The organism is Mesorhizobium sp. L-8-3, from assembly GCF_016756615.1.
Taxonomy (GTDB): Bacteria; Pseudomonadota; Alphaproteobacteria; order Rhizobiales; family Rhizobiaceae.
Map to the genome: position 1 here is coordinate 3,182,578 of NZ_AP023262.1, position 922,746 is coordinate 4,105,323.

Sequence of the window (922,746 nt, forward strand, 5' to 3'; positions counted from 1 at the left end):
TGCTGCACGGCGTGCAGCACGTCTTCCATCCGCCGGTGCGGCTCGATGCCTGGCCGTCGGCCGACCGGCGCACGCGGCTGGTCTTCATCGTGCGCGACATACCGCGCGAGGTGATCGAGCGGACGCTGGCAAAATTCGCTGCCATCGACGCCGGCCGGATCGGGAGCCCGGCGTCCGCGCTCGAACAGGCTTGAACGACAATGAAGGGGAGAATGACGATGAACTATCAGAATCTGCTTCTTGCCGCGGCCCTGGGCGGCCTCGGACTTGCCTTCCAATCGGGCGCGGCGCTGGCGGCCGGACCGAGTTGCGCGGACGGGACGATCAAGGTCGGCGCCGTGTCGACCGTCACCGGCCCCGCCGACTTCAGCGAGGTCCCAAAGGCGACGCAGGCCGCCTTCGACGCGGTCAACGCCGCCGGCGGCGTCAATGGCTGCAAGATCGACTACACCATCGCCGACGACAAGGCCGATCCGGCGGTCGCGGCCCAGGCCGCGCGCGACCTGATCGACAACAAGGAGGTGGTGGCGCTGGTCGGCTCGGCAAGCCTGCTCGACTGCGCCGTCAACGCCCAGACCTACAGCCGCAAGGACGTGCTCTCCGTGCAGGGCCTCGGCGTCGACGCCGCCTGTTTCTCTACGCCAAATGTGGCGCCGGTGAATGTCGGGCCCTATACGCTCTCCACCGCGGTGTCCTATTTCGCCACCAACATCCTCAAGAGCCAGAAGCTCTGCGCCTTCTTCATCATCATCGGCGGCACCCACGAGGCCTACAAGAAGGGCATCGAGAACTGGGAGAAGATCACCGGCCAGAAGATCCATCTCCTCGACCTGACCCTGCCGTTCCAGGGTGACCTGACGCCCTATGTGATCAAGGCCCGCGACGAGGGCTGCGACGCCGTGCTGACCAACCAGGTCGAGCCGCAGGTCGTGCAGCTCATCAAGACGGTCGATGCGCAGAAGATAGAGGGCATCAACTGGCTGTTCCTGGCGCCGGGCTATACCGAGCAGGTGGCCAAGGCGCTCGCCGACAGCAAGCAGCCCATCTATGTCGGCACCGAATGGGAACCCTTCACCGAGAAAGGCTCGGCAGCCAATGCGCAATGGATCGCCGACATGGAGAAGGCCGGCCGGCCGCTGACCGCCTTCTCCCAGGGCGGTTATCTCGCCGCGCAGGTGTTCCTCGACGTGCTGAAGGGCATCGATGGCGAGGTGACCCGCGAAAGCGTGAACAAGGCCCTGCTCGAAATGAAGCCGATCAGCAATCCGCTCGCCGGCAGTCCTTACGTTTTCGGCGAGGCGAAAGCCCATTCTCCGATGCAGGCGACCAAGGTGATGAAGCTCGACGGCGGCACCTGGAAGGTGGAGACGCCGGACTGGGTGGCGCTGCCGGCAGTGCAGTAAGACGGGGGGTGTCCACGAAGACGTGCATGCAGCGTGGAAGTACCCCTCATCCGACCGCGCTTCGCGCGGCCACCTTCTCCCACAAGGGGAGAAGGCCGGAGCCTGGTTGCAACGGCTCTGCAAATCACCAAGGTCGACGCTTGGCTGAAGCGTTGCTGCAGCGCATTCCCTTCTCCCCTTGTGGGAGAAGGTGGCCGCGCGAAGCGCGGTCGGATGAGGGGTACTTCCACAAGCGGTGCGGGCGACCACCCTCTCCAAAGCAATCAGCGACAGGAGCATCAATGAACCTCTTGACTTCAGCGGTGGCGGGACTGACGGCGGGGGGCGCCTATGCGCTGCTCGGCGTCTGCGCCATCTTCACCTACCGGCTGGTCGCCGTCGTCAACTTCACCGGCGCGGCGATCGGCGCTTCGGGTGCCTTCGTGCTCGTCGTGCTCACCGAAGCGGGCTTTCCGCTGTGGCCGGCGGTGCTCGCCGGTCTTGTCGTCGGCACGCTGGTCGGCATGGCCGTCGGCTTCATCATGACCACCTGGTTCGCCGAGGCCAACGCCTCCACCAAGGCGGCGGTGACGGTGGCGCTGCTGGTCGGCATGATCGCGATCGGGCTGCGCCTCATCGGCGGACAGCATCCGCGGCCCTTTCCGGAGCTCTTTCCGGGTTCGGCCTTCCGGCTCGCCGGCGTCGAGGTCACGATCGCTTCGGTGCTGACCATCGGGCTCGCCGTGGCCTTCACGCTGCTCGCCGACCGCTTCCTCAACCACACCCGCACGGGGCTGCATCTGCGCGCGCTGTCGGAGCGGCCGATGGCGGCCGAACTGATCGGCGTGCGGGTGAAATTCCTGTCGATCCTGGTCTGGGCGGTGACCGGCACGTTCACCACCTTCGCGCTGATGATCATCGCGCCGCAGCGCTCGCCGAATTTCCTGGCGCTCAGCCTGCTGGTCGTGCCGGCGCTCGCCGCCGCCCTGATCGGCCTCTTCCGCAGCTTCTGGCTGGCGCTGGCGGGCGGCATCCTGATCGGCGTGATCGAAGGCATGACCAGCACCTTCGAAGGGCTCAGCCAATATCGCAGTGCAGTGCCTTTCCTGGTCATCCTGGCCGTTCTCCTGTGGTCGCAGCGGGAGGCCCGTTGGGATGAAGCGCGCTAGCATCCGCAGTTCCTTGATCGTCATCGCCGCGGCGATCGTTGCGGCGCTGGTGGTGGTCGGGCTCCTGTCCTCCTATTGGGTCTTTCTTCTCACGTCGGTGCTGATCACGGCGGTGGCGCTGCAGAGCCTCGGCCTCGTCGCCGGCCGAACGGGCATGATCGCGCTCTGCCAGATGTCCTTCGCCGGCGTCGGCGCCTGGACGGTCGGCTATCTCAATGTCGCCGAGGCGCCGGGCGGCCTGCCGATGTGGATCCTGGCCGGCGGACTGGCGGCGGTGCCGCTCGGCGTCGCCATCGGCCTGCCGGCGCTCAGGCTGCGCGGCATCAACCTTGCCATCGTCACGCTCTCCTTCGCCACGGCCTTCGACACATTCCTCGCCACGGTGACCTTTCCCGGCCAGACGGCGTTCCTGTCGGTTCCCCGGCCGGAATGGTTCGACAGCGACGAGGGCTATTTCGTCTTCGCGCTTTTCTTCCATGTCGCGATCGCCGTCGCGCTCGAGTTCCTCACCCGTTCGCGGCTCGGCGCCTCATGGCTCGCCGTGCGCCATTCGGAGCGTGCGGCCGCCGCGCATGGGGTGAGCATCGCCGCGGCCAAGCTTTCCGCCTTCGCCATCAGTGCCTTCATCGCCGGGATTTCCGGCGGGCTGCTGGCCGGCTATCTCGGCACGCTCGTCTCGGACAATTTCAGCATGATGCAGTCGCTGGTGCTGTTCGCCGTGGCCGTCATGGCCGGCGCGCATTTCGCCGAAGGCGCCGTCATCGGCGGCGTTCTGGTGACGATGTTCCCCGAACTCCTGCGCCGGCTCGACCTTCCCCAGGACCTGGGCAATGTGCTCTTCGCCATCGGCGCTACCCAGGCGCTGTCCACCGGCGAGACCATGAGCGAGACCTTCCGGCGCCTGTTCCGCAGGCTCTTCCCCGCAAGGCCGGTCAGGCCGGCGCGCGGACCGGCATCGGATCTGCCGGTATCCGTGGCGCGGCCGGCCGGCCCGGCGCTGGTGATCGAAGGCCTCACCGTGCGTTATGGCAGCGTGGTCGCGCTCGACGCGGTCGACCTGACGGTGCCAGCCGGCACGGTCGCCGGACTGATCGGCCCGAACGGCGCCGGCAAATCGACCTTCATCGATGCGGTGACCGGTTTTCTTGCCTCCTATGACGGCAGCGTGCGCCTCGAGGGCAGGGCGCTCGAGGGCGTGCCGGCCCATCAGCGCGCCCGCGCCGGCGTGCGGCGGAGCTGGCAGACCAACCGCATCGCGCCGGAACTCACCGTCGGCGGCTATCTGAACCTTGCCGCGAAGGGTCTTTCCGATGCCGAGATGAAAGCGGTGCTCGACTGGCTCGACTGCCCGCATCCCGATGTCGCGGTCGCGTCGGTCGATGCCGGCACGCGGCGCCTGCTCGATGTCGCAGGCGTCGTCGCCTCGCGCCCGGCCGTGGCGCTGCTCGACGAGCCGGCCGCCGGGCAGTCGCATGAGGAGACGCTGCGTCTCGGAAAACGCATCGCCGAGATCCCCCGCCTGTTCGGCACGGCCGTGCTCCTGGTCGAGCATGACATGGACCTCGTCCGCTCGGCCTGCTCGGAAGTGACCGTGCTCGACTTCGGCCGGGTCATCGCCTCCGGTCCGCCGGCCAAGGTGCTGGAGCAGGGCACTGTGAAAAAGGCCTATCTCGGCATCGAGGAGGAGGTTGCCGCATGAGCGAGCTCGTCGTCTCCTCGCTTTCGGTGAGCCGCGCGGACCTGCCCGTCGTCGCCGAGGTCGATCTCGTCGCCGAGAGCGGCGGCATCAGCGTGCTGCTCGGCGCCAACGGGGCCGGCAAGACCACGCTGCTCGAAGGCCTGTCGGGCATCATCCCGGCCAATGGCGGGACGATCACGCTCGACGGCCAGGAAATCCAGAAGACGCGGCCCGGCGTGCGCTCGCGCGCCGGGCTCGCTCATGTCGAACAGGGACGCACCGTCTTCCGCCAACTGACCACCGAGGAAAACCTGGCCGTCGGCCTGCGCGCCGACGCCAGGCTCGACGAAGCCTATGCGCTGTTCCCGGAGCTGGTGCAGCGGCGGGCGGTACGAGCCGGGCTGCTCTCCGGCGGCGAGCAGCAGATGCTGGTGATCGCGCGCGCCTTGCTCACGCGGCCGAAGGTGCTTCTGATCGACGAGATGTCGGCGGGCCTGGCGCCCGTCATCGTCAGCAGGCTGATGGCGGCGGTGCGCAAGCTCGCCGACGACGGGCTGGCGGTGCTGCTGGTCGAGCAGTTCGCCGCACTCGCGCTCGCGGTCGGCGACCGCGCCTATGTCATGCGGCGCGGCCGCATGGTCTATTCCGGCGCCTGCGCCGCGTTGCGCAAGGCACCCGACGAACTGCACCGGCTTTATCTGGGTGCGGCCGAGGGGTGACGGGTGCGGCGCTTTTCTGTGCGATGTGTTGCAGCTGCTGGTTGATACGGCTGCGGAACAGGCGGCACGCGTGATCATGCCGTCGTCCTGTAAAGTACTGGAAGTTTACAGGATGGGGCCTGTTGGGGGCATGGCTGTGAAATACAACTTTCAATAGTATTTTTGCCAAGGCGTCGAGGTTGCGCGGCCGACCCCTCATCCGACCGCGCGGAGCCTGTCCTCAGGCTTGCCGGAGGCAAGACCCGTGGGCGCGGCCACCACCCGGGGTGGAGCCACGGGTCTCCACCCGTCCTTCGGACCCCACAAGGGGAGAAGGGAACGCCAGCAGCAAGGTCTCGGCCAACCGTCGACGTTCCTAATTTGCAGAGCCGGCCACGCTTGGCTCCAGCCTTCTCCCCTTGTGGGAGAAGGTGGCCTCGCCCGCGAGGGCGAGGTCGGATGAGGGGTTCTTCAGGCAGGACGCAGACAAATCGCGCGCCAATTGTTTCGATTGGCGATCATGCATCGTGACCGCAGCCGCAGTTCTGCGACGGTGAAACTGGGCGTCAGAAAAACCTCCGATGCAGCTCAAGTCAATGGAAATCGGGGTGGGTCTGCAAGAAGTGATCGCGCCGGTTGCGGAGCATTTGCTCTGGCTCTTTTGTCCTGACCCGAGACCGCCGAGCGCTCTTGCGGGAATTGCTCGGGCGGTGGCTTTCAATCGGCCAATGCGAGATCTTCCGGCATGGCGATCTCCTCGCCGAATTCCTCGACGAAGGCCCTCATCAGCGCGGTCCGCTGCCGGCCGATCTCCTGGCCCGTGGGCGTGACGAGGCCGGCGGAAAGCAGGAAGAGCTTGGTCTCGAAATGGTCGAGCGCGAAGCGCCGGTCGTCAAGAGGCCGGCGTTCGGCCATGGGATCGTCGGGATCGTAGAGCTGCGTGCCGAGCCGGCCGGCGATGTAGAAGACCCGTGCGATGCCGAGTGCGCCCAACGCGTCGAGCCGGTCCGCGTCGCGCAGTATCGCGGCCTCCGTGCTGCGCGGCGCGATGCCGGCGGAGAAGCTGTGCGCCTCGATCGCATGGGCGACCGCCTCGATGCGCGCCGGCTGCCAGCCGATGCCGTCGAGCAGGCGACGCGCCACGTCGGCCGAGAGGCGCGAGGCCATGGCGCGCTGCGGGGAGTTCTTCTCGACGGCAACGCAGTCGTGGAACAGCGTCGCGACAACGAGCACTTCCATGTCGGCTGCCGGCTCGCCCCGGGCGATGCGGCGGACGAGCTGCCAGACGCGCATCAGGTGCGACCGGTCGTGCGAGCCGTCGCCCTCCGCGATGCTTCCGTCCCAGCGGCCGAGCAGCGTTGCGGCGAGGCTCTCGTAGGGTGCGAACAGGCGCGCGAGGTCTTCCGTTTGCGAACGGCCCGTCATGCCTGCTTTTGCTCCTGCCTGCCCGTTTTCCACCACGAAGCTCCTGTCCGTTGTAACCACCCGCCTGGGCGGTCGGTATGTTCAATGACGCGCGGATCCCTGCTCCAGACGTCCCGCGTGACGTGCAACGCATATAGCCGCGTTTCCGGCTGTCGAAATGCCCGACATGCGGGTTGTCGGCAAGCGCGTCGTGCATGCGAGCGGCTCCGGCCAGGCAGCGTCGGCGAGGATCGGTCTCTAAGTCATAATGTCTGTCATGAGAAGGTTTTACGAGTTAAGCGAAAAATTTTCCTGATTGATTCTTGTGTAGAAAATGCTATGGTTTAGAACTTGTCGCCGATGATGTGGGATACCGGCGAGCTTTACTGATAATTCCTAGTAACCAGAAGCGCCGGACCACGATTGGTGGGTGCGTTTTTCGCTCGTGGCTCGTGCGGGACTTTGACGATCCGGTCAATTGAGGAGCCTGAAATGGAGCGGTTGGTCCAGGAGTATAGAGCAGGATCGGAGCCGGTGAGCTCGATCTCGGTTTCAAGCAACGGTCAGCGATTCGCGTCTGCAACGCGGAGGGCGGCCGACGGGATAAGGTTCTGGAACGTGCAGTCCGGCGGGCTTTTGCATACGTTTCCCACGGTCGACGACCAGGACGAAGTCCGAGGCGTAGCGCTGTCTCCCGAGGGGTTCTTCCTTGCTGCGGCGACCCACCGCCACAGCGTCGTCCTGTGGGATATCGAGGCGCAGCAACGGATCGGTGCGGTCGAAACGCAGGCTCCTTCCGGCGGCATCGGCGTCGCCTTTCCCCGCGACGGAACCTTCATCCTTTGCGCTCACGGCCGGCTCTATTCGCGCTTCGACACGGCGCTCGTGCCGAAGGGGAATCACGACAATCTGCAGAGCGGCCAGCTTTTCTCTCCATCGCTGGCGCCGGGCGGGCGCTTCGTGGCGTCGGTCCACGAGCCCGGCCGACCGAACATCATCGTCTACGACCTTCTCAACGACAGGCCTTCGCTGAAGACGGACCCGAACGGGTCCTTCAACGCCGTTGCGATGGGCCCCGATGGCGGCGTGCTTCTGGCAGGAGACATACACGGCAAGCTGGAGACCCTGAACGCCGGGACCGGCGAGTCGATCCGCAGGTTCGATACACCGGGGCATTCGCGCAACGTGACGAGCGTCGCCTTCTCGCCCGACGGCAGCCGGGCGCTGTCGGGAAGCGAGGACTTCTCAGCGAAGCTGTGGGAGGTGAACACCGGCAAGGAGATCCAGACACTCAATCATGGCGCCGGATTCGTCACCTGCGTCGCCTTTCTGCCCAACGGGAAATTCGCGCTCACCGGCGGCAATGACGGCAAGGTAAAACTCTGGGAACTCGTGCCCTAGAGCATGTCTCCCGAAAGGAAGAGGACATGCGTTAAATCAAGAGCCTTCAGCGTGTCGCGTCAATCCTTTTCACGCGACACGCTGTAGTCTTGCCGATGCCGGCGGCGTGCTGTGCGCGCAACATCTCGACTGGGCGGCCTGTGTGGCGCCGTCGCGCGTCTCGCCGCTATGTCGCGTGAAGTGACGATCGAGGACGACGTCCACCGGAGAGGATTGGATTGCTTACGGCTCGAGCTGGTTGCTCACTTCGACCAGATTGCCGTCCGGATCATTGAAGTAGACCGACAGGATCTTCCCCGTCGCCCCGGCCCGCTCGCCGGGTCCGTCGACAATCTCCACGCCGTGGCGCTCAAGGTGCAGGACGACCGCGTCCAGTGATGTATCGGTCAGAAGGCAGAAATTTCCGCTGCCGGGGACGGTGCGGCGGGCGATGCCCGGCGACAGGACCGCATCCTGAAGGCTGATCTTGTTCGTGCCGAAATGCAGCGACCACTTCCCCGGTCGTTCTTCCCGCGCTTCCATATTGAGCACACGCTCGTAAAAATGGCGGGTGGCGGCAACGTCGTTGACGCAGAGCACGATGTGATCGAGCGCTCGCATTTTCATGGTTCCACCTCCGAGCGGCGGACGCAGCGATGGGATCGGCGCTGCCGCATTATCGGTTTGTCGTGGTTCCCGAACCGGCCCAACAGCGTGCGATGCCTACATACCAGCGCTTTCAGGTCGCGGTCGCCCGCATAGGCCAGCTTGCACTGGCCAAGGCAGAGAAAAAACGAAAGACGCGACCCCGCCCGATGTCGCCTATCGCAAGATGTGGGCATCGGTGGCGAAGCGGTCCGTCCTGAAGTCGGACAGGCAGGCTTTTCGTGCAGCGTCTTCCGGCCGAACCTTTCAGTTCGCCATGTTGTGGAACCAGGCCTTCAGGACTTGCTCGAGGGCTTCTTCGTCCCTTGTTCCGGTGTTCCAGAGCGCGACCAGCTTTTCCGCCATTTGTTCAAGCTGCTCGTCGCTCGCCTCCTGATCACAGACCCGCGCGAGTATCCGCTCGAGAATCTCGAAATCGGACGGTCGGATAATGCCGGACATCGTACTCATCCTTCGAATTGTCGCAGGCGGGCAATTGTGGGCGGGTGGCGACTGCGCTGTCTATTAACTTTGATGTACAACCGGCGCGTCGGTTCGTCGGCGATTCTCGGCAACTGGTTGATCGCGAGCAATCGAAAGGTTGCCGGCCAACGGCAGCCCGATGCCATGCCGGCCCTGCCGCCCCGATATCCGGGCCAGTTACGCGAGCGTGGCGGGCTGCCAACTGGATCCTGCACAACAGGGAAGTTGGTGACTTAACGGCAAAGACAGTCGAGGATCAGTGTCCTACGATTTACTGGCGCTCTCAAGTAAATCGGCGCATACTCCTCCTGAAGATGAATATGCGCCGCAGGAGAGCGAGTTTCGCCGACCAGAGCGTCAGCCGTTTGGCCGTCCAGTCTCGGATCCTGCCCACATTGCATCCTTGCGGCTCCGCCGCCTCGCCCTTGCGCCATCGCCTCGCGGAGATTGCGGTGGCGGAGTTCGGCGACCGGCCGATCTTGCCGCTTCGCTCGGAAGCGCCCACCTCGCGCCGGTGCGCGGCGCCCGAAGGGCCGGTCGAGGGACCAGGCATGAAGCTGACACACCCTTTCGGTCTGGCGCTCTCGGGCGGGGGTTTCAGAGCCGCCGCCTTCCACCTTGGCGTCCTGAGGCGGCTGCGAGAAGTCGGTCTCCTGGCTCAGGTGGACATGATGTCGACCGTCTCCGGCGGATCGATCACCGGCGCGTACTGGGTCTACTGGCAGGCATTGAAGGGAGATACCCTGGCCGATGCCGGGGAATGGCAGAAGTTCGAGGACTCGCTCGTAGAGTTCATGCGTTCCGGTGTCCGCGAGCGAATCTTCCGCAAAGGCTTCGTCCTGCCCGCACTGCTTCTCGGAGCGGCGGTCTGCGCCTATGCCTGGGCATTCGCCCCGATAGGTCCCGGCACAGCGTTCCTGCTCGCGTCGGCAGCGCTCGGCTGTGCCTATGTCGTCTGGCACCGCCTGGCGCCGATGCTGCTGGAAAGGGAATATGAGCGCCTCTTCGGCTATGAGGTGTTGCGCTCGCTCGCTCCTCATCGAGAACAGCAGGGTTCTCCCTTCGCCAGCGGCCTTCTGGGGGCCATCGACGACATCGTCTTCGGAAATCCGCGACGGAAGTTTCCGGACCTTTACATCAACGCCACCCTGCTCAACACCGGCGCCCACGTCTTCTTCTCCCGGAACCAGGGGCTCGAACTCGAACTCTGCGCTCACGATGCAAGCGCGGGAATGTTCAAAGCGGAAGGCCTCAGAGGACGGGCGGCAGAGGGCCCGGCCGGGGGACTGCAGTCCAGGGTGGCCGCGATCAACGAGGCCATCGACGGCCTCGACCCGTTCATGCCTGGGCTGACCCGTCGGCAGATATCCTTGCCGATGCCGGACGATACGCCATTCAGCAAGGCAGTCGCCTCCTCCTCGGCGATCCCGTTCGTATTCTCGCCGATCCCCTATGGCGACCCGATCAAGAATGTGGAGCCTTCTTTGCGCAATCGAATATGGCGGTCGATCGATTCCGTGCGGCCTTGCTGGTCGGTCGATGGCGGTGTGTTCGACAATCAAGGCACGCATCTGCTGCTCGAGAAGGCTTGCAGCAGCGTCATCGTCAGCGACGGATGCGGCGCGCTGGCGTCGATTCCGAAGCCGTCGACGTGGCAGATGTTCCCGCCGGGAAAAGGCGTCGTATCGCGATCCTTCGACATCACTTACGAGCGGTCGCGCGACCTTGGCTATATGAGGCTGGCCAACAAATACGAGCTCTTTTGCATGCTGACGGATTTCTCGAAGCTGATCGGCATGCCTGAACTCGCTCCGGCGGTGGTGGACGCCGTATGGCAATCGAAGCAGGATCTCGCCGGAATCTGCGTCGATCCGGAGAGGATGTTCACGCATCCCAGGGAGTTCGCCGAGGAACTCGCCTCATTCATGCGAAAACGGATCGACCCTGAGCACAACGGACCCTATGACGAGGAATTCCTGAAGAAATTCAAGAGCTGGACGCCGGGCGTCGACGACGGGGAACCACGCGGTGGCGCGCAAGCCATCGCATATCTTCGCCACCAGCTGCTGAAGAAGCTGGAGAAATATGCGCCCTACGTGACCGGCTACGCCTATGTCGAACTGACGCCGGATGCCGACTTCGGCTGGCGCAACGACCTGCCTCGCCTTCCCGAACCGTTGATACCGTTCGTCGCATCGATCCGGACCGATCTCGACCGCTTCACGTCCGAGGAGATTTCGGCCCTGATGTTCCATGGCTACACGACGATCGACCATTGCCTGTGGGCATACAGGAACGACTGGCTTGCGCAGCCCCAGCCTCCCTCCAGTTTCACCTGGAGCGGGAAGGGGATTTTCCGCAACTGGAACGCTCCGACCCAGGCCGAAACGATCGCGGCCGCCCGCCACCTCTCCGTCTCGTCGAGCCGGCTCGGCCCCTGGCGGGCGCTGCATCGATTGCTGAAGCGGTCTTTGTAGTTACCCGCCGTCGCGCGTCTCGTTGAAGTAGAACGTGTTTCGATCGACGTTCCCGTGAGGGGAGAGACCGGCACGCACCCGAGACCGTCATGGTGCGCGGCGGCGGCGCAGCGCACTCGCGCAGGTTCGGGCGAGGGGCACCAAGCGCAAATTCGGAACTTTTGAGGCCGCGATGGGTTCGAACCGGACAGGAGGTGCTCGTGATGGCTCGCTGCGACCAGTGCGGAAACAACTACGACAAGTCCTTCCAGGTGATCTCGGCCGGAGAGACGTACACATTCGACAGCTTCGAATGTGCCATCCAGAAGCTTGCCCCGACATGCCCGCATTGCGGGGTCCGTGTCGTCGGACACGGGGTCGAGCAGGACGATATCATCTACTGCTGCGCCCATTGCGCAGAACAGGAAGGCGCGACGGCCCTTCGCGACAGGGCGTGAAGCATGTCTTCCGAAAGCGTGCGGCGGTCCCGGGAAGAAGACGTGCGACGGATCAGGAACTGCAGCGCGCCGCGTGAAGTTTTCTTCGCGCGACACGCCGCAACGCCGGGCCGAGCATCTGACGCCCTGCCGTTCCGCTTGCGGGCCGGTGACCTGAGGAAGATGCGCGCCGCGGAGAGAAGGGCGGTCCTGCGCGTGCCCGCCTGCCTGCTTGCCGTGCTTTGTCTTGGGGCGCCTGCCCATGGTCAGGCGGATAGCCAGGCCTCGCCCTCACCAGAGGAACGGTGTCGCGCCGCTCTCAATGGCCAAAACCCCGAAGCCGATGTGAACCGCGGCGCCGGCAAGCAGTCGCTGTCGGAGTTCCTGGACCACTGCCGCGGCGTTCTCAAGCCGCCGCGGACCGGCGACAGCGAGATCGCCAAGCCGCCGCCCGATCTGGGCGAAACCCCGGTGATCCGTCCCGACGAGTTGCCGAAGCAGCAGCAACCGGAGTGAGACGCCGCACCAGACATGCCATCCGAAATTGATCCGGCGTCATGGATTTTCGGCTTGCGGATGATGGGCTGACCTTGGCCTTCCGATAATCCGGAACCCGGGGACGAGCATGATCAGGCTGGGCAGGAAATGTCGGCACCTCGTTCACGACGCGGGCTGCGGCTGTTGAGCGGGACTCGCGATGATCTTCCAGCCAGGAAGCCCCGCCGGGTCTCACATGGACGAAAGTCTCTCTCCAGCAGGCGCGTCCTTCGCGCTACCCATCGGCCGGAAAGACGGAGCGCGATTCTCCTCTGGTCCACAACGGGCGAGCCGTCGTCGACGGGCTGGCTCCTTCCGTCGGGGACGGATAGAGTCGGAGCCGAGAAGCATGGGAGGTTCTGAATGACTGATGCCGGCACGAGCGGCCAGGCTGGCCGGGCGCCCGTCGACGGGCTGGCGCATGTCGCGGGAGAACGGTCGGAACCGCTGCTTTCGCTCACCATACCGCAACTGCTTGAGCGCGCGGTCGCGGCCTATGGGCCGCGCGACGCCGCCGTCTTTCCCGAGCAGCGCAGGCGCCTCTCCTGGGATCAGCTCGCCGCCGAAGTGGATGCGTTCGCGGGCGGCCTCCTGAGCCTTGGTCTCGGCAAGGGCGACCGGGTCGGCATCTGGTCGCCCAACCGCTGGGAATGGCTGGTCACCCAATATGCGACGGCGCGCATCGGCGTCGTGCTGGTCAACATCAATCCGGCCTACCGGGTCTTCGAGCTCGACTATGCGCTGAACAAGGTCGGCTGCGCGGCGCTGGTGGCGGCCTCGCGCTTCAAGACGTCGGACTATGTCGGCATGCTGCGCTCGCTCGCGCCGGAACTCGACCACTGCGCCCCCGGCGCGCTCGAGGCGCGCAAGCTGCCGACGCTTCGCTCGGTCATCCTCATGGGGGAGGAGGCGAGCCCGGGCATACTCAGTTTCGGCGAGGTCATGGAACGTGGCGCCGCCGTGCCGCGCGCCGCGCTCGATGCCGCCACCGCGACGCTCGCCCCTGACGAGGCGGTCAATGTCCAGTTCACCAGCGGCACCACCGGGGCGCCCAAGGGGGCGACGCTCAGCCATTCCAACATCGTCAACAACGGCAATTTCGTCACCTCGGCGATGAACTTCACTGCCGACGACCGGCTGTGCATTCCGGTGCCCTTCTATCACTGCTTCGGCATGGTGATGGGCTCGCTCGGCTGCGTCTCGAAGGGTGCCACCATGGTGTTCCCGGGCGAGGGGTTCGACCCGGTTGCCACGCTGCGCGCGGTGGAGAGCGAGAAATGCACCGGCCTCTACGGCGTGCCGACCATGTTCGTGGCGATGCTCGACCACCCCGAATTCGCCCGCTTCGACCTCTCGTCGCTGCGCACCGGCATCATGGCCGGCGCGCCATGCCCGATCGAGGTGATGAAGCGCGTCGTCGGCAAGATGCACATGAGCCAGGTGACCATCGCCTACGGCATGACGGAGACCAGCCCGGTGTCGTTCCAGAGCGCGGTCGACGATCCGCTGGAGCGGCGGGTGTCGACGGTCGGCCGGGTTCATCCGCATGTCGAGGTCAAGATCATCGGCGACGACGGCCGTACGCTCGGCGTCGGCGAGCGCGGCGAACTCTGCACCCGCGGCTATTCGGTGATGAAGGGTTATTGGGGCGACCCCGAGCGCACCGCCGAGGCGATCGACGCCGAGGGCTGGATGCACACCGGCGACCTGGCGACCATCGACGCCGAGGGCTACTGCAACATCGTCGGTCGGGTGAAGGATCTGGTCATCCGGGGCGGCGAGAACGTCTATCCGCGCGAGGTGGAGGAGTTCCTCTACCGCCATCCGAAAGTGCGCGAGGTGCAGGTGTTCGGCGTGCCCGACGCCAAATATGGCGAGGAGATCTGCGCCTGGATCGTGCTGCAGGCAGGACAGGAGGCGACGGAGGACGAGATCCGCGCTTTTTGCCGCGACCAGATCGCCCACTACAAGGTGCCGCGCTACATCCGCTTCAAGGCGGAACTTCCGATGACGGTGACGGGCAAGCCGCAGAAATTCCTGATGCGCGACGCCATGATCGATGAACTCGACCTGGTGGTGGCGAAGACGGCGTGAAGTGGTGAAGTAGTGAATGGTGAATGGTGAATGGTAGATTTGGGGGATGAGAAGGTAGTTATTGCCAGTTGCGGATGTTGCGAATCAAAGAATATTCTTCACCATTCACCATTCACCATTCACCATTCACCATTCACCATTCACCATTCACCATTCACCATTCACCATTCACCATTCACCATTCACCATTCACCATTCACCATTCACCATTCTGGAGTGCACCCCTCAAGTGAGACATGGAAATCAAGTGACAGGGGTGCATTGGTTGATCGGTTATGGGGTTTGGGGTTGGTTCAAGCCGGCTTCGAATTCAACTGGTGGCTGATATCCGATGGCCGAATGTAGCCGTTCGCGATTGTATGTGGTTTCCAGGAAGATGGCTATGTCGCGGCGGGCGTGGTCGAGTGTGGTGTAGCTTTTGCCGTTGACCTCCTCGGCCTTGAGTGTCTTCATGAAGCTCTCGGCCTTGGCATTGTCGTACGGGTTGGCGACGCCGCTCATGCTGATGCGGATGCCCTGGCTGTCGAGGCGGTTGGCATAATCGCTGCAGGCATACTGGACGCCCCGGTCGGAGTGATGGATGAGGCTCCCGGCCTGCGGTTTGCGTGCGGCGATGGCCATGTCGAGGGCATGCAGCGCCAGGCGGGCTTCGAGGTGATCGTCGAGAGCCCAGCCGATCACCCTGCGCGAGAAGGCATCGAGGATGACGGCGAGATAGACGAAGGCCTCGACCAGGCGGACATAAGTGATGTCGGCGACCCAGATCTGATCGATGCCGGAGGGCACGAGCCCGCGCACCAGATTGGGCAGGATGCGGTAGCCATGCCGGCTGTCGGTGGTGCGCGGCACGTAGGGCCTGGTGCGCATGCACAGGAGATTGTCCTCGCGCATGAGCCGCAACACACGTTTGGCATTCACCGGCACGCCGTCGCGGTGCAATTGGGCTGCGATGCGCCGATAGCCGTAGTGGCGGTGTTTGAGGCTGAGTTTCTGGATCATGTCGCGCAGTTCCGCGTCGGCGCGAGCCGGTGCCTGCTCTTGCCGATACCGGTAGAAGCCTGCCCGTGAGACACCGGCGAGGGCACACAGCCGCCGGACATCGAGGCTGCCTTGCATCTGTGCGGTCATTTCCTCGATGGCCGCGTAGATGTGGGGGCGGTGGCGGCCTGCGCCGCCGTCCCGCTCACCAGATGCAAGGCTCTGCGAAAAAAATCGAGCTCCATCTGCTGGCGCCCGAGGGAGTGTCGAAAATTTTGTGCGTGAGGCCATGATGATGGAAAGGAGAGAATCATCACATGGCTATCGAGAAAGAACTGCTGGATCAGCTGCTTGCCGGTCGTGATCCGAGGGATTTGTTTGCCAAGGACGGTCTGCTCGACGACCTGAAGAAGGCGCTTTCGGAGCGCATTCTGAACGCCGAGCTCGACGAGCACCTGGCGGACGAAGGTGCCGACGGCAACGCCAATCGCCGCAACGGGCATTCGAAGAAGACGGTGGCTGACGGGGACGTCACAGATGACGCTGGCGATCCCGCGCGACCGGGCCGGCACCTTTGATCCGAAGCTGGTCGCCAAGTACCAGCGGCGGTTTCCCGACTTCGACGACAAGATCATCTCGATGTATGCGCGCGGCATGACGGTGCGCGAGATCCGCGGCCATCTGGAGGAGCTCTACGGCATCGAGGTCTCGCCGGACCTGATCTCGGCGGTCACCGACGCGGTGCTGGAGGAGGTCGCCGAATGGCAGAACCGGCCGCTGGACGCGGTCTATCCCGTCGTCTTCTTCGATGCCATTCGGGTCAAGATCCGCGACGAGGGCTTCGTGCGCAACAAGGCGGTCTACATCGCGCTCGGCATCCTGCCCGACGGCACCAAGGAGGTCATGGGCATCTGGATCGAACAGACCGAGGGCGCCAAGTTCTGGCTGCGCGTCATGAACGAGTTGAAGAACCGCGGCGTCGGCGACGTCCTGATCGCCGTCGTCGACGGGCTGAAGGGCTTTCCCGAGGCGATCAACGCCGTCTTTCCCCAGACCGTGGTGCAGACCTGCATTGTGCACCTGATCCGCCATTCCCTGGAGTTCGTGTCGTGGAAGGACCGCAAGGCGGTCGTGCCGGCGCTCAGGGCGATCTACCGGGCCATGGACGCCGAGGCCGGCCTGCAGGCCCTGGAGGCGTTCGAGGCCGGTCACTGGGGCCAGCGCTACCCGGCGATCGCCCAGAGCTGGCGGCGCAATTGGCAACAGGTCATTCCGTTCTTTGCTTTCCCTGAGGGCGTGCGCCGCATCATCTACACCACAAACGCCATCGAGGCGCTCAACTCCAAGCTGCGGCGCGCCGTCCGAACCCGGGGCCATTTCCCCAATGACGACGCCGCCATGAAGCTGCTATATCTGGTTCTGAACCACGCGGCCGAGGAATGGAAACGACCGCCGCGCGAGTGGTTCGAGGCCAAGACCCAATTCGCCATTGTCTTCGGCGAACGGTTCGTCGGTCGGTGACGAAAACGGGCCTCGCGCACAGAATTCCTGACAGTCCCGCGCCCGATCTTGCGCTCGAGCTCGGCGATCCGGGCGTGGGCTTGCGCCAGATCGCCGGGCAGTTCCGGCGGCGGCTTCACCGCCATGGCATCGCGAACCTTGAGCCGGCCGGGCTTGCGTCCGGGCCTGCGGTTCTCCAGCCCGGCAGCGCCGTGCGCCCGATAGGCAGCCCGCCAGTCATACAGCAGCTTGCGCACGATCTGCAGCTCACGCGCAACGGCGGCGAGCGACTCACCCGCGTCCAGCCGGCGCAGGGCTGCTTCCTTGAAGGCAACGGAAAAGACTCGCTTCGGTTGTTGTGGCATGGCACCTCCTCAGAGGCCCTGTCACTTGATTAGCGTGTCTCAATCAAGGGGTGCACTCCAATTCACCATTCACCATTCACCATTCACCATTCACCCCACCGGCGCATCCGCGCGCAGGAGGCCCTCGGCCTTGAGATCGTCCCATAACACTGGCGGGATCGCGGCGTCGTAGATGGTGCGGTTGCCCCTGGCCTCGGCGATGCCCTGGCCGCCCGGGATGACGGAGACGACGGTGGCGTGGAGCAGCGGGAAATGCAGCGCGGCCTCGATGAGGCGGACGCCGTGGCGCCGGCAGACGGCCTCGATGCGCGCGGCCTTGTCCAGGATCTCCTGCGGCGCCTCGGAATAGTTGTAATGGGCGCCGAGTTTCGGGCCGGTCGCCAGAATGCCGGAATTGTAGGGGCCGCCGAGCACGATGCCGATACCGCGCCGCTCGCAGAGCGGCAGGAAGGAGGCGAGCGATTCCTGCTCCAGAAGCGTGTAGCGCCCGGCCAGCAGGAAGAGGTCGAAGTCGCCGCGCTCGGCCAGCCACTGGCAAGGCTGCCATTCGTTGATGCCGGCGCCGAAGGCCTTGATCACGCCCTGGTCGCGCAGCGACAGCAGCGCGTAATAGCCCGACGCCATGAATGCATCGAGCCTGGCCTGCAGCGCCTCCTGCGAGCCGTGGTTGAAGATGTCGAGATCATGCGCATAGAGGATGTCGATACGGTCGACGCCGAGGCGCTCGAGCGAGGCCTCGAAGGACCGCATGACGCCGTCATAGCTGTAGTCGTAGACCTCGCGGCGCGACGGCGTGTCGAAGAATTTGCAGAGGCCGGTGCGCTCGTCCGGCGGACAGACCTTCAACAGCCGCCCGACCTTGCTCGACAGAACATAGTCGTCGCGGCGCCTGCCGCGCAGGAACCGGTTGAGGCGCGTCTCGGAGAGGCCGAGCCCGTAGAGCGGCGCGGTGTCGAAATAGCGGCAGCCGGTCTCCCAGGCAGTTTCGAGGATCCGGGCTGCGTCCTCCTCGGAGATAGCCCGGTAGAGATTGCCGAGGGGGGCGCCGCCGAAGCCGAGTTCGGTGAAGTCGATGCCCCCATTGCCGATACGATCGAAATGCCGTGTCCTCATGGGTCCCTCCCGCTCCGCGCCAGCCTCCGACAATGGACTCGACGGCACGCCGTTGCTAGCATTCGCGTCGCGGCGGAGGAATATTCCGAGGGGAGGCGATGTCGGAAAAATTCGTGCATGCGTCGGGCGGTCGCCAAGCGACTGTCGTCCGGAAGGATTCTGGCGTCCCGAAGGATTTTGGCGTCCCGAAGGAGTCTGGCCCCCCGATTGATTTCGGCGCCCCGGCGGCCGCTGCTTCGATCGCATCTGGAAGGAAATGATGAAGGACCGCCTGCGCAAGCTGCTGTGCGAGCTGATGATGATTCCGGGCCTCAGCGGCCATGAGGGCAGGGTACGGCGCTATCTGAAGGAGCGGCTGGAAGAGCTCGGCCTTGCCACCCGCACCGACATGCTGGGCAATCTGATCGCCACGATCGACGGCGACCCGGCCCTGCCCTCGGTCATGCTCTTCACCCATATGGATCAGCTCGGCTTCGTCGTGCGCAAGATCGAGCCCGACGGCTTCATCCGGCTGGAACGGCTGGGCGGCGTGCCGGAGCGCGCGCTCGCCTCGCAGGCGGTGCTTTTATGCGTTGGCGAGGGCAGGGACAGGCCCGGCATCATCGCCAGCAAGAGCCACCATGCCACAACGCCGGAGGAGAAATACAAGGTCGTCCCCTATATGGACCTCTATGTCGATGCCGGCTTCGGCAGCGCTGCGGAGGCGAGGGCCGCCGGTATCGACATCGGCACGCCCGTCGTCTACCGGCCGACCGTGATCGAACTCGGCGGCGACCGCATCGCCGGAACCGCGGCAGACGACCGGGCGGGCTGCGCCGTGCTGGTGGAGGCCACCCACGCGATCGCCGAAGCCAAGGCGGGGCCGAGGGTGCATATCGTCTTTTCCGTGCAGGAGGAGTTCAACCTGCGCGGCGCGTTGACCGCCGCCCAGGTGCTCATGCCCGAGATCGCGATCCAGCTCGACCTTATCCTCGCCACCGACACGCCCGACATGGGCTATCGCGGCGAGGTGCGGCTGGGCGGCGGCCCGGCGATGAGCCTCTATTCCTTCCATGGCCGCGGCACGCTCAACGGAACCATCCCGCATCCGGCTCTCGTGACGCTGTTCGAAGGCGCCGCCGGCGGGCTCGGCCTGCCGCTCCAGCGTTCGGCCCATACGGGCGCACTCACCGATTCGGCCTATGTGCAACTCGTCGGCGGCGGGGTCGCCTCGATCGATCTCGGCTTCCCGATGCGCTACACCCATTCCTCGCTGGAGCTGTGCGATCTCGCCGATCTCGAGGGGCTGACCAGGCTGCTCGCGGCCGGCATCGGCGCCATCGACGCTACCTTCAGCCTCGACAGGGACGACCACATCGGATGAGGCACTATCTCGGCGTCGATATCGGAACCTTCGAGACGAAGGGCGTGCTCGTCGACGAGGCTGGCAACATCGTGGCCAGCTCCGCCCACAGCCACAAGATGCTGGTGCCGCAGCCCGGCTGGGCCGAGCACCGGCCACGGGAAGACTGGTGGGGCGATTTCGTCTTCGTGACGCGCAAGCTCCTGGCCGCGAGCCGGGTCGACCCGCGATCGATCCGCGCGATCGGCTGCAGCGCGATCGGACCCTGCATGCTGCCGGTCGACGCCGCCGGCGAGCCGCTGTCCAACGCCGTGCTCTACGGTGTCGACACGCGGGCGGCGAAGGAGATCGCGGCGCTCGACGCGCGCATCGGCGCGGAGCGGATCCTCGACCGCTGCGGCAATGCGCTGACCTCGCAGTCGGTGGGGCCGAAGATCCTCTGGCTGAAGAACAACCGGCCGGAGATCCACGCCCGGGCGGCGAAGTTCCTCAACTCGACAAGCTACATCAATTTCCGGCTGACCGGCCGGTACGTCATCGACCACTATTCGGCGGCCAGTTCCAGCCCGCTCTACGATGTCGGCACACGCGACTGGACCTTCGACCTCGCCGACGACATCGCCCGGCCAGACCAGCTTCCGGACCTGTTGTGGACCACCGACATCGCGGGCACGGTGACGGCAGCCGCCGCGGAGGAGACGGGGCTGGCGGCGGGCACGCCGGTCATCACCGGAACGATCGACGCGGCCGCCGAGGCGCTGAGCGTCGGCGTCGCCGAGCCGGGCGACATGATGGTGATGTACGGATCGACCGTCTTCACCATCATGCTCAGCGAGGAACGTATCCGCGAACCGCGTCTCTGGTACGCGCCCTGGCTGTTCGAGGGCGAGCACGCCTCGATGGCCGGGCTATCGACCAGCGGCACGCTGACCCACTGGTTTCGCGACCAGTTCGCCAGGGAATTGCAGCCGAACATGGTCTTCCTGACCTTGGCGGAGGAAGCGCTCGCCTCGCCGCCGGGTGCCAAAGGCCTTGTCGTGCTTCCCTATTTCTCCGGCGAGCGCACGCCGATCCACGATCCCCGGGCCAAGGGCATGGTGTTCGGGCTCGACCTCACCCATACGCGCAGCGACGTCTACCGGGCGCTGCTCGAAGGCATTGCCTGCGGCACCACCCATATCGTCGACACCTATCGGGAGATCGGGGCGCCGCCCGGCAGGATCTACGCCGTCGGCGGCGGCACCAAGAACATTGCCTGGGTGCAGGCGACCTCCGACATTTCCGGCCTCGCCCAGATCCTGCGCCGGCGCACGATCGGCGCCTCCTATGGCGACGCCTTCCTGGCGGCCGTGGCGGTGGGTGACGCCAGGCGCGGCGACATCGAGACCTGGAACCCGGTGGAGGGCAAGCTGTCGCCCAACAAGCGGACGGCCGCAATCTATGAGCGCCAGTATCGCATCTTCCGCCGGCTCTATGAGCGGACGAAGGATTTGATGGCCGAACTGTCGGACAACGCGTCGGGCTGAAGGCTCGCGACCTGCAGATGGTCCTGCCGCTCGAATCGTGATTTTGGTTGCCCCTACGGTCGCTCCGGCCTTTCGGCGTCGAGTCGCCCCTGCCATGAAAGTAGGGCGGAAAGCCTTTTGATTTCAGTCGGATAAGGTTGAGCCAGATACCCCTCTGTCCTGCCGGACATCTCCCCCACAAGGGGGGAGACTGGCTGTCATCGATGACGGCACTCGTCCTGCAACGTCGACGATTGGCGAAATCCAAGCGGCCGGCCGGTCTCCCCCCTTGTGGGGGAGATGTCCGGCAGGACAGAGAGGGGTGCGAAGACACGCGGCACTTTCATCCAGGAAGGCGCCCGACGCCGGCCGGTGGGTCTCATCCGGCTGCCGCCACCTTCCCCCCGTAAAACGGGGAGAAGACCGCCTGCCGCGATGGCGACGCTCGATCTGCAGCGCTGACGATTGACGAAGCCGGTGGCGACATCGGTCTTCTCCCCGCGATGCGCTAGGGCATATACACATCTCTTCTGCAAGGGACACGGCCTGCTGCAACGCCTCGTCGACCACCGCGCTCCCTGGAGCACCCCTCATCCGACCCAGCCAGTATTTCGGCTCGACTGTCGAACCCGTCATCACTGCCGGATCCGAAATACTGTCTGGGCCACCTTCTCCCACAAGGGGAGAAGGCAGGATTGCAGAGGCGTTGCCGCCAACCTTCAACGTCGGCGATTTGCGGAACCGTCGAAGCCAAGCTCTCCCTTCTCCCCTTGTGGGAGAAGGTGGCCCAGACTGTATTTCGGCCCCTACGTTCGTGCTGGGCTCAAGGGTGACGCCGAAATACAGGCTGGGTCGGATGAGGGGTGCTCCGGGGAGCGCGGCGGTCGACCAAAACGGACAAAGGACGAGACCAGGCAACGGTTGGGCTCGGGAGATGTGTATATGCCCTAGCCGCGATGCGGGGAGAAGGTGCCGGTCCACCCTCCGCAGCTGCAGCGCAGCTGCTGCGGAGGACGGGCAGGCGGATGAGGGGCATTTCGCGCCGTCGCCGCATCGCTTATCCAATTGAGACAAAACGGATTTCGGCGCTACTTTCATGGCAGGGCGCGACCGAGCTCACAGACGCTCACCTATTTCACCGCGCCCGCCGCCATGCCGGCGATGATGTAGCGTTCGAGCACGATGCCGACCACGACCAGCGGGGCGATCGCGGCGGTCGAGAGTGCGGCCATCGCCCACCAGTTGATGCCCTGGCTGCCGGTCTGGCTGGCGACCATGACGGGAAGCGTCTTGGCGTCGGTCGAGGTGAGCAGCGCGGCGAAGAAATACTCGTTCCAGCACAGGATGAGCGCCAGGATGAAGGAGGCGACCATGCCGGGGAGCGCGATCGGCACGACGATGCGCAGGAAGGCGCCCCAGACGGACAGGCCGTCGACGAGGGCCGCCTCCTCGAGCTCGACGGGGATCGCCTTGAACTGGTCGCGCATGATCCAGATCACGATCGGCAGCACCATCAGCGTGTAGAGCAGGATGAGCCCGATGCGGGTGTCGAGCAGCGCGATCTCCTTGTAGAGAACGAGGAAGGGCAAAGCGAGCACCACCGGCGGCAGGATCATCTGCGACAGGAAGAAGAAGGAGATGTCCTTGTTCGTCATCCACAGGAAACGGTAGGAGAAGCGGCTGAGGCCATAGGCGGCGAGCGAGCCGATCACCAGAGCCAGCGACGAGGCCGCGACCGACGCCACGACGCTGTTCCAGAAGCGTTTCAGGAACTCGTCGCGCACCGTCGACGTGCCGGTGATCGTATCGGGCGAGAGGCCGAGCGACTGCCAGCCCTTCCATTGCGGCTGGAAGTCGACGAAGGGGATCAGGTGTCCCTGCATGACGTCGGGCGCGATCTTGAAGGACGTGGTGACCGTCCAGAAGATCGGGAACAGGCAGATCAAGGCCCAGACGATCAGGATGCCGTAGACGGCGATGCGGGAAGCGGCGTGGCGCAGCCGGGCGGCCGGCTTCACGCCGGTGTCCACGGCGGCGGCGGAGACGTCGATCGCGGCCATCTCAGCTCTCCTCCTGCCCGTAGCCGCGCAACCAGCGGCCCGCCATGTTGAGCATCAGGGTCAGCGCCACCACGATCAGCACCAGATAGACCATAGCCAGCAGCGTGCCGTAGCCGACATTGGAGCGATCGCGATATTCGCGATAGATGAAGCTCGTCACCGAATCCGTCGCCCCGCCCGGCCCGCCCGAGGTGACGTTGATGATGATGTCGGCGATCTTCAGCTTGAAGATGATGCGGATCATGATCGCGGTGATCGATACCGGCAAAGTGAGCGGGAAGACGACCTTCCAGAAGGTCTGCCAGCCATTGGCGCCGTCGACCCTGGCGGCCTCCATGACCTCGCGCGGCAAGGCCTGCAGCCCTGCGAGCAGCATGATCATCATCAGGGGAATGAAGGTCCAGGCATCCATCGCCATGATCGACAGCTTGGCGAGCCAGGGATCACTGAAGAAGGCCGGCGTCTCCCAGCCCAGCCAGCGGGCGAGATTGGCGACGGGGCCGAAGCGGATTTCCATCATCGACTTGCCGACCATCCAGCTTACCGCCACGGGCGACAACATGAGGGGCAGGAGGAAGACGACGCGGAAGAATTTCCGGCCGCGGATCTGCGCATTGAGCAGCAGGGCCAGGCCGAAGGCGATGGCATATTCGACCAGCACCGAGAGCGTGTACCAGACCATGTTGCGGAGCGCGTTCCAGTAGAACGGATCGGCAAGCATCTGCCTGAAATTGTCGAGCCCGTTGAATTTGCGGCCCTCGAAGGATGAGAGGTTCCAGTCGGTGAAGGCGATGTTGAGCCCGAACACAAGCGGGAAGACGACCATGGCCGCGATGAACAGCACGGCCGGCAGCACGAAGAGCGCCTTGGCGCCGTCGGAGCCGCGCCGCAGCACGAGCGAGGCGCCGAAAGCCACGGCCCAGAAGACATAGGCATAGACCGCAGGGCGCCAGTTCGCGAAGCCCGCCGTGATCAACCCCGCCGAATGGAGGATCTGGATCGCGAAGGTCGCGACCAGCACCAGCCAGCCAGCAGCGAGAACAAGGGCTCCAAGGCGGCGCCGGCTTTCCGGGACCGGCTCGGCCGCGACGACATGAGGGGGATCGGCGACGACTGCCGACGCATTCTGCATTGTGACACCAAAACCGGGTGGCGGCACCGAAAGGATCGGTGCCGCCGCTCTAACCATGCGTCCAAGCACCGGATATCCCGAAACGTCCCGCTTTCGGGCCCGATGCTCCAGTTTCAACGCGGCCCCGCTCGTTGCGGGACCGGTATTCGCCGATTCTCCGCCCGCTGCCTTTTCCCCTTCGGGGAAGAAGGCGAGGGGCGGTGGCTCCTACAGGCCCAGCGAAGCCTTGTAGAGCTTGATCTGGTTCTCCCGGCCGATCTGGTCGGTGAGCTTCTCCCAGGCCGCGGCGATGGCGTCCGCGCCTTCCTGCGCCGACTTGTACTGGCCGGCATAGGTCTTGGCGAGTTCGTCCTCGGCGACCGAATAATACTGGAAGATGCCGGGAATGCGCGGCTCGATCGCGGCGTTCGGATGGTTGTAGGAATCGAGGTTAGAGCCGAGATAATCCTCGATATAGGCGCGGTCGTAGCCCGCCGCTTCCCATTCGTCATAGTTGAAGTGGGAGTTGCGATAGGGCTGGAAACCGGAGGGATAGGCCGACGTCCACAGCGACAGGTCCTTGCCGCCGAGATGGGCGGCTGCCGACCAGGCCGCCTTCTTCTTCTTTTCGTCGCCGTCCACGCGGGCCATCACATAGATGCCCCAGCCGATATAGGCCATGTTGGGCGCATAGTTCGGGCCGGAGGCGAGCTTTTCCCAGGCGCCCTTGCCGTCGTTCCACACGTCGTCGGAGCCGGGCAGGATCGAGAAGGCGGAGACTTCGCCGACCACCGAGGTGTCGGAGGTGCGGGCCATGGAGCCGACGTCGCCCCACCAGCTGAGCGAGGAGCCGGTGCCGGCCAGGAACTGCTGGAAGGCGGTGGTGCCGGGATCGGCATTGATCTGGTCGGCGGGCTGGGCGGCAATGACGTCGAGCACGTCCTGGATGGCGCGCACGAAGGCCTCGTTGTTGACGCGCGGCTTCATCGTGTCGGGATCGAACAGCCAGGCCTTGTCGTCCGGATGCTTGGCATAGGCGGTCGCCCGGCTTTCGAGGAAATAGAAGCCGAAGCCGCCCCAGCCCTTGAGCGGGTCGAGATAGCCATAGGCCTCGCCGCCGGTAAGCGGGTCCTTCTTGCCCTTCAGGAACTTGGTGACCGCCTGGACCTGCTGCCAGGTGACGGGCGCGACCCATTCGCCCTGGTTGCCCTCGGCCTTCCAGGCCGCGGCGAGATCGGCATTGTCGAAATAGTCCTTGCGGTAGCTGAAGGTGTGGCAGTCGCCGTCGATCGAGATGCGGTAGGTCTTGCCGTCCCAGGTGCCGACCGGCGCTTTCAGGTAGCCGACATAGTCGTCCATGTCGATCAGCTTCTTGACCCAGTCGGGCATCTCCGAGGCGAGGCCCTTGCCGCAGACGTCGCCCTCGAAGGGGGCGCCCATCTCGATGATGTCGAAGTCCACCGTGCCGGTGGCGATCGATTGCTGCAGGCGGGCATTGTAGTCGGCCTGGGCGAGGTCGATCCAGTTGATCCTGGCGCCCGTATAGGCCTCCCAGGGCTTCAGGAAGCCGCGGAACAGGAAATTGTGCAGGTTCTGGTTGTTGAGACCCATGAAGGTGAGCTCGACTCCGGCGAACTCGCCCTGCTGCACGGTCGACCTGGTGCCCTCCAGACACATCTCGCCGACTTTCTGCCAGTCGGCGTCGGTCGGGGAGCCCATGCCCACGCCGGGGATCTTCAGGATCTCCGAGCGCAGATTGCCCTGTGCCCGCGCCTGCGGCGCAAGCATGCCGAGACCGGCCGAAGCGCCGAGCGCCATGGCCGACACCCCGGCGGCCGCCTTGAGAACATTCCTGCGGCTGGCCTGCATGGCCATAAGCCGCTCGTAAACTTCAACTTTCATCGCTGTTTCCTCCCTGACCGGATGCCAACCCGCAGATGCCGCGGCGGCATGTTCCGCGGCACCTCGCCCGGGCCACACGTGACGGTCCCCGCCCTTGCGGCCGGGAGGTCGCACGCCGCCTTCTCCTCCGGCCCGGCAACGCGATGCCAATATGAGGGGCAAGCCTTTTTCGAGTCAACGCAGGACGGACGAAAGCAATTGCGTAGCATTCGAAACGAAGACGCGGCCCGCCGGCCGGGCGGCACGAAAAGCGGCGCGGCCGTCACGAGCCATGTTGACATGGCGGCCCGGCTCGTCTGTTCTTCGTGGCGCGCCGCTCCGGGGGAGCGTTGCGGCGGGAGGAGCTATGGCAAGGGTTTCTGTGCGCCAGGTGCGCAAGGCTTACGGCGACGTTGAGGTCATCCACGGCGTCGATCTCGACATTGCGGATGGAGAATTCGTGGTTCTGGTCGGCCCGTCCGGCTGCGGCAAGTCGACCTTGCTGCGCATGATCGCCGGGCTGGAGAGCATCACATCGGGCACGATCTCGATCGGCGACCGGGTGGTGAACAATCTCGCGCCGTCGGAGCGCGACATCGCCATGGTGTTCCAGAACTACGCGCTCTATCCGCACATGAAGGTGAAGGACAACATGGCCTTCGCGCTCCGGCTGCGCAAGACCGACCCGGCCGAGGTCACGCGGCGCGTGCGGCAGGCAGCGGAGATACTCGGGCTCGTGCCGTTTCTCGACCGCTATCCGCGGCAGTTGTCGGGCGGCCAGCGGCAGCGCGTGGCCATGGGCCGGGCGATCGTGCGCGATCCGGAGGTCTTCCTGTTCGACGAGCCGCTGTCCAATCTCGACGCCAAGCTTCGCGTCCAGATGCGCACCGAAATCAAGGAACTGCACCAGCGGCTGAAGACGACGACGGTCTATGTGACCCACGATCAGGTCGAGGCCATGACCATGGCCGACAAGATCGTCGTGCTGCAGGACGGCAATGTCGAGCAGATGGGGGCGCCGCTCGAACTGTTCGACCGTCCTGTCAACACTTTCGTGGCGGGATTCCTCGGCTCACCGGCCATGAACATGCTGAAGGGCACCGTGGCCGGCGGCGCGGCGCAGACGATCGACGTGAACGGCGCCCGGCTCGCCGTCGCCGGCAGGCACCAGGCCGGCGAGGGGCAGCCGGTGATCTTCGGGATCAGGCCGGAACATCTCGATCTCGCCGACGACGGCTTCCCGGCGCGCATTTCCGTGGTCGAGCCGACCGGTTCAGAGACGATGGTGTTCCTGCGCTTCGGCGAGAGCGACATGGTGGCGCTGTTCCGCGAACGGCACGACTTCAAGCCGGGCGACACGATAAGACTGCGGCCGCGGCCGAACCAGGTCCATCTGTTCGACGCCGGAACCGCGCAGAGAATCTGAAGGCGGCCCGTCCGAGGCGCGCCGGGGAGAAGAGAATGCTGAAGGGAATAAACCCGTTGCTCAATGCCGACGTGCTCTACGCCTTGCGGGCGATGGGGCATGGCGACGACCTGATCATCTGCGACACCAACTTCCCGGCCGATTCCATCGCGCGCCAGACGCGGCTCGGCCGGCTGCTGCGCATCGACAACTGCACTGCGGCCGAGGCCGCCGCCGCGGTGCTGTCGCTCTATCCGCTCGACAGCTTCGTCGACGACGCGGCCGGCCGTATGGAGATCGTCGGCAATGCCTCCGAGGTCCCTCCCGTGCAGCAGGAAGTGCAGGCCGTGATCGACGAGGCGGAGGGGCGATCCTGGCCGATGGTCGGTATCGAGCGCTACGCCTTCTACGAGCGCGCCAAGCAGGCCTATTGCGTGATCCAGAGCGGGGAGCGGCGCTTCTACGGCTGCTTCGCCTTCCGCAAGGGCGTCATCCCCCCGGACGCGGGCTGAGACCATGGCAAAGCCGATCGTCATCCTCGGCGTGTTCGTCGCCGATACGGCCTATCGCGCGCCGCGTCAGCCGCGCATGGGGGAGACCCTGCTCGGCACCTCCTTCAAGCTCGGGCCGGGCGGGAAGGGCTCCAACCAGGCGGTCGCTGCCGGCCGGCTAGGGGCCGACGTCTCCATGATCACGCGGCTCGGCCGCGACCCGTTCGCCGACATGGCGCTGGCGACCTGGAGGGAGGCCGGCGTCAAGCCCGCCGTGATCGAGACGCCTGAGAGCTATACGGGGGCGGCCTATATCTTCGTCGAGGAGACGACGGGCGACAACGCCATCATCGTCTCCCCGGGCGCGGCGATGCTGATCTCGCCGGCCGACATCGACGCCAACGAGGCGCTGATCCGCTCGGCCGGGGTGTTCGTGACGCAGCTCGAGCAGCCGATCGAAGCCGCGATGCGGGCGCTGGCGCTTGCCCGTTCGGCAGGCGTGACCACGATCCTCAATCCGGCCCCGGCGGCGGCGCTGCCGGAGGCGATCTTCCCGCTCTGCGACTACGTCACCCCGAACGAGACCGAGGCCGAGGCGCTGACCGGCATCGCCATCGCGACCGTCGAGGATGCGCGCCGGGCTGCCGACAAGCTGCTCGACAAGGGCGTCGGAGCGGTGATCGTGACGCTCGGCGAGAAGGGCGCGCTCTTCCACAGCCGCAGTGCTTCGCAACACGTGGCCGCCTTCGCCGTCGGGCCGGTGGTCGAAACGACCGGTGCCGGCGACGCCTTCAACGGCGGCTTCGCCGTAGGCCTGTCCAGGGGACTGCCGGAGGTGGAAGCGGTGCGGTTCGCCTGCGCAGTGGCGAGCATCTCCGTCACCAGGCCGGGCACTGCGCCGTCGATGCCGAGCCTCGACGAGGTGGAAAGGGTGCTGGCGGGCGGGACGCTGTAGCATGGCCTGCAGCGTGCCGCCCCTGTGATTGCGGCAGAGCGGAAAGCCTTTTGATTTCAGTCGGATAGGGTTTCGGCGACGCCGCGAAAAGCCCCTCATCCGGCTGCCGCCACCTTCTCCCCGCATCGCGAGGAGAAGATCGCCTGCCGCGATGATGGTGCTCGATCTGCAACGCCGGCGATTGGCGAAAGGGGCGGCGACATCGGTCTTCTCCCCGCGTTGCGCTAGGGCATATACACATCTCTTCTGCAGGGGACACGGCCTGCTGCAACGCCTCGTCGACCACCGCGCTCCCTGGAGCACCCCTCATCCGACCCAGCCAGTATTTCGGCTCGACTGTCGAACCCGTCATCACTGCCGGAGCCGAAATACTGTCTGGGCCACCTTCTCCCACAAGGGGAGAAGGCAGGATTGCAGAGGCGTTGCCGCCAACCTTCAACATCGGCGATTTGCGGAACGGTCGAAGCCAAGCTCTCCCTTCTCCCCTTGTGGGAGAAGGTGGCCCAGACTGTATTTCGGCCCCTACGTTCGTGCTGGGCTCAAGGGTGACGCCGAAATACAGGCTGGGTCGGATGAGGGGTGCTCCAGGGAGCGCGGCGGTCGACCAAAACGGACAAAGGACGAGACCAGGTAACGGTGGGGCTCGAGAGATGTGCATATGCCCTAGCCGCGTTGCGGGGAGAAGGTGCCAGCAGGCGGATGAGGGACTTTTCGCGGCGTTGGCGAATCCCTTATCCAACTGAATCAAAAGGGCTTTCGGCGCTACTTTGTGGCGGGGGCCCAGCCCGACGTCGCCAGAAGAGCGCCGAAATCCGTTGCCGTGATCAAATCCACGCTTTCATCCAGGATGGCGCCCGACGGCGGGCGCTCCGACCGGTGCCGGCGCGGTCTTGTACAAAGCGAACACCTCGACGGGCCTGGACTTGCCCTTCACCGCGATCGGATCGAGCGCTGTCGCCTGGGCCGCGAGCTTGGGCGGCAGGTCCTCCAGCACGTCGCGCGTGATGAGGGTCTGGCCCCGTGCGGCATTGGCGCAGAGCCGCGCGGCGAGATTGACGCGGTCGCCGAGCACGGTGAAGTCCTTTCGTTGCCGGCTGCCCATGGCGCCGGCGACGACCTCGCCGACATGGACGCCGATGCCGATCGCGAGATCGGCGCCGGTCCGGCTCGCCGCCCTTTCCATGCCGTCCATGATGGCGATGGCGCATTCGGCCGCGTGTTTGGTCATATGCGAGCCGTAGAAGACCGCCATGATCTGGTCGCCGACGAATTTGTCGATGTCGCCGTGATGCGCGGCCACCAGGTCCGCCAACTGCTGGAAATAGTCGTTGAGCACCGTGACCACCTCGACCGGATCGCGGTTCTCCGCATAGGCGGTGTAGCCGCGTATGTCCGCAAAGAGCACGGCGACGCGCCGGCGTTCGCCGCCCAGCGACACGGTGTGACGGTCGCTGCCCTGGATGGCTTTCATGGTCTCGCGCGAGACGAATTTCTGCAGCTCGAACCGTTCGTTCAACTGCACGATCATGTCGTTGAAGCGCTTGGCGAGATCGCCGATCTCGTCGCGCGTCCGGACGCCGCCGACGCGCGCTTCGAGGTCTCCCCCGGCGACACGCAGCGCCGTCTGGGTGATCCTGAGGATGGGCCGCGAGATGCCCAGCGCGAACAGTGCCGCGCCGAGCAGCGCCGCGGCGAGGCCGATGCCGAGCCATTTCAGGAGGTCGCGGACCATGTCGGTGATCGGACGATAGGCGTCGGCCTCGGACTTCTCCACGAGGATGCCCCAGGGAAAGGCCCGGGGCAGGGCGATCGCGGCCAGCGATGTCGAGCCGTCGGCGAGGACGAATGGCTCGACCGTTATGGTTGCGATCCCCGCATCGAGCAATTGAAGCGCCTTGGCTATGACGCTCTCGTGGTCGTAGGGGCCGGGCTGCGTGGAGAAGACGATGCGGCGCTGCGCGTCGATCACGCGGATCGTGCCCGTCCTGGCGAAGGGATCATTGGCGATCAGGTCACCCAGGCGGGCGAGATTGATGCGGGCGAAAAGCGTCGCCTTTCGCCCGCCGATGCCTTCCTCGATCGGCAGGCTGGCCGTTGCCAGCCAATCGTCGGTTTCCTCGACACGGGTAATGGCGACGATGCTGCGCGCCGAGGCCTTCAACGGATCCAGCGTCGCAGGATCCACCCTGAGCACCTCCATCGGCGTGGGAAACGCGGACTGGAGCTTCTCGAAATAGGCTTCCTGCGCCACGACGATCGGGCGAGGAAGGTTCTCGACATCCACCTGCAGCGCGACCACGTCGGGCAGGTCGGCGATGCCCTGCCTGAGGATGGCGATCTTCTCCGCCGAGCCGAGCTTGTCGCCGCCGATGGCGTTGCGGATCAGGTCGAGCGGCGTCAGCAGGGAATATTCGAAGAAGGTGTTGAACTCGCGGGTCAGCCGACCGGCAGTCGCTGCAAGCTGTTCATTGGCCGCACTCTTCAGTTCGTCGCGAGCGACGCGGATGAGCGATTGGCCGGCGACCAGCAGTGGCAGCATGGCGATGACGGCCGCGAACAGCATCATCTTGCTGCGCAGGTTCAGGCGGAAGCGCGGCATAGGCTCAGTCCGCCAGCCGGACGGACTGTTCCCGCAGGCGAACGTCGATGCGCACGCCGGCGGTGGCGGCGCTGCAGGCGAGCCCATGCGGATCGGTCGTGGTCAGCTTCGCCGTAACCATGCCGGGTTCCGCGAACTCGAGGCGGACCTTCTCCCCGTCGAGTTCCACGCCGTTGGACAGAACCCAGTGATGGCTGAGCGCATCGCCGTCGGCGTCGCGCGAACGGCTTGCGTCGAGCACGTAGCTGTCCCTGGCGCCGCCGATCTGCACCTCGGCATCAGGCCCGGCATCGGCGACCGGCGGGGCATCGACGAAAAGATCGAGCATGGCGACACCGGTCGCGCAGGCCGCGCCTGAGTCGTCCGTCACCGTCAGGCGGACCGGATAGGTTCCGGGTTGAGAGAAGCTGTGCGAGACCTTGGCGCCGGCGGCGGTGGATCCGTCGCCGAAATCCCAGGCCAGGCCGGTCAGGGTTCCGTCGGGGTCGAAGGAACCCGATCCGTCGAAGCTGACCACGGTGCCCGGACAGGCCTTGCGTTCGGCATCGATGATGGCGACCGGCGGCTGGTTGACCCTGATCGTGCGCGCGATCGGCGTGCTGAGCACATTTCCGGCGCGGTTCATCGGACCGCTGACCCCGACCGTGAAGGTACCGGGTCGGGCATAGGCGTGGCCGATGCTCTCTCCGCTGCCTGTGGCGCCGTCGCCGAAATTCCAGGCGAGCGGGCCTGTTTCGCCGCCGGCCGACAGAGCGGAGAGGCCGAACCGGACCTCCTGGCCGACGCAGGCCACCGATGCGGCACTAATCTCCACCTTGGGCTTGTCGGTGACCTCTATCTCCACGGACTTCTCGTCGGTGCCGTTGGGCAGGCCGGTTCCGTCGCTGACGACGAGCATGACCCGGTAGCGGCCGGCCGTGCGCCAGATGTGGCGGACCTCGATGCCGGCGGCGCTTCCTCCGTCGCCGAAATCCCAGCGATAGTCGGCGATGCCGCCGTCCGGATCGCTCGATCGGGCTCCCGACAGAAGCAGCGACTGGCCGACCTCCACCGAACGGCCGGGGCCGGGATCGGCGTTCGGCGCGGCGTTCACCGTTATGACGTGAACGGCCTGCGCGCTGGCGCAGCCGCCGGCCTCGGCCGGCGCCACGGCCCGCAGCAGGGCGCGATAGGTTCCGGGTTGCGCATAGGCGTGGCGGGCTATCGCGCCAGTCCCCGTGGAGCCGTCGCCGAAGTCCCATTCGTAACGGAGAGCGATCCGGCTTCCGATGGAGGAGCCGGTGCCGTCGAAAGTCACCTCCTGGTTCGTCGCGGCGGCCTTCGGCGCCGAGATGGCGGGTTTGGGCGCGTCGATCACATCGATGATCAGGTCATCGGTCGACACCGGCGAGCACAGTCCCAGATTGTCGCCCTCGATCTGCAGCGTCACACGATAGGTCCCGGGGTCGCTGTACATATGCTCCGGCTGATCTCCGCCGCCGGCCTGGCCGTCGCCGAAATCCCAGCTGTAGCGGTTCACCACGCCGTCGATGTCGGTGGACCTGGTTCCGTCGAAGCGGACAATGGTGTTGGCGCAGACCTTCATGTCGTCGCCCGCGCGCGCCACCGGCGCGGGCAGGATCGACACCAGCGCTTCGTCGGCGCCGCTGTCGTTGGCGAGCCCGGACTCGTCGGTCACCTTGAGCCGCACGCGGTAGCTGCCGGGTGCGGCGAAGACCTTGGTGGGATTGACGATGTCAGCCGTCTCGCCATCGGCGAAGTCCCAGCCATAACGCAACAGGCCGTTGTCCGGATCGGTCGAAGCGCTTCCGTCGAAGACGACGACATCGCCGATGCAGGCCTGCTTGTCGTCGCCGGCCTGCGCCACGGGCGGACGGTTGATCCGCACGGTGATCGCGTCGATATCGCGCGAGTTGGCAAGACCCCTGCCGTCGTCGACAGTCAGCCTAACGGGATAGATGCCGCCTGTCTCATAGGTATGCTCGACGACGGCACCCGCGCCCGAACCTCCGTCGCCGAAATCCCAGCGATAGGCGAGGCCGTCATTGTCGGCGTCGGTCGAGGCGCTGCCGTCGAGCACGACCCGAAGCGTCTCGCTGAATATGTCATGCCCGGCCTCGGCTGCCGGCGCGTGGTTGACGGCGACGGTGACGTCGTCCTGGGCCGTGCGGTTCGAGGCGCTGCTGTCGTCGGTCACCGTGAGCGTGACGGTGTGGATGCCCGGCTGCTCGAACCGCATTTCGGGCCGGGCCCCTTGCAGGACCTTGTCGGTGCCCCTGACATCCCAGCGCCAGTCACTGATCGCGCCATCCGCGTCGCGGGATCCGCTGCCTGAGAGCATGAATTTCTGGCCCGGCGCGACGCTCAGGTCGGGGCCGGCATCCGCGACCGGCGGCTGGTTCACCGTCACGACGATCTGCGAGAAATCCGTCGCCTCCGGATGGCCGCTGTCGTCGGCGACCGTCAGTTCGACCGTGTAGCGGCCCGGCTTGGCGAAGGCATGCGTGACGACGTCGCCCTCGGCCGTCGCGCCGTCGCGGAAGTCCCAGTGATAGCGCGCGATGCGGCCGTCGGGATCGGTCGACCTGCGGCCGTCGAGGGTGACGCTTTCGCCTGGCGTGACGACACGGTCGAAGCCGGCATCGGCCACCGGCATGGCGTTGATGCGGATGGCGACGGTATCCTGCGCCGCGTTTCTTATGGTGCCGGAATCGTCGGAGACCGTGAGGCGCGCTTCATAGGCGCCCGGGCTGCTGTAGGTGTGGGCGATGCGGGCGCCCGTTCCGGTTTCGCCGTCGCCGAAATCCCATTCGAAGCGGGCAATCGACCCGTCCTCGTCGGACGAAGCGGAGGCATCGAACTCGACGACCGAGGCGGTGACATATTGATCTTCTCCCGCACGCGCGACAGGCGGCTCATTGACCTTGATCCTGCGTTCGGCCGTCGCCTGGCTGTTGGCCAGACCGGAATCGTCCGTTACCGTGAGACGCGCGGTGTAGGCTCCCGACCTCGCATAGCTGTGGACGACCTCGCGCCCCTCGGCCGTGGAGCCGTCGCCGAAATCCCAGGCATGGGTCAGGATGTTGCCGTCAGGATCACGCGACGCGGCGCCCGAGAACGCCACCGGCTCGTCGATCGCGGCCGGCCGGTCCGCTTCGACCGCCGCGACCGGCGCCGTGTTCGGGCGGTCGGCGACGGTCACGACCAGCGTGTCGCTCGCCGTGGCATTGTCCTGGCCGGAATTATCCGTGACCGTCAGCTTCACCTCGTAGCGGCCCGGTGCGAAATAGGCGATCGACCGCCGCTCTCCATCAGCGGTCTTGCCGGTGCCGAAATCCCAGTGATAGGCGATCAGGCTGCCGTCGCTGTCGGCGGATGCGCCGCCGTCGAAATCGATGCGCTGCCCGACGATCGCCGAGACGTCGGCGCCAGCGGCTGCTACGGGCTTGATGTTGTGCCGTTCCTCGACGAATGCGACGAAGCGTTTCGTCGTGATCCCGTTCTCGAGGCCGGAATCGTCGACCAGCGTCAGCTTGCCGAAATATGTCCCGGGAGCCGCATAGCTGTGCTCGATCAGCGGCTCGCCGGTCTGCGTGCCGTCTCCGAAATCCCAATTGTAGCTGGTGATCCGCCCATCGGGATCGACAGCGGCCGTGGCGTCGAAGACACGCGGCACGCCGGCCTCCATCGCGATCTCCGCGGGGATGTCGCTGTCGGGGGCCTTGTTGTAACGATCGGTGACATTGACGGTGAAGGTGGCCTCGTTGGTGGCGCCGCGCCGGCCGGAATCGTCGCCGACCAGGACATGCACCTTGTAGCGGCCGGGCGCGCGATAGGCGTGGCGCGCGCGGAAGCCGGAGGCGCGTGCGCCATCACCGAAATCCCAGTGGACGGAGACGATGCTGCCGTCGCTGTCGACCGTGCCGGTCGCATCGAAATCGACGATCTCGTCGACAAAGGCGGACCGGTCGCCTCCGACGCGGACTTCGGGCGGGCTGTTGTCCTTGTTGGTGACGGCAATGTCGAAGGAGGTGCTGGCCTCGGCATTGGGTTTGCCGGAATCGTCGGCGACCGCGAGGGTGACACGGTAGGTTCCCGCAGCACGGTAGACATGCGTGGCACCGATGCCGGCCGCGCTCGCGCCGTCGCCGAAATCCCAGCGGTAGGAGAGGATGGACCCGTCCGGATCGCGCGAGGCGGAACCGTCGAACACGAGCACATCGCCGACGACGGCCTTGCGGTCTCCGCCGGCATCGGCGAGCGGCGTTTCGTTGCCGGCCTCGACGGCGACGACCTTGCGGGCAATCACGCTTGTTCCATTGGCGAGACCGGAATCGTCGGTCAGCGTCAGGATCACGTCGTAGGTTCCGGGCATTGCGAAGGAATGGCGGACAGTCGCCCTGTCGCTTCGCGTGCCGTCGCCGAACGACCATTGAAACCGGGTTATCCTGCCGTCCGGGTCGATGGCGCGCGCGGCATCGAACAGTCCCGGCGCGCCGACGACCAGCTTGTCGGGCGTGGCGACGGCGTCGCCGACCGGTGCGGCGTTCACGATGATGGTGGCATGGTCGGTCGCGACACTGTTTTCGGCGCCCTTGCCGTCGTCGGCGGTGAGCGTGACTGCGAAGGTTCCTGGCCGCTCGAAACGGTGCGATGCCTTTGCTCCTTCCGCCGTCGTTCCGTCGCCGAAGTCCCAGAGATAGCGGATGCTGTCGCCATCGGGGTCCGTCGGCTGACCGGCGTCGAGGTCCAGCGTGTCGTCGAGAGCCAGGCTCCTGCTTCCGCCTGCATTGGCGACGGGCGGAGCGTTGACGGTGACGGTGCGTGTGACCGTGGCGCTGTTGCAGGGATTGTCGGTGCCGTCGGTGACGGTGAGGGTGACCGTATAGGCGCCATGGCCGGCATAGCGGTGGTTCGGCCGGCCGAAGTCGGGATCGCCCGGGGCCTGCACGAGCTCGGTGCCGTCGCCCATCGTCCAGTGGTAACGGACGATTGCCGTGCCCTCGGGCAGGGTCGGGGCCTTCGAGCCGGTGCCGTCGAGCACCAGGGCGGCCCCCTCGGCGACCAGGTCAGGCGCTTCGAAGCTCGCCGTCGGCGGCGGCTTGACCAGGAAAGTGAAATCGCGCGCGCTGCCGTCGCCGATTACGCCGGAGGCGTCGAAACTCTCGAGGCGGCCGGCATGCATGCCGGTCTCGGCGAAGTCCTGCTCGATCGTTGCGCCGCTGATCTCGTCACTCGCATCGAACCGCCAGCGATGGGTGAGCGGGCCACCGTCGGGATCGCGCGAGGCCGAGGCGTCGAAGCGCATCCGGCCGCAGGCGAGCTGGGTGACGGCGAGTTCCGTCACCGGGCGCCGGTTGGGCGCGATGGCACGGATCGGCAGGTCGATCGCCAAAGGCTGCTCGACCGCATCCGCGCCCGACTTGCGCGCGCCGACGAAGACGGTGATGTCGTTGGGGGTCTCGCTGCCGCCGGTGGCCGTCACCGATGCTCTCTGGCCGGTGTCGTCCCCGTCGAGGGCGACGTCGTCGTGCCGCCACTGGCTCTTGGCGGAAGCGGCGAGCGGGTGGGACCGGAAGCGGCCGGCGAAAGCAACCGAACCGGCGGCGGCATCGAAGTTCTCGATGGCGAGGCTTTCGGCGTCGGCGGGCACGTCGAAGCCGAGCTCGGCCTGGCGGTTGCCGCGCGGCATCTGGAAGGTCGGCAGGAAGGACGAGAGCTTCAGTCCCTCCGGCGGCTGGTTGGCATCTTCCGTCCGGCTCACCGCGACGTCGAAGACATTGCCGTCATTGCCGGTCAGGCCCTCGACAAGGAGCAGGAACTCGCGCGCCCCGGCGGCGGTTCGGCTTCCCTTCGCGGCATCGACCGAGAACAGCGTCGTCCAGCGCCCGTCGAGGGCCGGATCGGCGCCGAACTCGGCGGTGGCGAGCGGCTTGCCGTCGATGCTCTCCTGCACCACCCCGGCCGCGTCGCGCGACAGATGCGCCGTCGCGCCGTCGCCGAACAGGCTGAAGCGGGTGGTGGTGTCGAAGCCGGCCTTGGGCTCGTCATAGGTGCCGGCGGCATCGGGGTCGTAGACCCGCACATGGACCGTGCCGGCAGCCTCAGGCAGCGCGATACGGACGACCTGGCGAAAATCATGATCGCCCTCGTTCACCCGCGCCATCGGACCGAACGTCACAAGGCCGACATCGGAAGGGGAAGGAGCAACGACCTCCGCGAACGCGCCTATGCCAGGCAGGGTGGCGCGGATCGCATCCAGATTGGCGCCGATAAAGGCCGGCACGACGACAGAGGCCATGCCGGGCCCGGCCAGCCCAAGAAGGCGACCGGTCCTGACCCAGAGATTTCGACGGTGACGCCTCATTGTGCATCCCCGCCGTCATCGGTCACTGTGACTTTCATCATGCGTTCGGCGCTCATCGGCGTCACGCCGTCATCGGTGACCCTCAACCTTACGTCATATGTCCCTGCGGCATGGAAGGTGTGACGTGGGCTGGCGTCGTTCGACACCCCGCCATCCCCGAAATCCCAGCGGTACTGGAGGATGTTGCCATCGGGATCGGCGGAAGCCTGGCCGTCGAAAAGCACGACCTCGCCTGTCCTCACTGCTGTCGGTCCGCTCAGGGCCGCGACCGGGGCGGCGTTGGCGGAGGGGAGCACGGTGACCACGAACTCGTCGCCGGCGACGAGAGCGACATCCGGCCCGTCATCGCCGATGGTCAGCTTCACGGGATAGGTGCCGGGAAACTGATAGATATGCCGGTTTCGGATGCCGGATGAGCTATTACCGTCGCCGAGGTCCCATCGATAGGAGAGGATCGAGCCGTCAGGGTCGCTGGATGCCGAGCCGTCGAGGGTGACTTCTTCCCCGACCTTCACGGTCACGTCCTTGCCGGCATTTGCGACGGGCGCCAGATTGACCTTGTCGGCGACATGGACCTTGAAGTCGAAGCCGACGGCCGCCGGCTCGGGCAGTCCGTTGTCGCGAAGCGTCAACCGGGCGTCATATACGCCTGGCTTCCCGTACTGGTGGCTGACCTTGGGTCCGGAGCCTTTCGAACCGTCGCCGAAATCCCATTCGAAGGCGATGACGGAACCGTCGCGGTCGTCGGCGGTCGATGCGTCGAGGGCAAGAGGCCTGAACGTCGTGGCCGTGAACTCTCGCGGAAAGTCGGCCACCGGCGGCCGGTTCTGCGCGGGAAGCACCGTCACGACGGTCGAGGCCACCGACCTGGTGTTGCCGCCCTGGCCATTGTCCGTGACGGCGAGACTGACCGGATAGGTCCCCGGCTGCCAGAAACTATGTTCGACGACCATGGAGTCCGAGCCGGAGCCGTCGCCGAAATCCCAGGCATAGAACTGGATCTCGCCGTCCGGATCGACCGACCGGCTGGCATCGAAGCGGACCGCCTCGCCGACATAGGCCGTGCGATCCGGTCCCGCATCGGCTGTCGGCTGCCGGTTGACCGGGTCGGGCACCGTGACGGTCACCGTATCGAATCCCTTTCCGGTCTCGAAGGGCGAGTCGTCGAGGACGGACAGCCTGACCTGATAGTCGCCGGCCCGATGAAAGGCATGGCGGACCGCCGGGCCCGCCGCCCGGCCGCCGTCGCCGAAGTCCCAGAGATAGGAGACGATCGTTCCGTCAGGGTCGGAGGAGGCGGCCGCATCGAAAGTGGCGATCTCACCTGTGACCATGCGCCTGTTGCCGCCTGCGTTGGCGACGGGCGGAGCGTTGACGGTGACGGTGCGGGTGGTCGTGGCGCTGTTGCAGGGATTGTCGGTGCCGTCGGTGACGGTCAGGGTGACCTTATAGGCGCCGTGGCCGGCATAGCGGTGGTTCGGCCGGCCGAAGTCCGGATCGCCCGGGCTCTGCACGAGCTCGGTGCCGTCGCCCATCGTCCAGCGGTAACGGACGATCGCAATGCCCTCGGGCAGGGCGGGGGCCTTCGAGCCGGTGCCGTCGAGCACCAGGGCGGCACCTTCGGCGACCAGGCCAGGCGCCTCGAAGCTCGCCGTCGGCGGCGGCTTGACCAGGAAAGTGAAATCGCGCGCGCTGCCGTCGCCGATGACGCCGGAGGCGTCGAAGCTCTCGAGGCGGCCGGCATGCATGCCGGTCTCGGCGAAGTCCTGCTCGATCGCTGCGCCGGTGATCTCGTCACCCGCATCGAACCGCCAGCGATGGGTGAGCGTGCCGCCGTCGGGATCGCGCGAGGCCGAGGCATCGAAGCGCATCCGGCCGCAGGCGAACTGGGTCATGGCGAGCGCCGTCGCCGGGCGCCGGTTGGGCGCGATGGCACGGATCGGCAGGTCGATCGCCAAAGGCTGCTCGACCGCATCCGCGCCCGATTTGCGCGCGCCGACGAAGACGGTGATGTCGTTGGGGGTCTCGCTGCCGCCGGTGGCCGTCACCGATGCTCTCCGGCCGGTGTCGTCCCTGTCGAGGGCGATGTCGTCGTGCCCCCACTGGCTCTTAGCGGAAGCGGTGAGCGGATCGGACCGGAAGCGGCCGGCGAAAGCAACCGAACCGGCGGCGGCATCGAAGTTCTCGATGGTGAGGCCTTCGGCGTCGGCGGGCACGTCGAAGCCGAGCTCGGCCTGGCGGTTGCCGCGCGGCACCTGGAAGGTCGGCAGGAAGGACGAGAGCTTCAGCCCCTCCGGCGGCTGGTTGGCATCTTCCGTCCGGCTCACCGTGACGTCGAAGACATTGCCGTCATTGCCGGTCAGGCCCTCGACAAGGAGCAGGAACTCGCGCGCCCCGGCGGCGGTTCGGCTTCCCTTCGCGGCATCGACCGAGAACAGCGTCGTCCAGCGCCCGTCGAGGGCCGGGTCGGCGCCGAACTCGGCGGTGGCGAGCGGCGTGCCGTCGATGCTCTCCTGCACCACGCCGGCCGCGTCGCGCGACAGCCGCGCCGTCGCGCCGTCGCCGAACAGGCTGAAGCGGGTGGTGGTGTCGAAGCCGGCCTTGGGCTCGTCATAGGTGCCGGCGGCATCGGGGTCGTAGACCCGCACATGGACCGTGCCGGCAGCCTCAGGCAGCGCGATACGGACGACCTGGCGAAAATCATGATCGCCCTCGTTCACCCGCGCCATCGGACCGAACGTCACAAGGCCGACGTCGGAGGGGGCTTCTTCGCCGGCGGCGACGCCGCAGTGGAGCATGGCGGCTGCGACAAGGGCCGGGCCGACACCGGTGCGCGATGCGTAGCGTCTCTTCATCGGCTGAGCGTCACCTCGTTGATGTTTCCGGCGACGTCGGCGAGTTCGACCACCACGTCGGGAGCCGAACCGTCCGCCCGGCGCGGGACCTCGATCATGCCCCTGTAGGATTTGTCGGCCTTGCTGTAGCGGAGGATGCCCGACCGCTCGGCGTCGCCCAGGCGCACCCTGAACCGCGAGGTCAAGGCGAGGCCGGTATCATCCCGCGCCGCGACGCGGATCGACAGCATCTCGGTGTCTCCGAGGTCTTTTGCCGTGATTTCACTGGCCGTCATCTCGGGTTTCACCGTGTCGAAGACGACCGTGTATTTTTCGATGCTGACGAGGCCGACGGCGTTGGTACCGACGATCTCGATGAGGTTGGCGCCCTGTTCGAGATCGATGTGGAAGCGCACCGCGTCGTCGCTGGCCTTGGGTGCCATGCCATTGACCCTGAGGATGGTTCCGGGATCAGCCGCGATGGCGAGGTCGAGCCGCGGGGTCGACGTGATCGCCGGCGGCGGTTCGGACAAACGAAAACGCGGCGGCCGGTCGGAGACCAGGGTCTCGATCGTTTCCCGATAGGCATAGCCGGAAACCGTCGTGACGACGACCGCGAGCGTTTCCTCCGTCGCCTCGAGCGGTACGTTCAGCGTGAAGCGGCCTGATGCGTCGGCATAGGCTTCCGAGCGCAAGGCGCCGTTACCGCCGAGGACGGATACTTTTGCCTGCTCCGTCACGGTTCCGGAAAGCCCGAACTCACGGGTTGCGGTCAGGAAGCGGCCCGTCGCGTCGCGCGGAAGGTGAGCATCGTAGACGATGTCGCGCCGCCGGTCCGCCACATAGGTGAAGGCCAGCCGGCGCGTCGTTTCGTTGCCGGCGGCATCACGGGCGACGACGGTGAGGTCGTTCGATCCGTCCTTGCCTGATATGGTCATGAAGAAGCGGCCGCTGCCGTCGACATCGGCGACTTCGCCATCGACGAAGACGGCGGCGCCGGCTTCCGTCTCGCCCGAAACCGTCACCGCCGCCTCGCGCAGGATGGCATCCGGCTGAGGCGTGCGGATCTGCAGATAGGGCGGCGCGCTGTCGTCGATGAGCTCGAATCTGCGTGCGACGCTCATCTGTCCGGGCAGGCCGAGGGCGTCGAGGGCGGCAACGCGCCAATAGTAGATGCCCGGCGCGAGGCCGACGTCGTCGGTCCGGTTCTGCGGTACGTTCCACAGGCTCTCGGCCATCCGGTCGAACAGCGGATCAAAGGCGATCTCGACCCAGTAGCCGTGGCCGTCGCCGACAGCCTGCCAGCCGAGCCGGACATGGGTGCCGAAGACGATCGCGTTGTCGGCGGGCTCGGACAAAGCGAGGCGGCCGATGACAGCCACCTTCTCCTTCGGCGCTTCGCCGGCACGCACGACCGCGCCCTCGTTGCGTCCGAGCACCAGCGTGTCGTCGCCCGAGACGATGGCGACGGGCTTGGCGTCATAGTTGGAGAATTTTGCGCTGTCCCGGTCCTGGCTGACCCAGAAGCTGCCGGAGTCGATCTTCGCGTCGACATTGGCAAGGTTCACTTCGAGGCGACTGCGGTCGCTTTCCGGTGCGAGCAGAGCATAGAAGTCACCTTCCACAAGGCTGATCTGCGCTTCCTTGCGACGCTTCAGCGGATCGTCGCGCATGCGCTGGATCACGGCCTGCGAATTGGGATTGAGCCGGAACCGGCTGGCGTCGCGGAACACGACCTGTGCCGTCGAGGCCGACAGCGTCCTGAGCTTCTCCTGTTCGTTGAGCACGGCGTCGAGCTCGCGCTCGGTCCAGCCGTTCTCGCTGACCTTCTGGCCCTCGACCCAGCCCTGCCGATCGCTGAGGCGGGCCTCCGCCTCGATGTCGCGTCTTTCCTCGCTTCTCGCACGCGCCGCATCGGCGCGGCCGATCGATCGGGAGGACAAGGAGATGCTCTGCTGGTAGGCGCCGTTGCGATGCTGGACCACGGCCTGGTCGCGGAAGTCGATGGCGTTCCTGATCAGGATCGGGGCGAAGAGCTGGGCGCCGGCCTCGTTGGCCCTCTGGATCTCGGCCAGCGAGGTGTCGAGCGCCGTCGTGGAAAGTCGCACCTCGCTCCCGGGCAGCAGCAGCTCACGCCCTTCCGTGACGTCGGTGATGCTTTCGATGCCGTTCAGCCGCAGGATGACGGGCCAGAGGTCGGGATCCTTGAGGTATTTCTCGGAGATGCCGCGCAGGGTTGCGCCAGGCGCCATCCTGACCTTGACGACGTCGTCGGCCATGTCGCTGACGACGGGGGCTGCCGGCGTCTGCGACGACGCGATCCCGGCAGTGCCCGCAACGGCCACAACCAGCAGGAAAGAAAGCAGAATCCTCCCGGTGCCGCTTCGCATAGGCTCGGCGAACGCGAAACTATCCGTACCCAGGATCGACAAGATGAACAGCCCCTTGGCTGCCAGCCCCAAATGCTATGTCTGGTATGTCTTGTCTATGCTTTGGCGATACATAAGCACACAAGGCCCCTAGTCGCTTGTTTCGATCAGATTGAAGGGTAGAGATGCTTCAGTTTGATGCGCGCGTTGGCGGTCGTGAAGTGCCAGCTTGCCTTGGCGTGATGAGTATTGCGGTCGGTCTCCCAGGCAGCGACTTCCTCGATGAGGATGTCTTTGTCGGGGATGCGGCGGTCGAGGCATTGGCAGGATAAGACGCCGAGTTCGGATTCGGCCAGATTGAGCCAACTGCCGTGCTTGGGCGTATAATGCCACTCGAAGCGTTCGACGAGGCGCCTGGCTTCGGCAGCCGGAAAGGCCTCGTAGAGGGACGCCTTGCTGTGGATGTTGAGATTATCCTGGACGAGCGTGATGGTTGCGGCGTTGGCGAAGTGGCAATCGGCGAGCTCCTTCAGCACATGGGCATAGTCGATTGCGGTATGCCGGTCGGTGACCTTGACATGGCGCCAGCCCTCGAGCGGGGCAAACAACATGAACAGATTGGCGGTGCCGTTGCGCTCATACTCGTAATCGAAACGGGCCGGGCGCCCCGCCTTCATCGGGATCGGCACTCTTGTTTCGGCGATCAGTTGCTTTGACGTCTCGTCCAAACAGATAAGCGGGCGGTCGGGATCATGCGGCCGCGTGTAGACCGCCAGCACATCCTCCATCGCCGCGACGAAGGCGCTGCTGGCTTTCGGTGGGATGACCCAGCACTCCCGGCGATGGGGCTTCAGTGCGTTTTTTTTAGCGTCCGCCAGATCGTTGAATCGCTGGCGCGCTCGACGATGCCGAGTTCCACCACCTTGTCCTCCAGAAGCCTGAGCGTCCAGCGCGCATAGCCCTTGGGCGGTTCCGAGCAGGCCAGCGCAATCAATTTGGCTTCCTTCTCGCCGTCGAAAATGGGCGGCACCGCCGGCGTTTCCCGCGGCTTGCGGCGCAACACCGCGTCGAACCCCTCTTCCACCAGTTGCTTGCGCACCCGGTAGACCATCGATGGGCTGGTCTCCAAGACCGCGATGATGCGGCTATCGCTCCACCCCGGGCCCCCTTCCGAGACATCGGCCTTCAACAGGATGCGCGCCTTCAAAACCTGTCGCGCCGGGGTCTTACCCTTCCGGACCAGCCCTTCCAGCTGCTCGCGTTCTGCGCCACTCAACCGCACCACATATCGCTTTACCGCAATCTCCTTGGCAGTCATGAGAGCCTCCATCGCGAATCATCGCGATCAAAGCGAACCAGCAAAACCTTTCAATTTGGTTGAAACGACCGACTAGCCGCAATTCAGCCCGTTGCGGTATGGTGAACGGGACCGGCGATCGGTCCGGCAGAGACTTTTCCGTCGCCTCGGCCCGGTATGAAATGTCGCGGCGTCGTCATGTGCCGCGGAGGCCGACCTCCTCGGCCCTGGATTGGCTGCGGCGGCGGTTCAGTGACCGCCGCCGCCACCGCCGGCCGAGGCGGGAGGTTTGCGCATCAGCACGGCGAAGATGGCGAGCGAGGCGAACAGCACCGTCAGCAGATAGAAGACATCGATGAAGGACATCACCGCCGCCTGGTGGTTGACCATGGCGTCGAGCCGAGCCAATGCCACGGCCTCGCCGTCGAGCCCGCGGGCGTTGAAGTTGCGCGCCATGTCGGCGAGCATCTCTTCGGCCTGCGGGTTGCCCCAGCGCACATGCTCGGCCAGCCGCGAGAAATGGAAGTCGCTGCGGTGGATGAGCACGGTGTTGATGACGGCCAACCCGACCGCGCCGCCGACATTGCGCGTGAGATTGAATAGGCCGGAGGCGTTCTTCAGCCGGTCGGGCGGCAAGGTACCCAGCGCCAGATTGTTGATCGGCACCATGCATAGCATCAGCGACATGCCGCGCAGGATCTGCGGGACCAGCAACTCGTGGAAATCCCAGTCCGCGGTGAGATAGGTCATGCGCCAGGTGCCGGCGGCGAAGCCGAGGAAGCCCACCATCATGATGGCGCGCAGGTCGAGGCGGGTCGACAGGAAGCCGGCCAGTGGCGCGGTCAGGAACATGGCGAGGCCGCTGACGAACAGCGCCTCGCCGATCATCAGGGAATCGTAGCCGCGAATGCGGCCGAGGAAGATCGGATAAAGATAGGTCAGCCCGTAGAGGCCGATGCCCAGCACGAAGGAGAACAACGAGCCCAGCGCGAAGTTGACGTCCTTGAAGGCGCGCAGGTCGACGATCGGTTCCTCCCGGGTGAAGACGCGGGCAAAGAAGACGATGGCGCCGACGACGAGGACGATGCTGAAGATGAAGACGCTCTCGTCCTGCAGCCAGTCGTTGCGCGGCCCTTCCTCCAGCACAAATTCGAGCGAGCCGAGGAAGGCGGCCATGCCGGCGAGCCCCCACCAGTCGAACTTCGCCAGCAGGCCGCGCTCGGGCTTGTCGAAGTCGATCAGCGTCCAGGCGGCGATGGTGACGAAGACACCGGGGACCACGTTGACGAGGAACAGCCAGTGCCAGGACATGGCATGGCTGATATAGCCGCCGACCGTCGGGCCGATGGTGGGGGCGAGCGTTGCTACCAGACCGATCATCGGCGAGACGACGGCGCGGCGCGACGGCGGGAAGATGGTGAAGGCGGCGGCGAAGACGCTGGGGATCATGCCGCCGCCGATGAAGCCCTGCAACGCGCGATAGACGATCATCTGCTCGAGGCTGGTGGCGGTGGCGCAGAGCGCGCTCGCCAGAGTGAAGCCGGCAGCCGACACAGCGAACAGGACACGGGTGGAGAGGAGCCGCGACAGGAAACCCGACAGCGGGATCATGACCACTTCGGCGATCAGATAGGAGGTCTGCACCCAGGAGATCTCGTCGGCGCTGGCGCCGAGGCCGGCCTGGATCTCGGCCAGCGATGCCGAGACGATCTGGATGTCGAGGATGGCCATGAACATGCCGAACACCATCGCCAGGAAGGCGACGATGCGGCGCGTGCTCGGCATGGCGTCGCGCTGCGGCGCGGCTGCCGGCAGGCTTACCGTGGCGGTTGTGCTGGCCATGACAGCATTCCTCGTGCCTTAGTGCAGGCTCGCCGTGGTCGAAGGCGGGGCCGTGCGGCTGTCGACATCGACAATGACCGACAGGCCGGCGCGCAGCTTGCCGGAATTCAGTGCCGCCTCGGAAACGTCGATACGGACCGGGAGGCGCTGCACGATCTTGGTGAAGTTGCCGGTGGCGTTGTTGGGCGGCAGCAGGGAGAAGACCGCACCCGAGGCTGGCGACAGGGAGGAGACGGTGCCTTCGAAGGCGGCATCGTCGATGGCATCGACCCGGAAGTGGACCTTCTCCCCCGGCACAAGCTGCGCGAGCTGCGTCTCCTTGAAGTTGGCGACGATGTAGAGCTTGTTCAGCGGCACGATGGCGGCGAGCTTCTGGCCGGGCGAGACGAGATCGCCCTGCTCGACCGAACGGTTGCCGACGACGCCGTCATAGGGCGCCCGAAGCACGGTGAAGGAGAGATCGCGCGCGGCCTTGTCGCGCGCGAGCCTCAGATTGGGGAGGACCGACTCCGCCTCCTGATACTGCGCCTCGAGCACGCCGATATTGGCCTTGGCGCTTTCGACCTGGGCGTCGGCGCCGGCGAGCGCGGCATTGGCCTGGTCGAGCGCGGTCCTGGCGTCGTCGAGCTGGGCCTGGGTCGATACATTGGTCTTGACAAGCTGCGCAGTGCGGTCGGCCGTGCGGGCGGCGTTGGTCGCCGCGGCCGCAGCTGCCGTCTTCTGGGCCTCCGCCTGGCCGAGGGCGGCGCGCCCGGCCCGGATCTGGGCGGTGATACGCTCCAGCGTCTTGTTCTGGACGTCGATCTGCGCTTCCGCCTGAGCCAGCGCGATGCGGTAGTCGCCGTCGTCGATGGTCACCAGCGGATCGCCTGTTTTGACGTGCTGGTTCTCCTCGGCGTCGAGGCGCGCGACATAGCCGGTGATCTTCGGCGCGACGAAGGCCATGTCGGCCTGCACATAGGCGTCGTCGGTCGAGATCATGAAACGGCCCTCGGTCCAGTATTCATGGCCGTACCAGCCGGCGGCGGCGAGAACGGCGATGCCGAGGATCGGCAGCAGGAGCGACTTGGCCGAGCGGCGCTTGCGTGCAGGCGCTTCCGGGGCGCGGGCAGGAACCGGCACGGGATGGGGGCGTTCCTGCTCGGCCTTCAGCGTCGTCACGGAGTGGATCGTCGGCAAGGGTTCGGACGCGGCGCGAGCGGACATGACATCTGTTCCCTGAAGGACGCTGATTCCTTGAAAGATGCTGGCCCGACGGCCGCGATGCGGCAGAAGCCAGTTGAACCGAACCGTTCGGTTCGAACTTGACGTAGCGCAAGAAAGCGGGCATATCAAGGCCAATCGAACCGAGCGGTTCGAAAAAAGTTCGAGGAAACGATGAGCACCGACACGATGGCGGTTCCACCCGCGGAGGGCGAGGTGCCGGCAGAAAACCGTCGCGGACGCAGGGCGGCGGGCCAGGATCCGGACAAACGCCGACAGATACTGGAAGGCGCACGGCGCGTCTTCATCAATCTCGGCTTCGACGCGGCGTCCATGAACGACATCACGCGTGAGGCGGGCGTGTCGAAAGGCACGATCTATGTCTATTTCGCCAACAAGGAAGAACTGTTCGAGGCCCTCATCGACGAGGAGCGGCAGTCGATTTTCGGCAATCTCTACGAAGCGCTGGAGAGCGGGGACGGCGACGTGCGGGAGACCCTCGTCCGCTACGGCATCGCGCTGGCGCGCAAGATCACCTCGCCCATGGTGCTGAGGGCGCAGCGCACCGTGATCAGCATCTGCGAGCGCATGCCGGAACTCGGCGTGCGCTTCTACGAGCGCGGCCCCAAGAAGGGTCATGAACGCCTGGTCGCCTATCTCACGCGGGCGGTGGAGGCGGGCAAGCTCGACATTCCCGACATCGACCTTGCCGCCTATCAGTTTGTCGACCTGTGCATGGCGCGCATATTCCGCCAATGCCTGTTCGGCTACCGGACCAAGACGCCGACCGAGGCCGAGATCACGCGGATCGTGACTGCCGGCGTCGATGTGTTCCTGAAGGCTTATGCGGCGGACAAGCGCGGATAGCGTGCGGCGACCTATGATGGGTGGGCGAAGGGACCCCTCATGGAAGCGTCGCGGCTGCCGTCATGTCACGGCATGGATCCTCGGGTCAGCCTCCGGCTTCGCTTCGCTCGCCTCCGCGCCCGAGGATGACGAAGTGGAGGCGGCGCTGCTACGCGCCGATGGGCGATGAACTGGATGATCGGCTGCAGCCTCCCGCGCAATAGGCATCCTCGGGCCTGAGCACGGGGCGCTACGGCGTGCGAGGATCCGTTGCCGTGAAATGACGGCCGGGACCCGACGGTGCAGGAAACGCGCACGGCTTGGCAGAGACGTCGCAGGCAAAGACGCCGTCGCCTATACAGCCGAACCGTCGCAGCCGCCGGGGTCGATTTCCACGCATTGGACCTTGTCGTGGTCGGAGACCGGCACTCTTCGCCCCTTGCGCTCGATCACGAGGCCGTTCTTCGGATCCTCCGAAATGCGCCAGCCATTCGCAAATCCGGCGGACAGGCTGGTAGCGTTGCCGCAGCCGAAGTCGAGGGTGGTCACTTCGCAGACACCCTTGAAGCAGATCTTCGCCCGCGGCGCCGGACGGCTCAGCGAACCGTCGACATAGTTGGCGCAGCCGGCGTGTGCCGGCGCGGCGCCGACACTCGTCAGCAATACGGCAAACAGGAATCGCATCTCAGATCATCCCCCTGGTGCGAAGATGGATCGTCGGCGGACGACGCGCAAGGACATCCGAAAAGGTCGGCTCGGGTGGCATGGGCCACGGGCGCGTGCTTCATGGACGCCGAATGCGAATGGCGCTACGATCGACCGCCTCCCGTTCAGGTCGGACTCTCCCGTTCAGGTCGGACTGGGGCGAGGCGGGAGGATGGACGATTATGGACAGGAAGAACGACCGCCTGACGATCCATCCTGCGGCGAAATGACGGGAGACGACGAATGGCCGACGAACCGAAGGAGCTCGCCGGCATGGTTCCGGCCGAGATCGTCAAGGTCTTCCGAGTCAGGAAAGGCAAGAAGTTCCGGCTCGCCGACATCGACCCGGCCGATACGCTGGGGCTCGACATAGAGAAGGACGACGCCAAGCAATTGCTCGCCCAGGGCGTCAAGCGGCTTCGCGACCTGCAAGAGAGGCTCTATGCGGAGGGCCGTTGGTCGGTGCTGATCGTCCTGCAGGCGATCGACGCGGCCGGCAAGGACAGTGCCATCGAGCATGTCATGTCGGGCATCAACCCGCAGGGTTGCGACGTGACCTCGTTCAAGGCGCCGAGCGCGACCGAACTGCGCCACGATTTCCTGTGGCGTGCGGCGATCAAGCTGCCTGAACGTGGGCGCATCGGCATCTTCAACCGATCCTACTATGAGGAAGTGCTGGTGGTTCGGGTGCATCCGGAAATCCTCGCCGGGCAGAACCTGCCGCCGGAACTGGTCACCGACCAGGTCTGGGAGGAGCGTTTCGCGAGCATCGCCGCCTTCGAGGAACATCTGGCGCGCAACGGCACGGTCATCCTCAAATTCTTCCTGCATGTATCGAAGGAGGAGCAGAAGCGGCGTTTCCTCGAACGGATCGACGAGCCGGACAAGCGCTGGAAGTTCTCCGCCGGGGACATCGTCGAGCGCGGCCATTGGGATGCCTATATGGCGGCCTATGAGGACATGATCCGCCACACCGCAACAAAGACGGCGCCCTGGCATGTGGTGCCGGCCGACAACAAGTGGTTCACGCGGCTGGTGATCGCAGCCACCATCGTGGATCGGCTGGAACGGCTCGATCCCAAGTTTCCGCCAGTCGACGACGAGGCGCTCAAGGAGATGGAAAAGACGCGCAAGGCGTTGATGGCGGAGAAGTCCTGAGACGGCCAGCCCTGGATTTCGATCGTTTGCGCCGCGCCCATCTGCCTGCCGGTGTCCAGCGGATGGGGGGTGACAGAATGAACCGGATACATGGGTTACAGTTCTCCCCCCGTTCGTGTGCGTCGCAGCGCCGGCTGGTCCGGGTTGCAAGGCGCTGCGACGGCGCAGTTTTCGATGTCGCATGTCGATGACGCCGATCGGGTGCCGGTGGAAGCGCATGGCCCATTCGCCGTCGCCGGTTTCCTCGGCAGCGACCGCGCGAAAGGGAGGCGTCGGATGGCTGGAGCAACGTCACGTGCTGCACGGGTGATCCGGGCGAACCCCGAGGCGCTTTATGAAGCCTTTGTCGACCCCGAAGCGCTGGCGGCCTGGCTGCCGCCTGCGGAGATGACGGGCAGGATCCATCAATTCGATGCGCGGATCGGCGGCGGCTATCGGATGTCGCTGTTCTATCCGACCGACGAGCATGACCGTCGCGGCAAGACAAGGGACAGGGAGGACATGGTCGAGGTGCGTTTCGTGTAGCTCTCGCCGCCGCGCCGTATCGTCGAGGCCGTCCGCTTCGTCAGCGACGATCCGGGCTTCGCCGGCGTCATGACGATGACCGCGACCTTTCAGCCGGTGAGGGGCGGGACAGAAGTTATGCTGTTGTTCGAGAACCGTCCACCGGGCCTGCGGCCCGAAGACAACGATGCCGGCGCGCGGCTCAGCCTCGAGCAGCTTGCACGCCGGTTCGAGGCGGGAACGGAACCGGCGACCGGTCAACGGTGACAAGGCGAGGGCGGCCGCTCCGCCCTCCGGATCAGAGCCGGTAGTCCGCAGGACCCGAGCGGAAGCCAGCGCGGGTCCCATGTTCCCGCGCTGGAGGTCAGCGCCGGTGAAAACCACCGCCGCCGAAGCCGCCTCCGCCGCGGAAACCCCCGCCACCATGGAAGCCTCCACCACCGAAACCGCCGCCACCGAAGTCGCCGCCACCCCGGAACTCCGGAGCGCGGACCATCGGCGGCCGGTTGGCGCTGCGGAACTCCATGGCGCGCTGGTTACCGACCTGGCGGCCTGCGCGGTCGAGCCCGAGATGATCGGGAGCTGCCTGCCGGGCTCGCCCCGAGGCCTGTTGTGCAGCCTGACCGCCACCGTTCCGGTTGATCCTGTCGGCGGCGTCGGGGTGCCTGGCTGCGAAATTCTCGCCGGACTGCTTCAGGTCGGCCGTCGACGGCTTCTGCACCGGCGACCAGCCGCCGTCGCCGTGTTTCTCCCATTGGCCGTTCTGATTGCGGTAGACATTGCCGTCGCGGCCGGCATAGACGTCGCCACCCCGGCCGCGCGCGACGAAACCCTGGTTGCCGGCCGAAGTGTTCCAGTGCGCTCCGGCGCCGCCGGCCGCCGTCGTGCCGCCGCCGGCACGCGCCCATTCCGAGCCGTGCTTGACGCCTGCCGAGCCCCAGGAGCCATAGACGCTCTGGCCGCCGCGTGCGAAGGCGGCGTTACCGGTGCGCGGATTGTAGGCGCTGATAAAGCCGCGTTCGCCGGCCGGACCGGCGACTGCGCCGCCCCGGATGTAAGTGCCCGTGCGCGGATTGTAGGCCGCGCCGCCCGCAATGCCGCGATAGGGGCCGTAGGCATAGCCGTAACGGCCGAAGGTGCCGCGTGCCGGATTGTAGAAGGCGCCCACACCGTAGGTCACCGGGCGGGGATAATAAGGCCAGTAGCCGCCCGCCCAGCCATAGTCCCAGTAGTCGTGATAGACCCACCCGGTGCCATACACCAAGGCGTCCCAGGCGAGATAGGCGCCGAGATAGCCGGCAGTGTAGCCGAACCAGACGGCATCGTCGCCGGTGTCGTAGATGCGGACATAGGTGGCGTTGTAGACCGGCGAGGACGGCGGGATCTTGTAGATCTCGTCCGGAACGGAGGTCGCGACGGCGAATGGCCCGGTCGGACTGTCGCCGACGAACCAGACGCCGTCCTTCAGCACGTAATATTTGCTGCCGACCTGGATCACCTCCTCATTGGTGTTGACCGCGTACTGCAGCGACGTGCCCGCGATCGGCTCGAATTTGGGATCGCCGCTATAGGCGACATCGACCTTCACGGAGCCGTCGGTGGAGACGCGCGCCATTTCGGGGATGCTCGCCTTCAGCCTGGCCTCGGCGCTCTCGGACGTTCCCGGGACGGAGGACCGCACCGTGTAATAGGATGCATCCTGCGGAATGTTCTGGAAATCCTGCGGCAGGTCAGGGGTGGCGAAGACCCAGGGACCGTCGAGCGAGGCGGAGGAGAACCAGCGGCCGGAGAGCAGGATGTACCATTTGGCGTCCGCTTTGCGGAAGAACACGTCGCTATGGCTGTTCGACGCCCATTCCAGCCCGGTGCCCGGCACCGGCTGCAGTGCCGGCTCGCCGTCGAAGGTGATGAGTTCCGACGGCTTGTCCGCGTAGATGACCTTTGGCGTCTTGCCTTCCTCAGGCGCCGCGGGCGGCATGGCAGCCCTGGCGTCCTTCCAGTTGTCGTCGTCGGGCAGTCTGGACAGCAGTTCCGGCAAGGTCGTGGCTGCCTGCCAGTCGCCGGCCAGGCTCTTCGACGTCAGCCACGCCTTGTCGTCGCGCAGATAGTAGCTGCCGTCGGCATCGACCTTGAACAGGTCCCAGTTGGTGTTGACGACGAAGGACAGGCCCTCGACACCTTTCACCGGAGCGACGACCTCCTTGCCGTCGGTCTGCAGCAGGATCGCCGGTACCTTGCTGACGAAGATGGGCGGCGGGTCGGATTTCAGGTCCGAGACATCGTCCAGACGCTTGTAATCGGCCAGGCTGGCGGCCAGCCGGTTCTCGGACACGGTGATGGCCCCGGTCGGCAAGACCTTGCCGACCTCGAGCGCGAGATCGCCGAGCTGGCCGCGGTCGAGTGCGGAGAAGTTGAGTTCGGTCGTCTTGATGTCACTGATCACGACGTCGCCGGATTCCTTGTCCGCGACGGTGCGCCCGGTCAGCCCGATGACGCCGAAGACCGGCCTGGCGTCCTTGTCCTGCTTGTATTCGGCAGCAACCAGGGCGTTTACCTCGGCGAAGTTCGGCCAATCAGTGACCTGCGGCTGATAGAGCACGATCTCTGCGCCCTTGTCGGTGGCGTAGGTTCGAGGCCAACCCGGGTTCGTGGTGTCGGCCTGCTGCGCGACCAGATACCTGCCGGCGACGAAGCCCTGGTTTCCCTCCCAGGAGACGACGCACCAGGCGCCTCCGCTGTCGCAGTCGCCGAGTTCGACCTGCGTCTCGTCGGGAATGGTGCCGAGGCTTCTGTAGTTCGTGCCGGGGCCTTCACGGAGGTTCACATTCGCGGTCGTGACGGCGGGGTCCGCCAGAGCGGAGCTTGCCGCGAGTGCGGCTGATATCGTCAAGATAACCAGTCTGGTCATGTCTGCGGCCTCTTCCGTGTCCTGGGCGGCTACACAATGCGGTCAGCCGACGCGGACAAACTAGCCCATCAGAAATGACAGGCAAGCGTCTGCTTCTCTGCTTCGGAGCACGGACCGGAAAACCTGGTCTGTCTGATATGCTGTTGTTTGGATATGGTAAATCGGACACGTGCAAACGTGACAGTCATTCCTTCCAAAGTGAGAGCGGTCTTCTTACGGGCCATCGTGCCGACGTCGATGACGAGACAGCCGCCAGACCGGAGGGACGCGGCCGAACCGTTCAGTGCCGCCGTTGGAGCTTCATCAGCCAGTCGCGGGCAAGGGCCGCATCGTCGGCGCCGAATTCGTGGCCGGCCGGTACGACGCGGTCCTCCACCTCGGCGCCGTGCCGGCGCAGCAGTTCCACCAGAGTGGATGCGAAAGGCGCGTAGGTGACGTCGGCAGTGCCCGATATGGCCAGGATGCGCGCCGCCGACAGGTCGGTGCCGGGCACGTGGTCCAACACCGGCATCGCGCGCAGGAGCACGGCACGGGTGATCACGTCAGGGTTGAGCAGCATCACGCTGGTCACGAGATTGGCGCCGTTCGAATAGCCGAGGAAGACGGCTCGGGAGAGGTCGAACCGCAAGGCTCCCGCCGCACTCCTGGCGAAACCGGCGAAGGCGGCCGCCTCGGCGCGGATGCTCTCCTGGACGAATCGCGTCGGCGTGACGCGCGCGAACCAGCGCGGACCGCCGTCCTGCACGACGCGGCCGCGAACGGCGAGCAGCAGGGCGTCCGGCGCGATCTCCCTGGCCAGGGGTACCAGGCTCGTTTCGTCGGCACCGGAACCATGCAGCAGCACGAGCGTCAGTCCGGCCGGGCCTGCCGGTCGATGGATGCGGCAATGAAAGGAAAGCGCGCTGCCCGGGTCTTCGCCGCCTGCAGCAGGAGAGATACCGCTCATCGCCCAGCCCCGAGATCCGGCATTGCTTCCGTTCCTTCGCCGGCTTCAAAACGCAATGTTTTCAACGCCCTCCAAAATTGATCGGACGGGGCGCATTTCAAGCCCCTTTTCGCCACCGAGATGCGTTTTCCATGCGCAACCGAAGCGGCGCGTGTCGCGCCGTGCTGCCGACCGATGAGGCTCAAAGACTGATGACTGAAAAAAACCGAACGGAACGCGACACGCGGATCGATGTCCTTCGAGCCCTCGCCCTCCTGACCATCTTCGTCAATCACGTGCCGGGGACCGTCTTCGAACATGTGACCTACCGGAATTTCGGTTTTTCGGATGCGGCCGAGGCCTTTGTGCTGATCTCGGGCATCTCGATCGTGCTGGCCTATGGCGGGAAGTTCAAGCCCGGCAGCCGGCTCGTCACGACACTGCGCATGTGGCGCCGTGCCGGCGTACTCTACGCCTCGCACATCCTCACCACGATGACGGCATTGGCCATCTTCGCCGTCGCGGCGGTGCATGCCGGTCGCCCCGAGCTGCTGGTCGAGATCAATATCGGTCCGGTGATAAGCGACACCGCGCGGGCGCTGGTCGGCATCGTCACGCTCGGTCACCAGATCGGCTACAACAACATCCTGTCGCTCTACGCGGCCCTGATCGTGATGTCCCCCGTCTTCCTGCTCGCGGCGCGCGCAAGCCCCGCGCTTGCGCTCGGCCTGTCGGGCGGGCTGTGGCTGGTGGCGGGGATATGGCAAATCGCGCCTCCGAACTATCCGGAGGCTGGATTCTGGTTCCTCAACCCGCTTTCCTGGCAGTTCCTCTTCATGATCGGGATCGTGGGCCGGATGCATGTGGCGCAAGGCGGCCGTATCTCCGCCGACCGCAGGCTGGTCTGGCTGGCTGCCGCCTATGTGGTGATTTCGTTGGCCTGGGTGCACAGCCCGCTGTGGGGGCGCGACGCCTGGCTCGGGCTGCCGGCGGTCCTGACGGGATTCGACAAGACGTTCCTGTCGTTGCCGCGGCTCCTGCACATTCTGGCGGTCGCCTATCTCCTGGCGACAGCGGCTCCGAACCTGTTGCGCACCCGGATCGACCATCCGCTCGCGATCCTCGGCAAGCGGTCGCTGCCGGTGTTCATTGCCGGCACCATGGTCGCGATGGTTGCGCAGGTCGTGAAGCAACTCGCTCCGGCAAGTCTGGCCCTCGACACGCTGCTGATCGCGTCGGGGATCGGCATCCAGTTCGCTTTGGCCTATTATCTCGAATGGCTTGCGGGACTGGGCAAGCGGACCGCACACGGCGAGACGCGGCGCGAAGCGGCCATGCCTGCCCTGCGTGCCGCGCCGTCCCTGTTGAACGGTCATTCACCTCGGACGTCCTCCGTGACGCGCACCCAGTTGCCGGAACGCATCCTGTCGATGTCGCTCGCGGAATAGCCGCAGGCCATCGGCGATGTTCCTGATTGGGCCGTTCGGTCCGCAGGACTTGTCCCACTCTCCCGGGCTCGGGCCTTGCCCCCGGGTGATGTCGCTGGCGGTGCCCTGTCGAGCGACGGCCGGACCGCCGGGTTCGCTGCATGCGGCTCGACGAGATCGGTTCGCTCAGGCAAGTTGGGTGCGCCGGGCGGGAATCACAGCGGCTACAACGCGTCGCATGAAGAAGGATTCACGTGACGTGCTGCAGGTTTTGGGCTTGACCAATGTCTTTGACCCGAAACCGCTGCACGCTTTCGGGAGACATGCCTTGGAGCAGGAGTAGACATGGCCGACGCAGATCGCAGCCGCCTCGACGAGATCGCCCGGGATCAACCGCCTTTCTCGCAATTGCTTGGGCTCCGCATCGTCAGTGCGACGCCCGACGAGGTGATCGCCGAGTTCGAGGCGACACCTGGGCTCGGAAACCGCAACGGCGTGTTGCATGGCGGGGCGCTGATGGGTGTCGCCGACAATATCGGCGGAACGGGAGCCTTCCTCAATCTCGCGCCCGGCGAGGGCACGACGACGGTCGAGAGCAAGACCAACTTCTTCCGCGCGGTGCCGATCGGCGACACGGCCCGCGCCACCTCCATCTGCCTCCACAAAGGGCGCAAGACCCTGGTCTGGCAGACCAGCATCACCCGCGGCGACGGAACGCTCGCCGCGATCGTGACGCAGACGCAGCTTGTCCTGCGCCCGTCGGAGGATTGAGACTGCCTGCGGCCACTGCCTGCAATCTGCGCTGTTGCCTTGTCTTTCGTGGATTTGCCCGAACGGGCATGGCCTTAGGGGTTCGGGGCTTCGTCGCCTCTGGCGCCTATCGCCTCTGGCCGGAGGTCAGGTGCTCGTCGGGGAGAATGCGGCGCGGACGCCAGGTCGCGTCGGCCCAGACGACCGCTGCCGTGAAGAACCCGAACACCGCCAGCACGGCGACGATAACCCACAAGGAATCGCTCGGCATGGTTGCCTCCTTTGATCGTGGGTTCGATCATGGAGGCGGTGCCCCAGGCCCGCTTTGATCCATATCAAGCAGCCGGAGGGCCTGCCTGCTATGCGGCCATCCACTCCTCTGCGGCGCGTTGCACGCTTTCATTCAGCGCTTCCGGCGCCAGTATGCCGCGCACGCGCGCGAACTCCTCGAAGGCGAGGCGTGCCGACGACGCGTCTATCTCTCCGCAGGCCGCGGCCCGGCAGGCGTCGAGCGCCATGGCATGGGACACGCTGCGGGGGCCATGCCATTCGATCAGCACCTGGAAGGCTTCCGATACCGTCTCGATGTCGCGCGGAAAGCCGACGCCGACGAAGATCGAAACCGGCTGAGCGAAATGGTGTGCGTTCATCTTGATCTCCAGTTGTGAAAGCCAGGAGTCGGCAAGGAATCCTGAAACCGTAGGCGGGCGCCCGATAACGCGCGACTTGGCTGTCCGTTGCATCGGCCTCATTCGAAGGGAGTGCAGGATGAAGGAGGCCATGCGCCGCAGGCACTATCGCATCGGCCCGAAGATCATGCGCGATTCCCGGCGAGGCATGATGCGTAAGTTCAAGGTTTGCGGCGCGATCGCGTTCTCCAGAGGGCTGCCGGAGCGGGTCGGTACGATGCCATCCGGCAGACAGGAGCGAATGTGATTCTGAGGGGAAGATGTCATTGCGGCGCAACGAGATTTGAAACCAGTGCGGTGCTGACGCGCTGCACCTGCAGTCGGCATCTCAACTTTGTTCTGCAGCAGCGCGATTGTCTCGGCCTGCGCAAGCATCAACGCGTCCTTCGCGCCCCTATCCAAAGCGATTTCGAGAAAGCCATGCACGCGGCCAATGACAATGCACCGCCCAAGAACCGGTCCAGTGCAAGTGATCATCGTTCCGGCGAAGGTGACGATCAATAGCAGCGAGGATTTCGGTCTTTTCCGTTGAAGGATCGATGTGCAAATGCTATCTAGATTTCGTATCTATAAAGGTGGTTGTCATGGCCTTGAGCATCAAGACGGAGGAAGCGGATCGGCTGGCGCGGGAATTGTCCCGCTTGACCGGCGAGACCATGACGGACGCCATTACCCAGGCGATGCGTGAGCGGCTGGAGCGGCTGCGCGCCGAGCGGGAGGCTCAGGGCGACTACGTCGCACGCATGAAGGCTTTCGTCCGCGAGCGCGCCGGCCGCTATGATCGTCGCCCGGTCACCAAGCAGGAATGGGATGAAGCTGTCGGCGACACGCCCGAAGAGCTTGGCGTCTCCCGATGATGATCGTCGACTCGTCCGCGATCATTGCGATCCTGTTCGAGGAGACGGAAGCGCCGGACTGCATGGCCGCTCTCCGGACGGATGCTTCGCGTCTCATATCGGCGGTGAACTATGTCGAGGCCGGCACTGTCATGGCGGGCAGGATCAAGGATGGAGATCGGCACGAGGCAATTGCCGATCTCGACGCGTTTCTGTCCGACTTCCAGATATCGATAGGGCCCATAGACGAGAACCTTGCCCGGGCCGCCATGAGGGCGCGTCTGGACTACGGCAAGGGATTCGGCACGCGAGGCGGGCTGAACTTCGGCGATTGCTTCGCCTATGCCCTCGCAAAACGACATTCGGCTCCTCTTCTCTACGTTGGCAACGATTTCGCGCTGACCGATGTTCAATCCGCCCTGTCGCTGTAGATGCAGAGAGTTCGAGCGGAGGTGAAGAACGGCGAGGCAGCAAAGGACAAAGAGAAGAGGATTGAGCTTATGACCCGTGTCGCCCTCTACGCCCGCTATTCCTCCGACAACCAGCGTGAGGCCTCGATCGAGGACCAGTTGCGCCAGTGCCGGGAGCGCGCGGCGCGCGAGGGCTGGACGGTGGTGGAGACCTATTCAGACCGCGCTATTTCTGGTGCGTCGCTCATCCGATCCGGCATCTAGTCGCTGCTGGCCGACGCGCAGGCAGGCCGCTTCGACATGGTGCTGTCGGAGGCTCTGGACCGCATCAGCCGCGATCAGGAAAACGTGGCGGGTGTGTTCAAGCGGCTGCGCTTTGCGGGTGTGACGATCGTCACTGCTGTCGTCGATCGAGCGCTGCCCTCGACAAAGGGGCGGAGGAATGCGGTCCGATCTCCTACCGCTTCGCCTTGGACAGTTCCTTTTCGAAGGCCGCCCTGGCGTCGTCCACGATGCGCTTCAGCAGCGCCCGGTCGACGAAGGCCCTGGGGTCACCGGCGTCGCGCCGCGCGGCGCGCTGCAGAACGCCGCCGAGGCCGGGGTGGGAGGGTAGGACAACGTCGGCCTCCATCGCACCGACGGTCCCGAAGCTGCGGCGATAGTCGGCGGCGATCGTCGGATAGGTCATGTTGCCGGCAAGCACATTGCCGGCGACGCTCAGGCTGCAGGGGAAGACGACCCGCAGGGTCTCGCCGTTCTCGATCACGGGAACGGACCAGGTGGTGCAGCCCTTGGTGTGGCCCGGCGTCAGCGTGGCGGTGAGTTCGAGGCTGCCGACGGTGACGACCTCGCCGTCCTTCAGCGCATGGTCGACGGTCACCGGCGGGAAGGTGAGAAAGGAATAGGCACTGTCGCCGTCGTGCTTGCCGTTTTCGAGCGCCCAGCGGTCGCCTTCGCTGGCATAGAGCGCCGCACCGCTGTGTCGCTTCAGTTCGGCCAGGGCTCCGGCATGGTCGATATGGGCATGGCTGAGGAGCAGGATGTCGACGTCGCCGAGCGGCATGCCGAGGGCTTCCACATTGGCTTCGACCAGCGCGGCATTTTCCGGCATGGTGCCGTCGATCAGGACGGCTTCGCCGCCCGACCGGATGAGATAGGCGGCGAGGCCCTTGGTGCCGACATAATAGATGTCGCCGACGATGCGGAACGGCCTGGTCGGTTCTGTCCATTCCGCCGGGAATTCTTCGGCGGCCGCGAGGCTGGCCAGCCGGATCCCGACAAGAAGCGTGAGGGAGATGGCACCGGCGAAGAGCATAGATTTTTTCATTGTCGTCCCAGGGTTGCGGAGGCATGGAGCTGGCGGGTTGCTTGAGCAGGCTGTTGAATAGAGGTGCTTTTCCCGGTTCGCAAACGACCAGAATTGTAGGGAGCCATAAAATAAATTGTGGCTCTGTTCGCGGCTGCTCGGTCCTCACAGGAAAAATCTGCTGCGGAACATGGTCCGTCGCTGGTCGCAATCTACGGTTTTATCTGCGATAAGGATCCGCCCGGTCGGCTGCCGGGCTCCACGCCTGTCGGGCAAACGAGGAAAGGCCATGACCATCAGCAGCTTGCGGATCATGCTCATCGCGGCGGCCGTCGGTGCCGTCACGTTTCAGTCGGCGGCGGCCGACGACACCAACAAGTCGATCGACGACCTGCTCGGCGACCATACTGTCTACCAGGCTGCGATCTCCGCCCTGCAGAAAGGCGTGACGGCGCACGACGCGGCCGCCGTCGCCGCACTCGTGCGCTATCCGATCAGTGTCGAGGTGAAGGGCAAGAAGATGGCCATCAAGTCCCCCAAGGACTTCATTGCCCACTACGACGCGATCATGACGCCCGAGATCAGCAAGGCGGTGACCGACCAGAAATATGCGGACCTGATGGTCAACAGCCAGGGCATCATGTTCGGCAACGGGCAGGTCTGGATCAACGGCATCTGCAAGGACGATGCCTGCAACAGGTTCGAAGCCAAGGTCATCACGATCCAGTCGGCCGGGCCGGAGTAGGAACGGGCGAGGGCGACCTCAGCCCTGCCTGGGCGGGCCGATCTGCTCGATCATCCATTCGAACATCAGATTGGTCAGGGGATCGGCCTTCATGCGCAGCGGCACGACGAAATAATAGGCGTTCTCCGTTTCGAGCGGCCGGTCCATGGCGACCGCGAGGCTCTTGTCCCTCAACTCCTTTTCAACCAGATAGCGGGGCAGGAGGGCGAGGCCCATGCCCGCCACGGTCGCTTCGATCAGCATGGTGAACTGGTCGAAGCGATGGCCCTGATAGGCCGAAGCGGTATCGACGCCTGATGCCTCGAACCAACTCGCCCAGGCCTTGGGGCGGGTGGACAGATGAAGCAGCGGCCCGGCCGCCAGGCTTGCCGGCTCGTGAAGCGCGCCTCCGGCCAGGAAATCGGGGCTCGCAACGGGCACGATCACTTCCTGGCAGACATAACGGCAGTCGGCATTCGCCCAGATCGGCTGTCCGTAATGGATGGCGGCGTCGAAACCCTGCTCTTCGAGGTCGAAGGGGGCGGAGCGCGAGGCCAGGCTGAGCGTCACGCCGGGGTGGCGCGCGAGAAAACCCGGCAGCCGCGGAACCAGCCAGCGGCTGCCGAAGGTCGGCAAAGTGGCGAGGCTGAGCTGTGAGGTCTGCGAGGTCGCCATGGCGCGCAGCATGGCCGCCTCGCTCTGCGCCAGCAGCCGGCGCGCATCGGGCAGGAATTTTTCGCCCGCCCGCGACAGCACCACACGTTGGCGCACCCGCTCGAACAGCAGCAGGCCGAGCTGTGCCTCCAATTCGCGGATCTGGCGGCTGACGGCGCTCTGGGTGAGATGCAATTCCTTGCCGGCCTGGGTGATGCTGCCATGGCGGGCAGCGCTTTCGAAGGCCTGCAGCTTGCCCAGGTCAGGGATGAGGGTTCGCGCGGTGGTCATTCCAATCTCGCATCAACTTAGCTGCGATTAGCGAAATTCATCCAGGCGTCAACCCGTTATGACGCCACCACGTCATGAAGTCATGCCCGATCTTGTCAAATCAGGAGTTGCGATGCCAGCGAACCGGTGCGTTTCACGCGACGAGATACGGGCGGCGTTTTCCGCCGCCATGTCGGCGATGTATCGCGCGGAGGTGCCTGCCTACGGCACGCTGATCTCGCTGGTCACGAAGGTCAACGCCGAAGCGCTGTCGCGGGACCAGGCCCTGCGCGCCAGCCTCGAGGCGACCGAGACGATCGAGCGGATTTCCGAGGAGCGCCACGGCGCGATCCGCCTGGGAACCGCGCAGGAGCTTGCCATGATGCGGCGGGTATTCGCGGTGATGGGCATGCTTCCGGTCGGCTACTACGATCTCAGCGAGGCCGGCGTGCCCGTCCATTCCACCGCCTTCCGGCCGATCGACGAGGCGGCGCTGAAGATCAACCCGTTCCGGGTGTTCACCTCGCTGCTGCGGCTCGATCTGATCGACGATGCCGAATTGCGGGAAGAGGCGCGGCGCATCCTGGCGGCGCGCCGCATCTTCTCCGACGCGGCGGTATCGCTGGTGGAGAAGGCGGAGCGCGACGGGGGCCTGTCGCGCGAGGATGCCGGCCTGTTCGTCTCGGAAGTGCTCGACACATTCCGCTGGCACGACCAGGCGCTGGTCGACCGCGCGCTTTATGAGCGGCTGCACGCCGCGCACCGCCTGATCGCCGATGTCGTCTCGTTCCGTGGGCCGCATATCAATCATCTGACGCCGCGCACCCTCGATATCGATGCCGTGCAGGAGCGGATGCCCGGCGAAGGCATTGTGCCGAAGGCCATAGTCGAAGGGCCGCCGACCCGCGCCTGTCCGGTGCTCTTGCGGCAGACTTCGTTCAAGGCGATCGAGGAGCGCGTGTCGTTCCGCGATGCGGCCGGTGATCCGCAGGCCGGCTCGCATACCGCGCGCTTCGGCGAGATCGAGCAGCGCGGCATCGCGCTGACGCCCAAGGGGCGTGCCCTCTACGACCGGCTGCTGAGGCAAGCGCGGGCGACGGTCCGCCCTGCGGCCGACGGATCGAACGCCGATGCCTATCGCGCCACGCTGGCGGCGAGCTTCGAGGCCTTTCCCGACGATTGGAACGAGATCCGCAAGGCCGGCCTCGGCTATTTCCTCTATACGGTCGAAGCCTCCGCTTTCGCTGCCGCCAAGGCGACCGGCATGGACATGGAAGACCTGATCGAGGCCGGTGTCGTGCGCTTCGATCCGATCGTTTATGAGGACTTCCTGCCGGTCAGCGCGGCCGGCATCTTCCAGTCCAATCTCGGCGACCATGCGGCGCAGGACTTCGTCGCGAGCCCGAACCAGCGGCTGTTCGAGCAGGCGCTGGGCGCACCGGTGGCGAACGAGTTCCAGCTTTATGCCGACATGGAAAAGGCGTCAGCCGAGCGCTGCCTCGCAGCATTGAGGGAAGGAGCGGCAGCGGCCTGACCGGCTGCCCACGCAAATCCCATGTGTCACGGGGCCGTGCAGGCCGACAGGAAAAGGAACCGACATGAGCATCAAGGACGAAACGGCCATATTGCTGGTCAAGCTGGGCGTGGATGAAAAGAGCCTTACGGGCGGGACGATGGCGTCCTTCAGCCCGGTGACGGGCGAGCAGGTGGCGTCGCTGCCGGCGACGACACCGGCGGAGGCCGCCGCCATGATCGACAAGGCGGACGCCGCTTTCCGGGCCTGGCGCCTGGTGCCGGCGCCCCGGCGCGGCGAACTGGTGCGCCTGTTCGGCGAGGAGCTGCGCGCGGCGAAGGCCGATCTTGGCCGCCTGGTTTCGATCGAGGCCGGCAAGATCCCGTCGGAAGGCCTCGGCGAGGTCCAGGAGATGATCGACATCTGCGACTTCGCCGTCGGCCTGTCGCGCCAGCTCTATGGCCTGACCATCGCCACCGAGCGCCCCGGCCACCGCATGATGGAGACCTGGCATCCGCTCGGCGTGGTCGGCGTCATCTCGGCCTTCAACTTCCCGGTCGCGGTGTGGTCGTGGAATGCGGCGCTCGCCCTGGTCTGCGGCAATGCGGTGGTGTGGAAGCCGTCGGAGAAGACGCCGCTCACGGCGCTTGCCTGCCAGGCGATCTTCGCCAGGGCGGCGGCGCGGTTCGGCGGCGTGCCGGAGGGGCTGAGCCAGGTGCTGATCGGCGACCGGGCGATCGGCGAGGTGCTGGTCGACCATGCCAGGGTGCCGCTGGTGTCGGCCACCGGCTCGACCCGCATGGGCCGCGAGGTCGGGCCGCGGCTGGCCAGGCGCTTCGCCCGCGCCATCCTGGAGCTGGGCGGCAACAATGCCGGCATCGTGTGCCCGTCGGCCGATCTCGACATGGCGCTGAGGGCGATCGCCTTCGGCGCGATGGGCACGGCCGGCCAGCGCTGCACGACGCTGCGGCGGCTGTTCGTGCATGACAGCGTCTATGAGGCGCTGCTGCCGCGGCTGCGGCGGGCCTATGAGAGCGTTTCGGTCGGCAGCCCGCTGGAGACCAACGCGCTGGTCGGGCCGCTGATCGACAAGGCGGCCTATGAGGCCATGCAGAAGGCGCTGACGGCGGCGCAGGCCGAGGGCGGCCGCATCACCGGCGGGGCGCGGGTGGAGACCGGCCATCAGGCGGCCTATTACGTGAAGCCGGCGCTGGTCGAGATGCCGCGCCAGGTGGCGCCGGTGACCGAGGAGACCTTCGCACCGATCCTCTATGTGATGCGCTACGGCGACTTCGACGCCGCACTTTCCGAGCACAATGCCGTGGGGGCGGGGCTGTCGTCGTCGATCTTCACGCTCGACCTGCAGGAGGCGGAGCGTTTCCTGGCCGCCGACGGCTCGGACTGCGGCATCGCCAATGTCAACATCGGCACATCAGGGGCCGAGATCGGCGGGGCGTTCGGCGGCGAGAAGGAGACCGGCGGCGGCCGCGAATCGGGCTCCGACGCCTGGAAGGCCTATATGCGAAGGGCCACCAACACGGTGAACTACTCCAAGGCGCTGCCGCTGGCGCAGGGGGTGTCGTTCGACATCGGGTGAGCGAATAGCGAGTAGCCAATAGCGAATAGGGATAAAAGGGTTAGCGCTGTCAGCGCCAGACCCTTGTTCCCCTATTCGCTACTCGCTATTCGCTATTCGCTCCCTTCCATCCCACGGCAGCGCACATGCTCGGCATTCCCCTCTTCGACCTCGTTTGGCTGGCCGTGGCGCTGTTGGCGGCCGGCGCGATGACGGGGCTGCTTGCCGGCGTCTTCGGTGTCGGGGGCGGGGCACTCGCCGTTCCCGTGCTCTACGAGCTGTTCAACTATGTCGGCGTGCCGGAAGAGGTGAGGATGCCGCTCTGCGTCGGTACTTCACTCGCGATCATCGTACCGACCTCGATCCGTTCCTTCCTTGCCCATCGGGCCAAGGGCGCGGTCGACGTGTCGATCCTCAAGGTCTGGGCGGCGCCGGTCGTGATCGGCGTCCTCGCGGGCAGCGTGGTCGCGCGCTACGCGCCGGCGGATCTGTTCAAGGCGGTGTTCGTGGCGGTCGCCGGTGTCTCGGCGCTGCGGCTGCTGTTCGGCAGGGACAGTTGGCGATTGGGCACGGAACTGCCCAGGCGCGGCATCATGATCGTCTATGGCTGGCTGATCGGGCTGCTTTCGGCCCTGATGGGCATCGGCGGCGGGCAACTCTCCAGCCTGTTCATGACCTTCTACGGCCGCCCCATCCACCAGGCGGTAGCGACCTCCTCGGGGCTGGGCATCCTGATCTCCATCCCCGGAGCCATCGGATATGTCTATGCGGGCTGGCCGCGGGCGGCCGAGTATCCCGACGTCGCTGCCCTGCAATTCCCGCTGGCGGCGGGATATGTCTCGCTGCTCGGCCTCATCGCCTTCATTCCGACCAGCACCTTGACGGCCCCGATCGGCGCGGGTCTCGCCCACAGGCTCTCCCGGCGCCAGCTCGAAATCGCCTTCGGCCTGTTCCTGATCTTCATCTGCATCAGGTTCCTGACTGACCTCGTCGACTGACGGGCCGCGCAAGTCGCGAGCGCGACCCGGGCGACCGGCGTAGGGCGAGACGACCGGCGTCGCTCGGCCGCTCGGGCGTCAGTATCCGCTCGGGCAGTTCGCGACGTAACGGCGTCCGTACTGGTCACGATAATAGCAGCGGCCGGGGTCGGCGGCGCGGCCGATGAGGGCGCCGGCGACGGTACCCACGGCAGCTCCGATCAGCGCACCTTCGGTGCGGCTGCCCGGAGCGGCCACCGCCGACCCGATCGCCGCACCACCGACGCCGCCGACGACGGCACCCTGTTGGGTCGAGGTGCATCCGGCAAGCGCGACCAGCGCCGCAATCACCATGGCAGATTTCTTCATATCGATCTCCTGTCCGGCCCCCTTGGCCACATACCAACCTACAAAGCGGGGATTCGATCCATGGGTACGTAATATCGGTTACGAAATGACCTCGGCCAAACGCGCCAGGACGCCGACGTCAGGTGCTCGATGCAATCGCCCTCAGGAGGTCGATCGTCTCATATTCGCGGTAGGAGGTCTCGTCATTGGTCGTGCCATAGCCAGGGCTCGCCGAGAGCTTGACGACGACCGTCCGCCTGCGCGGGCTGACATAGACGAACTGGTTGTAGACGCCGATCGCGGCGTAGTCGCCCTCGTCGCCGCCCATGACCCACCATTGATAGCCGTAGCCGAACAGCGAGTCGGACAGGTCGCTGGCGCCGGGCATGAGGTGCGCTGCGTCCGGCGTGATCGAGCCCTCTATCCAGCCTTCCGAAACGATCTGCCGCCCGTGCCACCGACCCCTGTTGCGGTAGAGTTCACCGATTTTCGCATAGTCGCGGGCCGTGGCGTTCAGCCCGGCATAGGCCATCTCCATGCCCTCGGAATCGACCAGCCAGTAGCCCGCCGCCTCCATGCCCAGAGGATGCCAGATCTTCTCCTCGACATAGTCGGCCAGAGAGCGCCCGGTCGCGGCGACCAGCAACATCCCCAGAACCTGCGTGTCGGTGCTGTTGTAGAGGTTGCAGGTGCCGGGCTCGCGCTGGCGTTCGAGCGTAGCGGCGAAAGCGTTGAACGATCCGCCATGAGCCGCGATATGGGCGAAGCGGTTGATGTCGGAAGAGGGGTCGCTGTAATCCTCGTTCCAGCGTGCCCCTGATGACATCTGCAAAATGTCCTTGATGCGCACGCCGTCATAGGCCGAACCGGCGAGAGTGGGCAGGTAGTCGGTGACCGGCTGCTCGATCGACGCCACGAAACCCTCGTCTACGGCGACGCCGAGGGCCAGCGAGACGAAGCTCTTGGCGACCGACATGGAAACCCATCTGACGTCGCGGCCGCCCCAGGGAGCATAGTGCTCGTGGACCACGGCCCCGTCACGGAGGACCAGCAGCGCCATCGTCTCGGTTTCGGCGAGAAAGGCTTCGACACTCCTGAGCGTTCCCTCATGGACAAAGGTGGATGGGAGCGTGATGGACGCCGCTTCGGGGAAATGGAAGGGCGCGGGCGACGCGCTCATGACGGCCACAGGGAAGAGGGTGTCCAACCGCTGGAAGTTGTCACGCTGGCTGGCGCCGGTGAACAGGCTGAAGATATAGTCGGCGCGGTTCATGTCGATGGCCTTCGTTGCTCGGCGGACATGCGCAATCGGCCAAGCCGCGCAAACAGTCAAGACGCCGACCGGTGGTCCGGGCCGCCGGACGGGGAGACCAAGACGCCGCCTAAGACGGGGTCAGCGCGTTGTCGAAGGCGAAGCGCGGGTCGGTGCCAACCCGGTCATAGACCCGCCACCGAAGCGAATTCGCCCCGACATGGAAAACGGCCGTGGCGAGCGTGTTCTCGTGGTCGGGATCGTCCGGCTGCTCGCGAAGGATCGGCAGGACAGGGTCGCCCTTGTCCCATAGCGCGGAAAGAGGATCGAAGCGCATTTCACTACGAGAACCGGCCATGATGGCGTCGCCGCGCTGTTGCCTGGATCGGGACGAGCCGGTGACGACCTGCGGCTCTTCCGAGCGACCGGGATGGACAAGATGGTTCGCATGGAGCCGCGGCTCATCGACGGTGATCGCCGTGCAGCCCGAATGGGTGAATTCGATGCTGAGAAGGTGGGGGTCGCCGCGCTGCGCCAGCGTCATATGGAAGGCACCGGCACGCTTTGACGTTTCGAGCAGTTTCACCGCTTCGTCCAGCGTCGCGCAATCCAGCAGGGCACGCCCGAGCAGCATGCGCGGCAGGCCGGTGCCGGTGTCGCGCGAGCGTATGTTGTTGACCGTCTGGACGAGGCCGGCTTCGGTCACGGCGAAAGTGTGTCCCGGGATCGATGCCGGATAGACGAAAGCCGTGAACGCCTTGCCGTCGCGGGGCCGCACATTAGCGAGCGCGCAATGGCCGCGAAGCCCGGGATCGCCGTCTTCATTGTGCGCGATCACGGGCTCGTCCCCCGGGAGTTGCACGGTCGTGCAGCCGTCTGATGCCATCGCCCAGACGTCGCCGCGGCAGTTCCACAGGAACACCTCGTCGAGCGGCAGGCCGAGGCCATGCGCCAATCCCTGCAGTTCCTGCCAGTGGGCGGGGAAGCGCTCTTCGACCATCCGGCGCATGACAGCGACGCGCCGATCGTCGCGGAAGGCCATGACGGAAGCCCAGGCGTGCCTGGCCACGAGGTGGCGATGGGCGATTTCGGCGCCGAAACGGCCGAGTTGGAAGCCGACGTCGTAAGGCGTTCCGCTCGCCTCCAGGAAGTGGAGCCGGCCGCTATCGTCAGTGGACATGCTGAAGGAATTCCCGCAGGCGTGGATTTTCGGGATCGGCCAGAAGCGCGGCCGGATTGCCGTCCACCGAGATCTTGCCGCCTTCCATGAAGATGAGCCGCGTGCCGACCTGGCGGGCGAAGGCCATCTCATGGGTGACGACGATCATCGTCATGCCCTCTTCGGCGAGCGACTGCATCACACGCAGCACCTCATGGCGTAGCTCCGGATCGAGTGCGGAGGTCGGTTCGTCGAACAGCATCAGCTTCGGCTTGACGGCGAGCGCGCGGGCGATCGCCACACGCTGCTGCTGCCCGCCCGAAAGCTCGGAAGGGTAGTGATGGCCGCGATCGGCGAGGCCGACCTTGGCGAGCAGCGCCTGTGCCTGCTCGAGCGCTTCCGACCGGCTTGCGCCGCGCACGCGACGCGGGCCGAAGGCGACATTCTGCAAGGCGGTCATCTGCGGAAACAGGTTGAACTGCTGGAACACCATGCCGGCTTCCTGGCGGATCAGCCGGACCTTGGAGCGTCCGGACCTGACGCTGATGTCGTCGACGATGAGGTCGCCGCCATTGATCTCCTCGAGCGCGTTGATGCAGCGCAGGAGAGTGGACTTGCCCGAACCCGAGGGGCCGATCAGCACGACGACCTCGCCGGGATCGATCGCCAGGTCGACCTCGTTCAGAACCACGACCTTGCCGAAGGTCTTGGTGACCTTTCGAAACTCGACGATGCTCATAGGATCCGCATCCTCTTTTCCGTCATGCGCAGGATGAGGGTCAGCGAGCCGGTCATCAGCAGATAGAGGATGGCGACGGCCGTCCAGATCTCGACGGCGCGGAAATTGGCGGCCATGATCTCCTGCCCCTGCCGGGTGAGCTCGCCCACGCCGATGACGATGAACAGCGACGTGTCCTTGAGGCTGACGATGAACTGGTTGCCGAGCGCCGGGATCATGCGGCGGAAGGCCACCGGGCCGACGATGTAGACGAGCACCTTCCACATCGGCAGGCCGAGCGCGAGGCCCGCTTCCTTGAGGCCCTTCTGGACCGACAGGAACGAGCCGCGCACGATCTCGGCGATATAGGCGCCGGCATTGACGACGATGGCGGTGATGGCGGCCGTCATCGGATTGACGCGGATGTCGGCCAGCACCGGCAGCGCGAAATAGATGAACATGACCTGGACGACGATCGGCGTGCCGCGGATCAGTTCGACATAGGTGAAGGCGATCGCGTTGAGCAAGGTATTGCCGTAGGCGCGCATCAGGCCGGCGACGAAGCCGACAACGAGGCCTCCGGCCAGGCCGGCCAGCGTGATGAGCACGGTGAGGCGCGCGCCGCCGATGAGGGCGGGCATCGCTTCGGCGATGACGGACCAGTCGAATTCCATGGCAGGACCCGTTCAAGGAGTGAGGCGCGCCGGCGAGCCGGCGCGCATAGGGAGGGTACTCAGCTCTTCGGTTCGGTCCCGAACCACTTCTTGTAGATCGCGTCGTAGCGGCCGTCCTTCTTCATGTTGCCCAGCGCGGCATTGACCTTGGCGACCAGGTCGCTGCCCTTGGGAAAGCCGATGCCGTATTGATGCGCCATCATCTGCTCGCCCACGGCCTTGACCTTGCCGCCGCCGGCCGTCGCGACGTAGTAGAGCACGTTCGGCGTGTCGTGCATGGCGGCGTCGACGCGACCGGTCTGCAGCTCCAGATAGGCATTGTCGACATTCGGGAACTGGCGCAGTTCGGTTTCCTTGAAATTCTCCTTGGCATAGTCGGTGGCCGAGGTGCCGGTCTTGACCGCCAGCACCTTGCCCTTCAGGTCGTCGGCACCGGCGATCGCGCTGTCGGCGGGCACCATCAGCAGGAAGCCGCTGTCGTAATAGCCGTCGGAGAAGTCGATGACCTTCTTGCGCTCGTCCTTGATGGTGATGCCGGCAAGCGCGACGTCGACCTGCTTGGTCTGCAGGGCCGGGATGATGCCGTTGAAGTCCATCGGCTGCAGCGTGTAGGTGACGCCGATTTCCTTGGCGATCGCGTCCCACATGTCGATGTCGAAGCCGACATATTTGTCGCCTTCCTTGAACTCGAACGGCACAAAGGCGGTGTCGGTCGCCACCACGAGATCCTCGGCGCGCGAGGGCTGCGTGAAGGCGAGGGCGCTCGCGAAGACTGCGAAGAGAAGAGTGTGGAGTTTCATTGTCTGTTCCCCTTTTCTGGTGACTTGATGATGGACGGCCGTTCAGGAGGCCGGGATTGACGCGAGCGCGGCGTCGATCGCATCGCCGAGGCGTTCGACGATGCGGGCGATGTCGTTGCGCTCCACGATGAAGGGCGGCGCAAGAAGCACGTGGTCGCCGAGGCGCCCGTCGATGGTGCCGCCCATCGGATAGACCATCAGGCCCCGCGCCATGGCTTCCTTCTTGATGCGGGCATGCAGCTTGAGGCCGGGATCGAACGGCCGCTTGCTCATGCGATCGGCGACGATCTCGACACCGCGAAAGAGGCCGCGCCCGCGGATGTCGCCGACATGGTGATGATTGCCGAGCCGCTCGTTCAACTGCTGTTCGAGCTCGCCGCCCATGGCGACGACATTGGCGAGCAGCTTGTCGCGCCGGATCACCTGCTGCACCGCGAGCCCGGCCGCGGCGGCCATCGGATGGCCCATATAGGTGTGGCCGTGCTGGAAGAAACCGGAGCCGTCGGCAAAGGCCTGGAAGATCTGCCGGGACAGCAGCACCGCGCCGAGCGGCTGATAGCCGCCGCCTAGGCCCTTGGCGATGGTCATCAGGTCGGGTGCGACGCCGTCCTGCTCGCAGGCATGCAGCGTGCCGGTGCGGCCCATGCCGCACATCACCTCGTCCAGGATGAGCAGGATGCCGTAGCGGTCGCAGATGGCGCGGATCTGCCTGAAATAGTCGGCGACGGGAGGGACGGCGCCCGCCGTCGCACCGACGACCGTTTCCGCCACGAAGGCGATGACCTGATCGGCGCCGAGCTCGAGGATCTTCTGCTCGAGCTGCGCGGCCGCACGGCTCGCATAGGCCTCGTCGCTCTCGCCGGTCTCTTGCAGGCGGTAGGCGTAGCAGGGGTCGATGTGGTGCGTCTCGATGAGCAACGGCTTGAACTGCGCCCGCCGCCACTCGTTGCCGCCGGCCGCCAGCGCCCCCAGCGTGTTGCCGTGATAACTCTGGCGGCGGGCGATGATGTGCCGGCGCTGCGGTTCGCCCTTCTCGACGAAATATTGCCGCGCCATCTTCAGCGCCGCCTCGACCGCCTCGGAGCCGCCGGAGACGAGGTAGACATGACTCAGTCCTGCCGGCGCGTCCTCGACCAGAAGTTCGGCCAGTTGCTCGGCCGCTTCGGAAGTGAAGAAGCCCGTATGCGCATAGGCCAGCCTGTCCAGCTGCTCATGCAGGGCTGCGAGCACCGCGGGGTGGCCGTGCCCCAGGCATGAAACGGCCGCTCCCCCTGATGCGTCGATATAGGCCTTGCCGTCGGTATCGTAGAGTTCGATGCCCTTGCCGCCGACGGCGACCGGCGGGACAGCGTGAATGGCGCGGTGGAGGAGGCGGGTCATGGACGCTTCGTTCTTGCCTGGAAGTGGGTGTTCAATGCGGCCGATTGCCTGTCCATGCGGGCAAGCGCTTTGCCCGCGGCGTCTGCCTCATGGCCGGCGACGAGGGCGCCGAGGATTTCGGCCACGACGAAGGCCGGCGACATGGTGTGCAGGAAGGAGGGGCTCTCGGTCGGCACGACCACCGACACGGTCGCGAGTTGGGCAAGCGGGGCGACGAGACTGTCGGTGATCGCGACGACGGATACGCCGCAGGACCTGGCGTATTCGGTGATCTCCAGCGTCTGCCGCGTATAGGGAAGAACGCTGACCGCTACCATCACGTCTTCAGACGTCGCGCTGCCCAGGGCGTCCACGCCGATACCGCCCACGGCGTCGAGCATGGCCGATTGCTTGCCGGCCAGCGACAGGATGTAGTGCAGGTGCCAGGCGGTCGGATGGCTGGAGCGCAGGCCGAGGCAGTAGACCCTGCGCGCGCCGGCGATGCGGCGGGCAGCCTCCACGAGATTGTCGAGCCCGGCGGGCTGGGAAAGGGCTGCGATCTGCGTTCCGATGCCGCTCACCATGTCGGCGGCGAGCGCATGGTCGCCCTTGAGCTTCTGGCTCTTCGCCTGTGCCCCGACGCGGCCGGCGAAGCCCGTGCCCTCGTGGCGCATGGCATCGGCATGAAGCTGGCGGATGTCCTCATAGCCGGCGAAACCCAGATGCTTGGCGAGGCGCGTCATCGTGGCCGGCTGGACGTCGGCCTGGCGCGCCTGCTCCCGCATCGACAGCAGCGCCACCTCGCGCGGATGGTCGAGCACATAGCGCGCTGCGGCCTGCAACTGCCCCGACATGTCGTCGAAGTCGCGAATAATCGTTTCGGTGAGCGGGCCGGACTTCATTCCATCCCAATACAACGGCATCGGAAGGATTGCAACATATGTTTCAATATTGCATCATATGATTGGATTGGATCATGAGATGGAGCGCGCCGTGGCGGACCAGGACGAACAGCGACGAGTGGCGATCGCGGTGGCGCCGAATGGCGGGCGTTGGACCAAGGCGGACCATCCGGCGATCCCGCTCAGCCCGGCCGAACTGGCGCGGACGGCGACCGAGTGCCTGGAGGCCGGCGCCGGCATGATCCATGTGCATGTGCGCCGACCCGATGGCCGGCATCTGCTCGATGCCGACGCCTATCGCGAGGCCATCGCCGCCATCCGCGCGGCGACGGGCGCGCGCATGGTGATCCAGATCACGACCGAAGCGCTCGGCATCTATGCGCCGGCCGAGCAGGTCGCGGTGCTGAAAGAGGTCAGGCCGGAGGCGGCTTCGCTGGCACTGCGGGAGATCGTGCCTGATGACGCCGCCGAACCGGCGTTTGCCGACACGCTCTCCTGGATGAAGCGGGAGCATGTGCTGCCGCAGATCATCCTCTACGACCCCTCGGAAGCCGTCCGGCTCGCCGGCATGATCCGGCGCGGCTTGGTGCCGTGGCAGGACATTCCGGTTCTCTATGTACTCGGCCGATACACTGTTTCGCAGACCTCGCAGCCGGCCGACCTGCTGCCGTTCCTCGCTCCCGACATGCCCCGCTTCGCCAATTGGAGCGTATGCGCGTTCGGGCGGCACGAGGCGGCCTGCGTAACCGCCGCCGCGCTGCTCGGAGGGCATGTGCGGGTCGGCTTTGAAAACAACCTGCTCTTGCCCGACGGTCGTCTCGCTCCTTCCAATGCCGCGCTCGTCGAGGCCGTCACGACCGCGACGCGCGCGTTGGGCCTCGGGCTGTGCGACGCCACGGCGATCCGCGAGCTAGCGCGGGCATGAATGCACCCTCGAACTGAGGTGCTTCCGACGCTGCCCTTGGCTTTCCAGTATTCGATATGTATACGTTTCATATACGAATAATATATGGAGATCCTCATGGGCATCGTGAACATAGACGATGATTTGCACGATCAACTGCGCAGAGCGAGCAAGGTATCGTGTCGTTCGATCAATGCGCAGGCTGCCTTCTGGATCAAGGTCGGCATGCTGTGCGAGACCAATCCGACGCTCAGCTTCACCGAGATCATGGCGCGCGAGCTTGGTTCCGCAGGCGTTTCGGCTCAATCGCTTGCCTTGAGCGAAGCATGACGAAGCAGCCCCAGGAACTGGCGTTGCTGGCCGAATCCGGCCGGTTGCTGGCGTCCGTATTCGGGCTGCTGGACCGAACCCCGCTCGTTGGCATGTCAACACTTCAGATCAATGAAATGGTCGAGCGTTTCATCGTTCACGATCTCCAGGCGCGTCCCGCCAGCAAGGGCCAATATGGCTATGGTTTTGTGTTGAATTCTTCGGTGAACGATGTGGTCTGCCACGGCGTTCCATCGCAATCGAACGTGCTTCGGGACGGCGACATCGTCAATTTCGACATCACGCTCGAGAAGAACGGCTATATCGCAGATTCCAGCAAGACCTATCTCGTCGGCGAGGTAAATCCGGCCGCCAAGAGGCTGGTCCAGACCGCCTACGAAGCCATGTGGATGGGCATCCGGGCGGTTCGCCCGGGCGCGCGTCTCGGAGACATCGGCTGGGCGATCGAACGACATGCCAAGCGAAACGGCTATTCCGTGGTGCGTGAATATTGCGGTCACGGCATCGGCCGGGTGATGCATGAGGAACCGCAGGTCCTGCACTTCGGAAAGCCGGGATCCGGCCTCGCCCTCCGCGAGGGCATGGTGTTCACGATCGAACCGATGCTCAATCGGGGCCGGCGGAGTGTGAAAACCGAGGCCGACGGTTGGACTGTCGTGACGAGAGACGGGTCGCTTTCCGCACAGTTCGAGCACACCGTTGCCGTGACGGCTTCCGGCGTGTCGGTGCTGACGCTGCGTCCCGGAGAAAGAGGCTCCGGACCAACCAACCAGGTCAGCCCCGGGGCATGAGCAAGTCAGCCCGGCATGAACAAAGTCAGCCAGGCATGAGCAAGTCAGCCCGGCATGAGCAAGGTCAGCCAGGCATGAGCAAGGTCAGCCGGGCATGACCTGCGCTACGCCGGTCTGTTCGTGAACCGCGTCGGTTCTTTGCGGCTGCCGCCGTCCAATTGAAAACGATAACGATTTCCATGGGATCGCAACGGCTGTTCCTGCTGGGACAGACCGCCTTCGCGCGCGCAACCATTGTCCGCCCGCGCCTGGAAGGAGGCGGCGTGAGACAATTGTTCTTCCCATCCCGGAGCCGACCGGAACCGCCATCCTCCACGGCAGCCTGAGGTTGATGACGTCTTGTCTGCAATTCATGCTAAATTTCATCGACAAAAATTGTCTACAATCTGGTTGACAAAGGTCGTGCTTTGGCCGATCGTATTCGAAGACCAGCCGTTGCCGACGATCAGGAAAGCCGATGGCGATGACCGACAGGTCGAGCAGGTCCTGATCCGCGCCGACAACAAGCCACTGGCTGACGCGCCTCGGCGAGTGACCCGGCGGCGGCCGCGGCCGCCCAACAGCAAGATCCCCGCCAAGGGGACTTAGGAACCTCTATCGGGAGAACATTCGAATGCTCAAAAAGCTGACCCTTGCCGCCGTCGTGGCGGCAAGCCTGACCACCGTTGCCAACGCCGAAACGCTCAAATGGGGAGCATCGCGCGACATCTACTCGGTCGATCCATATTCCTACGGCGACAGTTACACCCTGGCTTTCCTGAACCATGTCTACGAAGGGCTCGTCCGCTACGACGCCAAGCTGGAGATCGAACCCGCGCTGGCGACGTCGTGGGAGATGGTTTCGGACACGGTGTGGCGGTTCCATCTGCGCAAGGGCGTGAAATTCCACAACGGCGCGGATTTCACCGCCGACGACGTGCTGGCCTCGCTCACACGGGTGAGCGATCCCGTGTCGCCGCTGCGCGGCAATCTGCCGGCCTACAAATCCGCCAAGAAGATCGACGACTTCACCATCGACATCGAACTGGTCGGTCCCTATCCGCTGCTTCTGAACGACCTCACCAACATCCATGTGTTCGATGCCACCTGGCTCGCGGACAACAACTCGCTCAAGCCGACCGACGTCGGTGCCCAGATCGAGGGTTATGCGACCTACAACGCCAACGGCACGGGACCGTTCGTGCTGGAAAGCCGCGTGCCGGACAGCAAGACGGTGCTGAACAGGAACACGAACTGGTGGGACAAGCCGCAAGGCAATGTCGACCGCATCGAGTTCACGCCCATCACCTCGGCAGCGACGCGTGTCGCGGCCCTTCTGTCCGGCGAGATCGACTTCACCGAGAACGCGCCCGCCCAGGATCTTCCGCGGCTCGCCGCGCAGCCCGGACTGAAGATCATGGAGCGCACCGACCTGCGCACCGTGATGCTCGGCTTCAACCGCAAGCCCGAGCTGGCGAACGGCGCCGACAACAAGTTCAACGACCTGCGCGTGCGCCAGGCCTTCGCGCATGCGCTCGACCCGAAGCTCATCCAGAAGCGCATCATGCGCGGCAAGTCCAGGACGGCCGGCGCCATCATCGCCCCCGATATCCCGGGCTATGTCGAGGCGCTCGATGCCGTGGTCCCTTATGATCCGGACCTGTCGAAGAAGCTGCTTGCGGAAGCCGGCGCCAGCGACCTGCCTTTCACCCTGGTGTGCACGACCGACGCCTATGTGAATGAAGAGGAGCTATGCCAGGGGCTCGTCAACATGCTGAGCCGTGCCGGTTTCAAGCCCCAGCTCGACATCGCACCCACGGCCGTCCAGGCACCCAAGCGTACGGGCGGCCTCGCCGACGTCTATCTGATCGGCTGGGCGAACGAGCCGATGCTCGACAGCTATTCCATCCTGCTGCAGATGATCAGGACGAAGACCGACAAGGCCGGCGTCTTCAACTGGGGCGGCTGGAGCTATCCCGAGATCGATGATCTCGTCATCAAGGCCTCGACCGAACTCGATCGCGCCAAGCGCCTGGCCATGCAGACCAAAGCGCTGGAAATGGCGAAGCGGGAGATCGTGATGCTGCCGTTGCACCAGCAGCCCATGGCCTGGGTGATGAGCGACAAGATCGACGGCATCGCCCAACTCGCCGACAACAAGCCGCGGCACTGGCTCACGCATTTCAAGCAGTAGTCCTCAGGCGGGAGCCGCAACGCCGGGCGCTGCGGCTCCCGCCCAACTCGCGAGGATCCAGATGCTGGTCTTCATCATCAGCCGCATCACCAATGCGATCATGGTCATGCTGGCGGTCGCGATGCTGGCTTTCCTGATCTTCCGCCTCACCGGCGATCCGGTCGAGCTCATGGCCAACGAGCAGATGACGCAGGCCGATCGCGACGAACTGCGGGAGAGGCTCGGCCTCAATGACGGCATCGTCACGCAGTTCGCCCGTTTCGTGGTGAATGCCGCGCAAGGCGATTTCGGCATCTCCTACCGGAACGGGCAGGACGTGCTGACGCTGATCGCCGACCGCTTTCCGGCGACGCTGGAACTCGTGCTGATGGCGACGCTGATCTCGCTCGTCGTGGGTATTCCGCTCGGCGTGCTCACCGCCATCAGACGCGGCAAATGGTATTCCGAGGCCTTGCAGTTCGTCTCGATCGTCGGCGTCTCGCTGCCGAGCTTCGTCGTCGGCATACTGCTCATCCTCGTGTTCTCGGTGATCGCCGGCTGGCTGCCAGCCTTCGGTCGCGGCGACGTCGTCACGATCGGCTGGTGGTCGACCGGCCTTCTCACGCCATCCGGACGCGCCGCGCTGATCCTGCCGGCGATCGCCCTGTCCCTCTACCAGATCACGCTGATCATGCGTCTGGTGCGCGCCGAGATGCTGGAAGTGCTGCGTTCGGACTATGTGAAATTCGCGCGCGCCCGCGGCATTCCGCGCTGGCGTATCCATTTCCGTCACGCACTCAGGAACTGCCTGATGCCCGTCGTCACCATGACGGCCATGAATATCGGCTCGCTGATCGCCTTTGCGCTGATCACCGAGACCGTCTTCCAATGGCCCGGGATGGGAATGCTCTTCATCCAGGCGGTGACCTTCATCGACATACCTGTGATGGCGGCTTATCTCTGCATCATTTCCTTCATCTTCGTCACGCTCAACACGCTGGTCGACATCACCTATGCGGTGATCGATCCGCGTCTGCGCAGTGCGCACTGACGGGGAGGATCGGATCGATGACGACAGACATCTCCAAATCCGAGGCAGCCGCGCGGCCGGCCATCATCCGGCGGGTTCGCGACAGCGACATCTGGTGGTCGTTCACGAACAGCAAGACGGCGATGGCCGCCGCGCTGATCCTCGCCATCCTGGTGCTGACGGCGCTGTTCGCCCCGCTGATCGCCGTGCAGAACCCCTATGACCCCGCCCAGCTCGACATGTGGAAGGCCGAGCTGCCGCCGATCTGGCAGGAGGACGGCGAATGGCCTTACCTGCTCGGCACCGACACCCAGGGACGGGACATGCTGTCGGCCATCCTCTACGGCACGCGCATCTCGATCGTGATCGGCGTGGCTTCGGTGGCGCTGTCCCTGTTGATCGGCATGAGCGCCGGTCTGGTCTCGGGCTTCTTCGGCGGCATCGTCGACAACGTCCTCATGCGCGTCGGCGACATCACCTTGTCCATACCGACGATCCTGATAGCCATCCTGGTTTCCACGGTCGTGCGCCAGATGCTTCCGGCCGATCTGCGCGAGGTGGGGGCGTCGGCCGTGCTCGTGCTTGCCATCGCCCTGTCGGCCTGGGTGCAATATGCGCGCACCGTGCGCGCGCAATGCATCGTCGAGCGCGGCAAGGAATATGTCCAGGCCGCGCGGCTGCTCAAGGTTCCCGCCCGCCGCATCATGGCGCGCCATATCCTGCCGAACACGCTGACGCCGGTGCTCGTGGCAGCCACACTGAATTTCGGCATGGCGATCCTGACCGAGGCGACCTTGTCGTTCCTCGGCATCGGCATGCCGCCCGGCCAGCCGTCGCTCGGCACGCTGATCCGCATCGGAAATCAGTTCCTGTTCTCCGGCTCCTGGTGGATCGTGGTGTTTCCGGTGATGCAGCTCTGCCTGCTCGTCGTGGCGGTCAACCTCCTGGGTGACTGGCTGCGCGACGTGCTCAATCCGAAACTGAGGTAGCGACCGATGAACGACCTGTTGCTTCGCAATGTCCGGCCCTTCGCCGGAGCCGAATGCGACCTGCTCATCCGCGACGGCATGATCGCCGCGATCGGGCGCTACGAACCGGAGCCCGGCATGCCGGTGGAGGACGGAGGCGGCGCGATCGCGATCCCGGGGCTGATCGATGCGCATACCCATCTCGACAAGACGACCTGGGGCATGCCCTGGCATGTGAACAACCGGCGTGCCGTGCTGCGCGAACGGATCGACTTCGAACGCGAGCAGCGCAGCGCCATCGGCATCGACCCGCACCGGCAGTCGATGCGCCATGCGATCGGCCTGGCCGCGCACGGGGCCACCCATATCCGCAGCCATGTCGACATCGACACCACGCACGGGCTTGCCATCGTCGACGGCGTCATGGAAACGCGCGAGAAGCTCAGGGGCGTCATCGACATCGAGATCGTCGCCTTTCCGCAATCGGGCGTCATGGTGATGCCCGGCACCGTGGAACTGCTCGACGCGGCGCTCAGCCAGGGATGCGAGGTGCTCGGCGGCATTGACCCCTGCGGCATCGACCGCGATCCCAAGGGCCAGCTCGATGTGCTTTTCGGCCTGGCGGCGAAACACCAGTGCCCCATCGACATCCATCTGCACGAGGCGGGCGAGCTCGGCGCCTTCACCATGGAACTGATCTTCGAACGGGTCCGGGCCAACGGCATGCAGGGCAAGGTCGCGATCAGCCATGCCTTCGCGCTCGGGATGAACGACTATCTGCGTGTCGGCCAGCTGATCGCGCAACTCGCCGAGCTCGACATCGCCATCGTCACCACCGGCGCGCCGTCGGCGACGGTTCCATCGATCATGCGGCTGAAGGAGGCCGGCGTGCGGGTGGGGGCCGGCTGCGACGGCATTCGCGACACCTGGGGACCCTGGGGCCAGCCCGACATGCTCGACCGGGCAAAGGTCATCGGCATGAAGAACGGGCTGAGGCAGGATCGCGAACTCGAGCATGTGCTGGCGATCGTCTCGCAGGGCGGCGCCGACGTCATGCGCCTCGACGGCTACGGTCTCGCCGTGGGCTGCCGTGCCGACCTCACCCTCCTGACCGGCGAGACGCTCGCGCATGCCGTGGTCGACGTCGCGCCGCGACCGCTGGTGGTCAAGGGCGGGCGTGTCACGGCGCGCGAAGGCCGGCCCATGGTGGACATGCCATGAGCGAGGACATGCTCGAAACGCTGGCGCTCGGAAAGCGGCCGGATGGCCGCACGCTGCTGACGGCGGCCTGGGTGCTCGGGCACGGGGAGGGTGGGCACCGCCTGCTGAGGAACGGCGAGGTCGTGATCGAAGGCGGCGCGGTGCTGTTCGTCGGACATCGCTTTCCGGGCGAAGTCGCAAGGCGCATCGATTTCGGCAATGCGCTGATCAGCCCGGGCTTCATCGATCTCGACGCCTTGTCCGATCTCGACACGACGATCCTCGGCATCGACCACCATCCGGGCTGGGCCAAGGGGCGGGTGTGGCCGCGCTCCTATGTCGAGGCCGGCCCCTATGAGATGTATTCGCCGGACGAGCTCGTCTTCCAGAAGCGCTTCGCCTTCGGCCAGCTTCTGCTCAACGGCATCACGACGGCGGCGCCGATCGCCTCGCTCTTCTATCGCGAATGGGGCGAGACCGTCGCCGAGTTCGATGCAGCGGCTTCAGCCGCCGGCGATCTTGGCCTCAGGGTCTATCTCAGCCCCGCCTACCGCTCCGGCGGCATGGTGCTCGATGGTCCCGGGCAGATGTCGCCCGTCTTCGACGAGGAGCGCGGCTTCGCCGGCCTGAAGGATGCGATCGACTTCATCGGCCGCCAGACCGGCCGCTTCGGCGATCTCGTGCGCGGGCTGCTTGTTCCGGACCGTGTCGAGACCTGCACCGCCGAGCTGCTGCGCCGCACGGACGCAGCCGCGCGGGACCTCGGCTGCAGGATCCGCCTGCATATGGCGCAGGGCTCGATGGAGGTCGACACCGTCGCCAGGCTGCACGGCTCGACCGCTCCGGCCTGGCTCGCCCGCTCGGGGCTGCTCAGCGACCGTCTGATCGCGCCTCATGCCACCAACGCCACCGAGGAGGATCTCGACCTCTATGCGGAGCATGGGGTGTCGATCGTGCATTGCCCGCTGGTCTCGGCGCGTGGCGGCAGCACGCTGAACTCGTTTTCGAAGTGCCGGCAGCGCGGCGTGAACATCGCCATGGGAACCGACACGGCGCCCGCCGACATGCTGATGAACCTGCTGATCGGGCTGATCACCTGCCGCATCGACGACCGCGCATCTGACCGGGTGCGTTGCGCCGATCTGTTCGATGCCGCCACGCTCGGAGGGGCGCGCGCGCTGGGCCGCGACGATCTCGGGCGCCTGGCGCCCGGGGCGCGCGCCGACATCGCCGTGTTCGGTCTCGACGACGCGGTCATGACCCCGTCGATCGACCCGATCACGACCCTGGTCACCGGCGGGTCCGGCAAGGTGACGCAGGCCGTGTTCGTCGACGGGCGGCTTTCCATGCGGCACGGCGAGGTCGCCGGCATCGACATGAAGGTGGCGCGTCGCCGTGCGCAGGCGCAGTTCGATCGCCTGGTCGCCAAATATCCCGAGCGCAGCTGGGGCCATCCGCCGGTGTCGGAGATCTTTCCTCCCAGCTACCCAATCGAGGGTGATCCCCATGGCTGACGCCAGCGAAAAACCCGTACTTGATGTCCGCAACCTCAAGGTCGAGTTTCCCGGCCGCCGCGGCGTCGCCACGGCATTGTCCAATGTCAGCCTGTCGATCCGTGCGGGCGAGATACTCGGCGTGGTGGGCGAGTCGGGCGCCGGCAAGTCGATGACCGGGCTGGCGATCCAGGGGCTGCTCGAACACCCGGGCCGCATTGCCGAGGGCGAGATATGGCTTGCTGGCCGTCGCATCGACAATCTCGACGATCGCGCGATGCAGAAGATACGCGGACGCGAGATCGGCGCGATCTTCCAGGACCCGCTGACCTCGCTGAACCCGCTGTTCACGGTGGGGGCGCAATTGACCGAGACGATCCGCCAGCATCTCGGCTCCGGCAAGGCAGAGGCCAGGCAGCGCGCCGTCGCCCTGCTCAAGGATGTCGGCATCCCGTCGCCGGAAGAGCGCGTCGACCAGTATCCCCACCAGTTCTCAGGCGGCATGCGCCAGCGCGTCGTCATCGCGCTGGCTCTCGCGACCTCGCCGAAGCTCGTCATCGCCGACGAGCCGACCACGGCGCTCGACGTTTCGATCCAGGCGCAGATCACGGCACTGCTGCGCCGGCTGTGCAAGGAGAAGCGCACGGCGGTGATGCTGGTGACGCATGACATGGGCGTGATCGCCGAGACGGCCGACAAGGTGGCGGTCATGTATGCCGGGCGGCTGGTGGAGATCGGCCCGGTCGACCAGGTGCTGCGCGCTCCGACGCACCCCTATACGCGCGGCCTGATGGCCTCCATCCCCGCGCTCGGCGCGCGGGTCGAGCGTCTCAACCAGATCGACGGGTCGATGCCGCGACTGGACGCGATCCCGCCGGGTTGCGCCTTCAATCCGCGCTGCGGGTCGGCGGGGTCCCGGTGCTTCCGCGAGCGGCCGGAACTCATGCCGGTCGGGACGGGCGCCAGCGCCTGCTGGCTGAACATGGGAGGAACCGCATGACTGCCGCATCGGCATCGGCGCCGGCTCTGCGCGTCGAGAACCTGGTCAAGACATTCGACGTCTCCGCTCCCTGGCTGAACCGCCTGGTGGAGCGCAAGCCCCGACAGTATCTGAGGGCCGTCAACGACATAAGTTTCACCGTTCCGATGGGCGGGTGTCTCAGCCTCGTCGGGGAAAGCGGCTGCGGCAAGTCGACGGTCGCGCGCCTCGTCACCGGTCTCTACAGAGCGAACAGCGGCGAGATGCGTTTCGCGCCGGGGCAGGACGGAGAGCCGCTGTCTGCGCAGATGATCTTCCAGGATCCCTATGCCTCGCTCAATCCGCGCTGGCGGGTCAAGAACATCATCGCCGAGCCGCTGCGCGAGATGAAGCTGCGCAGATCCGCCGCGGAGATCAAGGAGCGGGTCGACGAACTGCTGCGGACCGTGGGCCTGTCCGTCTCGGACGGCGACAAGTTCCCGCACGAATTCTCCGGCGGCCAGAGGCAGCGCATCTCCATCGCGAGGGCGCTGGCGGGCGAGCCGAAGTTCCTTGTCTGCGACGAGCCGACGTCGGCGCTCGACGTCTCGGTGCAGGCCCAGGTGCTCAACCTGATGCGCCGGCTGCAGGACGAATTCGGCCTGACGTTCCTGTTCATCAGCCACGACATGAGCGTGGTGCGCCACATGTCCGACCGCATCGCGGTCATGTATCTCGGCCGTATCGTCGAGGAGGGCGAGACCGAGGAACTCTTCGCACGGCCGCGCCATCCATACACACAGTTGCTGCTGCAGACGATCCCGAACATCCAGAAGCCGCATCGCGACCGCACGGTTGCCGCCGGCGAGGTGCCGAGTCCGCTCAAGCCGCCTTCGGGCTGTCCGTTCCACCCGAGATGTCCCGTCGCGACCGCCCGCTGCTCGGCGGAGCTGCCCGAGATGCGCACGCTCGGCAGCGGCACGCGTGTCGCCTGCCACTTGGTCGAGGAGGCGTGACGATGCGGCGAGCCGCCTATGCCAGGGCCGCCCTCAGATCGTGCGACATGTCGCGAACCTCGCGCAGGTCGAGTTCGGATTCGACATGGTCCAGATGATGCTCCATCAGCCGCGAAGCCCTTTCGACATCGCCGGCCGCGATCGCTTCGACGATCTCGTCATGCTCGTCGGGTCCGCAGTTGAAGCGCGCCGTGTTGCGATAGATCGCCGTGATCAGCGAGGTGCGCGAGATCAGGTCACGCATCATGCCGAACAGGAAATCCGAGCCGGAAAGTTCCGCCAGAAGCAGGTGGAAACCGCCGGAGAGCTTGATGATGTCGGTCGTGACATCGTTCGCGTTGGCGACCCGTTCGCTGGCGACATGGCTGCGCAGCCTGGCGACATCGGCCCTGGAGAGCATCTGGCCGATCCTCTCCACCACGCAGCGTTCCACGGAGCGGCGTACGAAGAAGACGTCCCGCGCCTCGTCGACCGAGGGCTTGCAGACGAACGCGCCGCGATTGGGGATGATGGTCACCAGCCCCTCGCGCTCCAGCGCGGCGAGCGCCTGGCGGATGCGGGCGCGGCTGACGTCGAAAATCTCGGACATCTGGCCTTCCTTCAACTGAACGCCGGGCCGCAGCCTGCGCTCGGCGATGGAGAGCCATACTTTTTCGACGATCTGCTGCGTCGAGATGCCTGCTTGTTCGGCCATGCCTCTGTCCCTGCGCCATGACGGACAATCGCCACCAGCCGACAAAAGTCAACCACGGGCAGCTCGACGCCAGCCCATTTTGTGGACAATAGAAGCCAGTTTTGTAGGCAATAGATGGGAACTCAGACGAGGCATGCAATGGAGTTCGATTTCACCGTGCTGGAGCCGGAGAGCCGCTATCGGCTGCTGACCAATTTCGTCGGCCCGCGGCCGATCGCGCTGGTCACGACCCGGTCCGCCAACGGACGCGGCAATGCCGCGCCGATGAGCTTCTTCAACGTGTTCTCGCATGAGCCGCCGATCGTCGTGCTGGGCATCCAGCCGCGGCTCTCTGGCGAGGACAAGGACACCGTCATCAACATCCGCCGCAGCGGCGAGTTCGTCGTGAACATGGTCGACATGGCGCTGTCCCAGCAGATGCTTATCTGCGGCCTCGCCTTCGAAAGCGATGTGGACGAACTTGAAATGGCCAGGTTGCCGACCGCCCGGTGCAGCCAGATCGACGCGGACTATGTCGCCTCATCGCCCTGCTCCTTCGAGTGCCGGGTGGAGCGGCTGATCGAATATCCGCGCCGCGTTCTGGTGCTCGGCGAGGTCGTGCACATGCATGTGCGCCGCGAGTGCCTCGACGAGGCAGGGCGCTACGTCAATCCGGACACCTACCAGCCGATCGCTCGCCTTCACGCCGACAACTACATCACCTCCGACCGCCAGTTCGTGCTCAAGGCGCCCGCGATCGCGGATGTCATCGAGGCGTCGGAACGCATGGAATGAGGACCTTTCGTCGTGCATATTCGTCTCATCAATCCCAATTCGACGGCCTCGATGACCGCTCAGGCGCTTGAAAGCGCCCTGCGCGTCGCTCAGCCGGGCACGCTGGTGACGGCGGTCAATCCGGCTGGGACGCCGGTCAGCATCGAGGGCAGCGCCGACGAGGCGATGGCCGTCTCCGGCATGCTTGCGGAAATCCGCAAAGGGGAAGGCGAGGGCGTCGACGCCTATGTCATCGCCTGCTTCGACGACCCCGGGCTGCATGCGGCCCGGGAGGTGGCCAAGGGGCCCGTCATCGGTATCTGCCAGGCGGCGGTGCAGGTGGCGATGACCATCAGCCGCCGTTTCTGTGTCGTCACCACCCTGCCGCGCTCCGTCCCGATCATCGAGGATATCGTGCAGGCCTATGGCGCGGGGCATCATTGCCGCGCCGTGCGCGCCATCGATCTGCCGGTGCTGGGGCTGGAGGAGGATCCGGAGACGGCGGAACGCCTCCTGATCGATACGATCGAGCTTTCGAAGACCGCCGACAGGGCCGAGGCCATCATCCTGGGATGCGCGGGAATGTCGAGCCTGTGCGAGCGGCTGGCCACCTCGACTGGCGTGCCCGTCATCGACGGCGTCACAGCCGCGCTGAAGATCGCCGAAGCCCTCGTCGGTGCGGGTTACGCGACGTCGAAGGTCAATGCCTACGACTATCCCCGGAGGAAGGGACTGGGCGGCCGGGCGACAAGCATCGGAAGCCGGGCGGGCATGGCCTTGCCGGAGAACGCCTGATGGGGCGCATCAAGACCGTGGCCTTCGCGCGAAGCCCTGGATCCGGGGCGGAATGAGGGCCGTCGCCGCCTCCCGCACACAGATGCCCAGCCCTGAATTTGCGGGCCGAAACATATCGACCCGGCAGATCGAGGAGAAGATCTGGCTGGCGATCGCCGAACGGCGATTATGTCCCGGCGTGCAGCTCAAGGAGGGGCAGCTCTCCGGCATATTCAATGTGAGCCGGGCCAGGATTCGGCAGGTGCTGTCGGCGCTTCAGCGCGACGGCCTCGTGAGGATCATCCCCAATCGCGGTGCGTTCGTGGCCCGGCCCTCCACGCAGGAGGCGCAAGACGTGTTCGGCGTGCGCCGGATGGTGGAACAAAGGGTGGTCGAGCGCGTGGTGGAGCGCGCCTCAGGGGCCGATATCGAGCGCCTGCGCCGCCATGTCGGGATGGAACGCGAAGCGATCGACCATGCCGCAACCACTGAGATCATCAGGCAATCCGGCGGTTTCCACCTGCTTCTGGCCGAGATCACGCAGTCGGCCTTCCTGACGGGAGCGATGCGCGACCTCGTCACGCGCAGCTCGCTGATCACTGCCATCTATCGCAAGACGGATTGCCGAAACTGCGGTCCGGACGGGCACGAAAGCCTGGTCGAGGCGATCACCCGACGCGACCGGGAGAAGGCCATGGCCCTGATGATCCATCATCTGGAGCATCTCGAGGCGGAACTCGACCTGGCCGTCACGCCACCGGCGTCGGACGATCTTCGCCGGGCGCTGGCATGAGTGCTTCGCCGCGACGGAATAGATCACAATGATTGTGGACTGTCCGCATGGATTGAACCGGTCCTTCGACGGGGTCGGCCTGCCACGCGTCGGTTCGCGTTTCGAAGGCCATGCCGCGGCCTTCATGCCGGTCGCGCAAAAAATGCGCGTCCATCGAGTGATTCCATGTCACGCGAAACCGCCGGGGAACGTCTTATGTTCTGACCCACAACACAGGAGCAGGACATGGGCCCGAGATTGAACCCGTACGACGAAGCGCCAGACGCCATGAAGGCCATGCTGTCGCTGGATGGGTTTGTGCGCAAAAGAGGGATCGACGAGCAGCTCTACTGGCTGGTGAAGATCCGTGCCTCGCAGATCAACGGATGCGCCTACTGCATCCATATGCATACAAGAGAAGGCCGGGCGGCCGGGATCAGCGAGGACCGCATGCATCTGCTCCCGGCATGGCGGGAATCTCCGCTCTACAGCGCGAAGGAACGGGCTGCCCTTGCCTGGACGGAGTCGCTGACGCTGCTGCCCGAGACCGGCGCGCCGGATGACGTCTTCGAAGCGCTGCGGGCCGAGTTCGGGCCGAAGGAGATCGTCGACCTGACGCTGCTGATCGGCACGATCAACGTCTGGAACAGGATCGCCGTCGGGTTCCGAAGCCTCCATCCGGTATCGACGGATACGAGCAACCGGTAGTACCGATCGCAGCATCGCACCCGGAGCAACCCGGGTGCGATATTGAGAACGGAGAGCATAGCCAGGCTTCGTCCGCGGGTTCTCCGCGGCTATGCCAGGATTTTGGAGTGGGTGGAGATGAACGGGCTGCCTCTGGCGGAGTTCGAGAAATATCGAAGCGCCATGTTCGGGATCGCCTACCGGATGCTGGGATCGGTCTCCGACGCCGAGGATATCCTCCAGGACGCCTATCTGCGCTGGCATGACGCCGATCGGAGAGAGGTCGAGAGCCCGCGCGCCTTTCTGTCCAGTATCGTGACGCGTCTGTGCCTCGACAGGTTGAGGAAGGTGCGTCGCCAGCGCGAAGACTATGTCGGGCAATGGCTGCCGGAGCCGCTTCTGGAGCGGTCGGACACAAGCGTGCAGCCTCCGGAGCACATAGATCGCGACGTGTCGACGGCGTTGATGCTCGCTTTGGAGCGGCTCTCTCCGCTCGAACGCGCTGCCTTCATTCTTCACGACGTCTTCGACATGAGTTTCGAAGAGCTTTCGGCGAGCATCGGAAGACCCGAGGCGACATGCCGCCAGCTTGCCAAGCGGGCGCGCGCGCATATCGCCGATGCCCGACCCCGGTTTACCTACGCCCAGGCCGAGGGCGAGCGTATCGCCCATGCGTTTTTCCGCGCCGCCCGGGACGGTGATCGCGCCGGGCTCCAAACCATCCTCGCGGAAGATGTTCGCCTTCACTCGGATGGTGGAGGCAAGAAGCTGGCCGCGCTCAATGTCCTGGCCGGGGCGTCGCGCGTGTCCGCCTTCTTCATCGGCATTGCATCCAAGAGCGTGCTGACCCGGCCCATCTGGACCAAGGCCGCGACGATCAACGACCATCCCGGACAGATCTCCGTCGAAAGCGACGGAACGCTGCAGACGCTTTCGGTGGAAGTTGAGGGCGATCGCGTCACGGCGATCTACTTCACCCGAAATCCCGACAAACTCTCGCATCTCCTTTCGGAGTTGCCGCCGGAGGTCGCGGAAAGGGTCACCCCGGCAAGAGAAAAGGACATCGGGTGAAGCGCCCAGTCCGGAGCCGGCGGTGCTGGTCCTCGATGCCGGGAAATCGGTCATCACGGCGTTCGACCAGATCGAATCCGACGCCTTGCGCCCACGAGCGACGTCGGCCTGGGGACCGACAAGTCCCTGCACGGCGGGAGCATCTGGCGTAAGGGTCAAGGCGCGCGTAAGCTCTGGCGAAAGCCGGGTGGGTCGATGTGCGGACGGGTGCATATCAAGACGAGTCTGGACGAGATGCTGCGGGCGTTCGCCTTCGCTCGCGGCGACCCCGAAGTCGACCGCGCCGCCAACCAGTTTCCGAGATACAATGGAGCGCCGGGGCTCGACTATCCGCTCATCGTCCGCGACGTCGTGCGCGATGCAGCGGAACCGGTGTTCGGCCCGTCATTCATGATGGCCCGATGGGGCCTCATCCCGCATTTCGCGAAGGCTAGGAACGAAGGTTTCAAGCATATCAATGCGCGGTCGGAGAGCGTCGCCACGAACGGCATCTTCAGGAACGCATACCGGTCCCGCCGTGCGCTGATGCCGGTGACAGGCTATTTCGAGTGGCACGACAAGTTCGGGACGGGGAAGAGCAAGGACAAGCAGCCCTATGCGATCGCGATGGCAGACGATTCCCCTTTCTGCCTGGCTGCGATCTGGCAGGCATGGCGCGATCCGGAAACGCATGAGCCGGTCCGCAGCTTCTGCATCCTGACCTGCCCGCCAAACGAGATGATGGCGAAGATCCACGACCGCATGCCGGTGATCCTGGCGCGCGCGGATTATGAGCGGTGGCTGGGCGGCGAGATCGATCCTGCCGATATGCTGAAACCGTTCCCCAGCGGACTGATGAAAATGTGGCCGATCGACAGGAAGGTCGGCAACAGCAAGAACGATACGCCTGATGTGCTCGACGAGATCGATCCCGACTCGCAGGATCTGTTCTGAGCGACAGCGACGAACTCCGCCGGCACCGCCGATGACGCGAAGAATGCGCAGCAAGGGCAGACCGGCACCCCTGCCACTCGCTTCCAGTGAGAGACGGGTCGGCTATGTTTTTTCATTCTAAATCAGTAACCTACTTGCATATACCTTGTCAGCCTTCTTGAGTTTGAGAAGTGGGTGGCAGGGATACCGAAGAATTCTCAGACTAAGCGCATCTGCGATTTGCTGCGTTCGAAGCCAGTTCACCCGCTGCCCGATATGTTTGCCAACTGAGAACGGATCACGAAGCTTCAAGGCGCACTTGCCTCAAGGGGATGGTTCACTCGCGTGAACGATCCGCAGCTCTCGGATCTTTGGTTTATCCGCCTGGATCGCGCCCAACGCTAAATCCGAGGCTATCACTGAAGGCCCGCCGCCCTGAGGACCTCCGGATCGGGCGTGCGGTGGGCGTGCGGCTTGCAATAATCGGGGTAAATCGCCTTGTATCCGGCCAGGGTCGCGATCGGCGCCAGGATTGCAAAGAGCACGCGCTGGACCGGCGGCGGCGGATGGGTGAAGACGACGACATCGGCAAACTCCCGGGCGATGAGCGATCCCTGCAGCGGGTTGGGTCGACCCTTGCGGTCCACCTTGCCATCGTTGGCCAGGCCGAAGAGCATCCCGATCAGCATCTCGAAGCGATTGGGGTCGATGTTTTCCGCGCCCGGCGCCTTGTCCACCTCCACAAGCACATGCGCCTCGTCCACGGTGCTGGCATTCCACCAGTCATGGGGCACGCCCGGTTCCACAGTGGCCGATTGTCCGGGCTCCAGGACGAGTGCGCGGCCGCCGATGCGTGCGTTGAGCTGGCCTCGGAGCACCGTGAAGCGCTCGACCATGTGCGGATGAAAATGCTCGCCGACGACCGCCGCACCGGGCCTGGCCGTCAAGTGAGCAATGCCGGGTCCGTCGCCGCGATCCTCGCTGCCGCGCAGGACGACCGCATATTCTCCCGTCACCCTGTTTTCGTAGACATCGCCGCAGCGAGACATGGCGTTCCGTCCTCGGTGCCTCATAATACATGGTGAGCCGTCGTCGGCGAAGACGCAGCATGGATCCCGACAACCCGAAGTCGTCTCGGCCGGCACGGCGATCTTTCACGCAGCGCCTCCGCCACATGTTGCAAAGTCATCGCCGCCACAGGCAAGATGGTCCCGAATTGAGCGGAGGCATGCGTATGAGCCTCGATGAACAGACGGTCAGAAGGATTTTCACCGGTCTCGAACATGGCGACGGAGATGCTTTCTTCGACCATGTCGCCGATGACGTCGACTGGACGGTGATGGGCACTCACCCGCTTGCAGGGCACTACAAATCGAAGGCCGCCTTCAAGGCCGGTACGTTCAGCAAGCTGGCCAAGGTGCTGCCCGACGGCGCCGAACTGCGCGTGACCCATGCCTTCGTCTCCGGCGACGTGGCCGTAGTCGAACTGGTGTCGGGCGCTACCGCTCGAAACGGCATGCGCTTCGACAACCATTATTGCTGGGTTGTTCGTTTCGACGGCGGGACGATCGTCGAGGTCCGGGCCTATCTCGACTCGGCCCTCGTCGCTGAACTCTTCCGGGAGAATCCGATTTGAAGGGCCGACCGGCAACGGGACCTACCGGATCAGAAAGTCCAGACATCGACCGGCGCCCTGCGGCCGCGTAGCGAAACCGATGGCGCGAGCTTGAACCCCGCCAGCAGAGGTTGACCGTCCTGGGGACCGCCGTGGCGGGCGTTCTCGACAATGTCGCTGCTCGCCACGATGCGGCAGTCGAGGTCCCGGCTCGCTGATTCCAGCCGGCTCGCTACGTTGACGGTGTCGCCAAGCACGGCGAATTCCAGCCGCCGCGAGGGGCCCACATCTCCAAGGATCACGGGTCCGTAGTGCAATCCGATCGAGACCCGGATCTCGGGGTCGCCGCGGGCTGCGCCGTCGCGGTTGAAGCCGTCCATGCGATGGATGATCTCTCTGGCTGCCTTCAGGGCATTGGCCGCGTCCGTCGGGCTGGGCTCCGGCGTGCCGAAGGTCGCCATGACGCCGTCGCCGAGATATTTGTCGAGCGTGCCGCCATATTCGAAGATCACACCCTCGACCAATGAAAGGTAGCGCCGCAACAGATCCATCACCTGGTGGGGCGTGCTGCGTTCGGACAGCTCCGTGAAGCCTACGATGTCGATGAAAAGCACGGCGACGTCCTGCGTGCGGACGGCGCCCACGTCATGATCGTCCGAGGCAAGGACATCGACCATGTTGGGGGAAAAATAGCGGGACAGATTGGCGCGTTCGGCGGCGATATAGGCTTGCTTCATCAGCAGCTCATTCGACCTCCAGCCCCTCAAGGCCAGTATGCCGGCCACAAGCATGAAGACCACCAGTTCCTGGATGCGCTGCGAGATCTGCGGGTTGTTCGGGTCAAGCGCCTCGACCATGTCGGGATAGGCCGAAAAGGCGCTGACGGCTGCTTCGTGAAGTGAGGGGTTCTCCCGCCCGAAGACAGCTACGCCGACGACCGCAGCCAGCCACAACGCGGCTACCCAGGTTCCCATCGAAAAGATCGTGCGCCACGAATAGGCGAGCGTGCTGATGGCGAGGATCAGAAAGAAATAGATGAACACGTTGAAACGGTAGCTGAAGGCGGTCGGGACCCCTTCTTCTATGAACGGGCTCGGCACCACACCGATGAAGGTGAGCATCGCAAGCTCAAGGAAAATGAGCGCCAGCTCGGCACCGGAGCGACCGACTTTCGCGACCCTGAGCTGCGCCCACCCGATGGCGATGAAACCGAGCACGAAGGCTTCGTAATACAGCACCTCGATCGTCGGATTGAGAAATGGCAGCAGCAGCGCGACCACCATGAGAGCGACGGTGCGCGCCACGGTGGCGATGCGCTGGCCTTCGCGCTTGTCTTCTTCAAGCGCCTGCAACACGAAGCGGTTGGTATGCTCGCGCTGCTCGCGCTGCTCGCGCATGCGCCCTATCCATCCGAACAGGGTTGGACGCGGCATATCGTCTGCAGTTTCAGTCGCCATCGCACATGCTCCAGAGCCAGGCCCTCACAGGTTCAGGATCAGGATATCACGGCAGGCCGGATTGCCGACTGGTTGATGATCCCATATGCGCGGCCCAAGCTGAGCGCCGGCAGATGCACAATCGTCAACGGCGGCTTTATCTGCATGCCGGCCAGGAGGCGGTTGGGATGGTCTTACCCTTCCCCGGTCGCCTAATGGTCCCGCATATGCTCTAAGGGCAGCAGAACAGACAGTGGGAAAGGGTGACTTGGCAGGAACGACGGCGATCAACGTCAGCGCCATCCACAGCGGGCCACCGGAACCCTCGCGCTCCTGGAAGTGGCTCAGTATCGAGACGACACGGCCCATCGAGAGGGGCGCTGCGGAACGCAAATTCATGCATGCTGCCCTTCCGGACGGCCCCCGCCCAATTCCGCGCTTGGCCGCCGCGGCCCGGGCGCATGCCGGAATCGTGTCGGACTGCCGGCGAGAGGTTTGGGGAACAATGCGCGACGGTCAACTCCTTCGGCACTCGCATTTCGAGTGCAGGGTGGGATGAGAGCTTCGTCGCGGCTCAGATCCGGCAGGAAAGTGCTTCGCCGCTCGCGCGTGGTGTGGGGGTCGCCCCGCGTCTGGCTGCCCAGGCTGGTATTCTGGAGCGGTGCAGTCGCGATCGGCCTTGTCAGCGTTCTCTTCGCGGTGCTGGCCGACGGGGCGCAGCATCTCTTCGGGGAACTTTTCATCTCGCAGGACGGATGGCGCCATTACCTTCCGCTCGCCGTTACTCCCGCCGGTTTCGCATTGTGCGCATGGCTGGCCGCGACGGTGTTTCCGGGATCGCAAGGCAGCGGTATCCCTCAGGCGATCGCCGCGCGACATTTGCGCAACGATGAGGATCGAAGGCCTATTCTCTCGTTGCGACTCGCCCTGGGCAAGATCCTGCTGACGGTGACGGGCCTGTTCTGCGGTGCTTCGATAGGACGCGAAGGGCCAACCGTGCAGGTGGGGGCATCGGTCATGCTCACGGCTGCACGCTGGGGAGGAATGTCGCAGGAGCGTGGCCTCATCCTTGCCGGTTCGGCCGCCGGGATAGCCGCCGCCTTCAATACTCCCCTGGCGGGAATCGTATTTGCCATCGAGGAGATGGGCCGTACCTATCAGGCGCGGACGAACGGGCTGGTGCTCACGGCGGTAATCCTGGCCGGCCTTGCTTCACTCGGGCTGCTCGGCAACTACACCTACTTCGGGATGACGCGCGACACCGTTTCTATCGGCACTGACGGGGCGCTCGTGCTGGCATGCGGCATCGTCGGCGGCTTGCTGGGATCCGCCTTTTCGTCGATCGCGCTCAGGGCTACCCGCCGGATCCGGCGTTGGAACGCCCTGGCGCCGCTCCAGCGTACCGTCGTCATCGCCGCCGTCTGCGGTTCGGCGGTCGCGGCGATCGGCCTGGTTTCAGGCGGGCTGACTTTCGGCACGGGCTACGAGCAGGCGCGAAGCGCCGTCGAAGGCACGCAATTGCCCTGGTATTTCTTCCTGGCGAAGTTCGGCGCCAGCCTGTTGTCGATGATCTCCGGGATTCCGGGCGGCATCTTCGCGCCTTCTCTTGCAGTAGGCGCCGGCCTGGGATCGGCGATCGGCTCGCTGCTCGGTTCCAACATCGGGCTCGCCGCCTTGCTGGGCATGGCCGGCTACTTCGCGGGGGTTGTGCAGGCTCCCATGACCGCCTTCGTCATCATCCTGGAAATGTCGGGCAACCACGACAACGTGATCCCCCTGATGTGCGCTTCGATGCTCGGCTACGGCACGGCACGGTTGATTTCACACGAACCACTATACCATGCGCTGTCGCGGCTGTTCATCGCGGACGCCATCCGCCGGCGACGCCTCTCGTCCAGGGATGCCGAGCCATCCGCCGGGCAAGGATGACCCACGAACAGCCGTGCGCAGCGCATTGCGGCACGGATGACGTTCCGACCGCGATCTCCGAAACGCGAAGTGGTCGCGTCAAGGCCTTGCGGTATGCCTCTTTGGGGATTTCCCCTCCGCTCTCATCATGTTGCTATACCGGTGGGCCGCCACTCCTCCGCTCGCTGGTCGGGATGCCATTCAGCCGCAAGGTTCGGAGCCTCGCGGTCTTTTTCATCCGCGCTCGGGTTTCGGCCTCCACGATCGTGAGCGCTGCGGCCTTTGTGGCCCGCCACCTATCGTCGTACCCGGCCAGAGTTCTTGCCGATCGTGGCAAGCGGGGTGTGTCTCCTGCATCCTGCGCATCCAACGGTTCGTCGTCTGAGATAGAAAAATCTACGGGCATTCTCGCATCTCCAGCTGTTCGACGAGCAATCGGAAAAGCGCCCGCGCCCCACCGGAGGGAAAGATGAGGCGCGGGAACGCGCCGACCGCGTTCGACGGGGTATCCTGCGTATGGACGACACGCGGCCGGTGCGTTCCTAACGTTGTTTCCCCAAGCTTGTTCCGCCGATTGGTCTCGACGCAGCCGCCCGAACGTATGCGGGCTATTCGGCGCCTGCGCCGGCGAGAAGGCGTGTCAGCGCTGCTGCCGGCATCGGCTTCGCGAGCGGAAAGGATTGCCCGGCCCAGAGAGGGCTGAAGTCGTCGAGGCCCGCGGCTTCCGCAGCGCCACGAACAGGCGCGAGCGGGCCACCGGCTGTCGGAAAAGCCGGCGCGATATCCGACAGCGGCCCGACTTCCACCATCAGGCGATTGACGATGCTTCGCGCCGGCCGGCCGGTGAACAGGTTGGTCAAAGCAGTGGGCCTGTCCGGCGTGCCCAGTGCTTTGCTATGCACCGCCGAGATGCCGGCCTCCGGTGTGAAGAGATAGGCCGTGCCGACCTGGACGGCGGCGGCGCCCAGCGCGAAGGCCGCCGCCACGCCGCGCCGGTCGGCGATGCCGCCGGCCGCGATCACCGGGACGGTGACGGCGTCGACGATCTGCGGGACCAGCGCGAAGGTCCCGACCTGCTCGGACATCCGATCGGTCAGGAAGCTTCCGCGATGTCCACCGGCCTCGGCGCCCATGGCGATGACGGCGTCGACACCGTGCCCGGCAAGCCAGCGCGCCTCGGCAACGGTGGTCGCGGCGGCGATGACCCTGGCTCCAGTGCGCTTCACCCGATCGAGCAGGTCGACCTGCGGCAGTCCGAAATGGAAGCTTACGACCTCCGGCCGGTAGGCTTCCACGACCGAGCAGGCCGCGGCGTCGAACGGCGTTCGCCCGCCCCCCGACTTCGGCATGTCCGGATCGAGGCCGGCCTCGGCATAATAACCGGCCAGGCGCGCGAGCCAGGCGGACTGGCGCGCCGGATCGTCCACCGGATTGGCATGGCAGAAGAAGTTGAGATTGATCGGGCGGCGCGTGCCGGCCCGAACCCGGTCCAGCGCTGCGCGCAGCGCCTTCTCGTCATACATCGCGGTCGGCAGCGAGCCCAACCCACCGGCCTCGCTGACGGCGATGACCATCTCAGGCGTCGTGGCGCCGGCCATCGGCGCCTGGATCACCGGAAGCTCGATGCCGAAAAGGTCGAGCAATGTCGATCGGGTCGACGTGGTCATGGCGTCTCCTTTCGTGGGTGTGGTTTCGATCGCGGCCCGGCGTTGTTTCGCTGGACGCGGGCTGATTGCGGCACGGGCGGTCAAGCGCCCAGCCCCCAAATTCTAAAATTCGACCTCCTCGATGACGAAGAACGTGGAACCGAGCCGCCTGTTTAGCACGTCGGGCAGAACCGACCTAGCCGGCGGTGAGCAATGCCTTCCAGGCGCGCTCATGTGTCTGCAGGGCTGGCGGCAAGGGCCCCGAGATGGGCGCGCAAAATCGTCACTTCCCCGTCTGGCACCGCAGGCCGCGTCACGGCGAGCCAATCGGTGGAAGAATGGAATGGATAATTTAGCCAAATAGCGTTCTCGCCGAGAAGCTTGCGATACAAGAGCAATTGCCAAACTGATTTTAGTGTATAAAGTAGAGTTGGGGTTTTATTCAGGTGACACGGGGATAGGTCCAGTCAGTTCGACAAGGAAACCTCGCCAATGTCTGCAATGTTCGAATTTACAGGTGGCGGCATCGGGGTCATGCCGGATCCGGACGACAATCCGAACGGTCACGTCGTACCCCATCATGAATCCGGGATCCGAATAAGCTTTCAGGTCGTGAATGTAGGAGACGCGGGAGGCAATGCGGACGTCGGAGTGGAAGTCGACGACGCGTTCCTGACGAGCTGGCAGTCCTCTTTCCTTGATCCGGGAAATTCCGAAACGGGATTCGTTTCCCTGGGAAGGCTGACGGAAGGCGAACACACAGTTCTCACTTTCGTGAATCCGGGGTCCGGTCAGGCCGATCACGAATCCAACACCTTTATCGTCGGCTGAGATACCCCGCCATCCAGGAGATGGTCCTTCGGTGGGCAGACCCTGGGGCTCGGCCTGAGCAAGGAAAGGGTGAGAATGAGCCAGCCTGGAGACTTCGTGCTCACCGTTGACCACGACGGTTCCGTGGAGGCGATTGCTTTCAACCCGGACGGCACCCGGTTTGCCAGCGGTGGCAGCGACTCGGTGTTGCGGGTGCGCGCAATCGGCAGCGGAGCACCGCTGGACGTCCCCAGCGCGGGGTTCGTGTCCAGTATAGCGTTCAGCCCGGATTCGGCGACGTTCGCTATAGCGGACTTCGAGCACGTCCACGTCTGCTCCAGTTCGACGGGAGCGGTGATCTGGAGGGGACCGGTCGAGCCGGGCACCTCTGTGAATTTCGTATGCTTCACCCCGGACGGCAGCACACTGGTCGCCGCCACCGATACCATAGTCGCACAATTCGACAGTGCGACCGGGGCGTCTTTGCACCGCATTTTGGTCGAGCGGCCGCTGATCGCCGACATTGACGTGAGCAGCGATGGTACCCGCATAGCGCTGGCGATCGACGAACGTCACGGCGGCGACCACCGGATCGCCGGGTCTGCGCGCGTGCTCGAACTGTCCACCGGTGACGAGATCGGGCGCCTCGACCCTGATAATGCCGTGTTGGCCGTCGCGTTCAGTCGGGACGGGGCCATGGTGCTGTGCTGTGCCGCCGATGACACGGTCCGCATGTTCGAGGCAGAAGGCGGGGTGCAACTTTGGCCGACCGAGGACGAGGTCGACGAGGAGGTCACGGCCCCGAGCTGCATAGCGTTCGATCCCAAGGGTCGGTGGACCGTGGTCGGCGGAGCGGACGGGTTCGCCCGGATCCTGGAAGCGCAATCCGGGGTGGAGCGGGGGCGGGCGCCCAAATTGGCCCCCGGACTTCCTGACCCGGGTTTCGGTGCCGTCACGCATGTGGCGTTCGGCCTGAACGGCAAGGTGGCGGCGAGCGCCTCCATCGACAATGTGGTGCGCCTCTTCAACCTGGACGGCAAGGAGCACTATGCCGTCAGCACCGACGAGGTTCTCGCAATGGCGTTCAGCCCGGACGGCCGCTGGCTGGGATTGGGTTGTCGAGGCCGCGCGCTCGTGATCGACAACGGCGAGTTCGGCGTCGTGAGGTGAGGCATGGATCCCCACGAGCTGCTGCAATTGGTCAGTGACCGGCTGCGCACACTGGCAAGAAGGGCGCTGGACGAGGCCGTGCAGCAACTGCCGCAGCTCGATGACGATCCGTCGGCGGCAGACACCATATTGGCGGGTCGGCTGCTGTCCGTGCATGACCGGCTGCCCGCAGGCAACTCCCTGGTGGAACTTCTCCGCGAGATGGCCGGCGACCTCGACGCCGGCTCACCCGTGCGGCTTCACGGCTGGCGGCGGGCGCCTGGAGCGCCGCTCGGACTTGCGCTGGTCCTGACCGACCCAGCCGACCCGGCGGCTGGGCGTGCCGTGCTCGGCATGACGCCGGGTGATCCGACGTTCGACGTGGTGGTCACTCCGGGGGCCAGCCTGTCTATGCCGCCGAGGACTACCGGACCATGGACCGCACAGATCGCGATTGCCGCTCCCCAAGGCTGGGATGCCGCCTTCGGTCCCGGCCTGGACCCGATCGTTCCGAGCGGCACCGCGTCCGTCCGTGTCGAACGCGCCGGCAGGCTGTCCGCCGGGATGAACGAGGGGCCTGGGATGAGCGTCAACGGCATCGCCCTGACCGTCACCGCGACCCCTGGCCAGCCGCCGCACGTCGATGTGGAGTTGCGCGAGCTCACCGTCGCCGTCCTGCCCAAGGCCCTGGCCACGCTGCTCGGCGCCGGCGGCGCGAGCCCCATGGCGGGCGCTCCCGTCAGCATCACGATCCGCGCGGACCGGGCCGCGGGGGTGCGGTTCACCGGCACGGGCACGCTTGGCATCCCGCTGCCCCTGCGGCTGAACGTGCCTGGAATCCGCACCCGGGGCGCGGCGCTGGAGTTGACCTCCGAGGACGGCGAGCCGCGGTTTGCCTTCTCCCTATCGGCCGCCGCCGACCTGCCCGGGCTGCCGCTGCATGTGTCGTTGGATGGAGCCGGCATCAAACTCCCGGTGGTCCTCTCGTCCGAGAAGCCGCTGGGCATCGACCCGAAGGGGCTGGGGGAGGTGTTTCCGGAGGGCGTCGGCACAGAGCTCAGGCTGCCGCCCGTGTCCGGCGGCGGCGTGGTTCGCCGGACGGAGGACGAAGGTTACGCCGGACTGATCTCCCTCGATCTGGGCGTGATGCGAATGCAGGCCATCGCCCTGTTCCGGCCGCCTGTCGCGGGCGATCCGACCAGTTTCCTGGTATTGCTCTCCGCGACGTTCCCGGCCCCCGGTCTCCAACTGGGGCTGGGGTTCGCGCTGGACGCAGTGGGAGGGCTCATCGGCGTCGATCGCAGCGTCGAAGTCGGCGAGCTGCAGAGGCTGATCAGCGACGGCAATGCCGACCGGGTACTGTTTCCCGACAATGCCGTCGAACGCGCCCGCGAGATCATAGGGTCGCTGGGGGCCGCCTTCCCGGTCACCCGCGGCCGAATGCTCGTCGGGCCGATGGTGCGTATCACCTGGGGGGCGCGCATCGTATCGCTTTCCGGTGCGCTGATCCTGGAGCTGCCCGCCCCTGTGCGCGCGGTGCTGGTCGGGCGCCTGCTCGTCTGCTTGCCGGATCCCGTGGTACCGCTGATCCGGCTGCAAGCCAGCGTATTCGGCCGGATCGACCCGAGCGTCCCTGTGGTCGAGTTGCTCGTGTCGCTGTCCGGGTCGTGGATCGTCGGGCTTGCGGTGCGCGGCGAGATGTACCTGCTGGTGCGCGGCGGTCGCGAACCCGTGTTCGTCCTGTCGGCCGGCGGTTTCCATCCCCGTTATACGCGGCCTGCCGGTGTGCCGGCACTGCGCAGCCTGCAGGTCGATCTGGCCCCGAGCATCGTGTTCGGCCTGCGTATGGAGGCGTATCTCGCGGTCACCTCGAATGCCGTCATGTTTGGCGGCCAGGTTCAATTGGACGCGACCATCGCCGACTGCGGCGTGCAGGGTTGGCTCGGACTGGACGCTTTGTTCGTGTTCGATCCGGTGTTCGCGTTCTCGGTGCGCGTGCGCGCGGGGGTGGCGGTCCGCGCGTTCGGCCGACGGCTTGCCAGCGTCGGTCTGGACTTCACCCTCGAGGGCCCGGCCCCTTGGCACGTTTTCGGCACGGGCAGCATCTCGGTGTTGTTCTGGGATGTCGAACTGGACTTCGACATCCGCTGGGGCTCGCCGCCTGCGGTAAGCCAAAGGGGTGGGCGTGATCCGGGCGAGCCGCTCCTGAAGGTCATGCGCGAGGCGCGGGCCTGGGTGGCTGAGCGGCCGCAGATGGAGCGCACCGGACTCACCTTCACCGCGGTGGCCATCAAAAAGCTCGGCAATGGCGAGATCGTGCACCCTGATGCCACCCTGCGCGTCAGCCAGGCAGTGGTACCTCTGGGCGTCCCGATCTCACGGTTCGAACGTCGCCAGGTACCGGTGCAGATCTGGACGATCGTGAATGTCACCCTCGGCACAGCGCAATCTCCGGAAGCCTTCACCTCGCTGGCCGAACGGTTTGTGCCGGGCGAGTATTTCGACCTTACCGAGGACCAGCAGCTCACCGGGCCGGCCTTCGTCGACCACGCCGGCGGGGTGCGGGTAGGCACGGACGGCGTTCTCGTCGGCGACGGGCACCGGGTCGACGACGGTTACGAGACCGCCTACGAGCCACCCCTCGCGACCCGGGAATTCTCCGGCTGGGCGGGGCGCTTCCATGGCGAGGCCGTGTACGCGGTCAGCGCGGCGGAGCGGCTGGAGCGCTGGCGCAGCCCGGAGGCCGCCGTGCGGGTGCGACCGTCGACGTTGGGCGTGGCGGCCACGAACGACCTGAGGCCGATGCTCGAAAACGTGTCCCTGGTCAATGCCACCGCCAATGCCTGGTTGGCGCTGCGCGAACGGCTGGACCCGAATGTGACGGTACAAGTCGTGGAGAGCTGGGAACTGGCCACATGACGACACGATGGTTCTTCTCCTCGGCGCAGGTGGGGGCGTCGGCTAAAGCGAGGGGGCGTTCGCTGGACACGTCGGTGACGTTCATGCGGGAAATGGACGGCCGGCGCGAGCCGGTGACCGCCGTTGGGCCAAGGCTGTCGCTGGTCGGCCCGGGAGATGTGATAGGCTTCGACCGGGCGATGGTCCTGCGCGAGGAGCCGCCACCAGGCGCGGCCCCTGCGGCGGAGAACATCCTGGCCAGCATCGAGTTCGCGCATGCCGACCTGCCGTGGCTGCTATCCCCCGGACCGGCCCAGACCCCGTCCCCGCAGCCATGGATCGTGCTGGTCGTGCTCGCCGAAGACGAGGCCGAGCCGCCGCGCGAAGGCAACCCGTTGCCGGTTCTAACCGCGCCGGTCGCCGCGCTTCCCCCGCTGGCCGATCGGTGGGCATGGGCGCATGTGGAGGCACGACTGGACGACAGGGTCACGCGGATCGACGACGCAAGGAGCCTTGTTGCGCTGGGTGCGCGCCAACACTCGGCCGAGGTCATCGCGCGGCTGCTATGCCCGCGCAAGCTGAAGCCGGACCGGGGATGGATCGCCGCCGTCGTCCCCGCCACCGAGGCCGGTCGGGCGGCTGGCCTCAACACCGCTCCGGTTGGATCGCCCACTGCGGATGCCTGGAGAGCCGGCGGTGGCGGTGCAGTCGAGCTCCCCGTCTACCACTGGTGGCGTTTCCGCACGGGGAAGGAGGGCACCTTCGAGGAACTGGCGCGACGACTGGATTTTCGGCCTGCAGCGGAAGCCGGGCTCGGCACCCGAACCGTCGACGTCAGCCGACCGGGGCTGGTCGAGCAGGAAAGCCGGCCAGCCACAGTGACCCTTGACGGCGCCTTGCGGGTGCCGGGGGCAACGGCGGCCGAGGTGTGGTCGGACACGGCTGCGCAGGAGAGCTTCAAAGCCTCGGCCAGGATACGCCTCGACGACCCGGCCAGGCGCCGCGCCGAGATCGGGGATCCGGAAGCGGACCCGGACACCATTGCGGTCGCCCCGCCGCTCTATGGCAGCGACCACACCGGTCAGCAGACAGTGCCTCTCGACCGGGAGCGACCGGAGGAACCGGAAAGCTGGATGACCACGCTGAACCTCGAGGTGCGGCGGCGCGTGGCCGCCGCGCTCGGCGCCCGCTACGTCCAGTTGGAACAGGAATTCCTGATGGCCCGGGCCTGGGAGCAGGTCGGCGAGATCCGGCAGGCGAACCGGCTGCTTGCCGTTGCGGAATTGGCCGCCGCGACGGCGGAGCAGGCCCAACGCAAGCACCTCGATCCGCTGAATGCGGCCGACCTGGTCGTCGCCATGGCTCCGGCGAGCACACGCATGCGGTTGTCCGCGGGGCGGCTCGACACCTCCGCCACGCTCGCGACCTTGCTGGCTGCTTCCCCGGTGCCGACGGGAGCTGCGAGTTCCTCCTTTGCCCGGCTGACACGCCGGGGTGGGGCGTTGGCGCGCCGCGCCGCGCGCGGCCCGAACGGCACCGGGAATGTCAGCGCCGTTCCGGTGATCACGCAGGGGCTGCTCGAAATGGGGGTGGTGAGCGAGGAAGCGCCCGATGCCGGCCTGCCGGGCGAGGTGCGTGCCCTGATCACGCCGTTCCCTCTGCAGTGGCGGCGCATGGTCGACCGCATCCCCATAGAAGCCATGGCAGGCCGCTCTGAAACGGAAGCCCGCCCGCTGCGACCGATCATGGCTCACCCTACGTTCAGCGTCCCGATCGCCACGGAACTGTTGGCCCGCTGGCCCGAATGGGCAGTCCCTGGCATAGGAGCGCTGCCGATGGACACCGTGACCTTGCTGGAGACCAATCCAGAATTTGTCGCCGCCCTGCTGGTCGGGCTCAATCACGAATTCAACCGGGAGCTGCTATGGCGCGAGTTCCCTACCGACCAGCGCGGCACGTCGTTCGCCCGGTTCTGGCCCAGCGCCGGGGCGGATGTCGACGAGATCGCCCGCTGGCCTTTGGATGCTCCATTGGGCGACCAGCTCCGCGCCGGTGGAGAGAGCAGTCTTGCGTTGCTGGTTCGCGGTGAGTTGCTGCGCAGGTTTCCCGGTACCGCACTGCTCGCGGTCCGGGGCGAGGGCGGCAAACTGCCGGCCACCTTCGGAGGGGCGACCACCGCGATTGCGCTGGACGAATCGACGGTGCTGTACCTCCTCGACGGCGTCGACAGGCAGCAGGCCCTCGACGAGGACTGGTTCTTCGTGTTCCGCGAACCGATGCGAGGGACCCAGTTCGGCTTCGATTCAGGTGAGCCGGCCCCGACGTTGGAGACCTGGGCCGACCTCACCTGGGAAGACGTCGGTGTCGACGCCTCCGGATTCATACGGGTCGCCAGGCGGCCGACGAGAACGCCAAGCAGGCCGTCGCCGGACGACCCGCCCGCATGGGGGCGGGACGCCGCCGATATGGCCAGGATTGCCTTCCAGCAACCGTTCCAGATGGCCTTCCGGGCCGCGGCCATGCTCGGCGACTGACCGCTCGCCGAAGACAGGAGCACGAATGAACGAGACGTTCGCCGCACGTGCGCAGTTGGACCGGGCACGCACAGAGGCAGATGCCGACCAGGCGCGAGCGGACGAGCAGTTGGCAGTGGTGCGGCGGCTCCAGGACGCCATGCAGGCCGGTGACCCCGGCGCCACGCAGGAACTGCTCACCGCCGCAGCCACAACCCATGCGGGACTCCAACAGTCGGCCGATCAAAGCAATGGCCTTGCTCGCATCTCCGAAGACGAGTTGGCCCAGGCCATGAATGCGGGCCCCGCACTGTTCGCCGACCGCAACACGGATCCGATCGCGCTTTTGCCGGTGCGGGTGGAGACCATTTGGTGGGAACCGAACAAGCTGCGGGTCCGGGTGTATCCGGACGATATCCTGATGTCTGATTTCAACCCGGATCTCACGCCCGACGAAGCCGCCGCCGGCGGCGCGTACTGGCGGGACCCGGGCCCGGAAGCCTGGCAGGAGCTGCTCAAGCGGCTGCGACCTTCGCGCGCCGCATGGGCGGTCCGCGCCTGCCGCCCCGATGGCCCGCCTCCGACCGTGCGCTCGGACGACCAGCGGGAACGCCGCCTCCGCACCCTCGCGATGCCGAAAAAATGGCGGTTCATAGGCTTGCTCGGCAGTGAGGTCGTCGTGGACAAGCTGGGTAGATCGGTGCCGGACCCGCTGCCCGTCGGCTTGCTGCGCTCCGATGAGGAGGGCTGGGAGACCGACTGGTTCTCGGCGCTCAGCGCCGGCATGGCCGTCGAGCTGACCCTCAACGAAAATGACCGCCTGGACGAGTTGCTGGTGGTGGGGGTGCGCGACAGCTCGGCTGCGGACGGCGCCGTAGAGTTCCGCGACCTGCTCCTCGGCCATATGTTCGGCGCTGGACTCGCCCTGCTTCCGGCTGGCACTGCGACCAACAACACCCCCCGCGCGCGCTCGGGTTGGTCGTCGGCCCCTGCGTATCCCGGACCAGAACCCGATCCGCCGGCTGGCGAGCGGCCGGTGGCGGACGCGCTGGCTGCTGCTCTCGGACTGCCCGACGCCAGTTTCCTGCGCGGTTGCTCCGGCGCCGACGACATGGAAGAGTCGGCCGTGGAAGCGTTGTCGCTGCTCACCTGGCCGACTCTGGGGAAGGGGGTCGCCGAGGCGGCGGTCTCGCATCTGGACTTGGGGACCAGGCAGATCAGGTCCACTGATCCGGCCCGGCCGTGGCGTGCGGTTCGGGACCACCTTGCCGAGCATGTGCGTGCGCGCGGGCCACTGCCGACGGTGCGGGTCGGCCGTCAGCCCTACGGAATATTGCCGACCACGGCGCTGAGCGATTGGCGGGCCGAACGGAGCCAGGACGTGGACGCGCTCCTGGCGCCGTGGCTGCTGCGGCTGCGGGAGCGCTGGCGCGCGGTGCTGCGCAACGATGGCACCATCCCGAGGGTGCGGCCCGGGGAGCCGGTCGACCAGGTGGTCGTCGACGTGTTGCAACGGTTGCCCGTGGCGACCGGATTGGCCATGCGCCGGCTGGACGGGCCGGGGCTCGCCGTGCCCAAAACGCCGCGCGACCAGGTGCCGGCCAATCTGGGCCTGCCGGGCTTGTCGCCGGACGGGAAGCTGCGGTGGACCACCCGCTCCGACGGGTGGACGGATCTCGGCTGGGGGCTCGACGACGAGACCGGCGCCCCCGCGTTCGTCTCCCGGATCACTCCCGATCCGGTCAGCTTCCCCACCCGGGCGCTGAACACAGCCGACTATCTGCAAGCCGTGCGCATGTTCCTGGCCGGAGAGCTGGACGCGGCCGACTACGACCGGTCCTGGCCGGTGGAACTGTCCTCGGGCCGGGACACCCCACCCCGGCCGAGCACATTCTTCGACCTGCCTGGTGTCGGCGACGAGCCGCCGGACAATGGCGAGGAGCCGCCCGAAACACCCGAAGACGGCGAGGTGCTTCCGGAACCGCCGCCGGACGCGAGCGGTCTGCTCGATGCGCTGCTGTTTCTGCCCAACTGGGCGTTCATGGACGGCGACGACGGCGAGGACGACCCGCTTCGCCAGGCACTGGCCGTCACCGGTGAGGTGGACCAGTTGGTGGCCGACGTCCTGGAAGGTCTGTCCGAACGGGACCGCGCCGAACGCATTGCGGCTGCCGCCCGCTCCGCGCGTGCCCTGCCCAGGCTGGAGCAGGCGTTGCGGACCCTTGCTGCCACCCCGGTGACCCGGCTGCCCGAATTGCTGCTGGAGGTCATCGACGCATATTCGCACCGGCTGGACGCCTGGGTCACCTCCCTGGCCTCGTGGCGACTGGCCCAGTTGCGTGGATCCGGTGTCGATGGAGTCCGCTTCGGCTGCTACGGCTGGGTGGAGAACCTGGCGCCGCCGCTGCCCAGGGAAACGGTCGAGGTCGAAGTCGAGGACGGGGCGGACACGGCCACCGTCTCCCAGAAGGACGGCTATATCCATGCACCATCGCTGCAGCATGCGGCGACCGCGGCCGTGCTGCGCTCGGGCTTCATCGGCAACCCCGGCAACGAGGCCTATGCCGTCAACCTGCATTCGCGGCGTACCCGGATCGCCCGCTGGCTGCTGGGCGCGGTACGTCGGGGGCAGAATCTGGGTTCGTTGCTGGGCTACCGGTTCGAGCGGTCCCTCCACGATGCCGGACTCGACCACCTCGTCGAACGGTTCCGTCGCCAGTTCCCCCTGCCTATCGTGCCGGAGCCGGAGGGGGCCGGCGCCGACGCGGACCTGTGGGCGCGCAGCGCGGAAAGCATCGCCGCGCGCAATGTCGTCGACGGGATGGCTCTCGTGCGGGCCGGCGCAGGCGTGCTCGACCAGTCGAGCGCCATAGACGGAGCGCCGCTGGTGCCGGCCGCCGACCGGCCGGGAACTGCCGAGTTGCTGCGCGATCTCGCAGACTCCCTCGATGCCGTGGGCGACCTCGTGCTGGCCGAGAGCGTCCACCAGCTCGTCGGCGGCAATCCGATTCGCGCAGGGCTGGCAGCCGACACTTTGGGCCGCGGCGAGGACGTGCCTGATACGTTCCAGGTGGTGCGTACGCCGCACCGGGCCCGTGCGCTGACACACCGGGTGGCAGTTCTCCTGCCCGCAGAGCCATTCGGGCCGACCGGATGGCCGACCGCCGACCCCGTCGCCGCGCTCCATCCGGAGGTGGAGGCGTGGGTTGGACACCTGCTCGGCCCGGCCGCGGGCTGGATCCTGAGCGGCGTCCGGCGCGACCCAGGGGATCCGGAACCTGGCCAGCCCTTCGAGATCACCGCTGACCGGCTTGGGCTTGGTGCGCTGAGCGCGATGCTGGACGCGGCGGGCGCCGATCACGCCCGGTTGCACGGCGCAGTCCGGCAAGCTTTCGGTGCCGCGCCGGGCGCGGCGGTGACGCTTGACGGTCCCGGCTGGAGCGGCCTGAGGGGCCGCGCGGTCCGGATACGGTCGCTGCTGGCCATGGCCCAACCCCTACTGGCGGAACATTTGCCTGGGCGCACGAGAAAGCCCGCGGACGTGGCGAACCTGCAGGCGCGGCTGGCCGGTTTCGCGGCCGCCCCGCTGGTCGCCAACCATCCCGACGCGGCGAAACTGCTTGCGCTGGCCACGAATCCGCCTGGGCCCGAGGGAGCGGAAGGCTGGTTGTCGAGCGCCCGGGCGGCGCTGGCCGAGGTGCTCGGCGCGGATATCCCGCTGCTACCCCAAATTGCCGGGCCGTCGCCGGGAGCTCGGGACATGCCGGGAGCGATGATCGAGGACTGGTTGCGGCAAAACGCAAAGGTGCGGCCGGTGACCCGCACGCTGTACGAGACTTTGCTCGTCGCCGGGACCCGGGCTGGACGGGTGGAGCGGCTGCGAGCGGCGCAGGACCCGTCGGGCGAGGCCGATCCCTGGATCGGTGGCCCCTTCCGCGCCGGACCACGCCCGCAGGCCACGGCACATCTTGTATGGCACGCGCCCGTCGAAACGGCAGGCGCGGCCTTCACCGGCCTGCTGTTCGACGAGTGGACGGAGTTGCTGCCGGGACTTGATCTGCCCGGTCCTCCCGGGCCGCTTACACGCAACCTCATCCCGGAGACCGAACTGACGGGCGTGGCGTTCCACTACGACCGACCGGACGCGAAGGCGCCGCACACCGTGCTCATCGCCGTGCCGCCCGACCTCGACCGCGGCTGGACCTCGGACGGCCTGGTCCAGGTGCTTCGCGAAACCCTCGAATTGGCCAAGTTGCGCGCCATCGACCTCGCGGACCTGCCTCTTCTGGGCGACCTTGTTCCCGCCATCCGGATCTCTCCCAACGGTGCGACCGGGCAGGCCCTTTCCAGAATAGAGACCCGCCGGCCCAACACCGACCCGGAAGGACCGTTCAGGCTGGAGCCCGGACACCGCACGGACGATGTGGAAGCCGGTCTGGCCGCCCGGGTGCACGACCCTTTGTGGCTGCTCACGCGCCAGTGGCAGTTCGGGGAGTTCACGGCCCAGGACTGCGGTTCGCCGGCGGTGATCCGCATGGCCGGCGAGAGCGCGCCGATCGACGCCTGGCGCCCCGCCGGGGCGCCGGACTGGGTGCGCTACGACATTCGTCGCGGTCCCCTGGATGCCCAGATCGAGGATGAGCCCGTGATTGTCGACGAGCGCCTGCGCGCCGAGGGTGGTGCTCAACTGCTCCGGATGCTCGACGACCAAGGGCTGCTCGCCGTCGCCACTGCCGCGCTCGTGCCCCACCGTCTCCCGGCGGAACAGGCTGACGCCAGTCTCATTGGCCTGCTTGACGGACGACTGCCGGATGCAAAATCCGTGGCGGCGGCCATCGACGCCGGTACCTTTCCGACCGGACCTGATCCCAGGCTCGACGAGGTGATCCGCGCCTGGCGGGAGTGGTGGGAAAAGCAACTGGGTGAGAATGGCCCGGACTGTTTCGACGAGCATCGCTTCGAGCATGCGGCCGAGGTTTCGACTGGTGGTACGGTGCTGCTCGCGCAGGAGTACCTTGGCGACGGGCTGGACTGGTACAGTGTGGACGTCCACCCGGACCCCGACATCGAGGCGGCGCCCCCAGGGCCGCTCGGCACATTCGTCCATGAAAGCCTGCCGTCGCTGGTGCGCTATGGAGGACTTCCGGCGGACCGGTTCTGGGAGATGGAGGATGCCAGGGTCGATCTCGGCGCGACGGAACTGTCCACGCTCGATACCGGTCGATTGCTGCTGATCTCATTCGCCACCGTGTACGGCAACGACTGGTTCCTGGCGCCGCTGGAGGTACCGGCAGGATCACTGACAGTGCTCAGGCAGGTGCTGGTGCGAGATGTATTCGGTCGCCTGCACAGGGTCGAACGGGCCGGCCGGGAGGATCCGTCCTGGTCTCTGTTCACGCTTCACAGTCAGGATCCGGATCACCGCGCCGCGTCAGGGCTGCTGATGCTGCCGACCGAACGCGGCCAGACGGGTGCGCCGCTCGAAAACGTTGTGCTGGGCCGCGACGAACTGGCGAACCTGGCATGGGCGGTGCAGCATCGCTACACCGATGGACGAGGTGACATGGTGGAGCGCCGGGACCGGTGGGCAAGCAGGGTTCCCGAGGCCGTTCCCATCGGCGAACTACCCCAGTACCGGGTGCAGACGGTGGTCCCGGACTACTGGTTCCCCCTGGTGCCGGAGGCCGTCCGGCCGGGGGCCATCCGATTCCGCCTCGCCACGCTGACCGGTCCCGGCCTGGACTCGCGTCCGGAAGGCCGGTTGATCAGGCCCAGGCAATGGGTCCATGAAGAGGAGGTGCCTCGTGACGGGGTGAGCCTGACGCGGCGCCCCGTGTTGGCCCGCTGGTTCGACGGATCGTCTCACATCTGGGTTCGCAGGGAGAAGGCGCCCGGCGCCGGGGAGGTATCCAGCGGTCTCGCCTTCGACACGGTTCGCCCGACCGAACCATGGCCGGGTGAATGACGCCGTCCACCGCGCCGGAGAAGCCGCCATGCCGCTTCATCCGATCCGATCGATCATCCAGTGGCGAAAAGGAGAAAACCGATGCGACTCCAGGCTCTTACCTTCGACGGCTACGGCTCGGGTCAGACCGATTTCGCTGCCCTTGTCAGCAACACGCCGCAGCCGGACATGAACATGCTGCTCACCGTGGTCGACATCATCGCGGGGCAGGTCACCCAACCTGTCGCCAATCAGTTCATATCAATCATTGTGGTTGGGCATTCAGATCGGCAGGACAACCCGAATTTCAGTTGCGACCAGCGGCGCGAAAGCGAGATCACCGCGGCAAGGGATCGAGCGGATTCAGCCTGGAGCTGGATCAAGTCGACCGTAAGCAGCCGGGCGGCTGAAGCGGGCTTCGATGCCGGCGAATGGTGGGAGACCTCACCCCAGGTGACCTGGGGAATGGTCTTTGCGGCGACTGGCATGCTGCGGCATGATCCACCGAGCGATGCGGAACGCCGGCTCAATCGCCGCGTGGTAATCTTGGTCAGCCTGTTCAATCCACAGTAGAACCACGGCAGCTGTCGCGTCCGCCACCCGTCCAACATGCAACTCAGGCAAACAGGAAGGAAGCCAGTGTTTCGTCGACGATACGGGACATGGGCACAATGGAGGCGTCGTTCACGAAACGCAGATTCTGGAAAACCACCACGAAAAAGCGTTCCGTGGAGTTTTCGCGAATTATGGCTCCCTCGGAAGCTACCTGCGTGCCGTTGTTCAGTGGTCCCAGGCCGATCTTCGAATGCAGCGTCACGAACTGGACGTCGACGGTCCTGTTGAGCAACAGGTGAAGACGTGGCGGCAGAAGCGCCTGAAAGAGCAGGTTGAGCATTGCCTCGTCGCTTACGCCATCCACCAGGCTACGGTCGAACAGGAGTGCATACAGCCTCGCCATCTCTCGCACGGAAGTTGCCTGAGCCACCGGGGTATCGTTGAGACAGGCAATTCGTTGCGGAGGAAAGCCGTTGCCGAAGTCTCCGCAAAGCCAGATGCCGTTCTGGGCGGAAGGGTCGAAAAAACCTGCTTCCGTCACCGCCTTGGTGAGATAGCCGAAGCCGAGACCATGGATACATTGGCCGGCCGACACGTTGTTGCCTTCGACGATCGCATTGGACAGATTGGTAAAGAAGCCCAAGGAAAAATTGACTGTGCCGGTTGCCGGGTCGAACTCGAACACCTGTTCATAGCGCGGCACAAGGAAGCTGTCGGCCAACGCGGCCAACTGCGGCACCCGCTGGTCGCGGATCACCGGGTCGAAGTTGCTGCGCAGAGCCTGGAAAACGTCGGCCGCCGAAGGCTGCAGGTCGGCAAGCAGTTCGTTGGCCGCCTTGCGAAGTTCGAAGGCGGCATACATGGCCGCTACCTTCAAGAGGCTTGCGGAATAATGCATCTCGGTTTCGCGTTGCCCTGCAAACCCGCGGGAGCCGGATGGGTTCATGTCGACGATGATGATGGGCGCCGTTCCCGGCGGATTGCCGGAAGCGGCCATCGCATTGTCGAAAGCGTTCTGTAACGCCGGGTCGCGCAGCAGCGGATCGGTCTTGGGATCAGGAAACGGTCTCATGACAAACGCCTATGGTCTGAGATGCATTCGCTTGGAAGCAAGGCTCGTTGCTTCGCCAACTGGCATCGGCTCGACCTACTGCAAACCCGTGGCGCGAGACGCACGCACGCACCACACGCCGGCTTTCTTCGTCTCATCCTGTGGTCGGACGAGAGTTGTCGGCGCGCTGAAGGTGACCGTGGCGTACAGGTTTCCGTCACCAGGCCATCGTGTGGTCGTCCAGAAGTCTGTCTCGCTCCGGCTCATCGGCGGGAGTTTATACTGCCCGAACTCGCCCTCGTGATGCTTCCACGATTCCCCCTCGAGGCTCGTAAGCTCAGCCATGGATGGAAGCTGCCAGCCCATCGAGCCGTACGGGCCGCCTTGGCCAAGGGTCGCACAGCGTTCCATGGCGTCGCCGATGGTCACGGGCTCTTCAAAGACCTTGGTGCTGAACACGAGGCACGTCTGCTTGTCCAGAAAGGCCTCTCCCCCGTGCTCGGCAAGCAGAAAAAATCGCTGGGCATCAAGAGGATCGCGTGTGCGCTTGTGAACGACGCCGCATGCCTCCTCCTGCGCGCTCAGCGGCGAGATGGAAAGCGCCAGACCCAATGCCACTCCCAGCTTGAAGCCTATATATGTCCTGATTGCACGCATGACCTTCTCCTGAAAACGCGAGTGCATCTACAAAGATCGAGCGAACAGTTTTCGATGGCAGATTGGTTTTGCCTGGTAGAAGTGACAGTTGTTGAGTAACTGTCGCAAAAATTCTCAGCCATTTCCGAGAAGCATAGTAATCCAATCGGCCGCACTGGTCTATGAGGCCGGCTTGGTTAAAGGATGCGCATTGTCGGATTTCAACGCAGGTGATTGCAAGCAAGCCTCCGACGGCTGCGCCCGCAAGAGGACCGCAAATGTTCGGCATCTGCCACAGGCGCCGACCTTCCAGGTCGCCGGCCATGGCATCGTCGGCAACCTCTTCGCCATCCTGCCCAGGCTCCAAGAGGCGCTTTGATGCCTTGCCGGTGACCAGAGAGTGGCGGCTGGCGCTGGAATGGAAACCACCCGCTCGGCCCGATACGGACGTCTGGCGCCGGGGGAGTGACGGGAGGCCGAATTGCTGTCATGAGGGGGCGCGCTGGTGAGGGCGCGAAGGAGGGATTCGTCTGATGAAGATAGGTGCGCTGAAGGAAACATCTCCGGGAGAGACGCGGGTTGCGGTGACCCCGTCCTCGGCGGCGCATCTGACGAAACTCGGCCATCAGGTCTTCGTCGAGTCCGGTGCGGGTGCGGCCTCCGGTTTTGCCGATGCCGACTATGAGAAGGCGGGCGTTGCCGTCGTCAAATCCGCTGGGGATCTCGCCGAGGCGGTGGACGTCGTGGTCAAGGTACGCCAGCCGGCCGAGGCCGAACTCGACCGCATGAGGACGGGGCAGACCCTGGTCTCCTTCTTCTACCCCGGCCAGAACGAAGGCTTGCTGAAGCGCGCCAACAGCAAGGGCATCACCGCCGTCGCCATGGACATGGTGCCGCGCATCAGCAGAGCCCAGAAGATGGACGCTCTGTCGTCGATGGCCAACATCGCCGGCTATCGGGCGGTGATCGAGGCGGCCAACAATTTCGGCCGTTTCTTCACCGGCCAGGTCACGGCGGCCGGCAAGGTGGCGCCGGCCAAGGTGCTGGTCATCGGGGCGGGTGTCGCCGGCCTTGCCGCCATCGGCGCGGCGCGCGGCCTCGGCGCCATCGTGCGCGCCTTCGACGTAAGGCCCGAAGTGGCCGAACAGATCGAATCGATGGGCGGCGAATTCCTGTTCCTCGACTTCTCCGACCAGCAGGATGGCGCTTCCACGGGCGGCTATGCCGCGCCGTCGTCTCCCGAATTCCGCGCCAAGCAGCTCGAGCTGTTCCGTTCCCAGGCACCGGAGGTCGACGTGGTCATCACCACGGCCCTGATCCCCGGCCGCGATGCGCCGAAACTGTGGACCGCCGACATGGTGGCCGCGATGAAGACCGGCTCCGTGGTCGTCGACCTTGCGGCCGAGCGCGGCGGCAATTGCGACCTGACCGTTCCGGACCAGAAGATCGTCACCGAGAACGGCGTCACCATCGTCGGCTACACCGATTTCCCGAGCCGCATGGGCGCGCAGGCCTCCGAACTCTATGCCAACAACATCCGGCATTTCATCGCCGATCTCACGCCCGGCAAGGACGGCGTCATCAACCACAATATGGAGGATGACGTGATCCGCGGCGCGACCATTGCGCATGACGGCGCCGTCACCTTTCCGCCGCCGCCGCCGAAGATCAAGGCCATAGCGGTGCAGAAACCGAAGGAGAAGCCGAAGGAACCGACAGCCGAGGAGCGCCGGGCCAAGGAACTCGTCGCTTTCCGGGCGCAAACCCGCTCGCAGTTCACGCTGCTCGGCATCGGCGCCGTGCTGATGCTGATCGTCGGCCTCTACGCGCCTCCAAGCTTCCTCAGCCATTTCATCGTTTTCGTGCTCGCCTGCTTCGTCGGCTTCCAGGTGATCTGGAACGTCAGCCATTCGCTCCATACGCCCTTGATGGCCGTCACCAACGCGATCTCAGGTATCATCATCCTGGGCGCGCTGCTGCAGATCGGGCTCGGCTCGTGGTGGGTCGTCACTCTTTCCGCCATCTCGGTGCTGATCGCGACGATCAACATCGTCGGCGGCTTCCTCGTCACCCGGCGAATGCTCGCCATGTTCCAGAAGTCGTAGGGGATCGACATGGAATACGGAATAACGACGGCGATCTATGTTGTCGCTGCCATTCTCTTCATCCTGTCGCTCGGCGGCCTGTCGGGACAGGAAAGCGCCAAACGCGCCGTCTGGTACGGCATCGTCGGCATGGCGCTCGCCATGCTTGCCACCTTGTTCGGCGCCGGTTCGGGAAACTGGTACCTGACGGCCGTCATGATCGCCTTCGGCGCGCTTGCCGGCTGGTACGTCGCCAACCGCGTCCAGATGACGGAGATGCCGCAACTGGTCGCGGCGCTGCATTCCTTTGTCGGCCTCGCCGCGGTCTTCATCGGGATCAACGCCGAAATCGCGCTGATGGACGTAATCGCGGTGCGCGCCTCCGGCGCGGCCGAGACCTTCACAGGTTTCTCCGCGGTCCTGGCGCACAAGACGACTGCCGAGATCGCCGTGCTGAAGGTCGAGGTGTTCCTCGGCATCTTCATCGGCGCAGTCACGTTCACGGGCTCGATCGTCGCCTTCGGCAAGCTGGCCGGCAAGATCGACGGCAAGGCGAAGAAGTATCCCGGCGGCCACGCCCTCAATGCCGGTGCCGCGCTGATCTGCCTTGCGCTGGGCGTCGCCTACTGCATCGGCGCCGGCATCTGGACGCTGATCCTGATCGCGCTGTTCGCCGGCTTCATCGGCTGGCACCTGATCATGGGCATCGGCGGGGCCGACATGCCGGTGGTGGTATCGATGCTCAACAGCTATTCCGGCTGGGCGGCCGCCGCTATCGGCTTCACATTGGGCAACGACCTCCTGATCGTCACCGGGGCGCTGGTCGGCTCGTCCGGCGCCATCCTCAGCTACATCATGTGCAAGGCGATGAACCGCAGCTTCGTCTCGGTCATCCTGGGCGGCTTCGGGGGCCCGCAGCAGTCGACGATGCAGATCGACGGCGAGCAGGTCGCCATCGATGCCGATGGCGTGGCCGCGGCCCTCAACGACGCCGACAGCGTCATCATCGTGCCGGGCTACGGCATGGCGGTGTCGCAGGCCCAGCAGTCCGTCAGCGAGCTGACCCGCAAGCTGCGCACCGCGGGCAAGGAGGTGCGCTTCGCCATCCATCCGGTCGCCGGCCGCCTTCCCGGCCACATGAATGTGCTGCTCGCCGAAGCCAAGGTGCCCTACGACATCGTGCTGGAGATGGACGAGATCAACGAGGACTTCCCCGGCACGGATGTCGTCATCGTCATCGGCTCCAACGATATCGTGAATCCGGCCGCGCAGGAGGATCCCGCGAGCCCGATCGCCGGCATGCCGGTGCTGGAAGTCTGGAAAGCCAAGAACGTCTTCGTCTCCAAGCGCGGCCAGGGCACGGGCTATTCCGGCATCGAGAACCCGCTGTTCTTCAAGGAGAACACGCGCATGTTCTATGGCGACGCCAAGAAGTCGATCGATCAGCTGCTCCCTATGCTCGGCTGATCCACCGATTTGGGCGCAGCGAAGAGGTCGCGAAGTCGGTGACTTCGCTGCCTCTTGGCGTGCTCGGGTTTGGCCAACTCCACGGAGAGTTTGTCCAGTGATGCCCCTGCTGGAAAAGCGGACGGTCCACGCTTCGCAACGCGTAGTCACTGACGCTGAATCATACGGATCTCCGATGCGATCAGTCCTTGAATTCGCCAGAGGTTGCGATCACGGATGCCGTGCTCTTCCAGCTTGCTGATCGTATTGAAGGCGTACTGCGCTGCCGACCCCCAGTGCCCCGCTGCACGCGAGAGCACACTCGCGACTTCGGCAGAGGCCGCTTTCCGGCGTAGGCGATGCCATCGCGCAATGCCACGAAGGCAAGGACCTTCAGGCGTCCCTCTTTCGTGGAAACCTCTATCCATCTAGGAACGTTAGTCGGTGGGTTCGCGTCGATCTCGCGTTGAAGCAATCGGACGATCTGACCATGCTTATCACCGGGGGGAAGACGGAACGCGATCCCGATGCAGGTGCCTCCGCGATCGAGCGCCAACATAAGAGCGGGTAGTTCCCGCGTGCCGCGCCATCTTGTCAATTTGAGGCAGAAGGAACGGTGCCAACCGGCCGCGACGGCACGTCGTTGCTCAACAACTTGGAACTCCGGGTTCCAGATCAGCGATCCATATGCAAAGACCCACAGATGCTCTGGATCGTGCTGCGCCAAAACGGCTTCGGCCATTTGCGCAAAATCCGCATTGGTGTGTTCGGTGGTTCCTGGTTCAGGGCCTGGGTCCGGCTCCATCCGCTCGACCAGAGCGACGAGTTCGGCAGTCAGTTCCATATCTTCCCCCCAAGGAAGTCGAACGATCCATCGGGATGAAGCCGGGCACGGCTGTCAAGGTCGGTATCGGATCTCCTCCAGCGTAGTTACCTGCTGAAATCATTCAACGTCACACCCAGTCTGCGATCTACGCAAACCGCCCCAGTTTCTTATGAAGCTCATCCTGGCCGCTGCCGGAGCGAGAATTGGAGGGGGAGTTTAGGAGGGCGTGCGCTGCTGCGGTTAAGAGCAGCGGCCTCGGTCCTCTACATAATTTTCGTTGTCTTCCCGGCAATGGGCCGCGACTATCAGGCTGCCGTTCTATCAGCCGGCTTCAGCGGCATCAGCCTCGGTGCGACGCCGACGGCTATTGCCAACATGACGGCCGTCACCAAGCTCCATGGACCGGCACCGACAGCTTTCATCATCCTGCCGCTGGTTTCGGCCTTTTCATCGACGTCGCCAACGCTGTCGTCATCGGCTTCATGGTCCGTTAGACGGCGGCCGGGCCGCCGCCGGCGCCGAGGCTATAGGCGAGTTGGGCTCGCGTGAGGCCGAGGAGGCGCGCTGCGGCGGACAGGTTTCCGCGCGCTCGATCGACCGCAGCCTGGCAGGCGCCTTCTCCCTCCGTTCGAAGAATGCCTGTTCGAAGCCCTGCGCTGGCAGCCAGCGCAGATTTGGGCCGCTGGCCTGTAGGTGGTATCCTTAGAGCCTCGCTTGGGAGCCACGGTATCCTCAAGCCACGAACAGGAATGACCCGGGAGGCAGCCTATGTCGCAGGACAAAACAGCAGACGTGTCCGAGGCCGAGATCGCGGTCCACTGGCAGGAAGAGGACTATGTCAAACCCACGGAGAAATTCGTCGCTCAGGCCAATTTGACCGACCAGGCAGACCGTGCGCCAGTTGGTGGCGGGTGATGCACGGTTCAATGCGCTTTGTGACGAGTACTGCAAGGTTGTCGACCTCCTTGAAGCCTACGAGGTGCAGGTCGAGCAGCTCAGGGAGCGCAAGGCTTTGCTGGAAGATGAACTATTGACGTGCATTGAAGGATATCAGCCGCAATAGTGCCAAGCGAGCGAAGCGCTGAGCAGCGCGGTAGAGTGCGACTCGGCACTGAAGGCTGCCCCGAGCTCGCGTCAAGTGCATGACTTGCAAGGAAGCACATAGCTGCGTGTGGGGTCATCATCGGCGCAGATCACAACATGGGTCTGGCGATTCTTTGCCGGCCGGGACTGGATCGCCGAAGTCACCTCTGCGTTCGGCCCCCGATAAGGTCTTCGAAAAGCACTCCGACTCCAGTACTCGACAGCGGCGCGTCATTCAGGCGGACAGACGCACCGGCCGGCGATGGGCGCCCCAGTCGCCCGGCCGCGGCTCGAACACGCCCGGGCAAGGCGTACCGCAACGGCGGCAGTGGCCCTCGGCGTCGAGAGTCCAGGCCAGCAGTCGATACCAATCGCGACCGATCAGGCATGCGCCGCACTGATTGCACCAGGTGCTGCCGCCGACGGCATCATGCACATTGCCGGTGTAGACGTAACGCAAGCCGTTTCGGATGCCGATCTGCCGGGCCCGCGTCAGCGTTGCGGGCGCAGTGGGCGGCTTGTCCATCATCTTCCAGTCGGGATGGAAGGCCGTGAAGTGCAGCGGCACATCGGGGCCGAGCTCTTCCATGATCCATTGTGTGAGCGCCTCGATCTCCCCCTCGGAATCATTCTCGCCCGGAATGAGCAGCGTCGTGATTTCGAACCAGACGGAGGTCTCGCGCTTGAGATAGATAAGCGTATCGAGCACCGGCTGGAGATGGCCGCTGCTGATGCGCTGGTAGAAGCGCTCGGTGAACGCCTTGAGATCGACATTCGCAGCATCCATATGGCGGTAGAATTCGGCGCGCGGTTTCGGGCAGACATAGCCGGCCGTGACTGCGACGCTTTTGATCTCCCGTTCCCGGCAGGCATCGGCCACGTCGATGGCGTATTCGTGGAAAATGACGGGGTCGTTGTAGGTGAAGGCAACGCTGCGGCACCTTAGATCCGCTGCTGCCTGGGCGATCTCCACCGGCGAAGCAGCGTCGGCCAGCGTGTCGATTTCGCGGGACTTGCTGATGTCCCAGTTCTGACAGAAGCGGCAGGCGAGATTGCAGCCGGCCGTGCCGAAGGAGAGGACGGCAGTGCCCGGCAGGAAATGGTTCAGCGGCTTCTTCTCAACCGGATCGACGCAGAAGCCACTCGAGCGGCCGTAGGTCGTCAGCATCATCCGGTCGTGCTGGCGGGCGCGGACGAAGCAGAGCCCTCGCTGCCCCTCGTGCAGCTTGCAAAACCGTGGGCAGAGATCGCACTGAATGCGCCCGTCAGCCAGCGCGTGCCAGTGGCGGCCCGGCACAATCGACGCGTCCCGCGGCTGCAATGGCGGACGGGCAGCGGTCGTGACCTTGGCGATTGGCGGCATGGCCGCATGATAGACCCGTCATGGCATCGTTCAATGGTGATGGAAGCGCCGGCGAACAGGGGCCTCCAGGACCGGAGCAGCCTAAAAGTGACTGCCGTGAAGGCTGGCCCAACGAAAAACCGGACCGCCTTGGGTCCGTCAGCTACCTGCCAGCACGATCAACTCGCCCACCATCGAGGGCTAATGCGTCCCGCACCGAAGCTCAAACACGCCCGCCTTGTCGGCGGTGAAGGCCACAGTGGTGAGTTGGCCGCGCTTGACGGTGAAGCTGATATCGTAGCCGTCGATCGCGCTCGGATGCTCCGCCCCATTGACACTAAGGATCTCAAGCGTGACCTCATCGCCCTGGTTCACGATGATCTGGTTGGGATCCCAGCGGTAGGTCGACACCTCCCAGCGGCCTTCGGCGTTGGGCGCTTCGAGCTCGTAGCCCTTGCCTTCCGGCAAAGTGGCAGTCGGGAACGGCTCCTTGTCGGTTGTCGTCCCGCCCTTGGCCTCGACCGCGACCATGGTGATGGTGCGTTTCATGCCGGCCGCCTGCGCGAGATTGGTCGCCACCATCATGTTCAGCGCTCCAACCAATGGAAGCAGCATCGCTACCGCGCTAACCTTGAACATTTGGTACCTTCCTTGAGACACGCGCCGTGTAGGGATTCCCCAGTGACCACGTCTGCGAAGAACAATGTCCCCGCTGGGTGCAACGAATCTGGCCCGCTCCTTATTCCCCCGCGATGAAGCCGACCCCGGGGTCCCGGCTGCCGACCGGGCGACACCGAGCCAAGTAATTTTCTGGGCCCGTGGGCGCTTCAGTCGAGGTCATCTCTTGAATCGGGGCGGAGCCGCCACAGCTTTGAAATGTGATGAAAAAGCCGAGGAACGGACGCCCGGGTTTCGATCGGCCGAAGCCGCCGAAGGGTCAGGAGAGGCTGAAGTCGACCGGCAACAAGCGTCTGGCCGAGCAGAACCGCAAGCTCCTCGCCAAGCACTATGCGAGCAAATATCAAACGCGGTAAAATATTGACTGTCACCGGCCCGGGGAAGGGATTGGTCTGGGGACCTGAACAGGGCGCGCAACTGGACGGAGGCTCTGTGAGCTGTGAGCGGATTGGCTCAGCTTGGCATCTGGAATGATCCCGCCCTCCACGATGCGCTGTCCTGGTATCTGGCCGTGGCGGAGAACCGGCGTCCGGCCAAGTTCCGCATCGCCGCGACCGTCGCCGCTGAAATGGACCCTCCGACCTGCGGCGAAGACGCGCTGTGGACCGAACTCGAGCGTCTGACCTCGATCTTCCTCGAGCGCTGGCAGACGATCCGGGAAGGTGCACCGCTGCCGCCCGAGGCGGACGGGCCGAGCTTGCTTGAGCTTTGCGGGGAACTGGCCCACCGCATGCTAACGCACTGCAACTTCTGTCCCTGGAACTGCCGCGTCGATCGCCTGGCGGGCACCAAGTTCGGCGCCTGCAAGCTTGCCGCGGGCTCCCGCGTCAGTTCGCATTTCCATCACACCGGTGAAGAGCTCTTCTATCGCGGCACGGACGGCTCCGGCACGATCTTTTTCACTTCCTGCAATATGCGCTGCGTCTTTTGCCAGAACGGCGACATCTCGACCGACAAAGACAATGGCGAGGAAACCGACCCGCGCACGCTCGCAACCATGGCGTGGACGCTGCGCCGCGAGGGCTGCCACAATATCAATTGGGTCGGCGGCGAGGTGATCATCCACCTGCATTCAATCGTCGACGCCATCGCGCTTCTGGGCCGCGACTTCCAGCCGACGAGTGCCGAAATCCGGCGGGCGCGGCGGACCAAGGCGGACGGTTTCTTCTGGTTCGACGAAGTCTCCGAGGCCGCCACGTATGATGGCAAGTTCAACACGCCGATACTGTGGAACAGCAATTTCTTCATCGCGGCCGAGGCCATGAAGATCCTGCGCGTGCTCACCGACGTGTGGCTGCCGGACTTCAAGTTCGGACCCGGCCGGTGCGCGATAGCGCTTGCCAGGACGCCCCGGTACTGGGAAACGGTCACCCGCAACATCTCGCTCATCGCCGGGTGGGGTGAGAATTTCACCATTCGCCACCTGGTGATGCCCAATCACGTGGAGTGCTGCACATATCCCGTTCTGGAATGGATCGCCGACCACATCCCGGCCGCGCCGGTGAACGTCATGGCGCAGTTCCATCCTGACAACTTCTGCGATCCAGCAAGCACCAAATATCGCGGCAAGTATGCCGAGATCGCCCGCCGACCGACCAGGGCCGAGCTCGAAAATTCCTGGCGCCACGCCGGTGAACTGGGCCTCAATTTCGAGACCGCGTCGTTCGAACGCCGGGGCGCCTTCGCCGGGCCGGCCCTGATGGAGCTCTGACGTCCGTCGGAATCAAACCACGCCTCAGTCGCGCGCGACCGCCGAGAGCGAGGCGTGCAATGCGTCGACGAATTTGCAGGACCTTCGGCACGCTACTTGCAGACGCTTACGCCAACAGTCCGATAAGCTTAAACTTGGTCTTTCAGGCAACTCCTCAGAAGCAGTCGGCGCGGGGGCCTCTCAAGGGAGGAAACCATGACGCGTGTCGATCGCAACATATCGCGTGTGTGGCACAGGTCAGCGCTCGGCGCGGCCGTGCTCGGCATTGGTGTGCTGCTGGCGGGAACGGACGCCGGAGCCGGCTCTGTGGACAAGACCCCATTCGGAAAAACGCAGGACGGCAAAGCCGTCGATCTCTACACGCTTACCAACGACAAGGGTGCGTCCGTCAAGTTCATCGCCTATGGCGGCATCATCACGGCAATCAACGTGCCCGACCGCTGGAGCAAGCTCGACAACATCGTGCTCGGCTTCAAGGAACTCGCCGACTACGAATCGAAGAACCCCTATTTCGGCGCCTTGATCGGGCGCTACGGCAATCGCATCGGCGGCGCGAAGTTCACGCTCGACGGCACTCAGTACCAGCTCGCCGCCAATAACGGGCCGAACAGCCTGCATGGCGGCAGCAAAGGTTTCGACAAGGCCGTTTGGGCGGTCGAGCCGCTGACCAACGTGGGCGGGGCCGCAGCGCGGCTCAGCTACACGAGCAAGGATGGCGAGGAAGGCTATCCCGGCACGCTCATGGTCCAGGTCGTCTATACCCTCACCAACGACAACGAACTGCGCATCGACTACGAGGCGACGACGGACAAACCGACCGTAGTCAATCTCACGAGTCACTCCTACTTCAATCTCGCCGGCGACGGCAGGGGCGGGACCGGCGATCACATCCTCACGATCAATGCCGATAACTACACGCCGGTCGATGCGACCTTGATCCCGACCGGGGAACTCGCCTCCGTGACCGGCACGCCGTTCGACTTCCGCCAAGGGATGCCGATCGGCACACGCATCCGCTCGAACGACCCACAGATGGTCTATGGCCGTGGATACGATCACAACTACGTGCTGAACCGGTCGGGTAGTGGGCTTTCGCTCGCCGCGCGTGTCTACGAGCCGCGCTCGGGCCGGATCATGGAGATCTCGACCACCGAGCCCGGCGTCCAGTTCTACGGCGGCAACTTCCTCGATTCGACGCTCGTCGGCCCGACCGGTCAGCAATACCGCCAGACCGATGGCTTCTGCCTCGAGACGCAGCACTTCCCGGATTCGCCGAACAAGTCGTCCTTTCCGACGACGGTGCTGAAACCGGGCGAAACGCTGAAGTCGACTACGATACATAAGTTCTCCACCGATGCGTCTTAGCTGGAGGTGCGTCCCTTCCTGGTTGCTGAACTGGTCGGTCACCCATCAGAGATCATGGATGACGAGCGTTTCGATCGAGGCGACGCTGGAACTCTGGGATCGTCGTTGTGGGAGGCAAAGCAGCGGTTCCAGAGCCCTGGCTGCTTTGTCCTGGCGCTCTGTCCTGCACCGCCCTGCGAGCGAACGCCTGCTGCCTGTGAGTCGGCACCGAAGGTCGACCAGTCACGATGTGAGCGTAAGGCTTTGATTTGCAGACAAAATGGAAACGTACAAAACATTGATCCGCAGGCCGGACGTTGCCCCGGCGGCTATCCGCTCTGGCCAGCCGGCGCGCGTCGCCGGGCGGTCGTTGGCGTGGCTTCAGAGCGGCTTCACCAGGAGCTGGGACGCTCCTCTGCGGACCAGTGATGCATATCGCAATCGCATACTCAGCGACAACCCGTCGCCGTTCGCCGTGGTCCGCATTCGGACTGCAGCCCGAATGTTTGCTCGTGTCGCAACTGAGCCTTCTGTCCCAACTTCCTGCTGGTAGCAGGACAGGTCAGTCGTGCAGCGTTGAAGTTATTGAGGAATAGTGTCCGAGAGCGTTACCATGCACTCATGATTTACAAGTTATTTCAATAACTTAGTTGATACTTGTAGAGGGCAGGGGACTGGAATCCAACATTCTCTCGCAGAACTTCGCACCGTTACGCAACCTTTGGAAACCGGCTTTGATTGCCGAGCTCGGATGTCGTCGCGTGCAGATTTGCGCAGGTTGGGAGTTATCCGCTCTCTTGGTGCGATTTCGATCTTGTTAAAGGCGAACTCGGACCCATCCAGGACATCGCCGGAGACCGGATGAACATCGTCTTCATCGCCGCATGCGACCGCCGCGTCTCGATGCAGATCGCCGCCAGACCTGCGGTGTGCAAGCCGCCGGGAAGCCAGGCCGTCAACGGGCAGGCTTCCATACCGATCCGCTCCAACGGCAGAACGGCGCGCTAATCCGGCGATCGTCCTAATGCAGGTCCCCCCCCCCGCGCGCGCAAGCGCGCGAGGTTATTCGTCAGGAAGGGGCACGCACGCAAAGTGCGTATCCTTACCTGGGATTAGGCGGCCTTGAGATCCTTCAACGCCTTCTCGAAGGCGTCCTTGACGGGCTTGGAAACGTCCGTCGCCGCCTTGGTCGTGAGCGCTTGGAATTCCTTGGCCTGCTCGACACCCATTTCGAAGCGCTTGCGCAGGAAGGTGGTCTGCAACTCAACAACCTCGGACAGTGACTTCGCGATGACCAGAGCTTCGAGATGCGAGAAGTCGGCTTCGGCATTGGCGCGCAGAGCGGCGATCGTTTTCAGCGACAGCTCGTTGCCGACCGACTTGGCGGCTTCGAAGGTCGACTTGAGCGCCTTCTGGGTGTCTTCAGAGCCCGCCTTGAATTTGGCAAGAGCTTCGTTCGACTGCTCGACGCCCTTTTCGGCAACAGCACGGAACTGATCGGTCGCCATAGACGGGTCGAAGGTCGGTAAGGCGGTGCTTTCAATGGTTTCGGGGTTTTTTTCGGCGGACTTTGACATAGTTTCCATCCTCTCCAATGGACACCCCCAGGTCGCCTCGTTCATCTATGAGACCGACGTAACGCACTTGCAATATTTTTTGTGCACTGCACCCTTTTTGATTTTTTGACCTGCCACTCCAGTGCAGCCGTGGCCTGCACGCTGGCGTCCGGCTGGGAGAAGGGCCAGGTCGAGAACCAGGTTGGGTTGGTGCGCGAGCGCTTCTTCACGCCGCAGCTGCGCTGTATGAACAGCTGAACGCTTGGCTCCTCGACAAATGCGTCGCCTACGCCAGGGCGCATCGCCATTTTGATTGTCGCGCTATAGCGAACCCCTTACTCACATAGAAGCGACCGCGGAGAGAAGTAAGGAGACTTTATCAGCGGGGTCGTTGTTCGGCACGATTTCACCGGCATGCCGTGCTAGATGCACGCGGACCTTCGGGAGTTAACATGCTGCTGAGGCTGCACCAGGTCGACAAGTCCTACCCCACGGTCGAGGGGCCGTTGCAGGTGCTGCACGGGATCGATCTTTCGCTGGAAGCGGGCAAGAGCCTTGCGCTTACCGGCGAGTCTGGCAGTGGCAAGAGCACGCTCCTGCATCTCGTTGCAGGGCTCGACAGCCCTGATGCGGGAGAAATCCACCTTGGCGGTAAGAATATCGTGGGGCTGAGCGATACGGCCCTTGCCGCATTGCGGCGGAGGACAGTCGGACTTGTGTTCCAGCAGTTCAACCTGATCCCCTCGCTTGATGTGGCGGCCAACCTTGCCTTTCAGGCTCGACTTGCCGGCCAATTTGATCCGGCGTGGCTGAAGGTCCTTGCTGAACGGCTGGGCCTGGCCGAGGTCCTGACGCGCTACCCTGAACAACTGTCGGCCGGGCAACAACAGCGGGTGGCGATCGGGCGGACCTTGGCCGCCCGGCCGCGGCTGGTTCTGGCCGATGAGCCCACGGGCAATCTCGACGAGGCAACAGGGGACTCCGTGCTCGACCTGATGCTGTCGCTGGTGGCTGAAACGGGTGCCGCGCTGTTGATGGTTACCCATTCCAACCGTCTGGCAACGCGGCTGGACGCCTGCGCTCACCTGCACGCGGGACGGCTGGCGTGATGGTGGGGACCGGGATGTCAGCGCTCTTGTCGCATTGGCGCAGGCGGCCTGTGCAACTGGCGATGCTGCTCTTGGGCCTGTCGCTGGCAACGGCGCTGTGGTCGGCGGTTCAGGCGATCAATGGTGAGGCGAGGGCGAGTTATGACCGCGCGGCGGCGATCCTCGGGCAGGACCGGCTCGCGCAACTGATGCGTGAGGATGGTGCCCGCATGGATCAGCAGGTGTTTGTCACACTGCGGCGCGCAGGCTGGCTGGTTTCGCCGGTGATCGATGGGGACATGCGGTTTGGCGGCGTGCGGTTGCGTATCTTTGGAATCGACCCGCTGACTTTGCCACCGCAGGCGCAGCAGGTGGATATGGCGGCGGGCGGCGGGCTGTTGCCGTTCATCACGGCGCCCGGTGCGCTCTATGCAGCTCCGGAAACCGCGGCCCAACTGGCTGGGCAAGCGACGCCGCCTGTGCGCGTCGCCGAGGAGTTGCCTCCCGGTACAGTCATCACCGATATCGGGCAGGCGCAAGCCCTGCTTGGGGCAAAGGACGAGATCTCTCGTCTTCTGCTCTGGCCGGACCAGCCGATGGGTCGTGCCCCTCTCAAGTTGGTAGCCCCTGGCCTGACCCTGCGCGAGCCGAGTGAGACCGGGGATCTTGCCCGGCTGACCGACAGTTTTCATCTGAACCTGACGGCTTTCGGTTTTCTTGCCTTTGCCGTGGGGCTCTTCATCGTGCATTCCGCCATCGGTCTGGCTTTTGAACAGCGCCGCTCGGTTTTTCGCACGTTGCGCGCGCTGGGCTTGCCAGTCCGCGTACTGACCCTTTTGCTGATCACCGAGTTGCTGATCTTCGCCCTCGTCGCTGGGCTGATGGGGGTGGCGCTTGGCTATCTGGTCGCCTCGGCCCTTTTGCCCGATGTAGCCGCCACCCTGCGCGGACTTTACGGGGCCGACGTGCCGGGAACGCTGGCGATCCGGCCCGCAGTGTGGGCGGCGGGGCTGGCCATCGCCGTGATCGGCACGCTGGCGGCGGCCGCACAAGGCCTCTGGCGGGTATGGCACTTGCCGCTGCTTGCGCCCGCCCAGCCCCGTGCCTGGGCCCGCGCCTCGGAGCGGGCGCTGCTCTGGCAGGGTGTGGCGGCGATGGTACTTCTGTTGACGGCGGGCGGGATCGCGCTTTTTTGTTCCGGCCTCGTGGCGGGTTTTGCGCTTCTGGGGGCGATGCTATTGGGGGCTGCGCTGGCGCTGCCGCTCGTGCTCACGGGACTTCTTCACCTTGGCGGCCGTCTTGCGCGCGGACCGCTGGCCGAATGGTTTTGGGCCGATATCCGCCAGCAGCTTCCCGGCCTGTCATTGGCGCTAATGGCGCTGCTGCTTGCGCTGGCGGCCAATGTGGGCGTGGGCACCATGGTGTCGAGTTTCCGGCTGACCTTCATGGGCTGGCTCGATCAGCGTCTCGCCTCTGAGCTTTACGTGGCTGCCCGCACCGAAGCAGAGGCCACGGCGATACACGATTGGCTGGCCCCGCGGAGTGACGCGGTCCTGCCGATCTCGAGCATTGAGGGCCGCGTCGCAGGCCAGCCCGCGGAAATATACGGCGTGGCCGATCATGCCACCTATCGCGACAACTGGCCGCTGCTGTCTGCCGTTCCACAGGTCTGGGACCGGATCGCCACAGGCGAGGGCGCACTGATCAACGAACAACTGTCGCGGCGCAAAGGGTTGGGTCTGAGGGACCAGATCACGCTGCCCGGTGGCTGGCGGGCCAGCATTGTTGGCGTCTATTCCGACTATGGCAACCCGATGGGCCAGGTGATCATCGGGATCGACACACTGGCCCAGCACTACCCTGATGTTTCCCGCCTGCGCTATGCCATTCGGGTTGCCCCCGGCAAGGCCGAAGCACTGGCCGCGGCTTTGCGGATTGAGTTCGGACTGCCTAGGCAGAACGTGATTGATCAGGCCGGGATCAAGGCCTTTTCGCTCAAGGTGTTCGAACGCACATTCAACGTGACAGCCGCGCTGAGCGTGCTGACGCTGGGAGTCGCGGGGCTGGCGATGTTTGCGGGCCTCATGACCCTGTCGGGGATGCGCCGTCCGCAACTGGCACCGGTCTGGGCGATGGGTCTGACCCACCGCCAGCTCGCATGGCTGGAGCTTTGGCGCGGCTTGCTGTTGGCAGCCTTGACCATGCTGGCCGCTCTGCCTGTAGGTATCGGGCTGGCCTTTGTTCTGCTGGCTGAGGTGAATGTCGAGGCTTTTGGCTGGCGTCTGCCGATGCACCTTTTTCCTGGTGACTGGGTGAGGCTGGGGGCGCTCGCGCTGCTGGCGGCCGGACTCGCGGCGGCCGTGCCTGCATGGCGACTGGCGCGTATATCCCCAGCGGATTTGCTGAAGGTGTTTGCAAATGAGCGTTAGGGCATTGCTGATCTGCCTGTGCTTGGCCGCACCTGCTTCCGGACAGGGGTTTGCCGGGCTTGGCACAGAGGCTGAAGGGTTTTCAGTGCCCCAGCCGGGGACAGCATTGAACTTCCCTGCGGACCACGGCGCGCACCCCGGTTATCGGATCGAGTGGTGGTATCTGACTGCAAACCTGCAAGCCGCGGATGGAACGGACTATGGCCTGCAATGGACCCTGTTCCGATCCGCCTTGGCTCCGGAGGAAAGGGCCGGCTGGTCCAGTCCGCAGCTTTGGATGGGCCATGCCGGGGTGACGACGCGAACGCAGCAATTCGCGGCCGAACGGCTGGCCCGGGGCGGCATCGGCCAGGCGGGGGTTACGGCTGCACCTTTTGCGGCCTGGATCGACAACTGGCAGATGGCAGGTCGGGCCGCGCCAGAAGCCGATGCGCTGTCGGCGCTCGATCTGCGCGCGGCGGGGCAGGCGTTCTCCTACGAACTGGCGCTGGACGCCAAAGGCCAGCTGGTGCCGCACGGGGTGCAGGGCTATTCGGTGAAATCCGGCAAGGGGCAGGCGAGCTTTTACTACTCGCAACCGTTCTACCACGTGACCGGCACGCTAACGCTTCCAGAGGGCGCGATTGCCGTGACCGGGAAGGCGTGGCTGGATCACGAATGGTCCTCGCAACCGCTGGCCGAGGAGCAGACCGGGTGGGACTGGTTCTCGCTCCATTTCGACAGCGGCGAAAAGATGATGGGCTTTCGGCTGCGCGATGAAGGCGCGGGATTTACGTCGGCCACATGGATCAGCGCCGACGGCACGCCGGAGCCGCAGGCCCCCGGCGCACTCAAGGTGACGCCGCTCGAAACGGCGGCAGTCGCGGGCCGGAGCGTGCCGATTCGCTGGCGGGTGGAATTGTCGGAAAAAGGGGTGGCTGTGACCACGCGGGCGTTAAACCCGCAAGCCTGGATGAACACACGCTTTCCCTATTGGGAAGGCCCGATCCGATTTGAGGGCAGCCATGCCGGGCGCGGCTATCTCGAGATGACTGGCTATGAGTGACTGGTGGAGCACGCCGCTCGATCGCGAGACTGCGACGGTTGAGATATTGGTTGTGCTCGGAAATCAGTCGCCGCGGGACTGTCAGGAATTCTGTGCGCGAGGCCCGTTTTCGTCACCGACCGACGAACCGTTCGCCGAAGACAATGGCGAATTGGGTCTTGGCCTCGAACCACTCGCGCGGCGGTCGTTTCCATTCCTCGGCCGCGTGGTTCAGAACCAGATATAGCAGCTTCATGGCGGCGTCGTCATTGGGGAAATGGCCCCGGGTTCGGACGGCGCGCCGCAGCTTGGAGTTGAGCGCCTCGATGGCGTTTGTGGTGTAGATGATGCGGCGCACGCCCTCAGGGAAAGCAAAGAACGGAATGACCTGTTGCCAATTGCGCCGCCAGCTCTGGGCGATCGCCGGGTAGCGCTGGCCCCAGTGACCGGCCTCGAACGCCTCCAGGGCCTGCAGGCCGGCCTCGGCGTCCATGGCCCGGTAGATCGCCCTGAGCGCCGGCACGACCGCCTTGCGGTCCTTCCACGACACGAACTCCAGGGAATGGCGGATCAGGTGCACAATGCAGGTCTGCACCACGGTCTGGGGAAAGACGGCGTTGATCGCCTCGGGAAAGCCCTTCAGCCCGTCGACGACGGCGATCAGGACGTCGCCGACGCCGCGGTTCTTCAACTCGTTCATGACGCGCAGCCAGAACTTGGCGCCCTCGGTCTGTTCGATCCAGATGCCCATGACCTCCTTGGTGCCGTCGGGCAGGATGCCGAGCGCGATGTAGACCGCCTTGTTGCGCACGAAGCCCTCGTCGCGGATCTTGACCCGAATGGCATCGAAGAAGACGACGGGATAGACCGCGTCCAGCGGCCGGTTCTGCCATTCGGCGACCTCCTCCAGCACCGCGTCGGTGACCGCCGAGATCAGGTCCGGCGAGACCTCGATGCCGTAGAGCTCCTCCAGATGGCCGCGGATCTCGCGCACCGTCATGCCGCGCGCATACATCGAGATGATCTTGTCGTCGAAGTCGGGAAACCGCCGCTGGTACTTGGCGACCAGCTTCGGATCAAAGGTGCCGGCCCGGTCGCGCGGGATCGCCAGCGTCATCTGTGACGTCCCCGTCAGCACCGTCTTCTTCGAATGCCCGTTGCGGCGATTGGCGTTGCCGTCGGCACCTTCGTCCGCCAGGTGCTCGTCGAGCTCGGCGTTCAGAATGCGCTCCGAAAGCGCCTTCTTCAGGTCGTCGAGCAGACCGTCCTTGGCAAACAAATCCCTCGGATCACGACCGGCAAGCAGCTGATCCAGCAGTTCTTTCTCGATAGCCATGTGATGATTCTCTCCTTTCCATCATCATGGCCTCACGCACAAAATTTTCGACACTCCCGTCGCCGCTCCTTCTCGGCCAGCGCCGCGTACAAGTGAAGCATAACGGATCAGCATCTGCCCCGAGTTCGGCCACGATGAAGGGAACGCGCTGAACCATCAGCCCGGCAATGAAAGCTACGTCGCGTGAGAGCCGATCGAGCTTGGCCACAATGGACAGGACATTTTCACATCAGCGCAAAGACTGTATGTCGCCGAGTTCCGCGATCACGGTCGCGGCCGTCACAAGGGCCATTCCGCGAAGCGCTTGCAGGGCGTGGACCACCGGCGCCAACACCCAGTCCACGAGCATGGTCTCGATCTGTGCCGTCAGCCGATCACGACGGGCCGTTGCGGCTTCGATCGTTGACATACAGTCTTCCAGGACGATGTGGTGGGCGGGCTACTCGAATCGCAGCCCAGCCACCCAGCGGCGGTGCATCTGCGTCCAGGCGGCACGATTGTAGTGGAATCCGTGACGCAACAGAAATCCGGAGAGCTGCTGGCGGGCCTGCCGCAAGCTACGAACCGCGGCCAGGCGTGCGCGAACCAGATCGCGCATTGCCTCATGGGTAAGGTCGGGAATCCATACGGGCGTCAGTTCGCCGGCCCGATGCAGCTTCGCCAGATTGATGGCGTCCCGACGGTCCGTCTTGATCCGATCTCCCGGCTTGCGAGGGATCAGCGACCGCGCGACCACCTCACAATCGTGCCCCGCCGCGGTCAGTTGCCGCTGAATGCCGTAGCCGCACGGTCCGGCCTCGTAGCAGAACCGCAGCACCGCTCCCGGCTGGGAGAGCCTGCTCAAAAGGCGCGTCAATGCCGCAGGCGTATTCGATATCTGCCCGTGTTCGCGAACCTCTCCGCGCCTGCCTCCAACTGCCAGAGCGACCGAAATCGTCTCCTTGTGAACATCCAAACCGACGTAGGTGATATGCTCGTCCATGGCCCGTCTCCTATGCATGAGGCTCGGCGCCGGGATATCCAGCGCAACCCTCGATAACCTGCATACTGTGAGACGGGTCGCCCTACCTCAGGCGAACATGTGGTCTAGCTTCACGCCGATAGCCTCTGGAACGAGTCGGATGGTGTTCCAACTGCCCTGACGGCACGGCTGGCGTCGCGGCGGAGAAGCATTCGGAAATTAACCAGCCTTGTCAACTGCCGGATATCGTCGGCACGGACGCCGTCGCTCGCCATGACTTTCAAAATAACCGGGTCGATTAAGAGCTCTTCGAGCGTTGCTTCACGCGGATTAGCCATCTTCTCCTCCGAAAAACGCGAACTCAGGCAGCAGTAAGGGACGCGAGACCGAGACCGTGCTTAATGCTGCGGCGACAGTGCGATGCCTAGAACCTCCTCCGATTTCACCTTTATCAAAGCGCCGCTGTGGGCCGCCGTTTCACTTGCTCGACCCACAGTGCCCAATCTTTAAAGACGCGCCAGATACGCCCGAGCGTCAGCCTAGCGGCCACCCTAACCTCTCCCTGCTCTGGGTGCGTTTGATCTCGCCGCTCCTGTAGCATGCCGATGGTCGCTGCTGCTTGGCGCATCCTCTTGGATATCTCTTTGGCATCAAACAAATCGATTGCGCTGGCCATAGCCGCAAGGTCGAAAGCAATGTCGCATCCATCCAGATCAATGGTTCGGACATCGGGAGAACTGAACTGCTTGCGGCAGTCGTCGATGCAAGCGGCCGCACGTTGCAACAGCTTTGCCCGCTGAAAATCGGTCAGCCTCCCGAGCTCATTCGCAGCGCCGAGCAGATCGGAGACAACCATGTCAGAGGCACTCTTTTGTCGGTCCCCTGCCGGCCTTGTAACCATGGAGGCGTAACGCCGGCCACGGTGCCAGTCCTGCGCATGTGAGGAGCCGTCAATCCGATACGGTCTTGACCGCCAAGCCCGCAATATCCGCAGATACCGATCAAGCGCCACGGTCAGAGCACCTTCCTCGGTCATCCCCTCCTGAAACTTGCCGATCAGGAACTTGGCTGCACCGCACCTAAGCGCGATGTTGTCTGATGATTGTCGGAGGTCGGGATGAGCGAGAACACGTTCGATCATCGCCATGTCGCTGGGCACAAGATAATGCCGGTGACTATCGCAAGACATGCGACAACCTCCCCAATTTGTGGGCTGAACTCCCCCCAGCATCGGCAGTGCGTCACTTCGACCGCCGAGAACTTAAACATGCGTGATTGAGCGCACCGAGTCCATACTAAAGTATGATTTCGTGCCGAATTAGCGCGGACAGCCTCTGCGTTTGACGGGGCCGAGCTCTTGGCGTCACCAGCGGCGACCGGATGCGCAAACCAATTGGGAAGGCGTGGGGAGACAGGCTGTTAACGTCGCCGCTGACGTCGTTGAAATTTGCGATGGGGTTCTCGCGAACTGGGAGGATGCCCGACGAACCGCGTGGACAGCGCAGAGAAGAGGCCGAAGCCGCAGCCTCGTCTGCGTTACGACAAGCCGGACCGATGGCGCAGAAGCTCAACAATCTCGGAATAGGCGAGCAGGAGACGGTGACGCAACTGGGCGGGCTGCGTCGATACCACCGCTCTGCCGCCCGGGAGGCAGCCTTGACGTCGGCGCCGTTGGCGCGGGATTGATGATGTGATCTCCTGATAGGGAGCGGAGCGACCGAAGGCGAATGCCGCTCACGGTCTCAACAGATGTGGGCCGCTATGCGCATGGCCGCTTCGGGTCCGGTAACTTTCGCGATCCTGACCGCAGCGGAAACTCACAAGAGCGTGAACGCAAACGGCGGGAATTTCTACTCCAATGCCGCCGTTAGCGTCCTGGACCCCATCTTTCCTTAGACTCATCAACCTGGAGGAACTTCATGAGAAAGCTCGTACTCGCCATCTCAGCCCTCGCGCTCGCCGGAACAGCTGCATTGGCCGACCCGATCGCGGATCGCCGGGCGGTCATGAAAGAGAATGGAAAGCACGTCGGCGTACTTGTGAAGATGGTCGAAGGCGAGGCGCCATTCGACGCCGCGGCAGTCTTGGCTGCTTTGACAGCGCTCAACGACAATGTCCAGAAGATCGACGTCGCCGCGTCGTTCCCCGCCGGCAGCGACAAGGGCGATACATTTGCCTCCCCGAAAATCTGGGAAGACATGGCCGGGTTCCAGGCGATGGTGGACAAGTTCAAGGTCGTTACCGCTGCGGCAGTCGCGGCCCCGGCCCCGGATCTCGAGGCGCTGAAGCAGCAGCTTGGCACGATCGGGCATACTTGCGCCGAATGCCACGAGACCTTCCGCCTTAAGAAAGAGTAGCCTCTGGCCAAAGGGCTGAGTAGGAAACTGTCCGTTGCCGCCGTGGTGCCGGGGCAGTCGGCTTGTTGTGATCAGCGGGATCGACCTCGCGGCTAGGGGATCGATAGGCTGGCGTCATGCTTTTGGCGACGTTACCCCAATGTCCAGCTTGTCCTTCGTCGGTGAAAGTCCATTCGAGATTGCAGGTGCGCCGGTCGCGGAAGATGCGGCCATGACGCATGACTGCAATTCGCGCAACCACGTCAGTCCTTGATACGGGCCTTCCGCAGTGTTGGGATCGCAGGCGACGTTCAAGGTCTGTCAGGAAAACCATCCGGAGCATTGCGCGCGTGCCAACGCTGTCGCCATCAGCTTCTTGATCCGTCAGACGGCGGCCGGGCCGCCGCCGGCGCCGAGGCGATAGGCGAGTTGGGCTCGCGTGAGGCCGAGGAGGCGCGCCGCGGCGGACAGGTTTCCGCGCGCCCGGTCGACCGCCGCCTTGTAGGCCGACCGCTCCAGCTCCGACAGGGAGAAATCTCCCTCGGCCAGCAGTTGGTCGACCAGCGGTCGCAGCCTGGATTGCGGATCGTCGCCAGCCGCCATGGCAGTGAACGGAAAGCGGAGCAACTGCGCCTCGATTTCGGCGCGTGAAACGGCTTGGCCGTCGCGGTGCGCGGCGAGCACGGCGCTGAGCACCGTCCGCATTTGCCGAAGGTTCCCCGGCCAAGTCGCCCGCTCGATTGCTTTGCCCGCCGGACCGTCGAGGCGCGGCGGCTCGATGCCCATCCTGGCTGCCAGCACCGGAAGCAATGTCCGAGCAATGGCAAGGCGCTGGCCTTCGCGCTCGCCGAGCGTGGGCATGCGCACGGCGAGCGCCGACAGCGCGTACCACAGTTCGGAGGACAAGGGCGGCGGCCCCAATGGGCCGGAGGACGGATCATAGCCGACAAGCGCCACAATGCGCGGCCCGCCGACCACCATCCCATCCTCGATAGCGCGGGCGAGATGGGGCTGGACGTCTGACGGGATCTGCTCCGCGGCATCGATCAATACCGTTTCGCTGCCGGGCCCCCGGCGTCCTCCCTTGCCGCGCCGCGCAATCTCGGCGCAGAGGTCGAGGTCGACCCGATTGCCGAACACATGACGCGGCTCGGTTCCGGATCCGCCGGAGGCGCGGTGAAGATAGCGCGCCGCGCGGCTCCGGCCGGTGCCGGGCGAGCCGGTGATCATGACGGGAAGCGCCATCGGCGCCAGCCTGTCGAGTTCGGCCCGCACCGGCGCGAGGACCAGTCGGTCGAGTTCGGAAAGGGCGCTCTCGGCGGTGCGGGCGGCGACCCTCCGCAGCGGCTCGGAGAGGCTGCCTTCTTGTGGCGCCATGATGCGTTCGCGAAAGAGGATCACTTCCGGGTCGCCCGGCCCCCAGACGTCGGCCGGCTTGCCGACGACCTTGCAGTGGCGGTGCCCCTGGGCGGCGCACTCCACCTCCTTGTAGATGATGAGAGTGTCGAAGAATTCGCTGGCATAGCCGCAGGCATAGCCGAGTTGGGTCCAGCAGGCCGGCTCCGTCGTCCGGTGCCGACGCCGGAATTCGGCAGCCTCGACGCTGTCATGCCAGAGGAACTCCGCCGAGAAGCGCTTCTTCCGGAAGTCGAAGTCGTTGTAGACGGTCTCGACCCTGACCACGCCGCTGAACGTGTGCAGGCGCGTGCCCGCCGTGAAGGCATCCCCGATGTCGACATTCGGCCAGTTCGTCCGCACGAAGCGCGCGTCGGCCTGCCCTGAAAGGAAGCCCAGCCGCATCAGGAACACGCGCGCCTCCTGCGGGCCCAGCAGACGGGTCAACTCGCGGCGGAGTTCCACGCCGACGGCGGCGCGTTGCATGACGATGCGGTCGCCGTTGAGGCGTATCGTGCCGTCGACGGGATTGAAGACCAGGCTGGAGAGCAGCTCGCGAACCGTCGGCTTGCCGCGATCGAGCAGCTTCGACGGCTCAAGCGGTGCCTTCATGCCGTGTCCCTCTCCGACTTCCATCCGCGACGATCGGAACAGTTCAGGCTTTTCATCAAATCGTCAAGCCGCTGTCAGCATTTCATGAAGAAGGCTTGTACGCTGTGCGCACAGTAACTTCATGATCTGGCGATATCATACTGAATTATAAAGACGATTTGGCAGATATGACAAGTCCTGCAGCTTCCATCGCGTTGCTGATTTGACAGAGATGTCGGACTTGATCCCCTAATCCGCACATGGTGCCGCCGGGAGGAAGCGACGCTCATTCGACGACGGGCTTGCCGGTCCGACGGTGTGAGCGCTGCGGCTGCCGCAACATGGGAGGAAGCATGCCGACGTTGCATGAGATGTTCGATGTACGAGGCAAGTCGGTCATCGTGACCGGTGGCGCGAGCGGCATCGGACGTGCCTACGCCGAGGTGATGGCGGATAACGGCGCGCGCGTCTGCATCTTCGACATAGACGCAAAAGGTCTCGAAGCGGTCGTCACCGGGATGGTGGCCCGCGGCGGCGATGTCTGGGGCCAAGCCCTGGACGTGGCCGACCGCGGCCGGATGGCGGCGGCATTCGACACGGTGGCGGACCGGCATGGACGCATCGACGTGGTCTTTGCCAATGCCGGCATCGACGCCGGGCCCGGGTTCCTGTCGACCGAGGGGCAGCGGCTTCCGGAGGGCGCCATCGACGCGCTCGACGACCACCACTGGGATCAGGTGATCGAGGTCAACCTCACCTCCGTCTACACGACCGTCAAGCATGCGGCGCGCCACATGAAGTACAGCGGTGGCGGCCGCATCATCGTCACCTCGTCGATCGCCGCACAGATCAACGAGGCGATCGTCGGCACGCCCTACATGCCGGCCAAGGCAGGCGTGGACCACTTCGTCCGCCAGATGGCGATGGAGCTCGGCGCCTACGGCATCCTGATAAACTGCATCTCGCCCGGGCCCTTCATGACCAACATCGCGGGCGGGCGTCTGAAGATCCCAGCCGACCGTCGGGCCTTCGAGGGGCAATCCCTGATCGGCCGGATCGGCGACACCGAGGATATCAAGGGCCTCGCGCTTTACCTCGCATCGCCCTGCTCATCCTACATGACCGGCAGCCAGATCGTGATCGATGGGGGGTCGATGCTCCGATTCAGATAGCGGCATCGAGGCGCCAGGGAGGTTCGGCGCCCCGGGGACGAGAAGACAATAATCAAGGGAGGAAATCATGTTGAAACTGAAGGATCATTCCGCACGGCCGTCGCGCCGGACGGTTCTGAAGGGATTGGGTGCGGGTCTTGCCGCCTCGACGCTCGGCAGGCCGATGGTGGCGCGCGCCCAGACCGCGGGCACGATCAAGGTGGGTTTCGTCACCCCGTCCACCGGCCCGCTCGCACTGTTTGGCGAAACCGACGGCTGGGCAGTCGGCAAGATCAAAGAGTTGCTGAAGGACGGGCTCGAAACCTCGACGGGGCGCTACGATGTCGAGATCCTGGTTCGTGACGGCCAGTCCGATCCCAACAAGGCGGCGCAAGTGTCAGGGGACCTCATCCTGAACGAAGAGGTGCACCTGCTTCTGCCGGCATCGACGACCGACACGGTGAGCCCGGCGGCGGACCAGGCGGAACTCTACGAATGCCCGTGCATCTCCACCGGGGCGCCGTGGCAGGCGATCATCTTCCCGCGCGGCGGCAAGGACAAGCCGTTCAAGTGGACCTACCACTTCTTCTGGGGTCTGGACGAGGCGCTGAACACCTTCGTCGGCCTGTGGGACACCATCGAGACGAACCGCAAGGTGGGTATGCTGTTCCCGCAGAACGCCGATGGCGAGACCTGGGGCAACAATGACTACGGCCTGCCGGCGCCCACGCAGAAGGCCGGCTTCGAGATCGTGGTGCCCGGTTTCTTCCAGCCGCGCACCAACGACTACACGGCCCAGATCAACGCTTTCAAGGAGGCGGGCTGCGACATCGTGGGCGGCATTACCTATCCGGCCGACTTCAAGACCTTCGTCAACCAGTGCGCCCAGCAAGGCTACAAGCCGAAGGCCATGACGGTCGCGGCCGCGCTGCTCTTCCCGTCCGGCATCCAGGCGCTGGGGCCGCTCGGCGACGGCATGTCGTCGGAAGTCTGGTGGACGCCGGCCTTCCCGTTCAAGTCGACCCTGACCGGCCAGGCCAGCCGAGATATTGCCGATCTGTGGGAAAGCGAGACCAAGAAGCAGTGGACGCAGCCGCTGGGCTACAGCCACGCCATCTGGGAAGTGGCGCTCGACGTGCTGAAGCGGTCAGCCAACCCGCTCGACCGCGCAGCCAATCTCGAGGCGATCGTGGCCACCAATCTCGACACGCTGATCGGCAACGTCAATTTCGCCAAAGGTCCGCACGCCAACGTCTCCACGACGCCAATCTTCGGAGGGCAGTGGGTGACGGGAGAGAATTGGCCCTACGATCTGAAGATCGTGGACAACAGCGTCAACAAGCTCTTCGAGCCCGAACAGAAGATGAAACTCATGCCCTGGTCGGCATAAGGCCGGGGAAGGAGGATGGTCGGCAGCGCATTGCTCGAAGCGCGGGAGCTGAGCAAGTCGTTCGGAGCGGTGCGCGTGCTCCACGACGTCAGCTTCGAGGTCCGCGCAGGCGAAGTTCTGGGCATACTCGGTCCGAACGGGGCGGGGAAGACGACGCTGTTCAATCTGATCAGCGGCGATCACAGGGTCGACCGGGGCGAGCTCGTCTTTGCCGGTCATCCGCTTGGCCGTCAGCCGCCCTACCGTCGCTGCCAGATGGGAATCGGCCGCACCTACCAGATCCCGCGTCCCTATGTCGGGCTGACGACATTCGAGAACCTGCTCGTCGCCGCCTCTTTTGGCGGCGAGCGGTCCGAAACCGCGAGCTACGCGTCGTGTTCGCAAATCCTGCGCGACTGCGAACTGCGCGACAAGGCCAACCGCTCGGCAGGCTCGCTGACGCTGCTCGACCGCAAGCGGCTGGAGCTGGCGCGCGCGCTGGCCTCCAATCCCAAGCTCCTGCTTCTGGACGAGATCGCCGGCGGCCTGACCGACGAGGAGGGCAAGGCGCTGGTCGGCCTGATCCGGCGCATCCGCGACCGCGGTGTGACCATCGTCTGGATCGAGCACGTCCTGCATGCCGTGCTTGCCGTTGCCGACCGGATGATGGTGCTGAACTTCGGCGAGAAGATCGCCGAGGGCAAGCCGCAGGACGTCGTCAACAGTGCCGAGGTCAGGCGCGTGTACATGGGTATCGAGGCATGAGTGCGGCATTGCTCTCCACGCATGGCCTTGTCGCCCGCTACGGGGACTTCCAGGCGCTCCATGGAGTGGATTTCGAGATCGCCGCGGGCGAGGTCGTGGCGCTGATCGGAGCCAACGGCGCCGGCAAGTCGACGCTGCTCAGGTCGATCATCGGGCTGCTGCGGGTCGCGCCCGAGATGGTGCGCCTCGACGGGCGCCACGTCGGCGGGGCACAGCCGCATCGAATGGTGGCGGATGGTGTCGCCATCGTGCCCGAAGGCCGCCGCCTGTTCACCGGCATGTCGGTGGAGGACAATCTGCGGGTGGCCATCGACCATGCCGCCTCCAGCCTGCGCGAGGGAGGCTGGACACTGGAGCGGGTGTTCGGCCTGTTCCCGATCCTGGGGGAGAAGCGGTCCACGCTGGTGCAGTCGCTGTCGGGCGGACAACAGCAGATGGTGGCGATCGGCCGGGCGCTGCTCAACCAGCCCCGCCTGCTCCTGTGCGACGAGATCAGCCTCGGGCTCGCGCCCAAGGTCGTGCGCGAGATCTACCAGTCCATCCCGTCGATCTCGCGGAACGGAACCGCCATCGTGCTGGTCGAGCAGGATGTCGGGCTCGCCCAGTCCGCCTCGGACAGGCTCTACTGCATGCTCGAGGGCCGTATCACCCTGACGGGCCGCTCCAAGGAGATCCGCCGGGAGGCGATCGGCGAAGCCTATTTCGGAGCGTCCCATGCAGTGGCTTGACGGGCTCGTGCAGGGCATATTGCTCGGCGGTCTCTACGCCCAGTACGCACTCGGCATGGCGCTGATGTTCGGGGTGATGCGGATCGTCAACATCACCCATGGCGACCTGATGATCCTGCTGGCCCTGATCGGGATCAGCCTTGCGGTAACGTTCTCGCTCGGGCCATGGACGGTGCTGGTGATACTCGTGGCGCTTGGCGCTGTCCTTGGCCTGCTCCTGCAGCGTGTCGTCCTGAACCGGGTGGTCGGCTCCGATCCCTTGCCATCGCTGATCGCCACGTTCGGCCTGTCGGTGGCGCTGCAGAACGCCATGCTGCAGGTCTGGTCGGCCGATACCCGCTCGCTTGGAGGAGCGAGCGACATCGCGCAGGCCTCCGTCCAGATCGGCCCGCTGTTCGTCGGCGTGCTGCCGGTCATCGTCCTCGTCACGGCGACGGTCTTGACGGGCGGTCTCGATGCCGCTCTGCGATACAGCAAATTCGGCCGCTCGCTGCGCGCGGCCGCTGCCGACGTCGATGCTGCGGCCATGACCGGCGTGAACCCAAAGAGGGTCTATGCCGGAGCGACAGCGGTGGCGGTCGCGATCCTCGGCTTCGCCGCGGTGTTCCAGTCGATGCGGGCGACCGTCGCTCCCGCCGACGGGCCGTTCCAGCTGATCTATGCCTTCGAAGCCGTGATCATCGGCGGCATGGGCTCGATCTGGGGGGCTTTCATCGGGGCGATGGTGCTCGGCGTCAGCCAGTCCGTCGGATTCCGCATCGATCCGGGCTTCGGCATTCTCGCCGGGCATCTCGTTTTCCTGATTGTTCTCGCCTTGCGACCGCAAGGCCTGCTGGGGAAGGAATGAGACCGTGAAAGAGGCGCTCGTGGTGAAAGAGGCGCTTGTGGCCGCCCCTGTCGACGCGGCGGAGATGCCGTCGGTCGGCGTCCAGCGGCAGACGACTTCGGGCATGATCGCGATGCTGATCGGCGTCGGCGTCCTGATCACCATCGTATCGATGCCCTGGTGGGCGAGCCAGGGCCTGATCCGGAGCGTGGTCGAGCTCTGCTGCTACATCGCGGTGGCGCAGATGTGGAACCTGCTCGCCGGCTATGCCGGGCTGGTCTCCGTCGGGCAGCAGGCCTTCGTCGGCGTCGCCGCTTACTTGATGTTCGTGCTCGCCCAGCTCTTAGGGATCAATCCATTCGCGGCGGTGCTTCTGTGCCTGATCGCCCCGGTGGTGTTGGCGATCCCCACCTATGGCCTGCTGCACCGGCTCGACGGACCCTACTTCGCGATCGGCACATGGGTGATCGCCGAGGTGATGCGGCTCGCCACCTCCGTCTTCACCTACGTCAATGCCGGCGCCGGGATGAGCCTGCGCGTGATGACCAGCTACTCCGCCGACGAGCGTGCGATCGGCGTGTCCTTGCTGACGGCGCTGATGCTGCTCGTCACCTTCGGCGGCAGCTATCTGCTGCTGCGCTCGCGCTACGGCCTGGCGCTGACCGCCATCCGCGACAATCCCGTCGCGGCGGCAAGCCAGGGCGTCAATGTCGGGCGACTGCGCTTTCTCATCTGGATCGGCGCGGCTGCCGGCACCGGGCTTGCCGGCGCCATCTACTTCATGGCGCAACTGCGCATAACGCCGCCCTCGGCCTACGACCCGAACTGGGCGAACATTTCGATCTTCATCGTGATGGTCGGCGGACTGGGATCCCTGGAAGGGGTGCTGATCGGCGCGCTCATCTATTTCTTCGCCGACAGATGGTTCGGCGAATACGGGGCCACCTATCTCGTCGTGCTCGGCCTTCTCACCTTGTTCATGGCGCTGTTCGCGCGGGGCGGGGTCTGGGGCCTGATCTGCAGGCTGGTCGACGCCCCGTGGTTCCCGACGCGACGCACGCTCATGGAGGATCGGCGATGAAGGCAGCTGTCTTCGAAGGCGCAGGCCGGCCGCTGCGCATAGGCGACCTCGGCATCCCCGAACCGGCCGAGGACGAGGTGCTGATCCGGATCGCGGCATGCGGCATCTGCGGATCGGACCTGCACATGACCGAAGATCCCACGACCTTCGGGGTCGGCGAAGGTTTCGTGCTCGGTCACGAGTTCGCCGGCGAGGTCGTGCGCTGCGGCAACGAGGTCAATGGCCTGCAGCCCGGCGACCGCGTGGCTGTCGCACCTATGCGCGGCTGCGGCCGATGTGACAGTTGCCGCCGCGGCGAGCCAGCCTGGTGCCCCGACATGCGGCTGATCGGCGGTGGTTACGCCGAATTCGCAACCGTTGCCGCGCGCCAGTGTCGCGCGCTTCCAGACGACCTGCCGCTGGTGGAAGGTGCGCTGGCCGAGCCGGTCGCAGTCGGCCTCCACGCGGTCATGCGCTCGGGGCTCGAGCCGGGGGATACCGTGCTCGTCCTCGGCGCCGGGCCGATCGGGCTGCTCGTCGCGTTCTGGGCGCGGCGGCTTGGCGCCCGGCACGTCGTCGTCGCCGACATCAACCGTCACCAGGAGGGGAGGGCGTTGGCGATAGGCGCCACGGGATTCGCCCTTTCCGGCCCCGGTCTCGCGGCCGAATTCCAGGATCAGACGGGGGTGCTGCCCGATATCGTCTTCGAATGCGTGGGCAAGCGGGGGCTGATCGACTTCGCGTGCCGGCTCGTGCGGGTGCATGGGACCGTCGTCGGGGTGGGCCTGTGCGTCGGCGGCGACGAATGGGATCCCTTCGCGGCGCTTTCGAAAGAAATCCGGGTCGTCTTCGCCGCCTTCTTCGGGATGTCCGAATTCGAGATGGCTCTCGAAGCGCTCGGCCCCGGAAAGTTCCGGCCGCAGGCGCTCATCACCGGACGGATCGGCTTCGGAGAGGTTCCGGAGACCTTCGAGGCGCTCAGGCGCCGCACGACCCAATGCAAGGTTCTGATCGCGGCCGACGCCGGCTGATCGGCTGATATGGGAGGACATGATGGATTTCGAAACGCTGGTCTTCGACATCGATGGCGTGCGCACGGCGGTGAAAGCGATCGGCAGTGGGCCGGCCGTGCTGGCGCTGCATGGCGCAGCCACCCTCGAAGGGCATGAGTGGGCGCGCGGCCTGGCCGACCGCTTCCGCGTCTATCTGCCGTTCCATCCGGGGTTCGGCGAGAGCGCCGCGGCGCCGCACATCGCGGGCATGCAGGACATGATCGTCCACAATCTGCGCCTGGTCGCAGCACTCGGCCTCGACCGCCCGCATCTGGTCGGCCACTCGATGGGTGGCTGGATGGCCGCCGAAATGGCAGCCGTTACGGGCGAGCGCTTCGGGCGGCTGGTGCTCAACGCGCCGGCGGGGCTGAACCATCCGGACCATCCCGCCACGGACCTCGCCGCCGTTGGCCCCGAGGCGCTCCCCGGATACCTCGCCCACAATGTGGATGTGGCGCTGCGCTACTTTCCCGGCGGATCGCACTGCCCGCCGCTCGAGGAATTCGTCGCCGCCCGCGACAAGGAGGGCAAGGCCCTCGAGCGGATCCTGACGGTCCACGGCATGGGTCATCCCAATCTCGGCCGCTGGCTGAGCCGGATCCCCAACGAGACGCTGGTCGTCTGGGGCGACAGGGACCGCCTGCTGCCGGCGTCGCAGACGCCGATCTGGGTGGAAAAGATTCCGAACGCCCGTGCGCTGGTCATTCCCGGCGTCGGGCATTTTGCCATGCAGGAAGATCCCCGGACGGTGACCGCGATCGGCGACTTCCTGGTGGGCTAGTCGCCGGCAATCGATCGTTACCGACCGGAGGCGGCGGGCGCCGCGCGGCCAGATACCCAAGGAACAGATATCCCAAGGAGGAGAATGCCATGAACATGACGATGCGACCGGGACAGGGCTACTGGGGAACGAAGACCGATTTCGCGTCCCTGCTGGAACATGTGCGCAAGATCGGTCCGATCCTCGAAGAGAATGCGGAGGAGAACGACAGGCTCGGCCGGCTGAACGAGGCCACCTTCGCCGCGTTGAAGCCGCTGCGCATGTCGCACATCTTCGCCGAAGAGAAGATCGGCGGGGCACAGCTCTCTCCGACACAAGGGCTGGAGCTGATCGAAGCCATCACCTATCACAGCGGCGGCGCCGGCTGGGTGTCGATGGTGCACGCCTGCATCGGTGCGATGTCGGCGGCGTTCCTGCCCGACAGCGCGATCGCCGACCTCTATGCGCCGGGCACGGAGAACCGCTTCTCCGGACAGGGCACGCCCACCGGCATGCTGAAGAAGGTCGACGGCGGTTACCTGCTCAACGGCAAATGGTCCTATGCGAGCGGCATCCATCACGCCACGTTCACCCACTCCGCGGCCCTTCTCGACGACGGCACCGGACAGCCGGCCAAGGATGAGAACGGCGATGTGATCGTGCTGTGCGCCCACGCCCCGGTCGAAAAGCACGAGCTCCTGGGCAACTGGGATGTGCTGGGCCTCCACGCGACGGGCAGCATCGACTATGGCGCAAAAGATGTGTTCATCCCCGACGACATGGTGTTCCCTATCCTGACGGCGCAGCCGGAGCGCCTGAAGGAGTTCTTCAGTCTCGGCGTCGTCGGTCTCGCGGCCATCGGTCACTCCGGCTGGGCGATCGGCGCATCGCGCCGCATCCTGGATGAGATCGCCAAATTCGCGCGCGGCAAGACCGGGCGTTCCGGCCTGCTCGGCGAAAGCGACAAGTTCTGGTTCGACTTCGGCCGCGCCGAGGTGCGGGTGCGCGCGGCCCGCGCCTTCCTGTTCGAGGTCTGGCGCGATGTCGAGGCCTCGATCGAAAGCGGCAACCGCGCTTCGACACGGCAGATCAGCCTCATTCACCTGGCCAAGTCCGAGGTGCACGAAGCCGGCGTCGACGCCTGTCATTTCGTCTATCGCGCGGCCGGCGGCGCTTCGCTGAGAAGAGGCATCATGCAGCGGATCTATCGGGAGATGCTGACGGCAGCCAACCACTTCACGATCAATCCCAATATCGTAAGCGCAGCCGGCCGCGACATCGGCGGCCTATGGAGCGACCGCACTTGGCAGTTCTACGATCTTATCGAGAAGAAGTGACAATGCGCCCGAACCGGCAGGAACGGGCCGCCTCGGCGGCCCGGGAAAGCGATGCAATGGATTCCGCCGCGGCGACAGCCAAGGCATTCCTCGCCGCTTTCCGCCACCACCCGGCGGGCGCTGCGATCATCACCGGCGATCCGGGCGACGGCCCGGTCGCGCTCACCATCAGTTCGCTGATCTCCGTCGGCGTCGAGCCACCGACGGTCGCGTTCTCGCTGTCCGAAGCGTCGTCCAGCGCGAAGGCCCTGGCGCGGTGCGAGACGGTCGTCGTGCATTTTGTCCGGCGAGGGAACATGCAGCTTGCCAGGCTCTGCGCCACGAGCGGCACCGACCGCTTCGGTCCCGAGGTGTCGTGGACGCGCCTCGCGACGGGGGAGCCCTGCTATCCGCAGATGGATTTGCGGTTCCGCGCCGCGCTTCGCGGGCGGCTCGCCGCGCCGGGCGCATTGGTCGTCACCGCCGAATTTCTGTCGGTTTCCGCCGGCGACCGCGAGCCGGAAGAGGACGAGACGCTGGTCTACGCCAATCGTGCCTGGCATGGGCTGCGTCCGCTCGCCGATGTGGTCAGGGCGCCGCTCATGCTGTGGCCATCCGATTCGGCAACGTTCTGACGGATCATCGTGTTCAGCCGAGGCACGACTTGATCGTCGAGGGTCTTACGGCCGCAATCGCCCCGGCAATCTCTGTTCGGCAAAGCCGCTTGTGCCGTATCGAAGACGCCGCGCCCGGTGCCAAGCGCCCAGGAGTTCAGTCTTGCCTTCCAGAAGCCAACGCCAATCTGCCCGGAAGCTCCGCCGCGCACCCGAGGCTCCCCTGAAGGACGTTTTTGCGCTGCCGGACCGCTTCAGAAGCGACAATTGCCTGCCTTTTCCGGCGGCCGGCGTCACTCCTTGTCGCGCTCAGGGCGTTGTTCAAGCGCCGGTCCGGGCGGAAAGCGCAGCCCTGGCACCCTGTTGTGCACCCGCTCGGACGCCTCCGACAGCGTCGCCCCCATCCAACACCACCCCGCATCTATCAAACATCGCCTGCGCCATGGGAACCGACCACACCGTCACTCAGACCGGACGGATGTTCTGGTTGTGGTGGAAGATGTTGTCAGGGTCGTAGGTGGCCTTCACGTCCGCCAGCCGGTCGTAGACGGAGTCGCCATACGCCTCGCGGACCCGGTCCGGGTCTTCGTCGCCGCCGAGGAAGTTGACGTAGACGCCTTCCCGGAAGCGTCCGAGGGCTGCGAAGAATCCCCTCGTCCAGGCAATGTCCCGGTAGCCGAAGTCCTCGCCTGGCCGCCACACTGCGTCGAGGGTGATTGCGTGCGACGCCTGGCGGTTCCCGAACGCCGTCTTGCCCTCGGCCACCCGGCTCACCGCTCCCTTCAGATGGAACATCGCCACGTACGACCGCGGCGACGAACAGGAGAATGCATGCCCGGCGATCTCGTCGATGAGGTCGTCGCGGAGTTCGGGGAGGTGGGTGGACTTCCAGTAGTAGTTCCAACCGTGCACGACAGTCGAGTCGATCGCGCTTTGGAATTCCGCGTAAGGCGTGGGCCCGACCAGGTCGAGGAGGGGAGTGCGGGACGCACGGAGCGGGCGGAGCGCCTGCTCGCCATCCTCGATCGGTCCGGCGTAGCAGCTGCCCACCATCACCACAGGGCGCCAGTGCAGATTCTCGGGGATGACCGGCAGCGGCGGCGCGGCGCCGAACCTCACGACCGTGCCGAGTTCGTCGGGAGCGTCGCGGATGAAGTCGCGATAGAAGCGCAGGATCTCCCCGGCGTCGGTCGCGTCCCAGAGGATAGGCCCCGCCAGAACGGTGGGACCGACGGAGTGGAGGCGGAACTCGAAAGAGGTGACCACGCCGAAGTTGCCGCCGCCGCCTCGCAACGCCCAGAACAGATCGGGGTGCTCGTCCTCGGACGCTCGCAGCAGATCGCCGTCGGCCGTTACGACCTCGACGGCGAGCAGGTTGTCGACTGTAAGGCCGTGCTTGCGCATCAGCCAGCCGACGCCACCGCCGAGGGTGAGACCGGCGACACCGGTGTGGCTCACGATTCCGCCGGTGGTGGCCAGACCGTGCGCCTGCGTCTCGCGGTCGACGTCGCTCCAAAGCGCACCACCCTGCACCCAGGCGCTACGGTCGGCGGGGTCGACCCGCACGCCCCGCATCGGTGAGAGGTCAATGACGATCCCGTCGTCGCAAATGGCGGTGCCCGCCACGTTGTGGCCTCCGCCCCGTATGGCGATCTCCAGATCGTTGTCGCGGGCAAAACGCACCGCCGCGACCACGTCGGCAGCCCCGATGCATCGGGCGATCAGGCGCGGGCGCCGGTCGATGGCACCGTTCCAGACTGCACGGGCGCTGTCGTAATCGGCGTGGCCGGCACTGATCAGCCGGCCTCGGAACCCGTCGATCTCCACGACGGTCGGCCCCTTGGTCCCGTGGCCGACTTCCACGATTATCGGAGTCATCACCGTGTCCTCCTTTTTCGACGGCCACATCGGACCACGGAGGCCCGCCGCCGTATAGTCAAGAATCTGGACTTCAAAGCCGACGGCGAGTGTGGGACACTGGCGTCATGAGGACGTACGGCCAGTACTGCCCCATCGCCCGCGGCGCCGAGATTTTCGCCGAGCGCTGGACACCGCTGATCATCCGAAACCTGTATCTCGGCTGCGGAAGCTTCAGTGAGATCCTGGAGGGCGCGCCCGGACTGTCCCGTACGCTGCTCTCCCAGCGACTTAAGCAGCTCGAATGGATCGGCGTCGTCGAGTCGGCGCCCAAGCCCGACGGGCGCGGGCACCACTACGAACTCACGTCGGCGGGCCACGACCTCTTCACGGTCTGCCAGTCGCTCGGCGAGTGGGGTGCTCGTTGGCTGGAGATCGCCCCCCAGCACCTCGACCCCTTTGTGGCCCTGTGGTCGATGTGCAACGCGCTCCGCCGGGACCGGCTCCCGGAGCGACGCGTCGTCATCCGCTTCGACTTCACCGGCCGCCCGCGCCGTGAGCGCTATTGGCTACTCATCGAGCTTGGAGACACCGAGATCTGCAAGACATATCCTGGCTTCGACGAGGACCTCTACATCACGGCGGAAGCCGAAGCCTTCGTCAAATGGCACGCCGGCCAGCTTAGTTGGGCCCAGGCCATCCGCGAGGACCGTATCCAGCTCCACGGCGACCTGTCGCTGGCAAGAGCCTTCCCGACCTGGAACGCCCGCAGCATGTTCGCCCACATCACGCCTGTCTCCCGCATCGCCACGAACCCCGCTGGCTGACATCCCGGATGCCGCCTTCATTGCGGCACCGCACCGCTGCCGAACCAAACCACTCGCCTGAAATTCACAATAGTTCGGCGAACGTCCCAAGACCTCCAGTACTTTGTCATTGGCTCGATGATCGAAGATGACAGAATCGGGTCGATCCGTCATCTCCAGCGGCTCGGCTCAAACGATGTCGTGCGCCGCGAGCCTGCCGAGGCGCGGCGCCAGGATCACCCCGGGGTGGGCGACCAGCACGTAGAGCCCCTCGACCTCAGGAAGAAACTTCCGGAGGGGCAAGCCGTCGCCGGTCATGGGGCGAAACGCGCCGGTGACGGAAAGCAGGCGCGGTTCCGGACACGGCGCAAACAGGCTGGCGATCTTCGCGGCCGTTCGCTTCGCAAGCGGGAGAAGTCCCGCCTCTCCCTCTTCAGGATAATCGGCGGCCGAGACCAGGCCGCCCGAGAGGCCCGGGCGAAGCTCCAGTTCTCCATCGTAGAGGAGATGGCGCGCCAGCCCCGCATCGGACGCGAAGCGCATCAGCACCGCCGGAGCTTCGCTGATCGGCAGCGTGATCCCAAGTGACGCCACGAGCGGAAGGGCTGCGCCTGCATTGGCTAGGACCACCGTATCGGCGGCAACAATCTCGCCCTCGGCATGGACGCCGGCGACGCGCCCTCCGCGCATCTCGACGGCTTCGACTGCGACCGAGCATCGAAGCAGCGCTCCGGCGGCCCGGGCTCCCGCGAGAAGCTGGCGGGTCAAGTCGGCCGGCTCCACTGCAAAATCGTCAGGCGCCCAGGCGGCGAGCGCCGGGGGCGCGGCCAGGCGAGGCTCGAGTTCGGCGATCTGCGCGCGGTCCAGCAATTCCATGCGCACGCCCGCGGCTTGCTGCTCCGCAACCAGTTCTGCCGTTTCCTCGTCGATGTCGCGCCAAACGACAGCGCCCCGGGCCGCGATCGGCAAGGGACCCAGTTCGTCTGCCAGCCGCGCAAATTCGCGCACAGCCTCCATTTCCAGGGAGAAACAGGCGGGATCACTGGATGGCAACCCACTGCTCGTGCCGACCCAACCATAAGACCAGCGCGTGACACCCGCGGCAGCCTCCGGTCGCTTTTCCAGCACCGTCACCTCGGCGCCCGCTCGCGCCAGGTGCCAGGCCGCAGAGGCACCCAGAATGCCACCACCCACTATGACGACACGCGGTCCGGTTTTCATGTATCCCCCAACCAATGAGTCTGGCGTGTGGAGTGGAAGGCAGCCTCCATCACCATAGCCGGCGGGCCGCCAACTCTCCAGGAGGTCGCAACGGCCGCAGACCCCGCCCGGTCCCGTTCCGGCGGCCGACGAGAATGAGTTGGTGGCGACATGTCCGGAACGTCAAGGGTTCCGACTTCGTTTCAAACGGGACACAGGCGCTACGCTGCAGGCAGTACAGATCGGCGATGCCCAGCCAGGCGCCGGAAAAGTGGACGGAGGAAAACGATGACCATGACACGCAAGGATGTCGTCTCGGTTCTTGGCCCTGTGGACGAGGCAACGATTACAGAGATTATCTCGACGGGGGCTTCGGTGGAGGAACTGAGAGAGGCATGGGCCTGGGCATTCGGCGACGAGGCATTGATGAGCGAGGGGCGGCCGCTGCCGGGAACCCGGGTGGCCTCCTTGATCGACCTCATAGAACCGGAGGAAGAAACAGCGGACCGATCATGATCGGGCCGCCTCGGACCACTGGATCGCGCCCCCCAATCGCCGCCCGCAAGGTCGAGCGGTGAGGGGGCAGCCCCGATGTACGCTTGAGGCCGCGCCGCCCTGCGAAACAAAGCGGTGAAGATGACGAACTGGCCGCCGATGGCATGCAGGCGTCGGGTTCCGGCCTGGCCCGCAGAGCCGACCGCGCGGGCCTTCTGGTGCCATTTCGCGACCATGTCGAGCCGGCGCTGTTGACGGTCGTTTGCGGCGGCATCTCCGCCTACTGCCCGGCACGGCTGTCCGGCAGAATCCCGGCAGGGCCTGTGCACAAAGACTGCAGCATCCCGGAGAGACACGGGCCGGTCGAAAAGAGCTGCGCGGCCATTTCCGGATCCGGCGGATAGAGGCCATCGGCGATCCGGCGGTGTTGCCCGCGTGCCATGCCGACATGGCGATCGGCATTCGGGGGCGATCGGCATTCGGGGGCGATCGGCATTCGGGCGGCCTTGCAATCCTGGATTTCTCGACCGCGCGTTCCCCATATGGGGGATGCCGGGCCCCGGCACACTTCCTACACAGGCCGCAGTCAAGCGATCCTGGCGGGGAAGAAATCAAGATGGCGAACAATATTCAAGGCACTCCCGGTGACGACGTCTTGGTCGGCACTTCGGCAGATGACGTGATCCTTGGCCTCCAAGGCGAGGATGTCATCTCCGGCGGTGAGGGCAACGACACGCTCGACGGAGGCTCCGGCACCGATGACGACGACAATGATCTGTACGACATTCTCGACTACATGCAGGACGGCGGCTCGCAGGGGGTTGTCGTCGATCTGGCCGCCGGAACCGCGACCGACAGCTATGGCGACACCGATACGATCACCGAATTCGAAGGCGTGGTCGACACGAACCTCGCCGACACGATCATCGGATCCGACAACGACGAGAGTTACTTCGTAAATGGCGGCGCCGACGTCATTGATGGTGCCGGAGGGTTCGACGAACTGAACTATCACCTTGCCGATCAATATGGCGGCAACGCCGTCGGCATCGTCGTGACCTTCAACAACGACATGTCCGGAATTGGCGGCGGTACGGTTGTCGACCCGTTTGGCGATACCGACACCTTCGCAAATATCGAGGCAATTCGCGGCACGCGATACGCAGACACCATGACAGGCGGGCTGGGAGACCAGAGGTTCCGCGGGTTGGACGGCGCCGATGTAATCGACGGCGGCAGCGACTACGATACGGTGGACTATCGGCGCGACGCGAATTACGGCGGCCTCAACGGTATCGACGCCGATCTGGAGGACGTCGACGGCGAGGGCTTCGGCCGTATCCTGGACGGGTTCGGAGCGGAGGACCGCGTCAGGAACGTCGAGCAGATCCGCGGCTCGGAATTCGGCGACGCGATTCGCGGCGATGCCGGGGCGAATGATTTTCGCGGCGAGGGCGGAAACGATCTCCTCGATGGTCGGGATGGTGACGATCTTCTCCGAGGCGGCGCAGGCGACGACATTCTTGCAGGCGGTGGCGGGTTCGACTTCATCGCCGGCGGTGAAGGCATGGATGTGCTGGTGCTGCAGGGCAGCAGCACCGACTATTCGATCACGTCCAATGGTGACGGGACCTACACGGTCACGGACCATGGCGGCAATGGCGACGATCAGGATGTCGTCTCGGAGATCGAACTCGTCGAATTCAGCAACGGTTCGATCGCGTTCGGCCTGCTTGCGGGCATTGAAGGCCTGCACGGCACCGAAGCCGACGACAACCCGCTGACCGGAACGGCCAATGCCGATGCCCTGTTCGGCCATGCCGGCAATGACGCGATCTACGGCATGGAGGACGAGGATGTCATCGCCGGCGGCGCGGGCGACGATATCATAGACGGAGGCTCGGGCACCAGCGATGACGAGAATGGCGTCTACGATGCCGTCGACTATATGCAGGATGCTGCCGAAGGGGGCACTCAGGGCGTCGTGGTCAATCTCGCGACCGGGGTGGCGACCGATCCCTTCGGCGACACCGATACGCTGATCGAGATCGAGCGGGTCTTTGGCACGAACTTCGCAGATTCGATCACAGGTTCCGACCAGGACGAGCTCTTCGACCCCCATGGCGGTGCTGACACCATCGATGGCGGCGACGGCTGGGACGAGGTGACCTACCATCACTCGCAATGGCATGGCGGGACCGGCGGCATCACGGTGACCTTCGACGACGGCACTGCCAATACCACCGACGGGTCGATCGTGGACCCGTATGGCGACGTCGACCACTTCACCAATATCGAAGCGGTGCGCGGCACGAACCAGGTCGATGTGATGACCGGCGGGCTTGGCACGCAGAGGTTCCGTGCCCTGGCCGGCGCCGACGTGCTCGACGGCGGCGCCGACGTCGACATGCTCGATTACAGGCGTGATATCAACACGGGCGGGGAAGAGGGAATCGACGCGGATCTCGAGGACATCGACGCCGAAGGCTATGCCCGCATCAAGGACGGTTTCGGCGACTATGACCGTGTGAGGAACATCGAGCAGATCAGGGGCACCGGGTTCGACGATGCGATCCGGGGTGACGGCATAGACAATCTCCTGCAGGGCGAAGGGGGAGCCGATTTCCTCAGCGGCCGTCATGGCGACGACGTGCTCCACGGCGGCCTCGGCGACGATGTGCTGGTGGGGGGATCAGGTGCGGATGTGCTGGATGGCGGCGCAGGTGCTGACATTGCGGATTATGCCGGCTCGAATTCCGCCGTGACCGTCAACCTGACGACCGGATCCGGGGTTGGCGGGGATGCGGCTGGAGACACGCTCATTGCCATCGAACAGGTCGTCGGCTCCGCCTTTGATGACACGCTGGCGGGCGATGGTGCCGCAAATGTGCTCGATGGATCCGGCGGCAACGATTTGCTGAACGGCGGGGCTGGCATCGACCAGATGTCCGGCGGCCTCGGCGACGACCGCTTTTATGTCGACAGCGCGAGCGACAGGGTGTTCGAGGCATCCGGACAGGGCAACGACGCCGTCTACGCCTGGGTGAACTATACCCTGGCCGCCGGCCAGCATGTGGAGACGCTCGCGACGGCCTCTCTTGCCGGCACCGGCACGATCAATCTCGCCGGCAACGAGCGTTCGCAGCGTGTCATCGGCAACAACGGCAACAACAGCCTCTACGGCAATGCCGGCAACGACCAGCTCTACGGCTATGGCGGCAACGATTTGCTGAACGGCGGGGCTGGCATCGACCAGATGTCCGGCGGCCTCGGCGACGACCGCTTTTATGTCGACAGCGCGAGCGACAGGGTGTTCGAGGCATCCGGACAGGGCAACGACGCCGTCTACGCCTGGGTGAACTATACCCTGGCCGCCGGCCAGCATGTGGAGACGCTCGCGACGGCCTCTCTTGCCGGCACCGGCACGATCAATCTCGCCGGCAACGAGCGTTCGCAGCGTGTCATCGGCAACAACGGCAACAACAGCCTCTACGGCAATGCCGGCAACGACCAGCTCTACGGCTATGGCGGCAACGATTTGCTGAACGGCGGGGCTGGCATCGACCAGATGTCCGGCGGCCTCGGCGACGACCGCTTTTATGTCGACAGCGCGAGCGACAGGGTGTTCGAGGCATCCGGACAGGGCAACGACGCCGTCTACGCCTGGGTGAACTATACCCTGGCCGCCGGCCAGCATGTGGAGACGCTCGCGACGGCCTCTCTTGCCGGCACCGGCACGATCAATCTCGCCGGCAACGAGCGTTCGCAGCGTGTCATCGGCAACAACGGCAACAACAGCCTCTACGGCAATGCCGGCAACGACCAGCTCTACGGCTATGGCGGCAACGATTTGCTGAACGGCGGGGCTGGCGTCGACCAGATGTCCGGCGGCCTCGGCGACGACCGCTTTTATGTCGACAGCGCGAGCGACAGGGTGTTCGAGGCATCCGGACAGGGCAACGACGCCGTCTACGCCTGGGTGAGCTATACCCTGGCCGCCGGCCAGCATGTGGAGACGCTCGCGACGACCTCTCTTGCCGGCACCGGCACGATCGATCTCGCCGGCAACGAGCGTTCGCAGCGTGTCATCGGCAACAACGGCAACAACAGCCTCTACGGCAATGCCGGCAACGATCAGCTCTACGGCTATGGCGGCAACGACACCCTGGTCGGCGGCACGGGCAACGACACGCTGACCGGTGGGGCGGGCAACGACTATTTCGTCTTCAACACCGCGCTCACCGCTGCGCCCAATGTCGACCGGATCACCGACTTCAACATTGCCGCCGACACGATCCGTCTGGACAATGCGGTGATGCCGGGGCTGGGCTCCGGAACCGGCACGCTTGCTGCAGGCAAGTTCTGGAAAAGCACCAGCGGGCTCGCGCATGACGCGGATGACCGCATCATCTATGAGACCGACACCGGCAGGTTGTTCTACGACAGCAACGGGAGTGCTGCGGGAGGCTCCGTCCACTTCGCCACGCTCGCGCCGAACCTTGGCCTAACGCATGCGGATTTCCAGGTGATTTGAACTTCCAAGTGATTTGAACTTCCAGGTGATCTGAACCCCCAGGTGACCTGAACCGGACAAGGCCGGCTACCGCAGCCGCAGGAACAAGAACCTTTCTGCCAATCGGAACAGATCCTTCTGGCTGCGGCAGTTCGTCTTGGCCAGGACGGACTTCATCTGTTGGCGCACGGTATCCATTCTGACCCCGCGCCGATTGCATTGCCGGCGCAAAGTCTGCCAGCGTCTGCGCGTGATCGGACCGGGCCGCCGGCACACCGTTCACGACCAGAGAGGCGTCGCCTGTCGTCTTGATCTGGAGCTTCATATGCAGCTCCAGCAACCGTCAAAGAGCCTCTCTTGTGGTCAGTGGTTCACGCTGCTGCAGCGGTCCTTGTCACGATTTGTGAGGTTCTCCCCAAGCTCCCGAAAGTGTGGTCTCGTTCCCTACCAAACCGTGCAGCACTCGCAGGAAGGCGAGCGACCGCTGCGAAAGGGGGCGTTTCGGGCTGCTGACGAGGTTTAGAGGAAACAGCACTTCTTCCTGAAGTTCCAGCACGCGCGTTCCCTCTGGCGGCGCGCCAAGCACTGTGAAAGCGTCGAGCAGCGTCGCGCCTAGACCTTCCCTGACCAGCGCACAAGCCGTTACCATCAGCCGCGCCCGGGAGCGATAGCGCGGCCTGAGCGACTTCTCCCCGAAGAGCCGGTCGATCATCTTTTGCTGGAAAGAGCGCTGATCGAAGCCGACCAGGTCATGGGCGGCAAGTTCCTTGAGAGTTATCGTGCCTCGGCTGGCGAGAGGATGGCTCGCAGGAACGAGACAGATCAAAGGCGCTTCCGCCAATTTCCGGCATTCCACACGCGGATCATCCATATCGTAGATCGTCAGCGCGAAGTCACAGGTGCCCAGCTCGAGATGCGGCACGATTTCGTCGATGTGGAGCACGTCGAGGTCGAATTCGGCGCTGGCGTCGGTTTCCCTGATGCGTGCCAAGACTTTTGGCACCAGCGACAGACCGAGACCGGGCGAGGCTCCGATCCGGATCGAGGGATCCTCCGTCTCCGAGGTGCGTAGTCTTTCCTCGATGCGCTTCAGGAGCAAGTGAACCTGTTCCAGATCGCCAAGAAGGCTCCCGGCCTCCGGTGTCGGTATGAAGCCCGTCGAAGTGCGATTGAACAGATCGAATCCGATCTGCGACTCGGTATGCTTCAACATGCGGCTCACCGCCGCCGCCGAAACGTTCAGCATCGAAGCTGCGCCCGATATGCTTCGAGCGAGCAGCACGGCCCTGACTACCTCAATTTGGCGCAGACTGATCATAGTTTAACATTAGGCTAATCCCATCTGCGTAAATGTTAATTGACTTCGCGCCGGCTGGCCAGTCTGTTCGGGACGTGGAGGAGAATTCGTTGAGCATCAGCTTGCACAGTCCGTTCGCGGCGATGACCGAGCGCGCGCATGGCGATCGCGCTTCTGGCTACGATGTGGCGGTCGTGGGCGGCGGCATGGCGGGATGCGTTGCCGCGATCGCAGCAGCACGAGCCGGGTCGAAGGTGCTGATCATCGAGCAGAACGCGTTCTTCGGCGGCGCCGCGACAGCGGGCGTTGTTGGCCAGTTCGTTGGATGGTCCACTCGTTCCGGCCGAAAGGTCATTGCTGGTCTTGCTGAAGAGATCGTCGACAGACTGCAATCGATTGGTGGCTGCGGTCGGATCGAGGATTTCACCATGTCGACCGGACACAGCATGAACCGGGTCCAGTTCGATCCCGAACTGCTTAAGATCACCTTGGACGAAATCGTCACCGAAGCCGGCGTCGATGTCCTGTTCAAAAGCGTTTTGACAGGATGCGAAACTGCGGACGGGGCTGTGCAGAGCATCGTTGTCTGGTCGGCAGGCAAGATCCTCAGTATCCGCGCCACGGCGTTTGTCGATGCATCAGGCGATATGGCACTGCTCAAGTCCTCCGGCGCCGCGTTCCTTGAACTCGGCGAAGGCGAAGCTTTGCAGCCCGCGACGATGATGTTCGCCATGGCGCCGATCGATTTTGAGAAGCTGGATGCCGTATCCGAAAAAGAACGAAAGTTGATCGTGAAGCGGGGTCTCGACGGCGGCGCGCTGCCGCGCGCCGCGCTGCATTACAGTCGCGCGCCCGGCACCAACGAGGCTTGGTTCAATATCTCGCGCGTGAATGTCGAGCCCGACGATCCGTTCTCACTCAGCAACGGTGAGATTGAAGGGCGCAGCCAGGTGATGCGGATCGCATCGTTCCTCAAAGCAAATCTGCCTGGCTGCGCAAATGCGCGATTGAGCTCCATGGCCCCTCAACTCGGCATCCGCGACACGAGGCGCGTCGAAGGAGACTACGTCATTACGGCCGATGACCTGCGTCAGGCGCGTGACTTTCCCGATGTGGTCGCCTGCGGTGCCTATCCGATCGACATCCATCACGCCGGCAGTCCGGACCTTACCTTCGAGGAGTTCGGTCCAGATCATCACTACCGGATTCCGTTTCGCGCCTTGCTGCCGGCAAATCTTGCAAATGTGGCGGCCGCTGGTCGCGGAATCTCGGCCGATCACGACGCTTTTGCCGCTCTGCGCGTGATGCCGACGGCAATGGCCGTGGGGGAAGCCGCTGGTACCGCCGCGGCGATGGCAAGCACCCGCACGCAGGGCGTCATTAGGGCCATCGATGTCGGCGAGCTGCAGGAAACGCTGCACAGGCAAGGCGCATATTTGGGAACGTGAAAATGGCGCTGACGGCCCTGTTTCTCACCTTTGCAATCTTCATGCTGGCCGGCGCACCGGTTGCGATCGCCATGGGGATTGCTTCGATGGTCTACATTATGCTTTCAGACATCATGCCGACCGTCTTCATATTCTCGATGGTCGACAGCCTTGGCGGCATCTCGCTGCTTGCCATCCCGTTCTTCGTGCTCGCTGGCGAAATCATGAATGTGGGCGGCGTGACTTCCCGGATCTTCGGCTTCGCCAACCTATTGGTCGGTCACATTCGCGGCGGTCTCGCGCACGTGAACATCGTTTCCAGCCTGTTCTTCGCCGGCATCTCGGGGTCGGCTGTCGCCGATACAGCCGGCCTCGGCCGCATCGAGATCAAGGCAATGGTGAATGCCGGCTACAGCCGTCCCTTCAGTGCCGCGGTGACGGCAGCCTCGAGCTGCATCGGTCCCATCATCCCTCCGTCGATCCTGATGGTCCTCTACGGCACCATGACCGACGTCTCTATCCCGGCGCTTTTCCTGGGCGGTATCATTCCAGGCATGATGCTTGGCCTCTTCATGATGGTCTATGTCTATATCGTCGCGAAGAAGGAGGGCGTCCCGCCTGCACAGCGCGCCTCCGTCCGGCAGATTGCCGTGAGCTTCCTGAAGAACTTCCCACCTCTGGCGACTCCCATCGTTATTCTCGCAGGGCTCGTCCTCGGCATCGTGACGCCGACCGAAGCCGGTGTGGTCGCCGTCGTCTACGCGATTTTCGTCGCCACGCTCTACGGCGAGATGAGGTGGTCGACCTTCGGCGCCATGCTTGAAGAGAGCTTGATCACGACGACCCAGATCATGTTCATCCTGTCGATGTCTGCCCTGTTCGGCTGGCTGGTGACGACCGAGCGCATTCCGCAAGCGCTTGCCGCTTACTTTCAGGCAAGCGGCTATGGGCAGATAGCCTTCCTGGCCTCGGTCAACATTGTGCTGCTTGTTTTAGGCACGATCATGAGCCTGACGTCGATCCTGGTGATCTTTACTCCGACGCTGATCGGCATGGCGCATCTGATGGGCGTCGACCCGGTGCATCTCGGCGTCGTCGTGGTCCTCAACCTGACCGTTGGGCTTATTACGCCGCCACTCGGGTGGTGCCTCTACATCGTGACGGAAATCGCCGAGATCCGCTTTATCGACGCGGCAAGGGCGATTGTGCCGTTCCTCATCCCGATCCTGGCGGTCCTGCTGCTGATCACATTCATACCCTCTCTCGTCTTGTGGCCCGCCGAGGTCCTGTTGGGACACAATTAAACTGGAGGAAACCATGCAAAACCATAACAGACTGGCACTCGCCATCACTGCGGTCATTGCAGTCACGGGCCCTGTTGTACTGCCGGCCTCGGCAGCGACCTTGAGGCTGGCATGCCCGTCGGCACCCGATAATCCGACCTGCCTGGCCGCAAGCCGCTTTGCCGAGGAAGCGAAAAGGAAATCGGATGGCTCGCTGGACATCCAGGTTTTTCCGTCGGGTCAACTCGGCAAGGGCAAGGAAGCGATCCAGCAGATGCAGGCCGGCATCATTGACCTGGTCGTCGAGGACATCAGCAACTACGCCAACTTCGCGCCAGACTACAACGTGGTCTCCTGGGGTTTCGCGTTCCGTGACGAAGACCATTTCCTGGCTTTCCTGGACTCGCCGCTGCACGAGGAGATGGCGGGCAAACTCCGCGATCAGGGCATCGAGCTGGTAGCCGCCAACTGGCGCAAGCTTCCCCGCGTCGTGGTGTCGACCAAACCGGTCAAAGCGCCGGAAGATCTTGCCGGCCTCAAGTTCCGCGTGCCGCCGATCCCGTCCTACATCGAGACCTGGAAAACGCTAGGCGCCAATCCCACGCAAGTGCCGTGGAGCGACTCCTTCCAGGCCCTCAAGACTGGTGTGGTCGACGCGATGGAGGCACCGCTGGATTCGGTGGTGAGCCAGAAATTCCACCTGGCGGCGCCGCACGTCACGCTCACCAATCATGTCTTCGCTTCGATCGCCCTGACAATCAACAAGACGCGACATCAATCGCTTTCCGATGCCGAGCGGAAGGCCATCGACGAAGCGGCTGCCATCGCAGCCGACTATTCGGCCGAGTTGGCCGCTGAAGCGCGCAACAGTGTGCGCGAACAGATCAAGGCTGACGGCGGCGAAATCATTGAGGTGGAAACGGCCCCGTTTGCGGCAAAGCTCGAGAAGGCCGCACATCAGCAGGAGGCGGACGGCCTTTGGAGCCAAGGACTCTACGATAGGATCGAGGCGATGAAATAGGCCGCCCATGCTACGTGCACTCGATTCCATTCTCGACAGGGTGAGCCGAACCTACTTCCGGCTCTCCCAGCTGCTGCTCGTCGTCCTCGTTGTCGGAATCTTTTCGGAAGTCGTGTTACGCTATTTCTTCGGGAAGGCCATTCTCGGCTCCGGCGAGATCGCCAATCTGTCCCTGGTCTGGCTTGTCTTTCTGATGGCGGTCGTACTCCACCGCCGGCGCCGGCACATCGTCATCACCGCCGCGATCGACCTCATGAATGACCGACTCAGGCGCCTGGCTGCGATGCTGGTGAGCATCGGAACCGTCGCGCTCGCCGTCTACATCATCGTCCAGTTCGCCAACGCTGTCCCGTTCCTGCGCCTGAATACGCCCGTGTTCCACATCCCGGATATGCTGTTCAAGAGCGCTCCGGTCTTCGCCCTGGTCCCGATCATGCTGCAGTCGATTCTGGACCTCTTCCAGCCAGCGCAGGCCGCCGTCGCTGGGGAACCCGAAATCTGATGTCGCCTTGTGAACGCGCGAATCCGGGGCCTTTCGTCCGCGCTGGCGGCCACCCTCGATTGACGTGGGTGCCTTGCCCCGGCACGCGAAGGGCCCTATCGATATGAGCGCGCCAAATCTTGGCTGTCCGGCGTCACTTCTTCTGCTCGTCGTCGGGATGCCCTAGTTCGCAGAACCAGCCACCCAGATACCTGACGGAAGGCCGCTTCGGGTCAGGCGCCGGCGTCTTGGCCTCGACGGCGGCGCGAAATGGCTCCGCGCTGTCCTGCGGGATGAACCCGAGATGGTTCGCGCCGCTGTTGTCAACCGTCTTCACCTTGTTGTCGGAAATCCCGAACGAGATCGTATGGCCCACGCGTGGCGCGGTCAGCGATGCCTCGACCAGGCGCACGCAATCGGCAAAGGACAGATACGACCACAGCATTCGCCGATCGGCTGGTTCCGGGAAGGAAGAGAAGATGCGCAGGCACACCGTCTCGATGCCGAACTTGTCCCAGTAGAGGCGGCTGAGGCTCTCGACGAAGTTCTTCGAGACGCCGTAGAGGCTGTCGGGACGCACCGGCGCATCGACGCCGATATGCGCCTCGACCTCGTGATAGCCGACGGCGTGCACGGACGAGGCGTAGATCACCCGCTTGACGCCGTGTTTCCGCGCGCCTTCATAGATGTGATAGGAGCCGCGGATACTGGAATCCAGAATCGTCTGCCACGGGCTCTCGAGGGGCGCGCCGCCGAAGTGCACGATGGCGTCGCAGTCCTTGGCGGCGGCGACGGTGGCCTCCATGTCGGCCAGGTCGAAAACCGCCTCCTCCTCGTGCGGGGCGAGGTCATTGAAGGGCTCGCGTCCCGCAACGCGGATCCTGGAGGCCAGCGGCACCAGCCCTTTGCGCAGTTCCGAGCCGAGACGGCCCGCCGCGCCGGTGACCAGGATGCGTTCATAGTGAGGCATGGTCTACTCCACTTCCGCCACGGCGGCCTTGATTCGTGTGATCGCTTCGGACAGCACCTCCTCGCTGGTGGCGGTGGAAATGCGGAAATAGGGGGACAATCCGTAGGCGACACCCGGCACGGAGGCCACACGCCCCTCGTTCAGGAGGTAGGCGGCGACGGCCGCATCGTCCTCGAGCACGGCACCCCTGGGCGTCTTGCGGCCGACCAGGCCGGCACAGCCGATATAGGCGTAGAAGGCGCCCTCCGGCGGCAAAAGCGTCAGGCCGTTGATCTGGCGGATGCCGTCGACGACGAGGTTCCGGCGGGCTTCGAAAGCCTTGCGGAAGCGTCCTACCTCGTCCTGCGGGCCGTTCAGGGCTGCGATCGTGGCGGCTTGCGCGATCGAGCACACGGACGTGACGGACTGGCTCTGGATGGTCGACATCGCCTTGACCAGGGGCGCCGGGCCGGCGGCATAGCCGACGCGCCAGCCCGTCATCGCGTACGACTTCGAGACGCCGTTGACGATCAGCGTGCGGTCCTTGATCTCGGGGCAAGCCTTGCCGAAAGAGACGAATTCCCGGCCGTCGAAAAGGATGTGCTCGTAGATTTCGTCGGAAAGGACAAGAACCTGCGGATGCTTCGCCAGCACGGCGCCCAGCGCCTTCAGGTCGGCCTCGGAATAGACCGCGCCAGAGGGATTGCCCGGCATGTTCAGGAACAGCCATTTGGTGCGTGAGGTGATTGCCTGCTCAAGCACGTCCGGGGTCAGCCTGAATCCGGACGTTTCCGGACATTCCACGATCACAGGCGTTCCGCCCAGCAGCTTTACCATCTCCGGGTAGGACACGAAATAGGGAGCTGCCAGGATCGCCTCGTCGCCGTTCTCCAGCGTCGCCATCAGCGCGTTGAAGATGATCTGCTTGGCGCCGTTCGCCACAACGATGTCGTCGGCGACGTAATCCAGCCCGTTCTCGCGCCGGAACTTGTCCGCCACGGCCCGGCGCACGGCCGGGGTGCCGGGGGCGGCCGTGTAGAGGGTGTCGCCGGCCCGCGCGGCCGCGAAGGCGGCTTCGATGATGTGGCGAGGCGTCGGGAAATCGGGCTCGCCAAGGCCGAGGTCGATCACGTCGATGCCCTTGGCGCGGAGCGCCTTCGCGGCCTGCGAGGCCGCCATCGATGCCGATGGCTTGACCACCGACAGGCGCGACGAAATGTAACTCATCGGTTATCCTCCGTGACGTATCCCTTGAATCGATCCTCGGCGCGCGCCTCCGCGCTGCGCCTGGCGGGATCGCCATAGCCGCCGCCACCCGGCAGTTCCAGTACCAGGCGGCGCCCTGCCGGCACATGCTGCCAGCCCTTGGGGCGCAACTTCGTGCCGTCATCCAGCTTGACTGCGCCGGCAACGCCGTCCTTGCCGCCGTTGCGTCCCTTCGGCGGGTGATTGATGCGGTCGAACATCGCCGAGAAGTCGAACTCGTGGCCTTCCATCGGCGCGATTTCGATGACCTGCCCGAGCCCGCCGCGGAACTCGCCATCGCCGGCGGAACCGGGGCGCAGTTCCTTGCGCCAGACGACGATCGGACCGGTGTGCTCCGTGGCCTCGATCGGCATGGTGTGCACACCGGACGGGAAGGCGGTCGCCGACAGGCCGTCGAGGCCGGGCCGCGCGCCCATGCCGCCGGAGTTGAACATCAGCACTTCCGCCCGGTGCCCTTCGGCACCTGCGACCGGCCGCGCCGAGATGTGGATGTTCCACAAGGCTCCGGCGCCTTCGGCCAGGATCCTGCCGGGCAGGGCCTTGGCCATCGCGCCGAGCACGAGGTCCGGAACCATATGGCCGAAGATGTGCCTGAGCGCCACGGGTGCTGGCCGCACCGCATTGAGGATGTTGACGGGCGAGGAGACGGTGAAGAAGGCGAGCGAGGCCGCGTTGTTGGGGATGTCAGGCGCCACCACGCATTTCAAGGCGTAGCAGGCATAGGCCTTGCTGTAGATGATGGGGCAGTTGATGCCCCAGCGGCTCATCGGATCGGTGCCGGCGAAGTCGACCTCGACATGGTCGTCGCGGACCGAGACCGTCGCAGCCAGCTTGACCGGTTCGTCGTAGCCGTCGGTGGTGAACTCGTTCGACCAGCTTCCCTTGGGCAGTGCCCCGATACGCTCGAGCATGGCGTCGCGGGTACGCGAGAAGATGAACTCGCCGAGATGGTCGAGCGAGGCGAGACCAATCTCCTTCATCATGCCGACCAGCCGGCGATGGCCCACCTCGTTGCAGGCGGCCAGCGAATAAAAGTCGCCGACGACCTGGTTCGGTTCGCGAACGTTGGCGCGCAGGATCCGGACGAGGTCCATATTGACCTTGCCCTTCTCCGCGAACTTCATGATCGGGATCTGGATACCTTCCTCGTAGACCGACTTCGCGTCGGCGCCGAAGCCGCGCCCGCCCACATCGACCACATGTGCGGTGCAGGCGAAGAAAGCCACCAGTTCCCCGTCGAGGAAGGAGGGCGACACCATGGTGATGTCGTGCAGGTGGCCCGTGCCCTTCCAGGGATCGTTGGTGACGTAGGTGTCGCCCTCGAACATCTCCTCGCGCGGGATTTCGTTCATGAAGTGAAGGACGGCTTCGGCCATGGTGTTCACGTGGCCGGGCGTGCCGGTGACGGCCTGCGCCAGCATCTGGCCGCGCGGGTCGAACACGCCGGCGGACAGATCGCCCGACTCGCGCACCGATGTGGAGAAGGCCGTACGCAGCAGGGTCAGCGCCTGCTCCTCGACGACCGAGATCAGCCGGTTCCACATGACCTGCATGCGGATTTCGCCAATGCTGTTAATGCCTGGGTCGCTCATGCCTGGCTGCCTTTGCGGATGAGAAGAATGGAGCCGTCGCTCTGGATGATGGCGTCGAAGGACGTGGTTGCGACGGTGGACGTCTCTCGTTCGACGATGACCGCCGGGCCGACGATGCGGTCGCCGGCCGCCAACGTATCGCGCTCGACGATCCCGTAGGTTTGCGTGGAGCCAATCGCGGGGTCGAACACGGCGCGGCTGACGGCCGGATGGACGGTGCGACCCTCGGTCGTCAGTTGATGTCTTTCGACGGCAGGACGCTCGTCGGTCGCCTTGACCGACCAGGTGACGATCTCGATCTCCAGCCCGTCGAGCCCGTCGATGGCGCGGCCGAAGAAGCGCTGGTAGTTCGTCCGGAACAGTTTCTCGAGCTTGCAGACCGCATCCTCGCCGAACGGTTCGTCGGGAAGCGGCACCGGGATTTCCCAACCCTGACCGGCATAGCGCATGAAGGCGGTGATCTCGCAGACGATCTTGCCGCTGGTCCCGGCCCGCACGAAGCTTTCCGCCGAAGCCTTGAGGTCGGCGAGGAGAGCGTTGACCTCGCCGCCGCGGAACTGCGAGAGGCGAGTGAGCCGGGAGGCAAGCGCCTCGTAGCCGAAAGGCGCTTTCAGGAAGCCGATCGCGGAGCCGACGCCAGCACCCCGCGGCACAATGCACCGGTCGATGCCGAGCTTCTCGCAAAGCCGTGCCGTGTGGAGCGGTGCTGCGCCACCGAAGGAGATCATGATGTTGTCCGAGATGTTCTTGCCGTTCTCCACGGCATGGACGCGCGCGGCATTGGCCATGTTCTCGTCGACGACCTCGCAGATGCCGAAGGCGGTGGACACGGCGCCGAGCGACAGCCGTTCGCCGACGTCGCGCATGATTGCCCGTTCGGAGGCGCCGGCGTCGAGCCTGATCGCTCCGCCGGCGAAATTGTCCGGGTCGAGCTTTCCCAGCACCAGATCGGCATCGGTGATCGCCGGATGCCTGCCGCCGCGACCGTAGCAGGCCGGCCCCGGTTCCGAGCCGGCGCTCTCCGGTCCGGTCTGGATGCGGCCCATCGCATCGACCCAGGCGATCGAGCCGCCGCCGGCACCGATCTCGATCATCTCGATGACCGGAATGGAGATCGGCATGCCCGATCCCTTGCAGAAGCGATAGGTGCGGGCCACCTCGAAGGTCCGGGCCGTGCGCGGCGCGAAATCCTCGATCAGGCAGATCTTGGCCGTCGTGCCGCCCATGTCGTAGGAGACGACCTTGTCCAGACCGAAGCGCCGGGCGATGTCGGCAGCGAAGATGGCTCCGCCCGCCGGGCCGGATTCGACGAGCCGCACGGGAAATTCGGAAGCCGTCTCCACCGAGATCAGGCCGCCGCCGGAATGGATCATGAAGACCGGGCATTCGGCGCCCATCTCCTTCAGCCGTATCTGCAGGCGGGCCAGGTAGTCGGCCATCTGCGGCCGCACATAGGCGTTGGCGCAAACGGTGTTGAACCGCTCGAACTCGCGCATCTGGGGCGAGACTTCTGCGCTGATCGAGATCGGGACACTCAGCTTTGCGGCGAGAATCTCCCTCGCGCGGCGTTCGTGCGCGGGATTGGCATAGGCGTGGATGAAGCCGATCGCGACGGCTCCGAAGCCGCCTGCCGCGATTTCGTCGGCGACATTCTCCAAGGCAGCTTCGTCCAGCGGCTGCAGTTCCTGGCCCTCGGCGCCGATGCGGCCCTTCACCGTGAAGCGATGTTCGCGCGGTATCAGCGGCGTCGGAAGCTTGAGGTTCAGGTCATACTGCTCGAAGCGGTTTTCCGTCCGCATCTCGATGACGTCGCGAAAGCCTTCGGTCGTGATCAGGGCCGTCCTGGCCCCGCGGCGCTCGATCAGCGCGTTCGTCGCCAGCGTCGTGCCGTGAATGATGATCCCGATGTCGGCGGGCACAATCCCGGCGTTGCGCGCGACGATCTCGATGCCGTCGAGGATCGCCTGCTCGGGCGCCGAATAGTTCGTCAGGACCTTGGTCGAGAATATCTTTCCCCGCAGGTCCAGCGCGATGTCCGTGAAGGTTCCGCCGATGTCAGCGCCGAGGCGGATGTCGTCGTTCCTGGAAGTCATGACTTGGCTTTCTGGGATGCGAGCGCAGTTTCGCGCATCTGGGAGAGAGTCTGGCGCGGCGTCAGAGCCTCCGGCGAGATCATGAGTTCGAGGATCGCACCGGTCGGACTGGCAAGCGCGCTTCCGAAGGCGGCTGCGAAATCGGCCGTGGACGCGACGCGTTCCGCATGAAAGCCGTATGACTTCGCCAGGCTCACGAAGTCGGGGTTCTCGAGCATGGTTCCCGACACGCGCGCTGGATAGTTGCGCTCCTGGTGCGCGCGGATCGTGCCATAGATGCCGTTGTTCAGGATGAGCACGACGGGCCGCGCGCCGGCTTGCATCGCAGTGCCCAGTTCCTGGCAGTTCATCTGGAAATCGCCGTCGCCGGCAAAGCAGACGACGGTGCGCTCCGGGAACGCCACCTTGGCAGCGATCGCGGCAGGCAGGCCATATCCCATGGCCCCCGACTGGGGCGCGAGCAGCCGCGCATTCGGGCCGAACCTGAAGAACTTGTTCGGCCAGACGGTAAAATTGCCGGCGCCGTTTGTCAGGATGACGTCGTCGGGCAGGTTGTCGCGCAGCCATGCGCTGACCGCGACCATGTCCACCGGCCCTGGCTGGACCGGCGCATCGAAAGTGGCCTCATAGGCCTGCCGCGCCTTCGCCCGCCAGGACGCCCAGGGGCCCTTGACCGGCGACAGCGTCGCGGCGAACGCGTTTGGGCCGGCATGGATGCCGAGCGACGGCACATAGACCTTGCCGATCTCGCGGTCGGAGCCGTGCACATGGATCAGTTTCTGGTGCGGCACGGGCACGGACAGCAGCGTGTAGCCGTCGGTGGTCATCTCGCCGAAGCGGATGTTGACCGCCAGGATCACGTCAGCGTCGCGGATCAGTTCCTTGACGTGGGGCGCCATGCCGACGCCGGCCTCGCCGACGAAGACCGGCGAGCCGTTGTCGAACTGGTCCTGATATCTGAAGGCGGCGACCACGGGGATGTCGGACTGTTCGGCGAACGCCTCGAGTGCCGCGCGGCCGCCGGCGGTCCAGTTGGCGCCGCCCATCAAGACAACCGGCCTCTCCGCTTCGACCAGGATCTTCCGGGCGGCCTCGATCGCATCGGCAGCCGGCGCCGGCTCGAAGATCGAGGCTGGACCGCCCAGCGGAGCGGCGCCGGCCACGGTGGTCAACATGTCCTCGGGGAGCGCGACGACGACGGGGCCGGGCCTGCCCGTCAGGGCGGTGGTCCATGCGCGCGCCAGGATCTCGGGAATGCGCTCGACGTCGTCGATCTCCACCGCCCACTTGGCCAGCGCCCCGAAGACGGCGCGGTAGTCGACTTCCTGGAAGGCTTCGCGGCCCTTCATGTCGGTACCGACCTGGCCGACGAACAGGATCATCGGTGCGCTGTCCTGCATGGCCGTGTGCACGCCGATGCCGGCATTGGTCGCCCCGGGGCCGCGCGTGACGAAACAGATGCCCGGCGAGCCGGTCAGCTTGCCATAGGCCGAGGCCATGAACGCCGCGCCGCCTTCGTTGCGGCACAGCACGAAGTCCAGCGTGCCGCGGGTGTCGTGCAACGCGTCCAGCACGGCGAGGTAGCTTTCGCCGGGCACGCCGAAACTCTTCGTCGCTCCCAATGCGATCAGGCATTCGACAAGCAGGCGTCCGCCGTTTCGCATCATCGATACTTCCTCAAGAACATGCCGGTACAGGGCACGCATGTTGCGTTTCTCCAGGTCCAAGCCTGCACGCGGACCGGTCGGGACGAAATCAAGAAATACCGTCTATTCGAAAGATGTTCTTTGCGGACGGCTGTCCACGAGTACGCCGGGATTCATTACCGCCGATGGGTCCAGCGCCGCCTTCAGACGCGCCATGAGATCCCGTTCGACACGGCTTCTATGTCGGTCGGCCAACGCAATCTTGGCGCGGCCGAGGCCATGCTCGGCGGCAAAGCTTCCGCCCATCTCGGTCGCAAGCGCCGCCAGGGCCTGGCCGATTTCGCCGGCCTTTCCGCCGAAGCCGGCAACCCCCTCGGGAGGGGTGAGGTTGTAGTGAATATTGCCGTCGCCGAGGTGGCCAAACGGGTTGATGCGCACGCCCGGCAGCATGCCGGCGCAGATGGCTCCTGCGGCGGCTATGAACTGAGCGAGCTTGCCTGGCGGCACCGAGATGTCGTGCTTGAGCTGCTCGCCCTCCAGCCGCTGTCCCTCGGGCTGCTCTTCGCGCAGCCGCCAGAAGTGAGCGCGGTGCGCATCCGACATGGCGAGTGCGCCGTCGGTGACAAGACCCTGCTCCATGCCTTGTTCGAGCGAGAACCCAAGGATCTCGTCCAGCGGAACACGCGGCGAACCGCAAGTCAGCTCCACGAGCATATAGACCGCCCCGCGCTTCTCGAGCGGTAAGGCGAGGTCCGGCAGGTGTTTGAGGGCAAGCCCGACGCCGAGGTCGCAGAAGAACTCCAGCCCGGACAGAAACTCGCCGGCCTCGCGGCGCAGGAACGTGCCGAAGGCTACCGCCGCCGCAAAGTCCGGCGCGACCATGAGCGCCGTCGCTCGCTGCCTGGGCGCGGGATGGAGCTTGAGGATTGCGCGCGTCACGACCCCCAGCGTGCCTTCGGCGCCGCAGAACAGCCTGCGCAACTGATATCCGGCATTGTCCTTCTGAACGGCCCGCAGGCCGTTCCAGACGGTCCCGTCGGGCAGGACCACTTCGAGGCCGAGCACGAGATCATGCATCATTCCATAGCGAAGGGCATGGCTGCCGCCTGCGTTCGTTCCGATGAGGCCGCCGATGCGTGCGCTACCCTCGGCGCCGAGATGCATCGGAAAGATGAGACCATGGGGCTCCAGCGCCTCGTGAAGCGTGGCCAGCACCACGCCGGCTTCGACCGGGATAGAGCCGGTGTCGGGGTCGGGCTGTCCGATCGCAGTCATCCGCGACAGAGACAGGATGACGGCATTCGGCAGCCCGGCAACGGCGGCGCCGCAAAGGCCGGTATTGCCGCCCTGCGGGACAACCGCAACGCCCGCCTTGCCGCATGCCTTGACGACCTCGACGACCTCGGCGGTGCCGGTGGGTCTCGCCACGCCAAGAGGCTCGACACCAAACCGATCCAGCCAATCGCGCGCATATGGTCGGGTGTCGAGACCCGAAAGCCAGCCTTTCGTCCCGAGAATTCCGGACAACGTGACGGTGAGGTCGGACATGGAAACCAGGTCTGTCGTGCGCGAACCCGCGGCGTTCTTTTCTTGCTGCATTGGACCTGCCGATCAGTCACCCAGAACCTGCGACAGGAACTGCTTGGTCCGCTCGCTGCGGGCGGCGGTGAAGAACTGTTCCGGAGGCGCTTGTTCGACGATTTCACCCTGGTCCATGAAGATCACGCGATCGGCGACACGTCGGGCGAACCCCATCTCATGGGTCACGCAGATCATCGTCATGCCTTCGGACGCCAGAGTGACCATGACATCGAGCACCTCGGAGATCATTTCCGGGTCGAGCGCGGAAGTCGGTTCGTCGAACAGCATGATCTGCGGCTGCATGCACAAGGAGCGCGCAATGGCGACGCGCTGTTGCTGGCCGCCGGAAAGCTGGCCGGGGTATTTCGCCGCCTGTTCGGGAATGCGGACCTTCTCAAGATAGCGCAGCGCGATCGCCTCGGCTTCCGCACGGGGCAGCTTGCGCACCAGCATCGGCGCGAGCAGGCAGTTCTCCAGCACCGTCATGTGCGGAAACAGGTTGAAGTGCTGGAACACCATTCCGACTTCCCGCCGGATCTCGTCGATATTGGCGACGTCGTCATTCAGTTCCGTACCGAGCACGACGATCCTGCCGGCATTGTGCTGCTCAAGTCGATTGATGCACCGGATCATCGTGGACTTGCCGGAGCCCGATGGTCCGCAAACGACGATTTTCTCTCCGCGTGCCACCGTGAGATTGACATCGCGCAACGCATGGAAGGTACCGTAGTACTTGTTCATGCTCTCGATCTGGACGGCTGCGGCGGCGGAACCCGAGTGGATCATGACTTGCTCCTATCGTTCGCCCACCGACATACGGCGCTCGAGGAACGCGCCGTAGCGCGAGAGGCTGAATACGAAGGTGAAGTAGATCAGGGCTATGAAGACATAGACTTCGACATAGGCGAAGCGCCATTCGCCGGTGCCGAAGGCGGCATTGCCCGATGCCAGGATTTCGAAGAATCCGACGATGATCACCAGCGACGTTTCCTTGAATGCGATCACGAACTGGTTGATCGTCGCAGGCAGTGCATTGCGCATCGCCTGCGGCAGCAGGATGCGGCCGATGCGCTGCCAGTAATTGAGGCCGAGCGCCATCGCAGCCTCTTCCTGACCTTTCGGCACCCCCTGCATGCCGCCTCGCACGATCTCCGCCTGATAGGCGGCGAAGAACAGTGCCGAGCCGACGATCACGCGATACAGCTTGTCGCCCTGGAGCCACTGCGGCAGCATGAAGGGCACGACGATCGCGAAAGTGAACAGGATGGAGATCAGGGGGAGGGAGCGGACGGAGTCGATGATCAGGCCCGTGGTTCTCGAGATCCAGGGGAGTTGTGAGCGTCTCAGCAGAGCGAGGCATATCGCCAGCGGGAAGCCGATGAGGCATGTCATCACGAAGATGAAAAGCGTGAGCGCAAGCCCGCCCCACATCTCCTCTCCGACATAGGACAGGCCGAGGACGCCGCCTTTCATCAGCACGTAGAAGAGGGCCGTCCCCGCTCCCCAGATCATGGCGATCCGACGGCCGGTCCAGAAGGCTGGAATGCAGCTCAGCACCGTCATCGCCACGACCGCCACGCAGGCAAGCCCGGAGCGCAACTGTTCCTCATAGGGATAAAGACCGAAAAAGATGATGCGCCATCTCGCGGCGATCACCGACCAGCAGGCCCCGGACGCCGCCTGGCAGGCTTCGGCGCCGCCTGCGCTGAAGACCGCCGAGAAGACTGCCCAATCGAGGAGTTTCCACCCGACGAGGGCAAGTACCGCAAGACAAACGAGCGAGATCAGACCCTGAACGGGTGTCGCAAAGAAACGTCTTTGCAGGCCTTCAAGCATGCCAGGCGCCGTCGGGGCGAGAACGATCGGAGCGAGAACGGTCATCCCTTCATCCCCTCAGTTGATTGCCCTTCAGGGCGATTGCCTTGTTGATCCGGTTGAAGATGGCGGCGAGGCTGAGGTTGATCGTCAGGAAGCCGGCCATCAGGATGAAGATCGCTTCCAGCGTCTGGCCTGAATGATTAATCGTCAGGGCCGTGATCATGAAGAAGTCGGTGAAGCCGACGACGATGCCCATCGTGGTCGCCTTGATCAGCCAGACGTACTGGTTGGCCAGGATGGGCAGCATGGCGCGCAGCGCGAGCGGCAGCCGCACCAGCGAGAAAATCCTCCAGGGAGACAGGCCGAGCGACTGGGCTGCTTCGATCTGGCCGCGTCCGACCGCCTTGAAGCCGCCGCGCACGATCTCTCCGATATAGGCGCCGCCATAGATGGCCATTCCCACCACGAGAGCCATGAACTCCGGCGGAACGCGGAGCCCGCCCCGCAGGTTGAGCCCCTGCAGACGGGGCATGTCCAGCAACGGCGTGTCGGGAAGCCGGCCGACCCACAGAGCCGCGAAAGCGCAAACAAGAACGATCGCGATGCCGCCGAGCTGGATTGGCAACCGCTTCTCGCGCGAGCCATCGAGACGTTCCGTTCTGCCGAGCCAGATTGGAAGCGCGATGGCGGCGATGACGGCAAGCGCCATTGCAAGCAGGGCAGGCGCGCTGACATTTGGAAAGGGCGCGTACAGCCCCCGGTTCGAAATGAGGAATCCCCAGGCTTCGAGGGCGCCGCGCGGCGGCGGCAGCCGGGTGAAGACCGCGTACCAGAAAATCACCTGGAGAATGAGCGGAATGTTACGGAAGAAATCGACGTAGCTGCGGCCGAGAAGTTGCGCCAGCTCGTTCGATGACGTTCTCGCCAGTCCGACGAGGGCTCCGATCAGCGTTGCCAGAACGAGACCGAAGCTCCCGAGAAACAGCGTATTGATGACCCCGTTGACGAAGAACCACCAATACGGGTCCGCTGCCGTGATCGGCAGCAGAGAGAAGTTGACGTCCCAGCCGGTCGATTTGAAGAGGAAATCGAAGCCTGAAACGATGCCCTGATCGATGAGGTTCTGCCGTGCGACGAGGCCGCCGCCGATCACGATGAAGGCGAGAACGCCGACAAAGACGATCTGAAGCAGCGCATTGCGCACTTTCTGGTTGCGAAGCAGGCGTTCCATCGACCGACCTTCGACATTTCGTGGATTGGGGGCCTCGCCCGGCCGATGCCGGGCGAGGCGTTTGCCGGATCAGTCGAACACGAGCGGGTAAAGAACGCCGCCGTTGCTCCACAGATCGGTCAGTTCGCGGTCCATCTTGTAGGGGGAACCCGCGCCCAGGTTGCGGTCGAAGACCTCCCCGTAGTTGCCGACGTTCTTGATCACGTTGTAGGCCCAGTCATCAGACAGGCCGAGGCTCTTGCCGACGCCCGGCGTCACGCCGAGAAACTTGCTGATCTGAGGCGACGCGGGCTTGGCCTTCATCTCGTCGATGTTGTTGGAGTTGATGCCCGACTGCTCAGCAAAGAGCAGCGCCGACAGCGTCCAGTTCGCGATGTCGACCCAGTTGTCGTCACCTTGGCGCATGATGAACACTTCCGGCTCGACGTCGAGCACGTCGGGCAGGATCACGTGATCGTCGACCTGTCCCTTGGCCGCACGCGCGATCGCGACGACCGGGCCCCACTGAGCGTAAAGGTCGCAGCGTTTCGAAAAGTAGGCCTGCTCGAGCTCTTCCGTCTTTTCGATGACGACGGGCTCCAGCTTGACGCCGATCCTGGCTGCATAGCCGGCGACCTGCTGCTCGATCGTCGTGCCGGCCGGGATGCAGACGGAGCCGCCGTCCGCGTCCTTGAGCGAGGCGACGTTCAGTTCCTTGTGCGCCATCACCTTGGTCGTACCAAGGTAGTACGACATGGAAAACTGAAGGCCGAGTTCGGTGTCGCGGCTGAGCGTTCCGCCCGAGGCCTTGATGACGATGTCGACGTTGCCGGACTGCAGTTCAGGCCAGCGCTGCGCCCAGCTGATGGGGATGATCTTCAGTTTCGACGGATCGCCAAGAACGGCGGTCGCAACTGCGCGGCACAGATCGATGTCGATGCCCTTCCAGTTCCCCTTGTCGTCCACCTCGGCGAAACCGAGATACGAGCCGTCATGTCCGGTGCAGTTGAGCACGCCGCGCGCTTTGACGGCCTCCAACGTCTTGCCACCCGCAGCCTGGGCGGGCGCCGTAATATTGGCGAGGCCAAGGGCCAGAACAGCAACCCCCCATTTCATCGCTTTCATGTTGTTTCTCCACTGTTGAGGTTGTTTGGTTCTTCTTGTTGTTGGGGCCTTCCGGGCCCGGTTCGCAAAGCCGTCCTCAGTCGGAAAGAGATGTCGGCTTAGGCAGGGGAGCGGCCTCGAGGTCGCTCGCCCAATCCTGTTGGGTCAGCCACCGATGCAGAGCCGCGACCGCCTTGACGCGCAGATAGCCCTTGGGCACCACGAGATAGAATCCCGGGATCTCGTCCGGCTTCATGCCGATGAGGGCGTCGCGGCCGATCGGCGCAACCAGCGCGCCCGAGCGCAGATCCTCCTCGGCGTCGATCACGGAGACGAGGCCGACACCGATCCCTTGCAGCGTCGCGCGCCGCATCGTGGCGGCATCGTCAAAGCCGATGCTGCGGTCGCTGTCCGTCTTCTCCACGCAGAGGTGCCGGAGTATGTCGGGCCACAGCCGCTGCGACTTGACCGTGTCCAGCAGCGTGAACCGCGTCAGATCCTGGGCCGACTTGATCTTCTCGCCGATCGAAGGCGTGCAGCAGACGATCTTGGGATCCGGCACGAGCCGGGTCGCCTCATAGTCGCCCCATTTGCCATACCCCCACTGCACACTCATATCGATGTCGTCGCGGCCGAAGTCGGGGAGATCGACCATGGTGGTCAGGCGAAGGTCGGCCCCCGGCAGGATTTCCCGGAACAAAGAGAGGCGCGGCAACAGATAGTGCGTTGCGAAATACGGACTCGCATTCAGATTCAGGCGGTCCCGGTAGACGGATTTGGTGACCCTGCGGACGCCCTCGGCAAACTCGCCGAAGCCAGCCCTGACATAGTGCGACAGCAGGATCGCCGACTCCGTCGGTTCGATCGACCTGCCCTTGCGCTCGAACAGCGTCACCTGAAGCGTGTCTTCGAGAAGCTTGATCTGTTGTCCGACCGCTTGAGGGGTAACAAGCAGCTCGTCGGCGGCCTGGCGGAAACTCTTGTGCTGTGCGACGGCGTGAAAGACCCGCAGGGCATTCAACGGCGGAAGGCGCAGCTTGCCGGTCATCGTCAGTTCCGCTCCTTCCTGTTTCGAACTCCGTGAATTCCTGGACTGCTGCCGACGGCTCGCTGACCGGGCCGCCGACCATTCGCATCAGGCGTAGATGTACCCGCCCGAAACGATGACCTGTTCGCCTGTCATGTACGTGTTCTTCGGGCCGCCGGTCATAAGCACCCACTCGGCGATCTCGGTCGGCTGCGCGCCGCGGCCGAGCGGGCTTGCCTTCGCCAGTTCATCGAGAAAGCCGAGAGCCTTCGCGCGCTCTGTCGCCATGCCGGCGGGAGCGACGGAGTTGACCAGGATGCCGTCCTTGGCGACGTGCTGCGCAAAGGACCTTGTGAGGCTGACGACCGCAGCTTTCGTCGCCGCGTAGTGAGGGTTCTGCGGATGCGCCTTGAAGGCGTCGACCGAGGTGAGGTTCACGATGCGCCCGCGCACGTGGTCCTTTGGGTCCTGCTGCTGCATGTGCCGGACTGCGGCAACCATCATGTGATAGGTGCCCTTTATGTTGATGCCGTTGGAGGCGTCCCACTCGGCGTCGGTGATCTCGAGGATGGGACGGCGCGGATAGATCGCGGCGCAATTGATCAGCGTGTCGACGCGGCCGAGCTTCGAAACAATCGCGTCGAAGGTGGCATGGCATTCCGGACCGACCTGGATATCGCATCTGGCCGATGCCGTCGGAAGACCCTTCTTTCGCGCCGGTTCCAGCGCCGTCTCCGCCGCGTCGGAATTTATGTCGATGATGCCGATCTTGGCCGCGCCGGCGTCGACGGCCATTCGCGCGAGCAGCGCGCCAAGTCCGGAACCACCCCCAACGATGAGCACGGAAAGATCTTTCATATCTTGCTCCCTATTTGCTTCCGCTCGGCGGAACCGGGCGGGTCGGCATGATGTCGAAACGGGTGACGTCGGCCCAGGCGGGAAGGCCAAGCAGCGTCACGACCATCCTGGCGACATCTTCCGGCTGCACGGCGACGTTGTCGGCGTACATCGCCGCCCGCGCCTTGGCGTCGAGGATGTCCTTGTAAAGCTGCGTTTCCACCCGGCCGGGGACAATCTCGGTCACGCGGATGCCATATTGGGAAAGGTCGGCGCGCAGCGCCGCGGCAAAACCGGCGATGCCCGCCTTGGTGGCGGAATAGACAGCCACATTCGGGAAGGCGGCATGAGCCGCCGAAGAGCCGGTGAAGATGATGTGCCCGGACTGACGCTCCCGCATCTGCGGGACAACGAGGCGCGTCAGCAGGATCGCCGCGCTGAGATTGACCTCGAGTGCCGTATCGATGTCGGCAATCTTCATGTCGGCGAAATTGCCGAGCGGAGGCATCGTGCCGGCATTGTTGACCAGCACATCGATCTGCAGATCCGCGAGGATGGACTCCAGACCTTCTCGGTCGGTGATGTCGATTGCGATCGGCACTATGCCCGGGCGCTCGGCCTGGAGTTCCTTGAGAGCCGCCTCGGTTCGACCTGCAGCAAAGACGTCATAGCCGGCGTCGCTCAGTGCCGCCGCGATGGCCCGCCCGATGCCGCTGGTTGCGCCTGTGATGAAGGCTGTCGTCACGTCGGATCTTCCAATTTGCTTTGGATAGAGTGTGTGGCTTCGGTTGCCTTATGGAAACCAAGAAAAAGCCGGAAAAAGGAAAGATCAGCTTTCCTTTTGGTGCCCGACTCGAAGGCGGCAGTGCAGGCTTCGAGTGGCTGTCGGCAGCAAAAAGAACCCGGAAAGCGCAAGGAACCTACCACTTGACATCCAAGCGCGGGCGCGAACGCGCGCGCTTCGCGACAAAACGCTGCTTTCGCATGCCCCGCCAGGATGCTCGCCGGCGCCTGCCGGAATCGTTCTGGTGCTACCGCTTCGCCGTGACCCTCGGTTTCAGCTCCGCAAAAAGCGCCTCTGCGGCCGCCTTCTGTTCTGCGTCTGTCGTTTCGACGCCGGATGCTTGCGCCAGACCGCGCACGCGCTCCAGACTGTTGTGGAGGTGCTTGCGCATGGCGCGGCGTGCGCCGCTGCTGTCCCGCTTTTCGATGGCGTCGACGATCGCCTTGTGTTCGTTGTGGATGCGCGCGTAGTAGGTGTCCTTGCGCCCGGGGGCGACCACGTAGCCGAGTTGATAGCGCGGGACGATCATCGGCTTGAGATAGCTCAGGAAGCCGTGAATGAACTCGTTGCGAGCCGCCTTGGCGATGGCCAGATGGAAATCGTAGTCGTAGTGGATCTGCACGGCGAACGGATCCGCGTGTTGCGCATCGACCTGTTCCATAAGCGCGCGGATGGCTTCGGCTTCGGCTTCGGTCCTTCGCTCGGCGCAAAGCCCGGCGGCCTCGACCTCGACGCTCAACCTCAGTTCGAGAAGAGCGATGGTTTCAGGCAGGGTCTTCAATGCCTCGTCCGGTATCGAGAAGTTGCGCGGGGTCGGCATCTCGCTGACGAACATGCCCCGCCCCTGGTGCGGCACCACCATCCCATCGGATCGCAGGCGAGCCACCGCCTCACGAATGACGGTGCGACTTACGTCGTATTCGGCGCAGAGCTCGGCTTCCGTCGGCAGTTGCGCGCCAGGCGCGAGTTGGCGGGAACGTATCTTGGCCGACAAGCTCTCGGCCACGACGGTGGACAGGGGCAATCGCTTCGTCATCGTTCTCCTTCCGAACCTGCCGGAGCCGGGACACCTTGCTGCGGGTCCTTCAGATCGCAGCCGTCACGATCAGTTCCACCAGCATCCCGGGCCTGGCCATGCGTCCTTCTCCGGAGGAGCGCGCGGGCGCGTGTTCCATCGGCATCCAGGCATCCCAGACCTTGTTGACTTCGTCGAAATCGCGGACGTCGTCCAGCCACATCTGCGCGTGCAGGATGCGGGTCTTGTCCGTGCCTGCCCTGGCGAGAAGGGTGTCGATCTTGTCCAGCACCTCGCGCATCTGGTCGGCTGCGGATTGACCGGGCTTCGCGACCTGACCCGTCAGATAGACCGTGCCGTTGTGGATGACGCCATGGTGGATGCGGGTGTCGAAATCGAAACGTCTGATATCGGGCATCGTGCTTCTTTCGGATCAGGCGACGGGAGCAGGGCGGATCGGGTTGCCCTGCAGGTAATGCGCATAGGGCGCCTGCACGAGCCAGCCTGCATCGACCGGCAGCGTGACGCCGGTGATCGAACCGGCGCGTTCCGAGCACAGGAACAGCGCGGCTTCCGCGACGTCTCGCGGTTCGACGAAGCAACGCAGCGCCGTGGTAGCCTTGATGGCCTCCGGATTGCGCTCGCCCCTGGCGATCTTGTCCTTCAAGCCGTCGGAAAGCGTGTAGCCGGGCGCGACCGCGTTGACCCGCACGCCATGCGGTCCGAGCTCGGCGGCAAGGATCTGGGTCAATGCCATGACCGCATGCTTGCCGGGCGTATATGCCGGAAGCGACAGGGGCGCGAAGGAGGCCAGCGAGCCGACATTGAGGATGGCGCCACGCCCTGCGGCCGACATCATCCTGCCGAACACCTGGCAGCCGACGAGCGTTCCGCGATAGTTCACGCGCCACATCTTCTCGTCCTCCTCCAGGTCCTGATCGAGGACGCGCTTGCCGCTCTGCAGGAGGCCTGCGCAGTTGATGATGACGTGCGGCACGCCGAATTCATCCTCGACCGCCTTTCCGAGCGCCTCGACAGAGGCTGGGTCGCCGACGTCCGTCCGGAAGAACCGGGCCGCCGGTGCACCGGCGGTTTCGCAGGCAGCGGCCACGGCTTTGCCGCGTGTCGCATCGCGCCCCGCGACGGCTACGCGATAACCGTCCTCGGCAAAGCGCATCGCAATCGCCTGTCCGATTCCCGAAGTCCCGCCGACGACGACTGCCGTGCGCGTTTCAACCATTGTTACGGCTCCTGCGCTCTATGTCGAAGAATTCGGACATGGCCTCGACCTGAAAATCCATCATCGGCCGCCCCGGCTGGATTCGGCACCCGATCTCCTTTGCCTTGCGAAGCAGAGCCGTCTCGGCCGGCTCCATGATGATGTCCACGACGGTCATCTCCGGCGTCAGCTTGCTGACGTCCATCGGCAACGGATCGTTCGCCTTCAGTCCCGATGGTGTCGCGTTCACCGCCATGTCCATCCCCGAAGGGTCGGCGTCGCCGACCTGAATCCGACAGTCCGGAAACTTCTCGGCGACCAGGGCGGCCAGGTTCTCGGCTCTGCCGCGGTCGACGTCCGCAAGGCGAATCTCCACGGCGCCTTCCTCCGCAAGGCAGTAGGCGAGCGAAGCGCCTGCGCCGCCGCCGCCAACCTGCAGTATGCGCCGACCGGAGACCTGGTGCCCGCCTGCCTTCAGGCCGTCGATGAAGCCGACACCGTCGAAATTGTCGGCGTACCAGGTCCCGTCTGCCTGGCGGCGCACCGAGTTGGCGCTCTGTACGCGCGCGGCCCTGTCATGAGCGGCGGCGCATTTGTGGTAGACCGCGGTCTTGTACGGCACCGATATGATAACGCCGCGGATGTTCTCGGCCGCGGTGATGCCGGCCCAGAAGGCCTCGAAATCCTCCGGGCGACAGCTCAAGGGAACCATCAGGCTGTCCAGTCCCTTCTGCTCGAAGATTTCGTTGAAGATGCCGGGGCTTTTTGCGTGGCCGACCGGATGGGCGAGCATTACGAAGACATCGGCTTTGCCGGTTCCGCGCATGTTTATCATGTCCTTCTGTTCGACAGTTCGTGGCTACTCAGGATTTCCAGCGCCCGTACCAGCGAGGAATGGTCGGCATCCGCTCCGCCCTCCTGCGCCGAGCAGGCGTTCATCAATTCTTGCGTCGTTGCCGTGTTGGGCAGTGAGACGCCGAGCGCGCGAGCGCTTTCGAGGGCGAGACCCAGGTCCTTCTAGTGCAGGCGGACACGGAAACCCGGCGCAAAGGTGCGCGCGACCATGCGCTCGCCATGGACTTCCAGCACGCGCGAGGAGGCGAAGCCGCCCATGAGCGCCGTGCGAACCTTTGCGGGATCGCAGCCGGCTTTGCTCGCGAAGACGAGGGCTTCGGCGACCGCCTCGATGTTGAGCGCGACGATGATCTGGTTGGCGATCTTGCAGGTCTGCCCGGCGCCGTTCTTTTCGCCTATGAGCGTGATGTTCTTCCCGAGCCTCTCGAAGATCGGCAGCGCCCGTTCGAATTCCTCGTTCGGTCCGCCGACCATGATGGTCAGGCTTGCTGCCTTGGCCCCTACCTCGCCGCCCGAAACCGGGGCATCGAGGTAGCCCGCGCCCGCCTCGCGCAGCCTCGCGGCAAAAGCTGCCGTCGCAATCGGGCTGATCGAGCTCATATCGATGACCAGCGATCCTGCCGAGATACCCTCCGCCACGCCACGGTTGCCGAACAAGACGCGCTCGACATCAGGCGTATCCGGCAACATGGTGATGATCACTTCGGAAAGACGCGCCACGTCGGCGGGCGACTGGACCACTTTCGCCTCGAGGCCCTCTGGGAGCGGCGAGCGATTGAGTACGGTCGCCATCTCATGCCCGGCAGCGGCCAGATGCCGCGCCATAGGCGCGCCCATCACGCCCAGCCCGATGAAGCCGATCTTCATTTCAACTCCCTTTGCGGCGCAACCCTGTGACGCCTGTTGCAGTCACGATTGGTCGTATGATATAGGACATCATACAAATTTCAATCCTTGTTTCTGCTGGAGACGACGAATGCAAGAGCGCCCCAACTCCCTCAAGGCGGCGGTGGCGGCCGGCCGGCCGCATATCGGCCTGTGGTGTTCGCTGGCGTCCACCCTGACCACCGAGATCGTCGCCGGTTCGGGCGCGGGCTGGCTGCTGATCGACGGCGAGCACAGCCCCAACGACCTGCGCAGCATCATGGTCCAGCTCCAGGTTCTCGGCGGCTTTTCCTGCGAAGGCGTCGTGCGCCTGCCCTCGGACGATCCGAACCTGATCAAGCAGGCGATGGATATCGGCGCCCGCAGCCTGATGATCCCCAATGTGCGCACGGCCGAGCAGGCCCGCGCGATCGTGGCGGCGATGACCTATGCGCCAGGCGGCTTCCGCGGTTTTTCCGTCGGGCATCGCGCCAACGCCTTCGGCCGCATTGCCGGCTATCACGCCAATGCCCGCAACGAACGGCTGCTGGCCGTGCAGATCGAGTGCGAGACGGGCGTGGCCAACGCGGCGGAGATCGCCGCGGTCGACGGCGTCGACGTCCTGTTCGTCGGTCCCGGCGATCTGTCGACCAACATGGGAGCGATGGGTAATCCGGGCGCTCCGCATGTCCAGCAGGCGATCGCGAAGGTGCGCGAGGCTGCCGCAGCCGCCGGCAAGGCCAGCGGCATCCTGGCGCCTGTCAAGGCCGATGCCGACCGCTACCTGGCCGGCGGATTCACCATGGTCGCCGTTGGCTCGGATCTGGGGCTGCTCGCGCGCGGCTCCGACGCCTTGATCGCCTCCTTCAACCACTGACCGGGGAGCAGCTGCCATGGCCATTCCTCCCTACAAGGCGCCTGCCCATGCATCCTATGACGTCGTCATCGTTGGCGGCGCGGTGATCGGATCCTCGACCGCCTACTGGCTCAGCCAGGAGCTGGGCACGCGCATGTCGATCCTCGTGGTCGAGCGCGACAGCAGCTATGAATTCTCGTCGACGGCGCTGTCCACCAGCGCCATCCGGCAGCAATATTCCAATCCGATCAACGTGAAGATCAGCCAGTTCGGCATCGAGATGATCAGGAGCTTTCCGGAGCGGATGGCGCCGTTCTTCGAGAACGAACCCGCGCCCGATCTCGGTTTCAGGGAACATGGCTACCTCTACTGCTGCTCGCCCGAAGGCGTGGAAGCGGCCAGGGCCCGCGTCGAGCTGCAGCGCAGCCTGGGCGCCCACACGGTGTTCCTCGAACCCGGTCCATTGAAGGATCGTTTCCCATGGCTCAACGTCGAGGACCTCGGCGGCGGTTCCTGGGGTGCGCGCGAAGAGGGCTGGTTTGATTCGATGGGTATGCTCAACGGCTTCCGCCGCGCCGCCCGCGCTTGCGGGGTCGAATATGTCGACAACGCAGTCACCGGGCTTCAGGTATCCGGCGGACGGGTCGTCGCCGCGCGGCTTGCGACCGGCGAGACCGTCGCCTGCGGGACGCTGATCGACGCGGCCGGTCCCCGCGCCCAACAGGTTGCCGCAATGGCGGGGCTTTCGATACCGGTCGCGCCGTACAAGCGCTACAGCTTCGTCTTTTCGAGCGCCACGCCGATCCCGGGCAGGATGCCGAACGTGATCGATCTGTCGGGCACTTTCGTGCGGCCGGAGGGAGAGCTGTTTCTCACAGGAAACACGCCCCTCGACGACGGCCCGGCCGACTACGACGATTTCGAGATGCATCACGAGGAATTCGACGAGCGCATCTGGCCGGCGCTCTGGCATCGCATCCCCGCATTCGATGCCCTCAAGGTCCAGACGAGTTGGACCGGCCACTATGAGTACAACATGCTGGACCACAACGGCATCGTGGGCTTCCACCCGGCCGTGACGAACTTCATGTTCGCCAACGGCTTTTCGGGGCACGGGCTGCAGCAGTCGCCCGCGGTCGGACGCGCCGTGTCGGAGTTGATCATCCACGGCGCCTTCCGGACGCTCGATCTGTCGCCCTTCAGCTACGAGCGGATACTTCGCAACGAGCCCTTCCTGGAGGAGGCCGTCATCTAGCTCCTCCCGCAACTGCGGGGAGCCACAGCCGTTTGCCCTGAGCGGGCGCGCGCTCGCCTCGGCGGAGAATGAAGGATTCCAAGGTCGTCGTCGCCATCAACAAGGACGAGGAAGCGCCGAACTTCCAGGTCGCCGACTGCGGTCTCGTCGGCGACCTCTTCACCATACTGCCGGAACTGAAAGGTCTCCTTGACGCCGGTATCGCGGCATGCGCGACCGGAGCTTCCCAACTGGGATCGCCGTTCACGTCCGGAGATCGGCGGCTGTGAAAACCATCCGATGAAAGAAATGATTCCCTGCCCGATGCAAAACGGCTCGTCGAACTCGGCGCTGTGGCTGCACACGCCAGGCCCGTCCAGCAATGCCGGCGTGACCAACTTCACCCGCCAAACCTCCGGCAATCCCGGCGCGGTTCACTCTTCGTTTGTCCGCCCTGGCTGAGCCTGAGAACGCTCATGGCCCATCAAACTTAGCGCGCTACATCGTTCTTCAGCAGAGGAGAGCGAAAATGGGTTCAGATCTGAACAGGCACACACACGAATTCGTGGTCACGGATGTCCAGTTAGCCGACAACGAAACCGACAGAGGCGTAATGCTCATGCTCACGGATGCCCGCGGCGGCCGGGTACGGCTGCATCTAAATGGTGACATGGCCGAGTTGCTGCGCGAGAGGGTCGCATTTGCGCTGGACAGGATCACGGGACCGTAGCGCAGGCTATGGCCGCGCCCTGCGAATTGTCGCCTGCCGAGAAAGAACCGGGCTCGCGGAAGGCGTCGAGTGAGGATGGGCGGCGTGCTCCCGGCCAGGGCCTTCTTCCAGCGAGAGCGGGTTTTCGGCCGAATCGCTGCCGCGACGACCTCGCGTCCGTCGCCAATGGGCTTGCGGTAAAGTCCTGCCGCCACCCGAGCGGAATGGCAGATGGTTATGTCATTCTCCGAACGACCCAGAGCGACCGGCCTGTATGAGCGATTCCGGACACAAGTCGAAGGCGAGGATCGTCCTTGAGCCGCTCAGCTTCAGCCACATCAAGAAGCAGGATCTGCTGATCGGTCTCGTTCGCATTCGGTGTAATCCACCAGCGCCGATCCTCGCAGCAAAGCCCGGCTTGCGGGTGCTCCTGGAGGTACTCGATTGCATATTCGGCGTTCACTTTGCTCGGTGCCGCATCGACGGACATTTGCTCTTCCTCCTCCGTCTGCGATAGCCCAGGGACTGTACTTGATTATGGCGCCTGTTCCAGCAAGAACCAGTTTGCCCGCCGCTATTCCGCCATTCTGCGTTTCCCGGGTTTGAAGCGTCGCGGGAATTCCAGACGGGGTTCCGATCAGAATCGGCCGAAGCAGTGATAGCCCGAGACAGTTTCGCTAGGCGGGACCGCTTCCGGCTCCCCACACGTCGCGGGAACGCCTGAGATGCCGCTCTATGATGGCAGCGGCACTCTCCGTGTCGCTCGCCGCGATCCGGTCCAGCAGTTCGAAATGTTCGGTCGCCGACTGGACAATATGCGATCTGGCGCCCGAATTCGCGAGGCCGAGAAGGCGGACCCGGTCTCGCAGCGACGCCACCAACTCGGTAAGGGGCTTGTTGCCCAGCAGTTCGATCAGGGAAATGTGGAACCGCCGATCCGCGTTGAGGTAGGCGATGAGATCCCCCTCCCGTGCGAACTGCCGGGCAGCGTTCGCGAGGTCGTAGAGTCCTTTCATCTGATTGGCGGTCGGTGAGCTTTTCGCGATTTCGCGGATGCTCGGCACTTCCAGAAGGAGCCGAATCTTGAACACGTCGTCGTGTTCCTTGGCAGTCATGATCACGACCTGGAAGCCGCGGTTGCGCACCGGCCGCAGCAGCCCTTCCTGAACCAGGTCCAGCAGCGCCTCGCGAACGGGCGTAGCCGAGACGTTGAGGTCGCTCGCGATCTTCGGAGCTGAATAGAGGGCGTCAGGCGCCATCTTTCCGCTAACGATCATGCCCCTGATAACTTCGCGTGCCTGCTCGCGGAAGCTCTGGTGCGACATCAGTTGAGGCAATTCGTCTTGGGTATCGGTCAATCTCAAAGCGTCCTCAATGGTCCGCGAGTGGTCCTCGTGCTCCGAAGCCGCCTCTATCTTGCCGGCAATCGATTGTCAGCGCAACTGTTGACGCGTCATATGTGATGTGTAATATATTACTCAACCGGTGCATTCATGGGAGGATACGAACTTGGCAATCGACAAGATTTTGATGATCGTTTCGGATACGGTGAGGGGGGACATGCTGGGTTACAACGGCGGTCACGTCCACACCCCGAATCTTGACCGTCTTGCCGCACGATCGATGGTGTTCGATCGCTACTATGCCTCGAGTTTTCCGACTGTGCCGGCGAGATACGACTACCTCACCGGCAAGGCTGCCTATGCGGGAAATGGCTGGGGTCCTCTGCCGAAGTCCGACATCTCGATCGTGTCGCAAATGACTTCCGCGGGCTACACGACCCTTGGAGTGGTCGACACGCCTTTCTATCAGGTCAATGGCTACAACTATGATCGCGGGTTCAACTATTTCTACGACATGAAGTCGCAACTGCTGGGGACACCGCAGTACAACGCCTATTCGGCACCGGGCGAGGACAAGGGACAGTCAAAAGGAAAGATGCCGCAATGGCCTATCACCGGAAAGGTGAGGCCCGACCACAGGTCAGGCGAAAGGGACTGCCCGGCGCCGCTGACGATGATCCAGGCAGCAAAGTCGCTCGAAGAAATCTACCAGGACAAGTTCTTCGCGCTGGTCGACACTTGGGATCCGCACGAGCCATGGGATCCGCCCGCGTATTATATCAAGCGTTACCTGCCAGACTACAGCGGCGAGCGTGTCCATCCGCCCTACGGCAACATCAGCAAGCACGGACTGACCGATCGCGACGTGCAAGTCGCGCGTGCCTGCTACGCGGGTGAGCTGGAACTCGTCGACCGCTGGATCGGCCACCTCCTCGAACAATTGGTCTATCTCGGGATCGAGAATTCGACCGCCGTCATCTTTGTGTCCGACCACGGCTTCCTGCTGGGCGAGCACGAACAGATGGGCAAGCTGGTTCGGCGCGCTCCAGGCGAGGCGACATGGATGCGCTCTCCACTCTACGAAGAGATCGCCAAGGTGCCGCTCATCATCCATGTACCGGGCGCAAAGCCGGGCCGCACGAGCGAACTTGCCTGCGCGCTGGATATCGCGCCGACCCTGCTCGACATGGTCGGCCTGAAGCCGGGCGAGGGCGTCAACGGTCGGTCGCTGTTGCCGGCGGCGATGGGAGAGCCTTTCGTGGGCCGCGATCACATCCTGACCGCGCTGCCCTTCGCGAATCCGGGGGAGGGCGTCCTTGCAGTCGACGACCTGATGAGGACCGTCGTGGACTGGCAGCCGGTCACAATCACCACGCCGGAGTGGTCGCTTCTGTTTGCAACGCCGCGGGAACCGGTCGAACTCTATGATCTGCGCACCGACCCGAAACAACAGAACAACGTAGCCGCCGACAATCCACAGGTCGTCCAGCGGATGTTGGAGCTCTATGCCCAAAGCATGAGAACCGAGGGGGTGGAAGCCAAATACTGCAAACCGCGGCTCCCGGACCACTTCTGAACGGGGTCCAGAGAAAGGCAGCGGAACGCCCTGACCGGGGACTGTCAAGGTTTGACGCGCCGGCTTGGGAGGGCCGGATTCCAAGGGAGGAACAGATGTCTATCTACAGACTGAGTATGTATGCCATTTCCGCTGTCTTCGCAGCCATGGCCGCAACGGCGGCGTTTGCCGACTGGCCGGAAAGACCGATCGAACTCGTCATCGCATTCCCGCCCGGGAGTCACGCCGATGTTTCCGGGCGGCTGTTCCAGACGGCGATGAGCAAGGCGCTCGACGGGGCAACCATCGTGCCGCTCAACGTCCCGGGAGCAGGCGGCACCATCGGCACCGCGCAGGCTGCGGCGGCAGCACCCGACGGCTACACTGTGGCCTACAGCCCGGTGGCGACGGTGACGATCCAGCCACATCTGCGGCCATTGCCCTACGGCAAGGACAGCTTCATACCCATCTGCAAGATTTCAGACACGGCTACGGCCATTCTCGTCGCACCCGACAGCAAGTATAACTCGCTGGATGATCTGATGAAGGATGCAAAGGCCGGCGGCATGGTCGCCACCGGGCAGGCGGTCGGTTCACTTCCCCATATCGTCCAGGCGGCCGCGGCGAAGGCCTATGGCGTCGGGTTCGTCTATCTCCCCACCGATGGCGGCGCTGCTTCCGCCAAAGCGATTCTCGGCGGCGAAGCGGTCGTACAGGGCGATATCTACACCGCCGCGAACATCTATGGGACCAAGGCTCTCGCAGTCGCCAGTGCGGAGAGGCTGGCGGCTCTGCCCGACGTTCCCACGCTACGGGAACTCGGCCACGACATTCAGCTGAGCGTCTGGTTCGGTGCTTTCGTTCCGGCGGGGACACCCGATGCCATCGTCGAGAAGCTGTCGACGGCCTGCGCGGCGGCGCTGAGGGATGCGGATTTCGTCAAAGGCATGGAGACGCTCAACTACCAGATCAGCTATCTCGGCCGCGAAGACTTCGCGAAGTTCTTCAGCGACCAATACAAGCGCAACGCGTCGCTGCTGGCCGAGATCGGCCTGGTCAAGTGATCGCATTGCCCGGCTCGGAGATCGTACCGATGAACAGGTGGATCAACAGCGACGTGATACTTGGCTTGGCCTTCGGCCTCATCGGCTGCGTACTTCTGGTTTCCTGCTTTCAGCAGGCCGAGGGCTCCTTCGCGCTTGCGGGGGACATTCCGCCTTTTCTGGTGCCCCAGGTCTTCCTGACGATTTGGATCGTGCTTTCACTGGCGATCCTCGTCGCGGGTCTTCGCGGTCCATTTGTGCCGACGGCGGGCCGGGACTGGGCGACTATCGTGGCCATCGCGGTTCTTCTGACTGCCGCGACCTTGCTGCTGCAACCGTTGGGCTTCATGCTCGTCGCCCCGGTCGCGGTTTTCCTGACCTGCTGGTTGCTCGGGTTCCGGCGCCATCTGCTGAACGCCTTGGGGGCGGTGCTGGGAAGCGGAGCGCTCCATCTCGTTCTGACACGCGTCGCCGCGCTGCCGCTCCCGCGGGTTCCCGACTTTTGGTGAGACAGCCCGATGGACCTTGAAACGTTCCTTGGAGCGCTGTCGCATCTCGGCGACCCTCTGACCCTGATCGTCATGGTGATCGCGACATTCGTTGGGATCGTTGTCGGCGCGCTTCCGGGCCTGGGCACGGTGACCGCGCTTGCGATGGTTCTCCCCTTCACCTTTGCGCTCAGCGCCCCGCAGGCCATCGGAATGTTGCTCGCGATCTATGTGTCGTCGATCTTCGGAGGCGCAATTCCGGCGGTGTTGATCAATGTCCCGGGCACGCCGCAGTCAGCCGCCACCACCTTCGACGGCTATCCCATGGCACAGAAAGGGCATGCGGATGAGGCGCTCGGCTGGGTGACCATGGCCTCGACCATCGGAGGCCTGTTCTCCGGGCTGGTTCTGATCTTCGCGGCGCCCCAGCTTGCATCCCTTGCCATCCGCTTCGGCTCGATCGAGACGCTGGCGCTGATCATTTTCTCTCTGACGACCATCGCATGGGTCTCGAGCGGAAGCACGCTCAAGGGGCTTCTGGCGGGAGTAGTCGGACTGGTTCTGTCCACCGTCGGCATCGACAGCATGAGCGGAGTGGAGCGATTCACTTTTGGAAACTTCGCCCTCTCTGCCGGCCTCCACGCCGTACCGATCCTGATCGGATTGTTCGCGCTTTCCGAGGTCTTCATGTCCGCAGGCAAGAAAATGGTCGTTGCGGATGCCATTGACCACGCCGGCTTCAAGATTGCTCCCTTCACTGCGTGGTGGCGGCTGAAAAGGACGCTCCTGCGCAGTTCGCTGATCGGCACATTTCTGGGAGTTCTTCCCGGAATCGGAGCCACTGCCGCCAGTCTTTTGTCCTATTCCAGGGCGCGCGCCGCATCGCCCGTCCGAGACAGGTTCGGCACAGGCGAACCGGAAGGGCTGGTATCGTCGGAGGTTGCAAACAATGCGGTGACGGGCGGCGCGCTGGTCCCGACCCTGGCGCTGGGAATCCCGGGCGATGCGGCGACCGCTGTGATGATGGGGGCTTTGATCATCCATGGTGTGACCCCCGGCGTACAGCTTTTCGCACACAATCCCGATCTCATAGCCTTCATCTTCGTTGCCCTGCTCGCTGCCAATGTCATGATGTTCCTCGCAGGCGCTCTGACCACACGATTGTTCACGCGAATTCTCCGTATCCCGCACGCATTGATCATGGGTTTCGTCGTCGCGCTCGCTTTGGCGGGATCATTTGTTGTCCGCGCCAGCATCCTGGACGTCTGGATTGCCGTTGTCGCAGGCATGGTCGGGTTCCTGTTGCGCCTGGCCAACGTTCCGCTGGCTCCGATCGTCATCGGCTTCATCCTTGGACCCTCGTTGGAGACGAGCCTTCGGCAGGGACTGATCCTGACCCAGATGAATCCAGTCCGGTTCTTTGAACGTCCCATCGCTTCGCTGATCTTCGCCGTCACCTTCCTCGTCGTGTCCTGGCCCCTGATGAGGACCGTCGCACGCCGGCGAGAGATGCGCCGCGAACCGTGAGCCGGACCTGACGCACGGACGGCGGCGATCGACCGTTGGAAATTTTGAAAGATGACGGGAGTACGAAAACCGTGAGCATGGGAGAACGCCGACGCAGAGTGCTGGTTCTGGCGGGGGACGGCATCGGCCCGGAAGTCATGGGACAGGCCGTACGGATTATCGATTGGCTCAATGCGCGCCTCGACGCCGGTATCGAGACCGTGCCGGCCCTGCTCGGAGGATGCGCCTATGACAGACACGCGGTGCCGGTGACCGAAGAGACGGTCGACCTGGCGCGCTCCTGCGACGCGCTTCTGGTCGGGGCAGTCGGTGGCCCGAAATACGAAAGCGCGCCGTTCCGGCTTCGGCCCGAGCAGGGCCTGCTGCGGCTCCGCAAGGAATTCGATCTCTACGCGAATCTGCGGCCGATCACCTGCTTCGACGCGCTTGCGACACGGTCCACCCTCAAGCCTGAAGTGGTGGAAGGGCTTGATCTGGTCATCGTGCGCGAGCTTACGAGCGGCCTCTATTTCGGCGAACCGCGCGGCGTGTTCCCGAGCGAGACGGGGCGCAAGATCGGCATCAACACCCAACGCTATACGAGCGAAGAGATAGAACGGGTCGCCCGCTTCGCCTTCGAACTCGCGCGCAGTCGAGACAAGCGCCTTTGCTCGATGGACAAAGCGAACGTGATGGAAGCCGGAATGCTCTGGCGGGAAGAACTCCAGGACCTTCATGACGCTGAGTTCGCCGACGTCGACCTGACTCATATGTACGCCGACAACGGTGCCATGCAATTGGTCCGCAACCCTCGGCAATTCGATGTCATCGTTACCGACAACCTGTTCGGCGACATCCTTAGCGACGAGGCAGCGATGCTCACGGGTTCGCTTGGAATGCTGCCCTCCGCCTCGATCGGCGACAAGTCTTCTTCGGGTCGCTGGTTCGGATTGTATGAACCGGTGCATGGATCGGCGCCGGATATCGTGGGCAAGAACCTCGCAAATCCGATTGCGTGCATCCTCAGCGTTGCAATGGCGCTTCGCTATTCCCTTGATATGGCGAAGGGAGCGGAGCTGATCGAAGCCGCGATCAAGTCCACGCTCGCGCAAGGTGTCCGGACCGCCGATCTGCTACCGGCCAATTTCGGGATCCCCGTTACCACCGAAGGAATGGGCGACGCCATCCTCGCGGCGGCGGAAGACCAACTGGCGTTTTTGTGATCGCGCGGTCGCCATCGCCGCCCGGCAGAACGGAACGGCTGATGCGGCCTGCTCAGCGTCCGGCCGCCTGAAACCCCAACCCAAGGAACCTGCGTATGACGTTTCACCCCTTGCTGCCGGAACCCGGACATTGCTTCATATCGAACCGATGGGTGCCCCCCGCGTCCGGGAACCAGATCGGCCTCTACAACCCTTCCGATGGAACTGAGATCTGCGCAATCGCCGCCGGCGGCGCGGAGGACATCGAACGGGCCGTCGACGCCGCCGAAGCGGCACGTGCCGGCACTTGGGGAAAGCTCGCCAGTTTCGAGCGTGGCCGCATTCTCGCAAAAATCGGAGAGCTGGTGCTCGAACAGGCTGACGAACTGGCGAAGCTTGAAGCGCTCGACGTGGGCAAACCTCTCAAGCAGGCACGCGCGGATGCGGTGGCTCTCGCACGCTACATGGAATTCTATGCAGGCTCGGCCGACAAGGTGCACGGCACGACGATCCCCTATCTTGACGGATATACTGTCTATGCCTTGCGCGAACCGCACGGTGTCACCGGCCACATTATCCCCTGGAACTATCCGATGCAGATCATCGGACGTTCCGTGGGCGCAGCGCTTGCCATGGGGAATGCCGCCGTCCTGAAACCGGCGGAGGAGGCCTGCCTCACCGCGCTCGCCTTTGCGGAGATCGCCCGCCGGGCCGGGCTGCCAGATGGAGCGCTCAACGTGGTTCCCGGACTGGGCGCCGAGGCGGGCGCCGCTCTCTCGCGGCATCCCAGGATACACCATATTTCGTTCACCGGTTCGGTCGGCGTTGGAAAACTGATCCAGCAGGCGGCCGCGACCAACGTCGTGCCGGTCACGCTGGAACTTGGAGGCAAGTCGCCCCAGTTGGTCTTTGACGACGCGGACCTGGATGCCGCTCTTCCGTTCCTTGTGAACTCGGGCATTCAGAATGCGGGGCAGACCTGCTCCGCAGCCTCGCGCATCCTGGTGCATCGAAGCCGGTACGACGAACTGGTTGCCGCCATGAGCATTCGCTACGACGCGATGAAAGCAGGGCCGGCGATGGCCGATCTGGACCTGGGCCCACTTGTCTCGTCGCGGCAAAAGACCATCGTCGAGGACTTTCTGGCCATGGGGTCGGACCTCGACGTGGCCGCGCGCGGCACCGTTGTGGCCGGTGCGCCTGCCGGCGGCTCCTATGTCGCGCCGACGTTGTTCGCGGGCGTGCGGCCTGATCACGTCCTGGCACAGAGGGAAATCTTCGGGCCGGTTCAAGTGGTCATACCGTTCTCGGACGAGGAGGAGGCCGTCGCAATCGCGAACGGGACGGAGTTCGGCCTGGTCGCCTCCGTTTGGTCGCGTGACGGCGCTCGCCAGATGCGGCTGGCGCGGAAGCTGCGAGCGGGTCAGGTCTTCCTCAACAATTACGGGGCCGGCGGCGGCGTCGAACTTCCGTTCGGCGGCGTTCGGCTCTCCGGCCACGGACGCGAAAAGGGCTTCGAGGCACTTTTCGGCTTCTCGACCTTGAAAACCGTAGCAGCATATCACGGATAGGACATCACATGAGACTCGACGGAAAATCAGCCATCGTGACCGGCGGAGCATCCGGATTCGGGGCCGGGATAGTTCGCAAGTTTGCGAGCGAAGGCGCCAAGGTACTGATCGCCGATCTGAACATCGAACTGGCGAATGCCCTGGCCGTCGAACTCGGCGAGAGCGTGCAGGCGACGAGGACCAACGTGACGGCCCGCGGCGACGTCAAGGCGATGGCGGACGCCGCACTTGCCGCATTCGGACAGATCGACATCCTGGTCAACAATGCCGGTACGACGCATCTCCCCGCGCCAATGGACGAGATCAGCGAGGAAGATTTCGACAGGGTTCTCGCGGTCAACTGCAAGTCCGTCTTCCTGACCGCGCAAGAGATCGTCCCGCACATGAAGCGGCGTCGGGCGGGCGCAATCCTGAACGTTGCCTCCACCGCGGCGGTCAGCCCGCGGCCCAGGCTGAGCTGGTACAACGCCTCCAAGGGATGGATGACCAACGCGACCCGCGGTATGGCGATCGAGCTTGCCCCGGAAGGGGTGCGGGTCAATGCGATCAATCCGGTGGCCGGAGAGACACCGCTTCTGAAGATGTTCATGGGCGAGGATACTCCGGAAGTGCGTGCGAAGTTCCTGTCGACCATTCCGCTGGGCCGGTTCTCGACACCCGCGGACATGGGCAATGCGGCCTGTTACCTGTGCTCGGACGAGGCCAGCATGGTCACCGGGGTCTGCTTGGAGGTCGACGGCGGCCGCTGTATCTGAGGGGGCACGTGGCAGCCTTCGCCTGCATCCGCCCGCAGCCGCGGACGCGCCGCGTGTTGCCAGGAGCCGCTCCGGCCCTGGGCCATCCCGGAAGGAGCGCCAGCCAATGACCATTATGGACTCGTTTTCGCTGAAGAACAGAACCGCGCTGGTGACCGGCTCCGGCGCGGGGCTGGGACTGGAAATCGCACGTGCCCTTGCCCAGGCCGGAGCGCGCGTCTGGCTGAACGGACGATCGCCGTCGCGTCTGGCGCACCTGATCGACCAACTCGGCTCCGAAGGCCTGGACGTTTCGACAAGCGCGTTCGACATCGCCGACGACGCCGAGCGCCGCAGCGCCGTCAAGGCCTTCGGGTCGGACACGCCGGACATCCTCGTGAACAATGTGGGCCTGCGCGATCGCAGATCGCTGTCGGAGATGAGCGACGATGATGTCCGACGTCTGATCGAGGTCGACTTGACGGCTTCGGCGCTGCTGACGAGGGATCTTGCAGAGAGCATGAAATCGCGAGGCTTTGGCCGCATCATCACAGTTACATCGATCGCCGGCGCGGTCGCCCGCCCGGGAAACACGGTCTACTCCGCGGCAAAGCAAGGGCTCACCGGTTTGATGCGCGCCCTCGCCGTCGAGTACGGACCCTTCGGCATCACCAGCAATGCGATCGCACCGGGGTTCTTCGCGACGGAGACCAACAGGGCGATGAGCGAAGACCCGGACGTGAACGAGTATCTCAAGCGCCGCGTGCCGCTGGGCCGCTGGGGCCAGCCGCACGAAATAGCCGGCGCTGCGGTTTTTCTTGCCAGCCAAGCTTCATCGTTCGTCAATGGTCATGTCCTGACCGTCGACGGCGGCATGACCATACAGATGTAGGCGAAGCCGACCTCGGGCGGGGCGGTCGGCGAAGTCAAAGCAAGCGCCGGATCTTCTCGATCAGCGCAGCGACCGGGGCCGGGAGCTGCATTCCTCTCAGCGTGACCAGAAATGCTTCGCGCCTGAGTTCCATCCACGGTTGATCGAGCGCGCATATGCCCGGCATGTCCTGGTCGGACAGCGAACTTCTCGTCATCAGCGCCATGTGATCGGTGCGGCGCAGAATTGCCAGGGTAGCAAACAGCGAACTGGTAAGGACGCTGGCTGAGGGCGGTGGCAGGCCGGCATTCCGGAACCGGCGGTGCAGTTCCCGACTCAACTTGGTGCTGGTGCGGGGAAAGACCCAGCGATAGGCGGCAAGATCGCTAAGCGCCTTTGGCGTGGCTTTTTGCAGCGGATGATCTTCCCGCGTGACGATCACGAGGTCGTCGACCAGCAAGCGCTTCCAGTTCAGGGCCGCGTCGAAGCCGGCCTCATCGGCCTCCGGCTGAATCCAGCCGAGCAGGGCAAAGTCGATCTCTCGGATCTTGACCCACTCAAACAATTCCTGGGTCGTGCCTTCGCGGATCGTGTAACGGATGCGCGGCTGCGAAACCTCCAACGCGCCGATCGCATCGGCAGTGATGCTCAAAAAGGCCGGACCGACACCCAGCGCCACGTGCCCGGTGACGCCCGCCCGCATGTCGGACACCAGGGCGATGGTTTCGTCCAGCCGCTCGACGACGTCCTCGGAGCGCCGGCGCAGCACATTCCCGGCCTCCGTCAGCGCTATGCCGCGCCCTTTTCGCACGTAGAGCTGGACATCGAGATCGTTCTGCAGCCGCGCCATCAGCCTAGACAGTGCGGGCTGCGTGAGGCCGAGGGTCTCGGCTGCGTGTGACAGGTTCAGATGCTCCGCAACGACCAGAAAGACCCGAAGTTGGCTGAGGTTCACACCATTACACCCGAGTTATGAATCTTGCCCAAGACTGGCATTGTTCCGATTTGGAGCATCTCTTCATAATGCCCCTGCGTATCGTAGATCCAGCCCGATTTTTGCAACGCCTCTAGCTGAGCGTCAAAACAAAATAGCGCAGAATCGTTATGGCTTGGAAAGCCGAGGCGCGACCGGCGGCGGGAGGTGCCGTCACCCGGCGGGCGTTTGGAACCGCCGGAAGAGCAAGAAGACTTGCCATCAACAGGGGAAAAAAATGGCGATCAGCAGAAGATCCTTCCTTTGGACCGGAACCTCGGCGCTCGGACTGGCTGCGGTTGGACTGACAGGTTCGGCGCTGGCGCAGGATGCGCCTCGTCGGGGTGGTGTCCTCGTGGTTGGCCTGACGACGAATCCGCCCAGCTTCGATCCGCACAAATCGGCCGCCTTCGCCACAACCGCCGTGACGGAGCATATCTTCGGCTGCCTGCTTCGCTGGGATCGGACGGGGACCAAGGTCGAGCCCGATCTGGCGCAAAGCTATGAGATCGTCGACGATCTGACCTACAAGTTCATCCTGCGCGAAGGCGTCAAGTTCCACAATGGCGAGACGCTGCGCAGCTCGGACGTGAAATTTACTTTCGACCGCATTGCCAATCCGGATACCGCCTCGCCATGGCGTTCGCTCTATTCACCGATCAGTGCGATCGAGACGCCGGATGACCGGACCGTCATTTTTCGAATGTCCAAACCCTTCGCGCCGTTCCTGAACCTTCTGGCGACGGTCAAATACTCGGCGATCGTGTCGGAAGTTGACATCAAGCCCACCAATGAGGTGGTCGCCGGCAGCGCCGGGACCGGACCGTTCAAGTTCGTGAGCTTCCAGGCCAATTCCAATCTCGTTCTGACCCGCAACGACGACTACTACGAAGAGGGCCTGCCCTATCTCGACGGGCTGGAGCTCCGGATCATCCCCGACGAGGGAAGCCGTATTGCCGCGCTGCGCAGCAATACCTGCCAATTGACGTCGGTCACCACCCCCGAGGTGGTGCAACAGATTGCCGGCCAGCCCGGCTTCGAGACCCCGGAGAGCCCGGCGAACATGCGCGTCGTACTGTTGCAGATCGACCAGCGCACCCCACCTTTCGACGATGTCCGGGTGCGGCGTGCGTTCAGCCTGGCCATGAACCGGCAGCAGATCGCGGATGTGGTGTGGCGGGGCCGGGCCGCGCCGACGGCCGCCATCCCGCCCGCACAGGCGCCATACGGCTTTCCGAGTGAGGAGGTTCCTGGTCTGCCCTACCAGACCGAGGATCTGGAGCAGGCCAAGGCCCTCCTGGCCGAGGCTGGCTATCCTGACGGTTTCGAGACAAAACTTGCAGTGTCGCCCGCGACATTCAGCGATGTGGCAGTCGCGCAGGTCGTGCAGCAACAGGTTGCCCGGGCTGGAATCCGTTTCGATATCGAGCAGATGGAATGGGGCAGCCTGGTCAAGACCTTACAGGGCACCCTGGCGCCGCTGGTCGTGGTGGGATTGATTCCGGCAGCCGATCCGGAAACCAACATGAATATCCGCCTCGCTTCCACTTCCTCGATCAATCCCGGCAAGACACCGGATCCCGAACTTGACGCGCTTTTCCTCAAGGGCAGCCAGACCGTCGACCCGGCTGCGCGCGTCGGCATCTACCGCGACATCCAGACGCGCATCGCCGATCAGGCCTATGCGATTTTCCCGGCTGCCTGCCCGATCAATTTCGAGCTGTGGCGTTCGGAGCTGAAGGGCTACTCGACGATGCCGACCGCGGCCCTCGTGATGCTGCGGCAATCCTGGCTGGCAAGCTGATCGGGCGATCGCGGACATGGGATCGTCGGTCCTGCTACGACGGCTGATGCTGGTTGTGCCGGTTCTGTTCGGCATGTCGGTGGTGAGTTTTCTGCTGATCCACCTCGTTCCCGGCGATGTCGTGACGGTCATCGCCGGCGCTGAGATCGCATCGGATTCGGAGGAAGCCCAAAACATCCGGCGCAGTCTGAACCTCGACAGGCCGCTTGTGACGCAATACCTGTTGTGGATCCTCGGCGTCGCGCAGGGCGATCTCGGACTTTCGCTGATCAGCAAGGTTCCGGTCTCGAAGGAAATCCTGTCGCATCTGCCGGTCACCCTGGTGCTCACGGTGATGGCGCTGGGCATTTCGGTCCTGATCGGCATACCGGCGGGGGTTCTCGCCGCCAGCAGGCGCGGCCGGATCTCCGACTTTCTCCTGCGCATAGCTTCGTTGGCCGGGATGGCGGTGCCGACCTTCTTCGCGAGCGTGACGGCCGTGCTGTTCTTTTCGCTCTTCGCGCCGGCCGTGCGGCTTTTCAACACCATCGACTTCGGCAGGGACGCGGTCGGTGCGGTCGCGACGCTGTTCCTGCCAGCCTGCGTGCTGGCGCTGTCCTCGGCCTCGACCATCATGCGCTACACGCGCGGCGCCATGCTGGAGGTCATGCGGGAGCAGTACATCCAGACCGCGCGCGCCAAGGGAGCAGGGCCGATGCGCATCCTGCTGCGCCACGGTCTGCGAACGGCGCTTCTGCCGGTAGTCACGGCTTCGGGTCTGATCGCAGCGCAGTTGATCTCCGGAGTTGTCGTCGTCGAGCAGGTCTTTGGCCTGCCCGGAATGGGGCAGCTCATGCTGAGCGCGATCAGCACCCGGGATTACACGCTGGTGCAAGGAACTGTCCTCGCCGTCGGCGCAATGGTGGTCCTGATCAACCTGGTCGTGGATCTGACCTACCATTTTCTGGATCCGAGGATCTGATCGATGTCTGAGCAATCCCGGATGGCGCGACGGCCGGAATTGTCCGCTGGTGCCATGATCGGTGCCTTTCGCCGACAGAACGCGCTCGTCAGGATCGGCAGCCTCATGCTCGTCGCCGTGCTGGTGTCAGCGCTTGCCGGGCCGCTCGTCTTGCCCTTCGGGCCGACCGACATGGTCGCGATGTCGTTGCAGCCGCCGAGCGCCGCGAACCTTCTCGGGACCGACCTGCTCGGGCGGGATGTGCTGGCCCGGACGCTGGACGCCACCCGGACCTCGCTGACCGTAGCCTTCTGTGCAATGGCCCTGTCGCTGGTCGCAGGGGCGGCGTGGGGCATGGTGGCCGGGTACAACGTTGGCTCGGTCGACACGGCGTTGATGCGGGTTCTCGACGTTCTTCAGGCGTTTCCGCCGCTCCTGCTGGCCGTGGCGCTGGTCGCCATGCTGGGAACCAGCACGTCAAATCTGATATTGACGATGTCGATCCTGTTCGTGCCGCAATTCGCGCGCGTCGCCCGTTCGGCCACGCTGCTGTTGCGCCGGCGGCAGTTCGTGCTGGCGGCGGAAGTTCTTGGCGTGTCTTCTACGCGCAACCTGCTGACCCATGTACTGCCCAACATCTCGACGCCGCTGATCATCGAGTCGACTTCGGTCATCACCGCGGCGCTGCTGACCGAATCGGCGCTGTCGTTTCTGGGCATGGGCATCCAGCCGCCAACACCGACCTGGGGCGGGATGATCGCTGAATCGACTTCCGTCATGACCCGGGCGCCATGGCTGGTCCTGGCGCCAGGGTCCGCGATCGTTCTGGTCGTGCTGGCATTCCTTCTGCTGGGCGATGGGCTCCGCGACAAATTCGATCCGAAGACGGGTAGCTGAAAATGACAGATGCCGAAGATATCCATTGGCTGCCCGCCTGGCGCCTGCGCGAGCTGGTGGTCAGCCGGAAGACGAGCGCCGAAGAGATCACCGCGCGATTGCTCGAGCGGATCAGCCGTCTCGACAGGCGTATCAACGCCTTCCTGACACTGGCCGGCGACGTCGCGATCGCCGAGGCGCGGGCGGTGGATCGGGCGATCGCCGAGGGGAGGACACCCGGCCCCCTGGCAGGCGTGCCGGTAACGATCAAGGATCAGTTCTTTACCAAGGGGCTTCGCACGACCGGCGGCTCCAAGGTGTTCGAAGACCACATTCCCGAAGAAGACAGCGTCTATGTCGCGCGCATCCGGGCAGCCGGCGGAGTGATCCTCGGCAAGACCAACACGCCGGAATTCGGCATGTACTGGCGCACCGTCGGGCTGATTTCCGGCGAATGCCGTAATCCCTGGGAACATCGGCGCACCGCAGGCGGGTCAAGCGGCGGCGCAGCGGCGGCGCTGGCGATGGGTTTCGGCCCGCTCGCGCTCGGCAGCGACGCCGGTGGCTCGATACGGCTTCCCTCGGCGCAGTGCGGCATCTTCGGCATGCTGCCGAGCTTCGGCCGCGTGCCCCGGCATGGCGGGTTCGGGTCGACGATGTTCTTCTCTTCGATCGGCCCGATGGCGCGCGACGTAAGAGACGCGGCGACGCTGCTTCAGGTTCTGGCCGGCCCGATGCCCCAGGATCCTTTCTGCCGCACCGATGCGCCGCCCGACTATCTGGCCGCGCTCGATGCGGGCATAAAAGGCGTCCGGGTCGCCTGGTGGGACAATACAGTTGCCGAAGGGTTCTCGGCTCCGGAGGTCCTGAGCGTGGTGCGCGCGTCGGCGGAAATGATCGGAACCTTCGGCGCGCGACTGGCCCCCGAACCGCTGCGGCTCGACACCGACGGAGTGGACGAGGCCTGGCGCATACTGGACTTCGTCGACCGGCGCGCCAATCTTGGCGAGGAACTGGAGCGCGACCCGTTGAGGTTCGCGCAGCTTACGCCCTATGCGCAGACCCGTTTCGAATGGGCCGCGGGCGTATCCGGGACCGAATACTCGCGCGCGATCCTGCGCCGCGCCAGGTTCATCCGCAGTCTGGAAGCGGCGTTCGGCGACTATGACCTGCTTCTGGCCCCGACTATCGGCATCACCGCCCCGGTGATCGAGACGGACAACATGACCCAGCGCATCCCGGCACTGGTGTCCTACACATTGCCTATCAATTTCGCGGGCTACTGCGCCGCCAGCGTGCCCTGCGGTTTCGTCGGCGGGCTTCCGGTCGGCCTGCAGATCATCGGGCGTCCCAACGAGGAGGCGCTCGTCCTGAGGGCGGCGCGCCAGTTCGAGCTCGCCTTTCCCTGGCGGGACATGCACCCGCCCGAACATCTGGAAGCCGCGTGATGGTCGCGGCGCCGGAACTCCTGCGGGTCGAGAATCTGCGCACCTATTTCCACTCGTCCGGCTCGGCGACGCGTGCCGTGGACGGCGTCAGCCTGTCCATCGGCGCCGGCCGGATATTGGGCGTGGTTGGCGAATCCGGATCCGGCAAGAGCGTGACCGGAGCTTCGATCATGGGACTGATCCAGCATCCCGGGCGGATCGAACCCGGAAGCCGCATCCTGTTCCGCGGGCGCGACCTGGCCACCGAGGACGAGCGCAGCTTGCGCGAACTGCGGGGCAACGAGATCGCGATGATCTTTCAGGAACCGATGACCTCGCTGAACCCGGTGTTGACCGCCGGTGCCCAGATCGCCGAGAATATCCGCCTGCACCGGAGGGTTGGTCGGCGCGAGGTCCGCGACCGCGCGATCGAACTGATGCGGCTCGTCGGCATTCCCTCGCCGGAACGGCGCGTCGACGACTATCCGCACCAGCTTTCCGGCGGCATGCGTCAACGGATCATGATCGCCATGGCGCTGGCCTGCGATCCCGCACTGCTGATCGCGGACGAGCCGACCACCGCGCTCGACGTGACGATCCAGGCGCAGATTCTCGATCTGATCCTGAGGCTGCGTGAGGAACTGGGGATGGCGGTCATGTTCATTACCCACGACTTCGGCGTCGTCGCGGAGATCTGCGACGACGTCGTGGTCATGTATGGCGGTCAGGTGGTCGAGGAAGGACCGGTCGCCGCCGTCATGACCGAACCGCGGCATCCCTATACGCGAGGCCTGATGGACTGCATTCCGCGGCTGGGAATGCGCCGAGACGAGCGGTTGAACTCGATCCCTGGCATCGTGCCGAGTCCGAAGGCCTGGCCGAGGGGCTGCCGCTTCGCAAACCGCTGCCAGCACGCCCTCGATCGCTGCGTGACCGAGGCGCCGCCGCATTTCGTCGTCGGTGCGCAGCGGGCAGCCTGTTGGCTGGCCGAAGCACGGCAGGCTGCCGCCCCAGCGCGGATTGGAGGCGCGGATGCTTGAGCCGTTGTTGACGCTGCGCGGCGTGACCAAGCATTTTCTGATCGGCCGCGGCAAGGTCGTCCAGGCTGTGGATGGCTTGGACCTCGACGTCCACGAGGGAGAGACGCTCGGCCTCGTCGGCGAATCCGGTTGCGGCAAGTCGACCGCGGCGCAGTTGATCGTCGGGTTGCACCGGGCCGACCGGGGCAGGGTGATCTTTGCCGGCGAGGACGTCGCCGGATTGAGCGGCCGCGAGCGCAAATCCGTGCGCAGGCAGATGCAGTATATTTTCCAGGACCCCAACGACTCCCTCGATCCGCGTATGCGCGTGCGCAACATCATCGGAGAGGGTCTTGTGGCGCGGGGCGGCATGGGGCGGGCGGAGCGCGACGCGCTGATCCGCGAAACGCTCGAGAAGGTGGGGCTGCGGCCCGATGCGATGGAGCGGTTTCCACATGAATTCTCCGGCGGGCAGCGGCAACGCATCGGCATTGCGCGTGCGCTGGTGCTGCGGCCGCGGCTCGTGGTCGCGGACGAGCCGATCTCGGCGCTGGACGTCTCAGTGCAGTCCCAGATACTCAACCTCATGGGCGATCTGCAGCGCGAACTCGGTCTGACTTATGTCTTCGTTGCCCACAACCTGGCCGCCGTCGGCTATGTCAGCGACCGCATCGCCGTCATGTATCTGGGTCGGATCGTTGAGATCGGCGAGACCGCCAGCGTCCTGCATGCGCCCCGCCATCCCTATACGCAGGCGCTGCTGTCGGCGATTCCCGACCCGGATGTCAGAGCAGCGAAGAAGGCGCGCATCGTCTTGCAGGGCGACGTCCCGAGTCCGATCGATCCGCCCTCCGGTTGCCGGTTCCGCACCCGCTGTCCGATGGCGCAGCAGGTCTGCTCCGAACGCGTGCCGGAACTCCGACCAGTCGCGGCAGAGGACCGCCGGGCGCACCGGACGGCCTGCCATTTCGTCGCTTCCGCGTCATGAGGCATCGTGCGACGGGAGCAGCAAACGGTGACGGGAAAGACTGAACGAGTGAACCCCCTCTGGACCCTGACAGCCACAGAAATCGCTGCGCTGGTGCGTGGAAGACAGGTGTCCGCGCGGGAGGTGGCTTCGGCGGCGCTGGCCAGGCTGGACGCCGTGAACCCCGCCATCAATGCGGTCGTCGCCTGCCGCCCCGGCGAAGTTCTGGCTGCCGCCGACGCGACGGATGCCCGCATCGCGGCGGGCGGCGATCCCGGGCCCCTGGCAGGGGTGCCGGTGACGATCAAGGTCAACATCGATCAGAAGGGCCACGCGACCACGAACGGACTTCGCGCCAACAGGGATCTGGTCGCCGATGGCAACAGCCCGGTGGTGGACAATCTCCGCGTCGCGGGCGCGACCATCCTGGGGCGCACGAACACGCCCGCCTTCTCGATGCGCTGGTTTACCGACAACCAGTTGCACGGCAGGACGCTCAACCCTCGCGACGCGTCGGTCACGCCTGGCGGGTCCTCCGGCGGCGCCGCAGCGGCCGTGGCGGCGGGGATCGGGCCGATCGCGCATGGCAACGATATCGGCGGCTCGCTGCGCTATCCCGCCTATGCCTGCGGCGTGCACGGCCTGCGGCCGACGCCGGGCCGCATCGCGGCCTTCAACGGCACGGCACCGACGGAACCTTCCATCGGCGCGCAGTTGATGTCGGTTCAAGGTCCGATAGCCCGGTGCATGAGCGACCTGCGCCTTGCGCTCGCCGCCATGAGTGCGCCCGACGCGCGCGATCCCTGGTGGGTGCCGGCGCCGCTCGGCGGCCCGGACTTTCCCCGAAGGGCGGCACTCTGTGTCCGGCCGGACGGCCTCGAGACTGAGCCCGAGGTCGAAGCGGCGCTGCGAGCGGCTTCGGCACGATTGGTCGACGACGGCTGGCAGGTGGACGAAGTCGACGCTTTGCCGCCGCTGCGCGAAATGGTCTCCCTCCAGCTCATCCTCATGTTTGGCGGCGACGACATCCGCGCGGTGCGGTCCGCGGTCTATCGTGAGGGCGATCCGGGCGCCATCAATACGATCGAGCGCGTGGTCTCGAAGCTGAAGGATGGTCCCTCGCTCGCCGACGTTTCATCGGCGTTCCGCCTGCGCGCGGCGGCCTTGCGGAAATGGCTGCAGTTCCTCGAAACCTGGCCCGCGGTGCTGATGCCGGTGTCGTCCCGCCCGCCGCTTCCCCAGGACTTCGACCTGCAAGGCCTGCACAACGGCAACCTCACTTCCGAAGCGCAGTTGACGCAGGTCTCCCTGCCGGTTCTGGGCTTACCGGCCCTTGCCGTTGCGGTGCGCGATCCCGAAAAGATACCCAGCGGCGTTCAGGTCGTCGCTAGCCGCTTTCGCGAAGACATACTGCTTGCGGCAGGGCACAGCATCACCGGTCAGGACACTCCCATACTGCCCGTCACGCCATTTGACGCGTGAATTGAAGGGGATGAATCCCTCCGCCTGGCGACGACGCGGACGGTGGAACGGGTCTGCTTGCGGAGTTACCGGAAGGAGTATCGAGTTGGCACCGGGGTGTCAGGGTACGACCCCTCGCGGCAGAACCGCATTCCCAACAAAAACCTCGAATGGAATTGGAATCGGAGGATGCGCCCTTCGTGCGCACCGACAGTGCCGGATGATCCTACGTTTTTCGCAGGATAACCGTCAAATGCCACAGCTCGAACGCGAACTCCGAGAGGCGGGTCTCGTACAAATCGTGCAGTCGCCTGTAGAACTCGTCGGCCAGTCGATCTTCGCTTTGGGGACCCCTGGCGGAGGGAGCAAGCAATTGGGTACGCAACGTCGAGTCGGCGAAGGCACGAATGTATCCCGTGTAGGCGTTCGCATATTTCTCGGGATCAGAGATCAGTCCGGCGAAGAAGTCTGTCGGATTGTGCGGTGCCGGGGTGACCTCGATCGTCACGATTTCAAAGGAGAGGAGCAAATCGTCGTCGCCCTCGATCGGCGAGCGCGCTTCCTCTGCCGTCGAAAACCAGAGCGAAAAGACAAAGCCGTCAAGGACGTCCGCATCGATCAGACCATCACGTGCCATGCTCTCGGCGACAACCTGAAGCGCCCGATAAATGCCCCGACCGGATGCCGCCGCGCCGTTGCGTTCGGCGCCGTCGGGGATCGAGCCGAGAGTGGAGACGAACAGGAATCCGCCCGGCTTCAGTTCCCTTGCCCTCAGGCGAAGGAAATTCATCCAGTCGCGCCGGGCAAGCTCAGCCATTTCCTGTCTTGCGTCACCCTGAAGGTCGGCAAACCAGACCGTGCCCGGAGACTGCAGCCTGACGGCACGGCTGAGCCAGTGGCTTGCTGCAAAGCAGGTTGCCAGATCGACAGAACTGTCGTCGGCCATTCGCTCGTAAAACGATCCGATCGACGCCTCGGTTCGCACGTTGTCGATGCCGGCGTGGTAGCCCGTCGGACCATAGACAAGCCCAAACAATGCGTTCCAGTCATTTCCAGGCTGATCCGCGTGGCAGACCACCAGCGGAGCGTCGTGAAAGCGGGCACGAAACACCTCCAATGCAGGCCGCACCGCGATGATCGCGCTCGTTCCGGGCCCGCACCCATAGTCCATCACCCGCATTTCGCGGCCGCCACGACCAACCTGCCGTGCCAACTCGCGAATTCGGGCATCGTGGCTCGAGATGATGCTCTGCTGAGCGGAGGAATGCCTGTCGTAATCTACCATGCGCTCAGTCGATTTGCGCGTTTCCAACGAGTGCTTGGGCATTGGCAGTCCTTGTGCGGTTGCTGACGCGATGCGGTCGCAGAAAAGCCGCCATGGCAAGGATGGGCGCCCGTCTGACACTTGGTGGCCTTGCAGACCCTTCGAATGATGCAGGCGTCAGCTCATGCTATGACCCAGCCAGCGAGCCTCCTCCCGAAAAACCGAGTTCCACCTCTCGGCGCCGAAATTCAGATGAGCGACGGATATTCCGGCTTGTAGACATGGGCGCGGATGAACGCGACCATGTCGTCCGGACGGCCGACACGGGCAAGGCCTGAATCGAATACGAGCTTTGCCACCCGCGCCGCGGTCTGTATCTCGGTCTCCAGGATGTTCGACTGCAGCGGGTAAAGCAGCCCCTGGTTCAGAAGTTCCGCAGGCACCTGGTCGGCGACCGCGCGCGCGGCCTCGATGAACATCTCGTCTGAGACTCGGCTGGCCTGGGTGGCGAAGATCGCCATCCCGACCGCGGGGAAAATGTAGAAGTTGTTGGCCTGTCCCGGCAGGAAGGTGGTTCCGGCGAGGTGGACCGGCGGAAACTGCACGCCCGCGGCGTAGATCGCTTTGCCTCCTGACCAGGCATAGGCCTGCTCGGCGGTACATTCGGCATGTTCGGTGGGGTTTGAAAGAGCCAGTATCACCGGCCGCTCGTTGATCGTCGATAGCGTCTCTACCACCGCCTGGGTAAAGGCACCGCCGACGGTGCTGACGCCGATGATCGTTGTCGGCTTGATACTCCGGATAGCCTCAAGGAAATCGGCCGTCGGGGCATGCGGATGCGCATATGGCCGCTGGAAGTCCACGAGGTCGGTGCGGGTCGATTCGAGCAATCCCTTGACGTCGAACATGTGCACGCGCGACTGCGCGTCCTGAAGCGACATCCCTTCCTGCGCCAATGCCGAGCAGAGCAAGTTGGCAAGGCCAATTCCGGCGGACCCTGCGCCAAGGAACAGGTACTTCTCGTCGCCAAGCTTGCTGCCCTTGAGCTTCGCAGCGTTGATCATACCCGCCAGCGTTATGCCGGCCGTTCCCTGCACATCGTCATTGTAGACACAAAATTTGTCGCGATAGCGCTGCAGCAGATGCACCGCATCGACGCCGGTCCAGTCCTCGAAATGGATACAGCATTTGGGGAACACATCCTGCACGGCCTGGACGAATTCGTCCACGAAGGAATAGAGGTCTTCGGTCGCGGGGCGCGCTTTGCGCAGGCCGAGATAGAGTGGATCGGAAAGGTATTGCTGGTTGTTCGTACCGGCGTCGAGATACATCGGCAGGAGGTACTGGGGCGGCACGCCAGCCGCGGCTGTGTAGAGTTGCAGCTTGCCGATCGGAATACCCATGCCATTGGCGCCGAGGTCGCCCAAACCGAGGATGCGGCCTCCGTCCGTGACGCAGATGAACCGAACGTCCTTCTGCGGCCAGTTCCGCAGAACGTCTTTGACCTTGCCGCGCCGCTCGATCGAGAGATACATGCCACGCGCTTGGCGATATATGTGGCCGAATTTCAGGCAGGCCTCGCCGATGGTCGGGTCGTAGATGATCGGCAGGAACCGGGCCGGGTCAGACATGATGGTCCGGTAGAATAGCGTTTCGTCGTGGTCGAGCAGATTGACGAGGTGGATGTAGCGCTCCAGGTCGGTGTTCTTGTGGCCGAGTTGCATCAACACGCGCTTGAGCTGGATGTCTTCGGTTTCGGTGACGTCAGGTACCAGCCCGACAAGGCCCAGCGCCTGCCGCTCGGCTTCGGTGAAGGCCGTGGACTTGTTGAGCGACGCGTTCTGAAGCAGTTCCATACCGCGCATGCCGGTTGCCATTGGGACGGTCTCCTTCTTGGGTCGGAATCTGACCGATGGGCGAAACCCACGTCAGGCGGACGCAACGTAGGGCTTCACCATCTTGGCCGGGTCGACGATCCGGTCGAAATCCGCCTCACTGACCAGGCCGAGTTCCAGGGCGGCCGCTTTCAACGTGAGGTCATTGTCCATCGCATGGTGCGCTACCTGAGATGCCTTGTCGTAGCCGATCACCGGCGCCAGCGCGGTCACGAGCATCAACGAGCGCTCGACGAACTCGGCGATCCGCTTTCGGTTCGGCTCGGTGCCCTCAACCAAGAACTTGCGGAAGTTGGTGCAGCTGTCCGTCAGAAGCGTGATCGAATTGGTAATGTTGAAGATGATAAGCGGCTTGTAGACATTCATCTCCAGATAGCCGCTGGCGCCGCCAAAGCCGACTGCCACGTCATTGGCCATCACCTGCACCGCCACCATGGTAAGCGCCTCGGCCTGGGTTGGATTGACCTTGCCCGGCATGATTGACGAACCCGGCTCGTTCTCCGGTATGACGAGTTCGGAGAAGCCAGCCCGCGGGCCGCAGGACATCAGACGGATGTCGTTGCCGATCTTGTACAGCGAGCCCGCCAGTGTGCGCAGCGTTCCCGAGAACTGCACAAGCGCGTCGTGAGCACCCTGTACGGCAAATTTGTTGGGCGCGCTCACGAACGGCAACCCGGTCAGAGCGGCAATCTCTGCCGCTGCGGCCTCGGCGAAACCGGGCGCCGAGTTGATGCCGGTGCCCACTGCGGTTCCGCCGAGCGCCAAGCGGTAGACCCCCTGCAAAGCACTCTCCAGCCGCTCCAGACCGTCTGCAAGCATGCCGGCATAACCCGACCATTCCTGTCCCAGGGTCAGCGGTGTCGCGTCCTGCATGTGTGTCCGGCCGATCTTGATGACGTCCTGCCAGCCTTCGGCTTTCGCCGAGATGGCGTCGTGCAAGGCCTTTAACGCCGGGAGCAGCCGCTCTTTGGCGTTCACTGCGGTCGCGACATACATCGCCGACGGAAAGGAATCGTTGGACGACTGCGCCATGTTGACATGATCGTTGGGGTGCACAGGCGTCTTGCTGCCGAGCGGCGTGCCCGCGATCTGGCAGCAGCGGTTGGAGATGACCTCGTTCACATTCATATTGAACTGCGTGCCGCTGCCCGTCATCCAGACGTGCAGCGGGAACATGTCTGCATGCTGGCCGGCAAGAATCTCGTCGCAAACCTGTACGATAAGCCCATGCTCGCGCGCGCCCAGCCGCCCGCCGGCGTGATTGGCATTGGCCGCACCTTTCTTCAGCGTGGCGTAGGCGGCGATCATCTCCCGTGGAATGAGGTCCCTGCCGATGCTGAAATGCTCCAGCGAGCGCTGGGTCTGGGCACCCCAGAGCTTGTCGGCAGGAACGTCGACTTCGCCCAGGCTGTCTCTCTCACTCCTGATGCCGGTCATCGCGCATCCCCACTATCACGTGGTGCGCGGCCTCTGCCGCGGTACGGTCAAGCTTGGCGCGCAAGTCCCGACCGGCCGCGAGGTTGACACATTTCTCGCCGTCAGCCAAACAAAAGTGGCGGCGGGCGCCGAGGTAATGCAGATGAAGCAGCTGCTCACGCAGCATTGAGCCATCGCCACGAAGGAAGTTATGTAGACAAAATGTCACCGCGGCCAGATATCGACCAGATAGCGCTTTTCTGACTTCATTGCCGCGAGCCATTTGCCAGCCGCATCGGCGTTGATTCCGCGCTTTGCGCCGCAAATCTCGATGAATGCCCGCTCGACGGCCGGGGCCATCGTTCCGGCGTCCCCGCATACATAGACGTTCGCCCCCTGATCGATCAGGTCCCAGAGTCGGTCGCTGCATTGGGCGAGGCGGTCCTGCACGTAGCATTTCATACCGTCGTCGGGCCGGGAGTAGGCCATTTGGAGCTCGACAACCCCGGCGCGCGCCATTGCCTCGAACTCGCCGGCGTAGATATGGTCCTGGTCGCGGTTCCGGCAGCCGTGGAACAGCACCGCCGGGCCGACGCTCTCACCGATGGACTTCTTTGCCGCCCGGGTCTCGAGGAAGCCACGGAACGGGGCAATGCCGGTGCCGGCACCGATCATGATCATCGGCCGCATGGCATCGTCCGGCGGGAAGAAGGGAATGCTCGGTGGGCGGATAAAGCATTCAACCTCGGTTCCGTTGGCGAGCCCCGCAAGGTAGCCGGAAGCGACGCCACAATAGGTGCCGTGCCCCGAGCGCGCGGCCCCCTTGACCACGCCCACGGTGATGCTTGCCGCCGAAGGCGAGACCAGTGGAGACGAAGATATCGAGAAGTAGCGCGGCCTGAGCAACGGGACGAGCTCGATGAAGAGGTTGAAGGGGAGCCGGCATGACGGGAAATCCTCAAGGAGGTCGATCATGGACCGATTCCTCGCCAATACTTCCTCGCGATACCTGGCGAGGCTTTCGGGGTCTTCCCCGCTCAGCGCAGCAAGTTCCGCCTTCTCGGACGGCGACTCGGCGTAGTTGACCAGCACCTCGATGTCCGACCGTCGGGCGGGATCCTGGATCGCCAAGTAACCGGACAACAGTAACCTTATCGGTACCGGCCGGTCGACCGGTAGAAAGGCCTTGCCGCCGCCGTTCATTCGGATACGGATTTGCGAATCCTCGGGAAAAGCAAAGCGCTTCAGCACGCGCTCGACCTGTTCGGCGGAGTTGCGCGGCAACACGCCCAGATGATCCCCTTCCCGATAGGTCAGTCCCTCGGGCAGGCTGAACACCACGTGCCGTGTCGAGCGATCGGATGGCTTGGGGCCGTCTTTCGTCTGGAGTTCGCGGTTCTCGATGACGGCCAGGGGACGGGCTCCGAACTCGCTTACCAACGTATCCGGCTCTGCTGTCGCCGTGAGCAGCTCCACTTCGTACCGATGACCTTTGACGAGTTCGGCGGTATCGACGGTCGCAACATGGAGGGCTGCGGCGAGAGAATCGAATAGTCCGCCGTACCAGTCCCTGAACTGGGTATCGATGTCGTCGCTCTGGTCGCCTTCGCCGCGCGGGTAGATGCGCTCGGCGCCCAGTTGCTCAAGCTTTGCGTCGATCAGCCGCGGAATCCGCTGGAACGTGTCCGCCCAATCCTTGTCGCCGCAGCCGAAAACGGTGTACCGCACACCGGAAAGGGCGCCCGGCGCAATCGAGCCCCCTTCGAGCCACGCGACGAACTTTGCCGCGTTGTCGGTCGGTGTGCCGTTGTAGGAGGCCGTGACGATCACGACGGCACCATCACCCGGCAGGCTTTCCGCTCGGGCATCAAGTTCCTCGACCCTGGAGGAATATCCGCGCGCCGTCGAGTCCTCGGCGATTCGATGAGCGATCGTTTCGCAAGTGCCGGTGTTGGATCCGAATAGCACCAGAAGGGGCGCGCGAGCGCGCATTTTCGCGGGAGCTGCCGCCTCTGTTTCGGTCTCTGGCGGTGCCGCGGCCGCCGCCCGCACCGGCACGGCGGGCCGAGCGTCGCGAGGTCGTACCTTGATGCGGAAGCCGACCGGCTTGATGGTCAGGGTCTGCCGAAGGCGCAGTTCATAGCCCATGTGGTCGACGAGTTCGAAGCGCTGAAGGATCATGGCGAGCGCGAGCACCGCCTCTTGCAGGGCAAAGTAGCGACCGATGCAGGCGCGAAAGCCAGTGCCAAAAGGCTTGTAGGCATTGGCCGGCCGGTTTGCGACCGCTTCCGGGTCAAAGCGGGAGGGGTCGAACGACTCCGGGTCCGGTCCCCAGATCGCCTTGTCCCGATGGAGCATTGGGATCAGGACCAACAGCGAGTCTTCCGGCGACACCTCGTACTTGCCCCCGATCGTGGTCTTCTCGAACGCATGGCGAGTGAAGGCAGGCGCCGTCGGCCAGATGCGCAGGGTCTCGCTGAGGATTTGGCCGACATAGCGCATCTGCCGCGCCTGATCCTGGCTCGGGGGCGATGAAAGATCGCCTCCCATCACCTCGTCCACCTCCGCATACGCTTTCGCCAGGACCTCGGGATTGTGAAGGAGGTAGTAGAGAGCAAAGGTGAGTAGGCCGCTTGTCGTCTCGTGGCCGGCGATCAGAAACGTCAGGATCTGGTAACGGATGTTGACGAGGTTGAGGGTCTCGCCAGACTGACGATCAACGCCGACCAGCATCGCATGGAGGAGGTCGGCATACCTGTCCCGATTTGGATCGGCCTGACGTTCGGCGATGAGCCGGTCAACGAGTCCGTTCATCGTCGACACGTTCTCCTGGAGCCTGCGCATAGCGCGGAAGTGAAGCTTGCGCTGGATCGGCAGTCTGCTGATATTGGCCGTTGCAAAGGCCAGCGCCTCGAGCATTGCCTGGACGAACGGCGGTGGCTCCTCGCCATAGAAGGAATTGAAGCGGTAGCTGAACGCACATAATCCGATCGTGTCGAGTGTCAGCCTCGTCATGTCGGCGGCGACGTCCACGTCCTCGGCGGGGTTGAGGCGGGACCATTTGTCGACCAACTGCATGGCGATGTCGCCCATCTCGGGCAGATAGCTGCGGACCGCCATCGCTCCGAACGAGGGCGTAAGGATGTTGTGGGCCTTCTTCCAGTTGGGTTCATGCGTCCACGCCGTGAACAGGCCGTCGCCGGCTATGGTACGCGCCTGCAGTAGGCCCGGTCCGAGAAATTTGTCGAACCGCTCGTTGTCGCAGACCTCGTCAACCAGTTCGAAGCCCGACAGGATGATGACCGAGCGTCCGCCGAGTTCGAGGCGAAAGATCGGACCGTAGACTTTCGCGAGCTCAATCATGTTGAGCAGCGGCGCGTCGCCTCTGATGTCCAGCAGATTGCCGATCACCGGGTGGCCTGGCGGTTTGGGAATCGCTTCAAATGGCGTGTGGTCGGTCATCCGAGCCTCCACATATGGACCAGTTCAGCTCAAGCAAACTATCTTGGTCAGATCGGCCATTCAATGTAAGTATAAGTCTTTAGGCGAGAAGTTGCCTTCCATGAACATGTGGTTGTGGATCTCGATCGGCCCGTGTCAGGAACTTTGCCGGGCAGATACCGCGCTTCTCGTTCCATTGCTCATCAGGAGCAGGCCGGTTCGAGTCATCACGGTGTCTCCCTTCCATTGTCACAACTAGCCTTTGCCCACCGGGAGGCTTGTCTTTCGCCCGCTCCCCGCATGCAACATGGGTGTCCTCAGCTTTGAGCCGATGCGGCTTCGAGCCCTTTCTCCGCCAGGCGCTTGAGGGTGACGCGATCGATTTTACCTGTCGCATTCAGCGGCATCCTGTCGAGGACGATGACTTCCTCGGGCGCTTTGTAGCCGACCCGGGCGCGAGTGAATTGGATCAGGGCCTGCATCGTGAGCGGCGCAGCACCCGGCTCCAGCGTGACATAGGCCCGCACGTTCTCGCCGTGCATGGCGCTCTGCACGCCGACCACGCCGGCGCTGGCCACGGCGTCGTGTTCGAGCAGCGCGGCTTCCACCTCCTGCGGGCAGATGTTCGAGCCGTCATGGACGATGATCTGCTTCTTGCGGCCGTGGAACCAAAGATAGCCGTCCTCGTCTGCGCTCATCACGTCACCAGTGTCCAGCCAGCCGTCGACAATCGTTTCCGCCGTCGCTTTCGGATCGTTCCAGTAGCCCACCATGTTGCCGGGAAATTTGATCCAGAGACGCCCGTCAACGCCGGTGGCAACCTCACGCCCGTCGTCATCCCGGAGCGAGGCCTGATAGCCCGGGCCAAGAAGTCCGACGGACCCGATCTTCGCCGCAGCCGGCGGGTTGACGGTCGGAATGCCGATCTCGGTCATACCGTAGTCCTCGTCGATCGCGATGCCGGCGAGCGCGGTGAACTCCTTCTCGAGAGCCTCGGAAACCTTGTCGCCGCCCGAATAGCACGCCTTGACCGAGGAAAAATCCGCGCGGCCAGCGCCATGATCGCGGGTCAGCGCATAAAGCGCTGACGGCAGCATCCACAGCTTGGTCGGCCGTTCCTCGCGCAACAGTGGCAGGATCTCGTCGCCGTCGAAGGTACGCGGCATGACGACCTTGCCACCGGTAGCGAACGTCATCATCGACAAATGATGGCCGCCGACGTGGGATGCCGACCCGCCGGGCATCATGATGTCGTCGGGAGCCATTTCCCAGCTCTTGGCTGCACTGGCAACGATCCAGCCCAACGTCGCGAAGCTGTGGCCCACACCCTTCGGCTTGCCGGTGCTGCCTGAGGTAAAGAAGATGATCGCGGGGTCCTCCATCTTCGGCGGAGCGAATCCGCGGGTTGGCTCGCCTTCCGTCAGCGACTTGAAGCTTGGGTCACCCCGTCCGCCATTCTCGCCATAGCTGATCTGGCCGAGCGGAAGTTTGCCCGCAAGTTTGCTTCCAGCCAGATCCTCCCGGCGTTCGTCATGGGCAAGCAGGATTTTCGCCCCGCTCACCGCAAGTGCATGGTCGATTTCCGGCGCCATGTAACGGTAGTTCAGCGGCACCGCGACAAGCCCGCATTTCATGCATGCGAAGTAATGAACCATCAACTCCGTGCGGTTCGGCATCAGAGACGCGATCCGGTCGCCCGGCGAGAGACCGAGATCGAGATAGTTGCCGGCGAGACGCGTCGAGGCGGATTCGAGCATTCGCCACGTCCAACGCCGCCGGCGTGATACGAGCGCCTCCGAATCCGGTTTCGTGGCGAGACCTTGCTTTAGTATCTCGGCGAGATCGAGGGGCGCATCCAGCGGCGGTCCGGCAATCGGCATAGCGACATCCTGATAGCCTGATCAGGAGCGTAGCCCAACCCGAAGCCTTGGTGAAGCAGCAGTTCAAGAATCGCGTTGTCGCAGGTTACCAGCCGTGCTCATTGCGGGGTTAAATCTGTGCGATCTTTGCAACATGCGACGCAGTTATAGGGCGTGGGCGTATTTCTCGACGTTGCTCTCGATGTATTGCCTGCGCTCTTCGTGTTACTTTTGTATCTGCGTCAATGATCAGAAGGGCCCCCCCCCGATACCTTCTCGCTCATTCGATCGCGAAAGATACCTGAGTTCGGTTGCGTACGCGCGTTGACCTTTGCAGGTGCTGTCGTTCTGGGTGGCGGCACCTTCTTGATTGCGGGTGCAACGACAGGCACCGCTGAGCCCGACAATTGTGTTGCGTCGGGCACCTCTTTTTCGTGCTCCGGCAATCAGAGCGAAGGCTTTACCCTTGCGGATGACGCCCAGAATTCCGGTTTGAATACTGGCGCTACCGGTATCACCGTTCAGAACCTGAGCGGCCCAAGCAGCTTCGACACGAAGTTCAACTGGACCACGGCCGCCGACAAGGCTGGCGACCGGGTTCTCAGGTTCGATTCTGGTGAAACGACTGTTTCTTACTCCGACACCGGCTCGCCAGCAGCATCGATCCTGTTCGGGAGCGCCGCCACCAACGACAGCGAAGGTGCGCGGAACCTGGAATTCTTCGTGACAGGCACATTGGCGAACTCAACCGAACAGAGCGAGTTCGGCAACGCGGTGATCTCAGTCCTCGCCCCGGGTGCGGGCGGGCAGTCGCATAGCGGCACCGACTGCTGTGGCAATGGATCGTCAGGCGGCGGCGGTGGCGGCGTCAATGTCCAGTTCAACGAGGTGTCGCCATCGGTGACAGAGATCACCGGCGCGCAGCAGGGCCTCTATTTGTTGAGCCAAGGGGCGAGTGGCGGGAACGCCGAAAACTCGGATTTTGATGATGGCGGCAATGGCGGGGACGGCGGTGGCGCCAGCGCGTTGGTCATAGGAAACATTGGAACAGTGACCATCAGGTGGATGAGGACGAGCCAGATGCGATCCCCTTCTTCACCTTCCGGCCGGATGCGTGGTGCGCCGGACGATGAGCGACGACGAGATTGCCGCGTTCCGCCGCGGCGCTACATTGAAGACGGGCTTCACGGTGGCGGGAAGCGGCGAGCCCTTCAGCCTGTCGAGCTCGCTTGATGGCTTCTCCGCAGCCAACAAGCGGCTCGGTCAGCTCTCGTCGGGGCCTGACAGCAAACAGCCACCGAAGTAGCGCTCACAGCTTCCGAGACGGATGCCACGTGCGGATCGGTGTCGGCAGCAAGCCGGCTCTTGCGGTCGGCGCGTATTCCCGCCACACGCTGACGTGGTCTTACACGTGGTGCCATACACCTCGCCTGAGCATCTGCGACGCGCCTAGACCGACATCGCAGCGCGCCCCCCAAGTCATGAGATTGTTGTTTGAGGCCTAAACATCCGCTGAAAACACAGTCAACCGTGACAAAACTGCAACGGTCCAGATCGCATCTCGATCGCTCGAACTACTCGCCATGCAGAATAGCTTCGTAATCTCCGGAGCGCGGTCCATACTGTGGCGACACGTCACATTATCTAGAGCCTTGGAGCGTCACGACAATCCCAGGGGGTTGCGATGTCTTGCGAGCGATCAGCTGCACCGATAGGTCATGTCAATCACGTCGCGACGGGACCCCGCCTCTGGGCCGAGCATCGTCGCATCGGGCTTTTTTCCCTTCTGCTGCTGCCCGCAAGCCTTGGGGGCCATGGTGCGGCGCAGGCCGCGTGCGTTTCGAACGGCAACAACGCCTACACCTGCACCGGCAGCCTCACGCAGGTGCGCGCCAACGCATCCGACTCGTTCCCGCCGGACACCGCGCAGCAGATCACGGTCGAGGATCTGACGGCGAACATCGTCAACAGCATCTTCTACGTCGCACAGAACAAGAACGACCAGCCGGTGAGCCTCACCCTGACCACGGGTAACTTCCAGGTCTCGGGAACTGCCGCGACGTCGGTGGTCCTCGTCGAGACGACAGGCTTTGCCGGCGCCGATCGCGCAACGAACACGAGCGGGACGATCACCGGCGGCACGTCGGCTGCGGGCGGCCCGGCCACGCTCACACTGTCGGGCAAGGTGGTCGGCTCCCAGGCCGAGGCCGGGCCGGCGATCTCGATGCTGTCGGCATCCGGCCGTGGCGGCAACGGCGCGGCGATGACGAGCGCTTTTCTCCCGTCGAAAGGTGGTGATGGCGGCGTGGCTGACGCCGCGGGAACGGTGACGCTGTCGCTTGCCGGCACGTCGACCGTGACGAGCCCGGGCGGCGCCGGAATTACGATGGCGAGCGTCGGCGGCAATGGCGGAAATGGCGGGGAGTCACTTTACGCAGACGGAGGGAGCGGCGCGGGCGGTGCTGCGGCCGGAGCAGTCCGGATCGACAGCGATGGCTTTCTCACAGTCACCACCTCGGGTGCAAGCGACGCGTCGGCGATCGTCGTGTTCAGCCAGGGGGGCCAAGGCGGAAACGGCGGCACGGGCGAGAGCTTCGGCGACGGCGGCAATGGCGGTGACGGCGGTATAGGTAGCTCCGTCTCAATCAACGCTGCGATCAGCGCTACCACCGTGGGATCCGATTCGGACGCGATTGTCGCGACGTCGATCGGCGGCACTGGCGGGAATGGCGGAGACGGCGGCTGGTTCGCGGGCGGTGCGCCGGGCGGCAACTCCGGTCTCGCCGGCGAAGTCGCGGTCACCATCACCAAGGGATCGATCATGACGTCCGGCGATGATTCCGGCGGCATCGTCGCGCAGTCGATCGGCGGGCGTGCCGGAGCTGCCGGAACGATCGTGTTCAGCGCGGTGGAGTTCGCGGCGAGCGGCGGCAGCGCCGGCGCAGGCGGGGCCGTGACGGTGAACAACGCGACCGTCGGCGGGGTGTCGATCACCACGATAGGTAACCAGTCGAGCGGGATCGTTGCACAGTCGATCGGCGGTGGCGGCGGCAACGGCGGCGACGGGATCGGCGCGTTCTATGCGGGAGGCAACGAAGGCAGCTATGGCGGCAACGGTGGCACCGTCATCGTCAACAACGGGGCAGGAGGCACCATCACGACGAGCGGCAACGATGCGTCCGGCATCGTCGCGCAGTCGATCGGAGGAACCGGCGGATCGGGCGGAACGTCGGGCTCGATCGTGGCGTTTGGCGGCAACGCCGGCAGCGGCGGCAGCGGCAACACCGTGACGGTGGCGAACGCGGCCACGATCCAGACCGGCATCGGCCCCTCGGGCGACGCGCCCAGCGACGCGGTGTGCCAGGAAGGCTGTTCTTTCGGCATCCTGGCCCAATCCATCGGCGGCGGCGGCGGCAATGGCGGATCGGCGAGCGGCTGGTACAGCGTTGGCGGCGCGGCGGCCGGCGGCGGCTCGGGAAACACCGTCACAGTGACCAACACCGGCGACATCACCACCAATCTCGTCGAGTCCGGCGCGATCCTGGCGCAGTCCATCGGCGGCGGCGGCGGTCGGGCGCGAGCCGCGACATCGGGCGGCGTGATCGTCGCCAGCGCGGTCGGCGGGTCAGGTGGCAAAGGTGGCAATGGCGGGGCGGTCAACATCAACAGAGCGGACATCGGGCCGTCCGACATCACGACGATCGGCGACAGTTCGCAGGCCATCCTCGCGCAATCTGTCGGTGGCGGTGGCGGCCAGGCTAACTATGCGGCCGTCGGCACGCTCGGCAGCGAAGAAGTTCCCGCGTTCTCGTTTGCAGTCGGCGGCTCGGGCGGCGCAGGCGGGGCCGGCGGGCCGGTCACGGTCTTCACGAACGGGTCGATCACGACAGAGGGCGACGATTCCGGGGCCGTCGTCGCGCAGTCGATCGGCGGCGGGGGCGGCGGCGCTGCGTACGCGTTGGCGGGCTCGGTCTTGGGCCTCGGCAACTTTACATCGGCTACGGGTGGCAGCGGTGGCTCTGGCGGATCCGCCAACAATTCGGAGATCACCAACGCCGCGGCGATCCGTACGTTTGGCGATCGTTCGGCTGGCCTTACGGCGCAATCCATCGGCGGTGGCGGGGGTGTGACCGGGCTCGACCTCTCCTCGCTCGACCTAAACAGCGGCGAGGTCACACTTGGCCTGAACGTTGGCTCCATCGGCTCCGGGGGCGGCGGGCTCTTGGCCTATGTCGAGACGGAGGCCGACGTACAGACGAGCGGCGACTACGCGACCGGTGTCATCGCCCAGTCGATCGGCGGCGGAGGGGGCGTGATCACGGTCAGCGCGCCGGCGAATAACACGACCGCAAGCATCGCCGTCGGCGGTCAGGCACGCGCCACCGGCGATGGCGGAAAGACCACCGCGAATATTGATAACGCCGCCACCGTGACCACGGACGGGCTGAACTCGATCGGCGTGATCGCACAGTCCATCGGCGCTGGAGGCGGCTTCGCCATTGGGGGGGCGGGCGTCCCAGGTACCGTCTCGGTCGGCGGCGGCGGCAACTCAAGCGGAAACGGCGAGACCGTCACGGTCAACGCCTATGGCACGGTCTCGACGGTCGGCGACGGCGGCTCGCACGGCATCCTCGCTCAATCCATCGGCGGTGGAGGCGGCTATGCGGGCACGTTCAGCGCATCCGGTGCCAGATTCGGGTCCGGGCTCGACATGTCGCAGGACAACAACACGTTCGGCGACGGCGGTGCCGTGACCGTCACCATCATCGGCTCAGTCACGACGGAGGGCGAGAGCGGTTTCGGTGTGCTCGCCCAGTCGGTCGGCGGCGGGGGCGGTGCCGCGGGCTATGCGGGCTCGACGGCGAGCGGCGCGCTCATCGGAAGCTCCGGCGGTGACGGAACTGCTGGTGTTGTAACCGTGACGGTCGACGAAGGCGCAGACGGCGTCTCAACGTCGGGCGCGGCGGCCCATGGCATCGTCGCGCAGAGCGCGGGTGGGTCGGGCACCAGCACGACGACCAACACGATGGTGAGCGTGACGGCGAACGCCGACGTCACCACCGAGGGCGCGGGCGCCTACGGCATCTTCGCGCAGAGCGTCGGCGACGGGCGCGGGGTGGTCGCGGTGACGGTCGGCGAGGGAGCCACGGTGCAGGGCGGGTCCACCACTGGCTCGACGGTCGGCGTCGGCGTCGTCATCGCCGACGGGGTGGCGAACACGATCGACAACGAGGGGACGATCACGAACGTCGCGGGGGCCGGAGGGATCGCCATCTCGTATTCGGGCGACGGCTCGCTCGGCATCACCAACAACGGCACCATCGTCGGGCAGGTGATCGACGCGACGGTGACGGCGGCGGCTCCAGGCACCGCGTCTGTGCAGTTCGGCGGCGACAGCACGATCACGCTGTTCAGCGGACCCGATGGCGAGGTGGTCACCGACGGCGTCCTCGACGTACGGCGCTTTGTGAACCGCGGCTTGCTAACCGTCGCCGGCGATAGGTCGGTGGGCGGGACGCAGATCACCGGCGACTACCGCCAGACCGGGACGGGCGTTCTGGCGCTCGACATCGACACGAGCGACGGCCGCGTCGACCGGATCGACGCGACCGGCGCCGTCAACCTCGGCGGAACGATCGAGGTCTCGCTCACGGACGTCAGCACGCCGCTGATCGGACCCCGGTCCTGGACCATCGTCACGGCCGGGGACGGGCTGACACGTGCGGAAGATTTGCTGCTCACCCGGTCTGTGGTCGCGCAATACAGCCTCGATCAGCCGTCGGCCGGCGTGCTCAACCTTGCCTACGACATCGACTTTGCCAATGCGACTGTGAAAGAGGCTCTCAACGACAACCAGGATCGCCTCGTTGACTATATCCAGGCCTCCTACGGCGAAGCGGTGCTCGACACCACGCTGGCCGAAGCCCTGTTGGACCTGGAGGATACCGCCTCCTACGCCGCGGTTGTCAATGCGATGAGCGCCGAGCTCGCACTCGATAACCAGCTCAGCGCAGTCGCTTCTGCGCAATCCTTCGGCGACAGCCTCCTGAGTTGCTCCAGCACCACCACGCAGCGCGACAAAGCCGTTCGATTCTTCGACGATGGCCAGTGTCTCTACGCTCGACTGGACGGTCACCGCTTCGATCGCGACACGACGTCGGACAGTCTCGGATTCTCGGGCTCGAGCTGGTCGCTATCAGCTGGCGGTCAGCTTGCGATTGACGAGGTCTGGAACGTCGGCGGCGCGCTTGCCTATGAGCGGACAGACATCGATTCCTCGGCCGCCGCGGCCTCCAGCAATGGCGATCTTGTGTTCGGTGGCGTTTCGCTCAAGCGGCGGTTCGGGGCATTCGAACTCTCCGCCGCCCAGAGCTTCGGCTACGGCAGCTACGACATCACGCGCAATCCCTTCCCCGGCGTAGAGGTTACCGGCGATCAGGACCAGTGGTCGGCATCGGGCCGGCTGCGGGGGGCGTACATGTTCGCCCGTGACGATTTCTACATGATGCCACGGGTGGACGTCGGATATGATCACTTCTTCTCATCTAGCTTCGTGGAGAAGGGAAACAGCGGGGTTCGCCTGGACGTGGACACCGACTCCGAGACCTACTGGAGCGTGCAGCCAGCGGTGGAGGTCGGCGCCGAGTATGCGGTCGGCGAGGGCATGCGCGTTCGCCCGAGCCTGCTGGTAGGATTGACCCAATATCTGGGCGATCCAGGCGCCAGCCTCACGGCGCGTTTCGTCGACACGCCCGAGGGCGTGCCCGGCTTCCGCGCCACCACGGACCTCGATACGACTTTCTTCGACATTGCCGGAAAGCTGGAGCTTCTCACGGCGCGCAACGCAAGTTTCCACGCCGGTGCCTTTGCACGACTGTCGGACAACACCCAGGTCTATGGCGGTATGCTCAAACTGGAGGTCGCCTTCTGACTTGGTCGGCCCAAGGCCGAGCCTGTTGGCAAACGGTATGCTATTGGCCGGGCGTGTGGTCGACGGCGGCTCGGCTCGTGACAAAGGGTAGAGCCCACCGGGACCAGGGCGCCTGGAGCACGGAAGGCGGGCACGTCGTTGGCGTACCGTGAGCTGCGAGCCCGAGTCAGTCGCTGGCCGTCGTCCCTGCGACCCACCCTGTTGCGCTGCGAGCGCGAATGCGCGGCGGTCTGTCACGCGCGAGCGCTCACGCAGTCCTTCTCGTGTCCTTCTCGACCCGCCCTGGTATGACGACGTCGTGCGGCCGATGCTCGCCGCCGCACATGCCTGCTGCCCCGAAGGCGTAGTGCTGATCAGTCTATGATTGGGGCCGAGGATCGCGACCATGCCCCAGGAACGGGCGTCTTCTCCGTGCCGTCAACCAGCGCGCCAGAGCCAGGCGCTCCGTCTTCTGGCTCAGACTGGGTATTGCCATCGAGCGCATCCGGCCCGACAATCCTCAACAGAACGGCCACCACGAGCGAATGCACCGCACTTTGAAAGCAGAGACGACCCCGCCAGCCCGCGCCAACATTCCGCGGCAACAGGCCACGTTCGACCTCTTCGTCACGGAATTCAACACCAAGCGGCCGCACGAGGCGCTCAACACAAAGGCGCCAGCCGACCTGTACGCACCGTCTTCAAGAGCCTATGCCGGCCTGCCGGATTTGCACTACCCTTTCCACGACCTAGACATTGCCGTCACCAACTGCGTCCTCATTTGCATGCACCGCAAGGGGGCACGCCGCAGCCGTCGTTTGCGCATGGTGTGGAGCATTTCGATGCCAGATGAGGCTCGATGGTGCGCCCGTGCGCATGCTTGAAGCTGCGACCAGTTCCGCCGGTTGCCTGTTGCTTACCCCGCTCCAAACGGCGTATCACCAACCGCGCAGGCTCGAATCGCTGCTCGATGAAGGTTCCGGGCAGTCATAGGCTGCGGACACACTCGGGCCTTTCTGCAACCCAGCATCCCGTAGAGATCATGCTTCAGTTTCCCTTCCAATCTCCGCCGGCGGCAGGACAAGTTACCTCGGTTGTTCCGGGGGTTCTCTGGGCGCGAATTCCCTTGCCATACCGCCTTGATCACGTGAACATCTATCTGGTGCAGGATGGCGAAAGCTGGACGCTGATCGACACCGGCATCAACACGGGTGTGGCGAAAGCGGCTTGGCTGACGCTTCTCGAGGGGCCCCTGTCGCACATCTCCGTCTCGCGCGTCATCGTCACCCATCATCATCCGGACCATATCGGACTTGCTGGATGGCTTTGCGAAAAGTTCGGCGCCGAACTGCTGACCAGCCAGACCGCCTACATGACCAGCAGGGTTATCTCCCTTGCACCGCACGAGACCGGGCTTCGCCACTATTTCGATTTCTATGTCAGCCATGGCATGAGTGAGGAGGGCGCCGGACTGGTCGCCATTCACGGTAGCGAGTATCTGATGCTCGTCGCAGAGCTGCCTCCAACCTTTCTCAGGCTTGTCCTGGCCGACAAGATCATGATCGGACGTCGTGAATTCAGGGTAGTCACCGCGGATGGACATGCCCCCGAGCAGATCCTTCTTTACTGCGAACAGGACAAGTTGCTGTTTGCAGCGGATCAGATCATCGAGAAGATCTCGCCGAACGTCAGCGTCTTCGCCGGCGAGCCCAACGGTGATCCACTCGGACATTTTCTTAGAACGCTACGCTTCATGCGCCAGGAACTGCCGGACGATGTCCTGGTTCTATCGGGGCACGGCCGTCCCTTTTATGGGCTACATGAACGTTGCCTCGAACTCGAGGCGCATCACGAAGGACGCTGTCAGCTGATCCGCGAGGCATGTACCAAATCGCCGCATTCGGTGGCGGATCTGGTACCCATCCTCTTCACTCGCACGCTCGACGCTCACCAGATGAGTTTCGCCTTCACGGAAACGCTCGCTCATGTGAACCGGCTCGTGCGAAGGTCGGAACTCGCCGCAATCAAGACCGGAGAGAAGGTCCGCTATGTCACAGCTGGGACCCGATAGCCCCGGTATGCAGGTGATGACGAAAACGATGTGTACGTCATAACCCACCAGAATCCTCCGCCTTTCTTCGAAATCGCGGAAAGCTCCAACTCTTTGCTTCTACGCAATTGACGAAGTCCACTTGCGCGCGACGACGTCGGTCTGGCCGGTTCTTATCGAAGCAGATTTGGCCCGTGATCAAGCCATCTGGTTGGGTTCGGTCCAGGCGTCGCCATTGGTTTCGCCCATTTCATCATTGCCAAGGAAGGCGATGTGGTTGGGCGTCTCCCGCGATGCTCGCCGTTGGCGTCGAAGCGGCCATAGGCGGGCTCCGGAGGAGCGGCCGAGCAACGTAGCTGCGCTATTGGCGTCTGTACCGTGCAAGCTGTCATGCCCGATGTGCAGGCACGGTGCAGGCATGGGCCTAGCCCGCTCGAACCGCTGTCGTGCATACTTTCCAACGGCGTTTGCAATAAATGGCCTTTTCATGTGCTATTAACCGTGCTCTATCTGGTCCCGGCCCGTAACGGGCGCGCTGGTGCAGGAAGGCGGTGATGCCTCCGCACCGGGTGAGCCCAAAGGCGAGGGAGGGAGATGGATAAGGCGCTGGAACGATTCACGCTGGGCGATCGGCCCACACCCGCGTTCATTCAGGAGATGCGGACACGCTATCCGACGGAGCCGGAGGTCGATCAACTATTCGTCCGCAAAATGCGGCGTCGAGCAGGTCCCGAATATGCGCGCTTGTCGATGGACGAGTTACAGGCTTGCATCGAGCGCATGCTCGAGGCGCTCGGCATCACATCCTACACGCTCGGCAATCTGCGCTGGTTCACGGGCGGCGTTTCCAAGATTCAGCTTGGCTTCGATCTCGAATGGGCCGACCCTGATATCGGCCGGCGATCCGAACGCATGGTGGTGCGCATGGATCCGAACGAGGGATCCAACACCACGAGCCGGCTGCGCGAATACGAACTTCTCAAGGCCTTCGACGGTAGCGTGCCGGTCCCTCGGCCTTTCTGGCTGGATCGCGAAGGGGACTGGTTCCCCGAACCGGCGCTCGTCTACGAGTTCGCGGAGGGGGTCACCAAGCCGACCGCCACGAGCAGCGGGCAAGTCAGCGGGATGGGCACGGTCTTCGGCCCCGAACTGCGTGCCAAACTGGCCCCGCAGTTCATGGAGCAATTGGCGCGAATTCACACGTTCGACCTCGACGCGCACCGCTTCGAAAGCATGACGGCTCCTTCGGTGGGCACGACCCAAAGTGCGGAATGGCAACTCAATCGGGCATTACGCATATGGGAGGAAGATCGCTGCGAGGACCTTCCCCTGATGGACGTGGCCGCTGCATGGCTCAAGACGAACATGCCGAAGCTCGACGTCGTCAGTGTCGTCCATGGGGACTATCGCAGCGGCAACTTCCTCTTCAATGAACAGACGGGCCGTATCAGCGCCTGGCTCGATTGGGAACGTGGGCACTTGGGCGACCGGCATCGCGATCTCGCCTGGACGACGCACCCCAGCTTCGGCCACTATGGTGAGGACGGCAGGACCTACTACATCTGCGGCCTCGTTCCACACGACGAGTTCTACGACCGTTACACCGAGGCCTCGGGTCTGAGCGTCGACCCGGCGCGGCTGGAATATTACCGCATCCTAAACTGCTTCCAGATCATCGCCTCTGTGACGGCAACGGCGACGCGTGTGGCGCGCCTCGGCAAATCGCACCAGGACGTGATGTTGACGCGCGTGAAGGGCATGGAGTCCATCACGGGACTCGAACTTGTCCGGCTGCTTAAGGAAAAGCTCTGATGGATCAGACGGATGTCGGGCTGAAATCGGTCGTCAAGGCATTGACCGACACGATCGCGGGCGCAATCGATCCCGCCGATCATCTCGCCAGGGAGCAGTTGCGGCTCGCCGCTAGCTATGTCGATTTTGTGCGCCAGCGGTTGGACTTCATCCATGCGCGCGAGCGCTATGACCTCAAGCACTATGTCTCGCTTGCAAGGCAACTGCTGTCCATCGGCCTGCCTCCGGACATGGTCACGATCGCGGAACTGCGCCTCCATCTCGATGCGGCGGAGGCGCTCCTTGGAGATCCGGATGCGCGTACGGATAGGACGCGGGCGACCGCGATGGAACTCGCCCATGCCGTGTCGCGGATCGTACAGGAGGCGCATCAAACTTCAGGGCAGCATTCAGCGGCTGTCGACCGCGCGGTGCTGTCAGCCAGCGAGGAGAAGCTGGAAATGGAGCGAATCTGGTACCAGCCCGTAGGGTTCGACCCCGCGCCACCTGTCGGGGTGCGGCTGGAAGATCGTCTGAAATAGCCTATCATCATGCCATTGCGCGAATCAGAGTCCAGATATCGGTGAAATAGCGCTCCACCGTCACCGGTTCCTCGAATGCGGGATCCAACAGCATGGTACGGATGCGGGGGTTGGAGATGACCAGCGAAATGGCACAGGCGGCCACGGTGGAGGCCTTGTAGCCCCGGAACATGCCGTAAAGCTGCATCTCCGCGATCTTTTCCTCGATGGTCGCGGAAATTTCATAGTAGAAGACGCGTATCGCTTCCGCGAGATGCGGCAATCGCACCGTCTCTCCGAGATAGGCGCGCAGGAGCGCGGCGTTCTTCTTGTTGGAACCACGCTCCCAAAGCTTGCGGATCAATGCTTCCAGATCCTCCCAGCAACGCTCTTGCCGCACCTGGAGGGCACGAAGCTGAGGCGAATACGTTTCCATGTCGCGTATTGCCACCGCCACGAGCAGGTCGTCCTTGGTCTTGAAACGGGCGACGATGCTCCGTCGCGTTACTCCGCAACCCTGGGCGAGATCATGTATCGTAGTGCCCTGAAAGCCGCGTTCCACGAAGGACCGTTCGGCGGCGTCGAGTATCAGTTCGGTCAACTCGGCCGACTTCTGCTGGGTTGGACGCCCGGATTTCCTGTTCGTCATCGTCCCGTTCCGAAAATTGCCTGTGTCGTTCTGAGCGGCTTAGGCCGAAACCTATGCGCAATCGGTCGGATTTTCACCACCGCTCCTGCCGTGGAAACCTCAAACCGTCAGATTGGAAAGCGACCATACGATACGCATGTGTATTTATTGTTGACAAAGCTTCGTATAAATGGCTCTTTTATGTGCCATTAAGTCGATTTGGGAGGATCGTCAATTGAAAGCCCTTCGCCGTCTCGTCATATCCGCACTGCTCAGCCTGGGAGCAGCCGGAGCGTCCCAGGCGCAGGAAATCACCCTGCGCTTCCATTCGTTCATCCACGCCACCTCGTACCAGCAGATCAAATTCTTCGAGCCCTGGTGCGAGAAGATCAAGGAGCAGTCGGCCGGTCGCATGGTCTGCCAGATCTATCCGTCGATGCAACTCGGAGGATCGCCTGCCGAGCTCTTCAACCAGGCGAGGGACGGCATCGTCGACATCGTCTACGGGAACCCGGGCTATAGTCCCGGCTCCTACCTTGCCGCCGAGGTTTTCGAACTGCCCTTCATGCTGAACGACGTGCATAACGCATCACGGGCGATGTGGGATGTCCTGGGAGATAATCCCGGGCCGGAATTCGAAGGCCTGCGTCTCATCGCGATCGCGCCGTCGGATTTTCCGATCATCCAGACCACCAGCAAGCCGATCCGGACCGTGGACGACCTTCAGGGCGTGAAGCTGCGCTCGGCCGGCCGCTACGGTGCGAAGGTCCTTGAAGCGCTGGGCGCGCTGCCCATCCAGATGCCGGCCGGAGAGATCGTCGATTCGCTCAATCGTGGAGTCATCGACGGCGCCTACCTTCCTTGGAGCGCGGTTGGCCTGCTCAAGCTGAACGAAACAATGAAGCACTTCACCGATTTCGGCGACAAGCAACAGCGCATGTATACCTCGGTGCAGATCGTGGCGATGAGCCAGGCGACCTATGACCGGCTGTCGGATGACCTGAAGAAGGTGATCGACGACAATCGTGGAGTGGAACCGTCGGTGCAGTTCGGCGACGCCTTCGAGAGCACCGCCGTGGCGGACAAGAAGGCCTTCGCGGAGGAGGGCGCCGACATCCACGTTCTCTCGGATTCCGAATATGAGCGCTGGCGCAAGGCGGCGGAACCGATCACCGATGAGTGGGTGGCGGACGCGAACAAGAAGGGCCTCGATGGCGGCAAGCTGCTCGAGCAAGCGCGCCAGGCGATCGCGAAATACGCGAATTGAACGGCTTTCGCGCCGGCAATCCCGGCCTACCGACTTGCGAGAGGCGCAAATGACTTCCCCAGAACATCGAGCCGGCGATGCGACCGCCACGGGCCTCGGCATGCCGGACTTTGGCGACCGGGTGGGCCGCGGTTTGGCCTGGGCGGCGATGATCCTGGCCATCGTCGGGGTCCTCATCATCGCGGCCCTTGCCTGCATGCTGTGTGTCACCATCGTCGCAAGGAAGCTGTTCGGCTGGCAGGTGACGGGCGATCATGAACTCGTGCAGATCCTCGCCGCGGTCTCCATGTCCATGCTTTTCCCGTGGTGCCACATCACCGGCGGCAACGTGATCGTCGACCTGCTGACTTCAGGCTTGCCTCACCGGCTCAATGTGAGCCTCGACAGGATCGGGTCGATGTTGCTCGGCGCGGTGGCGCTGCTCCTGGCCTGGAGGACAGGCCTGCTCGCGGAGCAAACCTACCTTCGCGGCTCCTTCACGCCCTTGCTGGCCGTGCCGGTATGGCTGCCGCAGGCGCTGATGGTTCCCGGCCTCCTGCTCACGGCGGTGGTCGGCTCCTACCTCGCGCTCAAGCCGAGGGCAATCGAAGAACGCGACAACATTTCGGGTCACGCGCCATGACCGGCGTCGAACTTGGACTTCTCATCATCGCCGGGACCTTCGTCCTCATCCTTCTGCGAGTGCCGATCGCGGTGGCAATGTTCATCGGTGGCGCCAGCGGCTTTGCTTATGCCGTGGGTACCGCGCCGCTTCTGAACTGGATGAAATCCGTCGCCTACAGCCGTCTGGCCAGCTTCGATCTCATCGTGGTGCCGCTGTTCCTGCTGATGGGCCAGTTCGCCACCTATGGCGGGTTGTCCAATTTGCTGTTCCGCTTCGTGAATGCGTTCCTCGGCCACTTCCGCGGCGGCCTGGCGCTAGCGACCGTGGGGGCATGCGCCGGGTTCGGCGCCATTTGCGGCAGTTCCATCGCCACCGCCGCGACCATGGCACAGGTGGCATATCCACAAATGAGCAAGTTCGGCTATTCCGGCCGGCTCTCTACAGGCTCGATTGCCGCAGGCGGCACTCTCGGCATCCTCATCCCGCCATCCGTGCCGCTCGTGGTGTTCGCGATCCTCACCGGCGAGTCGATCGGCAAGCTGTTCGTCGCGGCCATTGGCCCGGCTGCAATCGCCTTTCTGGGCTATCTGCTCGCAGTCCGATATCACGTCCTGCGGGACCCGAAAGCCGGTCCCGCCGGTCCCTGCGCGAACTGGCGGGAAAGGCTGCGCGCCACGATCGCGGTGATCCCCGTCGTCCTGATCTTCGCGGCGGTGGTGGTCAGCATCTATGGTGGCTGGTCCAGCCCGACGGAAGCCTCTGCGGTGGGTGCCGTCGCGACCTTTCTGCTTGCGCTGGCGCATGGACTGAACCGCAAGGGCTTTCTCCTCAGTCTTCTCGGCACCGCTCAATCGACCGCGATGATCTTTCTCATCCTCATCGGCGCCGACATGCTGAATTCGGCCCTGGCCTTCACCAATATGACCAACGGCATAACCCAGTGGATCACGCAGAGCGGTTTCGCTCCCCTGCTGGTCGTGGCGGTGATCATGCTGATCTACATCGCGCTCGGCTGCGTCATGGAGTCCATGTCCATGATCGTGCTGACGGTTCCGATCTTCTATCCGATGATCATGCAGTTCGACCTGTGGGGCATGGCGCCCCAGGACAAATCGATCTGGTTCGGCGTGATGGCGCTGATGGTGGTCGAGATCGGCCTCATCACACCGCCGGTCGGGCTGAACGCCTTCGTCGTCAACAGGATCGCGCGGAACGTGCCGCTCGCGGACACTTTCCGTGGGCTGGTGCCGTTTCTCACATCCGATCTGGCCCGCGTCGCGATCCTGTTCTTCTTCCCGCAAGTGGCGCTCTTCCTCGTCCACGCCCTGTAAGCCCGGCCCCGACGGCGGGACCGAACTTGTCCAAGAAAGGTGATGAAATGATCAGTGCTAAGGATTCTGCCTACCACCCAAACGACCCCACGGAATGGCGGTGGACGGAAACCACGCCGCTGATCTTCTCCGTTCCGGAGGCCCGCGTTCTGGGCAATCTCTATGTCGCTTCCCGGCCGAACCTGGGTGTTGCGTTATCGTCGATCGCGATAGGGCAGGGGATCTGCCGCCAGGCATATGAGATCGATTTTTCGGATGCGCAGATGCATCTTCCGGCGCCGAAGGTTTTCACGGGCTACGAACTGGAGAACGGGCTGCGTGTCGACGTCACCGATGCGCCGCACGAATACCGCTTCCGCTATGCCTACAAGGGTGGTGACGAGTGCTCTCTCGACCTGACCTTCCGAGGGATACACCGTCCGTTCGACTGCGAGGACCCCGCTGAGAACCCGCTTCTCGAAAAGCCGGAAGGCCACGCCTACGACTCCCGCCTGGGCGACCAGTGGGGCAATCGTTCCGCCGGCGCGACCCATCCTTCCGGACATTTCAACACGCTTGGGCGCACGACCGGCGAGCTCATCCTTCGCGGCAAGCGTTACGACGTGGACTGCTACGACTGCATGGACCACAGCTGGAGCCGCCGTACCGAGGTGAGCCGCCGCGCGGTGGCCTATCTCAGCGCCTGCTTCGGTCCGGACTACGGGTTGCATATGGCCGTGCCGCTGGACCTCGTCGACGGCGAAACGGTCTATGAGCAGTTGCGCTTCGGCTTCGTCGTGGACAACGGCGAGACGTTCGGTCTAATCAGCGCTGAAATCGGCGGCAGCACCACCGACATGCTGCCCATGGCCTGCTGGGTCAGCGCGACTGACGTGCGCGGCAAGGTGCACCGCTTCTCAGGTGCGGCGATCGCCGGTCATCCATACGACAACTTCAACCCTTCGCACATCGCTTTCCAGTGCCTCATGCGCTGGCAGACCGAGGATGGCCGCGTGGGCCATAGCGAGCTCGCGAACATATTCGGCCGCGAGTTCCTGCATGCGCGGTTGTCCCGGTCCGCCCGCCTTGCGGCCTGATCGTGTGGAGTGACGTCGGCGCATGGTACGACGGCCGAGCGGCCCCGGTGGGTCGTATCGGCGACCGATCTCGCATGGTTCCTTGGGGAGGCGAAGATCATCCGGTCGAGCCGACCGGCCTGCCGGACAGTCATCAGTTCGGGTGCAGCACCGCGCCGCCGCAGACGGAGATCACCTGGCCGGTGACGTAGCCGGAAAGATCGGTCGTCAGGAACTCCAGTACATTGGCGAGGTCTTCCGTGCGGCCGAAGCGCTTCAGCGCGATCGCCTCGATCTGCTGCGGCGTTCCCACGCCCATCGCCGGGTCGAGGCGCTTCAATCGCTCGGTCTCCACGATCCCCGGCGCGATCGCGTTGACCCGGATGCCGTGGGGGCCGAGTTCGGCGGCGAGGGTACGCGTGAGATAGGCCACCCCCGCCTTGGCAGCGCCGTAGACCGCGAGGTTGCCACCCTCGAGCAGCGAGATGCCGGTCTGCGAGGAGATGTTGACGATGACGCCGCCGCGCTGCGCCTTCATCGTCGGCGCGACCGCGGCACAGCAGAGCTGGGTCGATTTCAGATTGACGCCGATCAGATAGTCGAACGCCTCTGATGTCGTCTCGGTCGCCAGCGTGCCGCTTCCGCGCGCCACCGCCACGCCAGCATTGTTCACGAGGATGTCGATCCGCCCGAAAACCTCCAGCGTGCGGTCGACAAGGCCGCGAACCGCCGAGGGGTCGCGCATGTCGCCTTCGAAATCGAGCGCCTTCACTCCGAACGCCTCTGCTTCGGCCATGACGCTTTCGGCGGTCAGCTTTTCGCCGATCCGCGCGGCGGCCCCCAGGTTGAGGTCGGAGATCACGACGTTGGCGCCGAGCTTCGCCAGCCTCAGCGCATAGGCCCGCCCCAGCCCGCGCGCGGCACCGGTGACGATGGCGACCTTTCCGGAGAGCGCGCCCATCAGTTCGGCGTCAGGACCGCGCCGCCATCGGCGCAGATCACCTGTCCCGTGACATATTGCGAAAGGTCGGTGACGAGGAACTCCAGCACGCCGGCGCAGTCGTCCACTGTGCCGAGCCGCCGCAACGGCAGGCCCTGCGCCTGGGTGTCGGTGCCGATGCCACGCGCCGCAGCCTGGGCGGCCACCCGCGCCGTCATGATGATGCCGGGCGCGATGGCGTTGACCCTTATCCCGTGAGGGCCGAGCTCCGATGCGAGATTTCGGGTCAATATCGCCACGGCCGCCTTGGCCGCGCCGTAGACCGCCAGCAGGCCGCCCGGCAGGATGGAGACGCCGGTCTGGGACGTCACGTTCACGATGACGCCCGCCCCTTGCTCCTTCATGATCGGCGCCGCTGCCTGGCAGCACAGCAGAGCAGAGCGCAGATTGGCGTCCATCAGCAGGTCGTAGTCCGCCTGGCTCGTCTGCGTGGCCAGCGGGCCGCTGTCACGCGCGATTGCGCCGCCGGCATTGTTGACAAGGATGTCCACGCGCCCGAACGCGCGCATCGTCTCGGCGAAGACGCGCTCGACATCCTGCGGCTTCGAAAGATCTGCCTGGACGCCGATCGAGCGCCGGCCCATCGCTTCGATTTCCGCCGGCACGCCATCGGCCGACAGGCGTTCATTCCAGTCGCGCGCGCCATCGAGGTTCAGGTCGGCGACGGTCACGTCGGCTCCCAGTTCCGCCAGCCGGAGCGCATAGGCGTGTCCGAGGCCGCGTGCAGCGCCGGTGACGACCGCGACCTTGCCTTCGAGGGGATGGATCATGGGTAAGCTCATCGATGAAAAATGACGGAATCCGCGAGCGACACGCGGCCGACGCGAGCCGCGTTGGCCGGCGCCAAGACGTCCTCGTAGCCGAAGGAGATGCCGTAGAGGATCCTGTTGGATGCATCGAGACCGAGATGGTCGCGGATGATCGACGGGTAGAGGCTGAGCGCGCCTTGCGCGCAACTCGCTATGCCACGCGATGTGAAGGCCAGCATCAGCGTTTGCGCGTAGATGCCGAGATCGACGGCCTCGCGCTCCTCGAATTCGCCGAACATGAAGACGAACACGGCATGCGGCGCGCCGAAGAATTCGAGATTGCGACGATAGGCCCAGTCGCGGCGCGGCCGGTCGTGTCGTTCGATCCCCATGGCACCGTAGAGCTGCACGGCGGCATCGACCTGCCGTTCGCGGTAAGCGCCCGCAAATTTGCGATCGGCGGTGAAGTCGGGGTCCGGCGCCACGCCGGCGTTGGCGGCCTCCACCATCTTCCGGCCGAGTGCGCTCAGGCTGTCGCCCGAGACGACGTGGGAGATCCAGGGCTGGATGTTGCAATTCGACGGAGCCGTCTGCGCGAGCTCGAACACCTCGCGGATCGTCGCGGCTGGAACCTCCCGCGTCAGGAAGCCCCGGACCGAACGGCGTCCGGCTATGGCTTGGTCCAGCGTCATGGTCGATCCCTCCGCCATCAGAGCCCGCCGCGCTCCGCGATTCTCATGCCCCGCCCGGCGTAGGCATGCGCCAGGAACCGTCCGACGCGCGCCGAATCCGGCAGGGTGCTGTTGCCCAGTTCGCCGCGCACGGCAACGCCGGCGCTCCCGACCGCGCCGCGGAACATGGCAAAGACGCGATGGAAATCGGTCAGCCGCTCCGTGCTGCCCGCATGCGCGTAATAGCGCTCGAGATAATCTTCCTCGGAAGGGATCCCCAGTGCGATCGCATCCTCGCCCATGATCCCGCCATTCTCGTCGGGAGCCATGTTCCAGGCCTGGGTGTTGAAGGCCACATCCACCAGCGGATGGCCGAGCGTCGACAACTCCCAGTCGAGGACCCCGACAACCCTCGGCTCGGTCGGATGGAACATCATGTTGCCGATCCGGAAGTCACCGTGGCACAGCGCGATGAGTTCGCTCGCAGGAACGCGCTTCTGCAGCCAGGCGATCATCCGGTCGAGGTCGGGATTGTCGTCGTCGCTCTTGCGGTATTGCGACCAGAGCTGCGACCAGCGGCTGATCTGGCGTTCGAAATAGTTGCCCGGCCGGCCGTAGTCCGCAAGGCCCAAGGCGGAGAAATCCAGCCGATGGATCTTCGCCATGGTTTCGCACATCGAGGCATAGGCCCGCGACCGATCCGGCGCCGACAGGCCGGGCATGGCGTAGGCGGTGTAGACACGGCCCTCCAGCCACTCCATCAGGTAGAACGGCGTGCCGAGCAGGTCCGGGTCCGCGTGGTAGTGGTAAGCCTCGGGCACCGCGACGTCGGACGCGGCCAGGGCCTTTAACACCCGGAACTCGCGATCGATCGCATGGGCCGACTTCGCGAGTTGCATCCTCGGCTGCTTGCGCAACACGGCGCGCCACCCGTCGGCGTCGACGAAATAGGTCGGGTTCGACATGCCGCCTTCGGTCGCGCGGATCTCGAGCGAGGCGATGCTCCGGCCGAGATGATCCGCCAGGAACTCTCTGAGGGCCTCGGGATCGAAGTCGGGTCCGAGATCGGCGGCCGGACGAGCGTTCACTGGTCCTGCCTGCCGAATCCGAACAGCGAATGGGCGATGCGGCGCTTCTGCACTTCCTCGGAGCCTTCAGTGATCTTGTAGCGTCGGTGGTGGCGGTAGATGTGCTCGAAAGGCATGTGGCGCGAATAGCCGAGCCCGCCATGCACCTGGATGGCGAAGTCGGCCGCGCGACAGACCAGATCATTGGCCTTGTAGTTGCAGATCGAAACCTCGTGCGAAATCCCGGCCGGGTCCTGACGGTCCATCTTCCAGGCCGTGCGGAATATGTAGTTCCGTACGATCTCGCACTCGGCATAGAGTTCGGTGAGCGGGAACTGGATCGCCTGTCGAGTGGACAGCGGTTCGCCGAACAGCACACGCTGCCTGGCGTATTTGACCGCCTGCGTGATGCAGTAGCGCGCCGCGCCGGCACTTGCCGCGGCCTGGCGGATGCGGTTTTCGTGGATGAACATCATTGCGATCTTCAGCCCTTCGCCCTCCTTGTGGAGAATGGCGGAGTGGGGCACCCGGACATCCTTCAGCTCGACCTCCGAATGGTCGGTCGGCATGTTGAAGGTCCAGTGGTTCATCACAATCCGATGGCCAGGCGTGTTGGTGGGCACGATGAAGGCCGTGATGCCCTTGGACTCGCCATCGGCGCCGCTGGTGCGCGCGAAGACGAGGTTGGCCTCGGCGCGTCCGACCTGGGAATTCCAGCGCTTGCGGCCGTTGATCACCCAGTGATCGCCGTCGCGGACCGCGCGTGTCTCCAGCCAGGTGGCGTCGGAGCCATGGTTGGGTTCGGTCAGCGCGAAGCTGAGGTGCCGCTTGCCTGTGATGATGCCCTCGACATAGACCTTCTGTTCCTCGCTGCCGTAGCGTGCGATCGCCGGCACGATCGGGAAGTTGCCGACGACAGAGGATTCGTCCTGCAGATCGTTGTGAAGCCCGAGGCCCTTGGCCGCCAGATGCTCGCGGATCGCCGCGTTCATGAGGTTGCCGGCGGCCTGGCCACCGCAGCTTTCAGGCAGGCAGAGCCTCAGATGGCCCGCTCTGTCGGCGCGTCGTTCCATCTCCGAGATCAGCGCGCGCCATTCATCCGAGGGGCGCCCATCCTCCTCCCAGTTCGTCCGCGCCCATTCGCGCCGATGGTCGAAGAACTTCATGTTCTCCGCCTCCAAAGGCTTGATCTCGGCTTCGATGAAGGCGTCAAGCTCCGCAAGCTTGGCGACGATATTCTGCGGCAGGTCGAAATCCATGGATCGAACCCCTGAAAGGTCGGTGATGTGGCGTGGGCCGTCAGGCGTCTGAGTGCCTGGCGGCCTTCTCGCGCAGGACGAACTTCTGGATCTTCCCGGATGCCGTGCGCGGCATGGCGTCGACGATCTCGACGGCTTCCGGCCAATACTGCTTGGCTGCGCCGCTCTGGCCCATCCACTCGCGCAATTCGTCCATGGAGAACCCGCTGCTGTCCTTGAGGACAAGGAATGCACAGCCCCGCTCTCCCATGCGGCTGTCGGGGTAGCCGACCACGGCGGCATCCGCGACACGCGGATGGCGATAGAGGATCGCCTCGATCTCCACGACCGGCACATTCTCGCCGCCACGGATGATGATGTCCTTGGTGCGGCCATCGATCCGAATGTAGCCTTCCTCGTCCATATAGGCGAGGTCGCCCGTGTCGAACCAGCCTTCCGGGCCGCGACCGTCGAGACCCGGCTTCTTGTAGTAGCCGATGAACTGCTGTGCTCCGCGGAAATAGAGCCGGCCGGTCTTGCCCGCCGGCATCGGGTTGAGCTTCTCGTCGGCGATGAGCACCTCGACGCCGTCCACCGGGCGGCCGTCGCTCGACACAGACTTGACCGCCGCGCGATCCGGCTCCGTGAGCGATCCGCCAAGGCTCTCGGTCATGCCCCAGCACGAGGAGACGTCGAGACCCATCTGCCTTTTTGCGTTCTCGATGAACACGGGAGGGATCGGCGCGCCGGCACACAGGAAGGTCGTGAGCCGGGGCTTGTCGGCACCCTCTTCGATGAGACGGCAGATGTCGGCCAGGAACGGCGTTGCCGCGGCCATGTGGGTCACGCCTTCGCGTGCCATTATCGCGACGCCTGCCTTTGGCTCCCAGACATCCGGGAAAACGACTGTGCTGCCGTAATAGAGCGCCTGGACCATCACGGCCGCATAGCCGGTCATGTGGCCGAACGGCGTCGAGCCGAAATGCACGTCGTCCGCATCGAGGGCGAGGCGCGTTCCGAGCGCCTTCGCGCAGGCGATCAGCGTGTTGAAAGAGTGCATCACGCCCTTCGGCTCGCCCGTGGTACCGGAGGTGTACATCAGCACCGCCATCGCGTCGGTCGCCGACGGCGTGCCTTCTGCGGCAGAGACCGGCGAAGCGCCGGAGTTCATGACGAGCTTGTCGAAGGAACGCTTGTCGTCACCGTCGACGACGATGATGTATTGCAGCTTCGGCAGGTCCGGCTTCAACCCGTCGAGCATGACCTCGAAATCGTGGCCGCGGAAGACCTTGGGAATGATGATCGCCTTCGTGTCGGCAAATCCGAGCATGAAGCGCAATTCTCGTTCCCTGAAGATGTGCATCAGCGGGTTGCCCACGGCGCCGATGCGCGCCAGGGCATAGGCCGTCACCACGAACTCCCACCAGTTGGGCAGCATCATCGCCACGACATCGCCCTTGCCGATCCCCATCGCCCTGAAGGCGCCGGCGGCTTTGGCGACGGCGTCGCCGAGTTCCCGATAGGTCAGCGTCTTGAAGGGACGATCGAAGCCTTTGTCCACGCGATAGCTGACGATGGCCTTCTTGTCAGGCGCTGCCGCGATCGCGCGCTCCAGAAGGTCATCGAGCGTCTTGTCCTGCCACCAGCCTTGCTCGCGCATCTTCCTGGCATGGGCTGCGAGGTCGAATTGTTCGGCCACGGCCTTCTCCTCCCTGGGCTCGCCTCCGATCCGTTTCCACTTCGGATCGCGAGGTATAGTAATCTAGATTACGATACTAAACCACATTAGATTGATCTGCGTCAAGCGTCGGCGACATTGCGCGCTATGCCGATGCGGCGTGATCGCTCGATATGCGGACGTTGAGCTTGCCGATCTTCCCGGGGCCGCCAGCGCCGATGAGCGCGCCGGGCAGGCCTTCGAACCCGGCGATCTCCGTGGAAGGAGCGACCAGCCGTCCGTCCTGGAGGAGCCGTGCGAGCTGGGCCTCGGCCTCGAGCCGGCGGCAATAGTGATCGAACACCAACAGGAATCGCGGCTTCAGCCCCTCCTGGCGGCAATGTGCGCGCAGCTCGTCCGACATGAAGGAATCGTGCCTTTCCGCCGGAGCGCCCGGACGCGCATCACCATAGGCGGAGAGGTTGCCGAAGTGATACCAGCGCCCGCCGCGGCCCATCAGCGGCAGGACCGCGCGGCTGACATCGCCGCCGACCGCATCGGAATAGAGCTGGACCCTTGACGGGCATGCCGCATGAAGTGCCGCGGCCATATCAGGCGCGCGGTAGTCCACCGCTGCGTCGAGGCCCAGTTCGTCAAGCAGCCAACGGCACTTCTCCGGACCGCCGCCGATGCCGATCACCCGGCAGCCCTTGAGCTTCAGCAATTGGGCGATGAGGGAGCCGCAGGCGCCCGTGGCGCCGGCCACGACCGCCGTCTCACCCGCTTGCGGTCGCAAGACCTCCTCCACGCCGAACCACGCAGTCATGCCGGTGATGCCGAGAACGCCGATGAGATCCGATTCCTTATACCCTTCGCTGCATCGATGCCAATATTCGTGGCGATCGTAGGAGTTGATGACGGCATAGTCCTGCCAGCCGAAATCGCCATGCCAGAGATCGCCCGGCCGGAACCGCGGGTCCGTGCTCTCGACCACCTCGCCGATACCGAAGCCGGCCATGACGTCATCAGGGGCAAGCTGCGGGCGATAGGCCTGCATGGCGAAGTAGAGCCGGTTTGCCGGATCGATCGACACGAGCCGCACGCGAACCAGTGCCTGACCCTGACGGAGCTGGGGAGCAGGCTCATCGCGACGCTCGAAATTCGATGCTGAAAGCTGCCCTTCGAGCATGCGCGCGTAGATCCAGCGACGGTTCAGGGTCGCCATGAGGACGTTCCTTTCTGCTCACAAAACTGGATGAGATTGCCGTCCTGATCGTAGAACAGGAAGGACTTGCCGTTGATGGCCCATGGCCAGACATAGTTGGTCTGCGTCTCGTAGCCGGCCGCGCGGATCCTTTCGAACCAGCCGTCGATATCCTCCACCTGGAAGCCGAGTTCGTGGATGCCGGTATGACGGTATCGGAGGTTCTGCGGCGGCGTTCTCTCGATTTTCGGCACGAGCGGACACTGAAGCTCGATCATGGCCCCGTCGGACGAGGTGAGCAGCGCCATCTCGGAACGGGCGCCCTCGACGCCGAAGATGTCATCCAGCGTTTCCGCCGGCATGCGTGTGCCGGACTGGCCCCTGCGGCCGTCGGGAATGAACCCGCGATGGGTTAGGGTGAAGCCGAGGACGTCGATCCACAGGCGAAGCGCCTCGTCGATATCCGAGACGAAGACGCCCATATGGTGGAAGCGCATCATCAGTAGACGAACTTTCCGGCGGGGTGGGTGGCCGAGATACCGCCGTCGACCGGGATCAACTGGCCGTCGACATAGGCCGCGTCGTCCGAGGCCAGGAACGCGACCACCGCAGCCATGTCGTCGACATGGCCCGGCCGCTGCATGGGCGTCAGCATGCCGAGGCGGTCCTCCTTTCCCGACTTGCGCGCCCAATCGAACATCGGCTTCGTCAGGCCGGTCTCGGTGAGGCCGGGCAGGATCGCATTGACGCGCACTTTCCTGCCCGCGAAGGCGCATGCCGCCGTCATGGTGAGATGGTTCACGCCGGCTTTGGCCGCCCCGTAGGCCTCGGTGCCGCCGCGCGCGCGCAGCGAGCCGGTGGACGAGTTGAGGATGATCGACCCGCCGCCATGCTCGGCCATGTATCTACCTGCAAGCTTGCAGGCGATGAAGGCGGTGACGACATTGTCGCGGAACATGCCTTCCCATTGCTCGGCCGTCTGCTCCAGGAAGGGCTTTACCGAGTCGGTGTTGCCGGCATTGGCAAAGAAGATCTCGAGCCCGCCGAGTTCTGCCGCGCACCGGTCGATCGCGGCCGCGATGCCGGCCTCGTCGCCTGCGTCGGCGACATGATGGATGCACGTCCCGCCCGCCTCGGTCACGAGCGCAACCGTTTCCTTCAGAGGGGCCTCCCGCCGGCCGACCACCATGACGCGGGCGCCCTCCTGCGCGAGCCGCGCGGCGCCGGCGCGGCCGATGCCGCTGCCGCCACCGGTGATGATCGCGCGGCGTCCATCGAGACGACCCATGCGCTCCTCCCTTTGCGTTTCATGTGTCGCGCGCATTGTAAAGTACGCAAGATGAAAGTAAACTAGCTATCTGTTTTTGAGGAGGAGAAATGCGGTGACTGGAAAGCTCGACCACATCGGCATCTTCGTCGAGAGCCTCGACAAGGCGCTTCCATTCTACGAGGCGCTCATCGGGCAGGGGGCTCCCATCATCAAGGAGGTACCCGAACTCGGGCTCCGGCTCGCGTTCTTCCACAAACAAGGCGGCCTGCCCATCGAACTCGTCGAGGCGACCGGCAAGAGCGAGATGAAGAACGGGGACGTCGTGGTCGCGCTCGAGGTCGAGGACCTGGAAGCCGAGATCGCGCGGCTGAAGGCGGCAGGCATCAAGGCCCATCACCAGAAGCCTACGGAGAACCTGCCGCTGCATCGGGGCTGGATCACCAAGGGCGACGGCCACGGCACGATCGTCGAACTGTGCCCGAAAGGCGAGGTGGCGCGCTTCGTGTTCGACGAGGGCCGATAGAGCTTTTCCGCCTTTCTTCGAATCCTTCGAATCGGAGAAATGCTAACTCTTTGTTTTTCACGCAATTCCGGACGCAAAACCGCTGCGCGCATTGCTGGAATTGCTCTAGCGCCTGTGGCTTCCCGGTTTCCGCGCGGTTCACGAAAAGCTGCAAGATCAACCCCGCGGGCGGGGTTGATCCGTCTGGGACGCAACCGAACGGGTCTGTCTACTCTGCCGGCTGCAAGGCGGGTGTTTCCACCGGCGTTTGCCCGCCGCCCCCGAGCGCGTCGTTCAGCTTCGCCAGGTCGAGTTCGTTTTCCCACCGGGCGACGACGATCGTCGCGACGGCATTGCCGATGAAGTTCGTGAGCGCCCGGCATTCCGACATGAAGCGGTCGATGCCGAGGATGAGAGCCATGCCGGCGACAGGCACGGAGGGAACCACCGAGAGCGTCGCGGCCAGCGTGATGAAGCCGGCGCCGGTGATGCCGGCGGCTCCCTTGGAGCTCAGCATCGCGACGAGCAGGAGCAGCAGCTGGTCGCCCAGAGACAGCGGAATGTCGACCGCCTGCGCGATGAAGAGCGCGGCGAGGGTCATATAGATGTTGGTGCCGTCGAGATTGAACGAATAGCCCGTCGGAATGACGAGGCCGACGACCGAGCGCTTGCAGCCGGCCCGTTCCATCTTTTGCATCAGCGCCGGCAGTGCCGCCTCGGACGACGAGGTGCCGAGCACGAGGAGCAACTCCTCTTTGATGTAGCGGATGAGCGCCAGGATCGAGAAGCCGTTGTATCTGGCGACCGCGCCCAGAACCACGAAGACGAACAGGAATGCGGTGATGTAGAAGGTGGCGATCAGGAAGGCGAGGTTGGCCACCGAGCCGATGCCATATTTGCCGATGGTGAAGGCCATGGCGCCGAATGCGCCGATGGGCGCGGCCTTCATCAGTATGGCGACCAGCCGGAAGATCGGGGTCGTCAGCGCCTGCAGGAAATCGACGACCGGTTTTGCCTGCTCGCCGACCATGCCGAGCGCGATGCCGAAAAGGACCGAAAGGAACAGGACCTGCAAGATGTCGCCTTCGGCGAACGCGCCGACCATGGTCTGCGGGATGATATTCATCAGGAAGCCGGTGATGGTCGATTCATGCGCCTTGGTCGCATAGGTCGCGACGGCGTCGGCATCGAGCGAGGCGGGATCGATATGCATGCCCGCGCCCGGCTGGATGACGTTGGCGACCACCAGGCCGACGGCGAGCGCGAGCGTGGAGAAGGTCAGGAAATAGAGCATGGCCTTGCCGGCCACGCGCCCGACCTTCTTGAGATCGGACATTCCGGCGATGCCGGTCGCGACCGTCAGGAAGATCACCGGGGCGATGATCATCTTGACGAGCTTGATGAACGCGTCGCCGAGCGGTTTGAGGCCGGCGCCGAAATCGGGATAATAATGGCCGACGAGCATGCCGGCGACGATGGCCACGATCACCTGGACATAGAGGTGACGATAGAACGGCAGGGGGGCACGCGTTTGCGTGACGGCAGGCGAGATGTGCACGGCTTCCTCCTTTCGCACCCCGACCGGAAACCGGCTCTTCCCGGGGTGGCTTGCTGCAATCGAAAAGGACGTGAGCAAGCCGCGTGCCAACCAGCGCTCATTTCGATAAGCCATTGGATAATTTGATATATCTCGCTGGTTGCATGAAGCGCGGCGATACAGCTGTGCGAATTTCCGCACATCGTGGATGGCGTTGCGTGCGGTTTCATGCTCAAAATCGCCGATGATCAGCGCCACGACGACCGGCATCTCGACCGACCTCTCCCGCGCGGCGCGGCGCCAGTGGCTCGTGTTCGCCATCGCCCTGCTGCTCATGTCGATCGCAGCGCTTTATGGAGCCGGGATATACGGCCGGTCGGCAGCGCTCTCGACGCTGCGAGAGCAGGGCCGGACCGAGGCGAACCTGAAAGTTGCCCTGCTGCGGGCCGTCCTGGAGCGCCCGCGCGCCCTGCCATTCCTTCTTGCCCGCGACCCGGATGTGGAGAACGCCCTGACCGGTGCCGACCCTGCCGGACGTGCGTTGCTCGACCGCAAGCTCGAAGAGCTGGTGGCCGGCACGAGCGCAGCGGTGATCTACGTCATCGACAGCAAGGGGATGGCGATCGCGGCCAGCAACTGGCGGGAGCCGACGAGCTTCGTCGGCAGCAACTATTTGTTCCGCGCCTATTTTTCCGATGCGATGAAGGCGGGAACCGCCGAGCAGTTTGCCATGGGCTCGGTCAGCAAACGGCCCGGCCTCTACATCTCTCACAGGATCGGCCCGGCTACGTCACCCCTCGGCGTGGTCGTCGCCAAGATGGAGTTCGACCGGCTGGAACAGGACTGGCAGGAGACGCAGCGCCCGTCCTATGTCGTCGATGCCGATCACGTGGTGCTAATCACCAGCATCCCTTCCTGGCGTTTCATGACCACCGAGCCGCTGCCGTCGGAAAGCCTCACCGCCATCCGGGAAAGCCTCCAGTTCGGCGAAGCCCCGCTGGCGCAGTTGCCCTTCGAGCGGGCCGGCGCAACCGACCTCATCCGCGCGATACTGCCGGGCGGCGGGGCAGAATCCTATCTGCGTGTCGCCGCGCCCGTCGCCTCGACGCCCTGGCAGTTTGAATATCTCGTGCCGGTCGCCGGCGCGATCGCCGCCGGCATGCGCGAAGCAAGGCTGGCGGCTCTGCTCGCGATCGGAGCGATCACGCTCGCCGCCGCGATCTGGCTGCGCCGCCGCCAGACGGCGCTCGCCGACGCCGCCCGCGATCAGGCCGCCCGCGAAGAGCTCGAACGCCGTGTGGACGCGCGGACACGAGACTTGAGCCTCGCCCGCGACCGCCTGCAGGCCGAAATCGTCGATCATCGCGAAACCGAAACCAGGCTCCAGGCCGTGCAGCAGGATCTCGTGCAAGCCAACCGCCTGGCGATCCTCGGCCAGATCGCGGCCGGCGTCGCGCATGAAATCAACCAGCCGCTCGCCACCATCCGCGCCTATGCCGACAATTCGAAGGTCTTTCTGGCGCGCAGCAGGCCGGAGCCCGTGCTCGAGAATCTCGGCCTCATCGCGGATCTGACCGAACGGATCGCCAAGATCACGGAGGATCTCAAGGCGCTCGCCCGCAAGGGCCGCTCCGGCGAGGAGGCGGTCGAACTGCGGGAAATCGTCGACGGCGCGGTCATGCTGCTGCGCAGCCGCTTCACCGGCCGGCTCGACCGCCTGGCCATCGCTCCCATGCCCGGGGGCCTTGACGTCATGGGCAATCGGCTGCGGCTCGAACAGGTCTTCATCAACCTCTTCCAGAATGCGCTGGAGGCCGTCGAGGACAAGGCCGACGGCCGGGTCGACGTCTCGGTCGCGGTCGTGGATGCGGAGGTCGTCGCCACGGTGGCCGACAACGGCCCAGGCATTTCCCCCGCCATCCTGGCCTCGCTCTTCGAACCCTTCAACACCTCCAAGGAAAAGGGCCTTGGGCTCGGCCTCGTCATCGCCAAGGACATCGTCGCCGACTATGGCGGGCGGCTGGAGGTCGAAACGGATATGCGCGGCGCCCGCTTCAGGGTCCATCTGCGAAAGGCCCAAGCATGACCTCGCCCGTCCTTCTGATTGACGACGACAGGCAACTCCTGCGTGCCACGGCACAGACGCTGGAACTGGCCGGCTTCGACGTTACCGCGCTCGGTTCGGCCGCCGAGGGGCTCAGCCTCGTCGATATGAACTTCGCCGGCGTCGTGGTCTCCGATATCCGTATGCCGGGCATTGACGGGCTCCAGCTTTTCGAGCGCATCCGCGACGTCGATGCGGAGATTCCGGTGGTCCTCGTGACCGGTCACGGAGACATCCCCACCGCCGTCAAGGCGATCCAGGACGGCGTCTACGACTTCATCGCCAAACCCTTTCCCGCCGAGCGGCTGATCCAGTGCGTGCGACGCGCCGCCGAAAAGCGCGGCCTGGTGATGGAAAACCGCCGCCTGAAGGAAGCGGCGCGGCAGGCGGAGGAAGACTTTCCGCTGATCGGCCAGACGCCTGTCATGGACCGTCTGCGCCAGATGCTGCGCCAGATCGCCGATACCGATGTCGACGTGCTGGTGACCGGCGAGACGGGCAGCGGCAAGGAGGTCGTGGCGCGACTTCTGCACGGGTGGAGCCGCCGCTCCAAGGGCAATTTCGTCGCGCTCAACTGTGGCGCGCTGCCGGAACAGGTAATCGAAAGCGAACTCTTCGGTCACGAGCCGGGCGCCTTCACGGGCGCCCAGAAGAAGCGCATCGGCCGCATCGAGCATTCGAGCGGTGGCACGCTGTTCCTCGATGAACTGGAAAGCATGCCGCCTTCCACGCAGATCCAGATGTTGCGCGTGCTCGAAATGCGGGAAGTGACGCCGCTCGGCACGAACGAGGTGCGGCCGGTCGACATCCGCATCGTCGCGGCGGCCAAGGTCGATCTCGCCGATCCCGGACAGCGAAAGACGTTCCGGGAGGATCTCTACTATCGCCTGAACGTCGTCTCGCTTTCCATACCGCCTCTGCGCGAGCGTCGGGAGGATGTTCCGCTTCTCTTCAGCTATTTCGCCGAGCGCGCCGCGCGGCGCTTCCAACGCGAAGCGCCCGCGCTTTCGGACGAAATTCTGCGGCACCTCGGCGAGCACGATTGGCCCGGCAACGTGCGCGAGCTCTACCATTTCGCCGAGCGTGCCGTCCTGGGCCTGGTGCCGAAAGCCGCCGCGCCGGCGGCGGGCACGCACGGTACGAGCGATTCCGGCACGCTTCCCGAACGTCTGGAGCGGCTGGAGGCGGAGATCATCCGCGACACGCTTTCGGCCCATGGCGGGGATGTCCAGGAAACGATCGCCGCCCTGGGTATTCCGCGCAAGACCTTCTACGATAAGCTCCAGCGTCATGGGATCGTCCGGCGGGACTTTTCGGGCAAAGGCGAGGCGTGACGCGCTGGCGCCAGTTCCGCGGCTTGCGGTACGTCGATCCAGCGCATGTCCCTTTTCCCGAAACCGCTGCATGTTTTTGAGGAGAGATGCTTCAGATCTTCTTCGTGCGGCCTTCCCAGAACGGAGCGCGAAGGACGTTTTTCTGCACCTTGCCCGCCGGACCGACCGGCAGCGGTTCGTCGCGGAAGGTGATCCCTTTGGGGCATTTGTAGCCGCCGATATGTTTGCGGCAATGGGCGATCAGCTCGACATCGGTCGCGGTCTGGCCGGGCTTGAGGACGACGATGCCGTGCACCGCTTCGCCCCATTCCTCCGACGGCACGCCAACCACCGACGCCTGCATGACGGACGGGTGGCTGTAGAGCGCTCGCTCCACCTCGATGGAAAAGACGTTCTCTCCGCCGGTCACGATCATGTCCTTCACGCGGTCGGCTACATATAGGTAACCATCCTTGTCCATGTAACCGGCGTCTCCCGAGAACATCCAGCCGTCGCGTAGCGCGGCGGCCGTTTGTTCGGGCTTGCCCAGATACTCCCGCATCAAATAGTCGGATCGCATCGCGATCTCGCCGAGTTCGCCGCGCGGCAGATCGTGGCCATCCGGGTCGACGATGCGAATTTCGACACCGGGCGCCGGTTGGCCGCAGGCGGCGATGCGATGAGCCCTCGGCCCGTCGAAGACGTGGTCGCGCCAGCGAAGCATGGTCGCGAAACCGCCGGTCTCGGTCATCCCGTAGATCTGGTAGAAGCGCCAGCCAGGCAGCTTGCGCGCAGCCTCAGCCATCAATTCACGCGGCATCGGCGAGCCGCCATAGACGAGCGTGCGCAGGCTCGAAAGGTCGTAGCGGTCGAAGTCCGGGTGGTTGAGCATCATCGTGATCATGGTCGGCACCATGACGGCATTCGTGACACCGTGTTCGCTAATGGCCTGCATCATCGCGACCGGCTCGAACTTGGGCAGGACGACGTGCGTGCCGGCGCACAGCGTGATGTAGAGGGCGGCGTTCGCGGCGGAGAAATGGAAGAAGCCGCCGACATAGGCGAAGCTGAGATCCTCGATATCAGGCAGCATGGCGAGATAGGCGACGGTCGCCTGGGTGAGAGCCTGGTGCGTGAACGCGACCCCCTTCGGGTCGCCGGTGGTGCCGCCGGTGTAGAACACGGCGTAGAGGTCCTCTCCCGTGCGCCCGGCGTCTTCCGCGGGCTCGCTGGCCGCGATGAGGTCTTCGTAGGACAGCATGTCCTCGGGCGTACCACCCTCGCCCATATAGATCAGCGCCTCGAGCGGAAGTTCCCTTGCGAGTTCACGCGCCTGCCCGACGAAGTCCGTCCCGACGAAGAGAACCTTCGCGCCGCAGTCCTTCAGGGCATAGGCATTTTCGGCTTTCGACCAGCGGACGTTCATCGGCGCGAAGCAGCCGCCGGCATGAGGAATGGCGTAGAAGAGTTCGACATACCGGTCGGAATTCATGGACAGGACGGCCACGAAATCGCCCGCCGCCAGGCCGAGCTTCTTCAGTGCGGCTGCCAGCCTGGCGGTACGTTCAGCGAACTCCGTCCAGCTTCGGCGACGTTCGCCATAGACCGTTGCGGTTCCTTGGGGATTGAGCGTCGTCGCCTGGCGTACGAACTGGGTGATCTGCATCTGTCCTCCTCCATCGCCGAACCAGCCGGCCGCATGTCGGCTTTGGCCTCACACGTCGCTTTCGGGCGTCGTGGCGGCGCATTGCCTCCCGATAAGCGGCCGCGCGGCTTGCGCGTCGTTTCAATTACAGTTAGCATGATTACAGTATTATAGCGAACAAATTGAGGTCAACCGTGCACGGACCGCTCACCGGGGTCAGAGTCGTCGAACTGGCGGGACAGGGGCCGGCGCCTTTCGCATGTGCCATCCTGGCGGATTTCGGCGCGGACGTCGTGCTGATCGACCGGTCGCCGGCATCTGGGTGGGAACCCGACATTCCGCGAAAGTACGACTTCTATATGCGCAACAAGCGCTCCGTCGCGCTCGACCTGAAGTCTTCGGAAGGCATGGCGATGGCGAAGGCGATGATCTCCAGGGCGGATGTTCTCGTCGAGGGCTATCGGCCCGGTGTCGTCGAGCGGTTGGGGCTCGGGCCCGAGCCATGTCTGGAAATCAACCCGCGTCTGGTCTTCGCGCGTATGACCGGCTGGGGTCAGGACGGCCCTTACGCTCAGGAAGCGGGCCATGACATCAACTATCTGGCCCTGACCGGCGCGCTCCATTCCATCGGCGCTGCCGAGCTGCCGCCTCCACCGCCCCTGAATCTGGTGGCGGATCTCGGCGGCGGGGGAATGTTCCTTGTCGCAGGCATCCTCATGGCGCTGCTCCATGCACGGGAGACCGGCCAGGGCCAGGTGGTGGACTGCGCCATGCTGGACGGCGTTTCCCAACTCATGTCCGCCTTCCACGCCTTTCGCCAGCGGGGCAGCTGGTCGGGCCGCCGGCAAGACAACATCGTTGATGGAGGCGCGCACTATTTCGGCACCTATGCGACCAAGGACGGCAGGTTCGTTTCCGTCGGTGCCATGGAGCCACAGTTCTATGCGAATCTTCTCGAGGCTCTCGAGATCGATCCCGCGCAATTGCCCGACCGTGACGACCGCTCAAACTGGCCTTTCCTGCGGCAGCGGTTCGCACAAGTCTTCGCGATGCGCACCCGCGCCGAATGGCAAGAGCGCATGAAGGGCAGGGACGCCTGCTTCGCGCCGGTGCTGTCGATCGACGAGGCCTGGAGCCACCCACAGATGCAGGCGCGGGGCACCTTCGCCGAATTCGGCGGGCTCAACTATCCGGCGCCGGCGCCGCGCCTCTCTACAACGCCCGGCAGCCTGCGCAATGCCGCGCCCGAGCCCGGCGCCGACACGAGCGCCGTGCTCGCCGACTGGGGAATCGAACTGACGAGGAAAGCATGATCTTCAACGACGACCAGACTGCGCTCAGGGAGGCCGCGGACCGGTTTGCCAGGGAGGTCCTGCTTCCCGGCTACCAGAAGCGCGAGAACCAGCCGTTCGACCGCGACCTCGCTCGCGAGATGGGTTCGCTCGGCTTCATCGGAACCGATCTGCCGGAGGAACTGGGAGGGCTGGGTCAGACCTCCATCACCACCGGCCTCGTGGCGGAGGCGCTTGCCTATGGTGATTTCAACATGTCGGCGCTGCCTGTCAATGTCTCGCTCAACGCCGCCGTCCTGCTGCAGTACGCGCCAAAGGCGATCGCGCGGGAGTGGGTGCCGAAGATGATTGCCGGCGAGAAGCTGATGGCGATCTGCCTCACCGAGCCGCGCGGCGGATCCGACGCGGCGCGCATCGAACTGAGGGCGCGCAGGCGCGGCGGCGACTATGTGCTCACGGGCGAGAAGACGTCGATCACCTTTGCCGATTGCGCCGACATCTTCCTGGTGTTCGCTCGCACGGGCCGTCCGGAAGACGGTGCGAAAGGCGTGTCGGCCTTCTTCATCCCCGAGGGCACGCCCGGCATTGCCCGGCTCAAGTTCAACGACATCGGCCACCGGGTCGTCGGTCGGGGATCCCTGTTCTTCGAGGACGTCGTGCTCCCGGAAGAATACAGGCTCGGGCCGGAAGGGACCGGCTTCACGCAGGTCATGCACGGCTTCGACTATTCGCGCGCGCTCATCGCGCTCGAATGCGCAGGCGCCGCGAAAGCCTCGCTCGATGAGGCATGGGCTTACGTGAAGGACCGTCAGGCCTTCGGCCGGCCGATCGGGCAGTTCCAGGGGGTGAGCTTTCCGCTTGCCGAGGGCGAGTCCGTCATCGAGGCGATCCGACAGCTGGCCTATCATACGCTGCAACTGCGCGAGGCTGGAATGCCGCACACGTCGGAGGCGGCGATGTGCAAATGGATGGGTCCCAAGCACGCGATGGAGGTGATCCACAACTGCCTGCTCGCCACCGGCCACTACGGCTATTCCTTCGACCTTCCGCACCAGCAGCGCATGCGCGACGTCATGGGCCTGCAGATCGGCGACGGCACCGCCGGAGTGATGAAACAGATCATCGCGCGGCAAAAAATCGGGCGCGCCGCCGTCCCCTACTGAAGACGGGTTGTTCAGCGCTGAACAAACAATAAGCTAGCGCATTTTTTGTTGGCGTATTTAAAAAAGATACGCTACTGTATGATGAGCTTCCAGACGGTGTTGGCACTTGAATCGTGTCTGGCCGCGCCTTTGGCGGGCCGGGTCGGGCGAAGCTGAAGAAATATCCTTAGTGAGGGAGGAAGCACTATGGCGTTCAGAAAACTCAAGGCAGCAATCCTGTCGGGCGTGGCAGTCACCGCGACGGCCCTGCCGGCCGTTGCCGACGTGAACATTCTTTATCTGTCCGACATGTCGGGCCCGACATCCGTGCTGACCGGCGAGTCCAGCCAGCGCGCGATCGAGATGGCGATCGACGATTTCGGCGGCGAGGTGAACGGCGAGAAGATCGTGCTGAACGTGGCCGATCATCTGTCGAAGCCCGATGTCGGGCTCGGCATCGCCCGCGAGTGGGTCGACAAAGACAAGGTGGACCTGCTGTTCAGCGTCGACCAGTCGGCGGTTGCGCTTGCCGTATCCGACCTCGTGCGCGACAAGAACATAGCCTATGTCCACGGCGCGTCCAGCACCGCGCTCACCAACGAGAAGTGCGGACCCAACCAGGTCCAGATGCTGATGGACAGCTACGGGCTGTCACGCGCCATCACGATTCCTCTTATCGAGGCCGGCCGCAAGAAGTGGTACTACATCACGGTCGACTATGCGTTCGGCCAGGATGTCCAGGCCAAGGGCGAGGATGCGATCAAGGAAGCGGGTGGCGAGTTCCTCGGCGCCTCCAAGCACTCGCCGCAGACGACCGACTTCTCCGCATTCCTGCTCGAGGCAAAGTCGAAAGGCGCCGAGACGATCGGGCTGGCGACGTTCGGCGCCTGGCAGGTGGCCATCGCCAAGCAGGTGCAGGAGTTCGGGCTGGACATTCCGCTGGCGCCATACTTTCTCGGCGACACCGACATCAAGGCGGCCGGGCTCGACAGCTTTCAGAATGTTGAGAGCGCGATCCAGTTCTACTGGGACCAGAACGACAAGACGCGCGAATTCTCCAAGCGCTACCAGGAGCGCTACAGCCGTCCGCCGACCTTCACCAACGCGATGCACTACGAGTTCATCACCCATTACCTGAAGGCGATGAAGGAACTCGGCAAGAAGGACGCCACCGAGGTCGTCAAGAAGATGCGCGAGATGCCGATCCAGATGATCAATGGCGACACCGCCACGATCCGCGAGGACGGCCGCACCATGCGCCCGATGTATTCCTACATCACCAAGACCCCGCAGGAGAGCACCGGCGACTGGGACTTCATGAAGATCACGGGCAAGATCGACGCCGACAAGATTGCTCCGCCCCTGTCGGACAGCAAGTGCCCGCTGGTCAAGGGTTAAAACCGGGCTTCCGGGGGAGGCGGTCCTTCCCCGGAATACCTTGCCGTCCTTGCGAGCCGGGACGGCGCGGGTTGCGAAAACCGAGGAGGAACGGTTGACGGACGCGGTACTCAGGGTTCGAGGCATCACGAAGAGTTTCGGCGCCTTCAGGGCGGTGGACGGTGTTGACCTCGACATAGCCGAGGGCGAAATTCACGCCCTCATCGGCCCGAATGGCGCGGGCAAGACGACCTGCTTCAATCTATTGACCGGAAGCCTGCCGCTCACGTCGGGCGAGATCAGCCTGCGCGGCTCTCGCATATCAGGTCTTCCGATGGACGAGATCGCCCGTCGCGGCATAGTCCGTTCCTATCAGATCTCGTCCATCTTCCCGGACTTCACCGCACTGGCCAATGTGCGGTTCGCGCTCCAGCAGAAGCGCGGGACCAATTTCGACTTCTGGCGTTCGGAGCGCAGCCTTGTGCAACTCCATGGCCCAGCGCTGGACCTGCTCGACCAACTCGGGCTCGCGGACTGGGCGCAGATGCGCGCGGGCGATCTTCCCTACGGTCGCAAGCGCGCGCTGGAGATCGCCACGACGCTGGCGCTCGACCCGCAGATCCTGCTGCTCGACGAGCCGACATCAGGCATGGGCCGTGAGGATATCGGCCGTGTCGTGGAACTGATCCGCAAGGTGGCGAAGGGACGGACCGTGATCATGGTCGAGCACAATCTCTCGGTTGTCGAGGGGCTCTGCAATCATGTCACCGTGCTGGCACGTGGCCGCGTGATAGCCTCCGGCATCTACAGCGACGTGTCTCGCGACGAAAAGGTCGTCGAGGCCTATCTCGGAGCCGGTCATGCTTGAGATCCGCGGCCTCAATGCGTGGTATGGCGAAAGCCACGTGCTGCACGGCGTCGACATGGACGTTCCGGCGGGCAAGGTCGTTTCGCTGCTGGGCCGCAACGGCGCCGGCAAGACGACCACGATGCGCACGATCATGGGCATGATGGGCAGGACGGAGGGCGCCATCAACTACGGCGGCGTCAATCTCCTGGCGTTGCGGCCGGACCAGATCGCGCGAAAGGGAATCGCCATCTGCCCGGAAGACCGCGGCATCTTCCCGTCGCTCACCGTGTCGGAAAACCTGTTCCTTCCGCCAATCGTCGCCAAGGGCGGAATGGATATCGATCGCATCTATGCTCTCTTCCCCAACATCAAGGAAAGAGCATCCAGCCGCGGCACGCAACTCTCCGGCGGGGAGCAGCAGATGCTGGCGATCGCGCGCATTCTGCGAACCGGCGCGCGCCTATTGCTGCTCGACGAGCCGACCGAGGGACTGGCTCCGGTGATCGTCCAGCAGATCGCGCGCACGATCCGCGAAATCAAGGCACTTGGCTACACCATCATCCTCGTCGAGCAGAATGCGCACTTCGTCGAGGGTCTCGCCGACATCCATTACCTCATCGAGAACGGCGTGATCGTAGACCGTCTCGAAGGCGCCGAGTTCGCGGCCAACATCAGCCGCGTCGACAAGCTTCTAGCGGTCTAAGCAGGGTTCGGAAAAGTGTCCCACGGTTTTCCGTCAAAACCTGCGGCAAGAGAAGAGGCTAAGCAGGTGAAGCGTGGGCGAAGCCACGCAAACCTGCTTAGAGGAAGACGAGGTCTGACATGGACATAAACCTGATCCTCACCCAGATGACGCTGGGCCTGGTGAACGGGGTCTTCTACGCGATCCTGTCGCTCGGCCTTGCGATCATCTTCGGCCTGCTGGGCGTCATCAACTTCGCGCATGGCGTGTTCTTCATGCTCGGCGCATTCATCGCCTACGCGCTCGGCCAGTGGCTCGGCATCGGCTACTGGGGTGCGATCGTCATCGCGCCGCTGGCGGTAGGCATGCTCGGACTATTGGTCGAGGTGGTTCTCATCCGCCATCTCTACCGTCTCAACCATCTCTACGGGCTACTGCTCACCCTCGGCCTGGCGCTGTTCGCGGAAGGCTTCATCCGGATCACGTTCGGGCCGCAGGGGCTGCCGTATTCCGTGCCGCCGAGCCTGCGCGGCGCAGTCAGCCTTGGCTACATGCTGCTGCCGACCTATCGCGCCTGGGTGGTGGTCGCGGGCATCGTCCTGTGCCTTGCGACATGGTTCCTCATCGAGCGCACGCCGCTCGGGGCGAAGCTGCGGGCGGCGACGGACAATCCGACCCTCGTCCAGGCCTTCGGCATCAACGTGCCGGTGATGCTGACGCTGACCTACTCGGCCGGCGTCGCGCTGGCGGCGGTCGGCGGCGTGATGGCCGCGCCGATCCTCTCGGTCGATCCGTCCATGGGAACGAGCATCGTCATTGTCGTCTTCGCGGTCGTCGTCATCGGCGGCATGGGCTCCATCTTCGGATCGATCGTCACGGGCCTCGCCCTCGGCCTCCTCGAAGGTCTCACCAAGGCTGTGCTCCCGCAGGCCTCCTCGACCGTGATCTTCGTCGCAATGGTGATCATCCTCGTGCTGCGTCCGCGCGGCCTCTTCGGGAAAACAGCATGAGCATCGTACACTCCACCCCGATCAGCGGCGCCGCCGGCGAGAGCGGCGCGCAGTCCGGACAACTTCTAGGCTTTACCCGCTCCCGCGCGATCTTCTTCCTGCTGTTCGCGGCGTTCGTGGCGATCTCGCCGCTGTTCCTCTATCCGATCTTCCTGATGAAGGTGTACTGCTTCATCATCTTCGCCTGCGCCTACAACCTGCTCCTGGGCTACACCGGCCTCATGAGCTTCGGTCATGCCGCCTTCTTCGGCATGGGCGCCTATCTTTGCGGCTACGCGGCGACCCAATGGGGCCTGCCCTTCGAGTTGTCGGTGCTGACGGGGACCATCTTTGCCGCGTTCCTGGGCCTCTTCTTCGGTTGGGTGGCGATCCGGCGCACAGGCCTCTATTTCGCTATGATCACGCTGGCACTCGCGCAGATGGTCTATTTCGTCGCCATGCAGGCGCCGTTCACGGGCGGCGAGAACGGCATCCAGTCCGTTCCGCGAGGTACACTGCTCGGGCTCGTCGACCTGTCGTCCAACATGTCGCTCTACTGGCTGATGGCGGTGATCGTGCTCGCCATGCTCGCCTTCTACAACAGGATCGTCCATTCGCCGTTCGGGCAGGTGCTGCGCGCCATTCGCAACAATCCGGAGCGCGCGAAATCGCTCGGCTACGATATCGATCGATTCAAGCTTGCATCGTTCACGATTTCGGCGGCGATGGCGGGTTTTGCAGCCTCGCTGAAGACGGTCATCTTCGGCATCGCCACGCTCACCGACGTCTCGACGGTGGTCTCGACCGAGGTTGTGCTGATCAATCTGGTCGGCGGCATCGGCACGATCTTCGGTCCGGTCGTCGGCAGCTACATCATCCTGTCGCTGGAGCATTTCCTTGCCCCGTACGGACCCTGGGTGCTGCTGATCCAGGGCATCGTGTTCATGCTCTTCGTGCTCCTGTTCCGCCAGGGCTTGGTGGGGGAACTGCAGAAGAAATTGCGAACCCATCTGTAGTCGGCGCGAGGGTGTCGTGGATCGACAGCCGACCCGAAGTTTGCGCCTGTCGTCATGGGTATTGAAATTCGTTTAATTTCAATAAGATAGAGGATTCTTCCGGGGCGCACGGCGCGGCGAGACCAAAGCTGTCAGCCGACTGATTGCAGGCGGATTGCAGAGCCAAGGGTATTTCGTGACGGTCGAGAAGCCAAGCCTCTATGCGACAACCCCTTCAGCACAACTGCTGGCCATGATCACCTGCCCTCGAACCGGGGCTTGCGGCGTTCCGCGAAGGCGCTCAGCCCTTCGCGGGCGTCGTGCGTGGAAGCGAGATGAGCCAGCGCCTGGGCTTCATGTTCGAGTTGGGCTTCGAGAGGTTCCGTGCGAGCCGACAGGAAGGTGCGCTTGATGGCGCCATAGGCCAGCGTCGGCCCGGCGGCGAGCTGCTTCGCCATCGCCTCGGCGGTTTCGGATAGATCGGCGGCGGGCACGACGATATCGACGAGCCCGGCCGCCATAGCCTCACTCGCCTCCAGCACTTCCGACAAAAGCAGGAAGCGCTTGGCCCGGGCAAATCCCATGCGGTTCGTCAGTGATACGGTGGAGCCGGAATCCGCGCAGAAGCCGATCATCGAGAAGGCCGCGTTGAGCTTCACGCCTTGCGCAGCGATCAGGATGTCGGACATGGCGGCGAGCGACACGGCACCGCCGGCAACGTCGCCATGCAGCGCGCAGACGACAGGGGCGTTCATGCGCTGGAAGCGGACGATCGCCATATGCACGTCGGCCGTCCACGACTTCACAATTCGGGGCAGTTGCGAAAGGTCCTTGGTGAAGGCGCGGATATCGCCGCCGACTGAGAAGAACCGACCCTCGGCGGTCAGCAAGACTGCTCGGACGTCGTCGCGGCACGAAAGCTCCACCGAAAGGTCGCACATGTCGCGGCAGAAGCCGCCGTCGAATGGATTGCCGCGTTCCGCCTGGATGAGGTTCACCCGGGCAAGGCCGTCCTCGATGCGGCAGACGAGGCTCTCCATCGACAATTCGTTCATTCCAGATCTCCTTCTGCGGTTTCAGTCGATAAGTTCATTAACATACTATATTGTAGCGAATTAATTACAAGCGTGGCTATGATGGAAAGGGAAGGCGATGTGGCGCGATCTCACGAAGACGACGATCCACCCCAGGGTTTCTTCATGCTCGGCGAACGGCCCGAAGTCGAAGCCTTTGCGGCCCCGTTCTACGAGCGACTGCTGGCGGAGGGCCGGCGGCAGATCGGTTTCCGGGTCACGCCACGCAAGCTGAACAAGATGGGTGTCTGCCATGGCGGCGTGCTGGCGTTGTTCGCCGACATCCAGGGCGGTCCGTTGAGGCGAGCTCTGAACCTCGCCGTCGGTTCCCCCACCATCGATCTGAGCATGGATTTCGTGGCATCCGCCCCGCGCGGCTCGTGGGTGCAATCGCAGCCGCAACTGGTTCGGCAGACAGGAGGGCCATTGTTCTTCGAATCGAAACTCCACGCCGACGGCGAACTCTGCGCGCGGGTGAGCGGCATCTATCGGCTGAAGCCGAACGGCCACGGTTCGTCGCGACGTATCAGCTCTTCGGCTTGACGAAGCCGCGCTCAGCGGCGCGGCGGGCAAGCCCTCCGGTTCCGAGCATGAAGGTCTGGGTGCGATTTTCCAGCTCGATGGCTGCCTGCAGGCTACCGATTTCCAGGTTCGCCCACATGCCGCGCTTGGTCATCCAGGTTCCCATGCGGCCGTTTTCCGCGATGGATCGCGCCAGCGTTCCTGCCTGGTCCAGAAGTTCGTCCGGATCGACCCGGCGGGCAATCAGACCGATGCGCTCGGCTTCGTCCGCCTCGACCATCCGGCCTGTCAGCATCATCTCGAAGGCACGTGTCGTGCCGATGGCGCGAGGAAGCAGCCAACTCACCCCGACATCGCAGCTCGACATGCCCACCCGGATGAAGGCCGAACTGAAGCGCGCCGCGGCCGATCCGATCCGCGTGTCGCAGGCGAGAGCGAGGCCGAGACCCGCGCCGGTCGCCGCCCCGTTTACCGCGGCGATCGTCGGTTGCGGGATGGCACGGAGCCGTGTGACGAGAGCGCCGAAGCGCTCCTGCCGGCGGGCCCAGAAACCCTCGTCCTCCTCGTCACCGCCGGAGGCGAGCGAGAGGTCGAAACCGGAGCAGAACCCGCGGCCCGACCCGGTGATCACGACGACCCGCGCCGAGGATCGCGCGATGCCGTCGAGCGTCGCGAAGAACGCGTCGATCATGTCGTCGCAGAGCGCGTTCAGCTTCTCCGGACGGTTGAGGGACAGGGTGACTATCCCTCCTTGTTCCGCAACGCTGACCGTGCTCATCGGCCCTGACGTTCTTTTTCCTGCGACTTTTTGAGCGCTTCGCGCGCGGCGGCCCAGTCCTGCGCTCCCATCGTGGAGAGTTCCGCGAAAGTCGAAGGCGCCGTCAGGCGATGACCGCCGTCGATCGGGATCGTGGCGCCGTTCACGTAGGAGCACTCGTCGAGCATCAGGAAGATCAGGATGTTGCGCAACTCGTCCATGTCGCCGTAGCGCCGCAGGGGAACCTTGTCGGGCTGGGTCGCTCCGACCGAGGAGCCGGGGATCGGGTTGAGCTTCTCCCAAGCGTTTTCCGTCGGGAAGGGGCCGGGAGCGACGGCATTCAGCCGGATGCCCTTGGGGCCCCACTCCACCGCCAGCGACATGGTCATCGCGTGGATCGCGGTCTTCGCCATTGCGCAAGGCACGACATAGGCCGATCCGGACCAGACCCAGGTGACGAGGTTCGAGATGACCGTGCCGCCGATGCCATCGGCGATCCAACGCTTGCCGCAGGAATGGGTGGCGTAGAAGCTGCCGTCCATTACGGTCGCGCGCACTGCGTCATAGGCCCGGTGGGAGATCGACTCGGTGGGCGCGATGAAATTCGCCCCGGCATTGTTGACGAGCCCCGTAAGAGGACCGCCTGTCCATAGATCGGCGACCATCGCGTCCACGGCTTCGGCGTCGCGGATGTTGACGATCCGGTATTCCGCCGTGCCGCCGCTGCGCCGCTCGATCTCCTTGCAAGCGTCTTCCAGAACCTGTTCGCGACGGCCGCAGATCGCCACATGCGCGCCATGAGCGGCGAAGCCTACCGACATCTCCTTGCCGAGGCCGGTGCCTCCGCCGGTGACGAGAATGCGCTTGCCTTTCAGCACATCGCTGCGGAACGGGCTCATATTTCCTCCCTCGGGTTACGAACGGACCTTAGCGCAGACTTGATTGCATGTCTAACGTATAGTACGCAAGTTTACGAGATTGAGGTTCTGCAACAGAGGAGGAGGGCGCATGACCGGCCTGCCAGAGATGACCAATTTCGGGACCAGCCGCACCGAAGACGGCATCCTCCATCTCGTCTTCGACATGCCCGATCGTTCGATGAACGTCTTCTCGAACAAGGCCATCCATGAGATCGAAGCTTTCGCGGACTGGCTCCGGCGCTCCGACATCCGCGGCGTGGTCGTCTCGTCCGGCAAGAGCAATGCCTTCTGTGCCGGCGCGGACCTGAGCGAGCTGTCGCAGGCCTACGACATGATCATGGCTTCGCCCAAAGACCAGCGCGACGCCAGGACCGTCGCGCACTTCTCGCCGATCGGGCGCGCCTTCCGCAAGCTGGAGACGGCCGGCAAGCCTGTCGCGGTCGCCGTGCACGGCCTCGCATTGGGTGGGGGCTGCGAGCTGATGCTCGCCTGCCACCATCGAGTGCTCACCGACACGAAGGAGACACAGATCGGATTGCCGGAATCGCTGGTCGGCCTTCTGCCCGGCGGTGGCGGCACCCAGCGGCTGCCCCGGTTCACTGGTGTCGAGAAGTCCCTTGGCGTGCTGCTCGACGGCGCACGCTTTGGCGCGCGGGAGGCCGTCGCGATGGGGGCGGCGAACGCCGCGGTTCCGCCCGGTCAGGAAATCGCAGCCGCCGAGGCCTGGGTGCGTTCGAACCCCGAGCCACGGCAGCCGTGGGACAGGGCGAACTGGAAGGGCTTCGGCGCGGATGAGGTGGTGGCGGTGACCCGCCCGGTCCGAGAGAAGCTGCTGCGGGAGACCGGAGGTCACTACCCTGCCGAACTCGCCATCCTCGATTGCCTCGATCGCGGACTGGCAGGGACCATGGATGAAGGCATAGCCGCCGAGGTCGATGTCTTCAAGGATCTCGTGCAGCGCATCGAACCCCGGAACATGATTGCGGTCATGTTCCTCGGTCGGGTTGAATACGACAAGCGCCGTCGCAAGGAAGCCCTTCCGGAAGGGCTGGATGCGCTCGCCGCCGAGGTGAAATCGGCGATGGAGAACAAGGCGACGGCTTTGGGCATCCTCGGCGCGGATGCGTTGAAATTCGCCGGCGTCGGTGGCGCCGCGCCGGGGGATGTCGCTGCCGCCAGCACCATTGCCGCGAGGCAGCCGCAATGGTTCGAGCAGCCGCAAGGCGACCTTGAGCGGGGCGCGCTGGCGATCCTGGCCGCGGGCGCAAAGGCGGCCGCGAGCCGCGCGGATCAGTTCTCTGCGGAAGACAGGAACATGATCGACTTCCATTGTCAGCAGGCCGCCGGCTTTCCGCGCTATCTCGGCGGGCCCTTCACCTTCCTCGCCCGCTTTGGCGAGGCGCGCTGCGACGAGCTCGCGGCAGCCTGATGCCAACGGTCGATGAAATCGCTTGTTGGAGCGCGCGACCGCGCGCCGCGCCCGTCAGAGCGGCGCGTGTCCACTTGGACGCGCAAGGACGCTCTGCCACTAATAGGTGCCGCATCGTGCTTTCCGAAAATCGCGTACGATTTTCGGGCCGATGCGGTAGCGCGAAAGCCAAGTGGCCCGGATGGGCCGCGCCGGCGTTTGAGGTAAGGTGGATGCGTCAGCATCCATGCCTGCTTCAGGGGAGCAGGTCACGAAGTTTCCTGCGCAGCAGCTTGCCCGTCTGACTGACGGGGAGCGCGTCCACCAGGTAAATCTCGCGTGGCTGCTTGATGCGGCCGAGCCTCTCGCGGATGTGCTGCCGGAGCCGCGGCATCACATCCGCTTCGCCGGCGCACGGGACCACGAAGGCGACCGGGCGTTCCTCGAATTCGGGATCGGGAACGCCGATCACACCGCATTCGGCAACGAACTCCGCCTCCTCGATGGCTGCCTCGATTTCCTGCGGATAGACGTTCACGCCACCTGAAATGATCATGTCGTCGAGACGGTCCGAGAGATAGAGATAGCCTCCGTCGTCGACATGGCCGACGTCGCCGAAGCTCTGCCAGCCCTGCCGTGATGTGCGTGTCGCCGTCTTGGCAGGCGCGCGGTGGTATTCGAAGCGCGGCAATCCCGAGAAGAAGACGCGTCCGGTCTCCTCCGGTCCCAGCTCTTCGTCATTCTCGCCGAGAATGTGCACGATGCCCTTCCGCGGCCTGCCGACCGATCCCGGCCGTCGCAGCCACTCGTCGCTGTCGATGAGCGTCAATCCCACGCCTTCCGTCCCGGAATAGTATTCCTGCAGGATCGGGCCCCACCAGTCGATCATCGCCTGCTTCAGGGCCGGGCTGCACGGTGCCGCACCGTGGATGGCGCGCCGGTGGCTTCGTCCCTGAAAGGCCGCGCGCGTCTCTGCCGGCAGATCGAGTAGCCGCCTGAACATCGTCGGCACCCATTGCGACAGGGTCAGCCCGTGCAGATCGATCAGTTCGAGGGCCCGCCGGGCCTCGAATTTTCGCATCAGCACCGTCGTGCCTCCAGCGGCCGTCACGGCCAGCACGAAACGGAGCGCGGCGGCATGATAGAGCGGGGCGGTCGAAAGATATCTCGTCGTGGAGTCCAGCCCGAAGATTTCGACCAGGTCTCGTGCGAAAGGCGGTAGCAGGCCGGCCTGGCCGAGGCCGGGCATGGGGCGCATGATGCCCTTCGGTGCTCCGGTTGTTCCCGACGAATACATCATCAGGCTGCCGGGGCTTTCGTCCGGACGCGGCACGGCGGGGTGGTGACGGAGCTCCGGCTCCCAATCCCGGATGGTCGCGATCCCTTCGCCGAGCGAGCGGAATGTCACGGTCGGACAGAGCGACGGCAGTTCCCCGGCCAAATGCGCGAAATCCGCATGCGTGACCACGAGGACGGCTTCGCAATCGTCGATGATGTAGCGCGTCTCGGAGGCCGTCAGCGTGGTGGGCAAGGGGGTAAGGTAGACCCCGGAGCGATAGGCTCCCCAGCCGAGCGCGACCATGTCGGGCGAATTGCCGACCATCGCCGCCATGTGATCGCCGCGCACGAGGCCGGCGGCGGCGATCGCCCGCGCAAAGACGTTCGCCCGCTGCTCGAGATGCGAGAAGCACAGCGTCCTGCCGCCATCGGCGATCAAGGCAGGCCGGTCGGGCTCCCTATCCGCCCATTCCCGGAGCCCGACCCGCATCAGGAACCTCCGAGGACGACGGAAAGCGCCTCGAGACCGCCGGGGTCGTGCGGGCCGGCGACGAAGATCCCGCTTGCAGTGAATACGGGCGTCATCTCGACCGTGCCAGTCACCTTGCAGAAGATCAGGTTCCTGCCGCGCTTGGTCAATTGCACGCGCGATTCCACCCAATCGCCCTGTCGGACGGGTCGCAGATATTCCATCGACAGTGACGCCGTCGGTATGGACGTTACCCGCAGCTCCGCCGCAAGGCGCAGCGAATAGGCCGAGAAGTCGGCGAAGCTTGCCAGCATTCCGCCATGGCAGGTGCCATGATTGTTCATGTGCCTGGGCGAGCAGCGGAATCCCAGCACCAGCGCTCCGTTCTCCATCCGGCCGTAGAATTGGCCCATCATCATATGGAACCCGGTCCGGGGCAGGACCGGCAGGAAGCCTTCCGGCGGATTGTCGGGGAGGTCGCGCCCGACGAGTTCAGCGATCGGGCCGGCACGGTCTTCGATCATCTCAGAGATTCCTCGAGATGAGTTCCTTCATGATCTCCGATGTTCCGCCGTAGATGCGCTGAACGCGCGCGTCGGCATACAGGCGACAGATCTCGTATTCGCGCATGAACCCGTAGCCGCCGTGCATCTGGACGCCGGCATCGACGACGCGGCCTTGCATTTCGGAACACCAGAGCTTCGCCATCGACGCCTCGTAGGTGCTGAGTTCGCCCTTGAGATGCTTGGCGATGCATTGATCGACGAAGGCCCAGCCGACCGACAATTCGGTCTTGAGCTCGGCCAGTCGGTAGCGTGTGTTCTGGAAGTCGGCGACCGACTGACCGAAGACCTTGCGCTCGCGCACATAGTCGCGGGTGATGTCGTATGCCTTCTGCGCGGCGGCGACCGAGGTCACGGCGATGATCAGCCTTTCCTGCGGCAATTCGCTCATCAGCATGCCCATCGCACGCCCTTCGCCGCCCAGCGTGTTGGCGACCGGGACGCGTACGCCATCGAAGAAAAGCTCGGACGTGTCGGCGCTGATCTGACCGAGCTTGTCGAGGTTGCGTCCCCGCCGGAAGCCCTCCCGCGTGGCCTCGACCACGATCAGCGTCATGTTCCCCGAGCCGCGGCCGTCACCCGTGCGGGTCACAACGATGACGATGTCGGCGTGCTGTCCGTTGGAGATGAACGTCTTGGCGCCGTTGATCACCCAATGATCGCCGTCGCGTATGGCGCGGGTGCGGACCCCCTGCAGATCGGAGCCGGTTCCAGGTTCGGTCATCGCAATGGCGCAGACCAGGGAACCGTCCACCATTCCGGGCAGCCAGCGCGCCTTCTGCGCGTCGTCCGCCTGATGGAGCAGATAGCCGAGGCAGACATCGGAGTGAACCGATACGTCGGCGGCAGGGCCCATGAAGCCGGAGTAGGCGAGTTCCTCCGCCACCACGGTGTGCATGCGGAAGTCCGAGCCGATGCCGCCGAATTCCTCGGGCACGGTCGGGCAGAGAAACCCGCTCGTGCCCAGCCGACCCCAAAGCGATCGATCCACGATGCCGTCCGCCTCCCACTTCTGGAAGTTGGGGGCGATCTCTTCGGCGACAAAGCGGCGAAGGCTGCCGCGAAGGCTCTCGTGATCCTCGTCGTAGATGCTTCGGGCCGGTAGCATGAACTCTCCTCGGGCGGTGGCGAACGCCAACGCTATCTAATTCGGAAGAGTATCATAAGCTAGAGTATCGTTTTTACAAGGCCGACATTCGGGACCGCCGCCCTGTGCCCTCCAGTTCGTCCTCGTCATCGAGGTCGATCTCGCCGCCTGGACGTTCTACCGCCATGGACAGGAGATTCGTCTTCATGGCGAAGAGGGTTCGGGAGGTCAGTTCGAGATCTTCGCGAGGGATGCCCTTGAGAATACGGGCGTTGAAACTGTCGTTGATCGGACCGATCTGGTCGATCAGCTGCCGCGCCTTGTCGGTGAGAAAGACCCGCTTCACACGACGGTCCTTCTCGTCCGCACGACGCTCGACGAAGCCTGCCGCCTGCAGCCTGTCGATCAGGGAGCCCAAAGCCACTTTTCCGACGTCCAGTTCATTGGCGAGCTGTGTCTGAGGCAGGCCGTCATTTCGCGAGACGAAGGCCAGAACCCACCACTGGGAGCGAGTAATGTCCAACGGTGCCAGTTCACGATCGTATGTGACGCGCCGCAGTCGGGACACGTCGTGGATGAGGTAGCCAAGTCTGAGGTCCCAGGAGCGGGTATCGTTCATTGACGTCTCCAGCAGCAGCGAACGGTCGATTGATACGGAATCGACCTTGTTAGCTATCATATCATCTAGTGATTGAATGTGTGCAGGCATATTTTATGGCTATGGATATGTCGATGCCGCGCCGCGCCCTTCTTCGGCACGATGCTTTACAAAGACGATACGTTGCCATATCGTACGGTATATTATTTTTTATGGCAGATAGGAGGATTCCTTGCGCAAGTCGAGAAAGGTCATCGTTAGCTGTGCAGTGACGGGCTCGATCCACACGCCGACCATGTCGCCCCACTTACCGGTCACCGCGGACCAGATCGCCAGCGAAGCGATCGCCGCCGCGGAGGCCGGCGCCGCGATCCTCCACCTTCATGCCCGCAACCCGAAGGACGGCTCGCCGAGCCAGGAACCGGAGCATTTCAAGCTGTTCCTTCCACGCATCAAGCAGAACTGCGATGCGGTCGTGAACATCACGACGGGCGGTGGGCTCGGGATGACGCTGGACCAGCGCCTCGCTGCGGCCATGTGGGCCAAGCCGGAGGTCGCGTCCATGAACATGGGCAGCCTGAACTTCAACATTTCCGGTGCCGCCGCAAAGATCAAGGACTTCAGGGAGGAATGGGAGCGACCCTATCTGGAGCGCACCAAGGACTTCATTCTCTCCAACACCTTCGCACAGATCGAACGCGGCATCACCGAGCTTTCCGCCAACGGCACCCGCTTCGAGTTCGAGTGCTACGATATCGGCCACCTGTACAACCTGGCGCATTTCGCCGACCGGGGGATGGTCAAGGCGCCGTTCTTCATCCAGGGCGTTTTCGGCATTCTCGGCGGAATCGCGCCCGAGATCGAACATCTGATGCATATGCGGGAAACCGCCGACCGGCTGTTCGGCGAGGACTACTTCTTCTCTTGCCTTGGGGCAGGACGCCACCAGATGCCGCTCGCGACAGTGAACGCCATCAAGGGGGGACATGTGCGCGTCGGGCTTGAGGATTCCATCTATATCGGCAAGGGTGAGCTGGCGAAATCCAATGCGGACCAGGTCGCCAAGATCATTCGCATCCTGAAGGAATTGTCGCTCGAGCCCGCGACGCCGCAGGAAGCACGCGAGATGCTCGGCCTCAAGGGCGCCGACAATGTGGGATTCTAGGCAGGCTTCGGAAGAGTCTCCTACGGTTTGCGACAAGAACCTGATTAGCCGGCTCTGAACCAGGCCCGCGCGCCCGTCATTTTGCGCGTTGCGCGAGTCTCGTGAAAGAGGGAGTAAATGCCTGATCCGACGATGATCGCCGTGCCGATCAAGGTCCACATATCAGGCAGATGGGCGAATATCAGAAAGCCCCAGAGCGTGCTCCAGACTATCAGCGTGTACTGAAGCGGCGAGAGCACCACGGCCTCGCCGAGATCCAGTGCGCGCATGATGGACAGTTCGCCGCTGCCGGCGATGACGGAGATGCCGATCATCATCAGAAGCTGCGACAGGTCCGCCGGGTTCGTCCAGATGAAGGGAAGAGGCAGGCTGAGCAGGATGGCGGCGGTCAAGGCCGTGTAGGCCACCGTTGTGACCAGGGGATCCGCGCCGCTGACGCGCCTCGAGATTATCTGCCGGATCCCGAAAGCGGCACCGGACAAGATCACGAGAAAGATGGCCGGGTGGAAGGCATTGAAGCCAGGACGTATGATGATCATCGTACCGGCGAAGCCGAGTATCACGGCGATCCAGCGCTTCAGTCCGATGGTTTCGCCGAGGAGCAGCCCGGCAAGAACGGTAACGATGAACGGAGCGACGAAGCTCACTGCGGTCGCGTCCGCCAGGGGCACATAGGCGATTGCGAAAAGGAACGTCGTGGCGGCCACGACGACCGTCAGCCCTCGACAGAATTGGAGGAAGGGATAGCGGCTGCGCAGGATGTACGGGCCTTTCCAGGCAAGCAGGACGATCACGCCGCTCAACAAGCCCAGTTGTCTGAGCCAGGCGATCTGCAAGGGGCTCACAGACTGAGACAGCGACTTCGACAACATGTCGGACGTGCTGTAGAAGAAAAACCCCGCAAGCATGAACATGATCGCGCGAGCCGTCTCCTTCGATGTCGGCTTGCGTCTGTGCGGTGCCGCCGACGTCTCTTCACTTCCAGTCAATGTGTGGCCTCTCGGAAAAAAAGAGGCAGCGCCGTTTCGGCGCTGCCGAGGCGCCTGGGAGGAGGCGGTTATGCTCTGTTGTGTGCCTCGTCGGCCATCTGGCGTGCGATGATGAGCTTCATGATCTCGATGGAGCCGCCGGCGATCTTGGTGATGCGGGCGTCGGCATAGGCGCGGGCGATGGGCATTTCCCACATGTAACCCCAGCCGCCGAACAGCTGCAGGCACTCGTCCGCGGCCTTGCAATGGAGTTCGGTGGTCATCATCTTGGCCATGGCCGCGTCGACCGGGTCGAGCCGGCCCTGCATGAACAGCTCGATGCATTTGTCGGTGAAGACACGCATGGCGGTCGCCTGGGCCTTCAACTCGGCCAGCTTGAACTGAGTGTTCTGCTGGTCGAAGAGTGGCTTGCCGAAGGCATGACGGTTCATTGTGTAGTCGACCGTCCACTCGATGATGGTCTCGGCCACGGTTGCGGAGCGGATCGCCTGGGCCAGCCGCTCCTGCGCGAGCTTGGTCATCATCAGGGCGAAGCCCTTACCTTCCTCGCCCAGCATGTTCTCGGGCGGCAGGCGCATATTGTCGAAGAAGAGCTCGGACGTGTCCTGGGCGAGCATGCCGAGCTTGTCGAGGTTCTTGCCGCGCCGGAAGCCCGGGCGGTTGCCCTCGACCAGGAACAGCGTCACGCCCTTGGCGCCGGCCTCGCTGTCGGTCTTCGTCGCCAGCACCAGCACGTCGCAGAGCTGGCCGTTGGAGATGAAGACCTTCTGGCCGTTGATCAGGAATTCGTTGCCGTCGCGTACGGCCTTGGTCCGGATGGCCTTGAGGTCGGAACCGGCATGCGGCTCGGTCATGCCGAGCGAGCCGATCCACTCGCCCGACACCATCTTGGGCAGGAATTTCCTCTTCTGCTCTTCGGTGCCGAAGGACAGGATATAGGTGGCCACGAGATCGGTGTGGATGAGGAAGCCTGGGCCCGAGGCGCCGGCCCGCCAGAGCTCCTCGAAGACGACGACGTCGAAGAGGTAATCGAGGCCGAGGCCACCGTATTCCTCGGGCACGGTGCAGCAGAGCATGCCCTGCGCGCCGGCCTTTCTCCACAGCTCGCGCGGAACGATGCCGTCCTTCTCCCACTGCGCGTGATAGGGAACGATCTCCTTGTCGACGAACTTGCGGACGCTGTGGCGGAACATCTCGTGTTCCTCGCGGAAGAGGGTGCGTTCGATCATCGAGGGTGCTTTCGTTTGTATGCTACCGTACTTTTAGCAGCCTCCAATGCCGTAAGCAACCGTACAGTTTGCGTGCTGACGTATTATTGGCAGTGTTCTCGAAGGGCCGCTCGATGGTCGGGAGCCGCAACGGATAGCAGCGCGTCCCGGCGGGCCGTATGTGACCGGCAGCGCAGGTCGGCGATGCCGTGTTCGGTCACGACGATGTCGATGTCGAACCGGCCGAGCGAGACCGGTCCGGTCGCCAGCTGGAGAGGGACGATGCGGGACACCGCACCTTTCGACGCCGTCGCCGGCAGGACGACGATCCGGAGGCCGTTCATCCCCCGTGCGCCGGCGGCGAAGTCGGAAGCGCCGCCTGGGCCGGACAGATATCCGGATGGCGTGGCTTCGGCATGAGCCTGGCCGTCAAGGTCGACCTCGATCGCGGAGTTGATCGTCACGAGACGGTCGATACGCGCGAGACTTGCCACGTCATGCGTGAACGAGGGAGGGCGGAAGCTGAACTCTGGTCCCGAAATTGCATCATAGAGCTGGCGCGTGCCGATGGCCACGCCGGCAGTGATCGGGCTGTCCTTGCGCAACGCCCCGGCGCGCAACAGATGCAGCGTGGAATCCCCGATCAGGCCCGAATGGATCGCGAGGTCGCGCTTGGCCGTCAATCCGCGCAGCACGGCCTCGGGCACGCGTCCGAGACCGGCCTGGATCGTCGTGCCGTCGGGAACGAGCGTCGCGACATGGGCAGCGATCCGCGCGGAAACGTCGTCGACGCCCGGATCGGATTCCGGAAGCGCCTGTTCCGCCTCGATCAATGCAGCGAAACGCTCGACGGGAATGCCTGAAGTGCCGCGGGTCGTCGGCATCAGAGGATTGATATGACCGATGAGATGCGGGATGTGCTGCCATAGGTCCGCGATGAAATCCGTTACGGGGCCGAAGCTGCATCGGCCGGTCGCGTCGGGCGGCGCACACATGACGAGGGCAGCCTGCGGCGGATGTGCCGCCAGCCACTGGCGGATGCCCCGGTAGGACAGCGGCAGGAACTCGACGCGATCGCAGTCAGCGAACTCCGGCAGCATGAAGAATGTCGCAACCCGCGCCCCGGTGTCGAGCAGGTAGGAGGGGCGGTTCAGTCCCGCGACGAAGATGCTGGTGAAGGTGAGATCGGGACGGGAGAGGCCGGCAAGCCCCTCCCGGAAGATGCCGGATTCCGCCGAGCAGGCCGAAATCCAGCAGAGCGCGCCGTCCGGCAGGAAGCGCCCCAGCTCCGACGGCGAGATCTTCGGCGGCATCAGTCGACGTACTTGTGGAAGTCGGGCTTGCGCTTCTCGTTGAAGGCGTTGACGCCTTCCTTCGATTCATCCGTCGCGTAGTAGAGTTTTACGGCATGAAGCGCGAGATTACTGGTGCCGCGGATAGCATCACTGTCCGCATTGAACGAGCGCTTCAGGAAGGCCAGCGCGGTCGGCGAACGCTCAGCCAGCGTATCCGTCCACTTGGTCACGGCGTCGTCGAGCTCCGCGAGCGGCACGACCTTGTTGATCAGGCCCATCTCCAGCGCCTGCTGCGCGGTGTATGTCTCGTTCAGGAACCAGATTTCGCGCGCCTTCTTTTCGCCGACCACGCGGGCGAGGAGGGCCGTGCCCCAGCCCGCGTCGAACGAACCGACCTTCGGACCGACCTGGCCCATCTTCGCCGTGTCGGCCGCGATCGCCAGGTCGCAGAGCGTGACGAGCACATGACCGCCGCCGATGGCGAAGCCGTTGATGCGTGCGATCACGGGTTTCGGCACGTCCCGGATCAGGCCCTGGAGCTCGTCGATCGGCAGCCCGACGACGCCGCGGCCGTCATAATTGCCTTCATGAGCGGACTGGTCGCCGCCGGTGCAGAATGCCTTGTCGCCAGCGCCCGTGAGCACGATGGACGACACGCCCTTGTCATTGGCCGCAAGGTGAAGAGCCTTGATCAGATCCTCCAGCGTCTGGCCGCGGAAGGCATTGTAGACTTTCGGCCGGTTGATCGTAAGCCAGGCCGCGCGGCCCTTCACTTCATAGATGATGTCGGAGAATTCGTGTGCCATATGATAATCCTGTTCTGGCGGGCGCGCCGCCCCAAGCTGGTCTGTGGCAAGTGGAAGCGGGTCGTCCGCCAGCCCGCTGCCCTGCGGTGTGAGGTGCAGTGCGCGTCACACCATATTCATGCCGCCTGAGACCGAAATGGCCTGGCCGGTGATGTAGCTGGCGTCCGAGGTGCCAAGGAAAGCGACGATGCCGGCATAGTCTTCGGGTTCGCCCATACGCTTGAGCGGAATGCCGCGCACCATTGCATCCTTCCACTTCTCGGCCTGTTCACCGGTGCCCAGGACCGACTGCATCATGGGCGTGTTGGTCGGACCGGGGCAGACGCAATTGAGCAGCACATTGTTGCGGGCGAGCTCGCGCGCCACCGACTTGGTAAACGCGATTATGCCGCCCTTGCAGGCCGAATAGACCGCCTCGGTCGAAGTGCCGACACGGGCGGCGTCCGAGGCGATATTGACCACGCGGCCGCCGCCGCGCTCGACCATGCCGGGCAGCACCGCCTTGTGCATGTAGAGCGGGCCGCTCAGATTGATCGATATGATCTTGTCCCAGAGCGGCTTGTCGGTTTGCAGGAAGGGCGCCGGCTTGTCCCAGCCGGCATTGTTGACGAGCAGCCAGACCGGACCGAGTTCGGTCTCTACCTGCGCCACGGCCTTGTTGACCGCTTCCTGATCGGAAATGTCGACGCCGTAGATCCTGACTTCGCCATCCTTGGCGCGCGCCTCTTCAGCCGTAGCCTCGGCGGCTGCAGGATTGAGGTCGAAGACCGCCACTTTGCAGCCCTCGGCAGCCAGGCGCAGAGTGATGGCTTTGCCGATCCCCTGGCCTCCGCCGGTAACAATCGCGATTTTTTCCTCCAGATCGGACATGTGAACTCCCTTAGCCATGCGGAATCGAACGCGGCGCGCTCGATGGATGTCTGATGAGCGAATAATATGCTTGCGTACCATACGCTGGCAAGCTATTTCTGCAAGACGTTGGTGGAGACAGTCATGGCGCAGGCCAGCCTCAAATCGGTATCGGGATATCTTCCGCTTCTGCGTTTCGACCGCAAGGTGGCCCGTGGCGAGCTTCGCTGGTCGGGGCTCGGTGGTTCCGGACGCGGGCGCCGCTCCGTCGCCGGCTGGGACGAGGACGCCCTCACGATGGCGGTCGAGGCCGCGCGCGGCCTTGGAGCTGCCGATCCACTCGAGGGCGTGGTCTTTGCGTCGACCTCTTCCCCGTTCAGTGATCGTTCGATGGCCGGGCTTGTGGTCGAGGGGCTTCGACTTGATCCGAGCGTGTCGGCACAGGATGTCGCGAACTCGCGGCGTGCAGCCGTGACGGCACTTTTGAAAGCCCTGCGCGGCAGTTCGACCGAACTCGTCGTTGCCGGAGAAAAGCGCACCGTGAGGCCCGGCACCAGCCAGCACCTGAACTGGGGTGACGGGGCCGGCGCGGCGCTTGTGGGACCGGGCGACGGCCTGGCCGAGTTGCTCGGTGCAGCGACCATCAATGCCGATCTCCTCGACATATTCACGGATGCCGAGCATGGGCTTCCCTATGCGGCGGAAGACCGGTTCGTGCGCGATGAGGCCGTCAGGGAAATCTACGTTCCGGCGGTGAGGGCGGCGCTCGCCGATGCGGGAGTAGCGCCGGCCGACGTCGCTCTGGCGGTCATGCCGGAGAGCGTCGACGGCACCTACAAGGCGGTGGCGAAGTCCTGCGGATTGAACGCAGCGAATGTCTGTTCGGAGATCGCGGCGCAGGCCGGTGATCTCGGCGCGGCGATGCCGCTCTTCGGTCTTGCGCTGGCTCTCGACAGGGCCGAACCGGGCTCGAAGCTGCTGGTAGCTGGCTTCGGCAATGGCGCGGACGTGCTGGTTCTCGAGGCAACGGGCACCGCCAATGGGCAAGCCGCCAGGGCCTTGAGCCGGGGCGTGGTGCTCGCCTCCTATTCGCGGTTCCTGAGCTTGACCGGCATGTTGCCCCTGGACTGGGGTCCCCGTGCGGAGGTCAACCAGAAGGTCGCGGCGTCGACATTGCTTCGACATGGAAGGGACATGCACGGCTTCGTTGGCGGACGGGACCGGAAAGGCAACGTCCAGTTCCCCAAGACTCCGATCCCGGTCCGTCCCGACGCGCAGGGTCCTGAAGAGTATGAGGACGTTCCGCTGGCGGACGTGCCGGCAAGGATCGTGTCCATCACAGCCGATCGGCTCAATTTCACGCCCGACCCGCCGTTCTATTTCGGCCTTGTTCAGTTCGACAACGGCGCGCGTGTCGCGATGGAGCACTGCGATATCGAAGGCCGCAGCCCCGAAGTCGGTGACCGCGTGCGGATGCGGTTTCGCGTCAAGGCGATCGACCGGCAGAGACATTTCCGCACCTATTTCTGGAAGGCAGCGCCGGCCGAGCGCCCCGAACTCCCGCCTGAACCCCAGAAGGAGGGCTGAAAAGATGGCGAGCGGCATCAAGGACAAGGTCGTCATCCTCGGCATGGGTTGCACCGAGTTCGGCGAGCGCTGGGATATGTCGTCCGATATGCTCATGGTCGAAGCCTTCGCCGAAGCCCTGGCGGATGCCGGCATCGAGAAGGGGCAGATCGAGGCGGCCTGGCTCGGTTCGGCGCTCGACGACTTCAACGTCGGCAATTCCGCACTTCCGCTCGCCACCGCGCTGCGCCTCCAGAATATCCCGGTAACGCGCGTCGAGAACATGTGCGCGACCGGGACGGAGGCACTGCGCGGCGCGGTCTATGCGGTGGCCTCGGGCGCGGTCGACATCGCCATGGCGCTCGGCGTGGAAAAGCTGAAGGACACCGGCTTCGGTGGTCTGCCGATCCGCACCAAGGGCTCCGTCAATGACCTCTGGATGCCCTACGGCTCGGCGCCGGGCACGTTCGCCCAACTCGCCGGCGCCTACCGTGCCAAGCACGGCATTTCGGCGCAGGATCTGAAGCGTGGCATGGCGCATGTCAGCTGGAAGAGCCACCAGAACGGCGCGAACTCACCCAAGGCACATCTGCGCAAGTCGGTCGACATGGAGACCATCATCAACGCGCCGCTGATCGCCGACCCTCTCGGGCTGTTCGACTGTTGCGGTGTGTCGGACGGGGCGGCCTGCGCCATCGTCACGACGCCGGATGTAGCAAAAAGCTTGGGCAAGGCGCGCGACGACCTCGTCGCGGTCAAGGCGTTGCAGATCTGTGCCTCCAACGGGTGGGAAAGCCAGTACGGCGATTGGGACGGCGCGTCGGTGCGCAACACGCAGGTGGCGGCCGGCCGCGCCTACAAGGAAGCCGGCATCAGGGAGCCCAGGGCCGACATCAGCATGGCCGAGGTGCATGACTGCTTCTCGATCACCGAGCTTGTCACCATGGAAGACCTTGGGCTCTCGGCGGAAGGCCGCGCGACATACGATGTCCTCGATGGCCGCTACGACCGTGACGGAGCGCTGCCTGTTCAGATCGACGGCGGCCTGAAATGCTTCGGTCATCCGGTCGGCGCATCGGGCCTGCGCATGGCCTATGAGGTGCATACGCAACTGCTCGGCCGCGCGGGGCAGCGCCAGCTACGAAGGGTCGACTTCGGACTCACCCACAATCTCGGGGGCCAGCCATCAAATTCGGTGTCATCCGTGTCGATCTTCGGCCGCTTGTGAGGAGGAACTGACATGGCCGGACGCTGGTTTGAGCAGTTCGTCGATGGTGAGACGATCGTCCACGATACTCGGCGCACAGTGACGGAGACGGACAACGTTATCTTCACAACGCTCTCGATGAACCCGGCGGCGATCCATCTCGATCACCACTATTCGTCGCAAACCGAATTCGGCAAGCCGCTGATGAACTCGGTCTTCACGCTGGGCCTGGTCGTCGGGTTGACTATCGCCGACACGACGCTCGGCACCACCGTTGGCAATCTCGGTTTCGAGGAAGTGAAATACCCGAAGCCGGTTTTCGCGGGAGACACGATCCGCGCCGAGACCACGGTTGTGGCCAAGCGCGAGTCAAAGTCGCGTCCGACCCAGGGCATCGTCACCTTCATCCACCGCGGCATCAACCAGCGCAATGAGGTGGTCTGCGAATGCCGCCGCCTGGCGCTGATGATGAAAGCGCCGGCATGAGACTGACCTCGCTCCTCTTCGTGCCGGCCGACTCGGAGAAGAAGTTCGAGAAAGCCAAGGGCGTCAGCGCCGACGGGCTGATCCTCGACCTGGAGGACTCGGTAGCCCCGCCGAACAAGGCAGCGGCCCGGCAGACCCTGTCGAGTTGGATCGACGCGGCGAACGGCAAGCGCGACTGGACCTTCTGGGTACGAGTCAACCCGCTCGACACCGGAATAACCGCCGACGATCTGAAAGCCGTGGTGCGCCCTGGTCTAGACGGCATCGTGTTGCCGAAGTCGAACGGCGGACAGGATGTCGAAACCGTTGCGGCCATGATCAATCCGCTCGAGGCTACGGCTGGCATGCCGAACGGACACGTCAAGATCATCGTCGTCGCGACCGAGACGGCCGCGGCAATGTTCAACCTCGGCTCCTATGCGCCAGCGCATCCCCGACTGGTGGCGCTGACCTGGGGCGCGGAAGATCTTGGCGCCGTCATTGGCGCCACCGCCAACAAGGAAGCCGACGGCAGCTGGACCCAGCCCTATCAACTCGCGCGGTCGCTCTGTCTGTTCGCCGCAGCGAATGCGGGCGTACAGGCGCTCGACACGCTCTACGCCGACTTCCGCGACCCCGACGGACTGGAAGCGTCATGCCAGGTGTCGCGGCGCGATGGCTTCACCGGTCGCCTTGCAATCCATCCCGAACAGGTGGCCGGCATCCGGCGCGCATTTGCGCCAAGCGAAGCCGACCTGGCCCTGGCGCGGCGGATTGTGACAGCATTCGACGAAAATCCGGGCCTCGGCACGATCGGTCTGGACGGCAAGATGTATGACATACCCCACCTGAAGCAGGCCCGGCGCACGCTGGCCTCGGTGGGCTAAAGAGGGAGGATTCCGTGGCTGGCAGCGCAGAAGAACGCGAAGACACGCTCAACTCCATTCGTGACGGCGTTCGCGGTGTCGTTCGAAAATTCGATGCCGAATACTGGCTGGAGCGCGATGAGGACGGAAAGTTTCCGGACGAGTTCCATCGTGCCATGGCGGACGCCGGCTGGCTCGGCATCACCATGCCCGAGGAATATGGCGGCTCGGGGCTAGGTGTGACGGAAGCCGCGGTTATGATGCATGAGGTCGCCAACAATGGCGGCGGCATGGCGGCGGCCTCATCCGTACACATCAATCTGTTCGGTCCGCACCCGATCGTTGTATTCGGCAATCACGAGCAGAAGTCGGAATGGATTCCGCGGTTGGTCGCGGGTCAGGACAAGGTCGCGTTCGGCGTCACCGAGCCCGATGCCGGCCTGGACACGACTCGCATCAAGACCTTCGCTGAAAAAGTGCCGGGCGGCTACAGGGTTCGCGGCCAGAAGGTCTGGACTTCGACCGCGCAGGTCGCGTCGAAGATCATGCTGCTCACTCGCACCACGCGCTACGAAGATTGCAGGCGCCCGACCGACGGCATCACGATTTTCTACACCGATCTCGACCGCAAACATATCGAGGTGCAGCGAATCCCGAAGATGGGCCGCAAGGCGGTCGATTCCAATGCGATCTTCATCGAGGACCTTTTCATCCCCGACGAGCACCGCATTGGCGAGGAGGGCAAGGGCTTCTCCTACATCCTCCACTCGCTGAACCCGGAGCGGATCCTCGTAGGCACGGAAGCGGTGGCCATCGGCCGGGATGCACTCTCCCGTGCGGCGAAGTATGCCAAGGAGCGCGTCGTGTTCGGCCGCCCGATCGGTCAGAACCAGGGCATCCAGCATCCGCTCGCCGAACGCTGGATGTATCTCGAATCCGCCTGGCTGATGCTGATGAGGGCCGCCGAGCTCTATGATTCTCACAAGCCCTGCGGCGCGGAGGCGAACGCGGGCAAGTTCCTCGGCGCGCGCGCCGGCTTCGACGCCTGCATGCAAGCCGTGCTCACCCATGGCGGATTCGGTTACGCCAAGGAATACCATGTCGAGCGCCTGCTGCGCGAAGTGACAGTGACGCGCATCGCGCCGGTGACCGAGCAGCTCATCCAGAGTTTCATCGCCGAGAAGGTCCTCGATCTTCCGAAGAGCTACTGACGGCTCCCGTTCGAGGGAGTCTTGAGTGATCAATCCAGGAGTACGCGTTCATGGGCCTGATGGATGGAAAAGTCGTGATCGTTACCGGCTCGGCGCGCGGCGTCGGCAGGGCCGTCGCGGTGGAGATGGCGCGCGCGGGTGCCGCCGTCGTAGTCAACGACCTCGGCGTGTCGCTGACGGGGCAAAGTGAGGGCGATACGCAGCCGGCGCTGGAGGTCGTTCACGAGATCGAGGCGCTCGGCGGGCGCGCCATCGCGAATTTCGGATCGGTCGCATCGTGGGACGATGCGCATGCGATGGTGCAGGCCGCGCTCGACAATTTCGGCCGCATCGATGCCGTGGTCAACAATGCCGGCAACCTGCGCGACGTGCTCTTCCACAAGATGACGGAGGAGGACTTCGACGCAGTCGTCGCCGTGCATCTGAAGGGCAGCTTTAATGTTTCGCGCGCCGCCGCACCGCACTTCAAGACGCAGGCGAGTGGCGCCTATGTCCACATGGCGTCGACCTCGGGCCTGATCGGCAATTTCGGGCAGGCGAACTATTCGGCCGCCAAGCTCGGTATCGTTGCACTCTCTAAGTCGATCGCGCTGGACATGCAGCGCTTCAACGTACGTTCCAACGCGGTGGCCCCCTTTGCCTGGACGCGCATGGTTTCGTCGATCCCGACCGACACGCCGGAACAGCAGAAGCGTGTCGAGGGCCTGAAGAAGCTGATTCCGGAGAAGGTCGCCGCACTGTGCGTCGCGCTTTGCGCAGACGGGGCGAGCGGGGTGACCGGTCAGGTCTTCGGCTCGCGCAACAACGAGATCTATCTGTTCTCCCAGCCGCGTCCGGTCCGCACCGCGCATACCAGCGACGGCTGGACACCGGAAGCCATCGTCGAGCGCGTCTTTCCGCAGTTCGAGAACGACTTCTATCTGCTTCACCGCTCCGGCGACGTGTTCACCTGGGACCCCGTCTGATGGCCTTCGATCCGGAACGTCTGCGCAACTGGGATTTCGGCGAGCAGCGGCAAAGCTACGATGCGCGCGACGCGATCCTCTACGCCCTGGGCGTCGGCCTGCCCATCGCGCCTGGCGAGAGCCAGGATCTCGACTTCCTGCTCGAGGATCGGCTGCGCGTGCTGCCCGCCTTCGCTGTGACGCTCGCGACGCCGGGCATGTGGCCGAAGACCCCGGCGCTCGAGGTCGACTGGGTCAAGGTCCTGCATATGGCGCATGCGGCCCAGTTCCACAAGGCGCTGCCGGCCAAGGCGGATGTCGTAGGCCGTGCGGCGATCACCGGGCTCTATGATCGCGGCGCCGAAAAGGGAGCCGTGTGCATCCTGCGGCGCCAGATCACGGACGCGGCCGACGGCACCCTCTACTGTACGATCGACCAGACGGTGGCGTTGCGCGGCAATGGCGGATTTGGCGGCGAGCCGCTCCCCAAGGCGACGCGGCCGGAAATGCCAGCACGCGCGCCGGACCATGTTGAAGCCGTCGCGACCTCGCAGAGGGCCGCGCTGGTCTACAGGCTCTCTGGCGACTACAACCCGCTCCATGGCGACTATGACGTCGCGCGCAAGGCCGGCTATGACCGGCCGATCCTGCACGGCCTGGCATCCTATGGCACGGTCTGCGCCGTCGTGCTCCGTGCGTTCTGCGGGGGAAACCCCGCGCTCATGAGATCACTCAGCCTGCGCTTCGCAGGCGTGGTGATGCCTGGCGACCGGCTGGACTTCTCCTGCTGGAAGGAAGGCAGCCAGATCCTGTTCGAGGCCAAGGTTGGCGAGCGCACCGTGCTCGACCAGGGCGTGGCCGAGATCGTCTGAAACAGGCTTATGGGGCGCGCATGAAGACATGGTTCGTCACCGGTGCGACACGCGGCCTTGGACTGGAGACGGCGCGGGCGGCACTGGCGGCTGGCGACCAGGTCGTGGCGACGGGCCGTGATCTGCCCAGGCTGCGCGAAGCGCTTGTCGGTCACGACGACCGCCTGCTGTCGCTCGCCCTCGACGTGACCGATCAGGCTGATGTCGAGAGAGCGGTAGAATCTGCTGCCGCCCGTTTCGGCCGCATCGACGTGCTGGTCAACAATGCCGGTTATGGCCAGCTCGGTGCGTTCGAAGAAACATCGGCCGAAGCCATCGAACGTCAGTTCGAGACGAATGTCTTCGGCGTCTTCCGGGTCACGCGCGCGGTGCTTCCGCCCATGCGCCGGCAGCGATCGGGTCACATCATCACCATCTCGTCCATGGTGGGTCTCGTCGGTGTCGACGGTGGTTCCGTCTATTGCGCGTCGAAATTCGCGGTGGCCGGATGGTCGGAAGCGCTCAGCCTCGAACTTGCGCGGTTCGGCATCCGCGCGACCTCGGTCCATCCGGGCTATTTCCGTACCGACTTCCTCGATCGAAGCTCGATGCGCCTCGCCGACCTGTCGATCGACGACTACCGGGAAACGACGGAACGGTCGACCAGGCGGCGCGACTCGGTCAATCGGCGGCAGGCAGGCGATCCGGCCGCCTTCGGGCGCGCCATGGTCAAACTCGCCAATGCCGAGGAGCCGCCAGTTCGTCTCGCTGCAGGGAGCGACGCAGTTCAGGTCATGGCCGACAAGGGCACTTCGCTTCTGGAAAGCGCGAAAGCCTGGCGTGATCTGTCGACCTCTACCGACTTCGCGGAAGGAGCCTGATCGTCGCTCAGGCGACCAGTCGAAAGCGAAGGCGGTCGATCTCGTCCGCGCTCAATCCGAGCCGAGCCTGGACATAGGATTCAGTATCGTCGAAATCCCGCTCGATCGTCGCGAACATGGCGGCGAGATAGTCCGGATCGGCGGCGATGACCGGCTCGATCAGACGGTCGGCATGCGTCACATATCCGAGTGCGCTGTTGTGATTGCTGAAACGTTCGCGCAAGAGGTCGCGCACCGCGTTCGTCTTGAGATAGTCCTCCATGATGTCTGTACGAGAAACGCCGAGCAGATCGAGCAGCAGCGCCACACCCACGCCGGTGCGGTCCTTGCCGGCCGCACAATGGAGCGCGACGGGCTGTGGGCACTCGAGCACGGTGCGGAAATAGTGCGCATAGATCGCCGCAAACCTGTCCGGCAGGTCCACATAGATCGCCTTCATGACGGAAGCACAGGCCTCGGGGGTCGACTCTGCGTCTGCCAGAACGGCACGCAGGTCGCCGTGGCGGACATCGTGCGGTGTGGTCGCCACGCTGAAATCGGAAAGCGAAAGCAGCGGAGAGGGACGGCGTTTCTTCTCGGTGTCGCTGCGCAGGTCGAAGACCGTGGTGACGGCGAGGCTGCGCATGCCCGCAATTCCGCTCGCGCCGATGCCATGAAACTCCCCGCTGCGATAGAGCGACGCGGTCTTGAGCCTGCCGCCGCGGGCCGGATATGCGGCGACCGCGCGAAAGTTCAATGTGCCGTCGAGAGCCAGCTGATCCATATTGCCTCCTGCCGCGTCGGGGGTATCGCAGTGGAGCGCCGCGATCAATACACGGCTCGGCCGCCCGAAAGGTCGAATGTCACGCCGGTGTTGAAGCTGCAGGCGTCCGAGGAGAGCCACGCGACGAGCTCGGCCGCCTCCTCGGGCCGTCCCATGCGCTCCATGGGGATCTTCGCCAGCGAAGCGGCCATGGCGTCCGGCGCGCGTTCGACCGTATCGGCGACCAATGGCGTGTCGAAGACGGTCGGGCAGATCGCATTGACCAGAACCCCTGTCTTGGCCAGTTCCTTGCCTAGCGACTTGGTGAGTCCGATCACGCCAGCCTTCGCGGCGACATAGCAGGCCATGAACGGATTGCCGTCCTTCCCGGCCTGGCTCGTCGTGTTGATGATGCGGCCCCAGCCCTGCGCGACCATGCCTGGCACGAAGGCGCGGCAGGTGTGGAAGACGCTGTCGAGGTTGATGGCGGTCGCCAACCGCCAGTCCTCATATGTCAGCTCCGCGAGGGGCGCGACGCGGGTGGAATGGCCGGCGCAGTTGAACAGGATATCGAGACCGCCCCAGCGGGCCAGGAGCGCCTTTGCTGCCGCGTCGACGGCGTCGCCCTTCGAAACGTCGACCGACGCGATATGGACTTCGCCCAGGGGTTCGAGCTCATCGCGGGCGCGCTGGAGCTTGGCCATGTCGCGACCCCACAGTTCCACCGACGCGCCCGAGTGGAGAAAAAGCTGCGCCGAGGCGTAGCCGATGCCGGAGCCCCCGCCGGTCACCAGGGCGCGTTTGCCCTTCAGATCGTAGATGTTCATGCGAAATCCCTCCCGAGCATATGGCGCGCGACGATGAGCTTCATGATCTGCGGCGTGCCGTCGGCGATGATCTGGCCGAGCACGTCGCGGTAACGCTGTTCGACGGAAAAGTCCTGCGTGTAGCCGTAGTGGCCATGCAGCACGAGGCAGTCGCGGATGACGTCGGCGCAGAGGGTGGGGCCCTCGGCCTTGCACATCGCGGCTTCGGCGGTATGCGGCAGACCCTGGTCGCGGAGCCACAGCGTGCGGTAGCAGAGCCAGCGCAGCATCTCGAGCCTGGACCGTGCTTCCGCGAGCGGGAACGACACCCCCTGGTTCCTGGAGATAGGCTGGCCGAAAGCCCGCCGATCCTTCACATAAGCGACCGTTTCCTCCAGAGTCTGCTCGGCCGCGCCGAGACACATCAGCCCGATCAGCGCGCGTGTATAGTCGAATGTCTGCATCACCTGGGTGAAGCCGGCATTCTCCGGCCCGATCATGTTGGCGGCGGGGATCCTGACATTGTCCAGGAAAAGCGAGCCGCGCACGATGCCCCTCGCGCCCATGTCCTCGTAAGGTGTCCTTGAAAGGCCGGGTGTGTCGAGAGGCAGGAGGAAGGCCGAGACGCCGGCGGCCTTCTTCTCCGGCGCGGTTTTGGCGAAGAGTATGCCGGCCGAGGCCGCCATCAGGAGTGTGACAGCCGACTTCTCGCCATTGACGACGTAGTCGTCGCCGTCGCGCTCGGCCCTCGTTCGGATGGATGCCGCATCGGACCCGCAATGCGGTTCGGTGAGCAGCACGCTGATCACCTTTTCGCCCGACGCCATCGGCCGCAGCCAGGTCTGGCAGAGTTCCGGCTTGGCGAAGCGGCTCAATATGTCGCCGGCAAAGCAGGAATTGAGGATGCCGTAGCAGACATTGAAGTCTCCCCTCGCGATCTGCTCTATGGCCAGTCCTGCCTCGAGATAGGAGAGGCCGGTGCCGCCGAGGTCTTCCGGCACGCGAAGCCCGAACACGCCCATGTCGCCGAGGCGCGGCCAGAGCGCGGCCGGAAACTCACGCGCGCGGTCCCACCGGGTGTAGTGCGGAGCAAGTTCCACACGGGCAAAATCGGCGAGCGAGTGCCGCAGCAGCGCCTGTTCCTCCGTCAGTGCGAAATCCATCCTCGCCTCCCCCTCGACATAATGTGCGCAAGCGTATTGAATGCTAACGAATTGAGTTTTGAATGACAACGGGCTTGCCGAGGTGAGTTTGACTCATGTAGCGTATGGTGTGGACGCGTACCATCGAGGGAGGTCATGATGGCGTTGGCTAGATCCAGTTCCAGTCGGACGGGTACGCTCGAAACGTCCTACTGGCCGGCAACCGACGATCAGCCGTTGCGCCACGTCACTCTCGGCGACGCGTTGAGAGACGCGGCAGAAAAAGTGCCGGAAAGGCTGGCTTTGGTCGAGGGAAACCGGGATGTGGGCCGTAGCTGGACATATGAACAGCTGCTCGACGTCTCGCTGCGTACTGCGCGCGCATTGCTGGCTCGCTTCCGTCCCGGCGAGCGCGTGGGCTTCTGGGCGCCCAACGTCCCGGATTGGATACCTACGCTCTATGGCTGCGCCTTCGCGGGCATCACGCTGGTAACGGTGAACCCGGCTTACAAGCGCCGGGAGATGGAGTATGTGCTGTCGAAGTCCCGCGCGGCGGGGGTGGTCCATGCCGGCGCATACCGTGGCTTCGACATGGCTGCGGCGATCGCCGAGGCCGCGCCGAACCTGCCAGGCCTGCGTGAGGTCATCCCTGTGTCGGATGTCGAGGCCTTCCTCGACGAGGGCTCCCCGTCGGCCAGTCTGCCGCCGGTTTCGCCTGATGATCCGTCCGTCATCATGTTCACTTCAGGCACGACGGGCGCGCAGAAGGGCGTGATCTTCAACCATGTCGGCGTGGCCAACATGACCAACTTCACTCAGCGGCGCGGTGGCCTCAAGGAAGGCGGAGTGTTCGTCAACCCGATGCCGATGTTCCATATCGGATCGCTCGGCCATGCCGGCATCGGCTCCGTGATGCTGAACGCGACGCATGTCCTGATGCCGGAATGGGATGCGGAGAACTACATGGCGCAGGTGGAGCGCCATGGCGGGACCTTCTCCCTGCTCGTTTCCACCATGATCGAGCAGCTTCTCGTGCATCCCGCGCGCTCGAGCTACGACCTTTCGACGCTGCGCAACCTGACCTCCGGCGCATCGGTCGTGGAAGCTCGACTCATCCGCTCGACCAGGGAGCAGCTGGGAGCGACGATATCGAACATCTACGGCCAGACCGAAATGCAGGGCAGCGTCACGGGAACCTGTCCCGACGACTGTGAGGAGGACCTCGCCGCTACGATCGGCCGGCCCCTGCCGCATATGGAGGTGCGCATCGCCGATCCCGCGAGCGGCGCAACGGTCCCGCTCGGCGAGCAGGGCGAAATCCAGACGCGCGGCTACCAGAACATGATCGGCTATTTCGATATGCCGGACGAGACGGCGCGCGCCATCCTTCCGGACGGCTGGCTGCGTTCTGGGGATCTGGGATCGATGGACGAGCGCGGCTTTCTGAAGATCACGGGCCGTATCAAGGACATGATCATCCGCGGAGGGGAGAACATCTATCCGCGCGAGATCGAGCTTGTCCTTCTGGAGGAGAAGCGGCTTGCGGATGTCGCGGTGGTCGGCGTGCCGGATCCGCAGTGGGGAGAGCAGGTCGGCGCCGTGCTCCAGCCGAAGGACGCGTCGGACATTCCCGATATCGGCGAACTCTTTGCCCGGTGCCGGAGCGAACTCGCACACTACAAGGCGCCGAGGCTGTGGTTCGTGATGGAGAACCTGCCGCGGACTGAAACGGGCAAGCTCCAGAAATTCAAACTGGTCGATGCGATATGTGCAGGGGCACTCTTGCCTTATGCGCGGACCTGATTGGGGATCATCAGTAAGCTAAACTCACCATCGATTTTATTGAGCGCCAAATTGTTAGTTGAAAATTGAGGAAAATAGCCATTTTCAGGCCAGTCGTCATGTGGTAATTGTAGCTTAGTAAGCTAGCGGACGAAACGTGGAGAAGCGTCGTGAAGCAAGCCATCGACCGAATGAGGCAAGTGGTCGAAGCTCCGATGGAGTACGCTGCGGAGTGGAAAGCCAAAGTCGGCCGTCAGGTCGTCGGGCTGCTCCCGATGCATTTCCCTGGAGAACTGGCGCATGCGGCCGGCTGTCTTCCCGTCGTGCTGCAGGATGACGCGGAGCCGATCACCGTCGGCCAGTCGAACGTCTTCAATTTCTACTGCGGCTTCAATCGCTCGATCATCGACCAGACGATGCGCGGGCGCTTCGACGGCCTCGATGCCATCATGTTCGGCGACCACTGCGTCCAACTGCTCGGCACCGCCGACGTGATCCGGGCGGAAAAGCCGGATCTGCCGATCCTCTTCAACCAGTTGTGCACGACCTTGGACGCGAACTGGGCGTATCGCGAGACCCTCGGCACCTTTGCTCAGCTGTGGAAGGAACTGGAGACGCTGACGGGCCGGGAAGTGACGGCCGATGCCGTGCGATCGTCGATCAGGCTCTTCAATCGCAATCGCACGCAGATGCGCTCGCTCTACCGGATGCGGCGCGACGGCGAGATCGCGATCTCCGGGCGCGACATGCAGGCGGTGGTGAAGTCGTCGATGACGATGGACCGTGAGGAGCATGTCGACCTCATGGATCAGCTTCTGGCGGGTGCTCCGCGTGTTGGAGCGGGGAGTGCCGATGTTCCGGTCTATCTTTCCGGACACATGTGCCACGCGCCCAAGCCTGAGATCATGGATATGATCGAAGAGAGCGGAGCGCGCGTCGTCAATGACGATCTCTTCGTCGGCTGGCGCTTCATCCATGCCGACATGGACGAAACCGTCCCGCCGCTGGACGGGATGGCGCGCTGGTACATCGAGAAGAACCGGCGTCTGCCCTGTCCGACCCGCGTCATCAAGGGCATGGACTGGGAGGACTACCTTCTCGGCGACGTCGAACGCTCCGGCGCGCAGGGACTTGTCATCCTCATGGTCAAGTTCTGCGAGCCGCACATGTATTTCTACCCCGAGATCAAGGAAGCCTTCGAGGCGCGCGGGATCCCGCATCTGCTCATCGAGACGGAGCACGAAGAGATGCCGCTGGAAGCCCTGAAGACAAGGGTCGAGACCTTCGTTGAAATCGCCAAGCGTCGCGCCGCAAGCAAGGCCGCCTAACTCTTTGTTTTTACGCAATTCCGGACGCAAAACCGCTGCGCACTTTTGCTGGAACTGCTTTAGGAGGACCATCATGGAAAACGTCGTTACGATACCGAATTCCAAACCTGCCTTCGGCAATGGAGAAAAGGCCAACAAGCTGAAGAGCACGCGTTTCGGCAGCAAGCTGGTCAACGACTATTGGAGCGGTGTGTTCGCCGCCAGGGAGGAGGGCAAGAAGGTCGTCTGGTACAACGGCACCTATATCCCCCCGTTCTTCCACGCTCATGATCTGGTCTGGGTCCACGGCGAGGCATGGTCGGCGATGCTGGCTGCCAGGCATCAGGAGATCGGTGCCCAGGCACGCGGTGAGCAGCGCGGCTACGATCGGGAACTGTGCTCCTATGCACGCACCCATATCGGCCAGATGCTGATCGAGTTGGACAAGGCCAAGTCGGGCGAGGGGGGCGCGAGCCTCGACGATCCGCGCATCCAGGCGATGCTGAAGCTTCCGCCGCCCGACATGATCGTGAACGCCTATCCCTATTGCTCCTCCGGCCAGCAATGGGACGACATCACATACCGCGTGTTCGGCAAGAAGGTGCCTATGTTCACCATCCAGATCCCTCTTCTGTGGGGCGGGCGGCAGGACGCCGGTTACCTTCGGGGCGAGGAGTGGGAGCAGCGTTCGCGCTACGTCGCCGACCAGTTGATCGAACTCACCAGGTTCCTGGAGGCCAATACCGGCCGCAAGTTCAATTTCGACCGGCTCTCCGAGACGATGAGCTATATCAGGAAGGCGGCGGAGTTGCGCCTTGAAGGCATGGCGCTGTGCACCGCGCACCCGGCGCCGGCGAGCTTCTTCGATTGGATCGTCTCGATCGCGCCGATGAGCTTCCTGCCCGGCGACCAGAACATCGTCGACTACTTCCAGGGCGTAAAGGACGAGATCGTCGAGCGCCTCGCTGCCGGCGAGGGGGCTGTGAGGAACGAACGCTACCGTCTGTTCTTCGACGGCATGATGAACTGGAACAAGGTGGGTTGGCTGGCCGACAAGTTCGCCCAGGTCAACGCCTGCGTGGTGGCCGGGCGCTACACCCACATGTCGTTCTGGCAAGAGCCGCAGCTCATCGACCTCGGTGACCCCGTGCTCGGAATGGCGCAGAACTACCTCGTCTGCCCGAACAACCATGGCGCGCCGATCATGATCGGCGAGATAGAGAAGCTCTGCGACAAATATGAACTCGACGGCGTGGTCTGCCATGCCTCGCGCACCTGCCGCGGGATGACCAATGCCCAGTTCCTGATCGCGAATTCGGCGAAGAAATACGGCCGCCAGGCCATGTTCTTCGAAGGCGATGTCGCCGACGAGAGCTTCTACAAGGACGAACTCCTCAACGTCCGCCTCGAAGCGATGGTCGAGGCGATGGAGGCGAAGCGCAGGGCGGCCTGAGAACTCATGAATTCCAGGTTCCGACACTTAATATGCTTGCGTACCATAATGATGATTACTAGAATTGGGCGAGTTCCAATGGGAGGTATCGCCTGATGTCCGTCGCTCCACGACGGGTGCCGTTCGCCATGAACGAAGCCCGTGTCCTGATCGCCGGTGGAACCGCCGGCGTCGGCCTCGCCACAGCCAAGCGCTTTGCGGCGCTCGGCGCGCCGCACGTGACCATCAATGGAAGAAATGCCGAGCGCGGCGAGACCGCGAGGATGGCCGTGCAGGAACTCTATCCTGCCTGCAAGGTGCACTTCGTCGCGGCCGACAGTTGCGTGACCGAGCAGGCGGTCGAAGTCGGGCGCAGGGCCGAGGAACTGATGGGTGGCGTGGACGTGCTCGTCAATTCGACCGTCAGCGCCTATCCCTATCCGACCCTCTTCCACAAGATCGATATCAACGACATCCAGGGCATGGTGCTCTCGCAGGTGATGCCCCATTTCCTGCTTGCCCGCGCGGTGATGGACGGCATGCGCGCGCGGGAGAACGGCGCTATCATCAACATCGCTTCCGACGCCGGAAAGGTCACGACGCCGGGCGAAACGATCATAGGCGGACTGATGGCGGCGATCATGATGTTCAGCCGGGCCCTCGCCATGGAGGCCAAGCGTTCCAACATCAGGATCAATTGCGTGACCCCGTCCATCATCGAGGGAACGCTCACCCACGACACGGTCATGGGAGCCGAGTTCTCCGCCAAGCTCTTCTCCAAGGCGATCGGGATGGCTCAGCTCGGCGTGGTCAATGCCGAGGACATGGCCGAATTGATCACCTTCCTCGCCAGCCCGGCGGCGGCGAAACTCACCGGCCAGGCGATCAGCCTGAACGGCGGCATCTCGGCGGCGTGAGGAGACGGACCATGGGGTACGATTCTGTTTTCGCTTCAGGGCTGTTCGCAGGCAAGACCATCATCGTCACCGGCGGCGGCTCGGGCATCGGCCGGTGCACGGCGCATGAGCTCGCCTATCTCGGCGCCAATGTCGTGATCGTCGGGCGCAATCCCGAAAAGCTCGAGACCGTCACCCGCGAGATCGCCGAGGACGGCGGCAAGGTCACAGCCATGACCTGCGATATCCGCGACGAGGCCCAGGTGATCTCGGTCATCGACGGCACGCTGGAGAAGTTCGGGGCGATCCACGGGCTGGTGAACAATGCGGGCGGTCAGTACCGCACCGAGTTGAAGACGATCTCGACCAAGGGCTTCGAGGCGGTCGTTCGCAACAATCTCACTGGCGGCTTCATCTTCATGCGCGAGATCTATCTGCGATGGATGGAAGCGCATGGGGGCTCCATCGTCAACATCATCGCCGACATCTGGAACGGCTGGCCGGAGATGGGCCATTCGGGTGCCTCGCGCGGCGGCATGCTGACGCTGAGTGAGACCGCCGCCTGCGAATGGGCTCATTCCGGCGTGCGGGTGAACACAGTGGCGCCGGGCGGGATCGCTTCGAGCGGCTTCGACACCTATCCACCTGAGATCGGCCCGCGGCTCCGCGAATATGCGGCGAAGGTCCCGCTGCCGCGCTACGGAACCGAGTCCGAGATCTCGGCGGCGATCGTCTATCTGCTCTCGCCCGCCGCCGCCTATATCACCGGTACCTGTATCCGCGTCGACGGCGGCGCACCCAACCTGCGTCAGACATGGACGCAGAAGTACGAACCCACGAACATCCCCGAATACAACGGCTTTCACCGCGCCGTGCAGCCGGAGGTGCTGAAACAGCGGTAGCGGCCGTTCGGGAACACGCACGGGCCAGGGCCGGAGGAGCCCAAGCCATCTGAAGGAGGAACAGATGAACGCGCATCCCAAATTCACCGAGAGCTACTTCCCGAAATACGAAACGGGACCTCTCATCGAAAGCACGCTCGGCGATCTCATGCTGAGGAACGCCGAGGTGGTTCCGGATCGCCTCGCCCTCATCGAGGGCGCGGCCGATCCATCCCAGCGTCGCCGTTGGAGCTATCGTCAACTCGTCGACGAGGTATTGGCCTGCGCGAGAGGGCTCCTGAAGCATTTCAAGCCGGGCGACCGTGTCGGCCTGCTTGCTCCCGAAACACCCGAATGGGTGATCTTCCAGCACGGCATGAGCTTTGCCGGCCTCATCATCGTGCCGATCAATCCGGCATACACGGCGCGTGAGGTCGCCTTCATCCTGGGCAATGCGAAAGCCGCCGGCGTGGTCTACGCCGACGAGTCGCGAGGCAAGAATCTCGCCGCGGTCGTGCAGGAAATGCAGGCACAGCTCGACCATCTGCACACCGCCGTCAATGTCGCGGATCTGGCGGCGTTGCAGGCCGCAGGGGATCCAGCCACGCCGCTGCCCGAGCAGGACCCCGGTCAGGTCATGCAGATCCAGTATACGTCAGGCACGACCGGGTTCCCCAAGGGGGCCTGCCTCCATCACCGAGGCGTCATCAATGCCGCGCATTTCATCGTGGAGCGGGCGGCCTTTCCGATCGGCGGCGTCTGGCTGAACTCCATGCCGATGTTCCATATCGGCGGCGCGGTGGTCTCCGAGATCGGCGTGTTCTCGCGTCAGGGCACCTTCGTCCTGATGCGAAGCTTCGACCCGGGGCTCTTCCTGGAACTGATCGAGGCGGAGAAGGTCAACTGCTCCCTGATCGTGCCGACGATGATCCTGGCGCTCCTCAATCATCCGGACGCGAAGACGCGGGATCTCACTTCGTTCAACTCGATCCTGTCCGGCGCGGCGGCGGTTCCCGAAGCGCTGGTGAAGCGGGCAAAGGCGGAGTTGAACGTCGAGTTCGCCATCATGTACGGCCAGACGGAATCGAACGGGCCTTTCCTGGAAACCTTCACGACCGACAGCGACGAACTGCAGTCGCAGACGATCGGGCGGCCCATCCCGCATGTCGAGGTCAAGGTCGTCGATGTGGTGACGATGCAGACCGCGCCCGTGAATACGGTCGGCGAGTACTGGGTCCGCGGCTTCAACACGATGACGGGGTACTACGGACAGCCGGAAGCCAGCCGGGCGGCGCTGACGGAAGACGGCTGGCTGCGGACGGGCGACCTCGGGACAATGGACGAGAATGGCTATTTCCGCATCACCGGGCGGTTGAAGGAGATGATCATCCGCGGCGGAATGAACCTCTACCCGTCCGAGATCGAGAGCATCCTCTTCGAACATGCCGACGTGGCACAGGTGGCGGTGATCGGCGTGGCGGACGACACCTGGGGCGAAACCGTCGCCGCGGTGATCCTGCCCAAGAATCCCGAGGCTCCGCCAAGTCCCGACGTGCTCTGGTCCTACTGCCGGAAGAACCTTTCCCCACAGAAGACCCCGGAGCACTGGATATTCGTCAACGAATATCCGATGACGGCCACGGGCAAGATCCAGAAGAACGTCCTGCGCGACTGGTGCGCCGAGGGCAAGCTCCAGCCCGTCACCTGGCGACGCCCGGACAGGGATTCGAAAGTCGCCTGATCCTGGGACCGTCAAGCCCGTCGGCGCCGTCGCGGCGCGACGGGCCGACTCGACGACGCGAGCGTGAATGGCGCTCGCCCACAGAATCTCGAGCTGAACTGCGCAATGGGAAAGATGACACGCCAACTACGGCGTGCTTTAGGCCGGTCGCTTGCGCACCAGTGTCGCGACGTCGCCCGAGACGACCGTCCGGCCATCCTGGTTCAGCAACTCGACCCTGTCGATGACGATGCCTGCGTCGGGTCGGCTGCGGCTCTGCCGCTTCTCGATCGTCGTCCAGCGCGCCTGGACGGTTTCGCCGATCCTGACCGGACCGTGGAAGGAAATGTTGTTCCAGCCGAGCAGGGCGATCCCCGTACCCACGAGATGACCGGCGCGGGTCACGAGGCCATGCGCCAGCGAAAGGTTCAGCATGCCATGGGCGATGCGACCGCCGAATTCGGTGGTGCGTGCATAGGCCTCGTTGGTGTGCAGCTCGCACAGATCGCCGGTCATTCCTCCGAACAGGAGCACGTCCGCATCGGTAATCGTCCTCGACGGCGTGTAATGGACGACGCCGGCTTCCTGCGTTTCGAACCAGTCGTCGGAATGCGGGGTGTAGGGTTGGACCACCGCCATCACGCCGCCGCCATTCGTCCGAGATAGCTTTGATGCAAGGCGGGATTGTCGCGCAATTCGTTGCCCGGGCCTTCGGCGCGGACGCGGCCGACGGCCATCACATACCCATAATCGGCGAGCTGGAGCGCCTCGTCGGCATGCTGCTCGACCAGGAGAATCGTCAGGCCGTCGCTCCGCAGCTTCGCCAGGATATAGAAGATCTGGTCGACGATCATCGGCGCCAGGCCGAGCGAGGGCTCGTCGAGCATCAGCAGCTTCGGTTCGGCCATGAGGGCACGCGAGATGGCGACCATCTGCTGCTCGCCGCCGGACATCGTGCCGGCTCGCTGGCCGATGCGCTGCTTCATGATCGGAAACAGATCCAGCACATAGTCCAATCGTTCCTGATACCTGCGGCCCGATTCCGCCCTGCCGGCCAGGCGATGAAAACCGAGTCGAAGGTTCTCCTCGACCGTGAGCGGCGCGAAGAGCTGGCGCCCTTCGGGAACCTGTACGATGCCGAGATCCACGACATCGGCGGGCCTCCGGCTGGTGATGTCGTGCCCTTCAAACCGGATCTTGCCGGAATAGGTCGTGACGAGCCGGGATATCGTGTTGACGATCGTCGATTTGCCGGCGCCGTTGGCGCCGACCACGGAAACGATCCTGCCTTGCGGGATTTCGATCGAGACCCCATCGAGAGCGATGGATTTGCTGTAGCCAGCGACGATCTCTTCAAGCCGCAGCATCGGCTGCCCTCCGTCCAAAATAGGCCGCGATCACGTCCCGGTTCTTGCTCACTTCTCCGGGCGTGCCGTCCGCGATCTTGGTTCCCTGGTCCATGACGACGATGGTGTCACAGGCCTTCATGATGAAGTCGATGTCGTGTTCGACCAGAAGCATTGTGAGCCCCCTTTTTCGCAGCAGGGCCAGCATGTCACCCAGATTGCGTGTCTCGGCGTCGTTGAGGCCGGCCGCCGGCTCGTCCAGCATCAGCAGGGCAGGGTCGGCGGCCAACGCCCGCGCGATGTCGACTAGGCGCAACTGGCCGAGGGTGAGTTGATCGATGCGGTGACCAGCACGGTCGGCCAGACCCACAAAAGCCAGGAGTTCCATCGCCCGCTTGCGGCTGTGTCGCTCCTGCACATGGAGCGACGGCAGCCGGATCAACGAGCGCAGAATGCCGTCGGGGAACTTCGGGTGCAGTCCGAGCTGCACGTTTTCCAGAACCGAGAGCCCGCGAAACAACCGGACGATCTGGAACGTGCGCGCCATTCCCATCGGAGAACGCGTATGGGCGGGGTACCCGGTCACGCACTCGCCGCGGAACCATATGTCGCCCGAGGTGGGAGGGCGCACACCGGTGATCAGGTCGAACGTCGTCGACTTGCCGGCGCCGTTTGGCCCGATCAGGCCCTTCACCTCGCCGGCGGCTATGCCGAAGGAGACGTCGTTGACGGCGAAAAGGCCGCCAAAGCGCCGCGTCAGGCGGTCCACCCGGAGGATCGTTTCGCTTTGAGTCATGACGCGCCTCCGTTCACTTCCTGCGGGCGCTTCTGAAGGACCACATCGGGTTTGCGGGCCCGGAACCAGTCGCGGCGCTCGAGGATGCCGGAAAGCCCGTGGGGCAGGAAAAGCAGGAACAGAAGAATGAACAGGCCATAGACCACCGTTTCCAGCTCGCCGAACCGGGTGAGGACCTGGGGGAGGATCACGACGATGATCGACCCGAGGATGGGCCCGAAACGTGTTCCCAACCCGCCGACCACGACGATGGTCAGCATGGACACCAGCACGTGGAATTCGGAGAGGCTGGGGTCCACCCGCAGCGACGTTATGCCGAAACAGACGCCGGAAATGGCGGCCGTCACTCCTGATAGCACCAGGATGGCGAGCTTGTAGCGCGTCACGCGGACGCCCAAGGCCTGTGCCGCGGTCTCGTCGTCGCGAATGGCCTGCATGGCGCGGCCGAGATGCGAACGGACCAGGAAGTCGTGCAGGAAAAGGACCGCTGCCGCCATGCCAAGCACGACGAAATAGATGCCGGTGCGGCCGATCTGCTCACCGTCCCATTGCAGTGGCGGGACGGCTACCCCGCTCTGGCCTCCGGTGAATTCTATCCACCGATTGGCGACGCCGTTCTGGATGAGCATGAAAGCCAGCGTCGCCATCGCGAGATAGTGCGTGCGCAAGCGAAGCAGCGGCAGTCCGATGAGCAACGAAAGAATCGCGACAAAAACCAGCGACCCGAAAAAGGACGGCACCGGCGACCAGCCCAGCTTCACCTGCAGCATGGCGAAGGCATAGGCGCCGATGGCATAGAAGGCGGGCTGGCCGAGCGAGATCTGGCCGGAGAAGCCGTAGAGCAGGTTGAAGCCCATGCACAGGATCGCATAGATCCAGACCAGCATTGCCAGGCGCAGGTGAAAGCCGCTCGTGAGCACGAAGGGCAAGGCGATGCCCAGCGCCAGGATGCACAGGACCGGAATGATAGTGGGCGCCCTCGGCGCCTCCGGAATGCTTCTTCCGATCATGTCAGCGACGCTCCGCTTCATAGTCGCCGAGCAGTCCGTAGGGACGGACGATCAGCATGAGAAGGATCAGGACGAAGATCGCCGGTTCGGCGTAGAGCGAAGTGCCGTAGCCGGCCATCAGGGCCTCCATCATGCCGATGGCGATGCCGCCGGCGGCTGCCGCGAAAGGAGAGCCCAGTCCACCGAGAATCGCCGCCATGAAGCCTTTCACGGTCAGGAGCAGACCCATGCCGACATGCCCGCCGAGCAGAGGACCGACCAGCATGCCGGCGATGCCGGAGATGGAGGCGGAGAAGATGAAGGAGAACTGGACGATACGCTCGGAACGGATGCCCATAAGGAGGGCGACACGCGGATCGACGCCCGTCGCGCGGACCGACAGTCCGAAGCGCGTGCGGTATAGGATGAACCAGGTCAGCAGGAGAAAGACGAGGAAGACGAGGATCAGCGAGATCTGCTGCAGGTTGGTGATGAGGAAGCCGAGCCGCACCGGGTCGAGCGACAGGATCGGGGGCACGTAGCGCTGGTCGGGGCCCCAGAGGAGAAAGGCCAGGCCGTATACGACGATGGCGCCGGCGAGGGTCCCGATCATGATCGTCAAGGGGGCTGCTTTGCGACGCACCAGGGGACGATAGATGCCGTAGTCGAGGCCCAGCGCTGCAATCACCACGACGGCGAGCATCGCCGCCGCGGCGATCGGCCATGGCAGCGAGAAGCTCACCATGAAGAGCACGGCGCTCATCGCGCCCAGCATCACGAATTCGCCCTGGGCAAAGTTGATGACGCGCGAAGAGCCGTAGATGACCGACAGCGACAGGCCGATCAGTCCGTAGACGCTGCCATTGGTGAGCCCTGCGAGCAGCAGGTATGTGAGTTTCATGAGCATGGCTGAAGGTCCGCTTTCGAGGCAGGCTCGGCGGGGCTTGGGCGAGAGCCCCGCGCAGTCTTGAACCGGCTACTTCTTTAGCGCGGCGGCCGTGTCCACGGCCTCGATCGCCTGACCGTTCTCAGCCACCTTCACGAAGACGAAGAAACCGTCGTCCGTCGGCCCGTGGTGGCTCTTGGAGAACTGGTAGCCGCCCTTCGACGTGCCTTGCAGGCCGGTGAAATCGCCGTGTCGGGTCGTGGCGTCGCGGATCGCGTCACGTGCTGCCTGGATGTCGCCGGACTTGACGGCTTCCTGCACCTTCTCGTCCTTGAGCACGGCTACGGCCAGGGTACCGGCGTCGTAGCCTTGCGCCGGCGAAGGGGACACGGCGAGCGGACCGTATTTCGCGGAGTAATCCTTGAAGAATTCCGCCACTTCCGGCCGGGTCGTATCGACGGAGGAAGGGACCAGGACGTCGTTGCCTGTCTCCGCGGCGAGCTCGCGGAACGCCTTCATGATGCCTACCCGAGGCATGATGACAGGCTGCTCCAGGCCCATCTGGCGGATCGTACGGACGACCCGTGCGCCGTCGGCGGGATAGGGATAGACGAGAATGGCCTCGGGATCAGTCTGCATGATGTTGATGACCTGAGGCGATACGTCGGTCGCCGCGACGTCGTAAGTCTGCTGCGTGGTGATCGCTATGCCCTTCTTGCCGAGTTCGGCGGTGGCCGACGCGGCGCCGGAGATGCCGAACGGCACGGAGTTGTTGATGATCGCCACCTTCTTTACGCCGTTGGCGGCCAGTGCTTCCGCCACCGCGATCGAGTCCTGCGTCACCTTTGGACCGAAGCGGTACTGATAGTTGGCGTTGTCCGTCACCTCAGGAGCCGCTGCCGCCAGGATGTAGAGCGGGACCTTGTTCTGGTTCGCGACGGTGACGAGCGAGTTGGCGACGGCGGACGGGCTGCCGCCTATGACCAGCAGACCGGCGTCGTCCTCGGCGCAGCGCGTGCCGAAATTCGCCGCGAGTTGCGGATCGGTCTTGGTGTCATAGGTGATCAGCTCGATCTTCTGCCCCTCGATGCCGCCCGCCTCGTTCAGTGGATCCAGTACCATTTTGAGGCCGTTCAGGCTTTCGATACCGGTATCCGCGGCGGACCCGGAGCGATCATCGATATGGCAGATGACCAGCTTGAGCGGGTCGGCGAATGTCGCGCCGACGCCAAGGGCGAGCGTGGCGGCGACCGCGGCGGTGGAACGGAAAAGATAATGGCTGATGCGTTGCATTGGCTTCCTCCCAGGCGCGTTTTCTCGCGGAACGCGTGACGCGAACGACGACCAAAGTGCCCGGCATCCTCCATGCCGATCGGTGCGCCGAATAATTTGATATGCTATCGTACGATGTGCCTTCGCACAAGTTTTTTCGATCGTCATTTGGTTGCGTGGTGATGAAAGGTCATCAGAAGGGTGACCCTTGGAGAGAGTTTGCAATCTGCAGTGCAAGAGGATTGTCGCCGGACTTTTCGAACCATGGCATGCAACGAGGTAAGCGATACTCACTTCTGTGCCGATACGCCAGGCGGCATAAAGCCCACCTGCACCTTGCCCAGTTCAGGCGGGCCGGCGCCGTGCGAAACGAGTCAGCGCGGCCCGGGTGGACATCGTTGAGGAGGACGTGGCTGCCGTGAGCGTGCTGACGGGGCCGCGTCTTGCTGCAGGGGAGGCCATAACGGCGAAGGGCGCCCACCGGCCGGGCTTGCTTTCGCTCGCCAGAGGAAATGGCCGGTGGACGCGAGGTCGGTGTCAGCGTCGCCTTCTAGGCTGAAAGCAGCGCGGCCACGGACCGGTTCAATGGGCGCGGGCCGCGTCTGCCGTGGCGCCCGGCTTGACGGGATGTTTCTCGCGAGGGTCGATGGCGAATTCGGGCACGCCCCGGCAACCCGGAACGCAGGCCTTGTCGCCCGCCATCTTATCCTCGTGTGCCATGTCTTCCTGTTCGGAGATCAGGAGGTGCCTGTTTTCGACCTTGTAGTCGTCGAGCCCGATGAGGGCCGCGCCCAGGGCGCCGGCAATCTGCGGATTGTCCGGGAGGATCAGGGGGAGCTGCATCTCGGCCTCGATGTAGTGCACGGCCGCCGGGTTCTTCGCCACGCCGCCCGTCATCACCACCGGTCCCTTCTTTCCGACGCGGCCGACGAGGCCGAGCGTGCGGGTCGCGATCGCCTTGTGGACGGCGCCGAGAACGTCGGATTTGGGATGGCCTTCGGCGAGCAGGGAGATCACTTCGGTCTCGGCGAAGGTGGCGCACATGGAGGAGATCTTGAGCTTCTCCTTGGCCTGAAGGGCGACACCGCCCATCTCTTCCAGCTCGATCTCCATGGCGCGAGCCAGCACTTCGAGGAACTTGCCCGTGCCGGCCGCGCAGCGATCGTTCATGGCGAACTGGGCCACCAGGCCGTTTGAGTCCACGGAGATGACCTTGCTGTCCTGCCCGCCGATGTCGATGACCAGCCGCGCATCCGGCACCATGGCGACCGCGCCGCGGGCATGGCAGGTGATCTCGGTATAGTTCTTGTCCGCCTCGTCGAGCATGCGCCGGCCGTAGCCGGTCGATACCGTACGTCCCATGTCGGCCTGCGTCAGCCCGACGCGCTCGAGCGCGTCCTTCATCGATTGCTTGACGCCGTTGCCCGAGACCGCGCCCATATGGGCGACTGCGTGGGCGACGATGTTGCCCTTCAGGTCGAGGATGACCGTCTTGGCCGTGGTGGAGCCGAAGTCGACGCCCATCACATGCTGTTTCATTCGTCCGCTCCTCTTGCTGTCCGTTCGCCGCTCACGCTGCGACCATGCGGCGGGACTCGATCGCCTCCAGCATCGCTTCGACGCGGCTGTTCAATAGTTCGTCCTTGTAGAAGCTCTCGTCGGTCACATCGCCCTCGAACATCGAGCTCGGGATGCCGAGCTGCCTGTGGGCCGCGTCCGCGATCATGAACTGCGGGTTGGTGAAGGCGCGGCAGGTGCGCGAGGCGTGGATGACCATGCCGTCGACCTTGAACTTCCGGCAGAGCCCCATGATCAGGTCGATAAGAATGGGCGCGGCGTGGTTGTTGGGGCAGATCAGGTAGTTCTGCGCCATGCCCCGCACCGGCTTGCCCGGATCGATGAGGCCGGGCTCCTGCCAGAAGGCCATATGAGTATAGCGCCCCGCCACGACCGCGGCGTCCCAGCGGGCGAACTTGTTGGCGAGCCAGCCGACCTTGTTCCAGTTCATGATGCCGTCGAAGAACAGGCGGTACTTCTCGTCCGGCACCGCGCCCTCGCCGTCGCGCACGCGCTGCTTGACCTCTTCGAGGACCGTCTCGAAATAATGCTTCACGCCCGGCACGGGCAGGTTGTTGATCGGGGCGATGGAGACGACCCAGTCGAAGAAGCTCGCAGGTGCGGGCTGCGCCGTGCACAGGTCCATCGCTTCAAGGCGCAGTTCGGATGCGCGCTTGATGTCGGCCATCAGTTCGTGGAGCCTGTCCCAAGGATAAGGCTTTCCGGTGCGCTCCTCGATGAACTTCACCATGTCGTGGAGCTGGCGCTCGACATAGTCCGACGTCTCTTCCCATTCCTGGCCGCGCAGATAGCCCGCGTCCGGCTTGGAGCCCCAGATCCACGGCAGTGAGACGTTGAAGATCGGGATCTTCTTGCCGAAGACGCGGCTGGTCATCTCGTCCCATTGCTGGCCCGTCGAGCAATAGGCATAGGCCGAGATGATCATGTCGGGTGCCGGCAGCTTCCAGGTGAGATCGTCCTCGTCGGGCGTGGCGCCGGCATTGTCGCCGCGCAGGCGCTGGTTCGACACCGCGCACCCCAGATGCGTGCGGGCATAGGAACAGAGCTCGCGCATGTAGCCGCGCTCCTCCGCGACGCGCTGTGCCGTTCCTTCCTGGTGACGGGCGGCCAGCATGGCGGAGTAGGCCTCGCCATGAACCCAGCAGATGTCGGCCGCCTCGAGGAAGGGGTTGATGGCCGAGCCTTCGTACCAGCAGACCAGCTTGCCCTCTTCCTTGGCACGCCAGACCATCTCCCAATAATCGTTGACGAGCTTGCCGGCGATCCGAGTCGACTGCAGCTTGTTGGCCTTCTTCTCTTCGAAAGGTCTGACAGCGATGTTCATCTGGCGGGCTCCTCAGGCGGCTTGACGGTGCTTGACGACTTCGACGAAAGTTTCGACCCGGGTCTTCAGGCTCTCCAGCGCCATGCTTTCATGCTCCGTCTCGATGAGCAGATGCGGCATGCCGGCCTTCTCGAAGGCCTCCTTGACCTCGGGGTAGTAATACATGTGCGGTTCGCAGAACTTGGCCATCAGGACGATCATGCCCTGGGCCCGCTCGTCGCGCATGGCGTTGATGAGATAGGCGTCCCAGTCGACATTGTTCTGGACGCGGGTCGGGCAGGGTACGCCGGTGTTGCGGTCCATGTACCACCGCGCCAGACCCTTGATCGGGTCGCCTTCTTCGGGAACGTCCGTCGAGATGTAGCGGAAGCCGTGATAGAGATCGTCGCCGACGACCGTCACGCCGCATTCCTCGATCATCTCCAGCACTTCCGGCTTCGGCGCCTGGCAGAAATGACCCGACAGATGGAGGCGGACATTGCGGGTGGCGACGGCCGGCGCGGTTTCGTATTGGTGCAGAAGCTCCTCCAGCAGGGCCGTGTGCTCGCCCTTGTCCATGATCATCGAGGACTTGACCACATGCTGCATCTCGACCGATCCCATCGGCGCCGCGCCTGACTTGCGCATTTCGTAGAGCCGCCGGATCAGGCTGCGGTTCCTATTGAAGAGGCGGATCGAGCCGTGGAGCGCTTCGGTGGTGACGGGCCTGCCGACAAAGTCCTCCAACTCGGCCTTGAGCTTCGCGAAGCTCTCTTCCGAGCGGCCCTGCGTCCAGGGATCGCACATCGACGAGATGAGCTGGAAGAAGATGACCCGCGTGTTGGTGAGCTGCATGCGGATCGCATCGGCTGCGCCGAGCAGTTGCACGCAGTGATCGCCGAACATGATGGCGTCGAGCACGTCGAAATCACCGCGCACGGCCTGGTCCACCATGGAGCGGGTGTAGCCGCAATAGAACGGGAACAGCAGACCGTGGCCGACGGTGATCTGGTCCTCGCTCTCCTGCAGGATCATCGGCAGCGTGTCGGCGGCATGGGCGAGTTCCCCGGGAAAGTTCATGGGAAAAGACCCGATCACTTTCCGTCCGGTTCTCTCCTTCCATGCTCTCGCGTAGCCGAGCGGGTCCCGGGCGGCTTCCGCAAAGCGGTCGATGATCGTTCGTCTGTCCAAGGCTGGCTCCGGAATTTGTCGTCTGGCTCGCTCTAGTACGAAGTGAGTTTAAATCACTTAATGTAGGAGTCAAGAGAGATAGTACGCTAGATATACAATTGACATATGGCGGCATCAATGGCCAGATGCGTGGCTAAGTCCAAATTCGCCGCCGCGTGTGGAAGACAGGAATCCAGGTGGTTAGTCAAACTCAACAGGAGAATTCCATGGGCCCCTTGAAGGGTGTGCGGGTGGTCGAGATGTCGAACATCGGACCGGGGCCGTTCTGCGGCATGCTGTTCGCCGATCTCGGGGCGGAGGTCGTCAGCGTGCAGCGTCTCGCCGCCGACGATCTCGGCTTCGACATCGCGCGGCGCTACGATCTCCTCAACCGTTCCAAGCAGGCGGTGGCGGTGGACCTGAAAGCGCCCGAAGGCGTGGCGGCGGTCATGGACATGATCGCCACGGCCGACGTCCTCGTCGAGGGCTTCCGGCCCGGCGTGATGGAGCGTCTGGGATTGGGGCCGGAGACCTGCCTGGCGACCAATCCGAAGCTCGTCTACGGCCGCATGACGGGCTGGGGGCAAGAGGGGCCACTCGCGCAGACGGCCGGTCACGACATCAACTACATCGCAATGGCGGGCGCGCTCGCGGCGATCGGGCCGAAGGGCCAGAAGCCGGCGGTTCCGCTCAATCTGGTGGGCGATTTCGCCGGCGGCTCGCTCTATCTCGCCATGGGGCTTCTGGCGGCTCTCATCGAAGCGCGCCAGTCGGGCAAGGGGCAGGTGGTCGACGCCGCCATGATCGACGGCGCGGCGAACCTGATGACGATGCATCTCGGCTACCGGCAGGCGAGTTTCTGGAACCTCGAACGTGGCACCAATTCGGTCGACGGCGGATCGCCGTGGTATACGACCTACGAAACGAAGGATAACCGCTGGATGGCAGTCGGCGCGGTGGAGAAGCGCTTCTATCGCGAGTTCATCCGGAGGCTGGGGCTGGAAGACGCCTCACTGCCCGGGCAGTACGATCAGTCGCGCTGGGATGAATTGCACAACATCATCGCGGCGGAATTCGCCAAGAGGACGCGTTCGGAATGGGAAGCTGTGTTTGAGGGGTCGGATGCTTGCGTCTCTCCTGTCCTCGACATGGACGAGGCGCCCAAGCACCCGGCCGCCAATGCCCGCGCGACATTCGTCGATCGCGAAGGCGTGACGGAGCCGGCGCCTGCGCCGAGATTCAGTCGCACGCCCGCCTCGATCAGAAACGCGCCGCCGGATGCGCGCGCGACCACGCCATCGGTTCTCTCGGCCTGGGGAATCTCAGGGAAGCGAATCGAGCAGCTCGCCGCTGCGGGCGTGATTCCACCGCTGCCGGGCTGATCAGCGTTTTGCGCCGACCTGCTTCTTTAGCGAAGCTGTGACCTTCTCGAGCATGGCGACCGCTTCGGAAAGGTGTTCGCCTTCGGGCTGCGGGGCCATGATGCCGCCGAGGATGACGTCGGTGATCCAGTCCGCCGAGTCGTCGACCGAGAAATCGCCCTCGCGTCGCAGGTAGGCCCAGGTCTGGTGCTCGATCGCGCCGAAGACCATGTCTCGCATGAGCCGGAGAGGGATGTCCGTCCGCACGAGCCCCTTGGCACGGCCGTCCTCGACGACGCTCATCACCCGTGCGACGACCTCCCGGTTCTGTAGGTAGATGCGCATGGTCCTGTAGGCGGGATCCGCCCGCAGCTCCATCAGCACAAAGCGCGACAAGGCAGGCTCGCGGCGAATGAAGGACAGCGCCCACCAGATCGCGTGGTAGAGCCGATCCCGAAGTGGGCCGCTGGTCCGCGCGGGATAGTCCTCGGTCAGGAACTCCTCGAACCAGTCCTCCGTCAGCTTGATGAGCAGGTCGCGTTTGGTCGGGAAATATTTGTAGATGGTCGCCTCGGAGGTGCCGCAGCGTTCCGCCACTTCCGACGTGAGGAATTGTTCGAAGCCCCGATCGCGCAGCACCGAGCGCGCGGTCTGAAGTATGACGGCGACGCGCTGGTCTCGCGGCAAACGCCGCGCGGCGGCGCGGAGGGCGGGCTTGGGCTGCATCGGTGACTCCGGTCGGCTTCGGCTGGAGAATCCATGCACCACGCGGCCGCGCCTGTCCATCACGCCGCGGGGCTGGCCTCCCGTACGTCCTTCATGCGTTGGGGAACAAATCCCCCAGGGTGCTGCCGCTCGGTGCCTTATGACCGCTGATGCGGTAAATGCTGCTTGAACGGAAGACAAGCCTGTCGCCTGCTGTCGCCACCGTCTGCTGGAAAAGCGTCATCTTCGTTGCCCGAAGCAGGGTGGAACTGCTCTCCAGCCAATCGCCCAATATGGCGGGGGAGATATAGTCGATGGACATGTTGATCGTCGGCATCAGCACATACCGCAAAGAGGGTTCCTGCTGCTGACTGACATAGACCTGCATGTCGGCAAACGAGGCGAGGACGCCGCCGTGGCAGGTGTCGTGCGGGTTGATATGACGACGGCCGATGCGCATGCCGAGCCGCAGTTTCCCATCCACCAACTTCCCGTAGATCGGACCAAAGTAGACATTGAATCCCGTCCCGGTCGGCAAGGGTTCGAAGCCCGGCGGGGGATCGTCGGAGATTTCATTCGCCAAGAGTTCGCCGATATACCGTTCGTTCATGACCGTTCCTTCCCGCAATGTGGTCGGCATGAAATCGTGATGGCCGCGATCTGTCCAGAAATTAATTCGCTAGATCACTGTACGCATACGAATATATCTTGACCTTTGCCGACCTGGAAGGCAGATAGGTTGCCACCCGTGCACAGGAGGCTCCGGCATGATCGAGTGGATCAAAAGCGCCCCCGAACTCACAGATCCGGGCTACAGGCCAAGTGATGATCTCCGCCACCGGCCCGACGAGGGCGGCAAGGCGCGTGACTCGCTCTTCTGGCAGGTCATCATGCCGGATCATGAGCTGGGATTTCAGTGCTATCTCTATCTCACCGGCACAGGCAAGGCCGGCTTCAACCTCATCCTGTGGGGCAAGGACAGGAGACCGTATGTCCTGGAACTGGTGCAGGGCGACGTGCCCGAAACGATGGATTTCGATGATTTCCAACTTGCCGGCCTTCGCGTCCGACAGCCGGCCGACCAGAAGACCGCGCACATCTCTTTCGAAAGCGAGAAGGTGAGGCTGGACTACGGTTTCGAAGGCTTCCATGCCCCATTCAGCTATCGTTCCAATCCGGACGGTTTGCCGTCGTGGTTCGCCGACAACCGCCTGGAGCAGTCCGGCTGGGTGAAGGGTTTCATCGAGTGGGACGGCAGGCGCATCGAACTCGACCGCATCGGTCACCGTGATCATTCCTGGGGCGTGCGTCACTGGCAGGTGCCCCAGCACTGGAAATGGCTCGTCGCCTACACGCCCGACGCGTCCCGGATCGTCAATGCCTGGATCTGGATGGCCAAGGGCGAGTGGGGCGTGGGCGGCTATATCGTGCGCGACGGCGAACTGCTGCCGATCGCTTCCGTCAATCAGAAAGCCGTATTCGATGACGACATGACCCAGCGCAGCATCGACGTCACGATGACAGACATAAGGGGTGGCATCTGCGAAATGCAGATGGAGCGTTTCGGGCTGGTGAAACTGCCGACCGGCGGTCGTTACGCGACGATGATCATGGAGGCCGCCTGCCGTGCGACGATCGACGGAAGGCCGGCGGCGGGTCAGTTCGAATGCCAGTGGCCGCAATACTATCTCGACGCGATGATCGAGTTGAACAAGCAGGCGCCATGAGCTGGAATTGGGATCAGGCGACGCTTGCCGCTCTCGAAGCCTTCCTTGCAGCCAGTGATCTGCTGGACGGGCCGCCGCAGCCGCGTCGCATCGGGGACGGCCATTCCAATCTCACCTATCTCATTCGGGTGCGCGGCGGCAACGCGGTGCTGCGCCGGCCCCCGCCTCCACCCGTGCCGAAGGGCGCCAACGACGTGTTGCGCGAGGCGCGTGTGCTGAAGGCGCTCCAGGGGCAGGACGTTCCGGCGCCGCGCGTGCTTGCTGTCGCGCAGGTCGGCGACGTGCTCGATGTGCCGTTCTATGTCATGGAGCATGTGCCGGGCCATGTCATAACCGACCGGCTGCCGGCGGCGTTCGATGGCGAGCGCGACGGAAGTGCCATCGCCTTCGGCCTTATCGAAGGGCTGGCGCGCCTGCATGCGGTCGACTGGCGCGCCTGCGGGTTGGAGGATTTCGGCCGACCGGCCGACTTCAACGCGCGCCATCTGAACCGGCTGGAAGGGCTGATGAACATGCGTGAGGGCTCCGCTCCCGCATGGCTGGCTGATATGGCCGCGCATCTCAAGTCGTCCGTGCCTCCGGAAGCGGGCGACGCCATCGTGCACAACGACTTCCGACTCGGCAATGTGATCTGGTCGCCATCCGGCCCGCCGCGGCTCCTAGCGATCCTCGACTGGGAACTCGCCACGATCGGCGACCCCTTGCTCGATCTCGGCTATACCGTCTGCTGCTATCCGGTGCGCGGCGAACAGATGAACCCGACACAGGAGTTGTCCGCAGCGATGCTCGCCACGAGCTTCCCGCCGCGGGAGGAGATCGTGGAACGTTATTGCACGATCACCGGCCGCGACGTCACAAGGCTCGGCTGGTACGCCGCGATGGCGGCATGGAAACTCGCAGTGCTGTACGATTATCAGCACCGGTTGGGGCGCGACGTATATTATGCCGATGCCACGCAAGGGCCCCGCTTCATCGCCTCGGCGGAGAAGTTTGCGCGCTATTTCTGAAGGGGAATGGAGGAGATCGTGGACGAAGCGCCCTTGCTCATCGAACTGGCCGACGGCGTCGCCACGCTTGCGCTCGATCGGCCGGCCGCCCTGAACGCGCTCAATCGTGCCTTGCGCGCGACGCTGGTGGACAGCCTGCTGGAAATGGATGCGCGCCCCGACATCCGCGCCATCGTCTTGACTGGACGCGGACGGGCGTTCTGTGCGGGGCTCGACGTGAAGGAACTCGGCCAGTCGGGAAACAATGTGACCGACAATATCGGGGACCGAGACATCGGCGCGACTGTCACCGCGTTGAAGACACCGATTATTGCCGCGGTCAACGGGCTTGCCGTGACCGGGGGATTCGAGATCGCCTTGTCGTGCGACATCGTGTTGGCCGCCCGCTCCGCCTGGTTCCAGGACACGCATGCGAAGATCGGCCTCTTGCCCGGCTGGGGCCTTTCGCAGCGCTTGCCGCGCGTCATCGGCCCCTACAGGGCCAAGGAGATCTCGCTCAGCGCGCGCAAGGTAACGGCGGATGAGGCGGCGCAACTCGGCTTCGTATCGCGTGTGGTGTCCGATGACGAACTGCCGGGCGAGGCGCGCGCCGTGGCCATGGCGATTGCCCAGTGGCCGGCGGAGCATGTCGCGCGCATCAAGTCCCTCATCGACCGGGGATATGCGATGCCCTTCGGCGAGGCCTTGCGGTTCGAGGCGGAGGAAGCGCGTAAGCGGAACGCCAAGGTGACGCTGCCGGCTCGGGCGTGATGTCCTCGCACCTTCGTGTCGGCGGTGCGCCGGAGTGAAAACGGGAGATATGGTCATGAAAGTTCTGGTGCCCGTGAAGCGGGTGGTCGACTACAACGTGAAGATCCGGGTGAAGTCGGACGGCTCGGGCGTCGAGCTGGCCAATGTGAAGATGTCGATGAACCCGTTCGACGAGATCGCGGTCGAGGAGGCGATCCGGCTGAAGGAGGCCGGCAAGGTCGAGGAGATCGTGGTGGTGTCGATCGGCCCGGCGCAGGCGCAGGAGACGCTCAGGACGGCGCTGGCGATGGGCGCCGACCGGGCGATCCTGGTCAAGGTCGACGAGGCGGTCGAGCCGCTGGGCGTGGCCAAGGTGCTGAAGGGCGTGGTCGAGGCCGAGACGCCTGAACTGGTGATCCTCGGCAAGCAGGCGATCGACGACGACGCCAACCAGACCGGCCAGATGCTGGCGGCCCTTCTGGGCTGGGCGCAGGGCACCTTCGCCTCCAAGGTCGAGATAGCGGGCGATCATGCAACGGTGACGCGCGAGGTCGACGGCGGCCTGCAGACGGTCGACCTGAAGCTGCCGGCGATCGTGACGACGGACCTCAGGCTGAACCAGCCGCGTTATGCCTCTTTGCCCAACATCATGAAGGCCAAGAAGAAGCCGCTCGACGAGAAGAGCCCGGCCGATTTCGGCGCCGACGTGAAGCCCAGGCTGAAGGTGTTGAAGACCGAGGAGCCGGGTGGCCGCAAGGCGGGCGTCAAGGTCAAGACGGTGGCCGAGCTGGTCGACAAGCTCAAGAACGAAGCCGGCGTGCTCTGAGGGCTCGGTGCGTCCTTCGAGGCTCGCCCTGCGAAGGACGCACCTTTCCTGCAACGGGCTGCGGGCTCGCACCTCAGGATGAGGACCGTGAGCGCCGAGGGCCAGCCGGGAATGCCGGCAAGGCACCGAGGGTCCTCATCCTGAGGAGCAAGGGCGCCGAGGGCCAGCCGGGAATGCCGGCAAGGCACCGAGGGTCCTCATCCTGAGGAGCAAGGGCGCCGAGGGCCAGCCGGGAATGCCGGCAAGGCACCGAGGGTCCTCATCCTGAGGAGCAAGGGCGCCGAGGGCCAGCCGGGAATGCCGGCAAGGCACCGAGGGTCCTCATCCTGAGGAGCAAAGGCGCCGAGGGCCAGCCGAGAATGCCGGCAAGGCACCGAGGGTCCTCATCCTGAGGAGCAAGGGCGCCGAGGGCCAGCCGGGAATGCCGGCAAGGCACCGAGGGTCCTCATTGTGAGGAGCGAGGGCGCCGAGGGTTAGCCGGGAATGCCGGCAAGGCACCGAGGGTCCTCATCCTGAGGAGCGAGCCCGGCAGGAGCTGGACGATTGGACAATTCCCTTGGCGGGCGAGCCTCGAAGGACGCACCCAAGGCAGCAGGCGCTAAGGCGCGCCAGAGAAGGAAACGGAAATGGCTATTCTTCTGATTGCCGAACACGACAACGCCACCCTGTCGGACCAGACCGCCAAGGCGCTGACGGCCGCGACCAGGATCGGCGCGGACGTGCATGTGCTGGTGGCCGGCAAGGGCGCCAAGGCAGCCGCCGATGCCGCCGCCAGGCTGACGGGCGTGTCGAAGGTGCTTCTGGCCGAGGCGGCCGAGCTCGAGCAGCGGCTGGCCGAGCCGCTGGCCGCGCTGGTGGTTTCGCTGGCCGGCGCCTACGACACGATCATGGCGCCGGCGACCTCGTCGGGCAAGAACGTCGCCCCGCGCATCGCCGCGCTGCTCGACGTCGCCCAGGTGTCGGAGATCATCGAGGTTGTTTCATCCGACACCTTCAAGCGTCCGATCTATGCCGGCAACGCCATCCAGACGGTGCAGACGACGGAGCCCAAGCGGGTGATCACCGTGCGCACGGCCTCGTTCCAGGCCGCGCCCGACGGCGGCTCGGCCGCGGTCGAGACGGCCAATGCGGCGACCGATCCCGGCCTGTCGAGCTTCGTCGAGAACAGGCTGTCGGAGAGCGATCGTCCGGAGCTGACCTCGGCCCGGATCATCATCTCGGGCGGCCGCGCGCTGGGCTCGTCGGAGAAGTTCCAGGAGGTCATCCTGCCGGTCGCCGACAAGCTGGGCGCCGCGGTCGGCGCTTCCCGCGCCGCGGTCGACGCCGGCTATGCGCCGAACGATTGGCAGGTCGGCCAGACCGGCAAGGTGGTGGCGCCGGAACTCTACATCGCGGTCGGCATTTCCGGCGCGATCCAGCATCTGGCCGGCATGAAGGACAGCAAGGTCATCGTCGCCATCAACAAGGACGAGGAAGCGCCGATCTTCCAGGTGGCCGACTACGGCATCGTCGGCGACCTCTTCACCATCCTGCCCGAGCTCCAAAAGGCGCTTTGACCGTCAGCAATCGCCAGGAGAACAGTCCTGCAACGCTCCGCGTGAAGAAGGTTCTGCGGAGACATGTGCTGAGCCAAGTGGCGGGGAACCTGCGTCGGCACGCCCCTGGCGGCGAGCCCGGCTGGCGAACTGTGGCAGGCTCAGGTTCGCCACTACCGAGCGGATCGTCGCCAGACCGAGCGGCGGGTGTTGCAAGGTGGCAGTCTCCGGGCTAGCTCAGTTCCAACGATGGGGAGCGCTGCGAGCCGCAGCGTTTCCCGATGAGCCCTCGTCGTACCTACCCAGATACCAGTTTGCCGAACGCCACCGCGCGTCGGTGAATCTCAGGCGCGTCGTAGTCCAGGGTCGCGACATGGAAACTCTTGTCGAGCGTCGCGTATTCGACGGTGCCGCCCAGCCTTGCCCTCAGCAGTTCGACCGAACCCGGCGGGATGACGTGGTCCTGCTGGCTATGCAAGATGAGGGCCGGTGACTTGATGCGCGAAAGTCCGGCTTCGTTTGCTTTCACGCCATCGAGGAGCGACAGAAGGCATTGCGCGGGTGTCTTGTCGTAACCGAGTTCCTTCGAGCTGGGGTCAGCTATATCGCCTGCGATCGCAGGCAGAAACCGCTCGCCCGCGGCTAGCGTCGCTTTCGCGCCCTCGGCGAAGGGGCCGAAGTCGTCTGCCTTGACCGCCGGATTGATGAGGACGATGCCCTTGATCTCCGGGTGCTGCTGGGCGAGCCAGAGAGTCAGCGATCCGCCCATCGATAGTCCGGCGACGACCACAGAGTCGGCTCGCGCCGCCAGGTCACGATAGGCCGCGTCGGCGGCGGCGGTCCATGCACCCCACCCGGTCCTGTTCATATCCTCAGGCGTCGTGCCGTGGCCCGGCAACCGGGGGACCTCCACCGTGAACCCGGCATCCGCGAAGGCCTTACCCAGCGGCCGCATAGACTGCGGGCAACCTGTAAATCCGTGGATCACCAACGCACCGTGCCGGCCACCCTTCGCAGAGTACGGCTCCGCACCCGCCATGATCCCAGGTTCAATTCCCATGTCGGTTCCTCCGTTCCAAGATCACGCGGCACCGAAGCATCGCAACGGCAATCCGTATAGTAGCGTATCGTATGCAAGCAAGAAAGAAAGAAGGATCGACCACTCACGCACGCGAAACTCACTGGGAGATTTCGCGCTTCCTCAAGCGCGAGCGTACGACGCAATAGCGAGATCCTCTTCCCGGAACGCCGCAAGTGGCGGACCTTTCGGCGTCTGCCCGGATTGAAACCTGGCCCGGTAGCCTCGCGGCGGCTTGGAAATCTGAAGACGGGCACATAGCTTGGCGATTGCGACATCCGAAAACGCCAAGTTCCTTGGCCACCTCCTGCGTCGGCTTCCCCCAAACCAGCGCGAACAGTTCCTCGCGCGAGAGCTCTTTTGACGATCGTGTCCCACCAAGTGGTGTAGCTCGTCGTAGGCGAAGCCGCTCGCTCGCGCGCCCCTCAATAGCGCTGTAGCGAGCGAGCGGCTTCGCGGGCGATCATCGATGTTTCCCGGTAGGGTCGGGTTGCTGAGTCCAACCGGATTCGAAGGAACGATCGATGACCGACGACATGATGAACTTCCGCACGCTGGTGGAGAAGAGCTGCGCTGGGGCACGCAAAGCACGATCAGTGCGGCGACAGGAGCAGCCTCCGAGATCGTGCGGGTGACCGACGATGTCCACTATCGTGAGACGGGCACGGACCAGGCCGTCGAAAACGTTCCTGCGGTTGACCGCGAACCACGTTTAAGAGCCTCTATCTCCGCTGCGATCGGGCAAAAATGAACCCCATGACGACTGTTGCGGACGTGCAGCGCGCTGATCCCGCGCAGTTGGAACCACCGCTACGATGCGTACTGTGTCGCGATCTTCATCTGGAGGTCTTCATCTGCAGTGCGGAAGTCGACCTTGCCTACTCCGTCGCACGTTTGACAGGTGGTTGTTCTGTCTTTGGTCGGCCGTATCTTCCCGGCGCCTTTGCAAACCGGGCAGACGGCTAACAAGGGGCTGACCTCCATTTCATCTCCTCTCTCAGAATCCCTCCTGGTCACCGGCATCTTTCATCGAACCTGGAGTTGTTGCAACCGCTGATAGTCGCGGTCGCGTTCTGGCTCGGCATCTTCGCAACTCAAAGGAACAACCACATGACAACGACGCTGGATGTCCAGCGCGCGCTGCTTGCGCGCGGCTATGATCTCGGGCCGAGCGGGGCGGACGGAATTCCTGGCCCGCCGCACGACCGCCGCGGTGCGGCAGTTCCAGGCGGATCGGGGCCATGCGGTCAAATGGCCCGGCACTGTCGGGCCGGATCACGCTTTCGGCGCTCGGGGTTTTCGGGCGATGCTGCGCCGGAACTGGGCGTGCCGGCCGGCGAGGTCGTCCCGCCGTGGATCGCGATTGCGCGCGCCAAGATCGGCCAGCACGAAAAGATCTACAACAAGAAGCTGCGCGACTGGCTCAAGAGCGACGGACACGCGCTCGGCGATCCGGCGAAGCTGCCGTGGTGTGGCGATTTTTGTTGAGACGTGCCTGGCGCTGGCGCTGCCCGGCAATCCCTACTGGGCGCGCTCAACTGGCGCCAGTTCGGGCAGGGCGTATGTCCATTCGGGCCTCGGCATTGCCGCTATGCTCCCAACAGTACCAGACAACCGTTCGTCCGACAGTCCGCATTACGCCCGGGCTCGGGCTCGGGCTCGGGAAATTGGCGATCACGCGATGGCCGATGAAGCGCTTGAAATCGGTCGTGGTGTGTCACTATCAGCAGTAACCGCGCAAGCAGGTTCCGAACGCTCGACACCTGCCCAGCGTCCGCCTCGTCCAGTTCTGACGCCGCGGTTGTTCAAAGCAGCTGCAATCCCTCTGAGGCTGGCTACGCCATAGCGCTGGATTGTCTGCACGATCGGCAGGACGGATTCAGCAAAGCGCTCTGCTTCGCGAATAGAGACCTCGCGCCCCTTCGCGGCGGCTAGGATGTGTTGCGCGGGGTTGCCGAGCCTCGTCCCACCCTGCTTGTGCGATGCGAGGGCGGCCCTGGTCCGCTCGGAGATGAACCGCCTTTCTCGGCCAGTGCTGCGTTCTCAGCGGTGGTCACCGTGGCGAGAGTGTGCCAATGGCTGAGCCGGAGCAGGGTCATTCGCCCCAAATGACGAAAGCGATCAGGAAGGCGATGGTGCCGTACCAGACGATCGTGCCGAGCGCCTTCGTCAGCGTCCGCCTGGCCTCGCGGGCTCGATTCGGGTTGACTGGGTCGTAGATGACCGCAACCTCGGCGCCGACCGTCGCGGTCGTACTGTTCACTGCAAGGCCCGAATGGAACCGCTGCCGCTTGCCGGCCCGATCGGTGAACTCAATTACGGGCGTATCAGGACCGTCGCCCGAAGTGTCGAGCCTCACGACCTTGCGCGTTGTGTAGGCGCGTCGCCGCATTAGGACGAGGTCGCCATAGGTCTCCGGAACGACCAGTGCGCCAAGGAAAACGACGCAGATCAGGCACCAGATCTGGATGTCGCTCGGAGCGTAACCGGATTGGTCGGCAAGGGCGCGGAACGGCCAGAGCGCCTCATGCGCCCAGTCACCGACACGCATCCAGAATGCTTCCCACTGCTCCCGCATCGCCCAGCCCGTATCCGCGGATCGGCGGAACGATAGCCGGCAATGGCGACAAAACGGTAAAAGCGGATCGAAATGACCTTTAGCCCGAAGTTTGCGAGTTAGGCGCGGTGCCGGTCTTCCTGAGGACCGGCTCGCCGTGAAAGCGCCTGGCCGATGGACGCGAGACGCCATAGGCGATTTCCATCATCAGCCGCGGGTTTTTCCTGGGCACCGAGCCCATGTGGAATCCGAACGGGTCTTCCACGAAACCGGTTCCTGCCTTACCAGTCATCGTGACCCGGTTCTCTGCGCCATAAATGCGGAGCACCTCGTCGACCGGGTGCCCGACCAGAAGCGTGTACTGGTGCTTCAGGGCGCGCTTGCGGTGGCTTCCAAACACATAGACATGGGCGCCGTCCTCCTCTCCGACATCCGAAATGTAGAAGAAGAACTTCAGCATGCGCCAATCATCGAGGTCGAAGTGGAGATTCAGGGACGTGAGATGGAGATCGGCCACGGTGACGTTCTTGGTCGGGAATGTCCACCAGATCCTGGTTGTCGCGAGAGTCGCCTGACCGCCGAGATATCGCTGGGCGATTCCGAGCAGCAGCGGGTCTTGCTGAACAGCTCGAACAGCCGCGCACCCCATCGATCTTCCAAAGAAATGGCCGCTGAGAATGGAGCGGCCGAACTGCTTCTCGGCGACCTGGTGTTCCGGGGCCAGGAACTCCAGCTGCCGGTCGAAATTGGCGAAACAGGGCGTAGATCTGGCGAAGCCGGCAATCTCCTCATGAACGGCAGGAGGCAAGTTCAAGCCCCGGCAAAACCCGTCGGTGCGCAAGGCGGCCGCCGCATCCGATGCGGTTACGGCATCGCCGAAGAGCGACGACCCGGCACCCGAACCGGCCGGGACGCGCCTCGCCGTCATCCAATGCGCCCTTCGAAAGGGCATCGTGCGCGCGAGCAGGAACATCGGCAGCCACGCCGGGTTCTCGCGAATATCGGATACATAGGTCGGAATTCTCGCCGCGATCCGCCGAAGAACTCTAACTGTCCGCTGGGATCGATTGGCAGCGGGCATCAACTGCTCGGACATGCATTCTTCCTTGCTTGTGTCGGGTTGTTACCTGTGCCCTGCCGCCCACAGCAGAAACCAAAGGTACCGATTTTTTTGCAATGCACAATAGGCCCGCCGATCCTGCTTGCCGGGGGCTTGGGCGCCCTTCCGGGGGCTCTGTAACGCCGGACGCTCGAGTTCCTCGAACTCGTCCTGTCGCCGCTCTGCGGGCTGCTCGGGGCGATGTGCCTGACGAAGCCAGTCGTGCTCTTGGTCCGGTACTATGGATGGCCCCCGGTCGCTTCGGACGATTCCGCCGCTTTCGCCGCGGCGTTCGTCGTCGGGACGTGCTCCATGTGGCTGTCCGACTGGATCTTCGAGTTCATCGTCCGGAAGCAGCGACCGCCCCCGGCATAATCGTCCGGAGTTTCCGGACACTCTCGACCGATGGCTGCCCCGCTGGCGCCAGCCGGCGGGCTTTCTGAGTTCTGAAACGTAGAACGGAAGCTATCTCGGCACCAGGCACGGGCTGGCACCTAATTCCTGGCCAGATGGCGTCGCGCACGATAGTCTTGGATCCGCAAAATCAGGACCGCGACAATGCTCGATCTAGGTGAAGTTCTCGATCCGTTTCGAAAAAAGGTAATCGACATCAAGGACGCGCTTGCGGGCGCCCGCTATCTCTATGACGGTATCGACCTGATCTTGGAGAGCGTCGATGACCCCAAGGTTCGTGGAGCTTCGCAAGAGGTGTTCTCGTCTGCCAGCGAAAAGATGAACGCGATCGACGGTATGCTTGACGAATTCTATCGTCAATTGTCTTCGACGGATCGGGTGTTGGAGACGTACAAGGCCAACCTGAAACCCTGATGAGTGCTTTTCTAAAGTTGGGGCGTCCCGCCCTTAGACGTTCTTCGCCCGTATGTGGCGGGCATCAGCGGCCCGTCGCCGCCGATCCGCGCAACTTTCTCCAGCCTATCGGCTCAGTTTCTGCTCACTTGCTCCCGATTTTGCCCTCGATTTCCTGATTTTGGACGCAGCCTTCCCCTCAGGCCGTGCCGGCCTTGACGAGAACGAGCGCCCGTTTGGCATTTATCGCGCAGGCGACAAGCTGCAGATGGCAGTGGTTGCGCGCCAGGCCGAGATAGCGAACCCGGGCCATGCCGTACCAGTTCTTCATCGTCGCGTTGGTCCGCTCGATGCCGGCCCGCACGCTGGCGGCGACCTTGTTCATCCACTTCTGCCAATTCGGCTGCTGCTTGCCCCGCTTGGCCTTGTAGGCAATCCGGTCCTTGATGCCTCGATCCGCCAGTTCGTCGCGCAGCGCCTGACTGTCATAGGCCTTGTCGGCGTAATAGGCCTCTTCGTCACCTTGAATGAGCACAGCGCCCATCTGGCTGTCATGCAGATCGGCCGAGCTCATCTCCGCCTGGCGTATCAGCCCGCTCTCCGCGTCGCCGGCGAGATGGGCCTTGTAGCCGAAATAGGTCTTGCCGTGCTTGTGCGTGAAGCCTGCATCCGGATCGCGCGCCGACACCTGGCCCTTCTCGTAGTCGGGCCTGGCCACCGCCGCCGAGATGATGGTGGCGTCAACCAGCGTGCCGCGCCTTACCAGAAGACCGCGCCCTTCCAACTGCCGGTTCAATTCGGCAAGCAGCTTATCTTGAAGCGCCAGTTCGACCAGCCTCTGGCGGAAGCGCCAGATCGACATGTGGTCCGGTGTCTTTTGATCGAGCGGAAACCCACAGAAGCGGCGGAACGACAGCCGGTCGGCCACCGCTTCTTCCGCCGCCGGATCGGACAGGCCGTACCATTGCTGCAAGAGCGCAATCTTGAACATTGCTATCGGCGGGTAGCCGGGCGCCCCCAGAGCATCGTTATGGATTTCCCGGAACAGCACCTCGAAAGCCGACCAATCGATCAACTTCTGCACTTCTTCCAGAAACTTGTTACCCCTGCTCACGTCACGCACCAATGCATCGGCGAGTGAAGGTTGCGCCAAGTTACGACGAGACATAGCCGAATCAATCCTAACTTTTCTCTATTGAATCATAGAGTTGGGACTTTTGAAAAGCGCTCCTGATGTTGGCAGGCGCCTGAAACGAAAACCCCGGCCGGAGCCGGGGTTCTCCCTTTGGCAAAGGGGGGTGCTACGCGCTGGGGCGGGTGCGCCCCCGGAAGCTGCGCCCGATTTGCCTAAACAGATCCAACTGTTTTTTCGCAAACTTGTCGGCGTCGTCGCAGGCTCTTGATTTGACATAGGTGCGAAACAGGCGGCCCAATCACCTATTGTCGGCACATCGACAAGGGTGCCGACAGCTGGAAGAGCCTACAGATGCTTTCGCCCCAACAGGAGGGTTGAAAGTGATGAGCGCTCCAAACCTCAATGCCCACCACAGACCAGATGAAATGCAACTGATCGAGGTGGTCGGTGGATGGATCGTGCGCGTGGTCGAGAACGGCTTGGCGGATCGCCGCTCATCTCACAAGCTGCTCGACCGCTTGCGCGAGGACCCTGGCGCCGGCAAGGGCGTCGGTGGGCTCTATCCGTTCTGAAGGGTGATGACTCACTCCTTTCCAGCAGGGAATGAAAAGCATTCCTGTCGGACAGATCGCCTGGAGATGGCGGGCGTCGTGGCCGGCGCCCGATGCAATTCTCATCGCGGGAACATCTGCGCTGGATGCCGACTGAGCCAGCAGGTCCTGCATCTTCCCGGAAAAGGCCAGCGGCGCATCGTGGAGCAACTGCGTGACCCTGACATCGCACGCGCCGGCATGGTCTTTTGCGAGGGGTTCGACCAGGTCGCCGAGGCGAGCAAGAATGTCCGGGTCCGGGTGACGCAGGTCGATGGAAAACTCCACCCTGGCAGGCACGACGGAGGGTGCGTTGGGCGAAACGGTGAAGTGACCGACGGTAAAGCGGACGATGTCTTCCTTGTCCCAGATGGCTTTCTGCAACGCGTCGACAATCGCGATCGCGGCAACGAGAGCGTCCTTGCGCGCCGACCTTGGCGACGTTCCCGCATGATTCTCCTCGCCTTCTATCGCCACCCGGAAGGTTCGCTTGCCCTGGATGCCGGTCACAATTCCGACCGGAATGCCGAGACTTTCAAGGATCGGGCCCTGCTCGATATGCGCTTCGAGATAGCCTAGCGCCGGACGCTCCAACGGCCGTCGCGGCACATCCTTGTCACTGGCGAGAACACGCCCGACGGCGTCGCCGGCCGTGATTCCGTTCGCATCCTTGAGTCCATGGATCGCCTCCACGCTTCGCAGACCCGCGTAGCCGGCCGAACCCATCATGCCCGGTGCGAAACGGGAGCCTTCCTCATTCGTCCAGGCGACGACCTCGATGGCGCGTTTCGCGACGATGCCGGAGGATCTGATGGCTTCGGCGACCTCGAGCGCGGCGAGAACCCCGTAGACCCCGTCGAAGCGCCCGCCGGTCGGCTGGCTGTCGATGTGCGAACCGATCAGGAGTGGCGGCAGGTCAGGGTCCTCTGCCTCAAGGCGCAGAAAGAGGTTGGCCAGACTGTCGGTGTAGGGAACGAGTCCGATATTCCGGCCCCATGCGACAAGCTGCGCCCTCGCTTCTATTTCCGTGTCGGAGAGGGCCGGGCGGTCGACGCCGCCCTCCGTCGTCTCGCCGAATCGGGCAAGCTGCATGAGGCGCCGCCACAGCCGCTCACCGTCGATGAAGTCCGATACCGCAGCCACGACAGATCAACTCGTGCGCATGATCTGTGCGGGGTTGGCGCGCGGGTCGCGCGGCAGCCACCGTTTCTGTTCCACCTGCGCCAGGAATTCTGCGACGAACTGGTTGAAAAGCGCGGGCTCTTCCAGATTGAGCGTATGACCGCTCTTGGGCAGGATCGCGAGACCGCAGGCCTGGATGGTTTTCTTCATGAAGATGCCCGGCTGAAGGCAGTGGTCGTCCTCGTCGCCCACAAGAACCAGCGTTGGCGCAACCATGGCTTTCAGCTCCTCCTCCAGATCGTAGATCGAGGGGCGGCGGGCCTGCACCCCGCGCATGGTGTTGGCCGAGCCCACGGCGTCGTGCTCGCCAAGCTGCTTTCGGAATTCCTGCCAGCCGCGAGGGTCCTTCAGGAGATAGGCGATCCGCGATGCAGCCATGCCATAGACATGGGAAAACGCTTCCGAACCCTGCTCCTCGAACTGCCGAGCAACTTCCATGGAAACGTCGCGGAAATACTCCTCGAACTCCTTCTCCGCTCCGTAGCCCGCACCCGCTACCACGAGCGAAAGCACGCGTTCCGGATAGGCGAGGCCGAAGTGAAGCGTCGCGAAACCGCCCATCGACAGGCCAACCACATGCGCCCTGGCTATTTCGAGAGCGTCGAGGACATCGCGAATGTCGTCGACGGCGCGCTTCTGGGAATATTTCCCGACGTCGGCGGGCACCTCGGAAGGGCTGTACCCGCGCGCGTTGAAGGTGATGCAGCGGTGCCGGCGGCTGAAGTGGCGCACCTGCGGCTCCCAGCTGCGCTGGTCTCCGCCGAACTCGTGCACGAAAATGATCGGCGCGCCTTCGCCGGCCTCTTCCACATGCAGATTCACTCCATCGGTGGTGGTGATGAATGCCATGGCGGGCCTCAGATGATCGAGCGACGGGAGGCGATGCCGCCATCCACGGTAACGATGGTGCCGGTCGTGTAGCCGGAGCGGTCGGAGGCCAGGAACACGATCGTGTCGACCACCTCGTCGACATGAGCGGGACGGCCGAGCGGATAGGTTGCGGCAAGCTCCATGTAGCGGCTTTCATCGCCATACATGCTCCTGGCCCGCTTCTTCAGCATGTTGTAGATGCGTCCCGTGTCCACAGGTCCTGGATTAACGCCGATCACGCGGATGTTGTCGTCGAGGCTGGCGCCGCCGAGAGCTTTGGTGAAGGCCATGAGGGAGGCGTTTCCCGTTACGCCGGCGATGTAGCGCGGGTCGAAAACCTCGCCGCCATTGCCGATATTGTTGATGATCACGCCGCCGCCCCGGGCCTTGAGCCGCGCATAGACGAGCCGGCACAGGTTGATGTAGCCGAAAACCTTCAGCTCCCAGCCCGCGCGCCAGGCATCCTCATCCACGTCATACATGGTGCCGCTCGGGATGACGCCGGCATTGTTGACGAGGATGTCGATGTCGCCCGCTGCATCCACCAGGCGTTCGCATGCGCCTTTCTCGGTGATATCCATGGGGTGCACATGGACTGCGACATCGTGCTTGCGGGTGATCTCGCGAGCGAGTTGCTCGAGACGATCGGCGCTGCGCGCCGTCAGGTGCAGGTTCACGCCCTCTGCGGCCAGAGTGTAGGCAAGCCCCTCGCCAATGCCCTGCGAAGCGCCAGTGACGAGTGCCGTCTTGCCGGCCATACGAAGATCCATGGAAAATTCCTCCTTCTTGTTCTTTCAGGTAAAGGTGCTCAAAACAGCTTGACGTCTTCGTTCATTCCGCGGGCTTCTTCCACGGCCTTCGGCAGCAGAGCGCAGAATTCTTCCACCCACCCGGTCGGAACCGAAACGCTGACCTTGATGAACTGGTCGCCAAAAGCCTGGGTGTGATAGCGGCCATGCCGGATCATGATGTTGTGGCGGTCCATCACCGCGCAGATCGCTTCCGGCCGTACGCCGGCTTCCTTGCATTCGATGACCAGGAAATTGCCGCTGGAGGGGTAGACCGGAACCGAGAGGCCGGGTATCGCCTCGGCCGCCTGACGGACCATCTCCTGGTTCTTGCGCAGTTCCGCGAGGACCTCGGGAAACCACTCCTTCTTCACCTTCAGGCCGGCAATTGCGCCGCGCTGTGCGATGATGCTTGAACCAAGATTGTTGGGGGGCCCATCGGCCAGCATCTCGATCGTGTCGGGGGAGGCGACAAGCGCCCCCACGCGCAGGCCTGCAAATCCCAGCCACTTTGAGAAGCTCCAGACCGTGATCGTGCGTTCGGCATAGAACTGCGCGGCCAGCGTGTGGCTGTGCGCGAAATCGCGATAGGTGCAGTCCTGGATCAGCCAGCAGCCGGCCTTGCGCGCGATGTCCGCGATGACGCGGATTTCCTCTTCGGTCGCCGCGCAGCCGAGCGGGTTGTTCGGGTCGACGAGGTAGATGACTTTCGTTCGCTCCGTGATGGCGGCGGCAAGCCTTTCGGGAGCCAGCCGATAGTTGAATTCGGGACCGTAAATCGGAACCTGCACGACCGAAGCGCCGGCGGCCTTGGCGAACTTCATCGGCCACGCCCAGGTCGGATCGGTAGTAAGGAACTCGTCTCCCGGACCGCAAAGCATACGGCAGACATGATACAGACCCTGCACGGCGCCGTCGGTGACGAGCGTCGACATCCCGTTAAGACCAATGTCCTCAAGGATGAGATTGCGCAGTTCTTCAAGACCGAGAGGCGGCGCGTAAGCGTGGAACTCTTCGCCTCGCAGCGCGTCGATCATCGCCTGGATTACCGATTTGTGCGCGGGATGATGATTGGTGTTCTGGCCCATCCATCGAAGGTCGCCGTTGTTGACCAGCCGGTCGAAGTGGCTGTTTCTAAGCTCGAAATCACGCATGCCTGCCGGTCTCCTCGCGCCCTCTGTGCGTTCGTTCTTCTGTGCCTCCGCGCCATTTGGTATCCCAAATTCGCGATTTGGCATGCCAAAAGATTTCATTGGTGCGATTTTTTTTCAAGAGTTTATTGCTTGGTACGCCAAAATCGATAATCATGATGCCGCAAAATCAAAAAGGGGACCGGTGTCTCTCCCGGACATCGGCAAAACATCAAGTTCGGCAAAGCCGGCTTTTCAAATGGAGAACGACATGCGAATTCCATCTATCCTCGGTGCGCTCGGCCTTGGCCTCGCACTCGGCGCAGCGGCCTTCTCGGCTCCGGCAGCAGCACAAGATTTCCCCTCCGGGCCGATCACGCTGGTGGTCAACTGGCCGGCCGGTGGCGGCATGGATCGAGCCGGTCGCCTGGTCGCCGAATATGCCAAGAAGCACGTGAATGTTCCGATCGCTGTCATCAATGTGGATGGCGCGGGCGGCGCGACCGGGGTGCGTCATGTGGCCGACGCCAAGCCGGACGGCTATACGATCGGCATATTGGGGGCGAGCATCATCTCCAGCCAGTATGTGAACCAGAACGCGAACGCCATCGACGACATCGATTACCTGGCATTCTTCGGTCCAGATCCCGCAGCGCTCGAGGTGCGCTCCGATCTCGGCGTGAACTCGGTGGATGAGTTCATTGCCAAGCTCAAGGAAGCGTCCGGCAGCGTCAAGAATGGCAATGACGCCCCTGGCGGCGTTTCGCACATCGCCGCCGCCCTTCTCGAAGCCGAGACGGGCGTGAAGCTCTCCAAGGTTCCCTATCAGGGTTACGCGCCGACCGTGGCCGCGATCCTGTCGGGTGAGGTCAATTCCGCCACGCTTCCGGTGCACCAACTGATCGACCAGCACAAATCCGGCGAGGTGAAGATCCTTGGCGTGATGAGCACCGAACGCCATTTCATGGCGCCGGATGTGCCTACCTTCCAGGAGCTCGGCGTCGACCTCGTCGCCGGCGACTGGCGTGCGCTTTACGTTCCGAAGGGCATTCCCGAGGAACACAAGGCGGCATTGGAAAAGATGCTGGCCGACACGACCAACGATCCGGAATTTCAGGACGCCGCCAAGAAGATGGGATTTGTCATCACGCCTATGGACGCGGCGGAGACGACCGAGTTCGTGAAGAAATCCGACGCCGAACTCTATCCGATCCTGGTAGAAGCCGGTCTTGTGAAGGTCCGCGAGAAATAGGCTATGCCAGGCGCTGGCCCCACAGGGAGACAGTCATGATCGACTCGACGGAAAACGCAGGCTCGCGCAAGACGCGCCTGCATCTGGGGGGCGGGATCTTCTTCGGCCTGTGGGCCGGCTTCGGGTGGTATGGTCATCTCGGGAACGCCCAGCTTGGAGAGGATTTCGGCCTCGATCCGGGGCCGGGGCTTCTCCCGTCGATCGTTCTTTCCATGCTGACCCTGGGGGCGCTCGTTCTGGCCGGTATGGGCCTCGTTGAGCGCGTCAAATCGGGAGGACCACTTCCCATCGATTGGGGAGCGATCCTGCGTGGCTCGGTCGCACCGGCGCTTTTGTGCCTTTCGCTTGCGGCCTACCTGCCGCTCGTCTGGGCGATCGGCTTCGTTCCGGCCACAATGCTCTATTCCGGACTTCTGATGGCTGCGCTCAGCCGCAACCAGCTCCGAGCCGCGCCCGGATCGGCACTTTTGTCGATCGTTGTCGGCGTTCTCGTATGCACCTCGCTAACATATGCGCTCTTCATCTATTGGATTGGCGTGCCGCTACGCTGAGACAGCAGCGCCAAAACCGGAAATGGAAGGGGGCTCGTGGCCGTGTTCTTTGAATTCGCAAGCCAATTCGCTAATATCTTCTCCGATCCCCACATGCTGTTTCTCGGCGCCGCGGGCACCGCGCTGGGCATCGTGTTCGGCTGCCTGCCAGGTATCTCTTCAACCATGGCGCTGGCGATCCTGCTGCCCATCTCCTTTTCGCTCACCCCGTTGGGGGCGATCATCTTCTTGATCGCCGTGTTTTCGGCAAGCGTGTTCGGCGGTTCCATTTCCGCGATCCTGATCAACATTCCAGGCACGCCTGGAGCGATTGTCACGCAACTTGACGGATATCCCATGGCGCGCTCGGGCAGGGCGGGCGAGGCACTCTTCTATGCGCTTGGCGCTTCCACCCTCGGCGGCGTGATCGGCCTCGTCGCCCTGATCCTGATTGCTCCGATCGTCGCGGGAGCCGCGATGCAGTTTCGCAGCCCGGAATTCGCCATGGCCACGGTCTTTGGCCTGACCTTGCTTGCCTATTCCACTCCCGGCGCCACTTTCCTGGGCATCCTCAGCGGCTGCATCGGGCTGATCTGCGGAATGGTCGGTTTCGACAGCCTCACGGATATCCCGCGCTTCGATTTCGGCACCAGCTGGCTGCAAAACGGCATCAACCTCGTGCCGGTGACCATCGGTCTCTTCGGCATCGCCGAGATCATGCGAAACCTGAATGTCGCCTCGCAAAGCGGAGCAACGGTGGCGCGTCGTATTGGCCGTGTCGTGCCGCCATGGAAGGAAATGCGCCGTCTCTGGAAGGCGGTTCTGCGCGGCTCGGGCATCGGAATCGCCGTTGGCGCCATACCGGCTGCAGGGTCTGCCATCGCGGTCGCGGTTTCCTATGCGCAGGAACAGCGCCTTTCCCCGCGAGGCAAGGATTTTGGGAAAGGCATTCCCGACGGGATCGTAGCGCCGGAGGCATCCAACAACGCCGCCGTCGGTGGTGCGCTCGTTCCGATGATGACCCTTGGCATTCCCGGCGACACCATGACGGCGGTGCTGATGGGCGCGCTTTTGATCCATGGTCTGAGGCCAGGGCCGCAGCTTTTTGTAGAACACGCGGACTTCGTCGCTTCCGTCTATGTGGGGCTGTTCCTGGCCATACTCCTGACAGCGGCGATGGGCTTGCTGCTCATGCAGCAGTTCGTCCGGCTGATGCAGGCGCCGCGCCACATTCTCGTGGCGGCGATCATTCTTCTGTGTGTGATCGGCTCCTTCACCATCCGCAACAACGTGGCGGATGTGGGCGTGATGATCGCCTTCTCAGTAATCGGTTTCGTCATGTACAAGCTGGAGATCCCGGTGGCTCCGCTGGCATTCGGCCTGATCCTTGGACCCATTCTGGAGGAAAACCTGCGCCGCTCTCTGATTGTGAGCGACGGCAGCTGGATGGTATTCGTGGGGCGCCCCATCGCTTTGGCTATGCTCTTGCTCTCGCTAGCGGCGGTGCTGTATCCAGTTTTCGTGGCGTTGCGCCCGAAACGGGTAAGCGCCGACGCAGGAGAGTAGCGATTTGTTGCTCTTGCTGTATCCGACAGGGTGGAGTGAACGGTGACCGATATGACTTCCCAGGCGAGCGAAATTGCTCGCCGCCTCGAAGATCAGATCGTTCGCGGAGAGCGCTCACCAGGCGCCCGTCTGGATGAACGTTCCCTTGCCGAGCATTTCGGCGTGTCGCGTACGCCGGTGCGCGAGGCGCTGCAATGGTTGGCGGCCCATGGCCTTGTCAGCCAGCGTGGCCGGCAGGGCGCACGTGTGGCCCAGCTCTCGGTTCCCGATCTGCTAGACGCGTTCTTCGTGATTGCCGAAATGGAGAGTATGGCTGCCCGTCAGGCGGCCCGGCGCATACGTCCCAACCAGCGCGAGCAACTCGTCGAATGCCATGAACGGTGCTCGGCGCTCGTTGAGGCCAATGATGCGGAAGGCTTCTATATCGAGAATCTCCGTTTTCACGCGCTGGTTCTGGAAGCTTCTCACAACCGGATTCTCAAAGAACAGATGGGAACCGTACGTGCGCTTACGGCTCCCTACCGCCGCTACGTCACGCATCAGCCCGGCCGCATGAAGGCTTCGATCACCGAGCATGGCAACATTATCGAGGCGATCCTTGCCAGTGACGGAGAGACCGCAGCCCAGATGATGCGCGATCATGTCAATCTGCTCGGCGATGGCCTGAGCGATCTCCTGCATCTGATGGCCTCTGAAAAGGAAGCCATGATGGGCTGACATGCGGGATTATTCCCTCCCCATCTGCGCGGCGGCAACAAGCCTCCCGCCCAATGGCCCGCCGCAACGGCCCGCGTCTGACTTGCACCAGGCGCGGGCTTTTCTGCGTCAATACCAAGATCTGGCGATAGAGGCGCCCGAGCAAAAAACTTGCGCTATCGCGCGAGCGATGCACGCCAAGCGCGAACGGCTGCCGGAACCAGGAACCCGGCAGGCTCAGTTCGCCGCGACAAAACGATGCGCCGTCCCATTCTTTTCGGCGAAGCCAACGCCTGGATAAGGCCAGTGGAATCCAAGCATCTTCAGCTTGTCTGCTGCAGCACGATCGGCCAGCGCTTTGCGATTCTTCACTGCCTGATCGTGATCGGCGTCAAACCCGAACTTCCATTCGGGGTGCTCGAACGAAACGATCGGATTGACCATCGCATCGACGGGCATGATCAGACCCTCGCCTCCGGCTAGCTCCAGAGAGATATGGCCGGGCGTATGGCCGGGCGTATCGAGGACGGTGAGCCCGGGAGCCACTTCCTGTCCTCCCTTGACCATCGTCACCTTGTCCTTCACCGCTGCGAGGTCGCGCTGCGCGCCCTTGACGAAATCGCCCATCTCTGCTGGCATTTTTGCAAGTAGCCCCGGATCGGTCCAGAAATTCCACTCCGTCTCCCCGACATAATAGGCCGCGTTCGGAAAGAGCAGCGTCCCATCCACTTTTGATGTCCCCCAGATATGGTCCGGATGGGCATGGCTAAAGACGACCTTTGTCACCGATGCAGGATCGATCCCAGCTGCCGAAAGGTTCTCGGCAAGCTTCCCGGCGGTCGGCTGAAACTTGTTGCCGGAGCCGTTGTCCACGACAATCACGTCGTTCGCAATTTTTATTACTGGGACGTTCGCGTGCGGCTTGGCGGTATCTGCCGGCCAGCCCATGTGCTTGGCAATTTCGGCAAGCTGTTCGGGTGAGGCATCGACAGCCATGACGTTGAGTGGCAATGCCAACTCTCCATCGCTGACCACGGTAATCTCCGCGTCTCCCTGCTTGAAAACGAAAGGCGCGGCCGACTGTGCCAGAGCTTTCCAAGACATCAGAGGCACCGCTGCCAGCGCGGTACTGCCTGCCAGGAAGCGGCGTCGGTTCAGCAGGTGGAGCAATTCTTCAGTAGCGATTGCCATGGTAACCTCCTCGAGCCCCTGCCCTCACACTAACGCACCGTAGTGGAAGCTATTCCCGAAAAGAGGTTCGAGAAAATCAAATCTGGCCTACCTGACAGATCGATCGTTGCTATGCCGGTCGCCCAGGGAGCTATGTCCGCACGCTGCAGCGGATGGTCATGCTCTTGACGATCAACCTGCTACAACAACGAACCTTGCGCCGCGGCGGCCGGGTATTTGATCTGTGTGGCCGGCTTGTCGATGATCACGAGCTGATCGTCGGGGAGAGGCCGCTGCAGGGCCTTGGCCTCGGACCACGGCGCGCGTAACCAGGTGTCGATCTCTTGCGTGGTGAAGATCACCAAGCAGGATCTCGGCTTTTGTTGCGCTGCAAAAGATCTCTACAGGTTCGATTGTCTCTAATTCGACCGTGACCGTCATTTGTGCTTTGCTGTTTTCTGGGAAGGATGGGTATTGCGGTGGGGAAACCAGTCTACACTGGTTAGGAAGTCTGCATGGCGAAGAGGCTATCGAGCGGTCTATCGCCGGCTCGACAGGCAAGCACGGGGCTACGCAAGCAGAGAAGGACTGTGCGGCGCGCTTAAACTGTGGCCGCAATGACACACACGACGAGAGATTCCCTCCGCAGGCGGTTTGTTGGGGATCATTCCCTGCGGAGTTCTGTCAGCGCAAGAGGTTTCCGGATAGCTTAATTGATGCAGCGGGCCTGACAGGGCTTAGGCGCCCGGCACTTGAGAATAGTGGCGGGCGTATCCTTTGCGACGCCCAAGCGAGGGTTTGTTCCTTCAGGCCTGCGCTGGAGCAAGGAATGGACTTTTCTGCCTTCGGCTGGGGACGAGTGGTGCTGCTGAGCTTTCTCGGAACGCTCTGCTGCATCGCCGTGGCGTTTGCAATCGACAGCTATTCCTTTGAGACAGGCACATGGAGATGGGGCGAAAAGCCCCTCAACAACCTGATCATCCCCCTTATTCTTGCCCCTCCTTTCTTTTTCTACCTCCTCAGTAAGCAACGTGAGCTTGCCATTGCGCATCGCGAGCTGATGATCGTCGCCTCCACCGATTCCCTCACCTCTTGCCTGAACCGGCGGGCCTTCACCGCCATGGTGGACCGCTACCTTGACCGTATCGCCGACCAGAAGGCTGACCACCACGGCGCGCTTCTGATTATCGACGTCGATCACTTCAAAAACATCAATGACGTGTTCGGTCACGATTGCGGTGATGAAGCGCTCAAGGCCATCGCACGCACGATCAAGGGCACATTGCGCGACCCCGACTTCGTCGGCCGAATTGGCGGAGAAGAGTTCAGCGTCTTTTTGCCCGGCGTCAGTCCCGAGCGCGTAGGCAGGATCGCAGAGCGTATCAGGGTCGAGGTTTCAGCCACTGAACTGAACCTCAACGGAAAATCCTGCAAGCTCTCCGTGAGCGTCGGCGGCGTCACTTTTGATCGGAATGCTTCCTTCAGCGAACTCTATCGCCACGCCGATCAGTTGCTCTACGCGGCGAAACGCGGCGGCCGCAATCGCGTGGAAATCCAGCACGCGTCTGCAGGCTCTGATAAGCAAATTCAGATTCATTGATCTGAACGTCTCCTTGCGAGCTGGTATTGTCTGCCCCGGGCAACCGAAAGGGCAGAGAATACTTGACCGAGCACCGATAGCAGGTCAGCAGGCGCGCTGAGCAGCCTGCCAGGATGGTTGCGCGGATTACCGAACCCATGTTGTGAATTCATTCCTGCTCTATTCTATCGTCGCGTTGTTTTCGCCAGGGGGCGACATGACGGTGGTAACAATCCGATGATCTTTTCCATCGAGGAAATCAGTGAATCAAAGAGCAGGATAAGCCCTGACAAGCGGCCGGTTGAATACGTGGCAGGCCCGCTTCTTGACGGATATGCACCAACGACTCGAAACATACGGGCCACACGTTCGTCTAAGCGACAAACAGTCAACAGGTCCGGAGAATTTCGGGCCACAAGAGAACGAAAATTGGGGGTATCCGGCGGATGGGAGGTAAACAGGTCTGTGGCGAAAACCCCACGTTTCCCGGGCTTTTAAACCGTTGTAAGCGGCGCGGGAGAACGGTTAGCGAAAATGGATGGTAGAGGGCAGGGACCTGGAATCCAACATTCTCCATTTTTCCGACTTGAACGGAGTGGCTAATAGACCTTTGCCTCTGGCCGCTCGAGGCTCCGCGTTTGATTTCGCCGCGTTCGCGGCTCGCCGGGATCTGTGCGGGAGGCGCCGAGCAATTGTCGTGCCCTACCTCGACGTTCTTGCGCCACAGTGAGTCTACTGCAAGTTCGCCTGATCGACTGGCATCGGCGGACGATCGCCGCAGATTGGCGGTAGCTTGTCGAGGCCATAGCGTCTTTGGACGTCGGAGAGACCGGTGTCGTTGCCGAGCCATGCGCACGCGACCTGAAACGCGTCGCCTGTCGGGAGGGCGGTGTCCCACACCCGCGCGGTACTGTCAGACGATGCGGTGAGGACGCGCGTGCCGTCCGGCGAGAAGACGGCGATGTTGACGGGACCCATGTGTCCACTCAACGCCGCGAGCTGGGCGCCGGTGGCGGTATCCCAGATGCGCGCGGTGTGGTCGTAGGATGAGGTTGCGATGCGTGTCCCGTCTGGCGAGAAGACGGCCGATTTAATTATGTCTGTGTGTCCGATCAGCATCGTGAGCTGGTCGCCGGTGCCGACGTCCCAGACCACGGCCGTGGAGTTAGCGAACGCGGGCATAACGATCCACGTTTCGTTGGGGGAAAAGGCGGCTGAGGTGACGTTGTACTCAAACCCCTCCAGCAGCACGAGCTGGGCGCCGGTGGTGGCATCCCAGACGCGTGCGGTCTCGTCGTTGGAAGCAGTGATGATGCGCGTTCCTGCAGGCGAAAAGGCAGCGGACGAGACGCTGCTCTCATGGCCCTTGAGCAGCGCGACCTGGTCACCAGTAACAGCTTCCCAGACCCGCGCGGTTTTGTCGTCGGAGGCTGTGACGATGCGGCTGCCGTCCAGGGAGAAGGCTGCAGACGCAACCGTATCCTCATGGCCCTTGAGCAGCGCCACTTGGTCACCAGTGATAGCATCCCAGACTCGCGCGGTCCTGTCATTGGATGCGGTGACGACGCGCGTGCCGTCCGGGGAGAAGGCAGCAGACGAGACCCTGTCCTCATGGCCCTTGAGCAGCGCCACCTGGTCACCAGTGACAGCATCCCAGACCCGCGCGGTTTTGTCATCGGAGGCTGTGACGATGCGCCTGCCGTCCGGGGAGAAGGCAGCAGACGAGATCCAGTCGTCGTGACCTTTCAACGCCGCGAGCTGGACGCCAGTGGCGGTCTCCAACACCCACGCGCCGTTATCTGTTGACGCAGTAGTGACGATGCGTGCGCCGTCCGGCGAAAAGGCAGCGGACCAGCCCCCGCTATCGTGCACGGTCAGCTGGGTGCCGGTGGCAGCATCCCAAACTCTTGCCGTTTCGTCGCCGGACACGGTGATGATGCGCTTGCCGTCCGGCGAGAACGCGGCCGAACGTACGATATTCTGATGCCCCTTCATTAGCGCGAGCTGGGTGCCGGTGGCACTATCCCAGACGCGTCCGGTGTTGTCCCACGACGCGGTGATGATGCGCTTGCCGTCCGGCGAGAACGCTGCCGAACGGAGGGCTTTTTTATGCCCCTTCATTAACGCGAGCTGGGCGCCGGTGGCAGCATTCCAGACCCGTGCGGTGTCGTCCCACGATCCGGTGACGACGCGCGTGCCGTTCGGGGAGAAGGCAGCGGACGAGACGCTGCTCTCATGGCCCTTGAGCAGCGCAACCTGGTCACCAGTAACAGCATCCCAGACCCGCGCGGTTTTGTCATCGGCTGCGGTGACGATGCGCCTCCCGTCGGGGGAGAAGGCTGCGGACCAGACCGTATCCGCATGACCCTTGAGCAGAGCCAGTTGTTCACCAGTGACAGCATCCCAGACCCGCGCGGTTTTGTCATCGGCTGCGGTGACGATGCGGCTGCCGTCCGAGGAGAACGCTGCCGAACGGACGTAACCCTCATGCCCTTTCATCACCGCGAGCTGTGCACCGGTTGCGGCATCCCAGACCCGAGGGGTTTTGTCATCGGCTGCGGTGACGACGCGCCTCCCGTCCGGGGAGAAAGCAGCGGACAAGACCCTGTCCTCATGGCCCTTGAGCAGCGCCACTTGGTCACCAGTGATAGCATCCCAGACTCGCGCGGTCCTGTCATTGGATGCGGTGACGACGCGCGTGCCGTCCGGGGAGAAGGCAGCAGACGAGACCCTGTCCTCATGGCCCTTGAGCAGCATTAACTGCTCGCCGGTAGCGGCATCCCAGACCCGCGCCGTATGATCAGATGAGGCGGTGAGGATGCGACTGCCGTCTGCTGAGAACATACCGGATCCAACTGACCCCTTGTGGCCACGGAGAAGCAAACTTTGGCCGAAATCCTGAAACGCCAGATCTAGGCTATTGATCGTGCGCAGGAGAGCTGGCCGCCCCTCGTCACCGCGGCGCGGCCACGCGGCAAGGGCCAACTTAATCGCCGCCACAGGCGATCCTTCCGATTCGGCAACATGCGACAGGGCGGCGAGGCTGATCGTTTCGTTCAGCTTCGCTTTCGTGGCCTTTGCTTCTGCTTCTGCTTTCTGTCGGTCGGCCTCCCCCCGCTGGCGGTTCGCTTCCTCTGCTGCGGCCACGGCATCCACTCGAGCGTCCTCCGCCAGATTAGCCTGCCAGTATCCATAGACCGCCCCCAAGACGGCAAGGAAAGCCGCAATGCTCACTGCGACCAGCTCCCGTCGTGTGACGCGTGCCCGATGACGAGCCTCATCGGCCTGTTTCCGCTGCGCATCAGCACGCCAACTCGCCTCTATCGCTAGTTTTTTCTGTATCTCTGCCACTCTCTGCTGCTCGGCTGCACGCTGGCTCTCTGCCTCGGCCCGCCGCTTTTGCTCCTCGGCCAGCGCCTTCAGCGCGTCGACCTTTTTCCGCTGCTCTTCTGCTGCGACGCGCCGCGCCTCTTCGTCAGCCTTGATGCTGGCCTCGATGAAGGCACGATCTGAGGTCGGGATGTCCTCCCCGTCTATTTCAAGAAAACTCCTTGCTCGTTCCAAAGGCCTGCCGGTCAGGAGGGCGGAGCTTACCTTGCCTTGGTGCTCCCAATCCTTCCGATCGTTCTCGTTAAGCGTTATCCAGGCATAGAAGGCACGGCGGGACACAATCCAGTCTCGTAGCTTCCGCCAACCTGTGAAGAGGGCTTCGTGCGCGACTTCGGCCGTGGCCCTGCCGTCGCGTTCTCCGGTGACCACGATTCGCTGCTCAGGGCCCGCAAGTTCGGCGACGAACGCACGCTCAGGTTCTGTCAGTTCATCAAGAAGAGCCGTGCGGCGGGTAGCTTCGCCCTGCAGGGGAACGTAGGCCAACCGGACGCAGAAGAGCCGCCTCAGCAGGGCCTCCTCAGATGCACGCGCCTTCACAAAACCGTCAGCGCGCTCGCCCAATTTCAAGGCCACATCGACGCCCTTCTTTAGTGGCCTTGACCACACAAGGATTGGTTTGCCGCGCGCTTGCATCTCCTTCCAAAGGATACCGAGGGTGTCGGACAGTAGCGGCAGGCCGCCGGGTTGCGCGCGCGTCGCCTCGATAAGCGCCTCGTCAAGGCCAGGCTCGAAAGCAACATCGAGCGCCTTGGCCGGCCGCCGGACCACCTCGGAGAGCCCCTCCGGCGAAAGCGGCGCAATGTCGATCTGCTGCTTTATGGCATGCAAGGGGGCGTCCGCCTGCAACCGGCCGAGAAAGTCCGAGCGAGCGCTCATAATGGCGACGAGCCGGGGATGGCGGGCAGCGTCTGCCAGGATCTCCGAGAAACGGCGCGCCTCCTTTTGCGCTTGGGTCTCTTTGGCTGTGTTATCGTGGCCAGGCTCCCGGCCACCTCTTGTATAGAGTTCCTCGCCCTGATCGATATACAGAAGGTAGCGTGGTGGCCGGTCACCCCTCTTTTGTAAAAGAAAGGCATCGAGGGCTTCGACCAGACCATCGAGGCTGTCGCCTTTGAGGAGCAGCTCTCGCCAGCTGTTGGTCTCTTCTCTGAACTTCGCCTCTTTCGGGTCAAGCCACTGGCTAAGAAAGGCTCCGGCAAGGCTGCGCAACGGCTCCGGCCCTGGCGCTAAGCTCAGGCGCGGCCAGGTGCGGCTTTGAGACAACTGCGCAGGCCAAGGCCTGCCGCCGCGCAAGCTCTGCCGGTCGAGAGCAGCAAAGATGCCACCAAAAATGAGCGAGCTCTTACCAACTCCTGAGGCGCCGAAGGCAAGGAACAGCTTAGATGGGTTTTCCGCCAACGTCGCAATAAAGCGCGCGATGTCATCATCGCGGCCGAACAGGAAGTTGGCATCCTGCTCGCGCACCACCTGAAGGCCCCGGTAGGGATTGAGGATTTGCCAAAGTGGCGGCTCACGACGAACAGGACCAGCGGGCTCAAGTGCGCTGATGTCGATCTCAATTCCGATGGCCTTCGCGATGTCAGCGATTTTCCGGTTCTTGGGGCGCGCTTCATAGGCTTTCGATACGAGCTCACTGAGCCAGCCTTCGGCCTGCGCACCCTCGATCAGCTTGAATGCCGCGATTGGAAACGGGTCATCTCCTCCCGCATAGAAATTGAGGTGTTTGTCGAGTTCCTCGCGCAGGAATAAATCCAACGCGTCGCTTCCGACAAAAGCGGATTGCAATCCAGTCCGAAAAACCTTGATCTGTGACCCGTGGAGATCCAATGTCAGCTAGCTCCAATGAACTAACAAGGGACATGTACCCCGCCAGTCGCAATAGCGCTAGTTTGCTAAGCGAACATGAGATACACTAGTTTGGCTCTCCGGCCGCCGTGCATACAGCTCCCGCTAACCTCGCTGTCGCACGGCGGCGTTCCCATCCTGCCATCGCGACCGCGGGAGGCGACCTTCCCACCGGGAGCCAACAGAGCATTCAAGCATGTGCGCATGCGCCGAAACTCGATACCCGATAGGCGTCAGCGTCGTGTCTGGTACGAGGGCGCGAGGACCTGCTGTGGATGGCCGAGCTGGCGCAGCCAAACCGGATCTAACACCTGCACGGACGGTCACTTCAATGCGCGTTGACAGGCCGGAGCAAGGAAAGTCCTCGACATGACCGACCTCACAGGCGAGCAAATCGAAACGCTCCGCCGAGGCCTGCAGAAGGGTTATCCTCAGCCGGCGCGTTTCGCTATGTTCTTGAGGGAGCAGCTCGACAAGCGGCTTACCGACTACGCCGGGAACGTGCCTCTTCCGGATGCCATCTTCAGTGTCATCGAGGGAGCCGAGGCCGAGGGCTGGGTCAAACCGCTTGTCCTCGCTGCATATCGCACCCGCAGGAATCATCCGGAAATTGAGCAGATTGCGATGGAGCTCGGCACAGCGCTTTTTGGCAGCGAGGTGACAAATGAACGGCCGCTCCCACAGGATGGTAAAAGGCGGCCTCCTGCAATTCAGGAATTGCAAGACCTTATCAATCCGAAAAGGCCGTTCATCGACTCGGCGCAGCTTTGGAAGCTTGCGGTGGAGTATCCCGCACGAATTTGCAAAGTGGAAGGTGTGGCAAAGAATGGAACAGGCTTCCTGGTGGGTCCAGACCTTGTGCTAACCAATCATCATGTAGTGAGCCAGGCGATCCAAGGAGAGGTACGGGCAGAGGATGTAGTCTGCCGTTTTGACTACGCTGCAAGGAGGGATGGATCTCCGATCAACAAAGGATTGGAATGCCGCCTCAAAAGGGAGGCGTGGCTCGTTGCAAGTAGTCCTCCCGGTGATCGCGAGGATGAGATAAGCGCTCCAGATCCGGCGCCCGATGAACTAGACTTCTGTCTTTTGCGTCTTGAGTCTCGTATCGGGTCGGAAAGGCTTGGCGGATCTAGCGACGAGAGCGTTCCACTTCGTGGCTGGTTCAGCATGAATGAGCGGCAGCCCCTAGGTCAGAATGGACAGCAATTGTTTGTTTGGCAGCACCCGCAAGGGGCCGTCTTGAAGCTCGCAATTGGAGATCAGGTCGGCATCAACCATGGCGGCAACAGGTTCAGCTACAATGTGAATACCCTGAAAGGCTCGTCCGGAGCGCCGGTTTTCAACGCCGCCATGGAGCTTATCGGCCTGCATCAAAGTGGCCAAAAGGATGCTACTGAGCTTGAAGAGGCGGGCAAGTCCAATGAGGGCGTCCCGATCTCCAATATTGTTCGCCTAATCCGCCAAGGCGGCTTTGACTATCGTGGGAGTGTCGGTAGTCCCGAATAGCTCGTAGGCAGCGAGCCCACGAAGGAGGACGTTTGATACCGCGACTGGCATTCCATATAAGCTGGCCAGTCGCCGGGAGCTCGGCAATTGGGCTTAAGTCATTGGATCCCAGGCTCTAAGAATGCCTGCAGAACGTCCCGGGCCGCAAAGGCAGAATGTGCGAAGTTGCTTTCAGCTGTGACACCCGAGAAATGGATGCCGAATGCGCGGCCGCCATCGAGCCAGGCAATCATGGGCGATCCTGAGCTGCCACGAAGCGTCGTGAGGTCGTGGCCGAAGACCCACTTCTTGAGTTCGTTACTCACCGTACTGATCGGACGATGCACCTTGCCTGGTGCAAGACGCTTCAACCCGTAGCGACCCCCAAACAACTGATTGTGCACCCAGCCGAAATCAACCCCGCTATGGAGCCCGAACGTAGCACCAGGTGGGCCAGGGAAGCCTATCGCGCAAAGCGAGATAAGCGAGCCATCCGCCTTCTCAGAGCTCATGTCGAGCGTTAACGCCGGAGGCAGATCAGGTGACGTTGGAACTGCTTCGAGTTTTAGCAGCGAAACGTCTAGTCCCTCGGCAGGCGTGGGACGCGCCTGAACCACTTTAAAGAGTTTTGACTCAGGACGATCGGCTTCGCCGCCAAATTCTGCAAAAACGCCTTCATAAATGCGGTAGTCCGGGCCAACCCGCTCCCACTTGGTGGAAGACCGCGCAAGGACAGCTCCGAGCACATGTTGGTTTGTCAGAACAAGAGCCTCATCCCGATCTACGAGAAAGCCGGTCCCGAAATAGACCTCTGACGAACCACCTGCCGGCTGAACCCGACACACGGCTGAGGCGGCGGTGACGATTTGCTCCTGCAAAGGCCCGATCACGTCATGCCAATCGCCGATCATGGGGTGATCGAGGGGCACCTGGCCGTCGCGCAACAGGAGCGTGGGTCTTGATCCGTCAGCGCAAACCACAGCCTCTAACGAGGCCAACTCTGCCTCAGAGACTGAGCCGAGATCTCCGCGGCGCACCTTCTCGATTCCGCCTTTGACAAAGCGCGACACTGCTTCGGCGGCGTCCTTCGTGGATTGAGGATCAGCCATATCCAACGCTGGCAAGCGATCAGGAAGACGTTTCAGCCGTTCGATAAGTTGATCGGCATCGTAGTTTCTTGCCGCGGCCTCAAAACTGCTGGTGGCTTCGAGCGCTTCGCGTCCGCCCCGGGTTGCCCGGACGATTTGCGAGAAAAGCCGTCTAGTCCTTTCCTCAACGGATGCGTTGGACATTTCTCGAGCTCCCTAGTAACCATGGCCCGGATAAAACGGCAGGGCAGGGACAGTGTGATAGCGAAAGCGGCATGCGAGCAGCAGCCGGAGAACGGAGCAAACTAGCGTTATTACGACTGGCGGGGTCATTTCTCGTGTTAGTTCATTGGAGCTAGCTGATGTTGGATCTTGACGGATCGCAGATCAAGGTTTTTCGAACTGGATTGCAATCCGCTTTTGTCCAAAGCGACGCGTTGAGTTTGTTCTTGCGCGAGGAACTCGACAGGCATCTCAATTTCTATGCGGGAGGAAATGATCCGCTTCCAGACGCCGTATTCAAGCTGATAGAGGGAGCGCAGGCTGAAGGTTGGATCATTGAGCTTGCCTCGAAGGCCTATGAAGCGCGTCCCAAGAACCGCTATCTCGCTGAAATCGCAAACGCCCTTGGAATTGAGATCGACGCCAGCAAACTGGAACCTGCTAGTCCCGTTCGCTCCGAGCCACCGCTTTGGCAAAGCCTCAATCCCTACCGGGGCCTTCAGGTGGTGCGCGAGCAGGATGCCAACTTCCTGTTCGGCCGCGACGATGACATCGCGCGCTTCATTGCGACCTTGGCGGAAAACCCATCTAAGCTCTTCCTTGCCTTGGGCGCCTCAGGAGTCGGTAAGAGCTCGCTGGTTTTTGCTGGCATCTTCGCTGCTCTCGACCGGCAGAGCTTGCGCGGCGGCAAGCCTTGGCCTGCACAGTTGTCTCAAAGCCGCACCTGGCCGCGCCTGATCTTAACGCCAGGGCCGGAGCCTTTGCGCAGCCTTGCCGGAGCCTTTCTTCGTCAATGGCATGACCCGAAAGAGGCGAAGTTCAGAGAAGAGACCAACAGCTGGCGAGAGCTGCTCCTCAAAGGCGACAGCCTCGACGGTCTGGTCGAAGCCCTCGATGCCTTTCTTTCAAAAGAAAAGGGCGACCAACCATCACGCTATCTTCTCTATATCGACCAGGGCGAGGAGCTTTATACAAGAGGCGGCCGGGAGCCTGGCCAGGATAACACCACCAAAGAGACGCAAGCGCAAAAGGAGGCACGCCGCTTCTCGGAGCTCGTGGCAATCGCTGCCCGCCATCCTCGTATTGTCGTCATAATGAGCGCCCGCTCGGACTTTCTCGGCCGGCTGCAGGCGGATGCCCCGTTGCATGCCGCAAAGCAGCAGATCGACATTGCTCCGCTTTCACCTGAGGGGCTCTCCGAGGTGGTCCGGCGGCCGGCCAAAGCGCTCGATGTTGCTTTCGAGCCTGGCCTTGACGAGGCACTTATCGAGGCGACGCGCGCGCAACCTGGCGGGCTGCCGCTACTGTCCGACACCCTCGATATCCTGTGGAAGGAGATGCAGGCACGCGGCAAACCCACCCTTCAGTGGTCAAGACCGCTCAAGGAGGGCGTCGATGTGACCCTGAAATTGGGCGAGCGGGCCGACGGATTTGTAAAAGCGCGTGCATCTGAGGAGCCCCTGCTAAGGCGACTCTTTTGCGTCCGTTTGGCCTACGTCCCCCTGCAGGGCGAAGCTACACGCCGCACAGCTCTTCTTGAGGAATTGACCGAACCTGAGCGTTCGTTCGTCGCTGAACTCGCGGGCTCCGAGCTGCGAACCGTGGTCACCGGAGAACGCGATGGCAAGGCCACGGCCGAAGTCGCCCACGAAGCCCTCTTCACAGGTTGGCAGAAGCTGCGAGACTGGATTGTGTCCCGCCGTGCCTTTTATGCTTGGATAGCGCTTAACGAGAACGATCGGAAGGATTGGGAGGACCAAGGCAAGGCAAGCACTGCGCTCCTGACCGGCAGGCCATTGGAGCGAGCAAAGAGCTTTCTTGAAACAGACGGAGAGGATGTCCCGACTGCAGATCGCGCCTTTATCGAGGCCAGTATCAAGGCCGACGAAGAGATGCACTTGCGTGCAAAAGAACAGGAAAACCGGCTTCGTGAAGCGGAGTTAGAACGAAAAGCCTATCGAGAGTTAAGCACGGAGATCGTCAGTCTCCGGGCGCTCTATAGTGAGAGTGGCATCGAGACAGAGAGCACTGGTGCTCAAGACAGTCCCGTGGAGATCATTCAGAATAATATTGCCCCTCCCAAAAGCAGGCGCAGGTCACTGGCAACGAACTGGGGATTGCGCGCGCTTCGGACGAGTGAAACGCCGTTTGACGGGCAAGGAACTGTTGTCGCAGTGCTCGACACCGGAATAGAAGCCACTCATCCGGCTTTTCGAGGAATGAAGCTCATCCAAAAAGATTTTACCGGCTCTGGCAACGGCGACAATCAGGGCCATGGAACCTTTGTAGCTAGTTTGATCGCTGGACGCGACATTAGAAATGAACGTTATGGAGTAGCGCGTGGCGTTAGGGAAATGCTAGTCGCCAAGGTCCTTGATGACCGAGGAGCAGGAAAGCAAGAGGACTTGGTAAGGGCACTCCAGTGGGTATCGTCATATGATAACGGTCGGGTAGATATTATTTGTGTTTCGATAGGATTTGACTATCCAAGCTATGCTCGCAGACTAATAGATTCGGGACATGATCCGACAGTCGCAACCTCTATTGCTCTTAGAAGTACTATTCAACTATTGCGCGTTTACGAGCGACTCAGCGTCTCGATCTCGACAATTGGGAAAGGCGCGCTCATCGTTGCGCCGTCAGGAAACGAAAGTACAGAGAGGTGGCGTGCGGCGATGACATCGCCGGTATCGGTGGCAAGGGGAGTTATGTCGGTCGGAGCGATAGCGCCGACGGATGTTGGCAATCAAGTGGCAGTGTTTTCAAACTCGCACCCTACCTTGTGCGCACCTGGCGTTGATTGCACTGCAGCCCAGTTAGGTGGGGGCCTGCAAAAAATATCCGGAACTAGCCCAGCCTGTGCCTACGTTGCTGGTGTCGCAGCGCTCTGGTGGCAAGCTTTGAGGGATCGCAATCCGAAGACGGTTGTTACGAGCAGTTCGGTGTCGAAGGCGATATTGGAATCAGCCAAAACGGAAGGTTTCGCCCCAGACACGCGCGAGATCGACCGCGGCGCAGGATTGATACAAGCGCCGATCTGATGGGCTAACTGATATTTCCAGGGCCGTCGGGACCAACCCCACAGCGAAACGCGGTTTGCATAAAAAAAATCGGCCGAAACAGCGGTCTCAGGCCGTTGCACGTTAAACCCCCGGCACGTTCATTCCGTCCCCCGTCGCATAGGGTCCACGCCGCCTTGGCGTAGGGGTGCGTCAGCGTGACGGTGCCGTCTTCCCACCGCCTGGTTACCTCCCATCGGGTGATGACCCTGTCGCCTGATCTGAGCTTGCCATTGGCGGAATCGAATTCCGGCCGCAGGCGGCGTCGAGTCCGACGTATAGGCGCGGGCGACCGTGAGCCGGGTGCGTCTGCGTTGCCGCCGAGGCTTAGAGGAACAGTAGTTTCACAGCGATGATGATGGTCACACCTAAAGTCGCTGCTGACAGCCACAGTAATTTCGTCAGGAGTGTCTCCACGCGCAGAGTAGCGTCGAGCGTCTGGGCCGAGTTCAGTTTCGCTTCGAGGGCGTCCGATCGACCGCGAACAAGCAAGCCCTTCTTCCGTTCTTCGTTGAAGGGCGGGTTCGCGAAGGCGCCTCGCTCGCTTTCGAATACGCCCAATTCCTCGGCAACGGTGTTGTGCGCAATATAGTGGTTCCGCGCAGCCTGCCCATCTGACGGACTCCAGTCCTTTAGGTTGTTGGCAAGAGCCTTCGTCTGCCGCTCACGCTGCTGGAGCAGTTCTGCAAGCTCGTGTTCAGCTTCGCTTGTCGACATGCCGTCCTCCCAACCGATCTGCCATCTTCCTTACCCTGCTCTGGCGCAGGGCGTGCATCAAACCTATCTTGGCCGGTCGAGGCGACAGCGGATCGTCCGACATCTACAGCAGCGAGCCCTGCGCCGTAGCTGCGGGATATTTGATCTGCGTCGCCGGCTTGTCGACGATCACAAGTTGATCGTCAGGGAGGGGACGCTGCAGGGCCTTGGCCTCGCTCCACGGCGCGCGCAACCAGGTGTCGATCTCCTCTTGCGTGGTGAGGATCACCGGCATTGCCTTTTCGTGGATCGGTTTCACAACGCCATTCGGGTTGGTGGTGAAGAAGCCGAAGAGCTCGAAATCCTGCTCTCCGTCCCGAACCTTGCGAACGCCGCGCCATTTGGTCCATAGCCCGGCGAAGAAGAACAGTGGCCGATCCGGATTGAGCGCGAACCAATAGTTCCGCTGGACGCCGGTTTCGGGGTCCTTGTCGCCGGGTGTGGGCGACGGCTCCGCGAAACTCGTCACCGGCACAATGCAGCGATTGGCAACTTCGAGATATGGCCGCCAGTGCGCATACTGCGGATTGCGGATGTTGGTGGTGCCGTAATCGGCTTTGCCTCTGACCCTATCGTGTGGCGTCGGCATGCCCCACTGCAGCGGCACGATCTCGCGCTGGCCATCCTCGCCGACGCGGACGACGGGCGCCAGGAAGTTGGGATAGACGTCGCGGCTCGGTTCGTTGAAGCCGGTGAGGTCCCGCATTGCCTTGGTCCATTCGAGGATCGCCCGCTGCGTCGTCGTCAGATTGTACAGATTGCACACGGGCGATCCCTCCTCTTGGTCAATGTGTAGTCAGCGTCCCAGCCCGCTCCAGCTCATCGACAGCGCCCAACGCTCGCTTGCGGGCGATTTCGATCGACATCCCCGACACGCGCCCGGCACATCGCAGATCGGTATAGGCCATAGCCACTGCATCGACCAAGTCCCGCGCTCTCAACCTGTCCTCAACGTTTCCGGCGAGCCTGGCGGCGAGGACAAAGACGCGGGTATCGAGTTGACCGGGGGTGCCGTCGACAGCGTTGATGCGTGCGCGGATCATCGACAACGCGGTGTCGCGATCGGCCAACTGGGTCTCAGGGTCGGTGACTAGCGCCAGATCGGCGTGACTGGGCTTCGTTCGATCGTCCGGCCACGCTGAGCACGCGGCATCGCGCGCTGCGTGGTCGGCGCGATCCCATACCTTCGCAGCGGCGAGTTCAGACTTCGTGATTTCGAACTCATCGTTAAATCCGCTCAGGTCCCATGCCTCGCGCTTGGAGAGCCCGATCGCCGCGGCGAGCGGCTGGATGCCGGCCCGTTCAAACTCGGCCATTGCTGCTTGGACGCCCCGCTGGATTTCGGCAGGTGTGGCTCTGGGTATCGTGATGGTGACAGCCTGTTGCATGACATTCTCCTCGGAAAACCCGTGCGGCTATCATGTGAACAAAAAGAGAACAAAGAGTCAATCCGGGGCTTGTCAGGAGGGTAGGGAGGCGAATATCTCCGATGGAGCGGCGCGATATCTGAAACTGGCGGAGGCTCAGCGTGCCGGAACCCTATTGGCCGAAGAAAGGGGAATTCCCCCTGTCGAGATTGAACGAGCATATGCAGCTCGTGCGGGTCAGGTGCGCATACTGCAAGCGCGTCAACCACTACCGCCCGGATGATCTGATCCAGATATTCGGCGATGTCGACGTCGATTCGCTGATTCTGCGGATGAAGTGCGAGGGTGGCACGGATCACGGCATTCTCGAGGTGAAAGCGTTCATACCGACGGGCAGCGAGGCGGTCGGGCTTCGCATCCGGCGGTTGGCAGCGATCAAGATCAAGCGTGTCCCAGTCTGGCGGGATGACTAAAGCCCCGGCTGCCGCCGCTGCTTGCGGTATTCCCAAGGCTCCAAGCGATCGACGAGACCCAACGCCACAACCGGGTGACAGATACCCTTCGTCTCTGCCAGTATCTTTGTCAGGAACGGAAGGGACCGAAATGCCACTCAAGGAACAAGCGGTAGTCGACGCGGTCGAGGTGTGGTTGAAGGTCAACGGCTATTCGGACGTCAAGGCAATCCCCGCGGGGCGACGGGGATTCGACATAACTGCGCTCAGATCCTCGTCAGGTGAGCGCTGGCTTATTGAAGCAAAAGGCGGATCTCACAACGGCGTAGACTCCACCAACACGGCCTGGGTCAGGACTGGAGCCGCATTCCTGATGACCGCCGGATGGAGGTTCCAGGACGGTATCCCGGGTGACAGGTTTGCCATCGCGATCCCGTCATCGAGGTGGTTTGACATCCACGTCGGTCGAATATGGGCGGCCCTTCGAAGCCTCGGAATCTCGGTGTTTCAAGTGCGCGATGATGGGACTGTGGTCTTCACGGAAAACCGGCCGTAGCCCGGGGCCGTCGGGACCAACTTCACAGCAAACGCGGACAATGCTGGCATGGCGCTCTGCTCGAGATCGCCGCCCGGTTGATGCCATGCAATCAGTTGCAGGAGGTCCGGGACTACGGCAGATCGTAGGTGGTGACAAGCGGCACTGAACCGTACGGAGCACGGAGCCGCGCGCGAGCCAGTGACTGCCGTCGCACCGCCATCGGATGCTGCGCAAACAGCTGCTGCAGTGTTCGAGACAAGCGAAACTGGCCGCAATCGGAGCACGTCACTTCGCCGTAGTCACCGTTGCGTACGGCCGACTGCTGTGCAGGCTGCTTGCAGACCGGACAGGGCGCTTTCTTTCGAGCCATTCCAATAACCTCTCCTCCTGTGGAATGAGGCAGGAGAACAGAATTGGCGTCAACCGACAAGCAGGGCGCCGATAGATGCCCCTCGGCGAAAGGCACTGTAGCCGGGACTAGCTTGGTCAGGCCGCCGGCTTCTTCTTGCATCCCACGAACGCAGCCGTGAAAGCGGGCCCGGCGCAGAGGATGAAGGCCGCGATCGTCACCGGGTTCGGACCGCCGGCAAGGAAGAAGAGGGCGCAGATGCCGCCCACGCTGAGGACAATGCTGAGCAGGCACTTGAGATCGTAGCTTTCGGGATCGTCGCTCGCGAGGAAGACCATCGTCTCAGCCGGGGTCAGCGGATGGAACTTCTCGTCGGGCAGATCGAGCAGGTTCGGCTCGGTCGCGACCAGCCAGCGCCGGCGCACGTCGTAGTCGAGGGTCAGCACATCCAGGCCCGGCACCCTCGGCTCGTGGAACTCGACGGAGAGCCGAAGCATATCGCCCGAGCCGGTCCCCTCAATCGTGTAGTCGAACCGTTCTCCGCCGACATCGCCGATGAAGCGACGCTTGGCTCCCTGATCCGGGCAGTCGTCCATGGCGACCGAATAGAGCCGCGCCGAGTCGAGCGGAACTCCGTTCGACGAACCGACGAAGCGATGGATCATCAGATCCGACTCCGCGATGCCCGCCATCTCCTTCCTCGACCTGGAGAACGTCGGGAAAAATTTGGCTATCGCGCTCAGTTCTTCGCTCAGGGGCATCGTGATCGTCCTAAACTCACCGCCACCCGTGGCGGCATTGCATGCGCACAGCATCATCGCCTCCCAATCTGTCTACGCCCGGGGGGACGTCGTCACCGAGAAATCGGGTTCCGAGAATCGGGGCACGACCGAAATCTCGCCCGGGTTATCGCTATAGCTTGGCACTTGAAGCCTCCTCGTCTCTGATGCATTGACCCGAGATACGGCGCCCGAGCCGAGGAGGTTTCACAAGACGAAACCGCCGGACACATCGTGTGAACCCCGAAGAACCTATCCCTGCCGACCCACCCGCGCTCATCACGGCCCGTTGAAGGTCAAGGACGAACGAGTGATCAACCTTCTGTCCTCGCTGCGGTTTGCCGCGTCGGGAATCGCATTCCTGTTGTTGCTGCTGCTTTTCAAGTAATGGCTTGTGAACCGGGGGGCACGTAACGAGAGAGTTAGTTCCCGGCTATAAAAGCTCGTCAGAGCTGATCGCCGATCCTAGATATCAGGTTCCGAACGTTCGATACCTGCCATCGCCCGCCCCGCGCAGTTCGGACGCCACGGTTGTTCAGCGCTGTCGCAATGCCCCTGAGACTTGTCACGCCAGAGTGTTGGATGGCGTGCACGATCGGAAGCACGGTCTCGGCGAAACGCTGTGCTTCCCGGATCGAAACCTCTCGGCCCTTTGCGGCGGCGTCGGCAGTGTTGCGCGGATTTCCGAGCCGGGTCCCGCTTTGCTTGCGGGAGGCGAGGGCGGCTCTGGTCCGTTCCGATATCAGCCGCCGCTCCTTCTCGGCCAAAGCGGCGTATAGGTGCAGCATGAACGGATCCGCATCGGAACCAAGCTCGGCCACGATAAAGGCAACGCGCTGGACCATCAGGCCGGATATGAACGCTACGTCGCGAGAGAGCCGGTCGAGCTTGGCGACAACGACGGGGCATTTCGCTTGGCGGGCCGTCGCCAGCGCTGCTGCAAGCTGTGGTCGCCGGTCGAGTGCATCGGCGCCCTTGCCGGTTTCCACTTCAGTGAACTCGTGGGCGATCGTTAAGCCTTCGGCCTCGGCGAAGCGTGCGATAGCCGTCCGTTGCGCTTCCAGGCCGAGACCTGATCGACCCTGTCGCTGAGTGGAAACGCGATAGTAGGCGACTGCCGAATTCATGGCGCTGATCCTGGGGGTGTTCAAACTGCAAACCACCGTTTGCAGTTTGCTCACTCCGCCCGAATAGCCAAGTTGTTTCATTAGTTTAGGCGGAAATCCTTGTTGCACCGCAACGTGGGGTCAGCCAGTGACTTGGTACCCGCACCGAGAAAGCCAAGCTGGAATTCTACCCGGCTCTACACTGTTTTCCGGAAGAGTAAGGAGCGCCAGAGGCAGTCATGCGCTTTCGGCTTGTCGCAGCCGCTTCGACCTGAACTGCGAGATTCAGAATGCAGGCTCAGTCGCGACCATCCGTCGAGCCTACGAAGACCGAACGCCTTGGACCAGACCGGCTAGTGTTCGTCGGCCACAAATATGTTAGCATTTTCTTATAGACAGGGGCCAGCGTGGCATTCGCTAGGTCAACCGGCGGATGTGCTCCCTGCACCAAGGTCCGGTCGAAGGCCGCGCTGTCCCGAGGATTCAGGAGATCCACATGCCACAGCCTAATCAGGAGAAGCTGGACGCGTTTCTGGGAAAGATGGTGGGTGATCTGGGAGCGATCGCGACAGGCGCCGGGGTGGTGCTGGGGGATAGGCTAGGCCTGTACACAGCTATGCGCGAGGGCGGCAAGATGACCGCCGCCGAGCTTGCGGCGCGAACCGGCACTCAGGAACGCCTAGTCCGAGAATGGCTCTCTGGGCAGGCTGCGGCCGGTTACATAGAATACGAGGAAATGACCGACCGCTTCTATCTTAGCCCAGAGCAGGAATTGGTATTCGCGGATGAAGATAGCCCAGCCTTTATGGCGGGCGCATTCGAGGTTCTATCCGCCTTGTGGCTCGATGAGGAGAAGGTAAGTCAGGCGTTTCGCTCCGGCAAAGGCGTCGCTTGGCATGAACACAGCGCCTGCCTATTTCGCGGCACGGAGCGGTTCTTCCGTCCGGGTTACAATGCCAACTTGATCGAATCCTGGTTACCTTCCCTTGACGGTGTGATCGAAAAGCTCGAACTGGGCGCTGAAGTAGCGGATGTCGGATGCGGCCACGGCGCGTCAACCATACTCATGGCGCGCGCATTTCCGCGTTCCCGCTTCGTTGGCTTCGACTATCACGGTCCTTCGATCGAGCGCGCGCGTAAGGCGGCCGAAGAAGCCGGGGTTTCTGGCAACACGCGGTTCGAGGTCGCGTCGGCCAAGGCCTATCCAGGAACCTACGATCTTGTGGCCTTCTTCGACTGTCTTCACGACATGGGAGACCCGGAGGGGGCAGCAGCGCACGTCCACGTATCGCTGAAGCCAGATGGCACGTGGATGATCGTCGAGCCCTTCGCGCATGATCATCTGTCGGCCAACCTCAATCCCGTGGGAAGAGTCTATTATGCCGCTTCTACCTTCGTCTGCACGCCCGCGTCTCTTTCTCAGGAAGTCGGCCTCGGGCTTGGCGCGCAAGCCGGAGAGGCGAAATTGCGCCAGGTGGTGACAAGCGGTGGCTTTACCCGTTTCCGTCGCGCCGCCGAGACGCCGTTCAATATCGTTCTAGAAGCGCGTCCCTGAGCGCCATTCGCACAATGCCCAAGCGCGCCTGATCACCAAAGGTCTAGTCGAGGAGGTCCAGGCCGAGCTCGGCGACCCGGTCTGGCGCACTGCCGAGGACGATCAGCGCTGACACTGACGCTGATGCCGCGGGTCTTCGAGGCTCTCTGCATCGGGCCGGAGGAAGGCCGGAGCGAGCCGTCTATCGCCGGCTGGTCACGCAAGCAGAGAAGGACTGTGCGGCGGCCATCAAACTGTGACCGCAATGACACACGACCACGACAGATTTCCTCTGCAGGCGGTTTTGTTGGGGATCATGCCGAGCAGAGTTCTGTCAGCGCGAGAGGTTCCCGGATAGCGTAGTTGACGCAGCGGGCTTGGTGCGCAAGGGGCCTTCAAGCGCCCGGCACTTGAAGAGGTGGCGGGCGCTTCCTTTGTGAACGCCCCAGGCGAGGGTTTGCTTCTCTAGGCGTGGGCTGGCGACCAAAGTCCGTTGCGTATTTTTGAGCGGCTGTGTGCAAGATTGCCGGCATTCGAAAGCAAGAAATGGACTTTTCTGCCTTCGGCTGGGGACGAGTGGTGCTGCTGAGCTTTCTCGGAACGCTCTGTTGCATCGCCGTGGCATTTGCAATCGACAGCTATTCCTTTGAGACAGGCACATGGAGATGGGGTGAAAAGCCGCTCAACAATCTGATCATCCCCCTCATTCTTGCCCCTCCCTTCTTTTTCTATCTCCTCAGTAAGCAACGCGAGCTTGCCATTGCGCATCGCGAGCTGATGATCGTCGCCTCTACCGATTCCCTCACCTCATGCCTGAACCGGCGGGCCTTCACCGCCATGGTGGACCGCTACCTTGACCGCATCGCCGACCAGAAGGCTGACCACCACGGCGCGCTTCTGATTATCGACGTCGATCACTTCAAAGACATCAATGATGTGTTCGGTCATGAGTGCGGTGATGAAGCGCTCAAGGTCATCGCACACACGATCAAGGGCACATTGCGCGACCTCGACCTCGTCGGCCGCATTGGCGGAGAAGAGTTCAGCGTCTTTTTGCCCGGTGTCAGTCCCGAGCGCGTAGGCAGGGTCGCAGAGCGTATCAGGGTCGAGGTTTCGGCCACTGAACTGAACCTCAACGGAAAATCCTGCAAGCTCTCCGTGAGCGTCGGCGGCGTCACTTTTGATCGGAATGCTTCCTTCAGCGAACTCTATCGCCACGCCGATCAGTTGCTCTACGCGGCGAAACGTGGCGGCCGCAATCGCGTGGAAATCCAGCACGCGTCCGCAGGCCCTGATAAGCAAATTCAGATCCATTGATCTGAACGCCTCCTTGCGAGCTGGTCGCGTTTGCCCGGGCAACCGAAAGGGCAGAGAATACTTGACCAAGCTCGGATAGCAGGTCAGCAGGCGCCCTGAGGAGCCTGCCAAGATGGTCGCGCGGACTATCGAGCATAGGTTGTGAATTCGTTCGTGCTCTATGCTATCGTCTCGTTGTTTTCGCCAGGGGGCGACATGGGCGGTGGCAACAATCCGATGGTCCTTTCCATCGAGGAAATCAGTGAATTAAGGAGCAGGATACGTTCCGCCTTGGCAAGCGGCCGGTTGAATGCGTGGCAGGCCCGCTTCTTGACGGACATGCAGCAACGACTCGAAACATACGGGCCGCAAGTTCGTCTGAGCGTTAAGCAACTCAGCAAACTTCGCGAGATCGTTGGCACCGGAACATCACCCGGCCGGGTGGTGCAGCCTGTTCGTCCTTCAAGAAGCCGCCGGCGGCGAAGGGGCGGCGTTCTCGCGCGTGAAGGTCGCTGGTTTGCCCGGCGACTCATGCGTGACGTCTCGCTGCTCGCCGCAATTCTTGTGGCTGTGTCTATTGCCTCATACTTGCGGGAGACACCATGGCAGACAGTGAGCAGCTTTTTCTCGGCGGCGGCGCCCTCCTATTCCACTGTATCAATCACCCGGGACCAGTTCAGTGTGACCGACGGAGACACGATCCGAATGGCAGGAGACCGCAAAGGTACGCGCCTCGTCGGCTTCAACACCCCGGAAAGCATCGAGCCGCGATGCGAAGAGGAACGGACATTGGGCTTGCGCGCAAAGGCGCGGCTCAAGGAGCTCGTTGCGAACGGCAGCCTGGAACTCCGGCGCATGCCGTGTTCCTGTGATCCGGGCACGGAGGGAACCGAGGCTTGTAACTATGGGCGCAGCTGCGCGATCTTGCGGATCGACGGTCGCGATGTCGGCCAGATCCTCATTTCCGAGGGATTGGCCGTTTCATTTCGGTGCGGCACGACCAGCTGTCCACCAACGCCGCGACCATGGTGCAGCTAACGGAGCGCGAAGCTCAAAGCCCGATGCGACAAAGCAATCAAATGATCCACCTGGCCGTTGATGTTCCTGCCGATCGGAGCATGAGTAGGGTCACGGAAGAAAGAGGATCACGCTCCATGAACAGCCATCTGTTCGCGACCACGCCCAGGATGCAGATCGTCTGGGACGTGCTCGAAGCCGCCAAGGACAACGCCGACGAGATGGTGATCGCCGCCTGCCGCCGGCTGATCGTCGCCGACCGGCTGGGCTGGAAGAAGCATGCCAAGCGCGGCGACATCGAACTCGTGATGAGCATAGCAGGCTAGCCGCATAAACAACCTCGCCCCGCATCGACCCCGCCGCAGCCGGGGCTTCAGGCGCTAGCAGCGGCGGGATGGTCCCGCCGCCATTCTAGCGGGAGCACCCCGATGAAACTCTCTGATACGCAGCTTGTCATCCTCAATGCCGCCTGCCGGCGCGCCGACCGCCGTGTCCTGCCTCTGCCCACCAAGCTGAAGGGCGGCGCTGCCGAAAAGGTGATCACCAGCCTCGTTACGAAGGGCCTGGTGGCAGAGATTCAGGCCGAACTCAGCGACCCGGTCTGGCGCGTTGCCGAGGACGATCAGCGCCTGACGCTGGTGCCGACGCTGCGCGCCTTCGAAGCGCTCGGCATCGAGCCCGACGCGGCCACGAGCGCACCTCAGCCGGCTACTGCAAGGCCGGGCAAGGCCAAGGCCAACCGACCTAAGAGGGCCTCCGTCGCCCGCCCGGAGCCGCAGGCGCCGAAGACCCGGAGCGGCACAAAGCAAGCGGTCCTGATCGACATGCTGCGGGCTCCAAACGGCGCCACCGTCGAGGAGGTTATGAGCGCCACCGGATGGTTGTCTCACACGGTGCGGGGCGCCATTGCCGGTGCGCTGAAGAAGAAGCTTGGCCTCAACGTGACGTCGGAAAAGGTCGAGGATCGCGGACGCATCTACAGGATAATAGACTGAATTGGGGCCAACGTTGAGCGCCGGCCGATTTCCTGGCCGGCGCATTTTTGTCAAGCCGACAAGTCCTCGACTCTCGGCGATTGAAGGTTGCAACAATTTTGGTTAGCTTCAGCGAGCGGGAGCGATGTTTCTAGTCGCTCGGAAGCCGGTCTAGGCAACTGTATGGATGTCGCATCTTGTTGCGACATCTACCGCTCACATACTGCGGAGTGGCGTTCCATTGGACGCTGTCTCGTGCGAGGGATCTCCCTTCCAATTGAGGGGCGCCGTGTTTCGGTCGCTGCACATCCGCTTCACGTTGGTGAAGAAAGGATATGCAATGTCGAACAGAATCCGAATGATCCGTATTTCTCGCGCGGCCGCCCAGGACTGGAAGTGTTTCTACTGTGAACGCCTGATGTGGTCGGACGGACGAATCCCTAACAAGGAGCCTCAGCTGCAATGTACGGCGGAGCACCTTATCCCCAAGTCGGAAGGGGGCGGTGATGATCAGAACAACATCGTAGCAGCCTGTCTGTACTGCAACAGGATCCGGCACCGCGGTTCGAAGTTAAAGTCGCCGGAGGTGTTCCGCGTGTTCGTGAAGCAGCGGCTCAGAGTTGGCCGTTGGTATCGGGCTCAACATTGAGCGCCACCGAATGACTATCCCACACGCCGCAATCGCGGGTGCGCTGAAGAAGAATCTCGGTTTTGAGGTGACCTCGGAAAAGGTCGAGGACTGCGGACGCGTCTACAGGTTATGCTGAGCTCAGCATAACCGGTAATATGCGGAGCGTATGGTTAGGTGCTTCGTATTTTGTCGCCTAACGGCGCTCGCCAAAGCGGAATTGCAGAGGAAGGCAGGAGTTCGTAACCTCCAGTGACGGAATACCGTCAACAATGCCCATCGCCGAGGAGGAAATGGCATCCATCGCGGAACGTCGGCTCGCCGCGATCTTGGCGGCTGATGTCGTCGGCTACTCGCGTTTGATAGAAGCTGATGAGGCCGGAACGCTCGGCGACCTAAAAGTCATTCGGCAGAAGATCCTGGAGCCGCTCCTCGCCGAGAACCGCGGACGCATCGTGAAGCTGATGGGCGACGGGGTCATCGCGGAGTTCGGCTCGATTGTGACCGCAGTCGCCTGCGCAGCGGCGATCCAGTCGCAGCTAGCCACGACACAGGCCGACACCCCGCCTGATCGCCGTATCGTGCTCCGCATCGGCGTACATCTCGGCGACGTTGTGGTGGAAGGCGAGGACCTCCTGGGCGACGGCGTGAACATCGCCGCTCGCCTCGAGCAATTGTGCCCTCCCGGCGCCGTCTTGATCTCGGGCGCTGCCCACGAGCAGCTGTCGGGCAAGCTCGATCTTCCATTCACCGATGCGGGCGAACAGCGCCTGAAAAATATCGTGCGGCCGGTCCGTGCTTTCCAGCTGGCACCCGAAGGCGCCAACGACCAGCTGCCGCCGCAGCCGGTCCAGGCAGATAAACCCGCAGTCGCCGTCCTGCCCTTCCAGAACCTCAGCGACGACCCGGATCAGGTCTATTTCAGCGACGGTATAACGGAAGACATCATCACCGAGCTTTCCCGCTTCCGTGAACTCCTGGTCATTGCCCGGAACTCCTCGTTTGCCTTCCGCGGGAAGAGTATTGACGTGCGCGAGATCGGACGCGCCCTCGGGGCAAGTCACGTGATTGAAGGCAACGTTCGTCGTGCCGGAGACCGGGTGCGCATCAACGCTCAACTCGTGGACGCGTCGACCGGCACCCACATTTGGGCAGAACGCTATGACCGCGCACTGGCGGATGTCTTTGCCGTCCAGGAAGAGATCGCGCAGAGCATCGTTGCCAGGGTCGCGCAGCGCGTCATCGACGAGCGTGAGATGGCAGCCCGCAGGCGTCCGCCGCAGGATCTAAGAGCATACGACGTTTTCTTGAGAGCCCTTCGTTTGGGTGGGACCTCGTTCACCCCCGAAGTGGGCGTGCAGCTCGAAGCGCTCTATCAGCAGGTCCTCGCCATCGATCCCACCTTCGCGCGCGCCTATTCCGGGCTCGCGTTCATCCATGTCGACCGATCCTGGCGCGTTATCGCCGGGGTTAGGTCCCAGCCGGACGAAGAGATGCTTCTGGCCCTGGATTTTGGGGAGAAGGCGCTTGCGCTCGACCCGAACGATCCGCGTGTTCAATCCACGTGTGGCCTGATGTATGCATATGGGCGGCGTGATTTTGACCGGGCGGAGCGGCACTTCGATCTCGCGCGGTCGATGAACCCCAACGATGCCGTCGTCCAGATCCTGTATGCCTCGCTGCAGCGCATGAGAGGCAAGCCTGAACGGGGTTTGGCAGCTGTCGAGATCGCCCGTCGGCTCAATCCGCGCTATCCGCCTTGGTACAACTCATCTCGCGCTCACCTGCTGTTTCAACGGGGCGACTACGACGATGCAGCTGCTCTGCTCGAGACCCGAATGTGGGACGATCCCGCCCGGTACCTGCGAGACCTGGGTTGGCGCGTGGCAGCGAACGCACACGCCGGCCATTTGGATCAGGCGGCGCGACGGGGTGAGGAACTGGTGCGTGAGATCGGCTCGCATTGGCAGGGCGATCCGCGAGCAAGCGCGTCGGCCTATGTCGACTGGGTCGTCTGGTTCTCTGTTCTTGAGCAAGCGTCTGACGAGGAGCACCTCCGAGCGGGGTTGCGCCTGGCGGGCTTGCCGGCCTGACGCCACGTATACAATCGTCCGCTTGCGGCTCTACTATGGCCATTCGCCGGTCGAGACGCGAGCGTCGCCTCAGGGTCAATTCTTCGCTTTCAGATAGGGCTCGCCACTGGCACCGTTCCTCTGAACGAGGACTTAGTTTCGCCGAAAGCGGCCCCAGGCTGTCAAACGTCAGGTTCTCGCTGTAGGCGTATCGGGCGCAGCTTTCGAAGAAAGAAGAAAGCAATGAAATGATCCACTCTGCCGTTGATGTTGTTCGCGGTCCGAGCATGAGTGGTGTCACCAACCAGTGAGGACTAGGTTCGCATGAACAGCCACCTGCTCGCCACCACGCCCAGGATGCAGATCGTCTGGGACGTGCTCGAAGCCGCCAAGGATAACAGCGACGAGATGGTGATTGCCGCATGCCGCCGGCTGATTGTCGCCGACCGGCTGGGCTGGAAGAAGCATGCCGAGCGCCGCGATGTCGAATTGGTGATGAGCTTGGCAGGCTAGCCGCTTAAACAACCTCGCTCCCGCATCGACCCCGCCGCCGTCGGGCCTTCAGGCACTAGGAGCGACGGGATGGTCCCGCCGCATTTCTAGCGGGAGCATCCCGATGAAACTCTCCGATACGCAACTCGTCATCCTCAACACCGTCTGCCGGCGCGCCGATCGCCGTGTGCTGCCCTTGCCTGCCAACCTGAAGGGCGGTGCCGCCGAGAAGGTGATCGTGAGCCTCATCACCAAGGGGCTGGTCGAAGAGGTCCAGGCCGAGCTCGGCGACCCGGTCTGGCGCGTTGCCGAGGACGATCAGCGCCTGACGCTGGTGCCGACGCTGCGCGCCTTCGAAGCGCTGGGCATCGAGCCGGAAGAGGAGCCCGACGAGGCCACGGGCGCCCCTCAGCCGGCAACTGCAAGGCCGGGCAAAGCCAAGGCCAACCGACCGAAGAAGGCCTCCGCCGCCCGCCCGGAGCCGCAGGCGCCGAAGACCCGGAGCGGCACAAAGCAAGCGGTCCTGATCGACATGCTGCGTGCTCCGGAAGGTGCCACGATCGAGGAGGTCATGAGCGCCACCGGATGGCTGTCGCACACGGTGCGCGGTGCCATTGCCGGGGCGTTGACGAAGAAGTTCGGCCTGACGGTGACGTCGGAGAAGGTCGATGGCCGCGGACGCGTGTACAGGATCCAAGACTGATTTTCGCAGCATTATCGCTTTGCGCTGGCCGGGTGGACCCTGGCCGGCGCATTCTTCTCAGCCGATAGTCCTGCGCGTTCCGGCTGCGCGTGAAGTCATTACATTTCTGTTTTGACAGTCATCTTCCGGATTCGACGGCAACCTTGATTTGTGCTTTGCTGTTCTGGGGAAGGTTGGGCATTGCGGTGGGGAAAGCAGCTTACTCCGGTAGGAAGTCTGCACGGCGAAGAGGCTATCAAGGCCACTATCGCCGGCGACGGAGGGTGCCCGTTTGGCTGCAGTTGGCAGGGCTTATTGCCGGGGCCGGGGCGCTCCATCTGGTGACCGGCATCGACGCTCCCGACTGGCTTCGACAAACGTTTGATGCTGCGGTCACTGCGCCGCAACATTCGACGCCGCTCGAGGAGCCTGCGGTCGCTTTCGGTCGCCAGGTTACTGCGCCCGCAGAAAAGACCACCTCCCCGGGAGTAGAGCGCGGGTTGCTGCAAACGACCGCGAGCGTACGCCTTCGCGAGCCCCCTTCAACAGATGCTCCCATCCGGTGCAACATGGCGTCATGGACGAGTGGATCGCGCCGAGGACGATCAGCGCCTCACGCCGGTACTGACGCTGCGAGCGTTCGAGGTTCTCCACATCAAGCCGGGGAGGGGCCGGGGGCCGGCCACAGACGCCCCACAGGCGGCCCCGGCGAAGCCAACGAAGGCCAAGGCCAGCCGAGGGAAGAAGGCCTGCGTTGCCCGCCGCAAACCCAACGCGACGAAGACCCGGGTCGGGACGAAGCAGGCGAGCCTGATCGAGATGCTGCGTGCTCCGAGCAGCTATCGAGCCGTCTATCGCCAGCTGTCACGTAAGCAGAGAAGGACTGCGCGGCGGCCATAAACTGTGACCGCAATGACACACGACCACGACAGATTTCCTCTGCAGGCGGTTTTGTTGGGGATCATTCCGAGCGGAGTTCTGTCAGCGCGAGAGGTTCCCGGATAGCGTAGTTGACGCAGCGGGCCTGATGCGCAAGGGGCCTTCAAGCGCCCGGCACTTGAACAGGTGGCGGGCGCTTCCTTTGTGAATGCCCCAGGCGAGGGTTTGCTCTTTGGGGCTGGCGACCAACGCCCGTTGCGCATTTTTAAGCGGCTGCGTGCAAGATTGCCGGCATTTGAAAGCAAGAAATGGACTTTTCTGCCTTCGGCTGGGGACGAGTGGTGCTGCTGAGCTTTCTCGGAACGCTCTGTTGCATCGCCGTGGCATTTGCAATCGACAGCTATTCCTTTGAGACAGGCATATGGAGATGGGGTGAAAAGCCGCTCAACAATCTGATCATCCCCCTCATTCTTGCCCCTCCCTTCTTTTTCTATCTCCTCAGTAAGCAGCGTGAGCTTGCCATTGCGCATCGCGAGCTGATGGTCGTCGCCTCTACCGATTCCCTCACCTCATGCCTGAACCGGCGGGCCTTCACCGCCATGGTGGACCGCTACCTTGACCGCATCGCCGACCAGAAGGCTGGACACCACGGCGCGCTTCTGATTATCGACGTCGATCACTTCAAAGACATCAATGATGTGTTCGGTCATGAGTGCGGCGATGAAGCGCTCAAGGTCATCGCACACACGATCAAGGGCACACTGCGCGACCTCGACCTCGTCGGCCGCATTGGCGGAGAAGAGTTCAGCGTCTTTTTGCCCGGTGTCAGTCCCGAGCGCGTAGGCAGGGTCGCAGAGCGTATCAGGGTCGAGGTTTCGGCCACTGAACTGAACCTCAACGGAAAATCCTGCAAGCTCTCCGTGAGCGTCGGCGGCGTCACTTTTGATCGGAATGCTTCCTTCAGCGAACTCTATCGCCACGCCGATCAGTTGCTCTACGCGGCGAAACGTGGCGGCCGCAATCGCGTGGAAATCCAGCACGCGTCCGCAGGCCCTGATAAGCAAATTCAGATCCATTGATCTGAACGCCTCCTTGCGAGCTGGTCGCGTTTGCCCGGGCAACCGAAAGGGCAGAGAATACTTGACCAAGCTCGGATAGCAGGTCAGCAGGCGCCCTGAGGAGCCTGCCAAGATGGTCGCGCGGACTATCGAGCATAGGTTGTGAATTCGTTCGTGCTCTATGCTATCGTCTCGTTGTTTTCGCCAGGGGGCGACATGGGCGGTGGCAACAATCCGATGGTCCTTTCCATCGAGGAAATCAGTGAATTAAGGAGCAGGATACGTTCCGCCTTGGCAAGCGGCCGGTTGAATGCGTGGCAGGCCCGCTTCTTGACGGACATGCAGCAACGACTCGAAACATACGGGCCGCAAGTTCGTCTGAGCGTTAAGCAACTCAGCAAACTTCGCGAGATCGTTGGCACCGGAACATCACCCGGCCGGGTGGTGCAGCCTTCCCATCCTTCAAGAAGCCGTCGGCGGCGAGGGGGCGGCGGCCTACTCGCGCGTGAAGGTCGCTGGTTTGGCTGTCACACAGTGCGAGGCGCGATTGCCGGCGCGCTGAAGAAGAAGCTTGGCCTCAAGGTGACGTCGGACAAGGTCGAGGGCCGCGGACACGTCTACAGGATCGAAGCTTGAGATTGCACCCCTTCTCCACGTCGGTCGATTGATCTCCCGCTTTCGTTCTGGACCCACCTACGCAACGCATGGCGGCTGCGCGCATTACTTTTCGGACGGGCCGTGGTCCATGCGGTCGCGGCCTGCGCCAATCGGGAGGCAACCGAGATGTCTAAGTTCAAAGATGCCCTTGAGCGCGGAAAGCAAGCGCGCCGTGAGCAGAAGCAGGAAGCCAGTGAGGCAGTAGCTGACGGAGATGCCGCCCCAGCGGACTTTAACGTGCTGGCCCGGACGTGGCTGAACAATGTTGTTGTCGCATCTCTTGAGTCAGCCAAAGCTGACGTAGCGGGCGAGGTAACAATCGACATCGACACCGCCCCGCTCCGCATCCAGGGCGCCGTCCCATCTGTTCAATTTCAAATCTATTGGGCAGGAAGTTCGCGACCGCCGAGGACCTTCACGGTTGCCGTGCAGGTCGATGGAGGGGTGTCGGTTTCTGCACCAGGGATGGTGGCTAAAGACGCGGGAGGCATAGCAAACTCGTCGAACGAGCACTTTACCAATCTTGTGGCCGATCTGATCGAAGACGCTGCTAAGAACAGTTAGCGACGAGAGTTCGGCGTCGCTATAGCGGGGAGTGCCCGTGGTCAGCGAAGGTGCGCAAGGGATCGCGGGAACGGCAGCCCCGGTCGAATGTGGACTGTCGGGATGCGAGCCGTGTTCCTCCATCCATCGGGCCAGCTCTTTCGTCAAAAGGATAACAGCCGTCATCGGCATGCGGCCATCACCATGGTTCGCCAGCGCTAGCGCGCTATATCGTTCTTCAGCAGAGGAGAGCGACGAATGGGTTCCGAGCAGAACAGGGAGACACACGAATTCGTGGTCACGGATGTTCAGTTGGCCGACGAGACCAACGAGGGCGTGGCGTTGATGCTCACGGATGCCCGCAGCGCAGCGCGAAAAACCTCCAGCGCCACAGCCCAATCCGTATCCGTTATCTTCGTGGACATTGCCGACCTCCAGAATCAGTCGGCATTCCATGAATCAGACCGGATTCCTCAAATTTATACCTGAGTCAATTCGCCCACATCGCCTAGTTGCAGCAAACGGAGTCGACCCGTGCTGCAAAGAGTAGTAGGTTAGTGGCAAGCTCCGGGGACCGTAGGATGCAGGTTCGATTCCTGCCTACCCGCTTGGAGGGGATGCAATGCGCATATTCTCTCAATTCGCTTTCTTACCGCTACTGCTCACGCTCGCATTCCCAGCTAGCGCTCAGAACCCCACGCCCGCCGAGACGATCCAAAGCATCGCCCAGATGCAGAAGCTGATCAGCCAGACATACAAACTGGAAAGCGCCGGCGAAGGAATCGTGAATCTGGAGACTATCGCGCTGCTCGCAGCCTACGGCGGCTGGACGCGATACGAGGGAGAAGCCGCCACAGGTGGAATACGGCCGAACGAGAACCAAAACATCGTCAAGTTCATCGGGCGAATAAAGCCAGACATGGCCAACGCATTGACGGCGGCGCAGCGAAACAAAGGCGCGACCGAAGACGAATTGAAACGATTCTTAGATATCCACGCTAGCATTGAGAAATTATCCGCAGTGGCAATGGAAGTGCATGATCTACTCGTAGCAGGCAAGAAGGACGAAGCCAACGTCGTCTACCGTGACAAGTCGATCCCTCTGATACAGTCGGTAAACGCAGACGCATATACATTGATCACAGGCTTGGAGAAGAAAATCGACAAGACAGCCCTCCAAGCCCGCCTCGCAAAGTAGATGACCGACGGGGAACGACAAGAGTTACTGGACACAGTTCTGGTCCAATCAACCGACTTATTGCGAGTCAGTCCTTTCTGATTGCCGGCGTTCTGCACCGACGACGAGAGCGCGGCGAGGTGGATTCCTTGGCGGAACCCTCAAATTTATACCTGAGTCAATTCGTCCACATCGTCTAAATGGTGACATGGCCGAGTTGCTGCGCGAGAGGGTCGCATTTGCGCTCGACAGGAACACCGGACCAAAGGCTGGAGATCTGGCCGCACCCTGCGGAATGAGAGTTTCGACCTCGTGGGTCAGTTGGCGACAGCCGATACGAAGCGTCGCCTCAAACAACCGACAGATGCTCCTGGGTAGCGCGGAGTTTCACGAAAAGAACTCGTCGTCTTCCTGGCCGGTGAACTCCCATGGCTTCGGACCCATGCTGCGCGTGGTCTCGACCCGACTGCGTGATACCGGCGAGAGCCCGAGCTCGCTCATGAACTTGTGCATCAGTTCGACGTTCTTGTTCGAGATCGCCAGCCAGGGAGATTGCTGAACATAACCGGCGGGCGTCCGAAGCAGGGGAGGAGTTTCCTTCAGCTTCTTTTCGGCCTCCACCCAGCGGCCGTAAGCCTGGCAATAGGCAGCGAGCGCCGCGCGGTCGAGTTCGCTGATCACACCGAGGTCATGGAGGTAGCGGGCCAGCCGTTTCCATTCGGTCTTGGCCGCCGGCATCAGATGCGCGGGGCAGGTGGGGATGGCGGTGACTGGCTTCGGCTCGCGCGTGTTGAGAGGCCGCTTGCTCGGATTGCCGGTCACCAATTTTAATGCCGTTGGGATTGGCTTGCGTCCGCGCATCGCTCGTTCCTTTCCATCCGCCGCCGCACTGCCGGAGTTTGTCGACTACTTCGCGTCTTGTTTTCGGACAGCGGTCCTCCCGGAGCCCGGTATTCCGCCATTCCAGGCTTGCCGGGCAGTCCGACACCCCCCTGCCAATTTCGCGGTTGTGCAAAGAAACCGACGGCACCGGTCCGCATATGAAAAGCTGTAGGGATCAGACCGCCCCCCCCCCGGGACCCATTGCTTTGTTCATGGCCCGTCATAAGTGACGTTGGTTGCTTGGCTCTGTTCGTTCCTTGGAACACCGCTGACGATCGTGACCGTCACTGGACTGTCGGGATGCTGGGCGTGCTCGTGAACCGAAGTCTCTTTCCAGCGGGCGCGGGTCTTCAGCCAGAAGATTGCAGCAGTCACCGCCTCGCGTCCGTCACCCAGGGCCTTGCGATAGAGGCTTTCCGCCACCCGCGCATTGGCCTTGATCTGCCCTGCGCTAAGCTCGTGGGCGCAGCAAGACTTGAGAACCTCCAGATCGACGTCCAGCACGTGAGCGATGTCGGCTGGAGATAGCCCATAGCCCGCCATGGCCTCGACCTGGGCAGGTTGTGGCATGCGGCCGGCAGGACCATCGCAGTCGGTCGTCATTCCTTATGGCCCTCTATCATCTGCGGGTATCTGGAGGAAGGCAGGGCGGCAGCAGGTGCGGCGTTGGCCTGGTCCTCCGGCCTGACAATGATACGCTTGATCGTGGTGACCTGCTCGATCGGCTGACCGGGAATACCGCCATGTTCGTTGACCAGAACCTCCTTCCAGCGGGCTCGCGCCTTCAGCCAGAAGATCGCCGCGGTGACCGACTCCCGGCCATCGCCGGTGGCCTTGCGGTAAAGGTTCTCGGCCACCTTGGCGTTCGCCTTGGTGTGGCCGTGGTCGAGTTCGTGGCGGTAGTGCTTGCGAAGCGTCTTGGCATCGATGCCAACCATTGCAGCGATCTCTGTTTCGGGAACGCCGTATCCGGCGAGCGCCTCGACCTGGCGGCGCTGGACGGGATCGGGGGTATGTGCGCGCCTACCCATGTCAGTCGGCCTGTACGGTGCCGTGAGGCCGCACGTAGGCCAGGCTTTCCGAAAGACTCGCGTGCTGGAGGCCGATTTCGGGTGGCGCGGGCATTTCTGCTGCCTGAGTGCCGTTTTGAGCGCGAGCCGCTGAATCGGCCTCCAGGAGGCGAGTTTTTGTGTAGGGATGCCTTCCGGCGCGGAACGGCCAGAGCGGACAGGCAACTGCTTCACACAGCCTGACCTCGATCGTCTGGCCAGCCGAGCAGTCGAGGCACTTGCGCCGGATCGCCTGCATCGGGCTCATCGGCTTGTGGCCGGCGACCTTCGCAGCCGAGGCAGTGGGCGGCCAGATGGCGGCAAGCTCGGTCCGGTTCATTCTGCCACCCCAAGGCGAGTTGCTGTGACCTCTGCGAACGATTGGCCAGTGCCGTCCAGCACTGCGGACTCGCCGGTGAACTCCTGCCAGCGCTTCACCGCGACATCGACATAGGCCGGGTTCAGTTCGATGGCGTGGCAGGACCGTCCCGTCATCTCGGCAGCGATGATCGTCGTGCCGGATCCGCTGAACGGCTCGTAGACGGCCTGGCCGGGCGAGGAGTTGTTCTCGATCGGCCGCTTCATGCATTCGACCGGCTTTTGCGTGCCGTGGCCGGTGGCCGACTTCGTGTGCGGAATGGCCCAGACGGTGGTCTGTTTGCGGTCGCCCGACCAGTGGCCTTTCCTGCCCTTTCTGACACAATATAGAGCCGGCTCATGCTGCCAATGATAGTCCCCGCGGCCGATCACGAGCCGGGTCTTGTCCCAGATGATTTGAGAGCGGACGGCAAAGCCGCAGGCTTCGAGACCGGCGGCGACGGTGGTGGCGTGGAGGGCGCCGTGCCAGACGTATGCCACATCGCCAGGAAATAGTACCCACGCTTCCCGCCAGTCGGCGCGGTCGTCGTTCAGCACCTTCCCCTTCGCGAGGTCGCCGGTGTTGCTGAACCGCTCCCGCCAGCTCGGATCGTAGTTGACGCCATATCGAGGATCCGACACGCATAGATGCGGCTTCACACCGTTCAGGACCCGAGCAACGTCATCAGCGCTGGTGCTGTCGCCGCAGATGAGCCGGTGCTGTCCGAGCAGCCAGAGGTCGCCCAGGACACTGACCGGTTGTTCCGGGACCTCGGGAACATCGTCCGGATCGGTGAGTCCCGGATTGCCGAGGCTCTTCAGAGCGGCGATCTCGTCGTCGCCGAAGCCGGTGAGGGCAAGGTCGAAGCCGAGCGCCTCCAGTTCACCCAGTTCGAGGCCGAGCAGCTCCGTGTCCCAGCCGGCGTTCAGCGCCATCTTGTTGTCGGCAATGACGTAGGCGCGCTTCTGCGCCTCGGACAGCCCGGCAAGCTCGATCACCGGCACTTCGCCCATCCCGAGCTTGTGGGCCGCCAGCAGTCTGCCATGGCCGGCTATGATCCCGTTCTCGCCGTCCACCAAAATTGGGTTCGTCCACCCGAACTCGCGGATCGATGCCGCGATCTGTGCAACCTGGGCATCTGAGTGGGTGCGGGCGTTTCTGGCGTATGGGATCAGAGACGTGGCAGGACGATATTCCACCGCGAGAGGAAGAGAACCCAGCGGGACGTCATTGCGCGCGCCGACAGGTGCAGCAGCGTTCGGTGCCTGGAATGAAACCTCGCCATCAGCATCGAAGTCCTGCCGCATTTTTCCCGCCAAAGACAATTCCATGCGGGAACAATATCATTTGGCGCAAGCAATTGAAATCTATGCATATTTTCGCTGTTTTTCGCCGCTGTTCGCAGGACTTCGCGTCATGCCGCAAATGATCTGTGGCGATGCACGGCGCTCATGCGAACAGCACCACAGCCAGGATGAATCCTACCGCGAGAATGAACACCATCATCGGCATCACCGTTCGGCCCCGCTGCCAAGGAAGCGCCGGGTGGACGTCATTCCAGTCCCCGGAGGGCCGGCCCAAGGCGATATCAAGATAGGCCGCCTGTCAAGGGCGGCCATATCTTTAGATATGGGTATGCGAGGCCAGCAGTTGGAAGGCGGTTGGAACATTGATTTCATTGGGTTTTCATTCAGTTGGAAGCAGTTGGAATCCGGTATGGGAAGGCGGTTGGAAGGGCGGTTGGAAGGCAGTTGGAAGAGGCGGTTGGAAGGCCGGCGAAATCCCTTCGCCTCATGGTTCAACCGAGTCATGATCGACGAGTTCGAGCCGTCGACGAATCCGGGACAGCGGACCTTCCTCGACGATGCGAACGCGGTCCTGATCGAGTAACCTGTTCATGGCGACTTCGAACGCACGGCTCTGGATGCCCTCGCTTTTCGGGTGCCTGGCAAAGATGGCCGGCGCGTAGGTTGGGCTCTTCAGTGGTGAGGCGGGCTTGTTCTTCTCGACGTGCCATCTCAGCAGTTCAAGGAATACCCGTTCGGCCTTTTGCGTCCCGGACAGCGTGTCCAGGAATCCCGCATCGTCGGCGTCAGTCCGGACAAAGCGGCCAGCCTCCCAACGCAGTGGTATCGTGCCACCGGTCGGCCCATAGTTCGCCTTCATGGTGGACAGCGTCCTGCGGTTCGCGTCCGATTCGCCTCCGTCCTGCTCACGATCCCGAACAAGATACAGTCGGGACCGGACCGAGTTGTTCCAGGCGGTGCTGCCGCTGGTCCCGGAGCCGCTCGTCAAGCCGGATAGCGAGGGGTGCGACAGCAGCAGCACCGTGCAGTCGAACTCGATGGCCAGCCCGCGAAGGGCGCCGATAAATTGCCGGGCCAAAGGACGGGAATTCTCGTTGCCGGAAAAAATGTCGGCGAGGTTGTCGAGCACCAGGAGCCGCGGCTTTGATCGCGCCATTCGAAGGCGGAGGCGCCCGAAAAGCGGTGTCAGTTTGATCTCGCCCGCGGTGCCGGATTCGGACGCCAGGACGGCTTCCTGGCCGGCGAGATCGCAAAGCTCCAGGTTGGTTAGCTGGGCAAGGTCCATATGCTCGGCCGAGCAGATTTCTTTCAGGCGAATGTGCGTTTCGTCGAGATCGTCCTCTGCCGAGACATAGAGCACGCCGCCTCGCTTGACCGCCGTGCCGAGCCAGTAGGTGCCTGCCGCGACGGCCACGGCCAATTGCATGGCAAGCAGGCTTTTGCCGCTGCCGCCGTCGCCGGAGAGCATCGTGACATTTCGTTCGGGCAAGAGGCCGGCGTCGTCCAGGAAGGAGCGCTGCGGGGTGGGCAGGACGGCCAGGTCAGCCGCACAGACCGTGGGAAGCGGCAGCACCGGTTTCCCATCCGTCGGTACGGTGTCGCCGGGTCCGTAGTGCTCAAGGATCGCATTTCGGTCTTCCAGCCTATCTTCGGGGGAGCGATGTTCGGTCACCGATCGCTCCTACCTGTCGGCCCAATCGCGACCGGGTTCGGGAGGAGACGCAATGGTCACCTCACGACGCGTATCGGTCCAACGGGCGGCACACCGCCGAGCCGCGTTCAACCCGGCGCCGTTGACATCGTGGTCGGCGAAAATGGTGAGGGCCTCGACCCCACCGAGCACCGGGAACTCGGCGATGCCGCCGGACGACAATGCGGCCCAGACCGGAGCGAAACCCATGGCAAGGCAGGCCAGCGCCGTTTCGATGCCCTCGGCGATATGCAGGCCAGTCGTCACATCCTCGTCCGGCGAGAGCTTAACGCAGGCACCCGAGGCCGGCCCGAGCATCTTTTTCGGTTTGCCGAGGCCCGGTATATCGGCCTTGCCGTTGCCGCCGGGCGCCAGGGCGGTTCGATGGACGCCGCGGAACGCGCCGCTCTGGACGTCGACCATCGCTGCGACAAGGGCAGGCAATCGCACCACCGAGCCGTCGGCGAGACGGAAGGGACAATTCGGGTGAAAGCGCAGGCTTTGCTCATCGAACGGAATGCGCCGAAGATCGAGTCCGCGACTGCGCAGGTATCGTTCCGCGGGGGACCTGCCGATCGGCAACGTCTGGTGCCACAACCGCAGCGCGATCGGGGTGTGGCCTTGAACCGACCTGTCGTCGACGGGTTCGAGCCGGGTCGACCGGGGTATGGCGTGCGTCGAGCCATAGCGGTCGCGTTGGTCCAGCCCGAGCATCTCGCGGACATGATCTCGGCACAGGCGCCAATCATCTCCGGCAAAACTGCTGACGACGAAACCGTCGCGAGCGTTGGGATCAAGCAGCACCGCCATCGAGCGGTCCGCGCGAGAATGGCCAGGACCGGGAGCCAGAACTCTCGCCGGGCCGACGACGTCGCCACCCAGCGCCTTCGCCACCGAGCGCGCGTTCATGGCTCGCCCCGGGTGATTTCGGCGAGACGGTCGAAATAGTCCTTGGCCGATTGCTCTTCGACCCGAGCCACCATGAGAGCATCCGGCGGCAGCAGGTTCTCGATCTCGGTCCTCAGAAGCTCGCGCAGGATGCCGGCCGGCATGGCCTCGGCCTCGACCGTGCCGACAATGTGCAACGACCGACGATCGGTTTCCTTGCGCGGTTTGGTCGGTAGGTCGAGCTCTTCGATCTGTTGTTCCGTAATGGCGATCCGCCGGAACGTGAGGTCGATCGTGGGTGACAGGTGCTGCCGGAGTTCCCGCTCCAGTGCCACGTCGATCAGCACGCCCGCGGGATCGTAGTCGCCGATGTAGAAGATCACCGCCGGCTTTCCGTCACTCCAATGATTGATTGCCTCGGCGGACTCGTAGGCGAGCGTGATGCTGGAGAAGCCGCCGGCCGGATAGAGGCTCACCGCCAACTCGCGGCAATCGGCCTCGACCACACCGGCGATGGACCGGGACTCTGTCCAGACCTCGCAATAGTAGTCGGAGAGCTGCCAGAGGTCCGCGCGATACAGCCCCTTCATCGCCCGGAGGAAATGCGCCTCGTCGACATAGGTCGGCGTATGGTGTCCTCGCCGGGTGGCATCGGTTACCCAGCCGAAAGGAAGCTTTCCGGCCCGCCGCAGCTTCTCCATGCGGTCCTGGACGTGCCGGTAGCCCCGGTCCGACTTTTCAACTGGCTCTTCCAGCTGTGGATCGGTCATGCGGTAGAAGACGTGGCGAACGCTCTGGGGATGGTCTTCCTCGAGGACGGCCAGGATCTGCTCGTCGAGCACTTCGATCCTGGCTTTTGAGGGACGATCGCGCTTTAACGTGCTGGCACGATAAAGCGCGATCATGCTGGGCTCCCATTGGCGAAGGCAAGCTCCGCGACAGACATCGCGAGTGGGACGGACAGCACGTAGCGGGAGTGCAGCAGACGAACCTGAAGGTCAGTCGCCGTAACGTTTCCGGTCCGGCGCGGCTTCACCATCTGGTCCGGCGCCGGCGCGCCAAGTTGGGACGAGCGCTTGATGGCCAGGTAGGAAAACTGGCAGGGCGCCAGCCGGCGCTGCACAAGATGGACCAGACCCTGCTCGGCCGCGGCAAGTGCGCGAGTGGCAACGACGGTCAGCTCCAGGCGTTCAGCGCGATGGAGTTCCGAGGTGTCCGCATGGCGGTCGAGAATGAGAAAGCCACGATGATACTCGATTGCCTCATGGGGCAGGGCCTTCTGCAGCCATGTACAGAAATCGTCCTCAGGGACTGGCGGCCATGGGGCGGAAGGCCTCGGCAAAGATGCGCCGCGGTTCATTAGCGGCGCTCCTTGCCGGTCTGATGAAGGCCGATGGCCTCGAACGCCTCGATGTCCTCAAGGCGATAGAGCACCCTTCCGCCGACTTTCAAAAACTGCGGCCCTTGGCTGAGCCACCGCCATCTTTCAAGCGTCCGCGGGCTGAGGCGCCATCGGCGAGACAGCTCCACTTGGTTCAAATGCTTGACGGTCATCCGGGATCTCCAATCGAAGATTGTCGCTTTTTCTCTCCAGCCCGATCGGGTTTGAGGGAATGCGCTTATTCTCCAATGGGATAGCCGCCGGTTGTATGCTCAGGCGCCGGTTATGTTGTGACGCCAATCAATCCGCAGTGCCGGTTTTTCAGGGCTTCGGGGAGCCGATTGTGACATGGTCCGGTCTGCCCTGTGACACAGGCAGTTAGGCGGGAAGCAAATCCGCTCTCGCGACCTCTCGAATCGAGGGGGACAACCGATACCCTTCGCTGCGCCGGTTCTCGATGAAATCGTCGTCGCCGAGCACAACGCCTTGTTCAATGGCCAACCTCTCGGACACCAGCCTTCGTATACGAGATACCTGTTGGCGCAGGAGACCTTCGTCAATGTCCAGCATCTCAGCTAGTCGCCACGGTTCGATGAACGGCACGTCAACCAGGCTCGCTTTCGCGGTTCGGTGATTGGGCAGCAGGGCATTGATCAGGTTGAAGTTGGCGCCTTCGACAAAGAACTGGCCTCCAAACCAGACTCTGCTGGATTCCGGATCGACGGCGATCTGGCAGACCGGGCGGCTGAGTTTGTCCATGAAACCGGCGAGCTGCGTGTCATAGTCGGAGGTCGGAGCAGCAATGATCTGCTGGCGACCGAGACACAAGGACAGCAGCGACCCGGCCGGCAATTCGTTGCGGGCCAGCCGTTCGGCGTTCGATGCCAAGCCATCCCGGATGACGCGTACGACATCGTCGGCATGCCGCCGATAGAGATCATGAATCCTGTTGCTTGCCTGCTCCGGCGACAGGTCCGGAAAAAACCGCAGCGCCGACGTGATCTCCGGGTTGTCTGAAATGAAACTGCTCTTTGTCGATGACGCGAATACCTGAAAAAACTTCACGTAAGCCACCGCCATCCTGACGTCGGCATCGAGACTGCGATCACCCGTCAAGAGGTCAACCGCATATTGATCCGCGGGGTCGAGATGGCCGGCGTCCGCCGCCAATATGGCGAAGCGGCGATCGATGCATTGCGAGCAGACGCCGCAATGGCGTTTTGCCGTCGTCCAGGTGCGAGGCCTCGTGCAGCTGTTGGTCCCGGCGATCAGAGGGCCAAAACCGCAGCTGACGATCTTCTGGACAACTTCGGTCTTTGTGAGCCACTGGAGCGGTGTCCTGATCTCGATCTGCCGATCCGTCAACGACGAGAAGATGGCCTCGAAGCCACGAATGACCTTCGGGTGAGTGGTCCTGGTCGCGCGTGCGCCGAGCACGTCCCCAGCGATCGGGAGATTGAGGCTGACCACGCCATTCTCATAAAATGTGAACTCGTCCTTCTCGAACATCCTGGCCAGTACAAATCCCAAGCAGGCAAAGAGGAACGACCGCGTCCGTTGGGTATTTTCGATCGCTTTAACCCCAGCGTTCGTGACGTTCACCGGAACGTAGACGATTTGGCTGGTCAGCCCGAGTGCCCTGAGCCCGCTTATCAATTCCTTCTGGTTCGCAAAAACCTTGGAGGCGGAGTGGTGTCCGACCAACACCATTCGCTTGCCGAGGACCGCCAGGTCCTCGACGGCGCCGGCAAATGAATCGAGACCGCCTGAGAACAGCGCCACCTCGTCTGAGGAGTGTGAGTCGTCAAAGAGGTTCGGGAAGTAGGTATGCTTCTCAGCAAGAGGCCGGGACGCTTTGACGAAATCGAATTCGTAGGTGTCATCCGAAAGAAAGCCCAAGGTCTCCTGGAGCGCGTCGGCAACCGGATGGCTCGACCAGAGATCGGGGTCCCGCACGGGTATCGTGAACCGCATCAGGCGCCGCCAGCCGCTGCCGACATCGGTCAGTTTTTCGGAGCCCCGGGACGCTTGTTGATCGGCGCAATAGACGTAGGCTGCAACTTCCAGGAGGTCGAGCAGGAGGTCCGCGATATTGCTGACCATCGACCTGCTGATGTCTTCGATCCGCAGGTTTACGTTCTTGTCCTCGCCCTGAACGGCGAGCTGGATTTGGCGATCCGCTTCCGAACTCGCGAACGAGTTCGATCCCCCACACGGGAAGTCGTACCTACGCATGGTTCCCGCTCCGGATGGCAAGCTCCTTCCTCACCTTTTCGAAGGCCACATACGCGAAGCCGACGGCGTCCTTGCGCGAAAGGTCCTTGCCGAGATGGAAGGCGTTCTTTCCAAGCCAGTCCTTGGCAAATGCGCGCATGATGAACGTCGTCTCGACGCAATGACGCCTGACGACACCTTCCAACGTGATGAGATCGTTGACGGAGCGGATGTCCCTGCCCGGCCCGATGTGACGCGGCAGTTCGCGGTCAAGGTAATAGTGAAGATGACGCTCTACCAGATTCGAGAAAAAGCGCTGCGCGAGTTCCCCGAAGCGCTCGGGAGACGCAAACGTGGCAATGGTCGTTCGCTCATCTTCTCGGCTGGGCTCCCACAATGAGGGCACCCGCTCGAAGGCGAGACTGTGGAGGGCGGCGATCCCGGCACTTCTTGCCATCGCGCTCAGATCCGTCGTGTTGGGACTGCGGCGTTGAACAGCCTCGACGGCTGCATCGAATCCGGCCACGAGATCGGTAATCGACGGGCTGGCGGGTACTGCAATGCCGATGGTCGCCAAGGCCGCGGCGAAGTCGCCGGATTTAGCGGCCTGAGGGATCTTTACCAGCAGCCAAAGCGCCTCGACGAATGCCGGATCCTTGATTGCTTGTTTCAGGGATTTGTCGGACGCACGGGCTACCGCATCTGCCAGATCCGCTATGTCTACTTCGCCTGCTGTCAGAAAATCGACTACTTCTCGCCACTGTCTTGTGGCGGGTGGCCTGCCAAGTCTGATATGCCCCATTCTTCTGCCCGATAAGTTCGTGGACAGCAGTAAACCCGAATACAGGGTGCAATAGAATGCTCTGAGTTTCCGCGCTGCTCGCAGGGTTAAGCAGCACCCAAGACTGTAGGAAAAATGCGACGCTTCTCGGATGCGGAAGGCAGGCTTCGAGGTACTTCGCGCGCTTTCGCTTCGCTCATTTTGTTTGCGACGGCATACGCTAAATATCTGAGATTTATGTCATTTATCGGTTGACCGTGGTTGTCTCAGTTCGAAGAACGGAGACGATTCGTGCATGAATCCACTTGCTCCTGACCGCATGAGGGCCGCCGAACGGCTCGACGAAGTCGCCGCCATCCTGACGGCCGGCCTCATGCGACTTCGCGCCAAACAGTCAAGCAGACTATCTGCGGTGCGGGAGAATAGTTCGGTGGACTTCACCGGCTACCAGAGCGGTCATGCCGTCGAATTCGCAACGACGGAGAATGCTTGAAATGACCGACGCAGTGCTCGCCCGCCTGGCCGAGATCAAGACCATGGACATCAAGGCGCTGAAAGGCATGTGGCGGGACCTCTATGCCTCCGAGCCGCCGCCCTACAATCGAAAATTCCTGGAGAGCCGGTTGGCATACCGCGTGCAGGAACTCGCCTATGGCGGGCTGAAGCCCGAGACGCTGAGGCGGCTTGCCGAGCTGGCGAAGGAGCTGGAGCCGCGCGGATCGCGCCGCCGAGTCAAGAGCATGCCGGTCGCCGGCACGCGGCTGCTGCGGGAATGGCAGGGCGCCGAACACACGGTCACGGTGTTGGTCGACGGCTTCGAATATGAGGGGAGGCCGTACAAGTCGCTGTCGGCCATCGCCCGGGCGATCACCGGCACACGCTGGAACGGCTGGCTGTTCTTTGGCCTGCGCACGCAGGGGAGGGGCCGGTGAACAAGGCCGCCTCGAAACCGATTGTCCGAAAGCTCCGTTGCGCCGTCTACACGCGCAAATCCTCCGAAGAGGGCCTCGACATGGAGTTTAACTCCCTCGACGCCCAGCGCGAGGCCTGCGAGGCTTACGTGGCCAGCCAGCGATCGGAAGGCTGGGTGCTGGTGCCGGACCGCTATGATGACGGTGGGATCTCGGGCGGCACGCTGGATCGACCGGCTCTACGGCGATTGATGCGCGACGTCGAAACCGGCCTGATCGATGTCGTGGTCGTCTACAAGATCGACCGGCTTTCCCGCTCGCTGGCCGACTTCTCGAAGCTGGTCGAAGTGTTCGAGGCCAACCAGGTCACCTTCGTCTCGGTGACCCAGAGCTTCAACACCACGACCTCGATGGGCCGGCTGACCCTCAACATCCTGCTCTCCTTCGCGCAGTTCGAGCGCGAGGTGATCGGCGAGCGCATCAGGGACAAGTTCCTGGCCTCCCGGAAGAAAGGCATGTGGATGGGTGGCACAGTGCCCTTGGGCTACCGGGTCGAGAACCGCAAGCTGGTCATCGAGGCGAACGAGGCCGCGACCGTTCGCATGATCTTCGATCGGTTCCTCACTGTCGGGTCGGCCACGATGCTGGCGAGGCAGCTCAATGCCGAGGGCGTCACCGGCCGCTCGGGCAAGCCGATAGACAAGGGCATGCTCTACAAGCTGCTCAACAATCGGGTCTATATCGGCGAGGCAGTCCACAAGGGCATCAGCTACCCTGGCGAGCATGAGCCGATCATTTCGCGCGAGCTCTGGGACAAGGTCCATTCGATCCTTGTGGAGAGCCCAAGGAAAAGGGCAGGGCAGAGCCGCAGGCAGACGCCGGCCCTGCTGAAGGGCCTGATCTTCGCGCCGAACGGAATGGCAATGACACCTACGCACACCCGGAACCACGGCCGGCTCTATCGCTACTACGTCACCACCAGCGTACTGAAGCTTGGCCCAGACACCTGCCCAATTAAACGCGTCCCAGCCGCCGAAATAGAAGCCGCGGTCATCGACCAGCTTCGGGTCCTGCTTCGCTCTCCCGAGATGATCGTAAAGACATGGATGGCCGCGCGAGAGGAGGACCGCGAGACTACTGAGAGCGACGTGCGGGAGGCGCTGGTTCAGCTCGATCCACTTTGGGACGAACTCTTCCCGGCCGAGCAGGCGCGCATCGTCCAGTTGCTGGTCGAGCGTGTCGACGTCGATATCGATGGGGTCTCGATCCGGCTTCGCACCAATGGCATCGGCAGCGTGATTTCTGAGCTGCGACAGAGGTCAGAACTGTCGAGGGCAGCTTGATGCCGAGCACCGAAAGCAACTCCTCCGAGTCGCTCGCTGTCCGAGTTCCACTTGCGATCAAAAAGCGAGGCGGAAGGAAGATCGTGGTCTCGCCTGACGGTCAGCAGACCTGGGCGCCTACACGCCCGCGCGTCGACAACACGCTTCTGCGGGCCGTCGTCCAGGCATTCCACTGGAAGGACCTGCTGGAGAAAGGGCAGTTCGCGACCGTCTCTGAGCTGGCGGAGGCAGAGAAGCTGAACACCTCTTACGTCTCGCACGTGCTGCGGCTGACGCTTCTCGCGCCAGACCTGGTGGAAGCTGTTCTCGACGGGCGGCAGCCCCCAACGATGCAGTTGCAGCCACTGGTCCGACAGATCGAATGTGATTGGCTTCGACAGCGTCGAGCCTGGATTTGAGCCTAGGTCTGCATCGGTGACCTCCACCGCATCCGCTGCGAATGACTGCAATGCGCCGCAATGTCGGCAATGGAGACGACGTTGCCTTCACCTATGGAAGCGGACATTCGTGCTAAGCGGACTGGGAACTCACCGAGGAAACAGCGTTGAGCGCCGCTATTCCAGTCCCTGGCCTGTCTGCCGGATAATGGTTTCCAAGCGCGCAAAACGTTGATCCTGGACCGCTTGTGGCCAAGCCGTTCGAATTGAGATCAGGCACTTCCGCAATTCGCTGGCGACCCATATTTGCTCGCCAGAAACAACGAGATCAAGAAATGTGAGCGCCTCTTGCGGAAACGTCTCGCAGTGCCCCGCTTCGAAAAGCAGGCTTACTGTGTAATCGGAATACTGCGCCGGCAAGAGCCAGCCGCGCAGCGTCGCCAATGCGTCGGGAAACGCGCCTCCCGAGGCTACGACAAGCTGGGCGAGCTTCTCTGCGACCTGCGGTGTCCTGATGTCGTGGGACTTGGGCCAGATGCCCCCAATATATGGTTTGGCCCTGTTCTGCCAATATTCTAGGCGACGCTCGGCAGCGCCCTGCAACCCATCGATAAGGATCTGCGCCGCCCGAATCAAACCTTCTTCAGGCAGTACAGCGGTGGCCGCCCTGAGTTGTGCCTTGGTAAGGATATCTCCTTCGTCGAGAGCGACTACCGTAAGAAGTGCTGCATATTGCTCCGCAGTCTGTCCAAGATCGTTGTAATGGTGGGCTGTTTCCAGAAACTGGTCCTTCAGGGCCTCAAGTAACGGCCGGAAAAGCCGCGGTGACCACAGGTATCCTGTCCATGCAAGAATGGCGGTTTGCGTAGAGCTCTGCCAGTCGAATTGAGGCAGAAGGAAACGCGCCGTCCACGTCCGATCCACGCGAAACAGCGTAATCGTATTTGTACTTAGCAAGATACGCCCATGCCGAAAGCCGGCGACGGATAGGTCGCAGATGCGAGTGAAGACATCCGCGAACTCATCGCGCAGTCCTTGATTGTCCTCAAGGCCGCCCGAATACCAGAAGTCGAGCACGGCTTCGGTTGCCATGCCAACTGGATGATTGATGGCGACTGTGATGGCGTCACTATCGTCCTCGGCCACCTCCTCGAGGCGTGTGTCCAAGATGCGCCGAACCAGTATGAAGAACTGATCGCGCTGCTCTCCAACGAGCTTTGCAACCGCTTTCAGCCACCAGGCTATCGCGTGGTCCAATTCCTGGATCACAGCGTCGGGAGCGTCCGCGAGAGGCATCGCCACCACGCGCCACGAGCGCGAGACGAGTTCGGCTTCTGACCATGCCTGGAGTGCCTGCCTCCACCGAGCGGTCAGCCATTCACCGCGCCTTGCGAGGTGTAGCAGCGCCGCCCCCGTCCTCCTGAAGTCCTTGCGACAGCGTTCCCGCCAGTCATCGTCTCGATCGAAGTCGTCCGCGTTGCGGTTCTCTTGCAACCACGCGACTATCTCTTTTACAGTCGAGGGCGTCGCCGAGTACGTCCGCCAAGGTCCGTCGCTCCCCCTCCAGACGGGAAACTCGTCCCGCTCGTCGGCAGGCGTCCATTTCGGATAGGTTTGCGCCAAAGATTGCAGGAGAATGGTAGCTTCCGGGACAAGCCTCCCGCCTGCCCCCCGAATCGCCGTAAGACGTATCCATATCTTGCGGTCCATGACGCGGCGCAAAGTCTCCGGTTCACGGTCTTCGGCAAACATGCGCGCCGGCGGGCCGAGCATGATGGCGCTCTGCAATCTCTCGGATTCCACCGGTGATAGGCCGGATGCCAGCGCTACGAGCAGGCGTATAGCCTCCCTATGTGTCTCAATTGACCAGAGCCACCAAGCATCGTTCAAGAGCAGCTGGTCGATTGCCTCCGCGGCCGGGAAGAGATCGCTTCTTTCGGCCATCGCAAAAAATGCCAGGCGCTTGAACGCCGGATAGGGAAGTTCAAGCCAACGGTGAACTTCTCTAACTGCGTTCAGCGGCAAGGATTGCGCGGCTGCCAGCCAGGAGTCGCGTGAGAGCTCGATGAGCGTTGTCCAATCGCGGTATCTTGGATTCTGAGGATGTTCGCCGATAGATGGCTGCTGCCAGTAAGAGCGATCCGATACATCATCTGCAGCATGCAATTCTCGCATGATGTCCATTGCGTCGAGAAGGAGTTCCGTCGCACTGCTGAGTAGCGCGGGAAGTGCTGCCTGCCATTCGACATTCTTGCTAACCTGCCGCAGAGCGGAGTGAACATGGTCTGCCGCAAGGACGAGTTCCCACTCGACCAATTGATCAGGGCGCCGGCTCGCCAAAGCCGCGCCTGCGTCCTCATCCTCCTTCTCGGTCATTCGGTATGGCGGCCGTATCCGAATACGCGGCGAGAGGATTTCGCGAAGCTGCATCCGCAGTAAAGTGGTCAGGCCGGAGTGTTTGAGGCGCTTGGCCCAAGAATAGAGATCGAGATGATAAGATTGGCCGGAAACGCGACCCGAGAGAACCATTCGCCACAAAGCTTCCATCCCGGGTGACGGAGGTCTCTCCTCAAGTTCCTTCTCGAGGAAGAACCGGAAATGATCGTCCACTCCGCTGCCTTGGCTCACGACCCAAAGCAGAAGTTCCGGATTGTCGAGATGGCGTACCACCCAGCGCGCGATATGGGGCATGACCTTGTCCCACTGCGGGAATGCGCGATCAGTACGATGGACAAGCCGCATCCACGAAGAACTTGTGTAGGGTGCTGGACGTGCAATCAGGCTGTAGGTGAGCTTCTTGTCTTCCGCATCGTCGGGTCGAATGCCGAAGCGGACAAGGTCGCGGCACCCGAAGCGATCTTCGGCAAGGGCCGGAAGCCACTCGATCGATGGGAGCGGATCATAGTCCGCAAGCACCTTCGCTGGCAGGCCGCTTTCGTCGCACAAGGCCCAAAGCATCCGTCCAACGAAATTGTCCTGGCGAGTACTGCCCATAGGCCTGAGCCCGGCATAGCGCGAAACGATGGCCTCCTTTCCGCGGACTCCATCACGATACGTCTCGGCCCACGCATGAAGGGTCTGGTGCAACAGCGCATGATGATTGTGGTTCCTGTAGAGAATGGGCGTGACGTTTTTGGCTGCCCACTCTGCCTCCGCCTCCGACTCCTTGCCGCGGGCGTGATTGCCGAAAGCGAAGACTGAGATAGGTGCCTCGCCGAGCAACCGGTCAGCGGCGAGCGCGTCCATCATGTAGCGCATCACCGGATCATTGATGCTGTATCCGACGAAGCAGACGGTGTGGTTTCGAAAGAGCTCGCTGACAAAACGTGCGGCCCAACGCTCTGTCAGATAGGCAAGGCCAAAATCGCCGCTCGATATTACCAAGCGGTCGAGGTCCGTCTGGTTCGGGGAGTTCGGTAAGCGTCCATGCAGATAAACAACGCCGTCCCATTTCTTTTTCGGCACGGGCAGAAGCGGCGCTGCGAAATCGCCCAGCGTGACGCCGAGTCGGCTCATGGCTACGGCGAACAGCGAGTCGAAGTTGGTGGTGATGAGGCGCGATTGACCAACTCGATTCTTTGCTAACGTGAGAAGCGCTTCGTGAGTCTTGGTCGCGCCGGGCAAAGTCAGGTCGGGCGTGAGAACCTGCGCCAGGGCTCGACGAACAGCGGAACGACCATCGACAATCCTGTTTTCGAGAAGGCCAATGGTCGTATCATACTGGCTCCCTTCCAAGGCGGTGCGCTCGATGGCATTGGGAATTTCGCCCAGTTCGTCGTAGATTTTCTCGACGAGGCCGCGAAATCCCGGGAGTCCGGCCGGATAGGAAATGCCGGCACCACAGAAAAATACGACGCGCCCGTCTTCATGAGCCTGCAGCAAAGGCTCAGGAACATCCGGCCCGTTCTTGATGAATTGCATGTTTGCAAACCCCTCGCACAGCGAAGTCTCAGGCAGCAGTTCGCGAAGAGCAAGCACATTGAGCCGATTGTCCCCCTGGAATTATCACATCAGATCGAGCCAGGTGGGAGGTGTGATCAGACGCGGCCTTGTTGAAGAAGCCCGTGCTCTGCCTCAGCCAAATCACGCTCAATGCAGGCGCAACGACCGGTTCTTGACCTCTACCTCAGCCACGCGAGCCGTCCGCGCAGCGGGTTCGTCGGCCCCTTACAGATTGCTCTGACGACTGCGGCTTTCGGTGCGGCTTTGACCTTGAGGAGCGCGAGAGTCTGGTGCCTGGAAGATGGTTTGTTCGAATTTCAGAACTCTTCGCTCAGGCCCAGCAATCGCAAACTCCATGCAGCGCCAGGCTAACATAACCTATTGAAATCGTTGGATGCCGGAACCTGTGTGCTAAATCGCGTAGCACACAGGTTTGGAGAATATTCGCTCTCTTGAGGCCGCATTGGCGAGCTTGGCGCTGGATTCAGAAAACAGGTTTCTGCTGAAAACCGCGCAAACACTGGGCTTTTCAGGAGACTAAGAGTTCGCCGGAGAATTGTTTGGCAAATTGGAGTGGTAGCGGAGGAGGGATTCGAACCCCCGACACAAGGATTATGATTCCTCTGCTCTAACCTACTGAGCTACTCCGCCCCGGTTGGCCTTTCCCGATCGTCGGCGAAGCGCATCGGCCGGGTTGGTCGCCAAGGACGCGCGGATATAAGGTTGGCAGGCCGATACTGTCAAGCGCGGAACTTAACGCTCGCCGCGGCAATTGCCCGGCAAAGCCCTTTGCCGACGCAAGGCCGCAATTGTCGCGGCTTGGCGATGGTTCCCGGGGTTGAGTTCGCGCGCCCCCGCCGTTATGTCTCCGCCACGAATTTTCGAGATCTGGCTTCATGAAAGCGCGCATCGCTGTCCTTGGTTGCGGATACTGGGGCAGCAACCACATCCGCACCTTGAAGTCGCTGGGCGCCCTCTACGCGGTTTCGGACGCCAATGGCGCGCGCGCGGAAGGCTTCGCCAGCGAGCAGGAATGCCTGGCCATCGCGCCCGACGAACTGATCCGTCGCGACGATGTCGACGCCATCGTGCTCGCGCTGCCGCCGCAGTTCCATGCCGAATTCGCGATCGCCGCGGTCGAGCACGGCAAGGACGTGCTGGTGGAGAAGCCGATCGCCCTCACCGTCGCCGATGCCGAACGCTCCGTCGCCGCCGCCAGGACAAACCATCGCGTGTTCATGGTCGGCCACGTGCTGCGCTTCCATCCGGCCTTCGAGAAGCTCAAGGAACTCATCGACCAAGGCGAACTCGGCGAGGTGCGCTACGTTCATTCCCACCGGCTCGGGCTCGGCAAGTTCCACACCGAGAACGACGCGCTGTGGGACCTTGCGCCGCATGACCTGTCGATGATCCTGGCCATCACCGGAACCGCGCCTGTCGAGATCAGGGGCGAGGGGGCGGCACTCCTCGACCATCTCAGCGATTTCGCCCATCTGCATATGCGCTTTCCCAACGGGATGCGCGGCCACCTCTTCGCGTCGCGGCTCAATCCCTATCGCGAGCGCCGCCTGACTGTCGTCGGCACCAAGGCGATGGCGGTGTTCGACGACGTCGAACCCTGGGAGCGCAAGCTCGCCGTCTATCGGCACGAGGTCTGGCAGGATAGCGGACAATGGGCCTTCACCCAGAACGAGCCGTCCTATGTGCCGGTCGAGCAGGGCATGCCGCTGACCCGCGAACTTCAGCATTTCATGGAATGCATCGAGACGCGCGCCGAGCCACGCACCGATGGCGAGGAAGCGATCCGTGTGCTGCAGATCCTGACCGCCGGGACGATAGTTCATGATTGAGAAATTGAGCGAATAGCGAATAGTGAGTAGCGAATAGGGAACGACCGACGAGGCGTATCCGCCTCGACAGCTCCTCTTCTTTCCCTATTCGCTACTCACTATTCGCTATTCGCTCATTCCGCCGGCACCTGTGCGGGCATCGCCGCCAGCCGTGTCAGCATGGCTTCGGCCTCGGCGCCGCGCTCCGACCGCTCGATGAAGCCGCCGCCGAAGACGCGAGCGTCGTTGCCGTCATCGGAATAGAGCACGCAGGCCTGGCCTGGCGCTATACCGGATTCGCCCTGGGCGAGTTCGACCCAGATCTTGCCGGCATGGTGATGGAGCACGGCCGGCCGTGGCGGCCGGGTCGAGCGCACCTTGGCATAAAGCTCGAGCCCTTCCTCGGACAAGTCGGACAGGGCGGCGTCGCCCAGCCAGTTGACGCCGCGCAGGTAGATCTTGTGGGTCTCCAGCGCCTCGCGCGGGCCGACGATGACACGCGCCCTCTCGGCATCGAGATGGACGACGTAGAGCGGCTCGCCCGACGCGATGCCGATGCCGCGGCGCTGGCCGATCGTATAGCGAAGGATGCCGTCATGCCGGCCGAGCACGCGGCCGTCGATATGGACGATCTCGCCGGGCGAGGCGGCTTCCGGCTTCAGCTTGGCGATGATGTCGGTATATCTGCCCTGCGGCACGAAGCATATGTCCTGGCTGTCGGCCTTGGCCGCGACGGTCAGGCCCATCTCCTCGGCGATCCGGCGCACGTCGGGCTTCGACATGCCGCCGAGCGGAAAGCGCAGATAGTCGATCTGCTCCTGGGTCGTGGCGAACAGGAAGTAGCTCTGGTCGCGGTCGCTGTCGACCGGCCGGTAGAGCGCGCGATGCGCGCCGTTGGAGCGCGAGCGGATGTAGTGGCCCGTCGCCAGCGCGTCGGCGCCGAGGTCGCGCGCGGTCTCCAAGAGATCGGCGAACTTGACGGTCTGGTTGCAGGAGACGCAGGGAATGGGAGTCTCGCCGGAGACATAGCTCTCGGCGAACGGGTCGATCACCGCCTTGCGGAAACGCTCCTCATAGTCGAGCACGTAATGGGGAATGCCGAGCGTTTCGGCGACGCGCCTGGCATCGGCGATGTCCTGGCCGGCGCAGCACGAGCCGGTGCGGTGGGTGGCCGCGCCGTGATCATAAAGCTGCAGCGTCACACCGACGACCGAATAGCCCTCGCGCTTGAGGATGCCGGCCACCACGGAGGAATCGACGCCGCCTGACATGGCCACGACGACGCGGGTGTCTTCGGGACGTGCCGGCAGATCCAGGCTGTTCATGGGTCGGTTTCCGATGCTCGATAACGGCGCTTCATGCCAATGATGCCAATATAGGTCAAGCAAAGTGCCAACACCACCGCGGCCGGGCTCCTTCAATGAGCCCGCATGTTGGCACATCCAGGCCCGGTGGATGCTCACGCATCCAACTTACCTCAGTCGCCGGCGCGGCCCATTCGGGCCGCTTGTCGTTCGCGCTACCGCATCGGCCCGAAAATCGTGCTCGATTTTCGGAAAGCACGATGCGGCACTCGACAAGTGGCAGATCGTCCTTTGCGCGTCCTGGTGGACGCCCGGCGCTCTGGCGGGCGCGGGCGGCGCAGTCGCGCGCTCCAAACGTCGGTGTTATCGACCTTTGGCATTCGTCACCGCCGTTGCCGGGCCTGCAGCCCGTCCTTGCCGGGCGCCCGGTCATGGCAAACAAGGTCATGGCAAACAAAAGGTAAACCCGGCCACCAGAGCGTGTATGAGTTGTTTAGGTCTTTTTTAAAGCTGTCCGGCTAATCTCGGTTCGATTAGGTCTTTGAGTAGCGTAGAGAGTACGATGACCGATCTGGTTAGACCGCGTGTCAAATATGTGATCGGGCCCGACGGCAGCCCGCTCACAATTGCCGACTTGCCGCCCTCCAACACCAGGCGCTGGGTGATCCGGCGCAAGGCGGAAGTCGTTGCCGCGGTGCGCGGCGGTCTGCTCAGCCTCGACGAGGCCTGTCAGCGCTACAAGCTGACCACCGAGGAATTCCTCTCCTGGCAGGCGTCGATCGACGAATACGGTCTGGCCGGCCTGCGTACCACCAGGATCCAGCAATACCGCCACTGACGTTTCTTGCCACGCATCAAACGAAACGAGGGCGCAGCACTTGCGCCCTCGTTTCGTTTCGCCCGTATGTTGCATCAACCAGACGGGCCCGTTCAGGATGGGAAGCCGCTCCTCGCGCTGCTGTCCCGGAGCACAACCGGCAGGTACTCCCCGGGGATCCTTCCGTGATGCAACCGCGTCTCGAATGCGAGCCGCCCGGTCACGCCAGTATCGGGATGGATCTCCCGGAAAGCGCCGCATCGAAGCAGCTTGATGATTTTGCGCATGTCTTTATCCGCGAAACCGCGGCTCACTTTCGGGAGACATGCTTTAGTCTTCAGCCTTCGCCAGGGCCGAGGCCGCAGCCGTGAGAATCACCGACGCGGCGAAGAACCAGAGCCCTGGCTGGGTGGATGCCGTCGCCAGGCCGCTCGTCTTGGCGGCGAAGATCACCAGGGCGACCAGAACGACGTCCAGCATCGACCAGCGCGCCAGCGCCCTGAACCAGCCCGGCACCAGACGATGTCCCGCGGCCCCGTCATAGGCGGCGACATGCAGGAGGCCCAGCTTCAGGGCCGGAAATGCGACGGAGAACAGGCCGACGATCGCCGCCAGCAGCACGTCGCCGCCTGCCCACAGCCCGTAGACCATCGCGGCGAGCGACGGCTCGTCGGTGAAGAGGAAGAGCCGCTCCACGCGAATCAGCGGCAAGACGACGCCGAGCGTGAAACTGACGGTCGCGGCGAAGATCAGGAGAGGCAGAAGACGGCGCATCGCCCATCTTGGCGAAGGCCATGATTGCGGGGAAGCCCCATTCGACCGCGATGGCCGCCGGGGGACGCAAGCGCCCCGCGGGAAAGCGCCCCCCGGGAAGGAAGCGCCGGGAGGAGGGCCCCGGGATCAGCCGATCATGGCGCTGCGGCCTTCGCCTTCGGCGTCTCGCATGCGCGCGTCGCGCGATTCCAGCATCTCGGCCTTGGAAAGCTCGGCTTCGGCCTCGGCGAGCAGCGTCTCGGCCGTCTTCCTCTGTTCCATAAGGTCGTGCTGGGAGTTCTTGAGATTGTCGCGGCGCAGGCGGGCCGCCTTCGCGAAGGTCGGATAGGCAAAATGATTGATATCGGTGATGCCGGCTTTCTTCTCCTCGGCGCCGATCTGCATCTCCAGTTCGTTCGCCATCCGGTCGAATTCGGCGATCATCATGTCCAGTTGCGCCAGCTGTCGGCGTTTCTCGTTGGCCTGAAACTGCTTCAGCCTGACGAGGTTCTCACGTGGCTTCATCACTCGCTACTCCCGAATACGCATTACATGGAGCTGGCCCAACCCGCCCCGTCCCGGAAAGGTCCGCTCCGCCGCCCATCCCCCGGCCTCAAAGGAAACAATTCCCTAAAGATTTCGGCCGTCGGTAACCATTCGTTTACGGGCATTGTTAATCATACGCGTCAGGACTTAAGGCACGGTAAAAATTCCAGCTTCACGGAGCACGCAAACTTCGACCCGAACTAGCGAGTCCGTGGAGTCGCTTAGAAGAGTTTGTTAATGTGTCGCGTGAGTGGAATTTCTGTGCGATAAATGTTTAGATTCAAGAGGGTGTGCCGAAAAGCTGAAAAGATCCGATATCGCTTGCCAAGCGGAATCAGATTTTGTTAACCATTCGGTGGCAGCCTCCGATTCAGGCAATCACTGCTCCGGCGCCGGAATGCCCGCATCCGGTGCGGCAGCAGGAAAGGGGATAAAATGCGCGTTCTGCTGATTGAAGACGACAGTGCAACCGCACAGAGCATCGAGCTGATGCTGAAGTCGGAAAGCTTCAACGTCTATACGACGGACCTGGGCGAAGAGGGCGTCGACCTCGGGAAGCTCTATGACTACGACATCATCCTGCTCGACCTGAATCTCCCCGACATGTCGGGCTACGAAGTCTTGCGGACCCTTCGCCTCTCGAAGGTCAAGACCCCGATCCTGATCCTGTCGGGCATGGCGGGCATCGAGGACAAGGTGCGCGGCCTCGGCTTCGGCGCCGACGACTACATGACCAAGCCATTCCACAAGGACGAACTGGTCGCGCGCATCCACGCCATCGTTCGCCGCTCCAAGGGGCATGCCCAGTCGGTCATCGCCACCGGCGACCTGATCGTGAATCTCGATGCCAAGACGGTCGAGGTCGGCGGACAGCGCGTGCACCTCACCGGCAAGGAATATCAGATGCTGGAGCTGCTGTCGCTGCGCAAGGGCACCACGCTCACCAAGGAAATGTTCCTCAACCACCTCTATGGCGGCATGGACGAGCCGGAGCTGAAGATCATCGACGTCTTCATCTGCAAGCTCAGGAAGAAGCTGGACGCTTCGTCGGGCGGCCAGAACTATATCGAGACGGTGTGGGGCCGCGGCTATGTGCTGCGCGAGCCGGAAGACATCCGCGCCAGCGCCTGACGACCAATCCATTGCCGCAGACGACGAGACCGGGCTTCAAGCGGGGTCTTGCGTCTGCAAACTCGGCTTCCGGAGAAGACGGCACGAGCGCCGACAAGCGGATCAACGCTCGCGTTGTCTCCTCTGGTCAGGCAGCCAGATCGAACTGGCGGAAGCGCTCCAGCAATTGCGGCCGGTTGAACGGCTTCAGCAGATAGCCCTGCGCACCGGCGCGCTTGGCACGCATGATGGCACCGATGTCGACCTCGACAAGGCTGACCGCGATCTGCGGCCTGACATGGCCGGGCAGGGCGCGGACGCGGCGGATGAAGTCTTCCGCGCTCATGTCGGGCAGGGCGCCGTCCACCACGATGATGTCGGGCATGTCGGCCGCGCACATGTCGAGCGCGTCCTGGCCGTTGTCCGCTTCGATCACCAGCATGTCGGGCCCGTTCAGGATGCGCTTGGCGACCTTCCTGATCACGCTCGAATCGTCGACGAACATGCAGCGTTTCATGACCGGCCCCCTGACCTGACCAATCCATTCCCGGATCTCGCCGCGAACCTTAGGGGAGCGATCTAAAAAACCGGGAAACGCGTTGGCTAAACTTGTAGCGACAGGGATTTTGGCGCCGCGCGCGGGCCGTCCACAGCGCGTCGCGTGTTCACGCTAGAGGCTGCAAGTCCCTGACCTGGCGCATGACTTTTTCCAAAGACCGCTGCAAACTTGCTCGAGGTCTCATTGACCTCATCCGATGCAGCCGGGGAGCCGTCCACACCAGCACCGTCCGGAGACATGCTTCAGGCCGCGGACAGCACGATCTCCTCGGGTGTCGCCCGGATCGAGATGGTCATGCCGGCATCGCGGGCAAGCAGCAGCGTGTAATAGGGCTGAACGGCATGGGCATCGATAGGCTCGTCCGGCTTGTGGCCGGAATGCAGCTCCAGGAATTTCGGTGGAACACGGACCATCGGGCCGGCGGCGGACAGCGTGAACTTCGGCTCGGTCTCGACGTCGTCGAGCGTCACGGTGATCTTGCCGCCGCGCGGAATGGCCCCGATGGCGATCAGCACCAGGTTGAGCAGCAGCTTGACCTTGTTCTTCGGCAGCAGCGCGCGCTGGCCGTTCCAGACGAGTTCCGGCTTCTCGTTGCGGATGAAGGCGGCGGTCACGGCTTCGGCGTCGCCGGTGTCGATCAGCATGCCGGCCGAGCCGGCCGCGCCGAAAGCGATACGGGCGAATTGCAGGCGGGCAGAGGCATTGCGGGCGCTGGTGCGGATGAGGTTCATCGCATCCTCGTCGGCGCCGCCCTCGTCGAGCAGCTCGAGGCCGTTGTTGATGGCGCCGACCGGAGAGATGATGTCATGGCACACCCGGCTGCACAGAAGCGCGGCGAGATCGGCTGCCGAAAGCGTGAAAAGGTCGGCCATTCAGGGGTCTCCGGATCGTCTTTGCCTGCCCTGGAGGAACGTCTCACGGCAGGTGCGAATCACGCTCGTTCTGGTCGGGATTCGTTTACACAGTGGCTGTTCCGTCAGCAAGAAAACCCATCCCGAGCCTCGCAAGAGGCCACAAACGCGGGGGCGGCGCGTGCTGACGACCATCGATCCGCCATCTTCATGTGAAAGCTTAATGGTTGAAAAAGGATTACGGCATAGCTTGCCCGTAAGAGGCACCGAACCGCCAGCAAGAGCGGAAGGGGCCGGGCGTCGGCAGATGTGCTCCCGTACGGAGACAGGAAGCATGTTTTGCAGACTAGAAGACCGGAGCCTTGTCCGGCTGATCGCAGCGTCGTTGTTTTCCCTCGCCTTCATGGTGATGTCGGCCGGCGCGTCGCGCGCCCAGGAATACACGGCGCAGGAAATCGTCGATTCGGGTCACCGCTTTTTCGGCGCCACCTCCGGCGGGCTCGGCACGGTGATCGAGAAAATCTTCGCCTCCTACGGCCTGCCTAACGGCTACGTGCTCGGCGAGGAAGGATCGGGCGCCTTCGTCGGCGGCCTCACCTACGGCGAAGGAACGCTCTACACCAAGAATGCGGGCGACCATAAGGTATTCTGGCAGGGGCCCTCTCTCGGCTGGGATTTCGGCGGCACGGGCTCGCGCACGATGATCCTCGTCTACAACCTCGATGATGTCTCCAGCCTGTACAACCGCTACCCGGGCGTGGCGGGCTCGGCCTATGTGGTCGCGGGCCTGGGGTTCGAGGTCATGCGCAACGGCAATGTGCTGCTCGTGCCGGTGCGCACAGGCGTGGGCGCGCGGCTCGGCGTCAATGTCGGCTATCTGAAGCTGACGGAGCGCCCGACCTGGAACCCGTTCTGAGCCCGAGAGCCGGGCGGCGCGCGGGCAAGCCTGCGCACCGAAACGATCCGGACCGAGCGGGAGACATCCCAAGTCGGTACTGGATTCGCGTCACGGCGATATGGCACATAGGAATGCCTGCCGCTGCAACGGATAGTCGCGTGTGATCCAGTCGATACTCTTCTTCGTTCTCGGCTTCCTGTGCGCGGGATTCATTGCGCTGATGATCGCGCCGGCGTTCTGGCGGCGGGCCGAGATGCTGACGAAACGCCGCATCGAGGCAACTGTCCCGCTCTCCGCCGCGGAGATACAGGCGGACAGGGACCGCCTGCGGGCCGAGTTCGCGATGTCGACGCGCCGGCTCGAGATGAACCTCAAGTCGCTCGGCGACAAGGCCACTGCGCAGATGATCGAGATCGAGCGCGGCCGCGCAGAGATGCGGCGGCTCGATGCCGGCACCGCCGATACGCAGAAGGCGATGGCGCAGAGCGAGGCCAGGAACGCCGAGCTCGGCGCAGAGCTGGAACGTCGCGAGGACAGGATCCGGGAGTTGGCGGACCGCCTGGCCGAGGCCGAGCGACTGCTCGAGCAGCGCGCGCTCGAGTTCGAGAAGCTCGGCCGCATGTATGACGAGGCGATGCTCGTCTCCAGCAACCGTCAGATCGAGCTGGTCGCGCGCGAGAGCGACGTCGACAGGCTGAACCTCGATATGTCGGCCATGCGCAAGCAGACCAAAGACCACGAGCGGCGCATGCTGGAGGCTGCGGCCGAAGGCAGGAAGGCACGTGAGGCGCTGAAGGTCGAGACGAAGAAAGTCGGCGACCTCGAGAAGAAGGTGGAGCGATTGATGACGAGCCTTGCCGATCATGAGGAGCGACTCGACCGTCGCGAAAGAGAACTGGCGCGGCGGCGCAAGGGCGATGCGGCGGAGGATGGTGTCAATCCTTCAGGCGAAGCGCGGCAGTCGGCCCTCTCCAGCGTCGGCGGCGAGGATGCCCGGACGATGGTCGAGAAGCTCAAGGAGGACCGCGACCGTCTCGAAGCGCGGCTGATGGCGCTGACCCGCAGCAACCGCAGGCTCCGGACCGATCTCGCCGCGCAGGGGCGGGGCGAAGAGCCGGAAGAGGAGCTTCGCGAAAACGCGCAACTGCGTGAGGACATCCACGAACTCGCCGCCGAGATGGTCAATATGACGGCTGCCCAGGAAGGGCCGGACTCGCCGATCCGTGTCGCGTTGGCCGCCCGGCAAGACGAGCCGAGGCCGGATCAGCACGACAAGATCACCAGCCTCGCCGAGCGGGTTGCGGCGCTGCAGAAGGCCGTTTCACCGAACTGACGGAAGGCACTGGGTGTCGACACATCCGGTGGGCGTGGATGGATGTCGTTGGATCCACGCGACCCGCCTGTGCCAATTCCCGGACAGCTACTGTCCTTCCCACAGTTCGTGCAGCGCGATCGCCGAAGCGGCAGCCACGTTGAGGCTGTCGAAACCAGGCGCCATGGCGATCCGGGCGGTCCGCATCCTGGCCATCAAGGCTTCGGGCAGGCCTTCCCCTTCGGTGCCGAGGACCAGCGCGATACGTTCGGGCCGGGCGAGGGTGCGGATGTCGTCTCTGCCGCGCGGCGACAGGGCGACCGGCACGAAGGCGTGGCGTGCCAGAAGCGCAAGTATGCTTTCGGCATCCGGCCCGGCCGCGAAGGGGACTTTCAGCGCCGCGCCGACCGACACCCTGATTGCCTTGCGGTAGAGTGGGTCGCAGCTCGTGGCGTCGAGGAGCACGGCATCCGCGCCGAAGGCGGCGGCGTTGCGGAAGATCGCGCCGACATTGTCATGGTTGGCGATGCCGACGAGCATCACGACGAGCGCCCGGGTCGGCAGACCGGCGAGCAAGTTGTCGGCGGACTGCGTGTCCCGGCGCCGGCCGATCCCCAGGATGCCGCGGTGGATATGGAAGCCTGCGATCGCGTCCATCACCGCCCTGGAGGCGACATAAACAGGCAGATCAGCCGGCGCCGAGCTCAAGACGCGGCGCAGTCCCTCCAGCCGGTTCTCGAGCACCAAAACGGATTCGACCGTAAAACGCTGCGCACGGAAAAGCACGTCGAGGACGACTTTGCCCTCGGCGACGAAGCGGCCTTCGCGACCCACGAGATCACGTTCGCGGATGTTCCTGTAGGGTGCGACACGCGGATCGTCCGGATCGTCGATCCGGACGGCATCGGAGCCAGCTATTCCAACCTGTCTTTCGTTGCTTCCGGTCATGCCCTTCGCTTGCCGTGGTTGCGGCGTGAAGGCAAGCCGGTTCAGGTTCCGCTCTTGCGCAACAGCGGCCGTTCAACGGGCTTGCCTGTCCCGAAGATCTCGTCGAGCGTGGCGAGCAAGCTGCGGACGGCCTCCGAACGGCAGGAATAATAGATCATCTGGCGGTCGCGCCGTGTCTGCACCAGATCCAGCTTGCGCAGCTTGGCGAGATGCTGGGAAAGCGCCGATTGGCTGAGTTCCACTTTCTCCGCGATCGCACCGACCGACATTTCGCCCTCGACGAGGTAACTGACGATAGTCAGGCGCTTGTCGTTGCCGAGGAGGTCGAGGAGCGCCGCAGCGGCCTCGATATTATCGACAAGCTTCTTCGAAACCATGTTACCCCCGCTCACTCCAGCGCCGCCGGCCGCTATTGGGGGCGATAGCGCCAGTCGGTAGGCTCCGATTCGTTCGTGACGGTGAATCAGGCTACATTTCTAACTAGTATAACTTTCCAGGACCTTAAAGGCAGATTCAACCATCGCGTGTCGGGCCAATAGCAAATTCAAAGCGATAGGGCGTCCATTGCACGTCCAGATGGTTCCACGCAGCTCGATCCATTTGTTGCAGCGTCGGATTTGTCCGGAAACCGGAACCCGCTCTCGGGTCCGGGAGGCACGCTGTAGGTTCTAGATTTGGCGCATTTCTTTGTCCCGAAACCGGTTCCCACTTTCGACAGCCATGCTTCAGCGCTGCTCCTGTTCGCGTCCGCTGCGGGCGAGTTCGACGAGCACTTTGCGCAGGTCCGCCGCCGAGGCGAGCGGCTCGGGAAAAAAGACGCGCTGGGTTTCGTCGCCGCTGGCGATATCGATGCCCTCGGCGTCGAGGCCGGTGATGATCCAGCCGTCGCCGGAGGCCTTGGCGAATTGCCTGGCATAAACCGCGATCGCATCGAGATGGTCGGCATTCATATGGTCGACGGCGCCCTGTTCCCGCTCCGCCAGCTCTTCGGTCGCGGCGCCTTCGACGACAAGATCGGAACGGTCCAGCAGATAGGCCTTGCCGAAGCCGCCATTGAGGCTGGCCTTCCGCGGTTCGAGCCTGAAATAGGAAAAATCAGGGAAGCCGGCGTAAAGCTTCGCCTTGGGCTGGCGGTTGAGATAGCGCCGCTCGACACGCGCCTGGTCCGGCGTTCCGCGTTCCAGGCGCACGGCCGTGCAGGAAAGGGTGATGCGCGGATGCGCCAGCGGATCGCCCTTGCCCGGTTCGCCGACGAGAAGCGAGCATCGGGAATCAGCGGCCAGTGCCGCGGTGTGGGCGGAGAGCGCCGAGACGAGGATGATCGGCGTGCCGTCCAGGTCGGTGGCGACCGCCACGCGGCTCGCGAGCGGAGCGCCGTCGGCCGGATCGAGCACGGCGAGCGCGCCGTAGCGGGCGCGGCGGATCAGCGTCCTGGCGAGACGGATCGCTTCAGCGTCGGTTTCCCGGATCACATCCTTCTTCGCTTCCGCCATGCCCGACCCCAAATTACCTGATTGGTGCGGTCAGCTTATTCCCGACGACACCCGACATGACAAGAGCCTCGGTGTCGGACTTGTCGATGCCGAAGCGCGCGAGCAACTCCGCCGGATCGGCCCGCCCGCCGCCGGGCTCCGAGAGCTGGGCAGGCGTGCGCGAGAAACGCGGGGCAGGCGCAGGCCGGACGAGCGTTCCGGCCTGCCGATGGGTGCCGCGCGCACGGTTGTGGGGATGGTTCGGGGCCTCTTCGAGCGACAGCACCGGCGCCACGCAGGCATCGGTTCCTTCGAAAAGAGTGGCCCACTCGTCACGAGTGCGCTCGCCGATGCGGGCAGCGATCGCTGCTCGCATGTCGTCCCACAGCCGCCTGTCATATTGCGCGGCGGCGAACCGCTCCTCGAGCGGCAGGAGCCGTGCGAACTCGGCGAAGAATTGCGGCTCGAGGCAGGCCACGGCGACGTGCCTTCCATCCTCGGTCTGATAGGTGTCGTAGAACGGGGCGCCCGTATCGAGCAGGTTGACGCCGCGCCTGTCCTTCCAGAAGCCCGCGGCGAGGAAGGCGAAGAACGGTGCGGCGAGCATCGAGGCGCCTTCGACCATGGCCGCGTCGACCACCTGGCCCTTGCCCGACTTCTGACGCTCGAACAAAGCCGCGAGTACCCCGAGCAGCAGGAACATGGTGCCGCCGCCATAGTCCGCCGCAAGATTGAGCGGCGGCACCGGCTTGCCGTCGCGCGGGCCGATGGCATGCAGCACGCCCGAATAGGCGAGATAGGTCAGGTCGTGGCCGGCGCGGGCGGCGAGCGGCCCGTCCTGGCCGAAGCCGGTCATGCGGCCATAGATGAGACCGGGATTGCGAGCGAATGTGATGTCCGGCCCGAGCCCGAGGCGTTCCATCACGCCTGGACGATAGCCCTCGACCAGGATGTCGGCTTTTCCGATGAGCCTGAGCAGCAGTTCGATCGCCTCGGGCCGCTTGAGATCGATCTCGAGCACGCCGCGTCCGTGCCGGTCGAGATCGAATTCGGGCGGGGTGGGGAGGAAAGGGATGCCGGCATTCAGCCGCTCGACGCGGATGACTTCGGCGCCGAGTTCCGACAAGATCAGCCCGGCCAGCGGCACCGGGCCGATGCCGGCCATCTCGATGACGGTCAGCCCGGCGAGCGGGCCCGTCTTTCCTCCTTCCGTCATGGCGTCGAGCCTTACTTCGGGGCCATGCGGATCGCGCCGTCGAGGCGGATCGTTTCGCCGTTGAGCATCTGGTTCTCGACGATGTGGCAGGCAAGCGCGGCATATTCGCTGGGCTCGCCGAGGCGTGGCGGGAAGGGAACCTGGTGGCCGAGAGAATCCTGGGCCTCCTTCGGCAGGCCGTCCATCATCGGCGTGCGGAAGATGCCCGGCGCGATGGTGCAGACGCGGATGCCCGAGCGGGCGAGGTCGCGCGCGACGGGCAGCGTCATGCCGACCACGCCCCCCTTCGAGGAGGAATAGGCGACCTGGCCGATCTGGCCGTCGAAGGCCGCCACGGAAGCCGTGTTGACGATGACGCCGCGCTCGCCGCCATCGAGGGGGTCGAGGTTCTGGGCGCGGGCGGCAAACAGCCGGATCATGTTGAAGGTGCCGAGCAGATTGACCTCGAGCACCTTGCGATAGAGGTCGAGCGGGTGCGGCCCGTCCTTGCCTACCGTCTTCATGGCGATGGCGATGCCGGCGCAGTTGACCAGGATACGCGCCGGTCCGAGCCTTTCGGCGGCTTCGGCGAAGGCAGCCTCGCCGCCCTCGGCGCTGGACACGTCGCACTTGACCGCGATGCCGCCGATCTCGCCGGCGACTTTTTCGGCCCGGTCCATGCCGACGTCGAACAGTGCGAGCCTGGCGCCCTTGGCCGCGAGCGCCCGCGCGGTGGCCTCGCCGAGGCCGGAGCCGCCGCCGGTCACGATCGCCACGATGCCGGATGGGTTCATGGTGTAGTCCTCCAAATGTTATGAACTAGAACAAATTCGCACTATCGTAGGCGCGCGGCGAGGGCGGTGCAAGCACCGGAAAACAGCGCTGCCCTACTCTTCGGGCTCGGTTGTGAACAGCAGAGGGAAGCCGGCGGCGCGGCCGGCGTCCGTGGCGCGCGTCGCCTTGGTCTCGGCGATGTCCTTGGCGTAGACGGCAACCACGCAGACGCCACGCCGGTGCGCGGTGATCATCACCTTGTAAGCCTGGTCCGCGGTCATGCGGAATTCGGCCTTGAGCACCCGCACCACGAATTCTCGCGGCGTGAAGTCGTCGTTGACGAGGATGACCTTGTGCAGCTTCGGCCGTTCGGTCTTCAGTCGAGGTCTGGTGCGCGGTTTGACGAAGGTGTCGGGCATCCTACCCTCCGACGGTGGTTGAGCGAGCGCGCTCGGCCGCTCGCATTCCCTGTCGCGTCGGCCCCGGCGCGGTCCGCCGCCCGGAAGCCTATGCCTCGGTCGATCTTGGAACCCGGTCGGAGGCATGTCGAGGGGATTTCAACGCAATGTGATCCGCTGCGCCGGTCCGGCACGGGTGTGGACGATGGCCGGGCTCGCATGACGGCGATGGAGGCTGCCGCCCAACAACGTCATCTGCTCGGAGATGTGCATCCTTCGCTATCAGTTCGGTCCGAACGAGCGGCATCCTGGCTTCATCAACTCGGCTGCGCTCATCGAATATTGGCAACTATACACTTGACAACGGACGTGATCGATAAGGGGCGGTTGTCCCATGCCCTTTACTGACAACTTGTGAGCGGCGTATCATTTCTTTTTTTGGGAGAGGGGCCATGCCGGAAATCGACTTGAAGGTCGAGCATCTCGTGCTCGACAATGACAACCCGCGTATTACTCATGCGGCGGGACAGCAAGAAGCTTTTCAGAAAGTCGTGAGGGACCAGAAGATGAAACTGGTCCGCTTGGCAGAGAGCATCGTTGAGCATGGTCTCAGCCCCATCGAAAGGTTGATGGTCCTCGAGGTGAGCGCGAAGCCAAAGCGCTATATCGCATTGGAGGGCAACCGTCGCGTAGCTGCGCTCAAGCTGTTGGTGAACCCGGCTGCAATGACCGGCCTTGAGATGCCGGAAGGTGTGCAGCGCTCCATGGAGCGTTTGGCGGGCATTTTTCACAAGAGCAAGGTCGAGCCGATCGCGGGTTACGAAGTTGGTTCCCGCGAAGAGGGAAGATACTGGATTGAACTGCGCCACAATGGGGAGGATGACGGTCGGGGCATTGTCGGATGGAAGCCGATCGTCGCGGCTCGCTTCCGGAAGAGGGAGCCGGCAATCCAGGCCTTGGACTTGGCAATCGAACACGGCGGATTCAGCGAGGGTGAAGCCGAGGCAATCCGTTCCAAATTCTCGTTGACGACACTGCGGCGCCTTGTGGAATCCGAGGAAATCAGGGCGATGCTCGGATTGACGGTTAAGGACGGCCAACTGAGCACAACGCTTCCTGCGAATGAAATCATTAAGCCGCTCAAGAAGATGGTGCGCGACATCGCTGACAAGAAAGTCAACTCGCGCAGCTTCAACAAAACGGAACAGATGGTTAACTATGTGCGGGGTTTCGCAAAGGCAGACAGCCCCGACCTCACAAAGAAAATTGCTGAGCGGGCCCTCGAAGGAATTCAAAAATCGGAATTCACGAAGACCAGCGCAAAACCGGCAAGGCGGAAGCCGGACCCGAGCGACCGGCGAGAGGTTGTGCCAAAAGGCTGTCCGATCCATGTCGCTGACAATCGGATAGCCGAAATCTACAAGGAACTGCGAACTCTGAAACTCGACGACGCTCAGAACGCAATTGCCGTTCTGCTCCGCGTTTTTCTCGAATTGTCAGTTGACCACTTTCTGGAAAGCAACGGCGGGTCCGTCAGCTTCAAGGCACCAAACGGCCAAACCAAGTTCAAAAGCCTCGACAAAAAGCTGGCCGAGGTGGTGGCTGATCTGGTATCAAAGGGCGTACCGCAAGCGCATTTCGCAACAATCATTCGCAGCCTGAACGTTCCTACCAGCCCAATGAACATTGACCTGTTCCACCGCTATATCCACGACCGTTTCGCGACGCCTTCAACTCCTGAGTTGAAGGCCGCGTGGGAGCACGCTCAGCCGCTTTTTGAGAAGATTTGGCCGTGACCGCGGGAGAGGCGGAGCCGCGGCGCCTGATGCACTTTACGCCGCTTCGCTATCCCGGAGGGAAAGGGAAACTCGCCGCATACGTCAAAGAGCTAATTCGAGCGAATAACCTGTTCGACGGGGAATATGTGGAACCGTATGCCGGCGGCGCGGCTATCGCGCTCGAACTCCTATTTCAGGAATACGTCAGCAGGATTCACATTAACGACCTCAGCCAGCCCGTCTATTCGTTCTGGAAAGCCGTTTTGAACGATAGCGAAGAACTTTGCCGGATGATCAAAGACACGCGGTTGTCCGTGGCCTCATGGGATCGGCAGAAGAAGATTTTCGCCAACCCTCGCAATCATAGTTACGTGCAGCTTGGCTTTGCGACCTTCTTCCTTAACCGAACCAACCGCTCCGGCATTTTGAATGCAGGCGTGATCGGCGGGAGGGATCAAACCGGTCCATGGAAGCTTGATGCCCGTTATAACGCGGACGAGCTGATATTTCGCATCGAGTCAATTGCGAAGATGCGTAGCCGGATAAAGCTCACGCAAAGCGATGCTCTGGCATTGCTGAGGTTCGGCCTGCGCAAGTGGCCGGAAAATACGCTGATTTATCTTGATCCGCCTTACTATGATCAAGGCCGCAATCTGTACTACGACTACTACAAGCCTGACGACCACGCTGACTTGGCGAGCTTCATTGCTGCGAACATGAACGAGCGTCACTGGATCGTTTCCTACGACAACGTGGATCCAATCAAGGCGCTATACGCAAAATTCCGTAGCGTGGTTTACAATGTGGGATATTCCGCCCGTGAGACGCGCGTTGGCAAGGAAGTGATGTTTTTCTCGCCGCGCGTCAACGTTCCTGATCTGGTCGGGCCGATTCAGCAGGTCGAAAAGACAACGGAAGCAGCATGATGCAGCCCACTCCTACAATCATAATTCTAAAGACGACAGCGGAACACATGAGGGGCGTGATTGACCATCAAAAACACGCTTCGGACCGGCTCATTAAGAGGGCCAACCCTGGCGATCTTCTCCTCATTGCCCAGTTGCAGCCTAAAGGTTCGGCGCTGATCCGATATGCAATGTGGCTGAAAAGCCAGTATCCCGATAGCGTGCAAGAATCAGACGCTATTTGGGGGAAGCACTGGAATTTTATCATTGAGGGTGAAGGTGGCCGCGAGTTGACCACTCCATTTGCGCCGGGGGAGGTCAAACCAAACGGCCCGTATCGCCAAGGTGGGCCTTTCGTCTATGTGGTGGCCGAGGACGCTGAAGACTTCAGGCGGGATGGCCGTCTGGCCCCTCTTCTCTAAAGGTGTGTGGGCACAACAGATCGCGAGCCCGTGCAATGGCAACGAAGAAACCTAAACTGGACCACGCGACGGTGAAGGTCCTGCAACAAGTGTTGGCGCTACCGCCGAAACGCCATGACGAAATGAAAGTCGGACGACCAGCGAAGGCGAAGCGCAGCCCTAAAGGCCGCGCGTCTTGCTCCAAGCCGCAAGGCGCTTAACAAACTGATTTCTTTTCGTAATTTTCGTCAGCCGGTCGGTACATGAGAGGCTTACCCTCAATGCCCTTGGCAATCAGCGTCGCACGCTCCCCGTCCTTCATTTGGCGGGTGTTGAACTTGAAATCCCATTCGGCCAGATAGCGCGAAAGATGCGCTTCGCTGATCGAGTGGAGAGTGCCTAACACAGCGCGCTTCATAAGGCTGAACCGGCGTTGGTCCGTGTAGACGTGAGCAATCCGCCAAGCCTTACATACTCATCGGCCGAGTGATTGACGGTGGTATGACCCGCAAATTCCTTTCCGATAGGGGCGTAGGAAAGCAGTTCGTCCGTCACCAAATGAGACTTGGCGTCGGCGACTTTGTTGATGGTCTCGCGAAGAGTGTCAGCCTTAGCATTGGCGGCGTGAAACGAGTAGCTGTTGTCGTCGCGATCAACGAGAGCGACCACGGCGTGTTTCGTAGGATCTTTCTTCGCATACGCGCGGTTCTTCTCCTTGCCGCCGATATACTTTTCGTCGCTTTCGACTACTTGTTCGCGCTGCCGATGGGGCCGCGCTGGTCGGGCGTCATAGCTTCGCGGATGCGATGGCACAGAAACCATGCGGTCTTATAGGTGACGCCGAGCATGCGGCTAAGCTGCAATGCGCTCATGCCCTTCATCGACACGCCCATGAGGTGCATCGCGAACAGCCACTTCGACAGGGGAATTTTGCTGCGCTCCATGACAGTTCCGACCGTCACGGTAAACTGGCCGTTGCAAGCCGCACAATAGTAGAGGCCGGGGCGATGAGCCGTGCCCTGGCCTTTTGCTATCTTCTCCTGATCCAGGTTGCCACAGTGAGGGCAAAAGGCCCCCTCAGGCCAGCGCACCGCTTCTAAGGCTTCGCGGGCGGCGTCCTCGCAATAAAAGGCTCGGTTCTGGATGGGCGCTTGGGCCATGGCTAACTTCCTATGGCCACACTATCGGGGATATGCCCTCCGTTCTCAAGTATATAGTTGCCGAATGTTTCGAGGGGCCGGGGCGCGGCCACTGGAAGGAGGTCGCTTATCTGCGATAGGGCGTTTGCGCACCCATGGGGTGCATGGGCTCTACCGCCGCAACACCGCCGACAGCACATCCCTGATGCCGATGGCGCCGACGAAGCGCGACTGTTCGTCGAACAGAGCGACCGGCGCGGTCTGCGATCGGTGCATTGCCAGCATGACGATCTTCAGGGAGGTGCCGGGCTTCGCCCAGAACACATGGGGCGCATCCTCGGAGAGCTGCTCGATCTCGTCGCAGGAGCCCCAGATCACCGGCCTGCCGTTGCGCTCGGCCGCCTCGACCAGCCCGTCGGCGTCGAGGCGGAAGCGCGTCGTCTTGCGCCGGTCCAGCCAGACCCAGCCTTCGCCGGCAGTCTCCAGGTCGCGGCGGTCGCGCATCACGTTCCAGGCGGTCAGCACGGAGAGCGGATTGACGTTGGCGATGAAGTCGCGGACGTAATCGTTGGCCGGGCGCAGCACGATGTCCTCCGGCGCGCCGGTCTGAACGATCCTGCCGCCCTCCATGATGGTGATATGGCTGCCGATCTTGAGGGCTTCCTCCAGGTCGTGGGAGACGAAAATGATGGTCTTCCTGAGCGACGCCTGAAGCTGCAGAAGCTCGTCCTGCAGCTTCGTCCGGATCAGAGGGTCGAGAGCCGAGAAGGGCTCGTCCATCAGGAGGATCGGTGCTTCGGTGGCGAAGGCGCGGGCAAGACCGACGCGCTGCTGCATGCCGCCCGAGAGCTCATGAGCGTATTTGCGCGCCCACTGGTCGAGGCCGACCAGCTTGAGCTGCCGGTGAACACGCTCCTTGCGTTCGGCCTCGGGAACGCCGGCGAGTTCCAGCCCGAAGCCGACATTCTCCTCGACCGTGCGCCACGGCAGGAGGGCGAACTGCTGAAACACCATGGCGACCTGATGCTGGCGAAGCCGCCGCAGCGTGGCCTCGTCGCAGGACACGACGTCGACCATGGCGTCGCCGTCCCTGACCAGGACCTGGCCGCGGCTGACGACGTTGAGCCTGTTGACGGCGCGCAGCAGCGTCGACTTGCCTGAACCCGACAGTCCCATCAGGACGGAGATCTCGCCTTCCCGTATCGTCAGGCTTGCGCCGGCGCAGCCCAGCACATTGCCTGTCCTCTCGAGGATCTCCGCGCGTGTCGCGCCCTTGTCGACCATGGCCAGCGCATCGGCGGCATCCGGGCCGAAAACGATGTCGACATTCTTGAAATCGACGGCGACGTTCATTTCTTGCCTCCCACGCCGATGCGGGTCATCCGGTCGAGCACGATGGCGAGCACCACGATGGCAAGACCCGCCTCGAGACCGAGATCGATCCTGCGCGAACCCAGCGCCCGGTTGATTTCGGTGCCGAGGCCGCCGGCGCCGATGAGCGCGGCGAAGACCACCATCGACAGCGACAGCATGATACACTGGGTGAGGCCGGCCATGATGGTGGGAAGTGCGGCCGGCAGTTCGACCTTCCAAAGCAACTGGCGCCTGGTGGCGCCGAAGGATTCACCGGCCTCGATGATCGTCTTGGGCACAGAGGTTATGCCGAGATGGGTCAGCCGCACCGCTGACGGGATGACGAAGATGATGGTGACGATGAGGCCGGGTGCGTTTCCGAGGCCGAACAAGGTGAGGACCGGGATCAGGTAGACAAAGGTCGGCAGGGTCTGCATCAGATCGAGCACCGGGAGCATGACCCGGTAGACCCTGGGCTTGTGCGCGGCCCAGATGCCGAGCGGCACGCCGATCAGCATCGAGGCGGCCGACGCGGCGACCACCAGAACCAGCGTCTCGACGGTCTGCTTCCAGAGCCCCTGATTGACGATGAAGAGTAGACCGATCGCGACGCCGGCGGCGAGCGCCCTCGATCGCTGAAGATACCAGGCCAGGAGAGTGATCAGCGCCACGATCAGGACGGGCGGCAGCAGGAGGAGAGTATCGACGAGCCCGTCCAGAATGAAGTTGAGGCTCCCGGAGAAGCCCCGGAACAGGGCGTTGAAGTTGTCTGTCAGGAAGGTGAAGAACGCCTTGCCCCAGGCCCCGATTGGAATCTTGTAGGCCACCAGCAGTTTCGAAATCGGATCCATGTTCCCCTCGCATATGCGCCGTGCCGGCGGGCGGTCTTCTCCGGAATGTCAAAAAACAAGGGGCAGCCTGTTCGACCCGGCCGCCCCTTGGTCGTCACGCTATGCGCGAGCCTGCCGGGATCAGCCCTCCAGCGCGGCCTTCACAGCAGCCGCCGCATCGCCGCCGTCGAAGGTGGTCACACCCTCGAGCCAGGGGGCGGCGGCATCCGGATGGGCCTTGAGCCAGTCGCTGGCGACCGTGTTGGCATCGCCGCCCTTGAGGATGGCGTCCATCATGGTGTTCTCCATGGACAGGTCGAACTTCAGGTTGGCGATGAACTTGCCGACATTCGGGCATTCGGTGAGATAGCCCTTGCGCACATTGGTGTGGACGGTAGCGGCGCCGAAGCCGGAATCGCCCATGCCGTCAAGATAGGTGATCTTCATCTCGCCCATCACCGGATGGGGGGTCCAGCCGAGGAAGGCGATCCACTCATTGTCCTTCATCGATTGCTCGGCCTGGGTCAGCATGCCGGCCTCGGAAGATTCCACCAGCTCGAAGCCGGTAAGGTTGTTCTCCGGCTTGGAGATCATGTCGAGGATGATGCGGTTGCCGTCATTGCCTGCTTCGATGCCGTAGATCTTGCCGTCGAACTTGTCCTTGAACTTGCCGAGGTCCGTGAGCGTCTTGACGCCGCCCTCGGCGACATAGTTGGGGACGACGAGCCCGTAGCCCGCGCCGTCGAGATTCTTGGCGACGGTCTCGACCGAACCCTCCGCGGCATAGTCCTTGATGTCGTTGGTCATCGACGGCATCCAGTTGCCGAGGAAGACGTCGAGATCGTTGTTCTTCAGCGAGGCGTAGGTGACGGGAACCGAGAGCTGGATGACCTCCGGCTCGTAGCCGAGCGCGGTCAGGAGCACCGAGGCCACGCCCGTCGTAGCCTGGATGTCGGTCCAGCCCACGTCGGAGAGCCGCACCGTCCTGCAGCTTTCCGGATCTCCGGCGAAAGCTGGTCCCGCCGCAAGGAGCGCCGTCAGGCCGAGCCCCGCGGCGATGGTTTTCATGTGCGACATCGATAATCTCCCATTGTTCATCGGCGACCGGCGTCTAGTATTTCCTTGCGCCTTGTCCAACGAGCCAAACACCATTTTGTCATTGTTTCAAGCCGCATAGCGCGCCGCGTGCTTTGCAGGATGCGACAAGAATGCCGCTTTTTGACCTTGGGTCAGCCAGATTTGGTGTGGAAGCCGCCGCGGCGCCTCTCCCGGCGGTCACGGCAATCCGCTTAAAGGGGGGATGGCCAAGCTCTATTTCCACTACGCCACCATGGACGCCGGCAAGACGACCATGCTCCTCCAGGCTTCCTACAACTACCGGGAGCGGGGCATGACGACCATGCTGTTCGTGGCCGGCCATTACCGGAAGGACGACACGGTGGGCTACATCTCCTCGCGAATCGGCCTGGAGGCCGAGGCCGAGATGTTTCGCGACGGCGACGACCTGTTTTCCCGGATCGCCGAGCGCCAGAAGCATGAGACCGTGCACTGCGTCTTCGTCGACGAAGCGCAGTTTTTGGAGGAAGAGCAGGTGTGGCAGCTCGCCCGGGTCGCCGACCGGCTCGGGATCCCCGTGATGTGTTATGGGCTCAGGACCGATTTCCAAGGCAAGCTGTTCTCCGGCTCACACGCCTTGCTGGCGCTCGCCGACGAACTGCGCGAGGTGCGTACGATCTGCCGCTGCGGCCGCAAGGCGACGATGGTGGTCCGGCTGGGCGCGGACGGCAAGGTCGCCAAGCAGGGCGCCCAGGTGTCGATCGGCAAGGAGGCCTATGTTTCGCTCTGCCGCCGACACTGGGAGGAGGAGATGGGCCGGGTCGCCCCGGAGGACTTCATCGGCTTCGCCCGCCAATAGCCCCCAGGCGCGTCGCGATCGTGCTTTGCAAGAAGTTCGGGCCGATGTTTCATGACTTCGGAAGCACGCTCAATATGGCCGGCGACTTCGCGCCCGGCTGGCCGGAGCGAAACACCGAATAGCCGTTGCGGCCGCGTTTCTTGGTCTCATAGAGCGCGGTATCGGCATTTTCGATGACGCTTGCGACGCCGGACTTCTCCGCGCCGGACCATTCGGCGACGCCGATGCTGGCGGTCAAGGGAACCGGCTGTCCCTTCCAGTGGAAGCCTTCGGCCCTGAAGGTGCGGACGAGGTCGTTGGCAAGCGCGCCGGCGCCGCCCGCGCCGGTTTCCGGCAGGAGCACACCGAACTCGTCGCCGCCGAGCCGCGCCAGGGTGGCCACTTCGGGGAGGTTCTTCGCGGCCAGATCGACAAAATGCTTCAGGCTGGCGTCGCCCGCGGCATGGCCGTAGCTGTCATTGATGGACTTGAAGTTGTCGAGGTCGAGCAGGAGGATCGAAAAGGGCCGGCCGGTGCGGCGCGCGCGCTTCTCCTCGATGGCCGCGTTCTCCATGAAGCGGCGGCGGTTCGGCACGCCCGTCAGCTCGTCGACGACCGCGAGCAGAGCGAGATCGCTGCGCAGCCGGTCGATGGCCAGCAGCACGAAGCCGAAGTTCCAGACGACGCCGCTGAATATGATGGTGAGCAGGCAGATGGCGGCAACGCTGTAGTATCCCTCGTCGGAAAGGGATCCGGCGATGCGCATCAGGTTCATCACTGCCTCCGCGCCCTGGCCGACGATCCCGGCGAGCATGGCCAGTGCGGCCACCATCGTGCCGAGGCTCTGCTTCTCGCGGAAGGCGAGGTGGAACATGGCAAATGATACAAGCGTGATCTGGGCGGTCGCATAGACGACATTGCGCGCCTCGGAGCTGTCGCGGACGAGGGCGAGCACCACGACGCTCGCCAACGCCACCGCGGCACTGGTGAGCAGACCGCCGTCCTTGCCGTAGAAGCGTCTCACCCCGACCCAGACGAGGCCGAAGCTGAAGATGACGAGTGCGTTGCCCGAAGCGGCGAGTGCAAAGTTGAAGCCGTCGCCCTGGAGGGCCAGCAAGCCGCCGCCGAGCGTGCTGAGAACGCACGAGACGAGCCAGTGCCGGGCGGCCGGAAAGTTCCGATAGTCATAGACGATGGCGCCCCAGATCACGGTCAGTGTCAGGGAGTTGAGCAGGATGACCAGATAAAGGGTCGGGAAATCGAGTTTCATGGCACCTTGCGCAGCACGATCCTCCCACACTGTCGCTAGCCCATGAGCCTCAAGAAAACATGAAAGGAATCGTTAAGGGTGGAGGCTTTGCCCGACCGCCGACGGCTGCTTTCCATGCCCATCGGACAGTTCCGCGTCCGCCGATGACGTCGTTGTTTCGTCTTTAATTCGCTTTATCCCCCACATATATTCGCGAACCGATGTGGCGGTGAAACCGGAGGGCACCATGGCGACTTTGCAGAAATTTGATGCCGAGATCGAAAAGACCAAGAAAGTCGTCCAGGACATGCGCTCCAAGATCGAGCAGTCCGGCACCCTTCTCGACCAGTTCGCCAAGACGGACAAGACGATCGGCTCGGCCGATTTCGACATCGAGAACGCCCGTATCGAGGACGTCATCAAGCAGCAGAAGGTGATGGAAGCCAACATCGCCGACCTGATCATCGGGCTGGAAGACGCCACCAACGTCTTTGGCGCCGAGTTCGAGAGCATGAAGAGCTTCACCGGCTGGGAGACCTTTGTCGGCATGTTCTCGGACCAGAGCAAGCAGCGCATGCGCACGGAGCGCGTGCGCAACATGTCGCTGGCCGGCAATCTGCAGGAGTTGCTGTCGAAGTCCGACACCATCGTCGGCATCCTGAAGGCGCAGAAGCAGATCCTCGACGACCGCTACAAGACCTCCGAAGCGAGCCTCGCGCAGGTCATCGAGCGCCGCAAGGCAACGATCGAGAACCTTACCGGCACACAAAAGCGCATCGAGGAGCTGAACCCGATGCTGCTCGATATCGAGAACAAGATAGCCGCGTCGACCAGCCAGACCGAGCGGACCCAGATGGAGGCCGACCGGTCCAAGCTCGCCACGGAATACAATGAACGCCAGGCGAAAGAGCAGGAACTGCTCGCCGAAAGCCAGACGCTCGAACGCTATACGTCGATGTTCCAGACCTTCGTCGATTCGCTGAACAATCAGATCGCGGCGCAGAATACGCTGATCAACAAGCTCACCATCGACACCGAGCAGCGCATCGTTCTCTACAAGGCGCTCGAGGACAGCCTTAAGACCGCCGCCCAGCAGGATGTCGCGCACAAGATCAATACGCTGGGCAGCAAGGTCGACACCACCGCCGAGGAGACGATGGCGGGTATCGGTGCGGCCGCCCAGAAGCATATCGGCGACCTGCTCGAGATGCACGAGAAGAACATGGTCGCAAGCGGGGATATCCAGCGCCGCAAGAAGCTGGCCGACGAGGCCTTTGCCCGGCGCTTCGACGAAGTGCTGCGCAAGCACAACGCTTCGGACTATGTGCAGAGCTGAGACGAAATTTCAGGAATGATTGCGGTACGGTAGGTGTGATGTACCTCTCATCCGACCTTGGGCACGTCGTCCTACCCGCCGACTGCACCGGTACGAGGTCCGGCCGATGAGCGCGGAAACGGATGCGGCGACGCGCTATTTCGATGCCATTGCGGCGGCGCTGAGCGGCCTCGATATCTTCATGCGCGACGATCGCTCGCCGCTCTACCAGCATGGCATCGTCGCCCGGATCGTCGCCGAATACATAGGACGGCTGGAGAGCTCGTTCTCCTGCTGGCGCAACCGTCTCGGTTTCATGGAAAGCTTCAGGATCTCGCGCGCCGAGAGCGGCTTTCCCGTCTTTCAGAACGTGCTCGAGCTGGAGAACGACCGGCGGACGGCGGCAGAGCGCCTGGCCGGGATCCCGCGTCCCGACGAGATCCGGGCCGAGATGGCCGACTTCATCCTGCGCCACAAGGCGTTCCCGTCGGCCCTCCAGAAGTCCATGGCCGAGCGGCTCTATCTGGAGGCGGTCAAGGAGGGCGAGGCCTTCGGCCCATTCACGCTCGCCCAGACCGCGAAGGTTTCGGTCAATCCCAAGAACCAGCGGCCCTTCTATCTGGTGCATTGGGCGACGTTCGACGGCACAGCCAATCTGCCGCTGATCTATATGGCGACGGTGGAGGATTCCTCCGAGGAGATGGTGGCGCAACTGGTAGATCGTGAAGGCAAGTTCAACAAGACGGTCAGGATCCTGCTGCCGGTCGACGGCTTGCTCAATCCTGATCTCGCCCACCGTTTCGACGACTTCACCGAGAAGAACTCGGCCTACACGCTTTCGCCCGCCACCATAGCGGTCAATCTCGACAAGGATTTCGAGACGCTGCATCCCAAGCAGTTGCGCCGGGTCGTGCTGGGCCCGTTCTATACGGCCGGCATCACGGAGCATAATTCCACCGTGGCGGACGTGCTGTCCAAGGTGCGCAAGGCTGAGAACGCCTGGCTGCTGACCTGGACCATCCAGGAGGTCTATTCCAAGGCCGAGAAGCCGGGGCGCAGAGGGCTGTTCTCCCGCGAGCAGTCGAGCCAGGAATTCTACATCAACACCGACGACCTCGAGGCGGCGCGACAGGGCGTCTCGTCCTACGAGAAGCATGCGCTGGTGCCGCATGAGGCCTATCAGGCGCTCTATGCCGCCGGCGAGGCCGAGAAGGTCTTTGCCGGATACAAGGTGCATATCCTGTCGAAGGGACAGGTGATCTCGGATGTGTGAGGCGATTGGGGAGAACGCATGGACACCGGCCTGACGACCATTCCCGAAGCCGACATCGAAAAGCATCGCGCCACGGCCCAGAGCCTCATCACGCGCATGGTCGTGCTGGAGGATGCTTCCGGCCAGTCCGCGACGCCGCTCGCCGGCACGGGGCGCCGCTTCGTCTCGACCGTGTCGACAGGGTCGGTGCGCAAGACGCGCGAGGTCGAGCTGACGAAGACGGTCGCAGCGATCCGGCCCGACGACCAGCTCCTGTCGATCCCGCAGCACACATTGCTCTATCGGGTCCGCCGGGGCATCCAGATCGCGCTCGCCGTGGCGGAGGTGTTCGTCCGTTCCAGCGACCTCGAAAGCCTGCAGGCGCGGAACGCGCGGGCGCCGCTGGAGGGCGAGGAGGCGACGCATTTCAAGAAGTTGCTTTCGGCCTCCGGCTATGTCGCGGCCTTCAGCCTTGCGGCCTACCTCCTGCAGTTGATCGACAGCGACGGCGAACCGCCAAACGACATCGCCGAGCCGGATTTCCTGTTCGACACGCCCCAGGATGCGGTGAAATCGATGGTCGCAGGGCTCGACCGGGTGCTGGCGGGCGCCAGGGACGACGCCGACCTGCTGATGCGCACGCGCACTCTGGCCCGTATCGCCATCGACGGGCTGCTGACGCGCAAGGGCCGGTTCGACGGGCTGGGCGCGTTCGAGGACACGCATATCCGCATCGATGCCGACGATTTCACGCTCGACGGCTTCGACGTCGCGCCGGGCAGGAAATCGAAGCCCCTGACGATGACCTTCAAGAAACCGCAAGAGGTCGTCGGCAACCACATCGCCAAATACCAGTCGATCAAGCTTGCAAAGATGCTGATGGCCTACGACTTCGACCGTCAGATGAATCCGTTCGTAGAGCTTGGCGGCTTCCTGTTCACCTTCATCGGCGACGGCGCGCCGGGTACGGGCAAGACGACGCTCATCCAGATGATCGCAGGGCTGGTCAACGACTATTGCCAGGTCGCCTCCTATCCCTTCTTCTACGAGAATTTCGGCGTCGAGCAGATATCGTCCTATCAGGGCAAGTCGGGGCAGAACTGCCGGCAGTTCATCGACAATGTGCTCAATCCGCGCGCGATCGGCTTCGGCACGGTCGACGACGTCGATCAGGTGGCGGCCAAGCGTTCCGACGATCGCGCATCCGCCGGCCAGCATGAAATCACCGGCGTGCTGATGTCGGCCTTCTCGGGTGCCATGACCGTGATCCGCGGCAACTGCTCCTTCGGCATGTTCTCCAACTACCCGGAGAATGTCGACGACGCGTTACGCCAGCGGGCCGGCGCGCGCTGGCTGGTCGACGGACCGCAGACAGAGGACGACTACATCGACATCTTCGTGCTGCTCGCCGGCAAGAACCACAAGATTCCGCTGGGCGAGCACGACCTCTATGCAGCCCAGCAGATCCAGAGAGCGGTGGCCGAGGCCTATGAAGGTCACGCCAGGCCGCAGGAGGATGGGCTCATGAAGGTCCATGACCGCTTCATGAAAGAGAAGGGCGAGCCGAGGACGCTGGCCGATGTCGGCGCCTATCTCCACATGATCAAGCAGGCCGAGCCGCGCTTCACCGGCCGCGCCATCAAGAACGTCACCGATGCGATCAAGATGCGGGCCATGGACATCGAGCTTCCCGACGACTGGTTCGAGAGGCCCGAAACATTCATGCACAAGCCCTATGACGAGAAGAAAGCCATGGTCGAGGAACTGCGCGGGCCCTTCTCGATGGACATGGTGATGCAGGAGATCAACCGGTACGCCGATTCGGAGTTCCGCTATTCCGACCGGTCCGACGACGCGGCAGTGTCGAAGCTGGTCCGCGACGCGAGGCTTCGGGAGCGCGCGGTCAAGGAGATCGAGGAACTCAAGGCGAAGGGGCTGTGGAATGCGTGATGATAGCTCCCTTCTCCCCGTAAACGGGGAGAAGGACAGGCGTCCCGCGAGCGAGGCAGGGTTCAACTGATGGACCTCCTGCGCGACAACGAGCTGATCTACGGGCGGCTGCTGCGCATCGAGGAGCCGCATCTGATCGAGCGCTACAACAAGGCGCTCAAGGCCTTCGGGCTGAAGCCGACCAGGCTGGAGGCCTTCGACATCGACCGCACCGGGTTCTCCCCACAGGTGGCCGAGGAACTTGGCGACTTCAACTACCTCGACCCCGGCGAGATCAACCGGCGCTTCATCATCCTCACACCGGCGCAGATCGATCTGCCTGTCGTGCACACGGCTTTTTCCAATACCTCGCAGCTCGTCTATGAATTCTTCTCCCGCAACAGCCGGACGATTGACGCGCTGACGATCAAGGATGTCATCTACGGCGAGATCGAGGATTCCGTTCAGCGGGTGGAGATTGTCGAGGATCTTCTGTCGATCAACCAGGTGGAGTTCAAAGTGCTGTCGGCCGAGGATGTGGTCGGCAAGGCCGCCGAACTCGGCGCGCTGGTCGACCGGCTGAAGCAGGAGCCCGATGCGTGGCGGGACGACGCCATGTTGGAACGCATGGTCGAGCTGGCGAAGATATGTGGCGACATCCGCGAGAACGCGCTGGTGCCGGACCAGGTGATCTTCCGCCACAACGCCTTCTGGACCAGTCATTTCGGTGGGCTCTACGTGTTCATCGACCCGGATATCACGACTGTCATCGGCGACCCCTCGGCGCCCGGCTTCCGCCGTTCGCGGCCGTGGCAGGTGAGCTATCTGTCGATCCGCGATGCGGACCGGGTGTTCCGCTTCCTCGCCTCGACCGGCCGGATCGAGCTGCCGCGCGCCTCGTGGATCGAGACCTCGGGCTATCTTGAGCATCGGGCCGAGATGGTGATCCGCGACCTGATCCATCGCAGCGAGCCCAATCGCGACATCGGCAAGGCCGACAAGGTATGGTTGCAGGCCTGGATCCATAGCCATGCCGACCTGATCAACCGCGACGGCAATTTCCCATTCCTCAATCTCGCCAAGCGCGAGATCGCCCAGCTCGGACATATGAGGGTCGAGGAGGTGTTGCCTCAGCATCGTTTCCTCGTGGTGCGCGCCAAGCCCGACCATGCCGATGCCTGGCTGACCAACCGCCTGATCTCCGATTTCGTGCCTTCGGATTTCGTTTCGCGTTACGTCTTCAACAAGCAGGGCTTCTACACGGACTATGAGACCGCCAACGACGTCTGGCGCGCGGACGCCGTCGATATCCTCAAGTCAACCTATCTCAAGGACAAGGAGGCGTTCCGCAGGCGCCTCTACGGCCTGGCCGACAAGGATTGAACGCGGCTTCCACGCCACGAGGAAATATTGCATGAACTTCGGGCGCCGCTGTGGTGCCGAGTCTTGAGGGGAGCTGCCGTGCTGGACCCGATCGTGAATTTCGTCACCCGGATCTTCCACTGGATCGGCCGTGGCATCGGCTTCGTGATCGGCATCATCCTTTGGCCTTTCATGTGGCTGGGCCGCTGGTACATGCAGCGAGGCTGGATCCTCAGGGGCATCGTTGGCCTGATCGTTCTGTGGATCATCGGCCTCTACGGCTATTTCTTCTACGTCACGCAGTTCTGGAACGATTTCGATCCGGACTATCCGACCAGGACTTCGCAGGACGCCGTCGCGCCCCAGGCAGCCAATGTGCTGGCCGGCGATCCGATCTCGGCCGCGGCCGGCGGCCAGGGCACTGCTTCGAACGATACCGGTGGCGCCACGGCGCAGGCCGCGCCGCAGAGCTGCAAGCGCTCCGAGATCGCAGCCGTCTCGGCTTTCCTGGTCGACTTCAACGTCAACCAGAACGCCTGGATCTCGTCCATGCTGGTTTCGAAGCTCGGCTTTTTCGGAGTTCCCTGGCGCAACACTCCTTTCTTCGACAACAAGGCGGCGTTCCAGTTGGGGATCAACCAGGTCATGCGGCGCACGACGACAGAGCTCGTCGATACACTCGGCCGCACACGCGGCACGTCGCGGATCGATCAGAACCTTCAGGATGCGCGCACCGCGCTGGCCTGGGACGAGACCGCCTGGTATATCGGCCTGCGCGGTCCGACTCGTCCGACGCCCAGCGTCTATCGCGAAGCCATCGGACGACTGAACGCCTTCAACGTCAGCCTCGAAAAATGCCAGGCGACATTCGACGCTCGCGCCGACAATCTGCTGCAGTTCCTCGACCGCATCGCCGGCGACATGGGCTCTACCACCGACATTCTGCGTGGACAGATAGACGCATCCGATGCCGGCTGGTTCGACCCCCGCGCCGATGACCGCTTCTGGTTCGCTTATGGCCAACTCTATGCCTATTACGGCATTCTCCAGGCCACCCGGTTTGATTTTTCCGGGATCATTCGCGAGCGCAATCTGACCGCGCTGTGGGATACGATGCAGACGCAGATGCGCGATGCGCTCAACATGCAGCCCTGGATCATCTCCAACGGCAACGAATCGAGCTTCATCTTTCCCTCGCATCTGGCCACGATGGGATTCAACCTTCTCAGGGCGCGTTCGCAGATCGTCGAGATCCGCTCGGTGCTCGACAGGTAAAGGCGGCTGGGACCGTAGCCGAACCGCGTCCGGCTTCAGCCTGAAGGCGGCGCCGCTCCACGCGCAACTGTCCGTTGGTGCCGGCGAGGAATATGACGGCCGCTGTCGCTTTTCGCGCATCGGGCGGCTGTTTTGAGACGGCGGGGCGGAGGCCTCTCGCGCTTCTATGCGCGCCGGAACCCAGGCGGACGATCCGCCGCTTCACGCCACAACCGAATTTCGGGGGAGCCGCATGGCCGACGTAAAATCCGACATCGAGATCGCGCGCGCCGCAAAGAAGAAGCCGATCATGGAGGTCGGCGCAAAGCTCGGTATCCCGTCCGAGCATCTTCTGCCTTACGGCCACGACAAGGCGAAGGTGTCGGCCGAATTCATCCGCTCGGTGCAGGAAAACAGATCGGGCAAGCTGATCCTGGTGACGGCGATCAACCCGACGCCGGCCGGCGAGGGCAAGACGACGACAACCGTCGGCCTCGGCGACGGGCTGAACCGTATCGGCAAGAAGGCGGTCGTCTGCATCCGCGAGGCCTCGCTCGGCCCGAACTTCGGCGTCAAGGGCGGTGCCGCTGGCGGCGGCTATGCCCAGGTCGTGCCGATGGAGGATATGAACCTCCATTTCACCGGCGACTTCCATGCCATCACAACGGCGCACAATCTTCTGTCGGCGCTCATCGATAACCACATCTATTGGGGCAACGAGCTCGGCATCGACACGCGCCGCGTCACCTGGCGCCGGGTGATGGACATGAACGACCGGGCGCTGCGCGAGATCATCAGTTCGCTGGGCGGCGTCGCCAACGGCTATCCGCGCGAGGCCGGTTTCGACATCACCGTGGCGTCCGAGGTGATGGCGATCCTGTGCCTGTCGACCGACCTCAAGGACCTGCAGAGGCGGCTGGGCGACATCATCGTGGCCTACCGGCGCGACAAATCGCCCGTCTATGCCCGCGACCTCAAGGCGGACGGCGCGATGGCGGTGCTGCTGAAGGACGCCATGCAGCCCAATCTGGTCCAGACGCTGGAGAACAATCCGGCCTTCGTGCATGGCGGCCCCTTTGCCAACATCGCCCATGGCTGCAATTCGGTGGTCGCCACCACGACGGCGCTGAAGCTCGCCGATTATGTGGTGACGGAGGCCGGTTTCGGCGCCGATCTGGGCGCCGAGAAATTCTTCGACATCAAGTGCCGCAAGGCCGGCCTGAAGCCGGCGGCCGCGGTGATCGTGGCCACCGTCAGGGCCATGAAGATGCATGGCGGCGTGAAGAAGGAGGAACTCGGCAAGGAGAATGTCGAGGCGGTCCGGAAGGGCTGCGCCAATCTCGGCCGTCATATCGAGAATGTGAAGCAGTTCGGAGTGCCGGCGGTGGTGGCGATCAACCACTTCATCTCCGACACCGACGCCGAGCTCCAGGCCATCAAGGATTTCGTCGCGGCTTCCGGCGAGGAGGCGATCCTGTGCCAGCACTGGGCCAGGGGATCCGAAGGCATCGAGGCGCTGTCGCGCAAGGTCGTCGCTCTGGCAGAAGGCGGAGCCTCGCAGTTCGCCCCGCTCTACCCGGACGACATGAAACTGTTCGACAAGATCGATACCATCGTCAAGCGCATCTATCGCGGATCGGAAGCGATCGCCGACAAGAGCGTGCGCGATCAGCTTCATGCCTGGGAGCAGCAGGGCTACGGCAAGCTGCCGGTCTGCATGGCCAAGACGCAGTATTCCTTCTCGACCGATCCCAACCTGCGCGGCGCGCCGACAGGCCACGTCGTGCCGGTGCGCGAAGTCCGGCTGTCTGCGGGTGCCGGGTTCATCGTGGCGATCTGCGGTGAGATCATGACCATGCCCGGCTTGCCCAAGGCGCCGTCGTCGGAGAAGATCTTCCTCAACGAGCAGGGCTTCATCGAAGGGCTGTTCTGACCCTTCGATTTCGAAAGCCTGCGAAGCGCTGCGTGTCTTGCGATGCGCCGCGCTTTGTCGTTGGGCATGATGTCTCCGATGGGTGCAGCAGGATAAGGTGCCCGTCAGCGTTCTCAGATGTGCAGCAGATTCCCTTCGCAGTATGGCCGCAACCTCGGTTCATGGAGCTTCCGGCCTACGGCGCCCGGCTGCAAAGAACTGTCATGACAATGTCTGGCGCGATGTGGTAGGCTGAAGCCAAGAGGGAATAGTTATGGCTCCACGCACGACCCGCACCGAAAAACTCGATATCCGCCTGACCCCCGAGGCGAAACGTGTGCTGGCCGCCGCCGCGCAGGCCGAGCGCCGTTCACTGACTGACTTCGTGCTCAAAAGCGCTCTCGGCCGTGCCGAGGAGGCGCTGGCCGACCGCCGTGTGTTCTTGCTCAACCCCGAACAGTGGGAAACTTTCATCGCAGCCCTCGATGCGCCGCCGCGCGACATGCCGCACCTGCGCAATCTGCTGAACGAGCCGAGCATCTTCTCCGGCGACAGCCCTTCGTGACGGAGTTCCGCATTGAAAAACTCCATCGTCGCCATGCCGTCGATGCGTTTGATTGCGGCGAGGAACTGCTGAACCGGTTCCTTGTCCGTTTCGCGCTGCCCAATCAGCAGGCCAACGCTTCGCAAACCTATGTGGGGTTGGCCGATGACGCCGTTATAGGCTTTCATACCCTGGTCGTTGGCGAGGTCGGCTACGGTGACGCGCCGGATCGTCTGACCATGGGCCTTGCGCGCCATCCGGTGCCCGTGATGCTTTTGGCCCGCCTTGGCGTCAGCGTCGGTTGGCAGGGCAGGGGTATCGGCGCGGGTCTGCTGCGCGACGCCGTTCTACGCACGTTGCAAGCCGCGGACATCGTCGGCATCAGGGCTATCGCGGTTCATGCCAAGAACGAACAGGCGCGCTCCTTCTATCAGCGGTTCGATTTCGTGGAATCGCCCACTGATCCGTTGCATCTGTTCGCGCTCATCAAGGATTTGAAAGGCTTGTAGTGCCGGCATCGTTCCTGCGCGATGTTCGGCGGCCATCCCCATGGCGGAGTGGGGTGGCAGGGCGCGGTCATGACGAGCGCCCATGCCGATTCCCCCTCGCGGCGTCCGAACCGCACGGTCGCGCATGGTCAGGCCGCGGCCGGTCCCGGATCGTCGGGGCAGGGGCCATCCCCTGGATCCGCCGTCACCATGGCGCTCGGTAGCGCATCCGCGTCATAGACCAGCCGCAGCTTGCGTCCTGCCCGCCGCGAGCTGTCGAGCGCCCGTCCCGCCCCTTCCGGCTGGAACAGCACCTTTTCGACATGGAGCGTTTCCGTTCCGCCGCCGGCCGTGGGGATCGTGATCGACCCGCCAATGCCGAGGCCGAGCAAGGCGAGCCCGCGCGGATGGGTGATCGGCAGGGTGAAGCCGACCAGCCCGCGCAGTTCGTCATGGCTGACGATCCTGGTCTCCGGTTCCCGCGCGCCGATGCGGTACCTCACGCGGCTGTTGAGCGTGACGACGTCGGCGGGAATGTCGTCGCGGAACACGACAACGGCATTGTCGAGCTTCCTGCGGATCAGCGGCACCAGCGCCGCGTCCGAGCGCAAGCGCCGGTCGAGCATGACTTCAAGGATGGTGAAATCCTTCGTGGTGAGAAGGCAGCGTTCCAACATGTCGATCTCCAGCGGCAGCCCATCGCAGCGGCTGCCGGTCGCAAGATTGTCCTGATCAGGTTGCCCCCTGCGGCGCCGAGTGTTTCGGCGTGGTCCGCAGGGGCGACTATCCCGTGATCAGGCTTCCCGCATGGAGAAGGAGACGGTTCACGGCAGTGCCGCCTCGGTCGGCTGGCGAACCTCGATAACAATGAGCTCGTGCTTGCGGCCGTCTCGCGCCGTCCAGCTGATGGACTGGCCCGTGGAGAGGCCGATCAGGGCTATGCCGACCGGCGTCACGACCGAGATCTTGCCCTGGTCGATGTCGGCGTCGCCTGGATAGACGAGAGTGACGGTGCGCGGCGTGTCGGCGTCGGGCTGGTAGGTCACCTGCGAGCCGATGCGCACCACGGCGTTGCCCACGCTGCCGTCGGCGACGACCCGTGCCCTGTCGAGCTCGGTGAACATGATCTCGGAGAGTTCGGCATTGCGTTCTGCCAGCGCGGTCGCCAGCGCCAGAAGGCGCTCGTGCTCGGTTCGCGAAATGGTGATTGCCGGCTTGCGCCGGGATTTGGCAGTCATGTGTGAATAGTCCTGTGCTTGCCCCGGGCCGTCGATCGGCGCCATGGGCGTTTGATTCTGCTGTGATGGAGGCGCGCTGCGAACGATCTTGGGCGTCAGCCCGGAAAACGTTCAGGTCGTAAGATGGTTTCGCCCGCGGTTCGGGCGCGCGGCGCCGAACCGGGGGTTACAGTCCCGCGATGGGGCAGACCCGGAAAAGAGCGTGGTTCTTGTGGAACGTCGTCATGCCCTGAAGGTGGTTCACACGAGGCTACATGTCAAGCACGCCGTGTTCGCCCTCATCTACAAGGCGCCGTTTCCGCTTTCCGTTTCGCGGTGCGTCAGCGAGGCGATAAAACGGCGGGTGCGCTCCCGCTCCGGCGTCGAGAAGATCCTGGTGGCGGGGGCTTTTTCAACCACGGTGCCGGCGTCGAGAAAGACGACTTCCTGGGCGATGCGCGAGGCGAGCCTCAAGTCGTGGGTGGCCATCACCATTGTGGTGCCCTCCTGCGCCAGCCGGGCGAGAACGTCCACGACTTCTCCCGAGAGCTCCGGATCGAGCGCCGAGGTCGGCTCGTCGCAGAGCAGGACGCGTGGGGAGGGCGCCAGCGCCCGGGCAATGGCGACGCGCTGTTGCTGGCCGCCGGAAAGGGTTGCCGGCCAGGCGTCGGCCTTGTGCGCCAGTCCGACCTTGTCGAGCAGTTCCATGGCCCGCTGGCGCGCCCGCTCCTGCGGCCAGCGCAGCACTGTGACGAGGCTTTCCATGACGTTGCCGAGGGCGGTACGGTGCGGGAAGAGCTGGAAGCTCTGGAACACCATGCCGGTCTGGCGGCGAAGCCGCTGGATGGACGCCCAGCCGACCCGTTGCCCCGGGTGGAAATCGAGGGCGTCGTCGCCGATCCGCACCTGGCCAGTGGTCGGAATCTCAAGCAGGTTGATGCAGCGCAGCAAGGTGCTCTTGCCGCCGCCGGAGGGGCCGATCAGCGCGGTCACGCTGCCTTCGGCCATCTCCAGCGTGATGTCGTTGAGGACGACATGATCGCCGAAGCGCTTCTCGAGGCGGGTGAGGCCGATCATGCGCGCGCCTCCATGAAGCCGCCATAGCGCCCGAGCCGTTCTTCGAGCCGCGACTGCAGAGCAGACAGCACCGAGCTCAAGGCGAGGTAGATCAGTGCCGCCTCGACATAGAGGATCAGCGGCTCATAGGTGGTGGCGACGATGCGCTGGGCGGCCTGGAACAGCTCCGGCACGGTGATGGCAGCGGCAAGCGAGGTGTCCTTGACCAGCGAGATGAAGGTGTTGGAGAGGGGCGGCACCGCCACGCGCGCCGCCTGCGGCAGGATTGTCCGCCACATCGTCTGGCTCCAGGACATGCCGATCGAATAGGAGGCTTCCCATTGCCCCCTGACGACGGATGAGATCGCCGCCCGGATGATCTCGGACGAATAGGCTCCGATGTTCAGGGTGAAGCCGATCAACGCCGCCGGGAAGGCGTCGAGCACGATGCCGGCGCTGGGAAGGCCGTAGAAGATCAGGAAGAGCTGGACGAGCAGCGGAGTGCCGCGGATGATCCACACATAAAAGCGCATGGCGGCCGCAAGCGGCGCGGGGCCGAAGAGGCGGATGAGCGCCACCGCCAGCCCGACGGTCAGCCCGAACGCGAAGGAAAGCAGGGTCAGCGGCACGGTGAAACGCAACCCTGCCCACAACAGCGGGCCGAGCGAATCCAGCATCAGTTGCAGCCAGTGCGGCACGGACACCCCCTCCGGTCGGTCGAATTCGTCTGGTTGGCGACGCTAAGCCGGTGGCCGGCTCACCGCAACGCCGCGTCGCTTGTCGGAACAGCAGTTTGCACCGCTTCATTCCTGCCGGAACCCCGGCAGGAATGAAAACGGCGCGCAACTTCGGTTTGAGAATGCGGAGGTTTCTTACTTCGAGACGTCCTGGCCGAAATATTTGTCGGCGATCTTCTGGTAGGTGCCGTCGTCCTTGATGGCCTTGAGCGCTTCGTTGATCGCGGCCAGCAACTCGGGCTCGCCCTTACGGATGATGATGCCGGAATAGTCGGCATTCTCCTGCTGGGCGGCGATCTTCACATCGGCGTCAGGCTTCTGCTTCTTGAAGTCGTAAAAGGACAGGCTGTCGTTGATCGTGGCGTCGGCGCGGCCGTTGAGCACAAGCTGTATCGACTGGTCGAAGCCATCGGTGCCGACGAGCTCGGCGCCCGAGGCCTCGGCGATCTTGCCGAAGTTGCTGGACAGCGACTGGGCCGACTTCTTGCCCTTCAGATCGGCGAAATCCTTGATCGCGTCATTGTCGCCGCGCACGATCAGCACGGCCTTCGATGCGATATAGGGTTCGGAGAAGTCGTACTTCTGCTTGCGCGCCTCGGTGATGCCGACCTGGTTGATGACCGTGTCGTAGCGGTTGGCGTCGAGGCCGGCGATCAGGCCGTCCCATTTGCCCTCCAGGAATTCGGCCTTGACCCCCAGCCGCTTGGCGACCTCGCGGCCGATCTCGACGTCGAAGCCGACCAGTGCCCCGCTCTGGTCGTGGTAGGTGAAGGGCGCATAGGTACCTTCGGTGCCGATCCGCAGCACGCCGGCCGACTTGATCTCGTCGAGGTTTGAGCCGGCGTGGCCGGGCAGGATGGCGAGCGCCTGGATGGCGGCGGCGGCCAGCAGCGATTTGAACCAGTTCATCGTATCTTTTCCGTCTTTCGCAGAATCTCTTCGCGGGATTCGGGCCGAGCGGCCCGACTGCCCGGAATCTAGTCCCGCGCCCGATGTGAACAAGGCGGGCCGCGACCGCAATGCTGTCCGGATGAAAAACTTTATCTCGTGAAATCCAGAAGCCCGGAAGAAAATTCCAATCTCTGGGCATCTTGGCCTCTTCCGTGGAAAGAGAGGCCGCCGTTGCACTTGGCCCCAAGCTCAGGAAAGGAATTTCAGCGGACGGAACTCGGTCATGTCGGTGAACTCGCAGAAGGCGGGAGCGCCGAGCTCCACCATGTCGATCTCCTGGGCAAGGCTGTCCTTGAGCGCGGCGAGCGCCGGCAGATAGGCCGCTTCGGCGCCGGCCGGCAGCCAGGCCTTGGGATAGGCCATGGTGATGTGGAAGGTGTAGCTGTCGTGGTCAGGATGGCGATAGCCGAATGGCCCGACCAGATCGTCGCGGAGCGCGCGCACCGTCACTTCGTCGCGCTCGGTTGCGCCCTCCAGGACGAGGCCGAGCGGGGTGACCGAGACGACCTTCATGTGGAACGGGTCCCCTCGCCGAAAGCTCGACAGGCGGTCGAGGAACAGGGATGTCGTCTGCTCCACGGCTGCGTCCAGCGCGACGCCCTCGGGCCAGTAGTCCGGCTTGCGCCGGCCCTCGATGATGCCCTGGAAGACGGTCATGTGGTGGCTGGAGACGGGCGTATAGGCGAAACGGTCGCCATAGGGCAGGTCCATCAGGCCCTGGCGGACGCGGGCCAGCGCCGCTTCGGTGCGCGAGCCCGGAACCACGTGGCTCACGACCGTGTTGCCCGGCGTCGGCAGGAACGTGCCGGTCGCGTCGAAGCGGATGCCGAGATAGCGCGGCGGCGCGTCCTTGCCGATCTCGGTGAAGTTCTCGGCGAAGGCGTCGTTCGTCTCGTAAGCCATGATTCCATCCGGTTGGCGATTGCGCCCGGCTGGGTAGCTGCGGGGCATGAAGGGCCTGTGACAAGCGTGAGTTGCCCTTGCACTGCCGCCCGCGATGAAGGACGATCCTTTCCGGTGGCCCGCGCATCGCGGTGCCCGAGGGGACGGACATGTCGCTTTATCTGATTGCACTTCTCATAGGTATTGTCGCCGGTCTCCGGGCCATGACCGCACCCGCCGCGGTGAGTTGGGGCGCCTATCTCGGATGGCTGCCGGTGGCCGGCACCTGGGCCGCGTTCATGGGCCATTGGATCGCGGTGGCCATACTTTCGGTCGCGGCCATCGCCGAACTGATCACCGACCAATTGCCGTCGACGCCGAGCCGCAAGGTGCCGCAACAATTCGGTGCCCGTATCGCCGCCGGCGCGCTGAGCGGTGCCGTGATCGGGGCCGCTGCGGGCTTGACGATCGGCGCGCTCATCGCCGGCATCGTTGGTGCAGTGATCGGCACCTATGGCGGCGCGGAGGTCAGGCGCCGGCTCGCCGCCGCCTTCGGCAAGGACCTGCCGGCCGCGCTCATCGAGGACGTGGTGGCGATCGCCGCGGCGCTCCTCATCGTCAGGGCAGTGATATGAAAGCCGCAGCTTATGACGCCATCATCATCGGTGCCGGTCAGGCTGGCCCTTCGCTCGCTGGCCGGCTGAACGATGCCGGCATGCGCGTCGCGCTGATCGAGCGCAAGCTGGTCGGGGGCACCTGCGTCAACACGGGCTGCATGCCGACCAAGGCGATGGTGGCGAGCGCTTATGCCGCTCATCTCGCTCGACGCGCCTCGGATTACGGGGTCGTGCTGGCGGGCGGCGTCGGCATCGACATGAAGGCCGTCAAGGCACGCAAGGACAAGGTGTCGAACGACGCGCGCACGGGTCTCGAAGGCTGGATCGCGGGCATGACGAACTGTACCCTTTACCGGGGTCATGCCCGGTTCGAGAGCGGCCGCGAGGTCCGCGTCGGCGACGAATTGCTGTCGGCCGACAAGATCTTCCTCAATGTCGGCGGACGTGCGTCGGTACCGGACCTGCCGGGTGTGGGCGGGATCGACTATCTCACCAACTCATCGATGATGGATCTGGACGTCCTGCCGCGCCATCTGGTCGTGGTCGGCGGCAGCTATGTCGCGCTGGAGTTCGCGCAGATGTTCCGCCGTTTCGGCAGCGCCGTGACAGTGATCGAGAAAGGAGCGCGGCTGGTTACCCGGGAGGATGAAGATGTCTCCGAGGCAATCAAGGGCATATTGGTGAAGGAGGGGATCGCCGTCCATGTCGGTGCTGATGGGATAGGCTTCGAAAGAAGGGACGACGGGACGGCCGTCTCGTTCCGGCAGGGCGTGGCGCCGGTTGTGGGGTCGCATGTGTTGCTGGCACTCGGCCGGCAGCCCAACACGGACGACCTCGGCCTCGACAAGGCGGGCGTGAAGACCGACGGCAGGGGATTTGTCCTGGTCGACGACCAGTTGCGGACCAATGTGCCGGGCATCTGGGCAATGGGCGACTGCAACGGCAAGGGCGCCTTCACCCACACCTCCTACAATGATTTCGAGATCGTGTCCGCCAACCTGCTCGACGGCGATGCGCGCAAGGTGAGCGACCGCATCACGGCCTATGCGCTTTATGTCGACCCGCCGCTTGGCCGGGCCGGGATGACGGTGGCCGAGGCACGCAAATCAGGCCGGCGGGTGCTGGTCGGGGAGAGGCCCATGACCCGCGTCGGACGGGCCGTGGAGAAGGGCGAGACGCAGGGCTTCATGCGGATCGTCGTCGATGCGGACAGCCAGGAGATCCTCGGCTGTACCGTGCTCGGACCGGGGGGCGACGAAGCGGTGCATTGCGTGCTCGACCTGATGTACGCCAAGGCGCCCTATGAGACCTTGCGGCGGGCGGTCCATATCCATCCGAATGTCGCGGAGCTGCTGCCGACCATCGCCGGGGAACTGAAGCCGCTCCAATAGGCGAGCCTGGCGGCAAAACGGCAGGCTCATGCCGTTGCCCGGGCGCGCAGTGCCATCAGGCGGCACTATGGGAATTTGGTCGGAGCCTGAAGACCGGCCTGCGACCTGCCTGCGCAGGAACGGAGGCTGCGGCCAGGCGGGGCATCCAAGGGCAACCCGCCGGTCATGCCAGGCGAGTTCCGGTATTGTCGCCCCTCGGGGCTGGTGCTGCGAATCCAGTTGCGTGGCCGCTCATTCGTCGCTATGCATTCCAGCCATGATCGCGCTTTCGAACATCAACAAGTGGTGGCGGGCCAGCTGACAGCGGCCCCTCGAACGCGCGTGCGCGAAAGTTGCAGATGGCCGCAGGAGAAGTCCGGGCGGCCTTTTTGTTTTGCACGATGCCTCCGGACCGCCCGCGGCGAGACAGGGAGACGGGAATGACGGTCGAAATCCTGGAAGACGGCGCCGAACGTTTCGTGACGTCGGGAGGCATAGAGATCACGAGGCAGCGTCACGAGGTCCCTTACCACGGCGCGATCGAGGCTTATCTCGACGGGCTGAACAGCCGGCGCGGGGCGGTCTTCTCCTCCAACTATGAGTTTCCGGGCCGCTATACGCGTTGGGACACGGCCATCATCGATCCGCCGCTCGCCATATCCGCCAAAGGCCGGTCGATGCGGCTCGAGGCGCTCAACGCGCGCGGCGAGGCCCTGCTGGCGCCGATCGTCGCTGCGCTGAAGCCGCTCGCCGAGGTGACCATCGAGGAGAGTTCGGCGCGCCTGCTGCGGCTCGAGCTCGCCGAGCCGGGGCGGGTCTTCACCGAGGAGGAGCGCAGCCGCGTGCCCTCGGTCTTCACCGTGCTGCGAGCTGTCACCGGGCTTTTCCACACAGAGAACGACAACAATCTCGGCCTCTACGGCGCCTTCGGCTACGATCTCGCATTCCAGTTCGATCCGGTCGAGCGCGTGCTCGAGCGCAAGGAAAGCCAGCGCGACCTGGTCCTGTTCCTCCCCGACGAGATCCTGGTCGTCGACCACTACTCAGCCAAGGCCTGGACCGACCGGTACGACTATGCCGGGCAGGGCTTCTCGACCGAGGGCCTGCCGCGCGAACGCAGCGAGGAGCCGTTCCGGGCGTCGGACCGCATCCCGCCGCGCGGCGACCATGAGCCCGGCGAATATGCGAAGCTGGTCGAGCGGGCGAAGGAGAGTTTCCGCCGCGGCGACCTGTTCGAAGTGGTGCCGGGGCAGATGTTCTACGAGCGCTGCGAGACGCCGCCCTCGGAGATCTCGCGCCGCCTGAAGGCGATCAACCCGTCGCCCTATTCCTTCTTCATCAATCTCGGCGAAGGCGAATATCTTATCGGCGCGTCGCCTGAGATGTTCGTGCGGGTCAATGGGCGCCGTGTCGAGACCTGTCCGATCTCCGGCACGATCAAGCGCGGCGACGATGCGATCTCGGATTCGGAGCAGATCCTCAAGCTCCTGAACTCCAAGAAGGACGAGTCCGAGCTGACGATGTGCTCGGATGTCGACCGCAACGACAAGTCGAGGGTCTGCGAGCCGGGCACGGTGCGCGTCATCGGCCGACGCCAGATCGAGATGTATTCGCGCCTCATCCACACGGTCGACCACATAGAGGGCCGGCTGCGCGAAGGCATGGACGCGTTCGACGCTTTCCTGTCGCATGCCTGGGCCGTCACCGTGACCGGGGCGCCCAAACTGTGGGCCATGCGCTTCATAGAGCAGAACGAGAAGAGCCCCCGCGCCTGGTATGGAGGGGCCATCGGCATGGTCCATTTCAACGGCGACCTCAACACCGGATTGACGCTCAGGACCATACGCATCAAGGACGGCATCGCGGAGGTCCGCGCCGGCGCGACGCTGCTCTTTGATTCCGATCCGCAGGAAGAAGAGGCAGAGACCGAATTGAAGGCATCAGCCATGCTTTCCGCCATCCGCGATGCCCGCGCCGGCAATTCTGCCGGCGCCGAACGCTCGACGGCCCGCGTCGGCGAAGGGGTCAACATCCTGCTCGTCGATCACGAGGATTCCTTCGTGCACACGTTGGCGAACTATTTCCGGCAGACGGGCGCGACGGTGTCGACCGTGCGCACGCCGGTTGCCGAGGAACTGTTCGACAGGCTGCGGCCCGACCTCGTGGTGCTTTCGCCTGGGCCGGGCACGCCCAAGGATTTCGATTGCGCCGCCACGATCAAGAAGGCGCGCGACCGCGAGCTGCCGATCTTTGGCGTCTGCCTCGGCCTGCAGGCGCTGGCAGAGGCCTATGGCGGCGAGCTCAGGCAGCTCCATATCCCCATGCACGGCAAGCCGTCGCGGATCCGCGTGTCCAAGCCGGGCGTGATCTTCTCGGGCCTGCCGAAGGAGGTGACGGTCGGGCGCTATCACTCGATCTTCGCCGATCCCGTGCGGCTGCCTGACGAATTTCTGGTGACGGCGGAGACGGAAGACGGCGTCATCATGGCCTTCGAGCATCGCAAGGATCCGGTCGCGGCGGTGCAGTTCCATCCCGAATCGATCATGACGCTCGGCCAGAATGCCGGCATGCGGATGATCGAAAACGTGGTCGCGCACCTGCCCCGAAAGGCCAGGGAGAAGGCGGCCTAACCGACGGGCCTCAGATCTTCACCAGCATCGCCGTGAGATACATGAAGCCGACGCCGGCCGTGAGGCCGGCCAGCACGGCGGGCGAGACCAGGATGCCCGCCGTGTCGCTGCCGCGGCGCAGCAGCGCCGTCACTTCGACGATGACCTGGAGGATCGCGCCGGTACCGATGGCCAGCGCAAGGGCGGACCATTGCGGCGCAAAGGCAAGGCTGCCCATCCACACGCCGAGGACCGCCGGACCGCCGGCGATCATAGTCAGGGCAGCGAAGGCCGTAAGGGGTGGGCGCTTCTTCAGGAGCGGTACGGCGATGCCTATGCCCTCGGTGATGTTGTGCAGGGTGAAGCCAAGTACCAGGAACGTCCCGAGGCCGGCCATGCCCGCGGCGAAGGCAGCGCCGATCGCCAGCCCTTCGCCGAAATTGTGGAGCCCGATACCGATGGCGATGTAGGTGGCGAGCGCCATCCCCGTGGGCGCGCCGTGCCTGCGGCCGATCGCCATGAGCAGGAGGAAACTGCCGGTCGCGGCGAGCACGACCATGGTCGGGCCCTGGAAGATCGCCGCTGCCTCGCCGGCAAGCTCCAGCGCATCCTCAAAGGCATCGACGAACAGAAAGGCGAGCAGACCGACGGTCAATGCGAGAAGAAAATTCATCCCGTCGCGACCGACCCCGCGCAAAGCCGGATAGAACATCAGGCCGATCGCGACCGGCAGGATGCCGACGAAGGCGCCGAGCAGTGCTTGCGAGACAAGGCTTGTGCCGTCAGCGGTCGGCGTGGCCACCGCTACAGGAATCTCGTGTTCGAAGGTCGTCCCGGTGTTCGTCACGACCTTGACGACATGGGCGTCGCCCTGCACCCAGGGGAACGGCAATTTGACCCAGGCGGTAGTGCCGCGCGCGATCGGTCCCGGCGGTTCCTGTTCGAACTGCCAATAGGCGTCGTCGACCTGGACCTGGGCGATGGTCATCGGCTCCGAGCCGCCGGCGCGGACCAGAAGGCGAAGGCCGCCGGCGTCGAGCACGACGCGCTCGAAGGTCAGTTTCTCGACGGGCGGCAAACCGTCGCGCGAGATTGCCAGCGGATTGGCCGTCACCAGCCAGACGATCGCTGAAGCAAGCACGGCGAGCGGCAGAACCGCCCATAAGAGCGCCCCGCGGGCGGGCCGCACTGCACCCGACTGGTCGCCGGCCTGCGAAGCCCCGCTCATGCCATGTCCTCCGTCACGTCGAACATGCCGACCCAGCCGAGCTCGGTGAACTCCGACTGGTGCGGGTGGAACATATAGAGGCCCGGTTCGTGATCGCGGTAGGTGAATTCGAGGATGCCGCGCTGCGCCTGGCATTGCGTTATCAGGTCGACCGTCCTCAGCGTCGGCGTCAATGTCGTGCCCTGATCGAAATAGTCGAAGAAGTTTCCGTGGAGATGAAAGGAGTTTATCGGGTCGAACTCGACGACGTTGACGAGATAGATGCGGACCGGCCTGCTTCGCGCAATCCTGATCGGCGCTTTCATGAAGCAGTGCGCGATGGTGTTTGCCGCATAGAATTCGTTCTCGCCGTCGAAATTCGTGTCGAAGGCATTCATCACCATCACCAGCTCCTGCCACTCGCGGTTCTCCGGGCTGCCCAGCAGGCGCGAGCGGGCGATATCGGCGTGTTCGGGGTGAAGGGCCGGATCGGGGTCGACCACAAAGGCGCCGTACATGCCCTTGTGCAGGTGCCGCTTCAGCGGCAGCGCGTGGCAGTGATAGAGATGACAGCCGAAGGGGCGAGCATCGAATTCGTATACGAACTCTTCCCCGGGGCCGATCAGCCCGGCACCGGGGACGCCGTCCATGCGCGCGGCGTGGATGCCATGGAAATGCATGGAATGCGGGTGCGAGCCGTAGTTCCTGAAGGTGAAGCGCAGCCGGTCACCTTCGGTCGCGCGGAAGGCGGGACCCGGAACGCGGCCGTTATAGGTCCAGGCGGGAAACATCACGCCGGGCGCGATCTCGATCTCCTTGTCCTCCGCCGTGATCTCCCAGCTTCGCAGCCTGCGGCCATCGGGCAGTGTCGAGACCGTGCCGGTATCCCAGTCGGTGAGCATATCAGTCGGATCAAAGCCGTTGCCCGCACTGTCGACCTCCCCGACGGTGACCATGGCGCCATGGGCGCCGGAATGGGCGTTCGGGGCGGGAGTGCCTGCGTCGGTCGCGTGCTGCGAATGGTCGGCCTGGCCGCTTGCGGCCCCCAATGTCGCGCCGCCCGCCGCGACAACCCCGCCGGCCAGGACGGCGCGACGGCTCAACTGACCCTGCAACCATGCCGTCGTATCGGTCATAGCTTCCTTCCCGGGCTTCTACTGCAAATGCAAACGATTTGCATCATCGTTCAGAAGCCCGGCTTTTTCAAGCGGAATATCGCGGTCGGCCACGGGCCGAAGGGGAGGCGGCCGAAAATGACGCTCCCGGTCTGGTCGCCTGCCGGGCTCGGACATTTCTGCACGGGCGAGAGATGCGCTACGAAGTAATTTCCGATGTCAGGCCACGGGAGAGACAGATGCCGGAAGGAATGCTTGCGATCCCCGATCTCGCGGGAAAGGCCGTTCTCGTCACGGGAGCCTCGACCGGGATCGGCGCGGCCCTTGTGCGCGCCTATGCCCGTCAGGGCTGCCGCGTTGGCCTGCACTACAATGCGAGCAAGGCCCCGGCCGAGGAACTGGCCGGGGCGATCCGCAGTGACGGCGGCGAGGTGTTTCTCACCCAAGGCGACTTTTCGGTCTCGGCTGACGTCGAGCGCGTGGTCGAGGAGTGCGCGGTGCATTTCGGCCGGCTCGACGGGCTCGTCAACAATGCCGGCGGCATGCTGGGTCGCGTGGCGTACGCGGACATGACCGATACCCAGTATGATGCGGTGATGAACCTCAATGCTCGGTCGGTGATCACCGCCTGCCGTGTCGCCTTGCCGTGGCTGAAGCGGAACGGCGGCTTCATCATCAATACGTCCTCGATCGCGGCCCGCAACGGCGCGGGAGGAGGGGCAGGGCTCTACGGCTCGGCCAAGGCCTTCGTCTCGAACGTCACCCGCGGGCTTGCCAAGGAGTTGGTCGGCCATGGCATCCGCGTCAATGCGGTCGCGCCCGGCGTGATCGCCACGCCGTTCCACGAACGCTATTCCTCCGACGAGCAGATGAGGGCGATGGTCGCCACGATCCCGCAGGGCAGGGCCGGCTCCGCCGAAGATTGCGTCGGCGCCTATCTGTTCCTCTCCTCCGCCGCATTGAGCGGCTACATCACGGGACAGATCATCGAGGTGAATGGCGGCCAGTTGATGCCGTAGGCGTGGCCCACGCCTTGACGATGCTGGCGGGGTTCAAAATGCGGCGTGGAGCGACTAAACCGGGAAGGCTCCGCAGGAACGCCCGATGCATTCTCCCACCCAGCCGCCAGTCCCCGAACCGCTCGCACGGCTGCGGCCTTCGTTGCAGTGGGCGTTGCTGATCGCCTTGTCCGTACTGTTCGCCGGCCTGCTCGAAGGGGCGCGCCTGCCGGCAGCCTTGCTGGTCGGTCCCATGATGGCGGCCATCGTCTGCGGTACCAACGGGGCTCGGATGCGCGTGCCGCAGCCCGCCTTCGGCGCCGCCCAGGCGATCGTGGGCTGCCTCGTCGCCGCTTCGATCGAGCCGGAGATCCTGTCGGCCTTCCTCGACGACTGGCCCCTCTTCCTCCTTGCGGTGATCGCGACCGTCTGCGCGTCGAGCTTCCTCGGCTACCTGATCAGCCGCTGGAAGGTCCTGCCGGGCACGACCGCCGTCTGGGGATCGGCGCCGGGTGCCGCCACCGCCATGGTGCTTATGGCGGATGCTTTCGGCGCCGACGCGCGCCTCGTCGCCTTCATGCAGTATCTGAGGGTGATCTTCGTCTCGGTGGCGGCCGCCCTGATCGCGCGCATGTTCGTCGACACGTCAGATGTCGACGCGCCGGCTCTTATCTGGTTTCCTGATATCGACGGTCCGGCATTCGCCGCGACGATCCTGGTGGCAGTGGCGGGCGGCAGTCTCGGCTATCTGCTCAGGCTTCCTTCTCCTTATTTCCTGGGTACCATGATGCTTGGTGCGACGGTGCACCTCGGGGCCGGCATCACAATGCAACTGCCGGAATGGCTGCTGGCGATCAGCTACGCGCTGGTCGGCTGGTCGATCGGGCTCAATTTCAATCGCGCCATATTGCGCCACGCGACCCGTGCCCTGCCGCAGATCGTACTGTCGATCCTGGCGCTTATGGTCTTTTGCGGCGGGTTGGCGTGGCTGCTCGTGCTGCTGCTCGATATCGACCCGCTGACCGCCTATCTGGCGACCAGCCCGGGCGGTATGGATTCGGTCGCCATCATCGCGGCGGCGTCCGACACCGTGAACATTTCCTTCATCATGGCGCTGCAGATGGCGCGCTTCCTGTTCGTGCTGATCTTCGGGCCGCCCATATCGAGGCTGGTGGCGCGGCGGATCGGCGGGTGAAGTCGATCGCCTACTGCCTGGCGCTTTTGAAATAGTCGCGCGGCGCCTTGCCGAGCATCCTTCGGAACATGGTCGTGAAGGCGGGCACGCTGTCATAGCCGAGGTCGATCGCCACGCTGGTCACGGGCTCGCCCTCGGCGAGTCGGGGCAGTGCGGCAAATAGGCAGGCCTGCTGCCGCCAGGTCGAGAGGCTCAAACCGGTCTCGCGCAGGAACAGGCGGGTGAAGCTGCGCCGGCTCACGCCGATGGAAGCAGCCCACCCGTCGATCGTGGCATGCGGCGAGGGGTGCTCGATGAAGCGGCGGCAGAGCGCGGCGAGCCGCGGTTCGGCAGGGAAGGGGAGACCGAGGGGGCGCTGCGGCAGATTGGGGATCTCATGGAGCAGCAGGCCCATGACCAGGGCGGCACGGCCTGACTGGCGCGCCTCCTGCGGCAATGCCATAGCCTCGAGGATCAGGCTCGCGGCGAGGTCGGTCAGGCCGACGACACGCAGCCGGTCCGGCAGACCGGCGATGGCGCCGGGGATCACATAGACCGAGTGCATGTCCACCGCCCCCAGCATCTCCACCGAATGGTCGATGCCTGACGGGATCCACATCGCGTGGTCGGGCGGCACCATCCAGCGGCCCTCCGCGGTGGTGATCTTCACCACGCCGGTGCGCGCATGCAGAAGCTGGGCACGGCTGTGGCGGTGCTCCGGCACGCGATATCCATCAGGATACTCGCCAGGGAGAGCCACGACGGCGCCCTCGACCTTCTCCAGCCAGGCGAGCCGTTGGGCATGGAGCAGACCCAGTTCCGGATCCGATACGTTCCTGAAATCGGTCTTTTGCATGGGAGTTTGGCCCACTCGCGAAGCTGTTGGACCAAACCACGAAGGCAGGTCGACATCAAGCGGCGTATAGGAGGCGCCGGCCCAATCGTGGCCGAGCTTCCCGGAGACCGCCTTGACCGACACCACCGCCGCATCGATCCGCGTCCACAAGGACAACACGGTCTACGCCATCATCCTGGCGGTAAGCTTCTGCCATTTCCTCAACGATCTGATGCAGTCGCTGCTGGCCGCGCTCTATCCCATGCTCAAGGACGGCTACGGGCTGGACTTCTGGCAGATCGGCGTTCTCACGCTAACCTTCCAGGGCACGGCATCGCTGCTGCAGCCCGTCATCGGCATCTATACCGACAAGCGGCCGATGCCCTATTCGCTGCCGGTCGGCATGGGGTCGACGCTGGTCGGGCTGGTGCTGCTCGCCTTCGCCGGCAATTATCTGCTGCTGCTCGCGGGTGCGGGGCTCGTCGGCCTGGGCTCGGCCGTGTTCCACCCGGAATCCTCGCGTGTCGCCAGATTGGCGTCGGGCGGCCGCTATGGTCTGGCGCAGTCGCTGTTCCAGGTGGGCGGCAATGTGGGCACGGCGATCGGACCGTTGCTCGCAGCCTTCATCGTGGTGCCGCGCGGCCAGGCGAGCGTGTCCTGGTTCTCGCTGGTGGCGCTGCTGGGCATGGTCGTCCTGTGGCAGGTGAGCGGCTGGTACGCCCGCTATCGTGTCGCCTCGGCCTCGCGGCCGGCGGTCAGCAAGGCCTTGCCCTTCGCGAAGCCGAAGGTCGTCGTCGCGCTGGCCGTTCTCGCGCTGCTGACTTTTTCAAAGAATGTCTACATGGCGAGCCTGTCCAGCTATTATACCTTCTATGTCATCGAGAAATTCGGCGTTACGGTCCAGCAGTCGCAGATCTTGCTGTTCATCCTGCTGGGTGCGGCCGCCGTCGGTACCATCCTCGGCGGGCCGATCGGTGATCGCTTCGGCGCCAAGACCGTGATCTGGTTCTCGATCCTGGGCGTGCTGCCCTTCACCCTGGCGCTGCCTTACGTCGACCTGTTCTGGACGGGCATGTTGTCGGCGATCATCGGTCTGATCCTGGCCTCCGCCTTCCCTGCGATCGTCGTCTTCGCCCAAGAACTGGTGCCGGGCCGGGTGGGCATGGTGGCGGGCATCTTCTTCGGCTTCGCCTTCGGCATGGGCGGGCTGGGCGCGGCCCTGCTCGGCATCGTGGCCGACGTCAGGGGCATCGAGTTCGTCTACAAGATCTGCTCGTTCCTGCCGCTGATCGGCCTGCTCACGATCTTCCTGCCGAACATGAAGGATGCCCACGCGTATCGCTGAAGTCACCTGGTCCCGGAACGCCAGGCTTTCCGATGCGTTGACCAAAGCCCGCGCCACCCGCGGGCTCTGGGAGAGACAAGATGGTTATCGGACAAGGCGACAAGGGCCGCGAATCGGCTCGCGGCCTGAAGAAGAGTGTGGCTGCCGAGGAACGCAAGATCGAGACGGCCAAGGGTAGCCCGCTTGCAAAAGGGCCAAAGCGCGTCGAGGAGCGTGCGCGCAGTGCCGACCCCAAAGATGGCAGACCGAAGCAGAAGGGCTGACAGCCGAATTCCGGGGGCCGGGCGGAGGATGCCCGGCGCGCAACGCATGGCTTTGAGTGCCGCAGCCATCTTGTTGGAACGTCCGGCGGGATCGATCGGGGTGCTACGCCTTCCGGCAAAAACCTTGTGACTTGGGTCAGCCGTTCAGATAATTGTCAGTATCACTCGCGCCCCAGATCTTTGATCGGCGCATCGTGCTTTTCTGAAAATCGATTTCGACTTTCAGGTCGGTGCATGGGATGGTCGGGCGGATTGGCATCGGGAGAGGCTCGCAATGCTCTGGAGAGGTCGCCGTCAGAGTGACAATATCGAAGATGCCCGCGGCCGGGGCGGCGGCAGGCCGGGCGGGTTCGGCCGGGGTCGCGGCGGTCCGGGCCAGTTCCGGATTCCGGTCGGTGGGCGAGCTGGCGGCGGCGGGCTGTCGGCGATCATCGTCTTCGCCGTGGTGATTTTCGTTTTGTATCAATGCGGCATCGACCCTCGTCAGATTCTGACTGAAGATGGCGGCGTTCCCGGCGGCGGAGGCCAGATCGCGCAGGACAGCGGCCAGCCGGCTTCCGACGAGATGACGCAGTTCGTTTCGACGGTGCTGGCCGAGACCGAGGACGTCTGGAATGGTATCTTCAAGGCCGAAGGCGCGACGTATGAGGAGCCCAAGCTGGTGCTTTTCTCCGGCTCGATCGCGTCGGCGTGCGGCTACGCGTCGGCGGCATCGGGTCCGTTCTATTGCCCCGGCGATCGCAAGGTCTATCTCGACACCTCTTTCTTCGACCAACTCTCCCGTCAGTTCGGCGCATCGGGCGATTTCGCGGAGGCCTATGTGATCGCGCATGAGGTCGGCCATCATGTCCAGAACCTCATCGGCGTCCTGCCGAAGTTCAACCAGATGCGGCAGCGCATGAGCGAGGTCGAGGCCAACCAGATGTCGATGCGGGTCGAACTCCAGGCCGACTGCTTCGCCGGCGTCTGGGGACACTATACTGCGCAGAAGGGCCTTCTCGAACAGGGTGATATCGAAGAGGCGCTGAACGCCGCGAAGCAGATCGGGGACGACACGCTGCAGAAGAGAATGCAGGGCTACGTCGTGCCGGAGAGCTTCAACCACGGTACGTCGCAGCAGCGTCAGACCTGGTTCGCTCGCGGCCTGAAGAGCGGCAAGCTCTCGGATTGCGACACGTTCAACAACGACATCTGACCGTCAGCGCATAGCTCAAGAAAAGCATAAGGGCCGGCCTCCTCCTCGGAAGCTGGCCCTTCTTCTTTGAGAATGGGTGCCTTGTTCAGCGCTCCGCGAGAGCGGGCTCGCCTTTGCGTTCGCGGATGAGATTCATGAAGCGGCGGAAGAGATAGTGCGAATCCTGCGGGCCGGGCGAGGCCTCCGGATGGTGCTGGACCGAAAAGACGGGCCGCCCCTTCAGTGCGATGCCGCAATTCGATCCGTCGAACAGCGACACGTGGGTTTCCTCCACGTTCTCGGGCAGCGATTTGGAATCGACCGCGAAACCATGGTTCATCGACACGATCTCGACCTTGCCGGTCGTGTGGTCCTTGACCGGATGGTTGGCGCCGTGATGGCCCTGATGCATCTTCTCGGTCTTGCCGCCCACAGCCAGCGCCAGCATCTGGTGGCCGAGACAGATGCCGAAGACGGGGATGTCGGTCTTGAGAAGGTCCTGGATCACCGGCACGGCATATTCGCCGGTGGCGGCCGGATCGCCGGGGCCGTTCGACAGGAAGACGCCATCGGGCTTCATCGCGAGGATCTCGTCGGCGCCGGTGTTGGCCGGGACGATCGTGACCTTGGCGCCGAGGCCGGCGAGCAGGCGCAGGATGTTGCGCTTCACCCCGTAGTCCACCGCGACGACATGCGTCGACGGCTCCTGCTGGGTGCCGTAACCTTCATCCCAGACCCAGGGACTCTCGGTCCAGACCGACGATTGGCCTGATGTGACCTCCCTGGCGAGATCGAGGCCGACCAGGCCGGACCACGCTTTCGCCTGCTCCTTCAGGCCCTCGATATCGAACTTGCCGTCCGGCGCATGGGCGATGACGGCGTTCGGAGCGCCCTTTTCGCGGATCAGCGCGGTGAGGGCGCGCGTATCGATGCCGCTGATCGCGACGATGCCGCGGCGCTTCAGCCATTGGTCGAGGTCACCGGCGGCGCGGTAGTTCGAGGGGCTGGTCACGTCGGCCTTGAATATCGCGCCGACCGCGCCCGCACGAGCCGCCGGGCTCAGATCCTCTATATCCTCGTCATTCGTCCCGATATTGCCGATATGCGGGAATGTGAAGGTGACGATCTGCCCGGCATAGGATGGGTCGGTGAGGATCTCCTGGTATCCGGTGAGGGCTGTGTTGAAACAGACCTCGGCGACCGCGCTGCCGGTTGCGCCCAGGCCTCGCCCTTCGACGACCGTTCCATCGGCAAGCACCAGAAGCGCGGTCGGCACCTCAGGAGCCCAGGGGGCGGTCATCGCGGCCATCGTCATACTCCGTCATAAAGGCTGCGGCTTGAAAATGGGCCGGTTCGGGGCCATATCGCGCAGCGAAACGCACGGGGCTCGGCGATTCCCGCAAACCCCCGTGCACAACTCGATCAGTCCATGCAAGGCGCGGACAATAGGCGAACGGGCGTATCCGGTCAATGACCGGGCAGGCCGGCGCGACGAATTATTTTTCCTATTGAAAACAGGAATTTATGCGTCGTTCCAAGGTTTGCGTCATGCCCGTCCGAACGTTATTGTCTGCACCTGCCAAAGGAGAAATGCCATGCGCGAGACCATCGACGCGGCGCTCAAAGACGCATTGAAGACGCAGGACAAGCGGCGGATATCGACGCTACGCCTGATCCGGGCGGCCATCCAGGACCGCGACATCCTCCATCGCGGCGCCGGGAAGGACCCCGTCACGGACGAAGAGATCATGCAGATCCTGTCCAAGATGGTGAAGCAGAGGGAGGAGTCTGCCAAGGCCTTCGAGGACGGTGGCAGGGCCGAACTCGCGGCCGAGGAGCGGGGCGAGATCGCGATCATCCGCGACTTCATGCCCAAGCAACTCGGGGATGCCGAGGTGAAGCAGGCGTGCCAGCAGGTCATCGCCGAAGTCGGCGCGGAAGGTCTGCGCGACATGGGCCGCTGCATGAACGCGCTCAAGGAGAAATATGCCGGGCAGATGGATTTCTCCAGGGCCAGCGGCGTCGTGAAAGGCCTGCTCCAGTAAACGTCCTCGGGCGATCGTAGCTATGCCCATATTCCTCATTCGGGAGGGGCATAGCAAACCGCCTGACAAGTCCGACTCGCGGCGCCAAGCCGGCGTCCTTGCTTGTCTGGCATCAGCGGGACCCCGGGCCTTGCCGGGCAGGCAGCAGCAGTTTGACATTGGAGGGAGCGTCCATCGGCGAGACTGCCGCTTGTGAGCGGCCAGCACAAAGAAACCCTGTCTCTGGAACATGGCTGTAAGATAGGCCGGTTGAAATCGGCGCTAGCGTCGATGCGGTTGAGGCGGACCGGCATGCGGCGAGGATGGTGACATCGTGACGCGACAGGAACATATCGAACCCAGCAAGCCGTCTGCGTTTCGCGACCGAATGAGGATCCTCTACTTTGGGCACAGCCCCGGGGCGCGTGCTTTCCAGGCGGCGGTGGTGCTCGTCGATCTGGCAATCATTGCGTTCTTCATAGCGACGCCTGTCCTGCAGAAACTCTCAGCCTTCCTCTGGATCGACTATTCCGTCGCTGCGCTGCTGGCTTTGGACATTTCGGCCAGGATCTTCGCCTCAAGCGACATTCCCAGGCGCCTGCGACAGCCCACCGTATGGGTCGATATATTCATCCTCACGACACTTCTCTTGCCGACGACGTTCGCAAACTTGGGCTTTCTGCGCATTCTCAGGCTCTGGTCGCTGTCGCGCAGCGGCTTCTTGTGGCAGCCGCTGGAATCATGGGGGATCGCCAATTGGCGCGCGCCGATTCATGCGATGGTCAATCTGCTGACGTTCCTGTTCATCGCCACAGGCTTTGTCTACACATTCTTTTTCCGCACCGGCGCCGGGGTAGCGGAGTATGTCGACGCGCTCTACTTCACGGTGGCGACCGTCACAACCACAGGCTTCGGCGACATCGTTCTACCTGGCATTGCCGGAAAGCTCACGGCAATCGTAACGATGATCGTCGGGATTTCCCTGTTTGTCAGGCTGGCGCAGTCAATATTCCGACCGGAGAAGGTGTTCTTTCCCTGTCCCCAATGCGCACTGCAGCGCCATGACCCGGACGCGGTCTATTGCAAGGCCTGCGGCCATCCGATGAAGATCCCGGATCCGGGCGACTGACGCCGGCGCACAGGAACCCACTGGCCACGCCAGTGGGCGGCGCGATCAGTCCCCCGAGTCTGCGTGCGATTGGCGCAACTTCATCCTCCCGCGATACGACAGGAGGTCCGGAATGTCGCGACAGAAACAGTCGCGCGGCGACCTGGCTTACGGTCTTCGTCCCGGTAACCAGCACGCGTGTCAGGGATCTCGGTAGATCAACGGCCGGATTGTCTTAGCTCTCCAAGTATCGCTTGTGCCTTGTCGAGCCTGACATGTCCTTCGACCCTGAGACGCGACACTATAGTGTCGATTTCGGAACCTTCAGCCCCGGCTGCGACGGCGATATTGCGGGCGTGAAGCGACATGTGGCCCTTCTGTATTCCTTCGGCGGCCAGGGCGCGAAGCGCTCCAGTGTTCTGAGCAAGCCCGACGGCAACGATGATCTCGGCAAGCTCCTGGGCGCCCTTGACGCCAAGGAGCCTGACGGCGGCCTGGGCAACCGGATGCGTCTTGGTGGCACCCCCGACGAGTCCTACCGCCATTGGCAGTTCCAACGTGCCGACGAGATTGCCGGCGTGATCCTTCTCGTAGTGCGAGAGGGAGGTGTAGCGACCGCCCGCAGCAGCGTGCGAATGTGCGCCTGCTTCCACGGCGCGGGTATCGTTGCCGGTCGCGAGAACGACTGCGGTTATGCCGTTCATGATCCCCTTGTTGTGGGTCGCGGCGCGGTAGGGGTCGGCGGCGGCAAATGCATAGGCATCGATGATGCCGTCGACGACGTCCGGACCGCCAAGGGCCTGGCAGTCGTAAGTCGCCCGGACCCGGGCGAGCCGCAAATCTGCCTTGTTGGAGAGGATGCGCAATCGGACACGAGCGCTGGCGATCTCGGACACGAGTGGAGCCAGCGCCTCCGCCATGGTGTTCACCGCGTTTGCCCCCATGGCGTCGCGAACATCGACGATCAGGTGCAAAACCACATAGGTCTTGCCGGCGGCTTCGACGATGCGCACCTCGATGTCCTTCGCACCGCCCCCGAGCTTCACCAACAGCGGATCCTGCTCGTTGGCGAGATCGATCAGATCCTGCCGCCGCTCGTAGAGCCTGAGACGGGCGGCGTGGGGATCCTTCGCGCCGACCACCTGAATCTGCGAAATCATGATCGGCTGATCGCTTGACGTGCGGAACCCTCCATGGATCCGAGCGACTGACGCCATATTGCTTGCCGCCGCAACGACGGATGGTTCTTCCGTTGCCATAGGGATCAGGTAATCGCGCCCGTTGACGGTGAAATTGGCCGCGACGCCGAGTGGTACCGACAAGGTCCCGACGACGTTCTCGATCATACGGTCGGCGATATCAAGCATTTTCCCGTCCGCTGTAACGAGGCTCGCGAGTTCGCCTTCGGGCAAGCCGGTGCGCTCGACGATTGCCTTGAAGCGCTCCGGCGGCGAGAGCTTGTAGAACCCCGGAATGCGGCTGTTGACGGACATGAAACGAGTCTCCCACGGTGCATTTCATGAAGACCTAAGTGGGTCTGCGCTCCGAGAACAATGTGCAGGGCTCACATTTGGGCCATGCTTCCTTGTGACTTCGTCACAGGCAACGCGCGAAACTAGGTAGCCGCTCCAAGGTATGAAGGCGCAGGGCAATATGGACTTCCAACGTTCTGGAAGGATCGGCCCAGTCCGGGTTGATCTGGGAGATCGTGTCGAGGCGCTGACGCATCGTGTTGACGTGAATACCCAACATCTCGGCGGCTTTCTGCACGCTTCGCCCGGCATCCAGATAGGCAAGCAGCGTGACGGCGAGCTGGCTCTTGCGCTTTTCGTCATGTTCTACGAGGGAACCGATCGAGGAGCGCAGGAACAGGTCGATCGCGTCGTCGCCCTTGTTCTGAAACAGGAGCGCATAGATCGACAAGCTCTTTTCGAACGCGACCCGTCCCTGTTGTTTGAGGCCGTGCAGGAGGGCCAGGCTTCGGCGCAGAGCCTCGTACTCGGCCGGGAACTTGTCGATTGCGGCGATCGGGCTCGATATCACGATGCTGAGCTTCTGCCCGAAGGCCTCCTCCAGCCGCTCGGACATCCGCTTGGCCAACTGCTCGGGATTGGAAGCGTTGGTGATGACGGCAAGGTCGCCATTGAATTCCGCGGATATCGAATCGCGGCCGGCCAGGGCCGAGCGCAATGCAGACGAAGCCTGTGCGGCCGTGACCTTGTTGAGTTCGACGAGGATCGTGGTGACAGGCCAGGTCAGGGAGATGCCCGGAGGCAGCCGTCGGGCAGCCTCGGGCGCGAACGGATCGGCGATGCCGCGAAGCAGCGCGGAGACGATCTCCGCGACGTCGCGCGAAGCCGTCTGCGCGATTCTCTCCAGCGAGAGGAGCACGATGCCGGTGACGATGGCGCTGCGTTCGAGCGTGCGCGTTTCTGATGCCGACAGGGGACGACTGCGCGTGAAGACGAGCGCGCCAAGGCGGGCCGAGCCGCCCATCGCAGCCGCGACCACGGTCATGCCGTCGTCGGCTGGCCCGGCCAACTGCACCGAGCGGCCGAGCCGGTCGCTTTCGCGCACCGCCCTCGCGACCTGCTCGTCGGCGAGGTGATCCGGAATGGTCCCTGCGAGCAGTTCCCGGGTCTCGTCGATCACGCCTGCCTTGCCTTTCAGCAGGTTGGAGACACGTTTTGCGATGTCTTCCAGCGTGCCGCCGCGCGCGATCAGTTCGGTCAGCTGCTCATGTGCGATCGCGGCTTCCTCGATATCGTCGGCCTTGGCCTTCAGCGCGGCGTTGGCTTCCTTCGCCATGCGCAACGCCCTTTGCGCCTCCTCCAGGAGGCGCGCATTCTCGATCGCCAGCGCCGCGAAGGTACCGAGCGAGGAGAGGACGGCCATCTCTTGCGGCGTATAGGAGCGGACGTAGCGATCGCCGACGAAGAGTACGCCGATGACCTGCGCCTCGAGCTCGAGCGGAATGCCGAGGATCGAGACGATTCCCTCGCCGCTGGTGGCCCGGTCGATGCTGACGTCGTGGTCGAAGTTGCGGTCCGCCGAATAGTTGCTCGAATAGAAGGGGCGCCGCGTCCTGGCGACGCTGCCGCACACCCCGATGTTCCGGGGCACGCGGATCCTCGCGAAATCCTGGGAGACGACGCCCTCGGTGGCCCGCACATAGAAATCGCCGCGCTCTTCGTCGGCCGCCGACAGATAGGCGATGTCGCTGCCGACGAGCTGCTTGGCGCGCTGGACGATCGCCTGGAGGACCTGATCCGTGTCGCGCAGGGCAGAAAGGTCCCGCGCGGTCTCGTAGAGCGCGGAAAGCTCGACTTCGCGCTTGTGCTTGTGGTCGGCGTTGTCGCGCAGTCGCATCGCGGTGGCAAAAGCCACTTTCATCGTTTCCGGCAGGTCGCCGGCCGCACGTGCTTCGGCCGCGAGCTGCTCGAAGCTCGACAACGGCGCGTTATCGTCGAGAAGCTGCAGCAGGCGCTGGTAACAATATGCCGGTTCGAAGCTCTCCTGCGAGGGCGGGCCGACCGGCACCGCAGCGACGAGGCTGGACATTCGCTCCTCCACTCGTGGCCCGTCATTCTTCGATGATGCGCGAGCTCCGTTGCGGAGCTATAGCACCCTCCGGTCCAATAGGAATGTCCATAGTCAACATAAACTGCGTCAATCTATGTGCGAGAAGCATATTAAGCTTGAGCATGCGCGCGACCTAATGTGCACTCGAACCAATCGGAGTCGAGACATGCCTGACATCGTTCGCATCGTGGAGGTCGGACCGCGCGACGGCCTGCAGAACGAGAGCGTTGCCGTGTCTGCGGTCGTGAAGGTCGATTTCATCAAGCGCCTGGCCGCGGCCGGGATCAAGACGATCGAGGCGGGCAGCTTCGTCTCGGCGAAGCGCATTCCGCAAATGGCCGACACCGCGCAGGTTCTCGCCGCCCTGCCGCGCGACGGGGCCATCCGCTATCCCGTCCTGGTTCCCAATCTGCAGGGCATGGAAGCCGCCCTGGGCGCGGGGGTCGACGAGATCGCCATCTTCGCTTCCGCGTCGGAAACGTTTTCCCGGAAGAACATCAACTGTTCGATCGCGGAGAGCATCGAGCGCTTTCGCCCCGTGCTGGAGGTCGCCAGGGCGAACGCTGTCGCGGTCCGCGGCTATGTGTCCTGCGTCCTCGGCTGCCCCTATGAAGGCAATGTCGAAACGGGAGCGGTCGTCTCGGTCTCGAAGAGGCTTGCGGAACTCGGCTGCTACGAAATCTCGCTGGGCGACACCATCGGCATCGGCACGCCGCGGCAGGCGCGCGATGTCGTCCGCGCAGTGTCGCGGGAGATCGGCGTCAATACCTTGGCCGTCCATTTCCATGACACGCGCGGCCAGGCGCTGGCCAACATCCTTGCCTGCATCGAGGAAGGTGTGTGCGTGGTGGATAGCGCCGCTGCTGGGCTGGGCGGCTGCCCCTACGCGCCCGGCGCATCCGGGAACGTCTCGACCGAGGACCTCGTCTTCATGCTCGACGGCATTGGCGTGAGGACCGGCGTGGACCTGGAACTCGCGATCGAAGCGGGCCTCTTCATCGCCGCCGAACTCGGCCGGCCCACCGGCTCGAAAGTATCGCAGGCCGTGGTAGCGAGCCGCGGTTTCAAGCCGGCTATGTGACGAATCCACGCGAATGCGATCAGTCGGTGTGGCAAGGCGACATTGCTGGCGCCACCGCCATCGCAAACAATCCAGCCCCAGGGAGGAAGAAATGTCGGAAGAATTTGCAGCCGCCGGAGCCGGGGTCACCGGATCCGGTCCCCTGAAGGGCGTCACCGTGCTCGACATAACGCGGGTCGTGGCTGGCCCATTCTGCTCCATGCTGCTGGCCGACCTTGGTGCAACCGTCATCAAGGTCGAGCATCCCGACGATCCCGACTACGCGCGCACCTTTCCGCCATTCGTGTCGGCCGACGACAGGGAGTTCAGCGCGTTCTTCGCGCAGTACAACCGGAACAAGCTCGGCATCACCCTCAACATGAAGTCGGCGGAAGGCAAGGCGCTGCTGCGCAAGCTCGTGCGCAGGGCCGACGTGCTGGTCGAGAATTTCAGGCCGGGGACCATGGACCGCCTGGGTCTCGGCTACGAGGTGCTCAAGAAAGAGAACCCGCGCCTGATCTACACGGCGATCAGCGGCTTCGGCCGCACGGGTCCGAACGCCTCACGTCCGGCCTTCGACAACACCGGCCAGGCGGCGGGCGGCCTGTGGTCGATGAACGGTTATGCCGACCGTCCTCCGGTGCGCGTCGGCACCATCATCGGCGACCTCGCTGCCTCGCTCTACGCCGCGATCGGCACGCTGGCGGCCCTGCGCGAGGCCGAGCGTGGCGGCGAAGGCCAGGTCGTCGACGTTTCGCAGCAGGATTCCGTGCTGACGCTGACCGAGAATGCGGTCGTGCGCTACACGACCGAGGGCGACGTGGCCTCGCCGCTCGGCAACGACCATCCATTCGTACGCCCCTACGGGCAGTTCCCCTGCAAGGACGGCTACGTCTTCTTCGGGGGCTATACCGACAAGTTCTGGCGGATCACCTGCGAACTCTTCGGCGCTCCCGAATTCGCCGACGATCCCGAAATCGACACGATGGAGAAGCGTTTCGACCGGGAGGTCGCCGAGCGGCGGGTCAAGCCGCTGCTGGAAGGCTGGTTCAGCAAGTACAGCAAGGCCGAGTTGGAGGAACTGGCGGGCGACCGCATCCCGCTCAGCGCGATCAAGACGATCGCCGAGGTGGTGGAGGATCCTCACATCACGGCGCGCGACATGATCGTGAAGGTCCCTGTCGCCGGCAAGCTTGTGCGCATGTTCGGCCTGCCGATCAAGCTTTCGGGAACTCCCGGCAATGCCTGCGCCAAGGCGCCCGGCCCCGGGGAGCACAACACTTTCGTCTATTCGCGCCTGGTCGGGCTGACGCCTGAAGAGGTGGGCAAGCTCGCCGAGGACGGAGTGATCTGACATGGCGATCGAACTGCACCGCTCGGGGCACGTCGCGACGATCCGCATCGCGCGGCCGGCAAAGCTCAACTCCCTCTCCCTCGCCATGTATGAGGATCTCGGCAGGGCATTCGCCGAGGCGCGCGACGATGAAGGCATTCGCGCCGTCGTGCTGGCGGGCGCCGGGGAGCGAGCGTTCTGCGTCGGCGCGGACCTGACGGAGTCCATTCCCGCGCTGGCCAGCGACCGCTTCGATATCAGTGCCTGGGATCCCGCCCATCTGAAGGGGATGAAGTTCTACAAGCCGATCGTCTGCGCCGTCCGCGGCCTGTGCATCGGGGGCGGCTTCGAGATCATGCTGGCGACCGATATCCGCATCGCCTCGACCGAGGCTGAATTCCAACTGCCTGAGCCCTCGCACGGATTCGTGCCCGCGGGCGGCACGCTGGTCAGGCTGGTTCGCCAGATCGGCTACGCCCACGCCATGGAGATCCTGCTTTCTGGCCGTCGCTTCAGCGCTGCCGAGATGGCCGCCAAGGGGGTGGTCAACCAGGTGGTGGACCCGGACAAGGTCGAGCCGCTCGCCCAGGAGACGGCCGCGCAGATCGCGACGCTCAGCCCTACGGCGATCCAGACCATCAAGGAAGCCGTGCTGACGCTCCAGGACCTGCCTCTGGAGCAAGCCTTCGCCGAGGAGGCAAGGCTCGGCCAGCGCACATTCACCAGCGAGGACGCGCGCCGGGGACTGAGAGCCTTCGCGGAACGCGCCGCCGGATCGAGCGGGAAACAGGGATGAGAGCGCCACAGTCCACCGTTGTCGGCCCGCCGTCGTCGGCGGGCGCTGTCCACCGGCCGGGCCTGACCCAGGAGACGATCGTCGCGCTGGCGGCGCTGACCCTGTTCGTCGTCTTCTCGCTGACGCTCGACAATTTCCTCTCCCCGGGAAACATCGTGACTTTGGTCCGCAACGTGGCGGTGCTCGGCATGCTCAGCCTGGGCATGGCGATCGTCGTCATCGGCCGCGGCGTGGACCTGTCGCTGATCGCGGTAATGGCCGTCTCGCTGACGCTTTCGATCGTGCTTGCCAACAAGGGATACCCGTTCGTCACGGCGCTCGGCGTCGGTCTGCTCTTCGTCCTCGCCGTCGCGCTGACCATGGGCTTCCTGATCGCCTATGTCGAAATCCCGGCGATCTTCGCGACGCTTGCAGTCTCGGCGATCGTCTACGGCCTCGGCCGCGGCGTGATCGCCGATCTCGATGTCAACAACGTCCCCGACGGCCTCGACTGGTTCATCTTCCTTGGCCGCGGAAGTGCCCTCGGCGTGCCGCTGCCGATCTGGCTTTTCGCCGCCGCCGCGCTGGTCGTCCACCTCTGCCTGCGCAAGACGGGCCTCGGCCGCTTCATCTATGCGGTCGGCGACAACATCGCGACGGCGCGCATCTCGGGCATTCCCGTGCGACCGATGATCATCGTGCAGTATGTGCTGTCCGGCCTCATGGCCTTCCTCGCTGGCGCCGTGACCGCGGCATCGGTCGCGAGCATGAACATGCGCGTCGTCAACTCCACGATGATCTACGACGTGCTGCTCGTCGTCATCCTGGGCGGAATCGGCCTGTCGGGAGGGCGCGGCGGGGTCCGCAACGTGCTGGTGGGGACGGCGCTGATCGGATTGCTGCTCAACGGCATGACCATCATGGACATCTCCTACACCGTCCAGAACCTGATCAAGAGCACCGTCCTGCTTGGCGCTCTTGTCATCGATGCCCTGCTCAACCCGCGCGACGAACAGACGTCCCAACAGGGCGACATCTGACCCGCGCCGTCGTCATCAATGGGAGGAACCGAAATGACCATACTGAAGACCGTGCTTGCGACCGCATTCGCCGGACTGGTCGCCGCTTCGCCGGCGTTCGCACAGGAGGGCCTCGTGGACGAGGTCCGGCAGCCCACGCTCGACGCGTTGAAGGGCAGGACGGTCGTCTTTGTGCCGATGTCGATGAGCTTCGACCTGCCGGAAGGTTGGGCCGCCGTCATGCGCAAGGAGGCTGATCGCCTCGGCTACAAGCTCGACATCCGCGATGCAAACTGGAGCACCGACACCGGCACGCGTGCGATCACGCAGGCGATCACCGAAAAGCCTGATATCCTCGTGGTGCAGAACTTCGACGTGGCTTCTTACGCCCGCACGCTCAGGCGTGCCGAGGAAGCCGGCATCAAGGTCGTCCAGGTCAACATGAAGTCAAGCTATCAGACCGATGCCTTCGTTGGCGCCGACTGGTACGGAATCGGCCAGTACGCTGCAAACCGCATGATCGAGAAATGCGGCAAGAGCGCCGGCAAGAGCGGCAAGATCGCTCTGATCCAGGGGCCGGCGACGGCCGCCGCCAGCGTCTACCAGCTCAATGCCATTTCGGAGACGCTGAAGGACGGCGACCAGATCGAGATCGTGTCGAGCCAGACCGGCGATTGGGACCAGTCCAAGGCTCGCGGCATCGCGCAGACGGTGATCCAGCAGAACCCGGATCTTTGCGGCATCATCGGCTTCTGGGACGTGATGGACGCAGGGACCGGCGCGGCGATTGCCGAGTCCGGCAAGGACATCTATCTCATCACATCAGGCGGCGGCAACAAGACCGCCTGCCAGGGCGTGGAGAACGGCACCTTCGACGAGGTCATCTCCTACGACGTGCCGGGACAGGGGCGCGACCTCAACAACACGATCAAGATCCTGCTGCAGTCGTCGGCCGAACCCGGCGAGGCGAAGTTCGCACTCTATACGCCCAACAAGATCATCTCGAAGGAGACGCTGGCCAACGACAGCTGCTGGGATCTCGACCTGCTGAAGAAATAGCCGAAGCCACCCCCCAAGGTCCGCCGTCCCCCGCGGCGGCCGCCCGGCATTCACAGGCAGGATGAGCGATGGAAGCGATCGAGCGTCTCTATTTCCGGTATTTTCCGGAGAAGCTCCTCGGCGAGGTTCTCACCAAGCGTTGGAGCGACAACATCGTTCCCGTCCTCGCCACTATGGTGGTGATCGGCGCCTTCCTCTGGCAGGACCTGGGCTTCTTCACCATGTCCAGCCTGACCGAGACGTCCCGCCAACTGGCCGAGTTCGCCCTGATCGTCGTGGCGATGGGCATCGTGCTCCTGGCCGGCGGGCTCGACCTGTCGCTCGGCAGCGTCTTTGCGCTTGCCAACATCACCGTGCTTATCTGCATGAACCTGATCGGCTGGCCGGTATGGGCGAGCGTCGTGGCGACGCTCGGCGTCGGCGCGCTCTGCGGGGCGGTGAACGGCTTCCTCATCGGCTACCTGCGCATCCGCGCCTTCCTGACGACGCTGGTGACCCTGATCATCATCCGCTCGATCGTCGACATCATCCTGCTTCGCTACGCGGTGCAGATATCGGCGGGCTTCCCGGATTCCGAACTTTGGTATTTCATCGGCGAAGGCACCGTTCTCGGCGTGCCATTCTCCTTCGCCGTGGCCCTGGCGATCGTCGCCGCGTGGCATTTGGTCCTGACGCGGGCGCGCGCCGGCTGGCATATATCGGCAGTTGGCGGCAGCAGGCGGTCGGCCTTCAATGCCGGCCTCAAGGTCAAGCGCACCGTCTTCCTGACCTATGTCTGGTCGAGCACGCTGGCCGCGATTGCCGGCATCTTCTTCGCCGCGCGCCTGGGCAGCGCCGGCTCCGATACCGGCGTCGGCCTTGAAATCGCGGCGCTGACTGCTGCCGTGCTCGGCGGCAACAGCCTTGGAGGCGGCAGGGGATCGGTCGCCAAGTCGCTGCTCGGCGCGGTCGTCGTCCTTATCCTGACCGACGGCATGGTTCGCATCGGAATCAGCGGCGGCGTCAGTTCCACCATCCTCGGCCTTGTGCTTTTGCTCGTGGTGGCGATCGACGTGCGCTGGCTGAAGAACCGTCACAAGATCCTGAACAAGGTCTATGTCTCCCCCGCCTATTTCCGCCTGCCGCCACCGCCGGCGACCGATGCGGGAAGCGGCAGCCCTTACGCCCTCAACGACCGCCTCAAGGGCGTCAGCCTCATCGGCAAGGGCGAGGTCGAAGGCCCGGAGGACGTCATCTTCGATCGCCGCGATAATCTCTATTGCCCGAACCGCCACGGCGACATCGTGCGCTTCCTGGCACCCGACTATGGGAAATGGGAGATTTTTGCCCATATCGGCGGTCATCCGCTGGGCATGGCATTCGATGCAAACGACAATCTCAACGTCTGCGTCGGCGGCATGGGCCTCTATCAAGTGACGCCGGAGCGGGAGGTCCGCAAGCTGACCGATGAGACCAACCGCACCTTGTTTTCGATCATCGACGATTCGCGCCTGAAGCTCGCCGACGATCTCGACATCGCGCCTGATGGACGCATCTTCTTTTCGGAAGCGACAATCCGCTACGACATGCACGACTGGGCCTATGACGCGCTCGAAAGCCGCGGCAACGGCCGTCTGATCTGCTACGATCCGCGCGATCGTTCGACTCGCACCGTCCTGCGCAATCTGCAGTTTCCCAACGGCGTCTGCATGGCCGGGGACGGCCAGTCTCTGCTCTTCGCCGAGACTTGGGGCTGCCGGATCAACCGCTACTGGTTCGACGGCCCGCGCAAGGGCACCTGCGAAGTTCTGATCGCCGATCTGCCGGGCTATCCCGACAACATCAATCGCGCGTCGGACGGCAACTTCTGGGTCGCGCTGGTGGGCATGCGCTCGCCCACGCTCGATCTCGCTCTGCGCATGCCGAGCCTGCGCAAGCGCATGGCCAAGCGCGTCGCCCGGGACGAATGGCTTTTCCCGAACATCAACACGGGCTGCGTGGTGAAGTTCACCGGCGGGGGCGACGTACTCGAATCCCTTTGGGACCTCGGCGGGGAGAACCACCCAATGGTCACCTCGATGCGCGAACACAAGGGCTATCTCTATTTAGGCGGCTTGTACAACGACCGCATCGGACGATTGAGGCTTCCCAATGCGGATCCGACCTGGACTTCGCAGAGCTTCTATTGGGGAGAAGGGAAATGAGCCTCACGGCCGGGATCAGGAAGACATTTGACCGCTTCATTGGCGGCCGTGGCGAGTTCTCCATCACCGTGCCTGTCATGGATGGCGCGTTGAAGCCGAATGACTATCTCGAAAGAGCGGCCGCCCTGGCGGTGGTCGAGCAGGCGGACAACGCGGTCGTCGTCGGCGAGAAGCTGCTGATCTCGTCCGGATCCCGTGTTCTGGAACTCCGCGGCGATGGCGACCGCCGCGTTCATAGCGAGCATGACGCGCCGATCAGCTGTCTCGGGGTGTCTCACGTCGGCGCACTGGCCATCGGCCTCGACGGCGTCGGCGTGAAGATCGCGGGCGGCCGGTACGACGGCACGCAGGTGGACCGTGTCGCAGGCATGCCGCTGATATGCCCGACCGCGGCGATATTCCTCGCGGAAGACCTGTTGCTGGTAAGCAATGGCTCGGCGACGTTTCCCGCCGCTCAATGGAGCCATGACCTGATTCATCATGGACGCTCCGGCTCCGTGGTTCGCATCGATCTTTCCGCCGGCAAGGCGGTCGAACTGGCGGGAGGCCTGAGTTTCCCCGCCGGACTTTCCGTGCGCCATGACACCAGCGATATTCTCGTGACAGAGGCCTGGCGGCACCGGCTACTGATTGTCGAGACAGATGCTCCATCCGCCCCCCGCGAAGTGCTGGCCGGGCTGCCTGCGTATCCCGGCCGCATCTGCCGGTCGGCGGCGGGAGGATATTGGCTCTCTTTCCTTGCCGCGCGCTCGCAATTGCAGGAGTTCGTACTCCGGGAGGACAGGTTCCGCCGGCGGATGATCGCGGAGATCGATCCTGCATTCTGGATCGCCCCCACGCTTTCGAGCGGTCACAGCTTCAAGGAGCCGCTGCAAGCCGGCGGCGTCATTCGGCTCGGAATCCACAAGCCGTGGGCGCCGACCCGATCCTACGGTCTGGTCGTCAGGCTCGACGCCGACCTTCAGCCGGTCTGGAGTGCGCATAGTCGGGCTGACGGAACACGCCACGGCATCACCTCTCTGGCCGAGGTCGATGGAGAGCTGGTCGTGACATCGAAAGGCAAGGGCGAGGTCGTCCTGATCGACCACGTCGCGCTTGCCGAGCCCCTGGACCTTATGGTGCCGACGGAGCACGCCGCATGACGCCGATCGTCGAATTGCGTAGCGCAACGAAGGAATTTCGGGGCATCCCGGCCTTCTCACAGGTCGACTTCGTCCTTGAACAGGGGGAAATCCACGCCCTTCTCGGCGAGAATGGCGCAGGAAAATCCACGCTCACCAAGGTCATTGCCGGCGTCTATGCCCTGACCGCAGGGACGCTTCTCGTCAACGGCAGGGAGGAGAAGCTGGCGACGCCCGCCGAAGCCTTGGGAAAGGGCATTGCGATGGTCTACCAGGAGAACAGCCTGGTGCCGTCGATGACGGTCGCCCAGAACATCTATCTCGGCAACGAGAAGCCGCTGAACCGCCTTCGCGGCATCTACATCTCAGCCCAGCAATTCCTGCAATCGCTCAATTTCCATGTCGACCCGGCTGCGGTGGTCGGCTCGCTCGGCGCGGCGCAAAAGCAGATGGTCGAGATCGCACGCGCGGTGCACCATCGGGCGCGGGTCATCATCTTCGACGAACCGACCGCAACGTTGACGCCCGAGGAAAAGAGCTACTTCTTCAAGCTGATCCGCAAGCTGAAAGCGGAGGGAGTGTCGATCATTTTCATCTCGCACGCGCTCGAGGAGGCGCTCCAGATCGCTGACCGGATCACGATCCTTCGCGACGGACGGCTGGTGGCCTCGGACAAGGCTGCCGCCTTCGATCGCCAGAAGATCGTCCAGGCTATGGTCGGACGAAACCTCACCGACGAAATCTATGGCAGCACCGCACGGTCCAGGCCGCCGCGGGCGCGCGGGCGCAAGGTGCTTTCCGTCGAGAACCTCTCGATGGGAAGCATCGTGCGCAACACCTCCTTCTCCATTTATGACGGACAGGTCACCGGCATATTCGGGCTGGTCGGCTCGGGACGGACCGAGACGATGAAAGTAGTGGCAGGAGTGCTCAAGCGCGACTTCTTCCACGGAGGCGAGATCAAGCTCGCCAACAAGCCGGTGCGCTACCGCGTTCCGGCTCCGGCGGTTCGCGACGGCATCGTCTACGTGACCGAGGAGCGCAAGGCCGAGGGCTTCTTCGAAACGATGAGTATTGCCGAGAACATCTATGTCGGGAAGATCGCCGGCGAGGCTTATGGCGGCTTTCAGATCGTGTCCCTGAACGATGCGTGGCGGTTGGCGGACGAGTGGCGCAAGCAGCTCAACATCCGCGCCATCGACCCGAATGCCAAGGTGATCGAACTGTCCGGCGGCAACCAGCAGAAGGTGGTGATCGCCAAGGCGCTGGTGCAGATGCCGCGGCTGGTGATCTTCGATGAGCCGACGCGCGGCGTCGACGTCGGTGCCATCGCGGAGATCCACGCCTTCATAAACCAGCTTGCCGACGACGGCATCGCGGTCGTCGTGATTTCCTCGTACCTGCCGGAAGTGCTGTCCTTGTCGGACAGGATCCTCGTCGCCCGGCAAGGCAAGATCGTGGAGGAGATGGACCGCCGAACGGCCAGCGAGGAAACGATCATGTATGCCGCAGTCCACTAGGGTCTGTCGTCGGTGGTGCGCTGGTTGTGACGCTGGAGCCATCTGGCCGGTACCGAGCCTCCGGTGACCTCGGTGTGATGTTCGTCTTATGTGACTTGCTGTTTCGTCGGGATCTGATCGGCAAGCTCCTTGCGCCCGGCCGGGCCGTTGAGGAGTTCGCCACTGGCGATCGATCGCGCCCGTTCGTCGTTGCGAGATGATTTGTCGACGACAGACACTTTGGGTCCCGGCGGGTGTGATTCCGAGACATTGAACGCCACGTCACGCCTTCCCTAAGGTGTTGGAAATACCGCATCGGAGAGACGCGTTCGTGCTGGTCTGGTGGTGCCGGATAATCAAAGAGGGAGGACGTCAATGAACATTTCTGGACGGACAGCGAGTATCTGCTTTTCAACCCTGACTGCGGCAGCCTTGCTACCCGCAATCGCACTGGCTCAGGAGGCCAGGATCAGCGACGATGTCGTGCGCATAGGGCTCATCGAGGATATGTCCGGTGTCTATGCGGATATCACGGGAAAAGGCGCGGTCACCGCAGCTCAGATGGCTGTCGAAGAGTTCGGCGGGAAAGTCCTCGGCAAGTCCGTCGAGGTGTGGTCCGCCGACCACCAGAACAAGCCCGACATTGCAGCCGCCGTCGCACGCAAGTGGTTCGACGAGGACAAGCTGGATGCCATTCTCGACGTGGCCTCTTCGTCCCCGGCGCTGGCGGTGCTCGAAGTCGCCAAGCAGAAAGACAAGATCGTCACGCTGAGTTCGCCTGGATCGATGCGCATAACCAACGATGCGTGCGGTCCCTATGTCGTTCATTGGGCCTACGACACCTACGCCATCGCTCACGGCACCGGCCAGGCGCTGGTCGCCGAAGGATTTGACAGTTGGTACTTCGTCACGGCCGACTACGCCTTCGGCCATAGCCTGGAGAAGGACACCGGCGATGTCGTGACGGTGCAGGGCGGCAAGGTGCTGGGCAACACCCGGCTTCCCGTCGGCACGACCGATTTTGCATCCGCCTTGCTCAACGCCCAGTCTTCGGGCGCCAAGGTGGTGGCCCTTGCGAATGCCGGTTCCGACACGATCAACTCGATCAAGCAGGCAGCACAGTTCGGCCTCACGCAAGCCGGGCAGAAGCTCGCCACTTTGGCCGGTTTCATCAATGACGTTCATGGTCTCGGCCTTGCCGAAGCACAGGGGCTCACCATTACCGAGGCGTCCTACTGGGACATGAACGACGAAACTCGCGAATGGTCGAAGCGGTTTCTCGACAAGGTGGGGGCCATGCCGAACATGCTTCAGACCGGCACCTACTCCTCGGTGCTGCACTATCTCAAGGCGGTCGAGGCTGCCGGCACCGATGAAACCGGGGCCGTGATGGCCAAGATGCGGGAGTTGCCCATCGAGGACGTCTTCTACAAGGGCATCATCCGGGAAGACGGCAGGATGGTGCACGACATGTACCTGTTCGAAGTCAAGAAGCCCGAAGAGTCGAACGCGCCCTGGGACTACTACAAACTGGTCTCGAAAATCGATGCCGCGGACGCGTTCCAGCCACTTGAAAAGTCCACCTGCTCATTGGTCACGAAGAAATAGGCGGTCGGGGACCGCAGCGCACCGGGGGGCGGCAGGCGCCCGCATCCCGGCAGCGTTTGATTGAAGAAGGAGAGAGATGAAATGAATCGGCGGGAATTCAACCTGATGCTGGCGGCCGCTTTGGGCTCGTCCACTTTCGCGGGGCAGGCCTTCGGCCAGGAGACGGGCGGGTCGCTGACGGCGATCATCCAGCCCGAGCCGCCGATCCTGAACCTGGGGCTGAACCAGCAGACCCCGACGGGCGTCGTGGGCGGCAAGCTCTACGAGGGGCTGCTTTCCTATGCCAAGGATCTCACGCCGCAGCCGTTGCTCGCAGATTCCTGGGACATTTCCGAGGACGGCCTGACCTACACGTTCAAGCTGGTTCAGAACGCGAAATGGCACGACGGCCAGCCGTTCACGTCAGCGGACGTCATCTTCTCCTGCAAGTCGCTCCTGCCGGAAACGCATCCCCGCGCACGGGCCGTTTTCGACCGTTGCGAGAGCATCGAGGCGCCTGACGAGTTCACGGTCGTCTTCAAGCTGAAGAAGCCTTTCCCGGCCTTCATCATGGCCTTCGAGACGGCCTCGGCACCGATGGTGCCGCGCCATCTGCTGGAAGGGAAGGACTATCGCAAGGAGGGCGCGGAACAGCCGCCTATCGGCACCGGGCCGTTCCGTCTCAAGGAATGGGTACGGGGTTCGCACATCCACCTCACTGCGGTCGACGATTACTACCGGCCGGACCAGCCGAAGCTGAAGGAGATCTACTATCGCATCATCCCGGATGCGGCCTCGCGCGCTGTTTCGCTCGAGCAGGGCGAGACGCAGCTCGCGCAGTGGCAGGATATCGAGCCCTTCGACGTCGAGCGCTTGTCCGCTCTGTCGCATCTCGAGATGACGACCGACGGCTACGAATACTTCTCGCCCATGGTGTGGATCGAGCTGAACTGCCGCCGTCCGCCGATGGACGACAAGCGCTTCCGCCAGGCGCTGATGCATCTGATCGACCGCGAATTCGTGCGCGACCGCATCCTGTTCGGCCTTGCCAATGCGGCCACCGGGCCGATCTCGTCTTCGATGCGCTACTACAATTCCGACGTGAAGACCTATGAGCATTCCGTCGAGAAGGCGGTCGCGCTGCTCGATGAGATGGGTCTGAAGCCCGGCGCCGGGGGCGTGCGCGCCACGCTGAAGTTCACGATGGTGCCGGCGGGCGAGGTCTGGACGCGGATCGCGGAATATGTCCGCCAGGCCTTCGGCGCGGCGGGGATCAATGTCGAGCTGCAGAGCAACGATCTCGCCGGATGGGTCGCCAGCGTGAGCAACGGCGATTTCGACATCAGCGGCAACCAGCTCTACCAGAACGGCGATCCGGCGCTCGGCGTGGCGCGCACCTACGTCTCCTCCAACATCCGAAAGGGCGTCATGTTCTCCAACACTGCGGGCTATTCCAACCCGAAGGTGGACGAACTCTTCGAAGCGGCGGCCGTGGAACTCGACGAGGAAAAACGGCAGGCCTACTACACGGAAGTCCAGCAGCTCCTCGTCGAGGAAATGCCGGTCCTCTGGCTGTGCGAGCAGAAGTATCCGACGATCTACGACAACCGGCTCAAGGATCTCGTGACCTCGTCGACGGGGGTCAACGCCAACTTCGGCACGACCCACTTCGCATCATGATCGCCCTGGAGACGCGCCGGCGCCCGGACGGGTGCCGGCGCATCGCCTCGCAGCGGGCTCGGGCCCGCACTTCATCTATCCGGCGCGGCCAGCGCCGCGGCAAGGGAGGCCTAAAGCCGACATGACCTCGTATTTCGACAATGCGGAAATTGCCGTTCTGCAGGCGTGGCGACATAAATTGCATCAGTGTCCGGAAATCTCGGGCGAAGAGATCGAGACCGCCCGCGAGGTGGTCTCCTTCCTGGCCGACACCAAGCCCGACAAGGTCGTCACGCAGCTCGGCGGTCACGGTGTCGCCCTGGTCTACGAGGGTGTCGAGGCGGGGCCGACAGTCCTGCTGCGCTGCGAGCTGGACGCGCTCCAGATCCACGAGATCTCGAACCTTCCCTATCGCTCGCGCAACGATGGGAAGGCGCATATGTGCGGCCATGACGGGCATATGACGATGATGGCCGCCGTCGCCCGGCATCTTGCCCGGCACAGGCCCGCGCGGGGGAGGGCGGTCCTGCTCTTCCAGCCGGCTGAAGAGACGGCCCACGGCGCCGAGGCCGTCCTCGCCGATCCGAAATTCACCGAACTCACGCCGGACCACTCCTTCGCGATCCATAACATGCCCGGCCTGCCGCTCGCCCATGTTGCGGTCGCCGCAGGCCAGATCACCTGCGCATCGATGGGTCTGCGCATCGAACTCGTCGGCAAGACCGCCCATGCCTCCATGCCCGAATCCGGCATTTCGCCGGCTGGAGCCGTTGCCCGCATCATCACCACCTTGAAGACCTTCGAGGCGGGCGATGCCGTCGCGCCCGGCTTCCGCCGGGTGACGCTGACGAGCGTCCAGATGGGAAAGCCTGTCTTCGGCATTACCCCGGGCTCGGCCGAAATCCGCATGACCCTTCGCAGGCCCGAGAGCGACGGGATGCCGGCGCTGGTCGAGGAAGTGCTGGAGATGGTGCGCGCGGTCGCCGCCGAAGAGCATCTCACCCTCACGCACTCGACGCATAACTTCTTCCGGGCCTGCGTGAACGATCCCGAGGCGGCCGCGGTCTTCGAGAGTGCCGCAGCCCGCATGAACCTCTCCCGTGCGACGGACTATGTGCCGATCCGGGGCGCGGAGGATTTCGGCCTTTTCGGATCCTGTTCGAAGTCGGCGCTCCTCTTCATCGGTGCCGGCCTGGATCGGCCGATGGTCCACAACCCCGACTACGATTTTCCGGACGAACTGATCCCGGTCGGGGCCGGGCTGTTCCTCGGCGTCCTCGACCAGCTGCTGGGATTTTCGCAACCGAATGCGCGCTAGTTTGGAACCGTCGAAACAAGCCTGATGTCGATCATTTCCCGTTTGTTGGCAAAGATCATCGGGATCGTCTTCACGATCCTCGTCATCGCCACGATCAACTTCGTTCTCATCCATTCGACGCCGGGTGACCCGGCGCTCGTCATCGCCGGCCAGTCGGGTGCCGCGGATGCGCAGTTCATCGCCGATATCCGCGCCCAGTATGGCCTGGACCAGCCATTCCTGGTGCAACTCGGGACTTATGTCGGCAAGGTCCTGCAGTTCGATCTCGGCTATTCCTATCGCCAGCGCGCCGATGTGAGCCAGCTCATCCTCGAGCGGCTCGGACCGACGCTTCTGCTGACGCTTTCCGCCTTCTTCTTCTCCCTGATCGGCGGCGTGCTGTTCGGCGCTTTTGCAGGCCAGCGGCAGGGCAAGTGGTCGGACCTCGCCATCTCGCTTCTGTCGCTCCTGCTCTATGCGACGCCGGTGTTCTGGCTCGGTCTGATGCTGGTGCTGGTCTTCTCGATCCAGCTCGAATGGCTGCCGGCCTTCGGCTATACGAGCATCCGCTCCTCGAGCTTCGGCCCGCTGGAATATGCGCTCGACGTCGCGCGCCACCTGATCCTCCCGGTGGTCACGCTGGCCGCCATCTATATGGCCGTCTACACGCGCCTCATGCGGTCTTCGCTGATCGAGGTCTCGCACGAGGACCATGTGCGCACTGCGCGCGCCAAGGGTCTGAGCGAGCCGCAGATCCTGTCGCGCCACATGCTGCGCAACGCGGCCGTGCCGGTGGTGACCTTTGCCGGCATGCAGGCAGGGGCGCTGATCGGCGGCGCCGTGGTCGTCGAAACGGTCTTCTCCTGGCCGGGCCTGGGGCGGCTCACCTACGATGCCGTCACGGCGCGGGACTATCCCGTTCTTCTGGGCCTCTTCCTCATCATGTCGGTCCTGGTCATCGCAACCAATCTTTTGAGCGACCTTCTGCATCGGCTCATCGATCCGCGCATCAAAGGCCGATAGGAGGCTTGCAATGCAAGATTTCATGCGCACGTTTCTGCGCCGCCCGGCCGGATTGGTCGGGATACTGCTCCTGACCCTGGTCTGCCTTCTCGCGGTTCTGGCGCCGCTGCTCTATCCGGCCTCGCCCTGGGAGATGAGCGGCGCTCCATTCAGCCGGCCCGGCGAGAACGGCATGCTTCTGGGCAGCGACACGCTCGGGCGCGACATCGCGGCGGGAATCGCGCACGGCGCCCGCGTTTCGATCCTGATCGGCCTTGCCTCCACGCTGACCGCGCTCGGCATCGGCGTGTTTCTCGGCTGCATCGCCGGCTATGCGGGCGGCGTGCTCGACAGCGCGATCGTGCGCTTCACCGAGATCTTCCAGACCATCCCGAGCTTCGTGCTCGCGATCCTCTTCGTCGCCATACTGACGCCATCGATCGGCACGATCATCCTGGCGATCGGACTGGTGAGCTGGCCGCCTTTGTCGCGCCTGACGCGCGCCCAGGTCAAGACCGTGTCCCAGCGCGAATTCGTCCAGGCGGCGCGCTGCCAGGGGCAGTCCACCATTTCGATCGTCCTGCGCCACGTCCTGCCCAACGCGGTTTCGCCCATCATCGTGGCGGGCTCGCTCACGGTGGCCGCGGCGATCCTGATCGAGGCGGCACTCTCCTTCATGGGGCTCGGCGATCCCAACTTCATGAGCTGGGGCTACATGGTCGGCGCCGGGCGCACGGTGATCCGCCAGGCGTGGTGGATGAGCGTCTTTCCGGGCATCGCGATCCTGCTCACCGTGGTTGCGATCAACCTGGTCGGCGAGGCCCTGAACGATACGCTCAACCCGAGGATATCCCGAGCATGACCGCGCCTTTGCTTGCCATCGAGAACCTCGTTCTCGGCCTGCCACAGGGCGCCGACCGCAGCCATGCCGTCGACGGGATCAGCCTGACGGTCGATCGCAACGAGATCGTCTGCCTCGTGGGCGAAAGCGGCTCGGGCAAGTCGATGACGGCTCACGCGGTCCTCGGCCTCCTTCCCTCCAAGGTCAAGGCGCTCCAGGGCGAGATCCGGTTCGGCGGCCGTGATCTGCTTTCTCTCCCGCCGCGCGATATGCGCGCCCTGCGCGGCAGCCGGATCGCGATGATCTTCCAGGAGCCGCTGACCGCGTTGAACCCGCTGGCAAAAGTCGGGCGACAGGTCGGCGAGGCGATCCGCATCCATGGCCGGGCGGCCGAGGGCGACGTGGACGCCCGCGTCGTCGAACTGTTCGGCCAGGTCGGCCTGCCCGACCCGGCGTCGATCGTCTCGGCCTATCCGTTCCAGCTTTCGGGCGGACAGCGCCAGCGCGTGATGATCGCCATGGCGCTCGCCAACGATCCGGAACTCCTGATCGCGGACGAGCCGACGACGGCCCTCGACGTCACCACGCAGCGCCAGATCCTCGACCTGATCCTCAGCCTCCAGGAGAAGCGTGACATGGGGGTGCTCTTCATCACCCATGACATCGGCGTCGTCGCCGACATAGCCGACCGCGTCGTCGTGCTGCGTCACGGCAAGGTCGTGGAACAGGGCGCGGCTGCCACGGTGCTCGAGACACCGCAGACCGACTACACCCGCGACCTGCTCGACGCTGTGCCCGGCCGGGGCGCCATCCGCCTGGCCCAGGACCAGCGTACGCCACTCCTGGAAATCAAGGCGTTGCAGAAGGTCTTTACCACACGCCAGAATCTCTTCGCCAAGCCGCGCCGCGTCGTTGCGGCTGATGGCGTCGACCTCGTCCTGAAGCGCGGCGACACGCTGGCGGTGGTGGGCGAGAGCGGGTCGGGCAAGTCGACACTCGCACGGATGGTCCTGCGCCTGATTGAACCCGACGGCGGCGCGATCAGCTTCGATGGCGCGCCGGTTCGCGCGATGAAAGGCGAAGCGCTGCGCCAGTTCCGGCGCAGGGTGCAGATCGTCTTCCAGGATCCCTACGCCTCGCTCGATCCGCGATTGAAGATCGGGGAGAGCATTGTCCGCGGGCCGATGGCGTTCGGTGCATCACGCGCGGAGGCAATGTCGACCGCAACACGCTGGCTTGAAAAGGTAGGCCTTGGCGCCCACGCGCTGAACCGCTTCCCGCACGAATTCTCCGGCGGCCAGAGGCAGCGGATCTGCATTGCCCGCGCACTCGCGCTCGACCCCGTCTGCCTCATCGCCGACGAGGCGGTTTCCGCGCTCGACGTCTCCGTCCAGGCGCAGGTGCTGAAGCTTTTGTCGGACCTGAAATCCGAGATGGGGCTCAGCATGCTCTTCATCACCCACGACCTGCGGGTGGCGCGCGAGATCGCCGACCGCATCGTGGTGATGCAGAACGGCCGCATCGTCGAGCAGGCCCCGGCTGCCGAACTCTTCGACACGCCTCGTGCGGACTATACGCGACGACTGCTGGACGCGGTTCCGGGCCGCGACTTCTTCGAACGCCGCGCGCTCGCCGGCGCCGCCGTCTAGGACGCGAGCATGGACGACCGCACACGCTCCTTCATCGGCAAATCCACGCTGCTCTTCATTGCTTCACGCAATGCAGAGGGCGCGATGGACGTCTCCCCGCGCGGCGGCCAGCCCTCGGTGCTCCGATTGCGCGCGGATGGCAGCCTGCTGCTCCCAGACTATGTCGGCAACCGCCGGCTGGACACGATCGGCAATGTGCTGAGCAATCCCGATGTCGCGCTGGTCCTTCTCAACCGGCGTTCCGAGGAGTATCTGCGGATTGCCGCGCACGCGACCGTGTCGCGGAGCGAGGAAGACATCGGCGCCTTTCCCGCCGACGAGAACCGTCCTCTGAGCGTCATGGTCCTGACGCCGACCCGGATGGAATTCGTGCGAAGCGAAGCCTTCACCAGGAGCGGCTTCTGGATCGATCCGGCCGACAGAAGGCCTCCGCTGGACGTGCTCGATATCTACGCCAGGGACGGCCGATGGCAGGCTGAGGGCGGGCGCAAGCCGGTTCTTTATGACGCCGCCTCCGAAAGCCGTCTTGCCAAGGCGGGCCTGCGAGACTTCTACGGCACGCCGAGCCCGCTGGTGCAGAACAAGGTCTACAACACGCCCGGCCCGGGCTTCATGGGTTTCATCGATGAGGCCCGGTTCATCGTCTTCGCGCATGCAAGCGATACGGGCGAGATTCTCGTCGACCTGGTGGGCGGATCGCCGCTTCGGCTCGATCCCGGCACCAACTCGCAGTCCCTCCTGCTCGACCTCCAGCACGAGGGTTCGGCCACGTCCGCCACGCCCCATTCGGCCGAATTCGCCATTCTGGCGGCCGAGCCTGGCCGGTCCGACAACATCCGCCTTAACGGCGCCTATCGCGAGGTCGCATCGAAGCCGGACGGACAACGCCGACTGAGCGTCCAGCCCGAGGAGATCTACTTCCATTGCTCGGCGGCCTTTGCGCGGTCGCGAATATGGACGGACTCCAGACCCGTGGCCTGGAGCGGTCGACGCGCCTTCACCTGCGTGGCTCGCCGGCGGGAAAGCCCGGATGTGATGTCCTTCGTGCTGAAGCCCCGCGATGGGGCACCCGTCGGAGATGCGGCACCTGGACAGTATGTAACGGTATCGCTGCCGCATGACGATCAGCCGATGCCGCGGCGTCGCTGCTATTCGATCTCTGCCGTTCCGGACGAACAGTCGCTGCGCATTTCGGTGCGACGCGTCGGTGACCAGGGGATTTCCGCCCTGCTTCATGACAAGGTCGCGATTGGAGACGAAGTCCTTCTCGGCCCTCCGGCCGGAAGGTTCGTCTTTGACAGCGCGCCGTTTCGTCCCGTGGCGCTCATCAGCGCGGGTGTGGGGATCACGCCGCTTCTGCCGATGGCCGAGTACCTAGCTCGCGAGGCCGCCGGGCGCGACGTCTGGTTCATTCACGCAGCGCGCAATGCCAGACACCACCTGTTCGAAGAGGAGGCGCTCCGCATAGCAGACGCCAATCCGGGTATCAGGCTGTTGACGGCCTATTCCCGGCCAGAGGTCGGCGACAGTTGCCACCATGAGGGCCGCCTGGACGCCGAAGCCCTGGCCGCGCATGTCCCGATCGGCAGTGCCGACTTCTACATCTGCGGCCCCGACGGGTTCATGGCGTCCCTGAGCCAAGGACTGATCGGCCTGGGAGCGGCGCCGGACAGCATCCGGATGGAGGCGTTCGAGCAGAAAGGCGGGGGTCCTGGTTTCGGTTTGTCGGGGGCGCTTGCCAACCGCGGACCCCGCACTGTGACTTTCGCCCGCTCGGGCAAGCAAGCGACCTGGAAGCCGGAGAGCGGATCATTGCTGGATCTCGCAATCGCGAACGGCATCGACGTCCAGTATTCCTGCCGCAGCGGGGAATGCCAGTCTTGTACGCAGCGCATCGTCAGTGGAGGCGCGAGCTATCCCGCCGGCGAGGAGCCGTTTCTGGCCCGCGGCCAGGTCCTGCTATGCCGGGCAATTCCCGGCAGCGATATCGTTCTTGATTGCTGACCGGACCAATGGGCGGAAGACCTGCCCGATATCGGCGGCTGCATCGTCGGTCCTCTGCCGGCCCCGCCGCGATGTCGTCCGCCTTTTTGAATTCCATTTGACTGAATAGTTGGCCGGTGCGAAGCTCTCCTCTCTTGGAGGGCGTTGACATGACGCTGCGGGGGACCAACCAGGAGTTCGCGCGACCGTTCAACCGGCGCATCGTGCTCGAATCCATCCGCCTCCATGCGCCGATCAAGCGGGCCGACATCGCGCGGCAAGTCGGACTTACCGTGCAGACCGTGTCGACCATCGTGCGCGAACTCGAAGAGCAGGGCTACATCCTGTCGCTGCGCGACGAGCCGAACGGCCGCGGCCTCCCGCCGGCTCGACTCCGCATCAATCCGGAAGGCGGTTATGCCGTCGGCATCCATCTGACACCGTTGGGCCTGGACGCGGCACTGGTCAATCTCAGCGGGGAGGTGATCGAAAGCAGGCATCGCGACGCGCCGAACGCGACGCCGGATCATGCTTTCGAACTCATCGGCAGGCTGGTGGCGGAGTTGACGGGCCTGCGACCGGGCGGCCGCATCCTCGGCGTAGGCATGGCCTTGCCCGGTCCCTTCGGCGTCGAATCCATGAGTTTCGTCGGACCGACCACAATGGCCGGCTGGCAGGATGTCGCGCTGCGCGAGCGGCTTGCCGACGAGACCGGGCTGCCGGCCTTTATCGAGACCGACATGGCGGCTTCCGCCTTGGGCGAGCAGCTCTATGGTCTGGGTACCCGCTTCTCGGACTACTACTACCTCTATTTCGGGGTGGGGCTGGGAGGCGCCATGGTCCATGACGGAACTGTGCTGCGGGGCGCCTGGGGCAATGCCGGAGAGATCGGCCACATCCCCGCCGTGCCTGACGGCGAACCTTGCCCGTGCGGCAATCGCGGCTGCCTGGAACGCTATCTGTCGCTGGAGGCGCTCGGTCGCCGGCAAGGCGGCGAGGCCGAGTGGCTGCCGCAGGTTCGGCCGATCTTCCGCAATGCCGTCGCCACCATCGAAAATCTGTTCGATCCGCAGGTCGTGGTGCTGGGCGGCCTGGCGCCGCTCGACCTCCTGGAAAAGCTGGCGGCCACGGTGCAGGATCTGCCCAACACGGTTTCGGCGCGGAAGGACCGCACGACCCCGCGCATCGTCGTGGCATCCAGTGGGCCGAACTCGGTGCTGCGCGGCGCCGCCGCCCTTGCCGTGACGGGCGTGCTGTCGCCGCGTTTCGGCCAGATGTTCGAGACGGTCGCCGAGCCCAGGCATGCCGCGCCGCGCGAAAAGGGAGCGGCGGCATGAGCGAACCCTTGCTGACCCTGGAGAATATCACCAAGAACTACGGTGCGATCGAGGCCCTCAAGGGCATCAGCTTCAGCATAGCCAAAGGCGAGGTGGTGGCGCTGCTCGGCGACAATGGCGCGGGCAAGTCGACGCTGGTCAAGATCATCGCAGGCGGGCTGGAGCCGACGTCGGGGCGCATGCTGTTCGAGGGCAGGGAGTTTTTGGCGCGCACTCCGGCTGAGGCCAAGGCGGCGGGCATTGAGACCGTCTATCAGGACCTGTCGCTCTGCACCAATGTCGATGTGGTCGCCAATTTCTTCATGGGCCGGGAGATCACCCGCAACGTGCTCGGCGTCCCCATGCTCGACGAGCGCGCGATGGAAGCCGTTGTCGCGGCGGCGCTGGCCAATGCCGGCACGCGCATCCCGTCGCTGCGCACCAAAGTGGAGCATCTCTCGGGCGGCCAGCGGCAGGCGATCGAGCTCAACCGCTTTGTGCATTGGGGCGGCAAGCTCGTGCTGCTCGACGAGCCCTTCGCGGCGCTGGGCGTCGAACAGACGCGGCGCGGCCTCGAAATGATCCGCCAGGTCGCCAGCCAGGGCATCGGCGTCATCATCATCACCCACATCATGCAGCAGGCCTTCCAGGTCGCGGACCGGATCGTGGTGATCCGGCAAGGCATCGTGGCGGGCGATGTCGCGCGCAGCAATACCAGTCCCGACGCGGTGATCGACATGATCACCGGGGAAACGCCTGCCGGTGCCGGACCGGGAGGCTGAGGGGCGAAAGGAGCATCCGGCAAAAACAGGGAGGAACGATATGAAGCGACTGTTTCTGGCCGCGTTCGGCATCGTGGCACTCGGCCTTGCGATGCTCGCGCCGGCCTTCGCCCAGACCAAGGGCACCGTCTACTATCTGGTGCCGACGCTGCTCGACGAATTCCAGACCGGCTCGGTGAGCGCCCTGGAGATGTTCCTGAAGCAGGTCGGCTACGAGATGAAGACGCTCAATGCCGACAACAAGACCGACGCCCAGCAGACCCAGATGAACGACGTCATCACCCTCAAGCCGGCGGCGATCATCCTGGCAGCGGTCGATTTCAATGCGCTCAAGCCGTCCATCGAGGCAGCCCGCGCGGCCGGCATTCCGGTCGTCGAGTTCGACCGCCAGATCACCTCCACGCCCTCCGACTTCACTTCGGTCGCGGGCACGATCGAGATCGGCCATGTCGCGGCCGAGGAGACGCAGAAGCTGCTGACGGCCAGGAACGGCGCCGTGAAGGGCAAGATCCTGCAGGTTCTGGGCGATCCCGGCGATCCCTACACGCTCGACATCCAGAAGGGTTTCGAGGAGAAGATGAAGGCCCATCCCGATGTCGCCATCATCTCCGTGCCGGCGATGCAATGGGAAGCCAGCAATGCCGGCACGATCGTCGCGGACCAGCTCGTCGCCAACCCGGATATCGACATGATCTTCAGCCACGCGGCCCATCTCTCGGTCGCCGCCGTCGCTGCGCTGGAATCTGCCGGCAAGAAGCCGGGCGATATCCTGATGATGAGCTCGAACGGCGCCCCCGTCGGCCTCGACCTGATCCGCAAGGGCTGGCTCAACGTCGAAGTCGAGCAACCGCTCTACGCCCAGGCCGCGGCGGTCGCCATGTTCATGGACAAGGTGGTCAACAAGCAGGAGATCAAGCCCGGCGAATATGACGTGCTCGGGCTGAAGAGCGTGGTGACCGAGGAGGCCTGGGGGCCGAACATCAAGATCCCGGGCGCCGCGATCTCCAAGGAGAACGTCGACAATCCCGCATTCTGGGGCAATCTGAAGCCGCCGACCGACATGGTGAAGCCGGTCGAGTAGCCCGGGTCTCGCATGCTCTGGGGCCTGCGGTGCTCCGGAGCACCTTTCTCCTTCGGGATCAGCCGATGACGTCACGCAACCGCCGTATCCTGGAATTCGTGCTCGACAACCTCGTCTGGTTCATGCTGCTGTTCGTGCTGGCGGCCTTCTCCGCCTTCGTTCCGAACTTTTTCCAGATCGGCATCTTCACCAACATCATCGAGGCGTCGAGCGTGCTCGGCGTCATGTCGATCGGGCTTGCCCTGGTCATCGTCACCGGCAATATGGACCTGTCGGTGGAGTCCGTCGCGGCGCTGGCGGCCATGACGGTGGGCATATTGTTCTGCTCGGCCGGCATCGGCATGGGCGTCCGGCTCCATCCGGAATGGCTGACGGCCCCGGTCTCGCTGCTGATCGCGGTTGTCGTGGGCGGCCTCGTCGGCTCGCTCAACGGATATCTCATCGTCGGCATGAGGATGAACGCCTTCATCATCACGCTGGCGTCTTACATCTGGGTGCGCGGCCTCGTGCTCGCCGTGTCGGGCGGCCGATCGGCGCAGGATCTCGTGCCGGCGATCCGCTGGTTCGGCATCCAGAGGCTTGCGGGCCTGCCGCTCACCGCATGGATCGCCATCCTGTGCTTCGTCGTCTCCTCGCTGGTCATGGCCAAGACACCGTTCGGCCGCCATCTCATCATGATCGGCGGCAACGAGACGGCGACGTTCCGGGCCGGTATCCGCGTCAAGCGCAACCTGATCCTGGCCTTCATCCTGGCCGGCGGGATCGCCGGTCTCGCCGGCTGGCTGCTGGCGATCCGTACTTCGGGGGCCACCGCCAATCTCGGCGTCGGCCTGCTGTTCAACGCTTTCGCGGCGGTCGTGATCGGCGGCGTCAGCCTGAAGGGTGGGGTCGGTGCCTTGCCCGGCGTCTATGCGGGCGTGCTGCTGCTCTCGTCCATCAACACGGCGATCAACCTGATGGGGCTTCCGGCCAATTTCACCCAGGTCATCCACGGCTTGCTCGTGCTGGCCGCCGTTTTGCTCGACACGCTCAAGCAGGGCATAAGACAGAGGCTGGCGTAATGGACCGTCTTCGCGGCAAGGTCGCATTGATCATCGGCGCCGCGCGCGGCATCGGCAAGGGAATTGCGCAGCGCTTCGCCGAGGAGGGGGCGCTGCTGGTGCTTGGCGACGTCGAGGCCGAAGCGGGGCAGGGGACGGCTGACGAGCTGGGGGCTACCTTTCGCCGCACCGACATCTCGGCGATGACCGACGCCGAGGCTGCCGTGGCCCTGGCGATCGAGCGTCACGGCCGCCTCGACGTCATTGTCCAGAATGCCGGCATCTATCCCTGGCAGCTGATCGAAAACACCAGCCCGGACGACTGGGACCGCGTCATGGCGGTCAATCTGCGCGGCAGCTTCAATGCCGCGCGCGCCGCGCTCGGGCCCATGAAGGCGCAACGTTCCGGCCGCATGCTCTTCACCTCGTCGATCACCGGCCCGCATGTCTCCAGTCCCGGCCATGGCCACTACTCGGCGACCAAGGCGGGGATAAACGGATTCATCCGCTCCGCCGCGCTCGAATTCGCGGGCTACGGCATCACGGTCAATGGCGTCGAGCCCGGCAACATCCTGACCGAGGCGATCGAGCTCCGTCGGGGACCGGCCTTCATGAAGAGCATGGAAGACGCCATCCCGCTCGGCCGTCTCGGCACGCCTCGCGACGTCGCCAATGCCTTCCTCTTCCTTGCCTCCGACGATGCGAGCTACGTCACCGGCACGACCATCGTCGTCGACGGCGGCCAGCTTTTGCCCGAGGGCAAGGATTTCCGGCTGCTTCCGCCATGACGCTCGACCTGGTCGACGGTTTTTTCCTGCGGCGGGCTACCCTCGAAGACCATCCGGCGCTTGCCAGGATCTGTCTGGAGACCGGCGATGCAGGCAAGGACGCCTCCGCGATCGAGGACGATCCCGAACTTCTGGGGCTGATCTATGCCGTGCCCTACCAGGTCCTCGAGCCCGACCTCGCCTTCGTGATCGACGGTCCGGGCGGCGTCTCGGGCTATCTCTTCGGGGCGGCCGACACCGCGGCCTTCAACACGCGCCTTGCCAATGAATGGTATCCCGAACTGCGACGACGAACGGCCGACCCCGGGCCCGATGCAGCAAGCTGGCGTGGCAGCGACCGGGCGCGGCGCCTCGTCCATCATCCCGACCTCACCGTGCCCGGGTCGCTCGCAGCCTACCCCTCACACGGTCATATCGATCTTCTGCCGCCGGCGCGGGGCAAGGGGATCGGTCGCCGGGCCATGGCCTTTCTCGAGGGCCGCCTCGCGGCGGCCGGCTCGCCCGGACTGCATCTTCAGGTGAACCCCCGCAACGGCGACGCGATCCGCTTCTATGGTGCGATCGGCTACGGCGTTCTGCGCAGCCCGGACCTGCCGGCCGGCCATGTCTATGTCGCCAAGCGGCTCCGCACCACTGACGAGGACAGCCCCTTCCATCTACCCCCAAAGAGGTAGCCAGCTCCCTAAAATCTTAAGGGTTTCATTAACCGCCGCAGGGTGGGCGCGCTGGTAATATGTGCCCCAAGCGGGCGGCCAATAGCTTGAACCGAGGCACGCCAGAATGCCGAGAGATATCGAGAAGATTTCCGGGGAGATCGCGCGTAGCGCAACATTCGACAGCTATTCGCTGTGGCGCATACTGAAGGATGTGAACAACCAGATCCTCGCACTCAACCGGACACATGCGCCGGTTCCGATCGAGCTGGCGCGACTGCGGGTCATCATCGCCCGTGCGCAGGAACTGAGACAGGCGCGAGGCTGGTCGCGCAACGCCCGCGCGCGCGACACCGATACAGCAAGCGGTGCGATGGGCGGCGGGTTCGATGCGTTCGATTTCGTCGATCACTACCGGGCGCTGGGCGGCCTGCGCATGGCAGTGGATATGGGCGACCGGGCAGTCGACATAAGGCAGTGGAATCTGGACACGCCCGAGGCAGCTGATTTCTGGGCTCGGGGGTGGGCCGGATTCGATCCCGGAAGGCGCGCCGCCGTCGCCCGGGCACTGCTTATCCGCGGGCGCTATTGAGCAGTGCGGATCATGGCGCCAGGTTTGATCAACGTCCGGAAGATCGAAAGCCCCCTGATCTCTTGACGCGTAACCGGGATACGCCTAGCTGATGGATATTCCGAGGTGGTCATCCATGGCGGCGCGCGATCGTGTGAGAAAGTACAGAGAGACCGGAGGAGGTTCCGACCTTCAGCGCGTAGAGGTGCTCGTTCCGTCCTCGAAGCGTGCGGAAATCGTGGCACAGGCCGCGCGAATGCGCGCCGAACATCGTGAACGCAAGGAGCGCCTCGAGCAGATGTGCGCCAAGGCGATCGCGCTTTATGGTGTGCGGCTGCTGGACAATATCGATCTCGACCGGGTGGCGGGCATAGAGCGGCGGGGGCCCGTTATCGCCAGCGCACTCATGGAGCGTGGGGATGCCAGGGCTTTCGCCATGGGGCGCCGCATACTCGACGCCCTGGAGGAGTAGCGATGGCACTGACGGCAATCCAGAAGGACGTGATGAGATGCATCGCATCGAATCGGTCCGAATCGAGCTACGTAGCCGGCGGCGTGGTGCTCAACCGGGACTGGCCGCGCCAATCCGACGACATCGACATCTTTCATGATACGGACGAAGAGATCGGCTTCGTTGCGGATGCAGACATCGCACTTCTGCAGCAGGCGGGCTTCCGCGTATCGGTCGACGTTCAGATCTACGGCTGTGTGGAAGCAAGAGTGTCGCGCGATCGTGAAGCCACACTGATCCAATGGATGAGCGAGACCCGTACGCGGTTCTTCCCGCTTGTCCGCGACGACGAGTGGGGCGCGCGGCTCCACCAAGCGGATCTCGCCGTGAACAAAATCGTAGCGGCGTCGACCAGAACCAAGGCACGGGATTTTGTCGACATCGTCGCCATTGCCGAGATGATGTGCCCGATCGGTCCGCTGGTATTGGCCGCTGCAGGCAAGCCGCCTCATTTCTCTCCGCAGAGGCTCATCGACGAAATGCGTCGCAGGGGACTGTCGATCTCCGATGAACACTACGTTGCGGTGAAGGGCATCCCGGCAGACTGGAATGCATCGTTCTTGCGCGGCCGTCTGGCGACGGCGCTGGATCAGGCGGAAGGCTACGTCGTGGAGGCACCGGTCGATCTGGTCGGTCTTCTCGCAGTGAATTCCGCCGGTGTTCCGATCGAAGTCGGCGCAATGGATGACGGCAGAGCAAGTTTCAGGAAGGCAACTGCCGAGCCGGAAGTCGTGCCGATGTTTCCAGAAGCATCCTATCCTTGGCAAGCGAGTTGATCCCGCCAGGCCAGGTGCCCGGCTCGACCAGATGGATATTCAGTCCGCCTTGAGGCGTGATCCGCTGAGCAGGCCGTGCTCCTCCAGCACGGGATAGGCCATCGAGGCGAGCAGCGAGTTGATCTCCTTCAGGTCACGGATCGTGTCGAGATGGATCGTGCTCGTCTCGATGCTCCTGGCCGTGCCCTCGCTCAGTCGCGCGAAATGGCTCTGGCTCGCCGCCTTTTCGCGGTCGCGCATGCGGTCCTTCTCCTCCACCAGAAGGCGCGCCGTCTCCATGTCGCGGGAGACCAGGAGGTTGAAGGCGAGGCGGGCATTGGTAAGCACCGAGGCATGGAAGGCCGTGAGTTCGCTCCAGCCCTCGTCGGTGAACTCCAGCCTGCGGTCACGCTTTTTCTTCACATGCACGAGCATGTTGCGCACGATGATGTCGCCGACCTGTTCGAGCTTGACGCAGGCGCCGAGCAGTTCCTGGCAGCGCAGCGCTTCGTCCTCGGAAAGCGAGCGGGCCGTCACCCTGGCGAGATAGAGCTTGATCTGGGCGTGTTTCCTGTCGACGCGGTCGTCCAGAGCGGCGAGGGCCTTGATCGTCTCCTGATCGGCCTTCTCGTATAGTTCCATGATATGCGTGAGCATGATCTCGATGGTCTCGCAGACGCGGATCACCTCGCGGGTCGCGTTGGCGAGCGCCTGGCTCGGGACCTCGAGCGCGGCCTCGTCCAGCGCGCTGATCTCGGTCGCCCCGAGGTCCGGCGCAGGCGCGGCCGGTGCGCCGAGGGCGACGATGCGTTCGGAAGCGCGATAGACCAGGCCGGCAAGCGGCATGCCGATCAGCAAGATAAGGCAATTGAAGAGGATATGGGCGTGTACGATCTGATCGGGTACGTCGGGGCCGAGCCATGTGGCCGGCGGGCGGAAAGCAAGGAACAGGACGAGCGCCGCGAGCGAGCCGGCGCCGCGCATCAGGAGATTTCCGACCGGAACGACACGCACTGCCGGCGGCGCGGTGCGTGTGAGCAGGGGGGCGATGACGGAACTGCCGAGATTGACGCCCAGCACCAGCACGATGCCGAGTTCCGGCGGGATGAAGCCGCGCGCGGCGAGCGTCATGAACAGCAGCACCGCGGCGATGCTCGAATGGAAGAGCCAGGTCATGACCGCCGCGAGGATGTAGGCGGTGACCGGATCTCCCGCCAGATAGTCGATCACGACGGGAAGGAGCCGGCTTTCGCGCAGCGGCTCGGACGCGTCACCGATCATCTCCAGCGACAGGATGAGCAGGCCGACGCCGACGAGGATGCGGCCTGCCTGGCGCCAGGCGCGCCGCCCGGTGGCCATGAACATGGCCGTGCCGGCCGCGAGGCAGACCGGCACCAGAAGGCTCAGGTCGAAGGAGAGCAGCTTGACCACCAGCGAAGAGCCGATCTCGGCGCCGCGCACCGCGAGCTGGCCGGACATGCCGCTGACGATGCCCGACCCCGCGAAGGAGCCGACGAGCAGCGTTACGGCCGTCGAGCTCTGCAGGGCGATGGAGAGTGCGGCACCCGTGGCAACTGCCATCAGCGGATTGCTCATTGTGGCGCGCAGCCTGCGGCGCAGCGTACCGCCATAAGCGCGTTCGACCCCGGTGCGCACCATGCGCGTCGCCCACAGAAGCAGGGCGACGGCACCGGCAAGATGCAGCAGGACGACCGATCCACTCATGGGAAGCAATCTCGGATCGAAAAAGCCATCGGAAAGCCGCGAATGCCCTCCTTGTCACGAATCTCGGTTAGTCTTCAGCCTGGTTTATATTAGCCGAATAATGAAAATCTGCGATCTTCGGCGGTTGCCCGGCGACGGCGGATGTCGGAAATGGATGCAGGATGCCTTGCGATCATGGGCTGCCGGCAGCGGGGACATGGGATTGAAATGACGGCTCATATCCACATCACCGGAGCATCCGGATCGGGAGTCACGACGCTCGGAGCGGCTCTCGCTGCGCGGCTCGGCGCGCCGCAGTTCGACGTCGACGACTTCTACTGGATGCCGACCGTACCGCCCTTCACCGACAAGCGGCCGGTCGCCGAACGCCTCGCGCTGCTCGGCGACCGGCTCCTGGGCGACAAATGGGTGCTCTCCGGCTCCCTAGTCGGCTGGGGCGATCCGCTGATGCCGCGCTTCGACCTTATCGTCTTCCTCTACACCCCGGCCGATGTGAGGATGTCGCGGCTCCGGGCCCGGGAAGCCGACCGCTACGGCGCAGCGATCGAGCCCGGCGGCGTCATGCACGAGAATTCGCGCGCTTTCCTCGAATGGGCGGATCGCTATGACGAACCACATTTCGAAGGCCGAAGCCTCGCCATGCACAATCGCTGGCTGGCCGCGCAATCCGCCCCGGTGCTGCGTCTGGACGGCGTGTCAACGACTGCCGAACAGGTCGCGGGCGTGATCGAGCGGCTCGGCACATGAGGCCAGCCTGTGAATATGCCGGGCTGTGAATACTGGGCTGTGAATACTGGGCAAGCTCCGAGTTAGGAGTCGTCTGCGGTCCGAGCTACGCCTATATCAGGTTGAAACGAGCCTGACATCATGCGCTTTCCTCCTTCTTTCCTCGACGAGATTCGCGACCGCGTGCCGATTTCCTCGGTGGTCGGACAGCGTGTCGCCTGGGACCGGAAGAAGACCAATGCGCCGCGTGGCGACTATTGGGCGTGCTGTCCCTTTCACGGCGAGAAGACGCCGAGCTTCCACTGCGAGGATCGCAAGGGCCGCTACCATTGTTTCGGCTGCGGGGTTTCGGGTGACCATTTCCGCTTCCTGACCGAACTCGACGGCCTGAGCTTTCCCGAGGCAGTCGAGCGGATCGCCGAAATGGCCGGCGTCCCGATGCCCGAACGCGATCCGGACGCGGAGCGGCGGGACAAGGAGCGCGCCTCGCTTCACGATGTGATGGAGCTCGCGACCTCCTTCTTCCAGGATCAACTCCAGTCGGCGGCCGGCGCCAAGGCCCGCGCCTATCTGCGCGATCGCGGGCTGACGCCGGCGACCCAGCAGGGGTTCCGCCTGGGCTATGCGCTCGACAGCCGCAATGCGCTGAAGGAGTTCCTGGCGGGAAAGGGGGTCGAAAAGGCGCAGATGGAGGCCTGCGGCCTTACCTATTTCGGCCCGGACGTGCCGGTCTCCTATGATCGCTTCCGCGACCGGATCATGTTCCCCATTCCGGATTCACGCGGCCGGATCATCGCCTTCGGCGGCCGGGCGATGTCGCCTGAGGTCTCCGCCAAATATCTGAACTCGCCCGAGACGGAACTCTTCCACAAGGGCAATGTGCTCTACAATTTCGCGCGGGCCAGGAAGGCCATGCAGAAAGACGGCACGGTGATCGCCGTCGAAGGCTATATGGACGTCATCGCGCTGGCGCAGGCGGGCTTCGAGAACGTCGTGGCCCCGCTCGGCACCGCGCTTACCGAGAACCAGCTCGATCTCCTCTGGCGCATGGCAAGCGAACCGGTGCTGTGCTTCGACGGCGACAAAGCGGGGCTGAAGGCGGCATGGCGGGCGGCCGACCTTGCCTTGCCGGCGATCGAGCCCGGCCGCAGCGTCCGTTTCGCACTTCTGCCGGAAGGCCAGGATCCCGACGATCTCGTCAGGAATGGCGGCCCCGAGCCTTTCCGCGCGGTGCTGGCCGAGGCACGGCCTTTGGCCGATCTGCTCTGGCAGCGCGAGACCGCAGGCGGCGTATTCGAGACGCCCGAACGTCGGGCCGAGCTCGAAAAGACGTTGCGCGAACTGACCTCCAGGATCCGCGACGAAAGCGTGCGCTTCCACTACAGCCAGGAAATGCGCGATCGGGTTCACTCTTTCTTCGGCAGCTCGCGGGGCGGCCGTCCCGGCCGGTTCGGGGAGAAGGACCGGGGACAGGGCGGACGGCGTGGCCAATGGGACCGCGGCACATCGTCCGGCCGGCTCACCGTGTCCGACAGTCTGGCGCGGTCGGCGCTCGTCAAGAAGGCGGGCGAGGTGCTGCCGCTGCGCGAGACCGTGCTCGTCGTGTCGATCGTCAACCACCCCGGACTGATCGACCTTTCATTTGAAGCGGTCGAGACGCTCGACCTCGCCCATCCGGATCTGCGACGGCTGCATTCGGCCGTCATCGACGCGGTTGCGCACGACGTCGCCCACGACCGAACGGCGATGATCGAGGCGCTCGAACGGGCGGGCCTCGCCGACTGCTGGCAGCGATCGGTCGAACTGGTGCGCAAGACGCGCCAATGGCCGGCGCTTGAGGACGCCGCGATCGAGGACGCGCGCGAGGCCTTCTTCCAGGCGCTGCACTTGCACCGCAGCGCACGCTCCCTACATAGGGAGCTGAAGGCGGCCGAGGTGGCGCTGGCGACAGACCCCACGGACGAAAACTACCGTCACCTTGTCGAGATCCAGGCACAGTTTCGCGATGTGCAGGCAACCGAGGCGCTCATCGAGGGCTTCGGCATCTCGTCGGGGCGTGGTGGCCGTACCTGACTCAATTGATTCGCTTTTTTGGGGCGAATCATGCCAGAGGCGCTTGACCTTCTGCCAGAATGACGGAATCAGGACGATTCGAAAAGTTAACGCGGGTGGCCCCGCACCGAAGATCAACGGGACGGACGCTTTACGATCTGGACGGATCGCATATCCGCCCCAGATAGCAGGGTTAATCGGGATTTAACGCAAGGTCGGCTAAGCGCTTCGAAGGCGCGACGCACCACCAGACGCATCTGATTTGCCCGGGCCGAGAACACCCATACCGTTCTCGCAGCTCCCGGCCGCTTGGAGACGATAAAGCATGGCGACAAAAGAAAAGGAAGAGGTTGAAACCGAACGCGAGGGCGCTACCGACGGCCCTCTGCTCGACCTCTCCGACGATGCTGTCAAGAAGATGATCAAGGCCGCCAAGAAGCGCGGCTATGTGACCATGGACGAGTTGAACTCGGTGCTGCCCTCGGAGGAAGTGACCTCCGAGCAGATCGAGGACACGATGGCCATGCTCTCCGACATGGGCATCAACGTCGTCGAGGACGACGAGGCCGGCGAAGAGGCGGAAGCCTCGGAGGGCGATTCCGACGAGGAGGCCAACGAACTGGCCGAGCAGACCGGAACCGCGGTCGCCACCGTTACCAAGAAGGAGCCGACGGATCGCACCGACGACCCCGTGCGCATGTATCTGCGCGAGATGGGCTCGGTGGAGCTCCTGTCGCGCGAGGGCGAGATCGCCATCGCCAAGCGCATCGAGGCCGGGCGCGAGACGATGATCGCGGGCCTTTGCGAAAGCCCGCTGACCTTCCAGGCGATCATCATCTGGCGCGACGAACTCAACGAGGCGAAGATCCTGCTGCGCGAGATCATCGATCTCGAAGCGACCTATGCCGGCCCCGAGGCCAAGCAGGCGCCCGTGGTCGAGCGCACCGAAGAGGCCGAGAAGCCGAAGGCCGAGGAACGCCCCGGCCGCCGGTCGCGCGAGGACGACGACATCACCAATGTCGGCGGCGAGAACCGGGTCGAGGACGAGGAGGAAGACGAGGACGAGGCCAGCCTGTCTCTGGCGGCCATGGAGGCGGAACTCCGCCCACAGGTCATGGCGACCCTCGACCTCATCGCCGACACCTACAAGAAGCTGCGCAAGCTGCAGGACCAGCAGGTCGAGAACCGCCTCGCGGCTGCCGGCACGCTGTCGCCCAGCCAGGACCGGCGCCTGAAGGAGCTCAAGGACGAGCTCATCACCGCGGTCAAGTCGCTGTCGCTCAACCAGGCGCGCATCGAGGCCCTCGTCGAGCAGCTCTACGATATCAACAAGCGTCTGGTTCAGAACGAGGGCAGGCTGCTGCGCCTGGCCGAGAGCTACGGCGTACGCCGCGATGAGTTCCTGAGGGAGTACCAGGGCTCCGAGCTCGACCCGAACTGGACGAAGAGCATCGCGAATCTGTCTTCGCGCGGATGGAAGGAATTCACCCGCAACGAGAAGGACATGATCCGCGATCTGCGCTCCGAGATCCAGAATCTGGCGACGGAGACTGCGATCTCGATCGCCGAGTTCCGCAAGATCGTGAACCAGGTGCAGAAGGGCGAACGCGAGGCTGCGATCGCAAAGAAGGAAATGGTGGAGGCCAATCTGCGCCTCGTCATCTCAATCGCCAAGAAATACACCAATCGCGGCCTGCAGTTCCTCGACCTGATCCAGGAAGGCAATATCGGCCTGATGAAGGCGGTCGACAAATTCGAGTACCGTCGCGGCTACAAATTCTCGACCTACGCCACCTGGTGGATCCGGCAGGCGATCACCCGTTCGATCGCCGACCAGGCGCGCACCATCCGCATCCCGGTGCACATGATCGAGACGATCAACAAGATCGTCCGCACCTCGCGGCAGATGCTGCATGAGATCGGCCGCGAGCCGACCCCGGAAGAGCTCGCTGAAAAGCTGGCCATGCCGCTCGAGAAGGTGCGCAAGGTTCTCAAGATCGCGAAGGAGCCGATCTCGCTCGAGACCCCGGTCGGCGACGAGGAGGATTCGCATCTGGGCGACTTCATCGAGGACAAGATGGCGATCCTGCCGATCGACGCGGCGATCCAGGCGAATCTGCGCGAGACGACCACGCGCGTGCTCGCCTCGCTCACGCCGCGCGAGGAACGTGTGCTGCGCATGCGTTTCGGCATCGGCATGAACACCGACCATACGCTCGAAGAGGTCGGCCAGCAGTTCTCGGTCACCCGTGAGCGTATCCGCCAGATCGAGGCGAAGGCACTGCGCAAGCTCAAGCATCCGAGCCGGTCGCGCAAGCTGCGCAGCTTCCTCGACAGCTGACGTCTGCTGCCGGTGCGAGCGTTCCCGGTCGCACCGAAGAAATTCCTGCAAAATGAAATGCGGGGCCAAGATGCCGCTTGGCCCCGCATTTGCGTCTCGCGGGACGTGGTGCGAAACGCCGTCGTTCTGTCACGTCCCGCTTTCGGTCTGAAAATCGGGGCCACTCTTCCGATCGCACGAGGCGTCGAAGGTGGTCGAACGCCTCAGGCGGCGCTGCTTGCCGGCCACTCGGCGAAGATGGCCTTCACCTTGTTCGCAACGGCGCGTCCGAGATCGGCGTTGTTCCGTGGCGTGAAATGGATCCCATCGACACCGTCGGTGGTGATGAAGTCACCCGCATTCAGGAAGCTCGCGCCAGAGAAAGAGGCGAGCGCCTGATAATGCTTCGCGAGTTCCTTTGTCTTTTCATGCCCGCCTTCGAACATGCCATGGAACCAGAGATGCGGCATCGGCGTAAGCGGCGGCGGCGCGATCACCAAGGCCCGCGGCGCGGGGTAGGGCGTTCCCACCCCACCGCCGCTGGTAGCAATCTGACCGAGCAGCTTCGACATGCCGTTGGCGATCTCATAGGGCGTGCGGCGGAAGAAAGACTTGGTGTCGTTCGTTCCGAGCATGACAATCACGAGATCGAGCGGCAGGTGGCTGGCGAGGGCCGAGGGCAGGTAGGCGCTCCCGTTGAGCCTGGAGTCGACGGGATCGTCGAGGCTGGTGGTGCGGGCACTGAGCCCCTCCTCGATGATCTCGAAGCCGCTGCCGAGTTCCGCCGCCATCACGCCGGTCCAGCGCTGCTCGAACGGATAACGCAAGGTCGGCGCTCCCTCGGCGATTGGAATCCAGCCCCAGGTCAGGGAATCGCCGAAGCACATGATGCGTTTCTTGTCCGTCATGATTGTCCTCCTCGAAGTTGGGAATTGGGCCTGTTCGTCAGGCGCTCTGCCGACGCAGCCCGTAGAAGATCGCGGCGAGCAGGATGATGAGCCCTTGCGCGACGAGCTTGCCGGGCTCCTGGACGCCGAAGGTGGTCATCACGACGAAGAGCAGTGCGAAGGAGAGGACGCCGAAGAACGGCCCCCAGACTCCACCGTCCCCGCGTCCGAAGATCACACCGCCGAGGATCGTCGCGGCGACGGCGTTGACCGCGAGATCCGTGCCGAAGCGCACGCTGCCCACCGCTATCGACGCCGTTTGGACAAGGCCCGCGAGCGCCGCCATCAGGCCGGACAAAGCGTGGGCCAGGATCACCGTGCGCTCGACCGGCACCCCGGAGAAATGGGCCGCGGTGGGGTTCTCACCGATCGACGCGACGAAGCGACCGAAGACAAAGCGCGACAACAGGAACGCCGTCAGCGCCGAAAGCACGGCCCAGAAGACGATGGGAGTCGGTATCGCAAGCAGCCTGGTGTTGTAGATGTCGTTGAAGATCCTGGGCACGTTGCCGGGCGGCTTGCCGTTAGCGAGATACTGGACCATGCCGATCAGGATCATGTTGACGGCGAGCGTCACGATCACGGCCGAGGCCCGGCGCTTGCCGACCATCAGGCCGTTGAACAGGCCGAAGGCGAGCCCGGTCGCCAGAGAGATCACGACCAGCCACAGCGCGCCTGCACTCCCGAACATCCCCGACGATATGTAGTAGTTCACCAGCAGGATGATGCCGCCGGCCGAAAGATCGATCGAGCGGACATTCATGACCAGAAGCTGGCCGAGAACCACAATGCCCAGTGGAGCGACCTGGCGGACGAATACGCCCATCACATTGAGGTTGAACAGTTGCGGCCGAGCCGCCCACAGCACCAGCACCAAAAGCGCGAAGACGAAATAGGCGGGCGGAACCCGGGTCAGCCGCTGCACAAGACCGGTGGTTGTCGCACTCATCCTCAGAGCCCCATGAATTTGCGCGGCTGCAGCGCCACGACCAGCAGCAGGATGGTGCCCTTCACGGCGGTCTGGACGAAGGCCGAGACGTTTTCGACATTCATGCCGTTGGCGAGCAGCGCCATCAGAAAGGCGCCGATCACGGTGCCGTGCAGGCTGCCGACACCGCCGGCGAGTTGGGTGCCGCCGAGTGCCACCGCCGTGACGGAATCGAGCGCGAAAGGCATGCCGATGTTGGGATCGCCCGAGGCGATACGGCCGGCCAGGAACAGGCCGGCGAGAGCCCCGAATGTGGAACACGCCACATAGGCGAGAAGAATGCTGCGTTTGTCGGCGATGCCGAAGGAGCGCGCCACGTCCTCCGCTCCGCCGATCGCGAAGAGGTGGAGCCCGTAGCGCGACCCGTGGATCAGCTTCCAGCCGACGAGGATGATGACCAGGGACCAGATGACAGGCATATAGACGCCCAGGAATTCCCCCGTCACGAGATGGATGACGAGGGGAGGGATCGTACCGCCCGCCACCGGGCGGACCAACATCGTCACACCCTGGACGATCATCATCATGGACAGCGTCGCGATAATCGGATGGACATTGAGCCGCGCCACGGCAAAGCCGTTGACGAAGCCGATCAGCCCGGTGGCCAGGAACACCGCCGGCAGCAGCACATAGGCGGGCGCGTCGAGCGCCAGGATTGCGGTTGTCAGGCTGATCACCGCGCCGACGGAGAGGTCGAGCCCGCGCACCAGCACCACGATCATCTGTCCGAGACTGACGATCATCAGCGGCGTCGCCTGGGCAACGAGGTTGAGCAGGTTCTGGGCGTTGAGGAACTCGTCCGTGCGGACAGCGAGCCATGCGCTTCCGAGGCAACCGATGAGCAACGGTATGAACCACAGGCCTTGCCGAGAATTCCGGCCGGTCAGCAATGCGCGCAGGTTCGTCGTCATCTCGGTCCGCCCGGGTCGGATATCTTGGTGTGTCGAAGTCATGCGATCAGCGCCGCGTCGAGGATGTTGTGTTCAGTGGCCTCGCCGGCAGGCATGTCGCCGACGATCGTCCTTCCATGGACGACGAGGATCCTGTCGCACAGGCCGATGAGTTCGATCGTTTCGCGCGACAGAATCAGGATCGCGCCGCCGTCATCGGCGAAGTTGCGAAGCAGCCTGTAGATCTCTGCTTTGGCGCCGATGTCGACGCCGCGCGTCGGCTCCTCGATGAGCAGGATGTCGGCACCGGATGCGAGATATCTGCCGAGCAGCACCTTCTGCTGGTTGCCGCCCGATAGCGAGCCGGCGGGCGCGCCGGGGCCGGCTGCCTTGACGCCCAGGCGCGAGAGCGTGCCCGCGACGATCTTCTGATAACGCCGGGCGAGCGACAGGTCCGGCTGGGCCGTATGCAGGCCGATCGATATGTTGTGGGCCAGCGGCAGGCCGAGGAAGAGGCCTTCATCCTTGCGGTCCTCGGGCACGAACCCCATGCCCATCGCCTGCATCTGCCTCACCCCGCCGGATGGCGACATCGGCAGGTCGATACGGTCGCCCTTGACCGTGAGGGTTCCCCCATGAGGCTGGTGCCGGCCGATCAGGGAGCGGAGGATCTCACGCTGCCCTTGCCCTTCGAGACCTGCGAGCGCGACGATCTCGCCCCTGCTGAGGGTCAGAGCGATCGGAGCGGCATCCGGGGCGAGGCGGAGATCCTCGAGCGTGAGGATGGGCTGGCCGCCCGGCGCCCCGCGTCTGGGGAACAGATCCTTGATCTCCCGGCCGACCATCAGGGCGACCAGCGATTGCGGCGTCACCTCGCGGATCGGCCGGGTCGCGACCTTGCGGCCATCCTTCAGGACAGTGACCGTGTCGCAGATGTCGAAGATCTCGTCCATGCGGTGCGAGATGTAGACGATCGCCTTGCCCTGCTCCTTGAGCCGGCGGATGTGGCGGTTGAGGGTTTCGACGTCGGCGGAGTTCAACGCCGCGGTCGGCTCGTCGAGGATGACGACGGCCGTATTTGCGAAGATGCCGCGCGCGATCTCGACGAACTGGCGTTCGGCGATCGTCAACTCCGAGACGAGCGTCGCTGGATCGAGTTCAAGTCCAAGCTCTTTCAGCGTGCTTCCGGCGCGCCTTTCCATGAGCCTGCCGTCGACGGTACCGAAGGCCGTCGTCGGCTCCCTGCCGAGGAACATGTTCTCGGCGATGGTCAGGTTCGGGAGGAGCGACAGTTCCTGGAACACTGTGGAGATGCCGGCATCCAGAGCTTCGCGCGGTCCTGTGATCCTCAGTTCACGCCCATTGAGGTGCACCGTGCCCCGGTCCGGCTGGACCACGCCGGCCAGGATCTTCATCAAGGTCGACTTGCCGGCGCCGTTCTCTCCCATCAGCGCGTGCACCGAGCCGGGGAACAGCTCGAGGGACACGTCGTCGAGAGCGACGCTGCTGCCGAAGGCTTTCGACACCCCGGACATTTGGATCAGACTGACCAATGGGCCACCGCTTCTGGTTTGGAACGCCTGGTTCATCGGAACACATCGCGACCGCGTCGCCGGCCGGAACAATTCGCCCCGGCCGGCTGCGCCCGGCTATTCGTTGCCGTAGTATTTCTGCAGGTCTTCCTCGCCGAGGCTGGTCGGGAACCAGACATTGGCGGAGAGGTCGGGCCGATAGAACTTCTTGGCCTTCTCCACATCCCAGCCCGCCGGCTCGTATACGTAACGCTTGTTCAGCGACTTGCCGTCGAGCAGGGCGACGGCGGCACGGACGCCGGCCGCTCCCTGTTCTGGGCCGTATTCGGGCGAGACAGACGGGAAGCCGTCGGCGATCCACATGCCGAAATAGCCGTTGTTGCCTTCGCCCGATATCGGCGGGATCTTGGTGCCGAACTGCTTGAAGACGTCGACGCAGGCGCGTGTCATGTCGGCGCCGGAAGACCAGATGCCGTCGACCTCGGGATTGTTCAGGTAGAAGGTTTCGCAGACCTTCTTGCCGTTGTCATACTGCCAGGCGCCGACGTCCTCGGCGATGATCTTGACCTCGGTGCCCTCGAGCGCCCGCAGCAGGCCCTTGTAGCGGTTGATGTCCTCGGGATGGGCGGGAAGCCCGCGCAGCACCCAGATATTGCCCTTGCCGCCGAGCTCCTTGACGAGCCAGTCGCCCATGACCTTGCCGAAATGCTCGCCGCCGCCCTGGATGTCCACCGTGTATTTGTCGGTCTCGGTCAGGCCGGTATGGACGATCACGGGGATGCCCGCCGCGACCGCCTTCTCGATCCCGGCGTCGGCCGAGGTCGGCGTCAGCGGCGTGACGATGATCGCATCGACCTTCTGGGCGATAAGATCCTCGATGTCGGCGACCTGCTTCGCCTGGCTGACATTGGCGTCGAGCAGGATGAACTTGCTGATGCGGTTGTCGAGCTTGGCGGCGGCCTCCGCCTCATGCGCCATCTGCACCGTCCAGGTGTTGGCGTTGACGCCGAAATGGCTCATGCCGATCGTCCAGGGGCCGTCCTTCTTGAAGGCGCCGGCCTCGACGACGCGGTCGTCGCCCGGTCGGGGCAGCACGCCGTCCATCAGATTGACGTCCTGGGCGAGGGCGGGGCCGGCGAATAGGGCCGTCGCCAGGATCGTTCCGACACCAAGCTTCCTCAGCATATCGAGCATTCGAGATTTCCTCCTACCGGTTTGCCCTTGTTCCCATCGGCATCGATGTCGGGCCGATCGCCTGCCGTGCCGGTCGCGTCCGGCGAGTGGGGGACGCGAGACGGCCTTCCGCACACGCTCTTTCCGAGCGGCATGCGGCCACCAGTTCGTTGTTGCCACGCAAATGTCCGGGCCGTTCCGTCGATGACGGCGACCTAGGCAGGCGCTTGGCAATGACGCTGTAGATTCCTCTCCGACCGACCTCGGTGCAGCAGCGATCATGGTCGCGCTGTCGGACGGCCTGGACCCTCCATATCCTCCAGCGTTCAAAAAACATGGCTTGACCGGCCTGTCAATAGTTAGTCATGTTGAATGACTATTTATTGCCTTGCCCTCGTGGATGGGGCTGACAACAAGGTTCAGGCCGCGTCGCGAGCCTGTGTTCCGTCACGCTGAACGCCATCCGAGACTGGAAGACTCATGCGATCGGTTCTCTGCTTCGGGGATTCGAACACTCACGGCCAAGTGCCCGGGAAAGGGCCGTTGGACCGTTACGGCCCGGATGTGCGCTGGCCCGGCGTCCTGCGTTCCGAACTGGGGGCGGGCTGGCATGTGATCGAGGAGGGGCTGAGCGGCCGGACGACCGTTCGCGACGACCCGATCGAAGGCGCCCACAAGAACGGGCGGACCTATCTTCGGCCCTGCTTGCAGAGCCATGCGAGCCTCGATCTCGTCATCCTCATGCTCGGCACCAATGATCTCAAGGTCAGATTCAACCAGCCTCCCTCGGAGGTGGCGATGGGGATCGGCTGCCTGGTGCACGACATCAAGGAACTCACGCCGGGCCCCGGCGGCACCGTGCCCGAGATCATGATCGTCTCGCCGCCGCCCATGCTCGACGATCTCAAGGAGTGGGAATCCGTCTTCTCGGGCGGGCAGGTGAAATCGCGCCGGCTGGCGCTGGAGTTCGAGATCATCGCCGACTCGCTGGAGGTGCATTTCTTCGACGCGGGCTCGGTCGTGACCTGCAGCCCGGCCGACGGCTTCCATCTGGACGCCGACGCGCATCGGGCGCTCGGTATGGCACTCGCTCAGGAAGTCGAGGCGATCGGCTGGACCCATGAGAAGGGCTGAAATGGACGGGCTCCCGATGCCGGCACCGGCCGAGCCGGTTCCCCCACTTGCGAGGTGCGCCCTTGCCTGACATGAGGTTCGCCCCGCCGAATCCCTTACGCATCGCCGACCGTGCGAGCGGCCTCAACGCGCTCAGCGTGCGCAGCTACAATGAGCGTCTGGTGCTGTCGCTGCTCCTGCAGAACGAAGGCACGTCGAGGATGGAGATCGGCGAGAAGACCGGTCTTTCAGCCCAGACGGTTTCCGTGATCGTGCGCTCGCTCGAACAGGAGGGGCTCGTCGCGAAAGGCGAGGCGCAGCGCGGCCGCGTCGGACCGCCGACGATCCCGCTCTCGCTCAATCCCGAGGGCGCCTATGCCGTGGGGATCAGCTTCAGCTATCGCAAGGTCGATGTGGTCCTGATCGATTTCGTGGGCAAGGTGCGCTTCCACAGGCATCTGCCGCTCGAGATGATCGGCAATGACGACCAGGCGCATCTGCTCGACCTTGTCGGCCGGGCGGTCGCGGATCTTCCCGCGTCGCTGCATGGCCGCATCGCCGGGATCGGCCTGGCCATTCCCGAAGGCATCGAAAGCTGGGCAGGCCTGCGGAACGGAACGTTGCTCGATCCCGCCGCCTTGCAGGCGCGTATCGAGAAGCAGGCAGGATTGCCGGTCTTCGTCCAGAACGACATCACCGCGGCAGCCGGCGGCGAAAGCATGTTCGGCGTCGCCAAGCCTCTCAGCGACTATCTGTTCTTCTATCTCGGCGCGCGCCTCCACAGTCGGCTGATCCTCAACCACCAGATCTATCACGGCAATTCGAAGGTCAGCTTCGACGTCGGCATATTGAGCCTGGAGGAGATGCTCGCCGCGCGCCGGCAGCCGACCGACGCCTTATGGGAACGCAATTCGCAATGGCCCGACTACGGCGAGACCTTCGAAAGCTGGCGCCGGAACTGCCGGGAAAAGCTCGTCCAGTCGATCGAGGCCCTTTCGCAATTCGTCGACGTCGGAACGGTCGTGTTGTCGTCCTATGCGCCGGTGGCGGTTTGCCAGGGCATATGCGACGATCTCGGCCGGGCCCTGCCTGATATCCATGCGCTGGCGGGCGGCATCGAGATATCGCCGAAGGCGGTCGGCGCGGCCAGTCTGCCCTTCAGTTCGAGATTCATGGTGAAATAGGCGCCGCGTCCGTCATTTGCCGGCGACTTCGACGAGCGCGGCGATGAGTTCGTCGGTCGCTTTCGGCCGCGGCCGGAACCGGTACCAGTGCACATAGGCCGGGATGTCGACGCTGTCCTCCACGGGCACTGCGACGAGACCCATCCGCTCGCAATCGATCGCCGAGAACTTATCGATGACCGAGACCCCTATGTTCTCCGAGACGAACGAGATCGCGGCTTCGACGAAGTGTACGAAAATGTCGGTCTTGCGGCCGACGCCTGCCCGCGCATAGGTGGCATCGATGTAGCGGCCGTGCGTCGTTTCCGGCGCAAAGGAAATCAATGTCTCGTCCCGGAGCATCCTTGGCGAGACGGATGCGTGATGCGCCAGCGGATGGTTGCCCGGCATCAGGCAGACGAGCCCGCCCGTCGCAATGACCGTCGTCTCCAGCGTCGGATCGTTGGCTTCCGCGATCGTCGTGACGCAAGAACCCTGGCCGAAGAGCAGATAGTCCTTGATGTCCTTCTGGGCCAGAAAATCGCAATAATAGGTACGGGCGCCGTGGCGCTCCTTCAGGCGTTTCAAGGCCTTGGGAACAAGGCGCATGCCGATGCTCGGCGTGGTGCCGAAACGAAAGACCGAAGCGTCGCCGGAGGCGATGGCGTGGATCGCCTCCGACAAACGGTCGAACTGGCCGTAGACGCGTTCGACTTCCACGAGGATGAGCTTGGCTTCCTCGGTCGGCACGAGGCGGCCGCCGATGCGCTCGAAGAGCCTTGTCCCGATCTCATCTTCGAAGCGCCTGATCGTCATGCTGAGGCTGGGTTGGGAAACCCCGAGTTGCTGCGAAGCCGACGTCAATGAGCCGGTTCCCATCACCGCTCTGAACACTTCGATCTGCCTCTCCTTGAGTTTTGGCTTCGCCATCAATTCCGCTCTGCAATATCGCAATCTCTATAACTTCGGATTATGACCTTCCTCGCATATTCTATTGGCTTGCGGGAGAGCTGATCGTCATTTTCGCACCGGCATGAAGGCGGCCGCGCGGCCGTAAAGGAAATGCGGAAATGATCAGTGGCAGCACACGCATCGTCGTCATCATTGGTTCACCGGTGGCTCAGGTGAAATCGCCGGAGAATTTCAACGCCGCTTTCGCCCATTCGGATGACGACGTGGCGATGATCGCCATGGACATCGCGCCGCAGGCGGTCGCGGACTTCCTGTCGCTCGCCAGACGCTGGAAAAACCTTGAAGGCTTTGTGGTGACAATTCCGCACAAGCAGTCGGTGGCGGCGGGCCTCGACAGGATCAGCGAGCGGGCGGCCCTGCTCGGCGCGGCCAATGTTGTCCGGCGGGAACGGGACGGTACGCTGAAAGGCGATATGGTCGACGGGATCGGGTTTCTCGCCGCCGCCCGGGCAAGCGGCTTCGATCCCACGGGCAAACGCACACTGGTCGTGGGCGCCGGCGGGGCTGGCGGCGCAATCGCGCATGCGCTTTGCGAAGCCGGTGCGGCGATCGTCAGGATCCACGACATCGATGCGGCGAGGGCATGGCGCCTTGCCGTTCTGCTGCGAGACCGCTTCCCCGCGACCGATGTGAATACCGGTATCGAGGCTGGCGGGTTCGACCTTGTGGTCAACGCCACGCCGCTCGGCATGAAGCCGGCCGACCCGCTGCCGCTCGGCGACGAGGTTTTGGCACAGTTGCACGGCTCGGCGCTGGTGGCCGATGTGGTTACGTCGCCGGAGGTCACCCCGTTCCTTGAAGCGGCCCGTGCAAGAGGACTGGCGATCCAGACGGGCACGCAGATGGCAACGGCTCAAATGACGCTGCTCGCCGCCGCCATGGGCGTGATGGAGCCAGGCAGGATGCGCGACAGGGCATGACAAGGACCATGCAGACATATGACGTGGTGGTGGTCGGTGCCGGGGCCGGGGGGCTTGCCGCGGCGGTCGGAGCGGCCCGGACCGGTGCCAGGACGCTGCTCGTGGAGCGCTACGGCTTCATGGGCGGCGCGGCGACCAACGCCCAGGTTTTCGCCTATTGCGGTTTCCTTGCGCGTGGGGAAACGGCCAGGCAGGTGGTACGCGGCGTTGGCCAGGACCTGCTCCTGGAACTCAGGGCGCTGGGCATCGACATCGCGCCGGTCATCTCGAAGAGCGGCTACTGGATCATCATGCTCGATCCCGAGGCCACCAAGCTCGCCTTCGACCGGTTGGCGCGCAAGAACGCCGTCGATGTGCGACTCCATAGCCGCGTCGTCGGGGCGCGGGTCGAAGACGGCCGCATCCGTTCCGTGGCCCTCGTCGATCATTCCGGTACGACCACGGTCGAAGCGGCTGCGTTCGTCGATGCCAGCGGCGAGGCGACGCTTGCGGCGCTTTCCGGCGCGCCGTTGAGCCAGCCGGGCGGACCGCAGGCGCATCTCCAGGCTGCATCCTTCCCGATAAGGATCGGCGGCGTTCCGGAGGGTGTCACGCTCGATCGCGCGGTCATGGCGGAACTTATCCGCGAGCACAACAAGACCGCGGCGATGCCGATCCTCCGCGACGATGGCGGCGTCGTCTCGCGGCTGCCGCTCAGCCGCGACATGTGGTGGATGGCGATAGATCTTGAGACTGACGGGATCACCGGCGACAGCCTGACGGAGGTTGAGTTCAAGGCGCGCGAACTGGCCTGGCGGAACCTCGAGGTGCTGCGCCGTCACCCCGGATTCGAACAGGCCTATCTCGTATCCACCGGTCCGCAGATCGGTATCCGCGAGACGCGCAGGCCGGCCTCGCGCGCCGACGTGACCGAACAGGACGCCCTCCAGGGCCGGCGGCATGCCGATGGCATAGGCCGTGCCGCCTGGCCTATGGAAGTGCATGAGGCGCCGGGGCGAGCCCGGTTCGTCGACATCGGAGGCGAAGGCTTCTTCGATGTGCGGGCAGGCGCTGTCGAAGCGGCTGGTATTTCCAACCTGCGGCTTGCCGGGCGCGTCATCGGCAGCGACCCGAAAGCGTATGGCTCGATCCGGGTCATGGGCACGGCCTTCGCCACGGGCCATGCCGCCGGCGTTTCCGCAGCGCTGGCAACGGAGGATGCGGCGACCGATATCGGCCTGTTGCGCAAGACGCTGGAAGGGCAGGGCGCCGTCATCTGATGGCGCGGGGAGGAAGAGACGTGGAGAGGGACGACGACATACCGGCATCGGTCGACCTGATCGTGCTCGGCAGCGGCGCCGCTGGCCTCGCTGCGGCCGTCACAGCGGCGCATCATGGCCTTTCGGTGCTGGTGGTTGAAAAGGAGGACAGCTTCGGCGGCGCCTCCGCGATCTCGGGCGGCACTGTCTGGATACCTGGCAACCGGCAGGCATCCGAGGCGAAGCTTGACGCCTCGCTGGAGGCTGCTTCGACCTATCTGACCCATATGATCGGCAGCGCCATCGACCGGCCGCTGGTCGAAACCTTCCTTGCGAGAGGCGGGGAAGCGCTCGCTTTCCTGGAAGAGAAGTCTGAGCTCAGATTCAAGGTCCGGCCGTTTTCTCCCGACTACCACATGGAGGTTGCCGGGGCCTCGGATGGCGGGCGCGCGCTCGAAGTGCTCGAATATGACGGGAGCCGGCTCGGCAGGCACTTCGGCGAGCTCCGCAAGCCGCCGAAAGGAATGCTGCTCTTCGGCGGCATGATGGTGAACCGGGGCGACGTCCAGCATTTCCTCAACGCGCGCCGATCATGGACGTCGCTTTGCCATTGCCTGAAGCTGTTGGCCCGCTACGCGAAGGACAGGATCCGCCACAATCGCGGGACGCGCCTCGTCGTGGGCAATGCGCTGATCGCCCGCCTGGCGCGATCCGCCTTCGACCTGGGCATCGACCTGCGGCTCGGCGTCAAGACCAAAGCCCTGATCGAGGATGGCAACAGGGTTTGCGGCATCGTCGTCGAAGCGGAAAGCGGAGAACGGCGGGTTCGTGCGCGGGCAGGCGTGGTCTTTGCGACGGGCGGCTTCGGCGCGTCGGCAGAAGCCGGCCGGTGGCGCTCCGGAACCGACGTATTGCACCGGTCGATGTCTCCGGCCGGCAATATCGGCGACGGTATCGAACTGGCCGGGTCGGTCGGAGCTGCAATGGGCGAGGAACTCGCCTCCAATTTCTATTGGGCACCCGTTTCGGTGCTGACGCGCCCTGGCGGTCAGCAGGAGAAGTTCCCGCATCTGGTGACCGATCGCGCCAAGCCAGGCCTGATCGCGATCAACCGGCTCGGTCGCCGGTTCGTCAACGAGGCCGATTCATACCATCGCTTCGTGCTCGCCATGCTGGCCGCTCCCGAGGTGAATTCGCCTTGTCACCTGATCTGCGATTCCGCCGCGCTCGCGGCCTATGGCCTGGGGCTCGCGCGCCCGGCACCGGCCACCAATGCCGCCCTCGTGAGGCAGGGATACCTCATCAAGGCGGGCAGCATCGGCGAGCTGGCTTCGAAGATCGGTGCCGAAGAGGGCGCCTTGCGTGGCACGATCGAACGCTACAACGCCAATGCCATTGATGGCGCGGATCCAGATTTCGGCAAGGGAACCAGCTCCTACAACCGCTCGATGGGCGATCCCGACCATCGGCCCAATCCCTGCCTGGCGCCGCTGGCGAAGCCGCCCTTCTACGCCGTCAGGCTGGTCACCGGAGATCTCGGGTCAGCGCGAGGCATCCGCACGGATGCGCAGGCGCGCGTGCTCGATGCGGGCGGAAGTCCGATACCGGGCCTATATGCCGCAGGCAACGACATGAATTCCATCATTAACGGAACCTATCCAGGGCCGGGCATCACCTTGGGGCCGGCGCTCACCTTCGGTTACATTGCGGCGCTCCATGCCGTTGACCGCATGAAACGACTGCAACAGGAAGAGCCTCGATGATCTACGAAATGAGAACCTACGCGCTGAAGCCGACCAGATTGGCGGATTGGCTTGCGCTCTACAAAAGCCACGCGCTCGCTGTCCAGCAGGAGCACCTCGGCAATCTCGTCGGGTTCTTCACCACGGAATTCGGGACAACCAGCCAGGTCGTGCACATATGGGCATATGAGAGCCTGGACGACCGCGCGGCGCGGCGTGCCCGCATGGTGGCCGACCCGCGCTGGGCCGAGTTCAGCGTCCGGAACAAGGAGCTCGATGCCTTGCTCGAGCTGAAGTCATCGATCCTGAAGCCGACCGATTTTTCGCCGTTGGCCTGAAGTGCCGCCCCAGGGACGGACCTCGATGAACGCCACGGCAAGACTGTTCCCCGGTTTCAGACAAGAAACCATTCAAACGTCGCAGGCGCGGCTTTCGGCGGTCGCCGGCGGTTCCGGCAGACCGGTCCTTCTGCTGCATGGCTATCCCGAGACGAAGGCGGCCTGGCACCGCCTCGCCGGCCCGCTCGCGCGAGACCATACGGTCGTGGCGGTAGATCTCCCCGGCTACGGCGATAGCCGGGTCGTCGGCGATCCCGCCAATGCCGGCAGCAAGCGCTGGATGGGCGCTCAGTTGCACGAACTCATGGTCGGGCTGGGGCATGAGCACTACGCCGTCGTCGGCCATGACCGCGGCGCGCGCGTCGCCTATCGCATGACGCTCGATCGTCCGGAGGCGGTGACCTCGCTCACCTCGCTCGCAGTGGTGCCGACGCTCGACATGTGGTCGGGAGCGACCAAGAATTTCGGCATGGGTGCCTTTCACTGGTTCATGCTCGCGCAACCTTTCGATCTGCCGGAGCGTCTCCTGTCGGCCGATCCGACCTATTTCCTCGACCTGACGCTGTCCAGGATGGCCGAAGGCCTCGAGCATCTCGACCCGTTGGCACTGGCGGAATATCGGCGCTGCTTCCTCGATCCGGACGTCCGGCATGCCATGTGCGAGGACTATCGCGCCGCGGCCGGCATCGACGAGCGTCACGACATCGAAGACCGGGAACAGGGGCGCAGAATCCGCTGCCCGGTGCTGGTGCTCTGGCATGAGGGCAGGACGTTCGGACCGGGACGCGTGCCACTCGACATCTGGAGGGATTGGGCGGTCGACGTCTCCGGGCGCGGGCTTGCGGGAGGCCACCTTCTTCCCGAGCGTGCGGCCGACGAAGTTCTCGCCGAACTCGACGTGTTCCTCGGGCGCGACTGATCATGGCGACGACGCGCGCGCAGACGGCGGGACAAGGTGGCGGACCTGCGCTCAGCCTGCGTCAGATCGAGGTCTTCCACGCCGTCGTGCTCGCGCGCTCCATCACCAGCGCCTCCAAGGTGCTCAATGTTCGAGATTTCGGTCCTGCGGAATCGCAAACGGCCGCGTTCCGGCAATGTCAGGAAACTGATCGAGACCCTGCGCAGCAGGCTCGCCGAGGCCGAAAGCGGTTGCGATCTCCATGCTTTGAAGGCATGACCGGCCGATGAACCGGTTGTTCGTCCGCACTGCAGATGGCAACAAGATCTGAAGCAGCCCTCCAAGAGGCAAAACCTGGGAAGGAAACCCTGAGAAATGCAGAAGCTTTCATTGAACCGCCGGCAGGCGCTCATCGGTCTCGGCGCGGCCGGCACCATGTTCGGTTTCGGGTTGCCGGCTCACGCCGCCTCCAAGGTCAATCTCGGCGTCATGCGCCTGGCGAGCCATGCTCCGAGCTTCATCGCCTATGAGCGCGGCTACTACAAGGACGAGGGGCTGGACGTCGAATTGAAGTTCTTCGAGGCGGCGCAGCCGATGGCGGTGGCGATCGCCTCCGGCGATGCCGACTATGGCGTCACCGCAATGAGCGGCGGTCTGATCAGTCTCGCCGAAAAGGGCGCCGTCAAGGTGATCGGCGGCGCGCTCACCGAGGAGAAGGGGCTCGTCGGCGCGATCATCCTCGCCTCCAACAAAGCCTACGAAGCCGGGCTCACCAGTCCGAAGGAACTCGCGGGCAAGACCTTCGGCATCACCACCGCCGGTTCGTCCTTTCATTTCATGGCGCACAAGATCGCGGAGGCTAACAACATTCCGCTTTCGGACATCACGCTCAAGCCGATGCAGAAGGTGGGCGCCATCGTCGGCGCGTTGTCGTCGGGCCAGATCGACGCCTGGGCGATCCAGGCGAGCGTCGCCAGGAAGATGATCGGCGAAGGTTCAGCCAAGCAGATCGGCCTCGTCTCCGACTATGCGCCCGACTACCAGGTCACCACCGTCTTCACCTCGACGAACAACGCCGCCAATGAGCGTGAAAAGACGGAAGCTTTCATCCGCGCTTACTCCAAGGCAGTCGACGACTACAATCTGGCCTTCGTCGACAAGAAGGCTGACGCGGCCGAGGTCGATGACATCGCCCGGATCTGCCACAAATACGTCCAGTCCGACCTGCCGTTCGAGAAGGCCCGGGCCAACCTTGTCGATGGGTCGATGCGCATCAACAAGGGATTGGCCCTTTCGCTGAAGTCGGTGACCGAACAGCTCGAATGGTTCAAGTCGGAAGGCATGGTCAAGGACAACATCACGTCCGAAATGCTCTTCGACACGTCTTACGTGAAGACGATCTGAGCCGTCCCGACCGACAGGTCTCGATTTGACGGAGGTCCGCCATCGGACCTCCGCGGGAGGATCCCATGGATCTGCTGATCGACAAAGTCAGCCACGCCTATGGAGCGGTCGAAGTATTGCGCGACGTCTCGCTTGAGATTCCGCAAGGCCAGATCGTCTGCCTCGTGGGACCGTCCGGCTGCGGCAAGTCGACCTTGCTGCGCTTCCTGGGCGGTCTGGAAGTCCCGACCACCGGGGCCGTCCTCCAGGTCGGCGAGCCCGACAAGGATTCGCTCAACCCGCTCACCTATGTGTTCCAGCATTTCGCGCTGCTCCCCTGGCGCACCGTGGAAGGCAACATCCGGCTCGTCCTCGAAGACCATCGCCTCGGCCACGCCGAGATGGACCGTATCGTGACGGACGTGCTGGCGCGGACCCGCCTTTCCGACTTTCGCACGGCATTGCCCAAACAGCTCTCGGGCGGCATGAAACAGCGCGTTGCCATCGCTCGCGCCTTGTCGGTGCGTCCTGCCGTGATGCTGATGGACGAGCCTCTCTCTGCACTCGACAGCCAGACGCGCGAACTCCTGATGGACGATCTTGCTGCATTGTGGACCCGCCAACCCTTCACGGCCGTCTATGTCACGCACAACCTCGCCGAAGCGGTGCGTCTTGGCCATCGTATCGTCGTCCTGTCTCGGCGCCCGGGGCGAATCCGCGACATCGTCGATATCGACCTTCCACTGGATCGGCGGGCGCTCGGCGATCCCAAGCTCGAAGCCAAGCAGAAGCAGCTTTGGGAACTGATGCGCGAGGAAGCGGCCGCGGCCGACCAGGAACTGATCGATGTCTGATGCCGTGGTTCGTCCTGTAGAGTTCCGTGGGCGCGGCTTTGCCCCGCAACATGTCCGCGGTATCGGCCTTGCCGTCTTCATCGTCCTGATCGGCCTGGCCGAGATCGGGACCCGTTCCGGCTTCATATCCAGCCTGACGCTGCCGCGCCCTTCCGCGGTGCTGGAAACCCTGGTTCAGCTCTACCAGACCGGCCTTCTGTGGAAGCATCTGCTGCCCTCGCTGCAACGCCTTTTCGTTGGTGCCCTCATTGGCGTCGCCGCCGGCGTGTCGCTCGGCGTGATGATCGGCCTCTTCAGTCTTGCCCGCGCCGGCCTCGTGCCGCTCGTCGCCGCCTTGTTCCCGATCCCGAAGATCGCCCTGCTGCCGCTTTTCGTCATCTGGTTCGGCATCGACGAGGCGTCCAAATATGCGCTGATCGCCTTCGGCACGTTTACCCCCACCGTGGTGGCAACCTATGGTGCGGTCGACAATGTCGACAGAAGCCTGATCCGGATGGGGCAGAGCTTCGGGCTCTCCTGGTGGTCGATCGTGCGCAAGATCGTGCTGCCCGGCGCCTTTCCCGCGATCCTCTCGGGCCTGCGTGTGTCGATCTCGATCGCCATCATCCTTCTGGTGGCTGCCGAGATGCTCGGCGCCGAATTCGGAGTGGGCTCCTACATCCTCGAAGCGGGAGCCCTCTACGATCTCGAACGGCTGTTCGCGGGCGTGGCGATCCTCTCAATGATGGGACTTGTCATGAATTGGCTCATCGGCCTGGTCGAACACCGTTTCCTCGGCTGGCGCGGCTGACGCCGGCCCTGCGAAAAAGCGTGATGCTGCTGCCTCGCGTACGCGCGATCCGGTCAGAACTCCCGATGAACCCCTACCGGTGAAACTTCCGGTTCCTTGCCGCGCCGCCGTCATGGGTTCATGATCCCGGCGTGGGTGATGTTGCCCGCATTCAGATCTGGCGCCCGCATGCGGCGCTCCCGCGTCACGGCGCCGGAGGGAGGTGTGACGTGACGACGTACATCATGCTTGTCAACTGGACCGAGCAGGGCGTGAAGAATGTGCGCGAATCGCCGAAGCGGCTCGATGCGGCAAAGAAGCAGCTTTCGGAAATGGGCGGTTCGTTCAAGGAGTTCTATCTGACGATGGGCGATTGCGACATGGTGGCCGTCCTCGAGGCACCGGACGATGCCGTCATGGCGCGTTTCGTCCTGGCGCTTACTACGGCCGGAAACGTGCGTACCCGAACGTTGAAGGCGTTTCCGGAGGCCGCCTATCGCGAGATCATCAACTCGCTTGGCTGAGCGATCGCGGAAGGCGGCAGGCCACCTGCCGCCTTCTCCCTGGAACTACGCCTTCGAATTCGTCGACACGATGCCGGATCGAAACGGCTCGCGGTACCGTCGCCAGCCGACGGAGCGCAATTTCAACCCGACAAGGACGGCCGCTCGTCATGCGTCAGGCAATCGTCACCATCCAGACTTCCGGTCCCGGGCTCTATGAGTTCACGGACAAGGCGACCAGGTTTGTCGATGAAGCCGGCATGAGCGCGGGGCTGCTGACCCTCTTGGTGCGCCACACCTCATGCTCGCTGTTGATCCAGGAGAATGCGGATCCCGATGTGCGGAGCGACCTCGACCAGTTCTTCCGGCGGCTGGTGCCTCCAGCAGACGACCCTTCCATGGACTATCTCGTCCATCGGTTCGAGGGGCCTGACGACATGCCGGCCCATATCAAGGCGGCGTTGACCGCGGTTTCTCTTTCCATTCCGGTCATGGATGGAGGCCTGGCACTGGGAACCTGGCAAGGCATCTACCTGTTCGAACACCGCAGCGCGCCGCACCGGCGGGAAGTGGTGCTGCATCTCGCATGATCGACCATCGACGCCCGGCGCTTGCCGCGTGTCGATTCCGGCAACCTTGTTTCGTCGTGACATCGAAAGCTGTGGAATGCCACGCGGGCACCGCGGCCAACGAGCCATGTGGAGGAAACGGCAGTGCCGAGAAAAATCGTCGTCACGCAATACATGTCGCTGGACGGGGTGATCCAGGATCCGGTCGGTATGGAGGCATCGGGCCTCGGCGACTGGACCGGCCCCTTCGAGCGGGGCCCGGAAGGCGACCGCTTCAAGCACGACGAACTGTTCGGAAGCGAAGCGCTGCTTCTCGGTCGTACGACCAATGACAGTTTTGCCGCCGTCTGGCCGGCGGTCAAGGACGAGACCGGCTTTGCCGATCGCATCAATACCATGCCGAAATTCGTCGTTTCGAACTCACTCCACAAGGCCGAATGGGCCAATACCACGGTGCTGTCGGGCGACGTCGTCGCGAAGGTAAAGGAACTCAAGGAGATGCCGGGAGGCGATGTTCTCATTTATGGGAGCGCGGCGCTCGTTCATGCGCTGGCGCGGCAGGGTCTCGTCGACGCCTACAGCCTCATGATCTACCCGACGGTTCTCGGGCGCGGAAAGCGGCTGTTTCCCGACGGCGTCCAGTCGATGCTCGCGCTCGAGGATTGCAGGCGGCTCGGCTCGGGAATTGTGCTCCTGCGGTATCCGCAGGGAGAGGTGCCCTGACCCCAGGGCGAGTTTCGATCGCCACGCGTCGCAGCTCCGTCGAGCCAGATCTATCGTAAGATATATCTTGAAATCGGTCTGACATTGGTCCATTTAAGATATATCGTAAGAAACAACGTGAGGTTCATATGCACAGACATTCCCATGGTGGCAATCGCGCCTTCTGGTTCATGGCGGGGCGCGGCGGCCGCGGCTTCGGGCCGTTCGGTCACGGGTTCCGAGGCGGCGGCCGCGGCGGTCGCGGCGACATGTTCCGCACCGGACGCATGCTCGGCGACGGCGATCTCAGGCTGATCACGCTTGCTCTGCTCGACGAGGCGCCGCGCCACGGCTACGACATCATCAAGGCCCTGGAGGAACGATCCAGCGGTGCCTACAGCCCGAGCCCGGGCGTCGTCTATCCGACCCTGACCTTCCTTGAGGAGGCCGGTTTCGCGACCTCTGCCTCGGAAGGCAACAAGAAGGTCTTTTCGATCACCGATGAAGGACGCGACCATCTGGCGGAAAGCCGGGCGACGGTCGACCGTGTCCTCGACGAGATCGAACGTTTCGGCCGCAAGATGGCGCGCGCCCGCGAGTGGTTCGACTGGCAGGACGACGGGCATCGGCCCGATCCGCGCGAGCGCGAGATGCCGGAAGGCCTGCGACGCCTGCGCCATGTCCGGCGCCGGCTGCGGGCCGCGCTGGCGGAAGCGCTGGACGCAGGTCCTGAAAAGCGAACCGAGGCGCTCGAGATTCTTGAGCAGGCCGCCGACGCGCTCGAGGCTCTGTTTCGTCGCTGACGGTCCGGGCCGCCCGGGTGTCGTGAATCCGAAGCTCGCCTGAGATCAGACGACACCAGGCGGGGCAAACTCCGGCAGTCTTGCGGGAGCGCCGAAGGACCGTTACGAAGGCATCTTTCCCGGCCATGACGGCCGGGAAGCGTCACGGCTGGAGGTCGCCATGTCCTTCCTGAAACGCCTGTTTGGCCTGGGTTCGTCCGAAGACGAGCCCACTCCCTCCGCCGATGCTCCGGCCAAGGAGGTCGAGCACAAAGGGTTCCTCATCAAGGCGACGCCTTTCAAGGAGGGCGGCCAGTTCCAAACCTGCGGCGTGATCTCCAAGGAGGTCGGCGGTGTGCTCAAGGAGCACCGCTTCATCCGAGCCGACCGTTTCGCCGCGCTGGACGACGCGGTCGATGTCTCGATCCGCAAGGGGCAGCAGATGATCGACGAGCAGGGCGAGCGCCTGTTCGGCCAGTAGGCCGTTATCGCAGTGTCGCGGCGGGCAGGGGTATGAACAATCCGTGCCATGAGGCCGCGTCGATCGCCGACGACCAGGTCGCGGCAAGGAAGAGCACCGCCACCTTGCCGGCCGCTTCCCCCGGTGGATCGATGACGTCGGAAATCCATAGGCCGGCGTGGCAGGTTTCAGCCTGCATCGGCAAGGCGTAGGACGTCGCAGCGCGGCCGACATCCTTCACCTCCGGATAGGCCTGGGTCGCGATGACGTCGAATTCTATCGCCTTTTCCCGCATCGGCGGTGGCGTGTTGGCGCAGTCTGCGGGCTCGGCGTCGGGCTTCGCTTCAAGGGTGAAAGAAAGCTGCTGGTCGGGAATTGCGCTCGGCAATGTCGATTGCAATACGAAGACCAGCGGGGTGTCCTTCTTGTCGAGCGGCGAGCGCTGGGTCAAAGGCACACCCGCCAGTCTTCGGCCCGGAGTGCCGATCTCCAGCGCGGCCAGTCTCGATGCCGCCTGCTGCCGCACGAGGCGCCGCAGCCTGTCGATGTCGGGCAGGCCGTCGGGGGCGGCCAAATCGTCCGGTTCGACATCGAATCCGCCCACCTCGGCAGGATATTGTCCGTCGCGCTCTTCCGGCAGAACGCCGAACGGGAAACCTTCCGCCTGCCGATTGGTCTCGCGGTCCACGACGAAGATCACCGAACCGAGGGCATCGCTGGCGATGTCATAGCCATATTGCTCCCATGCGAAATATCGCCCGTCGGGCGAGAAGCCGAGAACTTCCATATCGGGAGCATCCGACTGCTCGCGCGGATGGGCGGGCAGGGCAAGCAGCAACAGGCCGGCGACGGCCGCCATCGATCTCCACATCGAGTCTTCTCCCAGCGGATCAGCGATCATGGCGGAGGCAATGGCAATTCGGCAAGGCCCGGCCAGAGCCGGATTTGGTGACTTCACAAGCGCAGCTGTTTATTCTATCACTAGAATATGAGCGATACGTTGACCAATGCCGAGTTCGCGATCCTGAGCCTTCTCGCCGAGGCGCCGCGCCATGGTTACGAGATCGAGCGCACCATTGAAGAACGTGGCATGCGCGACTGGACCGAGATCGGATTCTCCTCGATCTACTTCCTGCTGAAGAAACTCGAAAAGCGTGGCCTCGCCGAACGCACGGGCGGCAAGACAGCCAGCCCGCGCGAGCCGAAGACGTTCCGTCTGACGCAGGCCGGTCATGCCCTCCATGGCGAACGGACCAGGCGGGCGATCGCCGAGCCGGAGCGCCTCTATCCGGCGCTGCTTCTCGGCCTCGCCAATTGGCCCGTGCTTGGCTCCGAGGGCGGCGGGGCCGCGCTCGCCGCCCGCGCCGCAGCCCTCGACGATGCGGCGTCCCTCGTCGAGGAACGCTGCGCGGCGCAGGCCCCGCTGCCCGCCTTCGTCGAGGCGATATTCGACTACAGCCTGACGATGATCGCGGCGGAGCGGGCCTGGCTCGACCGCGCACGAAACACCCTGGAGGGGACGATGGAAAAGATCGATTTCCGCAAGCACCTCAAGACGCTCTATAACCCGCCGGCCGACCGCTTCGAGATCGTCGACGTGCCGCCGCTCACCTATTTCATGATCGACGGCAGCGGCGATCCGAACACCGCCCCGGCCTATGCGGAGGCCGTCGAGACGCTTTATGCGGCCTCCTACACGCTGAAGTTCATGAGCAAGGCCGTGCAGTCGCGCGACTATGTCGTGCCGCCGCTCGAGGGCCTGTGGTGGGCCGAGGACATGACCAGCTTCGTCACGCGGCAGAAGGAGAAGTGGTCATGGACCATGATGATCATGATCCCGGATTTCCTCGATCGTGCGACGGTGGAACGGGCCATGGAAGCGGCCGCGAAGAAGAAGGCGCTGCCTGCGCTCGGACGCTTGCGGGTCGAGCAACTGGAGGGAGGCAAGTCTGTCCAGATCATGCATGTCGGCCCCTACGACGCCGAAGGGCCGGTGCTCAAGCGGCTGCATGAAGAGTTCCTGCCCGCCAACGGATTGGCCGAGCGCGGCCGTCACCATGAGATCTATCTCGGCGACCCGCGCAAGACGGCACCCGACAAGCTCAAGACGGTGCTGCGCCAGCCGGTTCGGGAGCGTTGAGCCTCAGGGCTGCTCCGCGACGGTTTTCAGCTTGGCCAGGCCCTTGTCATAGTCGGCCCCGATCCAGCGATCGAACATCAGCCCGAACCAGCGTTGGGCGATGCCGTCGAGATTGCCCCGGAAGCCCCAGGTCACGCTGGTTCCGGTCGTCGAGGGGGCGAGATCCCACCAGGCCTGCGCCTTGCCCATCTGGCCGAAGTCGAGCTCGGAAGCGACATGCCGGGGCGGCTCGTATTCGGTGATCGTCTGGCTGCCGCTGCCGACATTCCTGTTGTCCGATGTCCAGCTCATCTTCTGGCCAATGCCGCTCGCCGGGCCCTCGTAGCTGTATTTCGTGTTCGGATCGAGTTCGTGCCAGGGCGAGAATTCCGGCAAACGCCTGAGGTCGGAGACGATCGCGAAGACCTTTTCAGGCGGAGCGGCGATCTCGATCGACCGCGTGACCACCGCCTGCGACGGCAGCAGGAAGGCGCCGCCGGCGATGATGATCGCGATGGTGACGATCAGATAGAACAGCAGCTTGAATGCGGTTCTCATCGATGCATCCTCCGGCAAGCGTTTCATGCACTCTGCTGCAATCTTGGTGCGAAAGCTCCGGTGGTCAACAACTTTGCCCCGGAAACATAAGGGGCGTGCAGCGGCGCCGTCACTCCAGCGCGAGCACTCCGTCGATCAGGGCGGCGAGGCCGGCCTTGTAACCTGCCGGTTCCGCGCCGGCGTCGATGGCGAGCGCGGCGCGGTCGAAGGCCGACGAAAGAAGACGGGTCAGAGCGTCGATCGGCAGCTGCTTCGACAGGTCGCCCGAGCGGACGGCGAAGACGAGACCCGCCTTGAGCGAGCGCGTGGCATGGCGGTCGTCGATCGCATCCATCTCCGTGCGGCCAAGCACGGCCGGTCCGTCGAGCAGCAGCAGGCGCGTGCGGCCGGGTTGCGCCATTGCGGCAAGGAAGGCCTCGCCGCCCTTCACCAAGGCATCGCGCGAGCCGAGCGTCTCCGGCGAGGCGTCCTCGATCTCCTTTTCGACGGCTTCTGCCTCGCGCTCCACGACGGCCTGGAACAGCGCCTTCTTGTCGGGAAAATGGTGATAGAGGGCGCCGCGCGTCAGACCCGCTTCCGCAACGATGTCGGGAGTCGCCGTCTCGGCATAGCCCTTTTCGATGAACAGGCGGCGCGCCGCTGCGATCAGTTCTGCGCGGGTCGTCTCGGTGCGCTCGCGATTGCTTCGTCTCGTCGTTTTCGTTTGCATACATGCAGCCTGTATGTTAGATAGAGAAACATACAGACTGTATGTTGATCGACGGAGGAAGGGAAGCCATGAAGACGACGAGCTACTATCCCGTGCTGATGACAGGCGACGTTGCGGGCACGGCGGCATTCTACAAGGAGCATTTCAGTTTCGAGGCCCTGTTCGATAGCGACTGGTATGTGCATCTGCGCTCGACGGAGGACAAGAAGGTCAATCTCGGCATCGTGCAGGGCGATCATGAGACCATTCCGGAAGCCGGTCGTGGCCGGGCCTCGGGCCTGCTGATCAATTTCGAGGTGCGCGATCCCGACGCCGTCTATGAGCGGGCCAAGGCGGCCGGCCTGCGCATCCTGCTTTCGCTGCGCGACGAGCCTTTCGGCCAGCGCCACTTCATCACGGCCGACCCCAACGGCGTGCTGATCGACGTGATCAAGCCTATCCCGCCCAGCGCCGAGTTCGCCGCGCAATACCTCACCGAGGATGTCGGCTGAGGTTTCCTGACGAGAAAGGACAGGTGCGGCTCCATGAGTGCCGTGCCCGCATCCTCGCTGCAGAGCATCGACCTGTTGCGGCGCGCCCCCTTGAGGCGCTTGCTCCGGACCCCGATTGCCTCTGCATTTCGAGGTGCCGAAGCTCGAACCGGTCGTTGCGACCACGTCGCGCAAGCCGAGCGGCGCGAAGATCCGCGAGGCTGGACCCTTGCCTCATTGGGCGTGCTCCTGTAAGAAGCCGCCCATGAAGACGCGCCCGACCAATTCGGCTTCCCGTTCGTCCGCCTTCGCGGGCGAGACCCTGCGCGCCCTTTCCGCTACGCTTCTTCTTCTCGGCCTTATCGGCGATCGCCGGGCTCGTTGACGAGGAGCACCCGGCGATCGATGCCGGTCTGTGCTCCTTGCATCCACGACACAAAGCACGAATCCTGATAGAGGCGACGCTCCAGCCGAAGGCCGAGTGTCAGGCGAGCCGCCCGGAGACGAGACGATGAACGAACGAAGCGAAATCCGCGCCGCGGGCCGCATGACGCAGGCGGCAATCAAGTACCAGCCCTATCCCAAGGTCGGTCTCACCGACCGCACTTGGCCCGACAAGGTCATCGGGAAGGCGCCGATCTGGTGCTCCGTCGATCTGCGCGACGGCAACCAGGCATTGATCGATCCGATGGGGCACGAGCGCAAGGCGCGCATGTTCGCCCTGTTGCTCGACATGGGCTTCAAGGAGATCGAGGTCGGCTTCCCTTCGGCTTCCCAGACCGACTTCGACTTCGCCCGCTGGTGCATCGAACAGGGCAACGTGCCCGACGACGTCGACCTGCAGGTGCTGGTGCAATGTCGTCCCGAACTGATCACCCGCACCTTCGAGGCGCTCGAGGGCGCCAAGACCCCCATCGTGCATTTCTACAATTCGACCAGCGAGTTGCAGCGCCGGGTCGTGTTCGAGAAGGACGTGGCCGGTATCAAGGCGATCGCCACCGACGCGGCCAAGATGATCACCGACATGGCGGCCAGGGCCGGCGGCGGCTACCGCTTCCAATATTCGCCGGAGAGCTTCACCGGCACCGAGCTCGAAGTGGCGCTGGAGATCTGCAACGCGGTCACCGAGATCGTGAAGCCCACCCCGGACAACAAGCTCATCGTCAACCTGCCGTCGACTGTCGAGATGTCGACGCCCAACATCTATGCCGACCGCATCGAATGGATGATCCGCCATCTCGACAATCGCGAGAACCTGATCATCTCGCTGCATCCGCACAACGACCGCGGCACGGGCATCGCGACGACCGAACTGGGCCTGATGGCCGGCGCCGACCGCGTCGAGGGCACCCTGTTCGGCAATGGCGAGCGTACCGGCAATGTCGACATCGTGACACTGGCGCTCAACATGTACACGCAGGGCGTGGACCCCGATCTCGACTGTTCCGACATCAACCGGATGAAGGACGTCTACGAATATTCGAACCAGTTGCGGATTCCGGAGCGCCACCCCTATGTCGGCGAACTGGTCTATACGGCCTTTTCCGGTTCGCACCAGGACGCCATCAACAAGGGCATGAAGGCTCTGAAGAAGGCCAACACGTCGGTATGGGAAGTGCCCTATCTGCCGATCGACCCGCAGGATGTCGGCCGCAGCTACGAGGCGATCATCCGTATCAACTCGCAGTCGGGGAAGGGCGGCATCGCCTATGTGCTGCAGGCCGACTACGGTCTCAACCTGCCGCGCAACCTGCAGGTCGAGTTCAGCCAGGACATCCAGCAGATCACCGACGCTGAGGGCAAGGAAGTGCCGGCCAAGCGCATCCATGAACGATTCGTCGAGCAATATGTCGAGCAGCCCGACGCGCGGCTGAAGTTCGTAGACCACCAGACCTTCCCGGATACGGAGCGCAGGGGACTGCGGATCATCGAGGCGAAGATCATCGACAATGGCGTCGAGACGGTCGTGACCGGATCGGGAACGGGACCGGTCGACGGTTTCGTCGACGCGCTGTCGCGCCACATCGGGATTCCCCTGTCGGTGTTCGACTATTCCGAACACTCGATCCAGCGCGGTTCGAATGCGGCGGCGATCTGCTATATGGAGGTAGAGCATCCCGGCGGGCGGCTGTTCGGTGCGGGTATCAACACCAACATCGTCGCGGCCTCGCTCGAGGCCGTTGTTTCGGCCGCCAACCGCGTCCTTCGCTAGGGCAATTCCAGCAAGAGTGCGCAGCGGTTTAGCGCCCGGAATTGCGTAGCGGCAAAGAGTTGGAGCATTTCGGCGATTCGAAGAAAAGCGGAAATGCTCCAGTGCGCCGCGCGTCCTTTCAGACGTGCGAAGGAAGCCCTGCCAATGATAGCTTGCGCATCGTGCTTTCCGAAAATCGATCCTGATATTCGGGCCGACGCGCCGCCTTTCCCCCAGCTTCCTACACGTTTTCCGGGCCGCCCGCTGATTTAGCGGGCGGTCTTGGTTGTATCCCATCTGGTAGTCAAGCTATGATCGTCTCCTATTTCCGCGCGGATATCGAGGTTCCGACGCTTGCGATATGATACGCCTGCCGCCCCCGCAGTGCGCGAGACGCTGGAGCGAGTGCTTCGCAGCGAGACCTTCGGACGTTCCGAACGCGCCAGAGACCTTCTGCGTTACCTGATCGATCGCGAGCAGGCCGGCGAGGCCGAACGCCTCAAGGGTTTCACCATCGCCGTCGACGTGTTCGGCAAGGATGCGGAGTTCGATCCGTCGACCGATGCGGTCGTGCGCGTGCAGGCCGGCCGCCTGCGCGACCTCCTCGAACAGTACTACGCGTCGGAGGGTGCGGGCGATCCGTTGCGTGTGATCATCCCGCGCGGCAGCTATGTCCCGGCCTATCGCTACATAGCTGCTCAGGCGGGGCCGCTGTCGAACGAGACCGGGCCGGCGGATGCGTCGCCCGCCCCGGGTCCGGTGGCCGCCGAGCCGGAGGCGGCGTCGGCTGTGCCGCCGCTCGAACCCGTCCACGATCAGCCGACATTCCCGGTTCCGGCGCTTTCGCCGCAACTGGCCAAACAGGTCCGTTTGTTCTGGATGGCGATGGGCGCCGTCATTGCCATGCTTGGCTTCGTGGTTGTGCGCATGGCACTGCCGTTGCATGTTCCCGTGGAAACTGGGTCTGCTACGCCCGAAAGCCCTTTGTCGACGGCCAGCATAACGGCCGCCTATCCGCCGGAGACCCTGCCATCCGCGCATATTTCGGCAAACACCTCGGACCCGGAGGCGATCAAGCTGGCCCTGACGCTCCGATCGGCGTTGTCAGGCTTCGATACGATCGACTTGATCGCGCGGGACCATGGCGCCGCCGGCGGCAGGGCGGATGAATCCATGGATTTCATCTTCAGCCTGGTCTCGCTGCCGTCAGGCGGATCGGTCGTCGTGGAGCTTCAGCATGCAGCCAGCGGCACCGTCCTGATGTCCCGCCAGTTCTCGCCCTCCACCAGCGGTCGCGAGGAGCTCGACGATCAGATTGCCGACATGATGAGCGCGGCCGTGCCCGTGTCGGGCGTCATCTACGGCTTCATCGAGCAGAAGAGACTGCAGTCCGGCCTCACCGAGTGCCTTTTGCTCAACGACGACTACTATCTCGACCAGACGCCGGCTCGCCACCGCGGCGCGTTCGATTGCTTCAAACGGCTGCTCGACGAGGGCGTCAAATCGCCCCTGATCTATTCTGAGATGGCGGCGCTCGAACTGGAAACGATCACTGACGGATACGGCTATCCGCCCGAGGCAACGCTCGAAAGGGGCATGGACCTCGCCTATCGCGGCGTGCTCGCTGGCCCGACCAGCCCCTATGCGCACCGCGCCTATGGTTACCTCAACGGCCGCAGCGGCAATGCGGCCGAATCGATCCGTTGGATGCGCAAGGCCTATGAACTCAACACCTACGATCTGAGCATGGCTGCGGCCTATGGCTACGCGCTGATCTTCTCCGGCGACTACGCGACCGGTGGCCCGATCATGAAGCGGGCGGTGGAAGCGTCGAGCTCGCATCCGAGCTGGTGGGACTATGCGCTGTTCCTCGGCGAGTTCATGCTGGGCGATATGGAACGGGCAGCGCGTGCCACCGAGGTGCTCCTGTCGACCAGGAAATCGCACTATCTGGCCGCACGTATCATCGTCGCGCAGCAATCGGGCCAGGTGGCGCAGGTCGCAGCGATGCGCCAGGAACTCGCCGAGAACTATCCCGATTTCGCGAAGAACCCGCGTGCGGCGTTCGAGAAGGCGAACTATCCGGCGAATATGACGGAAAAGCTGATCGAGGCGCTACGCTCGGCGGGTCTGGACAGCGCGAACTGAACCGGCCAGAGATAGTCCATGGCGCATGCCCCTTTCCGAAGTCGCCACACTTTCGGGACAATGACATGCGTGGTTTGGCGGGGGAGATGCACATGGATCAGCTTTTCGCGCGGGAAGCTGGCACGGGCGCCGAGACGGTCGTTCTGCTTCACGGCTTCGCCGGCACGCATCGGGTATGGGCCGAGGTGCAGGACAGGCTGGCGGCCCAGGCGCGTGTGATCGCCTACGACCTGCCCGGACACGCCGCATCGCTCGGCTGGCCTGGCGCCGGGCCCGTCAAGGCCGCGGTGCGCGCCGTGCTGGAAGACCTGTCGCGGCGGGGCATAGAGCGTGCTCATCTGGCGGGACATTCCATGGGCGGCGCGATCTCTACCCTGGTTGCCCTGGCGGAGCCGGCGCGGGTCGCATCGCTCTGCCTCTTCGCGCCCGGCGGCTTCGGTCCGGAGATCAACCGGCGCCTGCTGTTCCATCTCGCCTCTGCGCGCAGCGAGGCCGAGCTGCGGGACGCCCTCGACGCCATGTGCGGCTTCGAGGGCAGCACGTCCGAGGCCTCGGTGCATGCCGCCGCAGCGATGCGGGCTATCCCCGGGCAGATCGAGAAGCTGATCGAGATCGCCGGCATCATCGCCGGGCGCGGAAGGCAAGGGGCGATACCGCGCGACGCGCTTGCCGGCCTGACCATGCCTGTGGCGGTCGCCTGGGGCGCGCTCGATCCCGTACTGCCGTTCCACCAGACCAATGACCTGCCGCCGCTTTTTGCCCTGCACCGGCTTCCCGGCGCCGGGCATATGCTGATCGAGGAGGCTCCCGATCTCGTCACCGAGCTGATCCGTCGTCAGCTTCGCTGAACGTCGAGATCCGGCCGCGGCGGATCGCCCTCACGTCGGCGCTGCGGGCTGTCGCATCGGAAAGCACGATGCGCAGCTTCGAAGTGGCAGAGGGCGAATGGACGCGCAGGGCTCCAGCGGAGCTTTCCGTCCGGTGCGAGAAACACTATGTTAACCCTTCACCAGATCAGCCGCGAGGTTGGGGCGAATGAGTGAAGCAGGCGAAAAGGCGACAGTCGCCGACAAAGGGCGGAGGCTCTCCGACGCCATCCGCGAGGTGAAGAACGCAGCCGCCGATCGCGAAGACGTCGTCGTCGAAATGCGGGAGGCTCAGCGCACGCGGCTCGAACTGCTCGCCGCGGAACTGCATCCGGTCTTCGCCGACGTGCCGGCCGACGTCGAGACCTTCGATTTCGTGATCTCCTCGGGCTTGCAGCCGCGGCTGTGGATCGACGCGGTCAGCCATGTCGCCATGGGGCGTGACCGCCGCACCTATCGCTTCGTGAGGGATACGCGGCTCGGCCGGGTCGTGCTCGCCGAATCGACCGACATGAAGCCCGTCGCGGACAAGGTCACGCATTATATCGCGGAGCGTCTGGTCGAACGCCAGCGCATGATGGAAGGCGGCGTCGAGCCGGTACTCGTCGCGGCTTCCGACGAAACCGGCGTCGCGCCGGAAGCTGCGCCCGGGAGCTCGAAACGCGTGGGCTTCGGCTCGGGTCTCCTCGCAGTGCTCGCGGGCATCCTGGCCGGTCTGGTCGTTGCCGCCCTTCTGTTCAGGGACAGGCTCGCGGCGTTCTGGCCAGACTTTTGAGCGAAGCTCAGTTTTCGGTGAGACCGACCGATTCGGTCGCCTCATGCGGGGCGGGATAGAGATCGACCGCCGACAGTTCCGAGGGGGGCAGGGCCATCCCGGTCAAGCCGCGCCGGACAAGCCTGACCGACCATCTCTCCGGTTTGCCCGATATTTCGAGAATATTGAACTGCGCGGCCGGATGGATGCCGCCTGGAGCCTGGCCCGCCGCGGCCACGCCGATGACCGGTACCTCACGCTCGCCCGGCCCGACGATCGCTCCGGTTGAGGGCAGGTGGGAATGGCCGTGCAGCACCAGTTCGGCACCGTGTCGGCGGATGACGTTCTGGAACCGGCGGATGCCGAAAAGGCGCTTGTACTGGGAGACCGCGCCCCTGAGCGGGGGGTGATGGATCATGACGACGCGGAACAGGCCGCGTCCGGCCGCATGGTCGAGCAGCTTGGCCAGCCTGTGCGCCTGACCCTCGCCGAAGAATCCGTTGGCCATGAACGGTGCCGTCGCGCGCGCCGAACTGACGCCGATCAATGCCACGTCGCCACGCACCCGCATATAGGGAAAAGCCCGCCGATCGGCCGGAATGGCCTCGCCGTCGCCGGTCATCCAGGGTCCCCAGGCTCGGCAAACCTTGTCAAGCGCACCAGGCACATAGGCGTCGTGGTTGCCGGGAACCACGGAGACGTGCTCCGGATCTCCGAGTGTGGTCAGCCACTGCCGCGCCATGTCGATCTCGATGTCGAGCGCCAGGTTGACGAGGTCGCCGGTGACGGCGATGTGGTCGGGCTCGGCCGCCTTCATGTCGGCCACGATCGAATCGATCACGCTGTCGTGGAGGAAGCGGCGGCGGTTGCGGTGCCAGTTGACATAGCCCAGCGCTCTCTTGGAGACCAGCTGGTGATATTCTACATCGGGTAGCGGCCCCAGATGGACGTCGGAAAGATGCGCAAGCCTGAACATCGCTCCTCTTTAGAGCAGGACCGGTCGGAGTTGAACCGGCTGCCTGGCGCATGAGCGGGGACGACGACGAGGCGCGCTTCCGCCAGACCGGCTGGCCCGGCCTGAGGGCAAGGCTTTTCCATCTCTATTTTGTGTTGAGGCGGCCGATGACTCTCGGGACGCGCGGACTCGTCCACGACGCCGCCTCCAATTCGGTCTTCCTGATCCGTCACACCTATGTGCCCGGCTGGCAATTGCCGGGCGGCGGCGTCGAGGTCGGCGAGACGGCGGAGGAGGCGCTGGTACGTGAGCTTTCGGAGGAGGGAAATATAGAACTGCTGGGACCGCCGCTGATCCGTTCGCTCCATTTCAATGCCCGCTCCAGCCGGCGTGATCACGTCGCCTTCTATCTGGTCTCGGCCTTCCGGCAGACAAGCCCACGTTTGCCCGATGCCGAGATCGCCGAGGCCCGCTTCTTTCCCCTCGACGCCCTCCCTGATACCACCACCCCTGCGACGCTGCGCCGGATCCGGGAAGTGTTCGAAGGCGCAGAGGTGTCGAAGTACTGGTGAGCCGGCTGCGACTAAGCAGATTCCGGAAAAGTGTGCCACGGTTTTCCGACAAGAATCTGCGACAAAACAAAGGCCTAAGCAAACCATTCGTTGGCTTGCCAAGGAATGTCTGCTTAGGCAGCCTTTCTGAACCGGGCTCGATCATGCGGCGCCGAATAGTCGATTGCGGGGCCCTTGGGGATGATCCGGGTCGGATTGATCGTTTCGTGGCTGCCGTAATAGTGCTTCTTGATCTGCTCGATGTCTACCGTCCCGGCGACGCCCGGCACCTGGTAGAGGTCGCGCAGATAATTCGACAGGTTCGGATAGTCGGCGATGCGGCGCAGATTGCATTTGAAGTGGCCGACATAGACCGGGTCGAAGCGCGCCAGGGTGGTGAACAGGCGCCAGTCGGCCTCGGTGATCCGTTCGCCGGTCAGGTAGCGCCGGCGCGACAAGCGCTCCTCCAGCATGTCGAGCGCGGCGAACAACTCGTCATGGGCTTCTTCGTAAGCTTCCTGGGTGGTCGCGAAGCCTGCCCGGTAGACGCCGTTGTTGACGGCTGGATAGATCATCTCGTTCAGGGCATCGATTTCGCCGCGCAGGGCTTCGGGATAAAAATCGACTGCGGCGTCGCCCCAGGCGTCGAACGCCGAGTTCAGCATGCGGATGATCTCGGCCGATTCGTTGGAGACGATCGTCCCCAGTTTCTTGTCCCACAGCACGGGCACGGTGACCCGCCCCGAATAATGCGGGTCGGCCCTGGTATAGATGTCGCGCAGGAACGGCAGGCTGTAGAGATGGTCTCCTGTTCCGCCGTCCTCGGCAAGGAAGGTCCAGCCATCCTTGCCGAGGAAGTGATGGACGACTGAGACGGAGATGATCTCCTCCAGCTTCTTCAATCTACGCAGGATCAGCGTGCGATGGGCCCAGGGGCAGGCGAGCGAGACATAGAGATGATATCGACCGGGCTCCGCCGTGAAGCCGCCTCTGCCGCTCGGTCCCGGTGTGCCGTCACGGGTCACCCAGTTGCGGAACTGCGATTGCGAGCGCTCGAATTTCCCGCCGGTCTCCTTCGTCGAGTACCAGACGTCATGCCATTTCCCGTCGACCAGCAGTCCCATCGTCTCGTCCTTCTCCGTCTTCCCGCCTGATTTAGGGAGCGCGTCGCGACAGGCCAATGCCTGTCTGTGGACGGAGCGTCAAATGCCCGGATGCATTTTGTTTCGCGTAACCCCATGGACGTTGTCAAAAAATGATGCTAGCGGGGCTCACCATGTCACCTCTCTTCATGATCCGGATCGAACGACGACGAATTGGCGCCAGCGCTTAAGCCGCTGACCATATAGCCGCGCCTTGCGGCAATCCAATTCGTGATCGACCGGACGAGAAGACCATGACTGCCGACGACGTGACGTATCTGCCGGAAGCCCCGGCTCATGACCTCGAAATCGAAGCCATCAACGAGGAAGCCTTCGGGCCCGGACGTTTTGTGCGCGCGGCCCACAAGATCCGCGAACGCGGCCCGCATGAGCGCGCACTCTCTTTCGTCGCCGTGCATGACGGGGCCGTGATCGCCTCGGTGCGTATGACGCGCGTGGCGGCCGGAGAGGGCAGGGCGCTGATGCTGGGACCGCTCGCGGTGAAACCGGCCTACAAGAACATCGGCATCGGCCGCCGTCTGGTGAAGATTGCGCTGGAGGCGGCCGAAGCGTGGGGCGCTCCCGCCGTCATGCTCGTCGGCGACGAGCCTTATTACGGTCCGCTCGGCTTCAAGCGCATACCCCGGGGGCAGATTTCCATGCCGCGGCCGGTGGATCTGGGCAGGCTGCTCGCGGTCGAGATCCAGCCCGGCGCGGTCGCCGCGCTGACCGGCATGGTCGACCACGAAGACCAGATGAAAGTAGTGGCGTAGAGCCCCGATCCTGCTCAAAGGACGCTTGGGGCGGGTACAGCGCTTTACCGCCCCTCGCGATACCACATGGCGCCGAGTGCGAGCAGCAGGAGGCCGAGACCGAAGAAGCCGGCGAAGAGGGGTACCCGGCTGACCGACTTCAGGATGCTGTCATCGGTTGTCCGGAACCCGATCCAGTCGCGGCCGGCCGCTTCTCCACCCCTGACGGGCACGATGTTGGGCAGGCTGGTGCCTGAACCGGTATTGAGCCGCCGCACGCCGGCGCCGACGGCTTCGGCGAAGGGACGCAGCACGTCTTCGGTGGACACCATGTCGGCGAATTCAGGGGCATTCACCGGTCCGACATGCGCCAGTGTCGAGAGATCGCCATTGCCGATCTGGTAGAGGCCGATCTCGTCGGTCTCGGCGCTGCCGGTGAAGAGGCCTGGCGTCGAGGCGGCCAGCGGCACATCCAGCGTCTTGCCCGACGGCGTTATCACCCGCGCCTGGCCCGGATCGTCGCTCATGCTCTGCCGGCTGATGTCGAGCGTCATGCCGCGACCGTTGGCGGTCAGCCGCTCTTCCTCCAGCTCCGGCTCCTTCATCAGCCAATGGGCGATCCGCCTGTAGAGCTGAACATGGGGACCGCCGCCTTCGAAACCCCGTGCCCACAGCCAGCCCTGATCGGACAGGAACATGCCGACGCGGCCTTCGCCCCTGCGGTTCAGGATGAGCAGCGGCCTGTCGTCCGGACCTTTCATGACGGTCTCGCCCTGCGGCTGATCGATGCCGATCAAGCGGAACCATCGGCTCCAAAGCGGCGGCTCGCTCGCCGAACCTTCGAGGCCCCGGGTCACGGGATGACGTTTTCCAAGGTCGGTCAGCCGGGGATAAAAACCCTGTTCGACGACGTCGCCAGTCGGCAACCCCGGAAGGGCCGCGATCAGAGGCGTGCGGGCGATCGACTGCTCGCCGGCATATTCGGGACCGGCGGCGATCAAGAGGGCGCCGCCCTTTTCGACATATTCGGCGATGTAGTCGTAATAGAGGATCGGCAGCACGTCGCGGTGCTGGTAGCGGTCGAAGATGATCAGGTCGAAGTCGTTGATCTTCTCGACGAACAGTTCGCGGGTCGGGAAGGCGATCAGAGACAGCTCGTTGATCGGCGTGCCGTCCTGTTTCTCCGGCGGCCGCAGGATGGTGAAATGGACGAGATCGACCGACGCGTCCGATTTGAGCAGGTTGCGCCAGGTTCGTTCGCCGGCATGCGGCTCGCCGGAGACCAGCAGCACGCGCAGATTCTCGCGTATGCCGTCGACCAGGGCGATCGCCCGGTTGTTGACGTCGGTCAGTTCGCCCGGTGCGCCGTCGATCGACAATTCCACGATGTTGCGGCCGGCTCCCGGAACGGTGATGGTGAGCGGCATTTCGCGGCCTACCGCCGCGTGCTCGACCGACACCGGCTCGCCATTGATCGAGACGCGCACTTCAGCCGTGCCGGGCTCGCCCCTGCTGTCGATCACGCGATAGGTCAGTTCGAGCGGCTTGCCGACGATGCCGAAGCGCGGCGCCTTCTCCAGGCGGATCCGCCGGTCCCATTCTCCCTCTTGCCCGGTGACCAGCGCATGGATCGGCGCGTTCACGCCCGTGCCCGGCTCCGGCACGTCGTGCACCTGGCCGTCGGTGATCATCACCGCGCCGCCTATACGTGAGGGCGGCACGTCACGGAGCGCGCTCTCCAGCGTGGCGAAGAGCCGAGTCTCGGTGCGCTCCTCGGCCGCGGCGGCCTTGCCGGCCTCGACCACGCGCACCTCGAACTGCTTGAAACGGGCGAGCCGCTCCTGCAGCCCGGCCACGGCGGCGTCCGCCTGCGCGTTGCGCTGGCCGATGTCCTGGCTCTGGCTGCGGTCGACGACCAGCGCCACCACGCTTTTGAGCGGTTCGCGCTCCTCGTCGAGCAGCACGGGATTGACGAGCGCCGCGGCGAGCGCGGCCAGCGCGGCAAGTCGGAGCAGCGCGCCACGCTGCCGATACCAAAGGCCGACCAGTCCGAGCAGCGCGATGGGCGCCAGAACGGCGAGGAGCCATGGCAGCGGCAGCAGCGGCTCGGCGGCGAGAGACCAGTTCATGCTACTGCCCCAACCTTTCGAGAAGCACGGGAACGTGCACCTGATCGGATTTGTAGTTGCCCGTCAGCATGTACATCATGATGTTGACCCCTGCCCGTAGCGCATAGATGCGCTGCATGGGGTCGGCCGGCACCGTCGGCAGCAGCGGATCGCCGTTCTCGTCGATGGCCCAGGCGCCCGCGAAATCATTGGCAGTGATCATTATCGGCGACACGCCGTCGCCGGTTCGCACCGGCCGGTTCTCGGTGTTGCTGGCGTTGAACGAAGCCTCCACCCAAAGCGGGCTGCCGTTGAAGCGGCCTGGGAACTCGGGCAGGATGAAGAACGACTTCGTCAGCACGTGATCCTGCGGGACAGGCTCGAGCGGCGGGACGTTGAGATTGCCCAATATGTCGCGCAGCCGCTGCGTCGCGGGGCTCGCCGATCCGTCGAGGCCCGAGGCGAACTGGTCGCGGGTGTCGAACAGCACGGTGCCGCCCTGCTGCATGTAGGCGTCTATGCGCGCGATCGTCGCTTCCGAGGGCATGGCGGCGTCTGGGTCGATCGGCCAATAGAGGAGCGGATAGAAGGCGAGCTCATCCCGGGAGATGTCGACGCCCGCCGGGTCGCCCGGCTCCAGCGCCGTCTTCTCGATCAGGAAGCGGGTGAGACCGGCAAGGCCGGCGCGGCTTGTCGAGTCGACCGAGGGATCCCCGGTGAGCACATAGGCGAGCCGCGTAACCGACACAGCGTCGATGGACGCGATGTCGTTCGGCTTGCTGTCGTCGGCGTGGGCATGGTCGACGCCGCCGAGCGCCAGACAGGCCGCAAGCAGCGTTGCCGCGGCCGAGGCGCCCGTCCGGGCGGCCCGTTTCGGACGGCGGGTGAGGATGCCTCCCATCCAGAGCACGGCAAGCGTATCGAGGACCATCAGGAGAAGTGCCGCCGCCATCAGCGGACCCTTCATGTCCCGCGATTCGTCGAAGGCATAACGCAGCTCCGTCACCGGCGCGGGGACCTGGGGACGAACGATCGGCACGAAGGCGGCGCCCGGGCCGAGCAGATTGTGCGCGACGACGCCCTCTTCGCTGCCATAGAGGCCGGGGGGGTTCTCGATCGTCACCCTGGCTGGAGCCGGACCGGCAAGCAGCGGCTTGGCGTCCGATGTCGGCGGCACCAGCCTGCCGTCCGCGGCTATCATCCTGAAGGGTGGCAGAGACACGGCAGCTTCCCCGCTCGCCGCCGTGACGGACCCCTGGTTGCGCGAAAGCTGCACCACGCGGCGCAGCATGTCGACGAAGCTGCCCGATATCGGCAGGTTCGACCAGGTCGCTTCCGGGGTCACGTGAAAGAGCACGATGGTGCCTTTCTCGCGACGGTCGCCGGTAACCAGCGGCGTGCCGTCGGCGAGACTGGCCCAGGTGCGCTCGACAATGTCGGGAGTGGGCTCCGCCAGGATCTGGCGGCTCACCGTTACCTCGCTCGGCGCAGAGAGGTCGGCAAAAGGGCCGGTCGGCGGAAATTCGGCGACAGGCTGGGGCGTGGTCCAGGACAAGGCGCCTCCGAGCGAGCGTTCGCCGAGGCGCAGTCGCACCGGCAGCAGTTCCTCGTCATTCTCCGCCGCGGCGAGCCGCGATCCGGCGAAGCGGACCAGCGTGCCGCCGCCCTTCACCCAGTCGACCAGTTGTACGCGCGCGGCTGCGGGGATCGTGCCGACATCGGCCATCACGATCATGGCCGGCTTCTGCTCCAGCAATTGCGGGATCGCATCGGCGAGGTCCGCGCTCGTGGGCTCGATCAGGTCGGCGAAAGGCTGCAGCGCGCGACGGATGTAATAGAGCGGCGACAGAAGCGGCTGTGCCTGGTCCGCTTCGGCCTGCGACAAAAGTCCGACGCGCCGTCGCTTGGAGCTGTCGTCGAGCACGCGCACGGCGCCTGCCTGTGGCTCGCCGTCTATGGCGACGGCCGCGAAATCGTTGCGCAGTTCGAACGGAACGGTCATCCGGCCGGTGGCTGTCGTCTCGCCCGGACGGAAGATGATTGCCGCGTCCGCGATGCGCCGTCCCTTGTCGTCGAAGGCGCCCGATGTCACCTGCCGTGGTCCCGCGTCGCCGGACGCGCGGATGGCGGTCAGCGTGAAGCCGTCGACCTCGTTGGCGGCGGCGGTGAGGCCGACCATTCCGAGCCTGTCCGGCGCGCCCCAGAGCAGGCTCGCCGGGTCGTGGCCGAGAAGCCCCTGGAATGCCTGCTCGTCGCCAGGCGCCGACAGGCCGTCGGAAAGTACCGCGACGCTGGCACCCGGCAGTTCCCGCAGGACGGCCGCGACGCGCGCATAGACGGCCGGGCGGTCCACGGGAACGGGCCGAGGCGCTGCCGCGCGGAGACGATCGCGCGCGGCTTGCGCGTCGAAGGGACCGATATCGGCATTGGGACGTTCGGCGGTGAAGGCCAGAATCACCGGGTCGCCATTGCCGCCGGCATCGGCGATCAGGCGGTCGGCGGTTGCGACCCGCTTGTCCCAGTCGGGGGCGGCCGCCCAGCCATTGTCGATGACGAGAGCCAGCGCGGGGCCGCTCGCGGGGAGCTTTTCGCGCGGGTTGAAGACCGGGTCGGCAAGCGCCAGCACGACAAGCGCGGCCATCAGGAGGCGCAGAAGCGTCAGCCACCATGGGCTCTGGTGGGGTGTCTCCTCCTTTTTGAGCACGCGTGCCAGGATCTTTAGCGGCGGAAAGATCTCCGCCTGCGGCCTGGGCGGCGTCAGCCGCAGCAGCCACCAGATCACCGGCAGCGCGAGCAGGCCCCAAAGGACCATCGGCGCGCCGAAGGAGAGCGGCAGCCAGCTCATGCGCGAACTCCGGTGGCGTAACCTCCGTCGGCGGTCATCGCCATATGGAGCCGCACCAGTGCGTCGGAGGCCAGCCGGTCGGTGTGGTTGACGGTGTAGCTCCAGCCGAGCCGCCTGCACCAGCCGGCGAGCTCCTCCCGGCGCGCGGCATAAAGCAGGCGGTACTCCTCGCCGAATCTTTCGGCGCGGCCGGCGGTCAGTTTCTCACCGGTCTCAGGGTCGGTGAATTCGGTGCGGCCGGCATAGGGGAAGGTTTCTTCCGCCGGATCGGCGATCTCGACCAGATGGGCGCGCACGCCATGGCGCGCCAGCACGTCGAGCCAGACCATGGTCTCCTCGACAGGGTCGAGGAAATCGCTGGCGATCACGATGTCGCTGAAGCGGCGGATCGTGCCGAGATCGGGACGGGCGGGAAGCACTGCCGTCTGGGAGAGAAGTGCCGCCAGCCGCTCGGCGCCGTTGCGGGCGGTGAAGGGATCGCTGAGGCCCGGCCATGCGATGCGCTCGCCGCTGCGCGACAGCAGCTCGGCCATGGCGAGGATCAGCACCAGGGCGCGCGATTCCTTGGAAACCCCGGCGCCCGCCGATTTGTAGAGCATCGAAGGCGACGGGTCGGCCCACAGCCAGACCGTATGGGCCGCCTCCCATTCACGGTCGCGCACATAGGTATGGTCGTCCCGGGCCGAGCGGCGCCAGTCGATGCGGGCGATCGCCTCGCCTTCGACATAGGGACGGAACTGCCAGAAATTCTCGCCGATGCCGCGCTTGCGACGACCGTGCCATCCGGCGATGACGGTGTTGACGATGCGGCGCGCCTCGACAAGGAGATCGGGCACCAGCGATGCACGCGTACGACCACGGGCAAGCGCGTCCCGCGTCGCGACGGGGGCGGTTGCTTCGCCGACCCGCGCCATGCTCAGCCTTGCGCCTTGACCAGCCGGGCGATCACGTCGCGCACATTCATGCCCTCGGCTCGTGCCGCGAAGGTCAGGGCCATGCGGTGCTGAAGCACCGGCTCGGCGAGTGCGCGCACGTCGTCAACCGATGGCGCCAGACGCCCCTCATAGAGCGCTCGGGCGCGGGCGCAGAGCGTCAGCGCCTGACTGGCGCGCGGCCCGGGACCCCAGGCGACATGCTTGTCCGTGTCGGCATTGCCTTGTCCCGGACGCGCCGAGCGCACCAGGGCCAGGATCGCCTCGACCACGCTTTCCGGCACAGGCATGCGCCGGATCAGGAGCTGGACCGCCTTGAGCCTGGCCGGGTCGAGTACGTTCTGCGGAGTGGCGTCCTCGACGCCCGTGGTCTCCAGCAGGATGCGGCGCTCCGCCTCGATGTCGGGATAGAGGATGTCGATCTGCATCAGGAAACGATCGAGTTGCGCCTCGGGCAGCGGATAGGTGCCTTCCTGTTCCAGCGGGTTCTGCGTGGCGAGCACATGGAAGGGAGAGGGCAGGTCGTGGCGGGCGCCGGCTACCGTCACATGGTATTCCTGCATCGATTGCAGCAGCGCCGACTGGGTGCGCGGGCTTGCGCGGTTGATCTCGTCGGCCATCAGCAGCTGCGCGAAGATGGGGCCGGGGATGAAGCGGAAGGAGCGCCTGCCGTTCTCGTCCTGCTCGAGCACCTCGGAGCCGAGAATGTCCGACGGCATCAGGTCCGGCGTGAACTGGATGCGGCGGGAATCGAGCCCGAGCACCACGCCGAGCGTCTCGACCAGTTTTGTCTTGGCCAGGCCGGGCACACCCATCAGCAACGCATGTCCGCCGGCGAGCAACGCGACAAGCGCGCGCTCGATCACGCTTTCCTGCCCGAAGATCACACGGCCGACACCGTCGCGAACCTTGGAGATGTCGGCCAAAGCACGCTCGGCCTCGGCGATCATGTCCTGTTCGGCGATCGCTGTTTCCTTGATCAAGACGCTCATGCGGGTCGGTCCCTCTGCTCCACCAGAACACCGGCCCCAGATGGCGGAACGGTCCGTCGACTCGCACCTTGGCGGCGTCTAGCGGATGAACTTAAATCTCTCATCAAGGCTGACAAGCGCAACAACAGTGACTATTTCGTGACCATGACAGCAGAACCGAACGTTTGTAACGAGAGCTTGACCGGCGCAGGCGACACCAAGGGCCTCGAGGCACTGATTTCGCGTGCGGCGCGCGCCGGCAAGGGACTGCCTCCCGTCGAACGCTGGAATCCCGACTTCTGCGGCGATCTCGACATGGAAATCCGGGCAGACGGAACCTGGTTCTATCTCGGTACGCCGATCGGTCGCATGCCGCTGGTCCAGCTCTTCTCGACCGTGCTGAGGAAGGATGCCGACGGCAGGACCTATCTTGTCACCCCTGTCGAGAGGGTCGGCATCCGGGTGGTCGATGCGCCCTTCGTCGCCGTCGAGATGAACGTCTCGGGTGCCGGCGACGATCAGGTCATCACCTTCCGGACCAATGTCGGCGACGTGGTCGAGGCAGGTCCCGACCATCCGCTGCGCTTCGTGGACGAGGACGCGACCGGCGGGCTGAAGCCTTATGTGCTGGTACGCGGCCGGCTCGAGGCGCTGGTCGCCCGGCCGGTCATGTACGAACTCGTCGGCCATGGGGAGGAGATCGCCGTGGACGGCCGGCTGATGTTCGCGGTGCGCTCCAGGGGCAGGATCTATCCGATCATGCCGGCGGAGAAGCTGCGAGAGCTGAGCGCCTGATCATGGACGCAATCGCCAGGCCCTTTTCGACCCAGGATTTCCGCATGCGTGCCGCGCAGGAGCGAGGCCCGCATGCCGGCGCCGACTACGGCGACCATCGCTGGAACCCCGGCTCGGCGCCGCTGTTCGTGCGCGACACGCTGCGTGATGCCGCGGTCCTCATTCCGGTCGTCGACCACGGCGACCGGGCCACCGTGTTGCTGACCAAGCGAGCCGAGAAGCTCAGGAGCCATTCCGGCCAGATCGCCTTTCCAGGCGGGCGCATCGACGCGACCGATCCCTCGCCCGAAGACGCGGCGCTGCGTGAGACCGAGGAGGAGATCGGCCTCGACAGGCATTTCATCGACATCATCGGCAGGATGCCGGACTATGTTTCGGGCAGCGGCTATCGCATCGCTCCGGTGCTTTCCGTGGTCCGCCCGGGCTTCCGGCTCCACATCAACGCGGACGAGGTGGACGACGCCTTCGAAGTTCCCCTGTCCTTCCTGATGGACCCGGCCAATCACACGCGCGACAGCCGCATCTGGCAGAACAAGGAACGCTTCTTCTACACCATGCCCTATGACGGGCGGAACATATGGGGCGTGACGGCCGGGATCATCCGCACGCTCTATGAAAGGCTCTACGCATGAGCGCCGCAGTCTCGATCGCGGACAGGGCCGACTGGCTGGCCGATGGGCACCTGCAACGGCTTCTCGGCGTGCTCTGCCAAGGTGGCGAGGAGGCACGGGTCGCGGGCGGCGCGGTGCGCAACACTTTGCTCGGCGAGGCCGTAAGCGACATCGATATCGCAACCACGACGACACCCGGCGAGACGACCCGGCGCGCCGAGGCCGCGGGCTTCAAGGCCGTGCCCACCGGGGCGGAGCACGGCACGATCACCGTCGTCGCGGGCGGGCGGCCCTTCGAGGTAACGACGTTGCGGGCCGATATCGAAACCGACGGGCGCCGCGCCAAGGTGACCTTCGGGCGCGATTGGAAGAAGGATGCCGAGCGGCGCGACTTCACCATCAATGCGCTGTTCGCCGATGCCGAGGGCAGGGTGATCGACCTCGTCGGGGGCGTCGCCGACATAGAAAGCCGCACGCTTCGCTTCATCGGCGACGCCGAAACCCGCATTCGCGAGGACTATCTGCGCATCCTGCGCTTCTTTCGCTTCTTCGCCTGGTACGGGATCGGGCGGCCCGACGCCGGCGGGCTGAAAGCCTGCGCACGGCTGAAGGACGGCCTCGACCAGCTTTCGGCCGAGCGCGTCTGGATGGAGATGAAGAAGCTGCTCGGCGCACCGGATCCGTCGCGCGCGCTGTTGTGGATGCGCCAGTCCGGCGTGCTCGGCAAGGTGCTGCCGGAAGGGGAGAAATGGGGCATCGACGCCATTCATGGCCTGGTCAAGACGGGCGCCGATCTCGGCTGGGCGCCCGATGCCCTGCTGCGGCTGGAGGCGCTGCTGCCGCCGGATGCCGGCCGTGCGGCCGGTCTTGCGGCGCGGCTGAAACTATCCAGGGCGGAAACCGAGCGGCTCGTCGCCTGGGCGTCGGCGCCCGGGGTGGAGCCGTCGTCGAGCGAGAGCGTGCTCGCCAGGATGCTCTATCGCGGCGACAAGCAAGGTTTCCTCGACAGGCTGCGCCTGGATTTCGCTGCCGCGCGCTGGCGAGCCCTGCAGGACGACAAGGCGCTGGTCGAGGCGGGCGGCTACTCTCGCCTGCTCGGCTTCGCGGGCAAATGGGAGAAGCCGAAATTCCCGCTGAAGGGCAGCGATCTGCTGGCGCTCGGCGTGCAATCGGGACCGGCTCTTGGCACCATGCTCCTCGAACTGGAACGGGAGTGGATCGAAGCGGGCTTCACGTCCGACCGCGCGGCGCTGCTCGCCCGCGCAGCCGAGCTTCTGTGATCAGCCGTTTCGCTGTTGCGCTTGAACCCGGGCACCGGCAAGGCGGATTCCACGCGACAACACGAGCGACGACACCATCGGTGCGGCCGCTCCGGCGACCACCGCGCCGGATACGTCGGTGTATTCAGGCCGCGTCGCGGACCTTTTCTATGCGCGAGCGAATAGCCTCGATCATCGTCTCCCGGATCACGGTCTCGCCATGGGTCTCGCGAAGGTGCTCGACGACACGGCGCATGATCTCGGCCTCTTCCTCATGACGGGTGTGCCAGTCGCAGCCGGGCACCAGCGAGCCGCATTGAAATTCCTTCATGGCGTGTCTCCTCTTCTCACTCGATCGAACCGGTACTCGATGTGCCGCAAGCGATCCTCCCCGCAGCACATGCCGATGCTACGGGATCATTATAACACCTGTTTCGGATTTTGGTTGCTTCTGCCGGTTCGGTTTCCCTGGCCGGCGCGAGGCGCGGAGCGATATTCTTCACTCCTCCGACAGAATCAGGATTTCGCAGGCCGCTTCTTCGGCTTCGCCTTCTTGTCCCAAGGCTTCTCCCGGCGGCCTTCGGACGGCATGCCGGATTTCGCACGATAGGCTCCCTTGCGGTGCGGTTTCCTGCCAGGCATTCCGCCTGCCTCGTCAGGGCCACCGCCCTCGGCCCGCTGGATGACGACGCCCTTCTCGCCGGTGCCATGCTGCTTGACCGCCTTGGCGAAATCGTCGGCCTTGTCGGCGATGATCTCGAAACGCGATTCCGTATCGAGGATACGGATCGAGCCGATCTCGCGCTTGGTCACGCGTCCGGCCTTGCAGATCAGTGGGAGGAGCCAGCGCGGCTCCGCGCGGTGCTTGCGCCCGACCGAGACGGAGAACCATACGCCGTCGGTGAAGCGCTTGTCGGGCCGCTCGCCCCTGGAAGGATCGAAGGTGGGCGGCGGGCCTTCGGACAGTTCTTCCGCCGCGGGGCGCGATGCGAGTTGCTGGCGCAGCCAGGCGGAGGCGATCCGCTCCGGGCCGTAGGCGGCCAGAAGCTCCCGAACCATATCCGCCTCTTCCTCGCCCGGCGCGGCATCGAGGGCCGGATCGGCGAGGATGCGTTCACGGATCCGCGCGTCGATCTCGGCCGCCGTCGGCGCCCGCTCGGTCGTTGCCTCGAGCTTCGCGAGTTTCAGCAGGCGGGCGGCGCTGCCGCGCCGATGGAACGGGACGATCAGCACGCAGATGCCCTTCCGGCCCGCACGGCCGGTGCGTCCGCTCCGGTGTAGAAGGGTCTCGGGGCTCGTCGGCAGGTCGGCATGGACGACGAGGTCGAGATTGGGCAGGTCGATGCCGCGCGCGGCGACGTCGGTCGCAACGCAGATGCGCGCCCGGCCGTCCCGCATCGCCTGCAGGGCATTGCTGCGTTCGGCCTGACTCAATTCGCCCGACAGCGAAACGACCGAGAAGCCGCGATTGGCGAGGCGGCTGGACAGATGCCGGACCGCTTCGCGGGTCGAGCAGAAAACGATCGTATTCTGCGCGTCGAAGAACAGCAGCGTGTTGACGACGGCGTTCTCTCGCTCGGTGGGCGCGACAGGCATCGTGCGGTACTCGATGTCGTCGTGCTGGCCGCCGTCGCTGGAGACCGTGACGCGCAGCGCATCGCGCTGGAATTGCTTTGCAAGTGCGGCGATCGGCTTGGGAACGGTGGCCGAGAACAGCAGCGTGCGGCGCTCGGCCGGGGCCGCGGCCAGGATGAATTCGAGGTCCTCCCGGAAGCCCAGATCCAGCATCTCGTCGGCCTCGTCGAGGACCACGGCGCGAATTTCCGATATGTCGAGCGAGCCGCGCGTGATGTGGTCGCGCAGGCGGCCGGGCGTGCCGACGACGATATGGGCGCCTTGCTCGAGCGCGCGCCTTTCCTGGCGCATGTCCATGCCGCCGACGCAGGAACCGAGGCGGGCGCCGGTGTCGCTGTAGAGCCATTCGAGCTCGCGGCGGACCTGGATCGCCAACTCGCGCGTCGGCGCGATGATCAGCGCGAGGGGCGCGCCGGCGTCCTCGAAACGCCCGGCGCCGCCGAGCAGGGTCGGCGCGATCGCCATGCCGAAGGCAACGGTCTTGCCTGATCCCGTCTGGGCCGAGACGAGCAGGTCCGCGCCCTCGGTTTCGGGTGCGAGCACCGCCGCCTGGACCGAAGTCAGCGTGGTGAAGCCACGCGCTTCCAATGCTCCGGCCAGTGCCGGGACCGTTCCGGTGAAACTCGTCACGTGTTCTTTTCCCAATGAATTGCGTGCACCGCATGCCGGACCACGACCATGTCGCGTGTCCGGCATCCGGCGCCGTTGGCGATGAGCGCCAGGGCAGCTTACCGGCGGCGAGAGCCCGCCGCCAGCCATCCTGAGGCTCGCTTTACTCTCGGCTTACGGCCAGCGCACTTCCGGCGGCAGGCTCGACAGGATCGAATTGACATTGCCGCCGGTCTTCAGCCCGAAGATCGTGCCGCGATCATAGAGCAGGTTGAACTCGACATAGCGGCCGCGCCGCACCAGTTGCTCCTCGCGCTCGGCGTCGGTCCAGTTCTGGTTGAAGTTCTTGCGCACGAGGTGCTGATAAACCACGAGAAATGAGCGGCCGACATCCTGCGCGAAGCGAAGGTCGGCGTCCCAGCCGCCCTTGTCCTGCGGCGAATGCTGCCAGTCGAAGAAGATGCCGCCGATACCGCGCGGCTCGTTGCGATGCGGCAGGAAGAAATATTCGTCGCACCATGCCTTGAACTTCTCGTAGTCGGCGACGGCCGGGTTCTTCTGGCATGCGAACTGCATCGACCGGTGGAAGTCGATCGTATCCTGGTCCGTCTGGACGCGCCGCCGGTCGAGAACGGGCGTCAGGTCGGCCCCGCCGCCGAACCACCAGCGCGAGGTCGCCACCATGCGCGTGTTCATGTGTACGGCGGGCACATTGGGGTTCCATGGATGCGCGATGAGCGAGATGCCGCTCGCCCAGAAGCGCGGATCCTCCTCTGCGCCCGGCATCTGCTTGCGGAACTCCGGGGAGAACTCGCCATGGACGGTGGAGGTGTGGACGCCGACCTTCTCGAAGACACGGCCGTGCATCATCGACATGATGCCGCCGCCGCCCTTGCCTTCCTCGCGCTGCCAGGGGGTTCTTTCGAAACGCCCCGGCGACCATGAGGCGAGGGGGCCCGCCACCTCGTCTTCCAGCGTCTCGAATGTGGAACAGATGCGATCGCGCAACTCTTCGAACCAGGCCCTGGCCCGTATCTTCTTGTCTTCGATGTCGGCCGGCAGCCCTGCCGGAATTTCGGGCCGTTCCATATCTTTCCTTGCAGATGCTGGCGTCGGCACGCGTCGGAACGCGGCGGCGCGCCAAAAGACTCGTCTTTTCCGGCCGCGATCCCTATCCTCTTGAAGGATCGGGTCAAGGAGTTCTTTGTTGGGCGCCCCCAGGAGACCATCGCTAGACGGGCTGAAGAAGCGTCTTGACCGCTCCCGCGCGGAAAAGACGCGGCTGCCGCGTGACGGTTTCCTGCGCGAGACCTTCGTGTTGCCGCGTTCGGCCGCGCGGGACAAGGCGCGCGAATGGTTCGACCGCTGGCCGAAACAGGCCTACTGGACCGAGATCGAAAGCTGGTCCGAGCGACCGGGCGACGTCATCGAGTTCACGATGCGGAGGCTGCCGGCAGCGGATTGAGGCGGCGACAGCCACCCTTACCGAACCAGCCGCCGCGCTCCCGGCCCCTCGGCCGCCAGCCGGTCGTGAGGATTGCGAAGCGGGCAGCGGTCGATCGACATGCAGCCGCAGCCGATGCAGTCGGTCAGCCCGTCGCGCAACCCCTGAAGCCGGGCGATGCGGCGATCGAGATCGTCGCGCCATTGCCTGGAAAGCCGACCCCAATCGCCGCGTGTCGGCGTCCGGCCCTCCGGCAGCGATGCGAAGGCGGCGGCAATATCGGCGAGCGGGATGCCGACCTCCTGTGCGACCTTGATGATGGCTACGCGGCGCAGTACGTCGCGCGCGTAGCGCCGCTGATTGCCTGCCGTGCGGTTGCTCGCGATCAGCCCCCTCGTCTCATAGAAATGGAGCGCCGAAACGGTGACGCCGCTGCGCGCTGCGACCTCGCCAACCGTCAATTCCCGTGCCATGGCAGATTCCGCTTGACCTCAACTTAACATGAGGTTTTAGCAAGGCTTCCTTCGAAGGCAAGCGAAGGAGTTCTTCATGCGTGGTTGGGCAGGACTTGCGGGGCGCACGCGGCTCGGGAACGGCATTGTGCTGCGCTTCCATCTCTTCACCAGTTGGCAACGCCGGCCGGGAACAGCGTCAGCCGATTCGGCGCATCGCCTCGCCCGCGGCCATGGCAGCCGCGACGGCGAGATTGAGGCTGCGGCCTCCGCCGCGCATCGGAATGAGCAGTCGCGCATCGGCGCTGTCATGGACATGGTCTGGCACGCCGGCGGATTCGCGGCCGAACAGCAGGATGTCGCCGTCGGCAAACTCGAATTCGGTGTAGGGCAAGTCGGCTTTCGTCGAGAAAAGCACCAGCCGGCGGCCTTCCGCGCGCCGCCACTGCTCGAAGCGCGCAAAGTCGAGATGCCTGACAAGCGTCGCCATTTCGAGATAGTCCATTCCGGCGCGTTTGAGGGCGCGGTCGGAAAGGGCGAAGCCGGCAGGCTCGATGATGTCGACTGCGATGCCGAGGCAGGCGCCCATCCTCAGGATCGTGCCGGTGTTGCCGGCGATGTCGGGCTGATAGAGAGCGATGCGAAAACCGCCGGTCACGGGCGCGATGTCCTTATGGGTTGCGGAATGGCAACAGGGTCGCCGCCAGGTTGGGAAAACCGCGCCGAGGGCATGGCCATTTCAGGCGAAATCGTCTAGGGCCTGTGATCAGTTGAGGAGAATGACGGCCGCGGCGAGGTGTATGGCGCCGAGGAAGTTGGTTGCGCGCTTGTCGTAGCGGGTCGCGATGGCACGGTACTGTTTGAGCTTTGCGAAGAAGTTCTCGATGAGATGCCTGGCCTTGTAGAGCTCTGTGTCGTAGCGGCGTGGTTGTTTTCGGTTTGATCGCGGCGGAATGACGATATCGACACCGGCGCTTTGAAGCAGATCGAGCACACGCTCTTTGGCATCGAATGCCTTGTCGGCGATGAAGGCGGTGATCTTGTCGAACAGGTCAGGCAAAAGCGCATCGGCTCCGCACAGATCATGCTTCTGGCCAGGCGTCAGATGAAAGCCGGTCGGATTGCCCAAGGCGTCACAACGGGCGTGGATTTTGGTGCTCAGCCCACCCTTGCTGCGCCCTATGGCTTCGCGTTCCCGGTCCCCCCTTTTGCGCCGGCGCTGTGTTGATGGGCGCGCACGATGGTCGAATCGATCATGGCGTATTCATTGTCGGCGTCTTCGGCGAGAAGTTCGAAAACCTTCTGCCAGACCCCGCTTTTGCTCCAGCGTGTATGGCGCGTATGAATGACCCGGAAGTGGCCGAACCGCTCCGGCAAGTCACGCCACGGGATTCCGGCCCGATAGCGATACAAGACCGCCTCCACGAACAGCCGGTTATCCTTGGCGGTGCCGCCGACATGACCTTCACGGCCAGGCAAGAAATCTCTGATGCGCTCCCATTGATCATCACGCAAGGCATAACGACGTGCCATCCGGTCGGCGCCCCCTGATTCGCCGACACCTCAAGAATCACATCTCCGGTGATTTGGGAATCTGGAGGCTTCTGTGAGGTCCGCGGGCGCGGCATCGATGCCGCCGATCTGTGTCGGGCGGACCTCATTGATCGCAACTGATCACAGGCCTTACACAGCCGCCAGTGTCAACTCGAACCGATGGAGGCAGCGATGGAAATCTTCCGGATGCGTAGTGCAGTGGCTGCCCTTTTCAACGGGCGCCTTGCCTGACGGCGGTTTCGGTTCGACACACTTCCTGACAGTCAGCATCACACCGATTCCCGCCGGAAGTTCTTTTCCGTTCTCGAAGGAATCACGCGATGCATGCCAATCTCCCGAAGGGCCCGGTCGCCCCGTCTGAACCCGTTTCTTCCGCTGAAGTCCAGGCCGTCGCGCCGCGCGAATCCACCGGGGCTTCCAAGCCCGCCGCCGGCCTGTCAGCAGCGTTCAGGGCCGCCCTTGGCGCGAAGCCTCAGGCACCACATCTGAGGCTTGCGAACCCTCATGCGTTCGACCCTTTGGCGCAGGCGAAAGCGGGGACTGGCGGCAAGGCGCAGAGACCGGCGCCGGTAAGAAGTCCTATGATCGGTCTCCGCTCGGGACATAAATGACGTTTCGAAAGTTGGAAGAGCGAGAAAATGTTTCGCTGGTTTGAGAAGAGGCTGGACCCGTTCCCGTCCGAGGAACCGGTCGAGCCGCCCAGGACGCTGGTGGCCTTCTGCCTGCACTATACCAGGGGCGCGTGGCCGTTCATCGCCATATCGGCGACGCTGACGGCGGTGGTGGCCTTTGCCGAGGTCTGGATGTTCGGCTTCCTCGGCTCCATCGTCGACTGGCTGTCGGTACAGAACCGCGAGACCTTTTTGCAGACCGAAGGCTGGAAGCTGGCCGGCATGGCCTTTGTCGTGCTCGTGCTGCTGCCCACCACGGTGTTCGTCAATTCGATGGTCAACCAGCAGACGCTCATGGGCAACTATCCCATGCGCATCCGCTGGCAGGTGCACCGCTACCTGCTCAGGCAGTCGATGAGCTTCTATCAGGACGAGTTCGCGGGGCGCATCGCCACCAAGCTGATGCAGACCGCGCTCGCCGTGCGCGAATGCGTCATCAAGCTGATCGACGTCCTGAACTATGTGGTGGTCTATTTCCTCGGCATGCTGCTCATCGTCGGCTCGTCAGACTGGCGGCTGGCGATGCCTCTCGCCGTCTGGCTGGCGGGTTATGTGCTGCTCATGCGCCACTTCATCCCGAAGCTGGGCAAGGTCTCCGAAGAACAGGCCGACGCCAGGTCCGTGATGACGGGCCGGGTGGTCGACAGCTACACCAACATCCAGACCGTGAAGCTGTTCTCCCATGCGCGCCGCGAGGCCTCCTATGCCAGGGAGGGCATGGGCATCTTCATGGATACGGTCTACCGTACCATGCGGCTGGTCACCGGGCTCTACGGCACGCTCTATCTGCTGAACTCGCTGCTCCTGACCTCGGTCGCGGGCCTGTCGATCTGGCTATGGCTCAATGAGGCCGTCACGATCGGCGCGGTCGCGGTGGTCATCGGCCTGGTGCTCCGGCTCTGGGGCATGTCGCAATGGATCATGTGGGAGATATCGGGACTGTTCGAGAATATCGGCACGGTTCAGGACGGGATCGGCTCGATCTCGCTGCCGCGCCTCGTCGAGGACAAGCCCGGCGCCCGCGAGATCAAAGTGAAGAAGGGGCAGATCGAGTTCGACCGCATCCGCTTCCACTACGGCAAGGGCAAGGGCGTCATCGAGGAACTGTCGCTGACCGTGCGGCCGGGCGAGAAGGTCGGCCTGGTCGGCCGCTCGGGCGCCGGCAAGTCGACGCTCGTCAACCTGTTGCTGCGCTTCTACGACCTCGAAGGCGGGCGCATCCTGATCGACGGCCAGGAGATCGCCGGCGTCACCCAGGATTCGTTGCGCGCCGAGATCGGCATGGTCACGCAGGACACCTCGCTGCTCCACCGCTCGGTGCGTGACAACATCCTCTACGGACGCCCCGACGCCACGGAGACGATGATGGTCGAGGCGGCGCGGCGGGCCGAGGCGATCGGCTTCATCGGCGGGCTCGTCGATGCGAAGGGCCGCAAGGGCTTCGAGGCCCATGTCGGCGAGCGCGGCGTGAAGCTGTCCGGCGGCCAGCGCCAGCGCATCGCGATCGCCCGCGTGATGCTGAAGGATGCACCGATCCTCATCCTCGACGAGGCGACGTCGGCGCTCGACTCCGAGGTCGAGGCCGCAATCCAGGAGAACCTCTATCGGCTCATGGAGGGCAAGACGGTGATCGCGATCGCGCATCGGCTGTCGACCATCGCGGCGATGGACCGTCTGGTGGTCATGGACAATGGCCGGATCGTCGAGGAGGGGACGCATGATGCGCTCGTCGCCAAAGGCGGGCTCTATGCACAGCTCTGGCAGCGCCAGTCCGGCGGCTTCCTCATCCAGGATGAGCCGCATGCCGGGGCCGCCGCCATGCGCGGCGGCGACGTCGCCGCGGCCATGGAGGGACAGGCAGCGGAATGAACGGGCTTTCGCCGCGACCGTCCCTATATTTGTCGTCGGGCCGGATGCGGCCGGCCCGACTACCGCATCGGTGAGACGGCAAGGCGAATGACCGAACCCAATTTTCCGGACAGCCTTTGGCGGCGCTTCGAAGGGGCGATCGATCCCTTTCAGGACACCGATCGCGACGTGCTGCCCGCCACGGCCTGGCGATTCATCCTCTATTTCGCCAATCAGGCGAGGGGACCCTTCGTCCTGCTGCTGATCGTCGGCGGCCTGGCCGGCGCGGTCGATGCCGCCATGTACTGGTCGGTCGGATGGCTGATCGATCTTATGGATTCCTCCAGCCCGGAGCGCCTCTTCGCAGATCACTGGCCCCAACTCCTGGGCCTGCTCCTGCTCGTCCTGGTCGTGCGCACCCTTGTCCTGGTCGCCTCCGCGCTGGTCGAACAGCAGGTGATCGTGCCGGGCTTCTATTCGATGGTGCGCTGGCAGTCGTTCCGCCGCGTCATCGAGCAGCCTTACGCCTTCTACCAGAACGACTTTGCCGGCCGCATCGCCACCAAGATCATGCAGGGCGGCGAGGCCGTCGGCGATTTCATCGTCAACGTGCTGCAGACCATGTGGTCGTTCCTGACCTTCGTGGTCCTGGCCATCACCATCCTCGTCTCGCTCGATCCGCTGATGGGGCTGGTCGTCGGCCTGTGGTTCCTCGGCTATGTGGCGATCGTGCGGTTCCTGTTGCCGACCATGCGGCGCGCCGGGCGCGAGACGGCCGACCAGCGCTCCGTCTTCAACGGGCGCTTGGTGGACGCCTTCACCAACATCGTTGCCGTGAAGCTGTTCGACAGCGGGAGGCGTGAGCACGCCTACATCCGCGATGCGATGGAGAGCTTCATCGCCGCCGTCTTCCGGCTCACCCGCGCCGTCACCACGGTGCGCTCCGCCGTGGCGGCGCTCAACGGCACCATGGTGAGTTCGATCGGCGCCATCGCTGTCTGGAGCTGGACGCAGGGCAACATCTCGACCGGGGCGATCGCGGCCGCGCTCGCATTGGTCTTCCGGCTCAACCAGATGTCCGGCTGGATGATGTTCAACGTCAACGGCCTGATCCGCAACTACGGCACGATCCAGGACGCGACGGGCACGATATCCGTCCGCCCCGCCATTCGCGACGCGGCGGACGCCGTCGCGCTCCCGAGAGCCAAGGGCGACATCCGCTTCGAGAACGTCTCGTTCAACTACGAAAAGGGCGGCGGGATCATCGAGAACCTCAACCTCCATGTCAGGCCGGGCGAGCGCGTCGCATTGGTCGGCCCTTCCGGCGCCGGCAAGACCACCATCGTCAATCTCGCGCTGCGCCTGTTCGACGTCGAGAAGGGCCGCATCCTGATCGACGGGCATGATGTGCGTTCCGTCACCCAGGCGTCGCTGCGCGCCCAGTTCGGCGTTGTCAGCCAGGATGCGATGCTGATGCACCGTTCGATCCGCGACAATATCGGCTACGGCAAGGCCGGCGCCCGGGAAGGCGACATCGTCGAAGCTGCCCGGCGTGCCGCCGCGCACGACTTCATCGTCGACGTTCAGGATCCCAAGGGCCGCAAGGGCTATGACGCCCAGGTCGGCGAACGCGGCGTGAAGCTCTCGGGCGGCCAGCGCCAGCGCATCGCGATCGCACGCATGATGCTGAAGGACGCGCCGATCCTCATTCTCGACGAAGCGACATCCGCCCTGGATTCGGAGGTGGAGGCAGCCATCCAGGACAATCTCTACCGGCTGATGGAAGGCAAGACCGTGATCGCGATCGCTCATCGGCTGTCGACCATCGCTGCGCTCGACCGGGTGGTCGTGATCGACGAAGGCCGCATCGTCGAGGAGGGCATCCACGAGGAACTGCTGGCCAAGGGCGGGCTCTATGCCCAGCTCTGGAAGCGTCAGTCCGGCGGCTTCCTGGCCGAGAGCCTGGCCGCGGAGTAGGGGCGATGTCGCTGCGACCGCCAGGCGCCCATTCGGGTTCGGCAGGCCTCCAGAGCGGGCTCGACGTCCTCCATCACGAAATCGCCGGCGAGATGGCCTCGGCGCTCGGGCGGGCCGGCCGGCGTGTCGAGGAGACGCTCGCGAGGCTGCGCGTCCTCGCGGCCGACGACCAGGCTCGTCCGGGGCTGCTGCGCGATGCCGCCGAAGCGGTGCACGCCTATTTCATCCAGCGCGAGCTCTGCGGCCTTCGGCGCCACGACGCCGTGATTCGCGAATACGACATACCCAGGGCAGTGCTGGCGAGGCTCGGGGCGAAATAGGGCTCGGGCGGGCCGTCCTGGCCGTCGCAGCGACGGGCCGCGCAGTGGTCGCCGGCCGCCTCCCGCTCCCCCGGGACGGGCCGATTCCGGGCTTGATCCACAGGGCCGCGACAATCTGCCCTGAGGCCTACTGCCGTCTGGACAAGCGCATTCTTCACGCATAAACCAGCCGCAAATGCCGGAGGTCTGTCGCTAGCCCGTCGCCATGCGATTTCGGGTGCGCGCCAGGAAGAGCGGGGATCGGTTCAGCCGCCGGCGCAGATAAGGGAAAAGGATCAGAGTCCCGTGAGCGCACACGATACGACGGAGCCAAACCGCCGCGATTTTCTCTATATTGCGACCGGCATGGCCGGTGCGGTCGGCGCTGGCGCCGTCGCATGGCCGTTCATCGACCAGATGCGCCCCGACGCTTCGACGCTCGCGCTCGCCTCTGTCGAGGTGGACGTCTCCGCGCTTCAGCCGGGCATGTCGCTGACCGCCAAATGGCGCGGCAGGCCGGTGTTCATCCGCAACCGCACGCCGGAAGAGATCGAGGCGGCCAAGGCCGTGCCGATGGCCGAGCTGAAGGATCCGGTGGCACGCAACGCCAACATCCCGGCGGGCGCCGAGGCGACCGACATCGATCGGTCGGCAGGCGAGGGCAGGGAGAACTGGATCGTCATGGTCGGCGTCTGCACGCATCTCGGTTGCGTGCCTCTCGGCCAGTCCGGCGATTTCGGCGGCTGGTTCTGCCCGTGCCACGGCTCCCACTACGACACGGCGGGGCGTATCCGCAAAGGCCCTGCGCCCGAGAACTTGGCCGTGCCCGTTTTCCAATTCATTTCCGACACCAAGATCCGGATCGGCTAAGGGGGAATTTCCATGGCTGGTGGACACTCGACCTACAAGCCGACAAGCGGCATCGGCCGCTGGGTCGACGAACGCATGCCGCTGCCGCGGCTGATGTATGATTCCTTCGTCGCCTACCCGGTGCCGCGTAACCTGAATTACGCCTATACCTTCGGCGGCATCCTTTCGATCATGCTGGTGGCGCAGATCCTCACCGGTGTCGTGCTGGCCATGCACTATGCCGCAAACACGGGCCTCGCCTTCCAGTCGGTCGAGAAGATCATGCGCGACGTGAATTCGGGCTGGCTTCTGCGCTACCTGCATTCCAACGGCGCGTCCTTCTTCTTCATTGCCGTCTACATCCACATCTTCCGCGGGCTCTATTACGGTTCCTACAAGGCGCCGCGCGAGCTGCTGTGGATCCTGGGCTGCATCATCTACCTGCTGATGATGGCGACCGGCTTCATGGGCTATGTGCTTCCCTGGGGCCAGATGAGCTTCTGGGGTGCAACCGTCATCACCGGGTTCTTCACCGCGATCCCGCTGGTCGGCGACTGGATCCAGCAACTGCTGCTTGGCGGCTTCGCGGTCGATAATCCGACGCTCAACCGCTTCTTTGCGCTGCACTATCTGCTGCCCTTCATGATCGCCGGCGTCGTCGTCCTGCACGTCTGGGCGCTGCACGTCACCGGTCAGACCAACCCGACCGGCATCGAGGTCAAGGCAAAGACCGACACGGTTCCGTTCACGCCGCATGCCACCGCCAAGGACGCCTTTGCGATGGTCGTGTTCCTCGCCGTGTTCGCCTACTTCGTCTTCTATATGCCGAACTATCTCGGCCACCCCGACAACTACATCGTTGCCGACCCGCTGAAGACGCCGGCCCATATCGTCCCCGAATGGTACTACCTGCCGTTCTACGCGATCCTGCGCGCCATCACCTTCAACATCGGCCCGATCGATTCCAAGCTGGGCGGCGTGCTGGCCATGTTCGGCTCCATCGCGGTGCTGTTCGTCGTGCCCTGGCTCGACACATCGAAGGTCCGCTCTGCGGTCTACCGCCCCTGGTACAAGCTGTTCTTCTGGCTGTTCGCCGCCAACGCCATCTTCCTCGGCTGGCTCGGCTCGCGTCCGGCGGAAGGCGCCTATGTGATCATGGCCCAGGCTTCGACCCTCTACTATTTCGCCTTCTTCCTGGTGATCATGCCGGTCCTCGGCCTGATCGAAACCCCGCGCAGGCTGCCCAACTCGATCACCGAAGCGGTGCTTGCCAAGAAGGGGAACGGCGCAACGGCGCTTCCGAGCGGCGTGGCCGCCTCGCCGGAAACCAAAGGCTGATCTGCCGAGAATCTTTGAGAGGATAGTTTTCATGAAGAAGATTCTCAGCGGATTGGCGGTGCTGGGCGTTGTGCTTGCGGGCGCTGCTGGTGTCTGGGCGGCCGAAGAGGAGGCCGGCCACAGCGCGGCCGAGCCGACGCACTTCCCGATCCACAAGCCGGTGGAGCAGAGCTGGTCCTTCGCGGGTCCGTTCGGCACCTATGACAGGGGCCAGTTGCAGCGCGGGCTGAAGATTTACAAGGAAGTCTGCTCCGCCTGTCATTCGATGGATCTCGTCGCCTTCCGCACGCTGGAGGGGCTCGGCTACTCGCCCGCCCAGGTTAGCGCCTTCGCGGCCGAGTACACCGTGCAGGACGGGCCGAATGCCGACGGCGAGATGTTCGAACGCCCGGCTATCCCGTCGGATCACTTCCCGTCGCCATTCCCGAATCCGGTCGCTGCGGCGGTCGCCAACAACGGCGCCGCCCCGCCCGACTTCTCCCTGATCGCCAAGGCGCGCGGTGTCGAACGCGGCTTCCCGACCTTCGTCTTCGACATCTTCACGCAGTATGCCGAAAACGGTCCCGACTATATCCATGCGCTGCTGACCGGCTATGACGAGCAGCCGCCGGCCGGCATGGAAATTGCCGAGGGCACGCACTACAACCCGTATTTCATCGCCGGCAAGTCGCTGGCCATGGCCAAGCCGCTCTCGGACGGCCAGGTGACCTACGAGGACGGTACGCCCGAGACGGTCGACCAGTATGCGCGCGACGTCTCGGCCTTCCTGATGTGGGCCGCCGAGCCGCATCTCGAGGAGCGCAAGAAGACCGGCTTCCGCGTCATCATCTTCCTTGCCCTGTTCGGCGTGCTGGTTTACCTGACCAAGCGCAAGGTGTGGGCTACCACACCGCATTGAGTTGGATCGCAGCGACTTTCCAAAGGGCGCCGGCGGCGCCCTTTTCATTCGACTGCGAAACCGGCATGTATGTGCGGCAACGGGACCGTCCTGACATGAAATCTTCCCTCGAAGACACGCTGCTCACGTCGATCCGCACGATCCCGGACTATCCGAAGCCGGGAATCCTGTTCCGCGACATAACCACGCTGCTCGGCGATGCGCGTGCTTTCCGCCGTGCAGTGGACGAACTCGTTCATCCATGGGCGGGCTCCAAGATCGACAAGATCGCAGGCATCGAGGCGCGCGGCTTCATCCTCGGAGGCGCGATCGCGCACCAGCTTTCGGCCGGCTTCATCCCGATCCGCAAGAAGGGCAAGCTGCCGCACGAGACCGTGCGCGTCGCCTACAGCCTGGAATACGGGCTGGACGAGATGGAGATGCACAAGGATGCAGTGAAGCCGGGCGAACGGGTGATCCTGGTCGACGACCTGATCGCGACCGGCGGCACGGCCGAAGGGGCGGCGAAGCTGCTGCGGCATATGGGTGCGGAGATCGTCAGCGCCTGTTTCGTCATCGACCTGCCCGATCTCGGCGGCCGTGCCAGGCTCGAGGCGCTCGGCGTTCCCGTCCGCACCCTTGTCGCGTTCGAAGGGCATTGATCACTTCATGACCGTCTCGGCGCGCCTCCGCAGGAAGGCGCGCATGGCTGCGTCGTCGCAAAGGCCGATCGCACGTTGATAGGCCTCGCCGGCCATCGTGGTGTGGCCAAGCCGGGCGTGAAGATGCGCAGCCAGCGCCCAATAGGGCTGGTAGCTCCTGGTCGCCTGGATATCGATCTGTTCGAGCAAGGCGAGGCCAGCCGGAGCGCCACGCGCCTCGGCGATGGCCGCGGCGCGGCCGACCTGCGCGCCGAGGGTCGGCGCGAGCAGCACCAGTCCCTCATAGAGCAGCGCCACGGCTTCCCAGTCGGTGCTGCCGGTAACGGCACGCCGGGCATGCGCCGACTGGATCGCCGCTTCGAGCTGGAAGCGACCGATGCGCCCGGCCTCGGCAGCGTAAGCGAGTTCGTGCTCGGCTTCCTCGCAGAGCGCAGGGGACCACAGACTGCAATCCTGTTCGGAGAGCGGCACGAAGGCTCCGTCGGTCCCGCGCCGCGCGGCGCGCCGGGCCTCGCAATGGAGCATCAGCGCGAGCAGGCCGCGTGCTTCCGGCTCGTCCGGCAACAGGCTGACGACCAGCCGTCCGAGATGCAGCGCCTCCTCGGGCAGGCCGCTGCGGCGCGGATCGTCGCCCGCGACGTCGTCCCAGCCGCTGCCATAGGCCGCGTAGATCGCCTCCAGCACGGCGTCGAGGCGCGGCGCGAGCTCGTCCGGGGCCGGAACCTCGAAGGGGATGCCCGCGCCGCGGATCCGGTTCTTGGCCCGGCTCAGACGGCGCGCCATCGCCGCCGGGCTCACGCAGAAGGCGGAGGCGATCCGCGTGGCGTCGAGCCGCAGGATCGTCTGCAGCATCAGGGGCGTGCGCAATGCCGCATCGATCTCGGGATGCGCCGAGATGAAGAGCAGCTTCAGCCGCTCGTCGCCCAGACCATCCGGCCCGGCGCTGCGTTCGCTCGCTTCTTCCGCCGCGGCGATCAATGCCGGCACTGACTGCCGGTGGACTTGACGGCGGCGCGCAGCGTCGATCAGCCGTCGCCGTGCCGCCACCAGCAGCCAGGCCTCGGGTTTGTCGGGCACGCCGGAGCGCGGCCAGGTCGACAGGGCCGCGCCGAAGGCGTCGGACAGAGCGTCCTCGGCCGCGGCGATGTCGCGCGAACGTGCGGCGAGGAAGGCGAGCAGGCGGCCATAGGATTCACGTGCCGCCCGCTCGACCCTTGCCAGGGCTTCATCGACCACGAGGCGGCCCTTAGCCGGCCGCTATCTCCGCCATCCGATCGTGGTCCGTCTGCGGGAGATTGGGGCGGACTTCGACGCCGCCCTCCGGTCCGGCCGGATAGCGCGCGGCCCATTTCAGCGCCGTGTCGATGTCGGGCACGTCGATGATGAAGAAGCCGCCGAGCTGTTCCTTGGTGTCGGCGAACGGGCCGTCCTGGACACGGTGGGCGCCTTCCCTGGGGCGCAGGCTGGTCGCGGTGGCAGGTGGCTGCAGGCCGGCGCCGGCGACAACGATCCCGGCGTCCTGCAGCGCCTTCATATAAGGCACGAAGCTCGCCCAGAATGCCTCGCGTTTCTTGGGGTCCGCCCGCGCGGCAAATTCGTCGGCACTCTGATAGAAGAGAAGCGTGTAATGCATCGTCCTGTCCTTTCGGTAACGAGCGCGTCGTCGTCGCTCGGCCCAATGACGGGGATGCGGGCCGCAATCGGACACCGGCCTCGATTTTTTTGCTTCGCCGCCTGCCGATATCAGGCAGGCGCATCGTATCTCGTAAGGTCAGCCCGTCTTCACAAGTATCGCGCTCGTGAACTCGATCACCTTGTCGCCGCGCGTATCGAAAGCTTCGCACAAAATGGTGAGCATGCGCCAGCCGGGGCGTGAAGCGATCGGCCGGTGGTCGATACCGGTGCGGGTGAAGGTGATCGTCTCGCCGGCAAAGACCGGCTTCAGCCATTTCAGCTCGCGGAAGCCGGGCGATGGGCCGAATTCCGGCCGCGGCCCCGGACCGGTCCAGGCGACCGGCACGGTATCCTGGCGCAGCTTCAGATTATACTTCATCCAGGTTGCGGCCGTGTGCCAGCCCGACGCGCAGAGCGCACCGAACACGCTTCTCCTGGCGGCTTCCTCGTCGACGTGGAAGGGTTGCGGATCATATTTGCGGGCGAAGGCCTTGATCTCCTCGGCCTGGAATGTGTGGGAGCCGAGCGTCGTGGTGACGCCGATGCCGAAGAACTCGTCGAGCGCGCTCATCGGACCGTCTCCCGTGCCAGGAACATTCCGGTGTTCTGCAATTCCATGACCACATCGCCGCGCTGGTTGATGAGCGCGCTCTGCACGGTCACAAAGCCGAGGCCGGGTTTCGACTTCGAGCCTCGCTTGGCAATGACCGTGCTGCGGCCGGTCAGCGTGTCTCCGGCCAGGACCGGCTTCTTCCAGCGCACATAATCCAGTCCCGGCGAGCCTTGCGACGTCGAGTCGAGCAGGAAGCCGTCGCACATCATGCGCATGAACATGCAGCATGTGTGCCACCCGGAGGCGGCAAGCCCACCGAGGATGCTGGCCTTGCCCGCTTCTTCATCGAGATGCATCGGCTGCGCATCGAACTCTCTGGCGAATTCGATGATCTCCTCCGCTGTGACCGTCTTCGCGCCGAGCTCTATCGTGCCGCCCTCCTCGAAGTCCTCCAAGGCCCATTTCTTCGCGGTCATGTCAGATCCTGTTCAAACTTGTACGAATACCATGTACAGCCCGCGCCGCCGATGCAAGGCCGCTTTGTCGGCCGAGAGCGAGCATGCTACAGCCAGCCGCGCCGGCGGAAATACCAGAAGGGCAGCACGGCCGAGACCACCATCAGGCCGAGGGCCAGCGGATAGCCGATGTTCCATTTCAGCTCGGGCATGGCGTCAAAGTTCATGCCGTAGATCGAGGCGACCAGGGTCGGCGGCAGGAAGACGACGGCGGCCACGGACACGATCTTGATGATGGCGTTCTGCTCGATATTGATCATCCCGAGCGTGGCATCGAGCAGAAAGGTGATCTTCTGCGACAGGAAGGAGGAGTGGTCGGCGAGCGAGGCGACGTCGCGCGACAACGTCTTGACGCGGGCGCGGACATCCTTGCTGCTCTTGCTCTGGCCGGTGGCGTGGGCCATGAAGCTCGACAGGCGTTGCAGCGTGGTCAGGCTGTCGCGCATGTTGGAGGTGAGCGATTCCTTGCGCCCGAGTTGTTTCAGCAGGAGCTGGAAGCTGCGATCGCGCTTCGAGGCCTTGGTCTCGGTCGGATTGAAGATATCCTTCGACAACGCTTCGACGTCGCGCGAGGCGCGCTCGAGCACGTCGGCCAGCCGATCCACGATCGCCTCCAGGAGCCCGATCAGGATGGTCTCGGCATTGGTGCAGCCGATCGAGGCCTTTTCGGCCCGCACCGGGAAGGTCTGGAAGGCACGGGGCTCATGATAGCGGATGGTCACCAGCCGGTTGCCTGCCAGCACGAAGGTGACGGGCGAGATGATGGGCTCGTCGCCTTCGGTGGAGGCGGGCAGGGTCGCGGTCATGAAGTAAACGCCGTCCTCGACGTAGAGACGGCTGGATATCTCGATCTCCTCCATCTCTTCGCGGGTCGGGATCTCGACGCCGATCCAGGCTTCGATGTCAGCTTCTTCTTCCTTGGTGGGGCTCACGAGATCGACCCAGACCACGGGGCTGCCGCCCGAGGAAAGGCCGTCGACCAGCCGCAGGCGATCCTGATCTATGACGAATGCCTTGATCATTGAGCGGTCTCCCTTGCCTTCGACAAGAGGCGCGTCATAGGCGACGCCTGTTTCAGGATTGTGTCCGGCAAAGAAGTTCCGGCGGCCTGGAAGCTGCCGCTTAGACCCGGCCGCCGGAGGCGTCAAGCCTGCGGTTTCGGGCCCCCTTTGCGTCAGCAAATGTCAGGGATCTTTCACAAATGCGTGCGGTGGTCGCGCGGACACTTGTGTTTGGAAGGGCTCCACCCCATTTGCGCGTGGCGACGATCGATGGGGGGCGAATCGTAGCCGATTAAATGCCTTTGCCGGAGAATACGCATGTTTGAGCAAAATGTTGGACTGAGCGACCGGGCTATGCGGGCAGCCGCGGGCGCTGTTCTGTTGGCCATGATCTTCCTCGCACCCGAAGCGCCGTTGCGCTGGTTCGGGTTGATCGGTGTCGTCCCGCTGTTGACGGGCCTGTTCGGGGTGTGCCCGTTCTACAGGCTGTTCCACAAGACAACGCTGAACAAGCAGTCTTAGTCGCCTGCAGTCCGCAGGCCCTGCCAAGAAGCCGGCGCCGAGCCGGCTTTTTTTGTGCGCTGCTGCCATTCGGCGAACGTAGCAGCCTCACGATTGTGCCCTCTCACTTGGATGAAGAGGTGGTCATTCCTGATCCGGAGCCAGGCGACCTTCCGAAGTCGTCAAGCCCGGCGGGGCGGGGGATCAACCGACCATTGCCCGAGGCTCGCCGAATTCGGCGACGACACGGGGCCGGCCCAGGCGATCGAGGAAGCTGCGACGGCGAACGGCCAGCGATCGGAGACGCTGGTCAGGCCGCAGACATCGTGCCGGCCGCCAGCCTGCGGCCATGGTGCTCCAGCTTGGCCAGCAGTATCTCGACGCGCTGTTGAGACGATACGGCCTCCGCGGAGGCGGCGCGGAGTTCTCGAAGCAGGTCCGTCACCTCGTCGGACGACCGCTCCACCGGGCCGGAGCCTACCCCCGTCAGCAACCAGGAGGGACTGACGCCGAGAAGCCCCGCCATCATGGCAAGGCGGTTTGACCGCGGGTCTGCCCGGTCGCATTCCCACGCCTTCCAGCTTGCGGTCTGGACGCCGAGGCGCCTTGCGGCCTGGGCCATGGTCAGCCGCGCTGCCTCACGGGCGAGCGAGATGCGTCCGCCGAGGGTGTCATCCTGGGCGAAATCGGCGTCGTCTTTGCGGGCCATCATGGTCGGTTCTCCTTGCAACTAAAAATTGATCGTTCGGATTGGTGCGCTTGACATTGCGCATGGCACGCGCCGCCGGCAGGTACGCCGCATGTGATGGCCGATCGGTGGGAGGCCATCATGCCGGCCTTGCCTTGAAGCATTCAGCGGGACGGCAACGGCCCGAATGCGAGGGGCCGGATCGAACCTGCCGGAAAGATTGGCGCAAACTGATCTTGCCATCTGGCTTATCGTATCCCGTCTAAATTTCTACATGTCTGACATAGGCTCATGAATACATAATACTCTTTGACGAAAATGCCTCGTGACGGGATTGGTATTGTAAGCCTCAGGTCGCCCTGCCGGCATCTTAATCAGCCATATCTGGCAGGGCAACCCGTGAGACTTGATTTCCGGCCTCGCCCGCACTCGACAACCTCGCCTTCCGCTCATGGCCGGTGCCGGTTCAGATTGAAAACGCGTCGGAAACATCGACGGCTTGCCGTCTGCACCGGGCCGGCGAAACCACACCTGCGCCCGTTCCGAAGCCGGTCCGGCAGGGGTTGCTCGGACCCTTCGAGGCCGGGCGGCGGCACTCCAGAGTTGCAGGCGGGTGGACATCCGTTCATGCGTCGACTATACGCACACCCTCTTGCCGAATCGTCGTTTCGGCAATCCACGCGCAGCCCGACGCTGTATTCGCCTCCTCGCGGCCGCCCATCCGGCGGCCAGGATCCTGCAGGCGGCCAAATCTCGAGAAGGAGACGTGTCCTACCGACCGGTGGACTTTGGAATGCTATTGGATACACAAAATCACCATACCGACCTCTCAAGGGTCAAACTCAGCATACGGCACGTCTTCAAGATCTTCGGCCCGCATCCCGGCGTCGCGCTGGACATGGCAAGGGCGGGCAAAGCAAAGCCGGAAATCCATCGAACCACCGGCTGCGTGGTCGGCGTCGACGACGCCAGCTTCGATATCATGGACGGCGAGATCTTCGTGATCATGGGGCTGTCGGGATCGGGCAAATCGACGCTGCTGCGCCTCCTCAATCGACTGATCGAGCCTACCGCCGGCGTGATCGAGGTAGACGGGCGCGACATCACCAGGATGTCGAAGCGCGAACTGATCGAATTGCGCCGGCGCGACATGAGCATGGTCTTTCAGTCCTTCGCTCTTCTGCCGAACCGCAATGTGCTCAACAATGCCGCCTTCGGGCTCGAGGTGGCGGGCGTGGGCGAAGCGGAGCGCATGGCAAAGGCGCTCGCTGCTCTCGAAGCGGTCGGCCTGCGCTCCTATGCGCAAAGCAGACCCGAGCAACTGTCGGGCGGAATGAAGCAGCGCGTCGGGCTCGCCAGGGCGCTGGCGAGCGAGCCGACGATCCTGCTCATGGACGAAGCCTTTTCCGCGCTCGACCCGCTGATCCGAACCGAAATGCAGGACGAACTGATGCGTCTGCAGGCCGAGCACAGCCGCACGATCATCTTTGTCAGTCATGATCTCGACGAGGCAATGCGCATCGGCGACCGCATCTGCATCATGCAGGACGGCAAGGTGGTGCAGGTCGGCACGCCTGACGAGATCGTGACCAACCCGGCCAACGACTACATACGCTCGTTCTTCCGCAATGTGGACGTCTCCCAGGTGTTCAAGGCGGGCGACATCGCCCACAAGACCCAGCTGACGATCGTGGACAGGCAGAGCGTCTCGATTGCAACCGCCCTCGAGCAATTGCGGCAATCCGATCGCGAAGTCGCCGTCGTCGTCGGCCGCGACCGCAAATATCGCGGCATGGTCAGCCAGGAGACGCTCGTCAGGAACGGCCAGCCCAAAGCAGCCGAGCCCTGTCGGGACGCCTTTCTTCCGGACGTGGTCCCCATTCCCGCCGGCGAACCCCTGTCGAACGTGCTGGGCCGCGTCGCAGAAAGCCGATGGCCTCTTCCGGTCATCGACGACGACAATCGATATCTCGGCTCCATCAGCAAGTCGTCGCTCCTGGAAACGCTCGACCGCGCGAGTTGAGCCGGCACCGAACGGAAGAAATCATGGATTTCGATCTCAGCATCGGCCACGGAGCCGATATCGCCGTCGACTATATCCTCGACAATTACATGCCGGCGCTCGATGCGATCGCGACGGCGATCGGCTTCGTTACGGGCGGCATACAGAATCTCTTGGTTTCGGTTCCTCCCGTTGCGGGCATAGCCGTTCTGACTCTGCTCGCCCTCTGGCGCGTCGGCTGGAAGTTCGCGCTGTTCACGCTCCTTTCGTTCTGGCTCATCCGCCATATGGGACTGTGGACCGCGACGATGGAGACGCTGTCACTGGTGCTTGCGGCGACGGCGATTGCGGTGGTGATCGGCATTCCGACCGGGATAGCGATGGCGCGCAGCGCGCCGGTTGCCTCCGCAGTGCGGCCCGTGCTTGACCTGATGCAGACCATGCCGGCTTTCGTCTATCTCATCCCGGCTGCGATGTTCTTCGGATTGGGGGCGGTGCCCGGCACGATCGCGACGGTGATCTTCGCCATGCCGCCGGTGGTCAGACTGACCAATCTGGGCATCCGCCAGGTCCACTCCGAGTTCGTCGAGGCGGGCCTGGCGTTCGGCTGCACCTCGCGACAGCTGCTCTTCAAGGTGCAACTGCCCAACGCCATGCCCTCGATCATGGCCGGCATCAACCAGACCATCATGCTGTCGCTGTCGATGGTCGTCATCGCGTCGATGATCGGTGCAGGCGGGCTCGGCAACACCGTCCTCACCGGCATCCAGCGCCTCGATGTCGGGACCGGCTTCGAGGGCGGGCTGGCGGTCGTCGTGCTCGCCGTGGTCCTCGACCGGATCACCCAGAGCCTCGGCAAGGGCAGGGCGCGTTTCCCAGGCTTCCTTGCGCTGCGCAAGGCAGGCGGACATTCGGGCACGGCTTCGCTCGAACGTTCCGATGCGGCAAGCGGCGGGGCACCCTCCGCTTGAACTCCCTATCCACAAGAAGGAGACAATATGTTCAGAAGACTGACACGGCTGGGATTGGCCGCGGCGATCGCCGCCGGTTTCGCGACGGCGGCATTTGCCCAGGACAACGCCAAGACGACCAAGCTGGGATGGGCCGCCTGGTCCGACGCGGAGTTCGTCACCAAGCTCGCCGCCAAGCTGATCGAGGACAACCTCGGCGCCAAGGTGGAACTGGTGCAGACCGACGTCGCTCCGCTCTATCAGGGTATCAGCCGTGGCGATCTCGACGCGATGATGATGGCCTGGCTGCCGCAGACCCATGCCGACTACTTCAAGCGCGTGGAGGACAAGGTCGAGACGCTGGGTTCGGTCTATGAGGGAGCGAAGCTCGGTTGGGTCGTGCCGGCCTACATTCCGCAGGACGCCGTCAACTCTATCGAGGATCTGAAGAAGGACGACGTCAAGGAAAAGCTCGGCGCGACGGTTCAGGGCATCGATCCCGGCGCCGGCCTTACCCGCCTCTCGGAAGCGGCCATCAAGGATTACGGCCTCGACTACAAGCTTCAGATCTCCAGCGAAGCCGGGATGCTGACGACGGTCGACCGGGACATGCGTTCGGAAAAATGGTTCGTCGCAACTGCCTGGAGCCCGCACTGGATGTTCGGGAAGTACAAGCTTCGCTACATCGAGGACCCGAAAGGCGCGCTGGGCGCGGCAGAGCATGTGGACGTTCTCGCGCGCAAGGGCTTCAAGGAAGACAATCCTGAAGCTGCCGCCTTTCTCTCGCGCATGAAACTGCCTCTCGACGAGCTCGAAGCCGCGATGTTCGACGCGCAGGAGACCTCCTATGAAAAGGCCGTCGACAAGTACATCGCAGATCACCCCGACCGGGTGAAGGCCTGGCTGGCGGGCTCGGAGTAAGACGCCAGTCATCTTCGATCGGCAGTGGGCCAAGGCAGAAGCCATGCGGCCGGCAACGAATTCTCGTCGGCCCTGGGTCGGCTCCCGATCGCAAGGATCAAGGGGTAGCTGTGCAGAGCCCTAACGCAAAAGGTGGGCTTGCGTTCGCGGCCAGATGCTCCATACTCCCCTCATTCGCTCCCCGCCGACTGCGGATGTACCAGCGGCGGGAAGTAGAAAGGCCGGGACTAGTCCCGGCCTTTTCACGTAGCGGGAGCCATAGGCGCTCATGGCTTCGATTGGCGGCCAGGCGGTCACCCTGAATTTAGGGAGATCCCTTTCCGAGTAGCTGCTCGCGGTCGTTTCGCGTCATCCTGCCTGTATGGGCTGCCGCCTGTTTCTCGGTAGGCCGAAATCAGGTGTTGAACTTGAACAACATCACGTCGCCGTCCTGGACGACATATTCCTTGCCTTCGTCGCGGGCCTTGCCGGCCTCCTTGGCGGCCACTTCGCCGCCGAGCGTCACGAAATCGTTGTAGGCGATCGTCTGGGCGCGGATGAAGCCGCGCTCGAAATCGGTGTGGATCACGCCCGCCGCCTGCGGCGCCTTGGTGCCCCTGGAGATGGTCCAGGCGCGGGTCTCCTTCGGGCCGGCGGTGAAATAGGTGATGAGGTCGAGCAGTTCGTATCCTGCCCGGATCAGCCGGTCGAGGCCGGGCTCCTCGAGGCCAAGCGCGGCCAGGAACTCGTGCTCCTCGTCATCTGGAAGCTGCGCGACCTCGGCTTCGATCGCGGCCGAAATCACGACGGTACGGGCGCCCTGCGCCGCCGCCATCGCCTCGACGGCTTTGGCGCGCGCGTTGCCGCTGGCCGCTTCCGCCTCGGCGACGTTGCAGACATAGAGCACGGGTTTGGAAGTCAGCAGGTTGAGGCCCTGCAGGATCTTCAGATCCTCCGCGGCGATATCAGCCAGCATGAGACGCACCGGCTTGCCGGCCTGCAGCAGTTCCAGCGCCTTTTCCATGACCGGCAGGATGGTCGTCGCTTCCTTGTCCTTGCCTGTCGCGCGCTTCCTGATCTGCACGATGCGTCGTTCCAGGCTTTCCAGATCCGACAGCATCAGCTCGGTTTCGACGGTCTCGGCATCCGCGACCGGATCTATGCGGCCTTCGACATGGGTGATGTCGTCATCCTCGAAGCAGCGCAGCACGTGCACGATCGCGTCGACCTCGCGGATGTTGGCGAGGAACTGGTTGCCCAGCCCTTCGCCCTTCGAGGCGCCGCGCACAAGGCCGGCGATGTCGACGAAGGAGATGCGGGTGGGGATGATCTCCTTCGACTTGGCCGCGCCGGCTATCTTGTCGAGGCGCGGGTCGGGAACCGCCACCTCGCCGGTGTTCGGCTCGATCGTGCAGAAGGGATAGTTGGCCGCCTGTGCCGCAGCCGTCCTGGTCAGCGCATTGAAGAGCGTCGACTTGCCGACATTGGGCAGGCCGACGATGCCGCATTTGAAACCCATTTTGTCCAGTCCTATGGGGAGGTCGAAATCTTGCACGGGCTATGGGCGATAGCCACGATCGCCGTCAACCCCTGTTGGCGCGCCGCGCGCCCGCAGAATGACGGAAGTCCTTCAATCCTTGCCCAGAAGCTTCTTCAGCATCGCGGCCATCGGGCCCGTTTCAGGCACTTTGGCGGTGGGCTGCTGCGGCCGCGCCTGCCGGATATGGCTCTGCGCCTTGGGAGCAGGCTTGGCCGGGCCGTTGCTGCCCGCACCCTGGACGGCAAGGCTCGCCTTGTTCATGAAGCCGTTGTCGTCACCCTCGGCCAGCAGCACTGCGTTGTCGGCCAATGCGTCGAGCAGAGGCTCCAGCCATTGCCTGTCGGACTTGGCGAAATCCCCCAGCACATGGCCATGCACCATCTCCTTGACGCCGGGATGACCGATGCCGATGCGCACCCGGCGATAGTCCTTGCCGACGTGGGCGTCGATCGAGCGGATGCCGTTGTGGCCCCCGGCACCGCCGCCCGTCTTGATCCTGATCTTGCCGGCGACGAGGTCGAGCTCGTCGTAGAGCACGGTGAGGGCTGCTGGCTCCAGCTTGTAGAAGCGCATCGCCTCGCCGACCGACTGGCCGGAAAGATTCATGAAGGTCTGGGGTTTCAGCAGGATGACCTTCTCGCCGCCGAGCTTGCCTTCGGCGACCTCGCCCTGGAACTTCTTCGACCAGGCAGAGAAACCATGGCGGCGGGCGATAGCGTCCGCCGCCATGAAACCGACATTGTGCCGGTTGTTGACGTATTTCGCGCCGGGATTGCCGAGACCAGCAAAGAGAAGCACGGTACCGGCCCTCCGGGGCGAAGCTATTCCTGGGCGCCTTCGGCTTCCGGAGCCTCTTCCGCCGCCTCGGCTTCCGGCTTCATCGCAGCCGAGCCGGCAATGGTGGCGATGGTGAAGTCGCGATCCGTGATCACCGGCTTCACGCCGGCCGGCAGCTTGACCGCCGAGATGTGGATCGAATCGCCGATATCAGCGCCGGTGAGATCGATGGTGATGAATTCCGGGATCGCATTGGCCGGGCAATGGAACTCGACTTCGTGGCGCACGACGTTCAGCACGCCGCCGCGCTTGAGGCCGGGCGACTTGTCCTCGTTGACGAAGTGGACGGGCACCTCGACATTGACTGCCGTGTTCTTGCCGACGCGCAGGAAGTCGACATGCATCGGGAAGTCGCGGACCGGATCCAGCTGATAGTCCTTCGGCAGGACCTGAATCTTCTTGCCGTCGACGTCGATCGTCGTGACGGTGGTCATGAAGCCGCCGCCGTGGATCTTGTAGAAGATGTCCTTGTAGCTGAGGGCGATCGCCAGGGGAGGCTGCTTGTCGCCATAGATGACTGCAGGCACTTTACCGTTGCGGCGAACTTCCCGAGCGGACCCCTTACCGACCCGTTCGCGCGCTTCGGCCTTGAGCTCGTAGGTTTCGCTCATGGCATTTCCTTTCGCGTTGTCTGGAGCGTTTGCGGCAGGCGAGAGCCTCGACCGTAAACGTCGAAAGCCGCCGGATGAGGCGGCTTTCCGCCGCGTTGCCTCCAAGGGTGTCTACGCGGGTGGCGGCTCTATAGCGGAAGAGGGTGGGGAGCGCAAGTTCGGCGCTACCAGCGCTTTCCGCGGCTTCAGCCAAAAAAGATCCCGCCGCGAGACCTTGCGGCGGGGGAGTGAGGAGGCTTGGCGAAGACTTCCAGGTCTCCGCGATCCGTCAAAGCAGCCAGGGCTCGCGCTGCCGTTCCCATTCCGACCAGAAAACGCGGCCCGGCCCGAGGACTTGTTCCGGACTTAGGCCCATGTCCTTGAGCAAGCGGTCGTCCCGCTCCCGGTTCCGCTTGCGTCTGCCCCAGTCGATAGCCCGCATCATTGCCGTGATTCCCTGATGTTCATGCGCTGTATCGCGCCGCCTTTGACATTTTTCAAACGAATTGGAATGATGTCTGCCATCAGAATTCTTCATGTCGGTCGGTGCGCTCATGACCCAGTTCGACAGCGATCTGCTCAGAACATTCGTGGCCATCGCCGACGCCGGCAATTTCACGCGCGCGGCCGACCATCTCGGGCGCACGCAATCGGCGATCTCCATGCAGATGAAGCGGCTGGAGGCGACTGTCGGCGACCCGCTTTTCGACCGCGGGTCGCGGGGCGTGTCGCTGACCCGCAAGGGCGATCATCTGCTGACCTATGCGCGCCGCGTCGTGGCGTTGCTGGACGAGACCGCGGCATCCCTCAACGCGCCGCCGCTCGACGGTCCGGTCCGCATCGGCATCCCGGAGGAATACGGAAACTCCATCCTGGCGCGTGCGCTCGGCGCTTTTGCCAAGCGCCATCCCCAGGTGGAGATCACGGTGCGCTACGCGCCCTCGTCGGTTCAGATGGCCGCGGTCGCGGACGGCGAACTCGATCTGGCCGTGGTCTTCGAGTGGCAGGACTTCTCGGACGGGGAGGTGTTGATGACTGATCCCACTGTCTGGGTCACCTCGGAGTTGCATCAGCTTCATGAGGAAAGGCCTTTGCCGGTGGCGCTCTACAACAACTCCGGCTGGTGCCGCGACTTTGCCGTCAAGTCGCTGAAGGAGCGCGGCATTGCCTATCGCGTCGCCTACAAGAGTGAGACAAATGGCGGATTGAAGCTCGCCGTCACCGCGGGTTTCGCCGTCGCTCCGATCTCACGCAGCAACATCCCGCCCGGCTGCCGCGAACTGACGGCAGCGGACGGTTTCGGCGCCATCGATTCCTCCAATGTCGTGCTCCACCGGAACCGGGCTTCCAGAAGCGCGGCCGTCGACGGTATGGCCGACGCGATCCGCGAAGCGTTCACGACGCGCCCCCTTTGAGCCCGTCAAGGCGCCCGGCGCTCGTGTGCGGCTTCGAGATGGCGAAGCTCGAGGGCGAGAGCAAAATCCGGCCCCAAGGTTCCAGTTGATGGGATGTCCCCTTTGCAGTAAGGTCATCGCATCGGGGGCATAGGTGGACTCCCCGTCAGGCTGTGGCCCAAGTTCCGCCTTCGCTATTGTGCGGAGGCTGCCATGCCGCAGAGGATTTCACCCCAACAACTCATTGACTTGATCGGGACCGAAGCTTGCCCCGTTGTCGTGGACGTGCGTCGTTCCGACGCTTTCCAGGCGGCGCCGAAGCGCATCGCCGGAGCTGTCTGGCGAGACCACATGGCGTCGCATGACTGGTTCCGGCAGATGCCGCAGGACAGGTCGCTCGTCGTCTACTGTACTCACGGCCACAATGTCAGCGCTCTTGCCGCCGCCCGGCTCGACCAGGCAGGCGCCGCGGTAGCCGTGCTCGACGGCGGCATCGAAGCCTTTGCGGCGGCGGGCGGCCCGATGGTGCGAAGGAGCGCCACTGGTGTGGACGTGTCTCGGCCGACGGGCAGCGTGTGGGTTACCCGTGAGAGACCCAAGATCGATCGTATCGCCTGTCCGTGGCTGATCCGACGCTTCGTCGATCCGTTCGCCACCTTTCTTTTCGTGGCCCCCGAGTGGGTTCGTGACGTGGCGGACGAACTGGGCGCCATTCCGTTCGACGTGGAGGGGGTCGACTACTCGCATCGCGGCGAGACATGCAGTTTCGACACGCTCCTCACCGAGTTCGGTCTCGACGATTCCTCGCTTCTGCATCTCGCGCGCATCGTGCGCGGGGCGGATACGGCGCGTCTCGACCTCGAGCCGCAGGCGGCCGGTCTGCTTGCCCTGTCGCTCGGTCTATCCGCGATCGAGCAGAACGACCACGCCCAACTGGAAAAGGGCATGCTGCTCTACGACGCGCTTTACGGCTGGTGTCGATATGCCGTCGAGGAGCGCCACAACTGGCCGGTGGGAGCGCAAGCGGCATGAACGCTCCCGTTCTTTCGCAGCCCCAGGTCCCGTTCGGCGAGGTGGTGCGGGTCTTCGCCCGGATCGGCGTCTTGTCTTTCGGTGGGCCCGCCGGTCAGATCGCGCTCATGCACCGCGTCCTCGTCGACGAGAAACGGTGGCTCGACGAAGCGCGCTTCCTGCATGCGCTCAACTATTGCATGCTGCTGCCGGGCCCCGAGGCCATGCAACTCGCCACCTATTCGGGCTGGCTGCTGCACGGCGTGCGCGGCGGCCTGGCCGCGGGGCTGCTCTTCGTGCTGCCGGGCGCCCTGGTCATCACCGCGATGTCGGCCGGGTATCTCCTGGTCGGACATGTCTCGATCGTGCAGGGTTTCCTGTTCGGGCTGAAGGCCGCGGTGCTGGCCGTCGTGCTGGAGGCCCTGATCCGGGTTTCGAAGCGGGCTTTGCGGAACAGGTCGATGCTGGCGCTCGCCTTCACCGCCTTCGTCGCTATCGCCTTCCTGAAGCTGCCGTTTCCGTTGATCATCTTCGCGGCCGCCTTGTGCGGTGCCCTCCTGCCATCGGCCACCGGGGCGCAGGTGAGCGATGACGCGGAGGAGAGCCGCCGGTTGATCGCCGAAGCGCCCGAATGGACCCGGCCGGGCACGCGCCGCCTGATAGCGACCTCGGCCGTCTGGCTGGGGCTCTGGCTGATACCGCTTGCCGCGCTCTGGATCCTGCAGGGACCAGGAGGTGTGTTTGCCGCCGAAGCGCTGTTCTTCACCAAGATGGCCACGGTCACATTCGGAGGCGCCTATGCCGTCCTCGCTTACGTGGCGCAGCAGGCGGTCGACGTCTATCACTGGCTCCAGCCCGACGAGATGCTTACCGGGCTCGGTCTCGCGGAGACCACCCCTGGCCCGCTTATCCTCGTGCTGGTCTTCGTCGGCTTCCTTGGCGGGGCGCGTCTTTCCGGTTTCGAGCCGCTTGTCGGCGGGCTGGCCGGCGCGGCGGTGACCTTGTGGTTCACTTTCGTGCCCTGTTTCCTCTGGATCTTCGTCGGCGCGCCCTATGTCGAGACGGTCCGCAACGTCCGCTGGCTTGCCGGCGCGCTCGCCGCCGTCACCGCCGCGGTGGTCGGCGTCATCGCCAACCTGGCGCTGTGGTTCGCGCTGCACGTCCTGTTCGGCAGCGTCGGCACGATCTCGGCCGGGCCATTCAGTTTTCCCATGCCCGATCCGGCGGCGTTCGACGCGGCAAGCGCCGGCATCGCGCTCGCTGCCGGCATCGCACTGATCCGCTTCCACGCCAACATGATCAGCGTTCTGGCGGCGGCGGCCGCCGGCGGAATGATCTGGATGCTGGCCGCCGGCTGAGAGCCAGGATTGTTGCAGGCCTTGTGGATATCGATGTCGGCATCTCCGGGCGATTTCCAAGGGGCCTGCGACCGTGCGGCCCACGCCCATCGGCGGGAAAGCCAAGGGGCCCCGGATGGCGCAGCGAGGCGCGATAGTCAGATCGGCAAACTCGGCGCCCCGTCGGCAGGCAACGCCGATCAATCCTTGATGACCACCGTTGACACCAGCGCCACCACGGTGAATTTTTGACGCCTGCTTTCAACGTGATGAACTGCGTCCGCCGGCTCCGGCCGTGCCAGAACGAGGCGAGCCACCTCGTTAGGCGGTCTTCTCCGGTGCTTCGCGAGATGTCGCCAGGCAGACGAGGCGCCGCCGCAACATTACCCCGTCACGCCGTCTTCGACGACCTGCCGAAATAACAGGCCCGTCCTGTTATTTCCCAGTTTTTTACAGGACCGCCAGCTGTCCGGGCTCGGTTATCACCGGCCGCAAAACAGGAGCCGGGCATGTACGCGTCATACCGACGGCACTCTGGGGATGCACATATCTTTGCAGAACGAGGCGTCGCGGCGCGCGGATTCTCCCCCTCCGCGCTCCAACGATCGATCTTGTCGGCTGTCGGTATCAGTCGAAGAGGCTCGACACCGATTCTTCGGTCGCCGTGCGCGATATGGCTTCGCCGATGAGGTCGGCGATCGAGATGACGCGGATGTTGTGGGCGTCCACCACCGCCTGGGTCGGCTGGATGGAATCGGTGATGACCAGTTCCTGAAGCTTCGAGCCGGTGATGCGCGCGGCCGCGCCGCCGGAAAGCACGCCGTGGGTGATGTAGGCGGTTACGCTGCGGGCACCCTTCTCCAGAAGAGCGTCCGCTGCGTTGCACAGCGTGCCGCCGGAGTCGACGATGTCGTCCAGAAGCAGGCAGTCCTTGCCCTTGACGTCGCCGATGACGTTCATGACCTCGGACTCGCCCGGCCGCTCGCGGCGCTTGTCGACGATTGCGAGCTGTGCGTCGACGCGCTTGGCGAGCGCGCGCGCACGTACCACGCCGCCGACGTCGGGCGAGACCACCATCACGTTGGACAGTTGCCGGTACTTGGCCTTCACGTCGCGCGCCATGACCGGAACGGAGAACAGATTGTCGGTCGGTATGTCGAAGAAGCCCTGGATCTGGCCGGCATGCAGGTCCAGCGTCAGCACGCGATTGGCGCCGGCACGGGTGATCATGTTGGCGACGAGCTTGGCGGAGATCGGCGTGCGGCCCGATGCGCGACGGTCCTGCCGCGCATAGCCGAAATAGGGGATCACCGCCGTGATGCGCCGCGCCGAAGAGCGCATGAAGGCGTCGATCATGATCAGGAGTTCCATCAGGTGGTCATTGGTCGGGAAGGATGTCGACTGCAGGATGAAGACATCCTCTCCGCGCACATTCTCCTGGATCTCGACGAAGATCTCCTGATCGGCGAAGCGGCGTACACTCGCCTTCCCCAACGGAATATTGAGATACCGGGCAACCGCTTCGGCCAGAACCCGGTTGGAATTGCCCGCGAAGAGTTTCATGAAGTTTCCCTGGCGATGGGGGCGCCCTTAGATGTGGGGGCTTTTAGCTTTCTTCGCCGCCATTGCAAGCGGAGAGACGATGAATCGTCGTCAAAATCCAAAGATTCGCCTAGCCGGTGCGGCCTCCAAGCCACAGCGCGAGCTGGTCCACGGTGACGTCGGCGATCGTCTGCATGGTCGTATCAGGCACGGCGGCCCAGCCTTCGCCACTGCCGGCCACCTTCTGCTGGCCCTGGATGCGGTGCAGGCGATTGCCCGAAGTGTCGAGCACGTCCCAGACATAGATGACGGTCGTCTCCTTGCCCTCGGTGATGGCCGACAGGTAGCCCTTGAGCACATAGGAGGCGCCCGGCTCATCGGAACGCGCGAGCCCGATTCCGCGCTCCTTTGCCCTGGTCGCCAGCCGCTCGGTGAGGGGTGTGACCGCTTCGACCGTCGAGCCGACGATCGGTGCGAACTGGATCCTGGCCGAGCTGTCGATTGCGGCGACCGTTTCACCGCCCGGCGCGACAGGTGACGGAGCGGTGGAGGCGGCGGTCGGCGGATTGCCGACCATCGCCGACGGTTCGAGCACATCCGAGGTCGTGCAGGCCGCGAGCATGAGTGCTGAAAGCACGGTCACGGAAGTGGCGAGCACCCGGCTCATTCCCCGCATAACTCCACTATCTGCCGCACCTTTTTCGGTCATTATGGTTTCACTGCACGATCAAGTCGAGATCATGGCGCGACAGCGGCTTGGGCGCCGATTCGGTGGTGAGATAGGTACGGCCGAGCGTCATGGCCGTCTCGGTCTCCGAATCCATGATGATCATATGGGCGAACAAGGTCATATCAGGGGCGATCGGCTCGGGATTGCCCTGATAGAACATGGGCATATCCATCCAGGACGGCGAGAAGCGCGCGCCGACGGAATAGCCGCAGGCGTTGAGGCGATGCCTGGTCAGCTCATGCGCCTCCATGACCCTGGCATGCGCGTCGAAGACGTCGCCGAACGTCTTGCCCGGCACCATGGTCTTCTCGACCATGACCAGCGCGTCCCTGGCCGCGTCGAACAGCTCCTGATGGCGCTTGGAGGCCTTGCCCGTCAGTACCGTGCGCATCATCGGCGCGTGGTAGCGGTGAAAGACCCCCGACCATTCGAGCGTGAGCTGATCGTTCTTGCTGAGCTTGCGCCGTCCGGATTTGTAGCGGACCAGAAGGGCGTCGGGGCCGGATCCGACGATGAACTCGTTGGCCGGATAGTCGCCGCCGCCGGCCAGCACGGCGCCCTGCATCGCGGCCAGTATGGCGCCTTCGTCGCCGCCCTGGACGATCAGCGGCAGTGCCGCGTCGAGCGCCTCGTCCGAAAGTGCTGCGGCCCGTTCGGCCTTGCGGATCTCGGCCGGACTCTTGAACAGCCGGAGCCGGCCGACGATACCGGACGCATCGGCGATCTGGCCGAAGGTCTGCAACTGCTCGTCGACGCGCCGGCCGTTATAGGCGGTCAATCCATGCGTATCGTATTCGACCCCGATGCGCGCGCCGAGCAGGCCGAGATCATTCAGCAGGTTGCGCAGGTCGATCGCCGGGTTGACGTTGTCGCGGTCGGTCCAGACGAGGATGTTGTCGAGGATCGAGGTATGTCGCGCCTGGCGCAGATCGGCCGATCGGGTCAGAAGCGTCATCGAGCCGTCGAGCTTGACGACCAGGCATTGGAAGAAGCAGTAGCCGAAAGTGTCGTAGCCGGTCAGCCAGTACATGCTCTCCTGGGCGAATAGCAGGATCGCGTCGAGCTTCTTGGCCGCCATCTCGATCAGCAGCCGATCGCGTCGCGCGTCATACTCGCTTCGTTCGAAATGCAACGCCATCGTCAGGCCTCCAGAACTATCGCTGAAATCAGCCGCCCGTAGTCGGCTTCCTTGCGGTGTGTGGCCCGCCGGTAGGAATAGAAGAGGTCCTCTTCGGCATAGGTGCAGCGGCCGAGCATTGCCGCTAGCACGCCCGCGCGCGCGAGGCGATCGACGCTATAGGTGTTGAGGTCGAACAGTGCGTGATCGTCGCGTCCGGACGGCCTGAAATATCGCCGGTTTGCTGCATCGGCCTCGACGAAGCGGGCGACGAATTCCGGCCCGACCTCGTAGTTTTCTTGGCTGATCGACGGGCCAAGCACGGCGACGATCCGGTCGCGCCTGGCGCCGAGCTGCTCCATCGCGGAAATCGTGTTCTCGAGCACGCCGGTCAAGGCGCCTTTCCAGCCGGCATGGGCCGCGCCGACGACGCGGGCGTCGGCGTCGGCGAAAAGCACCGGCCCGCAATCGGCGGCCGAGGCGCAGACCGCCAGCCCCGGCCGGTTGGTCACGAGCGCGTCTGCCTTGGGTCGGTCGCCGGTAAACTTCCCGTGCACGACGATCACATCAGGGGAATGGACCTGATGGACGCTGAGCAGGCAGTCGGGCGCCACACCCATCCAGGTCGCCACGCGCCGGCGATTCTCGACTACCTTGCCCGGATCGTCATCCGATCCGGTTCCGGTGTTGAGGCCGCGATAGATGCCCTCGGAAACCCCGCCTGTGCGCGTGAAATAGCCGTGGCGGATGCCGCGGGCGGCCGCCTGATCGAGCAAGGGTGATCGGACCGGGTCCGGTTTCGAAACATCCAGCATATGCCGCCTTGTTCACATCGGGAGCGATTTCGTCAAGCCATCCCTCTCGCGCCCTCGTCTTCGCGGGCGGACAGTGGGCCAGGCGCGGGGACGGTGTCAATCCGGCGATGAAAAAGGCGGAAGCGGCAATTCCTGTCGCGCGACTGCCATCACCTTGAACAGCGAGCCCATCTGGTCCGGTCCGGCGAGCCGCTCGACCTCGCCGGAAATCCGCTCGCGTCCCGCTTCGTCGGCATCGGCGCCGAGACGGCCGGCGCGTTCGAGCAGTCCCATGCGAAGCAGGAAGCCTCCCTGGGTTGCGAGCCCCGCGACGAGGCCGGCCGCGCGCACCGCATCGGCGAGGGCGGCGAAGTCGACATGGGCGGTCAGATCGGCCTTGCCCGGTTCGGCGAGCGGATCCGTGAAGGCATGTCGCCGGAGAGCCTGAAAGGAATCGCCCGTGGCCGGCTCCAGATACCCGTAGTCGAAGAAGAGACCGGCACCACCGTCGCCGGCGATGCGTTCGGCGATCTTTTGCATCAGTGCCGACCGTGACGGAGCGACTTCCACGATCGTCCCCGGCGCCGCTTCGGCCGCTGCTGCCGGAAGCAGCGACGCGTCGAGCGAGCCAGCCCCTGCCAGGAACGCAAGATTTCCGTTGCCGTCGGCGCCGACGCAGCGTTCGCGCCACCCGCTTTCGGTGCGCACATACTGGCGGATCGGCACGGCGTCGAAGAGCTCGTTGCCGACGATGAAGAGCGGCAGGCTGGGCAGGGCATCGATGTCATCGTGCCAGTCGAACGGCCCCGAAGAAGTCGCGAGCGTCTCGGCCTGGATGCGGGCGAGGCGCGGGCTGACCTCGATCAGCTCGAACCGGGCGGCCTCGTGCAGTTGCGGCGCGATCCGGCGCAGCGTCCGCTCCATATCCTTCATGAGGGTTCCGCGACCCGGGCCGATCTCGACGATCATGGCGGGCGAGGGGCGGTCCACTGCCTGCCATGCCGATACGATCCAGGCGCCGACCAGTTCGCCGAACATCTGGCTCACTTCCGGCGCGGTCGTGAAGTCGCCGCCGCGGCCGAACGGCTCGCGGCTCATATAGTACCCCTCTTTCCGGTCGTAGAGGCAGAGCGTCATGTAGTCGGCGACCGAAAGCGGTCCCTGTGCCTCGATGAGGTCGAGAATGCGCCGCCTGAGCGATCGTTGCGTCATGCCGGTCGGGTCTGGGAAGCGGCACGTTTTGCCCGTGCGATCGCCCACAGCCCGATCAGCACCATGGGCACTGACAGAACCATGCCCATGGTCAGCCATCCGCCGAGCAGGTAGCCGATCTGGGCATCGGGCTCGCGGAAGAACTCGACGAAAATGCGCGACAGGCCGTAGCCGGTGACGAAGGCGCCGGCGACGAAGCCGGGCTGCTTCAGCTTGAGCAGGCCGTGAGTGAGAATGCGCAGCACCACGAACAGCGCCAGGCCTTCGAGCCCCGCTTCGTAAAGTTGGCTGGGGTGGCGGGCGAACGGCCCGCCATTGGGAAACTCGACGGCCCAGGGCACATCCGTGATCCTGCCCCAGAGCTCGGAATTGATGAAGTTGGTGATCCGGACCAGCCCCAGGCCGACAGGAACGCCCGCGGCGATCACGTCGAACATGGTCCAGACGCTGATCCCGCGCGAGCGGGCGAACAGGATCATGGCCAGCGTGCAGCCGGTGAAGCCGCCATGGAAAGACATGCCGCCCTGCCATACCGCGAAGATGTCGAGCGGATTTGCGAGGTAGCGGGCGAAGTCGTAGAACAGCACATAGCCAATACGGCCGCCGAGCACGACGCCGATCGCGGCCCAGACGACGAAGTCGTCGAGATCCGTCGGCTTCATCGGGAGCGTGCCGTTCGCCCACAATCTCGGATTGGTCACCAGACGCTTGCCGTACCACCATGCGAACAGGATGCCGACAATATAGGCGACACCGTACCAGTGGACGGCGAAGGGGCCGATCTGGACGATGACGGGATCGATGTTCGGGAAGGGCAGGGCCGCAAGCGGCGGGCTCAGATATTCGCTCATGACGTCTCCCGGTCGGAGTCGGCGCGGACCATGCGGCAGGGTTCCGGCAGGGTCAAGGCGGCGGGGTGGCGCAAGGGCGGCCAGCGGGCCCCGCGGCGTTCAATCTTCCGGGAACAGAATGCGTTCGTAGTCCATCGCGCCATGGAGGACATGGAGAATCTCGACGTTCTCGCCGCTCGCGCGATAGAAGATCAGATAGTTGCCGTGCACACGACGCCTATGACCGGCGCAAGGTTCCCTGGGAAATGACTGGAGATCATAGGCAAACGGGAAATTACCGTGCTGCTCGGGAGCACCGAAGCGAAAGCCTTGAGGTGCTATCCCAAGGTCTAGCGGACGCTGAGCGACAGTACCGCGCCTATTCCCGGATGAGCACCACTGGGTTGGCCCGCAAGGCTCAAAAGCGCGTCAGGGCGGCTGCGAGGAGGCCCCCGAATTTTCCCTGCACGCCGGTCTTGAGGCAGGATCCGCACCCGGTCCGTTATAGCCGTGCCTTTCATCCCGCCCGCCGCGCGCCTTGCCTTGTGGATGGGCTGGGCACGGGCGGCCTGTTTCAAGAAGCGCGGTGGTCACTGTGGCCACTGCTGCGAAGGCGGCGTCTGCGGCACAGGTATCTGGTAGATTAGATGTATACGCTCTCGGCGTACCATCGAGGGGGTGATTTTCGCCCGAATGGTACGCTCTCGGCGTGCCGTGAACTTTTCTCCGGCTGCAACTTCATGAAGTCTTTGGTCACCGGCATGCCGCTTCGGATGGGCAGATCGATCGGCAGTTCGGTGAGTATCCACGTCAAGGCGCGCAGCTTGCTGTGTTTTTCACCACGACCAGCCGCAGCATCAGCGAGTCGTGCACGAACCCGCGTTGCAATCGCATGTCGTCGTGTTGGTCCCGTCGGCGCAGGTGGCCATCGTCCCCGTGCTCATGCAGTTGGCAGAAGCCCCCGAGGCGCTGCACTGCAGCACTTTTTGCCCAGAGGTGCATTGCGCCGAACAAGTGACTGCCAGTGCGACGGCGCCCCCCTTAATGGGCGTCATCTCAATGATCGGGATCTGGATCTGCAATGGCAGCATACGCACGATTTGGCCGTATTGCGTTGGATCATATTGTGGCGCAATCGGAGTAGTCTTCTCTTCCGCCGACGCGGGCACACCAAACCAGAAGACAATCATCAAGGCGCCAATGACTCTGAAGAGACCAATGTAGAACTGCTCTTTCATAGCATCCTCCCGATGCTTTGATCGCTAGTATTCAATACTAGCACAAATCAACCTTTCCGCCTAGCGAGGGTGTGGCGCTAGCACCCACGGCCAACGGATCAGATGCTGCCTGGCCTTGCGCCGCTACCGTCATTGACGGGCACGTTTCGAATGCCGGGGCAGAGGCAGCTAGAAGAACATACTTTACCGCCAACCGCGTCGAATCGCGCCTACGAGCCTTGACAGGCGGTACGTTTGTTCGCGGACGGATACCGTGAAGGCGCCTCGGATCGAGGGCTGGCCATTGTGCGAGGCGCGGAAAGCCAAGCGGCATTTCGGCCAGGCCCAGGCATTTGTCGCGAAGTTCCTGAACGAAGCTCATGGCCCGATCGGCATTCGGCAGAGCAATGTGATCTCCGATCTCCTATAATTCGACCTCGGCGGCCCGGGCGAGGAAAACCCTCATCTCACGCCCTGTTTCGTGCCATGGCGCGATACTTGGCCTCCAGACGGTCGAACACCTCCTCTGCCGGCGTCACGCGTCCGGCCTCGGCATCCGCGAGACCGCGCTCGAGCGCCGCATTCAGCGCGGCGAGCCGGGTCTCCCGTTCCTGGATGAGGCGTACCCCTTCCCGCAGCACCTCGCTCTTGGAGTTGTAGCGGCCGCTGCTGACCATCTTCGAGACGAATGCCTCGATCTGTTCTCCGAGATCGGCGCTGATCAGCATGACAGGCTCCTTATGGTTTGATCCTTAATAACTATTATTGGCGGTGGACTTCGGTAAGCCATCCATGCGCGTCTTTTCGTCCGCCAAGCCGGTGGAGAGTTACCCAGGGCCGTGCTCACGCCTTGCATTCGTCGCCCTTGCCCATTACCTCCAATCCAGCACGTGAGGTATCAGCCATGTCGAACGGACCGAACCGCATTCTCGATGAATTCGCCAAGCTGGTGACGGATGCGGCCGGCGCCGCACAAGGCGTGCGCCGGGAGATGGAAACCGCGTTTCGGTCCCAGGCCGAACGGTTTCTGAATTCGATGGAACTCGTCCAGCGCGAGGAGTTCGAGGCTGCCCGCGACATGGCCGCCAAGGCCCGTGCCGAAAACCAGAAGCTTGCCGCGCGCATCGAAGCGCTGGAGGCGCAGATCGCGGCGCTCGCCGGCGGCGCTGCCCCGAAACCGGCTTCGACGACCGCTTCCCGGCCGCGCGCCAAAAAATAATTCGGACTTTTCCACATCGCCTGCTGAATCGAAAAACGCTTTGCGCTGAATCGCTTAAGGCGTCCGCCTGAATCCGCCTTGCGGGGCTATCCACACCCCCAAGGGCCTCTCGCGCAAAAAGGGGCTGGCGCCGCGACTCTCCATCAATAGACTGAATTTGTTGCATGATTCGAAACAGGTCATGCGCCGGACGGCGGGAGGTCCGGCTGGGGAATAGTAGCGTACCGTCCCTTCTTCCGCTCGTGTGCTCGATAGTTGTCGTGTGCCCTCCAGCGGAGCGTGCGGTGGCGCTCCCAGAAACGACAGGATATTTGAATGGAACTCGTTGAACTCGACGTCGTACGCGAAGCACATCCCGTCGACGTGATCGAGCAGGTCGCCAACACCAATGACTGGTCGTTCGAGCGCACAGGAGACGACGAGATCTCGATCTCGGTTGCCGGAAGCTGGACCGACTACCATGTCTCCTTCTCCTGGATGGAGGATTTCGAGGCGCTTCATCTCGCCTGCGCCTTCGACATCAAGGTGCCTGAGGCCCGCACGCTCGAAATCCTGCGGCTTCTGTCGCTGATCAACGAACAGATGCTGTTCGGCCATTTCGACCTCTGGGAGCAGGAAGGCGCGATCATGTTCCGCCAGTCGCTGCTGCTTGCCGGCGGGGTCGAGCCGACCAGCCAGCAGGTCGAGGTTCTGCTTTCCAGCGCGCTGGAAGCCTGCGAATGCTATTTCCAGGCATTCCAGTTCGTCGTCTGGTCTGGCGTGTCGGCCCGCGATGCCTTGGCCGGCGTGCTGTTTGAAACCTACGGCAACGCCTGAGGAACTGCGGATGGGTTCGGGCGGCGGGCCGAGAAGGCCCGAGATCACCTTCGCCGATTTTGATCGCGTCGACATTCGTGCCGGCACGATCGTGGAGGCCGAGCCTTTTCCCGAAGCCCGCAAGCCTGCGTTCAAGCTGAAGATCGACTTCGGACCCGAGATCGGCATCAAGAAATCGTCGGCGCAGATAACCAAATACTACGCGCCAGAGACGCTGGTCGGGCGGCAGGTCTTCGCCGTCGTCAACTTTCCGCCGCGCCAGATCGGCAAATTCATGTCCGAGGTGCTCACCCTCGGCTTTCCCGACAGCGACGGCGACGTGGTGCTGGGCGCTATAGAGCGCAAGGTGCCTGACGGCGGCAGGCTGTTCTGAACGGCGCGCGTTGGGGGCGCGCTTGTTCAGATGATGGAGCCTTTCGTCATGCGGCCACGCGGACACGTCCGTTCAATGCTTCCCTGACAGTGTCGAGAAACATCTCGGCGCAGGCCGTCCAACTGTAGCGTTGCGCCTTGGCGCGGGCTTCGGCGCGATCGATATGCAGCGCGGCGAGCGCTGCTTGGCGCAGATCCTCCGATACCGCCCCGCCCTTGCCGTCGCCGACGATGTCGATCGGCCCGGTGACCGGATAGGCGGCGACCGGCGTGCCGCTGGCGAGCGCTTCGATGATAACATTGCCGAATGTGTCGGTGCGGCTCGGGAAGACGAAGACGTCGGCCGAAGCATAAATGTCGGCCATTTCGTCGATGGGCTTGCGGCCGAGAAAGTGCGCCTGCGGATATCTTGCCTGCAACTTGGCAAGCTCGGGGCCTTCGCCGACCAGCACCTTGCTGCCCGGCAGGTCGAGATCGAGAAAGGCCGGCAGGTTCTTCTCGACGGCGATGCGCCCGACGCAGAGGAAGATCGGCCCGGGGAAGTCAAGCGCCTTGCGCCGGTCGGGCCGGAACAAAGTGGTGTCGACCCCGCGCGTCCAAGGCCGCAGCTTGGTGAAGCCGCGCCGGGCCAGATCGTCGGCGAGCGACTGCGTGGCCACCAGAGTGCCTTGCCCGGAGTTGTGGAAGTCGCGCAGCCAGCGATAGGCCCAGTCCTCGGGAACAGGAAGGCGCGCGCTCAGATATTCAGGGAAACGCGTGTGGTAGCTGGTGGTGAAGGGACGGCCCTCGGCGAGGCAATAGCGTCGTGCCATGATGCCGAGCGGCCCTTCCGTCACGATGTGGACATGGTCGGCCTGCTCAGCCCTGATCAGCCTGGCGACGTGGCCGGGCGTCGTCAGCGCGAGCCGGATGTCGGGATAGGTCGGCAGGGGCAAGGTGCGGAAGCCCTGTGGCGTCAGGAAACGGGTCTCGACCCCGAAACCTGTCAGGACCTCGGACAGCCGTTCCAGCGTATGGACGACGCCGTTGATCTGCGGCCGCCAGGCATCGGTTACCATCAGGATGCGCAAGGGGCGTCTTCCCTATTTCCCGGCGCCTTCCCCTGGAATCGCCGGCCGTCCGTCGTTTCGCGCGCCTTTGAGCAGAGTTTCATGACGCTGCGATGAAACGGGCGGGGGGCTTGCAATCCTCCGTTTGATATAGCGCCGGCTCAATCGAGGTCCAGTTTCGACAGCGCCTCGAAGAGCGCTTCCCGCGCCTGGAAGCCGGGTCGCTTGTCCGCCTTGCCGTTGCCGATCTCCAACCGCGCGAAGGCAACGCGCCGGCCATCTTTTTTGGCCCAGCCGACGAACCAGCCCACCGGTCGGACTTTGCCGTCCACGTCGTTCTTTTCGCGTAACCGGCCGCTACCGGTCTTGCCGTGTACGATCCAGCCGCCGCCTATCGCGAAACGCGGCATGATCGTCTCCGTCATGTCATAGGCCTTGGCCGATAGAGCCAATTGCCGGTCGAGCATGGCGCGTATGAAGCGGACCTGTTCGACGGGGCTGATCTTCAGGGACGACATAAGCCACGAGTGAGTGAGGCCGTTGTTCTTGCCGGGATCACCCGATACGTCCATGTTGCCATAGTTGAATTTGGCCACATAGTCGGCGAAACGTTCGTCGCCGATCTGCTGCGTGATCTGCTGCGAATACCAGACGATCGAGTCTTCGAGCCAGATCGTCGGGTTCACAGTTTTTTGCTGGCGCTTGTTCGCGTTGAATTCGGGCCGATAGTCCCAGCTCGGCGTCTTCGGATCCTTCAGGACGCCGGAATCGAAACCCATCAAAGCGAGCGGGACCTTGAACGTCGATGCCGGCGCAAAGCCCTGGTCGCATGTTCCCTTGCGCGACAATGCCTCGCCGCTCGAGGCATCGATGATGAGCGTGCATTCGAGCAGCAGGCCAGCGGCAGGCGCGGCGCCCATGCCGAGCGCCAGCAGCAGGCCGGCTGCGAGCAGGCCCGAACCGGGCATGAACCGTTCGTTGTCGCGCATTTTATTCTCCGTGATTTCCGCTGTCCCCTGACTACGTGGCATGGCTGATACGGACAAACGATGATATTTGCGGTCAGGCATGAAACGAATTTGGCCTTCTCTTGGGGAAACCATGGTCCGTCCGCATCTCCCGCTCACCGCCTTGCGTGCTTTCGAGGCCTCAGCCCGGCATCTGAGCTTCACGCGCGCTGCCATCGAGCTTTGCGTCACCCAGGCTGCGGTCAGCCATCAGGTGAAGTCGCTCGAGCAGCGTCTCGGCGTCACGCTGTTCCGGCGTCTCCCGCGTGGACTGCTGATCACCGACGAAGGGCTGGCCCTGCTGCCGACGCTGCGCGATTCCTTCGACCGTATCGCGAACATGATGGAGAAGTTCCATGGCGGCCATGTGAGGGAAGTGCTCGAAGTCGGCGCGGTGGGCACCTTCGCGGTCGGCTGGCTGCTGCCGCGGCTGCGCGATTTCCGCGAGCGGCACCCCTTCGTGGATGTCAGGCTTTCCACCAACAACAACCGGGTCGATCTCGCCGCCGAAGGGCTGGACTACGCTGTCCGCTTCGGCAACGGTGCCTGGCATGACACCGAGGCCGAGGCGCTGTTCGCGGCGCCGCTGTCGGCCCTGTGCGTTCCCGAAATCGCCGAGACGCTGCGCGACCCCGCCGATCTCGTCCGCCACACGCTGCTGCGTTCCTACCGGGCGGACGAATGGCCGTCCTGGTTCGAGGAGGCCGGCGTGGCGGCCCCGACCATCAGGGGACCGGTGTTCGATTCCTCGCTGACCATGGTCGAGGCGGCGCTGCAGGGGGAGGGTGTGGCGCTCGCACCGCCGATGATGTTCTCGCGCCAACTCGCCGACGGCACGCTACAGCGGCCTTTCGATACGTCGATATCGATGGGCCGGTACTGGCTGACGCGGCTCAAATCGCGCAATCCCACACCAGCTATGGGCGCGTTCCGCGCATGGTTGCTCGGCGCGGCGACCGCGTCGACAGGAGCAGCTAGGCTGGAACCTTGATCACCGCCCGCAAGCCGCCCATCGGGCTGTCGTCGAGCGTGATGTCGCCGCCATGACTGCGGGCAATGTCGCGAGCAATCGCCAGGCCGAGCCCCGTGCCTCCGGCGTCCTGGCGCGCAGCGTCGAGGCGAAGGAACGGCTTGAAGACGTCCTCGCGGCGATCGAACGGAATGCCGGGGCCGTCGTCGTCGACGGTCACCGTCAGTGCCCCGCGCGTGTGCAGCGCATTCACCCTGACATTGCGGGCGTAGCGGAAAGCGTTGCCGATCACGTTGCCGAGCAGGCGCGAAAACGCATTGGGCCGCACCTGCACCTCGGGTCTGCCCGCAATCGATGTGGCGAGACCGCGTTTCCGGAGGCGCGCCTCCTCGGAAAGCTTGTCGAAATAGGTCTGGAGATCGAAGCGGCCGGTGTCCTCGGCGGCCTCGCCGCGCGCAAAGGCGAGATAGCCTTCCAGCATCGACTGCATGTCGTCGATGTCCTGGTTGAGCGCCGTGGTGTCGAGCTTCTTGCCGGCGAGTGCGAGCTGCAGCTTGAAGCGGGTGAGGATGGTTCGAAGGTCGTGGCTGACCCCGGTGAGCATGGCCGTGCGTTGCTCGATCTGGCGTTCGATGCGCTCGCGCATCTGCAGGAAGGCAATGCCGGCCCTGCGCACTTCCTCGGCGCCGCGCGGCTTGAAGTCGCTTGGTGTCGGGCGTCCCTTGCCGAAGCTCTCGGCGGCTTCCGTGAGCTGCAGGATCGGCTTGATCTGGTTGCGCAGGAAAGGGATGGCGATGGTCAGCAGGACGAGCGACGTGCCTACCATCCACAGAAGGAAGATATGTGTGTTCGAGGCATAGGCCTGGCTGCGCCGCGCGAAGACCCGCAGCACCTTGTCGTCGAGCTGTATGCGGATCTCGACGATGTTGGAGTTACCGACCGTGTCGAGCCAGAACGGCCGGTTTATCTGCTTGGTGATCTCCTCGCTCAGGATCTGGTCAAGAATGGAGAAGAACGGCTTCGGTCCGGGCGCGGGCAGGGGAGACGGCGGCAAGAGGTCGATCTTGAGCGACAGCCGGTCCTGGGCGATGCGGATGACGCTGGCGTAGTTGTCTCCGGGCGGATAGGTCTCGATCATGTCGATGATCGCGGCGATGTCGCGGGTCACCGCCTGCGACAGGCGCTGCGTCACCGTCTGCCAGTGACGCTCCATGAACATGAAGGCGATGACCGACTGCAACAGGATCATCGGCGCGATGACGATGATCAGCGAGCGCGCATAAAGCCGCTTGGGCATGTAGCGCGACACCAGCCGCCAGAACCGGCGCCAGTTGTTCGGCAGGAAACCGGACCTTCTGCTCCAGGACGAACCGCCCGATGTGGCGACCGGGCGCTGGGCCGCAGTCACGCGTTCCGCCTGCGCCGGGCCCTTGTCCGCCGGGGTCATCTGCGAAGTCGCCATTCGTCCTTTCCGATCGCCGATCGCTTCCCGGAGCGGTCGCGAAGGCCTGCGTCATTCGACGCTCAACCTATACCCTATGCCGCGCACAGTCTGCAGCCAGACAGGATTGGAGGGGTCGCGTTCGATCTTGCGGCGAAGCCGGTTGATCTGGACGTCGATGGTGCGTTCGCCGACCTCCGATTCGCCGGCCACCAATTCGTGGCGCGGGATGGTCTCGCCGGCCCTGCCGGCGAAGATCGCCAGGATCTCCTGTTCGCGGTCCGTCAGCCTCAAAGCTTCGCCGCCGCGCTTCAATTCGCGTTTGGCGATCTGGAACGTGTAGGGGCCAAACACGATCTGCTCTACCTTCGGAACGACCTGTGGCCCGCCGCGGCGCAGGATGTTGCTGATCCTCAGGATCAGTTCGCGCGGATCGAACGGCTTGGGCAGATAGTCGTCGGCACCTGCTTCGAGCCCGGTGATGCGGCTTTCGGTTTCGGACAGCGCAGTCAGCATCAGGATCGGCACGTCGCGCTCGCCGCGCAGCGACCTCGTCAGGTCGACGCCGCTTTCGCCAGGCATCATCACATCGAGCACGACAAGGTCGAAATCCAGTCCGGCAAGCCGCCGCCGCGCCTCGACGGCGGTCCCCGCGACCGTTACCCTGAAGCCGTTCTCGGTCAGATACTGCTTCAGCAGATTGCGGATACGCGTGTCGTCGTCGACCACCAGAAGATGCGGGGCGTCGTCGTCCGGCACGGAAGATGGGTCGGTCATCTGGATCGCCTCCATAGTCTTTCCCCTCTCTTGAACTATCCTACTTGACGGGCCGATTGTCGATCTGCGCCCTGAGTTCCGGGTTCACCATGGCCTTCAGGAACCGTTCGACGGCTTCCCGGTCGGCCGCGTTTGCGCCCTCCAGTGCCTGATGGATGCGGCGTGACTGTGGCCGCGCGAGCGCGAGCGCCAAAGTGCGACCTTTGGCCGTCGGATAGAGCTCGCGCTGGCGCCGGTCGCGGGGGCCCTGCACCTGTATGACGTGGCCGGTATCGATGAGCTGCTTCAGCACCCTGGCGAGGCTCTGCTTGGTGATCTGCAGCACCTCGAGCAGTTCAGCCACCGTCAGTCCCGGACGCCTGTTGACGAAATGCAGCACCCGATGGTGGGCGCGGCCGAAGCCGTAGTCGGTCAGGATCACGTCCGGGTCGGACGTGAAGTCGCGATAGGCGAAGAAGAACAGCTCGATGACAGTGAAGTCGATGCCGTCTTCCAGCGTCAGCGCCGTCCTGATCGGCTTGGCGTTTGCGGCGATACGTTCGGCCATGTGTTTCCCGCACCCGGAATGATTCCGTGATCCTGCCGGAATTATGTCAGTGATGTTGACATAATTTGGGTTGGATGGTAATTTTATTCAAGCTTTTCGGCGGATTTTGAACGAAAAGGCAAGGAAAATCGGTTCCTTCAGGAATTTCCGTGAATTTGCCTTTCCCCGGCGTTCCGCCTACGCTCACCCGCAGACATTCACAGCAATGCCGCGGACAGAAAACCACTCGACGTCCGGGCACAGGCCCGCGGGAGGCAAGTCATGGCATCCGTTTCTTTCGACCAACTCGACGGCTTCATCTGGATGAACGGACAGTTCGTCAAATGGGCCGACGCCAAGATCCACGTGCTGACGCACGGGCTGCACTACGCCAGCGCCGTCTTCGAGGGCGAGCGCGCCTATGGCGGCGAGATCTTCAAACTGACCGAGCACAGCGAGCGCCTGCACGAGTCGGGGCGCATCCTGGGCTTCACCATCCCCTACAGCGTGGCCGAGATCGACGAGGCCTGCCGCGAACTGCTTAAGAAGCAAGGCTTCAAGGACGCCTATGTGCGCCCGATCGCCTGGCGCGGCAGCGAGCAGATGGGCGTTTCGGCCCAGAACAACAAGATCAACTGCGCGATCGCGATCTGGCAGTGGCCGAGCTATTTCGACCCTGCGCAGAAGCTGAAGGGCATCCGCCTCGACATCGCCGAATACCGCCGTCCCGATCCGCGTACGGCGCCGTCGCGCGCGAAGGCCGCCGGCCTCTACATGATCTGTACCCTTTCCAAGCACGCCGCCGAGGCGAAAGGGTACGCCGACGCCATGATGTTCGACTGGCGCGGCCGAGTGGCCGAGGCGACGGGCGCCAATATCTTCTTTGTCAAGGACGGCAAGCTCCACACGCCGGATCCGGAGTGCTTCCTCGACGGCATCACCCGCAGGACCGTGATCGATCTGGCGCGTCGTCGCGGCTTCGCGGTCGTCGAGCGGGCGATCCAGCCGGAGGAACTCGAAGGCTTCGAGCAATGCTTCCTCACCGGCACGGCGGCCGAGGTGACCCCCGTTTCCGAGATCGGACCGTACCGGTTCGAGGTGGGCGAAATCACCAAGACGCTGATGAACGACTATACCGCCGAAGTGCAGCCCAAGCACGCGATCGCAGCCGAGTAGCGGTCTCGGGCGGCTCGCCGCCAGGGGCGGGCCGCATCCTGGCCGTCGGAGCAGTCAACGGCTTCAGGTGACGTTGTGGAAGCCTCGCATCAAGGCGAGGCGGTCGCGGTCGGTTTTACTTCGGCGATCTCATATTTGACTTTCGTCTAATTCGGCGTCTCACTGTGCATGCCGGGCTCACCGAGTCCCGGTTTGCTCTGGAGGGAAGTCACATGGACAGTAGTGCCCTTATTGCTATCATCGTGCAGATCATCACGGGTATCATCGGTGGCCAGGCTGTAGGCGCGGCAATCCAGCAGGCGGCAATGAGTCAGCTGCCGAAAATCATCAGCGGTGCGGTCGGCGGCGTCGCCGGCGGCACGATCCTCGGAAGCCTGCTCGGCGGCGCGACGACCGGCGATCCGGCTGCCGGCGGCGCGGCCGGCGGGGCGCTCGGCGGCCTTCTCACGAACGCCATCGGCGGGGCCGGCGGCGGCGCAATCCTGACGGCGATCGTCGGCGCCGTGATGAAGTCAATGAACAAGGCCTGACAGCCATTCCCGGGTGGCGGGCGGCCTCCCGGTCGCCCGTTTCCCCATCAGGCTCGACGTTGCTTCCGCCCCGCTGGCTGCGTCGTGAAACTCGTCGAGACGACGGTAGCCAGCGTCCATACTTTCTTCCAGCATGCAGAGCGCCGTCGCGCGTTTTCCCTCAACGCTCACAGGTCGGTGCTCGAGCCAGCCCTGTTCAGCCATGACGGGGGGCGGAAGTGCAGGGCGCGTTGAAGATCTGTTTCAGATGATCTCACGGTTGGACGGCGTCGTGACGGGCAAATGGCCGTTTGTTCATTCCACGCCTCTACCGCCCTTGCTTGCCGCATCGCCCTGCAGCACGTCGAGCAGGGTGTCGAGCCGATGGAAATTGCCCTCCCAGATGGCGCGGTAGTTCTCGAGCCAGCCGTTCGCTTCTGCGAGCGGGGCCGTCTCAAGGCGGCATGGCCGGCGTTGCGCGTCCCGTCCGCGCGAGACCAACCCCGCACTCTCCAGGACCTTCAGGTGTTTCGAGATCGCGGGCTGACTCATGGCGAAAGGCTCGGCAAGTTCCATCACGGTCGCTTCGCCGAGGACCAGCCGTGCCAGGATCGCGCGCCTTGTGGGATCGGCGAGCGCAGCGAATGTCGCGTTGAGTCGGTCAGTCGGCATCATGTAGACAACTCGAGTATTCCATAACTGAAAGGTTATATGTTATTTGCCGTTCGTCAATCGATCTTTGATCGGAGTACCGGCCCTCGACCTCGCCGGACGGGTAGACGGATGGGGCTGCCCCCACTATGTGTGCCCTGGCGCACGATCCGAGGACTTGGAATTCGACCTCGGAAAAGCACGATGCGCCGAGCATGAAGCGATGGGCGCCCTTTGCGTGTCCGAAGCAACGCGCGGCACGGTGAGCCGCGACCGAGAAGATGAGGCAGCGCGATGGGCCAGCTCAACGCCGGGATCATTCCGGTGACCCCTTTCCAGCAGAATTGCACGATCCTGTTCGATACGGACGACAGGTCCGGCGTGGTCGTCGATCCCGGTGGCGACGTCGCCGAGATCGTGAAGGCGATCGAAGACAACAAGCTCTCGATCGCCGCGATCTGGATCACCCACGGCCATATCGATCACGCAGGCGGCGCCATGGAGCTCAAGGACAAGCTCGGGGTGGAGATACTCGGCCCGCATGAGGCCGATCGTCCGCTGCTCGCCAATCTCGAAAACCAGGCGCTGCGCTTCGGCATCACCGACACTGTGCGCAATTGCGTGCCCGACCGCTTCCTCGCCGAGGGCGAGACGGTCGGCTTCGGCGAGCACAACTTTGAAGTGCTGCATTGCCCCGGTCATGCGCCGGGCCATGTCGTCTATTTCAACCGTGCTGCAAAGTTCGCCCATGTCGGCGACGTGCTGTTCCGCGGTTCGATCGGTCGGACCGACCTGCCCGGCGGGGATCATGCCGCGCTGATCCGGTCGATCAAGGAGAAGCTGCTGCCGCTCGGCGACGATATCGGCTTCCTGTGCGGCCATGGGCCGGGCGGCCGCTTCGGCGAAGAGCGGTTGAGCAATCCGTTCCTTACATAGAGCGCTTCCAAACGGCGGACGCACCGACGGTGCTGCCCTAGCCCGAACTTTGCCTAGCCGTCGTCGCAGCGCCGGATTTATTCCGAAACCGGTACCCGCCTTCGGGTTCGATGCCATGCGGCCCCGAATATTGGCTGCCGCCAGGGTCGGCGAGCGCCGCCATGCGGCGCTCAACCTTCATTCAGACCGCCTATCGGGCTTCGCAGAAATGCCGCCTGCCGTCATAGCCGACGAAGGTGCCGGTGCTCGGATTGAAGGAACGATAGCGATCCTCGCAATAGCGGAACCAGCCGGGGCTCCACGGCTCGAGCCCACCATAGGCATATCGCCCCGTCCCATAGCCGGCGCCCTCCGGCGCATATTCATATTCGGCGCCTGGCCGCGGCGGGAAATAGTCGTCGTCCACATAAGGATCGTTATAAATCCGCTCCCGGTAGACCGGTCCCCTTGGGCCCGAATCCGCCAGAGCACCCGCGACGATAGCACCGGCCGCCAGGCCGAGTACGCCTGCTGCAAGCAGATCGCCGTCGGAGTTGCGACGAACGACATGGCCTTCGCGGTAATAACGCTCGCCGCTATGGGCGGCAGGCAGGGCGGTCAGCGTGGTCGCGGCGATGGCCGCCGAGAGGATCGAAGTTTTCAGGAAGCGGTTCACATCTGTCTCCTTCACGCCGCGGATCCCGGGGAAGGTCGGCGGTCGATTGCCCGTCTAGGCCCCCTTGCATGAACGGAGGCTGAACGGCGTGGCGGACGGCTGTGTGCCTGCCGAAAGTGGCATTTTGAGAAAGGATGAAGTTATCGGACGCAAGCACTCGGGTGCTCCGTGCCGGCGGTCGATGAGATCGACCGCCGAAGCGACTGCCAACCACGCCTGTCGGACCGAAAGCCCATTGGCACCAGAGCGCCGGGCGTCCGCTCGGATGCGCAAAGGTCGCTCTGGCGCTTTCAACCTGCGCATCGTGCCTTCTGAAAATCGAGTACGATTTCCGACGCAGTAGATCCCCCGATGTTCGATGGTTGTCGGCCGCAGGGCTACCTTGGACCAGGAACACCAAAGCGGCGTCGATCAGGCGCCCGCTTTCCTGGAGACGGCACATCCACGAGACGGCACATCCACAGATGCTCCGTGCCGGCATCGATAGGAAAAAGCTCCGCAGACAGCATTGCTGCGACACCGCGCCTGCCATGCCTGTTTCCGGGGCCGGAGCCCCGCCGTCGATGGTCGTGGACCGGCTCAGCCGATCCTGAGATTGACCGCCTTCGGACCCTTGCCGCGCTTGTCCGGCTCGGTATCGAAAGTCACTTTCTGCCCGTCTTCGAGGCCGGGAAGGCCGGAGGCCTGCACCGCCGAGATATGTACGAATACGTCCTTCGCTCCGTCGTCCGGCGTGATGAAGCCGAAGCCTTTGGCATGGTTGAAGAACTTGACAGTGCCGGTCTGCGGCATGGGAAACTCCCTTTGGTCCCATCATCGACATGTCTGGCGGGAAATATCCCCGCGCAGGCTCGGCCGTTCACTGGAGGAGCAGAAACAGTTTCTCGCGCCGGGACCTTCCCAAGATCCTCTTGTTCCGCGATCACCTGGGCTTCCGGCGTTGCCAGAACCCAGTGCAGTCTATTCCGGTCTCCGGGCCGGCAAATGCCCGAACAAGAATTTTGTCCTTCATTTTTCCGGCGTGAGCAAGTGAAACTTTCAGTTTGGCTCATTGACGCCACGACAGCTCCATCGGGCATCGACAATTCGCCGGCTTATGTATGGTGAGCATTCCCTAAGTTGGCTGATACTATCTGTAATGCACCTCAAAAGCAAAAGGCACGGCGGATCGCCGTGCCTTTCGAAGAATGGCAGTCTTGCAGACGAATCAGGCGGCGCGCAGATTGACCGCCTTGGGGCCCTTGCCCATGCGGTCCGGCTCGACGTCGAAGGTGACCTTCTGGCCGTCGATCAGGGTGCGCAGGCCGGAGGCTTCGATCGCCGAGATGTGCACGAATACATCCTTCGCGCCGCCATCAGGCGTGATGAAGCCATAACCCTTGGTTGCGTTGAAGAACTTCACGGTGCCGGTCTGAGCCATTGGGGGGAGAACTCCTTCACCCATTGTTGCTTGGTCCTTCCCGATATTGGAAGACGGGAGAACCGGTGGATCTTGGCGGTCAGGCGTTTTGCGCATGATTTAACCCCCCGCCAAAGAGGGGCCGTCAGATATTCACAGTATCGGGGAAAGGGTCGTCCAAAGCGTCCAGTCTCCGGGTCAGCAAATGCCCGAGGGACACTTCTATTGCACGGATGCGTGATAGTTGCAAGACTGTCCGTGAATTCAGTCACTTGCCGCCGCGCGTAAATCTTGCTGTCGTGCGAATATTGTCCGCCAGCGGTCGGCCGCACGGCGCCCTAGACTTCGGCGCGCCATGTCGATCGGTGCGAGCACCTCGCGGCCACCCCGCGGTGACCGGAGGAAGGGGACCATGCCGCATGACACGATCCCGGCACGCCGGGAGCCGGCCTCCGCCTTGTCCAGGCTGATGCCGACCGACAGCAGCGCGCTGATCCGCAACGGCCAACGGCACCACCACCATGCCGTGCCGAGGAAATCGCCGAGGGAATATGCGACCAGCGTTTCGCCGATCCGTTCCGCCGGCTGGACCACATGCGCATGGCCGCCGACGACGAGACTGGCGCCGCTTGCCGCCAACCGCCGCGCCGTCTCTCGCGTCGCGGCTTCCGGGAAATGCCGGAACTCGCGGTCCCAATGGGGTACGGCGCAGACGAAGTCGGCCTCGGCCTCGCGCAACGCGGCCCAGCCGCCGTGGTTGAAATCCGCCGCGGTCGTCACCCGGCCCGAAAAGGCATCGGCCGTCTCGTTGCGCCATTGGGTGAAGGCGGCAAGGCCGATCCGCGCCGGACCGGCCCGCACGGTCCGCACGAAGCCATCCCGTGCGGCTCCGATCGTGCGGACGCAAAGCCGGTCGAGCGTCTCCAGCGTCTGCTCGAAGCCGGGGACGCCCTGGTCGAGCGCGTGGTTGTTGGCGAGCGACAGCACCAGCCTGTGCGGGTCGATGGCCGCGGCGGCCAGCGTCTGTTCGAGAAAGCTCCGGGTCATGGCGTGGCGCGTGCCGACTGCGGTGCCAAGCCGGGCGAGGGGGCGAGCCACGATCGGGCTTTCGCAATTGCCGATCACGAGATCGGCTGCGGAGATGGTCTTGCGCAGGCTTTCGTCGATTTCGGGCGACTTGCCGCTCGCCACGGCCGAGATGTCACCGACGAAGACGAGACGCACGTCCGGCGGTGGTGTCCGCGACGATCCCCCCATCGCCGGCAAAAACCCGTTGCGGTCGCCGCCGAGAGACGGAACCAGAAAACGGGGCAGCCAGGAGAGACGATAGGAGAGAGGAAAGTTGCTCGACACCGCGCTCTTCTAATCGTTTGCGGAAGGGCGCGCCAGAAGCTTCGCAGCGTCGCTCCGGCTTTCGCAGCGCGCCCCGAGGAGCGTTCGGCGTGGGTGGTGGGTCCTCGCCTCATGGACCGCGATGCCGTCAGTCGCATCTTGTCGGCCCGGCGGGCTGTCAGGCCCAGGCTCGGATGCTGCAATGCTGCACGCTCGTTCGCAGGGATGCCTTGCGCCGATCAATTTGCGCATCGTGTCTTCCAAGGCGCTGCCGCCTCCTCCTGACAGCGCATTGTCAGCATCGCCGCGACGCGGGGCGGCCCGATGGTGATTGGACTTTCCATTTTGCGGGACTCCACCCATATTCCTGACATGGCCAAATCTCCCGACAGAAAGTCGCCTCCGGCGAATGAGGACCGCTTCGGCGGCCGCAAGCGGCGCAGCCCGCTGACCGACTTCCTCGATGCCTCCGAGCCGCTGGAGGAGGGAGGATTCTCCGAGGCGCCGCAGTCCGACTTTTCCGGTGCGCCCCTGTCCGGATCGGTGTCCGAATGGGCCGAACAGATCGCGCGCGAGGCCGAGGCCGCGCGGCCTGCCAAGAGCGCCAAGCCGGCCAAGAAGGTTCCCGAGCGGTCGGCGGCGCCGACCAAGACGGCCCGCGGCACGTCGATGGGCGGTGCAGCGAGCGCCAAGGAACGCGCGGCTGCCGGCCTCAACCCGGTCGCCGGTCTCGACATTTCGCTCGAAGACGCCGAACATCTCTCCAATTCCGGCGTCACCGCCACTGTCGCAGCGCTCTCCAGGCTGATCGAAAGCGGCAATCCGCTCCACAAGAACGGCAAGATCTGGACGCCGCACCGGCCCGAGCGGCCGGAGAAGTCCGAAGGCGGCATCCGCATCGAGATGAAGTCGGAATTCGCCCCGGCGGGCGACCAGCCCACGGCCATTGCCGACCTCGTCGAAGGCGTCGGCCGGGCCGACCGTACCCAGGTGCTGCTCGGCGTCACCGGCTCCGGCAAGACCTTCACCATGGCCAAGGTGATCGAGGAGACGCAGCGTCCCGCACTGATCCTGGCGCCCAACAAGACGCTCGCCGCCCAGCTCTATGGCGAGTTCAAGCAGTTCTTTCCCGACAATGCGGTCGAGTATTTCGTCTCCTACTACGACTATTACCAGCCGGAGGCCTACGTTCCGCGCACCGACACCTATATCGAGAAGGAATCCTCCATCAACGAGCAGATCGACCGCATGCGCCATTCGGCGACGCGCTCGCTGCTCGAGCGCGACGACGTGATCATCGTCGCCTCGGTGTCCTGCATCTACGGTATCGGCTCGGTCGAGACCTACACCGCCATGACCTTCCAGATGCAGGTCGGCGACCGGCTCGACCAGCGCCAGCTCCTGGCCGATCTCGTCGCCCAGCAGTACAAGCGCCAGGAGGTCAATTTCGTGCGCGGCTCGTTCCGCGTGCGCGGCGACACGATCGAGATCTTTCCGGCTCACCTGGAAGACCGCGCCTGGCGCATCAGCATGTTCGGCGACGAGATCGAGGCGATCACGGAATTCGATCCGCTGACCGGCCAGAAGACGGGCGCTCTGAAGAGCGTGAAGATCTATGCGAATTCGCACTATGTGACGCCGCGGCCTACGCTCAACCAGGCGATCAAGTCGATCCGCGAGGAACTGAAGTTCCGCCTCGACGAACTGACGAGGGCCGGACGGCTGCTCGAGGCGCAGCGGCTGGAGCAGCGTACCCGCTTTGACCTGGAGATGCTGGAGGCGACCGGATCCTGCGCCGGCATCGAGAACTATTCGCGCTATCTCACCGGCCGCCAGCCCGGCGAGCCGCCTCCGACCTTGTTCGAGTACATCCCGGACAACGCGCTGATCTTCATCGACGAGAGCCACGTCACCGTGCCGCAGATCGGCGGCATGTATCGCGGCGACTTCCGGCGCAAGGCGACGCTTGCCGAATACGGCTTCAGGCTGCCGTCCTGCATGGACAACCGGCCGCTGCGCTTCGAGGAATGGGATGCGATGCGTCCGCTGACCGTCGCCGTATCGGCGACGCCGGGCGGCTGGGAAATGGATGAGGCCGGCGGCGTCTTCGCCGAGCAGGTCATCCGCCCGACCGGCCTCATCGATCCGCCGGTGGAGGTGCGCCCGGCCAAGAGCCAGGTCGACGACGTGCTCGGCGAGATCCGGGACACGGCGCGCGCCGGCTATCGCTCGCTGGTGACTGTGCTCACCAAGCGCATGGCCGAGGACCTGACGGAATATCTGCACGAGCAGGGCGTGCGCGTGCGCTACATGCATTCCGACGTCGAGACGCTGGAGCGTATCGAGATCATACGCGATCTGCGCCTTGGCGCCTTCGACGTGCTGGTCGGCATCAACCTGCTGCGCGAGGGCCTCGACATCCCCGAATGCGGTCTCGTCGCCATCCTCGACGCGGACAAGGAAGGCTTCCTGCGCTCCGAAACCTCGCTGATCCAGACGATCGGCCGCGCGGCGCGCAACGTCGACGGACGCGTCGTGCTCTATGCCGATCAGGTCACGGGCTCGATGGAGCGCGCGATGGCCGAGACACAGCGCCGCCGCGAGAAGCAGATGGTCTGGAACGAGGAGAACGGCATCACGCCGGAAAGCGTGAAGTCGCGTATCGCCGACATTCTCGATTCGGTCTACGAGAAGGACCACGTCCGCGCCGACATCTCCGGCTTCGCCGAGAACCAGGGCGCACTCATGGGCAACAACCTCAGGGCGCATCTGGAATATCTCGACAAGCGCATGCGCGACGCCGCGGCCAATCTCGATTTCGAGGAGGCGGCCCGCGTGCGCGACGAGATCAAGCGCCTGCGGGAAGCCGAGCTCGCCGTCTCCGACGATCCGCTGGCGCGCGAGGCGGAGAGCATCAGCCCGGTTTCCGGCCGCGAGAAGGGCAGGCACAACAAGGGGATCGCCCGTCACCGCACGGTCGACGATGGGGAAGGCGGGCGCAAGTCGCTCTTCGCCAAGCCGTCGCTGGACGATATGGGGCCGGGAACCGACATGGCGAAGCCGGCGGGCAAGGGCGGCCTGTTCCGCAAGCCGGATCTCGACGAGATGGGCGGCGACGCGGCCGTTCCAGCCAATGCCGTCCCGCGCTCGCTGTTCAAGAAGCAGTCGCACCAGGAAGCGCATGGCTCGGATTTCGGCATTCCCGGCGAGGGCTCCCTGTTCCGCAAGAACACGCTCGACGAGATGACCGTGCGGCGCACGGAAAAGCCCGCCGAAGGCGCCAGGCCGAAGGCCGCGGACGATGCGCGTCCGGTCCGGCGCGAGCGTGCCGGCATCGGCTCCTACGAGGATCCGGCCGACGAACGCCAGCGCCAGCGCCGGTCGCGCAAATCGGGACGGCCGGGGCATTAATCCAACCTTGCGGCACGTTGCTGCAAGACCGACAAGCCGTCGCCCCTAAGGTCTCAAAGTCGGCTGCGACTGATTGCTGCCGCGGCGGTGAGTGGAAGTTCAGCGCAACCGATTGTAGCGGTAGCGATTGACGATCTCCTGGTTGAAGAAGCGGCCGGGCGAGGGAGCCTCGCGGAAGGCGTCGACGACGATCCACGGTACCTCGAAATAGAGATAAGCGGTGCCGTTGACCAACCGCACTTCGAGTTCGTCGTCATCGGGCGCGTAGCGGATCGGGCGGACGACGCTCGAGCCTGGAAAGTCGGTCTGCTCGACGGTTCTCATCGTCTTTTCTCCGATAAGGCGTCGCCTCGTCCTGGTGCCGATGTGACGGCCTTCGGAACGCCATGATCCTCTCCGAACGCAATGCCGTCAAATCGAAAGCAAGTTTCCTGAACGCAACCCTGCGTTTCCATTCATCGCCCGTTCAGCCGTTCTGCCGCATGTTCCGCGCCATCAGGGACGACCCCGGGGACGAGAGTTCCGCCGGTATCGGCAGGACCCGGAAGCCGCCGGAAACAAAGGAGAATATTCATGCCCGTCATTCGCGGCACCAACTATTCCGAGACGCTCTACGGAACGGCGTATAACGATACGATCTACGGCTATGGCGGCGACGACCTCATCTATGGCTATGGCGGCAACGACCTGATCTATGGCGGGGCCGGCAATGACGACATCCTCGGCGGCAACGGCGTCAACAATCTCTATGGAGGCACGGGCGCCGACTGGTTCATCATGAGCGCGCGTACCACTGGGCTCAGCGACGATTTCATTGCCGACTTCCAGTTCGGCTATGACAAGATCGACGTCTCGGCCTGGGGCATCAGCGACTTCAGCCAGCTCAGGGCTTTCCTGAAGACCGACAAGTATGGTGACGCCTATTTCAACGCCTTCTACAACGGCTACGACCACTATCTGACTGTCGCCGACGTTACCGCCGGCCAGTTGATCTCCAGCGACTTCGTCTATTCGAGTTCAGGCGCCCGCAGCCAGTCCGGTACCTACTATTCCGACATGATGTTCGGCTCCCGCTACAACGATACGCTGTACGGTGCCGGCGGCAACGACATATTGCATGGCGGCCTCGGCAACGACCGAATGAACGGCGGCACCGGCAATGACGATCTCTATGGCGGCGCCGGCTACGACGTGCTGACCGGCGGCGCCGGAGCGGACGCCTTCGTTTTCCAGTCGGTCACCGACAGCGCGCCGAACGCCTATCGCGACCGCATCACCGACTTCGACTACAGGTACGATTTCATCGATCTTTCGCTGATCGACGCGCGGGCGAATGTTGCCGGCAACCAGGCCTTCCAGTGGATCGGCACCGGCAACTTCACCAATTCCGGCCAGCTCAAATATGGCTGGTACGGCAACGACACGATCATCTCTGCGAATACGGACACGGACTCCACTCCGGAATTCCAGATCGTCCTGTCGGGCAGGCATACGCTGCTCGCCGGCGACTTCGTCCTGTAGAAGCGTTTCCGAACTCCTGCCCGGCCGGCCGCTCCGCGGCCGGCCGCATCCGTTTCAGCAGGGGCCTTGGGCGACTACGCGGTAGCCGGCCGAGTCCGCCTCGCATTGATTGCCGAAGGTCCTGACGTTGCTGCCGCGCCGCGCGCAGACCGGGACATATTCGGCGGTGCAGACCCGGTTGCCGCCGTTGCCCCCACCGATGGCGCCGCCGCCTGGAGCGCGGCATTCGCCGCTCGCGATCACGCGGTAGCCGGCTGCAGCCGCCTCGCATTCATTGGCGAAAGTCCTGATACGGTCGCCGCGCCGTGCGCAGACGGGAGCGTATTCGCGTGTGCAGATGCCGGGACGCGGTCCGCCATTGGCGCGGCACTCGCCGCCGCTGACGATACGATATCCGGCCCGTCCGGCCAGGCAGGCATTGGCGAAGGTCTGGCGGTCGCCGCGGCGCTCGCCGCAGACAGGGGCATATTCCCTGGTGCAGAAGCCGGGTTGCGGACCGGGTCTCGGCGGCGGCATCGGTTCCTGGACGGCCACGGTGCACGACAACAACGCGCATGCCGCGAACAGGAGCGCGCCCAGACGCGCGGCCACGGAAGCCGAAACTCTCATGGATGTCTTCCCTCTCCTCCCGTTTTCGAGTCCCGCTCCTCGAATCGGTCGATGGATCATAGCGACAAAGCGCTGGCGCGGGCGGATGGCGTCAACCTACGCTTGTCGCGCACGTTTACAATTCTTGTCCGCCGCAACTTTCGGCGTGCGTTTTCGTGATCGCCGGCCATCCGAAATTCGGCGCCGGCATGGCCGTGCTGCGGGACGCCGAGCCGACACATGCCCACGTTCGACGAAGCTGGCCTTGCTTCCGCCTCGATCCGCTCCCGTAGAGGAGAATATGTCGAAAATAAGTAATTGTTTTTATTATAAAAGTTCATCGTATGTGATTTGTGGCAGGCGCTGGCGCGGCCTATCTCCGTCGTGTCCTCACGGATCAGCAGGACCGTGCGGACGGCAAACAGAACGGGAGTATTCGAGATGAAGAAAATCCTTGCAACGACCGTCGCTTCGCTCGCCTTCATCGGCATGGCCTATGCGGCGACCGTCGAAGGCGTGGTGCAGTCGGTGGATCCGGCCACGCGCACCGTCACGCTCCAGGACGGCAAGAGCTTCGTCGCGCCGGAAGGGACCTCGCTCGATTCCCTCGCCGCCGGCGCCAAGGTCAGATTGACCGTCGACGACACGACGGGCGCCGTCACCGCGATCGACAAGGCCTCCTGATTCCGAAAGTAATGAAGAGACCGGCTCGGATGGGCCGGTCTCTTCGACCTGAGCAAACCGTTCGGGCCGCGGATACGGTCAGAAGACCGTTGGTATCCTGGCGACCACCCAGCCGGTCGTATCGCGTGCCAGCTCGAGGGTGCCGCCCGCCGCACGGCCAAGCCCGTCCTTCACAACGCGATAACCGTCGGAGGCGCGCGCCAGGATGCCGTCGTGCGACGTCACGGTGGCCGGTTCCGCCGCATCTGCCGCTGCCGGTGCGCCGGCTGCCTGCGTCTCGGCTTGTTCGGGGCGATCGAGCTTCGAGCATATCGCCATGACGGTCGGGTAGTCGAAGGCACCACGTACCGCACGGCTCTTCAGCGCAGTTTCGCATTCCTCCATCGTCGTCCATTCCGGCTGATGATCGTGAATGAGTTCGCAGAGCTTGGCGTCGCAGTCGCAGCCGATGATGGCCATCGCGACAACAGCGGATTTCATCATGACATGCCCCTCGTTTTCTTCGCCCGTTTTGTCGGCCCGGATCGGGGCGGGATTGGGCCGGAATGATGGAGGAGCGGTGGCGGGGTGACGGACTTGTTGCGGCAGCATCGAACGGCAGTTTGAGCGAGCCGCCTGAGGCGCCGAATCAACGCCTTGCGACGCTGATTCAGCCGATTGCCGAAAAGAATCCGGATGTCGCGATAAAGCTTTGGGATTCCTTGAGAATTCCAAAGCGTGCGTGTATCGCGACGCCTCAGGGAAACAGCGGATCGGGTGCCATTTCCAGATGCAGCGGCTTGCCGCTCCAGGGATGCGCCTCGCACACCGCTTCGTCGAGCTCTACGCCCAAGCCCGGTTCCTTCGAGGGAATGACGTTGCCGTCCTGCCACTCGATCTTCTTCTTGAGCAGTTTCTCGTGGAATCCGTCCCATTGCTTGAGCGATTCCAGGATCAGGAAGTTCGGCAGCGTGACGGCGAGCTGGATGTTCGCGGCGCCGACGATCGGCCCGCAATAGCAGTGCGGCGCCACCTGGATGTGGTAGGCCTCGGCCATGGCGGCGATCTTCTTGGTCTCGAGGATGCCGCCGGAACGTCCGAGGTCGGGCTGGAGGATCGTTGCGGCCCGGTTCTCGATGACGCGCGCGAACTCCCATTTGCCGGTGAGGCGCTCGCCCGTCGCGATGGGGATCGAGGTGCCGCGCGCCACGTCCGCCATTACCTCCGGCATATCAGGCGGCACCGGCTCCTCGAACCAGAGCGGGTCGTAGGGCTCGATGGCGCGGGCCATGCGGAGCGCGCCCGATGCGGTGAACTGGCCATGCGTGCCGAACAGTATGTCTGCCTTGGTGCCGACGGCCTCGCGGATCGCCTTGACCATGCGCGCCGACAGGTCGATGTCGATCAGCCGGGGCTGATGGCCGTCGAAGGCGGTGTAAGGGCCGGCTGGATCGAGCTTCACGGCGTTGAAGCCCTGCTCGACATAAAGTGCGGCACATTCGGCGGCGAGGTCGGGGTCGTTGTAGACGTTCTTGTCCGGGTTCTCGACCTCGTTGGTGAAGACGCTGCCCGCGTGGGGATAAAGATAGGTGTAGGAGCGCAGCGTCTCGTGGACCTGACCTCCGAGCAGCTTGTAGACGGGCTTGCCGGCTTCCTTGCCGACAATGTCCCAGCAAGCCATTTCCAGCGCCGAGACGCAGCCCATCATGGAGACGTCGGGGCGTTGCGTGAAGCCCGACGAATAGGCCCGCCGGAAGAAGGTCTCGATGTCATGCGGGTCGCGGCCGACAAGGTAGCGGGCGGCGCAGTCCTCGATCATCCTGGCCGTCACATCGGGGCCGAAGGTAGCATTGTAGGCCTCGCCATAACCGACCACGCCGCCATCGGTCGTGAGCTTGACGAAGATGAAATAGCGTCCCCCGATGCCCGGCGGCGGATTGCCGACGACGAAGGTCTTGATGTCTGTGATCTTCATGGATGGTTCCTCCGCGAAACGTATCGGGACCAAGCAGGTTTGCGTGGCTTCAGCCACGCTTCACCTGCTTGGCTACTTCTCTTGCCGCAGGATTTTTTTTCGGAAAACTGTGGCACACTTTTCCGAATCCTGCTCAGGCGTGATCGGCGAGGATGAGGTCTGCCCCCTTCCAGCCGGTCATGATCGAAGCGGCATTGGTGTTGCCGGTGATGTTGCCGGGAAAGACAGACGCATCGACGATGCGCAGGCCGGTGAGCCCATGCGCCTCGAGCTTCGGATCGACGACGGCGAGCGACGGGTCGGGCCCCATGCGGCAGGTCGAGACGGGGTGGTAGACCGTGCCGCTGCGCTTGCGGAAATCCAGGATCAGCTCGTCATCCGTCTTGCATGCCGGTCCCGGCAGGACCTCCTCGGCGATGACTTCGGACATGGCTTTGGTAGCCGCCATGCGGCGCAGGAACTTCACGGCATCGAGCATTTCGGCGACGTCGTCCTCAGTCGAGAAGGCGTTGGCGACGATCTTCGGATAGGCGCGGGGATCGCTGGAGCGGATCATGATCGAGCCGCTGCTGGTCGGCCGGCAATTGGACAGGCCGATCGAGAAGCCCGGCCAGGGGTCCGGCGACAGGATCGGCCGTTCGCCGCTTTTCGGGATGACGGTCGAGAAGGCCTGGAAATAGAGCTGCATGTTGGCGCGCTTGCGCGAGGGATCGGTGCGGAAAAAGCCGCCACCCTGGTTCATGCTCATCGAGAGCGGGCCCCCGCGCAGAAGGATATAGCGAACGCCCACCAAGAGCTTACCCCACCAGGGACGCAGGATCTGGTTGAGCGTCGGCATCGTTGCCTTGTAGGTGTAGTTGATGCCGACATGGTCCTGCAAATTGGCGCCGACATGCTCATTGGCATGGACGATCTCGATGCCGAGATCGCGCAGCAGAGCCGCCGGCCCGACGCCGGAAAGCTGCAGAAGCTGCGGCGAGTTGATCGAGCCGGCGCACAAGACTACCTCCCGGCCGGCGCGGACGGTGTGCGTGCGGCCGTCCTTGAGGTATTCGATGCCGGCCGCGCGTTTGCCCTCGAAGAGGATCCGGGTCGCCAGCGCGTTGGTCTCGACACGCACATTCGGGCGTTTCATGGCCGGACGCAGGAAGGCCCGCGCCGCCGACATGCGGCGGCCGTCCTTCGTGGTGATCTGGTAGACGCCGACGCCGTCCTGCGTGGCTCCGTTGAAATCCGGATTGAAGGGCAGTCCCAGTTCCTCGCCGGCCTTGAGGAAACGAAGGCAGAGCGGATGGACGCGATCGCTGTTGTCGGTGACATGGACCGGACCGCCGCGCCCGCGCCAGGCATCTTCGCCGGCCGCGTTGTCCTCGATCGCCTTGAAGATCGGCAGCAGGTCGTCAAAGCCCCAGCCGGGATTGCCGCCATCGCGCCAGCCGTCGAAATCCTCGCGCTGGCCCCGGACCCAGACCATTGCATTGATCGAACTCGAGCCGCCGAGAAGCTTGCCGCGCGGCCAGTGGTCGGCATTGCCGGCGAGGCCGGGGTCCGGCTCGGCCTTGTAGTTCCAGTTGACGGCGGGGTCGAAGAAGGTCTTCCCGTAGCCGAGCGGCATCTGGACGAAGAAACGGCGGTCCGAGCCGCCCGCTTCCAGGACGAGGACCGAGAAACGTCCGCTTGCGGAAAGACGTTCGGCGACGACCGAGCCGGCGGAGCCGGAGCCGACGATGATGAAATCGTAAGTCTGCATGGACAGGACACTGCTCGGCCGGATGAATCGGGCGAGCCTAGTCTTGCCCGTGCCGTCCCGGCGTCCGGGCTTACGGCATGGCTTGTGAAAAAAGCGACTGCCGGTCGTGGAGCAGACGGCCTGCAACGGGTTATGTCCATGCAACCGCGAGATCGATGCGCCGTTGACGGGCCACGGCGCCCGTCCTACGGACAGGTAACGACGTCGAGAGGGGCGAAGATGGAAGCAGAGCTGGACAAACCGGTGGGGGAATTGACGCTGCGCACGCTCGCCATGCCGGCCGACGCGAATGCGGCCGGAGACATCTTCGGCGGCTGGGTGATGGCGCAGATGGACCTCGCCTGCGGCATCCGCGCCGCCGAGCGGGCGAAAGGCAGGGTGGTCACGGCCGCGGTCAAGGAGATGTCCTTCGCCAAGCCGATGAAGATCGGCGACACGCTTTGCATCTACACGCATATTGAACGGGTCGGCCGGACGTCGATGGTGCTCAAGGTCGAAGCCTGGGCCCAGCGTTACCTGTCCGACCTGATGGAGAAGGTCACCGACGCCGACTTCATCATGGTTCGACTCGACGCCAGCGGCAAGCCGACGCCCGTACCCGAAGCCTGATCCACGAAAGCCTGTCCCCTATGCCGCGTGCGAAGGCTGCGGCGTGTGGACTTCATCGAAACGCCGGCGGGCTTCGTTGACGCGCGCGGTATTCTGCCGCGCCCATTCGCCGAGAGCGTTCACCGGAACGAGCAACTCTCGGCCGAGATCGGTGAGTTCATAGTCGACACGCGGCGGAATGGTCGGAAAGACGGTTCGGGTGACGAAACCGTCGCGCTCCAGTCCGCGCAAGGTCGTCGTCAGCATCTTCTGCGAAATCCCGCCGACCGCCTGTCTCAGTTCGTTGAAACGCATCGGGCCGTCACCCAGCTTGCCGACGACCAGGACAGTCCATTTGTCGCCGACACGCTGAAGAATCTCGCTGACCGCGCGGCAGTCCTCGGAGCGGTGCGGGTGCCTTGGTATCAAAAAGGTGCCTCCTTGCGGGTTCCTATCGTAGTCACCTAGATAGCGTCGGTATCCATTCTATACCAGGGTTCGAAAGGAGAGAACAATGTCCAAACCCAGAATCGCCGTGATCCTCGGATCGACGCGCGAGGCCCGTTTCGCCGATACGCCGGCCGCGTGGATTGCCGAACTTGCGGGCAAGCGCACCGATATCGAGGTTGAGCTGGTCGACTTGCGCGACTATCCGCTGCCGTTCTTCGACGAGGTCGCGTCCTCGCTCTATGTGCCGTCCACCAATGAAGTCGCCCAAAAGTGGCAGGAGAAGGTCGCCGAATTCGACGGTTTCATATTCGTCACCGGCGAATATAGCCGCGGCCCGACGGCGGCGCTGAAGAATGCACTCGACTACGCCTATACCGAGTGGAACAAGAAGGCGGTGGGCTTCGTCGGGTATGGCGGTGTCGGCGGCGCCCGCGCGATCGAGCAGCTTCGCCTCAACGTCATCGAATTGCAGATGGTCCCGGTGCGGACGGCCGTCCACATCGTGTGGGCCGACTATGCCGCGATCAAGGGCGGCCAGAACATCACCGAATTCGGCCATCTCAGTGCCGCTGCCGGCGATATGCTGGACCAGGTTTCCTGGTTCGCCCACGCTTTGAAAGCCGCACGCGATGCGGACGCCGCGACGGCCGATGCCAAGGCCGCCTGAGCAGCCGGGAAGTCCAGGGGTGGCGTCAGGCCACCCTGCAGCGTGTCGGGCGAGCAAGGATTCACGCGACACGCTGGAGGTGCTTGATCTAGCGCATGCCTCATTCCCGAAACCGTAGCGGACTTTCGAGAGACACGGTTTGGAGCATCGGGGTCAGCCGCGGGCTTCGCGGCGCGAGCCGGGGAGGCGCGATGCGAGCACCTTGTCGATGCGTCGCCCGTCGAGATCCACCACCTCGAAGCGCCAGCCCTGTGCATCCACCGACTCACCCGTCGCCGGCAGATGATGCATGTGCGACAGCACATAGCCGGCGACGGTCTCGTAGTCCCGGTTGTGAGGCAGGTCGATGCCGAGCTGGTCGGCCATCTCGTCGGCCTGCATATAGCCGGCGAGCAGCCAGGAGCCGTCTTCGCGCTGCACCATGACGGTGTCGTCCTCGTCGAGATCGGCCCGGAATACGCCGGTGATTGCTTCCAGAATGTCGGCCGGTGTGACGATACCCTCGAAATGTCCGTATTCGTCGTGGACCAAGGCTACCGGGACATCGGATTCCTTCAGCGTGGCAAGGACGTCGAGCGCGTCGGCCTGATCATGGACGATCGGCGCGGACCGCACATATTTGCGCGGCTCGAACGGCTGGCCCGACAGCGCGGCGGCCAGGAGCTCGCGCGACTGGACGACACCGATCATGGCGTCCACCGACCCCTCGCCCACCGGGAGGCGCGAATGCTGGGTTTCGATCAGGAGCTTGCGGGTCGTCGCCTCGTCGGCCTCGACATTGAGCCAGTCGACCTCGGTGCGCGGCGTCATGACAGCGCGCACCGCACGATCGCCGAGCCGCATGACGCCCGCGATCATGCGGCGCTCGTCCGATTCGATCGTGCCGTGATGCTCGGCTTCCGCCACCAGCATCTTGATTTCCTCGTCCGTGACCTTGTCGGCGCTTTCCTTGCGCTGGCCGATCAGCCACAGCACGGCGCGGCCGGAAATGTCGAGCAGCCAGACGATCGGCGCGGCCACTCTCGCAAGCAGGGTCATGGCCGGCGCCACGCGCACGGCGATGGCTTCGGGATTGCGCAGGGCGAGCTGCTTGGGGACGAGTTCGCCGATGATCAGCGAGCCGTAGGTTATCACAGCCACCACGATGCCGACGCCCAGCGCGCTGGCTGCAGCGACGCCCATGCCGTTCTGGATGAGCAGGGCAGACAGGCGTTCGCCGAGCGTGGCGCCGGAGAAGGCGCCGGAGAGGACGCCGACCAGCGTGATGCCGATCTGCACGGTCGAGAGGAACCGTCCCGGATTTTCGCCCAGCGCGAGCGCGCGTGCGGCGCCACCGACGTCCCGCTCGATCATGGCCTTCAGCCGGGCTGGCCTCGAGGAGACGATGGCGAGCTCGGACATCGCCAGCAGGCCGTTCAGGAAGATGAGAACGATGACGGTCCCGATTTCGAAATAAATCATGGCAGACCCAATAGCATTGCGTCCGCCGCCTGATGAAGAGCAAAAAGACTGATCCAGGCGACCATCGTGCCGCAGGGGAAAGCTACTCTCTCAACACGGCGAGCTTGGCGATGCCGTCGGCGAAACAGGGGTCGCCGCCGCCATTGCGCCTGTTTTGCCTCGGTCTCCGGCCCTCAAGCACCAGCGGATGCGATGGCCAAAGCATCAGCGGCAGGCGACGCGGCCGTTGCGACGGGCCTTGATGTCGAAATGGAAGTGGTTGCGGTGGTCCCAGTCATAGCCCGGGCCGAGCACCGTGTTGAAATATTCGCACCCGTCCGCCCGCACCGAATTGAGGAAGCCCCGCTGGCGGAAAGCGAACCAGCCGGGTTTGCGCACATCGATGTCGCGGCCGTTGTTGAGCTCGATGCGCATGATATCGAGCGCGTTGCCCTTCGAATGCTCGGAGGCCACGCCCGTGCCCCTGATCCTGCGGCAGGAGTAGCTCGACCCCTGGTGGATGGTCTTCACGCCCGAGAAGTAGCGGGTGCGCGCCGTGGGGGCCAACTCCCTCCGCGTCCAGGCGGCGAAGGTGGCGGCCATCTCGCAGCGCAGGGTGGCGGCGGGCTTCATCTGGATCCTGCCGATCGCCGAGACCTTCACAGGGTGCTCGATCCGGCACGCCCCACCATCATTGATCGGCGCAAGATCCACATATTGCACGCCCAGCCGCTCCAGTTCCTTGCGGCATGAAACCTCGTCGGCCGGCATGATTTCTGGCTTGGCCGGCGACATTTCCGGCAGCGCCTCGATCGGATTGTCGACGCGGGGGTAGGCGGCGACCATCGGTTCGGTCGGGGCTTCGGGCAGGGCCGGTACCGCCGGCGCGACCGCCGCCATCTCGGTGGGTGCCGGTTCGGCGGGCAGGGTCGCCGTGGCCAGCCCGTCGGATGGGACTGCCGGCGCCGGCGCGTCAGGGAGTGCGGCGGGAGCCAGGTCGTGCGCCGCGCCGGCCGCAAAGGACGCGGTGGTGGTGCCGACATCGACTTCCGGGCGCAGCGAAAGCACATTGTCGGTGCTGCAGGCCGACATCATGGCCGCCGCCAGCAGGGCTGTTCCAAACACCGCGTGTCGCCCCCGGAGGCCGGAGCGACGAAAGTAGATGACGTCGGCGAGGCTGTCGCCGAAGAAGGATGACATCGATCCGTCCCTTTCGCCCGGGACGATAGCGGCGAAGGGTAAAGGAAAGCTCAGCGGCGATGTTTACGGCTATGGCCGAAATCCGGCGATGGTCCAGTTGCTGTCGCTCCGGTCAGATCACCTGGAAATCCGCGTAGGTCAGCGCGAGGTTGGGCGCCAGAGTGGCGAAGTGTGTGGCCCCGCCCGCGGCGGAGCCGTTGGCGTCGTAGAAGAGCTTACCGGTGTCGGTCTCGTAGATGATCCGGTCGTCCGCGTCATGGGCCAGGCCGGTCGTGCTTTTCCAGAACTTGCCGGCTGCGAGCGTTCCTACTATCGCCCCGAGCCCCGGCATTGCCGCGTTCTCGAGTCGAATCGTATCGGCCGCAACATTGAAATCCGTGACGCGATCGACATTGGCGGCCGCATTGAGGGTGGTTCGGAAGTCGAAATAGTCGCTGCCAAGCCCGCCGGTGAGCGTGTCATTACCCCCCATACCGTTGATCACGTTCTTTCCGGCATTGCCGGTGATGGTCTGGGCGATTTCGTTGCCAGTAAGGTTTAGCGCGGTAGCGCCTGCTGCGGAGGTGGTCGCAAGGGCTTCCACATGCTGCCCGGTCGTGAGCGCGTAGCTCACCGAGGTGTAGACAGCGTCCGTGCCCTGGTTCGCGGCCTCGAACACCCTGTCTCCAGCGTTGTCGACAGAAAAGCGGTCATTGCCGAGGCCGCCATACATCCGGTCCGCGCCGCTGCCGCCATTCAGGACGTCGTTGCCCGCATAGCCGTAAAGGAGGTTGTTGGCCGTGCTGCCGGCAATCACGTTGGACAGCGCGTTGCCGAGTCCGGAAATCGCGGAGGAACCGACCAGCGTCAACCTTTCGATCGTCCCATAGCTTGCCAGGTTGCGGCTGATGGTGGAGGTGATGGTGTCGATGCCGGATGTATCGCTGACGACGTCGCTTCCATTCTCCAGGACAAAGGTGTCGTTGCCCGCGGCGCCGATGAGCGTGTCGGCACCGAGGCCGCCGATGAGAACGTCGTTACCATCGTCACCGTAGAGCCTGTCATTTCCTGCGAGGCCGTAGACATAGTCGTTGCCCGTTCCGCCACGCAGGGTATCGTTGCCTAGGCCGCCATAGATCACTTCATGGATCGTATCGTCGTTGAGGATGGTGACGGTGCCGACACTACCCAAGGTCCCGTTCTTGATGACGCTGTTGGGCGTGACGCGCAGCGAGAAGGTTTCTGTGCCTTCGAGCACCCGATCGCCATTCACCGCGACCTGGATTGCAGCGACGGTCTGACCAGCGAGGAAGGTGATGGTTCCGCTCTTGCCGACGTAGTCTGAACCGGCCTTGGCCGTTCCGTCCAAGGTGGTATAGGCGAGCGTCAGGTTGGCCGTGTGGGGCTGCGACAGATGCACCTCGAAGACGGCGTATTTCTGGCCGCTCTGGCCCTCCGCCATGGTCGAACTCGATACGAACATTGCGAGGTTCGAGCCGGTGCCGTCATTATCGAGGATGGTGCCGAGCGTGCGCAGGGTCGGCTCGCCGCCGGCGAGCACGGCATTCGTCGGATTGGACAGTTCGAGCCACATCGATTCGTCGACTTCGTCGACGGTGTCATGATAGGTTTGAATCTCCACATAGCCGACCGTTTCGCCGGCTGCGATCTTCAGGGTCCCACTGCGAGCGTAATAGTCAGAACCGGTTGCCAGGCCGGTTCCCGCAACGGTCTTGTAGGCGACGGAGATCTCGCGGGTCGAAGCGGCTGATAGGGTCACCTTGTACCGCATGACGCCGTTTTCGGTGATTTCGGCCGGCTCGACCGAAAGAACCGGTACGGAACCGGTGCCGGTGTCGTTGTCGAGAATCGTGCCGACGCCGGAAGACCCGAGCGTGCCGTTCTTGATGTTGGAGTCTGGTGTGACGACGAGGGAGAAGCACTCACTTCGTTCGTCGAGCGTGTCGCCATTGACCAGGACTTCGACGGTTGCGACCGTTTGGCCGGCGAGGAAGGTTACGGTGCCGGTCTTGGCGACATAGTCGCTTCCGGCCAGCGCCGATCCATCGGCGGTCCTGTAGGCCAGCGTCATGTTGGCACTGTGCGGCCTGGTCAGATGGACCTCGAAGACCGCCGTCTTCTGGCCGCTGTTGCCTTCAACGAGCGTCGGGCTCGACACGAAAAGTCCGAGATTCGAACCGGTGCCGTCGTCGTCAAGCACGGTTCCGAGCGCGCGCAGGCTCGGCTCCCCGCCGGCGAGGACGGCATTCGCCGGGTTGAACAGGTCGAGCCAGATCGATTCGTCGACTTCGTCGGCCGTGTCGTGATAGGTCTGGATTTCGATGTAGCCGACGGTCTCGCCGGCCGCGATCGTGAGGGTGGCGGAACGGGCATAATAGTCCGAGCCGGTCGCGTTGGCGGTTCCTGTCACCGTCTTGTATTCGACAGTGACTTCATCGACGGAAGGTGACGACAATGTCACCTTGTAACGCAGGGCGCCATTTTCGGTGATTTCGCCGGGTTCGATCGACAGGACCGGCAAAGCGCCGGTGCCGGTATCGTTGTCCAGAATCGTCCCGGTACCGGTGGAGCCCAGGGTTCCGTTCTTGATATTGGTGTCTGGTGTCACGACGAGGGAGAAGAACTCGCTTCGTTCGTCGAGCGTGTCGCCATTGACCAGGACTTCGACCGTCTTGACCGTTTCGCCGGCGAGGAAGGTGACGGAGCCGGCCTTGGCGATGTAGTCGCTTCCAGCCTTGGCGGAACCGTCGGCAGTCCGGTAGGCGAAGGTGAGATCACCCGCATTCGGCCGCGAAAGATGCACTTCGAACACCGCGACCTTCTGGCCGTTATTGCCTTCGACGAGGGTGGGGCTCGATACGAAAAGCGAAAGATTCGACCCGGACCCGTCGTCGTCAAGCATGGTGCCAAGAGCCCGCACCGTCGGTTCGCCGCCGGCGAAGGTCGCGTTGGTGGGGTTGAACAGATCGAGCCAGATCGATTCATCGACTTCATCGGCGGTGTCATGGTATGTCTGGATTTCGATATAGCCGACGTTCTCTCCAGCCGCGATGACGAGCGTCCCCGACCGCGCATAGTAGTCGGAGCCGGTTGGGCTGGCGGTGCCGGGAATGGTTTTGTAGTCGATCCTGATCTCGTCGACCGATGATTCCGACAACGCGACAGCGAAACGAAGCCTTCCGTTTTCCGGACTATCCGCGCGTTCGACGGTGATCGTTGGAACGGCCATATCCAACTCCCAAGCTTTCAGTTGCCAAATTTTTCGGCAAGTGATCAGGCGGATGCCGTTCCAATCAATTCAGGAAAACGGCTTATCCTATTCTTGATAAATATTTCGGGCGGTGGTTCTAAATCTCTTTCATTCTTACCGGCAATACGTCGCGCCGCTTCGGCGATGTGCAAGGTCGAGATGGAAGTGCTGTGCATGGTCGGCGTCTGTGCCGGGGCCGAGCACCGTCTTGAAGGGGCCGCAGGCTGTCATGCGCACCCGTGCCAGGAAATCCGCGTCCTTGGGAGCGCTGGTCGCCGTGACCGCGATCGACCGGCCGTCGGCGAGAGAGAAGCTGCCGATGTCGAGCGCGTTGCCGAATGCGTGCTCGGAAAGCTTGGTGGTGCCGTTGCGTGGCCGGCAGACATAGGCGGAACTGTTGCCGATCGCGACGAGTTCGGACCCGAGGATAGATTTCGCGGCCGGCGCGATCACTTCGGCAGTGAGCTTCGCGGCCGCTTCGGCCGTTGCACAGTTCAGGACGGCTGCCGGGCTGAGCTCGACGCCCGGGCCGAGGGAGCGCACGGTCAGGGGATGCGGAACGGAGCAGCCAGTTGGATCGGAGACGGGGGCGTGTTCCGTGAACTCGACGCCCCGTGCGCGCAGCCGGGAACGGCAGGCCAATTCCTCGGTCGCGACCGGTGGAGTTTTGCTGCGAGGTGTGTCGCCCGTCTCCCGCGCTGAAGACGTGCCGGGATCGGGACGGGGTTCCGGCGAAGGCGCCTTGGACGCTTCGGAGGCCGTCTCCTCCCTCGGTCCCGTGTCAGGCCTTGGTTCCGGTCGCGGCGGCCTGGTGATCTCGGCAGGCTGGCGTGGCGAGGCCGTCGGCCGGGGGGCGGTCGGTGGAAGCGTTGGCGTCACAGCGCCGGCCTCGATGGAGAAGGCGAGAAGGGCCGTGACGGCACTCAGGCCCTTCGTTCGGAATGTTGCCATATCGGCAACATGGCGTCCTGCCGAACCACATCAACGACCGGCGCCATCACTTTGAATTACGCGAAATTACCGGCTCCGGTTGGAGAGTCGGACCGTCAGGCGCCGATCGCCTCCAGACCTTCCTCCAGATAGTCGGCGAGCATCGGCATCCCCAGCAGATAGGAGGAGGTACGTTTGTTGCCGCGCTGTCGGGCCTCGGCCACGGCCTCGACCCATTCCGCCGCGTCGAAATCTCCGCGCCCGACCCAGGCGAGCGCCACCAATTCGGCCGCCTCGTCGATGTTGAGATCGTCGATCAGCTCCCGCAACTCCTCTTCGGTGAGGTTCTCCTCCTCCTCTTCGGCGAGCCCATCGTGGTTGTGGCTTTCGCGCGCGTCGCCGTCGAGCTCGACCTCATGCTCGCTGCCGTCGGTGTAGTCGTCGTTCAGGGCGGCGCTGATGGCTTTGGCCTTCAGGATGAACAGCCGTACGGTATCAGGGCCGATGGCGAGCTCCCATTCCCTTTCGGATTGCCGATGCACAGGCCAACTCCTTGTCCGCGCTCGGCAACATAGCGCATTTCGGGCGCCGGAGCAGCATGTTCGCTTGGACACCGATTGACAGGAGGCCGGCATAGACTCAAATGCGCCGTCTCTCCCTTGGAACAACCTCCCATGTCGTCCCTGCTTTCGCCGAAGATCCTGCCGATTGTTCTGCTTGTTGCCTCGAACGTCTTCATGACATTCGCCTGGTACGGCCATCTGAAGTTCAAGATGGCGCCGCTCTACGCGGCCGTCATATTGAGCTGGGCCATAGCGTTTTTCGAATACTGGCTCGCCGTACCCGCCAATCGCATCGGGCACCAAGTCTATTCGGCTGCGGAACTGAAGACGATGCAGGAGGTCATCACGCTGGCCGTCTTCGTCCTCTTTTCAATTTTCTATCTGAGGGAGGCGATCACCTGGAACCATGTACTGGGTTTCGTCCTCATTGCCGGCGGCGCTGCGCTGATCTTTCGAGGATAGGCCGCCGCTGGTCATGGCCGGCCGATCGTCTTCAAATGTGATCCGGTCGTGTCGGCGGGCGGGAATAATCGATTTCAGGCAAGCGTTGGGGTCTCCATGCACCTCTCTTTCCAGGAGGGATCCATGCACGGAAAACTCGCCAAGCGCCTCGCCTCGGCGCTGCTCGTACTGCCTTTGCTCGGGGTCCCGGTCCATGCTGCGGGCGGCGGGGGAGGCGGAGGTGGCTCCGATGGAGGCGGCGGAGGTGGCTCCGGTGGAGGCTCCGGCGGAGGTTCCGGTGGAGGCTCCGGCGGCGGCAACGGCGGCGACTCGCCGACCATCATGAAATGCAGGAAGGGCCAGGTCTGGAACACTCGCAGGCAGAGATGCGTCATCCCCAGGCAGGGGCAGCTCGACGACGACAGCATCTACGACGCCGGACGAGAATTCGCGCTGGCCGGGCGCTACGGCGAGGCGATCGCCGTGCTCAGCCTCGCCTCCGAGAAGTCGGACCCGCGGATCCTCAACTATCTCGGCTATTCGCACCGCATGCAGGGGCGCGTGCTGGTCGGCCTCGGCTATTACGAGGAAGCGCTGCGCGTCAATCCGGACTACACGCTGGCGCGGGAGTATCTGGGCGAGGCCCATCTCCAGCTCGGCAACGTCAAGGCCGCTCTTGGGCAACTGACGGAGATCGAGAAACGCTGCGGCAAGGGCTGCAGGGAATATACCGAACTCGCCGACAGGATCGCGGCGTTCGGGAAGCGGGGCTGAGGCAGGGCCAGACCCCGGGGCGTGGGCGTCCTCTCCGCCGGCCGGCGCGGGGTGCCGGCGGAAGGACGACCATGAATCACGACCGGTAACCCGAACGCCTCCGGGCGTTGCACCACCGCCTATCGTCCCCGCGACAACCGCACGACCGCACCATCGTCTTCGTCGGTCAGCAACCAGACCGCGCCATCGGGCGCAATGGCCACGTCCCGGATGCGGCCGAACTCTTCTTTCAGCATACGCTCCTCGCCGACGATCTCGCCCGCTTCGTTGCGGTCAAGCCGAGCCAGGAGTTCGAACTTCAGCGATCCGACGAGGAGGTCGCCCTTCCATTCCGGGAACATATCGCCTTGATAGGAAGCGAGCCCCGACGGCGCGATGGACGGATCCCAATAATAGAGCGGCTGTTCGTAGCCGGGGGCCTCGGTGCCGATGCCGATCTTCGTGCCGGAATAGTTGACGCCATAGGAGATCACCGGCCAGCCGTAGTTCTTGCCCGCTTCCGGCCGATTGACTTCATCGCCGCCCTTGGCGCCGTGCTCGACCGTGACGAGGCCGTCCCAGACCGGATCGAAGACCGCACCCTGGATGTTGCGATGGCCTTTCGACCAGAGTTCCGGCAGCCAGTCGGCGCCCTCGGGAGACGTATTGCCTGGCGGCACGGATCCGTCGGTGTTTATCCTTATCACCGCACCGGCGCTGTCGCGTGGATCCTGGGCCCGATCGCCTTGTCCGCGGTCGCCGGTGGTGATGAACAACGTCCCATCGGGTCCGAATACCAGCCGCGATCCAAAATGCTGCGTCTTGCCGGTCTTGCGGGCCATCGAGAAGATGGTCCTGACGTCCTCCAGCCGTGCCGTGCCGCCGTCCATTGCAAGCCGCGCGCGTGCCACGGCGGTGCCGGCGCCGCCTTTTCCCGGCTCAGAGAAACTGAAGAAGATCGTTTCGGAGGAGGCGAAGTCGGGAGCCACGGCCACGTCGAGAAGGCCTCCCTGACCGCTGGCGGCGACCTTGGGTACACCCTCGACCGGATCAGAAAGTGCTCCTCCCGTCCAAAGCCGCATGCGTCCGGGCCGCTCGGTGACGATCGCGCTTCCGTCGGGGAGGAAATCGAGACCCCAGGGGTGCTCCAGCCCGTCGGCGACGATCGACGCCGTCACCGCCACCCTGTCCGTGACGATCGCGCGCTCATCGGCCATGGCGCCGGCGGCGCCGAGTGCTGTCCATGAAACGAGGGCGAGGGCAAAGCGGGCACGAATCTTCGGCATGATCCCGACATAGGTATGTGATCGTATCGCGCAAGGTCCGCACCAAGCACAGGCGGTAAAAGGCGTCCGTGCTGGATCACAAGCGGGTGAATGAATCGTCTGATATGCGTGGTGACAACGACAATCCCGAAAAGGGAGAGAAGCAGGATTTCCGTGCATCGCGCCTGGCGGTCTTCCTGCCGACGCTGGTGATCGCGATCGGTTCCTGCGCGCTGCTTGTCCTGCTCGGGTTCTCCGGGAAATGGGGAACCGTTCCGGCATGGCTCTGCCTGGCCATGCTGACGATGGTGCCGGCGCTCGCTGTTCATGCCCTGCTGCGGGCCCTGACCACCAGGGTGATGCTGCTCAGGGACGCCGTGCGGATCGAACGCGGCTTCCCGTCGTCGCGTGGTGTCGACATTCCCTATGCGCTCATCAAGGGCATGCGCGTCACGCAGCGGCCGGCGATACGGCCAAGGAGGCGCGGGACGCTCGTCTTCATGCTTGCCGACGGGACGAAGGTCGCGGTACCCGATCTGTTCGACGCTGACCGTGCGATAGCTGCCATCCGGGGGCTGGCCGAAGAAAATCTTGCGACTGTCGCAATGCCCGCGCGCTCCGCAAGGCCCTGCGATGAAGAATCGGCGATTGTGGGATGAGGAACGGTAACCGGATTTTTAGCGTGAAAAAGTCTCGGCGATTGCTATATTATATGCGAATGAGGTGAAACGGTTCCGTTAGCCCGAGGCTGCCGGACCGTTTTCTTTTTTGCCTTGCGGCCGGGTTTCGGCCGCAAGGCGAACCGGAGAAGAGGTTGGAAATGAACAAGGTCCCGATGACCGCAAACGGCTTCCAGACGCTGAAGGAAGAGCTCCGTTGGCGTCAGCAGGAGGAACGCCCGCGCATCATCGAAGCTATTTCGGAAGCGCGCTCGCATGGCGATCTCTCGGAGAATGCCGAGTATCATGCCGCCAAGGAGGCCCAGAGCCTCAACGAAGGCCGCGTCGCCGAACTCGAGGACCTGATCGCGCGCGCCGAGGTCATCGACGTGTCCAAGCTCTCCGGCGAAAAGGTGAAGTTCGGCGCGACCGTGGTGCTCGTCGACGAGGACACCGAGGAAGAGAAAACCTACCAGATCGTGGGCGACCAGGAAGCCGACGTGAAGTCGGGACGGATCTCCATTTCCTCGCCGATCGCCCGCGCGCTCATCGGCAAGGAAGTCGGCGACGCCATCGAGGTGAATGCGCCTGGCGGCGCTCGCGGCTACGAGATCGTCCAGGTCAATTTCTTCTGATACCGGCGGCCGATAGATCGACCGCTGGCGCGCGTGGCCCTCGCCTTTCGGTGCGAAAGCCAGGCTGCCCGGACGGGGCGCGCCGGGGATCGAGGTTGGGTGCATGCACCGCATTCGGGCCGCCCCGGTGCCTCACCTTCCACACCCGTTTGCGTAGAATGAAGCGCCGCGCGCGTCCAAATTGACACGCGACGCTTCATGATCGAGCCAGGGCCTGTTCGATGTCTGCGTCAGAAACCGTCAGGGGACAGGCTTCGCCTCCCGGACATCAACCGCGACCACGGAATCCGGGCCGGCCTGGCGGCTTCACGCGGGGTCAGCCGGGTCAATATAGCGCCGGTAACTACCTCGGCCTGGACCGTTCGATGATGGCCTCGAAGTCGGTCCCCTTCGGCAGCGCGCCATATTGGTGCGCTCCATGGCTGTCGAGTCGGGAAGCGCAGAAGGCCTCCGCGACTGTCGTCGGCGCGTGCCGAAGCAGCAGGCTTGCCTGCAGGCCGGTCGCCAGGCGATCCACCAGATCGCGCCCTCGCTCCTCGAAGTCGTCGGTGACGCGCAGGTCCGTCCTCAGCGAGCCGATGTGACGGTCCAGTATCTTGCTGCCGCCCCTTGCGAGGTCGACTTCCGCGAAATAGGCGTCGACCGTCTCGGGCGTGCGGCGCATCGCGCGAAGAACATCGAGGCACTGCACGTTGCCCGAGCCTTCCCAGATAGCGTTGACCGGTGACTCGCGGAAGAGCCTCGGCATGGGACTGTCTTCCATGACGCCCGAACCGCCGATGCACTCCATCGCCTCATAGGCCAGGGCGGGGTTCCGCTTGCAGATCCAGTATTTTCCAATGGCGGTGCCAAGGCGGGTCAACTGGGTCTCATGCGCGTCCGACGGCTCGTCCAGGGCACGCGCGATGCGCATGGTGAGTGCGATGGCGGCCTCCGTTTCGAGAGCAAGGTCGGCTAGAACGTTGCGCATCATCGGCTGGTCGATCAGGCGCTTTCCGAAGGCATGTCGCTGACTGCAATGGTCGATCGCCTGGCTCGTCGCCATGCGCATGCCCGCCGACGAACCGACCATGCAGTCGAAGCGCGTCATGGCAACCATCTCGATGATGGTGGCGACGCCTCGGCCTTCTTCGCCAACCATCCATCCCAGAGCGCCTCGCAATTCGGTTTCGCTCGAGGCATTCGAGGCGTTTCCCATTTTCTTCTTGAGCCTCAGCACCTGCAGCGGGTTCTTTGTCCCATCAGGCCGCCAGCGCGGTACCAGGAAGCACGAAAGGCCCCCTTCGGTCTGTGCGAGCACGAGAAATGCATCGCACATCGGAGCCGAAACGAAGAACTTGTGGCCGACGAGCTCGTAAGCCTGGCCCGGCCCGCCGGCGCCGACGGGAATGGCGCGCGTGGTGTTGGCACGAACGTCCGATCCACCTTGTTTCTCGGTCATGGCCATGCCGATGGTGACGCCCTGCTTCTGTTCGACGGGAACATTGCGGGGATCGTAGATGCGGGCGAGCATCTTCGGGAGCCAGTCCCGGGCGAGTTCCGGCTGCCGTCTCAGGCAGGGCACCGCCGCGAAGGTCATGGTGACGGGGCAGCCGTGGCCGGCTTCGACCTGGCTGTGCATAAAGAAGCGGGCAGCGCGTGCGACATGGGCACCCGGCCGAGGTTCCTCCCATGGCGAGGAATGCAGGCCTTCCTCGATCGAAGTCGTCATGAGACGATGATAGGCCGGATGGAATCGAACGAGGTCGACACGCCTGCCGTAGCGGTCATGGGTATCGAACTCGGGCAGATGCCTGTTCGCGAGCGCGCCGAGTTCCAGATACTCCGCCGATCCAATCCGCGCGCCGAAATCAGCGAGATCGTTCGCGGCCCATCCGGCGCCTTCCCGTATGACAGCCTCCTTCAGCGGCACGTCGGCGCTGAAGAGATTGTAGTCCGCCAGTTCGAAGGGCTGGTTGATCACGTCATGGGTGACGGCGCCGTAGCGGTCCAGGGCGGGAGCGCCAACAAGGGTAGCGTCTGGCATTGGTATCTCCGGTTGCTGGAAATCGCGTAATGATCGCGCATTCGGGCCTTGTCGTCATTTCATTTTCAAGCGCGGCCAGGCTGGCGGCGCGACATCCTTGTCATGGCGACGACCAGTCGGGGCGTATCTCGCGCAGGGCCGTGCCGGTACCGCGATCAGACCCGTGGTTCGAGCAATTGGTCCGCGACAGCCAGAACGCGCCCGACTGAGACGCCGCCGCCAGGCGTCTCTGCCGCCAGCGCGACCGAACACGGTCCGACGGGGCCGGTGAGGCCGGGTTCGGTCGCAAGGAATATGGCTATTGTCGGCACGCCGAAGGCGCTGGCGAGATGCATCAGCCCCGTATCCGCGCCGATCACCAGGCTGGCCCTGCCGATCTCGGCCGCGATCGCGGTCAGCGGCGAGCGCGGGATGACGACGGTTTCGGGAACCGCATCGGCGATCCCTTCGGCGACCGCCTGCTCGGCGGGGTTCGACCAAGTCGTGACGGGCGTGAAGCCGCGTGCGACGAGTGCCTTGGCGGTCTCGGTCCATGCGGGCAAGGGCCATTTCTTGCTTTCCCAGCTAGTGCCGTGCAGCAGGAATGCCGTGCGGGCACCGTAAGGCGGGGTCTGCGCCACCGGCGCCACGATGCCGTTCTCGATACTGGAGAGGTCGGGCTGGTAGCCGAGGGCCGCGCCGAACAGCAGTCGCGTGCGGCTGATCGCGTGAAGGCCGCGGGCAACCGCATAGTGGTCGCGATAGAACAGCGCCGACAGGCCCTCCCGTGCGCTGTTGCGGTCGAAGCCGGCGATCGGCGCGCCGGCGAGTTTTGCCAGGAAGACGCTCTTCAGCAGCCCCTGCGCGTCGATGACGAGGCCATAGCGGCGCGCGCGCATGTCTTTCCGCACCTTGCCCACTGCCGCCCGGGTGGCTGCGGAGAGCGGCGCCTTGCGCCAGGAACGCACCGCCACCTTGTGGATGCGTTCGATGCCTGGATGCAGCGCCGCCAGGCCGGCGAAGGGCTCCTCCACGCACCAGTCGAAGGTGATGTCGGGCCGGTGCCGCAGCGCGTCGGTCACCGAAGGGAACGTATGGATCACGTCGCCCATCGACGAGGTCTTGACGATCAGCACCCTCATGGCGATGCCTGCATCAGCCGTTGCGCGGCGGCGAACACACGGTCGACATCGAGCTTGTTCAGGCAATCGAGATGGCCGAGCGGGCAGATCCGCTTGTGGCAAGGCGAGCAGTCGAGCCCCAGCCAGACGAGCTCGCGCCGTTCGCTGAGCGGCGGCGTGTTCTTCGGCGAGGTCGAGCCGTAGACGGCGACGACAGGCGTGCCGACGGCGGCGGCGACATGCATGAGGCCGCTATCGTTCGACAAGGCTAGGCGTGCCGACGCGAGGAGGTCGATCGCATCCTCCAGGCGTGTGCTGCCGGCGAGGTCGACGGCGCCCGGCGCAAGGGCGGCGATCTCCGACGTCACCGGCCGGTCGTTGGCCGAACCGAACAAGGCGACCTGAAGGCCCTCCGCCAGGAGGCGGCGGGCGAAGTCGGCATATTGCTCCGACGGCCAGCGTTTTGCCGGGCCGAACTCGGCGCCCGGCATCAGCGCGGCAAAGCTGCCCTTGGTGAGACCGTGGCGGGCAAGCTGCGCCTGCTGGTTCGCCGCGTCCACGCTCAACCGTGGCGGCTGGAAGCTGCCGCCGCCTGCCAGGCCGAAGAAGGCCTGCGCCGTCTTGCGCTTCAGGTGCTCGGGCAGCGGCACGATGTCATTGACCAAGCCGTAGCGCATCTCGCGTCTATGGCCCGTGCGGCGGGGAATGCCGGCGAAGAACGGCACCAGCGCCGACTTCCAGCTGCCCTGCATGACGAAGGCCTGGTCGTAGCGGTTCTTCAGTGCGCGTCCCGTCCGCCAGCGCAGGCCAAGCTCGAGCTTGTTGCGGGAAAAGGGCGCGTCGATGCGGGCGCGCACTTCGGGCATGCGCCCGACCAGGGGGGCGGCCCAGGCCGGCGCCATGACATCGATCGCGGCGTCGGGATGAAGCTCTTTCAGCGCGATGAACAGCGTCTGGGCCATGACCATGTCGCCGACCCAGCGCGGGCCGATCACGAGGATGGATGGGCCTTCAGCCATTCGACATATTCTCTGGTGCCGGTCTCGAGGTCGCGGAAGGTCCCGTTGTAGCCGGCCGCGCGCAGCCGGGACATGTCGGCCTGGGTGAAGCTCTGGTAACGGCCCTTCAGATGGTCGGGGAAGTCGACATATTCGATTTCCCCCCGCCCGAGCGATGCGATCACGGTCTCGGCGATGGTGCGGAAGGGCTGGGCCCTGCCGGTGCCGCAGTTGAAGATGCCGCTGATGCCGCGCCGCCAGAGCCACAGATTGACGTCGGCCACGTCGCCGACATGGATGAAGTCGCGGCTCTGCTCACCCGGGCCGTAGCCGTCATAGGCGCCGAAGAGCTTCGGATCCTCGCCGCGCTCGACCTGATTGAAAAGATGGAACGCGACCGAAGCCATCGCGCCCTTGTGGGCCTCGCGCGGGCCGTAGACGTTGAAATAGCGCAGGCCGACCACGGGCGAGTGCTCGGTCGGGAAGACCCTGGCCCTGACATAGTCGTCGAACAGCTTCTTCGAATAGCCGTAGACATTGAGCGGTCGCTCGAATTCCGGCTCCTCGCGGAATTCCGCGCTGCCGCCATAGACGGCCGCCGACGAGGCATAAAGGAAGGGCACGCGCCGGCCGAGGCAGAAATGCAGGAGCTTCTTGGAGTAGGCGTAGTTCACCTCCATCATGAACTTGCCGTTCCATTCCGTCGTGGCGGAGCAGGCGCCCTGGTGGAAGACGACGTCGATCTTGTCGAACGCGTCGCGCTCGACCAGGGCCAGGAATTCATCCTTGTCGAGATAGTCCGAGATTGCGAGGTCGGCGAGGTTGCGGAACTTCGTGCCGTCGGTCAGATCGTCGACGGCGACGATGTCGGTGCGGCCGGCCGCGTTCAGCGCCGCCACGATGTTGGAGCCGATCATGCCCGCTCCGCCGGTGACCACGATCATGGCCTTCTCCTGCCGCCCGTTGGTTGGTGCGAGCTTATAGGCGAGCCGAGGGGCGCTGTCGACAAAGGGCCGTGCTGCAACTGGCCCCGGTTGCGTCGGCCGATTTTGCGGTATATCGGCTGCGCATGAGCGATCCTTCGGCAAAGACCGTGGAACAGGAACAGCCGGTCGCGGCGCAGAGCCCGGCCAGCCTCTTGTCGGCCATCGACAGGTTCCGTGAAGTCAGGGTCCTGGTCGTCGGCGATTTCATCCTCGACCGTTTCATCAACGGCGTCATCGAGCGCATCTCGCCGGAGGCGCCTATTCCGGTCCTGCATGGGCGTGGCGAAACCTCGACGCTGGGCGGGGCGGGCAATGTCGTCTCGAACATCGTATCGCTCGGCGGCACCGCACTGCCGATCGCCGCTATCGGCAACGATGCGGCCGGCCGCGCCGTCGTCGCGACGCTGGAGAACCAGGGCGTCGACACGTCTGCGATCGTCGTGGATGCGGCGCGCATGACCTCCTGCAAGTCGCGCTTCAGTGCGCTCAATCAGCAGGTCCTTCGTTTCGATGAAGAGGAAATCCGGCCGCTGTCGCCGGAGGAACGCCGCATGCTCGTGGAGCGTTTCCGCAAATATCTGCCGCTCTGCGACATCGTCCTGCTTTCCGACTACGGCAAGGGCATGCTGCTCGACGGTGTTGCCGCCGAACTGATCGGACTGTGCGGCGCCTCGGGCAAGCGGGTTATCGTCGATCCCAAGGGCCGCGACTTCTCGCGCTATGCGGGGGCGACCGCAGTATCGCCGAACCGCAAGGAACTCGGCGAGGCTGTCGGCCGTGCCGTTGCCAACGACGACGAGGTGGTCGATGCCGCAAGGCACCTTATCGGCGCGCATGGCTTCGATTTCGTGCTGGCGACGCGCAGCGAGAAGGGCATGAGCGTGGTGAGCGCCGACAATGCCCGCCACATCCCGACCCAGGCCCGCGAGGTGTTCGACGTGTCGGGCGCCGGAGACACGGTGATCGCCTCCTTTGCCCTGTCGCTCGCGGCCGGCCTCGACAGGCACGCCGCCGCGACGGTGGCCAACGCCGCCGCGGGCGTCGTCGTCGGCAAGCGCGGCACGGCCCGTGTCTCGGCGGAGGAACTGGTTGCGGCACTGTTCCGCAGCGATGCGACCGCGCATACGGAGCGCTCCGTCGTCGATCTCGAAACGGCCGAGCAGATCGTCGCCGCATGGCGGCGGGAGGGCCTCAGCATCGCCTTCACCAATGGATGCTTCGACATATTGCATGCAGGCCATGTCTCCCTGATCCGCCAGTCGCGCGCCAATGCCGACCGGCTGATCCTCGGGCTCAACAGCGATGATTCCGTGCGCCGGCTGAAGGGCGAGGCGCGGCCGGTGAACAACGCCCAGGACCGTGCTTTCGTGCTCTCGGCGCTCGCCGCCGTCGATCTCGTCGTGGTCTTCGATGAGGACACGCCGCTCCGGCTGATCGAAAGGCTCATGCCTGATGTGCTGGTGAAAGGGGCGGACTACACGATCGACACCGTGGTCGGCGCCGATATCGTGCAGGCGGCGGGCGGGCGCGTCGTGCTCGCCAGGCTGGTCGACGGCAAGAGCACCACCGGCATGATCGAGCGGATCAACGGCTCCGGCGCCAACGCCAGGTAAGGATATCAATGGCTTCCCTGAACGAATATCTGAAGCGCTCTGCCGAGGCGATCGTCGCCATGGTCGACGACCGCGAGTTGTCGGCGGCGATGGAACGCGCAGTCGAGGCGATCGTGGCCGGGCTCGGCGCGGGCAAGCCGCTGCTCGTCTGCGGCAATGGCGGCTCGGCTGCCGATGCGATCCATATCGCCGGCGAATTGGTCGGCCGCTTCCTCAAGGAGCGCAAGGCCTACAATGTGCTGGCGCTCCCCTCCAATGTCGGCGTGATGACGGCCTGGGGCAACGACTACGGCTTCGACACCGTCTATTCGCGCCAGGTCGAGGCCCACGGCGTCGCGGGCGGTGTGCTGATCGCCATCTCGACCAGCGGCAATTCCACGAATGTGCTGCTTGCGGCGGAGCAGGCGAGGGCGATGGGCATGACGGTCGTCTCGCTCACCGGTTCCACGGGCGGCAAGCTGGCTGCCCTCTCCGACATCCTGCTCAACGTGCCGTCGACCTTCACGCCTGTCATCCAGCAGGGTCATCTCTGTCTCTACCATCATCTGTGCGAGGCGGTGGAAGCTCGGCTCGCCGATGGCTGACGCCGAACTCCATCTCGAGGATGGAGGCTTGTGGGTCCAGCCGCTGGCGGTCCCCGCCGAGACGGCCGGCCGGCCGGCGCTGTTCCTCGATCGCGACGGCACGATCAATGTCGATACGGGCTATCCGCGCGATCCCGCCGAGATCGTGCTCCTGTCGCCGATCGTTCCCGTGATTCGCGCCGCAAATACGGCGCATATCCCCGTGGTCGTCGTCTCCAACCAGTCGGGTATCGCACGCGGGCTGCTCGACTGGAACGATTTCGCCGCCGTCAACGCCCGGCTGCTCGACCTGCTGGCCGAACAAGGCTGCTTCATCGCCATGGTCCTGGCCTGCGCCTATCACGAACGTGGCAAGCGGCCGCTCAACGTTGCCGATCATCCGATGCGCAAACCCAATCCCGGCATGCTGTTCAGGGCCGCCGAACTACTGGACCTCGACCTCAGCGGGTCCGTCGTGGTCGGCGACAAGCCCTCGGACATGGAGGCCGGGCGTAGGGCGGGGCTCGGCGAAGGTTGGCTGATCGGCGGGACTTGTTCGGGCATGCCGGGCTTCGCCTGCCGTGCGCTGCTGAGCGATCCCGATTGGGCGGCGCTCGTCGAAAGGGTCTCGCGGCTTTCGGTGCGCAGCTAGCCGATCGCCACCGGCCCCTCATCCTTGACCTGGCGGATGGTGAGCGCGGTGCGCACCGTGTCGACATTGGGCGCCGAGGTCAGTTCCTCGATGACGAAGGTCTGGAACGTCACGAGATCGGTGGCGACGCAATGCAGGAGAAAGTCCGAATCGCCCGAGACCATCCAGGCCCGGCGCACGATCGGCCAGTTGCGGGTGCGGTCGGCGAAGGCCTTGAGATCGGCTTCCGACTGGTGCTGCAGCCCGACCTGGCAGAATGCGACGACATCGAAGCCGAGCGCCGGGCCGTTGAGCTGCGCGCGATAGCCCTGGATCACACCAGCATCCTCGAGGCGCTTCACGCGCCTGAGGCAGGGCGGAGCCGAAATGCCGACGCGCCGCGACAATTCGACATTGGTGACCCGGCCCTCGTTCTGGAGTTCCCGCAGAATCTTCCAGTCGATGGCGTCGAGATCGGCCTTCAAGGGCATGTCGACAGGTCGCTCCGGAACGAATCGCGCAACAATATGTCGCTTTGACGAAATATAAATACCGGAATGCGCCGAAAGCACCAGCTTTCGCCCTACGACTTCACAGCTTTTCGGCGTAGCCTGCGTCCGGCGGGGCTCGGGAGAGGGGCTTGAACCCCAAGCTTTCGGGGGAGGAACAATCCGCCGCCTTGCAACAGGTAGGGGCCAACACCTAAATTGGCGGCGAAAGTCTGTGTTTGCGGCGGGCGCGCGATGTGTTGCGCCCGCCTCTTTTGAAGGCACCGCTATGAGCGTCAAACATGCGCCCGTCCTGATCATCGGTTCCGGTCCCGCCGGCTACACGGCTGCCATCTACGCGGCGCGAGCGATGCTGAAGCCGGTCCTCGTCGCCGGCCTGCAGCAGGGCGGCCAGCTGATGATCACGACCGACGTCGAGAACTATCCGGGTTTCGCCGATCCGATCCAGGGCCCGTGGCTGATGGAGCAGATGCTCAAGCAGGCGCAGCATGTCGGGACCGAGATCGTCAACGACCTGATCACCGAGGTCGATCTCGACGTCAGGCCGTTCCGGCTGACGTCGGATTCCGGCACCGTCTACACCTGTGATGCCCTGATCATAGCGACGGGCGCGCAGGCGAAATGGCTCGGCCTTCCGAGCGAGCAGACCTATATGGGCTTCGGCGTGTCGGCCTGCGCGACCTGCGACGGGTTCTTCTATCGCGGCAAGGATGTCGTCGTCGTCGGCGGCGGCAATTCGGCCGTCGAGGAGGCGCTCTACCTCTCCAACCTCGCGCGCCATGTGACGGTCGTCCACCGGCGCGGGGAATTCCGTGCCGAGCGCATCCTGCAGGAGCGGCTCTTCAAGAAGGAGAACATCACCGTCCTGTGGGACACCGTGGTCGACGAGATCACCGGCAAGCCGGGCAAGCTGCCACTGCCGCCATCCGTCACCGGCATCAAACTGCGCAACGCCAAGACGGGAGCCGGATCGGAAATGGCGATCGACGGCGTCTTCGTGGCGATCGGTCATGCGCCGGCGGTCGAACTGTTCGCGGGCAAGCTGAAGCAGAAGCCGAACGGCTATCTGTGGACCGCGCCCGATTCCACCAGGACCGATGTGCCCGGCGTCTTCGCCGCGGGCGACGTGACCGACGACGTCTATCGCCAGGCCGTTACGGCAGCGGGCCTGGGCTGCATGGCGGCGCTCGAAGCCGAAAAGTATCTGGCCGAGATGGAACTCCATCGGGAAGCCGCGGAATAGCAGATCAAACGCCTGCAAAGACAAGGGGAACACATGGCGTTGGACTGGGACAAGCTACGCGTGTTTCACGCAGCGGCGGAGGCTGGCTCCTTCACGCATGCGGCCGAAACCCTGAAGCTCTCGCAATCCGCGATCTCGCGGCAGGTGAGCGCGCTCGAGCAGGATGTCGGCGTGCCGCTGTTCCATCGCCATGCCCGGGGCCTGGTGCTGACGGAACAGGGGGAGATGCTGTTCCGCACGGCGCACGATGTGCTGATGAAGCTCGAGAACATCAAGAGCCGCTTGACCGAGGCCAAGGACCGGCCATCCGGCATCCTGCGTGTCACCACCACTGTCGGCCTCGGCGCAGGCTGGCTGACGGAGCGACTGCACGAATTCCTCGACCATTATCCGGATATGCAGATCCAGCTCATCCTCGCCAATGAGGAACTGGACCTCACCATGCGACAGGCCGATTGCGCCATACGTCTGCGGCAGCCGCAACAGCCGGACCTGATTCAGCGCCGGCTGTTCACCGTGCATTTTCATCTCTATGCGTCGCCGTCCTACATCAACAAGCACGGCAAGCCGAATTCGATCGCCGATCTCAAGAACCACCGTATCGTCACCTTCGGCGTGCCGGTGCCGACCCATCTCAGCGAGTTGAACTGGCTGGAGACGGTCGGCGATTTCGAGGGCGGCAAGCGTGTCGCGACTTTGCAGATCAACGACATCCTGTCGATCAAGCGCGCGGTGAAGCGTGGCGCCGGCATCGCCATGCTGCCGGACTACGTCGTCGACAAGGATGCCGGTCTCGTGCAACTCCTGCCCGAAACCGAGGTGCCGTCCTTCGACACCTATTTCTGCTATCCGGACGCGATGAAGAACCAGGCCAAGCTGCATGTCTTTCGGGATTTCGTGATCGCCAAGGCGCGCAACTGGTCTTATTGACTTCGACCTTGGGTTGGGCCACAGGCTTGGCCTTTTTGCATGGGTGCTTTGCAAACTCCATGCTTGTTTCTTGAGCAATTGCAGCACATATAACAATCATCTCCTGGGCGCGTTCCTCCTCCCATTAGCGCCCACGAGTGTTCCCCTCTGGAGGTTTTGCCTTAACAGGCGCTTCCAATCAAACTTAGCCGGATCATTTCGATCCGGCTTTTTTGTCTCCAGCAATCTGCGATCCGTCTGGCCTTGCCCGGCGCCCGGCGCTATGTCGTGCGTCCGCCGGCGCGCGAAGCAGGGCTGCGACGTTGGTACAAAGATCTTTCCGGACTTGTGCTTGTTTTTCGCGCGGGCTGCGCCCATATATCAATCATCTCCTGGGCGCGTTTCTCCTCCCATTGGCGCCCCGGTGAGTGTTCCCCTCTGGAGGTTTCGCCTCAACAGGCACTTCCATCACTTAGCCGGATCGTTTCGATCCGGCTTTTTTCTTGTTCGGTTCCCGCCTGACCTCCCACCGTCGCTTCGATCGAGCCGGGTGCCCTGCGGGGCTTTGACCGATGACGCGATCCCGAGATCGTGGCTTCGCTCGAGGTCGAAGGCCGGAACCTGCATGGCAGCCCTGCATTTTCCATGCTTGTTTTCCGGGCAGGTCGCGCCCATATAAGCGCCATCTCCTGGGCGCGTTTCTCCTCCCATTGGCGCCCGGTGAGTGTTCCCCTCTGGAGGTTTTGCTTTAACAGGCACTTCCAACAAACTGGCCGGGTCTTCGTGATCCGGCTTTTTTTTGTTTCCGCGTGCAGCGACAAACAGCCCGCATCAGGCGTCGTCCTCGATGCTATTCGCAGCGGGAGCATTTTCAGGTCCTTCTCCGCGGACTTGCTCGGCACGTTCTCCAGGGACGTAACGCAGGTTACATCGGTGTCGTCAGCAACAGTGCGGACCCGGAATATCGCGCAGCATTCGGCTGTACGAGAAGGCCCCATGCCGCCGGATATCGGGTCGGAATTGTCGCTCGCCGGTGGAAAACCCGACGTTTCCAGCCCGCGTAACGGTCACATGTAACCTCCGGTAACCTGACGAATCCGTTGGCAGCGTCATATCAATGCGAACAGGACGCGGTGGGGACATCAAGTGATGGGGGCATCACGGGACGTTCCGGGCTCAGGCAAGCGCCGCGTCCGTTCAGTTTCGCCGGCGATCTCAGGCGCCGGCCCGTCGCGGCGGACCTGCCGTACCGCCTCCCGCGGAACGGTCCGCAGAAGCGGCGTCCGGACCTCCCCCCGGGCGCCGCTTTTCTCGATCTGAAGGGCATGCGCTCATTGGATGAGCAAGGGGGACGGGGGATGAGCAAAGGGGACAGGCGAGGGTCGCTCCGACAGTTCTGACGGATGCCTTCGTGAACTTCGGAAGCCGGCGCAGCGCCCGTCACATATAGAGCGTCGCCGGATCCATGCCCTTGTAGAGGTTGGCGACCTCGGCGCCGTAGCCGTTGAAGATCTGTGTCGGCACGACCTCCCCCGTGTGCAAGACACGCTCGTTCGCCTGGCTCCAGCGGGGGTGCGGAACCTCGGGGTTCACATTGGCCCAGAATCCATATTCGCTGGGCTGGATCGCCTCCCAGAGACCGACGGGCCGTTCGGCGACGAAGTCGATCTTGCGGATCGACTTGATCGACTTGAAACCGTATTTCCACGGCAGTGCCAGCCGGATCGGCGCACCGAACTGCTTGAGCAGCGGCTTGTCGTAGGCGCCGGTCACGATGAAGGCCAGGTCGTTTGCAGCCTCCTCGATGGTCACGCCCTCGACATAGGGCCAGGGATAGAGGAAGCTGTTCTGGCCGCTTGCCATGGACGGATCGAGGAAGGTCTCGAAGCGGACGTATTTTGCACCGGACTGAGGCTTCACGGCAGCGACCAGCTTGTTGAGCGCAAAGCCGGCCCACGGGATCGTCATCGACCAGGCCTCCACGCAGCGGTGACGGTAGAGCCGTGTCTCCAAGGGGAACTTTCGGACGAGATCGTCGAAAGCGATGGTCATCGGCGCATCGACCAACCCGCCGATCTCGATCTCCCAGGGACGGATCACCAGCGACTGGGCCTCCTGGGCGATCTCCTTGTAGGTGCCGAATTCGTAGAAATTGTTGTAGTTGGCGTTGATCTCCTCGGGCGTCACGCTGCGGTCGAGCTTGTAGGCTTCGTTCTTCTTTGCCGGGTAGAGATCCGCCGTCGGGTCGGCCGCTTCGGCCAGGCTTTCGCCGAGCCCGCCACCGAGCGCGCCCGCGGCCATCAGCCCGAAACCCATTGCCTTGAGCAGAACTCGGCGATTGAGGAACGCGTCCTCCGGTGTCGCCAGTCTTTCCGGAAGCGCCCAGGACGGGCGGCGATGAACAAAAACCATCTGCAAGCCTCGCATATCCGGACCACACACTGGTCCCGTGCAGAGGCGAGGGCAAGCTCGCCTCTCTTCACATACGCGTGCGGCAGCTCCTTTGTTTCCCGGTCCGGAAAGCTTTTTTCAGGCCGCCTTTCCGCCCGAGTTCATCACCTCGTCAGCCAAGCGACCCGTCAGTTCGGCCATATGGTCGAAACGGGCGACATAGGTAGCCACACCCGCCGTCGCCGATCGCAGCTCGATGATGAGGTTGCCGATCTGGGATTGCGGCATGGTCGCCTCCACAACGTCCCAACCCGGCCAGCCCGGTCGCGCGTCGTAGCCCAGTATCTGGCCGCGCCGTTGCGGCACGAGCGCGGTGATCCTGGCTGTGGCATCCGAGGGGGTGAATATCTCTACCTTCATGATAGGCTCGAGCAGGACCGGCGAGCAGGCGGCCATGCCCTCCTTCATGGCGAGCTTGGCCGCCATCTGGAACGCCATATCGGACGAATCGACTGTGTGATAGGAGCCGTCCGCCAGGTTCACTGCGACATCGACCACCGGAAAGCCGAGCGGACCCGACTTCAGATAGTCGCGCACGCCGGCCTCGACGGATGGAATGTACTGCTTGGGCACGACGCCGCCGGTGATCGTGTCGGTGAACTCGAAGCCGGCGCCGCGCGGCAGCGGCTTGATGTCGAGCACCACGTCGCCGAACTGGCCGTGTCCGCCGGACTGCTTCTTGTGGCGGCCGCGCTGGGTGATCGATTTGCGGATGGTCTCCCGATAGGGCACCGCAGGCGGATGGCCCTCGACCGGGATCTGGTTCTTGCCCTCCAGCCGCTCCACGATGACGCGCAGATGCATCTCGCCATGGCCGGAAAGGATCGTCTCCGACGAATCCTGTTCGTGGTGAAGGCGAAGCGACGGGTCCTCCTCGCCGAGGCGCTGCATGGCCGCCGATAGCTTGACCTCGTCCTTGCGCTCCTTCGGCCGCAGCGCGAAGGCAAAGACGGGCTGCGGCGGTTCGATCTCGATCAGCGCCGGAATCCCGCCCTTGGTCGTACTCAGCGTCTGGCCCGTCTTGACGTCGTCGAGCTTGCCGAGGGCGACGGTGTCGCCGGCCTTGGCAGAGGCCAGTTTGGTCTGATCCTTGCCGAACATCCTGTAGATGCCGGACACCTTGGCCGTCCGGCCGTCCGACAGCCAGAGCTCGGCGCCGTCGGCGACCGAGCCGGAAAGGATACGCGAAACCGAGAGCTTGCCGCCATGGGGAGTGTGGATGGTCTTCATGACCTGGATGACCGTGCTGTCGGCGGGCGCCCCCAATCGCTGCCGGGTCGCCTCGATATCGGGCGCATCGTGCCGGATGGCTTTGAGCAGACGCAGGACACCGTTGCCTTTCTCGGCCGTGCCGATCAGCACAGGCGTCACCGAGCCGTCGCGCAGGTCGGCCGAGAGGTCGTCGAAGACCTGGTCACGGGGCGGTTCGATCTCTTCGAGCAGGTTCTCCATCAACTGGTCGTCATGGTCGGCCAGCGTCTCCAGCATCGAGAAGCGTGCTTCGATCTCGCGCGCCTTCTCGTCGCTCGGTATGTCGGTCACCTCGCTCTCGGCATATTCGCGGTAGATGTAGGCACGCTCCAGCGCGAGATCGATCGAACCGATTATGATGCCGTCCTTGCGCAACGGGATCTGCCGCAGCAGCAGCCGCGTCGTGCTCGCCGGCTGCAAGAGCTTCAGCGTGTCGCGCACGCCGGCCTCGGTCCTGTCGACCTTGTTGAGGAAGAGGAGCCGCGGCACGCCGAGTTCGTCGAGCTTGCGCAGGATGAGCTGCAGGGCGGGGATCTTCTTCTCGTCGGCCTCGGCCACGACCACGGCCAGGTCGCAGGCGGCCAGCACGGGTTCGGCCTCGAAGGAGAATTCGATCGAGCCCGGGCAATCGATGAAGGTGAGGCTGTCGCCCATGAATTCCGTCGTGGCGACCGTCGCCTCGACGCTCATGACGTGGGCCCGGGCCTCGGGAGAATAGTCGCCGACGGTGGTGCCGGACGAAACGGCCGCCTGGCGCGGGATCGCTCCCGTGCGCGCCAGGATGGCTTCAAGAAGAGAGGTCTTTCCGCTGGCGAAGGGACCGACAATGGCGATGCATTTCGGTCCCGACAGTCGTCCTCCGGCGCGATTTCCCATGGTGAGCTGCCTCCTCCTCGTGACGTTGTCGTTGAGGCGGCGGCCGGCCTCCTCCGGCCGTCGCGCGACTGGGCTGTCATGCCGCTGTCATGGTCATCGTCACATGCCTTTCGGCCAAGGGCAAGGCCGCAATTCGACGGCCATGAAACTGATCTGCCGTCAGGCCGCCACAGCAAGCTTCGACATGCTCTCATGACGAGGATCGCTGCCGGCGAGGCCGGCGGCGACCGTCACTTGGCGGCAGCATCCTCGTGCATCAGGCTCAGGCCCTTGGCCGTGCGCTTCTGGAAGCCTTTCCAGTAGGTGTGTTCCGGTTTGAAGGAACCATCCTCGTTGGCCGCCCAGACACCGTCGTCGGCGTTCTCCACGAGCGAGAGGTAAGGCGACATGCCGGCATCGCCTTTCAGCTCCTTGCCGAGGAAGGCGGTCACGAAATGCTGTGCGATGTTGTTCATCCGCGCCGTATCCCAGACCGGATCTGCGTAATGGTCGAACGGGACGAAATCGAGCGTGTCGACCTTGCTCCAGGATTCGGCCGGAGCCGGAATCGGTGCTGCGGCATTGTGGTTGGCGTTCTCGAAGGTCAGCAGATAGCGGTCGGCATTGACGCTCTGCTCGAAGATCGTCTTCACGCCGTTCTCGTAGCCCGACACGTCGTCGACGCTTCCAGCAACGAAGAAGATCGGCTTGCGCACGCCGGCGAGCCCGGCCTCGTCCCAGAAGCCGCGCTCCATCCCCCAGGGCGCGAAGGCAACAACGGCCTTGATGCGAGGATCGATCAGCTGTTCGTGGCTCTCCGAGCCGGCAAGATGAATTTCAAGCGTATCTTCCGGCGCGCCCCATGTGAAATCGGTGGCGGCCTTGGTGACGCCACCGCCTGCCGTGATCACGGCGCCGTAGCCTCCCATGGAATAGCCGATGACCGCGGTCTTCGACGTATCGACAAGGCCTGAAAGGAAATGCCCGCCTTCCGTCGACAGCCGCGCCATCTCCTCCAGCACGGATTTCTGGTCGAGCGGCCGGTTGACCAGCGTCGATCCGAATTTCTGCTGGTCGTCATAGGTGGATTCGGCATGGTCGATGGAGGCCACCACGTAGCCTTTGCTAGCCAGATTCTCGCCGAGATGGGAAAGCAGGAAGCGGTTGCCGGGATAGCCGTGGGACATGATGACCAGCGGATAGGCGCTGCCCTTTTTCGGCTCGGCGTCGCGAAGCGCCCTCCCGTGCAAAGTCACCTTCGTCTTGCCGTCACGCAGGAGGACATCCGTATAGTCGCTCGCCGCGGTGCCGTCGGGAACGTCGGCCGGATACCAGACTTCTAGGGTCAGCTTGCGATCGTAGCGGGGCAGGGGTTTTCCGGCCTCCACCTTGAGAATATCTACCTGGCCTGGATTGACGATTTCAATCGTTCGCACGCCGATGTCTTCCGGGCCGAAGGCGGCAAGCTCCGGTGCATCGGGCCGGACGAGATCGATGCGATTGTCTTGGGCCATCGCGCCGGTGCCCTGAACTCCGAGAAAGGTAGCGGCTACTGCCGCAAAGAGCGTCTTCATCTTGTATCCCCTGGTTGCGTTTCCGATGCTCGAGACCGAACGAATAGGCGAGGAAGAAGAAAATGCCGTGACGCTGCCGGCGTTTCCCAAATCGTCAGGCAGGAGGGAAACGCCGGCGTTGATGAACCTTACGACAGCGAAGCCGTGAAACGCTGGATGCGGTTGCAGGCCTCTTCGAGCAGGGCTTCCGAGGTCGCGTAGGAGATGCGGAAGTTAGGCCCAAGGCCGAAGGCCGAGCCATGGACGACCGCCACGCCTTCGGCTTCGAGCAACTCGCCGACGAAAGTCTCGTCATTGGCGATGACTTTGCCAGCAGGCGTCTTCTTGCCGATCAGGCCGGCGCAGGACGGGTAGACGTAGAAGGCGCCTTCGGGCGAGGGGCAGGAAATGCCGCGCGCCTGGTTGAGCATCGACACGACGAGGTCGCGGCGACCCTGGAAGATCGCCTTGTTTTTCCTGACGAAGTCCTGGGGGCCGTTGAGCGCTTCCACCGAAGCCCACTGCGCGATGGTGCAGGCGCCCGACGTCTGCTGGCCCTGGATCATGTCCATCGCCTTGATCAGCGCGACCGGTCCGGCGGCATAGCCGATGCGCCAGCCGGTCATGGCATAGGCCTTGGACACGCCGTTCATGGTGAGCGTGCGCTCGTAGAGCGCCGGTTCGACCTCGGCGATCGTCTTGAATACGAAGTCGCCATAAATGAGGTGCTCATACATGTCGTCGGTCAGGATCCAGACATGCGGATGCTTCAACAGCACGTCGGCGATCGCCTTCAGCTCTTCGGCGGTGTAGGCCGCGCCCGATGGGTTCGAGGGCGAGTTCATCACAAGCCATTTGGTGCGCGGGGTGATCGCCTTCTCGAGCGCTTCGGGCTTCAGCTTGAAGCCGTTGTCGATCGTCGTCTCGGCGAAAACGGCGGTGCCGCCGCACAGCGCCACCATCTCGGGATAGCTCACCCAGTAGGGGGTCGGCACGACCACCTCGTCGCCGGGGTTGAGGGTCGCCATGAAGGCGTTGAACAGGATCTGCTTGCCGCCGGTGCCGACGATGGTCTGCTCCGGCCGGTAGTCGAGATTGTTCTCGCGCTTGAACTTCTGCGCGATGGCCTCGCGCAACGGCACGATGCCGGAAACCGGCGGATACTTGGTCTCGCCCCGCTTGATGGCGGCGATCGCGGCTTCCTTCACATTGTCGGGCGTATCGAAATCGGGCTCGCCGGCGCCAAGGCTGATGACGTCGCGGCCTTTCGCTTTCATCTCGCGCGCCTTCTGGGTGACCGCGATCGTCGCGGAAGGCTTAACGCGGGAAAGGGCATCGGCAAGGAAGGCCATGGCAGTCTGTCTCCAATAGGCATAGCCGCTGATCGGCGGGCATCTACCGCATCGGCCCGAGATCAATTCGATGCTCGGAAAGCGCGATGCGTCGACGTGAGAGCGTCCTTTGTGCATCCAGGAGGACGCAACCGCGCTCTATTGTCCGATAGGCCGGCAAACCGCAAGGGCGGATCCATGAATTCGCGCGATGGCTTCATCACGCCGCCGTTTGCAGTCCGTTCGACCCCCATGAATGCATGATGCGCGCTGCTGCGAAAACGCCCGGACCGGGGGACAGCGGGCATTGATTTGCGTGGCTTGCTTCCTATGCCTTTTTGGCATTGAATTTGTTGCGCTATTCACGCCGGATTTTTGCCAATCATGTCTTTTGCATCTCCTGCCGCTTTGATCGACAGCATTTACGAAGCCGCCTTCCTGCCGAATATCTGGGACTCGGTGCTGCATGACATGGCGCGGTCGATCGGCGCCGAAGGCACCGTCTTGTTCAATTCGCGCGCGGCTTCGACGCGGTGGCGGGCGTCCCAGGGCATAATGGACATGATCGAGCGCATCCTCGCCGAGGATTGGACCAGCCGGAACCCACGCGCCGAGCGGCTGCTGTCCGCGCAGCATCATGGCTTCCTGAACGAGGCCGACCAGTTCACCGAGGAGGAATACAACCGGTTTCCCATCTATACGGACCTCATGCAGCCATGCGGCTACGGCTTCGGGGCAGCAACCGCCATTCACGTTCCGAGTGGCGACAATCTTGTCTTCTCCGTCGAAAAGAAACGCGACAGCGGGCCCGTCAGTCGGCAAGGAATCGAATTCCTCGACCTGCTGCGTCCTCACCTCGCCCGAGCCGCACTGTTGTCGAGCCGGCTGGAGTTCGAGCGCATCAACGCAGCCGTAGAAGCCCTACAGATGACCGGCCTGCCATCTGCCGTGCTGACGAACGACGGCAAGGTGATTGCAAGCAATGCGCTTCTCGAGGGGCTTGCACCACAGGTTTCCGTGGCGGCCTTCGATCATTTGCGCTTTGCATACGCGCCGGCCAACGCATTCCTGACCAATGCGCTCGCGCAATTGCGCCTTTCTCCGATTTCAACGGCAACTGCCAGCCGTTCATTTCCCCTCCCGCAAAGGGAGGGCGCACCCGCGGCTGTGGTGCATCTCGTGCCCGTCAAAGGGGATGCACGCGATATCTTCGTGCGAGCAGCCTCTTTCCTGATCATCACACCGGTCGACCGAAAGCAGGTGCCGTCTGCCGAAACGATCCAAGGTCTTTTCGACCTTTCCCCGGCGGAGGCGCGGGTGGCCCGCTCGCTCGCGGCCGGCAGCGACGTCGCCGGCACCGCGCTTCACTTGTCATTGAGCCCCGAGACTGTCCGCAGCCACGTGAAGGCGATATTGGCAAAGTCGGGGATGAACCGGCAAACCGACTTCGTCGCAGCCATTGCGACAATTCCTCCGATTGGGTTGATCCATCGGATGAAGGCGAGGTCTTGAGGCCTGGCGCAGAAGCCGTCGGACTCATTCGTGCTCGCCTCCCATCCTGAATGGCGATCAAGCGGCGTCCAATTCGCTCCCGGTCACCCAAATTGGTGAAGACGTTCTCGCGCGCGGAACTATTCGTCGAGTTGGAGGTGGCCCGATGGCGCCTCCTGTTCGAACTCAGCTCCGGGGGAGTACCAGAATGCCCAATCGCCGCGATATGTTGGCCGCCTGCATGGTGGTTCTTGCGTCCGCTTCCTTTGCATCACAAGCTTTCGCCACAGGCTTTTCGTGGGACGGAACCTGGAGTGGCAAGGCCGCCAATGGTCGGACGACCGTGATCAAGATTTCAAACGGCAAAGTGGTAAGCTGGACATCCAACGGCTCCGCGGCAAACATCAAATCATCGTCGGTGACTTCAACCAAAGTGATGATTCAGCACGCCGAGGGTGCGCGTGTTACGCTGCGCCCACGCGACGACGGGACTGTCTCCTACAAATGGCAAGGTAACAACGCCAGCTCTACTGCGATCCTCAAGCGTCGCTAGCAAGAATGTGAATTCGTATTGTGTGCTATTGAAAGTCAATTTTTCGGTAGCTCAATAACCTCTTGCGCGATTGAGTTGTGCATCGGAATCCTTATTGAATGAGTGTTTGTGGGGGATTTAAATGATACCGATCAATCCAAAAGGATCATCTTACACTATAAATTTGGCAAATTATGGTTATGTCACCAATGATGTCATCTACATAGGCGTCTTCGGTGCGTTCGTTGCTGGTATTGGCTATCCAGATTCATCTCACAATTCGTCTCTACAATACGGGAGCTTTCTTTTCAGGATGGGTCGAGACGTCTATCATCGAATGACCCTCGATGCGGGCCTTAGCGTTACAATAAGACAAAATGACATTCCCTTGGAGGATAATTCAGATCCCGACGGCAATTATCGAGTGATGTTAAAACCCAGAATTTTCTCATACTTCGACAATATCGTAAATTTGGACAATCCGTCCGAAATGCAAAAGAAGGCGGCCGATGCTGGAGAAAACGTATACGATAGTGGGAATGGGAACGACGTAGTTCGACTGCCCGATTATTCAAGCTATTCGTTGGTGCGGTGGGTTTCACGAACCGCGTTCCATGCTGGAGATGGGAACGATAGAATCACAGGTGGAGATGGAAACGACATCATCCACGGCGACAACGGCAACGACATCATCAGCGGAGAGATCGGCTACGACCTGCTCTACGGCGGAGATGGAGCCGATCTGATCGTCGGCGGCTATGGCGCCGACCAGATGTCCGGCGGCTTGGGTGACGACCGGATCTATGTCGACAACGCCGCAGACAAGGTGTTCGAAGCCGCGGGACAGGGCAACGACACGGCCTACTGCTCGGTCAGCCATACGCTGGCGGCGGGGCAGCATGTCGAGACCATCGCCACAACCAATTTGGGCGCCACCGGCGCGATCAACCTTGCCGGCAACGAGCTAGGCCAGAAAATCGTCGGCAACAACGGCCGCAACATTCTCAACGGCAATGGCGGCAACGATGTGCTCTACGGCTATGCCGGCGACGATACGCTGATCGGGGGCACAGGGATCGATCAGATGCATGGTGGGGTCGGCAGCGATGTCTTCCGTGTCGACCATGCCGCAGACAAAGTGTTCGAGACCGCGGGCCAAGGTGCCGACACGGTGCTGGCGTCTGCCAGCTACGCGCTCGCTGCCGGTCAGAGCATCGAGAGGCTCGCCACTTCCCTATTGACGGCTGTTGCGGCGATCCGGCTCACCGGGAACGAATTCGACCAGACGATCAGCGGCAACAACGGCGCCAATATAGTGTCGGGCAACGGCGGCACGGATGTGCTGTTCGGGCATGGCGGCAATGACACGCTCAATGGCGGCTCCGGCGACGACGTGCTCGATGGTGGCTCCGGCAACGACAGGCTGGATGGTGGAGACGGCAACGACACCTACGTGCTCGCCAACGGTGCCGATGTCGTCGTCGACATTGGCGGCACGCTCGACGCCATCACCTCGACCATTTCGCGCAGCCTCGCCAACTATGCCACGATCGAGAAGCTGACCTTGCTGGGAACCGCCAACATCAACGGCACCGGCAACGGCCTTGCCAACACCATCGTCGGCAATGCGGGCAACAACACGCTCAATGGCGGCCTCGGCAGGGACGTGCTGACCGGCGGGACCGGCAATGACAGCTTCCGCTTCGATACCGCGCTCTCGGCCGCCAATGTCGACCGCATCACCGACTTCTCGGTGCCGCGGGACACGATCGTGCTGGAGAACGCCGTCTTCAAGGGGTTGGCCGCCGGCACGCTCGCCGCAAGCGCTTTCGTGAAGAATACGACCGGGCTCGCGATGGATGCCAATGACCGCATCATCTTCGAGACCGACACCGGCAAACTGTTCTACGACAGCAACGGCAGTGCTTCGGGAGGCGCGATCAATTTCGCGACGCTTGCGCCGAACCTGACACTCACCAATGCCGATTTCCAGGTGATTTGAGGGCCGGGAAGCAAAGGGTCCGCACCCCTCTTCCGTTGCAGGCGCATCGCCCGTGGACGGCTGCCAATATGCCAGCCGACGGCGAAATTCCCCCTGTGCGCCGAACGGTATTTCATCTGAGTTGCCATGAATTGACAGCGTGTGTCGGGTGGCCTGTCGTCAAATGGGCTGCCCAAGTCGGTAGACGCTCCGAAGGAACGGGTAATGACGAACCCAGTTTCCCCTTCATAGACAGAGCGGCAGCATCGACGGAATTGGTAGTACTGCACTTTAGCGGTCTGTCGAGCACCGGATTCGAAAGCGGTGCCCATTTTTCTCTGATGCTACAGGCATCCATCCGTGCGGCCCGATCGCCGGAACGGGACTATGCGGTCGCGTGCTTCGGCAGCCGATCTCAGGGCCGCTCGCATAAAAAGCAGTTGTATCGCATTTGAAGTATCTACTTAACGGCGGGTCAAAATGACCTCTGTATTTCTGTCCGGGTAGCCTGACCTTGCCCGGAGTTGAAAGTAGTGTCGTACAGCAACGGGCCTGCCCATACCCGACAGAAGAAGACCGCCGGCGATGCACGTGTCATCCGGACGGTCGAGCGGAGGAGGGCCAGGCCATGAACGCCCAGGCCTCCCGCCCCGTCAGCGTCAACGATGCCATTGTCACGGACGAGATCGGCATCGAGTTCGGCGTGATGGGCGACTACCGCCTGAAATGCGCCTACCAGCCTATCTTCAGACGGGACGCCGCCCATCTTCGCCCGGTGGCCGTCGAGGGAACGCAGATCGCCTTCCTCGAAGGGGAGCGTGCCGAATGGCCGTCCTTCATGGCCGACGTCTCAAGGGCCGACCGATCCTTCGTCGACCGCCTGGGGCGCACGCTTTCGCTGCGCAACCATCGCAATATCGGCCTGCCGGAGATGGACCTCCTGTTCACCTCCGATCCGATCCCCGACGGCGACGTCGACCGGTGGCCGGGACCGATGGCTCTGCTTCCCGGCCGGCTCGAAGAGATCGATCTCGATCCGGCCCGCCTCATCTGCGAGATCAACGACGCCGTCTGGCTCGACCGGGAGGCGCTGCTTGATCTCGCCACGGGCCTGCGGCGGGCCGGCCTGCGTATTGCCGTCGGAGATTTCGGCTCGGGCCATGCCACACTCGAGCGCATCGGCCTCGTGAAACCCGATATCGTGACGATCGACGAGGCGTGGTTCCATCGCCTGTGCGAGGACGAAGGCACGGTGCGCCTCTTCGGGCCGATCGCCGCGACTTTCCGGCAACTGGGTTCGCAGGTGCTCGTCAGCGGCATCGAGACGCCGGCGCAGTTGCGCATTGCGCTGGATGGCGGCGCGGATCTCTTGCAGGGACCGCTGCTTTCGACGCCGGCGCTCGCCGGCTCGACCTTCGACGAGACGCCGCTCCTGATCGAGAAGCTGCTGAGGACATCGGGCAAGGTGGTCCCGCTGTTCGGCAAGAACAACAAGCATAAGCGGCGTTGATAGATCTCGAAAAACTAATCGTTGGATCGCCGCGCCGCCGAAGGCGATAGTGCCTCGGCAACCGGAGGGACGGCCATGAAGACGATCTACGGCATGGTGGAGAGCGGCAACTGCTACAAGCCGCGTTTGCTGATGGCCAAACTCGGCCAGCCCTTCCGGCACGTGGCGGTGAGTTCGCGCGACGGCAGTACCAGGACCGCCGACTATCTCGCCAAGAACCCCAACGGCATGGTGCCGCTGCTCGAACTCGAAGACGGGAGGCTGCTGGCCGAATCCAACGCGATCCTGCTCTATCTCGCCGAGGGAAGCCGCCTGCTGCCGCAGGACCCTTATGACCGGGGGCTCGCCTATCAGTGGCTGTTCTTCGAACAGTACAGCCACGAGCCCTATATCGCAGTTCGCAAGGCGCTGATAACGTTTCCCGAGCGTGCCCGGGACGCGACGCCCGAACGCCTGGCGCTGACGCTGGAACGCGGCAACCGGGCCCTTGGCGTGATGGAAAAACACCTCGCCGAAAACAGCTTCTTCGCGGGCGATGCGATGAGCGTCGCCGATATCGCGCTTTATGCCTATACGCATGAGGCGGGGAAGGGCGGCTTCGATCTGTCGGCCTATCCTTCGGTCGGCGCCTGGCTCGATCGGGTGCGGGCGGACCCCGGCCATGTGACGATCGACTGGCTGCCCTGATCATCCGGAACCATCGGGTGGAAGGCGATATCGGTTCGGGGAACTGGAGAAGCAGCTGCGCCGGCACGCTTCGATCGCATATCGGTTCCAGGGCGCATCGCTCTTGGGAGACACAAGCCTGGCGCGGAGTTTCGTCGCGTGCTCGATGAAACGCCCCGACGATCAAGACCTCGGGAATCAAAAAAGGCGGGACAATGCCCGCCTTCCGCTCGGTAGCCTGATCCCGGAACCGGAGTGACCCGGCCGCAGCAATCCGCTGTCTTGGCCCTGGTCTCTCGTCTGTTCCGGCGCGCTCGACGCGCGGCCGCCAGTACATCCGTGACTTGCCGCGCGCTTCCGGCCCTCGCCGAAAGCGCGCCGCGAGGATCAGCCTGCCTTGCTGAGAGATCCAGCAGCGGACTTGCCGGTGCGGCGGTCCTGCTCGATCTCGAAATTGATCTTCTGGCCTTCGGCGAGGTCAGTCATGCCGGCGCGCTGCACGGCCGAGATATGGACGAAAACGTCCGGGCCGCCATTGTCTGGCTGAATGAAGCCGAAACCCTTGGTGCTGTTGAACCACTTGACCGTTCCGGTTGCCATCTTTGTCTTCCTGTCGTTTGCTACGTGGTAGTGGTCCGGCAAAATGCCTGACCGGGTGTATCGAGATTTTGGAGATTGACGTCAGCAAACGCGAGGAGATCGCGGTCCTATATCGATCGGCCGAAATATCAACACGTCCCATATAGTGGCGTCTGTCGCTCACGGCAAGCCCCCGTTGCCGGACAAAGATTGTTTCGGATTGTTTTCGACGGGGATGAGATTGTCCGCGAGGTCGATCGAAATCGTACCGACGGGAAGATTCCGGAGCATCGGTTCGTTCTACGGCGAAGTCGTCCATCCGCATGTCGGGCCTGAAGCGGGCCCGGTTCGAGAGAGGGTCGACGCGCGGATGGTGGCCCTGGCGCAACCATGACGATCGCTCGGCGCAGCCGTTTGTGCTAGTTTCCCGGTCCGTCGCCGTCGGAGAGTAAGATGAAGGCAACCGTTTCATTGGCGCTCGCGCTCTGCATGGCTTCCGTGCCGGCGCACGCCATCTCGCGTTACAACTCGCAGAGCATGACCTGCGCGCGCATCCAGGCTGTCGTGCGCAGCGAAGGTGCGGTGATCCTGCGCTACCGTTCCGCGCGCAACCCCAGCCTGCCGCTCTATGACCGCTACGTCGCCCATGACGGCTATTGCGATTTCAACGAATATGCGGCCGCAGCCTGGGTTCCCGCCAGTGACAGTCGTTCCTGCCCGGTGCTCTCTTGCAAGGACATCGACTATGACGACTTTTATCCATGGCGGCGGTGAACCGTAGACATCAGCACGTCCGGCGTGCATTCCCGGCCAACGAGCGCTCACGCGGAGTTGAACGGCGAAGTCGATCGTGCGGGGACGAAAGCGGAAATGCGACGCGTTCTGTCATGTGAGGCAGGCTATGGCCGGGCAGAGAGATGGAGGTGGAGATGCGGGGGACGATCGTTCTGGCACTGGCATTGTCGACATTGTCGTTCGATGCGTGGGCGATCTCGCGCTACAACACGCTGACCATGAGCTGCGCGGAAGTCCGGGCGGTGTTGCGGCAGGATGGCGCGGCCATATTGCGCTACGGACGCGCCGGCGGACCGCCGCTTTATGACCGCTATGTCTACCATGGCGGCTATTGCGAAGGGACCGAAGTCCCCAAGGCGGCCTTTGTTCCGACCAGCGACACCAGGGCCTGCCAGATACTGAAATGCTATGAGATGAGCCATATCAGGTGAGCGGTCGGATCGTCGTCTGAAGCAGCGATCCAATCCGGGGTCGGATGCGGTAACATCCTGCGGTCGCGAAAGAGCGTCGGGCCCGATTGCCGAAACGGGCAGCGTCGGTTAAAGCACAGCTAAAGCGCGTCGCGATCTTTCAAATTCGCTTTACGCGCTTTAGCTGTTTGTTCTTGCGCATGTCTTTGTCCCGAAACCGGTTCCCACTTTCGGGAGACATGCTTCAACGGACGGGCTCAACCGGGGATAGACGCCTCTTGCAATCGATGCAGCGAAAGATGCCGGGACTGCTTTTGGCGGGGCTCCTGCTGGGGCCGGCGCTGGTCTCGGGCTGCACCACGTCGAGCAACATCGACACCGCTTCGACCTTCAATCTGGCTTTGCCCGAGACGGTCGAGGTGATCCCGTCTCTGTCCGACGGAAGCGCCCTTACGGCACTGGCGGCGGCGACCGGCGAGACGTCGGCGTTGGCCGAACCGGCCGTGGCGACGGCATCCTATGCGGGCTCCACACCCTCGGCCAGCGCACTCGCTGCGGCTAGCCCGATTGCCCCCGCTCCGGCTGTGGCGGCGGCGCCTGCTGCAGCGGCGGCTGCCTCGGCCCCAGCGCCCGTCGTCACCGCCTCGTTGGTGGAGACTGTGACGGAAGACGGGCCCGGTCCAGGACGCGGCGAGGTCGACCAACTGATCCTGCAATATGCCGCGCTCTACGAGGTGCCGGTGGAACTCGTCCGCCGCGTCGTGAAGCGCGAAAGCAATTTCTTCCCCGGAGCCCACAACAACGGCCATTGGGGGCTGATGCAGATCAAGCACGCCACGGCCCGCGGCATGGGCTATCAGGGCACGGCGCGCGGCCTGCTCGATGCCGAAACCAATCTCAAATATGCGGTCAAATATCTGCGCGGCGCGTTCCTCGTGGCAGACGGCAACCACGACCTCGCGGTGCGCTATTATGCCCGCGGCTACTATTACGACGCCAAACGGAAGGGACTGCTCGACGAAACCGGCCTCGGCACCGACCGCCGCCGGCGCAGGATCTGAGCCTGCGACCGATCAGTTCCAGCGAGCATCGACCGGTCAGACATCAGGCGCGTTGCCGATCCTTTTCTTCAATTCCACCGCCCATGCGCGGCCTTCGTCTCCGCCCCACATCAGCCAGGCGACATAGCCGGCCGAGGGATTGTCCTCATTGCCGAAGTTCTTCGCGCGCTTGTCGACCTCGTGACGGGCGAAGAAGCTGACCATCCGCCGGATCGTCGATGGCGAGAGCTTCGCGCGGCGCTTCAGTTCCTCGGCCCGCGCCACGCCGATTCCGGTCCCACCGCGCCTGAACCGTGCACGCAGTTCCAGCCCTCTGGCGGCGTTGTCCGCGACCACTTGCGGGCATCGCAGGTCGATCTCCTCGTCATGGCCTGATGTGACGTCTTCGCTCATGGTCTCCAGTCCGGGGCTTACTGTTCGCTACCGGCTTGCCGCTCCACAACCTGAAACATTATGCTCGTTCCCCGAGCGACTCCAGTCGCGAAACGGGAGAAGACGATGCGGCTTTCCCTCGCCTCGATAGTGGTGGCCGCTCCGTTCCTGTCGGGAACGGCGCTGGCGCAGGAATGCAACGACAGTTCCAGCCAGATGGAGCTCAACCGGTGCGCGGCGAAGGTGTTCGAAGCCGCGGACCGCGAACTCAATGCGGATTTCAGGGATATCCAGAGACGGCTCGGCAAGGACGCCGACACAAAGAGGCTGCTCGTCGAGACCCAGCGCGCCTGGATCCTATTCCGAGACGCGGAATGCACCTTCCAGACATCGGGCGCGGCGCAAGGCAGCATCTTTCCCCTTGTCTTCGCCAACTGCAAGACGACGCTGACCAACGATCGCATCGAACAGCTGAGAGCCTATCTCGCCTGCGAGGAGGGCGACATGAGCTGCCCTGTGCCGGCGGCCGAATAGCGGCAAGGGAGGCAAACACCATGAAAAAGGAAATCGTCGAGGTGCCGGTGCTCTCGGCTGCCGTCCGTGCCATGGGGGTGCCGCTGTCGCTGGTGACGAAAGGGGCGGGGCTGGTGTTCGTGTCGGGAATTCCGCCGCTCGACATCACCACCGGCAAGCTGGTCCGGGGCGACATCGAAGCCCAGACAGAAGCATCGCTGATCGCACTGAAGCACTGCCTGGCCGCGGCCGGCACCTCGCCCGACAATGTGCTCATGGTTCGCATCTATGCCGCCAATGCCGGCTTCTATGGAGCCATCAACCGCGTCTATGCGAAGCACTTCCCGGAAAACCCGCCGGCACGGACCTTCGTCCCGGTGGCATCATGGCCGATGGAGTTCGATCTGGAGATCGAGTGCATGGCGGTAACTTAAGCGCTGTTCGTAACCAGCCGTGGCGGCGCCGTGCTTGGCGCCGTTCTGTCTCCTACAAATATTCTTGCAGCGGCCTGACCTCGAGGCTGCCCGCCTTGAGCGCGGCGATCGCCTCGGCCACGGCGGCAGCACCTGCCATCGTCGTGTAATAGGGCACCTTCTGCATCAGGGTCGCGCGGCGGAGCGATTTGGAATCCGACACTGCCTTCTGCCCATCCGTCGTGTTGAAGACGATCTGGACCTGGCGGTTGCGGATCGCGTCCTCGATATGCGGGCGGCCCTCCAGCACCTTGTTGATCTTCTCCGCTTCGACGCCGTTCTCCTTGAGGAAACGCGCCGTGCCTGATGTCGCGAGGATCCTGAAGCCGAGACCGGCCAGCCGCTTGACCGACGGCAGCACGCCCGCCTTGTCGGCGTCGCGAACCGAGACGAACAGCGTGCCGGAACGCGGCAGGTCGACGCCGGCGCCGAGCTGGCTCTTGGCGAAGGCCAGCGCGAAATCGCGGTCGAGGCCCATCACCTCGCCGGTCGACTTCATCTCCGGGCCGAGCAGGATGTCGACGCCGGGGAAGCGGGCGAAGGGGAACACGGCTTCCTTGACGGCGATATGGCCGGGCGCGCGCGGGTCCGGCTTGTCGCCGTAATGGGCGAAGGCTTCGTCGAGGCTCTCGCCGGCCATGATGCGGGCCGCGATCTTGGCGATCGGGCGGCCGATGGTCTTGGCCACGAAGGGCACGGTGCGGCTGGCGCGCGGATTGACCTCGAGCACGAAGATCGTTCCGTCCTTGATGGCGTATTGCACGTTCATGAGGCCGCCGACATGGAGCGCGCGGGCGAGCGCGGCCGTCTGCCGCTCCAGTTCGTCGACGAGGCGGTCGTCGAGCGAATAGACCGGCAGCGAGCAGGCGCTGTCGCCGGAATGGATGCCGGCCTCCTCGATATGCTCCATGATGCCGGAGACATAGGTGTCCTTCCCGTCGCACAGGCAGTCGACGTCGACCTCGATGGCGCCCGACAGATAGGTGTCGAACAGAAGCGGGTTCTTGCCGAGCAGCGTGTTGATCTGGCCGGTCTTGTCGTTCGGGTACTTCTGCTTGATGTCCTCCGGCACGAGGCCCGGCACGGTGTCGAGCAGGTAGGACTGCAGCATGCTTTCGTCGTGGATGATCTGCATGGCGCGGCCGCCCAGCACATAGGAGGGGCGCACCACCAGCGGGAAGCCCAGCTCGGCGGCCACCAGCCGCGCCTGCTCGACGGAATAGGCGATGCCGTTCTTCGGCTGGGTGAGCGAAAGCTTCTGCAGCAGCTTCTGGAACCGGTCGCGGTCCTCGGCGAGGTCGATCGCGTCGGGCGAGGTGCCGAGGATCGGGATACCGGCCTTCTCCAGCGCGTCGGCAAGCTTCAGCGGCGTCTGGCCGCCGAACTGAACGATGACGCCGTGCAGCGTGCCGGCCGCCTGCTCCGCCCGCAGGATCTCCAGCACGTCCTCCGCCGTGAGGGGCTCGAAATAGAGCCTGTCGGAGGTGTCGTAGTCGGTGGAGACGGTCTCCGGATTGCAATTGACCATGATGGCTTCATAGTCCGCCTCGCGCAGCGCGAAGGCGGCATGGCAGCAGCAATAGTCGAACTCGATGCCCTGGCCGATCCGGTTCGGGCCGCCGCCGAGAATGACGACCTTCTTGCGGTCCGAGACCTTGGCCTCGTCGGCCAGCCGGCCCGCGAAAGGCACCTCGTAGGTCGAGTACATATAGGCGGTCGGCGAGGCGAACTCGGCCGCGCAGGTGTCGATGCGCTTGTAGACGGGATGGACGTCGAGCCCGGCGCGCAGCTTCGCGACGTCCTCGGCATCCTTGCCGGTGAGCGAGGCCAGGCGGGCGTCGGAGAAGCCCATCGCCTTCAGCATCCTCAGATTGGCCGCATCCTCGGGCAGGCCGTGCTCGCGGATGCGGGCCTCCATGGCGATGATGCCGCCGATCTGCTCGAGGAACCAGGGGTCGATCCGGCACATCTGATGCACCTCTTCGAGCGAGGTGCCCATGCGGATCGCCTGCGCCACCATGCGCAGCCGGTCCGGCGTCGGCGTGCCGAGGGCTGCGCGGATCGCGTTCTTGTCCTCGCCATGGCCGAGGCCGGGAATCTCGATCTCGTCGAGGCCGGTGAGGCCGGTCTCCAGGCCGCGCAGGGCCTTCTGCAGCGATTCCTGGAATGTGCGGCCGATCGCCATGACCTCGCCGACCGACTTCATGGCGGTGGACAGCACCGGCTCCGCACCGGGGAACTTCTCGAAGGCGAAACGCGGGATCTTGGTGACGACATAGTCGATCGACGGCTCGAAGGAGGCCGGGGTGGCGCCGCCGGTGATGTCGTTCTCGAGTTCGTCGAGCGTGTAGCCGACCGCGAGCTTGGCCGCGATCTTGGCGATGGGGAAGCCCGTCGCCTTGGAGGCGAGCGCGGAGGAGCGCGAGACGCGCGGATTCATCTCGATGACGACGAGGCGGCCGTTGTCGGGGTTGACCGCGAACTGCACGTTCGAGCCGCCGGTCTCCACCCCGATCTCGCGCAACACCGCGATCGAGGCGTTGCGCATGATCTGGTATTCCTTGTCCGTCAAGGTGAGGGCAGGGGCGACGGTGATGGAATCGCCCGTATGCACGCCCATCGGGTCGATGTTCTCGATCGAGCAGATGATGATGCAGTTGTCCGCCTTGTCGCGTACGACCTCCATCTCATATTCCTTCCAGCCGAGCACGCTCTCCTCGATCAGCACCTCGGTCGTCGGCGAGGCGTCGAGCCCGCGCTCGACGATCTCGAAGAACTCGGAGCGGTTGAAGGCGATGCCGCCGCCGGTGCCGCCCAGCGTGAAGGAGGGGCGGATGATCGCCGGCAGTCCGACATGGTCGAGCGCCAGGGCGGCCACGGCCATGGCATGCGACATGTAGCGCTGCTTGCGGTCGCCTTCGCCGAGATTCCACTGGGTCTCCAGCGCGTCGAGCGCGGCGTCGAGATTTTCCGGCTTCTCCGCCTTCAGCGCGGCGCGCTCGGCCTCGTGCTTCTTGCGGTCGGCGTCCTTCACGTCGGTGGCGTTGGCGAGCATGGAGCGCGGCGTCTCCAGGCCGATCTTGTGCATCGCCTCGCGGAACAGCGCCCGGTCCTCCGCCTTGTCGATGGCATGGGCGTCGGCGCCGATCATCTCTACATTGTAGCGGTCGAGCACGCCCATGCGCCTGAGCGACAGCGCCGTGTTGAGCGCGGTCTGGCCGCCCATGGTCGGCAGCAGCGCGTCGGGCCGTTCCTTGGCGATGATCTTGGCCACGACTTCGGGGGTGATCGGCTCGATATAGGTGGCGTCGGCCAGCTCGGGATCGGTCATGATCGTGGCCGGGTTGGAGTTGACCAGGATGACGCGGTAGCCTTCGGCCTTCAACGCCTTGCAGGCCTGCGTGCCGGAATAGTCGAATTCGCAGGCCTGGCCGATCACGATGGGGCCGGCCCCGATGATCAGGATCGACTTGATATCGGTGCGTTTCGGCATGTCTGGGCTCGTCCGTTCGGGCCTCGCGCGAAAAGCCGGGACGGGCTTGCCCGGCCGGTGCGCAAGAGGAATTCTGTCTTCTGGCTAGGCGCGCCTTATAGGGGAAGCCGAAGGTCGATGTAACCCCCGGTCGGACGATTTTCCCGCGCTGCGACATCGCGATGAAGGCAGGCGCCGAAAGAGGTGGCGGGCCGCCGCGATGCAGAGCCCGCCGTCTGTTGGAGAATGCTACTTCCCGGCAATGAGCAGGCCGAACTCCTGGAAGCGCCTGACCGCATGATCGGGGTCGATCAGCACCTCTGGAAGATAGAGGCCGGGAGCGGCCGGAGCCTTGCCGTCGAGTCCGAGCAGCCGCTCGATGCCGAGCGTGACGCCCACGGCCGTGACCGGCGCCTGGCCGCGCGGATGGGAGAGTTCGTAGCGGCTCAATCCCGTTCTTCCATCCTTGTTCTCGCCTGTGATCTCGATGATCGTCTCCGTCGAGAAATGCTCGCCCCGGCGTCGGTTGGCGGACTCGCCATAGATCAGGTCGAAGCGGATCGACTTCGCATCGGTCACCGCCGCGAGGCTCAGCACGTCGAAAGGCGAATAGCCGATCGCCCTGGTCTCCACGCCGTCGACGGTGACGACGGTGCGCGAGGCGTCCTCGTCGGCCGCCCAGACGAACTTGCCGTCCTTCACGATGAGCGCCCGAGGCGCCGTCCTGGTCAGGCGCTCGAAATCGGCAGCAGCAGCCGGGCCGCCCATGTCTTGCTCGTCGAGCACGGCGGTGATCTCGATCCTGTCGATGCGGCTGAACTCCCTGGCGAAACGTAGCGTCGGGAAGGTCGCGACGCCGGCGAGCCAGCTGCTGGCCATCACGACAGGCACGGCCGTGGGCTTGTGGATATAGAAGGCGGTCTCAGGCCCGAGTTCGAAGACGCCCGAAGAGATGCTGAGATAGCCGGCTCCCGTCGCCTGCGCATATCTCAGGGAATTCAGGGTCTCGTCCTTCAGGAAGGGGACGACCGCGCCAAAGGACTCGCCGGCCGGCAGCCCGAGGTCGGCGCGGCCGAGATCGATGGCAACGCCGCGGGCGTTGCCGATCTCTTTCGCCACTGCTTCCGCCTTGGCGACATCGCGCCCGCCGATGGTGATGGGCAACTCGGGATAGAGCTGGCGCAGTGTCCTCGCGGCCGTCGATCCGACGATGCCCGAGCCGCCGATGATCAGCACCGGCTTATGTGTGTTGGTCGTCATTTCAGGACTCCTGTCGAAGGTGATGTTGGGGTTGAAAAAGTCTCAGCGCCGGCCGGATCGCCGGGACATGTCGCGGCTCCGTGGATGGAGATCGCGGGCTTCAATTGTCACGGCTTTCTCCTATATTGAGAGCGGCTAACCTGAGTAAGTTACCATATGTAAGTTACGACTGGTAATATGTGTTGGCGATAACCGCGTTCAAGCGGCCGCTTCAAAAAAATGAGAGACCGTTCCAGATGAGCGGACCGAGGATGAAAAAGCTGGCGAAGGCCGATCGTCGCGAGCAGTTGCTGGAGACCGCGCGTTCGATCATGCGCGAGGAGGGGACGGCTTCCCTGACGCTTGGCCGTCTCGCCGAACGGGCAGGCGTCAGCAAGCCGATCGCCTATGAGCATTTCGGCACAAGGGCGGGCCTGCTGATGGCGCTCTGCGGCGTCTATGATGAGGAGCAGACGCAGGCGCAGCGCGCCGCACTTGCTGCCGGAGGCAATTCGCTTCGCGACGTGGTCGCCATCCTGAGCGCTGCCTATCTCGACTGCGCGCTGTCCATGGGGCCGGAGGTGGGTGCAGCCTTCGCCGCGCTTGCGGCCACCGAGGAGATGGCCGAGTATCGCCAGGCGCTGCGGGAGGGCCATATGGCCGAGTATCGGAGCGCGCTGTCGCCCTATGTCGACCTGCCCGACAGCAACGGCGACGCGATCCTGGCCGGGTTGCTCGGGGCCGGGGAGACGCTCTCCCAGGATGCCGCTGCCGGCCGTATCACGCGCGAGGAAGCCGTCGCCGCCCTGACCGCGATCTTCACTGGCACGCTGGAACGCTATGCGCCGGCCACGCCCGGAACGGCCGCTGGCTAGCCCATTTCGGGGGCAGGCATCGGGATGTCGTCAGCCGCCGCGATCACGCTGTCGAGCAGTCCGGGAAAACGCTGATCGAGTTCGGCCCGCCGCAAGGTGATGAGGCGGCTGGTGCCGACGATCTCGGTGCGGGTGATGCCGGCCTCGCGAAGCTTGGCGAGATGGTAGCTGAGGTTGGTCTTGGAGCCGAAGTCGAGGAATTGGCCGCAATTCATCGGCACGCCTTCGTTGCGCGCGAGATAGCGGACGACGGCAAGCCGCGTCGCATCGCCAAGCACGGCGAGCACATTGGGCAGGCTGATCTGATCGATGGTCGGATGCTGCAGCGACATGGCTCGTACTCTCAACAGACCTGCGCCCCCTCCGACAGCGGCTCCTGCTGACAGGAGGCTGTCGGGAGGCGGAAGACGGCATATTGACATGGGGAGCGATTAAGTTCAATTGTTCAATGATTATTGAACTAAGGAGCGTGCCATGGACAGACGCCTCGTCTGGCTGGCGGTCGGGTCGTTCGCGATGAGCACGGTGGGCTTCGTCTTTTCGAGCCTGCTGCCGGCGATCGCCAGGGACGCCCATATTTCCGTTCCCCATGCCGGCTATCTCATCACCGCCTTCTCGCTGTCCTACGCTGTCGGCGCGCCGGTCCTGTCGGCGCTCGCGGGAGCCATCGACAGGCGGCGCGTTCTGGCCGTGACGATGCTGTTCTTCGTCGCGGGCAATGCGGGCGCCGCGCTGAGCTCGTCATTCGAGACGCTGCTCGCCGCGCAGATCCTGATGGGAATGGCGGCCGGGCTCTTCGCTGCGACCGCCCAGGCGACGGCGGTCGCGCTGGCCGGGCCGGACCATCGCGCGCGGGCCATCGCCGTGGTCGTCGGCGGCACGACCTTCGCCGTGGCGCTCGGGGCTCCGGCCGGTTCGCTGATCGCCGCGTTGTGGGGCTGGCGAGGTGCGTTCCTTTCGATTGCCTTGCTGGGCTTCGCCTGCGCGGCGATCCTGTGGATGCGTCTGCCGCACGGGGTGCGGGGCACCAGCCTCACGCTCAGGGAAAGGCTGACCGCCATCGGCCGCCCGGGCATCCTGCCGTCGCTGCTCGTCACGTTGCTTTACCTGACGGGCGGCTTCACCATCATTTCCTATCTCGCGCCGCTCGCCATCGACGGTGCCGGCCTTCCCGGTCTGGCGATGCCGGCCATGTTGCTGGCCTTCGGCGTCGGCGCGGTCATCGGCAACATGGCCAGCGGCTATGTGGCCGACCGCATCGGGGCGACGCGCATGGTGGTGCTGTCCCTGCTGATGTCGACGGCGATCTGCATCGTGCTCGCGCTGGTCCTCAAACTCTTCCCGCACGATGTGTCGGGGCCGCTTCTGATCGCCCTCATGGTGCCCTGGGGAATTGTCGGCTGGGCATTTCCGCCGGCCCAGGCGAGCCGCATCGTCGGCTATGCGCCGGATCTCGCGCATCTGACGCTCTCGCTCAACGCCTCGGCGCTCTATTTCGGCATTGCGCTCGGCACCGTCGTCGGCGGGCGCATCCTGGAATATGCGACGCCCTCCGATCTGGGCCTCGTGGCCGCCGCCTTCCCGCTGGCAGCGCTGGTAATGCTCTGGGTCAGCCGTCCTTCGCCGGTTGCCGTCGCGCCGGCGGAGTGATCGCCGCGCGGTTGCTTGAAGCAAGGCTCCTTGTCTGGGATGATTGCCGGCGAAGGATGGGTTGCCCATGCGCAGCGCGCTGTTCTGTGCCCTTATGTTCGCCGCCGATATGCTCGCGGCAGGGCCGGCTGCGGCCTGGCTTCTCTATCCCGACCGGGACAATCCCCGTCACATGGTCGTGGAGATCGAGAAAGCCACGGGCGATCTCGTCGCCTTCCGGTCGCTGCCTCCGCCCTACAACAATGTCGTGCAGTCGGTTCAAGGGCCGGAGAGGTTCACCTTCCGATGGCGTTACGGAAAAGACGGGGAGGGCTCGGCCTTCATGCGCGTCGATGAGGACGGGCAGGGGACCATCCAGTTCGATTTCACCGCGCGGGAGAAGCTGGGCGACCGCCGCTTCGGCGCCGCCGCCGTGCTGGTGGCCGACGACGGCACGCCGCTTCACACCTTCTATGCACGGGCGGATCTCGCAGACGGCAGCTTCGGCCGGGGCGAGCTTCATCATCGCGTGAGCCTCGACGTCGAGCGCGCACCGGCCTGGTGGCGCAAGGTCGGGGCGATCAGTTTCTTCAGCATGACATACTATCCGCTGCAGAAACTCGATGACGAAGGTGTCTGGCGCGCCATGAGGCAGGCCGTCGGAAACTTCTCCAAGGGGCAGGGGACCGAGCAGCGCGGGTAGCAGGACGCGGCTACACCTTCGCCGGCATGAATCCGGTCCTGAGACCGTGCGCCCATTCCGGCCTCCCACTTTCTTCCGCGCGGCGGGCGGCGGCTTCATGGTCGTAGGCAACGGCGATCGCCTCGAAACGGTCGTCGGCGTCCTCTATTTCGACGAGCCCGTAGCGGGCATGCGGCGAGCCCTGTTCGGAAACATGGGCGGGCTCGTCCGGGTCGTCATAGGCCGGACAGCCGACGCTGCCCGGATTGAAAAGGACGGGACCGTCGGGCAGCTTCAGCAGTTCCGTCCGGTGGCTGTGGCCGCACAGCAGAATGCGGTGTGCCGGCTCCAGGCGCTTCAGCCGCTTGCCGATCACGGCGAGCGGCGCACGCACGAGCCGTCCGTCTTCGATCGCTTCGGTGAGATAGCGCTCGTCGTGATCGGGCCGGGCATGGAAGGCCAGAACACCAGGCGCAACGACGAGGGTCGTCGGCAAGGCAAGAAGTGCAGCGCGCTGCATCGGCGTCAGCTGGTCATGGGCAAACCGGTCCCACGGTCCCATCTCGGCAAGCGGATCGGACGCGACGCGACGGTCATGGTTGCCACGCACGGTCGGGAAGGCCAGCTTTTCCAGCCTTTCCGCTGTTTCCCGAGGCCAGAGCGGACCGGAGACGCAGTCGCCAAGATTGACAACGAGGTCGGCACCGCCACGCCTGGCGAGATCGTGGAGCACCGCCTCGAGGGCGAGAATGTTGCCGTGGATGTCGGCGATGACGGCGATCCGCATGACTGTCTCCAATTACAGGACACATATCAGCAACGGCACCGGCTTCGGTCAACGGCCTGCGTTCCCCTTGGCGGCAGGCGCGTGTCAGTTCCGGTCGACCGGTCTGGAACGCATGCGCGACACTGTCTCGCGCTCGGCCCGCTTGCAGCGCATCGGCGGAAGGCCGCGGTCCATCAGTTCCATATCCTCCAGCACCATGTCGCCCATGCGCTTGAACGCGACGTCGAGCGCGCCCGCGCGATGGGCGGAGCGCAGGAAGCCGGGCATTGCCCGCACGGGGTGGTCGAGCGGAAGCGGCTCTTCGGGGAAGACATCGCTCGCGGCCTGGATATGACCGTGCTCGACGGCGGCCAGCAGCGCCGGGAAATCCACCACGCCGGCCCGGCTCAGCAGGATGAAGGCGGCGCCCCGGCGCATGCGCGCAAAGGCCTCGGCGCCGAGGAAGCCCTCGTTGTCGCTGGTCACCGATGCGACCACGAAGATGAAATCGCTTTGCGACAGGACCTCGTCGAGCGACGCCGGCCGTACGCCGTGCTCGGCAAGCAGCGACGGCGGCAGCCATGGATCGAACACCCTGACATTGGCACGGAAGCCCGACAACAGGCGGTTCAGCGCCTTGCCGAGGTCGCCGAAGCCGATGATGCCGATATCGGAACCCGAGAGCAGCCGGGCCCTGCGGTTGCCGTCGCCGCCCCAGAGTTCCTCGCCCTTCCTGAAGGCGATATCGGCATCGACGACGCCACGTGCCAGGCTGAGGGCGAGAGCGAGGCCGAGCTCGGCGACCGGTTCGGCGAACACCGCGCCTGTCGTCAGCACATGGATGCCGCGCTGGAAGAGAACTTCATAAGGCATGTTGTCGAGGAGGTTTGTCTCGACGTTGAAGATGGCGCGCAGCGACGTCATGCGGGCAAGCGTTTCTGCGGACAAGGGCGGTTGCCCGATGATGTAGCGCGAGGCGGCAAGGTGCTGTGGGTCGAGAGCGCCGATTTCAGCCGGATCGGCCTCGACGACCGCGTAGTTCCGGTGGAGCCTTTCACGCGCCGCGTCGCCGAAGACGAGGTCGAGCGAGCGCGGCGCGGGTGCACCGATCACCAGGGGCAGGTCGAGCTCGGACATGGTTCCTCCGGCATCTGCAAAGGGTTCGCCATGCGGACAGATGAGCGTCTTGCGTGGCGGCTGGCAAGCTCGCAAATTCCGCGGCGAGTGTAACGAAGTTCCCGGGCATATGATCTTGCACCGCCCTTGCGCATGGCCGCCGGTCGCGCGAGGATCGATGCCGGTTCAGGAAGAGAAGGAGGAGGCTGCCATGTCGCTCGAAGGCAAGACGCTGTTCATTTCAGGCGGTTCGCGCGGCATCGGCCTCGCCATCGCGTTGCGGGCCGCGCGTGACGGCGCCAATGTGACGATCGCGGCCAAGACGGCGGAGCCGCATCCGAAGCTGCCCGGAACGATCTACACCGCTGCGGAAGAGATCGAGAAGGCGGGCGGCAAGGCGCTCCCGGTGATCTGCGACATACGCGACGAGAGCCAGGTGGCGGAGGCCGTGAGCAAGACCGTCGAGACCTTCGGCGGCATCGACATCTGCATCAACAATGCCAGCGCGATCCAGCTCACCGGCACGCTCGAAACCGACATGAAGCGTTACGACCTCATGCATCAGATCAACACGCGCGGAACATTCCTCGTGTCGAAAATGTGTATTCCGCACCTGAAGTTAGCGAAGAACCCTCACATCCTGAATCTGGCGCCGCCGCTCGACATGGAAGCGAAATGGTTCAAGAACCACGTCGCCTACACGATGGCCAAGTTCGGCATGTCCATGTGCACGCTGGGCATGAGCGCGGAATTCGCCAAGGACGGCATCGCCGTCAACTCGTTGTGGCCGCTGACGGCTATCGACACGGCCGCCGTGCGCAACCTTCTCGGCGGCGCCGGCCTTGCGGCCATGAGCCGTTTGCCCGAGATCATGGCCGATGCGGCCCATGCCGTTCTCACCAGGCCGTCGCGGGAGTGCACGGGCAATTTCTTCATCGACGAACTGGTGCTGCGCGAGGCCGGTGTAACCGACTTCTCCGTCTATGCACCCGACGCGAAGGGCCCGCTCGGCGCCGACTTCTTCGTGCCCGACGAGGTGTTCGAGAAGGTGCCGACGAAGGTCGCGAAGGCATTCGGCTAAAGCATGTCTCCCGAAAGTGGGTACCGGTTTCGGGACAAAGACACGCGTCAAATCAAAAACCTGCAGCGTGTTTGTGTGAATCCGGAGGCTTCTGTGAGGTCCGCGGGCGCAACGGTCGCGCTGGTCTGGGAGCGGACCTCACAGAAGCCTCCGTTTTCACGCAGCACGCTGTAGCGGGCCGGCGCCGGCTCGCCCGTCGAGCAAGTCCCGGGCGCGCCCGGCGGCCCCGAATGTCAGCCCGAGGCAGAACGACTTGGTTCGCCCCGAGGGGCGGCCCATCGGACTGGATTCGGCGTGTCCGTCTCAGGCAGCGCCGACGCGTAAAGGCGGGAACGGAAGAGTGAATGGATCGTTTCCCGCGGCGCGTTTGACACCCTACAGGTCTGGTCCCGCCGAGCCCTTCTTGGCGCTCTTCGCAAGCCCGGTCAGCCTGTCGATATAGGCCAGCATCAGTGCCGACACGACAAAAGCCAGATGCATGATGGTCAGCCACATGAGCTGCGTCGTCGTGAAGCTTGCGTGGTTGAGGAAGACCTGGAGCAGGTGGATCGAGGAGATGGCGACGATCGTCGAGGCGACCTTGATCTTGAGCGAGCCGACATCGATCGTTCCGAGCCAGTGGACTTCCCCCTCGTGTTCATCGAAGCGGCTGACGAAATTCTCGTAGCCGGAGATGATCACCATCACGACGAGGCTGGCCACCAGCGCGGCGTCGATCAGCCCGAGCATCTTCAGGATGGTGTCGGCATCGGCCAGCGTGAAGGCCGACGTGGTGAATTCGAAGAGCTTCTTGCCGAAGGTGACGGCATAGACCGCCAAGGCGAGGCCCAGGCCGAGATAGAAGGCCACCAGCAGCCAGCGCGAGGCGAGGATGATGGATTCGATCAGGAGTTCGAGACGTTTCATGCATCGGTTCCGGGTGAGCGACGCGCACCCTATGTCAGCGGAAGGCTAGTCGACGCAAGGAAAAAGGCAGCCCGGCCGGCGGCTACACCGGCCGGGCCAGTGCCCATCCCCCGGGCCGGGGGACGGGGCAGGGAAGCTGCCTCCTAGCAGCGCTCTGCGGCGCTTCCGTGGCGAAACGGCATTTATTGCGCGCTGGCGACAGGTGCCACCAGCGGCGTGATCCGGCGGATGGCGACGCGGCGGTTCTCACGCTCCGGTGCCTGCGTGTCCACCTTCAGATACTGTTCGCCATAACCCTGGGGCGCCAGATTCTCCGGCGGGATCGCAAAGACGTTGGTGAGCGCCTCGGCGACGGCTTCGGCCCGGCGGTCCGACAAAGCGAGATTGGCGAGGTTCGAGCCGACAGCGTCGGTGTGCCCCTCGATCAGGAAGGTTTCTGCAGGGTTCTCCTGCAACAGCCGTTCCATCGCCTGTGCCACGCCTTCAAGCCGCGTGATCTCGCTCTCGGGGATCGAGGCCGAGCCGAAGTCGAAGGTGATCGTGTCGAGATCGATGCGCCTGACCTTGTCGCGGATGCGCGCCGAACGTTTCACCTCATCGATCGAATAATAGCGCTCCACGCGCTCCACCGGCGGTTGTTCGAGGAAAGTGTAGTAGACTTCGGGGTCCTCCACATATTCGGCGTCGAGGATGTATTCCTCCACGGGGATCGTGAGTTCCAGCGGCGGCAAGTCGAGACCGGGATCGCGCCATTCGCCGACGCGGTCGTAATATTCGTCCTCCACATAAACGAGCACATATTCGCGATCGTCCTGAGCGATCCTCGATCGGCGTATGACGTCGCCGTAGCGGTCGCGGATCGTCACGATGCGCGTGCCGTCGGGGCGCACGATCACCTCGCGGGTCCTGCCTCTCGGCAGTTCCTCGTAATAGACTTCGCGGGCGTCGCGCGCGATCCGGGGCCGGTCATTGCTCTCGACGAAGATCTGGTCGTCGACTTCGAGAAGCACGCGGTCGCCCATCTCGCGCACCACACGCGCGTCGCGTGGCCGCTCCCGGACCGGATCTTCCGGCCGCCGACGGATGCGCTGGCCTTCCTCTTCGGTGACGGGCGCGAATTCGGCAGGTCTGCGGATGTCGGCCTGAGCTGCGTCGTCGTCGGTCGGCGGCTCGAACTGCCGTTCCGGGCGCGCCCGTCGGACCTGACGCTCACGCTGCTGCGGTTGCTCGGGTTCGCCTGGGCGAGCCGCTTCGGCCGGGCCTTCCGGGGGCTGCTCGCGCGCACGTTCGCCGTCCTCAGGCGGACGTTCTGGGCGCTTCCGGCTGTCGAGCACGGGGGCCTCGCCCTGCGGCCGTTCCGCGCCGACGCTGACGGGCGGCTCGCCGGCAGGCGCCTCTTCCGGCGCCTGTTCCCTCACGGCACGCTGCGGCCGGCCCGGCCGGACCTCCTCCGGCTGGCCTTCCGCCTCGGTTGGCGCGCGTTGCTCGGGCGCTTCCTTGGCCTGCTCCTTCCGACGCGGACGCTGCTCTTCGGGCACTTCGGCCTCGGCCGGCGCCCTGCGTGCGGGGGTCTCCTCAGCCTGCTCTTTCCGACGCGGCCGCTGTTCGTCGGGCGCCTCGGCCTGTGCCGGCGCCCTGCGTGCTGGTGCTTCTGCGGCACGCTGCTTCTTGCGCGGCCGCTGTTCCTCGGGCGCCTCGGCCTGTGCCGGTGCCCTGCGTGCGGGGGCTTCCTCGGCTTGCTGCTTCTTGCGCGGCCGCTGTTCCTCGGGTGCTTCGGCCTGTGCCGGGGCCCTGCGTGCGGGCGCCTCCTCGGCTTGCTGCTTCTTGCGCGGCCGCTGTTCCTCGGGCGCCTCGGCTTGTGCCGGTGCCCTGCGTGCGGGAGCTTCCTCGGCCTGCTGCTTCTTGCGCGGCCGCTGTTCGTCGGGCGCCTCGGCTTGTGCCGGTGCCCTGCGTGCGGGAGCTTCCTCGGCTTGCTGCTTCTTGCGCGGCCGCTGTTCCTCGGCCGCCTCGGCCTGGGCCGGGGCCCTGCGTGCGGGGGCTTCCTCGGCCTGCTGCTTCTTGCGCGGCCGCTGTTCTTCCGACGCACCGGCCTCGGCGGGCGCCCGGCCCTCGGGCGCTTCTTCAGCTTGCTGTTTTCTGCGCTGACGCTGCTCGGACGGATTCTCGGCTTGCGCCAGGATCACATCTCCGGAGGTGGTGGAAACCTGACGGGCGCTCGCCAGGCTCGCGCTAAAGGCTTCGCCGGCCATCAGAAGACTGATCGCCGTGCTTGCCAGAATCCGGGTTTGTCGTTTCATCGGCTTTCTCCTGGCCCCTTCGCCGGGGGAACCATCAACACGGCAAATTGGTTCCTGGCCGGCCGCAATACGGCCTTTGCTGGGCAAATTCCCGGCTCTATTGCGGCGGAAAGCCTAGTCTCGCCGTAAGGGGCGCAAAGGGCTTGACCCCAGGGATGGCAAGCGCCAAACCCTTGTCATGGAAGCGCCGTTCTGGAAAACCAAGACACTGGAGCAGATGACCCCGACGGAATGGGAATCGCTCTGCGACGGCTGCGGCAAATGCTGTCTCTCGAAACTCGAGGACGAGGATACCGGCGAGATCTATTGGACGACGGTGGCCTGCCGGCTGTTCGATTCGGGCGCCTGCCGCTGCACCGACTACGCCAACCGTCTGAAGAAGGTCGCCGACTGCGTCGGGCTGACGCCTCAGAATGTGCGCACGATCAGCTGGCTGCCGAGCACCTGCGCCTATCGGCTGGTGGCGGAAGGCAGGGATCTCTACTGGTGGCACAGGCTGGTTTCGGGAAGTCCGGAGACGGTGCACCAGGCCGGCATTTCGGTCCGCGGCCGCGTCACGGCCTGCGAGAGCGATCTGGCCGAGCCGGAAGACTATTTCGACCACATGCTGGAATTCGAGCCATAGCCGCCGTCGGCGCTGCGACAGGAGAACCGGGATGAGCGAGACTTCCGCCAGGGCATTGATCGAACGCTACTTCCGCGCCTTCAACGCAGGCGATCACGACGGCATGCTCGCCTGTGTTGCCGACGATCTGACCCACGATGCCGAAGAACAGGGGCGGGAGATCGGCAAGGACAAGTTCCGCTGGTATCTCGGCATGAGGGCCCGGCACTTTCGCGAACAGGCGTCGGATCTGGTCGTGATGATTGCGCCGGGCGGAGGACGCGCCGCGGCCGAATTCACCTTGCGCGGCAGCTATGTCTCGACGCGGCAAGGTTTTCCCGACGCGAACGGCCAATCCTATTCGCTGCTTGCCGGCGTCTTTTTCGAGATCGACGACGGGCTGATGTCCCGCATCACCGAATATCGCGATCTCGCCGCCTGGAAGGCGCAGCTTTCCAGGGCCTGACGATCCCGTTTCCTCAATAAATCCTGCTGCGACCGATCCGGCCGCCGCTCGACTGAATGAACGCCAGATGAACGGCCGGTTCCCGAACCGTTCAGCCAGGCAATGCCATCTTGCGGCCATCGCTTCGGCGGAAGACCCGAACGATCCGCCAACAGGAGAGAAGAATGCTCAGCAAACTCAAGATCGCCGCGCTCGGTATCGCCATCGGCCTCGGAGCCATTGCCGCCGCTCCCGCCCAGGCCGACGGGCTCTATCTCAATTTCGGTGGCGGCGGTGTGGGCGTCGAGGTGCGCGACGGCTATCGCGACTGGCGCGACGACCGCTGGCGTGAACGCCATGAATGGCGCGAACGCCGCGACTGGCGGGCCCATCGCTGCTCACCCGACCGCGCGCTGTGGAAGGCAGAGCGCATGGGCGTGCGCCGCGCCCGGATCGAGGACGTGAACCGCCGTTCGATCACCGTGCGCGGCCGCTCGCGCGGCGAACGCATCCGGGTAACGTTCGGCCGTTCGCCGAGCTGCCCGATCATCGGCTGAGATCGCGTGACGGCGTCATGACATCGGAACGCGAGTCGGCCTGGCCGGTTTCCCACCATGTCTGATGTCGGGCAAGGGGGCTCCGCGGCGGCATGGGTCTTCACCGTGCCGCCGCGGCACCGTATTGGGGGGAAGGCCAATCTCGGCAAGAAGCCGCGCAGCCGCCTCGCTATTGCTTTGTGGCGACACAGGATTTCTCGACGAGTTCGATCGCGTTGGCCGCTGCGGCCCTGTCTGCAGGCGTCGGTACAGCAACCGTCCAGGTTTTGTAACAGGTCGATGCGAACGCCGGCTTGGCCGTCGCAAGATAGACGATATCGCGGCAGAGCCACGGCGTTTCTGCATCGATGGCGACGGTTCGCACTTCGGGGGCATCCGTTGACCGCGATGGCGCGGATGCAAGGTCGTCCGTGTCGGACAGCCAGCGCACCTGTTTGATCTTTGTGAAATCAAACGCAATGGTGCCGGATTCCGCCCAGTCGTTTTGTGACTGCCTTATGCTGTGCAGACGAACGATGCACAGCCCGGGTCCGGGAGCAAACACTCCCACGAACGATGATGCATCCGACCGGTTCTCAACTACCAGGCTGCCGTTGACCATATTGCCGGGCAATGATTGTGATGGTGGAGCCGCCGAAATCAATGATGACATTGCCCGAAGGATTTTCTCGTCTGCCATCGCGTGATAGGTCGCCCCGAAAACCACAAGCGCAACAAGGGCAGCAAAAGCAGAACGCGCAGCCATTCCACTCTCCATCAGAATAGACGCCAAGCTCGTCGGACTAGCCGCCCTTCGTTATTTTGTAGATGGAACCGACGCACGCGATGAGAGCCAGAACAAGAAATACCCAGTTCATGGTGCTCAAGGTCGAACTGGGCGCCTCGCTTGCGCCAAAGATCGAAAACGCGAGATAGAGCGCTACGGCTCCGCTGATCGCCGCGGTTACTTTCGGGTTGTTCATTTATCCCCCCAGAGGGCGCGAGGTTCATGCGCCCGAGAGAAGAAATCACACTTGGCGTTTATCGACAAGGATGGGGGCGCGCGCCGTGGCGGCAAGGCGCTATCGACAGAATCAATTGTTGCAGAACAGATCGTTGTTGAGCCTCACGCCGGCACCGCAGCATCCTGGTTCATCCCGACGGCAGAGCGCCTCGCCAAGCTACGCGGCCACTCCATCATGCCGATCGACGCCATGCCCGAGATCGGAGAACCGAGTTGCGCCTCGTATCGCGAGGCCGGTGACGTCGCCGTCTGGGTGCTGCGACGATCTCGGCATAAGCGGCAGTGAGCGAAGCGCGATTTACCGCCGATGGAGCGGTAGCCCTTGACGGCCTCTCGCGCATTGTTCACTCCTACACGGAGGCTGCGTGGTTCGGTCAATTGAGACAAGCTCACGGACGGCAGCCACGTTGCTGCAGCAGCATGTCATGGAAGAATAAATGTACCGCTGGTTAATGATATTATCCTTGCTAGTTCTTTCCGGCTGCCTGGGAGCAAACGCTCCGATAACCGGCGTAGGATATTACCCTCCCGGGTCGGACATGCTCACCCAGAAGGGCGGCGGCAATCCCTATCTGGCTTGGCAGCGCGGATTTTAGGGCACTGGTTGCGCAGCCCCTTCGGTATCTACTTGGCCGCGATCGGCTTCCAGGCCCGCGCCATCATGGGCGCAACGGACAACACCTTACAGTTGGTCACCGACGAGTATGTCCGCGAGGCTGACAGGAAGCAGATGTTAGCCGACGCCGCCGCACCGCGAACGTACCCGAGCAGATGCGGGACGCCATGAAGCGCCGCGCCAAGCTGTGCGTCGTCAGTTGATCGGTTCCAGCTGGCCGAATCGACAGGTGCAGTTCCGTGGGCTGCCCTTATTGGGGTGGCCACAAGGCGTGGGTCCGCAGTGATTCTTCGTAGTAGTTCCAAAAATTTGGTGGGCCCGGAGGACGGACTCAAACGTTTGACGCCTCGCATTTCACGAGGATCTTCAAAAGGATTCACGGCCAGACGCCCTCTGCGATTGCAGCCCCTGGGACACCGGGAAAGTCGTTGATGTCCATGGAACTCTCACGGGACCCAATACAGCGAAAGGTCGGACTCGGTAATGGGCTCGGTGAGGTTGTGAAAGCCCTCTACTGTAGCGTGCAGGAAGCGTCGTTGGACGCTCAGGGGCGCTTGACCTGACGTCGCGTCAAACGCCCTGACGAACTGTCGCGTTGTCACCATCGTATCTCCTGCGAGCGCACGCAGCCACAACTTGAACCGCCCTTCATTGAAGGTCGGCCCCACCATTTTGCCGCGGGGCGTTAAGTTAAAAGTCAAGCTCTCTCGACTTGGATGCGAACCAAGATTCGAATAGATGCTAAATCTCTCCTGCCAGAACTCGCTTTTACCTCTATGCTTCTCAAGATCGCCTTTTACCTTGCTAAAGCCAAAGGCGCCGTGGCGCTTCATCGGATCGGTCTGGCTCCATTCTGTCGCCTTGCTAGGCATCGCCTCGAATAGCTCAAGGAGCTGACCAGTTTCGACCAAATCCCGAAGTGCATGTGTGGCGAGGGACCAATATCCGCAGGAGATCGCACGGCCGCCACCGCCGGCCATGTTGATGATCCGCGCTCCGAGATCGCTCACCATCTGCGACGGCGTAGACGAGGTCTGGCCGGTAGTTCGAATGACATCGTCGATGAGAAAACAACAGGAAAGTGTTGCCTGAACGAACAATTCGCCCAAGCTTCCCTTTGAGATCAGTCCGCGATGATTGCTCTCGATGGGAGTTTCATTCAAGATCATAGCTGAAGCTATGACTTTCGGTGCCGCCCCTGCAAGAGGAGGTCGACGATGTTCTCCTGGTCGTCGCCAGGCAAGTCGCCGAAGGTGGAATCGAGCTTGACGCGATCCCACACCACGCAGCCGTCGACGCGCTTCGGCTTCGGCATTCGGCCGTCGGTGACCATGCGAATCCGCTGATCGGTCGGACGGTCGGGCGATCCTACAGTCCGGCATCAGGAACGGTCGACACAAAGGACGAGGCGGCGCGCCAATGTGCGGAGGCTTATTTCCGGCTTCTGGCGGTTCTGGATGTCGGACCGCTGTCGACGTTCAGCTAAGCGGCTTTTACGGCTGGCTAACCGGTTGGCCAACCATCTTTGCTAGCCAGTGTGTAAGTCTTTGATTATGCAGGAAAATGGTGGGCCCGGAGGGACTCGAACCCCCAACCAAGCGGTTATGAGCCGCCGGCTCTAACCATTGAGCTACAGGCCCCACGCGGCTTGCCTTAGTTGCTTTTTTCCGTCCGCACAAGACGTTGCCGCAATCGGTACATAATCGGCTACTATCCGAGGTTGCCGACAGGGCTTGTTACATGGAGACCACAATGACGATGAAATTGCCCGCTCTCGCTCTCGCAGCAGCGATGGCCTTGCCGACCATCGCGGGAGCAGCGGAAGCGCCCATGCCGCCGCGCGTGGTGGTGATCGGCGAAGGCGAGGCTGCGGTGGCGCCCGACATGGCGATCCTGTCGCTTACCGTCATGCGCGAGGCGGCCACGGCGCGCGAGGCGCTCGACGCCAACAACGACGCTATGGCCGCGGTGATCGCCGCGATGAAGGCGGCCGGCATCGAGGAGCGCGACCTGCAGACGGCAGGCGTCCAGATCATGCCGCGCTATGACTACACCAACAAGCCGGACGGCACGCAGGAGGCGAAGCTCGCCGCCTATCAGGTCTCCAATACGCTGTCGGTGCGGGTGCGCGATATCGCCAAGACCGGCGAGGTGCTCGACAAGTCGGTGTCGCTCGGGGTGAACCAGGGCGGGGGCATCACCTTCACCAACGACGATCCCGCGGCCGTCATCACCGAGGCCCGCAAGAAGGCGGTCGCCGACGCCATCGCCAAGGCGCGCACCCTGACCGAGGCCGCCGGCGTCTCGCTCGGCAAGATCCTCGAGATCTCCGAAATGTCCTTCGCGTCGCCGCCCATGCCCTACATGGCCAAGGCGATGCGCGCCGAGGACGCCGGTGCGGCGCCGGTCCAGGCGGGCGAGAATTCCTACAAGGTGCAGGTCAGCGTCACGTTCGAGCTGAAATGAGGCGAGCTGAAATGACGTGAGGCGCGGAGGAAGCGTTGCCGGCTTGCGGGGCGGAACGCTTTCGACGCCAAAAGCCCCCAGGAGGCGCGAGCCTTCCGGGGGCTTTTGCGTGAAGTCGGCCGTCTACATCAGCGCATAGGGTAGCATGCCGCGCCTGTTGTGATCGACGGCAAGGCGGCGCTTGAGCGGCGGCACGGCGCGCTGGGCGCAATCGGTCCGCTCGCAGATCCGGCACGATATGCCGATCGGGTCGAAAGCGGAGCGGGCGGTCAGGTCGAGGCCGTCGGCATAGACGAAGTCTCCGGCATAGGAGATCTCGCAGCCGAGCGCGATGGCGTAGCGGCGCTGGACCGCATTGAAGCCGCCGCTCGATTTGGCGATTTCCGTCGCGACGCTGAGATAACGGACCCCGTCCGGCGTCTCGGCGAGCTGGCGGATGATGCGGCCGGGCATCTCGAAGGCCTGATGCGCGTTCCAGAGCGGGCACGCCGCGCCGTAGCGCGCGAATTGCAGCCGGGCCGCGCTGTGGCGCTTGGTGATGTTGCCGGCCCGGTCGATGCGGGCGAAGAATACCGGCACGCCTTTCATGCCTGAACGCTGCAGGGTGGAGAGCCGGTGCGCGACCTGCTCGAGGCTCGCACCGAAACGCGCGGCAAGCAGTTCCAGGTCGTGGCGCAATTCCTTGGCGGCAGCCAGGAACGGCTGATAGGGCAAGGTGAGAGCGCCGGCGAAATAGTTCTGCAGGCCGATCCGGCAGATCTCGACCGCTTCCGGCGTCCGGAACTCGGCGCGCCGGGCGATCGTGTCGATTTCGGCCTCGAGTTCCAGCGCGGCGATCTGGAAGGCCATCTGGAAGCTGCGGGTGGCGGTGGGCGCATAGGGGCTGAGGAACAGCGCCCGCGCCGCCGGATCGTAACGCCGCAATATCTCCTCGTTCGATCCCGCCTTCAGCAGGCGGACGCGGTGCCGCGTCTCCAGATGGTCCGCCAAGGCGGTGGCGGGATCGCGCTCGGGCAGGTCGAGACGGGCGGCGAGCCGCTCGGCGGAAACGTCCAGCTCATGCACGTAGTTGTCGACGAAATGGAAGAAGTCCCGCACCTCCTCATAGGGCGTCGGCTCCGAGAAGCTGTTGGTGCGGATCATCTGGTCGTCGAAGCTGGCAAGCTGCTCGCTGTTCAGCCGATAGGCCTGGTGGCAGGAGATCAGTGCGTGGGCGAAGCCCGGCGCGTTCTGGGTGACGAGCTTCAACTCGTGGAGGGTCGGCGAATAGGGCGCAAAGAGCGGATCGGCGAGCGCCTCGCTGAGCGCCGAGAGCAAACGGTCCCCGTCGCTAGCCGAAAGCGAGGCGATGTCGATCTGGAATTTCTCCGCCAGCGACAGAAGCACGGCGGCCGAGACCGGCCGCTGGTTGTTCTCGATCTGGTTGAGATAGCTGGTCGAGATGCCGAGGCGCTCGGCGAAGGCCGCCTGCGTCGCCTTGCCCGCCTCGCGCAGTTCGCGCACCCGCCTGCCGATATAGAGTTTACCCGTCGCCATGTTCGCAACTTTGCAATTCGCAACATTCAAATTTCTACACTACGCTTTTGCGCCTTTTCAAATGTTTTCTTCGCAGCCCCTCCGGGACTAAAGCATGTCTCCCGAAAGTGGGTACCGGTTTCGGGACGAGGACATGCGTCAAATCAAAGACCTGCTGCGTGGCGCGTGAATTCGTTTCGCGCGCCATGCAGCAGGTGGGTTTTGGCCGATTGCGGCCGAGAGGAGAGATCTATGACCCTGTTTCATGCGCTCGCGCGCCGGGAGTCCGGCTTCGCGCTGAATGCGGCGACCGTCGTGGTCAGCTCGCTGCTGCTTGCTTTGTCTGCGCGGATTTCCGTGCCCTTCTATCCCGTGCCGCTCACCATGCAGACCTTCGTCGTCATCGGGCTCGGCCTCGCGCTTGGGCCGTGGCGGGCCGCCGCGGCGGTGCTTCTCTATCTCGTCGAGGGTGCGGCGGGCCTTCCCGTCTTCGCCGGAACGCCCGAGAAAGGCATCGGCATCGCCTATATGATGGGGCCGACGGGCGGCTATCTCGTCGGCTATCTGCCGGCGGCGCTGCTCGGCGGGTGGCTCGCCATGCGCGGTTGGGACCGGAACCCGCTCAGCGCCATGGCCGCTGCGCTGCTCGCCGGCGCCGTGATCTATGTGCCGGGCCTGTTGTGGCTGGGCACCGTTATCGGCTTCGACAAGCCCGTGCTCGCCTTCGGCCTCTATCCCTTCGTGTTCGGCGACATCTGCAAGGCGCTGCTTGCCGCCATCACCTTCCCCGCCGCCTGGAAGTGGCTTTCGGCGCGAGGCGCCAACTGATGCGCGCCGTCCTCGAACAGCTTGAAGCCCGTCGCGCCGAGGCGCGCCTCGGCGGCGGGCAGAAACGCGTCGACGCCCAGCACGCCAAAGGCAAGCTGACCGCCCGCGAGCGGCTGGATGTCCTGCTCGACGAGGGTTCGTTCGAAGAGTTCGACATGTATGTCACCCATCGCGCGACCGATTTCGGCATGGCCGGCCAGAAGATCGCCGGCGACGGTGTGGTCACCGGCTGGGGCACGATCAATGGCCGCCTGGTCTATGTCTTCTCGCAGGACTTCACGGTGCTGGGCGGCTCGCTGTCGGAGACGCATGCCCAGAAGATCTGCAAGATCATGGATATGGCCGTGCGCAACGGCGCGCCGGTCATCGGGCTGAACGATTCCGGCGGCGCCCGCATCCAGGAAGGCGTCGCCTCGCTCGCCGGCTATGCCGACGTCTTCAAGCGCAATGTCGACGCCTCCGGCGTCATCCCGCAGATATCGGTGATCATGGGTCCCTGCGCCGGCGGCGCGGTCTATTCGCCCGCCATGACCGACTTCATCTTCATGGTCCGCGACAGCTCCTACATGTTCGTGACCGGCCCCGACGTGGTAAAGACCGTCACCAACGAGATCGTGACCGCGGAAGAACTCGGCGGCGCGCGCACGCACACCGCGAAGTCCTCCGTCGCCGACGGCGCGTTCGACAACGACATCGAGGCGCTCGAAGCCATCCGCAGGCTGTTCGACTTCCTGCCGCTCAGCAATCGCGACGAGCCGCCGACACGGCCCTTCCACGACGACCCCGGCCGCATCGAGATGCGGCTCGACACGCTGATCCCCGACAGCGCCAACAAGCCCTACGACATGAAGGAACTGATCCTGGCGATCGCGGATGAAGGCGATTTCTTCGAGATCCAGGAGGCCTTCGCCCGCAACATCATCGTCGGCTTCATGCGCATCGAGGGCCAGACGGTGGGCGTCGTCGCCAACCAGCCGATGGTGCTGGCCGGCTGTCTCGACATCGATTCCTCGCGCAAGGCGGCGCGTTTCGTGCGCTTCTGCGACGCCTTCTCGATCCCGCTGCTCACGCTTGTGGACGTGCCGGGTTTCCTGCCTGGGACCGCGCAGGAGTATGGCGGCGTCATCAAGCACGGCGCCAAGCTGCTCTTCGCCTATAGCGAGGCGACCGTGCCGATGGTCACGCTGATCACCCGCAAGGCCTATGGCGGCGCCTATGACGTGATGGCCTCGAAGCATATCGGCGCCGACGTCAACTATGCCTGGCCGACGGCCGAGATCGCGGTGATGGGCGCCAAGGGTGCGACCGAGATCCTCTACCGCTCGGAATTGGACGACCCCGCCAGGATCGCGGAGCGGACCAAGGACTATGAGGAACGCTTTGCCAATCCGTTCGTGGCGGCCGAGCGCGGCTTCATCGACGAGGTCATCATGCCGCATTCCTCACGCAAGCGCATCGCCCGGGCCTTCGCGGCGTTACGCGGCAAGTCCGTCGAGACCCGCTGGAAGAAGCACGACACCATACCGCTATGAAAGGGCGCATGACCTTGTCCAGGAACCTGGTTCCACTCATGGAGATCATGCGCGGGAGCGCCGCCTGATGTTCAAGAAGATCCTGATCGCCAATCGCGGCGAGATCGCCTGCCGCGTCATCAAGACGGCGCGGAAACTCGGCATCGAGACGGTCGCCGTCTATTCCGACGCCGACCGCGAAGCGCTGCATGTGAAAATGGCCGACGAGGCCGTGCATATCGGGCCCGCGCCGTCGAGCCAGTCCTATATCGTCATCCAGAAGATCATCGATGCGGTCCGCCGGACAGGCGCCGACGCGGTGCACCCTGGTTACGGCTTCCTGTCGGAGAACCCCAACTTCGCCGAAGCCCTCAAGGTCGAGGGCGTGACCTTCATCGGCCCGCCGCCGGTGGCGATCGAGGCGATGGGCGACAAGATCACCTCGAAGAAGATCGCCGCATCTGCCGGCGTTTCCACCGTTCCCGGCCATATGGGGTTGATCGAGGATGCCGACGAAGCGGTCAGGATCGCCCGTTCGATAGGCTATCCCGTCATGATCAAGGCTTCGGCCGGCGGCGGCGGCAAGGGCATGCGCATCGCCTGGAACGACGCGGAGGCGCGCGATGGATTTCAGTCGTCGAGGAACGAAGCGAAATCCTCCTTCGGCGACGACCGGATCTTCATCGAGAAATTCGTCACCCAGCCGCGCCACATCGAGATCCAGCTGCTGGGCGACCAGCACGGCAATCTGATCTATCTCGGCGAGCGCGAGTGCTCGATCCAGCGGCGCAACCAGAAGGTAATCGAGGAGGCGCCGTCGCCTTTCCTGGATGCGGCGACCCGAAAAGCGATGGGTGAGCAGGCTGTCGCGCTGGGCAAGGCGGTCGGCTACTTCTCGGCCGGCACGGTCGAGTTCATCGTCGACGGCGACCGCAATTTCTACTTCCTCGAGATGAACACCCGCCTGCAGGTCGAACACCCGGTGACGGAACTGATCACCGGCTTCGATCTCGTGGAGGAAATGATCCGCGTGGCGGCCGGCGAGCGCCTGCGCCACAGCCAGGACGACGTGAAGCTGAATGGCTGGGCGATCGAGAGCCGGCTCTATGCCGAGGACCCCTATCGCAACTTCCTGCCGTCGATCGGCCGGCTGACGCGCTACCGCCCGCCGGTCGAGGGCAAATGCGACGACGGAACGATCGTGCGCAACGACACGGGCGTATTCGAGGGCGGCGAGATCTCGATGTATTACGATCCGATGATCGCCAAGCTGTGCACCTGGGCGCCCGACCGGGCGACGGCAATCGAGGCGATGGGTGCCGCGCTCGACGATTTCGAGGTGGAAGGCATCGGCCATAACCTGCCGTTCCTCTCCGCCGTCATGGAACAGGAACGCTTCCGCTCGGGCCGTCTAACGACGGCCTATATCGCGGAGGAATTCCCTGACGGCTTCTCCGGTGTCGAGCCGTCGGCCGAGCAGGCCGAAAAACTGGCCGCCATCGCGGCCTTCATCGACCGGGTCGTCCAGAGGCGTGACGTGCAGATATCGGGCGCGATGGACAATCATCGCCGCCAGATCGGCAGCGAGCGGGTGATCACGCTGGCCGATCGCTCGATCGCCGTCTCGGTGCGCGAGGAGGCCGGACGGACCATCGTCGAAGCGGAAGACGGCCAGGCGATATCAGTCGCGTCCGACTGGTTGCCCGGGCGCAGCCATGCCGCCTTCGAGCTCGACGGCGCCATCGTCGGCGTCAAGGTCGCGCCGTCGGGCAGCGGCTGGCGGCTGCGCTGCCGCGGCGTCGACTTGGTCGCCCATGTACGCGGTCACCGTGTCGCGGCGCTGGCGCGGCTGATGCCGAAGAAGCTGCCGCCGGATCTGTCGCGCTCGTTGCTCTGCCCGATGCCCGGGGTCGTCACCTCCATTGCAGTCAGCGCCGGCGACACGGTCGAGGCCGGGCAGGTGCTGGCGACGGTCGAGGCCATGAAGATGGAGAACGTGCTGCGCGCCGAACGCCGCGCGACGGTGCGGCTCATCGCGGCCAAGGCGGGCGCCAGCCTCGCGGTGGACGAATTGATCATGGAATTCGAGTGAGGCGACGATGACGACGGCACGCAAGAGCGTCGAAGCATGGCGCGGCCTGGCGGAGCGCGAGATCAACGCCTCGGCCGACACGCTGGTCTGGAAGACGCCCGAGGGCATCGACGTCAAGCCGCTCTACACGGCCGAGGACATCGCCGCCATTGACCATCTCGGCGCGCTGCCGGGCTTCGATCCCTTCATCCGCGGGCCGCGGGCGACCATGTATGCCGGCCGGCCGTGGACGATCCGGCAATATGCCGGGTTCTCGACGGCGGAAGCGTCGAACGCCTTCTATCGCAAGGCGCTCGCCGCGGGCCAGCAGGGCGTGTCGGTGGCCTTCGACCTCGCCACGCATCGGGGCTATGACAGCGACCACCCGCGCGTGGTCGGCGACGTCGGCAAGGCAGGCGTGGCGATCGATTCCGTGGAGGACATGAAGATCCTGTTCGACGGCATCCCGCTCGACAAGGTCTCGGTCTCGATGACCATGAACGGCGCGGTGATCCCGATCCTGGCCAATTTCATCGTGGCGGGCGAAGAGCAGGGCGTTTCGCGCACGCAGCTTGCGGGGACGATCCAAAACGACATCCTCAAGGAGTTCATGGTCCGCAACACCTATATCTATCCGCCCGAACCCTCGATGCGGATCATCGCCGACATCATCGAATACACGGCGCGCGAGATGCCGAAGTTCAACTCGATCTCCATCTCCGGCTACCATATGCAGGAAGCCGGCGCGACGCTGGTCCAGGAACTGGCCTTCACGCTCGCCGACGGCCGCGAATATGTGCGGGCCGCGCTCAACAAAGGCCTCGACGTCGACGCCTTCGCAGGCCGGCTCTCCTTCTTCTTCGCGATCGGCATGAACTTCTTCATGGAGGCCGCCAAGCTGCGCGCGGCGCGGCTCCTGTGGACGCGCATCATGAAGGAGTTCGACCCGAAGAAGCCGTCCTCGCTGATGTTGCGCACGCATTGCCAGACGTCGGGCGTGTCGCTCCAGGAGCAGGATCCCTACAACAACATCGTGCGCACGGCCTTCGAGGCGATGTCGGCCGCGCTTGGGGGAACGCAGTCGCTGCATACGAACTCCTTCGACGAGGCGATCGCGCTGCCGACGGAATTCTCCGCGCGCATCGCGCGCAACACCCAGCTCATCCTCCAGCACGAGACCGGCGTGACCAAGGTGGTCGATCCGCTGGCCGGCTCCTACTATGTCGAGAGCCTCACGGCGGAACTGGCCGACAAGGCCTGGGCGCTGATCGAGGAGGTTGAACAGCAGGGCGGCATGGCCAAGGCTGTGGAGGCCGGCCTGCCCAAGCGGCTCATCGAGGAGGCGGCGACGCGCAAGCAGGCCGCGATCGACAAGGGCGACGAAGTGATCGTCGGCGTCAATAAATACCGGCTCGAGCAGGAGGACCCGATCGACACGCTGGAGATCGACAACAGCGCCGTGCGCCAGGCGCAGGTCGCGCGCCTGGAAAAGATACGTCGGCAGCGCGATCCGAAGTGGGTCGAAGCCGCCTTGGCGTCGCTGGAGGCGGTCGCGCGCAGCGGGCAGGGCAACATCCTGGAGGCGGCCGTCGAGGCGTCACGGGCGCGGGCGTCCGTCGGCGAGATCTCGGACGCGCTGCGCCGCGCCTTCGGCGACCATGCCACCGTGCCTGAGGTCGTCGGCGACATCTATGGCGAGGCCTATGCCGACGAACCGGAATACAAGACGCTGCTGACGCGCCTGGAGCGGATATCGGCGGTGATCGGCGAAACGCCGCGCATCATGGTCGCCAAGCTCGGTCAGGACGGTCACGATCGCGGCGCCAAGGTGGTGGCCTCGGCCTTCGGCGACATAGGCTTCGAGGTGTTGGCCGGGCCTCTGTTCCAGACGCCGGACGAGGCGGCCGAGATGGCCATGTCGGCCAAGGTGCATGTGATCGGCGTCTCCTCTTTGGCCGCCGGCCACAAGACCCTGCTGCCGCAGCTCGTCGAGTCGCTGAAAGGCAAGGGAGCCGAAGACATCATCGTGGTCTGCGGTGGGGTCGTGCCGCGGCGCGACTACGACTTCCTGTCCGACCACGGCGTCGCGGCCGTCTTCGGGCCGGGCACAAACGTGCTCGATGCGGCGAATGCCGTGCTGGACCTCATGGAAGGCAAGCTGCGCAACCAGCCGTGAGGGCACGACTCAAAATCGTGCGGTCGAGCCGGAGCCCCGGAACTCCAGAGCTTATTTTTGCGCGTGGCGGCGACACCGCCCGAAGCTGTCCCGTCTGGTCCGACGCCGTCAGAAGCCACGCTGCCACTTCAGATACGGATTGGCACCGGGCGCTTCGACCTCACTCCTGAAGGCCGGTTGCAACTGCGGATCGATATTGGCCTCGCTCGTCGCCTGGCAACCGGCGAGGGCGACGATCAACGACAAGAGTGCCAGTTTCCGCATTTCCAATCTCCGGTGGGACGCCCCGAGCCAAGAATCGGTTGCGGCCAGTTTCCATAGACATCGAGCGCCCAACGCAAAATTGCAAGAAAGCGCTCCTTTGCCGCGGCACCGCCAGCCCGGCCCGAGGACATCGCAGCCGCATTCCAGGCTCAACTGGAAGGGTTGACGAATCCCGCTCGGAATATTCTCGATATCTGTCGATAATCGTCCGTTCGACGGCGCCTTGTAACTGGGAGTGAAAATGGAGGAGTTTCGGATCGCGGCCATTCCGGGCGACGGGATCGGAACGGAGGTGGTGACGGCGGGCATCGAGGTCCTCGAGGCGGTGGCCGGTCGCGACGGCGGTTTCCGGCTGTCCTTCGATCATTTCGACTGGGGCAGCGACTATTATCGTCGTCATGGCGAGATGATGCCGAAGGATGGTCTCGACCGGATCCGGGGCCATGATGCCATCCTGTTCGGCGCGGTCGGCGCGCCCGACGTGCCGGATCACGTCAGCCTGTGGGGGCTCCGGCTGGCGATCTGCCAGTCCTTCGACCAATACGCCAATGTGCGGCCGGTGCGCCTGCTGCCCGGCATCGTCGGCCCGCTGCGCGGCGTCAGCTCGGACGATCTCGACTGGGTGATCGTCCGCGAGAATTCGGAGGGCGAGTATGCCGGGCAGGGCGGCCGCTCTCACCGCGGCCTGCCGGAAGAGGTCGCCACGGAAGTGGCCATCTTCACGCGCGCCGGCGTCACGCGCATCATGCGCTTCGCTTTCGGTCTCGCCCGGTCGCGGCCGCGCAAGCGGCTGACAGTCGCCACCAAGTCGAATGCCCAGCGCCACGGCATGGTGATGTGGGACGAGATTGCCGCCGAGGTTGCGGCCGAGTTTCCGGATGTCGCCTGGGACAAGATGCTGGTCGATGCGATGACGGCGCGCATGACGCTCCGTCCGGCCACGCTGGACACGATCGTGGCCACCAATCTGCATGCCGACATCCTGTCCGATCTGGCCGCCGCGCTCGCCGGGTCGCTCGGCATCGCGCCGACGGCCAATCTCGATCCCGAACGCCGCTTTCCCTCGATGTTCGAGCCGATCCATGGTTCGGCCATGGACATCGTCGGCAAGGGTATCGCCAATCCGGTCGCGACCTTCTGGAGCGCTGCCCTGATGCTCGACCATCTCGGCGAGAGGGCCGCCGCCGCCCGGCTGATGCGCGCCGTCGAGCGGGTCACCGCCGATCCGTCCCTCCACACGCCCGACCTCGGCGGCCATGCGACGACGCGCATGGTGACCGACGCCGTCGTCGCGGCGATCCGGGGCGATAATGTGTAACATCCAAAAGGCATCAGTTCGGAGGCGGGCGTATCCCGTCGACGAAAGGGCAGCGAGCAGGAGGACGAGATGAGCAGGAAAATCATGTTCACCGGCGGCAGCGGCAAGGCGGGCCGTCATGTCGTTCGGTATCTGGTTGATCGGGGCCACCAGGTCCTCAATCTGGACGTCAAGCCCTTGGACAATCCCAAGGTTCGCACCCTGATCACCGACATTACCGACAGCGGGCAGGTGTTCAACGCCTTGTCGAGCTATATGGGGCTGCACGAATTCGATCCGTCGCTGCGGCCGCAGAAGGTGGATGCCGTGGTGCATTTCGCCGCCGTTCCGCGCATCATGATCACACCTGATAACGAGCTGTTCCGCATCAACGCGCTCGGCACCTACAATGTCATCGAGGTTGCGGTGAAGCTCGGCATCCCCAAGATCGTGATCGCGTCGAGCGAGACGACATATGGCTTGGTCTTTGCCAACGAGCCCCGCGATCCCCGCTATTTTCCGCTCGACGAGGAATACGACGTCGACCCTATGGACAGCTACGCGCTCTCCAAGGTCGTCAACGAGCAGACGGCGCGCGCCTTCGCGCTGCGCACCGGCTTCGACATCTATGCGCTGCGCATCGGCAACGTCATCGAGCCCCATGAATATGGCCTGTTTCCGAAGTGGTTCGCCGATCCGGGTTTCCGCAAGCGCATCGCCTGGAGCTACATCGATGCGCGCGACCTCGGCCAGATTACGCATCGAGCGATCGAGAAGGACGGGCTCGGCTTCCAGATATTCAACGCCGCGAATGACGATTGTTCGTCCGACTTGCCGACCCGGGAACTGCTTGAGCGCTTCTATCCCGACGTGCCTGTCAAGCGCGAACTCGGCGAGTTCGAGACGCTGCTCTCGAACCGCAAGGTGAAGGAAATGCTCGGATTTCGCGAGGAGCACAACTGGCGCAAATATGTAGGTCGATAAGCTCCGGTCGGGAGCGCGTATCCTCGGGATTTCTCTTGATGTTCCGGCGGAACCAGCTACTTCAAGCTTGAAGGTTTTTCACGGCTGTGAGGGCCGATGATCTCGATTGCCGCTTCGGCACGAGGCTTCGGGTAGAGTAGCCGGAATGCGAGGAGACTGGGCTTGAGCATTGACGACGACGGCGCCGACCAGTGGCTCGACGGCGAAACCAAGGTGCTGGAGGCGCCGGGCGATCATGGCGACGAATTGCGCCTGTGGCTGCGGCTGCTGACCTGCGCGACACTGGTCGAGACCGAGGTGCGCCGCCGCCTGCGCGAGGAGTTCGACTTCACCTTGCCGCGCTTCGACCTGCTCGCCCAGCTCGAGAAGGCGCCGGAAGGCATGGTGCTGGGCGAGGTCTCCAAGCGCATGATGGTGTCGGCAGGCAACATCACCTCGCTGGTCGATCGGCTGGTCCAGAGCGGCCACATCCTGCGCACGACGTCGCCCACCGACCGGCGGGTGCAGGTTATCTCGCTGACGCCCTTCGGCCATGACGAGTTCCGCAAGATGGCGACGCGGCACGGCGACTGGATCGGCAATCTGTTCGCGGGGCTCTCCTCGCGCGACAGCGCCGCGCTGATGAAGGAACTCGCCAAGCTGAAGCGCTCCATCCGAACCGAGCTGGGCCGGAGCGGGTAGATCAGACGGGTTACCGTGTCCGGCGCAGCGTCTGTGATGGCGTCTCGCCGTAGCGCAGGCGATAGGCGGCGGCGGCCCGGCCGAGATGGCCGATGCCGGCCATGCATGCGATCTCGGTCACCGAGCCGTGGTTGGCCGGGTCGAGAAGGGCGGCGCGGAAGCGCTCCAGGCGAATGGTCTCGATCATATGGGTGAGCGTGGTGCCTCTCTCGCGCCGGACGCCCTCCTGAAGCGAGCGCAGGCTGACGCCCGATGCCGCGGCGATGTCGGCCACGGCGAAGGAGCGGTCGATATTGTCCTTGATCCATTCCTCGGCGCGCGCCACCGCGGCCGAGCCCGCGGGCGGAGCGATCGTGTCGAGGGCGCCGCGCTGCGAATGTGAAAACGAGGTCAGAAGCAGTGCGCCCAGGCTTTCGCCGAGCCGTGAAAGATAGTCGCCGAGCACGCCTGTGTCGGTTTCGGCAGCCTCGATCATCAGCCTGACATGGCCGAGCAGCAGCCGCCCGGCCGGGCTGGTCATGTCAATCCCTGTGGCGAATTCGACCTTGCCGACCGGATGGCCGGCGATCTGCTCGCACTGGCGCTGCATCGCCTCGCGTTCGACTAGAACGATGAGCTTCTGGCAGCCGTCCGACCAGTTCATCCTGGTCGGCAGCGTCGGCGACAGCAATGAGGCGAATTGGCCGGTGCTGGCGATCGCCGTGTCGTTGCCGCAGCGGACCGTTGCCGAGCCCGACAGCGGGATCTGGAGCAGGAAGAAGCTGGAAAGCTCGCCGGGGTCGATCTCGACCTCGCAGCCATAACTCACCAGGTTGAGCGAATACCCCCGCTGACGCGACGAGCGATGCACGGCGTGGAAGCCAGCGGCATGCCTGTCGTGAGGCGACAGGAAATGCGGGCAGAAGATGCGCCCGATCTCCTGCCTCGCCTCCTCGGGCGAGTAAGTGTCGACAAGCGTCTGGCGTTCGAGCGGCAGGATCGATTGAGCGGCGTCCATGCAGGCAACCTTCTCCCAACGGTCGCATTCGGTCTTCAGACTGCGCGATATGGATAGTGGCCGCGCGATCTGGATTGCGGGCGACGGCCGTCCACCTCACTCTCAATGTAATTGAAGTCTAAAAGAAACGCGAGCCTCGCAGCGATTGCCAGGCAACGTGTCCGCCAGGGAACCGATGGAGGAGTGAATGACATCCGACCTCTTTCTTGCTGGTATGCGCAAAGTGGCCGGCGCGGTGAGCGTGATCACCACGCTGGGCAATGACGGCGAGCGCCGTGGGCTGACGGCGACGGCGGTCTGCTCGCTGTCGGCCGAGCCGCCCTCCCTGGTCGCCTGCGTCAACCGCAAGACCTGGGTCGCACAGTTCGTTCCCGATTCCGGGGTGTTTGCCGTCAACGTGCTTTCCCATGCCCAGGAGCCGATCGCGCGCACCTTCGCCGGCCAGACCAGCCTCGCCGCCGGAGACCGGTTCTCCGTCGGCGACTGGAGAGCCGGGTCGACCGGAGCGCCGATCGTCGGGGGCGCGCTCGTTTCCTTCGAATGCCGGCTCGACCAGGTCGTCGATCATACCACTCACATCATCCTGATCGGGCGGGTGGTCGAGACCGTACCGGGCGACGGCCATTCACTCGTCTATCTCGACGGCGGTTTTTCTTCGGTTCCGCGGTCGCTTTCTGCCGCCTGAGTGGCGCGGGGTGCCCGCCGATATCATCGATCAAGGAGGATTCAAAAATGAAGGGCCTGGACGGAAAGACCGCGATCATCTCGGGCGGCGCCACGCTCATCGGCGAGAGCTGCGCGGCGGTGCTCGCGGGGTATGGCGTCAATGTCGTGATCGCGGACATCAACGAGGCCGACGGCGCGAGGGTGGCAATCGGCATCGGCCCCAAGGCGAGCTTCATCCGGACCGACATCACGAGCGACGACGATATCCATGCCCTGGTCGCCGCCACCGTGGAACGTCACGGGCGGCTCGACTTCCTCGTCAATGTTGCCGCAACCTATCTGGACAATGGTGCCGAGACTTCGCGGGCGGACTGGCTGAAGGCGTTCGACGTCAATGTCGTCGGCTCGGTCGTGCTGATACAGGCCGCCCGGCCGCATCTGGCGAAGAACAAGGGTGCCATCGTCAATTTCGGCTCGATCTCGGCGCGCGTCGCCCAGGTGGGACGCTGGGCCTATCCGGTGTCGAAGGCGGCGATCCTGCAGTTGACCCGCAACCAGGCGCTCGATCTGGCGCTGGACGGCATCCGGGTCAATGCCGTGTCTCCCGGCTGGACCTGGAGCAACATCATGAAGCAACTCAGCAACGACAACAGGGAAAAGACCGACGGGGTCGCCGCACCCTTCCACCTGCTGCGCCGCACGGGCGACCCGTCCGAGGTAGCCGAGGCGGTCGCCTTCCTGCTTTCCGATGCCGCGAGCTTCATCACCGGCACCGACATCAGGGTGGACGGCGGCTACACCGCGATGGGCCCGGAGCGGATCGATCCGGCGATCCCGCTGCTGATGGAATAATCGGCCATCGCCTTTGTGCGGCATGGCCAGGAAGGATTTCCAACGGTCTGTGACGGTTGGAGCGCGCGACCGCGCGCCGCGCCCCGTTGGCGCGAAAAGCCAAGCGGGCCGGATGGGCCGCGCCGGCGATTGAGGCCACTGGTGAGACAATCAACAAGGGGAATGACGATGAGCAGTCGCAAGATCACGATTCTGGGCGGAGGCCAGGCCGGCCTTCAGCTCGCCTGCGGGCTTCTGCAGAAAGGCTACGAGGTCAAGGTCGTGCAGAACCGCACGGCCGAGGACATCCGCACCGGCAAGGTCATGTCGAGCCAGTGCATGTTCGATGCCGCCTTGCAGAACGAGCGCGATGTCGGGCTCGACTTCTGGGGCGAGGAATGCCCGACGGTCGACTCCATCAACTTCGTGGTTCCGGCGCCAGATAAGCCTGGCCACAAGGCCATCGACTGGAACGGATTGTTGGAGCGGCCGGCGCAGAGTGTCGACCAGCGCACCAAATATCCGGTCTGGATGAAGGAACTCGAACGGCGCGGCGGCACGCTGGAGATCAAGGAGGCGACGATCGCCGACCTGGAGACCTATGCCGCATCGTCCGATCTCACCGTCGTCGCTGCCGGCAAGGGTGACATCGCCAGGATGTTCGAGCGCGACGCCGAGAAGTCTCCCTTCGACAAGCCGCAGCGTGCGCTCGCTTTGACCTATGTCCATGGCATGACGCCGCGGCCTGACCATTCGGCCGTCAACTTCAACCTGATCCCCGGCGTGGGCGAATATTTCGTCTTCCCGGCGCTGACCAACAGCGGCCCTTGCGACATCATGGTGCTGGAAGGCATTCCCGGCGGCCCGATGGACTGCTGGAAGGATGTCACCACGCCGCAGGAGCATCTGGCGCGCTCGAAATGGATCCTCGACAGCTTCCTGCCCTGGGAGGCTGAGCGCTGCCGCAAGGTCGAGCTGACAGACGCCAACGGCATCCTGGCCGGCGCCTTCCCGCCGACCGTGCGCAAGCCGATCGGACGGCTGCCTTCGGGCAAGGTCGTGCTGGGTCTGGCGGATGCCGTCTGCCTCAACGATCCGATCACGGGGCAGGGCTCCAACAACGCATCCAAGGCCGCACGCATCTACATGGATGCGATCGTCGCCCATGGCGACCGGCCATTCGACGAAGCCTTCATGCAGGCGACCTTCGACCGCTATTGGAGCTATGCCCAATATGTTGTCGGCTGGACCAACGCACTGCTGCAGCCGCCACCGCCCCATGTGCTCAACATCATGGGCTCGGCGCAGGCCTTTCCGATGCTCGCCAGGCGGATCGCCAACGGCTTCGACAATCCGCCCGATCTGTTCCCGTGGTTTGCCGTGCCGGAGGAGGCCGACCGCTACCTGCAGCAGCTGGCGGCGTAGGGCATATTCTCCCCGCGAAGGACGGGGAGAGTGCCCTTGTTTCCGGCTACGGCCGGCTTCTCCCACAGGTGTTTTGGCGCTGCCGTACCCCTCATCCGACCTCGCCCTTTCGGGCGAGGCCACCTTCTCCCACAAGGGGAGAAGGCAAGGCCCTGCAACAGCGTCTCGGCCAATCGTGTACGTTGGCGATTTGCAGAGCCGGTTGAGCTAGGCTCCAGCCTTCTCCCCTTGTGGGAGAAGGTGGCCTCGTCCGCCAGGACGAGGTCGGATGAGGGGTCCCTTGTGGGAGAAGGTGGCCTCGTCCGCCAGGACGAGGTCGGATGAGGGGTCCCTCAGGGCCTGTCGGCCGGCTGATTAGCGATCCCCCGCGCCAAATCCGCTGGAACAGCGACCGGCATGTCGAGCAGCATCTGGGCGAAACCCTTGCCGAGCGGGTCGTTGCGCAGGCTTGCCATGCCGCCTCCGGCCAGCGCCCGCTCGAGCAGGAAATTGAAGCCGCCGACCCCGGGCACCTCGTAGCGATGGACAGGGCCTTCGACGAGATGGGCGAAATAGTCCCGCACACGCTCGGCCGTCAGCTCTCGCCGCAGCACGGCCGTGAAGGCCGGGTCGCGCGGGATCACGCCGATATTGGCGCTGTCGCCCTTGTCGCCGGAACGCGCGAAGGCGAGCCGGATCAGGGGAACCAAAACCGTTTCGCCATCATGGGGCTCGACGGCCGGAACTGGGCGCTCGGCGGTCTTCGCCCCGCTCATGGCGATAGCGACCGGGACCTCGAAATGCTCCGTTCCGATCGCCACGACAGGCGGCGGCAGCCTGTCCTTATCAAGCAGGAAGGAAAACAGCCTGACGATCGGCGTCGGCTTCGGGCGTCCGCCCGCGAAGCCTGTGGTTCCCGGCGCGAAGCTCGTCGCCGCCGGCGCGATCTCCCGGGCGAAGATGCCGAGTGCGGCGGGATCATCATGCTCGACACCGAGCTTCATGACGACCTCGCGGGCGCCGGCTGCGCGTGAATGCGGGCCGTAGACCGCCTCCGCCCCCAGGATCTCGATATCGGTCCGGCGATAGTCGGCAAGGTTGCGATGCCGGAAGATGGCGCGTGTTCGCTCCAGGATCGCTTCCGCCGTCCGCCGTGCCTTGCGGTCGGCGTCGATTCCGATGACGGACAGGGTGCCGTAGGCCCGCCATCCGTCGACATGGGTGGCCGAGACCTTGTAGGCGGCGGGCGCGGGCCGTCCCAAGGCTCCCGCGACACGGACGCGGTTCGGACCCGCCTCTTCGATCCGTACCTCAGAGAAATCCGCGGTCACGTCGGGCAGCACATAACGCGTCGGGTCGCCCACCTCGTAGAGCATCTGCTCGGCGATGACGCCAGGCGTTATGAGCCCCCCTGTGCCGTCCGGCTTGGCGATGACGAAGCTGCCGTCAACGGCACATTCGGCGATCGGATAACCGATATTGGCCCAGTCCGGCACGGCCTCCCAGTCGGTATGCAGCCCGCCCGTCGCCTGCGCGCCGCATTCGAGGATGTGGCCGACGAGGCTCCCAGACGCCAGCCTGTCCCAATCGTCGGCGCGCCAGCCGAACTCGTGCATCAGCATGCCGAGCGCCAGCGCGCTGTCGGCGACGCGTCCGGTGACGACGATATCGGCGCCACGGCCGAGGGCGGCCGCGATCGGCGTGGCGCCGAGATAGGCGTTGGCGCTGAGGATCCTTTCGGGAAAGGCCGCGCCGGAGAACATCTCGGTCATGCCTTCGCTCCGCAGCGTATCGGCGAGGCCCGAGACGTCGTCGCCCTCGACAATGGCGATCTCGAGCTTGGAGCCGGCTGCCACCGCGATCTCGTGCAACGCGGCTGCGCAGGCGCGGGGGTTCACGCCGCCGGCATTAGCGACGATACGGACGCCGCGCGACGTGATGTCGGCGAGCAGCATCTTCACCACGCCGACGAAATCAGTCGCATATCCCTGTGCAGGGTCCTTCTCTCGCGCCCGCACCAGAAGCGACATGGTGACCTCGGCGAGATAGTCGAACACCAGATAGTCGACCTTGCCGCTGCGGGCGAGTTGCAGCGCGCCGAGGCTGCTGTCGCCCCAGAAACCCGACGCGCCGCCGATGCGGACCAGCTTCCCGGCCATGGTCATCTCCCCGTCCAGACCGGACTGCGTTTTTCGGTGAAGGCAGCGACGCCCTCGGCCGCGTCCTCGGTCAGCGCCGTGACGCCGATCTGCGTCTCGGTGAAGCTCAACGCCTGCTCGAAGCTCATGTCGGCGATCGCAGCCATCGCATATTTGCCGCGCCGGATTGCCGTCGGCGACTTGTCGAAGATCCTGGCGAGCAGCCAATCCGTCTTGGCATCGAGTTCCTGCGCCGGCACGACATGGTTGACGAGACGCATGGCCAACGCAGTTGCTGCATCGACAGGCTCGCCGGTGATGCAGAGCTCCATCAGATCTCGCCGCGCGATGAGCTGTTGCAGCACGGACAGGACCTGCATGGGAAAGACGCCGATCTTGACCTCGGGCAGACCGAAGATGGCATGATCGGCGGCGACCGCCATGTCGCACATAGCAAGCAGGCCCATGCCGCCCGCCATGCAGGCCCCGTTCACACGCGCGATGATGGGCAGGCGGCAGGCATGGGCCGCGCGCAGCAGATTGGCGAAAGGCTGGCTCGGCTCGGCGAAGCTGCGCCCGAAAGCCTCTGCCCCCCCGGAAAGATCGGCGCCAGCGCAAAATGCCTTGTCGCCGGCGCCGGTGAGCACGATCGCCCTGACGTCGGGATCGGCCGATGATTGCTCGATGCCGGAAGTGATGCCCGACATGACCGCGGCATTGATCGAATTGCGTTTGGCCGCCCGATCGATGGTGATCCAGCCTGCGCGGCCGCGCTTTTCGTATAGGACCTCTCGGCTCTCCGTCATGTCACACGCCTCCTCCTCGGCCCGGCGGCAAGCTGCCGGGCGTCGAGCGAAGTTACCCGAATCCGTGCCCGTGAGAAGCCGGCTCCACCATGAATGTCAAAGGATTCGAGAGGCAAAAAAAACTTTAAGCTTGAAATTTCTCCGGATCGAGTCCACCCTTAGGGCAAGCTCGATGCCGTAGGTCCGGCATCGGCGTCGACATCGGCCAAAACGGGAGAGCGGTCATGCGGATTGTCTGTATCGGAGGCGGCCCGGCGGGGCTTTATTTCGCGCTTCTGATGAAGAGCCGGCATCCCGAGCATCATGTGCGCGTGGTCGAGCGCAACCGGCCGTTCGACACGTTCGGCTGGGGTGTCGTCTTCTCGGATGCCACGATGCAGTCGATGCGCCAGTGGGACCCGAAGACGGCGGCTGCGATCGAGGACGCATTCAACCACTGGGACGATATCGAACTGGTGTTCAAGGGCCGCAAGATCCGCACCACCGGCCACGGTTTCGTCGGCATCGGCCGCAAGAAGATGCTGAACATCCTGCAGGAACGCTGCATCGAGCTCGGCGTCGAGCTGGTGTTCGAATACGAAGTCCAAAGCGACGAGGAATTCGCCGATGCGGACCTGATCATCGCGGCCGACGGCGTGAATTCCCGGATTCGCGCCAAGTATGCCGACGCCTTCAATCCCGATATGGTGGTGCGGCCGAACCGTTACGTCTGGCTTGGCACCCACAAGGCCTTCGAAGCCTTCACATTCGACTTCCGCAAGACGGAGCACGGCTGGTTCCAGGCCCATATCTACCGCTTCGACGCCGAAACCTCGACCTTCATCGTCGAAACGACGGAGGACGTCTTCAAGGCGCATGGGCTCGACGAGATGGATCAGGACCAGTCGATCGCGTTCTGCGAGAAGCTGTTCGCCGAAACGCTCGACGGCCACAAGCTGATGACCAATGCGCGCCATCTGCGCGGTTCGGCCTGGCTGAATTTCGGCCGGCTGATCTGCGAGAAATGGAGCCATTTCAACGGCCGCAGCCACGTCGTGCTGATGGGGGACAGCGCCCATACCGCCCATTTCGCCATCGGCTCCGGCACCAAGCTTGCGATCGACGACGCCATCGAGCTCACCAGGCAGTTCGATATCGCAGGCCACGAGGCGAAGAACATTCCTGATGTGCTCGCGGCTTACGAAGAGGTTCGTCGCGTCGACGTCGCCCGCATCCAGAATGCGGCACGCAACGCCATGGAGTGGTTCGAGGTCGTCGGCACCCGCTATGCCGACACGCTCGAGCCGGAGCAGTTCATGTATTCCATGCTGACCCGCTCGCAGCGTATCAGCCACGAGAACCTGCGCCTGCGCGACAAGGATTGGCTGGAAAGCTACGAGCGCTGGTTCGCGGAGCGGGCTGGTCTCGACCCGGCTCCCAACGGCGCTGTTCCACCGCCGATGTTCACGCCGTTCAAGGTGCGCGAGCTGACGCTGCACAATCGCATCATGGTCTCGCCGATGGCGATGTATTCGGCCGTCGACGGCATGCCGAACGATTTCCATCTCGTCCATCTCGGCGCGCGCGCCATGGGTGGCGCGGCGCTGATCTTCCCCGAGATGACCTGCGTGTCGCCCGACGCGCGCATCACGCCGGGCTGCCTTGGCCTCTGGAACGACGAGCAGGCCGAGGCCTGGAAACGCGTCGTCCACTTCGTTCACCAGGAGACGCCTGCCAAGATCGGCATCCAGATCGGGCATGCCGGGCGCAAGGGCGCGACCAAGGTCGCCTGGGAAGGCATCGACCAGCCCGTCACCGAGGGAGGCTGGCCTCTGCTCTCGGCTTCGGCCATCCCCTACCTTCAGCATTCGGACGTGCCGAAGGCGATGACGCGGGAAGACATGGACCGCGTGGTTGCCGACTTCGTCGCCGCTGCAAAGCGGGCGGCCGAGATCGGTTTCGACATCCTCGAGCTCCACGCCGCGCATGGCTACCTGCTGTCGAGTTTCCTGTCGCCGCTCACCAATCTGCGCGACGACGAATATGGCGGCGACCATGAGGCGCGGGCGCGCTTCCCGCTGGAAGTGTTCCACGCCGTCCGTGCCGTCTGGCCGGCGGAAAAGCCGATCTCGGTGCGCCTTTCGACCAACGACTGGTTCGAGGGCGGCAACACGCCGGAGGACGCTGCGATCTTCGCCAGGATGTTCAAGGAAGCCGGCGCCGACCTGATCGACTGCTCGTCGGGCCAGGTGGTGAAGGAGGAGAAGCCGGTCTACGGCCGCTTGTTCCAGACCCCGTTCTCCGACAAGATCCGCAACGAGATCCAGGTGCCGACCATCGCCGTCGGCGCGATCTCCGAGGCCGACCACGCCAACTCGATCATCGCGGCGGGCCGGGCGGATCTTTGCGCGGTGGCGCGTCCGCACCTGGCCGACCCGTCCTTCGTCATGCATGAGGCCGCCAAGATCGGCTTTGCCGGCCAGTCCTGGCCCAAGCAATACCGTTCGGCGCGGGCGCAGTATGAAAACAACCTGATCAGGGCAGCCGAAGCGGCCAAGGCGGCGCGATGAGACATGCCTTCGTAACCGGAGCCGGCAGCGGCATCGGACGGGCGATCGCGCTGGCGCTCGCCTCCGACGGCATGCGCGTGACGCTCGCCGGCCGTAGGGCCGGGCCGCTCGAGGCGGTCGCAGGCGAGATCGCCGCGGCCGGCGGCGACAGCCTCGTCATCGGCGGGTTCGACGTCACCGATCCGAAAGCCGTCGAAGCGGGTGTGTCGAAGTCGCTGGCATGGGGCGGTGACGTCGGTGTGCTCGTCAATTGCGCCGGCGAGGCGCCGTCCGCGCCCTTCGAGAAGACCGGTCTCGACCTTTGGAACCGCGTCATCGGCATCAATCTGACCGGCATGTTCCTGGTGACCCAGGCGCTGCTGCCTTCGATCCGCCGGACGGGGAGCGGCCGCATCGTCAATGTCGCGAGCACGGCAGGCCTCACTGGTTACGCATATGTGTCCGCCTATTGCGCCTCGAAGCACGGCGTAATCGGGCTGACCCGGGCGCTGGCGCTGGAACTCGCGCGGACCGACGTGACCGTCAATGCGGTCTGCCCCGGCTTCACCGATACGCCTTTACTCGACGGCGCCGTCGATACGATCACCGACAAGACCGGCCGCAGCCGCGACGAGGCGCGGGCCAGCTTGGCGCGTGCCAATCCACAGGGCCGGCTGGTGACGCCTGATGAGGTCGCGAGCACGGTCATGTGGCTGGTCGCGGAGGGGTCGACGGCGATCACCGGCCAGGCCATTCCGGTCGCCGGAGGCGAGGTCATGGGAGGCTAGGCTTGCAGGCTTAGGAACGCCCCTCATCCGCCTGCCCGTCCTCCGCAGCAGCTGCGCTGCAGCTGCGGAGGGTGGACCGGCACCTCTCCCCGCGAAGGACGGGGAGAAGGACGAAGCGGCAACGGTGGCGGTCCCCTCTCTCCGTCCTTCATGGGCAGAGGGCAAGGGTGAGGGGCAACTGCAACTTCGACAGGGAGGAATGAAAGCATGACGATTGCATTGGAAAAGGGCATAACACGCAGCGGCACGGGCCTGAGCGGCAAGAGCTGGAACATCCTGGGGCAGGTCTATTTCCCGAAGGCGCTGTGCGAGGCGACCTTCGCCTTCGAGACCAACAGCGCGCCCGGGCAGTTCGTGCCTGTGCACATCCATCCCACCCAGGACGAGTTCATCCTGGTTCAGGAAGGAGAACTGGACCTCAAGCTCGACGGCCAGTGGGTCAAGGCGCAGGCAGGCGATCTCGTGCGCATGCCGCGCGGCATCCCGCACGGTTATTTCAACAAGTCGGACAAGCCGACGCGGGCGCTGTTCTGGGTCTCGCCCACGCGCATGCTTGATCAGCTTTTCGAGAAGCTCCACAACCTCGGCGACCCGGAAGAAGTCGTGAAGATCTCGGCACAGCACGAGGTGGAGTTCCTGCCGCCTTCGGCGAACGACTGAGGCGCTCTCCGGCCCAGGCGTATGGACCGGATGGCCACTAACGCAACCGCGCCCACCAGGGCCATCGCCGGACGCCCAGACAATGGCGCCCGGCCACAGAACACGGGGTGACACCGGATGACCAATGCGATGCAGGACAAGAAGCGTCCCTTCAAGGGCCACAAGGCCAGGCATTTCCTGTTCGAGACGGACGAGGACGGACGCGTCGCGACGATCACCCTCAACCGTCCGGAAAAGAAGAACCCGCTGACCTTCGAGAGTTACGAGGAACTCGGAGATCTGTTCCGGTCGCTGGCCAGGGCCAGCGACGTGCGAGCCGTCGTGCTCGCCGGCGCCGGTGGCAATTTCTGCTCCGGCGGCGACGTGTTCGAAATCATCGAGCCGTTGACCAACATGGCGATGCCCGACCTGCTCGCCTTCACCCGTATGACCGGCGACCTGGTGCGGCAGATCCGCGCCTGCCCGCAGCCGGTCATCGCGGCGGTGGACGGCATCTGCGCCGGCGCCGGCGCGATCCTGGCCATGGCCGCCGACCACCGCCTCGCCACGCCCGATACCAAGACGGCCTTCCTGTTCACCCGCGTCGGGCTTGCCGGCGCCGACATGGGGGCCTGCGGCATCCTTCCGCGCATCATCGGCCAGGGCAGGGCGGCCGAGCTGCTGTTCACCGGACGGGTGATGACGGCCACTGAAGGCCATGCCTGGGGCTTCTACAATGCGCTGCATGACGGCGCCGCGCTGCCCGACGAGGCGCGCCGTTTCGCCCGGATGATCGCGGACGGACCGTGGTTCGCGCATTCCATGACCAAGAAGATGCTCGACCAGGAATGGTCGATGGGCATCGAGGAACTGATCGAATCGGAAGCCCAGGCCCAGGCGATCTGCATGGCGACGGGTGATTTCCGCCGTGCCTTCGAGGGGTTCGCTGCCAAGTCGAAGCCAGATTTCCAGGGGAACTGAGCTATGGATGCCCACCATCCGGCCGAGGCCGGCAGCCCGACTCGGGACCATCTCGAATGGCCCTTCTTCGACGCGGCGCATCGTTCGCTCGCGACCGAGCTCGACCGCTTCATCGCCGGGGGCGGACTTGGCGTGATCGACCATGGCAACGCCGATGCGGCCTGCAAGAAACTGGTCGCCGCACTCGGCGCGGCGGGCATCCTGCGCAACTGCGTCCCCAAGGCGTTCGGCGGGATCTCGGACGAGATCGACAGCCGCTCGCTTTGCCTTGTGCGCGAAACGCTTGCCTATGCAGATGGCCTCGCCGACTTCGCTTTCGCCATGCAGGGGCTCGGCACCGGCGCCATCAGCCTTTCCGGGTCCGACGAGATCAGGCAGCGCATTCTGCCCGCCATCGCCCGGGGCGAACTGATCTCGGCCTTCGCGCTGTCGGAGCCAAATGCGGGGTCCGACGTCGCCGCCATGAGCATGACGGGGCGGCGAGAGGGCGACAGCTTCGTCCTCGACGGCGAGAAGATCTGGATCTCCAATGGCGGCATCGCCGACGTCTATACGGTGTTTGCCCGCACCGGCGAGGCGCCGGGCACGCGCGGCATTTCGGCCTTCGTCGTCTTCGCCGACACGCCGGGATTCTCGATCGTCGAGCGCATCGAGACCATCGCGCCGCATCCGCTTGCCCGCATTCGCTTCGAGAACTGCCGCATCCCCGCGGCCCAGATGCTCGGCGCGCCGGGCGAGGGCTTCAAGATCGCAATGCGCACGCTCGACATTTTCCGCCCGTCGGTGGCGGCGGCGGCGATCGGTTTCGCGCGTCGCGCGCTCGATGAGGCGCTCGCCCATGCACGCAGCCGCGCCATGTTCGGCGCCACGCTCGCCGACCTGCCGACAGCCCAGAGCACGCTCGGCGACATGGCGACGGCGATCGATGCGGCCGCGCTGCTCACCTGCCGTACCGCCTGGCGGCGCGACGTGCAGAAGCTGCCGATCACGCGGGAGGCCGCAATGGCCAAGATGACGGCGACCGAGAATGCGCAATGGGTGATCGACCAGGCGCTCCAGCTCTTCGGCGGCCGCGGCGTGCGCGTCGGCGAGATCACCGAGCGCCTCTATCGCGAGATCCGCGCGCTGCGGATCTATGAAGGCGCGACAGAGGTCCAGAAGCTGATCATCGGCCGCGAATTGCTGAAAAGCGTCCCGAAGTAGCCAAGCGGCCCGGAGGGGTCGCGCCGGCGATTGAGGTCGCGTGGATGCGTTGGCATCCACGCTCGTTAGGATAAGGAACGACCATGAACATGCATGCTTCCAACAAAAGCGCCTTCGACTGGGCCGATCCGTTCGGGCTCGACGCCCAGCTCAGCGACGAAGAGCGTATGGTGCGCCAGACGGCCCGTGCCTACGCCCAGGACAGGCTGGCGCCGCGCGTGCAGGAGGCCTTCCGCCACGAGAAGACGGATTCTTCGATCTTCGCGGAGATGGGCGAACTCGGCCTGCTCGGGCCGACGGTTTCGGAAGATTACGGCGGCGCCGGGCTGAACTATGTCTCCTATGGGCTGATCGCCCGCGAGATCGAACGCATCGACAGCGGCTATCGCTCGATGATGAGCGTGCAGTCGTCGCTGGTCATCGTGCCGATCTACACCTTCGGCAGCGAGGAGCAGAAGCGCAAATACCTGCCCGGCCTGATCGCCGGAACCAAGATCGGCTGCTTCGGCCTGACCGAGCCGGACCACGGCTCCGATCCCGGCTCGATGGCGACCCGCGCCCGCAAGGCCGACGGCGGTTATCTGCTCAACGGGTCCAAGACCTGGATCTCCAATGCGCCGATCGCCGACGTTTTCGTGGTCTGGGCCAAGACGGAGGATGGGCTGATCCGCGGCTTCATCCTGGAAAAGGGCTGGAAAGGCCTGTCGGCACCGGCGATCCACGGCAAGGTGGGCCTGCGGGCCTCGATCACCGGCCAGATCGTCATGGACGACGTCTTCGTGCCCGGGGAGAACATGCTTCCCGGCGTGACCGGGCTGAAGGGGCCCTTCACCTGCCTCAACTCGGCGCGTTTCGGCATCGCCTGGGGCGCGCTCGGCGCAGCGGAATCCTGCTACGAGACGGCCCGGCAATATGTCATCGACCGCAAGCAGTTCGGCCGTCCGCTCGCTGCCAACCAGCTGATCCAGAAAAAGCTCGCCGACATGGCGACCGAGATCGCGCTCGGCCTGCAAGGCTGCCTGCGGCTTGGCCGCCTGAAGGACGAAGGCGCGCCGCCGGTCGAGCTGACCTCGATCCTCAAGCGGAACTCCTGCGGCAAGGCGCTCGATATCGCCCGCACCGCGCGCGACATGCTGGGCGGCAACGGCATTTCCGACGAATTCCCCGTCGCCCGCCATCTGGTGAACCTTGAAGTGGTCAACACCTATGAGGGAACCCACGACATCCACGCTTTGATCCTCGGCCGCGCCATCACCGGCATCGCCGCCTTCTCGAACTGAACGGGACGATCATGACTGTCACAAAGCTCTCCGAACATGTCTCCGGCGGCACGCCGCACCGTGTGCTCCAGCCGGCCGACTGGGCAAGGCCCGTCGGCTATTCCAACGGCATGGAGGCGCGCGGCCGTACCGTCTTCGTCGGCGGCCAGATCGGCTGGACCGGACAAGGCAAGTTCGAGGCGCAAGACCTGCCGGGCCAGGTGCGCCAGACGCTGGAGAACATCGTGGCCATCCTGCGCGAAGCCGGCGCGGGCCCCGAACACATCACGACGATGACCTGGTACGTGCTCGACCGGAAGAAATACTCCGCCTCGCTCAAGGAGATCGGCGCCGCCTACAAGGCCACGATCGGACGCCACTTCCCGGCCATGGCCGTCGTGGAGGTCTCCGGGCTGGTCGAGGACGAAGCGCTGGTCGAAATCCAGGCCACGGCTGTCGTGCCGGATTGAGGGGCTACTTTCCCTCCCCCTTGAGGGGAGGGTGGCGGCGAAGCCGTCGGGTGGGGTTCTCTCCGCTGGACTCGACGCAGTCTCGCGCTGCCGCACGGACCCCCTCTGGCCGCTTCGCGGCCATCTCCCCCTCAAGGGGGGAGAAGAGGTAGCGCCTCGCCTACCGCTCCAACCAGCCCGGCATGGGTTCCGGCAGCGGGATCGCGTCGAGCAATGCCTTCGTATAGTCCGAGCGCGGTGCTTCGAAGACGCTGGCGCAGGGCCCTTCTTCGGCGACCTTGCCGCCTTCCAGCACCATGACGCGATCGCAGACGGCGCGGATGACCGACAGGTCGTGGCTGATGAAGGCGACGGCGAGGCCCATTTCGCGACTGAGTTCGCCGATCAGCGCAAGAACTTGCGCCTGCGTCGAGACGTCGAGCCCCGAGACCACCTCGTCAGCCAGCACGAAATCGGGCCGCATCACCACGGCACGGGCGATGCCGACGCGTTGACGCTGGCCGCCCGACAATTCATGCGGGTTCCTGTCCAGGCTGGCGAACGGCAGGCCGACACGCTCGACCACCTGCGCCGCCTTCTTTTCGGCATCGCGCCTGTCCGTGGCTAGGCCATGGAGGAACAGAGGGCCCGTCAGGATGCGCCGGATCGTGTGGCGGGGGTTGAGCGACGACATCGGATCCTGGAAGATCATCTGCATGCGCCGCCGCAGCGGGCGCATGGCTGCCTCGCTGATATGCGTGATGTCCCCGCCGTCGAACACGATCCTGCCCGCCGTCACGTCGACCAGGCGCAAAAGGGCACGGCCGAGCGTCGTCTTGCCTGATCCGGACTCGCCGACGATGCCAACCGTCTCGCCCTTGGCGATTGTCAGGTCGACACCATGCAGGACCTTGATGTTGCGGGCCGTCCCGTAAGCAACCTCGATGCCGGAGGCGGCAAGAAGCTTGTCAGACATGGCGGGGCCCCCTGCGATCGAACGCTGCCAGTTCCGCACGCAGGCCTGCAAAGACGCTTTCCGGCACCGGTGCGAGCGCACGGTCGGGCCGGTCGTAACGCGGTCCGGCGGCGAGCAGCGCCTGCATATAGGGGTGCTGCGGGCGCGCCATGATCTCGGCCGTCGCGCCCGCCTCCACGACCATGCCGCCATAGAGCAGGGTGACGCGGTCGCATATCTGCGCGACCACGCCGAGGTCGTGGGTAACGAAGATGACGCTGGTGCCGTGCTTGGCCTGCATGGCGCGGATCAGACGCAGGATCTGCTTCTGCACGGTCACGTCGAGCGCGGTCGTCGGCTCGTCGGCGACGACGAGCTTCGGGTCCATGGCGAAGGCGGCGGCGATCAGCACGCGCTGGCGCATGCCGCCCGACAGCTCGTGCGGAAAACTGCGCATGACGCGCTCAGGTTCCCGGATGCGGACCTCGTCCAGGAGAGCCAGCCCACGCTCGCGCGCCGCCGCGGCCGACATGCCGCGCTTCAGCCGCAGCCCGTCCGTGAGTTGGCTCTCGACGCGCCGACCCGGATTGAGCGCCGTCATCGGATCCTGCGGGATGAGCGTTATCTCCGAGCCGGTGATCAGGCGAAGAGCGTTCGGCGAGAGGCGAAGAAGGTCCCGGCCCGTGAAAAGGGCGGAGCCTCCCGTGATGCGCACCGCGCGCGGCAGCATGCCGAGCACCGCCTTGGCGATGGTCGACTTTCCGGCGCCGCTTTCGCCGACGAGGCCGAGCACCTCTCCGGCCGCGAGGTCCAGCGAGACCCCGCGCAGGATTGGCGCGCCACCGTCACGGTCGCTGACGGCCGAGAGACCGCGGATGGACAGAACGCTCATCGCTGCATCACCGGGTCGAGGGCGCGGCGCAGGCCATCGCCGAACTGGTTGAAGGCCAGCACAGTCGCGAAGAGCATGAATAGGGGGAAGGCGAGCACCCACCATCCGTGATGCACGATCTGCCCGCCCTGCGCGATCATTCCGCCCCAGGTCGGTGTGTCTGACGAGACCGAGAGGCCGACAAAGGACAGGATCGCCTCCACGATCACGGCGATGCCCATTTCCAGGCTGACCAGCGCCATCAGGACGGGCGCGACATTGGGCAGGATCTCGCGCAGCAATATGGTCAACCGGGGAAATCCAATCGTGCGCGCGGCCGTCACATAATCCATGCTCGCCTGCGCCATCGTCTCGGCGCGCACGACGCGGCAGAAGCGCGTCCAGTCGATGATGACGATCGCGGCGATCACGGAATGGACGCCCGACCCCAATATGGCGACGAGCAGGATCGACAGCAGCACCGGCGGGAACGCCATCCATATGTCGACGAGCCGCGACACGATCATGTCCACCCAGCCGCCGTACCAGCCGGCGGCGAGGCCGAGCGCCGTTCCGAGAATGGCGGCGAGGCTTGCCGCGACGAAGGCAACTATCAGCGCGATGCGGCTGCCGTAGATCACGCGGGAGAGTACGTCCCGGCCGAGATCGTCGGTCCCGAGATAATAGCCCGGCTCGGCTCCGGCGAAGCCGGCGGGCGGCAGCGTGCCCAGCATCAGATCCTGCTCGAGCGGATCCTTCGGCGCAATCCAGGGCGCGAAGAGCGCCAGAACGATGAGAAGCAGTATGAAGCCGCCGCCGAGCAGCACCTTCGGCTCCAAGAGGAGGTTTCGCATCCGCCACCGGCGCGGCGCTGTCAGGGTGATCTCAGCCATGGCGCAGCCGCGGATTGAGCGCGACCACGGCGAGGTCGACCAGGATGTTGATGAGGATGAACATCAGTCCGAACACCAGCACCAAACCCTGGATCAGCGGCAGGTCGCGGTTGATGACGGCATCGATGGCCATGTTGCCGACACCGGGATAGGAGAAGATGCGCTCGACGATCACGGTTCCGCCGATCAGGAAGGTGAACTGCACGCCGGTCAGCGCGAGCGTCGGGCCGACGGCGTTGCGCATCGCCTCCTGCAGGATCAGCCGCAACTCGGACATGCCCTTCAAACGGGCGAGGGCGACATAGTCCTGGACCATCGCTTCGGACAATGCGTCCTTGAGCACGCGCGTGATGACGGCAGCGAGCGGCAAAGCGAGTGCCAGTGTGGGCATCACCATATGTGACGCCACTTCGAGCGCCTTTTCGAAACGCAAGGTAACGATGCTTTCGAGGAGATAGAAACGGGTGGCGAAGTCCGAGGCCGACTGCGGATCGACCCGGCCAGAAAGCGGGAAGAGCGGGTAGAAGACACCGAAGACGAGGACGAGTGCGAGCGCCCAGACGAAATCCGGAACCGCCAGGAACAGGCCGTTGACGGTGTCGACCACGGTTTCGCCGGCGCTCCGCCGAAACCGTGTGCCGATGACGGCGACGCTGCCGCCCAGAAGGACTGCGACCAGCAACGCAGCCGTCGCCAGTTCGAGCGTCGCCGGCAGCCGCTCGGCGAGGAGGCCGAGCACGTCGCGACGCAACGAGATCGAGGTGCCGAAGTCGCCCGACAATATGCCCTTCAGCCACAGCACGAACTGCATGCCGATGCTTTCGTCGAGGCCGTAGCGGGCACGCATCGCAGCGATTTCGGCCGGACTGGCGCCCGGCGCGATCATCATGGCGATCGGGTCGCCCGGCACCACGCGCAGCAGCACGAAGACGATCAGCCCGACGCCGAACAGCGTCACGGCCGCCATGGCAACCCGTCTAGACAATCTGGCAATGGCCATCGAAAATTCTGACCTTCGTGTCGGCCACTACCTTGCGGCAGGGGTTACGCCCTGCCGACGAGCACCGGCTGCATCGAGCCTGCCACGCTCGGTGTGACCTTCAGGTCGGATTTGTAGACGATCGGCTGCACATATTGCAGCAGCGGAATCACATAGCCGTTCTCGGCGATGTATTTCGACACCGCCTTCCAGCCCGCGATACGTTTCTCCTCGTCCTTCTCACCCCAGAGCGGCCCGATCATGCCGTCGAGATCGTCCGTGTTCCACACCGAATGCGGAGACGGGCCGAACATGGCGAAGCCGGTCGACGTGGTCGGGTCGCCGATCGAATTGCCCCAGTTGTAGAAGGCCGCGGGAGCGAGCTGGTCGGCGGCGCGCAACTCGTAATGCTTGGCGATCTCGTAGACCTCGATCTCGGCCTCGATGCCGACCTTGCGCCACATCCCGACGACCGCCTGGATCATCTCGTAGTCCTTGGGCTTCAGGCCGCGCGTCGTCTGGATGGCGAACTTCACCGGCTCGTCGGTCGAATAGCCGCTCGCCTCCAGAAGCTCCTTGGCCTTTTCCGGATCGTAGCCCACCACGATGGAAGCGTCGTAGGCGGCATATTCGGGCGCCTCCAGCGTATCGATCGGCACGCCGTAGCCGCGCAGCAGACGGTCGACGATCGCCTTCTTGTCGATGGCGTGATGGGCGGCGAGCCGCACATTCTTGTCCAGCATCACATCGACATTGTTGATGAATATCATGCCGATGTCGGTGATCGGGGTGGCGACGCCGGCGAGGCCGGATGCCGATTTCAATCGATCGAATTCCTCATAGGGGATGTCGAGCGTGATGTCGGACGAGCCGCTCTCGATCTCGGCGACGCGGCTGGTCGCATCGGGGATGAACTTGAAGACGACCGTCTCGAAGGGCGGCTTGCCTCCGAAATAGTTTGGATTCGCCTTGAGGCGCAGGAACGCGTTGCCCTCGTAGGCGTCGAACATGTAGGGGCCGGTGCCGATCGGTTTCTTCTCGAAGCCCTCCGCGCCGACCTTCTCGTAATAGGCCTTCGGCAGCACATAGCCGGTGAGGAAAGCCATCCATTTGAAATAGGTCGGCTCGAAACGGATCACGTCGCCGGTGATCTTGTTGCCCTCGATCTGGTAGTTGCCTGCGGTCGACCAGATGAACTGGATCGGATTGCCGGTCTCCTGCTTGGCCGCGCGATCCAGCGACCAGACCACGTCTTCCGCGGTGAAGGGTGAGCCGTCGTGCCAGGTGACGCCTTCGCGCACCGTCATCCAGACCTTGGTCTTGTCCTCGTTCCAGCCCCATTCGGCGAGCAGGCCCGGCTTGAACGAAAGGTCGGGCGCCTGGCCGATGAACTGGTCGAAGACCGACTGGTAGATCGCCTGGATCGTCGGATTGACCGCCGAGGGGCCGACCGTCGGATCGAAGGAGGGAAGGTTCACGTTGAAGGCTATGGTGAGCGTATCGCCGACCGCGGCCGAAGCCACGCCCCGTCCGGCCAGAATGCCCGCCAGAAATGTCCCCGCACCGAGGGCCAGAGCCTCGCGCCTGTTGAGCGTCGTCATATTTATCTCCATGGTTCCCCTGCCGTCGGCCAAGCGCCGACAGAACCGCCGGCTGCCCGCCGATCTTGCGATTCTTCAATGTTAAAATGTTTTGCTCGGCTTTGCCAAGCGGCATTTATATGCAGACGAATGCTTTTTTCGTTGCGTCGACGACGATCGTGCCGAAGGTCGGTCGGGGGTGCCCTCGTTCGAAAGTCGACGCGACTACCTCATGCGTCGGATTACGGTTTCACCCTTTTGGCTGATGTCACCGCGCTGGACAGGCCGGGCAGGCGGCGATGCGTCGCGGCGTTGCGCGCCGCCTGGGCATAGATGCCGGTCATCAGCTCCAGCGTGCGTGCGGCGTCCTCCAGGCGCTGGGCGAGTTCCGGCACATGCCGGACAGCGTCGATCAGCAGCGCGGCGCGCACGTCGGCATAGCGATCGGTGACGTCGCGTCCCAGATCGGTCACCTCGTAGGTCACGCCCGAACGACCGCTGCCGCTGCGCTCGACCATGCCGCCCTTTATGAGCTTGCGGAGGCTGTACTGGATATTCGGGATATCCTCGCGATTGGCCATGTAGGCGAGGTCCCGGATGCTCTTGGGCCGATCATTCATGCGGATGATGTGGAGCAGTGCGTTCTCCGGGCCGCTCGCCGCGAAGTCGACGACGGAGGCAAGGCATTCGGCCTGCCAGCGGCCGAAGGCCTCGAAGGAGCGCATCAACGCATATTCGAGTTCGGCAACGTCGATCTCCAGAGGGGTGCGCGCCAGGTGCCAGGTGCGATCGAGACTGCCGGGCGCTGCCTCCTGCTGGTTGCGTCTGGCCATATCGGTCTCCTCCGGCCGGTTCCGGGATTCATGCTCCGGCATATAGAGCCACATCTCCCCCTTGCGTCCACATGGATTTTTAAATAGACTTTCTATCATAAATTCCATCGTAAGGGAGGAGACCACGATGACCGCATCCCGCAACCGCATGTTCGACCGCGACACGTTCCTGCTCGGGACCTTCGCATCCAACTGCTCGGGCGGCATGACCGTGACCAAGGTGCCGGAGCGCTGGGACAATTCCTGGCCCAACAATCTCAAACTGGCGCGGTTGCTCGACGATGCGGGTATCGATTTCATGCTGCCGATCGCGCGCTGGATCGGTTACGGCGGCGAGACCAATTTCCACGGCGGCGTCCTGGAAACCATGACCTGGGCGGCCGGCCTGCTGGCCAAGACACGCAACATCTGCGTGTTCGCGACGGTCCACACGGCCGCCAACCACCCCGTCGTGGTCGCCAAGCAGCTTGCGACGATCGACCAGATCAGCGACGGCCGCGTAGGCCTCAACATCGTGGCCGGCTGGAACAAGCCGGAATACGAAGCACTCGGCCTCACGCTGCCCGACGATCATGAGAGCCGCTACGGCTACGCCCAGGAATGGTTCGACATCGTCAGGGCGCTATGGAGCAGGGAGGAGGCCTTCGACTGGGACGGAACCTATTTCAAGCTGAAGAACGTGCTCGGGGATCCGCGCCCGTCCACGCTGCTGCCCATCCTCAATGCTGCCGGGTCCGACCAGGGGCGGAAGTTCGCCGTGCGCAACGCGGACTTCCTGTTCACGCCGGCCATCGACCTGGCGCGTTCGAAGGACGAGATTTCCGCACTCAAGCAGCAGGGCAAGGAAGCGGGCAGGGCGGTCGAGGTTCTCACCTTTTCGCATGTCGTGTGCCGTCCGACCGAGAAGGAGGCGCGCGACTATCTCGAACATTCCGGCAAGACCCATGCGGATTGGGAGGCGGTCGACAATCTGGTGCGGCTGCAGTTCGCCCATGCACGTTCCTTCCCGCATGACCTGCTTGCGCTGATCCGCGACCGCATGGCGGCAGGCCATGGCGGCTTCCCGCTGACCGGCACCCCGGAGCAGGTCGCCGAAGGCATCATCTCCCTGCATGAGGCGGGCTTCCGCGGAACGACGCTGTCCTTCGTCGACTATGCCGAGGAGTTCCCTTATTTCCGCGACAACGTCCTGCCGATCCTGGAAGCCCGGGGGATCCGTCCTGCGCATCGCCCGGCCGAAGCGGCCGCCTGACGCAAGGGGAGGTGATCATGTCGGAGCGCCTCATCCCGCATGAGCAGCGCCTCATGCTGCGCGACCTGTCGACCAGCGAGGGCGCGGCGGCGTTCCGCGCCGCCATGCGCCTCATCGTCGGCAATGTCAGCGTCATCACCGCCGGCGCCGGAAGGGACCGCTCCGGCCTGGTCGTCATCTCGATGGTGTCGCTTTCGGCGGATCCACCCAAGGTGATCGCCTGCGTCAACCGTTCGTCGTCCACCTGGCCACTGATCGAGCGCTTCGGGCATTTCGGCGTGAGTTCGCTCGGCCCGCAGCACCAGCAGGTGGCGGAGCGCTTCTCGGGCTTCGGCGGCATCAAGGGTGCCGACCGCTACGAGGGCGCAGACTGGATCACGCTGGCGACGGGCGCTTCGCTGCTCGAGGATGCCGTCGCAGTGTTCGACTGCCGGCTCGACGAGATGATCGACCGCGGCTCGCATTCGATCGTGATCGGCTCCGTTGCCGCTGTGGGGACGAGGGATTCCGGCGGCGCGCTCACCTACTGGCGTGGCGGCTACCGGCCGCTCGCAGCCTGAGGCCGGGCTGGCCCGGTGTGTTTGTCCGGGACGGTAGCGACTTTCCGTTCCCCGGCACCCCGGGAGGCCGCTATGGGATGCACGCATCGTGGAAGCACCCCTCATCCGACCTCGCCCTTTCGGGCGAGGCCACCTTCTCCCACAAGGGGAGAAGGTTGGAGCCTGGCTTGGCCGTCTCTGCAAATCGCCGGCGTTTGCGATTGGCGAAGACGTTGCCGCAGCCTTCCCTTCTCCCCTTGTGGGAGAAGGTGGCCGCGCCCACGGGTCTTGCCTTCGGCAAGCCCGAGGACAGGCTCCGCGCGGTCGGATGAGGGGTACTTTCGCGATGTGTGCATTCGGTAGCCGCGATGCCGGAGGGACCCCCGGGGTGCCGGAGAGGCACTCTGGGATGCCGGAGAGGCACCCTGGGATGCCGGAGAAAAGCCGCTCTCCGGGCCCGAACCGATTATATGCAATCGAAGATTATTCTCGCCTTCGCAGGCGCGATGCCGCAGAATACGGTTTTCGGACGGGTACGTCGTTTCATGCTTGATAATATTTTAGGTCTAAACTAAACATTGCAGATCGATGCTCGGGACCGAGGAACAAGAGCGCGACGTGCAGCCGGCAAGCCTGATCCATCCGAAGACGTCGTCGAGTCCGCAGCCGCCGGACCGCGGCTTTTGGCCGTGCTCGCGCCCATTACCCGCAAACCCGGTTTCCTGAGGCCGAGGCGACTCGGCCCATCGTTTCAACAGGGGAAGAACCATGACTGCAACATCCGCGCTTTCGAACATCGCTTCAGCGCTGCTCTCCGGGCAGATCACCGTCGTCGACCTGTCGGCCCCGCTCGGTCCCGAAACGCCGCTGATCTATCTGCCGCCCCAGATCGGCAAGAACACCCCGCCGGTGAAGGTCCACAGCATCTCGCATTACGACCAGGACGGCCCGTTCTGGTCGTGGAACTGGCTCGAACTTGGCGAGCATAGCGGCACGCATTTCGATGCGCCCGTCCACTGGATCACCGGCAAGGACTATGCCGACGGCACGACCGACACGATCCCGGTCAAGAACTTCGTCGCGCCCGTCAACGTCATCGATATCTCCCAGGAGACGGCCGCCAATCACGACTTCCTGCTGACGCCCGACCATGTGAAGGCCTGGGAGGCCAGGCACGGCCGTATCGAGCCGGGAAGCTGGGTGCTCCTGCGTTCCGACTGGTACAAGCGCAACGGCTCGACCGAGACCTTCCTCAATGCCGACGAGAACGGTCCGCACTCGCCCGGGCCGACCGCCGAAGCCATCGAATACATCATTGCCCAGGGCGCGATCGGCTGGGGCACCGAGACGGTCGGCACCGACGCCGGCTCGGCCGGGGGCATGAACCCGCCGTTCCCGGCGCACAATCTGATGCACAAGGCCAATCGCTACGGCCTCGCCTCGCTGGTCAATCTCGACAAGCTGCCGCCCAAGGGCGCGATCCTCATCGCGGCGCCGCTGAAGTTCGTCAACGGCACCGGTTCCCCGGTCCGCGCGCTGGCGCTGGTTCCGGCCTGAGAGCGCCGTTTCCGGCGGCGTCTGATCTGATGCCGCCGGCCTTCCCCGACAAAGCGGAGACACGGCCATGAGCGACGCCGACTATATCGTCGTGGGCAGCGGCATCAACGCGCTGGTCGCGGCGGCCATGCTCGGCCGAAAGGGACGCAAGGTGCTGGTGGTGGAGCGCAGCGACCGCGTCGGCGGCTGCCTGCGCACCGAGGAGATCACCCAGCCGGGCTTCGTCCACGACGTCATGGCGACGACGGTCGTGCTCTTCCTCCTGTCTCCGGCCTATGCCGCACTCGGCAAGGATCTGCATGCCCGCGGCCTCGAGATCGCAGGCACGGATACGCCGACGGCCGTCCTCATGCCGGACGGCCGGGCGGCGGTCTTCTCGACCGACAGGGCGCGCAACCTTGCCATGCTGGACGGGCTCGCGGCAGGCGAGGGCGCCCGCTTCGCCAAGGTCATGGATGGGATGGGCGCCAATGCGCCTTTCATCTTTTCCTTGCTCGGCGGTTCCTTGTGGTCGGGCGGCATGTTCAAGACCGTGCTCAAGGAGACGTGGCGACGCGGTCCGCGTGCACTTGCCTCGTTCTTCGGTGAGGCGCTCGAGACGGCGCGGGCGCATCTGGAAACAACCTATCGGTCCGAGGTGACCCAGGCGCTCTGGGCGCCGTGGGTCCTGCATACCGGTCTCGGCCCCGAGAGCGCCTATTCCGCCCAAATGGCCAAGGTGATTGCCTTCGCCGTGGAGGCGGCGGGCTGCCCGATCGTCAAGGGCGGTGTCCGCAACCTCGCCGGCGCCTTCGTCAGGCTGATCGAAGACCAGGGCGGCAGCGTCAGGACCGAGGCCGATGTCGAGGCGGTCACACTCGACGGCGCCGGCAGGGCCGACGGCGTGCGTCTCGCTGACGGAACGACCTTGAGCGCCGGCAAGGGTGTCATCTGCTCGGTGACGCCGAACCAGCTCTATGGCCGGCTGCTTGCCGGCAAACCGATGCCGTCCGAAGTGAGTGACGGCGTCGCCGCCTATCGCTACGGCAAGGGCGACATGCAGATCCACTATGCCCTGTCGCAGCCGCCACGGTGGAAGACATCAGGTCTCGACAAGGTTGCGCTGATCCATCTGACACCCGGCCTCGACGGCGTATCGCGCGCGGCCAACGAGGCCGAACGTTCCGTGCTACCGGCGGTGCCGACGATCTGCGTCGGCCAGCCGACGGCGCTCGATCCGAGCCGCGCGCCCGACGGCAAGGCGATCCTGTGGCTGCAACTGCCGGAAGCGCCGCGTCACCTGAAAGGCGATGCCGGCGGCACCATCGCGACGCCCGAGGACGGTCGCTGGGACGCGGCGACCCGCGAGGCCTTCGCCGACCGCATCGAGGCGATCCTGACAGATCACATCGAAGGTTTCCGCGAGACGGTGCTCGCGCGGCGCAGCTATTCGCCGGCCGATCTCGAAGCGCTCAATGTCAATCTGGTCGGCGGCGATCCCTATGGCGGCTATTGCGGCCTCGACCAGTTCTTCATCTGGCGGCCGTTCAAGGGTTCGGTCAATCACGGCACCCACGTGCCCGGCCTCTATCACATCGGCGCCTCGACCCATCCCGGCCCCGGGCTCGGCGGCGGCTCGGGTTTCCTGCTGGGATCGGCGTTGAAGTAGGTCTGCCTCGTCCTCTTCTCGGGCTTGCGCGGTGCGCCATCGCCGACAACTCATCGGCATATTGCCGAGAGAACCCCTCAGCGTATTGCCGAGAGAGCCCCTCATCCGACCTCGCTTCGCGAGGCCACCTTCTCCCACAAGGGGAGAAGGCAGGAGCCCGGTTTGACCGGCTCTGCAAATCGTCGACGGTTGCGATAGGCCGAGACCTTGCCGCAAGCGTTCCCGTCTCCCTCTGTGGGCCCCCCTGTGGGAGAAGGTGGCCTCGCCCACGGGTCTTGCCTCCGGCAAGCCCGAGGACAGGCTCCGCGAGGTCGGATGAGGGGTGTCTTGGCGCAAACGATGAACGTCGCCACCTTTGCTCGTCCCTACTTCCCGCCGAGCCGGCGCCCGAGCATGAAGCCGGATCCCGCGCCCGTCCCGGCGCCGGGCCAGGTCGAGGCGCCGCAGAGATAGAGCTTCTCCACCGGGGTGCGGTAACGCGACCAGCCGGCGACGGGGCGGAACAGGAAATTCTGGTCGAGGCGGTGGCTGCCCGAAAGATTGTCTCCGCCGATGAGGTTCGGGTTCTCGCGCTCGAGGTCGAGCGGCGAGAACACGGAGCGCCCGAGGATGTGCGAGCGGATGCCGGGCGCATAGGTCTCGAGCAGGTCCAGAACCCGCTCGGCATAAGCGTCCTTGGCTTCGTCCCAGGTGCGGGCCGTGATGGTCCCCGCGGCGTCTCCGGTGATGTCGGCTGGAAGCACGCGCACCTGCACCCACAACACATGCTTGCCCTCGGGCGCGCGGCTAGGATCGACGGCGGTGGGCTGGCCGACGACCAGCACCGGTTCGCGCGGCAACAGGCCCCCGGCCGCCTCGGCATAGGTTCTCGCCATCAGGCCCATGTCGGGCGCCAGATGCACATAGGCAAAGCGGTGAAGGTCGGGACCGGCCTTCCAGTCCGGCAGGCGGTCGAGCGCCAGATGGATCATCATGGTGCCGGGGCCAGCGCGGAAGCTCGCAATGCGGGCGTCGAAGGCAGCGCGTTTCGGGTCGCTTGGCAGGAGCTTGCCGAATACCAGCTTCGGATGCGCATTGGCGATAACGGCCTTGTTGGCGCGGAGCACCTTGCCGTCCGATAGTCTCACGCCCGTGGCGCGGCCGCCATCGGTCTCGATCCGGTCGACCGCCGTGCCAAGCAACAGTTCGCCGCCTTTGGCGCGGAGCAGGGCGGTCATGGAGCGGATGATGGTGTCGGCTCCGCCCTTGCCGATAACCATGCCGAAGGCTTGGCTCGCCATCGATTCCAGATAGGGAAAAAGCGCGCCGCCGGCCGTGTCGGGCGCAAAATCGAGGTGGAGCCCCCATGCCGCCATCATCGCCTTAAGCCTGTCGCTTTCGAAATGGGCGTCGAGGAAGTCGCGCGGCGTGGAAAGAAGCATGCGGCCGATGTCGAGGAGGCCGCTCGTGCCCATGGCGCGCCATGCCTTCCAGACCGTTCGCGCGGTCTGCGGCGACGGCATCTCGGCGCCGAGTAAGCCGAAGAGATGGGGCGCCTGCGCTCCGAAATCGGCGACCATGCGACGCCACGCATCGGCATCCCGAGGTGAGATCGCCGAGATCCGCGAGGCTGTCTCGTCGAGCGAGGCGCTGACGCCCAGCCAGCTTCCGTCCGGAAATGCCGAGCAGAAGGCGTCGGGTGCCGGCACGAGTTCGAGGCCGTGGGCGATCAACTCGTCCTTCCAGGCGGCAAAGAAGGCGGACCCGGCAAACATCGACAGGTTCATGGCGCACAGATCGTGGCGGAAGCCCGGTAGGGTCACTTCGCGGGTCTTGACGGCGCCGCCCGGCTCGGCCGCCTGTTCGACCACGGCCACCTTCCAGCCGCGCGCGGCAAGATGGATGGCGGCGGCAAGACCATTGTGCCCCGCGCCTATGACGATCGCGTCATGCATTGTCAGCTCCTGCCTGATCTCGGATACATATTCCTGAATGCATAGATCGTGTCCAGCCGGTGCCCTCGATTTTGGCCGATCGCAGTACGGTGACGACCGATACTGCTGCATTCGGATTGATTCTTTTCTCGCTTTCGTTGCTAGCACCGCGCGCTGCGGGCTCGTCCTGGAAAGCTTGCAGGAGCATGGAAGCATCTGCTACCTCTGTGGCGAAGTCTCCGGCACGTGATGTCGGACGGCAAGATTCTCTGGAGGCTGGCTTGAGCGCCGATGACACGCAGTCGAAAAAGGCGTCGCGTTGGGCGGTGGCTGCCGGAGACGGTTTGCCGAGCCTCGGCGAGATCGGGCTCAACCAGTTCGCGCCCTACCTCCTGAACAGGGTCACGGCACGGTGGAACGCCAATGTCTCGGATGATCTGAAATCCTTCGAGATGACCACGACGAATATGCGCGTGCTGGCGGTGCTGTCGGTCATGCCGACCCTCACCATCAACGAATTGTCGGTCTATGCCGTCACCGAGCAGTCGACGACCAGCCGCACGCTGGATGCGATGGAGGAGCAGGGCTGGGTGCGCCGCCAGCCGCGCTCCGACGACATGCGCATCCGCGACGTCTCGATCACCGAGGAGGGCAGGGCAGCGCTGGCAAGGATCTGGCCATCGATCTATGACCGCTTCGAACAGCTCTTCGACGGTATCGACGAAGAGGACTACACGCGCTTCGTGGCGACGCTTCATCGCATGCTGCAGAATGTGCGCAAGCATGATTTGTAAGGTTGGGAGTGGCCTTTCTCTCATCCGCGCAAAAGTACCCCTCATCCGACCGCGCTTCGCGCGGCCACCTTCTCCCACAAGGAGGGCTTTGCACAGAAGAACAATGTTCCGTCTTCGATTCCGGTTTGTTCGCGTCTGATTCTGAGACGTCTCGTGAACAGAATCTCTGTGCAAAGCCCTCACAAGGGGAGAAGGCTGGAGCCCAGTTTCGCGTGCTGTGCAAATCGCTGACGTCAACGATTTGGCCGAGACGTCGCTGCAGGCTTTTCCCTTCTCCCCTTGTGGCAGGCCGTGTGAGAACTGGACGGAGGCATAGCGTGGTGAGTGGTTTGGAAGTTGAGGCACGAGTTCATGCCCCCCTATGCTTGCGAGGACAGCAGGGTCTGGAGCAGCGCCGGCACACCCAGAATGTTCACCACCCGCTTCAGATTGTAGCCCAGGACGCTGAGCGCCAACTCGGACCTGGCCTTTTTCAGCCCGCGGACCAGGAACCGGGGATGGCCCATCATCCATTTGATGGTGCCGTAAGGGTGTTCGACCAGCATGCGCCGCTGCGCCATCCACTCGGGGTCGCTGATGGCGCGCCGGTGCATCGCCTCGCGCGCATCTTCATGGAAGTGGCGGATGATGGTGCGCTTGGCGGCCTGCGTGCACTTCGGCTTCAAGGCACAGTCCGCACAGGCCTTGGTCCCGTACTTCTTCTTCTGTTCCGTCCACGAGGTCTCCCGGTGGGTGAGCGTTTCGCCGGCCGGGCAGCGCCAGCTGTCGCTCTCGGCGTCGTAGCTGAACTGGTCGCGGGTGAAGTACTCTTTGCCTTCCGGGTTAACGGTTTCGGCCCGCGGCACGATGGCGGTGATGCCGTCGTCCTCGCAGCGCTGGCCGTGCTCGCCGTTCGAATAGCCGGCATCGGCCACCACCGTTACCTTGTCACCGTCCACGGCTTCGCGGCCGGCCACCGCCATCGGGTGGAGCTGGCACTGGTCGTTGCCGTCATTGGTCAGGTCGAAGGCAACCACCAGCTTGTGTTTTGCGTCGACCACGGTCTGCGCGTTGTAGGCCACCTGATGGCCGTGCCGAGCCGTGCGCATCAGCTTGGCCTCGGGCTCGGTGCGAACCCACTGGCTCAACCCGCGTCCGGCCAAAGCCTCGGCCTGCTGCTGGATCTGCTCGCGGCGCGCCCGCAAGGCCGCCACCGCCGCCGCAACGTCCACGCCATCCGTCTGCGCCGCGCGCTCGTCCCGGTCGGCTTCGTCCATCTGCGCAAGATAGGCGGCAATCTTGCGATCCACGGCCGCCGTCGCCTTCTCCAGTTCCTTGGCCGTCACCACCTGCTTGCGGCTCGCCACCGCATCGATCTTGGTCCCGTCGATCGCAAGCAACGTGCCGCCGACCAGCGCCTGCTCCCGGCAGAAGCGCACGAAGGCCCGGCACACCCCAACGATCGCTTCCGGATGATCCTTGCGGAAATCCGCAATCGTCTTGAAGGCCGGCGCCGCGCGATGGGTGAGCCACATCACTTCAATGTTGCGCCGCGCTTCCGCCGCAAGCCGGCGGCTCGACCGCACCTGGTTCTGGTAGCCGTACACATAAAGCTTCAACAAATCGCCCGGATCGTAGGGTGGCCGGCCCGTGGCCTCGGGAACAACCTTGGAGAAACCGAGCTGCGCCAGATCGAGGCTGTCGACGAAGGCATCGATGACCCGCACCGGATGATCGGCACCGACCGCCTCGTCCAAGGTTTCCGGGAACAAGCTCGTTTGCTCCCGCGACTGGCCTGTCATATGCGCCATTTCGGCCTCGTCTCAAACTACCAAAAATCCGGCAAATCACTGCTTTGGATCAACAATTTGAATCCGATCCAGGTTGATTTGGGAAGCCCAAGATGCTCCTCGACACATCAAAAAAACCAATGCCCGAGTTTTCACACGGCCTGGTGGGAGAAGGTGGCCTCGCCCGCAGGGCGAGGTCGGATGAGGGGTACCTCTGCGATGGACGCACGCTAGCCCCGGGGATGAACAGGTGCCCCAACCGTCCGGCCTAAAGCGTCTCCACCGTCTTGATCGCGCCGTCCAGGGCCTTGCCTTCCTCGTCGAGCAGCGCCGCTTGGCGCAGGCGCTTCAACCACTCGGCGCCGTCGCTCCTTTCGCGCAGCGCCGGCACCATGCCCATGACGCGGTCGAATTTCGACTGGCCGCGGGCGTGGGTGTCCGAATAGCCTTTCACCAGCCTGCGGCAGCCGACGACCTCGACGGCGAGATCGTAGTTCACCGGAAGCACGGCTTCGGCTGTGCCGAGCCAGGCATCCATGTGTTCCATCTCGCGGGCATGGCGCATCAGCCGGCGGCGGAACCGCCGCATCCCGGCGAGCGTGTAGAGCATCGCGAACCAGCCGATGGTGCCGGTGCGCACGCGCCTTCCCTTATTGATCCGGCGGTCGAGTGCCGCGAAGAGACGCGGCCGGCTTTCGATGAAGCGGGCCAGCCCGACCGGCAGCGTGCCGACGACCTCTTCCATGCGCGGGTGCATATATTCCGTCGTATAGACGAGCTGCTGGTCCGTAGCCGCGATCTCCCGGCGCACGCGCTCGAAGCGTGACGCCCTGGTCTTCAGGTCGGCGACGCGAATGACGTCGTCATAGGCCATCGCGCCGGCGACATATTTCGCCGCGGCGAGCGTGAAGGCGAGGCCGCGGCTCTCGCCACCGGCAGCACGGTCGAGCCGGAGCAGCCGTTCCATCCGGTCGAGATATTCGCTCCCATAGGCGGGATCCTGGAAATCGACCACCCGCTTCAGGCCTGCATAAAGCATCGGACGCAGCGGCTCGGGAAAGGCATGGATCCGTGCGAGCAGCGCATCGAGCCCGACGTCGCCCACCGATCGCGGCGGCTCCGGCAGGTCCTTGCGTGGAGTGCGCTGCACCGGATCGGACTTGCCGCTCTGGGCGCGCTTCAGAGCCGCGTCGAAGGTGCGAAGGCTCGCCTCGACGCCCTTGCCGCCGGCCTTGATCGCGGTTTCGAATGCAGCGCGCCCGAAAGGCAGGACGCCGGCGCCGCACAGGGCGCCGAACATCGCCGATGAGATCACGCTGCCATTCTCTTCGGCAAGCTGCTGCATATCGAAGACGATGCTGCGGCGGGCCGCAACGCCTGAGGCCTCGACTACGGTTTCGGGATCGCCGGTGCCGTCGCCCGGCTTCTCCTTCTCGCCCACCGCGTAGGAGCGGTGGGTCGAGGCGATCAGCGTCGTGCGGTCGGGCGTGACCAGCCCGCGCATCATGGAGCGTCCGGCTTCCATGAATTCGGCCGCCAGTACGATGTCGACATCGCCCGGGGTCGGCATCAGCGACAGCACGGGCAAGTGGCCGTCACGCGGCCGCATCATCTCGACATAGTAGATCGTGGCTCCGGTTCGCTGGGCGACGCCCGGTACCGATGTCGACTGCGCCACCCAGCCTTCGTTCTCGGCGAGCGCCACGATCCAGTCGGCGAGCACGCCGCCGCCCTGGCCGCCCATGGCGAGGATCGCGACCGCGATCGGCTTGTCGGCGTTGAGCGCCTTCTTGATCTCTGCAATCTGGTTCACGGCCGAACTCACGCGAAAACGGTGCGGCGGCGATCGCGCCGGCGTTGCAGGAAGCCGATCAGGGCGCCTCGCATCCGGGCCAGGAAGCGATCCCAGCCGGTCGGGTTGTAGACGATGTCGGCGCGGTAGAAGGAGGGGCAAAGGACTGCCGCCTCCGAGACCTCGCCGCAATTGCCGCAGCCGACGCAGGTGTTGTCGATGGCCGCGACAGGGTCGTCCTTCAACGGGTCGGTGGTGTGTTTGACCGAAAGCGACGGGCAGCCCGAAAGCCGGATGCAGGCGTGATCGCCGGTACATACGTCCTCGTCGACGCCGAAGCGTTCGCGCACCATGCGCTTGCCGTCCTTGACCGATTTGGAGAATTGCGGCTTCACGCGCCGCTGCTTGTTCAGCATGCATTCGGACGAGGCGATGATGACCTTGGGGCCTTCCTCCTTGGAAGTGAGCGCTTCCTTGAGCGTGTCGCGCATCTTGGCGACGTCATAGGTGCGGTCGATCTCACGCACCCATTTGGCGCCGACGCCTTTTACCGCCCTGGAGATGGGGTTGTTGGTCGAGCGCTCGGGATTGTCGGCGCGCGAGGACAGGATGTCCTGGCCGCCCGTCGCCGAGGAGTAGAAATTGTCGACGACCATGATGACGCCGTCATGCTTGTTGTAGACGGCATTGCCGACCGAACTCGACAGGCCGTTGTGCCAGAAGCCGCCGTCTCCCATGATCGAGATGGGCTTCTTGCCCGCCTTGACGTTGAAGGCGGAAGCCGAGGCAGGGCCCAGGCCGTAGCCCATCGTCGAGCCGCCGATGTTGAAGGGCGGCAGGATCGAAAAGAGATGGCAGCCGATATCGGCGGAGATGTGGTGCTGGCCGAGTTCCTTTTCGACGAGCTTCATCGCTGCGAAGATCGGCCGCTCCGGGCAGCCGGTGCAGAAGCCGGCCGGCCGCGCCGGCACCACGTCGCCGAGCGCCTTGACCTTGGGGTCGGCGAGCACTGGATCGGCCGAGGGCAGGGGTGGGCGGTTACCGAGCAAGCCGGCCTGGTGCGTCACCAGGAAGGATTCGATGCCTTTCATCAGAACCGCGGCCGTGTAGTCGCCGCCCATCGGCAGCACGTCCTTGCCGGAGACGGCAGCGTGGACGTGGCGGCGGCGCAGGATGGTGTTGACCGCCTGCTCGAGATAGTCGGGGTGACCTTCCTCGACCATCAGCACGGCTTTCTTGCCGGCCGAAAAGGCCGCCACTTCGTCGTCGATCAGCGGATAGGTGACGTTCAGCACATAGAGCGGCACGGCCGAGACACCATAGGCGTCCGCCAGGCCCAGGAACTGCAGCGCGCGGATCACGGTGTTGTACATGCCGCCCTGGAGGATGATGCCGACATCGCCGTCCTGCGGTCCGAAATGCTCGTTGAGCTTGCGCTGCTTGATGAAATCGATCGCCGCCGGCCGGCGTTTTTCTATCTTCTCCTTGTCGTGGCCGAAGGAGGCGGGCGGCAGCACGATGCGATTGACGTCGCGCACCGGATTCTCCAGCGCCTCGGCGATGGTGAAATCCGGTCGCCTGTTCGCCTTGGCGACGAACTGGCCGTGGACGTGGCAGGCGCGGATGCGCACTTCGAGCATCACGGGCGTGTTCGAGACCTCGGACAACTCGAAACCGTCCTCGACGGCCTTGACGATGGATTCCAGGTTGGGGCGGGGGTCGAGCAGCCAGATCTGCGACTTCATGGCGAAAGCGTGGCTGCGCTCCTGCGGGATCGACGAGCCCTCGCCGAAATCCTCGCCGAGAATGATGAGCGCACCGCCCTTGACGCCGCTGGAGGCGAGATTGGTCAGCGCGTCGCAGGCGACATTGGTTCCAGCCGTGGATTTCCAGGTCACCGCGCCACGCAGCGGATAGTTGATCGAGGCGGCAAGCATGGCCGCGGCGGCCGCCTCCGAGGCCGAGCTCTCGAAATGCACGCCGAGATCGTCGAGCACGTCCTTGGCGTCGGCCAGAACATCCATCAGATGAGAGATCGGCGATCCCTGATAGCCCCCGACATAGGAGACGCCGGATTGAAGCAGCGCCTTGGTGATGGCCAGGATGCCCTCGCCGCGAAAGATCTCGCCTTCGCCCAGCTTGAGGTCCTCGACCTCCCTGGCAAAAGAACGTTCGGCCATGCTTCTCCTCCCGCCGCTTGCGACCGTGCTGGCGCAGGTGTCTCGAAATTTGCAAAAGCATATAACTGTTCCGCAGTGGAGTAAAGGCGGGATGCGCGGGGACAGTGGGTCGAGAGCGTTCGGTCATTCTCCTGCATGCGTCGCGCAGACCCCTCATCCGACCGCGCTTCGCGCGGCCACCTTCTCCCACAAGGGAGAAGGCAGGTGCCTGGCTTCGGCGTCCCCCGTAAATCATCGACGCTGGCGATTGGCGCAAGCGCCGCGGCAGCGCTCCCTTCTCCCCTTGTGGGAGAAGGTGGCCGCGCGAAGCGCGGTCGGATGAGGGGTGAGCGTCGACCTTGCCGATCGTCAGCCGCTCTCGAATTGCAGGCCAAAGAATATTCCAACGCATATTTATGCCGATCCTGGCGCGGAACGTGAAATCCCCGGCAGATCGCAATCCTGCGCCGTCGGCCAAGTTCCTCCACCGCTCCGCCCCAGGCAGGCTTGACGACAAAGGGGCCGCATCAGCTATTGAAGGGCGTATTCTCACGCGAAAAGCAGTGTTTCGATGACGCAAAGGACGAAGGAGCGACGCCCGACGCTCGCCGACGTCGCCAAGCGCGCCGGGGGCCGCTGCCGACCTTTTTCCTCTTTCCGATGACCGAGACCATGGCTCGCAAATCCACCGCCCATACATCAATAGATTTCGACCGGCCCGGCAAGCAGGTCGGCTTCATCGACATCCCGCATTCGCCGCATGAGGATGCCTGGGGCGCGACTCGCATCCCTCTTGCGGTGATCGCAAACGGCAGCGGGCCGACCGTCATCCTGCAGGGCGGAAACCACGGCGACGAATATGAAGGGCCGATCACGCTTGGCGAGATGATCCGCGAGCTCGATCCCGGGAAGGTCAGCGGGCGCATCATCGTCCTGCCGGCGGTCAATATTCCCGCGGTGCTCGCCGGGCGGCGGACCTCGCCCGTGGACGGGCTCAATCTCAACCGGACCTTCCCGGGAGATCCTGGCGGCACCATCACCCAACAGATATCGGCCTATGTCAGCGACGTCATCTTTCCGCTCGGCGACGCATTCGTCGATCTGCATTCGGGGGGCTCGTCGCTCAACATCCTGCCGAGCGCCATTGTCGAGCCGGCGCCCGATCCGGAGCATCGCAGGCGCAACATCGCAGCGGTGCTCGCTTTCGGCGCTCCGCTGACGGTGGTGATCGACAATCTGGGAGAGCCGCGCACCTCCACTGCCACGGCCGTGCGCGCGGGGCTCACCACGGTCGGCACCGAAATGGCGGGGGCGGGCACCGTTTCGATCGACGCGCTTGGGATATGCAGGCGCGGCGTGCGCAACGTGCTCGGCCATTTCGGGGTGCTGGCGCCTCCGGTCCATGCCGGCGGGCAGGCGCCCGGCTCGCAAGGAATCCTCAAGATCCCGGGACGGGACGGTTATGTGCTCGCCGGCTGCGATGGCGTCTTCGAACCCTTCCACCCGCTCGGGACCAACGTCCGGGCGGGCGAGCCGGCCGGGCGCATCCACAATCTCGGCGATCCGGCGCGCGCCCCCGAAGTGTTGGAATACGCCTGCGATGGAATCGTCTATGGTCGCCGCCAGCCCGGCCGGGTCGTAAGCGGCAATTGCTGCGTGACGGTGGCCGCGCCTTATGAAGGAGATATCGCGTGATCGGCATCGAGGACGTCAGGGCGGCGGCGGAGCGCATCAATGGCCATGTGAGGCGGACGCCCATGATGGACGCGACGGCGTTGATGTCGCCGCTCGGTGACGCCAGCGTCGCCTTGAAACTCGAACTGCTGCAGGTGACCGGCTCGTTCAAGGCGCGTGGTGCGACCAACCGGCTTCTGTCGCTCGCGAAGGCCGATCTCGCCAAGGGCATCGTCACCGCCTCGGGCGGCAATCACGGTCTCGCCACGGCGCGCGCCGGATGGATGGCCGGCGTGCCGGCGACGATCTTCCTGCCCACCAACGCCACGCCGGCCAAGATCGAGAAGCTCAAGGCCTGGGGAGCCGATGTCAGGATCGTCGGTTCGGCCTGGCACGAATCCAATGTCGCCGCGCTCGACTTCGCCGAGAGGACTGGTGCCGCCTACTTCCATCCTTTCGCCGACCCTCAAGTCGTGGCGGGGCAGGGGACGGTCGGAATGGAGATCCTCGACCAGATGCCCGATGTCGACGTCATCCTGATCGCCATGGGCGGCGGCGGGCTGGCGAGCGGCGTCGCCACGGCGGTCAAGGCGCTGAAGCCCTCGACAAGGGTGATCGGCATCGAGGCGGAAGGCTGCCCGGTGCTGCTGCGCGCGATCGAAGCCGGTGAGAATATCGGTCTCGACAAGATCACCACCTCGGTGGCGACCATGGCCTGCGCCAAGTCCGACGATGCGATCTTCGAGATCGTGCGCGACCGCGTCGACGGGATCGTGCTGGTCGACGACGAGGAGATGAGGAAGGCCGCAGCCTGGCTCTGGTTCGAGATGGGGCTTGCCGCCGATCTCAGCGGCGCGGCGGCGATCGCCGCCTTGCGCGAAGGGCGAGTGGCGGTCAAGCCGGGCGAACGGGTCTGCGCGATCGTCTGCGGGGCAGGGCCCGACGCGATCCTCGGGTGATGTCCGCTTCGCAGCGCTTTCTCCCCCCTTCAGAGGGAGATGGCTGCGATGCAGCCAGAGGGGGTGGCTGCGGCCGTGCGCGACGTAAAAAACTCTCCTCGCGCTTAAAGGAGAGAACCCCACCCGACCGCTTCGCGGCCACCCTCCCCTCAAGGGGGAGGGAAACCTTGGCGCCTTCCTCAATCCCCCAGCAGGCAGTGCGTTAGCGGATGCGCGGCGTCGGCGAGGCCGTCGATGATGCTGAAGTGATGGCGGTCAGGCTCGATCACCGCGGCGGTCGATGCACCAAGCCCGGTCCAGACATTGGCGAGCAGCGCGTTCTGGCGGATGAACTCGGCGCGCTCGCCGCCGCCCACCCAGCAGGTGATGCGGGCATTGTCCATCGGCCGCAGCAGCGCCGGGCTTTCGGTCAGCGCTTCGGCCTCGTCGATGCGCAGATCCCCGTTCATCGCGGTGCGCATGATCGGGCGCAGATCGTGAACGCCCGATATGGAAACGACATGCCGGATGCGCGCTTGCACCGGCGCGGCTATCGGCGAGGTCGCACTGATCATGCGGCTGACCAGATGGCCGCCGGCGGAGTGTCCGGTCAGCATCAGCGGACCGTCGATCAAGGCGGCGGCCGCGCCGATCGCGGCGGCGACCTCGGCCACGATGCCCGAGATGCGAATATCTGGGCAGAGCGTGTAGGACGGCATGGCGACCGCGTAGCCGTTTGCCAGCGGACCTGCCGCCAGATGCGACCAGAAGCTCTTGTCGAGCCGTAGCCAGTAACCGCCATGGACGAAGACGACCAGGCCTTTCGTTTCGGTCTCCGGCAGGAAGAGGTCGAAACGATTGCGCTCGCCGGTGCCATAGGCGAGGTCCAGCCTGGCGCGGCCAGCCGAAGCGAGTTCTTCCCGGAAGGCGCGTGCGGGCTCGACCCAGGCGGCCGGCCAGCGCTCGCCGCCGGCGATATGGGCGCCGTTCGTATAGGCGTCGTCCCAGTCCTCGATCCGGCGACAGATCATCGGCAATCCCTCCCCAAAGCATGTTTCCCGAAAGTGGGCACCGGTTTCGGGAAGAAAGACATAGTGCCTCTATCCGGCTGCAACTGGCGCGCGCCGACATGAATGTCAATCTCGCACAGAAACTTTATGCTTGAAATAGTTTTCGGCAGATGCGATCCATTCGTAGGCTCAGTCGAGAAGGGAGGTCTCGCCGTGACGATGGCCGCATGTTTCGTTCGACCTGTCTCCACGGCCACGTCGCTTGTGCCGGCGGGCGCCGGCTGCGGCGCGCGGCCGCTGTCGCCCTGCTTGCCGACCTCCCTTCGCCGCAACCCGATCAGGCAGCCGGCCCGCGTACAGTGCGTGCCGGGCAGCCTGCGACCGATGTAAGGCCACGACCATGCTTGGACCGACAGCGCATATCGACACATTCGCGCGCGACAACCTGCCGCCGCCGGAGCAGTGGCCGGACTTCCTGCTCGACGGTTTCGACTATCCCGACCATCTCAATGCCGCGGTCGAGTTGACCGACGCCATGGTCGCGAAAGGGTTCGGCGACAATACGGCGCTGATCGGCAACGGCCGCCGCCGCACCTACAAGGAACTGGCGGACTGGACGAACCGGCTGGCGCATGCTCTCGTCGAGGATTATGGCGTAAAGCCTGGAAATCGCGTGCTGATCCGCTCCGCCAACAATCCCGCCATGGTCGCCTGCTGGCTGGCCGCCACCAAGGCGGGCGCGGTGGTGGTCAACACAATGCCCATGCTGCGCGCCCGGGAACTCGGCCAGATCGTCGACAAGGCGCAGGTCTCGCTGGCGCTCTGCGACACCCGCATCAAGGACGAGCTGGTCGCCTGCGCCAAGGAGAGCCGCTTCCTCAAGCAGGTGGTCGGCTTCGACGGCACGGCCAATCACGACGCCGAGCTCGACCGCATCGCGCTCAACAAGTCGGTGAAGTTCGACGCCGTCAATACCGGCCGCGACGACGTCGCGCTGCTCGGCTTCACCTCGGGCACGACAGGCGAGCCGAAGGCGACGATGCATTTCCATCGCGACCTGCTGATCGTCGCCGACGGCTATGCGCGGGAAGTGCTCGGCGTGACGCCCGAAGACGTGTTCGTCGGATCGCCGCCTCTCGCCTTTACCTTCGGCCTCGGCGGCCTGGCGATCTTCCCGCTGCGCTTCGGAGCGGCCGCGACGCTTCTCGAAAGCGCCACCCCGCCGAACATGATCGAGATCATCGAGACCTACAAGGCGACGATCTGCTTCACCGCGCCCACCGCCTATCGCGCCATGCTCGCAGCGATGGAAAACGGCGCCGATCTCTCCTCGCTGCGCCTGGCCGTCTCGGCCGGCGAGACCTTGCCTGCGCCGGTCTATGAGGACTGGTGCCGCAAGACTGGCAAGCCGATCCTCGACGGCATCGGCGCCACCGAGATGCTGCACATCTTCATCACCAACCGCTTGGGCGACTCCCGCGCCGCGACCACGGGCAAGCCGGTCACCGGCTACGAGGCCAGGATCGTCGACGCCGATATGAACGAAGTGCCGCGAGGCGAGGTGGGGCGGCTTGCCGTGCGAGGGCCGACCGGCTGCCGCTATCTCGCCGATAAGCGCCAGGAGAAATATGTCCGCGACGGCTGGAACCTGACGGGGGACTCCTTTGTCCAGGATGCCGACGGCTACTTCCATTTCGCCGCCCGCTCCGACGACATGATCATCTCGGCCGGCTACAACATTGCCGGCCCCGAGGTTGAAGCGGCGCTGCTCGCCCATGCCGACGTGCGCGAATGCGCCGTCATCGGCAAGGCGGACGAGCAGCGCGGCCAGATCGTGGAAGCCCATGTCGTGCTGGTCGAGGGCGTCACCGCCGATGCCGCGACGGTCCAGCGCCTGCAGGATCACGTGAAGGCGACGATTGCCCCTTACAAATATCCGCGCTCGGTCGTCTTCCTCGACGCGTTGCCCAAGACGCAGACCGGCAAGATCCAGCGTTTCCGCCTGCGTGAGGAACATTGAGCATGGCCGAGACGCGCGACGAACGCGAAGACGGAATCCGCACCGCCGTGGCAGCGCCCATGTCCTACAGCGACTATCTGCATCTCGACCAGCTTCTCGCGGCACAATCGGCATTGTCGGATTCGCCCGATGAGCTCCTGTTCATCATCCAGCACCAGACCTCGGAACTGTGGATGAAACTTGCCATCCACGAGGCAAGCTCCGCCTGCGCCGCCATCCGCGAGGACCGGCTGGAGCCGGCCTTCAAGATGCTCACGCGCGTGGCGCGGATCTTCGAACAGTTGAACAGCGCCTGGGATGTGCTGCGCACGATGACACCCAGCGAATACACCAAGTTCCGCGGCGCGCTCGGCCAGTCCTCGGGTTTCCAATCCTGGCAATACCGGGCGATCGAGTTCCTTGCCGGCAACCGCAATCTGGCGATGCTGAAGCCGCATGCCGATCGCGCCGAGGCGTCGGCGAAGCTGGAGGCGATCCTGGCGCGGCCGAGCCTCTATGACGAGGCGCTGCGCCTGCTCGCGCGGCAGGGTTTCGACATCGGCCCCGACGCCGCCCGCACCGACTGGCGCGGGACGCGGCAGGAGAACGAGGCCGTGCTCACCGCATGGAAGGCGGTCTATGCCGAGCCGGAGCGGCACTGGATGCTCTACGAGCTGGCCGAGAAGCTGGTCGATTTCGAGGACTATTTCCGCCGCTGGCGCTTCAATCACGTCACCACGGTCGAACGGATCATCGGCCTCAAGAAGGGAACGGGCGGAACCGGGGGAGTATCCTATCTCCGCCGGATGCTGGAGGTTGTACTTTTCCCAGAACTCTGGAAAGTGCGTACCGAACTCTAGAAAACAACGGGAGGAGCGAGACGATGAAGAGAATTCTTACGGCGAGCCTGATGGCCCTGTCGATCGGCGTGTCGGGAGCGGCATTCGCCGAACCGATCAAGATCGGCATGATCACGACGCTGTCGGGCGGCGGTTCGGGCCTGGGCATCGACGTGCGCGACGGCTTCATGCTGGCGCTCGAACAGTCGGGCAACAAGGAGATCGAGGTCGTCACCGAGGACGACGCCCAGAAGCCGGAAATGGCCGTCCAGATCGCCGACAAGATGATCCAAAGCGACAAGGTCGACATCCTCACCGGCATCATCTGGTCGAACCTCGCCATGGCCGTGGTGCCGAATGCGGTTGCGCAGGGCAAGTTCTACCTGTCGCCGAATGCCGGGCCGTCGGCACTGGCCGGCGCCAAATGCAACGAGAACTATTTCAACGTCGCGTGGCAGAACGACAATCTGCACGAGGCGATGGGCGCCTATGCGAACCAGGCCGGTTACAAGAAGTCCTTCATCCTGGCCCCCAACTATCCGGCCGGCACCGATGCCCTGACCGGCTACAAGCGCTTCTACAAGGGCGATCTCGCCGGCGAGCTCTACACCAAGCTTGGTCAGACCGATTACGCGGCCGAGATCGCGCAGATCCGTGATTCCGGCGCCGATTCCGTCTACATCTTCCTGCCCGGGGGCATGGGCATCGCGTTCATGAAGCAATATGCCCAGTCGGGCGTGAAGATCCCTGTCACCGGGCCGGGCTTCTCCTTCGACCAGGATGTGCTCGGCGCGATCGGAGATGCGGCCGTCGGCGTCAGGAACACCGCGCAATGGTCGCCCGACCTCGACAACGAGACGAACAAGAAGTTCGTGGAGACCTTCAAGGCCAAGTACGGGCGCATCCCCTCGCTCTACGCCAGCCAGGGCTTCGACACGGCGAACCTCATCGTCGCCGCCGCCTCCAAGGCGAGCGTCAAGGACGCCGAAGCGTTCCGTGCCGCGCTCAAGGAGGCCGGCTTCGAATCGACCCGCGGCGACTTCAAGTTCGGCAACAACAACCATCCGATCCAGGACGTCTATGTCCGCGAGGTGATCAAGGACGGCGACGTCATTACCAACAAGATCGTCGGCACGGCCTTCGAAGACCATCAGGACGCCTACGCCAAGGACTGCAAGATGTAATTGCGGCAGCCTCTCTTCTCCCCGCTTGCGGGAGAAGATGCCGGTCCACCCTCCGCAGCTGCTGCGCAACTGCTGCGGAGGACGGGCAGGCAGGTGGGGCGGCGGAACGCTGAGATATCGCCTCACCCTCTCACCGTAGTCGGGAGGGGGGTCGCCGCCGCCGAGTCCGCTCCGCCGCCAAAGCAGCCAAGCTGCACGTCAGTTCTAAGACCGGGAACCATTTTGTCGATCGCACTTCTCCTGGAGCAGTTGCTCAACGGCCTGCAGTTCGGCGTCATGCTGTTCCTGATGGCCGCCGGGCTGACGCTCATCTTCGGCGTCATGGGCCTGATCAATCTTGCCCATGGCTCGCTCTACATGATCGGCGCCTTCGCCTGCGCGGCGGTCGCTGCCGCGACCGGCTCGTTCTGGATCGGGCTGGCGGCGAGCCTCGCCGCGGCGGCCGCCGCCGGCGCGCTGGTCGAGATTCTCGTCGTGCGCCGCCTCTATGAGCGGGATCATCTCGACCAGGTGCTGGCCACCTTCGCGTTGATCCTGATCTTCTCGGAAGGCACGCGCTGGCTGTTCGGCTCGTTTCCACTCTATCTCGACATACCGCCCCAGCTCTCGGGTGCCGTCGAGCTTCCGGGCGGCTTCAGCTATCCGCTGTACCGGCTCGCCATCATCGGCGTCGGCATCGCCGTCGCCGTCGGGCTCTATTGGCTGATCGCGCGCACGCGGCTCGGCATGCGCATCCGAGCCGGCGAATCCGACCGCGAGATTATAGCCGCGCTTGGCGTCGACATCCGCACCCTCTACACCATCGTCTTCGCGCTGGGCGCGGCACTGGCGGGCCTGGCTGGCGCTCTGGTCGGCGCGCTGCAATCCGTGCAGGTCGGCATGGGCGAGCCGGTGCTTATCCTCGCCTTCGTGGTGATCGTTATCGGCGGCATCGGCTCGATCAAGGGTGCGCTGGTCGGGGCGCTCCTTGTCGGGCTGATCGACACGCTGGGACGCTTCCTCCTGCCGAAGCTCTTCAGCCTGTTCCTCGGGCCGTCGGACGGAGCGACGGTCGGGGCCGCGCTCGCCTCGATGCTGATCTATGTCGTGATGGCGTTGATCCTGGCGGTCCGGCCGAAAGGCCTGTTTGCGGTGACGGCATGACTGCGATGCGCCGCGAAACGATCGTCAACTGGTCGCTTGCCGGCCTGCTGCTGGCCCTGCCATTCGCCGCGCAGGCGCTGGGCGAGCCGTTCTACATCACGCTCGCGACCCGCATGGCGATCCTCGCCCTCGCAGCCGTCGGCCTCAATCTCGCCCTCGGTCTCGGCGGGCTGGTGTCCTTCGGCCATGCCGCCTTCTTCGGCATCGGTGGCTACGCCGCCGGCATACTGGGCATGCACGCTCTCAATGCCGAGCCTCTGTTTCTTGGCATTCCAGCCAGCGACCAGATCTGGGTAGCCTGGCTGGTCGCGATCGTGGTTTGCGCGCTCGTGGCGCTGGCGACCGGTGTGATCAGCCTGCGTACATCGGGCGTCTACTTCATCATGATCACGCTCGCATTCGCGCAGATGATCTACTATTTCGCCATCTCCTGGCCGGCCTATGGTGGAGAGGACGGCCTGTCGCTGCCGTTGCGCAGCGCCTTTCCCGGCCTGAACACGGCCGATCCCTTGACCTTCTTCCTGCTTTCTTTCGCCGTTCTGGCGGTCACCCTCGTGCTGTTCGCGCTTGTCGGCGGCTCTCGCTTCGGCACCGCTTTGCAGGCGGCACGGCAGAACGAGGCGCGGCTCGCAGCGGTCGGCATCGAGCCGTTCCACACAAGGCTCGTCGCCTATGTCATGTCCGCTGCGATTACCGGCGTGGCGGGCGTGCTCTTCGCCAATCTCAACCGCTTCGTCAGTCCGTCCATGTTGTCTTGGCAGATGTCGGGCGAGTTGATCGTGCTGATCATCCTCGGCGGCACGGCGCGACTCTTCGGCCCGGTTGCCGGTGCGATGCTGTTCGTGCTTTTCGAATTCGTGCTGGGCGGCATGACCGAGCGCTGGCAGTTCTTCCTCGGGCTGATCCTGCTCGCCGTGGTACTCTTCGCGCGCGGTGGTATCGTCGGCCTGCTCGCGGGGAAAGCGCGCTATGGCTGAGCCGATCCTTGCCATCCGCGACCTCACCAAGACCTTCGGCGCTCTCAAGGCGACGGATGGCGTCAGCCTCGAGCTGCGGCCGGGCGAGATCCATGCGCTGATCGGCCCGAACGGCGCCGGCAAGTCGACGCTTATCCACCAGATCTCCGGCACGATCCGGCCCGATGGCGGCACCATCTCCTTCCTCGGCCGCGACATCGGCCCGCTCGACGTGGCCGAGCGGGCGCGGCTCGGGCTCGGGCGAAGCTTCCAGATCTCGTCCTTGGCGCCCGAATTCTCCGCTCTGCGCAACGTGATGCTGGCGGTGCAGGCACGCCAGGGCAAAACCTTCCGCTTTCTCCGGCCGGTGATGCGGGACCGTTCGCTGACCGAGCCGGCCATGGCCATGCTCGAACGTGTGGGCCTTGCCGACCGCGCGTCGCTGCCGTCCGCGGAACTGTCCCACGGCGAAAAGCGCCAGCTTGAGATTGCCATCGCGCTTGCCCTGGGGCCAAAAGCCTTCCTGCTCGACGAGCCGATGGCCGGCATGGGACCTGAAGGATCGAAGCGTCTCACCGGTTTTCTCGACCGACTGCGCGCCGAAGCGCCGATCCTGCTCGTAGAGCACGATATGGACGCCGTCTTTGCGCTGGCCGACCGCATCTCGGTGCTGGTCTATGGACGGGTCATCGCGACCGGGACGGTCGACGAGATCCGCCGCGATGCCGAGGTGCGTCGGGCCTATCTGGGAGAAGAAGCGTGAGCCTGCTCGAAGTGGACCGGCTTGAGAGCTTCTATGGCGCCTCGCAGGCGCTGTTCGGGGTCTCGCTCGCCGTGGCCGAGGGCGAGGTGGTTGCCCTGATGGGCCGCAACGGCATGGGCAAGACGACGACGATCCGCTCCGTGCTGGGTCTCATCCGGCCGCGCGGAGGCCGGATCGCCTTCGGCGGATCCGAGATCGCCGGCATGCGGCCGCACCGCATCGCCCGCCTCGGCATCGGCCTGGTGCCGGAGGGCCGCCGCTGTTTCCCGAATCTCACCGTGCACGAGAACCTGGTCGCCGCCGCGCGCAAGGGCGTCTGGACCGAGGCCCGGGTCACGGAACTCTTTCCGAGGCTCGGTGAACGGCGCGACCAGTTCGCCAGCACGCTGTCGGGCGGCGAGCAGCAGATGCTGGCAGTGGGTCGTGCCTTGATGACCAATCCGCGGCTCATCATCCTCGACGAGGCCACCGAGGGGCTGGCACCCGTCATCCGCAAGGACATCTGGGCGGCGATCCGCACCCTCAAGGCTGCCGGCCAGTCGATCCTCGTCGTCGACAAGACGCTCGCCGAACTGTTGCCCGTGGCGGATCGCTGCTTCGTTCTGGAGAAAGGCACGACCGTCTTCGAGGGAACGCCGCAGGCGCTGACGCCGGAGCTCCAGGACCGGTATCTCGGCGTGTAGCGTCCGGGGTCTATTGGTTCGCGGTCGTGATGGGCGTCATGCTGTGCGCGTGGTTCGCTGAAGCAGCTTGCCATCCGTAGTCACGGCTCTGCCCGCCTTGAAGGCTCGGCGGCCACCGGGAACCGCGACCACGGCTTCCGGCACATGGGCGGCCTCGAGCGCGACGAAATCGGCCGGAGCCCCGACACGCAATCCATAGCTTTCCAGACCGAGCGCGCGTGCGCCGGCTTCCGTCACGGCGTCGAAGGCGGCCGCCAGTTCCTGGTCGGTGTAGAAACCGGAGCGATAGCCGATCATCATGGCCCGGCCCAGCATGTCGCCATCGCCATAGGGCCACCAGGAATCCCGGATATTGTCGCTGCCGCCGAAGACGGTGACGCCGGCCTTGCGCAACGCCAGCACCGGCGGGAAGGGGTGGTCGCCCGGCGCATTGGTCATGATTGCGACACCGGCCGCGGCGAGTTTGTCGGCGGTTCTGGCCAGTATGTCGGCGCTGACGTCGCCCAGGGCATAGGCATGGCTGACGACGACCTTGCCTTCCATGCCGAGCGCGCGCGTGCGCGCGGCGATCTCCTCGATCTGGAAGATGCCGAGCAGGTGGCCGTCATGCAGATGGAGGTCTATCGGAACGCCGCGCTTCTCGGCAATCCCGAACACAATATCGAGATGGCCTTTGACGTCGCGGTCGAAGGATGCCGGGTCGAGCCCGCCGATGACGTCGCAGCCGAGATCGAAAGCGGCGTCGAGCAGTTCGGCCGTGCCGGGGCAGGCGAGGATGCCGTTCTGGGGGAAGGCAACGAGCTGGATGTCGATCACGTCCCGATATTGTTCGCGCACGGCCAGGATCGTTTCGAGCGGCTTGAGGCCGACGGTTCCGTCGACCATGACGTGGCTGCGCATATGCGTCGTGCCGTGGGAGATGCAGAGCTCGAGCTGGCTGCGGGCGCGCTCATCCATCGGCGCCGCCGTCGCCATGTTCTGCCGCTGGAATTCGACGCGTTCATGGACGTCGAAACCGGCCGTGCAGGGTTTGTGCGGCTTCCATGCGTCGCCGTAGAAGCTGGTGTCGAGATGGATGTGTCCTTCGACGAATCCGGGGACGACCAGTGTATCGCCGAGATCGACGACGGTTCGAACGGTCGCGCCTCTTGCAGCCTCACCGATCGCGGCAATCCGGCCCGCATCTACGGCGATCGCGCCTGAAGTGCCGTCCGCGAAGCGAGCATTCTCGAACAGTGCGTCGAAGGTTTGTGTCATGAAAAGCTCCGGTCAGGCGGATGGGAAAGCGCGGGGCGACTATCCGGCGCACGGCGGCGATTTGGCAAGCGGGCCCTGGGCGGACCATTGCCGGCAGATGGGAGGCGCAGCCGGTTTTCTGCGGGGCGGGCGGCTTCCGTGATGCTCCCGATTGTTCCCGCCGGCCGCGACGATTTCCGTCGACAAGGAGGTTTCCGCGCTTCAGCGACGGGGTATCTTCCGTCGCGAACGCGAAGAATCGATACTGAGCGACAATCTCGGAGTTCCGCGTCCTCGGAACCGGTTTTCCGCATGACCGGGCACTTGATCGAATGGAGGTTCTTATGTCTGCACAAACGAACAGGCGCATCGTCCTGGCGGCGCGGCCGACCGGCCGACCGAAGCCCGGCGACTTCCGCCTGGAAACGACCGCGGTTCCCGAGCCGGGCGAGGGCGAGCTCCTGCTGCAGATACTGTATCTGTCGCTCGATCCCTATATGCGCGGGCGCATGAATGCCGGCAGGTCCTATGCCAAGCCGGTCGAGATCGACGCCGTGATGGAGGGCGGAACGGTTGCGCGTGTCGTGCGGTCGCGCAATCCGGACTTCGCGGAAGGCGAAATCGTCCTGTCCCATTCCGGTTGGCAGAGCTTGGCCCTGTCGGATGGAACGGGTCTTCGCAGGCTCGATCCGGGCGCGGCACCGCTGACCACCGCGCTCGGCGTGATGGGCATGCCGGGCTTCACGGCCTATGCCGGCCTCTTGACGATCGGCCGGCCGCAGCCGGGCGAAACCGTCGTGGTCGCGGCCGCCAGCGGCGCCGTGGGCTCGGCGGTCGGCCAGATCGCCCGGATCAAGGGCGCGCGGGCGGTCGGCATCGCCGGAGGCGAGGACAAATGCCGCTTCGTCCGGGAAGAACTCGGTTTCGACGCGGTCGTGGACCATCGCGCCCCGGATTTTCCGGAAAGACTGAAGGCTGCCTGCCCTGATGGGATCGACGTCTATTTCGAGAATGTCGGTGGCCAGGTCTGGGACGCCGTTTTCCCGCTGCTCAACGACTTTGCCCGAATACCGGTCTGCGGCCTTATCGCCCAATACAACGCCATCGACGACAGCCGGCCGGATCGCCTGCCGGTCGTCATGCGTGAAGTGCTGAGCCGCAGCCTGACGATCCGCGGTTTCATCCAGAGGGAATTCGTCGACCAGCGCCCGGCCTTCTATCGCGACATGGCCGGGTGGATCGCCGCCGGCAAGGTCCGCTACCGCGAGGACATCGTCGACGGGCTCGAGAATGCTCCGGAGGCGCTGATCGGGCTGCTCGAGGGGCGCAATTTCGGCAAGCTTATCATAAGGGTGAGCGCATAAAGACCTGACGCTCGGAATCCGGCAGCAAACGGCAGTGTCCGACCCGGAGCTGTCACACTTACCGATGCACGGGGCCTTCGGCTCCGTGCGCCATGTGGACGATCCGGCAGTTCAGTCTGCCTGCTTCACCGCGTAGCTGTTTATGATGGCGCCGTTTCCCAGACGACGAGTCTCGGTGAGATCGAGCCCCGTCTTCCGACCTGGCTTGAACAGCAGCGTACCCTCGCCCAGAAGCACAGGCACGACGCAAATCATCAACTCGTCGACCAAACCGGCTTCCAGCAGGGAATGCGTAAGGTCGGCGCTGCCGAAGACATAAAGCTCCTTCGTCAGCTCGGCCTTCAGGCGCTTCAGTTCCGGCACGATGTCGGCGGTCACCCGGCTGTTGTTCCAGTCGACCGATGTCAGCGTGCGCGAGGCGACCAGTTTCGGCAGCGCGTTCATATAGGTCGCGACCTTGCCCGGCTCGGCCGATCTCCAGTAGTTGGCCATGCCCTCATAGGTCACCCGACCGAAGACGAGCGCCGCGGCATTGTCGCCGAATTCTTCGCTCAGTTTTTCCAGTTCGGGTCCCCAGGCGAGGTTGTGGAAGTCGAGATCCCACTTTTTGGCGCCTTCGAAATAGCCGTCCACGGTCACGAGATTCCAGACGATCAACCTGGCCATGCGCATCCTCCTAAGAATCCAGTTGCAATTTGCAAGCAGATAAGGGCATAGCTTAACTGATCCTGTAATGCAACTGGTTTAAATTTAGGGAAGGCAATGTAGGATGCAGGCCGGTCCGGCTGCCCGACGCGTCTCCCACGAGTTGGTCCCACGGCATCGCCTTCTACACGGCCAACGGGCCAGCCGAACCACTGCACGATCGTCCAAGACCGCCGGATACGCCTCCGCTAGTTTTGTCCTGATGAGCCGTGACCGTTCACCCCTGGTCCTGGGGCTAGCGTGCGCACACATCTATCTGTGGTTGAAGGCTGCTGGCCAAGGCAAAACCCTCGGCGATGGCGTGGAAGCGTCGGAGGCCACGGGTGAATGTAATGGGGCCCGGGGGCCGTTCGCTGGCATAGCCGGTCCATCCGCCGAGCCGGGCAATGCCCCAGGCGGCCCAGGCGAGGCTGTGTCGGGGGTGCGGGTTCTTCTGCTTTTCGGTCCTGCCTTCGAGCCTGCGGATCAGCGCCTCGAGGACGGTGATCTCGGCCGGATCGAACAGCCGCGCCGCCTCGAAGGCGGCGCCGGCCGCATCGCGGCCATGGACGAGTTGCATGACCCTTGTGGCGGCGACCAGCGTGGTTGCAGCCAGTCGTTCGAGCGCCTCGCCGTCGGCAAGCAGGCTTTCCTCAACATCGATGGCCTGCGACTTCAGGGTTCGAAACAGCTGTTCGATGGTCCAGCGCCGGCGGTAGAGGTCGACGATGCGGGCGGCATCGGCCAGCGTGGTGACGCTGTGGGTGGTCAGCAGCCGCCAGATCACCGCCTCCTTGGGCGATGGCGGATCGATCTCGCGCACCTCCACGATGTTGAGGCTGAGCGAGCGCGGATCGCGCCGGTCGGCGCCGGTCTTGGGCTGGCGTATGCTGGCCTGGCCAAAGCGGACGGCGAGGGTGACGGTGCGTCCCGGCCGGCCGGGGCGGGCCTCCAGTTCGAAGACGAGACGGCCGGCTTCGGGCTGTTTGGCGATTTCGGCGAACAGGCGGCCGTGCTCGGCAAGCGCCCGATCCTTGGTGGCGCGGATCAGCACATGCGTGCGCGCGTCGGGCAGCCGGGCGAACACTTCGTAGATGTCGCCCTCGCGGTCGGCGATCACCGTGGCAAGCGGCGTCTCGGGCAAGGCCCGGCGCGCCGCCTGGGCGGTGGCGAGCCATTTGTGGCTTTCCTTGTCCTCGATCGGCAGCGCCTGATAGTTCGCCTGCTTGGGCTTGGTGCGCCGCCAGATCGTGGCACCGGCAAGGCCCAGCACGCTGCCGTCGGCGGCATCCACAGCCAGCGCCGGATGCACGAACAGGCCGACATCGGTGCCGTTGCCGACCCGGCCAAGGCCGCGCTTGCGCAAGGCCTTGGCCTGATAGTTGATCTCGCTGGTATCCTCGATGATCAGCACGTGACGCCCGGCCGCCGCTTCGCCGGCTCGGGCCGCCGCGGTGCGCAGGATCTCCAGCGGGCTCACGCGCGGATTGCCAAAGAAGCGCGTGAACGCGATCTTTTCGGCGCGTGTGTCGGCCAACTGACGCAGGCTCGTGCTGATCCGCGTGCATACGCGCTCCAGCACCATGTCCCCCTTTTTTGCAGGCGCAGGTCGCTGAAGTGTCCAAGACGCAACAGTGCCACAGTCGATGTCTCCCGAATCAACAACGGCAGATACAGAATCACAAACGATTCAACGGCTTCAAGCCACGATCACCACAAATCCCTCTTGACAGCACAACGAACCACTTGTGTGCACACGCTAGGGTCCTGGGGAGGAGAAGGCGATGGCGACGGAGCTTGCCCGGGACGCGGAACTGTGGCGGTCCTTGCTGGCGCTGGTCATGGCGGCGCTTGCGGTGATGGGCAGCCCGGGACCTTCGACGGTGAGCGTGACCGCCGTCGGCGCCGCATACGGGTTCCGGCGGTCGGTTCCCTATATGTCCGGGCTCGTGGCCGGGACGATCGCCGTGCTTCTCGCCGTTGCCGCAGGCTTCGTGGCGCTGCTTCTGTCGATGCCCCGCCTGTTGCCGCTGCTGGTCGCGGCGTCTGTCGCCTATATCCTCTATCTGGCATTTCGCATCGCGACCGCGCCGCCGCTGGCAAGGCAGGAGCGCGATGCGCCTGCGCCGTCCTTCGCCGGAGGCTTCCTGCTCGGCGTTGCCAACCCGAAGGCCTATCTGGCGATCGCGGCCGTCTTTGCCGGTGCGAGTCTCGCCGCTCAGGCGCCGATCGTGGACGCGGCCGCCAAGATCGTCGTGCTCTCGGCAATGATTGTCTTCATTCATGTCTTCTGGCTGGCGATCGGTGTGTCGCTGGCCGCGCTGTTCTACGACCCGGTCACGTCGCGTCGCACCAACATCGTGCTTGCCCTGTTGCTGGTTGCCACGCTTGTTGTCGGCCTCTTGCCATGACCCCTCTCATGTTGAGGAGCATGGTGCGCCTGCGGCCCGATCCTGCTGATTTGACAACGGATTTCTCCGGCGCGCCGCGTGAGATCCCGGGGTGCATCCCGCGCGCCCCCTCGACCTGTCGATACCGGGCATCGGAAGCGCGGAAAGATGCCATCTGCAGGCCGTCCTCCGCTGAACCTCAACAGGCCCTGGGCCATATGCGGCCTTCAGCTTCGAGCAGCTATCCCTGGGCTATGTGCGGCCTGCGGGCCGATCCCAGGACACGCTTCGGGGACGGTCGAGCTGAAGGGATGTCTCGGGCGGCCTCGCTTCCGGGTGGACGAAACCGAAGCCCAGCCAGTTGTTGGGGCGGGCGCGGATATATTGCGGCGGGTAGCGGATGTCCGCGCCGAGCGCCGCGGCCGCGTGCAGGCCCCAGCGCGGATTGTCGAGCATGGGGCGGGCGAGGGCCACGAAGTCGGCTTCGCCATTCGCCACGATGGCTTCCGCCTGCCGCGGTTGGGCAATCATGCCGACGGCCATGGCGGACAGTCCTGTCCGTTTCTTGATCTCGGTTGCGAAGGACACCTGATGGCCGGGTGCGGCCGGCGGGATCGAGATGCCAGGCGCGATGTTTCCGGCAGACATGACCGCGTAGTCGACACCGACGTCTTCGAGCGCCTGCGCGAGCGCGACCGCGTCCTCGAGCGAGGAGCCGTCGGGGTGCCAGTCCGTGCTGTTGATGCGGAAGCCGAGCGCAATAGCCGGCGGCAGGACGGACCGGACGGCACGAGCGATCCCGATAGCGAAGCGCATACGGTTCTCGCGCGTGCCACCCCACCGGTCAGACCGCCTGTTCGACAGAGGCGAAAGGAAATTGTGGATGAGATAGCCATGGGCGCCATGGATCTCGACGAGATCGAAACCCGCTTGTGCGGCGCGCCGGGCGGAGGCTGCGAAGGCGCCGATGATGCGTTCGATGCCCGTCTCGTCGAGCTCTTCCGGCACCGGCCAATGCCCGTCGAAGGCGAGGGGAGATGGTGCAACAGGTGTCCAGGCGCCCTCTTCCACAGGCAGGGGCTCGCCCTTCCAGCGTTCCGGGATAGTGCGCGTCGATGCCTTCCTGCCGCAATGGGTGAGCTGAATGCCGATCCTGGCGCCGGACAGCTTCCTTGCCTCGTCGAGCAACTTCGCGAGCGCGGTTTCCTGATCGTCGCGGTAGAGCCCGAGGCAGCCATGCGTGCCGCGGCCGATATCCTCCACTGCCGTCGCCTCGACGATCACGAGGCCGGCGCCCGACATCATCAGGCCGCCGACATGGATGAGATGCCATGGCTGCGCCACGCCGTCGACGGCGCTGTATTGGCACATGGGCGAGACGACGATGCGGTTTTCGAGCTCGAGGCTGCCGATCCTGCCGGGGCTGAAGAGTGCGCTCATCTCCGTCGTTTCCTCCCTGCCGTTGTTGCTATCCCGGAGTGACCACGAAACCGCCCGCCCGGCAAACCAAGTCGACGGTGACTTGCCAACTTCACCCATGTGAAAGTTCTTTGGGCGCGACCCCAAATTCATGCGTCCGACCGGGCACCGTGTGTTTCACATTTGTGAAGTTTCTCTTCGCATCCGCGATGCGATTGACTCGCTGGTCGACCTGCTCGATGGTCCTGGCAGAGGCGGTCGCAAGACCGGTTCCTGGGACGATCAGCTCCGCGATTGCGCGTTGGCAGCCGCCCGGCGTGGCCGGCCGGCAGAGCGCATTGCTGCCCGACAGGTGTCGGGCCCGAGCGCACGCACCCAGGGTCCGGATCGCGGCAGTTGCGGTCTGGAGGAGTTTCGCATGACTCAGGGCAATCGGGCTACGAAGAGCAGCGGGGCGTGCCGGGTCGACGTCATCGTCGTCGGCGCCGGCTTCGCCGGGATGTACGCCACCTACAAGTTCCGCGAGATGGGCAAGAACGTCGCCGCGATCGAGGCCGGCGGGGACGTCGGCGGGGTCTGGTACTGGAACCGCTATCCGGGCGCCCGCTGCGACCTGATGAGCGTCGACTACAGCTACGGCTTCTCGCCGGAGATCGAGCAGGAATGGACGTGGAGCGAGCAGTTCGCGGCACAGCCCGAAATCCTCGCCTATGCCAATTTCGTGGCGGACCGGCTCGACCTGCGACGCCACTACAGGTTCAACACGCGCGTGACGCGCGCCGCCTGGGACGAGGAGGCCAAGGTCTGGCGTGCCACCATCGACACCGGCGAAACGCTGGAAGCGCCCTATTGCATCATGGCGACTGGTCCGCTTTCGGTGCCCAAGGATCCCGAAATTCCCGGAATCGAGCGGTTCGAGGGCACACTGCTCCGCGCGCAGAAATGGCCGCACGAACCCGTCGATTTCGCCGGCAAGCGCGTCGGCGTCATCGGCACCGGTTCGACCGGCATCCAGATCATCCAGACCCTGGGCAGGCAGGCAGGCGAACTGTTCGTCTTCCAGCGCACGCCGAGCTTCACGCTGCCGATGCGCAATCACGTGCTCGAGCCCGACTACATCGCCGAGATGAAGCGGCACTACCGCGCGATGCGCGAGGCCATGCGCAACAATCCCACCGGCGGCACGCGGCCGGCGACCTCGCGCCCCTTCTTCAGCCTGCCGCCATCCCAGCGTCGCGAGGTGATGGAGCAGGCCTGGATCAATGGCGGCCACACCTTCCTCGGCTCCTTCGCCGACCTGCTCAGCAACCAGGAGGCCAATGACCAGGTCGCCGACTTCGTGCGCGAGAAGATCGGCCAGATTGTCGAGGATCCGAAGACCGCGGAGGCTCTCAAGCCGCGAGGCTATCCGATCTTCGCCCGCAGGCCCTGCCTCGATACCGAGTATTACGAGACCTACAATCTGCCGAACGTGCATCTGGTCGACGTCTCGAAGGACCCGATCATCGGGATCACAGAGAAGGGCGTCCGCACCGAGAGCGGCGAGACCGAACTCGACATGCTGATCTTCGCGACCGGCTACGACGCGCTGACCGGCGCGCTGCTCGCTTTCGACGTGGTCGGCCGTGGCGGCCGCACATTGAAGGACAAATGGAAGAACGGCCCGCGCTCCTATCTCGGCTTCATGGCGGAGGGCTTTCCGAACCTCTTCGCGCCGAGCGGCCCCAACGGACCGGCCGCACTCGCCAACCTCGTCACAATCGCCGAGCACGACGTCGACTGGATCGCCGAAATGGTCTCGTTCATGGAGGCGAACGGCATCCGTACGGTAGAGCCGACCGTCTCGGCCGAGGAAGGCTGGATGGCGCTGGTGCTGTCGATGGCGGAGAAGTCGCTGATCCGCAAGGCCAACACCTGGTGGGTGGGCGCCAACGTCAAGGGCAAGCCGCAGGGCTTGACGATGTTCATCGGCGGTTTCCAGAAGTATCGCGAACTGTGCGCGGCGGCCGCCCAGGACAAGGCGTCCAACTTCGTCTTCGACCGCGCGGCGCAGTGCGCGGCTGCCTGACCGCGCGTTCACCCTCGCAGACGGACGCGCGTGGGCGAGTCCGGCCGCTGAACGTCGACAGGTCGACTTGGAGTTTTTCGTTCCGCTGAAGGATCAGGCGGCCGGGCCGTCAAATGGACTTTCACATAGGTGAAACTTCCCTTCGCATTCGCGTTGTGAATTGACGTGGCGCGCATCGGCTTCGATTTTGCCGCCCCGCCGGGGGAGCGCCGGTGATGGAGTGATGAGGAGCACCCAATGCTAGGCCTGATGCAGGACCGCCCGCTGCTGATCTCGACGCTGATCGACCACGCGGCGCGCTACCATTCCGACGTCGAGATCGTTAGCCGCACCTGCGAGGGGCCGACGGTGCGCACCAACTGGCGCGACCTGTCGAAGCGTATCGCGAAGCTGGCCAACGCACTGAAGAGCATGGGCGTCAAGCCGGGCGACCGCGTGGCCTCGCTCGCCTGGAACACGCACCGCCATGTCGAGCTGTATTTCGCCGTCTCCGGCATCGGCGCGATCCTGAACACGGTCAATCCGCGTCTTTTCCCGGAGCAGGTCGACTACATCGTCAACCATGCCGAGAACCGCGTGCTCTTCTTCGACATCACGTTCTCCGGCCTGGTCGTTGGGCTCCAGTCGAAGTTCCGAACCGTAGAGCGCTACGTCGCGCTCACCGATGCCGGTCACTTGCCGCCCGACGTAGACGGCGTCCTTGCATATGAGGACCTGCTCGCCCCGGAACCGGACACGGTCGAGTGGCCCGTCCTCGACGAGCGGACGGCGTCGGCGCTCTGCTATACGTCAGGGACAACGGGCAATCCGAAGGGCGTGCTCTACTCCCATCGGTCCACGCTGCTGCATTCCTTCATGGTGTGCACGGCGGACGGCTTCCGGCTCTCGAGTGCCGACAGCGTACTCCTGGTCGTGCCGCTGTTCCACGTCAATGCCTGGGGAATCCCCTATGCGGCGGCGATGTGCGGAGCGAAGCTGGTGCTGCCCGGCCCGAAGCTCGACGGCAAGAGCCTGTTCGATCTTGCCGCCGAGGAGCGGTGCACCTTCTCGCTCGGCGTGCCGACGGTCTGGCTCGGCTTCTTCCAGCACATCGATTCGACGCCTGGCATCGATACCTCGGCGCTGCGGCTGGAGCGTGTCGTCGTCGGCGGGTCCGCGGCGCCGCGTGCGATCATTGAACGTTTCCGCGGCCTCGGTGCCTTCGTCATCCACGCCTGGGGCATGAGCGAGACCAGTCCCGTGGCGACTGTCGGCAACCTCCTGCCCAGGCATCGCGACCTGCCGGAGAAGGAACAGGTCGACGTCCAGGTGCGGCAGGGACGCGTCGTCTACGGTGTCGAGTTGAAGATCGTCGACGAGAACCGGAACCCGCTGCCGCAGGACGGCACGGTCGCCGGAGACCTCTACGTGCGGGGGCCCTGGGTCACATCAGGCTATTTCAAGGGTGTCGGCGGCAACATGCTGGACGAGGACGGCTGGTTCCCGACCGGCGACGTCGCCAAGATCGATGCGGACGGTTACGTCGTGCTGACCGACCGGTCGAAGGACGTCATCAAGTCGGGCGGCGAATGGATCTCGTCTATCGACCTCGAAAACGCCGCCGTGGCGCATTCCGACGTGCAGGAAGCTGCCGTCATCGGCCTGCCGCATCCGAAATGGCAGGAGCGTCCGTTCTTGATCATCGTGCCGAAACCCGGCACCGCGCCCAGTCGGGAGGAAATTCTCGGCTTTCTTTCCGAGCGGGTCGCCAAATGGTGGTTGCCGGACGATGTGGCCTTCGTCCCGGAACTGCCGCACACCGCGACCGGCAAGCTGCAGAAGACGAAACTTCGGGAGCAGTTCCGCGATCACATCTTGCCGGTCAACCAGACTTCACATTCATGAAAGTGTTCTACACGCTTCTGGCGTGATTGCTTCACCGGGCCGCTTCGCATAATCCTTTGGCAACGACCGGTCGCATTAGGGAGGAATGATGCCGCGCGCATTTTTCGACGATCCGGATGGTACGCTCGCAATGTTGCGGGACAGCGTCGAGACGTTGTCCGCCCGCTATGCGGGGCCAGCATCTCTTCGCGCCAAGCGCGCACGCCAGGGCGATACCGACCCCGCGCTGTGGGCCGCAATGGCTGAAGCCGGCTGGACTGGTCTTCTGCTTCCCGAAGATCTCGGCGGTGCCGGTCTTGGCTTCGCCGAGCAGGCGGTGCTGAGCGAGGCGCTCGGCCGCGCGCTGATCTGCGAACCCATCGCCGCCGGCTCGGTCTTCGCCTCCGTGCTGCTGCGCGAGGCGCCTTCCTCCGCAGAGCGTGACCGGCTTGCCGCCGGCCTTGCGGACGGATCGCTGCGCATCTCGCCGGCCTGGCGCCAGCCTTCGCAGCATTCGTCCGGACGGCCGCTGACAGCGTCCGAAGACGCCTCGGGCATTTCCCTCGACGGAGGACTGCAGTTCGTTGATGCGGCCGCGTCCGCGACCGACTTCCTGGTCGTGGCGCCGCTCGCCGACGGTGCGGTGCTGGTGTCGGTGCCGGCATCCGCGCCCGGCGTCTCGCTCGACCAGAAGGCGGGCGTGGATGGCGCGACCATCGGCGCGCTGCGCTTCGGCCGGGTTTTCGTTCCTGCCGAGCGCGTGCTCGCCCGCGCCGGCAGCCTCGACGCGCTTGTCGAGAACGCCGTACTCCATGCCCGCGTCGCGCTTGCGGCCGAACTCGCCGGCATCGCCAGCAAGGCTGTCGAGATGACCATCGCCTACACCAGGGACCGTGTGCAGTTCGGCAAGCCGATCGCGAGCTTCCAGGCTGTCCAGCATCGCCTCGTCGACATGTGGAGCGACGCCGAGTTCGCCTGCGCCTCCGTCGTCAATGCGGTGACGCGCCAGTCCGAGGGCGACGACAAGGAAGCCCGGCTCGCGGTGCTCGCCGCCAAGGCGCGCGGAGGCGACGCGGCGACCTCGATCTGCCGGCGCGCGGTGCACCTGCACGGCGCGATGGGCTTCACCGACGAGCACGACATCGGTCTCTACCTCAAGAGGGCCATCGCGCTCAGCGCCACGCTCGGCCAGCCGGAAGCGCTGCGCCTCGAATTCGTCGAACTGGAACGCGCGGCCTGAGCGGTCGCGGGGAGGATTTCGTGAAAAACAATCTCATCAAGGTCGAGATCACCGACAAGGTCGCCGTCGTTACGCTCGACAACCCGCCGGTCAACGCCTACTCGAAGGAATTCGCCGAGGAACTGATCCAGGCCTTCGATGAGTTGAACGACACGCCGGAAGTGCGCTGCATCCTCGTCACCGGCCGCGGCAAGGTGTTTTCGGCCGGTGCCGACATCAAGAACCGCCAGGCCATCGGCGACATCAAGGGCGAGACCTATCGGCATCTGCGCCGCACGCGCGAAGTGTCGAACTGCATCATGGAGTGCAACAAGGCGGTCATAACCGCCGTCAATGGTGCCGCCCTCGGCGCGGGCCTCGGCCCGGTGATCGCGGCGGATATCGTGCTGGCTTCCGAGACCGCGGTGTTCGGCTTGCCCGAGATCGACATCGGCCTGATGGGCGGCGCCCGCCACGCCATGTCGTTCTTCCCGAAGACGCTGGCGAGGCGTATGATCCTCACCGGCTATCGAGTTCCGGCCGCCGAACTCTACCGCCGCGGCATCATCGAGGCCTGCGTGCCGCCTGAGCGGTTGATGGAGGAAGCGATGACGATGGCCCGCACCATCGCCTCCAAGAGCCCGAAGGCGCTGAGCCTCGCCAAGCGCGCCATCAATACGGTCGAGCATATGCCGCTGCGCGATGGCTACCGCTTCGAACAGAACCTGACTGTCGAGATGACCCGCCACGAGGATTCCAAGGAGGCGATGCGCGCCTTCATGGAGAAGCGACCGGCCGTGTTCAAGGACGTGCTGTGATGGCAAGGGACTGGAACGCGCTGTCCGACGAGGACTTCCGCGCCGCCTTCCGCGACCTGGTCGAGCGTCGTCTGCCGGCGGAACTGCGCTTCATGCGCAAGCAGCGCCCGCTCTTCGACGAGGTTGCCGTATGGTACCATGCGCTCGCCGAGGAGGGGTGGTTGTCGCCGGTCTGGCCGGTGGAACACGGCGGCATGGGCCTGAACCCGGCCAAGCACATGATCTATGTCGAGGAGTGGGGGCGGCTGGGCTGCCCGCGCATCCCCGACCACGGCCTCGGCCTGATCGGCCCGCTGCTGCTCGCCTTCGGCACGGAGGAACAGAAGGCGCACTACCTGCCGAAGATCCTGTCCGGCGAGCACATCTGGTGCCAGGGCTATTCCGAGCCGAACTCGGGATCGGACCTCGCCAGCCTGCGCACCGCGGCGGTGCGCGACGGCGATCATTTCGTCGTCAACGGCCAGAAGATATGGACGACGCTGGCGCACTGCGCCAACTGGATCTTCGCGCTGGTGCGCACCAGCCGCGACGAGAAGGTGCGCCAGAAGGGCATCACCGTGCTCCTTATCGACATGACCACGCCAGGCGTGAAGGTGCGCCCGATCGCCAACCTGCGCGGCGAGACCGACTTCTGCGAGGTCTTCTTCGACAATGTCCGCGTCCCTGTCGAGAACGTCGTCGGCGAGGTGGACCAGGGCTGGAACGTCGCGAAGTCCGTGCTCGGCCACGAACGCATCTTCCTCGGCGCGCCGACGCGCCCGGAGATCGCGATCGAGCGCCTCGAGAAGCTGGCCGGTGCGCGCGGCGCGTTCAACGACCCGGCCTTCCTGTCGCGCTACGCCAGGCACCGGCTCGACCTCTACGACCTCGGCTCGGCCTTTGAGCGTTTCGCCAAGGTGCTGCGCGAGGGCGGAGAACTGGGCGCGGACGTCTCGATCCTGAAGATCTTCACCACCGAGCTCTACCAGCGCATCACCGAGGAGACGATCGCGCTTGCCGGCGAGGACGCCCGCTACTTCGACGACATCGAGGCGGGCAACGACCAGGTCGATGCGATGAACCTGTTCCTCGATTCGCGCGCGCCGGCGATCTTCGGCGGCTCGAACGAGATCCAGAGGAACATCCTTTCCAAGGCCGTGCTTGGACTGCCGGGCTGAACAGAACGACAACCGTCGGCCGCACGCTGCGGCACAAGACGGAAGGGAGGAAAGATGACCGTTTCCGCAGCGGCCCTGCCGCGGGACGAAGCCGTTGCCAAGGCCGACTACGTCCTCGAGGCCCGTGGCCTGACGAAGGTCTTCGGCGGCTTCGCGGCCGTGAAAGACGTCAACCTCTCGGTTCGACGCGGGGCGATCCACGCGCTGATCGGCCCGAACGGTGCCGGCAAGACCACCTGCTTCAACCTGCTCACCAAGACGCTGGTCCCAACGGGGGGACGCATCCTCTTCGATGGGCATGACATCTCCGCGCTGCGCACCTCCGAGGTGGCGCGGCGCGGGCTTGTGCGCTCGTTCCAGATCTCGGCGACCTTCCCGAACCTCACGGCACTCGAGAACGTTCGCGTCGCGCTGCAGTCGTCCTACGGCACGGCCTTCCACTTCTGGCGGTCGCTGCGGGCGGTGGCGCCGCTCAACCGCCGCGCCGAGGACCTGCTGGAGCAGGTTGGCCTCGGCGCCAGCCGTGACACGCTCGCGGCCGAACTCTCCTACGGCAAGAAGCGCGCACTGGAAATCGCGACGACGCTGGCGCTGGAACCGCGCGTGATGCTGCTCGACGAGCCGACCGCCGGCATGGGCCACGAGGATGTCGAGCCGATCACCGACCTGATCCGCAGTGCCGCCGTCGGCCGCACCGTGCTGCTCGTCGAGCACAACCTGTCGGTCGTGTCGACGCTCTGCGACAGGATTACCGTTCTGCAGCACGGCCAAATTCTGGCCGAGGGCAACTATGCCGAGGTCTCGAACAATCCTGCCGTCGTGACCGCCTATATGGGAGGCGTCGATGAATAGCTTGGCAATGCCCAAGGCCGCGCCCGTCTCGGTCAACGCGATGCTGAAGGTCGAGGACCTCAACGCCTGGTATGCCGAATCGAAGGTGCTTCACGGCATGACCTTCGACGTGCGCGAGGGCGAACTGCTGACGCTTATCGGGCGCAACGGCGCCGGCAAGACGACGACGCTGCGGTCGATCATGGGGATCGTGCGCAAGCGCACCGGCTCGATCAACTTCTCAGGACAGGAATTGGTCGGCAAGCGTACCTTCGAGATTGCGCGGCTGGGCATCGGCTACTGTCCCGAGGAGCGCGCGATCTTCTCCTCGCTTTCGGTGCGCGAGAACCTGTTCCTGCCGCCGGTGCTGCGCGCGGGCGGCATGACCGACGAGCAGCTCTACGCGACCTTCCCCAACCTCAAGGCGCGGGCGGGCAGCCAGGGGACGAAGCTTTCGGGCGGCGAGCAGCAGATGCTCGCCATTGCCCGCATCCTGCGCACCGGCTCGCGGCTCCTGCTGCTGGACGAGCCGAGCGAAGGCCTCGCGCCGGTGGTGGTAAAGGAGATCGGCGAGACTATCCAACGCCTGAAGGCGCAGGGGTTCACCATCATGCTGGTCGAGCAGAACCTCCGCTTTGCGCGCCAGGTCGCGGACCGGCATGTCGTCGTGGAGAACGGCAAGGTGGTCGACATCCTCACCAATGACGAACTCGCCGCCGAGATGGGCCGCGTCAAAACCTACCTCGGAGTCTGACGACGATGTTCGAAGGTATCAGCACTCAGCTCCTGTTCGGCCAGATCCTGCTCGGCCTGATCAACGGCTCGTTCTACGCGATGCTGTCGATGGGTCTTGCCATCATCTTCGGCCTGATGAACGTCGTGAACTTCACCCACGGTGCGCAGTACATGCTCGGCGCCTTCGTCGCCTGGCTCCTGCTCACCTATCTCGGCCTCGGCTACTGGCCTGCGCTGATCATCGCGCCCGTGGCCGTGGCTGTCACCGGCATGGTCATGGAGCGACTGCTGCTGCGCCCGCTGCAGAACCTCGACCACCTCTACGGCCTCCTCGCCACCTATGCCGTCGCGCTGATCGTGGAGGGCCTGGTCCGCTATCGGTACGGCTCGACCGGGCTGCCCTACGAGAACCCGATCCCGGGCGGCATCAATCTCGGCTTCATGTTCCTGCCGTATTACCGGCTCTGGGTGGTCGTCTTCTCGATCGTGACCTGCGTCGGAACCTGGCTCCTCATCGAGCACACCAAGCTCGGCGCCTACCTGCGCGCCGCCAACGAGAAGCCGCAGATCGTCGAGACCTTCGGCATCAACGTGCCCAAGATGATGACGCTGACCTACGGTTTCGGCGTCGGCCTGGCGGGGTTGTCCGGCGTGCTTGCCGCGCCGATCTATCAGGTCTCTCCCTCGATGGGATCCAGCCTGATGATCGTCGTCTTCGCAGTCGTCGTCATCGGCGGCATGGGCTCGATCATCGGCGCGGCCGTCACCGGATACATGCTCGGCGTGGTCGAAGGCCTGACCAAGGTCTTCTATCCGGAGGCTGCCAGCGTCGTGATCTTCCTGTTCATGATTGTCGCGCTCTACCTGCGCCCCTCGGGTATCTTCGCCAGCAAGGAGTCGGTCTGATGCAGCGCTTGCTCCTCCTGGCGATCGTCGCCGCCCTGGCGATCGCGGCGCCTTTCTACTTTTACTCGGTGACGCTGATGACGATCATGTGCTTCATCGTCTTCGCGTGCTCGTTCAACCTGCTGCTCGGCTATACCGGCCTGCTCTGCTTCGGCCATGCGATGTTCTTCGGCGGCGCGGCCTATGTCACCGGCTACGTCCTGAAGACGACGGCCCTGTCGACCGAGTTCGCGATCCTGGCCGGAGGGTTGGCGGCCGGCCTCCTGGGGACGGTGATCGGTTACCTGACGATGAAGCGGCAGGGTATCCAGTTCGCGATGATCACGCTCGCCTTCTCGCAGTTCATCTATTTCATCTTGCTGCAGGCGCCGTTCACCGGCGGCGAGGACGGCATGCAGGCAATCCCGCGCAACGATCTGTTCGGCGTGATCGACATCGGCTCGAACCTGACCTTCTACTACGTGGTGCTGGCGATTACGGCGCTGTGCGTCTTCGTCTACTACCGCGTGGTGCATTCCCCCTACGGCGAAGTGCTGAAGGCCGTTCGCGACAACCAGCCCCGGGTCGAGTCGCTCGGCTTCGACCCGGAGAAGGTCAAGCTGGTTTCCTTCATCATCTCCGCGTCGATGGCGGGTATCGCAGGCGGCATGAAGGCCACGGTCTACCAGTTCGCGACGCTGACCGACGCCTCATGGCCGGTCTCGGGCGAGGTCATCCTGATGACGCTGCTCGGAGGCCTCGGCACGCTCGTGGGCCCGGTGTTCGGCGCGGCCGGCATCATTCTTCTGAACGACTATCTCGCCGGGTTCGGCGAATGGGCGTTGATCTCACAGGGCGCGATCCTGCTGGCGGTCATCGTTTTCTTCCGGCGCGGTATCGTCGGGGAACTGTCGGCGCTGCGGCGTTATCTCGCCCGTCGCCCGGCGGCGCCAGAGCGGCCGGTGACCGGAGAGACAAAGGCGGTCGAAGCCCGCGGCTAAGACGCGCCGTCAGAATTCGATGTCGATCGGCTCTTCGAACGGATCGGCCGGCTTGACCGACTTGACCGCGCGCTGGAGCACCGCGAGGTAACGGTCGTGGTGCTCCAGGAAACGCTCCTTCGCCCCGCCGAGGAACAGCACCGCCGCCTGGTTCTGGATCTTCACCGGCAGCAGCATCGAGAGCGTGGCGCCGCCGACGAACGGAACGTCCTGCGAATAGCAGTAGCCCTTCTGCCTGATCTCCCGCACCCTCTCCAGGATCGATGGAACCGTCACCCGCATCGACTTCTCTGAGGCGATGTTGGCGCGCCGCACGATATTGTCGATCTTGTCGTCGGGAAGCGTCGACATCAGCGTCCAGCCGATGCCGGACTGGGTCAGCGGCCGCAGCGTGCCCTCCGGGATCACGAAGCGCAGCGCATGGACCGACTGCATGTTCTGCACATATTGCAGGTAGACGTCGTTCTTGGTGCTGATGCCGACGCCTTCGCCTGTTGCGGCGTGAACGTCGCGCATGGCGTCCAGGACGCGACCCGACCCGAACAACGCGCGCGGCACCCAGTCTCCGAGCGACGTCACCTTCGGTGTCGGGAAGTAAACCCGCTCGCGGCGGTCGAAGTTGAGGTAGCCCAGCGTGACCAGCGTCTTGAGCAGGACCGTGGCGCTCGATTGCGGATAGCCCAGCGCGAGAGCGATTTCCGACATCGAGCGTGGTTGCCTAACCCCTGTGAAATACTCGAGAATCTCGATCGCGCGAGACGCGGACTTGACCTGTGCGGACTGCATTCCCGGCTCCTGGCTCCGCCTGGCGAACTTCAGGGATGTGAAACTGCGCCACACGTACAAATGTTTGTGGCACGCGCCGATAGCGCATGACAAGGTACTCACCGTCAAGTCCGGCAGGGAGGAATTGCCGCGGGCTTGTTCCCGAACAGCACCTGAGGTGACCCGGCGAAAGCCGGCGGGAAGGAGGAAAGATGAAGCTCGGCCTTTTCTACGAACATCAGTTGCCTCAGCCTTGGACTGAAGGCAGCGAGCAGAAGCTCTTCAACGACGCGCTCGACCAGATCGAACTCGCCGACCGTCTCGGCTTCGACCACATCTGGGAAGTCGAGCACCATTTCCTCGAGGAGTATTCCCATTCTTCGGCGCCCGAAGTCTTCCTCGGCGCGGTGTCGCAGCGCACGAAGAACGTGCGCATCGGCCACGGCATCTGCCTGTCCTCGCCACGCTACAACCATCCGGCGCGTGTTGCCGAACGCCTTGCGACGCTGGACCTGATCTCGAATGGTCGCGTCGAATGGGGCACCGGCGAATCCGGCTCGCTGATGGAAATGCAGGGCTTCGGCATCGAGCCGGCGCAGAAGACCGCGATGTGGCGGGAGGGTGTCGAGCAGACCGCCAACATGATGGCGATGCGCCCTTACCCCGGCTTCGAGGGCCAGTTCTTCTCTATGCCCGTGCGAAACGTCGTGCCGAAGCCATTGCAAAAGCCGCACCCGCCGATCTGGATGGCATGCTCGCGCCGCGAGAGCATCCTGCGCGCGGCACGGCATGGGGTCGGCGCACTGGTCTTCGGCTTCGTCGAAGCCTCGCAGGCCAGGCAGTGGCGCGACGAATACTATGCCATCATCAAGTCGGACGAGTGCGTGCCGATCGGCCATTCGGTCAACGCCAACTTCGCAACCCTCAACGGCATGATGGTGCACGAGAATCGCGACGAGGCGATCCGGCGCGGCCTCGATGGCTTCCGCTTCTTCGGTTACTCGATCGCGCATTACGCGGTCTATGGCGAGCACAAGCCGGGCGTCACCAACCTCTGGAAGCGCTTCCAGACGATCAAGGACGACATGAAGGAGACGCCGGGTTCGGGTTCGATCGGCACGCCGAAGAGCGTGCGCGAGCACCTGAGGGCCTACGCCGATGTCGGCATCGACCAGATGATCTTCATCCAGCAGTCCGGCATGAACCGGCACGAGCATATCTGCGAGGCGATCGAGCTGTTCGCCCGCGAGGTGATGCCCGAGTTGAAGGAGCGCGAGGACGAACGCGTCGCCCGCAAGGCCGAGGAACTCGCGCCTTTCATCGAAAGGGCTCTCGCGCGCAAGCCGCGCACAGCCGAACTCGCGCTCGACGAGGTCCCGAACGTGGAATCGATCGGCATCGTGCTCGAGCGTCGGTCAGGCAAGAACTACGCGTCGGCCGGCGGGACCTATGCCGACCCGACGCGGGGTGGCGCCATCCCGATGGCATCGCGCGAGACATTCGCCAAGGCGGCGAAGGCAGGATGAATGCGTACGCGACAGGAGTGGAACAGGTGACGGGACTGCGCAGGCTCGAAGGGCGTGTGGCGCTGGTGACCGGCGGCGGCCGGGGCATCGGCCGGGCAATCAGCGAGGCGTTCGCCCGAGAGGGCGCGGCCGTCGGTGTGCTCGACCTCAAGCCGGAGGTCTCCGGCGAGGCGGCGGATGCGATCAATGCCGCGGGCGGCAAGGCGATCCCGATCGTCGGCAACGTCGCGAAGCGGGACGACCTGTTCGCTGCGGCCGCGAAGCTGAAGGAGGCTTTCGGCCAGACGACCATCCTGGTCAACAACGCGATGTGGAACCGCTACGGCCCGCTGCTGGAGCAGGACGAGACCACGATCGGTCGCATGATCGACGTCGGATTCAAGGGCGTGATCTGGGGCTACCAGGCGGTCGTGCCGCAGATGCAGGAGGCGGGCGGCGGAGCGATCGTCAACATCGCCTCGCCGGCGGCGCTCATCGCGATGCGGCACGGCATCATGTACAGCGCCGTCAAGGCGGCCGTGCAGGCCGCGACGCGCTCGGGTGCCGCGGAGTTCGGCCCGATGAACATCCGCGTCAATGCGATCGCTCCAGGCTCCACACGCACGGACGGAGCGAATCTCGTCGTCGACGAGGCTGGATGGGAACGCCGGCGCCAGAAGGTGCCGCTCGGACGCCTCGGCGAGCCGGCTGATATCGCCAACGCGGCGGTGTTCCTCGCCAGCGACGAATCCAGCTGGGTCAGCGGCGACATGATGCTCGTCGATGGCGCAATGACTTTCGCTTTCTCGTGAACGGGCCGGCGACGGTCGCAGGGTAGTGCAACAGCCTCGCGGACAATCGAGAAAATCCCGCGAGCAACGGAGGAGATGAAATGAGCATTTCGAAGCGAAGCGCTGTGGTCAGCGCAATCCTGGCGGGCGCGACGATCCTGTCGACGTCGGCCGCGTTCGCCCAGGTCTCGGGCGACATCATCAAGATCGGCGTGATGAACGACCAGTCCGGACCCTATGCGGACAATGGCGGCCCGGGCGCTGTCGAGGCCGCCAGGATGGCCATCGAGGACTTCGGCGGCGAGGTTGATGGCAAGAAGATCGAACTGGTCATTGCCGACGACCAGAACAAGCCCGACATCGGCGTGGCGATCGCGCAGAAATGGGTGGACGAGGAAGGCGTCGATGCGATCGTCGGCGGCTCCGCCTCGTCCATCGCCATCGCCATCCAGAAGATTATGGCAGACAAGAAGAAGCCCTATATGCTCGCCGGCACCGCGTCCTCCAGCCTCACCAACGACGCCTGCTCCCCGATGGGCACGCAGTGGGTACTCGACACCTATTCGCTCGCCAAGGGCGTGATCAAGTCGATGCTGGCAGCCGGCAACGACTCCTTCTACTTCATCACCGTCGACTACACCTTCGGCAAGCAGTGGCAGGCCGACGCGACGAAGTTCATCGAAGAGGGCGGCGGCAAGGTGCTGGGTTCGGTTCTGCACCCGTTGAACACGAACGATTTCTCGTCGTACCTGCTCCAGGCACAGGCGAGCGGCGCGAAGGTGATCGTTCTGGCGAATTCGGGCGCCGACTTCGCCAACGCCGTGAAGCAGGCGCAGGAGTTCGGCATCCAGGCCGGCGGCCAGCAGGTTGTCGCGCTTGGCCTGCAGATCAACCAGGTCCACGGCATCGGCCTCGAAGCCGTCAAGGGCATGTCGCTGGTCACCCCGGGCTACTGGGACGTGAGCGACGAGACGCGCGCCTTTGCCGACAAGTTCAAGAAGCGCTTCCGCGACCGTGTTCCGAACGAGACCATGTCGGGCACCTACAGCGCGATCACGCACTACCTGAAGTCGGTCAAGGAAGCAGGCACCGACGACGGCGAGAAGGTTGTCGCCAAGATGCACGAGATGCCGATCAACGACTTCCAGATGAAGGACGTCAAGATCCGCGCCGACGGCCAGGTGATGCGTCCGATGTTTGCGGTGACCGTGAAGGCGCCGGCGGATGTCAAGCAGCCCTACGACTACTACACCGTCACGGCGACGATTCCCGCCGAGGACGTGTGGCGGCCGGCGAGCGAGAGCACCTGCCCGCTACTGAAGACGCAGTAAAAGCCTCCCAGGGCTCGGGCGGGGGCACTAACGCATGTCTCCCGAAAGTGGGTACCGGTTTCGGGACAAAGACATGCGTCAAATCAAAGACCTGCAGCGTGTTGCGTGAGTTCTTCTTCACGCAGCACGCTGTAGCCCCCCGCCACCGCGGGGACGAGAGCGAACCGAAATGACCCTAGATGTGCGCTGTATATCCGAACGGCCGGACTTCCTGGGCGAGAGCCCGGTCTGGGACGCCGACAACAACTGGCTTTACTGGGTCGACGGTTTCTCGCGCCTCGTCCGTCGCTGGGAACCTGCAACCGGGTCGTTCCGCGAATGGTCGACGCCGTCTATGGTCGGGTCTGTCGCGCTCGGCCTGGGAGACTGCGTCGTCGTCGGCCTGGTCGATGGCATCTTTTCGCTGGATCTCGGCAATTCTTCGCTTGCGCCGCTCCTGAAGCCGGAGCCGGCCGATCCGCTGGTGCGCTTCAACGACGGCAAGACCGATCGCGACGGGCGTTTCCTGTGCGGCTCGATGGGCATCCATGCCGATCCGCGCGGCATCCTCTGGCGCATCGACGCCGCCGGTCGCCGCGACAGTCTCGCCGACGGCATCCGCATCTCCAACGCGCTCTGCTTCAGCCCCGACGGCGCGACCATGTATTTCGCCGACAGCCTGGATCGCACCATACGCGCCTATCCCTATGGCGCCGACGGCGTCGGTGAACCGACGATCCTCGTCGACACGGCGCAGTGGAATTCCGGTCCGGACGGCGCCACCGTCGACAGTGACGGCTGCATATGGGCCACCCTGGTTCAGGTCGGCAAGATCGCCCGCATCACGCCCGATGGACGGTTGGACCGGATGATCGATGCGCCCGTCGACCTGCCGTCCTCGGTCGCCTTCGGTGGCGATGACATGGCGACGCTGTTCGTCACCTCGATCAAGGACTCCGGATCCGGCCGCGCCGTCTCCAAACATCCCGACGGCGGCAAGCTCTTCGCGATCGACGGCCTCGCCGCCCGCGGCATTGCGGAAGCGCGCTTCGGACAATCCGCGCTCGAGAACAACAAGACGGAAGCCGCCTGAATGCTCACACGCACCGAATCTCTATCCGCGCTGCTTTCGCCGTCCTCGGTGGCGCTCGTCGGCGCATCCGACGACGTCACCCGCATCGGTGGGCGGCCCCTGCGCTACCTGCGCGAGGGCGGCTTCGCCGGCGCTGTCTATCCGGTGAATCCCCGGCGCGACACGGTGCAGGGGCTGAAGGCATATTCTTCCATCGGCGCGCTCCCCGAAACGCCCGATGTCGCGATCCTGGCTGTTCCGGCGGCCGGCACGGTGCAGGCGGTGCGCGAATGCGCCGAGCGTGGCACGAAGGCAGCGATCGTCTTCACCGCCGGGTTCGCCGAGACCGGCGACGAAGGCCGGGCGCTACAGGACGAGATGGTGTCGGTTGCCCGCGCCTCGGGAATGCGGTTGCTGGGACCGAACTGCCTTGGCGTGTTCAACTCCTCCATCGGCTTCTACGGCACCTTCTCGGCGATGCTCGACACGGGGCTCGTGAAGCCCGGCCCGATCGGCATCGTCTCGCAGAGCGGGGCCTATGGTTCGCATCTCATGTATCTCGCGCGCCTGCGCGGTCTCGGCATGAGCCACCTGATCACCACAGGCAACGAGTGCGACATCGACGTGGGGGAGGCGCTGCGCTGGACGGTCGAGCAGCCCGACATCAACGTCGTCATGGCCTATGCCGAGGGCATCAAGGACCGCGACACCTTCATCGAGGCGCTGGAGGTGGCGCGCCAGCGCCGCAAGGCGATCGTCTTCATGAAGGTCGGGCGCTCCGAAGTCGGCGCGCATGCGGTGAGCTCGCACACCGCCGCACTTGCCGGTTCCGACGCGATCTTCGACGCCGTGTTTCGCCAGTACGGTGTCTGGCGCGCCTCGACGACGGCAGAGCAGCTGGACATCGTCGCGGCCTGCGCGCGCGGCGTCTATCCCAAGAGCAACTCGCTCGGCATCTTCACCATGTCCGGCGGCTTCGGCATCCAGATGGCCGACGACGCGGAGGTCGCCGGCCTGGACGTCAAGCCGATGCCTGAGAAGGCGCAGGAAGAGCTGAAGGCGATGCTTCCCTATGCCTCGCCGCGCAATCCGGTCGACGCCACGGCGCAGGCCGTCACCGACCTGCCGCTGATGACCAGCTTCATCTCGGCGATGCTGGAAAAAGGCGACTACGGCTTTTTCGCCGGCATCTTCGGCAGCGGTCCGGCCAGCCCGACCTTTTCCGGCAAGCTGCGGCAGGCGCTGGAGACGGCGGCTACGGCGTCGCGCGACACGATCATGACGCTGACGATGACAGCTCCGGACGAGATCGTGCGCACCTATGAGGACAAGGGCTTCATCGTCGCGCAGGACGGTTTCGCGCTGATCAGGACGCTCGGAGCGATGGTGCACTTTAGCGAGAGCTTCGAGCGTGCCGGAAAGGCCGCCGCAACGGCGCCCCTTCCGGCGCCCGTCGATCTCGGGACGGATGCGTTGAGCGAACTCGCCGCCAAGAAGATCCTCTCCGAGGCGGGCATCACCTTCCCTTCGGACCGGCTTGTGCCGCCAGGCGGAGACATCCGCGCCGCGGCCGATGCGGTCGGCTACCCGCAGGTGCTCAAGGTCGTTTCGGCCGACATCGCTCACAAGACCGAGATCGGCGGGGTCATCGTCGGCGTGAAGGACGCGGACGAGGCGGAGGGCGGCTTCGCCGCCATCCTTGCCCGCGCCGCCGAGAAGCGGCCGGATGCGCGCATCGACGGCGTGATGGTCGCGCCGATGGTAGCCGGCGGCGTCGAGACGATCGCGGGCGTCGTGAGCGACCCGGTCTTCGGCCCCGTTGTCATGTTCGGCCTGGGGGGCGTCTTCGTCGAGGTGCTGAAGGACGTGACCTTCCGTGTCGCGCCGTTCGACACGGTCGAGGCGCATCGTATGATCCGCGAGATCCGCGGCTACGCGATGCTGGAAGGCGTGCGCGGCGCGCCGCCGGCCGACGTCGATGCGCTCGCCGAGATGCTTTCGGCGCTGTCGCGCTTCGCCGCGGCCAACGCGGACCGGATCGACAGCATCGACCTCAATCCCGTGCGTGTGCTGGAAAAGGGCAAGGGCGTGGTGGCGCTCGACGCGCTGATCGTGCCGCGCGGTGCCGTGGTGGAGGGCCATTGAGATGGAAAGCGCGAAACTGCAGGAACTGCTCGACCGTGAGGCGATCCGCGACTGCCTCTACCGCTATTGCCGCGGCATCGACCGCGCCGACGAGGAGGCGCTGCGCAGCTCGTACTGGCCGGATGCGCACGACCGCCACGGCGCCTATGTCGGCTCCGCCGAGGGCTTCATCCAGATGGCGCTCGGCGTGTTCAAGACCGGTCCGCGCAACATCCACCAGGTCTCCAACATCCTGATCGAATTCCAGGGCCCGGCGCAGGCCGCGGTCGAGACCTATTTCACCGCGCTGCAGCGGGCGCCCGACCGCGAAGGGGTGATCCGCCAGGTGCTGCTCTGCGGCCGCTACTGCGATCGGTTCGAGAAGCGCGGAGACGAGTGGCGCGTCGCCGACCGCACCGTGGTCTACGACTGGGTCGAGGAGCAGACGCCCCCGGACAAGACGGAAGTCGACCGCTTCGGCCTCCGTCAGCCTATCGGCTGCGCTCGTCCGGACGATCCGGTCTATGCGCTGCTTTCGGCCAAGGCGAACGCCACCGCAACCGACTGATGGTCGAGATGATCGCCTTCCCAGCCCGAAGCGAAGCCGTCGGCGAGGCCGAGTTCAAGATCGCCATGCGGCAGGTCGCGGCGTCGGTCGCGATCGTCACCGCCCGATCGGGCAAGCTGCGCAACGGCCTGACAGCCACCGCCGTCTGCTCGGTGGCCGCGTCGCCGCCGACCATGCTCGTCTGCATCAACCGGAGCGCTTCGGCCGAGCCGCTGATCCAGGAGAGCGGCGCCTTTGCGATCAACTTCCTGACGGACGGGCAGCACGGGATCGCGCGCCTCTTCTCCACGTCGAAGTTGGCGCCGGAGGATCGCTTCGTCGAAGGTACATGGGGCAGCCTGGAGACCGGCGCGCCGGTGCTTGAGGGAACCGTCGCGAGCTTCGACTGCCGGGTCGAAAGCCAATTGTCGTCCGGCACCCACCACATCTATCTCGGCCGCGTCGTCGGCGTGACGTCGCTCGACATGGACGTGCTCCTTTACCGCGACGGCTCCTTCCGTCGGCTCGAGTCGGCCGGATAAACGCTTCCGATGGGAGGATCTGAAATGGGCAACGCAACACGCATTGTCGTCGTGACCGGCGCCGCCGGTGGTATCGGGCGCGCGCTCGTGGAAATCCTCGCCGCGGACGGCGACACGGTAGTGATGGTCGACCTGCCGGGCACAGGGGTCGTCGAGCTGGCGAAGTTGCTCGGCGGCGGCCACCTCGGCGTCGAATGCGATGTGTCGCGCGAAGGCGACGTGCTCGCCCTGTTCGCGAAGGTCGACGCTGCGTTCGACCGCGTGGACGTGCTCGTCAACAACGCTGCGCTCGGCCCGACCATGACGCCGACTGTCGAGACTTCGGCGGAACTGTTCCGCAAGACGCTCTCGGTCAACCTGATCGGGCCGTTCGTGATGGCCCGCGAGGCGGCGCGGCGCATGCGGCCGGGTGGCGCCATCGTCAATATCGCCTCGCTCGCCGGCGTGCTTGGCAATCCGCGCCGCAACGCGTACTCCGCGTCGAAGGCGGGGCTGATCTCCTTCACCAAATCGCTCGCCTGCGAGTGGGCGCCGCGCGGCATCCGCGTTTGCGCCGTCGCCCCGGGCTATGTCCGCACGCCGATGGTGGCCGAGCTGGAACGCACCGGCAGGGCCGACATCCCGGCGGTCCGCCGCCGCGTGCCAATGGGCCGCATGTGCCGCCCGGACGAGATTGCGCGCGCGGCGCGCTTCCTTGCCTCGCCCCAGGCCCACTATGTCACCGGCTCGGTGCTCGCCGTCGACGGCGGCTGGGTCTCCTTCAACCAGCCCGGCGACGCGCACCCGCCCGTCGACGGCGCGCCGGCGGAAGAGTTCGCCCGGCCCGAGCCGTCGACCGCGCCGCGCATGGTGGTCGTCACCGGCGGTGCGGACGGCATCGGTGCGGCCGTTGTCGCGCGCTTCGCCGCAGCGGGCGACACGGTCGTCATAGCTGACCGGAACGCGGCTGGCGCGCAGGCCCTGGCCGGAAAGCTCGGAGCCCCGCATCTCGGCCTGGCGGTCGACGTGGCCGACGAGGCGAGCGTGGTCGGGCTGTTCGCAGAGATCGCGCACCGCTTCGGCAAGGTCGACCTCCTCGTCAACAACGCTGCCGTCGCCGACACATTCACGCCGGCGTTCGAGCAGAAGCCGGAGCACATCGAGCAGGTGCTGGACATCAACCTGACCGGCGCATTCCTCTGCGCCCGAGAGGCGCTCAAACTGATGCCGGCGGGTAGCGTAGTGATCAATCTCGGTTCGATCAACACCTTCCTGCCTTTCGCGCCGCGCCACGCCTACGGCGCCTCCAAGGCGGGCATCGACATCCTTACGCGTTGCATGGCGGCCGAACTTGGGCCGAAGGGCTTCCGGTTCGCGACCGTCGCGCCGGGCTACATCCGCACCCCTGGCGTCGCATCGCTGGAGACCTCGGGCCGCGTCGACCTCAAAGCGGTACGCCGCCGCATTCCCATGGGCGATCTCGGCAGGCCGGAGGACATCGCCGACGCGGCGTTCTTCCTCGCCTCGGCGGACGCTTCCTACATCAACGGCTCGATCCTCTATGTCGACGGCGGCTGGACGTCGTTCGGCAATGCCGGCAACGCCAGCGAAGACGACGAGGACGACGTGACCTCACGGGAGGCCGCGGCATGATCGTGCAGTACTCTTCCCAGGGCGGGCTTGCTCTCGCCGAAGCGGAGGATTTCCGCAAATTCAAGGTGCTCCTGCGCGGCTCCTTTTCCTCGATGCGGCCGGTCATCGAGGGTGTGACATTCGTCGACGACGACAACGCGCTGGTCGGCATCGACGTCGTGCCGGCTCTTCCCGGCGCGCCTGCCGGGGCCGCCTGGCTCGCCGGCTATGCGAAGATGGTCGAGGCTGCCGGCAAATATGGCTGGATCGACGAAGAGGCACGGTCGATCCGTTCCCATGTCGAGCGCGAGGCCTGACGACCGCATCGCCCCATCAGAAACCCGGACAGGAAAAGACCAATGGAATTCGGTGTGTTCATCCTCGCGCAGCAGCGGGGCTATCATCAGTCGTCCCGGACCGTCATCGCCAATTCGGTCCAGCAGACCATCGCGGCCGAAGCCGCCGGCTTCGATACGGCCTGGTATGCTGAGCATCATTTCAACAATTACAGCCTCGTTCCTTCGCCGCTGATGATGGTCGCGCATTGCGCGGGACTGACCAGCACCATCAGGCTCGGAACGGCGGTCTGTGTACTCCCGCTCTATCATCCCAATCGCCTGCTCGGCGAGGTCGGCTTCGCCGACACCGTGTCCAACGGCCGCCTCGAACTCGGCGTGGGGTCGGGATACCAGCAGTTCGAATTCGAACGCTTCGGCGTCAATGTCGACGAAGCGCCAGCCGTCTTCAACGAATATCTGGAGGTGCTGCAGAAGGGGCTGCGTGAGCGCATCTTCAGCTTCGAGGGCCAGTATCTACGGGTTCCTCCCACGGCGATCAGCGTGCGTCCGGTGCAGAGTCCGATCCCGCCGATCTGGCTCGCGGCCGGCAGCACGAGAAGCATGGGCCGCGCGATACGGGAAGGCCACAATCTCTTCGTCACGGCCCTGCTCGGCGGGCTCGACGATATCAGGTCGCTGCGCGGGACGATCGAGCAGGCCGCGGCGCAGGAAAAGCGCGACGTTGCCGATACCAAGATCGGCTTCCTCCGCTGCGCTTTCGCCAGCGACAACGATGCCGACATCACGAGCTATATCGAGAACGCCCGGTTCCAGCGCCGGCTGTCGGAGAGCCTGCACCAGCGCAGGCAGCAGAGCTCGGACGGCTATCTGATGGCGGAGCAGCCGAGCCCGAACGACCTCTCCCTGGAGACCATCCGCGCCAACATTCCGGTGGGCAGCGTCAACCAGGTCATCGATCGGCTGCTCGAGGAGATCAGTATCCTGAAGCCGAACCACATCGCGCTGCAGACGCAACTCGGCGACTTCGATCAGGCGACGATGCTGCGTCAGATCGAGCTGTGGGGTGATCGGATCATCCCGGCCATCAAGCGCGAACTCGGCGGTGAGGCCGTGGCGGCTGCCTCGCAAGAACCTCTGCGGGCCGGCGTCCGCTGAAGCGAGGCGATTTCGGATCTGAGGCAAGAGGCGGCGGCGCGAAAGCCGCCTCTCCGACGCTTCACTCCGTGTCACGCCCGAAAGCATGACGCAACTCGCCCTTCGCCCGCTCCAGCACCTTCTTACGCTTCGCCGGAAGATTTTTGCCCGCCCGGTTGATGTAGAAGGTCAGCATCGACATCGCGGACCGGTAGGGCTCCGACTTCCTTTTCTTGCTTTCCTCGGCCGAGCGCTTGAGTGACAGGGCGATCCTCTTGGGGTTCCTGGACGCATTTAGAACTTTGTGCGTCTCGCCTCCGGCAGAAATGAAGTGTTCGTGGGGGACGCGGAGGCGCTTGAGCGGGTTTCGGCGCAGGGTCGGGAATTGACATATGCAAGGCATATGTTACCATATTTACCTCACTATGGAGGCGCCCCATGACCCGCACCGTGTCCATCTTTCGCAACAACCGCAACCAAGCGATCCGTCTGCCCAAAGATTTTGAGTTCCAGGGGGTGACCGAATTGACCATTGAGCGGCAGGGCGACACGATCCTGCTGCGTCCCGTCCGGCCGGACTGGCTATCGCTCATGAAAGAACCGCTTAGCGATGCGGATTTCCTCGACGAACGGCCCGAGTTGATCGAAGAGGGACGGTTCTCTCTTGATGATGACGGGAAGCATTGATGCCGGCCATCTATATGCTCGACACCAATATTTGCTCATTCATCATGCGCGAACGTCCAGCCTCCGTTCTTGCACGTTTGCAGAACGCGGCGGAAAGCCAGCACCAGATCGTCATCTCGGTCATCACTTATTACGAAATGCTGCTGGGCACGGTCGGCCGCAATGCCTCGCCTCGTCATGCGCGGCTGGTGGATGCTTTCGTCACCCGTCTCTCCACCATCCTGCCATGGGATGCGGCGTCCGCGGAACGCGCCACAGGCATCAAGCAGGATTTGGCGGCCAAGGGAACACCCATAGGCGGCAATGATACGATGATCGCGGGTCATGCGCTGGCCGCTGATTGTGTGCTGGTGACGAACAACACCCGCGAATTCTCACGTGTGCAGGGGCTGCGGTTTGAGGATTGGGTGAAGGGGTAATTTCGATGGATATGATCATCGCATTTCTTTCCGCCAGTTGGTCTGGGCGGTATCATCGGCAGCGCCATGACGAGCCTTATGCAGGCTTGGCTATGGCGTAAGGCAGTCCGGACTTGCCAGAACGTCGCCCTTGTAACAATTTGGCGAAATGAATGCTTCGGAACGCGTGCCGGCCCCCGGCGGAACCTCACGGAGGCCAGTCGGCCGGATCGGCGCGCATGATTGCGCCTTGAAATGAGCATTCTGAAACCATGGGCCTGGCGAACGAGCGCCGCGCGCCGTCGGCTCAGGCTGAGCCTCGAAGGCACGCTGGTCTATGCCGTGGGCGACGTCCACGGCTGTTACGACGAGCTGTTGGCGCTTGAAGCTATGATCGAGGCGGATGCCGCCTTCCATTCCGGGCACAAGGTGATCGTCATGCTCGGCGATTATGTCGACCGAGGCCCTGCGTCGTCGGGCGTGCTGGAACATCTGATCGCCCCTCCGCCGCCCGGCTTCGAGCGGATCTGCCTGACCGGCAATCACGAAGTGGCCTTGCTCGACTATTGCGAGGGCCGCCTCCCGCGGGCCGATTGGTTGTCGCTCGGGGCGGATGCGACACTCGCCTCATATGGCGTCAACCTCGACTATCTCGGCCAGACCTATCGATCCTCCGGGAAGGTCGACGCCGAGATCCGCAAGCTGATACCGGCGCAGCACCTGCGTTTCCTGCGCGACCTGCCTGTCATGGTCGAGACAGAGCGCTTCATCTTCGTCCATGCGGGCATAAGGCCGGGCATCGATCTCGACGAGCAGAAGGATGTCGACCTGATCCAGATCAGGTCGGACTTCCTCGACTATCCGCACGGACTGAAGCAGTGGGTGATCCATGGCCATACGCCGGTCGCGGCGGCCGTGCCGCGAGGCCGGAAGCTGAACATCGACACCGGGGCCTTCCATACCGGGCGCCTCACCGCCGTGCGCATATGGCGCGGCAAGGGACATGTGATCTCGACCTGACGGTTAGAGCAATTCCAGCAAAAGTGCGCAGCGGTCTTGCGTCCGGAATTGCGTGAAAACAAAGAGATAGAGCATTTCCGCGATTCGGAGAAAAGCGAAAATGCTCTAGGAGGCCGCTTCCGCACTTGCCGGGCGTGCGGCGCTGGAGGCGGGGCGTCTCCCTTTCGTCAGCGCCATCAGCGGCTTTTCAAGAATCTCATAGGAGAGGACGCCGAGCAACGTGCCTGCAAGCGTGGCGGCTGCCGCCGTCGCGAACTGGCTGAACGCCAGCATGGCGGCCAGCTTGAAGACCACCGAAACCGCCAGGGCGTGCCAGAGATAGATCGAATAGGAACTGTCCCCGAGATAGTTGAGCAGGGGGAAACGGCGGACCGCACCGCCTTTTTCCAGCGTCAGCACGCCCGTCACCAGAAGCACGGCGAACAGGCCGAACAGGAATTCATGGATCATGCCGGGATAGACAGCGAGCCAGGCGAAACCGGCCGATGCGGCAAGCACGGCTGCGCCGCCGAAGAAACGGCCCGGCAGCCTGCGCGTGAGCCACAGCCGGCCAAGGGCTGCGCCGCACAGGAATTCCAGCATGATCGGCCGGGTGTAGGTGAACAGCACCGGATCGCTCGGCACTAGGACAAGGCCCGCCGCGACCAGGATGAGGAGGGCGCCTGCGAGAGCAGTGAAGCGCCGGCTCCGCGGCAGGAGAAGGACAAGGCCGAAGATGAGATAGAAGAACATTTCGAGATTGAGCGTCCAGCCCTGGACGAGCAGCGGCCACAATTCGCCGTTGCTCGGCGAGCGGTGCGGGATGAAGAGAAGCGACGCCAGCACGTGGTCCAGGGTGAGCCTGACGCGTGGGAACAGCCCGGCCAGGGCGCCGGCGACCATCACCATCGTCACCAGCCAGTAGAGCGGAGCGATGCGCAGGGTGCGGTCGCGATAGAAGCGCAGCGGCGTGGTCGGCCTCGTCTCGGCAAGGGTCCACATCACGAAGCCGCTGATCACGAAGAAGATGTCGACACCGGCGGCGCCCACGGTGAAGCGTGAACCGGTCCGGTCGGTCGCGTGATAGACGACCACGGCAAGCGCGGCGACGGCGCGAAGATACTGGATGCCGTAGAGCCGGGGCATTGGTCCAGTCATGTCGGCCGCTCCCGTCACGCCGGGTGCCGCCATGCGATGCTGGCAGGGACCGGGCGGGGCTGGCGGGCCGGCACCCGCCGCCAGCCGGCGAGTCGACCTGCCGAATAGTAGAGAAGGAAGGAACCTATGGCGTAGGGATGCATGACGTCGATCTCGAAGAAGGAACGGATGACGAGCAGGATCGCCAGGCCGGCCAGCATCAGCGCCTCCGCGCCGGAACGGTCCGTCACGACATGTCGGAGCAGCCCCGACAAGGTCCTCAGTATGATGAAGCCGATCAGCACGCAGCCGACATAACCGAGCTCGACAAGCGCCTCGATATAGGTGTTGTGGAAATGGAAGCCGCTGCGCGCGGTGATGTAGAATTCATGCCACAGGCGCTCCGCCTCGGAGAAACCCTGCACCCAATAGGCCTGATAGCCGAGGCCGACGACGGGCGAGTCCTGCGCGGCCCTCCAGCCTTCCGCCCAGAGATAGGTGCGGCCGGTCAGCGTCGAGTCCTTGCCGAACAGGGCCAGAACCAGGTCGACGGCGCCGAGGCCGAAGGCTGCGACGGCAAGCACGGCTGCCAGGACGAGCCCGAAGGCGAAGAAGGCTTTGCGGGTTCCGGGCGACAGCAGCAGCGTCGCGCCGAGCCCGATCACGGCAAGCAGCGTCACCGAAAGGGCGATGAGGGCCGTGGCCGATTGCGAGGCGAACAGGCCGTAAAGGCAGAACAGCGCCGCCAGCAGTGCCGCGGCCTTCGCAATTCGGTCCGTGGAAAACATGAAGGCGTAGGCGAAGGCGGCATAGACGCCGAGCGAAGCGAAGAAGCCGAGCTGGTTCTTCGATGTGAACAGGCCCGAAAAGCTGTAGCTGCCGTCGAGCGGGTCATAAACGAAATTGCCGAAGGCGAAGGACAGCAGCAGGACCACCGAGGTCCCCGAGATCAGGCCGACGAGCAGGGTGCGGGAGGCGATGAGGCGCGCCGCGATCAGCGCGCAGACTATGTGTGAAGCATATTGCACGCTGGCCCGCGCAGTCGCGCCGGGTGCGTCGGACCAGAACACGCTGAGGCAGGCGAAAAGGCCGAAAGCGACGATCCAGGAGAATTTCAGGTAATTCCCGAGCACCGTCCGGTAATCGATCAGGATGAGCGGCAGCCACATCGCATAATAGAGCAGGATGCTGACCTGGCCGTAACGGAAGGAATAGGCGAAGACGACGACGGAAACCGATACGGCCACCGCGCCGAACCAGTGGTTAGACGCAGGGTCGATGAGCATCGCCTTCGATATCTTCAACGATCGCTTCCTGATGGCCTGTTCGTTTGTCCGCCTGCCGGACCGGGCGGGGCGCCTGCGGCGCCCTACTGGCTGGGCGGCGGCAGTATCTTCACCTTGACGACGTCGCCGGGCAGGACGGGTGTCGTCTCGTCCGCGTCGATCTCCTTGGCCTCGCCGTCGGAGGAGCGCAGGATGACGAATTGCGGCGGAGGCGCTTCGGCTCCTGCGCTGGCATCGGGTGCGATCGATAGGGCCTCGGCCATCAGGTTGGAGTACATGGCGATCTTGAGATTCGCGGCCTCCAGGTCGGCATCCACGGATTGAAGTTCGGCAGCGATCTCGGCGGTGCGGTCGTTGCGCAGGGTGATCTCGTCCTGGGTCGCCTTGTTGATGTCCTGCTTCGCGCGCAGCGACGAGGTTCCGATGTCGAGCAACCTGCTCTCGATCTCGGCGACCGAGCGCTCCAGTCCGGAGACGCGCGTGTTCACGACGAGCCCCTTGTCGGCGAGGCCGCCGACATCGGCCAGTTCGCTCTTGGCCAGTTCCAGCTGCCGCGTCTGCGAAACCGTCTTCTTGGAGAGCGCCTCGATCTCGCTGGTCAGCAGATTCTTGAGGTCGCCCAGTGCGGAGAGCTGGAGCTTCAGGGTCTGGGCGCGTGTCGCCATGACGTTGCTTTCGTCCGTCAGCAGCCGGGCGAGTTCGGGGCGCTCCTTCAACTCGCTGGGCAGCTTGATGTCGACCTGGTCGGTGGCCTCGGCCTGAAGCCGGGCACGTTTGGCGATCAACCGGTTGCGCTGATCGATGAGCACCGCATGATTGCCTTGGGCGTTGATGAAATCGCGCTCGGCGCGTTGTCCGTTTTCGGATCCGCGACGGATGCCGCCGGCAATGCTGACCGCCTTCAGCACGGTGAGGTCAGGCGCATAGGGATATTTGCCGGGGGCCTCCACGTCGCCCGATATGAAGAAGGGGCGATACTCCGCCAGTTCCACGGAGGCTTCCGGCCGGTCGAGCAGTCCGAATTTCTGCTGCAGCTTCTCGCCGATCATGGCCGCGATCTCGGCCGTCGTCTTGCCGCTGGCCTCGGCCTCGCCGATGAAGGGCAGGGACAATGCGCCGGAAGGGCCCACGGTGTAGTCGCCGCTGACGGCGGACCAGTCCCTGAAGTTCCCTTCCGCCGTCTGCCACTCGACGACCTTGATCCGCAGCCGATCCATCGGGCCGAGGCGGTAGTCGTCGGCACGGGCCGCCGACGCGACACCGCCCAGAACCAGGAGCACACACAGGAGGCGGGACAGAACGGCGCGGATGGCCTGTGCGGCGGCGTCGGACTGTTTCAGGCTCCCGCGCCTGCAGGGGAAAGGATTGGTCATTCTCGGACTGCCCTTTGCTGTTCGCGGATCAGGCGGCCTTCAGCGCGCCGATCTCATGCGAGCCGCGACGCGCGGTCCACGGCTCAATAGCTTCCCCGCGACGAGCAGACCGCGGGGATCGTCTTCATGATGATCAGGAGATCGGCGGAAAACGACCAGTTCTCGACATAGTGGCGGTCGAGCGCGACACGGCTGTCATAGGATACGTCGTTACGGCCGCTGATCTGCCACAGGCCGGTCAGGCCGGGTCGCGACTTCAGATAGAAGACTGCGCAGGAGCCGTAGATGTCGAGCTCGTCCTTCACGACCGGACGCGGACCGACGATGCTCATGTCGCCCTGCAGGATATTGATGATCTGCGGCAGTTCGTCGAGGCTGAGTTTGCGCAGTACCTGGCCGACCCGCGTCACGCGCGGATCGTTCTTGAGCTTGCGGGTGGCCCGCCATTCCTCGCGGCTCTCGGGATTGCTGGCAAAATGTGCGGCGAGCACCTCGTCGCCGTTCGGGACCATCGTACGGAACTTCAGGCAGCGAAAGACGCGACCGCCACGCCCGATTCGGCGATGGCCGTAGAAGATGGAGCCTCCATCGGACAGTTTCACGAGCAGGGCCAGCAGCACGAACAGCGGGCTGAGCAGAAACAGTCCCGTGGTCGCCGCCAGTATGTCGAAACCACGCTTCACCAGTCCGCCGATCGGCGGCGTTTCGGCAGCGGATCGCAACGTGTCCGAACTCGCCCACTTCGCGGCATTTCTCATGACGCTGCTCCAAAAGGCAAATCAAAGATTGCGGTCACGGTACCAGAAAAATTGTGCATTGCAACATAGAGTCTTTTTTGCAGGTTGAACATCGTTTGCTTCAGAAATGACTGGCATTTCGCCAGCCCGTGCACAATCATTGTCTGAAATGACGCATTTTATAGCAGGTTGTTCTTGTGAAGTTTGCAAACTTGGAGGTGATGCAGCATGGACCAATTCTCCTCAAGTGTGGAATCAAATTGTCTTTCGCCACGGGCGGGATATTTGATCGTGGCCGTCACAAAAATGTTCCATGCAAGGTCTTATGCGCGTTCTGATCCAACGTGTGCCCATGAGCGCTTTCAACCGTCGCAGGCAGCCTCGCCCCGCCGTGCGACCCGGCTCGCGCCTTGCCTCGATACACCACTTAATATATCCTCAAGTCTCGTCTGTTATGCTTCTCGGAAGCTGCGGACGCCGGGAGTTGCGCCAGTAGAAACGCACCCCGAGGCGAGACTGCTGACGTAATGGGGAGTGAATTGTTGTCTAGGTTTGGGGCTCATTGCGAGCTTTGGCCGATGGGGCGGCCATGAATGTCTTTGCCACGTTTCCTGATTGGAATGTTTTCCGTGCTGGTGGTCTTTGCGATATCGACCTATGTTGCCACGGGGTCGATCGGAAGGACGCTTGTCCAGACTCTTATCTGTGCCGTCCTGCTGCAACTCGGCTATTTTCTGGTTGTGCTGTTCCTCGTGGCACGCGAAGGCCGCAAGCCGGAACGGGAAGACACGGAAATCCGCGGCGGTGAGCCTGCGCGACTGCCCGAGACCGAAAGCTTTTTCGGACGAATTCGGCATCTCACCGACTTTCTGCGGTCGCGTTATCCGTAGTCCCGGGTGGGTGGGTCGTCGACGGTTCACCTGACGCCCCCCGCGATTCTTCCGAACGCGTTTGCAAGCGCCTTGCGTGCCTGCGGCAGCAGAAGCATCAGCAGGAGCGTCACGGCGTAGTTGAGCACGATCGCCACTGCGACGGCGACCATGTCCGAACCCGATGTCATCTGGGCGGGCAGCGAGCTGAAAATGCCCCAGGAAACCAGCGCGGCGGCGATGAAGAGCGCCTGCACGATCAGGAAGTCGCCGGCTGTAACCGGCCCGACGCGATGCAACAGCACCGCGAGCACTGGAATGCGCAGGATATAACCGCTGATCGCATAGGCGGCGGCGACGCCGACCGCTCCCCAGCGCATGCCCACGATGAAGGCGGCGACGGCCACGGCCGAAGAATATACGCCCCAACGAAACATCGTGCCGGTCTTGCCCTGGCAAATGAAGATCCAGCCCGTCGTGTTCGAGATCGGCTGTGTAAGGCTGGCGATGCCGAGCCAGGCGAAGATCGGGGCGACGGCGAGCCAGCGTTCGCCAAAGAGCAGGCTGACGACCTGAGAAGAGGTCATGGTCAGCGCGGCGATGCCCGGCGCAGTGACGGCCGCTAGCAGCCAGTTGGTATCCATATAGATGCTGCGAAAGCGCTGCTTGTCGTCCTGGATGCGGCTCATCAGCGGTATCATCAGGCGTGTCAGCGGCTGGCTGATGTTCTGAAGTGGAAACAGCATCAGCTTGTAGGCGCGGTCGTAGTAGCCGAGTTCGGTCGCGCCCGAGAATTTTCCGATCAGGATGGTGTCGAGATTGCGGGCGAAGAAGTTGACCAGATTGAAGCCGGTCAGATTGGCGCCGAAGGAAAGAATCTCCCGGTCGATCCTGAAGGAGGGTTTGCCCGGCCGCCATCGCGCCACGCGCCACGCGGCGGCCAGAGCCACCAGCGCCGATACCGCCGGTCCGATCACAAGGGACCAGTAGCCCAGCCCCGCCAGGGCGGCCGCGACGGTCGCGGCCAGGCCCGCAACGGCGGTAACCACGTCGTTGAGCGCAAGTTGACCGAATTTCAGCCGCCGGTTCATCAGGGCGAGCGGCAGGGCAGCGAGGCTGCCGAGCAGCAGGGGGGCAGCCGCGGCAAGCGTGATACCGGTCATGCGCGCATCGCCATAGAAGACCGCGACGGCCGGGGCCAGGGCGGCAACTGCCAGGCTGCAGCACAGGCCGACAAGCGCGCTCACCCAGAACACGTGGTTGAGCTGCCGCTGGCTGATCTCGCTGCGCTGGATGACGGCCTGCTGCAGGCCGAGATTCTGGAACAGGCCGACAAAGGCCACGACCGGCCCGACCGATGCGACCAGGCCGAAATCTTCCGGCGCGAGCAGGCGCGCGAGAACGACGACGGACAGGAACTGGACGGCGATCTTGATACCCTGCGCCCCGCCGGTCAGCAGCCCGCCGCGCAGCGCGATCCGCCCGAACTGGCCGGGTGCGGCATTCATGCGGCAAGCCTCGCTCCGGCGAGCCGCGTGAGGATGCCGGCGAATTCCTCATCCAGCGTCTCAGCGTTGAAGTCGGCTTCGACCTTTGTCCTGGCCGCCGCGGCGATCCGCTCGCAAGCCTCCGGATTGCTCGCGACCCATCCAAGCCTCTCCGCGAGTGTTTCGACATCGCGTTCGGGCGCGAGGAAACCGGTCTTCCCGTCTTCGACGAGCTCTGGAATTCCCGAATGCCGGGTGCTCACCACGGTGAGGCCTGCGGCCATCGCTTCCATCAGGGCCACCGGTATCCCCTCTATGTCGCCGTTGCCGGCGGTGACGCTGGGCAGGACGAAGCCGTGGGAACGCCGCAGCCACTGCTTCACGTCGCCATGAGGAAGGCTGCCCAGGAAGGAGACGCGTGCTGAAATGCCCAGCTCCGCAGCGAGACGCTCCAGTTCCGCGCGCAGCGGGCCGTCGCCGATGATTGTGTAGCGCCAGTGGATGGCCGGATCCTTGGCCAGCCGGGCGAGGGCGCGCAGCGCGAACTCGACGCCTTTCTTCTCGGCCAACCGGCACACCGTTATCAACTCCAGGGGCATTCCCTGCCACGATCTCCAGCGATAGGGAATCTCGGTGATGTCGATGCCCATATGGTGCACGGCAACGCCGGCGTCGGGGGCCCCCGCCTCGATCAGCACGCGGCGGAAGAAGTCGTTCACCGTAAGGCAGAGCGCGCCGTGGCTGAACAGGTCGGAATAGCGCGACAAGCCTGCTTCGCGGATCGGCACACCGACGTCGTAGCCATGGAAGACGGTGACGAGGGGTGGCTTCAGCACGCCCCGTTTCTTCAGCCGCGCCACACGCGCGCCATTGTGGCCGAAATGGGCGACGACCACGTCGCAGCCATTGAGGTGCCTTGCAAAGGTCGCGTCCAGGGCGGTCGAGACCTTGTCGCGGAGTTGCGCGGGCAGGCGCGGCATGGCCGGCCGCAGCCGGGCCGCCGGCCCCCACCAGTCCCGCGTATTCGCCATCAGCGTGGCCAGTGGTTCCTGGCTGCGGTCGACATGAGCGTCGCCGGCAACACCGTTGCAGACAACCTCGACCTGGAAGCCGCGCCGCATGAGACCGGCCATCTGGCTGATGACGAAGGTTTCCGACAGTGACGGAAACTTGCCGACGACAAAACCGACACGCATGGAGATCAGGCCGCGAGCGCCTTCGAACGGTCGGCCGCTCTTTCCAGCACGTCGAGGAACGCCGTGAACTGGCGGCTCGGATGCAGTTCAGGCCGCTTGGAGAACTGGAGGGCATCGGCGGAGAGGCGGGCATAGTAGGCGTCGTCGGTCCACATGCGCTTCAGCTCCCGCACCCAGTCGTCCACGGGCGCATCATAGTCCAGCGTGACGCCGCCGGCGCCGACAGCCTCGGGCAGCCCGCCACGGGTCGAGCCCAGCACCGGGATGCCGCTGCAGTGCGCCTCGGAGGCGACGCGTCCCCAGGCTTCTTCCCATTTGCTCGGCGCCAGCAGGATCCTGGTCCGGCCATAGACCGTCTTCATGTCGCTTGTCCGGTCCTCGAGCGCGACGTTGCCGAACGGCGCGATCCTGGCCTCGATCTCGGCGCGATGCTCCTTGGCGAGCTTCCAGCTCTCCTGGAACAGGAACGGGATCTCGGGGCACCGCTCGGCGATCTGCACCGCCAGTTCGAAGCCCTTCTCGTTGTAAGGGTTGATGAAGGTTACGACTTCGCCCGTCGTGGGCGTTGCGTAGAGGCCCGGGTCGATCGTCGGCGGGATGACGGTGGAATCGATGCCGAAACGGTTCTTGTAGCTCCGGGCGGTGAATTGCGAATTGGCGATGTAATGGGCGGGGCCGAGTTCGGAGAGGTCGCCGCCGAGTTCGTGGAATTCGACATTCCGAAGATAGATCACGACAGGCACTCCGGCATCCTGCAGCGCTTTGCCGAGCGGCACCGACTTGTGGCACTGCACGACCGCCACGTCGGGCCTTAACCGCGAGACCGCGAAGGGAACCGCCTCCCATGGAAACCAGGCGCGGACGACCGGGTAGCCCGGGAAATTGTCGATGACGGCGCGCTCGCGGAAGATCTTCATCTTCAGCCGCGCCTTGATGCCGAAGACGCCGTCGCCGAACAAGGCGGCGAGCACGCTCGCGTCGTGGCCGTCATTGCGCAACTGCGTCACGAGATGATGCGTGCTTGACTGCACGCCGCCGTGAAATTCCGGATAGTACCCGTTCCCACCCGCGAACAGTATCTTCATGCCGGTCTCCTGTGGGCTGCGGCCGTCCGATTGGGAGGTTCGGAGCCGCGGTTCCATCTTGTCGTGCGCGGCATCGGCCCGATGCCTTCGCGTTTCAGTGGCCCGCCGCCCCGCAGTCCGACAGGGCGCCAAGCAGGCTGGCGTGGCTTCGCCCACGCTTCACCCGCTTAGCTTCTTCTTTTGCCGCAGGTTCTTGTCGGAAAACCGTGGGACACTTTTCCGAACCCTGCCTAGCCTGCTTTAGCCCCGCGGGTCGCCTTGAGAGCGGCCCGTTCCGAGGCGGCACGCCCGATGCTCTCGTAGCGAAGGCCGTTTCGGGCAACGACATCGGGGTCATAGAGATTGCGGCCGTCGAAGATGACGGGTGTCGACAGAGACTGACGGACGAGTTCGAAAGAGGGCGCGCGGAAATTCTTCCACTCGGTGGCGATTAACAGCGCGTCGGCGCCCCGCAGCGCGGCTTCCTTTGTGCCGCACAGAAGCAGGTCGTCGCGCTGGCCGTAGATCCGCTGGCATTCCTGCATGGCTTCGGGGTCGTAGGCCTGGACGCGCGCGCCCGCCGCCCAAAGGGCCTCCATCAGGACCCGCGACGGCGCCTCGCGCATGTCGTCGGTATTCGGCTTGAAGGCGAGGCCCCACAGGGCGAAGGTCTTGCCTTTGAGGTTCTTCCCGAAAAAGCGGATCACCTTTTCGAACAGCGCCGACTTCTGGTCCTCGTTGCGCAGCTCGACCGCCTTCAGCACCTTGGCGTCGAAGCCGATGTCCTCCGCGGTCCTGATCAGCGCGCGGACGTCCTTGGGGAAGCAGGAGCCGCCATAGCCGAGGCCGGGATAGATGAAGTGGTAGCCGATCCGGGGATCGCTGCCGATGCCACGGCGAATCTCTTCGATGTCGGCGCCGAGCTGCTCGGCCAGGTTGGCCATCTCGTTCATGAAGCTGATCTTGGTCGCCAGGATGCAGTTGGCGGCATATTTGGTCAGCTCCGCGCTGCGGACATCCATGACGATGATCTTCTCATGGTTGCGGTTGAACGGAGCATAGAGCTCGCGCATGACCTCCTCGGCCTCCGCGCTCTCCGTGCCGACGATGATGCGGTCCGGCCGCATGCAGTCGGCGACCGCCGAGCCTTCCTTCAGGAATTCGGGATTGGAGACGACATGATAGGCGAGGCCCTGGCGACCGCGGCTGGCCAGCACGTCGCCGATCTTCGCCTTGATCTTGTCGCAGGTTCCGACGGGGACGGTCGACTTGCTGACGACGATCTGCGACCGGTCCATATGCTGGGCGATGGTCTCGGCGACGGCCAGCACATATTTCAGGTCGGCCGAGCCGTCTTCGTTCGGCGGCGTGCCGACGGCGATCAGCTGTATGTCGCTGCGTGCCACGGCTGCTGCCGCATCGACGGTGAAGGTCAGCCGCCCGGCGGCGTAGTTCTCGCTGACCAGGCTTTCGAGGCCCGGCTCGTAGATGGGGATGATGCCCTGCTTGAGGCGCTCGACCTTTTCCGCGTCGACATCGACGCAGACGACGTCATGCCCGACATCCGCCAGCACTGCCGCCTGGACCAGGCCGACATAGCCGATACCGAAGACCGTGATATTCATGGAGCAGCTATTCCTTCAGAAAGCGTCGGGCGTAGCCTTACCCGGTATCGTCACCGGAAAGGAGGCTGGTTGCAGGGTACTACTATACGGGAACCAGCGCCCGCCTGGGGAGTCATGTCCCGCGGCGGCGCCACGCCAACAGGCCTGCTCTGCCGCGCGGTCATTGATGTGCTTCCCTTTTGCTGCATTGCAACAGACCCTAGCGTGGTGTCGCCGAGCGTGCAAGACTGCGCTATCGGCGATTGATGAAGCAGTTCCGAAATATCGGTATGCACAAAGCATGGGCGATGCGCCGGATGCAGGCGCTGCCGCCCTTTCGGTGCTCCTGTATGCGCCTTTCGAGGTAAGTCACAAAATATTTCATCACGTTATTCGAGAGAAACATTACAACATATTTCGTGAATCGCTCCCGCCTTGAATTCGCTGGGCCGAATGACTGATTTAAGCGGCATGTCTGGACCACGACTTTACGGCCGGCGCTTCGTGATGCATCTTTTCCTTCGCAGCTGCAGCAAATTGCCCGCGGAGCTTTGACATGACCGAGCGTCCAATATGCGTCGTCATCGCCGCCCGGAACGCCGCGGGCACCATCGCCGCGGCGATCGCGTCGGCGCTGCGGGAGCCCGAGGTGGGCGAGGTTGTCGTGGTCGACGATGCCTCGACCGACGGCACATCCGAGGTCGTATCGCAGGCCGACGACGGCAGCGGCAGGCTGTCGGTCATCCGATTCGATCAGAACCGCGGGCCTGCTGGCGCCAGGAACGCGGCCTTCGCGCGGTCGAGGTCGCCCTTCCTCAGCATGCTCGACGCTGACGATTTCTTCATCGGCGGCCGTTTCGGCCGGCTGCTGGCCGCCCGGGACTGGGATTTCGTGGCCGACAATATTGCTTTCGTCGCCGATGGGGCAGGCGAGCCGCAGGTTCCGGCTTTCCGTCCGAACCCCAGATTCCTCGGTCTCGCCGAATTCGTGGCCGGCAATATCTCCAAACGCGGCCGGCAACGCGGCGAACTAGGTTTCCTGAAGCCGGTGATTCGGCGTGAATTCCTGGATGCGGCCGGCCTCCGCTATGACGAGCGGCTGCGGCTCGGCGAGGACTATGAGTTCTACGTGCGGGCGCTCGCCGCCGGCGCGCGGTTCAAGCTCGTCGACACCTGCGGCTACGGCGCCACGGTGCGGGCCGATTCGCTCAGCGGCCGTCATCGGACCGAAGATCTGAAGCGGCTCGCCGATGCCGACCTGTCGCTTCTCGCGCTGCCGGGGCTGGCGGCGGATGCGACGAGACAGTTGCGCAGCCACGAACGTCACGTGCGAGACAAATATCGACTGCGCCGCTTCCTCGATGTGAAGGCCGGTCGCGGGCTTCGGGGTGCGGCCGCCTATGGCTTGCGCCATCCCGGCGACCTGCCGGCGATCGCTTCGGGCATCGCCCGCGACAAGCTCGACGGCCTGCGCGAGCCGCAGTCTCCAGTCAGGACGGTTCGCTATCTGCTGGAGGGCGAGCCCGCATGACCGCAGCCTGCCCGGGACCGGGTTCACATGGGTGTCTTGCCAGAAAGCATGGCGCGATCCATGCTGCCCTCATTGCCGACAAAGTGAGGGGCCATTGTCGCAGCAGGCCCCGACCGGGGTTGGGAGCGGTCCTCAGGGGCTGCGGGGCGGCAGGACACGCAGCGAGGGCCTCGCGATGAGATCCGTCTTCGGGTTCAAGACCAGAAGTGCCGAGCGCGACCAGCAGACCGACGCGGCACGATTCCAGCGTATCCGGGATGTGATCGCCGAAGTGTCGGGCGAAATGGATCGCGAGAAGTCCGGCTTCGAGAAACGGTACGGAACGGTGGCGGCCGACGCCGCTTTCCTGGTCGAGGCTATGGATAATGAAGCCTCCCCCTCGGGTGATTCGGAGCGGATCGCAACGCTCACCGAGACGCTTCGCGCCTGCGAGCGTCGGATCGCGTTCCTGAACAGGCAGATGCTGTTCATGGAGGAATGCCGCCAGTTCGTCCAGCAGTTCGTCGACGCCAACGGCATCGATGCCGGAGGGCCTGCAAAGGCCGAATGACGGATTGCCTTAAGCCGCCGCGGATCGCCCGAACCGGGCCTGCGGGGCGCCAACCCGCTGTGTTGGGAGGACGCAGCCAGATCGGAGCGAAGCCGATGCCATTGTCGTTCTCCTCGCCGTGCCTCAAATCTTGCTGGCTATCGGGCGCGCTCGCCGGCCAGGCACTGTTGTGGTGCATGACGGGGTCCGCCTTCGCCCAGGACGCGCCACAGTCCTTCGTCGACAATTTCGACAGGCTCGGCTCCGCCCGCTGGTATGTCTCGGACGGCTGGGCCAACGGGAAGCACCAGAATTGCACTTGGTCGAAGAACCAGGTGAAGGTGGCCGACGGTGTCCTGTCGCTCGGCTTCACCAAGCACACTTTCAAGGATCGCGACTATGTCTGCGGCGAGGTGCAGACGAAACAGCGCTTCGGATACGGAATCTACGAGGCCCGGTTCCGGACCCCGGCGGGTTCGGGGCTCAACGCCGCCTTCTTCAGCTTCATCGGGCCGGTCGACAAGCAGCCGCATGACGAGATCGACTTCGAGGTTCTGACCAGGGACCCTTCAAAGGTGCAGCTCAACAGCTATGTCGCGGCCAAGGGCAACAACGAGAAACTCGTTCCCGTGCCGGGAGGCGCCGACAAGGAGTTCCACGATTATGCCTTCGTCTGGGAGAAGGACAGGATCCGCTGGTATATCGATGGCGAGCTTGTCCACACCCTCGACGATCCGGCGAAGGTGCCCAGCCACCCGTCCAAGATCTTCCTCAGCCTGTGGGGCAGCGACACCTTCACCGAATGGCTCGGTCCCTTCAGCGACCCCGGCGAGCCCTTGACCATGGAGATCGACCGCGTCGCCTTCACCGGTCTCGGCGAGCCCTGCCAGTTCCCGGGATCGGTGGCCTGCAAGCTGGAATAGCCAGCGCTCGCTTTTGTCTTTCGTCGCGTTGCAAAACTTGATCGAGAGGCTATGCTGCACCGCAACAGAGTTGTTGCGACGCAATAGAGCGTGAACTAGCTTCCGGGAGGGGAAGGCTGAGGCATCAGTTACCGAATCCAGGGAAACCGATGCTTGAACAGAGAGATAGAGCGGCGTCACCGGTGACCCCGGTGGCTGCGTCGCGATAGCTGCGGTCTGTCGATGCTGCGTGTCCTCTACCTTGTCCACGACCTTTCCGATCCGGCGGTGAACCGCAGGGTGAAGATGTTGCAGGCCGGCGGGGCGGACGTCACGCTGGCGGGCTTTCGCCGCGGGAAGCCGGTGACGTCAATCGAAGGGCTGGTGCCGATCGAACTGGGAGTTACCCGCGACGGCAGGTTCGGCCAGCGGCTGGGCGCGGTCGTCCGGGCCGCCACGGCAATAGGTTCTGCCCTCGGCGCCGTCGGACGGCCTGACGTCATCGTTGCGCGGAACCTCGAAATGCTGGCGCTCGCCAGGCGGGCGGTCTCCATCTTCGGTGGGGCTGTGCCTGTCGTCTACGAGTGCCTCGATATCCATCGTCTCTTGCTGCGGTCCGATGCGGTCGGTGTAGCAATGCGCGGTGCGGAGCGGTTTTTCAGCCGTGATGTCGCCATGCTGGTGACCAGTTCTCCGGCCTTCGTCGAGGAACATTTGAGCCGGGTCCTCGATCCAGGGGTTCCGATCGAACTCGTGGAAAACAAGGTGCTGGAACTCGCCGGCCCGGCCGGGACCGAAACGCCCCCCGCGCCGCGCCGCGCGGGCCCGCCCTGGAGGATCGGCTGGTTCGGCGCGCTGCGCTGCCGGCGGTCTCTCGAACTGCTGTCGGCCTTCTCGCGCTCCATGGGCGGTGAAGTGGAGGTGATACTGCGCGGCCGGCCCGCTTATGGCGAATTCGCCGATTTCGACGGCTATGTCGCGAGCGAGCCTTATTTCTCTTTCCTCGGCCCTTATCGGAACCCCGACGACCTGCCGGCCATCTATGGCGACGTGCATTTCGTCTGGGCGATCGACTTCTTCGAGGAGGGGCAGAATTCGAAGTGGCTGCTGCCCAACCGCCTCTATGAAGGCTGCCGTCACGGCGGCGTGCCGATCGCCATGCGCGGGACCGAAACCGGCAAGTTCCTCGAGGCGCGTGGGTGCGGCCTGCTCCTCTCTGAGGCGACGACCGATGCGCTCCGGGCCATGCTCGGGTCGATGGACGAGGTGGGCTACGCCACCCTGAAACAGCGTGTCACATCAATTGATCCGGCGACCTGGATCTGCGGTATCGACGATTGCCGCATGCTTGTAGGAAAGCTGCGCGCGCTGGCAGCCCTTCGCACCGATGGCGCCGCAATCGAGGCGGCGGCTTGATGAAAGACGGAAACGAGATGGGGACAGCGGAAGAGGACACGCCTGAAATCCTGATCGTGGTGCCGTGCCTCAACGAGGCGGCGCATATCGGCGGACTGCTCGGTCAGTTCACTCCTGCTACCGAAAGGATCGGCGCGAAGATCGTCGTGGCGGATGGCGGAAGCACGGACGGCACGCAGCGCATCGTCGAGGAAAAGGCGGCGCAGGACGCCCGCGTCGTTCTGCTCGCCAATCCGAAACGCATCCAGAGCGCGGCGGTGAACCTCGCCGTCGAACGGCATGGCGAGGGTTGCGACTATCTCATCCGCATCGATGCGCATGGCGCCTATCCCGACGACTATTGCGACCGTCTGGTCGAGGAGGCTGTCCGCACCGGCGCCGATTCGGTGGTGGTCGCCATGGCGACGAAGGGTTTCGGCTTCTTCCAGAGGGCGGTCGCGGCCGCGCAGAATTCGAGGCTCGGCAATGGCGGGTCGCCGCACCGGCACGGCGCATCCGATGGCGCATGGACCGATCACGGGCATCATGCCCTCATGCGGGTCGCCGCCTTCCGTTCGGTCGGCGGCTATGACGAGACCTTCACCCACAATGAGGATGCCGAACTCGACTATCGGCTGCGGCAGGCCGGGTTCCGGATCTGGCTGACCGGCAAGACAATCATGACCTATTACCCGCGCGCTTCGGTGTCGGGGCTGTTCCGGCAATATGTCGGTTATGGCCGGGGCAGGGCGCGCAACATGCTCAAGCACGGGATGGTCCCGAAGGTCAGGCAGATGTTGCCGCTGATGGTTTTTCCGGTCGTGGCGGGAACCTCGCTGGCCTTTCTGCATTGGTCGGCGATCGTGCCCGCGTCGCTCTGGGCGCTGATCTGTCTTGGCTATGGAGCGCTGATGGCGATCGCACAACGCAATCCCGATGGAATGCTGGCCGGCTTCTCGGCGATGGTCATGCATCTGGCGTGGTCGCTCGGTTTCTGGCAGCAACTGCTTTCCTCCCGCAAGCCGGAGCGGGCGGGTCGATGACGGCGTCCCGCAACAAACCTGCGGAGCTGCGGATCGACATCGGCGTCTGCACGTTCCGCAGGCCGGAGCTTGCCGATGCTTTGCGCTCGCTTGCTGCGCTCGAGGTCCGGCCGGACTGGCGGGTGCGGATCATCGTCGCCGACAACGACGTCACGCCGAGCGCACGCGAACTGGTCGCCAGGCTGGAACCGGAGATGCCGTTCCCGGTGCATTATGTGCATTGCCCTGAAGCCAACATCTCGATCGCCCGCAATGCCTGTCTCGACGCCGGAGCCGGCGACATGCTGGCCTTCATCGACGACGATGAGACAGCGTCGCCTCAATGGCTGGCCGAACTGGTCGCCATGGCGGCGACGAGCGGCGCGGACGCCGTGCTGGGGCCGGTCGAGGCGCGCTACCTCGCCGGCGCACCGCGCTGGATGCGCGAAGGGGACTTCCATTCGACGCTGCCGGTCTGGGTGCGCGGCGAGATCCGCACCGGCTATACATGCAACGTCCTGCTGCGGCGCTCGTCGCCGCGCGTCGCCGGTCGCCGTTTCAGCCTGGCGCGTGGGCGCTCCGGCGGCGAGGACACCGAGTATTTCACCCGGCTGCATTCGGCCGGCGGCAGGATCGCCTACGCGCCGGAAGCCTGGGTCCGCGAGATCGTGCCGCCCGGTCGGGCGCGGCTCTCGTGGCTGGCCCGGCGCCGTTTCAGGGCCGGCCAGACCCATGGCCATCTCCTCGCCGGACAGGGCCCCGCGGCCGCCGCCAGGAACATGGCGCTCGCCGGCGCCAAGGCAGGCTACTGCTTCCTGGCCGCCGCCTTGTCGGCCTTCTCGGCGGCTCGCCGCAACCGCTACGCGCTGCGCGGGATCATGCATGTCGGCGTCGTGGGCGGTCTCGCCGGTGTCCGGGAGCTTCAACAATATGGCGGAACTGCCCCCGAGCAAGGAGCGGGAATTGGAACCTGACGTCAGCTTCGTCATAGCGGCCTTCAATGCCAATCTCACGATCGATCGTGCCATCCGCAGCGCGCTCGCACAGGAAGGCGTGAGCGTCGAAGTGGTTGTGGTCGACGACTGTTCGACCGACTTCACCCGCGACGTCGTGAAGGGCATCGGGGACGAGCGCGTGCGCCTGCTGCCGCTGGCGGAAAACCGAGGGCCCGGCGGCGCGCGCAACGCCGGACTGGAGGCGGCGAAGGGGCGCTGGGTCGCGATCCTCGACGCCGACGATGCCGTCCTTCCGGACCGGATGGCTCGCATGATCGGACGCGCCGAAAAGACGGGCGCCTCGATCGCGGTCGACAATCTCGAAATCGCCCGGGCCGGCGAGCGCCGCCGTACGATGTTCGCTCCGGCAGCCCTGTCGCGGACACCCGAACTGTCGCTCGCCGCCTTCATCGACGGCAACATGGTGTTCAAGTCGACCTTCAACTACGGCTACGTGAAGCCGGCCTTCGAGCGCCGTTTCCTGGAGGAGAACGGACTGCGCTACGACGAGACGCTGCGCATCGGAGAGGACTACCTGCTGCTCGCGGCGGCACTTGCCAGCGGCAGATGCGTGATCGAGCCCAAGCCGGGCTACATCTATCATGTCACCGAGGGCTCCATCTCGCGGGTTCTGGAACTGCACCACGTCGAGGCCATGATCGCGGCCGATGCCGTCTTCGCCCGCGCGCACCGCCTGGAAGGGGCCGGCCTCGCGGCTTTCAGGCGGCGCGAGCGGAACCTGCGCGACGCTGCCGCATTCCTGTCGCTTGTACGGCATATCAAGGAGCGCTCGCCGCTCAAGGCGCTCGGCGCCGCTTTCCGCAACCCGGTGGCGGTCGGCCATCTTCGCATGCCCATCGCCAAGCGGCTCGGTCTCCACCGGCTGACCGAGCGGGCATTCTAGCACACGTCTTCCCGCCTCTTCGAAGGGGCGGGCGATCATCCCGAAGTATCAGTATCAGCATAAGGATCTTCTCGATGCGCAAAGTCAGAAAAGCGGTCATTCCGGTGGCAGGCCTGGGTACGCGGTTCCTGCCGGCGACCAAGGCCATGCCGAAAGAGATGTTGACCATCGTCGACCGGCCGGTCGTGCAATATGCCGTGGATGAGGCGCGCGAGGCCGGCATCGAGCACATCGTTTTCGTGACCGGGCGCAACAAGGCGATTATCGAGGACTATTTCGACGCGCAGCCCGAATTGCTCGAAACGCTGGCCATGTCGGGCAAGCACGAGCAGCGCGCGGCGCTCGACCGGCTGTTGCCCGCGCCCGGCGCGACCAGCTTCACGCGCCAGCAGGCGCCGCACGGCCTCGGCCATGCCGTGTGGTGCGCCCGCGACATTGTCGGCGACGAGCCCTTCGCGCTGCTGCTTCCCGATATGGTCTCCTACGGCAAGCGCGGCTGCCTGGCCGGCGCCATGGACCTCTATGACAGCGTCGGCGGAAACGTGATCGCGGTCGAGCAATGCGACCCGCTGGAGACGAACAAATACGGCATCGTCGGCAAAGGGCCGGCGGCCGGCACCGGCTTCAAGATCAATGCCATGGTGGAGAAGCCGGCGCCCTCCAGCGCTCCGTCGAACTACTATATCAACGGCCGCTACATCCTCCAGCCGGAGATCTTCGATCTGCTTGGCAAACAGGAACGTGGGGCCGGCAACGAGATCCAGCTCACCGATGCCATGGTGCGCCTCGCCGAGAGCCAGCCGTTCCATGCCCAGCCCTTCGATGGCAGGATGTTCGACTGTGGCTCCAAGGAAGGCTTCATCCAGGCAAATGTCGCCTTCGCGCTCGCCCGCGCCGACATCCGCGACAGCGTGCTCGATCCGATCCGCGAGCTTGTGTCCTATCACGACGTCAAGGTCGACGCGGCCTGAAGGGGAGTTCGTTCGCAGTTGCGAAGGCCTTCCGCGGCTGCGAACACATTATCTCCCACATCAGCTGTTCGAATGGCTGAAGGGCGGATCAAGTGGAAGGGGGTGCCGGCCGCATCCGGTGGATGCACGGCGCTCCAGAGCACCGGACGCCGGGCCGGTTCGGAACGGACGGGTGCTCAGGCAGACAGGTAGAGCGGCAGCGCGGGCGCGCTTCCGCCGCTCCGGGACGGGGCGAGGGCGACTGGCGAGTGCATGAACAAAGTCGATTATCTGTTGAATGAGAGCCTTGCGGCGGCGCCGGCTCGGGACGATGACAAGTTCATCGATCTGGAAAGGCTGCTGGCTGTCGCCATCCGTCAAGCCAGGGTGGTCGCGATCTGCGCGGGCATCGGCGTCATGCTGGGCATCATCTATCTGCAGACCACGCCGCCGATGTACACGGCCTCGGCACGCATCCTGCTCGACGAGGGTCTGAACAAGATCGTCGACGAGGTGTCGGCGACGCCGATCAACATGCAAACGGATGCCGCGATCCTCAGCCAGATCGAAATCCTGAAGTCGACCCGGCTGGCTCTGGTCGTCGTCGACAAGGAGAGGCTGACGGCAAACGAGCAGTTCATGTCGCCGCCGCCCTCGCTCGCCGGACGGATCGTCGGTACGATCCGCTCGTTGCTGGCCGTGTTCCGCCCGAGCGATCCGGTCGGGGAAGGCGGACAACCCAGCCAGCCTGCAACCGACGGCAAGCGCGACTACGCCGCGCAACTGCTGCAGCGCAATCTCTGGGTCGAGCGCGCCGGCCGCAGTTACGTCATCAATCTTTCCTACCGGTCCAACGATCCCGAACTGGCGCGGCGTATCACGCAGGCCTATGCCGATGCCTATCTTTCCGACCAGCTCGACGCGAACTTCGATGCAACGGAACGTACCACGCTGTGGCTGAAGGGCAGGCTCGACGAACTCGAGACCAACTCCAAGGCGGCGGCTTTGGCCGCCGAGCGCTTCAGGGCGGAGAACGGTCTCACCGCGACGCGCGGCGAGTTGATCTCGGAACAGCAGCTCTCCGACCTCAACGGGCAGCTTATCATCGCCCAGGCCGACACCGCTCGCGCTCTGGCGAAATACCAGCAATACCAGGCCATCACCGAAAGCGGGCCCGAGGAGGCGGTCGAGAACGCGGCGATCTCCTCCGACCAGCCCGGCGATTCGGTCATCGGCAAGCTGAAGACACGCTACCTCCAGGTGACGAAGCGCGAGCGCGAGATCACCGCGAATTTCGGCGCGGACCACCAGCAGGCCGTGGCGCTGCGAAGGGAGCAGCAGGACATCTCCCGGCAGATGTTCCGGGAACTGGAGCAGCTCGCCTCCAGCTTTCGCAACGACTATGAGGTTGCCCGTTCGCGAGAGATGTCGTTGCGCGAAAATGTCGATCAGCTCACCGGCAAGACCAGTTCGGCAAGCCAGTCGATGGTGCAGTTGCGGGAGCTCGAGCAGAAGGCGGCGGCGCTCAGCACGCTCTACCAGAACTTCCTGGCGCGCTATCAGGAGGCTGCGCAGCAGCAATCCTTCCCGATCACCAAGGTGCGGGTGATCTCGGAGCCCGGCTTCCCGCGGTCGCCGTCGAGCCCGCGAACATCGATCGTGCTGGCCCTGTCCATGGTCCTGGGGATCATGATGGGTGGCGTGTTCGGCGCGCTCAACGAGTTCAGGGAGCGCTTCTTCCGCCTGGGCGACGACGTCCGGAGCGAACTCGGCATCAAGTTCCTCGGTTATCTGCCTGTCCTCGGCGGCGGGCGGCGCGGCAAGGAGGCAGAAGAACAGGACGACGACGAGACGGTCGAAGACGACGGCCAGGGCAGGATCTTTACCGGGCGACGCCGCGCGGTGATCGATTCGCCGGCTTCGGCCTTCGCCGAGACGCTGCGCAGCGCCAAGATCGCCGGCGACGTCGTCCTCCAGGGCGCGGGCTGCAAGGTCATCGCCGTGGTGTCGGTGCTGCCCGGCGAGGGCAAGTCGACGGTGGCGGCGAATTTCGCGGGCCTGCTCGCGGCCAATGGATCAAGGACCCTGCTGGTCGACGGGGATCTGCGCAATCCGAGCTTGAGCCGCGGGCTGCCGAGCCTGCCGCAATACGGGCTGGTGGACGCCATCCTCGGCCGATACACTTGGCAGTCACTCCTGAAGATCGACCCCGACACCAAGCTGGCAATGATGCCGGCGGTGGTCCACAGCCAGTTCGCCCACACGAGCGAACTGTTGGCCTCGAAAGGCATGAAGGCCTTCATACAGAGCGCCCAGAGGATCTTCGACTATATTGTCGTGGACCTGCCGCCGCTTGGTCCGGTGGTCGATGCCAAGGCGTTCGAGCCGCTGGCGGACGGCTTCATCGTGGTGGCCGAATGGGGCGCCACGCCGCGCGCGCTGGTGCGCACGACGCTGCAGGCCGAGCCGCAGATCGGCGCCAAGACGCTTGGCCTGATCCTCAACAAGGCCGATTACCGGAAGCTCTCGAAATACGGCTCCTTCGGAAGTTCCGAACGCTTCCTCGACCGCTATTCGAGCTACTATCTCGACCAGCCCAAGCCGACGAAGGCGGCTTTCAAAAAGTTGTTGCAGGGCGCGGCCGTGGTCCTGCGCAAGCTCGGCTCGATGGGGCTGAGTGCCTTCAGGAAGAGAGCGGAACGCCACGGTTCCGATCTGCACGCATCGGACTGACCGGTCGCGGCCGTGAGAAGGCTGCCGTTGGCGGCTTCGTTCCAAGGGCGACACCTCATACCGGCATGTCCTATCCTTTTGGATGTAGTCCGGCCTATTCCTCGCCGTCGCGGAATTTCGATATCATGGTTCCCCTGAACGGCCTCGCTCGGAACGATCGGCCGTTTCGGGCCAGAGGAGCGGGAGACGGACCGATGGAGATACGCCCATTGGGGCTCGACGGAGTCCTCGAGATCGTACCGCGCAAATTCGGCGACCATCGCGGCTTCTTCTCGGAGACGTTTAGCGTGCGGTCGTTCGAGCAGGCGGTGACGGAAGCCTTCGTGCAGGACAACCACTCGCTCTCGGTAGCGCCGGGGACAGTCCGCGGCTTGCATTTCCAACTGCCGCCGCGCGCCCAGGCAAAGCTCGTCCGCGTCGTGCGCGGCGCGATCTTCGATGTTGCCGTCGACATAAGGCAAGGCTCGCCGAGCTTCGGCCGCTGGGTGGGGCTGACGGTATCATCGAGGGACTGGAACCAGATCTTCGTGCCGAAAGGCTTCGCCCACGGCTTCATGACGCTCGAGCCCGACACCGAGGTCATCTACAAGGTGACCGACTATTATTCGCCGGAGCACGACCGCTCCATCCGCTTCGACGATCCCGATATCGGCATCGACTGGCCGTTGCCCGTGTCCGACCTCCAGATCTCCGACAAGGACCGTAGCGCGCCGCGTCTGAGGGACGTCGATAACGGCTTCGTCTTTGTCGGCGAGGCGGCGTGACGGCGCGGGCGAAGGTGCTGGTCACCGGCAAGGCGGGGCAGATGGCGCTTGCGCTCGCTTGCCTCGAAGCGCCCGACCTCGAGATCGTGACCCTCGGACGGCCCGAACTCGACATCGCCGACCGCGCTTCCGTGGCGCGGGCCTTCGCCGCCGTCCGGCCCGTAATCGTCGTCAACACGGCTGCTTATACCGAGGTCGACAAGGCCGAGACGGATGTCGCCACCGCTTTCGCTGTCAATCGTGACGGCGCGGCGAATGTTGCAACCGCCGCGGCGGAGCAGGGCTGCCCTGTCATCCACTTCTCGACCGACTATGTTTTTCCCGGCGACAAGCCCGACCCCTATCGTGAGACCGACGAAACCGGCCCGGTCAGTGTCTATGGGCGTTCGAAACTGGCCGGTGAGCAGGCGGTGGCCGACGCGAATCCAGCCCATGTCATCCTGCGCACGGCCTGGGTCTACAGTCCCGATGGGCGGAACTTCCTGAAGACCATGCTGCGGCTGGCGCGGGAGCGCGACGAGATCGGTGTCGTCGGCGACCAGCACGGCACGCCGACCAGCGCTGCCTTCCTTGCGCGCGCCGTTGCCGCCGTCGTCAGACACGTCCTTGCCGATCCGGCCGGCGCGAGCTGGCGCGGCGTCTTCCATCTCGTGGCCGACGGCGCGACGGATTGGGCAGGTTTTGCCGAGGAGATATTCGCGCAATCGGCAAAACGCGGCGGCCCCTCGGCCCGTGTCCGGCGGATCACCACCGCCGACTACAAGACGGCGGCGGCGAGGCCGGCCAATTCCCGGCTGGACACCACGCGGCTGAGTGCGGTCTTCGGCATCAAGCCGCCACGCTGGCAGGACGATGTGGCCGCGTGTGTGGATGCCCTGTTGCGGCAGAACCCCTCATCCGACCGCGCCCTGGCGGGCGCGGCCACCTTCTCCCACAAGGGGAGAAGGGAACACCTCAGCAGCGTCTCGGCCAATCGCGAACGTTGACAGCTTGCAGAGCCGGCCAAGCCAGGCTCCAACCTTCTCCCCTTGTGGGAGAAGGTGGCCGCGCGAAGCGCGGTCGGATGAGGGGTAAACCCGCGCCGCACCCAAGCGCTGCGTCCGAGAAACGAAGCGCTCGCCCGCGTCACGCCAGGCAACCGGCCAGGATCGTCCTGGTGATGGTGTCAGCCGCCTCGGCGAAATCGGCCTTGGTCAGGCGCGACTTGTCGAGCACGGGAGCGGCGATCGCCTCGAAGTCGCCGTAGAACTGGGTCGCCGACCACAGAAGGATGAAGAAATGGCGCGGATCGATCGGCGCCATCTTGCCGCTGCGGATCCAGCCCTCCACGACCGCCGCGCGGTCGCGCGTGATCTCCTGCATGTGCTGCTTCTGCTTGCGGGTCAGGAACGTGCCGCCGCGCATCATCTCATTGGCGAAGAAGCGGGATTCGGCCGCGTGCTGGCGTGAATAATCGAGCTTTGCCGTCACATAGGCGGTGAGCGCCTCGCGCGGCTCGCTGTCGGACCGGATGTGCTCCAGCGCCTTGTCCCAGCCTTCGAGAACGCTCTCGATCAGCCTGGTGTAGATCTCCTCCTTGGTGGAGAAATAGTAGTAGACATTGGCCTTGGGCAGCTCCGAAGCCTCGGCGATCTCGGCGATGCGCGTGCCGTCGAAGCCCTTGCGGGAGAACAGCTCGACCGCCGCCTTCAGGATCTTCGCCTCGTTGCGCGCCCTGATGCGCTCCTCCGGGTTCTTCCTGCCTTTCGTCCCGGCGTCCGCGACCGCTGCCATTTCCGTTTCCGCTCCCCCGACCATCGTCCGGATCATGGCGCGCATGATGTCCCCGGGCGCCACGGTCGCATCCATAAAGCATGTCTCCCGAAAGTGCGTAGCGGTTTCGGGAAAAGGACATGCGTCAAATCAAGACCCTACTCCAGGCCCCGTTCCACGAGGCACGAACCGGCTATAGAAAAACTTGACGTTTTGGTCAAGAAAGTGATTTCAGGAAGTTGACACTTTGGTCAGGTTTTGCCTAACCTAAGGGCGTTGGAGGAGCGCGGGAGGAGAGCAATGCCGGTCAAGCTGGTCGATGCGATGCGGGAGACGCTGTCGGGATGGCAGGCGGATGTCCCGCCTGCCTGGCGGCCGATGCTGGCCGACGTCGCTCTCGGCTTCGACGCGATCGATCCGGCGCTCGAGATCGAGCCATGGGAGCCGATCTTCCCGGTCCGCCGCGACAGGACATTTCCCGGCGCCCCCAAGGGTGCGCACATGCTGCGGGCCTTCGATGGCATAGAGCCGCAGGCGGTGCGCTGCGTGATCCTCGGCCAGGACCCTTATCCGGCGCCGGATTTCTCGACCGGCCGCGCCTTCGAGGTCGGCAATGTCGCGGCCTGGCGGGAGCTCGACAAGATGTTCTCGAAGAGCGTGCGGGCCTTCACCCAGCAGATCTGCGCGGCCCGATCAGGCAATCCGGCCTATGCCCGTTCCTTCGATGACTGGCCGACGACGCTGGCGGATATCGAGAACGGGAAGATCGGGCTGGAAGCGCCTGATGAACTTGCCGACCGCTGGGTCTCGCAGGGTGTGCTGCTGCTCAACTCTTCGCTCACCCTGTCGCGCTTCAGGGTCGAGGTCGACCCGCACCAGGCGCGCGGACATCTGCCGCTATGGCGGCCGCTGATCCAGAGGGTGCTGACCCATCTGGCTGCCAGTGGACGCGCAATCGTCTTCATCGGCTTCGGCGACGCGGCGATCGACAACCTGAGGCTCGCCGGCGTTGCCGAGTCCACGGCGCCGATGGCCGCCGTGCTGCGCGAGCATCCCGCGCGCGCTGATGCCGTGCTGTCGCTGGAAAACCCGTTCCTCGTCTCGAACCGGCATCTGGAGGCGATGGGCGCCGAGCCCGTCGCGTGGTGAAGCAATGACGTCGGAAACCTACGACTTCATCGTCGTCGGCGCCGGCTCGGCGGGCTGCGTGCTCGCCAACCGGCTGTCGGCCGATCCGGCGAACAAGGTTCTGCTGCTGGAAGCGGGCGGCAAGGACAACAATCCGCTCTTCCGCCTGCCCATGCTGATGGGCAAGCTGTTCCAGTCAGGGATCTACAACTGGCATTATCACACCGAGCCCGAGCCGCATCTCAACGGTCGCTCGCTCTACTGGCCGCGCGGCAAGGCGCTCGGCGGATCGTCGACCATCAACGGCATGATCTATGTGCGCGGTAACCGCCACGACTACGACCGATGGGCTCAGCTCGGCCTGCCCGGCTGGTCCTATGACGAGGTGCTGCCGGCCTTCCGTCGATCCGAAGGGCACATCCAGCGCAAGGACGGCTATCACGGCTCCGAGGGCGAGCTGACCGTGTGCCGCGCCCGCAGCACCAACCCGCTGCACGACGTCTTTGCGCAGGCCGGCAGTGAGGCCGGTTATCGGCTGAACGACGACTTCAACGGCGAGGATCAGGAAGGCTTCGGCAAGTTCGATTTCACGATCAGGAAGGGCAAGCGCTGGTCGACGTCCTACGCCTTCCTGCGTCCGGTGCTCTCCCGCCCGAACCTGACTGTCGAGACAAGAGCGCTCACGCGTCGCATCCTGATCGAGAACGGGCGTGCCGTCGGCGTCGAGTTCCAGCAGGGTGGCGCGGTGCGATCCGTGCGGGCGACCCGGGAAGTCGTGGTGTGCGCCGGAACGGTGAACTCGCCGCAACTCTTGATGCTCTCGGGCATCGGTCCGGCCGACGAGCTCGCCGGCCATGGCATCTCCACGGTCGCCGACCTGCCCGGCGTCGGCAAGAATCTCCAGGACCATGTCGACTGCGTGATGGTCTACGAATGCACCAAGCCGGTCACGCTCTACAGCGATCTGAGGGCCGACCGGCTGATCTGGTCGATCATCGAGGGGACGCTGTTCGGGCGCGGCGTCGCAACCACGTTTCCTTATGAGGCCGGCGCCTTCTTGAAGTCCCGGGCCGATCTGGTGGCGCCTGATATCCAGGTGCATTTCATGCCGGCGCTGGAGAAGACGGCCAATCTTCATTTCCCCAATCCGTTCCGCAAGAAGGTGGCGGTGGAGGCCAATCACGGCTTCACGCTGCGCGTCGGTCCGGTCAATCCGGAAAGCCGGGGCGAGATCACCTTGCGCTCGGCCGACCCGTCCCAGGCGCCGAAGATCCAGGCCAATTATCTGGAGACCGAATTCGACCGCCGCACCATGATCGCGGGCATCCGCATGACGCGCGAGGTCATCGGGCAGAAAGCCTTCGATCCCTATCGCGGCAAGGAACTGGCGCCCGGGCCGGAACGTATGAGCGACGCGGAGCTCGTCGAGTGGTTGCGGGCCACCGCCATGACCACCTTCCATCCGGTCGGCACCTGCAAGATGGGCAACGACCCGATGGCCGTCGTCGACACACGGCTCAAGGTACGCGGGGTCGAAGGCCTCAGGGTCGCCGACGCCTCCATCATGCCGATCATCTCCAGCGGCAACACCAATGCGCCTGCCATCATGATCGGCGAGCGTGCCGCCGACTTCATCCTCGAAACCGCCTGAGAGGCTCTAATGATCGTCGAGCACCGCACCTATACGTTCCGCCCCGGCATGGTGCCGGCCTGGATGGCGAAATACGAGGCCGAGGGCCTACCCATCCAGAAGCGGCATCTGAACCGCTTCCTCGGACTCTACGTCTCCGAGATCGGCCGGCTGCACACCACCGTGCTGATGTGGGGCTATGACAGCCTCGCCGATCGCGAGGCGCGACGGTCGGCCATGTATGCCGATCCCGACTGGCAGAAATTCATCGGCGAGGTCTGGGCGCTCGGCGCGATCGAGAGCCAGGACGTGATGATCATGAATCCGGCGTCTTTTTCTCCGGGCGCCTGAGCACGACAGGGAATCGGAGGACGATCGGCGGCGCTCCGGCCGCGCGATCGAGCGATGAAACGGCCGGAAATGGGACCGGCGAGAACCAAGGGAACAAAGACATGACGACAGACCATCATCACGGCAGGAACCAGATTTCGATGGACCGCCGCGGCTTCCTGAAGTCGGCTGCCGGCGCGGCAGCGCTCGGGCTTGCTGTGAGCTCGCTCTCCTTCAAGTCCTTCGCGGCAGGGGGCCTTGTCGCGCTGGTCCATACCCAGGCAGCTGGCGACAACGGCCCGGTCGATTCCATGATCGGCAAGTTGAAGCAGCTTTCCGAGGAGCAGGGCTTCGAATACCGGGCCGTCTACGCGCAGGACCCCGCGACCTACGAGACCATCTTCCGCACGCTGGCCGACAACGGCGCGGCCGTCATCGTGTCGACCTTCAACGAGGTCGGCGAGGCATTCAAAGCGCTGGCCCCGTCCTATCCCGACACCAAATGGATCCAGCTGTTCGGCGATCCGATCGAGCCGGCCATCCCGAATGTCGTCACCGTCAGCTACGACTACTATCTCGGCTGCTACCTGTCGGGCATGTTCGCCGCCCATATGAGCAAATCGGGCAAGATCGGCTTCATCGGCGGCATCTCGATCCCACCGATCAATGCCGACTTCAACGCTGTGAAGGCCGGCGCCCAGTCGGTCCGTCCGGATGCGACTGTAACGGCCGCATTCGCCGGCTCTTTCCAGGACCCCGCCAAGGGCCAGGAGATCGCCACGCAGATGTTCAACGACGGCATCGACTATATCCAGACCGATTCCGCGGCGACCGACGGCGGCATCATAAACGCAGCCAACGAGAAGGAAGGCCGCATGGTCAGCGCGCTCGACGCCGCGCAATATCCGCTCGGACCCAAATCGGTGATCGGCATCGTCAGCCTCGATTTCGGCGTGTCGCTCTATAACGAGGTGAGCAAGGCGCTCGGTCCGGACTGGAAGGGCGGTAGCCACATCAAGACCGGGCTCGGTACCGGGGTGATCGATTTCGTGCTGTCGCCGCTCTACCAGGAGCAGGGCCCGGCGGAGCTGGTGGCGAAGGCCAAGGAGATCTGGCCGGCCATCGAGAAAGCCAGGGCCGGCATCCTCGACGGCTCGCTCGAGGTGCCGTTCAACACCACTCTGTGAGCGAAACCGGGGCGCGCCGTCCATGAACGAGGCCCATGCCCTCGAATGCCGCGACGTGACCGTGACCTATGGCGAGGTCACGGCGCTCTCCGGCGTCACGGTCGGTTTCGCCCGTGGCATGATCCATGCCGTCGTCGGCCAGAATGGCGCGGGCAAGACCACCTTCGCCCGCGTCGCGGCCGGCCTCGTCACCCCGGACACCGGCGCGGTGACGATCGACGGCCGCGCCGTTCGCACGGGCAGCGTCAAGGAGGCGAGGCAGGCCGGCGTCGAGCTCGTGCATCAGAGTTTCGCGCTGCCGCCTTCCTTCACCGTGGCCGAGGCGATGGAGTTCGGTTCGTCCGGCCATCATGGCCTGTTCGGCCGCGCGGCGTTGGAGCGGCGCTGGAAGGAGCATCTCGACAGCGTCGACGTGAAGGTCGAACCGCGGCGGCGGATCCGCGACCTGCCTGTCGAAACCCAGCAGGGTGTCGAGATCGCCCGGGCCCTGGTGACGGATGCGCGCGTCCTGATCCTCGACGAGCCGACCGCCGTGCTTTCGCCATCAGGCATCGAAACCTTGTTCGAACGGGTCCGACGCCTCAAGGCACGCGGCGTGACCGTCATCCTGATCCTCCACAAGATACGCGAGGTCCTCGCGGTGGCCGATACCGTCACCGTGCTCCGTGCGGGCCGGCTTGTGGAAGGGCCGATTCCATGCGCGGGAGTGGAGCCGTCCGGCCTCGCCGAGATGATCATCGGCAATGCGGCAGCCAGATCCCTGGCTCCGGCCGACCGCGAAGCCATGACCGGCGCCAAGCCGGTAACTGTGCATGCCGCCCATGCCAAGGCCACCGGCACTCCGGTGCTGGAACTCTCCGGCGTCTCGACCCATCCGGACAGCGAGGGACCCGCACTTCAGGACATCGCACTGTCCATCCGTCCGGGGGAGATCGTCGGTGTCGCGGGCGTCGAAGGCAATGGCCAGCGGACGTTGGTGCGCGCCATAGCGAGCCTTGCCGAACTGGCGTCCGGAAGTCTGGCGATCGGCGGGATGGATGTCACCGCGGCGTCGCTTTCGGCGCGCCGTGCGGCCGGTCTGCGTGTCATCCCCTTCGAGCGCAACACCGAGGGGCTCAGCCTGTCGAGCTCGCTGTGGGAGAACTGGTCGGCGCGGGAACTGATGTTGTCGCCACTGCTTGCGGCCATCAGCCCGGCTAAGCTGCGCAAGCGTTGCGATGCCGCCCTCAAGTCCTGGAGCGTGCGCTACGCCAATGTCGCGCAGAGGGCCGGCTCGCTCTCCGGCGGCAACGCGCAGAAGGTCATCCTTGCGCGCGAGATGGACGACGATGCCGTGCTGATCATTGCGGCGCAGCCGACCCGCGGCCTCGACATCGGCGCGACGGCCTTTGTCTGGCAGTCGCTACGCGAAGCCAGCGCGCGCGGTTGCGGCGTGCTGCTCATCTCGTCCGACCTCGATGAGCTTTTCGACATTTGCGACCGGGTGGTCGTCATGCTCTCGGGGCGTGTCGCCGGTTCCTTCGCGCCGCCCTATTCGATCGGCGCGGTCGGCGCCGCCATGACGGGAGTGGGGCGATGAACGACAAGCTCGGTATGGTGCTGCGCGCACTGTTCTTCATCGTCGTGGCGCTCGCCCTTTGCGGCGTCATCTTCACTTTCGCCGGCTATTCGGCACCGCTGATGTTCCAGTCGATCGCGGAGGGCGCGTTCCTGCGCTCCGGAGCCGTCGGGCAAAGCCTGCGCTGGGCGCTTCCGCTGTTCATCACCGCGGTCGGCGTGGCCATCTCGTTCCGCGCCGGCTACTTCAACATCGGCGCGCAGGGCCAGTTCTATGTCGGCGCGATCTTCGCTGCCTTTGCCGCCGAATGGCTGAACGGGGCCCCGGCCGTGATCGTCATTCCGGCCTGCTTTGTCGCTGGCATGGCTGGGGGCGCGTTGTGGGCGCTTTGGCCGGGACTTCTGCGCCTGCGCTCCGGCACCGACGAGGTGATCACCACGCTGATGGGCAACTTCCTGGCGGGTCTGCTGTTGGTGTATGTGACTGCTGGGCCGCTCAAGGATCCGTCGGGATCGGGCCAGCAGGCCTCGAGCCGACCGCTCGACGCGGCCTACCGCATCAGCACCTCGCTCGGGCTTTCTCCCACCATCATCGGCATCGCGCTGGTCGTGGGCATTGGCGCCTGGCTGCTCGTCAACCGTACCGCCTTCGGCGTTCTGACGAGCCTTGCCGGGCGCAACGCGACCATGGTGCAGTGGCAAGGCGCGAGATTGTGGAGCCTCGGCCTGTCGAGCTTCCTGATCAGCGGGGCGCTGGCGGGCCTGGCCGGCACGATCGAGCTGATGGGCCCCAATGGCCGGCTGGCCGGCGGCTTCCTGCCGGCGCACGGCTTCACCGCCATCCTCATCGCGCTGGTCGCCAACTTCTCGGTCATCGGCACCGCTTTCGTCGCCTTCTTCTTCGGCGGACTGGCCTCGGCCGCGCTCTATCTGCCGATCATGGCCGGGCTGCCGGCCGCGGCGATCGACATCATCAACGCCTCCATCGCGCTTTTCATCACCGCCAGGTCGCGTCTCGTCGACCGGCTTCTCGGCCTGGGGAGACGGTCGGCATGAACGAGGTCATCGTCGCCATCCTGCGTTCCGGCACGCCGCTGATCTATGTCACCATGGCGGGCGTGATCGCGCAGAGGGCAGGGGTCTGGCATCTCGGCCTCGAGGGGCTGATGATCACAGGCGCCTGCGCAACGATCGTCGGCATCATGCTGACCGGCTCGGTTCCGCTCGCTCTGCTGATCGCGATCATACTCTGCGTGCTCGGATCGATCCTGCTCTGGTTCGTCGTCGAGAAGCTGCGGGCGAACCCGATCATCGCGGGCCTCGGCCTCACCGGCCTCGGCATCGGCGGCACGGCGCTTGCCGTCCAGTCCATCTTCGGCAGCCAGGCCGCGGTGAACGCGCCGTTCGGCCTGCCGCGCCTCGGCCCGGCCTTCGGGCCTTACGGGGTGCTCTCGATCTTCGTGCTGCTCATGCCCTTCGTGGTCTTGGGCATGTGGGTGCTCCTGCGGCGCACGCGTTTCGGTCTGCAGCTCGCGGCTGCGGGTGAGCATCCGTTCGCCGCGCGCGGCGTCGGCGTCGATCCCGCGCGCATGCGTCTCGCCGCGCTCGCCATCGGCGGCGTGCTCTGCGCCATCGGCGGCGCCGAGCTTGCGGCGGGCAGCCTGCAGATCTTCGCCCAGAACATGACGGCCGGGCGCGGCTTCATGGCCTTTGCAGCGGTGATCTTCGGAGGCGCTCATCCGTTCGGAGCCGCTCTTGCGGCGCTGTTCTTCGCTGTTGTCGGGGCGATCGGCATCCGGGCGCAACTCGTCTTCGGCGATCGTGTTCCCCACGATCTCCTGCTCGCTCTGCCCTATCTCGCGACGGTCTTCGGCGTCTGGGTCTCGGGCAAGCTGCGGGGCGGAGCCAAAGCGGCCGCGGTCAATGCGGAACTGAGGGACTATTGACCATGTCGGAAAGACGCAAGCTGATCGTGCTGACCGATCCCGGGCAGGACCAGGCCGCCGCCATCCTGATGATGCTCGGCGCGCCCGAGGCTTTCGAGGTGCTGGGCTTGGTGGCGACGGCCGGCAACATCGACCTTGCCCACACGACCAGGAACTGCCTCAAGCTGCTCGAGCTCGCCGGTCGGTCCGACATCCCCGTCTTTGCCGGCTGCCCGCGCCCGATGCGGCGCGATCTTGTGATGGCCGAGCACGTGCATGGCCCGACCGGTCTCGACGGGCCGGACCTGCCCGAGCCGGCGATCGAGGCGTCGGAGAGGCACGGCGTCGATTTCATCATCGAGACACTGCGCGCCGCCGAACCCGGCGAGATCACCATCTGCTCGCTGTCGCCGCTGACGAACCTGGCCATGGCGCTGGTCCAGGCGCCGGACATTGCGGAGAGGATCGCCGCCATCTTCGCCATGGCGGGCGCCTATTTCGAGGTCGGCAACATCACCCCGACGGCAGAGTTCAATGTCTATGTCGACCCTGAAGCCGCCGATGTGGTGCTGCGGTCGGGCGTGCCGATCACCCTTCTGCCGCTCGACGTCACGCACCGGATGCGTTCGACGCCCGCGCGGCTCGCCGCGATGCGTGCGCTCGGCAACCGCTGCGGCATCGCCACGGCCGAGATGCTGGAGTTCTCCGAAGCCTTCGATCTCAGGAAATATGGCTGGGACGGCGCGCCGCTCCATGGCCCCTGTGTTCCCGCCTTCATGCTCCGTCCCGAGCTTTTCCATGGCCGGCAGGTCAGCGTCATGGTCGAGACGTCGAGCCCGCTGACATCAGGCATGACCGTCGCCGACTGGTGGGGCATCACCGATCGGCCGAGGAATGCCTTCTACATACGCGACGGCGACGACGAGGCCTATTACAGTCTGCTTCTCGAATGCCTTGGACGCCTGCCATGACCCAGATCCTGATCCGCAACGCAACGATCCTCACAATGGACGCCGCGAACGGCACCGTGCCCTTCGAGGGCGACGTCCTGGTCGAAGGCACGCTCATCAAGGCGATCGGGCGAGGGCTTGCCGCCGCCCCCGATGCGACGGTCATCGAGGGTGCGGGCAAGCTTGTCATGCCCGGGCTCGTCAACGCCCACACCCATTCGAGCGAGACCTTCTTCCGCGGGCGCTACGAGAAGATGCCGCTGGAAGTCTGGCTGCTCTATGCCTACCCGCTGCTGATGGGACCGGTGATCGAGCCTCGGCTGCTTTATCTGCGCTCCCTGCTGCTGGCGATGGAATCGCTGCGCAACGGCGTCACCATGCTGTCGGACTGCTTCTTCGATCCGCCAGCCCACGAACTCGATCGCCTCGGAACCGTGTTCCGGGCTTACGAGGACGCCGGCATCCGCGCCAATGTGTCGAGTGGCGTCATGAACATCCACACGCTCGATGCCTTGCCCTATGCCCGCGAGGTGATGCCGGCCGAGCTGCAGGCCAGGCTTGCCTTCGGCCCTCCGATTACCGCTTCGGCCTACATCGACTATTGCCTCGCGGCCATCGGGGCTTTCGATGGCCGGGCGGGACGGCTGAAATTCATGATCGCGCCATCGGCGCCGCAACGCTGCACGCCCGATCTGCTGACCGCCTGCTACGAACTGGCGAACGACAGGAACCTGCCGTTCCATACCCATGTGCTGGAGACCATCACCCAGGCGGTGACCGGGCCGGAGCTCTACGACAAGAGCCTTGTCCGCTATCTGGCCGACCTCGGTGTGCTGGGGCGCAATACGACGATCGCCCATTCCGTCTGGGTGGATGACGAGGACATGGCGCTGATGGGCGCCGCCGGCTGCTCGGTTGCCCACAACGCCATCGCCAACCAGAAGCTCGGCGCCGGTGTCGCCCCGGTTCGGCGGCTGATGGATGCCGGCGTGACGCTGGCGCTCGGAACCGACGGCGTGTCGTCCAACGACACCGCCCGCATCTTCGATGTCATGCGGGTCGCGGCACTTCTCCACAGCGCGGCCGGACCGAACTACGAGCAATGGCTGTCGGCGTCGGAGATCCTGCAGGCTGCGACGCTCGGCGGCGCGCGCAGCGCCTTGCTGGAGGAGGTGACCGGCTCGCTCGAACCTGACAAGGCCGCGGATCTCGTCATTCTCGATCTGGGCGCCTATCCCTTCACGCCGCTGAACGACATCGCCAAGCACCTCGTCTATTGTGAGAACGGTTCGTCGATCGAACTGGTGATGGTGAACGGCGAGATCGTCATGCGCGACGGCAGGCTGACCAAGGTCGACGAGGCCGCGATCCTCGCCGAGATCCGGGAGAGGGTGCCCGCGTATCTCGCGCAGCACGCCCGGATCGAGGAGCTGAACCAACCGTTCGAGCCCTATTTCGCCGAGATCCACAGGCGGGCCTCGCTGCGGCACTCCGGGCCATATCGCTATGCCGGCGATGCTCCGGCATGGCCCAGCAATCGCGGGGCTCGGTAAGACCTGCCCCGCGACTGGACAGATAGGTAGGCTTCCGAGGCTCATGGCTGGGCGGTCAGGTACGCCGCGGGGCCACAACGGCAATCGGCCTTTCAGGATGGCGCTCGCCCCGGCTGCGCTTGGCAACCGCCGGATGGGTCGATCGGAGAGGAGAGTCGGCGATCGCGTCTCACCTCCAAACGGGAAAGATCGGACCCGCGACCGACCTTTGCCGAAGGGTGCCCAGCGGGAGGCCGTGCCCCCCGGGCAGACCTATGTCGGCCCTGGGCAATGCTCGGGATGCTGCCGATAGCCGCCCTGTGGACATCGCTGCATGGCACAAATACCATCGCAAGAACCAGGCTCCTAAGGCATCGTCCAAATGGCCGATGAACGCGCCAAACGCCGCCTCGCCGCAATAGCCGTCGCCGACGTCGTCGGCTACTCGCGCCTCATGGAGAGCGACGAGGCGGGAACATTGGCGGCGCTGAAGGATCGGCGGAAAACCATCCTGGTGCCGGTGGTGCGAGTGCATGAGGGCCGCATTGTCAAGATCATGGGCGACGGAGTGCTGATGGAGTTCGCCAGCGCGGTGAACGCGGTTATGGCGGCACTGGAATTGCAGGAGAAAATGGCCGAGGCCAACAGGCTTTTGAGCGAGGATCGACGCATCTTTCTCCGCATCGGCATCAATCTTGGAGACATCATCGACGAAGGAGCCGACGTTTATGGCGACGGTGTAAACATCGCCGCACGGTTGGAGGCGCTGGCGGAGCCGGGAGGGATCTGCGTCTCGGCCAAGGTGCGCGATGAAACCTATGGGCGGCTCGCCCTTGCTTTCGAAGACATGGGCGAGCACTCGTTGAAAAACATCGCCAATCCAATACGTGTGTTCAGGATCGCCGATGGGGCGGGGGCGGCAACTGCTGGACTGTCCTTGTCGCTCCCCGACAAACCTTCGATTGCCGTCCTGCCGTTCACCAACATGAGCGGCGAGCCGGAACAGCAGTATTTCTCGGATGGCATCACCGAAGACATCATTACTGAATTGTCGCGCTTCCGTTCGTTGTTCGTCATTGCCCGGAACTCGTCGTTTCAATATCGCGACAAAGCCATCGACGTTCGCCGGATCGCGCGCGACCTCGGCGTGCGTTACGTCGTCGAGGGCAGTGTCCGCAAGATGGGGAGCCGGATTCGCATCACAGCCCAACTGATCGACGCCGTTCCAGGCAATCATCTGTGGAGCGAGCGTTTCGACCGCGGGATCGAGGAGCTCTTCGACGTTCAGGACGAACTCACACAGACCATCGTCGCCACAGTGACGGGCCGGCTGGAGGACGCCGAAATCAGGATGGCCTCGAACAAGCGGACCGACAGCTTGCTGGCATATGACTGCCTGCTGCGTGGCATCCGACATTTGCGTAGCTTCGGCGCGGACGACAACCGTTGTGCTCGCGAATTATTCGAGCAGGCCGTGGCCCTCGATCCGAGATATGCGCTGGCTCATGCCTACCTGGCCCTGTCGCTGTTGGTCGAGAACCACTATGGCAGCGCATCCGATGCCATCAAGCAACGTGCATTGGACATTGCCACGGCCGCGGTCCGCATGGATCCACGCGACAGCCGATGTCACACATTCCTCGGGCAGGTCTACCGATTTCGTGACGAGTACGACTTGGCGATTTCGCATCTCGAGCGCGGTGTGGAGCTCAACCCCAACGACGCCACCGGCATTGTCCATTTGGGCGGCGTTCTCGGCATCTCCGGCCGCGCCGAAGAAGGCATCGAACTGGCCCGCCGGGCCATCAGGCTCGATCCGTATGTGAACTTTGCTTGGGCCACCCTTGCCCTTTGTCTGTACTTTGTGAGGCGCTATGACGAAGCCTTGGCGGCGTATCGGAAACTCGGCCGCGATAAGACCGTTTGGCAGATGGCGCGCGAAGCCGCGTGCCTGGCCCAGCTTGGCCGTCTCGAGGAAGCTCGCGCACAGGCTGACGAAGTGCTCCGCCGCAAACCGGATTTCAGCGTGCAGGCGGAGATGCCGCACTACAAAGACCCGTTGGATGCCGAACATCTGCGCGAAGGCTTGCGGAAGGCGGGTCTTCCCGAATGAAATGAACATCCAGCGTGCGTCCCGACAACGGCTGTTTGTCGACGTCGCCTCGAACTCGCTCAAAGAGCGGGTCGAACGGAAAATCTCCATCCGCTGCGAATCCTGCAAACTGACCATGCGACGGTCGGGACCGTGTCACAATTGGCTGTTGCGGTGGTCCTTGTGACAAGGCCGTTCTGCCCGTTCAGATCGGCGAATGCAACTGAGCTTGGCACCCTTCTGCGAGCTTATGGGATGTGGCTGATCTTCAGCAGCACGCCGTTCTTCGCTCTTGGATATTGCTACGTATGGCCGCTTTCCTTGCATGCTCAGGGGCCTACCGACCGAGCAGGTTTTTCGCCACGGTCTGCAGATGCGCCAGCATGGCCTGGCGCGCGCCTTCGGGATCGCGGCCGAAGAGGGCGTCCAGGACGGCCTGGTGCTCGCGGCAATAGGTCTGTCGACGCTCCTCGGAATAGGAACGCTTCTTCATCTCGAACCAGGGCGACTGGTTGCGCAGGATGCGCATGACATTGTGGATCTCCTTCAGGAACTCGTTGCGGGAACAGGCGAAGATCCTGTGGTGAAACTCCGCATCCCACTGCTCGAAGATCGGCATGTCGTCCGCCTCGATCGCGGCGCGATGCGCTTCGCGCACGGCATTGAGCTCGCCGGCGCTGGCATTGGTGGCGGCAAAGGAGGCCGCGGCGGGCTCGAGGAGCTGGCGGATCTCCATCATGTCGGCCGGGCTCGTCCCTTCCATCCGCATCACGGCCGCTGCGAGGCTGTCGCTATTGGCGGCCGCCAGAAAGGTGCCGCGGCCGACATGGCGCACCACGGTGCCGTCCTCTTCCAGCATGCCGACGGCGCGTCGGACCGTGTTTCGCGCCACGCCGAACTCACCGGCGAGATCGCGTTCGGGGGGCATCCGGCCATTTTCCCACTCGCCGGCGGCGATGCGCCTCTTGAGGGCGGCGGCGATGTCGTTGGCGACGAGCCTGGGCACGCTCTGCACCTTTATCTGATCCGATATTGAGCCATCTATAGCCGCCCGGCCGAGTTTGGTCCATCTCCATATCGAGGACGGGAGTCCTGTAAACTCGGTGCCCTGCAACGAAACGGCCTCGGAAAATTGGTCGGACCAGCAAAGAAACCGCTTGCGAGATAAACCAATCGCCGCTAGCTTGCTTCAAAAGAAGCCGAAATTGGTTCAAAATTGGTTCAGGGAGAGCGTGAATGAGGGTGGCGACCTTTTCGATTGCGGGCGAGCGCCGCGTCGGCCTCGTCGATCTGGAAAGTCGGACCGTCGCGCCTTTCGATCTCCCGGTGGAGAGCGCCGCTTCCGGCGTGCTTGCCTTGATCGATCGCAACGGTGCGGGCCTGCCGCCCACCCTGTCGCCCGTGCCGCTGGACCGCGTCGAACTCGAGGCTCCGGTGCCGCGACCCCGGCGCAACATCTTCTGCGTGGGCAAGAACTACCATGAGCACGCGCATGAATTCGCGCGCAGCGGTTTCGATTCCAGCGCCGGCGCGGGCGCCGTGCCGAAGCACCCGATCATCTTCTCGAAAGTACCCGAAACCGTGGTGCCGACCGGTGCGGCCGTGCTGATGGACGCATCGGTTTCCACGGCGATCGACTACGAGGCCGAGCTCGCCGTCATCATCGGCAAGGAGGGGCGGGGCATCGCCCCGGAAAATGCCTTCGAGCATGTCTGGGGCTATACCATCGTCAACGACGTGACCGCGCGTGATCTCCAGGGCCGCTACAGCCAGTGGCTGATCGGCAAATCGCAGGACACGTTCTGTCCGATGGGCCCATGGGCGGTGACCAGGGACGAATTCGACCTGGAGAGCGCCGCGATCCGCTGCTTCGTCAATGACGACCTCAGGCAGGATTCCAGGATATCGTTGCTCATTTTCGACATTCCGACCATCATCGCGACGCTCTCGCAGGGCATTACGCTGAAGCCGGGTGACATCATCGCGACCGGTACGCCGGTCGGCGTTGGCATCGGTTTCGATCCGCCCAAATATCTGAAGGCCGGCGACGTGGTGCGGGTCGAGATCGACGGCATCGGTGCGCTGGAGAACCGTTTCGTGGAGCGTGCGCAATGACCGCCGTCACGGTCGGCCAGGTCGTCGCCGAAGTCAGCGGGGAAGGCTTTCCCGTGGTGATGATCCACGGCCTGGGCGGCACGATGAACATGTTCCAGCCTCAGCTTGCCGTGCTCGGCGGCTATCGCGTGGTGCGCCTCGACCTTCCGGGAGCAGGCCGATCGCCGCGGCCGCTCGATGCCGTGACGCTGGAGACGCTCAGCGATGCCGTGATCCGCGCGATGCATGGGCTCGGCGTTGCCCGCGCCCATTTCATCGGTCATTCCATGGGAACGATGGTGTGCCAGCGCATCGCCGTGGGTGAACCGGGGCTGGTGGCGTCGCTGTCACTCTTCGGGGCCCTCGCCGAGCCGGCGGCTCCGACGCGCGAGGCCCTGCTCAACAGGGCAAGGCTCGCCCGTTCCGGCGGCATCGCCGACATAGCCGACCAGATCGTGGCCGGCGCGCTTTCGGCCCATACACGCGAGACGGCCCCGGCGGCGGTCGCCTTCGTGCGGGAATCGATCACCCGCCAGGATCCGGAGGCCTATGCGCGCCATTGCGAGGCGCTGTCAAAGGCCGAGGCCGTCGATATCAGCCGCATCGCGGCGCCGGCGATGCTGGTCACCGGCGACGCCGACATGGTCAATCCGGCAAGCGTCGCCCAGGCGCTTGCCGACAGGATCAAGGGAGCCGTATTCTCCTCGATCGACCGCTGCGGCCACTGGGCGACGATAGAGAACCCGCAGGCAAGCAATCGAAAGCTGGCGGAGTTCCTCAGAGAGGTCGATCGGCGAGGATAGGATTAGGCCGCGATCGATGGAGGTCGATCCCGGTCGGGGCGGCGGGAGAACGCCCTAGCCACTACGGGAGGTAGAGATGGCGGACGATATCTGGGGCGGCGGCTGGAACGGCAACGGCGGCGGCAACATACTCTTCACGAATGTGCGCGTGCTCGACGCGACCGGCGACTATCCCTATACGGGCGAGGTGCTGGTCCAGGGCAACCGGATCAAGCAGATCACACGCGGCTCGTCGCGCTTCGGCGGCTCGACCGGGTCGACGTCGGGCGGGGCGACCGTCATCGACGGCATGGGCGCCACGCTGATGCCCGGCATGATCGACGCCCATCTCCATCTCTCCTGGAACAATGCGCCTGGCATCGACCCGATCCAGATGATGGAGCTCGAGGAGCACATGCTGGTGACCATGGAGATGGCCAAGCTGGTGCTGGATGCGGGCTTCACCGCGGGCCGAGGGGCCGCCGCCGCCAAGCCGCGACTCGACGTCGTTGCCAAGAAGTTCATCAACCAGGGCCGGTTTCCCGGGCCCCGCTATCTGGCGGCCGGGCCGGAGATCACGACGGTTGGCGGCCTCGGCGACGCCGCGCCCTCGCATATCCCGCATGAGGGGTTGAACCTCGGGCTCGTCGTGTCGGGACCCGAGGAGATCCGGCGCACCGTGCGCCAGCTCATCAAATACGGCGTCGATTCCATCAAGCTCAATCTGTCGGGCGAGGCGCTCACCGGCATGGGCGCGGAAGAGACGCCGATGTCGGAGGAGGAGGTCGCGATGGCCGCCCAGGAGGCGCGCTGCCGCAACAAGGTGCTGTCGGCCCATGCCCGTTCGTCGGGTTCGGTCAAGCAGTGCATCCGCCACGGCATCCAGAACATCTACCATGCTTCCTTCGCTGACGAGGAGGCGCTCGACATGCTCGAAGCCGCGAAGGACAGGCATTTCGTGGCACCCGGCATCGCTTGGCTCATCAACACGGCGCGCTATGCGGAGCCGTGGGGCATCAAGCCCGGTTCGGCGGTGGCTCTCGAATATGAGCGCGAGCTCGAAATGTGCATCGATACGATGAAGAAGATGCACCGCCGCGGCATCCGCATCTGCATCGGCGGAGACTACGGCTTCGCCTGGACGCCGCAGGGCACCAACGCCAAGGATATCCAGACCTTCGTCGAGATGCTCGGTTTCTCGCCGATGGAGGCGATCCAGGCGGCGACCAAAAATGGCGGCCAGATCATGGGCATGGCCGACGAGCTCGGCCTGGTCAAGGAAGGCTATCTGGCCGACCTGCTGCTCGTCGACGGCGATCCGATCGCCGACGTGCGTATCCTGCAAGACAAAAACCGCATCCTGGCCATCATGAAGGACGGCAAGTTCCACAAGGCGCCGCGCATGAACGAGCAGCGCCGCAGGCTGACCGCATGAGCCTTCTGGATCGGCCAGGCGCGACAGCCGACCTGTCAGGCGGCGGCATGACGAGACGGCAGGCCTGGGGCCTGTTCTGGCTGGTCGTGGCCGCGCTGGTGGCATGGCTGTTCTTCGCAGCCTGGCCCGACTGGCTGAACGCCGTGCTGATCTCGAAGAAGGCCTTCGTCAGCGCCGTGTTCAACGGCATCACGCTCGCCGGCCTCTATTTCCTGGTGGCGAGCGGCTTCACCCTGGTGTTCGGCCTGATGCGCAATGTGAACCTCGCCCACGGCTCGCTCTATCTGCTGGGCGCCTATATCGGCTACGAGGTCGCGACGCGCACCGGTTATTGGCTGCTCGGCGTCGCCGCGGGCTTCGTCGTGCTGGCGCTGATCGGCCTCGTCATGCAGATCCTCGTATTCCGCAGGCTTGAGGGCGATGATCTTCGCCAGACGCTGGTGACGATCGGCATCTCGATCGTCGCGGCCGACCTGATGCTGGCGGTGTGGACCGGCACGACCTACCAGATCGTCACGCCGCCTTGGCTCGACGGCGCCGTCACCATGCCGATCGTGACGGCGGTGAAATCGAGCGGCGAGGCGGTGTTCATGCGCTACCCGTTCTACAGGCTGGTCGTGCTCGGGGTCGCCATCGTCATCGGGGTCGGCCTCTGGCTCATGCTCAACCGGACGCGGGTCGGCATGATGATCCGCGCCGGCGTAGACGATCGGGCCATGCTGTCCGCCTCGGGCGTCAACGTGCATGCCGTCTTCGCCATCGTCTTCGCGATAGGAGCGGGGCTCGCGGGCTTTGCCGGCGTAGTCGGCGGCTCGGCGCTTTCGGTCGCGCCCGGCGAGGACGTGCGCTATCTTCTCGCCTCGCTGGTCGTGGTGATCGTGGGAGGCATGGGCTCGATCACCGGCGCCGCCATCGGCGCCCTGCTGATCGGCCTCGCCGAGCAGATCGGTCTTGTCTATTTCCCGACCTACGGCATCGTGCTCACCTTCGTCATCATGGTGGTGGTGCTGGCGCTGCGTCCGCAAGGCATCATGGGGAAAGCGCGATGAGCGTTCTGGTGACCAGCGACAGCCCGCGTGCGACCGTCACCTTCGTCGACCGCATCGGCGCGGGCAATGTCGTGCTCCTCGCGCTTCTGGCGCTCTATCCGGCGGTGGCATCCGACTTCTTCCTGACGCAGATCGGGGCCTATTCGCTGATCCTGGGCATGATCGCGCTGTCGCTGGTGATGCTCGCCGGCTATGGCGGCATGGTCAGTCTGGCGCAGATCTCGGTGGCCGGGGTCGCCGGCTATGCGGTCGCCATCCTTGGCCTCAACAACTCGGGCGTGCACGGCTTCGGCTGGCCGTTCTGGATCGTCGTTCCCTTCGCGACGCTGCTGGCGGGTATCGCCTCGGCGCTGATCGGGGTGATCTCGAACCGGACCGAAGGCATCTATACGATCATGATCACGCTGGCGATCGCCACCGCCTTCTTCTATTTCACCAACCAGAACTATTCCCTGTTCAACGGCTTTCCCGGCTACGCCGGCATCCGCGCGCCGGAGTTCTGGGGCGTCTATTGGCGCAACCCGCTGCCCTTCTACTATCTGTGCCTCGGCGTCTCGGCGCTTACCTATGCGGCGGTGCTCTACGGCTCGCGGTCCACCTTCGGCCTGACGCTGCAGGCGCTGCGCGACAATCCCCGCCGCATGCGCGCCATCGGTTTCAACGTCACCGCGCACAAGGTCGTCGCCTATTTCTATGCCGGCATCATCGCCGGCCTCGCCGGCGTGCTGCTCGTCTGGTTCAACGGACGCATCTCGCCGGGCACCATCAATGTCGCCGCCGCCATCAATGTCCTGATCATCGCCGTCATCGGCGGGATGCGCCATCCGGTCGGGCCGTTCCTGGGGGCGCTCGTCGTCGTCCTGATGCAGACCTTCGCCATCGACATCGTCGGGGCCGAGCGTTTCAACACGCTCATCGGCCTCGTCTTCCTGGCGATCGTCTTCGTCTCGCCGGATGGCCTGCTGGGACTGTGGGGGAGGATCAGACCACATCTGGCCCAGGAGTCCTTGCGCCCGAACCCGTGAGGAGAGGGCGGCTGAAACAACCGATCCAGGAAACAAGGCCAGGAAAACAAGGGAGGTATCAATGAGGATCCACAGGCGTACATTGCTGGCATTGGCGCTGGCGAGCGGGCTCACCGCGCCGTCGCAGGCGCTCGCGCAGGACGACACCATCAAGATTGGTGTGCTGGCGACATTCGAGGGCCCCTTCACCGTGCTGGGCGAGGACAGCATGCGCGGCGCCATGACCGCGATCGACGAGGTTGGCGGCACCGTCGCCGGCAAGAAGATCGAAGTGGTCAAGGGCTCGTCGGATGCCTCGCCCGACAGCGCGGTGCGCGCCGCGCGCAAGCTGGTCGAGCAGGACGGCGTGAAGGTGCTCGTCGGACCGCTCTCCGGAGACGAAGGCATCGCCGTCAAGGACTATGCCAAGACCCAGCCGGGCGTGGCCTTCATTAACGGCACCTCGGCCGCCCAGGACACGACGTTGCGCGATCCGGCGCCGAACTTCTTCCGCTTCTCGACCGACGGCGCGCAATGGATGGCGGGCCTCGGCACCTATGCCTTCAACGAGAAGGGCTACAAGAAGGTGGCGACGGTCGCCGAAGACTATTCCTTCCCCTATACGCAGGTGTTCGGCTTCATGGCCGAGTTCTGCAAGGCCGGCGGCACGGTGCCGTCGAAATCCTGGGTGCCGATCGGCAACAAGGACTATTCCTCCGTCATTGCCGCGATACCCGACGACGTCGACGCGATCTATGTGGCGCTCGGCGGCGCCGACGGCGTCAATTTCCTGACCCAGTACCAGCAGGCCGGCGGCACCGCGCCCTTGATCGGCGGCTCGATCACCGTCGACCAGACGGTGCTCACCTCGAAGGGCAAGATCCGCGAGGTGGTCGTCGGCACGCCGTCGGCCGGCCCGATCGCCGACACCAACGACACGCCGGAATGGAAGGCCTTCGTCGAGGCCTACAAGAAGCAGGCCGACGCCTTCCCGTCGCCGTCGCTCTTCGCCCATGGCTACTATGTCAACATGAAGGCGACGCTGCTCGGCCTGGAGGAGGTCAAGGCCGATCTGTCCGACGATGGAGCCAAGCTTAGGGAGGCGCTGTCCAAGCTCTCCTTCGACACGCCGACCGGCAAGGTGTCGCTCGATAAGAACCGGCAGGCGATCGCCGACATCTATCTGACCGAAGTGTCGGAGGGCTCCGACGGCAACCTCTACAACAAGCTGGTCAAGGTGGTGCCGCAGGTCAACCAGACGCTCGGCATCGCCGAGGACGAGTTCCTGAAGCTCGGCGTCGTCGGGCGCGATAACCCGTCCTGCCCGTAAGAAGCGTCGCCTGGAGGGTGGCACCGTGACCGACAATGCCGTCGCATCCCGCCTGCAAGGCACCGGCGCCCATGCGCTGGAGCTCGACGGCGTCGCGCGGCATTTCGGCGCCCTGGTGGCGCTCTCCGGCATCGACATGAGGATCGCGGCCGGCGAGCGGCGCGCGGTCCTCGGTTCGAACGGCGCCGGCAAGACGACGCTGTTCAACGCCATCACGGGCGACTTCCTGCCGACGGCGGGGCGCATCCGCTTCTTCGGCGAGGACATCACCGACCTCCCGCCACATGAGCGCATCCGGCGCGGGTTGCGCCGGACCTACCAGATCTCGCAGCTCTTCAACGGGCTGAGCGTCCTGGACAGTGTCTTCCTCGCCTGCCGCGGCGTGTCGCGGCGGCGTTTCTCGCTGCTGCGGCCGAACGCGGCCGACGTCAACATGGTCCAGGCGGAATCGATCCTGGGCGCAGTCCATCTCGACGGCGACCGCGATACGCCGGTCGCTACGCTCAGCCACGGCCAGCAGCGCCAGCTCGAGATCGCTCTGGCGCTCGCCGGCGCGCCGCGCTTCATCCTCTTCGACGAGCCGGCCGCCGGTCTCTCGCCGACCGAGCGGCGCGACCTCGTCGCCATTCTGAACGCGTTGCCCAGGCATATCGGATACATCATCATCGAGCATGACCTTGATGTCGCGCTGCGGGTCTCCGAATATGTCTCGATGATGCACAACGGGCGGCTCTTCAAGGAAGGCACGCCGGCTGAGATCGAGGCCGACGCCGAGGTGCAGCAGATCTATCTCGGAGGCAGGCATGGCTGAGCGCTCCGGAAAGGCCGTCCTCAGGATCGACGACCTGCATGTCTATTACGGCGAGAGCCACGCCATACAGGGCGTGTCGCTGACGCTGGAAAGCGGCGTGCTCTCTGTGGTCGGCCGCAATGGCATGGGCAAGACGACGCTCTGCAACACGATCACTGGCCTGAAGCGCGCCCGGTCGGGCTCGATCCGAGTCAACGGCCGTGAGATCTCGACGCTCGAGCCGCATGAGATCCATCGCCTCGGGGTCGGCTACGTGCCGCAGGGGCGGCGCGTCTGGCCGAGCCTCACCGTCGACGAGCATCTGCGGCTGGCGGCCGGGGTCAGACGCGACGCTGCGTGGACCGTCGAGCGCGTCTACCAGACATTCCCGAGGCTCGCCGAGCGCCGCGACAACGGCGGCTCCCAGCTCTCCGGCGGAGAGCAGCAGATGCTTGCCATCTCGCGGGCGCTGCTCAGCGATCCGAAGCTCCTGGTCATGGACGAGCCGACCGAAGGGCTGGCGCCCGTCATCGTCGACCAGGTCGAGAAGATGCTCGTCACGCTCGCCGAGGAAGGCGAGATGGCGATCCTTGTCATCGAGCAGAATATCGGGGTGGCGACATCAGTTTCGGACCATGTGGCGATCATGGTCAATGGCCGGATCAACCGGATCATGGAGGCGCGCGCGCTCGCCGCCGACCGTAGCCTGCAGCAGCGGCTCCTCGGCGTCGGCCGGCACTCGGATGAAGAGGCGGTGACGCCTGACGTGGCCGCGCAGGCCAGGGAGCAGCTCGCCGAGGTCTATCGCATCGATCGACGCCCGTCCGAGGCTGCTGAGACGCCGACGGCGAGCAGCGTCTATCGGCCCGTCACGGAACTGCCCAACCGATGGAATGTGCCTGTCACCGAGATGCGCCAGGCCGCCGTCGAGAAATCGGCGCCGGCCGACGATGCGAAGAAGATCTTCGCCATGCCCTTCGCAGAGCGCATCGGGCGCACGGTGATCGTCGCCGGCACCTTCGACACCAAGGCCAGGGAACTGCGCTTCGTCGCCGACCGGCTGAGGGCGCTCGGGATTCCGGTACGCACCGTCGATCTTTCCACCTCGGGCCGGCCCGTGAGCGCCGATGTGCCCGCAGTCCAGGTCGCCGGCATGCATCCGCGCGGGCCGTCGGAAGTCATGTCGGGTGATCGCGGGCGCTCGGTCGCGGCCATGGCGGAAGCCTTCGCCCGCTGGATCGAGCGCGAGCCGCGCATCGGCGGCATCATTTCCGCCGGCGGCTCGGGCGGCACGACGCTGGCGACGGCAGGCATGCGCGCGCTGCCGGTCGGCATCCCCAAGATCATGGTCTCGACGGTCGCGGCCGGAGACGTCGCGAAATATGTCGGCCCCGCCGACATCATGATGTTCCATTCGGTCGCCGACGTGCAGGGGCTGAACTCGATCACCGAGCAGGTGCTCGGCAACGCCGCCCACGCCATGGCCGGCATGGTCGCCCAGTTGCCGAGCGCCGAGGCCTGGGAGGCAAGGCGCAAGCTCGCCCGTCCGGCCCTCGGGATCACCATGTTCGGCGTCACCACCCCGGCGGTCCAGGCCGTAACCGGGCGGCTCGAGGCGGACTATGACTGCCTGGTATTCCACGCCACCGGAATCGGCGGCCGCTCGATGGAAAGCCTCGGCGATTCCCGCCTGCTCTCCGGCTTCCTCGACCTGACCACGACCGAGGTCGCCGACATGATCGTCGGCGGCGTCTTCCCGGCCGATCAGGACCGCTTCGGCGCGCCGATCCGCACCGGGCTGCCCTATGTCGGTTCTGTCGGCGCGCTCGACATGGTCAATTTCGGCCCGCGCGACACGGTACCGGAGAAATTCCGCAACAGGAAATTCGTGATCCACAATCCGAACGTCACGCTGATGCGCACCACGCGCGACGAGAACCGAGCTTTCGGGGAATGGATCGGCGGGCGGCTCAACCAGATGAACGGCCCGGTGCGCTTTCTCCTGCCCGAGCGCGGCGTTTCGATGCTCGACGCAACCGGCAAGGCCTTCCACGACCCGGAGGCGGACAACGCGCTGTTCGAGGCCATCGAGAAGACGGTGCGGGGAACGCCGCAACGCCGTGTGGAACGCGTCGGCGCGAACATCAACGATGCGCCTTTCGTCGAGGCGGTGGTCGAAGCCTTCCGGGCGATCGCGCCGAAGCTGCAGAGGCGGGCGTGATGGGACGCCTTGGTGATTGGACGGGCGGTCGCGGCATGGATGCCGGCACATCTGTCGTGCCCGATCAATTCTTGATGTCCCCCCGGCGTCCCCGATTGACGTGGCCGCCGGCATCGGCGATTTTCCGACGCATCGTTTCACTGTTGAGGTCTTGCGCCCCGCGTCCCGCTGGGCAGGCTTTGCCACGGCCGCGCCGATCCGATCACGCCGAAAGGCGCGATATCCGGAAACTGGCCTCGTCCTGTAAAAATCCAGTATTTTACAGGACCGGGCCCTGGTCGCACCTGGATCGTAGCCGCCGAAGTACCCCTAATCCGACCGCGCTTCGCGCGGCCACCTTCTCCCACAAGGGGAGAAGGGAACGCCTGCAGCAAGGTTTCGGCCAATTGCGAACGTTGGCGATTTGCGGCGGCGCCCAAACTGGGCTCCGGCCTTCTCCCCTTGTGGGAGAAGGTGGCCTCGCGAAGCGAGGTCGGATGAGGGGTACTTCGCTAAGGGCACGACGTCCGTGTCCGTCGCTCGATCCGCGACTCGCGAATGGACCTTTGGAAATGAGACCGGTCGCCGCATAGCGACCGTTGGGGAGGAATGAAAATGGCCGCGCAGGCTTTCGGTACATTCTTGTTGTGGCTCATCATCGCAGCCGTCGTCGTGGTGATCGCCGTCTATGTCCTGCGATGGCTCTATCGCCGCTCGACCAAGGAGACGGCCTTCGTCCGCACCGGCTTCCTCGGCGAGAAGGTGGTCGTCAACGGCGGCGCCTTCGTCATTCCGGTCCTGCACGAGATCACGCCGGTCAACATGAACGTGATGCGCATCGAGGTGCGGCGCGAGGACCAGACCGCGCTGATCACCAGGAACCGCATGCGCGTCGATCTTGTTGCCGAGTTCTTCGTGCGGGTCGGCGCCGACCGTGCGCTGGTGGCCGCCGCGGCGCAGACGCTCGGCCGCCGCACACTCCAGGAGGGCGGGCTGCGCGAGCTGCTCGAAGGCAAGTTCGCTGCCGCCATGCGCACCGTGGCCGCCCAGATGACGCTCGAGGAAATGCACGAGCTGCGCGGCGACTACGCCTCCAAGGTGCGCGAGATCGGGTCGCAGTCGCTCGCCGCAAACGGGCTCGAGCTCGAAAGCGTGGCGATCGTCGATCTCGACCAGACAAGCCTCGAATTCTTCGACCCGTCCAATGCGTTCGACGCGGAAGGCCTTACCCAGCTGACGGAGTCGATCGAAAGCCGCCGCAGGATGCGCAACGAGATCGAGCAACGCACCCTGGTCGACATCCGCAACCAGAACCTCGATACCCACCGCAAGGTGCTGGAGATCGACCGCGAGAGCGAATATGCGCGACTGGAGCAGGAGCGCGAGGTCGAGACGCGGCGCGCCGCGCAGCGTGCCGAATTGGCCCGCGAGCGTGCCGTGCGGGATCAGGAGGCGGAGCAGGCGCAGCTCGTCGCCCGCGAGGCGGTGGAGAAGTCACGGCTCGCGCAGGAGCGCGCCATCACCGAGGAGCGCATCAAGACCGAGGAGGAGACGCAGCGCCGAGAGATCGCGCGCCGGCGTGCGCTCGACGAGGCGGAGCTGAAGACGCGCGAGAAGACCGAGCGCGAGCAGATCGCGCTCGAACTGGAACTGGAGAAGGCCCGCATCGAACGCGAGCGGGCGCAGAGCGAGTTGGAGATCCAGCGGCGCAAGGCGCTCGAGCTGGTGGAACTGGAGCGGCAGGTCGCGCTGGCCGAAAAGGCGCTCGACGTCACGCGGGCCGAAGCCGAAAAGCGGCGTGCCGAAATCGTCGCGCAGCAACAGACCGAGGCCGAGCGCATCGCCCAGGAACGCGCTCTCGATGAGGTGCGGCTGTCCCGCGAGCGTCATCTCGAAGCTCTCCAGATCGCCAAGCGCCAGGCCTTCGAGGAGGCCGAGATCGCTGCCGCGGAGGAGGTCGAGCGGGCGAGGATCACCACGGAGCGCGGCATCGAGGAGGCCAAACTCATCAAGGAGCGCGACCTGCGCCAGCTCGCCGTCGACCGCGACCAGAAGGTCGAGATCGCGGAAATCCAGAAGGCGATCGACATCGCCAAGAAGACGCAGGAACGCTCGGCCGCTCTTGCCGCTGCGGAGGCCGTCCGCGCCAAGGCGATCCAGGCCGAGGAGCAGGCCTTCACCGCGCGCGAGCGCGAGATCGCGGAGCGCCGCAAGCTGACCGAGCTGATCGCCGCGCAGCGCGAGGCCGAACGCGAGGCGCTGCGCGTGACGGCGGCTGCCGAGGCCGAGATGAAGGCGGCCAAGAGCCTGGCGGAGGCCCAGAAGATCGCCGCGACGGCTTCCGCCGATGCCGAGAAGATCCGCGCTCTTGCGGCCGCGCAGCGTTACGAGGTCGATGCCGCCGGCCAGCGCCAGCTCAACGAGGCGGAGAACCTTTTGTCGGACGACGCACGCGCCGGACGCCTGCGCGGCAAGCTGCTCGACCGCCTGGAAGGCATCGTGCGCGAAAGCGTGAAGCCGATGGAGAAGATCGACGGCATCAAGATCCTCCATGTCGACGGCATGGGCAATGGCGTCGGCGGCAGCCGCAACGTCACCGACGAGGTGATCGATTCCGCGCTTCGTTATCGTGTGCAGGCGCCGATGATCGACAACCTCATGAAGGAGATCGGCATCGAAGGCGGGTCGCTCGGCAGGATGACCGACGTGCTGCGCGACGCCAAGGATATCGCCAGCCTGTCCCGAGACAAGAAGGGCGGAAAAAGCTCGAATGGCAGGGACGACCGTGACGACGACGATCACGATCACTGACGGGGCCTGACCGGAAGATGCCGAAAGTCTATGTCTCGACCATCATCGGCGCGCCGGCGGCCGAGGTGTGGAAGGTTGTGCGCGATTTCAATGGCCTGCCCGATTGGACGCCCTTCGTGACGGAGAGCCGCATCGAGCAGAATGCGAAGGCCGACCAGGTCGGCTGCATCCGCAATTTCGCGCTGAAGGACGGCGGACGCATCAGGGAGCGGCTGCTGGCGCTTTCCGACTACGACCTGTCCTGCACCTATGCGATCCTGGAAAGTCCGATGGGCGTGACGGACTACGTCGCGACTTTGTCGCTGACGCCGGTCACGGACGGCAATGTGACCTTCGCCGAGTGGCAGGCCGAATTCGAATGCGCGCCCGAGCGGGAGGATGCGCTGGTCCGCCAGATCGGCGCAGGCGTGTTCCAGTCGGGTTTCAACGCGCTCAAGCAGCGTTTCGGTCGCTGATCCCGATCGATGGTGCTTGTTCGATGGTAAAGGTCCGGCAGAGTACCGTCATCGATGCGCCGGTCGATGAAGTCTGGCGCGTCCTGCGCGATTTCAACGGCCATGAGCGCTGGCATCCCGCGATTGCGGCGAGCGCGATAGAAAACGGCGACCCGGTCGATGCCGTCGGCGCCGTCCGGCATTTCCGGCTGGCCGACGGCGGCGAACTGCGCGAGCAACTGCTTTCGCTCTCGGACGAGAAACGCTCGCTGACCTATTGCCTGCTCGAAGCGCCGCTGCCCTTGATGGGCTATGTCGCCTCGATCCGACTGAAGCCCGTGACGGACGGAGACCGGACCTTCTGGGAGTGGCAATCGGAATTCGAGCCGCCGGCGCAGCGCCGAGCCGAACTGGTGAAGCTGGTGACCGAAGATATCTACCAGGCCGGTTTCGCGGCGATCCGGCGGCTGTTCGGCGGTGGGCCGCGAAGCGCCGAGCTTCCCGCTGCCGCGCCGCGCCCCATTGAAACGAGGCCCGCGCCGACGGTGCCGTTGGCGCGGCCGCAGATGGGATCGGAACGAACCAGGGCGATCGTCATGGACCGCTACGGCGGACCCGACGTGCTGGAGATGCGGGAGATCGGTCTTCCCGCACCTGCGGAGAACGAGGTCCGCATCCGCCACAGCAGGATCGGCGTCAACTTCATCGACGTCTATTGCCGCACCGGTTATTTCGACCTGATCCGGCCACCGGGCACCCCTGGCATGGAGGCCGCAGGCGTCATCGAAGCCGTTGGCGCCGCCGTCGAAGGCTATGCCGTCGGCGACCGGGTGGCCTACGCCTGCCCGCCCGTCGGCGCCTATTGCGAGCGCCGCAACATGGTGCCCGATCTCCTGGTGCATCTGTCTCCCGACATATCCGACGATGTCGCGGCCGCCGGGCTGCTGAAGGGGGTGACGGCAAGCTTCCTCCTGCACGATGTCTGCCAGGTGCGGCCGGGCGACATCGTGCTCGTCCATGCGGCGGCGGGCGGCGTCGGCCAGCTTCTCGTGCAATGGGCAAGGCATCTCGGTGCGACTGTCATCGCGGCCGTGTCGAGCGACGACAAGGCCCGCATCGCCGAACGGCTGGGGGCCCACCACAGCATCGTTCGCGGGCGCGAGGACTTCGCCGATGCCGTGATGCGCATATCGGGCGGGCGAGGGGCCGATATCGTCTTTGACGCCGTGGGTGCCGACACCTTCTCCGGCTCGATCGCCGCGCTCGCCATATGCGGCCATCTTGTGAGTTTCGGCCAGGCGTCGGGCCCCGTCGGCGACTGGGACCTCGGCCGTTTCTCGTCGAAATCGATCACCGTGTCGCGCCCCAATTACGGGCACTACACCGACACGCCCGAAAAGCTCGGCCCGCATGTGAACCGGTTCTTCGCGGCACTTCGGCAGGGTGTCGTCCATGTCGAGCCTCCGACCCGATACGACCTCGCCCGGGCGGCGGACGCGCATCGGGACCTCGAGCAACGGCGTACGACCGGCTCGCTGGTGCTGGTGATGTGACAAGCCGGCAGTCGTCCACGGAAGCAAGGCTTATGTCAGTCATACGTTGCCCAGCAACAGCGCCGCCCGATCTTCGTCATTCTCGGGCCCGGAGGCGAGCGCAGCGAGCCGCAGGTGACCCGAGAATCCGTGCCGTGAAATCGCGGACGACTGCTTCGGTGCAGAGCGGGCCTGGGCGAGTGGATCGGGGTGCCATCCTCTTCCTCGACCGTCTGCGGCCTTCGGGTCGGTCACGGCATGGATCCACGGATCGGTGCGCCCTCCGCTTCTCTGCGTGCGCTCGTCCGTGGATGACGAAGCGGATATGTTGCCGCTGATCACCCGCGACCGCTCCCGTCGTGTACCGTGGATGGATTCACGCGACACTCTGTAGCCGCGCCTCACCTGACGACCGGGCGACTTGCTCCCGGAACTGCGGCGTTGTCCGCCATTACCCAGGTGCTCGGCCGGCCTTGACCGCTGACGAAGTAAAGAACGCCATACGCGACGATGACTGCGTCGACGATGAACGCGAAGAAATAACCGGCTGCCCAAGGCTGGTCTTGATTGGCGAGGAAGAGATAGACCATAAAGGCCTTCTCTACCGTGCTGAACAACATGGTCTCGAACCGCAGCCACGGGCGCAAGCCGGCGACAACCATCAGCACACCGATCCCGAAGATCATGATCCCCCAATGCCGCAAGGCAGGTACGCTGGAGGGCGTATAATCGACCAGCCCGCCGAGCATCGGCGTCAGCAAGTGGATGTCGACCGCGAATGGCAATGTCGCTGATGTAACCAGGCCGAAGACGATGAGAAACCACCGGATCGTCCTGGCAATGAAGGTGTTGATGGTGTTCATGCTGCACCGGGCGGTCGAGCGCTATGCCGCAATTTGACAATTCACACTATGCGCGTGGAGCGGGCGGCCGTGGCCGCCCGCAATGAAGTCTTTTGCCTGCTACTTGGCCATGGCCGCCTGAGCCTCGGCGATTTTTGCCTTTATCGATTCGAGGTTGAAGCTCGCACCTTTCTGCATCGGCGGAAACTCGATGGCGGACTTGGCCAGCCTGACCACCTCCTCCTGGACAAAGACAAAGCGCCAGAATTCGTACTTGAACCAGTCGAAATATTGCAGGGAGCCTTCCTTGGTCCCGCTGTCGGGCCATCCGGCACGTTCGAACGGATCGAGGCGAAGATTGGTCAGGTATGGCGCGGAAACCGTGGTTCTGCCGCCCAACCAGCCCTGGGGCTGGTCGATGAATCGATACTTGTAGTCGCCGATACGCACCGCACCCAGTTGGCTCTCGGCGAAATACCAGACTTCTCGCCGGTTTGACGGTCCCTTGCCGGTGATCATGTCCAGCTGGTTGTAGCCGTCGAGATGGACCTTGTAAGTCGTGCCTCCGATCTGCTTGCCCTGCTTGAGTTCTTCGACGACGTTCGCGTTTCCTGCAGCCCCCAGCAATGTCGGGAACCAGTCGAGGCCGGAGATGATGCCGTTCTCGACCTTGCCTGCCGGCACCTTGCCCGGCCAGCGAACGATCGCCGGCACGCGGAAGCCGCCTTCCATGACCGTCCCCTTGTTCTGTGCGAATGGTGTCATCCCGCCGTCCGGCCATGTGAAGAGTTCGGTGCCGTTGTCGGTCGTGAAGACGACGATCGTATTGTCGGCCTCGCCGATGGCATTCAACTTCTCCATCACGGAGCCGACCATGTCGTCGAGTTGCGCCATCCCGGCTTCCTGGATCGACCAGCCGTTTTGCGAATTGCGCGTGGCTTCGTATTTGGGTGACAGATGTGTCACGATATGCATGCGGGTCGGGTTCAGCCAGACGAAGAACGGCTTGTCGTCAGCCTCGGCCTTGTCGATGAACTTGAGCGCGTTGTCGAGGATCTCGTCGTCGACGGTTTCCATGCGTTCGGGGCACAACTCGCCGGCATCTTCGATTTTTTGCTTGCCGACCTTGCCCCAGCGTGGATCGACAGCCGGGTCGTCGACATCGGCCGCCCAGGCGTGAACCATGTTGCGTGGGCCGACTTGCGATCTCATTTCCTGCGGATAGGTGGGCTGGCAGGGATCTTCCATCGCATCGAGGTGGTAGAGATAGCCATAGAATTCGTCGAAGCCGTGCACGGTCGGAAGGAACTCGTTCTTGTCGCCAAGGTGGTTTTTTCCAAACTGTCCGGTTGTGTAGCCCATGTCCTTGAGCGCAGCGGCGATCGTAACAGCCTCTGCCGGAAGGCCGACAGGCGCCCCGGCCTGGCCGACGGTCGTCATGCCCGTGCGGACCGGCAGTTCCCCGGTGATGAAGGCCGCGCGACCCGCCGTGCAACTCGCTTCGGCGTAGTAATCGGTGAACAGCATGCCTTCCGAGGCAAGCCGATCGATGTTTGGCGTCTTGCCCGCCATCATTCCCCGGTGGTAGGCGCCGATATTCCATATGCCGATGTCGTCGCCCATGATGACGACGATGTTGGGCGGCTCCTGCTGCTGCGCGATTGCCGGTGCGCCCACCATCATCATCGTGGCGGACGATAGGCTGATCCATAGCTTTCTGGCTGTCTTCATAGTGTGTTCCTCGTTTGGCACTGTCGGCGGAGGCTCACATCCCTTGCGATTTCGGGCGGAGCACGGAGCGGTAAGAGGCGTTGCATCGGGAAATCGTGTTTGGCGACCGCGGCCGACAAACGAGAGGTGCAGCGGAATATGAATTCCTAGAAATGCATCGAAAGCCCGATGATCGGTCCTTGCTGCACGACGTCGAAGACAAAGCCGCGGTCGTTGCTGTAGTCGACTCCGAGGGCACGGTAGCCCAGCAGTGCGGAAAGGCTGTCGTTGAGGCGATAACCAAGGACTCCGGCAACGTCCCAGTCGACATCGGCCGCTCCGCCCCCTATGAGGCCCCAGCCTGCCAGGTAGACCTTCGGGTCGATCGAATAGTGGCCACGTATTCCGGCCATACCGTCTACCCAGGTCGCTCCATCGCTGAAGGAAGCTCCGTCCAGAACGCCGCCATCGAGGCTGATTTCGGTATCGACCGACCAGACCCTGATGCCCCCGACGATATCGAGGCGCATGTCGGCACGGTCGACGACGGAGTAGCCGGCGCCGAACAATCCCGTGAAGGTCTCCGACGATATGTCCGCGCTGTGCGCCGCGACACCTCGAGGAGTGCCTCTGCCGGAGGAGATCCTGGTGTACATGACATCGCCGATGAGGCTGAACCTCCCGTAGCGGGCTTCGCCGATTGCCATTGCGCCGAAGTCCAGGTCATCGAGGATGTCGCTGAAGCTACGATCGATGCTGACGGTCGGAGCGCCGAATTGCGCCAGGTCGCCGGACAGCCCGGCCATCCAGAAGTATGGCGCGACCGTGAACGTCCAGCCGTTCGCCTCGATCGGCTTGGCCTCGGGTGTCATCGGTACGTAGAGGTCTGCGGCTATCGACGGGCAAGAAAGAAGCAGGCTCAACGGCAAAAACAGACTGCAGGTCTTCATATCACGCTTTCATGAGGCGATCGAAATCAGCCGGGGTCTTGCTGTGTTGATCGGTGACAAGACGCCGAGACAGGCGTCGGCTCGAGATCCCTGCTAGAACTTGTAACTCAGGCGCAGCGAGCCGCCATGGCTGGTATAGGTGTCGGAGAACGACCCCTGATAGTTCAGGCGCAAACCGAAACCGTTGTCGTTCGCGAGGTCGACACCGGCGGTCAGGCGGCCCACGACATTGGCAAGAGGCACTTCGCTGTCGAACAGGCCGACCCCGGCCGGCGCAGCTGCCAGCCGTGCGGTCGTGTCCCAGCTGTCGGCGCTGCCGAAGCTTACGCCGGCGGCAGCAAAGGCCCGCATGACGGTCGTCTCGCTCACCTCCAGGCGCGCGCCGACCTCGACCGCCGGGGTCGCATGGAAGCTCCACTGCCCGGAACCGTCGACCAGGAGATCGAGCGCGCCGGTACCCGTTTCGCGATAGCCGTCGGCATGCGTGTAGATCAGGTCGAGATCCACCAGCGGCCGCATATAGTACCGGTCCTGTGCAAAGGTATAGGCTGCGCGCATCCGGGCGCTGACATTGTAGATATTCGGATCGCCCTCGGCCTGGCCGGCGAAGCCCGGAATCCGGATCGTGCGCGTGTTGTCGTACCAACCGTAGCTGCCGGCGACGGCACCCGACAGCAGCCATGGGCCGGTCTGGCGCTTCACCGAGACGCCGGCATAGAGGATGTCGCCGTCGGCGTTCACCCGGCCATCGTCGCCGCGAATGGAACTGCGATCATAGCCGCCGGCGAGACCGACGAACCAGTTCGGCGACACCTCGAACTGGGCACCCGCCTGCATCGAGTAGGTCGTGGTGTCGAAGCCCGATACGCCGCCCGAGGCCTTCTGGTCGAGCGTCTGGGCGCCGGCCTGGCTCCATGCACACTCCGTCTCGATCAGGAACGAGGTGCCGGCCGCAAACATAGGACAGCTCAGCAGCAGATCGAGGTGCTGCTGTGTCATGACGACGCTGCCGGCCGCAGCCGCGCCGGAGACGCCGGGCGACATGTCGGACAGGGCGGCTCCGTAGCTGTCGGCATCGTTGTCGGCCAGAGAGCCGAGCGTCCCGAACAGCGTGCCGAAGGAGCCGCCTCCAGCGTCCCAGATCTCCTGCAGGTGGCCGGCAACGTTGTCCTGGTCTTCGCTCAGCGCGAAACCGGGTTCAGCAAAGTGGGCCGTCTCGGCCGAGAGCGACAGGCTGTTTCCGGCCTGGGTGACGGCATAGTCGAAGATGGACGACTGGTCGCTCAGCGAATGATCCAGGGTGCCTCCGGCGGTGAGGAAAGGCAGACTGATGCCGGGCAGTACGCTCTCGGCGCTCACCGCGAACTTGCCGGCGAGTGTGGCGTCCCCGTCGATGGCCAGGCGATCGATGCGGGAGCCGGCGAAGTCGGCGTTGATCGCCAGCACGCCGCCCGAGCCCTGCGTGAGGTCGCCAGTGATCCTGGTGGCATCGACGCCGCCCGAATCCCCGACCGCCAGCCGGCCATGATTGACCACGTCAGCCTCGTAGATCTCCGCGTCCGTCAGCAGGCCGCCTGTCCCGTTGACGACGGAGACGGCCATATCGTGGCCAAAGCGGGCCGCCAGCGGCATATTGCCATCGGCGGACATGTCGGACACGGCTTTCCTGGCGGTGTTCGCCCCTTTCACGCTGCCGCTGATCGTGCCGGAGTTGTGCACGGTCAAGGTGCTGCCGGCGGGCGACGATCTGCCGGCGGCATATTGAACGGCTATCCTCGAAGCGGCCGAGACGCTGCCTCCGGCATCGACGGTCAGCACGTTATCCTGCCTGCCCGAAACCCAGACACCGGCGCCATTGTCGCCCGAGCCGCCGGTGACGGAACCACTGACAGTGACGTTGACTGCGCCGTTGTTGTTCGTCCCTGCGTCGCTCTGCGCGAATATGCCGATCGAGCCTTCGCCGGTCGCTTGTATACTCCATCCGGCATCGAGGGTGACCGTCACATCGCCGCTCTTGCCGTTCGACGAGAGGTTGCCGTTGGAGCCGATGAATGCACTTGTCGCGTTGCCGCCGAAACCGCCCCCGCCGCCGATCGACTGGGCCAGGACTCCAAAGGCATAGTCGCCGTCCGTGGTGACGTTGCCGTCTACCGTGACGGAGACGTCGCCGCCGTCGCCGTAGCTGCCGGGGCTGTTGCCCTGGAAGGAGAGCGGCGCGCCCGAGGCGGTGCCGCCAATGCCGCCGCCGCCGCCGATCGATTGGGCCACGATGCCATGGGCAGCGATGCCACGCGTATGGATCGTGCTTTGGTAGGTCAGATCGACCGTGACGGCGCCGCCGTTTATTGCGCCGCCGCCCGAGCCGCCCACCACGATCGAGCCGATGCTGTCGGCCTCGCCGGCGCCGCCGATGCCGCCGCCGCCGCCGATCGACTGGGCGACGAGGCCGAATGCCCGCGCGCCATAGGTGTTGAGATCGGTGCCGATGCGGAGGTCGACCGCGCCGCCGCTGCCGCCGACGCCACCGCTGCCGCCGACCACGAGGTCGATCGCGTGGCTGTCGTCGTCCTCGGCGGCTGCGCTGCTTCCCGCACCGCCGACGCCTCCGCCGCCGCCGATCGACTGGGCGACGATGCCGTGCGCATCGTCGCCTGATGTCGACAGGTTGATCCACCCGTTGGTGGTCACAGTGCCGCCATTGCCGCCCGCACCGCCGCTGCCGCCCATGCCGCCGCCGACGGTGATCTTGCCGGCTGCCTGGTCGGAGCCGTCGCCACCCTGGCCGCCCCCGCCGCCGATCGACTGCATCAGGAGGCCATAGGCACTGTAGCCCATGGTGTTGATCGCGTTGCCGTCGCCATCGTCGTCGAAGGTGACATCGACATTGCCGCCATTGCCGCCCGCACCGCCGCGGCCGCCGACGCCCACGGTGATGTTCGCCGTCGCCTGGCTGCCGGACGCGGTGGAGGTGCCGCCGGCACCACCGCCGCCACCGATCGATTGGGCGACGATGCCGTCGGCCCAGTCGCCTGTGGTGCTGATGTGGCCGGCATGGGTCAGCGTGACCGTATTGCCATTGGCGGCGGTGCCGCCGGTGCCGCCGTCATCGATGGTAGCGCCGACACTGACGTTGAAGCAGTAGCCGGATTCACCATCGCCGTCGTCGCTGGAGCAATCGCTGTCACCATCGTCGTCGAGCGGCTCGGAATCTTCGGAAGTGGCCTGCCCCACCGAGCCGCCCAGCCCACCGCCACCGCCGACCGACTGCGCAAGCACCCCGTCCGCATCCGCCCCGGAGGTGACGATCCTGCCTGCCGTGGTGACGTTGACCGCGCCGGCCGAACCGCCACTGCCGCCGCTGCGGCCGACGGAAACGCCGACGGACGCAGAGAACTCGCCGCTGCCCTCCTCGCCGGGTTCCTCTTCGGCTTCCTCGCCGCCGCCGGGCAGGCTGTCGCTGGCCGACAGCCCGACGCTGACGCCCTGCGACGTGCCGCCGCCGCCGCCGATGGACTGGACGAGCAGGCCGCGCGCGCCGGTCCCGCTGGTCTGCAGGCTGGTGCCGTCGTCGAGGCTGACATTCGCGGTCCCGCCGCTGGCGCCGCCGCTGCCCGAGCCGCCAACCCCGACCGTTGCCGCCAGGTTGAAGCCGCCGCCGATCTGCTTGCTGTTGACGCTGCCAACACCGCCATTGCCGCCGCCGCCGCCGATCGACTGCGCCACGATCGCATTGGCATAGTCGTCGGCCGTCGTCACCGAGGCGCTGTCGTTGAGCGCGACCGTGACGGTACCGCCATTGCCGCCGCCGCCGCCCGAACCGCCGACCGAGACGCCGATGTCGGCGCTGACCGTGTCTTCTATGCCGGCGGTCGCTGCCATCGACGACGCGCTGCCGCCATTGCCGCCGCCGCCGCCGATCGATTGCGCCACGAGCCCATGCGACGAAGCGCCTTTCGTGGAGACCGCGGTGCTGCCGTCCAGGGTCAGCGACACCGCGCCGGCGGCATGGGATGATCCACCGCTACCGCCAACCGCCGTGGAGACGCTCATCGCAAGGGAGACGTCTTCGCCGGTCGGTACCGCCACGGTCAGCGCGTCGGCAACCGAGGAGCCGCCACTGCCCCCACCGCCGCTGATCGATTGCGCCAGCACGCCGATCGCGTCGGTCACGTCGCCGCCGTCCTGGCCGGTGCTGATGATGCTGTCCGACAGGTTCACGAGAACGGAGCCGCCGGCGCCGCCGGAACCACCGGTGCCGCCCACCGCCACCGACGCCGTGAAGCCGATACCGGCGGAGTAGGAACTGGCGGACCCGCCGGTGCCGCCGCCGCCGCCGACCGACTGCGCCACGATACCCGCTGCGTGCGAGCCCTGGGTCGTGAGGGTAAGGTCCTGGAAGCCGACATTCACGGTATTTGCGTAGCCGCCGCCGCCACCGCCGCCGCCAACCTGGAAGCTGCCGAGCCCGGCATCGCCGCCCGTAGCGTTGCCGCCATTGCCGCCGCCGCCGCCGACCGACTGCGCGAGTATGCCGACCGCACCAGAGCCCGCGGTCGCAATGGTCACGGCCTGCGGCGCGTCAGAGCCTGCGGAGCAATCGTTGCTGGAACTTTCATTGCTGACGCAGACCCACCCGCCGCTACCGCCGATTGTGGCACTGCCGCCGACGCCCAGCGCCGGAACCCCGACCGACATGTCGATCACATTGCCGCCATTGCCGCCGCCGCCGCCGATCGATTGCGCCATGATCGCATGCGCCATCTCGCCCTGCGTGGTGATCGAGCCGCCGGTGAGCCAGACGCTGGCATGTGTGCCGTAGCCGCCGGCGCCGCCCGAGCCTCCGACGGTCGCTATGCCCGCCGCGCCGGCGCCCGAACCGCCGCCGCCACCGATCGATTGGGCCATGACGCCGATCGCCGCGTCGCCGCCGGTACTGATGGCGCCCGAGTTCCGGACCTCGGCATTACCGGCGTAGCCGGCGGTGCCGCCGGTGCCGCCGATCGACAGAATGCCGCCCGCCATGCCGGCAGCGCCGCCGCCGCCGCTGATCGACTGCGCGATGATGCCATGCGCCGAATAGCCTGATGTGGTGATCGCGCCCGTATTCTGGACACTGGCCGTCCCGGCAGAACCGCCGTCGCCGCCATCGCCGCCAAGTTCGAGCGTCAAGCCGGCGGCGATACCGCCGGTGCCGCCGCTGCCGCCGATCGACTGCACCAGGATGCCGTAGGAATGGTCACCCGAGGTGTCGATCGTTCCGCCAGCATTGTTGATGGTAGCCGTGTTGCCACTGCCGCCATTGCCGCCATTGCCGGCGCCACCGCCAAGCACGTCGGTGAAGTTGCCGCCCGTGCCGCCGCCGCCGCCGATCGAATGCAAGGTGACCGCAGCCGAAATATCCCCGACTGTCGTTATCCTGGAGCCACCAGTCATATACGCGCCGACGGAGCCGGCATCACCACCGTAGCCGCCGCCGCCGCTTGTGCCGACAACGGCCGTGTCGTCGCCGCCATTGCCGCCCAGGCCGCCGACACTCCCGCCCAGCACGCCGTAGGCCTGGCTGCCGTCGGTCTCGATGGCACCGTAGACGTTCATCTGAATCTCGCCGACGGCACCGCCTTTACCGCCCGAGCTATTCTTCTCGCCGTTTGCGCCGTCGCCACCACGCCCGCCTTGAGCCAGCGCAGCTATGCCGACGACATAGTCGCCCTGGGTCGAAACCGTGGCGCCTGACTGGAGGGTCAGGGTCGAGGTGAAGGCAGAGCCGTTCCCACCGCGGCCTCCGGTCGTTGACCCCGTGCCGGCGCCGCCATTACCGCCCTGACTGACTGCAACGATGCCGCCGGACAGTCCGTTCGCACCGGCGCCGGTGGCAACCACGGTAATATCGGAATATGTGCTGATATTGATCTGGTCGCCGTCTGCGCCGGCGCCGCCATTGTCGGACGGGTCATTAGAAGCGGTGCCGTCGCTGCCCTGGCTCAGCGCATAGATGCCGCGCGCGCTGCCGGCGTCGTTCGCGTATACACCGATCGCGCCGGTGGATGCATTGCCGGACGAACCGTTCGTGATATCGATCGAGCTGCCGCCGCCGCCCGCGCCGTTGTCGTGGCCACCCTGCTGGCCGGTGGATTCGGCGGCGAGGCCCCAGACATAGTCCAGTCCGCTCAGCGGGTTGGTCCCGCTGCCGAGATTCACCTGTCCGGTGTTGACGATTCTGATGGTGCCGCCGTTGCCGCCGGCGCCGCCCACCTGGTCGCCCGCCGCGCCGCTGTTCTGTGCGCCGCCGCTGCCGCCCCTGCTCACGGCAGAGATGCCGGCCATGCCTCTGGCTGTATTTGAGTTGAGCGACTCTACGGTCAGTGCCCCGTAGTTGGTGATCGTTATCGCGCCGCCCGGCGCGCCAGCCCCGCCGTTGGATTTGTAGTTGTCGTTGTCCGAATCCCCCGAGCCGCCGAAACTCGTTGCCGAAATCAAGCTGCCGATCGAACCTGGATCCGTCGAGGTGGTCAGGGTTATGGGGCCGTGACTGGTGATCGTCACGGAACCCCCGGCGCCAGCGCTTCCCTCGTCGACGCCGGCGCCGCCCATTGTGTATGTCATGATGACGCCGCCGACGGAGTCCCACGGCATGGTGTAAGGGAGGCTTGCGCCGGCCGTGTACGAGGCTTGGGTGTTGATCGTTATGTTCGCTCCGGGGTCACCGTTCTTCTCATCGTTGTGATCGACACCACTGTCGCCCCAACAGGCGGACCATGTATATCCATAGTCGACCTGGCCAATTGTCTGGTTTGGATCTGCGACGCAGCCCGCATGCGCATGACCAGCTACGGCCGCGCCGCCCAGGCCCAGGGCCAACACGATCAGCACATGCGATGGGTTCGGGTTGGGGAGACAGGTTGGTCGGCCGCCGCCCGTGGATGTGCTTGTGTTGTCGCCATCCGCTCCAGCCTTGGGAGGCTCCTGAAGACAACGCATGTCCGCGAGCGGAGAACGACTATCGACCAGGGGCGAGGCGGCGGCCTTCCCGGTGCGCGCGGAATGCTTCATGCGATGAGCCCCCCAAATCGAAGAAAGCGAGTCCAGCTTCGCCGCAATTCGCGCGCGAAAGCCTCGACTCGGCCCTCCTGCAACCAACGAATGCAAGGTCACGATGGGTGCGAACGATAGGCAAAAGGCACCTGGGATTCTACCGAACAAAACTATTCAATTCTGACAGAACCTTGCATGTCGCCGCTCGACACGGGCCGCCCCGCGGATTTTCGAATCAAGGGCGCCCAAATCTTCGAAAGAACAATTCTCAACAATTCTGACAGATTCTGACGTTGCTTTTATTTTACTTAGGTTTCGCTTTTTTGCTGACAACAATGCTGTGCGGTTATGCGGCTTGCGCCAACGGGAGCGCTGTGCAAATGCTCAGCGATGCTCGACCTCAAGACAGTCCTGGTCGTCGATCTGGCAACCGCAAGTTTGCAGGCGGTAGTCTGGATTTTTGTCTGGTTGGCTTGGCGTCATCTTTACGAGCTCAAGTTTCTCGCAGCGGGCTTTGCGGCCATCGCCATAGGGCTGCTCCTGATGATCTTGAGGGGCGAGCAGCCTGCGGCATGGTCCATCGTGCTCCACAATACGGTCATCAAGCTCGGTCTGGTCCTGCTTGCCGAAGGATTGGCGCGCTTCCTCGGGCAACCGCGTTACACCTGGATCGGTGTTTCATTGCTGATCTTTCATATCCTGGCCTGGAGCCTGGCGGTTGCCGTCGATCCGAGCAATCTCGCCGTCCGCATCCATACATCGACCCTCTTCACGGTGATCATGATGTCAGTCATGTCGGTGACCTTGCTGCGCGACCGGACACAGCCCCGGCTCTTGCGATGGATCACAATCGCGGTATTGGGCGAGTACATGGCAGCCAGCATAGTTCATAGCGCGATCGAGTTCTGGTTTCCGGCCGCCCCTCAGGACATCGCGATCCTCAACAATCGCAACGCCTGGTATCTGTTGCAGGGCATTCTGTTTCTGATCGCGTTGTTCGCCTGCCTTCTCTTCATGGTCAGTTCACGACTTTCTGCGGCCCTGCGCGAGAACAACGAAGCTTTGTCGCGGGAAGTGCTGGAACGTCGGAGGCTGGAAAACCAATTGAATGCCAGCCTCGAGGCCGAACGTGCCCTTCGCGAAGAGCAGGCCGACTTCATGCGCATTGTCAGTCACGAGTTCCGAACCCCTCTGGCGGTAATCCGCAACGCCGTCGACATGATCAGCCTTGTCGGCGACAGATCGCGAGACGCGACGAAGGAACGGCTCACCGGCATTGGTGAGGCACTCGACCGGCTGTTCTCCCTGATCGAACGCTTCATGACAAACGACCGCGACAATGTCTTTCGACCGGAATCGATGCAGATCGCACCTGTCATTGCGGACGTGCAGTTGCACTTCGAGATCACCGGGCGAGGTGAGCGCCTGCATTTCAGGACGGAGGGTGAGGCGACCTCGCTTTTTGCCGATCCCGATATGCTGGCAACCGTCGTCATCAACCTCGTCGACAACGCCCTCAAATACTCGCCCGAGGATCAGCCCGTTCACATTGATGCCCGGTCCGCCGGCGGCTTCATCGTTATCCAGGTACGAGACCGCGGTATCGGCATTCCGAAAGCCGAATTGCACAAGATTGGACGCCGCTTCTTCCGTGCCTCCAACACCAAGGCCGGGAGTGGAACCGGGCTTGGCCTGTACTCTTCCCGTAAGCTGCTGGCCTATCATGGCGGTACATTGGGCTTGCTCTCCAACGAAGGTGGTGGAACGACCGCCGTGGCGCGCGTGCCCTTGCTGAGGCCTGCGCCGGAGCATGCACTGTTAGAGGAGACTATGACTTGACGCGCGTTTTGATCGTCGAGGACGAACAGCGGCTGCGCAAGGACCTGGTCGATTTCCTGGGCCTCTGCGGCTTCACCGCCGAAGGAGTTGCGACGGCAGAGGCCCTGCGCCGTGCATTGGCAAATGATGAACTGCCCGATGTCATCATCCTTGATGTCGGATTGCCGGACGGCAATGGATTCGAGTTGGCCAGTGAAATCCGCGAGGCCCATCGCTGCGGCATCGTCATGCTTACAGCTCTCGGCGACAGTGACGACCGCATCCGGGGCTTCGAAAGCGGCGCTGACATCTATCTCGTCAAGCACAGTACCTTGAGGGAGATCGAAGCGGCGATCCGTAGCTTGTTGCGGCGAACAGGTGATCAAGCAGAAATGGCGGATGGCGCCGGAGACAGGTGGGTTCTGGATAGCCGAAATTGGACGCTCACCGCGCCGAACCAGCGCTCGCTCAAATTGACTGCGACCGAGTTCGCGCTCGTGACCGCGCTGTGCAAACATGGCGGTGGCATTTGTGAACGCGAAGAGTTGGTAGAGACGATTGCCCGTCCCAGAGCCCATTTCGACAACCGGCATCTGGACGCCGTCGTCAGTCGCCTTCGCCGGAAGATCGGCGAGCAGACCAACATGCACGTGCCGATAAAGGTGGTCTATGGCGTTGGCTATACGTTCACGGCTCCGGCTGTCGTGCGATGAGGCTCTGTCGCGAGAGCTGAGATGGTCTGTCGATACGACCATCTCGCGCCGAGAATAAAAAAGGGGTGGGTCGGTTTGCCCCGTTTTGATGGGGTCAAGGCGAGAAGCGGCGGCTCAGAACGGATAGTGCTGGCCCGAATCCTCGATCGTCACCCAGCGGAGATCGGTGAATTCGGCGATCGCCGCCTTGCCGCCGAAGCGGCCATAGCCCGAACCCTTGATGCCACCGAAGGGCATCTGCGCCTCGTCGTGCACGGTTGGGCCGTTGATGTGGCAGATGCCGGATTCGATCCTGGCGGCGACGGCCAGCGCCCTCTGGACGTCCTTGCTGAAGACCGCGGCGGAGAGGCCGTATTCGGTGTCGTTGGCGACCCGGATCGCTTCGTCCTCGCCCTTCACCCGGATCACCGGCTTCACCGGCCCGAAGGACTCCTCGGAATAGACGCGCATATCAGATGTCACGCGGTCGAGTACCGTCGCCTCCACCACGCTGCCGGTGCGCCTGCCGCCCGCCGCCAGCGTCGCGCCCTTCGAGACGGCATCGGTTATCAGCTCTTCCATCTTCTTCGCCGACTTCTCGCTGATCAGGGAACCCAGCACGACATGGCCGCGCGGGTCGCCCGCGGGCAGGCTGGCGGCTCGCGCCGCCAGCTTCTCGACGAAGTGGTCGGCGATCTTCTCGTCGACAATCAGGCGTTCAGTCGACATGCAGATCTGGCCCTGGTGCATGAAGGCGCCGAACACCGCGGCGTTGACCGCCCCGTCGATATCGGCGTCGTCGAGCACCACCAGCGGAGCCTTGCCGCCGAGCTCCAGCAAGGCCGGCTTGAGATGCCGGCCGGCAAGCTCGCCGATGATCCTGCCCACCCCGGTGGAGCCGGTGAAGTTGACGCGCTTCACGGCGGGATGCGCAATGAGGGTCTCGACGATCTCGGGCGCATCGGCCGGATCGTTGGTCACCACATTGATCACGCCCTTGGGCAGGCCGGCCTCGACCAGGACCTGGCCGATCAGCCGATGCGTGCCGGGGCACAGCTCCGACGCCTTGAGCACCACGGTGTTGCCGCAGGCGATCGGCATGGCGACCGCGCGCGTGCCGAGAATGACCGGCGCGTTCCACGGCGCGATGCCGAGGCAGACGCCGGCGGGCTGCCGGATCGCCATGGCCAGCGTGCCGGGCTTGTCGGAGGGGATGACCTCGCCGGAGATCTGCGTGGTCATGGAGGCCGCTTCGCGCAGCATGTTGGAGGCGAGCATGACGTTGAAGCCGGCCCAGGGCGCGGTGGCGCCCGTCTCTTCGAGCATCAGCTTCGTGAATTCGGCGACCTTCGACGCCATGACGTCGGCAGCTTTCAAGAGCAGCGCCCGGCGCTCGCCCGGGCCCGTCTTCGACCATGCCGGGAAAGCGGCCGCGGCGGCTTCGACGGCGGCCACGGCGTCCTCGGCCGTCGCGGCAGCGGGTCGCCACCTTGCCGGTGAAGGGGTCGTTGCGCTCGTAAGTGGCGCCGCCGGATGCGCCCTGTTCGGCGCCGTCGATCAGAAGTTGGATATCCATGACTGTTTCCTTGTGACTGCCGGATTTGGGTAACTTCAGAAACCGAGGACCTGCGCGTTGACGGCGGCCTCCAGTCCACCGTCGGCGGCGATGTTGGCGCCGTTGATCCAGCGCGCGCCGTCGGAGCAGAGGAACAGGATCACCGGCGCGATGTCTGCCGGCGTTCCCGCCCGGCCGACGGCGCTGATGTCGCTATCGACGCGGCTGTCGCCGAGCACGGCCCGGAACTGCTTCAGGATCGGGGTTTCGACGGGTCCCGGGCTCACCGCATTGACCCTGATGTCGCGGCTCTTGAAGCGCTCGAGATGCGCGGCGCGGAAGGTCCATAGAAGCAGAAGCTCCTTGGAGACCGGGTAGGACTCGCTGTCCTGGATCGCGTGGCCCGCGACGACCTCGGCGACATCGGGGAAGCCCTCGACATTGATCATCGACAGCGCACGGTTCTGGTTGGCGCGCCAGCCGTAACCCGCGATCGAGGCGACGTTGACGATCGCGCCGCCCTCACGCAGCCTCGGCGCGACGGCTTCGGACAGCGCCCGCAGGCCGTAGAAATTGACGGACAGCGTGCCGACCGCTCCGGTTGCTCCGGACAGGCCGGCGACATTGCACAGCGCGTCGAACCGTTTCGGCAGTTGCGCGACGATCTCGTCCACACCTGATTTCGACGAGAGGTCGCCTTTGATGAAGGCCATGGAGGCGAGGGAGGGCTCGCGGACATCGACGCCGATCACGTCGGCACCCAGTTGTCCGGCGAGCTCGGCGGTGCGTGCGCCGATGCCGGACGAAACGCCCGTGATGAGCAAAGTCTTTCCAAACAACATTGTCCTTGTCTCCTTGGGATCGGCGGTAAGCGCCGGTTGGATTGTCAGCCTCGTGTCGCCACGCCCGGGCCGGCGACGAGGCCGGCTGCCGCATGCCCGGGAGGGTCGTCTGCGGAGAACCGCACCTGATAGCCGACCGGCAGCAGTCGCAGGCCGAAGCGGTCCTCGACCCAACCCCAGATGCCGCGTGGCAGGAGCAGCGAGAACAGCAGTGCCACGGCTCCGAGACCGACGAGGTACCAGACGCCCGCGCCGCCGAACCATGTCTCGATCAGGAAAAAGAGGATGGCGCCGAGGATGGCTCCCTCGAACCGGCCGATGCCGCCGACCAGCACCATGAAGATCATGTAGGCCGTCCACTGGACGCTGAAATAGGTCTTCGGCTGGAAGGTCAGCGCCGTGGCGAGCCAGAGGGCGCCCGCCATGCCGGCACCGGCCGCTGCCAGGATGAAGATGACCCGCTTGGTGGAAAGCACGCGCACGCCGACGGAGGCCGCCGCGCCCTCATTGTCGCGGATCGCCTGGATCGCCGCGCCGAGTCTGCTCCTGAGCAAGAGGAACAGCAGGCCGAGAAGAGCGGTCATGGCGCCGAGCGCCATCCAGTAGGTGTAGGCCCGTCGCGCGGAAGCATCGAAGGTGTTGAGGGCAATCAGCGACGTCCCGGTCTCGCCCTGGATCAGCGGGTCGAGATTGACGCAGAGATGGGTGAGCGCCGAGACCACCCACATGCCGATGGCGAATTCGCCGCCCTTCAGCCGCAGCATGAGGAAGGAGAGCGGAAGCGCGAACAGGCCGACCAGCAGCGCGGCCGCGACGAGCGAGGGATAGACGCTGAAGCCGCCATCGGCGAGCCGGATCGAGAGATACGCGCCGAGCCCGAAGAACACCTGCTGACCAACGGAGACGAGGCCGCCATAACCGGCGAGCGCGTTCCACATCGCAGCCAGGATGACGTAGATGAACAGCGTGGTGAGCCGGTCGACGAGGCCGGGACGGAGGAACTCAGGCGCGAAGGCAAGCAGCACGAGCAGGGCCAGCACGCCGCCCACGGCGATCTTCGAGGAGAGCGTCCAGCGCTCGATGGTTATGCCGTTCATGACGCGCGCCTGAAGAGAGAGCGGATGCGGAACCCGAAGCCGAGGCCGGGAATGAAGAGCCGGGCGAAGAGTACGGCCAGGAAAACGGCATGGCCCGCGATCAGGAAGCCTTTCGGATCGATCTGCGCTCCGAGCGACTGGGCGAGGCCGAGGATGATCCCGCCGGCAAGCGTTCCCCAGACCGAGCCCGCGCCGCCGATGACGGCCGCTTCGAAGGCGAAGAGAAGCTGCGGCGCGCCGGCATAGGGGTCGAAGGTCGCCCGCATGCCGAGGGCAGCACCCGCAAGGCCGACCGTCATCATGGCGATGGCCGCCGCGATGGCGTTCACCCTGCGCGCGTCGATGCCGACAAGGCCCGACGTGTCGGGATCCTCCGATGTCGCCCGGATCGCACGGCCGAGCGGGGTGTAGCTCAGGAAAAGCTGCAGCGCGCCGAGCACCGCGACCGCCGCGGCAAAGGTCAGGACCGCGAGCTTGCCGACATAGATCGTGCTTGTGAGCGCCCAGGAATCGTAGGAAAGCGAGCCGATATAGGGCGCAAGCGAACGCGTGTCGGCGCCGAACTGCTCGAACATCAGATTGTCGAGCACGATGGCGAGCCCGAAGGTCGCGAGGATCGGCACGAGCTGGCCGGCCCTGCTGCTGCGTTCGAGCACGAGGCGCTGCAGCAGGAAGCCGATGACAGCCATGCCGGGCAGGACGACCAGGAGCCCGGCAAAGGGCGAGAGCCCGAAGCGTTCGGCGAGCACGAACAAGGCGTAGGCGGCCAGCACCGCGAGGCTGCCATGCGCCAGATTGATGATGCGCATGACGCTGAACATGAAGGACAGGCCGCAGGCGATCAGCGCGTAGTAGCCGCCGAGCAGCACGCCCTGGACGATCTGGTTGAGGATCATGGGGCGGTGCCCGTCTTTTTCAGTTTGTGGAGGCCGAAATAGGCTTGCGTGACCTGCTCGCGCGTCACGTCCCTGGCCGGGCTTTCCAGAACGACACACCCCTCCAGCATGCAGACGACACGGTCGGATACGCGCATGGCGCGGTCGAGGTCCTGCTCGACGAGCACGATCGTGGTTCCGGACGAAAGCAGCCCCTGCAGCGAGGCATAGACGCGATCGACCACCAGCGGCGACAGGCCGAGCGACACCTCGTCGAGAAGCAGCATGTCGGGGTTGCTCATCAAAGCGCGCCCGATCGCGGTCGCCTGCTGTTCTCCACCCGAAAGCGTGCCCGTCCTTGCATGACGGCGGGGCTTGAGGTTCGGAAAGGCTTCCATCACGGCATCGACCGTCCAGTCGCCGGGGCGACCGGCGGTGCGGCCGAGCAGGAGATTCTCCTCGACGGTCATCTGGGCGAACAGGCGCCGGCCCTCCGGCACGAGCGCGATGCCGAGCCCGACGCGCCGGTGTGACGGCAGGCTTGTCACGTCCTGTCCGGCAAAGCTGATGCTGCCGGCTGCGGGTATGTGTGCGCCTGCTATGGCGCGCAGCAGCGTCGTCTTGCCTGAGCCATTGGCGCCGATAAGGGCGAGCGTCTCTCCCTTGGCGACCTCGAGGGTGATGCCGCGCACCGCTGGCAGCAGGCCGTGGCGGACGTCGAGATCGGTGACGGACAGGAGGCTCATTGGACACCTCCGCCGAGATAGGCCTTGACCACATCAGGGTTGGACATGACCGCATCGGGATCGCCGTCCGCGATGATCTTCCCGGCATCCATGCAGATCAGCCTCTGGGCGACCTGAACCAGGATATGGACGATGTGTTCGATCCAGACGATGCCGATGCCGCGACGCTTCAATTCGAGGATGGTTCCGACCAGTTCGTTGGCCTCGGCGTCGGTCAGGCCGCCGCCGATCTCGTCGAGCAGCAGCAGTGTCGGATTGGTCGCGAGCGCCCGGGCAAGTTCGAGCCGCTTGCGGTCGAGCAGGCCGAGCGTCTCGGCCGGCCGGTTGGAGAGCTTGAGCATGCCGCACAGGCGCAGCGAGTCGATCGAGCGCTCATAGGCTTCGTCGCGCGAGACGGCGCCGCCATGGGAGGCCGCGACATAGACGTTCTCGAAAGTGGTCATGCCGCTGAAGGGTTGGGGAACCTGATGGGTGCGCACCAGCCCAAGGCGGCAGCGTTGCGGCGCGCTCATTGCCGTCACATCAGTGCCGCGGAAGCTGATCGTCCCGGCATTGGGCGCCTGGGCGCCGGAAAGTATGCTGAGCAGCGTGGTCTTGCCGGCGCCATTGGGACCGACGATGCCGACGGCCTTGTCGGCATCGACGCTGAAGTCGACGCCGTCGAGGACCACAAGCGCGCCGAAGCGCTTGTGGATCCCCGTGGCGGAAAGCACTGATGTCATCGCCACGACGCGATCCTGTCCCCGATCAACCGTTGTAGGGGATCAGCTTCGCCGACACCGGGACATTGGTGTCGGTGGCATTCTCGGTGATCACGTAGTCGAGCGGGAATTTGGAGCCTTCCGGCGCCTTGACCCACTGCGTGCCGATGATCGGTCCGGGCGAAACGTTGGGCACAGGCCCCGCGGTGAAATCGACCGCGCCGGCGATGGTGACGGTCTTCAAGGTCGAGATCGCCTTGGCCACGGCTTCCTTGCTCTTGGCGTCGGTAGCGGTTTTCAGCGCCTCGAAGCCGGCATCGAACAGCGAAAGCGTCGCGCCGAGCTGCTGCGTCCACTGCTTGCCGCTTGCCGCTTCGTAGCCGTCGGCGAGCTCGGTTCCGGTGATGCCGGTGAGGCTCGACTTGTACGGGAAGGCCTTGTGCCAATAGGCGGCGCTGGCGAGGTTGAAGCCGAGGTCGCCGAGCGCCTCGACGCCCGACGGGAAGAGGCCGGTCTTGGCGATCTGGGCGATCTTGATCTGGCGCGTCAGGCCCTGCTGGGCCGCCTGGCGCCAGAAGGCGGCGAAGTCTGGCGGGATGGGGAAGCTGTTGAAGATCTCGACGCCTTCCTGCTTGAACAGCGCTATCTGCGAGGAGAAGTCGGTGGTGCCGGTCTCATAGGCACCCGGATCGACGATGGTGAAACCTTCCTTGGCCAGCAGCGGCGCGAGATTGGCGCGGATCGCGTTGCCGTCCGCGTCGTTGGGATACATCACGCCGACCTTCTTGTTGGTCTCGATCAGCTTCCATTGCGACGCATAGGCCTTGAAGAACTCGTTCACGCCGAAGCCGAAATGATAGGTCCATTTGAACGGCGACGGCTGGCCCGGCTTGGCGCCCCGGCCGAAATACCAGGCTTCCCAGGGCATGACGGTCGAAAGGCACGGCACGCCGGCCGCTTCGCAGGCATCCGCGACCGGATTGATGGTTTCGGGCGTCGAGACGGCCAGCATCAGGTCGACCTGGCTGTCGTTGATCAGGCTCTTGGCGAGCTGGCTGGCGCGTGACGGATCGGACTGCGTATCCTGGTCGAGGATCTCGACGCTGAACTTCTTGCCGCCCAGATCAATGCCGGCCTCGATCGCCTTGCGCACATGGTCCAGCACATAGCCGTCGGTTTCGCCGAAGCCGGCCAGCGCTCCGGTGCGCGGGCTGATGAAGCCGACCTTCAAGCTGTCGCCCGACTGGGCGAACGCGCGTTGCCCGACGGTCAGGGCCAGACCCGTGGCCGCCGTCGCCCCGATGAAATCGCGCCGGGTCATCCTCCCCGCCGTGCCGTTCCTGTCTTTCGTCATGGTCTTCTCCCTTGTTACGGAGCGCCAAGGCACTCCCCCGTTCCCCTTCGAGCCGGCCCGAGGCCGGCCATGCTTTCTAGATCGAGTAGTCGACCGGCTTCGTGGATGCCGTGATCCAGCGCAGTTCGGTGAATTCCTCGATCGCGAAGCGACCGCCGAAACGGCCGTAGCCGGAAGCCTTCATGCCGCCGAAAGGCATATGCGGCTCGTCATGGACGGTCGCTCCGTTGATGTGGCAGATGCCCGCCTCGACGCGCTGTGCCACGGCGAGCCCACGCTGCAGGTCGCGGGTGAAGACCGCAGAGGACAGCGCATATTCGGTGTCGTTGGCGACGCGGATGGCTTCCTCGTCGCCGTGCACCCGGATGACCGGCAGGACCGGCCCGAAACACTCCTCGTCATAGATGCGCATCGCCGATGTCACGTGATCGATGACGGTCGCATCCATCAGCGTTCCGTCGACACGCCCGCCGGCGACGATCCGGCCGCCCTTGGCGACGGCATCCCTGACCAGCCCGCCGATGCGGCCGACGGCGTCGTGGCCGACGAGCGGGCCGAGCGGGGCGTCGCTGTCCGGCGGGTGACCGGCCAGCAGGCGCGAGGCCCTGCGAACGAGCTTGTCGACGAAGACGTCGGCGACCGCCTCGTCGACGATCACGCGCTCGGTCGACATGCAGATCTGGCCCTGGTTCAAGAAGGCGCCGTAGCAGGCGGCCTTCACCGCCTCGTCGAGATCGGCGTCGTCGAGCACGAGCAGGGGCGCCTTGCCGCCGAGTTCGAGCAGGGCCGGCTTCAGATGCCGGGCGCTGAGTTCGGCCACCATCCGGCCGACCCGCGTCGAGCCCGTGAAATTCACCCGCCGGACCGCGGGATGCGCGATCAAGGTCTCCACGACCGCCGAGGCGTCCTCCACCTCGTTGGTGACGACCGAGACGATGCCGTCGCCGAGCCCGGCCTCGCCGAGCACCTCGCCGAGCAGCCGGTGGGTCCTGGGGCAGATCTCGGACGCCTTGAGCACGACGGTGTTGCCGCAGGCCAGCGGCATGGCGAGCGCGCGAACCCCGAGCACGACAGGCACGTTCCAGGGCGCGATGCCGAGCACGACGCCGACCGGCTGGCGGATCGCCATCGCCAGCATGCCTGGCCGATCGGAGGGAAGCAGGGAACCGGTGACGTCTGATGTCGTCGCCGCGGCTTCGCGCAGCATCTCGACACCAAGCGCGATGTTGAATTCGGTCCAGCCTTTGGTCGCGCCGATCTCGTCTGCCATGGCGGCGCCGAAGAGTTCGCGACGCGCTTCCAGCGCGTCGGCGGCCTTCAGCAGGCGCATGCGGCGCTCGCCGGGACCGAGTGCCGACCAGGCGGGAAAGGCGGCCGCCGCCGCATTCGCCGCCTGGATCGCGGCGCGGAACGGAGCGGGGGCATGCTGGCCGTATTCTGGAACGAAGGCGGCCGGTTTCTCTCCGACACCGCGATGAGCTCCGGGGAAAAGCCGGAGCGCCCGTGGCGCTGCCTCGGCGGTCATTTCCTGATCTCCTCCCTGCGGCGGTCTCGGCCCGCCTTGAGCTGAGTAAAGTCGCATATCGGCTCCTTAACAATGTACTTTTCTGGAAACCTCTTGTACTTCTGTCGCCAAAAGCGGAGGAATAGCGGCTTGGAGGCGAGAGGAGCGAACGCAGAAGCCGGCCGAGCGCGGCGGCAACCCGCAAGGCAGGGCGCCTTGGTCAGCGCGGCACGCGTCGATCCGGGATTTTCGCATCGCAGCTGGTCGATTGCCCATGCCGGCAGAAGCGACTGCCTGTGCTTTTTCGTGGCCGACGGCGTCGCCAGCCTGGTCCCCGAGGATGGAGAGTCGATGGAACTCATGGGACCGGCCGTCGTCTGGATCCCGCTTCCAACGAACGGCGTGGTGAGGATGGACGCCGGATCGAGCGGTTTCACCTTTTCAGCAGCCGAGGAATTCGTCTGGCGCACGGTGGGCGACAGCGTGCTCGCCGCCGACATGCGCGCCATGATGGACCAGCTCGTCATCGCCACGGCCGAGGACGTGTTGCCTGTCATCGACGAGTTGTGGACGAGTTTTGCAGGCATCGTCCGCGAGGTGCGTGTCCAGCAGCCTGGGGCGAACGCCATCACCGGCTTCCATCTCGGCGTGATCCTTTTGCATCTTTGGCGAAGCCGTGGAGCAGCGGTCGCCCATGGAGGTGGCGCGACGACGATCCAGCGCTTCCGCCAGCTTGTCGAACTGCATTTCCGCGAAGGGCTCGGGGTCGAGGACTATGCGCGCAGCCTCAACGTCACACGCAGCCATCTGCACGAAGCCTGCATGCGCCTCGCGGGCCAAACGCCGCTCGCCATCATCCATGCGCGCCTCATCGAAGAGGCCCGCACCCGCCTGGAACAGACCGACATGTCCGTCGAGCAGGTCGGCTACAGCCTCGGCTTCCGTGACCCCGCCTACTTCAACAGGTTCTTTCGTCGGCTGACCGGCCAGACCCCGGGCGCCTTCCGCAAGAGCGCGTTCGCAAGCGCGCCGGCGCCGGAATCTGCCTCGTTCGCTGCCTGGCCGTAGAAACTCATCCCCTTCTCACCAAGCGTCAAGATCGGCACGAAGCGCGCTCCCGGCTTGTGGTGGGGCTAACAACAATGGACAGTCTGACCGGCTTCCTTTTGCTGTCTGTTTTCTGCAGTCGCGCATCTGATATCTGTAATTATCAGACAAATGGGAGGGCAAGATGCATGTCCGACTGTTGGCGATACTTTTGGCCCTCCCGATCTGTCCGGCTGCCGCACATGACTGGTACACCGGCAAGGTCGATCCGGTGACGCGGATAGGCTGCTGCGGCGACATGGATTGCCGCGCAATAGAAGACGGCGACGTCCGTGAGCTGGCTGACGGCAGCTATGTCTATCTGCCGCGGTATTGGAGAGTGCCTGCCGCTCGCGTGCAGAGTTCGCCGGATTTTCGCTTCCATATTTGCGAAAGCGCGCTGTTCAACGAAAACGCCTCTACTCTTGAATGGCGCTGGGTTTGCTTTTTCGCGCCGCCGCGGATGATGTAGGACGCTGGGGCGCAAGAAGACGGCATGGTGCCGAGCTCTTCGTTCCGTCCAAGTGGTTTTGCGTTTCCGAGGCTTGCGCGGCGTTCCAGATAGCCGGTATCGGCTAAATCGATCTCTGCCCGTTCGGGCGATATCGGAAATCGGGCGCTATGCTATCTTCACATGGCCGAGGTCCCACCCGCGGCAAGCGCCCGGCCACCGTGCGGCCCAAGCCCCCGCTTACGACACCCGCCCAGGCCGGGCGCATTCCTTCTACATGCTCAAGTCGGGCGTGCAGACGGCCGGTCCCGCCACCGTCGCGGGCCGACCGTTTTTGCGCAGCCGGTCACGCCTTCACCAGGATCGGAGTCGCCTTCCTGGTCTCGGCCGCCGGTCTGACTTCGCCGGCGAGGCGATGGCCGGTCTCGGCGTCGAACAACTGGACGTCGGAGGGGGCGACCCGGAACGACAGCGGGTCGCCCGGCGAGAAGTGATTGCTGCCGGAGAGATGGGCAACGACGGTCTCGCCGGCGAAGGTGCCGTGGATGAGCTGCGCCGCCCCCAATTCCTCGGCGAAGTCGAAGCGTCCGGAGAGGCCGTTCGGCGCGAGGCTGACCGCTTCGGCACGGAAGCCGATCGTCACCGGCCCATGGCCGATATCGGGCCAGCGGCCGCGATCATAGGCGAGGCGCTGGCCGTCCCGCAACGTGACGATGCCGGCGTCGACATCGGCAACGGCGGGCAGCAGGTTCAAGCCGGGCGTGCCGATGAAACCCGCGACATAGGTCGTTTCCGGCCGTTGATAGACATCGGTCGGGCTGCCGACCTGCTCGACCACGCCCTTGTTCATGACCACGATCCGGTCGGCGAGCGTCATCGCCTCGACCTGGTCGTGGGTCACGAACAGCGTCGTCGTTCCGAGCCGCTGGTGCAGCTTGCGGATCTCGACGCGCATCGCCACCCTCAGCCGCGCGTCGAGGTTGGACAGCGGCTCGTCATAGAGGAACACCTTCGGCTCGCGGATCATGGCGCGGCCCATGGCGACACGCTGGCGCTGCCCGCCCGATAGCTGCCCCGGCTTGCGGTCGAGGAATTCTGAGAGACCGAGCGAGGCGGCCACCTTGCCGACCTTCTCCTTGCGTTCCGCCTTCGGCATGCCGGCGATCTTCATCGCATAGCCGATGTTTTCGGCCACGGTCATATGCGGATAGAGCGCATAGTTCTGGAACACCATGGCGCATCCGCGCTCGCGCGGCTCCATCCGGTTCACCACCTTGCCGCCGATGGCGATCTCGCCGGCGGTGATGCCTTCCAGGCCGGCCACCATTCGCAGCAGGGTCGACTTGCCGCAGCCTGAGGGGCCGAGAATGACGACCAGTTCGCCATGGGCGATGTCGAGATTGACGCCGTGGACGACCTCGGTCTTGCCGTAGGTCTTGCGGACGTCGCGAAGGGCGATATCGGCCATTGGATAGCTCCGTTACTTGTCGGTCTGGATCAGGCCGCGCACGAACCAGCGCTGCAGCAGGATGGTGACGAGCACCGGCGGGGTCAGCACGATCAAGTTGGCCGCCATGGCCACGTTCCAGACCGGCGGCTCGCCGAACAGCGGGCCGGGAACGACCTTCTGCAACTGCATCGTCGCGGTAGCGAAATTCTGCTGGTCGGTGACGACGAGCAGCGGCCACAGATACTGGTTCCACGACCACACGAACATGATGGTCGCGAGCGCGGCCATGTTGGTCTTCGACAGCGGCATCAGCACTTCGAGGAAGAAGCGCACCGCGCCGGCGCCGTCCATCTTGGCCGCTTCGGTCAGCTCGTCCGGAACGGTCAGGAAGAACTGGCGGTAGAGGAAGGTGCCCGTCGCGGTTGCGATCAGCGGCAGGATCAGCCCGGAATAGGAGTTGAGCAGGTTCCACTGCGGCAGGTCGATGCCGATCCCGACAAAGTCGAGCATTGACTGGAACGGGCGCAAAGCGTCGGCAGCCACCGCATAGGTCGGCACGATGCGCACTTCCAGCGGCAGCATCAGCGTGATGAAGATCAGCCAGAACATCACCATGCGCAGCCGGTAGCTGAAATAGACGATCGAGAAGGCCGACAGCGCCGCGATGACGATCTTGCCGATGGTGACGCCGCCGGCGACGATCAGCGAGTTCAGCATCACCCGTCCGAAATTGCCCTTCTCCCAGGCGGCCGCGATGTTCTCCAGGAAATGCGAGCCGGGCAGCAGCGGCATCGGCACCTGGTTTACGGTGTGGAAGTCGTGTGTGGCGGCGACGAAGACGATCCAGATGGGGATGAGCAGCGCGGCAAGGCTGAACACCAGCAGCGCGTGGGTGAGGAAGTCGAGGATGGGGGTACGTTCGATCATCTCGCTCTGCCCTCAGCTGTAGTGAACGCGCCGCTCGACGTAACGGAACTGGATGAAGGTCAGGAGGATGATCAGGCCCATCAGCACGATGGATTGCGCTGCAGCCAGCGAATAGTCCTTGCCCTGGAAGCCGTCGGAATAGATCTTGTAGACCATCAGATCGGTCGCCCGGGCGGGGCCGCCGCCGGTGGTGATGTCGACGATGCCGAAGGAGTTCACGAAACTGTCGGTGATGTTGATGACGATCAGGAAGAACAGTGTCGGCGCGATCAGCGGCAGCTGGATGTCCCACATGCGGCGCGTCACGCCGGCGCCGTCCATGGCGCCTGCCTCGGTCACCGTGCGCGGGATCGACTGCAGCGCGGCGAGGAAGAAGATGAAGTTGTAGCCGACCATCGTCCAGGCCTGCGCCATCACGATCAGGGCGAGCGCATCGTAGCCGTCGAGTGCGGGGTTCCAGAGGCCCGGGAAGATGCGGTTGATGGCGGAGACGAAGCCCGCGTCGGGCGAGAAGATGAAGCGGAAGGCCAGGCCTACGGCGGGTGCGGCGAGCGCGTAGGGCAGGAAGAACGTGAATTTGTAGACCTGGTGTCCCGGCAGCCTGCGATCGACGAACAGCGCCAGCATGGCCGCGATGGCCAGCGACAGCGTCGTCGCGAAGAAGGCGAAGGCGAGCGACACGCGCACTGAGCCCCAGTATTTCGGGTCCGCGAACACCGTCTGGAAATTGAGCAGGCCGACCCATTCGTTCGAGCCGCCGAATGGCGGCTCCAGCGTCAGTGCCCAATACAGCGCCTCGCCGGACGGCCAATAGAAGAAGATGAAGATCAGGACCATCTGCGGCGCGATGAAAGCCGCGGCCAGCCACAGATTTGAGAAGGTTGCGCGCTTTTCCAAGCGGTGTCTCCTTGCAACTCGCTACGGAGCCAGGCTTCGGACAAACGCCGAGGCCCCGGACAAATATGAAGCGGACGCCGCCAGGCAGGCGGCGTCCGGAGAGAGGAGGCGACGATCAGGGCAGCGCGGCGCCCTTGTAGGTCTGCTCGTAGCGGCGCAGGATCTGGTTGCCGCGTTCGACGGCGGCGTCGAGTGCCGCCTGCACGTCCTTCTGGCCGGTGAAGGCGGCCTCGAGTTCGGCGCGGATCTCGGAGCGGATCGAGGTGAAATTGCCGAGCCGGATGCCGCGCGACAGCGGACCGACCTCGGAAGCCGTCAGCGAGGCGATGGCGACCTCGCGGCCGGCACGCTTCGGATCGTTGTAGAAGCCTTCGGACTTGAGCAGCTCGAAGCCCTTGGTGGTCACCGGGATGTAGCCGGTGTTCTCGGCGATGTACTTTTCGCCGGTGTCGGGCGCGGTGATGTATTTCATGAAGGCCGCGGCGGCTTCGTATTCTTCCTTGGACTTGCCTTCCATGATCCACAGCGAGGCGCCGCCGACGATCGAGTTGGTACGCTTGGCAGCATCGATCGCGGGCAGGGCGGCGACGTCCCACTTCAGGTCGGCGACCTGGGTGTTCTTGACCGTGCCGTGGTTGGCGATCGACGAGGTCGTCGAGGCGCAGGAGCCGTCAGAGAAGGACTGGATGAGGTTCTTGCCGACCTGGCTGGTCTGGATCTTGGCATAGCCGGCGTCGAGCCAGGCCTTGAAATCCTTCATGTGGTCGACGAAGGCGGTCTTGTTGAAGACCAGTTCGGCGCCCAGGCCGCCATAGCCGTTGTCGAGGCTCGCAATCGGAATGTTGTTGATGGCGGAGAACTGCTCGAGGTTCATCCAGGTGTCGAAGTCGAGCGCAAAGCCGCATTCGACGCCGGCCGCCTTCAGCGCCTTCAGGTCCTCGCCGAACTCGGCCCAGGTCTTCGGCGCTTCGGTCTTGCCGATCTTCGACCAGGCGTCCTTGTTCCAGTAGAACACGGCGGTCGAGGAATTATAGGGGAACGACCACATGTCACCCGAGGAGGTCGCGTAATAGTTGGCGATCCCGGGGAAATAGCCCTTCCAGTCGACGTCGATGCCGTGATCCTGGGCGAACTTGTTGGCGGGGTAGATCGCGCCGGAGAGCATGAAGTTCACCGTGCCGGCATCGTAGATCTGCACGATGGTCGGATGCTGCTTGGCGCGGTAGGCGGCGATCGTGTTCTGCTCGGCCTTGTCGTAGCCGCCCTGGCCGGTGCAGACCGCCTCATACTTGTCCTGGCTCTCGTTGAAGAGCTGGCACTGCTTGGCAATCACCTCGCCGAGGTCGCCCGTCAGGCCGTACCAGAATTCGAACTTGGTGCGCTCGGCCGCGCCGGCGCCCGTGGCGATGGCGGTGGCCGCCGTCGCGAGCAGGATCAATCGTTTCATTCGTCTCTCCTAGAGGAAGATGGCGCGAGCACGACGCCCGCTAGGGGCCTCCCCTAGAGAGATCGGGTGACAGTCACGTTGTGGTCCGGTGACAGAATGACGACAATCCAAAGCTGTTCGCGAACGAAAGCGCCATCGCACTCTCCATGTGTGGGAGGAGCGATCGAGGCAGCGTGCCCAGAGTGACCGCTCAGCCGGCGCGACGCTTCCGGCGTTCAGGAAATTGGTCGCCCTGGAGCCGCCCAGGGTCGGCAGCGAGAGACTAGACGCCGGTTTCGCGGATCTGGAAGACGTTGCCGCCGCTCGTGACGAACTGCCCGGTCGCGTTACGCCGGACCGAATAGCATTTCTCGATGCCGGACCGGATGTCGCCCCACTCGGTGCAGATTTCGCCGCCCTTGATGGTCCAGCGCCCGCTGTCGCCTGCCACGCTCGGCCGGTCGACCGTGATTTCGGCCCTTCCATCGGGCAGGAACATGAGCTGCCCGGTGAACCAGCCACCGTCCTCCCACCAGGTGATCGACCGGCCGACCAGTTCGTCGCGGATCTCGCCCGGAGTGAGGTCGGCGGCGACTGCGGGTATTGTCCACAGGCCGGCCAGCAAGGCGAGCCGCCAGCGCGAAGTAAGCAAAGTCCTGATCATGAAGCGAATCTTCATTCCGGCGTGAGCTTTCATGACGATTCAATGACATTTGCCGGCGCATGTCGAGCGGCATGTGTCGGAAAACGCAGGCGGCGTCGGTTCGCCGACGCCACCGCGATATTCACCGCTGCCTTCAGCCAAACGTCACCGTCCCGTCAGATGGCTGACATGCTCGGGCGGCAAGGTTCGTCGCCGCAGGCTCGATTCACGCGCCCGCGTCTCTTTTCTTCCTCAAAGGACGGACACCATGCTCGCCAATGGCCCAACCGGCACCGGCATCTCCGCACATAAACGCGCGAACGACCTTTCCGATTTCGCCGCCGAGCTCGACATGATCGAAGCGCTCGGCGTGGAGGCCATCGAACTACCGACATACGACATGGACATCGTCATCGGCGGGCGCATCCGCAAGCCGCAACTTGAGGCGCTGAAGCGCGCCTGCGCCGGCCGCGACGTGGTCTATTCCGTCCATGGCCCGCTCGCGATCAACTTCATGGACGAGGCCTGGCGCCTGCCTCGCCACATGGAGGTGCTCGAAGCCTCGCTCGAGGTCGCGGCCGAAGTCGGGGCAGGCAACTATGTTGTCCATTCGGGCCTCATCCGCACCCAGCAGGGCGACGGCATCGAAGCTGCCTATGGCCGCCAGCGCGAATGGCTCGCCAGGGCGGGCGAGGTGGCCCGCCAGCACGGGCTGACGCTCTGCGTGGAGACCCTGTTCGCAGGCTTCGAGGGCAAGGTGTATGCCTCGTCGCCGTCACGCCTCGCTGCGGAACTCCAGGGCATCGGCCATCCGAACGTCAAGGCGACGCTCGACTTCAGTCATGCCTATCTCAAGCTCGACTTCGACGGCCGCCGCGGCGATTTCGTCGAGGAGGTCATGGCCCTCGCGCCTTTCGCGCAGCACCTTCACATCCACGACAGCTTCGGTCGCCAGGACGATATCTGGATGTTCACCGAGGGCGAGCGGCTGGCTTATGGCCACGGCGACCTGCACTTGCCGGTCGGCTGGGGCGACATTCCGTGGCAGCAACTGATGGCCGAATGCAGCTTTCCGCAAGGCGTGCTCTTCAACATCGAGCTCAAGGACCGCTACTGGTACGTCGCCCAGGAAACCGTTGACGCAACGAAGGCGCTCGCGGCCAGTGCCAGGATCGAACGCGTCGGCCAGGCTGCCGAGTGAGAACTTCAGGCCGCGGCGCGGATCATGTCCGCGGCCTTTTCGGCGATCAGGATGGTTGGGGCATCGGTGTTGCCGCCAATCAGGTTCGGCATGATCGAGGGCGTCACCACCCGCAGACCTTCCCCGCCGCGGACCCTCGGCCTGGGATCGACGACGGCCTTGTCGGTGGTCCCCATCCGGCACATGCCGACGGGATAATCGATCGCCTCCGCCCGGGCGCCGATATTCTCCGAGGGCAGCATCAGAGGGTGGGCCCGAAATGAAGAGTTCCCTTTGCCGATGGGGCGGGGCGTGGCGCCCATGCAATCGGCGTCCGCGATGCCCTTATCGGGCTTGCCTTTATCTCCAATATGTATATACATAATGAAGAACCATCGAATGGAGGCAAGATGGCCGACCGGCAACCAGCACGACAGGGGAAAGCGCGGCTCTGGCGCAACGCAAGGCTCGCGACGCTCGCCGAAGGCCGGGAGGGGCTTGGCCTTGTCGAGAAAGGCGCGGTGGCAGCCGTCGACGGCCGCATCGTCCATGCGGGGCCCGAAGCCGACGTTCCTTCCGGCTTCGCCGCCGGCGCCGATGTCGTCGATTGCGGCGGCCGCTGGATCACGCCCGGCCTGATCGACTGCCACACACATCTGGTCCATGCCGGCAATCGCGCCAACGAATTTGAGATGCGGCTGGCCGGTGCCACCTATGAAGAGGTGGCCAAGGCCGGCGGCGGCATCGTCTCGTCCGTCAGGGCGCTGCGTGCAGCGAGCGAGGACGATCTCGTCGATCAAACCCTGCCACGGCTCGACGCGCTGATCGCGGAGGGCGTCACCACGATCGAGATCAAGTCCGGCTACGGCCTCGAACTCGACAGCGAGATGAAATCGCTGAAGGCCGCGCGTCGCCTGGGCGAGGTGCGGCCGGTCGGCGTGCGCACCACCTTCCTCGGCGCCCATGCCCTGCCGCCGGAAGCCGGCGGCGGCCGCGACGCCTACATCGCCAAGGTGGCCGGGGAGATGCTGCCGAAGATCGCCTCGCTCGGCCTTGCCGACGCCGTCGACGGTTTCTGCGAAGGGATCGCCTTCTCGCCGGAACAGATCGCGCGCGTCTTCGAAGCTGCCGTGGCGCTCGGCCTGCCGGTCAAGCTCCACGCCGACCAGCTTTCGAACCTCGGCGGCGCAGCGCTGGCGGCTCGTTTCGGCGCGCTGTCGGCCGACCACCTCGAATACACCGACGAGGAAGGCGCCCAGGCCATGGCGAGGGCAGGGACCGTGGCGGTCATCCTGCCCGGCGCCTACTATTTCATCCGTGAGACGAAGAAGCCCGCGATCCATCTCTTCCGCCGGCATGGCGTGAAGATGGCGGTCGCGACCGACTGCAACCCGGGCACGTCGCCGCTCACCTCGCTGCTGCTCACCATGAACATGGCCGCGACGCTGTTCGGCATGACGGTCGAGGAATGCCTGGCGGGCACCACGCGCGAGGCCGCCCGCGCGCTTGGCCTGTCCGCGGAGACCGGGACGCTCGAACCCGGAAAATGGGCCGATCTTGCCGTCTGGGACGTCGAACGCCCGGCCGAGCTCGTCTACCGCATGGGCTTCAACCCGCTTCACGCTCGCATCTGGAGAGGCTTGTGACCGAACTTGTGCTGAATCCCGGAAACGCCACGCTTGCCGACTGGCGGGAGATCTATCGCGGTGCGACGCTGAAGCTCGACCCGGCCTGCCGGCCGAAGATCGCCGCAAGTGCCGCGGCCGTCGCGCGCATCGTGGCGAAGGGCGAGCCCGTCTACGGCATCAACACCGGCTTCGGCAAGCTCGCCAGCGTGCGCATCCCCGCCCACGATCTCGAAGCGCTGCAGAAGAACATCGTGCTGTCCCACGCCGCTGGCGTCGGCGAGGCGATGCCGATCGCCGTGACGCGGCTGATGATGGCGCTGAAGCTCGGGAGCCTCGCCCAGGGCGCCTCCGGCGTGCGCCAGGAGACCGTCGATCTGCTGGAAGCGATGCTGGCGGCCAATGTCGTGCCCGTGGTGCCCGCCCAGGGCTCGGTCGGCGCGTCGGGCGATCTGGCGCCGCTTTCTCATATGACGGCGGCGATGATCGGCGTCGGCGACTGCCACACGCCGCACGGCATCGTGCCGGCCAAGGTCGCCTTCGTCGCGGCCGGGCTCGAACCGGTGACGCTGCATGCCAAGGAAGGGCTGGCGCTGCTCAACGGCACGCAGTTCTCCACGGCCTATGCGCTGGCCGGCCTGTTCGAGGCCGAGCTGCTCTTCAAATCGGCGCTGGTCACAGGCGCCTTGTCCACCGACGCGGCGCGAGGGTCGGATGCGCCGTTCGACCCGCGCATCCATCTCCTGCGCAGGCATCGCGGCCAGATCGAGACCGCCGATGCCCTGCGCAAGCTGATGGCCGGCAGCGCGATCCGCGAATCGCATCGGGTCGGGGATGAGCGCGTGCAGGACCCATACTGCCTGCGCTGCCAGCCGCAGGTGATGGGAGCAGCCCTCGACGTGTTGCGCAAGGCAGCCGAGATGCTTCAGACCGAGGCGAACGGCGTCACCGACAATCCGCTGATCTTCGCCGAGGACGACACCGCGCTGTCGGGCGGGAATTTTCATGCCGAGCCGGTGGCCTTCGCCGCCGACATGATCGCGCTGGCCGTCTGCGAGATCGGGTCGCTGGCGGAACGCCGCATCGCCATGCTGGTCGACCCCGCGCTGTCGGGCATGCCGGCCTTCCTCACGCCCAAACCGGGCCTGAATTCGGGTTTCATGATCCCGCAGGTGACGGCCGCCGCGCTGGTGTCGGAGAACAAGCAGAAAGCCTATCCGGCGAGCGTCGATTCCATTCCGACCTCGGCCAATCAGGAAGACCATGTCTCCATGGCTGCCCACGGAGCGCGCCGGCTCATCGGCATGGCCGAGAATGCCGCGGCCGTACTCGGCATCGAGCTTCTGGCGGCCGCGCAGGGCTGCGACTTCCACAAGCCGCTGGCGTCGAGCGCGCCGCTGGAAGCCGTGCGCACCCTGCTGCGCGCGCAGGTCCCGCATCTCGACGACGACCGCCATTTCCATCCCGACATGGAAAAGGCGATCGCGCTGGTGCGAAACGGCGCGGTCGTTGAAGCGTCCGGCGGCGTCGAGCTGCCGACGATCTCTGGGAGCGTGGCGTGATGGCGATCGCCACATCCGGCACGCGCGGCATTGCCCCTCATCCGGCTGCCGCCACCTTCTCCCCGCAAGCGGGGAGAAGACCGCCTGCCGCGATGACAGCGCTCGTTCTGCGGCCTCAACGATTGGCGAAATCATTGAAGACATCGGCCTTCTCCCCGCTTGCGGGGAGAAGGTGCCGGCAGGCGGATGAGGGGCGGGGCCGAGCGTCAATCGTCTTAACGTCCTCGTCTCAGGCGAGCCAGGGAGCCCCCCAATGACCACCCCCTCCTGGCTCACGGTTACCCGAGGCGAGGCGCCGCTTCTCGTCAGCATTCCGCACACCGGGACCGATCTCGCCGGTCTCGAAGACCGGCTCGTCTCGCCATGGCTCGGGCGCCGCGATGCCGACTGGTGGATCGACCGTCTCTACGACTTCGCCGCCGGACTCGGCGCGACCGTTGTCCACACCGCGATTTCGCGCACCGTGATCGACGTCAACCGCGACCCATCCGGCGTCTCGCTTTATCCCGGCCAGGCCACCACGACGCTTTGCCCGACCGACACCTTCGACGGCGATCCGCTCTACAGGCCGGACGAGGAACCCCGCGCCGAGGAGATCGCCGAACGGCGCGAGCGCTATTTCGATCCCTATCACGCCGCACTGCGCGACGAACTTGCACGGTTGCGCAAGAGCCATCCATCGGTGGTTCTGTACGACTGCCATTCCATCCGCTCCGTACTGCCGCGGCTGTTCGAGGGCAGGCTGCCTGTCTTCAATCTCGGCACCAATAGCGGCGCGAGCACCGATCCCGAACTGCGGGACCGCGTGGTCGACATCCTCGCCGCGAGCGGCGAGAGCTTTGTGGTCGACGGGCGCTTCAAGGGCGGCTGGATCACGCGACATCACGGCCGACCGGCCGACGGCGTCCATGCGCTGCAGATGGAACTGGCCAATCGCGGCTATCTGCGCGAGCCGGAAGGCAAGGGAACACCGCAGACCTGGCCGGTGCCCTACGATCCTGATTTTGCGGCGCCGATCCGCCGCTGGCTTACCGACATCCTCGAAACCGCGCTGCGCTGGGCGACAGCCTCTGCCGGAAGGAAATCCTGATGACCCGACATACCCGCATCGACAACGCCCGCGTGATCCGTGCCCCGCACGGCACCGAGCTTTCGGCCAAGAGCTGGCTGACGGAAGCGCCGCTGCGCATGCTGATGAACAATCTCGATCCGGGCGTCGCCGAAAAGCCGGGCGAACTGGTGGTCTATGGCGGCATCGGCCGCGCTGCCCGCGACTGGGAGAGCTTCGATCGCATCGTCGGTGCGCTCAAGACGCTCGAAAACGACGAGACACTGCTGGTGCAGTCCGGCAAGCCGGTCGGCGTCTTCCGCACCCATGCCGACGCGCCGCGGGTGCTGCTCGCGAATTCCAATCTCGTGCCGCATTGGGCGACCTGGGACCACTTCAACGCCCTCGATAAGAAGGGCCTCATGATGTACGGCCAGATGACGGCCGGCTCGTGGATCTATATCGGCTCGCAGGGCATCGTTCAGGGCACCTACGAGACCTTCGTGGAACTCGGCCGCCAGCACTATGGCGGCGACCTGTCCGGCCGCTGGATCCTGACCGCCGGCCTCGGCGGCATGGGCGGCGCACAGCCGCTCGCCGCGACCATGGCCGGCGCGTCCTGCCTTGCCGTCGAATGCCAGCCGAGCCGCATCGAGATGCGCCTGAAGACCGGCTATGTCGATGTCGAGGCCAAGGATCTCGACGAGGCGCTCGCCATCATCGACCGCTCGGTCAGGGAGAAGAAGGCCGTGTCCGTCGCGCTGCTCGGCAATGCGGCCGACATCTTCCCGGAACTGGTGCGGCGCGGCGTCCGCCCTGATGCCGTCACCGACCAGACCTCCGCGCATGACCCCGTCAACGGCTATCTGCCCAAAGGCTGGACAGTGGCGGAATGGGAGGAGAAGCGCGAGCGTGACCCCAAGGCCGTCGAGAAGGCGGCTCGTTCGTCCATGGCGACCCATGTGAAGGCCATGCTCGACTTCCATCGCATGGGCGTGCCGACCGTCGACTACGGCAACAATATCCGCCAGATGGCGAAGGACGAAGGCGTCGACGACGCATTCGACTTCCCAGGTTTCGTGCCGGCCTATATCCGTCCGCTGTTCTGCCGCGGCATCGGTCCGTTCCGCTGGGCGGCTCTATCCGGCGACCCCGAGGACATCTTCCGCACCGACGCCAAGGTCAAGGAGCTGACGCCGGGCAACCGTCACCTTCACAACTGGCTGGACATGGCGCAGAAGCGCATCAAGTTCCAGGGCCTGCCAGCGCGCATCTGCTGGGTCGGCCTCGGCGATCGCCACCGGCTCGGCCTCGCCTTCAACGAGATGGTGGCCAGGGGCGAACTGAAGGCGCCGGTCGTGATCGGCCGCGACCATCTGGACTCCGGCTCCGTCGCCTCGCCCAATCGCGAGACCGAGGCCATGAAGGACGGCTCGGACGCGGTGTCCGACTGGCCGCTGCTCAACGCCCTGCTCAACACCGCGTCGGGCGCGACCTGGGTTTCGCTGCATCACGGCGGCGGCGTCGGCATGGGCTACTCGCAGCATTCGGGCATGGTCGTCGTCTGCGACGGCACGGCCGAAGCCGCGCGGCGACTGGAACGGGTGCTCTGGAACGACCCCGCCACCGGCGTGATGCGTCATGCCGATGCCGGCTACGACATTGCCATCGACTGCGCGCGCGAGCACGGGCTGAACCTGCCCGGCATCCTCGGCTGAACCGTCCCTCCCGACACTGTGCAGCGGTCTCGGGAAAGAGGACATGCGCTCAATCAAGACCTGCAGTGTCGCGTGGATCCTTGTTCACGCGGCACGCCGCAGGCCCGACGGAAGAGCACCGATGCGGCTTCGGCCCCTCGTCCGGAAGGGTGGGGCCCAAGGATCGGATCTTTCACGAGACGGAGGACCTGACCGATGCGTATCCTGCGCGTCGCCGACCACAAGACGATGCCGTGGAAGAACGGCGGCGGGGTAACGACGGAGATCGCGGTGTTTCCGCCGGATGCCGGGCTCGACGATTTCCTGTGGCGGGTGAGCACCGCCCGCGTCGAGCAGAACGGTCCGTTCTCGACCTTTCACGGCGTCGACCGGTCGCTCTCGATCTTGGAGGGGAACGGCATCGTCCTGCAGGTCGAGGGGAGACTGCCGTCCGGCATGACCCGCGGCGACGAGCCGTTGGCCTTTCCGGCCGACGTGCCGACGGAGGCGACCCTGATCGCAGGCCCGGTCACCGACCTCAATGTGATGACGCGACGCGGCGCGTTCGAGAGCGCCGTGGAGTTCGTCAAGGTCGGCCGAAAGCTGTCGCTTCCGGCGGCCGACGAAGTGACGCTTCTCATTGTCGACGGCAAGGGACTCCAGGTCACCTTCGCCGGCGAGAAGACCTCGCTCGATCGCGGCGACGTCGTGATGCTGGAACCGGGCGACGCGGCCGTGGTTTCCGCGAGACCGGCAAGCTATATGGTCGCGGTGACGATCGTCGCGGTCGACCCATCGACCTAGGATGCCGGACGCCCGGCGGCGGAGCTTGCGCATGGGTGCCGGGCGATGCTTATCGTTGTGTGCGTGGGCGTTCCGCGCGCATGGCGAAAGGTATCCGCATGGCGGCGAACAGCTTGCCAGGTCCCGACCCCATCATCATCCGTCCCGCCGTGCCCGACGATGCCGAAGCCGTTCACGCGGCGATCGTCAAGATGGCCGGCGGAGCGGCCGACCGCATCGGCAGCGCGCCGGAGGATTTGCGGCGCCACGGTCTCGGACCACATAAGGCCTTTTCCGGGCTGATCGCGGAGATCGGCGGGGAATTCGCGGGGATGTGCCTGTATTTCCCGAGCTTTTCGACCTGGCGCGGCACATCGGGCGTCTATGTCCAGGACTTGTTCGTGGAGCCGCGCTTTCGCGGGCGCAATATCGGCGAAAGGCTCATCCGCCGGCTCGCCTCGCTGACGCGAGAACAGGGCGGGACCTATCTGCGGCTCGCCGTCGATGTCGACAACGTGTCGGCGCAGGCCTTCTACGAGAGGCTCGGCATCGTCCGTTATCCGGCCGACCGCATTCACGCCGCCTATGACGATGCCTTTCAGGCCCTGTGCGAGCGCGGCGGTGAGCTGCCCTGAAGAGCTTTGCTCAGAAATAGCCGCCGCCACCGGCGACGAGGTTGCCGCGCGCCTCCGGGAAGAAACGCTTCGCGCCTCGCTGCGTGCCGAACATCATGTCGTACTGCAGCAGCCGGTAGTCGCTGACGAGAGGATCGATCTGCCTGGCGCGGGCCCAGTCCGGAACCGCCTTGCCGTCCGGCTTCAGCAGCATGTTGCGGTCGATCACGCGGTAGCGCTCGTGCAACTCGCCCAGGAAGTCGGTGTAGTAGGGGTGCTGGATGCCGGCGGCTTTCAGCACCTGCATGGGAACGAAGGCCGGGCTGATCGTGCCGAGCTTCTTCACCTTGCCGGTCCGGTTCGACCAGATCACCAGCGGGGTCTCGTGCGTCCGCGCCATGTCCTTCGCCGGACCTTTGCGCGGTGCCACGAGATCCTTCATGAAGCCGGTCTCGACATAGGCAGGGCCGAGCGGCGGCAGATGGTCGCCGAACAGCGCGATCACGGTCGGCCGCTCGCGCAACTCGGCCCACTGGATCAGCCGGGCCAGCCCCTTGTCGGCGTCGGAAGCGCCCTCGGCAAAGGTGAGGATGGATTCGCTGGTCTTGCGGCTGAGGCCGGGCGCCACGACGCTGTGGCTCACATCGGCATAGCGGTGCGGCTCGTAGGGACCGTGGCTCTGCAGGCTGACCGCGAAGAAGAAGAACGGCCGGTCGGTGGCGTCGGCCCGGCGGATGATCTCCTCGGTGAGTGCGGCGTCCGAGGCGAGCGGCCCGCGTTTGGCGAGCGGCAGCATGTTGTCCTCGGACAGGAACCGGTCGAAGCCGAAGGCGTCATAGACCGCGCCGCGGTTCCAGAACCATGATGTATAGGGATGGATCGCCGTGGTCTGATAACCCTGGCCGCGGAAGAAGGTGGCCAGCGACGGCACCGGCGCGCGCACATATTGCTGATACGGGATACTGCCATAGGGCAGGAAGGCGTTCGAGAACCCGGTCAGCGCCTCGAACTCGACATTGGCGGTCATGCCGCCGAATTCGGGCGAGAAGACATGGCCCGACAGCATGGCGCGCGTGGTGGGGATCGGGTCGGGCCAGATCTTCACGCCGGGCAGGCGCTTCGGATCCCAGAAGGACTCGCTCATCACGATGATGACGTCGGGCTTTTCCTTCGGCAGCATGGCCGGTCCGCGCGGCGCCGCGCCGATGCGGTCGATCGCCTGCGGCGAATAGCCGGCCGGGGCGGGGACATGGGCCATCGGCACGTTGAGAGCGAAGGCGAGCGTGAAGCCGTTGACCGAGTAGTTCTCGCGCTGATCCCACATGACGGGGATGATCTGCAGCCGGTCCCGCGTCCATGAGAAGGTTGCGTAGTCCATGATCGACGCGAAGAACGCCAGCGTCGGCGCCGCCAGAGCGACCCGCATCAGCCGGCTGTTGAGCGGTAGCACCGGGAAACGGGCGCACCAGAAGCGCCAGGCGAAGACGAACATGCCGAGGGCCATCAGGGAGCCCGCGGCCATGGCGAGGCCGGTCAGCGGCCGCTCTCGCACCAGGAGCGGCATCAACTCGATGATCTGGCGATAATAGAGGAAGTCGGTCGGATAGAGCGGATCGCCGAGATAGTGGATCTTCTGCTGGCCGATCCAGGCGAGCAGCAATAGCGCCGGCCCCATCACCAGCAGCGACTGGTAGCGTCGCCCGAGCAGGGCATCGAGCCCGAGCATCACCAGCAGGAAGAGCAGGACCGTCGTCCAACCTGGACGACTCGCGTCGCCGAAGAAGGTCAATGTCGACTGAAGCGAGCCACGCGCCATGAACTCGACCGCGAAGACGAGCGCCGCGGCAACGGTGACGGAAAGCAGTGCCGAGGCCGCGACGCGCAACAGCCAACTGTCGGTGATCGATTCCTGCCAGGGTGCGCCCTTCAAGGCGCGGATTTTCACGATGGGCCTGGCCAATTCGATACCTCTGATACGCCGACCAACTGTCATGCAGCCGTCATCAGGCTGTCATGCGCGTGTCACTATTAACGCGCGACACGCGAAAAAGGATATGAAGGGGGGCGCTTTTTTTGACGAAAATTTCTGGTTGCGACAATTTGTACGGCTAAATATACCGTTATCCGGTGATTTCCGGTAAATGACTGAAACAATTACGTGATTTTGGAGGCGGATTGAGAGGCGGCCCAGCGGCGAGCCGCCCCCGGGGCCCCTCCTAGGCCACTTCCTTGATCGCGATATGGGCGACGCGGCGGACCTCGTCATCGGTGAGCAGGCCGCCGGCGCGGAGCAGCCCGGCGAAGCGTCCGTTGCTCGCCGAAAGTTCGGCGAAACCGCCCTTCTCGACGATGTGGCCATTGTCCATGAAGATGATGAGGTCGGCGTCGCGGACGGTCGAGAGGCGGTGCGCTATGATGAAGGTCGTGCGGTTTGCCCGCAGCCGATCGATCGCTTCCTTCACGCGGGCCTCGGTTTCAACGTCGAGCGCGCTGGTCGCCTCGTCGAGCACGAGGATCGGCGCATCCTTCAGGATGGCGCGCGCGATCGCGATGCGCTGGCGCTCGCCGCCCGAGAGCTGTCCGCCGCGCTCGCCGACCTGGGTGTCGTAGCCTTCGCTCTTGGCCAGGATGAAGTCCTGGGCGGCTGCGGCCCTGGCGGCGGCGTGCACATCGTCATAGGAGGCATCGGTGCGGCCGATGCGGATGTTCTCCTCGATCGAGCGGTTGAACAGGCCGGCGTCCTGGAACACGGTCGCCACCGAGTGGCGCAGCGATCGGCGGGTGATGGTGCGGGTGTCCATGCCATCGACCAGGATGCGGCCGCTGTTGGGATCGTAGACCCGCTGCAGCAGGTTGATCAGCGTGGTCTTGCCGGCACCGGTCGGGCCCACGATCGCCACCGTCTGGCCGGCCGGTACGTCGAAGGATATGTCCCTGACGCCGACCGTCGAATTGGGGAAGGAGAAATTCACGTCCTCGAAACGGACATGGCCGGTGAGGCGTTCGATTTCGCGCAGGCCATCGGGCTCCTTCCGATCGGCTACCGCGTCCTCGAGCCGATAGAAGTCCTCGAGCTTCGCTCCGGCTTCGAAGACCTGGTTGACGAAAGCTGTCACCTGATCGAGCCGGCCGATCATCAGCGTGGCGAAGCCGGTGAAGGCCACGACGTCGCCGATGCGCATCTCGCCGCGCGTCACCAGATAGGCTCCGATCAGCAGCACCACCATCATCGAGATGGTCGAGGCCAGGCGATGCAGCGCGCTCGCCAGCGCCCACCAGTCCAGCACGGGGAACTGGGCCTTGAGCAGGTCGCTTGTATATTGCTCCAGGGCCTTGGTCTCTTCCGTGATGCGATTGTAGCTCTGCAGCACGGATACGTTGCTGACGGAGTCGCTGACATGGGCGAAAACGCGGTGATAGTGCCTCTCGACAGAGGCCTGGCCGACCTTGGTCTTGCGCATCACCAACTGGTCGATGGCGACGTAGAAGCAGCCGAGCACCAGAAGCACCATCGACATGCGCAGGTCGAGCGTCAGCGCGGTCGGAATGAGCAGCAGCAGGGCGACCGCGGTCGAGAGGTGGAGGCGCATGAATTCGAGCCACAGGCTGAACAGCGCGTCGACGGCGCGCAGCAGCGTGTGAAGCGCATTGGAGGTGCCGCGCTGGTGATGCCAGGAAAGCGGCATCGTGATGACTTTCTCGAAGGACTGGGAGAGCACACGAGCCCTTGTCAGATGCGCGAGCCTGTCTGCGCCGCGCGCCACAAGGACATAGGCGATGATGCTGAAGACGCCGAGGCCCGCCCATAGCGCCATGGTCTGGACCACGTCGCTCTTTTCGGTGATCGCATCGATGATCCGCCCGAACAGGACCGGCTCGGCGATGGCGATGATCGCCAGGCTGACATTCGCTGCGCAGATCAACCCTACCTTGCGCCTTTCGGCTGTAAGATAACGCAACGCTCTCCAGTAGATTTCCAGCAACGACACGCCGCTACCCCGTCAGATCTTTTTGTGCATCGCACCAATTACAACGCATACGCAGTTGCGTCAGGCAGCACAATGCCGGTTACCCGGTTCCGTTCCCGATCGCAGGACAAAAGTTGGATTCGCGCATTAATCTGCCGTGATCGGATAACGTTTTGAAATTAAACAAAAATGACGATGATAAGGCGAAAGCGTGACCAGCGCCCAAGATTACGGCAGTCACAAGTTGCGCTACCTATGCGGGTACTGTCACAAGTATATGTTTCTCGCCCTTCCGACCGTCGACCACGATCTCCTTGACCCGTTTTCCATCGATCGAGACGGCCGGAGAGCTCTTGCCGGCCTCTCGTGACACCTGGATGCGACAGATCGAAGCACCGAGCTTCAGCGTCGCCGAAAAACCGTCCCAGCCGGAGGGGAGGGAGGGCTCGACATGCAGCCGGTCGCCTTCCCTGCGGATGCCGAGGATGCCCTCGACGGCGGCTCGGTAGAGCCATCCGGCCGAGCCGGTGTACCAGGTCCAGCCGCCGCGTCCGGCCTTGCCGTCGCCGGCATAGATATCGGCCGCGACCACATAGGGCTCGACCCGGTAGCGCTCGGCCTCGACCTCGTCGAGCGCGTGGTTGACGGGATTGAGCATCTGGAACAGACGGTAGGCGTCGTCGGAATGGCCGCTTTGGGCGAGCGCCAGGACAAGCCAGGTCGCGGCATGGGTGTACTGGCCGCCATTCTCGCGGACGCCGGGCGGATAGCTCTTGATGTAGCCGGGATCCCTCTGCGTGTGCGCGAAGGGCGGAGTGAACAGCTTGGCGATCTTGAGTTCGGGATCGATCAGCATCTTGCTGGCGGCTTCCAGAGCGGTGCGTGATCGCGCCGGATCGCCGTGACCGGACAGCACGCTCCACGACTGGGCGATGGAGTCGATCCGGCATTCGTCCGACGACGACGAGCCGAGCCAGCTGCCGTCGTCATAAGTGGCGCGGCGGTACCACTGGCCATCCCAGGCTGCGGCCTCCAGTGCCTTCTTCAGGGCCTTCTCGTGCTTTTGCCAGCGTGCCGCGCGAAGCTCGTCCTTCCGTCCGCGTGCGATCGGCGCGAAGTCGGCCAGCGCCTTCAGCAGGAACCATCCCAGCCAGACGCTCTCGCCGCGCCCGCCGGCGCCGACCCGGTTCATGCCGTCGTTCCAGTCGCCGCCGAGGATCAGCGGCAGGCCGTTCGCCCCGGTGCGGACGACCGCAAGGTCGAGGCCACGGGCGCAGTGCTCGTAGAGGCTGGCCTTGGTCTTCAAAACTTCCGGCGTGAAGAAGGCGTCGTGCTCGCCTTCCTTGAGCGGCTCTCCCTTGATGAAGTCGAGCTCCTCTTCCAGGATCGCCTCGTCACCCGTCACCTTGATGTAGCGGTGCACGCCATAGGCGAGCCACACCACGTCGTCCGATATCGTCGTACGGACGCCAGCCCCCGTCCTCGGCAGCCACCAGTGCTGGACGTCGCCCTCGGGGAACTGCCGTCCGGCGGCGTTCAGCAGCTGCGTGCGCGCCAGCGACGGATCGTGGAGCAGCAGCGCGAGCGTATCCTGCAACTGGTCGCGGAAGCCGAAGGCGCCGCTTGCCTGGTAGAAGGCGGAACGCGCCCGGATGCGGCAGGCGAAGGCCTGGTAGGGCAGCCAGTAGTTCACCATGGCGTTGAGAGCCTCGTCGGGCGTCTCGACCTGCAACGTCCCGAGAAAGCCGTCCCAGGCTTTGGCGTTCTCGGCCAGGCGGTGTTCGAAGGGGATCGCGCGGTGCCGCGCGACCAGGCTCGACGCCTCCGCGGCGGAAGCCGCGTCGCCGAGCAGCCACAGCAGGTGCGCCTCGCCGCCCGCCGGAATCTCGATGTCGCGGGCAAGTGCCGCGCAGGGGTCGCGGCCGGGCTCCACCGTGCCGGCGAGGGCGCTTCCTGAAATCACCGTCTCGGGAGCCTGGACGGTTCCGTGGACGCCGACGAATTCGAGCCGGTCCGTGGTGAAGGACTGCGCCGGTGCGTCGCTTGCCAGGAAGGCCGTCCTCTCGCCGAAATCGAGGCTGTAGGCGTTGCGCGCCAGAAGCGCGCCCGTTGCCTCGTCGAGCGCCGGGATGATCGTCGGTGCGCATTTGGCGCGGTTGGTGCCGAGCACCCATTCCGCATAGGCGTAGACGCGCAGCCGCGCCGGCGCCGACCCCTGGTTGCGGATGGTCAGCCGCGAAACCTTCACCGGGTCGTTCGCGTCGACGACCTGGGTCAACTCGGCCGCCAGCGTCCCGTGCCTGGTGCTGAAGGTGCTGAAGCCCTGGCCGTGCCGTGCCTCGTAGAGCGCCGAAGCATCGCGGACGACCGCTGCCATCGGCGAGAAGACGCTGCTGTCGTCCAGGTCGAAGATATAGACCGCCTCTCCCGGGCGGTTGACGACCGGGTCGTTCGTCCACGGAGTGAGCTGGAAATCGCGGCTGTTGCGGCTCCAGGTGAAGGACGCGCCTTCGGCCGAACTGTGGAAGCCGAAATTCGCGTTCGAGATGATGTTGATCCAGGGATGCGGCGTGACGCTGTCACCGGCGAGCCGCACGACATAGTCGCGGCCGTTCTCGTCGAAGCCCCCAAAGCCGTTCCAGTGCGTAAGTCCGTTGCCGTCGGCGTTCCGGACAGGCCGGCTCGGCGCCGGTTCGGCGACCTCGTCCGCGGCGGCTGTCGGCGCGGCAAGATGCACCGGCGGGCGGGCCTGGATCTCTGCCGTTTCGGCGCGCTCGATCTGGTCGAAGACCGTGCCGTTGCGTGTATGCAGCACGATGCGGGCGACGCCGAGCAAGGTGCGGTACGAGTTCTCGTCCATGAGATCGCGGCGCACGGCGAAGATGTGCTGGCGCGGGCCGAGTTCCTTGCCGCGCAGGCGGCTGTTCTCGCACAGCGACTCGATCGCCTGCTGCAGGTCCTGCACGTAGGACGCCGCCTGTTCGTTGACGATCACGAGGTCGGCGAGCACGCCGCGGGCGCGCATATATTCCTGCATGCGCAGCGTCGCGGCGATGATCTCGAGATCGGCGACATCGCCGATCCTCAGGACGAAGATCGGATAGTCGCCCGATATCGCCATCGGCCACAGCGCCGACTGGCGTCCGAGGCCCGAGGCAATCGCCTCCGCGGGCATGCGCATGGACGGGCTCGGATAGATCAGGTAGCGCGCCAGCTTCTGGACATTGGCGGCGTCGGCGAGGCTCAATCCGATATGGCGCGTCTGCACCTGAGAGCGGGTCCAGGCGAGCATCGCCTGCCGCTGGAAACTCTCGGGATGGTCGAGCCGCCCGATCACCTCGTCGATTTCGGCGCGGTTCGGCGCGACCACCGTCCAGAAGGTCAGCGAGACCTTCTTGCCGGCCGGAACGCGGACCCGGCAGCGCAGAGCCATTATGGGGTCGAGCACGAAGCCCTCGTTGCCGGCGAGCTTGGCGTCGCGGTCGAAGGCGGCCGCGTCGGCTATGGTCCGGCCCCGACCGATGAAGGCGCGGCGGTCCGTCTCCGCCTCGGTCTCGCGCGACAGTATGGCGCTGCCGGAGACGAAGTGGGCGAGCGCGATATCAGGGTCGCCGGCTCCGTATTTGCGCCGCGTGGCGTAGATGGTCGTGTTCTGCCGGCCGATCTCGGTCTCGACGAACATCTTGGAGAAGGCGGGATGCGCATTGTCGGAGGCTTCCGACCCGATCACGATCTCGCCGTAGGAGGTCACGTCGAGGTGGCGGTCGGCCGTGTCGTCATTGATGATGCTGATACGGCGGCCTTCGCCGTTGCCTTCAGAGATGACGATGCACTCCACTTCCGTGCGCAGCTTGCCCACCGCCTTGATGAAGTTCGCCTTGTCGTCGGTGAACAGCGTCTGCGCGACCTCCTCGGGAGCACGCCTGGGGTCCGCCGTCGCCGACCAACACGTGCCGGTGTCGACATCGGTGAGGAACAGGTAGCAGCCGGCCTGGTCCTCGACCGGATCGGCCTGCCACCGCGTCACGGCCAGATCGTTGAAGCGGCTATAGCCGGAGCCCGTCGCCGTCACCATCAGCGAATAGTGGCCGTTCGACAGGAGGTTGGTGGCGCGCAGCGCATGGGCGGGATTGAGGATGATGCGGGTGTCCGGATATTCCTCCTTCACTTCGGCCGCGGCCTGCTGCGCCGCTTCCGTGCCGATGAAGGTGACGGGGATGTCGCGCGGCGCCTTCTCCTGCAGCAAAAGTTCCGCCGCCTCGATGACAGGGTCGCTGTGGAAGCGGTCGCGCATGCGCCCTTCGAACACCACATTGGCCACCGCCACGATCGACATGCCCTGGTGGTGGGCCATGTAATTGTAGACGACGGCGTGGTTCTGGCCCTCCGGCACGCGGGTCGGGGTGAAGTCGACCGCGTCGTGGAAGCCATAGGCGCCGAGCGCGCCGATCGCCCGCAGACGCTCCAGATTATCGACTGCCTGGCTGGGCATGTACTGCGAAGCGAGCAGCGTCGCATAGGGGGCGATGACGGTGTTTCGCGCCAGGCCGCGCTTCAGGCCCAGGCCGGGAACGCCGAAATTGGTGTATTGATAGGTCATCTCGCGGTCGCGCGCATTATAGGCCGCTTCCGAGATGCCCCAGGGAATGCCTTTCGAGCGGCCGTAGCTGATCTGCTTGCGGATGATCAGGTTGTTGGTCTGGTTGAGGATGCCGCCATGCGGCTCCTTCATCACCAGCGGCGGCATCAGATATTCGAACATCGAGCCGGACCAGGAGATCAGCGCACCGCGGAAGCCGATCTCGGCGACCGGCCGGCCGAGACGGAACCAGTGCTCGGTCGAGATGTCGCCCTTGGCGATGGCGAACAGGCTGGTCAACCGGGCCTCGGAGGCGAGAAGGTCGTAGCAGCTCTCGTCGAGCTGGCGCTCGTCGACGCGGTAGCCGATCGACAGCAGCTTGCGTTCCTTCCTGAGCAGGAAGGAGAAGTCCATCTGGAAGGCGAAGAGCCGCGCGCGGTCGTAGATGTCGCGCAGCCTGAGGCGCAGCGTCTCGACGCCCTTCTCGTCGGTATGGGCGTCGCTGACATGGAACTCGCAGGTCATTTCGAGCTTGCTCGCCCACAAGGCGAGCTGCTCGGAAACCTTGGAGCGGGTTTCGCCATGGATGGCCGAGGCCAGCTTGCGGATGTCGCCCGACAGCACTGCAAGGTTGATGGTGCGGATGGCCGCGGTCTCGGGCTCGTTGCGGATGATGCCGACCGCCCGCTTCATGCCGGAAATGCGGTCTCGCAGCCTCTGCCTCAGCGGACGGATCTGGCGCCGGTCGTCGGGCAGCGCATCGAGCGTCTCTTCCAGGATGGCGACGGTGTCGAGCATGCCGTCGAAATCGCCCTGCAGATAGGCGGCTGGCGCCATCGCCCATTCGTTGCAGGCGGCCGCGACCGCGACCAGATGGCCGGCGAGGTTGCCGCTGTCGACAGCCGATATGTAGCGGGGGTAGAGCGGATGCAGGGTCTTCGTATCGTACCAGTTGTAGAGATGGCCGCGGTCCCGGTCCATCCTCTCCAGCACCGAAAGGGTCTGGTCGAGGCGCTCGATGGTGTTGGCAAGGCTGATCCAGCCGAAGTCGCGCGCCGAGATGATGGAAAGCAGGTAGACGCCGATATTGGTCGGCGAGGTGCGCGCCGCGACGACGGGGTAGGGCGTCTCCTGGTAGTTGTCCGGCGGCAGCCAATGCTGCTCCTCGGTGACGAATGTCTCGAAATACAGCCAGGTGCGGCGGGCGATCCCGCGCAGCACGTCGCGGTCGCTGCGCGAGACATGCAGGCGGTCCTCGGTCTCGGCCGAACGGCTGATGAACCAGGCGAAGGCCGGCGCGCCGGCCCAGAACACGGCGAAGATGAAGGCGACGAAGGCGCCGGTGGAATCGGCGATGACAGGCACGGCCAGGCCGATCAGCGCGATCAGCGGACTGCCGCTCATGAGGCGGTAATAGTTGCCGAGCGTGTTGGCCCCGTTTTTCTGGGCCTGCGAGGCGGTTCGCCATTCCAGCAGGTTCTGCCGGGTCACGAACAGCCGGTAGAGCGTGCGCACGATCGCGTCGCCCATCATCCAGGCCGAATGCGCCATCAGCACGATGCGCAGCGCCACCTGGGCCGAGCCATGGGCGAATTCGTAGAGGAACGAGCTCAGATGCGCCTTCGGCGTGGTCTCGCGCCCGTCGGGGATGAGCGAGTTCACGATCTCGAAGCTCGGCGCCATGAACAGGCTGACGATGAGCAGAGCCTGCCACTGCGCCGCGAGCGTAAAGGGCAGGAAGGTCCATCCGGCGATCGAGGCCAGTGTCCAGAAGATCGGCGTCAGCGATCGACGCAGATTGTCGACCATCTTCCAGCGCGACAGGCCCGGCACGCCCGATGCCGGGTCGACGATGAAGGGCAGGAGCTGCCAGTCGCCGCGCGCCCAGCGATGTTGGCGCGACGCGTCGACCGCGTAGCGGGTCGGATAGTCCTCGACCAGCTCGACGTCGGTGACGAGGGCGGCGCGGGCGAAGGAGCCTTCGAGCAGGTCGTGGCTCAGCACCGCGTTTTCGGGGATCCTGCCCTGGAGCGCGCTTTCCATGGCGTCCACCTGGTAGAGGCCCTTGCCGGTGAAGGTGCCTTCGCCGAACACGTCCTGATAGAGGTCGGACACGGCGAAGACATAAGGGTCCATGCCGCGATTGGCCGAGAATATGCGCTGGAAGAAGGAGGCCTCGTCGCCGGTTGTCAGCGACGGCGTCACGCGCGGCTGCAGGATGGCGTAGCCCGAGACGACGCGGCCGGAGGCGGGATCGATGACCGGCCGGTTGAGCGGGTGGCAGAGCTTGCCGACCAGGCGCGCCACCGCGTCGCGCGTCATGCGCGTGTCGGCGTCCATGGTCATGACATAGACGATGCCCTCGGGCAGCGGCGTGTCGGAGGGCATGAAGGTCGTGTCGCTGTCGCCGCGCAGCAGGAGGTCGAGTTCGTGCAGCTTGCCGCGCTTGCGCTCCCAGCCCATCCAGCACTTCTCGCCTTCGTTGTAGAGGCGGCGGCGGTGCAGGAGGTGGAAGCGTGGTCCGTTCTCGGGATAGCGCTGGTTGAGCTCGGCCACGCAGTCATGGGCGTAGTCGAGCAGATCCATGTCGGCCTGGCTCTGCTCCTCCTGGCTGTCGGGCCAGTCGGAGAGGAGCGCGAAATGCAGGTCGCCCTTCATGTTGGCGAGGTAGTGCACTTCCATGTTGCGCAGGCTCTCCTCGACATCGTCGCGCGAGGAGATCAGCGACGGCACCACCACCAGCGTGCGTGCGCTCGACGGAACGCCTTCCTTGAATTCGTAGCCGATCAGGCTGGTCGGCTTCAGGAACTGCAGGACGATCGTGTTGAAGAAGGCAAGGGCGCCTTCGCTCGCCGGCACGGCGAAGAGGACCAGCAGGATGCCCACGGCCCAGGACGGGATGCCGGCGCTGGCGAGCGCAAGACCCGCCCAGGTCAGAAGCAGCAGCGTCATGACCAGGACAGGCCCGACGATGCCGGTCCATCCGGTCCTGCGGAACGAGCGCAGCAGCTTCTTGCCGAAAGTCGGGCGGTAGCCGAGCACCTGCTCCAGCTCCAGCCGCCGCGGGCCGACCAGGAAGAAACCGACATCGGCGGCCGGCGAGGCGATGTCCTCTGCCGTCGGCGCAGACTGCCGTGCCAACTGGATGGCCCGTGTGGCGACTTCATATTCGCTGAGACCGGAGCGCCGCGCCATCTCCTCGATGGCGGTGCGGTACTGGTCGCGTGACGGGAAGTCGAGGCTGGCGAAGTCGGTGCCCTCGCGCAGCAGCGTGTCGACCCGGCTGATGCCTTCGAACCAGACGGTCCAGTCGATGTCGTTGATCAGCCGCAGCCCGCGGATGATGTTGCCGGTCGTTACATTGCCGCTGGACAGCGTCTGGTGCTCGCCGAGGATGATTTCCTCGGCGTCGGAACCCGACCGCTCGAGCTCGTTCTCCAGCCAGGCGAGAGCGTTGCCGGCATTCTGCGAGCCGTCGCGCAGCCGATAGAGAAGCTGGGTCGCAAAGGTCGTGTCGCGTGCATGCTGGGCGAAGCCCGGCAATATGTCGGTGCGATCCTCGTCGGGGCCTGCGCTCAGGACGCGGTCGGCGAGTTCGTTGGCGATGCGCCGCATCTCGCGCGAGCGGCCGACACGCAGCGCCAGGCGGCGCAGGTTCTCGATCAGCACGAAACGCAGCAGCGAGGGAAGGGCCCACAGTTCGCCGATGCGCAGCGGCTCGACCGACTGGAAGCCCTGGACGATGGCCTCGAAACTCTGTGCGGAGACGGCGCTGTCGCAATGGGCGACGTAGAGCCAGGCAATCGCCAGCGCCCGCGGCGCGGTGACCCCGTTGGGCAGGGTGACGGTCGGAAGCTGACGGTAGAAGCGGCGCGGAACATCGCGCTTGATCTGAAAGACCGTTTCCTCGACCACGTAGAAATTGTCGAGCAGCCACTGGGCAGCTGGCGTCACGGTTTCGCCGCGGGCCTGGGCGTCGTTCATGGCCCGGTAGACTTCGAGGATCTTCCCGGAATTGTCCCGCACACGCGTCGGGAAATCGAAGGCTTCGGGGCCTGCGACCCTGGCGAGTTCGCCACGCGCCAGGGCCTCGCCGAGTCTTCGAAGCTGTTCCTCGGGCATGAACGTCGCACGGATGGGATCGTCGGCCTGCGCCGGCAGCGGTTCGAGGCTTGGCTGCAGGCGATCAGGGGCGGTCTGAACGTTCATGAAGCAATTTTCCGTGATACAGCGATCGCCGTGACGGGCTCGGCGCAGCCATCGGCTAAAACCGCTTGAAAGGCAATTGGTTGCGGCAAAAGTTTGTCAAGCGCTCTTTTTTTGCCTCGAGGGGCTCGTCACACCCAGCCTTGATTGGACTTGAAGCCGATGCATCACTAAGTGTGTCGGTGGCTTAGCCGGACAATAGGCATATGAACACCGATCGCATTCAACGCCGCCTCGTCGCCATCCTCGCGGCCGACGTCGTCGGTTACAGCCGGCTCATCGAGCGGGACGAGGCGGGCACCTTGGCGGAACTGAAACGCCGGTGGGCCGAGGTCGTCGAGCCGCTCGTCGTGCGCTATGGCGGCCGCATCTTCAAGACCATCGGCGACGCCATACTGGCAGAGTTCGGCAGCACGGTCGGCGCGGTCGAGTGCGGGGTGGAATTGCAGAAAGCGATGTCAGCCGCCAATGATGCGGGACCCGGCGAACGGCGCATGGTGATACGCGTCGGCATCCATCTGGGCGACGTGGTCGTGGAAGGCGACGACCTTTATGGCGACGGCGTCAATGTCGCGTCGCGCATCGAGGGCGTCGCGGATCCTGGCGGCATCGCCATTTCGGACGGGGTTCACGAGCATGTGCATGGCCGCATCAAGGTAAGTTTCATCGACGGCGGAATCCGCGAGCTCAAGAACATCGAGAGGGCGCTCCGCGTCTGGACATGGTCACCCGACATGGAGGGCGCCGACGCGGCGATCGCCGGCGCGGCGCCGCAGCCCGTGCCGAGCAGCAGGCCGTCGATCGCCGTCCTTCCCTTCGACAACATGTCGGGAGATCCCGACCAGGGTTACTTCGCCGACGGGATCACCGAAGACATCATCACCGATCTGTCCAAGGTCTCGGGGCTGTTCGTCATCGCGCGAAATTCCTCGTTTGCCTACAAGGGTTTGGTGCGTGACATTCGCAAGGTGAGTCAGGAACTCGGGGTTCGCTACGTGCTTGAAGGCAGCGTGCGCCGGGCGGCCAACCGGATCCGCATCAACGCGCAGATGATCGACGGCACCACGGGCGGCCACCTGTGGGCCGAACGTTACGATCGCGACCTTGAGGACATCTTTGCCGTGCAGGACGAGGTGACGCGCACCATCGTCACGGCGCTGGAGGTGAAGCTGACTGCCGGCGAGGAGGCCCGGCGCGGAAGCCTGGGCAAGATCGCCCCTGAGGTCTACGACCTGCTCGTGCGCTCCCGCCAGGTAGCCTTGCAGCTTCGGCCGGAGGCTGCGGCCGAGGCGAAGTCCATCCTGGAGCGCGTGATCGCGATGGATCCCGGCGTGGCTCTCGCCTACGGGCGGCTGTCGGTCATATATTTCGCCGAATATGTCAACCAGTGGAACAATGCGACCGAAGAACATCTGGTGAAGGCGCGCGAGCTTGCCCTCAAGGCGATCGAGACGGACGAGAGCGAGCCGCAGGCCCATATTGCCCTCGCCATCGCCCATACCTGGGCCAGGAACTGGGAGGAGGCGGAAAAGGCCGCCGAGCGCGGCGTCGCACTCGGCCCGAACCTGGCGGACGCCTATACGTCGCTCGGCAATGTCAGGGATTTCCAGGGGCGCCATGAGGAGGCCGCCGCCCTCTACCGGCGGGCGCATCGGCTCGACCCGCAGTTCGATCTGTCCCTGCATTTCCTTGGCCGGGCCCTGTTGGCGCTCGGCCGCTACGACGAGGCCGAGATCGCCTTCAAGCGCCGCTTGTCGCTGGCGCCGCACTCGGACATGACACGCTTCTATCTTGCCTGCCTCTATGGCCTTACCGGCCAGGCGGAAGAGGCACGACGTTACTGGAAGGAAACGCACGAGGTCAATCCGGGCTTCTCCATCGAGCGGCTGCGGCAGATCCTTCCGTACAAGGATCCCGACCAGTTCGAGCATCTTACGCAGGGGCTGCGCGACGTCGGCATCCTGGGCTGACCGGGCAGGGCGTCAGCCCTCCCTGTCGCCCAGGCGGATGTGGCAGCAGCCGGGGCCGTGGCCCGGTGTCCAGGTGACGTTCTCGAAGCGCACGCCCGTCGCCTCGAAGAGGCCGCGGTCGAAAGCGCCGGCGATCCGGCACAGCGTCGCGAGCCGCTCGCCATCGATCCCGGCCTCGACCCAGGCATCCTTCAGTGGGCATCTCCTGACACGGAAGGCGATGTGTCTTCCGTCGCGTTCGACGTCGGTCGGATACATGCGTCCGCCGTCCGGGCTGGCTGCGAGGAAGGCTTCGCCGATCGCGCGGGCATCGTTCGGCCCGAAGCCGCGGAACGCCGCTTCGGCGACCTCGCGGCCGCGTCTTTCGATGACGCGGATCATCAGCGCCTCGGCGTCGTCCGGGCCGAGCGTCGCCGCGAGCTCGTCATAGAACAGCCGGTAGAGGTCGGCGCGATTGCGGAACGCGGCGTCGAGTTCACGCGACAAAGTCTCGGCGCGGTCGTCCTTCATGGCACGGGTTCCTCTTTCATCGGCACGACGAGACGCGGCGCCGCGGCGACCAGCGCTTGCGCCGTCGGCGAGCGCGGTGCCGTCACCACCTGGCGCGCCGGGCCGGTTTCGACCTTGGCGCCGGCATCCATCACTGCGATCCGGTGGGCGATAATGCGCACCGCAGCGAGATCGTGCGTCACGAACAGATAGGCAGTGCGATCGCGTTCCTGGATGTCGATGAGCAAGGCCAGGATCTGCCGGCGCGTGGCGACGTCGAGGGCGGAGACAGCCTCGTCGAGGACGATGAGCGCAGGCTTTGTGGCGAGCGCCCGGGCGATCGCCACGCGCTGGCGCTGGCCGCCGGACATTTCGTGGATCGGGCGCCGGGCGAAATCCGAGGGGAGTCCGACGCGGTCGAGCAGCGCCGCGATCGCATAAGCGCGCTCGGCCCTGCCGGCGATACGGTGGATGCGTAGCGGGTCAGCCAGCACACGGCCGACCGTGGCGCGCGGATTGAACGCGGCCTGCGGATCCTGGAACACCATCTGCAGCCTGGCCCGCGCCGCGCGCAGGCTTCGCCCGCCGAGAGCCAGGAGATCGGTCCCCTCGAAACGGATCGTGCCGCGATCGGGCTCTATCAGCCGCAGCACCATCCGGGCGAGCGTCGACTTGCCGCTGCCGGACGGCCCGACGAGCGCCAGCGTCTCGCCGCGGTTGACGATGAGATCGACGCCGGCGACCGCGTCGAAGCGCCGTCCGCCCCGCAGGAACGACTTGCTCAGGCCGGAGATCGCGAGCAGCGGTTCGGTCACGCGTCTGCCCCCGTCCGTTGTCGCCATGGCGTCTCGCCATAAGCTCCGATCAGCGCCCCCGTATAGGGATCGCCAGGTGCCGACAGGATGTCGCGCGTGGCGCCTGCCTCCACCACGCGGCCGCCGCGCAGCACCATGATGCGATCCGCGAGGCCGGAGGCGAGCGCGATGTCATGGGTGATGAAGAGCAGCGACATTTCCTCCGCCGCGACGATGTCGCGGATCAGTGTGACGATCTCAGCCTGCACGATCGTGTCGAGGGCGCTGGTCGCCTCGTCCGCGATGAGAAGTTTCGGCTTCGCCGCGATCGCCGCGGCGATCGCCACCCGCTGCTTCTGCCCGCCGGAGAGCTGATGCGGAAAGGTTCTCAGCAGCGCCGCAGGATCCGGCAGCTTCACCTGGTCGATCAGTTCGGCGGCACGCTGAAGGGAAGCTCTCCAGCCGAGGCCCAGATGGGTATGCACGACCTCCGCCACCTGCTCGCCGACGGTGAGCACCGGGTCGAGACTGGCCGACGGATCCTGGAAGACGAAGCCGAAATCCTTGCCTGCCACGGGCGGAGTGTCCAAGGCTGGCCAGAGGATGCGGCCGGAGACCTGCGCCTGCTGCGGCAGCAGGCCGGCGACAGCCAGTGCGAGCGTGCTCTTGCCCGAGCCGCTTTCGCCGATGACGGCGAGCCGCTCGCCCGCGGCGACGTCGAGGCCGACACCGCCAAGCGCGGCGGCGGCCCTGTCGGCGCGCCGGTAGGACACGGTGAGATTGGCGACCGCCAGCAACGACATCAGGCATGTCTCCGCTTTGCCGCGGAGGCCTCGACCACGCCTTCCCCGAACAGATAGACGCCGAGCACGGCCAGCACGAGGGCAATGCCGGGGATGATCGACAGATAGGGCGCGGAGCGCAGCACGGTGCGGCCTTCCGCGATCATGGCGCCCCAGGTCACCCGGTTCGGGTCGCCAAGCCCGAGGAAGGAGAGGGCGGCTTCGGTGAGGATGGCGCCCGCCACGATGACCGAGGAAAGCGCCAGCACCGGCGGCAGGGCGTTGGGCAGCACCTCGCGAAAAGCGATCTCGAGGGGATGCATGCCGACGACCCGGCTCGCCGCGACGAAATCGCGCTCGCGGATGGACAGGACCTCCGCCCGCGCGATGCGCGCCGGCCCGGTCCAGGCACTGAGCGCGATGGCCGTCGCAACGACGCCGAGCGAGGGGCCGGAGACGCTGACGAAGGCGAGCGCCAGCAAAAAGCCAGGGACCGTCTGGAAGGCGTCGGTGAGCCGCATCAGCGCCTCGTCGACCAGCCCGCCGGAGAAGCCCGCCAGCGTGCCGACGATCGCGCCGATCGCAAGTGCGGCGGCCGCGGCGGCGAGGCTGACGGCGAGCGAGGTGCGCGCGCCGTGCATCAATCCGGCGAGCACATCCCTGCCCAGCCTGTCGGTGCCGAGAAAATGGGCGGGGTCCTGGAAAGGCTGCAGCAATGCCGGGCCGGCGATCGACAGCGGATCGCGTGGGAAGAAATAGGGCGCGGCCAGCGCGGTGCCGGCCAGGACGACCAGGATCAGCAGGCCCGCGATCCCTTCGGGGCTGCCGAGCATCCGCAGCACCTTCACGTTGATCCTCCGTTCGAGCCGACGCGCGGGTCGAGCAGGGCATAGGCGATGTCGACGGCGAGATTGACCACGATCACCAGCACGGCGCTGACCAGGATGATGCCGAGCAGCAGCGGCGTATCGCGGGATGCGACCGCTTCCTGCGCGAGACGGCCGAGGCCGGGCACCGAGAAGACGCTTTCGATGACGACGCTGCCGCCGAGCATGCTGGCCGACTGCAGCCCGAGCATGGTGACGACAGGCAGGAGGGCGTTGCGCGCGACGTGACGCAGCACGATGCGCCGGCGCGGGATGCCTCGCGCCCTGGCGGCGAGCACGAAATCCATGCGCCAGACTTCGGCCATTCCGGCCCGCATCATACGCAGATAGAGCGCGAGGTAGATGAAGCCGAGGGCCGCGACCGGCAGCAGCAGGTGGCGCGCGATGTCCAGGGCACGGTCGAGGCCGGTCTTGCCCGAGGCGATGGTCTCGATGCCGCCGAGCGGCAGCCAGCGAAGCTGCACGGAGAACACGACGATCAGCACCAGGCCCAGCCAGAAACCCGGCACCGCGTAGAGCGCCAACGAGCCGATCGACAAGGCACGGTCGCGGACCGAGCCCGGCCGGGCGCCGGCGACGATGCCGAGCAGCGAGCCGAGGCCGAAGGAAAGCGCCGTGGCGCTGCCCATCAGCAGGAAGGTGGTCGGCAACCTCTCCACGATCACATCCCGGATGGGCCGCGCGAAGGTGACCGACCAGCCGAGATCGCCCTGGGCGAGCGCCTGGAGATAGGTCGTGAAGCGTGCCGTGGCGGATTGATCGAGCCCCCATTGCCGGCGCAACTCCTGGACGAGGCCGGCATCGCCGCCGATCGAGACCACATAGGCGTCGACTGCGTCGCCCGGCGACGCCTCGAGCAGGAGGAAGGCGCCGACCACGACGATCAGCAGTACCGGCACGGCGGCGACCAGACGCCGCCGGATGAGGATGAAGGCACGGTTCATGACGTTGCTGGAGACCGTCCAGCTAATCGGCCATCTGCCCCATCGAGAGCGGGACTACTGGCACGATCGAGGCGGATGCTGTGGCGTGCGTGTTTCACTGTCATTGTTCCGAAGCCCGGCTGCTTCGCAACGCGACAATGTCACGTTTCGAGCCAGGTGTCCGCCCAGTTCGATACGGCCCAACGCGGATTGTTGGAGATGTTGCGAACCGAATCCCGCGCCACCGTGACGAACCCCCATTCCGCTACGTTGATGAGCGGCAGGTCTTCGGCCACCTTGCGCTGGAAATCCCGATAGAGTGCGATGCGCGCCTCGGGGTCCAATGTCTGCGCCGCTTCGGCAATGATGCGGTCGAGCTCGGTATTGGCGTAGCCGCCCTGGTTGGAGAAGGGCACGCCGTCGGGAATGCCGCTTTGCACCAGGATCGTCGTCGAGATCGCCGGATCGCCGCGGAAGACCGGCGGAGCCACGGCGAGGTCGAAAGCGTGGTCGGTATAGACAGCCTTCTGATGCGCGGCCGCGTCGTTGTTGACGAGTTGCGCGTCGATGCCGATCACCGCCAGTGCTTGGCGAAGATAGTCGCCGAACTGCCTGGTTTCGTTGAAGTAGGGCGCCGGCAGCAGCTTCAGGCCGAAGCGCTTGCCATCGGCCCCTCGCTTGTAGCCGGCCTCGTCCAGCAGGGCGTCGGCCTTGGCCGGATCGAAGGGATAGGTTGGTACATCGGGAGTATAGAACTGCTTGTCGTTGCGCGGCACCGGCCCGGTGGATGCACTGGCGTAACCGAGGAAGATCGCCTTCACCACGAAGTCCCTGTCGATGGCGTGGGCGATCGCCTGCCGCACCTTGAGGTCGGCGAGTTCCTTGCGCCGGTGGTTGATCTCGACGACGAGCTGATAGGTGAGGGCCTCGTAGCCCCTGGTGATTACCTCGATGCCGGGCACCGTGGAGATGCGGGCGAGATCGGCGAGCGGAACGGCCGAGAAGGCGGCGAGGTGGATTTCCTCGGCCTCGAGCGCTCCGGCCGCCGCCGCCCGGTCCGGCAGGACACGATAGACGATCTCGTCGAGACGGGGTTCGCCGGCGTTCCAATAGTCGGGGTTGCGCTCCAGCCGGTAATATTCGCCGGTCTTGTGCTCGGCGAACTTGTACGGGCCGGTGCCGACCGGCGCGGTGTTGGCGGGGTTCGCCGCGATATCCGTGCCTTCATAAAGATGCTTCGGCACGACGCTGGTCAGCGCCGGGAGCGCATTCCTGATGAGCTGGAACGGCGTCGGCCTGGAAAAGCGGAAGACCGCGGTCTGCGCATCGGGCGTGTCGACGGCCTCGAGATCCTTGAAGACGACGCGGCCGAGATTCTGCAGGGGTTTCCACAGTTGCAGCGCCGAGAAGGCGACGTCGGCCGAGGTGAACGGCTCGCCGTCATGCCATTTTACGCCTTCGCGCAGCCGGAAGGTCACCGACAGGCCGTCGGCCGATTGTTCCCAGCCGGTGGCGAGCCGGCCTTCCAGCCCATCCGTGCCGTCGAAGGAAGCTTCCGCCAACGGCTCGACGATCTTGCTCGATATGAAGAAGACACCGTTCGAGGCGACGACCGCGGGGTTGAGGTTGCGCGGCTCCGAATCGGCCGCGACGACCAGCCGTCCGCCGATCTTCGGCTGCTGCGCGAAGGCGATGCGGGGCAAGGCGGTCGAAGCGAGCAGCACCGCCGTTCCTCGGAAAAGCCGGCGCCGCGAAAGTCCTTTTTCCCACATGGCGTCATCTCCTTCAATTCGCCCCGCCACATGGCGGGCCGGCGCCAAATGCCGTCCTGTCAATCACTATGCGCCCGAGACGGGCTGGGCCAAGCACGCCATTGCCGGCTTCGCCCGGAAGCTGGAAATCCTTGCCGCATCCGCGCCGGGGAGCGGAACCGCGACGCCGCATTGTGGTCGCGCGGCATGGCCCTCGTCCATCCCGGCACGGCCCGATTGCGGCTAGGCCAGGCGTAGACCGGAGCGCAGCGGCATTGTGCCAGCGCATCCAGGCGGCCATGCCAGGGCAGAACGGGAATCCCGTACGCTGATCCAAGGCGAAAGGATTTTGCGTCCCGCCATCCAACAATGGAACGGTCGCAGCTCCGTATTTCTATAAAATCGATAGAGTATGGGGAATAGTCAGCGGAGGCACACATGATCCAGCTTCGTTCCCGACCGATCCTTGCGGGCCTACTTGCCGGCGCGGTCCAAATGGGCGTACTCGGCTCGGCCCTCGCCGATGCTACGCTGCTGAACGTGTCCTATGATCCGACACGTGAGCTCTACAAGGAATTCAACGCTGCCTTCGCCGAGAAATGGAAGGCCGAGACGGGCGAGACGGTCACCATCCGGACCTCCCACGGCGGCTCCGGCAAGCAGGCGCGGGCGGTGATCGACGGGCTCGATGCCGATGTCGTGACGCTGGCGCTCGAAAGCGACATCAACGCCATTGCCGAAAACTCGCAGAAGATAGCTTCCGACTGGCGCGGGAGGCTGCCGAACAATTCCTCGCCCTACACATCGACCATCATCTTTCTCGTCCGCAAGGGCAATCCCAAAGACATCAGGGATTGGGGCGACCTGGTAAAGGACGGCGTTCAGGTCATCACGCCCAACCCCAAGACCTCCGGCGGAGCCCGCTGGAACTACCTGGCGGCCTGGGCCTGGGCAAACACGCAGTTCGGCGGCGACGAGGCCAGGATCAAGGACTATATCGGGACACTCTTTACGCATGTGCCCGTGCTCGACACCGGGGCGCGCGGCTCGACCGTGACCTTCGCCCAGCGCGGCCTGGGTGACGTGCTGCTGGCCTGGGAGAACGAGGCCTATCTCGCGCTCGACGAGTTCGGCGCTGACAATTTCGACGTCGTCATCCCGCCCACCTCGATTCTGGCCGAACCGCCGGTGGCGCTGGTCGACGGCAATGTCGATGCCAAGGGTACCCGTAAGGTGGCGCAGGCCTATCTCGAATATCTCTATTCGGAGCAAGGCCAGCGGCTCGCCGCAAGGCACCACTACCGCCCGTCCAGGCCCGAGCTTGTTCCGGCCGAGGAACTGCAGAAGCTGCCCGAGATCAAGCTGGTGTCGATCGACGACCCGATCTTCGGCGGATGGAAGAAGTGGCAGCCCTATCATTTCGGTGAGGGCGGGATCTTCGACCAGATCTACAAGCCGGCCAGGTAGGCTAGGTGCCAATGACTACGGTTCCCGCTTCGGCCGCGAGATGGCGGTTCAGGACGCCGAGCGTCATTCCGGGTTTCGGACTGGCGCTCGGTTTCGCGCTCGTCTACCTCACGCTCGTCATCCTCATCCCGCTCTCGGGACTCGCCTGGCGCTCCGCCTCGCTCGGGCCTGCCGACTTCCTGGCCATCGCCACCGACGAGCGCACGCTGAAGGCGCTCCGGATCAGCTTCGGCGCGTCGCTGATCGCGGCGGCCGTCAATGTCGTTTTCGGCACGATCGTGGCCTGGGTCCTGGTGCGCTACCGTTTTCCCGGCCGGCGCATCGTCGACGCGATGGTCGACCTGCCCTTCGCCCTGCCGACCGCGGTGGCCGGCATCGCGCTCACCACGCTCTACGCACCCAATGGCTGGATCGGGTCGCTGCTGGCGCCGCTCGGCGTAAAGGTGGCCTACACGCCGCTCGGCATCGTGGTCGCGCTGATCTTCATCGGGCTGCCCTTCGTGGTGCGCACGGTGCAGCCGGTCATGGAGGAGATCGACAAGGAGGTCGAGGAGGCGGCCGCCACGCTCGGCGCCGGCCGGTTCCAGACGATCAGGCGCGTGCTGGCGCCCGGACTCGCCCCGGCCGTCATCACCGGCTTCGCACTCGCCTTCGCGCGCGCTGTGGGCGAATACGGCTCCGTCATCTTCATTGCCGGAAACCTGCCCTACGTGTCGGAGATCGCGCCGCTGCTGATCGTTATCAGGCTGGAGGAATACGACTATGCCGGCGCGACGGCGGTCGCGGCGATCATGCTGGTGATCGCCTTCACCATGCTTCTGGTGATCAATCTCCTTCAAGCGTGGAGCCGCAGGCGTTATGGCTGACCTTCGCGGCTACTACGAACCGGAAGCGGCGGAGACCGCGTCGCCCGTCACCGAGAGCCTGCGGGCGCGCCTGGCGCTGATGCTCGCCGCTTTCCTCTTCCTCGGCGTCTTCCTTGTGCTGCCGCTGATCGTCGTGTTCGTCGAAGCCTTCAGCAAAGGTGCGGGCACCTTCCTGGAGGCGCTGTCCGACAGCGACACACGTTCCGCCATCCGGCTCACCCTGCTGGTCGCGGCGATCTCGGTGCCGCTCAACCTCGTCTTCGGCGTGGCCGCAGCCTGGGCGATCGCCAAGTTCGAGTTCAAGGGCAAAGCCTTCCTCATCACCCTGATCGACCTGCCGTTCTCGGTCTCACCGGTCATTTCCGGTCTGGTCTACGTGCTGCTCTTCGGTGCGGGCAGCACGCTCGGGCCCTGGCTCAAGACGCATGGCATCGAGATCCTGTTCGCCGTGCCCGGCATCGTGCTCGCCACGGTTTTCGTCACCTTTCCCTTCGTTGCGCGCGAGTTGATCCCGCTGATGCAGGAGCAGGGAACGGGCGACGAGGAGGCAGCGCTGTCGCTGGGCGCCAGCGGCTGGCAGACCTTCCGCCACGTGACGCTGCCCAACATCAAATGGGGCCTGCTCTACGGCGTGCTCCTGTGCAACGCGCGCGCCATGGGTGAGTTCGGGGCGGTGTCGGTCGTTTCAGGCCACATACGCGGGCTCACCAACACCATGCCGCTGCATGTCGAGATCCTCTACAACGAATACAATGCCGCCGGCGCCTTCGCCGTCGCATCGTTGCTCGCCGGGCTGGCGTTGGTCACGCTGGTGCTGAAGACGCTGCTGAAATGCGCTACGGCGACGCCATCGCCGGAAGACGCGGCCACTGATCAAGGGTAATCGCCACATGGAAGTTCGCGTCGTCAATGTGCGCAAGGAGTTCGATCGCTTCCCGGCGCTTCACGATGTCTCGCTCGACATCCGTTCGGGCGAACTGATCGCGCTTCTCGGGCCTTCGGGCTCCGGAAAGACGACATTGCTGCGGCTGATTGCCGGCCTCGAGCGTCCGACAGGCGGGGCTGTCTTTTTCGGCGACGAGGATGCCTCACGAAAGACGGTGCAGGAGCGCAATGTCGGGTTCGTCTTCCAGCACTACGCCCTGTTCCGCCACATGACGGTGGCCGAAAACATCGGCTTCGGCCTGAAGGTGCGCAAGCAGGGTCGCCCCACAGACGCGGCGATCCGCCGCCGCGCCCTCGAATTGCTCGACCTCGTGCAGCTTTCCGGGTTGGAAAGGCGCTACCCGGCCCAGCTTTCGGGCGGCCAGCGCCAGCGTGTGGCTCTGGCGCGGGCGCTGGCCATCGAACCACGTGTGCTGCTGCTCGACGAGCCCTTCGGCGCGCTCGACGCACAGGTGCGACGCGACCTCCGCCGCTGGCTGCGCGATTTGCACGACCGCACCGGCCATACGACCGTCTTCGTCACCCATGATCAGGAGGAGGCGCTGGAACTCGCCGACCGCGTGGTCGTCATGAGCCAGGGGGCGATCGAGCAGGTCGGAACGGCGGACGACGTCTACGATACGCCCAACTCACCCTTCGTATACGGCTTTATCGGCGATTCGAGCGCGCTGCCCGTGCGGTTGGAGAGCGGGGAAGCGTGGATTGCCGATCGTCCGATCGGACTTGCGGCAACCGGTTTCCCCGACGGTGAGGCTCTGCTCTGTTTCCGCCCGCACGATATCGAACTCGTCGAGGGATGCAGCGGCTGCATCGCGGGTACTGTGGCCACCAGCCACCGTTTCGCGGCGACCCGGCGGGTCGAACTGGAGGTGGGCGGCGAGCGCCGGAAGGTCGAGATCGAGCTGCCGGTCGACCATCCGGTCGCTCAGAAGAGCCGCATCGCCTTCCGGCCGCGCAAATGGAAGCTGTTTCCCGAGGCGGCCTGACGTCTTTTTCCCGATCGCGATTTTCCCTCTTGTAGCTCTAGTTGCTAGAGGAATTAGGCTGCGGAAATCTGACCTGCCAGGAGAGCTTTCCGTCATGGCCGATGCCGCCCAAAGGACCCGATTCCGCGTAGACGGAATGGATTGCGCGAGCTGCGCCGCCAAGATCGACAAGGCAACGCGCCGGACATCCGGCGTCAGCGAGGTTTCCGTATCCGTCACAGCCGGCACGATGGTGGTCGAACATGATGGCGGCGCCGACCTCGAGGAGATCAGGCGCCGCGTCGCCAGCCTTGGCTATGGCATAAGGCCCGACTCGTCGCCGGTGCGCCCGGCGCAGCAAGCCGCACATCATGATCACGACCAGTGCTGCGGGCATGCACAAGACCATGGCGATGGAGATGCACACCACCCCGGCGACGGTCATGGGCCGGCCATCGCGGCCGAAGCTGCCGCGACGGCCGGCCCCTACGGCCACGATCACGGCAGTAGGGAAGGGGCATGGTGGACTTCGTCGAAAGCCAGGCTGACGATCGCCTGCGGCATCGCGCTCGGCGCGGCCTATCTCCTCGCCAAACTCTATCCGGCGACGGAGCCCTGGGCCTATATCGCGGCCATGGCGGTAGGGCTCATCCCGATTGCCCGGCGCGCCGTCGTCGCCGCGTTGAACGGCATGCCCTTCACGATCGAGACGCTGATGACGGTCGCGGCGGTCGGCGCCGTCGTCATCAATGCCGGCGAGGAAGCCGCCGCCGTCGTGTTCCTGTTCCTGGTCGGCGAACTCCTGGAAGGCGTGGCCGCCGGCCGGGCCCGCGCCAGCATCAAGGCGCTCGCCACGCTGGTGCCCAAGACGGCCTTCGTCGAGAACGGCGGCAAGGTCACGGAAGTGCCGGCGGACGGTCTCGCCGTGGGCGCGACCATCCTGGTGCGACCGGGCGACCGGGTGCCGGCCGACGGGATCATCCTGTCGGGCGAGACCTCGATCGACGAGGCGCCTGTCACCGGCGAGTCGGTGCCGAACAAGAAGCGACCGGAAGATCAGGTCTATGCCGGCACGATCAACCAGGATGCCGCGATCCGGGTGCGGGTGACGGCGGCAGCTCAAGACAACACGATCGCCCGCATCATTCAGCTCGTCGAGCAGGCACAGGAATCGAAGGCGCCGACGGAACGCTTCATCGACAGCTTCTCGAAATATTATACGCCCGGAGTGATGCTCGTCGCGCTGCTCGTCGCCATCGTGCCGCCGCTCGCCTTGTCGGGCGACTGGAACGAATGGATCTACAAGGGCCTGGCGATCCTGCTGATCGGCTGCCCTTGCGCCCTGGTCATCTCGACCCCGGCGGCCATCGCGGCGAGCCTTTCGGCCGGGGCGCGGCGCGGCATGCTGATGAAGGGCGGCGCGGTGCTCGAAACCCTGGGCAAGGTCACCAAGGTCGCCTTCGACAAGACTGGCACATTGACTGCCGGACGACCGAAGGTCACCGACATCGTCGGGGCCGGGCGTTCACAGGTCGAAACCCTGAAGCTCGCCGCCGATCTCGAAATCGGCTCCTCGCATCCGCTGGCTGTCGCCATCCTGGCCGAAGCCAGGCAGCGCGGCATCCCGGTGACGGCGGCGGCCGATGTGCGTGCCATCGGAGGAGAGGGTGTGGAAGGGAAGTCGGGCGCCGTCAGCCTTTTCCTCGGCTCGCCGCAAGCCGCCGAAAAGCGTATCGCCCTGGCCGACAGCCTGCGCGCGACGATCACGGAGCTGAACGATCAGGGCAAGACCGTATCCGTGCTCCTCGCCGGCGGCGCCGTCGCCGGCCTGATCGCCATGCGCGACGAACCGCGCGAGGATGCGAAGGCCGGCATCCAAGCGCTCGCCGCATTGGGCGTCGGCGCGGTCATGCTCACCGGTGACAACCGACGCACCGCGGCTGCGATCGCCGAGGGGCTGGGCCTGGAGCCGAAGGCCGAGCTCATGCCGCAGGACAAGCAGCGCATCGTTGGAGAGTTGCGTGCGACCGGTGCGATCATCGCCAAAGTCGGGGACGGCATCAATGACGCACCGGCCCTGGCGGCAGCCGATGTCGGTATCGCCATGGGCGGCGGGACGGATGTCGCGCTGGAGACCGCCGACGCCGCCGTGCTCCACGGCCGCGTCGCCGACGTCGCCGGCATGGTGGCCTTGTCGCGCGCGACGATGTCGAACATCTGGCAGAACATCACGATGGCGCTCGGACTGAAGGCGGTGTTCCTGGTCACGACGGTCATCGGCATCACGGGGCTGTGGCCCGCGATCCTGGCCGACACGGGTGCGACCGTGCTGGTCACCGCCAACGCCATGCGGCTTCTCGCCTGGCGCGGTCACGGTTAGACAGACAGGATTTTGAGGGCGGCGTCCGTTCTTTCGGGCTGCAGCGTTTACATCGTCACACCTGACGCGAGGGCAGAAATGGTGGATGAGGGGAGCGACGCAAAGGCGGCGTGTTCCCGAATATGACCGCGAGCTATACGGTGCGGCCTGATCTGATCCGCGTTGTCGCCGTAATCCACGGGGCGCGGCTCATGGAAAACGTCCGGCCGCTCTGACCCCTCTATTTGACGCCCCACCGTGCGCGCCGGATGAAAGCCGGCGGCGGGGCGGCCTGGCCGGCTCTCTCCACCACGCCAATCAGCTTCATCGCAACGCGCCGACCGGTTGCGCGACCACTGGTCGGGAGCGAGGCGAGGGGTGCATCCGCCGATGTCCCGCGCCGCGGCGACGGTCAGTCGTCGGTGCTGTGCGGATCGGCCAGCGCGGCGTCCGGACGGCTGATCGGCACGGAAGTCCTGGACGTCCTCTTGGCCAGGCTTTTCGGACCGTTGCGCTCGAGCAGCTTGCGGAACGACGGATGCATGCCGCCGTCCGAATAGGCATGGGCGCGAAGCACGGTGCCGCTCGCGAGCAGCGTATCGACGGCGTGCCTGTCCGCGTTGCTGCGTGCCGCGACTGCCGGGTCCTGGGGCTTGGTGTTCGGCGGGCAGGCCGCAAGCGGGTCCGTCGGCTCGCCGCCTTCGAACTCGGCGTCGAAGACATACTGCCGCCCGCAATAGGAGACCTTCGGCTGCCGGCGCGTTACCTCGAAGGTGTCGTAGCCCTGTTTGATGTTGGTCCAGAAGGCATAGTTGGGGTCATTCCGGTTCCGGGCCATGTTCTCCGGTGTCATCCGGAACGGATAGGCCTGCACCTGGAAGGTGGTCTGCCCACCTCTCAAGGCCTCGCGAACCACGGCATAGATCTCGGCGACGCCGTCATCGGTGAGTGCGTAGCAGCCGGACGAGGAACAGGCGCCATGGACCATCAGCGCCTCGCCGCTGTAACCGAGCGCTGCTTCCAGCTTGTTCGGATAGCCCAGATTGAACGACAGGTAGTATTGCGACCTCGGATTGAGATTCTGCACCGAGACATGATAGAAGCCTTCGGGCGCCTGTCGGTCGCCGTTGCGGGTCTTGGGTCCGAGCTTCCCCGACCAGCGGCACATCGGATAGGTCTTGAGCAGCGCGAAGCGGCCGGTGCGGTCGCGTTTCCAGATTTCGAGCTCGCTCTCCTGCTTGAAGATGCGCACGACTATCGGGCTCGACGGCGACATCGACTTGGCGTTCATGGTCGCCGTCAGCTTGGCCGGGATCGGCTGCAGCGCCTTCGTGTCGACATCGAGCACCGACGACACGCAACCTGCAGCCGTCAAGCCGAGAGCGAGGAGAGTTGCGAGTTGGAGGGATTTTCGAAACACGTCAGAACCTTGATCGATTCGGGCATAGACCGAGCTGCTCCACGCGGGAGCATTCGAACCACATAGCATCGTGGCGATCCTCGGTCACCATAGTTAAGTTTTTGTTGCTGCCGGTGCGGCAATAACACGCTGGATCTTCTGCAGAATCACCTCGCGACTCTCATGCAGGTCGATCATGCCGGAAAGACGACCTTGGCGATCGAAGAGCAGTTCCACCGATATGCCGTCTCGCATCGGATAATGCGTGCGGTGGCGATCTTGGCCGGAGCCGAGCCGGTCACCAGCATCAGTGTTTCAGGATCAAGGATTTCCATCTCTTCCATCATCGACTCGTCGCCTGTGGCTAACACCTCCAGCGGCATGAGGTTCAAGCCGGGCAGGGCGGCCGATACATGATCGAGGCCGCGTCAAATCCCGGTTGCGGCTGACGGCGCCGGCGCCTAAATATAGCTATAGTCACTGGAGATTTGGGCGGAGCATCGGAATGTTCACCATCGGCGATCTGTCGCGCAAAACAGGGGTCAAGGTTCCGACCATCCGCTATTACGAACAGATGGGGCTGATGGCGCAGGCCGAACGCTCGGAGGGCAACCAGCGGCGCTACGGCACGGCCGAGCGGGACCGGCTCTCCTTCATAAAGCATGCGCGCGATCTTGGCCTCACCATCGAGTCCATTCGTGAACTGCTCGAGCTCAGCGCCCATCCCGAACGCCCCTGCGAGCAGGCCGACCGCATCGCGGCCGAGCAACTCCAGGCGGTGCGCGACCGCATCGCGAAGCTGAAGCGCCTGGAGCAGGAACTGGAGAGGATCTCCTCGCACTGCCATTCGGGTTCCGTCAGGGATTGTTATGTGATCCGGGCGCTGGCCAATCACGATCTCTGCGAGAGCGAGCACTGACCTCGGGATCGAGCATCGCAGCATGAAAAGCCGCAGAGGGCGTTAGTGCCATGGGTGAGCTTGCCGCCTATGGCGGGCTGTTCCTGGCCGCATTGCTGGCGGCGACGATCCTTCCAGCCCAGTCCGAAGCGGCGCTGGCGGCGTTGCTTCTCGCTGAAGCCTATTCGCCCGTCTTGCTGATCACCGTCGCGAGCATCGGGAATGTGCTGGGATCCGTCATCAATTGGCTGCTCGGGCGCGGCATCGATCGCTTCCGCGACCGGCCCTGGTTCCCGGTCCGGGCGGCGAGCCTCGACCGGGCGTCATCGTGGTACCAGCGCTATGGCCGATGGACGCTGCTCCTGAGCTGGCTCCCGATCATCGGCGATCCGCTGACGGTCGCCGCCGGCGTGTTGCGGGAGCCGCTCTGGAGCTTCCTGCTACTGGTCGCAGTGGCCAAGATCGGCCGCTATCTGGTGCTGGCCACGGCTCTTGGGTCGACCTGGTGGTGAAGATCTGACGCTTGGCACCCGGTGCGGAAGATCTGTTCCGACCCTTCTCTGCCGTTCCGCTCAAGAAATGGAAGGGGAAGTACTGACCCGAGCGGACGTGCGGTGTGACGGCAGCGGACGTCCGAAACGCGCGATGGGGCAGTCCTTGCCAGGCATGCTGCATGGCTTCCTTGCCGGCCGACGATGGTCAGCGGCTATTCCATCCAAAAGGCGCCTTGAGTAGAATCGAAAGTTCCCCTTGCCCTCTTTCTTCCTGCTATCTTGGATATGAGGAGGGACGCCCGATGGGCGAGAATCGCAAGTTAGCCGCAGTCCTTGCCGCAGACGTGGTCGGATTCAGCCGACTAGCCGGTGTTGATGAAGATCGTACCTTGGCGCGGCTGCGGGCATTGCGCAGCGACCTGATCGATCCCACCATCGCCGTGCATCATGGGCGCGTAGTCAAGCGCACAGGCGATGGGGCATTGGTCGAATTCCGCAGCGTGGTGGACGCCGTCCGCTGCGCTATCGAGGTTCAGAACGGCATGGTCGAGCGCAATGCTGGAGTGTCGCAGGACCGTCGCATCGAGTTCCGGATCGGCATCCATCTTGGGGATGTAGTCGAAGAAAGCGACGGCGACCTGATGGGCGATGGTGTCAACATCGCTTCGCGTCTGGAGGGCGTTGCGGCGCCTGGGTCCATTTGCTTGTCGGAAGATGCCTACCGCCAAGTCAAGGCGAGGCTCGATCTCTCCGTCACCGATCTCGGCAACACACGGCTCAAGAACATCGCCGAGCCGATTCGGATTTATTCGCTCCAGGTCGGCGTCGCCGCACAGGCAAACTCAACAGTGACCGCCGATGCCGCCCCTGGTCGCGTGCTGGCTCCATCACCGCCGGCGCTCTCGATTGCCGTGCTGCCCTTCGCCAACATGAGCGGCGATGCCGAGCAAGAATACTTCGCCGATGGCATCTCCGAAGACATCATCACGGCTCTGTCGAAGCTGTCGCAGCTGTTCGTCATCGCCCGCAACTCGTCGTTCACCTTCAAGGGCCGGAACGTGAACGTCCAAGAAGTGGGCCGCGACCTCGGCGTGCGCTACGTGCTGGAGGGAAGTGTCCGTAAATCGGGCAGCAGGGTGAGGATCACCGCACAGCTGATCGACGCGACATCGGGCGGCCATCTGTGGGCGGAGCGTTTCGATCGCGACCTGACCGACATCTTTGCCGTACAGGACGACGTGACGCAGCAGATTGTCGGCGCGCTCGCGCTCAACCTGAGAGAGGGCGACCAGCAGCGGCTGGCTGCGGAGCAGACCGAAAACCTGGAAGCGTATGACTGCTTCCTGCGGGGCCGTGAACACATGTGGCGGTTGACGAGAGAGCACAACGCCCAAGGCCGGGAGCTGTTGCAACGCGCCATCGAGCTCGACCCGAAATTCGCTCCGGCCTACGCGTTCCTCGCCGTCACACATGGACTGGCCTACGTCAGCCAGTGGAGCCAATCGCCGTCGAGATCGCTTGAACTGGCGATTGAGGCTGCGACGCGGGCGGTGGCGCTCGACGATCAATATCCCTATGCCCATTGGGCGCTCGGTGTGGTCAACGTGCACTTGCGACAGCATGACGTGGCCATCCGCGAGGCCGAACGCGTGATCGCGCTTGCTCCCAATCTTGTCGAGGGATACGAGAATCTAGGCAACGCGCTGCACTATGCTGGCAGGTCGGCCGAGGCGCTCGCCTGTTTCGAGCGGGCAATGGCCCTGAATCCCTATTACCCGGACATGATCCTGCATTTCTACGCGCAGGCGATGTTTCAGCTGGGCAGGTACGAGGAGGCCGTCGTCATACTGAAGCGGCGGCTCGTCCGCAATCCAGCCACCGACGTCTCGCGGGTGCTACTGGCGGCGAGCTATGGTCACTTGGGCCGCTTCGCGGAGGCGCGCGGTGAGTGGGAGGAAGTGTTCCGGATCAATCCCGATTATTCCCTGGAGCACAGGCGCAAAGTTCTCCCTTACAAGAACCCTGCCGATTTCGAGCGCATTGTGGACGGCCTGCGGAAGGCTGGCCTGGCCAGCTGATTGTTTGCCGGCGGCGGCAATGGGCCACAGCTTCTGTGCGGGGTCCAATGCATGCTGTCTGGGGCCGGATGGTTCGCATCGGATTGTCCGAGAGACATGCTCATGGCGCTGGTGCAGGCGGTTGTGGGTGGAGCCAGGGACAGCTAATATGCATAGCGACCATTGGTCCGGATCCTGACGAACGTCCGCAGATGGCGCATCCTGCCCGTTGAAATCGCGAACGGGAACTTCGGCTCTCCACTCTGAGCAAGCCTTACGGTTCTGGTATCAAGCGTCGGAATTGACCGCTAGCCGACGCCCCCTCGAGCAGACGGGCGCTGATTGCCGCTTCGCTCGGCGGCGAACGCCCTTGTTCCGCCGCTACGGCCTTCGCAGGCTGCGCGCCACAGAGCTTGTCCCGGAAGAAAGATCCCAGAACCGACGCGCTTCATCGACATACTCCTGCCCATCATAGAGCTTCCAGCGGTCCAAACGTCGGGCAGGGCACTCGCCTGCTTGCATCCATTGGTCGCAGGTAATACCTTGCTGTGAACAGTCCTTACCGAGGGTACGATGACCGCGACCGTGACCGCAAAAGGTCAGGTGACCATTCCCAAGCCGGTGCGCGACCTGTTGGGGATCGCACCGGGCAGCAAGGTGGATTTCCGCCGCGCCGCCGACGGCAGCGTGGTGTTGGTTCGTGCGGATGAGGAACGCCCGGCGAGTCGCTTTGCCAGACTGCGTGGTCATGCCGGCAAGGGGCTCGATACCGACGCGATCATGGCACTGACGCGCGGTGAGACGTGACGCTCGTCGATGCCAACGTTCTGCTCGACCTTGTCACCGACGATCCACACCGGGCGGAGTGGTCGATCGCGCAACTCGAGGCCGCCTCGCTGCGTGGACCGTTGCTGATCAACGATGTCATCTATGCGGAGATTTCCGTTCGCTACAGCCGGATCGAGGACGTCGACGAATTTGTCGAGGCGGCCGGCCTTGCGATCGCGCCGATGCCGCGGCCGGCGCTGTTCCTCGCCGGGAAGGCATTCACCCAGTATCGCAAATCGGGCGGATCACGCATCGGGGTACTGCCGGACCTCTTCATCGGTGCCCACGCCGCGGTCAGCGAGTTGCCGCTGCTGACCCGCGACATCGGTCGCTACCGCACCTGTTTTCCGTCGCTGACGCTTATCACGCCTTGAAGCGTTCCCCTCAGGAGGCGCGGAACATGAGCGACTGATGGGTGGCGGCTCCCGCCATCGCGCCGTCGCCGACGGCCAGCGCGACCGACCCTGCGGCGCGCGCCGCATCGCCGCAGGCGAACACGCCAGGCACCGTGGTTTCCTTGACGGTGTCGGTCCGCAGGAAAGGTCCCATCGGCCCCTCTTCGAAGGCGCAGCCGAGCTGCTCGGCGAGCGGACTGGCCATGCTCGTGCGCGGCATCGTGAACAGCCCGTCGAGCTTGACGACGCGGCCGTCCGTCAGGACGACGTCGGCTTCGCCGGTGATCTTCTCCACCGCGCATTCCTCGACCGCAACCCCGCGGCGATCCAGTTGAGCGCGCTGATCTGCGTCAGGGACAAATGCGCCGTTCAGGAACAAGGTCGTGCTTCCCCAGTCCGGCAGCATAAAGGCGTGATGCATCGACAATGAGGACACAGCCAGCACGCCGATGCGGCCGTTGCCGAGCTCATAGCCATGGCAATAGGGACAATGGAACACGCTTTGGCCCCAGCGTTCCGCAAGCCCGGGAATGTCGGGCAGGCTGTCGACGACCCCGGTGGCGAGCACCAGCCGTCTTGCATCGTGGGTGTCTCCATTCTCCAAGGTGACCGAGAAGCCATTCTCGGTCCGCGCGCCGAGCTCGGCGCGTGCGTCGATCCATTCGACGGTCGGATAGGCCGTCAATTGCGCGCGGGCGTCGGCCGCGATCGCTTCGGGCGCCCGCCCGTCCTGTCCGAGGAAGCCGTGCGAGGTCCGGGCGAAGCGGTTGCGCCGGCTCCCCTGGTCGACCACCAGGATCCTGCGGCGCGCACGGGCGAGCTGCAGTGCTGCGGACATGCCGGCATAGCTGCCGCCGACGATGATGGCTTCATACATCATGTGCCTCTTTGTGTTGGTTCCGGAACCGGGCTGCGCGCGCCCGGAACTCTTCGGCGAGCCTGGCCAGCGTCACATCGGCGAGCCGACCGATGAGAAATGCTTCCGCTTCACGGAAGGCGTCGTTCAGCGAGTGGTTGACCGCCTGCTCGACGAGGCAGGTGCGGTGTTCGAGCTCAACCCCCATCGCCAGGATCGTCGGCGCGCCCAGGGCGTCATAGATGTCCTTCAAGGTCACCGCGGAGAGATCGCAGGCGATCACCCAGCCGCCGCCATGACCTTTCTCGGACGCTACCAGGCCAGCCTCGCGTAGCCCGGCCATCGTGCGCCGCACCACGACCGGGTTGGTGTTCATGCAGCGCGCGAGTTCGGCCGACGTCATGGGTCCGCCATGGTCGGCCATATGGAGCAAGGCATGAAGGACTGCGGAAAGCCTGCCGTCGGTTCTCATGTAACTTTTAATGATACATGATTGGGACGACGTCAAGTCACCATGCGCAGCATCCGGGATACGGGAACGGCACTATTCGACGAAGACCTTCACGCTGGCTGCCCTGCCGGCTGCGTCGATAACAGTCAGCACCGAGGTCCCGGCGCCGTCGGGCACCCAGGTCGCGGTGCGGCGGCGCACGACCTCGGCCAGCGGCTTGCCGTTGGCGAGCCAGCGGAAGGGCGCGCGCCCGCCCTGAAGTTTCAGGACCAGCGGCGAGGTCTCGGCGCCTGAGGCGCCGAGATCGACGCGCGCGCCGTCCGGGGGAAAGACGATCTGCGGCGCCGGCTCGGTCGGCTTCGCGGCAATCAACCCGTCTTCCGTGGCAGCGAAACGTTCCATCGTCACCGGCAATTCGTGGCGCCTTGGCTTGAAGGTGCCGGCCGGCGCGCGCGGCAGGGGCACGGCGGCAAGGCCCGACCTGGCGAAGGCCTCGAACAGGATTGGAGCGGCTGAGACGTAGCCCGACAGGCCGGGCACGGCGCCGGCATCCGGCCTGCCGACCCAGACGCCCAGCACGTAGCGGCCGTCGAAACCGATCGACCAGGCGTCGCGGTAGCCGTAACTGGTGCCGGTCTTGTAGGCGAGGCCGCGCGGCGCCGAGCCTTCCGGCGGCTTTACGCCAGCCAGCATATCGGCGACCTGCCAGGTCGCGGCGTCGCTGAGCACGGTGCCGCCTGCGGCAGGCGGCGTGCCGGGCCGCTCGCTTCCGTCGCGCAGGGCCCGAGCCCGTCCTGCATTGGCGAGGCCGGTATAGAGCTGGACCAGTTCGCGGAGCGAGACGCCGACGCCGCCGAGCGCGATGGCCAGGCCGGGCGCTTCGCCGGGCGGCAGTTGCGGCGTGACGCCCGCCTGCCGGAAACGGGCGGTGAGCCGAGCCGGACCGACTGCGTCGAGCAGACGGACGGCAGGCACGTTGAGCGAAAGCTGAAGGGCCTGGCGGACGCTGACGTCGCCCTGGTAGCTCATGTCGAAGTTCTTCGGCCGGTAGCCCGCGAAGTTGGCGGGCCGATCCTCGATCAGCGTCTCCTGGGCGACCAGGCCTTCCTCGATCGCCAGGCCGTAGATGAAAGGTTTCAGCGTCGAGCCCGGCGAGCGCACGGACCGCGTCATGTCGATCCAGCCTGAGCGGCGGGCATCGAAGAAGTCGGCGGAGCCGACTTCGGCGAGGATCTCGCCGGTGCGCGCATCGGCCAGCACCATGGCTACCGAAAGTCGCGGCCCCAGCTTGGCGGCAGCCTGGCGCGCCACCATCTCGAGGCCTTGTTGTACGCGCTTGCGGATGGTGAGTTCGTGGCGGGTCTGCGACGGCGCGTTGCGCAGTGCCGTCTCGGCGGCGTGGGCCGCGAGCGCGGGAAGGGGGCGGCGGATCGCCGTCAGTTCCTCGGCGCTGGCCCGGCCCGCCTCGGCCTCGCCGATGAGGCCGGCGCTCACCATGCGGGCGAGCACGCGCTCGCGCGCCTTGTGGGCGCCTTGCGGGTTGCGGTCGGGCCGGCGTCGCTCGGGCAGTTGCGGCAGCGCCACCAGTACCGCGGCTTCCGAGACGGTCAGCCGGCGTGGCTCCTTGCCGAAATAGGCGAGCGAGGCCGCGCGGATGCCTTCGAGGTTGCCGCCATAGGGCGCGAGCGTCAGGTATCGCTCGAGGATCTCGCGCTTGGACAGCCGCCGCTCGATCTGGGCGGCGCGGAAGATCTGTTTGAACTTTGCGCCGAAGGACCGGCTTTCGCGCGGCTCCATCAGCCGGGCGAGCTGCATCGACAAGGTGGAGCCCCCCGAGACGATGCGGCCGCTGCCGGCGAACTGGCCGGCGGCACGCAAGAGCGCCAGCGGGTCGACGCCGGAATGCGTCCAGAAGCGCTTGTCCTCATAGGCGACAAGCATGTCGACGAACTGCTTGTCGACATGATCGAGATCGACGGCGAGCCGCCAGCGTCCGTCTGGCGTGGCGAAGGCTCTCAGCAGCGCGCCGTCGTGGTCGACGACCTCGGGCGAGACGGTGAGCCGGGCGGGGATCGGCGGCGGGAAAGCCTGGTCGAGCCATGCGAGACCGCCCGCCACCGAGGTCGCCAGGACGGCGACCGATGCGGCGGCGATGGCGAGCCGTCGCAAGGCCGGTGGGCGCCCGACACCCCTTGTATGAGGAAATCCTGCTATGGATGAGGAGTTGGCTCTGCAGGGGTGGCCACCCCTGCAGAGCCGGTCGATTGTCGGATCGGAAACCCCTGAGCCGTTGCTGGCTGAGGATGAGCGTGATCGCAGTCGACTTTCTTCATCGGACCCGGATGGTTGCTTGAACACCCTGGTTCGCATTAACGCAAGGTTGGGTCGACGAAGATGAACGATACTAGCATGAAATGCGCCGGTGTGGATGTCTCCAAGGCCACGCTCGACGTTGCCGTTTTCGACGGGCAGCGTTTTGTGGAGACCAACGACGCCGCCGGCCACCGCCGGCTGGCGGCGCGGCTGACGGCGGCCGGGGTCGAACGGGTCGGCATGGAGGCGAGCGGCAACTACGAAGCCGCCGTCAGAGCGGCGCTCGAAGCGGTGGGCTTCGCGGTCAAGGTCTTCGATCCGCGTCAGGTCCACGGCTATCGCATCTTTCGCGGTCGCCGTGCCAAGAATGATGCGATCGATGCCGATCTGATCCTCGCCGCCACGGCGGCGCTGGGCAGCGGCGGCGCGGCGGCCGATCCGCGGCTGGCGGCCTTTCAGGAGCACATGACGCTGATCGACGCCCTCACCGACGACATTGCCCGGCACGAGACCCGGCGTGACCGCTTCAGCGATCCGGCGCATCGGCGCTACCTCGAGGCCGAGATCCGGCGGTTGAGCAAGCGCAAGTCCAAGGAGCTCGCCAAGCTCATTGCAAAGGTGAAGGCCCATGCCGATCTGGCCAAGCGGTTCGCCCTGCTGCTGAGCATCCCCGGCCTGGGCGAGATCACCGCCCTGGTCTTCGTCGTGCGCATGCCCGAACTCGGCCGCTTGAGCCGAGCCGAGGCGGCGGCGCTCGTCGGCGTGGCCCCCTTCGACCACGACAGTGGAACCCATGCCGGACAGCGCCGCATCGCGGGTGGACGCCGGCGGCTGCGCAAGGCCGTCTACATGGCGGCCTTCTCGGCCGCCAACCACTGGAACCCGATCCTCGTGGCCTTCAGGAAACGTCTGGTCGACGCGGGCAAGACCTACAAACAGGCGATCGTCGCTTGCGCCAGAAAGCTGGTCCACATGGCCAACGCTGTCCTCGCCAGAGGAACGCCGTGGAACCCTCAAAATGCCAGCGCCTGAATCATGGTTGCTCATCCGACCTCGCTTCGCGAGGCCACCTTCTCCCACAAGGGGAGAAGGGGACGCCTGCAGTAAGGTCTCGGCCAATCGTCAACGCTGGTGGCTTGCAGAGCCGGCAACGCCAGGTTCCCGCCTTCTCCCCTTGTGGGAGAAGGTGGCCGCGCGAAGCGAGGTCGGATGAGGGGTACGTCCCGCTGCATCTCTTCGAAGCATCCTAGCTGGTAGCTTGCAGAGCCGGCAAGGTCAGGCTCCTGCCTTCTCCCCTTGTGGGAGAAGGTGGCCGCGCGAAGCGCGGTCGGATGAGGGGTACGCCCCGCCGCATCAAGCCAAACATCCTACTGCGCCTTCACCTCCATCATGCCGGTTGCCGTGCGGGCCGCGAATTCGGGACGATACATATCTTCCACCGTCGCCGCCGGATGGGCGAAGACGCCCGGCGTCACCGCACGCACGACATAGGCGACCGTGACCTCGGAATTGTCGCCCTGGCCCCGGTTGAAGGCCGCGATGAAGCGGTCGTCGCGGAACTCCAGATGGGCGGCCTCGGTCTGCGGCAGCCAGCCGAAATTGTCGAGTTGCGCGCTCGACACCAGGCCGGGATTGTCGATCTCGAAGCCGGCCGGCAGCAGGTCGTTGATCAGCACCCGCGAGGCCCAGTTGTTGAGCTGCGCGATCTTCAGCACCACGACGTAGCGCTCGTTCTGCTTCGCCTCCATGACATTGGCCTCGGCGCCGTCGAGCGTGTAGTAGGTGCGCTCGATTGTGAAGCCGTCGCCGCCAGCAGGCAGCGGCTGAAGCGGCACGGCCATGGTGGTGAGTACAGCCTCCATCGGCGTCTTGCCGGGATTGGCGATGCTGATCGGCTGGGCGACGAGTTCCTCGCCCGTCACCCGCGTCGAATAGCTGCCCGAATGCGGCGCCCCGTTCACTTCCAGCCGGATCGCGTCATTGCCGGCGACGAGCGCCCGTGCGGCGAGCAGCATCCAGGCGTTGTCCTGGGTGCTCGTCCAACGCGCCTTGCCGCGCTCGGCCGAGACATACTCGACCATTTCCGCGATCGACGATGGCATCGGGCTGCTCTCGGCAGCGAGCGCCAGCATGGCGGCGCCGTCGCGCAGCTTCGAGCCGTAGTCGGACCGGTAATAGTCGTATTCGGCCGTGTTTTTCGCCAGCGTCAGCGCCGCCTGGAAGGCGCGCTCGGCGCGTTGCGCGTCGCCGTAGAGCGCGAGGCTCGCCGCCAGATGCGCTACGGCCATCGGGCTCGAGAAGGCCTCGATCCTGGTATCGGCATAGTAACGCAGATCGCCGACCGAAGCTTTCTTATTGCGGGCGAGCACATAGAGCGAATAGCCGATCTCGCTGCCGCGGCCTTCCAGATCGAGGTCGTAGCCAAGCGAATTCTGCAGGTTGCTCACGGCCTGCAGCATCGCCTGATCAGGCACGTCGTAGCCCTTTTCCCGCGCCCTGGTCAGGAAATCCGTCACATAGGCATCGAGCCACAGGTCGCCCGAGCCCGGGCCCCAGAGGCCGAAGCTGCCGGAGCTGGACTGGTAGTTGAGGACCCGGTAGATCGCGTCCTGGATCCGGCTCCTCAGATCCGGGTCCTCGGTCATGCCGAATCCGGCCGAAAGCTCGTTCACATAAAGCAGCGGCAACGCGCGGCTCGTGGTCTGCTCGGCGCAGCCATAGGGGTAACGATCGAGCGTCATCAGCATGGAGGCAACGTCGAAGGCCGCCGCCGGCGATACGCCGACGCTCACCGTCGCCCCGTCGAGCAGGCTGGCCGCCAGCACTTCGCGGTCGATGGTCAGCTTGCCGCCGTTGCGCGCGATCCCGATCAGCGAGCGCGTGGTCACCGGCATCGCGGCCGGACGGACCGGCAGCGACAGCGCCTGTTCCACGGTCCGGCCCGCGGCATTGGCCAGCCGGATCGTAACCCCGGCCTCGCCGACCTGTTGGGCCGTCAGTGGTATCGTCAGCGTCTGACGCTTGCCGGGTTCGAGAGCGAGCGTGCCGATGTCGCCGCCGAGCGCGACATCCAGCCGGTCGTTGCCTTCGACAGTCACGGTGTAGTCGCCGGCGGGAGCATCGGTATTGGCGATGTCGAGCGTGAGCTGGGCCTCGTCGCCGGGCGCCATGAAGCGGGGCAGGCCGGCTGTGATCACGATCGGGTCGCGCACCACGACGTCTGACGTGGCATGGCCGACGGCGTCCCTTGTCCAGGCGACGGTCATCACCCGCACGGTGCCGTTGAACTGCGGAATGTCGAAGGCGATCGTGGCCGTGCCCTCCGCGTCGAGCTTCACCGGGCCGGAGAAGAAGGCGACCAGCTTCTGCGTGGGCGGGCTGCCCTCGGTCGCCATCTGGGCGCCGTCGCCGCCGGTGCGGAGCCGACCGGCCGCGCCCAGCGAGCCGTCGATCAGACGCCCGTAGAGGTCGCGGATCTCGATGCCGAGCATGCGCTGGCCGAAGAACCAGGCTTCCGGATCCGGCGTCTTGTAATTGGTGAGGTTGAGGATGCCGACGTCGACGGCCGCGACCGTCACATAGGCATCACTGCCGGGTGCCGCGCCGGTCACCGTGACCGGTATCTCCAGGGGCCTGCGCGGTTCGGTCTTCTCGACAGTGGCCACCGCGACACCGAGCTTGCGCGCGCCGGGATCGACCTTCAGCCATTTCACGCCGATGGCGCGGGCCGGCATACGGGTCTCGATCGCTTCACCCGGTCGATAGAGCGTGGCCGTCACATAGGCGCCGGCGCCCCAGCCGTCGCCGACGGGGATGTCGATGGTCGCGCCGCCTTCCGGAATGCTGGCCGATACGGTGGCGAGCAGCTTCTCGGAGCCCACGGTCACCAGCAGCTCGCCGGCGAAGCGCGGCGAGACCTGCAGCTTGGCGACGTCGCCAGCGGCATAGACCGGCTTGTCGAGGGCGATCTCCAGCCCATCGGGCGTTTCGGTCGAACTCGCGGCGACATACCAGCCCGCATCGAATTCATAGCTGCTTGCGGGACCGCTCGGATCGGAGCTCTCGACTTCGAGCCGGTAGCGGCCCCAGTCCACCGGCATCCTGATCTCGGCTTCGGCAGTGGCCGATGCATCGATCGTGCCGGAGGCAATGGCCTTGGTGAAGGTCACCGGCTCGTAGTTCCAGGAGTTGTTGCTGCGGTACCATTGATAGTTCCGCTCGACCTTGAGCAGCGACCAAGCCAGGCCCGTTTCGGCCTTGCGGTTGCCGGCATTGTCGACGGCGATGACCTTGAAGCCGGCGGTGCCGCCCATCGGCACCTCGCCCTCGAATTGCGGCTGGATACCGATCTTGTCGCCCTGTGGCCTGACGCGGAGATCGAGCTTGCGTTCGACCGCGCGGCCGCCGCTCTCGCGCATGCGCACCGTCACCTCGGCGTTCAAGAGCCGGGTGGTCGACGGCAACTGGTCGAGGACGATCGGGAACTCCGCCTTGCCGTCGTCGCCGACGTCGGGTAGGTCGGAGAGCGGAATACGGGTCGCCTCGCCTTCCTGCTCGTCAGCAAGGCCGAAGACATAGCCCTTGTAGCGCGGCCACTCGCGCTCCGTGGACAGCGTGACCTCGCCTTCGAGCGGCAGGCCGGCGGCGGGGGCGCCGTAGAGGAACCGTCCGTCCACCGTCACATTGGCGGTCTCGCCGGCGGCGATCTCGTCGCGGTCGGCAGTCATGTCGAATTCGATGCGGTCCGGCACGAAGTCCTCGACCAGGAACATCATCTGCGCCACGGCCGGCTGCTTGGGATCGGTGTGGATACTCGCCTGCCAGGTGCCGCGCATCGCGTTCCCGGAAAGGGCGAGATCGACGGCATGGCCGCCGACGGCGGCGCCGTCGCTGACGATGCGCCGGTCCTCGACGCCGTCGGGGCGGGTGAAGTTGAAGGTGAGCGGCAGGTTCTCGACCGCCTTGGCGGCGTCGTCACGGGCGAGTGCCGCCACATGGACGGTCTCGCCGGCGCGATAGATGCCGCGTTCGGTCCAGGCATAGACGTCGAGCGCGCCCGGCGCGGGCCGCCCTTCGACACCGCGGTCGGACAGGTCGAAGCCGGCCCGCGTCATGTCGAGGAAGACAAAGTCGGTACCGCCATTGTCGGCCATCAGCACGGCCGGCACCATGCCGCCTTCCCCGCGCACGAGGCCCGGCGTGAAGGTGACGCGGCCTTCCGCATCGGTCCTGCCGGTGCCCAGCACCTCGTTGTTCTTGGCGAGCAGGGTCAGATCGACGCCGGCAAGGGGCCTGGCGGTGCCCAGCGAGCGGGCGAAGACATGGAGCCCGTCCTCGCCCGTATAGGTCGACAGGCCGATGTCGGAGACGACGAACCACTGCGTAGCGCGCGATTCCCACTCGTCGCGACGGTCGTCGACCGGCGCGGCGGTCAGCACATAGACGCCGGGCTTGCGCTGGGGCAGCGCCTCATCGACCGGGAAGGAGGTGACGACTTCCTTGTTGAGCTCGTTGGCGATGTCGAGCTTGCCCTTCCACACGGGCGCTCCCAGTTGCTCGGCGATGTTCGTCAGGTCGTAGCTGTCGAGCTGGCGCAGGAACTGGTAGCCGGATAGAAGCTGCGCCAGCGAACGGTCGCCGATGCGGTAAAGCTTGACGTCGGCCACGTCCAGATTGACCGTGACGATGGGGATACCGCGGCGGGCGGTTGCGGGCAGCACGAAGCTGTCGCCGGTGAAGCGGGCCGAAGGCGGCCGATCCTGGACATAGACGTCGAGCAGGACGGGCGCTTCCAGGACCGCGCCGATCGCTGCCGGCAGGCCGGTGCGGAAAGCGACGCGGTAGTGCTGGCCGTGGGCCAGGCCCTCCACGCAGATCTGGCGTTCCTTGGCCTCGATGCCCTTGGGCGCGGCGCCGTCGACCGTCACGAAGGTCGAATAATCCGTGCCGACCTTCACCAGATCCTCCGAGAACTGGGCGCAGACCCGCGGCGAGGCGCTGTCGGTATCGATGGAGTGGTCGACCACGCGGAAGCCCTTGGTCGCCTTGAGATCCTCGTAGGCGGCCCGGACCGCCGGCGAATTCGCCAGGGAAAGGCTCGCCTCATAGGCCTGCAGCGCCGGGCGGAAGAGCTCGCGCCGGTCGAGGCCGGCCGCGAGCGCGGCGAGCGTGTCCGCGCGGGCGGAGGCCGTGCGGGAGACAAGATAGCCGTTATAGGCGGCGGATGTGGCGACACGCTGAAGCTCCACCCGCTCGGCATAGCTGCTCGGGCTGATGGCGAGGGCGGCCCTCGCCAGCTCGTTCCACAAGGCCGGATCGTCCGTGGCGATCGCAAGCGCCGCCTTGAACTGTGCCACGGCGCCGCGCGGATCGCCTGACTGAATGCTCTGCCGTGCGGCGGCGGTCAGCCCGGCCAGCCCTTCGGTCCCTGTCGCCTCGCCGGCCAGCGATTGGCGGAACTGCCTGCTTTCGTCGATGAGCCAGGAGGGCAGGAAAGCGGGCTCGGCCGGCGCGCCGATATCGGGATCGGACGCGAGGCTCACCACCTTGCCGGCAACCGCGCCGTTGAACGGTTTCAGCTGGTTGTAGTCGGATTTGAGGAAGCACCACTGGGCTCTGGTATTGTAGGTAAAGGCCCGGCAGGCCGAATCGGCGAGACAGATGGCCTTGCAGCCGTCGAGCGTGACGTTCTGCTCGGTCCTGAGGTCGAAGCCGAAATAGTCGCTGCCGTCGGTGGTGACGATCGAGCGGCCATCGCTTGCCGCGAAGGCGGGGGCGACGAAGGCGAGGATCAGGAAGATCAGTGCCGAGAACCTGTGGACCTTACGCATTGCGATATGACCTCCATCGATCGTCCCAGCGGCACATCAGCAACCTTGCCCGCTGCTTGTCAACGCGCGAGACGCCCGCGCGCGACAACCCGTGGGCGCTGTGCTTCGGCCGGGGGCACTCTCCTATCCCGGGCGGTCAACACGAACCGGTCCCGCCGCTCCAACCGGTTCCCCGCCGCGTGTGACTGGACGATGACGCTGTCCCCAGAATACAAGGGTTCACGCAATCTTTCATCAGTGCAAGGAGGAGTGTCCTGCACCCGACTTGCTATTTCTGACGATTCGATTGTGGCTGCTTTACGAGTGCTTCATAAGGTCAAAACAATTTTAGGTTTTCGCGTCTAGCCTGTGAATGATGGAGTCGAGTAAGCAGCGTTTGCGGGGGGGCTGTCGGAGCGGCCGCGTCCTGGCGCGCGCCGTGGCTACGGCATTGTTTGCCTGCGCCGCACTGCCGATCGCGGCTCATCCGGCCGGCGCGTTCGAACTCTTCGGATTCAAGCTGTGGGGCTCCTCCGAAGAAGAGGATGCCGATATCGCCGATCCGCTGCGCTATACCGTGACGCTCACGGTCTCGGATGGCGACAAGGAATTGCAGGAAACGCTCGAGAAGGCCTCCGAACTGGTGGCCGGGCAGGAGCGTCCGGTTTCGGGCTCGCTCGGCCTGTTGTCACGGGCACGATCGGAACGCGAGTTGCTGATCGCGGCGCTCTACCGGCAGGCGCGCTACGACGGAGTCGTGAGAATTTCGATCGCCGGCCAGCCGCTCGACGACATCGCGCCCGACGCCGTGTTCACCGGGGAACCGGTCCCGGTCACGATCGTCGTCGACCCAGGCGCTGTCTTCACGCTCGGCGACGTTGCCTTGAAGGGCGACGCGGCCGATCTTGCGCCGGCGCGATTCGGCCTTATCGCCGGCGGTCCAGCCGGTTCAGGCGTGATCCTCAAGGCGGAAGCCGACATCGTCAGGGCGCTTCGCGAGGAGGGGCGGCCGCTGGCCCGGGTAACCGGGCGCGAGATCGTCGCGGACCACAGGACGCAGACCCTCGACGTTACGCTTTCCGTCGCGGCCGGTCCGATCGCGACCTATGGCGAGACCACGGTCGATGGCACCGAATACATGGATCCCGCCTTCACGGCCTATATGGTCGGGCTCGAACCCGGCAGGACCTACTCGCCCGACGAGATGGACGAGGCGCGCGAGCGCCTTCTCAATCTCGGCGTCTTCTCCAGCGTCAATCTGACCGAGGCCGACGCGCTCGCTTCCGACGGCTCGCTTCCGCTCCACCTCCAGGTCAGCGAACGCAAGCGGCGCGTCTTCGGCGGCGGCGCTTCCTACTCCACGACCGACGGTCTTGGCCTCGAAGGCTACTGGGCCCATCGCAACCTCTTCGGTCACGCGGAGAAGCTGCGCATCGAAGGTTCGATCGGCCGCATCGGCGCCGGCGGGGGCTACGGCGACAATAGCGGCTTGAAGCAGCTGAACTACAATGCCGCGATCCTGTTCGAGAAGCCGGGCGTGATCGGTCCGGACTCGAAGTTCTTCGCCAATGTGAGGACTGTCTACGAAAATCCCGACGCGTATGACCGGTTCTCGACCCGGGCCAGTACCGGCGTTCAATATGAGTTGTCGAAGAGGCAGTCGCTGTCGGCAGAGCTGGCGGTGGAGTGGGAAGATGTGAAGGATCCGCTGAACCCCGAAGGCAAGACCTATCTTCTGGTCAGCACGCCGCTGCAATATGTGTTCGACAACCGAGACAACCCGCTCGACGCCAGGCGCGGCTTCAGGGCGCTCGCCTATGTCGAGCCGACCTACGACATCTTGAACAGCAACACCTTCGTGAAGATGAAGGCCGAGGGTTCCGCCTACCGCGCGATCGACAATGCCGAGCGCTTCGTCTTGGCCGCGCGCGCCGCTCTGGGGTCGATCGTCGGCACCGATCTTGCCGACATTCCGGCAGACCGCCGCTTCTACGCCGGCGGCGGCGGCTCGGTCAGGGGCTATGCCTATCAGGGCGTCGGTCCGAAGGACGCCGCCGGCGACCCGATCGGTGGTCGCTCCCTCGCAGAGGCTTCGCTCGAGATGCGCATCGGCGTCACCGAGACAATCGGCATCGTCCCGTTCATCGACGCCGGCACCGTATCGGAGAACGAGTTTCCCAGCTTCTCGGACGTCAAGTTTGGTGCAGGCCTGGGATTGCGCTATCTAACGCCTTTCGGACCGCTGCGTATCGACGCGGCAGTGCCGCTCAATCCCGATCCGGGCGATCCGGACTTCGGCATCTATGCCGGCATCGGCCAGGCGTTCTGACATGATTGTCCTCAGACGAGTGCTCCGCATCCTTTCCTACGTGCTTCTGGCCGTGCTGGCCTTGGCCGCGGGCGCCGTCGCGGCCTTCACGCTTACCGACAAGGGCCGCGAGAATCTCGCCGCGCTCGTCTCGACGATGGCCTCCACCGACGACATGAAGGTCCGGATCGGCGGTATCGGCGGCATTTGGAGCGGCGATCTCAGGGTCGAGCATGTCGTGATTGAGGATGCCGAGGGCCCATGGCTCGTCATACGCGGAGCCGAGATCGACTGGTCGCCGCTGGCGCTCATTTCCTGGACCTTCAACGCGGAACGCATTTTCGCCCAGCGGCTCGAAGTGGCGCGTCTGCCGCGCTCGCAGAACAAAGGCGGTGGCGGCGGTGGAGGCGGCCTCCCGGTTTCGGTGGCCATCGACAATATCGATCTCCCCGACATCGCACTTGGGGAAGAGATCGCCGGCGCGGTCGCACAGCTCTCGGCGGAAGGCTCGCTGCAGGCGCTCGCCGATCCGTTGAACATCGGGGCCGAACTGCGGGTCAAACGCATCGACGGGGTCGGCGGCGACCTCGACGCCTCGATCCACTTCGTCCCGTCGGAGCAGCGTCTCGGCGTCGCCGTCCGCGGCTCCGAACCGGCGGGCGGGATCATCGCCAATCTCCTGCAACTGCCCGGCGCCCCGCCGGTGCAGATCCTCGTGTCGGGTAGCGGCCCGATCGACGACTGGTCGGGCAGCGGGACCTTTTCGGTCGACGGTGCCGTGGTGACCACCCTTTCCGGCTCGCGACAGGCGGTCGAAGGCGGCAACCGGATCGCAGTCAAGGGCGACGGCCAGTTCGAGCGCTTCCTGCCGCAGTCGTTGCGGCCGCTGCTCTCCGGCAAGGCCGACTTCGACATCTCCGGGCTCCTCGGAACGACGGGCCGCATCGAAGTCGAGCGGGCCGATCTTCAATCGGCAGCCGTACGCGCGAGCGCCAAGGGTACGATCGACCCTCGGGGCGCGAGCGATTTTGCGCTCACCGTCGCAGGGCCGGTCGCGCTCGATTTCGGCGCAGCTTCGGTGGCCCTCTCAAACGCGAGCGTGCGGGTGCTCGGCCCCGGCGACAAGCCGAATGTCGACGTCACCGCATCTCTCGAGCGGCTTGCCGCGCAAGGTATGGAACTTCGCAACATCGAGGCTGTGATCCACTCCGATGGCTTCGACGTTGCCCGTCGCAGCGGCCCTGTGGCGGTTGATCTCTCCGCTGGATCGGCCGTCAGCGACATCCCCACACTGGCGCCGCTGCTCGCGGGGCAACTCAAGGCCGATCTGACGGCTGAGCTGAGCGAGACGGCCATCGGCGCCATTGCCGGCACCCTGGCCAACGATGTCGTCGCTTCCAGGTTCTCGGGCGAGATCAGCCGCCCCGATTTTGCACTCTCCATCGCTCTGGCCGCTGATGTCGCCGCTTCGGCACTGCCTCCGCCCGCGCGGCCGGCTCTGGGCGAGAGGGTCGCCTTGTCCGCGACGGTCAAGCGCGATGCGGCCGGCGATTTGTCGGTGGAGGCACTGCAATTGAACTCCGGCGGCTTCGCCATGGGCGGTAATGCGAGCCTTGCAGGCAACACCGTCGATGCAGCGTTGAAGGGCAGCCTTGCCGACATTGCCCCGTTGGCCGACCGTGCTACCGGTGCGGTCGAGTTCTCGATGACGGCCAAGGGCGACCGCAATGCTCCCGATGTCGCGCTCGGCCTCACCAGCGACAAGATCGCGGCCGCCGGGCGCGAGATCACCGGGCTGGATGTCACGGCGTCGGGCAAGGTCGACCTCGCCAATCCGACGGCGGATGTCGCTCTGAAGGGCGACTTCGCCGGCCAGACGCTCAACGCAACAGCCACGATCAGGACGACGGATGGACGTCGGTCGGTGGACGGGCTGACGTTGGCGCTCGGCGACGCCCGCCTGTCCGGCAATCTGCTGCTCGGCGACGATTTCCTGCCGGAGGGCACGCTCGATCTCACTGTGCCTGATGTCGGAACGCTCGCTGCCCTCGCCGGCGAGGAGGCCAAGGGCGAGATCCAGGGCAAGATCCGCTTCGCCCGCAACAACGGGGTCCCCGAGATCGTGCTTGAAACGGCGTCGCCGTCGCTGTCGCGCGCCGATCTTGTCGCCGAGGGCGTCGCCTTAGGCGCGACCGTTTCCGACTATCTCGCCGAGCCCGCGATCTCGGGCCGGCTGCGTGCAGGGTCCGTCGTGTCCGGATCGGTTGCCGCGCATGATGTCGCCGCCACGGCCGGCCTCAGCGGCGACCGGCTCGATCTCACCTTGCGCGCGACGGCACCGGAAGGCGGCACGATCGCGAAAGCGCTGATGCTCGCCGGATCGCCCGTCTTCGACATCACCGTCTCGGGCTCCGGGCCTGCTGCCGACTGGCAGGGTGAAGGAACGGTGGCCATCGACGGCGTCCCGGTCACTGGCCTCTCGGCCCATCATGTGCTGGCCGATGGCGGCCGGCGGATCACCGTCAAAGGCGACGGCCAGTTCGAACGCTTTGTGCCTGAAGTCGCGCGACCGCTGCTGGCCGGCAGGACGGATTTCGATATCGCGGCATTGCTGGCTGCGGCCGGATCGGTGAACATCGAGCACGCGACGATCCAGTCTCCGGCCATCCGCATCACTACGGCAGGTTCGCTCAATCCGGAGGGCGCCAACGACCTCGCCATCCAGGCCGAGGCTGTTGCCGGCTCTGTCCCGCTTGCTTTTGGAACGGGCGAAGAGGCGGCGTCGGTATCTCTCAGCGCTGCCAATGTGCGCATCTTCGGTCCGGGCAAACAGCCGATGCTCGACGTCGAAGCATCGCTCGATCGCGTCGCGGTACAGGGCAACGAGCTGCGTGACATCGAGGCGACACTGCATTCCGACGGATTCGACGTGACGACCACGAGCGGACCGCTCGCCGCCGATGTCACCATCGGCAGCGTCACTCCTGCCGGCGCGGCATTGGCGCCGTTGGTCGCCGGACAGCTGAAGCTTGCAGCCGAAGCCCAGCTTTCCGAAACGGCGATCACGATCGGCTCGGCCTCGCTGACCGGACAGGCCCTGACGGCAAGGGCCGCCGGCACTGTTTCGCGCCCGGATTTCGCGCTCGCCCTCAACATCGAGGCAGATGCCGCCGCGTCGACATTGCCGGCCGCCGCTGCCCCGGCGCTCGGCGAGCGCGTCACGCTGACGGCCACCGTCAAACGTGACGCTGCCGGCATGCTGACGGCCGATCCCGTCAAGCTGGTCTCGGGCGATCTCGCGGTCGACGGCAATGCTATTCTCGCGGCGGACAATATCGAGGCCGCGCTGAGGGGCGTCTTCTCCAATGTCGGCCAGGTCGCCGAGGGCACAGCGGGCGACATCGCCTTCTCCGTCAACGCCAGGGGCAGGCCCAACGCGCCAGACCTGTCGCTCACCGTCACCAGCGACAGGATCCAGGCGGCGGGTCGCGAGATCACCGGGCTGGAACTGACGGCGTCGGGTGCTGCCGATTTCGCCAATCCGTCGGCGAATGTGTCGTTGAAAGGCAATGTCGCCGGCCAGCCGCTCAACGGCTCGGCCGTGTTGAAGACGACCGAGGGGCGCCGCGAGGTCGGCGGCTTGTCGCTCGTGCTCGGCCAGAACCGCATCACCGGCGACCTCGTGCTTGACGACGCCTTCGTGCCGGAAGGCGCCGTCGACGTCCTCATCCCCGATGTCGGGCCGCTCGCCGCCTTGGCGTTCGAGGAGGCCAAGGGGGACATCAAAGGCAGGATCCGCTTCCTCAGGGCCGACGGTGTTCCCGGGATCGTCGTCGACCTGACGACCGCGGCGCTGTCGCGCGGCGATCTCTCCGCAAAGGCCGTCTCGGTCGAGGCGACCGTGACCGACTATCTCGCTGCGCCGGCGGTATCGGGCAGGGTGCGTGCCGGCACGATCGTCTCCGGCGGCACGACTGTCGGCAATGCCGACGTCACGCTTACCCGCGATGGCGTCTGGACCGGGTTTTCGGGTGGCGCAACCGTTAATGCGATGCCGGCGAAGGCGGCCGGCCGCTTCAAGATCCAGAACGGCGAGACGGTGATCGAGCTTGTCTCGGGCGAGGCGACGGTCAACGCCATGAAGATAGGCCTCGCCAAGGCCGCTACCGTTGTGATCAAGAGCGGCGAGACGACGCTCGACAGGCTTGCGCTGGCGGTTGCCGGCGGCAACGTCATCGTCTCAGGCACGGTGGGACAGGCGCTGGCGCTCGACGTTCAGCTTGCGGGGCTGCCGGCGGCGGCGGCCAACACCTTCTCGCCCGGGCTCAACGCCATCGGCACCATTTCCGGAACCGCGCGGGTCTCCGGCCAGACATCCAGGCCGGAGGTCGGCTATTCGTTGCGTTGGGTGAATGCCGGCACCGCGCAGACCAGCGCCGCGGGCCTCGGCCCGCTCTCCGTCACATCGACCGGCACCTTCGCCGGTTCGGCGCTGAAATTCGAAGCCGATATCGGCGAGGCGTCGGGCCTCGCCATCAAGGGCGGCGGTACGGTGGGAACGGCGGGCACGCCCTCGCTCAGCCTCGATTTCTCCGGGCGCGTGCCCTTTGCCATCCTTTCCAGGCGGCTGGCCCCGTTGGGCATGTCGCTCTCCGGCAATGCCGACGTCGACTTGCAGATACGCGGGCCGGCGACGTCGCCTGCCATCAGCGGCACGGTACGGGCCTCGGGCGGACGTTTCGTCGATTCGGCATCGGGCATCGCCGTCAACAATCTGGCTGCCGACGTCTCGCTGGGCAGCGGGGTCGCCACGCTGCGCAGCCTCACCGGCAACATCTCCACCGGCGGAACCTTGTCCGCCCGCGGCACCGTCGGCATCGACCCGGCCAGGGGCTTTCCCGCCGATCTCTCTCTGAGGATCGTCGACGCCCGCTACACCGACGGCAGGATCGTGACCACGACGGTCAATGGCGACCTCGCCCTCAAAGGCTCGCTCGTGGGCACGCCGGTCGTTTCGGGCACGATCGATCTCGGCCGTACGGTCATCACCGTTCCCCAGAGGCTGCCGGCCTCGCTGTCGACGCTCGACGTCCAGCACAGGAATGCGCCCAAGGCCGTCATCCAGCAGCAGCGGGCCATCCAGCCGGCGCAGGCGAGCGGAACCGGGGGCACCGGTCGGATCGCCCTCGATCTCACGATCAACGCGCCGCAACAGATCTTCGTCCAGGGACGTGGAGTGGACGCCGAGCTCGGCGGTTCGCTAAGGCTCACCGGCTTCTCCGATGCACCGCAGGCGGTGGGCCAGTTCGAGATGCGGCGCGGCCGTCTGTCCATTCTGGCCAGGCGTTTGAACTTCACCCGCGGCAATCTCGGCTTCGCCGGTTCGCTGATACCCACACTCGACATGGCGGCCGATTCGGACACCGGCGACGCCACCGTCACGGTCACCGTCACCGGGCCGGCGACCGACCCGAAGTTCGCCTTCTCTTCGGTGCCCGCCTTGCCGCAGGACGAGGTGCTGGCGCGGCTGATCTTCGGACGTTCGATGTCGCATCTGTCGCCGCTGCAGATCGCCCAGCTCGCGGATGCCGCGGCGCAACTCGCCGGTGTCGGAGGACCGACGTCGCTGCTCGAGAACCTGCGTGGCCGGCTCGGCGTCGACGATCTCGACCTGAAGACCGACGCCCAGGGCAATACTGCCGTTTCGGCAGGCAAATATCTGAACGACCGGACTTATCTGACGCTCGAGAAGGGCGACAAGGCGGGCTCGGGCAAGGCCGCGATCGACCTCGACGTCGGCCGTGGGATCAGGCTGCGGGGCGAAGCTTCGGAGACCGGCGCAGCAAAGGGCGGCATCTTTTTCGAACGGGAATATTGAATTTCAGCGATTTGCCGGGCGTCACCGGAGCCGCATGACCGCTTGCAGGAATGGCACTTCAGCGACGCTGGCCTTACGGGCCGGACAGCCTGGCGCTGTGCGCTGACGTCTTGTCGTGTCACTCTCGCCGCCTCCCCGAGATTTTGGCGAATCTGCGGCGCAATGCAATTTTTGCGTCAACTTTGTCGTATTCGCGCGAACCGTATCGTTCCCGAAGGTGCAGATTTGCGGATGGGATCTCTCCACTCGGCCGTTTTTGACATCATGGCTGTGATGCGGGATGGTATCAGGCAGAACGCCAATAAATGGGAGCAAGTCATGACCTTCTACAAAAGCAATGGGGACCGCGTTCCGGACCACGTCCTGGAACTCGCGGAAGAGGCGAAGAAGGGCGGCGTCGACCGGCGCGAATTCCTGGCGATCGCCAGTGCTTTCGGCGCATCGACGGCCTTCGCCTACGGGCTGCTTGGGCTTGACGGGCCGACGCCGGCAGCGGCACAGGAAACGCCCAAGAAGGGCGGCATCCTCAAGGTCGCCATGTGGATCAAGGACCCCAAGGACCCGCGCAAGGCCGACTGGTCGGAGATCGCCAATGCCGAGCGCCAGGCGATCGAGCCGCTGGTGAAATACACAAGGGAATACACGTTCGAGCCCTACCTGCTCGAGAGCTGGGAGGTCAATGACGACGCGACCGAATATGTGCTCCATGTCCGCAAGGGCGCGACCTGGAACAATGGCGACCCCTTCAATGCCGACGACGTGATGTTCAACTTCACGCGCTGGTGCGACAAGTCGGCCGAAGGCAATTCCATGACCGCGCGCATGGGCACGCTGGTCGACGATGCCACCGGCAAGATGCGCGAGGGCGCCGTCGAGAAGGTCGACGACATGACGGTGAAGCTCAAGCTCACCAAGTCCGACATCTCGATGATCCCGAATCTTTGCGACTATCCCGGCCTCGTCGTGCACAGGTCGTTCGACGAGAAGGGCGGCGACTTCGCCGCATGCCCGATCGGCACGGGCCCGTTCGAGCTCGTCTCCTACGACGTCGGCCAGAAGGTCGTCTACAAGCGCCGCGAGGACGGCAAATGGTGGAACGGCGACGTCTATCTGGACGGCATCGAGTTCATCGACTACGGCACGGACCCCGCAGCGATGGTCAGCGCCTTCGAGGCGGGCGAAATTCACTCGAACTTCGAAACCTCGGCCGACTATGTGTCCATTCTCGATGGACTCGACCTGGTGAAGTCGGAGGCAGTGACGGCGGCTACCATCGTTGCGCGCACCAACGTCACCAACAAGCCCTATGACGACCAGAAGGTGCGCAACGCGCTGCAGCTCGCGGTCGACAACGCCGTCGTTCTCCAGCTCGGCTACGGCAATGCCGGCGTGCCTGCCGAGAACCACCATGTCGCTCCGATCCATCCTGAATATTTCGAGCTGCCCAAGATCGCCCGCGATGCGGCCAAGGCCAAGGCGATGATGGCGGAAGCCGGCCAGGCCGAGTTCGAGCACGAGCTGATCACGGTCGACGAGGACTGGCACAAGAACACCGGCGATGCGATCGCCGCCCAGCTGCGTGATGCCGGGATCAAGGTCAAGCGCACCGTCCTGCCAGGCTCGACCTTCTGGAACGACTGGACGAAATATCCCTATTCGATGACCAACTGGAACATGCGCCCGCTCGGCGTGCAGGTCCTCGCGCTGGGCTACCGCACCGGCGAAGCCTGGAACGAGACCGCCTGGTCCAATCCGGATTGGGATGCCAAGCTGAACGCCGCGCTCGCCGTGGCCGACGCGACCAAGCGCAAGGCCATGATGCAGGAGATCGAGCAGGTCCTGCAGGACTCGGGCATCATCATCCAGCCCTACTGGCGCAAGCTCTATAATCATCACATGGCGGCGGTGAAGAACCACGGCATGCATCCGACCTTCGAGCACGACTACGGAAAGGTCTGGCTCGACTCCTAGGCCGTCGCATCGCGGGGAGGGGCCTCGGGTCCCTCCCTCGTTTCCTGAATCGCTGGGGCGTTCCGGCCGGTCGTTGAATCGATTCAATGACCTCAAAGGCGTCCCGGCTTCGGCCCCAACCTTCAGAACGGCAGGGGATTGATGCTCGCTTTCATCTTGCGCCGCCTCGGGACCATGGCACTGACCATGCTGTGCCTGACTTTCGTCGTGTTCTTCCTGATCAATCTCGAGCCGAACCTGAAGAAGCTCGCCATCAGCCAGACCGAGATGCGTGCGACATCGGAGGATCTGGAGCGCTGGCTGCAGCGCAACGGCTACCGCCAGAACTTCTTCGTGCGCTACGGCCAGTGGATAGGCGTGACGCCGAAGCTGCCCAACATCGACCCGGCGACCGGCGAGGCGGTGCCGCGCTTCCGCTTCTGCGCCGAACCTTCGGTTCCCACCTTTTCCGGCGTGCTGCAGGGCGATTTCGGTTGCTCGACCAAGTTCAAGACGACGGTCGCCGCGAAGCTGTTCCCGGCACTCGGCGCGACCGGCATATTGATGTTCTGGGTGATGGTCACGATGGTGCCCATTGCGCTGCTGGTCGGTATCCTGGCGGGAATGCGTGAGGGGTCGCGCACCGACCGTACGCTTTCCGTCGCCTCGATCACCACGACGGCAACACCGGAATATGTGTCCGGCATCATCTTCACGGTCATCTTCGCATCCTGGCTGGGCTGGCTCAACGGCTCGGCCGCCTCGGCGTCGCAAGGGGTCACCTTCTTCAACTTCACCTTGCCGGTCATGACCATGGCCATCTATGGCATCGGCTACATCGCGCGCATGACGCGCGCCTCCATGGTGGAGGTGATGACGCAGCAATATATCCGCACCGCCCGGCTGAAGGGGCTGTCCTTCGGCGGGGTGGTCGTCAAGCATGCGCTGCGCAACGCGCTGATCGCGCCCTTCACCGTCATCATGCTGCAATTTCCCTGGCTGCTGACAGGCGTCGTCATCGTCGAAACGATGTTCCGCTATCAGGGCTTCGGCTTCACGCTCGTCGAAGCGGCGGGCAACAACGACATCGACCTCCTGCTCGGCTGCGCGCTGGTGTCGGTCTTCGTCGTGCTGTTCACCCAGCTCATCTCCGACATAGGCTACGCCTATCTCAACCCGCGCATCAGAGTGCGCTGACAGGCCGGGAGCGCATGATGCAAGTCGAATATGTCGGTGCCTTCGAAATCGTCCTTGGCGTTCTCTTTCGCTTCTGGCCGGTCTGGCTGTCCCTGGCGATCGTGCTCGGCGCGAGCATCCGCTTCAAGAAGCGGCTCGGACTCTACGGCCAGCTCTTCGACAGCGGCGTGGGCATAGCGGGCGTCGTCATCTGCCTGTTCTGGCTGTTTACCGCGGCGTTCTCCGCGCGGATCGCGCCGTTCGACCCGCTGTCCCAGGTGCCGATCATGAAGGACGCGCTGCCGGGGGCGATCGAGCCCGGTTCCGGGCAGGTCTATCTGTTCGGCGGCGACAAGCTGGCGCGCGACGTGTTCAGCCGCATGGTCTTCGGCAGCCGCATCGTCCTGGTCATCGCGCCGGCCGCGACCGCCTTCGCGCTGATGGTGGGCATCGTGCTCGGCCTGCCCGCGGGCTACTACGGCGGCAGGACCGACACGATCCTGTCGTTCCTGGCCAATCTGGTGCTGGCCTTCCCCGTCATCCTCCTGTTCTACCTTCTGGTGACGCCGGAGATCCGCGAGCTCAGCTTCGATACCTGGCTCGGCCGGACCCTGGGCATCGGCTGGTCGATACCGCGCGGCCTGGCGGCCTTCTTCTTCCTGTTCCCGATCATCTTCTTCACGGTGTTCTTCTACACCCGCTTCAAGAGCCGGCCGCAGCTTCTGGCGCTTCAGCTGGCGCTGACCGTGCTCATCGGCGGATGGGTCTATCTCGGCCTCGTCTTCGACGCCGACCCGCTCGGGATCATCTCGATCGATCCAAACGAGCTGAACATCTTCGTGGCGGTGGTCTTTGCCTCCAGCCCCGGTGTGTTCCGCATCGTGCGCGGGCTCACCATGGACATCAAGACCCGCGACTATGTCGCGGCCGGCCAGACCCGCGGCGAGTCCCCCTGGTACATCATGCTCTGGGAAATCCTGCCCAATGCCCGCGGCCCGCTGATCGTCGACGCCTGCCTCAGGATCGGCTACACCACGATCCTGCTCGGCACGTTGGGCTATTTCGGCCTTGGCCTGGCGCCCGAAAGCCCCGATTGGGGCACCGCGATCAAGGATGCGAGCCGCCTGCTGCGCTCGGTCATCCATCCCGCGCTGCCGCCGACCTTTGCGCTGATGTCCTTCGTGCTGGGGCTCAACCTGCTCGCCGACGCGCTGCGCGAGCAATCGCTGAAGGATTGAGGAGGCGATGGTGCTCTACAGTTTACCCCCCTCTGGCCTGCCGGCCATCTCCCCCTCAAGGGGGGAGATTGGCAGCTTCGACGAGGCTGATCACTCCGCAATGCCGGTGATTGGCGAAATCGTCCGCGAGAGCGCAATCTCCCCCCTTGAGGGGGAGATGGCCGGCAGGCCAGAGGGGGGTACTTCTTTCCCAATGGGGAGGGCGACCAGATGAACGAAGCCGTCAAAGCCACGAACATCCAGGGGCCCATCCTCGAGATCGAGAATCTCTCCATCTCCTTCTTCACGCGGCGCGGCGAAATCCCGGCGGTGATGGATTTCTCCTGCTCGGTGATGCCGGGCGAAGCGATGGGCATCGTCGGCGAATCCGGCTGCGGCAAGTCGACAGTGTCGCTCGGCATCATGCGCGACCTGTCGAATGTCGGGAAGATCGTCGGCGGCCGCATCAGGTTCAAGGGCAAGGACATGGGCGACATGACCGACGAGGAGCTGCGCTCCGTCCGCGGCAATGAGATCGCCATGATCTACCAGGAGCCCATGGCCAGCCTCAACCCGGCGATGAAGATCGGCCGGCAGCTCATGGAAGTGCCGATCCTGCACGACAAGACCTCCAAGGAGGAGGCCTACAACCGGGCGCTGGAAATGGTGCGCGCGGTGAAGCTGCCAGACCCCGAGCGCATGATGCGCTCCTATCCGCATCAGCTCTCCGGCGGCCAGCAGCAGCGTATCGTCATCGCCATGGCGTTGTTGTCGAAACCGTCCCTGCTGCTGCTCGACGAGCCGACGACGGCGCTCGACGTGACGGTGGAAGCCGGCATCGTCGAACTGGTGAAGGGGCTCGGCGAGAAGTTCGGCACGTCGATGATCTTCGTGTCGCACAATCTCGGCCTGATCCTGGAGACCTGCAACCGCATCACCGTCATGTATTCCGGCGAGGCGGTGGAGACCGGCTCGGTCGAGGATGTTTTCGACCGCATGCGCCACCCCTATACGCAGGGCCTGTTCCGCTCGATCCCGCTACCCGGCGCCGACAAGAATTCGCGCCCGCTGATCGCCATTCCCGGCCAGCTGCCGCTGCCGCATGAGCGGCCGAAGGGATGCAATTTCGGCCCGCGCTGCCAGCATTTCGTCGAGGGCGTCTGCAATGCGGCCGAAATCCCCATGATACCGGTCGAGGGCCACACCGACCATTTCAGCCGCTGCGTGCGTTTCAACGAAATCGACTGGAGCGTGCTGCCGGAGGGCGCCCAGAAGAAGAGCGAACCGGTCAAGCCCGGCGCACCGGTGCTCAGGATCGACGACCTCAAGAAATACTACCGGGTCGCGGCCAACGAGATCTTCGGCGGCGGCGAAGGCCGTGTGGTCAAGGCGAACGAGGCGATCAGCTTCGAGGCGCGCGAATCCGAGACCGTGGCGATCGTCGGCGAATCCGGATGCGGGAAGTCGACCCTGGCCAAGGTGCTACTCGGCCTGGAGACGGCGAGCTCCGGCAGCGTTTCGCTCGGCAACAAGAACATCGAGTCGACCGGGATCGAGATGCGCGACGTCCAGACCATCTCGTCGATCCAGATGGTGTTCCAGAATCCTTTCGACACGCTCAATCCCAGCCACTCGGTGGGTTCGCAGATCATTCGTACGCTGGAGAAGTTCAAGATCGGCCGGACGGTGGCCGAGCGCAAGCAGCGCATGTTCGAACTGCTCGACCTCGTCAAGCTTCCGCGCGCCTTCGCCGAACGCATGCCGCGCCAGTTGTCGGGCGGGCAGAAGCAGCGCATCGGCGTGGCCCGCGCCTTCGCCGGCCAGGCCAAGGTCGTGGTCGCCGACGAGCCGGTCTCGGCGCTCGACGTGTCCGTCCAGGCTGCGGTCACCGAACTGCTGATGGACATCCAGCGCCAGAACAAGACGACGATGCTGTTCATCAGCCACGACCTGTCGGTCGTGCGCTACATCGCCGATCGCGTCGTCGTCATGTATCTCGGCCACATCGTGGAGCAGGGCACCACGGACCAGGTCTTCTCGCCGCCCTATCATCCCTACACCGAGGCGCTGCTATCGGCGATCCCGATCGCCGATACGAGCGTGGTCAAGAAACACATCGTACTGGAGGGCGACATTCCCTCGGCGATGAACCCGCCGACCGGTTGCCCGTTCCAGACCCGCTGCCGCTACAAGCACCTCGTGCCGGATAATCTCTGCGAGACCGAGGTTCCGCCGCTGCGTGACCTCGGCGCGGGCCATCGCAGCCTGTGCTGGCTGTCCGACGAGATTCTCGCGGGCATGGAGCCGGTGATCAGCTTCGACAAGCCGGCCGATGCCGAGGCGCATGACATAGAGCCAAAGGATTCCCGGCCTGGCTCAGGCCCGGGCTTCGTCGGCGAACCGCCGCAACGCCCGCATGGCAAGACCGCCAGCGCCGAAGCCGATGCGGACGAGGAGGCGATCGAGGAACGTAAGGCATCCGCGCGTGTGTGGCGCGACGAAATGCGGGAGGCGGTGGACGACAGCGGCGGCGTGTCCGAGCATGCGCCGTCGCAGGTCGCGCCCCAGATGCCCCTGCAAGTGGGCGAGGGCCGGCAGGCCGACGACGCCGATGTCCCCTCCGCCTTCGAGGGGAGGCCGGCAGCCTTCGCCGAGCTGCAGCCGGCTCCGACGAAAGCCGGGTCTCGCGCCGCACCCGCCCGACGCGATCAGGCAAAGGCGCGGAAGCCGAACGGTGCCGACGAGAAAGGTCGGCCGGCTGGGATAAGCAGGCCGGCGCGCCCGGACGATCTCAAGCTCATCGCCGGCGTCGGCCCGAAGATCGAGCAGACGCTCAACGGGCTCGGCATCTACACCTATGCCCAGATCGCCGCCTGGAAGAAAGTCGAGCGCGCCTGGGTCGATGCCCATCTCAATTTCCACGGCCGCATCGAGCGCGACGATTGGGTGCGCCAGGCCAAGGCGCTCGCCAAGGGCGGCGAGGCCGAATATGTGAAGGTGTTCGGCAAGAAGCCGCGTTAGGAGGCCTTCGGCCCTAAGGAAACTTCGGAAAAAGCCGCTTCGCATTGGATTACTCCTCACTGTCCTGCCGGACGCCCGGCCGGGTCCCCGCTGCTTCGCAGCGTCCCGGCGTTCGCTGGCCTTTCATCGTGCCACAGGCACGACGAATTCGCTCCGCGAACCGGCTGCTCACCCCGCAAGCAGGGAGAGAGCCGATGGGTCTACGCCTTCGCCAATCGCCGAGTTTTCCGATTGGCGAAATCCGAGCGGCCAGCCTCTCTCTCCCCGCTAGCCAGGCCGTGTGAGAACTGGACGGAGGCATAGCGTGGTGAGTGGTTTGGAAGTTGAGGCACGAGTTCATGCCCCCCTATGCTTGCGAGGACAGCAGGGTCTGGAGCAGCGCCGGCACACCCAGAATGTTCACCACCCGCTTCAGATTGTAGCCCAGGACGCTGAGCGCCAACTCGGACCTGGCCTTTTTCAGCCCGCGGACCAGGAACCGGGGATGGCCCATCATCCATTTGATGGTGCCGTAAGGGTGTTCGACCAGCATGCGCCGCTGCGCCATCCACTCGGGGTCGCTGATGGCGCGCCGGTGCATCGCCTCGCGCGCATCTTCATGGAAGTGGCGGATGATGGTGCGCTTGGCGGCCTGCGTGCACTTCGGCTTCAAGGCACAGTCCGCACAGGCCTTGGTCCCGTACTTCTTCTTCTGTTCCGTCCACGAGGTCTCCCGGTGGGTGAGCGTTTCGCCGGCCGGGCAGCGCCAGCTGTCGCTCTCGGCGTCGTAGCTGAACTGGTCGCGGGTGAAGTACTCTTTGCCTTCCGGGTTAACGGTTTCGGCCCGCGGCACGATGGCGGTGATGCCGTCGTCCTCGCAGCGCTGGCCGTGCTCGCCGTTCGAATAGCCGGCATCGGCCACCACCGTTACCTTGTCACCGTCCACGGCTTCGCGGCCGGCCACCGCCATCGGGTGGAGCTGGCACTGGTCGTTGCCGTCATTGGTCAGGTCGAAGGCAACCACCAGCTTGTGTTTTGCGTCGACCACGGTCTGCGCGTTGTAGGCCACCTGATGGCCGTGCCGAGCCGTGCGCATCAGCTTGGCCTCGGGCTCGGTGCGAACCCACTGGCTCAACCCGCGTCCGGCCAAAGCCTCGGCCTGCTGCTGGATCTGCTCGCGGCGCGCCCGCAAGGCCGCCACCGCCGCCGCAACGTCCACGCCATCCGTCTGCGCCGCGCGCTCGTCCCGGTCGGCTTCGTCCATCTGCGCAAGATAGGCGGCAATCTTGCGATCCACGGCCGCCGTCGCCTTCTCCAGTTCCTTGGCCGTCACCACCTGCTTGCGGCTCGCCACCGCATCGATCTTGGTCCCGTCGATCGCAAGCAACGTGCCGCCGACCAGCGCCTGCTCCCGGCAGAAGCGCACGAAGGCCCGGCACACCCCAACGATCGCTTCCGGATGATCCTTGCGGAAATCCGCAATCGTCTTGAAGGCCGGCGCCGCGCGATGGGTGAGCCACATCACTTCAATGTTGCGCCGCGCTTCCGCCGCAAGCCGGCGGCTCGACCGCACCTGGTTCTGGTAGCCGTACACATAAAGCTTCAACAAATCGCCCGGATCGTAGGGTGGCCGGCCCGTGGCCTCGGGAACAACCTTGGAGAAACCGAGCTGCGCCAGATCGAGGCTGTCGACGAAGGCATCGATGACCCGCACCGGATGATCGGCACCGACCGCCTCGTCCAAGGTTTCCGGGAACAAGCTCGTTTGCTCCCGCGACTGGCCTGTCATATGCGCCATTTCGGCCTCGTCTCAAACTACCAAAAATCCGGCAAATCACTGCTTTGGATCAACAATTTGAATCCGATCCAGGTTGATTTGGGAAGCCCAAGATGCTCCTCGACACATCAAAAAAACCAATGCCCGAGTTTTCACACGGCCTGTAGCGGGGAGAGATGTCCGACAGTGAGGGGCAACCAAGAGGCGGCAGCACCGCATCTCGCCAGATCTTGGTCGAAGCGCTTCCAGTCAATATTGGGCGCCGCCCGGAAGGCCGCCCCGACGAATGAGCGTGGAGGCGTCTGCGTCCGGCGCCATTGATTTAAGTCGAGTTTGCCGTACATGTTTTACGCCGCTGGATGGCGGCAGCAATCACAAGTTGGAACGATTCCAAGCCATTGTGCTTGCAACGCGAGTTTTTGCGTCTAAACGACGGCTGCAAACAGGTCGTTCAGGCGAGGATGGGTGCGCGTCGACATGGGTGAGCTTCTGAAGCGCTTCGCTTCCTATTACCGTCCGCATCGCGCCCTCTTCGTGCTGGATTTCTCCAGCGCCGTGGCGGCAGGGCTGCTTGAGCTGGCCTTTCCCGTCGCGGTCACGATGTTCATCGACAAACTCCTGCCGACCGGCCAGCTGGGTATCATCGCGCTCGCCGCAACGGGACTTCTCGTCATCTACCTGCTCAATGCGGGCCTGCAGGTGATCGTCACCTATTGGGGCCACATGCTCGGCATCAAGATCGAGACCGAGATGCGCAGGAAGGCCTTCGATCATCTCCAGAAGCTTTCCTTCGGTTTCTTCGACAACAGGAAAACCGGCCATCTGGTGGCGGGACTCACAAAGGATCTGGAGGAGATTGGCGAGGTAGCCCATCACGGGCCGGAAGACCTGTTCATCGCGGTGATGACACTGATCGGAGCCTTCGCGCTGATGCTGTGGGTTCATGTGCCGCTCGCTCTGATCACAGCGCTCGTCGTGCCGCCGACGGCCTATGTCACGACGCGCTACGGAACGCAGATGACCGCAACCTGGCACGCGATCTATGGAAGGGTGGCGGATTTCAACGCCCGCATCGAGGAGAATGTCGGCGGCATCCGCGTCGTGCAGGCCTTCGCCAACGAGGATCATGAGCGGCGGCTGTTTGCCGAAAGCAATGCGGGATAGTTCAAGACCAAGCTCGACGCCTACAGGGTGATGGCGCTTTCCATGTCGCTGTCCTACCTCTCGATGCGTTTCGTGCAGGTGGTCGTCATGCTGGCGGGAGCCTGGTTCGTCGTACGCGGCGAGCTTTCGGCGGGCGGCTTCGTCGGCTTCCTTTTGCTCGTCGGCCTGTTCTTCCGGCCGCTTGAAAAGATCAACTCCGTCATCGAAACCTATCCGAAGGGCATTGCAGGCTTCCAGCGCTACACGCGTTTCCTCGACACGCAGCCCGACATCGCCGACCGGAAGGGCGCAGTCGACGTGGGACGACTGCGTGGCGAGATCGAGTACCGCGACGTGCGCTTCGGCTACCGACCAGACAGGCCGGTTTTCGACTGCCTGGACCTTTCGATCCACGCAGGCGAGACGGTCGCTTTTGTCGGTCCTTCCGGAGCAGGCAAGACGACGATCTGCTCGCTGCTGCCGCGTTTCTATGAAATTGCCGGCGGTGCGATCATGATCGACGGCATCGATATCAGGGATATGGCGCTCAAATCTCTGCGCTCGAACATCGGCATCGTGCAGCAGGACGTTTTCCTGTTCGCGGGAACGATCCGCGATAACATCGCCTATGGCCGCCTGGATGCGACGGATGCGGAAATCGTCGACGCAGCGCGTCGCGCGAGGCTCGAGGGCGTGATTGCCGGCCTGCCTGCGGGCCTCGATACCCCGATAGGCGAACGCGGCGTGAAGCTCTCGGGCGGCCAGAAGCAGCGACTGGCCATAGCGCGAATCTTCCTGAAGAACCCGCCGATCCTGATCCTCGACGAGGCCACGTCGGCACTCGACACCGAGACCGAACGAGCGATCCAGCAGGCGCTTTCCGAACTGGCGCAAGGGCGGACCACCCTGGTGATCGCGCACAGGCTGGCGACGATCGCCAATGCCGACCGTATTTTCGTTGTCGACGAGGGCCGGATCGTCGAGCGCGGCAGCCACGCCGAGTTGCTCGAGCAAAAGGGCAGCCGCTACGGCAGGCTTCACGCGGCGCAGGCCGGCAGCGGAAGTGGCGGCCGCGGCGCCACGCATCGCGGAACGCAAGCTACACCGAAGGGAGAATAAGCAGCGACAAATCGCTGCCCGATCCTTGCCGGTCGACACTCCCGGCCGGACATGCTCAGAAGCCGCAACGGCGCAGCGGTGCGGTGTGGCCTTGCGCCGTCTTCCCGGTGTCTCGTGCGCAGCGCTCCAGGCTGATGACGCCACGAACGGGCAAGTCGAGGGCATGGCCGAACTTCCATGTCCGGTCGGTCGTGCGCACGCGGCAGCACAGCACCCGGATCGAAACTCCTCATCGATTTCCTCGACCGATCCGCCTGTTGTCGCCTGAAATCAAAAAATATGCATGCGCTGCAAGGAAGCGGGGCGCTGGAAGTGGCATGCCGATCCAGGGGGAGGCGATGGCTGCCCCGGTCAGGTACAGGAGCCGCGACAGATGAAGCACGAGACCTTTGCCGAAGCCCTTCGCGGCACAGCTGCCCCAACCCGGGAGGTCGACCTGCTCGTCGTCGGCGCCGGCTTCGCCGGCATGCTTGCCGCGATCGAGGCCAGGCGCCGCGGTATCGATGATGTCCTTGTCATCGAAAAGGGCGACGACTTCGGCGGCTGCTGGCGCGAGAACACCTACCCCGGCGTTGCCTGTGATATCCCTTCGCACCTTTATTCGTTCCGCCGCAATCCTAGCTGCGACTGGTCGCGTACCTACTCGCCCGGCGCCGAGATCTTCGCCTATGCGCAGCGGATCGCACGCGAGGAGGGGCTCTACGAGCGGACCCTTTTCGGCAAGACCATGACATCGGCCGACTGGGACGCCGGGTCCCGTCGCTGGAAGGTGCGCACCGCGGAAGGCGACCTCTTCGTCGCGCGGGCGCTTGCCTCGGCCACCGGGCCTTTGCATCAGGTCAAGCTGCCTGAAATTCCCGGCCTCGACGGCTTTGCCGGCACAGCGTTCCATTCCGCCGAATGGCGTCACGACGTGGATCTCCCGGGCAAGCGCGTGGTCGTCATCGGCACCGGCGCGAGCGCCATCCAGTTCGTTCCCGAGATCGCCAAGGTCGCGGGGAAGGTAGCGGTCATCCAGCGGTCGGCGCCTTACGTGGTTCCACGTCACGACCGGACGATCCCCGACTGGCTGCGCTGGGCCTACCGCAACCTGCCCGGCCTTCGGGCGCTGCGCCGGACCGTACATTATTATCTCGATGTGGAGCTGAAAAAGGGGATATTCACCGGCGCCGGGCATCTGCGGAAGGCGGCGACGAAGCAAGCACTCGGCAATATCGATAGGTCGATCAAGGACCCGGTACTCCGCGCCAAGCTGGTGCCCGACTACGAGATCGGCTGCAAGCGCGTCCTCATCTCGGATGACTGGTACCCGGCGCTGGCCCGCTCGAACGTCGCGGTTGAGACCGCGGGCGTTGCAGAGGTCCGCGCCGACCGCGTGGTGCTGCGCGACGGCACCGAGATCCCGGCCGACGTCATCGTCTTCGGCACCGGTTTCCACGTCAACGAGGCGTTGATGGCACTGCCGGTGCGAGGCCGCGACGGCAGGTCGCTGCGGGACGCGTGGACCGCGATCGACGGCTCGATCGGCGCCTATTTCGGGGGCACCGTCCCAGGCTTCCCGAACTTCTTCCTGGTCCACGGACCGCGCACCGGATCGGGCTGGATTTCCGCACTGCTGATGATCGAGAGCTCGGTCGAGCACTTCACCCGTGTGCTGACCGAGGCCTGGGGCCGGGGCATCGACGCGATCGAGCCGAGGCTCGACGCCTATAACGAGCTTACCGCCGAACTCGATGCCCGCGTCGAGGGCATGGTCTGGAACCGGGGCGGCTGCGCGTCCTGGTATCTCGACGCCAGCGGTCGCAACCGTCTCACCTGGCCGGGCAGCCACACCGACTTCGACCGGCGCCACCGGGCGGCCGGCCTCGAAGGCTACGAGCTCGCCTGACACGTCGCGTGGCCGCCATGGTCGTGTGCGACCACGGTGCCGGGTCAAACGGCCGGCCGGTCGTTGTCGTGATGTCGATAGACGAGGGGCGAGTCGCCGTACCAGCGCTGGAAGGCGCGCGTGAACACGCTCTGGTCGGCGTAGCCCACAGCTTCCGAGACCTGCGAGAGGGGGAGCCTGGTACGGGTGACGAGCGACAGCGCCCGGGCTCGGCGCCATTCGTCGACGAGGTCGCGGAAGACGAGGCGCTCGGCCTTCAGCCGCCGCTGCAGGCTGCGGGGCTCGAGGCGGAGGCGGCGGGCGACGTTTTCGAGCGTGCAGGTCCCCAGTTCCATCTGCCGCGCGATCTCGGCGCGCACCGCGTCGCCGGGCTGGCCGGAGACCTCGTGGCGGGCAGTGGCCAGATAGCGTCGTATGATTGCGTGATAGGCGGTGTCGCTCCGTTCGAGGCGCCGGTCGAGCACAGTCCGGTCGAAGTAAAGCGCATTGCGCTCGGCCTCGAAGCGAACCGGGCAGCCGAACCAGCTCTCGGCAGCGCTCCGGGAGCCTCTTTCGTCCTCGCGGAAGCTTGCTTCCAGAAAGTCGACCCGCGTCCCGGCCGCCTGCTCGACCACGTTCTTGGTCACTGCCAGCGAGCCCAGCAAATACTGCCTGGCCGGACCGGTGGCCGGATGCAGATCGAGCACCATCGCAGCGATGTCTTCTTCCTCCTCGAGCGCGCAGACGAGGCTGTTCGAGTGTATGACAAGGTTGTCGATGATCGCTGTCAGCGCGCCGCGCAGGTCGCTTTCCATGCGCGTCAGGAGCGCCACCGGGCCGAGGATCTCCAGATGCTGATAAGGTGCGAGCCGCAGCCAGAGGTCGGGCAGTTCCCAGTCGTCTGCGCAGCGCTCGGCGAGTTCGCAGAATGCGGCGATGTCGACCTGCTCGTCCGGGCGGCTCAGAAGGCCAGGGTCGAGGCCGACTGCACGCATGGCGGCGGTCAAGTCGGCGCCGCGCTCGGCGGCGACTTCCCTGAAGCCGCTCAGGCTTGTCGCGCGTGTATAGTATCTCGCCACGGGGCCTCCTCCCGACCTTATGACGCCACATCAGATCATCTTATACCAAGCATTGCGGATCGGTGATCCGCCTGAACTGTCTGTAGTATCGATCGCGATTGAGAAGCACCGGATGTCTCGACATCCAGGCTGCCCTGTGAAGCGGCTGGCATTCCAGGCCGGTCCATCCGCTGAACGGCGCCTCGATCGGAAACCCCATGAGGCGCAAATGGCAGGCTATGGGTTGCTGGCTTCGGCTGGCGGAAGCATTTCACCCGGATGGCCCCACCAACCGCCAGGAGAAGTACAGCATGCCGCTGGCCGTGAGCCAGGATCCTGCCACGCGCACTGCCACCTCCTGCCAGAACTTATCCCGGCTGAGAACGACGGCAGCTACGACCAGCCCCACGACCGTTCCGCTCAAAACCGTCGCGGTGCCGGTGAGGAACGCCATGGGAAACGATTGCGTCTCCGGCTGCGCGTCCAATCCGACTGCGAATCCGCCGACAAGCGCGAGCACCGCTGCCACAGCCACCGGCAAGCCGATACCTGCCGTCACCGTTGCCGCCGCAACAAGCGCTATGCCAACAAGAAGGCCGCTACCTGCTCCCCCGGCTACGTCGGTGAAACCCGTGGCGAGGCCCAGAATGAGCCCGCCGCACAGCGCCGGTATGCCGTAGTGGCAATGCTTGAAGCCGCAGAAGCCGAGCAACAGGCCGATCGCCGCGATCACGAGCAGTTCCGCCGGCACGATGATCGGGTGAAGCAGGCCGGCGTAGAAATCACCGACCCCGTCCAAAGGCGCATGGGCGCGCACCGGTGTCGTTGCAGATAGGATCGCGATTGCGCAAAGCCAAGCGGCAGCGCTTCGCTTCATCACACGCCGCCGCTCAGAAACGCGCCGCCCGCCACGGCGATCAGTCCGCCTGCGCTTCGCACGAGAACGGTCCCCGAAGGCCACCGCGCCAGCGCACCGAAAGCAATGCCGCACAGGTGAAGCAAGCCGGTGGCGATCACGAAGCCGAGCGCGTAGGACATTGCATCCGCAGCATCGGGCATCTCGGCCCCATGCGCGTGCCCGTGGAATATCGCGAACGCACCGACGATGATCGCCGCCACCCAAAGCGGCGGCTTGAACGCAAAGGCCACACATAGCCCGAGTATCACCGCGGAGAGTGCGATCCCGGTTTCCACGGCAGGCACTTCGATCTGCGCTATCCCGAGTGCGCCGCCCAAGGCCATCACCAGGGGGAAGACGATCGGCAGGAGCCAGAGTGCCGGCGCTCGAAGAAAAGCTCCCCAAAGCCCGACCGCGACCATGGCGACGACATGATCGGGCCCGAAGAGCGGATGGAAAAAACCGCTGAGGAATCCGCTCGCATGTCCCGTCTCCGTGTGGGCCAATACGGGGCCTGTCATCATGAGCGCCGCCAAGCCGCAAAGGGGGGCCAATGCCCGGTTGATACCGATTTTCAACTCGAATTCCTCCCTTTTGCGATCCGGGTTTCTGCCGCCGAAAACGGGGCAGGCACCCGGAATCCCATTGAAAGTCGTTGCAGCAAAGCTCCGGGCGGCAAATGTTGGTCAGTCAGGCCAGGAACCCCGTCACGCGCTCGATGAACCAGAACGATGCGACAGTTCCGATCGCGTAGGTCGTGATTGCGAATGCGGATCGGCCGAGCAGGGGTGGGAACCTGAGAACCCTGGCTGACGCCACGATCGCCAGGATCACAGCAATGAACAGCAACTGGCCGATCTCGACACCGATGTTGAAGAACAGGAGCGCCAGCGGGATGTCTCCGGGCGGCAGCGACAGTTGAGAGAGCGCACCGGCAAAGCCGAGGCCATGGAGCAGCCCGAAAGCGAAGGCGACCACCCATGGACGCTTCGCGGTGAGGCTGGGGCGACCATTCCGGATGCGAAGGATCTCGCCGGCAAGCAACAGAATGCTGAGCGCGATCGCCGCCTCGACCGGCGGCATCGGAACGTTGACGAATCCCAGAGTGGCCAGCGACAGGGTGATCGAGTGCGCCAGCGTGAAGGCCGTCACCGTGAAGAACAGGGCGCGCAGGTCGCGAGCGATCAGGAGCAGTGCAAGCACGAACAGCAAATGGTCGAAACCGAACAGGATGTGGTCGATGCCCTGCATCACGAAAGTCTTTGCGACCTGAAGGGGCCCGGCTGCGATCTCGATGTCGATCCAGGGCTGCGAGGGATGCACGAGCGTGGTGGTCACCGAACCGTCGAGCATCTTGACGCGAACGATAACGTCGGTGATCGTCGCCTGCAGGCCCCTGAATTCGATACGCTTGCCGGCCAGGCCGTCAGAGGTCTCGATAATACGGCGCTCGACAAGAGAGTCCGGAAACTGCCGTTCGGCGGGTTCCCTGAAATTACGCACATCGCCGGGAAACTGCAGGGCGACCGGCAGGCGCGCGCCTGAAAGCAGAGGTGTGCGCCAAAGCACATTATAGTGCTGGGCCCCCGTCTGGTCGATTTGCAGGTAGGCCGGACGTATCTCATGTGCGGCCACCGTCGTGAGGAGGCCGATGGACCAGAGAAGGACGGCAATCAGGAAACGCCAGTTCAGGCGCGCGGCCACCCGTTGCGTCGTCATTGCGAAAGCGCTTCTTCCGAGGCGCTGGCGGCCTTCGGCCCTGCCGGGTTCGTGAGATCCGTATCCTCGATGCGCGGAACGATCACTTCGTAGCGTGAGCGCATCTCTTCGAGCGCCGTCTGCTTGACCTCGCGATAGCGGTCATCGAGCCAGGCGGACTTGACGTTCACTTCGACCTCTTCGAAAGCCGGCACGCGACCGGGCTCCACGGATTCGATCCACACCAGATGCCAGCCATAGCCGGATTGGACCGGCCCCTGCCATGTTTTCGCCTCGAGCTGGAAGAGCGCCTCGGCAAAGGCGGGGCCGAACTCCTTCGCGACCTGCTCAGGGGTGCTGTCCCCATAGTAGGTCCTGAACATGAACGGGTCGCCATTCGAAGCGACCTCGGGCGAATCCGGAAGTTTGCCGGCGACGACATCGAGTGCCGCCGCTGCCGCTTCACGCGCACCGCCGCCGTGCTTGTCCGGCGAGAAATAGATGTGCCGGAAATTCAGATGCGGAGGCAGCGCAAAGCGCTCCGAGTTCTTCGAGAACCAGTCCGCGAGTTCGGCTTTGGTCGGCTCGTCGATCGCTGCGAGGTCCGCCGCCACGAAGTCCATCTTCTGCGCAAGCCGTCTCTTGATGATCTGATCGTCCCGGTCGAGACCCATGGCCACCGCCTCGCGGAACAGGATCTCCTCGGTAACCTTCTGATCAACGAGACTGCGCAGTTGGTCCATTGTGGGGGCTGGCCGCCCCTGCGCCAGCCAGCTCACGGCGAGCTGGCGGATATCGTCCTCGGTCAGCACGATTTTCTGCGGATCGGCTGCTGTGTCCGGCTCGCCGTTGGTGAATTGATAGGCACCGAACAGGACGGCGCCCACCACGAGAAAGTGGACGAGCGGTTCATGCAGAAGCCGTTGCCACCTGCTGGACACGGCGACAGCTTCCCCAGCACGTTCCGGGCCGATTTTCGGCGTGATCGGAAGCAGCCTCATGCGTGCACCTATTCCGGTTGACTGGTGGACGGCAGCGACGCGGCTTCCGCCGTCGTTGCCGGGCTTTGACGGAGATAGTGGAGGATAGCGAACTCTCCTGCCGGGTCTTTCACCGCCTTGGAGCGGATAATATCGACATAGTCGGCGGTAGCCTCCCATGCCTCCCAGTCGGCCAGTTCCATGGCCACAAAGCCTGCCATTGGTCTTCGCACCCGAATGAACTGGCGATAAGCCTCCACGACCCTTCCCCGCGGCACGGAAGCGTCCGCTTGCCCATGGACGCTGAGCGCCAGCAGGGCGGCCTCGATCTCCGGCAGTGTTCGCGCGCGGTCGGCAAAATATGTCTGCTCGAGCCATTCGATCCGGCTCGGCCCGCGCAATTCGAGATCCGCCGCCAACATGGCAGCGAGGTTCGTAGCATCCCGCGCACTCCGAGCCGTGGCGATGCGCTGCTCGAGTGCGTTGGCGTCATCGGGGCCACCGGCAATGCCGATCAGCAGCGTGTATGCCGGAAGCCTGGAAGCCAGTCGGGGATCCACGATCCACGTTGCTATTTTCGTGGCGTCGAGCCGAGGCTCGAGCGTCCGGATGGCAGCATAGGGGGCCCTCGAGAGTTCGCCATATGCGATCTCGGCCGCCAGCGGATCGGTATCTTCGAGATGGGGCGCGACGACGGCGAGGCGCTCATCCCATTCGGCATCCGTGAGATACGACCCCATGGATGCAATTTGCTGCCAGTTTTTCGTCGGGCGGCTCTTCCCACCGCGGTTGGTGGCGACAAACTGTCGGAGCCAATCAGCATGGTCAGCGTCGATCGCACCGATGCTGGCCCATTCTTCAGACAGTTTGTCCCGGACGAGCAGCAACGGTTTCCCGCTGGATACCGATGAGGGCTCCTGGCGAAGCACCGGTCCGTCCAGGGACATCGTCGGCTCGGCCTTCGTAGCCGACAGGCCGGGCTGCGCTATCGTCTCGTCCGTTGTCGCATGTCCCTTGATCACCTCGACGACACGGAACTGCCCTTCATTGGCCAGCGGAACGGCGAGCACGGCGTCCGCGGCCGAGTCCAGCCTCTGTCCCAGCGTGATCGTGATGCCCGATAGGCACACGCGACAGGCATGGGCCTGGCTGCCAAGAGCAAGCAGCAACGCAATGCCAACCATCAGCCGCGACCACGCTGCCCAGAACGGCAATCTCGCCGACATTGGTCTCCCTCCATCAGGAACCAGCCCGGCCGCCGGATAGTTTCTTCCGGCGGCCGGCTTTCGTGGTGCCTCAGAACGGCGACTTCTGCTGATCCAGCGGGTCGAGAACCTGCGGCATCGCCACCACCTCGTAGTTGGCAAAGCCGAACTCGTTGCTGCGAGCGGCAACGTATTTGTCGCCGTGCTTGTAGACCGTCACCTCGTACGGCGTGTTGTCGAGGGTGGTCACGATGGCGCCGTCCTTGATCTCGTAAGCGGTCCCGCTGCCCAGCAGGCCACCATGCATCACGTCGCCGACTTCGCTCGGCAGAGGCAGCGATCCGCCCACATTGTTGATGAGCCGTTGGCCCGACGTGGTCCAGGAGATGCTGAAGACCTCGCCTGTCGGGGTGTTTTTTACCCAGGTGGTCTTGCCGACGATAAGGTCTTTCAAGGCCGCATCATCGAGAGCGGTGGCACCCTGCTGCTTGAGGTCGGCCACAGTGATGCCCTTGGCTGCCGCCTCGCGTATTTCCCTGGTCGGCGCGTACCAGATCGGCGAACTCCATGCCCGCTCCTGGATCGTCGCCGCCACATTGTCGGGCGGCGCGATGCCCAACTCCGCGGCCTGGATGGTCGTCCAGCGCGGGGTCGGGATTTCGAGGGCCCTGACATAGTAGAATGCGTCCAGGCTCGGATCGAACTCGGGATCGGTCCAGACGCCTTTGAGTTCAACCGCCCCGATCGTGTTGGTATAGGTCGCGTTGACCAGGTTGACGGTCGATCCGATCGGCGGGACCTGCCCGCTGAAGGGGTCGGGCGTGCGATTGCCCGCCCAGGCGACATCGAAGACCTTTTCGAAGCTCTGGCCGTGCTTCGTCCAGCCCTTCACGATCTGGATGCGGTCGAGATTGCCCGAGGTCGGGTCCTTGACAGCCCAGACGATGAAGGACGGAGCCCGACCGCCGGGCAGCGGCGGAAGGTCGCTGCCCATCGGCACGCCTCCGGCATAGGCCGTCTTGACCCAATCCGCTTCGTTGGCAACGTTGGCCCAGTCCGGGCCGCCGAAGAAGCGCAACTTGATGTGTGGACCGCTGGTGGCGAAGGTTTCCTTGCGCTGCATCGCGTCGAACAGCGACTCGCGGGTATTCTCTTCGGCCCACACTCCGGTCAGGCCAGCCGGGTTTTCGAGCCGAACGTCGAGCCCGGCGAAAACAAAGCCCGACATCCGTTGCTTCACATCGCCGTCGGCCTTGCCGTGGCCGCCGAAGAAGTTCGTCTGCCGATACGGAACGCCTGTGTTGTGAGAGTCGGAACCGCCGACGAAGCCCATCTTGTAGGGGTTGTAGCCACGCGCCTCGGCCATCGACAGGCCGTCCTTCAGCGCCTGCCTGACATAGCTGCCCGCGACATGCGGGAACCGCCCGGCCGGATCGCCAAGCAGGTAGGTGAGGATCTCGAAATTGGCGAATTCGTCGTTCGGTGAAAGCGTCGGGTGCGTTTCGGAGGCACCCTTGATCTGCTTGACTTCCGTCAGTCGTTCGTTGCGGTCGCGCGACGCCGCCCAAGCCGCGTCGATCGGACGCCCCTTCTCGTCGATATCGGTCGGGAACATGTGTCCGTCCGACAGATTGGCATTGTGCGAGATGGCAAGCAGCTCGTTGCCGGCTTCGCGTTGCTGGTCCATCCAGGCCCACAGATCCGATGGTTTGTCGGAATCGATGGAGCTGTAGGGCAATTCCGGGACCTTGGCGCAGTCGCGGAAGAAGATATTCCGGTGCATGTTCCGGTTGTTCGGCGTCGAGGTCCATTCGTACGAACAGAACGCCGTGAACTTGCCCGGCTCGTTGGCCTTGTCCGCTATGGCGACGTTCTCCTTCCAGACGGTTCCGGCCACCTCTGGAGAGATCAATTCCTTGATCGGTTTGTTCTCGGTGATGGTCGAGCCGAGCCAGAGATAGATGCGCTGGACGTCCTCGGGCTTGCGGACGATGAGCTTCTGGGCGATCGGCAGCTTGGCGATTGCGGAGCCCGGCTCGTTGGCGAGGCGCACCGTACCGACATATTCGGAATGGTCGGTCACACCCATCCAGTCCAGCGGCGTCTCGATCTTGATGTCGTAGCCGAGCGGATGCTTGATCGGCTGCCCCTTGGCGTAGGCTAAAGCGTCCGCCGGACCGGTGAGCGTATTGCCGAAGATATAGGCGTCGAACGACCAGCTCGTATGGACATGGGTCTCGCCAAAATATGCCTGCCTTTCCTGGGCGTGGGCGGAGCCCAGAACAAGCAGGGTGGCAACGGAAGCAAGCAACGCAGTTTTTCCGCGCAACCTATGCATGGTTGGTACCTCCTTTGGTGTTCTCATCGATCGCAAGTCCAAGCTGGCGGATCTTGTTACCGCCTGACCAGTTCAATCTCGCTCGGCCGCCATTCCTTGGCGAAGAAGGGCTCGAGCGGGCTGTAGAGTTGCAGGATCGTGAACCAGCCCTACTTCGGGTCGGTCTGGATCCAGTTGCCGCGCGGGACGCCCCATGGCTGCTCAGGCGCGAACCAGACCGTGGTCGAACCATCGGCATCGGACTCGGCGGCGGGTGACGGATAACTCTGGCTAGCATCGTCATCAACGTGGCGAGAAGGCAGTGGATTGGCTTCATGGCCTGTTCCTCTCGCCTCATCTCTTCGGGAACAGCAGCGTGACGCCTGCCCGCACACCGATGCCGTCAGGCCCGCTTTCGGGGCTCTCGGCCCAGTAGCGAAGGCCGGCGAACAGGCTGACTGGCTGCTTCTCGATCTTGATAAGCTTCGCCACCTGGAAGTTGATCGGAATAGACCACTGGTCCATTTCCCAGTCGTAGGTGCTCTCGGTGTTGAGCGTGAAAGTCCAGGCGTCCTTGGTCGTGTATGCGACGAAGGGCTGCAGGAAGGTGGAGTTGATAGCGCTGCGATCGTCGTCGCCGGCGAATGACCAGATGTGGTTTGCGAGCGCGCCAACGGTCCATGGCCCACGCTGGGTAAGGACGACCGCCGTCGGCCCCGCGCCCCATTTTCCACCTCCGAGCAGATCGTCGGTTGCGGTAGGCAACAGGATGACCGGACCGGCACCCCAGATGATTCCGTACTCGGTCGGTTTGGCAGGCGACAAGAACAGGCTCTGGGTGGTGTCGCCGAGCCCGAATTGGTCGCCGGACGGTCCTGCTATGTCATTCTGCCAGGCGATCGGCAGGATGGTCCGGGAAATAAGGTTCCACTCGTCATTGAGCGTGATCGGGACGACAGGCTGCACATTGACGTAGGCTTTGTCGCCGTCGTTCGGCCCGTAGCCACTGTCGTAGTTGAACTGGAACGGTACACTGATCAGCGAGGCGACCGGGTTGGACAGTTTCTTGGCAAGGTCCTGAGCATCGTCTTGCGCCGAAGCGGTGGTGCAAACAAGCAGGGCGGGAATGAGGAGGCTTGGCACTCGCACGGATTGAGGCTCCTTCGTTTTCTCCTAGTACAGGAACGCCCGGCGGTAGCCGCGCCGTGCCACGCCGGCATAAGACAGCGGTGTCCGTGGCATGCCGATGATGTCGATGAAGACGGATACCTCGGAGCCCGTCTCGGGCATCTCGCCGCCGACAACCTTTACCGTGTAGGTCAGATCGTTGCCGCTCAACTCCGGGTTCTCGAGTACGACGACGACCTGTGTGAGTTCGCTGCCTTCGAGGATCGACAGGTCGGCATTCGGCGGGTCGGAAAGGAAGCTGTCCTTGCCCGTGCTCCAGAACGGGATGAACGCCGCCGTATCCATGTTTCCGGCAATGCGGTCAGGGCGATCGGAGAAGAACAGCGTCGTCGCGCCCACATCCTTCAGCGTCAGCTTGCTCGACGCCTTGTCGAATGTCATTGCGTCCGCCGTCTGGACGAACAGGAAGTCGGCCATGTCATCGGCCGCCTCGGCCTGGCTCGGCCTGACCGTTGCCGCCGCGGTGGCGGCCATGGCCGCCAGCAGGAGGTGTCGTCTGGTCGTCATCTCTCTCTCCGATTGCTGGTTGTGGTTCAGATGACCCGTCGTCCCCTCTGTTGTGAAGGTAAATAACTGTATCCCACAGAGCCAATCGGCGCTGTATCAATGTGCGATTGCGGAGACTACGCCGGGGAATTCCAGCCCTGCCTTCTTCAGAGATCCGAGAAACATCTCGACATCTTCAGACCGGGCAAACCGTAACGAAGTCTCTTCGGCGAGATTCCTCACCAGATCGGGCTCATGCTCAACGAGCCAGGCCCGTTCGCGTTCGGCGTCGGCCTTAAGACCTCCTTCCGCAAATATCGCAGCTGCAATCGCGTGATAGAGTGCGTTGCCTGAAACGTCTGCTTTCCTGATCCACACTGCGGCCTGCTGGTGGTCGCCGCTGAAATACGAGCAAAGGGCCAGTCCAACCTCATAATACGAAAGAGGCCCTGGATTGCGCTCACGCGCCTCTGCGACCAGTGCGCACCCTTCGTTCCAGTTTCCAGACAATGCCAGCCGATAACCGTACTCGCCCATGAGTTCGGTGTCGTTCGGGTTGATCGCCATAGCGCGGCTGCCTATGCGGCGCGCCGCATCGAACTCCCTTCTGAAATAGAGTGCGAACATCTGCGCCTGCAGACCCCGGATACTGAGCGGTTCCAGCTCCACGGCCCGCCGGGCGGCGGCAAGCGCCCGATCCAGTGACGCCGGCGACCAGGCGGGATCGAACGGATAACGGAACCGGACATCGTCGATGTATGTCTGCGATAGAAGCGCCCAGCCCGTCGCGTAGTTGGGAAAGCGCTCGACTGCCTTCTCGAGACAGGAGCGCACCGATGAACGAGCCGCCGGATCGAAGTTGGCCCGGTAGGCATAGTAGGAAAGCGTGCAGGAATATGCGGCCCAATTGTCAGGAGGGTTGGGGACGACGAGCCGGGCGTCCGCCTGAAAGATGACGCCATAGGACTGCGCCAGGCTCGTTGCCACGTTCTGGGCGACGTCGGCCTGGGCTTTCAGAAGACCGGGTACCGTTGTCGCTCCGTCGTAGCTTTGCGCCCAAAGCACGGAGCCGTCCGCTCTGTTGAGCATGCGGACCCGAAAACGGAACCTATCGGCAGACAGGTCCACGCTTCCCGCAAGCACATATCGTACCTGCGGCAGCGTCGCCGAGGCCGGCGACTGGACAACGACGATGTCCTTGAACTTGGAGAGGTGGCTGATGACCTCTTGCGTGAGCCCGCGGGCAAGGGCGGCGGATTCATCCGTCCCCGTCAGATCGTCGAACCACTCTACAAGCAACCGCGGGACTTCCGGCTTGCTTGGACCGGGCCGGGACGAATAGCCCAACCAGGCCAGCACGATCGCGGCCGCGACGAATATCGCTGCGGCCAGTGCAATCGACGGATGGCTTCGCCACCGCCGCTCCATCTGTGCGCGAGCGGGCGTCGCGGCGGGCTCTTCGGCGACGGGATCGGGAATCGAACGCAGCGAGAAATTCGGGACGTAGCCGCCCTTCGGAATGGTGATGAGTATGGGATCAGCCTGCCCCGCGGTCAGATAATATCGTTCGATCGCCCTGCGGAGGTGGCCGGCTTCGACACGGACGATCGGGTCCGCCTGCGGGTCGAAGGAAGCGTCGCGGCCAAACACTTCGACTGCAATCGAATAGGCCTTGATGCGGCTGCTGCGTCCCGCCAGGGTTTCATCGACGACATAGGTGAGAAACCGACGCTCGCGATCGGTCGCGTCAAACTCTGCGCTGTTCAGGATACGTTCGAGTTGCTCGCGACAGTTCTCGACCGATACATCGCTTTCTCCTCCGGGGGTAGTTTCCGCGCGGATCACAAGACTTCCCCCGTCTGCCATGCTCGCGGATCGAATCCGCATTTCTTCATAAGTTACATGATCGTCCATGTAAATTACATATCGTTGCTGGCCCCTGCAAGTGTCCGCGATTTTAATGGTCAATCAACGGATCGCGAGATGAAGATTGTACCGGAAAGCAGTCGGGCAGCCTTGTCGGCGGCACTTCGCCGGTTTCCTGAACTTGAGCTGACCATCCGCCGGATGATCGTGGCGGATCAGAATTTCCGGGACATGTGCGAGGAACTGGCGGAAGCGGAAGCCGCGCTTTCCAGGGCCGACCAACTGCCGTTGCCGATCCGTGCTGCGAGGAAGGCCGAGTGGCAGGACCTGGTGGAGCGGTTGGCGCGCGAGGTCGATGCTGCTCTGCAGGAGCAGCAGGCGGTCACCCGATCACATATCATTCCCCCTCGATGATGCCGATCACCTCTCGGTCTTGCCGGTTCCTGGACCTCGGGGAGGTTCCAGGTCCGTGATGCGGCTCCTGCTCCGGCTGCCTGCTGCAAGCCTTGGCTGCGACCGGCAGCTTGGCCGAAACCTGCTGCCCTTGCAGGCGGATGATCGCCCTGGGGGCGGGCTTTTGCGGGTCATGCCGGGGCTATCCTGGGCACGCTTATTTCATGTAACGTACGGTAAGATACCTCCTCAGGTGGTCCCCGGCACAGCAGGGTGCAACCGGTGTTTCCCTCCCGGAGATCAAAGATGAACATTACCCGTCGAACTCTGACTTTTGCTGGCCTGAGCTTGCTTGCCAGCGCGTCGTCGATTTCCCTTGCGCGTGCGGACTTGGGCGATGGAGCCCTGCATATCGGCGAGGACCTGGAAGAATTCTGGATAGCCACCGACGCATATATCTATGGCTATCCGCTGGTGACGATGGAGATGACCCGCCGCGTCATGACGAATGTCGCCGAGGCTGTCGGTACCCGCGCCCCGATGGGGCATATCATCAAGTTGCGCCAATATCCCGACGCTTCGTTCAGGGACGTGACGGCGCCGAATGCCGACACGCTCTACACGACCGCCTTTTTCGATGTCGGCAAGGAGCCCTATGTGCTCAGCGTGCCTGATATGAAAGGGCGGTATTTCCTTCTGCCGATGCTCGATGGATGGACGAATGTCTTCCAGGTGCCGGGCAAGCGCACGACGGGAACCGGCGCCCAGACCTATGCCATCACGGGCCCCGGCTGGACCGGAACGCTCCCTGAAGGCGTGACCCGATACGAATCTCCGACCAACATTGTCTGGTTGCTGGGCCGCATCTACTGCACGGGTACGCCCGAAGATTACGCGGCGGTGCATGCCCTTCAGGACGAGTTCAAGCTGGTGCCGCTCAGTGCCTACGGCAAGGACTACACGCCTCCGCCCGGCAAGGTCGATCCGTCGATCGACATGAAGACCGCCGTGCGCGACCAGGTCAATCGGATGGACGCGGTCGAATATTTCACGCTCCTTGCCGAACTGATGAAGGCAAATCCGCCGTCCGACGCGGACGCACCCGCGCTGGAGCGCTTCGCGCGGATCGGGCTTGTCGCGGGCCAGGATTTCGACGCCAGCAAGCTGAGGGCCGACTTCCACAAACGTGTGCCGACGATCGGCTTCGACCGGATCATGCTGCAGTTCAAGATCAACAGCCAGGTGAAGGATATCAACGGCTGGGCCTTCACGACGAAGACAGGGCTGTACGGAACCGACTATCTCATGCGGGCTCTGATAACTGCCATCGGGCTCGGCGCCAACCGCCCTCAGGATGCGGTCTATCCGACGTCGGAGAAGGATGCCCATCGCCGCTCCTATGACGGCCGGAGGAACTACGTCATCCATTTCCCGAAAGGCCAGACGCCGCCGGTCTCGGGCTTCTGGTCCATCACCATGTATGACGAAAACTTCTTCTTCGTTGCGAACCCCATCAACCGCTACTCGATCAGCCCTCGTCAGGATCTGAAATACAACGCCGACGGATCGCTGGATCTCTATCTGCAGAACGTGTCTCCGGGCGCCGACAAGGAAGCGAACTGGCTGCCCGCGCCGGCGGGCAAGTTCTTCCTCATGATGAGATTGTACTGGCCGAACGAGAACGATCCATCGATCATCGACGGAACCTGGACGATCCCGCCGGTGGAGGTAGCCGACTGATCCCGGCATAGGCTTGCTTTTGCGGCACCTTGCTGATGCCGAGATCAGAGGGTGCCACGCGCCTGATCGACGCGTGGCGCTCTCGTCAGAGGAGTGAAGAAGTGCCGCCCATTCAATTGAAGGAGAACAGACCCATGGCAATCAGAACCATGATGCTCGCGGTGACGGCGGTTGCCGGAATCGCGTTATCGGGCGGCACCGCACTCGCGCAGGACGCTATTTCTGCCCCTGCGACGAAATCGATCGGCGCCGCGAAACCCAAGATCGAGCCGGCCCTGATCGTGCTCAACTCCAAGGGAGCGAGTCTTGCCGGCGGCAAGCTCGTTCTGTCGGGCGTGTCGCCGAATTCCATCATGTTCGCCGACCGTCCGGTGCGCGCCGCGGGCCATGTGCTTACGGCCCATCTCCTCGAGGAGTGGGCTGTCGGCAGCGACAGCTTTGCCAAGGACCCTCCGAACGCGACCGTGTCGGTTCTCAGCAAGGACGGCAGTTCCGTCCTGGACGCCGTCGTCACGCTCAAGACACCGAAACTGGAGGGCGAGACGCTGACTTTCGACGTCGACGTTCTGGAGGGGAGCCTTGACGGCGGCGATGGTCCTGCCTCGACGTTCATCGACATCATCGGCATGCCCTTCACACCGCTTTCCTTCGCCGGAGCGGCACGACGGGCGGCATATCGCGGAGCCTGGTACGCCGGTGCGGCTGCCGGCGCCGCTGCGGTGGCGGCTCCCTACTACTATCACCCGTACTATCATCCCTACGTGCGGCCCGCGTGCGGCTTCTACCCGTATCCGCCCTGCTACTGAGGCCCAGGTTCAGGGGATAGTGCGGTGCGCAAGGCGGAAAAAGCTAGAGCAATTCCAGCAAAAGTGTGAAGCAGTCTTGCGTCCGGAATTGCGTAGAAACAAGAAGATAGAGCATTTCCGCGATTCGGAGAAAAGCGGAAATGCTCTAGGCCCTTTTGCAACGGAAGTAGTCACCCGCCGTGCTGAATGACCGGTTCAGTGCTCCGTCCCCCGACCAGATTTCTCAGGTGATCTCATACGCGATCGCCCCGTTCTTCCTACTTGGTGTGGTCGCGAGTTTCGTTTCGGGCTGTTCACGCTTTCCCTTCTTCTGCTATCGGTCGCGCTTATCACGCTCGGACGCGAAGTCAGGATTGCGCTCAACGAATATGACCATCATGCTGTTGGCAGGGATTGACGGAGTTTGTGATGAAATTGCGATAGTTATGTATTAGATCTAATGATGACGTGATTCATGATTTTCTTGAGAAGGAATTGTTATGAAGAGTCTGAAAAAGGCCTTCCTTGTCTGTGGTTTTCTCTGGGCGATCCCGGCGGCTGGCGCTGATTTGACCCCCGAAACGCCGCCCGCTGCCGAGAGCGGATGGACATTTTCGGTCACGCCCTATTTCTGGGCGGCGGGTCTCTCCGGCGAGACCTCCCAGTTCGGTCTGCCTGTCGTCGACATGAACGCGAGCTTCAGCGACATCCTCGACAATCTTGATTTTGCCGCGATGCTGATGGGTGAGGCACGCAAGGGGCGATTCAGCCTGTTCGGCGATCTGATCTACACGCAGCTTTCCTCCGGCCGTGCGACGCCGCGCGGCATCCTGGCGACCAGCGTCAATGTGGAGGCCTCGACTTTCGCGGGGCTGGCCGGCGCGGGCTATTCCGTATTGGAAGGTCCGGCGGGCCGGCTGGACGTCGTCGCCGGCATGCGGGTCTGGTCGGTCGACACCGATATCTCCTTCAGCGGCGCCTTCCTCGACGGGGTGATGCGCAGCGACGGGGCGACCTGGGTCGACGGCCTCGTCGGTATCAGAGGCAAATACGCCTTCACCCCCAAATTCTATGCCACGGGCTGGGGGCTGGTCGGCGCCGGTGGGGCGAACCTCGACTGGGATGTCGCGGCGGTCTTGGGCTACAACATCAACGAACGGTTCTCCGCGACCCTCGGCTACCGTGCGCTGGGCGTGAACTACAGCAGCGACGACTTCCTGTTCGACGCGGTGGAGCAGGGCCCGATCGCAGGACTGACGATCAACTTCTAGTGTCGTGATTTCGAAGTTCGCATGATTTGATATCGAGCTCGGAGGCGAACTTCGAAATCAAACTGACACTTGGAATCGATAGTTTGCCGATGCCCCTTTTGTTCTGAAATTCGCTCCGAGGTCGGTATCGCGAAATTCAGAATCGGGGCATTGGCGTTCCTACGACCGTTCCGTGTACAGGGGGACGTGCGCGTATTTCGGGAAAGGGCGTGTGTCCATATGGAGTGCAATTCAGCCGTCCGCCCGACAATGGGTCATTTTCGGCGAGGCGTGTTCGGCGCGCTGGCGATTGCAGCCTTGTCCACTGCCCTGCTGGCGGCGTGCGCCAGCCGCCCGACAGGCGTGCTGCAACCCGTGGCGGCTTCGCCGTCGGCCAGCCAGGTCGAGATGCTTGTCACGACCATGCGCGATCGTTCCGAAAACCCCGGCGAAATGTTCAGCGGCGAGCGTGCGCTCGAACCGGCCTTTGCCGAGATCACCGTATCGATTCCTCCCAGCAGCGTTCGCAAGGTCGGTGAGGTCGCCTGGCCGCGCCGGCTTCCGCCGAACCCGGCGACGGATTTTGCGGCGGTCAAAGCCGAGCAGATCAATCGGGAGACGGCCGAGAAGTGGCTGAACGCCGCCGTGCACAAGAGCCCGGATCGCAGCGTTCTCGTCTTCATCCATGGATTCAACAACCAGTTCGAGGATGCCGTCTTTCGCTTCGCTCAGATCGTTCACGATTCGAATGCGCGCACCGTCCCCGTGCTCGCGACATGGCCATCGCGCGGCAGCCTGCTCGCCTACGGCTATGACCGCGAAAGCACGAACTACACCCGCAATGCGGTCGAGCAGCTGTTCCAGTATCTGGCACGCGATTCGGAGGTAAAAGAGGTCTCGATCCTCGCCCATTCCATGGGCAACTGGCTTGCGCTCGAATCCTTGCGCCAGATGGCCATCCGCAACGACGGGCTGCCGGCCAAATTCAAGAATGTCATGCTGGCGGCGCCTGACGTGGACGTCGACGTCTTTCGTTCACAGATTGCCGACATGGGCGAGCGGCGACCTCATTTCACGCTCTTTGTGTCGCGTGACGATCGCGCATTGGCCGTTTCCCGGCGCGTCTGGGGCAATGTCTCCAGGTTGGGAGCTGTCGATCCGGAACAGCCGCCGTACAGGGAAGAACTCGCAGCGAACGACATTACGGTCCTGGACCTCACAAAAATCAAGGCGGGCGACGATCTGCATCACAGCAAGTTCGCGGAGTCGCCCGAGATCGTCCAACTGATCGGTACCCGCCTCTCGACCGGCCAGACATTGACCGACAATCGGCTGGGGCTCGGGGACACGATCGTGTCTGCGACCGCGGGGGCTGCACATACGGTCGGAACCGCCGCGGGCCTGGTTGTCGCCGCTCCGGCGGCAATCGTCGATCAGAACACCAGGCAAAACTACGCCCGTCACGTCGAGGCGCTGGTCGGACCTGCGACGGGGGAGAGCCTCGCGTCGCCAGGCACCGAAGCAGGCAAGTGATCAGGCAGCAGCCGTAAGGCCGCCCACGCGGCTGACCTCCAGCTTCGCTCCGCCGGTTCCGTTCCGGCCAAACTTCTTCAGGAGCCGCAGCGGCGCAGTTGTGTGGCGTAGCGCTGCGCCATTTTTTCGGTGTCGCGTGCGTAGCGCTGCACGCCGGCGTCCCATTTGCCGCGCTTGTAGGCGCCCCATCCGGAATAGTAGGCGAGATAGAGCCGATAGGTGTCGTTGCGCGATACGCCGTAGGCGTCGACGGTCTTGGAATGGTACCAGCCGACGAAATCCACGGCGTCGCCAAAGTCGTTGCGGCGCGCGGCGAAACTGCCTGTCTCGCGCTTGTACTGCGCCCAGGTGCCGTTCAGGGCCTGCGAGTAGCCGTAGGCGCTCGACTGGCGTTTCCAGGGAATAAAGCCGAAGAGCTTCGTGCGTGGCGGCCGGGCGTTGGCCTTGAAGCCCGATTCCTTGCGCACCGTCGCCATCAGCACATGGGTGGGGATGCCATATTTGCGTTCGGCGCGCTTGGCCGCCCGCTGCCAGTTGTCGAACCAGCCGTCGCGCTGGTCGAAAACGGCGCAGATGTCGTTGATGTGGCGCGGCGGCGTTGCGCAGGCCGACAGCGCAAGCAGTGATATGACCGGTACAATTTTACTAAAACTCGCCCCACGCATTGGGCGAGGTCTAGGCGAAAAACTTAAAGGGAGTCTTTAGACATCCGTTAACGATTCGGCCCCACGCCTCCCGCCGCGGTGGGAGGGGTGGAAGGACGGTGGAAGCGGAAGGGGCGGCAGGTGACATCCGGGCGGCCTGGGTGTCCAGCCGGGCCTCGCCCTCCATCAACTGCCCCGTCTCGCCTGGACGTTGGCGAAAATTGCCGTTTCCTTCCAATTCGGCCCCGTGCGGTAACGCTCTGTTCATCCCTGTCGGCGAGAGTGGCAACGCGGCCATGTATTGAGTTCCGCCTCAGGCAACAGGCCCATCCTGAAAGGGGTGGGCCTTTTGTGCGTGCGCCCTGCACGGGCGCATTCGCGCGGATGGTGATTTCGACGCGAGCCCGTCCCGGCGAATGAGCGTGCAGCGCAATCGCTTCTTTGCCAGCCGATGCGCGTCCGTTCCGACAGGATGCCCCTGTTGCTGCGATCAGTGCCCGCCCAGGACCAGAGTCTGGATCGGCAGAAGCAGCGCCTGCATCCGCAGGATCATCGCATGCACCACGCCGGTGGCGTCGATCGCGTGGAGCACGAAGGCGCGGAAGGCGCCGATGTCGGGGTCCTGCAGCGCGTCGTGGTTGCTGGTATAGGCGTTGGCGATGCAGCTGCTGCCCTGGGGCAGATCGTCGAGCTGGCCCGCAAAGAGCGGCTGCATGATGACGGTGATCGTTCCGGGGCGCGCCATTTGCCCGACGTCGACGAGCTGGTCGGTCGGACGGATCTGGCCGCTGGCGATGACGTGCTGAACCTCCGTCACCACCATCGGGACAATGGTCCAGGGCTTGGCGATGCAGGCGACCTCGCCGACCATCCCGGGCCTTATCACCTGCGCCTCGATCTGCCCGAAACCGGCGATGAGGCCGGTGACCTTGCGCTCGGGCACCAGGATGCCGGCGGGCCGGAGCATCGGGTTGACGACATCGCCCGGCCTGAGCGCGAACTGCTGGACAATGCCGTCGGTGCCGGCGACGACGAGGGTCTTTTCGAGGTCGACCCGCGCCTGGTGCAGCGCGGCCTCGGCGCTGGCCTTCTGGGCGGGGAGCTGGAAGTCGATCTGCGACACGATGGCCTCGCGGGAAGCCATTGCCGCGTCCACCACGCCCTGCTGGGTGTCGACCCTGACCAGCGCCTGCTCGACTTCGCGCTCGGGGATGGCGTTGGGATTGCGCCGGAACAGGTCGGCGCGGGTATCGTACTCGTCCTGCGCCTGCCGCAGAACCCCGCGCGCCTGGGCGATCCGGCCGTCCGCTTCCTTGAGCTGCGACCGGGCGACGACCATGGTGGCGTCGATCTCGGCGATCCGGCGCTTGGCGGTCTCGACGGCCGCCGCCTGCGCGGTGCTGTCCAGTCGGAAGAGGGGCTGGTCCTTTGCCACCTTCTGATTGATCTCGACGAAGGTCTCCGCCACGCGGCCATTGGTCTCCGGCAGGATGGTGACGGTGCGGAACACGGAGGTGGCGGCCTTGGTGGAAGGGTGGAAATAGAAGATCGTGGTGATCAGGCTGACGGTCAGGATCAGGCACAGGGTGATCCCCCAGCGCAGCTCATACCAGACGGAGAACAAGGTGATCTCGCGGCCGATCCGCTTGCCCTGCACGAAACGGCGGTAGAGGAAGTCCGGCAGGATCGTCAGTATCGAACAGAGGAACAGTTCCAGCATGGCTCAGGCCCTCTTCTGCTCGCGCGGCAGTGGCTCGGCTGCCGAGGCCGGCGGAACGGCGGGTTCGTCGTCTTGCGCCGGCGCGTCCGGCTGGTTGCGTCCGGCCATCCGCCCCAGTGACCTGGCCATCGAGTTCAGCGGGGTCGAGAAATCAGGCAGCGGGACGAGGGCGAGCAGCAGCGCGGCGATCCAGAACGCATGGTTGTGGGTGAAGAGCGCGATGAGCGCCAGCACCGCGACGATCTCGAACTGCACCTTCTGGCCGCGATGCGCCATCTGCTCGGGAAGCGCATGGAGCTTGAAGTAGAAGATGCCGATACCGACCACGGCGAGCAGCACCGCGATGCCCGTCGCCACGAAAAGCACGTCGGCCTGCCCGGGTGCCGCGATGAAGAACGGCAGGTGGTGGGGCGCCGCGGGGTTGATCGCTGCTTCGTGTTCCATCAGGCGGCATCCTTCCGGTCGGAGAACCGCGGTGGCAGGTTACCCCGCAGCCCGCCGCGCATACGTCTGATTGTCATGACGAGCCCCTGGCCTCGGCCGACGATGGCGCGGCGACGGTGGCTGGACTTGCGGTCTCGCCATCTCCGGCTGCTGGCCAGGAGGTCGGAAGCGTCAGTTTTTTTCGGGGCAGCCTCCCAGGCATCGGCGATTTCAGCTTGCGCGCCACTCGGAAACTCCCAACTTCAACTTTGTCAGGTTGGTGCGGTGGTGGGGACGTTGTCAAGGGAAGGCCCGACTTGTCCCACAGCGGAGTCCTGCTTCCCGAGGATTGGGGGCTGTACGGATTCTCCGATGGCGAAGAAGCCTGCATTGGCGCAGCGACCATGCCGGCAGGGCTGCTCGAAAACCCTTGGCGGCGGCAAGTCGGTACCCTTGCGCGTCATGCATCGGGCTGGCGATCGGGATCATTCCATGTCCGTCTGGCGTTTGAGCTGAAATAAAGCGCTTGTGGTGACGAAATTCCGACAACGCACGGACGACTGCGGTGCTTCGATGCCGGCATGGACCGCAGCAGACGCAGTGCCGAGCGTATGCAAAGGAGGGCGGGGGAAACGATCCCGCAGCTGCCGCCGCGGATTGTGCGCAATCCCTACCCGCCGATGGAGCTCCTCTCCGACGACCAGGTCGAGGCCATCCATCACGCATCGCTTCATATGCTGGAGGATCTCGGCATCGAGGTGATGAACGCATCGGCGCTCGACCTCCTGGCCAAGGCAGGGGCCGATGTCGACCGGTCGTCCCGGGTGGTGCGGCTCGATCGGGGTCTTGCCGCCGAGGCGCTGGCGTCGGCGCCGCAAAGCTTCACGCTCACCCCGCGCAATCCGGCGCATGCCGTCCATGTCGGCGGCGACGTCGTCAATTTCACGCTGGTCGCCGGTCCGCCCAATGTGCACGACCGCGAGCGCGGCCGCCGCTCCGGCAACAAGCGCGACTATGACGACCTCGTCCGGCTCGCCCAGCATTTCAACTGCATCACCATGCTCGGCAACCAGGTCTGCGCGCCGGTCGAACTGCCGGCCAATACGCGCCATCTCGACACCTATCTTTCCAACCTGACGCTCACCGACAAGGCGTTCCACGTCTCGGCGATCGGCGCGGGCAGGGCCCGCGACGGCATCCATATGGCGGCGATCGCCCGCGGGCTCGAACCGGAGGCTTTGCGCGATGATCCGGCGGTGGCCACCATCATCTCGGTCAATTCGCCGCGCCGCTTCGACGAGGCGATGCTCGACGGCTTGATGGCGATGAGCGAGGCCGGCCAGCCGGTCTGCGTGACGCCCTTCACGCTGATGGGGGCGATGAGCCCGGTGACGCTCGCCGGCGCGCTCACCCAGCAGAATGCCGAGGCGTTGTTCGGCATCGTGCTCACCCAGCTTGTCCGCCGCGGCGCTCCTGTCATCTACGGCGCCTTCACGTCCAATGTCGACATGCGCTCCGGCGCGCCGGCTTTCGGCACGCCGGAGAACGCCAAGGCCAACGTCGCATCCGGCCAGCTCGCGCGCCGCTACCGGCTGCCCTATCGCACGACGCCGGGCTCGGCTTCCAACGCAGCCGACGCACAGGGCGCTTACGAGACGATGATGGCGTTGTGGGGAGCCGTCCTCGGCCACGGCAATATCGTCTATCACGCCGCCGGCTGGCAGGAGGGCGGGCTGACGGCCTCCTTCGAGAAGCTCGTCATCGACGTGGAGATGATCCAGCACATGATGGAATTTCTCCAACCGATCGCGGTCGACGAAAACGAACTGGCGCTCGATGCGCTCGCCCGCGTGCCGCCGGGCGGGCACTTCTTCGGCGACGCGCATACGCTATCCCGTTACGCCGACGCCTTCTACCGCCCGCTGCTTTCCAACTGGCAGAACCACGAAGCCTGGACCGAGGCGGGCGCGCTCGATGCCACGGCTCGCGCCACCGGCCTCTGGAAGAAGGCGCTCGAAGAATACCGGCAGCCGCCGATGGACCCCGCCATCCGCGAGGCGCTCGAAGCCTATGTCGCGCGCCGCAGGGATGAGATCGGGGCAGGGGAGCCGTGACGGCCGATCGTGTCCCATCGAGCCATTCTATGGCGAGAGATGGTCCGCTTTGCCGCCGAACGGCTGAAAGAACTGGGGCTGAGGCGGGCGCCGGCTATTGCAAGAAGAGCCCGCTGCGGCTGAAGCACGCTGCTGCTCGTCCAGGTTCGGACGGGGCTTCGTCATTCGCTTCATGTTGACCCTTGGGCCAACTTGATAGGGCCGTCCCAAATCATGACAATCGACGCGCAGACTTCCTCAATTGCCGCGCGAGTTCTTCGACGTGCGGACACGATGACCAGCAAACATGCGCACCTGAAGGAGCAAGCGATGAACCAGCTTAGTCATCCCGAAATTCCCGCCGGCGAGCAGGAGACGGCTCAGCTCGAACTGAACCGCCGGAGCATGTTGCTCGGGGGCACCGCGCTCGCGGCGGCCTCGCTTGTGGCGTCGACCACGGCGGTCGACAGGGCGCGTGCCCAGCAGCAGGCTGCCGCCCCCAGCGGCAAGATGCCCAACATCCTGGTGATCTTCGGCGACGACATAGGCATTCCGCAGATCAGCGCGTACACCATGGGTTTGATGGGCTACCGCACGCCCAATATCGATCGCATCGCTGCCGAAGGTGCGATCTTCACCGATTCCTACGGACAGCAAAGCTGCACTGCCGGGCGGGCTTCCTTCATCCTGGGACAGGAGCCTTTCCGTACCGGACTGCTCACGATCGGTATGCCCGGCGATCCGCACGGCATTCAGGACTGGATGCCCACCATCGCCGACGTCCTGAAGACCATGGGATACGCAACCGGACAATTCGGCAAGAACCACCTGGGCGATCGCGACGAACACCTGCCGACCAATCACGGCTTCGACGAGTTCTTCGGAAACCTTTATCACCTCAACGCGGAGGAGGAGCCGGAAGGCTATTTCTACCCCAAGGATCCAAAGTTCCGCGAGAGATATGGCCCGCGCGGTGTCATCAAATCCAGTGCGGACGGCCAGATCGAGGATACTGGACCGCTCAACACGAAACGCATGGAGACGGTCGACGAGGAGTTCCTGGCCGCTGCCGTGGATTTCATCGATCGCCAGCACCAGGCCGAGAAGCCCTTTTTCGTCTGGTTCAATTCAACCCGCATGCACGTGTTCACCCATCTGAAGCCGGATTCAATGGGCAAGACGGGCATGGGCATCCACGCCGACGGCATGGCCGAACACGATGGGCATGTGGGGCAACTCCTGAAGAAACTCGATGATCTCGGCATCGCCGACGATACGATCGTGATCTACACGACGGACAACGGGGCCGAGATCGCGCTCTGGCCCGACGGTGCAATGACCCCGTTCCGCAGCGAAAAGGGAACGACATGGGAAGGCGGCATGCGTGTTCCCATGATGGTGCGCTGGCCGGGCGTGGTGAAACCGGGCACGCAGATCAACGAACCCGTGACACTCATGGACTGGATGCCGACGCTCGCGGCGGCAGCCGGCATTCCCGACATCAAGGAGCAGATGAAGCAGGGTTTCCAGGCGGGGACAAAGAACTTCAAGGTGCATCTCGACGGCTTCGATCTCACCGGGCTCCTGAAGGGAGAGGCCGAGCAGCCTCCGCGCGATGCGGTCTACTATTTCGATCAGGGCGGCAATCTGAACGCGATACGCTGGAACGATTGGAAGCTGAGCTTTGCGACCGCGAGCCATGGCAATATCGCGACGGCGACGCGCGAGGTGCCGAGCTGGGCATTGATCACCAACCTGCGGATGGACCCCTACGAGCGTGGTCTCGAAGAGGGCGGCGGCGCCCTCGACTTCCTGGCTCGGAACATATGGCTGCTGGTGCCCATACAAGGCAAGATCAAGGAGTTCTTCCAGGACTTCGATCAGTATCCGTTCCAGACGGGAAGCTCTCTGAACGCAGGCGGCATAAATTACGGCTGGCTGCAGCAGCAGGCCGCGCTCAAGCGGCTCAGTGACCTTGAGAGGCTCGCGCCGCGATAGACTGCCTGGCAATGTCGCTGTGCGCATTCTTGTCGCGGGGTGACCGCTTCGTCACGCCTGATATCGACATTTCCCTTGCGGCGATGAACTGAATTCCGCGTCAGGCAAAAGACCCATCCGGCAGCGGCTGGGTCTTCCCGATCGTGCGCCATGTGTTTCCAACCAGTCCGTGTCAGGATTCGCCGGCGTCGGCCTCGTCGTACGGGGCAGTGCCAGTGGGGCGAACTGCCCGGCGAGGCGCCGCCAATCGCTTCCACGAGCTGCTGTCAAATGCTGTCGAGACGATTCGGAGTTTGCCGATAATCCGCTGAAATCGCGCCGGAAATCGGCCATGCCGTCGCAGGATCCCCGATAGGTCTCCACCTTCCGATGCCACCTCGCGGGCAAAACATGATCTGAATAATCAAGTATTTTCCGTCACTTATCTCGCTCCGAAGAAATTTGACCGATTGATAAAAAAACAGAACGTGCTAACCTCACGTCAAAACCGATAAATGGGGAATACCGATAATGGCGGAAGGACTCTTCAAACACGGCATCGCGGCGGGACGGCTGGCGCCGGCCCAGTACGCCGACAACTTCTCCGACCTGCACCCGCCGCTCGACGCTCACGAGGCGCTGGTCGAGGCGGATCGCTGCTATTTCTGCTACGATGCGCCCTGCATGCAGGCCTGCCCGACATCGATCGATATCCCGATGTTCATCCGGCAGATCGCGACCGGCAACCCGATCGGCTCGGCCAAGACCATCTTCGACCAGAACATTCTCGGCGGCATGTGCGCCCGCGTCTGCCCGACCGAGACCTTGTGCGAGGAAGTCTGCGTTCGCGAGACGGCGGAGGGCAAGCCGGTGCAGATCGGCCGCCTGCAGCGCTACGCCACCGATACGGCGATGCGGCAGCACAAGCAGTTCTACGAACGGGCCGCGGCGACCGGACGCAAGGTCGCAATTGTCGGCGCCGGGCCGGCGGGCCTCGCCGCCGCGCACCGCCTGGCGCGCTACGGGCACGAGGTCACCATCTTCGAGTCGCGGCCAAAATCCGGCGGCCTCAACGAATACGGCATCGCCGCCTACAAGAGCACCGACGACTTTGCGCAGGCCGAGGTCGACTATGTCACGGCGATCGGCGGCATCGAGATCGAGCATGGCAGGGCGCTCGGCCGCGACATCCACCTTTCCGAGCTGACGGCCGCTTTCGACGCGGTGTTCCTTGGGATCGGCCTCGCAGGGGTCAACGCGCTGCGCGCAGAGGGCGAGGATGCCGAAGGCGTCGAGAATGCCGTCGAGTTCATCGCCGAGCTGCGCCAAGCCGTAGATCTCGGCAGCCTGCCGGTCGGCCGCCGCGTGGTGGTGATCGGCGGCGGCATGACCGCGATTGATGCGGCCGTGCAGTCCAAGCTGCTCGGCGCCGAGGAGGTGACGATCTGCTACCGGCGCGGCAAGGAGCATATGAACGCCTCGGAGTTCGAGCAGGATCTGGCGGCTGCCAATGGCGTCGCCATCCGGCACTGGCTGCAGCCGAAGCGGGTGGTTTCGGAAGGCGGCAAGGTCGCGGCAATCGAGCTCGAATATACTGCCCTGAAGGACGGCAAGCTCGGCGGCACCGGCGAGACGGTCACGCTGCTGGCCGATCAGGTGTTCAAGGCGATCGGCCAGAGCTTCGAGCCGGCGGCGCTGAACGGCAGCGGCGCCAGCATCGGGCTCGAAGGCGGCCGCATCAAGGTCGACGAGGAGGGGCGCACCTCGCTGGCCAAGGTCTGGGCCGGCGGCGACTGCATCGTCGGCGGCGACGACCTGACCGTCTCGGCGGTCGCGCAGGGACGCGACGCGGCCGAATCCATCCACCGCGCGCTCACCGCGAACGGGAGGGCATGATCATGGCTGATATCCGCAACAACTTCGTCGGCATCAAGTCTCCGAACCCCTTCTGGCTGGCGTCTGCGCCGCCCACCGACAAGGCCTACAACGTCGTGCGCGCCTTCAAGGCGGGCTGGGGCGGCGTGGTCTGGAAGACACTTGGCGAGGAGGGGCCGCCTGTCGTCAACGTCAACGGTCCGCGCTACGGCGCGATCTGGGGCGCCGACCGCCGCCTGCTCGGCCTCAACAACATAGAGCTCATCACCGACCGCGAGTTGCAGACCAATCTGCGCGAGATCAAGCAGGTCAAGAAGGACTGGCCGGACCGCGCGCTCGTCGTCTCGCTCATGGTGCCCTGCGTGGAGGAAAGCTGGAAGGCGATCCTGCCGGTCGTAGAAGAGACCGAAGCCGACGGAATCGAGCTCAATTTCGGCTGTCCGCACGGCATGTCGGAGCGCGGCATGGGCTCGGCGGTCGGCCAGGTGCCGGAATATATCGAGATGGTGGTGCGCTGGTGCAAGGCCAACACCCGCATGCCCGTCATCACCAAGCTGACGCCGAACATCACCGATATCCGGCGTCCGGCACGGGCCGCAAAGGCCGGCGGCACCGACGCGGTGTCGCTGATCAACACGATCAACTCCATCACCGCGGTCGATCTCGACACCTTCTCGCCGGAGCCGTCGATCGACGGCAAGGGCAGCCATGGCGGCTATTGCGGACCGGCCGTGAAGCCGATCGCGCTCAACATGGTCGCCGAGATCGCGCGCGATCCCGAAACCCGCGGCCTGCCGATCTCGGGCATCGGCGGCGTCACCACATGGCGCGACGCGGCCGAGTTCCTGGCGCTCGGCGCCGGCAATGTGCAGGTCTGCACCGCGGCCATGACCTACGGCTTCAAGATCGTCGAGGAGATGATCGAGGGGCTGAAGAACTGGATGGACGCCAAGGGCCATGCCTCGCTCGACGACGTCGTCGGCCGCGCAACGCCCAACGTATCCGACTGGCAGTATCTCAACCTCAACTATGTCGCCAAGGCGCGCATCGACCAGGACGCCTGCATCAAATGCGGCCGCTGCCACATCGCCTGCGAGGACACGTCCCACCAGGCGATCACCAGCCTCGTCAATGGCCAGCGCCATTTCGAGGTGATCGAGGAAGAGTGCGTCGGCTGCAATCTCTGCGTCAATGTCTGCCCGGTGGAAGGCTGCATCACCATGGAGCCGCTCGCTGCCGGCGCGCTCGACAAGCGCACGGGCCAGCAGGTCTCGTCGGTCTACGCCAACTGGACCACGCACCCCAACAACCCGATGGCGAAGGTGGCGGCCGAGTAGGGAAGCAAGGTGCCAGCCTGGGGCCGAGCGTGTTGACGTGAAATAGGGGCATGGAGACAATCTCCACGCCTCTATGCCAATCGCTCGGCTTCACCCATGGCGTCTCTCGACTCCGGGCTAAGGACAGCTGCAACGATAATTGAATCGGTCGGTTGTCTCGACCTGCAGCGGTGTGACTCACCCGGCAGGGATTCCCTGCCGGAGCGAGGCGCGCTAGCGGTAGCGACATGATCGACCGGCGCGGGATCCAGCAGCGGTGGGAGGCGGACGGCTCGAAGCGCGACGAGCGCGGCCGGCGCGTGTTCGCCGCCAGCGAGGCGCGCGCTGCGGGCCGGGGTGGGCTGGCGGCGGTCTCGGAGATCACAGGGCTGGCCCGCTCGACGATCGGGCGCGGGCTGAAAGACCTCGACGCGGCGCCGCCGCGCGGTCGGGTGCGCCGGGAAGGCGGCGGCCCGCGGCCGTTGACGGCGCGCGATCCGACGCTGCTTGCCGACCTTGAGCGCCTCGTTGAGCCGGCGACCTTGGGTGATCCGGAGCGGCCTCTGTTGTGGGTGTCGAAGAGCCTGGACAAGCTGGCGCGCGCGCTTGGCGACATGGGCCATGCGATCAGCCCCAACAGCGTGCGCAAGCTGCTTGTCAAGCTCGGCTTCTCGCGCCAGCTTAACCGCAAGACGGATGAAGGCGCGCACCATCCCGACCGCGATGCCCAGTTCGCGCACATCAACGCCAAGGTGGTCGCCGCGCAGGCGGCCGGTGAGCCCGTCATCTCCGTCGATACAAAGAAGAAAGAGCTCGTCGGCGCCTTCAAGAATGGCGGCAGCGACTATCGCCCGAAGGGCGACCCGCAGCGCGTCAAGGTGCACGACTTCGTCGACAAGACGCTTGGCAAGGTCGTCCCCTACGGCGTCTACGACGTGGCCGCCAACGAGGGCTGGGTCAGCGTCGGCATCACCGCCGACACCGCCGAGTTCGCGGTCCACTCGATCCGCACGTGGCTCGAGCGCATGGGCCGCCAGCGCTATCCCTCGGCCGGCGCGCTGACGATCACCGCCGACTGCGGCGGCTCCAACGGGGCGCGCGTGCGGCTGTGGAAGGTGGAACTGCAGAAGCTCGCCGACGAGACCGGGCTTGTCGTCCACGTCCATCACTATCCGCCGGGCACGTCGAAGTGGAACAAGATCGAGCACCGACTGTTCTGCCACATCACCCAGAATTGGCGCGGCCGTCCGTTGACGGATCGCCTCGCCGTGGTCGAGTTGATCGGCGCGACCACGACCAAGACCGGGCTCAAGGTCGAGTGCGCGCTCGACGCCACCACCTATGAGAAGGGCGTGAAGGTCTCGGCTGCCGAGATGGCGACCCTCGATATCACCGGCGACCAGTTCCATCCAGAATGGAATTACACAATCAAACCGCGGCGGTCGGCCATAGCGTAGCGGTTATCGTTGCAGCTGTCCTAAGCCTTGCCCAGATGCTTCGGCCAGAATTCCTGATGTACTTCGGCCGCTTCGTCTTCGAGGTTCGGGCCAACCACAGTGACGATGCGCGCGCCGGTTTGCAACACCGCCCGGCTCGGCACGTTCAACCCGATCCCGGCGATCTCGCCAAGCCGCGCTTCGGAGCACGCAAACACCATACGCCCGATGCCCGACCAGTAAATCGCCCCGGAGCACATCGCGCACGGCTCCGTGCTTGTGTAGAGCGTGCAGTCAGCGAGAAAAGCAGGGTCGTAGTGCTGCGCTGCCAGTTTGATCAGGTTCATCTCGGCGTGGTTCGTCATATCGTGGCCGGTGAAGACGCTGTTTTCGGCGCGCAGGATCACTTCGCCGTCCTTCACCAGCACCGAGCCAAACGGTTCGTCACCGCGTTCCATTGCGGATTTCGAGAGCGCGATCGCCTCGCGTAAGAACGGCTCGTGGCCTTCCATCGGAGTCTCCCCAAAGCTGGAACGGGATGATCTTGTCTTGAATCGGAGGGATTTCCAAGGGGCTGCAAATCAGATTGAAGATCGGCGATCTGCATCGCCGCAACGGTCATCTTCCGGCTCCAATCAATGAGTCCTGAGCCTGGCCGAAGGCCGCAACCACCGTTTCGATAGGCAGGAACAGTGTGCGACTGTCTTCGGGATATTCGATGAACTCCGCGCAGCGTAGATAGAAGCGCTTCGCCGCATCGTCCTTGGCATGGACCAGAACCGCTCTGATACCAATGATCTGCGACGCCAGCGCGATCCGGCGCAGCGCGTCGGAAAGCAGGTCCGCGCCGAGGCCCTTGCCCGCATGGCTGCGGCCCACAGCCAATCGCCCGATCACCGAGACAGGCATCGTATCCGGCGCGTTGTGCCTCACCTTGCCTGGTGCCGCCGCGCGCTCCACGGCCGCGGCCGACATGCAGAAACAGGCGACAACCCGATTGCTTTCGCAAACGACATAGGTGCGCGAGAACCGGCTTTCATTCTTCGAGGCCCGGAGACGCAGCCACTCGTTCAGTGCCGGTTCGCCGCAATCGAAACTCGAAAGATCGTGGCCGTCGGTAAGAGGAACGGGAGGCGAAAGACGAGCTTCGAGGCGTTCCGACGCTATTTCTGCCATGCCGGCACCCGGCGCAGCAGCGACTGTAGTTTCGGTCCCGGTGCCGGGGGATTGTCGAGGGCGTGCATGAAAGCGTCGTAGCGATCAGAGTCCAACATGAACAGTCGCTGGTCGAGCAGCACGTCGATAGCCTGCCGCCGGGCGCTTTCGATCATGAATTCGGTGCGCGTCTTGCCCAGCACCGCCGCCGCATCGTCGATGAGTTGGCGGGTGGCAGCCTCGATCCGAAGGTTGATGCTGCCTTTCGTGTCGGCAGCCGATGTCCGCTCCGCAACCGCAATGGTCGCAGTTCCATGCCTTTGCGAGGTTGATGCGCGAACTTTTGACATGCGCTGCAATATGATCAGACGTATCTACAATGTCAATACGACCGTGGAGCGAGGTCCGCGATCCATCGCCTCGTTGATTGGAATGCCGACGGCCGGCTTCACCTGGGGAATTCACGGCCTAAGCAGATTCCGGAAAAGTGTCCCACGGTTTTCCGACAAGAATCTGCGACAAAACAAAGGCCTAAGCAGACCATTCGTTGGCTTGCCAAGGAATGTCTGCTTAGAAGCGCGCCGAAAAGGGACCACCGGCGCGGCGGTCAGTTCGCCTTCGGCTTGAGGCCCTCGACGAAAAGCTGCTCCAGAAATCGTGCGGCGTCCTCGAAGCGGCCGTCGCCGCCGCGGTCGGGGCCGAGCACGGCGCGCACCTGGGTGTCGAAATCGGCATAATGCTGGGTCGTTGCCCAGATCGAGAAGATGAGATGCCAGGGATCGGTGCGTGCGATCTTGCCGGCCCGCATCCACCCCTTGATCACCTCGGCCTTCTCGTCGACGAGCGTGCGCAACTCGCCTTCCAGCATCGGCCCGATGCGCGGGGCGCCCTGGATGATCTCGTTGGCGAACAGCCGGCTTTCGCGCGGAAAGTCGCGGGCCATCTCCAGCTTGCGGCGGATGTAGCTCCTGAGCTCCGTCATCGGGTCGCCGATATCGTCGAGCTCGCGCAGCGGCGCCAGCCACGTCTCGAGCAGGCGCTCGAGCAGCGTCTCGTGGATGTCTTCCTTGTTGCGGAAATAGTAGAGCAGGTTGGGCTTCGACATGCCGGCCGCGTCGGCGATCTGATCGATCGTCGCGCCACGAAAGCCATGCGCGGAAAACACCTCGAGCGCTGCCTCCAGGATCAGTTCCCGCTTCTCCTGCTGGATACGGGTCCGGCGCCGCTGCGTGGGGGCATCCATCGTCACCTCTCCCTCTGGGCGCCGTGTCTAGCCGGGGTTCTGTGGCCCAATGGACTGGACCAGTTTCTCGCCGACTGTGGAGCGCGCCTTCTATCCGGCATTTCCGGTACTATTCCCTTGACCGCCCATGCAGCGGTGTTAACCTTTGTCCAACCGGTCAAAAATTGCGTAGCAGAAACTGCGCCGAAGACCAAGCGTTGGCCGCACCGAAACGAGAGAACCGAAAGGAAAGCTTGGTCATGTCCAACCGGCTGACAGTCACGCCGAACGATCTCAGTGCATTCTGGATGCCCTTCACGGCAAACAGGCAATTCAAGCAGGCGCCACGCATGCTGGTCGGTGCCAAGGACATGCACTACACGGCCAGCGACGGCCGCCAGATCCTCGACGGCACGGCCGGTCTTTGGTGCGTCAATGCCGGCCATTGCCGGCCCAGGATCACCGAGGCGATCCGCAACCAGGCCGGTGAACTCGATTACGCGCCGGCCTTCCAGATGGGCCATCCGATCGTATTCGAGCTGGCGAATCGCCTTGTCGACGTCGCGCCCGCCGGCATGGACCACGTCTTCTTCACCAATTCCGGCTCCGAATCGGTCGACACCGCGCTCAAGATGGCGATCGCCTATCATCGCGCGAAGGGCGACGGCTCGCGTTTCCGCCTGATCGGCCGCGAGCGCGGTTATCACGGCGTCAATTTCGGCGGCATTTCCGTCGGCGGCATCGTCAGCAACCGCAAGATGTTCGGCACGCTGCTCACCGGCGTCGACCATCTGCCCCACACCCACCTGCCCGAGAAGAACGCCTACACCCGTGGCGAGCCTGAGCACGGCGTCGAACTCGCCAACGATCTGGAGCGTATCATCGCGTTGCACGACGCCTCGACCGTCGCGGCCGTCATCGTCGAGCCGGTGGCCGGTTCGACCGGTGTGCTCATCCCGCCGAAGGGCTATCTCAAGCGGCTGCGGGAGATCTGCGACAAGCACGGCATCCTCTTGATCTTCGACGAAGTCATCACCGGCTTCGGCCGTCTCGGCACGCCGTTCGCGGCCGACTATTTCGGCGTCACCCCCGACATCATCACCACCGCCAAGGGCGTCTCCAACGGCGTCATCCCGATGGGCGCGGTGTTCGTGAAGAAGGAGATCCACGACGCCTTCATGAACGGGCCGGAACATCTGATCGAGTTCTTCCACGGCTACACCTATTCGGGCAATCCGATCGCCTGCGCGGCGGCGCTCGGCACGCTCGACACCTACAAGGAAGAAGGGCTGCTCACACGCGGCGCGGAACTCGCGCCCTATTGGGAAGAGGCGCTGCATTCGCTGAAGGGCGAGCCGCATGTCATCGACATCAGGAACATCGGCCTGATCGGCGCGATCGAGCTGCAGCCGATCGCCGGCCAGCCGACCAAGCGTGCCTTCTCCGCCTTCGTGAAGGCCTTCGAGCGCGGCGCGCTGATCCGCACCACCGGCGACATCATCGCGCTGTCGCCGCCGCTGATCATCACCAAGGGCCAGATCAACGAACTGATCGACCATGTGCGCGAGGTGCTGAGACTGATCGAATAGGGCGTCATGCGTCCCCTCGGGCGTAGAGACGCCTAGGATTTTGAAACGACGCATCGAGCTTGGATCGCGCGATCCTCGGCGGGATGCGACAGGGCTTCGGCTCGAACGGGATGACGGCGTCGGGAACCGCCGGCATCCCGCATGGACATTGAATGAGAGGACTGCACATGACCGCCCCCGGCAAGAATCTGCGAATCAATTCAGACCGTTTGTGGGATTCGCTGATGGAAATGGCGAAGATCGGCCCCGGCGTTGCCGGCGGCAACAATCGCCAGACATTGACCGACGAGGACGGCGAGGGCCGCAGCCTCTTCAGGAAATGGTGCGAGGCGGCGGGCCTCGAGATGGGCGTCGACCAGATGGGCACCATGTTCGCGCGCCGGGAAGGTACCGATCCGGAGGCCTTGCCGGTCTACGTCGGAAGCCATCTCGATACGCAGCCGACCGGCGGCAAATATGACGGCGTGCTGGGTGTGCTGGGTGGACTGGAGGTCGTCCGCTCGCTCAACGATCTCGGCATCCGGACAAAGCACCCGATCGTGGTCACCAACTGGACGAACGAGGAAGGCACCCGCTTCGCGCCGCCTATGCTGGCCTCAGGCGTCTTCGCCGGCATCCACGAACTCGACTGGGCATATGACCGTAAGGACGCCAAGGGCAAGCGCTTTGGCGACGAGCTCGTGCGTATCGGCTGGAAGGGCGACGAGCCGGTTGGCGCCCGCAAGATGAAGGCCTATTTCGAACTGCATATCGAGCAGGGCCCGATCCTCGAGGACGAGGGCATCGACATCGGCGTCGTCACCCATGGCCAGGGACTCAAATGGCTGCAGGTCACGCTGACCGGCAAGGAGAGCCATACCGGCTCGACGCCGATGCCGAAACGGCGCAATGCCGGCCTCGGAATGGCCCGCGTCACCGAACTCGTGCACGAGGTGGCGATGGACTACCAGCCCGATGCAGTCGGCGCGATCGGCCATATGGAGGTCTATCCCAACTCGCGCAACATCATCGCGGGAAAGACGGTCTTCACCATCGACATCCGGGCGCCGGAGAAGGAAGTGCTCGACGCGATGGATGCCCGCATCCGCGAAGGCGTCGACACGATCTGCGAGGCGCTCGACATCGAATACGAGATCGAACAGGTCGGCCATTTCGACCCCGTCACCTTCGACAAGGATTGCGTGAAGGCGGTCCGCGACGCGGCCGTTAGGCTCGGCTATTCGCATCGCGACATCATCGCCGGCGCGGGCCACGACGCCTGCTGGGTCAACCGCGTCGCGCCGACGTCGATGATCATGTGCCCTTGCGTCGACGGCTTGTCGCACAACGAGGCCGAGGAGATTTCCAAGGAATGGGCGGCCGCCGGCGCCGACGTCCTGTTCCATGCCGTGGTGGAGACAGCCGAAATCGTGGAGTGATCCGAAGCCACCGAACCAATCCAACGCGAAGCCAAAATCGCGACGAAACAAGGGAACGAATAAATGACCAAAGTCATCAGGAACGGCACCATCGTCACCGCCGACCGGACGTGGAAGGCCGACGTGCTCATCCAGCACGGCAAGATCGTCGGCATCGGCCACGACCTGCATGCCGACCACGAGTTCGACGCTACCGGCTGCTATGTGATGCCGGGGGGCATCGACCCCCACACCCATCTCGAAATGCCCTTCATGGGCACCTATTCGGCCGACGATTTCGAAAGCGGCACCCGCGCAGCGCTGTCGGGCGGCACGACCATGGTCGTCGACTTCTGCCTGCCGTCGCCCGGCCAGTCGCTGCTCGAGGCGCTGACCATGTGGGACAACAAGACGTCGAAGGCGTCCTGCGACTACTCCTTCCACATGGCGATCACCTGGTGGGGCGAGCAGGTGTTCAACGAGATGGCCGACGTCGTCGACAAGGGCATCACCTCGTTCAAGCATTTCATGGCCTACAAGGGCGCGCTGATGGTCAATGACGACGAGATGTATTCGTCGTTCCAGCGCTGCGCGGCCCTCGGCGCCCTGCCGCTCGTCCACGCCGAGAACGGCGACGTCGTCGCCCAGCTCCAGCAGAAGCTGCTGGCCGAAGGCAATAACGGGCCCGAGGCGCATGCCTATTCGCGTCCGCCGGAGGTGGAGGGCGAGGCGACCAACCGCGCCATCATGATCGCCGACATGGCGGGCGCGCCGCTTTATGTCGTGCATGTCTCCTGCGAGCAGTCGCATGAGGCGATCCGCCGGGCCCGCCAGAAGGGCATGCGCGTCTTTGGCGAGCCGCTGGTCCAGCACCTTACCCTCGACGAGACCGAATATTTCAACAAGGACTGGGACCATGCGGCGCGGCGCGTGATGAGCCCGCCCTTCCGCAACAGGCTGCATCAGGATTCGCTGTGGGCCGGCCTGCAGGCCGGGTCGCTCCAGGTCGTCGCCACCGATCATTGCGCCTTCACCACCGAGCAGAAGCGCTTCGGCGTCGGTGACTTCACCAAGATCCCCAACGGCACGGGCGGGCTGGAGGACCGGCTGCCGGTGCTGTGGACAAGGGGCGTCAATACCGGCCGCCTGACCATGAACGAGTTCGTCGCGGTGACGTCGACCAACATCGCAAAGATCCTCAACATGTATCCGAGGAAGGGAGCGATCGTCGAAGGCGCCGACGCCGATCTCATCGTCTGGGACCCGAAGCGCAAGAAGACGATCTCGGCCGGGAAGCAGCAATCTGTCATCGACTACAATGTCTTCGAGGGCTTCGAGGTGACCGGCCTGCCGCGCTTCGTGTTCTCGCGCGGCGAACTCGCGATCGAGGAGGCCGCTGTGAAGACCAGACCCGGTCATGGCGAATTCGTCGCGCGTGAGCCGCATGGCGCGGTGAACCGGGCGCTGTCGACCTGGAAGGAACTCGTGGCGCCGCGCAAGGTCGAACGGACAGGCATTCCCGCAACGGGGGTTTGAATGCGGGCGGCAGCTTTCGCGGCGATCGCGGCGGCGTGCCTCAACGCAGGGATTGTCGCCGCGTCGGTGGCACAGGGGCTGGACATCGCAAAGATGCCCTATGGCAACGAGAACGGCTGCAAGGTCGGGCGCGGCGAGCAGGTCGACACCGACGACTTCCTGCTGTTGCGGCCCGACGGCATCGACGCCTATGCCAGTTCCTGCGAGTTCGTGCAGTCGCTTCCGGCGAAGGACGGATCGCGCGTGCTGACAGGCCTCTGCGACGAGGAAGGGCACGAGGGTAAGGTTGTGCGCATGCTCAGTGTCGGTCCCAGCGCGGATGATCCGTCGGCATTGACCATCTCCGACGGCAACGGCGGTCTGTGGGGCGAGGTGAAGCCATGCTCCTGAACGATCGGTTCCGAATGGTTCGTCTACCGCGCCAAGGCGTCGAGTTCGGGCAGCAGCACCACGCTTTCCTGCTCACGCGGGTCGGTGCGAGCGATGACGGCCGTGCAGGGCGCGTCGGAAAGGTTCGCAGGCAGATGCGGCACGCCGGCTGGAATATACATCATGTCGCCGGCCTTCATGTCCGCAAACTGCTCCAGCCGCTCGCCATACCAGGTGCGGGCTTCGCCGGAGAGCACGTAGACTGCCGATTCATGGGCTTCGTGCAGATGCGCCTTGGCCCGGGCGCCGGGAGGAATCGTCACGACATGCATGCAAAGGCCGGTGGAGCCGACCGTCTCGGTCGCGATGCCTTCGAAGTAGCTGAGCCCCTGCTTGCCGTCATAGCTGTGGCGCGCGCGAACGACGCTGCAGCTCGGCTTGGCGGTGGAGGACATATCAGTTCATCCCTGATCCCGGTTCCGCAAGGACCGCACAATAACCGGAAGCACCGACATGCCCAATAGCGATACCGCAATGGCGGGCAGGACGAAGCCCCAGTCCGGGACAGCCACCGGCAACGGCCCGGATGTGGTCGCCGCCCGCGGGCTCGGCCTGACGTTCAGGACCAGCGACGGGCCGGTCCAGGCCCTGGCGGACGTCGATCTGACGATCCGCAAGGGCGAATTCGTTTCCTTCATCGGCCCGTCGGGCTGCGGCAAGACCACCTTCCTGCGGGTGATCGCGGATCTGGAGAAGCCGACATCGGGCACGATCTCGGTGAACGGCATGTCGCCCGAACAGGCGCGCGAGAGGCGGGCCTATGGTTATGTGTTCCAGGCGGCCGCGCTTTATCCATGGCGCACCATCGAGCGCAACGTCGCCCTGCCGCTCGAGATCATGGGCATCCCCCGGGTGGAGCAGAAGGCCCGCATCAAGAGCACGCTGGAAATGGTCAATCTGGCCGGCTTCGAGAACAAATATCCCTGGCAGCTTTCCGGCGGCATGCAGCAGCGCGCCTCGATCGCGCGGGCGCTGGCATTCGACGCCGACCTGCTTCTGATGGACGAACCCTTCGGCGCGCTCGACGAGATCGTGCGCGACCATCTGAACGAGCACCTGCTGGCGCTCTGGGCCCGCACGAACAAGACGATCTGCTTCGTGACCCACTCCATCCCCGAAGCGGTCTATCTGTCGACGCGCATCGTGGTGATGTCCCCGCGGCCGGGCCGGGTCACCGACGTCATCGAATCGACGCTGCCGCCCGAACGCCCGCTCGACATCCGCGAGACGCCGGAATTCCTGGCGATCGCAGCCCGCGTGCGCGACGGGCTGAGAGCGGGGCATTCGTACGAGGAATGATGCCCGTGGCCGACCATGTTACCAAGAGGCGAGATGGTGCAACCGTACGCGCCCGACAATTGCGCCAGGACGATACCGAGCCGGAATATCGGCTCTGGGGCGAGTTGCGAAGTCGAAGACTGAACGGATACAAGTTTTCGCGGCAGATCCCGATCGGACGGTATTTCGTCGATTTCGTGTGCCGCGAGAGGCTGTTGGTGATCGAACTCGACGGCGGACAGCATTCCGAGTCGGCTCGCGACGATATCCGGACACGATTCCTGAACGCTCACGGCTATTCCGTTCTGCGATTCTGGAATCACGAGGTCCTTCGCGAACAGAGAGCGGTGCTGGATACAATACTTGCCGCATTGGAGGATCGGCTTGCGCGGTCCCCCTCACCCGACCTCCGCGGAGCCTGTCCTCGGGCTTGCCGGAGGCAAGACCCGTGGGCTCCGGCCACCCTCTCCCCGAGGGGAGAGGAGGCCCAAGCCGGTCGCCCTCGACAGCACACAAAAGCTGCACGCGCCAATCCGGAGACGCAGCAGAACGAAACTCCTTCCTCTCCCCAGCGGGGAGAGGGTGGCCGGAGCCCACGGGTCTTGCCTCCGGCAAGCCCGAGGACAGGCTCCGCGGAGGTCGGGTGAGGGGGATGGTGACGATCTCAGACGTCTCAGCATCTGCCGATGCCCGCACCCCATCGCTGGCGTCGCGCATTCTTGCCGGCCACACCGGCCCCGTGCTCATCGTCGTCGCGGCGCTGGTGGTGCTCTGGTACGGCTTCGCCGTCTATCTCAACGCGCCCTGGCAGCTCGACGTCTACCAGAAAGACGGCACGCAATGGACCATGGCCGGGCTGGTGCGCGACACGCTGCACCAGGATCGGCCGGTGCTGCCGTCGCCGCTGCAGGTGGTCGAGGAGCTTTGGAAGACCACTGTTCAGACCGCGCCGACTTCCAAGCGCAGCCTCGTCTATCACGGCTGGGTGACGCTCTCCTCCACCTTGCTCGGTTTCGCCATGGGCACCCTGCTCGGCATCGTGCTTGCGGTCTTCATCGTGCATAACCGGGCGATGGACCGGTCGGTGATGCCCTGGATCATCGCCAGCCAGACCATTCCGATCCTTGCGATCGCGCCGATGATCATCGTGGTGCTGAACGCCATCGGCCTTTCGGGCCTTGTGCCCAAGGCGCTGATCTCGACCTATCTGTCCTTCTTCCCCGTCGTCGTCGGAATGGTGAAGGGGCTGCGCAGCCCCGAGCCGATCCAACTCGACCTGATGCACACCTATAGTGCCAGCCGCAGCCAGACCTTCTGGAAACTGCGCTGGCCGAGTTCCATGCCATACCTCTTCACCTCGATGAAGGTCGCGGTGGCGATCAGCCTCGTTGGCGCCATTGTCGGCGAACTGCCGACCGGTGCGGTCGCGGGGCTCGGTGCGCGGCTGCTCGCCGGCTCCTACTATGGGCAGACGGTGCAGATCTGGGCCGCGCTTTTCGCCGCCGCGGCGATCGCGGCGGTGTTGGTGTCGATCGTCGGCCTGCTGCACCGGCTGGTCCTCAAGCGCATGGGCATGGCATGAGAACCGAAATCGTCTTCGGCGCGCTGGCTTTCTGGATCGCCGCCTGGGCGGTCAATGAATGGCTGGTCCGGCTCGAGCCGCAAAACCGCCTCGTCGCGCGGGCGACGCGGCTTGCCGTGCCGCTTCTCTTCGGCGTCACCATCCTGGTGCTGTGGGAGGGCATCGTGCGGGGTTTCAACATCCCTTCGGTGCTCCTGCCGCCGCCCTCGATGATCTGGCAACGCATCCTCACCTCGCTTCCGGTGCTGGCCGCCGATTTCCGCCAGACATTCCTCAAGGCGGTGCTGATCGGCTATGTGCTGGGCTGCGGCTCCGGTTTCATCGTGGCGATCCTGATCGACCGCTCGCCCTTCCTGCAGCGCGGCCTGCTGCCGCTCGGCAATTTCGTGTCGGCGCTGCCCGTCATCGGCATCGCGCCGATCCTCGTCATGTGGTTCGGCTTCGACTGGCCGTCCAAGGCGGCCGTCGTCGTGGTGATGACCTTCTTCCCCATGCTGGTCAACACGGTGCAGGGGCTTGCCGCGGCAAGCGCCATGGAGCGCGATCTCATGCGCACCTACGCCGCCGGCTACTGGCAGACCCTGTTCAAACTGCGGCTGCCGGCCGCAGCCCCCTTCATCTTCAACGCCCTGAAGATCAATTCGACGCTCGCCCTTATCGGCGCCATCGTCGCCGAGTTCTTCGGCACCCCGATCGTCGGCATGGGCTTCCGCATCTCGACGGAAGTGGGCAGGATGAATATCGACATGGTGTGGGCGGAAATCGCGGTTGCAGCACTTGCGGGTTCTGTCTTCTATGGCGTGGTCGCCCTGATCGAACGGGCGGCGACGTTCTGGCATCCGTCTGTCCGTGGTGGATAGGCGAACTTCAGAGGGAACGGGAAGAATGAAGAAAATGATCGTCTCACTGCTGGCCGGCGCGATGTCGCTCGCGGCGATCCAGGCGCTTGCGGCCGACAAGGTCACGCTGCAGCTGAAATGGGTCACACAGGCCCAGTTCGCCGGCTACTATGTCGCCCAGGAAAAGGGCTTCTACGAGGAGGAGAATCTCGACGTCGACATCAAGCCGGGCGGCCCCGACATCGCTCCGCCCCAGGTGCTGGCCGGCGGTGGCGCCGATGTCATCATCGACTGGATGCCCTCGGCACTCGCCACTCGCGAAAAGGGCGTGCCGCTCGTCAACATCGCCCAGCCGTTCAAGTCCTCGGGCATGATGCTCACCTGCCGCAAGGACACCGGCATCACCAAGCCCGAGGACTTCAAGGGCAAGACGCTCGGCGTCTGGTTCTTCGGCAACGAATATCCGTTCCTGTCATGGATGAGCACGCTCGGCATCAAGACCGACGGCGGTCCCGACGGCGTGACCGTGCTGAAGCAGGGCTTCAACGTCGACCCGCTGCTGCAGAAGCAGGCCGACTGCATCTCGACCATGACCTATAACGAGTACTGGCAGGTCATCGATGCCGGCATCAAGCCGGAGGACCTCATCACCTTCAAGTATGAGGACCAGGGCGTCGCGACCCTCGAAGACGGCATCTATGTTCTGGAGGACAAGCTCAAGGACCCTGCCTTCGTCGACAAGATGGTGCGCTTCGTCCGCGCCTCGATGAAGGGCTGGAAATATGCGGAGCAGAACCCGGACGAAGCGGCCATGATCGTGCTCGACAACGACGCGACCGGCGCCCAGACGGAAGAGCACCAGAAGCGCATGATGGGTGAGATCGCCAAGCTGACCGCCGGGTCGAACGGCGCGCTCGACGACGCCGACTACAAGCGCACCGTCGCCACCCTGCTGAAGGGCGGCTCGGATCCTGTCATCAGCAAGGAGCCGGAAGGCGCCTTCACGTACGAGGTCACCGACAAGGCGCTGAAGTAGCCGCAACGCGTCGGACGCGATCCGAAACCGAAGCGCAAGGGAAGGGGCGGGCGACCGCCCCTTTCGCGTTGGAGCGGATACAGGAAACATTTCGGATGCTCAGCCGTTCGTTGCATGGTAGCGGCGTCTTGCCGCGCCCGGCCGGAGGTTTCCGGCGCAATCGTGGAGGATCTCATGCATCCCTTCTCTCGCATGCCCGTGGTGGCCGGCATGGCCGTCTCGGCCCTGCTGCTCGTTTCGTCGCCGCTCCTGGCGGAAAGCGTCAAGCTCGCCGCGATGCTCGACGGCGCCCAGGAGTCGCCTCCCGTTGAGACCGACGGCAAGGGCATGGCCGAACTGACGTTCGACACGGAGACGAAGAAGCTCGACTGGACGGTCGATTATTCGGGCCTGAGCGGCCCGGCGGCGGCCGCGCATTTCCATGGACCGGCCGACAAGGGCGCGAATGCCGATGTCGCCGTCCCGCTGCAGGGCGATCTCGCCAGCCCGATCAAGGGCGAGGCGACGCTGACCGATGCGCAGGCGGCCGATCTGCTGGCCGGAAGATACTACCTCAACATCCATACTGCCGCGCACCAGGGCGGCGAAATCCGCGGACAGGTCGAGAAAGCTATGTAGCAGCCAGGGCAGGGCGTTCCGACGCACGGAGCGCTCCAGGCGTCCTGCCGGTCTGCTTGCGGAAGAAGCGGTTGAAATAGGCCGGATCCGAGAAGCCGAGGCTGTAGGCGATGCCCTGCACCGGTGTCGGCGTGAAGATCAGGTCGCGGGTCGCGGCCTCGACAAGGCGTGCATTGACGAGCGCCTGCACGCTACCGCCGGTTCCGGCCCGGCAGATGCGGTTGAGATGAGCGTCCGACAGGCCGAGCTCCGCGGCATAGAAGCTCACCGGGCGACGCTCGCGGAAATGCGCGGCGACGAGATCATAGAGCGCGGCGATCCGGCTGGCGTCGCGTTCGTTGGGATGTTCGCGTGCCAGTGCCGGCCCGTCGGCCCGCATGAGCGCCACGATCAGCCCGGCGACCAGTGCCTCGAGCAGCACCATGCGGCCGGCCCCATGGCCGTCGAGCTCGGCGTGGATTCGCGCGATGGTGTCGACGACGTCGCGGGCTGGTGCCGTATCGGAGGCGAGCCGGATGAGGCGAGCCTTGTCCGCGAAAGCCGTGATCGCGGTGCTGGAGCGCATCGGTGCCGTCAGGCGGTCGCTCAGCGCGGTGAGGACAAAACCCTCGATGTCCCTCGAGAAACGGAAGCCGTGCACCTCCCCGGGTGGGACGAAGATCGCCGTGGAATGCTCGAACGGCCGGTAGCGGCCATTGACCAAGGCTTCGCCCGAGCCGCTCGAAATGTGCAAAACCTGGAAGAAGGTCTCATGGCGGTGAGGACGGATCTCCCAGCCATGCAGCCGGCTCCGCTCCGGAATCGTCTCGCAGTGCAGCCACAGACCGGCGGTTTCGTTGCGGGATTCGCCGTAGAGGCGGAATGTCGGGATGCTGCTTCTCAACGGCCTGGTCCGGTTCGATGATCGGATTGTGCAAGAGAGTGCCGGGAATGTCTATTGGCGGCACGGCGATGCAGGCGCATCCTGAGGCCGGATGAAGCGCCGCTTGGCGCACAAGACTGCTCGCCGGGAGGATAAAATGCGCACTCAGGTCGTCATCATAGGCTCCGGTCCGTCAGGGCTGCTGCTCGGCCAACTGCTTACCAATGACGGCATCGACAACATTATCCTGGAGCGTTCGTCGCAGGAGCATGTTCTGGCGCGCATCCGCGCCGGCGTGCTCGAGGAAGGCACGACTGCCATGCTCGACGAGGCCGGCGCCGGCGAGCGAATGCGTCGCGAGGGCCTGCCGCATGATGGTTTCGACATGGCCTTCGACGGCCGCCGCCACCGGGTCGATCTGTTCGGGCTGACCGGCGGCAAGCGCGTCATGATCTACGGCCAGACCGAGGTAACGCACGACCTGATGGACAAGCGCGCGGCCACCGGCGGCGCCACGGTCTATGAAGCGGCCGATGTCGCCCCGCACGGTTTCGACGGCGAACGGCCCTATGTGACCTACAAGAAGGACGGGGCGACGTTCCGCATCGACTGCGACTTCATCGCCGGCTGCGACGGCTATCACGGGATTTCGCGCAAATCGGTGCCGGAGACGGCAATCAAACTCTACGAGCGTGCCTATCCGTTCGGCTGGCTGGGCATCATCGCCGAGGTGCCGCCGGTCGGCGAAGAGCTGATCTATGCCAACCACCCGCGCGGCTTCGCGCTCTGCTCCATGCGCTCACACACGCGCAGCCGCTACTATGTGCAATGCTCGCTCGACGACAAGGTGGATGATTGGTCCGACACCCGTTTCTGGGACGAGATCAGGTCGCGGCTGCCGGCCGCGACAGCCGAGCAGATGACGACGGGCCCGTCGATCGAGAAGTCGATCGCGCCGCTGCGCTCCTTCGTCGCCGAGCCGCTGCGCTTCGGGCGCCTGTTCCTGGTGGGTGATGCCGGCCATATCGTGCCGCCGACCGGCGCCAAGGGTCTCAACCTTGCGGCCAGCGACGTGCGATACCTCTTCGACGGCCTGCGCGAGTTCTATGCAGATCGTTCGTCCGCCGGCATCGACGCCTATTCGCAGAAGGCGCTGGCGCGCGTCTGGAAGGCGGAGCGCTTTTCCTGGTGGATGACGAGCACGCTGCACAAATTCCCCGAGACCGGCGCCTTCGGCCAGAAGATCCAGGAGGCCGAGCTCGACTACCTCTTCCATTCGCGCGCCGCATCGACGGCGCTCGCGGAGAATTATGTGGGCCTGCCCTACTGAACGCCCGCCGGTCCTGTGGGAGGACAGGCCGCCCGGATCGCCTTGATCAGCATCGCCAGCGGCAGGGGGCGCTCGGCATCGGCGCGCATCGTGAGGCCGACGGCGCCACGCGTCTCCGAGGTGTCGATGGGCAGCACGGCGAGATGTCCGGCCGCGACATCGTTGGCAACCACCCCTTCGGAGATGATCCACACCGCGTCGCTCTCGCGCACGAAGGCGCGGCCGAAGGAATCCGAGACGCTTTCGATCCGCGCGCCTGCCTCGGGCAGGCCGTGGGCTATCAGGAAGCGGTCGACGAACGGTCGGATGACGGAAGCCGCCGTCGGCATCAGCACGGTGAAACGCGAAAGCTCCGCGAGGTCGAACGGGTCGCGTGCCAGCAATGGATGACCGGGCCGCACGACGAACAGCACCTGCTCGGAGTAGAGATGCTCGAAGGTGAGGCCGATCATGCTTTCCGGCGCGGCCAGCCGGCCGACGACGAGGTCGAGCTCGCCGCCGGCCAGTTGCTGGAGCAGTACGGCGTTCTCGCCGGTGACGATCTTCAGCCGCCCGTCCGGCGACTGTTCGAGGAACCTGCGGGCCGCCTTCGGCATGATGCGGGCCGACACCGTCGGCAAGGCGCCGACCCGCAAGGGCGGGGAAAGGCTGGCCGCGCCCCGTCTCAGCGTATCGACGCCCTGGCGCAGGGCCGCCATGCCGAGGCCGGCGTGCCGACGGAACTCCTCGCCGGCCGCGGTCAGTTTTATGCCGCGGCCGTCGGGCTCGACCAGCGCGGAGCCGAGCGCCTCTTCCAGCTCCCGGATCGTGCGGGTGACCGCCGGCTGCGACACGTTGAGCACTGCCGCCGCCTTGCCGACGCTGACGGTGCGCGCCACTTCGAGGAAGGTCGAGATATGACGAATTTTGATTTGCATGACGGAAAATCATACCACAATGATTATGAATATCGCGAAAAACAGTATTTTTCTTAACTGATGCAGCGTGTTTCACTCGGCTGCACGACGAGGAGAAGACGGATGGACGAGGCAGGAAAATCGGAACGCTACCGCGAGGGGATGGAGACCCGCCGGGCGGTTCTGGGTGCGGCCCACGTCGACAGGGCGCAGGCCGCGAAGACCGCGTTCGACGAGCCTTTCCAGGATCTGATCACCGAGGCCGCATGGGGCCATGTCTGGTCTCGGCCCAACTGGACCAAACGCGAGCGCTCGATGGTGACGATCGCGCTTCTGGCGGCACTCGGCCACCATGACGAGGTGGCGATGCATGTGCGGGCGACCGCCAATACCGGCGCGACGCCGGATGATATTCGCGAGGCGCTGCTTCATGTGGCAATCTATGCCGGTGTGCCGGCGGCCAATCATGCGATAAAGGTTGCCAGGCAGGCGCTCGCCGAGGTGGCGGACGAGAGTGCCGGCGGTCGTTGAGATCGACGTAGAGTAGCTGACGGGAGGGAAATCATGTCCAACCAGCGGCCCGAAACGGGTTCCTTCTTCCAGCGCGACCGCGACTGGCATCCGCCGGCCTATACGCCATGGTACAAGACCTCCGTCCTGCGCTCTCCGCAAAAGGCGCTGCTCTCGCTCGACAACACGATCAGCGAGATCACCGGCCCGGTCTTCGGCCACAATATGCTGGGCGAACTGGACGACGATCTGATCCACAATTTCGCCAGGCCGGGCGAAAGCGCCATCGGCGAACGCATCATCGTCTACGGCCGGGTTCTGGACGAGCGCGGCAAGGGCGTGCCGGGCGCGCTGCTCGAATTCTGGCAGGCCAATGCCGGCGGGCGCTACCGCCACAAGAAAGACCAGTATTTCGCGCCGCTCGACCCCAATTTCGGCGGCTGCGGCCGCACCGTCACCGGCGAGGACGGCTCATATACGTTCCGCACCATCAAGCCCGGTCCCTATCCTTGGCCGAACGGCGTCAACGACTGGCGCCCGGCCCATATCCATTTCTCGATCTTCGGCCACGGTTTCGCGCAGCGGCTGATCACGCAGATGTATTTCGAGGGCGACCCGCTGATCTGGAAGTGCCCGATCGTGCGCACCATACCGAGCCGCGAGGCGATCGAGGCGCTGATCGCGCCGCTCGACATGGAAGCCACCATTCCCATGGATGCGCGGGCCTACAAGTTCGATATCGTGCTGCGCGGCCGCCGTTCGACGCTGTTCGAGAACCGCCTGGAGGGGAACTGATGGTGCAATCGCTCAACCGCCTCAAGGAGACGGCATCCCAGACGGCCGGACCCTATGTCCATATCGGGCTCACCCCGAATTTCTGCGGCATTGGCGGCGTCTACGACGCCGATCTCGGCGCCAGCCTCGTCAACGACAAGACCAAGGGCGAGCGGATCACCATCCGGTCGCGTGTCATCGACGGCTCCGGCACGCCGCTGAAGGATTCGCTGATCGAGATCTGGCAGGCCGATGCCGACGGGCTCTACAACAGCCCATCCGAGATGCGCGGCACGGCGGATCCGAACTTCACCGGTTGGGGGCGTTGCGCCTCCGACATGGATACCGGCGAGTTCGTGTTCAAGACGATCAAGCCCGGCCGGGTGCCCTTCCGCGACGGCCGGCCTATGGCCCCGCATGTCACCTTCTGGATCGTGGCGCGCGGCATCAATCTCGGCCTCCATACCCGCATGTATTTCGGCGACGAGGAGAAGGCCAATGCCGAGGATCCGGTGCTGCAGCGCATCGAGCACAAGGTGCGCGTGCCGACCCTGATCGCGCCGCTGAAGGACGACGCCTATGTCTTCGACATCCATCTCCAGGGCGACAAGGAAACGGTCTTTTTCGATATCTGACGGATTCTGATGGCGATTACTCCGTTCGAGCATCCCTTCCTGTCCGGCCTTCTCGGTGACGATGAGGTCGCCAGGCAGTTTTCTATCGAGGCGGAGATCGCGGCGCTGGTGCGTTTCGAGACGGCGCTGGCGGAGGGCGAGGCAGCCGAGGGTGTCATTCCGGTTGCCGCGGGCAGGGCGATCGCCGATGCGCTGGTCGCCTTCGAGCCTGATCTCCCCAGGCTGGCGGAAGAGACAGCGCGCGACGGCGTCGTCGTACCCGAACTGGTTCGACAATTGCGACAGGCGGTCGGGCAGCCCCACGGGGCACATGTGCATTTCGGCGCCACCAGCCAGGATGCGATCGATACCGGTCTCGTGCTGCGGCTGCTGCCCGCTCTCGACATTCTTGCCGACAGGATCGACGGGCTGATCGAGGCCTTGGCCGGGCTGGATGACAGGCAGGGCAAGGTGCCTGTCATGGCTCATACCCGCATGCAGGCCGCGATCCCGGTGGCCGCATCGCGCATGATCGAGAGCTGGCGCGATCCGCTGGTCCGCCATCGCAGCCGGCTCGTCGCGATACGCGACCAGGTCGGCGTACTGCATTTTGGTGGCGCCGCCGGAACGCTGGAAAAACTCGGAGACAAGGGAGCGGAGGTGGCCGAGGAGGTGGCCGTGTGGCTCGGCCTTCGTGCCCTGTCGAGGGCGCGTCATTCCGAGCGCGACGGATTTGCCGAACTCGCTTCCTTCCTGTCGCTTCTCTCCGGCAGCCTCGGCAAGATGGGGCAGGACATTGCGCTGATGGCGCAAAGCGAGGTCGGCCAGATCAGGCTCGCCTCGGGCGGCGGCTCGTCGGCGATGCCGCACAAGGTCAATCCCGTCGGCGCCGAGGTGCTGGTCGCGCTGGCGCGGTTCAACGCCACACTGGTCTCGGGCATGCACCAGTCGCTGGTCCATGAGAACGAGCGGTCGGGTGCGGCCTGGACGCTGGAATGGATGCTTCTGCCGCAGATGGTGGTGGCAACAGGCGCGGCGCTCCGCACGGCTGCCGCGCTCCTTCCGTCGATCGAGTTCGTCGCCGACAAAGGCAAGCGCTGAGCGGAGCGGCTAAGGCCGGGGTCGCAACCTTTGGGAGAAGGTGGCGGCAGCCGGATGAGACTACCGGCCGGCGTCGGCCGCCATCCTGGATGAAAGTGCCGCGTGTCTTCGCACCCCTCTCTGTCCACCTGATATCTCCCCCACAAGGGGGGAGACTGGCTGTCATCGATGACGGCACTCGCCCTGCAACGTCGACGATTGGCGAAATCCAAGCGGCCGGCCAGTCTCCCCCCTTGTGGGGGAGATATCAGGTGGACAGAGAGGGGTATCTGGCTAAGCCAAATCCGACTGCAATCAAAAGGATTTCGGCCCTATTTTCATGGCAGGGGCTCAGCCCGGCGTGGCCGTTATCTTATCTGACTGAAACAAACGGATCTCAACGCTACTTTCATGGGAGGGGCCAGCCGCAATCCTCCAACATCCGGCACCCTCAGCCGTTATACCCCCGGAACCACTCGACGAAATCGGTGATGCCTTCGTCCAGCCTCGTGACAGGCCGGAAGCCGAGATCGCGTTCGGCGAGCGCGATGTCGGCATAGGTGCGCAGCACGTCGCCGGCCGGTTTCGGCTTCATCTCCATCCTGGCCTTGCGGCCCGCGGCGCGCTCGATCGCGGCGATGAATTCCATCAGCTTCACCGGGTTGTTGTTGCCGAGATTGTAGACCAGCGCGGTGCCGGCGGGGTTCGCCGCGATCCGGTCGGCGGCCGCGACGACGCCGGCGGCGATGTCGGAGACATGGGTGAAGTCGCGTTCCATCTCGCCATTGTTGAAGACCGAGATCGTCTCGCCCTTGAGGATCGCCTCGGTGAACAGCCAGGGCGCCATGTCGGGCCGTCCGTAACGCCCATAGACCGTGAAGAAGCGCAGGCCCGTGGCGGCAATCCCTCGCGTTTCCCGGTAGGCATGGGCGAGCAACTCGCCGGCGCGCTTGGTCGCGGCATAGACCGATACAGGATGGTCGGTGCGGTCGCTCTCCGAGAACGGCACCTTCTCATTCGCGCCGTAGACCGAGGACGAGCTGGCATAGACGACGGGCAGACCGCCGAGCTTGGCCGCCAGCTCGAAGATCGCCACCTGGCCGGTCACGTTGGAGTGGACATAAGCGTAAGGGTTCTCGACGGAATACCGGACGCCAGCCTGCGCCGCGAGGTGGATGATCGCGTCGAAGTTGCCCTCGGCGTGGGCTGCCAGGGCGGCGGGATCGGCGATGTCGGCCCGCGCGAAACGGAAGCCCGAAAATGGTTCGAGCGCGGCCAGCCGCGCCTGCTTCAGGCCGATTGCATAATAGTCGTTGACATTGTCGAGGCCGACCACGCTGTCGCCGCGTTCGAGAAGCCGGCGGGCGGTGTGGTAACCGATGAAGCCGGCGGCGCCGGTGAGCAGGACTTTCATTGGCATCTCGTATCGCGGCTTTTGACTGGCTCTAGCGGGCCTTGCCGAAGAAGGTCAGGATGCGTTCGTGGCCCTTGGAATAGTTCACTCCCTCCACGCGGCCAAGCTCCTCGATGCTCGATATGCCTTCCGTGAGCGCGCCGTCGAAAGCTTCGAGCTGGTCGTCGGCGATGAGCGCAACGGCGCAGGCGTCCTTGCCGAGCTCGGCCGCTGCGGTGGCGCCGTCGGTGAGCATCGTGCGGGTGCCTGCCAGGAAGACGAGGCTCGGCTCGTGATAGCCGGCCGAGATCAGGCGCGAGTCTGGACAGGGCTTCACCGCCTTGAATTGCGTGGCGATCTCGGGGCTCAGCCAGATCGGCTTCAGCGCCGGCGCGACGAGGCCGGCGAGCAGGCCCATGGAGACGGCTGCACCGGCAGCCGCCAGAACCGTGCGCTGCAGCGGCGGAAGAGCCGGTCGGATGCCGGAGGCGAGCCAGCCGGTGACGAGGATGAGAAGTGCGGCAAGGATTCCCCACCAGGAGATCGTGCCAACCACGTAAGGCACGGCCGCGACGGCCACCGCCGCCAGCAGCACGGTGACGAGCACCGCGCCGAAGACCGTGGCGCGGTAGAGCCAGAGCTGCCACCGGCGCAGGGTAGCCGGCGTCGCGCTGCCGTCGGTCAGCGCCCAGGCCATCAGCAGGAGCAGCGCCGGGTAGGCAGGCAGCATATAGTGCGGCAGCTTGGTGGGCATGACCTCGACCACGATCCAATAGGGCAGGTACCAGGCGAGGCAGAAGAGCAGGCGCGGATCGGTGCGGAAGCGGTTGAGCGCATTGAGGCCGCCATTGACCGCCGGAACGGCGAAGGGCCAGAAGGTGAGCGAGAACAGCAGGAAATAATAGCCGGGCGGGGCGCCGTGCGATTCCTGGCCCGAGCCGATCTTGCCCAGGAAGTCGCGGCCGATTGCCTCCTGCCAGAAGGCGGCGCCGCTCTTCCAGGTGATGAGGCCGAGCCAGGGAGCGGCGACCAGCAGGGCGATCAGCACGCCCGGGCCCGCCCTCAGCGTTTTCAACCAGGCACGGTCCTTGTCTAGGATGACGACCGCCGCGACCGTCAGCGCGCTGATCGCCGGAGCGATCGGCCCCTTGATCAGGATGCCGGCGCCTTGCGCGATCCAGAACACCCAGGCGGCCACGCCCGATGTGCGGCCCTCCTTATGGCAGAGATAGAGATGGGCGAGCGCGCCTTGGGCGAAAAGCACCGCCGCCAGAAGGGTCGCGTCGGTCTTGGCGATGCGCGCCTCGAAGGCGAGCATCAGCAGGCCGGCGAGCCCGAAGCCCGCGATCAGTCCGGCCGAATTGCCGAACATGCGCGCGCCGAGCCAGGCCAGCGCCAGGACGGAAAGCGTCGCGCCGGCGACCGACACGATGCGGTAGACCCAGACCGGCGCATCCGCGCCCCGGCCGCTGGCGAGCACGGCGGCCGATTGCAGCCAGTAGATACCGGCCGGTTTCTTGTAGCGCGGCTCGTCCTGCAGGCGGATGTCGACGAAGTCGCCGCTTTCGACCATCTGTTTCGACGACTGGATGAAGCGCGATTCGTCGCGGTCGGTCGGCGGCAGCGCCGCGATACCGGGCACGAAGGCGAACAGGCAGAATACCGCGAGCAGCAGGTAAAGCAGGGCCGAAAGCCGGCCCTTGCCGGAGGCTGCCCCGTGGTCGATCGCGCCCGCCGCCAAGGGTCAGTCCGTCTTCGTCATCGCCGAGCGATGCTCGTTGGCGATCAGCCAGAGATTGCGGATATAGACGAACAGGCCGAGCCCTTGCCCGGCGATGAACACCGGATCCTGGCGGCTGACCGCGTAGATGAACAGCAGGAAGCCGCCGCCCAGCGAGAAGAACCAGAAGGCGATCGGCACGACCGAACGCTTGGCGCGCTCCGAGGCGATCCACTGCACCACGAAGCGCATGGTGAACATGCCCTGCGCCAGGAAACCGAGCAGCACCCAGGCGTCGAACTGCTCGATGAAGACGGTGTGCAGCCAGGTCAGAAGGTGGGTGGCCGTATCCATCATGGCCGGATCTCCGTTGCGGTCGGCACGACCTTGCGGCGACGGCGCAGCCACCAGACGCCGAACAGGTCGAGCGCGCCGCGCAGACCCCGATCGAGGATGCCGTAGTTGGATTTGCCGTGACGGCGCTGGCGGTCCACCACGTCGATGTGAACGACGCCGTATCCCTCGCGCAGGACAAGCGCCGGCAGATAGCGGTGCCAGCCGTCGAAATAGGGCAACTGGCGGAAGAGGTCGGTATGCACCGCCTTCAGCCCGCAACCGGAATCGCGGGTGCCGTCGCGCAGGATCGCCTCGCGCAGATTGTTGGCGAAGCGCGAGGAGAACTGCTTCAGCTTGGTGTCGGTGCGCTTCAGCCGCTGACCGGCTGCAATGCCGGCGGATGGACCCGCGACCTTCAATGCGTCGGCGAGCTTCGGCAGGTAGACGGGGTCGTTCTGCCCGTCGCCGTCCATGGTCACGACGATCGCGCCGCGCGCGGCGAAGACGCCCGACCGAACGGCCGCGCTCTGGCCGGCCGAGCGATCGTGGCGGATGTGCCTGAGATGCGCCGCACCCGCCTCGATGCGCTTCTTCAGGGCTTCGCCGGTGCCGTCGGTCGAGCCGTCGTCCACCACGACCACCTCGAAGTCGCGCCCGGCAAGGGCCGCATCCACCTCGTCCAGGAGAAAGGACAGGTTGGCGGCTTCGTTCTTGCAGGGGATGACGATGGAGATGGCAGGCGTAGTCGCTGCGTTCATAGGGTGGTTCCTGACGATCGCGGCCTCCATAACACCGAAGTTCCGGCGAGGCTACCGCCGGTGCTCATCTCGCTAGGCCCTGAGGATAACGGTTACGTCAGCGCTTCTCCCTGATGTCGGTGAGCGTGCGCGTCGGGGTGATCGCCTCCGGATCGAGCCTGATCTCGACGATCGCCGGCCTGCCGCTGGCCCGCGCCCGTTCGAAGGCCGGCGCGAAATCTGCCGTTTTCTCCACCGTCTCGCCATGTCCGCCATAGGCGCGGGCAAGGGCGGCGAAATCGGGGTTCTTGAGGTCGGTGGCGACCACCCGGCCCGGATATTCGCGCTCCTGATGCATCCGGATCGTGCCGTAGATGCCGTTGTTGACGACGATCACGACGATTGCGAGGTCGTATTGCACGGCCGTCGCGAATTCCTGGCCGTTCATCAGGAAGCAGCCGTCGCCGGCGAAGGCGATCACCTGGCGGTCGGGGAAGAGGTCCTTGGCCGCGACCGCTCCCGGCGTGCCGTAGCCCATCGAGCCGGAGGTCGGGGCGGCCTGCGTGCCGAAGCGCCGGAAGCGATGGAAGCGGTGGATCCAGGTCGCGTAGTTGCCGGCGCCGTTGGCGATGATGGCGTCATCGGGAAGCACGGTCTCCAGATAGCTCATGATCGGCCCCATCTGCACGGGGCCCGGGCCGGTCTCTGGCGGCGTCGACCATTCGATATAGGCGGCATGGAGCCGGGCGGTCTCGTCCGACCAGGCCGGCCGGCTGCCGGGCCGCGTCCGCGCGAAGGCATGGGCGAACGCTTCCGGCGAGGCGTTGATCGCCAGATCGGGACGATAGACGCGGCCGAGTTCGTCGGAATCGGCGTGGACATGCACCAGCGTCTGGTCGGGGTAGGGGCTCTTCAGCAGGCTGTAGTCGGACGACGGCATCTCGCCGAAACGGCCGCCGACCAGCAGCACGAGATCGGCCTGCTTGACGTAATTGGCAAGCTTCGGATTGGGGCCGATGCCGATGTCGCCGGCATAATTCGGATGGAGATGGTCGAACAGCATCTGGCGCCGGAAGGAGCAGCCGACGGGCAGCGCCCAGCGCTCGGCGGCCTCGCGGAAGGCTGCGGCGGAGGCGGCGCTCCAGCGGCTGCCGCCGAGGATGGCGATGGGCCGCTTGGCCTTGGCGAGCAGTTCTTCCAGCCTGGCCATCTCCGCCTCGCCCGGCGATGTCTCGACCGGCGTGAAAGGCAGCGCGTCGGGCGCATCGGCGAGTGCGGTCAGCATGTCCTCGGGCAGCGAGATGACGACCGGGCCGGGCCGCCCCGATGTCGCAACCGCGAAGGCGCGGGTCACCATCTCGGGAATGCGGGCCGCGTCGTCGATTTCGGTCGCCCATTTGGCGATGTCGCCGAAAAAGGCACGGTAGTTGACCTCCTGGAAAGCCTCGCGCTCCCTGGCGTGGCTCGCCACCTGGCCGATGAACATGATCAGCGGGGTGGAATCCTGCATCGCGATATGGATGCCGGCCGAGGCGTTGGTGGCGCCGGGGCCGCGCGTGACGAAGCAGATTCCGGGCCGGCCTGTCAGCTTGCCGTGGCAGTCGGCCATCATCGCCGCACCCCCTTCCTGGCGGCAGACGATGGTCTTGATCCTCGAGTCGTGCAAAGCGTCGAGCACGGCGAGATAGCTTTCGCCCGGCACGCAATAGATGCGGTCGACGCCGTTGGCCTCGAGCGCTTCGACGATGAGCTGTCCGCCGGTCTTCATGATCCGGTTTTCTCCAGTTCGGCAAGGATTTCGGCCGTGTGCTCGCCAAGCCGCGGCGAGGGCCGCTCGTAAACCAGGGGGGTCTCGGACATCACCATCGGCGCGCGCACCGAAGGCAGCTTGTTGCCGTGGCCGTCGTCGAGGTCGAGGCGCATGCCGCGCGCGATCGCCTGCGGGTCGGCGAAAGCCTGGCCGATCGTGTTGATCGGGCTTGCGGGAACGCCGGCCTTTTCGAGTTCGGCGAGCAACGGGGCGCGTTCGAGCTCTTGCAGGCTGGCGATGATGCGCTCGCGAAGCCGCGCGCGGTTGCTGACGCGGGCCGGGTTGGTCGCGAAGTCGGGGTCGTCGGGCAGGCCGGTCAGGCCGGCGATCTGGCAGAAGCGTTGGAACTGCCCGTCATTGCCGACCGCCAGGATGATGTGGCCGTCCTTTACCGGCAGCACCTCATAGGGCGCGATGTTCATATGGGCGTTGCCCATCTGCCCCGGCGACACGCCGGACACCAGATAGTTGAGGTTCTGGTTGCCGAGCACGGACATCTGCGTGTCGAGCAGCGCCATGTCGATATGCTGGCCCTGGCCGGTGTGCTCGGCGTGGCGCAGCGCGGCCTGGATGGCGATGACGGAATAGAGGCCGGTGAAGATGTCCGAGATCGCGACGCCGGCCTTCTGCGGCTCGCGGCCCGGCTCGCCCGTGATCGACATCATGCCGGCCATGCCCTGGATGATGAAGTCATAGCCGGCGCGGGGCGCATAGGGCCCGTCCTGGCCGAAGCCGGTGACGGAGCAATAGACGAGGCGGGGGTTGACGGCCTTCAGGCTGGCATAGTCGAGCCCGTATTTCCTGAGCCCGCCCACCTTGAAGTTCTCGATGAGCACGTCGGCTGTCGCCACCAGCCTGCGCACCGTCTCGGCGCCTTCCGGGGTCGAGAAGTCGATGGCGATCGAGCGCTTGCCGCGGTTGCAGGAATGATAATAGGCGGCGGAAAGGTTCTCTCCGTCGTGGCTCCTGACGAAGGGCGGTCCCCATTTGCGGGTGTCGTCGCCACCTTCCGGGTTCTCCACCTTGATGACGTCGCAACCGAGATCGGCCAGAAGCTGTCCCGCCCAGGGACCGGCCAGGATACGGGCCAGTTCGATGACGCGGATGCCTTTCAAGGGGGGTTCAGCCATGATCTCGCCCGAGCTTCTCAAAAACTCGCCGTGACTAGCAGAAAGCGCGGCTGGCTGTCACCGCAAATGGCGTAGACCAGGCCTGCGGATCCTCGGCTTCTGGTACCAGCGGTCGACGAAATCGACCGCTGGAGCGCGCGACTGCGTGGCCCACGCCCGTTGGCGCGAAAGCCAGGCGGCCCGGAAGGGCCGCGCCGGCGACTGAGGCCCAATCAATATCCCCCCTCAGCGCTTCGTCACCTCGTCCGCCCAATCGGCAAAGGCATCGGTGATCATGTCCCGGTTCACCTCGTTCAGGGATTCGTGCCGGGTTTCCGGATAAACCTTTGTTCTCAGATTCGAAAAACCCATCCGCTGCAAACGCCGGGCGAGCTGTTCGACGGCCTTGCCGCCATTCGTGGCCGGGTCATTCTCGCCGCCCACCAGGTTGAACGGAAAGCCCTTCGCGACGCCGGAGAAGCTGCGGTCGTCGGCGCAGTGGAAGACCAGCCCGAAGACGTCGCGCCACATCGAGACCGATGCGTCCCAGCCGCAGAGCGGGTCGGCGACATAGGCGTCGACCTCGGCCGGATCGCGCGACAGCCAGTCGAATTCCGTCCGCCGGCCCGGGACCTTCCCGGCCCAGTCCTGGAAGGTGAGTTTCGGCAACAGGCGGGACGGCACGTCCGAGCCGAGACGGAGGGTTTCCCAGGCGAGCAGCGCCTGTGCCAGGCGGCCGAGCGCTCCGGCAGAGAAATTGGCGTTCCAGATGGCGGCGGCATGGGCGCGGGCCGTATGGCGAAGCACGAAATTGAGCGCGATCAGGCCGCCCATGGAATGGCCGAAGACGATGACGGGAAGGCCGGGATGCTCGGATGCGATCAGGTCGTGCACGGCGCCGACGTCGGCGATCACCTTGGCGACCCCGCCGGCCCCGGCGAAACGGCCGAGCGGCGCGTCGCCCGCTCCCGTTTCTCCGTGCCCGCGATGGTCATGCGCATAGACGTGATAGCCGCGTCCAGCCATCCTGTCCGCGAAGCGCGCATAGCGCGCCGCATGCTCG

General features: G+C 64.4%; 789 protein-coding genes, 3 tRNA genes and 21 pseudogenes (2 of these 813 cut by a window edge). 456 read left to right on the forward strand and 357 right to left on the reverse strand.

The window, feature by feature from the left end; genetic code table 11:
• The 5 genes from JN302_RS14925 to JN302_RS14945 all read left to right on the forward strand — a co-directional run.
• Nucleotides 1-194, forward strand: the end of a protein-coding gene (locus JN302_RS14925) for a CobW family GTP-binding protein (protein ID WP_202333403.1). It extends 889 nt beyond the left edge of the window; 194 of the gene's 1,083 nt are visible here — the last part of the coding sequence; the start codon falls outside the window, past its left edge; the stop codon is at nt 192-194.
• 24 nt (nt 195-218) lie between these two features.
• Nucleotides 219-1,403, forward strand: coding sequence for an ABC transporter substrate-binding protein (locus JN302_RS14930; RefSeq protein WP_244846355.1), 1,185 nt, complete (start codon nt 219-221; stop codon nt 1,401-1,403).
• Between the two features lie 281 nt (nt 1,404-1,684).
• Entirely contained in the window at nt 1,685-2,551 is an 867-nt protein-coding gene (locus JN302_RS14935) for a branched-chain amino acid ABC transporter permease (RefSeq protein WP_202333405.1), read from the forward strand.
• Complete coding sequence (locus tag JN302_RS14940) at nt 2,538-4,250, forward strand: branched-chain amino acid ABC transporter ATP-binding protein/permease (protein ID WP_202333406.1); 1,713 nt, start codon at nt 2,538-2,540, stop codon at nt 4,248-4,250. Before JN302_RS14935 ends, JN302_RS14940 begins: the two co-directional genes overlap by 14 nt.
• Nucleotides 4,247-4,948, forward strand: a complete 702-nt coding sequence (locus JN302_RS14945) for an ABC transporter ATP-binding protein (RefSeq protein WP_202313125.1) — start codon at nt 4,247-4,249, stop codon at nt 4,946-4,948. The genes JN302_RS14940 and JN302_RS14945 overlap by 4 nt, the downstream gene beginning before the upstream one ends.
• Nucleotides 4,949-5,644: 696 nt before the next feature.
• Here the strand turns inward: JN302_RS14945 and JN302_RS14950 are convergent.
• Nucleotides 5,645-6,352 (reverse strand): HD domain-containing protein, encoded by a 708-nt coding sequence (locus JN302_RS14950; RefSeq protein ID WP_202333407.1) that lies wholly within the window; start codon nt 6,350-6,352, stop codon nt 5,645-5,647.
• A 471-nt stretch (nt 6,353-6,823) separates the two neighbouring features.
• Between JN302_RS14950 and JN302_RS14955 the strand changes: the two genes are divergently transcribed.
• Nucleotides 6,824-7,732, forward strand: coding sequence for a WD40 repeat domain-containing protein (locus tag JN302_RS14955; RefSeq protein WP_202333408.1), 909 nt, complete (start codon nt 6,824-6,826; stop codon nt 7,730-7,732).
• Nucleotides 7,733-7,954: 222 nt separating this feature from the next.
• Here JN302_RS14955 and JN302_RS14960 read toward each other — a convergent pair whose 3' ends face one another.
• Together JN302_RS14960 and JN302_RS14965 are read right to left on the reverse strand one after the other, a co-directional pair.
• Complete coding sequence (locus tag JN302_RS14960; RefSeq protein ID WP_202313132.1) at nt 7,955-8,338, reverse strand: VOC family protein; 384 nt, start codon at nt 8,336-8,338, stop codon at nt 7,955-7,957.
• A gap of 285 nt (nt 8,339-8,623) precedes the next feature.
• Complete coding sequence (locus JN302_RS14965) at nt 8,624-8,818, reverse strand: hypothetical protein (RefSeq protein ID WP_202333409.1); 195 nt, start codon at nt 8,816-8,818, stop codon at nt 8,624-8,626.
• A gap of 341 nt (nt 8,819-9,159) precedes the next feature.
• Here JN302_RS14965 and JN302_RS14970 point away from each other — a divergent pair, with 341 nt between their 5' ends.
• From JN302_RS14970 to JN302_RS14985, 4 genes are all read left to right on the forward strand, one after another.
• Nucleotides 9,160-11,316, forward strand: a complete 2,157-nt coding sequence (locus tag JN302_RS14970; protein WP_244846366.1) for a patatin-like phospholipase family protein — start codon at nt 9,160-9,162, stop codon at nt 11,314-11,316.
• A 203-nt stretch (nt 11,317-11,519) separates the two neighbouring features.
• On the forward strand, nt 11,520-11,753 hold the full coding sequence (locus JN302_RS14975) for a hypothetical protein (protein ID WP_202313135.1): 234 nt from the start codon (nt 11,520-11,522) through the stop codon (nt 11,751-11,753).
• Between the two features lie 162 nt (nt 11,754-11,915).
• Complete coding sequence (locus tag JN302_RS14980) at nt 11,916-12,248, forward strand: hypothetical protein (protein ID WP_244743324.1); 333 nt, start codon at nt 11,916-11,918, stop codon at nt 12,246-12,248.
• A gap of 384 nt (nt 12,249-12,632) precedes the next feature.
• Nucleotides 12,633-14,363, forward strand: coding sequence for an AMP-binding protein (locus JN302_RS14985; RefSeq protein WP_202333410.1), 1,731 nt, complete (start codon nt 12,633-12,635; stop codon nt 14,361-14,363).
• A gap of 273 nt (nt 14,364-14,636) precedes the next feature.
• Here JN302_RS14985 and JN302_RS14990 read toward each other — a convergent pair whose 3' ends face one another.
• The gene (locus JN302_RS14990; RefSeq protein WP_202333411.1) at nt 14,637-15,491 is read right to left on the reverse strand and encodes an IS3 family transposase; all 855 of its coding nucleotides are present in this window, start codon (nt 15,489-15,491) and stop codon (nt 14,637-14,639) included.
• A gap of 167 nt (nt 15,492-15,658) precedes the next feature.
• Here JN302_RS14990 and JN302_RS14995 point away from each other — a divergent pair.
• Nucleotides 15,659-16,862, forward strand: a pseudogene (locus JN302_RS14995) (IS256 family transposase).
• A 200-nt stretch (nt 16,863-17,062) separates the two neighbouring features.
• Here JN302_RS14995 and JN302_RS39940 read toward each other — a convergent pair.
• Both JN302_RS39940 and JN302_RS15005 read right to left on the reverse strand, forming a co-directional pair.
• Nucleotides 17,063-17,206 (reverse strand): annotated as a pseudogene (locus JN302_RS39940) (transposase); the annotation flags it as partial.
• A gap of 90 nt (nt 17,207-17,296) precedes the next feature.
• On the reverse strand, nt 17,297-18,319 hold the full coding sequence (locus JN302_RS15005) for an aldo/keto reductase (RefSeq protein ID WP_202333412.1): 1,023 nt from the start codon (nt 18,317-18,319) through the stop codon (nt 17,297-17,299).
• Nucleotides 18,320-18,578: 259 nt separating this feature from the next.
• Between JN302_RS15005 and JN302_RS15010 the strand changes: the two genes are divergently transcribed.
• The gene (locus tag JN302_RS15010; protein WP_202313138.1) at nt 18,579-19,682 is read left to right on the forward strand and encodes a M42 family metallopeptidase; all 1,104 of its coding nucleotides are present in this window, start codon (nt 18,579-18,581) and stop codon (nt 19,680-19,682) included.
• Complete coding sequence (locus JN302_RS15015) at nt 19,679-21,187, forward strand: FGGY-family carbohydrate kinase (protein WP_202333413.1); 1,509 nt, start codon at nt 19,679-19,681, stop codon at nt 21,185-21,187. The genes JN302_RS15010 and JN302_RS15015 overlap by 4 nt, the downstream gene beginning before the upstream one ends.
• A gap of 1,109 nt (nt 21,188-22,296) precedes the next feature.
• Here JN302_RS15015 and JN302_RS15020 read toward each other — a convergent pair.
• The 3 genes from JN302_RS15020 to JN302_RS15030 all read right to left on the reverse strand — a co-directional run bounded on the left by JN302_RS15020 (nt 22,297) and on the right by JN302_RS15030 (nt 26,239).
• A complete protein-coding gene (locus JN302_RS15020) occupies nt 22,297-23,226 on the reverse strand; it encodes a carbohydrate ABC transporter permease (protein WP_202333414.1) in 930 nt (309 codons plus the stop codon).
• A gap of 1 nt (nt 23,227) precedes the next feature.
• Nucleotides 23,228-24,358, reverse strand: a complete 1,131-nt coding sequence (locus JN302_RS15025) for a carbohydrate ABC transporter permease (RefSeq protein ID WP_202333415.1) — start codon at nt 24,356-24,358, stop codon at nt 23,228-23,230.
• Nucleotides 24,359-24,565: 207 nt separating this feature from the next.
• Nucleotides 24,566-26,239: an ABC transporter substrate-binding protein gene (locus tag JN302_RS15030; protein ID WP_202333416.1), complete on the reverse strand. Its 1,674-nt coding sequence runs from the start codon at nt 26,237-26,239 to the stop codon at nt 24,566-24,568.
• A 346-nt stretch (nt 26,240-26,585) separates the two neighbouring features.
• Between JN302_RS15030 and JN302_RS15035 the strand changes: the two genes are divergently transcribed.
• Genes JN302_RS15035 through rbsK form a run of 3 tightly spaced genes read left to right on the forward strand, consistent with a single transcriptional unit; the run spans nt 26,586 to nt 29,069 of the window.
• Nucleotides 26,586-27,644: an ABC transporter ATP-binding protein gene (locus JN302_RS15035; RefSeq protein ID WP_202333417.1), complete on the forward strand. Its 1,059-nt coding sequence runs from the start codon at nt 26,586-26,588 to the stop codon at nt 27,642-27,644.
• A gap of 35 nt (nt 27,645-27,679) precedes the next feature.
• The gene (locus tag JN302_RS15040) at nt 27,680-28,135 is read left to right on the forward strand and encodes an RbsD/FucU family protein (protein WP_202313149.1); all 456 of its coding nucleotides are present in this window, start codon (nt 27,680-27,682) and stop codon (nt 28,133-28,135) included.
• 4 nt (nt 28,136-28,139) lie between these two features.
• Nucleotides 28,140-29,069, forward strand: coding sequence for a ribokinase (rbsK, locus tag JN302_RS15045; protein WP_202333418.1), 930 nt, complete (start codon nt 28,140-28,142; stop codon nt 29,067-29,069).
• An 838-nt stretch (nt 29,070-29,907) separates the two neighbouring features.
• On the opposite strand, the gene JN302_RS15050 is transcribed toward rbsK, so the two are convergent.
• From JN302_RS15050 to JN302_RS15080, 7 genes are all read right to left on the reverse strand, one after another.
• The gene (locus tag JN302_RS15050) at nt 29,908-31,668 is read right to left on the reverse strand and encodes an adenylate/guanylate cyclase domain-containing protein (RefSeq protein WP_202333419.1); all 1,761 of its coding nucleotides are present in this window, start codon (nt 31,666-31,668) and stop codon (nt 29,908-29,910) included.
• 4 nt (nt 31,669-31,672) lie between these two features.
• Entirely contained in the window at nt 31,673-38,035 is a 6,363-nt protein-coding gene (locus tag JN302_RS15055; RefSeq protein WP_202333420.1) for a PKD domain-containing protein, read from the reverse strand.
• Nucleotides 38,032-40,890 (reverse strand): PKD domain-containing protein, encoded by a 2,859-nt coding sequence (locus JN302_RS15060; RefSeq protein ID WP_202333421.1) that lies wholly within the window; start codon nt 40,888-40,890, stop codon nt 38,032-38,034. The genes JN302_RS15055 and JN302_RS15060 overlap by 4 nt, the downstream gene beginning before the upstream one ends.
• Entirely contained in the window at nt 40,887-43,301 is a 2,415-nt protein-coding gene (locus JN302_RS15065) for a FecR domain-containing protein (RefSeq protein ID WP_202333422.1), read from the reverse strand. Before JN302_RS15065 ends, JN302_RS15060 begins: the two co-directional genes overlap by 4 nt.
• A gap of 104 nt (nt 43,302-43,405) precedes the next feature.
• Nucleotides 43,406-44,556 (reverse strand): IS630 family transposase gene (locus JN302_RS15070; RefSeq protein WP_202329677.1). Its coding sequence is split into 2 segments (ribosomal slippage): nt 43,406-44,106 and nt 44,106-44,556, totalling 1,152 coding nucleotides; the frame shifts between segments, so codons are not numbered across the junction.
• A gap of 228 nt (nt 44,557-44,784) precedes the next feature.
• Nucleotides 44,785-46,320 (reverse strand): DHA2 family efflux MFS transporter permease subunit, encoded by a 1,536-nt coding sequence (locus JN302_RS15075; protein ID WP_244846665.1) that lies wholly within the window; start codon nt 46,318-46,320, stop codon nt 44,785-44,787.
• Nucleotides 46,321-46,395: 75 nt separating this feature from the next.
• Complete coding sequence (locus tag JN302_RS15080) at nt 46,396-47,583, reverse strand: HlyD family secretion protein (protein ID WP_202333424.1); 1,188 nt, start codon at nt 47,581-47,583, stop codon at nt 46,396-46,398.
• Nucleotides 47,584-47,754: 171 nt separating this feature from the next.
• On the opposite strand from JN302_RS15080, the gene JN302_RS15085 reads away from it, so the two are divergent.
• On the forward strand, nt 47,755-48,447 hold the full coding sequence (locus tag JN302_RS15085) for a TetR/AcrR family transcriptional regulator (protein ID WP_202313160.1): 693 nt from the start codon (nt 47,755-47,757) through the stop codon (nt 48,445-48,447).
• A gap of 333 nt (nt 48,448-48,780) precedes the next feature.
• On the opposite strand, the gene JN302_RS15090 is transcribed toward JN302_RS15085, so the two are convergent.
• Entirely contained in the window at nt 48,781-49,110 is a 330-nt protein-coding gene (locus JN302_RS15090; RefSeq protein WP_202333425.1) for a hypothetical protein, read from the reverse strand.
• Nucleotides 49,111-49,374: 264 nt separating this feature from the next.
• Between JN302_RS15090 and JN302_RS15095 the strand changes: the two genes are divergently transcribed.
• The gene (locus JN302_RS15095; protein ID WP_244846368.1) at nt 49,375-50,289 is read left to right on the forward strand and encodes a polyphosphate kinase 2 family protein; all 915 of its coding nucleotides are present in this window, start codon (nt 49,375-49,377) and stop codon (nt 50,287-50,289) included.
• A gap of 276 nt (nt 50,290-50,565) precedes the next feature.
• Nucleotides 50,566-51,060 (forward strand): annotated as a pseudogene (locus JN302_RS15100) (SRPBCC domain-containing protein).
• Between the two features lie 97 nt (nt 51,061-51,157).
• Here the strand turns inward: JN302_RS15100 and JN302_RS15105 are convergent.
• Nucleotides 51,158-53,701, reverse strand: a complete 2,544-nt coding sequence (locus JN302_RS15105; protein ID WP_202333426.1) for an SH3 domain-containing protein — start codon at nt 53,699-53,701, stop codon at nt 51,158-51,160.
• Nucleotides 53,702-53,981: 280 nt separating this feature from the next.
• Nucleotides 53,982-54,647 (reverse strand): alpha/beta hydrolase, encoded by a 666-nt coding sequence (locus JN302_RS15110; protein ID WP_202333427.1) that lies wholly within the window; start codon nt 54,645-54,647, stop codon nt 53,982-53,984.
• Nucleotides 54,648-54,838: 191 nt separating this feature from the next.
• Here JN302_RS15110 and JN302_RS15115 point away from each other — a divergent pair, with 191 nt between their 5' ends.
• Both JN302_RS15115 and JN302_RS15120 read left to right on the forward strand, forming a co-directional pair.
• The gene (locus tag JN302_RS15115; RefSeq protein WP_202333428.1) at nt 54,839-56,074 is read left to right on the forward strand and encodes an OpgC family protein; all 1,236 of its coding nucleotides are present in this window, start codon (nt 54,839-54,841) and stop codon (nt 56,072-56,074) included.
• 324 nt (nt 56,075-56,398) lie between these two features.
• Nucleotides 56,399-56,824: a PaaI family thioesterase gene (locus JN302_RS15120; protein ID WP_202333429.1), complete on the forward strand. Its 426-nt coding sequence runs from the start codon at nt 56,399-56,401 to the stop codon at nt 56,822-56,824.
• Between the two features lie 106 nt (nt 56,825-56,930).
• On the opposite strand, the gene JN302_RS15125 is transcribed toward JN302_RS15120, so the two are convergent.
• From JN302_RS15125 to JN302_RS15135, 3 genes are all read right to left on the reverse strand, one after another.
• Nucleotides 56,931-57,074 (reverse strand): hypothetical protein, encoded by a 144-nt coding sequence (locus JN302_RS15125; RefSeq protein ID WP_202333430.1) that lies wholly within the window; start codon nt 57,072-57,074, stop codon nt 56,931-56,933.
• An 88-nt stretch (nt 57,075-57,162) separates the two neighbouring features.
• Nucleotides 57,163-57,453, reverse strand: coding sequence for a DUF982 domain-containing protein (locus tag JN302_RS15130; RefSeq protein ID WP_202313171.1), 291 nt, complete (start codon nt 57,451-57,453; stop codon nt 57,163-57,165).
• A gap of 144 nt (nt 57,454-57,597) precedes the next feature.
• The gene (locus JN302_RS15135; protein ID WP_202333431.1) at nt 57,598-57,993 is read right to left on the reverse strand and encodes a hypothetical protein; all 396 of its coding nucleotides are present in this window, start codon (nt 57,991-57,993) and stop codon (nt 57,598-57,600) included.
• An 83-nt stretch (nt 57,994-58,076) separates the two neighbouring features.
• Between JN302_RS15135 and JN302_RS15140 the strand changes: the two genes are divergently transcribed.
• The 3 genes and pseudogenes from JN302_RS15140 to JN302_RS15150 all read left to right on the forward strand — a co-directional run.
• Nucleotides 58,077-58,349 carry a type II toxin-antitoxin system VapB family antitoxin gene (locus JN302_RS15140; protein ID WP_202313173.1) on the forward strand — a complete coding sequence of 91 codons (273 nt, stop codon included), beginning with the start codon at nt 58,077-58,079 and terminating at the stop codon, nt 58,347-58,349.
• Nucleotides 58,346-58,759: a type II toxin-antitoxin system VapC family toxin gene (locus tag JN302_RS15145; protein ID WP_244743328.1), complete on the forward strand. Its 414-nt coding sequence runs from the start codon at nt 58,346-58,348 to the stop codon at nt 58,757-58,759. Before JN302_RS15140 ends, JN302_RS15145 begins: the two co-directional genes overlap by 4 nt.
• A 69-nt stretch (nt 58,760-58,828) precedes the next feature.
• Nucleotides 58,829-59,137 (forward strand): annotated as a pseudogene (locus JN302_RS15150) (recombinase family protein); the annotation flags it as partial.
• Between the two features lie 58 nt (nt 59,138-59,195).
• Here the strand turns inward: JN302_RS15150 and bla are convergent.
• Nucleotides 59,196-60,065, reverse strand: a complete 870-nt coding sequence (gene bla, locus JN302_RS15155; protein ID WP_244846372.1) for a subclass B3 metallo-beta-lactamase — start codon at nt 60,063-60,065, stop codon at nt 59,196-59,198.
• Between the two features lie 268 nt (nt 60,066-60,333).
• On the opposite strand from bla, the gene JN302_RS15160 reads away from it, so the two are divergent.
• A complete protein-coding gene (locus tag JN302_RS15160) occupies nt 60,334-60,789 on the forward strand; it encodes a hypothetical protein (protein ID WP_202333432.1) in 456 nt (151 codons plus the stop codon).
• 18 nt (nt 60,790-60,807) lie between these two features.
• Here JN302_RS15160 and JN302_RS15165 read toward each other — a convergent pair whose 3' ends face one another.
• A complete protein-coding gene (locus tag JN302_RS15165; protein WP_202333433.1) occupies nt 60,808-61,713 on the reverse strand; it encodes a LysR family transcriptional regulator in 906 nt (301 codons plus the stop codon).
• A gap of 112 nt (nt 61,714-61,825) precedes the next feature.
• Between JN302_RS15165 and hglS the strand changes: the two genes are divergently transcribed.
• From hglS to JN302_RS15180, 3 genes are all read left to right on the forward strand, one after another.
• A complete protein-coding gene (hglS, locus tag JN302_RS15170; protein WP_202333434.1) occupies nt 61,826-63,226 on the forward strand; it encodes a 2-oxoadipate dioxygenase/decarboxylase HglS in 1,401 nt (466 codons plus the stop codon).
• A 64-nt stretch (nt 63,227-63,290) separates the two neighbouring features.
• Nucleotides 63,291-64,802, forward strand: coding sequence for an L-piperidine-6-carboxylate dehydrogenase (amaB, locus tag JN302_RS15175; RefSeq protein WP_202333435.1), 1,512 nt, complete (start codon nt 63,291-63,293; stop codon nt 64,800-64,802).
• 125 nt (nt 64,803-64,927) lie between these two features.
• Nucleotides 64,928-65,779 carry a sulfite exporter TauE/SafE family protein gene (locus tag JN302_RS15180; RefSeq protein WP_202333436.1) on the forward strand — a complete coding sequence of 284 codons (852 nt, stop codon included), beginning with the start codon at nt 64,928-64,930 and terminating at the stop codon, nt 65,777-65,779.
• A gap of 78 nt (nt 65,780-65,857) precedes the next feature.
• On the opposite strand, the gene JN302_RS15185 is transcribed toward JN302_RS15180, so the two are convergent.
• From JN302_RS15185 to JN302_RS15220, 8 genes are all read right to left on the reverse strand, one after another.
• Nucleotides 65,858-66,127, reverse strand: coding sequence for a glycine zipper domain-containing protein (locus JN302_RS15185; protein ID WP_202313183.1), 270 nt, complete (start codon nt 66,125-66,127; stop codon nt 65,858-65,860).
• A 118-nt stretch (nt 66,128-66,245) separates the two neighbouring features.
• Nucleotides 66,246-67,379 (reverse strand): serine hydrolase domain-containing protein, encoded by a 1,134-nt coding sequence (locus JN302_RS15190; protein WP_202333437.1) that lies wholly within the window; start codon nt 67,377-67,379, stop codon nt 66,246-66,248.
• 109 nt (nt 67,380-67,488) lie between these two features.
• Complete coding sequence (locus tag JN302_RS15195; protein ID WP_202333438.1) at nt 67,489-68,538, reverse strand: C45 family autoproteolytic acyltransferase/hydolase; 1,050 nt, start codon at nt 68,536-68,538, stop codon at nt 67,489-67,491.
• Nucleotides 68,528-69,256 carry a glutamine ABC transporter ATP-binding protein GlnQ gene (gene glnQ, locus JN302_RS15200; RefSeq protein ID WP_202333439.1) on the reverse strand — a complete coding sequence of 243 codons (729 nt, stop codon included), beginning with the start codon at nt 69,254-69,256 and terminating at the stop codon, nt 68,528-68,530. The genes JN302_RS15195 and glnQ overlap by 11 nt, the downstream gene beginning before the upstream one ends.
• Nucleotides 69,253-69,909 carry a glutamine ABC transporter permease GlnP gene (gene glnP / locus JN302_RS15205; protein ID WP_202333440.1) on the reverse strand — a complete coding sequence of 219 codons (657 nt, stop codon included), beginning with the start codon at nt 69,907-69,909 and terminating at the stop codon, nt 69,253-69,255. Before glnP ends, glnQ begins: the two co-directional genes overlap by 4 nt.
• A 59-nt stretch (nt 69,910-69,968) precedes the next feature.
• Nucleotides 69,969-70,709 (reverse strand): glutamine ABC transporter substrate-binding protein GlnH, encoded by a 741-nt coding sequence (glnH, locus tag JN302_RS15210; RefSeq protein ID WP_202333441.1) that lies wholly within the window; start codon nt 70,707-70,709, stop codon nt 69,969-69,971.
• Nucleotides 70,710-70,751: 42 nt separating this feature from the next.
• The gene (locus tag JN302_RS15215; RefSeq protein WP_202333442.1) at nt 70,752-72,089 is read right to left on the reverse strand and encodes an aspartate aminotransferase family protein; all 1,338 of its coding nucleotides are present in this window, start codon (nt 72,087-72,089) and stop codon (nt 70,752-70,754) included.
• Nucleotides 72,086-72,970, reverse strand: a complete 885-nt coding sequence (locus tag JN302_RS15220) for a MurR/RpiR family transcriptional regulator (protein WP_202333443.1) — start codon at nt 72,968-72,970, stop codon at nt 72,086-72,088. Before JN302_RS15220 ends, JN302_RS15215 begins: the two co-directional genes overlap by 4 nt.
• Before the next feature lie 91 nt (nt 72,971-73,061).
• Here JN302_RS15220 and JN302_RS15225 point away from each other — a divergent pair, with 91 nt between their 5' ends.
• The 10 genes from JN302_RS15225 (at nt 73,062) to JN302_RS15270 (ending at nt 83,812) form a co-directional block, all read left to right on the forward strand.
• Nucleotides 73,062-73,895 (forward strand): 3-keto-5-aminohexanoate cleavage protein, encoded by an 834-nt coding sequence (locus JN302_RS15225; RefSeq protein ID WP_244846374.1) that lies wholly within the window; start codon nt 73,062-73,064, stop codon nt 73,893-73,895.
• Nucleotides 73,896-73,991: 96 nt separating this feature from the next.
• Nucleotides 73,992-74,204: a ParD-like family protein gene (locus JN302_RS15230; RefSeq protein WP_202333445.1), complete on the forward strand. Its 213-nt coding sequence runs from the start codon at nt 73,992-73,994 to the stop codon at nt 74,202-74,204.
• Entirely contained in the window at nt 74,201-74,995 is a 795-nt protein-coding gene (gene map / locus JN302_RS15235) for a type I methionyl aminopeptidase (protein ID WP_202333446.1), read from the forward strand. Before JN302_RS15230 ends, map begins: the two co-directional genes overlap by 4 nt.
• Nucleotides 74,996-75,608: 613 nt before the next feature.
• The gene (locus JN302_RS15240; protein ID WP_202333447.1) at nt 75,609-77,168 is read left to right on the forward strand and encodes an ABC transporter substrate-binding protein; all 1,560 of its coding nucleotides are present in this window, start codon (nt 75,609-75,611) and stop codon (nt 77,166-77,168) included.
• Between the two features lie 61 nt (nt 77,169-77,229).
• Nucleotides 77,230-78,198 carry an ABC transporter permease gene (locus tag JN302_RS15245; RefSeq protein WP_202333448.1) on the forward strand — a complete coding sequence of 323 codons (969 nt, stop codon included), beginning with the start codon at nt 77,230-77,232 and terminating at the stop codon, nt 78,196-78,198.
• A 17-nt stretch (nt 78,199-78,215) separates the two neighbouring features.
• On the forward strand, nt 78,216-79,166 hold the full coding sequence (locus tag JN302_RS15250) for an ABC transporter permease (RefSeq protein WP_202333449.1): 951 nt from the start codon (nt 78,216-78,218) through the stop codon (nt 79,164-79,166).
• A gap of 6 nt (nt 79,167-79,172) precedes the next feature.
• Nucleotides 79,173-80,366: an amidohydrolase family protein gene (locus JN302_RS15255; RefSeq protein ID WP_202333450.1), complete on the forward strand. Its 1,194-nt coding sequence runs from the start codon at nt 79,173-79,175 to the stop codon at nt 80,364-80,366.
• A complete protein-coding gene (locus JN302_RS15260) occupies nt 80,363-81,859 on the forward strand; it encodes an amidohydrolase family protein (protein WP_202333451.1) in 1,497 nt (498 codons plus the stop codon). Before JN302_RS15255 ends, JN302_RS15260 begins: the two co-directional genes overlap by 4 nt.
• Nucleotides 81,852-82,838, forward strand: a complete 987-nt coding sequence (locus tag JN302_RS15265; RefSeq protein WP_202333452.1) for an ABC transporter ATP-binding protein — start codon at nt 81,852-81,854, stop codon at nt 82,836-82,838. Before JN302_RS15260 ends, JN302_RS15265 begins: the two co-directional genes overlap by 8 nt.
• On the forward strand, nt 82,835-83,812 hold the full coding sequence (locus tag JN302_RS15270; RefSeq protein ID WP_202333453.1) for an ABC transporter ATP-binding protein: 978 nt from the start codon (nt 82,835-82,837) through the stop codon (nt 83,810-83,812). Before JN302_RS15265 ends, JN302_RS15270 begins: the two co-directional genes overlap by 4 nt.
• A 16-nt stretch (nt 83,813-83,828) precedes the next feature.
• Here JN302_RS15270 and JN302_RS15275 read toward each other — a convergent pair whose 3' ends face one another.
• Complete coding sequence (locus tag JN302_RS15275) at nt 83,829-84,506, reverse strand: GntR family transcriptional regulator (RefSeq protein WP_202313213.1); 678 nt, start codon at nt 84,504-84,506, stop codon at nt 83,829-83,831.
• A gap of 138 nt (nt 84,507-84,644) precedes the next feature.
• Between JN302_RS15275 and JN302_RS15280 the strand changes: the two genes are divergently transcribed.
• From JN302_RS15280 to JN302_RS15305, 6 genes are all read left to right on the forward strand, one after another.
• On the forward strand, nt 84,645-85,280 hold the full coding sequence (locus JN302_RS15280; protein WP_202333454.1) for a flavin reductase family protein: 636 nt from the start codon (nt 84,645-84,647) through the stop codon (nt 85,278-85,280).
• A gap of 12 nt (nt 85,281-85,292) precedes the next feature.
• On the forward strand, nt 85,293-86,054 hold the full coding sequence (locus JN302_RS15285) for an aspartate/glutamate racemase family protein (protein ID WP_202313217.1): 762 nt from the start codon (nt 85,293-85,295) through the stop codon (nt 86,052-86,054).
• Between the two features lie 82 nt (nt 86,055-86,136).
• Complete coding sequence (locus JN302_RS15290) at nt 86,137-86,826, forward strand: GntR family transcriptional regulator (protein ID WP_202334298.1); 690 nt, start codon at nt 86,137-86,139, stop codon at nt 86,824-86,826.
• A 225-nt stretch (nt 86,827-87,051) separates the two neighbouring features.
• Nucleotides 87,052-87,513, forward strand: a complete 462-nt coding sequence (locus tag JN302_RS15295; protein WP_202333455.1) for a carboxymuconolactone decarboxylase family protein — start codon at nt 87,052-87,054, stop codon at nt 87,511-87,513.
• 117 nt (nt 87,514-87,630) lie between these two features.
• A complete protein-coding gene (locus JN302_RS15300; protein ID WP_202333456.1) occupies nt 87,631-88,563 on the forward strand; it encodes a sigma-70 family RNA polymerase sigma factor in 933 nt (310 codons plus the stop codon).
• Between the two features lie 195 nt (nt 88,564-88,758).
• Entirely contained in the window at nt 88,759-89,496 is a 738-nt protein-coding gene (locus tag JN302_RS15305; protein ID WP_202333457.1) for an SOS response-associated peptidase, read from the forward strand.
• Between the two features lie 395 nt (nt 89,497-89,891).
• Here JN302_RS15305 and JN302_RS15310 read toward each other — a convergent pair whose 3' ends face one another.
• On the reverse strand, nt 89,892-90,524 hold the full coding sequence (locus JN302_RS15310) for a cupin domain-containing protein (RefSeq protein ID WP_202313227.1): 633 nt from the start codon (nt 90,522-90,524) through the stop codon (nt 89,892-89,894).
• A gap of 185 nt (nt 90,525-90,709) precedes the next feature.
• On the opposite strand from JN302_RS15310, the gene JN302_RS15315 reads away from it, so the two are divergent.
• The gene (locus JN302_RS15315) at nt 90,710-91,111 is read left to right on the forward strand and encodes a nuclear transport factor 2 family protein (protein ID WP_202333458.1); all 402 of its coding nucleotides are present in this window, start codon (nt 90,710-90,712) and stop codon (nt 91,109-91,111) included.
• 29 nt (nt 91,112-91,140) lie between these two features.
• Here the strand turns inward: JN302_RS15315 and JN302_RS15320 are convergent, their stop codons facing one another.
• Nucleotides 91,141-92,487, reverse strand: coding sequence for an adenylate/guanylate cyclase domain-containing protein (locus tag JN302_RS15320; protein ID WP_244846376.1), 1,347 nt, complete (start codon nt 92,485-92,487; stop codon nt 91,141-91,143).
• Between the two features lie 594 nt (nt 92,488-93,081).
• Here JN302_RS15320 and JN302_RS15325 point away from each other — a divergent pair.
• Entirely contained in the window at nt 93,082-94,455 is a 1,374-nt protein-coding gene (locus JN302_RS15325; RefSeq protein ID WP_202333459.1) for a chloride channel protein, read from the forward strand.
• A gap of 587 nt (nt 94,456-95,042) precedes the next feature.
• Here JN302_RS15325 and JN302_RS15330 read toward each other — a convergent pair.
• Nucleotides 95,043-96,101: an NAD(P)H-dependent flavin oxidoreductase gene (locus JN302_RS15330; protein ID WP_202333460.1), complete on the reverse strand. Its 1,059-nt coding sequence runs from the start codon at nt 96,099-96,101 to the stop codon at nt 95,043-95,045.
• 471 nt (nt 96,102-96,572) lie between these two features.
• Between JN302_RS15330 and JN302_RS15335 the strand changes: the two genes are divergently transcribed.
• From JN302_RS15335 to JN302_RS15360, 6 genes are all read left to right on the forward strand, one after another.
• A complete protein-coding gene (locus tag JN302_RS15335; RefSeq protein ID WP_202333461.1) occupies nt 96,573-96,911 on the forward strand; it encodes a hypothetical protein in 339 nt (112 codons plus the stop codon).
• Between the two features lie 75 nt (nt 96,912-96,986).
• Nucleotides 96,987-98,060: a WD40 repeat domain-containing protein gene (locus JN302_RS15340; RefSeq protein ID WP_202333462.1), complete on the forward strand. Its 1,074-nt coding sequence runs from the start codon at nt 96,987-96,989 to the stop codon at nt 98,058-98,060.
• Between the two features lie 3 nt (nt 98,061-98,063).
• The gene (locus JN302_RS15345; protein WP_202333463.1) at nt 98,064-100,958 is read left to right on the forward strand and encodes a DUF6603 domain-containing protein; all 2,895 of its coding nucleotides are present in this window, start codon (nt 98,064-98,066) and stop codon (nt 100,956-100,958) included.
• Entirely contained in the window at nt 100,955-103,471 is a 2,517-nt protein-coding gene (locus JN302_RS15350) for a hypothetical protein (protein WP_202333464.1), read from the forward strand. The genes JN302_RS15345 and JN302_RS15350 overlap by 4 nt, the downstream gene beginning before the upstream one ends.
• A 25-nt stretch (nt 103,472-103,496) precedes the next feature.
• On the forward strand, nt 103,497-109,415 hold the full coding sequence (locus tag JN302_RS15355) for a hypothetical protein (RefSeq protein ID WP_202333465.1): 5,919 nt from the start codon (nt 103,497-103,499) through the stop codon (nt 109,413-109,415).
• 60 nt (nt 109,416-109,475) lie between these two features.
• Nucleotides 109,476-109,967 (forward strand): hypothetical protein, encoded by a 492-nt coding sequence (locus JN302_RS15360; protein WP_202333466.1) that lies wholly within the window; start codon nt 109,476-109,478, stop codon nt 109,965-109,967.
• A 43-nt stretch (nt 109,968-110,010) separates the two neighbouring features.
• On the opposite strand, the gene JN302_RS15365 is transcribed toward JN302_RS15360, so the two are convergent.
• Both JN302_RS15365 and JN302_RS15370 read right to left on the reverse strand, forming a co-directional pair.
• On the reverse strand, nt 110,011-110,946 hold the full coding sequence (locus tag JN302_RS15365; protein WP_202313240.1) for a serine hydrolase: 936 nt from the start codon (nt 110,944-110,946) through the stop codon (nt 110,011-110,013).
• A gap of 150 nt (nt 110,947-111,096) precedes the next feature.
• Complete coding sequence (locus JN302_RS15370; protein WP_202333467.1) at nt 111,097-111,657, reverse strand: DUF1566 domain-containing protein; 561 nt, start codon at nt 111,655-111,657, stop codon at nt 111,097-111,099.
• A 512-nt stretch (nt 111,658-112,169) separates the two neighbouring features.
• Between JN302_RS15370 and JN302_RS15375 the strand changes: the two genes are divergently transcribed.
• Nucleotides 112,170-113,741, forward strand: a complete 1,572-nt coding sequence (locus tag JN302_RS15375; RefSeq protein WP_202313244.1) for a Re/Si-specific NAD(P)(+) transhydrogenase subunit alpha — start codon at nt 112,170-112,172, stop codon at nt 113,739-113,741.
• A gap of 9 nt (nt 113,742-113,750) precedes the next feature.
• On the forward strand, nt 113,751-115,187 hold the full coding sequence (locus JN302_RS15380) for an NAD(P)(+) transhydrogenase (Re/Si-specific) subunit beta (RefSeq protein ID WP_202313246.1): 1,437 nt from the start codon (nt 113,751-113,753) through the stop codon (nt 115,185-115,187).
• Nucleotides 115,188-115,368: 181 nt separating this feature from the next.
• Here the strand turns inward: JN302_RS15380 and JN302_RS15385 are convergent, their stop codons facing one another.
• Nucleotides 115,369-116,010 carry a gamma-glutamylcyclotransferase gene (locus JN302_RS15385; RefSeq protein WP_342215963.1) on the reverse strand — a complete coding sequence of 214 codons (642 nt, stop codon included), beginning with the start codon at nt 116,008-116,010 and terminating at the stop codon, nt 115,369-115,371.
• Nucleotides 116,011-116,250: 240 nt separating this feature from the next.
• Between JN302_RS15385 and JN302_RS15390 the strand changes: the two are divergent.
• A pseudogene (locus tag JN302_RS15390) lies at nt 116,251-116,486 on the forward strand (sodium/glutamate symporter); the annotation flags it as partial.
• On the opposite strand, the gene JN302_RS39945 reads toward JN302_RS15390, so the two are convergent.
• The gene (locus tag JN302_RS39945; RefSeq protein WP_202333468.1) at nt 116,483-116,728 is read right to left on the reverse strand and encodes a helix-turn-helix domain-containing protein; all 246 of its coding nucleotides are present in this window, start codon (nt 116,726-116,728) and stop codon (nt 116,483-116,485) included. The pseudogene JN302_RS15390 and the gene JN302_RS39945 overlap by 4 nt on opposite strands.
• A 32-nt stretch (nt 116,729-116,760) precedes the next feature.
• Between JN302_RS39945 and JN302_RS15400 the strand changes: the two genes are divergently transcribed.
• Nucleotides 116,761-116,907 (forward strand): hypothetical protein, encoded by a 147-nt coding sequence (locus tag JN302_RS15400; RefSeq protein ID WP_202313252.1) that lies wholly within the window; start codon nt 116,761-116,763, stop codon nt 116,905-116,907.
• Nucleotides 116,908-117,310: 403 nt separating this feature from the next.
• On the opposite strand, the gene amrS is transcribed toward JN302_RS15400, so the two are convergent.
• Together amrS and JN302_RS15410 are read right to left on the reverse strand one after the other, a co-directional pair.
• Nucleotides 117,311-118,372, reverse strand: a complete 1,062-nt coding sequence (amrS, locus tag JN302_RS15405; protein WP_244846667.1) for an AmmeMemoRadiSam system radical SAM enzyme — start codon at nt 118,370-118,372, stop codon at nt 117,311-117,313.
• Nucleotides 118,373-118,618: 246 nt separating this feature from the next.
• Nucleotides 118,619-119,056: a hypothetical protein gene (locus JN302_RS15410; protein ID WP_202333470.1), complete on the reverse strand. Its 438-nt coding sequence runs from the start codon at nt 119,054-119,056 to the stop codon at nt 118,619-118,621.
• Between the two features lie 242 nt (nt 119,057-119,298).
• Here JN302_RS15410 and JN302_RS15415 point away from each other — a divergent pair, with 242 nt between their 5' ends.
• From JN302_RS15415 to JN302_RS15425, 3 genes are all read left to right on the forward strand, one after another.
• Complete coding sequence (locus tag JN302_RS15415) at nt 119,299-119,451, forward strand: hypothetical protein (RefSeq protein ID WP_202333471.1); 153 nt, start codon at nt 119,299-119,301, stop codon at nt 119,449-119,451.
• 83 nt (nt 119,452-119,534) lie between these two features.
• Nucleotides 119,535-120,806 carry a radical SAM protein gene (locus tag JN302_RS15420; protein WP_202333472.1) on the forward strand — a complete coding sequence of 424 codons (1,272 nt, stop codon included), beginning with the start codon at nt 119,535-119,537 and terminating at the stop codon, nt 120,804-120,806.
• A 195-nt stretch (nt 120,807-121,001) separates the two neighbouring features.
• Nucleotides 121,002-122,171 (forward strand): aldose epimerase family protein, encoded by a 1,170-nt coding sequence (locus tag JN302_RS15425; RefSeq protein ID WP_202333473.1) that lies wholly within the window; start codon nt 121,002-121,004, stop codon nt 122,169-122,171.
• An 845-nt stretch (nt 122,172-123,016) separates the two neighbouring features.
• Here the strand turns inward: JN302_RS15425 and JN302_RS39950 are convergent.
• Together JN302_RS39950 and JN302_RS15435 are read right to left on the reverse strand one after the other, a co-directional pair.
• Nucleotides 123,017-123,145 (reverse strand): annotated as a pseudogene (locus JN302_RS39950) (IS110 family transposase); the annotation flags it as partial.
• 117 nt (nt 123,146-123,262) lie between these two features.
• Nucleotides 123,263-123,736 (reverse strand): phasin, encoded by a 474-nt coding sequence (locus JN302_RS15435; RefSeq protein WP_446720758.1) that lies wholly within the window; start codon nt 123,734-123,736, stop codon nt 123,263-123,265.
• 120 nt (nt 123,737-123,856) lie between these two features.
• Here JN302_RS15435 and JN302_RS15440 point away from each other — a divergent pair.
• The 4 genes and pseudogenes from JN302_RS15440 to JN302_RS15455 all read left to right on the forward strand — a co-directional run.
• A pseudogene (locus tag JN302_RS15440) lies at nt 123,857-124,014 on the forward strand (IS21 family transposase); the annotation flags it as partial.
• Between the two features lie 144 nt (nt 124,015-124,158).
• Nucleotides 124,159-124,815: an ABC transporter ATP-binding protein gene (locus tag JN302_RS15445; protein WP_202333475.1), complete on the forward strand. Its 657-nt coding sequence runs from the start codon at nt 124,159-124,161 to the stop codon at nt 124,813-124,815.
• A complete protein-coding gene (locus JN302_RS15450; RefSeq protein WP_202334301.1) occupies nt 124,815-127,223 on the forward strand; it encodes an FtsX-like permease family protein in 2,409 nt (802 codons plus the stop codon). Before JN302_RS15445 ends, JN302_RS15450 begins: the two co-directional genes overlap by 1 nt.
• Nucleotides 127,213-128,268, forward strand: a complete 1,056-nt coding sequence (locus JN302_RS15455) for a lipocalin-like domain-containing protein (RefSeq protein WP_202333476.1) — start codon at nt 127,213-127,215, stop codon at nt 128,266-128,268. Before JN302_RS15450 ends, JN302_RS15455 begins: the two co-directional genes overlap by 11 nt.
• 112 nt (nt 128,269-128,380) lie before the next feature.
• Here the strand turns inward: JN302_RS15455 and JN302_RS15460 are convergent, their stop codons facing one another.
• The 5 genes and pseudogenes from JN302_RS15460 to JN302_RS15475 form a co-directional block, all read right to left on the reverse strand.
• A complete protein-coding gene (locus JN302_RS15460) occupies nt 128,381-129,583 on the reverse strand; it encodes an IS256 family transposase (RefSeq protein ID WP_202310163.1) in 1,203 nt (400 codons plus the stop codon).
• Nucleotides 129,584-129,642: 59 nt separating this feature from the next.
• Nucleotides 129,643-129,794: pseudogene (locus JN302_RS39140) on the reverse strand (recombinase family protein); the annotation flags it as partial.
• 33 nt (nt 129,795-129,827) lie between these two features.
• Nucleotides 129,828-130,565, reverse strand: a pseudogene (locus tag JN302_RS15465) (IS110 family transposase); the annotation flags it as partial.
• 110 nt (nt 130,566-130,675) lie between these two features.
• Nucleotides 130,676-130,882, reverse strand: coding sequence for a hypothetical protein (locus JN302_RS15470; protein WP_202333477.1), 207 nt, complete (start codon nt 130,880-130,882; stop codon nt 130,676-130,678).
• Between the two features lie 113 nt (nt 130,883-130,995).
• Nucleotides 130,996-131,685: a hypothetical protein gene (locus tag JN302_RS15475; RefSeq protein ID WP_202333478.1), complete on the reverse strand. Its 690-nt coding sequence runs from the start codon at nt 131,683-131,685 to the stop codon at nt 130,996-130,998.
• A gap of 778 nt (nt 131,686-132,463) precedes the next feature.
• Here JN302_RS15475 and JN302_RS15480 point away from each other — a divergent pair.
• Complete coding sequence (locus JN302_RS15480) at nt 132,464-132,901, forward strand: c-type cytochrome (protein WP_202333479.1); 438 nt, start codon at nt 132,464-132,466, stop codon at nt 132,899-132,901.
• A 363-nt stretch (nt 132,902-133,264) separates the two neighbouring features.
• Here the strand turns inward: JN302_RS15480 and JN302_RS15485 are convergent, their stop codons facing one another.
• On the reverse strand, nt 133,265-134,887 hold the full coding sequence (locus JN302_RS15485) for a XylR N-terminal domain-containing protein (protein ID WP_202333480.1): 1,623 nt from the start codon (nt 134,885-134,887) through the stop codon (nt 133,265-133,267).
• Between the two features lie 332 nt (nt 134,888-135,219).
• Between JN302_RS15485 and JN302_RS15490 the strand changes: the two genes are divergently transcribed.
• The 10 genes from JN302_RS15490 (at nt 135,220) to JN302_RS15535 (ending at nt 144,528) form a co-directional block, all read left to right on the forward strand.
• Entirely contained in the window at nt 135,220-136,038 is an 819-nt protein-coding gene (locus JN302_RS15490; RefSeq protein WP_202333481.1) for an SDR family NAD(P)-dependent oxidoreductase, read from the forward strand.
• Nucleotides 136,039-136,105: 67 nt separating this feature from the next.
• Complete coding sequence (locus JN302_RS15495; protein ID WP_202313268.1) at nt 136,106-137,407, forward strand: ABC transporter substrate-binding protein; 1,302 nt, start codon at nt 136,106-136,108, stop codon at nt 137,405-137,407.
• A gap of 15 nt (nt 137,408-137,422) precedes the next feature.
• A complete protein-coding gene (locus JN302_RS15500; RefSeq protein WP_202333482.1) occupies nt 137,423-138,151 on the forward strand; it encodes an ABC transporter ATP-binding protein in 729 nt (242 codons plus the stop codon).
• Entirely contained in the window at nt 138,148-138,879 is a 732-nt protein-coding gene (locus tag JN302_RS15505; RefSeq protein WP_202313272.1) for an ABC transporter ATP-binding protein, read from the forward strand. The genes JN302_RS15500 and JN302_RS15505 overlap by 4 nt, the downstream gene beginning before the upstream one ends.
• Nucleotides 138,866-139,726, forward strand: a complete 861-nt coding sequence (locus JN302_RS15510; RefSeq protein WP_202333483.1) for a branched-chain amino acid ABC transporter permease — start codon at nt 138,866-138,868, stop codon at nt 139,724-139,726. Before JN302_RS15505 ends, JN302_RS15510 begins: the two co-directional genes overlap by 14 nt.
• A 4-nt stretch (nt 139,727-139,730) precedes the next feature.
• Nucleotides 139,731-140,786, forward strand: coding sequence for a branched-chain amino acid ABC transporter permease (locus tag JN302_RS15515; RefSeq protein WP_244846380.1), 1,056 nt, complete (start codon nt 139,731-139,733; stop codon nt 140,784-140,786).
• Nucleotides 140,783-141,796 (forward strand): zinc-dependent alcohol dehydrogenase, encoded by a 1,014-nt coding sequence (locus tag JN302_RS15520; RefSeq protein WP_202333484.1) that lies wholly within the window; start codon nt 140,783-140,785, stop codon nt 141,794-141,796. Before JN302_RS15515 ends, JN302_RS15520 begins: the two co-directional genes overlap by 4 nt.
• A gap of 22 nt (nt 141,797-141,818) precedes the next feature.
• Nucleotides 141,819-142,598, forward strand: coding sequence for an alpha/beta fold hydrolase (locus JN302_RS15525; protein ID WP_202334303.1), 780 nt, complete (start codon nt 141,819-141,821; stop codon nt 142,596-142,598).
• Between the two features lie 89 nt (nt 142,599-142,687).
• The gene (locus tag JN302_RS15530; protein ID WP_202333485.1) at nt 142,688-143,914 is read left to right on the forward strand and encodes an acyl-CoA dehydrogenase family protein; all 1,227 of its coding nucleotides are present in this window, start codon (nt 142,688-142,690) and stop codon (nt 143,912-143,914) included.
• Between the two features lie 56 nt (nt 143,915-143,970).
• Nucleotides 143,971-144,528 (forward strand): flavin reductase family protein, encoded by a 558-nt coding sequence (locus tag JN302_RS15535; RefSeq protein WP_244846381.1) that lies wholly within the window; start codon nt 143,971-143,973, stop codon nt 144,526-144,528.
• Nucleotides 144,529-144,972: 444 nt separating this feature from the next.
• Here JN302_RS15535 and JN302_RS15540 read toward each other — a convergent pair whose 3' ends face one another.
• Nucleotides 144,973-146,385, reverse strand: a complete 1,413-nt coding sequence (locus JN302_RS15540; protein WP_244846384.1) for an FAD-binding oxidoreductase — start codon at nt 146,383-146,385, stop codon at nt 144,973-144,975.
• A 107-nt stretch (nt 146,386-146,492) separates the two neighbouring features.
• Here JN302_RS15540 and JN302_RS15545 point away from each other — a divergent pair, with 107 nt between their 5' ends.
• Nucleotides 146,493-147,191: a winged helix-turn-helix transcriptional regulator gene (locus JN302_RS15545; RefSeq protein WP_202313279.1), complete on the forward strand. Its 699-nt coding sequence runs from the start codon at nt 146,493-146,495 to the stop codon at nt 147,189-147,191.
• 168 nt (nt 147,192-147,359) lie between these two features.
• On the opposite strand, the gene JN302_RS15550 is transcribed toward JN302_RS15545, so the two are convergent.
• Nucleotides 147,360-148,391, reverse strand: coding sequence for an NAD(P)/FAD-dependent oxidoreductase (locus tag JN302_RS15550; protein ID WP_202333488.1), 1,032 nt, complete (start codon nt 148,389-148,391; stop codon nt 147,360-147,362).
• Nucleotides 148,392-148,658: 267 nt separating this feature from the next.
• On the opposite strand from JN302_RS15550, the gene JN302_RS15555 reads away from it, so the two are divergent.
• Together JN302_RS15555 and JN302_RS39145 are read left to right on the forward strand one after the other, a co-directional pair.
• On the forward strand, nt 148,659-148,886 hold the full coding sequence (locus tag JN302_RS15555) for a hypothetical protein (protein ID WP_202313282.1): 228 nt from the start codon (nt 148,659-148,661) through the stop codon (nt 148,884-148,886).
• Nucleotides 148,887-149,481: 595 nt separating this feature from the next.
• Nucleotides 149,482-153,399 (forward strand): beta strand repeat-containing protein, encoded by a 3,918-nt coding sequence (locus JN302_RS39145; protein WP_274609266.1) that lies wholly within the window; start codon nt 149,482-149,484, stop codon nt 153,397-153,399.
• A gap of 373 nt (nt 153,400-153,772) precedes the next feature.
• On the opposite strand, the gene JN302_RS15590 is transcribed toward JN302_RS39145, so the two are convergent.
• The gene (locus tag JN302_RS15590) at nt 153,773-154,696 is read right to left on the reverse strand and encodes a LysR family transcriptional regulator (protein ID WP_244846387.1); all 924 of its coding nucleotides are present in this window, start codon (nt 154,694-154,696) and stop codon (nt 153,773-153,775) included.
• Between the two features lie 89 nt (nt 154,697-154,785).
• Between JN302_RS15590 and JN302_RS15595 the strand changes: the two genes are divergently transcribed.
• Genes JN302_RS15595 through JN302_RS15610 form a run of 4 tightly spaced genes read left to right on the forward strand, consistent with a single transcriptional unit; the run spans nt 154,786 to nt 158,908 of the window.
• Nucleotides 154,786-156,123 carry an FAD-dependent oxidoreductase gene (locus tag JN302_RS15595; protein ID WP_202333490.1) on the forward strand — a complete coding sequence of 446 codons (1,338 nt, stop codon included), beginning with the start codon at nt 154,786-154,788 and terminating at the stop codon, nt 156,121-156,123.
• 2 nt (nt 156,124-156,125) lie between these two features.
• A complete protein-coding gene (locus JN302_RS15600) occupies nt 156,126-157,406 on the forward strand; it encodes a TRAP transporter large permease (protein WP_202333491.1) in 1,281 nt (426 codons plus the stop codon).
• A gap of 13 nt (nt 157,407-157,419) precedes the next feature.
• Nucleotides 157,420-158,406 carry a TRAP transporter substrate-binding protein gene (locus tag JN302_RS15605; RefSeq protein WP_202333492.1) on the forward strand — a complete coding sequence of 329 codons (987 nt, stop codon included), beginning with the start codon at nt 157,420-157,422 and terminating at the stop codon, nt 158,404-158,406.
• Between the two features lie 7 nt (nt 158,407-158,413).
• Nucleotides 158,414-158,908 (forward strand): TRAP transporter small permease, encoded by a 495-nt coding sequence (locus JN302_RS15610; protein ID WP_202333493.1) that lies wholly within the window; start codon nt 158,414-158,416, stop codon nt 158,906-158,908.
• A gap of 133 nt (nt 158,909-159,041) precedes the next feature.
• Here the strand turns inward: JN302_RS15610 and JN302_RS15615 are convergent, their stop codons facing one another.
• The 18 genes and pseudogenes from JN302_RS15615 to JN302_RS15700 form a co-directional block, all read right to left on the reverse strand.
• The gene (locus tag JN302_RS15615; RefSeq protein ID WP_202333494.1) at nt 159,042-159,857 is read right to left on the reverse strand and encodes an NAD-dependent epimerase/dehydratase family protein; all 816 of its coding nucleotides are present in this window, start codon (nt 159,855-159,857) and stop codon (nt 159,042-159,044) included.
• A gap of 3 nt (nt 159,858-159,860) precedes the next feature.
• The gene (locus JN302_RS15620) at nt 159,861-161,063 is read right to left on the reverse strand and encodes a pyridoxal phosphate-dependent aminotransferase (RefSeq protein ID WP_202313290.1); all 1,203 of its coding nucleotides are present in this window, start codon (nt 161,061-161,063) and stop codon (nt 159,861-159,863) included.
• Nucleotides 161,060-162,694, reverse strand: a complete 1,635-nt coding sequence (locus tag JN302_RS15625) for a hydantoinase B/oxoprolinase family protein (RefSeq protein ID WP_202333495.1) — start codon at nt 162,692-162,694, stop codon at nt 161,060-161,062. The genes JN302_RS15620 and JN302_RS15625 overlap by 4 nt, the downstream gene beginning before the upstream one ends.
• Nucleotides 162,691-164,787 (reverse strand): hydantoinase/oxoprolinase family protein, encoded by a 2,097-nt coding sequence (locus JN302_RS15630; protein WP_202333496.1) that lies wholly within the window; start codon nt 164,785-164,787, stop codon nt 162,691-162,693. The genes JN302_RS15625 and JN302_RS15630 overlap by 4 nt, the downstream gene beginning before the upstream one ends.
• Nucleotides 164,784-166,454 carry a thiamine pyrophosphate-binding protein gene (locus JN302_RS15635; protein ID WP_202333497.1) on the reverse strand — a complete coding sequence of 557 codons (1,671 nt, stop codon included), beginning with the start codon at nt 166,452-166,454 and terminating at the stop codon, nt 164,784-164,786. Before JN302_RS15635 ends, JN302_RS15630 begins: the two co-directional genes overlap by 4 nt.
• A 102-nt stretch (nt 166,455-166,556) precedes the next feature.
• Nucleotides 166,557-168,032: an FAD-binding oxidoreductase gene (locus JN302_RS15640; RefSeq protein WP_244846390.1), complete on the reverse strand. Its 1,476-nt coding sequence runs from the start codon at nt 168,030-168,032 to the stop codon at nt 166,557-166,559.
• A 12-nt stretch (nt 168,033-168,044) separates the two neighbouring features.
• Entirely contained in the window at nt 168,045-168,800 is a 756-nt protein-coding gene (locus JN302_RS15645) for an amino acid ABC transporter ATP-binding protein (RefSeq protein ID WP_202333498.1), read from the reverse strand.
• Nucleotides 168,801-168,809: 9 nt separating this feature from the next.
• A complete protein-coding gene (locus JN302_RS15650) occupies nt 168,810-169,895 on the reverse strand; it encodes an amino acid ABC transporter permease (RefSeq protein WP_202333499.1) in 1,086 nt (361 codons plus the stop codon).
• Nucleotides 169,896-169,899: 4 nt separating this feature from the next.
• The gene (locus JN302_RS15655) at nt 169,900-171,063 is read right to left on the reverse strand and encodes an ABC transporter permease subunit (protein WP_202333500.1); all 1,164 of its coding nucleotides are present in this window, start codon (nt 171,061-171,063) and stop codon (nt 169,900-169,902) included.
• 69 nt (nt 171,064-171,132) lie between these two features.
• A complete protein-coding gene (locus tag JN302_RS15660; RefSeq protein WP_202333501.1) occupies nt 171,133-172,167 on the reverse strand; it encodes an amino acid ABC transporter substrate-binding protein in 1,035 nt (344 codons plus the stop codon).
• 76 nt (nt 172,168-172,243) lie between these two features.
• Entirely contained in the window at nt 172,244-173,194 is a 951-nt protein-coding gene (locus tag JN302_RS15665) for a LysR substrate-binding domain-containing protein (protein ID WP_202333502.1), read from the reverse strand.
• A gap of 87 nt (nt 173,195-173,281) precedes the next feature.
• Nucleotides 173,282-174,031 (reverse strand): SDR family NAD(P)-dependent oxidoreductase, encoded by a 750-nt coding sequence (locus JN302_RS15670; RefSeq protein WP_202333503.1) that lies wholly within the window; start codon nt 174,029-174,031, stop codon nt 173,282-173,284.
• A 10-nt stretch (nt 174,032-174,041) separates the two neighbouring features.
• A complete protein-coding gene (locus JN302_RS15675) occupies nt 174,042-174,755 on the reverse strand; it encodes an SDR family oxidoreductase (protein WP_202333504.1) in 714 nt (237 codons plus the stop codon).
• 286 nt (nt 174,756-175,041) lie between these two features.
• A complete protein-coding gene (locus tag JN302_RS15680) occupies nt 175,042-175,830 on the reverse strand; it encodes a FadR/GntR family transcriptional regulator (protein ID WP_202313304.1) in 789 nt (262 codons plus the stop codon).
• Nucleotides 175,831-175,879: 49 nt separating this feature from the next.
• Nucleotides 175,880-176,227, reverse strand: a complete 348-nt coding sequence (locus tag JN302_RS15685; protein ID WP_202313305.1) for a RidA family protein — start codon at nt 176,225-176,227, stop codon at nt 175,880-175,882.
• Between the two features lie 15 nt (nt 176,228-176,242).
• The gene (locus JN302_RS15690; protein ID WP_202333505.1) at nt 176,243-177,049 is read right to left on the reverse strand and encodes an SDR family NAD(P)-dependent oxidoreductase; all 807 of its coding nucleotides are present in this window, start codon (nt 177,047-177,049) and stop codon (nt 176,243-176,245) included.
• The gene (locus tag JN302_RS15695; RefSeq protein ID WP_244846392.1) at nt 177,042-177,854 is read right to left on the reverse strand and encodes a shikimate dehydrogenase family protein; all 813 of its coding nucleotides are present in this window, start codon (nt 177,852-177,854) and stop codon (nt 177,042-177,044) included. The genes JN302_RS15690 and JN302_RS15695 overlap by 8 nt, the downstream gene beginning before the upstream one ends.
• Before the next feature lie 5 nt (nt 177,855-177,859).
• A pseudogene (locus JN302_RS15700) lies at nt 177,860-178,750 on the reverse strand (2-hydroxy-3-oxopropionate reductase).
• A 109-nt stretch (nt 178,751-178,859) separates the two neighbouring features.
• On the opposite strand from JN302_RS15700, the gene JN302_RS15705 reads away from it, so the two are divergent.
• The 5 genes and pseudogenes from JN302_RS15705 to JN302_RS15725 all read left to right on the forward strand — a co-directional run bounded on the left by JN302_RS15705 (nt 178,860) and on the right by JN302_RS15725 (nt 181,567).
• A complete protein-coding gene (locus tag JN302_RS15705; RefSeq protein WP_202313308.1) occupies nt 178,860-179,624 on the forward strand; it encodes an HpcH/HpaI aldolase family protein in 765 nt (254 codons plus the stop codon).
• A gap of 16 nt (nt 179,625-179,640) precedes the next feature.
• Nucleotides 179,641-180,858, forward strand: coding sequence for an NAD(P)/FAD-dependent oxidoreductase (locus tag JN302_RS15710; RefSeq protein WP_202333507.1), 1,218 nt, complete (start codon nt 179,641-179,643; stop codon nt 180,856-180,858).
• Between the two features lie 65 nt (nt 180,859-180,923).
• Nucleotides 180,924-181,049 (forward strand): annotated as a pseudogene (locus JN302_RS39630) (electron transfer flavoprotein subunit alpha/FixB family protein); the annotation flags it as partial.
• A gap of 88 nt (nt 181,050-181,137) precedes the next feature.
• Nucleotides 181,138-181,299, forward strand: a complete 162-nt coding sequence (locus tag JN302_RS15720; protein ID WP_202333508.1) for a hypothetical protein — start codon at nt 181,138-181,140, stop codon at nt 181,297-181,299.
• A 67-nt stretch (nt 181,300-181,366) separates the two neighbouring features.
• Nucleotides 181,367-181,567 (forward strand): hypothetical protein, encoded by a 201-nt coding sequence (locus tag JN302_RS15725; RefSeq protein WP_202333509.1) that lies wholly within the window; start codon nt 181,367-181,369, stop codon nt 181,565-181,567.
• A gap of 214 nt (nt 181,568-181,781) precedes the next feature.
• Here JN302_RS15725 and JN302_RS15730 read toward each other — a convergent pair whose 3' ends face one another.
• Entirely contained in the window at nt 181,782-182,036 is a 255-nt protein-coding gene (locus JN302_RS15730; RefSeq protein WP_202313314.1) for a hypothetical protein, read from the reverse strand.
• A gap of 187 nt (nt 182,037-182,223) precedes the next feature.
• Nucleotides 182,224-182,904 (reverse strand): GntR family transcriptional regulator, encoded by a 681-nt coding sequence (locus tag JN302_RS15735; RefSeq protein WP_202333510.1) that lies wholly within the window; start codon nt 182,902-182,904, stop codon nt 182,224-182,226.
• Between the two features lie 151 nt (nt 182,905-183,055).
• Between JN302_RS15735 and JN302_RS15740 the strand changes: the two genes are divergently transcribed.
• The 8 genes from JN302_RS15740 to JN302_RS15775 all read left to right on the forward strand — a co-directional run bounded on the left by JN302_RS15740 (nt 183,056) and on the right by JN302_RS15775 (nt 191,880).
• A complete protein-coding gene (locus JN302_RS15740; RefSeq protein ID WP_202333511.1) occupies nt 183,056-184,465 on the forward strand; it encodes a sulfatase in 1,410 nt (469 codons plus the stop codon).
• A gap of 95 nt (nt 184,466-184,560) precedes the next feature.
• Nucleotides 184,561-185,508, forward strand: a complete 948-nt coding sequence (locus JN302_RS15745; protein ID WP_202313317.1) for a tripartite tricarboxylate transporter substrate binding protein — start codon at nt 184,561-184,563, stop codon at nt 185,506-185,508.
• A 29-nt stretch (nt 185,509-185,537) separates the two neighbouring features.
• Nucleotides 185,538-185,996: a tripartite tricarboxylate transporter TctB family protein gene (locus JN302_RS15750; RefSeq protein ID WP_202313318.1), complete on the forward strand. Its 459-nt coding sequence runs from the start codon at nt 185,538-185,540 to the stop codon at nt 185,994-185,996.
• 9 nt (nt 185,997-186,005) lie between these two features.
• Entirely contained in the window at nt 186,006-187,502 is a 1,497-nt protein-coding gene (locus JN302_RS15755; protein WP_202313319.1) for a tripartite tricarboxylate transporter permease, read from the forward strand.
• A gap of 77 nt (nt 187,503-187,579) precedes the next feature.
• Nucleotides 187,580-188,704 carry a 3-isopropylmalate dehydrogenase gene (leuB, locus tag JN302_RS15760; RefSeq protein ID WP_202333512.1) on the forward strand — a complete coding sequence of 375 codons (1,125 nt, stop codon included), beginning with the start codon at nt 187,580-187,582 and terminating at the stop codon, nt 188,702-188,704.
• Nucleotides 188,705-188,799: 95 nt separating this feature from the next.
• Complete coding sequence (locus tag JN302_RS15765; protein WP_202313320.1) at nt 188,800-190,254, forward strand: aldehyde dehydrogenase family protein; 1,455 nt, start codon at nt 188,800-188,802, stop codon at nt 190,252-190,254.
• Nucleotides 190,255-190,262: 8 nt separating this feature from the next.
• Nucleotides 190,263-191,009, forward strand: coding sequence for an SDR family oxidoreductase (locus tag JN302_RS15770; RefSeq protein WP_202313321.1), 747 nt, complete (start codon nt 190,263-190,265; stop codon nt 191,007-191,009).
• 106 nt (nt 191,010-191,115) lie between these two features.
• Nucleotides 191,116-191,880 (forward strand): SDR family oxidoreductase, encoded by a 765-nt coding sequence (locus tag JN302_RS15775; RefSeq protein WP_202313323.1) that lies wholly within the window; start codon nt 191,116-191,118, stop codon nt 191,878-191,880.
• Nucleotides 191,881-191,914: 34 nt separating this feature from the next.
• Here JN302_RS15775 and JN302_RS15780 read toward each other — a convergent pair whose 3' ends face one another.
• The gene (locus tag JN302_RS15780) at nt 191,915-192,814 is read right to left on the reverse strand and encodes a LysR family transcriptional regulator (protein WP_202313325.1); all 900 of its coding nucleotides are present in this window, start codon (nt 192,812-192,814) and stop codon (nt 191,915-191,917) included.
• 40 nt (nt 192,815-192,854) lie between these two features.
• Between JN302_RS15780 and JN302_RS15785 the strand changes: the two genes are divergently transcribed.
• Genes JN302_RS15785 through JN302_RS15815 form a run of 7 tightly spaced genes read left to right on the forward strand, consistent with a single transcriptional unit; the run spans nt 192,855 to nt 201,347 of the window.
• Nucleotides 192,855-194,636 carry an ABC transporter substrate-binding protein gene (locus JN302_RS15785; RefSeq protein ID WP_202333513.1) on the forward strand — a complete coding sequence of 594 codons (1,782 nt, stop codon included), beginning with the start codon at nt 192,855-192,857 and terminating at the stop codon, nt 194,634-194,636.
• A 16-nt stretch (nt 194,637-194,652) separates the two neighbouring features.
• Complete coding sequence (locus JN302_RS15790; protein WP_202333514.1) at nt 194,653-195,597, forward strand: ABC transporter permease; 945 nt, start codon at nt 194,653-194,655, stop codon at nt 195,595-195,597.
• Nucleotides 195,598-195,618: 21 nt separating this feature from the next.
• Entirely contained in the window at nt 195,619-196,473 is an 855-nt protein-coding gene (locus tag JN302_RS15795; RefSeq protein WP_202333515.1) for an ABC transporter permease, read from the forward strand.
• A 2-nt stretch (nt 196,474-196,475) separates the two neighbouring features.
• On the forward strand, nt 196,476-197,900 hold the full coding sequence (locus JN302_RS15800) for an amidase (protein WP_202333516.1): 1,425 nt from the start codon (nt 196,476-196,478) through the stop codon (nt 197,898-197,900).
• The gene (locus JN302_RS15805; protein ID WP_202313330.1) at nt 197,900-198,919 is read left to right on the forward strand and encodes an ABC transporter ATP-binding protein; all 1,020 of its coding nucleotides are present in this window, start codon (nt 197,900-197,902) and stop codon (nt 198,917-198,919) included. Before JN302_RS15800 ends, JN302_RS15805 begins: the two co-directional genes overlap by 1 nt.
• Nucleotides 198,912-199,886 carry an ABC transporter ATP-binding protein gene (locus JN302_RS15810; RefSeq protein ID WP_202313331.1) on the forward strand — a complete coding sequence of 325 codons (975 nt, stop codon included), beginning with the start codon at nt 198,912-198,914 and terminating at the stop codon, nt 199,884-199,886. The genes JN302_RS15805 and JN302_RS15810 overlap by 8 nt, the downstream gene beginning before the upstream one ends.
• A 48-nt stretch (nt 199,887-199,934) precedes the next feature.
• Nucleotides 199,935-201,347, forward strand: a complete 1,413-nt coding sequence (locus JN302_RS15815; RefSeq protein WP_202333517.1) for an amidase family protein — start codon at nt 199,935-199,937, stop codon at nt 201,345-201,347.
• A 205-nt stretch (nt 201,348-201,552) separates the two neighbouring features.
• Here JN302_RS15815 and JN302_RS15820 read toward each other — a convergent pair whose 3' ends face one another.
• The 3 genes and pseudogenes from JN302_RS15820 to fumC form a co-directional block, all read right to left on the reverse strand.
• A complete protein-coding gene (locus JN302_RS15820; RefSeq protein WP_202333518.1) occupies nt 201,553-202,653 on the reverse strand; it encodes a hypothetical protein in 1,101 nt (366 codons plus the stop codon).
• 185 nt (nt 202,654-202,838) lie between these two features.
• Nucleotides 202,839-204,470, reverse strand: a pseudogene (locus JN302_RS15825) (NAD-dependent malic enzyme); the annotation flags it as partial.
• A 48-nt stretch (nt 204,471-204,518) separates the two neighbouring features.
• Entirely contained in the window at nt 204,519-205,922 is a 1,404-nt protein-coding gene (fumC, locus tag JN302_RS15830) for a class II fumarate hydratase (protein ID WP_202313335.1), read from the reverse strand.
• Here fumC and JN302_RS15835 point away from each other — a divergent pair.
• Nucleotides 205,819-206,091: a hypothetical protein gene (locus tag JN302_RS15835; RefSeq protein WP_202315360.1), complete on the forward strand. Its 273-nt coding sequence runs from the start codon at nt 205,819-205,821 to the stop codon at nt 206,089-206,091. The two genes, fumC and JN302_RS15835, sit on opposite strands and share 104 nt — an antisense overlap.
• A 35-nt stretch (nt 206,092-206,126) precedes the next feature.
• Here JN302_RS15835 and JN302_RS15840 read toward each other — a convergent pair whose 3' ends face one another.
• The gene (locus JN302_RS15840) at nt 206,127-209,363 is read right to left on the reverse strand and encodes a bifunctional cytochrome P450/NADPH--P450 reductase (protein WP_202333519.1); all 3,237 of its coding nucleotides are present in this window, start codon (nt 209,361-209,363) and stop codon (nt 206,127-206,129) included.
• Nucleotides 209,364-209,659: 296 nt separating this feature from the next.
• A complete protein-coding gene (locus JN302_RS15845; RefSeq protein WP_202333520.1) occupies nt 209,660-211,222 on the reverse strand; it encodes a class I adenylate-forming enzyme family protein in 1,563 nt (520 codons plus the stop codon).
• 1,108 nt (nt 211,223-212,330) lie between these two features.
• On the opposite strand from JN302_RS15845, the gene JN302_RS39955 reads away from it, so the two are divergent.
• The 6 genes and pseudogenes from JN302_RS39955 to JN302_RS15875 all read left to right on the forward strand — a co-directional run bounded on the left by JN302_RS39955 (nt 212,331) and on the right by JN302_RS15875 (nt 222,494).
• The gene (locus JN302_RS39955; protein ID WP_202333521.1) at nt 212,331-212,507 is read left to right on the forward strand and encodes a hypothetical protein; all 177 of its coding nucleotides are present in this window, start codon (nt 212,331-212,333) and stop codon (nt 212,505-212,507) included.
• A 378-nt stretch (nt 212,508-212,885) separates the two neighbouring features.
• Nucleotides 212,886-218,132, forward strand: coding sequence for an autotransporter outer membrane beta-barrel domain-containing protein (locus JN302_RS15855; RefSeq protein WP_202333522.1), 5,247 nt, complete (start codon nt 212,886-212,888; stop codon nt 218,130-218,132).
• Between the two features lie 434 nt (nt 218,133-218,566).
• A pseudogene (locus tag JN302_RS15860) lies at nt 218,567-218,995 on the forward strand (integrase core domain-containing protein); the annotation flags it as partial.
• Between the two features lie 86 nt (nt 218,996-219,081).
• Nucleotides 219,082-220,182, forward strand: a complete 1,101-nt coding sequence (locus tag JN302_RS15865; protein WP_202333523.1) for an MBL fold metallo-hydrolase — start codon at nt 219,082-219,084, stop codon at nt 220,180-220,182.
• 573 nt (nt 220,183-220,755) lie between these two features.
• Nucleotides 220,756-221,973 carry a phosphotransferase family protein gene (locus JN302_RS15870; RefSeq protein WP_202313355.1) on the forward strand — a complete coding sequence of 406 codons (1,218 nt, stop codon included), beginning with the start codon at nt 220,756-220,758 and terminating at the stop codon, nt 221,971-221,973.
• A complete protein-coding gene (locus JN302_RS15875; RefSeq protein WP_202333524.1) occupies nt 221,973-222,494 on the forward strand; it encodes a hypothetical protein in 522 nt (173 codons plus the stop codon). Before JN302_RS15870 ends, JN302_RS15875 begins: the two co-directional genes overlap by 1 nt.
• Nucleotides 222,495-222,501: 7 nt before the next feature.
• On the opposite strand, the gene JN302_RS15880 is transcribed toward JN302_RS15875, so the two are convergent.
• The gene (locus JN302_RS15880) at nt 222,502-223,122 is read right to left on the reverse strand and encodes a TetR/AcrR family transcriptional regulator (RefSeq protein WP_202333525.1); all 621 of its coding nucleotides are present in this window, start codon (nt 223,120-223,122) and stop codon (nt 222,502-222,504) included.
• A gap of 214 nt (nt 223,123-223,336) precedes the next feature.
• Here JN302_RS15880 and JN302_RS15885 point away from each other — a divergent pair, with 214 nt between their 5' ends.
• Genes JN302_RS15885 through JN302_RS15900 form a run of 4 tightly spaced genes read left to right on the forward strand, consistent with a single transcriptional unit; the run spans nt 223,337 to nt 227,379 of the window.
• Nucleotides 223,337-224,368: a TRAP transporter substrate-binding protein gene (locus tag JN302_RS15885; protein ID WP_202333526.1), complete on the forward strand. Its 1,032-nt coding sequence runs from the start codon at nt 223,337-223,339 to the stop codon at nt 224,366-224,368.
• A gap of 49 nt (nt 224,369-224,417) precedes the next feature.
• Nucleotides 224,418-224,990 (forward strand): TRAP transporter small permease, encoded by a 573-nt coding sequence (locus tag JN302_RS15890; protein ID WP_202313361.1) that lies wholly within the window; start codon nt 224,418-224,420, stop codon nt 224,988-224,990.
• The gene (locus tag JN302_RS15895) at nt 224,987-226,303 is read left to right on the forward strand and encodes a TRAP transporter large permease (RefSeq protein WP_202333527.1); all 1,317 of its coding nucleotides are present in this window, start codon (nt 224,987-224,989) and stop codon (nt 226,301-226,303) included. Before JN302_RS15890 ends, JN302_RS15895 begins: the two co-directional genes overlap by 4 nt.
• A gap of 47 nt (nt 226,304-226,350) precedes the next feature.
• Entirely contained in the window at nt 226,351-227,379 is a 1,029-nt protein-coding gene (locus JN302_RS15900; protein WP_202333528.1) for a DUF7064 domain-containing protein, read from the forward strand.
• A gap of 133 nt (nt 227,380-227,512) precedes the next feature.
• Here the strand turns inward: JN302_RS15900 and JN302_RS15905 are convergent, their stop codons facing one another.
• From JN302_RS15905 to JN302_RS15945, 9 genes are all read right to left on the reverse strand, one after another.
• Nucleotides 227,513-228,319 carry an SDR family NAD(P)-dependent oxidoreductase gene (locus tag JN302_RS15905; RefSeq protein WP_202313364.1) on the reverse strand — a complete coding sequence of 269 codons (807 nt, stop codon included), beginning with the start codon at nt 228,317-228,319 and terminating at the stop codon, nt 227,513-227,515.
• The gene (locus tag JN302_RS15910) at nt 228,319-229,128 is read right to left on the reverse strand and encodes an SDR family NAD(P)-dependent oxidoreductase (RefSeq protein WP_202333529.1); all 810 of its coding nucleotides are present in this window, start codon (nt 229,126-229,128) and stop codon (nt 228,319-228,321) included. Before JN302_RS15910 ends, JN302_RS15905 begins: the two co-directional genes overlap by 1 nt.
• A gap of 8 nt (nt 229,129-229,136) precedes the next feature.
• Complete coding sequence (locus JN302_RS15915) at nt 229,137-229,799, reverse strand: nitroreductase (RefSeq protein ID WP_202333530.1); 663 nt, start codon at nt 229,797-229,799, stop codon at nt 229,137-229,139.
• Nucleotides 229,800-229,816: 17 nt separating this feature from the next.
• Nucleotides 229,817-230,866, reverse strand: coding sequence for a phosphotransferase family protein (locus JN302_RS15920; RefSeq protein ID WP_244846398.1), 1,050 nt, complete (start codon nt 230,864-230,866; stop codon nt 229,817-229,819).
• Nucleotides 230,863-232,104: an acyl-CoA dehydrogenase family protein gene (locus JN302_RS15925; RefSeq protein ID WP_202333531.1), complete on the reverse strand. Its 1,242-nt coding sequence runs from the start codon at nt 232,102-232,104 to the stop codon at nt 230,863-230,865. The genes JN302_RS15920 and JN302_RS15925 overlap by 4 nt, the downstream gene beginning before the upstream one ends.
• Before the next feature lie 40 nt (nt 232,105-232,144).
• A complete protein-coding gene (locus JN302_RS15930) occupies nt 232,145-233,782 on the reverse strand; it encodes an AMP-binding protein (protein WP_202333532.1) in 1,638 nt (545 codons plus the stop codon).
• Between the two features lie 124 nt (nt 233,783-233,906).
• Entirely contained in the window at nt 233,907-234,965 is a 1,059-nt protein-coding gene (locus JN302_RS15935; RefSeq protein WP_202333533.1) for an MDR family NADP-dependent oxidoreductase, read from the reverse strand.
• Entirely contained in the window at nt 234,953-235,444 is a 492-nt protein-coding gene (locus tag JN302_RS15940; protein ID WP_202333541.1) for a VOC family protein, read from the reverse strand. Before JN302_RS15940 ends, JN302_RS15935 begins: the two co-directional genes overlap by 13 nt.
• Nucleotides 235,444-236,232, reverse strand: a complete 789-nt coding sequence (locus tag JN302_RS15945; protein ID WP_202313376.1) for an SDR family NAD(P)-dependent oxidoreductase — start codon at nt 236,230-236,232, stop codon at nt 235,444-235,446. Before JN302_RS15945 ends, JN302_RS15940 begins: the two co-directional genes overlap by 1 nt.
• Before the next feature lie 94 nt (nt 236,233-236,326).
• On the opposite strand from JN302_RS15945, the gene JN302_RS15950 reads away from it, so the two are divergent.
• The gene (locus tag JN302_RS15950) at nt 236,327-236,737 is read left to right on the forward strand and encodes a VOC family protein (RefSeq protein ID WP_202313378.1); all 411 of its coding nucleotides are present in this window, start codon (nt 236,327-236,329) and stop codon (nt 236,735-236,737) included.
• Nucleotides 236,738-236,945: 208 nt separating this feature from the next.
• Here JN302_RS15950 and JN302_RS15955 read toward each other — a convergent pair whose 3' ends face one another.
• Nucleotides 236,946-238,274: a dicarboxylate/amino acid:cation symporter gene (locus tag JN302_RS15955; protein ID WP_274609084.1), complete on the reverse strand. Its 1,329-nt coding sequence runs from the start codon at nt 238,272-238,274 to the stop codon at nt 236,946-236,948.
• A 223-nt stretch (nt 238,275-238,497) separates the two neighbouring features.
• Between JN302_RS15955 and JN302_RS15960 the strand changes: the two genes are divergently transcribed.
• Nucleotides 238,498-240,339, forward strand: a complete 1,842-nt coding sequence (locus JN302_RS15960) for a sensor histidine kinase (protein WP_202333543.1) — start codon at nt 238,498-238,500, stop codon at nt 240,337-240,339.
• Complete coding sequence (locus JN302_RS15965; protein WP_202313384.1) at nt 240,336-241,691, forward strand: sigma-54-dependent transcriptional regulator; 1,356 nt, start codon at nt 240,336-240,338, stop codon at nt 241,689-241,691. Before JN302_RS15960 ends, JN302_RS15965 begins: the two co-directional genes overlap by 4 nt.
• A gap of 91 nt (nt 241,692-241,782) precedes the next feature.
• Here the strand turns inward: JN302_RS15965 and JN302_RS15970 are convergent, their stop codons facing one another.
• Entirely contained in the window at nt 241,783-243,336 is a 1,554-nt protein-coding gene (locus JN302_RS15970; RefSeq protein WP_202313386.1) for a long-chain-fatty-acid--CoA ligase, read from the reverse strand.
• Between the two features lie 173 nt (nt 243,337-243,509).
• Between JN302_RS15970 and JN302_RS15975 the strand changes: the two genes are divergently transcribed.
• The 7 genes from JN302_RS15975 to JN302_RS16005 all read left to right on the forward strand — a co-directional run bounded on the left by JN302_RS15975 (nt 243,510) and on the right by JN302_RS16005 (nt 250,663).
• Complete coding sequence (locus tag JN302_RS15975) at nt 243,510-244,628, forward strand: CaiB/BaiF CoA transferase family protein (RefSeq protein ID WP_244846400.1); 1,119 nt, start codon at nt 243,510-243,512, stop codon at nt 244,626-244,628.
• Entirely contained in the window at nt 244,625-245,770 is a 1,146-nt protein-coding gene (locus JN302_RS15980) for an acyl-CoA dehydrogenase family protein (RefSeq protein ID WP_202333553.1), read from the forward strand. Before JN302_RS15975 ends, JN302_RS15980 begins: the two co-directional genes overlap by 4 nt.
• A gap of 186 nt (nt 245,771-245,956) precedes the next feature.
• Entirely contained in the window at nt 245,957-247,147 is a 1,191-nt protein-coding gene (locus JN302_RS15985) for an ABC transporter substrate-binding protein (protein ID WP_202333555.1), read from the forward strand.
• Nucleotides 247,148-247,187: 40 nt separating this feature from the next.
• Nucleotides 247,188-247,994, forward strand: coding sequence for an ABC transporter ATP-binding protein (locus JN302_RS15990; protein ID WP_446720727.1), 807 nt, complete (start codon nt 247,188-247,190; stop codon nt 247,992-247,994).
• Nucleotides 247,987-248,679 (forward strand): ABC transporter ATP-binding protein, encoded by a 693-nt coding sequence (locus tag JN302_RS15995; RefSeq protein ID WP_202313391.1) that lies wholly within the window; start codon nt 247,987-247,989, stop codon nt 248,677-248,679. Before JN302_RS15990 ends, JN302_RS15995 begins: the two co-directional genes overlap by 8 nt.
• A 119-nt stretch (nt 248,680-248,798) precedes the next feature.
• Complete coding sequence (locus tag JN302_RS16000; protein WP_202333558.1) at nt 248,799-249,668, forward strand: branched-chain amino acid ABC transporter permease; 870 nt, start codon at nt 248,799-248,801, stop codon at nt 249,666-249,668.
• On the forward strand, nt 249,665-250,663 hold the full coding sequence (locus JN302_RS16005) for a branched-chain amino acid ABC transporter permease (protein ID WP_202333560.1): 999 nt from the start codon (nt 249,665-249,667) through the stop codon (nt 250,661-250,663). Before JN302_RS16000 ends, JN302_RS16005 begins: the two co-directional genes overlap by 4 nt.
• Nucleotides 250,664-250,899: 236 nt before the next feature.
• Here JN302_RS16005 and JN302_RS16010 read toward each other — a convergent pair whose 3' ends face one another.
• Nucleotides 250,900-251,697, reverse strand: a complete 798-nt coding sequence (locus JN302_RS16010) for an enoyl-CoA hydratase/isomerase family protein (protein WP_202333561.1) — start codon at nt 251,695-251,697, stop codon at nt 250,900-250,902.
• Nucleotides 251,698-251,841: 144 nt separating this feature from the next.
• On the opposite strand from JN302_RS16010, the gene JN302_RS16015 reads away from it, so the two are divergent.
• Nucleotides 251,842-252,258: a PaaI family thioesterase gene (locus JN302_RS16015; protein ID WP_202333562.1), complete on the forward strand. Its 417-nt coding sequence runs from the start codon at nt 251,842-251,844 to the stop codon at nt 252,256-252,258.
• On the opposite strand, the gene JN302_RS16020 is transcribed toward JN302_RS16015, so the two are convergent.
• Both JN302_RS16020 and JN302_RS16025 read right to left on the reverse strand, forming a co-directional pair.
• Complete coding sequence (locus JN302_RS16020; protein WP_202333563.1) at nt 252,242-253,015, reverse strand: enoyl-CoA hydratase/isomerase family protein; 774 nt, start codon at nt 253,013-253,015, stop codon at nt 252,242-252,244. The two genes, JN302_RS16015 and JN302_RS16020, sit on opposite strands and share 17 nt — an antisense overlap.
• Nucleotides 253,012-253,893: an SDR family oxidoreductase gene (locus JN302_RS16025; protein ID WP_202313399.1), complete on the reverse strand. Its 882-nt coding sequence runs from the start codon at nt 253,891-253,893 to the stop codon at nt 253,012-253,014. The genes JN302_RS16020 and JN302_RS16025 overlap by 4 nt, the downstream gene beginning before the upstream one ends.
• Before the next feature lie 109 nt (nt 253,894-254,002).
• Between JN302_RS16025 and JN302_RS16030 the strand changes: the two genes are divergently transcribed.
• Entirely contained in the window at nt 254,003-255,343 is a 1,341-nt protein-coding gene (locus JN302_RS16030; protein ID WP_202313400.1) for an enoyl-CoA hydratase-related protein, read from the forward strand.
• 235 nt (nt 255,344-255,578) lie between these two features.
• On the opposite strand, the gene JN302_RS16035 is transcribed toward JN302_RS16030, so the two are convergent.
• From JN302_RS16035 to JN302_RS16050, 4 genes are all read right to left on the reverse strand, one after another.
• Nucleotides 255,579-257,090, reverse strand: coding sequence for an AMP-binding protein (locus tag JN302_RS16035; protein ID WP_202333564.1), 1,512 nt, complete (start codon nt 257,088-257,090; stop codon nt 255,579-255,581).
• A complete protein-coding gene (locus JN302_RS16040; RefSeq protein WP_202313402.1) occupies nt 257,090-257,593 on the reverse strand; it encodes a PaaI family thioesterase in 504 nt (167 codons plus the stop codon). Before JN302_RS16040 ends, JN302_RS16035 begins: the two co-directional genes overlap by 1 nt.
• 1 nt (nt 257,594) lies before the next feature.
• Nucleotides 257,595-258,740, reverse strand: a complete 1,146-nt coding sequence (locus JN302_RS16045) for an acyl-CoA dehydrogenase family protein (protein ID WP_202333565.1) — start codon at nt 258,738-258,740, stop codon at nt 257,595-257,597.
• Between the two features lie 73 nt (nt 258,741-258,813).
• Nucleotides 258,814-259,338, reverse strand: coding sequence for a MarR family winged helix-turn-helix transcriptional regulator (locus JN302_RS16050; RefSeq protein ID WP_202313404.1), 525 nt, complete (start codon nt 259,336-259,338; stop codon nt 258,814-258,816).
• Between the two features lie 211 nt (nt 259,339-259,549).
• Between JN302_RS16050 and JN302_RS16055 the strand changes: the two genes are divergently transcribed.
• Nucleotides 259,550-260,482 (forward strand): 3-keto-5-aminohexanoate cleavage protein, encoded by a 933-nt coding sequence (locus tag JN302_RS16055; protein WP_202313406.1) that lies wholly within the window; start codon nt 259,550-259,552, stop codon nt 260,480-260,482.
• A gap of 44 nt (nt 260,483-260,526) precedes the next feature.
• Here JN302_RS16055 and JN302_RS16060 read toward each other — a convergent pair whose 3' ends face one another.
• From JN302_RS16060 to JN302_RS16080, 5 genes are all read right to left on the reverse strand, one after another.
• Nucleotides 260,527-261,396, reverse strand: a complete 870-nt coding sequence (locus JN302_RS16060) for a DMT family transporter (RefSeq protein WP_202333567.1) — start codon at nt 261,394-261,396, stop codon at nt 260,527-260,529.
• 143 nt (nt 261,397-261,539) lie between these two features.
• Complete coding sequence (locus JN302_RS16065) at nt 261,540-262,700, reverse strand: acyl-CoA dehydrogenase family protein (protein WP_202313410.1); 1,161 nt, start codon at nt 262,698-262,700, stop codon at nt 261,540-261,542.
• Between the two features lie 83 nt (nt 262,701-262,783).
• Complete coding sequence (locus tag JN302_RS16070; RefSeq protein WP_202333569.1) at nt 262,784-263,992, reverse strand: acetyl-CoA hydrolase/transferase family protein; 1,209 nt, start codon at nt 263,990-263,992, stop codon at nt 262,784-262,786.
• Nucleotides 263,992-264,780: an enoyl-CoA hydratase-related protein gene (locus JN302_RS16075; RefSeq protein ID WP_202333571.1), complete on the reverse strand. Its 789-nt coding sequence runs from the start codon at nt 264,778-264,780 to the stop codon at nt 263,992-263,994. The genes JN302_RS16070 and JN302_RS16075 overlap by 1 nt, the downstream gene beginning before the upstream one ends.
• A 105-nt stretch (nt 264,781-264,885) precedes the next feature.
• Nucleotides 264,886-265,650: a glucose 1-dehydrogenase gene (locus JN302_RS16080; RefSeq protein WP_202313416.1), complete on the reverse strand. Its 765-nt coding sequence runs from the start codon at nt 265,648-265,650 to the stop codon at nt 264,886-264,888.
• A gap of 123 nt (nt 265,651-265,773) precedes the next feature.
• Between JN302_RS16080 and JN302_RS16085 the strand changes: the two genes are divergently transcribed.
• Genes JN302_RS16085 through JN302_RS16120 form a run of 8 tightly spaced genes read left to right on the forward strand, consistent with a single transcriptional unit; the run spans nt 265,774 to nt 273,620 of the window.
• Entirely contained in the window at nt 265,774-267,216 is a 1,443-nt protein-coding gene (locus tag JN302_RS16085; protein WP_202333573.1) for a hypothetical protein, read from the forward strand.
• Nucleotides 267,217-267,220: 4 nt separating this feature from the next.
• The gene (locus tag JN302_RS16090; RefSeq protein ID WP_202313420.1) at nt 267,221-268,423 is read left to right on the forward strand and encodes an acetyl-CoA acetyltransferase; all 1,203 of its coding nucleotides are present in this window, start codon (nt 267,221-267,223) and stop codon (nt 268,421-268,423) included.
• Nucleotides 268,424-268,435: 12 nt separating this feature from the next.
• Nucleotides 268,436-268,888: a MaoC family dehydratase gene (locus tag JN302_RS16095; RefSeq protein WP_202333574.1), complete on the forward strand. Its 453-nt coding sequence runs from the start codon at nt 268,436-268,438 to the stop codon at nt 268,886-268,888.
• The gene (locus tag JN302_RS16100) at nt 268,885-269,754 is read left to right on the forward strand and encodes an HpcH/HpaI aldolase/citrate lyase family protein (protein ID WP_202313425.1); all 870 of its coding nucleotides are present in this window, start codon (nt 268,885-268,887) and stop codon (nt 269,752-269,754) included. Before JN302_RS16095 ends, JN302_RS16100 begins: the two co-directional genes overlap by 4 nt.
• Before the next feature lie 14 nt (nt 269,755-269,768).
• The gene (locus tag JN302_RS16105) at nt 269,769-270,944 is read left to right on the forward strand and encodes an acyl-CoA dehydrogenase family protein (protein WP_202313427.1); all 1,176 of its coding nucleotides are present in this window, start codon (nt 269,769-269,771) and stop codon (nt 270,942-270,944) included.
• Nucleotides 270,945-270,994: 50 nt separating this feature from the next.
• Nucleotides 270,995-271,909: an SDR family NAD(P)-dependent oxidoreductase gene (locus JN302_RS16110; RefSeq protein WP_202333578.1), complete on the forward strand. Its 915-nt coding sequence runs from the start codon at nt 270,995-270,997 to the stop codon at nt 271,907-271,909.
• The gene (locus tag JN302_RS16115; RefSeq protein ID WP_202333580.1) at nt 271,909-272,760 is read left to right on the forward strand and encodes a MaoC/PaaZ C-terminal domain-containing protein; all 852 of its coding nucleotides are present in this window, start codon (nt 271,909-271,911) and stop codon (nt 272,758-272,760) included. Before JN302_RS16110 ends, JN302_RS16115 begins: the two co-directional genes overlap by 1 nt.
• A gap of 20 nt (nt 272,761-272,780) precedes the next feature.
• On the forward strand, nt 272,781-273,620 hold the full coding sequence (locus tag JN302_RS16120) for an oxidoreductase (protein ID WP_202333583.1): 840 nt from the start codon (nt 272,781-272,783) through the stop codon (nt 273,618-273,620).
• A gap of 7 nt (nt 273,621-273,627) precedes the next feature.
• Here the strand turns inward: JN302_RS16120 and JN302_RS16125 are convergent, their stop codons facing one another.
• The 3 genes from JN302_RS16125 to JN302_RS16135 are packed head-to-tail and all read right to left on the reverse strand — an operon-like array spanning nt 273,628 to nt 276,331.
• Nucleotides 273,628-274,383, reverse strand: coding sequence for a tyrosine-protein phosphatase (locus JN302_RS16125; protein WP_202333585.1), 756 nt, complete (start codon nt 274,381-274,383; stop codon nt 273,628-273,630).
• Nucleotides 274,384-274,427: 44 nt separating this feature from the next.
• A complete protein-coding gene (locus JN302_RS16130; protein WP_202313437.1) occupies nt 274,428-275,189 on the reverse strand; it encodes an SDR family NAD(P)-dependent oxidoreductase in 762 nt (253 codons plus the stop codon).
• On the reverse strand, nt 275,186-276,331 hold the full coding sequence (locus JN302_RS16135; RefSeq protein WP_202313439.1) for an acyl-CoA dehydrogenase family protein: 1,146 nt from the start codon (nt 276,329-276,331) through the stop codon (nt 275,186-275,188). The genes JN302_RS16130 and JN302_RS16135 overlap by 4 nt, the downstream gene beginning before the upstream one ends.
• A 138-nt stretch (nt 276,332-276,469) precedes the next feature.
• On the opposite strand from JN302_RS16135, the gene JN302_RS16140 reads away from it, so the two are divergent.
• The 6 genes from JN302_RS16140 (at nt 276,470) to JN302_RS16165 (ending at nt 284,349) form a co-directional block, all read left to right on the forward strand.
• Nucleotides 276,470-278,113: a class I adenylate-forming enzyme family protein gene (locus JN302_RS16140; protein ID WP_210382594.1), complete on the forward strand. Its 1,644-nt coding sequence runs from the start codon at nt 276,470-276,472 to the stop codon at nt 278,111-278,113.
• 149 nt (nt 278,114-278,262) lie between these two features.
• Entirely contained in the window at nt 278,263-279,420 is a 1,158-nt protein-coding gene (locus JN302_RS16145) for a 2-hydroxyacyl-CoA dehydratase subunit D (protein ID WP_202333589.1), read from the forward strand.
• A 73-nt stretch (nt 279,421-279,493) separates the two neighbouring features.
• Nucleotides 279,494-280,852, forward strand: a complete 1,359-nt coding sequence (locus tag JN302_RS16150) for a 2-hydroxyacyl-CoA dehydratase subunit D (protein ID WP_202333592.1) — start codon at nt 279,494-279,496, stop codon at nt 280,850-280,852.
• 95 nt (nt 280,853-280,947) lie between these two features.
• Nucleotides 280,948-281,748 carry an SDR family NAD(P)-dependent oxidoreductase gene (locus JN302_RS16155; protein ID WP_202333594.1) on the forward strand — a complete coding sequence of 267 codons (801 nt, stop codon included), beginning with the start codon at nt 280,948-280,950 and terminating at the stop codon, nt 281,746-281,748.
• 11 nt (nt 281,749-281,759) lie between these two features.
• Nucleotides 281,760-282,629, forward strand: a complete 870-nt coding sequence (locus JN302_RS16160; RefSeq protein WP_202333596.1) for an SDR family oxidoreductase — start codon at nt 281,760-281,762, stop codon at nt 282,627-282,629.
• Between the two features lie 64 nt (nt 282,630-282,693).
• Entirely contained in the window at nt 282,694-284,349 is a 1,656-nt protein-coding gene (locus JN302_RS16165; RefSeq protein WP_202333598.1) for a class I adenylate-forming enzyme family protein, read from the forward strand.
• A gap of 138 nt (nt 284,350-284,487) precedes the next feature.
• Here the strand turns inward: JN302_RS16165 and JN302_RS16170 are convergent, their stop codons facing one another.
• From JN302_RS16170 to JN302_RS16210, 9 genes are all read right to left on the reverse strand, one after another.
• On the reverse strand, nt 284,488-284,967 hold the full coding sequence (locus tag JN302_RS16170; protein ID WP_202333600.1) for a MaoC/PaaZ C-terminal domain-containing protein: 480 nt from the start codon (nt 284,965-284,967) through the stop codon (nt 284,488-284,490).
• Entirely contained in the window at nt 284,967-285,695 is a 729-nt protein-coding gene (locus JN302_RS16175; RefSeq protein ID WP_202333602.1) for an ABC transporter ATP-binding protein, read from the reverse strand. The genes JN302_RS16170 and JN302_RS16175 overlap by 1 nt, the downstream gene beginning before the upstream one ends.
• A complete protein-coding gene (locus JN302_RS16180; RefSeq protein ID WP_202333605.1) occupies nt 285,682-286,470 on the reverse strand; it encodes an ABC transporter ATP-binding protein in 789 nt (262 codons plus the stop codon). The genes JN302_RS16175 and JN302_RS16180 overlap by 14 nt, the downstream gene beginning before the upstream one ends.
• Nucleotides 286,467-287,480 carry a branched-chain amino acid ABC transporter permease gene (locus JN302_RS16185; protein ID WP_202333607.1) on the reverse strand — a complete coding sequence of 338 codons (1,014 nt, stop codon included), beginning with the start codon at nt 287,478-287,480 and terminating at the stop codon, nt 286,467-286,469. The genes JN302_RS16180 and JN302_RS16185 overlap by 4 nt, the downstream gene beginning before the upstream one ends.
• Nucleotide 287,481: 1 nt before the next feature.
• The gene (locus JN302_RS16190; protein WP_202333608.1) at nt 287,482-288,366 is read right to left on the reverse strand and encodes a branched-chain amino acid ABC transporter permease; all 885 of its coding nucleotides are present in this window, start codon (nt 288,364-288,366) and stop codon (nt 287,482-287,484) included.
• A gap of 69 nt (nt 288,367-288,435) precedes the next feature.
• Nucleotides 288,436-289,638, reverse strand: a complete 1,203-nt coding sequence (locus JN302_RS16195; protein ID WP_202333609.1) for an ABC transporter substrate-binding protein — start codon at nt 289,636-289,638, stop codon at nt 288,436-288,438.
• Between the two features lie 561 nt (nt 289,639-290,199).
• Entirely contained in the window at nt 290,200-291,156 is a 957-nt protein-coding gene (locus tag JN302_RS16200) for an acyl-CoA dehydratase activase (RefSeq protein WP_202333610.1), read from the reverse strand.
• Between the two features lie 31 nt (nt 291,157-291,187).
• Nucleotides 291,188-292,519 (reverse strand): 2-hydroxyacyl-CoA dehydratase subunit D, encoded by a 1,332-nt coding sequence (locus JN302_RS16205; protein WP_202333611.1) that lies wholly within the window; start codon nt 292,517-292,519, stop codon nt 291,188-291,190.
• 12 nt (nt 292,520-292,531) lie between these two features.
• Nucleotides 292,532-293,689 carry a 2-hydroxyacyl-CoA dehydratase subunit D gene (locus JN302_RS16210; RefSeq protein WP_202333612.1) on the reverse strand — a complete coding sequence of 386 codons (1,158 nt, stop codon included), beginning with the start codon at nt 293,687-293,689 and terminating at the stop codon, nt 292,532-292,534.
• A 206-nt stretch (nt 293,690-293,895) separates the two neighbouring features.
• Here JN302_RS16210 and JN302_RS16215 point away from each other — a divergent pair, with 206 nt between their 5' ends.
• Nucleotides 293,896-295,050: a CaiB/BaiF CoA transferase family protein gene (locus tag JN302_RS16215; RefSeq protein WP_202333613.1), complete on the forward strand. Its 1,155-nt coding sequence runs from the start codon at nt 293,896-293,898 to the stop codon at nt 295,048-295,050.
• Here JN302_RS16215 and JN302_RS16220 read toward each other — a convergent pair whose 3' ends face one another.
• Together JN302_RS16220 and JN302_RS16225 are read right to left on the reverse strand one after the other, a co-directional pair.
• The gene (locus JN302_RS16220) at nt 295,051-295,755 is read right to left on the reverse strand and encodes a TetR/AcrR family transcriptional regulator (RefSeq protein ID WP_202333614.1); all 705 of its coding nucleotides are present in this window, start codon (nt 295,753-295,755) and stop codon (nt 295,051-295,053) included.
• A 91-nt stretch (nt 295,756-295,846) separates the two neighbouring features.
• Entirely contained in the window at nt 295,847-296,344 is a 498-nt protein-coding gene (locus tag JN302_RS16225; RefSeq protein ID WP_202333615.1) for a PaaI family thioesterase, read from the reverse strand.
• Nucleotides 296,345-296,501: 157 nt separating this feature from the next.
• Here JN302_RS16225 and JN302_RS16230 point away from each other — a divergent pair, with 157 nt between their 5' ends.
• The 5 genes from JN302_RS16230 to JN302_RS16250 all read left to right on the forward strand — a co-directional run bounded on the left by JN302_RS16230 (nt 296,502) and on the right by JN302_RS16250 (nt 301,579).
• Nucleotides 296,502-297,461 carry a DUF7064 domain-containing protein gene (locus JN302_RS16230; RefSeq protein WP_202333642.1) on the forward strand — a complete coding sequence of 320 codons (960 nt, stop codon included), beginning with the start codon at nt 296,502-296,504 and terminating at the stop codon, nt 297,459-297,461.
• Complete coding sequence (locus JN302_RS16235) at nt 297,458-298,468, forward strand: phosphotransferase family protein (RefSeq protein ID WP_202333644.1); 1,011 nt, start codon at nt 297,458-297,460, stop codon at nt 298,466-298,468. The genes JN302_RS16230 and JN302_RS16235 overlap by 4 nt, the downstream gene beginning before the upstream one ends.
• Nucleotides 298,469-298,486: 18 nt before the next feature.
• Nucleotides 298,487-299,218, forward strand: coding sequence for an enoyl-CoA hydratase (locus tag JN302_RS16240; RefSeq protein WP_202333646.1), 732 nt, complete (start codon nt 298,487-298,489; stop codon nt 299,216-299,218).
• A 55-nt stretch (nt 299,219-299,273) separates the two neighbouring features.
• Nucleotides 299,274-300,023 carry an electron transfer flavoprotein subunit beta/FixA family protein gene (locus tag JN302_RS16245; RefSeq protein WP_202333012.1) on the forward strand — a complete coding sequence of 250 codons (750 nt, stop codon included), beginning with the start codon at nt 299,274-299,276 and terminating at the stop codon, nt 300,021-300,023.
• A 626-nt stretch (nt 300,024-300,649) separates the two neighbouring features.
• Nucleotides 300,650-301,579: an electron transfer flavoprotein subunit alpha/FixB family protein gene (locus JN302_RS16250; protein ID WP_202333011.1), complete on the forward strand. Its 930-nt coding sequence runs from the start codon at nt 300,650-300,652 to the stop codon at nt 301,577-301,579.
• A 277-nt stretch (nt 301,580-301,856) separates the two neighbouring features.
• Here the strand turns inward: JN302_RS16250 and JN302_RS16255 are convergent, their stop codons facing one another.
• Nucleotides 301,857-302,618 carry an alpha/beta hydrolase gene (locus tag JN302_RS16255; protein WP_202333650.1) on the reverse strand — a complete coding sequence of 254 codons (762 nt, stop codon included), beginning with the start codon at nt 302,616-302,618 and terminating at the stop codon, nt 301,857-301,859.
• Nucleotides 302,619-303,962: 1,344 nt separating this feature from the next.
• Here JN302_RS16255 and JN302_RS38870 point away from each other — a divergent pair.
• Nucleotides 303,963-304,124: a hypothetical protein gene (locus JN302_RS38870; RefSeq protein ID WP_210382595.1), complete on the forward strand. Its 162-nt coding sequence runs from the start codon at nt 303,963-303,965 to the stop codon at nt 304,122-304,124.
• Nucleotides 304,125-304,731: 607 nt separating this feature from the next.
• Here JN302_RS38870 and JN302_RS16265 read toward each other — a convergent pair.
• Both JN302_RS16265 and JN302_RS16270 read right to left on the reverse strand, forming a co-directional pair.
• Nucleotides 304,732-305,187: a DUF3592 domain-containing protein gene (locus tag JN302_RS16265; protein ID WP_202333652.1), complete on the reverse strand. Its 456-nt coding sequence runs from the start codon at nt 305,185-305,187 to the stop codon at nt 304,732-304,734.
• A gap of 106 nt (nt 305,188-305,293) precedes the next feature.
• Nucleotides 305,294-306,289, reverse strand: a complete 996-nt coding sequence (locus JN302_RS16270) for a hypothetical protein (protein WP_244846410.1) — start codon at nt 306,287-306,289, stop codon at nt 305,294-305,296.
• Between the two features lie 561 nt (nt 306,290-306,850).
• Between JN302_RS16270 and JN302_RS16275 the strand changes: the two genes are divergently transcribed.
• On the forward strand, nt 306,851-307,120 hold the full coding sequence (locus JN302_RS16275) for a hypothetical protein (RefSeq protein WP_202333654.1): 270 nt from the start codon (nt 306,851-306,853) through the stop codon (nt 307,118-307,120).
• Nucleotides 307,121-307,298: 178 nt separating this feature from the next.
• On the opposite strand, the gene JN302_RS16280 is transcribed toward JN302_RS16275, so the two are convergent.
• The 5 genes from JN302_RS16280 to JN302_RS16300 form a co-directional block, all read right to left on the reverse strand.
• Nucleotides 307,299-308,267, reverse strand: a complete 969-nt coding sequence (locus JN302_RS16280) for an IS5 family transposase (protein ID WP_202328731.1) — start codon at nt 308,265-308,267, stop codon at nt 307,299-307,301.
• Nucleotides 308,268-308,728: 461 nt separating this feature from the next.
• Nucleotides 308,729-309,967 (reverse strand): Zn-dependent hydrolase, encoded by a 1,239-nt coding sequence (locus tag JN302_RS16285; RefSeq protein ID WP_202333656.1) that lies wholly within the window; start codon nt 309,965-309,967, stop codon nt 308,729-308,731.
• A gap of 6 nt (nt 309,968-309,973) precedes the next feature.
• Nucleotides 309,974-310,855 carry an alpha/beta fold hydrolase gene (locus JN302_RS16290; protein ID WP_202313485.1) on the reverse strand — a complete coding sequence of 294 codons (882 nt, stop codon included), beginning with the start codon at nt 310,853-310,855 and terminating at the stop codon, nt 309,974-309,976.
• An 8-nt stretch (nt 310,856-310,863) separates the two neighbouring features.
• A complete protein-coding gene (locus JN302_RS16295; protein ID WP_202333658.1) occupies nt 310,864-311,646 on the reverse strand; it encodes an SDR family oxidoreductase in 783 nt (260 codons plus the stop codon).
• A 38-nt stretch (nt 311,647-311,684) separates the two neighbouring features.
• Nucleotides 311,685-312,818: a pyridoxal phosphate-dependent aminotransferase gene (locus tag JN302_RS16300; RefSeq protein ID WP_202333660.1), complete on the reverse strand. Its 1,134-nt coding sequence runs from the start codon at nt 312,816-312,818 to the stop codon at nt 311,685-311,687.
• Between JN302_RS16300 and JN302_RS16305 the strand changes: the two genes are divergently transcribed.
• From JN302_RS16305 to JN302_RS16320, 4 genes are read left to right on the forward strand one after another with little or no spacing between them, the layout of a single operon-like run.
• On the forward strand, nt 312,817-314,046 hold the full coding sequence (locus JN302_RS16305; RefSeq protein ID WP_244846412.1) for a Bug family tripartite tricarboxylate transporter substrate binding protein: 1,230 nt from the start codon (nt 312,817-312,819) through the stop codon (nt 314,044-314,046). The two genes, JN302_RS16300 and JN302_RS16305, sit on opposite strands and share 2 nt — an antisense overlap.
• Nucleotides 314,047-314,081: 35 nt before the next feature.
• A complete protein-coding gene (locus tag JN302_RS16310; protein WP_202333662.1) occupies nt 314,082-314,597 on the forward strand; it encodes a tripartite tricarboxylate transporter TctB family protein in 516 nt (171 codons plus the stop codon).
• Nucleotides 314,598-314,633: 36 nt separating this feature from the next.
• Nucleotides 314,634-316,142, forward strand: a complete 1,509-nt coding sequence (locus tag JN302_RS16315) for a tripartite tricarboxylate transporter permease (RefSeq protein ID WP_202333671.1) — start codon at nt 314,634-314,636, stop codon at nt 316,140-316,142.
• A gap of 51 nt (nt 316,143-316,193) precedes the next feature.
• Entirely contained in the window at nt 316,194-316,859 is a 666-nt protein-coding gene (locus JN302_RS16320; RefSeq protein WP_244743546.1) for a GntR family transcriptional regulator, read from the forward strand.
• 216 nt (nt 316,860-317,075) lie between these two features.
• Here JN302_RS16320 and JN302_RS16325 read toward each other — a convergent pair whose 3' ends face one another.
• Complete coding sequence (locus tag JN302_RS16325) at nt 317,076-318,029, reverse strand: MBL fold metallo-hydrolase (RefSeq protein WP_202333672.1); 954 nt, start codon at nt 318,027-318,029, stop codon at nt 317,076-317,078.
• 179 nt (nt 318,030-318,208) lie between these two features.
• Nucleotides 318,209-318,355, reverse strand: a pseudogene (locus JN302_RS16330) (SOS response-associated peptidase); the annotation flags it as partial.
• A gap of 482 nt (nt 318,356-318,837) precedes the next feature.
• Here JN302_RS16330 and JN302_RS16335 point away from each other — a divergent pair.
• Nucleotides 318,838-319,608 carry a GGDEF domain-containing protein gene (locus tag JN302_RS16335; RefSeq protein ID WP_202313499.1) on the forward strand — a complete coding sequence of 257 codons (771 nt, stop codon included), beginning with the start codon at nt 318,838-318,840 and terminating at the stop codon, nt 319,606-319,608.
• 711 nt (nt 319,609-320,319) lie between these two features.
• On the opposite strand, the gene JN302_RS16340 is transcribed toward JN302_RS16335, so the two are convergent.
• Entirely contained in the window at nt 320,320-324,804 is a 4,485-nt protein-coding gene (locus JN302_RS16340) for an nSTAND1 domain-containing NTPase (RefSeq protein WP_202333673.1), read from the reverse strand.
• Between the two features lie 387 nt (nt 324,805-325,191).
• Between JN302_RS16340 and JN302_RS16345 the strand changes: the two genes are divergently transcribed.
• The gene (locus JN302_RS16345; RefSeq protein WP_202333675.1) at nt 325,192-326,331 is read left to right on the forward strand and encodes a trypsin-like peptidase domain-containing protein; all 1,140 of its coding nucleotides are present in this window, start codon (nt 325,192-325,194) and stop codon (nt 326,329-326,331) included.
• A gap of 98 nt (nt 326,332-326,429) precedes the next feature.
• Here JN302_RS16345 and JN302_RS16350 read toward each other — a convergent pair whose 3' ends face one another.
• Nucleotides 326,430-327,602: a trypsin-like serine peptidase gene (locus tag JN302_RS16350; RefSeq protein ID WP_202333677.1), complete on the reverse strand. Its 1,173-nt coding sequence runs from the start codon at nt 327,600-327,602 to the stop codon at nt 326,430-326,432.
• A 158-nt stretch (nt 327,603-327,760) separates the two neighbouring features.
• Here JN302_RS16350 and JN302_RS16355 point away from each other — a divergent pair, with 158 nt between their 5' ends.
• Nucleotides 327,761-330,661, forward strand: coding sequence for an nSTAND1 domain-containing NTPase (locus JN302_RS16355; RefSeq protein WP_202333679.1), 2,901 nt, complete (start codon nt 327,761-327,763; stop codon nt 330,659-330,661).
• 345 nt (nt 330,662-331,006) lie between these two features.
• Here the strand turns inward: JN302_RS16355 and JN302_RS16360 are convergent, their stop codons facing one another.
• The 3 genes from JN302_RS16360 to JN302_RS16370 all read right to left on the reverse strand — a co-directional run bounded on the left by JN302_RS16360 (nt 331,007) and on the right by JN302_RS16370 (nt 332,823).
• On the reverse strand, nt 331,007-331,396 hold the full coding sequence (locus JN302_RS16360) for a hypothetical protein (protein ID WP_202333681.1): 390 nt from the start codon (nt 331,394-331,396) through the stop codon (nt 331,007-331,009).
• A 103-nt stretch (nt 331,397-331,499) separates the two neighbouring features.
• On the reverse strand, nt 331,500-332,201 hold the full coding sequence (locus JN302_RS16365; protein ID WP_202333683.1) for an SOS response-associated peptidase: 702 nt from the start codon (nt 332,199-332,201) through the stop codon (nt 331,500-331,502).
• A 19-nt stretch (nt 332,202-332,220) separates the two neighbouring features.
• Nucleotides 332,221-332,823: a hypothetical protein gene (locus JN302_RS16370; protein WP_202333685.1), complete on the reverse strand. Its 603-nt coding sequence runs from the start codon at nt 332,821-332,823 to the stop codon at nt 332,221-332,223.
• 140 nt (nt 332,824-332,963) lie between these two features.
• Here JN302_RS16370 and JN302_RS16375 point away from each other — a divergent pair, with 140 nt between their 5' ends.
• Together JN302_RS16375 and JN302_RS16380 are read left to right on the forward strand one after the other, a co-directional pair.
• A complete protein-coding gene (locus JN302_RS16375) occupies nt 332,964-333,275 on the forward strand; it encodes a hypothetical protein (RefSeq protein WP_202333687.1) in 312 nt (103 codons plus the stop codon).
• Nucleotides 333,276-333,405: 130 nt separating this feature from the next.
• Nucleotides 333,406-333,810: a hypothetical protein gene (locus JN302_RS16380; protein WP_202333689.1), complete on the forward strand. Its 405-nt coding sequence runs from the start codon at nt 333,406-333,408 to the stop codon at nt 333,808-333,810.
• Between the two features lie 468 nt (nt 333,811-334,278).
• Here the strand turns inward: JN302_RS16380 and JN302_RS16385 are convergent, their stop codons facing one another.
• Together JN302_RS16385 and JN302_RS16390 are read right to left on the reverse strand one after the other, a co-directional pair.
• Entirely contained in the window at nt 334,279-334,833 is a 555-nt protein-coding gene (locus JN302_RS16385) for a hypothetical protein (RefSeq protein ID WP_202333691.1), read from the reverse strand.
• A gap of 533 nt (nt 334,834-335,366) precedes the next feature.
• Nucleotides 335,367-336,047 carry a recombinase family protein gene (locus JN302_RS16390; RefSeq protein WP_202334310.1) on the reverse strand — a complete coding sequence of 227 codons (681 nt, stop codon included), beginning with the start codon at nt 336,045-336,047 and terminating at the stop codon, nt 335,367-335,369.
• Between the two features lie 475 nt (nt 336,048-336,522).
• Between JN302_RS16390 and JN302_RS16395 the strand changes: the two genes are divergently transcribed.
• From JN302_RS16395 to JN302_RS16470, 16 genes are all read left to right on the forward strand, one after another.
• Nucleotides 336,523-337,581 (forward strand): class I SAM-dependent methyltransferase, encoded by a 1,059-nt coding sequence (locus JN302_RS16395; RefSeq protein ID WP_202333693.1) that lies wholly within the window; start codon nt 336,523-336,525, stop codon nt 337,579-337,581.
• Nucleotides 337,582-338,106: 525 nt separating this feature from the next.
• Complete coding sequence (locus tag JN302_RS16400; RefSeq protein WP_202333696.1) at nt 338,107-338,877, forward strand: GGDEF domain-containing protein; 771 nt, start codon at nt 338,107-338,109, stop codon at nt 338,875-338,877.
• Between the two features lie 141 nt (nt 338,878-339,018).
• On the forward strand, nt 339,019-339,894 hold the full coding sequence (locus JN302_RS16405) for a thermonuclease family protein (RefSeq protein ID WP_244846414.1): 876 nt from the start codon (nt 339,019-339,021) through the stop codon (nt 339,892-339,894).
• Between the two features lie 116 nt (nt 339,895-340,010).
• Nucleotides 340,011-340,199, forward strand: coding sequence for a hypothetical protein (locus JN302_RS16410; RefSeq protein WP_202333698.1), 189 nt, complete (start codon nt 340,011-340,013; stop codon nt 340,197-340,199).
• 102 nt (nt 340,200-340,301) lie between these two features.
• The gene (locus tag JN302_RS16415; protein WP_202333700.1) at nt 340,302-340,868 is read left to right on the forward strand and encodes a DUF3489 domain-containing protein; all 567 of its coding nucleotides are present in this window, start codon (nt 340,302-340,304) and stop codon (nt 340,866-340,868) included.
• Nucleotides 340,869-341,265: 397 nt separating this feature from the next.
• A complete protein-coding gene (locus JN302_RS39960) occupies nt 341,266-341,496 on the forward strand; it encodes an HNH endonuclease signature motif containing protein (protein ID WP_446720759.1) in 231 nt (76 codons plus the stop codon).
• A gap of 10 nt (nt 341,497-341,506) precedes the next feature.
• Entirely contained in the window at nt 341,507-341,614 is a 108-nt protein-coding gene (locus JN302_RS39965) for a DUF3489 domain-containing protein (protein WP_202333704.1), read from the forward strand.
• Between the two features lie 133 nt (nt 341,615-341,747).
• Nucleotides 341,748-343,568 (forward strand): adenylate/guanylate cyclase domain-containing protein, encoded by a 1,821-nt coding sequence (locus JN302_RS16430; protein ID WP_244846416.1) that lies wholly within the window; start codon nt 341,748-341,750, stop codon nt 343,566-343,568.
• 303 nt (nt 343,569-343,871) lie between these two features.
• On the forward strand, nt 343,872-344,060 hold the full coding sequence (locus JN302_RS16435) for a hypothetical protein (RefSeq protein ID WP_202306036.1): 189 nt from the start codon (nt 343,872-343,874) through the stop codon (nt 344,058-344,060).
• 103 nt (nt 344,061-344,163) lie between these two features.
• On the forward strand, nt 344,164-344,742 hold the full coding sequence (locus tag JN302_RS16440; protein WP_202333706.1) for a DUF3489 domain-containing protein: 579 nt from the start codon (nt 344,164-344,166) through the stop codon (nt 344,740-344,742).
• Between the two features lie 1,166 nt (nt 344,743-345,908).
• The gene (locus JN302_RS16445) at nt 345,909-346,679 is read left to right on the forward strand and encodes a GGDEF domain-containing protein (protein WP_202333707.1); all 771 of its coding nucleotides are present in this window, start codon (nt 345,909-345,911) and stop codon (nt 346,677-346,679) included.
• Between the two features lie 141 nt (nt 346,680-346,820).
• A complete protein-coding gene (locus tag JN302_RS39160) occupies nt 346,821-347,294 on the forward strand; it encodes a DUF3489 domain-containing protein (protein ID WP_244846417.1) in 474 nt (157 codons plus the stop codon).
• A gap of 147 nt (nt 347,295-347,441) precedes the next feature.
• On the forward strand, nt 347,442-347,879 hold the full coding sequence (locus JN302_RS16455) for a hypothetical protein (protein WP_202333708.1): 438 nt from the start codon (nt 347,442-347,444) through the stop codon (nt 347,877-347,879).
• Between the two features lie 237 nt (nt 347,880-348,116).
• A complete protein-coding gene (locus JN302_RS16460; protein WP_202333709.1) occupies nt 348,117-348,347 on the forward strand; it encodes a hypothetical protein in 231 nt (76 codons plus the stop codon).
• A 53-nt stretch (nt 348,348-348,400) separates the two neighbouring features.
• Nucleotides 348,401-348,463: transfer RNA gene (locus JN302_RS16465), tRNA-Ser, on the forward strand.
• 17 nt (nt 348,464-348,480) lie between these two features.
• Nucleotides 348,481-349,056 carry a hypothetical protein gene (locus tag JN302_RS16470; RefSeq protein WP_202333710.1) on the forward strand — a complete coding sequence of 192 codons (576 nt, stop codon included), beginning with the start codon at nt 348,481-348,483 and terminating at the stop codon, nt 349,054-349,056.
• Nucleotides 349,057-349,422: 366 nt separating this feature from the next.
• Here the strand turns inward: JN302_RS16470 and JN302_RS16475 are convergent, their stop codons facing one another.
• The 12 genes from JN302_RS16475 to JN302_RS16530 all read right to left on the reverse strand — a co-directional run bounded on the left by JN302_RS16475 (nt 349,423) and on the right by JN302_RS16530 (nt 359,606).
• A complete protein-coding gene (locus tag JN302_RS16475) occupies nt 349,423-349,896 on the reverse strand; it encodes a phage terminase small subunit P27 family (protein ID WP_202333711.1) in 474 nt (157 codons plus the stop codon).
• 231 nt (nt 349,897-350,127) lie between these two features.
• On the reverse strand, nt 350,128-350,520 hold the full coding sequence (locus JN302_RS16480) for a hypothetical protein (RefSeq protein WP_202333712.1): 393 nt from the start codon (nt 350,518-350,520) through the stop codon (nt 350,128-350,130).
• A complete protein-coding gene (locus tag JN302_RS16485; RefSeq protein WP_202333713.1) occupies nt 350,517-350,948 on the reverse strand; it encodes a hypothetical protein in 432 nt (143 codons plus the stop codon). The genes JN302_RS16480 and JN302_RS16485 overlap by 4 nt, the downstream gene beginning before the upstream one ends.
• A 1-nt stretch (nt 350,949) precedes the next feature.
• Nucleotides 350,950-351,306 (reverse strand): hypothetical protein, encoded by a 357-nt coding sequence (locus tag JN302_RS16490; RefSeq protein ID WP_202333715.1) that lies wholly within the window; start codon nt 351,304-351,306, stop codon nt 350,950-350,952.
• Entirely contained in the window at nt 351,303-352,655 is a 1,353-nt protein-coding gene (locus JN302_RS16495) for a site-specific DNA-methyltransferase (protein WP_244846419.1), read from the reverse strand. The genes JN302_RS16490 and JN302_RS16495 overlap by 4 nt, the downstream gene beginning before the upstream one ends.
• Nucleotides 352,656-353,115: 460 nt before the next feature.
• On the reverse strand, nt 353,116-354,303 hold the full coding sequence (locus tag JN302_RS16500) for an AAA family ATPase (protein WP_202333716.1): 1,188 nt from the start codon (nt 354,301-354,303) through the stop codon (nt 353,116-353,118).
• Between the two features lie 9 nt (nt 354,304-354,312).
• A complete protein-coding gene (locus JN302_RS16505; protein ID WP_202333717.1) occupies nt 354,313-355,230 on the reverse strand; it encodes a DUF7146 domain-containing protein in 918 nt (305 codons plus the stop codon).
• Nucleotides 355,227-356,114 carry a hypothetical protein gene (locus JN302_RS16510; protein WP_202333718.1) on the reverse strand — a complete coding sequence of 296 codons (888 nt, stop codon included), beginning with the start codon at nt 356,112-356,114 and terminating at the stop codon, nt 355,227-355,229. Before JN302_RS16510 ends, JN302_RS16505 begins: the two co-directional genes overlap by 4 nt.
• Nucleotides 356,111-356,569, reverse strand: coding sequence for a hypothetical protein (locus JN302_RS16515; RefSeq protein WP_202333719.1), 459 nt, complete (start codon nt 356,567-356,569; stop codon nt 356,111-356,113). The genes JN302_RS16510 and JN302_RS16515 overlap by 4 nt, the downstream gene beginning before the upstream one ends.
• Nucleotides 356,569-356,763: a DNA-binding protein gene (locus JN302_RS16520; RefSeq protein ID WP_202333720.1), complete on the reverse strand. Its 195-nt coding sequence runs from the start codon at nt 356,761-356,763 to the stop codon at nt 356,569-356,571. The genes JN302_RS16515 and JN302_RS16520 overlap by 1 nt, the downstream gene beginning before the upstream one ends.
• 205 nt (nt 356,764-356,968) lie before the next feature.
• Complete coding sequence (locus JN302_RS16525; protein WP_202333726.1) at nt 356,969-358,825, reverse strand: 7-cyano-7-deazaguanine synthase; 1,857 nt, start codon at nt 358,823-358,825, stop codon at nt 356,969-356,971.
• On the reverse strand, nt 358,818-359,606 hold the full coding sequence (locus JN302_RS16530; protein ID WP_202333728.1) for a hypothetical protein: 789 nt from the start codon (nt 359,604-359,606) through the stop codon (nt 358,818-358,820). Before JN302_RS16530 ends, JN302_RS16525 begins: the two co-directional genes overlap by 8 nt.
• A 274-nt stretch (nt 359,607-359,880) precedes the next feature.
• On the opposite strand from JN302_RS16530, the gene JN302_RS16535 reads away from it, so the two are divergent.
• From JN302_RS16535 to JN302_RS16550, 4 genes are read left to right on the forward strand one after another with little or no spacing between them, the layout of a single operon-like run.
• Entirely contained in the window at nt 359,881-360,078 is a 198-nt protein-coding gene (locus JN302_RS16535) for a hypothetical protein (protein ID WP_202333730.1), read from the forward strand.
• 1 nt (nt 360,079) lies between these two features.
• Nucleotides 360,080-360,517 carry a DUF2924 domain-containing protein gene (locus JN302_RS16540; RefSeq protein WP_202333732.1) on the forward strand — a complete coding sequence of 146 codons (438 nt, stop codon included), beginning with the start codon at nt 360,080-360,082 and terminating at the stop codon, nt 360,515-360,517.
• Nucleotides 360,514-361,839, forward strand: coding sequence for a recombinase family protein (locus JN302_RS16545; RefSeq protein WP_244846422.1), 1,326 nt, complete (start codon nt 360,514-360,516; stop codon nt 361,837-361,839). The genes JN302_RS16540 and JN302_RS16545 overlap by 4 nt, the downstream gene beginning before the upstream one ends.
• On the forward strand, nt 361,839-362,237 hold the full coding sequence (locus JN302_RS16550) for a hypothetical protein (RefSeq protein ID WP_202333734.1): 399 nt from the start codon (nt 361,839-361,841) through the stop codon (nt 362,235-362,237). Before JN302_RS16545 ends, JN302_RS16550 begins: the two co-directional genes overlap by 1 nt.
• Nucleotides 362,238-362,393: 156 nt before the next feature.
• Here JN302_RS16550 and dsr1 read toward each other — a convergent pair whose 3' ends face one another.
• Both dsr1 and JN302_RS16560 read right to left on the reverse strand, forming a co-directional pair.
• Entirely contained in the window at nt 362,394-366,137 is a 3,744-nt protein-coding gene (dsr1, locus tag JN302_RS16555) for an anti-phage defense-associated sirtuin Dsr1 (protein WP_202333736.1), read from the reverse strand.
• A 595-nt stretch (nt 366,138-366,732) separates the two neighbouring features.
• Nucleotides 366,733-366,809, reverse strand: a tRNA-Met gene (locus tag JN302_RS16560).
• Between the two features lie 245 nt (nt 366,810-367,054).
• Here JN302_RS16560 and JN302_RS16565 point away from each other — a divergent pair.
• Entirely contained in the window at nt 367,055-368,008 is a 954-nt protein-coding gene (locus JN302_RS16565; RefSeq protein ID WP_202333738.1) for a Gfo/Idh/MocA family protein, read from the forward strand.
• Nucleotides 368,009-368,121: 113 nt separating this feature from the next.
• On the opposite strand, the gene mnmA is transcribed toward JN302_RS16565, so the two are convergent.
• Entirely contained in the window at nt 368,122-369,312 is a 1,191-nt protein-coding gene (mnmA, locus tag JN302_RS16570; RefSeq protein WP_202313503.1) for a tRNA 2-thiouridine(34) synthase MnmA, read from the reverse strand.
• Nucleotides 369,313-369,853: 541 nt separating this feature from the next.
• Between mnmA and sciP the strand changes: the two genes are divergently transcribed.
• Entirely contained in the window at nt 369,854-370,129 is a 276-nt protein-coding gene (sciP, locus tag JN302_RS16575) for a CtrA inhibitor SciP (protein ID WP_019173843.1), read from the forward strand.
• A 309-nt stretch (nt 370,130-370,438) separates the two neighbouring features.
• On the opposite strand, the gene JN302_RS16580 is transcribed toward sciP, so the two are convergent.
• Both JN302_RS16580 and JN302_RS16585 read right to left on the reverse strand, forming a co-directional pair.
• Nucleotides 370,439-370,882, reverse strand: coding sequence for a paraquat-inducible protein A (locus JN302_RS16580; RefSeq protein WP_202313505.1), 444 nt, complete (start codon nt 370,880-370,882; stop codon nt 370,439-370,441).
• Nucleotides 370,883-371,008: 126 nt separating this feature from the next.
• The gene (locus tag JN302_RS16585; protein WP_202314801.1) at nt 371,009-371,386 is read right to left on the reverse strand and encodes a flagellar export protein FliJ; all 378 of its coding nucleotides are present in this window, start codon (nt 371,384-371,386) and stop codon (nt 371,009-371,011) included.
• 456 nt (nt 371,387-371,842) lie between these two features.
• On the opposite strand from JN302_RS16585, the gene ctrA reads away from it, so the two are divergent.
• The gene (ctrA, locus tag JN302_RS16590; protein ID WP_202313506.1) at nt 371,843-372,538 is read left to right on the forward strand and encodes a response regulator transcription factor CtrA; all 696 of its coding nucleotides are present in this window, start codon (nt 371,843-371,845) and stop codon (nt 372,536-372,538) included.
• A 127-nt stretch (nt 372,539-372,665) separates the two neighbouring features.
• Here the strand turns inward: ctrA and JN302_RS16595 are convergent, their stop codons facing one another.
• Together JN302_RS16595 and chpT are read right to left on the reverse strand one after the other, a co-directional pair.
• Nucleotides 372,666-373,034: a response regulator gene (locus JN302_RS16595; RefSeq protein WP_202333740.1), complete on the reverse strand. Its 369-nt coding sequence runs from the start codon at nt 373,032-373,034 to the stop codon at nt 372,666-372,668.
• Nucleotides 373,035-373,318: 284 nt separating this feature from the next.
• Entirely contained in the window at nt 373,319-373,948 is a 630-nt protein-coding gene (gene chpT, locus JN302_RS16600; RefSeq protein WP_202333743.1) for a histidine phosphotransferase ChpT, read from the reverse strand.
• 313 nt (nt 373,949-374,261) lie between these two features.
• Between chpT and JN302_RS16605 the strand changes: the two genes are divergently transcribed.
• Together JN302_RS16605 and JN302_RS16610 are read left to right on the forward strand one after the other, a co-directional pair.
• Nucleotides 374,262-374,843, forward strand: coding sequence for a DUF1134 domain-containing protein (locus tag JN302_RS16605; protein ID WP_202313510.1), 582 nt, complete (start codon nt 374,262-374,264; stop codon nt 374,841-374,843).
• A 142-nt stretch (nt 374,844-374,985) separates the two neighbouring features.
• Complete coding sequence (locus JN302_RS16610) at nt 374,986-376,158, forward strand: hypothetical protein (RefSeq protein ID WP_202313511.1); 1,173 nt, start codon at nt 374,986-374,988, stop codon at nt 376,156-376,158.
• Between the two features lie 87 nt (nt 376,159-376,245).
• Here JN302_RS16610 and JN302_RS16615 read toward each other — a convergent pair whose 3' ends face one another.
• The 6 genes from JN302_RS16615 to clpS all read right to left on the reverse strand — a co-directional run bounded on the left by JN302_RS16615 (nt 376,246) and on the right by clpS (nt 380,945).
• The gene (locus JN302_RS16615) at nt 376,246-377,085 is read right to left on the reverse strand and encodes a TrmH family RNA methyltransferase (RefSeq protein ID WP_202333745.1); all 840 of its coding nucleotides are present in this window, start codon (nt 377,083-377,085) and stop codon (nt 376,246-376,248) included.
• 41 nt (nt 377,086-377,126) lie between these two features.
• Entirely contained in the window at nt 377,127-377,462 is a 336-nt protein-coding gene (locus tag JN302_RS16620) for an ArsR/SmtB family transcription factor (RefSeq protein WP_202313513.1), read from the reverse strand.
• A gap of 348 nt (nt 377,463-377,810) precedes the next feature.
• On the reverse strand, nt 377,811-378,578 hold the full coding sequence (locus JN302_RS16625; protein WP_202313514.1) for a HugZ family pyridoxamine 5'-phosphate oxidase: 768 nt from the start codon (nt 378,576-378,578) through the stop codon (nt 377,811-377,813).
• A 13-nt stretch (nt 378,579-378,591) separates the two neighbouring features.
• Entirely contained in the window at nt 378,592-379,773 is a 1,182-nt protein-coding gene (locus JN302_RS16630) for a CaiB/BaiF CoA transferase family protein (protein ID WP_202333747.1), read from the reverse strand.
• A gap of 11 nt (nt 379,774-379,784) precedes the next feature.
• Complete coding sequence (locus tag JN302_RS16635) at nt 379,785-380,546, reverse strand: 3-hydroxyacyl-CoA dehydrogenase (RefSeq protein ID WP_202333748.1); 762 nt, start codon at nt 380,544-380,546, stop codon at nt 379,785-379,787.
• 93 nt (nt 380,547-380,639) lie between these two features.
• Nucleotides 380,640-380,945 carry an ATP-dependent Clp protease adapter ClpS gene (gene clpS / locus JN302_RS16640; protein WP_202333749.1) on the reverse strand — a complete coding sequence of 102 codons (306 nt, stop codon included), beginning with the start codon at nt 380,943-380,945 and terminating at the stop codon, nt 380,640-380,642.
• A gap of 431 nt (nt 380,946-381,376) precedes the next feature.
• Here clpS and JN302_RS16645 point away from each other — a divergent pair, with 431 nt between their 5' ends.
• Genes JN302_RS16645 through JN302_RS16655 form a run of 3 tightly spaced genes read left to right on the forward strand, consistent with a single transcriptional unit; the run spans nt 381,377 to nt 384,029 of the window.
• On the forward strand, nt 381,377-382,720 hold the full coding sequence (locus JN302_RS16645; RefSeq protein ID WP_202333750.1) for a hypothetical protein: 1,344 nt from the start codon (nt 381,377-381,379) through the stop codon (nt 382,718-382,720).
• Nucleotides 382,717-383,628, forward strand: a complete 912-nt coding sequence (locus tag JN302_RS16650; protein WP_202333751.1) for a DNA adenine methylase — start codon at nt 382,717-382,719, stop codon at nt 383,626-383,628. The genes JN302_RS16645 and JN302_RS16650 overlap by 4 nt, the downstream gene beginning before the upstream one ends.
• Entirely contained in the window at nt 383,625-384,029 is a 405-nt protein-coding gene (locus tag JN302_RS16655) for a hypothetical protein (protein WP_202333752.1), read from the forward strand. The genes JN302_RS16650 and JN302_RS16655 overlap by 4 nt, the downstream gene beginning before the upstream one ends.
• 196 nt (nt 384,030-384,225) lie before the next feature.
• Here JN302_RS16655 and JN302_RS16660 read toward each other — a convergent pair.
• The 4 genes and pseudogenes from JN302_RS16660 to choX form a co-directional block, all read right to left on the reverse strand.
• Nucleotides 384,226-385,168 (reverse strand): annotated as a pseudogene (locus JN302_RS16660) (IS1595 family transposase).
• 150 nt (nt 385,169-385,318) lie between these two features.
• A complete protein-coding gene (choV, locus tag JN302_RS16665; RefSeq protein ID WP_202333754.1) occupies nt 385,319-386,500 on the reverse strand; it encodes a choline ABC transporter ATP-binding protein in 1,182 nt (393 codons plus the stop codon).
• Nucleotides 386,497-387,351 (reverse strand): choline ABC transporter permease subunit, encoded by an 855-nt coding sequence (gene choW / locus JN302_RS16670; RefSeq protein WP_202313521.1) that lies wholly within the window; start codon nt 387,349-387,351, stop codon nt 386,497-386,499. The genes choV and choW overlap by 4 nt, the downstream gene beginning before the upstream one ends.
• A 120-nt stretch (nt 387,352-387,471) precedes the next feature.
• A complete protein-coding gene (choX, locus tag JN302_RS16675) occupies nt 387,472-388,407 on the reverse strand; it encodes a choline ABC transporter substrate-binding protein (protein ID WP_202313523.1) in 936 nt (311 codons plus the stop codon).
• Between the two features lie 223 nt (nt 388,408-388,630).
• Between choX and JN302_RS16680 the strand changes: the two genes are divergently transcribed.
• Nucleotides 388,631-389,245, forward strand: coding sequence for a thymidine kinase (locus tag JN302_RS16680; protein ID WP_202313525.1), 615 nt, complete (start codon nt 388,631-388,633; stop codon nt 389,243-389,245).
• 49 nt (nt 389,246-389,294) lie between these two features.
• On the opposite strand, the gene JN302_RS16685 is transcribed toward JN302_RS16680, so the two are convergent.
• Nucleotides 389,295-390,494, reverse strand: coding sequence for a GGDEF domain-containing protein (locus JN302_RS16685; RefSeq protein WP_202333755.1), 1,200 nt, complete (start codon nt 390,492-390,494; stop codon nt 389,295-389,297).
• A 226-nt stretch (nt 390,495-390,720) separates the two neighbouring features.
• On the opposite strand from JN302_RS16685, the gene JN302_RS16690 reads away from it, so the two are divergent.
• From JN302_RS16690 to JN302_RS16725, 8 genes are all read left to right on the forward strand, one after another.
• Nucleotides 390,721-391,809: a hypothetical protein gene (locus tag JN302_RS16690; protein WP_202333757.1), complete on the forward strand. Its 1,089-nt coding sequence runs from the start codon at nt 390,721-390,723 to the stop codon at nt 391,807-391,809.
• A 106-nt stretch (nt 391,810-391,915) separates the two neighbouring features.
• A complete protein-coding gene (locus JN302_RS16695) occupies nt 391,916-393,061 on the forward strand; it encodes a hypothetical protein (protein WP_202333759.1) in 1,146 nt (381 codons plus the stop codon).
• An 18-nt stretch (nt 393,062-393,079) separates the two neighbouring features.
• Nucleotides 393,080-394,990: an AAA family ATPase gene (locus tag JN302_RS16700; RefSeq protein WP_202313530.1), complete on the forward strand. Its 1,911-nt coding sequence runs from the start codon at nt 393,080-393,082 to the stop codon at nt 394,988-394,990.
• Nucleotides 394,991-395,059: 69 nt separating this feature from the next.
• Nucleotides 395,060-396,352 carry a DUF6638 family protein gene (locus JN302_RS16705; protein WP_202333760.1) on the forward strand — a complete coding sequence of 431 codons (1,293 nt, stop codon included), beginning with the start codon at nt 395,060-395,062 and terminating at the stop codon, nt 396,350-396,352.
• Between the two features lie 78 nt (nt 396,353-396,430).
• A complete protein-coding gene (locus JN302_RS16710; RefSeq protein ID WP_202333761.1) occupies nt 396,431-397,606 on the forward strand; it encodes a DUF2333 family protein in 1,176 nt (391 codons plus the stop codon).
• A gap of 232 nt (nt 397,607-397,838) precedes the next feature.
• Nucleotides 397,839-399,518, forward strand: a complete 1,680-nt coding sequence (locus tag JN302_RS16715) for a formate--tetrahydrofolate ligase (RefSeq protein ID WP_202333762.1) — start codon at nt 397,839-397,841, stop codon at nt 399,516-399,518.
• Nucleotides 399,519-399,771: 253 nt separating this feature from the next.
• Nucleotides 399,772-400,062 (forward strand): type II toxin-antitoxin system TacA family antitoxin, encoded by a 291-nt coding sequence (locus tag JN302_RS16720; RefSeq protein WP_202333763.1) that lies wholly within the window; start codon nt 399,772-399,774, stop codon nt 400,060-400,062.
• A complete protein-coding gene (locus JN302_RS16725) occupies nt 400,059-400,550 on the forward strand; it encodes a GNAT family N-acetyltransferase (protein ID WP_202333764.1) in 492 nt (163 codons plus the stop codon). Before JN302_RS16720 ends, JN302_RS16725 begins: the two co-directional genes overlap by 4 nt.
• A 128-nt stretch (nt 400,551-400,678) precedes the next feature.
• Here JN302_RS16725 and JN302_RS16730 read toward each other — a convergent pair whose 3' ends face one another.
• From JN302_RS16730 to JN302_RS16755, 6 genes are all read right to left on the reverse strand, one after another.
• Nucleotides 400,679-401,206 (reverse strand): nucleoside-diphosphate kinase, encoded by a 528-nt coding sequence (locus JN302_RS16730; protein ID WP_244743355.1) that lies wholly within the window; start codon nt 401,204-401,206, stop codon nt 400,679-400,681.
• A 147-nt stretch (nt 401,207-401,353) separates the two neighbouring features.
• Nucleotides 401,354-401,767 carry a nucleoside diphosphate kinase regulator gene (rnk, locus tag JN302_RS16735; protein WP_202333765.1) on the reverse strand — a complete coding sequence of 138 codons (414 nt, stop codon included), beginning with the start codon at nt 401,765-401,767 and terminating at the stop codon, nt 401,354-401,356.
• A 282-nt stretch (nt 401,768-402,049) separates the two neighbouring features.
• Complete coding sequence (locus JN302_RS16740) at nt 402,050-402,823, reverse strand: amino acid ABC transporter ATP-binding protein (protein ID WP_202313538.1); 774 nt, start codon at nt 402,821-402,823, stop codon at nt 402,050-402,052.
• Entirely contained in the window at nt 402,820-403,500 is a 681-nt protein-coding gene (locus JN302_RS16745) for an amino acid ABC transporter permease (protein WP_202333766.1), read from the reverse strand. Before JN302_RS16745 ends, JN302_RS16740 begins: the two co-directional genes overlap by 4 nt.
• Nucleotides 403,501-403,674: 174 nt before the next feature.
• The gene (locus JN302_RS16750; RefSeq protein ID WP_202333768.1) at nt 403,675-404,448 is read right to left on the reverse strand and encodes an amino acid ABC transporter substrate-binding protein; all 774 of its coding nucleotides are present in this window, start codon (nt 404,446-404,448) and stop codon (nt 403,675-403,677) included.
• 231 nt (nt 404,449-404,679) lie between these two features.
• Nucleotides 404,680-405,393: a DUF1868 domain-containing protein gene (locus JN302_RS16755; RefSeq protein WP_202333769.1), complete on the reverse strand. Its 714-nt coding sequence runs from the start codon at nt 405,391-405,393 to the stop codon at nt 404,680-404,682.
• 149 nt (nt 405,394-405,542) lie between these two features.
• Here JN302_RS16755 and JN302_RS16760 point away from each other — a divergent pair, with 149 nt between their 5' ends.
• From JN302_RS16760 to JN302_RS16770, 3 genes are all read left to right on the forward strand, one after another.
• A complete protein-coding gene (locus JN302_RS16760; protein WP_202333770.1) occupies nt 405,543-406,007 on the forward strand; it encodes a DUF4126 domain-containing protein in 465 nt (154 codons plus the stop codon).
• Complete coding sequence (locus tag JN302_RS16765; RefSeq protein ID WP_202333771.1) at nt 406,004-407,380, forward strand: FAD-containing oxidoreductase; 1,377 nt, start codon at nt 406,004-406,006, stop codon at nt 407,378-407,380. The genes JN302_RS16760 and JN302_RS16765 overlap by 4 nt, the downstream gene beginning before the upstream one ends.
• A 419-nt stretch (nt 407,381-407,799) precedes the next feature.
• Nucleotides 407,800-409,989 (forward strand): anthranilate synthase, encoded by a 2,190-nt coding sequence (locus JN302_RS16770; protein ID WP_202333772.1) that lies wholly within the window; start codon nt 407,800-407,802, stop codon nt 409,987-409,989.
• Between the two features lie 10 nt (nt 409,990-409,999).
• On the opposite strand, the gene JN302_RS16775 is transcribed toward JN302_RS16770, so the two are convergent.
• Together JN302_RS16775 and JN302_RS16780 are read right to left on the reverse strand one after the other, a co-directional pair.
• Entirely contained in the window at nt 410,000-411,196 is a 1,197-nt protein-coding gene (locus JN302_RS16775; RefSeq protein ID WP_202333773.1) for a ZIP family metal transporter, read from the reverse strand.
• Nucleotides 411,193-412,311 carry a multicopper oxidase domain-containing protein gene (locus JN302_RS16780; RefSeq protein WP_202333778.1) on the reverse strand — a complete coding sequence of 373 codons (1,119 nt, stop codon included), beginning with the start codon at nt 412,309-412,311 and terminating at the stop codon, nt 411,193-411,195. Before JN302_RS16780 ends, JN302_RS16775 begins: the two co-directional genes overlap by 4 nt.
• Nucleotides 412,312-412,529: 218 nt before the next feature.
• Here JN302_RS16780 and JN302_RS16785 point away from each other — a divergent pair, with 218 nt between their 5' ends.
• Nucleotides 412,530-413,309 carry an SDR family NAD(P)-dependent oxidoreductase gene (locus JN302_RS16785; RefSeq protein ID WP_202333779.1) on the forward strand — a complete coding sequence of 260 codons (780 nt, stop codon included), beginning with the start codon at nt 412,530-412,532 and terminating at the stop codon, nt 413,307-413,309.
• An 85-nt stretch (nt 413,310-413,394) separates the two neighbouring features.
• Nucleotides 413,395-414,483, forward strand: a complete 1,089-nt coding sequence (locus JN302_RS16790) for an AbrB family transcriptional regulator (protein WP_202333780.1) — start codon at nt 413,395-413,397, stop codon at nt 414,481-414,483.
• 10 nt (nt 414,484-414,493) lie between these two features.
• On the opposite strand, the gene JN302_RS16795 is transcribed toward JN302_RS16790, so the two are convergent.
• Nucleotides 414,494-415,318, reverse strand: a complete 825-nt coding sequence (locus tag JN302_RS16795; protein ID WP_202333781.1) for an AraC family transcriptional regulator — start codon at nt 415,316-415,318, stop codon at nt 414,494-414,496.
• A 112-nt stretch (nt 415,319-415,430) separates the two neighbouring features.
• Here JN302_RS16795 and JN302_RS16800 point away from each other — a divergent pair, with 112 nt between their 5' ends.
• The 3 genes from JN302_RS16800 (at nt 415,431) to ypfJ (ending at nt 418,100) form a co-directional block, all read left to right on the forward strand.
• Nucleotides 415,431-416,642 (forward strand): MFS transporter, encoded by a 1,212-nt coding sequence (locus JN302_RS16800; RefSeq protein WP_202313555.1) that lies wholly within the window; start codon nt 415,431-415,433, stop codon nt 416,640-416,642.
• 80 nt (nt 416,643-416,722) lie between these two features.
• Nucleotides 416,723-416,905, forward strand: coding sequence for a hypothetical protein (locus JN302_RS16805; protein ID WP_202333782.1), 183 nt, complete (start codon nt 416,723-416,725; stop codon nt 416,903-416,905).
• 274 nt (nt 416,906-417,179) lie between these two features.
• Nucleotides 417,180-418,100 carry a KPN_02809 family neutral zinc metallopeptidase gene (gene ypfJ / locus JN302_RS16810; RefSeq protein WP_202313557.1) on the forward strand — a complete coding sequence of 307 codons (921 nt, stop codon included), beginning with the start codon at nt 417,180-417,182 and terminating at the stop codon, nt 418,098-418,100.
• An 85-nt stretch (nt 418,101-418,185) separates the two neighbouring features.
• Here ypfJ and carA read toward each other — a convergent pair whose 3' ends face one another.
• Nucleotides 418,186-419,388, reverse strand: a complete 1,203-nt coding sequence (gene carA / locus JN302_RS16815) for a glutamine-hydrolyzing carbamoyl-phosphate synthase small subunit (RefSeq protein WP_202333787.1) — start codon at nt 419,386-419,388, stop codon at nt 418,186-418,188.
• Between the two features lie 286 nt (nt 419,389-419,674).
• On the opposite strand from carA, the gene JN302_RS16820 reads away from it, so the two are divergent.
• Together JN302_RS16820 and JN302_RS16825 are read left to right on the forward strand one after the other, a co-directional pair.
• Entirely contained in the window at nt 419,675-420,124 is a 450-nt protein-coding gene (locus tag JN302_RS16820; protein ID WP_202313561.1) for a GatB/YqeY domain-containing protein, read from the forward strand.
• A gap of 367 nt (nt 420,125-420,491) precedes the next feature.
• Nucleotides 420,492-421,232: a potassium channel family protein gene (locus JN302_RS16825; protein WP_202313563.1), complete on the forward strand. Its 741-nt coding sequence runs from the start codon at nt 420,492-420,494 to the stop codon at nt 421,230-421,232.
• Between the two features lie 197 nt (nt 421,233-421,429).
• Here JN302_RS16825 and JN302_RS16830 read toward each other — a convergent pair whose 3' ends face one another.
• Together JN302_RS16830 and JN302_RS16835 are read right to left on the reverse strand one after the other, a co-directional pair.
• Complete coding sequence (locus JN302_RS16830) at nt 421,430-422,704, reverse strand: hydroxymethylglutaryl-CoA reductase, degradative (RefSeq protein ID WP_202333789.1); 1,275 nt, start codon at nt 422,702-422,704, stop codon at nt 421,430-421,432.
• Between the two features lie 103 nt (nt 422,705-422,807).
• Entirely contained in the window at nt 422,808-424,772 is a 1,965-nt protein-coding gene (locus tag JN302_RS16835) for a helix-turn-helix domain-containing protein (RefSeq protein ID WP_202333791.1), read from the reverse strand.
• A 187-nt stretch (nt 424,773-424,959) separates the two neighbouring features.
• Between JN302_RS16835 and JN302_RS16840 the strand changes: the two genes are divergently transcribed.
• The 8 genes from JN302_RS16840 to JN302_RS16875 all read left to right on the forward strand — a co-directional run bounded on the left by JN302_RS16840 (nt 424,960) and on the right by JN302_RS16875 (nt 434,863).
• Nucleotides 424,960-425,874 (forward strand): hydroxymethylglutaryl-CoA lyase, encoded by a 915-nt coding sequence (locus JN302_RS16840; RefSeq protein WP_202333793.1) that lies wholly within the window; start codon nt 424,960-424,962, stop codon nt 425,872-425,874.
• Nucleotides 425,875-425,965: 91 nt separating this feature from the next.
• Nucleotides 425,966-427,207: a CaiB/BaiF CoA transferase family protein gene (locus tag JN302_RS16845; RefSeq protein WP_202333795.1), complete on the forward strand. Its 1,242-nt coding sequence runs from the start codon at nt 425,966-425,968 to the stop codon at nt 427,205-427,207.
• Between the two features lies 1 nt (nt 427,208).
• A complete protein-coding gene (locus tag JN302_RS16850; RefSeq protein ID WP_202333797.1) occupies nt 427,209-427,982 on the forward strand; it encodes an enoyl-CoA hydratase/isomerase family protein in 774 nt (257 codons plus the stop codon).
• The gene (locus JN302_RS16855; protein WP_202333799.1) at nt 427,979-429,001 is read left to right on the forward strand and encodes an ABC transporter permease; all 1,023 of its coding nucleotides are present in this window, start codon (nt 427,979-427,981) and stop codon (nt 428,999-429,001) included. Before JN302_RS16850 ends, JN302_RS16855 begins: the two co-directional genes overlap by 4 nt.
• Nucleotides 429,002-429,034: 33 nt before the next feature.
• On the forward strand, nt 429,035-430,039 hold the full coding sequence (locus tag JN302_RS16860) for a sugar ABC transporter substrate-binding protein (RefSeq protein WP_202333800.1): 1,005 nt from the start codon (nt 429,035-429,037) through the stop codon (nt 430,037-430,039).
• A 68-nt stretch (nt 430,040-430,107) separates the two neighbouring features.
• Complete coding sequence (locus tag JN302_RS16865) at nt 430,108-432,222, forward strand: ABC transporter permease (RefSeq protein ID WP_202333801.1); 2,115 nt, start codon at nt 430,108-430,110, stop codon at nt 432,220-432,222.
• On the forward strand, nt 432,219-433,364 hold the full coding sequence (locus JN302_RS16870; RefSeq protein ID WP_202333809.1) for a strictosidine synthase: 1,146 nt from the start codon (nt 432,219-432,221) through the stop codon (nt 433,362-433,364). The genes JN302_RS16865 and JN302_RS16870 overlap by 4 nt, the downstream gene beginning before the upstream one ends.
• The gene (locus tag JN302_RS16875) at nt 433,361-434,863 is read left to right on the forward strand and encodes a sugar ABC transporter ATP-binding protein (RefSeq protein WP_202333811.1); all 1,503 of its coding nucleotides are present in this window, start codon (nt 433,361-433,363) and stop codon (nt 434,861-434,863) included. Before JN302_RS16870 ends, JN302_RS16875 begins: the two co-directional genes overlap by 4 nt.
• 86 nt (nt 434,864-434,949) lie before the next feature.
• Here the strand turns inward: JN302_RS16875 and JN302_RS16880 are convergent, their stop codons facing one another.
• Nucleotides 434,950-435,123 (reverse strand): hypothetical protein, encoded by a 174-nt coding sequence (locus JN302_RS16880; protein ID WP_202313579.1) that lies wholly within the window; start codon nt 435,121-435,123, stop codon nt 434,950-434,952.
• Nucleotides 435,124-435,217: 94 nt separating this feature from the next.
• On the opposite strand from JN302_RS16880, the gene JN302_RS16885 reads away from it, so the two are divergent.
• From JN302_RS16885 to JN302_RS16960, 16 genes are all read left to right on the forward strand, one after another.
• Nucleotides 435,218-436,450 (forward strand): ABC transporter substrate-binding protein, encoded by a 1,233-nt coding sequence (locus tag JN302_RS16885; RefSeq protein ID WP_202333813.1) that lies wholly within the window; start codon nt 435,218-435,220, stop codon nt 436,448-436,450.
• Between the two features lie 81 nt (nt 436,451-436,531).
• Nucleotides 436,532-438,109 carry an ABC transporter substrate-binding protein gene (locus JN302_RS16890; protein WP_202333815.1) on the forward strand — a complete coding sequence of 526 codons (1,578 nt, stop codon included), beginning with the start codon at nt 436,532-436,534 and terminating at the stop codon, nt 438,107-438,109.
• A gap of 121 nt (nt 438,110-438,230) precedes the next feature.
• Nucleotides 438,231-439,406, forward strand: a complete 1,176-nt coding sequence (locus tag JN302_RS16895) for an amidohydrolase (protein WP_202333817.1) — start codon at nt 438,231-438,233, stop codon at nt 439,404-439,406.
• 24 nt (nt 439,407-439,430) lie between these two features.
• Entirely contained in the window at nt 439,431-440,408 is a 978-nt protein-coding gene (locus tag JN302_RS16900) for an ABC transporter permease (RefSeq protein ID WP_202333819.1), read from the forward strand.
• 10 nt (nt 440,409-440,418) lie between these two features.
• A complete protein-coding gene (locus tag JN302_RS16905) occupies nt 440,419-441,249 on the forward strand; it encodes an ABC transporter permease (protein ID WP_202333821.1) in 831 nt (276 codons plus the stop codon).
• Nucleotides 441,246-442,877, forward strand: a complete 1,632-nt coding sequence (locus JN302_RS16910; RefSeq protein ID WP_202333823.1) for an ABC transporter ATP-binding protein — start codon at nt 441,246-441,248, stop codon at nt 442,875-442,877. The genes JN302_RS16905 and JN302_RS16910 overlap by 4 nt, the downstream gene beginning before the upstream one ends.
• 9 nt (nt 442,878-442,886) lie before the next feature.
• The gene (locus JN302_RS16915) at nt 442,887-444,881 is read left to right on the forward strand and encodes a 2Fe-2S iron-sulfur cluster-binding protein (protein ID WP_202333825.1); all 1,995 of its coding nucleotides are present in this window, start codon (nt 442,887-442,889) and stop codon (nt 444,879-444,881) included.
• A 149-nt stretch (nt 444,882-445,030) separates the two neighbouring features.
• A complete protein-coding gene (locus JN302_RS16920) occupies nt 445,031-446,197 on the forward strand; it encodes an ROK family transcriptional regulator (RefSeq protein ID WP_202313591.1) in 1,167 nt (388 codons plus the stop codon).
• A complete protein-coding gene (locus tag JN302_RS16925) occupies nt 446,194-446,958 on the forward strand; it encodes an ATP-binding cassette domain-containing protein (protein WP_202333827.1) in 765 nt (254 codons plus the stop codon). Before JN302_RS16920 ends, JN302_RS16925 begins: the two co-directional genes overlap by 4 nt.
• Before the next feature lie 40 nt (nt 446,959-446,998).
• Complete coding sequence (locus JN302_RS16930; protein ID WP_202333829.1) at nt 446,999-448,039, forward strand: sugar ABC transporter substrate-binding protein; 1,041 nt, start codon at nt 446,999-447,001, stop codon at nt 448,037-448,039.
• A gap of 65 nt (nt 448,040-448,104) precedes the next feature.
• Nucleotides 448,105-449,100: an ABC transporter permease gene (locus tag JN302_RS16935; RefSeq protein WP_202333831.1), complete on the forward strand. Its 996-nt coding sequence runs from the start codon at nt 448,105-448,107 to the stop codon at nt 449,098-449,100.
• The gene (locus JN302_RS16940) at nt 449,100-449,867 is read left to right on the forward strand and encodes an SDR family NAD(P)-dependent oxidoreductase (protein WP_202313595.1); all 768 of its coding nucleotides are present in this window, start codon (nt 449,100-449,102) and stop codon (nt 449,865-449,867) included. Before JN302_RS16935 ends, JN302_RS16940 begins: the two co-directional genes overlap by 1 nt.
• Nucleotides 449,864-450,541, forward strand: a complete 678-nt coding sequence (locus tag JN302_RS16945) for a GNAT family N-acetyltransferase (protein ID WP_202313596.1) — start codon at nt 449,864-449,866, stop codon at nt 450,539-450,541. Before JN302_RS16940 ends, JN302_RS16945 begins: the two co-directional genes overlap by 4 nt.
• Before the next feature lie 106 nt (nt 450,542-450,647).
• Entirely contained in the window at nt 450,648-451,112 is a 465-nt protein-coding gene (locus JN302_RS16950; RefSeq protein ID WP_202313597.1) for a hypothetical protein, read from the forward strand.
• Between the two features lie 115 nt (nt 451,113-451,227).
• On the forward strand, nt 451,228-451,563 hold the full coding sequence (locus JN302_RS16955) for a hypothetical protein (RefSeq protein WP_202313598.1): 336 nt from the start codon (nt 451,228-451,230) through the stop codon (nt 451,561-451,563).
• 2 nt (nt 451,564-451,565) lie between these two features.
• The gene (locus JN302_RS16960) at nt 451,566-452,378 is read left to right on the forward strand and encodes a hypothetical protein (RefSeq protein WP_202313599.1); all 813 of its coding nucleotides are present in this window, start codon (nt 451,566-451,568) and stop codon (nt 452,376-452,378) included.
• 39 nt (nt 452,379-452,417) lie between these two features.
• Here the strand turns inward: JN302_RS16960 and JN302_RS16965 are convergent, their stop codons facing one another.
• Complete coding sequence (locus tag JN302_RS16965; RefSeq protein ID WP_202313600.1) at nt 452,418-454,082, reverse strand: Na/Pi cotransporter family protein; 1,665 nt, start codon at nt 454,080-454,082, stop codon at nt 452,418-452,420.
• 207 nt (nt 454,083-454,289) lie between these two features.
• Between JN302_RS16965 and JN302_RS16970 the strand changes: the two genes are divergently transcribed.
• The 3 genes from JN302_RS16970 to rpoD all read left to right on the forward strand — a co-directional run bounded on the left by JN302_RS16970 (nt 454,290) and on the right by rpoD (nt 459,201).
• Complete coding sequence (locus JN302_RS16970; protein WP_202333833.1) at nt 454,290-454,829, forward strand: hypothetical protein; 540 nt, start codon at nt 454,290-454,292, stop codon at nt 454,827-454,829.
• A 120-nt stretch (nt 454,830-454,949) separates the two neighbouring features.
• Complete coding sequence (gene dnaG / locus JN302_RS16975) at nt 454,950-456,881, forward strand: DNA primase (RefSeq protein ID WP_202313604.1); 1,932 nt, start codon at nt 454,950-454,952, stop codon at nt 456,879-456,881.
• Nucleotides 456,882-457,185: 304 nt separating this feature from the next.
• Nucleotides 457,186-459,201 carry an RNA polymerase sigma factor RpoD gene (rpoD, locus tag JN302_RS16980; protein ID WP_202313606.1) on the forward strand — a complete coding sequence of 672 codons (2,016 nt, stop codon included), beginning with the start codon at nt 457,186-457,188 and terminating at the stop codon, nt 459,199-459,201.
• Nucleotides 459,202-459,404: 203 nt separating this feature from the next.
• On the opposite strand, the gene JN302_RS16985 is transcribed toward rpoD, so the two are convergent.
• From JN302_RS16985 to JN302_RS17005, 5 genes are all read right to left on the reverse strand, one after another.
• A complete protein-coding gene (locus JN302_RS16985; RefSeq protein WP_202333845.1) occupies nt 459,405-460,088 on the reverse strand; it encodes an SGNH/GDSL hydrolase family protein in 684 nt (227 codons plus the stop codon).
• Nucleotides 460,089-460,125: 37 nt separating this feature from the next.
• Entirely contained in the window at nt 460,126-461,076 is a 951-nt protein-coding gene (locus tag JN302_RS16990; RefSeq protein WP_202333846.1) for an ABC transporter permease, read from the reverse strand.
• 2 nt (nt 461,077-461,078) lie between these two features.
• A complete protein-coding gene (locus JN302_RS16995; protein ID WP_202313609.1) occupies nt 461,079-462,026 on the reverse strand; it encodes an ABC transporter permease in 948 nt (315 codons plus the stop codon).
• A gap of 38 nt (nt 462,027-462,064) precedes the next feature.
• Nucleotides 462,065-463,558 carry a sugar ABC transporter ATP-binding protein gene (locus JN302_RS17000; protein ID WP_202333847.1) on the reverse strand — a complete coding sequence of 498 codons (1,494 nt, stop codon included), beginning with the start codon at nt 463,556-463,558 and terminating at the stop codon, nt 462,065-462,067.
• Nucleotides 463,559-463,654: 96 nt separating this feature from the next.
• Nucleotides 463,655-464,731, reverse strand: a complete 1,077-nt coding sequence (locus JN302_RS17005) for a substrate-binding domain-containing protein (RefSeq protein WP_202313611.1) — start codon at nt 464,729-464,731, stop codon at nt 463,655-463,657.
• 459 nt (nt 464,732-465,190) lie between these two features.
• On the opposite strand from JN302_RS17005, the gene JN302_RS17010 reads away from it, so the two are divergent.
• Together JN302_RS17010 and JN302_RS17015 are read left to right on the forward strand one after the other, a co-directional pair.
• Nucleotides 465,191-465,844, forward strand: coding sequence for an SGNH/GDSL hydrolase family protein (locus tag JN302_RS17010; protein WP_202313612.1), 654 nt, complete (start codon nt 465,191-465,193; stop codon nt 465,842-465,844).
• 71 nt (nt 465,845-465,915) lie between these two features.
• A complete protein-coding gene (locus JN302_RS17015; RefSeq protein WP_202334316.1) occupies nt 465,916-467,007 on the forward strand; it encodes an ROK family transcriptional regulator in 1,092 nt (363 codons plus the stop codon).
• Between the two features lie 12 nt (nt 467,008-467,019).
• On the opposite strand, the gene JN302_RS17020 is transcribed toward JN302_RS17015, so the two are convergent.
• Nucleotides 467,020-467,916, reverse strand: a complete 897-nt coding sequence (locus tag JN302_RS17020; protein ID WP_202313613.1) for a LysR family transcriptional regulator — start codon at nt 467,914-467,916, stop codon at nt 467,020-467,022.
• A 140-nt stretch (nt 467,917-468,056) separates the two neighbouring features.
• Between JN302_RS17020 and JN302_RS17025 the strand changes: the two genes are divergently transcribed.
• From JN302_RS17025 to JN302_RS17090, 14 genes are all read left to right on the forward strand, one after another.
• Nucleotides 468,057-468,878, forward strand: coding sequence for a shikimate dehydrogenase family protein (locus JN302_RS17025; RefSeq protein WP_202333849.1), 822 nt, complete (start codon nt 468,057-468,059; stop codon nt 468,876-468,878).
• A gap of 8 nt (nt 468,879-468,886) precedes the next feature.
• Nucleotides 468,887-470,137 (forward strand): FAD-dependent oxidoreductase, encoded by a 1,251-nt coding sequence (locus tag JN302_RS17030; protein WP_210382596.1) that lies wholly within the window; start codon nt 468,887-468,889, stop codon nt 470,135-470,137.
• 20 nt (nt 470,138-470,157) lie between these two features.
• Complete coding sequence (locus JN302_RS17035; RefSeq protein WP_202333853.1) at nt 470,158-471,879, forward strand: FAD-dependent oxidoreductase; 1,722 nt, start codon at nt 470,158-470,160, stop codon at nt 471,877-471,879.
• Nucleotides 471,876-472,196, forward strand: a complete 321-nt coding sequence (locus JN302_RS17040) for an NIPSNAP family protein (RefSeq protein ID WP_202333855.1) — start codon at nt 471,876-471,878, stop codon at nt 472,194-472,196. Before JN302_RS17035 ends, JN302_RS17040 begins: the two co-directional genes overlap by 4 nt.
• A 25-nt stretch (nt 472,197-472,221) precedes the next feature.
• Nucleotides 472,222-473,115 (forward strand): alpha/beta fold hydrolase, encoded by an 894-nt coding sequence (locus tag JN302_RS17045; RefSeq protein ID WP_202333857.1) that lies wholly within the window; start codon nt 472,222-472,224, stop codon nt 473,113-473,115.
• A gap of 2 nt (nt 473,116-473,117) precedes the next feature.
• Nucleotides 473,118-473,384 carry a hypothetical protein gene (locus JN302_RS17050; RefSeq protein WP_202333859.1) on the forward strand — a complete coding sequence of 89 codons (267 nt, stop codon included), beginning with the start codon at nt 473,118-473,120 and terminating at the stop codon, nt 473,382-473,384.
• Between the two features lie 85 nt (nt 473,385-473,469).
• Nucleotides 473,470-474,498 (forward strand): ABC transporter substrate-binding protein, encoded by a 1,029-nt coding sequence (locus tag JN302_RS17055; protein WP_202313624.1) that lies wholly within the window; start codon nt 473,470-473,472, stop codon nt 474,496-474,498.
• A 65-nt stretch (nt 474,499-474,563) separates the two neighbouring features.
• Nucleotides 474,564-475,331, forward strand: a complete 768-nt coding sequence (locus tag JN302_RS17060) for an ABC transporter ATP-binding protein (protein WP_202313626.1) — start codon at nt 474,564-474,566, stop codon at nt 475,329-475,331.
• Nucleotides 475,324-476,121, forward strand: coding sequence for an ABC transporter permease (locus JN302_RS17065; RefSeq protein ID WP_202313628.1), 798 nt, complete (start codon nt 475,324-475,326; stop codon nt 476,119-476,121). Before JN302_RS17060 ends, JN302_RS17065 begins: the two co-directional genes overlap by 8 nt.
• Nucleotides 476,122-476,330: 209 nt before the next feature.
• Entirely contained in the window at nt 476,331-476,624 is a 294-nt protein-coding gene (locus JN302_RS17070) for a GYD domain-containing protein (protein ID WP_202313630.1), read from the forward strand.
• Nucleotides 476,625-476,773: 149 nt separating this feature from the next.
• Nucleotides 476,774-477,193, forward strand: coding sequence for a secondary thiamine-phosphate synthase enzyme YjbQ (locus JN302_RS17075; RefSeq protein WP_202313632.1), 420 nt, complete (start codon nt 476,774-476,776; stop codon nt 477,191-477,193).
• A 123-nt stretch (nt 477,194-477,316) separates the two neighbouring features.
• Complete coding sequence (locus JN302_RS17080) at nt 477,317-477,895, forward strand: dihydrofolate reductase family protein (RefSeq protein WP_202333861.1); 579 nt, start codon at nt 477,317-477,319, stop codon at nt 477,893-477,895.
• Between the two features lie 128 nt (nt 477,896-478,023).
• Nucleotides 478,024-478,677: a PadR family transcriptional regulator gene (locus JN302_RS17085; RefSeq protein ID WP_202313634.1), complete on the forward strand. Its 654-nt coding sequence runs from the start codon at nt 478,024-478,026 to the stop codon at nt 478,675-478,677.
• 160 nt (nt 478,678-478,837) lie between these two features.
• The gene (locus JN302_RS17090; RefSeq protein ID WP_202313635.1) at nt 478,838-479,137 is read left to right on the forward strand and encodes an HlyU family transcriptional regulator; all 300 of its coding nucleotides are present in this window, start codon (nt 478,838-478,840) and stop codon (nt 479,135-479,137) included.
• 4 nt (nt 479,138-479,141) lie between these two features.
• On the opposite strand, the gene JN302_RS17095 is transcribed toward JN302_RS17090, so the two are convergent.
• Complete coding sequence (locus JN302_RS17095) at nt 479,142-479,987, reverse strand: hypothetical protein (protein ID WP_202313636.1); 846 nt, start codon at nt 479,985-479,987, stop codon at nt 479,142-479,144.
• Between the two features lie 117 nt (nt 479,988-480,104).
• Here JN302_RS17095 and JN302_RS17100 point away from each other — a divergent pair, with 117 nt between their 5' ends.
• Nucleotides 480,105-481,256, forward strand: coding sequence for a GyrI-like domain-containing protein (locus tag JN302_RS17100; protein WP_202333868.1), 1,152 nt, complete (start codon nt 480,105-480,107; stop codon nt 481,254-481,256).
• 3 nt (nt 481,257-481,259) lie between these two features.
• Here JN302_RS17100 and JN302_RS17105 read toward each other — a convergent pair whose 3' ends face one another.
• Complete coding sequence (locus JN302_RS17105) at nt 481,260-481,793, reverse strand: SRPBCC family protein (RefSeq protein WP_202313638.1); 534 nt, start codon at nt 481,791-481,793, stop codon at nt 481,260-481,262.
• Between the two features lie 109 nt (nt 481,794-481,902).
• Nucleotides 481,903-482,502, reverse strand: a complete 600-nt coding sequence (locus JN302_RS17110; RefSeq protein ID WP_202333869.1) for a TetR/AcrR family transcriptional regulator — start codon at nt 482,500-482,502, stop codon at nt 481,903-481,905.
• Between the two features lie 68 nt (nt 482,503-482,570).
• On the opposite strand from JN302_RS17110, the gene JN302_RS17115 reads away from it, so the two are divergent.
• The 5 genes from JN302_RS17115 (at nt 482,571) to JN302_RS17135 (ending at nt 488,952) form a co-directional block, all read left to right on the forward strand.
• A complete protein-coding gene (locus tag JN302_RS17115) occupies nt 482,571-482,993 on the forward strand; it encodes a VOC family protein (protein WP_202313640.1) in 423 nt (140 codons plus the stop codon).
• A gap of 490 nt (nt 482,994-483,483) precedes the next feature.
• On the forward strand, nt 483,484-485,184 hold the full coding sequence (gene leuA / locus JN302_RS17120) for a 2-isopropylmalate synthase (RefSeq protein ID WP_244743357.1): 1,701 nt from the start codon (nt 483,484-483,486) through the stop codon (nt 485,182-485,184).
• Nucleotides 485,185-485,517: 333 nt separating this feature from the next.
• A complete protein-coding gene (locus JN302_RS17125; protein ID WP_202313641.1) occupies nt 485,518-487,311 on the forward strand; it encodes a tetratricopeptide repeat protein in 1,794 nt (597 codons plus the stop codon).
• Nucleotides 487,312-487,403: 92 nt separating this feature from the next.
• On the forward strand, nt 487,404-488,159 hold the full coding sequence (locus JN302_RS17130; protein WP_202313643.1) for an alpha/beta fold hydrolase: 756 nt from the start codon (nt 487,404-487,406) through the stop codon (nt 488,157-488,159).
• 187 nt (nt 488,160-488,346) lie between these two features.
• The gene (locus JN302_RS17135; protein WP_202333870.1) at nt 488,347-488,952 is read left to right on the forward strand and encodes a hypothetical protein; all 606 of its coding nucleotides are present in this window, start codon (nt 488,347-488,349) and stop codon (nt 488,950-488,952) included.
• Nucleotides 488,953-488,959: 7 nt separating this feature from the next.
• Here JN302_RS17135 and JN302_RS17140 read toward each other — a convergent pair whose 3' ends face one another.
• A complete protein-coding gene (locus tag JN302_RS17140; RefSeq protein ID WP_202313647.1) occupies nt 488,960-489,907 on the reverse strand; it encodes a metallophosphoesterase family protein in 948 nt (315 codons plus the stop codon).
• Between the two features lie 50 nt (nt 489,908-489,957).
• On the opposite strand from JN302_RS17140, the gene JN302_RS17145 reads away from it, so the two are divergent.
• Nucleotides 489,958-490,458: an NUDIX domain-containing protein gene (locus JN302_RS17145; RefSeq protein ID WP_202313649.1), complete on the forward strand. Its 501-nt coding sequence runs from the start codon at nt 489,958-489,960 to the stop codon at nt 490,456-490,458.
• A gap of 113 nt (nt 490,459-490,571) precedes the next feature.
• On the opposite strand, the gene JN302_RS17150 is transcribed toward JN302_RS17145, so the two are convergent.
• Nucleotides 490,572-491,561, reverse strand: coding sequence for a glutathione S-transferase family protein (locus tag JN302_RS17150; protein ID WP_202313651.1), 990 nt, complete (start codon nt 491,559-491,561; stop codon nt 490,572-490,574).
• 272 nt (nt 491,562-491,833) lie between these two features.
• On the opposite strand from JN302_RS17150, the gene JN302_RS17155 reads away from it, so the two are divergent.
• Complete coding sequence (locus JN302_RS17155; RefSeq protein WP_202313653.1) at nt 491,834-492,352, forward strand: GNAT family N-acetyltransferase; 519 nt, start codon at nt 491,834-491,836, stop codon at nt 492,350-492,352.
• Between the two features lie 44 nt (nt 492,353-492,396).
• On the opposite strand, the gene JN302_RS17160 is transcribed toward JN302_RS17155, so the two are convergent.
• From JN302_RS17160 to JN302_RS17175, 4 genes are read right to left on the reverse strand one after another with little or no spacing between them, the layout of a single operon-like run.
• Complete coding sequence (locus JN302_RS17160) at nt 492,397-494,460, reverse strand: hypothetical protein (protein ID WP_202333871.1); 2,064 nt, start codon at nt 494,458-494,460, stop codon at nt 492,397-492,399.
• A gap of 1 nt (nt 494,461) precedes the next feature.
• The gene (locus JN302_RS17165) at nt 494,462-497,284 is read right to left on the reverse strand and encodes a DUF4159 domain-containing protein (RefSeq protein ID WP_202333872.1); all 2,823 of its coding nucleotides are present in this window, start codon (nt 497,282-497,284) and stop codon (nt 494,462-494,464) included.
• Complete coding sequence (locus JN302_RS17170; protein WP_202313657.1) at nt 497,281-498,198, reverse strand: DUF58 domain-containing protein; 918 nt, start codon at nt 498,196-498,198, stop codon at nt 497,281-497,283. Before JN302_RS17170 ends, JN302_RS17165 begins: the two co-directional genes overlap by 4 nt.
• A 2-nt stretch (nt 498,199-498,200) precedes the next feature.
• Nucleotides 498,201-499,208 (reverse strand): AAA family ATPase, encoded by a 1,008-nt coding sequence (locus tag JN302_RS17175; protein ID WP_202333873.1) that lies wholly within the window; start codon nt 499,206-499,208, stop codon nt 498,201-498,203.
• Nucleotides 499,209-499,352: 144 nt separating this feature from the next.
• Between JN302_RS17175 and JN302_RS17180 the strand changes: the two genes are divergently transcribed.
• The 3 genes from JN302_RS17180 to JN302_RS17190 are packed head-to-tail and all read left to right on the forward strand — an operon-like array spanning nt 499,353 to nt 501,873.
• Nucleotides 499,353-499,982 carry a DUF1285 domain-containing protein gene (locus JN302_RS17180; protein WP_202314806.1) on the forward strand — a complete coding sequence of 210 codons (630 nt, stop codon included), beginning with the start codon at nt 499,353-499,355 and terminating at the stop codon, nt 499,980-499,982.
• 2 nt (nt 499,983-499,984) lie between these two features.
• Nucleotides 499,985-500,614, forward strand: a complete 630-nt coding sequence (locus JN302_RS17185; protein WP_202333874.1) for a CoA pyrophosphatase — start codon at nt 499,985-499,987, stop codon at nt 500,612-500,614.
• A complete protein-coding gene (locus tag JN302_RS17190) occupies nt 500,611-501,873 on the forward strand; it encodes a CCA tRNA nucleotidyltransferase (RefSeq protein ID WP_202333875.1) in 1,263 nt (420 codons plus the stop codon). The genes JN302_RS17185 and JN302_RS17190 overlap by 4 nt, the downstream gene beginning before the upstream one ends.
• Before the next feature lie 124 nt (nt 501,874-501,997).
• Here the strand turns inward: JN302_RS17190 and JN302_RS17195 are convergent, their stop codons facing one another.
• From JN302_RS17195 to hemF, 3 genes are all read right to left on the reverse strand, one after another.
• Nucleotides 501,998-502,183: a DUF1059 domain-containing protein gene (locus JN302_RS17195; protein WP_202313661.1), complete on the reverse strand. Its 186-nt coding sequence runs from the start codon at nt 502,181-502,183 to the stop codon at nt 501,998-502,000.
• Between the two features lie 185 nt (nt 502,184-502,368).
• The gene (locus JN302_RS17200; RefSeq protein WP_244846427.1) at nt 502,369-504,117 is read right to left on the reverse strand and encodes a DEAD/DEAH box helicase; all 1,749 of its coding nucleotides are present in this window, start codon (nt 504,115-504,117) and stop codon (nt 502,369-502,371) included.
• Between the two features lie 153 nt (nt 504,118-504,270).
• The gene (gene hemF, locus JN302_RS17205; protein WP_202333877.1) at nt 504,271-505,185 is read right to left on the reverse strand and encodes an oxygen-dependent coproporphyrinogen oxidase; all 915 of its coding nucleotides are present in this window, start codon (nt 505,183-505,185) and stop codon (nt 504,271-504,273) included.
• Nucleotides 505,186-505,303: 118 nt separating this feature from the next.
• Here hemF and JN302_RS17210 point away from each other — a divergent pair, with 118 nt between their 5' ends.
• Nucleotides 505,304-505,561, forward strand: coding sequence for a hypothetical protein (locus JN302_RS17210; protein ID WP_202313665.1), 258 nt, complete (start codon nt 505,304-505,306; stop codon nt 505,559-505,561).
• Nucleotides 505,562-505,578: 17 nt separating this feature from the next.
• Here the strand turns inward: JN302_RS17210 and soxR are convergent, their stop codons facing one another.
• The 3 genes from soxR to JN302_RS17225 form a co-directional block, all read right to left on the reverse strand.
• Entirely contained in the window at nt 505,579-506,013 is a 435-nt protein-coding gene (soxR, locus tag JN302_RS17215; RefSeq protein WP_202313667.1) for a redox-sensitive transcriptional activator SoxR, read from the reverse strand.
• 178 nt (nt 506,014-506,191) lie between these two features.
• Nucleotides 506,192-506,650, reverse strand: a complete 459-nt coding sequence (locus JN302_RS17220) for a tRNA (cytidine(34)-2'-O)-methyltransferase (RefSeq protein ID WP_202333878.1) — start codon at nt 506,648-506,650, stop codon at nt 506,192-506,194.
• Between the two features lie 108 nt (nt 506,651-506,758).
• Nucleotides 506,759-507,525 (reverse strand): IS5 family transposase gene (locus JN302_RS17225; protein WP_446720670.1). Its coding sequence is split into 2 segments (ribosomal slippage): nt 506,759-507,183 and nt 507,183-507,525, totalling 768 coding nucleotides; the frame shifts between segments, so codons are not numbered across the junction.
• 659 nt (nt 507,526-508,184) lie between these two features.
• Here JN302_RS17225 and JN302_RS17230 point away from each other — a divergent pair.
• The 7 genes from JN302_RS17230 (at nt 508,185) to JN302_RS17260 (ending at nt 516,067) form a co-directional block, all read left to right on the forward strand.
• Nucleotides 508,185-510,086 (forward strand): ABC transporter ATP-binding protein, encoded by a 1,902-nt coding sequence (locus tag JN302_RS17230; RefSeq protein ID WP_202333879.1) that lies wholly within the window; start codon nt 508,185-508,187, stop codon nt 510,084-510,086.
• Nucleotides 510,087-510,173: 87 nt separating this feature from the next.
• The gene (locus JN302_RS17235; protein ID WP_202333880.1) at nt 510,174-512,042 is read left to right on the forward strand and encodes an ABC transporter ATP-binding protein; all 1,869 of its coding nucleotides are present in this window, start codon (nt 510,174-510,176) and stop codon (nt 512,040-512,042) included.
• Between the two features lie 5 nt (nt 512,043-512,047).
• Nucleotides 512,048-512,362, forward strand: a complete 315-nt coding sequence (locus tag JN302_RS17240; protein WP_202333881.1) for a DUF6665 family protein — start codon at nt 512,048-512,050, stop codon at nt 512,360-512,362.
• A gap of 285 nt (nt 512,363-512,647) precedes the next feature.
• Complete coding sequence (gene petA / locus JN302_RS17245) at nt 512,648-513,211, forward strand: ubiquinol-cytochrome c reductase iron-sulfur subunit (protein ID WP_202313676.1); 564 nt, start codon at nt 512,648-512,650, stop codon at nt 513,209-513,211.
• 12 nt (nt 513,212-513,223) lie between these two features.
• Nucleotides 513,224-514,528, forward strand: a complete 1,305-nt coding sequence (locus JN302_RS17250) for a cytochrome b (protein WP_202313677.1) — start codon at nt 513,224-513,226, stop codon at nt 514,526-514,528.
• Nucleotides 514,529-514,559: 31 nt separating this feature from the next.
• Nucleotides 514,560-515,426 (forward strand): cytochrome c1, encoded by an 867-nt coding sequence (locus JN302_RS17255; RefSeq protein ID WP_202333882.1) that lies wholly within the window; start codon nt 514,560-514,562, stop codon nt 515,424-515,426.
• Between the two features lie 95 nt (nt 515,427-515,521).
• Nucleotides 515,522-516,067, forward strand: a complete 546-nt coding sequence (locus JN302_RS17260) for an adenine phosphoribosyltransferase (protein WP_202333883.1) — start codon at nt 515,522-515,524, stop codon at nt 516,065-516,067.
• Here the strand turns inward: JN302_RS17260 and JN302_RS17265 are convergent, their stop codons facing one another.
• The 5 genes from JN302_RS17265 to corA form a co-directional block, all read right to left on the reverse strand.
• Nucleotides 516,068-517,303, reverse strand: a complete 1,236-nt coding sequence (locus JN302_RS17265; RefSeq protein WP_202333884.1) for an RNA polymerase sigma factor — start codon at nt 517,301-517,303, stop codon at nt 516,068-516,070.
• A 10-nt stretch (nt 517,304-517,313) separates the two neighbouring features.
• A complete protein-coding gene (locus tag JN302_RS17270; RefSeq protein ID WP_202333885.1) occupies nt 517,314-517,700 on the reverse strand; it encodes a YciI family protein in 387 nt (128 codons plus the stop codon).
• Between the two features lie 138 nt (nt 517,701-517,838).
• Complete coding sequence (locus JN302_RS17275) at nt 517,839-518,312, reverse strand: MaoC family dehydratase (protein ID WP_202313683.1); 474 nt, start codon at nt 518,310-518,312, stop codon at nt 517,839-517,841.
• Nucleotides 518,309-518,770, reverse strand: a complete 462-nt coding sequence (locus JN302_RS17280) for a MaoC family dehydratase (RefSeq protein WP_202333886.1) — start codon at nt 518,768-518,770, stop codon at nt 518,309-518,311. The genes JN302_RS17275 and JN302_RS17280 overlap by 4 nt, the downstream gene beginning before the upstream one ends.
• 86 nt (nt 518,771-518,856) lie before the next feature.
• Nucleotides 518,857-519,831 carry a magnesium/cobalt transporter CorA gene (corA, locus tag JN302_RS17285; protein WP_202333887.1) on the reverse strand — a complete coding sequence of 325 codons (975 nt, stop codon included), beginning with the start codon at nt 519,829-519,831 and terminating at the stop codon, nt 518,857-518,859.
• 297 nt (nt 519,832-520,128) lie between these two features.
• Here corA and JN302_RS17290 point away from each other — a divergent pair, with 297 nt between their 5' ends.
• Nucleotides 520,129-520,332, forward strand: a complete 204-nt coding sequence (locus JN302_RS17290) for a YgaP family membrane protein (protein WP_202313689.1) — start codon at nt 520,129-520,131, stop codon at nt 520,330-520,332.
• Between the two features lie 289 nt (nt 520,333-520,621).
• Here JN302_RS17290 and JN302_RS17295 read toward each other — a convergent pair whose 3' ends face one another.
• Nucleotides 520,622-521,023, reverse strand: a complete 402-nt coding sequence (locus tag JN302_RS17295; protein ID WP_202313691.1) for a helix-turn-helix domain-containing protein — start codon at nt 521,021-521,023, stop codon at nt 520,622-520,624.
• Nucleotides 521,024-521,792: 769 nt separating this feature from the next.
• On the opposite strand from JN302_RS17295, the gene proV reads away from it, so the two are divergent.
• Genes proV through JN302_RS17310 form a run of 3 tightly spaced genes read left to right on the forward strand, consistent with a single transcriptional unit; the run spans nt 521,793 to nt 524,872 of the window.
• Nucleotides 521,793-523,022 (forward strand): glycine betaine/L-proline ABC transporter ATP-binding protein ProV, encoded by a 1,230-nt coding sequence (gene proV / locus JN302_RS17300; protein WP_202333888.1) that lies wholly within the window; start codon nt 521,793-521,795, stop codon nt 523,020-523,022.
• A gap of 23 nt (nt 523,023-523,045) precedes the next feature.
• The gene (locus JN302_RS17305) at nt 523,046-523,972 is read left to right on the forward strand and encodes an ABC transporter permease (RefSeq protein WP_202333889.1); all 927 of its coding nucleotides are present in this window, start codon (nt 523,046-523,048) and stop codon (nt 523,970-523,972) included.
• Between the two features lie 27 nt (nt 523,973-523,999).
• Entirely contained in the window at nt 524,000-524,872 is an 873-nt protein-coding gene (locus tag JN302_RS17310) for a glycine betaine ABC transporter substrate-binding protein (RefSeq protein WP_202333890.1), read from the forward strand.
• A gap of 394 nt (nt 524,873-525,266) precedes the next feature.
• On the opposite strand, the gene ychF is transcribed toward JN302_RS17310, so the two are convergent.
• The 4 genes from ychF to JN302_RS17330 form a co-directional block, all read right to left on the reverse strand.
• The gene (ychF, locus tag JN302_RS17315) at nt 525,267-526,370 is read right to left on the reverse strand and encodes a redox-regulated ATPase YchF (RefSeq protein WP_202333891.1); all 1,104 of its coding nucleotides are present in this window, start codon (nt 526,368-526,370) and stop codon (nt 525,267-525,269) included.
• Between the two features lie 111 nt (nt 526,371-526,481).
• Entirely contained in the window at nt 526,482-527,189 is a 708-nt protein-coding gene (pth, locus tag JN302_RS17320) for an aminoacyl-tRNA hydrolase (protein ID WP_202333892.1), read from the reverse strand.
• A gap of 23 nt (nt 527,190-527,212) precedes the next feature.
• On the reverse strand, nt 527,213-527,839 hold the full coding sequence (locus JN302_RS17325) for a 50S ribosomal protein L25/general stress protein Ctc (protein WP_202333893.1): 627 nt from the start codon (nt 527,837-527,839) through the stop codon (nt 527,213-527,215).
• Between the two features lie 268 nt (nt 527,840-528,107).
• Nucleotides 528,108-528,374 carry a hypothetical protein gene (locus tag JN302_RS17330; protein ID WP_202313699.1) on the reverse strand — a complete coding sequence of 89 codons (267 nt, stop codon included), beginning with the start codon at nt 528,372-528,374 and terminating at the stop codon, nt 528,108-528,110.
• Here JN302_RS17330 and JN302_RS17335 point away from each other — a divergent pair.
• From JN302_RS17335 to chrA, 3 genes are all read left to right on the forward strand, one after another.
• On the forward strand, nt 528,373-529,233 hold the full coding sequence (locus JN302_RS17335; RefSeq protein ID WP_202313700.1) for a LysR family transcriptional regulator: 861 nt from the start codon (nt 528,373-528,375) through the stop codon (nt 529,231-529,233). The genes JN302_RS17330 and JN302_RS17335 overlap by 2 nt on opposite strands.
• Nucleotides 529,234-529,425: 192 nt before the next feature.
• Nucleotides 529,426-530,244, forward strand: a complete 819-nt coding sequence (locus JN302_RS17340) for a chromate resistance protein ChrB domain-containing protein (protein WP_202333894.1) — start codon at nt 529,426-529,428, stop codon at nt 530,242-530,244.
• Entirely contained in the window at nt 530,241-531,581 is a 1,341-nt protein-coding gene (chrA, locus tag JN302_RS17345) for a chromate efflux transporter (protein WP_202333895.1), read from the forward strand. Before JN302_RS17340 ends, chrA begins: the two co-directional genes overlap by 4 nt.
• Before the next feature lie 606 nt (nt 531,582-532,187).
• On the opposite strand, the gene JN302_RS17350 is transcribed toward chrA, so the two are convergent.
• The 9 genes from JN302_RS17350 to JN302_RS17390 all read right to left on the reverse strand — a co-directional run bounded on the left by JN302_RS17350 (nt 532,188) and on the right by JN302_RS17390 (nt 539,730).
• The gene (locus JN302_RS17350) at nt 532,188-533,123 is read right to left on the reverse strand and encodes a ribose-phosphate pyrophosphokinase (RefSeq protein ID WP_202313705.1); all 936 of its coding nucleotides are present in this window, start codon (nt 533,121-533,123) and stop codon (nt 532,188-532,190) included.
• Between the two features lie 109 nt (nt 533,124-533,232).
• Nucleotides 533,233-533,769 carry a hypothetical protein gene (locus JN302_RS17355; protein ID WP_202333896.1) on the reverse strand — a complete coding sequence of 179 codons (537 nt, stop codon included), beginning with the start codon at nt 533,767-533,769 and terminating at the stop codon, nt 533,233-533,235.
• 49 nt (nt 533,770-533,818) lie between these two features.
• Nucleotides 533,819-534,970, reverse strand: a complete 1,152-nt coding sequence (locus JN302_RS17360; RefSeq protein ID WP_202333897.1) for a M24 family metallopeptidase — start codon at nt 534,968-534,970, stop codon at nt 533,819-533,821.
• Nucleotides 534,971-534,972: 2 nt separating this feature from the next.
• Nucleotides 534,973-535,764, reverse strand: coding sequence for a peptidoglycan editing factor PgeF (gene pgeF / locus JN302_RS17365; protein WP_202313711.1), 792 nt, complete (start codon nt 535,762-535,764; stop codon nt 534,973-534,975).
• A gap of 96 nt (nt 535,765-535,860) precedes the next feature.
• Entirely contained in the window at nt 535,861-536,955 is a 1,095-nt protein-coding gene (locus JN302_RS17370) for a class I SAM-dependent methyltransferase (protein ID WP_202333898.1), read from the reverse strand.
• On the reverse strand, nt 536,952-537,806 hold the full coding sequence (gene lgt / locus JN302_RS17375; protein ID WP_202333899.1) for a prolipoprotein diacylglyceryl transferase: 855 nt from the start codon (nt 537,804-537,806) through the stop codon (nt 536,952-536,954). Before lgt ends, JN302_RS17370 begins: the two co-directional genes overlap by 4 nt.
• Nucleotides 537,807-537,905: 99 nt before the next feature.
• Nucleotides 537,906-538,127, reverse strand: coding sequence for a type II toxin-antitoxin system RelE/ParE family toxin (locus JN302_RS39970; RefSeq protein WP_202334317.1), 222 nt, complete (start codon nt 538,125-538,127; stop codon nt 537,906-537,908).
• A gap of 515 nt (nt 538,128-538,642) precedes the next feature.
• Entirely contained in the window at nt 538,643-539,023 is a 381-nt protein-coding gene (locus JN302_RS17385) for a hypothetical protein (RefSeq protein WP_202333900.1), read from the reverse strand.
• A 446-nt stretch (nt 539,024-539,469) separates the two neighbouring features.
• Nucleotides 539,470-539,730, reverse strand: a complete 261-nt coding sequence (locus JN302_RS17390; protein WP_202313719.1) for a type II toxin-antitoxin system ParD family antitoxin — start codon at nt 539,728-539,730, stop codon at nt 539,470-539,472.
• A gap of 176 nt (nt 539,731-539,906) precedes the next feature.
• Here JN302_RS17390 and JN302_RS17395 point away from each other — a divergent pair, with 176 nt between their 5' ends.
• From JN302_RS17395 to JN302_RS17405, 3 genes are all read left to right on the forward strand, one after another.
• Complete coding sequence (locus JN302_RS17395) at nt 539,907-540,221, forward strand: accessory factor UbiK family protein (protein WP_202313721.1); 315 nt, start codon at nt 539,907-539,909, stop codon at nt 540,219-540,221.
• A 315-nt stretch (nt 540,222-540,536) separates the two neighbouring features.
• Nucleotides 540,537-541,037, forward strand: coding sequence for a YbjN domain-containing protein (locus JN302_RS17400; protein ID WP_202313723.1), 501 nt, complete (start codon nt 540,537-540,539; stop codon nt 541,035-541,037).
• 10 nt (nt 541,038-541,047) lie between these two features.
• Nucleotides 541,048-541,410 (forward strand): tRNA-binding protein, encoded by a 363-nt coding sequence (locus JN302_RS17405; protein WP_202313725.1) that lies wholly within the window; start codon nt 541,048-541,050, stop codon nt 541,408-541,410.
• A 46-nt stretch (nt 541,411-541,456) separates the two neighbouring features.
• On the opposite strand, the gene JN302_RS17410 is transcribed toward JN302_RS17405, so the two are convergent.
• The gene (locus tag JN302_RS17410) at nt 541,457-542,479 is read right to left on the reverse strand and encodes a glycosyltransferase family 4 protein (RefSeq protein WP_202333901.1); all 1,023 of its coding nucleotides are present in this window, start codon (nt 542,477-542,479) and stop codon (nt 541,457-541,459) included.
• A gap of 140 nt (nt 542,480-542,619) precedes the next feature.
• A complete protein-coding gene (gene blaOXA / locus JN302_RS17415; protein ID WP_202333902.1) occupies nt 542,620-543,447 on the reverse strand; it encodes a class D beta-lactamase in 828 nt (275 codons plus the stop codon).
• Nucleotides 543,448-543,559: 112 nt separating this feature from the next.
• Here blaOXA and JN302_RS17420 point away from each other — a divergent pair, with 112 nt between their 5' ends.
• The gene (locus JN302_RS17420) at nt 543,560-544,456 is read left to right on the forward strand and encodes a LysR family transcriptional regulator (protein ID WP_202333903.1); all 897 of its coding nucleotides are present in this window, start codon (nt 543,560-543,562) and stop codon (nt 544,454-544,456) included.
• On the opposite strand, the gene JN302_RS17425 is transcribed toward JN302_RS17420, so the two are convergent.
• The 3 genes from JN302_RS17425 to JN302_RS17435 form a co-directional block, all read right to left on the reverse strand.
• Nucleotides 544,440-545,732 carry an ATP-binding protein gene (locus JN302_RS17425; RefSeq protein ID WP_244743550.1) on the reverse strand — a complete coding sequence of 431 codons (1,293 nt, stop codon included), beginning with the start codon at nt 545,730-545,732 and terminating at the stop codon, nt 544,440-544,442. The genes JN302_RS17420 and JN302_RS17425 overlap by 17 nt on opposite strands.
• A gap of 216 nt (nt 545,733-545,948) precedes the next feature.
• Complete coding sequence (locus JN302_RS17430) at nt 545,949-546,653, reverse strand: response regulator (RefSeq protein ID WP_446720729.1); 705 nt, start codon at nt 546,651-546,653, stop codon at nt 545,949-545,951.
• 40 nt (nt 546,654-546,693) lie between these two features.
• Nucleotides 546,694-547,200 carry a MarR family winged helix-turn-helix transcriptional regulator gene (locus tag JN302_RS17435; RefSeq protein ID WP_202313731.1) on the reverse strand — a complete coding sequence of 169 codons (507 nt, stop codon included), beginning with the start codon at nt 547,198-547,200 and terminating at the stop codon, nt 546,694-546,696.
• Between the two features lie 261 nt (nt 547,201-547,461).
• On the opposite strand from JN302_RS17435, the gene JN302_RS17440 reads away from it, so the two are divergent.
• Both JN302_RS17440 and JN302_RS17445 read left to right on the forward strand, forming a co-directional pair.
• Complete coding sequence (locus tag JN302_RS17440; protein WP_202333904.1) at nt 547,462-548,355, forward strand: branched-chain amino acid aminotransferase; 894 nt, start codon at nt 547,462-547,464, stop codon at nt 548,353-548,355.
• 212 nt (nt 548,356-548,567) lie between these two features.
• Nucleotides 548,568-548,885, forward strand: coding sequence for a hypothetical protein (locus JN302_RS17445; RefSeq protein ID WP_202313733.1), 318 nt, complete (start codon nt 548,568-548,570; stop codon nt 548,883-548,885).
• Nucleotides 548,886-549,179: 294 nt separating this feature from the next.
• Here JN302_RS17445 and JN302_RS17450 read toward each other — a convergent pair whose 3' ends face one another.
• A complete protein-coding gene (locus JN302_RS17450) occupies nt 549,180-549,539 on the reverse strand; it encodes an ArsR/SmtB family transcription factor (protein ID WP_446720730.1) in 360 nt (119 codons plus the stop codon).
• 270 nt (nt 549,540-549,809) lie between these two features.
• Between JN302_RS17450 and JN302_RS17455 the strand changes: the two genes are divergently transcribed.
• The gene (locus tag JN302_RS17455; protein WP_202313734.1) at nt 549,810-550,451 is read left to right on the forward strand and encodes an MBL fold metallo-hydrolase; all 642 of its coding nucleotides are present in this window, start codon (nt 549,810-549,812) and stop codon (nt 550,449-550,451) included.
• Between the two features lie 190 nt (nt 550,452-550,641).
• On the opposite strand, the gene JN302_RS17460 is transcribed toward JN302_RS17455, so the two are convergent.
• From JN302_RS17460 to JN302_RS17475, 4 genes are all read right to left on the reverse strand, one after another.
• Nucleotides 550,642-551,121, reverse strand: coding sequence for a BA14K family protein (locus JN302_RS17460; RefSeq protein ID WP_342215972.1), 480 nt, complete (start codon nt 551,119-551,121; stop codon nt 550,642-550,644).
• A 564-nt stretch (nt 551,122-551,685) separates the two neighbouring features.
• Nucleotides 551,686-551,898 (reverse strand): cold-shock protein, encoded by a 213-nt coding sequence (locus JN302_RS17465; RefSeq protein ID WP_202313735.1) that lies wholly within the window; start codon nt 551,896-551,898, stop codon nt 551,686-551,688.
• A 415-nt stretch (nt 551,899-552,313) separates the two neighbouring features.
• Complete coding sequence (locus JN302_RS17470; RefSeq protein WP_202313736.1) at nt 552,314-552,526, reverse strand: cold-shock protein; 213 nt, start codon at nt 552,524-552,526, stop codon at nt 552,314-552,316.
• 243 nt (nt 552,527-552,769) lie between these two features.
• Nucleotides 552,770-553,858 (reverse strand): CapA family protein, encoded by a 1,089-nt coding sequence (locus tag JN302_RS17475; RefSeq protein ID WP_244743363.1) that lies wholly within the window; start codon nt 553,856-553,858, stop codon nt 552,770-552,772.
• Nucleotides 553,859-554,209: 351 nt separating this feature from the next.
• Here JN302_RS17475 and uvrB point away from each other — a divergent pair, with 351 nt between their 5' ends.
• Nucleotides 554,210-557,248, forward strand: coding sequence for an excinuclease ABC subunit UvrB (gene uvrB / locus JN302_RS17480; protein ID WP_202313737.1), 3,039 nt, complete (start codon nt 554,210-554,212; stop codon nt 557,246-557,248).
• 99 nt (nt 557,249-557,347) lie between these two features.
• Here the strand turns inward: uvrB and JN302_RS17485 are convergent, their stop codons facing one another.
• Entirely contained in the window at nt 557,348-557,572 is a 225-nt protein-coding gene (locus tag JN302_RS17485) for a KTSC domain-containing protein (RefSeq protein ID WP_202313739.1), read from the reverse strand.
• 249 nt (nt 557,573-557,821) lie between these two features.
• On the opposite strand from JN302_RS17485, the gene JN302_RS17490 reads away from it, so the two are divergent.
• Entirely contained in the window at nt 557,822-558,769 is a 948-nt protein-coding gene (locus tag JN302_RS17490) for a calcium-binding protein (RefSeq protein WP_202333905.1), read from the forward strand.
• 54 nt (nt 558,770-558,823) lie between these two features.
• Here the strand turns inward: JN302_RS17490 and JN302_RS17495 are convergent, their stop codons facing one another.
• On the reverse strand, nt 558,824-559,378 hold the full coding sequence (locus JN302_RS17495; protein ID WP_202313741.1) for a Kazal-type serine protease inhibitor family protein: 555 nt from the start codon (nt 559,376-559,378) through the stop codon (nt 558,824-558,826).
• A 420-nt stretch (nt 559,379-559,798) separates the two neighbouring features.
• On the opposite strand from JN302_RS17495, the gene JN302_RS17500 reads away from it, so the two are divergent.
• Nucleotides 559,799-560,041, forward strand: coding sequence for a DUF1344 domain-containing protein (locus tag JN302_RS17500; RefSeq protein ID WP_202313742.1), 243 nt, complete (start codon nt 559,799-559,801; stop codon nt 560,039-560,041).
• A gap of 78 nt (nt 560,042-560,119) precedes the next feature.
• Here the strand turns inward: JN302_RS17500 and JN302_RS17505 are convergent, their stop codons facing one another.
• From JN302_RS17505 to JN302_RS17515, 3 genes are all read right to left on the reverse strand, one after another.
• On the reverse strand, nt 560,120-560,524 hold the full coding sequence (locus tag JN302_RS17505) for a hypothetical protein (RefSeq protein ID WP_202313743.1): 405 nt from the start codon (nt 560,522-560,524) through the stop codon (nt 560,120-560,122).
• A gap of 253 nt (nt 560,525-560,777) precedes the next feature.
• Entirely contained in the window at nt 560,778-561,995 is a 1,218-nt protein-coding gene (locus JN302_RS17510) for a mandelate racemase/muconate lactonizing enzyme family protein (RefSeq protein WP_202313744.1), read from the reverse strand.
• Between the two features lie 133 nt (nt 561,996-562,128).
• A complete protein-coding gene (locus tag JN302_RS17515) occupies nt 562,129-563,745 on the reverse strand; it encodes a GMC family oxidoreductase (protein ID WP_202313745.1) in 1,617 nt (538 codons plus the stop codon).
• A gap of 219 nt (nt 563,746-563,964) precedes the next feature.
• On the opposite strand from JN302_RS17515, the gene JN302_RS17520 reads away from it, so the two are divergent.
• Complete coding sequence (locus tag JN302_RS17520) at nt 563,965-564,354, forward strand: acyl-CoA thioesterase (RefSeq protein WP_202313746.1); 390 nt, start codon at nt 563,965-563,967, stop codon at nt 564,352-564,354.
• 18 nt (nt 564,355-564,372) lie between these two features.
• Here the strand turns inward: JN302_RS17520 and JN302_RS17525 are convergent, their stop codons facing one another.
• On the reverse strand, nt 564,373-564,762 hold the full coding sequence (locus JN302_RS17525) for a winged helix-turn-helix transcriptional regulator (protein ID WP_202313748.1): 390 nt from the start codon (nt 564,760-564,762) through the stop codon (nt 564,373-564,375).
• Nucleotides 564,763-564,847: 85 nt separating this feature from the next.
• Between JN302_RS17525 and JN302_RS17530 the strand changes: the two genes are divergently transcribed.
• Nucleotides 564,848-565,450, forward strand: a complete 603-nt coding sequence (locus JN302_RS17530) for an NADPH-dependent FMN reductase (protein ID WP_202313750.1) — start codon at nt 564,848-564,850, stop codon at nt 565,448-565,450.
• 153 nt (nt 565,451-565,603) lie between these two features.
• Here the strand turns inward: JN302_RS17530 and JN302_RS17535 are convergent, their stop codons facing one another.
• From JN302_RS17535 to JN302_RS17555, 5 genes are all read right to left on the reverse strand, one after another.
• Nucleotides 565,604-566,911 (reverse strand): hemolysin family protein, encoded by a 1,308-nt coding sequence (locus JN302_RS17535; RefSeq protein ID WP_202313752.1) that lies wholly within the window; start codon nt 566,909-566,911, stop codon nt 565,604-565,606.
• A 204-nt stretch (nt 566,912-567,115) separates the two neighbouring features.
• Nucleotides 567,116-568,090, reverse strand: coding sequence for an extensin-like domain-containing protein (locus tag JN302_RS17540; RefSeq protein WP_446720731.1), 975 nt, complete (start codon nt 568,088-568,090; stop codon nt 567,116-567,118).
• A 112-nt stretch (nt 568,091-568,202) separates the two neighbouring features.
• Nucleotides 568,203-571,319 carry a Calx-beta domain-containing protein gene (locus JN302_RS17545; protein ID WP_202333906.1) on the reverse strand — a complete coding sequence of 1,039 codons (3,117 nt, stop codon included), beginning with the start codon at nt 571,317-571,319 and terminating at the stop codon, nt 568,203-568,205.
• A 135-nt stretch (nt 571,320-571,454) separates the two neighbouring features.
• Entirely contained in the window at nt 571,455-572,291 is an 837-nt protein-coding gene (locus tag JN302_RS17550; RefSeq protein WP_202313755.1) for an extensin-like domain-containing protein, read from the reverse strand.
• 95 nt (nt 572,292-572,386) lie between these two features.
• Nucleotides 572,387-572,812 (reverse strand): DUF3775 domain-containing protein, encoded by a 426-nt coding sequence (locus JN302_RS17555; protein WP_202313756.1) that lies wholly within the window; start codon nt 572,810-572,812, stop codon nt 572,387-572,389.
• Nucleotides 572,813-572,944: 132 nt separating this feature from the next.
• Here JN302_RS17555 and JN302_RS17560 point away from each other — a divergent pair, with 132 nt between their 5' ends.
• Nucleotides 572,945-573,295: a DMT family protein gene (locus tag JN302_RS17560; protein ID WP_202313757.1), complete on the forward strand. Its 351-nt coding sequence runs from the start codon at nt 572,945-572,947 to the stop codon at nt 573,293-573,295.
• Between the two features lie 123 nt (nt 573,296-573,418).
• Nucleotides 573,419-574,048 carry a tetratricopeptide repeat protein gene (locus JN302_RS17565; protein ID WP_202333907.1) on the forward strand — a complete coding sequence of 210 codons (630 nt, stop codon included), beginning with the start codon at nt 573,419-573,421 and terminating at the stop codon, nt 574,046-574,048.
• A 119-nt stretch (nt 574,049-574,167) separates the two neighbouring features.
• Here JN302_RS17565 and JN302_RS17570 read toward each other — a convergent pair whose 3' ends face one another.
• Complete coding sequence (locus tag JN302_RS17570) at nt 574,168-575,313, reverse strand: PQQ-dependent sugar dehydrogenase (protein ID WP_202333908.1); 1,146 nt, start codon at nt 575,311-575,313, stop codon at nt 574,168-574,170.
• A gap of 104 nt (nt 575,314-575,417) precedes the next feature.
• Between JN302_RS17570 and JN302_RS17575 the strand changes: the two genes are divergently transcribed.
• Both JN302_RS17575 and greA read left to right on the forward strand, forming a co-directional pair.
• Entirely contained in the window at nt 575,418-575,951 is a 534-nt protein-coding gene (locus JN302_RS17575; protein ID WP_202313760.1) for a PH domain-containing protein, read from the forward strand.
• A gap of 161 nt (nt 575,952-576,112) precedes the next feature.
• Nucleotides 576,113-576,586 carry a transcription elongation factor GreA gene (gene greA / locus JN302_RS17580; RefSeq protein ID WP_202313761.1) on the forward strand — a complete coding sequence of 158 codons (474 nt, stop codon included), beginning with the start codon at nt 576,113-576,115 and terminating at the stop codon, nt 576,584-576,586.
• Between the two features lie 343 nt (nt 576,587-576,929).
• Here the strand turns inward: greA and JN302_RS17585 are convergent, their stop codons facing one another.
• The 4 genes from JN302_RS17585 to rfaD form a co-directional block, all read right to left on the reverse strand.
• Entirely contained in the window at nt 576,930-578,612 is a 1,683-nt protein-coding gene (locus JN302_RS17585) for an isovaleryl-CoA dehydrogenase (RefSeq protein ID WP_202313762.1), read from the reverse strand.
• A gap of 155 nt (nt 578,613-578,767) precedes the next feature.
• Nucleotides 578,768-579,733, reverse strand: coding sequence for a lipopolysaccharide heptosyltransferase I (gene waaC / locus JN302_RS17590; RefSeq protein WP_202333909.1), 966 nt, complete (start codon nt 579,731-579,733; stop codon nt 578,768-578,770).
• Nucleotides 579,730-580,731 (reverse strand): lipopolysaccharide heptosyltransferase II, encoded by a 1,002-nt coding sequence (gene waaF, locus JN302_RS17595; protein WP_202333910.1) that lies wholly within the window; start codon nt 580,729-580,731, stop codon nt 579,730-579,732. Before waaF ends, waaC begins: the two co-directional genes overlap by 4 nt.
• On the reverse strand, nt 580,704-581,654 hold the full coding sequence (rfaD, locus tag JN302_RS17600; protein WP_202333911.1) for an ADP-glyceromanno-heptose 6-epimerase: 951 nt from the start codon (nt 581,652-581,654) through the stop codon (nt 580,704-580,706). Before rfaD ends, waaF begins: the two co-directional genes overlap by 28 nt.
• Nucleotides 581,655-581,779: 125 nt before the next feature.
• On the opposite strand from rfaD, the gene rfaE1 reads away from it, so the two are divergent.
• The 3 genes from rfaE1 to JN302_RS17615 are packed head-to-tail and all read left to right on the forward strand — an operon-like array spanning nt 581,780 to nt 584,524.
• Nucleotides 581,780-583,309 (forward strand): D-glycero-beta-D-manno-heptose-7-phosphate kinase, encoded by a 1,530-nt coding sequence (rfaE1, locus tag JN302_RS17605; protein ID WP_202333912.1) that lies wholly within the window; start codon nt 581,780-581,782, stop codon nt 583,307-583,309.
• Nucleotides 583,310-583,317: 8 nt separating this feature from the next.
• Nucleotides 583,318-583,893, forward strand: a complete 576-nt coding sequence (locus JN302_RS17610) for a D-sedoheptulose-7-phosphate isomerase (RefSeq protein WP_202313771.1) — start codon at nt 583,318-583,320, stop codon at nt 583,891-583,893.
• Complete coding sequence (locus JN302_RS17615; protein ID WP_202333913.1) at nt 583,886-584,524, forward strand: D-glycero-alpha-D-manno-heptose-1,7-bisphosphate 7-phosphatase; 639 nt, start codon at nt 583,886-583,888, stop codon at nt 584,522-584,524. Before JN302_RS17610 ends, JN302_RS17615 begins: the two co-directional genes overlap by 8 nt.
• Here JN302_RS17615 and JN302_RS17620 read toward each other — a convergent pair.
• Nucleotides 584,521-584,994, reverse strand: a complete 474-nt coding sequence (locus JN302_RS17620; RefSeq protein WP_202313774.1) for an Lrp/AsnC family transcriptional regulator — start codon at nt 584,992-584,994, stop codon at nt 584,521-584,523. The genes JN302_RS17615 and JN302_RS17620 overlap by 4 nt on opposite strands.
• A gap of 286 nt (nt 584,995-585,280) precedes the next feature.
• Here JN302_RS17620 and trxB point away from each other — a divergent pair, with 286 nt between their 5' ends.
• Both trxB and JN302_RS17630 read left to right on the forward strand, forming a co-directional pair.
• The gene (trxB, locus tag JN302_RS17625) at nt 585,281-586,255 is read left to right on the forward strand and encodes a thioredoxin-disulfide reductase (protein ID WP_202313775.1); all 975 of its coding nucleotides are present in this window, start codon (nt 585,281-585,283) and stop codon (nt 586,253-586,255) included.
• A 33-nt stretch (nt 586,256-586,288) separates the two neighbouring features.
• Nucleotides 586,289-587,185 carry a LysR family transcriptional regulator gene (locus JN302_RS17630; RefSeq protein WP_202313776.1) on the forward strand — a complete coding sequence of 299 codons (897 nt, stop codon included), beginning with the start codon at nt 586,289-586,291 and terminating at the stop codon, nt 587,183-587,185.
• Between the two features lie 1,419 nt (nt 587,186-588,604).
• Here JN302_RS17630 and msrP read toward each other — a convergent pair.
• From msrP to JN302_RS17650, 4 genes are all read right to left on the reverse strand, one after another.
• A complete protein-coding gene (gene msrP / locus JN302_RS17635; RefSeq protein ID WP_202313777.1) occupies nt 588,605-589,576 on the reverse strand; it encodes a protein-methionine-sulfoxide reductase catalytic subunit MsrP in 972 nt (323 codons plus the stop codon).
• A gap of 117 nt (nt 589,577-589,693) precedes the next feature.
• Entirely contained in the window at nt 589,694-591,742 is a 2,049-nt protein-coding gene (locus tag JN302_RS17640; RefSeq protein WP_202333914.1) for an elongation factor G, read from the reverse strand.
• Nucleotides 591,743-591,972: 230 nt separating this feature from the next.
• Nucleotides 591,973-593,295, reverse strand: a complete 1,323-nt coding sequence (locus tag JN302_RS17645) for an alpha/beta hydrolase family protein (protein ID WP_202333915.1) — start codon at nt 593,293-593,295, stop codon at nt 591,973-591,975.
• A gap of 128 nt (nt 593,296-593,423) precedes the next feature.
• The gene (locus JN302_RS17650; RefSeq protein WP_202333916.1) at nt 593,424-594,626 is read right to left on the reverse strand and encodes a pyridoxal phosphate-dependent aminotransferase; all 1,203 of its coding nucleotides are present in this window, start codon (nt 594,624-594,626) and stop codon (nt 593,424-593,426) included.
• 450 nt (nt 594,627-595,076) lie between these two features.
• On the opposite strand from JN302_RS17650, the gene JN302_RS17655 reads away from it, so the two are divergent.
• The 5 genes from JN302_RS17655 (at nt 595,077) to JN302_RS17675 (ending at nt 600,806) form a co-directional block, all read left to right on the forward strand.
• A complete protein-coding gene (locus JN302_RS17655) occupies nt 595,077-596,117 on the forward strand; it encodes a helix-turn-helix transcriptional regulator (RefSeq protein WP_202333917.1) in 1,041 nt (346 codons plus the stop codon).
• Nucleotides 596,118-596,304: 187 nt separating this feature from the next.
• A complete protein-coding gene (locus JN302_RS17660; protein WP_202313785.1) occupies nt 596,305-596,649 on the forward strand; it encodes a hypothetical protein in 345 nt (114 codons plus the stop codon).
• A 121-nt stretch (nt 596,650-596,770) separates the two neighbouring features.
• Nucleotides 596,771-598,630, forward strand: a complete 1,860-nt coding sequence (locus JN302_RS17665) for a calcium-binding protein (protein WP_202333918.1) — start codon at nt 596,771-596,773, stop codon at nt 598,628-598,630.
• Between the two features lie 607 nt (nt 598,631-599,237).
• The gene (locus JN302_RS17670) at nt 599,238-600,119 is read left to right on the forward strand and encodes an EAL domain-containing protein (protein WP_202313788.1); all 882 of its coding nucleotides are present in this window, start codon (nt 599,238-599,240) and stop codon (nt 600,117-600,119) included.
• Nucleotides 600,120-600,194: 75 nt separating this feature from the next.
• Nucleotides 600,195-600,806 carry a glutathione S-transferase family protein gene (locus tag JN302_RS17675; protein ID WP_202313789.1) on the forward strand — a complete coding sequence of 204 codons (612 nt, stop codon included), beginning with the start codon at nt 600,195-600,197 and terminating at the stop codon, nt 600,804-600,806.
• Between the two features lie 366 nt (nt 600,807-601,172).
• Here JN302_RS17675 and JN302_RS17680 read toward each other — a convergent pair whose 3' ends face one another.
• Nucleotides 601,173-601,385, reverse strand: coding sequence for a cold-shock protein (locus JN302_RS17680; protein WP_202313790.1), 213 nt, complete (start codon nt 601,383-601,385; stop codon nt 601,173-601,175).
• A 432-nt stretch (nt 601,386-601,817) separates the two neighbouring features.
• Between JN302_RS17680 and JN302_RS17685 the strand changes: the two genes are divergently transcribed.
• From JN302_RS17685 to JN302_RS17695, 3 genes are all read left to right on the forward strand, one after another.
• Nucleotides 601,818-602,138, forward strand: a complete 321-nt coding sequence (locus tag JN302_RS17685) for a hypothetical protein (protein WP_202313791.1) — start codon at nt 601,818-601,820, stop codon at nt 602,136-602,138.
• A 155-nt stretch (nt 602,139-602,293) separates the two neighbouring features.
• The gene (locus tag JN302_RS17690; RefSeq protein ID WP_202313792.1) at nt 602,294-602,590 is read left to right on the forward strand and encodes a hypothetical protein; all 297 of its coding nucleotides are present in this window, start codon (nt 602,294-602,296) and stop codon (nt 602,588-602,590) included.
• Nucleotides 602,591-602,868: 278 nt separating this feature from the next.
• On the forward strand, nt 602,869-603,630 hold the full coding sequence (locus JN302_RS17695; protein ID WP_202313794.1) for a lytic transglycosylase domain-containing protein: 762 nt from the start codon (nt 602,869-602,871) through the stop codon (nt 603,628-603,630).
• A 36-nt stretch (nt 603,631-603,666) separates the two neighbouring features.
• On the opposite strand, the gene JN302_RS17700 is transcribed toward JN302_RS17695, so the two are convergent.
• A complete protein-coding gene (locus tag JN302_RS17700) occupies nt 603,667-604,023 on the reverse strand; it encodes a hypothetical protein (RefSeq protein WP_202313796.1) in 357 nt (118 codons plus the stop codon).
• 105 nt (nt 604,024-604,128) lie between these two features.
• On the opposite strand from JN302_RS17700, the gene JN302_RS17705 reads away from it, so the two are divergent.
• Nucleotides 604,129-604,536, forward strand: coding sequence for a lysozyme inhibitor LprI family protein (locus JN302_RS17705; protein ID WP_202313798.1), 408 nt, complete (start codon nt 604,129-604,131; stop codon nt 604,534-604,536).
• Nucleotides 604,537-604,556: 20 nt separating this feature from the next.
• The gene (locus JN302_RS17710) at nt 604,557-604,949 is read left to right on the forward strand and encodes a RidA family protein (protein ID WP_202313800.1); all 393 of its coding nucleotides are present in this window, start codon (nt 604,557-604,559) and stop codon (nt 604,947-604,949) included.
• Nucleotides 604,950-605,001: 52 nt separating this feature from the next.
• Here the strand turns inward: JN302_RS17710 and carB are convergent, their stop codons facing one another.
• The gene (gene carB / locus JN302_RS17715) at nt 605,002-608,481 is read right to left on the reverse strand and encodes a carbamoyl-phosphate synthase large subunit (protein WP_202333919.1); all 3,480 of its coding nucleotides are present in this window, start codon (nt 608,479-608,481) and stop codon (nt 605,002-605,004) included.
• Between the two features lie 228 nt (nt 608,482-608,709).
• Nucleotides 608,710-609,720, reverse strand: a complete 1,011-nt coding sequence (locus tag JN302_RS17720; protein WP_202333920.1) for an NAD(P)-dependent oxidoreductase — start codon at nt 609,718-609,720, stop codon at nt 608,710-608,712.
• A 251-nt stretch (nt 609,721-609,971) separates the two neighbouring features.
• Between JN302_RS17720 and JN302_RS17725 the strand changes: the two genes are divergently transcribed.
• Complete coding sequence (locus JN302_RS17725) at nt 609,972-610,574, forward strand: TetR/AcrR family transcriptional regulator (protein WP_244846433.1); 603 nt, start codon at nt 609,972-609,974, stop codon at nt 610,572-610,574.
• Here the strand turns inward: JN302_RS17725 and JN302_RS17730 are convergent.
• A complete protein-coding gene (locus JN302_RS17730) occupies nt 610,571-610,906 on the reverse strand; it encodes an ArsR/SmtB family transcription factor (protein ID WP_202333921.1) in 336 nt (111 codons plus the stop codon). The two genes, JN302_RS17725 and JN302_RS17730, sit on opposite strands and share 4 nt — an antisense overlap.
• Nucleotides 610,907-611,048: 142 nt before the next feature.
• Here JN302_RS17730 and JN302_RS17735 point away from each other — a divergent pair, with 142 nt between their 5' ends.
• Both JN302_RS17735 and JN302_RS17740 read left to right on the forward strand, forming a co-directional pair.
• Nucleotides 611,049-612,224, forward strand: coding sequence for an MFS transporter (locus JN302_RS17735; protein ID WP_202313808.1), 1,176 nt, complete (start codon nt 611,049-611,051; stop codon nt 612,222-612,224).
• A gap of 67 nt (nt 612,225-612,291) precedes the next feature.
• Nucleotides 612,292-612,906 (forward strand): hypothetical protein, encoded by a 615-nt coding sequence (locus JN302_RS17740; protein ID WP_202333922.1) that lies wholly within the window; start codon nt 612,292-612,294, stop codon nt 612,904-612,906.
• A 10-nt stretch (nt 612,907-612,916) separates the two neighbouring features.
• Here the strand turns inward: JN302_RS17740 and JN302_RS17745 are convergent, their stop codons facing one another.
• Nucleotides 612,917-613,672 (reverse strand): metallophosphoesterase family protein, encoded by a 756-nt coding sequence (locus JN302_RS17745; RefSeq protein WP_202313810.1) that lies wholly within the window; start codon nt 613,670-613,672, stop codon nt 612,917-612,919.
• Nucleotides 613,673-613,756: 84 nt separating this feature from the next.
• Nucleotides 613,757-614,788 carry a hydroxyacid dehydrogenase gene (locus tag JN302_RS17750; RefSeq protein ID WP_202313811.1) on the reverse strand — a complete coding sequence of 344 codons (1,032 nt, stop codon included), beginning with the start codon at nt 614,786-614,788 and terminating at the stop codon, nt 613,757-613,759.
• 190 nt (nt 614,789-614,978) lie between these two features.
• Between JN302_RS17750 and JN302_RS17755 the strand changes: the two genes are divergently transcribed.
• Nucleotides 614,979-615,848 (forward strand): SDR family oxidoreductase, encoded by an 870-nt coding sequence (locus tag JN302_RS17755; protein ID WP_202314818.1) that lies wholly within the window; start codon nt 614,979-614,981, stop codon nt 615,846-615,848.
• Nucleotides 615,849-616,223: 375 nt separating this feature from the next.
• Here JN302_RS17755 and JN302_RS17760 read toward each other — a convergent pair whose 3' ends face one another.
• Both JN302_RS17760 and JN302_RS17765 read right to left on the reverse strand, forming a co-directional pair.
• Complete coding sequence (locus JN302_RS17760; protein WP_202313812.1) at nt 616,224-616,754, reverse strand: TIGR00645 family protein; 531 nt, start codon at nt 616,752-616,754, stop codon at nt 616,224-616,226.
• A 182-nt stretch (nt 616,755-616,936) separates the two neighbouring features.
• On the reverse strand, nt 616,937-619,051 hold the full coding sequence (locus JN302_RS17765) for an OmpA family protein (protein WP_202333923.1): 2,115 nt from the start codon (nt 619,049-619,051) through the stop codon (nt 616,937-616,939).
• A gap of 178 nt (nt 619,052-619,229) precedes the next feature.
• On the opposite strand from JN302_RS17765, the gene JN302_RS17770 reads away from it, so the two are divergent.
• The 3 genes from JN302_RS17770 (at nt 619,230) to JN302_RS17780 (ending at nt 620,657) form a co-directional block, all read left to right on the forward strand.
• A complete protein-coding gene (locus JN302_RS17770) occupies nt 619,230-619,676 on the forward strand; it encodes a YcgN family cysteine cluster protein (RefSeq protein WP_202333924.1) in 447 nt (148 codons plus the stop codon).
• Nucleotides 619,677-619,707: 31 nt separating this feature from the next.
• Nucleotides 619,708-620,121, forward strand: coding sequence for a ketosteroid isomerase-related protein (locus JN302_RS17775; protein ID WP_202313815.1), 414 nt, complete (start codon nt 619,708-619,710; stop codon nt 620,119-620,121).
• Between the two features lie 164 nt (nt 620,122-620,285).
• Nucleotides 620,286-620,657, forward strand: coding sequence for a hypothetical protein (locus JN302_RS17780; RefSeq protein ID WP_202333925.1), 372 nt, complete (start codon nt 620,286-620,288; stop codon nt 620,655-620,657).
• A 169-nt stretch (nt 620,658-620,826) separates the two neighbouring features.
• On the opposite strand, the gene JN302_RS17785 is transcribed toward JN302_RS17780, so the two are convergent.
• The gene (locus tag JN302_RS17785) at nt 620,827-621,402 is read right to left on the reverse strand and encodes a hypothetical protein (protein WP_202333926.1); all 576 of its coding nucleotides are present in this window, start codon (nt 621,400-621,402) and stop codon (nt 620,827-620,829) included.
• Nucleotides 621,403-621,439: 37 nt separating this feature from the next.
• Nucleotides 621,440-621,619 carry a hypothetical protein gene (locus tag JN302_RS17790; protein WP_202333927.1) on the reverse strand — a complete coding sequence of 60 codons (180 nt, stop codon included), beginning with the start codon at nt 621,617-621,619 and terminating at the stop codon, nt 621,440-621,442.
• A 51-nt stretch (nt 621,620-621,670) separates the two neighbouring features.
• On the opposite strand from JN302_RS17790, the gene JN302_RS17795 reads away from it, so the two are divergent.
• Nucleotides 621,671-621,946 carry a hypothetical protein gene (locus JN302_RS17795; RefSeq protein WP_202333928.1) on the forward strand — a complete coding sequence of 92 codons (276 nt, stop codon included), beginning with the start codon at nt 621,671-621,673 and terminating at the stop codon, nt 621,944-621,946.
• Nucleotides 621,947-622,722: 776 nt separating this feature from the next.
• Here JN302_RS17795 and JN302_RS17800 read toward each other — a convergent pair.
• From JN302_RS17800 to JN302_RS17810, 3 genes are all read right to left on the reverse strand, one after another.
• Nucleotides 622,723-623,385 (reverse strand): hypothetical protein, encoded by a 663-nt coding sequence (locus JN302_RS17800; protein WP_202333929.1) that lies wholly within the window; start codon nt 623,383-623,385, stop codon nt 622,723-622,725.
• Nucleotides 623,386-623,453: 68 nt separating this feature from the next.
• Nucleotides 623,454-623,591: a hypothetical protein gene (locus tag JN302_RS17805; protein WP_202334602.1), complete on the reverse strand. Its 138-nt coding sequence runs from the start codon at nt 623,589-623,591 to the stop codon at nt 623,454-623,456.
• Nucleotides 623,592-623,840: 249 nt separating this feature from the next.
• Nucleotides 623,841-623,916 (reverse strand) — tRNA-Ile (locus JN302_RS17810).
• 112 nt (nt 623,917-624,028) lie between these two features.
• On the opposite strand from JN302_RS17810, the gene JN302_RS17815 reads away from it, so the two are divergent.
• On the forward strand, nt 624,029-624,742 hold the full coding sequence (locus JN302_RS17815; protein WP_202333930.1) for an SIMPL domain-containing protein: 714 nt from the start codon (nt 624,029-624,031) through the stop codon (nt 624,740-624,742).
• A 123-nt stretch (nt 624,743-624,865) separates the two neighbouring features.
• Here JN302_RS17815 and JN302_RS17820 read toward each other — a convergent pair whose 3' ends face one another.
• Nucleotides 624,866-626,278, reverse strand: a complete 1,413-nt coding sequence (locus tag JN302_RS17820) for a helix-turn-helix domain-containing protein (RefSeq protein WP_202333931.1) — start codon at nt 626,276-626,278, stop codon at nt 624,866-624,868.
• 231 nt (nt 626,279-626,509) lie between these two features.
• On the opposite strand from JN302_RS17820, the gene JN302_RS17825 reads away from it, so the two are divergent.
• The 4 genes from JN302_RS17825 to scpA all read left to right on the forward strand — a co-directional run bounded on the left by JN302_RS17825 (nt 626,510) and on the right by scpA (nt 632,843).
• Nucleotides 626,510-627,085 carry a biotin transporter BioY gene (locus tag JN302_RS17825; RefSeq protein WP_202333932.1) on the forward strand — a complete coding sequence of 192 codons (576 nt, stop codon included), beginning with the start codon at nt 626,510-626,512 and terminating at the stop codon, nt 627,083-627,085.
• Nucleotides 627,085-628,617, forward strand: coding sequence for an acyl-CoA carboxylase subunit beta (locus JN302_RS17830; protein WP_202333933.1), 1,533 nt, complete (start codon nt 627,085-627,087; stop codon nt 628,615-628,617). The genes JN302_RS17825 and JN302_RS17830 overlap by 1 nt, the downstream gene beginning before the upstream one ends.
• A gap of 67 nt (nt 628,618-628,684) precedes the next feature.
• Nucleotides 628,685-630,688, forward strand: coding sequence for an acetyl-CoA carboxylase biotin carboxylase subunit (locus tag JN302_RS17835; protein WP_202333934.1), 2,004 nt, complete (start codon nt 628,685-628,687; stop codon nt 630,686-630,688).
• Between the two features lie 7 nt (nt 630,689-630,695).
• Entirely contained in the window at nt 630,696-632,843 is a 2,148-nt protein-coding gene (gene scpA / locus JN302_RS17840) for a methylmalonyl-CoA mutase (RefSeq protein WP_202333935.1), read from the forward strand.
• Nucleotides 632,844-632,951: 108 nt separating this feature from the next.
• Here the strand turns inward: scpA and JN302_RS17845 are convergent, their stop codons facing one another.
• Nucleotides 632,952-633,107, reverse strand: coding sequence for a hypothetical protein (locus JN302_RS17845; protein ID WP_202313856.1), 156 nt, complete (start codon nt 633,105-633,107; stop codon nt 632,952-632,954).
• 241 nt (nt 633,108-633,348) lie between these two features.
• Here JN302_RS17845 and JN302_RS17850 point away from each other — a divergent pair, with 241 nt between their 5' ends.
• The 3 genes from JN302_RS17850 to JN302_RS17860 all read left to right on the forward strand — a co-directional run bounded on the left by JN302_RS17850 (nt 633,349) and on the right by JN302_RS17860 (nt 636,069).
• Nucleotides 633,349-634,425 carry a tartrate dehydrogenase gene (locus JN302_RS17850; protein ID WP_202333936.1) on the forward strand — a complete coding sequence of 359 codons (1,077 nt, stop codon included), beginning with the start codon at nt 633,349-633,351 and terminating at the stop codon, nt 634,423-634,425.
• A gap of 69 nt (nt 634,426-634,494) precedes the next feature.
• Entirely contained in the window at nt 634,495-635,388 is an 894-nt protein-coding gene (locus JN302_RS17855; RefSeq protein ID WP_202333937.1) for an NAD-dependent epimerase/dehydratase family protein, read from the forward strand.
• 168 nt (nt 635,389-635,556) lie between these two features.
• Complete coding sequence (locus JN302_RS17860) at nt 635,557-636,069, forward strand: MarR family transcriptional regulator (protein ID WP_202334320.1); 513 nt, start codon at nt 635,557-635,559, stop codon at nt 636,067-636,069.
• A gap of 10 nt (nt 636,070-636,079) precedes the next feature.
• Here JN302_RS17860 and JN302_RS17865 read toward each other — a convergent pair whose 3' ends face one another.
• On the reverse strand, nt 636,080-637,066 hold the full coding sequence (locus JN302_RS17865) for an AraC family transcriptional regulator (protein WP_202333938.1): 987 nt from the start codon (nt 637,064-637,066) through the stop codon (nt 636,080-636,082).
• Between the two features lie 187 nt (nt 637,067-637,253).
• Between JN302_RS17865 and JN302_RS17870 the strand changes: the two genes are divergently transcribed.
• The 3 genes from JN302_RS17870 to JN302_RS17880 all read left to right on the forward strand — a co-directional run bounded on the left by JN302_RS17870 (nt 637,254) and on the right by JN302_RS17880 (nt 639,988).
• Nucleotides 637,254-637,751, forward strand: a complete 498-nt coding sequence (locus tag JN302_RS17870; protein WP_202333939.1) for a flavin reductase family protein — start codon at nt 637,254-637,256, stop codon at nt 637,749-637,751.
• 47 nt (nt 637,752-637,798) lie between these two features.
• Nucleotides 637,799-638,584 carry an SDR family oxidoreductase gene (locus JN302_RS17875; RefSeq protein ID WP_244846438.1) on the forward strand — a complete coding sequence of 262 codons (786 nt, stop codon included), beginning with the start codon at nt 637,799-637,801 and terminating at the stop codon, nt 638,582-638,584.
• A 168-nt stretch (nt 638,585-638,752) separates the two neighbouring features.
• Nucleotides 638,753-639,988 carry a styrene monooxygenase/indole monooxygenase family protein gene (locus JN302_RS17880; protein WP_202333940.1) on the forward strand — a complete coding sequence of 412 codons (1,236 nt, stop codon included), beginning with the start codon at nt 638,753-638,755 and terminating at the stop codon, nt 639,986-639,988.
• A 332-nt stretch (nt 639,989-640,320) separates the two neighbouring features.
• On the opposite strand, the gene JN302_RS17885 is transcribed toward JN302_RS17880, so the two are convergent.
• Nucleotides 640,321-642,126, reverse strand: a complete 1,806-nt coding sequence (locus JN302_RS17885; RefSeq protein WP_202333941.1) for an acyclic terpene utilization AtuA family protein — start codon at nt 642,124-642,126, stop codon at nt 640,321-640,323.
• A gap of 2 nt (nt 642,127-642,128) precedes the next feature.
• Nucleotides 642,129-642,911, reverse strand: a complete 783-nt coding sequence (locus tag JN302_RS17890; RefSeq protein ID WP_202333942.1) for an enoyl-CoA hydratase/isomerase family protein — start codon at nt 642,909-642,911, stop codon at nt 642,129-642,131.
• 224 nt (nt 642,912-643,135) lie between these two features.
• On the opposite strand from JN302_RS17890, the gene JN302_RS17895 reads away from it, so the two are divergent.
• From JN302_RS17895 to JN302_RS17925, 7 genes are all read left to right on the forward strand, one after another.
• Entirely contained in the window at nt 643,136-645,460 is a 2,325-nt protein-coding gene (locus tag JN302_RS17895) for a bifunctional salicylyl-CoA 5-hydroxylase/oxidoreductase (protein ID WP_202333943.1), read from the forward strand.
• On the forward strand, nt 645,457-646,227 hold the full coding sequence (locus tag JN302_RS17900; RefSeq protein ID WP_202333944.1) for an SDR family NAD(P)-dependent oxidoreductase: 771 nt from the start codon (nt 645,457-645,459) through the stop codon (nt 646,225-646,227). Before JN302_RS17895 ends, JN302_RS17900 begins: the two co-directional genes overlap by 4 nt.
• A gap of 207 nt (nt 646,228-646,434) precedes the next feature.
• Nucleotides 646,435-646,887 carry a cupin domain-containing protein gene (locus tag JN302_RS17905; protein ID WP_202313876.1) on the forward strand — a complete coding sequence of 151 codons (453 nt, stop codon included), beginning with the start codon at nt 646,435-646,437 and terminating at the stop codon, nt 646,885-646,887.
• Nucleotides 646,888-647,004: 117 nt separating this feature from the next.
• Nucleotides 647,005-647,847, forward strand: a complete 843-nt coding sequence (locus JN302_RS17910; protein ID WP_202333945.1) for an enoyl-CoA hydratase family protein — start codon at nt 647,005-647,007, stop codon at nt 647,845-647,847.
• A 3-nt stretch (nt 647,848-647,850) separates the two neighbouring features.
• A complete protein-coding gene (locus tag JN302_RS17915) occupies nt 647,851-649,050 on the forward strand; it encodes an acyl-CoA dehydrogenase family protein (protein WP_202333946.1) in 1,200 nt (399 codons plus the stop codon).
• Nucleotides 649,051-649,139: 89 nt separating this feature from the next.
• Nucleotides 649,140-650,330, forward strand: a complete 1,191-nt coding sequence (locus JN302_RS17920) for an acyl-CoA dehydrogenase (protein WP_202334322.1) — start codon at nt 649,140-649,142, stop codon at nt 650,328-650,330.
• Between the two features lie 11 nt (nt 650,331-650,341).
• Nucleotides 650,342-650,779, forward strand: coding sequence for a RidA family protein (locus tag JN302_RS17925; RefSeq protein ID WP_202333947.1), 438 nt, complete (start codon nt 650,342-650,344; stop codon nt 650,777-650,779).
• A 160-nt stretch (nt 650,780-650,939) separates the two neighbouring features.
• Here JN302_RS17925 and JN302_RS17930 read toward each other — a convergent pair whose 3' ends face one another.
• The 6 genes from JN302_RS17930 to JN302_RS17955 form a co-directional block, all read right to left on the reverse strand.
• On the reverse strand, nt 650,940-651,734 hold the full coding sequence (locus JN302_RS17930) for an ATP-binding cassette domain-containing protein (protein ID WP_202333948.1): 795 nt from the start codon (nt 651,732-651,734) through the stop codon (nt 650,940-650,942).
• Nucleotides 651,727-652,605 carry an ABC transporter ATP-binding protein gene (locus JN302_RS17935; RefSeq protein ID WP_202333949.1) on the reverse strand — a complete coding sequence of 293 codons (879 nt, stop codon included), beginning with the start codon at nt 652,603-652,605 and terminating at the stop codon, nt 651,727-651,729. The genes JN302_RS17930 and JN302_RS17935 overlap by 8 nt, the downstream gene beginning before the upstream one ends.
• Nucleotides 652,602-653,477 carry an ABC transporter permease gene (locus JN302_RS17940; protein WP_202333950.1) on the reverse strand — a complete coding sequence of 292 codons (876 nt, stop codon included), beginning with the start codon at nt 653,475-653,477 and terminating at the stop codon, nt 652,602-652,604. The genes JN302_RS17935 and JN302_RS17940 overlap by 4 nt, the downstream gene beginning before the upstream one ends.
• Nucleotides 653,470-654,477 carry an ABC transporter permease gene (locus JN302_RS17945; RefSeq protein ID WP_202333951.1) on the reverse strand — a complete coding sequence of 336 codons (1,008 nt, stop codon included), beginning with the start codon at nt 654,475-654,477 and terminating at the stop codon, nt 653,470-653,472. Before JN302_RS17945 ends, JN302_RS17940 begins: the two co-directional genes overlap by 8 nt.
• A 44-nt stretch (nt 654,478-654,521) precedes the next feature.
• Nucleotides 654,522-656,057: an ABC transporter substrate-binding protein gene (locus JN302_RS17950; RefSeq protein ID WP_202333952.1), complete on the reverse strand. Its 1,536-nt coding sequence runs from the start codon at nt 656,055-656,057 to the stop codon at nt 654,522-654,524.
• Nucleotides 656,058-656,278: 221 nt separating this feature from the next.
• Nucleotides 656,279-656,869 carry a winged helix DNA-binding protein gene (locus tag JN302_RS17955; protein WP_202313886.1) on the reverse strand — a complete coding sequence of 197 codons (591 nt, stop codon included), beginning with the start codon at nt 656,867-656,869 and terminating at the stop codon, nt 656,279-656,281.
• A gap of 127 nt (nt 656,870-656,996) precedes the next feature.
• On the opposite strand from JN302_RS17955, the gene JN302_RS17960 reads away from it, so the two are divergent.
• The 4 genes from JN302_RS17960 to JN302_RS17975 all read left to right on the forward strand — a co-directional run bounded on the left by JN302_RS17960 (nt 656,997) and on the right by JN302_RS17975 (nt 661,865).
• Nucleotides 656,997-658,121, forward strand: coding sequence for an LLM class flavin-dependent oxidoreductase (locus JN302_RS17960; RefSeq protein WP_202333953.1), 1,125 nt, complete (start codon nt 656,997-656,999; stop codon nt 658,119-658,121).
• Nucleotides 658,122-658,174: 53 nt separating this feature from the next.
• The gene (locus tag JN302_RS17965) at nt 658,175-658,681 is read left to right on the forward strand and encodes a flavin reductase family protein (RefSeq protein ID WP_202334323.1); all 507 of its coding nucleotides are present in this window, start codon (nt 658,175-658,177) and stop codon (nt 658,679-658,681) included.
• 747 nt (nt 658,682-659,428) lie between these two features.
• Nucleotides 659,429-660,217, forward strand: a complete 789-nt coding sequence (locus tag JN302_RS17970; RefSeq protein WP_202313888.1) for a cyclase family protein — start codon at nt 659,429-659,431, stop codon at nt 660,215-660,217.
• 67 nt (nt 660,218-660,284) lie between these two features.
• On the forward strand, nt 660,285-661,865 hold the full coding sequence (locus tag JN302_RS17975) for a phytoene desaturase family protein (protein WP_202333954.1): 1,581 nt from the start codon (nt 660,285-660,287) through the stop codon (nt 661,863-661,865).
• A 365-nt stretch (nt 661,866-662,230) separates the two neighbouring features.
• Here JN302_RS17975 and JN302_RS17980 read toward each other — a convergent pair whose 3' ends face one another.
• Complete coding sequence (locus tag JN302_RS17980) at nt 662,231-663,805, reverse strand: phytoene desaturase family protein (RefSeq protein WP_202334324.1); 1,575 nt, start codon at nt 663,803-663,805, stop codon at nt 662,231-662,233.
• A 299-nt stretch (nt 663,806-664,104) separates the two neighbouring features.
• On the opposite strand from JN302_RS17980, the gene JN302_RS17985 reads away from it, so the two are divergent.
• Nucleotides 664,105-664,572 carry a MarR family winged helix-turn-helix transcriptional regulator gene (locus tag JN302_RS17985; protein ID WP_244846673.1) on the forward strand — a complete coding sequence of 156 codons (468 nt, stop codon included), beginning with the start codon at nt 664,105-664,107 and terminating at the stop codon, nt 664,570-664,572.
• Between the two features lie 359 nt (nt 664,573-664,931).
• Here the strand turns inward: JN302_RS17985 and JN302_RS17990 are convergent, their stop codons facing one another.
• The 3 genes from JN302_RS17990 to JN302_RS18000 all read right to left on the reverse strand — a co-directional run bounded on the left by JN302_RS17990 (nt 664,932) and on the right by JN302_RS18000 (nt 670,313).
• Nucleotides 664,932-666,362, reverse strand: a complete 1,431-nt coding sequence (locus JN302_RS17990; RefSeq protein WP_202330014.1) for an IS1182 family transposase — start codon at nt 666,360-666,362, stop codon at nt 664,932-664,934.
• Nucleotides 666,363-666,609: 247 nt separating this feature from the next.
• Nucleotides 666,610-668,154, reverse strand: coding sequence for an indolepyruvate oxidoreductase subunit beta family protein (locus JN302_RS17995; protein ID WP_244846441.1), 1,545 nt, complete (start codon nt 668,152-668,154; stop codon nt 666,610-666,612).
• A gap of 8 nt (nt 668,155-668,162) precedes the next feature.
• A complete protein-coding gene (locus JN302_RS18000) occupies nt 668,163-670,313 on the reverse strand; it encodes an indolepyruvate ferredoxin oxidoreductase subunit alpha (RefSeq protein WP_202333956.1) in 2,151 nt (716 codons plus the stop codon).
• 651 nt (nt 670,314-670,964) lie between these two features.
• Between JN302_RS18000 and JN302_RS18005 the strand changes: the two genes are divergently transcribed.
• Together JN302_RS18005 and JN302_RS18010 are read left to right on the forward strand one after the other, a co-directional pair.
• On the forward strand, nt 670,965-671,987 hold the full coding sequence (locus JN302_RS18005) for a succinylglutamate desuccinylase/aspartoacylase family protein (RefSeq protein WP_202313897.1): 1,023 nt from the start codon (nt 670,965-670,967) through the stop codon (nt 671,985-671,987).
• Nucleotides 671,984-672,925: a threonine ammonia-lyase gene (locus JN302_RS18010; protein WP_202333957.1), complete on the forward strand. Its 942-nt coding sequence runs from the start codon at nt 671,984-671,986 to the stop codon at nt 672,923-672,925. The genes JN302_RS18005 and JN302_RS18010 overlap by 4 nt, the downstream gene beginning before the upstream one ends.
• Before the next feature lie 179 nt (nt 672,926-673,104).
• Here JN302_RS18010 and JN302_RS18015 read toward each other — a convergent pair whose 3' ends face one another.
• Nucleotides 673,105-673,935: an alpha/beta hydrolase gene (locus JN302_RS18015; RefSeq protein WP_202333958.1), complete on the reverse strand. Its 831-nt coding sequence runs from the start codon at nt 673,933-673,935 to the stop codon at nt 673,105-673,107.
• Between the two features lie 379 nt (nt 673,936-674,314).
• Between JN302_RS18015 and JN302_RS18020 the strand changes: the two genes are divergently transcribed.
• The 7 genes from JN302_RS18020 to JN302_RS18050 all read left to right on the forward strand — a co-directional run bounded on the left by JN302_RS18020 (nt 674,315) and on the right by JN302_RS18050 (nt 681,481).
• A complete protein-coding gene (locus tag JN302_RS18020; protein ID WP_202333959.1) occupies nt 674,315-675,934 on the forward strand; it encodes a benzoate-CoA ligase family protein in 1,620 nt (539 codons plus the stop codon).
• A gap of 2 nt (nt 675,935-675,936) precedes the next feature.
• Nucleotides 675,937-676,773: a tryptophan 2,3-dioxygenase gene (gene kynA / locus JN302_RS18025; protein WP_202333960.1), complete on the forward strand. Its 837-nt coding sequence runs from the start codon at nt 675,937-675,939 to the stop codon at nt 676,771-676,773.
• 23 nt (nt 676,774-676,796) lie between these two features.
• Entirely contained in the window at nt 676,797-677,936 is a 1,140-nt protein-coding gene (locus JN302_RS18030; protein WP_202313907.1) for an ABC transporter substrate-binding protein, read from the forward strand.
• 222 nt (nt 677,937-678,158) lie between these two features.
• Nucleotides 678,159-679,079 carry a branched-chain amino acid ABC transporter permease gene (locus tag JN302_RS18035; RefSeq protein ID WP_202333961.1) on the forward strand — a complete coding sequence of 307 codons (921 nt, stop codon included), beginning with the start codon at nt 678,159-678,161 and terminating at the stop codon, nt 679,077-679,079.
• 5 nt (nt 679,080-679,084) lie between these two features.
• Complete coding sequence (locus tag JN302_RS18040; protein ID WP_202334326.1) at nt 679,085-680,056, forward strand: branched-chain amino acid ABC transporter permease; 972 nt, start codon at nt 679,085-679,087, stop codon at nt 680,054-680,056.
• On the forward strand, nt 680,049-680,798 hold the full coding sequence (locus JN302_RS18045) for an ABC transporter ATP-binding protein (RefSeq protein ID WP_202333962.1): 750 nt from the start codon (nt 680,049-680,051) through the stop codon (nt 680,796-680,798). Before JN302_RS18040 ends, JN302_RS18045 begins: the two co-directional genes overlap by 8 nt.
• Nucleotides 680,795-681,481: an ABC transporter ATP-binding protein gene (locus JN302_RS18050; RefSeq protein WP_202313913.1), complete on the forward strand. Its 687-nt coding sequence runs from the start codon at nt 680,795-680,797 to the stop codon at nt 681,479-681,481. Before JN302_RS18045 ends, JN302_RS18050 begins: the two co-directional genes overlap by 4 nt.
• A 36-nt stretch (nt 681,482-681,517) precedes the next feature.
• Here the strand turns inward: JN302_RS18050 and JN302_RS18055 are convergent, their stop codons facing one another.
• Nucleotides 681,518-682,738, reverse strand: a complete 1,221-nt coding sequence (locus JN302_RS18055; RefSeq protein WP_202333963.1) for an amidohydrolase family protein — start codon at nt 682,736-682,738, stop codon at nt 681,518-681,520.
• A 323-nt stretch (nt 682,739-683,061) separates the two neighbouring features.
• On the opposite strand from JN302_RS18055, the gene JN302_RS18060 reads away from it, so the two are divergent.
• On the forward strand, nt 683,062-684,081 hold the full coding sequence (locus JN302_RS18060) for an NADP-dependent oxidoreductase (RefSeq protein WP_202333964.1): 1,020 nt from the start codon (nt 683,062-683,064) through the stop codon (nt 684,079-684,081).
• 111 nt (nt 684,082-684,192) lie between these two features.
• Here JN302_RS18060 and JN302_RS18065 read toward each other — a convergent pair whose 3' ends face one another.
• The gene (locus JN302_RS18065; protein ID WP_202313919.1) at nt 684,193-684,747 is read right to left on the reverse strand and encodes a dihydrofolate reductase family protein; all 555 of its coding nucleotides are present in this window, start codon (nt 684,745-684,747) and stop codon (nt 684,193-684,195) included.
• Between the two features lie 274 nt (nt 684,748-685,021).
• Nucleotides 685,022-686,350, reverse strand: a complete 1,329-nt coding sequence (locus JN302_RS18070; protein WP_202332839.1) for an IS4 family transposase — start codon at nt 686,348-686,350, stop codon at nt 685,022-685,024.
• A gap of 199 nt (nt 686,351-686,549) precedes the next feature.
• On the opposite strand from JN302_RS18070, the gene JN302_RS18075 reads away from it, so the two are divergent.
• The gene (locus tag JN302_RS18075; RefSeq protein WP_202313921.1) at nt 686,550-687,176 is read left to right on the forward strand and encodes a LysE family translocator; all 627 of its coding nucleotides are present in this window, start codon (nt 686,550-686,552) and stop codon (nt 687,174-687,176) included.
• Between the two features lie 231 nt (nt 687,177-687,407).
• On the opposite strand, the gene JN302_RS18080 is transcribed toward JN302_RS18075, so the two are convergent.
• Complete coding sequence (locus tag JN302_RS18080; RefSeq protein WP_202313923.1) at nt 687,408-688,595, reverse strand: NADH:flavin oxidoreductase/NADH oxidase; 1,188 nt, start codon at nt 688,593-688,595, stop codon at nt 687,408-687,410.
• Between the two features lie 397 nt (nt 688,596-688,992).
• Between JN302_RS18080 and JN302_RS18085 the strand changes: the two genes are divergently transcribed.
• From JN302_RS18085 to JN302_RS18125, 9 genes are all read left to right on the forward strand, one after another.
• A complete protein-coding gene (locus tag JN302_RS18085) occupies nt 688,993-690,642 on the forward strand; it encodes a flavin-containing monooxygenase (RefSeq protein WP_202333965.1) in 1,650 nt (549 codons plus the stop codon).
• A 237-nt stretch (nt 690,643-690,879) separates the two neighbouring features.
• The gene (locus JN302_RS18090; protein WP_202333966.1) at nt 690,880-692,526 is read left to right on the forward strand and encodes a long-chain-fatty-acid--CoA ligase; all 1,647 of its coding nucleotides are present in this window, start codon (nt 690,880-690,882) and stop codon (nt 692,524-692,526) included.
• Between the two features lie 88 nt (nt 692,527-692,614).
• Entirely contained in the window at nt 692,615-693,745 is a 1,131-nt protein-coding gene (locus tag JN302_RS18095) for an acyl-CoA dehydrogenase family protein (protein ID WP_202313929.1), read from the forward strand.
• A 20-nt stretch (nt 693,746-693,765) separates the two neighbouring features.
• The gene (locus JN302_RS18100) at nt 693,766-694,542 is read left to right on the forward strand and encodes an enoyl-CoA hydratase/isomerase family protein (protein WP_202333968.1); all 777 of its coding nucleotides are present in this window, start codon (nt 693,766-693,768) and stop codon (nt 694,540-694,542) included.
• A complete protein-coding gene (locus JN302_RS18105) occupies nt 694,542-695,699 on the forward strand; it encodes an acyl-CoA dehydrogenase family protein (protein WP_202333969.1) in 1,158 nt (385 codons plus the stop codon). Before JN302_RS18100 ends, JN302_RS18105 begins: the two co-directional genes overlap by 1 nt.
• 54 nt (nt 695,700-695,753) lie before the next feature.
• Nucleotides 695,754-696,551, forward strand: coding sequence for an ABC transporter ATP-binding protein (locus tag JN302_RS18110; RefSeq protein ID WP_202313934.1), 798 nt, complete (start codon nt 695,754-695,756; stop codon nt 696,549-696,551).
• Nucleotides 696,544-697,284 carry an ABC transporter ATP-binding protein gene (locus JN302_RS18115; RefSeq protein WP_202313935.1) on the forward strand — a complete coding sequence of 247 codons (741 nt, stop codon included), beginning with the start codon at nt 696,544-696,546 and terminating at the stop codon, nt 697,282-697,284. The genes JN302_RS18110 and JN302_RS18115 overlap by 8 nt, the downstream gene beginning before the upstream one ends.
• Before the next feature lie 5 nt (nt 697,285-697,289).
• Nucleotides 697,290-698,171, forward strand: a complete 882-nt coding sequence (locus JN302_RS18120; protein ID WP_202313936.1) for a branched-chain amino acid ABC transporter permease — start codon at nt 697,290-697,292, stop codon at nt 698,169-698,171.
• The gene (locus tag JN302_RS18125; protein WP_202313937.1) at nt 698,171-699,151 is read left to right on the forward strand and encodes a branched-chain amino acid ABC transporter permease; all 981 of its coding nucleotides are present in this window, start codon (nt 698,171-698,173) and stop codon (nt 699,149-699,151) included. The genes JN302_RS18120 and JN302_RS18125 overlap by 1 nt, the downstream gene beginning before the upstream one ends.
• A 9-nt stretch (nt 699,152-699,160) precedes the next feature.
• Here JN302_RS18125 and JN302_RS18130 read toward each other — a convergent pair whose 3' ends face one another.
• Nucleotides 699,161-699,937, reverse strand: a complete 777-nt coding sequence (locus JN302_RS18130) for an IclR family transcriptional regulator (protein WP_202313938.1) — start codon at nt 699,935-699,937, stop codon at nt 699,161-699,163.
• Between the two features lie 191 nt (nt 699,938-700,128).
• On the opposite strand from JN302_RS18130, the gene JN302_RS18135 reads away from it, so the two are divergent.
• The 10 genes from JN302_RS18135 to JN302_RS18180 all read left to right on the forward strand — a co-directional run bounded on the left by JN302_RS18135 (nt 700,129) and on the right by JN302_RS18180 (nt 710,872).
• Entirely contained in the window at nt 700,129-701,442 is a 1,314-nt protein-coding gene (locus JN302_RS18135; protein ID WP_202333970.1) for an LLM class flavin-dependent oxidoreductase, read from the forward strand.
• 26 nt (nt 701,443-701,468) lie between these two features.
• Nucleotides 701,469-702,233, forward strand: coding sequence for an SDR family NAD(P)-dependent oxidoreductase (locus JN302_RS18140; RefSeq protein WP_202333971.1), 765 nt, complete (start codon nt 701,469-701,471; stop codon nt 702,231-702,233).
• 80 nt (nt 702,234-702,313) lie between these two features.
• A complete protein-coding gene (locus tag JN302_RS18145) occupies nt 702,314-703,543 on the forward strand; it encodes an ABC transporter substrate-binding protein (RefSeq protein WP_202333972.1) in 1,230 nt (409 codons plus the stop codon).
• 169 nt (nt 703,544-703,712) lie between these two features.
• Nucleotides 703,713-704,615 carry an SMP-30/gluconolactonase/LRE family protein gene (locus tag JN302_RS18150; protein WP_202333973.1) on the forward strand — a complete coding sequence of 301 codons (903 nt, stop codon included), beginning with the start codon at nt 703,713-703,715 and terminating at the stop codon, nt 704,613-704,615.
• On the forward strand, nt 704,616-706,739 hold the full coding sequence (locus tag JN302_RS18155) for an acetate--CoA ligase family protein (RefSeq protein WP_202313945.1): 2,124 nt from the start codon (nt 704,616-704,618) through the stop codon (nt 706,737-706,739). It abuts the gene before it with no gap.
• A 1-nt stretch (nt 706,740) separates the two neighbouring features.
• Nucleotides 706,741-707,286, forward strand: coding sequence for a nuclear transport factor 2 family protein (locus JN302_RS18160; protein ID WP_202313946.1), 546 nt, complete (start codon nt 706,741-706,743; stop codon nt 707,284-707,286).
• A complete protein-coding gene (locus JN302_RS18165; protein ID WP_202313948.1) occupies nt 707,286-707,807 on the forward strand; it encodes a flavin reductase family protein in 522 nt (173 codons plus the stop codon). The genes JN302_RS18160 and JN302_RS18165 overlap by 1 nt, the downstream gene beginning before the upstream one ends.
• A 24-nt stretch (nt 707,808-707,831) precedes the next feature.
• A complete protein-coding gene (locus JN302_RS18170) occupies nt 707,832-709,439 on the forward strand; it encodes an SDR family oxidoreductase (RefSeq protein WP_202333974.1) in 1,608 nt (535 codons plus the stop codon).
• Entirely contained in the window at nt 709,436-709,735 is a 300-nt protein-coding gene (locus JN302_RS18175) for a hypothetical protein (protein WP_202313952.1), read from the forward strand. Before JN302_RS18170 ends, JN302_RS18175 begins: the two co-directional genes overlap by 4 nt.
• A 42-nt stretch (nt 709,736-709,777) precedes the next feature.
• Nucleotides 709,778-710,872 carry an LLM class flavin-dependent oxidoreductase gene (locus tag JN302_RS18180; protein WP_202313954.1) on the forward strand — a complete coding sequence of 365 codons (1,095 nt, stop codon included), beginning with the start codon at nt 709,778-709,780 and terminating at the stop codon, nt 710,870-710,872.
• Between the two features lie 61 nt (nt 710,873-710,933).
• Here JN302_RS18180 and JN302_RS39170 read toward each other — a convergent pair.
• Nucleotides 710,934-711,134 (reverse strand): annotated as a pseudogene (locus tag JN302_RS39170) (DUF3175 domain-containing protein); the annotation flags it as partial.
• Nucleotides 711,135-711,289: 155 nt separating this feature from the next.
• Here JN302_RS39170 and vapB point away from each other — a divergent pair.
• The 3 genes from vapB (at nt 711,290) to JN302_RS18200 (ending at nt 712,956) form a co-directional block, all read left to right on the forward strand.
• A complete protein-coding gene (gene vapB / locus JN302_RS18190) occupies nt 711,290-711,538 on the forward strand; it encodes a type II toxin-antitoxin system VapB family antitoxin (RefSeq protein ID WP_202333976.1) in 249 nt (82 codons plus the stop codon).
• Nucleotides 711,538-711,957, forward strand: coding sequence for a type II toxin-antitoxin system VapC family toxin (locus JN302_RS18195; RefSeq protein WP_202313961.1), 420 nt, complete (start codon nt 711,538-711,540; stop codon nt 711,955-711,957). Before vapB ends, JN302_RS18195 begins: the two co-directional genes overlap by 1 nt.
• A gap of 234 nt (nt 711,958-712,191) precedes the next feature.
• Complete coding sequence (locus JN302_RS18200) at nt 712,192-712,956, forward strand: metallophosphoesterase (RefSeq protein WP_202313963.1); 765 nt, start codon at nt 712,192-712,194, stop codon at nt 712,954-712,956.
• Nucleotides 712,957-713,061: 105 nt separating this feature from the next.
• Here JN302_RS18200 and JN302_RS18205 read toward each other — a convergent pair whose 3' ends face one another.
• The 4 genes from JN302_RS18205 to JN302_RS18220 all read right to left on the reverse strand — a co-directional run bounded on the left by JN302_RS18205 (nt 713,062) and on the right by JN302_RS18220 (nt 717,489).
• Nucleotides 713,062-714,081 (reverse strand): acyltransferase family protein, encoded by a 1,020-nt coding sequence (locus tag JN302_RS18205; protein WP_202334327.1) that lies wholly within the window; start codon nt 714,079-714,081, stop codon nt 713,062-713,064.
• A gap of 26 nt (nt 714,082-714,107) precedes the next feature.
• Complete coding sequence (locus tag JN302_RS18210) at nt 714,108-715,376, reverse strand: O-antigen ligase family protein (RefSeq protein ID WP_202313964.1); 1,269 nt, start codon at nt 715,374-715,376, stop codon at nt 714,108-714,110.
• A 65-nt stretch (nt 715,377-715,441) separates the two neighbouring features.
• A complete protein-coding gene (locus JN302_RS18215) occupies nt 715,442-716,731 on the reverse strand; it encodes a polysaccharide biosynthesis/export family protein (RefSeq protein WP_202313965.1) in 1,290 nt (429 codons plus the stop codon).
• A gap of 83 nt (nt 716,732-716,814) precedes the next feature.
• Nucleotides 716,815-717,489 carry a sugar transferase gene (locus JN302_RS18220; protein WP_202313966.1) on the reverse strand — a complete coding sequence of 225 codons (675 nt, stop codon included), beginning with the start codon at nt 717,487-717,489 and terminating at the stop codon, nt 716,815-716,817.
• Between the two features lie 572 nt (nt 717,490-718,061).
• On the opposite strand from JN302_RS18220, the gene JN302_RS39635 reads away from it, so the two are divergent.
• Nucleotides 718,062-718,358, forward strand: coding sequence for an exopolysaccharide production repressor protein (locus tag JN302_RS39635; RefSeq protein WP_202313967.1), 297 nt, complete (start codon nt 718,062-718,064; stop codon nt 718,356-718,358).
• 26 nt (nt 718,359-718,384) lie between these two features.
• On the opposite strand, the gene JN302_RS18230 is transcribed toward JN302_RS39635, so the two are convergent.
• The 4 genes from JN302_RS18230 to JN302_RS18245 form a co-directional block, all read right to left on the reverse strand.
• Nucleotides 718,385-719,845, reverse strand: a complete 1,461-nt coding sequence (locus JN302_RS18230; protein WP_202333977.1) for a lipopolysaccharide biosynthesis protein — start codon at nt 719,843-719,845, stop codon at nt 718,385-718,387.
• Entirely contained in the window at nt 719,842-721,020 is a 1,179-nt protein-coding gene (locus JN302_RS18235; RefSeq protein ID WP_202333978.1) for a glycosyltransferase, read from the reverse strand. The genes JN302_RS18230 and JN302_RS18235 overlap by 4 nt, the downstream gene beginning before the upstream one ends.
• A 5-nt stretch (nt 721,021-721,025) precedes the next feature.
• Entirely contained in the window at nt 721,026-722,105 is a 1,080-nt protein-coding gene (locus tag JN302_RS18240; protein WP_202333979.1) for a glycosyltransferase, read from the reverse strand.
• A gap of 230 nt (nt 722,106-722,335) precedes the next feature.
• On the reverse strand, nt 722,336-723,709 hold the full coding sequence (locus tag JN302_RS18245) for a UDP-glucose dehydrogenase family protein (RefSeq protein WP_202333980.1): 1,374 nt from the start codon (nt 723,707-723,709) through the stop codon (nt 722,336-722,338).
• Nucleotides 723,710-724,244: 535 nt separating this feature from the next.
• On the opposite strand from JN302_RS18245, the gene JN302_RS18250 reads away from it, so the two are divergent.
• The 11 genes from JN302_RS18250 to rfbD all read left to right on the forward strand — a co-directional run bounded on the left by JN302_RS18250 (nt 724,245) and on the right by rfbD (nt 736,399).
• A complete protein-coding gene (locus JN302_RS18250; RefSeq protein WP_202333981.1) occupies nt 724,245-725,219 on the forward strand; it encodes a glycosyltransferase family 2 protein in 975 nt (324 codons plus the stop codon).
• A 175-nt stretch (nt 725,220-725,394) separates the two neighbouring features.
• Nucleotides 725,395-725,769 (forward strand): hypothetical protein, encoded by a 375-nt coding sequence (locus tag JN302_RS18255; protein WP_202333982.1) that lies wholly within the window; start codon nt 725,395-725,397, stop codon nt 725,767-725,769.
• A gap of 95 nt (nt 725,770-725,864) precedes the next feature.
• Nucleotides 725,865-726,671: an endo-1,3-1,4-beta-glycanase ExoK gene (exoK, locus tag JN302_RS18260; protein WP_446720732.1), complete on the forward strand. Its 807-nt coding sequence runs from the start codon at nt 725,865-725,867 to the stop codon at nt 726,669-726,671.
• A 222-nt stretch (nt 726,672-726,893) separates the two neighbouring features.
• Entirely contained in the window at nt 726,894-728,066 is a 1,173-nt protein-coding gene (locus JN302_RS18265) for a glycosyltransferase (RefSeq protein ID WP_202333983.1), read from the forward strand.
• Nucleotides 728,066-729,088 carry a glycosyltransferase family 2 protein gene (locus JN302_RS18270; RefSeq protein ID WP_274609267.1) on the forward strand — a complete coding sequence of 341 codons (1,023 nt, stop codon included), beginning with the start codon at nt 728,066-728,068 and terminating at the stop codon, nt 729,086-729,088. The genes JN302_RS18265 and JN302_RS18270 overlap by 1 nt, the downstream gene beginning before the upstream one ends.
• Nucleotides 729,085-730,041, forward strand: a complete 957-nt coding sequence (locus tag JN302_RS18275; RefSeq protein WP_202333984.1) for a glycosyltransferase — start codon at nt 729,085-729,087, stop codon at nt 730,039-730,041. The genes JN302_RS18270 and JN302_RS18275 overlap by 4 nt, the downstream gene beginning before the upstream one ends.
• Nucleotides 730,031-730,966 carry a glycosyltransferase family 2 protein gene (locus tag JN302_RS18280; protein ID WP_244846445.1) on the forward strand — a complete coding sequence of 312 codons (936 nt, stop codon included), beginning with the start codon at nt 730,031-730,033 and terminating at the stop codon, nt 730,964-730,966. The genes JN302_RS18275 and JN302_RS18280 overlap by 11 nt, the downstream gene beginning before the upstream one ends.
• Nucleotides 730,967-731,040: 74 nt before the next feature.
• Nucleotides 731,041-731,937 (forward strand): UTP--glucose-1-phosphate uridylyltransferase, encoded by an 897-nt coding sequence (locus tag JN302_RS18285; protein WP_202313980.1) that lies wholly within the window; start codon nt 731,041-731,043, stop codon nt 731,935-731,937.
• Between the two features lie 252 nt (nt 731,938-732,189).
• A complete protein-coding gene (locus JN302_RS18290; RefSeq protein WP_202313981.1) occupies nt 732,190-734,649 on the forward strand; it encodes a polysaccharide biosynthesis tyrosine autokinase in 2,460 nt (819 codons plus the stop codon).
• Nucleotides 734,650-734,843: 194 nt separating this feature from the next.
• Nucleotides 734,844-735,413 carry a dTDP-4-dehydrorhamnose 3,5-epimerase gene (gene rfbC / locus JN302_RS18295; protein ID WP_202333986.1) on the forward strand — a complete coding sequence of 190 codons (570 nt, stop codon included), beginning with the start codon at nt 734,844-734,846 and terminating at the stop codon, nt 735,411-735,413.
• Nucleotides 735,410-736,399 (forward strand): dTDP-4-dehydrorhamnose reductase, encoded by a 990-nt coding sequence (gene rfbD, locus JN302_RS18300; RefSeq protein ID WP_274609268.1) that lies wholly within the window; start codon nt 735,410-735,412, stop codon nt 736,397-736,399. Before rfbC ends, rfbD begins: the two co-directional genes overlap by 4 nt.
• Before the next feature lie 139 nt (nt 736,400-736,538).
• Here rfbD and JN302_RS18305 read toward each other — a convergent pair whose 3' ends face one another.
• Nucleotides 736,539-737,261 carry a TetR/AcrR family transcriptional regulator gene (locus JN302_RS18305; protein ID WP_244846448.1) on the reverse strand — a complete coding sequence of 241 codons (723 nt, stop codon included), beginning with the start codon at nt 737,259-737,261 and terminating at the stop codon, nt 736,539-736,541.
• Nucleotides 737,262-737,465: 204 nt separating this feature from the next.
• Between JN302_RS18305 and JN302_RS18310 the strand changes: the two genes are divergently transcribed.
• The 10 genes from JN302_RS18310 (at nt 737,466) to JN302_RS18355 (ending at nt 749,517) form a co-directional block, all read left to right on the forward strand.
• Nucleotides 737,466-738,314 carry a uracil-DNA glycosylase gene (locus tag JN302_RS18310; RefSeq protein ID WP_244846451.1) on the forward strand — a complete coding sequence of 283 codons (849 nt, stop codon included), beginning with the start codon at nt 737,466-737,468 and terminating at the stop codon, nt 738,312-738,314.
• Between the two features lie 4 nt (nt 738,315-738,318).
• Complete coding sequence (locus JN302_RS18315) at nt 738,319-739,944, forward strand: GMC family oxidoreductase (protein WP_202313984.1); 1,626 nt, start codon at nt 738,319-738,321, stop codon at nt 739,942-739,944.
• A gap of 9 nt (nt 739,945-739,953) precedes the next feature.
• Nucleotides 739,954-740,274, forward strand: coding sequence for an NIPSNAP family protein (locus JN302_RS18320; RefSeq protein WP_202313985.1), 321 nt, complete (start codon nt 739,954-739,956; stop codon nt 740,272-740,274).
• A gap of 140 nt (nt 740,275-740,414) precedes the next feature.
• On the forward strand, nt 740,415-741,440 hold the full coding sequence (locus tag JN302_RS18325) for a BMP family ABC transporter substrate-binding protein (protein WP_202334332.1): 1,026 nt from the start codon (nt 740,415-740,417) through the stop codon (nt 741,438-741,440).
• A gap of 22 nt (nt 741,441-741,462) precedes the next feature.
• The gene (locus JN302_RS18330; protein WP_202333987.1) at nt 741,463-743,019 is read left to right on the forward strand and encodes an ABC transporter ATP-binding protein; all 1,557 of its coding nucleotides are present in this window, start codon (nt 741,463-741,465) and stop codon (nt 743,017-743,019) included.
• A complete protein-coding gene (locus JN302_RS18335) occupies nt 743,016-744,053 on the forward strand; it encodes an ABC transporter permease (RefSeq protein ID WP_202333988.1) in 1,038 nt (345 codons plus the stop codon). Before JN302_RS18330 ends, JN302_RS18335 begins: the two co-directional genes overlap by 4 nt.
• Nucleotides 744,050-744,943, forward strand: a complete 894-nt coding sequence (locus JN302_RS18340; RefSeq protein ID WP_202333989.1) for an ABC transporter permease — start codon at nt 744,050-744,052, stop codon at nt 744,941-744,943. The genes JN302_RS18335 and JN302_RS18340 overlap by 4 nt, the downstream gene beginning before the upstream one ends.
• A gap of 2 nt (nt 744,944-744,945) precedes the next feature.
• Nucleotides 744,946-745,893, forward strand: a complete 948-nt coding sequence (locus tag JN302_RS18345) for a nucleoside hydrolase (protein ID WP_202333990.1) — start codon at nt 744,946-744,948, stop codon at nt 745,891-745,893.
• A complete protein-coding gene (locus JN302_RS18350; RefSeq protein WP_202333991.1) occupies nt 745,890-747,425 on the forward strand; it encodes an amidohydrolase family protein in 1,536 nt (511 codons plus the stop codon). Before JN302_RS18345 ends, JN302_RS18350 begins: the two co-directional genes overlap by 4 nt.
• A gap of 361 nt (nt 747,426-747,786) precedes the next feature.
• The gene (locus JN302_RS18355) at nt 747,787-749,517 is read left to right on the forward strand and encodes an adenylate/guanylate cyclase domain-containing protein (protein ID WP_202333992.1); all 1,731 of its coding nucleotides are present in this window, start codon (nt 747,787-747,789) and stop codon (nt 749,515-749,517) included.
• Between the two features lie 316 nt (nt 749,518-749,833).
• Here the strand turns inward: JN302_RS18355 and JN302_RS18360 are convergent, their stop codons facing one another.
• A complete protein-coding gene (locus JN302_RS18360) occupies nt 749,834-750,502 on the reverse strand; it encodes a FadR/GntR family transcriptional regulator (RefSeq protein ID WP_202333993.1) in 669 nt (222 codons plus the stop codon).
• Between the two features lie 230 nt (nt 750,503-750,732).
• On the opposite strand from JN302_RS18360, the gene JN302_RS18365 reads away from it, so the two are divergent.
• The 11 genes from JN302_RS18365 (at nt 750,733) to JN302_RS18415 (ending at nt 764,978) form a co-directional block, all read left to right on the forward strand.
• Nucleotides 750,733-751,611: a fumarylacetoacetate hydrolase family protein gene (locus JN302_RS18365; protein WP_202314000.1), complete on the forward strand. Its 879-nt coding sequence runs from the start codon at nt 750,733-750,735 to the stop codon at nt 751,609-751,611.
• Nucleotides 751,608-752,393 (forward strand): alpha/beta fold hydrolase, encoded by a 786-nt coding sequence (locus JN302_RS18370; RefSeq protein WP_202314001.1) that lies wholly within the window; start codon nt 751,608-751,610, stop codon nt 752,391-752,393. Before JN302_RS18365 ends, JN302_RS18370 begins: the two co-directional genes overlap by 4 nt.
• Nucleotides 752,394-752,469: 76 nt before the next feature.
• On the forward strand, nt 752,470-753,807 hold the full coding sequence (locus JN302_RS18375) for a metal-dependent hydrolase family protein (protein WP_202333994.1): 1,338 nt from the start codon (nt 752,470-752,472) through the stop codon (nt 753,805-753,807).
• Nucleotides 753,804-754,856: a branched-chain amino acid ABC transporter permease gene (locus JN302_RS18380; protein ID WP_202314004.1), complete on the forward strand. Its 1,053-nt coding sequence runs from the start codon at nt 753,804-753,806 to the stop codon at nt 754,854-754,856. Before JN302_RS18375 ends, JN302_RS18380 begins: the two co-directional genes overlap by 4 nt.
• Nucleotides 754,853-755,881 (forward strand): branched-chain amino acid ABC transporter permease, encoded by a 1,029-nt coding sequence (locus tag JN302_RS18385; protein ID WP_202333995.1) that lies wholly within the window; start codon nt 754,853-754,855, stop codon nt 755,879-755,881. The genes JN302_RS18380 and JN302_RS18385 overlap by 4 nt, the downstream gene beginning before the upstream one ends.
• A gap of 61 nt (nt 755,882-755,942) precedes the next feature.
• Nucleotides 755,943-757,190, forward strand: a complete 1,248-nt coding sequence (locus JN302_RS18390) for an ABC transporter substrate-binding protein (RefSeq protein WP_202314006.1) — start codon at nt 755,943-755,945, stop codon at nt 757,188-757,190.
• Nucleotides 757,191-757,215: 25 nt separating this feature from the next.
• Nucleotides 757,216-758,001 (forward strand): ABC transporter ATP-binding protein, encoded by a 786-nt coding sequence (locus JN302_RS18395; protein WP_202314007.1) that lies wholly within the window; start codon nt 757,216-757,218, stop codon nt 757,999-758,001.
• Nucleotides 757,994-760,201 carry an ABC transporter permease gene (locus JN302_RS18400; RefSeq protein ID WP_202314008.1) on the forward strand — a complete coding sequence of 736 codons (2,208 nt, stop codon included), beginning with the start codon at nt 757,994-757,996 and terminating at the stop codon, nt 760,199-760,201. Before JN302_RS18395 ends, JN302_RS18400 begins: the two co-directional genes overlap by 8 nt.
• Nucleotides 760,202-760,795: 594 nt before the next feature.
• Nucleotides 760,796-762,991: a flotillin family protein gene (locus tag JN302_RS18405; protein WP_202314009.1), complete on the forward strand. Its 2,196-nt coding sequence runs from the start codon at nt 760,796-760,798 to the stop codon at nt 762,989-762,991.
• A 17-nt stretch (nt 762,992-763,008) separates the two neighbouring features.
• Nucleotides 763,009-763,446, forward strand: a complete 438-nt coding sequence (locus JN302_RS18410) for an SRPBCC family protein (protein ID WP_202314010.1) — start codon at nt 763,009-763,011, stop codon at nt 763,444-763,446.
• Between the two features lie 23 nt (nt 763,447-763,469).
• On the forward strand, nt 763,470-764,978 hold the full coding sequence (locus JN302_RS18415) for an SRPBCC family protein (protein ID WP_202314011.1): 1,509 nt from the start codon (nt 763,470-763,472) through the stop codon (nt 764,976-764,978).
• A 380-nt stretch (nt 764,979-765,358) separates the two neighbouring features.
• On the opposite strand, the gene JN302_RS18420 is transcribed toward JN302_RS18415, so the two are convergent.
• The 4 genes from JN302_RS18420 to JN302_RS39640 all read right to left on the reverse strand — a co-directional run bounded on the left by JN302_RS18420 (nt 765,359) and on the right by JN302_RS39640 (nt 775,509).
• The gene (locus tag JN302_RS18420; RefSeq protein WP_202333996.1) at nt 765,359-765,820 is read right to left on the reverse strand and encodes a hypothetical protein; all 462 of its coding nucleotides are present in this window, start codon (nt 765,818-765,820) and stop codon (nt 765,359-765,361) included.
• 99 nt (nt 765,821-765,919) lie between these two features.
• Nucleotides 765,920-767,530, reverse strand: coding sequence for an arylsulfatase (locus JN302_RS18425; RefSeq protein WP_202333997.1), 1,611 nt, complete (start codon nt 767,528-767,530; stop codon nt 765,920-765,922).
• 146 nt (nt 767,531-767,676) lie between these two features.
• Nucleotides 767,677-768,459, reverse strand: coding sequence for a hypothetical protein (locus JN302_RS18430; protein WP_202333998.1), 783 nt, complete (start codon nt 768,457-768,459; stop codon nt 767,677-767,679).
• A gap of 93 nt (nt 768,460-768,552) precedes the next feature.
• The gene (locus tag JN302_RS39640; protein ID WP_446720733.1) at nt 768,553-775,509 is read right to left on the reverse strand and encodes an autotransporter outer membrane beta-barrel domain-containing protein; all 6,957 of its coding nucleotides are present in this window, start codon (nt 775,507-775,509) and stop codon (nt 768,553-768,555) included.
• Nucleotides 775,510-775,881: 372 nt separating this feature from the next.
• On the opposite strand from JN302_RS39640, the gene JN302_RS18440 reads away from it, so the two are divergent.
• Complete coding sequence (locus tag JN302_RS18440) at nt 775,882-777,330, forward strand: sensor histidine kinase (protein WP_244846459.1); 1,449 nt, start codon at nt 775,882-775,884, stop codon at nt 777,328-777,330.
• Nucleotides 777,327-778,022, forward strand: a complete 696-nt coding sequence (locus tag JN302_RS18445) for a response regulator transcription factor (RefSeq protein ID WP_202314019.1) — start codon at nt 777,327-777,329, stop codon at nt 778,020-778,022. Before JN302_RS18440 ends, JN302_RS18445 begins: the two co-directional genes overlap by 4 nt.
• Nucleotides 778,023-778,136: 114 nt before the next feature.
• On the opposite strand, the pseudogene JN302_RS18450 reads toward JN302_RS18445, so the two are convergent.
• From JN302_RS18450 to JN302_RS18485, 8 genes and pseudogenes are all read right to left on the reverse strand, one after another.
• Nucleotides 778,137-779,577: pseudogene (locus JN302_RS18450) on the reverse strand (aldehyde dehydrogenase).
• A gap of 35 nt (nt 779,578-779,612) precedes the next feature.
• Nucleotides 779,613-780,398 carry a coniferyl-alcohol dehydrogenase gene (locus JN302_RS18455; protein WP_202334001.1) on the reverse strand — a complete coding sequence of 262 codons (786 nt, stop codon included), beginning with the start codon at nt 780,396-780,398 and terminating at the stop codon, nt 779,613-779,615.
• Nucleotides 780,399-780,442: 44 nt separating this feature from the next.
• Complete coding sequence (locus JN302_RS18460; protein ID WP_202334002.1) at nt 780,443-781,495, reverse strand: branched-chain amino acid ABC transporter permease; 1,053 nt, start codon at nt 781,493-781,495, stop codon at nt 780,443-780,445.
• Entirely contained in the window at nt 781,492-782,391 is a 900-nt protein-coding gene (locus tag JN302_RS18465) for a branched-chain amino acid ABC transporter permease (protein ID WP_446720734.1), read from the reverse strand. The genes JN302_RS18460 and JN302_RS18465 overlap by 4 nt, the downstream gene beginning before the upstream one ends.
• A complete protein-coding gene (locus tag JN302_RS18470; protein ID WP_202314023.1) occupies nt 782,388-783,116 on the reverse strand; it encodes an ABC transporter ATP-binding protein in 729 nt (242 codons plus the stop codon). The genes JN302_RS18465 and JN302_RS18470 overlap by 4 nt, the downstream gene beginning before the upstream one ends.
• Nucleotides 783,113-783,838: an ABC transporter ATP-binding protein gene (locus tag JN302_RS18475; protein ID WP_202314844.1), complete on the reverse strand. Its 726-nt coding sequence runs from the start codon at nt 783,836-783,838 to the stop codon at nt 783,113-783,115. The genes JN302_RS18470 and JN302_RS18475 overlap by 4 nt, the downstream gene beginning before the upstream one ends.
• A 25-nt stretch (nt 783,839-783,863) precedes the next feature.
• Nucleotides 783,864-785,171: an ABC transporter substrate-binding protein gene (locus tag JN302_RS18480; RefSeq protein ID WP_244846472.1), complete on the reverse strand. Its 1,308-nt coding sequence runs from the start codon at nt 785,169-785,171 to the stop codon at nt 783,864-783,866.
• 76 nt (nt 785,172-785,247) lie between these two features.
• Nucleotides 785,248-786,696, reverse strand: a complete 1,449-nt coding sequence (locus JN302_RS18485) for an aldehyde dehydrogenase (protein ID WP_202334003.1) — start codon at nt 786,694-786,696, stop codon at nt 785,248-785,250.
• A gap of 195 nt (nt 786,697-786,891) precedes the next feature.
• Between JN302_RS18485 and JN302_RS18490 the strand changes: the two genes are divergently transcribed.
• Together JN302_RS18490 and JN302_RS18495 are read left to right on the forward strand one after the other, a co-directional pair.
• Complete coding sequence (locus JN302_RS18490; RefSeq protein WP_202334004.1) at nt 786,892-787,743, forward strand: helix-turn-helix domain-containing protein; 852 nt, start codon at nt 786,892-786,894, stop codon at nt 787,741-787,743.
• A 163-nt stretch (nt 787,744-787,906) separates the two neighbouring features.
• On the forward strand, nt 787,907-788,233 hold the full coding sequence (locus JN302_RS18495) for a hypothetical protein (protein ID WP_202314029.1): 327 nt from the start codon (nt 787,907-787,909) through the stop codon (nt 788,231-788,233).
• Nucleotides 788,234-788,558: 325 nt separating this feature from the next.
• On the opposite strand, the gene JN302_RS18500 is transcribed toward JN302_RS18495, so the two are convergent.
• The 5 genes from JN302_RS18500 to JN302_RS18520 all read right to left on the reverse strand — a co-directional run bounded on the left by JN302_RS18500 (nt 788,559) and on the right by JN302_RS18520 (nt 793,576).
• Nucleotides 788,559-789,680 (reverse strand): ABC transporter ATP-binding protein, encoded by a 1,122-nt coding sequence (locus JN302_RS18500; RefSeq protein WP_202334005.1) that lies wholly within the window; start codon nt 789,678-789,680, stop codon nt 788,559-788,561.
• Between the two features lie 12 nt (nt 789,681-789,692).
• Entirely contained in the window at nt 789,693-790,589 is an 897-nt protein-coding gene (locus JN302_RS18505) for an ABC transporter permease subunit (protein WP_202334006.1), read from the reverse strand.
• A gap of 12 nt (nt 790,590-790,601) precedes the next feature.
• Complete coding sequence (locus JN302_RS18510; protein WP_202334007.1) at nt 790,602-791,486, reverse strand: carbohydrate ABC transporter permease; 885 nt, start codon at nt 791,484-791,486, stop codon at nt 790,602-790,604.
• Nucleotides 791,487-791,601: 115 nt separating this feature from the next.
• Nucleotides 791,602-792,933: an extracellular solute-binding protein gene (locus JN302_RS18515; protein WP_202334008.1), complete on the reverse strand. Its 1,332-nt coding sequence runs from the start codon at nt 792,931-792,933 to the stop codon at nt 791,602-791,604.
• 262 nt (nt 792,934-793,195) lie between these two features.
• Nucleotides 793,196-793,576 (reverse strand): hypothetical protein, encoded by a 381-nt coding sequence (locus JN302_RS18520; protein ID WP_202334009.1) that lies wholly within the window; start codon nt 793,574-793,576, stop codon nt 793,196-793,198.
• A gap of 247 nt (nt 793,577-793,823) precedes the next feature.
• On the opposite strand from JN302_RS18520, the gene JN302_RS18525 reads away from it, so the two are divergent.
• Complete coding sequence (locus JN302_RS18525) at nt 793,824-794,756, forward strand: sugar phosphate isomerase/epimerase family protein (protein WP_202334010.1); 933 nt, start codon at nt 793,824-793,826, stop codon at nt 794,754-794,756.
• 5 nt (nt 794,757-794,761) lie between these two features.
• Here the strand turns inward: JN302_RS18525 and JN302_RS39975 are convergent.
• Nucleotides 794,762-794,953, reverse strand: a pseudogene (locus JN302_RS39975) (GMC oxidoreductase); the annotation flags it as partial.
• Nucleotides 794,954-795,145: 192 nt separating this feature from the next.
• Here JN302_RS39975 and hutI point away from each other — a divergent pair.
• From hutI to JN302_RS18560, 6 genes are all read left to right on the forward strand, one after another.
• Complete coding sequence (gene hutI / locus JN302_RS18535) at nt 795,146-796,381, forward strand: imidazolonepropionase (protein WP_202334011.1); 1,236 nt, start codon at nt 795,146-795,148, stop codon at nt 796,379-796,381.
• Nucleotides 796,378-797,922: a histidine ammonia-lyase gene (gene hutH / locus JN302_RS18540; protein WP_202334012.1), complete on the forward strand. Its 1,545-nt coding sequence runs from the start codon at nt 796,378-796,380 to the stop codon at nt 797,920-797,922. The genes hutI and hutH overlap by 4 nt, the downstream gene beginning before the upstream one ends.
• A 253-nt stretch (nt 797,923-798,175) precedes the next feature.
• Nucleotides 798,176-799,012 (forward strand): N-formylglutamate deformylase, encoded by an 837-nt coding sequence (gene hutG / locus JN302_RS18545; RefSeq protein WP_202314042.1) that lies wholly within the window; start codon nt 798,176-798,178, stop codon nt 799,010-799,012.
• Nucleotides 799,012-800,688 (forward strand): urocanate hydratase, encoded by a 1,677-nt coding sequence (gene hutU, locus JN302_RS18550; RefSeq protein ID WP_202334013.1) that lies wholly within the window; start codon nt 799,012-799,014, stop codon nt 800,686-800,688. Before hutG ends, hutU begins: the two co-directional genes overlap by 1 nt.
• A 195-nt stretch (nt 800,689-800,883) precedes the next feature.
• Complete coding sequence (locus tag JN302_RS18555) at nt 800,884-801,471, forward strand: HutD/Ves family protein (RefSeq protein WP_202334014.1); 588 nt, start codon at nt 800,884-800,886, stop codon at nt 801,469-801,471.
• 80 nt (nt 801,472-801,551) lie between these two features.
• The gene (locus JN302_RS18560; RefSeq protein ID WP_244846495.1) at nt 801,552-802,085 is read left to right on the forward strand and encodes a GNAT family N-acetyltransferase; all 534 of its coding nucleotides are present in this window, start codon (nt 801,552-801,554) and stop codon (nt 802,083-802,085) included.
• A gap of 10 nt (nt 802,086-802,095) precedes the next feature.
• On the opposite strand, the gene JN302_RS18565 is transcribed toward JN302_RS18560, so the two are convergent.
• The 3 genes from JN302_RS18565 to JN302_RS18575 form a co-directional block, all read right to left on the reverse strand.
• The gene (locus JN302_RS18565; RefSeq protein WP_244743563.1) at nt 802,096-803,967 is read right to left on the reverse strand and encodes an LTA synthase family protein; all 1,872 of its coding nucleotides are present in this window, start codon (nt 803,965-803,967) and stop codon (nt 802,096-802,098) included.
• A gap of 313 nt (nt 803,968-804,280) precedes the next feature.
• A complete protein-coding gene (locus JN302_RS18570) occupies nt 804,281-806,053 on the reverse strand; it encodes a glucan ABC transporter ATP-binding protein/ permease (RefSeq protein ID WP_202334015.1) in 1,773 nt (590 codons plus the stop codon).
• A 232-nt stretch (nt 806,054-806,285) separates the two neighbouring features.
• Nucleotides 806,286-814,820, reverse strand: a complete 8,535-nt coding sequence (locus JN302_RS18575; protein WP_202334016.1) for a GH36-type glycosyl hydrolase domain-containing protein — start codon at nt 814,818-814,820, stop codon at nt 806,286-806,288.
• A 203-nt stretch (nt 814,821-815,023) separates the two neighbouring features.
• Here JN302_RS18575 and JN302_RS18580 point away from each other — a divergent pair, with 203 nt between their 5' ends.
• Complete coding sequence (locus JN302_RS18580) at nt 815,024-816,787, forward strand: adenylate/guanylate cyclase domain-containing protein (protein ID WP_202314055.1); 1,764 nt, start codon at nt 815,024-815,026, stop codon at nt 816,785-816,787.
• 12 nt (nt 816,788-816,799) lie between these two features.
• Here JN302_RS18580 and JN302_RS18585 read toward each other — a convergent pair whose 3' ends face one another.
• From JN302_RS18585 to JN302_RS18610, 6 genes are all read right to left on the reverse strand, one after another.
• The gene (locus JN302_RS18585) at nt 816,800-817,297 is read right to left on the reverse strand and encodes an L-2-amino-thiazoline-4-carboxylic acid hydrolase (RefSeq protein ID WP_202334017.1); all 498 of its coding nucleotides are present in this window, start codon (nt 817,295-817,297) and stop codon (nt 816,800-816,802) included.
• Nucleotides 817,294-818,118, reverse strand: coding sequence for an ABC transporter ATP-binding protein (locus tag JN302_RS18590; RefSeq protein WP_202334018.1), 825 nt, complete (start codon nt 818,116-818,118; stop codon nt 817,294-817,296). Before JN302_RS18590 ends, JN302_RS18585 begins: the two co-directional genes overlap by 4 nt.
• Nucleotides 818,088-818,873, reverse strand: a complete 786-nt coding sequence (locus JN302_RS18595) for an ABC transporter ATP-binding protein (protein ID WP_202334019.1) — start codon at nt 818,871-818,873, stop codon at nt 818,088-818,090. The genes JN302_RS18590 and JN302_RS18595 overlap by 31 nt, the downstream gene beginning before the upstream one ends.
• On the reverse strand, nt 818,873-819,685 hold the full coding sequence (locus JN302_RS18600) for an ABC transporter permease (RefSeq protein ID WP_202334336.1): 813 nt from the start codon (nt 819,683-819,685) through the stop codon (nt 818,873-818,875). The genes JN302_RS18595 and JN302_RS18600 overlap by 1 nt, the downstream gene beginning before the upstream one ends.
• Nucleotides 819,686-819,696: 11 nt before the next feature.
• Nucleotides 819,697-820,683: an ABC transporter permease gene (locus tag JN302_RS18605; RefSeq protein ID WP_202334020.1), complete on the reverse strand. Its 987-nt coding sequence runs from the start codon at nt 820,681-820,683 to the stop codon at nt 819,697-819,699.
• Nucleotides 820,684-820,823: 140 nt separating this feature from the next.
• Nucleotides 820,824-822,434 carry an ABC transporter substrate-binding protein gene (locus tag JN302_RS18610; protein WP_202334021.1) on the reverse strand — a complete coding sequence of 537 codons (1,611 nt, stop codon included), beginning with the start codon at nt 822,432-822,434 and terminating at the stop codon, nt 820,824-820,826.
• 417 nt (nt 822,435-822,851) lie between these two features.
• Between JN302_RS18610 and JN302_RS18615 the strand changes: the two genes are divergently transcribed.
• From JN302_RS18615 to JN302_RS18635, 5 genes and pseudogenes are all read left to right on the forward strand, one after another.
• Entirely contained in the window at nt 822,852-823,880 is a 1,029-nt protein-coding gene (locus JN302_RS18615) for a sulfate ABC transporter substrate-binding protein (protein ID WP_202334022.1), read from the forward strand.
• An 11-nt stretch (nt 823,881-823,891) separates the two neighbouring features.
• Nucleotides 823,892-824,746 (forward strand): sulfate ABC transporter permease subunit CysT, encoded by an 855-nt coding sequence (gene cysT / locus JN302_RS18620; RefSeq protein WP_202334023.1) that lies wholly within the window; start codon nt 823,892-823,894, stop codon nt 824,744-824,746.
• Nucleotides 824,739-825,619: pseudogene (gene cysW / locus JN302_RS18625) on the forward strand (sulfate ABC transporter permease subunit CysW). Before cysT ends, cysW begins: the two are co-directional and overlap by 8 nt.
• 17 nt (nt 825,620-825,636) lie before the next feature.
• Nucleotides 825,637-826,677, forward strand: a complete 1,041-nt coding sequence (locus JN302_RS18630) for a sulfate/molybdate ABC transporter ATP-binding protein (RefSeq protein ID WP_202334025.1) — start codon at nt 825,637-825,639, stop codon at nt 826,675-826,677.
• A 94-nt stretch (nt 826,678-826,771) separates the two neighbouring features.
• Nucleotides 826,772-829,036: a heavy metal translocating P-type ATPase gene (locus JN302_RS18635; protein WP_202334026.1), complete on the forward strand. Its 2,265-nt coding sequence runs from the start codon at nt 826,772-826,774 to the stop codon at nt 829,034-829,036.
• A gap of 391 nt (nt 829,037-829,427) precedes the next feature.
• Here JN302_RS18635 and JN302_RS18640 read toward each other — a convergent pair whose 3' ends face one another.
• Together JN302_RS18640 and JN302_RS18645 are read right to left on the reverse strand one after the other, a co-directional pair.
• Nucleotides 829,428-830,435 (reverse strand): L,D-transpeptidase family protein, encoded by a 1,008-nt coding sequence (locus JN302_RS18640; protein WP_202334027.1) that lies wholly within the window; start codon nt 830,433-830,435, stop codon nt 829,428-829,430.
• Nucleotides 830,436-830,608: 173 nt separating this feature from the next.
• Entirely contained in the window at nt 830,609-830,797 is a 189-nt protein-coding gene (locus JN302_RS18645; RefSeq protein WP_202314082.1) for a hypothetical protein, read from the reverse strand.
• A 122-nt stretch (nt 830,798-830,919) separates the two neighbouring features.
• Here JN302_RS18645 and JN302_RS18650 point away from each other — a divergent pair, with 122 nt between their 5' ends.
• The 5 genes from JN302_RS18650 (at nt 830,920) to JN302_RS18670 (ending at nt 835,065) form a co-directional block, all read left to right on the forward strand.
• Nucleotides 830,920-831,333, forward strand: a complete 414-nt coding sequence (locus JN302_RS18650; protein WP_202314084.1) for a MerR family transcriptional regulator — start codon at nt 830,920-830,922, stop codon at nt 831,331-831,333.
• A gap of 50 nt (nt 831,334-831,383) precedes the next feature.
• Nucleotides 831,384-831,824, forward strand: a complete 441-nt coding sequence (locus JN302_RS18655) for a YqaA family protein (protein ID WP_202314086.1) — start codon at nt 831,384-831,386, stop codon at nt 831,822-831,824.
• 284 nt (nt 831,825-832,108) lie between these two features.
• Entirely contained in the window at nt 832,109-833,884 is a 1,776-nt protein-coding gene (locus tag JN302_RS18660; RefSeq protein WP_202334028.1) for an adenylate/guanylate cyclase domain-containing protein, read from the forward strand.
• A gap of 552 nt (nt 833,885-834,436) precedes the next feature.
• Complete coding sequence (locus tag JN302_RS18665) at nt 834,437-834,670, forward strand: AbrB/MazE/SpoVT family DNA-binding domain-containing protein (protein ID WP_202314090.1); 234 nt, start codon at nt 834,437-834,439, stop codon at nt 834,668-834,670.
• Entirely contained in the window at nt 834,667-835,065 is a 399-nt protein-coding gene (locus tag JN302_RS18670; RefSeq protein WP_202334029.1) for a type II toxin-antitoxin system VapC family toxin, read from the forward strand. The genes JN302_RS18665 and JN302_RS18670 overlap by 4 nt, the downstream gene beginning before the upstream one ends.
• Before the next feature lie 10 nt (nt 835,066-835,075).
• Here JN302_RS18670 and JN302_RS18675 read toward each other — a convergent pair whose 3' ends face one another.
• From JN302_RS18675 to pbpC, 3 genes are all read right to left on the reverse strand, one after another.
• Entirely contained in the window at nt 835,076-835,966 is an 891-nt protein-coding gene (locus JN302_RS18675; protein ID WP_202334030.1) for an NAD(P)/FAD-dependent oxidoreductase, read from the reverse strand.
• Nucleotides 835,956-836,414 carry an RrF2 family transcriptional regulator gene (locus JN302_RS18680; RefSeq protein WP_202334031.1) on the reverse strand — a complete coding sequence of 153 codons (459 nt, stop codon included), beginning with the start codon at nt 836,412-836,414 and terminating at the stop codon, nt 835,956-835,958. Before JN302_RS18680 ends, JN302_RS18675 begins: the two co-directional genes overlap by 11 nt.
• Before the next feature lie 72 nt (nt 836,415-836,486).
• A complete protein-coding gene (gene pbpC, locus JN302_RS18685; RefSeq protein ID WP_244846499.1) occupies nt 836,487-838,562 on the reverse strand; it encodes a penicillin-binding protein 1C in 2,076 nt (691 codons plus the stop codon).
• Nucleotides 838,563-838,787: 225 nt separating this feature from the next.
• On the opposite strand from pbpC, the gene JN302_RS18690 reads away from it, so the two are divergent.
• On the forward strand, nt 838,788-839,738 hold the full coding sequence (locus JN302_RS18690; protein WP_202331249.1) for an IS110 family transposase: 951 nt from the start codon (nt 838,788-838,790) through the stop codon (nt 839,736-839,738).
• Between the two features lie 335 nt (nt 839,739-840,073).
• Here JN302_RS18690 and JN302_RS18695 read toward each other — a convergent pair whose 3' ends face one another.
• Entirely contained in the window at nt 840,074-845,536 is a 5,463-nt protein-coding gene (locus JN302_RS18695; RefSeq protein WP_202334033.1) for an alpha-2-macroglobulin family protein, read from the reverse strand.
• Nucleotides 845,537-845,891: 355 nt separating this feature from the next.
• Here JN302_RS18695 and JN302_RS18700 point away from each other — a divergent pair, with 355 nt between their 5' ends.
• The 6 genes from JN302_RS18700 (at nt 845,892) to JN302_RS18725 (ending at nt 861,065) form a co-directional block, all read left to right on the forward strand.
• Nucleotides 845,892-847,844, forward strand: a complete 1,953-nt coding sequence (locus JN302_RS18700; RefSeq protein WP_202334337.1) for an autotransporter assembly complex protein TamA — start codon at nt 845,892-845,894, stop codon at nt 847,842-847,844.
• 1 nt (nt 847,845) lies between these two features.
• The gene (locus JN302_RS18705) at nt 847,846-853,701 is read left to right on the forward strand and encodes a translocation/assembly module TamB domain-containing protein (RefSeq protein WP_202334034.1); all 5,856 of its coding nucleotides are present in this window, start codon (nt 847,846-847,848) and stop codon (nt 853,699-853,701) included.
• 318 nt (nt 853,702-854,019) lie between these two features.
• Nucleotides 854,020-855,672, forward strand: a complete 1,653-nt coding sequence (locus JN302_RS18710; protein ID WP_202334035.1) for an ABC transporter substrate-binding protein — start codon at nt 854,020-854,022, stop codon at nt 855,670-855,672.
• Nucleotides 855,673-855,813: 141 nt separating this feature from the next.
• On the forward strand, nt 855,814-856,848 hold the full coding sequence (locus JN302_RS18715) for an ABC transporter permease (RefSeq protein ID WP_202314103.1): 1,035 nt from the start codon (nt 855,814-855,816) through the stop codon (nt 856,846-856,848).
• A 17-nt stretch (nt 856,849-856,865) separates the two neighbouring features.
• Nucleotides 856,866-858,065 (forward strand): ABC transporter permease, encoded by a 1,200-nt coding sequence (locus tag JN302_RS18720; RefSeq protein WP_202314852.1) that lies wholly within the window; start codon nt 856,866-856,868, stop codon nt 858,063-858,065.
• 210 nt (nt 858,066-858,275) lie between these two features.
• Nucleotides 858,276-861,065 (forward strand): dipeptide ABC transporter ATP-binding protein, encoded by a 2,790-nt coding sequence (locus JN302_RS18725; RefSeq protein ID WP_202334036.1) that lies wholly within the window; start codon nt 858,276-858,278, stop codon nt 861,063-861,065.
• Nucleotides 861,066-861,411: 346 nt separating this feature from the next.
• On the opposite strand, the gene JN302_RS18730 is transcribed toward JN302_RS18725, so the two are convergent.
• Nucleotides 861,412-862,842, reverse strand: coding sequence for an IS1182 family transposase (locus JN302_RS18730; RefSeq protein WP_202330014.1), 1,431 nt, complete (start codon nt 862,840-862,842; stop codon nt 861,412-861,414).
• Between the two features lie 456 nt (nt 862,843-863,298).
• On the opposite strand from JN302_RS18730, the pseudogene JN302_RS18735 reads away from it, so the two are divergent.
• A pseudogene (locus JN302_RS18735) lies at nt 863,299-865,083 on the forward strand (ABC transporter ATP-binding protein).
• 373 nt (nt 865,084-865,456) lie between these two features.
• On the forward strand, nt 865,457-866,971 hold the full coding sequence (locus JN302_RS18740; RefSeq protein WP_202334037.1) for a flavin-containing monooxygenase: 1,515 nt from the start codon (nt 865,457-865,459) through the stop codon (nt 866,969-866,971).
• Nucleotides 866,972-867,015: 44 nt separating this feature from the next.
• Here the strand turns inward: JN302_RS18740 and JN302_RS18745 are convergent, their stop codons facing one another.
• The 11 genes and pseudogenes from JN302_RS18745 to JN302_RS18790 form a co-directional block, all read right to left on the reverse strand.
• Nucleotides 867,016-868,029, reverse strand: coding sequence for an AraC family transcriptional regulator (locus JN302_RS18745; protein WP_202334038.1), 1,014 nt, complete (start codon nt 868,027-868,029; stop codon nt 867,016-867,018).
• A gap of 250 nt (nt 868,030-868,279) precedes the next feature.
• Entirely contained in the window at nt 868,280-868,885 is a 606-nt protein-coding gene (locus JN302_RS18750; RefSeq protein WP_274609270.1) for a HupE/UreJ family protein, read from the reverse strand.
• Nucleotides 868,885-869,430 carry a HupE/UreJ family protein gene (locus JN302_RS18755; protein ID WP_202334040.1) on the reverse strand — a complete coding sequence of 182 codons (546 nt, stop codon included), beginning with the start codon at nt 869,428-869,430 and terminating at the stop codon, nt 868,885-868,887. The genes JN302_RS18750 and JN302_RS18755 overlap by 1 nt, the downstream gene beginning before the upstream one ends.
• A 166-nt stretch (nt 869,431-869,596) precedes the next feature.
• The gene (locus tag JN302_RS18760; protein WP_202334041.1) at nt 869,597-870,625 is read right to left on the reverse strand and encodes a HupE/UreJ family protein; all 1,029 of its coding nucleotides are present in this window, start codon (nt 870,623-870,625) and stop codon (nt 869,597-869,599) included.
• On the reverse strand, nt 870,622-871,605 hold the full coding sequence (locus JN302_RS18765; protein ID WP_202334042.1) for a peptidylprolyl isomerase: 984 nt from the start codon (nt 871,603-871,605) through the stop codon (nt 870,622-870,624). Before JN302_RS18765 ends, JN302_RS18760 begins: the two co-directional genes overlap by 4 nt.
• 8 nt (nt 871,606-871,613) lie before the next feature.
• Nucleotides 871,614-872,810 carry a hypothetical protein gene (locus JN302_RS18770; RefSeq protein ID WP_202334043.1) on the reverse strand — a complete coding sequence of 399 codons (1,197 nt, stop codon included), beginning with the start codon at nt 872,808-872,810 and terminating at the stop codon, nt 871,614-871,616.
• 70 nt (nt 872,811-872,880) lie between these two features.
• The gene (locus JN302_RS18775) at nt 872,881-875,100 is read right to left on the reverse strand and encodes a DUF3604 domain-containing protein (RefSeq protein ID WP_202334338.1); all 2,220 of its coding nucleotides are present in this window, start codon (nt 875,098-875,100) and stop codon (nt 872,881-872,883) included.
• Nucleotides 875,101-875,183: 83 nt separating this feature from the next.
• A pseudogene (locus JN302_RS39185) lies at nt 875,184-875,399 on the reverse strand (DUF1214 domain-containing protein); the annotation flags it as partial.
• 61 nt (nt 875,400-875,460) lie between these two features.
• Entirely contained in the window at nt 875,461-876,234 is a 774-nt protein-coding gene (locus JN302_RS18780; protein ID WP_446720760.1) for a transporter, read from the reverse strand.
• 45 nt (nt 876,235-876,279) lie between these two features.
• On the reverse strand, nt 876,280-876,801 hold the full coding sequence (locus tag JN302_RS18785; protein ID WP_202334045.1) for a hypothetical protein: 522 nt from the start codon (nt 876,799-876,801) through the stop codon (nt 876,280-876,282).
• A gap of 96 nt (nt 876,802-876,897) precedes the next feature.
• Entirely contained in the window at nt 876,898-878,694 is a 1,797-nt protein-coding gene (locus tag JN302_RS18790; RefSeq protein ID WP_244846507.1) for a hypothetical protein, read from the reverse strand.
• Here JN302_RS18790 and JN302_RS18795 point away from each other — a divergent pair.
• The 5 genes from JN302_RS18795 to JN302_RS18815 all read left to right on the forward strand — a co-directional run bounded on the left by JN302_RS18795 (nt 878,683) and on the right by JN302_RS18815 (nt 884,347).
• Nucleotides 878,683-879,060: a hypothetical protein gene (locus JN302_RS18795; RefSeq protein WP_342215978.1), complete on the forward strand. Its 378-nt coding sequence runs from the start codon at nt 878,683-878,685 to the stop codon at nt 879,058-879,060. The two genes, JN302_RS18790 and JN302_RS18795, sit on opposite strands and share 12 nt — an antisense overlap.
• Nucleotides 879,061-879,345: 285 nt before the next feature.
• Nucleotides 879,346-880,779, forward strand: a complete 1,434-nt coding sequence (locus JN302_RS18800) for a DUF1254 domain-containing protein (RefSeq protein ID WP_202314119.1) — start codon at nt 879,346-879,348, stop codon at nt 880,777-880,779.
• A gap of 134 nt (nt 880,780-880,913) precedes the next feature.
• Nucleotides 880,914-881,585 (forward strand): hypothetical protein, encoded by a 672-nt coding sequence (locus tag JN302_RS18805; RefSeq protein ID WP_446720735.1) that lies wholly within the window; start codon nt 880,914-880,916, stop codon nt 881,583-881,585.
• Nucleotides 881,586-882,064: 479 nt separating this feature from the next.
• Nucleotides 882,065-882,835, forward strand: a complete 771-nt coding sequence (locus tag JN302_RS18810) for a hypothetical protein (protein WP_202334046.1) — start codon at nt 882,065-882,067, stop codon at nt 882,833-882,835.
• A gap of 249 nt (nt 882,836-883,084) precedes the next feature.
• Nucleotides 883,085-884,347 (forward strand): alpha/beta hydrolase, encoded by a 1,263-nt coding sequence (locus tag JN302_RS18815; RefSeq protein WP_202334341.1) that lies wholly within the window; start codon nt 883,085-883,087, stop codon nt 884,345-884,347.
• Between the two features lie 77 nt (nt 884,348-884,424).
• Here JN302_RS18815 and JN302_RS18820 read toward each other — a convergent pair whose 3' ends face one another.
• The 3 genes from JN302_RS18820 to JN302_RS18830 all read right to left on the reverse strand — a co-directional run bounded on the left by JN302_RS18820 (nt 884,425) and on the right by JN302_RS18830 (nt 887,155).
• Nucleotides 884,425-885,012, reverse strand: a complete 588-nt coding sequence (locus tag JN302_RS18820) for a transglycosylase SLT domain-containing protein (RefSeq protein WP_202314121.1) — start codon at nt 885,010-885,012, stop codon at nt 884,425-884,427.
• Between the two features lie 469 nt (nt 885,013-885,481).
• Complete coding sequence (locus JN302_RS18825) at nt 885,482-886,711, reverse strand: HlyD family secretion protein (protein ID WP_202334047.1); 1,230 nt, start codon at nt 886,709-886,711, stop codon at nt 885,482-885,484.
• 3 nt (nt 886,712-886,714) lie between these two features.
• A complete protein-coding gene (locus JN302_RS18830; protein ID WP_202334048.1) occupies nt 886,715-887,155 on the reverse strand; it encodes a hypothetical protein in 441 nt (146 codons plus the stop codon).
• Nucleotides 887,156-887,715: 560 nt separating this feature from the next.
• Between JN302_RS18830 and JN302_RS18835 the strand changes: the two genes are divergently transcribed.
• From JN302_RS18835 to JN302_RS18855, 5 genes are all read left to right on the forward strand, one after another.
• Nucleotides 887,716-889,248 carry a trimethylamine methyltransferase family protein gene (locus JN302_RS18835; protein ID WP_202334049.1) on the forward strand — a complete coding sequence of 511 codons (1,533 nt, stop codon included), beginning with the start codon at nt 887,716-887,718 and terminating at the stop codon, nt 889,246-889,248.
• A gap of 384 nt (nt 889,249-889,632) precedes the next feature.
• Nucleotides 889,633-891,225 carry an arylsulfatase gene (locus JN302_RS18840; RefSeq protein WP_446720761.1) on the forward strand — a complete coding sequence of 531 codons (1,593 nt, stop codon included), beginning with the start codon at nt 889,633-889,635 and terminating at the stop codon, nt 891,223-891,225.
• A gap of 510 nt (nt 891,226-891,735) precedes the next feature.
• A complete protein-coding gene (locus JN302_RS18845) occupies nt 891,736-893,100 on the forward strand; it encodes an NAD(P)-dependent oxidoreductase (RefSeq protein ID WP_202334051.1) in 1,365 nt (454 codons plus the stop codon).
• Nucleotides 893,101-893,102: 2 nt separating this feature from the next.
• Nucleotides 893,103-894,416, forward strand: a complete 1,314-nt coding sequence (preA, locus tag JN302_RS18850) for an NAD-dependent dihydropyrimidine dehydrogenase subunit PreA (RefSeq protein WP_202314128.1) — start codon at nt 893,103-893,105, stop codon at nt 894,414-894,416.
• Nucleotides 894,417-894,643: 227 nt separating this feature from the next.
• The gene (locus tag JN302_RS18855) at nt 894,644-895,852 is read left to right on the forward strand and encodes an ISAzo13 family transposase (protein ID WP_202329080.1); all 1,209 of its coding nucleotides are present in this window, start codon (nt 894,644-894,646) and stop codon (nt 895,850-895,852) included.
• 20 nt (nt 895,853-895,872) lie between these two features.
• Here the strand turns inward: JN302_RS18855 and JN302_RS18860 are convergent, their stop codons facing one another.
• The 4 genes from JN302_RS18860 to JN302_RS18875 all read right to left on the reverse strand — a co-directional run bounded on the left by JN302_RS18860 (nt 895,873) and on the right by JN302_RS18875 (nt 898,229).
• Nucleotides 895,873-896,343, reverse strand: coding sequence for a nucleoside deaminase (locus JN302_RS18860; RefSeq protein ID WP_202314130.1), 471 nt, complete (start codon nt 896,341-896,343; stop codon nt 895,873-895,875).
• Nucleotides 896,344-896,449: 106 nt separating this feature from the next.
• Nucleotides 896,450-897,007: a GNAT family N-acetyltransferase gene (locus tag JN302_RS18865; protein WP_202334052.1), complete on the reverse strand. Its 558-nt coding sequence runs from the start codon at nt 897,005-897,007 to the stop codon at nt 896,450-896,452.
• Nucleotides 896,995-897,336, reverse strand: a complete 342-nt coding sequence (locus tag JN302_RS18870) for a type II toxin-antitoxin system TacA family antitoxin (protein ID WP_202334053.1) — start codon at nt 897,334-897,336, stop codon at nt 896,995-896,997. Before JN302_RS18870 ends, JN302_RS18865 begins: the two co-directional genes overlap by 13 nt.
• A 257-nt stretch (nt 897,337-897,593) precedes the next feature.
• Entirely contained in the window at nt 897,594-898,229 is a 636-nt protein-coding gene (locus JN302_RS18875; protein WP_202334054.1) for a TetR family transcriptional regulator C-terminal domain-containing protein, read from the reverse strand.
• 239 nt (nt 898,230-898,468) lie between these two features.
• Here JN302_RS18875 and JN302_RS18880 point away from each other — a divergent pair, with 239 nt between their 5' ends.
• The 4 genes from JN302_RS18880 (at nt 898,469) to JN302_RS18895 (ending at nt 903,120) form a co-directional block, all read left to right on the forward strand.
• Nucleotides 898,469-899,797, forward strand: coding sequence for an aspartate aminotransferase family protein (locus JN302_RS18880; protein ID WP_202314138.1), 1,329 nt, complete (start codon nt 898,469-898,471; stop codon nt 899,795-899,797).
• Between the two features lie 167 nt (nt 899,798-899,964).
• The gene (locus tag JN302_RS18885) at nt 899,965-901,215 is read left to right on the forward strand and encodes a Zn-dependent hydrolase (protein WP_202334342.1); all 1,251 of its coding nucleotides are present in this window, start codon (nt 899,965-899,967) and stop codon (nt 901,213-901,215) included.
• A gap of 63 nt (nt 901,216-901,278) precedes the next feature.
• Nucleotides 901,279-902,730, forward strand: a complete 1,452-nt coding sequence (gene hydA / locus JN302_RS18890; RefSeq protein ID WP_202314142.1) for a dihydropyrimidinase — start codon at nt 901,279-901,281, stop codon at nt 902,728-902,730.
• A complete protein-coding gene (locus JN302_RS18895) occupies nt 902,731-903,120 on the forward strand; it encodes a hypothetical protein (protein ID WP_202314144.1) in 390 nt (129 codons plus the stop codon).
• A gap of 23 nt (nt 903,121-903,143) precedes the next feature.
• Here the strand turns inward: JN302_RS18895 and JN302_RS18900 are convergent, their stop codons facing one another.
• Complete coding sequence (locus JN302_RS18900) at nt 903,144-903,554, reverse strand: cupin domain-containing protein (RefSeq protein ID WP_202314146.1); 411 nt, start codon at nt 903,552-903,554, stop codon at nt 903,144-903,146.
• Nucleotides 903,555-903,633: 79 nt separating this feature from the next.
• On the opposite strand from JN302_RS18900, the gene JN302_RS18905 reads away from it, so the two are divergent.
• The 6 genes from JN302_RS18905 to JN302_RS18930 all read left to right on the forward strand — a co-directional run bounded on the left by JN302_RS18905 (nt 903,634) and on the right by JN302_RS18930 (nt 908,512).
• Nucleotides 903,634-904,458, forward strand: coding sequence for an ABC transporter ATP-binding protein (locus JN302_RS18905; protein WP_202314859.1), 825 nt, complete (start codon nt 903,634-903,636; stop codon nt 904,456-904,458).
• On the forward strand, nt 904,458-905,084 hold the full coding sequence (locus tag JN302_RS18910; RefSeq protein ID WP_244743399.1) for an endonuclease domain-containing protein: 627 nt from the start codon (nt 904,458-904,460) through the stop codon (nt 905,082-905,084). Before JN302_RS18905 ends, JN302_RS18910 begins: the two co-directional genes overlap by 1 nt.
• Nucleotides 905,085-905,089: 5 nt before the next feature.
• A complete protein-coding gene (locus JN302_RS18915; RefSeq protein ID WP_202314150.1) occupies nt 905,090-906,019 on the forward strand; it encodes an ABC transporter permease in 930 nt (309 codons plus the stop codon).
• A complete protein-coding gene (locus tag JN302_RS18920) occupies nt 906,016-906,879 on the forward strand; it encodes an ABC transporter permease (RefSeq protein ID WP_202334055.1) in 864 nt (287 codons plus the stop codon). The genes JN302_RS18915 and JN302_RS18920 overlap by 4 nt, the downstream gene beginning before the upstream one ends.
• A 25-nt stretch (nt 906,880-906,904) precedes the next feature.
• Nucleotides 906,905-907,894, forward strand: a complete 990-nt coding sequence (locus JN302_RS18925) for an ABC transporter substrate-binding protein (protein ID WP_202334056.1) — start codon at nt 906,905-906,907, stop codon at nt 907,892-907,894.
• A gap of 174 nt (nt 907,895-908,068) precedes the next feature.
• Nucleotides 908,069-908,512 (forward strand): CHRD domain-containing protein, encoded by a 444-nt coding sequence (locus JN302_RS18930; RefSeq protein WP_202314157.1) that lies wholly within the window; start codon nt 908,069-908,071, stop codon nt 908,510-908,512.
• Here the strand turns inward: JN302_RS18930 and JN302_RS18935 are convergent.
• Nucleotides 908,505-909,395, reverse strand: a complete 891-nt coding sequence (locus JN302_RS18935; RefSeq protein WP_202334057.1) for a helix-turn-helix domain-containing protein — start codon at nt 909,393-909,395, stop codon at nt 908,505-908,507. The genes JN302_RS18930 and JN302_RS18935 overlap by 8 nt on opposite strands.
• A gap of 136 nt (nt 909,396-909,531) precedes the next feature.
• On the opposite strand from JN302_RS18935, the gene pobA reads away from it, so the two are divergent.
• The gene (gene pobA / locus JN302_RS18940) at nt 909,532-910,704 is read left to right on the forward strand and encodes a 4-hydroxybenzoate 3-monooxygenase (protein WP_202334058.1); all 1,173 of its coding nucleotides are present in this window, start codon (nt 909,532-909,534) and stop codon (nt 910,702-910,704) included.
• Here the strand turns inward: pobA and pcaQ are convergent.
• Nucleotides 910,698-911,621, reverse strand: coding sequence for a pca operon transcription factor PcaQ (gene pcaQ / locus JN302_RS18945; protein WP_202334059.1), 924 nt, complete (start codon nt 911,619-911,621; stop codon nt 910,698-910,700). The two genes, pobA and pcaQ, sit on opposite strands and share 7 nt — an antisense overlap.
• A gap of 102 nt (nt 911,622-911,723) precedes the next feature.
• Between pcaQ and pcaC the strand changes: the two genes are divergently transcribed.
• The 4 genes from pcaC to JN302_RS18965 are packed head-to-tail and all read left to right on the forward strand — an operon-like array spanning nt 911,724 to nt 914,599.
• Nucleotides 911,724-912,131 carry a 4-carboxymuconolactone decarboxylase gene (gene pcaC, locus JN302_RS18950; protein WP_202314165.1) on the forward strand — a complete coding sequence of 136 codons (408 nt, stop codon included), beginning with the start codon at nt 911,724-911,726 and terminating at the stop codon, nt 912,129-912,131.
• Nucleotides 912,132-912,164: 33 nt separating this feature from the next.
• Nucleotides 912,165-912,905 (forward strand): protocatechuate 3,4-dioxygenase subunit beta, encoded by a 741-nt coding sequence (gene pcaH / locus JN302_RS18955; protein WP_202334060.1) that lies wholly within the window; start codon nt 912,165-912,167, stop codon nt 912,903-912,905.
• A complete protein-coding gene (gene pcaG / locus JN302_RS18960; RefSeq protein ID WP_202314168.1) occupies nt 912,905-913,519 on the forward strand; it encodes a protocatechuate 3,4-dioxygenase subunit alpha in 615 nt (204 codons plus the stop codon). The genes pcaH and pcaG overlap by 1 nt, the downstream gene beginning before the upstream one ends.
• 9 nt (nt 913,520-913,528) lie before the next feature.
• Complete coding sequence (locus JN302_RS18965) at nt 913,529-914,599, forward strand: 3-carboxy-cis,cis-muconate cycloisomerase (RefSeq protein WP_202334061.1); 1,071 nt, start codon at nt 913,529-913,531, stop codon at nt 914,597-914,599.
• A 430-nt stretch (nt 914,600-915,029) separates the two neighbouring features.
• Here JN302_RS18965 and JN302_RS18970 read toward each other — a convergent pair whose 3' ends face one another.
• The 7 genes from JN302_RS18970 to JN302_RS19000 all read right to left on the reverse strand — a co-directional run.
• Nucleotides 915,030-915,992: an NAD-dependent epimerase/dehydratase family protein gene (locus tag JN302_RS18970; protein WP_202334062.1), complete on the reverse strand. Its 963-nt coding sequence runs from the start codon at nt 915,990-915,992 to the stop codon at nt 915,030-915,032.
• A gap of 31 nt (nt 915,993-916,023) precedes the next feature.
• The gene (locus JN302_RS18975) at nt 916,024-917,712 is read right to left on the reverse strand and encodes an ArnT family glycosyltransferase (RefSeq protein WP_244846509.1); all 1,689 of its coding nucleotides are present in this window, start codon (nt 917,710-917,712) and stop codon (nt 916,024-916,026) included.
• 3 nt (nt 917,713-917,715) lie between these two features.
• Nucleotides 917,716-918,048 carry a lipid-A-disaccharide synthase N-terminal domain-containing protein gene (locus tag JN302_RS18980; RefSeq protein WP_446720736.1) on the reverse strand — a complete coding sequence of 111 codons (333 nt, stop codon included), beginning with the start codon at nt 918,046-918,048 and terminating at the stop codon, nt 917,716-917,718.
• Nucleotides 918,045-918,785, reverse strand: coding sequence for a glycosyltransferase family 2 protein (locus JN302_RS18985; protein ID WP_202334063.1), 741 nt, complete (start codon nt 918,783-918,785; stop codon nt 918,045-918,047). The genes JN302_RS18980 and JN302_RS18985 overlap by 4 nt, the downstream gene beginning before the upstream one ends.
• Before the next feature lie 97 nt (nt 918,786-918,882).
• Entirely contained in the window at nt 918,883-920,532 is a 1,650-nt protein-coding gene (locus JN302_RS18990; protein WP_202334064.1) for a thiamine pyrophosphate-binding protein, read from the reverse strand.
• Complete coding sequence (locus tag JN302_RS18995) at nt 920,529-921,704, reverse strand: CaiB/BaiF CoA transferase family protein (protein WP_202334065.1); 1,176 nt, start codon at nt 921,702-921,704, stop codon at nt 920,529-920,531. The genes JN302_RS18990 and JN302_RS18995 overlap by 4 nt, the downstream gene beginning before the upstream one ends.
• A 225-nt stretch (nt 921,705-921,929) precedes the next feature.
• Nucleotides 921,930-922,746, reverse strand: the 3' portion of a protein-coding gene (locus tag JN302_RS19000) for an alpha/beta fold hydrolase (protein ID WP_202334066.1). The gene runs 116 nt beyond the window's last position; the window shows 817 of its 933 coding nt (coding positions 117-933); its start codon lies off the right edge, out of view — the gene reads right to left on this strand; its stop codon occupies nt 921,930-921,932.

Bases quoted from the DNA above. Each gene is read 5' to 3' on its own strand.
- JN302_RS15415 (WP_202333471.1), top strand. From the start codon at position 119,299: ATGAAAAAGCCGAGGAACGGACGCCCGGGTTTCGATCGGCCGAAGCCG.
- JN302_RS17145 (WP_202313649.1), top strand. From the start codon at position 489,958: ATGAGCGGGGACGACGACGAGGCGCGCTTCCGCCAGACCGGCTGGCCC.
- JN302_RS18425 (WP_202333997.1), bottom strand. From the start codon at position 767,530: ATGAAGACAGCCAGAAAGCTATGGATCAGCCTATCGTCCGCCACGATG.
- JN302_RS17565 (WP_202333907.1), top strand. From the start codon at position 573,419: ATGCACGGAAAACTCGCCAAGCGCCTCGCCTCGGCGCTGCTCGTACTG.
- JN302_RS16685 (WP_202333755.1), bottom strand. From the start codon at position 390,494: ATGAAACTCGATTTCCCGACCCTTTATCTGGTCATCCTGCTCAACTCC.
- JN302_RS17490 (WP_202333905.1), top strand. From the start codon at position 557,822: ATGCCCGTCATTCGCGGCACCAACTATTCCGAGACGCTCTACGGAACG.
- JN302_RS16740 (WP_202313538.1), bottom strand. From the start codon at position 402,823: ATGATCGGCCTCACCCGCCTCGAGAAGCGCTTCGGCGATCATGTCGTC.
- JN302_RS17675 (WP_202313789.1), top strand. From the start codon at position 600,195: ATGAAGACGATCTACGGCATGGTGGAGAGCGGCAACTGCTACAAGCCG.
- JN302_RS18200 (WP_202313963.1), top strand. From the start codon at position 712,192: ATGAGCATTCTGAAACCATGGGCCTGGCGAACGAGCGCCGCGCGCCGT.
- JN302_RS18760 (WP_202334041.1), bottom strand. From the start codon at position 870,625: ATGACGACGCAACGGGTGGCCGCGCGCCTGAACTGGCGTTTCCTGATT.
- JN302_RS15525 (WP_202334303.1), top strand. From the start codon at position 141,819: ATGGATTTCGAAACGCTGGTCTTCGACATCGATGGCGTGCGCACGGCG.
- JN302_RS15765 (WP_202313320.1), top strand. From the start codon at position 188,800: ATGACGTTTCACCCCTTGCTGCCGGAACCCGGACATTGCTTCATATCG.
- JN302_RS15025 (WP_202333415.1), bottom strand. From the start codon at position 24,358: ATGCAGAATGCGTCGGCAGTCGTCGCCGATCCCCCTCATGTCGTCGCG.
- JN302_RS18250 (WP_202333981.1), top strand. From the start codon at position 724,245: ATGACCGAGCGTCCAATATGCGTCGTCATCGCCGCCCGGAACGCCGCG.
- JN302_RS15925 (WP_202333531.1), bottom strand. From the start codon at position 232,104: ATGGATTTCGACCTGCCGCAGAATATCGTCGCCAAGCTTGCGGAGCTT.
- JN302_RS17150 (WP_202313651.1), bottom strand. From the start codon at position 491,561: ATGGGACTGCTGGTCGACGGGAAATGGCATGACGTCTGGTACTCGACG.
- JN302_RS16995 (WP_202313609.1), bottom strand. From the start codon at position 462,026: ATGACGACGAACCTGCGCGCATTGCTGACCGGCCGGAATTCTCGGCAA.
- JN302_RS17700 (WP_202313796.1), bottom strand. From the start codon at position 604,023: ATGAGCGAAGACGTCACATCAGGCCATGACGAGGAGATCGACCTGCGA.
- JN302_RS15450 (WP_202334301.1), top strand. From the start codon at position 124,815: ATGGTGGGGACCGGGATGTCAGCGCTCTTGTCGCATTGGCGCAGGCGG.
- JN302_RS16940 (WP_202313595.1), top strand. From the start codon at position 449,100: ATGGACCGTCTTCGCGGCAAGGTCGCATTGATCATCGGCGCCGCGCGC.
- JN302_RS15840 (WP_202333519.1), bottom strand. From the start codon at position 209,363: ATGACCGACCACACGCCATTTGAAGCGATTCCCAAACCGCCAGGCCAC.
- JN302_RS18785 (WP_202334045.1), bottom strand. From the start codon at position 876,801: ATGACGACCAGACGACACCTCCTGCTGGCGGCCATGGCCGCCACCGCG.
- JN302_RS17930 (WP_202333948.1), bottom strand. From the start codon at position 651,734: ATGTCTGACAAGCTTCTTGCCGCCTCCGGCATCGAGGTTGCTTACGGG.
- JN302_RS15055 (WP_202333420.1), bottom strand. From the start codon at position 38,035: ATGAGGCGTCACCGTCGAAATCTCTGGGTCAGGACCGGTCGCCTTCTT.
- JN302_RS18825 (WP_202334047.1), bottom strand. From the start codon at position 886,711: ATGCTGGAACTGTTCCTCTGTTCGATACTGACGATCCTGCCGGACTTC.
- JN302_RS16115 (WP_202333580.1), top strand. From the start codon at position 271,909: ATGGCCTTCGATCCGGAACGTCTGCGCAACTGGGATTTCGGCGAGCAG.
- JN302_RS16540 (WP_202333732.1), top strand. From the start codon at position 360,080: ATGACCGACGCAGTGCTCGCCCGCCTGGCCGAGATCAAGACCATGGAC.
- JN302_RS17950 (WP_202333952.1), bottom strand. From the start codon at position 656,057: ATGACGACGCTCAACAGGCGCGAGGCTCTGGCCCTCGGTGCGGGGACA.
- JN302_RS18130 (WP_202313938.1), bottom strand. From the start codon at position 699,937: ATGCAGTCCGCACAGGTCAAGTCCGCGTCTCGCGCGATCGAGATTCTC.
- JN302_RS16890 (WP_202333815.1), top strand. From the start codon at position 436,532: ATGAATCGGCGGGAATTCAACCTGATGCTGGCGGCCGCTTTGGGCTCG.
- JN302_RS15015 (WP_202333413.1), top strand. From the start codon at position 19,679: ATGAGGCACTATCTCGGCGTCGATATCGGAACCTTCGAGACGAAGGGC.
- JN302_RS15845 (WP_202333520.1), bottom strand. From the start codon at position 211,222: ATGCCGATTGCCGGACCGCCGCTGGATGCGCCCCTCGATCTCGCCGAG.
- JN302_RS15270 (WP_202333453.1), top strand. From the start codon at position 82,835: ATGACTGCCGCATCGGCATCGGCGCCGGCTCTGCGCGTCGAGAACCTG.
- JN302_RS17540 (WP_446720731.1), bottom strand. From the start codon at position 568,090: ATGTCATCCTTCTTCGGCGACAGCCTCGCCGACGTCATCTACTTTCGT.
- JN302_RS16020 (WP_202333563.1), bottom strand. From the start codon at position 253,015: ATGAGCACGGTCAGCGTTGCGGAACAAGGAGGGATAGTCACCCTGTCC.
- JN302_RS14930 (WP_244846355.1), top strand. From the start codon at position 219: ATGAACTATCAGAATCTGCTTCTTGCCGCGGCCCTGGGCGGCCTCGGA.
- JN302_RS16440 (WP_202333706.1), top strand. From the start codon at position 344,164: ATGAAACTCTCCGATACGCAACTCGTCATCCTCAACACCGTCTGCCGG.
- JN302_RS17855 (WP_202333937.1), top strand. From the start codon at position 634,495: ATGAGCAGGAAAATCATGTTCACCGGCGGCAGCGGCAAGGCGGGCCGT.
- JN302_RS18920 (WP_202334055.1), top strand. From the start codon at position 906,016: ATGAGAACCGAAATCGTCTTCGGCGCGCTGGCTTTCTGGATCGCCGCC.
- JN302_RS15625 (WP_202333495.1), bottom strand. From the start codon at position 162,694: ATGAGCGACCCAGGCATTAACAGCATTGGCGAAATCCGCATGCAGGTC.
- JN302_RS14945 (WP_202313125.1), top strand. From the start codon at position 4,247: ATGAGCGAGCTCGTCGTCTCCTCGCTTTCGGTGAGCCGCGCGGACCTG.
- uvrB (WP_202313737.1), top strand. From the start codon at position 554,210: ATGGCCAAATCTCCCGACAGAAAGTCGCCTCCGGCGAATGAGGACCGC.
- JN302_RS18380 (WP_202314004.1), top strand. From the start codon at position 753,804: ATGAGCCTTCTGGATCGGCCAGGCGCGACAGCCGACCTGTCAGGCGGC.
- JN302_RS15145 (WP_244743328.1), top strand. From the start codon at position 58,346: ATGATGATCGTCGACTCGTCCGCGATCATTGCGATCCTGTTCGAGGAG.
- JN302_RS16580 (WP_202313505.1), bottom strand. From the start codon at position 370,882: ATGCGCCGTCTTCTGCCTCTCCTGATCTTCGCCGCGACCGTCAGTTTC.
- JN302_RS15370 (WP_202333467.1), bottom strand. From the start codon at position 111,657: ATGCGTGCAATCAGGACATATATAGGCTTCAAGCTGGGAGTGGCATTG.
- JN302_RS15635 (WP_202333497.1), bottom strand. From the start codon at position 166,454: ATGATGCGAAACGGCGGACGCCTGCTTGTCGAATGCCTGATCGCATTG.
- JN302_RS16360 (WP_202333681.1), bottom strand. From the start codon at position 331,396: ATGTCGACAAGCGAAGCTGAACACGAGCTTGCAGAACTGCTCCAGCAG.
- proV (WP_202333888.1), top strand. From the start codon at position 521,793: ATGCTATTGGATACACAAAATCACCATACCGACCTCTCAAGGGTCAAA.
- JN302_RS16090 (WP_202313420.1), top strand. From the start codon at position 267,221: ATGGCGAGCGGCATCAAGGACAAGGTCGTCATCCTCGGCATGGGTTGC.
- waaF (WP_202333910.1), bottom strand. From the start codon at position 580,731: ATGGCTGAAGGCCCATCCATCCTCGTGATCGGCCCGCGCTGGGTCGGC.
- JN302_RS16680 (WP_202313525.1), top strand. From the start codon at position 388,631: ATGGCCAAGCTCTATTTCCACTACGCCACCATGGACGCCGGCAAGACG.
- JN302_RS18985 (WP_202334063.1), bottom strand. From the start codon at position 918,785: ATGAACGCAGCGACTACGCCTGCCATCTCCATCGTCATCCCCTGCAAG.
- JN302_RS17165 (WP_202333872.1), bottom strand. From the start codon at position 497,284: ATGAGCTGGCTGCCGCTCTCCTTCGGCGCGCCGATGGTCCTTTGGGGC.
- ctrA (WP_202313506.1), top strand. From the start codon at position 371,843: ATGCGCGTTCTGCTGATTGAAGACGACAGTGCAACCGCACAGAGCATC.
- JN302_RS16930 (WP_202333829.1), top strand. From the start codon at position 446,999: ATGAAGCGACTGTTTCTGGCCGCGTTCGGCATCGTGGCACTCGGCCTT.
- JN302_RS17230 (WP_202333879.1), top strand. From the start codon at position 508,185: ATGTTTCGCTGGTTTGAGAAGAGGCTGGACCCGTTCCCGTCCGAGGAA.
- JN302_RS17725 (WP_244846433.1), top strand. From the start codon at position 609,972: ATGAAAAAGCTGGCGAAGGCCGATCGTCGCGAGCAGTTGCTGGAGACC.
- JN302_RS15790 (WP_202333514.1), top strand. From the start codon at position 194,653: ATGGGATCGTCGGTCCTGCTACGACGGCTGATGCTGGTTGTGCCGGTT.
- JN302_RS15600 (WP_202333491.1), top strand. From the start codon at position 156,126: ATGGCGCTGACGGCCCTGTTTCTCACCTTTGCAATCTTCATGCTGGCC.
- JN302_RS16290 (WP_202313485.1), bottom strand. From the start codon at position 310,855: ATGGCATTCATCACCACCACCGATGGAGTGAATCTGCATGTGGAAGAG.
- JN302_RS17090 (WP_202313635.1), top strand. From the start codon at position 478,838: ATGTCCTTCCTGAAACGCCTGTTTGGCCTGGGTTCGTCCGAAGACGAG.
- JN302_RS16760 (WP_202333770.1), top strand. From the start codon at position 405,543: ATGTCGCTTTATCTGATTGCACTTCTCATAGGTATTGTCGCCGGTCTC.
- rpoD (WP_202313606.1), top strand. From the start codon at position 457,186: ATGGCGACAAAAGAAAAGGAAGAGGTTGAAACCGAACGCGAGGGCGCT.
- JN302_RS18405 (WP_202314009.1), top strand. From the start codon at position 760,796: ATGGCCGCGCAGGCTTTCGGTACATTCTTGTTGTGGCTCATCATCGCA.
- JN302_RS17755 (WP_202314818.1), top strand. From the start codon at position 614,979: ATGTCGCTCGAAGGCAAGACGCTGTTCATTTCAGGCGGTTCGCGCGGC.
- JN302_RS15865 (WP_202333523.1), top strand. From the start codon at position 219,082: ATGAAGGTTCCGGGCAGTCATAGGCTGCGGACACACTCGGGCCTTTCT.
- JN302_RS18085 (WP_202333965.1), top strand. From the start codon at position 688,993: ATGACTCAGGGCAATCGGGCTACGAAGAGCAGCGGGGCGTGCCGGGTC.
- JN302_RS15470 (WP_202333477.1), bottom strand. From the start codon at position 130,882: ATGGCTAATCCGCGTGAAGCAACGCTCGAAGAGCTCTTAATCGACCCG.
- JN302_RS17115 (WP_202313640.1), top strand. From the start codon at position 482,571: ATGAAGACGACGAGCTACTATCCCGTGCTGATGACAGGCGACGTTGCG.
- JN302_RS18320 (WP_202313985.1), top strand. From the start codon at position 739,954: ATGATCGTCGAGCACCGCACCTATACGTTCCGCCCCGGCATGGTGCCG.
- JN302_RS16185 (WP_202333607.1), bottom strand. From the start codon at position 287,480: ATGATCGGAAGAAGCATTCCGGAGGCGCCGAGGGCGCCCACTATCATT.
- soxR (WP_202313667.1), bottom strand. From the start codon at position 506,013: ATGGCACGGGAATTGACGGTTGGCGAGGTCGCAGCGCGCAGCGGCGTC.
- rfbC (WP_202333986.1), top strand. From the start codon at position 734,844: ATGGAGATACGCCCATTGGGGCTCGACGGAGTCCTCGAGATCGTACCG.
- chrA (WP_202333895.1), top strand. From the start codon at position 530,241: ATGAACGCTCCCGTTCTTTCGCAGCCCCAGGTCCCGTTCGGCGAGGTG.
- JN302_RS18610 (WP_202334021.1), bottom strand. From the start codon at position 822,434: ATGTGGGAAAAAGGACTTTCGCGGCGCCGGCTTTTCCGAGGAACGGCG.
- JN302_RS17990 (WP_202330014.1), bottom strand. From the start codon at position 666,362: ATGGCGCATATGACAGGCCAGTCGCGGGAGCAAACGAGCTTGTTCCCG.
- choX (WP_202313523.1), bottom strand. From the start codon at position 388,407: ATGTCGCACATGAAAACCATCGCCGCGGGGCTCGGCCTGACGGCGCTC.
- JN302_RS18150 (WP_202333973.1), top strand. From the start codon at position 703,713: ATGACCCTAGATGTGCGCTGTATATCCGAACGGCCGGACTTCCTGGGC.
- JN302_RS15615 (WP_202333494.1), bottom strand. From the start codon at position 159,857: ATGCCTCACTATGAACGCATCCTGGTCACCGGCGCGGCGGGCCGTCTC.
- JN302_RS15835 (WP_202315360.1), top strand. From the start codon at position 205,819: ATGCTGAAATGCTCCAGCGAGCGCTGGGTCTGGGCACCCCAGAGCTTG.
- JN302_RS16515 (WP_202333719.1), bottom strand. From the start codon at position 356,569: ATGAACCGCGGCGCATCTTTGCCGAGGCCTTCCGCCCCATGGCCGCCA.
- JN302_RS16270 (WP_244846410.1), bottom strand. From the start codon at position 306,289: ATGTCCGAGCAGTTGATGCCCGCTGCCAATCGATCCCAGCGGACAGTT.
- JN302_RS17905 (WP_202313876.1), top strand. From the start codon at position 646,435: ATGACGATTGCATTGGAAAAGGGCATAACACGCAGCGGCACGGGCCTG.
- JN302_RS18495 (WP_202314029.1), top strand. From the start codon at position 787,907: ATGCATGTCCGACTGTTGGCGATACTTTTGGCCCTCCCGATCTGTCCG.
- JN302_RS17015 (WP_202334316.1), top strand. From the start codon at position 465,916: ATGAGGTTCGCCCCGCCGAATCCCTTACGCATCGCCGACCGTGCGAGC.
- JN302_RS18820 (WP_202314121.1), bottom strand. From the start codon at position 885,012: ATGCGTGGGGCGAGTTTTAGTAAAATTGTACCGGTCATATCACTGCTT.
- JN302_RS17450 (WP_446720730.1), bottom strand. From the start codon at position 549,539: ATGATGCCGACTGACCGACTCAACGCGACATTCGCTGCGCTCGCCGAT.
- JN302_RS16455 (WP_202333708.1), top strand. From the start codon at position 347,442: ATGTCTAAGTTCAAAGATGCCCTTGAGCGCGGAAAGCAAGCGCGCCGT.
- JN302_RS18665 (WP_202314090.1), top strand. From the start codon at position 834,437: ATGACCGCGACCGTGACCGCAAAAGGTCAGGTGACCATTCCCAAGCCG.
- JN302_RS15875 (WP_202333524.1), top strand. From the start codon at position 221,973: ATGGATCAGACGGATGTCGGGCTGAAATCGGTCGTCAAGGCATTGACC.
- JN302_RS18375 (WP_202333994.1), top strand. From the start codon at position 752,470: ATGGCGGACGATATCTGGGGCGGCGGCTGGAACGGCAACGGCGGCGGC.
- JN302_RS18155 (WP_202313945.1), top strand. From the start codon at position 704,616: ATGCTCACACGCACCGAATCTCTATCCGCGCTGCTTTCGCCGTCCTCG.
- JN302_RS16905 (WP_202333821.1), top strand. From the start codon at position 440,419: ATGCAAGATTTCATGCGCACGTTTCTGCGCCGCCCGGCCGGATTGGTC.
- JN302_RS17585 (WP_202313762.1), bottom strand. From the start codon at position 578,612: ATGCCAGACGCTACCCTTGTTGGCGCTCCCGCCCTGGACCGCTACGGC.
- kynA (WP_202333960.1), top strand. From the start codon at position 675,937: ATGGCCGAGACGCGCGACGAACGCGAAGACGGAATCCGCACCGCCGTG.
- JN302_RS15195 (WP_202333438.1), bottom strand. From the start codon at position 68,538: ATGTCCACTGACGATAGCGGCCGGCTCCACTTCCTGGAGGCGAGCGGA.
- JN302_RS16750 (WP_202333768.1), bottom strand. From the start codon at position 404,448: ATGAACTGGTTCAAATCGCTGCTGGCCGCCGCCGCCATCCAGGCGCTC.
- JN302_RS15350 (WP_202333464.1), top strand. From the start codon at position 100,955: ATGACGACACGATGGTTCTTCTCCTCGGCGCAGGTGGGGGCGTCGGCT.
- JN302_RS18220 (WP_202313966.1), bottom strand. From the start codon at position 717,489: ATGAGAAATGCCGCGAAGTGGGCGAGTTCGGACACGTTGCGATCCGCT.
- JN302_RS15425 (WP_202333473.1), top strand. From the start codon at position 121,002: ATGACGCGTGTCGATCGCAACATATCGCGTGTGTGGCACAGGTCAGCG.
- JN302_RS16380 (WP_202333689.1), top strand. From the start codon at position 333,406: ATGCCACTCAAGGAACAAGCGGTAGTCGACGCGGTCGAGGTGTGGTTG.
- JN302_RS17110 (WP_202333869.1), bottom strand. From the start codon at position 482,502: ATGCAAACGAAAACGACGAGACGAAGCAATCGCGAGCGCACCGAGACG.
- JN302_RS18990 (WP_202334064.1), bottom strand. From the start codon at position 920,532: ATGAAGACCGGCGGACAGCTCATCGTCGAAGCGCTCGAGGCCAACGGC.
- JN302_RS15680 (WP_202313304.1), bottom strand. From the start codon at position 175,830: ATGACGAAGCGATTGCCCCTGTCCACCGTCGTGGCCGAGAGCTTGTCG.
- JN302_RS16585 (WP_202314801.1), bottom strand. From the start codon at position 371,386: ATGAAGCCACGTGAGAACCTCGTCAGGCTGAAGCAGTTTCAGGCCAAC.
- ychF (WP_202333891.1), bottom strand. From the start codon at position 526,370: ATGGGTTTCAAATGCGGCATCGTCGGCCTGCCCAATGTCGGCAAGTCG.
- JN302_RS18110 (WP_202313934.1), top strand. From the start codon at position 695,754: ATGACCGTTTCCGCAGCGGCCCTGCCGCGGGACGAAGCCGTTGCCAAG.
- JN302_RS17780 (WP_202333925.1), top strand. From the start codon at position 620,286: ATGCTCAGCAAACTCAAGATCGCCGCGCTCGGTATCGCCATCGGCCTC.
- JN302_RS15970 (WP_202313386.1), bottom strand. From the start codon at position 243,336: ATGCAGATCACCCAGTTCGTACGCCAGGCGACGACGCTCAATCCCCAA.
- JN302_RS16395 (WP_202333693.1), top strand. From the start codon at position 336,523: ATGCCACAGCCTAATCAGGAGAAGCTGGACGCGTTTCTGGGAAAGATG.
- JN302_RS17105 (WP_202313638.1), bottom strand. From the start codon at position 481,793: ATGAGAACCGCATTCAAGCTGCTGTTCTATCTGATCGTCACCATCGCG.
- JN302_RS17290 (WP_202313689.1), top strand. From the start codon at position 520,129: ATGTTTGAGCAAAATGTTGGACTGAGCGACCGGGCTATGCGGGCAGCC.
- pgeF (WP_202313711.1), bottom strand. From the start codon at position 535,764: ATGCTGGATGTTTCGAAACCGGACCCGGTCCGATCACCCTTGCTCGAT.
- JN302_RS18350 (WP_202333991.1), top strand. From the start codon at position 745,890: ATGACCCAGATCCTGATCCGCAACGCAACGATCCTCACAATGGACGCC.
- JN302_RS16855 (WP_202333799.1), top strand. From the start codon at position 427,979: ATGAGAGCGCCACAGTCCACCGTTGTCGGCCCGCCGTCGTCGGCGGGC.
- JN302_RS16865 (WP_202333801.1), top strand. From the start codon at position 430,108: ATGGAAGCGATCGAGCGTCTCTATTTCCGGTATTTTCCGGAGAAGCTC.
- JN302_RS17920 (WP_202334322.1), top strand. From the start codon at position 649,140: ATGCATGCTTCCAACAAAAGCGCCTTCGACTGGGCCGATCCGTTCGGG.
- JN302_RS16035 (WP_202333564.1), bottom strand. From the start codon at position 257,090: ATGCGGGTCGGGCTCCGGGAATGGGCGGATAGGGAGCCCGACCGGCCT.
- JN302_RS18765 (WP_202334042.1), bottom strand. From the start codon at position 871,605: ATGAGGCTGCTTCCGATCACGCCGAAAATCGGCCCGGAACGTGCTGGG.
- JN302_RS18330 (WP_202333987.1), top strand. From the start codon at position 741,463: ATGAACGAGGCCCATGCCCTCGAATGCCGCGACGTGACCGTGACCTAT.
- JN302_RS15310 (WP_202313227.1), bottom strand. From the start codon at position 90,524: ATGTCTCGCTGCGGCGATGTCTACGAAAACAGGGTGACGGGAGAATAT.
- JN302_RS16620 (WP_202313513.1), bottom strand. From the start codon at position 377,462: ATGGTTTCGAAGAAGCTTGTCGATAATATCGAGGCCGCTGCGGCGCTC.
- JN302_RS16825 (WP_202313563.1), top strand. From the start codon at position 420,492: ATGAGGATCCTCTACTTTGGGCACAGCCCCGGGGCGCGTGCTTTCCAG.
- JN302_RS18875 (WP_202334054.1), bottom strand. From the start codon at position 898,229: ATGGATGCCCCCACGCAGCGGCGCCGGACCCGTATCCAGCAGGAGAAG.
- JN302_RS16985 (WP_202333845.1), bottom strand. From the start codon at position 460,088: ATGACGGACAAGAAACGCATCATGTGCTTCGGCGATTCCCTGACCTGG.
- JN302_RS18865 (WP_202334052.1), bottom strand. From the start codon at position 897,007: ATGGCAGAAATAGCGTCGGAACGCCTCGAAGCTCGTCTTTCGCCTCCC.
- JN302_RS16955 (WP_202313598.1), top strand. From the start codon at position 451,228: ATGGCGGCGCGCGATCGTGTGAGAAAGTACAGAGAGACCGGAGGAGGT.
- rnk (WP_202333765.1), bottom strand. From the start codon at position 401,767: ATGACTGCCAAATCCCGGCGCAAGCCGGCAATCACCATTTCGCGAACC.
- JN302_RS15020 (WP_202333414.1), bottom strand. From the start codon at position 23,226: ATGGCCGCGATCGACGTCTCCGCCGCCGCCGTGGACACCGGCGTGAAG.
- JN302_RS15220 (WP_202333443.1), bottom strand. From the start codon at position 72,970: ATGAAGTCCGGCCCGCTCACCGAAACGATTATTCGCGACTTCGACGAC.
- JN302_RS15510 (WP_202333483.1), top strand. From the start codon at position 138,866: ATGCAGTGGCTTGACGGGCTCGTGCAGGGCATATTGCTCGGCGGTCTC.
- JN302_RS15705 (WP_202313308.1), top strand. From the start codon at position 178,860: ATGCAAGAGCGCCCCAACTCCCTCAAGGCGGCGGTGGCGGCCGGCCGG.
- JN302_RS18215 (WP_202313965.1), bottom strand. From the start codon at position 716,731: ATGACCAATCCTTTCCCCTGCAGGCGCGGGAGCCTGAAACAGTCCGAC.
- JN302_RS16125 (WP_202333585.1), bottom strand. From the start codon at position 274,383: ATGGATCAGCTGGCTCTCGACGGCACATTGAACTTTCGCGCGGTCGCC.
- JN302_RS15240 (WP_202333447.1), top strand. From the start codon at position 75,609: ATGCTCAAAAAGCTGACCCTTGCCGCCGTCGTGGCGGCAAGCCTGACC.
- JN302_RS15060 (WP_202333421.1), bottom strand. From the start codon at position 40,890: ATGAAGAGACGCTACGCATCGCGCACCGGTGTCGGCCCGGCCCTTGTC.
- JN302_RS16595 (WP_202333740.1), bottom strand. From the start codon at position 373,034: ATGAAACGCTGCATGTTCGTCGACGATTCGAGCGTGATCAGGAAGGTC.
- JN302_RS15325 (WP_202333459.1), top strand. From the start codon at position 93,082: ATGAGAGCTTCGTCGCGGCTCAGATCCGGCAGGAAAGTGCTTCGCCGC.
- JN302_RS15750 (WP_202313318.1), top strand. From the start codon at position 185,538: ATGAACAGGTGGATCAACAGCGACGTGATACTTGGCTTGGCCTTCGGC.
- JN302_RS17965 (WP_202334323.1), top strand. From the start codon at position 658,175: ATGCTGCGCGACCTGTCGACCAGCGAGGGCGCGGCGGCGTTCCGCGCC.
- JN302_RS15725 (WP_202333509.1), top strand. From the start codon at position 181,367: ATGGGTTCAGATCTGAACAGGCACACACACGAATTCGTGGTCACGGAT.
- JN302_RS17915 (WP_202333946.1), top strand. From the start codon at position 647,851: ATGGATGCCCACCATCCGGCCGAGGCCGGCAGCCCGACTCGGGACCAT.
- JN302_RS18195 (WP_202313961.1), top strand. From the start codon at position 711,538: ATGCCGGCCATCTATATGCTCGACACCAATATTTGCTCATTCATCATG.
- JN302_RS15280 (WP_202333454.1), top strand. From the start codon at position 84,645: ATGGAGTTCGATTTCACCGTGCTGGAGCCGGAGAGCCGCTATCGGCTG.
- JN302_RS17790 (WP_202333927.1), bottom strand. From the start codon at position 621,619: ATGAACAACCCGAAAGTAACCGCGGCGATCAGCGGAGCCGTAGCGCTC.
- JN302_RS18715 (WP_202314103.1), top strand. From the start codon at position 855,814: ATGCTCGCTTTCATCTTGCGCCGCCTCGGGACCATGGCACTGACCATG.
- JN302_RS18750 (WP_274609270.1), bottom strand. From the start codon at position 868,885: ATGAAGCGAAGCGCTGCCGCTTGGCTTTGCGCAATCGCGATCCTATCT.
- JN302_RS15530 (WP_202333485.1), top strand. From the start codon at position 142,688: ATGAACATGACGATGCGACCGGGACAGGGCTACTGGGGAACGAAGACC.
- JN302_RS17680 (WP_202313790.1), bottom strand. From the start codon at position 601,385: ATGGCAACCGGAACGGTCAAGTGGTTCAACAGCACCAAGGGTTTCGGC.
- JN302_RS18090 (WP_202333966.1), top strand. From the start codon at position 690,880: ATGCTAGGCCTGATGCAGGACCGCCCGCTGCTGATCTCGACGCTGATC.
- JN302_RS17630 (WP_202313776.1), top strand. From the start codon at position 586,289: ATGGCGTTGGACTGGGACAAGCTACGCGTGTTTCACGCAGCGGCGGAG.
- JN302_RS18345 (WP_202333990.1), top strand. From the start codon at position 744,946: ATGTCGGAAAGACGCAAGCTGATCGTGCTGACCGATCCCGGGCAGGAC.
- JN302_RS16345 (WP_202333675.1), top strand. From the start codon at position 325,192: ATGACCGACCTCACAGGCGAGCAAATCGAAACGCTCCGCCGAGGCCTG.
- JN302_RS15500 (WP_202333482.1), top strand. From the start codon at position 137,423: ATGGTCGGCAGCGCATTGCTCGAAGCGCGGGAGCTGAGCAAGTCGTTC.
- JN302_RS18580 (WP_202314055.1), top strand. From the start codon at position 815,024: ATGAACACCGATCGCATTCAACGCCGCCTCGTCGCCATCCTCGCGGCC.
- JN302_RS39955 (WP_202333521.1), top strand. From the start codon at position 212,331: ATGAGCGACGACGAGATTGCCGCGTTCCGCCGCGGCGCTACATTGAAG.
- JN302_RS15795 (WP_202333515.1), top strand. From the start codon at position 195,619: ATGGCGCGACGGCCGGAATTGTCCGCTGGTGCCATGATCGGTGCCTTT.
- JN302_RS18080 (WP_202313923.1), bottom strand. From the start codon at position 688,595: ATGAGCGCACTCTTCAGCCCCGGCAGGATCGGCAGCCTCGAGCTCGAA.
- JN302_RS17570 (WP_202333908.1), bottom strand. From the start codon at position 575,313: ATGCCGAAGATTCGTGCCCGCTTTGCCCTCGCCCTCGTTTCATGGACA.
- JN302_RS18145 (WP_202333972.1), top strand. From the start codon at position 702,314: ATGAGCATTTCGAAGCGAAGCGCTGTGGTCAGCGCAATCCTGGCGGGC.
- JN302_RS17255 (WP_202333882.1), top strand. From the start codon at position 514,560: ATGAAGAAGATTCTCAGCGGATTGGCGGTGCTGGGCGTTGTGCTTGCG.
- JN302_RS15650 (WP_202333499.1), bottom strand. From the start codon at position 169,895: ATGACCGTTCTCGCTCCGATCGTTCTCGCCCCGACGGCGCCTGGCATG.
- JN302_RS18655 (WP_202314086.1), top strand. From the start codon at position 831,384: ATGGGTGAGCTTGCCGCCTATGGCGGGCTGTTCCTGGCCGCATTGCTG.
- JN302_RS15960 (WP_202333543.1), top strand. From the start codon at position 238,498: ATGATCAGCGCCACGACGACCGGCATCTCGACCGACCTCTCCCGCGCG.
- JN302_RS16385 (WP_202333691.1), bottom strand. From the start codon at position 334,833: ATGGCGGGCATCGCGGAGTCGGATCTGATGATCCATCGCTTCGTCGGT.
- JN302_RS17895 (WP_202333943.1), top strand. From the start codon at position 643,136: ATGCGGATTGTCTGTATCGGAGGCGGCCCGGCGGGGCTTTATTTCGCG.
- JN302_RS18240 (WP_202333979.1), bottom strand. From the start codon at position 722,105: ATGAAGATACTGTTCGCGGGTGGGAACGGGTACTATCCGGAATTTCAC.
- JN302_RS15315 (WP_202333458.1), top strand. From the start codon at position 90,710: ATGAGCCTCGATGAACAGACGGTCAGAAGGATTTTCACCGGTCTCGAA.
- hemF (WP_202333877.1), bottom strand. From the start codon at position 505,185: ATGGAACGGCCCGAAATTCCGGCAGGGCTGCCGGCCGACATCGAAGAC.
- JN302_RS17705 (WP_202313798.1), top strand. From the start codon at position 604,129: ATGCGGCTTTCCCTCGCCTCGATAGTGGTGGCCGCTCCGTTCCTGTCG.
- JN302_RS15295 (WP_202333455.1), top strand. From the start codon at position 87,052: ATGGGCCCGAGATTGAACCCGTACGACGAAGCGCCAGACGCCATGAAG.
- JN302_RS18115 (WP_202313935.1), top strand. From the start codon at position 696,544: ATGAATAGCTTGGCAATGCCCAAGGCCGCGCCCGTCTCGGTCAACGCG.
- hutU (WP_202334013.1), top strand. From the start codon at position 799,012: ATGACCCGACATACCCGCATCGACAACGCCCGCGTGATCCGTGCCCCG.
- JN302_RS17875 (WP_244846438.1), top strand. From the start codon at position 637,799: ATGAAGGGCCTGGACGGAAAGACCGCGATCATCTCGGGCGGCGCCACG.
- JN302_RS15620 (WP_202313290.1), bottom strand. From the start codon at position 161,063: ATGAGTTACATTTCGTCGCGCCTGTCGGTGGTCAAGCCATCGGCATCG.
- JN302_RS17085 (WP_202313634.1), top strand. From the start codon at position 478,024: ATGCACAGACATTCCCATGGTGGCAATCGCGCCTTCTGGTTCATGGCG.
- JN302_RS16715 (WP_202333762.1), top strand. From the start codon at position 397,839: ATGGCCGACGTAAAATCCGACATCGAGATCGCGCGCGCCGCAAAGAAG.
- JN302_RS17655 (WP_202333917.1), top strand. From the start codon at position 595,077: ATGGCGCGGTCGATCGGCGCCGAAGGCACCGTCTTGTTCAATTCGCGC.
- JN302_RS16150 (WP_202333592.1), top strand. From the start codon at position 279,494: ATGGAAAACGTCGTTACGATACCGAATTCCAAACCTGCCTTCGGCAAT.
- JN302_RS39960 (WP_446720759.1), top strand. From the start codon at position 341,266: ATGTGGTCGGACGGACGAATCCCTAACAAGGAGCCTCAGCTGCAATGT.
- JN302_RS15940 (WP_202333541.1), bottom strand. From the start codon at position 235,444: ATGATGCGCTTCCACCATATGGGCGTCTTCGTCTCGGATATCGACGAG.
- JN302_RS17710 (WP_202313800.1), top strand. From the start codon at position 604,557: ATGAAAAAGGAAATCGTCGAGGTGCCGGTGCTCTCGGCTGCCGTCCGT.
- JN302_RS17970 (WP_202313888.1), top strand. From the start codon at position 659,429: ATGACTGCAACATCCGCGCTTTCGAACATCGCTTCAGCGCTGCTCTCC.
- JN302_RS16565 (WP_202333738.1), top strand. From the start codon at position 367,055: ATGAAAGCGCGCATCGCTGTCCTTGGTTGCGGATACTGGGGCAGCAAC.
- JN302_RS16820 (WP_202313561.1), top strand. From the start codon at position 419,675: ATGCGCGAGACCATCGACGCGGCGCTCAAAGACGCATTGAAGACGCAG.
- JN302_RS15010 (WP_202313138.1), top strand. From the start codon at position 18,579: ATGAAGGACCGCCTGCGCAAGCTGCTGTGCGAGCTGATGATGATTCCG.
- JN302_RS16415 (WP_202333700.1), top strand. From the start codon at position 340,302: ATGAAACTCTCTGATACGCAGCTTGTCATCCTCAATGCCGCCTGCCGG.
- sciP (WP_019173843.1), top strand. From the start codon at position 369,854: ATGACCGATCTGGTTAGACCGCGTGTCAAATATGTGATCGGGCCCGAC.
- JN302_RS17560 (WP_202313757.1), top strand. From the start codon at position 572,945: ATGTCGTCCCTGCTTTCGCCGAAGATCCTGCCGATTGTTCTGCTTGTT.
- JN302_RS17825 (WP_202333932.1), top strand. From the start codon at position 626,510: ATGACCCTGTTTCATGCGCTCGCGCGCCGGGAGTCCGGCTTCGCGCTG.
- JN302_RS15185 (WP_202313183.1), bottom strand. From the start codon at position 66,127: ATGAAGAAATCTGCCATGGTGATTGCGGCGCTGGTCGCGCTTGCCGGA.
- JN302_RS16495 (WP_244846419.1), bottom strand. From the start codon at position 352,655: ATGGAATTGTCTTTGGCGGGAAAAATGCGGCAGGACTTCGATGCTGAT.
- JN302_RS18525 (WP_202334010.1), top strand. From the start codon at position 793,824: ATGCTCGCCAATGGCCCAACCGGCACCGGCATCTCCGCACATAAACGC.
- JN302_RS16050 (WP_202313404.1), bottom strand. From the start codon at position 259,338: ATGAACGATACCCGCTCCTGGGACCTCAGACTTGGCTACCTCATCCAC.
- JN302_RS17495 (WP_202313741.1), bottom strand. From the start codon at position 559,378: ATGAGAGTTTCGGCTTCCGTGGCCGCGCGTCTGGGCGCGCTCCTGTTC.
- JN302_RS16895 (WP_202333817.1), top strand. From the start codon at position 438,231: ATGACCTCGTATTTCGACAATGCGGAAATTGCCGTTCTGCAGGCGTGG.
- JN302_RS18585 (WP_202334017.1), bottom strand. From the start codon at position 817,297: ATGAAGGACGACCGCGCCGAGACTTTGTCGCGTGAACTCGACGCCGCG.
- JN302_RS16085 (WP_202333573.1), top strand. From the start codon at position 265,774: ATGGCGCAGGCCAGCCTCAAATCGGTATCGGGATATCTTCCGCTTCTG.
- JN302_RS15005 (WP_202333412.1), bottom strand. From the start codon at position 18,319: ATGAGGACACGGCATTTCGATCGTATCGGCAATGGGGGCATCGACTTC.
- JN302_RS18315 (WP_202313984.1), top strand. From the start codon at position 738,319: ATGACGTCGGAAACCTACGACTTCATCGTCGTCGGCGCCGGCTCGGCG.
- JN302_RS15365 (WP_202313240.1), bottom strand. From the start codon at position 110,946: ATGGCCGCTTCCGGCAATCCGCCGGGAACGGCGCCCATCATCATCGTC.
- JN302_RS16390 (WP_202334310.1), bottom strand. From the start codon at position 336,047: ATGAATTCGGCAGTCGCCTACTATCGCGTTTCCACTCAGCGACAGGGT.
- JN302_RS15130 (WP_202313171.1), bottom strand. From the start codon at position 57,453: ATGAACGCACACCATTTCGCTCAGCCGGTTTCGATCTTCGTCGGCGTC.
- JN302_RS16755 (WP_202333769.1), bottom strand. From the start codon at position 405,393: ATGGCTTACGAGACGAACGACGCCTTCGCCGAGAACTTCACCGAGATC.
- JN302_RS15445 (WP_202333475.1), top strand. From the start codon at position 124,159: ATGCTGCTGAGGCTGCACCAGGTCGACAAGTCCTACCCCACGGTCGAG.
- JN302_RS15800 (WP_202333516.1), top strand. From the start codon at position 196,476: ATGACAGATGCCGAAGATATCCATTGGCTGCCCGCCTGGCGCCTGCGC.
- JN302_RS15250 (WP_202333449.1), top strand. From the start codon at position 78,216: ATGACGACAGACATCTCCAAATCCGAGGCAGCCGCGCGGCCGGCCATC.
- JN302_RS15260 (WP_202333451.1), top strand. From the start codon at position 80,363: ATGAGCGAGGACATGCTCGAAACGCTGGCGCTCGGAAAGCGGCCGGAT.
- JN302_RS16470 (WP_202333710.1), top strand. From the start codon at position 348,481: ATGCGCATATTCTCTCAATTCGCTTTCTTACCGCTACTGCTCACGCTC.
- JN302_RS16730 (WP_244743355.1), bottom strand. From the start codon at position 401,206: ATGTTGGAACGCTGCCTTCTCACCACGAAGGATTTCACCATCCTTGAA.
- JN302_RS17910 (WP_202333945.1), top strand. From the start codon at position 647,005: ATGACCAATGCGATGCAGGACAAGAAGCGTCCCTTCAAGGGCCACAAG.
- JN302_RS17645 (WP_202333915.1), bottom strand. From the start codon at position 593,295: ATGAAGACGCTCTTTGCGGCAGTAGCCGCTACCTTTCTCGGAGTTCAG.
- JN302_RS18995 (WP_202334065.1), bottom strand. From the start codon at position 921,704: ATGGCTGAACCCCCCTTGAAAGGCATCCGCGTCATCGAACTGGCCCGT.
- JN302_RS15340 (WP_202333462.1), top strand. From the start codon at position 96,987: ATGAGCCAGCCTGGAGACTTCGTGCTCACCGTTGACCACGACGGTTCC.
- JN302_RS16120 (WP_202333583.1), top strand. From the start codon at position 272,781: ATGAAGACATGGTTCGTCACCGGTGCGACACGCGGCCTTGGACTGGAG.
- scpA (WP_202333935.1), top strand. From the start codon at position 630,696: ATGACGACGGCACGCAAGAGCGTCGAAGCATGGCGCGGCCTGGCGGAG.
- JN302_RS15455 (WP_202333476.1), top strand. From the start codon at position 127,213: ATGAGCGTTAGGGCATTGCTGATCTGCCTGTGCTTGGCCGCACCTGCT.
- JN302_RS15435 (WP_446720758.1), bottom strand. From the start codon at position 123,736: ATGGAAACTATGTCAAAGTCCGCCGAAAAAAACCCCGAAACCATTGAA.
- JN302_RS16245 (WP_202333012.1), top strand. From the start codon at position 299,274: ATGAAAGTTCTGGTGCCCGTGAAGCGGGTGGTCGACTACAACGTGAAG.
- JN302_RS15610 (WP_202333493.1), top strand. From the start codon at position 158,414: ATGCTACGTGCACTCGATTCCATTCTCGACAGGGTGAGCCGAACCTAC.
- JN302_RS16170 (WP_202333600.1), bottom strand. From the start codon at position 284,967: ATGGCGGTGGTCCAACCCTACACCCCGCATTCCGACGACTGGTTCGAA.
- JN302_RS18840 (WP_446720761.1), top strand. From the start codon at position 889,633: ATGTTGCTCGGGGGCACCGCGCTCGCGGCGGCCTCGCTTGTGGCGTCG.
- JN302_RS18830 (WP_202334048.1), bottom strand. From the start codon at position 887,155: ATGGAACACGAAGCAGCGATCAACCCCGCGGCGCCCCACCACCTGCCG.
- JN302_RS16000 (WP_202333558.1), top strand. From the start codon at position 248,799: ATGGACATAAACCTGATCCTCACCCAGATGACGCTGGGCCTGGTGAAC.
- JN302_RS16935 (WP_202333831.1), top strand. From the start codon at position 448,105: ATGACGTCACGCAACCGCCGTATCCTGGAATTCGTGCTCGACAACCTC.
- blaOXA (WP_202333902.1), bottom strand. From the start codon at position 543,447: ATGCGCGACAACGAACGGTTCATGCCCGGTTCGGGCCTGCTCGCAGCC.
- JN302_RS16870 (WP_202333809.1), top strand. From the start codon at position 432,219: ATGAGCCTCACGGCCGGGATCAGGAAGACATTTGACCGCTTCATTGGC.
- JN302_RS15300 (WP_202333456.1), top strand. From the start codon at position 87,631: ATGAACGGGCTGCCTCTGGCGGAGTTCGAGAAATATCGAAGCGCCATG.
- JN302_RS16535 (WP_202333730.1), top strand. From the start codon at position 359,881: ATGAATCCACTTGCTCCTGACCGCATGAGGGCCGCCGAACGGCTCGAC.
- JN302_RS17695 (WP_202313794.1), top strand. From the start codon at position 602,869: ATGCCGGGACTGCTTTTGGCGGGGCTCCTGCTGGGGCCGGCGCTGGTC.
- JN302_RS15030 (WP_202333416.1), bottom strand. From the start codon at position 26,239: ATGAAAGTTGAAGTTTACGAGCGGCTTATGGCCATGCAGGCCAGCCGC.
- JN302_RS16900 (WP_202333819.1), top strand. From the start codon at position 439,431: ATGTCGATCATTTCCCGTTTGTTGGCAAAGATCATCGGGATCGTCTTC.
- JN302_RS16625 (WP_202313514.1), bottom strand. From the start codon at position 378,578: ATGGCGGAAGCGAAGAAGGATGTGATCCGGGAAACCGACGCTGAAGCG.
- JN302_RS14980 (WP_244743324.1), top strand. From the start codon at position 11,916: ATGCGCGCCGCGGAGAGAAGGGCGGTCCTGCGCGTGCCCGCCTGCCTG.
- JN302_RS16635 (WP_202333748.1), bottom strand. From the start codon at position 380,546: ATGAACCCATCCGGCATCGTGGCGATCGTGACCGGCGGCGGCTCCGGC.
- JN302_RS18125 (WP_202313937.1), top strand. From the start codon at position 698,171: ATGCAGCGCTTGCTCCTCCTGGCGATCGTCGCCGCCCTGGCGATCGCG.
- fumC (WP_202313335.1), bottom strand. From the start codon at position 205,922: ATGACCGGCATCAGGAGTGAGAGAGACAGCCTGGGCGAAGTCGACGTT.
- JN302_RS14985 (WP_202333410.1), top strand. From the start codon at position 12,633: ATGACTGATGCCGGCACGAGCGGCCAGGCTGGCCGGGCGCCCGTCGAC.
- JN302_RS15480 (WP_202333479.1), top strand. From the start codon at position 132,464: ATGAGAAAGCTCGTACTCGCCATCTCAGCCCTCGCGCTCGCCGGAACA.
- JN302_RS16175 (WP_202333602.1), bottom strand. From the start codon at position 285,695: ATGCTGCGGCTTGAAGAGATCGTCGCTGGCTACAGCAAATCCATCGCT.
- JN302_RS18020 (WP_202333959.1), top strand. From the start codon at position 674,315: ATGCTTGGACCGACAGCGCATATCGACACATTCGCGCGCGACAACCTG.
- JN302_RS17140 (WP_202313647.1), bottom strand. From the start codon at position 489,907: ATGTTCAGGCTTGCGCATCTTTCCGACGTCCATCTGGGGCCGCTACCC.
- JN302_RS15290 (WP_202334298.1), top strand. From the start codon at position 86,137: ATGCCCAGCCCTGAATTTGCGGGCCGAAACATATCGACCCGGCAGATC.
- JN302_RS16070 (WP_202333569.1), bottom strand. From the start codon at position 263,992: ATGCCGCCGAAGATCTCGCCGTCGGAGCTGGGGCGCTTCCTGCCGGAC.
- JN302_RS15275 (WP_202313213.1), bottom strand. From the start codon at position 84,506: ATGGCCGAACAAGCAGGCATCTCGACGCAGCAGATCGTCGAAAAAGTA.
- JN302_RS16295 (WP_202333658.1), bottom strand. From the start codon at position 311,646: ATGGATCTTCGTATGGCCGGCAAGACGGCACTCGTCACTGGCGCTTCG.
- JN302_RS18790 (WP_244846507.1), bottom strand. From the start codon at position 878,694: ATGGACGATCATGTAACTTATGAAGAAATGCGGATTCGATCCGCGAGC.
- JN302_RS18430 (WP_202333998.1), bottom strand. From the start codon at position 768,459: ATGAAGACCTGCAGTCTGTTTTTGCCGTTGAGCCTGCTTCTTTCTTGC.
- JN302_RS17390 (WP_202313719.1), bottom strand. From the start codon at position 539,730: ATGCTGATCAGCGCCGATCTCGGAGAACAGATCGAGGCATTCGTCTCG.
- JN302_RS15965 (WP_202313384.1), top strand. From the start codon at position 240,336: ATGACCTCGCCCGTCCTTCTGATTGACGACGACAGGCAACTCCTGCGT.
- JN302_RS17275 (WP_202313683.1), bottom strand. From the start codon at position 518,312: ATGAGCGCGCTCGACGAGTTCTTCGGCATCGGCGTCACCACGACGCTC.
- JN302_RS18095 (WP_202313929.1), top strand. From the start codon at position 692,615: ATGCCGCGCGCATTTTTCGACGATCCGGATGGTACGCTCGCAATGTTG.
- clpS (WP_202333749.1), bottom strand. From the start codon at position 380,945: ATGCCCGACACCTTCGTCAAACCGCGCACCAGACCTCGACTGAAGACC.
- JN302_RS16325 (WP_202333672.1), bottom strand. From the start codon at position 318,029: ATGGCAATCGCTACTGAAGAATTGCTCCACCTGCTGAACCGACGCCGC.
- ypfJ (WP_202313557.1), top strand. From the start codon at position 417,180: ATGCTCTGGAGAGGTCGCCGTCAGAGTGACAATATCGAAGATGCCCGC.
- JN302_RS16845 (WP_202333795.1), top strand. From the start codon at position 425,966: ATGTCGGAAGAATTTGCAGCCGCCGGAGCCGGGGTCACCGGATCCGGT.
- JN302_RS15730 (WP_202313314.1), bottom strand. From the start codon at position 182,036: ATGTCCGTCGATGCGGCACCGAGCAAAGTGAACGCCGAATATGCAATC.
- JN302_RS17030 (WP_210382596.1), top strand. From the start codon at position 468,887: ATGCAGACATATGACGTGGTGGTGGTCGGTGCCGGGGCCGGGGGGCTT.
- JN302_RS16960 (WP_202313599.1), top strand. From the start codon at position 451,566: ATGGCACTGACGGCAATCCAGAAGGACGTGATGAGATGCATCGCATCG.
- JN302_RS15590 (WP_244846387.1), bottom strand. From the start codon at position 154,696: ATGATCAGTCTGCGCCAAATTGAGGTAGTCAGGGCCGTGCTGCTCGCT.
- JN302_RS18590 (WP_202334018.1), bottom strand. From the start codon at position 818,118: ATGGCGACAACGGACGGGGGCAGACGCGTGACCGAACCGCTGCTCGCG.
- JN302_RS16480 (WP_202333712.1), bottom strand. From the start codon at position 350,520: ATGACGACCGACTGCGATGGTCCTGCCGGCCGCATGCCACAACCTGCC.
- JN302_RS18460 (WP_202334002.1), bottom strand. From the start codon at position 781,495: ATGAACGGCATAACCATCGAGCGCTGGACGCTCTCCTCGAAGATCGCC.
- JN302_RS14955 (WP_202333408.1), top strand. From the start codon at position 6,824: ATGGAGCGGTTGGTCCAGGAGTATAGAGCAGGATCGGAGCCGGTGAGC.
- JN302_RS18810 (WP_202334046.1), top strand. From the start codon at position 882,065: ATGAAGAGTCTGAAAAAGGCCTTCCTTGTCTGTGGTTTTCTCTGGGCG.
- JN302_RS17870 (WP_202333939.1), top strand. From the start codon at position 637,254: ATGACATCCGACCTCTTTCTTGCTGGTATGCGCAAAGTGGCCGGCGCG.
- JN302_RS17075 (WP_202313632.1), top strand. From the start codon at position 476,774: ATGCGTCAGGCAATCGTCACCATCCAGACTTCCGGTCCCGGGCTCTAT.
- JN302_RS14940 (WP_202333406.1), top strand. From the start codon at position 2,538: ATGAAGCGCGCTAGCATCCGCAGTTCCTTGATCGTCATCGCCGCGGCG.
- JN302_RS39635 (WP_202313967.1), top strand. From the start codon at position 718,062: ATGTCTTTGCCACGTTTCCTGATTGGAATGTTTTCCGTGCTGGTGGTC.
- JN302_RS15110 (WP_202333427.1), bottom strand. From the start codon at position 54,647: ATGAGCGGTATCTCTCCTGCTGCAGGCGGCGAAGACCCGGGCAGCGCG.
- JN302_RS16945 (WP_202313596.1), top strand. From the start codon at position 449,864: ATGACGCTCGACCTGGTCGACGGTTTTTTCCTGCGGCGGGCTACCCTC.
- JN302_RS16690 (WP_202333757.1), top strand. From the start codon at position 390,721: ATGGCGACTTTGCAGAAATTTGATGCCGAGATCGAAAAGACCAAGAAA.
- JN302_RS18605 (WP_202334020.1), bottom strand. From the start codon at position 820,683: ATGAACCGTGCCTTCATCCTCATCCGGCGGCGTCTGGTCGCCGCCGTG.
- JN302_RS18470 (WP_202314023.1), bottom strand. From the start codon at position 783,116: ATGAGCCTCCTGTCCGTCACCGATCTCGACGTCCGCCACGGCCTGCTG.
- JN302_RS15180 (WP_202333436.1), top strand. From the start codon at position 64,928: ATGCTCGGCATTCCCCTCTTCGACCTCGTTTGGCTGGCCGTGGCGCTG.
- JN302_RS16080 (WP_202313416.1), bottom strand. From the start codon at position 265,650: ATGTCCGATCTGGAGGAAAAAATCGCGATTGTTACCGGCGGAGGCCAG.
- JN302_RS16830 (WP_202333789.1), bottom strand. From the start codon at position 422,704: ATGTCCGTCAACAGCCGCATTCCGGGGTTCTACAAGCTCTCGCCGCCG.
- JN302_RS18755 (WP_202334040.1), bottom strand. From the start codon at position 869,430: ATGATGACAGGCCCCGTATTGGCCCACACGGAGACGGGACATGCGAGC.
- JN302_RS17770 (WP_202333924.1), top strand. From the start codon at position 619,230: ATGGAAGCGCCGTTCTGGAAAACCAAGACACTGGAGCAGATGACCCCG.
- JN302_RS17890 (WP_202333942.1), bottom strand. From the start codon at position 642,911: ATGACGGAGAGCCGAGAGGTCCTATACGAAAAGCGCGGCCGCGCAGGC.
- JN302_RS16010 (WP_202333561.1), bottom strand. From the start codon at position 251,697: ATGAACGAATTGTCGATGGAGAGCCTCGTCTGCCGCATCGAGGACGGC.
- JN302_RS16135 (WP_202313439.1), bottom strand. From the start codon at position 276,331: ATGGATTTCGCACTGACGGAGGAACAGGCGCTGCTGCGGCACTCGCTC.
- JN302_RS17295 (WP_202313691.1), bottom strand. From the start codon at position 521,023: ATGATGGCCCGCAAAGACGACGCCGATTTCGCCCAGGATGACACCCTC.
- JN302_RS17330 (WP_202313699.1), bottom strand. From the start codon at position 528,374: ATGAGCGCACCGACCGACATGAAGAATTCTGATGGCAGACATCATTCC.
- JN302_RS17020 (WP_202313613.1), bottom strand. From the start codon at position 467,916: ATGGCGAAGCCAAAACTCAAGGAGAGGCAGATCGAAGTGTTCAGAGCG.
- JN302_RS14950 (WP_202333407.1), bottom strand. From the start codon at position 6,352: ATGACGGGCCGTTCGCAAACGGAAGACCTCGCGCGCCTGTTCGCACCC.
- JN302_RS18120 (WP_202313936.1), top strand. From the start codon at position 697,290: ATGTTCGAAGGTATCAGCACTCAGCTCCTGTTCGGCCAGATCCTGCTC.
- JN302_RS17545 (WP_202333906.1), bottom strand. From the start codon at position 571,319: ATGGCCGTTCCAACGATCACCGTCGAACGCGCGGATAGTCCGGAAAAC.
- JN302_RS18005 (WP_202313897.1), top strand. From the start codon at position 670,965: ATGGCTCGCAAATCCACCGCCCATACATCAATAGATTTCGACCGGCCC.
- pcaH (WP_202334060.1), top strand. From the start codon at position 912,165: ATGTCCAACCAGCGGCCCGAAACGGGTTCCTTCTTCCAGCGCGACCGC.
- JN302_RS18180 (WP_202313954.1), top strand. From the start codon at position 709,778: ATGGAATTCGGTGTGTTCATCCTCGCGCAGCAGCGGGGCTATCATCAG.
- JN302_RS16505 (WP_202333717.1), bottom strand. From the start codon at position 355,230: ATGAACGCGCGCTCGGTGGCGAAGGCGCTGGGTGGCGACGTCGTCGGC.
- JN302_RS18515 (WP_202334008.1), bottom strand. From the start codon at position 792,933: ATGAAACGATTGATCCTGCTCGCGACGGCGGCCACCGCCATCGCCACG.
- JN302_RS17250 (WP_202313677.1), top strand. From the start codon at position 513,224: ATGGCTGGTGGACACTCGACCTACAAGCCGACAAGCGGCATCGGCCGC.
- JN302_RS18915 (WP_202314150.1), top strand. From the start codon at position 905,090: ATGGTGACGATCTCAGACGTCTCAGCATCTGCCGATGCCCGCACCCCA.
- JN302_RS15520 (WP_202333484.1), top strand. From the start codon at position 140,783: ATGAAGGCAGCTGTCTTCGAAGGCGCAGGCCGGCCGCTGCGCATAGGC.
- JN302_RS16805 (WP_202333782.1), top strand. From the start codon at position 416,723: ATGGTTATCGGACAAGGCGACAAGGGCCGCGAATCGGCTCGCGGCCTG.
- JN302_RS17050 (WP_202333859.1), top strand. From the start codon at position 473,118: ATGGCGACGACGCGCGCGCAGACGGCGGGACAAGGTGGCGGACCTGCG.
- JN302_RS18885 (WP_202334342.1), top strand. From the start codon at position 899,965: ATGACCGCCCCCGGCAAGAATCTGCGAATCAATTCAGACCGTTTGTGG.
- JN302_RS15305 (WP_202333457.1), top strand. From the start codon at position 88,759: ATGTGCGGACGGGTGCATATCAAGACGAGTCTGGACGAGATGCTGCGG.
- hutG (WP_202314042.1), top strand. From the start codon at position 798,176: ATGACCACCCCCTCCTGGCTCACGGTTACCCGAGGCGAGGCGCCGCTT.
- JN302_RS18880 (WP_202314138.1), top strand. From the start codon at position 898,469: ATGTCCAACCGGCTGACAGTCACGCCGAACGATCTCAGTGCATTCTGG.
- JN302_RS18030 (WP_202313907.1), top strand. From the start codon at position 676,797: ATGAAGAGAATTCTTACGGCGAGCCTGATGGCCCTGTCGATCGGCGTG.
- JN302_RS18835 (WP_202334049.1), top strand. From the start codon at position 887,716: ATGGACCGCAGCAGACGCAGTGCCGAGCGTATGCAAAGGAGGGCGGGG.
- exoK (WP_446720732.1), top strand. From the start codon at position 725,865: ATGCCATTGTCGTTCTCCTCGCCGTGCCTCAAATCTTGCTGGCTATCG.
- carB (WP_202333919.1), bottom strand. From the start codon at position 608,481: ATGCCGAAACGCACCGATATCAAGTCGATCCTGATCATCGGGGCCGGC.
- JN302_RS18645 (WP_202314082.1), bottom strand. From the start codon at position 830,797: ATGCCGCTGGAGGTGTTAGCCACAGGCGACGAGTCGATGATGGAAGAG.
- JN302_RS17180 (WP_202314806.1), top strand. From the start codon at position 499,353: ATGACAGCAGAACCGAACGTTTGTAACGAGAGCTTGACCGGCGCAGGC.
- JN302_RS15120 (WP_202333429.1), top strand. From the start codon at position 56,399: ATGGCCGACGCAGATCGCAGCCGCCTCGACGAGATCGCCCGGGATCAA.
- JN302_RS18060 (WP_202333964.1), top strand. From the start codon at position 683,062: ATGTCTGCACAAACGAACAGGCGCATCGTCCTGGCGGCGCGGCCGACC.
- choV (WP_202333754.1), bottom strand. From the start codon at position 386,500: ATGAACGTCGCCGTCGATTTCAAGAATGTCGACATCGTTTTCGGCCCG.
- corA (WP_202333887.1), bottom strand. From the start codon at position 519,831: ATGATCAAGGCATTCGTCATAGATCAGGATCGCCTGCGGCTGGTCGAC.
- JN302_RS15810 (WP_202313331.1), top strand. From the start codon at position 198,912: ATGCTTGAGCCGTTGTTGACGCTGCGCGGCGTGACCAAGCATTTTCTG.
- JN302_RS16060 (WP_202333567.1), bottom strand. From the start codon at position 261,396: ATGTTCATGCTTGCGGGGTTTTTCTTCTACAGCACGTCCGACATGTTG.
- JN302_RS15755 (WP_202313319.1), top strand. From the start codon at position 186,006: ATGGACCTTGAAACGTTCCTTGGAGCGCTGTCGCATCTCGGCGACCCT.
- JN302_RS18040 (WP_202334326.1), top strand. From the start codon at position 679,085: ATGCGCCGCGAAACGATCGTCAACTGGTCGCTTGCCGGCCTGCTGCTG.
- JN302_RS15505 (WP_202313272.1), top strand. From the start codon at position 138,148: ATGAGTGCGGCATTGCTCTCCACGCATGGCCTTGTCGCCCGCTACGGG.
- cysT (WP_202334023.1), top strand. From the start codon at position 823,892: ATGACTACGGTTCCCGCTTCGGCCGCGAGATGGCGGTTCAGGACGCCG.
- JN302_RS17005 (WP_202313611.1), bottom strand. From the start codon at position 464,731: ATGCTCGATATGCTGAGGAAGCTTGGTGTCGGAACGATCCTGGCGACG.
- JN302_RS18485 (WP_202334003.1), bottom strand. From the start codon at position 786,696: ATGACCGCCGAGGCAGCGCCACGGGCGCTCCGGCTTTTCCCCGGAGCT.
- JN302_RS16400 (WP_202333696.1), top strand. From the start codon at position 338,107: ATGGACTTTTCTGCCTTCGGCTGGGGACGAGTGGTGCTGCTGAGCTTT.
- pcaG (WP_202314168.1), top strand. From the start codon at position 912,905: ATGGTGCAATCGCTCAACCGCCTCAAGGAGACGGCATCCCAGACGGCC.
- JN302_RS17095 (WP_202313636.1), bottom strand. From the start codon at position 479,987: ATGTGGAGATCGATGGCGGCCGTCGCCGGCCTGTTGCTGCTTGCCCTG.
- JN302_RS16615 (WP_202333745.1), bottom strand. From the start codon at position 377,085: ATGACCGGAAGCAACGAAAGACAGGTTGGAATAGCTGGCTCCGATGCC.
- JN302_RS16300 (WP_202333660.1), bottom strand. From the start codon at position 312,818: ATGCGTGATTTCGAGCTTAGAAACAGCCACTTCGACCGGCTGGTCAAC.
- pcaQ (WP_202334059.1), bottom strand. From the start codon at position 911,621: ATGCAAATCAAAATTCGTCATATCTCGACCTTCCTCGAAGTGGCGCGC.
- JN302_RS17690 (WP_202313792.1), top strand. From the start codon at position 602,294: ATGCGGGGGACGATCGTTCTGGCACTGGCATTGTCGACATTGTCGTTC.
- JN302_RS16230 (WP_202333642.1), top strand. From the start codon at position 296,502: ATGATCGAGTGGATCAAAAGCGCCCCCGAACTCACAGATCCGGGCTAC.
- JN302_RS16925 (WP_202333827.1), top strand. From the start codon at position 446,194: ATGAGCGAACCCTTGCTGACCCTGGAGAATATCACCAAGAACTACGGT.
- JN302_RS16460 (WP_202333709.1), top strand. From the start codon at position 348,117: ATGGGTTCCGAGCAGAACAGGGAGACACACGAATTCGTGGTCACGGAT.
- JN302_RS18925 (WP_202334056.1), top strand. From the start codon at position 906,905: ATGAAGAAAATGATCGTCTCACTGCTGGCCGGCGCGATGTCGCTCGCG.
- JN302_RS17340 (WP_202333894.1), top strand. From the start codon at position 529,426: ATGCCGCAGAGGATTTCACCCCAACAACTCATTGACTTGATCGGGACC.
- JN302_RS17925 (WP_202333947.1), top strand. From the start codon at position 650,342: ATGACTGTCACAAAGCTCTCCGAACATGTCTCCGGCGGCACGCCGCAC.
- JN302_RS18555 (WP_202334014.1), top strand. From the start codon at position 800,884: ATGCGTATCCTGCGCGTCGCCGACCACAAGACGATGCCGTGGAAGAAC.
- JN302_RS18265 (WP_202333983.1), top strand. From the start codon at position 726,894: ATGCTGCGTGTCCTCTACCTTGTCCACGACCTTTCCGATCCGGCGGTG.
- JN302_RS18650 (WP_202314084.1), top strand. From the start codon at position 830,920: ATGTTCACCATCGGCGATCTGTCGCGCAAAACAGGGGTCAAGGTTCCG.
- JN302_RS17650 (WP_202333916.1), bottom strand. From the start codon at position 594,626: ATGGCCTTCCTTGCCGATGCCCTTTCCCGCGTTAAGCCTTCCGCGACG.
- JN302_RS15655 (WP_202333500.1), bottom strand. From the start codon at position 171,063: ATGGAACGCCTGCTTCGCAACCAGAAAGTGCGCAATGCGCTGCTTCAG.
- JN302_RS15630 (WP_202333496.1), bottom strand. From the start codon at position 164,787: ATGACTTCCAGGAACGACGACATCCGCCTCGGCGCTGACATCGGCGGA.
- JN302_RS15320 (WP_244846376.1), bottom strand. From the start codon at position 92,487: ATGCGCGAGCAGCGCGAGCAGCGCGAGCATACCAACCGCTTCGTGTTG.
- JN302_RS18900 (WP_202314146.1), bottom strand. From the start codon at position 903,554: ATGTCCTCCACCGCCAAGCCGAGCTGCAGCGTCGTTCGCGCGCGCCAC.
- glnP (WP_202333440.1), bottom strand. From the start codon at position 69,909: ATGGAATTCGACTGGTCCGTCATCGCCGAAGCGATGCCCGCCCTCATC.
- JN302_RS16195 (WP_202333609.1), bottom strand. From the start codon at position 289,638: ATGCAACGCATCAGCCATTATCTTTTCCGTTCCACCGCCGCGGTCGCC.
- JN302_RS16885 (WP_202333813.1), top strand. From the start codon at position 435,218: ATGAACATTTCTGGACGGACAGCGAGTATCTGCTTTTCAACCCTGACT.
- JN302_RS16720 (WP_202333763.1), top strand. From the start codon at position 399,772: ATGGCTCCACGCACGACCCGCACCGAAAAACTCGATATCCGCCTGACC.
- JN302_RS15880 (WP_202333525.1), bottom strand. From the start codon at position 223,122: ATGACGAACAGGAAATCCGGGCGTCCAACCCAGCAGAAGTCGGCCGAG.
- JN302_RS15745 (WP_202313317.1), top strand. From the start codon at position 184,561: ATGTCTATCTACAGACTGAGTATGTATGCCATTTCCGCTGTCTTCGCA.
- dnaG (WP_202313604.1), top strand. From the start codon at position 454,950: ATGCGCTTTCCTCCTTCTTTCCTCGACGAGATTCGCGACCGCGTGCCG.
- JN302_RS15545 (WP_202313279.1), top strand. From the start codon at position 146,493: ATGAGGACGTACGGCCAGTACTGCCCCATCGCCCGCGGCGCCGAGATT.
- JN302_RS17750 (WP_202313811.1), bottom strand. From the start codon at position 614,788: ATGTCCGAGCTCGACCTGCCCCTGGTGATCGGTGCACCCGCGCCGCGC.
- JN302_RS15660 (WP_202333501.1), bottom strand. From the start codon at position 172,167: ATGAAAGCGATGAAATGGGGGGTTGCTGTTCTGGCCCTTGGCCTCGCC.
- JN302_RS16630 (WP_202333747.1), bottom strand. From the start codon at position 379,773: ATGACGGAAGGAGGAAAGACGGGCCCGCTCGCCGGGCTGACCGTCATC.
- JN302_RS17240 (WP_202333881.1), top strand. From the start codon at position 512,048: ATGTCGCTGCGACCGCCAGGCGCCCATTCGGGTTCGGCAGGCCTCCAG.
- JN302_RS17820 (WP_202333931.1), bottom strand. From the start codon at position 626,278: ATGGCGACGGGTAAACTCTATATCGGCAGGCGGGTGCGCGAACTGCGC.
- JN302_RS15095 (WP_244846368.1), top strand. From the start codon at position 49,375: ATGGCCGACGAACCGAAGGAGCTCGCCGGCATGGTTCCGGCCGAGATC.
- JN302_RS17485 (WP_202313739.1), bottom strand. From the start codon at position 557,572: ATGAGAACCGTCGAGCAGACCGACTTTCCAGGCTCGAGCGTCGTCCGC.
- JN302_RS17355 (WP_202333896.1), bottom strand. From the start codon at position 533,769: ATGAGCCGGGTGCTCGCCACTTCCGTGACCGTGCTTTCAGCACTCATG.
- vapB (WP_202333976.1), top strand. From the start codon at position 711,290: ATGACCCGCACCGTGTCCATCTTTCGCAACAACCGCAACCAAGCGATC.
- JN302_RS15265 (WP_202333452.1), top strand. From the start codon at position 81,852: ATGGCTGACGCCAGCGAAAAACCCGTACTTGATGTCCGCAACCTCAAG.
- JN302_RS18105 (WP_202333969.1), top strand. From the start codon at position 694,542: ATGGCAAGGGACTGGAACGCGCTGTCCGACGAGGACTTCCGCGCCGCC.
- JN302_RS18070 (WP_202332839.1), bottom strand. From the start codon at position 686,350: ATGGTGCTGGAGCGCGTATGCACGCGGATCAGCACGAGCCTGCGTCAG.
- JN302_RS18690 (WP_202331249.1), top strand. From the start codon at position 838,788: ATGAACGATACTAGCATGAAATGCGCCGGTGTGGATGTCTCCAAGGCC.
- JN302_RS17760 (WP_202313812.1), bottom strand. From the start codon at position 616,754: ATGAAACGTCTCGAACTCCTGATCGAATCCATCATCCTCGCCTCGCGC.
- hydA (WP_202314142.1), top strand. From the start codon at position 901,279: ATGACCAAAGTCATCAGGAACGGCACCATCGTCACCGCCGACCGGACG.
- JN302_RS17185 (WP_202333874.1), top strand. From the start codon at position 499,985: ATGGACGCAATCGCCAGGCCCTTTTCGACCCAGGATTTCCGCATGCGT.
- JN302_RS17805 (WP_202334602.1), bottom strand. From the start codon at position 623,591: ATGCCGAAGCCGAAGCGCGTCGACGGCTGCGTGGTGTGGGATCGCGTC.
- JN302_RS17945 (WP_202333951.1), bottom strand. From the start codon at position 654,477: ATGGCCATTGCCAGATTGTCTAGACGGGTTGCCATGGCGGCCGTGACG.
- JN302_RS17880 (WP_202333940.1), top strand. From the start codon at position 638,753: ATGAGCAGTCGCAAGATCACGATTCTGGGCGGAGGCCAGGCCGGCCTT.
- glnH (WP_202333441.1), bottom strand. From the start codon at position 70,709: ATGAAACTCCACACTCTTCTCTTCGCAGTCTTCGCGAGCGCCCTCGCC.
- JN302_RS18245 (WP_202333980.1), bottom strand. From the start codon at position 723,709: ATGAATATCACGGTCTTCGGTATCGGCTATGTCGGCCTGGTCCAGGCG.
- JN302_RS17465 (WP_202313735.1), bottom strand. From the start codon at position 551,898: ATGCCGCAGACCGGCACTGTCAAGTTCTTCAACCATGCCAAAGGCTTC.
- JN302_RS18310 (WP_244846451.1), top strand. From the start codon at position 737,466: ATGCCGGTCAAGCTGGTCGATGCGATGCGGGAGACGCTGTCGGGATGG.
- JN302_RS16645 (WP_202333750.1), top strand. From the start codon at position 381,377: ATGCCGGAAATCGACTTGAAGGTCGAGCATCTCGTGCTCGACAATGAC.
- JN302_RS17135 (WP_202333870.1), top strand. From the start codon at position 488,347: ATGAGTGAAGCAGGCGAAAAGGCGACAGTCGCCGACAAAGGGCGGAGG.
- JN302_RS16225 (WP_202333615.1), bottom strand. From the start codon at position 296,344: ATGAACGAACGGTATATCGGCGAACTCTTGGCGAATGAAATCTCCGAC.
- JN302_RS17960 (WP_202333953.1), top strand. From the start codon at position 656,997: ATGACCGCATCCCGCAACCGCATGTTCGACCGCGACACGTTCCTGCTC.
- JN302_RS17160 (WP_202333871.1), bottom strand. From the start codon at position 494,460: ATGAACTGGTCTCTCGCCGCCGAGCCGCTGCTGCCGCTGCCATGGCTC.
- JN302_RS18615 (WP_202334022.1), top strand. From the start codon at position 822,852: ATGATCCAGCTTCGTTCCCGACCGATCCTTGCGGGCCTACTTGCCGGC.
- JN302_RS18675 (WP_202334030.1), bottom strand. From the start codon at position 835,966: ATGATGTATGAAGCCATCATCGTCGGCGGCAGCTATGCCGGCATGTCC.
- JN302_RS17530 (WP_202313750.1), top strand. From the start codon at position 564,848: ATGTCCAAACCCAGAATCGCCGTGATCCTCGGATCGACGCGCGAGGCC.
- JN302_RS15490 (WP_202333481.1), top strand. From the start codon at position 135,220: ATGCCGACGTTGCATGAGATGTTCGATGTACGAGGCAAGTCGGTCATC.
- JN302_RS16025 (WP_202313399.1), bottom strand. From the start codon at position 253,893: ATGAGCCCGTTCCGCAGCGATGTGCTGAAAGGCAAGCGCATTCTCGTC.
- JN302_RS39145 (WP_274609266.1), top strand. From the start codon at position 149,482: ATGGCGAACAATATTCAAGGCACTCCCGGTGACGACGTCTTGGTCGGC.
- JN302_RS16965 (WP_202313600.1), bottom strand. From the start codon at position 454,082: ATGAGTGGATCGGTCGTCCTGCTGCATCTTGCCGGTGCCGTCGCCCTG.
- JN302_RS18475 (WP_202314844.1), bottom strand. From the start codon at position 783,838: ATGACATCAGTGCTTTCCGCCACGGGGATCCACAAGCGCTTCGGCGCG.
- JN302_RS16350 (WP_202333677.1), bottom strand. From the start codon at position 327,602: ATGTCCAACGCATCCGTTGAGGAAAGGACTAGACGGCTTTTCTCGCAA.
- JN302_RS18805 (WP_446720735.1), top strand. From the start codon at position 880,914: ATGGCAATCAGAACCATGATGCTCGCGGTGACGGCGGTTGCCGGAATC.
- JN302_RS15640 (WP_244846390.1), bottom strand. From the start codon at position 168,032: ATGCAGCAAGAAAAGAACGCCGCGGGTTCGCGCACGACAGACCTGGTT.
- JN302_RS17100 (WP_202333868.1), top strand. From the start codon at position 480,105: ATGAGCGATACGTTGACCAATGCCGAGTTCGCGATCCTGAGCCTTCTC.
- JN302_RS16605 (WP_202313510.1), top strand. From the start codon at position 374,262: ATGTTTTGCAGACTAGAAGACCGGAGCCTTGTCCGGCTGATCGCAGCG.
- JN302_RS18045 (WP_202333962.1), top strand. From the start codon at position 680,049: ATGGCTGAGCCGATCCTTGCCATCCGCGACCTCACCAAGACCTTCGGC.
- JN302_RS17065 (WP_202313628.1), top strand. From the start codon at position 475,324: ATGTCTGATGCCGTGGTTCGTCCTGTAGAGTTCCGTGGGCGCGGCTTT.
- JN302_RS15075 (WP_244846665.1), bottom strand. From the start codon at position 46,320: ATGCCGAGCACGCGCCGCATCGTCGCCTTCCTGGCGATGGTGTTCGGC.
- JN302_RS18800 (WP_202314119.1), top strand. From the start codon at position 879,346: ATGAACATTACCCGTCGAACTCTGACTTTTGCTGGCCTGAGCTTGCTT.
- JN302_RS17270 (WP_202333885.1), bottom strand. From the start codon at position 517,700: ATGCATTACACGCTTCTCTTCTATCAGAGTGCCGACGAATTTGCCGCG.
- JN302_RS18335 (WP_202333988.1), top strand. From the start codon at position 743,016: ATGAACGACAAGCTCGGTATGGTGCTGCGCGCACTGTTCTTCATCGTC.
- JN302_RS15495 (WP_202313268.1), top strand. From the start codon at position 136,106: ATGTTGAAACTGAAGGATCATTCCGCACGGCCGTCGCGCCGGACGGTT.
- JN302_RS16835 (WP_202333791.1), bottom strand. From the start codon at position 424,772: ATGTCCAGCCTCGTCGCTGCGGTGCCGGTCGGCCCGCCCTCGCAGGAG.
- JN302_RS16770 (WP_202333772.1), top strand. From the start codon at position 407,800: ATGACGGTCGAAATCCTGGAAGACGGCGCCGAACGTTTCGTGACGTCG.
- JN302_RS18000 (WP_202333956.1), bottom strand. From the start codon at position 670,313: ATGGCCGAACGTTCTTTTGCCAGGGAGGTCGAGGACCTCAAGCTGGGC.
- JN302_RS15410 (WP_202333470.1), bottom strand. From the start codon at position 119,056: ATGTTCAAGGTTAGCGCGGTAGCGATGCTGCTTCCATTGGTTGGAGCG.
- JN302_RS18680 (WP_202334031.1), bottom strand. From the start codon at position 836,414: ATGAGAACCGACGGCAGGCTTTCCGCAGTCCTTCATGCCTTGCTCCAT.
- JN302_RS17260 (WP_202333883.1), top strand. From the start codon at position 515,522: ATGAAATCTTCCCTCGAAGACACGCTGCTCACGTCGATCCGCACGATC.
- JN302_RS14970 (WP_244846366.1), top strand. From the start codon at position 9,160: ATGCGCCGCAGGAGAGCGAGTTTCGCCGACCAGAGCGTCAGCCGTTTG.
- JN302_RS15115 (WP_202333428.1), top strand. From the start codon at position 54,839: ATGACTGAAAAAAACCGAACGGAACGCGACACGCGGATCGATGTCCTT.
- JN302_RS17975 (WP_202333954.1), top strand. From the start codon at position 660,285: ATGAGCGACGCCGACTATATCGTCGTGGGCAGCGGCATCAACGCGCTG.
- JN302_RS17685 (WP_202313791.1), top strand. From the start codon at position 601,818: ATGAAGGCAACCGTTTCATTGGCGCTCGCGCTCTGCATGGCTTCCGTG.
- JN302_RS16850 (WP_202333797.1), top strand. From the start codon at position 427,209: ATGGCGATCGAACTGCACCGCTCGGGGCACGTCGCGACGATCCGCATC.
- JN302_RS17740 (WP_202333922.1), top strand. From the start codon at position 612,292: ATGCGCAGCGCGCTGTTCTGTGCCCTTATGTTCGCCGCCGATATGCTC.
- JN302_RS16110 (WP_202333578.1), top strand. From the start codon at position 270,995: ATGGGCCTGATGGATGGAAAAGTCGTGATCGTTACCGGCTCGGCGCGC.
- JN302_RS15555 (WP_202313282.1), top strand. From the start codon at position 148,659: ATGACCATGACACGCAAGGATGTCGTCTCGGTTCTTGGCCCTGTGGAC.
- JN302_RS16785 (WP_202333779.1), top strand. From the start codon at position 412,530: ATGCCGGAAGGAATGCTTGCGATCCCCGATCTCGCGGGAAAGGCCGTT.
- JN302_RS16435 (WP_202306036.1), top strand. From the start codon at position 343,872: ATGAACAGCCACCTGCTCGCCACCACGCCCAGGATGCAGATCGTCTGG.
- JN302_RS15355 (WP_202333465.1), top strand. From the start codon at position 103,497: ATGAACGAGACGTTCGCCGCACGTGCGCAGTTGGACCGGGCACGCACA.
- JN302_RS15870 (WP_202313355.1), top strand. From the start codon at position 220,756: ATGGATAAGGCGCTGGAACGATTCACGCTGGGCGATCGGCCCACACCC.
- JN302_RS14960 (WP_202313132.1), bottom strand. From the start codon at position 8,338: ATGAAAATGCGAGCGCTCGATCACATCGTGCTCTGCGTCAACGACGTT.
- JN302_RS16165 (WP_202333598.1), top strand. From the start codon at position 282,694: ATGAACGCGCATCCCAAATTCACCGAGAGCTACTTCCCGAAATACGAA.
- JN302_RS16700 (WP_202313530.1), top strand. From the start codon at position 393,080: ATGGACACCGGCCTGACGACCATTCCCGAAGCCGACATCGAAAAGCAT.
- JN302_RS17170 (WP_202313657.1), bottom strand. From the start codon at position 498,198: ATGGCGCGGGTCGGCGAAGCAACCGCCCCCGTCGCGACGCGGGACGCG.
- JN302_RS18370 (WP_202314001.1), top strand. From the start codon at position 751,608: ATGACCGCCGTCACGGTCGGCCAGGTCGTCGCCGAAGTCAGCGGGGAA.
- JN302_RS16485 (WP_202333713.1), bottom strand. From the start codon at position 350,948: ATGGGTAGGCGCGCACATACCCCCGATCCCGTCCAGCGCCGCCAGGTC.
- JN302_RS18365 (WP_202314000.1), top strand. From the start codon at position 750,733: ATGAGGGTGGCGACCTTTTCGATTGCGGGCGAGCGCCGCGTCGGCCTC.
- JN302_RS15330 (WP_202333460.1), bottom strand. From the start codon at position 96,101: ATGACCACGTCGACCCGATCGACATTGCTCGACCTTTTCGGCATCGAG.
- trxB (WP_202313775.1), top strand. From the start codon at position 585,281: ATGAGCGTCAAACATGCGCCCGTCCTGATCATCGGTTCCGGTCCCGCC.
- JN302_RS16355 (WP_202333679.1), top strand. From the start codon at position 327,761: ATGTTGGATCTTGACGGATCGCAGATCAAGGTTTTTCGAACTGGATTG.
- JN302_RS18230 (WP_202333977.1), bottom strand. From the start codon at position 719,845: ATGAATGCCGCACCCGGCCAGTTCGGGCGGATCGCGCTGCGCGGCGGG.
- JN302_RS15670 (WP_202333503.1), bottom strand. From the start codon at position 174,031: ATGAAAGATCTTTCCGTGCTCATCGTTGGGGGTGGTTCCGGACTTGGC.
- JN302_RS15690 (WP_202333505.1), bottom strand. From the start codon at position 177,049: ATGGTTGAAACGCGCACGGCAGTCGTCGTCGGCGGGACTTCGGGAATC.
- JN302_RS17045 (WP_202333857.1), top strand. From the start codon at position 472,222: ATGAACGCCACGGCAAGACTGTTCCCCGGTTTCAGACAAGAAACCATT.
- JN302_RS17400 (WP_202313723.1), top strand. From the start codon at position 540,537: ATGGAACTCGTTGAACTCGACGTCGTACGCGAAGCACATCCCGTCGAC.
- JN302_RS17425 (WP_244743550.1), bottom strand. From the start codon at position 545,732: ATGCCCAAGCGGCTTTATGCGCGCTCGCTGATCATCGTCATCGCGCCG.
- JN302_RS17335 (WP_202313700.1), top strand. From the start codon at position 528,373: ATGACCCAGTTCGACAGCGATCTGCTCAGAACATTCGTGGCCATCGCC.
- JN302_RS17500 (WP_202313742.1), top strand. From the start codon at position 559,799: ATGAAGAAAATCCTTGCAACGACCGTCGCTTCGCTCGCCTTCATCGGC.
- JN302_RS18870 (WP_202334053.1), bottom strand. From the start codon at position 897,336: ATGTCAAAAGTTCGCGCATCAACCTCGCAAAGGCATGGAACTGCGACC.
- JN302_RS16030 (WP_202313400.1), top strand. From the start codon at position 254,003: ATGACCGGCCTGCCAGAGATGACCAATTTCGGGACCAGCCGCACCGAA.
- JN302_RS15190 (WP_202333437.1), bottom strand. From the start codon at position 67,379: ATGAACCGCGCCGACTATATCTTCAGCCTGTTCACCGGCGCCAGCCAG.
- JN302_RS16005 (WP_202333560.1), top strand. From the start codon at position 249,665: ATGAGCATCGTACACTCCACCCCGATCAGCGGCGCCGCCGGCGAGAGC.
- JN302_RS16280 (WP_202328731.1), bottom strand. From the start codon at position 308,267: ATGTCTCGTCGTAACTTGGCGCAACCTTCACTCGCCGATGCATTGGTG.
- JN302_RS16920 (WP_202313591.1), top strand. From the start codon at position 445,031: ATGACGCTGCGGGGGACCAACCAGGAGTTCGCGCGACCGTTCAACCGG.
- JN302_RS17885 (WP_202333941.1), bottom strand. From the start codon at position 642,126: ATGGCCGGGAAGCTGGTCCGCATCGGCGGCGCGTCGGGTTTCTGGGGC.
- JN302_RS16305 (WP_244846412.1), top strand. From the start codon at position 312,817: ATGCCTGCCGGTCTCCTCGCGCCCTCTGTGCGTTCGTTCTTCTGTGCC.
- JN302_RS16950 (WP_202313597.1), top strand. From the start codon at position 450,648: ATGCCGAGAGATATCGAGAAGATTTCCGGGGAGATCGCGCGTAGCGCA.
- JN302_RS16205 (WP_202333611.1), bottom strand. From the start codon at position 292,519: ATGAACATCGCTGTCAGACCTTTCGAAGAGAAGAAGGCCAACAAGCTG.
- JN302_RS17720 (WP_202333920.1), bottom strand. From the start codon at position 609,720: ATGACGACCAACACACATAAGCCGGTGCTGATCATCGGCGGCTCGGGC.
- JN302_RS17765 (WP_202333923.1), bottom strand. From the start codon at position 619,051: ATGAAACGACAAACCCGGATTCTGGCAAGCACGGCGATCAGTCTTCTG.
- JN302_RS16915 (WP_202333825.1), top strand. From the start codon at position 442,887: ATGGACGACCGCACACGCTCCTTCATCGGCAAATCCACGCTGCTCTTC.
- JN302_RS16370 (WP_202333685.1), bottom strand. From the start codon at position 332,823: ATGCAACAGGCTGTCACCATCACGATACCCAGAGCCACACCTGCCGAA.
- JN302_RS18410 (WP_202314010.1), top strand. From the start codon at position 763,009: ATGCCGAAAGTCTATGTCTCGACCATCATCGGCGCGCCGGCGGCCGAG.
- JN302_RS16180 (WP_202333605.1), bottom strand. From the start codon at position 286,470: ATGACTCAAAGCGAAACGATCCTCCGGGTGGACCGCCTGACGCGGCGC.
- JN302_RS17470 (WP_202313736.1), bottom strand. From the start codon at position 552,526: ATGGCTCAGACCGGCACCGTGAAGTTCTTCAACGCAACCAAGGGTTAT.
- JN302_RS18015 (WP_202333958.1), bottom strand. From the start codon at position 673,935: ATGATCTGTCGCCGGATCGAGGACTGGGACGACGCCTATACGAACGGC.
- JN302_RS15605 (WP_202333492.1), top strand. From the start codon at position 157,420: ATGCAAAACCATAACAGACTGGCACTCGCCATCACTGCGGTCATTGCA.
- JN302_RS17575 (WP_202313760.1), top strand. From the start codon at position 575,418: ATGCGTGGTGACAACGACAATCCCGAAAAGGGAGAGAAGCAGGATTTC.
- JN302_RS15915 (WP_202333530.1), bottom strand. From the start codon at position 229,799: ATGACGCTGGACCAAGCCATAGCCGGACGCCGTTCGGTCCGGGGCTTC.
- JN302_RS18355 (WP_202333992.1), top strand. From the start codon at position 747,787: ATGGCCGATGAACGCGCCAAACGCCGCCTCGCCGCAATAGCCGTCGCC.
- leuA (WP_244743357.1), top strand. From the start codon at position 483,484: ATGAACGAACGAAGCGAAATCCGCGCCGCGGGCCGCATGACGCAGGCG.
- JN302_RS16040 (WP_202313402.1), bottom strand. From the start codon at position 257,593: ATGATCGAAGACCGTGCCGGCCCGATCGCTGAACTCGTCGGGCGCGAC.
- JN302_RS17745 (WP_202313810.1), bottom strand. From the start codon at position 613,672: ATGCGGATCGCCGTCATCGCCGACATCCACGGCAACATTCTCGCCCTC.
- JN302_RS15125 (WP_202333430.1), bottom strand. From the start codon at position 57,074: ATGCCGAGCGATTCCTTGTGGGTTATCGTCGCCGTGCTGGCGGTGTTC.
- JN302_RS17025 (WP_202333849.1), top strand. From the start codon at position 468,057: ATGATCAGTGGCAGCACACGCATCGTCGTCATCATTGGTTCACCGGTG.
- JN302_RS17235 (WP_202333880.1), top strand. From the start codon at position 510,174: ATGACCGAACCCAATTTTCCGGACAGCCTTTGGCGGCGCTTCGAAGGG.
- JN302_RS18205 (WP_202334327.1), bottom strand. From the start codon at position 714,081: ATGCCCCGGCTCTACGGCATCCAGTATCTTCGCGCCGTCGCCGCGCTT.
- JN302_RS15935 (WP_202333533.1), bottom strand. From the start codon at position 234,965: ATGGCGACCCTGAACCGTCGCTGGATCTACGCGCGCATGCTCGAAGGG.
- JN302_RS18845 (WP_202334051.1), top strand. From the start codon at position 891,736: ATGGCGGAAGGACTCTTCAAACACGGCATCGCGGCGGGACGGCTGGCG.
- JN302_RS17620 (WP_202313774.1), bottom strand. From the start codon at position 584,994: ATGCCCTTGAAGGCCGATCTCGACGCCATCGACTGGAAGATTCTGCGG.
- msrP (WP_202313777.1), bottom strand. From the start codon at position 589,576: ATGGTTTTTGTTCATCGCCGCCCGTCCTGGGCGCTTCCGGAAAGACTG.
- JN302_RS18695 (WP_202334033.1), bottom strand. From the start codon at position 845,536: ATGCGTAAGGTCCACAGGTTCTCGGCACTGATCTTCCTGATCCTCGCC.
- JN302_RS16095 (WP_202333574.1), top strand. From the start codon at position 268,436: ATGGCCGGACGCTGGTTTGAGCAGTTCGTCGATGGTGAGACGATCGTC.
- JN302_RS15910 (WP_202333529.1), bottom strand. From the start codon at position 229,128: ATGATCCATCCCCTCGAAGGCAAGGTCGCGGTCGTCACCGGCGCTGCA.
- JN302_RS17360 (WP_202333897.1), bottom strand. From the start codon at position 534,970: ATGGCGTTGCATTTCGAACGAAGCGAGTATGACGCGCGACGCGATCGG.
- JN302_RS18635 (WP_202334026.1), top strand. From the start codon at position 826,772: ATGGCCGATGCCGCCCAAAGGACCCGATTCCGCGTAGACGGAATGGAT.
- JN302_RS17505 (WP_202313743.1), bottom strand. From the start codon at position 560,524: ATGATGAAATCCGCTGTTGTCGCGATGGCCATCATCGGCTGCGACTGC.
- JN302_RS15040 (WP_202313149.1), top strand. From the start codon at position 27,680: ATGCTGAAGGGAATAAACCCGTTGCTCAATGCCGACGTGCTCTACGCC.
- JN302_RS16215 (WP_202333613.1), top strand. From the start codon at position 293,896: ATGGGCCCCTTGAAGGGTGTGCGGGTGGTCGAGATGTCGAACATCGGA.
- JN302_RS17175 (WP_202333873.1), bottom strand. From the start codon at position 499,208: ATGAGCGTCTTGATCAAGGAAACAGCGATCGCCGAACAGGACATGATC.
- JN302_RS15105 (WP_202333426.1), bottom strand. From the start codon at position 53,701: ATGACCAGACTGGTTATCTTGACGATATCAGCCGCACTCGCGGCAAGC.
- JN302_RS16550 (WP_202333734.1), top strand. From the start codon at position 361,839: ATGCCGAGCACCGAAAGCAACTCCTCCGAGTCGCTCGCTGTCCGAGTT.
- JN302_RS16130 (WP_202313437.1), bottom strand. From the start codon at position 275,189: ATGAACATCTACGATCTGAAGGGCAAACGCGCCCTGGTGACCGGCGGG.
- JN302_RS18270 (WP_274609267.1), top strand. From the start codon at position 728,066: ATGAAAGACGGAAACGAGATGGGGACAGCGGAAGAGGACACGCCTGAA.
- JN302_RS15695 (WP_244846392.1), bottom strand. From the start codon at position 177,854: ATGCGCGGAACCGGCAAAGCCGATGTCTTCGTAATGCTCGCCCATCCG.
- JN302_RS17435 (WP_202313731.1), bottom strand. From the start codon at position 547,200: ATGGCCGAACGTATCGCCGCAAACGCCAAGCCGATCAGGACGGCGCTG.
- pcaC (WP_202314165.1), top strand. From the start codon at position 911,724: ATGGACGAGGCAGGAAAATCGGAACGCTACCGCGAGGGGATGGAGACC.
- JN302_RS18815 (WP_202334341.1), top strand. From the start codon at position 883,085: ATGGGTCATTTTCGGCGAGGCGTGTTCGGCGCGCTGGCGATTGCAGCC.
- JN302_RS16860 (WP_202333800.1), top strand. From the start codon at position 429,035: ATGACCATACTGAAGACCGTGCTTGCGACCGCATTCGCCGGACTGGTC.
- JN302_RS18165 (WP_202313948.1), top strand. From the start codon at position 707,286: ATGGTCGAGATGATCGCCTTCCCAGCCCGAAGCGAAGCCGTCGGCGAG.
- JN302_RS17615 (WP_202333913.1), top strand. From the start codon at position 583,886: ATGGCTGACGCCGAACTCCATCTCGAGGATGGAGGCTTGTGGGTCCAG.
- JN302_RS17935 (WP_202333949.1), bottom strand. From the start codon at position 652,605: ATGAGCGTTCTGTCCATCCGCGGTCTCTCGGCCGTCAGCGACCGTGAC.
- JN302_RS17040 (WP_202333855.1), top strand. From the start codon at position 471,876: ATGATCTACGAAATGAGAACCTACGCGCTGAAGCCGACCAGATTGGCG.
- JN302_RS18980 (WP_446720736.1), bottom strand. From the start codon at position 918,048: ATGATGGATACGGCCACCCACCTTCTGACCTGGCTGCACACCGTCTTC.
- JN302_RS39965 (WP_202333704.1), top strand. From the start codon at position 341,507: ATGACTATCCCACACGCCGCAATCGCGGGTGCGCTGAAGAAGAATCTC.
- JN302_RS15485 (WP_202333480.1), bottom strand. From the start codon at position 134,887: ATGAAGGCACCGCTTGAGCCGTCGAAGCTGCTCGATCGCGGCAAGCCG.
- JN302_RS16795 (WP_202333781.1), bottom strand. From the start codon at position 415,318: ATGCAAAAGACCGATTTCAGGAACGTATCGGATCCGGAACTGGGTCTG.
- lgt (WP_202333899.1), bottom strand. From the start codon at position 537,806: ATGAGCGAATATCTGAGCCCGCCGCTTGCGGCCCTGCCCTTCCCGAAC.
- map (WP_202333446.1), top strand. From the start codon at position 74,201: ATGACGAAGCAGCCCCAGGAACTGGCGTTGCTGGCCGAATCCGGCCGG.
- JN302_RS18325 (WP_202334332.1), top strand. From the start codon at position 740,415: ATGGACCGCCGCGGCTTCCTGAAGTCGGCTGCCGGCGCGGCAGCGCTC.
- mnmA (WP_202313503.1), bottom strand. From the start codon at position 369,312: ATGAACAGCCTGGATCTGCCGGCACGTCCCGAAGACACCCGCGTCGTC.
- JN302_RS15335 (WP_202333461.1), top strand. From the start codon at position 96,573: ATGTCTGCAATGTTCGAATTTACAGGTGGCGGCATCGGGGTCATGCCG.
- JN302_RS18480 (WP_244846472.1), bottom strand. From the start codon at position 785,171: ATGACGAAAGACAGGAACGGCACGGCGGGGAGGATGACCCGGCGCGAT.
- JN302_RS15775 (WP_202313323.1), top strand. From the start codon at position 191,116: ATGACCATTATGGACTCGTTTTCGCTGAAGAACAGAACCGCGCTGGTG.
- JN302_RS17440 (WP_202333904.1), top strand. From the start codon at position 547,462: ATGGCATCCGTTTCTTTCGACCAACTCGACGGCTTCATCTGGATGAAC.
- JN302_RS16335 (WP_202313499.1), top strand. From the start codon at position 318,838: ATGGACTTTTCTGCCTTCGGCTGGGGACGAGTGGTGCTGCTGAGCTTT.
- JN302_RS17405 (WP_202313725.1), top strand. From the start codon at position 541,048: ATGGGTTCGGGCGGCGGGCCGAGAAGGCCCGAGATCACCTTCGCCGAT.
- JN302_RS17835 (WP_202333934.1), top strand. From the start codon at position 628,685: ATGTTCAAGAAGATCCTGATCGCCAATCGCGGCGAGATCGCCTGCCGC.
- JN302_RS18255 (WP_202333982.1), top strand. From the start codon at position 725,395: ATGAGATCCGTCTTCGGGTTCAAGACCAGAAGTGCCGAGCGCGACCAG.
- JN302_RS16840 (WP_202333793.1), top strand. From the start codon at position 424,960: ATGCCTGACATCGTTCGCATCGTGGAGGTCGGACCGCGCGACGGCCTG.
- JN302_RS18730 (WP_202330014.1), bottom strand. From the start codon at position 862,842: ATGGCGCATATGACAGGCCAGTCGCGGGAGCAAACGAGCTTGTTCCCG.
- JN302_RS15550 (WP_202333488.1), bottom strand. From the start codon at position 148,391: ATGAAAACCGGACCGCGTGTCGTCATAGTGGGTGGTGGCATTCTGGGT.
- JN302_RS15160 (WP_202333432.1), top strand. From the start codon at position 60,334: ATGACCATCAGCAGCTTGCGGATCATGCTCATCGCGGCGGCCGTCGGT.
- JN302_RS18455 (WP_202334001.1), bottom strand. From the start codon at position 780,398: ATGTTGTTTGGAAAGACTTTGCTCATCACGGGCGTTTCGTCCGGCATC.
- JN302_RS15535 (WP_244846381.1), top strand. From the start codon at position 143,971: ATGGATTCCGCCGCGGCGACAGCCAAGGCATTCCTCGCCGCTTTCCGC.
- JN302_RS18700 (WP_202334337.1), top strand. From the start codon at position 845,892: ATGGAGTCGAGTAAGCAGCGTTTGCGGGGGGGCTGTCGGAGCGGCCGC.
- JN302_RS17735 (WP_202313808.1), top strand. From the start codon at position 611,049: ATGGACAGACGCCTCGTCTGGCTGGCGGTCGGGTCGTTCGCGATGAGC.
- JN302_RS17010 (WP_202313612.1), top strand. From the start codon at position 465,191: ATGCGATCGGTTCTCTGCTTCGGGGATTCGAACACTCACGGCCAAGTG.
- JN302_RS16220 (WP_202333614.1), bottom strand. From the start codon at position 295,755: ATGCAGCCCAAGCCCGCCCTCCGCGCCGCCGCGCGGCGTTTGCCGCGA.
- JN302_RS16320 (WP_244743546.1), top strand. From the start codon at position 316,194: ATGACTTCCCAGGCGAGCGAAATTGCTCGCCGCCTCGAAGATCAGATC.
- JN302_RS15540 (WP_244846384.1), bottom strand. From the start codon at position 146,385: ATGACTCCGATAATCGTGGAAGTCGGCCACGGGACCAAGGGGCCGACC.
- JN302_RS17940 (WP_202333950.1), bottom strand. From the start codon at position 653,477: ATGGCTGAGATCACCCTGACAGCGCCGCGCCGGTGGCGGATGCGAAAC.
- JN302_RS15475 (WP_202333478.1), bottom strand. From the start codon at position 131,685: ATGATCGAACGTGTTCTCGCTCATCCCGACCTCCGACAATCATCAGAC.
- JN302_RS17900 (WP_202333944.1), top strand. From the start codon at position 645,457: ATGAGACATGCCTTCGTAACCGGAGCCGGCAGCGGCATCGGACGGGCG.
- JN302_RS16190 (WP_202333608.1), bottom strand. From the start codon at position 288,366: ATGCTCATGAAACTCACATACCTGCTGCTCGCAGGGCTCACCAATGGC.
- JN302_RS17845 (WP_202313856.1), bottom strand. From the start codon at position 633,107: ATGCGGAAACTGGCACTCTTGTCGTTGATCGTCGCCCTCGCCGGTTGC.
- JN302_RS17350 (WP_202313705.1), bottom strand. From the start codon at position 533,123: ATGAAACTCTTCGCGGGCAATTCCAACCGGGTTCTGGCCGAAGCGGTT.
- JN302_RS17445 (WP_202313733.1), top strand. From the start codon at position 548,568: ATGGACAGTAGTGCCCTTATTGCTATCATCGTGCAGATCATCACGGGT.
- JN302_RS17955 (WP_202313886.1), bottom strand. From the start codon at position 656,869: ATGGCCAGACGCAACCAGCAGGAGGCAGCGCCCGGCAGTCTCGATCGC.
- JN302_RS17850 (WP_202333936.1), top strand. From the start codon at position 633,349: ATGGAGGAGTTTCGGATCGCGGCCATTCCGGGCGACGGGATCGGAACG.
- JN302_RS18630 (WP_202334025.1), top strand. From the start codon at position 825,637: ATGGAAGTTCGCGTCGTCAATGTGCGCAAGGAGTTCGATCGCTTCCCG.
- hglS (WP_202333434.1), top strand. From the start codon at position 61,826: ATGCCAGCGAACCGGTGCGTTTCACGCGACGAGATACGGGCGGCGTTT.
- JN302_RS16445 (WP_202333707.1), top strand. From the start codon at position 345,909: ATGGACTTTTCTGCCTTCGGCTGGGGACGAGTGGTGCTGCTGAGCTTT.
- JN302_RS15805 (WP_202313330.1), top strand. From the start codon at position 197,900: ATGGTCGCGGCGCCGGAACTCCTGCGGGTCGAGAATCTGCGCACCTAT.
- JN302_RS18175 (WP_202313952.1), top strand. From the start codon at position 709,436: ATGATCGTGCAGTACTCTTCCCAGGGCGGGCTTGCTCTCGCCGAAGCG.
- JN302_RS16790 (WP_202333780.1), top strand. From the start codon at position 413,395: ATGCATTCTCCCACCCAGCCGCCAGTCCCCGAACCGCTCGCACGGCTG.
- leuB (WP_202333512.1), top strand. From the start codon at position 187,580: ATGGGAGAACGCCGACGCAGAGTGCTGGTTCTGGCGGGGGACGGCATC.
- JN302_RS18385 (WP_202333995.1), top strand. From the start codon at position 754,853: ATGAGCGTTCTGGTGACCAGCGACAGCCCGCGTGCGACCGTCACCTTC.
- JN302_RS15460 (WP_202310163.1), bottom strand. From the start codon at position 129,583: ATGGCTATCGAGAAAGAACTGCTGGATCAGCTGCTTGCCGGTCGTGAT.
- JN302_RS18285 (WP_202313980.1), top strand. From the start codon at position 731,041: ATGCGCAAAGTCAGAAAAGCGGTCATTCCGGTGGCAGGCCTGGGTACG.
- JN302_RS18170 (WP_202333974.1), top strand. From the start codon at position 707,832: ATGGGCAACGCAACACGCATTGTCGTCGTGACCGGCGCCGCCGGTGGT.
- JN302_RS16235 (WP_202333644.1), top strand. From the start codon at position 297,458: ATGAGCTGGAATTGGGATCAGGCGACGCTTGCCGCTCTCGAAGCCTTC.
- JN302_RS15980 (WP_202333553.1), top strand. From the start codon at position 244,625: ATGATCTTCAACGACGACCAGACTGCGCTCAGGGAGGCCGCGGACCGG.
- JN302_RS15400 (WP_202313252.1), top strand. From the start codon at position 116,761: ATGTCGCAGGACAAAACAGCAGACGTGTCCGAGGCCGAGATCGCGGTC.
- JN302_RS18905 (WP_202314859.1), top strand. From the start codon at position 903,634: ATGGCGGGCAGGACGAAGCCCCAGTCCGGGACAGCCACCGGCAACGGC.
- rfaD (WP_202333911.1), bottom strand. From the start codon at position 581,654: ATGATCGTGGTCACCGGCGGAGCGGGCATGATCGGCTCCAACATCGTG.
- JN302_RS16490 (WP_202333715.1), bottom strand. From the start codon at position 351,306: ATGAACCGGACCGAGCTTGCCGCCATCTGGCCGCCCACTGCCTCGGCT.
- JN302_RS17325 (WP_202333893.1), bottom strand. From the start codon at position 527,839: ATGAGCGAAACCTACGAGCTCAAGGCCGAAGCGCGCGAACGGGTCGGT.
- JN302_RS17640 (WP_202333914.1), bottom strand. From the start codon at position 591,742: ATGGGAAATCGCGCCGGAGGACGACTGTCGGGACCGAAATGCATCGCC.
- JN302_RS17370 (WP_202333898.1), bottom strand. From the start codon at position 536,955: ATGACGCAACGATCGCTCAGGCGGCGCATTCTCGACCTCATCGAGGCA.
- JN302_RS17420 (WP_202333903.1), top strand. From the start codon at position 543,560: ATGGTCCGTCCGCATCTCCCGCTCACCGCCTTGCGTGCTTTCGAGGCC.
- JN302_RS18855 (WP_202329080.1), top strand. From the start codon at position 894,644: ATGATCGACCGGCGCGGGATCCAGCAGCGGTGGGAGGCGGACGGCTCG.
- JN302_RS18560 (WP_244846495.1), top strand. From the start codon at position 801,552: ATGGCGAAAGGTATCCGCATGGCGGCGAACAGCTTGCCAGGTCCCGAC.
- JN302_RS17535 (WP_202313752.1), bottom strand. From the start codon at position 566,911: ATGATTTATTTCGAAATCGGGACCGTCATCGTTCTCATCTTCCTGAAC.
- JN302_RS18390 (WP_202314006.1), top strand. From the start codon at position 755,943: ATGAGGATCCACAGGCGTACATTGCTGGCATTGGCGCTGGCGAGCGGG.
- JN302_RS18770 (WP_202334043.1), bottom strand. From the start codon at position 872,810: ATGTCGGCGAGATTGCCGTTCTGGGCAGCGTGGTCGCGGCTGATGGTT.
- JN302_RS17670 (WP_202313788.1), top strand. From the start codon at position 599,238: ATGAACGCCCAGGCCTCCCGCCCCGTCAGCGTCAACGATGCCATTGTC.
- JN302_RS17395 (WP_202313721.1), top strand. From the start codon at position 539,907: ATGTCGAACGGACCGAACCGCATTCTCGATGAATTCGCCAAGCTGGTG.
- JN302_RS18910 (WP_244743399.1), top strand. From the start codon at position 904,458: ATGCCCGTGGCCGACCATGTTACCAAGAGGCGAGATGGTGCAACCGTA.
- JN302_RS15050 (WP_202333419.1), bottom strand. From the start codon at position 31,668: ATGCCGCGCTTCCGCCTGAACCTGCGCAGCAAGATGATGCTGTTCGCG.
- JN302_RS17060 (WP_202313626.1), top strand. From the start codon at position 474,564: ATGGATCTGCTGATCGACAAAGTCAGCCACGCCTATGGAGCGGTCGAA.
- JN302_RS18600 (WP_202334336.1), bottom strand. From the start codon at position 819,685: ATGCTCGGCAGCCCCGAAGGGATCGCGGGCCTGCTGATCCTGGTCGTC.
- JN302_RS17510 (WP_202313744.1), bottom strand. From the start codon at position 561,995: ATGAAGATCACAGACATCAAGACCTTCGTCGTCGGCAATCCGCCGCCG.
- JN302_RS18135 (WP_202333970.1), top strand. From the start codon at position 700,129: ATGAAGCTCGGCCTTTTCTACGAACATCAGTTGCCTCAGCCTTGGACT.
- JN302_RS17195 (WP_202313661.1), bottom strand. From the start codon at position 502,183: ATGAAGGAATTTCAATGCGGCTCGCTGGTGCCCGGCTGCGACTGGCAC.
- JN302_RS16475 (WP_202333711.1), bottom strand. From the start codon at position 349,896: ATGCGCGGACGCAAGCCAATCCCAACGGCATTAAAATTGGTGACCGGC.
- JN302_RS15895 (WP_202333527.1), top strand. From the start codon at position 224,987: ATGACCGGCGTCGAACTTGGACTTCTCATCATCGCCGGGACCTTCGTC.
- JN302_RS17815 (WP_202333930.1), top strand. From the start codon at position 624,029: ATGACGATGAAATTGCCCGCTCTCGCTCTCGCAGCAGCGATGGCCTTG.
- JN302_RS15245 (WP_202333448.1), top strand. From the start codon at position 77,230: ATGCTGGTCTTCATCATCAGCCGCATCACCAATGCGATCATGGTCATG.
- pobA (WP_202334058.1), top strand. From the start codon at position 909,532: ATGCGCACTCAGGTCGTCATCATAGGCTCCGGTCCGTCAGGGCTGCTG.
- JN302_RS17550 (WP_202313755.1), bottom strand. From the start codon at position 572,291: ATGGCAACATTCCGAACGAAGGGCCTGAGTGCCGTCACGGCCCTTCTC.
- JN302_RS16015 (WP_202333562.1), top strand. From the start codon at position 251,842: ATGCTCGGCGAACGGCCCGAAGTCGAAGCCTTTGCGGCCCCGTTCTAC.
- JN302_RS15905 (WP_202313364.1), bottom strand. From the start codon at position 228,319: ATGGGCGCGCTCTCCGGAAAGGTCGCCATCGTCACCGGTGCCGCGCGC.
- JN302_RS15945 (WP_202313376.1), bottom strand. From the start codon at position 236,232: ATGGGTCGTCTCGATGGACGCCGCGCGATCATCACCGGTGGCGGCAGC.
- carA (WP_202333787.1), bottom strand. From the start codon at position 419,388: ATGGCCGCGATGACCGCCCCCTGGGCTCCTGAGGTGCCGACCGCGCTT.
- JN302_RS15345 (WP_202333463.1), top strand. From the start codon at position 98,064: ATGGATCCCCACGAGCTGCTGCAATTGGTCAGTGACCGGCTGCGCACA.
- JN302_RS15080 (WP_202333424.1), bottom strand. From the start codon at position 47,583: ATGTCCGCTCGCGCCGCGTCCGAACCCTTGCCGACGATCCACTCCGTG.
- JN302_RS18420 (WP_202333996.1), bottom strand. From the start codon at position 765,820: ATGAACACCATCAACACCTTCATTGCCAGGACGATCCGGTGGTTTCTC.
- JN302_RS15900 (WP_202333528.1), top strand. From the start codon at position 226,351: ATGATCAGTGCTAAGGATTCTGCCTACCACCCAAACGACCCCACGGAA.
- JN302_RS16525 (WP_202333726.1), bottom strand. From the start codon at position 358,825: ATGCGTAGGTACGACTTCCCGTGTGGGGGATCGAACTCGTTCGCGAGT.
- JN302_RS17520 (WP_202313746.1), top strand. From the start codon at position 563,965: ATGGAAGCAGAGCTGGACAAACCGGTGGGGGAATTGACGCTGCGCACG.
- amaB (WP_202333435.1), top strand. From the start codon at position 63,291: ATGAGCATCAAGGACGAAACGGCCATATTGCTGGTCAAGCTGGGCGTG.
- JN302_RS16910 (WP_202333823.1), top strand. From the start codon at position 441,246: ATGACCGCGCCTTTGCTTGCCATCGAGAACCTCGTTCTCGGCCTGCCA.
- JN302_RS18275 (WP_202333984.1), top strand. From the start codon at position 729,085: ATGACGGCGTCCCGCAACAAACCTGCGGAGCTGCGGATCGACATCGGC.
- JN302_RS15995 (WP_202313391.1), top strand. From the start codon at position 247,987: ATGCTTGAGATCCGCGGCCTCAATGCGTGGTATGGCGAAAGCCACGTG.
- JN302_RS17665 (WP_202333918.1), top strand. From the start codon at position 596,771: ATGATACCGATCAATCCAAAAGGATCATCTTACACTATAAATTTGGCA.
- glnQ (WP_202333439.1), bottom strand. From the start codon at position 69,256: ATGAGCATCGTCGAGTTTCGAAAGGTCACCAAGACCTTCGGCAAGGTC.
- JN302_RS16310 (WP_202333662.1), top strand. From the start codon at position 314,082: ATGATCGACTCGACGGAAAACGCAGGCTCGCGCAAGACGCGCCTGCAT.
- JN302_RS18160 (WP_202313946.1), top strand. From the start codon at position 706,741: ATGGAAAGCGCGAAACTGCAGGAACTGCTCGACCGTGAGGCGATCCGC.
- JN302_RS16695 (WP_202333759.1), top strand. From the start codon at position 391,916: ATGAGCGCGGAAACGGATGCGGCGACGCGCTATTTCGATGCCATTGCG.
- JN302_RS16200 (WP_202333610.1), bottom strand. From the start codon at position 291,156: ATGAAACAGCATGTGATGGGCGTCGACTTCGGCTCCACCACGGCCAAG.
- JN302_RS18235 (WP_202333978.1), bottom strand. From the start codon at position 721,020: ATGCGTGTCGGTTTTGTCGTCGGCAAGTTTCCGTCACTGTCGGAAACC.
- JN302_RS17730 (WP_202333921.1), bottom strand. From the start codon at position 610,906: ATGTCGCTGCAGCATCCGACCATCGATCAGATCAGCCTGCCCAATGTG.
- JN302_RS16255 (WP_202333650.1), bottom strand. From the start codon at position 302,618: ATGGGAATTGAACCTGGGATCATGGCGGGTGCGGAGCCGTACTCTGCG.
- JN302_RS16530 (WP_202333728.1), bottom strand. From the start codon at position 359,606: ATGGGGCATATCAGACTTGGCAGGCCACCCGCCACAAGACAGTGGCGA.
- JN302_RS16410 (WP_202333698.1), top strand. From the start codon at position 340,011: ATGAACAGCCATCTGTTCGCGACCACGCCCAGGATGCAGATCGTCTGG.
- JN302_RS18725 (WP_202334036.1), top strand. From the start codon at position 858,276: ATGAACGAAGCCGTCAAAGCCACGAACATCCAGGGGCCCATCCTCGAG.
- rbsK (WP_202333418.1), top strand. From the start codon at position 28,140: ATGGCAAAGCCGATCGTCATCCTCGGCGTGTTCGTCGCCGATACGGCC.
- JN302_RS17385 (WP_202333900.1), bottom strand. From the start codon at position 539,023: ATGAAAGAGCAGTTCTACATTGGTCTCTTCAGAGTCATTGGCGCCTTG.
- JN302_RS16140 (WP_210382594.1), top strand. From the start codon at position 276,470: ATGGCGTTGGCTAGATCCAGTTCCAGTCGGACGGGTACGCTCGAAACG.
- JN302_RS17865 (WP_202333938.1), bottom strand. From the start codon at position 637,066: ATGGACGCCGCTCAATCGATCCTGCCGCTCGAACGCCAGACGCTTGTC.
- rfaE1 (WP_202333912.1), top strand. From the start codon at position 581,780: ATGAGCGATCCTTCGGCAAAGACCGTGGAACAGGAACAGCCGGTCGCG.
- greA (WP_202313761.1), top strand. From the start codon at position 576,113: ATGAACAAGGTCCCGATGACCGCAAACGGCTTCCAGACGCTGAAGGAA.
- JN302_RS14965 (WP_202333409.1), bottom strand. From the start codon at position 8,818: ATGTCCGGCATTATCCGACCGTCCGATTTCGAGATTCTCGAGCGGATA.
- JN302_RS15215 (WP_202333442.1), bottom strand. From the start codon at position 72,089: ATGACCCGCCTCCTCCACCGCGCCATTCACGCTGTCCCGCCGGTCGCC.
- JN302_RS16875 (WP_202333811.1), top strand. From the start codon at position 433,361: ATGACGCCGATCGTCGAATTGCGTAGCGCAACGAAGGAATTTCGGGGC.
- JN302_RS18055 (WP_202333963.1), bottom strand. From the start codon at position 682,738: ATGACACAAACCTTCGACGCACTGTTCGAGAATGCTCGCTTCGCGGAC.
- JN302_RS17830 (WP_202333933.1), top strand. From the start codon at position 627,085: ATGCGCGCCGTCCTCGAACAGCTTGAAGCCCGTCGCGCCGAGGCGCGC.
- JN302_RS15230 (WP_202333445.1), top strand. From the start codon at position 73,992: ATGGGCATCGTGAACATAGACGATGATTTGCACGATCAACTGCGCAGA.
- JN302_RS15685 (WP_202313305.1), bottom strand. From the start codon at position 176,227: ATGCCCGATATCAGACGTTTCGATTTCGACACCCGCATCCACCATGGC.
- JN302_RS15255 (WP_202333450.1), top strand. From the start codon at position 79,173: ATGAACGACCTGTTGCTTCGCAATGTCCGGCCCTTCGCCGGAGCCGAA.
- JN302_RS18575 (WP_202334016.1), bottom strand. From the start codon at position 814,820: ATGAACGTTCAGACCGCCCCTGATCGCCTGCAGCCAAGCCTCGAACCG.
- JN302_RS39640 (WP_446720733.1), bottom strand. From the start codon at position 775,509: ATGAAGCATTCCGCGCGCACCGGGAAGGCCGCCGCCTCGCCCCTGGTC.
- JN302_RS17305 (WP_202333889.1), top strand. From the start codon at position 523,046: ATGGATTTCGATCTCAGCATCGGCCACGGAGCCGATATCGCCGTCGAC.
- JN302_RS18965 (WP_202334061.1), top strand. From the start codon at position 913,529: ATGGCGATTACTCCGTTCGAGCATCCCTTCCTGTCCGGCCTTCTCGGT.
- JN302_RS17130 (WP_202313643.1), top strand. From the start codon at position 487,404: ATGGATCAGCTTTTCGCGCGGGAAGCTGGCACGGGCGCCGAGACGGTC.
- JN302_RS17280 (WP_202333886.1), bottom strand. From the start codon at position 518,770: ATGACCGCGAAGAAATGGGCCTTGGAGGACTTCGAGGAGGGCGGCACG.
- JN302_RS16075 (WP_202333571.1), bottom strand. From the start codon at position 264,780: ATGGCACACGAATTCTCCGACATCATCTATGAAGTGAAGGGCCGCGCG.
- JN302_RS18290 (WP_202313981.1), top strand. From the start codon at position 732,190: ATGAACAAAGTCGATTATCTGTTGAATGAGAGCCTTGCGGCGGCGCCG.
- JN302_RS14935 (WP_202333405.1), top strand. From the start codon at position 1,685: ATGAACCTCTTGACTTCAGCGGTGGCGGGACTGACGGCGGGGGGCGCC.
- JN302_RS16275 (WP_202333654.1), top strand. From the start codon at position 306,851: ATGCTCGATCTAGGTGAAGTTCTCGATCCGTTTCGAAAAAAGGTAATC.
- JN302_RS16655 (WP_202333752.1), top strand. From the start codon at position 383,625: ATGATGCAGCCCACTCCTACAATCATAATTCTAAAGACGACAGCGGAA.
- JN302_RS18075 (WP_202313921.1), top strand. From the start codon at position 686,550: ATGGCGACGGAGCTTGCCCGGGACGCGGAACTGTGGCGGTCCTTGCTG.
- JN302_RS15645 (WP_202333498.1), bottom strand. From the start codon at position 168,800: ATGATCCACTCGGGTTCCGCCGCCGCAGCCGTCCAGATCGAGAGCATG.
- JN302_RS18720 (WP_202314852.1), top strand. From the start codon at position 856,866: ATGCAAGTCGAATATGTCGGTGCCTTCGAAATCGTCCTTGGCGTTCTC.
- JN302_RS18710 (WP_202334035.1), top strand. From the start codon at position 854,020: ATGACCTTCTACAAAAGCAATGGGGACCGCGTTCCGGACCACGTCCTG.
- JN302_RS16430 (WP_244846416.1), top strand. From the start codon at position 341,748: ATGCCCATCGCCGAGGAGGAAATGGCATCCATCGCGGAACGTCGGCTC.
- JN302_RS18595 (WP_202334019.1), bottom strand. From the start codon at position 818,873: ATGTCGTTGCTGGCGGTCGCCAATCTCACCGTGTCCTACCGGCGCGCC.
- JN302_RS18740 (WP_202334037.1), top strand. From the start codon at position 865,457: ATGAAGCACGAGACCTTTGCCGAAGCCCTTCGCGGCACAGCTGCCCCA.
- JN302_RS18795 (WP_342215978.1), top strand. From the start codon at position 878,683: ATGATCGTCCATGTAAATTACATATCGTTGCTGGCCCCTGCAAGTGTC.
- JN302_RS16765 (WP_202333771.1), top strand. From the start codon at position 406,004: ATGAAAGCCGCAGCTTATGACGCCATCATCATCGGTGCCGGTCAGGCT.
- JN302_RS16780 (WP_202333778.1), bottom strand. From the start codon at position 412,311: ATGACCGATACGACGGCATGGTTGCAGGGTCAGTTGAGCCGTCGCGCC.
- JN302_RS17515 (WP_202313745.1), bottom strand. From the start codon at position 563,745: ATGCAGACTTACGATTTCATCATCGTCGGCTCCGGCTCCGCCGGCTCG.
- JN302_RS17785 (WP_202333926.1), bottom strand. From the start codon at position 621,402: ATGGCTGCGCGTTCTGCTTTTGCTGCCCTTGTTGCGCTTGTGGTTTTC.
- JN302_RS17310 (WP_202333890.1), top strand. From the start codon at position 524,000: ATGTTCAGAAGACTGACACGGCTGGGATTGGCCGCGGCGATCGCCGCC.
- JN302_RS15985 (WP_202333555.1), top strand. From the start codon at position 245,957: ATGGCGTTCAGAAAACTCAAGGCAGCAATCCTGTCGGGCGTGGCAGTC.
- JN302_RS15720 (WP_202333508.1), top strand. From the start codon at position 181,138: ATGAAAGAAATGATTCCCTGCCCGATGCAAAACGGCTCGTCGAACTCG.
- JN302_RS17610 (WP_202313771.1), top strand. From the start codon at position 583,318: ATGGCTTCCCTGAACGAATATCTGAAGCGCTCTGCCGAGGCGATCGTC.
- JN302_RS16970 (WP_202333833.1), top strand. From the start codon at position 454,290: ATGACGGCTCATATCCACATCACCGGAGCATCCGGATCGGGAGTCACG.
- chpT (WP_202333743.1), bottom strand. From the start codon at position 373,948: ATGGCCGACCTTTTCACGCTTTCGGCAGCCGATCTCGCCGCGCTTCTG.
- JN302_RS18305 (WP_244846448.1), bottom strand. From the start codon at position 737,261: ATGGATGCGACCGTGGCGCCCGGGGACATCATGCGCGCCATGATCCGG.
- JN302_RS18895 (WP_202314144.1), top strand. From the start codon at position 902,731: ATGCGGGCGGCAGCTTTCGCGGCGATCGCGGCGGCGTGCCTCAACGCA.
- JN302_RS17155 (WP_202313653.1), top strand. From the start codon at position 491,834: ATGACTGCCGACGACGTGACGTATCTGCCGGAAGCCCCGGCTCATGAC.
- JN302_RS18660 (WP_202334028.1), top strand. From the start codon at position 832,109: ATGGGCGAGAATCGCAAGTTAGCCGCAGTCCTTGCCGCAGACGTGGTC.
- JN302_RS16775 (WP_202333773.1), bottom strand. From the start codon at position 411,196: ATGAGCGGGGCTTCGCAGGCCGGCGACCAGTCGGGTGCAGTGCGGCCC.
- JN302_RS16990 (WP_202333846.1), bottom strand. From the start codon at position 461,076: ATGAGTGCGACAACCACCGGTCTTGTGCAGCGGCTGACCCGGGTTCCG.
- JN302_RS16065 (WP_202313410.1), bottom strand. From the start codon at position 262,700: ATGATCGAACGCACCCTCTTCCGCGAGGAACACGAGATGTTCCGCCAC.
- JN302_RS15375 (WP_202313244.1), top strand. From the start codon at position 112,170: ATGAAGATAGGTGCGCTGAAGGAAACATCTCCGGGAGAGACGCGGGTT.
- JN302_RS15380 (WP_202313246.1), top strand. From the start codon at position 113,751: ATGGAATACGGAATAACGACGGCGATCTATGTTGTCGCTGCCATTCTC.
- JN302_RS15085 (WP_202313160.1), top strand. From the start codon at position 47,755: ATGAGCACCGACACGATGGCGGTTCCACCCGCGGAGGGCGAGGTGCCG.
- JN302_RS18340 (WP_202333989.1), top strand. From the start codon at position 744,050: ATGAACGAGGTCATCGTCGCCATCCTGCGTTCCGGCACGCCGCTGATC.
- JN302_RS18520 (WP_202334009.1), bottom strand. From the start codon at position 793,576: ATGATCAGGACTTTGCTTACTTCGCGCTGGCGGCTCGCCTTGCTGGCC.
- JN302_RS17455 (WP_202313734.1), top strand. From the start codon at position 549,810: ATGGGCCAGCTCAACGCCGGGATCATTCCGGTGACCCCTTTCCAGCAG.
- JN302_RS16160 (WP_202333596.1), top strand. From the start codon at position 281,760: ATGGGGTACGATTCTGTTTTCGCTTCAGGGCTGTTCGCAGGCAAGACC.
- JN302_RS15165 (WP_202333433.1), bottom strand. From the start codon at position 61,713: ATGACCACCGCGCGAACCCTCATCCCTGACCTGGGCAAGCTGCAGGCC.
- JN302_RS17660 (WP_202313785.1), top strand. From the start codon at position 596,305: ATGCCCAATCGCCGCGATATGTTGGCCGCCTGCATGGTGGTTCTTGCG.
- JN302_RS16510 (WP_202333718.1), bottom strand. From the start codon at position 356,114: ATGATCGCGCTTTATCGTGCCAGCACGTTAAAGCGCGATCGTCCCTCA.
- JN302_RS15890 (WP_202313361.1), top strand. From the start codon at position 224,418: ATGACTTCCCCAGAACATCGAGCCGGCGATGCGACCGCCACGGGCCTC.
- JN302_RS15770 (WP_202313321.1), top strand. From the start codon at position 190,263: ATGAGACTCGACGGAAAATCAGCCATCGTGACCGGCGGAGCATCCGGA.
- JN302_RS16045 (WP_202333565.1), bottom strand. From the start codon at position 258,740: ATGCTACCGGCCCGAAGCATCTACGACGAGGATCACGAGAGCCTTCGC.
- JN302_RS18440 (WP_244846459.1), top strand. From the start codon at position 775,882: ATGCTCGACCTCAAGACAGTCCTGGTCGTCGATCTGGCAACCGCAAGT.
- JN302_RS15820 (WP_202333518.1), bottom strand. From the start codon at position 202,653: ATGCCCAAGCACTCGTTGGAAACGCGCAAATCGACTGAGCGCATGGTA.
- JN302_RS16705 (WP_202333760.1), top strand. From the start codon at position 395,060: ATGGACCTCCTGCGCGACAACGAGCTGATCTACGGGCGGCTGCTGCGC.
- JN302_RS16155 (WP_202333594.1), top strand. From the start codon at position 280,948: ATGTCCGTCGCTCCACGACGGGTGCCGTTCGCCATGAACGAAGCCCGT.
- JN302_RS18465 (WP_446720734.1), bottom strand. From the start codon at position 782,391: ATGATCCTCAACCAGATCGTCCAGGGCGTGCTGCTCGGCGGCTACTAC.
- JN302_RS15385 (WP_342215963.1), bottom strand. From the start codon at position 116,010: ATGGAACTGACTGCCGAACTCGTCGCTCTGGTCGAGCGGATGGAGCCG.
- JN302_RS17190 (WP_202333875.1), top strand. From the start codon at position 500,611: ATGAGCGCCGCAGTCTCGATCGCGGACAGGGCCGACTGGCTGGCCGAT.
- JN302_RS16265 (WP_202333652.1), bottom strand. From the start codon at position 305,187: ATGCGTGTCGGTGACTGGGCGCATGAGGCGCTCTGGCCGTTCCGCGCC.
- JN302_RS15710 (WP_202333507.1), top strand. From the start codon at position 179,641: ATGGCCATTCCTCCCTACAAGGCGCCTGCCCATGCATCCTATGACGTC.
- JN302_RS15090 (WP_202333425.1), bottom strand. From the start codon at position 49,110: ATGCGATTCCTGTTTGCCGTATTGCTGACGAGTGTCGGCGCCGCGCCG.
- JN302_RS14990 (WP_202333411.1), bottom strand. From the start codon at position 15,491: ATGACCGCACAGATGCAAGGCAGCCTCGATGTCCGGCGGCTGTGTGCC.
- JN302_RS16100 (WP_202313425.1), top strand. From the start codon at position 268,885: ATGAGACTGACCTCGCTCCTCTTCGTGCCGGCCGACTCGGAGAAGAAG.
- JN302_RS15665 (WP_202333502.1), bottom strand. From the start codon at position 173,194: ATGACCGGCAAGCTGCGCCTTCCGCCGTTGAATGCCCTGCGGGTCTTT.
- JN302_RS18415 (WP_202314011.1), top strand. From the start codon at position 763,470: ATGGTAAAGGTCCGGCAGAGTACCGTCATCGATGCGCCGGTCGATGAA.
- JN302_RS18065 (WP_202313919.1), bottom strand. From the start codon at position 684,747: ATGGCCAGGTTGATCGTCTGGAATCTCGTGACCGTGGACGGCTATTTC.
- JN302_RS18400 (WP_202314008.1), top strand. From the start codon at position 757,994: ATGGCTGAGCGCTCCGGAAAGGCCGTCCTCAGGATCGACGACCTGCAT.
- JN302_RS18705 (WP_202334034.1), top strand. From the start codon at position 847,846: ATGATTGTCCTCAGACGAGTGCTCCGCATCCTTTCCTACGTGCTTCTG.
- JN302_RS15035 (WP_202333417.1), top strand. From the start codon at position 26,586: ATGGCAAGGGTTTCTGTGCGCCAGGTGCGCAAGGCTTACGGCGACGTT.
- hutI (WP_202334011.1), top strand. From the start codon at position 795,146: ATGGCCGACCGGCAACCAGCACGACAGGGGAAAGCGCGGCTCTGGCGC.
- choW (WP_202313521.1), bottom strand. From the start codon at position 387,351: ATGGATCCGATTTCGAAACTGCTGGTGGCCTACAAGATTCCAATCGGG.
- JN302_RS16520 (WP_202333720.1), bottom strand. From the start codon at position 356,763: ATGACCGTCAAGCATTTGAACCAAGTGGAGCTGTCTCGCCGATGGCGC.
- JN302_RS18860 (WP_202314130.1), bottom strand. From the start codon at position 896,343: ATGGAAGGCCACGAGCCGTTCTTACGCGAGGCGATCGCGCTCTCGAAA.
- bla (WP_244846372.1), bottom strand. From the start codon at position 60,065: ATGAAAAAATCTATGCTCTTCGCCGGTGCCATCTCCCTCACGCTTCTT.
- JN302_RS17775 (WP_202313815.1), top strand. From the start codon at position 619,708: ATGAGCGAGACTTCCGCCAGGGCATTGATCGAACGCTACTTCCGCGCC.
- JN302_RS14975 (WP_202313135.1), top strand. From the start codon at position 11,520: ATGGCTCGCTGCGACCAGTGCGGAAACAACTACGACAAGTCCTTCCAG.
- JN302_RS18930 (WP_202314157.1), top strand. From the start codon at position 908,069: ATGCATCCCTTCTCTCGCATGCCCGTGGTGGCCGGCATGGCCGTCTCG.
- JN302_RS17055 (WP_202313624.1), top strand. From the start codon at position 473,470: ATGCAGAAGCTTTCATTGAACCGCCGGCAGGCGCTCATCGGTCTCGGC.
- JN302_RS15140 (WP_202313173.1), top strand. From the start codon at position 58,077: ATGGCCTTGAGCATCAAGACGGAGGAAGCGGATCGGCTGGCGCGGGAA.
- JN302_RS18970 (WP_202334062.1), bottom strand. From the start codon at position 915,992: ATGAAAGTCCTGCTCACCGGCGCCGCCGGCTTCATCGGTTACCACACC.
- JN302_RS18505 (WP_202334006.1), bottom strand. From the start codon at position 790,589: ATGATCGAACGTACCCCCATCCTCGACTTCCTCACCCACGCGCTGCTG.
- JN302_RS17430 (WP_446720729.1), bottom strand. From the start codon at position 546,653: ATGACCGACCCATCTTCCGTGCCGGACGACGACGCCCCGCATCTTCTG.
- JN302_RS18500 (WP_202334005.1), bottom strand. From the start codon at position 789,680: ATGGCCGATATCGCCCTTCGCGACGTCCGCAAGACCTACGGCAAGACC.
- dsr1 (WP_202333736.1), bottom strand. From the start codon at position 366,137: ATGCAATTCATCAAGAACGGGCCGGATGTTCCTGAGCCTTTGCTGCAG.
- JN302_RS15855 (WP_202333522.1), top strand. From the start codon at position 212,886: ATGTCTTGCGAGCGATCAGCTGCACCGATAGGTCATGTCAATCACGTC.
- waaC (WP_202333909.1), bottom strand. From the start codon at position 579,733: ATGAGGGTGCTGATCGTCAAGACCTCGTCGATGGGCGACGTGATCCAT.
- JN302_RS16250 (WP_202333011.1), top strand. From the start codon at position 300,650: ATGGCTATTCTTCTGATTGCCGAACACGACAACGCCACCCTGTCGGAC.
- preA (WP_202314128.1), top strand. From the start codon at position 893,103: ATGGCTGATATCCGCAACAACTTCGTCGGCATCAAGTCTCCGAACCCC.